Source organism: Ohtaekwangia koreensis (assembly GCF_900167975.1).
Classification (GTDB): domain Bacteria; phylum Bacteroidota; class Bacteroidia; order Cytophagales; family Cyclobacteriaceae; genus Ohtaekwangia; species Ohtaekwangia koreensis.
Genome location: NZ_FUZU01000004.1, coordinates 173,014 through 982,992, shown reverse-complemented (window position 1 = coordinate 982,992; position 809,979 = coordinate 173,014). Strand labels below are relative to the sequence as shown.

The following is an 809,979-nucleotide window of genomic DNA, read 5'->3' as shown; positions in this document are numbered from 1 at the left end:
CAGTCGGGAAGGTTCGGGGTTTGAATCCCTGCGAGTGCACATCTTAAAGGCTGAAGACTTTCTTCTGCCTTTTTTATTTTAGACCACTCAGTCACGAAGGCTCCTTTGCTATCAATGCTCTAAGTGATAAAACTTTACAATCAGTTTTCCTTAGAAGTTCAACCTCGGCTATTTTGCCTAATAGGAACGCTTATCTCTTCATAAACTTATCTGAGTGCCTGAATAGATTAAATGTTCTGTTACCTTTTGTATATATCTTTGTCGTTATCCATTTCCAAGGATGCTTTCTCTTTTAATAAAGTTGTATTTGCCTTATCGTATTTCATTTTTATAAGTTCTGTATTCAGATGACTCGATTCGTCATCAAGCATTCCTTCTACATAAGCTATATATACTCTTTACTTTGTCCTTTGAGCTCACTTTTATCCGGCTTCGTCTTTTTTGCATGCTCTCTTATCAATATTTGATAGGTCAAGGGCCTCTACATTGGTATCGCGCGTGGAGGGCATAGGTGACTTAATAAAATCATCTCTGGTGGAGAGGATTTCTTTACTTCTTTGGGTTTCAAATGACAATGGTAAGAATCCTTCTTGGTGAAGCGACCTTCATCTATCCAGCTTGTAATGTTTTTTGCAATGTTATTTAGAATTTTTCTAATTAGATTTGGTATAAGTAAAATATAGATGGTATTTTTGAGTATCAAATCCGAATAAATTGGAACTCCTTCTTAACAAAGTTCTTCCTCTTTCACTTACCCACTCAGGGAATTCTTTCACGCTTGTGATTGGTGATCAAGACATTAAGCAGTCAACCTGCGAATTTATGCTCACATATTCCTCTATGGTTGGCACCGATATAGAAGCTTACATCACAGATCTTTCAAATGATTGCGACTGCGTGAGCGTACCGCTTTCTGGCAAAGGTAGAGCTGTGGTTGTTAGCCTTCGTGACTTTGCAAGGCTGAGATCTTTATATGGTCAAATGATGTACGAACTTAAGTTACAGGACCTTCTTCTTCGAAGCTCCATCTTTCCACAGTCCACACTGGAATTGTCTGAATTGAAGTAGACTTCTTCTAAATTACCAACATAGATCCTTCTTTAGTTGGAAGCTTGTGCTCATACAAAATATATTTGTCAAGGAAGTAACTTCTTCTTATTAGACAAACAAACTTGAAAATGAACTCAACATCAATACTTCGTCAGAAAACATCTTTACAGGAAAGTGTTCAGGAGATTCTTAATCAACAAATGGCAGTGGAAGCACATTCATCTGCATTATACCTCTCTATGTCGGCCTGGTGTTATGCACAAGGTCTCCGTGGAACAGGAGAGTTCTTCAGAAAGCAAGCCGATGAAGAGCGTGAGCATATGATGAAAATCTTTAATTACATCACGCATGCTGGTGGTCTGGCTGTCTCTCCGGAAACTAGTAACATCGAACGTAACTTCACGGATCTCCGCTCGATCTTGGTTATGTCGCTGGAACAAGAAATCCAGATTACTGAGAACTTCAACAAGATGACCGAGCATTGCCAGAAGGCACGCGACTACCAGACTGCGCGGTTCCTACAGTGGTACCTCGATGAACAATATGAAGAAGAGAAACAGGCTCGCCGCTGTATCGAAATTTTTGATCAGATGAATTCGAAGGACGCTATATTTGACATTGATCGCGAGATCCACGATCTCAAGAAGAAAGATTAATCTTACTAATAGAATATTTAAAAAGGCTGTCATATACCATGACAGCCTTTTTATTTTAATTCAGATCCACAACCAATCGTCCTTTGGACACACACGACAAACTATTGAGGTAAGGTTAAATCGTTACCTTGCATATTAAATCAAGAAACGATGAAACACTTCTCCCGCTCACCTGAATGCGTGTTTTATGTTTGCTGTGGCAGTAAATGTAAAAAGTCGGGCGGAAAGCAATTATATAAGCAGCTTAAGGGTGAGGCCAAGCATCACCATCTAAAGTCACGCGTCCAGATTATTAAAACCGGATGTACAGACCGCTGCAAAATGGGACCTATAGTCGCAGTGATGCCCAAAAATGAATGGCATCTTCAAGTCACTGAAGAAATGGCTGCTGGTTTACTCAATGAGTATTTGACCCCACATCGTCCTAAGTAAAGTCGAAGTGAGTTAGAAATTTACAAGGAGCACATCTATACTATAGGCTGAAGAATTTCTTCGGCCTTTTTTATTTATTTAGTGTTCAGATAACATTCACGCCAGTCAACCATTAAAGCATTGTGTGTTCCCTTGATAATTACTAAACTGGGGATATACTCCAAATGAAAAGCGCATGTTCAAATCCATTTTTATTATCCTGATGCTTGCTTCGGTTACCGGACAATCACAGCAAAAAGTAAAACCTTTTCGTATAGGTGTAGCAGGGTTAACGCATGGACATGTGGGATGGATTCTCGATCGGGCTGATGATGGTGATATAGAGATTGTAGGAATCGCAGAACCAGATCGGGTACTGGCTGAGCAATATTGTAAAAAGTATAATCTTCCACTTACGTTACTATATTCTTCAGTAAGCGAGATGCTGGATAAATCTAAACCGGAAGCCGTAACTGGTTTCAGTAGCACATTCGATCATCTTGAAATTGTAAAAGCTTGTGCACCTCGAAAGATTCATGTGATGGTAGAGAAGCCGCTCGCCGTAAGCCTCGATCATGCACGGCAGATCCAGGCGCTCGCACAGAAATATAGTATATATGTACTCACGAATTATGAAACTACATGGTACGGCAGTAACCGGAATGTGGAGGAGATGTTCATAAAAACACAACCGTTGGGTAAACTTCGTAAGGCTGTTATTCATGATGGGCATCAAGGGCCAAAAGAAATTGGTGTTGGAAAAGAATTTCTGGATTGGTTAACAGATCCGGTAAAGAATGGTGGAGGTGCGCTGATGGACTTTGGATGCTACGGTGCAAACCTGCTGACGTGGCTGAAGAATGGAAAACGACCTTTAACAGTTTCGGCTACAACACAACAATTGAAGCCCGGTATATATCCGCGGGTGGAAGATGAAGCAACGATTATCGTTACATATCCGGACGGACAAGGTATAATACAAGCCTCCTGGAACTGGCCTTTCGGTCGTAAGGACATGGAGCTATATGGTGAAACAGGATATATCATCGCAGATCGCCAGGGGAGTAAAATAAAGACTGCCGCTGATAAACCGGAAGAATATATAGTTAGCCCGGTGTTGGAGAAACCTTATCACGATCCGTTTGCATACCTGGCTGCAGTAGTGCGTGGCGAAGTAAAACTGAACGCTACGGATTTATCTTCCTTGGAAAACAATCTCATCGTTGTTGAAATTCTGGAGGCCGCCAGGCAGTCCGCCAAAGAAGGTCGGGTAATTAAAATCGCACAATAAGTCTGCCGCCAGATAAATTTTCACATTCGGCATTTTTAACGTGTAACCTTATTTTTATGAATCGCGTCTAATACCTAACTTACTTAGGTAATAAGACTATTATGCATTCACCCGAATTGTTAAAAGGAACACTCCAGACTATCGTATTGAAAGTATTGAAGGACCATGGCAAAATGTATGGTTACGAGATCACGCAATGTGTAAAGGAATTATCGGACGGTAGTTTACTGCTTACCGAAGGTGCACTATATCCTACATTGCATAAACTCGAAGCAGATGGCTTATTGAAGACAGAGACGGTTATGCTCGGCAGGCGTGTTCGTAAGTACTATACTTTGACGACAGAAGGAAAGAGCCTGGTAAAGGAACGGGTGAATGAATTCATCCGATTCATTCAAACCATGGAGAATGTTTTGCAGGTAGACTTTAAGTAATCGCGTAATGCAATTAACCAACGATCATATCGACTATATTATTAAAGATCTGCAATACCGTGGTATAGTAGTAGATGGTATAGAAGAGGAAATGATTGATCATATATGTTCTGCTGTAGAGGTAGAGATGAAGCACAGCGTCCGGTTTATAGATGCATATCATCACGTGCTTAAGTCTTTTGGACACACCTCCGGATTGCTTGCGACACAAAAACAGATCTTACAGGAAGAAAATCATAAGGCAAAAAATATGTTACGAAACTACATCATCATCGGCTTACGAAATCTGCGTAAGCAAGGCTTCTATTCTTTTATAAATATAGCGGGCCTCGCCATCGGAGTTTCGGCATGCCTCATTATTATGTTGTTTATTATAGATGAACTTCAGTACGATACATTTAACACCAAAGCAGATCGTATATACAGGGTGCATAATGAGATTAAGTTCGGAGGAAATTATATGCATTTAGCATCCAGCTCTGCTCCAACCGCACACACCTTGTTGCAGGACTATCCGGAGATACAAGCCGCTGTACGCTTTAGAAGCTATGGTTCTTATTTAGTAAAGTCGGAGGACGGTGCTATAAATATCAAAGAGCAAAATGTTATCTGGACAGACAGTTCGTTTTTTAATATTTTTTCCGTTCCTGTACTGGAAGGCAATGCTGCCCTTGCATTAAAAGATCCTGGTTGTATCGCGATCAGCAAGCGTACTGCTGATAAATATTTCCCAAATACAAGTGCAATTGGGAAGACGTTGATCCTGGATAATAAATATAGCACAAAAGTTACAATCGTATATGAAGATATTCCCGAGGCATCACACTTTCATTTTGATATACTGATTCCGATGGTAGGGGATTGGCCGGTAGCCCAGGAAGCGCAATCGACAGCCTACATGAGTAATAATTTTCAAACCTATATCCTGGTAAAGGAGAATACAGATGCAAAACAATTGGAAACAAAGCTGGCTGGTTTTATCGAGACACATGTAGGACCTCAGATCGCTCAGGTGTTAGGCAACGATTTCACGATGGAAAAATTCAGGGCTGCTGGGAATATATATGAGATTACGTTAATGCCTTTGCTGGATATACACTTGAAGTCGCACCAATTGGGCGAGTTCGAAAACAACGGTAACATAACCTATATATACCTCTTTGCCACTATCGCAGCATTTATACTGATCATTGCCTGCATCAACTTTATGAACATGTCGACAGCACGTTCAGCCAATCGTGCGAAAGAAGTTGGTGTACGAAAAGTGATGGGTTCGCTGCGCTCTCATTTAATAAGGCAGTTTCTCACCGAATCTACGCTCATTACTATATTTTCATTTTTCATAGCATTGGGTATATCAGCGTTGTTACTGCCGATCTTTAATTCTCTGGCATTAAAAGACCTGCATCTTCCCTGGAGCGATCCGCTTTTTTATGGGACATTGTTGGTAGCTGCTCTCGTGATCGGTTTGATGGCAGGAGTATATCCATCCTTTTTTCTGTCAGCCTTTAAGCCTGCACATGTGTTAAAAGGAAATATATCACTGGGTATGAAAAGCGGATTGATCCGCAGTGCGTTGGTAGTATTCCAATTTGTGATTTCCATCTTTCTGATTGTAGGAGCAATTACAGTGAATCAACAACTCAACTATATACAGAATAAGAATCTTGGCTTTGAAAAAGATCAGGTGATTATAGTTCAGGATGCCTATGCACTGCGACCCAATGTACAGTCTTTTAAGGATGAAGTACTTCGGATGACTTCCATTGAAAGTGGAAGTATATCTGGATACCTGCCGGTAGAAGGAACGTATCGAAACGATAATGTATTCTGGAGAGAAGGCAATGCTGCCGTAGCCGAAAACATGGTGAGCCTTCAGAACTGGTCTGTAGATGTCGACTATGTGAAAACCATGGGGATGAAAATAAAGAAAGGTCGCGCCTTCTCTTCTGATTTTCCTTCTGATTCCTCAGCGGTTATACTGAATGAAGCGGGTGTCATACAATTCGGTTTAGGAGATGATCCGATTGGAAAAAGAATCAGTCATTTCAGCGGACAGAAGCCGGATGGATCGCCTGATCCTTCACAGGTAAAATCGAGGACTGTTATCGGAGTAGTTGAAAACTTCCATTTCTCTTCCATGAAAGAAAGTATATCTGCATTAGGACTTTTCATGAATTCAAGCGATGGCTTTGTGAGCTTCCGTTTTAAAGCATCAAACGCACAGGAAGTTATCAATGACATTGAAAAGATATGGAAGCGCGTAGCGCCTGATCAACCTTTTCAATATTCTTTTTTAAATGATGATTTCGGACGAATGTACAGCGCGGAGCAACGGCTTGGAAAAATCTTAGGTACATTTGCTACCCTCGCTATCATTATAGCCTGTCTCGGATTATTTGCACTTACTGCATTTACAACCGAGCAACGTACAAAGGAAATCGGTATACGCAAGGTATTGGGTGCTTCTGTAAGCAGCATCGTGATGTTGCTATCCCGTGAATTCGGAAAGCTCGTTATCATAGCATTTGTACTGGCTTCTCCTATAGCCTGGTATAGTGTTAACTGGTGGCTCCAGAACTATGCCTATAAGACTGAAATTGGTATAGTGGTATATATACTGGCAGGCATAACAGCGTTGCTCATTGCTACGCTTACCATCAGCTATCAATCAATCCGTGCAGCAACTTCGGACCCGGTGAAATCATTAAAAAATGAATAGTGTATATATTTTGTATCAAAGCCTTTGTTCTGGAATGAATAAAGGCTTTGATATAATAGTATATGTATCAGGCCGGTTCAACACCTTCTGATGTCATAACCACGCGTTGCGTGGTGCCATCTTTATTATAATATAGATAATCCAGGCAGACGGATCGTCTGTGACTTCCACCTTCTTTGAGACCTCCGTTGTGATAAAAGAAATATGACTTTCCTTTAAAGTCGATAATAGCAGGACGGTTCGTTTCGCAGTTGCCAGCAATTTCATTTAGTATACCTTTAAACTCCCAGGGGCCATCAATTTGCCTGCTCATAGCATACGCTACTTTTTCAGGAAAATCATAACCATACGATAGATAATACCAACCGTTCCGTTTATGGATGTGAGCGCCTTCCATGAATTTAGGCAAAGTTAATCTTTTGACAGGGCCTTCCAGTGCGATCATATTTTTATGAAGCCTGGCGTAATAGCATATATTCTTTCCCCAGAATATATAGGTTTGATCGTCATCATCAATTAAAACTGACGGATCAAAATTATCAGTATCGGGAAGCATACCATCAACCTGACTTGTTATGAGTGCAGCACCGATTGCATCGGTAAACGGACCCACCGGAGAATCCGCCACTGCAACACCGATAGCTTTACCAGGAAGCGTGCCGTGTGTAACCGCAGTATACCAATAGAATTTACCATGGCGCTCAACCACGTTCGATGCGTATGCATCACCCTTCGCCCACTTGAAATCTGTTGCTTTAAAATTTACGGGATGTTCTGTCCAGTGAATAAGATCCTGCGAAGAAAAGCAAAGCCATTTGTTCATGATATAGCGATGTTCTCCCGGTGGTGCTTCGTCATGACCTGTATATAGATATACTGTGCCGTTATATTCCAACACCGTTGGATCAGCCGTATAGGTATGCCTGATAATTGGATTCCCGGATTGTAAAGTATTGTCGAGTGCTGCCATGTTGGCTTCATTAAAGTTTAATCCAATAAAAAAAATGGTGCCAGTGCCTCGTAGCGAGTCCTGTTGTGAATTTGATCATCTATGTTGCAACATATAGTTAGACGACAGCAATTTTTTCTACGCATTCCTCTTAGGTTATTTGCGCTTTTTCCTGATGCGCTTTGTGGTATGATTGGCGACCTTGTCGAGAAATTGAAGAGCTTCTTGCAATAGCATTCAATCAAATTTTTTTCTTTAAGACAGTATACTCCGGCAATCTCCAACTCTATATTTCCAGCGCATGGTTACTTCGGTTTCATTCTTCAGAATAACAATCCTGATATTATTGCTGTCTTTTGGTGCGGAAGCGCAACATAACCTGAAATTTAAAACTGTTATACTGGAGGACAATCACATCCGGTGTATTCTTCAGGACAAGCGGGGCTTTATATGGTTTGGAACCCGCGATGGACTGAATAAATATGATGGTAATAAACTGGTAGTATATAAAAATATAATTGGCGATTCTACAAGCATTAGTGGAAGCCTTATTGCAGATATACTCGAAGACAAAGACGGTTTTCTTTGGATCGCTACTTTTTCTGGTCTAAGTAAATACGATCGTAAAACCGATTCGTTCGTGCAATATAAAGCTGGCCGTGAACCGTATAATATCCCGAGCAACAACGTTGAAGCACTACACGAAGATCGGCTTGGAAATATATGGATTGGAACTGATCAAGGACTTTGTAAACTGGACAGGATTCGCAGTAAACTGACCAAGTATATACATGAAGCCGGCAATGTTTCGAGTATCGTTTCCAGTGAGATTACGGATATACAGGAAGATCTGAAGGGGAATATATGGATTGGTACAGTAGAAGGTCTGGATCGGTTTAATGTCTCTGAAAATAAATTTGCACACTATAAGCCCGGTAATGGTGTAGGTTCGCTAAGCGCGGAATTTGTACGGGATCTTTTCATGGATAAGGAAGGTAATATATGGGTAGCTACAAAGGGTGGTGGTGTAAATGTATTCAACGAAAAGACCGGTACATTCAAACAATATAGCAACGATCCGGATAACAAATATAGTCTGAGCAATAACGAGACCATGGCGCTGAACGAGGATGCAGAAGGTCGTATCTGGATCGGCACCGAAAATGGTGGACTCTGCATTCTGGATAAGAAAACCGGTAAGATCTCTACATATGGTAACAGTAACAATGATGCGAGTGGCCTGATTCAAAATTCAATTCACGTACTCTATCGTGACCCCGCGAATAACATGTGGGTGGGCACAGCAAGCGCAGGGGTAAATTTCCTGGACTGGAGCCGAAAAAAGTTTACGCACTATATACATGATCCGGGCGATCCGCAGAGTCTAAGCGACAATGATGTTCGTGGCTTTGCAGAAGATAAAAGTGGCACTATATGGATAGCCGCAGATGGTGGTGGTATAAATGCTTTTGATCCGCTAGCGCGAACATTTATAGCCTATAAGCACAATGCGAAATCCAATAGCATGAGTGGTGATTATGCAACGGCTATTGCGCTGGATAAGGACGAAAATGTTTGGGCTGGCACGTGGGCCGGTGGTCTGAATTTCTATGATAGAGCTAAACAAAAATTTACACACTATAAACATATACCGGGTGATGAGAATAGCCTGACCGTAAACGAAGTCTTTGGTGTAATAAACGACCGCGATAATAATATATGGATCTCTTTTTTTTCGGGTGGTATCAATAAACTGGATGGAAAGACAAAGCAAATCACCCGTTACTTGCATGATCCTGTTGCTTCAACAAGCCTCAGCAGCAACCGGGTATTTCTTGCTTTTCAAGACAGTAAAGGTATACTCTGGATTGGCACAGAATTAAGTGGTGTGGATAGCTTTGATCCCGAGACGCAGCAGTTCACCAACTATGCGCACGATGAACGTGATCCGTTCAGCATCAGCAACAATACGATACAGGATATATTTGAGGATAGCAAGGGGTATATCTGGTTCTGCACAACGGGTGGGCTGGATCGTTTTGACAGAGAAACTAAAAGATTCACCACGTATCAGATCAAGGACGGACTTCCAAGTAATGCGACCATGAGTATAGAAGAAGACCTGCATGGTAATTTATGGATTGGTACAAATAAAGGGTTAAGTAAATTTGATCCTGTAAAGAAAACTTTTAGAAACTTTACGGTTGCCGATGGCTTACAGGGAAATTCCTTTGGTTTTAACAGTTCACTTCGTACGCGCGATGGCCAGATGTACTTTGGTGGTAACAACGGCTTCAATGTATTTCACCCGGACAGCATTGTCGATAACCCTGCTATACCTCCGGTAGTCATCACCGATTTTCAGCTCTTCAATAAATCAGTTTCAAGTCGCAATAACAAAATTCTAAAATCACATATAGGGGAGACTAACGAGATTCGATTATCGTACGACCAGTCTGTGTTTTCATTTGAGTTTTCGGCATTGAATTATACATCACCGGAGAATAATCAATACGCATATCGTTTGGAGGGCTTCGATAAAGATTGGAACTATGTGGGGAATAAACATTTCGCAACGTATACCAACCTCGACCCTGGCAAATATACTTTCTATGTGAAAGCTTCAAATAATGATGGTGTATGGAATACCGAAGGTACTGCTATAGACATTATTATCACACCACCATTCTGGCTAACGTTCTGGTTCCGTGCAACGGTAGCCCTGGTGCTTATTGGTGGTGCGTTTACGTTTTATTGGGTCAGGATCAACTCCGTAAAGCGCCAACGAAATATACTTGAACGGATCGTGAACGAGCGCACCGCAGAAGTAGTAGGGCAGAAGGAGATCCTGGAAGCTCAAGCCCAGTTTTTGAGAGAGATCAATGGCGAGCTTACCACACAGAAAGCGGAAGCCGAAGATGCAAGGAATGAAGCTGAACAAGCAAACAAAGCCAAGAGTATATTTCTGGCCACCATGAGTCACGAGATCAGGACACCGATGAATGGGGTTATCGGTATGGCTTCGCTGCTGGCGGAAACTCCGCTTACGGCAGAGCAATTCGAGTATACAGAAACCATTCGTAGTTGTGGTGATAACCTGCTAACCGTAATCAATGATATACTTGACTTTTCTAAAATTGAATCCGGTAAAATGGAACTTGAGCAGATCTCTTTTGATCTCCGGTCATGTGTGGAAAGTGTACTCGATGTGTTTGCAGGGAAAGCCGCAAAAATAGGATTAGACCTTATCTACCAAATCGAGCCGAATGTACCGAGTAAAATTATAGGAGACAGTACACGCGTCCGGCAGGTGTTATTAAATCTTGTGTCCAATGCTATAAAATTTACCACTGAAGGCGAGATCTTTGTAAATATAGCGGCGTCAAAAGATATAGCTTCGCAGGATGATGCATTATTTTTGAAGTTCTCGGTACGCGATACAGGTATAGGTATACCGGAAAATAAACAGCATCTGCTGTTCAAATCATTTGCGCAAGTTGATTCATCTACCACCCGTAAGTATGGCGGCACAGGACTCGGCCTTGCTATATGCGAGAAGCTTGTGCAGTTAATGGGTGGAGAGATATCTATGACCAGTACGCCATCCGTTGGTTCCGTTTTTTCTTTTACGATCAAAACCAATTCCGCAGAAGAAGCATTTCAGAAATATGTATACCTGAATCCCAACGATTGTATCGGGAAGCGTGTTTTGGTAGTGGATGACAACGAAACGAACCGTATGATTCTGAAAACGCAGCTGGAACAGTGGAAACTTATTCCCGTTGTGGCTCAATCAGCGGCTCAGGCGATGGATATACTATATGAAGGACATTCGATAGACTTGGTCATAACGGATTATCACATGCCGATAACCGATGGTGTTGCCTTGGGAAAAATGATCCGAAGCCGGTATCCTTCACTTCCAATTGTATTGCTTTCTTCGCTGGGTACAGACAAGACGATTGAACTTTCTGAATTATTCTTTCATATACTTACCAAGCCAGTTCATCAGACGCAATTGAATGAGACTATATTTCAGGCCCTACGCCACGAGCGGAAGGTACAAGTGCGGAGTGTACAAACTGCAAAGCAACTCTCGGTAGAGTTTGCAAGCATCAATCCGCTTACGATTCTGGTTGCAGATGATAATATGGTAAACCAGAAACTTGCTGTACGAATTCTGAATAAGCTTGGATATACTCCGAAGGTTGTTAACAATGGCGTGGAAGTGCTGAACGAAATGCGCTCGAAACAATACGATGTTATACTGATGGATGTACAGATGCCCGAAATGGATGGGCTCGAAGCCACGCGAATATTGCGCCATGAATTGAAGTCCGGATCGTTTATCATTGCTATGACTGCGAATACCATGCAGGGCGATAAGGAGCAGTGCATCGAAGCCGGTATGGATGCTTATGTAAGCAAGCCCATGCGTCTGGAAGATATACTGAAAGCACTCGAGAATGCCTCGCAGTACACAAGCAAGCGAAGTCTCAATGGCGTATAGGTAATAAAAATCTATAGTCTTCTTGGAGCATAAATAGAAGCGACCATTACTTTCAAAGCATAAGCACCTCCCTTGCCGGCTAAGTAACAGCACCCCAAGCAACAGTTTCTCTATGCTTTCATAACACCAATCGTATTTCCATGCCAGTCCGGGAACAATGTATTTTTGTTTTCCAGTTTTAAATGTATGCTGGCAACTTCACTGAATATACTTCTGAAATCAGTAGTAACAGCAAGGTCGCGACCATCTTCCAGGTTTTCTATAGCGAGAGGATTTACCGTACCATGTACTTTTCCACCCTGTACATTATTTCCTAAAATGAAAGAACAGGAAGCTCTGCCGTGATCCGTACCGCCGGTCCCATTTTGTTTTACCGTTCTTCCGAATTCGGTCATTGTCATAACGGTGATGTCGTCCTGATACATTTCAATATCACGCCAAAAAGCAATGATACTATTGCTGAGATCCGTTACATTGCGTGCAAACATACCGTTGTAAGTGCCTTGATTGAAATGAGTATCCCATCCTCCCGATTCAGCAAAAGCAACTTCCAACCCAACATCCATTTTTATAAGTTGAGCAATCTGTTTTAATGAATTCCCTAAAGGACTGTTCGGATAACTTGCCCCATTGGCAGGAGTATAGTTACGAACATCGGCAAGTTGCAGCATTTTAACAGCGTCAAAACTTTCCTTACTTGTTTCTTTTAACAATGAAGAGGAAGTTTGGTCATATAGCTCTTCAAAACTTTTAGCCGCCACAGATGCACCAGCCGGATTACCTTTTAACTGAACGGTAAAATCTTTTAAGTCTTTGATCGCCAGAGCAGCATGATTTCCGTATAGCGAACGAGGTAAAGATGAAGTGACGCTAACAGCCTGGAAGGGCGTTGCTTCATGCCCGAGTAACCCAACAGCGCGATTGAGCCAGCCACTGGGAGTATTCTTGTTAAAGGGAGTGCCCGACTCCATATAGTCTTGTGCATCAAAATGTGAACGGGTAGTGTTTGGTGAGCCCATGCCGTGTACTATAGCAAGCTGCTTTTCATGAAAGAGTGATTCAAAAACCTGCAGAGAAGGATGGAGCCCGAAACGTCCGTCAAGATCAATTAAAGGTTTGTCAGCTTTTTCTTTTGCGGCAGACATAAATAAAGTAGGGCGTGCAGCCTTGAGGTATATATCAGTAAAAGGCGTTACAGCCATAAGTCCATCCATGGCACCACGCTGGAATATACAGACGAGTACTTTATTTTTTCGATACGGTGCCATGATTTTACTACTCGAAGCTGCGCGCGCCATAAAGGATGGAACTCCTCCTATACCAATGCCAAACAAGGTTAGTCCACCAGCTTTTAGAAAACCTCTTCGTGTTACCATGTGTTTATATTTTTTCTTGTGTGTTATTTATCTTCTTTGAAACTCAGGAGATCCCAGTAGAATACCAATTACCTGGGACAGTCTATATTTACTTTGCCCGGTTGTCTGTGTCAGTGGATTCATCAACATGAGTGCTTCGCCGCTTAGGCTATCCGTTGTAGCCATACGCATGGTTGAATCCGAAGCTGCACTCCCTGCAGCTTCATTTATTTTTTGATCCAGGTTCTGGGCGTTGAGTAATGGTGTAAGGCGTTTTACAGTCTCCTCTACATTTCTTTCTGGTAATAGAAGTTTGCTATAGGTAATCAATGCATCTTCCGCACTTTCGGGTTCATGGTTTTTGTTCAGCGCCAGTAGATTAAATTTTACACCAGGTATTCGTCCGTCTGCTAATGCGAGGCCAAAGTTCATCCGGTTTAGCAATGAGCCGGTGTTGATCCAGTATTGGCCCCTGTCGGGGAAACCAGTCGGAGCCTGGTAGAAATATAGCGGCTGGCCCATTCGCGTTATCCAGGTATATATTTCGTACGGCTTGTATACTTCTGCGTTCAGGGCCCGTAGACTGCTGACAGCTACTTCAAGTGGTGATTTTGTTTTTGCCCGTATAGCAGACGGTTCCCAGAACTCGGTTGAAGATACCATGGTAATTAAGACTTGCTTTATATCTCCGTTTCTTTCAAGAAAGGTCTTAGCCATTTTTTCAATCAGTCTCACGGGTGGTTCATCGCTAACAAATCTGGTGGCAATCTTGGTGGATATAAATTTTGCTGTAGCAGGGTGATGTGCAAGGAACGTTAACAATTGCAGCCCTTCCTCATATCCCTTGCCTGGTGGAAATGATTTACCCATAACTATTTTTTTACCAGTGTCATGACGATTAGGGGTAAATAGAAAATCTCCATCATGTATAAAACCACGCGCTTTCAATTTATCTTCTCCTTCTCTTTCCAGTAATTTTTTATAACTATTCCCAAAATTTTCTTTTCCTATAGGGTATAGTGTCCAGCCGGTAAGAATTCTTGCCGCTTCTGTAACATCGTTCTGCGTGTATCCACCATCAACACCTAACGTGTGTAATTCCATAACTTCACGGGCATAATTTTCATTAAGCCCTTTCATTCTTCCTTTTTTTTCTTGTTTTTTTTCTGCTATAGTATCTTTTGTACCAACACTGCTAAAGTTGTCGAGGTATAAAAGCATGGCAGGAGATTTAGCTGTTGAAACGAGAAGATCTTCAAACGCTCCCAATGCGTGTGGACGTATAGCATCTCTTTCATAACCAGGAATAAACTGCGCACAGATCTTTTTGGTAAAGGATATATTAAAATGATTGAACCAGAACTCGGCAAGTACTTCCTGTAACTGATTGTTAGTATATACTGCACGAATTATTTTTTGACTACTAAATTGACGGATAAGCTCGCGTTCTGGCTTAATCTGTTTTTTCTTGGCATAATCCTTCAGTTGATCTCGGTATTCACCTTTGTTAAGTTTTGCTGAATCTCTGTCGATCACGCCATCAGCTATAGCCATACGTAAAATTTGTGCGTTTTTAAAGTAAGTATTTACGATGTCGGCATTACTTAATTTTAGAGCATCGTAGTCATCCAACAGCGCATTAACTTTGTCATCCTTTAGGTTAGCCGTCAATTGTTGTTGAAACCAATTCTCAAGCCCCATGTTTACTATATCTTCAATCTGTCCCGGTACAACACCGTATGTAAACCGACTGACTAGGTGAGCGGCTGCCTGCTCTCTTGTTAGACCTGCCTGTGCATAGGGGAAGCGATAGGACGGTGGCGGATCTGCTTGTGATTGAGAAATGGAGGCTGAAAGCATAATTCCATTCAGCAGCACAATTATAGTGACCAGAAGAAATAGCCAGCGGTGTTTTGTATCAATCATACATAATTCTTTATAGGCATTAGACTTTACAATTGGAAGATGGTTTACTCGCCTCGTTAAAAAATATTGATCGCGTTAATAAGTCGAAGGGATTCGATTAATAGCCGGTTATGGGGACGAGCGAGTTAAATTTTATCTACATGCAATCCTATTGCATCGTTTCATCCGCTATCTTTGGGCTGTGCGATTTACAGCGATCATATTTTCACTTTACATGCTGGTGCTGGCATGTTATCCATGTATGGATCGCTATACCTGTGCGGACGAATTATCATCCGGATCAGCGCAGGTAAGTTTGAATGACAATGAGCAGCATCAGGCAGAAGCAGATCATTGCTCACCGCTCTGCATTTGCTCTTGCTGTGCTACCCATATACGGCTCACCGTTTTGGAAATTGCTATACCGCGTCATTTTAGTCACAATACAAAATTTACAATTCCCTATCAGGAACGATCTTTATTGAGTTCCCATAACGCTATCTGGCAACCGCCAAGGCTTTCGTAAAAAACAGCATGGCATAATCCGGCCGTCATCATAAACCAGTACAGTATATAGATATAAGGTAAGTCTTCTTTAACACAAGTGGACTGCTATACCTTTATGATATATTGTATAGACTACAGGTCATGAATGGACCTTTATTTTCAATGATATTTACTATTTCAGACAAGAACTATGTTAGACAGAATCATCCGGTATTCTATTGACAATAAGCTGGTGATCGGGCTCTTTATAATAGCCTTGATTATAGGAGGAGCCTATTCAATTTCCCGGCTGCCTATTGATGCCGTTCCGGATATAACCAATAACCAGGTGCAGATCATAACCGTAGCGCCATCACAATCGGCACTCGACATTGAACGCCTCGTTACGTTTCCGGTAGAGCAAACTATGGCTACTATACCGGGTATACATGAGATCAGAAGTTTCTCTCGTTTCGGACTTTCAGTCGTTACGATTGTATTTAAAGAACATATCGATGTATACTGGGCACGGCAACAAGTAAATGAACGGCTGGTGGTCGCAACCAGTCAGATTCCTCCGGGTATAGGGAAGCCGGAGCTTGCACCTGTAACAACGGGCCTTGGTGAGATTTTTCAGTATATAATTCGCCCTAAAAAAGGTTTCGAAGAGAAGTATACAGTAATGGAACTTCGCAGTTTTCAGGATTGGATTGTACGCAGGCAACTGCTAGGTACCGAAGGTGTAGCTGAAGTTGCGAGCTTCGGTGGATATTTAAAGCAGTATGAAATTGCTATAGATCCCGATAAACTCCGAAGCTATGATCTTGGTCTCGAACAGATATTTACAGCACTTGAGCAGAACAATCAAAATACCGGAGGTGCCTATATAGATAAAAAACCGAATGCATACTTTATCAGGAGCGAAGGGCTCATCACCACAGAGGAAGATATAGGGAAGATTGTTATTAAAAATACAACTACCGGAATGCCGGTTTTGATCCGCGATGTAGCGAGCATTCAGTTTGGACATGCGAATCGCTTTGGCGCCATGACCTATAATAATGAAGGCGAAGTAGTAGGCGCTATCGTGATGATGCTGAAAGGTGAAAATTCCAATGCTGTCGTTAAGCGTGTAAAGGAGCGTATAGCACAAATTGAAAAGACACTTCCCGAAGGACTTGAGATTGATGCATTCCTGGACAGAAGTGAACTCGTAGAAAGGACGATTGGAACAGTTGAAAAAAATCTCATTGAAGGTGCGTTGATTGTAATTGTAGTGCTGGTACTGTTTCTCGGTAACCTGCGTGCTGGTCTTATAGTAGCATCGGTAATTCCGCTGGCCATGCTCTTTGCTATTTCCATGATGTATATCTTTGGTGTATCCGGAAACCTGATGAGCCTTGGTGCCATAGACTTTGGATTGATTGTAGATGGAGCCGTTATCATTGTTGAGGCCACGATGCATTACCTTGGCTTTCGTACGATAACAAAGCGGTTAACGCAACGCGAGATGGACGAAGAAGTATATACCGCTGCATCACGCATACGAACATCGGCCGCGTTCGGTGAAATTATAATTTTAATAGTATATCTGCCGATCCTGGCACTTGTAGGAGTAGAGGGGAAGATGTTTAAACCGATGGCACAAACGGTAGGGTTCGCTATAATAGGGGCCTTTATTCTTTCCATCACCTATATACCGATGATGTCTGCACTCTTTCTGAGCAAGAGTCCGAAACGTGAGAGAAATTTATCGGATAAGATGATGGATTTTTTCCATCGCATCTATACACCTGCACTTCGAAGTTCGCTACAGTACAAATTTATAGTGGTTGCTACAGCAGTGATACTCTTCGCGGTAAGTCTCTTCTTATTTGCAAACATGGGCGGAGAATTTTTGCCGACACTGGATGAAGGAGATTTTGCCATTGAGACACGCGTTCTCACAGGAAGCAGTTTGTCCTATACGATTGAAGCAGCACAAAAAGGATCTGCTGTTCTGCTACAGGAATTTCCCAATGAAGTAGAGGAAGTCGTTGCTAAAATCGGGTCATCAGAAATTCCAACGGATCCAATGCCAATTGAAGCCTGCGATTTAATGGTAATTCTAAAGCCTAAGGAAGATTGGATCAAGGCACATACCCGTGATGCGCTGGCTGAGAAAATGAGTGAGGCACTTGAAGTTGTTCCGGGTGTGTCATTCGGATTTCAACAGCCAATACAAATGCGTTTTAATGAATTGATGACAGGTGTCCGGCAAGATATAGCGGTTAAAATATTTGGTGAAGACCTCGAGACACTCACTGACTTATCAAAGCGAGTGGCAGGCGTAGTAAAAAATGTAACGGGCGCTCGCGATCTATATATTGAAGAAGTAACAGGGCTGCCACAGATCGTAGTAAAGATAAACCGTGATGAGATTGCTAAGTATGGTGTAAGTATAGCGACCGTTAACCAAGCCATCAACACGGCCTTCGCAGGACAATCAGCGGGATTGGTATATGAAGGTGAAAAACGTTACGACCTCGTGGTGCGTCTCAATACACAACATCGTCAACAAATTGCTGATGTTCAGAATCTGTTTGTTACCACTCGCGATGGAAACCAGGTACCCTTAACTCAATTGGCAGACGTAGAATTTAAAGTCGGTCCAAATCAAATTCAGCGCGAGGATGCCAAGCGAAGAATTATAGTCGGCTTCAATGTGCGCGGGAGAGATATTGCAGGTGTTGTAAAAGAGATACAACAAAAAATCGAGCAACAGGTAAAGTTTCCACCAGGCTATTACCCTATATATGGCGGCCAGTTCGAAAATCTTCAGGCGGCACAAGACCGGTTGTCTGTAGCAGTTCCAGCAGCGCTTGCACTTATTTTTCTCCTGCTGTTCTTTACTTTTCATTCCGTAAAACAATCGCTTCTCATTTTTACAGCTATACCCATGGCTGCCATTGGTGGTGTACTTGCCTTGCTTCTGAGAGGAATGCCCTTCAGTATATCGGCAGGGGTGGGCTTCATTGCGTTGTTCGGTGTTGCTGTACTTAATGGTATTGTATTGATAGCAGAGTTTAACAGGCTTAAAAAGGAAGGGCTCACGGACCTGGAGCAAGTCATTTTGAAGGGAACTGCAGTTCGGTTGCGCCCTGTGCTTATGACGGCTGCAGTAGCCTCACTGGGTTTCTTACCTATGGCGCTGACAACCAGTGCGGGAGCAGAGGTACAGAAACCCCTGGCAACGGTGGTGATCGGTGGTTTGATAAGCTCGACTATCCTTACACTCATTGTGCTGCCATGTTTGTATATATACTTTGAAAATATTCACTTAAAAAAGGCTAAAGACAATGAAACGGAAATATAGTATTGTAGATATATACCGGAGGGTGATAACGTGCACGCAATCAGTACTGATGGGAATCATGGTTTGTTCCGGTGGGTTTGCTATAGCACAGCAAAGTACGGTTACACTTGAAGAGGCAATTCAACAAACGCTTCAGAAAAATAAAAATATAGAAGCAGCTTCGCTGGATATTGAATACCAGCAGCAGATCAGGCGCACGGCAACGGACATCGGTAAAACAAACGTGATGTATATGCAGGGGCAGTACAACAGCTATGTGAAGACGGATAATAACATTACGATCTCGCAGAGTATACCATTCCCTACGGTATTCACCTCACAGAATGCTTTGGATAGATCACTTGTGAAAGGCGCAGAATTTCGAAAAGCTGTTACTGAAAATGAGTTGGTATATCAGGTAAGGCAAGTATACCATCACCTCTTATACCTGGTGGCGCGTGAGGCATTGCTTGAGCAGCAAGACAGCATCTATACTAATTTTGTAAAGGCAACTGACCTTCGATATCGTACCGGTGAAACGCGTATGCTGGAGAAGACAACTGCGGAAACGCAGCGCAATGAGGTGCTGAATCAGCTTGCGCAGATCCAGGCCGATATTCAGATTTATCAGCAGCAGTTGGCGGTACTCATGAACAGTAGCCATCCCGTTACGATAGCAGCTACGGAGTTGTCTGAACGAAAGCTCGGCTTGCCATTGGACAGCGTTTCGATTAGTCGAAATCCAAACATGGCTTATCTTAAACAGTTGAAAGAGATTGCTGCCAATGAGAAAAAAGTGGCGAGTGCTAAAGTGCTTCCGGACCTGAGTATAGGCTACTTCAACCAGACGCTCATCGGGACACCGGTAAATGCAAGTGGCGAGCTCGCTACCAAAAGCGATCGCTTCCAGGGTTTCCAGGTTGGACTTGCTATACCGTTGTGGTTCGGTCCTCAATCTGCGAAAGTAAAAGCTGCCGCTATACATCGACAAAAAGTGCAAACGCAGTTTGAATTGAGTCAAACCGTAATGTTGGCACAATGGCAACAAAGCGCTCAGGAGTATATTAAAAACAAGAGCAGTGTGAATTTTTACCAAGGCGCAGCATTGGCGAATGCAGCGTTGATATTGAAGCAATCCGACATTGCTTTCAAGAATGGTGAGATAGACTATACGGAGTATTGGCTGGCGGTGCGAAATGCTATGCAGATCCGTGAAAATTATCTCAACAGCTTGAACAACCTGAACCAATCCGTTATACACCTGGAGTTTCTGGCGGGTATTCAATAAAACAAAATATACCGATTAGTCATGATGAATATCGTCAAGTATAAAGTAAGACATCATTCAAATAGAATAACAATGAGACTTTTAAAATATATAGTATTAACCATTATAGTCACGCTGCTATATTCATGCGGAAGCAAGGAACAACCTGAAGCAACCGAAGCGCATCATGAAGAAGAAGAGAATGCAGCAACATTAACAGAAGCACAGATTAAAACCGCAGGCATTACACTCGGTAAAATTGAACGCAGACAGATCAGTGGAACGATCAAGGCCAACGGTATATTGGATGTACCTCCCCAGCAACTTGTGAGTGTGTCGGTTCCGTTGGGAGGGTTTTTAAAAAGCACTACGCTACTGCAAGGGTCACGTGTGCGTAAAGGTCAGCTGATTGCTGTGATTGAAAATGCAGACTATATACAACTTCAGCAAGACTATCTGGAGGCCGTCAATCAGTTCGAGTTTTCGAAAGCAGACTATGAGCGCCAACAGGAGCTGGCGAAGGAAAATGTAAATGCACAGAAGACACTGCAGCAGGCGAAATCAAATTATCAAAGTTGGCTCGCCAAAAAGAACGGATTGTTAGCGAAGCTGAAACTGATCAATATAAATCTGTCGGAATTAGAGAAAGGTAATATTACCAGTACTGGAAATGTATATGCGCAAATCAGTGGCTATGTCACGCAAGTGAATGTAAACATTGGAAAGTTTGTAAGTCCTTCCGATATACTCTTTGAGATTGTTGACACTGAACACTTGCACGCAGAGCTTACTGTTTTTGAAAAGGATGTTTTGAAATTACGGATTGGACAACGGGTAAGGTTCACGCTTGCAAACGAAACACAAGAGCGCATGGCCACAGTATATCTGATCGGCAGAGAGATCGGCCAGGATCGGAGTGTCCGCATCCATTGTCATATTGATAAGGAAGATAAAGAATTGCTTCCAGGAATGTATCTCAAAGCAAATGTTGAAACCGGAGGTGCACTGGTATCTGCGTTGCCGGATGAAGCGATCATTGATTTCCAGGGTAAAAAGTATATATTCATTCCGGTAGCGGATGAAGCGCATACAGAAAAAGAAGGCAATGAACCGAAACACGAAACAGAGGAAGGTCAGCACTTTGCCATGGTTGAAATTCAGATTGGCAACAGTGAATTAGGGTATACGGAAGTAACGGTACCAGATACGCTAAACGAACAAAGCCAAGTGGTAGTAACAGGTGCCTATTCCATTTTGTCAAAGATTAAGAATAGTGAAGAAGAAGGACATGCGCATTAAGGTGTTCTTCTAAGTATTTACTGAACTTTATTTTTAGGTCACGATATCATTAAAAATATACTATATGTGGATATGCCCGGCCTGCCAGCAGAAATTTGTTAACACCAATCAGGTACATTCCTGCGGAGATAAAGTGCTTGCTGATTTTCTTGACAACAAATCGGAGCATACCGTCACATTGTTTTGGGAATTTATACGGAGCTACCAACAGATAGGGGATATAACGATTCATCCAACAAAGTCAATGATTGCATTGGCTGCTAAAACAAGGATTGCCTATATCACACGACTCGGTCGCGACTTTGTGGATATAGTATTTCCTTTTCAGGAGCCGCATCATGAGAATCTATGTTTCCAGAAGATAGCACAGGTACCGGGTACGTCTCAGTATAATCATCATTTGCGCATAACAAGTGCTGAAGATATTAATGGTGAAGTAAAGGAATTTATGAAACAGGCCTATACATCCGGCAAGTAATTAGATTATAATTGTAAAACTATAACTATTTGCCCGACGCAGTGATTTTTTTAAGATCAATGCCTTTCCCAATTACAGGCTTAAAAATATCACCAACTTCTTTTAACCTGTCGATTGCGTTGAAAATGGTAAAATCAGTCGTCTTTAAACCCTTCTTTACTTCGTCCCAATGTAACGGCATGGAAACCGTAGCACCTTTTTTCGGACGAAGCGAATAGGGTGCAGCCAATGTAGCCTTCGGCCGGTTTTGCAAAAAGTCAATATACATCTTGCCGTTTCGGTTGGAGACGATTCGTTCAATGCTGGTATACTTCGGTATTTCTCGATGCACAAGCGTGGCAATCCTGATCGATTTATAGGATAGAGATGTAAAAGTCATGCCATGATAAAGAGTGAAATATACCTCACACTCTTCCTATAGTCTCGTATGATGTTATGCACATGCTGATCTGTTAACAAAAGCGACAGGGGACAAGGGAACGATTTTTTTTAAGCTATTTTGTGAACTGCCCTGTAGAATGTGGATTTCAGCTGTAACGTATATACCATGGACACTTCAAGCACCGATCAATTACTCGACACGATTGTACAGGAGATGGCTTTCGCTGCCAACATCATTGATGGCCTGCACAAGCGCGGATACAACCACAACTTCGAACTTATTGGCAATAAATTAATGTGTGTGGAAAGCCGCCTATGCTTCAGACCACGTGATTTTTGGGTGGACGAAATTTACCAATTCAATCAGGAGAAGGTAGGTTTGAAGGGATACTTTGTGTATGCATTACGCGAACCAGCGAATGATACAATGGGAATTTTTATTGCACATATAGTACAGGACTTTCAATTATAGGGTCTATAGTAATAGGGTGTATATTGACTTGTTCATCCTGGATTATCTGTGCAGGCCAATCTGTGGATTGCTTCGGAATACAAACTATGTCCATCTCATTCCTCATCTCAAATCATGGGCTGCTCTGATATGCAGGGCATAATTTTATTGTGAATCCGAAAAAAAGATCTATGAAACTAACAGGCCTCTTTGTTGCTATGTTTATAGTAGGCATTGCAACAGTTCACGCACAGCAAACAACGGATTCAACGGGTGTAAACCAATCAACGATTCAGCAGCCACAGTCTGATGTCCAATCCGGGAATCAATATGCTCCGAAGGACTACCAGGTTATTGAATCGTCTGATGTACCGGCATCTCTTCGTAGTACATTGCAGGGATCGCGCTACAAAGGATGGGAAGATGGAAAGGTATATAAGAGCACGAACAGCAACGGTTATTGGCTTAACATGGGTACAGGTACTGAGTCTAAGAGCTTTTACTTCGATAGAAATGGAAAAGCGACCAGCGCTCCCGGCACAGGGCCGTCACCAGAATAACATGTCAATATCAAAGGCCGGACTCCGTGAGGACCGGCCTCCTATATATAGGATTTATCGAGATCCAACGCCAGGCCTACCCGATATAGGTCTCACTAGCCCAACGCCATGCCTACCCGGTATAGGTCTCACCAGCGCAACGCCATGCTTACCGGGCTACTATATATCTTTCCCAAATCGATCACAAAACTCCCTCATTGAGAACAAGTAACCCTATTGAAGGTATAAAAATGTTATCTGGTGTCTATGAAAATACGGGTTTAAACGTTAGATTTGAATTGTCCGAGAGCCCATCTCCGTACTATTTTCCAGTTATCTGCCACGAATTTTAATATTGTTCTTACCCTGCTTTCATATTGGAAGCATGGGAACGGTCTGTGCATAGACTGGTGGAATAGATATTGATATAGGGGGCTTGACTTGAACTACTTTTAATCTTCACCCCTAAGGATTTTTAGAAGTTCATGTATGGATTAAAACTCATACCTGAATTCAAATGCGTAAGTACCTAATCTATTGTGTAGTCACCCTTCTTTGCAGTTTAGCATGCACGTCCGGGGCTTTTGCTGTTACATTATATACCTATACCAATGGAGGAAGCAGTGGGCAATGGAATGTTGCCAACACCTGGACCACCGATCCTACCGGGGTCAGTTTAACGGGAAGTGTTGTTCCGGGTAACAATGACGTGGTGCACATCTTAAATGGATACACCGTAACGCTTGCTGCCAACGTAACCACTACCGGTCTTACCATTAACATTCACAACGGTGGTACGTTGAATCTTTCAACCTTTACGATGGCCACGATCAGTACACTTACCGGATCTGGTACGCTAAAGATCAGAGCCGGATATTTTCCAACCATCACCACCAACGACTTCCTGGCCAATTACGCCTCCGGTGCTACAGTAGAATTTTTTGATTTCACAGGTACTTTACCAGTTTCTATAAATTATCCCAACCTTGCGTTCAGCAACTCTACGGCGGGTAACCTTACCGTTGCTTTTTCCAATGCTTCAGCCTATAGCTTTACAGTGTTTGGTAATTTGGTAACACGAACCACTGGAACGGGTACATTAACCGTGGCACTGGGTACGCAGATTACGAACAGTATTAACCTTACTGTAAATGGAACTGCCACCATTGGGGCCAATACAACGTTTGGGGTAGGCGCATTCAATGCTATTCACAATATTACATTCCTCAGCAATGTAACGAACAACGGTACCGTTGATCTCAGTAATGGAACACAGTATAGCGCATCAACAACGGGAGCAGCCAACGTAACATTTACGGGCGCAACGGATAATACACTCGCGTGTAACGGAACAACCGACCTTTATACATTGACGGTTAACAAAGGTCTTAGCTCTACCAATATACTTTCGATTACTTCAACCAACTCGGCTAACCTTAATTTTTACTCGAACGGACAGCTGATCACCATCACGAATGGTACACTGAAATTAGGTGCTAACATCAACGTTCCACGCGTGTATGGATCAGGTACTACCAACTATGATATCGGCTCTTCAACATCAAGTCCCATGTTGTGGATTGATGGTGCGACTGTAAGCACTAATGGTGCTGCGCTGGTAGTATATGGAAAGATCAGGATCACAGCTGGAAGCTTTACCAGCGTAGGTGGACAAGGAACTGTAATTCGTGAAGAAGGGCAGTATATCATTGAGGGAGGTACATTTACTACCGAGAAATTCAGACCTTCTACAACTGCATCAACGCACCGTGGTTCCTTTACCATGACCGGAGGTACATTTAATGCCAGCGGTACTACGGCATCTGATTCTAGGTATGCCCGCTTTTCTTTGCCGTTTCCGGAACAGGTATTCATCATGTCGGGAGGAACTATAAATGTGAGCAATCCGGAGCCTTCCACTTCTTCCGGAGATGCAACGAATGGCGGTATACATATCGGGTGTAATGCTTCAAACTATAATGTTACCGGAGGAACGGTAAATGCTATACTCTCCGGTACAGCTACTTCCTTTTCTATCGCGTCCGTAGCACCTTTTTGGGATTTTAATATATTCCGGACAGGAACTCCTACTACAGTACGATTGACCGGCATAGGGAGCGTAGGCGGTACGGTTACCACGGCCCAGCCTTTGGTAGTGTTGAATGATTTTTCTATTAACGGAACAAACAATCCTATATTTAATGCCAATGGGCAGAGCGTTACGATAGGAGGAGATTTTGCAATCAGCAGTGGAGCTACCTATACACCGAGTTCTAACACTACTACATTTGACGGAGCAGCAGATCAGAGTTTCTCGAATGATGGAACGATTACTTCAGGACTCTATAACCTGACGGTGAGTAAAGCTTCCGGCACGTTAACACTAGGAGGTAGTGCTACTACCTATACGGTTACACAAACATTGACACTTACCGGAGGTATATTAAATGACGGTGGCAAAACTATTCAGGTTACAGGCAATATATATAATGAAGCTATACATACCGGAACCGGTAACATTACATTGAGTGGCGCTACCACACAAACTATAGCGGGTGATGGAAACGGGATTCTTGGAAACCTCATTCTGAATAATGCCAGCACGCCAGGTGCAACCATAACGTCTGATCTTACGATCAGCGGTATATTAACGCTTGCCGGTACCGGGAATAGTTTGTTCGATATATCGTATTATCAATTGTCGTTAACTTCTACTTCTGCTACTGCGCTAACAACCACTGGTAATCCGTTTAGCAGTTCTAAAATGATCCGGACATTAGGTTTTCAATCAGACCGTGGTATACGGAAAACTTTTGGCAATCTGTCCGCCTTTACGTTTGCATTTGGTGTAGGGAGTAATTATACACCGGCTACTATACAACTTACATCCGCACCGACAGCCTATGGTACTATAACCGCAAGGCCTGTTAACTCAAGGCATCAATTCATTGTTGCCGGAAATACCAATAATCTTTCCTGGTATTGGAAAGTTGTGAGCTCTGGTTTTACAGGTGTTGGTGCATCGGCTGTGTCTCATACATATCAGTATGTTGAGTCAAGCGTATCGGTGGCTGGTGACGATGCGAATTATGTACCTGCGCGGTATAATCCTACTACGTGGACAGTTATCAATAATGTTTCACAAGTAAATGAAACCTCGAATATAATTTCGTTTACAAATGTAGGCTATATCGATGGCGACTATACAGCAGGCAGACCAATAGCATTTGGTACAGTAAAGATATTTTATAGCAAACGCAGTGGCGACTGGAGTAACACAGGAGCAGGAACTACACCTTGGTCTAACGTTAGTCACTCGGGACCTGATGCAACTACAATACCAGGAGCAGGCGACCAGGTATTTATAGGAGATGGTACCACGTACAATCATACTATTACCATTTCCTCCAACGGACAATCATCCGGTGGTTTGGAGATAAATGCTGGAAGTACGCTAGATGTAGGTATATATACCGGTCATAATTTCGGACGACTCGAGAACGTTCAGATATCCGGAAGCGGCTTGTTGAGAATATCCTCAGCTACTGCCACCGCAGAATTCCCGGCAGGTGACTTTGGTAATTTTATCCGGTCTACCGGAGGAACTGTTGAATATTATACAACGGGTGCGCAAGATTTCTCTATACCGGTAAGCTCGGTTAGTCCCACTATTTTGCCACTCACTTCCTATAAGAATTTATTATTGAGTCCGGCAACAGGAAGATATATAGCGATGCCGAATCAGGATGAACGAATTTATGGTAACATTACGGTACAAGGTGCATCCACTACCGGTGTTGTACGATTAAATGCAGCGGCATCACGAACACTTACTGTCAATGGAAACCTACTGGTAACAGGAGGTAATCTTCAATTTATGAATGGCACTGCGCAAACGCTGCAGATTGATGGTAACATCGCGATCAGTTCAGGTGCATCGTTCACAATAGCAGGCACAGGTGTTGCCACCACAAATATACTTTCCATAGAAGGAAACCTGGTTAATAACGGAACGCTCGACCTTTCGAACACAGCATCGTATGTTTGTAATACTACCTTTACAGGATCTTCCAATACATCCATTACGGGAACAGGTTCGGTAACAGACTTCAATATACTCACGGTTTCTAAGGGTACATCACAGACACCGGTGCTCGAAGTAAATGCATCCACCTTTACATTGTCTGGCACAACGGTACCCCTGGTGTTAAACGATGGTACATTCAGACTTACGAGCGCGCAAACCGTAACCTTTGCCAATGGTTCAGATTTTTCGATTCCCGCTACTGCACGATTGTCGGCCAATGGAGGAACACTTCAACTAACCGGTTCAGATGGGCACGATCTGTTACTGGCAGGTACACTTGAAATATTAAACGGCGCTGTTAATATAGGAACCACTTCCAATGATAACGCGATTGAGTATGCTGCCACAGGCCAACCAACAATCACAACTTCCGGTGGGGCATTGAATGTACGGGGGCAGATCAGACGATCTTTTGCAAGCTCGCAAGGTGCGTTGCTATATAATCAGTCTGGTTCAGGTATAGTATCGGTAGGGCTTACCAATGCTTCGGTAACCACCAGGGGTATATTTGAGATCTTAAACACGGGAAGCTCGTTTAGCATGTCGGGTGGAACGCTGCGGGTTATACGCGCTTCCGGAAGTACATCTATTGCTGATCTATACCTTCAACCTTCCGCATATTCCGTAACGGGCGGTACTATAGAGATTGGTACAGGAAATACATCGCAGGTTATCGATATCAATTCTATTATACCGGTATATAATGTAGCGGTTACGGGAACAACCAACACAGCAAAACTTGAATTTAACGGACTGACGCTTCGTGGCTCACTCAACATTGGAAGCGGAAATATTTTCAATGCGAGTTCCTTTGATGTAAACATTGCCGGTGATTTTATAAACTCCAACACCACCAATACTACAGGAACAACAACGGGCGGATACCAGGCAGGATCGGCAACGCAAACCACAACACTTAATGGTACATCTTCCAATCAGCAGATCACTGGTGTAAGTGGCAACCTTACAAACTTCGGAAACCTCATTATTAATAATACATTTTCAGGAGGAGTAGTAGCCTTGCAGGCGAATACAAACCTTCGTGTGAATGGTATACTCATGCTGACGAGCGGAACGCTCGCAGGCGGAGCCAATACGATAACTGCTATCAGCACGGTTTCAAACGCTGCTATACATACCAGTACAGCAGGCGGAAGTATTACATTGGCGGGTACATCCAATCAGACAATCACCGGAAATGGAAACGGTAAATTTGGTAATGTAATTTTGAACAATGCATCGGGAGCAGTCTTTGGTGCAAACCAGGAAATAACGGGAATTCTTACGTTTACCAGTGGTTCGCTTACGATCGGATCATACGCGCTATATCTTTCCAATACAAGTCTATCCGCGATAAGCGGAGCAACTTCTGCTCGCTATATAGTTACATCAGGCCGGTTATCAGACAGTGGTGTTACGAAAGCTTTTTCAGGTTCTCTTTCTTCTGGAAACTTTATCTTCCCGATTGGTGTGGGTAGTAAATATACCCCTGCCAATTATACTCTGACAACAGGATCAGCAGGAGGAAACATTACAATCAGACCGGTGAACAGCAAACATCCCAGTGCAACAGGTTCAGGTACGGCCTATATTAACTATTACTGGAGTGTGAGTCATTCTATAGTGAACCTGATTTCACTGACGCACACCTATACCTATGTAGCCGCGGATGAAATGGGAACTGTAGCCAATTATAGAGACGCACGTTTCAGTGGTGGTGCATGGACAATCGGTACAACCGCAGGGAACCCGAATACCACAACGCGGATCATTACATTTACCAATATAGACCTGACAGGTGACTACACCGCCGGTGAACCAACTGCCTTTGTGAATCCTACTACCTATACCAGTATAGCATCGGGTAATTGGGAATCGGATGGAAGTGTTTGGGATATAGATCCTCCCGGAACAAACCTGGGGCCTCCGGCAGGTTCATTTGTAATTATCAGCGCAGGGCATACGGTTACGGTTACTTCTAATTCCAAGCGTATGGCGACTTTGGAAGTACGAGGCAGACTACACCTTGGTTCTACTACCGGCCATGACTTCGGAACGGTAACCACGAGTGGCGCAGGGGCACGCACGATACAGATTCAATCATCAACATTTCCTTCCGGTAATTTTACAACCTTCACTGCGGCAGGTGGTGGTACCGTTGAATACGATGGCGCGTTGACATTGCCAACGCAACCAACCTATAATAACTTGTCATTCGCCAATACAGGCACTAAAGTTCTTTCAAATGTAGACTTGGTTGTGAACGGTAATTTATCCATTGCCGCAGGTACCGTTACCAATGCTGTTAATAATAGAAACATTACACTGGGAAGTACAACCGGTAATTTTACAAACAACGGTATATTTATAGCAGGCACAGGTACAATCTTCATTGGCAGGAACTTCACGAATAGTGGCGCCAGCACTTCCTTTACATCTGGAAGCGGTACCGGTGGATTATGGATTGCCGGTAACTTTACAAACAGTACAGGTGCAACCTTTACAGCGAGCAGTGATAGTGTAAGTGTACGCGGAAACCTGAGCAACGGTGCTGTATTAAATGCAGGTTCAGGAGCGATTCGTGTCACCGGAAATCTGAGCAACACGGCCGGTACATTTACCGCAAGCTCTGGAATTATAGTTGTATCCGGATCAATGACAAATAATGCAACCTATACCGCGGGCTCCGGTGCAATCACGGTGAGAGGCTCCTATACCAACAGTGGAGCATCTGCTATATATAATGCGAACGCCAATGCATTGACAGTAAACGGTAATTTTACCAACAGCACAGGCGGCACTATAAATGCCAATACCAGTACCATGTCCATTGGCGGAAACTGGAACAACGCCAGTACGTTCAACGCAGGAACAAGTTCTGTGGTACTTACCAGTGCCTCTGCCCAGACATTAACCGGTGCAACTTCATTCTATAGACTGACGCGCTCGAATGGTGGTTCACTTACATTGAATAACGATATTGTTGTAAATGGATCGCTGACGTTGACCAGTGGAAATATTATTACCGGAAGCAACACGGTCAGTCTTACGAACACCACTGTACAACCGGTGTCCGGCAGTGCAGCATCTTTTATAGATGGTATACTTTCCATCAGTTATCCAAACACGGCCAGCACAAGCAGGGTATATCCGGTAGGTAGGGGAAGTATATATCGTCCGGTTACCATTCAGCAAACTGCGACCTCTACCGCACCCGTTGTACGTGTGCAAATGATAAACTCAGCGCCCTCCGGAAGCTACCCCGCAACGATAGAAGGATTATCTCCGGCTCGTTACTATGCTATAGATATGGTTTCAGGAACAATGAATTCACCTACGGTTGAATTGAGTTTCAATACAAACGCGCCTACGGATGAGCCGATTGCCGTGCCGGGTAACGCACGCGTGGTAAGGGCTACTGCTCCAACAGGTCCTTGGTCCGATGAAGTTGGATCCGGGGTATATTCGCCAGCATCACCCACAGGCTACGCTACATCCGGTGTTACATCATTTGCCAATCCAACATACTTTGCTCTTGGCTTTAAGAACCAGGTATTGCCTATAACACTCAAATCATTTGAAGCGGTGTTGAACGATGCGGTAGTAGAATTGGATTGGACAACCTATACCGAAATTAACAACGCATTTTTCACCATTGAAAGAAGTGCTGATGGAATTCATTTCGATTCGATTTCATCTGTCGAAGGTGCGGGTAATAGCAACATGATGTTAACGTATCAGGAAATTGACTACCATCCGTTAAAAGGTGTTTCTTACTATCGTTTAAAGCAAACGGATTATGATTTAAGATATAGCTATTCAAAAGTTGTGCGAATCGTTAACAACAATAAAAGCGGACCATCGATGGTGATTTATCCGAATCCTGCAAAACTTTCCGATAAGCTTTTAGTGCGTATAAAAAATGGCGAAGAACAACAGGCCTATATAGTAATCTCAGATGTCTCGGGCAGAACGCATTTCGCAGATTATGCTGCGCTAAATGAAAATGCAGAAGTTGATCTCTATACATTGAAAATGACATACCGTCTGGAGAGAGGTGTATACCTTGTAAGCGTTATATCCGGTACATTCAGAACGATTGAGAAGGTTGTTATAAAATAGCGTTACTGGGATAAACAACAACCTGAATTATATACTTATACCTTTATACTATATACTATGAAATGGCAGCATCAGTCTGCCATTTCTCGTGTAGAGGAGTTTGCCAACGCAAGAAAATCATTTTTTGAAAAAGATCGGAAAGGACTCTCACCCGTATTCAGCAGATCGGAGGCAAGTTTTGTTTTGGTCTCCTGCAGGATCATGATCTTTTCTTCTATAGTATCTTTACAGATGAGGCGCACAGCCACGACATTTTTTTGTTGTCCTATCCGATAGATCCGGTCAATGGCCTGGTTCTCGATAGCAGGATTCCACCAGGGATCTACAAGGAATACATATTCCGCAGCCGTTAGATTTAGTCCTGTACCGCCAGCTTTTAAGCTTATCAGGAAGACACGAGCATCCGGATCGTTCTGAAACTGATCTACTACACGCTCTCTTTTTTGTGTACTTCCGGTGAGGTATGTATATCCTATATTCTCATTGGACAATCTTTCTTTTATCAGATCCAGCATGGAAACAAATTGCGAGAACACGAGAATCTTATGTTGTCCGGAAAGGTTAATGATCCGCTCCATCAGGATTTCAATTTTCGTTGACGATCCTTCCGGAGATGTACTTTCATCTACGAGCACAGGTGAATTGCATATTTGCCGAAGCTTGGTGAGCCACTTCAGTATATGAATTCCTTTTTTGGCAAGCTCATCATCCTGGCTGGCAGCAATGAAATCTCTGAATTCTTTCTCGTGCGCCTCGTAGACCATCCGTTGTGCCAGCGCCATTTCACAATATAAAACCATTTCCGTTTTCTCGGGGAGATCTTTGGCTACTTCCTGCTTCGTTCTTCGTAATATAAAAGGTTTGATCTTGGCTTGAAGCGCCAGCGAATTTCGCTTGCTTTTAAATTTGCCGATGGGTATAGCATACTGGTCGCGGAAATGTTGTTTGGTTCCCAGTAAGCCCGGGCACGCAAAAGAGAATTGCGCATAGAGATCAAAAGCATTATTCTCGAATGGTGTTCCTGAAATAATGATCTTGTTTCGTGACTTGAGCAATCGTGCTGCTTTATACCGTTGTGATGAAGGGTTTTTTATGTTTTGAGATTCGTCAAGAAATATATAGTCGAAAAAATACTCACGCAGAAAAGTTACATCCGTAACCAGCGTACCATACGAAGTAATTACAACATCGTGTTGATGAAAGCGTGAAGTATGCCGAGCCCGACTATTTCCATGATGAACAAGAATAGAGAGGTTGGGAGCAAATTTCCTAAATTCTTCCAGCCAGGTATATAGCAATGTTGTAGGCACCACTAAAAGATGGCAGTGCATTTTTTGCTTCTCTTTCAATAAAAGTATAAATGCAATGATCTGTATAGATTTACCCAAGCCCATGTCATCCGCCAGGCATCCACCTAAAGCATAATCGTCCAGGAAATTTAACCAGCTTAGTCCCTCATGTTGATAGGGCCTGAGCTGAGCCGCTAATTTTTTCGGGATTGCTACAGGCTTGATGTCAGTTCTCTTTTCAAGCTGTGATTTAAAATATTTGATCTCCTCCTTTACATCACCTTGTAATTCGTGTTCATCGTAAAGCGTAGAAAGTATAGCATAGTTGCCTTTGTGGATATGTATAGTATTCTCCTCTGACACTGCACCAGCCTGAAAGTATGCAGCGAATTTGCGCAGCCACTCTTCAGGGATGATACCCAATGTGCCATCATCCAGTTGTATATATTTACTTTTATTTTTTGCAGATTTATAAAGCTCCTTCAGGGAAGCACGGTCTTTTCCGAAATCTACTTTTACGTCAGCGTTGAACCAGTTAATGCCACTGGAAACAAGCACTGTAATCTTTGCCTTATGAGGATTTAGTTTATTTCCCTGCAACTGGTTAAACCCTAATATCGTAATGTTGTGTTTCCGCCAGTCTTCAAAAACAGGAAGGAACCAGTCCTCCTTTATAAATTTCTTTTTGTGAACATAGAAATATAGGAGCGGATTGGTTAACTGTTCAGCAAAATCAGGTGACTGTCGTATCAGCAATGCAATAAAGTCATCCTCCATTGCAGCGTTGCGTGATACACTGATTTGATTCCCATCGGTATCATGTATATAGATCTGCTTCTTTGTTAGAATGGGCACTTCGGTGTTGCCATATCGAATCACCGGATTAATGGTGACGAAATTATCAAGGTCTGATAAGTATATAATTCGTTCCGTGGATTGGCCTATACCTGATTTTTTAATCTGAGAAGCCGTGGCCTTTTTATGATATAGATACTCCACCGAAGTATGCATCTCTATCCTTGACAATACATCGTGCTGAAAATTAGGAAATGTATCATAGGACAGTGTGAGCGAACCATCGCATTCCTTGAAGTAAGCTATAACATGAAGAGTATCTATATTCTCACATAGAAACCATTGATTTTCGCATACAATAAAATAATCGAAACGAAGAGTGCAGCGCTCAAATGAGTAGACTGTTTTACCAATGACAAGTTCGCATTTAATAGTATAGAATGTCTCGGTACGATCAACAATGACGTTCACCTTTGCAGCTTCTGTACTTATAGTTACTGGTGTGATAGAACGTGGCGTAACTTTTTCGCTTAGCGAATGATCGTGTAAATAGAAATCATATCGAAGGGGATTTCTGACCAGGGCTTTTAAACTCTCAATATCTTGAGGTGATTTTTCATATAGTGTTTGGAACTTGATGACGGCCAGGTAAAACTTCAGATCATCGGGATAATTGTTATTCCAAACGTGATGGATCGGATTGACGAATTTAATCGGTCCCTTTATCAAACCATTTTCATGCTGCGGATAAGCGATCAATTGGACACTGAAGAGGCTATAGTATTTATGCTTCCCAATGACGATCGCAATTTTTTTTGTGTCATCTTCTGAAGACGAAGATGCTTCGGGGAGTTGATATTTATAGAGTGATTCTTTTCCTGTTTTTTCAACGCGTACGAAACCATCAACAGATACTGCATTTTCGAATGGAGGGTATGCCATGGTAAAATTAACGGATTGAAAAGATGACGGTTATAATGACTGCAATATTATTTATTTCACGATTATAAATCACGGGATAAAAGCTGTCATCGAAAAAAAAACTTTTTCATTCCAGAGTGATTGGTAGTTGGTATAGGGAATATAAAAAAGGACCGGGACAATTATCCCGGTCAAACACTACAGACATTAATTATTGGCCACTCTTTTTATCACGAACTGCTTTCATAAACTTTTTCTGCATCTCGCGTTTTTTGTCTTGGTATAGCGTGAATTGATCCGGAGTCAACACAGTTTTCAATTCTTCGTCTTTAGCACTATCGACTGCTTTAACTTCCTGGAATTTTGATTTTCTGCTTCCGTCCTGCGCCCGTATCGATTCTGTTTGCTGTGCATACTTTAGATTGATCTCGTGCACCGTTGGTTCTTGCTCTGCCGAAATCTTCAATTCTTTTTTCATCCACTGAGTCCATTTGGTTGCACGTTCTTCAGGGGTAAGGGAGGAGAGATCTTCAGATTGAGCCTGTGCGCCCGTAACGATGAAGAGCAGCATTCCCAGGAATATATATAGCTTGAACATGTTTATGTGTGATGTTTTCATACTGTTATACGATCAAGGTGAATAACTAACTTATTGTGCTACGACTGTGCCGGTGATGATGTCAACACTATATACATTGCTATTGATGGTAACCGTGGCATTGCCATCGCCTTCAAATACAACGGATGCGGTATACGTAAAGGAACCTTTGCCGGTAACCGATCCGGTAATTGCAACGGATGCACTTCCGCTAAGAATTTTCTGGTTAGTCTTGTCCACTGTAAGGGCATCTACTATAAAGTTAACCGTGCTGGTGCTCGAGTTTTTATTTCTGACCTTGGATTGAAATGCTCCTGCCCTGTTGTAGCCTCCGTTGATTATATAACTGCTGGCAGATTCATCAAGCGCTGTAACGGTAAAGTCACTTGCTCCTGTGTGTTGAGAAGCCAGACGTGGCGCATCAAACTCTCCAGTATAGCTGGATGTGACGGAAAGACTCTGCGGAACATCCACGCCACAGGTAAGCAGGTAGCTATAGGTATAGTTATAGGCGTAGGTGATGATAGCACCGGGTGTACTTGTAGCGGTAAAGGATTCCTGGTCGGAGTAACCACAGGCAGCAGTTCGTCCACCCGTACTTGCTTCAACGGCAGCATCCGCTGCAGCGACAGAAGCATCAACAACAGTAGCAAGTCCCGAGGAATTTATCGCGAGCGATGACGCGACAACATCGGCTGCTTCTTCTGATGTCATGGCAGATGAATCATCATCGTCATCATCATTACAAGCACCCGCAATGCATATTAAACAACTTAACAGGAATAATTTGGTAATTTTCATAATAAGTGTGATTACGTGAATTAATTTTTTATTGATGTTTTATATCGCTTTGATTGTTGATTTTGCAAAAGGTTTAATGGCGTCTGAAACTTTTTTTGAACTGATCCAAAGAAGACTTTAAGGCTGGAACTGAGGGCGAAGACTTTTGGCGCAGATATTACATTATATTTATAGAGTATACCGGTAATAATTTTCGCGCATGATTTTGTATATAGGTAGAAGCAGGATGTGTTAAACATAAAAACAGTGGCAAAGACAACAGCAGGAGTGTTATTATACCGTTTCACAAATGGACCGCTTGAAGTTTTTCTGGTACATCCTGGCGGACCGTTCTGGGCCAGAAAGGATTTGGGTGCATGGTCTGTTCCCAAAGGAGAATTGAACGAAAACGAGGACGCGCTCGAAGGAGCGAAGCGTGAATTTCAGGAGGAAACAAGTATATCTATAGCAGGTGACTTTATAACCTTGAGGCCGGTGAAGGGGAGTAATAGTAAAACCATCCGGATCTTTGCTATTGAGCAGGATGTCGATCCCGCTCAGGTGAAATCAAATTTATTTTCAATGGAGTGGCCGGTCAAGTCTGGTAAGTTTAAGGAATTTCCCGAAGTAGATAAGGGCGGATGGTTTACGATTGATGAGGCGCTGGAGAAAATCAATAAATCCCAGGTGCCGATCCTCGAGGAGTTAAACACGATTTTAAAAAATCAGTAGTGTAAAGACTAGTAATCCTTCTGTCATTGGCCTTTATCATCTCAGTTCGAACGCATATCAGTCGCTATATTTAATCATATATAGTATAGATAAAAATCCTCTTTATAGATTTTGAGGTTTGAACATTTTACGATAACTGACTGATTTTCCGGAAACCATAAAGTTACCTTCACCCCGGTAGTGGAGTGTTACAGGATACTTTGGAGATGCAGGAGCATGAGCCTTTACAACCTCAAGCACGAAGAAGCTATATTTCTTCAGAAGGCTTGTATCAATTACTTTGCACTCGAAGTTGGCGTAGCATTCTTTTATTAAAGGAGCTTTTACCAGCGAGGCAGGCTCTGCCGTGAGTTTGAATTTTTTAAATTTATCAACCGTATCCCCGGAGCAGTTGCCGATCCCTACAATTTGTTTGGAGAGATTTTCCGTTGGTATATTGATCACGCACTCTTTGCTCTTGCGGATCATCTCGAAGCTATAGTTCGCAGGAGTTATAAAGCATCCGATCAGCGAAGGCGAGAATTCCATCACGGTATGCCACCCCATCGTCATAATATTATCCTGCTTTTTCCAATGAGAACTTACTAATACAATCGGACCAGGCTCCAGGAATTGACGAATTTTCCATACAGGGAAATCTTTCTTTTTATAGGCTTTCATGGAAATACATGAACGTGTAAATTATTTTTTGCATGCTACAAGCATGAATTCTACTTATAACTATATAGTTTATACTTCAGAATGCTATAGGCTCCGTCAGGCTGGCGCTGGAAACGCAACGTAGCGGCTGGCTGTTGAGGGGCGTAACCAAAGCCATAGTCACCACCACCGGTTCCTTCGTCCCCGTTTAGCCTCCGGATTACCTGCCACTTTCCATTTACAAATTTGCCTTCCTCTATATATTCAATGTCGAGCAGTAATGATTTGTCTGTTATTTTCTCAGGTATAAATGTCAGCAGGTAATCTTTACCGATAACGTAAAATTCGTTCGGTGCCGTATTGATCAGAATTCCCCCGGCAATAACAGGAGGCTTCGGTGCCGGTCTCCCGAGTATATTTGAGAAATTTTCCTGTCGGCCTAGTTCCGCCTTGATTACATAACCACCCAGCGTTAATTGTTGCGTACGCTGAACGGTGTCCACCAATATACCCGCCATGGTTCCTTTACCCTGGTGTTGAACGATCAGTTCCTTTACCTGGTCCAGGGTGCGATAAGTTTGTGTTATTGGATCTTCGCCAGCATCAACATCATCAATTCCAAAGGGCGCATATCCAAATATATCGTGTTCACCGAAAGCCCAGAAGGCTTCATTGGCAGAGCGTACTCCCGGTCGTATCTCCGGAATGAAAAACGCATTGCCTGGACGATGATACTGGGCGATGGTATAGCGTGCGTCGGGTACATATATATCCGGTACAATGAGGTCGATCGCAGGTGCTGCTGCACGCCATATATCCAGTGTATGTGGTATAGGCCCACCACTCGGATACTTGCCAGGCCACGCTCCGCCTGCACCAGGTTGTTTGATCCATGCGTTCACATACATCGGTATAGGATAAGCTTCTTTTCCGGCGGCAGCAATTTTACCTATATATTTAGCATAGTTATACACAGTGAATAATTCTTCGGTGAGATAGGAGAGTGCTTTCCAGTGACGGTCATCGAAGAAACTTTTCCCGAAAACGTCTTCCCATGTTCCGTTAAGTTTATACCCGCGCAATTTTAATACGCTGTCCAGTTCGGGTTGTAACTTACCCTTATGTGAAGATATATAGTCTGCTAAATCTTTGGGCAACGATGCACGATATGCTTTGTTGGCAGCGTCATTATAATCGCGGGGTGTGTTGAATAGTCCAACTTCATTTTGCACCTGCATCATTATGACCGTTTGCTCTTTTTCATCGATCGATCGGATGTGTTGCATCATAGCCTTGAATGCACCAGCATCAGCTTCTGCTGTAACTTCGCTCAATGCAGAAAGATGTTGTAACGTTTTACCTTTGGCATCCTTGGCACGTGGATATTTTTTAGGATTATTTTTTACCCACGAAGGTGCATACATCGAATACCCATTTTTCCAGGAGCCAAACCAAAGTATAACGAGGTGAAGCTTCTCTTTTCGAGCTCCTATCACCATGCTGTCGATCAAAGTAAAATCAAACTTTCCTTCTGCGGGCTCAACTAATTCCCAATATGCAGCAGCGATCACCGTATTAACATTTTTGGCAGCTATCTTTTTCCAGAGCGGACGCATATAGTCGGCACCCGAAGTACTGGAGTTGTGTAACTCGCCACCGAGTATAATAAAGGGCTTTCCTTTTACGATGAGCTGTGTTGTCGCTTCTGTTTTTATCAAGTGCGGAATTGCCGGGTTTTGCGCAAATGCATTTTGCGTAAGGGCAATGAAGAAGATAAATGATAAATACTTTTTCATGGAGGCGTATGTATTACTTGTTAACGTTATTGCTATTGTATAGCGGTAGTCGCATGCCGTTGGAGCACACATACTGGCTAGGAGTAAAGCATTCAGGCAGCTGTGAAAAATATAGCCGGTATGAGGTATACGGACTAAAGCTGAATATCATGCAAGGTAGAATATTGTATGTATACTTAGACGTGCATTCGCCCCGTATCCCCTTGGCTAATCCATGAATGGCGGTATAACGTGATCAATGAAATCCCGGGTATGTTATTTCCCAAGGCGCTCAATGTGAAATTCAAAAAGAACGGTTGCAGCCAAACGTATTCTCACCATGGATAATTTGGACAACCCTGAATCGCTTCATATGTAGCATGTTAGCGTACGGTATAATTTTTTACAAGAATAATATGCCCCACCTCAACCAGGACAATTATCAATGAAAGACGCTCTTCAAAGATTAGAGGACACTGAACAACGCTTCAGAAACCTTTTGAAGGAGGCCCCGGTTTCTACAGCGCTGTTGACGGGTCATGATTTAATCATTGAAATAGCAAACGATGCATCCCTCCATCTCTGGGGAAAGGATGAATCTATCATCGGAAAAAAGCTCCTGGAGGCGATGCCGGAAATGGAAGGGCAGGTGGTATATAAAGAACTGCTGAAAGTCTATGCTACCGGAATAACCTATGAGGGTAAAGAAAGTGCTGCCTATCTGAAAATAAATAACGTTATGCAGCCGGTGTTTGTAAACTTTATATACAAGGCTATTCGCGATCCGGAAGGGAACATTACGGGCGTGCTGGCAATGGGATACGATGTAACGGAGCAAGTGCTGGCACGCGAACGAATAAAGGAGGCCGAGGAGAGAGCGCGTCTTGCAATCGAATCTGCAGGTATAGGTACATTTGATTTTAACTTCAATACTAAATATATAGTAACATCACCTCGCTTTGACAGGATTTTTGGATTTGACGCCCCTGGTAAATTTGAAGACTATATCAACGTCATCCATCCGGATGATCAGAAGATACGCGGCGCAGCACACCTTCACGCATTTGAGAGTGGTACTTTATTTTACGAAGCCCGAATTATTTTTAAAGATGGAAGTATTCACTGGGTGCGTATCAACGGTAAAGTATTTTATGTCGAGCACAGGCCTTTCCGAATGCTAGGCACCGCGTTGGATATTACCGAGCAGAAGAATTCTCATAAGCTGCTCATTGAAAGCGAAGCACGCTTCCGTACACTGATCACGGAGACTTCCATGGTTGCCATGGGGCTATATATAGGGCCTGATATTCGTATCCAGTATGTGAACGATGTGATGATCCGATTCTGGGGTAAGGACGAATCTGTTATAGGCAAGACATTCGAAGATGCTATACCGGAGTTGAAAGGACAGCATTTTCTAGGCGAGCTTCGAAAGGTTTATCAAACGGGTGAAGTATACGAAGGCAAGGAAGACCTCGCGCAACTTCGGGTAGATGGGAGGTTACAGGATTTTTACTTTAACTATACCTATAAAGCGCTCCGGAATTCTGAAGATAAAATATATGGGATTCATCATGTAGCCGTGGACGTGACGGAAACTGTTTTGGCAAAAAAGGAATTGATGGAGAGTGAGCAGAACTTTCGAAAGCTGGTGATGCAGGCTCCGGTGGGTATATGTATTGTAAGGGATAATCCGATCGTTGCAGAAGTTTTAAATGACACCTTTCTGAAGATCGTTGGTAAAACAAGAGGTGAATTTGAAACAAAGTCCTACTGGGAAGTATTGGTGGATGAAAGAGAAGTATATGAACCGATTATTACCCATGTGTTCCAGACAGGTGCTTCTTTTATAGGAAAGGAATCCGAGATAACGTTGCAGCGCAATGGGGAAAGAGAAAAAGTATTCATCGATTTTGTATGTGAACCGCTAAGAGAAAGCAACGATAGTATAAATCGTGTAATGATTCTGGCAATAGAAGTTACGGATAAAGTTGTGGCGAGAAAAAAAGTAGAAGAGTCACGCGACTTTTTGAATGCTATTCTTGAATCACTTCCGCAGATGGCGTGGACTACGAACGCAGTAGGTCAAACTACCTATGTGAATAAACAATGGCTTGATTATACCGGCTTACCTACGGGCACAGGATATTGGTGGTCATCCATTATACATGATAAAGACCTGGATAATTTTCTGGAGAAATGGAAAGCTTCGGTAGACAAAGGCTTAACATTTCAACAGGAGGTACGGTATAGGAAACACTCCGGAGAGTTTCGGTGGCACTTGGCGCATGCCATGCCCATTATGAATGCAGCCAACCGGGTAACGATGTGGGTTGGTACGTGTACAGATATACATGATCGGAAGCTTTCACTTGAAGGTCTTGAAAAGAAAATAAACGAACGTACCCGTGACCTTCAGCGATCGAATATAGAGTTGCAGCAATTTGCGTATGTCGCATCGCATGATCTTCAAGAGCCTCTTCGTAAGATCGCAACGTTTACCGAGTTACTGGATAGCAGCCTGAAGGAAAAAGATGATAAATCAAGAGGATATCTGAATAAAATAGCCGCATCAGCCAGGCGAATGCTGGCGTTGATTCAAGGCGTACTTAATTTCTCACAACTCTCACTCGGTGGCGATTTTTTTACAACCGTTGACTTGAATAATATACTTTCAGACGTAAAAAACGATTTTGAATTGTTGATCACAGAAAAGGGCGCACGCATTTATACTGAACCACTGCCTGCCGTGCAAGGTATTCCATTGCAGCTGAATCAACTATTTTCAAACCTGTTAAGTAATGCCCTGAAGTTCTCTGAACCAGGCCAGAATCCTGAAATATATATAACAGTTTCTGATCTTCCTTTAGAAGAAGTTCATGAGTACCCGGCTTTAACGGTCAACCTGCCCTATATCAGGATAGAATTCAGAGATAATGGTATTGGCTTTTCCCAAGAGTATGCTAGGCAGGTATTTGTAATTTTCCAGCGACTGAACGACCGGCAATCATACGCGGGCACAGGTATAGGCTTGGCGCTCTGTAAAAGAATTGTGCTCAATCACAAAGGAGAAATTTATGCCAAGTCTGCTCCGGGTGAAGGAGCATCATTTTATATTATTCTACCAAAAAATCTTTCCTGAAGGATCAATTGGAATGTCGGGAGTATACCCTGCATCTGTCTATATATACGTTCAAACGTATTTGTTACCTGTAGTGTAAGACTGTGTATACTTTACTATAGTGTATTAGAAAGCCTTTTATCGTTGAGTAAAAATTTTGTAGCTTGATCCATATTATATATTTATCTCATAATGACGAATAATCATAGAATGGTAAACTCAACCTTCGCGGCAATGATAATAATCACATTGGCAGTCACAGGTTGTGAAAAGAAAAATGCTGTAAAGACTTTAACCGTAAAGAATAGGCTGGACATTGACCGTACGGCAGAAACGATATCTATTCCGATCGATAGTATTCGTGATTGGGTGAAAGAATATGGCGTTGAAAACATCCGGATAAAAGAAGGCGATCAGGCTTTGGTAACACAAGCTATAGATAAAGAAAGCGATGGTATACCGGATGAATTGCTGTTTCAAACCAACATAAAAGCCAACGAAGAAAAGAAGTTTACCATTGAACCAATAAAAGATACTCTGGCTCCTTCGGATTCTTTGTTTACCACCTATTCTCGTCTTGTGCCTGAGCGCATTGATGACTATGCCTGGGAAAATGATCGCGTTGCCTTTCGTACATACGGCCCTAAGGCGCAACAAATCACGGAGTCAGGTAAGCCAGGAGGTACATTGACAAGCGGTATGGACTGCTGGTTTAAGCGAATTACATATCCTATTATAAACAAGTGGTATAAAAAGAACCTTGACAGCGCAGGGTACTATCACATCGATCATGGTGAAGGCTACGATCCATATCATGTAGGCAACAGCAGAGGATGTGGTGGTATAGGTGTACGTGATAAAGACTCACTCTATATTTCCAGGAATTTTGTGAGCTATAAAACTATAGCAACAGGTCCTATTCGTACCATCTTTGAATTGTTGTATGCTCCGTGGGATGCAAACGGTTACTCGATCAACGAGAAGAAAATAATCAGCCTTGATTTGGGGAGTAACCTTAGCCGCCACGAAGTATACCTGGAGAGTGATCAACCGCTTCCTAATATTACCGTGGGTATAACACTGCACGATAAAAAGGGAACGGTGAAGAAAGACTCAATACAAGGGTGGGTTCGCTATTGGGAGCCGATTGATGATTCTGAATTAGGAACGGGTATTGTAACAGATCCTTCTTTGATTGCATCATTGCCAGAATATAGGACGTCTGTAAAAGATCAAAGTCACATATTTGTTGTCACCAAACCCGCGAATGCAATCGTGTATTATGCTGGATTCGGGTGGAAGAAAAGTGGTCAGTATAGTTCTCCGGATGAATGGGATCTATACCTGAGTAATTTTTCAAAGCGACTCGCATCACCGTTGGCGGTAACATTCCGCTGAAGCGAATAATCCGATAGCGAGTGGTAATTATAGATGCATATAATTTCAATAATGTAGCATGATACACCGTTTTTATTCTGAGATATAGCCACATAAGTATTGTTACGGTGAAGGTGAGCCCTCTCACTATAATTGTTGAAACGACACTGTACTATAAGTGAAGCGTATTGTATAGATATGTTTTTTTGATATACAATTTCAATTGTTTTATCTAAAATTTATTGTTGATTTAAATATGCCGCAACTTTTCAGTAATCTTGAAACTTATTTAACATTTTAGTAATGCTAGCAACAAAGCAGGTACGGAAAGTAGCTATAGTCGGTTATAACCGTATTCCTTTTGCGCGTCAGAATACTTTATATGCCGAGGCAGGTAATAAAGATATGATGGTTGCTGCACTCAACGGATTGATCGAGCGCTATAGATTACAAGGTTTACGGTTAGGAGAAGTAGCGGGTGGCGCAGTAATTAAACACAGTTGGGAAATAAACATCATGCGCGAAAGCGTTATGGCAACTTCATTGGATCCTACTACACCTGCCTGTGATATTCAACAAGCTTGTGATACCGGAATAGAATCTGCTGTATATATAGCGAACAAGATTGCCCTCGGACAGATCGATGCAGGTATAGCAGGTGGTGTTGACTCTACCAGTAACGTACCGCTTGTACTCAATGAAAATATTCGGAAGATTTTGCTTCGCGCTCGCAAAGCGAAAACCGTTGGCGAAAAAATCAGTCAGTTCCTGAAGATCAGGTTTAGCGATCTATACCCGGTCGCACCAATGAATATAGAGCCACGTACAGGTTTATCAATGGGCGGCCACACTGAAATTACAGCGAAGTTTTATAGTATAACCCGCGAAGAACAAGATGCATTTGCACTGGAGAGTCATCAGAAAATGACGAAGGCGTACGATCGTGGATTCTTTAATGATATGATGACTCCCTATGCAGAATTATCGCGTGATAATAATCTGCGCACAGACAGTAGTCTTGAGAAACTTGCAAAACTAAAACCTGCCTTTGATAAGGAGCATGGATCGCTCACTGCAGGTAATTCTTCACCGCTTACGGATGGAGCATCGTGTGTGTTACTGGCTACTGAAGAGTGGGCAAATAACCAAGGACTTCCTGTACTCGCATATATAACCTTTGCAGAGCTGGCAGCTATAGAATATATAGATCAAAGACAAAATCTTCTTTTAGCTCCTATATATGCTTCCACTCGTATGCTTAACAAGGCTGGCTTAACCTTGCAGGATTTTGATTTCTATGAAATTCATGAAGCGTTTGCGGCTCAAGTTCTGGCAACGTTGAAAATATGGGAGAGTAAAGAGCTTAGCGCCAAGTTTGGATTCGATCAGCCGCTGGGAAGCATCGACCGTAGTAAATTGAATGTGAACGGGAGTAGCCTTGCTGCAGGTCATCCTTTTGCGGCCACTGGCGGACGCGTGATTGCAACAATGGCAAAACTCTTGCATGAAAAAGGGAAGGGCCGCGGATTCGTTTCGGTTTGTGCTGCGGGCGGGCAAGGCCTAACTGCTATACTGGAAAAATAATAAATGTTCAAACGAATAGATGACCTGCCGGTGACTCGGAAGAGCTAAAAAAGAAGGGAAGACTGGGGGTAAGTCAACGTTTAATTGTCTTAGTAAAAGCACACTCAATGCACACGTTGTAAATAGCCGGATTCCACGATTTATGCTTCAATAAAAATGCTTGTTTGAGCAAAATAAAGGCTTAGAACAACCATTTAAGGGTCAATTTAGGCCATTTATTGAAAAAATATGGAACTTCCGGAACGGGTAAGACGTTTGCATAAACATTAAAAATTATGTTAAAAAATTTTTATCCTTGCATTAAAACAACGTAAAGGAACTTCTAGTACTTTTAGACCCAAAAACGAAATCGTTCGAAAAATATTATACAATAAAATTTAGCTGCGAACGACTATAAACGGAAAATCATTCGCACCAGGTTCGTATAACTTTCGTCAAACCATGAGTAAACCACTACAAAAAAAAGTCGCCAACTACACCACTGCGAAGGAGGCAAGATTACAAGGTATATACCCTTACTTTAGACCTATCGAATCTGCCCAAAGTACAGAAGTAATTATTGAAGGCAAGCGGGTGTTGATGTTTGGTTCAAACTCATACTTAGGTCTGACGAACCATCCCTATATTAAAGAGGCTGCTCAGAAAGCGATTGAAGAGTATGGAACGGGTTGTGCGGGATCACGATTCCTCAACGGCACGTTGGATATACACATTGAACTTGAAAGAAGAATTGCAGCATTTACCGGTAAGGAAGATGCCCTGATCTTCAGCACAGGTTTTCAGGTAAACCTGGGCGTAATGTCATCGCTTACTGGTCGCAATGATTATTTGATCCTCGATGAATATGATCATGCTTCCATCATCGATGGTACGCGTCTTTCATTTTCACGCGTTATAAAGTATGCTCATAACGATACACAAGACCTTCATAAAAAACTAAGTGTACTGCCAGAAGAAGCTATCAAGGTAATTGTAGTGGATGGTATATTTAGTATGGAAGGTGACATCGCCAGACTTGCAGAGATTGTATCGGTAGCCGATCAGTTTGGTGCAAGTATAGTAGTAGACGATGCGCACAGTCTTGGTGTGATAGGTCATAAAGGTGCAGGTACAGCATCTCACTTTGATTTGACTGACAAAGTTGATTTGATAACGGGTACATTCAGTAAATCACTCGCATCGCTGGGTGGTTTTGTTGCCGCTGACGCTGAAACAATTGAGTACCTGAAACATCATGCACGCTCACTTATATTCAGCGCGAGTATGACTCCTTCTTCGGCAGCCAGCGTAATTGCAGCACTTGATCTTATTGAGACAGAGCCGCATCACATGGATAACCTGTGGAAGAATACTGACTATGCAATGCACTTACTTCGTGAAGAAGGACTTGATATAGGCCCCACTGAAAGTCCGATCATTCCGATTTTCGTAAGAGATAATAATAAGACTTTCCTCGTAACAAGTATGCTCCAACAAGAAGGCGTATTTGTTAACCCGGTAGTCTCTCCGGCAGTTCCTGCCGATTCATCACTGCTTCGCTTTTCGCTCATGGCAACGCATACCTTCGGCCAGATTGAAGAGGCAATTGAAAAAATTTCAAAAGTCTTCAAGCGCGTAGGTATAGCTAATATTAAAGAGCCGATTAAATGAAACGCGTCCTTCCGGTTAGCAGTAAGAAAGACATAAAGGCTTTTATAGATTTTCAACATGACCTTTATGCTGATGATCCCTGCTATGTTCCTGAATTATTTATAGCACAGCGCGATCTGCTTACACCCGGTAAGCATCCGTTTCATAATCACTCGCAGGTACAGCTTTTCCTTGCCTATAACGATGAAAAGGTCGTAGGAAGAATTGCTGCTATCCTCAATAAGAATCACAACACTTTCAATAACGCAACCGATGGCTTTTTTGGCTTCTTCGATTGTGTCAATGACGGAGAGGTTTCATCGCTGTTGTTTAAGGAAGCAACGGAGTGGCTGCGCGCAAAGGGTGCCACTACTATCATAGGACCGGTAAATTTATCTACCAATGAAACCTGCGGTATGCTCGTTTCAGGTTTTGATACACCTCCGTTTGCTATGATGACGCACAACAAGGAGTATTATAGTACGTTGCTCGATCAACTTGATTTTCGAAAGCGTGTAGATTTGCTCGCGTACTATTTCGGCAAAGATGGCTACAACGATAAAGCTGTCAAGCTTCAGGATATACTTACTGAAAGATTGAAGAACCGCGGGATCACTATCCGCAAGGTGAACAAGAAAAACTTTAAAGAAGAAGTAGCGAAGATCAGAGAAGTATATAATTCAGCCTGGGACAGTAATCTTGGTTTCGTTCCGATGACCGAAGAGGAGTTTGATTACATGGCGAAAGATATGAATCTGGTACTCGATCCTGACTTCTGCCTGGTAGCTGAAAAAGATAATAAGCACATTGGTTTTGCTCTGGCTATACCTGATATCAATCAAGTGTTGATCAAAGTAAAACGGGGTAGATTATTTCCTTTCGGAATATTCAAACTTTTATTTGGACTCAAGAAAGTAAATGGCATCCGGATCATTACGCTTGGTGTATTGGAAGAGTATAGAAAGGCAGGTATAGAGGCATGTTTTTATGCTTCCATTATAAATGCGTATAGAAAGAAGAAGTACGAACACGCAGAGGCATCCTGGGTACTGGAACACAACGACCTGATGAATAAAGCCATTCAGCAAATTAATGGAGTACCGCACAAGCGATACAGGATTTTTGAGAAGGCTATATGAAAGAGCGTGTACTAATAACAGGAGCAAGTGGATTTGTAGGCTTTCACCTTATTGAGGCTGCTCTTAAAAAAGAACTTGAAGTATATGCAGCCGTTAGACCTTCCAGTCAGATTGCGCATTTAAAATCTTTACCTATACACTATACAGCGCTCGACTTTACCAATGTGAAAGCATTGAAGGCAGAACTGCTGGAAAAAAAATATGATTACATCATTCATGCAGCAGGTGCTATAAAAGCAGCGAACTATGAAGAGTATGTAACGGTAAATGCAACGTACGCAAAGAACCTGGCGTTGGCGGTAGGCGAAGCAAATCTTCCGATAAAGAAATTTGTTTTCATGAGCAGCCTCGCTGCTATAGGGCCATCACGCACGGGGCGTGCCATTACGGAAAATGATGAACCTAATCCGCTTACCAGTTATGGTAAAAGTAAGTTGGTTGCTGAGTCCTATCTGTCGGAATTTACAGACTTGCCGTTGATATCGTTACGCCCGACAGCAGTATATGGTCCGCGTGAGCGTGACATATTTATCATGATCAACATCATCAATAAAGGACTGGAGCCATATATAGGGAGAGTACCACAGAAGTTGAGTTTCATTTATGTGAAGGACCTTGCTGCTATATCGATTAATGCATTAAGCAGTACGATCAACAACAGATCCTATATAGTAGCCGATGGCAGAAGCTATGATCGCTATGAACTTGGAGATATTGTAAAGAAGATATTGAAGAAGAATACACTGAAAATACATTTGCCGTTGCCTGTTGTAAAAGCGATCGCAGTATTTCAGGAACGTGCCGGAGCGATGCGTGGAAAGAGCCCGATACTCAGTCGTGAGAAACTGAATGAACTTATTGCGTTGGATTGGTCTTGTAACATAGACCAGCTGAAACATGACCTCGGTTTCGCACCCCGTTATACACTTGAGAACGGAATGGATGAAACCTTACAATGGTATAAAGAAAATAAGTGGCTGTAAAACGAGCCCTTTATATACAGGAGTAGTAAAATTTTAGTTGAACAACTATGAAAAAACAAATTGAAGAAGCTAACGGTAAGTTAGGAGTACTTATCCCAGGTCTTGGAGCAGTAGCGACCACAATGATAGCAGGTGTAGAGGCAGTAAAGAAAGGTCTTGCACAACCTGTAGGTTCATTGACTCAAACAGGAAATATTCGTCTTGGTAAAAGAACTGAGAATCGCTATCCTAAGATTAAGGACTTCGTGCCGTTGACTGATCTGAATGATATCGTTTTTGGTGGATGGGATGTATATGAGGACAATGTATATGAAGCGGCAGTAAATGCACGCGTGCTTGAACTCGGCTTGCTGCAATCAATCAAACCTGAGCTTGAACGCATTAAGCCAATGAAAGCTGTATTCGACAAGACCTATATCAGGAACCTCGATGGTAAAAATGTAAAGGAAGCTGCTGCCAAGTATGACCTTGCTCTGGCAGTGATGAAGGACATCGAGGACTTCAAAGTAAAAAATAACTGCGCACGCCTGGTAATGGTATGGTGCGGATCAACTGAAAAATATATCGAAGAAGCAGAGGTACATCAAACAATCTATTCTTTCGAAGACGGACTTCGTAACAATGATCCTTTGATTTCACCGAGCATGATCTATGCGTATGCTGCGATTAAGAAAGGTGTTCCATATGCTAACGGAGCTCCGAACCTTACCTGCGATATACCAGCACTGGTAGAACTTGCAAGAGAGTATAATGTACCAGTAGGAGGTAAAGATTTCAAAACAGGTCAGACCTTGATGAAGACTATACTTGCTCCAGGTTTACATGCACGTTCATTGGGTATACGCGGATGGTTCTCTACGAATATATTAGGGAATCGCGATGGACTTGTACTCGATGATCCGGATAACTTCAAAACAAAAGAAGTATCCAAATTGGGTGTACTGGAAGATATATTAAGACCTGAAGAAAGTCCGGAACTATACGGAGATATATACCACAAGATCCGTATCAACTATTATCCTCCACACGGAGATAATAAAGAAAGCTGGGATAACATCGACATCTTCGGATGGCTTGGCTACCCGATGCAAATCAAGATCAACTTCTTATGCCGCGACTCTATACTCGCAGCTCCGATCGTGCTTGACCTTGCTTTGTTTATGGATCTTGCAAAACGTGCTGAGATGAGTGGTATACAAGAGTGGCTATCATTCTATTTCAAATCACCTCAAACAGCGCCAGGCCTTCGTCCGGAGCATGATATATTCAAACAGCTTATCAAGTTGCAGAATACATTACGCCACATGATGGGTGAAGATTTGATTACACACTTGGGCTTAGATTATTACCAGGAACTGGTAGAGGCTTTGTGAGCCGTGTACATAAACTTATCGCTTCCTGTTTTGGAATAGGACAGCTGAAAGGTGGAGGCACCGTAGCTGCAGCGGTTTGCTGCGGTGCCTTGATTCTCTTGCAAGCAGAAACGTTTGGCTCAATAGTGATGCTCCTGGTGACACTGATTATTATAGACATCGGTGTATGGTCAGCGAACGGTGTGGAGACTGAGTGGGGAAAGGATAGTAGTCGTGTAGTCGTTGATGAGATTGCAGGAATGTGCGTAAGTCTGCTCTTTTTACCCCTGAACTGGAGCACGATTATTCTGAGTTTTATACTCTTTCGTGCATTTGATATACTGAAACCACTATACATCCGGAGACTGGAAGCAGTAGCCGGTGGTTGGGGAGTGATGCTGGATGATATAGCAGCCGGCATATATACAAACATCATTATGCAATTCCTTGTAAGATTCGTACTCTAGCTATGCGAACGTTTTTAAAAGCGCAAGGCGCATCGTTTCTGGCCTGGGTAGTAGATACACTTGTAATGGTAGTTTGTGTTGAAGGCCTTGCTATACGCTATACTATAGCAAGCGTAATAGGCAATGGTGCCGGAGCTGTAACACATTTTACAGTAGGCAGAGGATGGGTTTTCAATTCTGAAAAAGCAATTGGACACCAAATGCTGAGGTATGGACTAGTCTGGTGTGGTTATGTATTTCTCACAACCTTTCTGGTATTTGTATTCGCTGACTATATGAAGATAAATTATCTCGTTTCAAAAGTAACATCTTCTGTTATCGCCAGCGTTGCGTATACATATCCCATGCAAAAATATTTTGTATTTAAATGAACTTGGTTCGAAACACGATAATGGTAGCGATTGAAAGGGGAGCGTTGATCCTGAGTATACTTTTTGTGTTCGCATCGGTAGGGCTGAAGGCACAAACTACAGTTACCGGAACGATCATCGATAAGGAAAGTAAGGATCCGATTCCATTTGTAAACGTAGTGTTTGCCGGAACCACCGTAGGGTCTGTTTCCAACATGGACGGAAACTACAAGATCCAAACAACAGAACCGTATACACAAGTGCAGTTCTCATTTATAGGGTATAAAACCGTAACCAGATCTATAAAGCCTGGCGAAGAAAATAAAATCGATGTACGTCTCGAACCTGAAGCTACACTCCTCAACGAAGTAGAAGTTACCGTTGATAACAAGCGCGAAAAATATCGTAATAAGAACAACCCTGCGGTTGATCTTGTGCGCGAGATGATCGACCACAAAAGACAAAACCGCATCGAGAGCTATAATTTTGTGGAGTACGAAGAGTACGAAAAACTACAAATGTCTTTAAGCAACGTCTCTAATAAATTTAAAGAAAGACGATTGTTCCGTAAGTATAAATGGTTGTTTGATAACGTTGATACAACTGCTATAGAAGGAAAAGCATTGTTGCCGATCTATTTGCAGGAAACCATTTCCGATAAATACTTCCGCAAATCTCCTGAAAAGAAAAAAACTGTACAGAAGGCGCATCAAAAAGTAAGCTTCGATGATTATGTCGATAACCAGGGTTTAAGTACTTATCTGAATTATCTGTACAATGATATAGATATATACGATAACAATATCACCATACTTACCAACCAGTTCTTAAGTCCTATAGCGGATGCTGCGCCAACGTTCTATAAATTTTATATCACGGATACGCTTAAAGATGTAACGCCGAAGCTTATAGAACTTGTTTTCGTTCCCCGGAATGCCAGCGATTTTTTATTCCAGGGAAAACTTTTTGTAACACTCGATAGTAATTATGCCGTGCAAAAAGTTGATATGACTGTCAATAAGAATATCAATTTGAACTGGGTACGTGAACTATATGTAGAACAGGATTTTGAAAAAGGGGAAGATAGCAAGTATCACGTTGTGAAAAGCCGGATGCGCGCGGACTTTGGTCTCTCCAAAGACCGAGGTGGTATATATGGCGAACGGTTGGTTTCCTACAAGAATTTTACAATAAACAACGAACGCCAGGATTCGTTCTATGAAAACAAAGAACAAAGTTCTGCAACTGCAGAGGCGCCTGCCAATAAGGATATTAATGATGAAAGCTATTGGCTTGAACATCGTCACGACTCTTTATCGCGTGCAGAATCCAAAGTATATCAGAATATAGATAGCCTCCAAAAAATGCCATCGTTCAAACGCACGATGGATATAGCAACGCTGCTGTTGGCAGGATATAAGAGTTTTGGTTGGTGGGAGCTGGGACCTGTAAACACGTTCTATAGCTTCAACCCGGTAGAAGGATTCCGTCTTCGTATCGGCGGAAGAACAACCACACGCTTCAGCGAAAGACTATATCTTGAAACGTATGGAGCGTATGGTTTTAAAGATGAGAAATGGAAATACTACCTGGGCGCTACATATTCGTTTACCGGAAAATCGATCTGGCAGTTTCCTGTGAAGTCACTTCGTGTGGCCTATCAGCACGATACTAAAATTCCGGGACAGGAACTTCAGTTCGTGCAGGAAGATAACTTCCTCTTATCATTCAAACGCGGTGTTAACGACAAATGGCTATACAACGACATCTGGACGGTGGATTATCTGAATGAGTTCGATAATCATTTCTCATACAGACTCGGTTTTAAAAACTGGAAACAGATGCCAACAGGCGGGCTGTACTATACCATTCAGAATAACGAAACCTCTACTACGATACAGGAGCTTACAACAACGGAACTTTCACTTGAGTTGCGCTGGGCTCCGGGTGAACAATTTTACCAAGGTAAATCGTATCGTATCCCTATCCCGAACCGGTATCCGATTTTTACGATGCGTTTCATTGGTGGAGTAAAGGGTGTATTCAACAGCCAGTATAATTATCAGAACCTCGCCCTGAATATATATAAGCGAGTATACCTGTCACAATTCGGATATACCGATATAGTTGTTGAAGGAGGATATATAATGGGTAAAGTACCTTTTCCTTTGCTGGCGATCCATCGTGCTAACCAGACGTATTCGTATCAGTTGCAGTCGTATAACCTGATGAACTTCTTGGAATTCGTGAGTGATAAGTATGTCAGCGTAAACTTCGATCACTACTTCAACGGTTTCATTTTTAATAAAATACCATTGCTTAAAAAGCTAAAGTGGCGCGAGGTTGCTACGTTTAAAATATTATATGGAAGTCTGCGCAATGAGAATGATCCATACCACAATGCTTCACAATTCGTATTCCCGGTAAACGATCAGGGAGTGCCCACTACATATTCATTAACGAATGAACCGTATATGGAAGCAAGCTTTGGTATAGCGAATATTTTTAAGCTACTCAGATTTGATCTGGTAAGACGTTTGTCGTATTACGATCATCCGGAAGTTCCTAAGTGGGGAATCCGTGGAAGATTTAAGTTTGATTTTTAATTGTATGGGAGATATAGTGCAGAAGCCTTTAAATAAAACAGGAATGGAATCACAACCGATTCGTATAGTACTTCAACAACTCATTTATAAGGTCATTAATCCTTTTGTTAAGTTTTTGATCAAGATCGGTTTCACGCCCAATGCAGTAACGACAACCGGTTTGATACTTAATGTAGGGGTCGCTATTATTTTTGTAATTGGTGTGGAGGAAGGGAACCGTGGAGACCTGTCGTATGTTGGCTGGGCAGGAGGGCTGATTTTATTTGCAGGACTATTCGATATGCTTGACGGACAAGTTGCCAGGTTGGGAAATATGAGCTCCACATTCGGAGCATTGTATGACTCTGTACTGGACCGCTATAGCGAGATGATTATGTTCCTGGGAATCTGTTACTACCTGATTGGGCATCATTATTTTCTGAGTTCATTGTTTGCATTTATAGCATTGATCGGCTCCATGATGGTAAGTTATGTGAGAGCGCGTGCAGAAGGATTAGGCATTGAATGCAAAGGAGGATTGATGCAGCGTCCGGAACGTGTTGTAACGGTAGGGGTAACCGCCATTGCATGCGGTATAACGGCAAATATAGTGGGAGGTAATTATAAATTATTCATCCCCGGTATTCCGTTCCAGGTATTCGAAACGATATCCATATTTACTGTACCATTAACAGTGATGGCGATTCTAACAAACATTACGGCAATCAACAGATTACGTGATGCGAAGCGCTCACTGGAATTAAAAGAATCGAAATAAGACATGATGAATTTTCTGATCAGTCTGTTTTTTGTTGGTGCTTTAAACTATTCTCCACCCGATGAGACCTGTGTTTGTAAAGGTCAGGAAAAATTCCCGATTCCTCCGACCGATCAGCAGACACTTTTCTATATACAACGTACGCCCAATACAAATACAATCATGTATGTATTGAATTTTGGTGACAAGGGATTATTGGACGAGGACGAGCCGGTGCATCCATACTGGATCCGGTATCAGGAGGAAGGGCAGAAGGAAGAGCTTTCATTTATTCAACGTAACTATGCTTACGGTTTGAAGACTGAAAATCTTGGAAACAATAAGTATGAATTACGCTTTGTGTCCTATAAGAAGCTTCCGTTTTACCTCGTGAAATCAAAGCGCGACAATCGCTATCATATTATAGCAACGATCAACAAGAAAGATATAGAGGTCTCCCGCGTTTTCTTACAAATAGAAGGCGGATCATTTTGGCTTCCAAATGTAGTCTGTGCAGAAGTGACGGGAGTAGACCCGGATACAGGAGCTGAAATAATAGAACGGTTTAAACCATGAGTGCTATGAAAAAGAATTTTGTTTCCAATTCACAGGAATCCACACGCATGTTTAAAATGGATTGGATGGAGAAATTATCCAAAGTACATTTCTCTGTGCCGATTTTTATTTTTGTACCGGTAATTATATACTTTTCATGGAAAGCGTTTGCCGTTGCCCACAATAATATAACAACCTTTATAGTAACCTTTTTGGGTGGCTTGTTATTTTGGACATTGACAGAATATATACTTCACCGGTTTGTTTTTCATTTTGTGCCGAAATCAAAATGGGGACTAAGAATGCATTTTATTTTTCATGGAGTTCATCATGACTATCCTAATGATCGTCTTCGTCTTGTAATGCCTCCCTCCGTAAGCATTCCACTGGCCACAGGTTTTTATTTCCTGTTCCTCTGGTTGCTTCCCTATGAATACGTGAGTGCTTTTTTTGCTGCCTTTATTTTTGGATACCTGGTATATGACATTTCACACTATGCCATGCACCATTTAACGTTTACCAATCCCATCATGAAAAAAATAAAGCAGCATCACATGCAGCATCACTATGCAAATCCTGACCGTGGATATGGTGTGAGCTCTGCTTTATGGGATAAAATATTCAGATCTGATTTTGAGAAATAATACGAAATACCTGGACCAGTCCATGTTTAATTTTACCCTTCGACATGTGCTGGTAGCGTGTGTTGCTTCCGCTATATATCTTTTGGTATCGTGGGGTCTAATTGGTTTTAAAACCGATCAGCTCTTCTTAATCGCATTGTTCAGTACGCTTTACCTGGCGTCTTCTGTTACGCGTAAATTCATTCTGGGCTTCTCGATCTTTATTGTTTACTGGATTATCTACGACTATATGAAAGCATTTCCAAACTATGCTTTCAATCCTGTTCATATTAAAAGTTTGTACGATGCCGAGAAAAACATTTTTGGTATACTACAAGACAACATTACCCTTACACCTAACGAGTTCTGGCTGCAGCATAGTTATACTTTTGTAGATGTGATGACAGGTATATTTTATCTCTGCTGGATTCCTGTTCCATTGGCATTTGCTGGCTATCTGTTCTACAAAGACAAAGGTCAGTTCCTCGAATTTGCACTTACCTTTCTCCTGGTAAACCTACTGGGATTTGTCGTTTACTATATATACCCTGCGGCACCACCCTGGTATGTACACCAATTCGGTTTTGAATTTCATGCAGGCACTCCCGGAAATACAGCCGGCTTGGTGCGTTTCGATCAATTCTTTGGCATTAATATATTTACCTCACTCTATGCCAAAGGCTCGAATGTATTTGCAGCAATGCCATCGTTGCATTCTGCCTATCCGCTCATTGTTACTTATGTAGGATTAAAGTACAGGTTAGGATGGATTAATATAGTGTTCGTCACTATTACGGTAGGGATCTGGTTTGCAGCTGTATATACCGGGCATCACTATGTTCTTGATGTTCTCGCAGGTATACTAACAGCCGCGCTTGGGATTGCCGGGTACAATCTCTTGACCAAAAACAAAAAAATTAGCGGACTGATCGAGCGCTATAGAAATACTATTTCGTAGATAACTTTTCTGTTTATCGATGTCTCGTACTTATGGGTTCAGGTAGAAGCGGACGCCTGCACCGGCATGGAGTATATCCCAAACGGTAAGATACCCGGTGTTCTGAACGTAGCTTACCAGTTTCAATTCGTTGGTGCCGACTTCGTAGTAAGCCTCCCATATATTTTTCGAGAACTTATGGCGGACTTTACCTCCTATAAATATATTTACACGTACTGCCTCACTCCACCAGTAATATCCATCTGGGTACCAGGAAGGCAAATCAGAACTATATTTCTCCCCCATGGTATAACTGAAAAATGTACCGACCGTGATGGGGTAAATAGTTGTATTGTCTCCGGCTCGTATCTTCCAGGGAAGTGCTGTGAATTTTAAAGTGATTGTGGATATATCATTTCCACCAATCGCTCTGGGTAGATAACCAAAGAGTATATCAATGCTCGCTTTCTTATGAATGATATCGTATCCCGCTCCGGCAGATAAAAAACCAATGCTCCCTGCGTATTGCAGATCCAGTGCATCAGGAATATACCATTTGGGCCTCGGCTTGATAGCCGTGCTATCTTGTGCCAGGGTTATGCCGGTAACAAAATAAAATAATGCTATAGCTATTGTGAATAATTTGTAATTCTTTTTCATACTAGTAATAAACCTCCTTCACGCTGAATTTATCGCTCCATAATTTTAAGATCAGGTACATACGCTGATCCATACTGGTTGATACTATATATTGAATACCATCATCGTATGGTTGTGAATTTGAGTAACTGTGCAAATGACCATGCAGCGACACATTTACTTTGTTCGAGTGCCGTAATATCCTGGCATAGGCATTCTCCAACGCTGGATCAAAATCATTGTCAAAAGGAGGGACGTGCGATGAAACAACGCCATGACTGAAGTCGTCACCATTCAATTGATCTTTAAGCCATGTTGTATCCGGTACGTGTCCGTTAAATCTATATTCACGGGAGTTTGTGTTCAGAAAAATAAACTTGAATCCGTTTTTAATAAATGAATAGTTCAGGGGGCCATACATTTTTTTAAATATGAGCTCGCCGTTCCCCGATACATCATGATTCCCGATCACCGCCAGGTAAGGCTTGTTTAATTTTTTCATGATGTCATGAACCCAATGGAACTCATCGTTGATTCCAAAATCAGTAATGTCACCGTTCAGTACCACGAAATCTGCAGCGTATGTATTAGCGCTTGCTACAAAATCGTCAACGTCATCGTAGAATCGTTGCGTGTCTCCCATGAGTATAAGCGTCATGGTATCCTTTTGTGGAACAGTAGCTTGAATCGTTTGAATAGCTTTTGCATTCAGATCCTGCTCGTCATCGGGAACGATTACTTCATAGGGATGGTATTCAAACAAAGAGCAATCGGTTAGAATAAAAATTAAACTAAAAAAGAGAAGACGCATGTCAGAATATATTCAGGGTTAAAATAATTTTAAGATTGAGTAAGCTGGGGATATGCAAACTGAGATGATCGAAGTTGTAGCTATAAAAAACCGTTCCTATACTTATAAAAAGATCGGCCCCACCAACTTTCGCCACATGTTGTAATTATATATTACTATAATTTGTCTACGATTTTTTTGAAATTTAGGTTACGGTAAAATGTAAATAGAGATATTTCCTACTGCGTGTGCCGGTAGATTATGAATGTCTGAAGATGATAGTTTGTAGGTGAAGGACGCACCAACGCCTCGATAAGCGATAACATATCCTATATCTATTGACTTTAGAAACCGATTCACAACAGGTTTCGGAACCGGGATGTTTTTCTCCTGACTATCACTGGTAAATATACCACGCTTGAAGACGTTGCCTTCGATCATCGTATTGTGAAGTACAATATCGAAAGCAGGGCGAACGGTAAAGTATGATTTGAGTCTGGGAGTATTGTTGAATGATGAATACTGCTCGATATATCCTGAAAAGTATGAAGCCATTTTTCCAATACGAAAGGTCGAATGAAATTTAACACCATCTTGTAAAGTCCCGATATATACATCGCTTCCGTATAGTATCTCAATGAATTTTTTCTGAACAAGCGATTTCTCAAATCGTAAATTCAGATTGATCAGAAGTGCTGGTGACAATTGATGATCCCAGCCCATGGGTTTCGGGCTGTTGGTATGGTTGTGAACAAAGGATTGAATCTGCTCGCCGAAAGCGTATTTACCCATCACACCTGCGATCCACTCGGTTTGAAGTATATATTTCCTCACAGGGTTTGCCGAGTGCAGCGCACTGCTTATGAACAGTGCACTGGAATATGGATAGTCAAATGGATCTGGACTAGTGGTTGAAATGTTTTCCGGAGTATACATGGTCTGCATGACACTCCAGCTATAGGTATTGACACTGTTGTCGCCAGCCTTTAAGGAAGCTGTTAAAGATTGATTTCCCTGGTTGTGGCCTCCTATAGAAAAAATCGAGACGCGCCCCGTTAGTATAGCCTCTGTCTGTACTGTTAGGAGTAAACAGATCATTCTCCTCATATAGTCTGAACATTTGTACCGGCTGCTGCTGCGCTATAGCGGCGGCAGAAAGAAGCATCAGCACGAATACAAACGAACGCATATATACAATCGTTATGCGGGCACCAGGTGCTTCTTCTCAATGTTGAGAAGTATATCATCGATCGTTTTCATTCCATCGGGCCCATCGAACAGCGACTCTGCGTGAAGTGCTTCTTCGATCTCAAGCATCAATGAAAGCATTTCAAGATTACGGAATCCAAGATCATGAACCAGATCTGTCTCAGGCTTAACGCGCGCAGAAGCGATTCCATAAAGTGACAGTACCGCTTTGATTCTGTTCAGGTTTTGATAGTAAAATAAATTTTTCATGCTAAAGTTTTATCACGCTAGACGTATTGGTATATTTTATATTGTACTTCGTGATTCTTTTATCAGATATCACCGGCTGCAGTGACATACCCCATCTCAGCTGCAACCGGTATACCCGCTAATCAACTTCACAAATCCTTCATCTATAGTAGAATGCTCTTTTTTATAAAGGACTGGCAACCGGTAAAAGAAACACCCCTAAACCTCTATATATACCGGTGCCGAGTCCTAACCCCTAATCGTTCAAAAAAGTGTCACAGATGTGAATTATTTTTTAGTTTAATCAATGAAGCATATAAACAGGCAACCGCTTTACCACTTTTACGAAAACGATTACAGAGCAGATTTAGGAAGTATAAGTATTCTGGTAACAAGCAAACACTGCCTATATAATGTAAACGCCTTTGCAAGACTTTCAGCTCGTGCTCATATACATCTTGCCTTTCACTGATATAGTCTCTTGCACGGTTAAAAGACCATGTCAGGTATAGATTCACTATTTTGATTTATCGACCAAAATCGTATTTTGGTCGATTATTGTCCAAAAAAATTATTTTTTGAAACCGTGAATTAATAGATCAAGAATTATATCCATGCGATCACCTATTTTCTTGATGCGGTTATCTTCAAATATTCCCATCTCAATTCCGCGAAATGCGCAGAGCATCACGTATGCAAGGTCGTCAAGGTCTCCATCTTCAATTTTGAACTCCTTGGTCTGTACGCCATACGACAAGATATCCTTCAAGGTTTCAAGTTCTCTGTTCTCGTATTTCTTTTTGAGTTTCCTGATAAGGTTTGGATTTTCGGATATCTCACCGAAAATGATACTATATAAATTCGCTTTCTGATTTAATAATTTAATTCTTATAGAAGTAAAAGCTTTGAGTTTATCTTCAGCGGACGACACCTTATCTACGGCAATCGTGACGAGGTTTATTACTTCTTCCATGTCCTCACTGATCACAGCGTCAAAGATTTCGTCTTTGCTCGCGTAGTAGTAGTAAAGTGTACTTTTTCCCTTACCAGTGGCTTTCGCGATGTCCTCCATCGTGGTTTTAAATAAACCAAACCGCTGGAAAAGTGCACGCGCCGCTTTCAACACCTCAACGCGTATCGCTTCATCTTTCGTCATGTGCAGAGACTGGCTCATTAAAATTTTAGACTCTATCCGTTTTTCAGTCCAAAAATACATCAAAAAAATCAAATCCAAGTAATCAGTCAGTATTCTTTCTTAAGAATCTATTTATAAAGTCATTTTTTAATGGCTTTATAATGACTATGTGACTATGGCGTGGACGATTTTGAAAATCGGAGGTATGAATTTTTTTCAAGAGTGGTTTTTCTGGAATATATACTGGTACTATAGCATACACTACAAAGACGAAAGGATCTTAAAAAAACTGCCACGATCCCGTGAAGACCGCGGCAGTTTTAAGCACTTATTAATCTAGTATACAGTTGTCAAAGCAGTTTGATCGGCTGAAGTAAACGGACGATCGGTACCGTTGGAACATGCCAGCATCCATGAATTAGCAGATGGACCTGTTGGTGTACCTGGAATATAAACAGCACCAACACCAGCAGTACCTTCGGTGCCGCCAGAGCCACAGCTATATCTGCGTCTCATATAGTCTGTATGACGAAACCCGATAGCATGACCAATCTCATGCGCAATTACCGTAGCAGCATCAGCACGTTGTGATGTGTTGTTATAGTAATATGTGTTCAATTGAATTGGACTTGCAGGATCGCCACCGGTAGGGAAGCCGGCACTGAAACCCAGTGTATTGCTATTTTCATAGAATGACAAAATCTGGATGTCAGCAGCAGAGGCATTGGTAGTAGATTGGAAGTTCAACGTAAGACCAAGCGCGTTGTAGCGGCTCAACGCTGTGTTAAAAGAATTTCGCATATAGGTACCGAAACCAGCATCCAGGTATACATATATAGTACGGGGTGTACTGGTTACCAGGTTTGTTGTGCGGTAGTGTTCTTCATCTGCACCAGGACTGAGGTTCACGGCACCATCGAGTTTGGAGATCTGGGCTTCTGTTAACTTGATATCACCTTCAACAAGATAAGTGCCATCACTTAGTTTTGACAATCCTTCACTGGTGTCAAAACCTGCGGCATTTAGTTGTTCAACAATTTTAGGTGAAACTTCATTTTTTGCTTCTTCTTGTTCCTGACAAGAAAGCGCGGCAAATAGAATAGCCACGCAGCAAGTTGCGTACATCTTTCTCATAACTTTTAAGTTTAGGTAATGGTTAATTAATAGCAACAAGTAAATGAATTAGGTTTAACTTATCAAGTTTTTAATTCACTTTGTAGTTAAATATATCTTTTTTTACGTCCGATGAATGTATACTATATTATAAAGAGGTTGGTAGTAAGTATAGCGTTGATATTTATTTACTCTACTATATATAGTCAAAATAAGTTGCAGCACATTTTAGTGAAGGCATCGCGTGAGGAAATAAATGAATTGCAGCGGACGCATGCTATAAAGTTTGCAAGAGCATTACCGTCAGGAGATTACGTGTGTTTTTTTAATGAAAATGCACAAGGGAGAGAACGATTGCGGGGTGAGTATATAAACGACAATCGCTGGAAACTAGCGCCAGCATTTACGAAAACCGATATTACCGGTAATATACTTTCTGTCCAGGTAGTTGATGTATATGTGTTTAAACAGTATATACGCGAACATATATCCAGGTGTGAAATTTTAAATGAACACGCAGCTTCGAATACAATTTTACTTAGACTGAATGCAGAAAACGACCTTGATATACTATTAGAATGTGATGTGGTAGTATTTATAGGTATATCACCTGAGGAAATAATCGAAGAAACATCCAATAGTTTTCAAGATATAGGTGTTAATAAGGTAAATATAGTTCATAATATATACCACGAATTGAGTGGTGAAGGATTGAATGTGTGTATCAAAGAGCGATCATTTGATACAACAGATATAGACCTTGCGGGTAGGGCATTTACCTCAATGCTCACGGACGAAGAGAGATCATTACACGCAGCGCAGATGGCTACGATCATCGCAGGTGGCGGAAATTCAATACCGGCTTCAAAAGGAGCCGCATGGGCAAGCCGCATTACCGCGTCAAGTTTCTCGAACCTGCTACCCGATGATGGTGCAACACTTTCCTCTTTGGGCATTTCCGTGCAAAATCATTCGTACGGAGTAAGCGTTGACAATATATATGGAGCAGAAGCTCATGCTTACGATGTAAGCGTTAATAATAATTCGGAGTTGCTACATATATTTTCTGCTGGTAATTCCGGTTCAACTGTAAGTACATCGGGAACCTATGCAGGTATTGCCGGCTACGCGAATTTGAGCGGCAACATGAAAATGGCAAAAAATGTACTTACCGTAAGCGCCACCGATAAAACCAGAGAAGTAAGCACATTGAACTCAAGAGGCCCTGCATATGATGGACGTCTTAAGCCTGAACTTGTTGCGTTTGGATCTGAAGGAACATCGGACGCTGCCGCGATGGTATCGGGAATTAGTATACTTGTGCAACATGCCTATAAGAATATATATTCGCAGCTTCCATCTGCGGCTTTGGTGAAAGCTATATTGATTGCTTCCGCAGATGATGTGGAAAATAGAGGGATCGATTTCATTTCCGGGTACGGGGCTGTCAATGCTTACCAGGCCATACAGCTTGTGAAAGCCGCTTTCTTTAAGAATGACAACATCGGTCAAAATGAAACGAAGACGATGGACATTCATATTCCTTCCGGTATAAAGACCTTGCGTGTAGCCGTAACCTGGAATGATCCCGCTGCAGCCGCTGGCGATGCAATAGCAATTGTAAATGATCTCGACGGTAAACTTACGAATGGGAACTTGCAGTGGCATCCCTGGGTACTCAGTCATTATCCGCATGCTGATTCACTTTCGAAAGCTGCAATACGCAAACCTGATCATCTGAATACTGTCGAATATATAACGGTTGACGATCCCGCTGCCGGCACGTATCAATTACAAGTAACGTCAAAAAATTTGGCGACCGATACACAGGACTTTCACGTTGCTTATTGGTTGGATACTGCTAATGTGTTTCAATGGACGTATCCTACAGGCTCCGATAAGACCGAGGCTGAAAGTGAAATATACTTTCGATGGAACAGCTCGTTTGAAGATACAGGAACGCTTGAAGTTAGTGTGAATGGAAGCCCCTACGAGACGATCGCTGAAAACATCGCTATAGCGGATGACGCCTATACCTGGAAAACGCCTGCTGGCTTGGGTGTAGCAGTAGCACGAATGAAAATTGGTAATGATTACTATCGCTCCGATACATTTACCATTGCGCCTTCAATACCTTTGAAAGTTGGTTATAACTGCGATGATGAAGTATTGCTGACGTGGAATAAAATTCCCGGTGCAACACAATATAGAGTGTTGTCGATGCAGGGAAAGTATATGGAACCGATCTATATATCAGCTGATACGTCTTTTATTTTTGATAAAGATCAGTTTGCGTCCCTATATTATGCTATTCAGCCGGTAATTGATAACAAGGTTGCATTGCAAGGTGTAGCTTATAATTACAGTGACCAAGGTGTGCATTGTTATTATCGGAATTTTATTGCCATGCTGACGGAAGCAGAAACAGCAAAGCTTTCGCTCAATATAAGCACAGTATATAATGTGACTGGTATTCAATTTGAAAAGGAGATTGACGGGAGCTTTACACCTCTTGATGTCGTGCCGGTAAACAGTAACCTGCTCTATGAATATATAGATGAATCGATCCGGGGTGGTGTAATAAGATATAGAGCTGCTATCCTTTTGAGCGATGGTCGCGCTGTCTATTCTGATACATCGGTATTATATTATGGCGATGATAAAACTTACCTGGTATATCCTAATCCTGTAAAGGCTGAAGAGCAGGAGCTTGAAGTGCTCACGAACGGGGACAACCTCAAGATGGTACTCTATGATATGACCGGAAAAATTTTGAAGAGCCAAGACCTTTATAATTCATTGTTCCGTTTTTCAATTGCAGAATTGACACGCGGATTTTATATCTACCGCATCTTTCGCAATTCAAAACCTGTGGCTTCCGGCAGGCTAGTAGTGAATTGAGACCGGATTTATTCAAAAACATCCCAAGATGAAGTCCATGTTTAAGCATGCAAAATAAATTGCGTCAACCCGGATACTTGCAATAAAGGAAAGCGGTAAATTACTTATCAGATAAAAGGACGCAAATGGTAAGGGAAGAGGTGACGATACAAGATCGCGAGCAAGCTGGTTATCTGCTCAGCAAGAAACTGCTGCTCTATAAAAATTCGAATGCGTTGGTGGTGGGGTTAGGACATGGAGGAGCTGTTGTCGGTTACCATGTTGCCCATGCGCTTCAGCTTTCTTTCGCTGTTATACCGTGCCGTAAAATCAAGCATCCGGCAAACAGCGCACAAACGATTGGTTCTGTAAGCATGAACGAGGTGCTTATGCTGGAAGACATTCATGGTATACCACAAGACTATATATATCACCAAATTTTACTATCGCGAATTGGCATCGAACGTGAGTTTAATTTTTACTATGCAAATAAACCACGGCCGATCATTGAGAATAGAACCGTTATTATTGCCGATGATGTATTGGAAGAAGGTAATGCTATAATTGCATGCCTGCGAAGTATAAAAAAGCAAAACCCCACTGACGTTGTTGTTGCTATACCCATTGTTACTGCCGCTGCTTTTCGTGCTATAAGTTTAGAAGCAGATGACGTGGTCTTTCTCAAAAAGGAATCAAGTAATGAGCCCGTTCGGAATATATATGCTTCTTTGCCAACAGTGAAGGAAGAGGAAGTGCGTGATCTGTTGCTGAAGTCTATGAAAAGCACTGTCTAAGAGTTTACAATTATACTATATACTTAGTCTCACGATATAAATTGTGTGTTGCACGGCACACGGTCGGTTTCTTTATTTCAAATTAAGATGTAGTTTCTTAACTTGAACCCTTTAAGTATATAAACAACCCATCATGATTTGTAAAAATATAGTCAGAGGTGCATTAGCATCCCTCTTTCTCTTTATTAGCCTTTCATTTCAACCCACTGTAGCACAAAAGGAAACTGCCGGAAAAAGCACTTCGTCAAAATCGCTGGCGCAGTTGCAGCAGGAATTTGTAGACCTTCGCTTCGGCATGTTTATTCACTTTAATATACCAACGTTTATGGATCAGGATTGGGCCGATCCCGAAGCATCGCCATCGATTTTTAATCCGTTAAAATTAAATTGTGATCAATGGGCCAAAGCCGCAAAGTCTGCTAACATGAGCTATGGTTGTCTCACCACCAAGCATCATAGCGGGTTTGCTATATGGAATACAAAAACCACAGACTATAATGTGATGAACAGTCCGCTAAAGCGAGATGTAGTGAAAGAGTATACCGATGCCTTTCGTGCCAACGGATTAAAGGTAATGCTATATTATTCCATTCTGGATACGCATCACAAGCTTCGCCCAAAACAAATTACGAGGAAGCACATTGAAACGGTAAAAGCACAGCTCACAGAACTGCTGACCAATTATGGAGAGATCACTGCCCTGATCATCGATGGCTGGGATGCACCCTGGTCGCGTATTTCGTATGATGATATACCTTTCGAAGAAGTATACTCTCTGATCAAATCCATTCAACCAAACTGTTTGGTGATGGATCTGAACGCTGCCAAGTATCCTGCGGAAGCATTATACTATACGGACATAAAATCATATGAGCAAGGTGCAGGGCAACACATATCGAAAGAGACTAATAGACTGCCGGCATTATCGTGCTTACCGATTAATGGCGCCTGGTTTTGGAAAACAAGGTTTCCGCGTGAAGCTGTGAAAGACCCTGCCAAAATGGTAAATGATAATATTATACCTTTCAACAACGCGTATTGTAATTTTATTTTGAATGTTGCTCCGAACCGTGATGGGCTGATTGATGACAATGCTATAGGAGCATTAAAGGAAATTGGAAAGCTATGGAAGAACCAGGGCCCTGTCGCTAAATTACCTTCAGCGGACGCTCCTATAATTTCTTCCAACATTGCCAAGCATCAGCCAAGCACCAGTAGCTGGGGCGATGATATGTGGATTATGGACTTCGCGAACGATGACGACTTTAGTACATCGTGGGCGTCTAACCCTACCGTTAAGCAACCTTGGTTTGAAGTGGAGTTCGATCGGGAGAAGCCGTTTAATACACTTACGATATATGAACAGCATGGAAGCATTCGTAAATATCATATAGAGTATTTTGCGAATGGCACCTGGAAGAATTTGCTCTCGGCAACTACTGCCGGTAAATTCAAGATGCATCGTTTCGATCGGGTGTGGGGAGGTAAAGTAAAAATCGTGATCGATGAATTCAGCGAAACGCCTTCTATTACAGAGGTAGGCGTATATAATGAGAGACGATAGTATATAGATATATTATGTGAATGACCAGCCGTGTGCATCACACGGCTGGCACACGCGTAAAGCCTGGCACGATACCAAAAAAGATATTGACCAACTGTGGACTTCTTGTGCAGGGAATCCTCATAGTTATTAGGAATTAATATCTGGTTTAATATTTTCGTGCATGATTCTTCGTATTATTTCCGGCTGCCTGTTAGCAGCTTCATTCACAATTTCTGTGTGTGCACAAGAAGTTGTTAAGCCTTTCAGTGATCTCACAGAGTATGTTAATCCGTTGATCGGAACAGCTTCCAATCCTGGATTGTCCAACGGCAATACATACCCGGCAATTGCTTTACCCTGGGGCATGAATTTCTGGATGCCACAGACTGGCCCGATGGGCGATGGTTGGGCCTATACCTATAGCGCTTCCAAGATCAAAGGGTTCAAGCAAACACATCAACCTTCTCCCTGGATGAATGATTATGGACAATTCTCCATCATGCCGATAACCGGTAAATTAGAATTGAGTGAAGAGGGACGTGCAAGCTGGTTCTCACATAAATCAGAAATAGCGAAGCCCTATTATTATAGTGTATACCTGGCGGATCATAATATCACCGCAGAGCTTGCACCAACAGAGCGTGCCGCTATTTTCAGGTTTACCTATCCCAAGTCCGATTCATCCTATATAGTTATAGATGCTTTTGATCGCGGATCCTATATTAAAATTATACCGGAGCAGCAGAAGATTATCGGATATACAACGCGTAACAGTGGTGGTGTACCACAGAACTTCAAAAATTACTTCGTCATTTATTTCGACAAGCCTTTTGCGTTGGCCAAAACCTGGAATAAGTATCTGCTCCAGAGTGGAAGTGAAATTACCAGCGATCATGCCGGTGCCGTTATAGGTTTTAAAACTTCAATGGATGAACAAGTACATGTTCGTGTTGCCTCTTCCTTCATCAGCTTTGAACAAGCCGAACTGAACCTGAAAGAGATTGGGACAGACAATTTTGAAGCCGTAAAACAAAAGGGTCAGGCCGCCTGGAATAAAGAGCTTAGCCGTATCGTTGTGGAAGGTGGTACAGCGGATCAACTGCGTACATTTTATTCATGCCTATACCGCGCATTGTTATTCCCAAGGAAGTTTTATGAATTGGACGCGGCAGGAAAAGTGGTTCACTACAGTCCTTACAACGGACAAGTACTTCCAGGCTATATGTTTACCGATACAGGTTTCTGGGACACATTCCGGTCGTTGTTTCCATTCTTAAACCTGATGTATCCATCGTTGAGTGCAAATATTCAGGAAGGACTAGTGAATGCCTATAAAGAAGGAGGCTGGCTTCCGGAGTGGGCGAGTCCAGGCTATAGGAATATTATGATTGGATCAAATTCGGCATCCATTGTATCCGATGCCTACATAAAAGGTATTCGCGGTTACGATATCAATGCGTTATATGAAGCTGTTTTGAAGAACGCGAACAACGAAGGCCCGATGACCGCTGTGGGCAGAGCCGGAGTGAAAGACTATAATACATTGGGCTATGTTCCTTATGATATAGGTATAAATGAGAATGCAGCACGAACGCTCGAATATGCATACGATGATTTTACTATATATCAACTGGCTAAGGCATTGAATCGTCCGAAAAAAGAAATTGAATTGTTTGCCAAGCGTAGTCAGAATTATAGGAACCTGTTTGATAAACAAACCGGACTGATGCGCGGTAAAAATAAGGATGGCAAATTTCAAACGCCTTTCAACCCTGTAAAGTGGGGCGATGCCTTCACCGAAGGAAACAGCTGGCACTATACATGGTCAGTATTTCACGATGTTCAAGGTTTGATAGACCTGATGGGAGGCAAGGAAAAATTCACAGCCAAACTCGATTCGGTATTTACGTTGCCACCGGTGTTTGATGATACTTATTATGGTGGTGTTATCCATGAGATCCGCGAAATGCAGATAGCTGATATGGGACAATATGCGCATGGTAATCAACCGATCCAGCACATGATCTATCTATATAACTATGCAGGTCAGCCATGGCAAACACAATATTGGGTTCGCGAAACGATGAATCGCCTATATTTGCCAACACCCGATGGTTATTGTGGTGATGAAGACAATGGACAAACGTCTGCCTGGTATGTTTTCTCTGCATTGGGTTTTTACCCGGTGTGCCCTGCAACAGATCAATATATAGTGGGCGCTCCTTTATTTAAGAAAGCAACGCTAAATCTTGAGAATGGCAAGAAGGTAGTAATAAACGCACCAGCCAACAGTAACGATAACAAGTATATATCTGCTGCTGCCATGAATGGTAAACCTTTTACGAAGAACTGGGTGAGTCACCTGGAACTAACCTCAGGAGTGACGATTGATTTTACAATGACAGCGCAACCCGACAAGCAACGTGGTATAGGCGAGGAAGATTTTCCGTATTCGCTTTCGCGGGAGAAAAAAAGCAAAAAGTGAAAGTTTGACGTAAAAAACTTGAAGTAAATACTCAAAGTTAAAGCTAAGTAAAAAGCTAAATACTGTTCCCTGATGAAAATAAAGAATCTGCTTACTATTGTGTTGGTGGTGTTGGCGTACAGCTACTCCGTTGCGCAAGATAACCTTGTCCAGTATGTGAATCCGTTGATAGGCACCCATAAGATGGGACATACATACCCCGGGGCAACTGTTCCGTTTGGAATGGTGCAGCTGAGTCCTGAAACAGATACGATACCGTATGAAGCAGACGATCACTATAATCCGCTGGTATATAAATATTGTGCAGGCTATCAGTATGATGATCCTACCATCGTAGGGTTTACGCATACGCATTTCAGTGGTACTGGTCACTCTGATCTGGGTGATTTCCTGATCATGCCTTCTGTGGGGAAGTTGCAGCTGAATCCAGGTACAGAGCAAAATCCCAAGAGTGGCTTTCGTTCTGCTTTTTCTCACAGCAATGAAAAGGCCGAAGCTAATTACTATAGAGTAAAACTGGATGACGATAATATAGTAGCGGAACTAACCGCCACTAATCGGGTAGGCTTTCATCAATATACTTTTCCGCAAGCTGACCAGGCGCATATTATACTCGACCTGATGTATGGTATCTATAATCATGCCGGTAAAAATATATGGACTTTTGTACGTGTTGAGAACGACACACTTGTTACAGGCTATCGCCAGACCAATGGCTGGGCGCGCACACGTACGGTATATTTCGCCATGACGTTTTCAAAACCTATCAAGCAGTACGGCATGAAAGATTTTTCTAAGCCGGATGTATATAAAGGATTTTGGCGCAAGTTTGATCAGACCAAGAACTTTCCAGATATAGCGGGTGAACAGATCCGCATGTATTTTGATTTTCAAACACAGGAGGGTGAGAAGGTAAAGATCAAGTTTGCATTATCATCGGTGAGTACAAAGGGTGCGTTGGAAAACCTGCAGACCGAGCTTCCGCATTGGGATTTTGAAAAAGCAAAACATGATGGACAACAGCAATGGCAAAAGGAATTGCAGCGTATCCGGGTAAAGGCGTCTGACAAGAATGATCTGATTAATTTTTATACTGCCCTATATCACACTTTTCTGGGACCGACAACCTATATGGATGTAACGGGTGCATATCGTGGTTTGGATCAGAACAATCATCAAGCAGCGGGTTTTACAAATTATACTACATTTTCACTGTGGGATACATATCGTGCGCTGCATCCGCTGTTTAATGTTATACAGCCCAAGCGAAACAGCGACATGGTAAATTCGATGCTGGCACATTATGATCAGAGTGTTCACAAAATGTTGCCGGTGTGGTCGCATCATGCAAATGAGAACTGGTGTATGATTGGATACCATAGCGTATCGGTAATTAGTGATGCTATAATCAAAGGTAATTTTCAAGGTGATGCTTATCAGGCGCTGGATGCGTGTGTCGCGACTGCGCGTCATAAATCATATGATGGGTTGGAATACTATATTCAGTCGGGATATGTACCGGAGGACAAAAGTGGGTCATCTGTTTCAAAGACTTTGGAGTATGCGTATGACGACTGGTGCATTGCACAGGTGGCCAAAAAGCTGAACAAGCAAGCTATATATGATGAGTTTACAAAGCGCTCGCAAAACTGGAGGAATGTATACGATGCCTCTACCGGCTATATGCGTCCAAAACTGAGTGACGGAAAGTTTCGAAAGGAATTTGATGTACTCAGCACGCACGGTCAGGGATATATAGAAGGAAATGCCTGGAATTATAGTTTATATGTTCCGCAAGATCCGGAGCAAATGATAGCATTGATGGGAGGGAAGAAACGTTTTGTTCAACACCTGGATTCACTCTTTACCATGAACCTGCCGGACGAATTTTTTGCGCATACTGAAGACATCACACGGGAAGGTATCATCGGTAATTATGTTCATGGTAATGAACCGGCACACCACGCAGCTTATTTATATAATTGGACAGATCAGCCCTGGAAAACGCAGGAGCGCGTACGAATGATCCTGCAGAAACAATATCACGCCACACCCGATGGCTTGGGTGGCAATGATGATTGTGGGCAGATGAGTGCTTGGTATATATTTACCTCTCTCGGATTTTATCCGGTTGCACCGGGCTCTGATCAATATGCATTGGGCAGTCCGGCTATACAATCTGCAGTTCTTCCGTTGGAGAATGGTAAGACTTTCGAGATCGAGGCTATAAATCAGAGTAAAAAAAATGTTTACGTACAGAAAGTTACACTGAACGATAAACTACTAACACGTCCTTTCTTAACACACGATGAAATCGTAAAAGGTGGAAAGCTGGTATTTTATATGAGCGCGAAGCCAAAGCGATAAGCGTTTTGAGTATATACAAATGTCGCGGAAAGCTGATTTATTGAACATTTGGCTTTCAGCATTGTAAAAACTGGACAAGAAATGGGTATCTGTCCAGTTTTCGTCAAAAACTGGACATTCAAGGGATACTTCTATACAGAAGGAATATTCCTGTTAATAACATGAACCAGATATCAAAAAAAATCCCCCGATTATGAGTCAGGTGATTTTTTTATGGAGCGTATAGTAATTAACTATTTCAAATTTTTCACTGCGTAATCTACAGCACGCGCAGATAAGGCCATATAGGTAAGCGAAGGATTCTGTGTAGACGTTGAAGTCATGCAGGCACCATCGGTTACGAAAACATTTTTACAAGCATGAAGCTGGTTCCATTCGTTCAGTAAAGATGTTTTTGGATCACGTCCCATGCGTACACCACCCATCTCGTGAATATCAAGTCCGGGAGCCTGCTTGGAATCGTGGGTCTGTATATTCTTGAACCCTGCCTTGGTATACATTTCCGTTAGCTGCTCGAAAAAGTCAGCGATCATTTTCTCATCGTTGTTATCATAGTCGATAGAGATTTTCAGCTGCGGCATTCCCCACTCATCTTTTAAGGTTGGATCAAGCGCAACATAATTACTTTCTTTCGGAATTGTTTCACCCATCATGTGAGAGCCTACTCGCCAAGGACCTAAATTAGTCTCTGCAAGTTTTTCTTTTAATGAAGCACCAAGTCCATCGTGGCTTGTCTCATTGTAACGTCCTCCATCGAAGCCTGCGGCATACCCACGAAGGAAATCAGTTTCCTGTTTATATACATTCCGGAATCTCGGTATATATCCACTGGTTGGTCTGCGGCCTTTTGTTGTTGAATCCAGAAAGCCATCATACTCACCCGAGATCCTTGCTCTATAATTATGGAACGCTACATATTTACCCAGCAACCCGTTGTCATTTCCCAATCCGTTTTGAAAACGATTAGACTTCGAGTTTAACAGAATCAGATTGGTATTTATAGCAGCAGCATTCACAAAAATGATCGGTGCATAGTACTCAACAGCTTCTTTTGTGAGCGCATCAATAACTTGTACACCGGTTGCTTTACCTTTTGTTTCATCATAGATGATAGAGTGTACAACAGAATTGGGACGAAGTGTAAGTTTACCCGTGCGTGCTGCCCATGGCAGTGTTGATGCGTTACTGCTAAAGTATCCTCCGAATGGACAACCGCGCTGACACAACGTACGGTGCTGACACTGCGCGCGTCCTTGTTCCGCATGGATAGGCTGCTGCTCGGTGATGTGCGCGCAACGCGCAATGATCACGTGGCGATTCTTATAGTGCTGCGCTACCTGCTCTTTAAAATGTTTTTCAACACACGTAAGTTCTATAGGAGGAAGAAACTCACCATCCGGTAATTCTGCTAGGCCATCTTTGTTTCCAGATATACCTGCAAACTTTTCGACGTGGCTATACCATGGTGCAAGATCTTTATACCGGATCGGCCAGTCTACTGCGAAGCCATCGCGAGCCGGACCTTCAAAATCAAATTCACTCCAGCGTTGTGTCTGACGTGCCCATAACAAAGACTTACCACCAACCTGGTATCCGCGGATCCAGTCAAAAGGTTTCTCTTGTACATAGGGATGTTCTTTATCTTTTACAAAGAAATGCTGAGCATCTTCACGGAAAGCATAACAACGACTAACAACCGGATTTTCTTTTTGTATCTCTTGTGGAATCTGGCCACGGTGTTTAAACTCCCACGGCATCATGTTCGTGGTAGGATAATCAACGTTGTGTTTTACATCACGTCCACGCTCCAGTACCAGTGTTTTTAATCCGCGCTCAGTCAATTCTTTTGCAGACCAGCCACCACTAATTCCGGAACCGATCACGATCGCATCGTAGGTGCGTTCTTTTATATTATCAATATTAAGGTTAGCCATTTGGTTATGCAGGTTTTTGTTCTGTTACAGGTATACATCCTTTGTAATTCGGACCAGGAATTAATTGATAAGGTTTTACGTCCGTCAGGAAATGTTGTGAAGAGGTATATCCCTGTACTATATATTGTCTTGTGCGGGAATAAAAAACTTTGGTTTCTTCCGGTAGATTATCTCTATCTTTTTCGAGCGCTGTCAAGATTTCCAATCGCTCTTCAGGCGATGCCTTGATGAATGATTTACCGGTAATCTTTTTCGTTGAATCATTAAATGATCGCAGGCCTTTCAGATATTTTTCCTGCTCTGACTTTTCCATGCAATCATCTACCATTACCAATGTAAACAGATGAGCACCTACGGCTTTGGCGCCTGGCGTATCCGTTGCAGGAATAATGGTATCGGCAATCTCAGCGATCAGATCTTCTTCATCACCGGAAACTTTTAGATTGTTAAGTGCAATGGATACTTTTTTAGGATCCACGCCACAGGCGGGTAAGAGCATGGCGCCCGCAGTAGCCATAGCAAGCTGTTTTAAAACCAGACGTCTGTTCATAATTTAGTATGCGGTTAGGTGCGGTAGTTGTAATCCGAAAGATAAAACTAATTGATAAAACTAATCACTTCTGTAATCGATTTTACAGGCAAGGTATCGCCTGTTTTTTACTGGTAGTGAACGCTTAGAAGTGTCGTTATAGGCTTTCTCGATTTATTCAATTCGTACCGCGATACAGATGGTCGTTCTTCTTGCCATGGATTCGCTTCAGTGGAATTTGTTCCCCTTTCGTTTCCTCCAGCCATGTCCACATTTCATTTTTTAAATTTTTCGCCAGTGAATCGTATTCCGGATTGCGAATCAAGTTGTTTACTTCCAACGGATCATTTTCGAGATCATACAATTCGTTGATTCCCCAAACGCCATGATTGAAAATATATTTGTAGCGATCGGTGCGAACTCCAAAAATAGTAGGTGTCTGCGGAAACGCATCTTCCCAATAATACTCATAGAATACTTTATCGCGCCACGCAATTTCCTTTTGCTGTAGCAGTGGCACAAATGACATTCCCTGCATCTGCTCCGGCTTTTGTATACCTGCAAACTCCAGGATAGTAGGAGCGATGTCGATGTTTTGAATCAACGACTTGATCTTCGTGTTGGCGTCAATCATTTCGGGGCATCTTACCAGTAACGGAACACGCATGGATTCTTCATACATGTGTCGCTTATCGATCAGCCCATGTTCACCAAATGAAAAACCATTATCGCCCATATATATTATCAAAGTAGATTGGTCAAGACCTGCTTCTTTTAAATAGGCAAGCAGCCGGCCTATATTTTCATCAACTCCCGTGAGTACTTCCAGGTATTGTCGATAGAAATCTTCAAAGGTTATCTGACCATCATACATATAGTCTACACCATGCCAGCTATACCGTTGTCTTCGAACCCACTCCGGTATATCCCGCAGGTTTGCTTGTATAGGTTTTTCGGGTGTGAGTTGTTTTTTACTGAGATCAAAACTCTTGCTGGTATCTGTAACCGTAAGGAACATAGACTTCGGATAATCAATCTTCTGATCTTTATACTTTCCCTTATGACGCTTCGCAGGCATAAACTCGGCATGCACCGCTTTATTGGACAAGTATAAAAAGAATGGCTTGTCCTGTTCTCTCTCCTTGAGCCACTCGAGCGCATGGTCAGTCAGCAAGTCGGTTATATAGGTACTGTCTTCATAGGCGACTTCTTTTCCATTTATATTCAACACAGGATTATAGTATAAACCTTGTCCTTTAAAACTTACCCAATGATCAAATCCCTTTTGAGGTTCATCACCCTGGTTGCCCATGTGCCACTTGCCAAAGAATCCCGTCTGGTAGCCCACCTGTTGTAAATACTGCGGAAACATTTTTAATCCTTTCGGCATCGGAGCCTGGTTGTCAACAATAGTATGTGTATGCGCATATTGACCTGTAAGAATGGAAGCACGGCTTGGTGAACAAAGTGAAGTACTCACAAACGCGTTAACACAATGCGCACCCTCGCGTGCAAGTTTATCAAGGTTAGGAGTTTGTAGTCCCGGTACCTTGCCGGTGAACCCCATGAAATCATGACGATGATCATCCGACAAAATAAAAATTACATTCCGTGGTTTAACATGGTCTATTTTCTTAACGGTAATCGAATCAGCAGAAGCAGATTTCTTTTCTTCACATGCACTGTTTAACAGAAATATAGTACACCAAAGCATAAGAATACCTTTTGATGTAAAGGCATTACTATTCCGTATATTCACCATGTAGGTCATGAGCTTTTCATTTAAATAAAAATACTAACGAAAATACTTTTTCAAACCTGAATGTTAAGTTTCGATGTGATCGGCAGGATAGTTCAGGACAGTTTCCATTAGCAGAATTGAATCTTTCGGTAAAATACAATCTAGTTATGCAGGTAATCGCAGGTATCATTTATCACTTTATAGGTGGATTCGCTTCGGGTAGTTTTTATATCCCGTATAAAAAAGTAAAGGGATGGTCGTGGGAAAGCTACTGGATTGTAGGTGGTTTATTTTCGTGGCTCTTTATTCCACTGCTGGCGGCTTATTTAACGGTGCCTGGTTTTATGCAGATCATCAGGACTACAGATGCTTCCATTATATTCTGGACATTCGTTATGGGATTGCTCTGGGGTGTTGGCGGATTAACGTTCGGCTTGGGTATGCGCTATCTTGGTTTATCATTAGGGATGTCTGTTATACTCGGCTTGACATCTGCGTTCGGTTCGCTGGTGCCCCCTATATATCGCGATCTTTTTACCAACAGCACCGAGCATACCTTTTCAGCGATGCTTAGCAGTACAGGTGGACAAGTTGTGTTGGCAGGTGTTGTAGTTTGTCTTACGGGAATATTTGTATGCGGGCGTGCAGGTATTCTAAAAGAGAAAGAACTCACAGACGAGCAAAAGAAAAACAGTATTCAGGAATTCAATCTCTCCAAAGGTTTAGTAGTGGCTATAATATCCGGTGTGTTGAGCGCGTGTTTTAACTTTGGTATAGAAGCCGGAAAACCGATGGCAGTGGCAGCTGTAGCGAATGGCAGCAATCCGCTTTTTCAGAACAACGTAATTTTTGTGGTGTTACTGTGGGGAGGGCTTACAACAAACTTCATCTGGTGTATACTGCTTAATTTTCAAAACAAAACATTTGGTGACTACACCAATAACAGAACTCCACTTTTGAACAACTATATATTTGCGGCGCTTGCCGGTACAACGTGGTTTCTGCAATTTTTCTTCTATGGGATGGGGGAAAGTAAATTGGGCAATGGGGCCAGCTCCTGGATCCTGCACATGGCTTTTATCATTCTTGTCTCCAGTATGTGGGGAATATTATTGAAAGAATGGAAAGGTGTTAGCAAGAAAACATATTCCACCATCCTGATGGGTATCTTTATAATTATACTCTCCGTTATTATTGTAGGGTATGGTAACTCGATCGAAGATATATAGCATCTAATGTATTTCTAATTTCTGTAGGCTATAGCCATTTGTTGGTCGCTTAAAAGAAGCGACTGGTATAGTATTTCGTTCATGACGTAGTGCGGCTGCATGCCGTTTAAAGAATTCGTCCTGTCGATCCGAAAATTCTTCCGATATTTCAGTGGCAGATACTGCCGGCTTCTCTGGAGAGAAGTCCGATAAATAAATTTGCCAGAGCACAATTTGTTGCTTTCATAAACGTAATCATCAGGATTTGTGTTAACTCCAACGCATGTATAAACCTGGACAACCATATTCAACCGCCTGCAACGTGAAGTACATGTTAGCCGTGTGGTTGCTTTTATTTTGTTGCACTGCTCAGGGACAGGATTTTTTTGAGGTAGACGATAGTTATATAGAACGGAATTTCATGCCGTATGAATTGGAGTATTACCTGGATACTACCAACTCACTTTCCTTTTATCAGATCTCTTCCAATAGTTTTTCTAACCGGTTTCAAAAGCATTCTGACTATCAGAATAAAGACTTTAAAACAAATGCTTCGTATTGGATTCGGTTGCCGATTCGCCACAAAGCAGAGAGTAGTAAAGTATGGCTTCTGGAATTTTACGATCAAACGATCGATCATATAGAGGCGTATGTTCCGCAGGAGAATGGTTCCTACCGGAATGTATTGATGGGCGATGAACAGCCTTTTGCACAACGGACGCTTCGTCACAAGAATTTCGAAATTATCCTCGATATCAAGTCTGATACTGCGATGTACTATTACTTCAATGTACGCTCGCACGAGTTTGCAGACATCCGTATAGCCTTCCGTTCGGTTGACCGCTTTGTATACTATGCGTTGAATGAGTACTTCTTGTTCGGTACCTTCTACGGGATGATCCTCATCATCAGCCTCTATAATTTCCTGGTATACCTGGCTATCCGCGAGATCAAGAATATATATTATATCATTTATATACTGAGTGTAGCGGCCTATGCGATGAGTTATGACGGTATCGGTTTTCAATACCTGTGGCCCAATCATCCGGAATGGAATAATTATGCAGTAGGGATAACGTTGTACCTGGTAATCATCTGGGGCCTCATCTTCACGCGGAGATTCTTAAGCACGAAGGCAAATGTACCCGTTCTTGATCTCGCGATACGATGGATGATTGTAGCGCGATCGATATGGTTTATCGTTGAACTATTTTTCCTGCCACAGCTGCTGACCTATAGAAACGTTGAGATCATTCCGTTGTCGTTGATTTTTTATACTGGTATAAAAGTGTGGCGGCAAGGATATAGACCAGCACGCTTTTTTGTAATTGCCTACGGAATTTTATTTATGGGTTTCTTTATACGGTCGCTGGTATATTTCAATGCCCTTCCGTTTACAACACCTTTGCATTATAGCCTGCACTTCAGTTTTGTTTTGGAGATGTTGTTCCTGACGTTCGCCCTGGGAGACAGGATCCGGATTCTCAAAGATATGCGCGATCGTGCCTTGCGCAGAATCATTCACCAGCATGAAGTGAACATGCGGTTGAAGGATAAAGTAAATCGCGAACTCGAACAGAAAGTACAGGAACGAACGCTGGAGCTGAATGAAAAGAATCATCAGCTTGAAGAAACGAACACCAAACTCGAGCGGCAGTCGTATGAGATCAACCAGATCAACTCTATACTTGATCTTGACAACTGGAAATTAAAGAATAGCATCAAGGAAGTTCTCAACGAGCGCCTGATGGAAAAGACGATGGACTATAACCAGTTCAAGACTATATATCCGGATACGCTAGCGTGTTATCGCTTTCTGGAAAATTTGAAATGGACAAAAGATTTTCATTGTCGCAAATGCGCGAACGAAAAGTACTTCGATGGCGCACAGAAGTTTTCAAGGAGATGTACCCGTTGTGGCTATAACGAATCGATTACAGCATATACTATTTTTCACAGCATCAAATTTCCGATTGAAAAAGCCTTTTACATCGCCTACCTCACCGTTGTAGGACATAAAGATTATACCCTTGAAAGTCTAGCTGAGCAATTGGAATTGCGAGTTAATACCCTCTGGGGCTTTAGGCATAAAGTTGCTGACCGCATACTTGAATTGGAGAAAAAAGGACATAAACCCAACGCTTCCCGATGGGATGAAGTGATCCTTCTGCCGGAGCCAGGCTCCAAAGCTTCGAAGAAATCGCAGCGCAAAGTGGTGAAGCAAGTAGAGGGTTGAAGCAATTCCGGTTCGACTCGGGGCTACTATATATAGTGGTAGTGCAACCATATTCTATAGTAGTCAGCTCCGGTATACTTTTGGAAGAGCATTATTGCTCTGTTACTTTCTTTTTGTGGTTAATTCCCCAATCCTTGAGCGAATAGATAATGGGTGTTAAAGTATTTGCATACTTCTCTAACGTGTAGGAGATTTTAACCGGATATTCATCCAACACAGTACGCTTTATCAATTTGTGTTGCTCTAAATCTTTAAGCTCCTTGGCCAACACTTTAGGAGTAATCCCAGGTATACTTTCCTGTATGTCAGTGAAGCGATCATTACCAACTCCCACAGAAATGATAATAGGCAATTTCCATTTTCCATTGATTACATCAAGAGCATCTCGGACGGGCTTCACTGTATTAAGACAATCGCAGTACGTTTTCTTTTGTGCCATTTTAATTTCCACTTTTTGCCATAGTACTTTCCTTTGGGAAAGTACTATACAAAGGAAAGTATGAATTGTTAACTTTGCAACGTCTAAATGCTATTCCTGCTTCTGATTTGGTTCTGATACCAGGTAGAATAGGGGATTTGATTGCTTGACTGATCTTTAAAATATTAAAAAATGAAAATAGGAATAATTGGTGCTGGGGCGATAGGCGGGACAATAGCAAAAAAGTTGGCTGTTGCAGGCCATGTTGTAAAAATATATAGTACACAGGAATTTGATAAACTGAAAACCCGTGCTCACGAATTAGGTGCATTGCCTTCAACACTATATGATATAGTAAAAGATGTTGATGTCGTTATCATATCTATACCGACTGCTGCAATTCCCAGCCTGCCAAAAGAGTTGTTTGCTAATATTTCGGAAGATGTTATCGTAGTTGATACCTCTAATTATTATCCATTCCGTGATGGACAGATCGAAGAACTCAACAACGGTAAGGTTGAAAGTGTATGGGTTTCAGAACAAATAGGACGTCCCGTCATTAAGGCTTTCAATAATCTGTTGGCGTATAGTCTCGAACACGGAGGCAAGCCTGAAGGGGCCGAAGGACGGATAGCAATGGCTATATCCGGAGATGATGGAAAGATGAAAGCGGTAATATCCAACTTAATTAACGACACAGGTTTTGATGTTGTTGATGCAGGTACTTTATCGGCATCCTGGAGACATCAACCTGGCACGCCAGCTTATTGCACAGAGCTGGATAGAATAGAACTTAACCAAGCTCTTTTTGAAGGAGTAAAAGAAAATGCAGCTTATATCAGAGATTCTTCAATCGTTACGCTGATGAAACGTACAACGCCACCGTCTCATGAAGAAGTAGTGTCGTTAAACCGTTCTTTATTTCCTGGAAATCCCAAAACCAATTTTGGGCGTTTGTAATACACCAGTTGTGTATCCAATAACAAAAGCAAAGTGAGGCTTTAGTCTAAATGCTTTAATCCTCTTGTGGGGAAGTTGGCTTTATAATAAAATGTAGTGACCTCGGACTCATCTGGAGTTCGAGGAAATAAAACGTCCAACTGAATTTTCTCTATCCCTTAATCTCACATCTTAAAATCGTTTGTTTTTTTTCTGGAAGAAGTGTCTGATACTTCTATAAATATTCTTTGGAATCGTTTGAAATCAATGTTTTTTATCTGGAAAAATTGTCGTTGAAAATCATCCCTTCAACGATTGCATTTGGTCTCATTTTTTAAAAAAAGTTCTGTGAAGAGCTTGACAAATGTAAAATTCGGCTCTGCGCAACCAACAAAACGCAAGTTTATGATAAGAAAACTACTATTGACAGTGCTGTTGCCCAGCTTGTTGTGGACAACAGTTTGGGCACAAGACAAGCAGATAACCGGGAAGGTAACAGCCGCAGAAGATGGAACGACCTTGCCAGGAGTGAATGTCGTTGTTCAGGGTACAACAAAGGGTACGACAACCGATGCCGAGGGTAATTACTCGATACAGTTGTCGGCTTCTGAAAACACGTTGGTGTTTACGTTCGTGGGATTTTCAACCATCACGGAAGAGGTTGGTGATAGAACGGTAATAGATGTGACGATGGGTTCTGATATAACATCGCTGACTGAAGTGGTGGTAATTGGATATGGTGTTCAGAAGAAATCAGATGTTACAGGTGCTGTCGCTTCAGTGCGGGCAGAAGATCTTAATAAGATACCCGTATCGACAGCAGCTGAAGCGTTGCAAGGCAAAGTTGCTGGTGTACAGGTAACAACCAACGGTACCCCTGGCAGCGCACCAACAATTCGCGTTCGCGGATTAGGTTCTGTTAGTTCACGAGTTGAACCCCTATATGTAGTTGATGGTGTATTAGTGGATGACATCAGTTTCCTTGGAAGCAACGATATCGAAAGTATGAACATCCTGAAAGATGCTTCAGCGTCTGCTATATATGGTATTCGTGCATCGAATGGTGTAGTAATCATTACAACGAAACGTGGAAAGAACGAGCAGCCAAAAATTGCTTATTCAGGATATGCTGGCGTTCAGAATCCGATCAACATGGTGGACATGGCTTCAGGTTCTGATTATGTACAGTTACTGAATGAAAAAGATGCTATTGCAGCCAGCCGCAACGGAACAAGTTTTACTCCACGTGACCCCGCAGCTTATCCATATTCTACAGATTGGTATGATGAAATTCTAAGAAGTGGAGCTTCTATACAAAACCATGACTTGAGTGTTACCGGTGGAAGTGAAAAAAGTGTATATGCAATGGGCGGCAGTTATTTCAAACAGGAAGGCCTTGCAAGCAAAACAGATTACGAACGTTTAAATTTAAGAACGTCAGTGGAGTCAACAGTAACAAAGTTCTTGAAGATTGGCGTGAATGCAAACCTGTCGAACTTTAAATCAACTAACGCTCCTGCATCATTGTTCACGAGTGCATATATAGCACCACCCGCTATACCAGTTCGTATTGATGAAAATACATTTGCAAGTCCTCAAGCCTTTGGTGATTTCGCAAACCCTGCTGCTTCTCAATACTATAACAATGATAAGACAAAAGGTATACGTTTAGTAGGTGCAGTGTCAGCAGATGTAACCCTTGCCAAAGGGCTAACTTTTAGAACTGCTTACGGAGTAGATGGAAGCTATAGCCAAAATACGAAGTATGTTCCTCCGTATTTTGTTTCATCAACGCAACGTGATACAACAAAAACGTTGACAAGAAAAATCGATAACTACTTTAGTTACTATTGGGACAATACACTTACCTACGATTTTACATTAAACTCTGATCATCACTTTACGCTTCTTGCTGGTATGAACGCACAGCAGCAGCGCTTTTATTCTCTTACGGGAATACGCCAAGGTGTTGAAGACTTTGGAGAAAATACATGGTACTTGAATTTGGGAAATGCTTCGCAGTCGACTACAGATGCAGGCTATAACATTAAAGCACTGTCCTATTTTGGAAGATTGACCTATGCATTCCAGGAAAAATATCTTCTGACCGCTACGATACGCAGAGATGGAACTTCAGTGTTTGATAAGAATAATCGTTATGACTATTTCCCTTCACTTGGTTTGGGTTGGGTGTTGACCAACGAATCGTTCATGGACGATCAGAATTTTTTCCAATTTCTGAAACTACGGGCGAGCTGGGGTAAAATGGGTAACAACCGTATACCTGGTAACACTGTTGTAAGCTATACTTCGACAGGTGGTACCTACAGCCCTGTATTTGGAGGAACTCCACAAACAGGTGAGAGCGTTACTCTTATAGTACCCGATAATTTATTATGGGAGACAACAAAGGAGGTAGATTTTGCAGTTGAAGGTAATGTGCTAAATAACAAGTTGAATTTTGAGATAGATTACTATAATCGAAAAACGAGCAATGCTATTTTTCCTGTAACGGTCAACGGTGTGTTTGGAACTTCAAACAGAGACTATCTTGATAACAATGCAGATATTATAAACAAGGGTGTTGAGGTAGCATTGAATTGGAAGGATAAAGTAGGTGATTTTACGTATGGTATAGGAGGTGTGTTTGCATATAATACAAACAAGGTAGATGCTTTGCGTCCCGGTACGGTGGGTATATATGGCGGTTATGTGAACGTAACACCTACTACCTATACTGTCGTTGGACAAAGCGTTGGTGAGTTCTATGGACGCAAAGTGATCGGTATATTCCAGAATGACGCTGAAATAGAAAATTATACCGATGCCGATGGCACAATTATACAACCCAATGCCAAACCCGGTGATTTTAAATATCAGGACAGTAACAACGATGGACAGATCAACGATAAAGATCGTGTGTTCCTGGGGTCCGCTATTCCAAAGTATAATTATGGTGTAAACCTATATGGAGCCTATAAAGGTTTTGATATCACGATCGATCTATACGCACAAGGAGGAAATAAAATTTATAACGCGAAACGTTATCGTCAGATCGGTAATGAAAATTATGATCGCGACTTCCTGGAGCATCGTTGGCATGGTGAAGGTACATCCAATGATTATCCATCCGCTGATCTTTCAGCAGATGCTAACAAGCAGGCTAACTCCTGGTACCTGGAGTCCGGTAACTTCTTTAAGATTCGGAATATCCAGGTTGGATATACTTTCCCTGCAACAACAACTTCGCGTATAGGCATTACGAAACTTAGAGTATATGCCAATGCGGCCAACCCTTTGGTAGCCTTTAAGTACAACGGCTTCTCCCCGGAAATACCAACCGCTATTCCAGGTGTAAACCAACAAAATACAACAAACATAACCAGCCAAGGTATAGATAACAATGTATATCCAATGGCTGCGACTTACAATTTAGGGATTAACATAAGTTTATAGTAAAGAGTATAACCATGAAAAAGTATATAATCTTTCTAGTAGCGATACTAACATTGCTGGCACCCTTTGGATGCAGTGATTATTTGGATGTAGACCCGGAGGGTGTAAAGCCTACCGAAGAATTCTTCCAGACTCAGGAAGATGCTGTGTCTGCCGTGAATGCAATTTATGCACGCATGCGTACTTGGCAAATGGTTGCATTTGCCTATGTAATCATGCAGGAAATTACTTCTGACAACTCCATTAAAGGCAGTTCTCAGGGTGATGCATCTTTTATAAATGATTTTGACAAGTTTACGTTTACTTCCAATCAAGGCACAATAACAGATTATTGGAATGGCCGGTATGAAGGTATAAATCTCAGCAATCAGGTATTGAGCAATGTTCCTGATATTGAAATGAATGAAACCCTGAAGACTCGTTTATTGGGTGAAGCTAAATTTACACGCGCATTATTTTATTTTGACCTGGTGCGTGCGTTTGGTGATGTGCCGATGCCGACTTCAATTGATAATGTACTGGAAGCTTCAACGGTACGTACTCCAAAAGATGAAGTATATGCGCAGATCATCCAGGACTTGACAGATGCTATAGCAGTACTTCCGGATAGCTATGATGCTGCTAACGTGGGTCGTGCAACGAATGGTGCCGCACGTGGTTTACTTGCAAAAGTATATTTATATAGGGGCGAATGGGATAAGGTACTCGAACAGACATCGGCTATTATCAACTCCAATCGCTATGGTTTGGAGGAAAATTTCTATGACGTATTCCGTATACCTTTTGAAAATGGTAAAGAATCGTTGTTTGAAATCCAGGCATCTGCTGTGGCAGGTAACGCTGATCTTAGCAATAGCCAGCATTCTCAAGTACAAGGTGTCCGCGGTACAAATGGATTTGGGTGGGGTTTCAATATACCTTCCGATGATTTAGCCGCTGCGTTTGATGCTGCCGGTGACGAAGTCCGTAAGAAAGTGACTATCCTATATAAAGGTGATGTTACGGAAGATGGCGATGTAATAGAAGGTGTTGGAAACGGTGAGCTCGAAGGAGTTAATATACCGCGTTACAATGGTAAGTCATATGTACCTCGTAATAGACAAGTAAGTGGCGTGAATGAAGGTGCTGAACAAAATATACGCGTACTACGCTATGCTGAAATACTATTGATCGATGCTGAAGCAAAAGTTCAGAAGGGAGATATAGGGGGTGCTGCAACATCATTGAATCTTGTGAGAGAGCGTGTTGATCTTGATCCTATAGAAGCACCAACACTTCAGGATATATGGAACGAACGCAGACTTGAACTTGCCATGGAAGGCGATCGCTTCTTTGATCTCGTACGTACTGGTCAGGCTGCAACGGTTTTAGGTCCACAAGGATTTGTAAGTGGAAAGAACGATGTATTTCCTGTTCCGCAGGTAATGATTGATATTACCAATAACGCGATTCCGCAGAATAACGGATATTGATATATATAGTTTGGAGGTTAGTTAGGTTTAGAGGTTTCCGGCTTGCCGGAAGCCTCTTAGGTTATCACCGGTTGAGAATGATGAGACGAAGCGTAAGCATAGTAGCAATAATTGTATTCTTGCTGGCATGCAGTGAAGACGATAATAAACAGGATACTTTTCCAGATGCTTTGGAAATAGAATCTTTGAAGATAGCAGGAAATGAAGTAACCGAAGCAACCGCCACAATGAACATTCCGTGCGAGAATGTTGTGATTGAGATCAAGTTCTCTTCGCCGCTTAATCCTTCCACAGTTACGTCACAGAATATATATGTGAAAGATGTTACAAATAGTACTGTGCCTGCAACAATAAGTTTACAGGAAGAAAACAGTAAAGTCATAGTTACGTTTGCTAATAAATTAAGAGACCTGTCAAAACATCAGCTTACAATAGCTGCAGGTGTAATCGGAAGTAATGGTGGTGTACTGTCTCCAGGCGAGCAACCCTTCTATACCGCTATAGATGAAACCCCAGACTTTCCTGAGATTTCAGATGAAGAGCTTCTTACACTTGTGCAAAAGCAAACCTTCAAATACTTCTGGGATTTTGCAGACCCTGTGAGTGGCATGGCGCGAGAGCGTAATACTTCCGGTAGTACGGTGACTAGTGGAGGTTCGGGATTTGGAATTATGTCGATCATCGTTGGTATCGAAAGAAATTTTATTACCCGCTCAGAAGGTGTTCAACGCCTCAACAAAATTGTAACGTTCCTCGAAGGAGCCGATCGTTTTCATGGTGCGTGGTCTCATTGGATCAACGGTAACAACGGAGATGCTATACCTTTCAGTACAAAGGATAATGGTGGCGATTTAGTGGAGACATCATTTCTCGTGCAAGGCCTTATTACATTTCGTCAGTATCTGCAGCCATCCGACACGGCCGGTAACAACCTGATCAACCGAATCAATACTATATGGAAAGATATTGAATGGGATTGGTACCGGAAGAATAATGAAGATGTACTATACTGGCATTGGTCGCCAACCTATAATTGGGACATGAACTTTCCGATGTACGGTTATTTTGAAGAACAGATAACTTATTTTCTGGCGGCTGCATCACCAACACATAGTATACCAAAGACTGTATATACGAATGGATACGGACGCAAGGGTGCTATAAAAACAGGTAATACATACTATGGATATGTTTTGCCATTGGGTACACCGAGTCCATTGTTCTGGGTACATTATTCATATCTCGGATTGGATCCTCACTTTTCAGATGAGTTTGCAAATTATTGGGAACAAAATGTAAATGCATCGCGCATCAATTATTCGTACTGTGTTGCAAATCCTAGAAAATATATAGGCTACAGCGATTCATGCTGGGGCTTGACGTCAAGTGATAATGCTACTGGTTATGATGCGCACTCTCCTGTAAATGACAAAGGTGTTATAACGCCAACGGCAGCCCTGTCTTCATTTCCATACACACCGGAAGAATCGATGCGGGCATTGAAGTTTTTCTATTATACACTTGGAGATCGTCTGTGGGGAGAGTATGGCTTTTATGATGCGTTTAATATATCCGATGGCTGGACTGCTAGTTCATACCTGGCCATTGATCAAGGACCAATCATTGTCATGATTGAAAACCACAGGAGTGAGTTGCTCTGGGATTTATTTGAATCTGCTCCTGAAGTACAAGCTGCAAGAACAAAACTTGGTTTTACAAAAAACGAATAATAACATAAGGCGCGGGGGTCTTTCCGCATCCATCCACAGCCAGGGATATACTTGAGGAGGAGCCCCACTTTAGCAAAGTCTCTCATTTTTGAGAGGCTTGCTGAGGTGCCAATAAACATGAATTTAGAATGAAGAAATATCACGCTGCTATGAACAGAATATATTTGTTAGTGATAGTCGTAGCAATCTTTACCGGCTGTCAGAAAAATAGTAATACAAGTCCATCGTCTGCCAACAGCCAGGTGGATGGTCGTGTAGACTCGGTATTGGCGTTAATGACATTGGAAGAAAAAATAGGTCAACTAACATTATTCACCAGCGATTATGATGTTACAGGTCCTACGATACGCGAGAACTATAAAGATGATATAAAGGCGGGAAAAGTAGGAGCGATCTTCAATGCATTTGGTGCAGACTATACGCGCAAGCTTCAGGAAATTGCTGTAAAGGAGACAAGGCTACATATACCGTTGTTATTTGGATACGATGTGATTCATGGGCATCGTACAATTTTCCCGATTCCATTAGGAGAATCATGCAGTTGGGATTTAAACGTGATGCAGCAATCTGCGCGCATAGCAGCAGAAGAAGCATCAGCCGAAGGATTGCATTGGACATTTGCTCCTATGTGTGATATAGCGCGCGATCCACGGTGGGGTCGTATGGCAGAAGGTGCTGGAGAAGATACATATTTAGGTTCACGAATTGCAGAAGCGCGTGTGAAGGGATTTCAAGGCGAAGGTATAGGAGCGTTGAATTCTGTTCTTGCCTGTGTAAAGCATTTCGCTGCGTATGGTGCAGTACAAGCAGGCCGGGATTATCATACAACCGATATGTCTGACAGAGTATTGCGGGAAGTATATCTTCCTCCTTACAAAGCTGCTATCGATGCTGGTGCTGCAACCGTTATGACTTCCTTTAATGAACTGGATGGTATACCCGCTACGGGTAATAAATACCTGATGACCGATATACTTCGCAAGGAGTGGAATTTTACAGGTTTTGTTGTTACAGACTATACTTCTATTATGGAACTATTGCCACATGGTATAGCTGAGGACACTGCTTCAGCCGCAGCGCTTGCATTGGAAGCAGGTGTTGATATGGACATGCAGGCAGGATTTTACAACGATGCCTTGGAGAAGTTAGTGAAGGAAGGTAAACTGAAAGAAGGACTCATCGATGAGGCCGTACGCAGAATCCTGCGAAAGAAGTTTGAGTTGGGATTGTTTGATGATCCCTATAGATATAGCAACGTAGAACGAGAGAAGTCTACCGTTATGAAGAAAGAGTTTCTGGATGCAGCCAGAGATGGTGCCCGTAAATCCATTGTGCTGCTCAAGAATGAAAAACAAGTTTTACCATTGTCCAAAAGTATAAAACGTATCGCAGTAATTGGCCCACTGGCGGATGCAAGACGCGAGATGATCGGCTCTTGGTCTGCAGCGGGTGATTGGACAAAAGCTGTTACATTACTGGAAGGTATCAAAGCAGCTGTCACTCCTTCTACGCAGGTACTATATGCGCGTGGTTGTAATATAAACGATGATACAACAACGTATTTCTCACAAGCGATACAAACAGCGAAACAGGCTGATGTAGTAGTACTTGCTGTTGGTGAAGCTGCATTGATGACCGGTGAAGCCGCCAGTCGCACAGCATTGGATTTACCCGGTGTGCAGCAAAAGTTAGTGGAGGAAATTCAGAAGACGGGAAAACCGGTGGTTGTCGTATTGTCTAACGGACGGCCACTTACCATTAACTGGATCAACGACAATATACCGGCCATCGTTGAGACGTGGTTTCTTGGAACACAAGCAGGCCATGCTATAGCGGATGTTTTGTTTGGTGATTATAATCCATCCGGCAAGCTCACCGTTACATTCCCGCGTTCGGTAGGACAAGTGCCTATATATTATAGCATGAAGAATACAGGTCGACCCATGGATGCTAACAATAAATATACTTCCAAATACCTGGATGAATCCAACGAACCACTTTATCCATTCGGATACGGACTGAGCTATACTACATTCACGTATGGAGACATTTCACTAAGCAGCCCGCAGATCACGCAGCAGGATGAGTTGAAGGTATCCTGTAAGGTTACCAACACAGGCAAGCGTGCAGGTGAAGAAGTCGTGCAGCTATATATACACGATCTTGTAGGAAGTGTAACGCGCCCGGTAAAAGAGTTGAAGAACTTTCAAAAGATCATGCTCCAACCAGGTGAATCCAAGGAAATCACCTTTACCCTTACGCAACACGATTTATCTTTTTACCGTAAGGACATGTCATTTGGTGTAGAGCCTGGTAAATTTGAAGTATATATAGGGGGTGATTCGAGGGATTTAAAAAAGGGAATCTTCATATTGCAATAAATAAGAAATGCTCCAAGAAAAATGGTATGACGGCAACGGAAATGTCTATAAAGAAAAAAATTATGGTCATGACCAGGTTACACCTCCAATCAGGAGAATAACTATGTAAGCTATAACTATGAAAAAATTTGATTATCATGATGCCTCAATTTTTAAGATTGAGCATCGCGTAAAAGAAAATACACTAATAATAGGTATACTTCAAGATGCTAATACAATTGACTTAATCTTCGAGGATATAATAGGATGGGATTTCTCTGCTTTTGCTTATCAAAATTTTCTCCTAGATCTTAAGACTTATGCTCATAATGATGTGCCTCAAGTTATGAGGTTAAAAAAAGCTTTTTTATTTGAACTTAACCCAGCATCGGGTATGGGTGGGTATATAATAGCCCAGATAATGAGACATGGTTAAGTATTAAGAACTTAATATGTACGATTCGAGGCTGTAATTATCGATTTTTATATATTAGTAATGCGTCATTTGGAGTTGGAAGAAGCGAGATCATAAGGATCATCAACATCGAAAACGATATATATGCTATAATAATGTATTGCGTAGAACGCAATCGTATAACATGAAAGAATATAGTTTTACAACACCACCCAGCTCTAGCGCTATATATAGCTGATCAAAAATGATTACCTGGGCTGAAGCCTGTCATTCAAAGAATGCAAACTCCAGCAAATGGATTTAGTATATCAAGCGAAGTGTAACTCTTCCTCATACTTCAAAACAAAGTGCAATACTTTGTTTTCTAATCCTTCAATAAGGGTTAAGTCTTGATCCCAAAAAGTTTTATTCGATAATGTTGCTTTAACAACCTGAACAGGATTATTAGTAGCCCACGCTTTTTTGAAAAACTCTAATATTTCAGGAGTATCATTCAATGGAATCGCTTCTCCCTTTACTTCACCTTTATAGAATCGGATTAATGCTGCTAAGGAATGAAGCAATTTTTCAGGAAGCTTACCAGTACGTTTGGTATACTCGATAACAGAAGGAAGCACACGCACCTTATATTTTGAAACAGAATTCAATGATATACTGATGAGCTCGTGACGAATGAAAGGATTTTGAAAACGCTCGATCACATCATTTGCAAATTGAGTAAGCTCTTCTTTTGAAAGATCGAGAGTCGGAATTATTTCGTCAAATATAGCTTTACGGATAAACTCTCCGGTATACTGATCATCTACAGATTCACGCACGGTTCTTAATCCACGCAGGTAAGCAACAGGCACAAGCGCAGTGTGCGCACCATTCAGGATTCTTACTTTACGTGTTCTATAGGGAGTGAGGTCATTCACAAATTTAACCTGGAGATCTGCTTTCTCTGCAGGGAAAGATTTGCGTACTGCATCAGTAGCTTCAATTACCCACAGGTGAAAAGGCTCTGCTGTTACCACGAGGTTGTCCTCGTAACCAACAGACTTCTGAATTTCATCTATAGTATCCTTTGGATATCCGGGCACGATGCGATCTACTAATGTATTGCAGAATGTATTAGCAGTATCAACCCAGGTTTTAAATTCGTTGGGTAAGTTCCAGAGTGTTATATATTGAAGTATCGTTAGCTTTAAGGTGTCTCCATTTTTTTCGATTAGTTCGCAAGGTATAAGTACGAGACCTTTATCTGCGGCACCGTTGAAGTGCTTGAAGCGATGGTAGAGCAGCTGCGTAACTTTTGCAGGAAAGCTATCGGCAAGCACCGAAGCATTTGTGTCATTCGCATTGAACGTAATGCCAGCTTCCGTTGTGTTGGAGATGATGAATTGCAAATGAGGATTTTCTGCAGTTTTCAAAAAGCGCCCGAAATCTTCGTATGGGTTAAACGCACCGGCTACACTTGAGATGAGGCGTGTCTCAGAAATTGTTTTACCATGCTGAAGCCCATTGAGGACGACATGGTAAAGACCGTCCTGATCATTCACCATCTTGGCCATACCTTTACTGATTGGCTGCACAATCTCAACGGCTCCATTAAAGTCTGCTTTCTCATTCAGTATATCAATGATCCAGTCTACAAACGCACGAAGAAAATTACCTTCTCCGAATTGTAATACTTTTACCGGTCTGTTTTGTGGTAGATTGGCTGTGGTGCGATTTAATTTTTGTAGCATATAGTATAATTTCCTGAATGAACATTTTAAGAGTGAACCCGCATCTATACTTTCAGATTGATGTGGTTGAAATATATAGTTAAAATTTGAAGTAGTTCTTTGCGTTATAGTAACATATATCCGATACGATTTTACCAAGCCATTTTTCATCTTCCGGCAGCTCGCCATTTGCTACATCTTTACCAATCAGGTTGCAGAGAATTCTACGGAAGTATTCATGACGTGGATAAGAGAGGAAACTTCTTGAATCCGTAAGCATCCCGATGAAGCAACTCAGCAACCCTAAATTTGAAAGTGCATTGATCTGTTTCTCCATGCCATCTTTTTGATCGAGGAACCACCATGCAGAACCAAACTGGATTTTTCCCTTGGTTGATCCGTCATTAAAGTTACCGATCATGGTACCCATCACTTCGTTATCGCCTGGGTTCAGATTATATAGTATAGTTTTCGCAAGCTGATTGGTGCTGTCGAGTTCATTTAAAAATTTGGACAGTGCAACACTTTGCGAAAAATCTCCAATCGAATCAAACCCCGTATCAGGACCAAGTATGCGCAGCATGCGCTCATTGGTGTTGCGCAAAGCCCCAAGGTGATATTGCTGTGTCCAGTTTTTCTTATGATACATGCGACCCAGTTCAATCAGTACGGAATACTTAAAGAACTGAATTTCACTTGTAGAAAGATTCTCTTTCTTCTGAAGCTTACCGAAGAGTGTGGAGATGTTGTGTGCTTGCTTATTTTCCGGAAAGTATAATTGTTCAAGTCCGTGATCTGATAACTTACATCCTTGTGCATGGAAGAACTCCACACGATTTTCCAGGGCAGCAATGAGTTTATCGAAGCTGGTAACTTCTATACCGGACACTGCTGAAAGTTTTTCCAGATACGCTATATACGTTGTTGGATTTTCGACAGCATATGCTTTATCAGGACGAAATGTTGGAAGTATAGTGGTTGTAAATTTATCCTTCCTGATTTTTTGATGATGCTCGAGCGAATCGATCGGATCGTCTGTTGTACACACGACTTCCACTTTCATATTTGTCAGCAGATTACGTGTGTTATGAGAGGGGGACGCTACTATATCATTACACTTTTTATAGACGCTTGTTGCAGAATCTTCCGTTAACAGTTCGTCAACGCCAAAGTATCGCTTTAGTTCAAGATGCGTCCAATGATATAGCGGGTTGCGCAAGGTATACGGAACAGCATAAGCCCATTGTTTGAATTTATCTTCATCCGACCCATTACCGGTGATATACTTCTCATCTATACCCAGCGCACGCATCGCCCGCCATTTATAGTGATCGCCTTCGAGCCATACCTTGGTAATGTTCTCGAACTGCCGGTTGTTGGCTATATCCTGTGGAGAAAGGTGACAATGATAGTCGATGATGGGAAGATCCTTTGCATACTGGTGATACAGCGTTTTTGCAAAATCGTTTGAGAGGAGAAAATCTTCAGTTATAAATTTTTTCATACGATGCGTATACTTTATAAACAAGACGTTATTCAGGGGCAATTCCCTGAACGGACAATGACTTGATATACATTAATTCGGCTTTTTTCGCAGGGATGATTGACGAATGATCAACTCAGGCTTTAAAACTATCTTTTGAGGAATAAACTTTTTGTCTTTGGCAGCCATTTCTTCCAGGAAGATTTCCGCGGCAGCGTTACCCATGCGCATAGGGTGTTGGTCTACCGTTGACAAAGGCGGCTCCGTAAATGAAGTGAAGGGCTCGTTACTGAATCCTACCAGCGCTACATCTTCGGGCACCTTAAATCCTTTTTCTTTCAAAACCTGCATGGCACCTAATATACCATACGCACTGGAAGAGAACACACCATCAGGTATATCTTTACGTTTAAGAAGTTGCTCCATACTGCTGCGACCATCTTCCAATTGAAGATTGCTGTCTACCACCAACGATTCGTCAAACTTTAAACCATTGTCTAGTAGTGCTTCACGATATCCGCGAAGGCGTTCTTTAAATATACTGATTTTGCGCGCATTGGTAAAGTGAGCAATGCGTTTGCATCCTTGTTGAACAAGATGTTCTGTGGCTTTATAAGCTCCCAGAAAATCATCGATCACAACATTACTCACTTCAAGCTCATCGTTCGAGCGGTCGAAGAGTATAATAGGTATACCACGTTCCTTTACTTTCAGAAAATGTTCGAAGTTCTGCGTCTCTTTACCATGCGAAACAATGATACCATCTACCCGTGCATTTAACAATGCTTCTACCGTAGACACTTCTTTATCAAAGTTGTCGTAGGTCTGGCAGATCATAACGTTATACTTTGCTGTATTCGCGATCTCTTCTATACCGCGCACTACAGAAGAGAAGAACGTTCTGTCTGCTGTAGGCACGATGATACCAATGATATTGCTCTTGCCATTGCGCAAAGCAGCCGCTATATTATTCGGCTGATAGTTTAATTTTGCTGCAACTTTCTGTACTGCTTTTTTTGTTTCCGCACTAATGCGCGGATGATCTTTCAACGCACGGGAAACCGTAGAAGCCGTAATGTTCAGCTTGCGGGCTATATCGTGTATAGTAGCTTTTTCTTTTTTCATTTCGGCTCCGTTTACATTCTGTTCAGCCTATGCTTCATTAGCCGGCTTTCCTATTGTTGCTAATATACCGCCATCCACATAAATAATTTGTCCATTGACAAAATCACTCGCAGCAGAGGATAGAAATATAGCAGCACCCATCAAATCATCCGGATCACCCCAACGGGCCGCAGGTGTACGGTTTATAATGAATTCATTAAAAGGATGTCCGTCCACGCGGATCGGTGCAGTTTGTTCAGTAGCGAAATATCCGGGGCCGATTCCATTTACCTGGATGTTATACTTTGCCCACTCGGTGGCCATGTTCTTGGTAAGCATTTTCAATCCACCCTTTGCAGCAGCATAAGCCGTGACAGTATTTCTTCCGAGCTCGCTCATCATCGAACAAATGTTAATGATCTTGCCTGCCTTTCTTTGAACCATATACTTTCCTACATGCTTTGAGACAATGAAAGGTCCTACCAGGTCAACATTGATCACCTGTTGAAAGTCGGCAACCTCCATATCGAGGATTGGTATACGTTTAATTATACCCGCATTATTTACAAGTATATCTATAGGGCCCTGTTCTTTCTCAATCTTGTCGATGCCTTCTTTTACAGCCTGATCACTGGTTACATCGAAAAGATATCCTGTAGCAGCTATACCTTCTTTTTCATAAGAAGCCAGCGCATCTTTCATTTTATCGGGCGAGTGTCCGTTGATAATAAGTTTAGCGCCTGCTAATCCAAGGCCTTTTGCCATCGCCATACCAAGGCCGTGCGTACCACCTGTAATGAGGGCACGTTTACCGGTTAGATCAAAAAGTTTCATCGTAGTTCTGTTGGCTTTACTCCATCCATATCGCTGTAATCTAAATTTTCTCCGGCCATTCCCCAAATGAATATATAGTTACTGGTTCCGGCTCCGCTATGGATTGACCATGGTGGTGATATAACAGCCTGGTGATTCTGCATCCAGATATGTCTGGTTTCCTGAGGCTCGCCCATGAAATGACAAACGGTTTGATTATCGGGTATATTAAAATAGAAGTACGCTTCCATGCGCCTGTCATGTGTATGAGGGGGCATAGTGTTCCATACACTTCCGGTCTTAAGTTCAGTGAGCCCCATCTGCACCTGGCAGGTAGGAAGCACACTGTTCACCAACAGCTTACGAATGGTACGTTGATTGGATGTTTCAAGCGCACCGATCTCTACTGTATCTGCCTGCTCCAATGTAACCGTACGGGTAGGGTATACTGCGTGAGCAGGTGCTGAGTTGAAATAATATAGTGGCTTCGTAGCTTGATCAGGATGAAAGACTACATCTTTCGAACCACGTCCTATATATAAGGCTTCCCTGTTGCCAAGGGTATAGGTGGTTCCGTCTACAGTGATAGTCCCCTTGCCGCCTACGTTTATAATTCCGATCTCTCTTCGTTGAAGAAAAAAATCAGCTTTCAGCGAATCGAAAGTTTGCAGTGTCAGCGGCTTTGAAACCGGATTGGCACCACCAACGATAAGACGATCGTAGTGCGTATATACTAATGAGATCTCATCCTGAACAAAAATGTTTTCGATGAGAAAATTTTCGCGCAGTTGACTGGTAGTAAATGTTCTGTACTGCGATGGATGAATGGCGTGTCTGGAAGTGTGCAACATAATGTGTAATCGGTTGCGCAATATAAAAGAAAATAAATTTATAAACCGATTTCGATAGACGAAGTATTTTTAATAATTAATGGCAGCAATCGATGTCGGACCATCTTTTATAGGTACTAAAACTTCTTTTTAGTACCTATAATGACGTTTTTATAAAATATTTAAAAGATCATTTGGTGGAATAAAAAATCCTTCCTAAAATGCAATCGATTGCGCAGTTAAGTCGATTGCGGCCTTTTAAAATACCGCATATATACTTATTCAAGCAGCAATTATTCAAACAAACCCAAATAGTATGATTCGTTATTTACAAACAAAATTACCTCCAGCTTTCCGCTTTCGGAAGTATATATGCTGGAATGTATGCCTACTGTTACTGACAGGATTAACAATGTCCTTTCAGGTATCTGCACAACAACTAACCGTTACAGGAAAAGTTACATCATCAGATGATGGAGGCGCATTGCCTGGTGTATCTGTTCTTGTTAAAGGAACATCAACAGGTACAACCACAGACTTTGACGGTGTATATAAATTAACAGTGCCCGATCAGAATGCCGTATTGGTATTCACATTTATAGGGTATGCTCCACAAGAAGCAGTTGTTGGTTCACGAACTTCCATCGATGTAAATCTCGTTGCTGATCTTACCGAGCTTTCGGAAGTTGTGGTAGTGGGATATGGTACAGTAAAGAAGACAGACCTCACTGGTTCTGTCGGTGTTGTAGATCCAGAACAAATTACCAAGCGCGGTGCGCTCAATCCGATGGAAGCTGTACAAGGTCAGGTCGCGGGCGTAGATATATCAAACAGTACAGGGCGTGCAGGTTCGAATTTCAAGATTCAAATCCGTGGACAACAATCTTTACAAGGTGGTGATCCACTATATGTAGTAGATGGTGTGATTACAGGAGGAATTGATTTCCTGAATCCTCAGGATATAGAGCGTATTGATATATTAAAGGATGCTTCTTCTACGGCCATCTATGGATCACGCGGTGCATACGGTGTTGTGCTGGTAACTACCAAACAAGGTGCCTCTGTAAAACAGAAATCAGTTATATCGTATGATGGATATGTAGGGCTTCGTCAATCAGTACGCATGCCTGATTTTATGCCAGGCGATAAGTGGTGGAATTTCAGACAAGATTCTTTTATCACTGATGCAATTGTAAAAGGAACTGCGATTCCAACGAACCCTGGTGACAACTCAAAGAATAGTACTGAACTCGCCAGAAGAATTGCTGAAAAAGATTTCACCAACTGGCCTGACCTTCTCATACAAGATGGAACGCAACAGAACCATTGGGTATCTGTTTCCGGCATGAGTGATAATAAAATGGGATATAATTTTGGTGTTGGCTATCAGCAAGAGAAAGGTAACATTGTACACGAAGACTATAAGCGATATAATTTTAAGGCAAGTATAAATCATACCTTGAGTGAGCGCTGGAGCGCAGGGGCGAATATGAATATGGCTGTTGTTGACAACGAACAAGGTAGCCCGAACGCAATGGTGAATGCATTCAGAATGTCTCCACTGGTTAAGCCTTATGCGACAGAAGGTGGTGCATTATTAGTGCAGCCAGGAAAAGATATCATCAACGTTGGTAAACCAGATCAGATAACACATATAGACTTTACAAGTTCTTCCAACCCATTGTTGGATATGGAGCGTGCTTCACGAGAAACAAAAAGCTTCTACGCTATAGGAAATGTATTCTTACAATATTCTCCTGCAAGCTGGATCAGTTTAAAAACAACTTTTGCACCGCGGTATAAATATGAAAAGTATGGTGAATTTCTGGGTGTAGATTCAGAAGGTCGTGTAGGGGGGAAAGCGAAGGCAACGATCTCCAATACTGAATCATTCTCATATGTATGGGATAATCAGGTATCTGTAAATAAAGCAATCAATGAACATAGTTTCAATTTTATGGGACTATACTCTTTGAACTTGTTTCAAGATGAAACAAGTAAACTGATTGGAGATCAATTACCTTCCAATGCAAAAAGTTATTACAACGCAGGGCTAGCTCCAACAGCGAACCGTATAAATGAAGCAACCTATAGCAAGTCCACAATATTATCTTATGCACTGCGTCTCAACTATTCTTTCAAAGACAAGTACTTATTAACAGTATCTAATCGTTGGGATGGAGCCTCAGTTCTTTCTAAAGGAAACAAGTGGGCTTCGTTTCCATCAGCGGCTATAGCATGGAAAATATCTGAAGAAAACTTCCTTACAAATGTTAATGCTATAGATAATCTGAAGATCAGAGCAAGCTACGGTGTAACTGGTAATAATAAGAATGTAGGGCCATATGATACACAAGCTACAGCAAGTACTACAACTTATTATGATTTTGGTGGAGCTTCGGCGCTGGGCATTGCCCCGGATGGAATTGCTAACAAGACACTCACGTGGGAGAAGACGAAAGAGTTGGATCTTGGTTTGGACTTCTCATTCTTACAAGCAAGGATTATAGGGTCTATCGATTTTTATAACAAAGTATCCGATGGTCTCATCATAGAAAGACCTTTACCGTTGGAATCTGGCTATGGCGTGATCGTACAAAATATAGGTAGTGTTCGGAACAGAGGAATTGAAGTAGGTTTAACTACTGTGAATGTCAGCACTGATAATGTAACCTGGACAACTACTTTCAACTTTGCGAAAAATAATAACTCGATCGTTGATTTGATTGATGGAAAAGATCTTCCTCCCAAATGGTTTTATGGTGAACCAATCAACGTGAACTATAACTATGTATTTAATGGCATATGGCAGGAAAGTGAAAGAGAGCTTGCTGTTTCGTATGGTCAATTGCCGGGCCAAGCACGCGTCGTTGATTTCGATAATAGTGGCACTATTACTCCGACTGATAGAAGAATAATAGGTTCTCCGATGCCGGATTGGACAGGAGGTTTTTCAACCACAGTTACCTATAAGAACTTCGATCTTACGGCTTCATTATATACCCGCCAAGGTGTTCAGGTGTTAAGTCCCTTTCATCAGGAGTTTCTCAACTTTGAAGATCGCGGAAGAGCCAAACTCAATGTGGGGTGGTATATGCAAGAGAACCCTATAACTGAAACACGTGCCTCTAATGAGTATCCTCAACCAAAAAATTCAGGAAGATTCTGGAGTACGGAAAACGTAGGGTTCTATAAGGATGCAAGCTTTGTGAAAGTTAAAAACATCACGTTAGGGTATAATCTTCCAGGGGATCTTTTAAGTAAGGCCAAGATCAGCAGCTTGAGAATTTATGCAAACGTCCTTAACCCATTTGTATTTACCGAATATGATGGTTTTGATCCTGAGTGGGCGGATGCTTCCTATGCCAATGGAGGTATCAGTTCAGTTACTTACCAATTAGGAGTTAATCTCAAATTTTAATTCTTAAAAACAGATCATTATGAAAATCAGAAATATATTACTGGCAGCTATCTTCTTATTCACGCTGTCAAATTGCAACGACTATCTCGAAGAAGAGAATAAGTCTGATAGTTTATCAGATGAAATTTATAAAACGGCGGACGGATATGAGAACCTTGTTAAAAGCGTTTATTCAACACTACGCGATGTATACCGCGAGCCGTGGCTTTTCATGGCCGGAACCGATATGTATGTAGAGGGAAGAAATGCACAGCCAGAAGGTATAAGTGAGTATAATTCTCTTTCTCCAACAGAACCTTCTGTATTGAACTTTTATACTGCAGTTTATAAAGCCATTCAGCGTTGTAATGTAGCAGTACACTATAATGATTTAACCGAGCAAACCGCGAAGACGTCAACGCGTATGGGAGAGGTTAAATTCATAAGAGCGTATTACTATTTTCTGTTAGTTCAATCGTTCGGAGGAGTGAGCCTGGTGGAAGATATGCTTACAACACCGGTTACATCCTTCGAAAGAAATTCTGCTGAGGAAGTATATGCTTTTATTCTAGCAGAGATGGAGGAATCTCTAAACCTATTGGCATCTGCCAGCGGCCAGGAATTTGGTCGCGTCACGCCACGTGCAGTAAAACATTATCTTGCAAAAGTACATTTAACAAGAGGGTATGAGACATTTGCGGCAGCCGATGATTTTACAAAAGCTGCAGCATATGCTGATGATGCGATCAGTGGTTACAATTTATCTTCTGTATCATTCGAAAATCTTTTTTGGCCAGGTAAGGAAAATAATACAGAAGTGCTTTGGTCAATTCAATATGATAAGACATCCTTATCTGACGCTAGTAACGGAGGAAGTCTACAAAGTCTTTACTATGGACCTTACCTGGGTGGTGAAGGAGCAAAGTTTGGATATCCGTATCGCTCCTATACATTATTGCCTACTACTTATGTTTACAGGTTGTTTAATCAAAATGATGTTCGATGGGAAGGTTCTTTCATGAATATATTCTATGAACGCTATTATGATTTTTATGATAAAGCAAAATCAGAGCGTGCAAATATGAACGTTCGCTTTTATTTTCCGCAGTCGTGGGAAGTGGCAGACACAGCTGCATGGCGTGCCACAGATGTAACGCACCGTGGGAAGACTAAAATTATACCTTACCAAGAAGCAACATCTGAAATACTGACATGGGAACGTAATGTAAACGTTGATAACAATACTCCGGCTATACGTAAGTTCGATGATCCGACTTCTGTATTCTCAGGTAGCGGAAGCAGCACGCGAGATATATATCTGGCAAGATTGGCTGAGACCTACCTGATCGCAACGGAGGCGTATGTAAAGCTTGGTAATGCCACTACTGCAATGGAGCGTGTAAATGAGGTAAGAGGAAGAGCCGAGCGTACGCCCGGAAGCCTTGTGCTTACAGATGCAAATCAAGTTACTATTGATTTTATTCTTGATGAGCGCGCCCGTGAATTGTTTGGTGAGTATGAACGCTGGTTCGATTTGAAACGTACAGGTAAATTAAAAGAGCGAACAGAATTATATAACAAAGAGATCCGTGATCAATATTTCAGAAAAGGTATAGATCCGTTTAAAGGTACCAATGGACAGGATAAAATTTTGCGTCCTATTCCACAGTCCGCTATTGATTTAAATCAAAATGACGACTTCCTGCAAAATCCAGGTTATTGATTTATAAAATATAGATGCATTGTATTTGGGTTAAGATTGGGAATTCCCGCATGAGCATTCGCAGGCTCTGCGGGATTTTCTCATTCAACATCGAAGTATAAAATAAGTATAAATGATCGCGAGGCAGAGTCGGGGCACGAGGTAAATACATAATCATGAATAGAGTAATCTTTAAAATTTCTATAGCACTTGCAGCATGCACGCTTCTTTCTTTTATCGTGATCGATAAGAAGCCGAGAATCTTTTTGATTGGAGATTCAACGATAGCAAACAAACCGATTGAGGTTGCTCCCGAGACGGGATGGGGAATGATTTTTCCAGAGTATATAAATCTGGAAGTACAGAATCATGCTGTCAATGGAAGGAGTACAAAAAGTTTTCGCACGCTGGGGCATTGGAGCAAAGTATATGAACAGCTGCAACCAGGTGATTGGGTGTTCATCCAATTTGGACACAACGATTCGAAGGAGTCCGATACAACACGCTATGCACCGGCAAAGACAGACTATCGTAAAAATCTGATCCGGTATATAAACGAAATTAAATCCAAAGGCGCTCGCCCGTTGTTGATCACTCCGGTAATGCGAAGAAAATTTGATGAGAAAGGAAACTTTGTAGATCAACATGGTGACTATCCAGGCGTTGTCAAGGAAGTAGGTAAAGAAATGAAAGTGCCTGTGCTTGATCTTCATGCGAAAAGTAAAGATGCCATCGTGCAACATGGCGTTGAAGAATCCAAAAAATTATTTTTAAATGTAGACAAGGGTATATGGAAACATTACCCGGATGGTAAAGAAGACAATACGCACTTTACAGTATACGGTGCTTCCATCATGGCATCGCTGGTAGCAGAAGGTATTCGTGAATTGAACTTGGATCTATCGAAAGAAATCAAGGCATGGCCAGTAGGCGGTAAGTATGTATATGAACTTCCGAAAGTAATGGAAGTATCTTTCAAGAAGGATACGTTCAATATCCTCAAGTACGGTGCGAAAGCGGATGGCATTACCTTGAATACAAAACCTATTCGGGATGCGATCGATGCGTGTAGCCAGTCCGGTGGAGGAACAGTTTTGATTCCGAAAGGATTCTGGCTTACCGGGCCGATTGTATTGAAGAGCAATGTCAACCTTCATGTTGTGAAAGCAGCAGTAATACAATTCAGTAATAACCCTGACGATTATCCATTGGTAAAAACCAATTGGGAAGGCCTGGATGCCATCCGTGCACATTCCCCTATATATGTAACCGATGCATCCAATATAGCCATCACAGGTGAAGGTATATTTGATGGTGCAGGCGAGGCATGGCGCCCGGTAAAGAAAAGTAAGCTTACACCTCCCGAATGGGAATACCTTGTGAAGTCCGGAGGATTTCTGAATGAAAAGAAAGACACCTGGTATCCAACAGCGCGCGCACTGGCGGGCTCTAAGGAAAAACGGCCGGGTGTCGTAGCGGAAGGATATGATTTACAGAAAGCAGAGACTATAAAGGAGTTCCTGCGTCCTAACATGGTAAATATAGTCCGCTGTAAACGCGTATTGCTGGAAGGAGTAACCTTCCAGAATTCTCCTGCATGGTGTCTGCATCCCCTGTTAACACAACACCTTACACTTCGTAATCTTACAGTTCGTAATCCATGGAATGCACAGAATGGTGATGGAGTAGACGTAGAGTCTTGTCGCTATGTGCTGATCGAGAACAGCACGTTCGATGTAGGGGATGATGGGATCTGTATTAAATCGGGCCGTGATGAAGAAGGAAGAAAGCGTGGTGTACCGACAGAAGATGTTATTGTCAGGAACAGCACTGTATTTCATGGACATGGTGGTTTTGTAATCGGCAGCGAGATGAGTGGAGGTGCACGCAATATATATGTATATGACTGTAATTTTCTGGGTACCGATGTAGGGCTTCGCTTTAAGACTACGCGAGGCAGAGGTGGTATCGTTGAAAAGATTTATGCCAATAATATCAGCATGAGCAACATTGGTGGAGCGGCTGTATTGTTCGATATGTACTATATGGCGAAAGATCCACTCGCGATGTTTGCAGGCGAAGAGAAACCGTCAATAGAGTTTCAGCCTGTATCGGAGGCAACACCTCAGTTCCGTGATTTTTACATTAAAGATATAGTTTGCAAAGGCGCTGAAACCGGCATCTTCGTTCGCGGCCTTCCTGAAATGAATATCAAAAACATTTCCATTGAGAATGTATCGATCCAAAGTAAAAAAGGTTTCGAATGCACGGAAGGTGACAACATCACGCTGAAAAATGCTACGCTTTATTGTGATGATAAAAATGTTGTAGAGGTTCACGACAGCAAAAATCTGCTCCTTGAAAATATACAGTATAAATCCAACGATGTATTGCTGAGTGTGAGCGGCAGTCGGTCGAAAGACATTCGCCTTTTAAACACAGATGCATCAAAGGCAAAGAAAGAAATTCTGCTGGGTGCAGGAGTTTCTGAGAAGGTGGTTAAAAAGAAATAACGAAATATATCCCTCGTAATAAAATTTTTGAAATGATGAAAGTAAAAATTCTGCTCCTCGCATTTACCAGCTGCCTGATGTACTCTTGTATAGCGCAGCAGAAACCATGGGGCGTACGCATGGCGGAGACCATGATCAAAACTTATCCCGATTCTATAGTTGTAAAGAGAGCGGGGGAAGTCGTGGCAAACCGCCCGACACGGTGGGACTACGAGCAAGGTGTTCTTCTCAAAAGTTTTGATGTGCTGTCACAACACACCGGTGACAAGAAGTACTTTACCTATGCGAAAAAGATAATGGATCATTTCGTTCAAGCGGATGGTTCTATTCGTACATATGATCTGCTAGAGTATAATATTGATCACATTACTCCAGGACGTGTAGTGTTAGCGTTGTATAGCGAAACAAAGGAAGAGAAGTATAAGAAAGCAGCTGATTTGTTGCACGAGCAACTGAACTGGCAACCACGCACAAAAGAAGGTGGCTTCTGGCACAAGCATCGTTATCCATATCAGATGTGGCTCGATGGTCTATACATGGGCGAACCGTTTTCTGCCGAGTATGCAATGATCACCAATAACACGAAAGGTTTCGATGATGTGATTAATCAGTTTGTCTGGATGGAAAAACATGTTCGTGATAGCAAAACTGGCCTGCTATACCATGCGTGGGATGAAAGTAAAAAGCAACGCTGGGCTGATCCCGAAACAGGCCGTGCCCCCGGTTTTTGGGCCCGTGGCATGGGCTGGTATGCAATGGCATTGGTAGATGTACTCGATTATATACCGAAAGATCATCCACGGCGAAAAGAACTTGTTGCTATACTTCAGCGCCTGGCAGCAGCACTGAAAAATTACCAGGACCCGGCATCGGGTGTATGGTATCAAGTTGTGGATAAAGCCACCACGAAAGGAAATTACCTCGAAGCTTCGGCCAGCGCCATGTTTGTATATGCACTTGCAAAGGGTTCACGTCTGGGGTATATTGATAAAAGTTATAGTGCACTTGCTAAAAAAGGTTTTGAAGGCATGTTGAAAAACTTCATTGAGACGGATGCTGACGGCACGGTACATCTTGTCAAGACGGTAAGTGTTGGCGGCTTAGGTGGTATTCCATATCGTGATGGAAGCTTTGAATACTATATCAGCGAGCCACTTCGTACCGATGACCTGAAGGGCGTTGGTCCGTTCATACAAGCAAGCATTGAAATCGAACTGATGACAAAAAAATAGGACCACATGAAATATAGTATCATCCTCGCATTTATACTCTTCACGAACAGTCTTTTTGCGCAGACGCTTGAAAAGGATTTTCCGGAATCTTTTAAAGTAAAGATCACCAATACGATCAGTGTACCTCGCGAAAATGTTTTGATTGTCTTGTCTCCTGATGAGGTAAGCAAGCAATCAAAGAAATTCAACAGTAAAGCCTTTGTTGTAGTAGCGGGAGGTAAAGAAATACCCAGCCAGTATAATGAGCAGGATCAAGACAATAAAGGAATTGTTTTTGTACTTGATAAACTGGAAGCATCAGCATCGCGGGATATCGTAGTGCGCTTTCATCCTACAGCAACTATACCACGTAACTATACGAAACGTACACAAGCAGAGCTTTCTCATAAAGTAGGAGGCGAGTGGAAGAATCGCGAATATATAGGGGGTACTTTTAAGAATGTTGATTTTCTGCAAGTGCCACCAGAGCATAAAGACCATTCATGGTTTATACGCTATGAAGGTCCAGGGTGGGAATCTGATAAAGTAGGATATCGTTTTTATCTCGACCAACGTAATGCTTCCGATGTGTTTGGTAAAAAAACTCCGGAAGTAGCATTGCAACTCGCAGGTCAGGATGGATTTGATTCTTACCACAACATGCAGCCCTGGGGTATGGATGTTATGAAAGTAGGAAAATCATTAGGTATAGGTTCTATAGGTTCGTTTCACAACGGCACCGCTATACGGGTTGAAAAGACAGATGCTGTTAATTGCCGCATCACTGAAAATGGAAATATATATTCATCCATCCTTACAAATTACATTGGCTGGGCTGTAGCCGATAAGAAGCACGATGTGCAGTCACGGTTATCCATTCATCAAGGTACACGCCTTACGCATGCACTGCTCGATATTTCCAGCGATCCTGATAATATAGCAACCGGCATCGTGAAAGATAACTTGGCAAAACTTTTCACCGGAAAAGGTGATGCAAAACACTGGGCATACCTGGCGACCTATGGCAAACAAAGTCTCAATAATGATGAGCTTGGACTTGCCGTCTTATTCAAGCCCTCAAATATTATTGAATTTACAGAAGATGAATTCAGTCATGTAGTAAAGCTCAGACCTGAACAAGGTAAGCTTGACTATTACTTTCTGGCGGCTTGGATAGGAGAGCCGGATGGAATAAAAAACGAAAAGGAATTCCTGGACTATATTAATAAAGTATCCCTCGAATTGGCTAATCCAGTTAAGATTGAGATCACCCGAAAATAATCGGTAGTATTCATTTTTAGTGGCCGTCCGGTTATTCCCGGGCGGCTATTTTTTTGGAATTAACGGTAAAATACCTAAATAATGCGCATTCGATTGTTCTTTGTAAAAAACGTTTGAAAAATCGTTTGTAACGATTTTGTGATTTCAAAAATGTTGTTACTTTTACTAAATAGTGCAATCGATTGCTCAATGTTATGAATTCCCCAATATGCTTTCCGTTACATTTTATTGCGGTATGCGCAATCGGCACAAAAGTGAAATCTGATCCAATCATTTTAACCGCCTATGAGTATACCTATACACCTAAAAAAATGGATGATAACGCTGCTGCTTGCACTGGTTGCCATAGCTGCAGATTCCATCCCGCTGCTTGCCCAATCAAGGACTGTCACTGGCATTGTAAAGTCAGATGATGGATCGTCTCTTCCGGGTGTTTCCATCATTGAAAAAGGAACGAGCAATGGAACTGTGACAGATGCTGAGGGTAAGTTCTCACTATCCGTTTCTGCTGATGCCATTGTAGTGGCTTCGTTCATTGGAATGAAACCGCAGGAGATCACGGTAGGAAATCAAACGACACTAGACATCTCCATGCAACCTGATCTCACAACGCTCGATGAAGTTGTTGTAGTAGACTATGGATATGGTACTGTAAAGAAATCCGATCTAACCGGATCAGTCGCTACATTATCGGGTAAAGATCTTTCCAGGATCCCGGTGTCCAGTGCGGCACAGGCGCTAACGGGTAGGCTACCCGGTGTAAATGTATTGACTACCGATGGTTCTCCGGATGCAGAAATTGTGATTCGCGTTCGCGGAGGCGGCTCGATCACACAGGATAATTCGCCACTCTATGTTGTAGATGGTTTCATCGTTTCAAGTATACGAGATATACCTCCAACCGATATTGAGAGTATAAATGTTTTGAAAGATGCATCGGCAACCGCTATATATGGAGCACGTGGGGCCAATGGTGTTGTGGTTGTAACAACCAAGCGGCCTGTAGCCGGAAAAACGATTGTGTCCTATAGCGGCTTTTTGCAATCCAAACAACTACCCAAAAACAGAAAATATGAAGTGCTTTCGCCTTATGAATACGTAATGGCGAACTATGAATATGCCAAGCTGCGCTCTCAGACAAACGTAGATGATTTTGAAAAGTACTTTGGTAAGTATGACGATCTCGAGCTATATAAATCAAAGAAGCCAACAGACTGGCAGGATGAACTATTCGGTGATCCTAAATTGTCTCAATATCATAATTTAAGTATAAGCGGAGGAACAGAGAAGACCAAACTTGGTTTGAGTCTTACTAATAATACGGATGAAGGGCTTATGCTTAACTCAGGCTATAGCCGCACCGTAATTAATTTTAAAGTAGATCATCAGATCGCCAATAAATTAAAGTTTGAAGCCTCTGCACGTATTACGAATACAGAAGTGGATGGTGCAGGTACTTCAGGCAATGCGCAAATCAACATTAAAGATGCCGTACAGACACGACCTGTAAATGGTATAGCCGATGAAATGGATATTGATCTGACGCAAGTAAATTCTGATGATGACTTTCAATCGTTTCTCTTGAGTCTGGTAAGTCCGAAAGAACTTGCCAAACAAGATTGGCGAAACAGAACAACAAATGCCTATGTGTTCAATGGTGGCGTTACCTGGAATATATTGGATAACCTTGATCTGAGAAGTACATTCACAACTTCCCGCACATTCGATGAGAATCTTCGATTCTACGGACCGTTAACCAGCGAGTCATTTAATAACGGAAGTAGTTTACCGCTGGGTGAGAAAACCGAGAACAATGATTTCTCTTATCGTTGGTTCAACACAGCTACCTATACCGTAAAAAATATAGGTGAACATAGCCTTACAGTTCTGGTCGGGCAAGAAATTTCTTCAGAAGGTGGCAAGCGTAATTTTGTAAGGTCTGAAGATTTCAGGGCATCGATTGCTCCTGAAGAACTTTTTGCCAACATGGCGTTCGGTAGAACGGATCGTCATGAAACTACGGAGAAGATCAACTCCAATCGGTTCTCGCTATTGGGAAAAATGGATTACCAATGGAAAGGTAAATATCTGGCTACTGTTACATTTCGTTCGGATGCTTCCAGCAGATTTGCGAAGGAAAATCGTGTAGGATATTTTCCGGCAGTAGCTGTTGCCTGGAAATTATCGCAAGAGAGTTTCATGACTGGTCTCACTTTTATAGACGAGGCAAAGCTTCGCGTGAGTTATGGTAAAACCGGTAACGATCGTATCGATGCAGGAGCAGCGCAGTTCTTATTCTCAGGCACGACAACACGCGGACCTGGCTGGGGAAATGTAGATAATGTATACTATACGCCGAGTAGCACAGTACTGTATAATCCGAATATAAAGTGGGAGACAACCATTAACCGGAATGCCGGTCTTGATTTCACTCTGCTGAAGTCAAGAATTGAAGGTAGCCTGGATGTATACTATAATACTACGAAAGACCTGTTGTTACAATCCGCTATACCTCCTAATACCGGTTTCCCTTCCCAATGGGATAATATAGGAAGTACGTCTAACAGAGGTATTGAACTCGGATTGAACACCTATATTATAGAATCAAATGACTTCACGTTCTCTGCCAATTTTAACATTGGTATGAATCGCGGAAAAATAGAGAAGCTTGACGGTACAGACAGCCGCTTCTTTCAGTCCAATTGGGCCAGCACAGATCTGAACAACATCAATGATTTTTATTTCAAAGTAGGTGGCCGAGTTGGCGATATATATGGATACGAAACAGCTGGCATGTATACTACGGATGACTTTGAAAGTTATGATGCTGCTACCGGTAAATATATACTGAAAGGTGGCGTAGCCAACTCAAGTGCAGTGGTCGGCAATACGAATATCCGTCCGGGCTTTCTCAAGCTGGTAGATCAGATCACCGTAGATACGAATGCCGATGGTATACCCGATGCAACGGATGGCTTGATCAACGCAGATGACCGAAAAGTAATTGGAAATACGTTACCAAAAGTGCAAGGCGGTTTAGGTTTTAACGCCAGCTATAAAGGATTCGACCTTTCAGTATTCTTCAACTACCAATATGGTAATGATGTTTATAACACGGGCAAGATTCAGTACAACCAGTTCAGACGCGTAACCTATGGCAATATGCTGAACACCATGAATTCTGATAATCGATTTACCTATATAGATGTAGAGGGCTCCTATACCGGAACACCAGGTGAAGTAGTGACTGATCTTGGTCAATTAGCGGAGATGAATGCCGGTAAAACCATGTGGTCGCATAACAGCTATGGTATAGCGGGTGCCGTTATACATTCTTGGGCTGTTGAAGATGGATCTTTCATCCGTCTGAATAATCTCTCTATAGGATACTCTTTGCCGAGAAGTATAATTTCCAAAGCAGGCATGTCGCGCGCCAGAGTATATGTAACGGGTAACAATCTTCATATCTGGACGAAGTATTCAGGCTACGATCCTGAAGTAAGTACTTCACGAAGCTCAGAGTATGCGGCATTGACACCTGGTGTTGATTATTCTTCTTTTCCAAGAAGCCGCTCCTATACTATCGGAGTTGATATCTCATTTTAAGATTGACTACAACAGAATATGAAAATCAAAAATATTTTATTGGTTACAACCGTACTGATGCTAAGTGCTTGTAACGATTTTCTGGAGCCCGATTCATTGTCAACGTTCAATACAGAATTTGTATACTCGAATGTAGATGATGCCAGGAAGGGAGTTAATGCTATATACTCTTATTTTGGGCAAGATGCATTTCGTTCGCGATTGTCCAACAACATGGTGGGGAACACCGATATCGAACATCAAAGCGGATGGAGCAGTGCTGCCGACCGTTATCAGATCTGGGACCTGAAAGCATCACCGACAAACAAAGACCTTGATATAGTCTGGACATTCGCCTATCGTGCAATCCGTGATGCTAACATTTCTATTGAAGGAATTTTGGGAAGCAACGCTTTCAATTCTCCGGATGCTGTTACTTCCAAAACGATGCACCATCTGTTGGGTGAGGCCTATACATTACGGGCATACTGGTATAGCATGCTCATCTTTTATTTCGGCGATGTGCCCTTTATTACCGAAGCACCGAAAGCAGGAAGTAATTTTTACCTGCCGAAAGAAGACCGGAACGTAATTCTTTCACAGTTAATCCAGGATATGATCGATACAGAAGCAGGCATGTTCTGGGCCGATCAAACTCCATATGGTATCGAACAAGTAAACCGTGAATATACGTTGGGTATGATCGCACGGCTTGCGTTACAGCGCGGTGGTTGGTTTTTAAAACCCGACCTGACTATGGCACGTGAAGGCGATTACCTCGAATACTATCAGATTGCGAAAGACTATAGCAAGAAGCTTATGGATCTGAAAGATCGTCCGCTTCCTGCAGACTATAGACAAGTATTCATGAATGAGTGTAAGTTCATTGCCCCGGTAAACAGCGATATACTTTTTGAAGTGCCGTTTGCCGTTGGCAATGGCGATGTAGGGTGGAATATAGGTATAACTGTACAAGGTGGCCCAACATCCTTACACGACTATGGATCCGGTAATAACTACATGGCAATTCCGCCAACCTATTACTATTCTTTTGATACAACAGATGTTCGTAGAGATGTAACCTGTGCTTTGTATAAAGTCAATATGAACTTTGAAGAGGAATTTGTTGGCGCAGGTACATCGCCAAGTCCAACCAACATAGCGCAAGGTAAATGGAGTCGTCATTTTCTCGATACGCCTCCTGGTAAATCGACAGCAAAAGGTACCGGTATAAATTGGCCTATGCTTCGTTACGCAGATGTGCTATTAATGTTTGCAGAAGCAGAAAACGAATTGAATGGTCCGACAGGTGATGCTCAAGGTGCACTGCGCAGGGTTCGCGAACGTGCATTTCCTGTAGCATACTGGGCGACTAAAGTGGATGAGTATATCAGCAATGTTTCCGGTGGAAAAGAGTCATTCTTCAACGCTATTGTTAATGAGCGGGCATGGGAATTTGGTGGCGAAATGATTCGTAAGTATGAGTTGATCCGCTGGGGTATATATTCTCAAAAAATGACGGAAACAGTCGAGGGGTTAAAGAAGATGGCGGATGACGCTTTCAATGGAACAGGAACGCTACCGGACTATATTTACTGGAAGCGCGATGCAAGCGGGAAATTTAAAGTGTTAAACCCTAATAAGAAGATACTGGCTGCACCAGATGAAACCTGGACAAGAAGCCCGTTCCTGATCGATCTTCATGATAACACACTTACATATGATGAATGGATTACCCGCGACTGGGCGAACTATACGAATGGAACAGTTCGCTATATTTTCCCGATCCCAACGATTGGAATAGAGAACAGTAAAGGTACGTTGAAAAATGATGGCTATGGTTTTGGTGGCGGATAAGGCCTTTGAACAACCTAAAAACATTCTGTCACCTAAAGTCTGAGATATGAAAATCAAGAAATTAAATATATATACTATACTCCTTGCCATTGGTGTTGTCGCTGCATTTTTGACAGCGTGCGATGATGAAGAGGTATATCCTGAAACACGCCTCTTCAGGCCTGTGCTGCAGGAAGACCTCTTTGCAGAGGGCAATTCTATCATTGTTCGTTTGGGCGACTTGAAAAAAGCTGTCTCCTATACATTGGAAGTGAGCCGCGATACATTCAAGACGATCGATTACACTATACAGTCCGATACGAGCTATGTTGTGATCAATGAGGAATTGTTGAATGGTGATCCACTCTTCTGGAATACACTATACCAGGTGCGTGCTGTAGCCCACGCCGAAAAATCTGAATTTGATAGCAAAATATCTGAACTGGGTAGCGTACGTACAGAACGGTTTCCTACTATTTTAAATTTACCTGCCTCTTATGATGTTACGGATATAGCCGCACGCGTTACATGGACTGTTGCCGGTTTGCCGGTTACCGGTATAAAAATATTTGCTGGCACTGATCTTAAACTCACAACTCCGTTATCGGAGGTTGCTGTGTCCGATGAAGACCAGGCAGATGGAGAAGCGATTATAGGGAATTTGAATGCTGCTACCGGATACCAGATTGCCATCTATAGCGGAGAGACGCTTCGTGGATGGGCAGAGTATAAAACACTTACTGCAGATATAGATCCCACTGCTGCTGGCGTAATAGATCTTCGCGAAAGTGAAGATCCGCAAGCTGTTGCCAACGCAGTGGCTGCTGCTCAAGATGGTTCGATCATCCTGGTAAAACGTGGCGCATCGTTTGATTTGCCAACGGTAGCATTGAACAAGTCTATCACCATTCGTGCTGCCCACGGTTTTGGTGCGAAACGGGCGAAGCTGTTTACAACAACGAACTGGAATATAGCAGCGGGTTCTACCATTGATCATATCCATTTCATAGATCTTGAATTGCGAGGTGATGATTACACCGGTGACTATATTTTCAACCCGTCTGCAAATGATATATCCGTTAACGAAGTACTTTTCGAGAACTGTGAGATCGGAACAATCCGTGGTATCATGCGTATCCGTGGTTCAAATGTAGTGGTGAATAATTTTAAGATCATCAACTCCATCGTGGACAGCCTGGGTAGCTATGGTATATTTACTACAGATACCGACCCGAATGCAGTTACTCCAACGGCACGTGTTAATAATATATTGTTGCAAAACAGTACATTCAATAAACTGCAGGCGGGGATTACTTCCAGAAATAATTCTCAATCGATCGTGATTGATGCATGTACGTTTGCAAATTTAGTACAAGCAGGCAGCAGTAACTATATATTCAGATATAGAGGTGGTGCTGGCAATAATGACGTAACGGGTGGAATCGTAATTAAAAACTCGATCTTCGGCCACGGATGGGATGAAGCCGGAACGAAGGCATACGCGGTCCGCGGCAAGGAAGGATTGCCGAATACTACGATCGAAGTGGTGAGTACCTTTAGCACTTCTGATTTCTCATTCATCGCTACCTACGAAATTGCTGGGTTTCCACTGGGTAACTATACAAGTGGACAAGATGCTCTTTGGACTGATCCTGCCAAAAATAATTTCAATTTCAAGGATAGCGGATTCTCAGGCAGATATTCAAGTGGTGATCCGCGCTGGCGTGCTAAACTATAATTTACTTTAATGGTGTGACTTTTATACAGTCACACCTCTTCATTACGATGCAGCTATATATACATTCCTTTGTGCGTGTGGTGGTGACGTTGGTATTGTTGTCGCTGGGTATCGTGATTCCGAGTTGTAGCAGCTCGGAAGCGGAGCCCGATAACAACAGTAATCCCGATGCTGATAAGCCTGTGCAGGTTGCAGAAGACGCGTATGCATTTCCGGGCGCAGAAGGGTTTGGCCGTAACGCTACGGGTGGACGCGGAGGTAAAGTTCTCTTCGTTACCAACCTGAACGATGCAGGAGAAGGAAGTTTACGCGCAGGGATTCAGGCGGCAGGCGCCCGCTATATAGTATTCAAAGTGTCTGGTACAATCGAATTGAAATCAAAGCTGAACATTAACAATGGTGATATTACGATTGCAGGACAAACCGCTCCTGGCGATGGTATATGTCTCAAAAATTACCCGGTGGGTATCAGTGCTGATAATGTCATCATTCGCTTTATGCGTTTTAGAATGGGCGATGAAGCAAAACAGGAAGGCGATGCTATAGGGGGAAGATTTCATAAGAATATAATTGTAGATCACTGCTCTATGAGTTGGTCAACCGATGAGTGTGTATCTATATATGCCAATGAAAACACAACGCTGCAGTGGTGTATAATTTCGGAAAGCCTTCGGAACTCCGTGCATGGCAAAGGCGCGCATGGCTACGGTGGTATATGGGGCGGTAAAAATGCATCGTTTCATCATAACTTGATCGCGCACCACGACAGTCGCAACCCCAGGCTAGGCGAAGAAGCTGGTAAGGCTTTTGCATTAACGGACCTGGTTGATCTTCGGAATAATGTACTCTATAACTGGGGGAACAACAGTTGCTACGGTGGTGAAGCGATGAACGTGAATATCGTAAACTGTTACTATAAACCAGGCCCGGCCACGGTAAAGAAGGAGCGCATTGTATCCATCGATAAAAATAAGAATGAAGGAACAGAGGTATATAACATCTGGGGTAAATACTATATCAACGGAAATTATGTGGAAGGTAGCCCACAAGCTACTGCGGATAACTGGACATACGGAGTGTATAATCAATTTCACGGAAGTTATGGGACGGTGTCCGATGCAGATAAAGCTGCCATGCGAAAATCGGAACCACATGTGATCAGCAATGCAGTAACAACCCATACTGCACAACTGGCTTACGAGCGCGTATTGTATTATAGCGGTGCATCACTGAAACGTGATGCTGTTGATGTACGCGTAATTGATAATGTGAGAAAGGGAACGTTTTCGTTTCCCGGCTCGAATGGAAGTACGAATGGTATCATCGACACACAAAGCGATGTTGGTGGCTGGCCAATATTGAATTCAACTCCGGTACCTGTTAGCACTGCAGGCGATGGCATACCAGACGAATGGAAAATAGCCCACAAGCTGGATCCCGCAAAGTCTCAGGCGAACGGCAGGGACCTTAGCACAGCATACGATAATATCGAAGTATATATGAACGATCTTGTTCGTTCGATAACAGAGTCTCAAAACAAATAGAAAGAATAGTGATGAAGTTTTACCATAGTATCATTTTGGTGTTGATAAGTATAGGAGCCTTTGCACAAGATGCTTCGTTGGCATTTCCCGGTGCAGAAGGATTTGGAAAATTTACCACGGGCGGAAGAGGAGGAAAGGTATATATAGTAGCCAACTTAAACGACAAGGGACCTGGCAGTTTGCGTGAAGCGATTGACAAAAAAGGTCCACGTACTATACTTTTCGCAATTTCTGGAACAATCGCATTGGAATCTCCACTGAGTATCGATGAAGGAAATGTAACCCTTGCAGGCCAGTCTGCTCCGGGTGATGGTATATGTCTGCGGAATTATCCTATAAGCATCCAAGCGGATAATGTTATTGTACGCTATATGCGTTTCAGACTTGGTGATGAAAAAAAGCAGGAGGCTGATGCCTTCGGAGGAACGAAGGGTAAACGTAATATAATTATCGATCACTGCTCAATAAGCTGGTCAACCGATGAGTGTGCGTCTTTCTATCGCAACAAGAATTTTACATTTCAGTGGTGTATAGTGTCGGAGAGTTTAAATCAATCTATACATCAGAAAGGTGATCATGGTTATGGCGGGATTTGGGGAGGAGAGAAGGCAACGTTTCATCACAATCTGATTGCGAGTCACACCAATCGCTTGCCACGATTCAGCGGATCATCCACAACACCGAATCCTCCTGATGAGCTGGTGGATTTCAGAAACAACGTAATCTACAATTGGAAACTCAACAGTACTTACGGTGGTGAGAAAGGCCGCTATAACATTGTTAACAACTACTATAAACCTGGTCCGGCAACATCTTCAAAAAAGAAATGGATGATTAATCCAACCTCTCCTGTTGGTAAATTTTATGTACAAGGTAATTGCCTGGAAGGAAATATAGCGATAGCAAAAGACAACTGGAATGGCGGTGTAAAAGTGGAACATCCCGATTCGGCAAGAGCATCGCAGCCTTTTGCAGTAGAGCCTATAGAAGAGCAATCGGCTGAGGGTGCTTATAAGCTGGTATTAAAAAACGCGGGTGCAAGTTTCAGAAGAGATATAGTTGACGCAAGGATTGTTGAAGAAGTACAAACCGGTAAGTCAACCATGGGAAAAGATAAGACTGGTATTATAGATTCCCAGAATGATGTTGGCGGGTGGCCTATATTGAAATCAACACCGCCTAGTGCCGATACAGATCGTGATGGTATACCGGATGCATGGGAGGTTGAGCATAAGCTTGATCCTGCGAATGCAAATGATAATATATACTATACATTGGAAAAGACCTATACAAACCTGGAAGTATATTTGAATCAACTGACAGAGCAATAGCCTTACGGCGTTGCTTTTTTTAAAGACTGATTGTGCAATCGATTGCACGTTATGCTATTTACCTGTATTCAATAGATGTAAATGATAAAGTGAAGGAGAGTTATGTCCGAAGCTGCATGTAAATGCCGCGTATCAAGATGACTACGACCCACACAAAAATAAATCGTTATGAAAAACAAATTTATCATTCTCATCTTCTGGTTGATAGCGAATCAAGGATTTGCACAGTCAACACTTTATGTTGCTCCCACAGGTTCAGCAAGTAATCCTGGTACGCTTGCTTCGCCTACTACATTGGAAAAAGCGATAACGTTGGTCACATCAGGCGGTACTATATATATGCGTGGTGGTACCTATAATTACTCCGCCACCATTGTTATCGCACGCGGTAATGATGGAAGTTCTGGTTCAACCAAAAAGATATTTGCCTATAACAGTGAAGTGCCTGTATTGAATTTTTCCGGACAAGCCGTAACAACATCCAACAGAGGTATAGTGCTCGATGCGCTTTACTGGCATCTGAAGGGATTGATCGTTGAACGAGCCGGTGACAATGGTATATTACTTTCCGGGAACAACAACACCGTAGAGAGTTGCATTTTTCGCAGCAACAATGATAGCGGTCTTCAGCTCAGCCGGTATAATACATCCTATACCAGCATCAGTCAATGGCCTGCCAATAATCTTATACTGAATTGTGAAGCATATGATAACAAAGATCCGGACAATGAGGATGCTGATGGCTTTGCTGCCAAACTCACCAGTGGTACGGGCAATGTGTTTAGAAATTGTGTATCACATCATAATATAGATGACGGATGGGATTTGTATACTAAGACCGATACGGGACCGATAGGCCCTATACTATTGGAAAATTGTATAGCTCATAGCAATGGTACACTTACCAGCGGTGGTACTTCTGGTAATGGTGACAAAAACGGATTTAAATTGGGAGGTGAAGATATTTCTGTGAATCACATGGTACGCAGATGTATAGCCTTTAACAATGGCAAGCATGGCTTCACCTATAATCGTAATTTGGGTACAATCGAAATGACGAACAACACTGGCTATAATAACACTGAACGTAATTTTAATTTTGATGGCGGTACTTCTACTTTTAAAAACAACCTGTCTTATTTTTCAAGTTCACATACCAATGATCGCATTGTAGGAACACAGTCTGGAACTACCAATGGTTTTTGGACCAATAACGCAACTGCCAATTTCTCTGTGAACAGCGCAGACTTTGTAAGTCTTACGCCTGGTGCTAACGGTAGCCCTACTGCAAATGGTTTTTTAAACCTGGCTTCAGGAAGTGATCTGATCAATGCAGGGGCGACCTCTACCGGCATTGCCTATAACGGATCAGCACCAGATATAGGGGCCATTGAATCTGGCACTACAACGACCCCTACAACGTATACCCTCACCGTCAACATTACCCCCACAGCGGGTGGCAGTGTTACAAAAAGTCCGAACAACACAACCTATACGGCAGGCACCGTGGTAACGCTTACGGCAGCGCCTGCCAGCGGCTTTACATTTACCGGATGGAGTGGTGGTGCAAGCGGCACAGCAACATCAACCACTGTAACGATGAATGCGAATCAAACAGTGACTGCTACATTCACAGCTTCTACCGGAACGCCAGAGATTGTTTTAACACCCACGGCAGGAAACGCACAAGTTGCATTGAATTGGACAGTCAGTAACATCACACTCACCGCCCAGGAAGTATATCGTGATACAGATTCTGATCCTGCGGGTCGCGTGCGTATAGCCACGGTCGCTACAAGTGCAAGAACTTATACTGATACAACTCCTGTAAATGGAACTACATACTATTACTGGATAAAAGGAATCACCAGTTCGACCTCTTATAATTCAAATGCTGCGCAGGCAACACCACAGGGAAGCGGAGGCGGTACAACCACGATTCGCCTCGAAGATGCAGCTTCGCCTACATCCGGATATTGCAGTGCGGATGGTTCACGGCAAAATTCATATACAGGCGCAAGCAATGGGTACTATATAAATCTTTCCAACTCGGCTTCAAAAGGTGTTAACTGGAGTGTAAGCACACCTTCCGGTGGCAGCTATACATTAACCTGGAGATATGCGAATGCCGGTTCCACCAGTGCTACAACGGGAAGGGTATTGGTCAATGGCTCTACTATGCTTTCCAGTGTCTCATTTCCAAAAACAAGTTCGTGGAGTACGTGGACAACTGCGACAGCAACAGTGAGTTTAAATTCCGGTGTGAATACGATTCGATTGGAGACAAGCGTAGCCGCTGAGTTTGCAAATATAGACTGGATGGAAGTAACCGGAAACAGCCCTGCTGCAGCATCATGCGGATCGAGTGCACGGTCTGCTTCTCCGGTAGCGGAAGATGGTTCCGAATTCAATGCGTTGAATATGAAGGTGTATCCCAATCCTTCCAACGGACTGGTTACTTTGAAATTTGAATTGAAGCAAGCAGGCCCTGTACGCGTAGCGGTATACAATACGTTGGGAAAAACAGAGGTTACCTCACCAGAAGCAATATATGAAGCCGGTACACATGAAGTGAACCTGAATATAGGCAACTCGAGAGGTGTTTATATAATGACGTTGAAACACGGACAGAAAACAAGCCGTCAGCGATTAATAGTTGAGTAAATTATTTTCAGGATCATTCTCTGTGTAGTAAAGCCAATGAGAATGATCACTGGATAAAAATAGAAATGGAGGTATAGGATGCTGTGTGGGTAAAAATCCTATATCTTCATTTCTTCAAAAATAAAACAGTCAGTAGAATGAAGTTGATTTACAGGATTAAGCTTTTATTTTTTTGCACGACTCTCTTTTTTAACGTGCAGGCGCAATCATCAGAAGGTAGTAATTACATCTCTAAAGTGTGGGTATCCGATCTGGGTAATGGGTCGTACAAGAATCCAGTATTGAATGCAGACTATTCTGATCCCGATGCGTGTCGCGTGGGCGAAGACTTTTACCTCGTTGCTTCCAGTTTTGATGGTATACCGGGGCTTCCTATACTTCATTCCAAAGATCTTGTCAATTGGACCATCATTGGTCATGCATTAAAACGCCAGCCACCTTTCGAGCATTTTGAAAAGACACAACACGGTAATGGTGTATGGGCACCCGCCATCCGCTATCATGATAATGAATTCTATATATACTATCCCGATCCGGATTTCGGGATATATGTTACAAAATCAAAAACTGCAACGGGTCCGTGGAGTGAACCTGTACTGGTTGAAGGTGGTAAAGGATTAATTGACCCTTGTCCGTTGTGGGATGACGATGGAAAAGTATATCTCGGGTACGCGTATGCCGGGAGCCGCGCTGGTATAAAAAGCATTGTCGCTGTAAAGCAACTGAATGCAGAGGGCACAAAAACATTAGATGAGGGCAAGCTGGTATATGATGGCCACGAGCTCGATCCCACCATTGAAGGCCCGAAGCTCTATAAGCGAAATGGTTATTACTATATCTTCGCCCCTGCAGGTGGAGTTGCTACCGGTTGGCAACTTGTACTCCGGTCGAAGAGTATATATGGGCCATATGAGCGCAAGGTGGTGATGGATCAGGGATCAACTCAGATCAACGGCCCGCATCAGGGTGCTTGGGTCGATACACCTTCCGGTGAACATTGGTTTTTGCATTTTCAGGATAAGGAAGCGTATGGCCGTGTGGTGCATCTTCAGCCTATGAAGTGGATCAATGATTGGCCGGTGATCGGCATCGATAAAGATGGCGATGGTAAAGGCGAGCCGGTGCTCACCTATAAGAAGCCAGCCATGACAAAAACATTTCCGATCGTGACACCGATGGAAAGCGATGAGTTCAATGGGAATGCACTCGGCCGTCAGTGGCAATGGCAGGCAAATCCAAAAGCTACATGGTCATTCATGAACGTAGCGAACGGATCACTCCGTTTATATTCTGATAAAGTTTCGGATGAAGCAAAGAATTACTGGGATGTTCCAAATATACTCTTGCAGAAGTTTCCAGCCGAGGAGTTTATGATGACTACCAAATATACTTTCACCCCCAATGAAAAACTTGAAAATGAACGGGCAGGCTTCGTTGTCATGGGGCAGAGTTATGCATACCTCGCACTGAAAAGTACAAAAGAAGGCATGCAACTTATATATGTAACCTGTAAAGATGCCGCAAAGGGAAAAGCGGAAACTGAAACGGTTATAATGAAATTAAAGGACAAGACTATATACACGCGAGTCACAGTCCGGAAAGGAGCGAAGTGTCAATTTAGCTATAGTACCGATGGACGGAAATTTGAAAGTATAAAAGAAGATTTCCAGGCGGAGGCAGGGCGATGGATTGGTGCCAAGGCCGGGATTTTTTGTACACGTGCTACGCAGATTAACGACTCCGGATACGCGGACTTCGACTGGTTCAGAGTAGAGCCGGTTCGGTAACAATGAAATTAATTTGGATAGGGATATATACAGTAACGAGCTATGCGAAGGATCATTTTAATTACATTTCTTCTTTTGTCGATAAGCGATTCGTTTTCACAGACGGTCTATAAGGATAAATATGTTGTGGCGCAAGATGGCAGTGGTGACTATAAAACCTTACAGGAAGCTATCAACGTCTGCAAGGTTTTTCCTGATAAAAGGATCGTGATCCAAATCAAACCCGGTATATATAAGGAAAAGGTGGAGGTATATTCCTGGACCAATCGCATATCCCTTATCGGTGAAGATGCGAATACCACAATTATATCGCACGATGATTATTCCGGCAAGGGATCTCACAATACATTTACCTCCTATACCTTTAAAGTATTGGGAAATGATTTCTACGCCGAAAATATAACCTTTGAAAATGCGGCAGGTTCGGTGGGGCAGGCTGTTGCGTTACATGTGGAGGGTGACCGCTGCATTTTTAAGAATTGTCGTTTCCTGGGGAATCAGGATACCATCTATACCGGAGGCGATAGTAGTCGCCAGTATTTTCTGGAGTGCTATATAGAAGGAACCACTGATTTTATTTTTGGAGCTGCAACCGCTGTGTTTGAGAATTGTACGATTCACAGTAAAAAGAATTCGTATATAACAGCGGCTTCCACTACGGAAGGTAAGCAATACGGATATGTATTTTTGAATTGTAAACTTACCGCCAGTCCGGAAGCAACGAAAGTATACCTGGGTAGGCCATGGAGAAATTACGCAAAAACTGTTTTTGTTAATTGTGAACTAGGAAGCCATATCCTTCCCGAAGGATGGCATAACTGGAGTAAGCCCGATGCAGAGAAGACAACGTTTTATGCGGAATATAATTCAACAGGTAACGGTGCCAATGTTGCTTCGCGTGTACTCTGGTCGCATCAATTGACAAAGAAAGAATCACAGTTGTATACATCCAGAAATGTTTTAAAAGGAAGTGATGAATGGAATCTGACAGCAAAATGAAAATCAAATATATAGTTTCAATCCTGGCTTTCGTTGTAGTGCCCTTCATAACGAAGGCGCAGGTAAAGTATGACTTTGTTGTGGCGAAAGATGGGACAGGTAATTTTAAAACTGTGCAAGAAGCAATCAATGCGGTTCCTGACTTCCGGAAGAATCAAACTATCATCTTTGTTAAGAACGGTGTATATAAAGAGAAACTCATACTGGCAACTTCAAAGACCAATGTGAAATTCATAGGCGAAGATGCCATGAAAACAATTATCACGAATGACGACTTCGCGCAAAAGAAAAATCGTTTTGGTGAAGAAATGGGCACCACCGGCTCTTCGACTTTTTTTGTCTTCGGTGATGATTTCTCAGCTGAGAATATAACCTTTGAAAACTCCGCTGGTCCGGTCGGACAGGCTGTTGCCGTGCGCATTGATGGCGATCGCGTAACTTTTAACAAGTGTAGATTTCTTGGGAATCAGGATACCCTTTATCCACATGGAGAGAAAAGCAGGCAGTACTATAAAGATTGCTATATAGAGGGAACTGTTGATTTTATATTTGGATGGTCAACAGCAGTATTTGATAATTGCACAGTGTTTTGTAAAAACAACGGATATATTACAGCAGCCTCTACGTTGGACACCGTTCGCTATGGATTTGTATTTATCAATTGCAAAATTACTGGTGATGCTCCTGCGAATTCGTTTTACCTGGGGCGCCCCTGGAGACCTTTTGCTAAAACTGTTTTTATAAATTGCTACCTTGATAAGCAGATCAAGCCTGAGGGTTGGCATAACTGGGATAAGAAAGATGCCGAGTCTACATCTTTTTATGCGGAGTATAAATCGAGAGGTCCCGGAGCCAATGACAAAGCGCGCGTCAACTGGTCGCACCAGCTAAGCGATGAAGAGATGAAGACTTTTACATTGGAAAATATTTTTCGAGATTGGATAGTGAAAGATGGTAAGCATAAGTAAGAAAGTGATTCGTGAATTTATAGTTTGTAAGTATAACAATAGAACCTCTATATAACCGATGCCAGTTTTAAAATCAGAAGATGCAATAATCACGAAAGTGAAGGATGGTGTTGAAAGACGTCTCATCCATACCAATGACTTGATGATGGTCGTGATCGATTTCAGCAGTGGACCATGGAGTGAGCCGGAGCCTCCACATTACCACGTACACGAACAAACAACTTACGTTGCGGAAGGCGAAATTATTTTCTTTTGTGAAGGAGAGCCTGATCAGCGATTGAAAGCAGGCGATATGTTCAGCGTTCCTTCTAATAAGAAACATACTATACAGCTGCTTACAAAATATGTCCGCCTCATTGATAGTTTCAATCCCATCCGACAAGAATTTCTAAGTTAAGATGCGATTTACAAGTGCTATACTTATTTGTCTCTATAGCTTGTCTGTTGCCGGGCAAAAGCAGTATAGTGTTTTTGACTGGAAGGCTGAAGCTACTTTAAATGCATACTTGCTTCAGCAAATGCATGCACAGTATGACGAACGGAGAACTGTGTTGCAGAAAGCACTTCAGTCACGCGAAGCCTTGCTGGCTTATCGCGATGCCTGTAAAGCACGTTACAAAAAAATACTGAATGCTTTACCGGTGGTGACACCGTTGAATGCGAAGGTCACCGGTATACTTCAGCAAAAGCACTATCGAGTAGAGAAGGTTATATACGAAAGTATACCGAATCATCATGTGACCTCCAATCTATATATCCCGGAAGGCAAAGGGCCTTTTCCCTCCGTGTTGTTGTTTTGCGGACATGAAGCCGATGCAAAAGCAACGGAGTCGTATCAAAAGACGGCTATTCTTTTTGCGCAGCATGGATTTGTGGTACTGGTGATTGATCCCATTTCACAAGGAGAGCGATATCAGCTGACAGATATAGGAGGGAAGCCGCTTACACGTGGCGGAACTACCGAGCATACTTTGGTGAATAGTGCTGCTAACCTGGTTGGAAGTGGTGCAGTAGCCTATGAGTTGTGGGATAATGTACGGGGATTGGATTACCTGGTAACGCGCCCTGAAGTAGACAAAGACCGAATCGGTTGTCTGGGCAATTCTGGGGGTGGAACGCAGGCAGCATATTATATAGGTTTCGATGATCGCATTAAAGTTGCTGCACCTTGCAGTTATATAGCGCGAAGAGAACGTAACCTGGAATTGATTGGCGCCAGTGATGGCTGCCAGCATATACCTTATGAAGGTGCCGAGCAATTGGAGATCAGTGATTTTCTGATCATGTTCGCTCCAAAGCCTTTGCTCATTCTTGCCGGACGTTATGATTTTGTAGACTATATCGGAGCGGAAGATGTTTATGCCGAGCTCAAGCAGGTTTATTCCGGTTTGGGTGCTCCCGAAAAAGTTAGCTTGTTTACAGTGGATGACGGACATGGTATATCTAAACCAAAACGTGAAGCAGCCGTAATGTGGTTTCACAAATGGCTCAAGGGTAAAGATGTTCTGGTAAAAGAAGAAGAAAAGCTTCCAACGCTTTCGGTGAAGGAATTAAGTTGTACAACTGCCGGCCAGGTAAACGCTGCATTTAAGGATGAAGTAAATGATATAGCGCGGTCCGCTGCAACCGCGGAAGTGCTAAAACAAAAGCGTAATGCTACAAGCGATCTTACAGAAAAAGTAAAGACCGCCCTACGAATTGATCTGAGCCAGCGACCTATAAAAGTGGAATCCGTTGGGACTATTGCTAGCGCGGAGTATACTATATATAAAAGTATTCTACGAAGAGACGGTGACATTCCTTTGCCGGTGCTGACGCTATATCCAAAAGGTGAAGTAACGGAAGTTGTCTTGTGGCTTCATGAACAAGGCAAGCAAAAGATAGCAGACAGTGTCGCGCTATTGAAACAATACTTGGAGCATAACCAGGCCGTTGTGATGGCCGACCTGCGTGGGCTGGGAGAGATGAAAGACCCCGCTTCCTTCAATGATCCAAAATACTATAACCAAGAGTATCGCAATGCCATGATATCGCTGCACATCGGTAAATCGTTGATAGGGCAACGGACACTGGATGTATTATCATTAATCGATTTTGTGAAGAACGACAGCCAATTGTCAAAGGCATCGATTCATATTAACGCGAGGGGCGTTGCAGCTCTATCGGCTTTGCATGCTGCAGTAGTTGATAACCGTTTTACCAAGCTAACACTACAAAAGAATCTGACTTCGTTCGAAAATATATATTCGAATCCTACACTATTGAACTGGTATTCCTATTGCATCCCCAACGTGCTCGTACATTACGATGTAGACAACCTCATAGCTCACGTAAAGAATAAAGGCGTTTCTCTCACGATTGAATAAAAAACCGGACTATATATAGCCCGGTTTAGCAATTGTTAATCGTTATCAGATGACGGCCATTCGCTTTAGCCGTTAGCCACAGTCGCAGTGTCTTTACGCTTCAGATGAATCGCGGAAGCTGCTTCTTTTTTCAATGACTTCTTAAGTTTCTTTTTCTTCTTGTTGAGTCTGTTGATCCACAAGATTAAACCGGTTATCGGAAATGTAACACCTGCTATGCATGAAAGAAATGCTATGATCCTTCCAGGCAGTCCACCAATTGAACCAACGTGAATCGGATAAAATATTCCGCGAACGCGTTGTCCTAAATTCCGATCAGTATAGAGTGAAGTCCCTAACAGTTTGCCAGTATATTGATCAAAGTAATATTGGTCGGATGCCTTTTCATGAACGGGATCCAAAGGCATAACCGTTACGGCATACGCGGCGATGGAATCTTTAGGTTTATTAATAGAATAATATACTGCATTCGGAACCTGTTGTTTTGCTGCAGCGAGAATTTGCTCCATCGTAACAGGAGCAGTAGCAGCAGCGATCGAAGCAGGAGGTTCAGGACGTTTGTTCTCTGTACCTGTTACCCAATATATACCGTTGTTAAACCATTCAAACGACCATGCCAATCCCGTAAATGCAAAAGCAAATAGAAATATAGAGGTATAAAAACCAATAACAATGTGCAGGTCATGGTTGATACGCTTCCAACCTGCCCACTTTACTGTGAGGTGTTGCTTTAGCTTTGCTTTTGTCTTTGGCCACCAGAGAATTAAGCCCGTGAGTATAATGAACAGGAAAATAGAGGTGCTTATGCCTACTATCAACTTGCCAACATCGCCCGCCAGCAGCCAGCGGTGCAATGAAAACATAGTAAAGAAGAATGAATTGCGATGAGTATATAAACTGATGAGCTCTCCGGTATATGGATTGAAGAAGGCCTGGCTTCCACCACCGCCCTTACCCGCTTCCGGCTTTTTGCCGCCTTCTTTTTTGTGATCACCTTTTTCGGGAGATTTTTTTTCTTTCATCTTCTGGTGTTCACCACCTTCAGCATGTTTCTTTTCTTCGCTATACGTTAGCTCCAGCGAACGTTCCGGGTCACTATATACTTTCACGCTGGATATCGAAGCGCCTTTGACCTTTTGTTTCAAAGTAGCAACTGCGGCATCGAGGTCTACGCGTTTCTCGCCAGGGGTTACAGTATACCGTTCCGGGTAAATGGACATCTGTAATTCTTTTTCAAAGACCAGAGTGGCTCCGGTAAAGCAGACGATCATAATCACTATTCCTGCTGCCAGGCTCAGGTAAAGATGAATGTTTCTCCAGAAATTCTTCATAAAATATTGTTACAAGGATGTATATATACTTTGCGATTTAAAACACAGAAGCCACCTGTGTTCCAGGTGGCTCGTGAATAATCTGATATCGCAATACGTTACCATTTATAGGATAGTGTCGCTGTAAACATTCGCGGTGCGATCGGGTTCACGCTGTTGTCGTCATGTACGTTATAGCTGAGCTCATTGAGCAAATTAGAGACTTTCGCACGTACAGAGATTTGATCAAATGAATATCCTGCTGAGAGATCAAACAGAAAGTAGTTCGGAATCGCCATCAGTTTGTAAGTATCATTGGCTACCGTTGTACGTGTAGATCTGCCAGCAACACGTTCACCAATATAGAATGTTGTAAATCCTACATTGAAATTTTTCAGGAAGCTGTTGCTGAACGTATAGTATACGCTGGCATTGGCAGTATGTGAAGGATTATAGCGTAAACGGCTGTTGTTAATATACTGTGAGCTTTCGGTATACCTTGTATCGTTGTAGCTATAGCCAGCGATTATCGATATTCCATTGATTGGTTTACTCATCACGTCCAACTCTACACCTTTGCTGGTGACTTCACCGGCCAATTCCTGTGGATTGCTTTTATTGATAGCATCATCAGGTATAGGGAGTACAGATTGTGCCAGGTTGCTGTTCACAATCTGATATGCAGTTATGTTTGCTGAAAGAAACCCTTTGAGGAATTCGTTTTTGATACCGACTTCATATTGATCGATAACAGAAGGCGCCAGGCGCTCATTATTAACATCAAGTCCTGTGTTGAGTGTGAATGAATTCGCATAACTGGCAAATACAGACATCTCTTTTAGCGGTTGATATACTATACCAAGACGAGGGCTGAACGCATCATCGTAGGTCTTTGTCTTATCCGTTCCTGATTCCATATAGCTATAGCGAATGCCCGCCAAAAGTTTTACGTTTTCAAGTATGCTGATCAGATCCTGTACATATACACCCACGCGTTGTGAAGGATTTTCGGTTGTACTGGTCAGGCGCATAGTCGGTATATCCGTGCGCTGTTGATAGAGAGAAAGATTATATACATTGATCGTATCGTAAACATTCTTGTTGTTGCCTGTGATGGCGGGATTTTCATAAGCATACGCTTGCGCTGTATTTTCATACTTATCGTTATCAGCGCCAAACAATACCTGGTGCTTTATAGAGCCGGTCGAGAATTTGCCGGTGAGATTAGCCTGTACAATGTAGTAATCCTGATCGGTACCACTTCGTTGTAATCCACGTACCCAACGTCCATCGGTTCGAACAAACTGACTCGATGCATTCGGACGCGTAGTACCGTATTGATCATTGTAGAATCCCTGGTATGATCCCAAAACATTCAGTGTCCAATTGTCATTTAGCGCGTGATTGATTGTGATCGTTGCACTTTTTTGTTCTGCTTTATAGTAAGACCAGCTCGCTCCTAGGAAACGACTGCGTGGTACATCTGCAATCTCATAATTAACAGCACCTGTTCCATAATCAAGTGTGCGATTGTCTTTCAGGTAATCTCCTTCAACGAGAATTTCAGTTTTCTTACCAGCCTTTATGATGAACGATGGATTGAAGTATATTCTTTCAGAAGTTACATTGTCGCGAAAGCTGCGTGCATTTTCATAGCTCGTATTCATACGATACGCTACCTTACTGCTATTGTTTACAGATCCGTATATATCAAGCGATGGTTTATAAAAATCATAGCTTCCAGTGCGGAAGGAAAGTTCACCACCATCCTGGAACTTTGGTTTCTTGGTCACCAGGTTCAGTACACCACCTGCTGTAACATTACCGAATAGTATAGCAGCGCTTCCTTTCAATACTTCAACGCGCTCCAGTGAGCTGATCTCAGGCATCACTCCGTTGTTGAAGCGTACACCATTCTTAAATGTATTGTTGCTACCATAGCTGAAACCACGTCCTGCTATTTCTTCCTGTACTCCGCCCGTTGCGCCCATCAGATATATACCACTGGTGTTTACCAGTACATCGCTTAAGCGACCAGCTTGTTGATTTTCCAAAACTGTTTTGTCAATAACAATCAAACTCTGGGGAAGATCCATCGGTTTTATTCCTGCTTTACCGATCTCAACAGTCTTCTCATTCAGACTTCGTGAGTCACTGATCACAATTTCCTGAAGTTGTTCCGAGTTCTCGGATAATGTAAAATCAACAACCGTTACTTCACCTGCAGCGATATCAATTTGTTTTTCCTGTGGTTGAAATCCTACAAAAGAAGTAATGAGCGTATAGCTTCCAGCCTTAATATTTTTCAGGACGAAAGAACCATCTTCGGAAGTCGTAGTTCCTTTATTGATTTCTTTCAGTGCTACGTTTACAAATGGAGCTGCTTGTCCATCACTGGTTTTTACAACACCTTTAATAGAACCGCTTTGTGCAAACGCAGTCGCGCTAGCAAGGATAAAGACTAAAATGGCAGGGAATCGGGTAAAAAGTGGCATAGTAATTTAGACTTATTATAAACAGCTCAAATGTAGGATTCTATTTAGAATAAGTACAAATAAGAAAGGGGATTAATTTATAATCCCCTTTCAATAGCATAAATAGCGTGTTTAATCTATAGAGATACTCCCCTTTTCCAAGGTATAAAGTCGTCTTGATTTAATTCAACAGCCTTAGCAGTAATCTTGCCGCTGGCAACATCGATAATGAAATCGAGGATATCCTCGCCTTCTTGCTCGATCGTTTTTTCACCTGAAATAATTCCACCAGTATCATAATCGATGATGTCAGGCATTCGCTGAGCGAGTTTAGAATTAGTAGCAATCTTAATCACTTGAGATACCGGGTTGCCCGTTGGAGTACCAAGTCCTGTAGTGAAGAGAATAATCTGTGCACCTGATCCTGTAGTTCCTGTTGTACTTTCAACATCATTACCCGGGGTGCATAATAAATTGAGTCCTGGTTTCTTGATATACTCTGCATATTGCAGTACATCTGCTACTGGAGCTGTTCCTCCTTTTTTAGCAGCACCAGCAGATTTTATAGCATCCGTGATTAAACCATCTTTAATGTTTCCAGGTGACGGGTTCATATCGAAACCTGAACCAACCGCTTCAGCAGCGTTGGAATATGTGCGCATCAGTTTAATAAAGAGTTCACCTGCCTGATCATCTTCACAACGATTGATCAACTCTTGTTCAACACCACACAGCTCGGGAAACTCAGAGAGAATTGTACTGCCTCCAAGTGTTACCAATAGATCTGATGTATGCCCTATAGCAGGGTTTGCAGATATACCAGAGAATCCATCGGAGCCGCCACACTTCAAGCCAACAACAAGTTTACTAAGCGGAGCAGGCTTGCGTTCTATTTTATTCGCTTCGATCAGCTCTATAAATGTCTTCTGTATAGCTTGTGTTAGTAACTCTTGTTCTGTGCCGGACTGTTGCTGATCAAGAATGATAACGGGCTTTGAACCTTTTGGATCAAGCGCTTGAAATCTTTCACGCAGTGTTTTGATCTCTGCATTCTGACAACCGAGACTAAGTATAGTGGCACCGGCTACATTTGGATTGTGAATATAGCCTGCTAACAAAGCGCATAAGGTTTGTGAATCCTGACGGGTACCACCACAACCACCTTGATGCGTTAGAAACTTTATACCATCTATATTTTTGAAGATGCGTGAATGGCCATTCGCTGTGGTAGGTTGAAATGAAACAGACGAGAGTTTATCGGTCTTTCCTTCTTTATATAGACTTACCAATTCGTGAACATAATCTTTGTAAGCATCAGGCTTGCTAAAACCAAGCTCTTCGATAAATGCCTTACTGATTACTTCAACATTTCTGTTCTCGCAAAATACCAAAGGTATAACAAGCCAGTAATTCGCAGTTCCTACCTGACCATCTGCGCGGTGATAACCGAGAAAGGTTTTCTCCTTGAACTTCGATACATCGGGAGGTGTCCACTGGTAAGTTTTCGTTCTTCCGGAATAAGGAGCAGCCTTATGCTTGATGTTGTGCGTGCCGATAACACCACCCTCTTTAATAGGGGAGAGTGCTTTACCAACCACAGTTCCATACATAATAACTTCCTCTTCTGGCTGTAAGGGTTTTTCAAGGAACTTGTGTTTAGCCGGAATATCGTCCACCAGCGTGAGCGATCCTCCATTGAGGGATAATTTTTCTCCGGCTTTGAGGTCTGTCAATGCTACATAAACATTATCAGACGGATGAATTTTTAGAAATCTGTTTGACATATTGATAAATCACGTATCTTGCGCAATCGATTGCGCAATTTACACACTTTTAATTTTAAAGCAAAGGACGAAATTAATATAATTAATCATGCACCGCACGGTAACAACGACACTCTCCAAACTTTCTAATACGTTGAATACAAATGGTGTCATCCCATTTTTTTATCACCAGGATATAGACCGTGTTTTGGAAGTCATGAAGATTCTGAAACGCTGTGAATGTAATGTGTTTGAATTCACACATCAGCGCGATGCACGCGGTTTACGCATGTTTACATGGCTCGCAGAAAAAGCAAAAGAACTCGATATAATTATAGGTGCAGGCACAGTACTCGATGCCTCGCAAGCGAATCGTTTTATTCAGGCAGGCGCACATTTTATAGCATCACCTTTTCTGCATGCAGATGTAGCACGGGTATGTCATGAAAACAATGTAGTATGGATACCGGGCTGCTCTACTTTTCACGATGTAGCAGAGGCAAAAGCATTGCAAGCATCGCTGGTTACAATTCTTCCGGGTAATATTCTCGGTCCGGCTTTTCTGAAACAGGTTGTAAACGTTCACCCTGAAATATCTTTTATACCCTCGGGTGGTGTTACGCTTGTAAAAAATAATCTGCAAGGCTGGTTTGATGCAGGGGCTTTATGTGTTAGGTTAGGTGAATCATTGTTTACCCGCGAAGATGTGGCTGTGAAGGATTGGGTGAAAGTTGAAGGTAATGTTTACAGAGCACTTCAGGGGATCAAGCAAATAAAAACGTCTATCCTAAGAACCAATTCGATCACAATCTCCGAATGACCTCAGCACCAATTGTAACAGCATTACTTTCGTATGGAATGTCAGGTGAAGTATTCCATGCTCCGCTCATCGCGGCTCACGCACATTTTAACTTGCATACCATCGTTCAACGCAAGAGTACACATGCGAGCAAGCGCTATCCTGATGCACGCATTGTTAACACCGTAGAAAAAGTATTTGAAGATCCTGCAATTGAACTGATCGTAGTAAATACTCCCAATGATACACATGTAGATTATGTGACGCGTGCGCTCGAAGCTGGCAAACATGTAATCGTTGAAAAACCTTTTACCGTAACGGCAGCAGAAGCGGATCAACTGATTGCACTGGCAAAAAAGAAAAACAAGATCCTTACTGTATTTCAAAACAGGCGTTGGGATGGAGGCTTTCTTACCGTAAAAAAAATAATCGCGAATAAATTAGTAGGGAAGATAGCGGAACTGGAAGTGCATTACGACCGCTTCCGAAATTATATACAGCCCAACACCTGGAAAGAAGAAACCGGTAAAGGCACAGGTATACTATATAATCTGGGCTCTCACATGCTTGATCAGATTATAAACCTGTTTGGCTTTCCAAGGGAAATTGATGCGCGCATCGGCATACAGCGTCCCGGAGGTAAAGTAGATGATTACTATGATATACGGTTACAGTATAGCGATTTTCATGTCATTGTAAAATCAAGTTACCTCGTTCGTGAACAAGGACCACAGTATATATTGCATGGCACAGAAGGATCGTTTATCAAGTATGGTATAGATCCACAGGAACAAGCATTGAAAGAAGAGAAGATACCTGGTACAACGGGCTGGGGCACAGAAGAAAAACAATACTGGGGAAAATTGAATACTACCGTTGATGGATTACATGTGGAAGGTGTTATCGAAACCCTGCCAGGTGATTATATGGACTTCTACAACAATATATACGAAGTCATTCGAGAGAATAAACCGCTGGCAGTAAAACCGGAAGAATCACGTGAAGTTATTCGCTTGATTGAAGCATGCTATGAAAGTAACCGTACGAGACAAGCGATAAAATTTTAAACATCACATCCATGTATATTGAAGATATATTCAATTTGAGCAATAGGGTAGCCGTTGTAACCGGAGGAACCGGAGTATTGGGTAGTGCCATGAGCAAAGCATTGGCAAAAGCTGGTGTTAAAGTGGTTATCCTCGGACGAAGAAAAGAAGCTGCAGACATATTAGCAAAGGAGATAAAAGAAGCTGGAGGCGAAGCAATTGGAGTCTCTGCCGATGTATTGAATGAACAGCAGTTAAAAGAAGCAAAGAAAATTATACTCGACCAGTACGGAACAATTGATATACTGGTAAATGGTGCAGGAGGAAATATGCCTGGAGCTACGATTCTTCCCGACAAGAATTTTCTCGATCTCAAAATCGATGACTTTCAAAAAGTAGTGGACTTGAACTTAACCGGAACGGTATTGCCATCGCAGGTATTTGGTGAAGTGATGGTAGCCAAAAAGAAAGGTATAATTATAAATATATCATCGATGACATCGGTTCGTCCCTTGACGCGTGTTGTCGGATATTCTGCGGCAAAGGCATCTATCAATAATCTAACGCAGTGGCTGGCGGTTGAAATGGCGAAGAAGTTTGGCGAAGGAATTCGCGTAAATGCAATTGCACCGGGATTCTTTTTAACAGAACAAAACAAAACGCTATTAACCAATGCTGACGGAAGCCTGACAGCAAGAGGTGAATCCATTATACGCAGTACACCCTTTGGCCGCTTCGGTGCAGCCGATGAACTGAATGGAACATTACTCTGGCTCTGTTCCGATGCATCACGATTTGTATCTGGAATAGTAGTACCCGTGGATGGGGGGTTTAGTGCGTTTACCGGGGTTTGAGGGAAGTGGGGAAGTCCGAAAGACGGAAAGTCCGGAAGTCGGGAAGAGGATGGTGGTGACGACTTGAGTGTGGCAGGGTATATTTTGAGATATAGCATATCCTTTTTATAAGACTAACGCATAAATATTAAGTGCATTACTTCCGGACTTTCGGACTTCCGGACTATAAACATACTTCCGGACTTTCCGACTTTTCGGACTTCCGGACTATAAAAACAACAACACGAAAGAGGAATGAATAAAAGAGTAATCACATTCGGAGAAATTATGCTTCGGCTTTCAACACCGGGATTCGCGCGGTTTACACAAGCCGAAAGTTTTAAAGCTTTATATGCCGGCTCGGAAGCTAACGTAGCAGCATCGCTAAGTCATTTTGGAATTGATACAGCCCATGTTACACGTTTCCCCGAAAATGATCTTGGTAAAACGGCAACACAAACCTTGCAACGATATGGTGTAGATACGCGCTATATTATATATGGTGACGAGCGTATGGGTATATATTTTCTGGAGAATGGATCTATGCAACGCCCTTCGCGTATTGTATATGATCGTTTCAACTCAGCGTTTTCCCACATCAAACCTGGAATGATTGATTGGTCTGAAGTATTGAAAGATGCTTCGTGGTTTCACTGGACCGGTATTACTCCGGCTATCTCGCAAGGTGCTGCCGATGTTTGTAAAGAAGCTATACAGGCTGCAAAGAAATTGAACCTCACGATTTCCGGTGATATAAACTATCGCAGAAATCTGTGGCAGTATGGAAAGACTGCACGCGATATAATGCCATCGCTGATCGAGTCAACGAACGTGATCATTGCCGGTATAGCAGATATGGAGAACTGTGTTGGTATATCTGGCGATACATTTGAAGCCGCCTGCAAAGCCTTCAAGCAAGCGTATCCCAATACAACGAAAATTTCAACTACACTACGCGATTCGGTAAGCTCATCTCATAACAGACTTACCGGTCTCCTGTGGAATGGCAAAGAGTTACTCCAATCGCAGCAATACGAGATGACGCATATAGTAGATCGTGTAGGGGGAGGTGATGCTTTTATGGCGGGCTTAATCTATGGCGTGTTAACTTCTAAAACCGATACTGATACTTTAGAGTTTGCAACCGCAGCGAGCGTACTGAAACATTCGATAGAAGGCGATGTAAATACTGTAACGGTAGATGAGGTTGAGCAGTTGGTAAAAGGCGAGAATGTTGGAAAGTTGTTGAGGTAATTTAAGCGGTTCAATACCAAAGTATAAAACTGGATTGAAGCCTGGACTAAATATAGTATAGAATTATAAAAATATTTTGAGATGAAATTTACAAACCAGCAGATAGTAGATACGATGAAGCGTATAGGGGTGGTGCCTTTGTTTACGCATGATAATGCTGAAGAAGCGCAGCGTGTAGTAGAGGCTGCCTATAAAGGTGGTGTACGCGTATTTGAATTTACCAACCGTAAGAAAAATTCGTACGATGTATTTGTTCACCTGCTGAAACAACGGAGTAACTACCCGGAACTTATGATTGGCATCGGTACGGTGATGGACGGAGCCACTACAAAGAAATTTATAGATGCTGGTGCTGACTTCATTATATCTCCCATTGTGAAATTGGAGATGGCAGAAGTTTGCCGCGCGCATGGTAAACTATGGATGCCGGGATGTGCTACGCTAACGGAAATTGTGACCGCAAAAGAAAATGGCGCAGAGGTTATAAAAGTATTTCCAGGCTCTGTACTCGGCCCAGGGTTTATTTCTTCCATTATGCCGGTTGTTCCCGATTTGCAATTGATGATCACCGGAGGAGTAGAACCCAATGAAAAAAATCTGTCGGCCTGGTTTAAAGCAGGAGCCATGTGTGTTGGAATGGGCTCACAACTTTTTACAAAAGAAATTCTTGCAGAAAAGAATTGGAAGCAACTCGAAAACAATGTACAGGAGATATTAGGTATAGTAAAGAGATTAAGAGGCGAAACGCTTTGATAACAATGTAATTCATCAACCTTAAAACGATTCAACAACCCAAACCCTTATACTGTGGAAAAAACTCAAAACGTAAGCCAGGCGATTGGTAAATATCGATGGACGATCTGTGCTTTGGTGTTCTTTGCAACCACCATTAACTACCTCGACCGCCAGGTGTTAAGTCTTCTGCAGCCACGGCTCGAAGAAATTTTCGGATGGACCAACAGCGACTATGCAAACATCACCGCTGTATTTCAATTTACCTATGCACTCTCCATGCTTTTTGCAGGGCGCTTTATTGATAAGCTTGATACCAAGTGGGGATACGGATGGGCAATTATCATTTGGTCTGCCGCAGCTATAGTGCATGCTGTTGCTATACCCCTGGGCGAAAGTATTTCTGCTTTGGTTGGATGGCTGGGTATAGGAGCGATTTCCGTTTCTGTCGCAGGGTTTATGTTTTCAAGAGCTTTACTTGCTATAGGTGAAGCCGGTAATTTTCCGGCCGCGATTAAGGCAACTGCTGAGTATTTTCCGAAGCGCGAGCGTTCTTTTGCTACCGGTATTTTCAATTCAGGTGCAAATATAGGAGCTATTCTGGCACCACTCACGGTGCCCTGGATTTACAGAAACTGGGGATGGGAAGCTGCCTTCATCGTTATTGGATTTATCGGATTTTTGTGGTTATTCTTCTGGCTATTTTTTTATGAGAAACCGGAGAAACAGAAAAAACTTTCAGCTGCTGAGCTCAAGTATATCAACAGCGATGAAGATGGTGAAGCACCCGTTGTAGATGAAGAAATTATAAAACAGAAAGTATCGTGGGTAAAGTTGTTAGGCTATAAACAAACCTGGGCGTTTGCCTTTGGCAAATTTATGACGGATGGTGTGTGGTGGTTTTTTCTTTTTTGGTTGCCAGCGTATCTCAAAGCACAGTATGGTATAGTTGATCAGGCCATCGTGCTTCCACTTGCTTTATTGTATACTTTGGCGATGGTGGGCAGCGTTATGGGCGGCTGGTTTCCCATGTACTTTATCCGCAAAGGATATTTAGTATATGATGGACGCATGCGAGCCATGCTTGTGATTGCGTTGATTCCATTGGTTGTACTGGCAGCGCAACCGCTGGGAACTCTAAGCTTCTGGCTTCCGGTTCTGCTGATCGGTATAGGTGCCTCTGCACACCAGGCGTGGAGCGCAAATATATTTACAACCGTATCAGATATGTTTCCTAAAAAAGCCGTTGGATCTGTTGTTGGTATAGGTGGTATGGCCGGAGGTATTGGCGCTGTATTCCTTACAAAATTGGGCGGTGCATTGTTCGATCATTACAAGGCCCTCGGTCATATTGAAACCGGCTATACAATCATGTTTACAATTTGTGCCGTTGCTTATCTTATCGCATGGAGCGTGATGAAAGCATTGGTGCCGAAGTATAAACCCATTACAGATTTATAAAAACAATTGTAGTACGAACATTTTGTTTTCATGGAGTGTATAAAAATTTAATTATTTATATTTCACTTCATCTTCAGAGGTGAAGCTCCATGTCAATCAGATTGTTTATTTATTGTTTTGCTGTTTTATTATTGGCCTTTAACAGTGTGTACGCACAAAACGGTCAATATCGATTCTCACACGTTGATCTGAACCACGGCTTGTCCAACAGTCAGGTGAAAGCCTTTCTGAAGGACAGCCAGGGATTTATCTGGATTGGTACTATCTCGGGCCTGAATAGATTTGACGGCAGCACAGCAAAAGTGTTCCGAAACGATCCTCGCGATACTTCCTCCATTGGAGACAATGACATCTTTAAAATTTTTGAAGACCCTTCCGGGAAAATTTGGGTTACCACATATGCCGGTATAAGCGTATACAATCCTGAAACAGAAAAATTTACACGTAACGTAAATCCCCTTCTTCGTCACTATACTATTCCTGACGGACTGATCAGCGATATTGTGAAGGACCGTAACGGAGATTACTGGTTCATGCACGTTACGTCCGGCCTGTTTAAATATATACCTGCGCAGAAAAAAACGATTCGCATCAATCAAAGCGAAAAGGATACTACCGCGATACACAGCAGCAGGGTGGCTTCCATGGCACATGATAAGGCTGGAGATTTCTGGATCTTGCACCAAAATGGTATACTTGAAAAGCTCGATGGAGAAACACTTGCTGTAGTATACCGGAACTACACTATTCACAGACAATACAAGAATGAGCTTTTGGATTATAACCTGATCGCAGATGCCGATGGTGACTTGTGGATATACTTTACGAATTCAAATAAAGGTATATATTACTTTGATGTTTCTAAGCCGGCCCTGCATCATTTTCATAAGGGCTCTGCAAAGCTGCAACTGAACACAGATATTATCCGTGGGGTGGTGCAGGATAATGAAGGGATGATCTGGGTTGCAACCGATCATGGAGGCGTTAACATTATCAACAAAAAGAATTTCTCTGTTCAATATATACTACATAATAAAGATGATGATAAAAGCTTAAGCCAGAATAGCATACAGACTATATATAAAGATTATGATGGGTTTATCTGGATTGGTACCTATAAAAGAGGTGTCAATTATTATCATGAAAATGTAATCAGGTTCCCGTTATTCCGAAACGAAGCAGGTAACAAAAACAGTTTGCCGTTTAATGATATCAATTCTTTCGCCGAAGACGATGATGGTAATATATGGATAGGAACGAATGGGGGGGGCTTGATACAATACGATCCGAAAAATGATCGCTTCCGACAATATACGCATGACCCCCGAAACCCGAATAGCATAAGCGGCAATGTAATTGTAAGTACCCTTTTTGATAGTTATAAAAAGCTTTGGATCGGAACATACTACGCAGGGTTAAATAGCTTTGACGGAAAAAAGTTTATACACTATCGGCATTCAACAGATCCAAAGAGTATAAGTGAGGACAACATCTGGGATATTTTTGAGGACTCTGAACGACAACTTTGGATTGGAACATTACGCGCAGGGGCTGATCGCTTTGACCGGAGCACGAATTCTTTTATACACTATCCATCAGGCGCTGTCAATTCTGTTCACTCTACTTATGTAACGGCTATCGTTGAAGATGCCGATAAGAATTTATGGATGGGCACCGGGTATGGTCTTGATTTCTATGATCGTAAATCGGGAACCTTCACGCAATATTTAAATGATGTAAATAATCCAAACAGCCTCGCGCATAACAATGTTTTTACAATGTTGGATGATGGGCATGGTACATTGTGGGTTGGTACAAAAGAAGGACTAAATCTCTTTGACAAGCAGAAGAAAACATTTAGGGTACTTCGTCAGGAAGATGGCTTGCCTCATAACACCGTACTTACATTGCTACAGGATGGTAGCGGTAATCTTTGGATGGGCACACCACAAGGATTGTCCCATTTAACTATTAGACGAAATGCAGACGGCACCATTGCTTCATTTCGCTTTAGAAATTACGATGAGTCAGATGGTTTACAGGGAAAATTATTCAACGAGGCTGCAGCCTATAGAACACGTGAAGGCAAACTTATCTTCGGTGGTCCAAACGGTTTTAATATATTCAAACCGGGCGATATCCGGATGAACGATAAAAAACCGGTGGTGCATTTTACCGGCTTGCAGATTTTCAACAAAGAAGTAAAGATAGGAGAAGAGATAAAGGGAAATGTAATCCTTGAAAAAGCCATCACGCACACAAAGGAAATACGACTTTCCTATAGCGATAATGTTTTCTCAATAGAATTTGCATCCTTGAACTTTTTTCTTCCGGAGAAGAGTCGCTATAAATACAAGCTGGAGGGATTTAACAAAGAGTGGCTTGCAACGGATGGAAACTCCAGGCGCGTAACCTTTACGAATCTTGACCCTGGTGAATATATACTTCGCGTGAAGGCGTCCAACAACGATGACGTGTGGAACGAAGCCGGGACGTCTATGAAGATTACAATCCTTCCGCCGTTTTGGAAAACGAGAGCTGCATTTGTAGTATATATATGCCTGCTGATGGCAGCGTTGCTGATTACCAGACGGCTTATACAACAGCGTGAGCGGCTCAAGTTTATAATTGAACAAGAGCGCCAGGAAGCACAACGGATGCACGAACTTGACATGATGAAGCTCAAGTTTTTTACAAACGTGAGTCACGAGTTTCGAACGCCGCTCACATTAATCCTTACACCAGTTGAAAAACTGATGAAGGCGGCCAGTGATGATCAGCGCACACAGTTTCAACTCATTCATCGCAATGCCAGGCGATTGTTAAATCTTGTAAACCAGTTGCTCGATTTCAGAAAGCTTGAAGTACAGGAAATAAAATTCAATCCATTCGAGGGCGACATTATCAAATTTATCAGCGAAACAACTTTTTCGTTTTCTGATATGTCAGAGAAAAAGGATATCAAGCTTGATTTCAAATCGTCTCTGGAGTCACTTGAGACTATATTTGATCAGGATAAACTTGAGAAGATTCTTTTCAATCTTCTGTCGAACGCTTTCAAATTTACACCCGAACATGGCAGCGTTTCTGTACTCGTAAATGAATTTCAGCAAGCCGAAGGAAAGTGGCTGGAAATAAAAGTGATTGACACCGGCATCGGTATATCACCGGATAAACAGGAAAAAATATTTGAACGCTTCTTTCAAAGCGATCTGCCCGCCAGCATGGTTAACCAGGGCAGTGGTATAGGATTATCGATCACCAAAGAGTTTGTGCGCGTACACGAGGGCTATATCACCGTTGAAAGTGAAGTAGGCAAAGGAAGCTGTTTCACGGTATCCATTCCAGTGAAGAGTGTAACTATACATGAAACAGCATCAGTTGTGAATGAAGACGTTGCTCCTGTATGGGACGAAAGCCAGCAATCGGAAGCTCCTACACTCTTATTAGTAGAGGATAACGAAGATTTCCGTTTTTACCTGAAGGATAACCTTCGCCTACACTATAGAATTATAGAAGCCCGAAACGGAAAAGAAGGATGGAACCAGGCACTCTCTGCATTGCCTGACCTGATTGTGAGTGATGTGATGATGCCGGAGATGAACGGCATTGAACTTTGTCGTAAAGTAAGGAATGATACACGTGTGTCGCACATCCCGGTAATTCTGCTTACCGCGCGTACTACCGAGGAACAAAAGATGGAGGGCTTCGAAATTGGCGCGGATGACTATATTACCAAGCCCTTCAATTTTGAAATTCTCCAATCGCGTATTCGAAATCTGATTCAGAAACGCGAATCATTCCAGAAAGACTTCAGAAAACAGATTGAGATAAAGGCGAGTCATGTGAACATAACTTCACTGGACGAGAAACTTATTGAGCGTGCAATCAAGTGCGTGGAGGATAATATATCGGATACTAATTTTTCTGTAGAAGACCTGAGTCGTGAGCTCGGTATGAGCCGTGTACACCTTTATAAGAAACTGTTGGCGCTAACGGGAAAGAGTCCGCTGGAATTTATCCGCGTGATCCGCCTGCAGCAGGCCGCACAAATGCTGGAGAAAAGTCAGCTTACGGTTTCAGAAATAGCCTATAAAGTTGGTTTCAATAACCCTAAGTACTTCACTAAATACTTTAAGGAAGAGTATAAAATGTTGCCTTCTGCATACGCAGCCGAGAGACGAATCAAGAAATGATACTATACTTTAACTGATGAAAGTATACTTTTTATAAAGTATAGTACTTGCAAAGTAAGTAACCGATATTTCATATATCGTGAATGTAAGATTATACCTGAAAACAAAATTTAGTAGTATATCCTTCCGCTTTTCTATTTTTTACATGTATAGATGAAACCGTACTATATGCATACGTACGCTGTTATGTAGCAGAAACTTTTTATTTATGTTTTTTCTGGAAACGATTTCAATTAAAACCTTCTCAAAGTAAGCTTTTCCACTTTATTAAACGGTCTGTAAGTATAGGGTTGAATAAATTTGTTGTACCACCCAAATAAAAAACCAGTTTTATGAAATCTCCGAAAAACTCTCCCGACCAAGAATCAATCGCTATTATTGGAATGTCTTGCCGCTTTCCGAATTCAAATTCTCTCCAGGAATTCTGGGAACTCCTTAAAAACGGAAAAGATACTATAGCAGAAATACCCAAGGAGCGTTGGGATGCAGACAAATATTACGATCCGGATCCACACGCAGATCGCAAAACACATCAACGTCACGCATCGCTGTTATCCAACATTCACGACTTCGATCCATTATTCTTTAATATATCTCCCGCGGAGGCCAGCGAGATGAGTCCATCTCAAAAATTGATGTTGGAACTTGCATGGGAAGCGATTGAGAATTCAACGTTACCATTCAATGAAGTAAAAGGAAAAAACGTAAGCGTTTTTGTCGGTAACATCTGGACAGACTTCGAACACTATCGGAAAGCAAAAAATGCCAAGGCTACATTGCACTCCGCTGTCGGCATGTCATCCAACGTAGTGGCTAACCGCGTTTCGTTTGCATTGGGATTTACCGGACCAAGCCTGGTGATTGACACTGGTTGCTCTGCCTCTTTGGTGGCGCTGCATATGGCTTGTCAGAATCTGCTGAGCAGCGAATCGGAAATGTCTGTGGTAGGCGGTATAAACCATATTCTTGATCCTGACAAATATATAGAGCTTACACAGTTTGGAGGTTTATCCCTGAAAGGCAAGTGTAGTACATTTGATAAAGACGCGGATGGTTTTGTTCGTGGTGAAGGTGGTGGCGTTCTGTTATTAAAGAGATTGTCGGATGCTGAACGCGATGGTGATAAGATATATGCAGTAATCCGCGGCACAGCGGTTAATAACAATGGATTCAACGATACACTTCCTGCCACCAGCACGGAAGGTCAGATATCACTCTTCGAGAAAGTATATACCAACTCTGGTATAGATCCGCATGACGTACATTATATAGAGGCTCACGGCACCGGAACAAAGCTGGGCGACCCGAACGAAGCGATTGCGATAGGACAGTTCTTTGGAAAAGGCAGAACCGGAAATAAACTTCGTATAGGTTCCGTAAAAACAAACATCGGCCATACAGAAGCAACGGCTGGTATAGCAGGGCTTGTTAAAGTTGTGCTCGCCATGCAACACAAAACGTTACCTCCGAACCTGAACTTTAATAATCCAAATCCGAATATTCCATTCGAGGAATTACAACTCGAAGTTCAAAAAGATTTAACTGCGTGGCCGGTAAACAATGGAGAAACATTTAAAGCCGGAGTAAATTCATTTGGCTGGGGAGGAACGAATGCACACGTAGCACTGGAAGAATATCGTCCGGTTAAGAAACAATCCACAGAGACTATAGCTACTCCTGAAATATATTGCTTGCCACTTTCCGCGAAATCATCGCAGGCATTAAAAGACTATGCACGGGCATATGCAAAAGAAATTGAGCAAGGCGATGACGAATCTTTTAAAGCTATATGCATCGCCACAGCGCTGCGTAAGCCTGAGTTTGACCACCGCATGCTGTTTACAGGAAGCACACCTGAGCAGATGTTATCCAATCTGAAAAATTTCATTGAAGACGAATCAGAGGTAATACCAAGTAAACCTATATCTGACAAAGCAAAAATTGTTTTTGTATTCCCGGGACAAGGTGCACAATGGTTAGGCATGGGACGCGAACTCCTGGTAAAAGAGAAAGTTTTCAGAGATACTATATTTGCATGTGATACAGCTTTTCGTCCGTTTACAGACTGGTCGTTGATTGATCAGATCAATGCTACACCAGAGACTAGTCGCCTCACCGAGATCAACGTTATTCAACCTGCTATATGCGCGATGCAAATTGCGCTTGCCAAGCTATGGATGTCGTGGGGTATACAACCACAAGCCGTTGTCGGACATAGCATGGGTGAAGTAGCCGCTGCCTATATTTCAGGAGCACTGAAACTTGAAGATGCAGCAAGAATTATTTGCGAACGTAGTCGCCTGATGAAAACGGTAAGCGGTACTGGCGGAGCAATGGCCGTAACAGAACTAAGCCGTCAGGATGCGGAGAAAGTGGCCGCTACATATGGAGGTAAACTTTCTGTAGCGGTTAACAACAGTCATAAATCAACGGTATTGGCAGGTGATAAAGCCTCCATCGATGAAGTATTGGTACAACTCGAAGCAAAAGGATTATTCTGCAGGCTTGTAAAAGTAGATGTAGCTTCACACAGTCCACAGATGGACCCGTTGAAAGAACCACTGCGTCAGGAATTGAAAGATATAGTACCACAGGAAATTACGATACCATTTGTATCTACGGTATATAATAAAGTAATGCAAGGCTCGGAAATGGGTGCAGACTATTGGGTAAATAACCTGAGGGGTACTGTACAATTTGCATCCGTACTTGAAACCCTATTAAAGGACGAGCATACTATATTTATAGAAGCGAATCCGCATCCGGTACTGGTAAACGCAGTAAACGAGTGTGCAGAGTATAATCGTAAGAAGATCATTACCCTTGCATCACTACAGCGTGATAATCCTGAGCTCGAAGCCATGCTTAAGAACTTGGGTGATCTTTATAGCAAAGGATATCCGGTTAACTGGAAGATATACTATGGAACAAGTAAGGCACCGGATGCTACACTTCCGTTGTACCCTTTCCAGCGCGAGAGGTTTGAGATAGAAGATCTTTCAAAAGAACTTGAGACTATAAAGGATGTAACAGCAAAGTATCCATTGCTAGGAAGTAAAATTAATCTGGCTAACATCGCGAATACATATTATTGGGAATCGGCTGTGAGCCTGAACAAATTCCCATACTTGCGCGAACGTCTCGTTCAGGATCGGGTGGAACTTCCGATGTCGTGCTATATTGAAATCGTATTGGAGGCGGTTGCCGAAATATTCAACGATGTGCCCGTACGCATAGAAGATCTTGATTTTACCCGCTATATAACATTGTCTGACAACGGACGTGTAGATATACAGGTTAAATTGACGATCAATGAAAATCAAAAGGGCCAGGTATATATCTTTAAAAAAGAAGACCGGGAATCAGGATGGATCCAGCTTGCACAAGGAAACATTCGCGTGACAAAGGAAACCGTACACGTTCCAGAGATATTCGATCAAATAGAATATCACGCACCTGCATATACCGAAGGTATCACATACTATAATTTACTCCGCTCTATCGGATTTAATTACGGCAAGCACTTCCAGCAATTAACCGGTTTGGATAAAGTTGGAAGCAGACCTTTCCCGAATGTATTGTTCTCTATCAAGGCTGACCCGAATGTTCATCTTACGGCAAGTAAGTATAAAATACATCCGGCCCTGATGAGTAGCTTCTTCCAACCTATATATGGACAGCTTACCAGTATACTTGAAGAGGGTAACTTCCTGGATGTACGGTTCGATAAAATCGACAGTATAATGTTGCATGCTGCTGTAAATTATAGTCGTGAGTTAAGAGGCTTCCTTGTATTCCATCCGTTGGTGAAGCATGAGAAGAATTCAAATACATGGCAGTTCAGTGCAGATATAACCATCTCTAATTTTGATAACACTCCGGTGATGAGCATTACGGGTTTGCAAGGTATTGCTGAACGAAAAGCAGCCAAGGCAAATAGTAACGGTCAGAAGAAAGAAGGTTTTGTTTTCCTTGAAAACTATGCAACGATAAAAGCTGAGAATGAAAAGCAGCACGTGCTTGAGCAGATGATCATACATCATGTATCGAAGGTAATTAAGATCTCTCCGAATCGGATCAAAAATACGATGACCTTTAAAGGCATGGGAGTTGATTCATTGATGGCTGTACAACTCCGTAATCTCCTGGAGAAAGAGTTATTGATTAAATTACCGGTAGGCATGTTCTGGTCGCATCCTAGTATACAAGATTATTCTTCTTACCTGAAGGATGTTCTGGCGGCAGAGATTCATGGACACACTGAAACTACTATACAACCAAAGAACAACGCCAATAACTGGTTTACTATTCCGAAACCAAATCCGAAAGCGTCTTTCCGTGTATTCTGTTTTCATGATGCCGGAGGAAGTGCATCGCTCTTTAATGGTTGGGAAAATCTTCTCGATGAATCAACAGCCGAGCTCGTACTTGTAGAAATGCCAGGAAGAGGTAGAAGGATGGAAGAAACTCCGTATGTGGATTTCAAAACCTTTATGTCCGACATCATGCCTTTGATTACAGGTTTACTGGATAAGCCCTATATATTCCTAGGTCACAGTATGGGCGGTATGATCGCATATGAAATTAGTCGCGAGTTACGCAGAAGGAAAATTGCCTTACCGGAAACGCTTTTCATTTCGTCAACTTCCGGACTTGGTGCGTACGATAAAAAACAGGTAGACTATACGTTGTCCAACGAAGAACTTGTTCAGATGTATCCACACCTTGATATCAATAACATTGGTGATGTGGAGATCCAGAGTCTTCTTATTAATATACTGCGTGCCGACTTGCAGTTCCTGTATCACTATGAGTTTGTTAGAGAAGAGCCATTAGACATTCCGATTGTTGCTATTCACGGAAATGAAGATGAACGCGTGAAGAGACATCAGATGGAAGAGTGGGAAAAAGAAACGGCTGCTTCTTTTAAACTTATAAATCGTTCAGGCGGACACCGCTATATCGAACAAGACGCAGTGTTTGTAGCACAACTGGTGCAAGAAGAGATCTATAGCAAGACGCTTCAAACTGTTAAAACTCTTTTATAATTTAGTTTCTTAATCCTGACGTAATACAAAGTATACATGTGGTGGTAATCACTACATGTATACTTTGTATTTAACGCATTCATGTTTCACTGCTAAAGAATATTAAATGAAAGAATCCGTAAAAGAAAAAATTATAGGAACCTGGAAACTTATATCGTGGAAATACCTGGATGGCGACAACGAGCCTGTTGATTTTTTTGGTGAGAACCCTGTTGGCATTTTAACTTATGATGCCAGTGGATATATGAATGCCCAATTAATGAAGAGCGGACGTGGCAATTTCGTTTCCGAATCCTTAACAGGCGGCACTGCCGAAGAAATTAAAGATGCATATCTTAGTTACGCTGCGTATTGGGGTAAATATTACGAGCGGACTCCGGGGGAGTTAATTCATGAAGTGGAAGGAAGCTTGTTCCCCAATTGGGTTGGCCACGATGAAATCAGATATGGCAAGATTGAAGGAGAATATCTCACGCTGAGCACGCCTCCTATACATGCACAGGGAAAGAAAATTCTATTCAACGTTACCTGGAAGAGAGCATAAAAAAACATCTCTGAAATTCATTGCCTTCCGGCAGGATTTCAGAGATGTATATAGTTGAATTTAAAATCTATTTTGCTACAGCAACCTGTTCCTTCAACCACTTTCTTGCGTCAGGCTCAGAGTTAAAAATGGCCACGGTATACGCGCCTTTCGTAGCTTTTGTAAAACCTTGCAACGAGAGCTGTGTGAAAATGTTGTCTGACATAATTACTGCCATATCAGAGAGTCCTTCTTTCGCAGCACGTGGATTCCAATCCGTTTGATACCACTCGTTCGCTGCCTGCCATGGACCTGAAACTTTACGGTTATCTACCAGAACTTTATTGCATTTAACTTCTTTAATGATCTTCAGCAATTCTTCAGAACCTGCTTTTACCTGATCTACGGTAAGGAAACCATTCCAGTCAACATAGACCAGATCGTTTGCCTTTTCGAAAGTAATAGTGACGTAAATTTCTTTACCGTTAGGTCTTTTAAATTCCTTTTTCATAATTTTTAAAACTTTAATAGTGTTGAATGTCTTTACAATTTGGGGTATTCTAAGAATATATATTAACCTTAAACATTGAAAATGTTACACTGATAAAATAAAAATCAACTTTTTTTCAGTTCGTGTTTTATGCAAATTCATTTCAATCCGAAAAAACAACGGTAATGCTATACTACAATTTTACGGCACTATGCAAACCATTACCTTTATAGGCGCGACAAGTTTTTAGAGATCAAGTATATTTATTACATATAAGCGACATTGCATGGTCAGAGTTTTGATTTCGACGGTATCGGAGGTAGCAAGAACAACGAACTTGGAATCTGCCAGCAATAAATTAAATATACATTTTTTGGGTGATGATGACTACCACTTTTTGGATAAAAAGTTTCCAAGTATTATCGGACGTTTAATGTTACAACGCTTATTGATCGAAGCAAATCTTGGTGAAGATATACTACAAACTTTACATCGCGGCCCTTATGGTAAATTGCAACTTTCTGCTGCTGTAGACTTTAACGTTTCTCATTCAGAGGATAAAGTTGTAGCGGTATTTTCGAACCAGCGCGCTATAGGAGTAGACGTTGAAAAAATCAGAAGTTTCGAATGGAGGGAGTATAGCGAATTATTCTCTTCTACTGATTGGGGTATAATTACATCGGCAAATGACCCTGAAAAAACATTTTTTGATTTCTGGACAAAAAAGGAAAGTTTATTGAAGGCTTACGGCTTTGGATTGCAAATTCCGCTGAACCAGGTAGCTATACATAATAATGTTGGGAGAATTGAAAACACATCAATGACCGGTTTTTTCAGAGAAATAGAAATTCCGGAATATATCTGTTATATATGTACACCTTCTGATGATTACGATTTGAGAGTAGAAAATTTTATAGTATAGACTCTAATCGTATAGTGCGCAGCGAGATCAGTTGCTTGCGAACAGCATAAGCTCTTCATTATTCTGCTTTACATTTTCCTCAAAGGCAAACCCAAGGCGGGTAAGGAGACTTTTAGAATTGCTGTTCGATGGCGTTGTAATCGCTACAATACGCTTCAACCCTAAAACGGTGCGACCATATTGCAAAACTGCTGAAGCAGACTCGTAGGCATATCCCTTTCCCACGAACTCGGGTAAAAGTGCAAAGCCCAGATCTACATCTTGCAGCGTCTCCCTCTTCAACAAGCCACAAATACCGATAGGGGTATTTTTATTTTTTAAGACCACGAGGTAAAGACCAAACCCAAAACGTGTATAGCTGGTTACGGGGCCGTTAAGAATATACTTTCGGGCATCGTCTGCGTTCCTTACACCTCTATCTCCAATATACTGCAGCCACTGTGGTGTATTCAGCAGTTTAAGGATAAACATGTCATCCTCGGCATTGAGCTTTCGGATAACCAAATTATTTGTTTCAGCTATAACGGATGATGTATTCAACTGATTTTAATGTTAATGTATTGATTGTGAAAGATAGGACAATAAGAAAATTCTCTTCGCATATTTTTGATATTCGGACATACCTGTTGAATATAGTATGTATGGCTCTCACCAATTTCTAACTTTTTCCAGCAGTTTTAACCAGAGTGTCCGTTGCAGTTATACAGTTAGAATTGATTTTAGGTTAATAAAGAGGCTACTTCAACGCTGGAGCATCTATCATTTAATGAGAATTATCAAACATTCCCGCAATTCCTTTGGCACTCCTTAACATATATAGCACATACTCGAAGATAGTAGACTTCACTATTTATAGTTCTGGTGTGTTACTGCTAGTGTTTATAAGGGTTAGTTTTTTCTTTGAGCAAAGTTTTATAATCAACGATTGGTATCTTAAATATCCTCTTAATCATATATACTTATAATTATTGCATGACTTCGCTTGGATATAGGTTGATGACCAATTCTTCATTTATTTCTTGAAATAATGAAGCAGATAACAAATCCCACCTAATTCATAACGATTTCATGACGTTGTAAAGGCGGTGATGACTGTACATTTGATTACCCCAAACAATCGTTGCTAATGGACAACCTTAAGAAGAAATCGAGATGGATGCTTGCTCTGGAAGTGGTCATCTACCTGATAATCGCTATTTCTATATCACTGGCCATTACGCTTTGATGATTATCTCCCTTTAATTCATCATTAAACATCCTTCCGTTAAAGGTCTTTTCGGTACATTTTGGTGTACTCGGAACACCATTTTATTCCACTAAGAGGGACTAGATCCACCCCGTGAATTTTGAATATTTTGGAGGGTTGTTAACAAATAATACGTACTTCTGATACATTTTAGCCCCTCCTGTTAACGTTTGCACCCATACTCCTAAACAAATCCATACCTCAGCTTAGGTGTTGAATCGCTTACCTTTATTGCAATCGTTTACGATAATTTTATGTCGGATTACGATTGCGGTGTAGAACAATCTAGCGGGAAAAATGCAGCCATCGAATATTATTTTGTCACTTCAGGCGAATACTTGTCCTTCTCCATTTGGATTTGAAGGAAAGCGATGCAGCCATCTTACAAAACAGGGACGTCCCTCAAAATCAATCCTTCTCAGTTCGCGCCAAGTGAAAGACCTCAACCCAACTTCCTTTTAAAACAGAATCGACTCCGAAAGGACTAGAGATAAAAGCAAAAACAAAGTAACCGCTAAACCAAAATTAACCTATGACAAAACTTTACAGGAAACTATTACGAGTCTCCGTGATACTGTTTCTGTTAGCATTTGCAACGGGCGTGTATGCGCAGAAGCAGATAGTAACAGGAAGGATCACGGATATAGCAGGCGAGGGAATGCCTGGAGTTAACGTTCTAGTGAAGGGAACTACAATTGGAACAACTTCTGATACCAATGGTAACTTCACTATTGAAGCAGGAGCTGAAGATGTATTGGTAATGTCTTTCATTGGGTATAGATCCGTGGAACAACCAGTAGGAAATCAAACAAACCTTAGTGTAGCGTTAGAGGAGGATGTTGAGACACTTCAGGAAATTGTAGTAGTCGGATACGGTGAAATGAAAAGGACCGATTTATCGAGTTCACAAGTTTCACTCACGGCTTCTGATATACAAAAGACTGTTAATACAACATTGGAGCAAGCTATACAAGGAAGAGCTGCGAATGTTTATGTATCAGCTAACAGTGGACAGCCAGGGGCACCGTTGTCTGTGAAGATACGTGGTATAAATTCGATCAATGGTAATACCGAACCCATGTACGTTATTGACGGTGTGCAGATCATGGGGTCGAACGGAACAACATCAAACCCTTTGTCGGGTATTAACCCCGATGATATAGAGTCTCTCAACATTCTGCAAGGACCATCCGCCACTTCGGTATATGGCTCGCGTGCATCCAATGGTGTAATTGTGATCACAACGAAACGTGGTAAACCAGGAGAAACAAAATTCAGCTATAACACTTTTTATACCTTACAGGATATACCGAAGTTTCTTCCTACTATGAACCTTCGTGAGTATGCCGAATATCAGAACGATATAAAATCTGTATTGGCAAATTACACGGTGCCGGATGAATTCTCTGATCCTTCTCTATTGGGTGAAGGAACAAACTGGCAGAAAGAGTTATTTCAGCGCGCAGCCATGATGAAGCACCAGCTCTCGATGAGCGGAGGTACAGATAAGACTACCTTCTATCTTTCCGGTGAATATTTCAATCAGGATGGTGTAGCGGTTGGTTCTGCTTTCAAACGGTATGGTATACGCATGAACCTCGATAACCAGACCCGGAAATGGCTGAAGATAGGTACGAACTTCAACACCAGCATTACCAATGAGGACCTCACGGTAACCAATGATGATCTTATCAATATAGCGATAAGTCAGTCGCCAGCAGTACCGTTGAAGAATATAGATGGTACATGGGGCGGCCCTAGTCAAACACAATTCCGCCAAACAAACCCGGTAGCTCTCGCGTTGATCAACGAAAATAAGTTTCGAAGAATACAAGCGATAGGAGGTATATATGCTGATATAAATATCGTGAAAGGACTTGTGTTTAGAACAGAGCTAAATGGCAATGCGCAGTTCACTAATAATTATATCTACAAACCCAGCTATGTTTTTGGTGGCTTTGAAAATGAAACAGCTACGTCTACACGCACTGCCAGCAACAACATAGGATGGTTATGGAACATGTTGCTGCGGTATAACCTCAATATCGGCAAGCATGCTATAACAGCTATGGTGAGCCATGAAGCACAAGAGGGAACATTTGAAGGTCTTACCGGTACGCGTAGTGGATTTGTTTCAAATAGTGTTCATGAACTACCAGGAGGAGATGCAAAGACAGCAACGAATAGCAGTTCGAAGGGTTCATGGGCCATGGAATCATACTTCGGAAGATTGAACTATGTATTCAATGAGAAATATATCGTACAGGCTACACTGCGTGCAGATGGTTCGCCATCGTTCGGTCCGGAAAATCGTTGGGGATATTTTCCTTCTGTTTCTGCTGCATGGCGTATATCGCAAGAATCGTTCATGTCTGGTATATCCTCTTCTGTTAACGACTTGAAATTACGAGTAGAGTACGGACTTACTGGAAATCAACAAGCAGGTGGAGCAACGTACTATGGAGCATTGTCTGCTATACCTACAGCCTGGGGAACAGGATATCTGGTGGGTAACTTTTCAAATCCGGAGTTCAAGTGGGAAAGCACAAAAAGCTTTAACGTAGGTTTTGATCTGCATATGTTCAACAATCGCATCGAGTTGATTGCTGATGCCTATCTGAAGAATACAGACAACCTCATTTCGCAAAACAACCTGCCATATTATACCGGAGGTAATCAGAATTATTCCCCGGGATATATATCTTTTCCTTATACCAATATAGGAGCACTTGAGAACAGAGGCTTTGGTATAACACTTAATACGGTTAATACAGAAGGCGCTCTTGGTTGGAAAAGTGGACTTGTGTTCTCGATGGATCATAACAAAGTAACGGAGATGTACCGCGGCACACCACTTGTTAATGATGCGTGGTTCATGCCTGGCTTCGATTCCCGTGTAGTAGTTGGTCAGCCTGCGTGGCAGTTCTATGGATACGAGGCAGAAGGATTGTTCCAGAGTATATCTGATATTGAGGGACACGCGCGTCAGACTCCTACAACATCTAACCAGATTAATGCCGACAACGGATCATGGGTTGGCGACATCAAGTATAAAGATCAGAATAACGATGGTGTTATAGACCAGGATGATCGTGTCATCATAGGAAACCCATGGCCTAAATTTAATTTCGGATTTACCAACACGTTTACCTATAAGAACTTTGAACTGATGATATTCCTGCAAGGTGTTTCTGGTAATGATATATTCAACTTTGTGAAATTCAGAAACGGCAATCCCAATGGTAGCAATACAGGAAATGGATTACTCAGTTCTGTATTCGATTATGCACGTGTAAGCAGTAATAATGCTGCCGATAATCCGCAGATTCTGAATCCCGGCCATAACGTACAACGCATTTCGTCTACCGATGCCAATGGAAACTCGAGACCATCACAGTGGTTTGTAGAGGATGGATCGTTTATGCGGATCAAGAACGTGCAGCTCGCCTACAGATTGCCGAGAGCACTGGTATCCAGAGTTCATCTGAATGGTTTACGCATTGCCGCCAATGTTCAGAATCTGCACACGTTCACTAAATATTCCGGATACGATCCCGAAGTAGGTACATTCTTCTCTGGTAATCAGGGGCGCGGATTTGTTGGTGTTGACTATGGACGCTATCCGACTACTCGACAATATAATGTCAGTCTTCAAATTGAATTTTAATCCCTGTATATATAATCTATGGAAACCATGAAACAGGCAAGACTTTGGAAATATATAGCATTCGCACTGCCCCTCAGCATACTGACAGCAGCATGTAGCGATAGCTTTTTGGAAAGACCTCCGATGGATACACTCACGGATGGTATATACTATCAAACAGACGAAGAGGTAATAATGGCCACCGCGCCTTTGTATAACATTGTGTGGTTTGATTTTAACGATAAAACATCGTTTGGTATTGGTGATGCACGTGCCGGTAACATGCTCTCCAACGACTACGATGATTATTACAAGTTCGCAGTAAGTGCAACAGACGGCCCGTTGCTCAGCGCGTATGCTTCATTCTACAAGATTATTGCGCAAAGCAACATGGTGATCGAGAATGTTAACCGCTATGGCACCAACGTTACACCTGCTGTGAAAAATCATGCTATAGCAGAAGCACGCTTCATGCGCGGGCTCGCCTATACATACCTGACCAGCATCTGGAAAGAAGTACCGATCATTTATGACAATCTTGCGATACTGAGCGACACTACGATTCGTAAGAACACCGTGTCCAGTATATGGGAATTCGCTATCCGAGATTTTCGGTATGCTGCAAAAAACCTTCCGACTACACCAATACAGCCCGGACGACTCACAAAATATTCTGCAGAAGGTATGCTGGCCCGCGCGTTCCTGACACATGCAGGTATAGGAGCCGGTGTAGGCTCACGCAATCAGACAGATCTCGACAGTGCTAAATATTATGCAAAGGATGTGATCATGAATAGCGGACTCACACTGTTGCAGAATTATAGCGATCTGTTCCTCAGCACGAATAACAATGCACAGAGTATAAATAATGAAACGCTGTTTGCATTACTATGGCTTCCGATACGCGAACCATGGGGTGTGAACAATACCTTCCAAGCCTATATGGCATTTGGCCCGGAACTGATCGGTAACCAAGGCGATGGTTGGGGACGTGCACACGGTGCGTCAGCAGACCTGGTGAAATACTATATGGCTAACCAGGATGACATTCGCAGAAAGCCAACGTTCATGTTTAATGGTGATCGTTACCCTGAACTGGAATACTTTTCAGACGCATCCGTAACCTATACTATAAATGATGTGGCAAACATCAAGAAGTATATCATTGGTGGCCCTGATGACAATGGTGGAAATGGTCAGTTCATGACAGCCTATATTAATACTTATATGATGCGCCTGGCAGAAGTATACCTGATCTATGCTGAAGCGATCTTGGGAAATAGTTCAGTAACGTCTGATGGGGAGGCATTGCAATATGTGAACGCTATTCGTACACGTGCCGGACTGGCCGATCTCACTACGGTTACATTTATGGATATATTTAATGAGAAGCGCATCGAGCTGGCAATGGAAGGAAGATACTGGCATGAACTTGTTCGCCTGTCATACTTCAATATGAATGGTGCCGATGGAACCCTGGATATCATCAGCAAGCAGGATAAAGGTCCATATACTATAGACTATGTTGCAGGTACAGATAATCCTCGTCAATATACTGTTACGTATCCTACACAAGATGCCGATGGTGTGGACATAACACGATTCTTCCCTGCTACCGAGGATAATTTTTACTTCCCGTATCCGGATGCTGAGTTGGTGAAAGCACCTTCACTTAGAAAGTCAGCAGTAGATTTTGATTTCAGTAAACTGGCAAACTAACGGGATGAATATTCCTTTTAATAACGAATAACATGAAGAGAAATATAGTCAACGTGATAGTAACGGTGTGCATTGCTGCAACCGTGCTGCTTTCGTGTGAAGAAAACGAAGTAGCTTCCCCCGTGGTGACCAACATCCGGGTTATAGAAAAGGATAGCACGATTACAGGTGCAGAATTCAATCAGACCATTGCTATACAAGGGTCTAACCTGGGATCGGTACGTGCCGTCATGTTCAATGACGTAACGGTTATACCAAGCCCGGTATATGTAACCGATAACAACATTATCATTGCAGTACCTGATGCTGCGCCCAAAGAAGTTACCAATAAAATAACATTGGTAACTGCTAGTGGCGAACAAGTAAGCATAGATTTTAATGTTGTGTTACCACCGCCTGAAATAACCGCTTTGTATAATGAGTTTGGTATACCCGGTGAAGAGAATAAAGTATTGGGTAGCTATTTCTTTCTGATTACCAAGGTGCTCGTGGGGTCAACAGAAGCAGAGATAGTAAGTTTTACAGATAGCGAAGTAACATTTGTCATGCCGCAGGATGTAACAACATCTACCGTGACCGTTGTTGGAGCAGGAGGAGAGACTACGTCTACTTTCCGTACACATGAAACCGACGGAAGACTTATCAACTTTGATATACCTGCCACGGGTTGGGGCTCTGATGTTTGCTGGGGCGATGCAGAAAGGATCGATCCCGACAATTCGGAATTACCTGTGATTTCCGGCCGCTACTCACGCATTAAGCAAACTGATCTTCCAGCAACCGGTTATAACGGAAGCTGGGTAATTTCAACATGCTATTTTGATTTCGGTCTTCCGGCAGCATCGCATGAAGATAAATATTTCAAAATGGAAGTAAATGTTGTTGAATCCTGGAAGGCCGGATATTATGTAATAGATATAGGTATTGATGGTGGCGACCATTTCAAATATAAATTCAAGCCATGGGACACTGATACCTATCGTACAACGGGTCTTAAAACTGAAGGATGGAAAACGTTTTATATTCCACTTTCTGATTTCTATAAGTATAATGGCGATACACAGGCCGACCCAATTGTTAGAATAAGTGATATCTCCAAGATCCGTGATGTGCGTGTAGACTTCAGCAACGGTGCAGAGGATGCAACAGTGATTGCATCGCACTATGTAGCGTTAGATAATTTAAGGATCGTTGATAAATAACTAAATAATAGCTGTTTTTTTTACTCCTGAAGAGGCTTGTCTCACAAGACGGCCTCTTCTTAATTACCAGAGTATTCAATCAGTTCAAAAAATATTTTTTAATAAATACTATATCATGAAGAGTATTCGCCTGACTATACTTCTGCTGATGCTGAGTATCTTGACATACGCCCAAAATCCACAAGGGTTTTTTTTGAATGACGCAGATCCCAAGTCCATAACGAATCCTTCTTCCTACGAGGATCTTCAAAAACCATCCAAAAGCAGCACAGCCACTGTTATTGTAAACCATTCCGATATTATAGCACCAGTGTCTAAGTATATATTTGGTAATAACGCAAATATATACATGTCACAAATGGTAGATCAGCCTTCATTGATCAATCATATAAAAACATTATCTCCTAATCTTCTTCGTTTTCCAGGCGGTAACATCAGCAGCCTCTACTTTTGGAATGCCAAGGATAAAACTGACCTTCCTGCAGATGTTCCTGAAGTAATACTGGATGCGAACGGTGTAGGAACTACTTCGGATCCTTACTGGTATGGTGGCAATACTGCTAATTGGACAATGACTCTGGATAATTATTATCAAATGTTGAGCATGACCGGCAGTACCGGTATCATTACCATAAACTATTCATACGCGCGCTATAGCAAGGCTGCTAACCCTGTTGCAGCAGCTGCACATCTTGCAGCAGAATGGGTTCGTTACGATAATGGTAAAACAAAGTTTTGGGAAATCGGTAATGAAAGCAACGGAACCTGGCAGGCAGGCTATCGCATTAACACAGCGGATAATAAAGATGGACAGCCACAGATTATAACGGGGAGCCTATACGGTGAACATTTTAAAGTCTTTGCAGATTCAATGCGGGCAGCAGCTTCCGAAACAGGAACCACTATATATATAGGTGCACAACTACTCCAGGAAGAGCCTGCCAGTTGGGCCACTGCAACCGACAAAACCTGGAATGCCGGAGTATTTCAGAAATCTGTAAACACACCTGATTTTTATATTATTCATAGTTACTATACACCGTATCAGACTAATTCTACAGCAGCAGAGATACTAGCTACAGCATCCACTGTAACACACGATATGATGCAATATGTAACCAATGCCATGATTACAGCGGGTGTTACACAGAAACCTATAGCACTTACCGAGTGGAATATATTTGCGGAAGGCTCCAAACAACAAGTGTCCTATATAAATGGAATGCACGCAGCCTTGGTATTGGGGGAATTGATAAAGAATAAATATGGTGAAGCCAGTCGATGGGACCTGGCAAATTCATGGGGAGACGGCAATGATCATGGTATGTTCAGCCAGGGAGATGAACCCGATAATAAAGTAAGGTGGAACCCAAGGCCCGTTTATTATTATATGTATTATTTTCAGAAATACTTTGGAAGTGATATGGTTAGCGCATCTGTATCAGGAAGTAGTGATGTGGTAGCGTATGCCTCCAAGTTTGAATCGGGGCAATCCGGTATCGTTGTTATTAACAAAGGTACTTCGGAGCAAACAGTAGCTGTTAATCTCCAGAATTTTGGTTATGGCAGTCGGTATTATGTATATACTTTAACCGGAGGACCAGACAATGGTGAATTCTCCCGAAAGGTATATGTTAATGGTGCGGGTACAACATTAGCTTCTGGCGGCCCTTCTGATGTAGAATCTGTAAAAGCAAAGAGCGCGCTCATTGGCGCAGGAGTAAAGATCACAGCACCGGCACGATCCGTTAGTTATATACTGGTTGAAAGTGGAGACAACGTGACGGCTATAGCATCTGAATCAAACAGATCTTTGAAAGCATTTCCGAACCCTGCCACAAATTTTTTTACTATAGAATTACCATCTCCCGGTTTTTCAAGGGTTGAAATAACGAACGTTAATGGCAAAAGTATTCTGACTGACACGATTGATCCATCACAAACTTCATTTGAGATCACCGGAAAATTTTCTCCAGGGCTTTACTTTGTGCGGCTTATTGGTAAGGATACTTTGTATACCAGGATAGTTCTGAAATAATTCATCAGTATTTTTTGAGGTGAGTGCATACAGTATGTTATTAACATACTGTATGCACTCACCTCAACTAAAGATAATAGACTCTCTGAAAAAAAGTTGCTAAACAGTAAAAATGGAATTTTGATTTAATGAAACTGTAAGTAACTAAGGGTGCTCTGGATAATGCGGGAATTCTGTATTTGAGAGCTGAAGGAGTAGCGAAATAAATAGATAATTTTTTGGGTAGGTGTTTTTTTCGTAACGCTTATTTTTTGGATGACGACATTCAGCTATATCTTTCTTTCAGAAATACTTTTTATTAAGATAAATTCACCAGTCACCAATGATGTGGTAGTTAAGTAGTGTTAATATATTTGTGTTAGGTGTATATGGTTGTTCGGGCAGTTTCTTAATAACTCAGAGTATAATTATATTTATAATTTGTACTATCAGATGTAACATTTCAATATCTTGTGACGGAATTATAAAGGTTTGTTTTGCCTAGGTGTTTGAATAAGACAGTTGGGAGCGAATGGACGTTTCATCAGCAACAAATCATTACTAAATAAAAATATACTCTTTCAATCCTGCCTGTATGAAGAAACCTATTCTTTACCTATGCTTCCTATTGTTGCATACAAACCTCGCTTTAGCGCAAGGGAGCCACTCAGTTGATCCTCTTACCGGCAAACTAAATGTCAGTATACCGCTCTTTACGATATCAGATGGTGATGTAAGTGTACCTGGTACCTTATTATATACCGCTAATGGTGTTAGGGTTAATGATGACGGTGGTTGGGTTGGTCAGAATTGGGATATATCCGTTCAGTCATATGGAATTACCCGCCAAATGCGGAGCTTGCCAGATGATTACTATGGCGTCAGTCCTGATAACAGAAGAGGTTGGTTAAGAAGTACGATTTCATTGCCAGCTAGCATTAAAAATTTTACTCCTTCAACGGATAATAACCTGGCAACATGTACGGATGAAATTTCTAATTATAATTTTCTTAATGGTATAAATTATGATCAGGATACAGAGCCTGATGTATTTTACGTGAGCGCTCCCGGGTTATCGTTTCAGTTTTATTTCGATGAAAATAAGGTGCCACAGGTTGTTCCGTATCAGGATGTTATAGTAACTCCTAATACTGTAACCGGAACTATTACTTCATTTATCGTAACGGATAACAAAGGCATTCAGTACAAATTTGATGAAGTGGAGCGACTTACTCAATCGGTTAAGGCTGTTAACCCATACTACTGGGTAAGAAAATCTAAAATGGAGTTAGCTTCAATAACCTACCTTACTGGATGGAAACTAACCAAAATAACTTCTCCAGTTTATGGTGCGATAGATTTCACATATCGTACGGTAAGTACTTTAACTAATGACTTAGCCCCGGATAAAAACAAGCTGAAGTATTTGTATCCGGTAACGTTCACAAATGCCACTAGCGCAAATGGTAAGGTAGAGTATAACAGATCTTACATTTTTAAGATTCCGTCAAAAGTAAGCTGCCCTTCTACTGAGGTTCGTTTTTTCTCATCCGTTAACGATGGAACAGCTGTAGGGCTTTTGAATAAACTTGAAGTTTATGATAAACGTGATGGAACTCTTAAGTTATCCAAATTGGCTTCTTTTCAGTATAGTAACTATAATAATCGTACTTTTTTGCAAGTGCTTACCGAAAATGGCGGTGATGCGAGTATTCCGCCGTACATCCATAAGTTTGACTATAATGGCGGAGCGATTCCAACGGAGCCAGCTTATCCAACATACAATTCGACTGAAAAAGATGATTGGAGTTTTCATAAGCTAAATCCTGGTCCTAACTATATGCTATACCATGAGACTGCTGCTCGAGGAACCTTAAAACGAGTCACTTATCCACATAAAGGCTATTCAGTTTTCTTTTATGAGCCGCACGATTACAAGGACGGTACGATAGCAGTTCAGGGAGCAGGGATCCGGATAAGAAAAATAGTTTCATTTAATGGTATTTCTACCAGTGGAGATATGGTTAAGGAATACGAATACATTACTGCCACAGGTGAGACCAGTGGGAAATTGCAACATAAGCCTTTATATAGCGTACCTGGTGTTAGGGTTGATAAATATTTAGGAACAGCAGGAGCAAGATATAGGAATATTCAATTAGCTAATCCTGGAATAAATACTGTGCTTCTGAATTCTTATTTTACCGTTAAAGCAAGCGAAGAGCTTTCAAACTCAGATATGCTGGCAGGAAGCGCCGTTGCTTATGAACGTGTAATAGAGAAAATAAAAGATGGCGGATATACTGTTTATGAGTATGATTTGTCGGCCTCACATGGAGATGTCAGTGCTAACAACAGTGAATGGGAACCAAGTAATGTATTAATAGCGCGGCCTTCAACAGGAGGATCTTTATGTTATGAGACTGGACCTGTAACTGAAGGAATAAATCAATACCCTTATCCACCAAATCCTAACTATACTTTTGCAAGAGGACTATTAAAGAAAGTAAGTAGTTTTCGTGATGATGGCGTGAAGCGGAAGGAAGTTGTATACGAGTATCAGCGCATATACGGTTCGGCTGCGATCCGTAAAGTTTACGGCCTGGCCTTGGAAGAATTACCGACTTATTATTATAACGGTTCTGCTTATGTTGATGGTAAAATGTTTGTATATAGTAAATATGCTATCAATACAGATGTAAAGACGGTACTGAAAAAATCAACAGAAACATTCTTTGCCACATCAGACCTTGCCAAAAAAACAGAAACTTCGATAGATTATTTTTACAGCACAGGTAATCATCGGGAAGTAGAAAAGATAGTAAACACTAATAGCGACCAGAGTCAGAATATAACTCGCTTAAAGTACGTAAGAGATTATTCAATTTCCACTCCTTCAGATGCTCAAACAACGGCCTTAAACAATCTTTTAACGGCACATAGAACGGGATTGCCAATTGAGACAGTGTCATCCAGAACGGATGCTGGTATTGAAAAGTATATCGGAGGGAATCTTACATATTTTCAGACCATAAGTGGAAAGGTTTATCCACACAAACTATATACATTTGAATCGGCAGATGGTATAACATCCTTTACTCCGTCTTCTACGACCGGTACAACGTTTACTTTTGATCAGGTTAACTATACACTCGGAAAAACGCTAACGGGCTTTGATATTTATGGCAATGTAGGTACATCTGTTGGGCGTGATAGAATTATTGAATTGAATAGATATGGTTACTCAGGAACAGTGCCCGTAATTCGGGCAAGAAATGCTAACCCTCTGGAGTTTTTGTTCAGTGATTTTGAGTCAAGTGGTACAGAAGGAAGTTTCAGTGCTCCATGGAATCCGAGTCTTGTTGAAGGAAGATTTGGATCAAAGGGTATAGTATTACCTACCGGTACAACTGGACCTTATTTTCTTAGTACGGGTGTGACGAATCTTTCAACCCAAAACTATATATTTTCATGTTGGCTTAAGCCTGGTTCATCGGGTACATTATCGATTACATTGACTAGCGATGTAACTGCTACAACCACATTGCCTTTCGTAGCATCTTCCATATGGAAATATTATTCTGTGAGCATACCAGTGCCTGCAGGAATGACGAGTACAGGTTTTAGAGTTGAAGTCAGAACTAGCGTAGCAGTAAATATAGATGATGTGACGTTCTATCCATCTCATGCTTCCTTTCAGACAACCACTTATGTTTTTCCCTATGGCCCTTCTATAGAGACAGATTCTCAAGGGAACACTTCCTATACTACCTATGATGGCATGGGACGCGTGAAGATTGTTTACAATCGTGATGGAGACATTGTTAAGAAAAATGATTATCAACACAAACCATATTAGGGCCTGTCTTTATGAAAAATTTTTACTTTATAATTTTTGCAGGCTTGGCTTGTCTTTTAGCCTCTAATAGTTCTGGTCAGATTTATCAGATACAAAGCAATGGTACATCTCAGGTTTGTGGAACTGCGGCCGGGAGATTGACGCTTGTTTCAAGCAATGCTTTTGTAGTACAGTGGGAAGTGGGTACGTTTAATGGCACTTTTACGGTTGAGAGTACAATTGTTACGACTAATTCATACTACGATTATGTAATTACTCCCCCGGCAACCAAAGCATACAGGGCATATTGTAGAGGTCCTAACGGATTTGGATATACCAATGCGATTGTTGTGTCGGCAAATACAGCAGTGGAAGCGGGATCAATTAGTACCTCCCAACCTGTAAGTTACCATTTAGTGAGTGGTACTGGTACCATTAATGCAAGTGGCTATTCGACAATGCCTGGTTGGGGAAAACAGTTGAGTGATGGTTCTGTAGAATACCTCGGAGCAAGTACCTCCTATACATACTCAGGACTTACAGAGACAGCAACATTTAGTACGTCTGTTGCTAATAGCAACAATACATGTTCAGATAAATCGAATTTGATCACCATAGAAATTCTCAAGCCAGGGGTATTATCTCCTCCTCCTAACCTGATAGAGTCCATATATTGTATGGAAGGAAACATTGCAACTTTGACGTTAAAAGGAAATTCAGGAGCTATACTTAGGTGGGAATATTCTACTGATGCCGGTGCTACATGGAAATATATATCGTGTACAGGACAAACGTATAGTCATTTATTTACTGCGACAACAAAGTTCAGAGTACTGGTAGATCAGAAACAGTTTGGAACATCTTATACAAATGAAGTAGAGGTATCGACGAGGCCCTATACAGAGGTTGTGCAGTCACAAAACATGGTTGCAGGAGAAAATTACGTCAAAGAGCAATTCGTTACCACACGCGGTATTACAGACGTAACAACTATCGATGGCCTGAGTGCAGATCAAAAGAGGCAATCAACAGTATATTATGATGGATGGGGCAGACCCATTCAACAAAATATTCAGAAAGGAAGCCCATTACAAAAAGATATAGTATCGGTATCCGTATATGACAACCGTGGAATGAATCCAGTTGAGTATTTACCCTATACGTCTGGTCTGAGCGATGGCATTTTTAAAGCGAACCCTGTAAGTGAGCAAGCCGCTTTTTATGCGAATGGAACATCCGATAAGATTGCAGATAGCGCGTTTCCCTTTGCCAAATCAATAATCGAGAAATCGCCACTTGCATTAGTCACGGAGCAAGGTGCTGTGGGGCAGCAATGGCAACCAGGAGGCGGACACTCAACCTTAATAAATTATTCGACCAATGATGCCAATGAAGTACGGTTATTTAAGTCGGATGGAACAAGCACTGAATTCTATAGCATAAACGAATTATTGAGGGCAGAAGTAACAGACGCGGATGGAAAAAAAGTACAAACCTTTACTGATAAGGCAGGTCGTACAATTCTTAAACGTGTACAGCTGGATGAAACTGTTAGTGGAAGCCTGGTTCCATGGCTTGAAACCTATAGTATATATAATTTCAAGGGTGAGCTTAAGTACCTCGTTTCTCCAAAAGGTATAGCGGTATTAAAAGCAAATGCGTGGACACTTACGCAAGCTATTAAGGATCAATATTTCCATGAATTTGTATATGATAATCTGGGAAGGCTTGTAGAAAAGAAAGTACCCGGACAGGCGTGGGTATATTATTGCTATGATAGACTTGACCGATTGGTGCTGATGCAGGACGGAAATATACGAAGTGCTAATAAGTGGTTTTTTATAAAGTATGATCGTGCAGGACGGCCCGTGATGAAGGGATTGTATCAGAACACAACACATATATCTCGTACGGCTATTCAGACAAATGTTGTTGATCCGCTGTATGCGCTCGATACCGACAAGTACTATGAAGTTCGAGGTGCTGCTTTGCACGGTTATACCAATCAGTCATTTCCGGTTTCATCCACTGAAATTCTAACCGTAGATTACTACGACACCTACGACTTTGATTTTAAAGGAACAAATGATACCTATACTTCCCAAGGCCTGGCCGGCGAGAACACACCAGCGTCCAGTGCTTTCGGAAGAGCCACAGGATCGAAGTATATTGTACTTGGAAGCACAACATGGCTTTACAACTATATGTTCTATGATGTTGAAGGACGTCCTATACAACTACGGAGCAATAACCATCTTTCAGCAGCGATAGACATGGCTACGATAGATAACATGGCTACGATAGTATATGATTTTGAGGGCAAACAAAAGATAAGTAAAGTATACCACAATGCCGGAAGCGGAAGAGTAACTACAGTGATCAATAAGTTTGACTACGACCATATGGGGCGATTGCTTCGTGTATACCAGAATAACAACAGCGCACCGTCAGATCAACTTGTCGTTCAGTATGAGTATAATGAGTTAGGGCAATTGGTGGATAAAAAACTGCACAACACTTCCGGTACTTCATTTTTGCAGTCCATCGACCTGCGCTACAGCATACAAGGTTGGTTAACGTCTATAAATAACGCTCAGCTCACAGCGGATGCGGTTACTAACGATGAGGCGAATGACTACTTTGGCATGGAGATGCTATATGAAAAAGTAGAAACCGGATTGACGGCCGCTACCAGTGTAAACTACAACGGGAACATCAGTGCGATGAAATGGAAAGGAGTGGGTGCATCATCGGGAATCGCTGATCAGAGAAGCTATAAGCATACTTACGATAAAGCCAACCGCCTGAAAACATCGATCTCTCAAATGAATACCGGGAATGGATGGTCAATGGAAGTTGGTTCTGTCAGTGAAAACCTGACGTATGATTTGAACGGTAATGTAGCAACATTGGCACGGAATCAACGAAGACATAAGTTGACGGGGGCTATTGCTTCATATACCTATGAACTCATTGACAATCTTGCGTACCTTTATAATCCAGCGTTGGGCGATCAGCTATTAAGAGTAACTGATGCCACGGGGAATTCAGCGGGATTTAATAACGGAAGCAGCAGCACATCGAATGACTATACATACGATGCTGTAGGAAGTATGACGTCTGATCGGAATAAAGGGATCAGTAGTGTAACCTATAATACATTAGGAAAAGTCTCCGTTATTACTTTTAGCGATACTCGCAAAATTGAGTATATCTATGATGCAACGGGTACAAAGCTGACCATGAAAACTTATGCTGCAGGAAGTTCAACTCCGGCCATGACAACAGACTATATTTCAGGATTTGTTTACGAAAATGGCATTCTTAGTTTCTTTGCTTCACCGGAAGGACGAGTAGTGAAAAAAGGAAGCAGTCTTGAGTATCAGTATGCTATAGCGGACCATCTCGGTAATACTCGAGTGGTATTCAGTTCTGTTAACCCGACCAAGCCACCGGCTAAAGCAGCGTTTGAAAATGTGACAACCGATAGCCAGGAATTCACGAATATAAATTCCAGTACAATGTATTGGGTACCCAAATCAGCTGCAAATAATACTCCTTCTGGTCAATACGTTATCAGAATGAACAATAGTTATAAAACAGGACCGGCAAAAAGCATGAAGGTTTATCCGGGCGATGTACTTGACATGGAAGTGTACTCTTATTTTGAAGGTGGTGCTGGTTTTGGAGGAACGAATCAGCCGCTTACCGGGCTCATCACTTCTGTTGCCGGTGCGTTTGGCGGAGTATCTGGTGCTGTAGGTGAAAGCGGAGCAATTTACAGTGGAGTTGACGCGGCCTACACTGCTTACGGAAGTCATGGTAACCTTGGTGACGCCAGACCTACCGCGTATCTGAACTATATATTGCTTGATCGCAACTACAAGCTGTTAAACATGGGTTGGAAACCTGTTCCGGAGGCAGCAAACATGAACAAGCAAAGAATATACTTTGACCCGATAAAAATTAAGGAAGCTGGCTTTATGTATGTATACCTGAGCTATGAAGGTGAAGGTACTAACTGGGTATATTTTGATGACCTGAAGGTCACGCATACTAAGACCAACGTAGTTCAGTATAACGAGTATTATCCATACGGCCTTCAAACGAATATGAGTTGGACACGTGAAGATTCTAAGAATAATTTTCTTTACAACGCCGCATCCGAGTTGAACCAAACCAGCGGCTGGTATGAAATGTTCTATAGAAACTATGATCCTGCAATAGCAAGGTTTACGGGGGTTGATCCATTAGCGAGCAAGTATGCCGCTTTAAGTGGTTACCATTATAGTTTTAATAATCCTGTAATGTTTAATGATCCTAGCGGTGCAGAATCCTATAGGGGCGATAATCAGGAAACGTATGCTAAGATGATGCGTGAGTTGATGATGCAGCAAGCTGGATATGGCGATGGTGCAGGGCTCAGCAATCCAGGTTTCAGTCCCGCGGTATGGTCAATGGTTACGAGTAGTTGGAATCAAACCGCATGGGGAGAATCCAAAAAGTTTAATGATTTTCAGCCAGTGTATAGTTATAGCAGGGTCTTTGATCCCGCTACACAGTATTATTATAGTCAGAGTTCTATTAGCGGATATAAAGCTAAGTCAACGAAAAAGGATGAAGGACAGCAGCAGGCTGGGACGCCTCCTATTATACTCCCAATTCCTTGGGGGCTTTCTGCTGGAGCTGGTGTACTAGGAGAAATATTGACTTCAATAGGTGCAGGATCAAGTATTGGTGTCTTGCCATTTTTAATGACTGGTGACGAATCTGCTACTAAGTATAAAGAGACAAAATACACTTATCTGTATAGAAATGTTAGTGATAAAGAAATGAGAAGTTTCGTTATAAAGGGATTCAATTTTGGATATGATTCTAACAGTGGAAAACCTGATGTAAAAAGATTTTGGATGACACCAGAAGGATTATCATTTTGGCAAGCCAGTAGTTTTTCCGGACCATATACCATTGCTATAGCAGTGCCTACAAGGATAATAGGTCCAAATGGACTAGCACAAATACGAACGATGGATGGACATCTTGCCGTTTATGTTGAACCAGGTAAACTAAATGCATTTAATTCGGCCAAGATAACTTTAGGCATAGTTCACAATAATTGTTATAACTTAGGTAATAAATAACGTCATGAATAAAATTGAGTTTCAAAAATTTGTAGAAGAAACTTTAAACAAATTAATTGTTTATGCGGAGATACATTTTGGGGATAAGCTTCCATCTGAGGTATGTCTTAGGTGGAGTATAGATAAGGGGAATGTTATAGAGGGAACAGATAAAGTTATTGATGAAATAGTAGAAAGGGTCTATTTGGCGGAAGACCAAATATATCCTTGTGTTGATTTAGTTGTTATTGATAAGATTAACAACCAGAAAATTCTAATTGAGGGTTCGATTGCAGGATATCCACCAACATACTTTCAAACTGGCTGGAGCAATCGACCGGGCCCATTTATTTATGGTCTGAATTCAAAATTTATAAATCCCCAAATTGACACCAATAGCGCTGCATTTAAAAATAAGTTAAAAGAACTTAAACTTTTATTTGATTAAATATTTACACCCATCAGAGTCACTGGTTCTGGTTCCCAGGACTCTGATGCTTCGAGGCCGAAAACTCTCCAATCAGAAAATACCTGAATCAACTGTAATTTTTTGCTGTTTTGTAAATTGAGCATAGTAGTAGTTATACATTCATAGGAAAATTTTCTCCAGGGCTTTACTTTGTGCGGCTTATTGGTAAGGATACTTTGTATACCAGGATAGTTCTGAAATAATTTGATAATTTAATGCAGGCTAGTCCTCTATCCATTTGAAAACTACAATTTTTCAATTAAATACATGTCGATTATTATAGTTGTGCTTTTAACAAGTTGCTTGGAGAACGTTCGGATGAAGCCGGTAGACTTGACGATGTATAAGAAGGCCGAATTTCATGAAGATATACCAATTGTTAGAGTGCTGCAGTCAGTTTAGGCTGCAAAGTGTAATGGTCATGATAATTACTTAAATGTGTACTTTGTCATTGACCTTAATACTGGCGACAGCTTGTATATGCTTCAGCAATGCGGTAAAATACCTCCCTTTGCGACACCCGAGTATAAAAGTGATGATCCATTGGACATAGGAATTATAAAAAGAGAGCTTACTTCTGATGATACTTATATACCTAGTACTACTGAGTTAAGTTCCAAGTTTAAATATGTTGTTGCAGACTTGAATCAGTTATCGTTATAGCAAAGCTTGTATTCTTCTTGATGTCGTAGATGTAAGAAGATATAGCTAATGTTTCTCCGATTCATCATGTTATGAAGTTCCGTTTTGTAACCGACCATCAAAAAATAGATTATTTCAAACCAAACACTAGATACATTTGGGTAGGATAAAGCCATGAATGAACCATGCACAAAAGAACCTTACCCCTCATCCTTTTAATACTAACTGTTAACTATGGATGTACTCAGAATGCAAAAAAAACATCAGAAGAAAACATCCGCCTCAACCAGATCGGTTATTACCCGAACGCACCAAAATCCGCAGTGGTACTTGATGACAACGCCACAGAGTTTTATATAGTAGCGAAGGGTTCAGGCAAAGAAGTATACCGCGGAAAATTAAGCGAAGTCCGGAAGTCAATTTTCTCCGACAAGAAAACCCGGATTGCAGATTTCTCTTCGTTTACTACACCGGGTACCTATGCCGTTGTAGTTCCTCAAACAGGTGAATCATATTCGTTTGAAATAAAGCAGCATGTACATGATGCCGTTGCAAAGGCTTCGATCAAAGCATTTTATTTTCAGCGGTTATCCACTGCGCTTCCGGAGCAGTATGCAGGTAAGTGGCACAGGGCGTTTTCGCATCCGGATAATAAAGTGATCGTTCATGCATCCGCAGCTTCGGATACACGTGCAGCAGGCGCCATCATCTCTTCTCCGAAAGGATGGCTCGATGCCGGTGACTATAATAAATATATAGTGAACAGTGGAATTACAATGGGCACGTTGTTATCTGCCTATGAAGATTTTCCGGTATACTTTGACGCATTGGCATTGTCTATTCCGGAAAGCGGAAATGATATACCCGATGTACTCGATGAAGTACTCTGGAATCTTCGGTGGATGTTAACGATGCAGGATCCTGGTGATGGTGGAGTGTATCACAAACTCACCAACGAAAAATTCGATGGCATGATTATGCCGGATAAAGCAACCCGCCCCAGGTATGTAATACAAAAGGGAACGGCTGCTACCCTGGACTTTGCAGCGGTAACGGCACAAGCTGCTCGTGTATTCAAGAAATTTGACAAACAACTTCCTGGACTTTCTGATTCATGTTTGACTGCTGCAGCAAAGGCGTGGCAATGGGCACAGAAGAATCCAAATATAGTATATGAGCAAAATGCCATGAATCGTGCTTTTGACCCTGATGTAACAACCGGTGGATATGGTGATCAGAATTTCTCAGATGAATTTGCATGGGCTGCATCGGAGTTATATACTACCACCAAGGATGAACAATACTTTCCAAGTATAAATCTTTTGCCGGAAGAAGCAGTTCAGCTTCCTTCCTGGGGACAGGTTCATCTGCTGGGATATTACACACTGATTCGTTTTCAGTCATCACTGCCGACAACAGCGCAGCAAAAGGTTGAAGCGATGAAAAGTTCAGTGGTAAAATTTGCCGATGCATTGATCAACGGTGTGGATACACGCGCATTCAATTCTGTGATGGGCAAATCTGTTAAAGACTATACATGGGGAAGTTCTTCTGTGGCGGCCAACCAGGGAATTGAACTGATCCAGGCCTATAAAATCACGAATGATAAAAAGTATCTCGACTATGCTTTAACTAATCTTGATTTTCTCCTTGGAAAAAATGGAACCGGGTATTCGTTCGTTACCGGGCATGGCGATAAAACACCGATGCATCCTCACCATCGTCCGTCTATAGCGGATGGTGTTGTTGACCCGATCCCGGGCTTGATTGCAGGTGGACCGAATCCGGGTATGCAGGATCATTGTAAATATGCTTCTTCTGTTCCGGATGAAGCTTATACCGATGATGATTGTTCTTATGCCTCTAATGAAATTGCTATTAATTGGAATGCTCCTTTCTCGTATCTTGTATGTGCGCAAGAAGCGCTGCAGGCGAAATAAGGATCATCACATTAATATGCTTCTATGAACAGACTGGTTTTGTGTCTTATACTGTTGATCGCTACATCACAGGTATATGGACAAGCTAAAACTGATTCGGTAAAATTCTTTACTTCCTTCGATGGTGTTAAAATTCACTATGAGATTAAAGGCTTTGGCGAGCCCGTTATACTCGTGCATGGATTTATTGTCGATGGTGAATCGTGGAAGCGAACAGCGCTTTATAATGATTTGCTGGTAGCAGGTTTCAAAGTAATCACACTGGATCAACGCGGAAATGGTTTGTCTGATAAACCGCATACGCCTGAGGCGTATGAGAAAGATGCAGAAGCAAGAGACATCATGGGTCTTGCTACTAAACTCGGTTTGAAGAAATATAGCGTTGTAGGATATTCACGTGGTTCTATTATAGTATCACGATTGTTGGTCTTCGATACTCGTATAGAGCGGGCTGTGCTTGGCGGTATGGGATCAGACTTTACAAATCCTGCGTGGCCACGGAGAGAAATGTTTTACAAAGCATTGATGGGCGAATCCGTTCCGGAATTGGAAGGCATGGTCAAGTATGTAAAAGATTCGGGGCTTGATCAGCGTGCACTTGCTTATTTGCAAAAAGCACAACCTTCGACAAGTGTGGAGGAGTTATCGAGAATAAATAAACCAGTACTTGTATTGTGTGGTGATCGCGATGAAGACAACGGATCTTCGGAGACACTTGCTTCGTTCTTTCCAAATTCAGTATATAAACGCACTCCAGGCGATCATAACAATACCGCGCGATCGCAAGGTTTCTCAGATCTGGTAGTATCTTTCCTGAAAAAAAAGTAAAGGATGATCATTTTACGCTCACAATCTATACTCACGTTATTATCAATTTTGCTGTGTTTAAACCTGTATGCACAGCCCACTGTTAACACACAACGCCAGTACCTCTCTGGTATAGATAAGGACCATACTATACCGTGGGATTTTTTCTGTACCAAGGGACGCAACTCCGGTAAGTGGACAACCATTCCGGTGCCTTCTAACTGGGAGTTACAAGGCTTTGGTGAATATACCTATGGCAGGGGTGTAAAGAAGATAGGTGAGCAGGGCTTGTATAAATATACTTTTACTACCTCAAAAGAGTGGCGTGGAAAAAAGATCTTCATTGTGTTTGAAGGTTCCATGACGGATACAGAAGTAAAGGTCAATGGAAAACTTGCAGGACCAATACATCAGGGAGGCTTTTATCAATTCAAGTATGATGTGTCTGGTTTGATTAAGCCGGGTGCAGCAAATTTGCTGGAAGTAAAAGTCAGTAAGATCTCGGCAAACGAATCTATATACCATGCAGAGTCTGACGGAGACTTTTGGGCGATGGGAGGTATATTTAGACCCGTTTACCTCGAAGTAAAGCCTGCGTCTTATATTGACCGGGTAGCCATTGACGCAGAAGCGGATGGATCATTTCGTATGGATGTATATACTGGAAATGTATCTGCAAACCACACTGTAGATGTGCAAGTGCAGGAATTAAATGGTGAAAAAGAAGGTGACGTATTTTCTAACCAGGTAACAGCAAAACAAAATATAGTTTCAATTACCAATGTTTTCCCTGGAGTAAAACTGTGGAGTCCGGAAGATCCGAACTTGTATGAGGCGATTGTTTCTTTAAAAGATAAGCGGGGAGTTGTCCATACCATTCGCCAACGTTTTGGTTTTCGAACGGTGGAGGTACGAAAGCATGATGGTATATATGTTAACGGTGCACGTATCATTTTCAAAGGCGTGAATCGCCATAGCTTCTGGCCGGAGAGTGGTCGCACGCTGAGCAAAGAGATTAGTCTGCTCGATGTGAATCTTATCAAAGATATGAATATGAATGCAGTGCGTATGTCGCACTATCCACCCGATCAGCATTTCCTGGATGTGTGCGATTCGCTAGGACTTTTTGTATTGGATGAACTCACGGGCTGGCAAGCTAAATATGATACGGAGGCAGGAAGGAAACTCGTAAAGGAATTGGTGGTGCGCGATGTTAATCATCCAAGTATAGTATTATGGGCGAATGGTAATGAAGGCGGATGGAATACAGCATTGGATGATGACTTTCCTAAATATGATATTCAACAACGATTTGTTTATCACCCGTGGGAAAAATTCAGAGGTACAGATACGAAGCATTACCCGGACTATAATTATGTGACGAACTCGGTACTGTATGGAAATGAAATTTATTTCCCGACAGAATTTATGCATGGTTTATACGATGGTGGTCATGCTGCCGGACTGGATGATTTCTGGAGTGCCATGTTGTCTCATCCCTTCGGAGCAGGTGGATTTCTTTGGTCGTTTCATGATGAAGGTGTCGTACGTCACGATCGTCAGGATAGTATAGATACAAATAGTAACAGTGCACCAGACGGAATTGTCGGGCCACACCGCGAAAAGGAGGGAAGCTTTTTTGCTGTAAAAGAAATCTGGTCACCGGTATATATAGGTGTGAAATCGTTGCCTTCCGATTTTGATGGCTCCATCCCGGTGGAGAATCGCTATAGCTATACGAATCTTGATAAATGCAACTTTCGATGGAAACTTGTATCCCTTGCTTCACCACATACAAATGATACTGGCGAGAAAATTGATTCCGAAGGGAAATCGCAAACTATATCCCTGGCACCAGGAACAAAAGGGTTCTTGAAGGTATCGCTTCCTGCGCACTGGCGAAATAGTGACGTGCTATACCTGACAGCGTCCGATCCTCATAAACGTGAAATCTTTACCTGGTCATGGCCGTTGAAATCTCCTGCAGAATTTATTCAGAAAGTCCTTCCCGCGTTGGCTGTTCAAACGGTTCAGGCACAGGAAACATCTGCAATGTTAACGGTAACAAGCGGTGACACGCAGTATATATTTGATAAAGCAACAGGCTATCTGGAGAAAGTAATTGAAAAAGGTACAACGATATCTTTATCAAAGGGACCTGTGCAGGCCGGTGTTACACATAAGCTCAAGCAATTCAATCACCGTAAGGAAGGCAGTCAATATATAGTAGAACCTATATATGAAGGTGAAACCATGTTTACGGTAAAGTGGACGTTTGCTTCCGACAAATCTGCGAAACTCGACTACAGCTATTCTCAAAAAGGTGAAGCCGACTTTATGGGAATTTCCTTTAAGTATCCTGAAGATAAGATCACAGGAATGAAGTGGCTGGGACAAGGCCCTTATCGCGTTTGGAAGAACAGGTTAAAAGGAATGCAGTTTGGTATATGGGAGAAAAAGTATAACAACACGGTGACAGGAGAAAGTTGGGACTATCCAGAATTTAAAGGGTACCATGCAAAGCTCTATTGGGTTAATGTGATTTCGAAGGAAGCACCTTTCACAATCTATACCGAAAATGAAAATACATTCTTGCAGATGCTCAAACCCCTTCGACCCAAAGGAGCATATAATGAATTTAATAATCCTCCTTTCCCGGAAGGCGACATTAGTTTTCTTCAGGCTATAGCACCGATTGGTACCAAATTTCAGGATGCTAAAGTTATGGGTCCGCAAAGTCAGAAGAATATCATGATGAACTATACTCCCATCAGCGGAACGCTGTGGTTTGATTTTGGAACTAAAAACCCGTAAAGAATGAATAAACTATTTTTAGGTTTACTCCTCAGCTTTAGTTTAAATATCCAGGCTCAATCTTCGACTAGCGCGGATATATACTTGTTCTCCTATTTCAAAGGAAATGGTGAAGATGGTTTGCATTTAGCATATAGTGAAGATGGCTATGCCTGGCAAACGCTCCGCCACGACAGTTCTTTTTTGAAACCCACGGCTGGTAAAGATAAGCTGATGCGCGATCCGTGTATCATACAATCACCAGATGGAACATTTCACATGGTTTGGACAGTGAGTTGGAATGAAAAAGGAATCGGGTATGCCAGTTCAAAAGATCTTATCCACTGGTCTGAGCAGCAATATATACCTGTGATGGAACACGAGAAAGATGCACGCAACTGTTGGGCACCCGAGATAGTATATGACTCCCGCAGCCAGCAGTTCATGATCTATTGGGCTACAACCATTACCGGGCGTTTTACTGAAACTCAAAGCTTAAAAGAGAACGGTTACAATCACCGCATTTATTATGTTACTACAAAAGATTTCAAAACGTTCAGCAAAACAGCGCTGCTATATAACCAAGGGTTTAATGTAATTGATGCAACAATTGTAGTGGATGGTAAAAAGTATATCATGTTTTTGAAAGATGAAACCATTGAACCGCCTCAGAAGAACATCCGTATCGCGACAAGCAATGATTTGACAAAAGGGTATACCAAACCAGGAAAGCCGATCACAGGGAAGGAATGGGTTGAAGGTCCCACAAGTCTCAAAATAAATAACCAGTGGATTGTATACTTTGATAAATACGGCGCAAACAAAATGGGTGCAGTTACTTCGTCAGATTTAATTTCATGGACGGATATATCAGATAAAGTAAATTTTCCTTCCGGAACAAAGCATGGAACTGCCCTTAAAGTTTCAAGAACAGTGGTTGATAAGTTGAAGTGATATTACTTACGATGACACAAGAAGTATAGTATAGCGAGATAGGTACACGAAAGCTCCAATCCATTAAATGAAAAAGCCCATGATTAAATCACGGGCTTTTTAATGAATTGAAAAATGTGTTACTCTTCCACTTCGCTGATCACAACTTTCTCCATTACATCACCTTGACGGATCTGGTCGATTACATCAAGACCTTCGTATACTTTTCCGAAGACAGTATGATTACGATCAAGATGTGCTGTGTTCTGGCGGCTGTGGCAAATGAAAAATTGTGAGCCTCCTGTATTTCTTCCCGCATGTGCCATGGAAAGAACACCACGATCGTGATATTGATTATCACCCGTCAGTTCACAATTGATTTGATAACCCGGGCCACCATTACCAATGCCATTCGGGCATCCACCCTGGATCATAAAATTTGGAATCACGCGGTGAAACGTTAATCCATTATAAAATCCTTTTTCGGCAAGTGTAATAAAATTGTTTACTGTATTCGGGGCATCCTTTTCAAAGAACTTAATCTTCATCACACCCTTTTTTGTATGGATTTCTGCAGCTTTCATAATCTGTTTTGTTAATTGGGGCGCAAGATAATAAAACCTTACAACTGATACATCCATAGTGTTATGCGCTGCGTGATTCTCCGTCCAACAAAGAATGTGATCACCCTATAGAATGAAGAAAATCAAACGAGCGATGAATCAATTAAACGAAACCGAGTAACTGTTGGTAACGTAATTGAGGCCACCGCTTGACGATGTGATCTCATATCCCAATTGTACATCGCCTACTGTAATATCTCCGAACCACCCACGGGCTCTCACCCAGTTCATAATATCTTTTAGATTAATCGTTGCAGAGTTTGTCTTGCTTGTTCTCAGGAAAGAGTATACATGATTACTTCCATTGTTGCCACGGAATACGTTCCAGGTATGGCCTCCAATGGAAACATTGGTGTGTGTAGGAACGGGATTACCACTGGCATTCCAATTATAAGATATAGGCTTGATGTTGCCGCTTCCGTTCGGGTTGCTGGTATAATTCATCCACAGCATGATCTCGTGCTGCTTGCCACTGTCCCATACATCATACGCTGCAGTCCATGCACCGCCAGCAGGCGTTGTAATATTATAGCTGGTGCTGCATGTGTTTAAAGAACTGAGTGTGCGCCCGACATAACGTGTACAGTTTGGATACGATTTGATTCCATTCGTGTTCGGGTGATTAGCCCACACGCCCCAGTTGCTATAGGAGTTGGCCCAGATTGATTGAGCTCCGGCCCCCGATCCCCAAATGTTATTATAAAGTGTATAACCACCATTAGACCATGTGGCGTACTGAGCGCTGGATCCCCACGCAGCCAATACTTCGGTATTAGATGGTTGAACTTCTTCTGTTTGACATGCCAATACGAGGCTCGCCATGATTAGAAATGCAAAGATGTTTTTCATGTTTGACGTTGGTTTAAATCGTTTGCATGAAGGTAAAAAGTGACTAAAAGAGCGATGGGATCATTTTGTTAAAGAATACGGATCATTCACGCGAAGAGGGGTATAAAATATCTTTTAGTAGGGTATAATTCCGGTTTTTCAATCGATTTCTGTGGGGTTTATATGGTTAGAATTTCCAGTCAGAGTAAACCGGATGCGTTAAAAGTTTAAACTCCAGATATATCTATAGTATATCTGCTTATCATAATAGATGGTGCACCACTTTTGAATCACCTGGCTGATTGTGCTGTCGATGTATCAATAGCTTCTTTATAAGAAATGCCGCGCGCTATATACTTTACTGTAACTTTGCGTTTCGAATCTCTTCTGGCAATCAGTGCAACCTATATGTCAAATTGCATCACACATAAAAAATGTTATCTCTCCAAAGAAATTGCTGAGGACGTTCTGATTGAAACAAGGACAGCGTTTGATTATGCCCCGGGTATGGGACCGGTGTCGGTATATTTATGTGATGAATGCGGTTACTATCACCTCACATCAAAAGGGCCGATGAACGAAAAGTTGAATCAATACTTATCTGAAGGAAAGATACAACGACAAAAAGAAGCCAACCGATGGCTCGATAAGTTCAAGAAAAGATAGATTACTTTTTGTCTGATAAAATCCTGCCAGGTGGGTGATAACCATTTATCACATTGGTATCGTTTCTTTAGTATACTAAAACCTACGGCCATGATTCGAAATTATCTGCTCATCGCGCTTCGAAATTTCAAACGCCAAAAACTCTTTGCTGTACTGAATATGTTCGGGCTCGCGTTAGGACTTGCCTGCGCTATTCTTATATTCCTATATATCAGTGACGAGCTACAATACGACACCATGCATCCGTATCATGAAGATACATATCGCATCGGCTGTACATTTACCAATGCCAGCGGACAAGAATTTGACAACACCGTAGCACCAGGGTATTGGTTAAAGCAATTGAAGGAAACACGCAGCGAAGTTACACACGGTATACGCATTGATAATATAGGGTATCCTACATCGTTCCATCACAAAGCGAGTGATAAAATTATTTTGACTGAAGAGGTGCGCTGGGCCGAACCCGGCTTTGACGCTGTGCTGGCATTCGATCTTCTGAAGGGAAACAAAGATAAGATGTTTGAAGATTATAATACACTGGTGATAAGCGAAACCGGTGCAAAGAAATTATTCAATGAACTTGATCCTATAGGACAAGTGGTTTCTATAAAGCACAACTGGGCTACCGATGGTAAAGAGATCGATGTTGTCGTTACAGGTATATATAAAGACTTTCCTTCGAACTCACATTTTAAGCCGCAATATATAATTAACGTAAATGCACTGCGAAGCGTACGCAATAATTTTACTGTATATATGGAGGGCACATCCTTTCGGGAGGCCGAATTTTTCGAGAGCTATATTGTTGTAAAACATTCGTCTGACATCAAGCCACTGGAAAAAGATTTGCAGATGTGGGGAAATCAGATGGCACAAGCCGATTCTGGTTTTGTTGCCGGTGGGTGGAAACTCAAACCATTTCTGGCAAAGATGTCAGGCCTGCATTTTGATCAGAAGAATTTGTGGGAGAATGGGATTCGTGGTGATAAAAAATACCTGGCCATCTTTAGCTCTGTCGCTATATTGATATTGGTGATCGCCTGTATAAACTATATGAACCTGGCCACAGCACGTTCTGCACGAAGAGCAAAGGAAGTAGGGCTTCGTAAATCGCTGGGCAGCAGACGAAGTGAAATCGCGTGGCAATTTTTCAGTGAATCTATACTGATGACAGCAGGGTCTCTTATACTCGCGGTATTGCTCGTCATTATTTTCTTACAACCTTTTAATCAGTTAGCACATAAATCTTTTACAGTGGCATCCTTACTGAATCCATTTATGTTACTGATCGTAGGCGTTATTGTAATGTTTATGGCGTTTGTGTCCGGAAGTTATCCGGCCCTATATCTCTCTGGGTTCAGACCGGTCGAAGTGTTAAAAGGAAAAGTAATAAAAGGTGCTGGCGCAGAATTATTCCGGAAAGGATTAGTGACCATTCAATATACCGTCTCTTTGGTATTGATCATTTCCACGTTCATCGTGATCAGGCAGATGGAGCACATGCAGAATACAAAACTCAATGCACAAGGAAGTCAGCTACTTTCCATTCGGTATGGAGGAACAGCACCACAGGATAAATTTGCAGCCTTCAAGCAAGCTATATTACAGGATAAAGATATAGAGCATGTAACGATGGCTAATCATTTGCCACGGTTAAATTATTTCGGATGGATTGGAACAACGCTTAAGTTTCCAGAGCTACACGACAAAGATCTTCAATGGAACCAACTCAATATAGACTTTGACTTCGCGAAAACATATCAACTGGAATTTATAGCGGGTCGTGATTTCGATGCAGCCAATGTAGCAGATTCAAGTTCTATGATTATCAACGAAGCCGCAGTAAAAGCGCTTCAGCAGCCGCTTGAAAAAATTATCGGTTCATCCGTTATGGAAGTTGATGATAATAACGGTAATGGTAATCGGACTTATAAAGTAATTGGTGTAGTAAAAGATTTTCCATTTCGTTCGATGCACCAACCCATCGAGCCCTTAGTATTAAATCCTCATGTACACTTCATCGATCGCATTGCCTATATAAAGTTACCTGCAGGAAATTTCCAGGAGAAAATTAAGTCCATTGAAAAAAAGTGGAAAGAGATCTTTCCCGGTGTTGGTTTTGATTACTGGTTCGTGAGTGATGAGTTCAACAGAATGTACCTGGCAGAAAGCAGAGTATCTTCTCTTGCAAAAAGTTTTGCTGTACTCGCCATCATCATTACAGCGCTGGGCGTATTTGGATTAGCTTCCTATACTGCGGAGCAGAAAACAAAAGAAGTAGGCATTCGCAAAGTGCTGGGTGCTGCTGTTCGGCAGGTTGTTACAATGTTTGTGTGGGTGTTTGTAAAAATATTTTTGGTGGCAGCCATCATTGCTATTCCTATAGCTTACTTTTTAGCAGACCGCTGGCTGAATGATTTTGCATATCGCTCCATGATCAGTCCATTTATATTCTTAATCAGTCTTCTTGGACTACTAGCCGTTACGTTGGTTACTGTAAGTTATGAAACGTGGAAGGCAGCCCGCGCAAATCCTGTCAACTCTTTACGGAGTGAATGATGCTGTGAAATTTGAAGACCTTCAAATATAGGTTGATGTATAGCTATATATAGTTGTCGATATAAATTCGCGTCATTGTAACACTTATTAAAAAGCACGGACACGGATTCTTATATCACGATGATGTTGTAACGTACGTTAAGTCAACACTCTATATAGTGTGAAAAATAATGTTGTGAGATAAAGTGTAAATTTTTTCCGTGTCCGAAAACGATTGTATCAAATTTTATTTAAAATTGTATGGAGTTGCTGAATGTCGCACCTGAACCTCTATACAACAGAAGAACAAATGCTACAAGGTTTACGCCTTGGTAGTGAGCATGCTTTTGAAGCAATCTTTAAAAAGCATTGGCGGCCGCTATATAACCAGGCATATTCCAAAGTACAATCTCGTGAAGAAGCTGAAGAGATTGTGCAAAGTATCTTTTCAACATTGTGGGAGAAGAGAGATTCATTTCTGATTACCAATCTTTCATTCTATTTGCAAACCGCAGTGCGTAACCGTGTGATCAATCACATCCGGCAAAGAGTTACGCAGCGTAAATATTGGGATTACTACAAGAATTTTATACCACAACAAAAAGATGACACGGAGAACACGGTGATCTATGATGACTTGTCGCAAGCTATAGAACATGCTGTGAGCAGACTTCCAAAAAAATCACAGCAAGTATTTCGACTTAGTCGCATAGAAGGTCGCTCCACTTCTGAAATTGCAAACAGACTGAAGCTTTCGGAGAAAGCAATTCAATATCACCTTACGAAATCGTTGAAAGAGCTTCGTATACAGCTCCGCGATTTTATACTTGCTATTCTTCTTTTTATCGATCAATAAGAACGTTCATCTGCTCATTAAAAAAAATTTACATAAGAATTTAGGATAGCCGACCACTTCTGTGTCTTTACTATTACTGTTTATGACACCCGAAGAATTCAGCAAGCTATTAGAGCGATATACCCGTGGCGAATGTTCACCGCAGGAAGAGGAATTTATACTCAAGTGGTATGAAGCCATTGATAACCCGAAACAGGAGACGGGTGAAGAATATACTATAATTACGCAGGCACGACTTTGGTCAAGGCTTCAGTCGCAAATAAAACGTACAAGAAAATCAACATTCCATTATTCGTGGAAGATTGCAGCAACAGTATTGTTGCTGATCATGGCAGGAGGCGTAATCTTTCTTTCGTCACATTTTTCAAATACTAAAAAGTTGCCTCTGTCGCTTGAAAATTTCGGTCAGAAATTTTCCGGTATACAGTTGATAGAAAATAAAACCAGTACTCCGCGCTTGATAGCGCTGGAAGATGGAAGTGAAGTAACGCTCAAACCTGGGAGCGAACTGCGTGTAGCCGATATATTTCAAGACGATAAACGTGAAGTATATCTTGCCGGTGAAGCCTTCTTTCATGTGAAGCGCGATACACTTCGGCCCTTCCTGGTATATGCGAATGAAGTGATCACAAAAGTACTGGGCACAAGTTTTACGATAAAGGCGTACAAAGGCGCAAAGCAAACCACCGTGGCAGTAAAGACTGGTAAAGTTTCCGTTTCAACCAATCCGAAAGTAATTCAACATGATCAGGAAGTTATACTCACGCCAAATCAGGAGGCCGTGTATAATAGTGAAATCATGAAAGTAACAAAGAAGCTTGTGGATGATCCGAAGATCGTACTTGAAAAGCCAACACTTTTTGAAATGAAATATGATGGCACTCCGGTGACAAAAATTTTTGAAGTCCTGGAGGCAAACTACGGTGTTGATATACTATATGATCCGGATATCCTTTCGAATTGTAGTCTCACAACCTCTATGTCGGACGAAGGTTTGTATCAGCGAATCGAAATAATCTGTAAAGCTATCGGAGCTGAATATAAAATTCAGGATGCGGCAATTACCATCACGAGTAAAGGATGCCAATGAGAAATTTTAATGTTCCACCAAACCCGCGCGCTATGAAATAGACCCCTACTATATATAAATAAAAAAATGGGCTAATGATACTGGTACTATCATCAGCCCGTCATGCCTGCGCGATTACTCGCGCAGCATCAAGTTTTTGCCTATTGTCTAACAAAAACATTCTAAGGTATGAATAATAAACCTAAACCTTTTAGAAAAGCATTTCTATTCTTTATGAAAATCACCGTGATCCATATGATGATCAGTTGCGCAACGATCATGTTCGGTTACGCTGTGGATACAAGCGGGCAGGAGGTGTTAAAACGTAAGGTGACCCTCCAGGTAGAAAATGCTAAAATCAAATCTGTTCTCGCAGCCATCGAATCTAAAGCCGGTGTAAAATTTACGTATCGTCCGCGTCTCTTAAAGAATATTGAGAACGTAACATTAAATGCTGCTGATGCGCCACTGGAAGATGTGCTGACAAAAGTATTTAACAGCACGGTTGAATACGAGGTGATCGGAAAACAAATTGTATTAACAGAAGCCGCTCCACCCGAAGAGCCCATACGTACAGCAAGTGAAAACTATAGCATCATCGCTATACAGATTTCCGGTGTTGTAAAGGATGATGCCGGACAGCCACTGCCTGGTGTTAACGTAATTGAAAAAGGAACATCCAACGGAACTACTACAGACGCAGATGGAAAATACTCACTCGACCTGGTCAGCGATAATCCGGTTGTGGTATATTCTTTCATCGGATATGCTACACAAGAGATCGCTGTCTCTGATCGTACAATCATTGATGTTACATTAACGGCCGACACACAAACACTCGAAGAGATTGTTGTGGTGGGTTATGGTACAGAAGAGAAACGTGAACTTACCAGTGCTGTTGTATCGGTAGGCAATAAAGAAATGTTGCAAGGTGCATTCAACAGCCCGTTGCAAATGATCGATGGTAAAGTAGCAGGCCTTACTGTCTCAAACCCTGCGGCTGGTGATCCGAACCGTGGTACCGATATACAGATTCGCGGTGCATCGTCATTCAAAGCTGGTAACGCTCCGCTGATCATCATCGATGGTATGCCGGGTGGCGATCTTCGAAATTTAGCCCAACAGGATATTGAGTCATTCCATGTTTTGAAAGATGGAGGTGCAGCAGCAATCTACGGATCGCGTGGCGCCAACGGTGTTATTATAGTACAAACTAAAAAAGGCAAAGCTGGTAAGCCATCAATTACGTACGATAGCTATATTGAACATGATGTCGTTGCAGCAAGACCAAATATACTTTCAGCAGAAGAGTTTCTGGAGCGTGGACGTGATGCCGATCGCGGTGCACGCACTGACTGGTATGATCAACTGATTAACACTGGAAACTTTGGTCAGAACCACTTCATCGCTGTGTCAGGTGGTAATGAGAATACAACGCTACGTGTGTCTACAAGCTATCGTACAAAAGATGGTATAGATATAGCTTCTGGAAGAAAAGAATATGGCTTACGAACAAACTTCGTACAGCGAGCACTCAATGGTTTCCTGGAACTCGGGGGAAATATATCATACCGTGTAGCAAATGAAGATTTGCTGGGTACTGACTTTGCTAATCCGGTAAACAATTACGGTGCATTTCAGCAAGCCGTAAAACTGAATCCGACCATTCCGATAATGGATCCTAACAATCCTACTTTTTATAATAATTTACAGGGATATGATACCTACAACCCTGTACAGGCCTTAAAAACTCGTGAGCTTCGGGCAGAGCGTGTATATTCTATTTTCGATTTCAATGTGAAGCTAAATCTGCTTAAGAATTTAAGTACAGAAGTTAAGTTAGCACGTCAGACGCAAGACATGTTGCTGAAACAATATTATAACGGGAAATCATCTGAATCGATCAACGGCATGTTTACCGGCCGTGCCCGTTTGCAGGACGAGCGTTGGACGGACTATACATTGGAGTGGCTTGGTAATTACAATACTACAATTGATCGTCACGACATTAAAGTGCTGGGAGGTTATTCGTATCAGGAGTTTAATAATGAAGGTCATTGGTTACAAAATAGACGCTTCCCTTCTGATTCTTATGGCTATAACAATATTGGTTTTGGTAACTATGGAAATGGCCAACCAATTAAGATGGCAGATGTCATGGATTCCTGGAAGAGTAGAGAAAAGACAATTGCGTTCTTAGGTCGTCTCACTTATAGTTTCGATGATCGATATTTTTTTATGGGTTCATTCAGGTATGAAGGAAATACAAAATTTGGGAATAAAAACAAATGGGGATTATTCCCTGCTTTGTCAGCCGCATGGCGTATATCTTCATTACCGGCAGTTCAGGATATAGGTGCTATCAATGACCTGAAGCTACGCGTGTCATATGGTGTAACCGGCCGTACGGGATTTGATCGCTATACTTCTCTGGCGAAATATGATGGTTATGGTCAATATCAGAACGATGAGGGACAGTGGATTCAAGTATTTGGACCTGGCAACAATTATAACCCTGATCTTCGCTGGGAGAAACAGGTTTCTTACAACCTGGGGCTTGACTTCGCCTTGTTTGAAAATCGCGTAAGTGGTAGCATTGATGGCTTCATTCGTAAGGGAAGTGATTTGATAAATGATTACCTAGTACCGGTGCCTCCTTATCTGCATGATCGTATGTTTGTAAATGTAGGTACGCAGAGTGCACGAGGTATTGAATTGGCTATAGCTTGGAACGCGATTAAAACATCTGACTTCAGCTATACTATAAATCTTACCGGCTCCTATACGAAATCACGTATGGATAAATTCGGAGATGACAAGTTCAAGGCTGACTTCCGCTATATGGGCGATCTTCCTTCACCGGGTAACCCGGGCCCTGCTTATCGCCTCGAAGAAGGAACCGAGATCGGAAGCTTCTGGGGGTATAAATATGCCGGTGTAGATGAAGATGGTAAAATACTCATCTGGAAAAATGCAGAGGTTGGTGGTGAAGCTATCGTAGCTTCTACGCAAGCAGATGCAAACCGCGATAAGACTTATATAGGGCATGGTATGCCACGGTATGAATTATCATTCGGTAATACCTTTAGCTATAAACGCTTTGATCTGTCCCTCTTCTTCCGCGGACGTTTCGATTACCAGATCATGAATCTATACCAGATGTACTATGGTTTGCAGGCTGAACCAAATGTGAACCTGCTTGAAGATGCCTATGGTCGCAACGGACATATCACCAGCGGAAAAGTAATTACTGATTACTTCCTTGAAGATGGTGACTACTTCAGACTCGAGAACATTACACTCGGCTGGTCTCCGAAAATAGGACAGGGCAAAATCAGCAGTGTTCGTGTATACGGTACTGTGCGCAACGTGTTTACCTTAACCGGCTTCACCGGACTTGATCCGGCTGCTATAGGTGTAACCGGCCTTGAGCCAGGCATGGGCAGTCTAAACGTATACCCTGTTGTACGCAATTTTGCACTTGGTGTGCAGGTTGGTTTCTAAGTACGATCCCTTTAATCTTATTTATGAAAAGTATGATGAAAAATATATTGCGCTATACCTTACTCATTACAGTAATGGTAGCAACGTCATGTACAAATCTGGATGAAGAAGCATTCGATGTATTGCCGGCAGATGTATACTACCAGGATAAAAATTCAGTTATCGCTGCACTTGTTCGCCCATATGAACATGCACACTGGTGCGGTTGGGATGGTGACCGTTGGTTGCTACAAGAGTTAACAGCTGATCAATTCGTGTGGACGCAAAAAGGAAAGCACGGATACGATGATGGTAACTGGATACGCTTACATAATCATGCGTGGAACCCAGATCAGGGACAAATTTATGGAAGTTGGACGGGACCCTATCAAGGTATAGGACAATGTAACATATTGATTCGTGATTTGACAAGGCTGGATTATCCCACTCTTGGATTAACCGAGGCTGATAAAGTGAGACATTTAGCAGAGATCAGAACGTTACGTGCCTGGTTTTACTTTTTCTTACTTGACTTCTTCCGAAGTGTGCCGATTGTTGAAGATATAGAAACGATTAAACCTCAATCAACAGCTCAGGAAGTTTTTGCATATATAGAAAAAGAAATAAAAGAGTCTTTACCCAATCTGCCGAAGAACGCTCGGTCTGGTCGTTGGGATCAGGGAGGTGCTGCTTCATTGCTGGTAAGACTATATCTGAATGCAGAGAAATGGATAGGCACCGCAATGTATACTGAATGTGCTCAATATGCACAGGCAATCATCGATGGCGAGTATGGTACCTATACAATAGATCCTGATTATAAAGGCCCATTCCGTTCAGGTGTAAAAGGCTACAAATCTCCGGAAAATATATTCGAGTTTCCACATGCTAAGAATATATATGAGTTTGGCTGGATGTATAATGCAATGATGCATTACCAGGCGCGCTATTCATTGGATAATGATTGGGGTGGCTGGAATGGTATACATTTAACTCCTTCACTTGATCTCAACGGAGACGAACTTCCGTATACATTGGGTAAACCGTATGAAAAATTTGCTGATAGCGATAAACGTAAACAGCCGTTCCATACAACTGCTACCGGTGGTGAATACGAAGGATTTTTCCTCATTGGTCAGATGTATGAATTTAACAAAGCAAAAGGTTTTGGATACGATAGCACCAAAACAGTGAAAGGTACAGAAGAGTGGAATGGTCAGCCGTTGAAATTTGTTGACCAGGTTGGACGTTTCTCCGAAAAACCGAATGGTCGCTGGCAGGAAGGTTCACACGTAAATACGGGTGAAGAAAATTCAGGAGTACGCTTGCTGAAATTTCCATGGCTGCCCATGTCCCAAAATTTATTTCAGTTCAATGCTGCACCCGAAATCAGACTTGCTGAAATATACTATTCACTGGCCGAGTGTAAATATAGGGCTGGTGATAAAGCCGGAGCTGCTGTATTACTCGATGCTGTGCGTGAAAGAAATTTCAAAGCAGAAGATTGGGATGACCAAAGCTACGAAGCTGATCTGAGCAAATTAACGGATGATGAATTTGTAGATGAACTTGGAAGAGAATTTTTAGGAGAGCGTCATCGTAGAACAGATCTTATCCGATGGAATAAATTTGGTTCGGAGTGGTGGGATAAACCAGCCGATGCTGCTGACAAAACAATCTTCCCGATTCCAAATCAAGCCATCAATGCGAACCCGTTGTTGAAGCCAAACGGTGCAAACTGATTTCATAGTTGGTCATTGAATTATAGTTGTCTTGGGTTAGTTATGAAGCCGCTACCAGAAATGGAGCGGCTTCTTTTCTAAAAAACTTTTAAACATTTTTTAAGCACTTAAACGACTGATTAACAATGAAAAAGTGAGTCGCAACCGTTTACAAATCACTTTTTTTGAGTGAAAAGTGTAAAAAAGACTGTTAATCCGCAGGAAATTGTTTTAATATTGTTATACCCCTAGACCAAGGTTCCTCATGAATAAGTTCAAAGATTATTCTGACCAAAATCTTGTAGACTTGCTCAAACAGCAGAACATGGCTGCGTTCGAGGAGATTTATAATCGGTATTGGCGCAAGCTATACTCGACAGCCTATAGGCGGATTCAATCCAGGGAAATCGCCGAAGAATTCGTACAGGATATATTTACCAGTCTCTGGATCAATCGCGAACTTGTTCACATCAAATCACTCACAGCGTATTTATATACTGCTGTGAAATATAAAGTGATAAATCACCTGCATCACGAAAGTATCCGAAAGCAATATTTCAACCTCCAGCTCAAAACATTATCGGAGGCTGATAACTGTACAGAAGAACTTGTGTTTGCAAACGATCTTCATGTATCGGTACAAAAAGAGATCAGCAAGCTTCCTCCTAAATGTCAGCAGGTATTTAAGTTAAGCCGCCAGGAAAATCTCACCATGAAGCAAATTGCTTCACAGCTCGGTATATCTGAGAAAACGGTGGAGCATCAGCTAGGCAAAGCACTGCGTGTTTTGCGCATGAATATCAAACAGATTATAGTCGTCATCTCATCCACGATCGGATTAATCTGATCAAGTCTCAAATTCTTTTTTAAAATATTTTCTGGTGCGTATAGGGGATCAGCCTGTAAGACCTGACTATTTAGTAAGCGACCTTCTAAAACGATTGAACACGGCAAACGGATCGTTTTAGTAAATGCCTGAACAATGGAAAGAATTACACCTGAGCTTCTGCAAAAATACCTTCAAGGAAAATGTACGCCTGAAGAGAATGACCTTGTTAACACCTGGTACGACTCTTTTGAGACATCTGCTGACGATATCAGGTTGCTGGACATTCAACAACACGAATTGCTCAGGAAAAAGATGATGCAGCAGATCAAGAATAATCTGAATGAGGCGGATCAATTTCCGGAAGACGAAAAAAAGCACGACCACGATAATTCTACAAGGTGGCTGTTTTTCAAAGTGGCTGCTGCTATCAGCGTGCTCGCAGTTATTGGTATAGGTATACTATATAAAGATCGCAAAGCTGCCGATGTTCCAGCCAATCTGCAGGCAACCATTGCCACTGTAGTCAATAAAACACAATCTATACTTCGGCAGGACCTTTCTGATGGAACCACTGTATGGCTAAAGCCAAGCAGCAGTATAGAATATCCCACTACATTTTCAAAAGCATCACGCTTCATTCAATTGAAAGGCGAAGCATTCTTCGATGTCGCCAGGGAAGAGAACCGTCCCTTCATTGTTACCACCGGAAATGTTACCACCAAAGTACTCGGTACAAGCTTTAACATAAAAGCCTATAACGATGCTTCCACAATAGAGGTATCGGTGATGACGGGTAAGGTAGCCGTACAAATGAAACCAACAGATACTCGCGACTCATCATCTGTTCTGCTCACACCAAACGAACGTGTTACGTATGTTAAATCGGAGAACCGTTTACTGAAGGAAGCACCGATTCAATTACCCGAACTATCCATGTGGCAGGTAACAACTATAGTATATGAAAATGTACCTGTAGATCGCGTGCTGCGCATGCTCGAAGAAAAGTATAACGTAACAATACAAGTTAAAAATGAAAACCTGAAGAACTGCCTGCTAAGGGCAGACTTTACCAATCAGAACCTGGCCGACATTTTAGAAATGCTGAGCCGTTCGATTGAGGCTACCTATGAACTGAAAGACGACACAATATACCTCGATGGAACGGGGTGTGTGAAAGAAGACACAACCACTAAATCAAATTAACTATGTAAGTATAAAATCTACACCCCATTCGTAAAAAAGAGATTAGGAGTGATTGCGGCACCCCTAATCAATTAAAATGTGACCCCTGTTTATGAAGTATACATAATCAGAACAGGGGCACTTATCTCATTTTGTAAAAACGAAACAATCAAAATTATGCAAGAGATTCTACAAACGCACGTCAACCTCAGCAAAATTATGCGAATTACGTTGAGCCAGATTGTCGTTATGCTGATTCTAACCGGTATTTCCCGGGCAGAAGTAGGCAAAGCACAAAGTCTTTTGGACCGAAGCGTTACGCTTACGGTCGAAAAGGTAAGTCTGAGCAAAGCATTAGACAGAATTGAAAAAAATGCTTCTGTTCGGTTTGTTTACAGTAAGAACTTTATCTCGCTCAAGGACGAAGTCTCCTTTAGCGCGGAAAAAGAAAAACTCGAGTCAGTTTTAAATAAACTTCTCGGCCCGTTGAATATACAATACCAGGTAATTAAAGACCGTATTGTACTCAACAAGGTTAGAGGTATAGAAGATGATACAGAAGAAGTAACAGCAACCGAAAATCTTGTAACAGAGAACACATTGTTCAGTGTTACCGGACGGGTAACAGACGGCACCGAATCACTTCCCGGTGTAAACGTTTTGGTGAAAGGAACAACAGTCGGTACAACTACTGATTCCGATGGAAGATATACTCTCGATGTACCGAGCGGAAGTACTACGCTGATCTTTAGTTTTATAGGGTATATAGCGCAGGAAGTAGACATTACCAATCGTACTACTGTGGATGTTGCATTGGTAGCCGATGTACAGCAATTGTCAGAAGTAGTAGTAGTAGGATATGGAGAGCAGAAGAAAGAAACAGTTACCGGTGCAGTGGCAACGGTAAAGGGATCTGATCTGGTAAAATCGCCAGCGTTGAATTTAACCAACTCCATTGCCGGACGTATGCCGGGGGTAATCGCCGTAAACAGAAGCGGTGAACCCGGGTACGATGGTTCAAGCATTCGCATTCGCGGATCGAATACATTGGGTAGTAATGATGCGTTGATCGTGATCGATGGTATACCGGCCAGGTCAGGCGGTATAGAACGTTTAAATCCTGCAGACATTGAAAGTATATCTGTATTGAAAGATGCATCCGCTGCTATATATGGATCACGTGCTGCCAATGGTGTAATCCTCATCACAACAAAGCGTGGTAAAACAGGTAAGCCTGAAATTTTATACTCGTTCAATCAGGGATGGTCACGGCCAACGGTTGTGCCGAAACTCGCAGACGCCACACAGTTTGCTGAAATGAGAAACGAGTTGGAGATTTTTAATTTACCGGTAGATGAATGGAGTGCCGCCAACGCGGCCTTTAAACAGTCCGGAACTTATACCCGGCCGAACGGAACTGTGGTAGATGCTCCCTATACTCCGGATGATTTTCAAAAGTTCAAAGATGGATCGGATCCCTGGGGACATCCGAACACGGATTGGTATGATGCTACCTTGAAGAATTGGTCGCCACAATCACGTCACAACCTGCAACTCACAGGCGGTACAGAGAACTTTAAATACCTCACATCGCTTGGCTACCAAAATCAGGATGCATACTATAAGAATGCAGCTACTGGCTATAAGCAATATGATATTCGTATTAACCTCGATGCAAATGTCAATAAGTATATAAAAACAACGATCGGTATATTAGGTCGCCAGGAAAACAGATTTTATCCTACACGCAGTGCCGGTGCTATATTTAGAATGCAGATGCGTGGTTTACCGACACAGCCAGCTTTCTGGCCAAACGGATTACCCGGACCCGATATTGAGAACGGCGAAAACCCGGTGGTAATCACAACGAATCAAACCGGTTACGATCGTGATACACGTTACTATGTACAAACGAATGGATCTGTGGATGTTACTATACCCTGGGTAAAAGGTTTGAAACTTACCGGAACAGCTTCTGTTGATAAATATATAAAGCGTACGAAAAAGTGGGAGATTCCATGGTATCTATATACATGGGATAAAGTTTCCTATGAAGACGATGGCGTGACTCCGAAACTATCGAAAGGACAACGTGGTCCTGCTGAACCGAGATTGTCGCAAGGCGATGAAGATCAGCTCAACGTTCTACTTGGAGGTATACTTACCTACGAGCGGACTTTCAACGATCACGCGCTGACTTTTCTGGCGGGTACAAACCGCGAGACCATTGATAATGATTACTTCAATTCCTATAGGAGATTCTTTATTTCTTCTTCAGTCGATCAGTTGATTGCGGGAGGAAATGCAGAAAAGAATGCGAATGGTGGAGGCTGGGAACGCGCCCGTATAAATTACTTTGGTCGCGTAGCCTATAACTATAAAGAAAAATATCTGTTGGAATTTCTCTGGAGATATGATGGATCCTATATGTTCCCCGAAGATACACGCTATGGTTTCTTCCCCGGTGTTATGGCCGGATGGCAAATCTCTGAAGAGGATTTCTGGAAGAACAATGTAAACGTTGTAAGCTACTTCAAGCTCCGCGGTTCATGGGGACAGTTGGGTAATGACCAGATATACTATGATGTGAATGCGAACGGAACCATTGACGGTGATGAACTTCAGGAATATCAGTACCTGTCAACAAACGCTTTCCGTAGCTATATAATAGGCGGACAGGAAGTAGGAACTATATATGAAACACGGGTTCCCAATCCAACGGTTACTTGGGAGGTTGCCAATAACTTCAATTTGGGTCTGGAAGGAGCATTGCTCTCCGGAAAGATCAATTTCCAGTTTGATGTATTCTGGAACAAGCGCAGTAACATTCTGTGGCGTAAGAATGCATCCGTACCACAAACTACCGGTATGACATTGCCTGCTGAAAATATAGGCAAGGTAAACAACAAAGGCTGGGAATTCCTGATCGGTTACAACGGACAGGTTGGTGAGCTTTCATACAACGTAAGTGTAAATGGCGGTTATGCGAAAAACAAAGTTATATACTGGGATGAAGCTCCGGGTGCTCCAAGCTGGCAGCAAACAACGGGTAAACCAATGTATACATATTTAGCATATCAGTATGATGGTGTATTTAGAACAGAAGAAGATATTCAGGCAGAAACACTTGATTATTCAGCCATTACCAACACACTTCGCCCTGGCGACATGAGGTATAAAGATTACAATGGCGATGGCGCTATAACACCCGATGATCGCGTACGGAATGACAGAACCAATATTCCTCTTTTCCAAGGAGGTTTAAATATAGGGGCACGGTATAAAAACTTTGACCTCTCTATATTATTCCAGGGTGCAACCGGTGCACAGGTTTATGTAAGTACAGGTGAATCCGGAAGTATCGGAAACTTCCTGTTGGATGTATATAAAAATCGCTGGACCATCGACAACCCAAGCAGTGAACATCCACGCATTGCAGACAGAAGCAATCAGTATTATTCAAACGATAATACATACTGGCTTAGAAGCTCAAACTATGTTCGCCTCAAGAATATAGAGTTGGGATATACTATACCATCTGCTTTTGGCAATAAAGTTGGCATCAGCGGTTTACGGATTTATGTCAACGCGTTAAACCTGTTAACCTTCGACAAATTCGATGTGTTTGATCCGGAGTCTACTGGCGGAACAGGTCAGTACTATCCGCAGGCAAAAATTCTGAATACAGGTTTAACAGTAACATTTTAACAACCTTATCCATGAAGAATATGAATAAGCTTAAAATTTTAGCGCTTGGTACAGTCGTTGCCATGTTCGCAGTAACAGGTTGTAATGATGACTTCGTAAGTACAAAGCCCCTGAATGAAGTGCCGTCCGAAGATGTATGGAAAGATCCAGGTTTGTCACAGGCCTTTGTTACGGATATATATAACGGACTGGGTAATGGAGGATTCGATGAACAGATGCTCGCATCCCTGACGGATGAAGCTATGTTTACGCACCCCGGCCGCGGTATAAATACAATTACAGAATCACGTTCCAATCCTGCAGATATAGGATGGGTGAATAATACACTCAACTGGACAAGCATGTATCAACGCATCCGTGCGTGTAACCTGGCTATCGAAAACCTGGAGACACCACAGTTTGAAAATACAGGTCAGATTCAGGCGAGTGTGCTTCAAGGTGAAGCTTACTTTATGCGTGCATACTTTTATCACCAGTTGCTCCGGTATTACGGTGGTGTCCCCATTGTTGACAGAAGCTATAAACTCGGTGAAACAGACTATACTATAGCACGGAATACATTTGCAGAATGTGTTGATTTCATTGTAGCCGATTGTGACAAAGCAGCACAACTGCTGGATGATAAAACAATGCCATCGGGAAGAACTTCTGAGACTGCAGCATTAGCGTTGAAGGCGCGAGTTCTGCTATATGCCGCGAGCGACCTGCATGACCAGGCGAAAGCTGCAACCAAGTCGACTTTGTTGAGCTCGTTCCAGAATTATGATTTACTGGGTTATTCCAGTGGTTCACAAACGGAACGTTGGCAGAAAGCCAAAGATGCTGCGAAGGCTGTTGTAGACCTTGGATTAGGATACTCATTCAATTTGGCAGCGCCAGTGTCTGCAACGGAGGGTACAGCCAACTATGCAAATATAGCGTTGGCAAAAAATGGTGGTGAGAGAGAATTGATCTTTGCGCGCTACTTTATCAATGCAAAAGATGAAGGCGGTGCATGGGTTGGTCGTAACAACGGTCCGAACGGTTATCACAACTGGGCAGGTAATACACCGATCCAAAATCTGGTAGATGATTATGAGATGATGGACGGTACTGCATTTGATTGGGATAACCCGGATCATGCTGCTGCACCCTATACCGACAGAGACCCGCGAATGGATGCAACCATTCTGCGTGATGGCTCACCTTGGAAACCACGTACTGCAGATGCTGCTGGTAAAGATCCCTATAACGAGATTCAAACAGGGCAGTATCAAATCGTGAACAGTTCCGGTTCTGTCGTATCATACTTTGGTCTCGATACACGGCAGAGTTCCATTGAAGACTGGAATGGTACACGCACCGGATACTATATGAAGAAGTTCATTGATCCGAATCCCGCTATAGTAGATCAAAACACGCGACAGCAAATACCTTGGCCATTCCTTCGCTATACCGAAGCCGTGTTGAACTATATAGAAGCCTGCATTGAACTTGGCGAAGAAGCCGAGGCGATCACCTGGCTTAACCAGATCCGTTTCCGGGCGGGTATGCCTGCCGTTGTAGATGCCGGAGCGGTACTTCGCGACCGCTATAGGAATGAACGCAGAGTTGAGCTTGCATACGAAGAACACCGCTATCATGATGCAAGGCGATGGATGATTGCGTCTGAAACGCTAGGACAAAAAGCAGGAAGGATCAGCATCACTGCTACACTTAAAGCTGGTAAGGATGTGAAGATTTATCGGTATGATCCGGATAATTATAACTATAAGTATGAACCGTTGGATATAGATCCGGGTATTGAAAACCGCCTCTGGCTGGATAAGATGTATTTCCTGCCGATACACCGTGATGAAATAAATAGAAATGATAAGTTAGATCAGAACCCGGGATACGAATCCCAGTAAAGTAAGCTATATTTAGAGTCTATGCTGGTGCCTGAAAACACCGGCATAGATTTTCTAAATTCTAAATATATCCTGACCGCGTTGAAGCATTATTTTATCAGTAGTCTGTTGACCGTTGCATTGCTTGCAGCAGGTTGCAAAGATTCTCCGAAGCAGGAAACGCCTTCTGCGCCACCTCCGGCAGAAACACTTTTTAAATTACTTCCTCCCGCAGTTACGCATATTGATTTTAGTAACACGCTCACAGAAGCGTTCAACACCAACGTGCTCATCTACGAATATTTTTACAACGGTGGAGGTGTAGCGGCCGGTGACATCAATGGTGATGGACTGGACGATCTATACTTCACTGCAAACATGGCTGCCGACAAGCTATATCTGAATGCTGGCGGCATGAAGTTCACAGAGATCACACAACCATCCGGAATACATACGCGCAACGGTCCTTGGAAAACAGGTGTTACCATGGCTGATGTGAATGGCGATGGTAAACTTGATCTATACATTTGTTACTCCGGAAACCTCAGGCCCGAACGCAGAGTAAATGAGCTATATATCAATTATGGCAATGACGCGAACGGTATCCCTCAATTTAAAGAAGAGGGAAAAAAATACGGATTGGACAGTCCTTCTACTTCTACACAGGGATATTTTTTTGATTACGATCGTGATGGTGACCTGGACATGTTTCTGCTCAACCACAACATCAATGCGCTGCCCGTACTAAATGAAGCGAGTACTGCGCAGATGTTAAAGGAACAAGATCCGGCAAGCGGAGTCCGTTTATTTAAGAACGTTAACAATCATTTCGATGATGTTACGGCAAAGTCCGGTATTAGTAGCACAGCGCTAACGTATGGGCTGGGGGCCGGACTCGCAGACCTCAATAATGATGGATGGACAGACATCTACATCACCAACGATTACAACGTTCCGGACTATCTATATATCAACAACGGTAACGGTACATTTACAGATAAGCTCAAATCCATGATCGGCCATACTTCTAATTTCTCAATGGGAAATGATATAGCCGATGTGAACAATGATGCGCTACCCGATATATTTACACTTGATATGCTTCCGGAAGATAATCACCGGCAAAAATTATTATTGGCGCCCGATAATTATGGCAAGTTCGATCTGAACATACGTATTGGTTTTTATTACCAGTATATGCGTAACATGCTTCAACTAAATAATGGCAATGGTACTTTTTCTGAGATAGGACAATTGTCTGGTGTCTCGAATACAGACTGGAGTTGGGCAGCGCTCTTTGCCGATTATGACAATGACGGATGGAAAGACCTCTATATAACCAACGGTTATTTACGGGATTTTACCAACATGGATTTCGTAAAGTATATGGATAACTATGTACAACAAAAAGGAAGGTTGATGCGGGAGGATGTGCTGGAGCTCGTTCATAAAATACCGGCATCAAATCTTACAAACTATATATTTAGGAGCAATGGCGATCTCTCCTTTACGAAAGCAAATACAGCCTGGGGCTTTACGAATACATCCAACAGCAATGGTGCAGCCTATTCTGATTTGGACAACGATGGGGATCTTGATCTCGTTGTAAATAACATCAACGCCCCGGCTTTTATTTACCAGAATGAAACGAATAAAAAATCACAACATCATTATCTCAAAATAAAACTGGAAGGAGCTGGTAAAAATACAGTTGGCCTGGGCACAAAAATTATAGTGCATGTAAAAGGCGCGAAACAGACCCTGGAGCAAATGCCATCCCGTGGTTATCAATCCAGTGTGTCTCCCACCTTGCATGTTGGCCTGGGCAAAGAAGCCAACATCGATTCAATGCAAATCATTTGGCTTTCCGGAAAGCAACAAAAAATTAAGAATATAAAGTCCGATCAACTCATTACTGTAAGGGAGATCGATGCGGATAGTAAATATATACCCTCGCGAACGCCAGGACCAGTCTTTACAGAGAAAGCAATATTGCCCTTTGCTCACGAGCAAGAGCGCGTAAATGATTTTAAGCGACAACCGCTGATGGTAAATCCCATGTCCTTCTCAGGACCATGCCTGGCGAAAGGCGATGTAAACGGTGATAGATTGGAAGATATATATGCCGGTGGAGGTGTAAACCAGGCAGGCGAATTATTTCTTCAGCAGAAGAACGGGCAGTTTGTTCGCAAAAACCAGCCAGCGTTTGAAGCTGACAAGAAAAACGATGATACCGATGCAGTATTTGCCGATGTAAATAAAGACGGCTATACCGACCTGTATGTATGCAGCGGAGGCTATCATAATTTTATGCCAGAAGATGAAGCCCTGCAAGACAGACTATATATCAATGACGGCAAAGGTAATTTCAAGAAAAATACAGACGCTTTACCCCCGATGCGTACAAGCAAAAGCTGTGTTCGTGTTAGCGATGTTAACGGTGATGGCTATCCGGATTTATTTGTAGGGAGTCGCGTGATTCCCGGAAGGTATCCTGAAACTCCATCCAGCTATATATTGATCAATGACGGCAAAGGAAACTTCAAAGATGCCATCGCTACGCTTGCTCCTGCTTTGCAAACTATAGGAATGGTTACCGATGCGGCATTTACGGATTTGAATGGTGATGGGAAAAATGATCTCATCGTAATAGGGGAGTGGATGCCGGTTACAGTATGGATACAAGAGAACGGAAAATTTATTGAGAAGACTTCGGATTACTTCTCCCAGAAATATCGAGGTTGGTGGAATAAAATTCTCACCGGTGATTTTAATCAGGATGGAAAGACTGATCTCATCGTGGGTAACACCGGACTAAATACACAATGTAAAGTAAGCGATGCCGAGCCCGCTGAACTATATTTCAAGGATTTCGACAACAACGGTTCAGTGGATCCAATTCTTTGCACATTCATACAAGGCAAGAGTTATACGTATGTTACCCGCGATGAATTGCTGGAACAAATCGGCTCGAAGCGAAAGCGTTTCCCCGACTATAAAAGTTATGCTGATGCTACGTTGCAAGATATTTTTACACCCGAAGAGCTTAACGGGGTTAGCAAACTTTCAGCGAATTGTCTTCGTACCACTCTTTTTCTAAGCGATGCACAAGGAAAATTTCATAAAAAAACGTTGCCGGTCGAAGCGCAGGTATCTCCCGTTTATGTAATTATGCAGTTGGATTACAATCATGATGGAAAAGATGATTTAATTTTAGGAGGAAATATACAGCACGCACGCCTGAAGTTTGGTAAGTACGATGCGAACCATGGAATACTTCTTGAAGGTGATGGCAACGGTAATTTTAAATATGTTACGCAACAGCAATCAGGTCTTAAGCTTATTGGAGATGTCAGGAGTTCAATGGTGATGGATAAAAAAATACTCTTTGGCATAAATCAAGGTCAGGTAAAGTCATATACCTATAAATAGTTAATAATCCCGGGAAATTTAAAATGATAAAAACATTCGTTCGGAAAAGTCTTGCCCTGGTTTTAATGGCAGGTATAACATTGTGGTTAAGTGCATGCGAAGATTCTTCCGGTCCACGCATTCTCGTCTTCACCAAAACAGCAGGTTGGCATCACGAATCTATACCGGCCGGTGTTGCGGCCCTGCAAAAGCTTGGAACTGAAAATGGTTTTGAAGTCGATACAACCAGGGATGCGCATTACTTTACCGATGACCAGTTAAAGAAGTATAAAGCGGTTGTATTTTTAAGTACTACAGGCAATGTATTAAATGCGGATCAGCAGGTAGCATTCGAGCGCTATATCCAGGCGGGTGGGGGATACGTTGGTATTCACGCTGCCGCGGATACAGAATATGAATGGCCCTGGTATAATAAACTGGTGGGTGCCTATTTCTTAAATCATCCCGGTAATCCCAATGTACGTAGTGCAACGATCGATGTAATCGATACAACACACCTCGCAACGAAGGGGCTACCGCTTCGCTGGGAGCGCACCGATGAATGGTATAATTACAGAAGTATTTTCGGTGGCATAAAAACATTGATGAAGCTTGATGAAGAAACGTATGAAGGCGGAGAAAATGGTGCTGACCATCCCATCGCATGGTATCATGATTATGATGGCGGACGTTCCTTCTATACCGGAGGTGGACATACCAATGAAAGCTTTAGCGAACCATTATTTCTCAAGCATCTTCTCGGTGGTATAAAATATGCGATGGGCGCCAACATCAAGCTGGATTATGCAAAGGCATATGCTGTTAAATCTCCAGAGGAAAACCGTTTTACGAAAACGATCTTGTCAAACGATCTGAACGAACCGATGGAGCTCGCGATAGCACCGGATGGCAGGGTATTCTTTGCAGAACGTACGGGTAAGTTCTATGTATACCAACCTACTGATAACACGACTAAACTCCTCTATCAATTTCCGGTAATGCCGGATACGAAGGAAGGCTTCGGCAACGGGCTGCTCGGACTTACGCTCGACCTGGAGTATGCTGAAAATAACTATATATACTTTTTCTATACTCCCAATACGTTGCCGGCACATCAAAATGTATCGCGCTTTAAAATCAGTAAAGACAACGTACTCGATCTGAAATCAGAAAAGGTGCTGATCGAAATTCCACTGGAACTTGAAGTGAGTGCGCACACTGGCGGATCACTGGCGTGGGATAAGGACCGGAACCTGTATATATCTACCGGAGATAACACTGTTCCTTTTGCTTCCGATGGTTTTGCTCCAATAGACGAAATTCCAGGACGCATTACATACGATGCGCAACGCTCTGCTGCCAATACAAATGATTTACGTGGAAAGATCCTGAAAATCCACCCGGAAGAAAATGGAACCTATACTATACCGGAGGGTAATTTGTTTCCAAAAGGAACACCGCAGACACGACCAGAGATCTATGCGATGGGCTGCAGAAATCCATATCGTATCTCCGTTGATCCTGCTACATCTATAGTATATTGGGGAGAGATCGGCCCGGATTCCGGAAAGGACGGAGCAAAAGGTCCGCGCGGTTATGATGAGATCAACCAGGCAAAGAAGCCGGGTAACTACGGATGGCCATACTTTGTAGGCGATAACAAACCATATCCGGAGTTTGACTTTGCAACGAAGTCGGTAGGTATACTTTTCGACCCGAATGCTCCGATGAATACATCTCCGAATAATACCGGTGCAAAGAATCTTCCGTCTGCGCAGAAGGCCATGATCTGGTATCCGTATGATAAGTCGAATGAATTTCCAGATGTAGGTACCGGTGGACGAAGTGCCATGGCAGGTCCTGTATATCATTATAATGATGATCTTTCTTCGACTACTAAATTTCCGGAGTATTTCGACAAGAGCTTATTCATTTATGACTGGATGCGTAACTGGGTATATATCGTGCGCCTGGATGATGAGTATAATTTTAAACGCATGGAACCGTTTATGCCTTCCACCGGTGATTTCAGAAGGCCTATAGATATGGAAGTTGGCCCGAACGGATCGTTCTATATGTTAGAGTATGGTTCAGTATATGGTATTGATAACGTAGATGCCCGACTTGTCCGTATCGACTACAATGGTGGTAATCGTAAGCCTTATGCACGTATAGCTACAAGAGATACGGTAGGACTTGCTCCACTCAAAGTAAACTTCAACAGTAAATCCAGTGTTGATTTCGATGATGACGAACTTACTTATGAATGGTTAATCGATGGAAAGACAATAGAAGAAGCGAACCCGGTATATACCTTTGAAAAGAACGGTGTTTTCAAAGTGACTTTAAAAGTTACTGATCCGTCCGGAAAATCCGACACCGATACACTCTCCATCAAAGTAGGAAATACAATACCGACTGTAGCTGTAACCACATTAGATAACACTACATTCTTTTTTGACGATGCACCACTTCACTATAAAGTATCCATCCACGACAATGAAGATAAAGCTATAGATTCTGCGAATGTATCAATCGCACTCAAGTATCTTCCAAATGCAGGCAAAGAAATAGGACATCAGCAGATCTCTTCTTTCAATCTTGGTAAATCGTTAATGGAGGGAAGTGATTGCAAAGCGTGTCACCAGATCAATGGAAAATCAGTAGGACCCGCATTTATAGAGGTGGCAAAGAAATATGAATCCGATAAAGAAAAAGCAGTCGTAAAACTGGCGAGCAAAGTTATAGCCGGAGGCGGTGGTGTATGGGGCGATCATGCGATGAATGCACATCCTCAACTTTCCAAAGAAGATGCATCGGCTATTGTTCGCTATGTTCTCTCACTGAATGATAAGAAGGAAGTTGTTAGTCTTCCGGAATCCGGAACGGTAGCTTTTAAAGAACACAAGAGTAAAGATGCGCGAGGCCGTTATGCGCTGAACGCAGTATATACTGATAAGGGAGGAGATGCAGTGCCGTTATCCGGAAGCGATGCGTTGATTCTGCGACCGGCACGCGTACAAGCCGAAGACGCTGATCGTTTGCGCAACATTAACAGTGATGATAATTTCCTGGGAAGCATTCATCATAAATCATACTTTGCTTTCAATCAAATCGATCTGAAAGGAATAAAGCAGCTTACGTATCGTTACTCTTCCAAACAAGTTGGCGCGACAATTGAAGTGCATGTTAATTCACCAAAGGGTCCGATTATAAGCACGCTGAATTATACCGCAACAGGAGATTGGGAAACGTATAAAGAAATCAGTACACCTATACAAGATCCCGGAGGAAAGAACGATCTTTACTTTGTGTTCAAAAAAGATCAGAAGCCAAATCAGCACATGTTTTCAGTTGACTGGATAGAATTTAAACGATAAACTTACCGAACTTTAACCATCAAGGATATGAGTCAAAAATCATCACGCAGAAGCGCCATTATGAAAATAGCCGGATCAGCAGCGGTGGCGGCAGCAGGCCTGTCACTTTCACATCGTCTTTCAGCAGCCGAAGCGGCACTGGAAGGAAACCTGAAAGGAAAAGTAAATCACTCTGCATGTCGCTGGTGCTATAGCAGTATTCCCTTGGAAGATCTTTGCAAAGCCGCAAAAAATATAGGGCTGTCCTCTATAGAGTTGACAGGACCTGAAGAATGGCCGATCCTAAAAAAATACGGATTGACTTCTGCGATGCCATGGGGAGCAGGTAAAGGAATTACAGAAGGATTTAACAACCCTGCTTTACACGATGAACTCGTAAAAAGCTATACCGATATAATTCCGAAAGCAGCTGCGGCTGGTTTAAATCAGATCATTTGTTTCTCCGGTAATCGGAATGGATTGGATGATGAAAAAGGAATTGAGAATTGTGCGATTGGTTTGAAACGCCTCATGCCAATTGCCGAGAAGTATAAAGTGACCATGTCAATGGAATTGCTGAACAGCAAAGTAGACCACCATGATTACCAGTGCGATCACACTGCATGGGGTGCTGCGTTGTGCGATAAAGTAGGTTCGGATAGTTTCAAGCTGCTGTATGATATATATCACATGCAGATTATGGAAGGTGACGTAATTGCTACTATCCGTAAATTCAACAAGTATATATCACATTATCACACCGGAGGTGTACCAGGTCGCAATGAAATCGATGAGACACAGGAATTGAATTATCCTGCCATTATGAAAGCTATTGTTGAAACAGGCTTCAAAGGTTACGTAGCACAGGAATTTATACCAAAGCGTGAAGACAAAATTGCTTCGTTGAAACAAGGAGTATTGATTTGTGATGTAGCGTAATTATATCATGCTGAAAAGGCCCTGTCGGATACTATCTGGCAGGGCTTTCTTTTTTTATGGCGATACGTGATATATAGTTCTATTGACTTAGATCAAGCCGTTCGCTTTTCGGGATACAATTTATCCTTCCTTAATATTTTCATCTCGCCTCTACTGCCTTTACTTATCAAGGGCACTTATTGTATTGTTCCAACGGTTAGTTGTCGCCTGAGTATAAAAATCTACATCCCACCCGTTGCGAAAGGGTAGGTTTACGAATTTGTAGCGGCACAGTTTTAGGTGTTTATGGTATATACTAAAGCATATTATTATGAACAAATTCATATTACTTTTCTGCGGTGCTATCGTTTTTAGCATTGCTTCTGCACAGGCACAAGCTCCTGTACCAAGAGCCGATTCTGTACGCGATCCCATCAAACAGGGTGATCCTGCTCCCGATAATGTTCCATCACAGGCGGCATATGGGAAAGATATGGTGGAGATAAAACATAAAGATGTTCCCGCTGAATTACGCAAAACACTATCAGAGGATACGTATAAAGGTTGGGAGAATGCAAGACTATATAAAGAAAAGTCAGGCAGCGGATATTTACTTGAATTCCAGGATCCACTCAAAACAAGACTATATCGTTTTGATAAGAATGGAAAATTGGTTAAGGAAAAAACATCGCGCGATGTTCAATAAGGAAATATAGCCCGCTATATTATCCTACTGCCTGGGCAATTAATGTTCCCACTTTTGTGGAGACCGGAATTTTACCAGCTTCGGTAATTGCCCGGGCAGACATTTTTTTCAAAGTCTTCTGAAGAATATCAACCACCTTAGCATCGTCATGTAGTGATGCAAAGTCTTCCAGGTAATATTGAATGAAGACAAGACATATTACATCTTCCAGCAATTGCGTATCCGGATTTGTCTTAAGCTCTTTCTTCAACAAAAGAAATTTTACTTTTTCTATAGTATCAGTATCATAGCGACAGCTTAGCAGAATTTGCTCAGCGATTTTTGCATGATGTACTTTCTCAGCGTTGCGCCATTGTAGATAACCTTTCTTATCCATCGGATACGAGCTTCGTGGTATTTCCCAACGGCCTATATGTTGACAGCGCGCGGCAAGTTGTAAATATTCAGGAGCATCCGGAGCAAACTTATTCAACCATTCCGTCATGCGCTGACCATACATTAATTCTTTCGGTTGAGATTCTCCGTTGACTATTTCTTGATGAGGATCATTGGCATTATAGGCGTCAAATGTAATGAAGGCTTTGTCAAGACGTTCGTTAAATGGCATGCGTAAAAGTTTGAGAACCAGTGGTCAATAAAAATTATGCTATCTGTATAACAGGAGCAAAACTGTCGATTGCGAGAGGAAGTTAGGAGAATGATACGGTATATCAAAACGCCATCATTTTTGATGTGAGGTCACCGAAGCGGTTTGTATATACCTTTCTGTAAATTCATCGAGCAAATAACTTTCATTAACAACATTGCCAATGACAATAACAGCAGGCGAACTGACCTGTTGTTCCTGTACCAATTGATAGATTGTGCTCACTGTACCGCGTACTACTTTTTGATTCCTGGTAGTCGCATGATGAACTACTGCGGCCGGCTCTAAAGGTGATCGTCCCTGTTGAAAAAGTTTAGCGATTTGTTCGAGGTGCGTCATGCCCATCAGTATAACAACAGTCGCTGACGATTGTACTGCGAGGGCTATATCTTTTGACATTTCTCCTGACGATAACATACCTGTTATAACCCAGAAACTTTCATTAACGCCACGTTTTGTCAACGGTATACCACAGGAAGCAGGCGCTGCAAGTGCACTTGAAAGTCCTGGAATGACTTCCACATGTATACCACGGCGCATAGCATATTCAAGTTCCTCATGGCCGCGACCGAATACATAAGAGTCACCACCTTTCAGCCGAACAACGTTCGTATAGCGTTGCGCATAAAATACAATCAGTTGATTGATCTCTTCCTGCGAGAATTCTTTTTTGCCCTTTCGTTTTCCGACATATACCCGTTTGCAGGAAGGCTTGGCAAATTCAAGTAACTCTTCGGAAGCCAGCGCATCATATAAAATGACATCAGCCTTTTGAATCGCTTTCACTCCTTTAACAGTGATTAACTCGGGATCACCAGGACCGGCTCCTACCATGGTTACGGTCTTTGTCTTCTGCACGTCAGCCATTACTTAAATTTTATACGTAATAATACGTAAATTATCTTTTAAACTGCTTGCCAGTACTGAATATTTACGTATAATTACTTAAAAATTGGCTTCGAATTACTTAAAACGATTGCAATGAAGAAGAGGATCATCGTAGTAGGAAATGGAATGGTTGGTTACAAGTTTTGCGAAAAACTACGTAACCGTTCGGCCGCAGTTGAGATCATTGTATATGGAGAGGAACCGCGACCTGCGTATGACCGCGTTCATCTGAGTAGTTATTTCTCTGGCTCAACAGCAGATGATTTGTTGATGGCGCCTGCAACATGGTATTCCGAGAATAACATTGAGCTCCACACCGGAGAGTTGGTGACGGAAATAAACAGGATCGATAAAACAATTCGTACACATACCGGGCGGTCAGACCGATACGATTATCTCGTACTCGCTACGGGCTCCAGCGCCTTCGTTCCTTCCATAGAAGGTGTTGAACGCGATGGTGTATTTGTATACCGTACAATTGAAGATCTTAATCAGATCACCGAGTATGCACAAAAGGTAAAACGCGGTGCTGTTATGGGCGGAGGTCTTCTCGGACTGGAAGCAGCAAAAGCATTATTGGATCTCGGACTTGAAACACATGTAGTAGAGTTTGCATCACGCCTCATGCCCCGGCAAATCGATGATGCTGCCTCTGAAATTCTGGCGCATAAACTCACGCAGTTAGGAATCACTATACATACAGGCAAGAGCACGAAAAAAATTGAAGGCAATGGCAAGCTCGAAGGATTGTTGTTTGCTGACGATACAAAATTAGATATAGAGATGCTTGTCATCTCTGCAGGCATCCGTCCGCGCGATGAGCTGGCAAAGGCAACGTTGCTGAATGTTCATCCGCGTGGCGGTATTGTAGTAGATAACTACATGCGCACAACCGATGAAAATATATATGCTATAGGCGAAGCCGTTGTACACAACAATATGGTATATGGATTGGTGGCACCGGGGTATGACATGGCAGATATAGTAGCACGCCAAATCACGGATGACACTTCAAAACAATTTACTGGTTTTGATATGTCTACGAAACTAAAATTGATCGGGGTAGATGTAGGAAGTTTCGGAGATCCGTTCTGTGATGCAACACCACATATACCTATAGTTTTTAAGAACAAACACAAGGGTACTTATAAACGCATCAACATATCGGAAGACGGTAAGTATTTATTGGGCGGTATTCTCATTGGAGATGCTAGCCAGTATAATATACTTCACCAGATGGTGATGAATAAAATGATACTGCCTGAAAATCCGGAAACGTTGATCGTTGGCGGAGGCGGTAAAGTAAACGATGAAGCAGCCGGAGTAAAAGGTTTACCGGATACAGCACAAATTTGTTCGTGCGAGAATATTACCAAAGGCGCGTTGGTAGAACAAATCACATCCTGTGGTGTAAAGTCATTGGACGAAATTAAAAAATCAACAAAGGCATGTACCGGTTGTGGCGGATGTACACCCATGGTGAATGACTTATTGAAAATCACACTGCAATCCCTTGGACACACTATAAAAAAATCACTTTGCGAACACTTCAACTACACCAGACAAGAGTTGTATGATATCATTAAAGTGAAGGGTATAAAAAGCTACGACCAGCTTTTGAATACCCATGGCGCAGGTGACGGTTGTGAGGTATGCAAACCTGCCGTTGCCTCGCTGATGTCCAGTATATGGAATGAACTTGTAGTAAGCCAGGATACCATTCAGGATTCCAATGATCGTTACCTCGCCAACATTCAACGTGGGGGTACCTACTCCGTTGTGCCACGCATTGCCGGGGGAGAGATCACACCACAAAAACTTTCTGCTATAGGCCGCATTGCTGAGAAGTATAATTTATATACGAAAATCACAGGTGGACAACGGATTGATATGTTTGGTGCGCACATGGATCAGCTTCCGGATATATGGGAAGAACTTATTGCAGAAGGTTTTGAAAGTGGACACGCATATGGTAAAGCATTGCGTACCATTAAAAGTTGTGTCGGTTCTACATGGTGTCGCTACGGTGTACAGGATTCAGTTTCATTTGCAGTATATGTGGAAGATCGCTATAAAGGGTTGCGTGCTCCGCATAAATTAAAAGGAGCAGTATCCGGATGTATCCGCGAATGCGCAGAAGCACAGTCAAAAGATTTTGGCATTATCGCTACGGATAAAGGCTGGAACCTATATGTGTGCGGCAATGGTGGTGCGAGACCGCAGCACGCTAAATTGTTGGTAACAGATGTAGATACCGAAACCTGTATCCGGTATATAGATCGCTTCCTGATGTTCTATATAAAAACGGCCGATCCGTTGACACGTACCGCCACCTGGTTAAATAAAATGGAAGGCGGATTAGAATATCTCTATGATGTAATCGTAAATGATTCGCTTGGCATCGGTGAAGAACTTGAAAAAGATATGGGTACACTGATTGCAAACTACCATTGTGAGTGGAAGAAAGTAGTAGAAGATCCGAAGCTTCGCGCAAAGTTCAAGCATTTTATTAATGCCGAAGAAACAGATCCTACCATTCAGTATGTAGATATGCGCGGACAAAAAGCTCCGATCGATTGGAATAAATAAAAGGTATATATATAGTTAACACGATGGAACTACATAACGAAATAAAAACATTTACACCGGCTGCAGAAGGCGAAGTTTCGATTTGGTTCAAGGCTGCACGTGTGGAAGATTTCCCGGAGAATGGCGGAGCCTGCGTGAAATATAAAGATATGCAGATCGCAGTCTTCAATTTCACAAGACGGAACGAATGGTATGCATGTCAGAATCTTTGTCCGCATAAAATGCAGATGGCGTTGTCGCGCGGTATGATTGGCTCACACGAAAGTGAACCCAAAGTTGCATGTCCATTTCACAAGAAAACATTTTCATTAAAGTCGGGCGACTGTCTCAATGCCGATGAGTGCAGTATAGCAGTTTTCCCGGTAAAAGTTGAAGAGGGATTTGTCCATATAGGATTTACCCGCTAAGCAATTGCATTCTGTTAAAATTAGGTTTAGGTAGAAGAATGTCAGGCGACATCGTCTGGCATTTTTCATTTTATTGATTTCCCGCATGGGAAACATTGCATTAGTATTTCACCGTATTTATTACGTAAATTTCCTACGTAAATGACGCTAAAATTTAATCCGGAAGGCAAGTTAAAGTTCAACCGCTTCAGCAAGCTGGGCATGTGGTATATCATGGCGCTGAGTGTTATTGCTACGGTATCCATCATTGGCCAGTTCCTTATTCAAAATCACCTTGACAATCAGTTGAGTGATTCGCATGTGATCAACGTAGCAGGACGTCAGCGGATGTTGAGTCAACGCATTACAAAATGTGCGCTGCTATTGAAACCTGTGCAAGACAGCAGTGAGCGAGTAGAAATTCTGGATGAGTTGAAAGGGGCACTTCACCTTTGGACAATCTCACACAACGGTCTACAGAACGGCAATGATAGTTTACGTCTCCCTGGAAAAAACAGCGCAGCCATTGCAGCTATGTTTGGCAGAATCAATGCCAACCACCAGGCTATACGCCAAAGCGCCGCTACATTAATTACGGAATTAAGCAAAGACCCTGATGTATCGTATGAGACATTAGGCGCCTCTATCGATACTATATTAGAACACCAGCGTGAATTTTTGGATGGCATGAACCTGATTGTATTCCAATATGATCATGAAGCGAAGCTGAAGATTCACAGACTAAGCACACTCGAATATGTTTTACTCATTATTTCTATTGTCGTAATTATACTTGAAATTCTATTTGTATTCAGGCCTACAGCAGTACAAGTAAATAAAACGGTTAACCAGTTGATCGCGTCTGAAAAGAACGCGAAGAAACTCTCGAAGGAAATCGGAGCCCTATATGGTTCACTCGAAAAATCGTACGAAGAATTATCGCATGTCAACGTTCCCATGGAGACTCCCAAGATCTATGCGAAGACTGACCGTGGCGGAAATGTAATTTTTATATCCGATCTCTATAGTGAGTTAACCGGCAGCACACTGACAACGAAATCCGTTCCCTTGAAAGACCTGTTTTTAAATTCAAGGTTGAATGATGAATGGATGGAAGAAGTGATAGACTTGCTTTCGGATGGCCATTCATGGCAGGGTATAATTCGATACCAGGATAAAAATGGTAAAGATCGATGGGTTGATGTTATGATTGTGCCTGCACTGAATGAACTGACAGAAGTAGAAGAGTGGCTCGTGCTCGGTTCAGACATAACACTACAAAAACTGGCTGAGCAAAATATACGCGCGAAAAGTAAAGCGGAGATTGAGAGAAAAATCAATCAGCAGAAGTTTCGCTCGGTGTTAATCCTGGAAGGACAAGAGGAAGAACGCAAGCGTCTGGCGATGGATATACATGATGGTATAGGACAGATGCTCACTTCACTTAAATTCCAGATTGAATCGATCGATCTCAAAAAAGATGAGAACGTTGCGCAGAATAAATTGTCTGAGATTCAGCAACTCATCAATCAGGTAATTAAAGAAGTAAGAAGAGTAACGTTTAATCTGAAGCCTACTGTGCTTGGTGATTATGGTTTGCCTGCGGCATTAAATGTATTCATTCGTGAGATCGGTAAGCTTACCGATATTGAATTGGTATACTCGATGGAAGGTGATACCAGTTTTCGTCTCCCTCAAAAAGTGGAAAACAATATATTTCGAATTATACAGGAAGCTATAAATAACGCTATTAAATATTCAGGCGCTTCGCGGATTGAGGTGACATTACAAATGACCGAGCTTGACCTTCTGATTTCCGTAACGGATAATGGAAATGGTTTTGATGAAAAGCTGGTGGAAGCAAGAAGTGTAAATATAGAGTCTGGGCGTGGTTTCTTTAATATGTATGAACGCACCGAGTATATTAACGGCAACCTCGATATAAAATCAACCTTGGGAAAAGGCACTACAGTGATATTGCGGAGCCCCGTAAAAACATTAGCAACAGCAGGAGAAGTATGACCAAGATAAATATAGTTTTAGCAGATGATCATGTGCTGGTCCGCAATGGTATAAAGGCTATGCTCGAATCCGATGCAGACATCGATGTGATTGGCGAAGCAGGCAATGGTGTAGAAGCATTGGAAACTGCACGCAAGCTTCACCCGGATATACTGGTGCTGGATATACGTATGCCGGAGATGAACGGATTGGAAGCCGCTGCAAAACTAGGGACATACTCGCCTGGAACAAAAGCTGTTATACTGTCCATGCATGATTCTGAAGAATATGTACTGCAGGCACTCGATGCTGGTGCGTATGGCTATCTGCTGAAAGACACTGATAAAACTGAATTTATTAAAGCGTTGAAGCAAGTATATAACGGCAATAAGTTTTTCAGTGGCGCTGTCTCGAATGTACTCGCAAATCGTTTACTCAATACAAAGCCTTTCACCACCAGTAAAGACGCCACTATCGAAGTTGACGACAGCTATAGCCTCACACGAAAAGAAAAAGAAATTCTTCAGATGATCGTAGAAGGCAAGCAGAATAAACAAATTGCTGAAGCGTCTGGTAAAAGCGTTCGCACCATTGAAACACATCGCTTCAACATCATGAAGAAGCTTGGCGTAAACAATGCGATCGATATGGTTAACAAAGCAGTAAAAGAAAACCTGGTATAAGCTTTCCCCGTGAGTAAAAAAATACTCACCACGTGCAAAACACTCCTTACCCTATAGCTCCTATAAAAATCCTCACTTCACAGGCATAGTTATTTATTTTATTCTCAGGAATTCATTTGTCTAACTAAACAAAAGGAGGTACTATGGCTATCCTGGAAAAGAATTATGAAATAGACAATCGTACAGGTCTGAATCATGAAGGTCCTGATGCGAACATTCCGGTTCGTAGATTAACGGCGTCATCTATTATTGGTGATCGCGTTGAGAACCCTCAGGGAGAAAGTCTTGGAAAGATTGACAACCTGATGGTGAATCTGAATGATGGACATATTGAATATGCTGTGATCGATTTCGGATCATTCCTCGGTATAGGCGGAAAATTATTTGCGGTTCCATTTGCGGAACTTCGCCTTGATCCTGATAAAGAATTGTTCGTATTGAATCGTGATAAAGAGTATCTGAAACAAACTCCTGGCTTCGATAAAACACACTGGCCAGACACGAACGATCATACTTATTTCAATGACGTGAATTTGTATTGGGGATCTCCATATCCAAACTATTGATTCGCTGTCAAAAAAAGAAAAAGGACACTACCAGAAGTAGTGTCCTTTTTTTATTTCATCAGATATATACTGATAGATTAAATGTCAGAATACTCGGTAGGGTATAGGAAGTAAATATTGATCTTGGCAACATTGTTCTGATATTCTGGCATAGACGATAATTTTTTCCATTCCGGATCACTGCCGAAAGCTTTCCAGTGTTCGTCACGTGAAGTTTGGTTTTCGAAAGAGGTCATGTACATCAGGTTCGGCATTCGGTTTCCTGATAATACCTCGCCATAAAATATAGCATTGAAGCCGAGCCTTTTGAAAAGTGTTACCTCACCACCTTCATTAAACATCTGCACTTTGTTTCTATAGATCTTTTCAGTGTGACCTTCATAGCTACGCAATTCATAAATGCGATCTGCCTTTGGGCCGGCTAATGCTGGAGTCTCAAGCTTGGGCATATAGCTGAATGCTCGTAACAATATAGATTGCAGCCTCGCGAAAGGCGGAATATTATAGGGAGCATCTATATAGTTTTTACCGGCAGCGAGATATAGCTTGTCTTTTTGAAGAACATCGGGAAGAGTCGTAAACTGTTCGAGTGATGAGAACGGTGTTAGTACATAAATTCTTTTCCCAAAATAAGCAGTGTCTTTTTGGACAGGCTTGAACACCCCAACGTTACGTATACCCGCACGGTGAAGCGCTGGGAGGTAGGCATCTTTCAGATACGCATCAATTTGTTTTTCCTGATCAGCACCTGTGATTTCATAGATTTTGATTTCATAAAACTCGCGCTTGGGTGGAGCAGCATAGCTAAAGGAGACTGCCGCAAGCACCAGCACCATTACTTTAAAGAACTTCATATTTTTTTATTTGGTTGTATTTCAAGTGAAGATAAAATAATGTTCGGCAACATACGACACATACTTTGATGGAAGGTTGTGCCGTGATCTGAAGCCCCGATAAGTAAAAAAAGTCGGGAGTTTTTTATAAATGAATGAACATTCATTTATATTTGCTTCAGAATGCGAACACGGGACGAAAGTAAGGAATTAGCGATCCGCCAGAAGGCGATCCAGATGATTGTAGAGAAAGGGTTTGACGGATTGAGTATGCAAAAGCTGGCAAAAGCAGCTGGCGTTTCACCGGCAACCATCTATATCTACTTTAAAGACCGGGATGATTTGATCCTGCAGCTATGGATCGCAGAGATGAAAAAAATGGTAGACGCTATTCTAAAAAACTTTGATCCTAACGCCTCTTTCGAGGAAGGATTAAGAGTACAATGGATGAACCGCGCAAAGTTTCTCATTGAAAATCCGATGAGTATGCATTTTATGGAACAGATAAAATATTCTCCCTATCACAATGTCGCTCTTACAAAGATGGACAGCAACTTCATTGAGATGATGGGAAAGTTTGCGCATAATGCAATCAAGCGAAAAGAACTTGTAAAACTTCCATTTGAAATTTACTGGTCCGTTGCCTTCTCTCCGCTATATCAGCTCGTAAAGACTCATATATCAGGAAAAGGTTTGCACAGCAATCGTGAGAAATTCGTGCTTGACGAAAAGATGATGAACATGACATTGAAGCTGGTGATAAAAGCGTTGCGACCCTGACATTTATATAACCGTAAATCTGAAATCTTATGAACACAATTCTGACAGATATATTGATTTTCAAAACCAACATCCTGGAAGCAGATATACCTGCTATAGCGGTGGTTCTGAATGCGGAGTCACGCATTACCCGGTGGAGTGTGGACTGTGGTGATATAGATTGCGTGTTGCGAATTGAGGCGCAGCAAATAGCAACAACAGATGTTATCAGGTTGGTACGCAAGGCCGGTTTTCATTGTGAGGAGCTGCCTGACTAATATTTTGTTCCACTATATAGAGGTATTTACTACTGATTTTTCAACATGGAAAAAAAGACATTCACGAAATACGAGATCTTTATAATTGCTATACTCACCATCCTGCAGTTTACGATCGTTCTTGACTTCATGGTGCTCTCGCCCTTGGGAGCGATACTGATGCCGACACTGAAAATTACACCTGCACAATTTGGTATGGTAGTTTCCGCGTATGCCTTTAGCGCAGGCACTTCCGGATTACTGGCAGCTGGTTTTGCAGATCGGTTTGATAGGAAAAAACTTTTACTATTCTTCTATACAGGATTTATATTTGGGACGTTTCTCTGCGGTATAGCCACAGACTATAATTTTCTTTTGATTGCCCGTACAGTAACCGGTGTATTCGGTGGTGTAATAAGCTCGATCAGTTTTGCTATCATTACCGATCTCTTCAGAATGGAAGTGCGCGGCCGCGTTATGGGATTTATCCAGATGTCTTTTGCAAGCAGCCAGGTATTGGGCATTCCCCTCGGACTATATATGGCTAATAAATGGGATTGGCATTCGCCCTTTATGCTGATTGTTGGTGTCAGTATTGTAACCGGCATCTTGATTATACTATATATGAAGCCGATCGATGCACACTTGCAAGTTCAAAGTCAAGCTAACGCTATTGTCCATTTGGCTAAAACAGTTTCGAATAAGTCATACCTGAAAGCATTCGCTGCAACTACACTGTTGGCTACCGGTGGCTTTATGTTAATGCCCTTTGCCAGCGCATTTAGTGTAAACAACCTGGGTATACCATTGGATAAACTTCCGATGCTATATATGATCACCGGAATTTTTTCAATGGCCAGCGGCCCGATCATTGGTAAGCTGAGCGATACCGTGGGTAAATATACCGTGTTCTTCTGGGGTACCATGTTGAGTGCAGCGATTGTGGTCGTGTATTGCAACCTCGGAGTCACGCCATTTTGGGCCGTTATAATTGTGAGTGTGATTATGTTTGTGGGGGTATCTTCCCGTATGATCTCTTCATCAGCGCTAATGACAGCGGTACCAGAGCCTGCCGATCGTGGTGCGTTCATGGGCGTCAACTCTTCTATTCAGCAAATCTCCGGAGGCATCGCGACATTTGTAGCCGGCCTGATCGTTGTACAAACAGCATCCGGTAAATTAGAGAACTATAGTATTCTTGGCTATACGGTAGTAGGCACCATGATGCTAACGGTAGCCATGATGTATTTTATACATCTTCAGGTAACCAGAAAATCACAAAATGAATTAAGAAAGGCAGCGTAGCCGGGTGACTATACTATAGATGATCATGGGGGCTGTTATTTTCGCAGCGGTTGCAGGAGATACATGAGTCCGTTCAGCTTGATCTCATATATAGTGCCGAGCATCATGCCGAGTTTCCCGGGAGGGAATCCCTTCTTGGCGAACCACTCCAGATAAGATACTGGTAAATCGCAGAGAACAATTCCTTTGTATTTGCCGAATGGCATTTTCATGGATACCAACCCGCGAAGGATTTCAGAATCAGGTGAAGCAGGTTGAAGTGGTTCCATAGATATATATTAAAACGGAGTATCGTACAAGATAATGAAGTACGACACTCCGTTCGTTTAAAGGCAGTATTAAAAATTCCAGCGGAAGGTTACACCATAGTTTCTTGGATTGCCAAGATGCGCAGCCCCGAAATCGTACGCATACGAAATATACTCTTCGTCTCCGAGGTTACGTCCCCAGAACATCAATTCAAAATTCCCGAAAGCTGCACCTGCTTTGGCATTGAACACGCTATAGCCTGATTGTTTATTGTTGTTATAAAGATCGAAATATTGATCTCCTAAATTCATCCACTCGCCACGTGCTATCAACGTGAGGCGTGAACCTGTGAAGCTATAGCTATATTGCGCGGCTAACATAGAAGTATGTCTGGGCGTAAAAATCTGGCGGTTGCCATCCAGATTTACTTCGGTTCCATTCTGCGAAACTCTTAACTTTTTATAAGTCGCATCATTCACGCCTAAAGCGTAATCAAATTGAAGTCCCTTTACAGGCATTGCGGAGATCTCCAGTTCAACTCCCTTGCTGGTAAGCTCGCCTGCATTTCGCGTTATAGTGATGGCATCTGGCAAGACCAAAGTAGGCACTTGTGCATCGTCTACTTTAATATAGTAACCGGCAAAATTTACCAGTAACCGGTCATTCAGAAATGAGTTCTTCATTCCGATTTCGGCATTGATACTATATTCCGGTTTGTACGCATATAGAGGAGCTTGTGAAGGATCAGAAGACAACTGCGTTAAACCACCTGCACGAAAACCACGACTGCCCGTAATATATACTGTATTGTTATTGGTGAAATGATACGCTACGCTCACTTTGGGTGAGAAGGCGTTAAAAGACGTTGAAGCTGAAGTGTCTTGCTGTGTTTCGAAGACAGGTTCACTCGACCCCTCCATAAAAAATTCTCCATGTACATTTTGCTTTTTCTTTTCGTAGTCGTAACGAACGCCTGCTGTAAAATCCAGCTTCTCAAATAAAGTATATGTAGCTTGACCGTAGAATGCAACGCCAGCACTGCTGCCATCAGAAGTATTTAAAATTTCAGAACCAGGCATTGCATTCGGATCTATATAGGCTGCATCGTCCCCAAAGTGTGTTGCTTGCTTCACAGGGTTATCCTGGTGAAATAGATAAGCACCGGCTGTCCATTTCAAAGGAGAAGATGAAGTGGTCGGAGAAGAGAATTTAAACTCTTGCGTAAATACTTTTACGTTGTTCCAGTCTTTACCATAATTATTGATGACGGTAACACCATCAATTGGAGAGAAGTCCCCGTCAATCGGGTCTTTATAGTAGCGATAGTTGGATTGATACGTTGTTAACGAATTGAAGTTGATAGCATTGCCTGCGTAGTTGATGTTCAGTGAACTGTTAAAAACATTATCTACCAAAGTAGTAGTAGCATTCTGATTTACTTTGAACGGATTACTGACCGCATCCTCCATACTTCCTGCCAGCGGAAACGCGCCATCATTCCGGTTAATGCTATGCTTCGCGTTAAGCGTTACAGAAAGTTTGGAGGTGGCTAGATATTTTAAGTAGTAATTGCCTGTGATGTTATGCTTCTTATCGAAGTTTGAATTCGTGTATTCATTATCATAGAAGCCATCATTCGCATCATACATACCGGCAACACCAAAGAACAGCTTGTCTTTTATAAGAGGTGTACGTACGCCAAAACCATAACGTTGCTGACCGTAATTGCCAATCGTTGCTTCAACAAAACCCCGCGTTGTATTTCCGGGTTCTTTGGTAATGATGTTGATTACACCAGCCATAGCGTTGCGCCCATATAAAGTTCCTTGCGGACCTCTCAGAATTTCGATGCGCTCTACATCAAAAAGCTGTGCTATATATGTGTCGAGGCTGAATTGATTTACACCATCTATATAGGTAGCTACCGCAGGATCATACGAAGTAGAAGTTATTCCGCGGATGGAGGTAACGTTCCGGTTGTCTCCGGGGTTAGCAGAATATAAATTAGGAACGATCGCAGTTATATCTTTAATATTCCACAGACGATATTCATTTACTTTTCTGGAAGACAGGGCGCTGATACTAAACGGTATTCTCTGAAGAGACTCTTCTGTCTTTTGTGCTGTTACCACTACATCGTCCAGTTGCGTTATAGATTCCGTGAGGGTAATAGCCAGCGGTGGTGCGTCCTTACTTGTTGTAATCTCTCCTTGTATACTGGCATAACCCACTGCCGAAACGGCAAATATATACTTCGCCAGGGGAACGTTGGCAATTGTAAATTCTCCATTGGCATCTGTAACAGCGCCAAAATTTGTGTTGAGAAGATGGACGGTAGCACCCGCCAAAGGCCGTGCGTCAGCATCTGTAATTTTTCCCGATAGCGATGTCTCCTGCGCAAAAGCAACAGAACACGTCATCAGAAAGTAAGAAGTTAATAGTAGTACTCTTTTCATTCGGTAATGATGATTGAAGATGAAAATTAAAACGGGGTGCTATACTACTCTGGAAAACCATAAGATCAAATCCAATTTCTATGTAATAAACCGCATCGGTCTGTGTGTAAATGTGCTGAAACTGTGGTTTCGCGGCCTCCTGTCGGCATTTTTAGCCAACTCATCTTTCCGCAAATAGAAAAGAGTACGATAAAACACGTAGCAATGCAAACGATTTTTTACGTATAGCAATCCGTTTCAGAAATATTTTTACGTATTAATACGTAAAATTTGACTCAAATACGTAAGTTTAATACGTAATAAATACGTAAATGATGGATCAGATCACACAAGCTGGCAAAGCCACCAAAATCAACCTTCTGGATTTCAAATCCCCATCCATGCGGGCGTTCCATATTACATGGATCACTTTCTTCCTTTGTTTTTTTGGATGGTTTGGAATTGCTCCTCTTATGCCGATCGTGCGAAAAGACCTGGCCTTAACGCAAGGACAAGTCGGCAACATTATTATAGCATCGGTTTCCATTACCATTTTTGCACGTCTGATTTTTGGCTGGCTCTGCGATAAGATCGGTCCAAGAATTTGCTATACCGTATTACTGATTTTCGGATCTATACCGGTAATGTTCATCGGGCTGGCGGATAGTTATGAATCGTTCCTGTTATTCAGACTGGCGATTGGTGTGATCGGTGCTTCTTTCGTCATTACGCAATATCATACTTCGGTGATGTTCGCTCCCAATGTAGTCGGTACTGCGAACGCCACGGTTGCAGGCTGGGGTAATATGGGAGGAGGCGTAACGCTGATGGTTATGCCGTTGATCTTCGCAGCCTTTGTAGGTATAGGATATATAGATGAAACTGCATGGCGCTATAGCATGGTTGTTCCAGGTGTAGCATTGTTTATCATGGGCTTTGTATACTATTTCTATACACAGGATACACCCGAAGGAAATCTTTCTGACCTTCGAAAAAAAGATGCAGAGTATAAAGCAAAAAAAGGTGATGAGAAAGGAAGCTTTTTTAAGGCTTGTAAAGATTATAGAGTATGGATTCTCTTCCTTGCCTATGGCGCTTGCTTCGGCATTGAAATCACCATCGATAACATCGCTACACTATATTTTGTAGACAATTTTAATTTAGGATTAAAAGAAGCGGGTATCATCGCGGGTACGTTCGGTATGATGAACATTTTTGCCCGTGCACTCGGCGGAATTTTTGGTGATAAAGCCGGTAAGAAATTCGGATTGAAAGGACGCATTCTTGTCCTCAGTATATTTCTGTTGTTTGAAGGCTTGGGCATTATGCTCTTCTCAACTATGGATGTATTGGTGTGGGCCATTGTCACCATGTTGTTGTTTGCATTGTTTCTCAAGATGTCCAATGGAGCTACGTATTCTGTAGTTCCTTTTATCAATAAGAAAGCTATAGGTGCCGTGTCGGGTATAGTAGGTGCCGGGGGAAATGTAGGGGCAGTACTCGCAGGATTTTTATTTACATCAAACGAAGTATCCTATCGCGATAGCTTGTTTACCATTGGCGTAGCCGTTACTGTGGTATCGGTTATATCACTTGTAGCCGGTGCGATGAAGAAACAACATGCAAACGACCAGACTACCATACTAACCGAACAGGAATTAAAAGCTGCCTAACCCCTATACTATATATACCACAATAGAAATAAATAGGAATAAAATTATGAAAGAAGTACCACCAGGTGGCGCTTGCTGAAAATAGAAAAGTCCCCTTTATGAACTGCGACATTCTTTCCAGGGGACTCACATTTAGTTACTACTAAACCATCAAATTTATGTATAAGAAGAATTACTTACCAATTTTACTTACGCTTTTTTGCGCGATGGGTCTGCAACACGCATTCGCGCAGTTCACTGTATCCGGTCAATTGCGAACACGCACAGAGCTTCGCAACGGTCAGGGCACACTACAAATTAAAGACACAGCCCGTGCGCTTTTCACTTCACAACGAACGCGTTTAAACTTTGGTTATTCTGGCTATCGTTTTAAGCTATATGCTTCTGCACAGGATGTTCGCGTATGGGGACAGGATGCTTCTTCTATCAACAGAATTACAACTGATGCAAATGATGGCCTTATGCTGCACGAGGCGTGGGCGGAGATCAGTCTCGTTGACACGGGAAAGGTGATTAAAAATTTTACGTTAAAAGTAGGACGTCAGGAACTGGTATATGATGATGTAAGACTTCTTGGAAACCTCGATTGGTTGCAACAGGCACGCAGACATGATGCAGCACTTGTTAAGTTCGATCACAACGGTTGGACAGCGCACTTGGGTGTTGCCTACAATCAAAATGCAGAACGTAAGTCGAATACTATATATAATGGTACACCCACCGGGTATACTGCCAGCACCAATGGTATGGGAGCGATGTATAAATCCATGCAGTTCCTATACCTGGGCAGAAAACATTTCTTCGGAAACTCGTCACTGCTTTTTTTCAAAGACGACTTCAGTAAATTTCATTTCGCTGCCACGGATACTGAGAAGAAAACTCCGATCTATGAACACGGTGTCTGGAGCCGCTATACAATTGGTGGTAATGTATTCGGAACAGCAAAAAGAAAGTTAGGATTTGCAATCAGCGCCTTCTATCAGGGTGGAAAATATAGGGAAGGTACTTCGTTAAGTGAATACTTCGCATCGGTATCAACACAATATGCAGTAGGCAGAAAATTGAGCGTTGGCCCTGGTGTAGATATAACTTCAGGAAACAACGGATCCGATCCAACAAAAAGATATCAGCGCTTTGATCCGCTTTACGGAACACCACATAAGTTCTGGGGGTATATGGATTACTTCTACGTAGCCGATGGTTTTGGTGCGAATGGCCTGGTTGATTATTATCTGAAAGCGAAATATAGATTGAAAGATAATTTCACACTTTCTCTTGATGGACACCGTTTTGTGTTGCCAACAGCCGTTGTCAATAATGATGGCACTACGATGAAGAAGAGTCTCGGTACAGAAATCGACTTTGTATTCAACTACGCCATGACGAAAGCTGTAACTATTGAAGGCGGTTATTCAACCATGTTCTCAACAGCTACGATGGCTTCTGCGAAGGTGAAGAACGTTGGCCGTGCATCGGATTTCTCTGACTGGGCTTACCTGATGATTTCCATCAAACCAGAATTCACTTTCAAAAACTAAATACGATCCTCCATGAAAACCTATATAAAAAGAATTTGTACTGTTTTGTTAGTGCCTATGGCATTGCTCATGCTTACATCGGCTATGCCGGTTAACAACGGTACGGGTACTGGCACGGGTGAAGTGATTCGATTAGGCTTTATACCGCTTACGGATTGCGCCCCTATTGTAATGGCCAAAGAGTTAGGATTGTTTGAGAAGTATGGTGTTAAAGTAGAAGTTACAAAAGAAGCTTCCTGGGCCAACGTACGCGATAAGATTTTAACAGGTGAACTGGATGGCGCACACTGCCTGTTCAGCATGCCCTTCTCGGTATATACCGGAGTAGGAGGAAAGGAAGGTTCTGAAATGAAGATAGCCATGGTTCTCAATAACAACGGACAGGCTATAACATTATCAAAAGAGTTTTGTGGTAAAGTAGGCTTCAGACAAACGGCTAAGGCAGGTCCTGTAGTGGCAGCCAAATTGAAAGAAGATAAGGAAGTAACATTTGCCATGACGTTTCCCGGAGGTACACATGATATCTGGTTACGCTATTGGCTGGCAGCAGCTGGTATAAGTCAGAAGACTTCCAAGATCATTACAATTCCACCACCACAAATGGTAGCGAATATGAAGGTTGGTAATATGGATGGATATTGTGTAGGAGAGCCGTGGAACGGATTAGCAGCAAAACAAAATATAGGCTTCACAGAAATATCTACACAAGATATATGGAAACATCATCCTGAAAAAGCTTTGGTAGTTAATAAGAAATTCAGTGAAGCAAGAAGAGAGGATCTGAAGAATGTGATGAAAGCAATTCTGGAAGCATGCAAGTGGCTTGACAATCGTGCGAACAGAAAGAAGGCAGCAGGTATCATTGGTAAACCACAATATATCAATGCACCGGCTGACGTAATTGAGGCGAGATTGATGGGAGATTATAACCTCGGTTGCGATCTCGGCACGCAGATCTATACCGATGACTACATGCTATATCATCGTGGTGGTGAAACGAATCTTCCCCGTAAAGCCCACGCGATTTGGTTCATGACGCAATTTGTTCGCTTCGATTATTTGCAGACAGCCCCTGACTATAAAGCTATAGCGGATAAACTGATCATGCAGGATCTATACATTGAAGTTGCAAAAAGCATGGGTATTAAGATACCGACCGATGATATGAAGCCGTTCACACTGACACTTGATAAAGTAACGTTTGATCCCAACAAGCCAGACGAGTACTTGAAGGTTGCTAAAAAATAAAATACAGGAAGCGTTACGTTTTTCTGAAAAGATGAACGTAACGCTGATTATATACTTCTATATATCAATACGAATTCAATGAAAAGGACAATAGCATTAACACTTTCAACCACACGGGATTTATTCAGTGGAAGCAATGAGGCCGGAAGCATGATCCTGAGCAAGGTTATTACCCTGGTACAAGGTTTACTGTTTAACGTACTTGGTTTTGGTATACTGGTTGGTTTCTGGTATATCATCAGCCTGATCACCAAAGAAGCATTGCCGACACCGGTGGCAACGTTTAGTGTTTTTTGGGAATTGGTGAAAGATCCTTTCTATGACTACGGCCCGAATGATAAAGGAATCGGGTTACAATTGGGAAGTTCAATTGTACGCGTATTCTCCGGATTTCTTCTGGGCGCGATGATTGCTATACCGATCGGGTTGTTGATTGGTGCGAGTAACTTTTGCAAGAAAATGTTTTACCCGATCGTTCAGTTATTAAAACCAGTTTCTCCACTCGCATGGTTTCCTATCGGGTTGGTTGCATTTGAGTCTGCGAGTAAAGCAACGATTTTTATCATCTTTATAACATCTCTTTGGCCAACGCTGATTAATACTGCATTTGGTGTTGCTTCTTTACCGGACGATCACAAGAACGTAGCAAAAGCGTTTGGCTTCTCCAGATGGAAATACCTCACAAAAGTTTTACTGCCCTATAGCTTTCCGCACATCATTACCGGACTTCGCCTCAGTATAGGGGTAGCATGGTTAGTGATCGTGGCAGGTGAAATGCTTTCAGGTGGAGTCGGTATAGGCTTCTTCGTATGGGACAGCTGGAATGCACTAAGTCTTGAAAAAGTGATCTCTGCGATTCTCATCATCGGTATAGTAGGTCTTATCCTTGACAAAGGTTTTTCCTGGCTCGAAAAGAAAGTAACATACGATGCTTAACGGTTAAAATATATACATCACACTTGAATATACTAAAATGATTTCCATCCAAAATATAGAGATCGCCTTCAACACTCCCAAGGGAAAATTTGTAGCCGTAAAAGATATCAACCTCGAAGTCGCGAAGGGTGAGATCGTATCGATCATCGGACACTCGGGCTGTGGTAAATCGACCATACTCAATGCCATCAGCGGCATGGTGTTCCCCACAAAAGGGAAAGTCCTTTTGAATAACAAAGAAGTGCAAGGCCCTGGACCGGATCGCGGCATTGTCTTCCAGAATTATTCATTGCTTCCATGGCTTAATGTAGAAGAAAATATATACCAGGCGGTAGATGCCGCACTGCCTGCCAAAAGCAAACTTGAAAAACGCGCTTTGGTTGAAAAATATTTACAGATGGTAAATCTGTGGGAACATCGTGAGAAATATCCCAAGCAGATATCAGGCGGCATGAAGCAGCGTACCGCTATTGCCCGTGCGTTTGCTATTGATCCGGATGTATTGTTGTTGGATGAACCCTTCGGTGCTTTGGATGCTTTAACAAAAGGATCGCTGCACATTGAATTGTTGAAGATGTGGAATCTGACGCAACGCAGTAAAACCATTGTAATGGTAACGCACGATATAGAAGAAGCTATATTTCTTTCAGACCGGATCATCGTGATGAACAATGGACCTGCGGCAACCATTCGGGAGATTGAAGAAGTTCATTTGCCACGGCCACGTAATAAAAAGGAAATCGTAAATCAAGAAGAGTATAAAATCATCCGCGAACGCCTGTTGAGTTTACTCATGGACAAAGTAGAGATCGATGAAGAAGATTTCTTCAAAAAGCAAGAAGCGGCTTGATGTGCGGGGTGAGCGTGGTATAGTTACGCAATCATATATAGTATAAAAGTTTTCAACTGTGACCAGACGACCTGAAGAAAGTTTTAAAACGACCTGTTCCTATTGTGGTGTAGGATGTGGCATGGTAGTGAAGAAGGACCGTAAAGGAAACATTACGGTAGAAGGTGATAAGGATCATCCGGTGAATAAAGGAATGCTTTGTTCGAAGGGAATGAACCTTCACTATGCCATGCAGGATCGGAGTGACCGACTGCTATATCCGGAGATGCGCTATAGCAGGAGTCATCCGTACCAACGTGTCTCGTGGGACCAGGCGTTGGAACGAGCTGCGGCTGTATTCAAATCCATCACACAAACCTATGGACCAGACTCCGTAGGTTTTTACGTTTCAGGTCAATGTCTCACAGAAGAGTACTATATCGCGAATAAACTCGTGAAAGGTTTTCTCGGCACAAACAATATAGATACGAACTCACGCTTGTGCATGAGCAGTGCTGTTGCCGGTTATGCAAAAACACTGGGGGAAGATTCTGTTCCGGTATCTTACGAAGACATTGAGTTGGCAGATTGCTTTCTTATAGCCGGAGCAAATCCGGCATGGTGTCATCCGATTCTGTTCAGGAGAATAGAAGCACACAAGCAAGCGAATCCTGATGTAAAACTCATTGTAGTAGATCCACGAAGAACACAAACCTGCGCCATGGCCGATCTGCATTTGCAGATCACTCCTGGTACAGATATATATCTATACAATGCCATTGCCAGGGTATTGATTGAGAATGGTGAAGTAGATTATGATTTCATCACCAAGCACACCGAAGATTTCGAAAAATACCGCGATGCTGTATTTCTGTATACCGTAGAGGAAGCAGCGTTGAACTGTGATGTATCTGTTAATGATATACGGTTAGCCGCGTCCTATATAGCCGCATCGAAAGGCTTTCTTACGTTGTGGGCGATGGGATTGAATCAAAGCGTGATTGGCGTTAACAAGAATATAGCGTTGATCAGTTTAAACCTGATCACAGGACATATCGGTAAGCCAGGCTCTGGTCCATTCTCATTAACCGGACAGCCGAACGCGATGGGTGGAAGAGAAGTGGGTGGACTGGCCACGATGCTTGCCGCACATCGCTCGTATGCAAATCCTGCGCATCGTAAAGAAGTTGCAGAATTTTGGGGCGTTCCTTCTCTCTCCGAAAAACCAGGGCTTACGGCTACACAAATGATCGAAGCACTGGAGCGTGGTGAACTGAAAGCTATATGGATCATCTGTACAAATCCATTGGTAAGTTTGCCTGATGCCAGGCGTGTAGAGGCTGCGTTGAAGAAGGCGCGTTTCGTTGTGGTGCAAGATATATCCCGGAAATCGGATACTCTTGAATTTGCAGATCTTATACTTCCTGCAGCGGGACATTTTGAGAAAGAGGGTACGATGACCAATTCTGAGCGAAGGATCAGTTATCTGAACAAAGTAATGGATGCTCCCGGAGAAGCGCTTCCCGATGTTGAAATTCTTTGTCGCTTTGCCAACCAGATGGGCTTTGATGGCTTTAAGTATATATCTACAGGAGATATATTTGAAGAGCATGCTCGCCTGACAAAAAATACAAATCTTGACATTAGCGGACTCACTTATCAACACCTGAAAGAAGAGGGGACAGTCCAATGGCCAGTGCCACAACGTGGTCATAAAGGTACACCGAGACTTTTTAGTGATCACCAGTTCTTCACACCATCCCGCAAGGCAAAGTTTCATGCGCTGGATAATCCGCAGAATTTATCAGAGCCGGTAACGAGCGATCTTCCGTTGATTCTTACAACGGGACGGATACGCGACCAATGGCATACCATGACCAAGACGGGTAAGGTAAATAAACTCCGGCAACATATAGACCGGCCGTTCATAGAAATACATCCGCATGATGCCTTGCTGCGCAACATCAATGACGGAGATATAGTAGAGGTCGATAATTTTCGAGGCTCCGTTCGTGTAAGTGCAAAAGTTACAGATGATATCAAGAAGGGCGTTGTATTCCTGCCAATGCACTGGGGAAAAATTTTGCAGAATGACCTCGCGCGTGCTAACAATCTCACGAGTAATCTGGTTGATCCTACTTCGAAGGAACCCGACTTTAAATTTGCAGCAGTAGAAGTACGGAAGTATGAAAAAGCGGTAGAGAAAATAATTGTAGTGGGAGCGGGAGCTGCTGCCTATAGATTTTTACAAAGTTACCGCGCCTTGAATCAGCGTGATGAACTGCATGTATTCTCGAAAGAGAAAGATCCATTTTACAACCGCGTGTTGTTACCTGAATATGTGAATGAAACATTGTCGTGGGAGCGCCTGCAGAAATTTAAAGCTGGTGAATTTGAAGAGTTGAACGTTACGCTTCATCGCGAGAATGAAATTGTGATGATCAACCGCACACAACAATTTGTGGTAGATATACATGGCAAGAAGCATACGTATGATAAACTTATACTCGCTACTGGCAGTCGCGCTTTTGTACCGAAGGAAGCACCAGTTCATTTGCCTGGTGTATTTACGATGCGCATGCGAAAGGATGCTGATGAACTTAAAAAATTCCTGAAGCCACAGGGACATGTGCTAATTATCGGTGGTGGATTGCTGGGGCTTGAACTTGCTGCTTCGCTTCGCGAGATGGATGTGAATATATCGATCATCCAGTTAAGTGGACGATTGATGGAGCGTCAGCTGGACAATCTTTCAGGGCAACTGTTACTGGAGTTCGTGGAGGAAATGGACATTCGTGTATACCTCAATGACCAGGTGGAAGGTGTAGGACAATCGAACGATGCAACGGGAAGGCTGGATGCCGCACTGAAAAGTGGAAAGACACTGAAGGTAGATGCTGTGGTATATGCAGTAGGTACGCGTCCGAATATAGAGTTTGCAACGGAGGCAGGTGTTGAAAGTGCGCGCGGTATAGTTGTAAACGACTATATGCAAAGTAACGATCCCGCTATATTTGCGATGGGCGAAATTGCAGAACATCGCGGTAAACTGCTCGGCATTACTTCCGCAGCGGAACAGCAGGCCGATGTACTTGCACGATATCTGAACGGAGACGTGCAAAGTACATATGAAGGTTCTGTGCCCATGAATATATTAAAATTCTCGAACCTCGATCTTTGTTCCATTGGCATTGCTGAAGCGCCTGTGAACAGCGAAGGGTATGATGAAATTTTATTTATAGACAAGTCGATGCGATACTATAAGAAATGTATCGTGAAGGATGATAAATTGGTTGGCGCTGTATTGGTAGGAGACAAATCTGAGTTTGCAGATTTCAAAACGTTAATTGAAAGTCAGATTGAACTATCAGAACGAAGATTGCAATTACTACGCTCTGGTAAAAAGACCGAACCAATGCTTGGTAAATTAGTATGTTCGTGTAACCAGGTAGGAGAAGGCAACCTTCGGAAGTTAATAGATGGAGGATGCCGTTCGTTACCCGTACTTTGCCAAACCTCCGGAGCCGGCATGGGTTGTGGAAGCTGCAAACCAGAGATACAGCGCTTACTGAAAGAGGAAGTCACCGAACCCCTAAAGCTTAAGGCTTAAAAGGGGATCGGCCTGATGTTAACGCGCTGCGGGCACTTATACTGGCTTACGGCTAAAACAGGCAGCAGTAAATTAAAATATACTTACTAAATTTATACTCATTACAAGAAAGATTCAGCAGATGATCAGCCACACGCTTTCTGCTTAAACTTTCAGCTTTGAGCTTTCGAATCATGGAAACAAAGAAGAGTGACTTAATACGTGCGTTTGTTAAAGGAGGTATATTGTCGCCTGCGGATTTGTTGAAGATCATGGAGATCTCGCAGAGTCTTGATAATAAATTTGTACTCTTTGGTTCGCGGCAGGACATCATGTTCCCTTCCAATGGCGCTGACGAAAAGAAAATCGATTATGCCTTTCGTGATATACATATAGATTATGAACTGGGAAGTGACCAATCTATATACCAGAATATTGTAAGTTCCTATATAGCGGTTAACGTTGTGGAGACCACGAACTGGGTAAAGGAAGATACATACCATTTTGTAATCGATAATTTCGACTATAAGCCGAAGATCAAGATCAATATCGTTGACCCGGTGCAAAGTATAGTTCCGTTGTTCACGGGTGAATTGAATTTCATCGCTTCCCGTGAGGATAATTACTGGTATCTATATATTCGTGATCCCCGGAAGGGAAATATAGTAGAGTGCTGGCCTAAGTTAATCTTCAGTCATGATATAGCGAAAGTTTCCAAAGCACTGGAGGAGTTGATTTTAAATTTTCAACCTTTCGGGATGGATGAACTTTTCGTGATTCTGCAGGGAAAAATGCGGATTAACTATCGCGTGATCTCCGAGAAGCTGAAATATCCTGACAGCACGTTTCCTTACTACGAAGGATTGAATGCCATGTTGAATAATCAATACTGGCTTGGACTATATTGGCGCAACAATCAATACGACATTGACTTTATGAGTGCTGCCAGCAAGTTGTGCCAGGAGACGAATGTCGGAAAGATCAATATCATTCCGTGGAAGGCTTTTATCATTAAAGGTATAAAAGCATCCGATCGTATTCGCTGGGAAAAGCTGATGGGTAAATTTGGTATCAATGGTCGTCACTCATCGCTGGAATTAAACTGGCATTTACCAGTGATCGATGCTGAAGCCTTGGAATTAAAACGCTTTCTGGTTCGTGAGCTTGATCAGCAGGACATTAGCACGCATGGCCTTACGTTTACCATCAAGACGAAGCATGACAGCTTTCTGTTCACGTCCATTGTTATCGAGCGCAACACATCGCTTGAAAACACCGAGCGTTATAATATACTATATGCGAAAGATTTTAATCCTAACAAGATTGCATACCTCACGTATGCACGCGATGTAAAAAAAGAGATTATTCCGGCATTGCTTATCGAGTTAAGTAAGATGTACTATCGCCAGCTCAATCCGGAAAGAGAAAAACAAACGGAAAAGAACAAGGAAGAGAAGTCTGGTATAGTTGTGTCAAGCTATCAATGCAGCAACTGTCTTTCTATTTACGATCAACGCTATGGCGATGCTACCGTAAACATTCCTCCCGGAGTGCCCTTTGACGAACTCCCCGAAACATACCGCTGCCACGTATGTAATTCACCAAAGATGTACTTCACGGCGATGACTATATCTGCGAAGGTATAGTCGCAAGCATTAAATAGTTAGTAGTGAATGGGTAAGCTTAAAATTAAGCCGATCGCATTAACTCCTCCCTATATTTCGTAAGTATACTTGATTTGGAAACAAAGCCGAGGTACTTGTTATTTTCAACGACTGGTAAATTCCACTGGTTCGTTTCGTCAAATTTTTTCAGGATGCTGTGCAGATTTTCATTCGCGTGTATAACAGCTTGTGGTGTTGTCATCAAATCTTGTACAAAGACTTTGTCGTATTGATCATGTTTGAAGATTATATTACGAACGTTATCGAGAAAGACAAGTCCTTTTAATTCTTCATTACTCAACACCGGGAAGATATTACGTTTTGAATTTGAAATTACTTTCACCAATTCTTGTAACGTAGCTTCCGGATGGATCGTGGAGAAATTAGTTTCAATCAACTCAGTAAGATCCAGACGGTTTAATAAAGTTTTATCACGATCTTCTACCGGTGACTTTAGTTTATTAGAAAGCTTTTTTGCTTCCATGGAAAGTGGTTCGAAATAATTTACAACGGTGAGGCTGATGGCCGATACGAGCATGAGCGGAATCATCAATTCATAACCACCTGTAATTTCTGCAATGAGAAATATAGCGGTAAGCGGAGCGTAAAAAACACCACTCAGCATTCCGGCCATGGCTACCAATGTAAAATTGGTTTCCGGTATATAGGATAGTCCCAGCATGTTGATGATACGCGCAAATACAAACCCAAGATAAGCACCCATAAAAAGCGAAGGGCCGAAGCTTCCGCCATTACCACCGCTGCCTATGGTTAGCGCGGCAGCAACGCACTTTAAAAAGGCCAGGCATCCCAGGAAGATCAGCAATGTATAGTCGGACGAAATGAATCTTTGGATTAAACTATTTTGTGCAAGCTCAGAAGGATGAAGGTCAGAGAGCGTCTTGATCGTTTCGTATCCTTCACCAAACAAGGGCGGAAATATGAGTAGCAATACCGACAGCATCAGACCACCCGAAATCACGCGTACCCAGATATTGCGGATTGATTTTATTTTCGCATCAATCCACTCAAAGGTGCGTGTATAATATAGCGCCATGAATCCGGTTAATATACCCAGCGCTATATAAAACGGAACGTTGTGGTAATTAAACGGTTGTTGCAAGGCGAACGAAAGAATAACACCCTCCGATAAAATGATCTTGGACAGTAATGCACCGGAGGCAGCAGCGATGATTAACGGTATAAACGCGGATGCACTGACATCCGTCAGCAATACTTCAACAGCGAAGAGTACACCGGCAATGGGAGCGTTGAACGCTGCGGAGATTCCTGCCGCAGCACCACATGCGAGTAAAATAGTTTTTTCTTTATAGGACAATCCATATACTCTGCCATAGTTGGAGCCGATAGCAGCCCCCGTTGATACCATGGGTGATTCAAGTCCGGTTGATCCACCAAAGCCAACCGTAAGCGCACTCGTGATCAGGTTGGTATACATTTGACTGGAAGGAAGTACACTTGATTTCTTCGTTATAGCATATACAATTTCAGCGCTTCCCTTTTTGAAGTTACCGTGCAGGAACCGGTGAATATAAAATACAGTAAGTCCTATACCAATGATTGGAAACAGAGTAAACAAAAAGAACTCTTCATAGTTATGCGAGTAGTACGTGACGAGTGTCTCAATGCTGTGTACAAAATATTTTAGAAAGATAGCGGCAAGTCCGGAAGAGAGGCCGACAATAATACTCGAGAGAATGAAGAAATGGCGTGGAGATAAATTATCGTGAACGTAAAGTATAAGGCGTTTAATAATGTTATGAATTCTTTTTACCATCTCTTCTCTCTGTAAGCTTACAAGATAGGAAATGATACAGGGAAGCAAAATGCTATTTTGATAATACCGTTATCGCTTTCTTTTTGAGTTCATCCAGATCGATAACAGGCATATGCATTTCTTTTGCCATCTCATCCCAATGACGCATACGGATGCTGGTTTGAAAAAGAGGATCCTTCTCGAACGCATCAGCTTCTTCTGCCTGCATAACTCCGCCCTGGTACTCCAATGTCTTTTTGCTGGCTTCGCTCAATTGCTCGTAGTAATCAGAATACTTGAACGTAAGGTATCGCTTGGCTTGCACGTGATTCTCTACAAGCTTTGCGACACGCTCCGGAAATCCTTTTTCACGCAAGTAATCACCGCCAATCTTCTCATGACTTTTAACACCATATCCTCCCATGTTATTTTCTTCACGCACCATAACACAGATATGTCCGATGTCATGAAAGAATGCGGCGAGTATAACTTCATCATCGTATCCTTCTTCGATAGCAAGTTGTGCTGCTTGCGACATGTGCTCAAGTTGAGATACAGGTTCGCCAATGTAATCGGCATTACCATATTTTTCATAGAGACCAAATACTTCATCAAGGGTAGCCGCGGTGTTCATAGCACTGTCTTTTTATTTCGAAGATAATAAGATCTGTATTATCCACGCATTAAGTTTAAGCGTTTCGTGTAAATAGTATAACACAAGATCAGTCAGAACTATATCTTGCACTAAAAATATAAGTATGGCAATCGAATTGATTGTATTTGACCTCGCGGGTACTACCGTGAAGGATAATAAGGATGTACACCGTGTGTTGCAGCAAGCACTTGCTATACATAACGTGGCTATATCTATTGAAGATGCAAACGCGGTGATGGGTATTCCCAAACCCGTAGCGATTCGTGGACTTCTGGAAAAACGATATATAGGTACACGTGCGATCGATGAAGCGTGGATTCACGAAATACATACTGTATTCGTGCAGACCATGATCGAATTTTATAGGACTGATGCGTCCGTAGGTGAGAAGCCTGGTGTAAGTGAGACGTTTCGCAAGTTGAAGGAGAGTAAACTAAAGGTTGTGGTTGATACTGGATTTGATCGTCAGATCACAGACCCGTTGCTGGATCGTATCGGGTGGAAAAAAGCAGCGTTGATTGATGCTAGTGTTACAAGTGACGAGGTAGGCCATGGTAGACCTTTTCCTGATATGATCTTCCGTGCTATGGAACTTACGGGCGTGCAGAATTCGAGTCGTGTTGCAAAAGTTGGTGACACCGCTTCCGATCTGCAAGAAGGGAATGCTGCAGGTTGTTCATTAGTGATTGGTGTTACAACGGGAGCCTTTTCAAGAGAGGAACTTTCAAAGGAAAAACATACGCATCTTATTGAGAACGTACACGAGGTTCTGGAAATTATAAAGACTGTCGCTTGATGTTGTATTAACGAAACGTTAACTTCATGTTAATCAAATTTTAACATGAGGTGAAAAGAGGTATATGTTTTCTTTTGCTTTCGTTTACTATTTGTAAACTCGCAGCGCAGGAATATACCTGGCACGAAGGAGCGCTGGTACTCCAAACACAGCAAGTATTGGTGGGCGCTATAGCAGTGGAAGCCGCGCATGATATAATTCTTTTTCGCTCAAGCGATCATATACATGTATACCCAGCTCATAGAATTCAGTCCTTTCAATTTTTTGATGTAAAGGACAATATTAACCGAAAGTATGTATCACTCCGGGAAAGCGAAGCATGGGGAAGACACCGGTTATATGAAGTAGTGCTGAATGGTACTATAGATATACTCCGAAGGCAGAAACATAATGTATCTCCGGTTCTGTCTGATGCGGATGATTTTCTGTATTATATATACATGGAGGATAACCTGCTTTCGTTGAAAACATTTCGTAGTAAAGTATATCCCGCATTATTAAAGGAAGGTGGTGTTTCGCTTTCGATGTTCGTGATGGAGAAGAGCCTTAGTCCACAGGAGCCTTCTCATGCTATTGAAATCATTCGGTATTATAACGGATTGGTGCAAAGTGATGCTATCGTGGCAACACGCTGATCGGAAGTACAGATCAGCGTAATTACAATATATATTTATATTCGCTGTGTTGATAGACTAAGCACCTTTCCGCAAATCATTTATACGCATGGAAGCTTCTTCTTCCTTCATGGTCGACAAGATGATCCAATGAACATCCGGTATATTGAGTGGCGCGAAGGCATTGAGCATTTCAATGTTGTGCTTATTTTTTTCTATCTGTGTGCCTGTCTCTCCTTGCAATGCCTTATCCACGGAAGTGAGCTTGATTGTCTCAAGCAAAATGCTGGTATTCATTTTGTCGATCTGCAGAGTAATCGAATCGCTATAGCCAATCTTCTTCAATCCGGATAAGTATCTTTTTTTATTCTCCATCAACTCACGGGCAATTGAGCGGAGTTTGTAATCGCTTCCAATCATGAGCGTTTCGCCGCTTTCGCCAAGTCCGTCATCGTGCCAGTTAGCATCGCCTGTCAGTATCTGGTTGATCTTGTTGATTGGCATCTGGAATACAAGTATACCCGCCTTCTCATCTCCGTCATATATAGGGCAGGCTATAAATGAAGCAGGTGTATGATAAGAGGGGTCATAAGGTTCAAAATCAGCAAGCTTCACAAAGTTCTTGTCAGTGCTTTCAATCGCTTCTTTTACAACGCGACCGAAATTCGTCTTGCTGTATAAACCTGTTAAAAGACTTGTTGCAAAATCAATTTCCTTAAATACACTATATACCATTTCGCCCGTAATGTGGTCGATCAGGAATATATCATAATATCCGAATTTCTCCAGAAAACTTCGCATTACCGGGTGATAATGTGCATGTACTTTGCTATACTCACTCTCGTCCTCAGATCTGTTCAAAAGCGATTTTTGTCCTGTAGGATGCGGGTTGTTGGAGATATATAAGTATTGCAAAACGTCCGCTCGTATTTCCTCGGGGAAATAGTGCTCGACGCGTTCCAACTGATCGGTGTTGTCTTTAATGCGTGGTATAAATTCATTAGCATAGTATTCCCTCAGGCTGTCTTTGATGGTCGCCAACTTTTCATCCGATATACCTTCATGAATTTTGGCAAATGCTTTTTTGAAATCATTGACTGCAGAAACTACCATTTTATTTTCTGCGAAGGTTCGGATCTGGTTGCGGATGATATCGAAGTAATACTCGATGTTTCGCTTCTTCGTAGAGTTGATCGATTTGAGCTGATCGAATTTAGATTGATAGTTCAACTCGGCTAATTGCTTGAACAGTGCATTATACTTACGACTGATCTCTTCTTGTGTAGCTTGTAACTCTTCCTGGTTTTGGCGCAGTTCCTCTTCCTGCGCGCGCATGTTTTCTGCCTGCTGATGTGATTCATCGAGAAGGCGCTTTGTGTTTTCATTTGTGCGAAAGGAAAGAATGGTGTGTGCTATATTTTCTCCGATCTTTTCAACGAAAGCTATTTCATGTTCCTGAAAGGGTTTGAATGACGCCAGTTCTACTATACCTACTACATCTTCATTTACTTTTAACGGAGTGATGAGAAGATTTTTTGGATTAGCTTCCCCTAAACCGGATGTGATGCGCACAAAATCTTCGGGTACTTCTTTTAAATATAGGGTCTCTTTTTCCAGAAACGTTTGGCCGATAAGACCTTCACCGATCGCTACCTTTTTGGTGAGGTGCTTGGTGCGGTTGAAAGCATAGCACGCCAGCATCTCCAGGTGTTTATCGTGAGAATGATCATCGTTAAGTATAAAGATTGCGCCTTGGTTTGCGTTCAGTAGATTGACAAGACTTTTCGTGATGTCATGCGCCAGAGCATCTATATTTTTGTTGGAGCGAAGTACTTCTACAAATTTTGCAAGACCATCGGTAGTCCAGTTTCTTTTTTGATCCTCTTCTTTTACTACCAGTAGATTTTCCTTCAACTTCAATAAGGAATGTCCCAGCAAGTCATCAGCATTGTTTGGTTTGTAAGCAGCATCGAGATTTCCTTTCCTGATCTCTTCAGCAAATTCGGTTTTACGCATCAGGTCATCTTTCAATGTATTTATACCCAAGGCAATGTCTGCGATCTCGTCCTGTTCCTTGACGGTAACGGTGTTATTAAATTTACCAGCGGCAAGATCAGCGATGGAAGTTCCGATCGTCAGAATTCGTGTTCGTGTTTTTTTAGTAAAGGGAATCAGCAGTATAACATATAGTACAAGGAGTGCCAAGAAAATAGTGACGGCAGGGAACCGTTCACTCGCCAGTTTCTCGGGACTTCGCGCAGCAAGGTAGCAGAGCAATACAAGGAGTAGGAAAACGGGTATTAAGAATAGCGACAATGATTTTAACTGGAACTGTCGTTTCTTTAGAAAGATAGCCATTTCAAGAGTATAATTTACCCCTCAAAATACGAAATTTATAGTTGTGGCCGGGCACAAATGAAAATTTTTTAAAGGAAATTGATTTGTGAAAAGACGGCCTAACTTATTTCTTCTTTCTTCCATCGTTTGTGCTTATTGTGGAAGTAAAGCATGGAACCGCATATGAGCAGTGTGCCGGCAACGGAAATAATATACCCCGATGTAATGAACACTTCCACCCAGCTTAGCTTCGCGTAACCGAATTCCTTGAAAAGCAGAATACTCACACTGCCCAGGTAGCCGAAGGAATCCGCCACATACATAATGAAGCCTACAGTGCCTATATATTGAAAGGCCGCGATCAGGCGGTCGAAGAAGATGCTGTTGAAAGGAACGTATCCCATGTAAAGTCCAAGACCAATCAAGATCATCCAGGTCGTAGGACCAATCACATGCTGCTCAAAAAGAAGTGTGCTGATTCCGATCAATACCATACCGAGTGCAATGATTACATGGTTGATCATCAGTGCGAGTTTATTGTTTTTGATGATCATGATGCTTCCCATGATCATCAACACGGCAATGGAAACCGGTACCTCGGTTGTTGTAAAGATCTCGGGAGAGTTTCCATGGCCCAGTGTCTTCCATACTTCTGCTGAAAAGTTATCGCGGAAATCGCGAAAGATGGTGAGCAACATATAGCAGCATACAAACAGAATTATTCCAGGCAAAAATGTACGGATGAATTTTTTGCGTTCAGCAAGATCCATCGGTTGTCTTCGCGTTCGCAGCTGCTCATCGAGCGCAGACGGTGGCGGCACTTTATCGAGTAAGTATAAAAAGATCAGCAAGGGAACACTATAGATGCAACAGGCAACAAACGGCATCCAGGTTTCTGATACTGTCCAATCGCGAATGAGATAAGCTCCGGTAGAGCGGCAAAGTCCTGAAGAGAAAATAAAACTTACAGACAGAGCAGCACCCAGAACTTCGGTCATTCTCCTTCCTTCCAAATATCCGAACACCATGCCCCAGATCATGCCCAAGGGCAGGCCGTTGGTAAACAGGAATATTATATTATAGGGTGGAGGTATAAGCGCAAACAAAAACCAGGATATACCGGCTACCGATACAAGAATTACGATACCCACCGATCGCGAGTGCGCTTTTAATTCTGAAATAACTTTGATACCTATAAACTTCGACAGCCCATAACCTACCACTTGAAAAATTACCAGCCATACTTTATAACTTACTCCCCAGTAAAAAATTCCCTCGAAAGAGGCCGCGGCAAATGTTTTACGAAAGGCATAGACACAGGTATATAAGCAAAACGCTGCCAGCGAAGTATAGATCGTAAACCAGAACGCGTTGGTTTGCCGGAGCCATTGGGTTATAGGATGCTCACCGGACAATGATGCCATGTTCGTTGTAGGGGAAAGGTTGCCAGTGGCCTTCATGTAAAATAGTTAAGGTTTTAAAGCCGATTTTTTGGAGAAGCATGGCGGTATCCGAAAACTGATTGACCAGGTCATCAGGATGATGCGCATCGCTGCTCAACGTAACGGGTATAGCTTTTTGAAGTATATATTCCAGTATCCAGGGGCCGGGATATGTAGTTGCTGATTTCTTTTGATATAAGCCACGCGTGTTTACTTCGATGATGGCCCCGCTCGCGGCAATCGCATCAATGGTCTTTTTTACTTCCTGTTGATACCAGGCATCGCTTTCGCTGAATAGTTTTCCATCAACGTTCTGGATCTTAATTTTATCGAGATGGCCCACGACGGTAGGGCAGGCAGTTGCAACCATCTCTCGTGTCAGTTCATAATATCGCGTGAGCGTATCACGAATGTTATTGTTGAAGATCTTCTCATAGCCTTCCAGGAAGAATGCATGTGTGCCATCGATCTCCCAACGTGTTCCATCCGGAAGTTGTTCTACAAAATGAATGGACCCAACCGTATAGTCAAGCTTATCACGAAAATCATTTGGAGAAATTACTCCGGGTATAAAATCAATCTCCAAGCTGGTATATAGATCTACCGGAGATTTTTTCTTGAGATCACGCAACTCGTTCAAGTATGCATTCAGGTCTGCAGGCTTCATGCACCACTTATTGGCAAACGGCAATGGTGCATGCGATGAGATGCCGAGGCTGAGCATCTCCAGTTCTTCCGCTTTGCGGATATAGTCCTGTATAACACCTTTACCATCACAGTACGCATTGTGAGTATGAAAATTAGACCACATATACAGGTTTAGATTCGAAGTTTACAGTTAAATGTTGCAAGAAAAATATTAAAGCGCAACCTTAACAAAATGATAAACTTCGGGGCCGGTCTAAATCAATGTAAACGGCAACCTTTGAATGTGATAATAAATTTACTTTCACTATAAAGTATATTATACAGAATGGATCGTTCAGCAGACATCGCCATTGTTGGTGCCGGTATCGTAGGATTGGCACATGCGTACATGGCGCTTCGTAAAGGATATAGAGTTGTGTTGTTTGAACGCGAGCAGTTCGCGGTGGGCGCCTCGGTACGAAACTTTGGGTTGGTATGGCCGATCGGACAGGAGCCGGGTGTTGGTTTGAACCGTGCATTGCGTGCACGGCAGCATTGGCAAGAGGTGGCGGCACAGGCAGGCTTTTGGATCAAAACAAATGGTTCACTTCACGTTGCCTATCATGAAGATGAGTGGAATGTGCTGAATGAATTTATGGAACTCTATAAAGATGCAGCGTATCAATGTAGTTTGCTGAATGCATCACAAGTTATAGAGCGGTCGCCTGTAGTGCGCGCGAAAAATCTGTATGGCGGTTTATGGAGTGATACCGAGGGAACTGTATATGCACGTGAAGCTATTCGAAAAATTCCGTTGTGGTTGCAGGAGAAGTATGGATTGATTTTGAAATTCGGACACGTTGTAACGGAGATAGCAGTGCCACATATAAAGACTGCGCGTGAAAGCTGGCGTGCCGATAAGGTTTTTGTATGCAGCGGTGCTGACTTCGAAACGCTATACCCGGAAATATTCGATCAGCAGCCGGTAACAAAATGCAAGCTCCAAATGATGAAGGCAGTTACTGCCAAGCCAGTGAGCATAGGCCCTACGTTGTGTGCAGGGCTTACTCTACGACATTATGCGGCCTTTGCGGAATGTTCGTCTCTTGCAAAGCTTGATGAACGCTACGACCAGCAATCCGAAGATTTTAAAAAACATGGAGTACATGTGTTGCTCGCGCAAAATGAAGCAGGCGAGCTGATTATCGGTGACTCACATCACTATAGCCGCACGGTAGAGCCTTTTGATTCCGAGCATGTCAATGACGTTATTGTTGACTACCTCCGGTCATTTGTTGACCTGGGTGATTTCAGGATCACCGAACGCTGGCATGGTATATATCCGAAAGTGCAAGGCAATATAAGTCTTGTGATCGAACCCGAACCCAACGTTACCATCGTGAATGGACTCGGTGGTGCTGGAATGTCTTTAAGCTTTGGCCTTGCGGAAGAGTTAATGGATCGCTTATAGTATTCAATTTTTTACATATACTATATTTATTTTGCCAGAATAAAGTAAATCACCAGCATGATTACTTTCTTCCTGGAGTGATTTAGGGGTACATGTGGAATAGAAGCATCGAAATAGATCGAGTCGCCTTCTTCCAGTAAGATCACTTCATTATTAATCTGGTATTCACAGCTTCCGCTGAGTATATATTTGAATTCATACCCATCAGTAGTGGTTGGTTTTCCCTTTGCGCCTGGCTCAAGTGTGAGGAGTACGGCATCCATGCTACAGTTTGTTATGTTCTGCGAGAGTATAAATTGATAGTGAAAGCCTGACCTCCCTTCGCGTTCCAGTGGAGTACAGTCATCTTTCTTTACCAGCAAATAATCTTTACCATTGGTCAATACCATGTCGTGAAAGAATTCTTTCAAGGATATATCCAGTGATTGGATGATGCTGACAAAAACCGGAAGCGATGGGATTGTGCGTGAGTTCTCCACTTTAGACAAGAGTCCTTTACTGACGTTGGAGCGTGTGGCCAACTGTTGTATAGTGAGATTTTTTTCGAGCCGTGTAGCTCTTATTTTTTGCGCGATGCGCGATACAACTTCATTGTCGACCATTACTGTTATGTTTACTGATTGTAAACATAAAAAATAGCAGCGTACAGATAAGTGTACTAAAATCGCTGTTTGGCCTTGTTATACCAATGTTACGTCTATAAATGGTTTTCATCGGTTTGTTTCGGTGTTTCTTCTTTGTCAATAGTAAAATCGTTAATAGAAGATTCATCTGCTCATGCAAAGTTTAATTCATACGTAACGTTCCTCTAAACGCTACTTTAATTCTAATGCCAACCTTTGATTCGAATTAAGCCAGGTCTATATACTTATTACTATATATAAAAGTATAGTATAACGACCGTGCTTGCTGTGTATCAACAACCCTAACCCTTTCATCTATGAACAAATCTCTACTAAAGAATTCTGTTTCTTTAGGAAAAAGATCTGGCCGTGTACTGCTCGCGTTGGCAGCATGGCTTTTTGCCGTTTGTGCTTACGCACAAACTTCGGTGTCCGGGCGCATAACTTCTGGTGAAGATTCTTCACCACTGCCCGGAGTAAACATTCTTGTAAAAGGAACATCCGCAGGAACAATCTCAGATGCCGAAGGCCGGTATTCTGTCGCTGTCCCTTCTACTGATGCAACCCTTGTGTTTTCATTTGTAGGGTATATTTCGCAAGAAGTACCGTTGGCCGGCAGATCATCCGTTGATGTAGCGTTGGCTACCGATGCTACACAGTTATCGGAAGTAGTGGTAACAGCACTGGGTATTGAAAAGGACAAAGCAAAGGTAGGGTACGCTGTACAGGACGTAAAAGGTTCTGACCTTGTTAAAGCAAGGGAGCCTAACCCTATAAATTCGTTGGTAGGAAAAGTAGCGGGTTTAACAGTAGCTCCCTCAGCAGAACTTTTAGGTGCACCACAACTTTACCTGCGGGGTAAGAAACCTTTGTTTGTAGTAGACGGTGTACCGATACAATCTGATACCTGGAACATCAGCGCAGATGATATTGAAAATTATACCGTGTTGAAAGGCCCTGCAGCTTCTGCGCTATATGGTTCGCGTGGAATTTATGGTGCTATTCAAATTACTACCAAGCGTGGTTCAAAGGATAAGCGTGGCTTCTCCGTAGAGTTCAACTCCTCTACGATGGTAGAAAATGGTTTCCTTACAATACCAAAAGTGCAAAGTGAATATGGCCCTGGCGACCATGGTAAATATGCATTTGGCAATGGTAAAGGCGGAGGTAAAAATGATTCTGACTATGATATCTGGGGACCAAAATTCGAAGGACAGTTAATACCTCAGTATGATGGCGAGTATACTCCGGAAACCGAGTACACTACAACTTTTGCAGATGGAACAACCTATACCGGCAATATAAAACCTACTCCCTGGGTTGCCCGTGGTAAAGATAATTTACAGCGCTTTTTACAATCTGGTATTGTAGCAACGAATAATATAGCCGTATCAACATCAGGCGACAAATACGATCTTCGTTTTTCATACTCCCATAATTATCAGCGTGGACAAGTGCCTAATACTGATCTTAATGCTGACAACTTTAATATAGCAGCCGGTGTAGACCTGTCGCCCAAGATCAGGTTCGAGTCGAACATCAACTATAATCGTCAGTATACCAAGAATATTCCCGATGTGAATTATGGTCCTAACAGTATGATCTATAACATCATTATCTGGGGTGGTGCTGATTGGGATGTTGATGATATGAAGCAAGTTTGGCAACCTGGTAAAGAAGGTATACAACAAAGCTATGCGGAATATACCCGGTATAACAATCCCTGGTTTCTGGCGAATCATTGGTTAAGAGGACACTATAAGACGGATGTATATGGCTATATGTCACTGAAAGCAGAACTGACTCCGGGACTTGACTTGACGGCCCGTACACAGATCAACACGTATGATATTCTTCGCACAGAGAAATTCCCGTACTCGGCTACAGTATACGGACGTGAGCAGGCTAAAGGAGACTACCGCGAAGATCAGCGTCAGCTTTTTGAGAACAATACCGATCTCCTGTTAACGTTTAATAAAATTCTATCACCGGACTTCACGCTCAAAACATCTCTGGGTGCTAACCTGCGTACGTTTACCTATAAATCGAGCTATACTACTACAGACTATCTGAGCGTTCCGGGACTATATAACTTTACCAACTCATTAAATCCGATCCGCGCCTATAATTTTAATTCTACCATGCAGGTGGGTAGTGGTTACGGATATATAGACCTTGACTACCAGGATTTCATATCGCTGTCCCTTACGGGGAGGGTAGATAAGCATTCTACTTTACCAAAGGGTAACAATACGTTCTTTTATCCATCGGCTTCGTTGAGCGTTGTCCTTTCAGAAAAAATTGCACTGCCGGAGTTTATCTCCTTTCTCAAAGTAAGAGGTTCTTACGCACGTGTAGGAGGCGCTCTTACAACAGCTACGGTTGCACCGTCCTATAGCTACTCCGGTGATGGAGAAAGTCCGTTAGGATATGGTTCTGATTATTCTACACCTTACGATGGACCAAGCTTTGTAAATACAGAAGCTTATCGTGGAGGAAAACTCTTCAACAACATTCCAGGCGCATACTATAGCGATCTTCTGGCCAATAAAGATCTGGAACCATCTTTCAGTTCTACCTGGGAAACTGGTCTTGATATAAAATTTCTGCAGAATCGTTTAGGCTTAGATGTTGCGTATTTCCAGAGCCTGGACGGTCCGGGTATATTTAACAAGCAGATATCTGAAACGAGCGGATATACTACAATTGTATCTACCGGTATAAAAACACTTCGTAAAGGATGGGAAGTTACCGTTAGCGGAACACCTGTTCAGAATACAGAAGGCTTCTCGTGGAATGTAATGGTGAACGGATCAACCTATAAAGAGTTCCTGGAAGAAATAGCTCCGGGAATAGATCGCATCGAAGCAAGCTTCTTCAATGGAAGTGTAAACGGTAACAACAGTTTTATTTACAAAGGAGATCGCATCGATAAATATTATGCAGAAGTGTTTCTGAAAGATCAGCAAGGAAACCTGATCAATGATGACAGCGGAAGACCGATCGCAAATCCGATACCACAGTATATGGGTAATCTCAATCCGGACTTGGTGTGGGGTATCAATAACAAGTTTAACTATAAGAACATCAGTTTCAGTTTTCAGTTTGACGGACGCATTGGTGGTAAAGTCGTAGACTATATCCAGCGTCAGACGTATCGTGGTGGTCGCATTATTAATACAACCGAAGGTGCTATGGGCGAAGCGCGCTACTACGATTATCAGGGTGTGAAATCATGGATCGGCCCCGGTGTGAGCGTAGCGAATGGCAGTATAGAAACAGACGATCGTGGTAATATTACCAATTACGATGAGTTGCAGTTTACACAGAATACGACAACTACTTTCTTACAAGACTGGATTAGTCGTTATTATTCGAAGGAAGAAGCAAACCTGGTGAGCCGCTCATATGCTAAACTAAGAGAAGTTATAGTAACCTATAATTTCCCCTCTTCTGTACTGGAGAGAACATTCATCAGAAATGCATCCGTATCGCTTGTAGCACGTAATCTTCTGTACTTCGCAGAACGCAAGGATTTTGATATAGATCAGTATGGCAATAACCTTTCCGGTTATTCAACCTTGCAGACGCCAACAACAAGACGTTACGGTATAAACATTAACATCACTTTCTAATTCACGCATCATGAAAAATATACGATATTATATGGTGATTGCTTTCCTGGTAGTTTTTACACGATGCCAGGATTTTGAAGAGATCGAAAAGAACCCCAACCAGGCTACTACTGTTCCGCCTTCTCTTTTGCTAACGGGTATACAGAATGACATGCTCGAGCAGCCGTGGTCGCTTGAACACCGGTGGAATCAGTACTGGTGCTGTAACTATAATTACTATGGTAACAACGAATATAGCTGGACCAATGCTTCGCTTAAATTTCAAACGTTGAAGAATGTATTGAAGATGGAAGAAGAAGCGTTGAACACCGGAGCCAAAGCGCTTAATCCATATTCTGCACTTGGTAAATTCTTCAGAGCGTATTTCTATGTTAGCATGACAGAGCAGGTTGGCGATTTACCGTTGGAGGAATCGTTGCAAGGTCTTGATGATACTACACCGGTATATGCTACTCAAAAGGAAATATATATACAAGTATTGGAATGGCTGGAGAGCGCGAACAGCGATTTGGCTACCTTGATTGCAGCCGGTACACCACCACCTACATCACCACTCGGTGATATACTTTCAGGAGATATATATATGACCAATAGCCTGGAGTCATGGCAGAAGATTGTGAATTCATTTACGCTACGGGTATTGATCAGCTTGAGTAAAAAAGACAGTGATGCTGATCTTGATGTAAAGAATCGTTTCAATTCTATAGTTACAAACAACACTAAATACCCGTTACTGGGAAGCACGAGCGATAACCTGCAAATTTTTTACAACGGTTCTACCAGTCTGTATCCTTCCAACCCGGGTAGTAAAGGTTTTGATAAAGGCCGCTATAACATGGCGGAGACTTATGTAAAGACGCTGACGGATCTTGCAGACCCGCGCGTATTTGTAACCTGCAACCCTGCAGAAGCAAAACTAAAAGCGGGTATAGCGTTCGATAACTTTGGTGCATACATCGGAGCGAGTTCAGCAGAAAGTCTGGATGATATGTCTTCAAAAGCCGGGAAAGGTGAGTATTCATATGCTAATCAATTACGATACTATGGGACTTATAGCGGCCCTGAACCAGCCTTGATGCTAGGCTATGTTGAACAATGCTTTACAATAGCAGAAGGGATCAACAGAGGTTGGACTTCAGGTGATGCAGAGTCATTTTACGAAAATGGTATTATTGCTTCTATGGATTTATACGGTATCAAAGACGGATCGTCTTTGAAAGTTACAAATGCAGATGATGTTGTACTCGGCGAAGTGACACCATCTGTTACAAATTATATGAACAGTACGGCTGTAAAATATGCTGGTAACAATGCCGCAGGTCTTGAGCAGATACTGACTCAAAAGTATATTGCATTTTTTCAGAACTCCGGATTGGAAGCATACTATAATCAACGGAGAACCGATATACCGGAATTCAGAGAAGGAACCGGAACGGGTAACAATGGAGTGATTCCAAAACGATGGCTATATCCGAGTGCAGAGGAAACCACGAACAACGAAAATCTCAGCAAAGCAATTGAAAGTCAGTTTGGCTCCATGGGCGACAGCAGGAATGCCGAAATATATATTATAAAAGATTAACTTGAGAAACACACCCGGAGTACTGCTTCGGGTGTTTCTCTTAACTAAAAAAAATAATTGTACGACCCAATGGCAAACCGGAGAGACTTTATTAAAAAAACAGCACTCGCTGGTATGGTTACCAGTATCATCCCTTCATGGTTAAGTGCAAAAGCTGTAGATGCACCGCTAGGTAAAAATAAAAAGCGTGCGCTTCGTATAGCACATATTACAGATGTACACATGCTTGATCGTGCAAACGCAGAAACATGTCTGGCGCGTGTGCTTCGTGAGATTAACAAAATGAAGGACAAGCCTGAGTTGATTATCAACACCGGTGACACGGTGATGGATGAGAACAAGCAGACGGTGGAAACAGTAGAAACTCGTTGGGCTTCCTGGAATAAAGTTGCTAAAGTTGAAAACGGTCTTCCTTTATATAGTGCAATTGGTAATCACGATGTATGGTATGGCCCCGATGAGACATTGGATGCTGCCTATAAAAAAGATAAGCGCTACGGAAAGCAATGGGTTATTTCTGAATTGAAGTTGCCAAACCGGTATTATGCGTTTGAAAAAAATGGCTGGAAATTTATAGCGCTCGACAGCATCAACGGCGATCATGGTTATCAACTGGATCAAGAGCAATTCACATGGCTGGAAAAAGAGTTGAGTAAAAATCCTGCGATGCCAGTATGTATTTTTAATCACGTTCCGATTCTTTCGATGGGCGCGTTGTTATACTATACTAAGAGAAAACCGCTTGAAGAAGTAAAATTCCCGTCAGGCGATATGCATGACGATCACCAGCGTATCAAAGATCTTTTTTTTAAGAACAAGCAGGTTAAGATGGCGCTAAGCGGACATGTACATTATGTTGACGCTGTTGAGTATCTGGGCGTAAAATATCTTTGCAACGGAGCTGTATCGGGTAACTGGTGGGGCAATCCGTTGGCGCTCGATGAATTCGCACCGGTATATGCGATCATTGATCTCTATGAAGATGGATCGTCCGATTATAGCCTGGTATACTATGATTCAAAAGTATAGTTCATAAGTATATCTCTTAAAGTTTAATTCTCTACCTGAATTTGATTTCATGTTAATTTTTCGGCTGCATCTCCCCGTAGCGATACGCCTGGTGATGTTGGGTAGTATTGTTTTGCTTTTGAATATAGACGTGAAAGCACAGGAGTGGTGGTTCTGGCCTAAATATACTCTGGGACAGAAAGCTGAGAACTATCCCGGTAATCGCATAGACGAGCCAATTTCATTTAAGCCGTTGGTAAGCACAGAGACCGTACCACTCATCTTTTACGGTGAAGAGCCTAAGGAAAGACGTGAGGATTTTGTAGATATAGGCAAGCTATCCAAGGGAAACTTCTCGGTTGAGTTGTGGGTTGTCAATCACGTCAATCAACCGGTGGGTGTTTTATCGGCCGTTAAGAGTAAATATGGAAGTGAATCGCCTTCGTGGTTGTTGGGTATATATGATCGTAATATTCTCTTTAGTCTTTCTACAGAAGATAACCCATTCTCAAACTTATTAAGCTACGATATAAAATCAGGCGGCTGGAAGCAATACTGGTATCACATCGTGGCCACCTTTGATGGCAGCACCATGTCGCTCTATGTAAATGGTGAACTTGTGAACTCCATGAAAACAGCAAAACGTAAAGACTATAAAGATTATCAGTTAGAAGTAGCATCGTACACCCACAACGAGCCTTACATGGACCTGGGTAATTTACTGAAGATGATGCGGCTCTCGGACAGAGCACTGTCCAAAGATGAAATCATGAAGCGATTTGAGGCGTTAAAAACGATGGTAGTGGAAGGAAAGCTTTTTCCGAATACATTTCATTTCAATGCAGGTCCGTATTTGAACAACGCTACTACCTCTTCAATAGATATAGTATGGGAAACGGACCGTCCGGCAGACTTTGTTATTGAATATGGACAGCAAGTGCCCATGGATAAGAAGATTGACCTGAATACACAAACTATAAATAGAGAAAATATAGCTGCTAAAGAGAGTAATATTTATTCCGTAAAGCTTGACAACCTGGATCCTGAAACGCCTTATTTCTATACTATAAAAGCAAAGGCACGCGATGGTTCAGTAATGGAATCGGGCATACTCACTTTCTCAACGGCAGTGAAAGAAAACAGTTCGTATGCATTTGCTGTGATAGGGGACACAGAAGCGAGACCTCATATAAATGATCGTGTTTGTAAGATGGTATGGGAAGAACGTCCTAATTTTTTAATGCTTGTAGGCGACCTTACCGATGGAGGAAATGAAGATCACAAGTTTGAATGGAATTATGAATACTTTCAAGGCGTCACACAACTCGCTTCGCGTGTGCCTGTCTTTCCGGTGGCAGGCAATGGTGAAGAAGATCTATACTGGTATGATCAGTATCACGTTCTGCCAGAACCCGAAGGATACTATTCATACACGTATGGTAACGCTGAATTTTTTATGCTAAACAGTAATCGTCCGGAAGAATTCGCTCCCGGAGGGAAACAGTATATATGGCTGGAAGAGCAGTTAAAAAAATCTACAGCCATCTGGAAATTTGTTGCGCATCATCACGCTCCGTATTCTGCAGATGAAGATGATTATGGTAATGCCTGGCGTGGTAAAGGAGATTTGGGAGATAAAGCCATTCGCAAGATCGTTCCCCTATATGAAAAGTATAATGTTAACATGGTTTTCTTTGGGCATTTGCATACGTATCAACGAACGTTGCCCATCCGGAATAATATAATTGATAAACAGAATGGGGTGATTTATGTACAAGGCGGCGGTGGAGGCGGAAACCTCGAGGATTTTGCGCCATCACGCGCGTGGTTCAGTGCCAAAACATATAGGGGCCATCACTATTTTATGGTGACAGTTCATGGCAACGAACTCAATTTTAAAATGTACGATACGGAAGGAAGACTCAAAGATTACCTGGACTTGAAAAAATAGTACCCTTCTTCATTTTGCCGTGATCATTATCTAACACAGGTATAAATCTATACTAATCATCAAGTAATACTGTTGTTGCATCTTCGGACATGTTTAAAAGATTTTTTCAACTATGTCTGGTGGGTTGTTGCTCCTGTGTCTTTGCGCAGGAGCGCCAGACAGAGAATGTCATCTTGCTAACATTGGATGGTTTCCGTTGGACAGAATTATTTGAAGGTGCAGATTCATCTCTTTTGTATAACAAAGAGTTTGTAAAGGATAAAAAAGTTGTGGAGCAGTTTTGGGATAGCTCATACGTTGTGCGGAGAGAAAAACTCTTGCCATTCTTCTGGAGTGTTATCGGCAATGAAGGCCAGCTGTATGGAAATCGTAATCTTGGTAATCGTGTCAATTGCGCTAATCCGTATTGGTTCTCATATCCCGGCTATAGCGAAATGCTGGTCGGTTTTGTAGACAAGCGTATCCGGTCAAATAACAAAATCGAGAATCCCAATTATACCGTGCTTAACTATATAGATGAGCAACCTGCATTTAAGGGAAGCGTAGCGGTGTTCTCTACATGGGATGTTATACCTGCCGTTGTACGGGAGCAGTCTTCCGGTATATATGTAAATGGTGGAGAGGAAGCAGCCACAGCCGATTCACTTTCCGCGCAGGAAAATCTTTTAAATGATTTGCAACGCGTAGTGAAGAATCCTTATGGCGATCGATACGATGCATTCACATTTCAATATGCATTCGAGTATCTGAAACGGGCGCGTCCACATATACTCTTTATCAGCCTGGATGAAACCGATGAACACGGGCATGGTGGACGTTATGATGAATACCTGAAAGCTGCGCACCGTACGGATGAGATGATTGCACGACTGTGGGAATGGATTCAGTCACAACAAGATTATAAGGACAAAACGACTCTGCTCATAACCACCGATCATGGTCGCGGCACTGCAGGAAAGAAAGGATGGAAGAATCATGGCCGTTTAATAACAGGCTCCAGTCAGATGTGGTTTGCAGTGATAGGTCCGGATACTCCTCCATTGGGAGAAATGAAAAATGAAGCGCAATATTTTCAGAAGCAGGCGGCAAAAACTATAGCAGCATTTCTGGGAGTTGTATATCAGAATGAAGAACCGGTGGGAGAGGTGATTGAAAGAATGTTTACTCCAAACTTACTTAGCGATAGTCAATTGCCCGGTCACCATCGGTGATCAGGCAATTGATATATACATATACTTCGGCTTTAATACGGACTCTTTTCAAGTTTAGTGCCTTCCGGCAGTGTAAACAGTTTGGCATCGAGCGACATTGGCTTTACTTCTGTTGCTATACTTTCCAGAATGAACTGCGGAGTTTCAATACTCATTTTTAGAGGCAACGCTTGCGCCCGGGATATATACTCATAAAAATTCTCGTATTTTAAGTTAGCGAATGGCTTAGGGTCAACCTTGAGTTTTGTGCTATAATAATACCTCTGAACTCCGGATTTACAATGGAGTGTTATTTCATCACAGGAATGTCCCAACACTACAACGGCATTTTTCTTGGTCTCAACTTTGATCAGTTCATCGGAATTGGTGGAGGCATCAATCCACAACAGCGCTTCAGAATTTGCAATTTTGTTATACAACTTATTATCCTTTGGAATATAGATTTGCCATTGAAAAAATGTTCCGTTCGTGTTGATTTTATACTGGGAGCCTTTTATGAAATAATCTTGTGTGGTTCCCATCATAGCATTGAACTGCTCATCCGTAACATTTGGAAGTTTACTTTTATATTTATTTTGGTAACTAATTTTTCCTTCAAACGACTGCGCGGATGCTGCGGCAACCACGAAGAAAAATGCAAACAGAATATATAGTTTCTTGATCATAAGTATATATTTTAAGTTGATGATGATGGAATTCTCAAGCTATACTATTCAGCTTTGCCATAGCCCGCACCGGAAATGTACCGACTCCTTTGAATTTCGGAGGCACTGCACTGAATGTAAAACCATCTGCAGGCAACAGCGATAGATTACACAAGTGCTCTACAATGAGTATATCTGCCCCTAATAATGTAGTGTGTACCGGTCGCGTTTTTCCTCGGGTATCATCGATGTTGTGCGAATCAATCCCAACAAGCTTTACGTGACAATCGCGCAAATATGCTGCTGCCTCTTTTGTTACGAAGGGATGATTCTCGTAGTATAATTCTGTGTTCCAATGTGCATCGCCCCAGCCTGTATGGATGAGTACTGCACGATTTCTGATTTCATGATTTTTCAAATGATCAACCGTAACTGCTAGTGTTTCCTTGAAGGGTACACGAATGACAATGGCGGGGAGATCAGCGAAAGCTTCCAATGCTACTTCTGAAAGATCTTTCCCATTTTCAAATCGGTGAAACGGACAATCTATATATGTACCTGTATTCGTCACCATTTCAATTTTGCCAATCTGAAATTGCGCGCCTTCTTCATAGAATTTTTTGGAGTCTTCACGGCTCAGATAATCGCAGACGATAGGAGCAGGGAGTCCTTTATAGGTAACAAGTCCATGTTCAATAGTATGACTGAGATCTACAAATAGACTTTTACCTGCATTCTCGTTGAAGGGCTTTCGTTTATGAGCCTCAGAGATTATTTCTTTATTGAGAATTTTGGTTTCGCCCACCATCAGCAGGCGCATATCATCAACCAAATAGTCGGCAAGTTCCTTGTCCGTAATGTCATCTCCGGCAATATCCAATCGGAAATCTTCGCCTTTTATGCCGCCTCCGTTCGTGAAATAAATCTCGAAATCAAATTTAACGCGCTTCGTCATTTTCTTTTTGAAAAAAATTGTGATCAGTAATTATAGTAAGCCGAATCGGATTTGGCCTTATAATGTTTCATTTAGAGCGAAAATACCTTCACTGATGGTAAGCTTTCGCGTAGATTATAACTCATGTTTCTGTGAATTACCATGTTAAAATTAAAACAGTTGTGAAAGAGGCGTGGAGAGTGCAGTAAAAAAGGCTATCTTTGCGCCTCAATTCAAGAAAAAAAAGAGGAATTTGACGATTTATGGACGTTAACAAGATCAGGAACATCGCGATTATTGCCCACGTAGACCACGGTAAGACCACTTTGGTGGATAAACTTCTTATGGCAGGTAAACTTTTTAAAGACCATGAGACCCCAGGTGAGCTGATCATGGACAGCAACGACCTGGAACGTGAGCGTGGTATCACTATTCTTGCCAAGAACGTATCCGTTCGTTACAAAGATTACAAGATCAACGTTATTGATACACCCGGTCACAGTGACTTTGGAGGAGAAGTAGAACGCGTACTCAACATGGCCGATGGCTGTTTGTTGTTGGTGGATGCGTTTGAAGGTCCAATGCCACAGACTCGCTTCGTATTACAGAAAGCGTTACAACTTGGCTTAAAACCAATTCTGGTTATTAATAAAGTAGATAAGCAAAACTGTACCCCTGATGAAGTGCATGAGCAGGTATTTGAACTTATGTTTGCCCTGGATGCTAACGAAGATCAGCTGAACTTTCCTACATTCTATGGTTCTGCCAAGAATGGCTGGATGAGTACAGATTGGAAAACTCCTACCGACAGCATTACGCCATTATTGGAAGGTGTCATACAATATATTCCCGAACCGAAAATTGATCACGGAACAACCCAGATGATGATTACATCACTGGAGTACTCTGCATACATCGGTCGTGTGGCCATCGGACGTGTACAACGCGGAACAGTAAAACCTGGTCAGCAGATAGTGCTGGTAAAACGCGATGGAGCAATCGTGAAAACTCGTATCAAAGAAGTTTACGTGTTCGAAGGATTTGAAAAGAAAAAAGTAGAAGAAGTAAATGCCGGTGAGATTTGTGCATTGGTAGGACTTGAAGGTTTTGACATCGGTGATACCGTTGCAGATCCAGAAAAGCCAGAAGCATTGAAAGCCATCGCCATTGATGAGCCAACAATGAGTATGCTCTTCACGATTAACAACTCGCCTTTTTATGCTAAAGAAGGAAAGTTTGTTACTTCCCGTCACATCAGAGAGCGTCTTGAAAAAGAATTGGAAAAGAACCTTGCCCTTCGATTGGGTGAAACCGGTTCGGCGGATAGTTTCATGGTATTCGGACGTGGTGTTCTTCACTTGTCTGTATTGATCGAGACTATGCGCCGCGAAGGATATGAACTTCAGATCGGTCAGCCGCAGGTAATTTTCCGTGAAATTGACGGTGTTAAATGTGAACCTGTTGAAGAATTAACAATCGACTTGCCAGAAGTTGTTGCCGGAAAGGCAATTGAAACAGTATCGATGCGTAAAGGTGAGATGCTGAATATGGAACCGAAGGCAGATCGTATGATTTTGAAATTCCTGATTCCTTCAAGAGGTATAATGGGATTGAGAAATTACCTGTTGAACGTAACGGCTGGTGAAGCTGTGGTAACACACCGTTTCAAAGAATATCAACCATACAAAGGTGAAATTCCTGGTCGTATCAACGGATCGTTGATCGTAATGGAGCAAGGTGAAGCGATCGCTTACAGCTTGCACAACTTACAGGATCGTGGTAAATTCTTTATCAACCCAGGTGAAGCTGTTTACGAAGGTCAGGTAATTGGAGAACATAGCCGTAGTGGTGACTTGGTGATCAACGTTACTAAAACCAAGAAGCTAACCAACATGCGTGCTTCAGGTTCTGACGAGAAAATGAAAATTGCTCCTCCATTGAAACATACTTTGGAAGAAGCATTGGAATATATTCAGTCAGATGAGTATGTAGAAGTGACACCTAAATCTATTCGTTTACGTAAGATCTATTTAAATGAGACGGATCGTAAACGCTTTGGAAAACAGTCATAACGAATGAGTAATAAAATATCTAGACTCATCACCATACTTCTGGTGATGAGTTCTTTTTTTGTAGCGGGTCAAGGCAAAGCAAACGAGGCAGTAGCCTGGGAAACGTATGCCGATACACTCGTATCACAGGAGAAATTTGCTGATGCGATTAAGCTATATGATAAGATCATTGATAAATCAAAACTCAAGACAGATGAAGATTATCGCGTACTCTATAAGCGGGCTTACGCGTATTATGGTATGCAAGATTTTGAAAAATCGCTTCGTGATGTAAATCAATACCTGGAGCGTGTGCCGGATCAACAGGCTAAGTTACTACGTATATATATCAACCAGGAACTTGGTGATCATACAGCACAGCTTGCGGATCTAAATGAATTCATCGAACAAAGTCCTGGTAATCCCGAGTTGATCCGCTGGAGAGCATCTGTACTAATGGATGCCGGTGAGTATAAAAAGGCTCAATCCGATCTTCGTGCTTTACTGCAACAACAGCCGAACCCGGAAATAGAATCATTCCTTGGACTGACGTACTACTATCAAAACAACCCGGACAGTGCATTGATCGTATTCGATCGTGTCATTGCTCAACAACCATCCTTTGTACAACCCTACCTCTATGCGGGATCGTTATGCCTCGAACAAGGAGCGTATGCGTTGTCCCTACAGTATATTAATAAAGGACTGAAGTATGAACCCGCCAATGCTACGCTGTTATTTTACAAAGGTGCAGCGCTTGTAGAAATAGAGGGACAGCAAGATGAAGGTTGCAGTTGTCTTAGAAAAGCTTTTAACGCAGGTTTTGATGACGCTGCTGATTACCTGAAAGAGTATTGCTACGGAGCGGAGTGAAGTGCTTGATAGCTATATGTAGCTGGTTTTTATCTCCCGCAGACTTCGCAGATTAACGCAGAAAATGCACCTATATATAGGTGCATTTTTCTTTCTGTAGAGCATCCAGAGGTTGAGGCGAAGATAAAATTGCATTTAAAATCTGCGTCTATCTGCGAAGTCTGCGGGAGAATGTATTTAATCGAGCGGACTTACATGTTCCGTCTATACTGCCCACCTACCTCGAACAACGCTTTCGTGATCTGTCCAAGTGAGCAAACCTTTGTAGCTTCCATGAGTTCCTCAAATATATTCTTGTTTTGAATGGCAGCTTGTTGTACGCGCTCCAATGCCTGCGAAGACTTCGTATGCTGGAATGATTGCAATGTGCGCAGCATCTTAATCTGATACTCCTTCTCTTCCGTAGTGGCGCGAATTACTTCCCGCGGAATTATAGTAGGCGATCCTTTTGAACTTAGAAATGTATTCACGCCAATGATCGGATATTCGCCTGTATGCTTTAGTGTTTCATAATATAGGCTCTCCTCCTGTATCTTGCCACGTTGGTACATGGTTTCCATTGCTCCTAGCACACCACCACGTTCCGTGATCCGATCAAACTCGGTGAGCACTGCTTCTTCGACAAGGTCTGTTAGTTCTTCTATAATGAAAGATCCCTGCAAAGGATTTTCATTCTTCGCTAGTCCTAATTCTTTGTTGATGATCAGTTGTATCGCCATCGCCCTGCGTACACTTTCTTCTGTTGGTGTAGTGATGGCTTCATCGTAAGCATTTGTGTGTAGCGAATTGCAGTTGTCGTAAATCGCATAAAGCGCCTGCAGCGTAGTACGGATATCATTAAAATCTATTTCCTGTGCGTGCAACGAGCGTCCCGAAGTCTGTATATGATATTTCAACATCTGCGAGCGTGCATTCGCACCGTATTTATTCTTCATAGCCTTCGCCCACAACCTTCTGGCTACACGTCCGATCACTGCATATTCCGGATCTATACCATTGCTGAAGAAGAACGAAAGATTGGGAGCGAAATCGTTGATGTTCATTCCACGGCTCAGGTAATATTCCACATACGTGAAACCATTCGCCAATGTAAATGCTAATTGTGTGATCGGGTTTGCGCCTGCTTCTGCAATGTGATATCCAGATATAGATACCGAATAGAAATTACGTACATTCTGATCGATGAAATATTGTTGTACATCTCCCATGAGACGTAACGCAAATTCAGTGGAGAATATACATGTATTCTGCGCCTGATCTTCTTTGAGTATATCAGCCTGTACAGTACCTCGTACTTGTGATAGTGTGTCTGCTTTGATTTTAGTATATACTTCCGTTGGCAAAACCTGGTTGCCTGTAACGCCAAGCAACATCAAACCTAATCCATCGTTGCCCTTCGGTAGTGGTCCCTGGTAGGCAGGGTGTTCACCTTCATGGCCTTTGTAAATTTCACGGATCGTATTCTTTACCTCATCCTCCAGACCGTTTTTCTTAATATATATTTCGCACTGCTGATCAATTGCTGCATTCATGAAATAGCCAAGCAACATCGGAGCCGGACCATTGATTGTCATGGAAACAGATGTCTTCGGATCAGCAAGGTTAAAACCACTATATAATTTTTTGGCATCATCGAGACAACAGATACTTACCCCGGAGTTTCCAATTTTGCCATATATATCCGGACGATAATCCGGATCGTTACCATAAAGAGTAACTGAATCGAATGCAGTCGATAAGCGTTTTGCAGGCATAGCCATGCTTACATAATGAAATCTCCGGTTCGTTCTTTCAGGTCCGCCTTCACCTGCAAACATACGGGTAGGATCTTCACCTTCGCGTTTGAAGGGATATATACCTGCAGTATAGGGAAACTCTCCGGGTACATTCTCCTGTAAACTCCATTGTAACAATTCGCCCCACGCTTCATACTTTGGAAGCGATACCTTCGGAATTTGCAAATGAGAAAGAGATTCAGAATGCGTTTGTATACCGATCTCTTTATCCCGCACCTTGAATTTGAAAAGTGGCTCTTTATACTGCTGCACCTTTTGTTTCCATTCATCAATTAATTTATAGTTCTTCGGATCAAGTTCGAGCTTCAATTTTTCGTATTGCTCTTGAAGTCCTTTAATGATGCGATCTTTATCGTCTAACGATGATTGCTGAAGCGTTTGAATAGATAGTGCTATAGCATATAGTTTCTGCGCTATACCAGCCTGCTCTTTCACCCAGCCATCAAAACTACGATTGCTCTCCGAGATCTCGCTGAGATAACGTGTTCGGTGGGGAGGAATCACAAAGATCTTCTCCGACATTTCCCGGGTGATTTCAAAAGTAGATTTCAAAGAGGCGCCTGTCTTCGCTACAATGGTATCAAGTATATGTTTATAAAGTTGATTTGTACCTGGATCATTAAACTGCGAAGCAATGGTGCCAAACACCGGCATGTCTTCTACCTTACTATTCCACAGTTGATGATTTCTCTGATATTGTTTCTTTACGTCGCGTAATGCGTCCAATGCACCGCGCTTGTCGAATTTGTTCAAAGCAATAACATCAGCAAAATCGAGCATGTCGATTTTCTCAAGCTGTGTTGCAGCACCGTATTCCGGAGTCATTACATATAGTGATGCATCACTATGGTCAAGAATCTCCGTGTCACTTTGCCCTATACCGGAAGTCTCAAGAATGATCAGATCATACCCTGCAGCCTTCAGCACTTGTATAGCTTCCTTCACGTAGGCAGAGAGCGCAAGATTACTTTGTCGTGTAGCCAGTGAGCGCATGAACACCCGTGAATTATTAATCGCATTCATACGGATACGATCACCAAGTAAAGCGCCTCCGGTTTTTCGTTTGGAAGGATCAACGGAAACTATACCTATAGTCTTGTCTTTAAAATCAATCAGGAATCTTCGCACCAGTTCGTCCACCATGGAAGATTTACCCGCTCCACCTGTACCAGTTATACCAAGGATCGGTGCCTTTGATTCAGACGCTTTTTTCTTGACCTGCTCAAAAACATCTTTATGCTTGTCATAATAATTTTCAGCAGCAGAAATAAGCTGTGCTATAGGAAGATGATTTTTAGTATTGAGCTGTGTTATATCCTGAATTACTTCAAGACCGGTAGGATAATCACTTTGCTCCACCAAGTCGTTGATCATTCCTTGTAAGCCCAATGCACGTCCATCATCCGGAGAGTATATCCGTGTGATACCATGCTCCATCAGTTCTTTTATTTCGTCAGGAAGAATTACACCACCACCACCACCAAAGATTTTGATATGGCCGGCACCTTTTTCAACGAGCAGATCATGCATATACTTGAAGTATTCATTGTGCCCGCCCTGGTAGCTCGTCATCGCTATAGCTTGTGCATCTTCTTGTATTGCAGTGTTCACCACTTCTTCAACACTGCGGTCGTGGCCCAGGTGAATTACTTCACAACCTGTTGCCTGTATAATTCTGCGCATGATGTTAATGGCAGCATCATGTCCATCAAATAAACTGGCAGCTGTTACAATCCTCACTTTGTTCTTGGGCCGATACGGCTCGGGTGCAACATGTCCGCTCAGGGACGGTTTGTGATCGGTTTTAGAAGATGAAATTGTCTCCGTACTCATTTGCAATGGAATTCAATTGCCAAAAATACACAGAAGCGCGATAATCCCTAACAGTTATTAGGAGAACCTTGACTGGTTCATTTCTTGTAACCATTGTGTATTCTTTAAGTATTCTTACAATACGTGGGGCGGGAGGAGTAGGTGCTAAGGAAGACAAGAATACCAAGGCCACGTGCAACTTTAAATGTAAAAGCTTCATCTGATCATTATATTCTTCCAACAACCCAACCCGTATGTTTAAAAATTATCTCACGCTTGCCATCCGTAATTTGCTGAAACGGAAACTGTACTCGTTCATTAACATCGCTGGTCTTGCTATAGGCGTAGCGGTTTGCCTGGTCATTTTAAAGTATGTTGACTTTGAACTGAGCTATGATAATTATCACAACAATGCTTCAAATGTATACCGTACGGTAACTGCAACCTATACGAATGGTGAACACCGCGGTGCCGGACCACTCTCGGGCTATGCGCAGGGACCGTTGTTGGTAGCAGATATTCCAGAAGTGAAAACATATGCACGAACACACCCTATGTATGGAGGAGCAGTAGTAAGTAACAATACCGGTGCGGTTGAACCATTAACGTTTCACGAAGAAAATATTCAGTTTGTTGATTCAACGTTTTTTGATGTTTTTACATATAATGCATTGTCGGGTAACCTCGCGACTGCACTGGACAAGCCAAATTCCATAGTGGTTACGAAAACCATGGCAAAAAAATATTTTAATACGGAAGATATAGTGGGTAAACCCCTGACTATATCTGGTGGATGGGCTGATGGTGATTATGAAGTTACTGCGGTGATTGATGATGTACCTGACAACTCTCATTTTACGTTCGATTTTCTGTTGTCTTTTCAGAATATCATGCAGAACGGACAATATAAAAACGACAATGGCTGGGGCTGGTATAATTTTGTGACGTATGTTGAACTGCAACCACATGCTGATCCCAAAGAAGTTGAAAAGAAGTTGCCTGCCTTTATAGAAAAGTATCAAGGTAAAGATCTCGCTCAATCGAACAGTAGGCAGGTGCTCACCTTCCAACCGATTCGTGATATACATTTAACGCCTGGCTTCAACAATGAATCGAGTGCCACCATGAGTGTTAACTCGATCTATTTCTTTATCATCATCTCCATATTTATACTGGCTATTGCCTGGGTGAATTATATTAATCTTTCAACGGCTCGTGCTATAGAACGCGCGCGCGAAGTAGGCATTAAGAAAGCGATTGGTGCTTTTCGTACACAACTGATATCGCAGTTTATTTTTGAATCTGTATTGGTAAATTTTATAGGCATCGTGCTGGCGGTGTTGCTATCTATACTATTACTGCCCGTATTAGGTGATATAGTTGATAAAGATTTGGTATTTGATTTCACCGATGGCCGTCTGTGGGGAGTGTTATTGTCATTGTTTGTAGTAGGTTCATTGGTGTCGGGAGCGTATCCTGCTTTCGTGCTTTCATCCTTTAACACTACAGCAGTGCTCAAGGGCGGAGCCGACAAAGTTACCGGTGGTTTCTCGTTGCGTAAAGTATTAGTCGTATTTCAATTTGTTGCTTCGCTGATACTGATAGCGGGTACATTTGCCATATACCGCCAGCTTGTATTTATGCGTAGTCAGGATAAGGGCTTCAACATGGAACAGATGCTGATTTTTAATGGTCCGAGTGTGATAACAAATCGTGAAACGGTAGAAGAAAAACTTATCACGCTTAAAAATGAAATCAAGAAAATAGCATCCGTAGAAAATGTGACAACATCAGCATCTATACCGGGTGGCGGTTTCAATTGGGGAACGGGTATGCGCAAAGATGGCAGCGAACAAAGCGAAAGTAAAAGTGGAAATGTAGCGTGGGTTGATCCGGATTTCCTGGCAACGTATGGCATGGAGCTGGTATCGGGAAGATCGTGGGATGCAAATCGCGAATCTGATAAAGGAGCAATGCTGGTAAACGAAGCTGCATTAAAAGCGTTTGGCTTAGGTGATGCACGACATGCCCTGGAAGAACGTATCATTCTGGGCGATGACACTGTTGATATCATTGGTGTATTGAAGAACTATCATTGGAATTCTCTCAAGAGCGAACATATACCTATACTATTGGCATCGGATAAAGTATCACGAAGAAATTATTCTGTAAGACTATCAGGTAATATACAGGAGTCTATAAAACAGATTGAAGCAAAGTATAAAGAAGTGTTTCCCGGTAATCCGTTCGACTATTATTTCCTCGATGATTTCTTTGATAAACAATATAAAGATGATCAGCAGTTCGGAAAAATCTTTAGCTTGTTTGCGGGTCTTGCTATAGTCATTGCGTGCCTTGGTTTATGGGGATTGGCCAGCTTTACTACAACGCAGAAGCTCCGTGAAATCAGCATTCGTAAAGTATTAGGCGCGTCTACTTCAAGCATTATGTCGTTGCTTTCAAGTCAGTTTATGAAACTCGTGTTCATCGCTGCAATTATAGCGATACCCATTACCTGGTATGGTATAGATCGCTGGCTTGATAGCTTTGCTTTTCATATCGACATCACCTGGGATCTTTTTGTAGTGCCGGGAGTTATACTTGCAATCATTGCACTAGCAACCGTCAGTGTACACATCTTCCGAGGAGCAGGCGCGAATCCCGCGAAGGTATTGCGTTCAGAATAAGTCATAGCCACTAGCTTCAGCTATACTATATCCTGAAGCTAGTGGCCTTTTAACAAGTTACTATTATCCTTCAACGTTACTCCCGATAGCTTAAGACGAAGTGCTTCTTGTATGAGGTAAAATATTTTGGTAGCGGCATCAGTATATATCAGCCCTTCAGGACGGATGTTGCTGATGCAGTTACGTGATTCATCAGTAAGTCCTACGCGTGGCGCATAAGTTATATAAGCACCCATACTATCGGGAGAGCTTAGTCCCGGACGTTCACCAATCAGGATTACTACGAGTTTTGCATTCAGTAATGATCCGATTTCATCGCCAATGGCTACGCGCCCTTGTTCGACAAGGGAGATTGGGGCCAATGCTATATTTGATTCTTTTAATGACTGGATAACATTTTTTAAAACGGGTATAGCATGCAGGTTAATGGCCTCTGCTGATAATCCATCTGCTAGCACGAAAGCAACATCGGCAGGTTTGTGATCGGTAGCTCGTAATAGCGATACCGAGGAGACTGCAAGTCTTCTGCCACGGTCGGGCCGCTTTAGATATTCTTCCCGGTTAACCACTTCGCTCTTCAGATGATATATAGGTGCTGTAAAAGATTCGAGCGCTGCATGCAATGCTGCTATATCTAACAAAGAGTATACAGCATCACGCGCATGCGCATGCGCCAGTTTAAATTTCAAGGCTTCTTGCAACGGAACAGATACACCCGTTCTACCGAGCGCAATTCTAGCTGCAGTGAAAGACCTGAGTGATCCCCAGGGATCTGTTGCTATAGTAGTTTTCTTTTCAGGAGTCATGCCGGTACAGGTAAAGATAATAGGAGGGATGGTATATTTATCGAATTCATTCACTAAAAACATGATAATCAACCATAATTGGATAATCGGTTGTCTACCGTAAGGAATAATTTGTATATGATATAGCGATGTGTATATTTAGACACCTAACATCAAATGAACAAATCTGAAATCAGCAAAGCTAGTGTCGAAAAACTGAATGCAAATCGAGATCCTGATTTAACTGTTGTTGTATAATCACATGAAAGTAATCGATTTTAAAAACACGATATATTTTCCTTGGACGATCGTTTTTCTGGGAGTTTGCCTTTTGCTTGCATCGATGTTCGTAATATTCGAAAGTTTGATTGCAGGCCTTGCTCTACTTTTTATTAGTTTCCTGATCTTTACTACCCATTATCGATTGAGTATAGATTTTGAAGCGAAAGTATTTTTCGATTACATCTGGATATTGGGGATGAAGAGCGGGAGTAAACAGACATTTGAAACGATAGAATACTTGTTTATAAAAAAGAATAAAACTGTTCAAAGAATGAATCATGTCGTTGGATATTCCGAAGTTCGGAAGGAGAAATACGATGGGTATATAAAATTCTCCGAAACACAGAAGATTCATTTGCTGGCAAAGGATAGTAAAGAGGTCTTACTCACCAAGCTTCGACCCATCTCCAAACAATTGAATCTTAAAATAATAGATTACTCAACAGGAGTGCCAGTGGAGATTTAATATATAGATCTTTATTCCTATCATTACAAAACTAACAGCGTGTAATGAGTCTTCTATACATCTTTAATACCATTCTTGTCTTGAATGCTTTGTGGTTTGGAGCTGGCTTTTGGTATTTCGGTATAAAGTCACGTCAGGCGGCTAAGCTCATCATAAAAAAAAAAAATCGGAGTAAGCCATCGTTTGATATATTAGCCTATTCACTCAAATTTTTAGGCGGATTGAATCTCGCATTTGCCATCTTATCACTTGCAGTTCTTTCGCAGCCTTCAATCTTTTCAACTACATTACAGCAAGCTGTATTCGCTGGAATTTTCAGCTTTGCACATGGCACGCAATTCTATTTGAATCTTCCAATCGCTATACGAGAGTATAATCATCAGCCTCACGTATGGCCAGTGCTGAAAGGTAAAATGTATTTTATATTTCTTGTTGATGCTACATTATGTGTGCTCAACCTTATATTTTTATTTCTGGCAGCACAATGAGTTGGTAAACGAATTAATTTACCATTTCGCTTTCAACAGCGGATGCGACTCCACAACAGACAAAAAATTGCCATCGCGATCAACGATGCCTTGCCGTTTTAGCCAGCGTTCAAATTCAGGTGCGGGCCGAAGACCAAGTACTTTGCGGATATATAGCGCATCGTGAAATGATGTAGACTGATAATTAAGCATGATATCATCGGCACCGGGTACTCCCATTATATAATTACAACCGGCTACACCCAGTAATGTCAATAAATTGTCCATGTCATCCTGGTCGGCTTCCGCATGGTTAGTATAGCATATATCCATACCCATTGGTAACCCAAGAAGTTTACCACAGAAATGATCTTCCAGTGCCGCGCGGATAATCTGTTTCCCATCGAATAGATATTCTGGTCCTATAAATCCGACAACGGAGTTAACCAGTAGCGGCTTGAATTTTTTGGCGATAGCATACGACCGCGCTTCGCAAGTTTGCTGGTCGACACCTTCATGAGCGTTAGCAGAGAGCGAACTCCCTTGTCCTGTTTCAAAATACATTACGTTGTTGCCAGCGGTACCTCTTCCAAGAGAAAGTGTAGCTTCATAGGCTTCTTCCAACAATGATAGTGTTATACCGAAACTCTTGTTCGTCTTCTCTGTACCACCGATGGATTGAAAAGTAAGATCAACAGGAGCTTTTTGTTCTACCAGCTGAAGCGTTGTGGTAACATGACACAGCACACACGACTGTGTAGGTATAGCAAAGCGTTCGCGCACTTGGTCAATCATATTAAGAAGCGCCAATACAGCAGCAGGATTATCACTTGCTGGGTTGATACCGATAACAGCATCACCACTGCCATATAGTAATCCATCGAGTATACTTGCAGCAACTCCTTTGAGATCGTCCGTAGGGTGATTTGGCTGAAGGCGAGTAGCGAGATGTCCTTTTATACCTAGTGTATTCCTGAATCGTGCTATTACTTCACATTTGGCAGCGACAGCGATTAAGTCCTGGTTGCGCATCAGTTTGGATACAGCAGCGACCATCTCCGGTGTGAGCCCATCTGCTATGGCCTGTAAACTTTGAGTAGTAGCTTGATCCGAGAGAAGCCAGTCGCGGAGTTCCCCAACGGTGAGGCTACTCACAGCACTAAAGACAAGTACATTGTGAGAATCAATAATGAGCCGCGTCACTTCATCTTTTTCATAGGGAATGACAGGTTCTTCCAGAAATTTTTTTAGAGGTATATCTGCCAATGCAAGCTGGGCTGCAACACGTTCTTCATAACGCTCTGCCGCCAGGTTCGCAAGTGCATCACCGGAGCGAAACGGAGACGCCTTGGCAAGCAATATTCGCAAATCGCTAAAGGTATAGGTGCGATTTTGTATAGTATAACGATAAGCCATGTCCGATCGATTAATGCGTTTCGGGCAATGCAACCAAATCGGAACTCTCCATGAGACTGGTATCTTTTTTCTTCCATACAAAAAGTATAGCGGTAATACCAAATCCTCCAAAGAAGATCATGCTCAGCCAGAAATTATAGTATACAATGGCAATCAGACACAAACAGGAAAGTATTAGGGCGATCCAGGGAAAGTACGGATACAACGGTGCTTTTACCGGTCGTGGTAAATCAGGTTCTTTTTTACGAAGCGCGAAGAGACTCAACATGCTGATGATATACATCACTACGGCCCCAAGTCCTGAGAGAATGATAAGTTTATCAGTTGTGCCGGAATAGAGGGCGAGTATACCGATAAGACCGCCAACGATCAGCGCCCAGTGTGGGGTCTGGTATTTTTTGTTTACCTGTGAAAGAATGGAGGGTAAAAAACCACTTCGTGCCATTGCGAAAATCTGCCGTGAGTAGCTTATAATAATGCCGTGGAAAGAAGCCACTAATCCAAATATACCGATACCTGCAAATAATTTGGTTACACTGTTATCTTTACCAAGTACCTGCCCGATAGTTTCAGGCAACGGATAATCAATGACAGAAAGCTTCTGCCAGTCAGCAGCGCCTCCTGAAAGAATCATAACACCAAGAGCCAGTATAGTTAACGTCAGGATTCCGGATATATACCCTAACGGAATATTTTTATGTGGGTCTTTAACTTCTTCTGCTACCATGGCCACACCTTCAATGGCAAGGTAAAACCATACTGCGAATGGAAGTGCAGCAAAAACGCCTGTCCAATGTATAGGCATTGCCTCTCTTAGAAAATTTTTCATTTCAAAATGAGGTGCAACAATGCCCATAAAGATCAATAGTTCGGCCACAGCGAGCAAGGTTACCACGAGCGAAAAGATAGCAGACTCTTTTATACCCAGCATGTTGATAAGCGTAAAGATCAAATAGCAGCCAACAGCTGTATACAAGGCTGGCACGGTCGGGTATATAAAATGAACGTAACTCCCAAGTGCAAAAGCAATGGCAGGGGTGGCGAGAAGAAATTCAATTAGTGTAGCATAGCCTGCAATCAATCCTCCCCAAGGTCCAAAAGCTTTAAAAGAATACGCGAATGGCCCGCCTGCATGTGGTATCGCTGTGGTTAACTCGGTAAAGCTGAACACAAATGTGATATACATTACCGTGATAATAAGCGTAGCTATAAGAAAGCCAACGGTGCCGGCAACTCCCCATCCATAGTTCCATCCAAAGTATTCACCTGATATAACTAGGCCAACCGCGAGCGCCCAAAGATGTATCGGTCGAAGTGCTTTTTTGAGTGTTACTTTTTCGGTGGAATGATTCATGCTACACAATGTAGTAAAACGTGGCATCGACTGTATAAACATTGTGTGGTTTTTTGGGGAAGAACTGACGAAAGGTTTATGGTTTCGATTGCAGAAAAAACTCCCTAATCCCTTCCGAAGGGTTGGCACCAAATTTTTAACGCATCTGTAAAACAATCACTACCATGAATAAAGTATACTATAAGGGACAACCCTACGATTTTAAAGTAACAAAACTGGAATCCGGACAACGTCATTATTCGCTTTACAGAAACGGTATGCTAACACATTCTGTAATGGAAGATGACTTGGACAAACGCACTATCGTATCCATGATTCTTGATTCCTATTATAAAAGTATCAGCGAACCCCAACCAACTTTCCTGCAATTGTTTAAATAATTTGTGGAATTAAATACGCAGTGTTATGGAACTCAGTGACGAAACAACAATATCGATATCTAATGAGAGTGAAGACGCTTTCATTGTTCAAAAAGCGAAAATTTATTTGCCACTGCTGTCCTATAATATTTCGCTAATGGCTTTTAAAGTAGTAAAAATATTTTTTCAGGTATAGCTTATAACTTCAGGCTTGCTTAAGGAGAAGTGTTAGACTCACGCTGTCAAGTATCCGGTTGATTTCCCGGAAAGTTTTATAAAGAAAAAACAAAGTGTTATGAAAAAATTACTTGTTCCAACCGATCTTTCTCCCATTGCTGAGCTTGGATTAAAGCTTGCCGTAGAGATTGCTAAACGTTCTGATGCTGTTATCAGCCTTGTAAATTTTACACGTCACCCTCTAGGTGAAAGCTTTTCTGCTACGGGCGATATAAATATGAAAGTAGATGATGAGGCAAATCTATACACCGTACAATTGCTTCATGCTACGAAGCAAAAAATGGAGGAGCTTGCTACTCGCTATTCTATTGGCAACGTCATGATTGCATCATCTATCGTAGACGATGATTTTAAATCAGGTATAGATGAGTATCTCAAAACCGAGGAAATCGATCTGATTGTAATGGGGACATCCGGAGAAGAAAATGTAACTGAAGTTTTTACAGGTAATCATACAGAGCAAGCGATCATGGTTTCCTCTTGTCCTGTAATTTCCGTACGCGATGGTTTCCGGATCGAGCAGTTCTCAAACATCGTAGCGGCAGTGGATATAATTCCAGGAAACGAAAGTGCTCGTGGACTTGAAACACTTCGACTTCTTGCAAAATATTTTGATTCACATATACACCTTGTGCACGTTCATGATACTTCTTCTGATAATGAAGTGATGCAAACTGAATATTTTAACCAAATGGCAAAGATCGCCAACCTGGAAAATTATTCGGTCACAATTCTTGAGGGTAACGACCCGGCCGAGCGCATTATTGATTTTGCACGACAGGTGAGTGCAGGGTTAGTAACAGTACTGAAAAATAGCGGTAATGGCTTCAGGCTTTTCTCAAACCACTTTTCAGATAGGGTAGTGAAAGAGGTTGGTCGTCCTGTATTCACAGTTAATCTTCACAATACATAAGTAACTATAAATATCTTCCTTTAAAGGACTTCACGGTGGCTTTTTGGTTTCACCGGAAGTCCTTTTCTTTTTTGTTGATAGCCTAAGCCTTCTTAATACGTACATTGAATTAAGTATAAATACGGATACTACTATACTTAAAGAACGTAGATACTCTTGTTTATAAATACTGACTTCTAAGAATATAGACCTGGCGTATCTTTCACGATCAAAAAGCAGGACTTGATATAGGTTCAAGATCTCATGCTGAATCGAAAAATGAAACAAGCAAGTATTATTGTAAGTCTTGAACCACAGCGTTCAAGCATCAACGGTAGGTTGATAATGTTTAAGGGAGCATTTATTTTGCTACTCTTATTTTTGTTCCACTACACCGTACAGGGTCAGCGCTATTGGATAGCAAGTACATCTTCTAACTGGAATAATACTGCAAATTGGTCTGCGACTTCTGGGGGAGCGGGTGGGGCTTCGGTTCCCGTAGCAGGTATAGCTGCAATATTTGACAGTGGCGGCACTGGAAATTGTACGCTGGATATAGCACCAACAATTGGAAGTATATCAATCAGTGGATATACCGGTACTATAAATCTGAATGGTAATAATCTGACGATCTCGGGTTCGACCGCCTTAACATTTTCCTCCGGAACGATAAGCAATAGTGGAGCGACAGCTGCCATCGTGTTAAGCACTACAGGCGTAGTTACCTTCGATGGTTCTACTATCACTGCAAACATTAGTGGTACAGCTGGAAGTGCTACGTTTAATGGCGGCTCAATCTTTGGCGGAACAGTAAATCTTTCTGCCCCTACCATACTTTTAAACGGTACCACAAGCTCAAAGAATACTTTTAATAATACAACGACACTTACTAAAACAGGATCCACTAGTGATCTAGGTACGGGAGCCAATGTATTTAATGGTGCTACTACCTTGATAAATTCGGGAACAGGGACTTTTGAATCTGCGAATAATTATGCTGATACGTTTAATGGAAATCTGACCTTAACAAATACAAGTACATCACGGATTCACATGGCGGATGGAACTACTGGGAATGCCTTTAATGGAAATATTATTGTTAACAGTACAGGTAGTGGCACAACCTCGGGAGTCAGGTTTGGATTCAATTCTGGAACTTCTGCATTCCTTGCAGAAGGTAAGACTATAACAGCAGGCACGTTTACAGCGGGTACACTTTATCTATGCAGGTTTACGCAAGGTACTTCAGCTGGTACAACAACCCAGACTTTAACATTGACAGGTACCGCTATACTCAATTTGGGACCGTCCTCTACTTTCAATGGCAACGTAACTTTTAAAGCACCACAGGTATATTTGAACGGATGCACTTACAATGGGACTGCATACGTGGAAAAAAATGGAGCAACTAGTAATTTGGGAGATGGTGGTAATGTATTCAATGGTATAACTACGTTGGTGAATTCAGGTACTGGGTATTTTGCAACAGCGTTTATTACCGCTGATATTTTTAACGCTGATTTGACGGCAACAAATACAGGTACATCTTGGGTTGCATTATCAGATAATGCAATAGGAACTCGATTCAACGGAAATATTATAGTGAATTCTACCAATGGCACAGCAAGCGCTGGTGTAACGTTTGGTAATGGACCAAGCTCTACAATGACTTGTACACTTGCAACTGGAAAAACAATTACCGTAGGAAGCACAGGATTTACCGCAGGACGTTTACGACTCAGAGGCTTTATACAAAATGGCACCACTGCACAGACTCTTACACTAACAGGCACGGCCATATTATTAGTAGGGAATCTGTCGACATTTAATGGTGATGTAACTTTTAAAGCACCACAGCTATACCTCGATGGCTGTACCTATAACGGAACTGCTTATCTTGAAAAGACAGGTGGTACAGATAATTTAGCAACAAACTCAGCCAATACTTTTAGCAGCACAGCGACTATAATAAACAGTGGCAGCGGCTATTTGCGAACAAATGGAAACAATACATTTAATGGCACTACAACCATAACAAGCAGTGGTAGTGGTGATATATTACTTGAACGAACAACAGCAAGTACTTACAATGGGAATGTAACCTTTACCAATTCAGGGTCTTCAAGGATTTGGGCGGCATATAATGGCGCCAATGCGTTTAATGGAAACATTATAGTAAATTCCACTGCGGGAAGTGGCATTACCTTTTGTGGAAGTACAGGTACAGCAACGCTCGCAAGTACAAAGACAATTACGGTTGGAAGTTTAGGATTTTCAATTGGGACATTAACATTGCAAAGATTTACTCAAACCGGCTCAACATCTCAGGCTATGTCGTTTACAGGAACTGGGAATTTAACAATAGGCCCATCATCTACATTTAATGGGAATGTGACTTTTAAAGCGCCACAGCTATACCTTAATGGCTGTACACACAACAGTACAGCGTACCTCGAGAAAACTGGGGCATCGGATAATTTAGGTACAGGTGGTAATACTTTTGCCTCGACAACATCAATTGTTAATAGCGGAAGCGGCTATCTGCGGACAAGTGGAAATAATACTTTTAATGGCCCCACAACTATCACCAATAGCAGTACTGGGGACATAGCACTAGAGATGACGAACGGGGGTATCTATAACGGTGATGTGACATACTCGAATACCGGCAGTGCCGGCTCAATATTATATGCAGCATACAATGGCTCTACATCCTTTAATGGCAATATACTGGTTAATAATACAGGAGGTATTGGTATCAATTTTTGTGGAAGCACATTAGCTTTAGCAACTCTGGCCAGCGGTAAAACAATTACAACCGGTGTTACGGGCTTTTCCACAGGTACGTTAAACTTACAAAGGTTTACTCAAACTGGTACAACCGGACAATTTCTAACTCTTACAGGAGCCGCTGCGCTTATTGTTGGTCCCTCCGCTACTTTTAATGGTAATGCTACATTCAGTGCTCCTCAGGTATATCTCAACGGTGGTATATATAATAGTGATGCAAGCATTACTAAATATGGAGCAACAGCAAATAATTGTACTGGAGGTAATACATTTAACGGAATCACATCGCTTACCAATAGTAGTTCAGCACAATGGCGTCTAGCGGGTACCACTGCAGATACATATAATGCTGCTATATCATTTTCTCAAGCTTCTAGTGGAGTACTACAACCAGCGTATGCGGGAACAAACTCCTTCTATAGTGATATCACAATCAATAGCCCTAGCGCAGTCACATTTGGTGGAGGCACAGGTATAGTGGAGCTTGCTGGAAGTAATAATCAGACTATCACGTCTGCGAATTCAATTCCCGTTATTCAGCAACTTTTTGTAAATAAAACATCTGGTACAAATACGGTTACATTAAATTCACCTGTTAGTATAGGGAGCGCAGCCACGTTGACGAATGGTATAATAAATACAACATCTGCTAACTATCTGAACTTTAACGCAGGCAGTTCGGTATCGGGAGCAAGTAGTGCAAGTTATGTGGATGGGCCTGTTCGCAAGACGGGCAGCACGGCATTTGATTTTCCTACAGGTAACAACTCAATTTATCGCCCTATAGCAATGTCAGCACCGAATGTAGCGGCTGATGCATTTACTGCTCAATACTTTAATGCTGCCCAACCGTATGGTGATGAAGTAACTTTTGCTTCACCTCTTTATACTGTAAGTGCGTGTGAATACTGGACACTGGATCGCACTATAGGAACATCAGATGTAGCAGTTACGTTAGGCTGGAATTCTGCGGATTGCCCTCAAGACGCATATGTTACAGACCCTTCTTCTCTAGTAGTTGCACGATGGGATGGAAGTGCATGGGTAAGTCATGGTAACGGTGGGACTACTGGTAATGCAGCAACAGGCACAGTTAGTTCAAGTGCAGCAATTACAAGCTTCAGTCCTTTTGCATTGGGTACTACGTCTCCTGTTAATCCGCTGCCTGTAGAGTGGCTGTCTTTTGCATGTAGTAAAACCAGCACTGGAACAGTCAAGCTAACATGGATTACTGCCAGCGAATCGAATAGCGATTACTTTTCAATAGAGAAATCAAAGGATGGGTTAAGCTTTCAATCTATTGGTAAAACGAAAGCTTCAGGAACTACTAATAATACAAATCGGTATATCTATGAAGACTCAAGCATTAATTCAGGGCGAGCATACTATCGTTTAAAGCAAGTTGATCTGGATGGTAAATTTGAATACTCAGAAGTTTGTTATGTGAATAGTCCTGTGGAGGAATATACTTTGAAGATATACCCTAATCCCGGCAGCAATACTGTATATATAGACCTTGATGGGGAAGAAGCCTTGTCATTTTCAGTTTTGAATAATTTAGGACAGAAATTATCGGTGCCTAGTTACGATGGAGATGCAAAGAAGGTGTTAGATACTTCTAATCTGACTGCAGGATTTTACATTATAGAGGTTACAATAGATCGCAAAGTTTTCAAAGAGAAGATTATGATTCAACGATAACTAATGCTATTATTTATTTGATAAAAAAGAGCTTCCTGATATTTTCAGGGAGTTTTTTTTATCTCAAAACCGTCTCAGAAAAATTTAATGGAGTTTTGTACCTTCGCGTAAACTAACCTCTTATTCTGTATGTTTAATCGCCAATTAATCATCAAAATCGCGATTGGTATAGCGTTATTTGCATCAGCCTGCAGCATTTTAAAGAAAGAAGATCCTGAAAAAGAGATTGCTGCTTTCTTAACAGCCTTTCAAAATACACTCACTCAACCCGACCCGGTAATACTGGAATCTTTTGATGCGCGGCAATCACAAGAATCGATTCTTTCTGCTATAAGAATTCTACAGAACAAGGAGAACGAATTTATAGTATGTACACCTTCCTTCCAACTTGCTCAAATATTGAAGGAGGATGCTGGCATAAAAGTTATCGTCCCTGTTAATTTTTCATCACAAAATGTTGAAGGTGACTATCATGAAGAAACGACTCTTACACTTTGGTTGAAGCCAAAAAAGAGTTCGTTTGTTATCACGAAGTTTGAAGGTGAAGAGTTTTATAAAGCCTTTGCTACAATGCGCAGCAACATGGAATGGAGTGTTGAACGCTTACGCGAGCTAAAAAAACGCGAAGCTATATATAGCAAGGCGAAAGAGATACAGCAACATTATGACTCAGTAATCTGGTATGCCTCTTATGAGAAGATGAATTACTTCTATGTGGTAAACGGCTCGTGGAATAATTACTTTGTAAACGATGAGCCTGCATTGAAGTCTAAAGGCTATACCATGGGATTAGTGGATGATACAGGTGCAGTTATTATTCCATTGGAGTATGATTTGATTGGTACTATTGGTTTTGATGTGCCTGGATTAATTGAGATAAAGAAAGATGGTAAGGTAGGATTCTTCAATCTGGAAACGAAGCAGTTCGTTGTAACTCCAGCGTATGAGATGATCATTCCTTATACGGCGGATAATTCCTTTGCACTTGTAAAACGAGATTCATCATACGGCTGGATTGATCATCAATACCAATACCACGAAGGCTTCCCTTCATTATCTTCCGAACAGTGGGTTAAAAACTTTGAGTTTCTGCCAAAAAATCTGATGTTGAAAAATGATGTGCGTACGCTATGCGAAATTCCAAATGAGAGTAATGCAGGATACGGAATTGTTATGCCTCCATCATACCTGGTGTCTACAGGAGTATTCAGTGAAATCATTGGCGGTATATCTACAACGCCTATGCCGATTAACGGATGGACAGAGTCTGTTGAAACAAAAGGAACATTTCTTAAAAATGTCACTGATCAAATCAATGCAGTTGTCACTACAATCACAGAACGATATATCGATGGCAGAGAGGAGTTCTATACCTATAACCGCATGACGTTGGTGAACAATAAGCAAGATACATTGGCCGTAAGCGATCTATATACCTCTGGTAACATATCTTTTAAAAAACTAAATGACTCCGTGCTTGAAGTAAAGTATGATCAGGAAAATGCCGAAGGAAGTGAGTTTGCGGAATATAATATGTCTACCTACACCTATTTTTCATTAGGAGCAGATCTATCCGTGAAGCCCACTAAATCTCACCGTAATTTTCCTCAGACACAGTTTGTGAAATTGGACAGCAGTTATTTATCTGGGGATTTTACCCGCTGGGAAAATGACGAAGAGAAGAAAACCTCCTTTCTTTCACTTGAAACCGTAACGCATATGCGCAATGAAATTCTGGCCGATTATGGTTTTCGTTTTGCAGATCCGGAAATGGAAGCACGCTTTAAGTATAATAATTGGTACAAGCCTCAATACGACAAACCAGAAGAATTTGAAGAGCTGCTTACCGCAGAAGATCGCCATAACCTCGATTTTTTGGAGAGAATCATTGCACTGCTGAAGGCTAACCCTGTATAAATGCAACGTATCATTACGCTGTTCAGGAATTTTATATTCCTCATCGTAGTATTACTTGGTGTTGCTCTTGCCGCGAATGCTTTAAAGTATAGCAACTTTGATCCGCAGTATGGTTTTCTCAGGCTAAAGCAACAAGCCATTGCTACGGGATGGTACCTGCCCGCATACTATTCGCATGTTCTGGTTGGTGGCATTATTTTACTTGCAGGATTCTTCCAGCTCCATCCAAAATCTATAAGACATTTCAGAAAGTTGCACCGAATCGTTGGGTATATATACGTCATGGGAATCCTTTTCTTTGCTGCACCGGGTGGTATAGTGATGAGTTTTTTCATTGACAGAGGACCCTGGGTATTAACTAGTTTTTTAATACAGGGTAGTCTGTGGTTTTGGTTCACCGCAACGGCATTCGATCGTATCAGAAAAAAAGATATTGAAGGACATAGGCAATGGATGTGGAGGAGCTATGCGCTCACATTTGCAGCCATCACCTTACGCGTGTATATCTTCATCACCTCGTACACGTATAACCTCAGCGTGCCGGAAGCGTATGCAACATTAGCATGGCTAAGTTGGGTACCAAATCTTTTAGTAATTGAGCTGTATTTAAGAAAAATATCCACGAATTCAATGCAATCGAATATAGTCTCAAAAGGGAATTAGTACGTTTTTATAAAGTCGAATACCCTGTTTATAGGTTTAATCCGCTAAAAAGACTTCTTTCATTCAAATTTGTTCCGAAAATTTAATGTATGAATACAACACCTCTTTCACGATCGGAGAAAATAATCATTGCCTCTTTCGCGCTCCTTACAGTTTTGTTTCACCTCATTATAAACTTGAAAGGAGCCTACGGCTTTTTCAGGGATGAACTTTATTATATAGCCTGTAGCGACCATCTTGCCTGGGGTTATGTAGACCAGCCGCCCTTCTCGTTGTTCGTGCTAAAGGCATGGCGCTCCGTTTTTGGCGATAGTCTGGCTGCAATTCGGATGCTGCCTTCGTTGATGCATGCCGGTACCATTATTTTAACCGCGCTATTGGTAAAGGAAATGGGAGGGAAGCTGTTTGCCGTTTTCCTGGCTTGCCTAGCCATATTGCTGTCGCCAATTCACCTGGGGATGACCACTATATATTCCATGAATTCCATTGATATTTTTATTTGGTCACTGGCTATCTATTATATTCTTAGAATTTGTAATACACAACGGCAGGGTTACTGGCTGGCACTTGGAATAGTATTAGGTATAGGGTTACTCAATAAAATCAGTGTCCTTTTTTTGGGAGCAGGAATTTTTGCAGGTGTATTGTTGACAAATCCAAAGTGGCTTACTACACGCTGGCCCTATATAGCAGGTATTTTGGCAATGATACTTTTTCTTCCTTATATACTCTGGAATACCAATCATGATTATGCACATCTTGAATTTATACACAACGCGTCCACAGAAAAATATTCGGGACGTAACCGTTTGGACTTTGTAGTTGATCAGTTCCTATTTCTGAATCCGTTAAGCACTCCCATATGGATCGGAGGACTATTGGCGTTGTTATTTTACAAGCCACTTCGCCCTTTTAAAATTGTTGGCTGGATATACCTTACAGCCTTTATCATATTGGTTATAAATCCAACGAGTAAAGGCGAATATTTATCTCCGGCATATGCATGTTTATTTGCAGCTGCCGGTATATTCTTTGAACAAAAAATTACTGCTGCTTCAGTGCGATGGCTGCGTTATGCATATCCTGCAATCATAGGAGTTACTTCCATTATGCTAGTACCCATGGTAATGCCTGTACTTTCTGTACAAAGCTATATTTCATATGCGAACGCTATTGGCATGGAACCAAGTTCAAGTGAAAACAAAAAATTGTCAGAGCTGCCTCAATTCTATGCCGACATGTTTGGCTGGGAGGAGAAAGCGAATGATGTCGCTAAAGTATATAACTCGCTGAGTGAAGCTGATAAAAGTAAATGCGCAATTGTTTCGAATAATTACGGACGATGTGGAGCGATCGATTTCTTTGGTGAGCAATATGGTTTGCCTAAATCTATTGGGGGGCATAATAATTATTGGCTGTGGGGACCTCGTGAGTATACGGGTGAAGTCGTAATCATTCTGGGGGGATCCATGGAAGATCATCAGGATGACTTTGCGTATTGTGAACTGGCTGGCGTTTCAACATGTAAATATTGCATGCCCTATGAAAGTAACGTCAATATTTTTCTGTGCCGAAATCTAAAACAACCCCTGGTGACGATTTGGAAAGACGAGAAACATTATGAATGATGTAGACGAAGTATGACTTCTGTTCTGTCCGGATATTCGCTTTTTTTATAATTATATACTCCCCCATTTATTATGACTCAATAGAAGTACCTTGTGCTTTAGATTTATGTACGGGATGAAAAATCTAAGTAAAAATACCGATATACGTATCAGTATTTTATTTATAGACGAATAACTAATAATGCAGAGAATTGTATTCCCCGGTTCCAATCATCTTTACATGTTGTAAATGCTCTGAGAGTTGTAAGAATTATCAAATTAGACAGCTCGAATTACAGCGCAGATTCTTTGGATACTATCACCTGTCACTATTAAAACATGAAGGGGTTCTGGGGTTGTTGTTTTATATTCTTCTGTTGTCAGGCGTTCGCTCAAACGTCAGTTGAAAAAATCAAATTCTCGAAAATTGAATTGCACTCTGAGCTTTCCAATTCACGAGTTACTTCTATACTCCAGGATTCTCGTGGATTTATATGGGTAGCCACTGAAGATGGATTAAATCGTTTCGATGGTTATGAATTTAAAGTATATCGGAATCTGCCTAACGATACTACCAGTCTTTTGAAAAATTCCATCCTCAATCTTTATGAGGATAGTCGAGGAATTCTTTGGATTAGTACAAGTAACGGAGGACTGCATACCTATAATATCAAACAAGATAATTTCGAACGAATCAAAGAGTATAATTTTAACTGTGAAATCGGTGTAATTACGGAGGACAAAGACTATATATGGATTGGTGGTGTCAAATCACATAATGCTTTTATTGATCGGTTGGATAAAATATCTCATCAATGGAAACGTAGTACACTTTTCCGTTCTGAAAATCCTACACTCTTCATATCACGGGATGCAGCTGATGAATTTTGGATTGGTGTCCGGAATATTGGCTTCTTTAAATGGAATGAGAAAACGAATTCGGTTAAGAAATATTCAGCGGATAAAAATAATCGCAACACTATTATCCATAATGGTGTTCATCAAATTATAAGGGATCCCAAAGGATATATATGGATTGCCACGGAGGGAGGCGTGAGTAAATTTGAAATAGCCACAGGGAAATTTAAAAATTACTCAAAGGCACTATTGCAAAACCATACGGCACCACTGGTGGACAATACTTTAAGTCTTTGCATGGACGGAGACTATATTTGGATCGGTACAGAAAATGGTGGACTCTCACAGCTCGATACACGAACCGATAATTTCAAGAATTTCTCAAACATAAAGAACGACCCTTCGTCTTTGCCTGATAATTCGGTTTGGGTGCTGTATAAAGATAGGCAAGGTCGAATTTGGATTGGAATGTATTCAAAAGGACTTTGTGTTATCGATAGAATGAAAGACAAGTTTTCTGAATTGGATATACCTCTGGAAAATGATGTGGTTAATGCAATCTGGCAAGATTCCAAAAAACGTTTTTGGGTGGGCACTGAAAATGGTATAGCGATGAAGGACGGTTCTAATGTACATTACTTTAATCACTCTGAGAATAATCCTAATAGCCTTAGCAGCAATCCTATACTTTCTATTCTGGAAGACAGCAAACAGCAAATGTGGTTTGGTACATGGGCTGGAGGGCTTAATCGTTTTGATGAAGTGAATAATCGGTTTATAACCTATAAGCCAGATTCGGAAAGAATAAATAGTATGTCGGATGCTAACGTCTTCGCTATAGCGCAATTGAAAGAATCCGGAAAATTACTAGCCGGTACTTATAAGGGATTAAATATTTTGCAAGACGAGAAGAGAGGAATATTTACAAATTATCGGAGTGACAAATTTGAATATAATAATTATATAAGAACAATTCACGAAGATAGTGAAGGCAACGTATGGATAGGAACCATTGAAGACCTTGCTCTATTTGATCCGCATACTCAAAAGATTGTTAGTTTCAATACCAGCATGGATCCCAACTTCCATTCTGTTGGCGGTTTGGTAAACTGCATCGTCGAAGATAAAAAGCGAAGATTATGGGTCGGCACGAATAACGGATTATACCTGATTATCAATAAGAAATATAGCAAGCGATATACTATAGAGAGCGGATTGAAGAATGACATCGTCTATGGAATTCTGGAGGATAACAGTGGAAATCTTTGGCTTAGTACTGCCGAGGGTATTTCTAAGTTTAATCCGGAGACAAACAAGTTTAAATACTACGATGTTAATGATGGATTGCTAAGTAACGAATTCAAGGCTAATGTATGTTTTAAAAATGACGAGGGACAATTCTTTTTTGGCGGCAAAGGAGTAAATGTATTTTATCCAGACAGTATAAAAGATAACCCATATATACCACCGGTATACATAACTGACCTGAAGCTTTTTAATCAATCTGTTAAAGTGGGCGACAAGGATGGTATACTAACGCAACAGATCAGTGAAGCATTCGAGGTTTCGCTTTCCCCCGAGTATAATTTTTTTACCATCAATTATGTGGCGTTGAATTACACGGCTCCGACAAAAAACCAATACGCCTATAAGTTGGAGGGATTTGATGACACTTGGAATTATGTAGGAGATCAGCGTTCAGTAACGTTTACCAATCTTGATCCAGGCTACTATATATTTAAAGTAAAAGCAAGTAATAACGATGGTTTGTGGAATGAGGAAGGGACACTGTTGATAATACGTATACTTCCCCCATGGTGGGAAACATGGTGGTTCAGATCATTGGCGAGTATAATAATAATATCAGTGGTTATGGGCACGTATAAAGTTCGAGTCAGCAGAATCACACAACAAAACAGGAAACTCGAAGATATAGTAGAACGGAGAACCCGGGAACTGGCGCATCAAAATGAAGAACTTCTGCAAATACAGCAGCAAATATCTGCACAACGTGATCTTGTTTCCGAACAGAATATGGAGCTGCAATACGCCCGTGAGATCATCGAGAAGCAAAATGATGAAATTATACTCCGGAATGAAACACTAGAAGCTGAAGTAGAAGAGCGGACACGTGACCTGGTGGAGTATAATCAGCAGCTTGAGCAGTTTGCATTTATTTCAGCACATAACCTGAGAGCTCCTGTTGCGCGCATTTTAGGACTCGGTAATGTTTTGGGAATAATCCGCAATGATCCAAATGAAGTTAACATGATCATCGATCGTATTATGTTTACAACTGAGGAATTGGACCGTGTTGTGAAAGACTTAAACACCGTTTTGGAATTGCGAAAAGATAATACATCGGTCATTACCCGAATAAACCTGGCCGATGAATTGAAGCTCGTTAAAATTAATCTTGAGAAGGAAATTGAAGAAACTCACACTGTGTTTGAGGAAGATTTTTCTAATGCAGCAGTGGTTTACACCTTAAAGCCGTATCTCGATAGTATATTAATGAACCTCATTAGCAATGCTATTAAATATAGGAATCCAAATATACCACCGGTGATCCGTATACAATCACAGATTGTACAGGAGCACATTTGTATAACGGTAAGTGATAACGGTTTAGGGATGGATCTGCCGCTATACAGAGACAAGCTTTTTACGCTTTATAGTCGATTTCATTCCCATGTGGAGGGAAAAGGGATGGGCTTGTACCTCGTAAAAACCCAGGCAACTGCATTGGGAGGAAAAATAGAAGTAGAAAGCCAGACCGGCAACGGTACAACGTTTAAAGTATATATTCGAAATCAGACCAGTGCATAGTTTAACACTATACACATTTGAGTAATAAATTTTGCCCCAAACTGTGACGATTTACCAAGCCATGAATTATAGAGTGTATAAACTTAAACTTTATGGCAGCAATCACACAACAATCTTCCGGTGATCATCGCGGGAACGTTCGGAGTAGAAAAATGTCTATTCACATGGACATGACGCCAATGGTGGACCTTGCTTTTTTATTACTTACTTTTTTCATGCTAACCAGTAAGTTGCAAGATCCTTTTATAATGGAAGTCACGGTGCCTGATAAAGTAAAGGAAACTACTCCATTACCGATGGTTAAAGCGGAACGTGTTATCACGTTGATTCTTGGAGAGAAGAATAAAGTATACTGGTATCATGGTGTTCAGGATCCAAAAGTACATGTCACTGATTTTTCTCCGCAGGGCATCCGTAAATTGCTATTGGATAAGAACAGCGAGATCAAAGATATGTACTTGCTGATCAAACCCTCCGATAAGTCAAGATACCAGAACCTGGTAGATATACTGGACGAGATTGCCATTACCAAAGCCCTTCGATATTCGCTAGTTCCAATTACACCATTAGACGAGGCATTAGTTCAGGAATCAAACTTGTAATAAAGCACAACTGTATTACAAGTACAGCATAGCATAGCGATATGGTGTACTTGTAAAGTATATATTCGTATAAGCCTGCTAATAGCTGTTCTTGTTTTTGAAGAATTTTATTGCCTGCCTTGGACTAAGTATATTAGAAGTAAGTCCGAAACTGACAACGTATATAGTGTTTACAAAGTATAGATTATAATAATCCTGTCCTCGATAATAACGGAGGAAGAATGCGATTTCATCAAACCATTCCGGGTAATATTGATAATGTATGTCGATGATCAGGCGTTTACTGACATCAACCGGGCTTTTACTATCCATCTTTCCGGCAATCCATCCAACCTGTAGTTCTATACTTGATTGCTGAAGCCAACGGTTGGCCCAGGTTTTTTTCGCTTCCCGCCATGGGCCACCCATACCCAAGGTTCCAAAAAACCTATATCTTCCATACGAATCTCTTATTTCCTCTACCGACCATGGACGTGGATGTATTTCTACACTTCCTTTAATAGACCGGAATGCAACCATATTTCTGCGGATCAATTTGGCTTTATACGTAGATATACTTCCAATCATATAGTTTGTGGCGAAGTTGCCGTCTTCCATGTCAATAACTTTAGTAGTATCGTTTATATAGTAGCTTCCGGCTTTCCCGTTACTATGGTGTCCAACTGTAACAGACCACAACGCGTTCTCGAAAAAAAGCTTCTTCAGAAATGAACGTTGCCAGAAATCGATCGAGTGAAAAAACGTGAGATGTGCTTTATAGCTTGGTGTGTTGATTGGCCATGATTCCGTATTCTGCATACGAATCTGTACTTGTGGATTAAGCAACAGAGCCCAAGTCTTTTTCTTTCTTGAAAAAAAATAGCTTGGTGAGAGTTTCGCTTCCATCAGTAGCGGCTCCAGATTTCCAAAGCCTTCCGTAATCGTTATATAGCTTTGCTCTCGATTGGCATTAATAAGAAACATAAACTTTTCGTGATCAATACTATCACGGACGAGATCAACGGCTTTGCGTTGAGAGTAGGTTGAGCCGCTAACGAAAATGCTGATATATACAAACCACCACTTCAATTCAAAACATCGCATCATTCAATTCCGAGTTAAACGAAAGTGTATAGAAAAAACCACACCTGATAGAATTTAAGAACGTCCCACGGCTTGTATGTATCATTGGCAACGGATTAAACTAAAAACTTAGCTCCCGTGTTGAATATGGTAATGCAAAAAATCCTTTTTCTATTCTTGGGATGCGTTATCATTTCGTGTAATAGTTTACACAATGTAAAGACAGCATTCTCCCATAAAACACCATATGAGCTATATATTGAATCGCTTGAAAAAGCGCACCTGGACAAATCGCCTATGGCAACTGCGTGGATCGAGGCGGGACAAAAAGCTCTGAACGATTCGGTTAGCATTGCACTTCCTTTTTCCGAGGCGGGAGTTTTTCAAGCCAGCGAAGTGGAAGCGCGTTGCTATAGTTTCCCTGTGCGCGATGGACAGGTGTTGAAGATTAGTGGCGCTGTAAAAAGCAGTGCAAATTCAAAAATCTTCCTGGATCTTTTTGTGTGGAAAGATTCTGTGTGGACTCCACTCGCTCATGCAGACTCTGCACTGATGCTAACGCATGAATTCGATCATGATTATACATGTCTCATTCGGCTACAGCCTGAACTATTGGTGAATGCTTACTACACGCTCACGATTTCAATGACACCCGTGTTGATCAATCCGGTATCTGGCGCCTCGAATCGGTCGATAGGAAGTTTTTATGGTGATGTCCGTGAAAGTGGCAAGCGCCTGCATGAAGGTATAGATATATTTGCAGCCAAAGGTACACCGATCGTTGCGCCCGCGGCAGGGATAATTACACGCGTAGGAACCAGTACCCTGGGTGGAAAAGTTGTGTGGATGCAAGATGGTAAACGGGGCCATTCGTATTACTTTGCTCACCTCGATGAGCAACTTGTAAAGACGGGAGCAAGAGTAAAACAAGGTGATACGCTTGGGCTTGTTGGCAACACTGGCAATGCGCGAACGACACCATCACATTTACATTTTGGTATATACCAGGTAAGAAGTAAAGATCCGATTCACTACGTCAGAACTATGGACGCACTTGTAAACTCACTGCCGCTGGACACCGCGTTTAGTGTACAAGCTTATCGTGTTCATGAGAAGAAAACAGTTTTAAGAGCCGGGCCCGATGAGAAACGTCCGCTAAAAGTAACGCTCGCTAAAAACGCATACGTGAAGATCCTCGCACAAAGTAAGGATTGGTATAGAGTGTCACTTCCGGATAAAAGGCAAGGCTATATTTTGAGAAAATCAGTGAGCCCTGCTGATAAGGGGAAGTTTGTCAAGTTGAATGCGCCTGCCACACTTCTGTCGGAAGTTAAGGATGATAGTATACCGCTTGCGTATCTGACCAAATCAATGCCCGTAGAAATATTGGCAAATTTTGGTCGCTATAGCTTTGTCAAGACAAAAGATGGAATGGTAGGTTGGCTTGCTGGAATGAGCCGGTGAATGGATTGAAAAGACGAACTATTTTAGAGTATATATACTTTTTGAATATAAAAGGAGAAATAGAATGTTACGATCAAATTATTTAGCATTGATGACAGCCGGTTTTATGTTGGGATGTGGCGATGAGTCGGTATCGAATCATACACCTGCCGTAGCGGAAACGCATCTGGTGTCCGTTAAGCAGGTAAGTGATATTCCCTTGGAAATGCTCAAGACGTTTGCACAGCTCGCGGGACAAGAGCAATTTACACCTTTGGTAAAGTACAGCGTAAAGACGTACACGTTGGTGTATGAGACGGAGTACAACGGTAAGTCCATTAAAGCTTCCGGTAGTATATATGTGCCGCAAGGCTTAACGCAGAAGGCACCGTTGATAAGTCTCCAGCATGGAACGACCTTCCTGAAATCGGAAGCGCCTTCAGTTTCCAGTAGCCCTACCGGTATGGAGTATTTCGCATCTGCAGGATATATAGCGATTATGCCAGATTTCATTGGCTATGGCGAGTCTGCTGCTATATTTCATCCATACTACGATCAGGCGCTTGCTGCCGGTACAGTGATTGATATGATAAAGTCCTCACGGGAATTTCTTGAAAAAGAGAACATCGCGTTTAATGATCAGTTATTTCTGGCGGGTTATTCGGAGGGTGGATTTGTAACGCTGGCAGCTGCAAAAGAAATTGAAAATAATGCTGCGCACAACATGAAGGTAACGGCAGTCGCAGCAGGAGCGGGGGGATATGATCTCACGCACATGCTCAATAGTATTACTACGAGTACATCCTATACATATCCTGGCTACCTCGCATTTGTGTTGATGGCTTACAACAATACATATCAGTGGAACAAGCCACTCGAGTATTTTTTTCAGGACAAGTATGCCAGGGCATTGGCTACCTATATGAATGGTAATTATGGCGGCAGCTTTATCAATAGTAAACTTACGACACATGTACCCTCACTATTGAATGCTGAATTTTATACTCGCCTCAAGTCACCATCCGGAGAACTGGATTTGAAACGAGCATTGACAGAGAATAGCATTCGAGGATGGAACACAAAAATACCAACCCGACTATATCACGGCACAAAGGATGAAATCATCCCGTATCAGAATTCCGAAGCTACGTTGGAAAGCTTCAGGGCTGCAGGAAGCACTTCCGTTAGCCTCACCGCAATACCGTCAGGAACACACGGCAGTAGTTTCTTTCCAATGCTGAAGGAATTTGTCCCCTGGTTCGAGACCATGCGAAAATAAACAAACTTCATCTATAGCACAGCCTGGCATGCTTTCTTAGGGCAAACAGATATATACTGTATTGTCCTATGAGAGTTATGCTGGTTGTTTTGGCTTGGGTGATCGGAATTTCGTGTGCGCTGGCACAAAGCGATACCGTGCGGCATGATGAGAAGGATATCACCAATCCTGAAAGCAAGTATAATAAAGAGCTACCAAGAGATATCGGGCCGCAACGTGACAGCGTCAGACTGGAGGGGAATCAAATACCCCGTAAACTTCGCCGTACATTAAACAGCATTGATCTTTATCGTGGTTGGGAAGATGAAGGTGTTTACCTGAACAAAAACACGAAGCTATACATGCTATACATCAGTACCGATAGCCTCACTAGAAAGTATGGTTTCGATGAACAGGGTAAAGTGGTAACATTTACTTCCTTCATAAAGCCATAATAGTGTAGGTTTAACTGGCATCTTTTTTTAATTCCCTTGCAGTTATGGCGGGGGATGTACTTCGTGTTATACAAATTGTGTTCGTGCTGGCGACAGCCTTTGTACCAAGCATCGGCTTTTCACAGTTCAATGATACTACGCATTACTATATTAACTATGCATCCACCGGATCGATCAACAAAACCAATGATGGAACTTCTTATTTATTAAACAACAATCTTCGTTTTAGCATCAGCAAGAAAACTGTCGCGTTCAATACAACCAATAGCTGGATCTATGGAAAGCAGTTAGGCAATCTTACCAACGATGATATTTATTCAGGCCTTGATTTCAACCTATATAAAACGCTTCAGAATTTTTATTACTGGGGTCTTGCAAACTATGAGAAAAGCTACTCTTTAAAAATCAATCATCGATTACAAACCGGAGCAGGTCTTGGTTACAATGTAGTGAACCGTGAGAATGTATTGGTGATTTTAAGCGATGGTATCCTGTATGAAAAAGGTGACCTATATGATAGTCCCGAAGAAGGAAATAATCAGTATGAAGTTTTTCGAAATTCTTTTCGACTAAAGTTCAGAATGATTATTAAAAAAGTAATTGTAATAGAAGGTTACGATTTTTTACAACACGCGCTTTCTGATCGTAAAGATTATATCATTAAATCGAATACAAGTCTCTCCGTGAAACTCAGAAAGTGGCTAAGCCTTACTACGGCAGTTACCTATAACAAATTAAGCCAGACCAGGCGTGAGAATTTATTGATAACATACGGTATCACGTTCGAAAGATATTTCTGACTATACGCTTTTCTTTCGTTGTCCTATATATAGAGCAAGCATTACCAGCACTGTGCCTACGAAAGTATATATGGTAAAAGGCTCATTCAGTAAAAGTGTTGAATACAGAAACCCAAATATAGGGCAGAGGTATAACCACAACGATGCTTTCACAGCATCGGACTTTAATAACCGAAGCCACAGTTGAACCGCCAGAATTGAAACCGGAAAAATAAGCCATCCTAAAGACAACCAGAAGCGCAGATCGAAATGATTATCACCGCTATGGAAAATTAATGCGAACGGAGACAATAACAGGCCACCTATAAATACCTGCCATGCATTGATAGTGGTGCGTGGCAACGTCCATGGAATTGCAGCATAGTATACCGAGCCAAACGAATACGTGATCATACTGAGTGCCAGGAGTATTAAACCCAGAGGAGTTGCATAGCTTGTTTGAAGTAATGGATACGCAGCAATGGCCACACCGGTAATACCCAGAAGGATACTCAACCATTCCTGAGACTTTACCCTGCGCTTCATCCAGATGGCGGACATGATGCTGATGAACAATGGATTTAATGCGATGGCAAGAGAAGTTATACCGGGCATCACAAATTGAAGCGCGACTACGAACAAACCCAGGTATAGCGTTGTGTTGAATGCACCGAATATAGTTAACTGCATCCATTCTTTTCCAACGGGAAGCCTGCTCTTCTGTACTGCATAGGTAAAGGCCAACAAAATTGAACCGGCTAGAAAGAAACGTGTAGTGAAAAGTACCAGCGGTTCTGCAGAGTATATTCCAAATTTACCTGCAACCGAAGCCGATGCCCATAGCATGGAGAACAACAACCCGGTAATAATATGACTGGCGGAGACTTTATTCATTTGCACAAATAAAGTATAAGCGGTGATAAGATCATAAAGTAATCCAGGTTGAAACCAAAGTTTTTGTAGAGGTAAAGTATAATAAACGATTGAACTTGTATTAAAGATTTTAACAATCGTTTCCAACCATCCCTTTGTGGAATGGGTCTATTATAAAAATTGAACGATATGAAAACAAAGATTTTGTTCTTACTGCTGATAACATCCTTGTTGTCGTGTAGCGATGATGATAATAAACCCGTTGCTGATCCTAACCTCGTTTATTTCCTGGTGACAGAAACGGATCTGCATTTGGGTGAATCCTATATATTGCCACTAAGTGATCCGGAGGATATAGCGGAAGCGCGCGCCATTATAGCCAATAAGGAGAAACGAATTATACTGGCGGAGATTTCAAATGATCCGAATGACAACTATAGTATAAATAAAGATGTACTGCGAAACAAAAAGTGGTCGTGGCATATTACATCATTTGTGGGCTTTGTAGATATGAGCATTGAGATTCTGGACGGATGGCCCAGCTATGTTGAAGAACATTATGAAGAATGGGTTCAAAACACAAAAGGTGATGGCACAAAAGGCAAAATAGGTTTTTGGGGATATACCGTTTCGCGTGAAGTTTCTGTATCAGAACTTATGGAAAAATCGAATTAATGAAGTGACCACTGCATAAATCGTGCGGCACTATATATCAGCAACGCTGGCACATTATTATAGGCGTTTGGCATCATGATGTTGAAAATCCTGGTAAGGATTAATTTTGAACTATTTCACATTCATTATGCGCGAACTATCTGCTGTGCTTAACGTACTCTCGGCAATGATTACTCCGGCCGTGTTGATTCTTGCGTCAGGATCATTGTTGTTGACTACATCACAGCGCCTGAACAGAGCCATTGATCGTGCCCGTGCCATTTCTGACGTCATGTCGAATGAAAAGACGATGGCTGCTTTCTCAAAAGCGCGTAAGCAGTTGCTATCAAAGCAAATCGTTTCGGCAACCAGGCGTGCATGGCTGTTGCAACGCGCTATCAGTTCTATTTGTGTAGCGCTCGCGTTGTTTGTAGCAACGAGCATGTCTATAGGCGTTGTTGAAGTAACACAGAGTCACTATATCTGGATTCCATCAGTGTTGGGCATGATCGGGATATCGGTGCTGTTTTATAGCACTATATTATTCATTCTTGAAACACGAATAGCGTATCGATCCGTACAGCGTGAAATGAATTTTATAATCGCGGAAAGTAAAGACTTTGATACTGGTGGTGATGATAAGCCATGATCTATAGTGATCGTGTCATAACCTCTATAAATACTTACTTAGCACATCCCAGTTTTTGATCTGCTCAACAAAATAAGGTAGTGATGGCGGATATAGCACAGCACAGAAAAGGAATCCGAACAAGGCTCCGTATAAATGCGCATCATGGTTCACATTATCATTTGCTTTTCTTCCCTGGTACCACGAGAATATTAAATAACCAATTCCCAGGATGAAGCCTGGAACCGGTACAAAATATATATAAATGTTCGCAAGCGGCTGAAAGATAATGGACGCAAAGATCACGGCTGCTACACCTCCTGAAGCTCCAAGTGCATTATATCCAGGGTTGTTCCGGTGTTTCAGAAACGAAGGTATATCGGATACAATGATACCCAGAATATAGAGTGTGATGAAGTAAAGTGGACCTGCAGAGCCAAACACAACACTGAAGATTTGTTCTATCGTTATTCCGAAAAAATAAAGCGAAAACATATTGAAGAACAAGTGCATGTGGTCGGCATGCAAAAAACCGGAGGTTACAAAACGATAATATTGTTGTCTCTTGCTGATCTGGTAAGGATTCATAATCAGTTGCCGAACAATGCCTTCATTGCTATAACCAAGAAAGCTGATCAGTACAGTAACACCAATAATAATATAGGTAACAAATATAGGTTGTTCCACCGGGCAGGTTATTTAAAATGATACAGGAAAATAATGCTTGCTATAAAAGCAGGTTTCTTATTGTCTTTGATTTCGAGTTCTGCGAGAAGTTGAGCTTTGGATATACCACGCAGATCAGTGAGTGATTCCAGTGTTACCTTTAGCCGTACTTCATCCTCTACCATAACAGGCTGATTGAACTTTAGTTTTTCAATGCCGTAGTTGATCAGCATTTTTATATTGTTGATCTCTGCGATCTGTTCCCATAAATAGGGTATAACAGATAACGCGAGATATCCATGTGCTATCGTTTTCTTAAAGGGACTTTCTACCGCGGCACGCTCGGGGTCGGTATGGATCCATTGATGATCCAGTGTAGCGTCAGCAAATTTGTTGATCTGATCTTGTGTGATCCGCAGATACTCGGATGTACCAAGCTCTTTACCAACATATTGTTCAAACTCTTTAAAGCTTCCGATTACTAATTTGTTCATGCCAATGCTTTTACTAAAAATGCGCCTGCAAGTTATACATTATCAGCAACATTGCTATATACTGGATGGCTCCCTGATTTAAATTATCTTTACCAACCGGTTTGTAATTGTATACTGTATGGAAGAGAAAAGTTTCAGATTTACAGCACCTTTGGAAGTAATACGTGGTACATTGAAGTCAACCGTAATTTTTGTACCGGAAGCTATACTCGAAAAACTTCCCAAAGGACGGATCCGAACAGAAGGCACTATGAATGGTACTCCATTCGCATTGGCGATACAGTATAAAAAAGACAGAAGCCGTTACCTGGTGGTGGGCAGTATACTTCGGAGGGCAGCAAAATTGAAAGAGGGCGATCGCGTTCAGGTTATATTTAGGTTGACGGATCCCAATAAATTGGTTATACCAGAAGAGCTTGAGGCTGTACTTGCTCAGGATGCTGAAGCCGCTGAAATCTGGAATACATTTACGCAAGGATATCAGCGAAGCCTGGTATACTATATCACTTCCGTGAAGAATATAGACAGTCGTATAAAGCGTGCATTCGAGATTGTTGAGAAGTCTAAAATGCGGGCTCTCTCCGGACAAAAGGCCAAGACAAAAAAGGAAAAAGAGTAGCCTTTATTTTATTGATTTTAATTGCAGGAAAGGTGCTTTTGCAAGGCGTGACTTTGTTTATAATCCTGTCCATATTAAATTGCTGACAGGCTTTCTCTGGATAATTTTTGTTTAATCTGAACCCCGATTCGTTGCTGCTGCATGAGCGCTATACTTGAAATACCAGCAATTCATTTTTCAAAGACGTTGCCGAAGGTACTTCCGGAAACAAAACCGAAAGTTGATACAGATGTACTGTCCTCCATCGCTCCTGAATTTCTCGAAGATTCCTTTGTTTACGTTCATTGTTACTTTGAGAACGATTCAAAAGACATGCTCATCAGAATATGGAGAACGACTTATCTGATCGATCGCTCCTCGAATTCAAGATCAGATTTAGTCCATGTCGAAAATATATCTTTTGCTCCTTTATGGACTTTGATTCCAGACAACACCACTTATAACTTTTTACTGATATTTTCTGCGTTACCAAAATCATGTACGCATTTTGATCTTATCGAGGAGATCCCACAGCCGGGAGGTTTCTTTGTTAAGAATATTCAGCGTAACGAAAAAGACGTTTATCACATTGATATCTAAAACGTAGAAGTCACTACCCACTTCCGGATTGAATAGGCTTTTCAAGCTTTGTTTAAAGACAATTCTGGCAGGCACTTTTTTTCCTTGGGTATAGCAAATGCCGGAATGGCATGGTTACTATAACATTAACTAAACGCTATGAAAACCGTAGGAATTATTGTGTTGGCCCTCGGTATCCTGATGACTGTATTTACAGGCTTTAACATCATTACTAAAAAAGAAGTAGTAGATGTAGGACCGATTGAAATCAACAAAGAAGAGAAGACACCGATATACTGGTCGCCAGTTACCGGAGGTATTCTGATCGTTGCCGGAATTGTTGTTTTGGTTATAGGTCAGAAGCGTTCTTGATCTTTTAGTCCCGGATTGCTGATCAATATCCTGAATCAGAATCCGGGATTTGCTGTTCTATACTACTAATTCACACAAGCCCTTTCGCCTTCCAATAATATATCTTCTGTATTGTTCCCGTTTTTATCAACATTGATACTTCCATTTCTTTATTTTTGAAGTTTACATCAAGCAAGCTTACAGTAGCCCGAGGAATGGATTATTTTATTGATACCCACGCACACATATACCTGAACGATTTTGCAGCCGATCGTATCGATATGCTGGCAGAAAGTGAACGACAAGGTGTGCGCAAAATTTATATGCCCAACATCGATCATACCTCCATCGATGATATGCTTGAACTCGAGAGTCGGTCTGCCGGAGTTTGTGTAGCCATGATGGGCTTGCATCCATGTTATGTGAAAAAAGATTTTGAACGCGAATTATACCGCGTGGAAGAATGGTTATCGAAGCGAAAGTTTGCCGCAGTAGGAGAGATCGGAACGGATCTTCATTGGGATAAAACATTTTGGGAACAGCAACAGGAAGCGTTCACCATACAGATGAAGTGGGCGATGAAGTATAACCTTCCCGTTGTTATCCACTGTCGTGAAAGTATTGACGAGACCATTGCATTGGTTGAAAAAATATCCGATGGGAAACTGCGTGGAATTTTTCATTGCTTCTCGGGTAATGCAGACCAGGCAGATCGCATTATCAAACTTGGATTTTTACTCGGTATAGGCGGTGTCGTTACCTTTAAGAATGGAGGCTTGGATAAAGTCCTTCCTGAAATTTTACTCGAGCATATTGTACTCGAAACCGATAGTCCATACCTGGCACCGGTACCACATCGCGGTAAGCGCAATGAACCTTCCTATATCCCATTGATCGCTCATAAACTTGCTGCTATAAAAAAAGCATCCATTGATGACGTCCGGTCTATTACCACAACGAATGCTATAAAATTATTTACATAGCATTGCTATACATTTGAAACAACCAAACTATATATACCATCTCGCCCATGAATTTTAAAAAAATAAGTATCAACACCGCCCTTCCGGGAAAAGCCCGGTCGCGCATCCTGATCATCTATACCGGAGGAACATTTGGGATGACGTATGATAAGGATGGCGTACTTATTCCGTTTGACTTTGCTTCTATTGTTGAGCACTTGCCCTCTTTAAAAAATCTGTTGCTTGAAATCACAGTAGTATCATTCGAGAATCCAATTGATTCTTCCAACATCAAGCCTGAGCATTGGCAATTGATTGGTAAGATCATTCATGAATACTACGATGAGAACGATGGCTTTGTAGTGTTGCACGGAACGGATACGATGGCGTATACTGCCTCTGCGATGAGCTTTATGCTGGAAGGTTTAAGCAAGCCTGTGATCTTTACAGGTGCACAACTTCCAATCAGTGAGCCACGCTCCGATGCGCGTGAAAACCTCATCACGTCTCTGGATATAGCTTCAGCACGTAAAGATGATATTCCGTTGGTACCGGAGGTATGTATTTACTTTGACTATGAATTGCTTCGAGGCAATCGTTCGAAGAAAGTAGAGAGCCTTCGGTTCGATGCATTTGATTCCGGTAATTATCCGCCACTCGCCAAGGCAGGTGTAAAAATTGACTATAACTTTTCAGTGATCAATGTGCCTTCCAGGAAAAACGCATTGAACCTTCGCGCTAAATTTGATACGAACATTTCCATCCTGAAACTTTTTCCGGGCATTAGCCAGCCCGTTGTGCAGGCGATTCTCAATACAGCAGGCCTGCGCGCTGTAGTACTTGAAACGTATGGCTCCGGTAACGCACCGACTCTTCCATGGCTTATTGAAGAATTGAAAAAGGCAATTGAACGCGACATTATTATCGTGAATGTGTCTCAGTGCCCGGGTGGACGAGTACTGCAAGGACGCTATGAAACCAGCCGGAAGCTGCAACAGATCGGAGTCATTCCCGGTGCAGACATGACCACGGAAGCAGCCTTAACCAAACTCATGTTGTTGCTGGGGGAATACGGAACAACACGGGCAAAAGAGTTGGTTGGATTATCTTTAGCAGGAGAATTAACAGCATAATTTGCAAACGGACTAAATTCTTAATTTCTTTGTGCCCCTTAAAAGGAGAGATGTCCGAGTGGTTTAAGGAGCACGCCTGGAAAGTGTGTATACCTCCAAAGGGTATCCAGGGTTCGAATCCCTGTCTCTCCGCACAATTTTGTGCCAAAGCTTCGAAATCCGAAAAATTTCGAAGCTTTTTTATTTCTCTTCTACTGCCGATGATGCAGGGCCTTAATTACTGCACCCGAAACCATTTATATCCATATCCTTCCAAAGAAACAGTTTGACGATCCCTGGAGTGCTGTATATATTCAGCGGTGATCATATCACGCAGGGTTTTATTGTCAAGACTTTTATCACGAATCGTGACCTCTTGTTTTTGTTCAGTGAAATTGTGGAGGGTAATTACATGCTGATTATTCCATTGATAGTGAATCGCGAGTATACCTTCTGATCCAGTATCCAGTATATCCCACTGTCCGAAAGATATCTCCGGACACTTCTTACGAAGCTTCACCATCTTTACCGTCCAGTTTAAAAATGAGCTTGAATCTGCTTGCTCATCACTCACATTTATATTCGCATACCTGAACGCACCGGTATTGATTACGGGTAGTACAGGCTTATCATTGTTGGTGAAGCCAGCGTTCTTGGTATTGTTCCATTGCATCGGTGTACGCACAGACAATCGTTCTTTCAAACGGAGATCATCGCCCATTCCTAGTTCGTCACCATACCGCATCACGGGAGTACTCGGGAGTGAAAACAAAACGCTATAGGCAAGCTGCAACTGCTTTTTATTATTGTTCATCATTGGTGCAAGCCGCCTGCGTATACCTCTATCATATAGCTGCATATTCTTTTCAGGACCAAACTTCTTATATACTTCTTCTCTTTCTTTTTCACTTAGTCTGCCGAGATCTACCTCATCGTGGTTTCTAAGAAATTGTCCCCATTCTGCATTCTTCGGAATTTCTTTCGTACGCTCCAAAGCATTTATCAACGGATCAGTTTTACCTGTAGCGAGTGCATAAAATAAATGTTGATTGACAAAAAAATTAAACATCATGTGCATACCATCACCATGCTCTCCGAAGAAATCTTTATTCTCATCCGGAAGTACATTTGCTTCACCAAGTATAATAGCGTCTTTGTCAAGGCTGTTAACATAGTGTCGCATGTCTGTAAGCATTTCGTATTGATGCTCGAATTTTTCACCTGTCTTCTGCGGAATCTCAATGAAGAAGGGTACACCATCTAACCGGAATCCATTTATACCACGATCCATCCAGAACTTAATGATCTTCTTTATTTCTTTTCGAACCGGTTTATATTGAGAATTCAGATCAGGTTGAAAAGAATAAAATCGATGGTAATAGAATTCGTTGGCAACACTATCGTAACTCCAGATTGTTTTTTGGACACCGGGAAACACCATGCCGACATTATAATTTTCAGGCAGCTCTTTACTCCATACATACCACGGACGGTAAGGTGAATTTTTATTACTCCTTGCTTCCTTGAACCACGGATGTTGATCTGAAGTATGATTGACTACAAGGTCCATAATCACTTTCATTTTAAGAGCTTTAGCCCGCTGCATGAAAGCAGTAAAGTCGTCCAGTGTACCAAGGCGTTTATCTACCTGGTAGTAATCACTTACATCGTAACCATCATCTTTATTGGGAGTGGGTTGAAAAGGTGATAGCCATATAGCATCAGCGCCCAATGAATCTATATATCCCAACCGCGAAATCAATCCTTTAAAATCACAAGTGCCATCATGGTCACTATCTTTAAACACCTCTACATCCAAGGTATAGATGATGCTTTTCTTATACCAGAGCTCGTCGGTGGAATCAGGAGATACAACTTGCTCTTTATTTATTTTTTCTTCCGTGATTTCTTTTCGTTGATGCTGAAAAATAAACAATACAATAGCCACCAACACGAGGGCGGAAACAATAAAGAGAGCGCTTTTTTTCATATTAGCCGATGTATACTATTTTGATATAGTCGCATCGTAAAATTTATACCGTGTGTAAAGTAAGCATCACATAAAGAGTTTAATGCTAGGCGAAATCTGATTTATAAAGGCGAAGGAATATTATAGAGTAATACTTTCCCCTGCTGCAAAGCAGGTAAGTAAAAATCTCTACAATATACCAACCCTTAAACGAAGATGATCAGGCGTGAATCGTATGATTCTGGATGCCACCAATCAGCTCAAGTGTGAAGTTATCTTTCGGCTGCACATACGCCACTTTTGGAATTATAGTCGCTCCAACTTTCTTCTTTTCGAAGGCAGCAGTCATTCCAAAATCTATTTTTTTGAAATTAAGTTGATGGGCACGCTTTATAGTTTGGTACAGCATCTGCCTGTATACCTGGTACTGTTGCAGGTAATCATAATCCATACCTATAAAAGATGGAACATAGGTATTACCCATATTTTTATAGCAGAACATTACAGCAACTGGTATACGTTCTTTACGAGGGTCGTATTCTTTTTTCAAGTATGCTACTATAAATTCCCATTGCGGATTTTGTGACATGTTAGCAAACAGCTTTCTTGGAAATGAAAATGTGTTAAGATCAAAATTCCGCGAACGTACATTTTCATATAATCTATGGAACTGATCAATTTCAGTGTCGTTCACTTCTTGTTTGTGTTCGATGTCAAAGTATATTTCGAACGGTTGAATATCACTGCGAAAGTGTTTGCGAGAACGAGCCGATAGCGAAGCCAGGTATTCTTCCTCTGTATTCCAATCCAGGTTTTCAATGATACATGATTCAGGCATATTTACTTTAATGAAACCCTGATTATGGAAAAACTCATTCAATGTATCATCTTGTGTGAAATCACGTAACGCGATCATTGAAGTATGAAGTTCTTCATCCAGCGCTTCAACACGGTCTAATAATAAACGAAGCGCATCATTCATCAATGCGTGTGATCGATCTATATAGCAGTGCTCGCCTTCGGTAAATAACGAGCCCATCCCCAATACGGATGAAGTGAGGTGATATGGATCTTGCTTTCGCTTATCCTCCAATTGTTTGGAAACAGCTGCAGGTGCCAGCATATCATCTTTCCATAATGCTTTACAGAAAAATGTTGCCAGGATAACGTTAGATTGCTGATCACGAATTATAAAATAATGGAACGACCAATTGTGTTCGTCACGTTCATTTGCATTGAATGTTTCTTCTAGAAAAGCTAATCCGTCCCAATCGAATACGCTATGCTTGCCCATCCATTCATTCCAGCTATATTTATCCAGCGCATGTATAGATGTTTCATGCTGTAGTGCAAGATCTTCCTTTACAGGGACTATATCTTTCGCTAACTCATGGACAGGAAGACGGAATGCTTTCCTCACTTTGGTGAGCGTTGTTCCTGTCTCCTCTAATGCTCTTGGGTAATGATGTACCATAGCTTCCACCAGCGCTTTCATTTCTTCACGTTGATTGTGTCGGGAAATAGTAAGCCGCACCCCTGTATTCTTCACTGGCACGCCAGGATAAATTCCAAGGTTAACAAAAAATCCTTCATCCATTAAACGGTTTACAAAGTTATACCCTGTAACCGGCATCCCCGTACCTATATAAAATACGGGGCAGTTGTTACGCTCTATTAGAGGAAGATCTGTTTTACTTAGCAGATCATTGAAATAATTTATATTTTCAGATAACTCCCGCTGCATGGTATAGATCTCATCAGACAGATGTATGTCTGCGGATGCACATGCAGCCGCTACGGATGCCGGTTCAAGCTGTGCAGAGAACGTCAGAGGTCCGCCAAACGTTTTTACTTTTCTGTGCATTTCCATATCAGAGCAAACTAAAACAGCGCCACTTGCACCAAACGATTTGCTTAGTGTACCAAAGAGTAGTACGCGTTCGGGCAATGTTCCGAGTTGGTCCATCACATATCCGGTTCCATGTTTACCAACCCAGCTCATACCATGGACATCATCAAAGTATAGATATAGTTGTGGATATTTATTATAGAGTTGCATCAGTTCCGGTATAGGTGCGCAATCGCCATACATAGAATATATACCATCGGCCAGGTACCATATTTTACTGCAACGAGTGCTCAGTTCCTTGATCTTTTCCTCCAGCATCTCCAGGTTGCTGTGGCGAAGTAATTCTACGGGTATACCACGCGGTTTCAAAAGTTGACATGCGTTATGCATACTCCAATGTGCCTGGTGGTCTATGATCACTGCATCTTCATCACGCACAACGCATGGGATAACGCCAATATGTCCCAAGGTGCTATTTTTAGTAACAACGATAGGGTTGCCATACATTTTGAAGAGCCTCTCTTCCAGTGCACGGTACAAAACAAACGAAACGTATGATTTCGATAATGGGAATTGAGTCCCATATTTTTCAATCGCTTCAATGGCTGCATGTTTTAGTCGTGGGTCTTGTTCCAGGCCGAGATAGCCTGTAGTTCCGAAGTGAAACAAATCGCGTTCGCCAATACGAATGCGTCTACCTGTAAAATGACTGTCTTCGGAGTATAGATGAAGTACGCCACTCTTCATCGCATCTGTAAAAACTTCATCAACGGTATCGAGAAAATTATTGTGCTTGAATTTGGCCATAATGTTGGTGGTAAGTGACTATTATAAAGATAATGTTATAGTTGATTTCTTATCCATGTCTTGTCGGATATGTATGCCATTTTAACGACATTTAATATTACCGGCATATATACTTGCTATGAATGACTGAAAATCGCGTAAATGTTTTAAATTTATAGTGAGTATCGAATACAATGGATAAATCAAGATTTGAGAATGAGCACGCCAGCTTTTGGATTGAAGGTGGCGTAGTATATTTTGTTTATAAAGCGAATAGTGTTGTAAACCTTGAAGCTGCCAAGCAAATTGTTGCGGACAGAATAAAATTTCAACGCGAGATTAACTATCCGGTATATTGTGATATACGCGGCATGAAAAGTGCAGATAAAGATGCACGTAACTATTTAGCCAAAGAAGGCTCTTCGTATACCAAAGGCGTTGCTGTTATGGTAGACAGTCCCATGTCAAAGATCATTGGTAATATATATCTTGGCTTAAATAAACCCACAACTCCAACACGTTTATTTACCGACAAAAACGAAGCTGTGGAATTTTTGAAGCAGTTTGTTTAATAATTTTTATTGCCAATGGGCTGCACCAGGATTTTTGGTTGGTAACGAAAAATGAAATTCCGCACCTTTATTTACTTGTCCTGTTGCCCATACCTTTCCTCCGTGTTTTGAGATAATGCGTTTAATGATTGCCAGCCCTATACCTGTGCCTTCAAATTCGCGTACGCTGTGAAGCCGCTGAAATACACCAAAGAGTTTGTCTACATAGCGCATGTCAAAACCTGCACCGTTGTCTTTCACATAAAATATAGTCTCGTCTTCGCCTTGAGTAGAACCAATTTCTATACACGGCTCTGCCGCCTTGCCCGAATACTTTATCGCGTTTGAAATCAGGTTAATCCAAACCTGTGTTAACAGGGCATGATCACCGTATGAAGGATGCAACGGATGTACCGTGATCGTTGCTTTATGGGGTGTATTGTGATTTATATCTGTAAGAATGCGCTCAACAAGCTGTGCTGTGTTCACAAATAGTTTAGGCACCTCTTTACGCCCCAGCCTTGAAAAATCCAGAAGATCATCAATGAGCTGTCCCATTTTTTTAACATTCTTCTGGATAGTCTTGAAAACAGTTTTCGCTTCTTCATCCAGGTCTTTGCTATAGCTCTCTTCGAGAATGTTGGTATATCCGCTGACAGCGCGAAGAGGTGCGCGTAAATCGTGCGACACTGAATATGAAAATGATTCCAGCTCCTGGTTGGCGGCTTCGAGCTGAACGATGTTGTTCTGAAGTCGTATCGTAAGTTGTCTTATTTGTTCTCCAGTTATTTTTTCATTGGTGATATCGCGCTCAGTTATAGCGACTGATTTTTCGCCGCTGCCAGAATCGATGATCAGTGCGGAAGAGAAAAGTACATCCAATAAAGCTTTTGATTTAGTAATACGTTTTGTTTCGCGTGACTCGATTTTTTCTCCGTTCAATACATAGTGCATGAGCTCTTGTGCTTCATGCTGATGGTCCTGCGGAACGAGGTCCCATAATTTGATCGTGAGTGCTTCTGCTTCAGAATATCCATACAGCTGTTGTGCTCCTTCATTCCATGAGAGTATATCTCCCTGGCTGTTGTGTATATAGGTAGCATCGCGCGATTGCTTAACGATAATCGCAAGGGAGTTTCTTATTTTTTCTGCTTCCTTTACAGCGGTGATATTTCGGGCATTGAAGAACCACTTGTTGTTTTTATTCACAATGTTCCATTGCAACCATACCAGTGCATGCGACTTGCTATAGGACTTTGTCTCGAACGAGATTCGTTCATTGTGATGTGTACGAAGTTGCTGCAATTTTTGCTGATCTTCTACGGAGACAATTCTTGTCAATGAAGTTCCATAGATCTCCTCAGGCTGGTATCCAAGTATAGCCGTAAATGCAGGGTTTACTTCTTCAAACTCAAATGTATCGGCATCCATGATTCCGATGATATCAACACAGTTATCAATTAAGAGCGCAGTTTTTTCAAGGATGAAATTTTTTTCGATCAGTTCTTTCTTCTGCAATTGCAAGGTTAGCAATACGTCTACTTTGGCGCGTGTCACAGCGCGGTCCAGCGGTTTATAGAGATAATCAATAGCACCTTCTTCGAGACCTTTTATAACGAAGTTGTTTCCTTTCTTTTCTGCGGAAGCGAAAATGATAGGTATATCTTTAGTCTGCTTCTTCGATTTTAATACATTCGCGACTTCAAAACCATCCATGCCCGGCATTTGTACATCCAGAATGACCAGGTCAATTTCATGTTGCAGCGCGATCTTGAGGGCTTCATTACCACTGCTGGCTTTGAAAAAGATTCGTCCTTCTTTTGCCAACAACTCCTCCAATACCAATATATTTTCCGGCCGGTCGTCCACCAGAAGAATTGTTGCTGTTTTAATTTTAGGCGCCTCCATGATAAATATATTAATGTATAGCAAACGGAATTAGTAAACTGTCCTATGCATTTCTATCCGGTTGTTTATGTCTTTCTATATAGTTTTTCTTTGTGATCTACTTCCTCGAAACATTCGTTTTTATCGGTGAAGAGCAGCGACTCTTTACTGCCCAGGCCGAGGAATCCTGAGGAACATAAACTGTCATAGAACAAGTTAATAACTTTATTTTGTAATTGCTGATTGAAATAGATCAACACATTGCGGCATACGATAAAATGAAATTCATTGAATGGTTGATCTACCGCAAGATTGTGTGGGGCAAAAATAATATTGTGCTTAAGGGACTGATCAAGTATGGTATAATTATACTTGGCTGTATAATATTCGGAGAATGCCTTTTCGCCCCCAGCTTTCAAATAGTTGCCGGTATATAATTTCATGCTTCCCAACGGATAAATTCCTTCGCGTGCTACTTGCAGAGACTGTTGGTTAATGTCCGTTGCATAAATGATAGAGCGATCCAGCAAGTCTTTTTCTTTTAATAAGATGGCAACTGAATATGCTTCTTCCCCTGTCGCGCATCCGGCAATCCATATTTTAATAGATGTATAGGTAGCGAGCCGCAGTATTATTTTTTCGCGAAGGCTATAATAGAATAAAGGATCACGAAACATTTCTGTGACAGGAATGGAAATATACTGTATAAATTTCTCACAGAGATATTCATCTCGCAAAATTAATGCCCCCAGTTCGTCAAGTGAGTTAAGCCTATGATTATCCATGAACAATATGCTTCTGCGTTTTAATGAAGCCTCATGGTAATCCGTAAAGTCATAGCCATAATGTGCCTGTATAGACTGGAACAATTTCTTAAACACATCTGAGTTTTCTTCCATAACGGTTTATTTATATAGCCATACCCGCATCAACGAAAGCAGCTGCCGTGTATTTACGGGCTTCGTAATGTAATCGGACATACCTGCTGCGATGCATTTTTCGCGGTCTCCTTTCATTGCCTTGGCCGTTAATGCTATAATAGGCAACCGGTTATACTTTCCTGATTTACGAATGGCGGTGGTGGCTTCGTAGCCATCCATCTCAGGCATCATAACATCCATAAGTATAATATCAATGTTGGGATTGTTCTCCAGCACGTTGATTGCCTCTCTACCATTTTCGGCTGTGAGACAGTTTAGACCTTCTTCCTCCAATACATTGGTGAGGGAGTATATATTGCGCATATCGTCATCTACAATCAAAGCGGTTTTGCCTTCCAGTAAAGCATCCGAGCGATGTAGTTTCCGGATTATATTTTGTTTCTCCTGAGGCAAATGTGCTTCTACGCGGTGAAGGAACAACGTGGTTTCATCCAGCAGACGTTCATACGAGTATGCCGTTTTTAGCACCACGGTATTGGCAAGTTTCGTAAGTCTTTTGTTCTCTTCTTCAGTGAGATCCTGAGCAGCATAAACAATCACCGGTATAGTATTCAACTGTTCGTTCGACTTAACCTTTTCCAGGAAGGTAAAGCACGATACATCCGGCATACTGAGATCAATGATTACGCAATCCACTGTACCATCCGTCATGATCCGATAAGCCTCATCGCATGAATATGCAGGGATGCATTCAACATCACCATTGCCAATCATCTCACGCATGGCTTGATTACCCTGCGGATCGCTTTCAATAACCAGCAGTCGTTTATACTTTCGATTTGCAAAGTCTTCTAACTTATCGAATACCTTTTGCATGTCTTCTTTTCGCACCGGCTTCTTGACAAAGTCAAACGCACCGAGCTTCATCGCTTCCTTCTTCATGCTATACCCGGAAATGATTTGTATAGGTATATGGCGATGACTCGGATCGCTCTTCAACTGTCGGAGTACTTCTGTTCCATCGACATCCGGTAACTTCATATCCAGTAATATAGCATCGGGTTTATATTGCCGGGCATAGTGCAACCCCGTGATTCCGCGATGTGCTATAATACCTTTATAGTGTCGTTCGCGTACAAATGAAAGTAAGACCTGTGCAAATTCTTTATCATCTTCAATGATGAGGACCGTCCGGCTGTTTTCTTCCAGTATAGCACGATCGTCATCGGTCTCTTCTTCCACTGCTGCATAGATCTTTTCAAGATTTGATGCCGAAGGTAGTATGTCTTTTGTTTTTGCTTCTGCGGATGCAGTGGTCGCTATTGAAGGTTCTGTGCTTTCGGGATGAATCAACGGCAGATATAGTGTAAATGTACTTCCTTTACCTTCTTCACTTTCAAGGTGTATTTCGCCCTGTAACAATCCGGAAAGTTCGCGGCATATCGAGAGTCCTAATCCGGTTCCGCCATACTTGCGTTTATCGGTACTGTCTACCTGCCGGAAGGCTTCAAATATAATTTCCTGTTTGTCTTTTTGAATTCCTATGCCAGTATCAATCACTGAGAATGCAACAACATCGGGTGTAGTTCTTTTTATAGCACGTAGCTCTACATTGGCAAGGGGTGGATGAATGGCCAATGAGACTGTGCCACCTGTCGGAGTAAATTTGAAAGCATTAGAAAGTAAATTACGAAGGATTTGTACCAGCCGTTGCTTATCGGTTTCAATGATTTTATTATAGCCTGGTGTAATATCGATTTTAAATTCGATGGATTTATTCTTTGCTACCTGTGCGAACATCATGGAGAGGTCACTGACAATTTCCCCGAATGAAAATTTGTCAATCTCGAGATCCATTTTTCCTGCTTCTACTTTTGACAGATCGAGTATATCGTTGATCAGCGTAAGCAACTCGTTCCCGGAGTTGTAAATAACATGTGCGTATTTTAATTCCTTTTCAGTAAGTGAATCATTTTTGTTTTCGAGAAGCAGCTGTGTGAGTATAAGTATACTATTCAAAGGCGTTCGCAACTCATGTGACATGTTCGCCAGGAATTCTGATTTATACTTACTAACGGATTCAAACTCCAGCGCTTGTTCCTCAACTACTGCTTTTGCTTTTTCAAGCTGCTCTTTTTCATTCTCCAGTAAATTGGCTTTTTCTTCAAGCAGCGCATTGGACTCCTGTAATTCTTCCTGTTGTGCTTTTAAGTCTGCTTCCGATTTTTCAATAGATTCAAGTTTCTCAAGGAGCTCATCGTTGAATTGCCGGAGTTCTTCCTGCTGCGATTCGAGTTCTTCTGCCTGGTGCTGCGTTTCTTCCAATAGTGCTTTGAGCTGCACACGTGACTGCGATGAGTTGAATGCTATCGCTATATTGTTTCCAATCATCTGCAGATATTCAAGTGCAAGAGGAGTGAAGGGATGTAAGGCACCAACTTCCAACACACCTTTTACTTTGCCGATGTACATGAAAGGAAATACGAGTATATTTCCGGGGGTTCGGTTGCTTGTTGCCGAAGAGATTTTCATATACTCCTCCGGTACGTCTTCAACCACTATATACTTATTGCTTTGCGCTGCCTGGCCTACAAGCGATTGTCCTAATACAAATGATTCTCTGTCAGTGGTAGTTTGAAGTGCATAACTACCGGTTAAATATAGATGGCCGTTTTCCAGAAGATATATAGCACCCACCTGTGCTTTCAGGTAGTTTGCTATTTGTGCTATAATATCATTGGCCAGGATGTGGATTTCTTTTTCTTCACGTAGCACATTATTCAACTCATGATTTCCGGCCAGGAGCCAGGCTCGCGTTTCTTTTTCTTCGGAGAGTGTCCGAAGATTTTTCTTCATATTATAGAGTGCCTTTCCTAAAATATCAAGGTCACTTCGCACCGTTATTTCAGCATGATAATCGCCTTTGCCTATAGCGTCAGCAAGCTGCACATATCCTTTAAATACAGCAATCATTTGGTTGAATGACGTGGCCAGTTGTCCCATTTCATCTTGCGTTGAAATATCAAGCTTGAAGTTTATATCGCCATTCATAACGCGTTCCGTGGCGTCTTTCATTTTACCAATGGACCCTGCAACTTCTTTTATGGTGATGAGCGAAATAACGAGGAGCGTAAATACTACGAGAAGGGCAAGTATACTATTCCTAATCAGCGATGATGTAATGGTTTTTAATTCCAGATTTATATTTTCCTGAATGGTGTCCAGTATTTTGGCTTCAATTGTATAGAGTGTATTGACGGAAGCATTTACATTCGCCAGCCATTCTTTGGAGTCTAACGCAGTCATTGTTGTAAATCCACGTATAAAAGCAGAGTCTATAGCAGATTGCGTCTGCACGACTGATGGGTTTGATATATAACTTGTTTGCACATATTGCAGAAGCGCGGGTGAAGTATACTTTTTGAACTTATATAAATTGATATCAAACTTTCCTTTTACTGCCGAGAAATTGCCATAGCCATTTCCCTGAAAGCCCTGGCTACTTGCAGCGAGGAATAAGTCATTCCTGATTTGCGACAGAAATTCTTTCGCGTACAATAAAAATTGGAGGCATTCTAATTGTTTCTTTATATCAATGTTTTCGGCAGCTTCACCGATATCATTTATAATATTGAGCAAACAGAGATTGATACTGTCCACATTATGCTGGGTCTGTGTGGATTCGTTGCTTCGAAGCTTTATGATTGCGGTAAGAGAATCAATATCCCTACCGTTGTTTTTAAAGCGATGATAAAATTCCTGTAGATCTGCGAGTGTCTTGCTGGTTTGTCCTTCTTGCTGTTGCCAGGCCTCTTTGTCAGCAGGTGAACGACTTGACGAAAAAATAACTGCCGCTGTGCGCTCATGTTGCAGCTGATGAATGAGGTCTCCAATTTTTGCAGTTGCCTGAAGATTCTGAGCGATTTGAATGTTTGTCTTCCGTAACTCCAGCTGTGTTGTAATGGTCTTTTGCAGAAAGTATAAAACAATGGAAAAAGGAAGTACGATGAGGAGGATAAGTTTATTTCGAATAGAAAGATTCTTCAAGAATTTCATTTGAACAATGTTATTACCAAACGCTTACAACTCCACCACCTTATGCTTCGTGCTTGGAAGGGATCTTCCTGGTGGCCGGAGAATAAATAACTTATTAAACTATATCCTGATCCAACCAGTGTATATGCACTGGCGGAACAACGGTTATTAAATCTAGTGATCTGTTGTTGAATAGTAAAGAGATATTTTCTTCCTATAGCGATTTAATAAATGTGTAAACGGAAGCGCTATAGATGCGGATTTACTTTATGTGCAAGAGATTGGTAAATGTTTAAACACTAAACAATGTAGCTACTAGCATTTCGAATTCCACAAAAGCTATATCCGCAACATGCTATATCATTTGCCAACGTTCAATCACGATGCTACTTCATAAGTATATCGTATTGGAGACCTGTGATATGAACCTATCATCGCAACTGGATTGCGATTTATGATGAACTTTCTGATGGTGATTGGACAACGTCACAAAAAGACACGAGAACTTCGCTACATCCAACAGTGCATCATTTCGGTAAATCTTCCCCTTCAATAATTTATCTCTTAAATGTAAGAGGATGACCAAAAAACGAGAAATATTTTTTTTGAAAAAACTTAGATTTACAACGTTAACATACCCTAACACCTATTCTAAATGATTAATTTTATCATCTATGTCCTAAAGCGTTTTGCCTGGTTTAAAAGACTGAACGCAAAAATCACGTACGAGATCTTAGCGAAGTATATCCCTGCCAGCAACTGGCAATTCATGAACTACGGATATATTGCAACAAAAGAAGAAAGCAAACTTTGCATCACACAACATCAAGGGACACAGTTTTATCCTTTGTGTATGTACCACTATCTCGCCTCCATGGCCGAAATAAGGGGAAAACATATACTTGAAGTGGGAAGTGGCAGAGGAGGCGGAGCCAAGCATGTAACCTCTTTCTTTAGCCCCTCACTTTATATTGGTATGGATCTGGCACAAAGTGCGGTTGATCTGGCAAGCAAACTTCACAACTCGTCTAATCTTAAATTTATTCAGGGAAGTGCAGAAAGTATACCGTTGGCTGATAATTCTGTAGATGTAGTGCTCAACGTTGAATCAAGTCACGCTTATGGATCGGTTGAGAAGTTTTTAGATGAAGTAAGGCGTGTTCTTAAGCCTGGAGGATATTTGCTATTGGTTGATTTCAGATCGAAAGAAAACATGGCTGTATTCAAGGAACAGCTGCTTGCCTCGGGGCTGGATTGTCTCGGTGAAGAAGATATCAGCGACAATGTTGTTCGTTCCATTGAAGCAGAAGATGAGAATAAGAAAAAGCATATCGAGTCGCTCGTTCCACCACGTTGGCAAAAACTTTTTAATGAATTTGCAGGCGTTGTAGGATCTAAATTCCATTGCACGTTAAAAGACAGATCACGTTTGTACTACCGATTTGTTTTACAAAAATCAGCCATGGCTGCTTAGTCTGTTCATACCCGCTATATATACTATATCTCTTCATAAAGGCTTCACTAATATTAACAGTTGTCTTTATGAAGAGATTTTAGCCGTTACCGTTTAATTCTCACTTTTTTTTGTCTCTTATCCCGCTACCCCGTTGTTTTCATTGACCTGTTAAGTGCTCTGTAGCAACAATTTTTGGTAGCTAGGTGAAAATACGGAGTTGTTAATCTGTATTTAATCTATCACAACCTCATGGATAACCCGGTGTTCACGACTTTATTCTTCCTACCATCTTTGTGGGTATGTATATAGTGTCAAAGGCTTAATCCAATCATTGAATGAAAGAGTTTATCAGGAAGAACACCATCGTAGTGGCCGTTACGCTTGTAGCAGTTTTGCTAATCGTAAATGCACTCTCTATTTACAAGAACAGGGATACAATCGCCAGGAACAATGCGATTCGTAAACAATCCGAAGGTATAATTAAACAAACGGATAATCTTGTCAGCTATCTTTTGCATAGTATGGACCTGGGACTTAGAGCGTATGGAGTAACAAAGAACCCCGCCATGTTGGGGCCGCTGGAAGGAGCGACTTCGAATACTGATTCTTTATTTCAAATGTTGAAGACAGATCTCCAAGAACAATCCTATGATGTGTCTGAATTGCAGGAGCTCCATAAAGATTTTAGTGACTATGGTACATACTGTTTTAAGATGGTCGAGATGGTAAAGTTGGATAGTATGAATGCTTTTCAGCAAATGCTTGAGGAGGACCGAGGATTACAGCTATGGTCGCACTGGAAAGATGTAGGAAGTAAAATCCTTACATATGAAAATGCAATGAACCAGGAAGCTGAGGCGAGCTATAAAGCAGCTATGGACAATAACCTATATCTACAGATTTTTATTCTGTTGATTGGCCTGCCGACATTAGTGTTTATCGTAGTGAAATTAAGGAATGATGGCAAGGAACGACTTACGCTGTTGTCTGATCTCGAAAAGAATAATCGTCAATATGTATTTAATCCTGGGGCTGCTGTCGAATTTCATAGACCGGAAGAAGTAATCGAACACTCTATTCGCAATTTTCAAAACGCAAGTCAATTCATTGAAAGTATATCGCAGGGTAAGTATGATGCTACGTGGGCAGAGCTAAACGAAACAAATCAAAGTCTCAATGAAACAAACCTTGCGGGAAGACTTACAAAAATGCGTGATCAACTCAAGCAGCTAAAGAAGGATGAAGAGAAGCGGTTATGGAGCAATGAAGGCTTAACGAAATTTACCGAGATCGTAAGAAACCATCAGCAAAACTTATCGGATCTCTCCGGGGAGATTATTATATACCTGACCAAGTATATGGGAGCGCAGCAGGGCGGATTATTTGTGTTGAATGATGCAAATGGAACTGAATATCTTGAACTGATGGCGTGTTATGCGTACGACCGTAAGAAATATATAGAGCGTAAAATTGATATTGGCGTTGGCTTGATCGGACAAGCTTTTCTGGAAGGCGAAACAACAATGCTTACGAAAGTGCCGAAAGGATATGCCTATATTAGTTCGGGGATGGGTGAAACCATTCCGGGTTGTGTTCTGATAGTGCCGCTGAAATACAACGGTAAAATTGAAGCGATCATTGAGCTTATTGGATTGAATAAATTTGAAGCGCATGAGGTATCATTTCTTGAAAAAGCAGGAGAGTTTGTTGCTGCAGCCTTGCAGAGTGTAAGAACTACCGACAGAATGCACCATCTTTTAACGGACTCTCAACGGCAAGCTGAAATCATGCGTGCTGCTGAAGAAGAAATGCGTCAGAATATGGAAGAGCTTTCATCGACACAAGAAGAAATCCAGCGCAGGGAAATAGAATCAGGAGAACGGATCAAACAATTGGAAGAAGAACAAAAGGCTCTTTACCTGAAACTACAGCAGGAAGAAAAACTTAATAAGGAGAATCAACTAAGCAATTCTGCTTTGGCCAACGCACTAAAAAAATTACAGGAACGTGAAGCTAACTTAACTGAGCAGCTGGAGCGTTTAAAGGATACAAGTTTGCCCGGATACAATGAATAATTTCAATTTGTGATTCCAGCAAGTACGGTAGCATAATTGTTTAACTATAGCGACACAAATGATCGCTTTCGAACAGTTTATTTTCTATGAATGGGCACTTGCCTTTTGAACACGTAGGGTAAAGAGCAAATTGATTCGGAAATGCAGCTTTTGGATCATGGCATTTGTTTCGTATAGGTTTATTGGGAACGTAAAATTCCTGGTAAACTGAATTAAAACAATTATACTTATACAGGTATGCTGCGACACAACTTGCTCCTCATCTATAGAAACTTTAAAAAGTTTAAAAGCACTTTCTTCATAAACCTGATTGGATTATCCACAGGTTTGGCTTGTACGCTGTTAATATACCTGTGGGTAAAGGATGAACTGAGCGTTGATAAATTTCTAGAGAAGGATAGTCAGTTATACCAGGTGCAGGAGCACCGTGTAAAGTCGAATGGGATATGGACATCTCCCACTACGTCTGGGCCACTGGCAGAAACCTTGACCAGCGAAATGCCGGAAGTAGAGTACTCAGCTTCGGTTACCCGACCCGATAGAATAACGCTTTCGGTTGACGATACTAATCTCAAAACCTTGGGACGGTCTGCAGGGAAAAACTATTTCAAAATTTTCTCATATAGACTGATCGATGGGAACCGTGATAATGTATTGACGGATAAGAATTCCATTGTGATATCAGATGCATTGGCAATCCGGTTATTTAATACCACCGAAAACCTTATCGGCAAACCGATTGAACTTGATAATGAGTCAAAATTATTTGTTACCGGTATATTTAAGAAAATGCCGCTCAATGCATCCGACCAATTCGATTTTGTTCTTTCGTTTGAAAAATTTAAAGAAGGAAGAAGTTTTCTTGAAACCTGGAACAGCACGTCAGTACTTACCTATATATTGCTAAAAGAAGGTACGGATGTAAAGGCTTTTGATCAAAAGATAAAAGACCTGGTAAAAGTAAAAACGGATAATAACGTAACACACCGTACACTATTTACGAAGCAATATTCTAAAAACTATCTCTATGGTAAATATGAGAATGGTGTACTGACAGGTGGTAGAATCACATACGTCAAGCTATTCTCTATCATCGCTATATTTATATTGGTAATTGCGTGCATCAATTTTATGAACTTGTCTACTGCCAAAGCTTCGCGTAGAATTAAGGAAGTAGGTATAAAAAAAGCAGTAGGGGCGGCTCGTAAGACATTGATCTATCAATACCTGGGAGAGTCGCTGTTGTTAAGCTTCCTGTCACTGTTGTTAGCCATTCTTATCGTAGATATAGCGCTTCCACATTTTAATATTATTACAGGTAAATATCTCGCTTTGAATTTTAATCCAGCGTTGATCCTTTCCTGTATTGGTGTCTCCATTTTTACCGGTATTGCTGCCGGCAGTTACCCCGCTCTATATTTGTCAGGATTTAATCCCGCTACAGTTCTGAAAGGAAAAATTAATACTGCAATAGGGGAGTTGTGGGCACGGAAAGGATTAGTAGTTTTTCAATTTGCACTGTCGGTTATCTTTATCGTTTCGGTACTCGTGGTATATAAACAAATCGAGTATGTGCAATCTCAAAACCTCGGGTATAACAAAGATAACGTCCTATATTTTCCGCGTGAAGGAAAGATGTGGCAAGAAGAACCACTCGAGAGTTTTATCGCAGGTATACGTGCGATACCGGGAGTAATGAGCTCATCGAGTATAAGTCATACGATGACAGGGCATAACAGCGGTACCTATGGTGTTGTATGGGAAGGTAAAGCGGAGGACGATGCTACAGAATTTGAAAACTTCACCGTTAATTACGACATGATGGAAACGCTGGGGATAGAAATGAAGGAAGGGCGTACGTTTTCTAAAGAGTTTGGCGCGGATAGTTCGAAGATCATTTTTAATGAAGCAGCGATCGAATTTATGGGATTGAAAGATCCGATAGGAAAGACTGTAAAGCTATGGGGTGAAGAGATGCAGATCATCGGTGTTGCAAAGGATTTTCATTTTGAATCACTGCACGAAAAAGTGAAGCCGGTGTTTTTCAGGTTGGAACCCGGTGATACCTATCTTGTTATGAGCAAACTTGCTGCAGGTGCTGAAGCAGAAACAATCGGACGAATTAAAGATTACTATCAGAAAGTGAACCCCGGCTTTATATTCGAGTATAAATTTCTGGATAACGAGTATCAGGCGCAATATGTAGCGGAACAACGTGTAGCATTGCTTTCGCGGTACTTTGCAGGCCTCGCCATTCTTATATCATGTTTGGGATTATTTGGTCTCGCTGCCTTTACCGCAGAAAGAAGGCTAAAAGAAATAGGCATCAGAAAAGTATTGGGATCAAGTGAATTCGGTATAGTATACTTACTCTCTGGCGACTTCACTAAAATGGTTATTCTGGCAATTTGTATAGCCTGCCCGGTGAGTTATATACTTTTAAAATTCTGGTTGAGTGATTTTGCGTACAAGATCGATCTTACCGCATGGTACTTTGTAGGAGCTGGCATTATGGCCTTGCTCACAGCCTGGATAACGGTAGGGGTACAGGCCATTAAAGCAGCCCGCGTCAATCCGGTGAAATGCCTTAAAGATGAGTAATTCAAATTGTATTACAATATGGTGTCACTCTTCCGGATGTATACAAAGGTTTCCACTTAAATAATGAAATGGTAGTTTCTCTTTTTAATTTTTAGTTTTATATAGGCATATCTGATTAATCACAAGTATGCGTTAGTATAATCTTAAAAGTTATAAACAACCATGGAATATAGACAACTGGGAGCATCAGGTTTACGAGTACCTGTATTAAGCTTTGGAACTGCTACCTTCGGAGGACACGGCGATTTTTTTAAAGCCTGGGGCGCTACGCAAGTAGAAGAAGCCAGGCACTTGATAAATCTTTGCCTCGATGCTGGTGTAAATATGTTTGATACTGCGAATGTATACTCTGCCGGTCTCTCGGAAGAGATCTTCGGAAAAGCTATACTGGGACAGCGTGATAAAATATTGATTTCCACAAAAGCTACTTTTCCAACCGGGAAGGGTGTCAATGACTATGGATCTTCGCGTTATCACCTGATACGTGCTTGTGAAGAAAGTCTGAAGAGACTTCAAACAGATTACATTGATATATACCATCTGCATGGTTTTGATGCCAATACTCCGGTAGAAGAAACACTTAGTGCCTTACATACCCTTGTGCAAAGTGGTAAGGTTCGTTATATAGCATGCTCTAATTTTTCAGGTTGGCATTTGATGAAGTCTCTCTCGGTTTCCGAACGGTACGGCTGGACAAAATATATAGCGCATCAAGCGTATTACTCGCTGGTGAACCGCGATTTCGAATGGGAACTTATGCCACTCGGTATTGATCAGAATGTCGGCACCATCGTGTGGAGCCCACTGGCCTCCGGGCTTTTAAGTGGTAAGTATAGACGCAATCAACCAATGCCTGCGGATGCACGGATCGCTCAAGGCGGAAGTCCGGTTCCCGCGTTTGCTGTTTCAGACGATGTATTTTATAAAATCATTGACGTACTCGATGAGTTGTCACAAGAAACAGGGAAGAGTATAGCACAGATATCATTAAACTGGCTTTTGCAGCGACCAACGGTTTGCAACATCATTATAGGTGCTCGAAATGAAGAACAACTGAAACAGAACCTCGGTGCAGTGGGATGGAATCTGACTACCGAACAGGTTAAGAAACTTGATGCTGCCAGCGAAGTGCCAGTAATCTATCCATACTGGCACCAACGTCAATTCGCGATGTTGAATGCTGCGCCAGTCTTGTATAAATAGTGAAGATGAAAAATATTATACATGTATATAAGCAAATGCCTGCTTTGTTTGGTATATAGTATAGCGTGCTATATACTTTGCGTTTGTTCGGGTTCTGCTGTGTATGCACAGAGTACTCAATTTAATGTGCTGGCATTCTATACGGCAAAGCATGATGCCGCGCACATTAGCTATGTACACGAAGCGAACCGATGGTTTACACAGGCTGCTGCAAAGTATAATTTTCGATATGATTCCACCAATAACTGGAACAAACTGAATGCAGAGTATCTTTCGCATTACCAGGTTGTATTATTTTTAGATACGCGTCCGGACTCAACTACACAACGCGATGCTTTTCGCAAGTATATGGAACAAGGTGGAGCCTGGATGGGATTTCACTTTGCTGGCTTTGCGCTTACACCGTCTGCCTATCCTCAGAATTGGGACTGGTATCATTCAGACTTCCTTGGTGCGGGTGAGTATAAGGGAAATACATGGCGACCTACTTCCGCTATACTTCGTATAGAAGACAGAAAGCATCCGGTAACGAAACGTCTTCCGGTAACTTTTAAGTCATCACCAAACGAATGGTATAGTTGGAAAAACGACTTGCGTAAAAATCCTGCTATAAAAATATTGTTGTCAATTGACTCCACGAGTTTTCCTTTGGGCACCGGTCCAAAGCAACATGAGGTCTGGCACAATGGCTACTACCCTGTTGCATGGACTAATACTAAGTATAGAATGATCTATATAAATATGGGCCACAACGATATAGATTACGAAAAGGGGACGGACAAAACGTTATCGTTCACATTTGAAAACGATAATCAAAATCAATTCATTATAGATGGATTGGTGTGGCTGGCTGGCAGAAAGAAGAAATAAGTTAAATCAAATCTTCTCTCTTAAAGCGATTGTGTAATTTTTCGAACGCTCTCGTTGCGTCAAATTCGTCCAATGATGGTAAAGGAAGTTTATCGGAGAGCTGATCAACTTCTGATTTCAGCGAGGGGTTTTCAGCCCAGAGTATATCCAGTTTGGCTAAATCTTGCTGGCTGGTTTCTGCCTTAAGATACCGCTTAATAAGAGACCATTCCTGCGTGTTCAGTCTTTTCATTTAAATACTGTATACTAATGAAAAGACGAATTTATGATCGTATTACCCTGAATAAAAAATGAATGAATTTTTATCAGGGCAAAGTATACTTAAGCAGCACGCAGAGAACCGCGAAGGTGCTTCAGTGCCCGGCTCATCTGTGTTTCTACAGTCTTGATGCTGATATTAAGCTTGGTGGCAATTTCTTTATACTTGAACCCATGGTCACGGCTCAGTTCGAAGATCAGCCGGCATTGTCTGGGCAAACTGGCGACTGATTTTTCTACGCGGGAATTAAACTCCTGCTGAATCAGCAGTTCCTGACTGTCAATGTTTTCAGCGGCCAGCTGCGTGATTTCGTCCAGGTCGCACCAGATCGTTTTCTTTATTTTGCGCAGATAATCAAAGGCGCGATTGCGCACTGCAGTATATAGATACGCTTTAGGCGATGTCATGGTAATCTGCTCGCGGTTCTTCCATATAGTATAGAACACATCGCTCACAAGTTCTTCAGCCACTTCCTTTACATGCACAAACTTGACACAGAAAACGCACAGATGCGGGTACATATCTGTAAACAATTTCTGGAAGGCTGCGTAGTCGTTTTTCTGAAGGATCCGGTCCATGAGAAGGTTTATGTCTGAAGCATCCTTTGATGTTCCCGGGAATTTTGAGGCGCTTTCTGAATAAATAGTTGTAACTGGTATAGGCTTATTCATATTACGAAATCGATTGATTGATCTAATTTTCAACTTTTTTTCAAGTATTCCTGCTTTTGTTGAAACATTTTTTACAAAATTTTTCCGAGACCGTTCCCGGGAACGGGAACAAATGCTATTTTTATGAGATCCTGATTTCCACCTGAAGCTCATGCAGAAGAAAGTCATTACTATTAAAGACATTGCCCGTATGTTGGGCATTTCGAAATCAACTGTATCACGCGCACTGGCCGGCCGCTCCGATATTCATCCGGAGACAAAACGAAAAATTCTTGATCTAGCCAGTCAGTTGCAATATGAACCGAATACGCTTGCTATAAATCTCAAGCAACAAAAAACCAATACTATAGGAGTAATCGTGCCTGAGACTATAAATCGTTTTTTTGCGCGTGCCATTGGTGGTATACAAAAGCAAGCAGACATGGCGGGCATGAACGTAATGATCTGTCAGTCGAACGAATCCTATATAGCAGAGAAGAAGAATCTTCATTCACTGGTCTCCAGCAGAGTAGATGGCATCATTGTGTCGATCTCTACAGAAACTGATCGATCCGATCACTTCGTGTCCTTAACCGAAAAAGGTATACCGCTTGTATTCTTCGACCGGGTATTCGAAGATATAGTAGCATCGCAGGTGGTTACAAATAATTACGAGATTGCCATGGAAGGTACTGAGCATCTGATTGAGCAAGGTTGTAAGCGCATTGCTTTTGTCACGGGACCGGAGCATTTATTTAACAGTCGAAGTCGCCTGAGCGGATACCTCGATGCACTACGCAAACATAATGTGCAAGTGAAGGATTCATATATAGTACATTCTCATTATCGAAGCGATAAAGTAGAAGAGTATACACGCTACCTTCTCAATTTACCACAGCGACCAGACGCTATCTTTGCGATCAACGACTATGCGGCTCTTGAAATGATTCATATCATGAAGAAGAGCGGACTCCGTATTCCTCAAGATGTAGCAGTGCTTGGTTTTAACAATGAGAATCTCTGTCGCTTTGTAGAGCCTTCACTGAGTAGCATCGATCATCCGGCACATGATATTGGTGCAAGTGCTGCAGAGATCCTCATCAATCACATCCGCCACCAGGATCTGAAACCTGAAAAACGTGTTATAAAAAGCAATCTTATTATTCGTGAATCAACGGAAGTGAAATAGAAATGTACGATGCAGATATAAACCCTGCAGCAGTGCAATAAGCCGCCTTTGTTTTAAAAATTGGGGATGCTGTTAAGGGGTTTTGTTTTGAGAGCCGAATTCATAATCTTGTATAATCAAAAGTCTATTATGAACGGAATAAGCGTTGCAGCGCAATTGAACAATCCGAAGACTGTGCGCGCATGGTATATGTATGACTGGGCGAACTCGGTTTATTCTCTCGTAATTACCACGGCTATTTTTCCAATTTACTATAAAGCGATTGCGGTAACCAACGGTACCGATACGGTACAGTTCATAGGCTTCAGCATTCAGAACTCTGTGCTATATTCATACGCGTTGTCTTTTTCTTTTCTGATAGTCGCAGCTATACTTCCGCTACTTTCAGGCGCAGCTGATTATACCGGCAACAAAAAGATGTTCATGAAATTTTTTGTATGGTTGGGAAGCTTGTCCTGTATGGGCCTATACCTCTTCGATGATATTAACACACTTGAATGGGGAATAGCATGCTCTATTCTGGCAAGTATAGGTTACTCCGGCAGCCTCGTTTTTTATAATGCTTTCCTGCCCGAGATTGTGAGTCATGACAAGTATGATGTTACCAGTGCAAAAGGATTTTCCATGGGCTACTACGGCAGTGTTATACTCATGGTAATCTGTTCGGTGATTATTATGAACCATAAGCTTTTCTATTTTTCAACGGAAGGTGAAGCAACGCGATTTTCTTTTCTGTTAGTAGGAGTATGGTGGATTGGTTTTTCGATGATTCCATTCGCGATCCTTCCGGATAATCCGTATGCAAGAAAAGCCGTGGGCAATATCTGGACAAAAGGATATGAGGAAATAAGAATGGTGTGGAGGAGCCTTCATACCCTTCCAAACCTGAAGCGATACCTTGCTGCTTTCTTTTTTTATAACATGGGAGTGCAGTCGGTGATGTACCTGGCAACGCTTTTTGGTACCGATGTATTACACTTGAAAACCGACAGCCTGATTATGACCGTGGTGATTATCCAACTGGTTGGATCTATAGGGGCCTGGTTGTTTGCAAAAGTATCGCAGTCAAAAGGGAATCTATACTCCTTGATGATCATGATCGTCATCTGGGTGGGAGTATGCATAGGAGCTTACTATGTAACTACAGAGTATCAGTTTTACGGACTGGCATTTGTAGTCGGCATGGTAATGGGAGGGATTCAATCCTTATCGCGCGCCACGTATTCAAAACTTATTCCCCACGATACAGTGGACCACACGTCTTACTTCAGCTTTTATGATGTAACCTATAACTTGTCCATCGTGCTGGGTACATTCTCGTATGGCTTCATCGATCACATAACAGGGAGCATGCGCTATAGCGCACTCACCCTGGGATTATACTTTATTATAGGGATGCTCATTCTTTTCAGTGTTAATCGCGAGGCCATCCGAAAAGATATAGCCTGAGCAGGCGATTAGTATTGAAGATGCTTTACCGTAACACCGTTGTTGATCAACTGGCGTAATGAATCGATTCCAATTCTCAAATGAAGTTCGACGTACTTTTGTGTAACGGTCAGATCACTTACTTCAGTCTTTACACCTTCAGGCACCATCGGTTGATCCGATACCAGTAACAAAGCTCCTGTCGGAATTTTGTTGTAGAACGCTGTAGAGAAGATGGTAGCCGTTTCCATATCTATAGCCTGCGCACGGATCTTGCGAAGATATTCTTTAAACTCTTCATCCCATTCCCATACTCGGCGGTTCGTAGTATATACTGTGCCAGTCCAGTAATCTTGTTTGTAATCACGTATAGTTGTAGAGATTGCTTTTTGTAAGGCAAATGAGGGCAACGCAGGAACCTCAGCAGGGAAGTAGTCATTCGATGTTCCTTCACCGCGTATAGCAGCAATCGGTAAGATTAAGTCACCGATATCATTTTTCTTTTTCAAACCTCCACATTTTCCGAGGAAGAGTGCTGCTTTGGGCTGGATCGCACTGAGGCAATCCATAATGGTTGCTGCATTCGGACTGCCCATACCAAAATTGATAATGGTGATACCTTCTGCTGTAGCACTTCGCATCGCGCGATCGAGTCCGGTAATGGGTGTGTTATGCCATTCGGCAAACATCTTCACGTAATTGTCAAAGTTGGTCAGCAGTATATATTCTCCAAACTTGTCGAGCGGCTGGCCGGTGTAGCGAGGAAGCCAGTTTTCTACTATTTCTTTCTTTGTTTTCATACTTCTAAAAATACCAAATCATTGGCGATTGGTAATGATGAGCGGTTTAATTTTGAATTGTTATTTTGTACTCACAATTGTTGTGTTCACAATTCACATGGCCTTATAAAAGATTTTAGTTAAAAATAGTTTCTTTGCCGTATGGTTCAACTCAATCTTCCGGCCTTCGATCATCAGCTGAAGCAAGCCGATGGTAAACGTTGGATCTTTGATATTCTTCGCAGGAAATACCTTGTGCTTACTCCCGAAGAATGGGTTCGGCAACACTTCGTCCATTATATAATAAATGAATTGCAGTATCCGAAAGCGCTGATTAAAGTGGAAGGTGGACTTTCTTACAATAAACTTTCAAAGCGATCTGATATTGTCGTATTCAATCGGGATGGTAAACCTTGGATGGTAATTGAATGTAAAGCTCCGGATATACCTATAAACGACAGCACGGTTCAACAGGCATCGGTATACAATGCTACACTTCGCGCAAATTTCCTGGTGGTAACAAACGGCTTGCGTCATTTTCTTTTTCGTACCGATTGGAATAGTAACACCACCCGCGTATTGGACGCTATGCCTGAATATATATAAATTAAAAAAGGCTGTGTTCAACAGCCTTTTTTAATTTATAGGAAAATGATTTTCTACTGCTTGTTTGCTACAATGATTTTCTTACGGACTACTTCTCCTTTTGCAGATTTTAACTGAAGGATATATATACCACCGGCAAATTCCGAAGTGCTGATGACTTTCGTATTCTCACCATTTTTAAATTGACTGGTATATACTTCGCGTCCGAAGCCGTCAAGTAAACTTACCGGCAATGCCTGGCTGGCTGGTTGTGGCAATTGAATATTTAGTAATCCCTGTGTTGGGTTCGGATAAACATTTACTTCTGCCGCATATCCATGCTCTATACCGGTTACGAGATCAGGCTCAACAGTAGCATCCAATATTTTCGCCTGGTATACATTTTTATTTCCGCCTTCAATGCTCTGTAAAAATACCACGATAGCACCGTTTCCACTGGTAATCAGATTCCTGTTATTCCAGACTACTTCAGGGAGAGCGATGGTGCCCAGTGGAGCAATGTCTTCGGTGAGTTTTATACCGGCCGCTGTTGGAAGCATTTCCTTGGCCACAAAACTCAATTCTGTATCACCGTTACTTCCCAGCATAGAAGCTTCCGTGATGGACTTTTCAACAATAGCGGTAAATAGATTTATACCGGCTGTTGGAATCGTCTGGTTGGTGGCATTCGTGATACTGGTCTGAATCCTTACAAGTTCGCCATCCTTCACCAACACGGTGTTGATGCGAACGGCAGAAGGAGTTAGTACGCGATCATTATATAATTGTGTAAGGCCCGCGACATTATTTACTACGGATCCATCTAAACTAAACATCGATGTGTTTGTGATTCCATAGAACGCGGTTCTCGAATTGTTGATCTCTACGTTCGCCTTGTTAAGCGGATCTTCGCCTGGGAATGCTGTGTGGAATTCTATCTTCGCTACCTCCGTTGAGTTACTGGAGAATGCACTGAAGGCATCATTGTGCAGTTTTGTATTCGCTGCAGCCGATGTGTTGGTAAAGCTCTCCACCAATACGGTTCTGGTTCTTTCGCCAATGAAAACATTATCGAATGCAAACCCTTCTCTACGCGGTATATTACTTGCAAATGCAACTCTGAAAACTACATTAGGCTTGCCGATCAGGTTATCCAACTTGAAGATCGCTCTGCGCCATCCGCCATATATACCAGTCCAGCCCAAGTCGTTGGCAGATTGGTTACCAGGACTACTGGATATACCACTTTCATCATACCAGTTAGCACCCTGTCCGATTTGTCCAATGACAATCCAGTTTGCATCGTTCTCTATATTTCCATTTTCGTTATACTGAAGTACAGCACCATCATTTCCGGAAGGTGTATCAGACCAGATGTCGAGGGAGATGATAGGCTTTTGAGCTTGTGTAAAATCATAGCACTGACTAAGCACCCATGATTGTTCATTGCTATTACTGTTGCCTGTGAGGTTGGTGTCCCATGCATTTCCACCGCCACCTGCAGAAGCATCTTTGTTTATAACAGCTCCCGATGGTTTGCCATAAGCCCATGATGATTTTATACCACCAGCAATCCAGCCATCTGTACCGGCATCAAAGTCTTGTGAGTATGAATTTGTCTCTGTAATCGCAGGATATGCAGGAACGATGAACACTGGTTTTTGCACAGTATCCTTACAGTTGGCAATAGTCGTTACAATGAGTTGCACGGAATCAACACCAACCGATGTATAGTTTACAGTAGGATTTTTCCCTACTCCTGAAGTACCAATAGTTAATTGATTTGCTTTTGCAAAGTTCCAGGTATATGACTGAATATTCGCATCTGCAATGTTGGATGTATTGGCAAAGAAAGAAGTATTGGAACCTGTTACAGCATCGTAACAAACCTTCTCCCATGTAAATGTAGAGTTAGGATTCGGGTTAATGGTAACTGGAATTGGTGCAGGTGTAACAACACAACCATCCGAAGTAGTCATGGTATATTGAATCAGGAAGTTTCCAAGGCCACCGAAAATATGGTTTGGACTAAAATATGTACCCGTTGTTTTTCCGAGGTTTGTTCCCGCAGGTACATTTCCATCACCAGCCACCAGAGATGTTCCATCTCCAAAGGTCCAACCAGTACTGGCAATGGTAGACGTTGATGAACCCGGAACCATCGTTGAGTTGTTGGTAATGCTTACCGGGAATCCGTTACAAGCAGTTCCTATACTGATAGAAGGATTGATAGTAGGAAGTATAGTAATTGCTAAGTCTTGAGTATTAGAACAAGTTGTTGATGGATTTTGATATACCAAGTGTAAATTATAACCACCGGGTGAAAGCAAAGAAGGATTTAATTGAACCGTACCTGCGCCAGGATTAGGCACCAACGCTGAGCCTATACCTCCGGAACCAGACCATGATCCATTAGGAGCCGTAAGACCTTGATCTCTTGCTTCGAATGTAACAAAGCCTCCTGTAACACAAATTCTGTTTACATCCGGTATAGATGCAATGATATCAAGACCAGGCAGAGGTTTTACAGTAATTGTAATTTTTGTGCGTGCACCTTCACAACTGTTTACAGTTTGCGTTGCCGTAAAGCTATAGATCGCAGCTACTGTATTATTGATTCCCAGGTTAGCCGCTGAAGGATTACTTCCCGAATATATAAGAGCATCTGTAGCATCATACCATTTCACATTTGATCCGGTCACTACCAGGTCGCTGTTTGGTATAGCTTGATTAACGCAATACTCGCGGCTGAAATCTGATACTGGCGCACCTGGACTTGCATTTACCACTACTGCAAGTGAGAGTGGTGCTTGTGTACTCTCGCATCCGTTGATCGTTCGGGTTACATAAAAATTAGATGTTCCGGCAATCAAATTACTTACAGGGGGAAGGAATGAATTTCCTATACCCACTTGGTTGGTAGGAGGATTGTTAGAATACCAACTATAGGTTGTTCCAGGAATAGAAGATGCAGTAAAGGAACTTACCGTAGTGCCCTGACAAAGTTCTATCGTTGTACCCGGACTAATGTTCCCCGTTGGGACAATGGACGGACGTGCACTGACTGTGATCACCTGAGGATCGGATGTACTGCTACAAAGCGTTGCCGGATCCTGATAGGTATAGGTTATATTGAAATTTACAGGTGTAGCGGTAGTCACTCCCGATACAGATGCGGGGTTAAACGTCCAGACGGTAGGCGTTCCTCCACTTGAAATAGAAGTTTGCTTCCCGGCCGAAGCGGTGAAGAAATCCGTTCCTGTTGAATTTGAATTGGCAGGATCTCCGGTTAATACGACCGGAGGTTCATCGGCACAGAAGAATGTTTTCGGCATCGAAAAATTTGGCTTTTGTGCTTTCTTGATGGTAACGAATTGCCACTCTGTACTGGTGAACAGTCCGTTCGATACTGTGAACCCTATATATATACCATAAATACCAGTATAAGTCTGAGTCGCGATATAAATGGATTCGTATAGTTTGGGATCAAAGACATTCGCGGCTGGTGTTGTAAGATCTACCGGTGTAAATGATGCATAGTTATAGTATACAAATTTCTGAAAAGTGTAGCCAGCACCGTATCGTGTGGTGATGTATACCGGGCTAACTGATAGAGCCGGTGATTGCGCATCATTATCACAATACTTTGTTTGTAGTCCAGAGATGTTCGTTACATAAACTTCAAATGTTTTTGAGAAGGTAAACGAACATTGCTGTGCAGATGCATCTGTATAGGTATAGGTAATGGTATAATTTCCAGGAGATAGCGAGGAAGGGTTGAATTTATATTTACCACCAGTAAATGTTACTCCTGATCCTGTAAATACTCCGACTCCGGGTGTTGCTGGCGATCCATCAAGTTGTATAGCATTTGAACTTTGATTGAAACGTGTTTCATTGGGGTTAACAAGGGCATCTCCGGATACTGTAAATCCTAAGCCTGGAGGAGGTGTGCCCAGTGCTGCCGTTACAGTTCCATGTTGCGTTCCTACAGGGTCACCGGCAATGGTTGCTGTTCCACCTATACGTGTTATACTCGTGCTGGCAGGTGCTGTTGATCCCGGATAACGAATCTTTAAACCGGAGATCGTGATCGTATTGATGTTAGATGTTCCGCTAATGTTATAGCTGAATTGAACAACGTTTTCTCCTGGATAACTTAATGTTGTTGGAGCAGATATATCGGAGCCACCACCCACTACCGGTGCCGTTGTAACGGTTTGGTCGAAAATAAAACCGGTTGGTAATGCCAGCGAAAAAGAAGATGTACCGTTGTTGGCAAAATCACCCGGGTCAGCTTCTGTAATTACAATGTTGCCCAAGGTTTGAAATGATCCGCCATAGCAAAGATTAAGCGTGGCTGGTTTTGTTATGTTAACACCGGCACTGCTGATCACTACTGTGCCCGTAGCATCATTTAATACATCACCATGCAAATCATCAAAAGCATCAAGCGTATAGGTACCGGCCAGGTTGAACTGTAGTTGTGTCCATGTATATTGTCCTGCCACAAGGCTCGGATTCAACGGTTGAGCACCACTTGATAATACTCCTGAACCTCCGGATCCCGTAAGATCAATTTGTCCGGTATAGTCAAGATCAAGGTTGTTGTAAGGATTGGAATCCAGGGCACGCACTGTGAGACTGAAGTTCGTACTGATCGGTGTAGTCGGTGGGTTTGCCTGAAAAACTAATTTACTTGCAGTCACATTGATTTGGTTCGTTGTACCCGCAGTTGTAGTGGATGCACCGCCAGCATTCGCACTTGCAAAACCTGATCCTGCAGCACCAGCCGATACACCTGTAATAGTGATGTGAATGGTTTGTTTATCCGTAACAGTTTGCTGAAATGTAGCGCGTACATTAATGTTAAAAGTTCCATCATCAGCAACCGTTATAGGGGTCGTTGGCGTGAAGGTTACGTTCGTACCACTAACAGTTTGCTCGGTGCCCGGTATTTCAGTATCGGTATCATCATTGAAGAGTGCAATGGATCTTACGTTAGCAAAGTTTGCAATTTGTACTGTTATAGAGTTTACGATTGTTGTTTTTGTATCAGGATCAGCGGAGCCACCACCATCGCGAATTGTAAAATCGCCAAGGGTAAGACTGTTACTTTGATTGTCTGCAATCGACCCGCTTTGGTAATTCTTATACGAGATAGAAGCAGTAGTGCCTCCCGTAAAAGTTATATCAGATGTACCGGAGAATGTAACATCGTTATCAGTAGTGAAACCTCCTGATGTCCTATAGTTATAGGTTTCAGAATTTGTGGTATTCCAGTTGAACGGTATAACCGAGTAATAGTAATCAGTGCCTGCACTAAGTCCTGTGTCGTTGAAAGAGGTAGTACCTGAATTGGTAATCGTAGTTACATATGTACTTGCTCCTAATGCAAGTGATGTAGGTGCTACACCGTCCTGTACACTTGCTGTAGAAGGACCTGAACCAACTCTACGGAGAATTACATATCCATTTGTATTCGTAAGCGTGCTAAATGCTGAAAATGTAAGATTGATCTGAGTGCTACTTACTGCGGTAGCTGTAACAGATGCAGGTTGGCCACCTGGCAAAGTAGAGTAGGTATAAAACGAAGACTCAGAAGAAAGTGCTGAGCCCGCTACGTTGGTGGCATAGGCAGCATAAAAGATTCGAGTGCCCGATGGTAAGACTGTGCGAGCGTGCGTAAAAGTACTCACCGTGGTGCCACCTTCCGATTGCTTATTATCGGCAATGGTAACACCGGCACTTGTTTTCCATACGGTACCACGTTCTGTTAACGCATTACCGCCGTTTGAAGTAACAGTACCACCTAATGTTGCGTCAACTTCATTAACACCCGTAGCGGTAGGGCTTGTTACGGTCGGAACTTTGGTAGAGGCTGTAGCGGTAGGGGCTGCGGGAGATGTTTTAAAGTCAGGATTCGTAGCACCACCTGTTTTATAAGGATATATAGTGAATTCAAAATCAGTATTCAGCGGAAGGCCGGTCCATGTATAGGTGTTGGCGCCTACGGCATGGGTAACATTTTGTGCTCCTGCATTATCCGTCAGATCATTATCATTTGCTATAGCGCTGTTATCGGCTACAGCAGTGAATGTTCCAGAGGGAAGTGCTCGCACCAGAATTACATAGTCGCTTGGCAGGTTTGCACCTAAAGAGCCTATCCAGTTCAACGTGATGGAAGTACCGCTTTGCGTTGCAGCCGAAAATCCAGTGGGATATGCAGTGGGCTCCTGTGCAAAGGCACAGAATCCTATAATTGAAAGACAGAAAACGAGAAGAATCTTCTTGGTAGAATTATTCATAACTTGAATAATAAGGGTTTGTAAACTATATAAGCTTTCCTTGCAGGATAGGTTGTACTATACTATATATCGATAACGATCAGTCTTTCAACTCACCGTTCATATCAGTTTTCATAATAAAGATGGAAGACAACCCCGATAGATCATTCGATCCGCAGATCAGTAAACCACCATCGGATGTTTCCCGGATACTGTTAACGGTTTCATTGCCGGATCCACCGAGTATTTTGGTCCACTGTACATTGCCCTGGCTATCGATCTTTACCAGCAGAATATCTTTTCCACCCTTACCCAGGCTTGGCGTTGTAAGCACAGTGCCTGCCAGTATAAAGCCACCATCGCGTGTGGACGTGAGCGCATCTCCTGTATCATCGCTTGACGATACCTCTGCATTCACAGATGTGTTGTCGGTTAGAAATCGTTCACCATCAAAATAACGCTCGCTTCCTTCTATGATATTTCCCTGTTGGTTTACGCGAATGAAAAACATATTTCCATTGGCGCCAGTAGGGGATGCATAGGTGCCAATCACGCCATACCCGAAAGCAACAGACTCCGAAGGTTGAATGTCGTTAGCATATAACTGTTGATCGGTCTGCTCGCCGTATTGTGAGAAATTTTCAAACGTAGAATTTTCCTGGATATAGGGTATACCGAGATACGAGCGTGAGAAGTTTTGATTTTCTTTCAGCAATGCAGTAGCCCAAATGATTTTTCCCGAAGGTGCTATATGTAGCGATTTGGAATTGACATAGTCCCGATCCAGAACATCGTAGGTCTTTGACCAGATGGTATCCAGTGACGATGGATCGAGTGCCGCAAGATAAGGTCTCTCCGTTGTGGACAGGCCAGCATTCTTGAATGAACCAAGTACGATCACTTCGTTTTGAGCGCCTAATGTAACCGAGCCTCCGTGGATATCGGTAATATTGGAGCTGTTCTTTTTATCAGCAAGGACTACCTTTTTCACAATCGTGCCTGTTAGATCTAACTTGAACAAGCGGGCCGAGTATACAACCAGGTCATACACAGATATATCACTTGATTCAAGGTTCGATTTTATACTGTCACCGATAATGTAGTAACCGTCAGATGCTACCTTTAACCCCTTTGCATAACCATCCGGCAGCACAACGTCATCTGCGATTTTCTCTCCGTATTCATTCGTACGGATGAACAAGCTGTTTTGATTCCCATTGGCCAATAACTCGTTTCCGAGGATAACAAACCCGCCATCGACTTCTTCAGCTGTGATTCCATATACATTGTGTGCTGCCTCGTAAAACCGGATGAATGTATTTCGATTTTCCGGCTTAGCATCTTCTATATTATTACAAGCCCAGCAACACATCAAAAGCCCTAGTAGACAAATCCGTAAGCTCATTTTCTTTTGTTCAGTTTTTTCGGGTTGAAGATGTTGTGAACGTACCCTGCAGTAACAGCCAGAGAGTTCAGTTTATAGGTGCTGTCGGCATAGCCATATTCGAATGGTAAACTGCTGTCGACACCGAAAGCAGTTTTGGCGGAGTTGATTTTTGTAATGCCGTACAGAAAGCGTACTTCGGTGATAATGTAACCACCACCTAATGTGAAATGCGCTCCTGCTGAAAGAATAGCACTGAGGTTGAATTTCTCGCGCTCGGGTGTAATATCAAATGATTTCTCTTCAATGAACTGATATCCTTTTCGTGTTCTGCTTCCACTCAGGGAAGAGCTCAGCAGGTAATCAGCTTCAACTCCTATAGCTATATAGGGTTTGAATTTTATTTTGTTGAATTGATAGCGGAGGCTAACGGGTAAGGATAGCCATGTTTGGTTTTCCTGAGCGAGTGTCGTAAAAGTAGTGTCTGTGAAATTTACACGATTGGTATATTCAAATTTACGCTGCACGAGTCCGAGCTCCGGGTTCAATACTAAATTTTTCCCGAAAGGAATTTCTCCTGTAAAATGAAACTGTAAACCGATCTTATAGCCATACTCACTTTTGCCATCGTTGGCTTCTACGGCCGTTACTACATTGGGTGTGCTGGCATTAACACCAAGCTTACCACCAATGCGATAAATTGGTTTTGTTCTGAACGTGTTATAGAGTGCAATAAACTCTGCAGGGTCTGTGCTTCGGTTAATTTCAAAGTAATGATCGGTACGGAGCAGGTTCAACATCGCTTCATCAGCTTTCTCCGGTTCTTCCAGGTATATATAGGATAAACATAGAAGCTTATAGGCTTCTACTTTTTCCTGTTGAGAAAACCCGCTGGCGACACATTTCTCAAGTAACGCTGGTATTTCATGCAAGCGTCCTTGCTCGTATGTAGAGCGAGCCAGACGAAGGGTCTGCGCACATGAAGTTAATTGTGCAAAGCTTTCGCTGGAGAGAAGAAGGACAAGAATAAAAAAGGGTAGAAGTCTTTTCATGCGCAATCAATTATTATTGGGTGGCAACGCAGCACAAGTTGATTCGTAAGGCAAGTCATCACCCACAAAAATTTCCCACTCGTCTTTATTGATATTTCGTTTAACTTTTTCGCAGAGTATAGTTGACATAACCGGAATCTTGGTAGGCCATGCATGGATGGTGTGCTCGATTCCTTTTACAGTCTCAGTTGAACTGTGAACGCTGGCAAGCAACTGCTCATCGTCCGGTGTAAAGGCAACGCTCCATACCCAGTCGCTGTGATCACTTAATACGATAGGTTGTTCCTTCAACCGGTTTATATTCCACAGACGTACTGTTTTATCTTTGCTGGCAGTAGCCATGAAAGAACCTGTGTGATTAAAACGTATCTGCTCGATAGAAGAAGTATGGCCGGAGAGTATACGGATTACCATTCCAGTCTGGCTGTCGAAAATTTTAACGACTCCAGTATTATCACCTATAACAATTCGTCTTCCTTCCGAAGCAAAAGTTACTGCCGTAAGGTGAGGGCCAAGATCTTTGATCTCCGTTACTGCATAATTGTTTTTTACATCCCATATATATAGGCTACCGTTCTCACCCGCACCGGCAAGTTTAGTTCCATCCGTACTGAGATCTATAGCGTTGATCTTTACTTTGGAGTTTATCACTTCCTGGCTTTTCGACAAATCGGAATAACGAATGCTCTTTCCAGAATTATCACGAGCAAAGAAACCTTTATTATCAGGAGTAAAATTCAAGTTCTCGATCGCGTAAGTATACCCGTCAATTTTCTTGGGAGATGCCGACATGTTATTCAGATTGAACAACTCAACATAGTTCTTCAACTCGTTTTGAGTATTCAACCCTGAGGCTACCAGCCAGTTTCCATCCGGACTAACATCCAGGGAATAGTATTGATAGTTTGCCTGCGTGATCAGTATTTCAGATTTCCACTGATTGCCTTGCTCGTTCCAGCGTATGATCTTTCCATCGCTACCCGCTGAATATATAGTATTGTTTGCAAGCCTTGTAACCAACGCCCGTGCTGCGCCACGTTCGTGTGCTTCCAGACTTTTTGTAAGTGCGTGATCTTGCTTTTTCAGCGCAAAGTACAGGCCGTTATAGATATCGTTATCATATACGTATCCTTCGTGTTCCGAATTAAATTTAAAAGCCTGCTGAGCGATAAGAGCTTGTTGTTCTACATCGTTAAGCTCTTTTGATTTTACAGCCATCGCTTTTGCCTGCGCTATATAGCGTTGACGCAATGCTTCTGCTGCATTTCGAATCGCGATAAGCTCCTGCTCTTTGGCGATCTTTTCATTGGTCTGTGCACGTTGCGCGTTGACACGGGCTTCTTCCGCATTTCTGCGTGCAGCCTGTGCGTTGCGTTTTGCGAGTTCCGCATTTTGAATAGCGGTTCGCTCGGCAGCTTCTGCAAGTTCACGTTGCTTTGCTTCCGCTTCCTTCGCAGCAAGAGCGGCTTCGCGCGCTTTCTCGGCTTCAACTCTTTTTTCGTCCGCCTCTTTCTCAGCCAGACGAGCAGCGTCAGCATTTTTCTCAGCTTGTAAACGCTGAACTTCTGCACGATTGAATTGTTTGTCGGCCTCTGACTTTTGAACAAAGGCATACATCAAAAACAAGAGACAAATAACTACAGCTGTTCCCAGTACTAATGCTACAATACGCGCACGTTTAAGTTTTCGTTTCTGTTCAAGTTCTTTAATCCGTTGCTCGGTTTCCCACTCCTTCTTCGAGTACTCGAGGAAGATCATGGTGCGCTCGAATGCAGGGTTATAGCGTTGTCCCCACACAAGCGTGGGCTTATGCTTGGCCTGCCAGTTAAGCGCCAGCTGTAAATCTGGTGGACGCCACAAACCAGCTTTGCCTACCTGGTGCATCGCAGCTGCCTCTGCAAGCCTGGTATACATCTGCACAGCGTCAGCTTCATCGTCTACCCAGTTTTTCAACCGTACCCATATGCGCATCAAGCTTTCGTGTGATATATCAACCATCGACTTCGAGGTGATGGCCGATCCATAGGCAGGTGTCAACAGTGATCGTCCTTGTTCACGGAACAAATCAATAACACCAATAACATCTTGTTCGGATACATCCGCTATAGATGCAATTTCATTTAATCTTGTAGGCCTGCGGATACCAAAGTTCTCACCACGTTTTTCGGTGATCGCTTTGAATAACAATTCGCAGATACGTTTCTGATCTTCATCCAATTCGTCAAAGGCTTCGTTCGCGTGTTGCGACAATGCTTCTGACATCGTACCAATAGCTTCGTAATGTTTTAAGTCAACATTCTCTTCCTCGAAATCACGGTATGCAGACCAGTAACTCCAGGTACGCATCAAGGCGTGCTGAAGGATAGGAAGCTGATCAGGGTTATCACCAAGGTCATTCAATAATTGCTGAACCAGGCGTGGTGCTATAGTAGCACCACCTACTGCTACCGGACCTTCAATCGCTTTTCGTTTTTGATCGCGTGTAAGTTGAGGTATCAGGTAATGGCTATCATTTATCTTACGCGTAAGTTCGGGGAACTGCGCGCAGTCTCCGATAAAATCAGAGCGCATCGTGATCGCTACATATATAGGGGCATCCGGATAATTGGCAGCCTCTATCAGCAGGTTTACGAACGCGAGCGTTTCATTTACAGAGTTGCTGTCATGTCCTTCTTTAAAGCGGAAGAGTTCTTCGAACTGATCGACCAGTACAAGGTAATTGACATCAGCTTCCTTACGCGTTTGTTCAATCGCCTCAACCAATCCAAGTGAACTGCTTCGAAGCAATGTTGAGAAGATGGTGCGTTTGATTTTCTTCTCTTCCGTTTCGGCAGCTATATACTCTGGATTGTTTTTAAGAAGTGCTTCTGCTAAATTATCGATAGGGCCTGCACCAGGTCGTGTTACAACCACCTCCCAATTGGGGCTCGCATCAGTCAGAAATCCTCCGTAGAGGATCGGCATCACACCACAATAAATGAAAGAAGATTTACCACTTCCTGAAGGGCCGATCACACCAACGAAGCGATTCTTCGAAAGCTTGAGCAGTACCTCATCACTTTGTCCTTCACGGCCAAAGAAGAGATGACTTTCTTCAATCTTAAAAGGCCGCAGACCCGGGAATGGATTTGCGGTCAACGTATCAACGGTTACCTCACGCATGGTTAGGCTTTAAATTCCTGTAAAAAATTCTGAATCAATGCTGTCGTGTCATAATTTCCATCGATGACACGCAGGTTCTGATTTTTATAGTTTTCTGCATTCATGGATGAGCCCGCTGCTGTAACAATTGCTTTTGCTACGATTGGTTTTTTACGACCAAAGCCAGGAGCCTTCAGAAGGTCGAGTGCCTTCATGCGCACCCACTGCTCATTTACTTTTCCTTTATAGATGATTGCACCATCAAGTTTGCGCAGATTCTCTATATGCTTTTGTCTGAGTTCAAGAAGCTCTCCTTCAAATTCAGGAATCAATACTTCGAAGCCTGACTTCTCAAGAATTTCAATAAACGGTTTCGCTTCGTTGTGATCTATTTTATCATGCATGAAATAAATAGAACGTCCTCCTGTTTCCGGAGTAATCTTTTTATCGCTGGCCTCTTCCAGTTCTTCACGCATAATATTCTTGAAATCTTCCAGTGGTGTTTGTAAGATCTCGGCACCTTCCTGCGCTTCTACATCACGTTTTATATTTTCAATAAATGCTTTTTGGCGTTCACTGGCATGCGTCAGGTTTGGAGAGATCCAAATGAGTCGCGTAAACTCCTGATTGTTTTCTTTTGATTGTATACTCTTCTCGGCAGCCAGTTTATTTTGTATGTCTACAACGGATTTATCTGCACCTTCCGGGATTTCACCATAGGCGCTTCCGATCAAATGGATTGAAAGACTGGATTCATCAAGTCCTCTGCGCACCACTTTTTCAAAATCACCTACATTTCCGGGAAGTGTCTGGTTAGGTAAAATGTTATAGCCATGCCGTTGTAATTCACGCTTGATGATGTTACGCTGCACAGACAAATCATGGCCAGTCTCTGCCAGATATATCGTTTTTCTTTTATATATATTCTTTATTTCTGCAGGGGAGGAGGTGTCTTTCAGGAAGAGGAGGATTTCATAGATGTCATACGCCAGGTCAACCATCTTCATCCAGTATTGCCGCTCAGCTTCTGTGCTGAAGTAATCAGTATACTCGCGGATCTCACCTGAATCCGGATCGAGCTGATACATTTCATATCCGAGCAGTTCGCGTAAACGCGGAGGTTGCTCCAGTACATTGAGCGGAGTTCTGAATACTTTAAAAACACGATTCCTGTTTTTAACATTCGGCTCAATGGATTTATAGAAAGCTTCTACGTGATCGAGACAGCCACCGGATTGGATAAAATCTTTTGAAAGTATAGGAATCAATACTCCCGCATTGTCAAGCTGCGGAGATGTCATCGTATCGTATTCTCCTTTGAGTATAATGTTAGGTTTTTCGCCAAGTACCTGCGTAAGCATTAACTCCAGGAATTTTTTGAAATGAGAAACCCAGCCCGGTTCGTTCTTCCCGGTAGTCTCATTGTCGCGATCTGCGAACACGATGAGTACGTCAATATCAAAGGCCATGGGTGAGGAGGTATAGGTTAATTTATAAGATTAAGGTTGAGGTATAGGGTGTTTATTTTCTTCATTTATATTTCGGATCAGCCCCTGAACAAGTTCATGGTGATTTGCCATTACGAAATAGAAGTCCATCAGGTTTACTTTAAATACAACAGATCTTTCGGTCGCTTCTATTTCCTGAACAGGAACTACATATCCATCGCTGAAAAGTTCTCCATAAATACTGCCTTGATTGAGGGTAGTAATCTCCGTACCGTTATTCTTGAGCTTCACACTGCCAAAAGCTACCAACAACAAAGGAGCATTATGCGCATCGTGATTAAACTTGATCTTCTCTGCAAAATCCAGATCCAGTGGAGTTATTTTATCGGCCAAATCGCTGAGTAACGCTCCATGGATGTCCTTAAAGTTAGGCATCTGTTTGATAAACATCACCATCTCGATCCACAGGAAGAAGCCATCATTCAATCCATCCAACAGTTGGTTGTTCTCAATGGAAGAGTCTATAAATTTCTTGTCACGTTCAGGTAAACGCTCGAGTATATCATTGTAAGCTTTCCGGTCTTTGTGATAGATTACCCATGCAGCCGTTTCCTGTAAAAGCTTGTCTTTATTGAACATCTGTGCGATGAGACCACGGCTGATTCTGAAATCCGGAATGAAGGCAGAAGCGTGTACAGCACATGCCTTTGTCCAACGGTTATTTAAATTGAAGTCGCGGTTCAATATATAGTTTATAACCTGGATGGGATTATAACTTTCACGCGCAAAATGTAGTTGAAGGTGTTTGAGTTTTACCGGAGTAGGAGAGTCATCCAGTAGCGGAAGTAACTTTGGTTTTAACTCCTGATCGATAAATAAATCGAGCAACTCCATGGCAAAAGCAATGTTGTCGGGTTCGCGTGTCTCAATGTTTTCACGCACCAGCTGTACCGACTGAGGATCGTACAAGATCGACAGTAACATATATATCTGGTCGTAGTTATCGGACACTTCTTCCTGCAGCGCTTGCTTCAGGAAGAAAAATTCAGGAGTATCCGAAAGTTCATCCAGTGCAGCCAGGTTCCAGATCGCTTTACCGATTTCGCTTTCGAGCAGGTTGAGTACATCACGAACTTCTCTTCCGCGAGCCTGGTAGTTCAAATATCGAAGCGAGTACAATATCTGCTTCACGATACGCTTATCCGGGTAATCTGCTTTTTTCCATTGCAGCTGTAAAGAATAACGTCCGCCAATGCGGCCCATGATCTGTACGATACGTAGCATCACCAGGTCGCTTTGTCCTGATTTATGGAAAGCAGATTCAAGTGTTGGCAATACTGATTCACCTACTTCTTTTAATGCTGCGGCTGCGTGATGGCTATAGGACGGAGATCCTAATAATTCAATTAGTACAGGCCAGGTTTCCTGGCGCTTTACTTTGCGTGAAGTATAGAGCGCTTCATACCGAACTTTAGGATCTGCATCACGAAGCAATTCCAATAGAATGAAAATTGTTTTCTGACTAATAAGTTTCCGGAGAAGTTTTGTAGCCAGGATACGGTCGCCTTGTTTGACAGATTTGCTGAGCTTTAAAAGTTTCTCAGGCGAGATGGAGAGAAGATCACTGTCTTCCAAATCACCGTAAGCTCTTTCAGCTAGCGAGCGTATTTCAGTTTTATTCGAATCAGTCTGAAGTCCTAGTGCCTGAATTTTTTCCAACGCGTATTTCCGAACGATAGATGATTCACTGCTGGCAAGGCGTGTAATTGTAGTTTCAAAAACAGCAGGCTCAAGCTTTTCCATCAGCGTTAAGCCATACAATACTTTGTCTTCAGCTGTGCTGTTGATTTCTTTTTCGAGCACTGTGCTCACAGTATATTTCCGTTCCGACTTGCCTGATATTCGGGACTTATTCCGCGAAAGCGTTTCCTGCAATGTATACCGATAGTTGACGTGCATCCGGTTTGCAACGATATACCAGATGATAAGCAACGGGAAGGTAAAGATAGATATATAGAGGAGGTCGAACAGTTCAACACGGTTGATAAGAATGATCAGCGCACCAGCCAGTAAACTTGCAAAAGCAGTTACAAGTCCTTCAATCTTGGTTTGTACATCGATGCGCATGTGACTTTCAATCGGCAGCAGATAAAGCTTGAAGGCAGGGTTGTCGAGTGAATCCTTTAGCGATCGCGTAAATAATTTACTGACTGCAATAACCAGGAAGAAGATTACAAACAGGTTATCGGTAGGTGAATATCCGAAGATAAGACCCAGGCCGATGGCGGCCAGTGTAAAAAGTCCAATCAGCAATGGGCTAACGAGCAAGGCTACACGCATACCATATTCCTGAATGATGCGGTCTGTGGCAAGGGTTTGGAATAAGAAACTGAAAATGACAATGGTCATTTCAAAATAGCTGATGAAACTTCCCAGGCGCTCCTGGTCTGTGAAGAAGAGTGTTGTAACGTTCAGGAACGAATAGTCAACGAAGTTCAGCGCCATCATGGATGCCACCACAAACAACGACATGTAAAATATATAGCGGTTTTGACGGAAGTCGTTGAAGCGAAGTTTTTGATAAATAGCTTTTTCTTCTGCGAACGTTCTGCCTTTGCTCAGGTATTTGATGGATAAGAAAATGAATGTTATCAGGAACAGAACCGCACACACGAGTGATATAGTATAGAGCGATTCAACTGAAATACCCTCTGAACCTTCAAAGAAAATCTTGGGGTCTAGCAATTGGGGGATGGAGAAGAATGCTATGAACGAAGCGATCAAAGCCCCCATATCCACAGTACCCACTAATCGTTTTGATTGACGCAGGTTGAAGAGACGGCTGAAGGCTCCCCAAAAGTTCAGATATAGTATAAAAGAAAAGGGAATGATCTGCGTAAAGCCGAGAAAGAAAATGGTGTTGGAGTCGCTGAAGAACGATTCACCAAACTCTATAAATGCTGTTAAGACGGTGATTACCAAAAGACTAAGAATCGCCAAAGAAGGAAACGAGATTCTGTTTTGAAGAAAATTGTACAGAATTGTTGCAACCAGGCCAAACGCACCCGAGACCAAAAGCGCCATAGGAAGGTCTGCCTTTTCATCAAAATGTTGTAGAAAAAGCGTTTGAGATGCAACGCTAATTGTGGCTAAAAAAAAGCCCATGAAAAAGCTCATCATCACGAGAAGGCCTACACGACTGCCTTCACCGCTCTTAACATCCAGAAATTGAAGTATTTGTGCCCTCATGCAATTCGCCCAATAGTCCTAAAATTGGTAATAATCCAACTAAAATCCTATAAGGCGCATTATTTTAGGTTATATTAAATTGTTTGACGTTATACTTTTTAAGTACTTTAATCGAAAGTAATGCTTTATGAGCGTTCAAATAGGTGCCAGGCGCGTCACGCAAGTGCGGGGAGTGTAAGGTATAGCTTAAAAAACAAGATATAGTCGCGCATAATCTTTGTAGTATTGAAAGTAAAATACAGTTAACATATGATTAAGAAGACCATTTACGTGTTGCTTTTTTCACTTTTTGCAACAGCTTCGTATGCTCAGAATTCCAAAGCATTGGCGGAGGCCGAACGGTATTTCAGTGTGAAGAGTTATGATGCAGCCCTTCCGAAATTTTTGGAAGCCATTCAGGCAGGTGAAAAAGATCCGATGGTGCACTATAAAACAGGTGTGTGCTATGAAAAATCACCGGAGCTCAATGAACAGATCAAAGCGATCCCATACTTTGAGTTTGCTATCAAAAATGGTAAGGGCTGGCCTACAGCATTATATTATGAGTTGGGTTCTATATATCTGAAAGATGAGAACCTTTCAAAGGCGATCGAGAATTTTACAAAATTCCGCGAGGTAAGTAACAAAGCCGATAAGAAAGCACTGGCAATGGCCGATGAAGCGATTCAGACCAGCCATAATGCCGTAGCGTTAATGTCGGTGCCCCGCAATTTCAAAATCAACTATTTCAATTCTCTGGTCAATACTAAGTATACCGAGTATAACCCGGTGGTATCTGCTGATGAAAGCGTGATGGCGTATACTGCACTTCGCCCGAATACAGGGAAGACGCGCACCGGTGATAAGTTTATTGAAGAGATCTATATAGCCTATAACAACCAGGGCTCGTGGAGTGAACCGAGAGTAATTCCTATAGCGCATGATTACAACGTAGGCACTGCAGGTATATCTCCCGATGGACAGAAGATGCTCATCTTCATGGGCGGCTCGACAGATCCGGGTGGACTTTACCAGATCACAAAATCTGGTGAGACCTGGGGAAAACCGGGTTTACTTACCCCCAACATCAACACACCAAAATTCCTGGAATCAACGGCCAGCATTACTCCGGATGGGAAGACTATATATTTCGCCAGCGACCGCCTCGGCGGCCTGGGTGGTTTGGATATATACAAGACTATATTACAATCGAATGGAACCTGGAGTAACCCTGTGAATCTTGGAGCTCCCGTGAACTCGAAGGCAAATGAAGATGCACCTTTTATTCACCCGGATCAAAAGACATTGTTCTTTACTTCGGATGGGCACAACTCAATGGGTGGACGCGACATCTTCGTTTCAAAGTTATTGGATAAGACATGGAGCTCGCCTGAGAATATGGGCTACCCGGTAAATACAACGGCCAATGATAATTACTTTACGCTCATTGCCGATGGAACACGTGCATATTTCTCTTCAGATCGAAAAGGTGGACAAGGTGGTCAGGATATATACTATATGGATCTGCCAGCCGAGTCAGCGAATATACCTTTGACCATGATCAAGGGTAAAATTCTGAATGCTGAGACAGGTAAACCTATGCCGACCAAACTTTATGTGATTGATAATAAGACAGACCGGAAACTCGATTTCGTGTACGACCCGGATCCGGAAACAGGAGATTACCTGGTAATTCTTCCTCCGGCCACCGATTATGATATTGTGATTGAGTCAGAAGGATTTTTGCCGTATACCTTGAACATCAACATTCCCAACCAGAGCTATTTCTACGAGCTATACCAGATGATCAATCTTAAAACGATCAAGCAATTTGATGTAGTGGTAGGACAGGAAGTACAAGTAAAAAACGCTTTTTACGATACCGATCAGGATGTGAAAAGTAATTTACGGAAAACACATGAAGCTAAACTTGTGCAGACCGGAAATGTAGATGTATATGATTTGATGCTTGACCTAATGGCTTCAGGGGATAAGGAAGGTATCAATTACCTGACGGATCTTATCCAAATGAAAAATCCGATTGAAGATGTAAACTTTAATGAAAAGGAGAACTCGAAAATTGAAGTTGCTACTCGCACATATTACTACGATGAAAGTGACGAAAGTAAATTTGAGCAAAAGAAAGTAGACGGAAAGACTATATTCTCGTTGCCGACTTTTGTGTTCAACGAGGAAGCGAAAAAACAAAAGGAGCTTGCTAATAAAAAATCAAACTTCGATAAAACAGCGCTTAACAAAGCAGCCAAGATATACTTCGATGCAGGGAAGAGTGATCTGAAACCACAGTATAAAGCTCAGCTGGATATAGTGCTGGCCGAGTTGGCTAAATATCCGGATCTGGGCGTAGAGATTTCCGGCTTTGCTTCTGCCGAAGGTACGGAGGAAATGAACCGCGAATTATCCAACAAACGCGCCATCGCTATTCTGGATTACTTTAACCACAAAGGCGTTGTACGAAGACGTATTGTTGCCAAGGGATACGGTGCAACAAAAGATGTAGCTACTACCAAAGAAGAGGGAAGAAGGGTAGAAGTAAGAATTGTGGATTTGAACGGTGAAGAAATAAAGAAACAGTAACAGGTATCGCCTGGTATATATACTTAGCAGGAGGATATATTTCTCCTGCTATTTTTTTATAGATGTTTGGCCGAATGAACGCTTAACTTTCCACAAGAAGTTTTTCACATACTACCGCACTTAAAGTTTGACGTTGATTTTTCAGATACGAAACCGTCATGCTCCCATCGAAGCGCTCTATAGAATCAATCTTGATCGATAAACCCAGACTCAGTTTCTTATCATTAAGATACTTGAGAAACTCTTCAGATGAATTTGTAAGGGCTGCTAACTTGACAACGGCCCCTGGTTTGCAATCCCCAAGCTTTTGATAAGATTTCCAAACGATCCGTCCATTTTTATCAGGTATAGGCGATCCATGCGGATCATTGGTTGGGTGTCCTAAAATCTCATCCATCCGGTCAAAAAAATCAGGCGATTTTATGTGCTCGATCTGTTCAGCAATTTCGTGTACCGCTTCCCAGCCAAATCCCATCTTTTCTACCAGGAACATTTCCGTAAGCCGGTGTTTACGAATGATCAGAGCAGCCTCTTTTTTTCCTTTGTTGGTAAGGGAAAGCGGCCTGTATTTTTCATAGATAAGCAAACCTTGTTCATGCAGTTTTTTAACCATGCTGTTAACCGTTGGTGTGCTTACGCGCAGCATATTACCAAGGTCAGAAACACTGATCTCACCCTTTTCATTGGCCAGGTTAAACAAGGCTTTCAAGTAATTTTCTTCAGTAGGAGATGCCATGAAAGTTACATTTCTGATGAAATATACAAATATTATATCTAATTAATTTTTTAGATTAGTCTAACTTTTTAGATTTGTATTTCTAAACATAGAAATATGAATTATCTATTTATACTTATCTTCACATTCTCCTCGCTGCTCAGCATTGCCCAAACCGGAACAATTTCCGGTACAGTTGTTACCGGTGGCCAGCCATTGGAATTTGCGAATGTTGTTATCAGGAATACTTCGCTTGGTAGCATAACCCGGCAAAACGGATCGTTTACGATCGGCAATGTCCCGTATGGAACCTATACCATTAGCATCTCTGCCATTGGTTATGAATCGAAGACAAAGCAAGTTATAGTATCCGCGCAGGAGGCCGTTGTGCTTCATATTACATTAGCCGAATCAACATCTGCGTTGGAAGAAGTTGTGATATCGGGAACCATGAAAGAAGTAAGTCGCCTGGAGAGTCCCGTACCTGTAGAGGTATACTCTTCTGCCTTTTTTAAGGCAAACCCGACTCCCTCTCTGTTTGAGTCGTTGCAGAATGTAAATGGTGTACGACCACAGCTAAACTGCAACGTATGCAACACGGGAGATATACATATTAACGGATTAGAGGGCCCGTATACCATGATCCTGATCGATGGTATGCCAATTGTAAGTGGCCTCTCTACGGTATATGGTCTTACAGGTATACCACAATCACTGATTGAACGCATGGAGATTGTAAAGGGCCCGGCTTCTACCTTGTATGGTTCGGAAGCTGTTGGCGGATTGATTAATATCATTACTAAAAAACCGAGTGCTGCTCCTGCTGTCTCTGTAGATATGTTTGGTACTTCCTGGGGCGAGGTCAACACAGATATTGGTTTTAAAGTGAAGGCAGGAAATGTAGCAGAGTCACTGATTGGTATAAATTATTTTAACTATCAACAACCGGCAGACCACAATGGTGATGGTTTTACGGATGTTACGCTTCAAAACAGAATTTCAATCTTCAATAAATGGAGCTTTAACCGAGAGGATAACCGCATATTTACATTGGCCGGACGGTATAATTACGAAGACCGCTGGGGCGGAGACATGCGGTGGAAAAAGATATACCGTGGTGGTGAAGAGATTTACGGCGAGAGTATATATACCAGCCGTTGGGAAATGTTTGGCCTTTATCAGCTTCCGGTAAAAGAACTTATAAATTTTCAATTCAGCACAAACGGCCATAGGCAAAATTCATTCTATGGAGCAACTTCCTATAATGCAGATCAATATATAGGCTTTGGTCAGCTTACCTGGAGTAAACACGCAGGAACCCGGCATGACTTGTTGCTAGGTGCTGCATATCGCTATACTTTCTATGATGATAATACTCCGGCTACAGCAAGCATAGAAGGGAATAATAAAGCTTCAGGTACACATCTGCCAGGCCTGTTTGTACAGGATGAGATCATGATAAATGCAGACAACAAACTTTTATTGGGAATCCGCTATGACTATAACAGCCTGCATGGGAATATAGTGTCACCCCGCGCAAACTATAAATGGAGTTCGCCCAACAAGAAAAACGTAGTTCGCCTCAGTGTAGGAAACGGATATCGTGTGGCCAATGTATTTACGGAAGATCACGCTGCACTTACTGGTGCACGCCAGGTTATATTCAGTGAATCGTTACAACCTGAAACATCATGGAATGGCAATGTCAACCTGGTGAAGAAAATATATACTGGTAATAATACTTTTATCGGGTTAGATGCAAGTGCATTCTATACTTACTTTAACAATCGTATTATACCCGATTATGAAACGGATCCTAATAAAATAATCTATAGTAATCTGGATGGATCGGCTGTTTCGAAGGGAGTCTCTCTCAATGTGGACGTTTCATGGGAAAACGGTCTCAAGGTTCTGGGAGGAGGAACCCTGATGGATGTTTCCATAACAGAAAACGGTGTTACTTCGCGACAGTTATTGACCGAGCGCTTCTCTGGAGTATGGAGCATCGGGTATATTTTCAATGCGTCAGGATTCTCCATTGACTATACCGGCAACGTTTATGGACCGATGCGTTTACCGTTGCTTGGCAACCTCGACAATCGGGCTGCGTACTCGCCGTGGTGGAGTATTCAAAATATTCAGATCACTAAACAATTTGATAAGGGATGGGAAATTTACGGTGGTATAAAAAATTTGTTGAACTATACACCTCCCAGCAATAGCATCGCACGGTCGTTTGATCCGTTCGATAAAAATGTGCAGTTCGATGACCATGGACAAGTTGTTGCCACCCCAGACAATCCGTATGCTCTTACGTTTGATCCTTCGTATGTATTCGCTCCCAATCAAGGTATTCGAGGGTTTTTAGGCGTTCGATATACTGTAAACCGATGATCGTACATCGTATACTCTTTTGTGCTTTACTGCTCGGCAGCCATACTGGATATACCCAGGTTGTCGATTGGATAAGTTTTGATAGCCTGCAGGAGAAGATGAGAGTTCAGCCAAGGCCTGTGCTGATTTATATATATACTGGATGGTGCAAGTATTGTGCTCTGCAAAAAGAAAGGACTTTTACAGCACCGGCGATTACAGATAAAATCGGCAGGCAATTTTATGCTGTCTCATTAGATGCCGAGAGTAAAGCTGAAATCATTTTTCTTAACAAGCATTATGGGTATAAACCTTCAAGAGGCTACCATGAACTGGCAGAGCTGCTGGGCAAGAAAAATGGTACCCTTAGCTTTCCTACAACGGTAGTACTATCAGAGTCGTTGCAGCTGCTTGAGCATGCTTCCGGTTTTTTAAATGAACAGGATATGAGCCGAATGCTTGATCGGTGTACTCCGTAAAGATATACTGTAGAAATAACCTGTCTTTGCTATCCTATAAATTGGTCAGGGTAGTAACAATGAACTGTCGCCATAGCTTAAAAAGCGATAGTCATTTTCCAGAGCCTGCTGATATATATTCTTCCAATGGTCGCCAACAAGAGCCGCCACTAATAAAATCAGCGTAGAGCCAGGCTGATGAAAGTTTGTAACAAGGCCCTGGCAAACACGGAACGTATAGCCGGGCATAATATAGATTGACGTTTCTCCAGTCAAAATATCCAGTTTCTTACGATCCATATACGCTGCTATATATTTGAATGCTTCCTGCCTGGACGGGAGTGAAGTATAAGATTGGTATGGATCGTGTTGGTTGATTGTAAATATAGCATCCGGATCTTCCTTTAGCTTTACACCATACCAGTATAAGCTTTCCAATGTGCGCATAGATGTTGTGCCGACAGGAACAACGAATGTATCTTTCAGTAAATTATCAAGATTGCTTTTACGAATAAGTACTTGCTCGGTATGCATGGGGTGCTCGACTGCATTCTGAACTTTTACAGGTTGAAATGTTCCCGCACTTACGTGAAGTGTTAAGTAGTCGGTTTGAATACCTTTCGCACGAAGTGATTGTAATACCTCGTCCGTAAAATGTAGTCCGGCAGTAGGTGCTGCCACCGCGCCCTCATAATGCGCATATACAGTTTGATAACGATCGCGATCTGTGCTTTCCGGTTTTCGTTTGAGGTAGGGGGGAAGTGGTGTTTCGCCTGAACGTGTAATGATTTCTGCAAATGAAATTCCCTGGTTCCAGCGGAACTCGACTATACCATCTTCACGATTCACGAGGCGGGCTTCGAGGGTCGCATCGCCTAATAGTTTATATAGTACATCGTCCTTCCAGCGTTTTAAATTACCGATGGTACATTTCCAGGTACACTTTTCATGGGCTTGCATGGCTTCAGCCAACAGCGATGATGGCGTAACCGGATGAAGTAAAAATACTTCGATGGATGCTCCGGTTTCTTTTGCAAAGTGAAGCCGTGCCGGAATAACTTTTGTATCGTTAAAAAACAGCATTGTGCTTGCCGGAAGAAAGTCTACCAACGAACGGAACTGCTCATGCATGACCTTACCTTTACGGTATACCAGCAACTTCGACTGATCTCTTTTATCCAGCGGATATAATGCAATTCTATCGGCAGGCAAGTCGTATGTAAAATCGTTTATGTTCAGTTCTTTCATAAGCGCTTCAAAGTTAATCCGAAAACACTATTTTCGTTTTTCCTTTTTTAACATGGCGCTACAAGCATCCTTTCAGAAAAAGATTTTTCAATTCAATTTCAAGGCACGTACCTCGCGCGGCATTATGCGTGACAAGACTTCGTGGTTTATCAAGGTGTGGGATGATGCCGCACCACAAATCACAGGTATAGGAGAATGCGGGCCACTTCCCGGGCTAAGTATAGATGATCGTCCGGATTTTGAACAGGTGCTTGAACAAACCCTCAAAAAGGTTAATGGCCTTCAATCGCTCCATGTGTCATCCCTTCACAATCTGATGCCACCGGGCTTCCCTTCATTAACCTTTGGATTGGAGACAGCTTTACTAGATCTGGAGAACGGTGGCAAACGAATCATCTTTACCAATGAATTTATAAAGGGAGCTCCTATATCCATCAACGGATTGATCTGGATGGGAGATCTTGATTTCATGCTGCATCAGATCGGCGATAAAGTATCACAAGGATTTAACTGTATCAAACTGAAAGTAGGGGGATTGAATTTTGATAAAGAATGTGATGTGCTGGAGTATATACGCAAGCGTTATTTCCGTGAGCAGCTCACGATACGGCTGGACGCCAATGGTGGTTTTAAAACCGATGAAGTGCTCTTCAAATTAACGGAACTCGCTAAATTCAAAATTCACTCTATAGAGCAGCCTATCAAAGCAGGATTACCGGAGATGGAAGAGCTATGCCGCAAATCTCCTATACCGATAGCGTTTGATGAAGAGTTAATAAATATAGAAGGAGATGCTAAAAAGGATTTATTAACACGCCTGAAGCCGGCCTATATTATTCTGAAGCCAACCTTACATGGTGGCATCAGCGGCTGCCGCGAATGGATTGCTATAGCGGAGAAAGCCGGTATAGGTTGGTGGATTACGTCAGCGCTGGAAAGTAGTATTGGACTGAATGCGATTTGTCAGTTTACGGCAAGTTATCCCCTTTCAATTCCGCAGGGTTTAGGTACAGGTTCTATTTACGAGAATAATATACCATCACCGTTAAAAGTAAAGAACGGAACCATTCTGTATGATGCTTCCCAGGCTTGGGATCTGAGTGAACTGGAATGAATCAGGATATATAGCCTTGTATACGATATATCCTGAGTCACTTTTACGTAGACTTATATATACTTCTTAACATCCTCTGTAGAGATCTCGTCACCACTCATGATGACTAGCCGTTCTACCACATTGCGCAGCTCGCGGATGTTCCCCGTCCAGTTATGATCTTTTAGTTGTGCGAGTGCTTTTGTATTGATCGTTTTTTTCTTTGCACCATATTCATCTGCTATATCCGATAGGAATTTATCTACAAGCAACGGTATATCTTCCTTGCGGTCATTAAGAGCCGGTACTTTAATCACGATCACGCTCAGGCGATGGTATAGATCTTCGCGAAAGCGGTTCTCTTCAATTTCTTTCCGCAAGTCTTTATTGGTAGCAGCTACAACCCGTACGTTAACGGTAATCTCTTTGTCTCCACCCACACGTGATATCTTATTCTCCTGCAGTGCTCTTAATACTTTCGCTTGCGCGGATAAACTCATATCACCAATCTCATCCAGGAACAACGTTCCACCTTCAGCGAGTTCAAATTTACCAAGCCGCTGTTTGATCGCTGAAGTAAACGAACCCTTCTCATGTCCGAACAACTCACTCTCGATAAGCTCCGAAGGTATAGCAGCACAATTCACTTCAACCAACGGACCGTTTGCACGCTTGCTCTTCTCATGAATCCATCGGGCCACGAGTTCTTTACCGGAACCATTCGGACCATTCACCAACACGCGCGCATCGGTAGGAGCCACTTTTTCAATCATCTCCTTTACTTCAACTATAGGAATCGACTCACCGATCATTTCAAATTTCTTCGAGATCTTTTTCTTGAGCGTCTTCGTCTCCTTTACCAGGTTCGTTTTATCAAGCGCGTTGCGCAGTGTTATTTCCAGCCTTCCCAAGTCAAAAGGCTTCTGCAAAAAGTCGAACGCACCTTTTTTTACAGCTTCCACCGCTACATCTATAGTACCGTGTGCTGATATAATAATGAAGTTGCTACCGATGCCTGCTTCCTTGGCTTTCTCCAATACTTCGAGACCATCCATCTTCGGCATTTTTATATCGCAGATACACAAGTCGAAGTTACCTTGCTCAAGTTTTTTTAAACCTTCCAGTCCATCAGGAGCTTCCTGCACCTCGTACTCTTTCTCTTCGAGAATCTCTTTTAATATTGCGCGGATCTTGTTGTCGTCTTCGATGATGAGAATTTTTGCCATACTTTTTTAATTAAGCTTCGAGTTGTGAGTTCGTAGAGTTGTGTGTGAAAGTTATAGTGATTACTAAATCCATTGCACAGAGAACGCTAAGAAGATACAAGGCTACGAAGGAAAAAACTTTGTGTAACTCTGTGTCTCCTTAGTATACTCTGTGCAATTGGATTCTCACCGCGCTAAAATAAATAAACCTGCCAAGCTTTCGCGGAGCAGGTTTAAAAATAGCAAGCTTATAAGCCGGGTTCTGTCATCCTGCAAAAGCAGGAGTCCTTATCATTTATCTGTTCCTGGTTTCACAACCGGAATCAATCAGTCTACCCGCTTCGGTACGCTCAACGAATCGAGACGTGGAACGGGCCGCCCCAAACCGAAGCCTATTTGACCTTTCAACGCGTAAGGTTTACCATGCCCCGGATGTTGCCACCCGAGCGGTGAGCTTTTACCTCGCCTTTTCACCTTTTCCTAAACCGGCAAGCCGGATCAGGTAGTTTGTTTTCTGTGGCACTCTCTGTTCCCCCTGCATTATACGGAAGGACCTTCCTGTTAGGAAGTACGCTGCCCTACGTTGCCCGGACTTTCCTCCCTCTTGCGAGAGCGATAAGGCGGCTTGCTTTTGCAAAGTTACGAATTGTTGGTGGAATGTTATCTGTGTATCGTTAAACGTTGCCGGGGTGATATACCTCGCGCTTTTGTTTGTAAATGAGAGAGCTGACAGAACATAAACGTACATTAAAGACCATACGCGAAATCGATATAGTATATTAGCATCATTGAGGCGCCATGCTGTAACGTGAGCATTTTTATAAATAATACCGGTGAACATAAATGAATGGAACGAGTTCAGTCATCTTTTTAAGAGACAGACAATCTCTGCTAAAACAACGCTTTTACGTGAAGGGCAAATTTCAAAAAACGCCTACTTCATTGAGAAAGGATGTCTGCGTATCTGGTTTAACAACAACGGCAAAGACGTTACTTTTCAATTCTTCCTGGAAGGAGAAGGCGTGTCATTAATTGAGAGTTTCAGAACAAGCCAGCCAAGTTTATTTTGTTTAGAAAGCATCGAGCCTTGTGTTATTCACAGTATTTCTAAAAGGGATTTTCAATTCATTCTCGATAGTTCTCCCCGTATTAAAAAGTATGTTGAGGAACACACCTTCCAACGTCTTGTATACTATCAACGTCTTTTCCTTTCGCGTATTAAAGACAATCCACAAAAACGTTATGAAGAATTGATAAAGCAGCGTCCGGAAATTTTAGAACGAATTCCACTGCATTACATTGCTTCCTATCTGGGCATTACACCCGTCTCGCTCAGCAGAATAAGAAACAGGCGATAATCATTTCTTTACAATTGTTAATGCTCCATCGGTGCTGCCCTTCGCAGCTTTGCACCTGCAACATTTAAACAAGTTAAAAAATGAGAGTCGTAATTGTATTTAATCATCCGTATAGCGGAAGTTTTTGTCATGCAATTTTAAATGCCGTAACAAAAGGACTTCAACAGGCACAACATGACGTTGTACTTATTCATCTTGATAACGATGGCTTTAATCCGGTAATGACTGCTGCGGATTTAAAAGCTTTCAGAGATAAATCACCCGTTGATTCCAAAGTCATCGAATATAAAGAGACACTGGAGAAAGCCGAACATTTGATTTTTATCTTTCCAATCTGGTGGGAGCTGATGCCGGCATTAATGAAGGGGTTTATAGACAAAGTAATTTTTCCCGGAGTAGCGTATGACTATACCAATGAGAGTAACACCCGGATGAAACCTTTATGGACCAAAGTGAAAGGAGTGACGCTCATCACTACGATGAACACACCAAAAATACTTTACTTTACCTTGTTTGGAAACGCTATTAAGCGAGCCTTTATGTTTGGGACATTCTGGAAACTGGGCTACAAAAATCGTAAGTGGATCAGTTTAAATATGGTAAAAATGGTATCGCAGGAGAAAAGAAAAAAATGGCTGGTGAATCTTGAAAATAAATTCGCGGCCTTGGCTTAAGATCAGTTCAGTAGATATAGCCATACATAAAGTATGGAAGCACTAAACCACTATATACTTGAAATACATTGGTAAGTATATATTAAGTACGCAAGCTTCTCGTATTTGGGATCGGCTAAAGTGTGAACGCTGCTCCGGGTCTCGAGCCATCACTGCAAAGGCCAGGAGATAAAGATTAAAATCAAAAAGCCTGAAGTGTGAGACTCAGGCTTTTTTGATTTCATGTAGAAGCTAGAGATTTGCCCTATCATGATTTCTTTTTAACAAGATAAAGATTCACATTAAAGACTATACGTAATTAATGTATATCCCTTCCGGTATGCTTCATTTCATAATGATCGGCAAGCTGTGCTACTTCCTGGATCATTTCACGAACCTGCTCTTCTGATACTGTCTCAGATAAGCATGAAGCTTCAACTTTCACGTAGCCATCTTCGATAATGAACTTGCTATAGTCAAAGCTGGCATTGCGTTCGAGCAGTGCTTTCAGATCTAGGTCAGCACGGAACTCACATACTTTGGATGTGAAAAGTGCTTGCTCCCGGCCCGAGACCGGACTGGTTTGTACGCTTGCCAACACCGTTTGAAAGCGACTTGTACTCAACGGTACAACAATTACAGATTTAGTATGATCGTAGTCGGTGTACTGACCACCAATATGTTCAGCGTATTGCTCAACATAATACATAATGCCGGGTAATGTTTCTACCATATAAAGTGGGATTAGGGTTTCTGTATGGAAGTTAGAAATTAGAGCTGGTATTATAAATCAATGTGTGTAAATAATTTAGCGCCACATTCATAAAAGCATCGCCAACACTAAAAATAGAGCGCATGGAATCGCGTGCCACGCGATGAAAACTCAATTGCAGGTGCCGGTATTTTAATCATGTTGGCTACAAAGATTAGTGTTTTAACAACCTTTGATCGTGTTTTTATAGCGCTGAGATCGAAGTCAAGCGAAAAGTAGTATTGCCGATATGGGTCCCTATATCCTGCTTCTATATTTTGTCGGTCGCGTGCATAGATCATTCCTTGTGCTCCATATCCGGCAGCGAGGTTTAGCCATTTCGGAAAGTGAATAAATTTATCCATGTCAACCGATAACCAGTACGTCTGGCCATTATAATCTTTTAAGATTTCACTCGTCAAACCATCGCCCAATACCGTTGGGCGGATTGCCGCATAGCCTGTCCGTTGAAATGAAAACTTGGGATATATACGAACCTGCTTCCACAACCGGGTTTGTCCTAAATAGAAAGCAGCACCGGCAGCGTCTGCTATCAGGTCGCCTGTAGAGGCACCGTACGCATCTGAGAAGCCATCAAAAATTTCAATGGGTACTAACACTGCGAAGCCTGCTATAGCGCCTATAAGGTCTGCCTTGCTGGCAGGCACATGACTCCATTGTAATCCACGGGAAGCTGCATAGCTCAAATAGAATGCAGAGTAAAAATGACCAAGCTTGTCTACTTGTTTCCACTCTGCATTATCGTTGAAGAATCGAAAAGACTGTCGGTCGGCATCTTTATACCAGAGATGGTTTAGTCCTGCGAGCGAACCGCTATATACTGCAACAGAAGTTATCGTGAGCGCACGCAGTCTTTTTTTGTTAACAGGTTGTTGCAACGAATCACCCTGGGCAAACAAACAACCCGGAATAAGGAAGAGTATAACAAACAGTTTATTCGGAGCCATCCTCTTCTTTGATTGCATCTTTGTTCGCATCTGGAGTTGCTTCCTGGGATTGTTGTTTCTTTCTCTTCTTACGTTCAGACACCCAGAGATCTCTGATCTCATTAAAGCTTTGTGTATGGATAATGCTGGCGCCTGTTGTCATAGCAGTTTGGTTATTTACCGAGCTAAGAATCGGATTTACGTTTGTGCGGCTATACATTTTAACACGTAATTTTCCATCCGCTGTTAACATATAGTCTACAGTCCAGTCTCCCGCAAGGCTCGAAGGATTTTGCTGCGTGCCGGTAGAAGTTGTCGCGTTATTGGAAGTATTGTACGTTCCATCACCCGTTACGCGTAAACGTCCGTTGAGGAATGTATAGGACATCCGCAGCTGAAAAGTATTGAAGCTCTCTGCATCCATCGAACCTATATCTACATCCACCACAAGATCTTCATCAACCTGACTCATCCAGTGACTAAGCTGGTTCGAGAACAACTCGCTCAAACTGTTTACAACGGACCCGCTGGTGCTCAGCGATTCGGCTGGTGAGAATTTGCGTAATACGATGAGACTAAACACCTGTCGCTTTAATTCCTGCTCGTCAAGTTTATTTTTAAATGCTGTAAAAAGCAGGTCAAGGTTAATAGCTTGTGTATTGGTCTGTATATTTTTAGGAAGATCTTTAGCCGTGATATCAAAGTTGATTTCAGGAGAAAGCATGGGGCCATCCAGCGAAAGCAAAACCATTACCGGATACCTGCGCTGCAGTTGTGGTGATTCTGTAATGTTTATAGAAGGATCGCTCATCGTTGCTAACGGAGCAAAAGAAGCTAACTGGTTATAGGTAGCATCGATGTCAACTGTGGCTTTATAAGGATCACCATACCAGGTAATGCGACTTCCTTTCTTGATCAGAAATTCTTTATTGATGATGTCGTATAGGGTAAAGTTATACCATCCTTCCGTGAACTCGAAAGGACCGAACATATTGAACTCACCTTTGGTATCAAGTTGTAAACGTAAATCGCCAACACCACGTCCGCGAATGATATCCCCGGATTTCATATCGAATATAATTTCACAATATGCATCGGGTGTTACATCGAGGTTCAAGTCAAATGACAAACCGGTGATGTTTACTTTTTTGCGAATAGTTTGCTGAGATGTTTTCGTAAACGTTGTGTCCTTGAAGTTTACGAACGTGATGAACTCTTTCTTGTTTACCGATGACGAGCCATTTAACGGAACATATATACGTGTATTTTTTTCAGTGCGGGCATTCGAAGATATACGAAGATTTGAAATCGGACCACTCAGGTTCACATCGCCCGTTGCATAGGCTTGTCCATAGAAGAGACTGTTATCTTTCATAGATGTATTCAGCACCTGGAAGTTTCGGAAGTCAGCATCCATGTTGATCTGCATCGATGAAAAAGCGCGATGTGTTATAGCACCGTTTAATTTTCCTTTGTTTCGCAAGATGTCGGTAAGCTCAATATCCTTAAAGAATATAGAGGTAGGAGTGAGGCCAATGATTCCTGTAAAACGATAAAGCGTCTTCAGGTAATTGATCATGATCTGTCCGTCAGCTACATTTCCTTCACCGCGAATTTCAGGATCGGTCAACTCTCCGGTAATTTTAAATTCTCCTGAGATCGTTCCTCCGATCTGCGTGAAAATTTCCTGCAAAAAAGGCTGAGCAATTTTGAGCTCTGCTTTATCAAGCTTGGCAGATATATCCAGTGGACTTTCTTTGCGTGAAGGATTATAGTCGCCAGTAAGATCTACAATGCGTGCGCCCATACGTTCCACAAAGAGATCGATATATAACTTATGCGCTATAGTATCCCATTGGTTTTTGCCTTTGATATCACCAATCAGAAAATCATCAACCGTAAAATCCTTAATGTCAATGTCATTCTGTATTACAGGCTCGGAATAATAATTACTAAGGCTTACGTTAGCATCTGTAATGCCGGCAATCTTTTTATTGGTAAGTACATTGAACAATGACAACTCGAGGTTATCTATATTTAGTGAAATTATTTTTGACGGATCTTTTGATATCTGTCCATCAAGCTTAATGGATTGCTGTTCATTCTGTAAAGCAAGATTTGAAAATGTCCAGTTGCTTCCATTAACCGCTATATAATTGTTACTGGCGAAGTTCCACTTCCGTTCCAGCAACTGCAATTCGGAAGGCAACATGGAGATAACAGTACTGTCTTGTTGAAAGTCTACACCACCACGCAGACGCATATAGTTTGTTTGTCCATCATGATCAGCATCCATTGCAAAGTCTATATGGTTCCGGTTCCAGATGGCTTCAGCCAGTAAATTTCTAGTCTGCAGGTTATTGTTCAGGATTTGTTTGTCGGAGTTAACCGTGAGCATCGAAAGTACACTTGTGCTATCCGAGATCTTCGATACTGTTAACTCTATATTCGACTTTATAAAAGTCTTTCCCTCAAACGTGAGCGAATCAAACTCCGAATACATATTGAAGATTGTAGTACGGCCGCTGGTAAATTTACCGTCAAACTTGGTGTGTGGCGAGATACTGAAATCAATATTGAATAAATCGGTAACCGGTTTAATATTCTTCAGGTCTATAGCAATTTGCGCTTCGTAAGATTTAGGTCTGCGCGATTTCTGGCTATAGTACTCTGTAATTTGTTGCTTGTCATTTTTTAAGTTCAGCAGAATTTCTTTCACCAGCGTCTGCACATCGGAGGATATATCTGAAAAATAATAATTACCACGGGCTTCAACATCTGCGAGTGAAGACTGTATCTTAAACAACCGGTGATCTTCTTCGCGTTGTGCATTCAACTGTATATTATCAAGCTTTAGTTCTTTGCCTTGATATAGCACCACAAGGTTTTGTACGTTCGCTGAACCACGCAGTGAATCTAACGTCAGTCCCCGGAAGTCAGCTTCAACAGTGCCATGCAGAAAGAGGCTATCGCGTGATAACTTCAACCGGTTTAGATAGGCAGTGTCCAACTGCGCCCGGAATTTAATTTCATTTCGTTCATCACGAAGGTCCATCGAGCCAAGAACCGTCAACTCCAGGTTCGGGTCATTTATTTTTACAAGCCCACGGAATAAACCGGTAGCAAAACGAGCATCGGTAGTGATGTTAGTATAATTATACCCTTTGATACCGATGGAGCTGATCTTGCCATTCAAAAGAAAATCCGCTGTACGTTGCGTTAATCCTTTGCCACTGATCTGTCCGTTAAGACTTACGCGTTGATAAAAAATTGTATCGTTCAGATAGGTGCCGAGATCAAAAGATTTCAGTGACAGCTTGCCTTTATATACGGAGAAGTCAATGTTGTCTTCATTTACTTTAAAGTTTATATCGGATTGTATCGTCCCGAGTTTACCGGAGAATGTACCGTTGGCAACAAAGTCGGTAGGGTATCCTAAAAATTGTCCATGCATGGAAAGTATACCCAGCGGACGCAAGCGATCAAGTGTACGATCGTTAAAAAGAAAAGACAGATCGCGTGGATCGAACTTTGAATTTTGAACGTTTAGGTTGATGAACGTTTCATTGAAATTGGGAAGGCCTTCCATATCCAGTGAACCCATCAGGTTTGTATTGCCTATACCCAGCTGCATTTTGCTGAGCTTGAATTTTTCTACCTTCCCGTTAAACTCACCACTGAGCGTCAACGGTTGGGTTATGCGGTTTACTCCCGGAGCAAAAAAATCAAGATCTTTCGGATCAATTATAGTCTTCGTAAAGTTTGCATGGATCTTTACCTTGTTAACAAAATCATTCAGCGCGCCATGCCCGTTGTATCGAAAAATAATAGTATCCGATATAGTACTTTCTCCGGCTTGTAAATTAAGACCGTTGAACTCCATGCCCAGTTGTGAAATGCGGAAGAACGTAGAGAGCTGATTAACCTTGAACTTCGTTTTCAGATCTTGAGTGATTAACGTTCGTACAAAAAACTCAGTCGTGTCGCCCAATACTACAAAACTGTTCAAGTGACCTTCATCCACCGCGAGTGAAAAATGATTATAGTCAAAGCCATTACGAATCGTATCCTGATCCTGGTTGATATAGGTAAACTGACTATGATTCAAAAATGCTTCCCCGATATTGATCTTGGGAGGCTTGCCTGTTCCCGTGCCGCCTCCTGAAGAGTAGCCTTGGTTGATCCGGTCGATAAATACATTGATGTTCAGATCGCGTGAAGTATCCGTCTCGTGAATCTTGGTGAGGTATACATGTGCACTATCGACATATATGCCATCGATATTTACATCACGTCCCTGTAGAAGTTGAGAAAGTTTGAAGTTGATCAGAATTTCCTTGGCACCGATCATCCGGTTTCCTTCGAGATCGTATACATTAACTCCGGTAAGTTCAAGCCTGTCGAACCAAAGCATACGGAAACCTTTCACCGTGGAAGGGAAACCGACAACCTTTGTAAAGTCTTTCAGAAATCTGGAAGCGAGCCAATTTTGAACAGGCGGCATTTGCAGCACTAAAAAACCTGATATGAACAGGAATATAAGCGCTGTGAAAAGATAGGCCAGTATCTTTCGAATTCTATTTTTGATAACTTGCCGGTTCATTCTATCAACACATGCGTCCCGTTATCCTTGCCATTGAATCTTCGTGCGATGAAACATCTGCCTCCGTTATACGAAACGGCAAGGTACTTAATAATATTATCGCCTCACAGGCGGTACATCAAAAATACGGAGGAGTTGTACCTGAGCTCGCCTCGCGTGCACATCAGCAAAACATTATAGCCGTTGTGAGCGAAGCGATGGAAACATCGGGCGTGAGCAAAACAGAGTTGGATGCGATTGCGTTCACCCGCGGCCCAGGATTAATGGGAGCTTTACTGGTAGGCGTATCATTTGCAAAAGGCATGGCCATGGCACTGGATATACCGATGATTGAAGTGAACCACATGCAGGCTCATGTGCTCGCGCATTTTATCGATGAGCCCAAACCTTCGTTTCCATTTCTTTGCCTTACCGTGAGTGGAGGTCATACGCAGATTGTTCTTGTGAAAAGTCATTTGGAGATGGAAGTGATCGGACAAACACAAGATGATGCTGTAGGAGAGGCCTTTGATAAAGCCGCAAAGATTATGGGACTTCCTTACCCGGGCGGTCCATTGATCGATAAGTATGCGCAGCTTGGAAATCCGAAAGCCTATAAGTTTTCGGAGACCGTGATGCCCGGACTGGATTTTTCATTCAGTGGTATAAAAACAGCATTCCTATATTTTCTTCGAGATGAAAAGGTCAAGAACCCTAATTTCGTGGAAGAACATGTAAATGATATATGCGCCAGCATTCAACAACACCTGGTGACGATGTTATTGAAGCGATTGTTACAAGCCAGTGAACAGACCGGAATAAAAGACATAGCCATAGCAGGCGGAGTCTCTGCGAACTCTGGATTGCGAAAAGAATTAAAAGCATTAGGTGATGCGAAGGGATGGAATGTATTTATACCTGCTTTCGAATATTGCACCGACAACGCAGCCATGATTGCTGTAGCGGCCCACTATAAATATCTGAAACAAGAATTTTGCTCGTTGGATGTAACTCCGTTGGCACGCATGCCGCTTTGAGAAAAGCTCGAAGTAAAGCGCTCAAAGTGGAAGCTAAAGTTTCGTAAAGGTTTAAGTATACTTTATAAATTTGCTTTCAGCTTTCTATTTCTGCTTTACAATCATGAAGGACATCAGTGTGTTTACCAGGGAATATCACTACACCGTGAAACCGCAGGATGTGGCAGCTTTCCACGGAGAAGTGGTGCACCCGGTCTGTTCAACGTATGTGCTGGCCCGGGAGGTTGAATGGACAACGCGGTTGTTTGTGCTGGAGATCATGGACGATGATGAAGAAGGGATTGGGACACATGTGAGTATTGATCATAAAAATCCTGCCTTTGTCGGAGAAGAAATTATCTTTACTGCCCGGATCGATCAGCTAAAAGGCAACGAGTTGATTTGCAAGTATGAAGCCTCCGTAAATGGCCGCATAATTGCCAGTGGTACAACGGGGCAAAAAATTTTAAAGAAAGAAACGCTCAAAAGAATTTTTACGAGATAAGGTATACATCAGATTGGAACATAATTATTCTTTGAGAATGTTAGTCCAAAAGAAACCGATTAACATCACGAATGATATTTAATGTATACCGCATCAGATATTTCAATTTAAGGTTACAATGAAACAACAACGTTTTTCAGATAATATTAATATAAGAAACCGCCAGGCCAGCTTTGAATATGAACTGCTGGATAAGTATGTGGCGGGCATGGTACTGATGGGCACGGAAATTAAATCAATCCGCGAGGGAAAAGTAAACCTGCAGGACGGTTATTGCTATTTCAATAATGGAGAAATGTTTGTGAAGGGAATCAATATTACTCCCTATGCACAAGGCACGCATTATAACCATGATGCCACACGTGAAAGAAAATTGCTTTTGAAACGTTCTGAGATAAAGAAGCTGGAAGGAAAAATTGAAGAGAAGGGATTGACGCTGATACCGACACGGCTTTTTATCAATGATCGCGGACTGGCGAAATTGGAAATAGCATTAGGCAAGGGTAAGAAGCTTCATGATAAACGTGACAGCATTCGCGAACGCGATGCCAAGCGTGAATTGAACCGGATTAAGTTAAAATAAACTGGAATTTCGTAATGGAGAATATAGACTACGGTGTTTGCCGCCTGAGTGTACTATCTGTACGCACAGAACCTTCTGACAAAGCTGAACAAGCAACGCAGCTTTTGTTTGGAGATCATTATGAAGTTATAGATCAGTCGCCAGAACGAAAATGGTTACGTATCCGTATTCACTTTGATCAGTATGAAGGGTGGATCGATAGCAAACAACATCACCCGGTTTCAAAAGATTACTTTGATTACCTGGATAAATCAGAATTTAAAATCACCACCGACCTCACGTCCAGTATGCTTTATAACAAGAGCCCGCTGGCAATTTTGATGGGGAGTATGATCCCCATTTCAAGCTCTGAATTATTCAAGATGGAAGAGCAGTTCGCGTTTAATGGTGAAGCTAAAAATGTCGGACTTAAACGTGAATATGAGTTTCTCAAGAATATAGCGGTGAAGTATATAAATGCTCCCTATCAATGGGGCGGTAAAAATCCATTTGGTATAGATTGCTCAGGCTTTACCCAGATGGTATATAAAATCTGTGGCTATAAACTTTTCAGAGACTCATCACAGCAAGCCAACCAGGGTAAGTTAGTGAAAGAATTCAACGAGATGCGCCCGGGAGATTTAGCATTCTTCAAGAATCAGGATGACAAGATTTCGCATGTGGGCATTGTACTCACCGAAGACAAAATCATTCATGCTTCAGGGCGCGTGCGCATCGACCAGATCACACCGGAGGGAATCATGAACGGTGATACTAAAAGTATTTCGCATACACTGTCACACATCCGCAGGATATTGACCGAGTGAGGTACTGAATGCAATCACCTAAATATAGGCTCTGCTATATTTAGTCTTAGAATGGTTTAACTCAACATGCTGGATATAAGCTTGCTCTTGGCAAAACGCCCTAGTACAGATCTTAGGTTATGCCGGTATATTTACCAGTATATATTATTTTTTACCCATCGGACGGGCAAAAGCGTTTCTGATATGAAGACGTGAGATCCAGATTTTCGATTTGTTCGGATTAATTTCAACAGATTCCAGTATTCCGCCACAGCGAACAGTTCTCCCGAGTAACTGAGACGGATTTACAGGTTCAGCGTAAACAAAATATTCGAAGCAAAGTATAGTTGACTTTGATTTATTCGCAGTGGTTGTCATACCTTTTAAAAGTCCGTTGTGCATAACAAATTTCAACGTGTTGTAGCCGAGTGCTGTACTGTCAATACAAGGATGAGCGGGCATCACCAGGCGATGCCCTATATATTTGTTTGCGTTTGTCTGAAAATCCTCAAAGGTCATTTGATCGAGCGTCACCATCCCTGCCGCTGAAAATATATTCATATAGGTGACAATGCCGCGTACATCCGATGAATCGTTTTTTGTCGTTGTAAGCAGCTGGTTCGTTTTTTCGAAGGCTCCTTTAAAGTCTTCCTGTTGCAGGAAGGGAACTACCATCTGAAAATCCCCATGAGAAATCACCTGGGCTGAAAGCGCTCCCGACAGGAACACCGATACGATCGCGAAAAGAATTTTCATGAAGATTATTATATGTTGTTAAAATCCGTTTGACTGAAAAGAGATTTGACCTATAGAATGCTAACGGTATATTTCAGTTAACGAATAATACAACCATTATATATCTACAGGCATTATTTTTTTACTGTGTTTCAATATACTCGTAACATCCTCGGGGGTTCCTGTAAAGGGTCCTGACGATTCTATTTTCAATGTTGCCATGGCTGCGCCAAATTCTCCGGCTGCCTGCAGATCGTTACTCTGGATACGCTGGTATAAATATCCAGCCATATAGGTGTCGCCACAGCCAGTAGCATCTGTGACAGCTTTTGGTACATAAGCTGGTATGTCATAGAATATACCGTTGTGATAAAGCACAGAACCCTTACTTCCGAGCGTAATGATTACCTCCTTAACACCCCAGTCTGCTAAAATCCTGGAACCCTCACGCACATCGCTGCTTCCTGTCAGCACTTCCATTTCGTGTTCGTTGGCTTTTAGGATATCTATATATTGCAGCGCCTCTTTTTTAGAGGTCCAATCTATAGGCACAACATTTTCGTTTTCAACTTTGCGCAAGTAGCCTTGAACATCCAGTGATACAACTCCTCTTCCGGCCAGATCTTCGATCAGCTCAACCGAAATGTCATCCGCGAGTAAAGGTCCAAGATGAAAAATCTTGGCTTGTATATCGGCAAGTTGTTCTGCTGTGAATGGATCTGCTATCTGCAATACCTTCTGTGTACGATGATCAAGGTTTTCAGAATAGATGTTTTCAAAATGAACCGTGAAAGTACTGGGCAGTGCATTCACATCTATACCTTTCGCGCGTAGATCAGCAACAAACCTCATCTCACTTTCTGCGAGGGCTGTAACCAATGTATAGCTTACATCCATGTTTTTGATGGCATTCGAGAAATAGAACGATGTACCACCAGCCATGTGTTTTATTGATTTGGTAGTAACCACTTTGTCGAGCGTGATGTGTCCTATGCAGCAGATATCGTACATATACATTTGTTCTAGCGTGAAATTCAGCCACCGCATGTCGGTAGAGAATTGGCAAAAATAACAAAGATTCCTATCGTCATGATTTTTTTAATGCAAAGCAGTGAGAAATTTGTTTAAACGGCCGGTTTACAAAAGTATATTTCCCTGCTATCGACTCCATACAGCGATAGCATCCGTTTGCAAAATAGCATTGTGCTACTACCGCTGTAAATACTCTATGCTATATTTAACCGCAGCACAGATAATCCATTTGACTAAATCAGGATGTTCGCGAATCCCAAAAAGTTTAAACGGTATTATTTAAATATAAGTTCTTTTCGTTTTTTGATTACTCATTGTATGAAGAGAAACGGTTGAATATGCCGAACAAGAACGCCCGGCATAGTGGAAATGATTATTATTAGAGAAGAGTATATAGGCTCTTCTCATTTCCGAAAGTATATTTTAATGATAGTACTAGTAAACACTAGTGCTGTGATTCTTAAATGATCATTTAGAGTATTCCATTTGCGTTTTTCGAAGGGCTTGTGTCTGTCTTTTGAATGCGCTTACCTGTCAATAAGATGATAATTCCTGCTATAACGAACGGTACACTTAATAATTGTCCCATGTTCAATGTCAGTTCGTTTTCGAATTCTGCCTGATTGATCTTAAAGAATTCGTCAACAAAGCGAAGTGTAAAAAGAACGATGAGAAACCAGCCTGTCAAGAATCCTGAATTAATTGTATCACGCTTTGAATTCCAGGCCATGAACAAGACTATAAACAGAAGAAGGCAATATATAGCCTCGTAAAGTTGGGCTGGGTGTCTGGGTATACCATCGACTTGTGTAAAGATGAATCCCCACGGCAGGGTAGTAGGCAGCCCCACCATTTCAGAGTTCATTAAATTGCCGAGACGGATCAGCGCCCCTGCCAGAGCAGAAACGATCACAAGCCTGTCAACGATCCACAGGTAATTCACTTTTGTTTTGCGTGCGAATATATATACGGCGATAAGTACACCGATGGCCCCGCCATGGCTTGCGAGCCCGCCTTCCCAAATCGCGAGGATTGTGATCGGTTCTTTAAGGTAGTGGATGGGGTCATAAAACAGCACATGCCCTAATCTTGCCCCAATGATAGCAGCTATTACTATATATATTGTTAAGGCATCGACTTCCTTGGTGGAATGACCTTCCTTTTTGTAGATATAGTACATGATCTGCTGGCCGAGCAAGAAGCTCAGCGCCCAGGACACACCGTACCATCGTACAGGATGGTTTACAAACGGAATGACAAATATGTCGCTGTTGACATCCCAGATTATATAGTTAAAGGTGTGTAGAAGTTCCATTGTCAGTATACAAGTGAATATGCGAAAGGTAACGATATACTCCGGAATTGTAATGGACTATCTTGGTACATGCGATTCCATGAACCTTTTTACGGTCGTATTCCAATTGTCCAGCACTTTCGCGCGACCGTCATTCAATGCGTTTGAAGATTTATTGACAGCCGTTAATGAAGCATTATACTCGTCTATAGCTTTATTGTAGTTATCGACATCAGCCTGGGTGCGCTTTCCTTCAGGTTTGGCAGTAAAAGCTTTTTGAATCTTTTCAAATTCGCTGCGCTTTAATACAAATTCACTTTGTATGGTGATATCTTTTTCAGCTTCACTCTTATGGAATTGAAGCACTTTGCGGCAGGCTGTTACAACAGAACCATCACCCTTGAAAGCACGCATCGTATCCAGTTTCAAAAGCCCTTCTTCTGCAAATTTCAACATAGTCACGCGATTCTGTTCAATGCCGTTGATGTCTTTGTCGTTAACCGCTTTGGTTACATACCCTTCCTGCTTGTGGCTTTTAAAGAAAATCAGATATAGCTGGTGATAGTAGGAGTTTACATCGCCAACCTGTCTGAGTTTTTTCGACATGCGTGAATCCGTATCCACCAAGCGTATATTATTGTTCAGTGCGAATTCTTTGAACGCTACACGCACTTTATCATGTTCGAGTCCCAGTACTTCGCCAGCTTTTTCCTGTGCCATCAGGTAAGCCTCCATGGCATCATAAGATTGCTCTGAGATCTCTTCCATGTTTACGATCTTGGCATAATCTTCATTGAATACTTTTAATAAAACGTCCCAATATTTTTTATAGGCATCCCGAAGCGCAACATCGCCTTTATAGGGGCGAAGCTTATTGGCCATTGTTATAGATTGCTTGATTTCAGAAATAAGCTCTTGTCTTTTTCGTTCTGATTTTCGTGCGCGGTTTCCATGAGCAACTTCGCTCATATAGCTCAGATACTTCTTCGATAATTCATTTTCCTGCGTTGACAGGTAGTCCATATACTCACTGGCGGTCTCCAATGATTTAGATTGTGAATAAGCATTTGCGAGAATGACACTCAGGAGCAGTGTAACGGTAATCCGGTAAATCATAAAAATTTATAAAAGGGTTAAGGAGTTTTATATTAATGGCAATTCATTTCAAGAAGATCGGTTAAGATCAGAAAAGACTCGGTGACATATATATCTTTCGCGAGCCGTGCCATCCACAACTTGCTAAAGGCATCTGCATATTCATCAACATTCATGCGTTGCTTGTCTACCGTACTGTTGGCAACTTCATAGAATATATTCGGTTGACGAAACGTTTCAGCAAGCGCTATATATTTGGAAGACTGTTCTTCGCGTTGTTTACTGAATTGCTGCCATAGAAGTGTTACAGGCTCACGCTTATTGGTTAATTCTGATAAGTACGCGCGACTTTGATTTACACCTTGAAACGACAAAGATGATTTAACCCGAAGTTCGCTTTGCTTTCTTAGCTTGACGTGCGGCAAAGGAAGCAGGGGCTTATAGTATGTTCTCTTCTTGGAAGAATCGCCTGCCAATACATAGGGCAATTCTGATTCGCGGTCCACCACAACGTCATATATATCCGGAAGAACTATATCAGGCTTAACGCCTTTGCCTTGTGCACTGGCGCCTGTTACACGATAAATTTTATTAGTCGTTATACTCGCAAAACCTAGACCTGTTTTAGTCGATGCCAGGGATGGCTCTCCCTGACCGGGTGTTAATGTAGACAAGGTTTGTGCCGTTGCCTTTCCATACGTTGTACTGCCTACAATGAGCGCGCGATTATAATCCTGTAATACTGCTGCAAGAAACTCGGAAGCAGATGCACTTCTGCTGTTGACGAGTACGATCAGTGGCCCGTCATATATAGTGCCGCGGTTTATATCTTTTAGCAGTGTAGCAACTTGCGCTTTATCTTTTGTAATTCCCAATGGACCTTCATCGATGAATATTCCGGCCATAGCGATTGCTTCCTTCAACGCACCACCACCATTATTACGAAGGTCGAGGATCAACCCGTTGATCTTTTCTTTTTTTAGTTTGATGATCTCTTCGGCTACATCGGTGGCACATTTGGAGCCATCAAGTTCATGTCCCCACTGTGTGTAAAAATCAGGCAGCGATATATAGCCTATTTTATAGCCACCATTCAATACATATCCGTGTGCATAATTTTCTTCCATGGATATCTTTTCCTTTTTGAGCTTCACCTTCTTCACCAATCCATCTGTGCTCTTTAAGGTAAATTCCATCGTGGTGTGATTGGCATCTTCAAGCATATCGTTTGCTTCTTCGAGCGATATACCTATATCCTGCTGTTTTTGCCCTTCCCAGGTGAGGTTCAGGATGATGTCGGAGGTATTAATTTCTCCCGATTTCCATGCCGGGCCGCCTGGCGTTACCGTTGCGATCAGCACATCTCCATTATTGTTTTCGCCCAGCGTAATTCCGAAATAGTAACCTTCTGTACTCAGCGAGGTCAGAAAGTTTTCCATTTCAGTTGTTGACATATACGAGGTATGCGGATCATATACCGCAGTGATACTTTTGAAATATATAGACGCCACATAGGAAGCTATACCAGAGGCATGACTTTGTATTTGTTTGAACGGACGCAGTGCAGATGATTTGGCACTTAGCCGGGCTTTTGCTTCATACTTGTTAAAGAAGTCTGGTATATTATTTTTCTGATCCTTTTTCAAGTCAGCCAACTTGTCAAAAGATTTATACTTAAGTCGTAGTCTCCACCTTGCTTTTAGTTCTATTTCATTAATAGCCCAGCGTGCCGTATCGTGTATATAGTACTCCTTGCTATTTTCGGTAAAGGCATTTTCGGTGGCAAACTGAATACACGCTTCAGTACGTTGCACACTGCTGATATATAGTTTGGTAAGATCGTTTAAAAAATTCCAGCTTTTACCTTGAAGCTCGTCATCCAGCAGCGATTTATACTTTGACAGGGATTGGATGTCAGCTTCAGCAAAGATAAGTTTGTTAGGATCAAGGTTTCGCAGGCATTGGTTAAATACCTGGTTGGAGAATTGATCATCAATATTTCGGGGAGAGAAATGCTTCAGTGAAAGATTTTTGGTTAACTGCTGAGCTTCGTTACGGTAGTCAGGCGATTTTTGGGCCAATGATTGACTGAACAGACACAGTGCCAGTAGGGTAGGTAGGACGTTGTACATAACCCTGAAAGTTTCAAAAAATATTATCGCCTTCAAATTTTACAGTGCAATTTTTTTTCTGAACCTGTACTGAAGTACTTATTCGGCCACATCTTGCTCTGAAGGGTTGTCCAATTATAGGACAACCATCTCCGGGTTGAATGAGAAGACATCAATTTTATTAAATTGGCATTGTTAAAGCTATGTCATGACGATTCCCTCGAAAGCCCTGCGCGTACTCATAATCGTATTCCTGTTCACTTGTCAGCTCGTGCATGCGCAGGTAAAGCTGCCGCGTCTGATCAGTGATGGAATGGTGATGCAGCGTGATGCAGAGGTGAGGGTGTGGGGATGGGCTGCAGCAGGTGAAAAGGTGACGGTACACTTTAACAACAAGATATACCAGGCCATCACGGATGCAGCCGGAAAATGGTTTGTAACACTACCATCCATGAAGGCAGGTGGTCCGTATACCATGACGATCGAAGCCAGTAGTACCGTTGTTGTAAAAGATATTCTGATAGGAGATGTGTGGATTTGTTCCGGACAATCGAATATGGCATTGCCGATGGAGCGGGTAAAGGAACGGTATGCCGATGTCATTGCGAAAGCAGAGAACCCTGCGATACGAAACTTCTTTCTATCAACTCAATATGAATTTAAAAAACTTCGTGACGATGTACCTTCCGGAAGCTGGGAACCTGCAACTCGTGTTAACGTTCTGAAGTTTGGTGCGGCTGCATATTTTTTTGCAAAGACTATATATGAGAAATATAGGGTTCCTATCGGACTGATCAATGCGAGTGTTGGTGGCTCCCCTGCAGATGCCTGGCTCTCTCCGGAGGCATTGAAAAAATTCCCGGAACAGCTGAAAGAGGCCGAACGTTTCAAAAATGATGCTGTAGTTGATAGTATACTATCAACTGACCGTGCTCGCAGTCGAGCGTGGTATAATTATATCAGGCAATACGATGCGGGCTATAATGGTACCAAACGCTGGTATGACACCACGTATACTGCAACAGACTGGCCGGTGATGAATATTCCCGGATATTGGAGTGAACAAGGATTAAACAACCTGAATGGTGTGATGTGGTATAGGAAAGAAATAGATATACCCGCATCGATGGCGCGGCAACCTGCCAAACTGTTGCTGGGATGTATCGTGGATAGTGACTCGGTATATATTAACGGTGTATTGGTGGGAACCACCGGGTATCGCTATCCGCCACGAAGATATACTGTGCCTGCAGGTTTACTGAAGCCCGGAAAAAATGTTATTGTGATCCGTGTTATCAATACCATTGGAAAGGGTGGCTTTGTAGAAGACAAGGTATATCAACTTTCGAATGCTAATGCTGCCGTGAACCTAACTGGATCGTGGCAATATAGGGTAGGAGCAGTAGCTGATCCGTTGCCGCCAACCACATTTATACAGTATAAACCTGGCGGACTATTTAATGCCATGATTGCTCCGTTGCTGCACTTTCCAATAAAAGGTGTGATCTGGTATCAGGGAGAATCAAATACCGGCCGTGCAAATACCTATCATGCTGAATTTCGTACGCTGATCGAAGATTGGAGAAGACATTGGGGCCAGGGCGACTTTCCATTTATATATGTACAGCTTGCCAACTATATGCCTATATCCACATCTGAAACTGGTTGGGCGGAATTGCGCGGAGCACAACTTAAAACTCTTTCCGTTCCAAATACAGGCATGGCTGTTACAGTGGATATTGGTGAATGGAATGATCTTCATCCTCTCAACAAAGAAGATGTAGGGAAACGACTTGCACGAGCGGCACAACATGTAGCGTACGGTGAGAAGGATATTGTATACTCAGGCCCCATCTATCAATCTATGAAGATAGTGGGTGACAAGATCGTTTTACGCTTTGTCAACACAGGCAGTGGACTTGTAACCAAGAATGACGAACCTTTAAAATATATAGTTATAGCAGGGGCCGACAAAAAGTTTGTACCAGCCAACGCGAAGATTGAAGGGAATACAATCGTTGTGTGGAATCCGGAAATAAAGAAACCGGTTGCTGTTCGCTATGCTTTTATGGATAATCCACAAGGTGCCAATCTATATAATAAAGAAGGACTGCCTGCATCGCCTTTTCGGACGGATCAGTAGAGTATATTTCCGATAGCACTTGTCGTATGATAAAATATACCGGCACAAGTATTTTAGATATTGTGCCAGTATATAAGTTTACTGTGCAAACATCGCCATCATATTAGATATAGCGTTTGCTGAATGTAGAGATTCTGTTTGCTCCAATGTTATTTTAGCAATATCGGAAGCTCTTGCCCGCATCTCTTTTTCATATTGCGCTATAGCGGATCTTGTGTCATCAAATTTATTGTTCGTGAGACATTCACTTAACATTACGGCATCCAGCATCGCCATGTTTACACCTTCGCCTGCATAGGGAGGCATTAGATGTGCGGCATCTCCCAGGAGCGTAATGTTCTCTTTTGCTTCCCATATTTGATCGAGAGGCATGCAATATTGAGGACGTGGTATAAAATAACTTTTATCATTATCGAATAACTCGTGCCACACAATATCCCAATCTGCAAACTCTCGTTTGAACCAGGCGAGGAGTTGTGACTTATCTTTAAAATCTATACCACTGTTACGAACCCAGAATTCATCTGTTTTGCAGCCGGTATAAAAAGCGAGACTTCCATCACCTTTAGAACTTACGATCAATGTTTTTTCTCCACCCATGGCAAAGATTTTTCCGCCTTTTAAAAACTCATGAATTCGAGGTGTTGTTTTTTTGGAATCATAAACCGTTCCTTCAATTACAGTAACGCCTGAGTAAAATGGTTTTATAGGTGTAATGAAAGGACGGACTTTTGAGTTCGCTCCGTCAGCACCGATAACTATATCTGCTGTAGCAGTGGCGTTTTGAAACTCAAGTTTCCAATGATCATCAACTGGTGACATGGATAAAAACTGACTGTTCCAAACAACGGTATCGGGTTGTAGCGAGTTCAATAAGATATCTCGCAACGGTCCGCGATCAATTTCAGGTCTGAAGTATACATCGCTAAACGATTCTGTACTCGTCTCTGTGTGTTGGTCGTAATAAATAGTAGCATTATGATCGGTGATGCGGATCTTGTCAGCACCAGGTCTATAGTTAGCTTCAAAAGCTTCTATGAGCCCAGCTTTTTTTATCGCCATAAGCCCGGATTCCTGGTGAAGGTCTAATGTAGCGCCTTGCACTCTCACATCGCGGTTTAGATCCCGCTCATATACTTTTACGTCAGCGCCTTGGATCTGTAAAAGTCTGGCCAGTGTTAAGCCTCCGGGACCGCCACCGATAATTGCAATCTTCTTGTTTTGGATCAACATATTGAAAGAATAGTTTGTGATGACACAAAACTATTTCTTCGTCAAGGTTGAAAATTGTATAAATCGGTCGTCTTTGTTTTTGGATAATTCTTTGGGTAGCACACCGGAGAATTTCTTTATCTCCTTTATAAAATGCGCCTGATCGGTAAAGTTTTGTTCTGGGAAAAGCTTGCCTTCTTTTATATGTTGGAAAGAAGCCCTGAAGCGTAAAATGTTACAGTACGCTTTGAGCGAGAGGCCGAACAACTGACTAAAGTAACGGTTTATTTGCCGGCTACTCCAATGCACTTGATCGGACATTTCTTTTACGGTGAGCGAGCCTTTCGATGTATACATCAGTTCAAAGAGTTTCTGTTTTCGGGGATCAACGTTTTCTTTTCGTAAGGCACTCAGTTTGGTTGATACTTTTTTACAGAAATCATCAAAGTTATTCAAGTCTTCGCGTGTAATTTCCCAAAAGCCTGAAAGTAAGTGTTGGCCATGGTTTAGTAAGTGCGGTATATCTATATCGAGTATATATTCAATGGCCAGCAGTTTAAGGCTTACCGCAAACATGATGCTTCCGGGCGAGAACATTATTTTACTGGGCTGACTTTCCAATCCAACGAGGCTTGCCCCAAAGGGCTCTGTTGCCGAATACGCAAATATGATATCGACTCTTCCATCGGGTAAAACAATAATCTCCCGCGCATTCTCCGAGTGATTTGTCAGCATCCAGAAACTTTCTACAAATTCAGAAAGCGATGCATCCGGCTTTACCATTTTATATTCAATGTCGTTGCTCATTCTGTATTTTACGCTTCTCCATTTAGGAAGTCGATAACCTTCTTCTTATTTGTTAGGTCGACTTTGAGATATAATTTCGTCTATCATCAATACAAATTAACTCGTTGTTTTTAAATCTGGATCTCGGGTCACAAGGAAAAATAGATATATACTATCTAAAAATAAGCTACCTCAATTAAACGACTGCCTGAAATCCAAAGGTGAAAGATTGGTTTTGGTTTTGAACAGCTTGCTGAACGATTGTGGATGTTCGAAGCCTAGCCTATAGGCAATTTCGCTTATTGATAAATTGGTAGTGGATAATTTCTCTTTAGCTTTTTCAATCAACTTATCATGTATATGCTGTTGCGTACTTTGCCCGGTTAATACTTTTAGCAATCCGCTTAAATAGTTAGGGGATACATTGAGTTGTTCGGCAATGTATTGAACAGTGGGTAACCCTTTTTTTATCAGATCATCGTCTTGAAAATACTCTGTGAGAATATTTTCAAGACGATCCAGAATTTTATGGTTGGCTATTTTTCGAGTGAAAAACTGACGGTGATAAAATCTATCCGCATAGGTGAGTAACAATTCAATATGGGAGATGATCACCATCTGACTAAATTTATCCATGTTCGAGCGATACTCTTGCTCAATGTTTTGTACAATGTTTGCGAGCATTGCTTCTTCTTTGTCTGAAGTGAACAGCGCTTCGTTAGCAGCATAACCGAAATATTCATACTGCTTGATAGTTTTGGCCAATGGTGTATTCCAAAAGAAATCCGGATGGATCAGTAAAATCCACCCCGATCGTTTTGGATCTTGGTTTTCTCCAACTTCAATTCCAAATACCTGGCCAGGTGCCATAAAAAACATAGTGCCCTCATCAAAGTCATATTCCTGCTGACCGTATTTCATCTTCGCGTGCATATTCCTTTTCAGGGATATAGAATAAAAATCGAAGACCCAACGTGTCGCATTATCAGCTGTTGACTGTTTGACCGTTTCATAATTGACCACACTGACAAGTGGATGTTCCGGTTTCGGTAAACCTCTGAGCCTATGATAGTCGGTTATCGTTTTAACCCGTTGAAGTTGCAAGCCTGCCATACCAAAATATAGTTAATCTTGTTTAAAAATCGCAGCAAATTCCTTTGCAAAATCTGTCACTTTAATTTTTCCTTCAACAGCTGGTTTATTTTTATAATAGTCTTCCGACAGTTTGCCGTTGTGAAGGCTTGCATACATTTCAACAAAATCAGGAGCTATCATTGGCGACATTCCCACTGCTTCTAAACTGCTGAGCATTTGTTCGTTAGTAATAGTAGTCCATTTCAAATCAGGTCTACCAATGGCAACGCCTAGTATACTTGCGATTTCATTACAGGTACGTTCGTCACTGGATACATAGCGTATTTTTCTGCCCGTAAGCGGTGTTACAATTTCTTCCGCAATCGCAGCAGCTATATCTATGGGAGAAACCATCACTACTTTGTCTTCGCCACCATAATTTGCTGCTATAGAACCAACGTTTTTTATCATCGGTATATAGTTGTATAAATTGTAGTAGAAATAGGTAGGACGCATATGTGTAATGCCCACACCCGATAATTCTTTCAGAATATTCTCTACATGGTGATGACCCAGAATTATACCAGAGTCCTTGTCAAGGTGCGCACCGATACTACTCAGGTGAACCACACGCTTTACGGCAGCCTGTTGAATAGCTTGTGCATAGTTACTTCCTATTCTTTGGTAGTATGCTACCAGGTCGAGGTCTTGATTGAAGTAATCGTTAGGAGGCAGCATACAGTATACCGCATCTGCACCGGTAAAAGTTGTGGTTAGAAAATCAATGTCTTCCACGGTGCCAATGGCGGCAGTCGCACCAAGTGCCTCAATGTCTTTTTGTTTTTCGGGTTTACTGCTGATCACGGTAATCGCGTGCCCTTTTTGTACCAACTCTTTTGTTAGCGGTTTGCTGATGTTGCCTAATGAACCTGTTACTATTATTTTCATTGTTTCTGTTTTTTGTATTGCAAAGCTCAGCAGTATCAAAAAAACAGATGTAGTCGAATCTACTGTTGTCGTAGTGAAAACTACGTCCGGCTTTGGTAGAGAGGTATTGCATTCCTTTCAACGTCTTTTCTCGGAAGGAATGTCCAGATAAAATCCGCACGTGGATAATGTTGCACATAATTAGGGTTGAGAATGAAGACGAACTGAAGATAATTTCAAAATAGTTTGGAATTATTTTTGAATTAAATGCCATGAATAATTCAGTGTGTGTCCCTAATTAGGGTAGTATATATATAATAACTGTACAGGTAATTATAGTACATGGTATAACGGCAGATATATACCTAATCAATGGGGTGTATTTTTATGATCATTAATTGAATATACTTGTAGATAATCAATCTACTATGATCTCAAATTTTACCTCTCTAAGAATTACTTTCGCTGTGATGGCAATAAGCTGCTTTGCCTGTGTTGAACAAAACGTACCGGTAAAAGATGAATCTACGAACGTCACCAGTAGCTCTGTATCGGTAGGCGATGATGCCGCCAGGAGTGGTGAGTCCAATCAATTTAACAGTACTGTAGGCGCACCCATTGAATATACTTTGGGCCAACGCTGGATCGAGAACTATGAAAGCCCCTGTGCAGATAAAAGTGGAACCTATACCATCAATGCGACTTCGCTTAAAGCTGTTTTGAATAATGGAAGTCCTGTAGGAGTGAGCCTTGTATATGCTTTAGATTTTCAGAAGCGACTGCACATCCTTCCTATTGGCGTAGATAGTAAGGGAAAGCGGATCAAACCTAACGTAGTGTATACGCAGAATGGAAATATAAGCTGGAAAACGGCTCAACAGTGGATATCAAATTATACAGGTTCAGTTCAGTCGCATTTTTTTGGTCAAAATACTTTTTCGCGTTTGTGGGCGAATGGTACCTCCGATATATTGATTGCCTTTGCTGCCGATGACAACAACAATCCACAATTACTTCTCAGCACTAAATCTGCTGCTGCGAGTAATGGTAAAACTGCCGCTAAGTCTGGTTTTGAAGATGCATCTTCACCATGCCCGCCAGTATGTCCGAAGTAATGAGCGAGATGGTGCTCCAGATTTCCCGGGCACTTATCTATATATCTTACTTTTCAATCGTTGTGCCTGGTTATTTCCTCTTGAGGAAGAGACACATTTTAAAGTTCAGGCAATACCGGTTATTGGGAATTCTATTTTTAGTTTCTGTGATAGCGGATGCTGGAAGTTTTATTTTAGCTCACTATGGAATATCCAATATACCGGTAATCAATCTTTATTTTATAGTTAGTTTCGGAATCATAAGCCTGATGTATGCGCGCTTGCTGCGCAGCACAAAACACTCTATATATTCTTTTTTCGGAGTCACTTTTGCTTTTTTTATTCTTGACTGCTGTTACATCCAGGGGTTTGGCACGTTGCAAAGCTATGTTGCAACCTTATGCGGTATTTTAGCAATAGGCTATTCAGTTATTTATTATGACCATTTATTAAATACAATACCGATATCAAGCATCAGGCGACTACCTTTTTTCTGGATCAACACAGCAGTAGCATATTATTTTAGTTTTAACCTCTTTATCCTGGTCTTCGGTACATTCATTTTTGAGAACCTGAAAGAAGTAGAGATCCAGGCAGTGTGGGTATTTCATAACCTGAACAACATTATTAAGAATGCGTTGTTTGCTATTGGACTATATTATGCCGGAGAAAAAAGAACAGTTCGGAAGGGACGTTTTTATAAGAGAGTACGGGCACGTATATAGTAACGTCAGACTACTGCTCGTCATGGATATATATGAGGGTTGTCGCTGTATGGGGTTTCTCTTTCCCTGTAAGCTGGATACCCCAGCAAGAGCGTGACTTAAGGATTCTTCCAGTCCTTGTATATAAACCGTAACGCATCGTAATAGGCAGGAAGCGGTTCTGTCATATGCGTTTCGTGGGAGTAGTAGTTATATTGATAGTTCAGTCCTGTTAATGTTTTTCCTTTTAGTATAGCATCAAGCTTCAGCACGTTTGTATGAAACGTACTGGAGTCGGACACACCTTCATTCGCATCGCTAAGGAAAAGTGTTTTGTTGAGCACGGCTCCTTTTTTTAGTTTTTGATCGGCAAGCTTCAATACATATTCCCGATCCCACCAAAGCGAAGGGCTAACAGAAATATACATCTGAAACATCTCAGGATGCGTGAAGAGACAATACACAGCCGCCAAGCCACCAAAGGAATGTCCTGCGAGAATATTATGAGGCTCTGTTTTATAATGGCTGTTTATATACGGCATCAGCTCCTCACGAATAAATTGCAGGAACCGCTCGTTGCCACCACTCGGTTTCATCCAGGAGACCTTGCTGGTATCAGGAAGACCAAAATAGTTAATGATGCTTTCCGTTGGTGTAAGGTCGCGTGTTCGCTTCGTGTTCACGATGCCTACGATGATCATCTGCGGGATCACGTTCACATCCCACCGGCCAAGATAATCCGAGTACTGCGAAAGCATATCGAAATGACTTTCCCCGTCCATCAGATACAATACAGGATAAGTCTTGTTAGGGTTTGTTGAGTCTGCCTTCGGGCAATGAATATAAATTGTACGCGTTTCGTTTAACACCTTCGAAGGAAACGTCAGGATTTTCTTCGTAGACTGAAGATACGGTGTGATTTTCTGTGCCGTGGCATTCAAGGCAATGAGCACAAAAAGCATAACAAAGATTGAGATACGGGAAGTCTGGGTCATGTATTCAAGCTAAGAATATTATACTATATATCGGTTTTCCTTGACGATAGTAATGGGCAAGGTCACGACACACTTAAGGTCTTTAATCATATCCCCGAAAACCAGACACCTCGTAATGTTGGGTCTAATATATTAGGAATAACATGTTCTTGTCCAATGTACGAATGCCTATATTTTCCTTTTGGCTTTTAAATTTTGGGAGCTCCTTTCCTTTGAATACTTTATGCTGCAAGATAAGATTGCATTAGATTAGTTATATGCAGTTATACCAGAGCCCAATACCAAACCATAGGGTAAGTCGTTGAAGCTTCCATTGAATTCGAACCAATAACGTGTCATAGATAGGTACATATGCGTAAATTAAATAACTGTATAAGGCATATGTTGCCTACTTCCTTTTAAATGTTTTTGCGACTTTCTTAAATAAATTGAGGTTGGCTTCATAGTCATCCATTGTTGTCCCTACCATTATATAGTACCCATTATCAGTGAACAGCATGACTTCATATACTAACTCTTTCGTTCCATCTGGTTTAGACACACCCTCTCCAACGAGTTCGTAGCCGGAAATTCCGTCTATCTTAATTTCACTTATTTTATTTTCGTCAAGTTTTATATGTGTATAAGGCATTCTTTTAATGCGATTTATTGCAATCAGTTTTTTGTCAATGCTCTGAACATTTACCAAGGAAAGCCCAACAATAAAATTTGTTTTATCATTTGATTCAGTCGGAACTTTTCCATCAACTGTATATAGAATCATTCCTGTCACGCTTTTACCAAATTTTAGTTTGGTGTTCTCTGTGTCCACGGTGAAGGAGATAGCACTTAAAGGGTCAACCGATAGTTTAGATTCATAAACAACTGAAAACATTGACTCCTGAATATCTTTGTCCAGTTCCGTATATTCTTTAGGGAAAATCCCATTGACCATGTAAGTAGCTTTGCTATCACCAAACACTAGAATGTATTTTGAGTAGTTCGTCCCGTATGCAAATTGTTCTGCTGTCAAAAAAAGTCCCTGACTTCCATTTATGTTAATGACTTCCTTTTTTTTAAGAATTACTCCTTGTGTCTTTAATCCTTGTTCGTTAAATCCTTTAGTCGATTCTGAAAACGGTCCTGGCATTTCCATTACAAGTAAAGATGCTCCGCTATTTATTTGTTGGAATCCCTGAAAACTTGTAGCGCTTATAAAGCCAGGCGGTGGTATTAAGAAGAACTTTGTCCCAGTAATTTGTTTGTGGTTGTCTGTTCTCGTGTTATTTATTTCCTTTTGACCAAAAGTCACACTAATTGTAAAGAGTCCGATTAATGTCAGTAACGGTCTTGTCATAAGAGTCCTTTTAAGAAATAGGAGAACCAAGGTTCGAGTATTAATAATTGCGTTTACTTTTAATTGTATAAATGGCTTATCTGCCTTACTCAATCTAGTCATCTAGTCATTCAGTCATTGATTTCTTTCTCAAAGTTATATTTATTATTTTGTGTATTCGGAACCCACAAAACATATATGCGTTTGTAGGGCAATGTTATTACGCAGTACTTACAAGCGCTCTCTTCCATCAATTCCATATTTCATTTATCTCGGTCAGCACAATCGGGGTTCCATCGGTAACAACAATAGTGTGCTCGTGTTGTGCCATGAAGCCTCCTTTATTTCCAACCATTGTCCAACCGTCTTTTTGTGTTTCAGCGTATGTAGAAGTTGTCGATATAAATGTTTCGATGGCAACCACGGAGTTTTTCTTAAACCTCGTAAGATTAGATTTATCGCTATAGTTCGCTATATCACTTGGTTCTTCATGAAGTGCTCGTCCTATTCCATGCCCCGTCAGATTCTTAATCACTTTGTAGCCTCTTCTTTTAGCTTCAGTTTCTATTAGAAAGCCTATATCAGATATACGTATACCACCTTTTATATTATGAATCACCCTATGTAGAATCTGCTTTGATGCATCAACAAGTTTTTGATGGTTGTTTATATCGGCACCAAGAACAAATGAGCCACCATTGTCTGACCAAAAGCCATCTAATTCCGCTGAGACGTCAATGTTAATTAAGTCTCCTTCTTGAAGTACTTTCTTGTCGGAAGGTATACCGTGACAAAATTCATTATTTATACTTATACATGTCCATCCTGGAAAACCATACGTTAAATAAGGCGCTGATTTTGCTCCTAAATCATTAAGGATTCGTCCGCCATACTCGTCCAATTCCTTCGTTGTCATGCCAGGGTGTGCATACTTTCTCATCTCCTTCAGCGTCAATGCAACAGCTTCGCTTATCTTTTGCATTCCAACCAATTCAGAATGTTTTGTTATTGACATATTTCTCTTTTTATCGTGTTATATATTCGACCAGTATAATAATGAATTTTCTTTTGATAATGTGCGGTATAAATCGGCCATCATGTAGAGCCTGACCTTTACTTATAAAACATAATTTCATAAGTCCGGTTCACAGAACTGGCAATACAAAGAGTTAATAACGTTACAGGAATCAAAATCGTGACGAAGTCCTTTTTTCTTAATTCCTCAATTAGCTCCAATTTATAGATAACGATTACTGTTCCGATTGTCAAAATTAATCCTATCAAAGTAAAGATCCCAAGAAACAGAATAGGTGAAGCTAAAGCTGTGACCGATCTTATCTCAATTGCAAACCAAAAAATACTTGGCAGAAGAAGAACGTAAAATAGTATGTAAATCTTAGGCCGTTTTGGCCCGGCTTGCTTGTCGCTAATTACTAAAAGATCTGAAAAAACTTCTATGATGTCAAGAATACTCATCTTCAAGAATTAAACGCTATCCATGGTTGCATATAGAAAAATTGATTAGTGACAGCCTTAAAAAAAATAGTAGTGCAATTCTTTCTGCTTCGAATGCAACCACCAATTGCTCACTTGCTTATTATCTAATCACCGTAAGCAATCAGACCGCTTTTATTTTCCTTTGCGATGTTAAAGAGTTTTAATAGTTCCCGGACATCAGCATCGTGGTGAAGTTTTTTGTTTTGGATTGTCTGCTGCATTTGTTCGATCAGGTCGGTGCCCCATCGAAAGGTTGAGTAAACGTCAAACCTTTCGCTAATGATACCTTTTTCTTGGAGGTTCTCGAACGTTTCCTCTTCCATACTATCTGCATAGGGCAGAGGAAACGGATTCAGGTTTCTTGGTTTCGGTTGATCGTCCGCTATGCAATATAGATTTAGCATGCGTGTAATTTATATAACTATAGATTGAGCCGCAAGTTTTAGTGCTACTCTTGGGTTTGGTAGAACAGATGCAAATGAGAATTGTTAATAAGACGCATGCCTGTGTTGATGTTCTTCACCAACAACACACACTATACCCACACGGAATTGAACATTTTGCGAATATCTGTTTCAATAGAGGACTTAATATCCATTGATTACAGGTATAATTCGTTCACCTGCTTGTTGGTGAAGAACACCAACAAGGGCGGACAGGTATATTCGTTCACCTGCTTATGGTGAAGAACGCCAACAAGGGCGGAGGGCGGAAGTTCGGGTATAGTAATTACTTCTCTGTCGGCATAAAAAAATGTTTTCAACTCTTCTTCAAAAACATATATACAGCCTGTCACGCTAACGATAAACACCACCAGCCCGGATGCGAGTCCGAGCCAGAGGTGAATTTTGCCGATTACTTTTTTGATTCAGTGCTGAATGGATTAGAACGTATAACCTACACTAAATAAGAAATTTCTGGGAGCACCCGGATTCACCGTTACGCTCGATCTTCCGCGACCGATCCAGTAAGTCTCATCAGTTACGTTGTTGATATTAAGCGATAACCGTACTTTTTCTATTTTATAGAATAGCGCAGCATCATAAACCGTATACCCCGGAAGTATCAGATCAGCGTACTGTGCCGTGGTTTGCTCGGTAACAAAATGGCCGCCCAGTGCAATGCCCACACCATCTAATATACCCCTGGATATATTGTATCGTAACCAGGCACCACCCATGTTATGAGGGGCAAATTCTTTACCCGTACCTACCAGTTCCGGATCGTCACTCTTGGTTATCGTTATATTGTTATAAGAATAATTCGCACTAATTGTGAGGTTCGGCAGCAATCTTCCGTTGATATCAACTTCCACACCCTTCGATACCTCCTGACCTCTTTGTTCCAGCAAGTCAGGATTGGAAGTATCATTGGCACTGATAAGTATATTATTCTGTTCAATGCGGTAAACCGCTGTCGTGATACTTAGCCTGTTATTAAACCAATCGCTTTTCCCTCCGAACTCGATCATATTACTGGTAAGCGGATCGAACGGACCACCATAAATGTCAGGATCTCCAATGATGCTGGCCGTCTGTGGCTGAAAACCTTCAACGTAGGTACTGTATAGATTAATATTTTTTGTCAAAGAATAAACAAGTCCTACGCGCGGTATCAGTGCGGTTTGTGTTACTTTTTTCTCATCGTCCTTTTTATAGTTTTCAAAATCTGCATAGAACTCTTTTCGCAACCCCAGCATCATTTGAAGCTTTCCGAATTTCAACTGATCCTGTATATATATACCGTTGGTATAGTATAGTGTCTGATCGCGTTCGGCTGTGGTGGTGAAATATGTACTGATGTCCTGCGGTATATAGTTCGGATTTGCCAAATCAAAGTTGGGCATATTGGGCACCGGGTTACCGTCTGCATCCAGCAGGTATTGGCTTGAGTTTGCAGGATTGTATGAACCTAAAGCTCTTGTGTTTGCAGCATTGCGGTAATTTCCTGCCAGGCTTGTTTGCCATGTACCGGCTGGTGTGCCTTGCTGGGCAAAATCATAGCCTATCAGTACCATGTGCTTCACCGGACCCGTGTTAACATCGAAGTTGAAATACGACATCATGTTGAAATTTGTAGTGCGTTGCGTACCTCTTTGCAGTCTCATCTCAACCAGTGTTGGTCTTTGATTGCCCTCACCATCGGGAGCGTATGCATTGTTTACACGATGTTCGAGATAATCACGATCGTAGCTATAGGTTATAAAGGATGTATTGAAAGATATATTTTGATTGAACTTGTGGTTCAGCGAACCAAGAAAAGAAAGACCCTGCTCTTTATTATAGCTGTTGGCATACGTTGCTATAAGCGATATAGGAGTGGAGTATAAAAGAGACTTTCCTTCGTAAGCACCCATTAAAGGCTGTCCACGGTCTACACGGCCATCAATGGAACTATAGATCAGATCAAGATCTATTCTCGTTTTTTGATTCGGCACAAACGACACAGAAGGAGCAACCAGTATATCTTTTCTTTCCTGCAAATCGCGGAATGATCCTGCATCCTGGTATGCTATATTTACCCGGTATAAAAGTGTTTTCGATTCATTTAGCGGTCCGGTAAAATCGCCTTCCGCGCGCATTGTACTAAAACTGCCAGCCGAAATGCTAATCGCTTGCAGCGATACATCCAGCGGCTTTTTAGTAACGCTGTTCATGGTTCCGCCCGGATCAGAATATCCATACAAAGCAGAGTTGGCTCCTTTAATGACTTCGACTCTTTCCAGATTGCTGATAAGCGTTGGGGTCCATCCTTTGCTGATCCTTAATCCATTGATCATAACATTACTACCGGTACCAAATCCGCGTATAGTCAGGTCTCCGGTTATTGATTCCTGGGTAACGCCACTGATATTTTTGACTATATCGGTGAAGCGAAAAGCTTTTTGGTCTTGTATCAGTTCTTTGGTTACATAACTTACAGCCTGCGGTATATCTTTCAGCGGAGCAGATGATTTTGAAGCCAAAGAAGAAATTTCATTTTGGTAGCTTCGTTCTCCGGTAATAACAATTTCATTTAGCTGACTCGCATCTTCCTGGAATGTAATATCCGGTACTACGGTTGTTTCACCAGCGCGCACATCAATGGCAAGCTCAACAGAATTGAGCCCTACAAAAGAAGCAACCAATATATACTGCCCTGGCGTAACGTTGGTGATTTCGAATTCGCCTTTGCTTTTGGTAACGGCACCTTTGCTGGTGCCCTTCAGAAGTATATTTATATATTCAGCAGGAGTCCCATCGCCCGTCTTTGTCACGCCACGAACCGAGCCCGTCTGATTCTGAGCAATGGCTGTGAACGTACATAGTAAAAATAATAGTAAGTAAAAATTACGCATAGTTTAAATTGAGTAAATAAGGTTTTATTCACGCTGGCCCCATTCAAGGTTTCCGATTAACATGGGCAATGTAATGTGTCCATACGGGCACATTATTTTTGAATGCAGTTTTGTTATTGTGGTAATACTTGGTTGGGATCGGTGTGATTGTTGTCCAAAGATGGTTGCTGCATAGTAATATGCGAAAGAACAGATGCGAATATTTGTAAATTTACCTTCGGGAAGTTATAGTGTGCCTGATTATATACCCTGTACAGGGTATATAGATCTATAAGATTGTCTACCGTATGATCTCGGGAGGTTAGCTCGGTTCGGGGTATAGTGTGTTTTCTCGTTTTGGAAATGGTTGTGGATTGGTAGCAGCTATACCCGATTTATATATTTACCGGTCGAACTGTCTAATTCTTCAAAATTTATCAGTTTACCCTGAGCGTTGTAATTTTTCCGTTCAATCATTCTGCCATTCAGATATTTTAGCTCTGCTTCTTTTTCACCGCCTCTGTAATACGCGAAGTAGGAGTAACCATCTATATTTTGTCCGTTATTTAAGAATTGCTCCCAACGTACTGCTCCATTTTCAAAGTATGAAACCATGTGTCCGTGATAATTTCCAAGACCATTGAATGGTTGTACAAATTGTAAGGCACCGGTATCATACCAGCTTTGCCATATTCCGGTTCTTTTTTTGTTCTCGTAAAATTTAACTTCCTTCAATTGCCCGTTTTCATGCCACCATTTCGCTTCACCCTCTATGTGGTCGTTACTATAATGAGCCTCATGTTTTACCTGTCCGTTTTTATAGAACTCCTGAACGAAACCATTTTTAATGAAATGATGAAGTTTACTCGATGGATTTTTTAAGTACTTATCGATATATAGTTCTTTGTCGTACCAGTTTTTCAGAATGTGCTCAACCTGCCACGGATGTAATGCATCAATCAATTCTTCAATATTGAATTCTACTTCTTCTTGTGTCTCTGCTATATGTTGGATTTCAGCAAGTGCCGGATCTATTTTTAGGTTATGGTATGCCTGAAGTTTGTGATGTCCGTCTAAAATATAGTTTGCAGAGCCCCAGGAGTGGTCAGATATACTGCCATCCGTATTGGTGATTAACTTCTCAAGAGAACAATTAAAAATGATAGCGAAAGGTCGCTCGCCTGCTTTGATTCGTTCTTCAAAGTAAGCAACTCTTTCCTGATTCATTTCTGATTTCAGTTGTGTTGCAATGAAAGCGACTGATTGTCCATCGTAGAAGTTATCCGTTGAGTAGTCAATTATATCAAATGTGGATTCATTATTTTGCTTTCGTATACTAATCCAGTTTTCATACTCTTCCCTTTTGGACTCAGCCGACAGAACGTTAACCGGATTCGAGATCATTATGTACCAGTTGTTGCGATGCGTGCTCTGATAATTGTCGGCCGAAGATTTGTAGTATAGTAAAGTGTTATTCTCGCTTGAGTAGAAATTTATAGAAAGGTTGCCATTCGGTAAAAGCGCCAGAAGCGGAAGTAGTATTTCTTTCAGTTCATCTGGTGAATGTGTATAGTCTTTATTGATGTTGTCAACGATATTCTTTTTCAACGCATTTCTTTCATTCGAATCATACGGTAAAGCGCAAAGATATTTCCCGACAGAACCATGGCAATCATACCAAACCACAGTCAATGGTTTGGTGAAACGAAAGTAACTTCCTATTTCACTGAGCCTGATGGATATTTTGTTTGTGCCGGATGAATTGGAGAATATCATTATTCAATACATGTTTTCTTTGGGGAATATACAGTTATGCGCAAGAATCCAGGCAATTGTAAATACATGGCTGGTAAAGTAAAGGCTTCCGTGGCGGATCTAATCTATGAATCCTCTCATGCCTTTGTTGGTGTTCTTCACCAACAACACGCACTATACCCACACTGAATTGAACATTTTGAGAATATCTGTTACCATAGAAAACTTAATATCCATTGATCGCAGGTATAATTCGTTCACCTGCTTGTTGGTGAAGAACACCAACAAGGGCGGGAATATAGTGTATTGTGAGTCTTTAGACTATGCCCGACACTTGTAATCTCTTTTTTCTCTTGACTACAAGAACTAATTACTAAATCCAAAAGAAGAACTAGTATCAATGGGATCTTCATTTTTCCAATCATAATTTTGTCTAGTTTCATTTCGCCATATTGCAGCTAACGTTTATGTATAAGCCGTTGCGCTGAGCAAAAATGAAAAAATGTCCTCCTTATCAGCGCCATGGATTTTACATTTTGTTGTTGGCTGTTTTCGCTAATCCACATTTTGTGAGTCGTCTAAAAATTTGTCCAGAGCTTGGAAGAATTTTGTCTTGTAAGGTTCCTCCAGCGATTCTATGTGCTCGCCAAAATGGTCTGTCAGTTCAAACAAAATTGTTTCTCTTATTTTCTCTCTTGATTCTTTACGGTGTCTTAGTCCTAGAACCTTATTTGTCAAGTAGTCGTATTCGTCAACTGGCGATTCAAGGGCAATGAGTCCGCAAGGGTCAAACTCGTTCATTGAAGTCCTGAGTTGTTCAAGGTCCTTTTTGTATTTGTCTTTTAGTGCATTCATGGATCAAATTGTCCAGCGAAAATTGCCCACAATGTTTTGATATAAGGCGTGTGCGATTAAGTTTTGTTTGTTAAAGGAAGGACGACTAACAAACAAAACCTACACGTCACTGTCCCCCGAAACGAAATAAAGGTTAGAAGTTGTACACGTGAATTCAAATTGCTCCAGCACATGCATTATATCTATTGTTGGCGGTTGTGCTGCCTATTCCGCTCTTTATCAGTTTCTCCTACAATTCTGGATACTTTAACTTTAATTGCATCGAAGTCCTCTTGATTCCATGTAAAATGCTTGCTAAAAATATGTCCTATTAGATAGCCGTCATTTTTAAGTAAAGTAATCACATCATACATAGCTGTGGTCATACCGTCTGATAACCGGTCAGGAGAAAACCTGATTTCACTATATTTAATAGAATCTATATTCTGTTTCTCGTCCACTGTCTTTGACCTTACAGTAAGTTCATTTGTTGTGTCATTAAAATTCAGTTCCACTATTATTTTTCTGTTTTTATAATGCCCCCTAATCAAAAGAACTACTACAACGGTAACTAATATTCCCGCCACGATTATGAGTGCTACTGTACCGGAACTCATGTGGGTAATACCTTCTAGAACTTTTCCCATTAGTCTTCTACTATGTTGTCCCTCATGAAACATCAGTGAATAGACAAACGCCACTATAATAAAGAAGCAGAAGGGCCACCAAACAAGTTGCATCATTTGCAAAGATCTGGCCCTTTGGAAAAACTTCTGGTCACTCGACTCAAACTTTGTTTTATTACCCAATGAATTCATTGTCAATTATTGAATCTTTCTAGGCAGCATTACCGCCAACATTCCAATATAAGAACATCGTTGCCTATACAAGCGTTTGTAAACGAATGTAATAGATTAATTCTGTAGCCAAAAGATATATAACTATAAATTAGATTGCAAATTCAGGTATTGTTTTAGTTCGGCTAGTATACCTTTGTCGGCAAAGGGATTATGGGTGACAGTTTAATTATGCCTGAACATATATATTTAGGCATTGTAGCGGCTGATGCAGCTAACAAGGATGTATACCTAGATCTTTTGAATCAAGGAAGCATCCTACTGAATAAAGTAAATTTTTTTTTATTGATGTTTTTAACCAATTCTGTAGAAGAGTAGGAATTGTCAGACTGTTGTATTAAGTAATAGAACATTATATGAAAAAGAAGCATAAAGTATATATCATTTTGACCGGCATTGTCATATCCGGTATTTGGGGAATGTTGAGTACTTAGTTTACTATTACAGTACCCCTATAACAAAGCTGTGACTGCCATTATTTATATGATATACCTGATCATTGGAGTTAAGATAATCGCTAGTAAAGCAAAGAAAGACTTGAACGTATCGTGACACGCATGCTTCGTTGGTAAACTCAAACCCTCCCTTTGTTGTGTTCTTCACCAACAACACACTATACCCACACTGAATTGAACATTTTGAGAATATCTGTGCTATAGAAAACTTAATATCCATTGAGCGCAAGGTATAATTCTCTCACCTGATTGACCTGGATCGATAGCTGCTTTTCAACTATAGATCACCTGTGGTCAATCGTACCTTTACACAGTTACTTAGACGCTACCTCATAAATTAAAGTAGGTTTGGAAGATCGGAAGGACATTGTTTCAAATGTCTCCTCCTATATTCTTTTCGTTTTTGAGCGCTGAATTCAACACTACAGATAGTTGAAATAAGGAATTATCTAATCTTTGTAAACTTCAATACACTTTGTCCTAAGTGGTTGGTGATAATCTTATTGAATTGCACGCTGTTAATAAATCCGGAGTTCATGAATTCGGTAAGCAGTGGATTCCAGTCGTTGCTTATCGGCATGATAATACCAAACTCTTCGCCATCTTCATCGCCGACTGCATGACGCTTAATAGTTTCCCCACTTTGTAACCCTTTCAGATAGTAGGTGAAATCAGCAGAGGTAAATGTTTTTGGATTCGTTGCAATGGCCTCGATGGACTTAGCGAATGAAGGTGTATACTCGATAATCATGTTGGGGTAGTATTTCTTTTTAATGTCGAGTATGCGTGCTTCGTTTGTAGATCCCTTTACAATAACTGCTTTCATTTGTGCAAAGGCTGTCGATATATTTTTAATATCGGTAAGTTCTGGAACACTGTTGTTAGTAAGGATCATCGACACATTTCTAAGAAATGGAGGGCTGAAGTTATACGATTTCTTTCTTTCTTCTGTGATGGTAGTATTGCTAAGGCCAAACACACCACCTTTGGAAGCTTTCACGACACTTAGGAATTTCGGAAAGTCATTAGCATCATCTGTTTTGTACTCAAAGGTCACGACAATGCCTTTTTTATCTTTTACATATTTTGCAAACTCGGTCATCAGGTCGTAGCATAAGCCTTCTGGTTTTGTGCCATTCATTCTGGCAAGTCCAGGCGAATCGGAGTGAGTGAGTATCCAGGTAGCTCGTTTACTCTCTTTGGCTGATGCATAAGTATCGCCTTTAAGTTGTGCGAAGGTTGAAGTATTAAAAAAACAAACGAGCGCAAGAATGAAGCAAAACGTGATCGAAATTCGTCTTTTCATATTGGTAATAGTTTATAGGTGAAGTATAGGAATTATTGATTGTTCTTTGTAAAGATTATATCGCCCGGTGAACATTTTCATCACACGGATATGACAAATATCGCCTAATAAATCTTCCTCGGTTATTGTTCACCCATGACAAAGAAGTAGACATCATCAAACCAACGCTTATTTACAAAGCGTAAACGATTGACATCTCCAGAAATGCACCAATTTGTTGGGGGGATTTGGCGAGTGGTACATTCGCAAGAACTCATGCCCTTGTTGGTGTTCTTCACCAACAACAACATTATACCCACACTGAATTGAACATTTTGAGAATATCTGTTACCATAGAAAACTTAATATCCAATGATTGCAGGTATAATTCGTTCACCTGCTTGTTGGTGAAGAACACCAACAAGGGCGGAGGTATATACCCTGGTTGCCCGATATATAGTACTGTGCAGAGCTGTGCATGTAATCTTGTGACTGTTGTACCAAATTCCATTTACCACGACAGGGATTCTCATGTATATAGTTTAGCTTTTGTTGCAAGAACTTGTCTGAGGAACATTCTTTCCAATCAAAGGATGGTTCAAATACTTCGTGAAGCTTGCCGCGTAGTCTTTCGTTCTTTTTTACAGATGACGATAACTTGTCTAATATATCATCGTTCGCCTGTTCTTTTAATTTGGCAATCAGTTCGTACGCTATAAAACGTTTACCGTTTCCGATTATAGCGTTAATAGACTGCCCCTGCGTATTTCGGAAAGCCAGCAATGCATGTATGTGATTAGGCATTATTACATATCCAGTAATATAGTGACCTTTTCTCTTTAGATAATCGAACCATTTGTAAATGGAGTCATATCCGTTGCAAATTTCGAATAATGGAAGCCATTGGCAGCAAGTAAAAGTTATAAAATATATACCGCTATATTCTGTGATTTCTTTTCGTACACTCATGTGTTTTTGCAATAGGAGGTAACGGTTTCTTTGGCCTAACGATCTTTGTATCTTATCTTCTTCTTGTGTGCTTCCGTCAGAGTCCTCGAGGCGAGAGACTTTGCGGAGACTTAGGGGCACTTATTCTTATAATTTTTTCCACTTGTCTAAAACGTTTTTGGTTTCTTTAATTCTTATTCCAAGCCGTTGCACCAAATTTCTCTCGGCAAGGAAATAGTCCTCTAAGTCTATCCCCAACTGCTTTACCGTGTCCTTAATTGTATGTACTCCTCCCGTCTTAAATCCCCATCTAAATTTCAAAGCATTAAATTGACTTGTCGAAAGTTCATAAGGTCTTTTACCTTGAAAAAAAACTGTTACGTCACTAAAGTAATTTACTGCTATGTCCTCAAAAGCCGTCAACTCACCATCAGCTAAATGGTCTGCATAGTCTTGTGCTGTTGGCGCTCTCTTATTGTCTCTCTTAAAGTCATGTCCAAATGCCACAGCTGCCCTCAACAACCACACACCTTTATCATCATCCGGCTCAGTTAAATGATCGATAAATGATTCGACTAAATACTCTTTTTCGAATTTCTTTCCCCTTTTTCTATTACAGCTACTGCAAAGCAAACGAATATTGTTCTCCTCTGACGATCCTCCTTTTGACCATGGTATCACATGATCAAATTCTATATCGTCATCCTTTACTGACTTCCCGCAAACACTACAAATTTGATTTTCTCGTTTTAGGACCCGGAACTGGGTGACTCTTGGGATCTGTCGAGATATATTTCGCAATTCCTTTGTCTCCGTAAAGGGCTCAGCCATGGTAAAAACAGGGCAGTCGTGCCCGAATATTCTACAGCTTTTATCATCTCTTTTTTCTTTTAAAGGAAAGTCCTCTACCAATGGACCATACGGACAATACTTCAATTCCCAACATGGTTTACAAACAGCTTTAACACGCTTTTTCCAATTGATTTTCTTACCCCATTGAGCGTACCCATTTCCTTCTTTTTTATTCTCCATGGTTGCTTGAATTGGTCTTTGTTTATCCTGGTTACAAATGATCTTGGACTCTAAGAATACTTTTTAGTTTCATTCTTTGCGATGCAAGATTTAAAAGCTCATTAGAACCTTCTAGTTCCTCAAAGTACAAATTGCCGTCTGAGCGGAGTCTCCCGCCTCGGGGACTCAGCGACACTGAGCGCACAAAGTTTATTAATCAAGTATACCGCTATATTCTGTGATTTCTCTTCGTACACTCATGTGTTTTTGTAAAAGGTAACGATCTCTTTAGCTTAACTATTTTTGTATCCTTATCTTCTTGTGTGCTTCCGTCAGAGTCTCCGAGGCGGGCTCAACTCATCAATTTCGTCATCACTTTCACACTGAATGAGAAGACCAGTATTAACTTTGATTGATTGTGCTTCTCTCATGCCTTCTATACCGACAATCCTTCTTTTGCGAATTTTATTCAGCGCACTGAATTCAATGGTGTCCCCGATGAAAATTGTACCTTCGGATATATAGCCTGTTAATACCAATCCCCTTCCTGTAATTTTGAAGGTGTCTGTTATTATATATTTAGCGTTCGACAAATTCTTGTAGCCAGATAAAAAATTATTTTCTCCCCTCCAAAACCTTTTGCAACAACGCAATCTTCTCATCCTTTTCTTTCAACAAAGCTTCGGTAAGTTTTTCATTTCGGATAAACAGTTCTCTTATTTCAGTCTTAAGAGATTTAATTTCTATCAGCGCTTCATCCATTGAATAAAATGTAGGATTGTAATTTATACCGTTGAGAATAGCATGTTCGGTAAAGGTGTTTGAAATGATATTCACTGCAGTCTCTTCATTAAAATTCTTAATAGCCTCAGCTGGCACCTTCAACGCACCAGCAAGTTCATCCAACAAAGCGGCATCAATGACTTCTTTACCTTCCAGCATGGAGATTTTCTTTTGTGACCAGTCGCCACCGAGTTGGTCTGCAAGGGCTTCTTGTTTAAGGCCTAACATTTCGCGGAAGCGTTTTACATTTCGTCCCTGGTGTATGGTGCGGTTATCGTTTGTCATGTTTCAAATATAGCAGTAAATAGAAATCAAATGTAATTCTAAAGTATTCATTCTGCAGGGTATCATTCCCGGTTTACGGAATAGTATATCTTTCTGCCACAGCGCTACTTGCTGCCACGTTAAACGAAACATGCATGAAGAATTCCATGAACCAACCTTTCGGTAAGCTGAACGCTGATGACTTGCAGAGTATACAATACGTTATGCGGGAATTTTGTAGCACGCACGATGCGCATACTATATACGCTTTTTTGTGGGATATGCTCAAGGAAAGTCTTTGCAGTGCCGGGGCCAATCACTGGGATGAGCGGAGGCGTGCCGACTATATCTTTGCGTACGAAACGCTCCTTCAATTGATCGGTGCCTCGTATGCTTTGGTTGATCATTGGAGTAAACCTCCGAATTAAATTCTATTCACTTCCATTATGACTCGGAGAATGCAGGGGGTATAGGAAGGGTAAGGAACGCCTTACCTAGCCTTAACCTGCCGTTTAAGAAATACCTTTAAAAATGGATTTTATTTGGTAGTCGGTACTTTTGGCCGGATTGCTGAATGACCTCAGCTTATTTGTTAGGGCAAGTTTGATGGGCTTGCGATAGGGAGGGACAAGTTGCCTGCTCACGCATAGGAAGACTTGCGCCAGTGTCGTATCTGTTTTATAAGAACGAAGACCATGGAGAGGTATAGGATTGCTGGTATTGAATAATGTTTTAAAGTTGCCAATAACTTGTTCAGTTTATCTTGTGCCGATTGTAAATAAAGTACTTTGGTTGAACGATATGTTCCGCAAAAGTCAAAGGATTCGCTGCTTGTTGCCTGGCTTTCACGAAAATTGAAAACCCAGATGTCGCTATCTTTCGCAACATATACATTTGCTTTTTCAATTTGAAGAATGTTTAGAGTTCGTATAAAAGCTTTATACTTGCATGAGGGTTGAAGTGAAAATGTACTCCGTTGAGAGTGTCTTGAGTTGACATCAGCTCTCTTATTTCAAGCTGGGCAAAATCAAGTTTGATTTTATCTTCATCATCATTTCCCGTAAGGTTAATATCAACAAATGTCCTTGAAGGGTGAATTTTATAGGGAGGTTTATAGAGTGAATATTTATACATGTCTTCACTCCACCAAACAATTTCTATTACCCGAAAGTCATCGAATACATTACGGTTGTTTAAATACCACATGCACAGTGCAGGCAGAAATGCTAAACTCAATAAGCCCGCCGGAAAGAATAATTTCCTTCTCACCAACTGTCTTCTTGTAATGTTTACAGGCATAGGACTTGAAAATATATACATCACTATAAATGCACATCGCCCTATAAGTCACAAGCTTCCCGACTTTTCGGTCTTCCCGACTTCCCGTCTTTCACCGCTTCCCTTTCCCGCGAAAGCGGCTGTTAACGGCACTTTTCAGCCGATTTTTTCCAAAAAGAACAGGATCAGCGGCATTGCTTCCTAAAGAGATAGACACTATCTTTCAATCATGAACAGCAGGGTATTGGTACTTAATCAGGACAACAGCCCCCTAATGGTGTGCTCTGTAGAGCGTGCCTTTATACTGGTGTTCCTCAACAAAAGTGAGATGGTGCGCGCATCCAATGGATATAAATTGCACTCCGTCAGTAAAAGTTTTCCGATGCCATCTGTAATTCGACTTAACCGATATGTAAACGCCCCCTACAAGGGCGTTAATCTTACCCGGCAAAATATATTCAAACGCGATAATCACGAGTGCCAATACTGCGGCACCCGAAAGGAGTTAACCATCGACCATGTAACGCCTCGCGCTCGCGGTGGTGTAGACACCTGGTTGAACCTGGTTACTGCTTGTAAAAAATGCAACGCCAAAAAAGGAGACTATACTCCTGAGGAGGCGAATATGCCGTTGCGCAGAAAACCACATAAACCCTCGTATTCTATTTTCCTGAAAGATCATATGAATGGTCAGGCAGGGGAGTGGGATTCTTTTCTGACCGGCCATCATGGTCATCATTAATTTTTTTTCATAATCACATGTTTAGTCTTCAAAAGAAAACAGCCGTCATAACAGGCGGAGGGAGTGGCATCGGTAAGGCCGTTGCAGAAGTATTCGCGCAGCAGGGAGCTGAAGTTTTTATTCTTGATCTTAATCAATCTACGGCAGACGATGCAGCCAAGGCGATCCATGCAAAGGGTGGCAAGGCTTACGCTATGGCTGTTAACGTAGCAGACCAGAAACAAGTAAAAGATACAGTGGCTGCTATAGCACAGCAGGCCGGGCGTATAGATATACTTGTGAACAGTGCCGGAGTATCGCACATAGGCAAACTGGATAACACCGGTGAGGAAGATTTCGACAGAGTGTTCCAGGTAAATGTAAAGGGAGTATATAACACGATGCTCGCGGTGATTCACCAGATGAAAGCGCAGGGTGGTGGTGTTATACTCAACTTAGCTTCTATTGCCAGCAGTGTTGGCTTGCCCGATCGCTTTGCATACTCGATGAGTAAAGGTGCTGTGCTTACCATGACCTTATCGGTTGCTAAAGATTATTTGAAAGATAACATCCGTTGCAATTGTATATCTCCTGCGCGGGTTCATACTTCATTCGTTGATAACTTCCTGGCCAAGAATTATCCGGGACAAGAGAAGGAAATGTTTGAGAAACTTTCCAAGACGCAGCCCATCGGTCGCATGGGTAAACCTGAAGAAGTAGCATCACTGGCACTATACCTTTGCTCGGATGAAGCTTCTTTTGTAACCGGAACTGACTATCCTTTGGATGGTGGTTTTATCCGCTTGAATAATTAATTACCGGAGCCGTTTGCCGGAAGTAATGTATGCTATTCTGAAAACTCACGTAAAGCTATACATTTGCTCCTCTGGTGTACTCTTAACCAATCACCATTAACCCAACTTGAACACACCCACACTAATGCTGTTGTCAATTTTACTTATAGTCAAAATGACTAGCAGGATTAAAACAAGCATGCAAAAACGAGATATACTTTTTTTGAATGCTGTGTACAGGAATGTCATATTATTTAACGTCTAATTATACAGATGAAATTACTACGCTTTGGTGAACCCGGCACTGAAAAACCCGGAGTACTGATTAACAACGAAATTCTGGATGTATCTGCTTTCGGTGAAGACTTCGGTGAGAAGTTTTTTGAGACAGACGGTATAGCGCGTCTGCAAGATTGGCTGAAGAAAAATACGTCTCTTCCGAAAGTAAAAGGTGTACGTATAGGGGCGCCATTTACACGTCCGTCTAAAATTATATGTGTAGGCTTGAACTATACCAAGCACGCACTGGAATCGCAGATGGACATTCCGAAGGAGCCGATCATCTTCTTTAAGTCTACTACAGCATTGGTGGGACCTACGGATGATCTGATCATTCCACGCAATAGCGTAAAGACGGACTGGGAAGTTGAGCTTGCCGTAGTAATCGGCAAGAAGGCTTCGTATGTAGATGAAAAGAATGCACTGGATTATGTAGCGGGATATTGCCTGCACAATGACTATAGCGAACGCGAATTTCAACTCGAGCGCAATGGCCAATGGGTAAAAGGAAAGAGCTGCGATACGTTTGCTCCTATGGGCCCATACCTGGTAACAAAAGATGAAGTGCCAAACTATAACAGCTTGCACATGTGGCTGAAGGTAAATGGCAGAACGATGCAGGATAATAATACCGATGATATGATCTTCGAAGTTCCGTTCCTCATTCATTATATCAGTCAGTTTATGACGTTGCTTCCGGGTGATGTTATTTCTACAGGTACTCCGGCAGGTGTAGGCCTTGGTTTCAAGCCTCCTATATACTTAAAGGTAGGCGATGTAGTCGAACTCGGTATAGAAGGATTGGGCGAGCAGCGTCAGGTAGCAAAATAATTCTGACTGCTCTTTTAAAGACCCTCTCTGCATATACTATATATTGAATTATACACCGAATACCTTTCAACATGTTGGCTATTGATGCGCATCAGCATTTCTGGAAATATAGTCCTGTAAAGGACGCCTGGATCACGGATGATATGAAGGTGATTCAGCGTGATTTCCTTCCACAGGATCTGGCACCTATACTGGCAACCCATGGTATAGAAGGTTGCGTAGCTGTGCAGGCAGATCAGTCGGAAGCTGAAACAGAATTTCTGCTTTCATTGGCGGAGGAGCATGCTTTTATAAAAGGTGTTGTAGGTTGGGTTGATCTGCGCGCAGATAATCTTTCTGAAAGACTTGCTTACTTCTCGAAGTTTAAAAAACTCAAAGGCTTTCGTCACATCATACAAGGTGAGCCTTCAGGTTTTATGCTCGACCGTAAATTTATACTCGGTGTTCAAAAACTCGCTGAGTATAATTTCACCTATGATCTTTTGCTCTATCATCATCAACTTCCGGAAGCTCTGCAATTTATACATCAGCTTCCACAGGCAAACATTGTAGTGGACCATCTTGCCAAGCCTTCCATTCGCACACAAGAAAAAAATGAATGGGCGTTGAACATAGCAGCGCTTGCTGCTTTTAAAAATGTTCACTGCAAAATATCGGGTATGGTTACAGAAGCCGATTGGAAAAACTGGAAGCAAAATGATTTTACTCCATACCTCGATGTGTTGTTCGAGTCTTTCGGATCTGCGCGATTGATGTATGGTTCTGATTGGCCGGTGTGTTTGCTGGCGGCCTCCTACGAGGCTCAATTATCGATTGCTCAAACGTATCTTTCAACTTTTTCTTCGCATGAAAAGCACCTCGTGATGGGTGAAAATGCCAGGAAGTTTTATAATCTTTAAGGATGGATTTAAATCTCAAAGACAAAGTAGTCATTGTAACGGGTGGTGCGAAAGGAATTGGTGAAGGGATCGTAGAAGTTTTGGCGAGAGAAGGTGCTGTGCCTGTGATCGTTGGAAGAAATGAAGCTGACAATCTGGTGACGCTTGAAAAAATTTCAGGCAAAGGTTTTCAGGTAGTAGCTGAACTTACTGACCCGGCACAAAGTAAAAATGCCGTTGATGCTGTATTAAAAAAATATGGTGTGATCGATGGTCTTGTAAACAATGCCGGTGTAAATGATGGCGTTGGCCTGGAGAATGGAAGTTACGAAGGCTTTATGGCTTCGCTTCATAAAAACCTGGTGCACTATTACCTCATGGCACATCATGCTTTACCGGCTTTGAAGAAATCGAAAGGATCAATCGTAAATATAGGTTCGAAGACAGCAGAGACTGGTCAGGGGGGTACATCTGCATATGCAGCATCCAACGGTGGCCGCAATGCATTAACACGTGAGTGGGCTGTAGAGCTGCTGAAGTATGATATTCGTGTAAACGCAGTGATCGTAGCAGAATGCTATACTCCGCTATATGAAAAGTGGGTGCAGACATTGCCTGACCCTGCTGAGGCATTGCTGCGCATCTCTGAAAAAATACCACTCGGTAAACGCATGACAACGTCTGAAGAGATTGCCAATACGGTTGCCTTTCTGCTCTCTGAAAAATCGAGTCATACTACCGGTCAACTGATTTATGTTGATGGTGGCTATGTTCATCTCGACCGCGCTATATCCTAAGTAAATTTATCCGTCACTACACCACAACCATTTTATACCATGCCAATCGTAAATGCTGAGACTATAACTACGAGCGAACCAGCTACCGCCAATCGTTCATACCTTATACCGTTCATTCTGGTAACGAGTTTATTTTTTCTCTGGGGTCTTGCCAACATCATGAACTCTGCGTTGATCGCGCACTTTCAACCGGTGTTTGAGATCAGTCGTGCACAGGCGCTGTTGGTGGAAACTGCTTTCTATTTAGGATACTTCACCATCGCTATACCTGCCGGACTCTTCATGGAGAAGTATAGCTATAAAAAAGGTATACTGTTTGGACTCATACTATATGCATGTGGTGCATTGCTATTTATACCTGCAGCGAAGTTGATGACGTTTGGCTTTTTTCTGGTGGCGCTATATGTTATAGCGAGCGGTCTTGCTTTTCTCGAAACAGCAGCAAACCCGTATGTAACGATTCTTGGTAAACCTGAAACCGCAGTACAGCGTCTTAATTTCTCACAATCATTTAACGGTGCTGCATTGGTATTTGGCCCGTGGATCGCAGGCCAGTTTATCTTCTCGGGAAATGAAGCCGCGATGACCACCACTGCACTCAAGCAACAGGCAGCAGATGCTGTTATATTTCCGTATGTAATGCTAGCCGTTATCGTATTGATGGCAGCATTCCTGTTCTTCATTACAAAAATGCCGGAGCCGAACAAAGGTACTTCCCTGCGTTTTGATAAAGCTATATTTAAGAAACATCACCTTATGTTTGCCGTATTGGCACAGCTCTTCTATGTAGGCGGCCAGGTAGGTATATGGGGTATCACGATCAATTATGTTACAGAGTTGATACCGGGTACCAGCAAGGAAGATGCTTCCAAATACTATATGGCTGCGGGTACTATATTGTTTGTGTCGGGTCGCTTCTTGGGAACATTCATTATGACTTATATAAAAGACCATAAGTTATTAACGATCTATGCAGCGATCACATCAATGCTTTGCTTCGTAGGTATCTTTGCAGAAGGTACTATAGCCGTGTATGCTTTACTGGCCACAAACTTCTTTATGTCGATCATGTTCCCGACTATATTTGGATTAGGCGTACGCAACCTAGGCGAATATACCAAGCTTGGATCATCGCTGATCATCATGTCTATTGTAGGGGGCGCTATATTACCACCCCTTATGGGAGTGATCGCTGATAACATTAGTATACAACAATCCTTAATTATACCAGCCTTGTCTTTTATAGTCGTGTTGTTTTATGGCTGGAGCGGGTATAAAATCAAAACTGCGTAGGGATGGCGCGTTATTGCCTCGCACTTGATCTGAAAGATGATCCTCAACTCATTGCCGAGTATGAGGATCATCATAAAAAAGTATGGCCTGAAATATTGAAGAGCATTCACGATGCAGGTATCATTGCCATGGAGATATACCGTGTTGGTAATCGCCTCTTCATGATCATGGAAGTAAACAATACATTCTCATTCGAACAGAAATCAAAAGCCGATAGCACGAATCAAAAAGTGCAAGCCTGGGAAGAACTCATGTGGAAATACCAACAACCACTATCAGTAGCCAAGCCAGGAGAAAAGTGGATCTTGATGGAAAAGATCTTTGAGTCGGTTAAGAATTAAATTTTAGCTTAACCCTATATCCCTCTCCAAAGGAGAGGGACTTTGAAAGTCCCTATTACCCCCTGGAACTAAAAGCACATAATCTTTGTAAAATATACCAATTGGTATATTTTTGCCACCAGTTATGACAAAAGCAGAGCGCACCCGCCAGCTGATCATTGAGAAAACAGCTCCCTTGTTCAATAAAAAGGGATTTGACGGAACTTCATTGTCGGACCTGACCGAATCAACCGGGCTCACAAAAGGAGCGCTTTACGGAAACTTCAATGATAAAGAAGAGATTGCACTCGAGGCTTTTAAATATTCTATAAAAAAAGTAAAAGAAACTGCGCGCCAAAAAGTAGATGCAGAGCAGACCTATAAAAAGCAGTTGTTCGCGCTTATAGATTTCTATGCGGAATATGTTTTTAATCCTCCTATACCTGGGGGGTGCCCGATGTTAAACATGGCCGTGGAGGCAGATGATTACCGTACGCCTATGCGCAAAGTGGTAACCAAAGAATTGATGGACACTATAACCTTTATAACATCCCTGTTAGAAGGAGGTATAAAAGCCGGTGAGTTCAAAAAAGATACTAAATCAAATGAAATAGCTTACACGATCTTTTGTTCTGTGGAAGGAGCGCTTATGTTTGCGCGCGTAGAACGATCTGATGAACCGATGAAGATCATCGTTCGTCATTGCAAGAATTTAGTAAATCAAATCAGTAAATAAATAAAACTATGCAACAACGCAGAGTAGTCGTTACAGGACTGGGTACACTATCACCGTTAGGAAATACGGTAGGTGAATTCTGGAATAACCTGATTAACGGAAAGAGTGGTTCAGCGCCTATTACAAAGTTTGACACCACGAAATTTAAAACCAAGTTTGCATGTGAGTTGAAGGGCTACGACCCATTGAATTACTTTGAAAAATCAGAAGTAAGAAAGCTTGACCCATTTGCACAGTATGCCCTGGTGAGCACAGCTGAAGCTATAAAAGATTCAGGGCTCGATCTGAATGCTATTGACAAAACGCGTGTAGGAGTAATCTGGGGTTCCGGTAACGGAGGCTTCTATACCTTTCAACAAGAGATCATAGAATATGCAAAAGGTGATGGAACACCACGGATCAATCCATACTTCATTCCGAAAGTAATTGTAGATATAGCTGCCGGATGGATCTCGATCAAGTATGGTTTTATGGGACCGAACTTCTCAACGGTATCGGCATGCGCCACGTCTACTACGGCTATCATTGATGCGATGAACTATATACGCTGGGGTAAATCTGAAATTATTATAGCCGGAGGATCAGAGGCTGCTATTAACGAAGCCGGTATAGGAGGCTTTAGCGCCTTGAAGGCATTGTCAACACGCAACGATGATCCGTCTACAGCGTCACGTCCTTTTGACATTAACCGCGATGGCTTTGTGATGGGAGAAGGTGCAGGCTCGCTTGTGCTGGAAGAATACGAACATGCTAAGAGGAGAGGAGCACGTATATATGCAGAAGTTGCCGGTGGAGGAATGTCTGCGGACGCTTACCACCTTACGGCTACACACCCTGAAGGTGCAGGTGCTATGCTGGGAATGAAATGGGCATTGGAAGATGCTGAACTGAAACCTGAAGATGTTGATTATCTGAACCCACATGCTACTTCTACGCCGGTAGGAGATGAAAGCGAAATGAAAGCGGTTTCAAAATTCTTTGGCGACCATGCGAAGAAGCTTCACATCAGTGCTACGAAATCTGCTACCGGGCATTTACTCGGTGGTGCAGGAGCGATTGAAGCCATCATCAGCATCAAGGCTATACAGGATGGAATTATTCCGCCAACCATCAACACACAACAAATCGATCCAACTTTACCACAAGGTTTAAATATAGTGGTAGGCAGCAACATGAAGAAGGATATTAAAGTAGCGATGAGCAACACCTTTGGTTTCGGTGGGCATAATGCTACAGCCGTGTTTAAGAAAGTATCCCGATAGCTACCGGGATGGATCAGAACCGGAGTGTAAATATAGTCTTTACGTCCGGCTCGGATTCAACGGTAATAGAACCATTGTGCATTTGCATAATCTGCCGTGACAGGCTCAGGCCAATGCCTGAGCCTGTTCTTTTGGTAGTGTAGAAGGGAACGAATATATGATCGATCGCTTCTTTGATGATACCCTGTCCGTTGTCTATAACTTCAATCAATACCGCAGCTCCATCGTATCGTCCGATGAGTTCAAGCGATGGTTCTTCAGTTTCACCCAACGCCTCAATTGCATTTTTCAATAGGTTGATAAGCACTTGCTCAATCATCTCCAGGTCTGCCTGAATCGTGAGGTATTCAGAAAGGCATTCAACATGAAACTTGATATTCGTTTTCTTCAACTCTGTTTTCATGAGCTGTGCAACGTGTTCCAGCAAACTCTTCAGCCGTACCGTTGCAATCTTGGGTTTGGGAAGAGAAGTATATTCGCGATAAGCGTCAATGAATTTGATGAGTCCTTTACTTCTGTTTTCGATGGTACTGAGTCCTTCACGCAAATCATCGGCACCTTCATCTTTCAACTCGTAGTGATTTCCTTTTTTCTCCATGTCATGATCCAGAATCTCCCGCAACGTTGAGGTAAGGGAAGATATAGGGGTAATGGAATTCATGATCTCATGTCGTAGCACGCGCGTCAGGTTTTGCCACGCTTCCAGTTCCTGCTTTTGTAATTCAGGCTGAATGTTCTGCAGGGTGATCAGCTTTACATCAGTTCCGCGAATGCGCAGTTCTGTTGCCTGTACGGTAAGGTATAATTCATTGCTGCCTTTGTAAAGTTCACTCTTTCCAGACTCAACGCTGTTAATGGAATGATATAGTTTGGGATTGATCGCGATCAGCTCGTTGATATTCTTGATAGAAGAAATACCCATGAAACGCTTGGCGTTCGCATTGATCAACTGAACATTTCCATCTACATCAAATGAAAGTATACCGGTGCGCACTTGTTGTACAACGGTGTTGAGGTATTGGCCGTGCTCTTCTTTTTCTGAACGTGCCTTGCGGAAAGCTTCAAGCACTTCATTGAAAGCAAGGTTGAGATCTTTAAAACTCTTGCCGAGCTTATTATCGGATGCAAATCCGGAAATGAAATCAGAATATTTTACAGACTCCAGGAAGCGCGTAAGCTTTCGGTTGGTCTGGCTTACGAAACGGAAAATTTCGGCAAGCTGTAAAACGATAATGGTGCCCATCAGCAAGGCTGCGAACAACATGTTTGGTCGTGCTACCATGTACATCAACAATGCCATGGTAACACCGAGCATGATCACCCGCAGAATAACACGGGTACGAAAATCTTTAAAGCCGAAAGTCACAGAATAAGATCGAAAATTACCGGTTCAAAGTTCCAAGTTAAAAGAATAGTTTCATATCACCTGAAACTTTGAACATCAACACGATTATTTACAATCCGTACTTCTCAAGTCTTCGGTACAATGACGACCGCGTTAATCCCAATTCTGTTGCAGCCTGCGTGATGTTACCGTTGTATTTCTTCAGCACTTTACGGATCAAAAGTTTTTCAACCTCTTCGAGATTATATTGTTCAAGGCTGAGTTGTCCGTCTTCTTTGCCGGCAGAAGGTGTGAAATTGAAATCCTCAGGCTGCAGTACATTGCTGTTACTCAGAATCACTGCGCGCTCAATAGCGTGCTGCAGTTCGCGAATGTTACCGGGCCACGGATGCTTGTGCATACGCGTCATGGCGCCTTCGCTGATCTTGTTTACAGTTTTCTCATATTTACTGGCGTAGTGTTTCAGAAAATGATTTGCCAGTAACGGTATATCTTCGAAGCGATCGCGAAGAGAAGGTATTTCTATTTCAATGGTATTGATCCGATAGAGTAAATCCTGACGGAAGCGATTTTCTTTTACCATCTCGTATAGCGGCATGTTTGTAGCGCAGATCAGGCGAATGTTGATAGGCGTTTCCTTATTCGAACCCACACGACTTACTTTTCGGTTTTGCAATACGGTGAGAAGTTTTGCTTGCAACGGCATGGATAGGTTACCGATCTCATCGAGGAAGAGTGTACCGTTGTTGGAGAGTTCAAATCTTCCGGCACGATCTTCTTTTGCATCTGTAAAGGATCCCTTCTTATGGCCAAAGAGTTCACTTTCAAAAAGTGTTTCTGTAATCGAACCGAGGTCTACACCAACAAAATTTTCACCTTGTCGCGAAGAGTTCTTATGTATAGCACGTGCTATCAATTCTTTACCCGTACCGTTCTCTCCCAGGATCAGTACGTTTGCATCAGTCTTTGCTACACGATCTATAGTCTGAAAGATCTTTTGCATGGCAGGACTTTGTCCGATGATCTCGATAAAGCGATTGTTGAGTGCCTGGTTGATCTCCTGATTTTTTATTTTCAGATTTTCAATTACATCGCGCGACTCACGCAGACGCATCGCGGAATATAGTGTTGCGAGTAACTTCTCATTTTCCCAAGGCTTCAAAACAAAATCAGTAGCGCCTGCCTTTATAGCTTTCACGGCCATTTGTATATCACCGTACGCTGTGATCAATACTACTACAGAAGAAGGATCGATCTGTAGAATTCGTTCGAGCCAGTAATAACCTTCGCTGCCACTGCTTACATCTTTCGTGAAATTCATGTCGAGCAGTATCACATCATAGTCTTCATTGCTCATGAGTGCCGGTATAGCTTCCGGATTTTTTTCAATGTCAACTTGAGCAAAGTGCCGCTTCAAATGCATCTTCGCGGCTTTCAACAGATCTTCATTATCATCAACAATTAGAATCTTACCGTGTTTTGTCTCAGACATTATCGATAGGGTTTAAATTAAGGTCAAAGTATATAAAAGTATATATCTATAGCTCCTTGAACATGCTTGCAGCGTATACATCCGGTGTAAAACATATCAAGGAGTCGTCCGCTAGCGGGCAAAGCGTGTACCGAAACCGTTACAGCGTCAAAATAAGGTAAAAACACGTTTCCGAGGGATTTTCGAGAGAACGTGTCCGTTCGCATCCGGACACACACGTTCACATGTGAACGAGAATCGTATAGCAATAGCGTTGAATTCAGGTCAATTTCGCATTCTGGCGCTTGGCACACTTGTTGGCTTGCTGCCATTGTCCGATTGAGCGTATAACGTTACCTCGTGACAGGTAAACGAAGGCTATAGCGGATGACTTTATAACACAATACGAATGGACAAACAGATCAAGAAGAAGAAGTGGACGGTAAAGCGTCTTGCTACCTATGGTGGAATTTCCTTGTTAGTGATTTTTGTGGCATACCAGCTGATCTTTGCTGACAGGCGGCAAAAACTAAAAATTGAGAAAGATAAGATCACCATTTCAAATGTAGCCCGTGGTGTATTCCAGGAATTTATTCCGCAGACCGGTACAGTAGAACCGAGTCGTACGGTATACCTCGATGCTATAGAAGGTGGAAAAATAAAACGCGTAGTAGCAGAAAGTGGTGCTATGCTGAAGGAAGGAGATATAATTTTAGAATTAAGCAACCTTAACCGCGAGTTGGATGTCTTAAGTCAGGAAGCGCAGTTGAGTGAAAGTATAAACCGTAACCGCGATACCCGTTTGGCGATAACGCAGAACGATTTGCAGGAGCGGCAGACGATGGCACTCATCGAAAGCCAACTGGCAACATTGGAGCCACAGTATAAACGTGAGAAGACGCTATTTGAGAAGAAGCTGATCTCCCGTCAGGCGTTTGAAAAAACAGAGGCTGACTATAGATATAACTTGCAGCGCTGGAAGATCACGTATGAAGTATATAGGGCTGACTCGATCGACCGCATCCGTCAACTCCGTAACATCAACGCGCTGGAGCAGCGTATGAGCCAGAACCTGGAAGGTGTAGGACGAATTCTTGATAACCTGGTAATTCGCGCTCCGATTGATGGACAGTTGTCGCGCCCTCAATTAGATGTTGGACAAAGTGTAACTCCTGGTCAACGTTTGGGACAAATAGATATCGTGGGAAGCTATAAAGTACGTGTACCAATAGACGAATTATACTTACCGCGTATTACCACCGGTTTGCATGCTTCGACAACGTTTAACAACAAAGATTACTCATTGGAGATCATGTATATATACCCGACCATTGAGAACGGACGGTTCTTTGTAGACATGAATTTCATAGGAGAAACTCCGGCCGGTATTCGCAGAGGTCAGTCGCTGAGATTGCGCATTGAACTTGGTCAGTCATCTGAAGAGTTGTTATTGCCAGTGGGTGGATTCTATAAAGATACCGGTGGAAACTGGGTGTTCGTGATGGATGGTGAAGGCAGAGCGGTGCGCAGAGATATCAAACTGGGCAGAAAGAATACCGAGCACTTTGAAGTGTTGGAAGGTCTGCAGCCTGGTGATAAAGTGATCACATCATCGTACGAGAACTTTGGCGATAGCGAAGTATTGTTACTGGATTAGTGTAACTTTTATCGCGAATTAAAGTACTACAAGAATAGAACTTAATATATATACCGAACATCATAACCATAACAAAATAAACCTGCCATGATCAAACTGAAAAATCTTGAAAAAGTCTACACAACAGAAGAAGTAGAAACAACTGCTTTGAACAACATTAACCTCGAAATTAAAGAGGGCGAATTTGTGGCCATCATGGGCCCGTCTGGTTGTGGAAAATCAACGTTGTTGAACATCCTTGGCTTGCTTGATAATCCTTCCGGAGGCGAGTATCATTTCGGCGAACATGAAGTTGCCAGATATTCTGAACGTCAGCGCGCACAATTGCGCAAAGGCTCAATCGGATTTGTATTCCAGAGCTTTAACCTGATCGATGAGCTTACCGTATTCGAAAACGTAGAATTGCCATTGCTATATATGAAGGTGCCTGCTGCTGAACGCAAGCAGCGTGTAGAAGAAGTGTTGGAACGCATGAATATCATGCACCGCAGAAATCACTTCCCTCAGCAGTTATCCGGTGGTCAGCAACAACGCGTTGCTATATCCCGTGCGATCGTAGCGAAACCAAAAGTAATTCTTGCCGATGAACCTACTGGTAACCTGGACTCTGCCAACGGTGAAGAAGTAATGAAGCTTCTTTCTCAATTGAATGAGGAAGGCACTACCATCGTAATGGTGACTCACTCTCCATACGATGCTAATTATGCACACCGCATTATTAACTTGTTCGATGGTAAAGTAGTAACGGAGAACATCAAAGAACACTTCCATATTTAGTAGTGTAGTATAAAGCTTCGCTTTATATAGTTATAGTATATTTAAAGTCAGGGATGCCAGTGGATCGTGGCGGTCACATACTGGTGTCCCTTTCCTTTTATATAGCCTGGCAGATATAGCCAGGCTTTTTTATGCTGAACGAAATTGAACAATGGGCTGTACAGTTCCGAATAGTATACTGTCCGGAACGTACTGAAAACGCACTTTTTTGCAATGGCATATTTATTGGCCACTTCCATGCAACCTTAGACTATCGTGTGTAGTCTTAACATCAATTCGACTCCAAAACCCCATGATAAAAAACTACCTTCTCATCACTTTGCGCAGCATGATGAAGAATAAACTCTTCATCTTCATTAATGTATTCGGAATGGCCATCGGCATTGGCTGTTGTATCGTTGCTTACTTTAACTGGGAGTTTGACGCGAGCTTTAACACGCATCATTTAAATTCCGACAAGATTTACCGCGTAAGTCAGGTGCGTGAGTTTGAAAACAATACAAAACTATACGGCTATACCTCCTTGCCCATGGGAGCTGCTATCAGGCAGAATATACCGGATGCTGAGAAGGTGACACGACTCAATCGCTCGTGGTCCAACTATAAAGTAGAAGATAACTTATTTCCGGGAGGAGTCGCGTATGTTGATCCTGACTTCTTCGACATGTTCACCTTTGAGTTTATCGATGGCAATCCTGCCGATCTGAAAGACAAATCAAAAGTATTTCTAAGCGATGAACTCGCCCGTAAACTATTTGGAAGCATTGATGTCGTAGGCAAGCAGGTAACACAGGTATTGGGCGCTGATGTAAAGGAATTAACGGTAGGGGGTATATTTAAGAAACAACCACAAGGTTCGAGCTTTCGCTTCCAGTCGTACATGCATTATGATAATTACTTTGATGATGCCAAAGATGTAAAAGAAGATGAGTGGAAGCACTGGACTTCGCTTTTCGTGATGGTAAATAATCCGGACAGGTTGGATGTTATTCATAAACAACTGCAAGGCTATCGCGAGAATAACAATAAAGTGCGCGAAGATTTTATCGTGAAAGAATATGTACTCGATCCATTTGTAGGGATGGCACAACGAGATGAGATTAACGATACCTGGAATGAAACCTGGGATGCCAACTCACGCGCTGCAGTACATGCACCAACCATCATGGCCGTTCTGATATTGCTGATCGCCTGCTTCAACATGACGAATACATCGATCGCTATATCTTCACGGAGATTAAAAGAGATTGGCATTCGTAAAGTAATGGGAAGTATGCGCAGCCAGCTGATCTTCCAATTCATTGGCGAAACCATGTTTATATGTTTTCTCTCCCTTGTCATTGGACTTGTTTTAGGAGAAGTATTGCTTTCCTCCTGGAACGCCTTATGGGAAGAAATGAAACTCACCTCACACTATATAGATGACCCAGGCTTCCTGTTCTTCCTGATCGGTATACTGGTGTTTACAGGTATTATAGCCGGCAGTTACCCTGCATTCTATATCAGCGGTTTCGAACCGGTAGGAATCTTGAAAGGTAAATTAAAATTAGGGGGCACAAATATGTTTACCCGTGTGCTCCTTTGCCTGCAATATGCTATATCTCTATTGGCGATTGTATGTTCTATAGCCTTTTATGAGAACTCAAAATATCAACGCGAATTCGACCTGGGCTTCAACGAAGAGGGTGTGATCATTGCCTATGTAGAAAATGGAAACGAATATGAAACGTATCGCAATGCCCTTGTTCAGAATAAAGATATTCAGGCTGTAGCCGGATCGAAGCATAGTATATTTTCATCGCGGTATAAAGATCCGGTGAAGTTTGAATCGAAACAGGTTGAAGTCGATATCATTGACGTTGGCGATGATTATCTGAGCACGATGGGACTTACGCTGATTGAGGGCCGTGACTTTAAAAAGGAATCGGAAACCGATCGCAAGGAATCAATTATCATTACCAAGAAAATGGCTGACACCTTTAAATGGGACAAGCCTCTTGGCAAGGAAATACTCTGGCATGATACTGTAAAGCTATATGTAGTAGGCGTTGTAAAAGATGTATATACCGTAGGGCTGTGGGCCGAAATGGAACCGATGATGCTCCGCTATACTGAGCCGGCTCAATACACACATGTGATCGTCAACACACCGGTTAACAAGCTTACGGAGGTATATGCCTTTATGGAAAAAGAATGGAAGCAAATCTTTCCGAACCGGCTTTACAATGGGCGATACCTACACGAAGAAATGAAGGAAGCCTTTACAGTGAATGATAATATAGTAAAGATGTTTGTCTTTCTGGGCATCGTAGCCATGACACTCTCTGCTACAGGTTTGTTTACGCTTGTGTCGTTGAACATTATTCGCAAGATGAAGGAGATCGGTGTTCGCAAGGTACTGGGTGCTTCTATTGGAAATATAACCCGCATCATCAACACCGAGTTCATAGTCATTTTGATGATTGCCTCTGTGCTCGGATGTTTGCTTGGATATTACCTCGTAGATGCATTGATGGATAGTATCTGGGATTATTATCAGAACACGACTACTTTTACCTTTATCGTATCCGTGGTGGTTATGCTGGTGATATCGGGTATTACGATCGGGTATAAAGTATTCAGTGCTGCATCGATGAATCCGGTGAGTACGCTACGTGATGAATAAAAACCAGGTCGCTGTAACCTTTGTATCCGCGATGACGTCAAACACAAATTATATATAGCCTATTACCCCGTATAAACTATAGCGCATGCTTAAAAATTATTTTAAAATAGCACTTCGGAATATCCTGAAGCATAAGTTCTTTTCATTGATCAACATCCTGGGAATGACAATCGGTGTCACCGCCTGTTTGCTGATTATCCTCTATGTTTCCGATGAACTTAGCTACGATAAGTTTCATGCAAAGGCAGACCGCATGTACCAGGTTGGTTTGCATGGAAAGATTGCAGGTCAGGAAATATATACTTCTACAACGTGTCCACCTTTATCGGCAGCGTTGGTTTCTGAAATTCCGGAAATAGACGAATCAACCCGCTTGGATGGCTATGGCTTAACGGCGGTGAAGTATAATGAAAAAGCATTTACAGAGGAGAAACTCTTTTATGCCGATTCCAATTTCTTCGAGTTCTTCAGCTTTGAACTTCTGGAAGGTGAGCGCAAAACTGCGCTGAAAGAACCAAACTCCATTGTATTCACAACGGACCTCGCGAAGAAATATTTTGGCAATGAACCTGCGTTGGGTAAACTGGTAACCGTAGGAAGCGATGGCGCTACCTATAAAGTTACCGGTATAGCGGCCAATGCTCCGACTAACTCGCACGTGATCTTTAGTGCGCTCGTATCGGCAAGTTCGGCTGAGCATTTGAAAAGTACCGTGTGGCTCAACAACGGAATGTATACTTATTTCACGCTGAACAAGAATGCAAGTCTGGAATCAGCTACAGAAAAGTTTAGCGAACTGGTGGTGAAATATGTTGGCCCTGAAATAGAGCGCTTTATGGGTACATCACTGAAGCAAATGAAAGAGCAGGGTGGTGCCTACGGTTATTTTGCAGAGAAAGTAACCGATATACATTTACGTTCGAAAGCTCAGCACACAATAGAACCTCCCGGTAACATCACGTATGTATACTTCTTTGCCGGCATTGGTGGCTTTATCATTATTATAGCTTGTATAAACTTCATGAACTTGTCTACTGCACGTTCTGCAGGTAGAGCCAAAGAAGTCGGACTGCGCAAAACGCTCGGTTCGCTGCGCGGACAAATGATCGCGCAGTTTTTGGCGGAGTCTATGATCTATAGTCTTATTACCATTGTGCTGGCATTGGGTGCCTGCTATATATTGCTACCTTTCTTCAATACACTTTCAGGCAAGCAATTGGATATGACTATATTTATGACACCTGCTTTTATAGCCGGTATAATAGCCCTCGTATTATTTGTCGGATTGATTGCCGGAAGTTACCCGGCATTTTACCTCACGTCCTTTAATGCTGTGGAGGTACTGAAAGGAAAAGTAAGAGCAGGTATGAAAAGTGGAGGCGTTAGAAGCACATTGGTGGTTTGCCAGTTTGCGCTTTCTATATTCCTCATCATTTTTACAACGATCGTATACCAGCAGATCACGTTCATGCAGGAACGCAACATGGGAATCGATAAACACAACGTAGTGGTTATCCGAAATGCTGGTCGCCTCGGTAACAACCGTGAGAGCTTTAAGAATTCACTCAACGACTTAACAGGCATCGTAAAGTCTAGCTATACCAATAATAATTTCCCCGGTGTGAATAATACTACCGTGTTCAAATCCCCTTCATCCGATCAGGATCATATCATGGGACTATATTATGCTGACTATGATCACATGGATGTTCTTAAATTCGAATTGAAAGAAGGACGTTATTTCTCGAAAGATTTCCCTTCGGATTCTTCGGGTATAATATTGAACGAGGCAGCCGTAAAAGAATTCGGGTATACCAATCCACTTGAAGAAGAAGTTCTATACAATGATAACGGAACGCCCGAGCGTTTCAGGATCATTGGTGTATATAAAGATTTTAATTTTGAATCGCTTAAAATAAAAGTACGCCCGCTGGCTATAATGTTAACGAAGAATGCGAACCAATTGATGGTACGGTACGATGGCAACTCGAAAGATGCTATAGCTTCTATTGGAAAACTTTGGAAAACCCAGGCTCCCAATGAGCCGTTCGACTATAACTTCCTGGATGAGAATTTTGATGAGCTCTTTCGTGTAGAGCAACGCATGGGCCAGGTGTTCAGTGTATTCTCTGGTCTTGCCATCTTTATAGCTTGTCTGGGTCTGTTTGCATTGGCTGCGTTTACAGCAGAACAGCGTACGAAAGAAATCGGTATACGAAAAGCGTTGGGTGCTTCTCCTATAGGTCTGGTGATTCTCTTGTCGAAAGAGTTTACAAAACTGGTAATCATTGCATTTATACCAGCCGCTGTAGCAGCGTGGTTTATTGTTAACAACTGGCTGAGTGGGTTTGAGTATAGAGTAGACATTAACCCGTGGATATTTATAGGCAGTGGCTTGGTCGCAATTTTTATAGCATGGCTCACGGTGAGCTATCAATCTATAAAAGCTGCGGCAACAAACCCCGTAAATTCACTGCGCTACGAATAAAACGAGGCTCGTTTTATTTTCATGCTTCGAGAAGCGTACCGGAAAAACGGCTTTTTTGATGCGAAATCGATGTTTTTTTGAGCCAATATTAAGTTTTTGTTAACTGGTTAATACTCTGGTAACAGATGGTTAATTTAGAGCTTCAACATATATACTTTATGGAGAATACAAAGACATCCAAGAAGGCTTTGCAAAGCCTTATCAACGACTCAATGCGTGAAGCCATCGGCCACCTGGAGTTACCAGAAGCGAGCAAGAAAGTGAAAAAGCTTTTGAATCGTAATTCCAAAAAAATTGCTTCCGTTTATGCAGATATACTGAAGCGTGAAGAAAAGAAAAGAAAGAAAGCTGAGAAATTTGTAGAAAGCGCTTTGAAAGGTAAAAGCAAGAAAAGCAAAAAAGCAAAATCAGGAAAAGCTGAAGTAACAGCCTAGTATATAGTACATATACTTTATTCTGAAGACGACCCTGGTTCAAAGCCGGGGTCGTTTTTTATTTCGTGTGGATGATCGTACTATAGATATATCTGTAAAACGCAAGATCCGGGTTGATATGGTCTGATAGCATCTTCACCTTTGTGTATATAAATCAAAAACCATGGAAGTCATCTCTGCCATATTGCCCAAGGATGGTGAAGTAAGTTTCTTCCCCAACCTGTTTACGCGCGAGGAAAGCGATGTATACTTCGATGTATTAATGAACGAGATTCCCTGGAAACAGGAACCCATACGCATCTTCGGTAAAACAGTTATGCAGCCGCGGTTAACGGCCTGGTATGGCGATCCTGGTAAACACTATAGCTACTCCGGCATTACCATGAGCCCGGCCAATTGGACAGATGCATTGCTGAAAATTAAACAGCGTATTGAAACAGTAAGTCCGGTTATTTTCAACAGTGCTTTACTCAATTTATACCGTGATCAAAGCGATAGTATGGGATGGCATAGAGATAATGAAAAAGAGTTGGGTATAAACCCCGTGATTGCTTCGGTTACCTTTGGAGCAACGCGGAGATTTTTGCTGCGGCATTACACCGATAAAGATTTAAAGCAATCATTGGCGTTAACGCATGGAAGCCTCTTGCTGATGCAGGGCAGAACGCAGCATGCCTGGGAGCACAGCGTTCCAAAGCAAAGTAGTATAATGGGAAGCCGCATCAATATAACGTTCCGTGTAATTAAGGATTGATGCATAGCGTGCTATATATTGTGACTACGATCGCATGAGGGCTTTGTATCGTTCGCGATCCTGCAAGTATTCGAAGATCACAATATTCATCAGGATCATCAGCATACCATAGAAAGCATCTTCGAAGGGAATTGTTCCAATACGGATACCCAGGTTTTCGTTGTTGTTATACCACACTACTTCTTCATCTATAAACGAACCGGTAAGGATGCCGTTGATCAGAAAAAATGGGATCAGTATAAAGCCATACGAAAAATAGAATCGCCCCATATAGCGAGGTCTGAGTTTCAGCATTTGATAAGCCAGAAGGAGTCCCAGCAATACGAATGTGATGCCGGTATATAATTTTTCGAAATAGAACATGCCCATCACAAGCAGGAGCAGGATCAGTAAACTTGAAATCAGTTCCTGGTGTGGGAAGAGATAATCTTTCTCGATCAAATAACAGAGTGCAAAGTAGGTGAATACACATGCGTATGGAATGCAGATAAAGAACAGGATCTCTTCAATCGGTAGGGCCCCTATATATAGTCCGGTAAGGTATCGCGGGTTGAAACCCCACACGCCCATGTAGGTAAAGATCTCATCCCAGACAATAAATATAGAAGCGGTGATCAGGATCGCAGGGAAAAGATATTTCCATTTTTTATAGAACGGCGCTTTCCGGTAAAAGCTGAACATCAACGGGAATGCAAGAGAGAGCACATCGAGGGTTAGGTATAAATATTTTTCCATGAATCAATGAATGGGCAATCGTTTTGATTAATCCAGGTCTGCTGGTGAATTCCTGTCAGCTTTAAATATAATTTTTTAATTTATTACAACGAGACTGTCCCTAAACTTTTATTGCTGATTGATCATTTTGATGGGCCCCAACAGACTTGGTTGCGGCATTTGTAAGCAAAAGTATACCCCATATTTGACGCAATTTTTATTGCGTTTCCTGTCGCTCCTTTTTAAAGGAAAACTTTTTGGGCTCATACTTTTTTGGAGCATATAAAAAACCAAATGCTTCACAGCCTTCTTTGGTGTGCTTGCTGTGGTGAATATAGTGCGCGTGGATCATCCGTTGCAGGTACCGGCTTTTCTTCTCAGGGCGCCACCGAATCCTTTGGTGGACAATGATATCGTGAAAGATCAAATAAAATGCTCCGTAGAAAAATATACCTAACCCTACTGCGAGCATATAAGGGTTATATGATACCAGTGAAAAATAATAGAAAATAAATATCGAAGGAATGCTGAAAACCAGTGCAAACAAATCGTTTCGCTCCAGTGCTTCATCATGCACCGTATGATGCGAGCGATGCCAGGTCCACAGAAAACCATGCATTACATACTTATGCGTAAACCAGGCTATAAATTCCCAAAGCAAAAATGTTCCGATAGCAATGAGAGCGCAAATGATGATCGTAATCCAATTCATATCAAGCTGATTTGAGCATCGTTTTATCACCAGAAGGGAAATACTTTTGGAGTATTGCATTCCGGTATTCAAAAATAGTATTTAGCTCGCGCTGCACAAACACAGCGTTGGCAAGGCGACCAAGGAAGCCGAAAGGAATTGCGTAGTGAACATCGTCCGTTACTTCAACACCACCGGGCACCTCTTTAAAATGATGCTGATGATGCCACAATGCATAAGGCCCAAAGCGTTGTTCATCTATAAAATAAAAAGGCTCTTGCACATGCGTGATCTCGGTAGTCCAGCGGGCACGATAAAATGGAAGGATCTTTATTTTATAATTTATGATTTGTCCTGCATACATTTTATCGCCACCGGAAATGGACAGAATCTCGAATCCCATTCGCTCCGGTGTGATCTTCGCCAGGTTTTTAGGTGATGAGAAAAACTCCCATGCATGTTGCATTGTGATAGGTAACACCTGTGACCGTTTTAATTGATATACTTTCATTTTCAATAGCCTTGGTTGACGCTGAACTTCTTAACAAATATTTCCGAATTTTTGTTGACATGATGTATATATACCATGCTATTTATTCAAAGCTTTTCGGTAAGAACTTAAAACACGATCGCGCGCAAAGACGTGATCTACGATAGGCTTTGGATAGTTTTCTGTGCCCACTTCGGGTACCCATTTTTTTATATACTCCATTTTCGGATCGAACTTTTGTGTTTGCAATGCCGGATTGAAAACTCTGAAATATGGAGCAGCATCACAACCGGAACCCGCTGCCCATTGCCAGCCACCGTTGTTGGAAGCAAGATCATAATCCAAAAGCTTTTTGGCAAAGTATGCTTCTCCCCATCGCCAGTCAATGAGTAAATGTTTGGTGAGGAAGCTTGCTACGATCATACGAACGCGATTGTGCATGAAGCCCGTAGCATTCAGTTCGCGCATGCCTGCATCTACAATAGGATAACCGGTTTGTCCATCGCACCATTTTTCGAATTCTTCCGGATCATTTCTCCACTCAATGTGATCGTAAGCCGGTCGGAAAGACCTGGCTTCTACATGTGGAAAATGAAATAAGATCATCGCGTAGAAATCGCGCCAGATAAGTTCATTCAACCACACTTCATTTTTTTTCTTTGCAACCTGTGCAAGTTTACGGATACTCACCGTACCAAAGCGAAGATGTATACTTAGTCTACTGGTTCCGCGAATCGCGGGGAAGTCTCGTTGCTTGTCGTATTTTTCAATGATGGAAGTTTTAATAACGCGTTCCGGAAATATAGCATCAACGTCTTTAAATCCAATATCTTTCAACGATGGCAATGCTATAGATTTACAAGCTTTAAAGTTCTTGAAATATTTTTCGGTAGGGTAGCTCTTCAGAAAAAATGCGTTAAGCTTTGCTTTCCATTTTTTGCTATAGGGTGTAAAGACTGTATAGGGCTCTTCGTTATCTTTTTGTACTTCGCTCTTTTCAAAGATGACCTGATCTTTGTACGTATTGAAGTGTACGCCTTTAGCCTCAAGAATTTTCTTCACCGCTGCATCGCGCGTAAGAGCATACGATTCGTAATCATGATTGGTGTATACTGCCTGGGGGCGAACAGATTTATAGAATTGAACCGGATCGGTATGTACGACTAAAAGTGATGTGCCGAATTCTTCAAGTTGCTCCTGTAAATGCAACAATGATTGATGAATGAAGACAACACGTTTATCTGCCCAATCATCAAGTGCCTCCAGGATCACCGTATCGAATATAAATACAGGCAGAACCTTTTTATTTTCTTTCAGCGCATAGTATAGCGCAGCATTATCTTGTATACGTAAGTCTCTTCGAAACCAATGGATGGTAGTCTGTTCATCAATGATCTGTTGTGCGGCCTGGAGATTATAGGATTTCAACTGTTGCTGATTAAAATGAGACGTGCGTGTATTGCGCTTCTAAATTCTTAACAAGCGTAACACGGTTTTGTTTCGAAAAAATGATATATATAATCAGACCGGGAGCAATGCCAGTTCCGGGTGATCGAGAATGAGTTTAAACCAGAACGTATAGTGGTCAGGATTATCAGCAATGTCCTGTTTCAAAGAAGCAATGTCTATATATTTCCACGCCTCAACTTCATCGGTGTTGATCACAGGCGTTCCGTCAAATACGGCAGTGAATACATGATCCAGTTCATGCTCTGTAAGGTCGTTATCGAGCCGTGCTTTGTATATAAATTTATAAGCGTATTCCGGTTGCAGATCGATTCCCATCTCCTGCAGTAACTTTCTGCGTGTAGCATGTTCCATGCTCTCCTCCGGAAGCGGATGACTGCAGCAAGCGTTCGTCCACAACCCTGCGCTATGATATTTTGAAGCTGCGCGTTTTTGAAGCAACAGTTCTCCCTTTGAATTAAAAAGCAAAATAGAAAACGCTCTGTGAAGCAATCCTTTTTTATGTGCTTCCAGTTTTTCCATGGTGCCGACTATATTATCCCGCTCATCTACCAGAATTACTTTTTCCATCAGAGCATGTTAAGTTGATGTTTGACGTAAGAATAGGCGAGGAGTCTTGCTTTATGACGGTTACGAATTCTTATACGATTTTTCAATATGCGTTCAGAAGGTGTATTTCTGATTTTTTTAAACAGCGCAAGATAGTAAACATAGGCTACATATACTCCGAATCTTGCCGGCCGTGGAAGCTGTTTAATCCCTTGAAAACCATGATGAAAATCTGCCGCGATGCTTTCTTCAATTTTTCTTTTACAATCTTCGTTGAAATGACTGAGATCGATTTCCGGAAAATAGGAGCGCCCCATTCCGATAAAATCAGCATTAAGATCGCGCAGGAAATTTATTTTTTGAAAAGCAGAGCCGAGGCTCATGGCGAATGGCTTGAGTTTATTATACTGTTCTTCGTTCCCATTGCAGAATACACGAAGACACATCAGGCCAACAACTTCAGCAGAGCCTAAAATATACTCTTTGAAGTTTTCAGGAGTGTAATTTTTTTCGCAGAGATCCATCTCCATGCTTTTGAGAAACTGATCAATCAACGCATCTTCAATTTGAAAATGATTGACCGTTGCCTGGAAGCTGTTGAGAATTGGATTAAGACTTATCTTTTCGCGAATGGCCCTATAGGTATCTTCTTTAAAGCGCGCGAGCAACGTTGCTTTATCATAGTCATGGAAAGTGTCTACAATTTCATCTGCAAAACGCACAAAGCCGTATACCGAATAAATTGGATCACGAAGTTCTTTGCTCAGGCAAAATATACCAAGTGAAAAAGAGGTACTGTAGGCAGTGGTGGTGATGCGGCTACAACGGATCGAAACTTTATCGAAGAGCGCCTTCATAATTTCAATTTACTAATTCTTTATGTCTTTTAATAAGTTCTCGCGCCACTACTTCCCCGGATATAATAGAAGGTGGAACACCTGGTCCGGGTACAGTAAGTTGCCCTGTATAAAACAGGTTACGTACCTTTTTGTTTATGATGGAAGGTTTGAGATTTGCGGTTTGCATTAACGTGTTTGCTAATCCATATGCATTTCCTTTAAATGCATTATAATCTTCTATAAAATTGCGATGCGCGTAGCTTCGTTTATAAATAATATGCTCGCGAATAGATTGCCCCGTGAGTTGCTCGAGCCGTGAAATAATACTATCGAAATATTTTTCACGAATAGCATCTGTATCGTTTAAGTCGGGTGCTACCGGAACCAGTATAAATATATTTTCGCAGCCTTCCGGTGCTACTGTGGTATCGGTTTTCGATGGACACGAAATATAGAATTGCGGTGAAGAAGGCCACTGCGGTTGCTCGTATATTTCCGTTGCATGTTGTTTGAAATCCTGGTCGAAAAATAAAGTGTGATGCAGCAACCCGTCAAGCTTTTTATTTATGCCCAGATAGAAAATAAGACTTGAAGGTGCCAATACTCTTTTTTGCCAATAGTCTTCACTATATCTGCGATGCGATGCCGGCAGCAGATGTTGCTCAACATGATGATAGTCGGCACCTGCTATAATAAAATCGAAAGGCCTGAACGTTCCGTTAACAACAAGACCTGTTGCTTCTGTGGAATTTACTTCGACTTGCTCTACGTTACTGCTAAATTCAAAAGTAACGTTCAACGAACGCGCTAGCGAAACCATTCCTTCAATCACTTTATACATACCTCCCTGCGGATACCATGTACCCAATGCCATGTCCGCATAGTTCATTAAGCTATAAAGTGCAGGAGTATTTTCCGGAGTGGCTCCCAAAAAAAGTACCGGGAACTCCAGGAGTTGAACAAGTTTTTTTTCTTTAAAGAATTTCCGGATATAGGTTGATATAGACTGGAATACATGAAGCCGTAAAGCTCCCTTTACCAGGTTGAAATCGAAGAACTCGCTTACTGACAATCCGGGTTTGTGTACGAGATCATTTATCCCAATGTCGTATTTGAATTTTCCTTCTTCGAGAAACTGCTGTAATCTTTTGCCGCTACCCGCTTCCAGTTTTTCAAACATCTCACAGAGTGCTTCTACACCTGCAGGTATATTTAGTGTATCATCTTCACTATATACAATTTTATAGGAAGGATCAAGCCGCTGCAACGTATAGTAGTCGGAAGCTTTCTTGCCAAAGTATGCAAAGAAGTTTTCAAAAACATCGGGCATCCAATACCAGCTTGGCCCCATGTCGAATGTAAAACCATTCGCTTTGAATTGACGCGCACGACCACCGGCTGAATCATTTTTTTCTAAAATGGTAACATCAAAACCTTCCTTTGCTAAATAGCACGCTGCCGACAATCCTGAAAAGCCAGAACCTATAACTGCAATATGACTCATGTATAAATACAGATTAGAAAAGAAGGAAGTTAGTTATAACCCTGTAATCTTTTTTGTATTTCTTTTCGCGCATGAAAGATCCTGTTTTTTACTGTGCCGATAGGAATGCTTAAATGCTCTGATATCTCATGATACTTATACCCTGAAGTATACATCTTGAAAGGTATCAGCAGTTCTTCTTTAATATCATTTACATTACGCCAGATCTCTTTAAACTCCATGCTTTCCTGTGGGCGATTGAACGTGTGCTCCTCTTCAACATTTAAAAAGTAAAGATCCTTTGTGGTATCATTTGAAGTACGCGCGCGTTGCGTTCTCCTGTAATTATTAATGAACGTGTTACGCATAATCGTAAAGAGCCATCCTTTCAGGTTAGTATCCTGTCTGAACTTATCCTTATAGATCAAGGCCTTCAACATCGTATCCTGAACAAGGTCATGCGATTCTTCGCGGTCGTTGGTAAACCTCCTGGTAAAGGTCTGAAGCGTGCCTCTTAAACCGGCAATCTGTAGCGTAAATTCAGTAGCGGTCATATTCTATTGTGTTTATGTATTACTTATAAATGTTAAACAAATTTAAGTATAAAAGGATATAAACGGCAATAATGTTTAATATTAATTACTAAAAGTTAAACAAAATATTGGTAATGAATCAAAACCTTGGATTCTGCTTCAAAAGAGGCATTTTACGCGAAGTAAATTTTTCAGCGTTCAAACGTAGAGTGAAAATGATCAAGGCTGAATAAATGCCTTCAATTCAAGGGCTGTTGAGAACGTCTGAATGTTATTGACTTTGAGTCCTTTGTAACGGGCAATCTGCATCCCCGAAGCAAAAATCCGGATGGATGAAAAATCTTTGGTGAGCCTTTGCAGGTATTGATCGATCGGATCGATGGGAGATGTAACGGAGGTAATTAATATTTCAGGCTGATGTGTTTTTACAACGCTGATGAGGTCGTCATGCGGAACATTTTGTCCGAGGTAATACGTGCGATATCCGATCATTCGCATCAGGTAACTATAGAAGAGAAGACCGAGCTCATGCATCTCACCTTCCGGTAGAAAAAGAACAACCTTTCGCGCGGTCTTGGCAGGAATGGGCAAGCCATCAATTGCTACTATAATTTTTTGACGGATAAGATTCGATATAAAATGTTCATGCGCAGGCGTAATGTTATGCGCCTGCCAGAGAATTCCGATCTTCTCCAGGAACGGGTATATAATTTCAGTGATAGTCTTTTCGAATCCGTGGCGAAGTATAATTGTACCGAGAATTTTTTCGAAGATCTCTTCCTCCATATCGATCATCGCCAAAATAAGCTGATCGATATATACACTGGAATCATTCCGGATTTCGCTGATCTCCAAAACCTTTCGGTTCATTTCATCCAGCGTCATGTCTGCAATTCGGGAGATCTTAATGCCGTTATTATTCAGGAGCGATACATTGATGATCTTCTTCAGGTCATCGTCTGAATAAAACCGGATGTTGGTGTCCGTTCGTGAAGGTTGAATTAATTTATGGCGCTTTTCCCAAATGCGAATGGTGTGCGCTTTGATGCCGGATAGCTTTTCAAGTTCTTTAATAGAGTATTTACCCATCTCAACCTTTACCACACTAAAACCGCGGGCAGTGAAAAATGTTTTTTGCCATGCGCATAAATTTTAATTTTATTTTCAATGGCCATTGATATAGTAAAAGTAGGAAAAGATTGGTTCACGGAGCGTGGGTGGAAACCTTTTCCATTCCAGATCGATGCGTGGAAGGCATATCTGAACGGCCAGAACGGATTGGTGAACGCGCCTACAGGCAGCGGTAAAACCTATTCACTCATGATGCCGCTCATGCTTGAGTTCATCCGAAATCATCCCGACTATAAGAAACAAAAAAGCAATGGACTGCAGGCCATCTGGATCACACCGATACGCGCGCTGTCAAAAGAAATTGAATTGTCGGCAAACCGTTTGATCGAAGGGCTTGAACTTCCGTGGAAAGTTGGCGTGCGCTCTGGTGATACATCGGTGAAAGAGCGTGCGCGACAAAGAGAAAAACCTCCCGAACTTTTAATTACAACACCAGAGAGTCTTCATTTACTACTCGCTCAAAAAGGCTATCACGATTTTTTCAAAGACCTGAAAGTATTGGTGGCCGATGAGTGGCATGAACTCATGGGCTCCAAGCGTGGAGTACAAGTAGAGCTTGCGCTATCGCGTTTAAAACACGTTGCACCGGATCTGAAGGTGTGGGGTATATCTGCTACCATCGGTAACATGGACGAAGCCCTGCATGCGTTGCTCGGTAATTATTACGAGGAAAAGAAATATAGTATCATTAAGGCCGACATTGAAAAGAAAATTGAAGTAGTGTCTATACTTCCCGACTCAGTTGATAAAATGCCGTGGGCGGGACATCTCGGTATACATTTACTGCAAAAGGTAGTGGACATTGTAAAAGGCAGTGGTACCACGTTGATCTTTACCAACACGCGATCTTTTGCTGAGATCTGGTATCAGAAGATGTTAGACAAAGCACCTGAACTCTCCGGACTCATCGCGATGCACCATGGTTCCATAAGTCAGGAGTTACGAAGTTGGGTAGAAGATCAATTGCATGAAGGCAGATTGAAAGCAGTGGTTTGTACATCGAGTCTTGATCTCGGAGTAGATTTTCGTCCGGTGGAAACCGTTATACAGATCGGAGGACCAAAAGGTGTTGCCCGCTTTTTACAACGTGCGGGAAGGAGCGGACACCAACCCGGTGCTGTAAGCCGTATATATTTTGTGCCCACACATTCGCTTGAGCTTATGGAAGCTGCCGGTATACGCGAAGCGATCAAGAAGAAGATTGTTGAAGACCGATTGCCCTATATCCGTTCGTTCGATGTGTTGATGCAATATCTGATCACGCTCGCCATCTCGGAGGGATTTCACCCGGATGAGATATACAAGGAAGTAAAAGGAACCTTCAGCTTTTCAAGCATGACGGAGGATGAATGGATATGGATTCTGAATTTTATTACTACGGGTGGCGATTCCCTTCAGGCTTACGATGAATACAGGAAGGTAATTATATACAATGGTATATATAGGATTGAGAACCGAGCGATCGCTATGCGGCATCGTCTTTCGATTGGTACCATCGTGGGGGATGCTTCATTGTTCGTTCGTTTTGTTTCGGGTAAATACTTAGGCACGATCGAAGAATATTTTATATCTCGGTTATCGCCCGGAGATGTATTCTGGTTTGCCGGTAAGAACCTGGAACTCGTACGCATTAAGGAAATGGAAGCGCAGGTTCGGAAGACTAATAAAAAATCAGGCGCTGTTCCTTCCTGGCAAGGTGGACGAATGCCGTTGTCTTCACAGATGAGTGAACTCATTCGTAACAAGCTGGACGAAGTCGTGCGCGGAAAAGAAACCGATGTAGAGATGCAATTTCTAAAACCGGTATTTGATCTGCAGCGTGAGCGCTCTCATTTGCCCGGTAAACATGAATTTCTGATCGAATATTTTCAGAGCGATGAAGGCTATCATGTGCTCATGTATCCTTTCGAAGGACGCTTTGTTCATGAAGGAATGGGAGCGTTGGTGGCACACCGTATTGCGCAGATTCAGCCGATCACATTCTCTATAGCCATGAACGATTATGGATTCGAATTGCTTTCTGATCAACCTATACCTATAGAGGAAGCGGTTGAAACTAACGTACTAGGCATCGATAACCTGATGATAGATATACAGGCGAGTATAAATTCAACGGAGATGGCGCGCAGAAAATTCCGCGACATTGCTGCTATATCTGGCCTTGTATTCAAAGGGTATCCTGGTAAACCGGTAAAGGACAGGCACCTTCAATCAACTTCGCAGTTGTTCTTCAATGTCTTTAATGATTACGATGCACACAACCTGTTGCTGCGGCAGGCTTTTGATGAGGTAATGGATTTTCAACTGGAGGAAGCGCGGCTGCGCAGAGCACTCGATCGTATTGCGCATCAACGAATTGTCATTACACATCCGGAGAAACCAACACCGTTTGCATTTCCCATCATGGTAGACCGCATGCGCGAAAAACTTACTTCCGAAAAAATTGAAGACCGCATTCGAAAGATGGTTATGCTTTATGATGAATGATTACGAGTGTATACGTAGCGTTACACTAATCCATTGAGATATAAATTAAATTCGAGTGGGCTCGCATCTTCAAATTCATCCGCTTTTAGATCTTCGAATATATCTTTGTCAAATTCAAGTTCGCGTAATTCGGCATGGCCATCGGTATCAATGGTAATCTCGGAGCCTGTAAAAAGAATCGGGTTTACTTTTACAAGGATTTTAATTCCTTCAATTTCTTTTTTGAAATACTGATGAACGATGTTGCTGTCTTTCGCCATTTCTAGTTTTATTTGACTAATGATACGACTTGATTTACCGGATCAGTTTTTAACCGAACGGTTAGTGCTTCAGCGGCTAAGGTACGAAGATGCAGAGGAAATTTTTTATACATACACCAGCAAACCTGAAGCCACCCGGTATGTTTCCTGGCGCACACACCAGACGATGGATGAAACGCGTTCGTTTTTACAATATGCCATATGGGCATGGAAGGAGGGAACGGACTACACCTATACCATCCGCCTGAAGGCAGACGGCAGGCTTATTGGCAGCGTAGGCATCATCAACGAAAACGGAAAGATCCAGTTCGGCTATATATTAAGCCCTAATTACTGGAATAAAGGATATACCACTGAGGCGTGTAAGGAAACGATGCAGCTGTTGCTGAAGCAAAGAAATGTATATCGCATAGGCACCTATGTAGACCTGGAGAATATAGCATCGATTCGCGTGTTGGAAAAATGCGGACTGATAGAAGAAGCCAGGCTCACGAACTGGATGCGATTCCCGAATCAAAATAACAGACCGAAAGATTGTGCTGTATACGTGCTTCCGTTTAAGGTAGCAGTAAATCCTTAATAGAGTATGGTTGATAGTAGAGCATGGTAACGAACAGGAACGTCACGTTAGAAGCTACAAAACCAAACATAAATATAGTATACGAAAGGCGGATGAACTTGTACTTCTTCGCCAGCACCTTGCCCAGAAAGTATATATCTTTGATCATACTTCCATAGAGGTAATCGTAATCCTTCATCATTTCGCGCATACCCCACTCGTAATCTTTCAGCTGCATGTTGTGAAAGTTACCGAAGAACAGCAGGTTCGTTTTCTTATTAAGGATGTCTTCGCGTGTAAATTTACCTTCCGCTATATTTGGGCGTGTAGCCAGAATCGCCATTACAATTGCAAAGAGGCACGTTAACACCAGCATTAATGTAGGTACTACAAGGTGCGGAAACTCTTCAAGCTTTCTGAAAAGTACACTGACCACAATCGACAGAATGATCGTATTAATAGAAATCATAATGTTGGCCTTGGTATCGGCCATACCACTCAGATTGATATGATTCTCCAATGTAGTACGGAACATTGTTTCAATACCACGATCAGGACGTGAACCCTTCTCAACCTTCTTCCGGAGCTTTTCAATCTCTTTCTCCATTTCTTCCAATCCCTTGCCCGAAGTATCCGGTCGCAGTTCGTTCTTAAGTCGTTTGATATTCTGTTTTTTTAAAGGTTGAAGTATACGCTTGCCATAGTCGGTAAAATAATCATGGCTCTTGATAAATTTCAGATTGAATTCAAGCCACTCGTCATCCGAGGCGAAATATAGCGTTTTAGTAGCAGCAAATTCTTCACGAAGTTTTTTACCGCGTTCTCGGATGTCAGCTTTCGCTAAATGATGGAGATCGGCATCACACAAAACTTCTCCCATGATATCTTTCGGAGATTGCGGCACGGCTGTGGCCAGGATCGTGCGTTGTACATCTTCCATTTTTTGTTCCGAAGCTTTCCAATCCCGTAAAAGTTTAACAGCTATACTGGCAGATTCTTTTTCATGACCAATGGGTCCATTCAGATAACCTATATCGTGAAGCCAGGCAGATATAAGTACAGTTTCCATCTGTTCATCTGTAAGATTCGAAGCGGTACCGATTTCGTAAGCGGCTTTCGCCACTTCCTGTGTATGGAGTAAGTTGTGATATACACAACTTTTTGGCAGTTTATTACTAAGGATTTCTTCGGCATAAGCCTTAGCTTTCAGAACCAATTCCGTTTCAATCATACTTTCGTGGAAGATAAACCTAAAACTAACAAAATTTGTATTTAGTTTGACGAAGAATGGAGGGTATACCATTAACCTGTGCAGGAGTAATGTAGTTCCTTCATCTATAATATTAGTGTGTACTTATGATTAGACTTAGACCCATTTACGTTTTACTGTTCTGTTTTTTTACCGCTCCACTCTATGCTCAGAAACAGAGTTTTAGCCTCTATCTGATTGGCGATGCCGGAGAACCAACCTTACCAACGAATGGCCTCAAGGAATTATTACAAAAGAAGTATGATCCTTCGGTACAATCTGTAGTAATCTTTCTGGGTGATAATATTTATCCCAAGGGTCTGCCTGCTGCCGATGAAAAAGGACGGGCGGAAGCTGAATCGATTTTAAAAGCACAACTGAATTTACTGCAAGGATTCAACTCGGATATATACTTCATCCCCGGGAACCACGACTGGAAGAAAGGACAAAGAGGCGGCCTCAAGCAAATCAATAATGAGGAAGCGTGGATCGATTCCCTACACAATGATAAAATCCATTTCCAACCGGAGGAAGGTTGTCCCGGACCAGTGGAGGTACCGTTAGGTAAAGATGCCGTACTGGTAATTATAGACTCACAATGGTTTCTGCATCCATGGGACAAGCCGGAAGGTGATGACAGCCCATGCGAAGTGAAATACCCGGAAGATGCGTTGATACAACTGGAAGATATATTTAACCGGAATGCCGGTAAACGTGTTATAGTCGCGGCACACCATCCACTCTATACCTATGGTGAACATGGTGGCGTATTCACCTGGAAGGATCACCTCTTTCCATTTCTCGACCTCAACCACGATCTGTATATACCCATGCCAGGTGTTGGCTCGATATACCCCCTGTACCGTAAATTCATTGGTGATATACAAGACACACAACATCCGATTTACAGAAGGTATATAAAGTTCATGGCGGGTTTACTGAAAAAATACCCGGAGACTATATACGTAAATGGCCACGAACATGCTTTACAATATATATGGAAAGACAGCGTGCATTATGTAACCAGTGGCTCAGGTTCTAAATATACATTCGTAAAACAAAAGGGTTATTCACGGTTTGCTTCTCCGGCTATGGGCTTCGTGAAAGTAGATGTTTCTTCGGGAGGCGCTGCTTCTATAGATTTTTTTGAGATCGGAAAAAATGATGCAGCCTACAACGTACAAGTTAAGCCGTCTGTAATACCACAAGCACTGACCGACCAGACGTTACCGGATTTTTCTAAGACTATGCGCACGCATGCAAGTGATCGATATGAAGCTGGCGGTTTTCATAAGAAAGTACTCGGAAAGAATTATAGGAATGAATGGAAGCAGGATATAGAAGTTCCGGTCTTTAACATCGGGTCAGTAAACGGTGGGTTGAAAATTATTCAGAAAGGTGGGGGCATGCAGACACTTTCCTTGCGACTTGCCGATTCGGTGGAGCAGGAATATACACTTCGTTCCATCGAAAAATATCCTGAAAAGGCGGTGCCCGTCATGTTGCAAAAAACATTTGCTGCCGATATTGTGCAAGACCAGATCTCTGCCGCACATCCGTATGGAGCAATTGCTGCAAGTCCCTTGGCCGAAGTGGCCGGTATATATCACACCAATCCGGTTGTAGTATATATACCTGATGATCCGCGTTTCGGAATATACCGGAAGGAATTCGCCAATACATTAATGCTGTTCGAAGAACGTCCGGCTGGTGATGCAAGCAGTAAATCGTATTTCGGAAATTCAAAAAAGATCATCAGCACAGATAAGGTACTAGCCAAGCTCACAGAAGACAATGATAATTATGTTGACCAGGAGTTTGTGCTGCGCTCGCGGTTGTTTGATATTGTGATAGGGGATTGGGATCGTCATGACGACCAGTGGCGATGGGCATCTTTCAAGGAAAAGAAATCTGAATACTATAGACCTATACCTCGCGATCGCGATCAGGCACTTTTTGTAAGTGATGGACTGCTTGCGAAAGTATGGAGCCGCAAATGGGCGTTGCCAAAGTTTGAAGGGTTTCATGATGAAGTCCGTTGGACACCTGGCTTTATGTTCAATGCGCGTTACTTCGACAGAAGTTTTCTCAACAAGCCATCTTCCGAGCAATGGATAGAGCAAGCGAAGAGTCTTCAGAAGGTATTAACCGATGAATCGATCGAAGCCTCAGTAAAACAATTGCCTGTAGAAATTTATAAACTGCATGGCGAAGAGATCATTCGTAAACTAAAATCAAGACGGAATCATTTGCAGGAGTATGCGCTTGAGCACTATAAATTTCTGGCGCGTGAAGTGGATATAACCGGTTCTGATAAGCGTGAATACTTCGATGTACAGCATGAGACCGATGGAAATGTATCGGTACGTATATATAAGGTAAACAAATCAGGCGAGAAATCGGACAGGCTATACGAACGCAAATTTCTTCCAGACGAAACAAAAGAAGTTCGCTTGTATGGATTAGGAGGCGATGATATTTTCAATTTCTCCGGGGAAGGAAAGAATAAAATTACTGTGCGCGTAATCGGTGGTGATGGAAGTGACACCGTAAAGAACACAGCGGCTATAAAAGGATGGCATAGTCCTTATAAGGTATACGATCAGCGATCCGGAGTGGTTATCAACAACAAGCGTCATGTGGTTGATAAGACATCGAATGATCCTGCTGTGAACCTATATGATCGCAGAGCTTTTCGATACCCTGTGTTGGCACCATTGGTTTACGCCAACTTCAATTATGACGATGGTATATTTATTGGAGGAGGATTTTTATATACCACACACGGGTTCCGCAAAACTCCCTATAAAAGTCAGCAGCTTTTTCTGGCAAGCTATGCTCCGCTCACATCCTCCTATAATTTCAAGTATGATGGAAGGTTTTCGCAGGTGTTTGGCAAATGGGGTATAGCACTCGACTTTGATGTAAAGGCTCCTAACTTTGTGAATAACTTTTTCGGTTGGGGTAACGAGACTACATTTGACGACAAGCGAGATGATTACTCAAATCTTAGAACGGCTATAGATTACTATCGGATCCGCCTGCAACAGATTGACTTGCAGGCCATGCTTACGCGACCGTTTGGTAGTGCAGGACTTTTTAAAATAGGTCCGGCATACCAGCGCATGGAAATTGAAAGACCTACAAAATCACCACGCTATATATTAGACTACGCAGCGACACAGACAGATCCTTTATTCGAGAATGTAAAGACGTTTGGCGGGGTTCGTACCGAGTGGATCATCGACAAGCGTGACAACGCCAACCTCACCACGCGTGGTGTTTTAATCAAGGAATCTTCTGCGTGGATGAAAGGCTTTGAATCAGATGCTCATAACTACTCGGCACACAACGCTTCTATAGCATTCTACCAATCTTTTAGATTGCCCGCACGCGTTACGTTTGCGTTGCGTGCCGGTGGTGGTATAAATACAGGCAGGTATGAAGTATACCAAGCACAGATCCTTGATGGTAAAACCGAATTAAGAGGCTATCGTAAAACCCGTTTCTATGGTGACCGTGATTTCTATAGCAACAACGAAGTACGGTTACGAGTCGCCAGTTTCAGATCTTACCTGTTCCCGGCATCAGTTGGTATCAATGGCTTCTTCGATGTAGGACGTGTGTGGTATAAAGATGCGACCGGAAAAGATCCAAGTGCAGCCGATGGTAAATCAGAGGTGTGGCACAAAGGTGTAGGAGGAGGCATCTGGCTCACACCCTTTAACATGGGCGTGCTCGCAGCAGAACTCGCACACAGCAAAGATGGGGACATGTTCTATATCCGCTTAGGGTTTTTATTCTGAGTAGTATATATACCGGCTCGCATCCAGAAGTTTGATGTTTTCAAACGGAGTGTCCGGTTAGGTATATATGGGATGTTCGAGATTTTACAACCATCATCTAATTTTGTGGGTTGGGAACTTGAATCTTAATGATGAATCCTGCGCCATGCACAAAGTATATAGCTGATGTATTGAAAGTTGAGATTATTGAGTCAGAGATCCGAGCGTTGCAAATCGCAGATTTGCAAACAACAAAGTGGCTACACATTTTCGATCGCCTATGATCGAAAATGTGTAGCCATATTTATAGCACGGCCTACTCACTCATAGAAACCGCAGTTTACCCTCCCGCGCAAAGCACAACAACACACGCACTTCAAGCACATAAATTCCTTAAATAATAAACCCAGGCAACCCTGGGTTTATCACCTATACTATATCCCCAGATAAATCTTTATAAAATAGTCTCCGTATTCGTAAGAAAAGAAGGAAGATATATCTGATCTAATAATCTATTCTCCAGCATCAGCGCCCACGTGCGTATATACTTTACTACATCCGGCTTTACATTGCGCTGCAGATTTCTTTCTTCAAGCGGCAATAATGCAAGCACATTACCATCAGACAGGCGCTCGAGGTGTTTCAGGTCATCAACATCAAAGCCGAACAACAACATCTCACTGATTAGATCATCCATTGCATAACCGCTCGTTGGACAGTAGTCATTGAGTTGTTCGTTCCAGTCGCCATACCTTTGCATGGCGCGTTTATGAATTTCATCTTTACGAAGTCTTGTAATTTCCTGCGCAAGGAAACCGCAGTTGCAAGAGCCCATATGTCCCCACTGATACTCCGCTGTTCTCTCCAGGTTGTCGGCAGTTTTGCGCAGTGCCTGAATCAATTCTATTGATGCTTTGGCCATAACATGTTTTTTATTTTATAAACGCCTGGCCTGAGAATTAGTTTATTCGCCATTTCTTTTGTTGGGAGAATATTCGTGATGAAAATGCCCTGGCGCACTGATTTGGCGCTTGGCATAATGGTTGAGAATATAGTATGTCAAAAGAAAAAATTTATGACGGGTGTAGTGTGGCTTCTGGATAATTATAGTGAAGACGTGATTAGTGATCTTGAAAACAAAGGCTATCTGGTACGGAGATTCTCGTTGGAAAAACAGCATTTAATGCAGTACGATGAGCGGCCGGATATGATTTTCTTTTCTGAACTGACCGCTTCAACAGCTTCGTTCTTCACAAAAATCCACCAGCTTTATCCAGGTGTAATGGCGATGAGTCTTCCCTCATTGATGCCTACAGCAAGGAAATAGCGGTCCGATTTGATACGTTCTTTCGTTCTCCAGTCTCAATGTTGGAAGGAATTTGCTGTTGAATAATTGTATTTTTTTTCAGGATTATTTGTAATCAATAAAGACTTTACTATTATTGCCGCATCAATATTCAATTTATTCATGGGAAGAGGAGATAAAAAAAGCAAAAAAGGAAAGCGCACAATAGGCTCTTTCGGAGTTACAAGAAGTAAGAATGCAATTAAAGCACGCTTGAAAAGAGCGACTTCTAAAAAAGATTCAGCAGAGGCTACGGCTACTCCTGCAAAGAAAAGAACACCTGCTAAAAAGAAAGCAGAATAAAACATGAAACAATTCAATAACATAGCTTGGTGGTGGCATATATCGCGATACGATATGTGAACAGCCTTTTTATGTTAATACAATAACGCGAAGGCCTGCTGTTCACAGCAGGCCTTCTTTTTTTGCCCAAACTTGAAAGAAATCAAAGTATAACAGCTTCAAAAGCCTATAAACACAACGAGAACAATGAAGTATAAACTTACTACCTACACGAAAAAACTTCTCGCGGACACGCTCACGCCTGTAAATATATATCTGAAACTACGCGATGTATTTGCCGGAAGCATCTTGCTGGAGAGTTCGGACTATCACGGTCATGAAAATAGTTTATCCTTTATTTGCTGCGACCCCATCGCCTCGTTTCAGGTTGTACAAAATGAAGTGTCCATTCAATATCCGGATGGTTCTACAAAGCAGGATACTATCACGGGCGTTGGTCAGGTAACAACATTGCTGGAAGATTTCCGGAATAAGTTTGACGTGTCCCTGCATGCAGAAGCGAAATATCCCAACTGCGGTCTCTTCGGGTATATGTCCTACGATGCAGTACGCTTCTTTGAAGATGTATCCGTAGATCAAAAGAACAAGCTGATCCCGGATATATTATATAAACTCTACCGCTATGTTATTGTAGTCGATCATTTTTCGAATGAGCTGAGTTTGTTCGAGCACACCTATCAACCACAAGGATCGGGCTCGCTCGATAGAATTGAGCAGATCATTTTCAGTAATCGCTTTGCTACCTATAAGTTTTCGCTTGTTAATGGTGAGGAATCAAATTTCACGGACGAAGAATTTTTGAAAGTAATCGAGAAAGGAAAAGAGCATTGCTATAGGGGAGATGTATTCCAGATCGTTCTCTCCAGAAGATTTCAATGCGGATTTAAAGGTGACGAGTTTAATGTATACCGTGCGTTACGGTCTATCAATCCATCGCCGTATCTTTTTTATTTTGATTATGGAAACTTCAAATTGATTGGTTCGTCACCCGAAGCACAGCTTCAGGTAAAAGGTGGCAAAGCACATATATACCCGATTGCTGGTACGTTCCGCAGATCGGGTAACGATCAGGAAGATGCAGCGATTGCCGAAAGACTTGCAGCCGATGAAAAGGAAAATGCAGAGCACGTGATGCTGGTAGACCTCGCGCGTAACGACATGAGCAGAAATGCTTCCAGTGTACATGTTGAAGTCTTTAAAGAAATCCAGTACTACTCACACGTTATACACCTCGTATCCAAGGTTACCGGTACATTGAAAAATGACTCTTCGATCATTGGTATGGCAGCCGATACTTTTCCTGCCGGCACATTGTCGGGCGCGCCCAAGCACATGGCAATGTCACTGATCAATAAATATGAGAATACAAACCGAAGCTTTTATGGAGGAGCGATTGGCTTTATCGGTTTTGATGGATCATTCAATCACGCGATCATGATCCGGACATTTCTGAGCCACGAAAATAAATTGATATACCAGGCTGGAGCCGGAGTGGTCTCAAAATCGCAGGCGGAAAGTGAATTGCAAGAGGTAAATAATAAACTCACAGCACTTCGCAAAGCGGTATTAATGGCAGAGAAAATATAGTATAGTTGAAAGATCAAAAAGATTTAGAGTTTGAAGAATTGTCTCATAATATCATAATCAGTGAAAATGAAAATACTTGTTCTCGATAATTACGATTCGTTTACCTATAATTTAGTGCATATCATACGTGAGTTGGGCTATGAAGTGGACATCATTCGCAATGATAAGATTAGTGTGGAAGCAGTGAAGAAATACGACAAGATACTATTGTCGCCAGGTCCGGGCATTCCGGATGAAGCGGGAATCATGAAGGACGTGATTCGTGAGTATGGTCCAACAAAAAGTATATTGGGAGTTTGTCTCGGCCACCAGGGAATTGGAGAAGTATATGGCGCCACACTATATAATATTCCGAAAGTCCTTCACGGTGTTACCTCTATCGTAGAAGTAAAGGATTCAGCAGAATATTTATTCAAAGGAGTTTCTGAGAAATTTCAGGCAACGCATTATCATTCATGGGCCGTGCTCCCTGAAAGTTTCACCAGTGACTTGAGAATTACCGCTATAAATGATGAAGGACTCGCAATGGGATTACGACACGCGCGGTATGACGTACGTGGAGTACAATTTCATCCCGAATCCATCATGACTCCCGAAGGTCCCAAGATGATCAAGAACTGGCTTGAGAATTAAAACACAGATATATACCAATCGAATATAGGTACTAACAATGCCCACGGATACAATGAAGTAATGATTATGAAAAAGATACTAAACGAACTAATCGATCATCGTTCACTGACCAAGGAAACTGCTAAACAGGTTTTGGTAGACTTGGCAACGGGCAAATATAATCCCAGTCAGACAACAGCATTCATGACGGTATACATGATGCGGAGTATAACCGTTGATGAGCTACAGGGCTTTCGCGATGCAATGCTCGAGCTTTGTCTCCCTGCTAAATTCGATCAGCCCGTGATGGACGTATGCGGAACGGGTGGTGATGGAAAGAGTACGTTTAATATATCTACACTTTCATCGTTTGTAGTGGCGGCTGCAGGACAGCCTGTTGCCAAACATGGTAATTATGGCGTGTCGTCAGCATGTGGTTCTTCGAATTTGCTGGAATACTTTGGGTATAAATTTACCAGTGACGTAGACGAATTGAAGCGGAGTCTTGATCGATCAAACATCTGCTTCATGCACGCTCCTTTGTTTCACCCCGCGATGAAAAATGTAGCACCTATCAGAAAGGAGCTCGGCGTAAAAACGTTCTTCAATATGTTAGGCCCAATGGTTAATCCTGCTTTTCCAAAGCGACAACTGGTAGGTGTATTTAGTCTTGAGCTTGCCAGACAGTATGGGTATCTATATCAGAATACAGATAAAGATTTTGTGATACTTCATTCTCTGGATGGATACGATGAGATATCGCTCACGAGTCCTTTTAAATATTTTTATAATCATGGCGAACGTCTGGCAACGCCGGCAGATTTAGAATTACCACAATTGAAATATGAAGATTTGAAAGGTGGGGAAACTGTAGAGGAATCGGCGAAAGTGTTTATGAAAATTCTCGAAGGCAAAGGAACAGAAGCACAAAATGCTGCTGTGATCGCCAACGCGGGCATGGCACTATATTCGGGACATCAACAAGAAGGACTTTCCTCTGCGCTAACGAAAGCAAGAGAAGCGTTGGCGTCTGGTAAAGCACTCGTAGCATTTAAAAAACTTCTTCAGGCATAGAACCACGTACACACTAACATCCCAACACAAAAAACGTTATGAATATCTTAGATGAGATCATTGAACAGAAACGCAAAGAAGTAGAGGAAAGAAAAAGCCTGTACCCGGTGAAGCTGCTGGAGAAAGGTATATACTTCTCAACGCTTCCGGTTTCAATGAAGAAATATATACTCCGCGAAGACAAGACGGGTATCATCGCAGAATTTAAAAGAAAATCTCCTTCCAAAGGTATTATCAATGCACATGCCTCCGTAGAGCGCACTTCGATTGGCTATATGCAGGCAGGTGCCTCTGCGTTGTCGGTACTTACTGATAAACCTTTCTTCGGTGGCAGCAATGAGGATTTAATGACCGCGCGTAAGTTTAATTTTTGCCCCATCATTCGTAAAGATTTTACGATTGATGAATATCAGATTATTGAAGCGAAGTCCATTGGAGCCGATGCAATCTTGTTGATTGCAGCAGTGCTCGAACCGAAACGTTCAAAAGAATTAACTGACTTCGCACATTCATTTGGACTGGAAGTTTTGCTGGAGGTACATGATGAAGATGAACTGAAGAAAAATCTGGAGACCGGTGCCGATCTGATTGGTGTCAATAACAGGAACCTGAAAACCTTTGAGGTAAGTATAGATGTTTCCAAAAGACTTGCACCAATGATTCCTGATTCTATTGTTAAAGTATCTGAAAGCGGAATCTCGTCCGTGGACACTATACTGGAACTAAAGAAGCATGGGTATAGAGGATTTCTGATGGGAGAGAACTTTATGAAGCATAGCCGCCCGGAGACCGCTGCGATGGAGTTTATGGATGAATTGAGGATTAAGACAAAAGCTTAAAATAGAAAGCTTAAAGTATAAGCGGCGAGTGGTTGATATAAATATACTATAGGGAATATATATGAATGTAAAGCTGAAGGTTTGCGGGATGCGGGATGGAATGAATGTGTTGGAGGTTTCTTTATTGCGCCCCGACTACATGGGTTTTATATTCTATGATAAGTCGCCTCGATATGTGGGTGAAAATTTTTCGCTACCGGAATTTTTTCCATCTTCAATCAAGCGCGTAGGTGTTTTTGTAAATGAGACCGTTGAAAACATGACTCGTATTGCAAAACAGTTACAGCTTGATTACGTGCAGTTGCATGGGCATGAATCGGTGGAAGTATGTCAGGAAATGAAAAGTAAAGGTATCGGAGTTATCAAGGTTTTTTCTGTCGATGAAGAATTTGATTTCAACGGTACGAAGCCTTATCAACCAGTTTCCGATTATTTCCTGTTCGATACAAAAGGTAAATACTATGGAGGGAATGCACAGTTGTTTGACTGGTCTTTGTTGAAAAAATATGATCAGCAGGTACCATTTTTTCTGAGCGGTGGAATTACGCCTGATAATATAGGCACAGTAACGGCACTCAACGGTATGAATATACATGCGCTCGATGTGAACAGCGGTGTAGAAGCAGCGCCCGCGATGAAAAGTATAGATAAGCTAAATTCATTGATTTCCCAGATCACACATTTACATACAAAGTCCAATGTCTAAAATAAAAAACATGAATTATACAGTTGACGAACGCGGATATTATGGTCAGTTCGGAGGTGCTTACATTCCGGAGATGCTATATCCGAATGTAGAAGAACTCCGCAATAATTACCTGCGCATCATCCAGCAGGATGACTTTAAAAAAGAGTTCGATGACTTGTTGAAAAATTATGTAGGCCGTCCTACACCGCTCTATCATGCCAAACGAATGTCAGAGAAGTATGGCGCGAAGATATACCTGAAGCGTGAGGATTTGTGTCATACCGGAGCACATAAAGTCAATAACACCATTGGACAGATTCTGCTGGCAAAACGACTCGGTAAACAAAAGATTATAGCAGAGACAGGCGCAGGACAACACGGTGTTGCAACGGCAACGGTATGCGCACTGATGGGAATGGAATGTATAGTATATATGGGCAAAGTTGATATGGAGCGGCAACGTCCCAATGTTGAGCGCATGCGCATATTGGGTGCAAAAGTAGTTCCTGCGCTGAGTGGCAGCATGACTTTGAAAGATGCTACCAACGAAGCGATGCGTCATTGGATTAACAACCCTACCGACACACACTATATCATTGGCTCTGTGGTGGGCCCGCATCCGTATCCCGACATGGTCGCAAGATTTCAGTCCGTCATCAGCGATGAAATGAAGAAACAATTACAGGAAGAGATTGGCAATCCGTTTCCGGATTATGTATTTGCTTGTGTAGGCGGTGGAAGCAACGCCGCTGGTGCATTCTATCATTTTCTGCAAGATGAACATGTTACGTTGGTAGGCGTTGAGGCCGCTGGAAAAGGAATCAATTCCGGTGAGTCTGCGGCCACAACGGTGTTGGGTAAAGTAGGCGTGTTGCACGGAAGCAGAATGTTGTTGATGCAAACGGAAGATGGTCAGGTGGTAGAACCGCACTCTATATCTGCCGGATTAGACTATCCGGGTATAGGACCGATGCATGCTCACTTGTGTGAAGTAGGACGTGTCAAGTTTGTAAGTGCAACGGATGATGAGGCCATGAATGCCGGTGTTGAGTTGAGTCGCTTCGAAGGAATTATACCTGCAATTGAATCTGCACATGCTATAGCAGCGCTGAGTCAGTTTGAATTCGATAAAGATGATGTTGTCGTTATAAATCTTTCGGGTCGGGGTGATAAAGATCTGGAGACCTATATCCGATGGGGTAAATATTGATTATACATAATTTATCAATTCGTCTTCCATCCTATACTCAACATCTTACAGAAATGAAAAACAGAATCACAGAACTATTCGCTAAGAAGAAAGGAAATATTCTAAATGTATACTATACGGCTGGCTTCCCGGCATTGAACGATACTGTGGCCATAGCCCAAGCGTTGCAGAAATCAGGTGCTGATATTATTGAAATCGGTATACCATTCTCGGACCCGGTTGCAGATGGACCTACTATCCAGGAGAGTAATAAAGTAGCGCTGGATAACGGCATGACGTTGCATCTTCTCCTGGATCAAATCAAGGAACTGCGTAAGACTGTTACGCTTCCCATTATTCTGATGGGGTATATAAATCCTGTTATTCAATATGGTGTTGAGAAGTTCGCAAAAGATGCGTCTGCTTTGGGTGTGGATGGATTGATTGTTCCGGATTTGCCACTACACGAGTTTGAAGAACAGTATAAAGATTTATTCAAGTCATTGAATCTTTGCAATACATTTTTGATTTCGCCAACAACATCTGAAGATCGCATTCGTAAAATTGATGCGGTTACAGAAGGATTTATATATGCTGTATCAGCATCCAGTATTACCGGGGCCAAAGGTAATTTTACTGCCGAGCAAACGAACTATTTCGAGCGCTTGCAGAAAATGAATCTGAAGAATCCGTTTCTCATCGGCTTCGGAATTTCGAATCATGCGACCTTCAGCAACGCTTCACAATATAGTGCCGGTGCCATTGTAGGAAGTGCGTTTATCAACTTGTTGAAAGATTCAAAAGATATACCTGGTGATATCGAAAAGTTTGTCAAATCACTAAGGAATAAATAATACGTAAGCGTTAAAAATCTGTGCTATGATCATCCAACTCAATCCCACTATATCTACCCCCGACAAGGAATCTATTATCACGCGTGTAAAAAGTCTGGAGTATAAAACAACGGAAGTGAAAACGCAACGAGGTAGTTACCTGGTTGCTATCGGGAAAAAAGATTTTGATATCCGTCAGCTCGGACAGCTGCCGGGTATATCAGATATACATCGTGTATCCGATGATTATAAACTTGTCTCACGAAAGTGGAAGGTTGGTCGCAGCTATATTGATCTTGGTGATGGTGTTCTTATTGGCGATGGCAATTTGTCCATCATGGCTGGTCCGTGTTCAATTGAAAATGAAGATCAGGTACAGAAGACGATTGATCACCTGGTGAAGAACGGAGTGCGCATTATGCGGGGCGGTGTATTCAAGCCACGCAGTTCTCCGTATGCTTTCAGAGGCTTGGGTATAGATGGATTAAAGATGTGGTATACGTTGGCAAGGAAAGCTGGTATCAAGATTATCAGTGAAGTAATGCAGGTGAGCCAGATTGTCGAGATGTATGATTATGTAGATGTATTCCAGGTAGGTGCACGCAATACGCAGAACTTTAATTTGCTGGATGAACTTGGTAAAGTTGATAAGGCTGTTATGATCAAGCGTGGTATATCCGGAACAATCGAGGAATTACTATACTCTGCTGAATATGTATTTGCAGCAGGGAATGAAAAACTAATATTGTGTGAGCGTGGTATACGTACCTATGAACGTGCCAGCAGAAATACACTGGATGTAAATGCCATTCCTATTCTGAAGGAGAAAACGCATTTACCTGTGGTCGCAGATCCTTCACACGGTATAGGTATACGCGAGTTTGTAGAGCCTGTTGCTTTGGCAGCGGTAATGGCAGGGGCGGATGGTATAATTTATGAAACACATCAAGAGCCCGAGAAGGCTGCCTCCGATGGACAGCAGACGTTGGATTTTGAGGAGTCTGCAACACTGATTGCGCATTTGAAGAAAGCTGCTGCGCTGCTGCAAAGCTTTTGAAAATCGCTGCTGGAGAGTTTGCAGAACCTTTATAGATCGTTCTGCAAACTTCCAACAGCGGTATATATGCTATTTCTATTTTATATATTATTTCAACAACTTGTCCAGACTACTGATGGCCACAAAATGATAATTCGGACGTGCCTTGCTATATATATCTAACGCAAGCTTTTTACCTTCAGGCGTTTTGATTAACTCACTGTATAGCGGCATCAGGAATTTTCTGCGTCCCGTGTTGATCAGGAATGTTTCAATTTTCGGATACATTTTTTTATACTGATTGCGAATCGCGATCACTCCCCAGGCTGTAATGATCTCTGAGTTCCCGGAGGCCGTAAATTTACCAAGGTCGTCAATCGCTGCAATTTGTTTTTGATCAAGTGTATCTGGTAAGTTTTTCAGAAAGTGCAACCACTCGTGTGTACTCCAGGTTGCTATAGATGAAGGTGGAATGGCAGTGCCCGCTTTCCATTGCGTAAGCGTTTCGTCAACCTTCTTGAAACGATCTGATACAGGCGCAGGGCAATAAGATGGAAGTCCCTCGGTATATATCCAGTCATTGAACAATGTATCCGATAAAGCTATATTGAATTTTTGCTGATAATAATTTTTGATAAACGGAATAAACTCTTCCGTGGTCATTACTTTGAAAGCATTCTCTGTAAAGTAATCCTTTATAAACTGATCAAATTTATCGCGACCATTTTGTTCTTCGATCGTGCGCAGGAAATAATATCCTTTGTTATAGGCGATCTCCGTTACTCCATCATCAGGACTTCTTCCTTCCAGGTGAAGCTTTAGTTTTGTATCGGCAGAATTGCCTGCTTCGGTAAGCGATTTTATTTCTTCATGAAGTCCTTGCAGATTGAGGGATGCCAGCATCTCTGCATAATCCTTACCATATAGTTTCTCCATGATGCGCGTTTCGAAGTATACAGTAAATCCTTCGTTCAGCCAGAAATCGTCCCAGGTAGCATTGGTAACAAGATTGCCAGACCAGCTGTGTGCCAGTTCATGCGCAATGAGGGAAGTGAGGGAGCGGTCACCGGCCAATATAGTGGGCGTTGCAAATGTGAGCCGCGGGTTCTCCATTCCTCCAAATGGAAAACTGGGTGGCAATACCAATACATCATAACGATCCCATTGATATTTACCATAGAGCTCTTCCGCACCGGCAATCATTTTTTCAAGATCAGCAAACTCCCAGGCGCTTGTATCCACGAGGGAAGGTTCAGCATATATACCACATCGTGAACTGATCGGTTTAAAAGAAAGGTCTCCCACCGACAACGCCAGCAGATACGAGGGTATCGGCTGCTTCATTTCAAAAGTATATATGCCGGTATCGTTTTTTGATTGTGGATTGGAAGCACTCATCAAAGCCAACAGATCTTTAGGAACGGTGACTTCCGCATCGTATGTAAAGCGTACTCCGGGGGAATCCTGGCAAGGTACCCAGCTTCTGGCTAATATAGCCTGTGACTGTGTGAAGAGAAATGGATACTTCTTTCCAGCCGTTTGCTGTGGACTCAACCATTGCAACGCTTCCGCGTCCGGATTGGTGTGATAGGAGATTGATACTTCTGTGGTTCCGGGTTTCAATAGTATAGCAAGTGCTTGTCCGAAAATAGAATCGTATTCCGATAGTCTATATTCTGTTGCTATAGTTTTATTCAGCGTTACTTTCTCAATGGCGAGTCCTTTTATATCAAATGTAATGAGGTCAGCATCAGCGTTGGCTTCTATAGTCCATGTAGCCACTGCAGTGATCATCTTCTTATCGAAATCAACAGAAGCTTTCCAGTGTAAATGTTTTACGCGGGCTATACCGGGTTGTGCGTATGAATGTGGATCGTTTGGTTTCATTACAGTTTCAGTTGTGTGTTTCGACTGGCAGGAGATGAACAGAGAAAGTGCCAGCAGGCAGCTTAGTTTTGTGATGTTTGTTATCTTCATACCTTCGGATTTGAAAGACAAACTACTATATTTTTTATTGAACCGCTATGATCATTTACGGAATTAAAAACTGCAATACGGTGAAATCTGCTTTGGACTGGTTAAAGAAACATAACGTTGAATTCGAATTTCATGATTACAAAGCGAAAGGTATCACCGATGCAAAGTTAAAGGACTGGAGTAAACAGGTAGGGTGGGAGAGCCTGGTAAACAAGCGCGGCACAACGTGGAGGCAACTGGACGAAGCCGTTCAAGCCAATGTAAAAAATGAATCCGCGGCTGTGGCCTTGATGAAAGAAAAGACCAGTGTGATCAAACGTCCCCTGATCGAGCGCGAAGGAAAAGTTATCGCGCTGGGCTTTGATGAGCAGGAGTATAAGAAAGTATTCGCGAAATAACGTTGACACGAGGTAACGGAAATAAAAAGCCACTTACATGGACAATGTAAGTGGCTGATTTTTAAGTGGGCCCAGCTGGGCACGATCCAGCGACCCCCTGATTATGAGTCAGGTGCTCTAACCAGCTGAGCTATGGGCCCTAAATTTTAGGATTGCAAACGTAATATTTTCTGCATGGTTTACAAAGATTACCAGGCAAAAAAGTTGAAAAGAATTGCGTACCTGGTTGCCGGTCATCTATGAAAAAAGCAGACCCGAAATTAATCGAGCCTGCTTCTTTCATGATTTTTTTGACTTGTAGGTGTCTGTGCGACTGCAAGCGCTAGCTATACAGCTATACTTTAGTTCTCGTGCAGCTGAGCAGCATTGGCCTGCTTGCGCATCAGCGTCTCTTGCGTGGCAATCAGTTCTTCCATATTCTGTCGCAGTTCTTCTTCTGTGGCGCGCATTTCTTCGGCATGTTGTTGTGAAGCTGCCAACAGTGTTTTCATTTTCTCGGTTGTTCTTACACTCTGTAATGCAGAGGCAACAAACTCGCCAGCTTTCTCAAGGAAATGGACTTGATGTTTCTCAAATTTCTCAAGTCCGGCTATTTCTATAATGGCCTCGATTTTGTCATTGTATTTCATCGGAACAATCACAACACAACTGGGTGTAGTTTCGCCCATACCAGAAGTTATATAGGTATAGCCTTGCGGAAGTTTCGTCAGCATCGTAGTTTCTCCTTCCAAAAATGTTTGTCCTACCAGACCTACACCTATATTAATCTTGCGCTCCAGAAATTTCTTTCTGTCATAAGCATGACACGCTGCGAGCTCCAGGTATTCGCCTTGCTCATCATCACTCTTCAAAATAAATAGTCCGCCCTGCTGAGCTCCCATATATTTCGTTAAAAATCTTACGACCTCATCGGATAGAACCTTGAGATCATTCTGATGATTTCTTACCGTTTCTGAAATTTTAGTTAATCCTTCGTTACTCCATAGACGCGTTTCTTCCTCACGCTTCATCTGTCTCAACTGGTCTCTCATCTTGGTAAGTCTTCCGGCAAGGCTTGTCTCATTGATTGCTTTGTTGTCCTCACTCAGTGCTGCCCACTCGGTAGAATAATTGCCGTCCGCTATATGTTCGATAAATTCACTGGCATGCTGAAGGTTTCGGATGGAGTTTGCAATCAATTCCTGCTGGTCATTGAAATGTATATCTGTGCCCGGATTAAATACATACTTCCGGTTATTCTCTTCCAGTTCAATCAATAATCTCTGCCGCGCACGGTTATCGTTTATCATTTTATAAACAATAAAACCGAGAGTTGGAAATCCAATCAGAAGTATAAGAAATTGGAGGTATAGATTGTTTTCAACAGCCGACTGATAGCTCACTTCGGCGGCAAGACTCTTCGCCTTTTCAAATTCGATAATCTTTCCACCGATCTCATGTGTTTTTGTCCAGGCGATCATTCCCCGGTCTTCCATCATCATGCTTTTAAATACTTCGCTGCTATCGAGATCCGCCATTTCTACCATCTTCATGTTGAAATCGACATAGTCACGGTATGTTTTCTCAAGTACCTTAAATTGTGTTACATCGTAGCCTTCCTTTACAAGTCTTTGCTCGAGGCTTTCAAAATGCGGCCATAAATATTTTATTCCGTTTGTTGTAGTCGCCAGCATTTCGGGTTTCTTGGTAACACCATAGGCTCTTACACCAAGGTCTATAACATTCAAAAAAGTTATAAGCCGATCAACATCTTTGATGATAGCGTCCGCATCTTCCCGAATATTGTTATTCTTAACAATGCTCTCCTTGTTTCGAAACATAAACACAATGTTTATCACCAACAACGTAGCTATTAAACCTATAGAAAATACAATTATATGTTTCCGGATATACCCTTCTATCTTTTTTTTCATAAAGCCAATTCCTAAATTTTATATCTTAATTTATTTATTACTCTCTTGTTTGCTGAAACACCTTGCTATATATATCAGTGCTCCTGTTATATTTCAGTGAATCTTCTCAGTAAATAATGTTAGCTTATTTATTATCTAATGATAAATGCTTTGAGGCGAATCCGTATTTCAAGGTGGGGTATAGTGATTATGAAAACTCTTTCGCAAAAATCTAACATTAGGCCCAAGGTATATTTATGCTAACGGCATGTATACAATCATTGTAAGGTTAAACTTGATTTTTGAAAAATTATATAAAATGTAAGTCTTACTACACGTAAGTACCTCGGTGGATTTACGGAGTCACAGATCAGTATACTGATGAGAGCAGCTTAAAAATGTTTAAGAAAAATGTCTTTATAGATCAGATCATACTCGCGTCCCAATCACTGGACCGTATACCTATGTAGTATGAGAAGAGAGAGTTCTTTAGATTCAGTTAACACGAGTTGAGCAAATTCAAAATCGGTAACCTTTGCAGAAGTACTATAGAAGAATTACTGAATACAGAATAGTTGAGTAAGAATTCCTACCAATCTCCCTAGAGAGAGATTGGTAAGGAAGTATATTTTGTTTTAGACTACGAGTTCCTTTGCCCGGATAGAGTTGCTGTCCAAAGCTTCCTTGCCGAACTTCCGCAAGAGGCGGTAATGTGACGCGAGTGCTGTAGAGAAAGAGTCGTTTTCAAAATACGGCAAACCATATTCGTGCGCGGTGCTCTTTACAATCGCGGATAATGCGCGGTAATGTGTATGGCAAACCTTCGGGAATAAATGATGCTCGATCTGCATATTGAGTCCACCACAGAAAAAGCAGGTAAAGAAATTCTGTACTCCGAAGTTGGCTGTAGTACGCATCTGATGGGCTGCCCATGCATCTTCCATTTGTCCGGATGTATCAGGCTCAGGAAACTCCAGTCCTTCCACGATATGAGCAAGTTGAAAGACTAATCCCAACACAAAACCTTTTGCCATTTGCATACATACAAATCCAATCGCGAATTGCCACCAGGTAATGGAATCAATCAACATCAAAGGCAATACAATAACCAATATATAGTATAGTATTTTAAAGAAGAAGAGTTTGAAAAGCTCGATGCGCGGATGGCGTGGTGTTGCGTGACTGCCAATTTTACTTTGGAAAAACTTAATATAGTCTTTCGCGAAGATCCACGCTAAACTTGCCATTCCATAAAGCAGGAAGGCATAGAAATGTTGGTAACGTTGAATGGGCAATGGTGATTCCTGAGGACATACCGTCACCAGGCCAGGCGCCACCACAAGATCATCGTCATGTTCATGAATGTTAGTAAACGTATGGTGAACTAAATTATGAGAGATCTTCCAGTTGTATACATTGGCACCGATCAGGTTAAAGATTGATCCGAGGGCTGTATTCACAAAAGTATTGGAAGAGTACGAGCCATGTATAGCGTCATGGCATACATTGAAGCCGATGAACGCAGAGAAAACTCCTAAGCCGATCGCCATCGCGAACATCGTCCATAATGAAAATGAATCGGATAGAATGAGCAAGTATAAACTGAATGTGCCTCCTAGGAAAAATACAGTTTTGAAAATCATGAGCGCGTCTGCGTTGCGCGATAAGTTTTTGCTGGTAAAATAATGGTCTGCGCGTTCTCTTACCTTGGCGTAGAAACCAGTATAGTCTTTGGCAAATTTTACTTGTTCGTTTACTTTCACAGGTTCAGGTTTATCGACCGGATAGCATTGTGCTATCAATAATTCTAAAAGATAAGACAATTCGGCCGCTAAGCATATTTTCTGCGACCTTATTTTTTTAGATTCAATAATGCAATGTTTATTCTGGTCTTTGTCGCGTAATAACGAGCGATGGCAGATGTTTATTTTTAATATCTTTAAGTTTAATAAAGCCTAACAAGCCATCGGAATCTTGGCAGATAAGAACTTAAATACGTTCGAACAATTGTTCAGAGAGTTATTCAAACCACTCTGCAGTTTTTCATTCAAGTATGTAGGAGACTGGGATGAGGCAAAAGGCTTGGTGCACGATGTATTTGTTACCGTTTGGGAAAAATTTGATACACTTCCTTCGGATACGAATTATCGAAGCTATCTATATACAGCGGTGCGAAATCGAAGTCTCAATCACATCCGCGATAATAAAAAGCATGTTATACTTGAAAATGTGAAAGAGGAGGCGTTGGTGGAAAACAACACATCGCTGGAGACTTCCGAACTTGAGCGTGAAATTGAAATCGGCATCCAATCATTGCCTGAAAAATGCAGAATGGTTTTCGAGTTGAATCGTATGGAAGGCTTGAAGTATGCACAAATCGCAGAGAAAATGGGAATCTCCATCAAGACGGTTGAAGCGCAGATGTCGAAAGCCCTGAGTGTACTTCGTGAACATCTGGGCGAATTTCTTACGCTGATATTTTTTATGTGGAGACAATAAGGGTAACGTTGAATTTATGTGTTATAAAACAGAATAGATGAGTGAAAAATGATTTCAACGATAGTGTAAAAGAGCTGATAACAAAGCATCTGGCGGGTGAAGCTTCCTCTGAAGAGGAGAGGGTATTACGTGACTGGATTGCAGAGGCACAGGAAAATGAGCGCCATTATCTTGCATACAAAAAAGTATTCAAGATAAGCGAGAATCACTATGCACATCAGGCTGAAGCAATACATACAGTTGATATAGATCACGAGTGGAATCATTTCATAACAACCATTCAGAGGAATGAAGAGAAGCCGGAAGGTAAACTTCGTTCTTTAGAAAAATCTCCATTAAACTTTTGGTATAAAATTGCAGCGGCTATAGCACTGGTAGCGGTTTCTAGTTGGATCATCCTAAATTTTATTTCGGGAGATGATACTATACATTATCAAACTGCTTCAGAAACGCGCACTATATCTTTACCGGATGGATCGCAGGTAACCCTGAATAGTCATTCTGAACTTTCATATTCTTCCTCCTTCAATGAAAAGGACAGAACTGTGACTTTGCAGGGCGAAGCATTTTTCGAAGTCACGCGCAATCCTCAAAAAACGTTTCGCATACACGCGAACAGTGCTGTAGTAGAAGTGCTGGGAACATCGTTCAATGTGCTGGCATACGATAGCCTGGCGCGAGTAGAAGTGGTTGTTGAGACTGGTACTGTAAAGCTTTCTGTACCGGATTCAAAAACAGAAGTGAAGCTTGTTGCCGGAGAAAAGGGTATATATAGCAAAGCCAACCAGCAAGTAAGCAGTAGTATAAATAAGGATGTAAACTTCCAGTCGTGGAATACGCGCAAAATTATATTTACTGAAGATGATCTTCGTGCTGTGGTGGAAACGTTGAACAAAATATACCGGGCCAATATCACCATTGCTGCTGACGTTCCTGCATCTTGTGTTGTAACGGTTACGTTCGATCATCAGTCTCTTGATGCAGTACTGCACGTGCTGGAAACAACGCTTAATCTTACCTACCAGGTTAACGGAAATCAGATTGTAATCACAGCAGCAGGATGCTAGTAGGTATTCAGCAATCCATCCAAAAAAAACTTTTAAAGGGACTGGTAGCCCCGATGATCTTTTTATACCTGCATGCCTCTGCACAAAATAATCTGCCCGATGTAACACTCAGTATAGATGTGAATACGTCTCTCACGGAGCTGCTCTCCATCATTGCTCAGAAAGGCGGTATTCGATTTTCGTACAATCCTAAAAAAATTCCAGCCGCACAAGTAGTTCGTTATAGAGTTGTCAATCAGTCGTTGACTTCTATTCTAAATGATCTGTCGGAGCAGTTTGGGATGAAATATACTTTGGTAGAAGGACAAGTTATACTGAAGCCTGAAAAACGTGCAGACAAAAATAACGCGTCTACTTTTACATTCAGCGGAAATATTAAGGATGCCGATACCGGGGAAGCCCTTATCGGTGCCACTGTTCTTTTAAAAGAGCTTCAAACGGGTACCGTTACAAACGCTTTTGGTTTCTTTTCTATTACCGTTCCGAAAGGTAGCTATACTATATCCAGTTCATTTCTGGGGTACAAGGAATATTCGGCAGCCATAGATCTAAGTGCCTCTTATCAGCAAGATATAGCATTGAAGGAAGAGTTACCGGTATTAGAAGAAGTTGTTGTAAGCAATGCGCTGCCGGATATGGTTCAGGAAATTACTGCGGGCAATACCCATGTACGCCCCAAGGTGGTAGAAGAACGGCCCGCACTATTCGGAGAAATGGATGTAGTGAAATCACTGGAATCTATACCTGGTGTAAAGATGCATGCCGATGGCTCGACATTTTACTATGTGCGCGGTGGAAACCGGGACCAGAACCTGGTATTGATAGACGATGCTCCGATCTATAATCCGAGCCACCTGCTAGGTGTTTTTTCCACCATTATACCCGATGCCGTAAATGACATGACGCTATATAAAGGAGATATGCCTGCTTCGCTTGGCGGAAGATTATCGTCTGTGCTGGATATACGTACAAAGAAAGGGAACGATCAACATGTACAGGTGTGGGGAAGTACGGGCCTCATTTCTACCAAGCTTGGTGTGGAAGGACCTTTCAAAAAAAGCGCAAGTTCATTTCTCGTTTCCGCGCGTGCCTCTACTGTGAAATGGATTTTGCAAAAGGTGGATAGCGATATAAAACAGTTTGACTTTCATGATTTCACTTCCAAAGTAAATGTCAGGTTGAATCAGCGTAATCATTTTTTCTTTTCATTTTATACCGGTGGCGACAATTACTTTAACAACAACACGGGAATTTCCTGGACGAATACTGCAGGTACACTCCGATGGAATCATTTGTTCAGCGATCGCCTGTTTATGAACACCACGCTGGCTATAGCCGGGTATGATTACTTCTTATATACCGATGTTGATACGAAAACGAGGTGGAATTCTCATATATCCAATATCAATCTGAAATCAGATTTCAGCTACTTTATAAAGCCAGAAAATGAAGTAACGTTTGGTATAGGTGTAAACGGATACACTTTCAATCCGGGGAATTTCAAGTCGGATACAACGCTGGCATCTATACCTTCGCTTTCTGTTCGAAATGCGTTTGAAGTGGTATTGTATGCCAACCATGAAGTAAAACTCGGAGAGCGATGGGGTATAAATTATGGTTTGCGATTTTCGCTTTGGTCAAATACGGGCGAAGCTTTTGAATTTGTTTTCGATGAGAACAGAAACCCGATAGATACTTTATACTATAAGAAAGGGGAGAACTATAAACAGTTTGTGAATGTAGAGCCCCGCGCCACGATCAGCTATTTGTTGAATGAGAACGCATCGGTCAAAGCAAGCTTCTCTCGCAACGTTCAAAATGTTCATTTAATTTCGAATTCTACCAGCCCGTTTACTTCACTGGAAGTTTGGCTTCCCAGCAGTATAAATATAAAGCCGGAATATTCGAACCAGGTAACACTTGGTTACTATCGATCGCTGCAACGTTTGGGTACATCTGTTATGGCGGAAGCTTTTTATAAAAAGATGGACAACCAGATTGACTATAACGCGCATGCCGAAACGTTACTGAACCCTTTGGTAGAGCGTGAACTGCGCATCGGTACGGCTACTGCTTACGGGATTGAATTGCTTGCTAAAAAGGATGAAGGTCGCCTTCGTGGATGGGCAGGCTATACCTATTCGCGCGCGAAGCGAAAATTTGCTGATGTTAATGAAGGTCGGGTATATAATGCTTTTTATGACAGACCTCACCAGGTAAATCTGATGCTTGCCTATGATCTTTCTTTGCGTTGGAACTTTGGCATGAACTGGACGTACTCAACCGGTGCTCCGTTTTCTTCACCCATTAGTTTTTATATGTATAATGGTGAAGAGGTTCCGGTATATGGACAGAAGAACAATGACAGGCTTCCCGATTATCACCGACTGGATATCTCGGCTACTTTTAAGCTGAACAAGAACCCTGAAAAGAGATTCAAGCATAGTGTCTCGTTTTCTGTTTTCAATCTCTACGGACGGAAAAACTCACTCTTTGTAAACTATAACAAAACGGAATCAAGCGATGGTGATTTTGAGATACCTTCCAACCTGCTGGAGAATAACCGTACAACATCGCATTTCTATTTATTCAGATTCACGCCATCTATAGCCTATAACTTTAAATTCTTATGAGGGCACAAAGTGTTATAGCCTTCTTCATGTATATGCTGATAGCATGTGAAGAATCTGCTGATCTTCCGCTATCATCGTACGATACCAACCTGGTTGTGGTGGAGGGGATATTGACCAACGAGAGTATAAATCACAGAATCAAATTAACGCGTCCCTATAAAACACAAAACGAAACGCCTGAGCCGATCAGCGGTGCTGTGGTAACAATCGGAGACGGAACAACGATATATACATTAACAGAATTACCTGCAGGATCTGGAGAATACTATACCCCTACATTACGAGCCGTAACCGAGAGGATATATAGCTTGTCGATTCAGTACAATGAAAAAGAATATACTGCTGCGGACAGCGCCGTGCCGGTAGAAACGCTTCCTGCGTTGCATTACGAGCAGAAAGATGACGCCTATATATTAACGTTTAGCCCTTCTGGGCGAGATGCAAACTTTATCGATCATATACTTACCTGGGAGAATACCAGCGCATGTACAGCCGCAAACTGCGCAGGCAAAGTTGTATACTATGACCTGAAGACCGTTGACGTAAACGATATATATAAACCCGATAAAACAGATTTTACTTTTCCGTTGAATACTGCCATTGTTCGCAGGAAATATTCATTAAGTCCTGCATACAAGGCTTTTCTTCGATCTTTACTCTCCGAGACCGAATGGAGGGGAGGCGTTTTCGATGTGCAACGCGACAATGTAAGTACCAACCTCAGCGAAGGTGCCATCGGCTTCTTCGCAGTCTCAACAGTTGTTTCCGACACAACGATCATCCAATAGTGAAGCTTAGCAATTAATCATTACTTCTTAATAGTTAATGAATAAGGATAACGGTAATCGCTCGCGGCTATAACACATTTTCTTTGTTTTCACTGTCAAAAAAGGCCATTCTAAAAAAATCGAAAGGTGACATAAGGGTATATCCAAATCCGTGTGTTCTAGGGATGTAAGGCAGGTTAATCACTTGCTTTCTCAAAACAGAAACCAAAAAACACTTAACTAAACAGCAAAAATCATGAAGACTGCAAAACTGATTTCATTTGTCTTAATCATGGGTCTGGCGTTCTCTATTTTGTTAACGTCCTGCGAAATGAACCAGGACGAAACGTCACAGGAAGATATACTTCCTTCTTCTTTCAGCGTAGATATACCGGCTTCCATCAGCAGCAGTACTGCAAATGGAAGACTCGGTGCAAGAAGTGCTGAAGACACCGTAAAGGGAAATGATATATATGTAAACCTGGGGACGTTTATAGCAGTAGGGGAGGCTTCATCACAGCTGGTGGAGGAATTTATAGCAGGTATCCGTAAGTATAAAATTGATCGCGTGATGTCGATTACCTATGTTGGTGAAGATGACAATCGTGTTAAGAACCTTATCGTTTTGTCAGATGTTTCTTTTGAAGGACAAGATTGGGACTATGAACTCACCATTACAGATGCTGATTCTGAAAGTGAAACGGATGGTGGTAAGGCGCTGCAGATCTTCTGGAATAAAGCAAGTACGGTAAAAGGAATCGCGATCATCAAGCCCTATAACTGCGATCGTATTAAAAATGAAAATGCACCCGATGCCATGTTCCGTATCGACTATAGCGAAGCAGGTGAACTTGGTTACGATGCGCACATGGAAGTAAGTATAGCAGGTTTGCCAGTAGGCAGCCCGTTGAATGATCTGTATGCGATCAATAGCCTGCACATGTTTGCCGGTAAAAAGGGCGATGTAGTTGATGTATATGGTAACAGCAATCATCCCAACGCTATATTGTTCTCCGGTACACCAGGCTTTAACTGGGCGTTTGTTGCATCAGGCAATGACCCTGCAAACATTGGTGTTGCAGAAGTGGGCTTGCCTCCCAGCACATTGGATTCCGATGACCGTTCCGTATTATTAAAAGAATACTCTATTAAAAATGTATTCACGAACGAGATCACCGCTGTGTGGCCTGGTATTGATCAGAATGTTTTGGCGGCTTACTTATCGACTACCGCAGCGCCAGGATACTTTAACGACTCACAAGGATTTATATCCGGAGGAAAATCCCCTGGCGCTGCGTGGGATGTGTTGGCCAAGCGATTGGATGCATTGAGTCCTTACAATCCAAAAGCAACAAGCGATCTTTCGATTTCTTTCAAATAAAATCTTATCAGTGATCTGACGTCAGGCAAAAGTACGTTTGGAGAACGGAAACCTCTGGTGCAAACCAGGGGTTTTTTGTTGCTCATTTTGAAGAGTGCATACATGTTAAAAGTCGCATCGTAAGCTCATCCATTCCATTGGAAGAAAAGTTGGCCGTTGATAGCAACCTTTTCTTATTTTAGCATCTCATATCAAATACAAGTTTTTGTGGCGCAGGATTCTTCTATTAAAAATCTCATTTTCGATTTAGGTGGTGTGATATTGGATCTTTCAGTAGATCATACACTACAATCATTTGCCGAGATCTCTGGTCTTAAGAAAGAAAAAGTAAAAGAGCTTTTCATCTCTTCGAAAGGTTTTCTGGATTATGAAAAGGGTGAAATAGAAGATGATGAGTTCCGTTCATTTGTCCGTGACTTGTATTCTGTTCAGGCAGATGATGCTACATTGGACGCAAGCTGGAATGCCATGTTGCTGGGTATACCCCGACAAAAACTTGATTTACTGCTCACGCTCAAAGAGAAATTTAATGTTTACCTGTTGAGCAATACGAATAACATTCACCTTAACTATATCAATGATCAGATCCTGACACCGGTTTTTGGTGAAAAATCTCTCGATCGTTATTTTCATAAGACGTACTATTCGCACTATATGAAAAAGCGTAAGCCCGATGCGGATATATTTGAACAGGTGCTGGAAGAGAATAATCTGAAACCCCAGGAAACGCTTTTCCTGGATGATAATGCAGATAATATAGGAGGTGCACATGCGTTGGGAATTCAAACCGTGCACGTGATTACACCCAATCACATAATCGATTACTTCCATGCCTAGTAAAACGCGTACAGTTTTAATTCAGGTTGGATTATTTATAGCCAGCTTTATCACGACAACTTTTGCAGGCGCTGAATGGTGTTTCGGGAAAAGTATTTTCTATGGAGAATATACCTGGAATGATTTTCTGAGCGGGATGCAGTTTTCAATTCCTTTCCTGTTGATATTAACCGTGCATGAGTTTGGTCATTATTTTACAGCGATGTATCACAAGATACGCGCATCATTGCCATACTATATTCCGTTTCCTCCCAATCCTATAATTCCTTCGATCGGTACCCTTGGTGCCGTGATCAGAATTGAAGAGAAGGTGCGATCAAACCGCCAGCATTTTGATATAGGTCTTGCCGGGCCACTTGCCGGATTTATACTGGCGCTGGCAATTATAGTCTACGGCTTTGCAACACTACCTCCTGCGGAGTATGTTTTCAATTTTCACCCCGAGTATAAACAGTTCGGACTGGATTACGCCAAGCATGTATATTCACCAGAGTATATGAAGGATCATAGCGCTCTTGATTTACAGATCGGTGATAACCTGCTGTATATGTTTTGTGAGAAATTTGTTGCTGATCCATCGCGCATTCCAAATCCGCACGAACTGATGCACTATCCATTTTTACTGGCTGGCTTTATAGCACTCTTCTTTACCAGTATGAACTTGCTTCCCATTGGACAACTCGATGGCGGCCACGTAACGTATGGGCTATTCGGTTCGCGTGGACATAAGTTGATTGCTACTATATTTTTTCTGTTGCTTACCTTTTACTCTGGGTTAGGACTGGTGACACCAACTCTGCCACAGACAACCTTACTGTGGGCTGTACCAGCATTGGTCTTGTTTTACTATTCATGCTTCGCAGCATTAAAGATATCAAAGCGCGATCGCATCATGTATGCGTTGATATTATTCGCAGCACAATTCGTTATAAGCTGGGGCTTCCCTCAAATCAATGGTTATTCAGGTTGGTTGTTATTCGGATTTATCGTGAGCCGCTTTGTGGGCATTGAACATCCGCCAAGTGAAATAGAAATGCCGCTTGATCCGAAGCGGGTTATCCTCGGCTGGGTCACTTTACTGATCTTTATACTTTGCTTTAGCCCTACACCGTTAGTGATTGAGGTCGTAGGAGGAAATGGATAGAGTATATTTATTACCGTACGATAATTTTATGAGCTGCTACTGAATTTCCTTTTTTGATTTTAAGGATATATAGGCCTGGAGTAGTTTGCTGCAGATTTACGCGCTGTTGTTCGCCAACCGTTTCAATGGAGTAGCGAATGGGCTGCCCTGCTACATTAATAATTTGTAGAACTTCGATCTTGCTATCCACAAAGAACTCTCCGTTGTTTGGATTCGGATACGTTGCTATGGTGAGGACCTCTTCAGGAATTCCTGTAACGGGACCCTGCTCACCTTTCCCAAATAAAGGACGAATCATCAGCGTTCCATTGATATCGGTGTTTTGATACCAGCCACTGCCAATGTCTACAAATATTTTGTCGCCAGTGTTATTGCTATAGTCAAGGCCGATGCGAACAGAAGGAGATGTATATCCTATATAAAAGCGGTTTTGAACCCGAACATTTTCGATGATCTTGACGCGTTGAAACTTGTTGATGGCGTCTTGTACTTGCAAGCTATAGCTGGAGATGGTATAGATGGCATCGCCAGGCATGCCGTTGTTATCTTCATACACTGAAAAATCTACCAGGCGATTGCTGTTTAAGCCAAAGTCAGGAAAGTATATATCAAACCCTACAAGCGTATCCGCTACATCGGTGAGCATATCGAATGCTACAGCGAGTTTATCGGTTGTAGTATTGAGACGTGCCGCATACTCGGCAGTGCCATCATCGTATGCGTAGTAATCTTTTAATCTATAGGTTGTGGAGAGTGTGTCGTTTATCCGGAAATCGATTGGTAAAAAATTAGGTCTGCTACTGTCCAGGTTGTCACCGCTGATGACTTTAATGTCAAGTTCAATATCAATAGAATCTGCTGCAGGATTAAATTGCTGCGGATCATTGGTGTCAGGTATATTTTCCATCCGTACGCGTGCCCGTTCTGAAGGATTCATTAATCCTCCATTGGGTCCTACACCACCAGCGCTAAACGGAATGGTATAGTCAGTAAACGTACCGTCATCATAATTTCTGAACGTCATGTTGGCTTCATATCCAATCGCAATCTCAGCTACTGCCTTCTTTAAGTTCTTTACATCGAACTCGACACTGTCAAATGGTGTTGTTTTTAGAAAATGTTCCAGTGGTGCTGCTGTATATCTGCCGAAGAGCGGTGTTGCCTGCGAAGCGATAGCACGATCCGGGAAAGAGTTGCTGCTCAAGGTCCGGTTCTTGGCCAGGTATATATAGTCTATATTCCACGTGTCAAACGGCCCAGATTTTCTCCCAAAATTCTCAAAACGAAATCTGAATTGGTTGTGAAAGAAGCGAGCGTTATCGTTCGGTATTTGGATTATTGTATCGTAAAACTCCGACCGGCTCATAGTTCCTTTCGGTATGATGGTTAGTACAATTTCCCATTTGCCTGAACTGTTTTTCATCTCTACCTGAAGAAAATCATTCGGATCAGGAGGCTCTCCATTTCCCTGCCACTGATAGAAGAAGCTGAAGAAAACTGAATTCCGTTCGGCCACGGGTACACTTGTTTCACTCATGTCGATCGGCTGCGATGTAAGGCTATCCCGAAATCCGTTTGTGAGAATTGCATCTGAATAAGGAAGTCCGAGTTCATCCAGTCCGTCAAAGGATGCTACGTTTTTACTGGGAGCATTTATACCAACACCTGCATTGATCCATACACTATTGCTGTTGTGCCAGATGGAATCCAGTGGGTAATTAGAATTTGTATCGCCTGGTATATCGATTGGTGTAAAAGAAAAGTCTTCCCAGAAAGGAAGTGATAGGGGAGTCGTTGCTTTTGTACGAGCTGTCGGCGTTGCTGTGACACGTGCCTTCGACCTGCGCTGCACGTGGTCGAGCGTTAATTGCCCCAGGCTATCCGTTGTACTGAACAGAAGCGCAATGAAGAGTATACTATAAAGATATTTCGAAGGCCATCCGGGAACGGCCTTTTTATAAAAAATGGTAGCGCTATAATGATCAGAGTTGTTCGTCATCATCATCGGAAGGTACGGATTCGGGTTTTCCTATCCATAGATCAACGACATCACCAGCCTTAATCTTTTCTCCAGCCTCAGGTATTTGTTTTATTACCACGGGTACGATGCCAACCGTATCATCTGTAGTCGTTACGGTTCCGAGATTCAGATTGGCTCCCAAAATATACACTTTTGCATCTTCAAATTCCTGTCCTACCATATTATCCATGGTATAATCTCCTTTTCCTCCATCCATCACCACGAGGTCTATCACAGAACCTTTTGGTACGCGCACATTGGGTTCGATCTTCGCCCCGCGATATTTCATTTCTTTTACAACATTGAACGGGCCTGATACAAGTTCTATTCTTCCGCGCTTCAGTTCATTGCTGGCCAGTACAGCTTCAGCATTTACCACGGACCCATCGATCAGGTTAGGTACCGGTACCGTTGGGGCGGTAACATGGTTGATCGTGATGAAGATCTTTCTTCCTTGTTTCACTTTAGCGCCAGCATGCGGATATTGTTTTAATACCGTGAGCGGAGGATATTTTGAAGAGTATGTTGAGTCACTGACTTCATAGCGCAAATCCTTTCTTATCAGGAAATCTTCAAGCTCCTTTACCTGCATGCCTTCAATGTTTGGAACAGTAATGCTTTGACCGTGATTGGTTACGCTGGGCAGGTATGTAAAAAAGTATAGTGCTATAAATACAAAAATGATAGCCCATGCCAGCGCAAGACTGATCAGTATACCACCCAGAGTGTTGGGAGCAAATTTGCCAGGGAAGAGTTTCATTTCTCGATAGGATAGTTAACGCAAATATACAGCATCAGAATTTCAATCCGGATTGAAAACCACGTTCGATGCGCTTACTACGGTCGTAACGCTCTTGTGCGAGGTTAAGCAGCCGTGTAATCAGATCAGGAAAACTAACACCACGTTCCTTCCACATCACAGGGTACATGCTGGAATTGGTGAAGCCCGGGATACTGTTTATTTCATTGATATAGATATTCCCTTTTTTGTCCAGGAAAAGATCGATGCGTGAGAAGTCTTCGCAGTGCAATGCTTCGAAAGCTTTTACAGAAGCCTTGCGTATTTTTTCGGCAATAGCCTTCGGTAATTTTGCAGGCACATCAATGCGCACAGCGTCCGGGTCAACGTACTTAGCATCGAAGGTATAGAACTCATAATTTTTACTGATCACCACTTCGCCCGGATAAGATGCTTCCGGTGGATAGTTACCCAATACAGCGCATTCTATTTCGCGACCCGAGATATACTCTTCGGCAATCATTTCATCGTCATACTTGAATGCTTCTTCCACAGCATTCTTGAAATCATTTTTAGTTTTCACTTTCGAAACGCCAACAGAAGAACCAAGGCTTGCCGACTTTAACATGAACGGTGTACCAAGTTCTTTCGCGATCGCGTTAAAACTGATTTTGTCTTTTTGATCATAACGGAACGTCATGAAGTTTGTAACCGGTAGTCCGGCTTCCTTCAGTAATCGCTTCGCTACAATTTTATTCATCGCCATGGAAGAGCCCAGCACACTGGTACCAACCATCGGAAGATCCATCGCTTTGATCATACCCTGGATGCTGCCGTCTTCACCATCGGTGCCGTGCAGAACAGGAAAAATGATATCAACCTTAAAGCGGTCGCCACTCGAAAGAATTATGAAACCGGGTTTGGCAGGATCCAGCAATAAAGCCAACGGCTGTCCCTTCTCTACATTTTTGCTAACACCGTCTGTGAGATACCACTTGCCCGTGGTGCTGATACCAATAGGTACAGGTTCAAACTTCTTCTTGTCAATGAATTCAAAAATGTTGCGGGCTGAATTGACCGATACACCGTGCTCCACAGAGCGACCTCCATAGAGGATGGCTACTTTTTTCTTTTTAGGCATCTACAAAATATTTCTTGCCGAAAGATAGTGAAATGCCTGTATTGAGTCGAATGATTTACGAAGAACGATAATCATAATAAGACAGGACAACGTTATTGCACCAGCAAACGCGATGACCAGCTGCCGGAGGAAGTCTTTACCCACACGAGATATAGGCCAGGGTTAATTCCATATACCTGGAAGGTAAAGTTCTGGTTCAATCCATTCTTGATCGATTGACTGCTGACAATCTTTCCCAGAACATCGGTTATCGTTACGGTTGCATCTTCACGCTGTGGCAAGTTTAGCCTGACGCTTACTTCTGCGGAAGCAGGATTCGGAGACACAGCAAGTCTGCTGCTCACCGTTATTGGATTTTCGTACTGGAAAAATTCAACGTTGTCGAGGTATAGATTATTTCCATTCTGATTAGTGAAAACAAACGCAACACGCGCTTCACCTTCTCCTGCGAAATCTTCAAGTGAAATATTTTTATTCACTTCCCAATCATCCGCGGATGCGGGTTGCCATGCCGTTGTAGACGTGCGGGAAGCGATCGTTGGACCGGTAAGTTCCAGTAAGGTAATGTCGAATGTAGTGCCACAATCTCTTGATGCCAGCACCTTGAATGTATCAAATTTACCGGAGCGGTATGCATACGAAAGATCGAACGACATGCTCGCTTCTGTTGACGATGTGAAATCCAGCACCGGACTGACCAACCACGATTCATCGTTTGCCACAGTATTGGTAAAGGCATTCATATATATAGCTGTATTACCACTCAGATCAACAGCCTGCCAGTTCATTCCTCCAACAGGATTGGCGATTGTCCACGCCTCATCAAAAGCTTGTTCAAAGTCTTGCCGGAGTGGTATTACATCCTTCTGTGTATTAATGATTGCCGATGTAGATTTGTTGTTGTTGAATGGATTGATGTCGATGCCTTCATTCGGTTTATTTACTTCGAACGAAAGTGTATTTTCTCCTGCCGCCAATTGAATTTCTGGCAAGGATATTTCGGTCTCGTCACCTTCCTCCAGGTTGTAGCCAGGAAATGTTTTTTCTAAGGAGACATTGTTTATACTATAGGTGATTGTAAAAGATGTTATAGTCTCTATACTATGATTCACTTTGATCAATAGTTTAGGCACAACGCGGTCACTACACGTAACAGGCGATGGCGCAATAACTTTTCCGATCATCAGATCGTTGCCTTCAGCATTTGGATCGAGCAATCCGGGTGAGGTTAACAATGATTCTCTTCGTGGGCTGCTCTCCAGCACCGTAATCATTCTGGACACCTGACCCTTTGTAAAAAGATTCATACAAGCATCATCGGTATAGTCCAGGTAGTTCTGAAACATTTTGGTTACGTTACACGATGCCTGCGGGTGTGTCGGACAGTTATAAGTTTCAATATCCTGGTTGGGAGTGTCGTTTACATAATCGGTTCCACTGCAATTATTAGCTCCACCATCATCTCCCCATGTATGGCGAAGACCAAAGAAGTGTCCTAATTCATGGGTTGCCGTGCGGCCCCGGTTATACTTTGAGTTTAAATTAAAAGCCCCGTCTTCAATGGAACCAAACACGCGGTACGCAAACACAGCACCATCCGTTACTGCTAATCCATCCTGGTATTCCTGGAGCCCTGCTATATCTGATACCGGAAACTGCGCATAACCCAGGTATCCAGTAAGGTTACAAACCCAAATGTTCAGGTAATCTTCGGAAGGCCAATAGCTCAATGCTTTCAATTGGACATCATCATTGGAAGTCCACGAAGATTTTGTTCCCTTCACGCGTACTATACCATTGGTTGGAAAACCATCCGGAGTTCTCTTCGCCAGCACAAACTCAATGCTCATGCTTCCGGCCACCGATTGAAATTCTGCTGGAGTGCTGCTTGCATCATTGTTGGTACGCTGATAGTCTGCATTTAATACACGGATCTGCGAAAGCACCTGAGCCTCGGGAATATTTGTACCATTGCCCACCGATTCGCCATTGTGGATGACGTGTACCACTACAGGAATCTGATATACAGATTGAATCTTGTTTCCGTTTTTTTCACGCTTCAACCGTTGCTGTGTTGCATTGTTAAGCCACTGCTCAAATTGAGCATCGTTTTCAGGGATACCTTTATTTGTTCGCAGGTTATTTGTATGCTCAACAACACCACAGCGTTGCTGTGCTATACTTTGTAGTGGTGTACATAATACTGCAAGCACACAGCCCGCTGATATTACTTTTAAGAAGAAATCTAATATGAATATAGGTTTCACACAATCAATTTTAATCCAGGCCACGAAACTTTGTCAGGGAAATATACAAAGAGTAACCATACATTTGGAACGGGTGTAAGGAATCCTTCTGTGAGAAGATGTTTGGAGCGTTTTCTTTGCCCGCGTACTTTAAACTATGCCTTGTAATATTGTTTCTTTGCCAAAGCTGGCAATAAAGTTAAAGGAAGTGATTTTTAGGTGCAGCTATAGGGAACTGTAAGTAAATAAACGATGCGATATATTCTAACCTTATTCTTTTTGATTTCCGCGGTAATGTTGCCGGCACAATCTACGGTTGAGTCAATCCCGAACCAAAAGCTTATCAATGGAAGTTATGTTTCAAACCCTGATGATATTTTGGATGCCACAACGGTTCTTCAACTCGATACTTTACTTGCTTCGGTTGAAAAGAAAACGACAGCCCAAGTTGCTGTCGTGATCGTGGAATCCATTGGTGAGCAAGATATAGTTGACTTCGCACAAGAGCTTTTCACTGCGTGGGGCATCGGAAACAAAGAGCGTGATAATGGATTACTGGTGTTGCTGGTAAAAGATCAACGTACGGTTCGCTTTCATACCGGGTATGGCCTCGAAGGTATATTACCGGATATTACTTGCAAGCGCATTCAACGTGAGGTGATGGTGCCAGAGTTTAAAAACGAAAATTACAATGCGGGTATACTGGCAGGGGTACAAGAAGTGTCAAAAGTTTTAACCAACCCCGACTATGCCGTTGAACTTGCAGAGCCCGAAAGTGACACAACCAGTAACTGGGCTGGTTTTATAATCTTGCTTTCAGTATTTGTTGCACCCGCTGCGCTGATAGTATATATCGTAAAAGCAGTAAGCGGAAATTTTGCCGATTCCAAAAAAGTAGTCTATACTCCGTATCCTGAAATGCGCTTGAGTCGCCTTGTGTGGTTAACAGTATTTGTGGGTATACCAATATGTATCGTTGTGTTTTTTGGTGTTAGTTCCGTTGAAAATGCTGCTATCTGGTGTTTTGCATCGCTATACCTATATTTTATGGCGACACTCTTTTATCGCTTGTGGCGAATGAAAAAAGTGATAAATCGTTTTGCAGAAGCACAGCAGTATCATGAGATTGTCGAGTTTATCCGGAAGCAACAGTTGTTTTGGTTTTTCATGGCATTGGCCTTTCCGCTTCCGTTTATCTTTTATTTCCCTTATCACCTTGTACGCAAGCGCATTTATCGGGATCATTCACGCAACTGCAAACAATGTCAGGGAGCGCTGCGAAAGTTGCGCGGAAAAGAAGAGTATATATACCTCAGCGAAGGTATGCAGATGGAAGAACAGTTACGTTCTGTAGATTATGATGTATGGCACTGCAGCAACTGCCAATCCACAGAAATGTGGCATTACCTGAACCACCGCACGAAATATCAGCCATGTCCTGAATGCAAGACCATTGCGTATTGCCTTGTCAGTAAACAGACCATTGAGCAAGCTACCTATTCTTCGAGTGGTTTCGGAGAATCCATTCATGCCTGTAAGTTTTGCGGAAAAACGAAGAAGGCGCGGTATACTATTGCACAGCTTGTTGAGAGTTCTTCCTCCGGAAGTTCTGGTTCATCGAGTGGCAGTTCCTCCGGAGGAGGGAGTTGGGGTGGTGGCAGTTCCGGTGGTGGCGGATCCAGCAGTAGTTGGTAACGAGAGGCACTGACCTTCTATGTATTATATACTTTGGCAATTTTCGTAAGCACTTGAGGGTTGGTATATCTCCACTGCAAGGCACTGAGCCATATGCGCACAACCAATCCCATAAGCGGACAGGCGTGAAATTACAAACCGCGAATTCATTCAATCAACGTTGTTTATGATGGCACAACTATTGACAGTAAGGTATAGATATACCTAAGCCATAACTTTATGTTATACCATCACTTTCTTCTTTTGTATAGAAACTTCAAGCGATTCAAAAGCACGTTCTTTATCAACTTAATTGGTCTGTCTTCTGGCATGGCGTGTACACTTCTGATCTATCTCTGGATACAGGATGAACTGAATTTCGATAAGTTCCATGAAAACGATGGTCAGTTATACCAGGTGATGTGTAACTCGGAAAATTCTGAAGGCATTGTCACAAACGAAGCTACACCTGGTATTTTAGCAAAAGCATTACAAGATGAAATGCCTGAGGTTGAACATGCGGTTGCTGCTATTGCTCCTGCGTGGTATAGTGAGAGTACACTTTCTGTGAATGATAACAACGTGAAGGGTACGTTGCTATATGCAGAAAAAGATTTTTTCAGTATATTTTCTTATCCACTTATTCAAGGTAATAAGAATCGAGTACTAGAGGATAAGAATTCTATTGTTATATCTGAAAAACTCGCGCTAAAGCTGTTTCAAACTACTGACAATGTCATTGGCAAAACAGTTGACTGGCAGCACGACAAACAGTATATAGTTTCCGGTATTTTTGCAGATATACCTTCCAATTCGTCTTCTCAATTTGATGTTATTCTACCGTTTGAATTATTCCTCGCTGATAATCCACATTTAAAAGAATGGACAAGTGTTGATCCCTATACCTACTTACTACTGAAGAAAGATGTAAACATCGGTCAATTTGAAAGCAAGATTTCGATATTCATCAAAAACAAATACAAAGACTCCGAGATCACATTATCCATCAGACCATACTCACAAGGTTATCTGTACGGCAAGTATGAAAATGGTGTACAGACTGGCGGAAGAATTGAATATGTAAAGCTCTTTAGCATCATCGCTATATTTATACTGGTTATCGCGTGTACCAATTTCATGAACTTGTCTACAGCGAAAGCATCCCGAAGAATAAAGGAAGTGGGTATACAGAAGGCCATTGGTGCCAGCCGTAAAATACTAATACGGCAATACCTGGGCGAATCACTGGCTACAACTTTGGTATCATTGTTTATAGCCTTGGTTATTGTGCAGTTGTTACTTCCTCAATTCAATACGATAACCGGTAAACATCTTATACTTGATTTTAGCAAAGACCTTCTTCTGTCGATAGCAGCAATCACAATCTTCACGGCATTAGTGTCCGGAAGTTACCCGGCTTTTTATCTTTCAGGGTTTAATCCTGCTACGGTATTAAAGGGAAAAGTCAATGCTTCGTTGGGAGAACTATGGGCTCGTAAAGGATTGGTCGTATTCCAGTTTGCGTTATCCGTTGTATTTATAGTCTCGGTGTTAGTTGTTTACAGACAAATTGAATTCGTACAAAACAAAAATATAGGCTATAGCAAAGACAATGCATTGTCTTTCGATATGGCCGGTAAAGTTGAAAATATTCTGGCCAACACCGGTACTTTTCTATCCGAGATAAAAAACCTGCCAGGCATTGTGAGCGCGTCAAGTATGGACAACTCGATCATTGGTCAGTTTGGTTCAACGGATGATATATCGTGGGAAGGTAAATCTCCATCTGACCGGATTGGATTCGGCAATGTTGGTTTTAATTACGACATGATTGAAACACTGGGAATGGGGCTGATCGCAGGCAGAAGTTTTTCCAGGAATGTAAGTACCGATAGCGCTGAGATAATTTTTAATGAAACAGCGATTAGACAAATGGGACTTGAGGATCCTATAGGTAAAACTGTTAAAATGTGGGGCAGTGAGCGAACCGTGGTGGGTATTGTTAAAGACTTCCACTTTGAATCACTTCATGCAAATGTAAAACCTTTCGCGATCAGGCTGGAGCCGTTAAATACCTATAAAATCGTTGCAAAATTAAAAGCCGGCACCGAGCACGAAACGATTACACAACTTCAAAAACTATATCAAAAGTATAATCCTGGTTTTGTTTTCGATTATAAATTCCTGGACGACAATTATCAGTCACAATATATAGCGGAGGCACGCATTGGTGTTTTGTCGCGATACTTTGCAGCGCTTGCTATACTTATTTCATGTCTGGGATTATTTGCGCTGGCAGCTTTTACAGCCGAGCGAAGAAGCAAGGAGATTGGTATACGCAAAGTATTGGGATCAAGTGTAGTAAATATTATAGTTCTGTTATCAGGCGATTTCACCAAAATTGTTTTTGCTGCAATCATAATTGCCTTACCTATCAGCTACTTAATCGTCAGACAATGGCTGGATAGCTTCGCTTTTAAAGTGGATCTGGAGTGGTGGTATTTTATCGGTACAGGTATACTTGTGTTACTCATCACGTGGCTTACTGTAGGCTCACAAGCAATACGGGCTGCCAGGATAAATCCTGTTCATAGCTTGAAAGATGAATAGAGCGTATACTGGTGAATATATACTTTCAGTGATCTTGTTGTGTAGTATAATTTTGTTCTTAAATTGAACATTCGTAACTATACTATGGGACTATTTTCAGCGATACTTGGCAATGCAGGAGCAATAGGCAAAGAAGAACTCGTAAAGGATTTTGGAAAACTTTTGATAGAAGGTGAAGAAATTGAGCTCGGCTTTAAGCTGATTCGTGACACTTCTATCTTTACGTCCAAACGACTTATACTGGTTGATAAGCAAGGAATAACGGGAAGTAAAACCGAGTATATGTCTGTTGCTTATAAGAATATTTCCAGGTTCAGCGTGGAAACCGCAGGGACTTTCGATCTGGATGCTGAATTAAAAATCTGGATTTCGAGTGAAGTGAATCCCAGTATTACAAAGAAGTTTAATAAATCCGTGAATGTATATGATGTGCAAAATGTACTTGCTCATCATGTCTTGAAATAAAACGAAGTTATATATATAGCGGTTAACGAGAATCTATACACGCAAGCGAACGGCCGGTACTTAATTTACCATGGGCGTCAGGTTGATCACTTCGATGCCTTTGATCTCGGGAACATCGCGTCTGATGGCTGCTTCAACGCCAGCTTTAAAAGTCATGGTAGACATGCGGCAGTTACCACAAGCGCCTACAAATTCAAGTCTCACAACGTGCTCCGGTGTAATCTCATTCACTTTTACATTGCCGCCATCTGCTTCCAGGTAAGGGCGAATGGAATTCAGTGACGTTTCAATCTTCTGGGCTAATTCTTCAAGCGTATTCATCAGGTGTCTGTTTCAGCTTTATTCTTCTTCTGCCTAAAGGTAACGAATCTGCATCGAATTTACAGATGCAGTTTTATTTCACATCCGTTACCAGCGTTGGCTTTTGTGCATTGCGAATAGCAATCTGTCTTGCCAATGTCTTTGCCAGGTCTTTGAAGGCTTCGGCCGTTGGACCTTCCTTCATAGCTGCAGGCAAACCGCTGTCACCGCTTTCGCGGATGCTTTGTACCAACGGTATCTGACCTAAAAATGGAACGTTATGTTTTTCCGATAAGTTCTTGCCACCATCTTTTCCGAAGATATAGTATTTATTATCCGGCAATTCTTCCGGTGTGAAGTAAGCCATGTTCTCCACAACACCGAGGATCGGTACATTAATCTGCGGTTGCTTGAACATCGCCATACCTTTGTTCGCATCTGCGAGTGCTACTTTCTGTGGTGTGGTAACAATCACGGCACCCGTTACAGGCACAGTCTGCACCATGGTAAGATGTATATCGCTTGTACCTGGAGGCAGGTCGATCAATAAGTAATCAAGTTCACCCCAATCGGCATCACTGAAAAATTGTTTCAGTGCAGAGCTTGCCATCGGGCCGCGCCAAACTACAGCACTGTCAGGTGGAGCAAGGAAGCCAATAGAAATCAGCTTCACATTATATTGTTCTATCGGAATGATGATGTTCTTTCCATTGACCTGTTTTACCATGGGCTGTTCATGCTCGCAGTTGAACATCACGGGTATAGATGGACCGTATATATCTGCATCGATCAACCCTACTTTCGCTCCGGTTTGTGCCAACGCAACGGCCAGGTTAGACGTCACCGTAGATTTACCCACGCCACCTTTACCAGAGGCAATGGCAATTATATTTTTTACGCCAGGAAGGAGCGGAGCATTGTCCCGTAAGGTTGTTACGGAAGACGTCATTAAAATATAGATATCAACATCCGGACCTGTTACTTTCTCAACAGCATCTTCACAATCCTGTCGGATTTTTTCTTTCAGTGGGCACGCAGGTGTTGTCAGTACAACCGTGAAGCTTACTTTTTTCGGTTCAACCTTCACATCTTTAATCATGTTCAGGGTAACCAGGTCGCGTTTCAGGTCAGGATCTTCTACTGTAGAAAGAGCTTTCAGTATGTCGGCAGATGTAATCATTTCAGAATGTCAAATTTCAGATGCAGGATTAAAGTTCCGTTAATTCAATTTATTCGAACCAAAATCCGAAATCCGTGAAAACGGGCGCAATTTAGATGGAAAGTCTGATAAGTCCATAGTACTATAATAGAGTCCGCAAACCTTATTCTGTTACAATAAACTCTTGCACCCGGACTATTTGACTTTGGCGGATTAAAGTATCTTTGCCCGGACAGCATTTTAAGAATGATCTCCCGCGAAACAATAGATGAAGTAAGGAGCCGTGTTGACATTGTTGATGTGGTAGGAGATTTTGTGTCTCTGAAACGTAGTGGCCAGAATTACAAGGCGTTAAGTCCCTTTACAAACGAAAAGACAGCATCCTTTTATGTCGTTCCTGCGAAAGGAATCTTTAAAGATTTCAGCAGCGGCAAAGGTGGCGACAGCATCACGTTTGTGATGGAGCACGAGGGAATGAGCTATATCGAAGCCATTCGTTATCTCGGCAAAAAATATGGGGTTGATCTCAAAGAAGAAGCCCGTACACCCGAAGATATTCTTCAGCAAAGCGATCGCGACAGATTGTATGCGCTGATGAACTATGCGAAAGATTATTATAAAGAGTCGCTCACAACATCCGAAGAAGGACAAAGTATAGGGCTGAGTTATTTCCGCGAACGCGGCTTTCATGATCGCACGCTTGAAAAGTTTGAGTTAGGCTATAGCTTGAATGAATGGGATCACCTGAGCAAAAAGGCTATGGGGATTGGCTATACCGATGACTTGCTGGAAAAGGCAGGCTTGATCGTGAAAAAAGAAGGCGGCAGGTTTTATGATCGCTTCCGCGGAAGAGTAATTTTCCCGGTACATAACCTTTCCGGGAAGGTGATCGCGTTTGGTGCGCGCATCCTCACGAAAGAAAAAGATCAGCCCAAGTATATAAATTCTCCTGAGACAGAGATATACCATAAGAGCAATGTACTCTATGGTATGTTCCAGGCAAAGAACGCCATTCGCAGAGAAGATTTTTGTTACATCGTGGAAGGCTATACTGATGTGATCTCCATGCATCAGGCTGATGTTGACAATGTTGTGGCTTCATCCGGTACTGCATTTACGGAGGAGCAGATCAAACTCATCAGAAGGTTTACTGAAAATGTTACGGTTCTGTTTGATGGAGATGCTGCAGGTATAAAGGCCGCCCTTCGAGGGATAGACCTGGTGTTAAAAGGTGGTTTGAACGTTCGCGTAGTATTGTTGCCCGATGGTGATGATCCGGACAGCTACTCCAAGAAAATGGGGAGCACCGAATTCAAGCAATACCTCAAATCACACTCAAAAGATTTTATCTCATTCAAGATCGATTTGCTTGCATCGGAATCGGTTCATGATCCTATAAAAAAAGCCGAAGCTATACGCGAGATCGTTACGAGTATATCGCTGATCCCTGATCCGATCAAACGCTCGGTCTATATCCAGGAAACAGGGCAGTTGCTAAAGATGCAGGAATCCGTTCTGCTCACCGAGCTTAACAAGATCCTGATCGGAGAACGTCAAAAGCAACAACAGGAGAAAACACGCAGCGATGCAAAAGCCCCTGTAGCAGATATACTTCCGGATGTGGCAACCGCTACGAAGCTTGATACGTCTGGTATGGTGCAGGTGCAGGAACGCGAAACGATTCGTTTACTGCTGAACTATGCCGAGAACGCGTATGATGATCAGCGCCTGATTGATTTCATGATGGCCGAACTGGAAGACGTTGAGTTTGTGAATCCGGTGTTTAAGGAAATTTACCTTGCTTTTCGCGAAGGAGCCGAGCGTGGTGAAGTACGCGATCCGCTATATTTCATGGAACATGGTTCTGTTACGGCACGCAACATGGTAGCCGAGTTAACCACTTCACGATATGAGACCAGTAAATCGTGGGGCGAAGAATATCATATTTACTTTCCGCACGAGCGTGAAATATTGCACGATGTAGCCTATACGAATGTGCTGCGTTTAAAATTCAGGATGATACAAAAGCTGATGGAAGAAAACCTGCAGCAGATGAAACAGGCTACAACGGAAGAAGACCTTGAGAAGTATTTTACGATTCATGAACAGTTGAAAGGGGCTGAAAAAGACCTGGCGGTGATACTGGGAATTGTAATTGCAAAATGATTTGGAACAGACTTCACGAAGTCTTTGTTAAAGAGAGCGAGATAAAAAGGCTTCCATTCACTAGCAGGAATGAAGCTGTAACAGAACGATTTCCTCTTCGCGGAAATCATAACGGGAACTATACAACATGAACGACATCAAATTAAACACGATCGAAGAAGCCCTTGAAGAAATCAAGAACGGTAAGGTAATTATAGTGGTGGACGATGAGGACCGCGAAAATGAAGGAGATTTTATTTGTGCGGCTGAATGTATTACTCCCGAGATCGTTAACTTCATGGCCACACATGGTCGCGGATTGATCTGTGCTCCCTTGAATGAAGATCGATGTGAAGAACTCGGCCTCGAATTAATGGTTGGTAAAAACACAGCGGTGTTTGAAACTCCATTCACAGTGTCAGTTGATTTGATCGGTCATGGTTGTACTACCGGAATTTCAGCGCACGATCGCTTTAAAACTATACGTGCCCTGGTTGATCCGGAAACAAAACCTGAAGAGCTTGGTAAACCCGGACATATATTCCCACTTCGTGCCAAGCGTGGTGGTGTGTTACGAAGAAGTGGTCATACAGAAGCTGCTATAGATTTCGCAAGACTCGCAGGCTTTAAGCCCGCCGGTGTATTGGTGGAAATCATGAACGAAGATGGTTCGATGGCGCGTCTGCCAGACCTGGTGAAGGTGGCAAAACGTTTTAACCTGAAGCTCGTATCGATTAAAGATCTGATCGAATACCGTTTGAAAAAGGAGTCGCTTATCAAACGCGAGATTGAAGTGGATATGCCAACGGAGCATGGTCACTTTAAATTAATTGCATACGAACAAACCAACACACTGGATGTTCACATGGCATTGGTAAAAGGTACGTGGGATAAAGATGAACCGGTGATGGTGCGCGTACACTCTTCCTGTGTAACGGGCGATATATTCGGCTCATGCCGTTGTGATTGTGGATCACAGTTGCACAGAGCGATGGAGATTGTTGACCAGGAAGGAAAAGGCGTAGTGCTATATATGAAACAGGAGGGAAGAGGCATCGGCCTGCTTAATAAACTGAAGGCATATAAATTGCAGGAGCAAGGATTGGATACCGTGGAGGCAAACCTCCAGCTTGGATTTGATATGGATGAACGCGATTATGGCGTGGGAGCACAAATTATTCGCGACTTGGGTATAACCAAAATCAAGCTAATTACGAATAACCCTAAGAAACGTGTTGGACTGATGGGCTATGGTTTGGAAATTATCGATAATGTTCCGATCGAGATTGTACCGAATCCACACAACGAACGTTATTTGTTAACCAAGCGCGACAAGCTTGGACATACTATATTGAAGGCGAGAACTAAATGATTGCATTGAAAGAAAAGAACAGAACATACTATCCGGAACGTTTGGCCTACACGCTGAAAATGTTCTCTTGTCTTGTATTGATTTCTACCGTTCTCTCTTTTCCTTCCAAAGCACAACAATGGCCGTTTGAACTCTGGCATGAAGGCAAAATTGTTTTGCTGCAGGGAGATACATTGAAGGGATTGGTAAAATACGATCTTCAACAAGACCTGCTGCAGTATAACTACCGCGATCAGAAAGTAGAGGCATACTCAGCACGCAAAGTGCTCTTCTTCGAAATATTTGATAACACCGTTCACCGTTATCGTCAGTTTTTTGCATTGCCCTTTACAACTCAGTCAGGTTACCGCGCCCCTATTTTTTTTGAATTGCTCGAAGAAGGGAAGATGACTTTGCTCGTACGCGAAGCACTCGAAAACAGAACCTATAGCTCTCCGTATTATGTTGGCTCCTATACACGCGTAGTGCTCGTCTATAAATATTTCTTTATGGAAGAGGATGGTGATATAGTGGAGTTCAACGGCAACAAAAACGACTTGCTTGATTTGATGGGCAAGCGTGGCGAGGAAGTAGAGAAGTATATGAAAACGAATCACCTGAAGTACGATGAAAAGTACGACCTGGCGAAAATTGTGGCATACTATAACTCACTCTTCGGTACCTGAACTATCTTTACGCACTATATATTAATATTCACACTTCAATATGCCCCGACCTCTTATTTTAGTTTCCAACGATGATGGAATCACTTCCAAAGGAATTCTTACACTGATTAATGTTATGAAAGAATTAGGCGATGTACTCGTAGTCGCGCCTGATAGTCCGCAATCCGGAATGGGACATGCCATTACAGTAGGGGAGTCGTTGCGTTTGGAAGAGAACCTGGTGTTTAAAGGTGTGAAAGCGTATCAATGTTCAGGTACACCGGCCGATTGCGTAAAGATGGCCAGACACTTTGTGTTGAAGGGCCAGCGTCAACCCGATGTTGTTGTCAGCGGCATCAACCACGGAAGTAACACTTCTATCAGTGTGCTATACTCTGGCACTATGTCCGCAGCCATTGAAGGTGCTATAGAAGGAACTCCTGCGATTGGTTTTTCACTGTGTGACTATTCACATGATGCAGACTTCTCGCATACCGAAGAATATATAAAGAAAATTACCAAACAGGTTTTGGATAAAGGTTTGCCGAAAGGAGTAGCATTAAATGTTAACTTCCCTCCCAAGCAAAGCCAACCGCTGAAAGGCGTTCGCATCTGCCGTCAGGCCAATGCAAAATGGGTTGAAGAATTTGATCAACGCTTTGATCCGAATGGCCGCCGGTATTTCTGGATGGCCGGAAGTTTTGTTAACTTCGACAAGGGTGAAGATAACGATGAGTGGGCTATAGCAAACAACTATGTTTCGGTTGTGCCTTGCCAGTTCGATCTCACCGCACACCAGGCTATATCTATACTCAATGAAGAATGGGAGATCCTCGACCGTTCGGAACAAACTGAAGTAAGCGAGTATCGTATACCCGGAGCAGAAGATGGATTGAAAATTCAATAAACTATAGATGAACACGGATTGGTTAACCGGCAATAAAAATCCCTACATGTTATTCAGCGTTATACTGCTGCGTTACATGATTATTGCTTCGGTTGCTTTTCTGATTTACTACGTGATTAAAAGAAGAAGCTGGTTTGCGTTGAAGATACAACAACGCTTTCCGGCCGGCACAGACTACTGGCGCGAGATTTTATTTTCCGTTCTAACGTCATTCATCTTTACAGCGATTGGCTTTATTGTTTTTGTTTCTCCGATCGCACGCTTTACACAGTCCTATTACAATATCAATGAATACGGCATTGTATACTTTATTGGAAGTATATTTCTGATGATTGTAATACACGATGCTTACTTTTATTGGACACACCGATGGATGCATGGTAAACGTGTTTTTAAATGGTTCCATAAAGTACACCACCTGTCGACCAACCCGTCACCATGGGCGGCATTTTCATTTCACCCGCTGGAAGCCGTGATCGAAGGGAGTGTTATTGCCTTCATGGCTTTCATATTTCCCGTACACCCGTTGGCCATAGGTATATTTCTGTTGTTTATGATGACCTATAATGTATATGGACATTTAGGCTACGAGCTCTATCCGAAGGGATTTTCAAAAAGCAGGGTAGGCAAGTGGATCAATACTTCCATTAATCATAATATGCATCACCAGCATTTTCATGGAAACTATGGACTATATTTCCTTTGGTGGGATCGCTGGATGGGTACGCTGCAAGCCGGATATGACGACCGTTTTGATGAAGTAAAATCGCGTACACTTCAAACCGATACTTCCTCTTCTAAAATGCGCGAAGGTCTTGAGCCTGTAAATACTTCCCGGATAGTATAAGTCTTTTTGTTTTGTGACTCATAGTACGTTCGCATGATCAGCTCTGCGATAAGTCCAAATGTTAAAAATTGTATACCCGCCAGTATCAGTGAAGCACCAAGAATTAAGATAGGCCTTCCCCATATATCTTGCCCCATAATCTTTAAGACCAGGAGATAGAAATTTATCGCGAAGCCTATCAGAAACGATATGATTCCAATGGGGCCGAATAAATGTATAGGTCTTCTGAAGTACTTTTGAAAGAATACCATCAGCATCAAATCGCTCGCAACTTTCAAGGTGCGTCCAATTCCGTATTTTGATTTCCCATGGATTCGCGCATGATGATTTACATCCATGTCTGCAATCTTTCCACCTTGTAACACAGCAAGTATAGGAATGAAACGATGCAACTCTCCATACAACCCGAGGCGTTGCGCGATGTCACGGGTAAATACTTTTAGTGTACAGCCGTAGTCACGGATGAAAACTCCGGTGAGGTTACGGATCATACGGTTTGCTATTCTGCTGGGTATTCTGCGCCATAGCAAACCATCCTGTCTGTTTTTTCGATTGCCTGCTACTACATCCCAACCTTCACTTTTTAACTTCATCAACATAGCCGGTATATCGCTGGGATCGTTCTGAAGATCACCATCCATAGTAACTATATATTCGCCTTGTGCATGATCGATACCTGCTGCCATTGCAGCAGTTTGTCCGTAATTGCGATTGAAGGAAACAAGTTTTGTTCGGTGATCAGCTTCCGCTTTGATTTTGGAAACTGTGGAATCTGTAGATCCGTCATTCACCAGGATCAACTCATAATCATAATGTGTAAGCGCTTTACGGATAGCGGCAAACAGAGGGCGGATGTTATCCTCCTCGTTCAGTAAGGTAATAACTACCGATAGTTCCATGATACAAATTAACGAAGCTTGTGTTGCTCAGACTTTATAACGCGATTAACATTTCATGAAGATAGCTTCACACCGGCTTAACAGGCTACATCTTTTTTTAATCTAAAATTGCACTGGTGTAAATATGCTTGTCCTGACTTTTACAAAGGATGGGTACATGATACGTAGCCTGGTACAATCTATATTATAGTTAAAACATTTTGAATGAATAAAAATCTCGTGCTGCTGCTTGCGCTGGCTGCGGTAGTATATACTGCTAATATATGGGGGACTTCTATCTATATACTTGACGAAGCCAAAAATGCCGGCTGTGCCATGGAAATGTATCAACGCGGAGATTGGGTAGTACCCACGTTTAATGAAGCGCTGCGTACGGATAAACCACCGCTGCACTATTATTTTATGAAGGCAGGATTTAGTATAGTGGGAATAACACCGTTTGGCGCCCGTATATTCTCATCTGTAATGGGCATTCTTACGGTATTGGTCGTATTTCTTTTTTGCAGAACAATGATTCATGAAGATGCTGCCTTTTATGCAGGCATGATACTGGTGTCTTCATTGCAGTTGGCCGTTCAGTTTCATTTGGCGGTGCCTGATCCTTACCTGATCTTTTTTATGACACTGGGTTGGTTAAGCTTTATATATGCTTATGTGGAGAAGAAGCATAATTACTACTATATATTTTATGCTGCAATAGCCTTGGCCACATTGGCGAAAGGTCCCGTGGCGGTTATATTCTCTGGTTTGCTTGTACTGATTTTCCTGTTCGCACAACGTAACTTTAAATGGAAAACATTGATGCAGCTAAAACTATTTCAGGGTACATTGCTTTTTCTGGTGATTGTACTGCCTTGGTATATAGCGGTAGGTGTGGAGACACAAGGAGCATGGCTCGAACAATTTTTCTTCAAGCACAATGTAAATCGCTTTACATCTTCCATGGAAGGCCACGGAGGATTTCCACTTGCATCCGTTGTCATTGTGATCGGAGCGTTAATGCCGTTCTCATTCTTTTTCCCACAAGCGCTTAGAATGATCTGGAAAGAGCAGCGGAAAGACGCATTTGTTCAGTTTTGTTTTATAGCCATGACGGTCGTTGTTATCTTCTTTGCTTTCTCCCGCACTATACTTCCCAGCTACCCGGAGCCGGCTGTGCCTTTCTTTGCTATACTACTCGGTTACTTTTTTTATTGGGTGCAGAAGAAAGGGAAGGTCAAGCGTCTTAAGCTTCGAATCAATGCCCTGGTATATTTAATAATAGCGTTAGCGATTCCTTTCGGTGTGTGGTTTGCTTTACAGGCCGAGAGTAATCTTAAAGACCTTTCCAGTTTGGCAGTCTATTTTGTACTCCTTCCTTTAGGGGCCGGTGCAGCCCTGGTATATCTCTGGAAAAAAGACCTTGACACAGCGCTCTATATCTATACCCTCACGGCCGTAGTTTTTCTGATGATCTTTTTTTATAGCGCTTTTCCTGAAATTGATGAGCGCAATCCGGTTACGCAAAGTGTTGCTCATTTCAACCAACACACTGAAATACCTGTTGTAGGATATAAGGATTTCAATCCTGCCTATATATTCTATTTTCAGAAACCTGTAAATAAAATTGAAACACCGGCAGCACTTCACGATTATGCCAATGCGCATGATCAATTCTACATTGTAACACAAAAGCGACATATAGCTGAACTCGCTGGTGAAAACTTTCAGGTGGTGTATGAAGGTAAAGACCTCTTTGAGCGACCGGTTACGGTGTTGCTGAAGAACCGGTGATATCAGTATATAGTTTTATTTTATCGTTTCACCTTTAAACGTAGTGTTTGAGATTTATGGTTGGTGAAGGCAGAGGGTATATTCAGCTTTCGATTCATCCACGCGGGTAAGGTGTTGAATTCTACAATCTGCCAGGCTATATATGTTGTAAACGAACCAATTACGGCACCAGCGGCTACATCAATCAGGAAGTGTTGTGCAAGGTATATCCTGGAGTATCCTACCAGCGTAGCAAGGAGTAAAGCAAAAATTCCAATCACCTTATTTCGCGATAGCAAGGCAAGGAACAATGCTGCACAAAATGCAGTAGCAGTATGTCCCGAAGGAAATGAATTGGCATTGTGTACATCTATACCGGATACAAAATGGATGAGGTCATCTCCTAAAAACTTTCGTGGTCGCTCAAGTCCCGGAAACAAAAGACGCTTGAATAAACTGATTAGCAGACCGTGGGCAACTGAAGCCGCGACCGCAGCAATCGCATACCGAAAGCGAATGAACAATGCCAGAAGCGTAATCGGTATAAAGATCAATCCGTCACCGAGGTTAGTGATCGTTTTGAAAAACGAATCGAGCCAAACAGTATAGTGTCCGTTGATCCATAGAACATCCATTCCTTTATCAACGCATAGTGAAGCTATAAATAGGAAGATCAGAACCAGTCTATAGGGGCGGGTGATGGAAAGTTCGGAGGCAATGAATGAAGTTTTTACGGGCTTTGTCATTTGCCCCCAAACGTAAGTCATGTATAAAAATCAGAGGTAACGGCTAGTTGAAACGTGGTTTAAGAAAAAGTGGATTGTGTGTTAAAAACACAGGCTGGAATTAACGCATTGGTAAATCAGAATTTAAAAAAATTACCGCGTTAGTTTAAAAATTAACCAGTTGCAAACGTGTTCTTAACAAAATGTTAAAATTATGGGTTGATTTTGAGTCCTGTCTCAAAAAATACAATAGATTTGAACAACTACAACAAAAAATTTCGACCACCTATGGCGCAACTACGATTTGAAGCTCTTAAAAAATTGAGCGAACGTACTCGCGTGCATGCAGATCTACCCAGCACGAACGTATCCAAATTTTTTGGAGAGAATGTGTATGGTCCGGAGCAAATGCGCGCTACCCTGGCCCCGGCACTTTATAAGAAAGTAAGCCAGGCTATTAAGAACCACGAAAAAATTGATGAAGTAACGGCCGATGCAGTAGCATCTGCAGCGAAAGCCTGGGCAATGGCCAAAGGCGCAACTCACTTCACACACTGGTTTCAACCTATGACGGGTGGAACTGCTGAGAAGCATGATTCATTCTTTGATGCACTTGCCGGCATTGAAAGATTTAAAGGAAGCGAATTGGTTCAACAAGAACCGGATGCATCTTCATTCCCAAGCGGTGGTATCCGCAGTACATTTGAAGCACGTGGTTATACAGCATGGGATCCTACATCACCAATGTTTGTATATGGCCGCACACTTTGTATCCCTACTGTATTTGTTTCCTATACTGGTGAAACATTGGATACAAAAGCTCCTTTGTTAAAAGCATTAAAAGCAGTTGATCTTGCAGCGACTAAAGTTTGCCAACTTTTCGATAAAGATATTCAACATGTAGTGGCATCGTTGGGTGCTGAACAAGAGTACTTCGTAGTAGACAAAGCTCTCTTCGATGCTCGCCCTGATCTCGTGATGGCGGGCCGCACCGTATTCGGACATGCTCCTGCACGTGGACAGCAAATGGAGGATCACTACTTCGGATCAATTCCGTCACGTGTTTATGATTTCATGAAAGACTTTGAAATCGAAGCATGGAAGTTGGGAATCCCGGTACGTACACGTCACAACGAAGTGGCTCCAAGCCAGTTTGAAGTAGCACCTTTATTTGAAGAAGTAAACGTAGCCAACGATCACAATCAGTTGATGATGGATGTGATGGGACGCGTAGCCGATCGTCATAACCTGAGAGTTCTCTTCCATGAAAAACCTTTCGCAGGTTTGAACGGAAGTGGTAAACATAACAACTGGTCATTGATCACTGATACAGGTGTAAACTTGTATGCTCCTACCAGCAGTGCTCGTGACAACCTCATGTTCCTTACATTCTTTGTAACAACCATTAAGGCTGTACATTCTTACGGTGACTTGTTGCGTGCAAGTATAGCTACTGCAGCGAACGATTTCCGTTTGGGTGCTAACGAAGCGCCTCCTGCAATCATGTCTGTGTTCATCGGTTCACAAATGACCGCTGTACTGGATGAGCTTGAGAAGAAAGGAAATGTAAAGATCGAGAAAGGTGATAACATGTACATGAAGCTTGGTATCGATCAGATCCCTGAGATCATACTTGATGCTACAGATCGTAACCGTACATCACCATTCGCATTTACAGGAAATAAATTTGAATTCCGTGCAGTAGGTGGAAGCGATAATTGTGCTGTTGCCATGACTGCTTTGAATACAATTGTTGCAGAACAGCTTGATAAATTCTTTGCTGCTGTAAACAAGCAAATCGAAAAAGGTGAAGAGAAGCGCCTGGCGATTGTAAATGTACTGCGTGACTATATTAAGGAATCAAAAGACATCCGCTTTGAAGGTGATGGATATTCTGATGGTTGGGTTGAAGAAGCTGCTAAGCGTAAACTTGGTAACGTAAAAAACACACCACGTGCACTGGATGCATACCTTACTAAAGAGTCGCTCGATTTATTCGAGAAGCACGAAGTAATGTCGCACAAAGAAACAGAAGCACGTGTGGAGATCAGACAAGAGGCCTATATGAAGCGTGTTCAGATTGAAGCACGTGTTATGGGAGATCTTGCTATGAACCACATCGTTCCAACTGCGATTGCTTACCAGACAAAGTTGATTGAAAACGCAAATGGTCTGAAAGGACTTGGTGTTGACAACGCAGCAGTTGTTCAAACGATTCGCGAAATCTCTGGCCATATCGACACCATTAAGAACGGTGTACGCGCAATGGTAGAAGATCGTAAGCGTATCAATAAAATTACAGATACACATAAGCGTGCGGTAGCATACTGTGATGAGATCAAAGAAAAATACTTTGATTCAATCCGTGATGCTGTAGACAAACTCGAGTTGCTGGTGGACAATGAAGATTGGCCTTTAGTAAAATACAGAGAGTTGTTGTTCTTACGCTAAGAAAGATACCTAGTTAGCTTACACCTAAACCTGTGAACACAGACCCTGGCATTTGCCGGGGTTTGTTATTTTCAGACGTGTGGATATTTACAGAGACGCCAGTATTCCAGGATCGCTTTCAGCGTAATTTCAATTTCATCGAAACTCTGTCCTTTTAGAAAGAAGCCTTGTACATGCAAGTCGTATGCTTGTTGTACCTGGTCGCGGCTGGCCGCAGTAGAAAAGAAAATGAAAGGAATGCTTTTCAGTTTGAGTGCCTGATCTTCATTTATTTGCTTACGCAATTCAAGTCCGTTCATCAACGGCATATTTATATCGCAAAGTAATAGAAAAGGATTTTCCTCTGAAGTCTTGAGATACTCAAGTGCTGCATGCGCATTATTGAAAAAAATAAGCTCGTTCAGCGTGTTTAGCTTCTGGAAGATTTTTCGGAAAAAATAATGATCATCTTCATCGTCATCTATAATAATGATCGGCTTATTTGACAAGGTTTTCAATGGGGTCTTAAATTAACATTACTATCAAAATAGCATATTGACTCAAGTAAAAATATATGCCACGGCTTGAACCAGCATCCATTCGACTGAAGGCATTTTTTAGCTATGAATCAAAAATAATATAAATAAACTTAATGTCTTGGCCAGGTATTATAGAGTGTGGCGTTTATCTTCCAATTCCCCGCCGTATCCAGAGTCAAATTATTAAGTTGAGTAAAATTTTACTCTCTTTGAAGACTTTGAGTTAGGAACGAGGTGCTTTTGGGTAAAAATGTAAAACCGCAGAGAGTATCATTAACTTTAATTATAGGCAAAAAACATCGCGCATGAAACCAGTAGTAAGAAGTCTTACATTAGGGGACCCTGTTTTTTTATCTGACAATACCTATACAGCATTCGACCGGTTCTGGCTCAAAATTATAAAGGACGAACGTGATCTTCCTTTTATTTACCTCACGCTTCGGATAACATTTACAATGTTGCCGATAGCGGTGTTACTATATATGCCATTTATCACGGGCTGGGTATGGTGGTTTTTTGCTATACTATATATAATCTTTAATAATTTTATATTCAAAGGACCGTTTGGTCTGATGTTGCATTGCACAAGTCACCGGCCACTTTTTAATCAGCAGTATGCATGGCTTAATAGATACCTTCCCTGGATCATCGGCCCCTTATTTGGGCAGACTCCCGAGACGTACGCAAGCCACCACTTGGCTATGCATCACCGGGAAAATAATTTGGAGAATGATTTAAGTTCAACCATGCATTATCAACGCGATAGCCTCCGTGACTTCCTGCTATATTTCAGCCGATTCTTTTTTACCGTGATACCATCGCTCGCATGGTACTTCAATGAACGTAGTCAACTGGCCTTACGGAATAGAGTTATTCGCGGTGAACTCGCTTTTTTCGGAGTATGCGCATTGCTCTGCCTGGTAAGCTGGCAGGCAACAGTAATGGTGTTTTTATTACCGTTGCTGATCTCAAGAATTATCATGATGGTAGGGAACTGGGCGCAGCATTCTTTTATTGATGAAGCCGACCCTGAGAATTTTTATAAAAACAGTATCACCTGTATCAATACACCTTATAACCATAAGTGCTGGAATGATGGTTATCACATCAGCCATCATATAAAACCAAGCATGCATTGGACACTTCATCCCGAGCATCTGCAAACAAATTTACAGGCATATGCTGATAACAAAGCATTGGTTTTTGAAGGCATTCATTTTCTGCACATCTGGTGGTATCTGATGAAGAAAGACTATACCAGGCTTGCCAAACATGTAGTAAACATTCACGGTATATTTGCCTCTGAAGACGACATCATTGCATTAATGAAAGGCAGGACACGGAAAATAAAAAGAACAGTAACGACATAACTATATTTCACATTGGTATAAACATCGGTTAGATATCTATCTATAAATTTGTATTTTAAAACATGACTATAGCCCAAGCGAAATCCATTTTTCTGGCAGACGATGATGATGACGATTGTTTGCTGTTTCAGGATGCACTTCGTGAGATTTGTACCCGTACTCAGCTCACTACTGCCAAAGATGGAATGGAATTGATGGGTAAGCTGGAAGAGACTGTGCCTCCGCCTCCCGATGTTATATTTCTGGATCTGAATATGCCCCGTAAAAACGGGTTTGAATGCCTCGAGGAAATACGGAGAAACGCATAAGCTGAAAAATATTCCAGTCGTTATTTTTTCAACATCTGCACAGAGCGATTCTGTAGATAAAGTATATGAATCCGGAGCAAATTATTATGTGCGCAAGCCGGGGTCATTCGCACAATTGAAAATGGCCATACAACAGATCTTGTCCATCAACTGGGGTGAGCATACAAATCATACACCAAAAGAGAAATTTCTTCTCGCATTTTAAAACGATTTTCACTTTACGGGGTTTAGGTGTGAGAAGTTTTCTTGCATGAACACAACCCAGGTATGGATATGGCAACATTGGAATTCGAGCAGATTAAGACAAGGCATATTTTGTTTAAGATCAGGTTGCAATCTGTGATTAAAGGTTCCGCTATAGATGACACTTCTCTGGGCTCTCATCACTTGGCTACCATTGAAAAATGGATTCATGAAAAAGCTGAACGCTATATACATATAGCTGCTGTTTCGGAGCTTGAAAGAGTTCATGCTAAAATTCAGGAATGCGCAGAGAAATTAATTGCACTATATAAGAACAGTATAACAGAAGAGATAGGTGAAGTGCTTTCACAACTGGAAGTATTGACTGAAAAATTTAGTGAGCTTCTCGAAACAGTTGAAAAAGAAATTAAAGCACAGGATGCAGAGGCTTCTGGTATACCTGCAATTCCCAAGGAAATAACGATAGGATATCAGGAACTTTTAGAGTTACATGAACTCATTCAGAAACAAGATGAGTTGGTGCGTGCTCACAAAATAAATGAGCAGCGTGCACGCGATGAAGTGCGCGGGACTGAAAACAAATTTCGAAGCACGGTAATGCAAGCACCAGTAGGTATTACTATTTTAAGAGGACCCGAATTTGTTATAGAGCTTGCCAATGAAACGTATTTGCAAATTGTTGACCGGCATGAAAACGATTTTGTGGGGAAGCGTTTGTTCGATGCGTTGCCAGAAGTAAAGACCGCTGTGGAGCCTTTGCTGAATGAAGTGTTGCAAACCGGGCGATCCTATTATGGTAATGAGTTTGCCGTAAACCTGAAACGTTTTGGGAAGATTGAGAAATCATATTTTTCCTTTGTATACCAGGCCTTACGCGAGCATGACGGAAGAGTGAGCGGTATCATCGTGGTCGCTACGGATGTGACCACACAAGTTGAAGCACGATATGCTTTGCAACAAAGCGAGAATCAGTTTAGAAACCTGGCAGCTCAATCGCCAATTGCTATGGCTATACTGAAAGGTAAGGATTGGATTATAGACATGGCGAATGAATCCCTCTTGAAAAAGCTGTGGCGTAGGAAAGCGCATGAGGTATACGGGAAAAAATTGATGGATGTATTTCCCGAGTTGAAGGATCAGCAGTTTCCTGCTCAACTCAACGAAGTATATAACAGCGGAAGAGCCTACAAAGAAAATGAAGCGGTCGCATATATAGATGGGAAAGATGGTACGCGGAAATTCTATCTTGACTTCGAGTATGCTCCTTTATTTGAGACGGATGGAACTGTATCTGGTATCATGGTCACGGTTAGTGATGTTACCGAAAAAGCAGAATCGCGGCAGCAAATCAAAGACGCTGTAGAACGATTATCGCTTGCAACGGAGGGGACACAGCTTGCTACATGGGATCTTAATTTAGTCACCTTCGATATCATCTATTCAAAAAGACTCCTCAAGATTTTTGGGTACGATGAAGATAAAATTCTTACTCATCCGGAAATGCGAAGCCATGTTCATCCGGACGATATACATTCCGTGGTTGAAAAAGCTTTTGAGAAAGCACTCTTAACGGGTATATATTACTACGAGGCTCGCATTATACGTCCTGATAAATCGGTGCATTGGATTCGTACGCACGGAAAGGTAATCTTTGATATACACCATGCCCCCGTTCGAATGCTCGGTACCATGATGGATGTAACGGAGGAGAAGCGATATAAACAGGCCATCGAAGAGAGCGAGCGTAAATTCAGGATGTTGGCGGACTCGATGCCTCAATTGATATGGACTGCAGATGCACAGGGAAATCTAAATTACTTTAGTCAATCTGTGTTTGACTACGCGGGTCTGACGAACGAGCAATTAATGAATGAGGGATGGCTTCAGATCGTTCACCCGGATGATCGTGAAGAGAACGTTCGGCTATGGAAAGATGCATTGGCCACGGGCAAGCCATTTATATTTGAGCATCGTTTCCGAAGACATGATGGTGTATATAGATGGCAATTGAGTCGCGCTACACCACAAGTTGATGCGGATGAAGTAATACAGATGTGGGTCGGTACAAGTACCGATATCAACGATCGTAAATTATTTATTGATGAGTTGGAGCTACAAGTACAACAGCGAACCAGAGAGCTGCATCTTACAAACGAAAATCTGATCCGGTCCAATTATGAACTCGCGCAATTTGCCTATGTAGCAAGTCATGATTTGCAGGAACCGCTGCGCAAAATTCAAACCTTCGTTTCACGTATCGCAGAGAGCAAAGAGAGTAGCTTTTCTGCAAAGGATAAAGATTACTTTAATCGCGTGCAGAATGCCTCTGGAAGAATGCAGCAGCTTATCCAGGATTTACTTTCTTTTTCCCGCACGAATGCATCTGAATCACATTTTGAAATAGCTGATGTCAATGCTATACTTCAAAATGTTCTAGAGCAGCTGGCAGAAACAATGGATCAAAAAGGCGCAGTTATTAATTTTTCATCCTTACCAACGGTTCGAATCATTCCATATCAATTCGAACAACTCTTTACAAACATTATTTCCAACGCCTTAAAATTTTCAAACCCGGAAATTGCGCCACGCATAGATATAGCCTGCTCCACAGTATCTTCAGAAACGATCCAGCATTCCGTGGGAGAAACCACAAGCACATACTATCAGATTGCCATTACCGATAATGGTATCGGCTTCGATCCACAATTTAGTGAACGCATTTTTCAGGTTTTTCAACGCCTTCATGGGAGAAATGAATATGAAGGTACAGGCATCGGTCTGGCGATTTGTAAAAAAATTGTGGAGAACCATCACGGATTTATAAAGGCGATCGGTGAACCAGGCAAAGGAGCTACGTTCTTCATTTATATACCCGCTACCGCATGATAAATCGTACAGCGGTGTGTTCACATCTGTACAATTTATATCTTTGTTGCACCCTCCAGTTTATTTAAATCAGGTTTCCGCAGATGGCATATTAATTGGGCTGCGAAATAACAATAACAACATTCTACTCGCGTTAAAAGTGTACATGCAAAAAATAACAACCTTCTTTCTGCGCTGCTCCGGTGCAGACCTGTCTATACTGAAAAAATGCTCTTCTGAAACCAGCAAGTATGCTGGTATAGGCGCTACGATTTTCTTTACAGGATTATTTGCAGCCATGTCTGGCGCGTACGCGCTATATACCGTTTTTGATAATGCCTGGATTGCCACAGCATTTGGTATACTCTGGGGATTAATGATTTTTAATCTTGACCGGTATATCGTTTCCAGTATGCGGAAGGAAGGGAAAACCGGGAAAGAGTTGCTGATCGCAACACCCCGTATACTCCTGGCAATTCTGATTTCTATAGTGATCGCCAAGCCTCTTGAATTAAAGATCTTCGAAAAAGAAATAGAGCCTGAACTCATTGTAATGGAGCAACAGAAATACAGTGAGCAGGAAGCACAAGTACGATTCCGCTTTCAAAGTACACAGGATAGCATCAAACGTGCCGTTGCCGGTTTGCGGCAAGAGCTTGCAGCCAAGGCATTAAAGCGTGATGAGCTGGTGCGCATTGCGCGCGAAGAAGCAGATGGAACAGGAGGGAGCAAGAAGAAAAATCTTGGCCCTATATATAAAGTAAAGAAGGCTGATGCTGATGCAGCAGAGGCAGAGCTTGCAGCATTAACGGCTCGCAACCAGGCTCGTATAAATCTTTACGAAAAGAGTTTGTCAAAAAGCGATTCCATGCAACACCAGGAAATGATCGCGTTGGAGAAAAGCCGGATGAACGGACCGGCTGCGCGTATGGAAGCTCTCAGCAGGATTACGGAAGAAAGCAGTGCCATGGCGTGGGCACATTGGTTTATCATGCTGCTGTTTATTGCCATCGAAACAGCCCCGGTTTTTGTAAAACTTATTTCCAACAAAGGTCCATACGACAATCTTTTGAAAGTAGAGGAACACCAGTTTGTGGTACATGAAATTGAAGAACTGGCCCGTATGAATACCCAAGCAAAGGAAAAAACAGCCAATTATCCGCAGCATGAGCGTACTTTTATAGGCGACCGCCTGGATGCCGAGCTTGGTGGCTAATGACCGTTAGAACAACTAAATAATTTTTTTGAGGTGATTGATTTGATTTTAAAATCACATACCCTACTTTCGTAGTAGATTAATGACCATGATCACCACCACCAACTGCATGAAGATGAAAATTTACGCAACAAAGAAGTGTTGCTGTAAACATCTGCTGAGTGCAGGAATAATGGATACGTAATGGTTTCAGACAAGATTTAACTTTCAGAACATAACGAGCCTTTCCTGCAAATCGGGAAAGGCTCTTTTCTTTTAACGCATAACCGAACAAACAGCCCTTAGCCATATGCAAAGCTTTCGCACTGAACTTGAAGATTTGAACAACCCGGTAGTAGCGCAGGACATTCTTGACCTGGAGAAGAAGATACGTCTTTTCCGCGAGGGCAAGATTGATAGTGATAAGTTTCGAAGCCTTCGATTGGCACGTGGAATTTATGGACAGCGTCAGTCGGGCGTGCAGATGATTCGGATTAAACTTCCGCTCGGTCGCGTTACTACAAAACAGTTGCGCAGAATAGCAGATATATCAGACGAGTATGCGAGTAAGAATCTTCATGCTACTACGCGCCAGGATATACAGATACATTTTGTGAGCCTCGATCGTACGCCTGAGTTGTGGGCCAAGTTAGAGAAAGATGATATCACCACGCGTGAAGCGTGTGGTAACACCGTGCGTAACATCACAGCATCAGACCTCGCAGGTATAGATCCGAATGAACCATTCGATGTATCTCCATATGCACAAGAAATGTTCCGGTACTTTTTGAGGAACCCGGTGTGCCAGGAGATGGGACGTAAATTCAAGATTTCGTTTTCATCCAGCGATGATGATACTGCTTTTAGTTTTATACACGATCTCGGATTCATTCCGAAAATTGTAGACGGTAAACGTGGCTTCAAAGTAATGATTGGCGGAGGACTGGGTGCAAATCCAACCCTTGCGTTAACAGCTTATGAATTTTTGGAAGAAGATCAAATCATTCCTTTTACAGAAGCTGTACTTCGTGTATTCGATCGCTATGGTGAACGCACGCGCAGAATGAAAGCACGTTTTAAATTTTTACTGGACGACCTCGGTCTTGAAAAGATTATGGCGCTGGTAGAAGAAGAAAAACAGGCGGTGAAAGTTCAGCAATATACTATAGATCTTCATACACTTCCTGAGCCTGTACTTCCGGAAGCTATACCAACTGCTGAAGCAGTTATTACGAATCCTGATAAATACGATCGCTGGTATAGAACCAATGTGATCAAACAAAAACAGGATGGCTTCTTTGGAGTATATGTAAAGCTTCCACTGGGTAATATGTCGTCAAACCTCGCGCGCGAGTTTGCAGATATAGTAGATACATATGCAGCAACAGAACTTCGCATTACCGTAAATCAGGGATACCTCATTCGCTTTGTTCGGCCTGAGGCATTGAAGCATCTCTATGTAGCACTTGACAAACTGGCGTTGGCAGAACCTGGTTTCGACAGTGTTGCTGATATCACAGCATGTCCTGGCACAGAATCTTGTAACCTTGCTATATCTGATAGTACACAGATCTCACTGGCTCTTGAAAAAGTTATCAGAGAGGAATATCCGGAAATGGTTTTCAATACGGATATCAAGATCAAGATCAGCGGTTGCCCGAACTCGTGCGGTCAGCATGGACTTGCCGGTATAGGTTTACATGGTAGTACTATAAAAGACAAGCAGGGCAAAGTATTGCCGGCACTGGTAGTATTATTAGGGGGTGGTAAATTAAAAAATGGCGAGGGTATAATTTCAGACAAGATCCTGAAGATCCCAAGCAAACGCGGACCGCAAGCGTTGCGTATTTTGTTTGATGATTACGAAGCAAACAGCCTCGAAGGAGAATATTACCATGACTACTTCAAGCGTATTGGAAGAAACCACTTCTATACTATATTGAAACCGTTGGGTGATCTTACGAGTGTGGTGCCAACAGACTATATAGATTGGGGAGAAGAACATAACTTCATTCTGCATACAGCAGTGGGAGAGTGTGCTGGTGTGATCATCGATCTCGTAGCCACTTTGTTCTACGAATCTGAAGAGAAGTTAGAGTGGGCAAAGGAAGCGCTGCGTGATGCACATTATGCAGATGCTATATACCAAAGCTATAGCGCATTCATCAACACTGCAAAAGCATTATTGCTTACGCGTGATGTAAAACCAAGTACACAGATTCAGGTGCTTCTCGATTTTCAACAGCATTTTGTGGAGACCGGTCTTTTTCAAATGCCGGTAAACTTCAGAGAGCATGTATTGCGTATCAATAAGAATGAACCTACTGAAGAATTTGCGATCGCCTATCTGGAGGATTCTAAAAAATTCCTCGAAGATGTAATGGCGTATCGGGCTATCGGTAATGAAGTAGTAGCGAAATGATCGAGACAATTTCCATATTGGAAAAAGAACCACGGCTTACGTTGGTAGGAGCAGGGCCTGGTGATCCTGAGTTGATCACGGTAAAGGCTATAAATGCGCTCAAGAAAGCCGATGTGGTTTTATATGATGCATTAGTATCAGCTGAAATATTGGAGTGGATTCCCAAAGGTATCCCTGCTTTCTCAGTAGGTAAGCGTGCCGGCGAACATTCATACAAGCAGGAAGAGATCAATGACCTGATCGTTGACTTTGCTTATCGCTATGGCCATGTAGTGCGGTTAAAAGGAGGAGATCCATTTGTATTCGGCAGAGGTTCAGAAGAAATTGAATATGCTGAAGCACATGGTATACATACCGAAATTGTACCGGGCATCAGCAGTGCTATAGCAGTTCCTGCCTCCCTTAAAATCCCTGTAACAGCACGTGGCATCAGCGAAAGCTTTTGGGTCGTTACAGGTACAACCAAAGCAGGTGCTATATCCGGAGATATAGCATTGGCAGCACAGTCTACTGCCACCATCGTTATACTCATGGGCCTTTCTAAAGTCGAAGCCATCATGGAAACTTTTGCTGCACATGGCAAATCAGATACACCGGTAGCCATTGTACAGAATGGATCGCTGCCGAATCAAAAAAGTGTAATCGGAACTGCAAGTTCCATTGCATCGTTAGCTGCTGCGAATGAAATCAGTGCTCCAGCCATCATCATCGTAGGCGAAGTAGTGCGTTATGCACAAGCACTTGAAAAGGTGGTGCTCGCAGCAAAGTCGATGGCGTAGCCTCTATATCTATAGTATAGATTCACTCTGAAATACAATCACAAAACAGAATAACATAAAACTTATAATAATGTCTTACAATAATTGTCTTACTCTTAACACTTAAAAAACGTCATGGAACGCAACAATCTCTTTCCCGTTTTCCTGAAACTTGAATCACTAAGCACCCTTATTGTAGGGGGTGGTAATGTTGGGTTGGAAAAACTCAGCGCAGTGCTAAAGAACAGTCCGGCAGCCAACGTCACCATCGTGGCGCGTAATATTCAGGAACCGATTAAAGAGCTTGCACGAAAACATGCGCACGTTAAGTTGGAAGAGCGTAATTTCAAGTTGTGGGATCTGTGGGATAAAGACCTGGTAATTCTTGCCACCGACAATCGTCAGCTTCATGAAACCATCCGGAAATTTGCCCGCACGCGTAAGCTGCTCATCAATGTGGCAGACACTCCTGACTTGTGTGATTTCTATCTCGGGTCAGTAGTAACAAAAGGTAATTTGAAAATAGGTGTTTCCACCAATGGAAAATCGCCAACAATCTCAAAACGGATTCGCGAGTATTTGGAAGAAGCTTTGCCTGAAGACACAAACGACCTGTTAAATAATATGCAGAAGATTCGCGAGCAGATCAAAGGAGACTTCAGTCATAAAGTGAAAGTATTAAACGATATCACTACTTCATTCCTGGAAACAGGAACTACACCGGTTAATCCGTAGCAGATATATAGCGTAAGCTAAACGGGTTCATATATACTATATGAACCCGTTTTTATTTTAACTTTCTTCTGAAAATTTGAGGAGGCGTTATTTTTCCAGCAAAACTATTTGCGACTAATTCACCTAACGCGGGTCCGTGTTTGAAGCCATGGCCTGAACCACCTCCTAATAAGACTATATTTGCTGCTTGCGGATGAATTTCGAAGATGAAGTTACCATCGGGTGAATTCTCATAAGGACATACACGGCTTTCAATAAGTGGAGCATCCTTCAAGTCAGGAAAACGATGTGCTATAAATTCGCGCGCTTTGGTTAATACTTCTTGTGTAATGCTTCGTTCGCCCGTGGTCGGATCAAATATAGCACCGCGGATATCAACGCCGATCTTGAATCCACGATGCGCGTTACCGGCAATGCCATAATAAAAATCTTTTCCATCGACATCTACCCACACCGGGAAATTTTCATAGTGTGAAGCATCCTGTGCGGGCACTCCGAAATAGTATACTTCCTGCTTTGTACACGTAATGACATCACCTAGCACATGGGGAAATATTTTGCCGAGCCAGGATCCACAGGCGAATAAGTAGACATCAGCCTGAAGTGTAGCACCATTGGATAAAGTGATCGCATCAAGCTGCTGATTAGAAATATTGCCTGGTACGACTTGCGCATGTATATATTCTCCGCCTTCCTTTATAAACTGATCTTTCACAGCCTGACACGATTCGCGTGCCTTCAAATATCCACCATGTGGATCAAAGTAAGCATGGTGTAAGTCATCCGCATATATAAATGGAAACCGTTTGACAAGCTCAGCACGCGAAAGTAATTCGTACTCCATACGATGTTTTTTTGCAAATGAAATGGAGTCGTCTACAAGAGGTGTTGTATCTTCATAACAAAACCAGAGTACACCTGTATTGTAAAAGAGCTTTTTATCGAAGAGCTTTTCATTCTCCTTCCACAAGCTGAGTGCACGGACGTTCAGATCAAAGTATATTTCATTCGCACCGTAAGTAGATCGGATCACCCGTGTTTCGTCACCCGAGCTTGCACGTGAATTACCAGGCCCCCATGCATCTACTAACGTTACGCTATATCCTTGTCGCAATAAATACAAAGCAGACCAGCCTCCGAATGCACCTGCACCAATAACAATAACCTTCGAGCCAGCAGAAAATGTTGGGAAGCTCGTACTACTTGTTTTCGCAGAAGATGAGGGAGCAAACGTATTAAGAGACATTAAACATGTTTAAGTGTCCTGGTATATACGGTATATATATAGCTGAATGTGCTCAATGAAAATTGAAGCTATTTTACTATGGTTTCCAGTTGGAAGGATCAACCCGCCACGCTTTCAGAGAGATCTGTTGTTCTTCTGTTATATACTGCTTATCGAGCGCGTAGTTAATCAGATAACTATAGTCGCTTAAGCTTACGAGTGAAGTATTTGCTTCGTAAAAATTACGTGTGGCAATATCGAATCCATAATTGAAAATGGAAACCATGCCCAATACATTAAAGCCAGCGTCGCGAAGAGCTTGTACCGCTTTCAGTGAACTTCCTCCCGTTGATACCAGGTCTTCAATAACAACCACTTGCTGATCTTTTGTTACTTTTCCTTCGATCAGATTTTCCATGCCGTGATCTTTCGGCTTGGGACGAACGTATAGAAAAGGAAGGTTCATGGCATCGGCTACCAATGCGCCTTGCGCGATACCTGCTGTGGCTACACCGGCTATGGATTCAGCGGAAGCAAAATTTTCGCGGATGGCTTGAACCAGACCTTCGCGAATGGCCGAGCGCACCTCCGGAAAGGAAAGTGAAAGCCGGTTGTCGCAGTAGATCGGTGACTTCCATCCGGAAGCCCATGTAAAAGGTTTTTGTAAGTTGAGCTTGATGGCCTGAATTTGTAGTAGCATGGAAGCTACTTTACTGGCAGTTTGTTCCTGTACTTTTATAATAGGCATAGGTCCGAAAGTTATCACTAAAATTTGAATCAGGGTATCGGAAGCGCGATCAGGAGTCTTTTCAAAAATAAATTTTCCCTCATCCCAAGGCGTGAAGCCCTAGTTTGAAAATCTTTTTTAAAACCGCTTGCCAGCTTCCAAATAATTTATTCTTTTGCGGGCATGGTGAGGGCGTAAACTGTACGGTATGATCATTTTTATCAACGACATTCCAGTAAGAATTTTGAGATCCACTGAGACGCCCGATGGTGGCCGTATTAATCATACGGTAGATGCGGCTATAACTACGATCACACAGGCAAGTCTTATCCATCATGTATGGATCAAGAATGTGGGCGAATCGGAAATAGATACTATTCTTGGTTTTTTGGATTCAAAGATTCCTACCGGAGTGCTTTCTTTAGCTTTGTCTGTAATGGATTACGATTCGATAAGAGTTTATATCCGGAGCAAATTCAAAATAATAAAGGCAGCGGGTGGTGTAATTCGTAAGAAGGACAAGTTCCTGATGATTTACAGAATGAAGAAGTGGGATCTGCCGAAAGGCAAGAAGGAGAAAGGTGAACGCTATAAAGAGACCGCTGTTCGTGAAGTAGAGGAGGAGTGCAATGTTACCGTGCGCCTCGGAAAAAAAGTTTGTACCACCTGGCATACCTATACCATGAATAAAAATGCCATGATGAAGAAGACACGCTGGTATATCATGGACCTGGTAGATGATTCACGCATGCGCCCTGCTACCGAAGAGGATATAGAAGAAGCCCGTTGGATGAGCAGCAAAGAAGTATACCATGCCCTCGAGCATTCCTATAAATCCATTAACTACGTTATGGAGAAATACTACGAAAAAGTAGAGCTCAAGCCAACACGATAATATATCTATATTTCAGTTGGAATATAGATATAGTATTGTTGATGAATTGGTTTGAGTATAGAGCGAAAGATTAGCTCAGTTTATAGGGAATGAATTGCGATACATCTCCGCCATACTTGTGTACTTCGCGAACGATGGACGAACTGATCCATGCCAGTTGTGGTGTAGTAATGAGAAACACCGATTCGAGATCTTCGTATAATTTTCGATTTACCTGCGATATACTGTTTTCGTATTCAAAATCTGTAGTGTTACGCAGGCCGCGTAATAAAAATTGAGCACCTTGTTTCCGCGCATACTCTGCTGTAAGTTCAGAATACGTAAGTACTTTGATAGCAGGATATTTTTCAAACGTCTGCTGAATTTTCCCGATCATCATATCAATCGGAAAATAACGATTGCTCTTTTGTGTATTGTAACCGATCGCAATAATGATCTCATCAAACACTTGCAGGCCACGCAATACTATATCTTCGTGTCCTTTGGTAAAAGGATCAAACGAGCCAGGGAAGAGTGCAATACGTTTAGTCATGACTATAATTACTCCATCAGGTAGATGCTGTAAAGATCAAAGAAGTGGTGATCCTGCAATTCATCAAATGCATATCCGAAGGATAAGTTTCCAGGTCTGTTCCCGAAAATTACATTGTTGATGTATTTATAGAGTTCGTTATAATGAGGTGAATTCTTACCGATATATCCCCACAACACTACCTGACTTATTTGCTGGTTCATGTTGAGTGATTTCATCACCAGCATTATATACTTCACGTAATCGGAGAACTCTTTTATCGCAAACTGATTATAGTATATCAGCTTACCATCCTTGCATGAAAGGATATGTAACTTGAAACGATCTACATATATATAGAGCGGATTATCTTTACGGGATAAAGAAGCTTTCAGAGTTCCTTCGATCAGTGCTGCAGACTGGTGTGTAAAGATTGGTCTGTTGTTAGGGTATAGACCATCGAGCCAGTTTTTCAGATCCTTGTTTACGGCAAAAACCGTGACAGCTTGGGTAGCCGGGTTTGTCGTGGACAGGAAATCTTCTTTCAGTGGATCGACCGGTGCATTGAACTTCAGGTAATCGGCCATGGACTCTTCCGCGAACAACGCCTGAGGTACCTGAACAAATTTCTGACTCTTTAATGATATACTTATCTTCTTCCAGAAGCCCGCCTTTAACAATGCGTGCGAATCGAATAACTGATCAAGCAGATGAAGTAACTCATCGTGTGAAGTTAAATTAGGAAGAACAAAATCTTCCAGCAACAGAACCCGGCTTTCATCGGGTTCAATCACACAGATCTGAAAGTCACGAGTGCCAAGATGAATTAGCAAATGATATTGATGAATAAACTCTTCATCGAAACGTTCATCCCGTACTTTCTTGATGAGCTTATAATTGAGCGTGGTTGTTTGCAAAGTAATTTCCTGTTTTCCGCTTGTAAGTTAGATCAAGGGTGAACCACTTTTTGAAAAGCAAAAAGTTCCGGGTTCTTTGCAATAATAAAGATTTTAGAGGGTAAATCACAAAACAGATTGTACAGAAGCACAATTAAAGCGTGTAAAATCCATTTAGTGTGCGGATATCATTGGCGCTGCGAATCATTCGGAATATACCGTGCACCTGATCTTGCGGCATATCTAGTATTTCTTTGATGGTGAAAAATGCGGCACCTTGGATGAGCGGAAGCTCCGGATCTTTACCCGTCTGCAATTCCCCTGACAATCGGGTAGCTTCAAAAAATAATTCTATAGCATGAAGCGGATCTTGTATATACTCACAGCCGAAAAGAAATTTTCCGGGCTTTACAATGAGATTGGTTTCTTCCATGAACTCACGCTTCAACCCAGCCTCCAACGACTCGCCAAATTCAACACCACCTCCCGGCGGAGCCCAGAAATCGCTTTCCTTCAGATCTTTATGATTTACCATTAACAATTTGTCCGTGTGCCAGCATAACCCGCAAACTCTTATTCTGACACGGTTTCCATAAACTCTGGCGATTTCTGCGTCCATTCCGGTTACATGTTTAGTTAATTCGCGATCGAAGATAAAGTCACGAAAAGGATGTCAGAAATTTCGCTTTTTCTGGCAAAATTGTTGAAGTGAAGTGTTTAAATTTGTAAAAAAATAAGATATGAAGAAGTATTTGGTATTAGTGGTTATGCTGGGATTAGCCGTTGGAGCTTTCGCCCAGTCTGCAAAGGCTAGCGGACCTGTTATCGCGTTTGAAAAAAAGACGCACGATTTCGGTCAGATCGTTCAGGGTGATAAAGTTGAACAGGTTTTCAAGTTCACCAATACTGGTAATGAACCGTTGATCATTACAAACGTACAGGTTACATGTGGTTGTACTACTCCTAAAGGCTGGCCACGTGATCCGATCCAACCCGGTGGAAAAGGTGAAATTACAATAGCATTTAACAGTGCCGGTAAAATCGGCCGTCAGGATAAAGTTGTTACAATCGTTTCGAATGCAAGCAACTCAGATGACGCAAAGATATCTTTCACAACGCAGGTTGTAGAAAAGAAAGAGCAGCCTCAATAAGGTCTCTTCGAAAGATTAAAACAAAAAAATAAGGTCTCGTAAGAGACCTTATTTTTTTGCTGCTATACCAAGCAGCAAGAAAAGCCATCCCAGGATCAGGAACACACCGCCTATAGGTGTAATAATTCCTATACCGCCCAGAGTAACAAAGCAAAGTAAATATAGGCTTCCGCTGAAAAACACAGTACCGATCAACATAAACAAAGACGCATATTCCAGTTTCTTGCCCGGTATAAATTGCTGCAGAATTCCGATTGCCAGCAAAGCCAGTGTGTGATAAAACTGATAGCGTGTGGCAAGTTCATATACCTCAAACTTTCCGGCTGCTACAAGCGAAGGTTTTAACGCATGTGCACCAAAGGCACCGATGGTTACCGCCAGTGCGCCCAATACCGATGCTGCCAGTAATGTATTCCGTTGATTCATGATTTAGCTTTCGTGTTGACTATATTTAATGTATATACTTCTGTGGCACTATGTATAACTACGCTCTCCAAATATAGCAGAGCCCACCCGTATCATCGTGCTTCCTTCTTCCAGGGCAACCTGGTAATCACTGCTCATGCCCATTGAAAGATGACGCATACTTACAGCTGGTGGCAATGACGAAGCTTTAAGTTTTTCGAAGAATCCTCTCAAACCTCTGAACTCCCTTCGAATCTGTTCCTTGTTTTCTGTGAACGTTGCCATTCCCATCAGCCCTGTAATGGTAACGTTGGTCAACTTATGGAATTCATCAGACGCAAGTAAAGCCGTTACTTCATCCTCAGAGAAACCAAATTTCGTTTCTTCTTCAGCGATGTGTAATTGCAGGAGACACGGTATGGTACGATCGACTTTCTGAGCCTGCTTATTTACTTCTTCCAGCAACTTGAAACTATCAATGGAGTGAATCAAGTGCACGAAGGGAGCAATGTATTTTACTTTATTGGTTTGCAAGTGGCCGATTAAATGCCATTGAATATCTTTTGGAAGCGCTTCGTATTTTGGAACAAGTTCCTGCACTTTATTCTCCGCAAATACACGGTGCCTTGCATCGTACGCTTCCTGGATCGCTTCTGTTGGTTTTGTTTTACTTACCGCAATCAATTGACAATCAGGTGGCAAATTCTCAAGAAAGAACTGAAGGTTACTTTTTATACTCATGTGCGTTTGGGGTCAGCTTTTGTCCGGTTCGATCATCCTTTATGCCATCCATTTTGTGAATGGTTAATCCAATTCCTATTTTTGGCGTTAAAATCCATCAAAGCTAACGCAAAAATATGGCGATCCTTGGAACGTTGCTGAAAAAAGGAATTCGAATTCGTGAGATGCTGGAGCAGGAATATACCTCGCCATACGATCTTCAGAAAAAGGAATTGAAAGAGCTGCTCATCACAGCCAGTCAAACGGAATTCGGAAAGCACTATAATTTCGCGGAGATTCTTCACGCATTCCGCAAAGGCGATAAAGAATTTTACAAGCGCTATAAAAACCATATACCCATCCATAACTATAATAAAATGTATGGTGACTGGTGGAAGCTTTCGCAGAAAGGTGTCAAGAATGTTTGCTGGCCTGGCCGGGTTAAATACTTTGCATTAAGCTCTGGTACATCGGAAGCATCATCGAAATATATACCGGTAACAAAAGATATGACGCAAGCTATACGCAAGACGAGCGTGCGTCAGATTCTTACGCTTTCGAAATACGACCTGGCACCCGAACTTTTTGAATCCGGTATATTGATGCTTGGCGGAAGTACTCACCTGAATCGTAAGGGAAGTTTCTTTGAAGGCGATCTCAGCGGTATACAGGCGGCACGACTTCCATTCTGGTTTCAGCATTTTTATAAGCCTGGAAAGAAAATCGCGCGCACCCGTAACTGGGATGCCAAGCTCGATGAAATCGCCCGTAACGCAACCGAGTGGGATATAGGTATAGTAGTAGGTGTACCGGCCTGGATCCAGATCCTGATGGAGAAGATCATCAAGTATCACCGCGTTAATAATATACATGAAATATGGCCGAATCTCCGGGTATATGTACACGGTGGTGTGTCGTTCGATCCCTATAGAAAAGGATTTGAAAAATTGTTAGGCCGTCCGATTTTTTATATAGAGACATACCTTGCCTCTGAAGGCTTTATCGCTTTCCAGGCGTATCCGAACAAGCGTACTATGCGGCTTGTATTGAACAATGGTATATTCTATGAGTTCGTACCGTTTGAAGCGAAGAACTTCGATTCGAATGGTGAGATACATGCTGACGCAGAGACACTCATGATCGATGAAGTAGAAGAAGGTAAAGAGTACGCTATATTACTTTCTTCATGTGCAGGGGCATGGCGATACCTGATCGGTGACGTAATCAAATTTACTTCACTGGAAGAAGCAGAGATCGTAATCACAGGTCGCACAAAACACTTCCTGAGCTTGTGTGGTGAGCACCTTTCGGTGGATAACATGAACAAGGCTATAGAACTTGTTTCCAACGATTTTAATATTACCATTCCGGAATTTACAGTTGCCGGTATACCATACGATTCACTCTTTGGACACCATTGGTTTATAGGTACAGATGATAAAGTAGATCCGAAAGCATTGAAAGAAAAAATTGATCAACATCTCAAAGAGTTAAATGATGACTATGCCGTAGAGCGTAGCGCAGCGTTGAAAGAAGTATTGGTAGATGTAGTTCCGGTGAAAACTTTTTATAGCTGGATGGAATCAAAAGGTAAGGTAGGAGGGCAGAATAAATTTCCACGCGTAATAAAAAATGCGCAGCTGGAAGATTGGAAAACGTTTCTGCAAAATCACACCAATGGAAATCGTTCTTAACGGAATTATCTCCGGCATTGTACTCGCATTTTTGATCGGGCCGGTTTTCTTCACCATTATTCAAACCAGCATCGAGCGTGGTTTTACCAGTGGTGTATTTGTAGCGGTAGGTGTATCCTTCAGCGATGCACTGTATATATTCGTTTCATACCTGGGTTTGGTGCAATTCATGGAGACTGAAAGCTTCAGGCATTACCTGGCATATGGAGGTGGTATAGTATTGCTCTTGTTTGGTTTATATTACTTGCTGATCAAGAGTAAAAAGCTGGTACATTACGATCCACAGAAAATTGAAGCACGCAGTTGGTGGAGGCTTGCCGCAAAAGGTTTTATCATTAACGGATTAAGTCCGATGGTACTCTTCTTTTGGATTGCCACCGTTGGTGTTGCAACCACACAGTTAAACTATAATACGAATCGCGAAGCCTTTATCTTTTTCTCATCTATCGTTGGGACTGTATTTATTACGGATACAATCAAAGCCAAGCTTGCCGATAAACTACGGCTGGTCATGACCCCCATCGTAATTCGGGTTATGAATATAGTATTGGGAATCGTACTCGTGATTTTTGCAGGGAGACTAATTCTTTTCCCGGATAATATACCGCACTAAAATTTTGTGTTCAGGTCAGTGAAGTTTAGCCATGCACTGGCTATTCAAATTATAGTATATATCCACGAATGAGCAACCTGCATTAAAACTCTGGCAATAGGAAACTAAAGCTGCAGCTTAAAAAAATTAGTCTTGCAACACATTGGTAATAAACGTAGACTTCAGCAGCAGCCACAGCAGGAAGAAAGCAACGGCCCAATGCAGGTATATCACATAGTAATCGGAAGTATCCTTAAAGCGCGTCTCCTTAATTTCGGCTTTCTCATATTTGTCGATACGTGAAAAAACCTGTTCAAGAGCTTTGTTATCTGCTGCGCGAAAGAATTGTCCACCACCGATGTCGGCCATTTTGCGCATGGTAGTTTCATCAATGGTGTTTTCGATCATCTGCGGGCGACCAAAGAAATCTTTACCATAAGGTACCATACCCTCTTTACCCACTACAATAGTATATATCTTGATTCCATAGGCGCTCGCAAGTTCTGCTGCCGTAATGGGATCGATGTTGCCCGATGTATTTTCACCATCACTCAATAAGATACATACTTTTGATTTTGTCTCCGATTCGCCCATACGATTGGTAACAACCGCCATGGCACTTCCGATAGCAGTACCTTTTGTTTCGATCAACTCGAATGTTATTTCATTTAGGTACGAGCGCAACAATTCATAGTCCGTTGTAAGAGGCGACATAGAGAAAGCATCTCCTGCAAAAACTACTAACCCGATTCGATCCTGTACACGACCGTTTATAAAGTTACGCGCAACTTCTTTCGCGGCTTCAAGGCGGTTGGGAGTAAAGTCTTCAATCATCATCGACTGCGAAATATCAAGCGCAATCATGATATCTATACCTTCTGTCCATTGCTCTACTTTTTCATTTGTCTTTTGCGGACGCGCCAAACCCATGAGTACAAATGCCAAGACAAACATTAATAAAACCTCCGGCAAAAGGCGAATCAGGTTGATAGGCGAAACATGAAAATCTTTTTGCGTTACCGCGATGGGTAATTTCTGATTGAATTTATTTCGCAGCAACCAACGGAGTATAAATAATACAGGTATAGCAATCAGCAGGTATAGAAAAATCTTATTCTCCCATGTGAATGAACGCAAGGTTGAAGGTGTGAACCAGTCGAATGAATACCATGGAGTGAGATCTTTATCCATTTTTTACCTCCTGTAGTTTTGAGTGGAAGCGTTGATCTGCAACAGCTTTCAGATTTTCTAACGGTTCAACTACATTGGCATTATGTCCATAAATAGCCCCGTCAATGGTCTGAAGGTTTTTGATGAGCGATTCATCCTTAAAGAAATTTCGTGCTTCACGCGTAGTGAGTTTGGTATAGGGGCGTGCTTCAAGTTGCTCCATATATAGTTTCCAATGGGCCAGGGCTGCTTCTGTCGTTACCGTTGAAAAAGTATTGCGTAATGCAGCGACTTCGCGCATATAGCTTTCCACAAATTTACGATGAGCCTCCACCATTCTTTTGATACGGAAATGTCGCCTGATCTTTTTGCCGAAACCAAACCACGCTACTGCCGCGATGATAACAATGATCACGACAGCAATAATAAATATAGGATAGTTGAACTGCTTGGGAACATTGTGATACGCTATACTTGCCCTTAGAGGAAGCTTGTTGATCGGTATAGTATCGAGGCTGAAATCTACCAGTTGGGTAACCAGGATTGTATCCTGGTTTGAATGAAAAATTATGCTGTCGCCAGGGATCACCTGGTATACAGGCAGACTGAAATACTGTTGGCGTCCGATCTCAAATGTACTGATGTTATAGATTACGCTATCGTAACTGATTCCACCTTCCGTGTTGGTGGGAGAGTAATTTTTACTCTCGAATTCAAACGGAGCATAGTTATAGGATGAATCCGGAAATACAATATTCAGATCTTTAGGATATCGCGCAGTAAGATAAAACCTCACAGGTTTGCCGATATATAGGCTGTCTTCAAAGAAGCCAGCGGTTACACGTACAGATTTTGTTTTATCCTGTGCATATACCGAACCTGCAGAGAGGAAGCATAGTATACAGAGAAATATAGGGAACAATAAAATCCGGATGGTCTTCACAAGGCTACCAATCATGTTGTCTTCAAGGATTTATTCCGAACTTTAAATAAACGCAGCAACTTTGGTACATAGTCTTCATCGGTATCGAGTGAAATAAAATTGATCTCATTCTTGCGGCTGAATTTTTGTAACTCTTCTTTTCGAAGGTCGTGTCGCTTGCTGATCTTTTGTCTGAAATCTCCAAACGATGTGTTGATCCACAACGTGCGCTGACTTTCTTTATCAATCACCGGAATGATACCAAGCTTTGGTAAGCGAGTCTCACGCTTGTCGCTGATATGAATAACTACGAGATCGTGACGTCTGGCAAGGGCCCGCATGTTATCAAAGTACCCTTCATCAATAAAGTCAGAGATCAGTATAACAACGCTTCTGCGTCTGATCGCATTCAAGGCAAATGATATAGCTTTCGAAAGGTTTGTCTTCAGTGATTTGGGTTTTAAGTTCGCCAGCGTACTGATGATCTCGTATCCCTGTGAATGACCTTTGACGGGTTTTAGAAATTTTTCCTTTACATCCGAGAAGCAGATCAACCCTACATGACTGGATTCTTTCACAGCAGAAAGCGTCAACACTCCACAGATCTCTCTGCCTATATCCGCTTTTGTTTTTCCCGGACTCCCTATATCTTCGGAAGCACTCACATCCAGTATAAAGAAAACCGTTTGCTCTTTTTCTTCCCGATAGGTTTTTACAAATGTACCATGACCTTTTGCTGAAACCGTCCAGTGAATGGTACGTACATCATCGCCATACTGGTATGGTCTTACATCATCAAACTCAAGACCTGAGCCTTTAAAAACGGAATGGAAATCCCCTTGCATCTGGCTGTTGATTGCCTTGCGTATCTGGATCTCGTACCTCCGTAATTTTTTTAGCAAATCCTTCATGAGTCGTTAAACGTTATCGTTAACTGCAGGTGTGAGCGTGAGTGTGATGTGGTTCTATAAAATGTAACAGAACCATGGCAAAGTTATTGTTATACATCCAACCAGGTTGTGGTTAGGGTGCAACAGATTACCGTTAACTCCAAAAATAGAACAATTATGATTATTTTGCCCCACCTAAAGCAGGGGATGGCTATTAAAAGATGACAAGAGGTTTTAAATATTATACGACTGCTTCCGTTGTGACACTGTTCATGACGGTTGTTTTGTCATGCTCAACCAAAGAGAAAGCGCCAAAAGAAATCCTGGAGAAAGAAGTGATGGTGAAAACCATTGAAGAGATATTGCTCACGGAAGAGAAAGTGAACAGGCTTCATCTTTCAACGGACTCCGGTAAAAAGGTTTTTGATGTCCTGCGGGGCAAGGTTTTTAAAAAGACAGGTATACCGGATTCTGTTTTTGCAAATTCCATGAACTATTACATGGATCATCCCAAAGAATTGGAACAAATATATACAGCGCTTGTTGACTCTTTGAATCTCAAAGAGCAAAAAGCATCCGTCCGTCCGACAACACAATGATTTACCCGAACGAGTTTGAAGATAAATTAGGCTTCGTACAAATACGACAGAAGCTGAAAGCATATTGCCTTTCAGATTCCGGAGCTACATGGGTTGACCGAATGCGCTTTAGCACAGAGGTTGACTTCATCCGCATTTTATTAAAGCAGAACCTTGAGTTTTTACAGATACTGGAGAAGGGCGAACCTTTTCCTTCACGTTATTTTTTCGACCCCACCGAATGGATACAGAAGATTACACTCGAAGGAAATTGGCTCGAGGCTGACGAATTTTTGAACCTCGCATATTCCCTGGAAACAATTATTGCATGCAAGGCCTTTCTGAATAAATCGAAAGAGATATACCCTGAACTATATAAGCTGGTTGAACCGGTTGCCGTAACGGCTTCATTGGCGCAATCTGTTTTTATAAAGATTGATGATAAAGCGCAGGTTCGTGATTCCGCCAGCCCGGACCTTGGGCGCTTACGAAAAAAACTTCGCGATGAACAGGCGCGTTTACGGAAGTTGGCTGACCAGATTTTTAGAACGGCCGTAGAGGAGAAGTGGGTTCCGGAAGGTGCACTGCCTACGATTCGTGAAGGGCGCGTGGTGATTCCGCTTCAGGCAGAACATAAGCGCAAGCTGAAGGGATTTATACTCGATGAGTCTGCTACCGGCCAGACGGTTTTCATGGAGCCAACGGAGATGCTGGACGCCAATAACGAGATCCGCGATCTGGAGCATGCAGAGAAGCGGGAAGTGATTCGGATTCTCAAAGAGCTTACAGATGAATTCCGTTTACAGCTTCCGGTTTTGAAAACTGCATTTCAATTTCTGGCGCAGATCGATTTTATACGCGCCAAGGCGAAGTTCTCCCAGGAAATTCATGCGGAGCATCCCATCATTGAAAAGCAACCTGAACTCGTCTGGTATACTGCGAAACATCCGTTGCTATACCTGAGCTTGAAGGGCAAACGCGAGATTGTTCCGCTAAATATAGAGCTTGACCAGCAAGACCGGTTACTGCTCGTGTCCGGACCTAATGCCGGTGGTAAATCGGTTTGTTTAAAGACTGTAGGGTTACTTCAATACATGGTGCAGTGCGGTTTGTTGATTCCTGTATCGGAGCGATCGCGCGTTGGTATATTTCAGGATATACTATTGGATATAGGTGATCAGCAGTCGATCGAGAACGATCTGAGTACCTATAGCAGTCACCTTCGAAATATGAAGACCTTCATTCAATCTGCCAATAGCAAATCGTTGGTGCTGATGGATGAACTTGGCTCCGGAACGGATCCGAATTTTGGAGGCGCTATAGCGCAGGCTATACTGGAAGAATTGCTTCGGAAAAGAGTATGGGGCGTTGCTACAACGCACTACTATAACTTAAAATTATTCGCAGGCCAACGGCAGGGTATACGCAATGCAGCCATGCGTTTTGATGATATGAACCTTGAACCGCTATATGTATTGGATATAGGAAAGCCTGGAAGTTCTTTCGCTCTGGAGATTGCGCGCAAGATTGGCCTTCCGCAAAATACGTTGCAAGAAGCTGAAAAGCTTGTCGGTAAAGATCTCGCAGGCTTTGAAAAACTCGTGCGTTCTCTCGAAAAAGAGAAGCAGCTGTTGACGGAGAAAACAAAAAAGCTCGAGCGTCATGAAAGCGAATTGAAACAGTCGCTTACGAAATACCAGACACTTTCCACCGAACTTGAAACGCGCAAGAAGGAGATTATTAACAAAGCAAAGGAAGAAGCTTCGAATTTGTTGAAAGATACCAATCGCGAAATAGAAAAAACAATTCGTCACATTCGTGCGAACCAGGCGCATAAGCAGGAGACTCAAAAGGTTCGTAGAAATCTGCAGAGTCTCACGCAGCGTGTAGAGCCATTACCTGTAAAGGTTGAGAAGCGAACAGAAGGTGACTTAAAGGACGGCGACCGTGTACGAATTATAGGGCAGGATAGCAGTGGTGTAATTCTAAGCATTCAGGGTAAGAATGCTACAGTGCAATTCGGAGAACTGAAATCTGTAGCTAAGCTCGATAAGCTTGAGAAAATCACAGGCACTGTTGAAAGAGAAATCGCGACCAAACTGCGTACGTCCGGTATAAATGTTCATGAGAAGCGTACAAATTTTAGTGATACACTTGACGTGCGCGGCAAACGTGTTGATGAACTATTTTCGTTGCTGGATCAATTCATGGACACCGCTATATTATTAGGACAAGGAGAGTTGAAAGTGCTGCACGGTAAAGGTGAAGGCGTTCTGCGTAAAGTAGTACGCGATCATTTGAAGCGGTACAAAGAGGTTGCTTCAATGAAAGACGAACACATCGAGCGTGGAGGGGACGGTATTACAGTGATTGTACTCAAATAAGTAGATCTATACTATAGATTACAGGTATAGATGAATTGATATAAAAAAGAAAGGCTTTCTCATCTGAGAAAGCCTTTTGTTATTTTAGATACGGGTAAGTCTACTTTGTAAATACAAACTCCCAGGGACCTCCTACAGATTCAGTTCTGCCAACTACGTATCCTGAGCCGGCATATGTAAATTGAACCGTAAGTGTTTTCGAATCTGCTGACAATGTATACGCTACTGTTACATCTGCTGATCCATCGAGTTCACTATCCAAACGGACAATACTGCTGGTAACAGGAGAACCAAACTTCCAGCTTCCGCCTGAAGGCCATGGGCTGGCATTTACCTGGCTGCTTGAAGTAACAGCATAGCTATACTTTCCACCTGCGCTATAGTTACCTGAAAATGTAAGTTTCAAAGCTGAACCATCAAACCGGTCATCGCCTGCACCATCAAACTGAACAGAAGATTCTGTAAGCGTCCAGGTACCTTTTAATTTATCAAGTTGAGTTTCTTCTGGTGTTTTATCGTCACCATCATCGCCTCCACAACTGGCAAAAAATACAGCCGCACTAACGAGGATAAGGAGGGATAGAAGTCTAGTTAAATGTTTCATGCTTAAAATTATTATAGTTACGAATATGAGCGTAAAATTCTTAAAATCAAAAAAATCGGAGTCGTTGGCTGTCCTTTTCAGGATACTTCTTTAATAAGGTTGAGCAACTGCTTGTAACCACTTATTTATACCCCATTATATCCAATTTGTGAGCATGCGCAGGATATTCTGAAGGTTGATTGCTAGCTATAAAGAGCGCGCATTGTGGCGGTATTGAATGCAGGTTTTGCAAGTACCAATCGAAAGCCTGGTGGTCGAGATTTGTACCGGGTTCATCGAAGAAAATGATATCAGCCTCTGTGAAAAATGCCAAAGCCAGTTTTACACGTTGCCGCATACCAGACGAAAAGTTAGATATATACTTATGCCGCGCAGGAGTGAGGTACATGCGATCGATCATTTCCGGAATCGTCATGTTGTTACGACTTCGTTTCATTTTAAAATGAAATTGAAGTTGCTCCTCCAATGTAAATTCATCGATCAGATCCATATAGGGAGTGGCGATGGCAATCCGGCTGAATATATTTTCAGGAGCGATCTCAACGTCTCCGGATATATACCGGATTGTACCTTTGCTGGGTGGCATTTGTCCCCAGAGAACCTGGAGCAACGTTGATTTCCCAGAACCATTCGCGCCAGTGATAGCATACGTATTGCCTGCGCTGAAAGAATAACTCAACCCACGGAAGATCCATTCGCGGTTGAATCGTTTTCCTAAATCTTCAATTTGAATTGTGAGTGATTGACCTTTAGCAATGAACTGTTGACTGTTGGCTATCGGCTGCTGGGTCATCGCGGTCTGCTTTTATACTGAGGCTGCAAGCTATAGATGAGCCTGCAGCGTTTTAATCGTTACCTCCGTAGCCCTTCATGATGCCACGTTCGGAATTACGAACGAAATCAAGGATATAGTCACGTTCTGTACTCGCACCGATTTCCTTTTCTACCAAGTCAATGGCTTTCGAGTTATTCAGCCCCTTCAAAAAGATGAAACGATATATTTCCTGAATCTCATTAATCTTTTCAGAAGTATATCCTCGTCTGCGTAAACCAACGGTATTGATACCCGCATAGGAGAGAGGCTCGCGTGCTGCCTTTGTAAACGGAGGAACATCTTTACGCACGAGAGAACCACCACCGATGTATGCATGCGCTCCGATTTTAGAAAACTGCTGCACGGCACAAGCTCCACCAAATATAGCGAAGTCGTCAATGATCACATGGCCGGCAAGCTGTACTGTATTACCAAGAATACAATGATTACCCACCAGGCAATCATGCCCTAAGTGAGCATACGCCATGATCAGGCAATCAGTACCAACAACGGTTTTATACTTATCTACTGTTCCGCGGTTGATCGTTACGCATTCGCGGATGGTAGAACGATCTCCGATCTCAGTAGTTGTTTTTTCACCTTTGAATTTTAAGTCCTGTGGTATACCGGAAATTACAGCACCCGGAAAGATCTTGCAATCTTTTCCGATGCGTGCACCTTCCATGATCACAGCGTTAGGACCAATCCAGGATCCGTCACCGATCTCAACATCGTTTTGAACGGTAGCGAAGGGCTCAATGATAACGTTGTTACCAATTTTTGCTTCGGGGTGTACGTTTGCTAATGGATATCGGCTCATGAATCTTTGCGGACTATACTGGCGGTCATTGTTCCTTCACATACAAGCGTGTTCCCCACATATCCACGGCCACTCATTTTAGCTATACCTCGCTTGATGGGTGCTAATAAATCACATTGAATAACAATGGTATCACCAGGAAGTACCATTTTCCTGAATCTGAAATTCTCTATACCTAAGAAATAAGTCCAATAATTTTCCGGATCGGGTACAGTGTTCAGAACAAGTATACCTCCGATCTGAGCCATTGCTTCAATTTGCAGTACACCTGGAAGTACCGGATTGCCAGGGAAGTGACCTTGGAAGAATGGTTCGTTTATCGTAACGTTCTTTACACCGGCAACACTTTCGTTGTCCAGGTATATAATTTTATCGATCAGCAGGAATGGATAACGGTGTTTTAATATCGTTGATATCTTATTGATATCCATAACAGGCGGCAAGCTCGGATTATACTTTGGTCTTCCTTTCTTGTCAGCATCCTGCATGGCTTTCTTCAACTTCTTCGCGAAAGCAACATTGGCTGCGTGTCCGGGACGAGCTGCGAGTATCTGTGCTTTCAACGGACGACCTGCTAATGTCAGATCACCTACTATATCCAGCAGCTTGTGACGGGCTGGTTCATTTTTATAACGGAGTTCGATATTATTCAGAATACCTTCCTGCTTTACGGCAACTTTTGGTTTGCCAAGCATTTTCGCGATGTTATCAAGTTCATCATCCTGAACAACACGGTCTACAATTACAATCGCATTGTTCAGATCACCACCGCGGATCAGGTTGTTCTTATATAGCATTTCCAGTTCATGCAGGAAGCAGAATGTTCTGCATGACGCAATTTCTTTTTCGAACTGGCGGATGTCGGTGATTGAAGCATGTTGACTTCCCAACACCGGTGAATTATAGTCGATCATTACCGTAACACGATAATCATCTAAAGGAAGCGCAGCAATCTCTACATTGCGTGCAGTCTCACGATAGAAAAGTGGTTCCTGTACTTCGAAGAAATCACGCAGTGCATTTTGTTCTTCAGCACCGGCACCTTTTAATACTTCAACAAACTCGATAGAGCTTCCATCCATGATCGGACACTCAGGACCATCAAGTTGGATTAGCACATTATCTATTTCAAGTCCCGTGAGGGCAGCCAATGTATGTTCTATTGTACTCACCTTGGCACCGCTCTGTTCGATCGTTGTACCACGCGAAACATCTGTAACGTTATCGCAGTCAGCATCAATGATGGGAGAGCCCGGAAGATCAATGCGTTGAAATTTTACACCGTGATTAGGCTTGGCTGGCAAGAAGGTCATGTTCGTTTGAACACCTGTATGTAAACCAACCCCGGAGAGGGTCACGGACTTCTGAATTGTTTGCTGTTTTATATTAAGCATGGTCTGGAAAAGTGGGCAAAGTTAATTCCATTCTCCAGATATTCCAATTTTGGACAGGGTTTAGCCGTTTCCTGCTAAAATAAGCAGGAAATATACTTCACACGTTCAGAAAAAATTATGAATGCTCTTTGGCTAGTGCTGCTTTACTCGTGCCATTACTTTTTTCTCAAGCTCACGAAGTCGTTCGTTGAGGTCTGGTAAATTTTTAAATACAGCGTATGATTTGTAATAATCCTTAACATCAAAGGCAGGAGAGCCCATCAGTTTCAATCCTTCCTCTTGCGTAGATTTAGCAGTGCCGGATTTTGCTCCAAAGCTTGTGTTGTTTGCTATGATAAGATGGCCTGCGATACCTACTTGTCCGGCCAATACACAATTCTCCCCGATTTTGGTTGATCCTGATACACCGGTTTGAGCTGCGATCACCGTGTTCTTGCCAATCTCAACGTTATGTGCGATCTGAATTAAGTTATCAAGCTTAACGCCCTTGCGAATAATGGTTGAGTCACCAAATAATGTAGCACAATCTATAACTGTGTTGCCACCGATGGTTACGTTATCTTCCAGAATTACATTGCCGAGTTGAGGTATAGTCTTGTACGTGCCGTCTCCCTGTGGTGCAAAACCAAAACCATCGCTTCCAATCACAGTTCCGGAATGAATAACACAATTGTTACCAATACGTGCACCCGCATATATCTTTACTCCAGAGTGAAGAATAGAGTTGTCGCCGATTACAACATCATCGCCAATGAAAGCGTGCGGATATATCTTTACGTTGTCGCCGATCTTTGCGTTGTTACCGATATAGGAGAAAGCTCCGCGGTATATATTTTTACCTACCACTGCATTCTCTCCGATATAGCTTGGCTGCTCGATACCAGTTTTTTGAAAGCTGATCATTTTATGATACTCTTCAAGCAACGCGGTGAAGCTGCTATATGGATCGTCTACTAAAAGAAGATTCGTGCTTATTTCTTTACGAGGAACAAAATCTTTTTTAACGATAACAACGGTAGCTTGTGTAGTATAGATATACTGCTCGTACTTGGGATTGGAAAGAAATGCTAGTTGCCCTTTTTTTGCATCCTGTATTTTCGCGAGCATGTTTATTTTCGCGTTGCCATCTCCCTGCACTTCGCCACCTAGCATGGCTGCTATTTGATTAATGGTAAATTCCATGTTCCGTTTTCGTTGTTAGAGTTATCCTTTATCAGCAGGTTCTGTTTTCGTAGAATTGAATGGTCACTTGCACAAACAATTAACGGTTACAGATAACGGATAACGAATCTTACAAAGATACATTTTTAGGCCAGCAGAGATAGTTTTTTTTTACGATTTTACTGATGGCTTTAATATTTGGAAGATCAGAAGCATGCGCAATATCCAAAAGCTCACCACTCTTCATAAGTATACTGATCTGTTGGCCTTCGGTATACGCTTCGTTTGTTACGGTTCCGTAGGAGTATAGATAGGAAGTTTCTGCGCGAAGCGTTTTATACTCTTTGGCAATTGCTTCACGAATTTTTTCAATGGTACTTTTCCCAATGGGTTCCTGGCTCAACCGGATCTGAAATAAATTTCTCGTCAGTAACATTTCAGAAAGCATGGAAAGAATTTCATCCGGATGATTTCTCCAGCACTTCATCGCCCCCCATATATCATTGTCATCCAACTGTCCGAAGGAGCGAAGTAAAGTAACATCCTCCTGGAAATCAGACAACGAGAAATCACGTTTTAAAAATTTAGTCAGTGCTTCACTGGCGTGCAGCGTTTCTCCTGCGTGCATCAACGTCTGTGCTCTTCGGATTGTATTTACCAACATGCGTTCAGCGCTCACAGAGACTTTATGCAGATATACCTGCCAGTACATAAATCTTCTGGCGTTCAAAAAATTCTCGATGTTCAGAATACCTTTCTCTTCTACCACCAGTGTATCATGGTGTACATGAAGCATCGCGGTGATACGTTCTACACCAATGTTACCTTCGTGTACGCCTGTGAAAAAACAATCACGCTTCAGGTAATCCAATCGATCTATATCCAGTTGACTGGAAACAAGCTGATGAAAGAATTTTCGCTCGTAACTATTTCTGAAAATCTTCAGCGTAAGATCAAGCGCTCCGTTGAAAGTCTCGTTCAAACTTTCCATGAATAAATACGACAAGCTTTCATGTTTAACACCACGAAGTAAATCATACTCCAATGCGTGGGAGAAAGGCCCGTGCCCTATATCATGAAGTAGTACGGCGAGCTGTGCAGCTTCATATTCCTGAGCAGAAATCTCAGCGCCTTTCGAACGCAACGTGTCCAATACTTTACCCATCAAGTGCATGGCACCGAGCGCATGTTGAAAGCGGGAGTGATGTGCTGCCGGGTAAACGAACTCGGTTAATCCAAGTTGTTTGATATGGCGCAACCGTTGAAAGTATGGATGAGAGATGATATCGAAAACAAGTTCACTCGGAATTGTAATAAACCCGTATACCGGGTCGTTTATAATCTTCTTTTTATTCATGAATGGCGTTGTACGTTATTCATTATCGTTAATCGAAAAAAATACCTGTTATCCGGTAGTTCATAAAAAACATTCAACGAATAACGATTAACGGATAACCTGTAACAGTATAATCCGTAACTTCCGAAAAAATTCAAATCATGCAAAGATATAGCATTTTGTGGGCGGACGATGAGATTGATTTGTTGAAACCACACATCCTTTTCCTGGAGCAACGCGGATACGATATAACTCCGGTGAATAACGCCTCGGATGCAGTCGAGTTAAGCGATGAAAAACATTTTGATGTAGTATTCCTGGACGAGCACATGCCCGGCATGTCTGGCCTCGAAGCACTGAGTATAATAAAGACGAACAAGCCGAACCTTCCGGTGGTGATGATCACCAAGAACGAGGAGGAGCATATTATGGAAGAGGCCATCGGTTCCAAGATTGCCGATTACCTTATCAAGCCTCTTAACCCCAGCCAGATTTTACTCTCTGTAAAAAAGATACTTGATAATAAACGTCTCGTCATTGAGAAAACAAATCTGAACTATCAGCAGGAGTTTCGGAAGATCAGCATGGCCTTTATGGATGACATGAACCATGAGCAGTGGGCTGATATCTATAAGAAGCTTATCCATTGGGAACTTCAGATGGATCAACCTGATAACCAGGAGATGGGTGATGTACTGGATATGCAGAAGACGGAAGCAAATGCAAATTTCTCCAGGTTCATTACGCGTAACTATGAATCGTGGTTGAACAATCCGAGTGCTGATAAACCTTTATTGTCGCATCAGTTGATGAAGAAGAAAGTCTTCCCGGAGCTCGGAGGGAAACCATTATTTTTTGTGTTGATCGATAACCTGCGGATTGATCAGTGGAAAGTGATAGAGCCGATCATCTCGGAATATTTTAATATCGAAAAGGAAGAGAATTACTATTCAATTCTTCCGACTACTACCGCCTATGCGCGTAATGCTATATTTTCAGGACAGCTTCCTTCGGAGATGGCGAAGACTCACCCTGATCTGTGGGTTGGTGAAGATGAAGAAGAAGGCAAGAATAACTTTGAAGATGAATTTCTGGCCAAGCAATTGAGACGTAATAATCTCAATGTGAAAATGTCGTATCACAAGATCAAGAATATGGAGGAGGGAAGAAGTCTTGCCGACACGGTGAACAACCTCTTTAAGAATGATCTGAATGTTATAGTATATAACTTTGTTGACATGCTTTCGCATGCCCGTACGGACATGGCAATGATCCGCGAACTTGCACCAGATGAGTCTGCGTACCGCTCTATTACACGTTCATGGTTTTTACATTCTCCGTTGTTTGATATACTCAAAAAGATATCTGAGAAAGATGTGAAAGTTGTGATTACAACCGATCACGGAACCATCCGCGTGAAGCGCGCTTTTAAAATTATTGGAGATCGGAGTGTCAATACCAACCTGCGCTACAAGCAAGGCAAGAACCTGGGATTTGATGGCGATAAAGTAATGCATGTTACCCGGCCCGAAAAATTATTTTTGCCGAAGCCCAATGTTTCCACTTCGTATGTATTCGCTACGGAAGATCAGTTTTTTGCGTATCCGAACAACTTTAACTACTACGTTAATTTCTATAACGACACCTTTCAGCACGGAGGTATAAGTCTGGAAGAGATGATCATTCCTATAATTTTCTTAACTTCGAAAAATGTGTCATGATCAAAGAGGGGATGGTTTACCAGGGGGTAAGCCTTGAAACGTTGGATACTATCGCGCAGGAGATCGTGAAAACATGGTCCGGACCTCCCGTTTGGCTTTTTCATGGCGAAATGGGAGCAGGGAAAACAACCTTGATCAAAGCTATATGCAGATCATGGAAGGTGACCGATGTGATGAGCAGTCCTACTTTTTCGATCGTCAATGAATACGAAACCGAAGGAGGAGAGAAAATTTATCACTTTGATTTTTATAGGATAAAAAATGAGGCGGAAGCTTGGGATATTGGAACGGAAGAATACTTTTATTCAGGAAATCGTTGCCTGGTGGAGTGGCCGGAAAAGATACCTTCTCTCATTCCGGCAGCGTATGCTGCTGTTAGTATAGCGATTGAGAATAATACACAAAGAACTATAGCCATTTCTGTTCATGACGGAAAAGAAGAAAACCGGATTTGAGGCGTTGGCCAAAAGCAGTCTGGTGCCACAAGAGCAAATGCTCGAAGTACGAAAACGCAGACACACATTCTTTCTCGGATTACCTCGGGAAGTGTCGCTACAAGAAAACCGGATCAGCTTAACACCCGATGCAGTAGCGCTGTTGGTAAACAACGGCCATGATGTTTGGGTTGAAACGAAAGCAGGTCTGGGATCCAAGTTTACAGACAAAGATTATAGCGAAGCCGGAGCTAAAATAGTATATAGTCCTCAAGAGGTATATCAAGCCGATGTCATATTAAAGATCGAGCCTCCCACGATGGAGGAGATCGAACTAATGCATTCCGGCCAGACGTTGATCTCAGCATTGCAGTTAGGACATCTGAAAGTTGAATGCCTGCAGGCGTTACTGAAAAGAAAAGTAACAGCACTGGCTTACGAATTCATCGAAGATAAAGTAGGCGGTATGCCGATCATTCGGGCGATGAGTGAGATCGCAGGCAGTACCGTAATGTTAATTGCTTCCGAATACCTGAGCACAGGAAATAACGGCAAAGGAATTATACTCGGAGGTATAACCGGTGTGCCACCCACAAAAGTTGTTATTATAGGAGCGGGTACAGTGGCTGAGTATGGCGCGCGTGCTGCCCTCGGGCTTGGTGCTGATGTTCAGATCTTTGATAACCATATCTATAAACTTCGCAGGATCAAACACCTGCTGGGAATGCAGATATATACTTCCACAATTGATACCATTACGTTGAGCGATACACTAAAAACTGCAGATGTAGTAATCGGTGCCTTACGCGCAGAGAAAGGAAAAGCCCGCCATGTTATCACGGAGGAAATGGTGAGCCAGATGAAGCCTGACTCGTTGATCATAGACCTGAGTATTGACCAGGGAGGTTGCGTGGAGACATCGGAGATTACGGATTTGGGTAGACCTGTTTTCCGCAAGCATGATGTTATTCATTACTGTGTGCCGAATGTAGCATCACGTGTAGCACATACTGCCACCAATGCACTCAGCAATATATTTACCCCAACCATTTTACGCGCCGCTGAAGAAGGTGGCGTGGAGGCCATGATCTTCTCGCATAAATGGTTTATGAAAGGCGTATATACCTATAAAGGCGGACTTACAAACGAGCATGTAGCGCGTAAGTTCGGATTGAAGTATAAAAATATAGAGTTATTAATGGCCGCAAGATTCTAAAAATATACTGTATATATAGTAACCGGTATCGGTTGAATAAAAGCCCCTTGGATCGAATAATCCAAGGGGTTTTGTTTTTGGAGTTTCATAGTCGATCACAATATGCTTTGAAAATCACACGCAAGACGGGGGATTGACTTCCTATAGCCTGTCGCTGTAAATTAGATTAGAATGTTTCACCATCGTGAGACCCAAACGAAAATCGTATGCAGCAGCGTCTATACTTTTTTATTTTGCTGGCTTTACTTGTGATGACACAGAACAGTGATGCACAGTCTGTAGTGCCATCGAGCATTCGTGCCACCAATACAATTGATAAACTCTCAGATATGCGCGGCCTGGAGACGGGCGAAATGCTGTTTGGAATTCCGTTACCGGAAGGTAAAGTGATTGGCGATACATACCTGGATGTGAAATGGAAAACGGGTTCCATCATGTTGTATGATAAAGATAGATTGATTGAGCGCTACCCGATTCGCTATGATATACATGCGAATGAACTCGATATAAAAACCGGAAAAAGTGTTAAGGTGATTGCCGGAAATAAGATCAAAAGTTTTTCGTGGATTGATTCTTCGTATACAGCCCCTATATATTTCATCAACGCAAAAGATTTCAAGGATGAAGAAGGCGGAAGCTTCTCTGGATTTTTCGAAGTACTGATAGACGGTACGTTGCCTTTACTGCGTAAGACAGACATCGTTGTGAAAAAAGCAGATTACAACGTGCAGCTCAATGTTGGCAGTACAGACGATAAGATACTGAAGAAAGATATATACTATTATATGAAAGATGGTAAAGCATTGGAAGTTCCTTCTTCCAAAAAGAAATTACTGGCGTTGTTCGGGCACCATGCAGAAGCCGTAGAGAAGTATATGAAAGAAAATAAAGGTGCAACCAAACAGCGCGACCTGGTACTGGCTTTTGATTATTATAAAAAGCTTGTCAAGAACTAAAGTCTTGACAAGCTTTCCTCTAATGCTTTTATCTTCGCTTCAGCATCAGCTTTTTTCTTACGTTCCATTTCAATTACCTGTGGAGGCGCACTGTTTACAAACTTTTCATTTGAAAGTTTTTGATCAACTTTGAACATGAACCCTTTCTGATATTCCAGATCTTTTAATAATGCCTCACGGTCTTTTGCAACGTCTGTATTTCTTTTCTCTATATGCCAGTGCATATCGCCAAAAAAATCTTTGTGTGTCTCACCTTGAATTTCCTTAACAATCTTTGAGTCAGATAATTTTTCAATGAAGAATTTGAGTTTTTCAATAGCTGCATCTCCAAGTTTTCCACTATCGATTATAATTAATGACTTTTCTATGTTTTTAAATCCCTGCTCTTGTCTTTTTTTTCTGACAAAGGCTATACCTTGTTTAACATTTTCAAAAACAGATAGCTTTATTTTTGGAGGCATTTTATCAAGAATATTAGTCTTAGATTCCTGATCTTTAATATTAAAACTAGGCCAAGAGGCAACTATTATACAATCATTTGATTCACGGTACTTTAACTCATGCCACAATTCTTCTGTAAGAAATGGCATAAAAGGATGAAGGGACTTTAATAGAACCTCGAAAAATTCAACGGTTTTATCATAAGTAAGTTTATCTATAGGTTGCCCGTACTCGGGCTTTATCATTTCTAAGTACCATGCACAGAAATCATCCCATATCAATTTATAAATTGAATGCAATGCATCAGAAATTCTAAACTTGCTTAGATGATCATTAAATTCAATTAAAGATTCTTGTAGCTTTAAGTCAAACCATTCTATCGCTACTTCATTCTCTTTAGATGTAATAGATATTGAAACGTCTAACCCCTTTACAAGTCTAAAAGCATTCCAGATCTTGTTCGCGAAATTTCTTCCTTGCTCAACAAGTTTGTCATCGTAGAGTAAATCATTTCCTGCAGGAGAGCTGAACAGCATACCCGTACGCACGGCATCGGCACCGAAGTTGGCAATCAGGTCGAGCGGATCGGGCGAATTACCCAACGACTTCGACATCTTGCGTCCTTGCTTGTCGCGTACTATACCGGTGAGGTATACATTCTTGAAAGGCTTCTCACCGCGATACTCATATCCGGCAATGATCATGCGTGCTACCCAGAAGAATAAAATCTCCGGAGCAGTAACCAGGTCATTGGTAGGGTAGAAGTAATTCAGATCTTCGTTCCCTTTATTGCCATCCTTAAATATAGTCGTATCAAATACTGCAGTCGGCCACAGCCAGCTTGAGAACCACGTGTCCATTACATCGGTCTCTTGCGTGATCTTTATACTTGCCCCTGGCTTTTTGCTTTTGAATAATTCAATCGCCTCTTGTTCTGTTTTGGCAACCACATAGTCACCCGACTCATCAAACCATGCCGGTATTCTATGCCCCCACCACAACTGACGAGATATACACCAGTCGCGTACATTACTCATCCAATGGTTATAGGTATTCTTGAACTTTGCCGGGATGAGTTGAATATCATCGTTCATCACATGCTCCAATGCAGGCTTGGTAATGGTATCCATTTTCAAAAACCACTGCAATGATAAACGGGGTTCGATCACAGCATCCGTTCTTTCAGAGAAACCAACGCTGCTGGTATAGTCTTCTGTTTTTGCAAGACACTCTTTCGCTTCCAGTTCTTTGGCGATCTTCTTACGTGCAATGAAACGGTCTTCACCTATAAAGATCTGCGCTTTACTGTTCAATGTTCCATCTTCATTCAGTATATCGAGTACTTCCAGGTTGTGCTTTCTGCCCAATTCATAATCGTTCATATCATGAGCCGGTGTAACTTTCAGACACCCTGTACCGAAATCCATGGTTACATAATCATCTTCAATGATGGGTATAGCACGATTGATCAATGGAATTATAGCGCGCTTACCTTTCAAATGTTTATATCGCTCATCGTTTGGATTTACACAGATGGCTGCATCCGCCATGATGGTCTCCGGACGAACCGTAGCGACCGTAACGAATTCATCTTTACTTCCTTCAATGGCATACTTGATATAGTATAGCTTTGACTGAACTTCTTTATGAATTACTTCGTCATCCGACAACGCAGTTTTTCCGAGAGGGTCCCAGTTCACCATGCGCAATCCACGATATATATATCCCTTCTTATGAAGATCGATGAATACGTCAATTACCGCGTCATAATAATCAGGGTCCATGGTAAATTTAGTCCGGTCCCAATCACATGAAGCTCCGAGTTTTTTAAGTTGCTCCAGGATTATGCCCCCGTACTTCTCCTTCCATTCCCAGGCATACTTTAAAAAATCTTCGCGCGACAAATCTGATTTCTTGATGCCACGTTCGCGCAGCATCGCTACAACTTTTGCTTCCGTAGCAATAGAAGCATGGTCCGTGCCCGGTACCCAGCAAGCCTCTTTGCCTTCCATGCGAGCCTTGCGCACCAATACATCTTGAATAGTATTGTTCAACATGTGGCCCATGTGTAACACACCTGTCACGTTAGGTGGAGGTATTACAACGGTATAAGGCTCTTTGTCAGGATTCGGCTTTGCGTGAAAGAATCCGTTTTCCATCCAGTACTGGTACCATTTTCCTTCTACTTCAGACGGATTGTATTTAGTCGATAGCATATTCGTTCGTGTTACGGCTGTTAAATGACAATTAATCGATAACAGCCAGCGCGCAAAAATAAAGAAAATGCGCAAACAGGAGGCAGAACAGAAGCCCGCGCCAGGAATTTTTATAATAACCGAGATCCAACTGCAACGGCTGCTTCGTAGATAGCTACGTCTTAACTAAAAAGTCTATGGAAGCTTTTTCAATTCATCGGAAAGATAATTTGATTCAATGGAAACAATTGTGGAGCCTGGCCGCACTATACGGCTCCATCGTGATCGGGTGGATCGCTTACCAGCGGTATCAACCGAAATTGTTAGTGCAGTTTAATTTTACTGATTTTTCACTTTTACTGATTATTGCGCAAGGGTTGATCTTAACCATCACACCGCCCATAGCCGGTAAGTTGGGAGATCGTTATCGTTTTGAAATGGGACATCGGATTCCGGTGATCACAGCAGGAATCAGTTTCGCAGCCATGATCTTTATGGCGGTTGCCTTTACGCTCTTCAGCAACCCGAACGAAATCTTCAAATGGATTTTACCTGTATTGATTATTTTCTGGCTCATCGCGATGAGCATCTTTACAAGTCCTGCGCTCTCTACGATGGAGCTTTTTACACCTGTAGATAAATTACCGAAAGCTATGGCTATACTCACCATCGTAGCCAACTTGATTTATTCGTTAGAACCTGTCATTGTTGACATCATTGATTTTTTAGGAGCACCCATAACCTTTATGGCTGGTGGTGTAGTAGTATTTATATCGGGTTATGCACTCAAGAGAAATTCGCTATCCCTTTTTAGCAAACAGGATAATAAAGAAGACGCTCATGCTTCAATCTCCACCAACACGCAGCGTTCACGTTTCGGGTATATATTCTTTTTAGGAATTGTATTGGGGATCGCGACCACTGTATTGTTCAATATGTTTCCTGAAATTTTGCAAGCGAAGACTGGTGCATGGATGCAAACATCCAATGGGAAAATATTGATCGTGGATATACTCGTTCTGTCCGCTGTGGTGTCGTGGCCCATTAGTAACCTGGTGAACAAAGTAGGAATGGATCGTTCGTTCTGGATCAGCTCATTCGGTATTGCAATCAGTATAGTTTCAATTTTTGTTTTTCAATCAACCGCTATAGTGGTAGTCATGACGATGGTATTTGCATTGACGTTTGCAACACTCTCCGTTAGTTCATTACCCCTGGCGATCAAATATTCAAATTATAATCAGAAAGTTTTTTGTGTAGGGATTTTCTTTAGTGGAGTTGCTTTGCCGGATGGCATTGTAGAGACATTGCAAGCCCTGCAGATTTTCTAAATTCCATAGACTCGTGGGGTTGGCTTTATGACCGGTCTGATTTCAGCCGGTCATTTTTATTGCATGTACTTGATGTATACTTTGTCGGTGACGAAACAACAGCGTAACAGGTATAGATGCGCAATAATACACCTTGACATATTTTTAGGAAAATCTAAGCTCCCATCCGTATTCTCCACTCAGCCGGATATAAATTATTAATTCTGTTCGGTAACACATTACCCCAACCCAAAGCTATATTTTCATATAGCATTAATGTAAACCCTGTGTGACTGGTGGTTATATTCAATGTCTCCTTACGCAAGTATCGAAGAGCATCTTCCCGGCTTAAAGCAAGCGCAGGAAAATTAGCATGATTTAATTTTACTGAAAGTGCGAGCGCGTGCTCAGGCACCAGCTTCTCATGCTTGACTACCGCTGCAAATGTACCAGCGGATACCAATCGTAAATTTTTGGAGAGCGTTTCAATCTCCTGACTTTTAACCGATGGGAAAAACTGGATTACATCTTCGCGCTGAATAAAAGATATACCTTCAGGGTCAATCACCCACGACTGAATCTGTTCCAGTATTTTTTTTGAAGGCGGTTGAAAACCAGTCTTCGCGTTTTTCATACGAAGTATATCTGCATTTTCTTTTTTACGAATAACGCTGATGAAGAATCCTTCTCCCTTTACACGATGCGGATAAAAGTGATACCCTGTAATTCCATCCTGCTCAACTTCAACCGCACCCCAGGCATCATCAAGTTTTATCTTTAGAAATTCAACATCGTGCGACTCCTTTAGCCACACCAGGTTTTCTTCATTCTCTTCAGGATTATACGTACACGTTGAGTAAACGAGAATTCCATTTTCTTTCAGCGAACTCCATATATCACTTACAATTCTTCGTTGACGCTTGCTGCAAAGCATAACATTGTCATCCGACCATTCCTGCATAGCACCGGCATCTTTTCTGAAAAGTCCTTCACCGGAACAAGGCGCATCCACGACCATTACGTCAAAGAAGCCGGGCAGACGCTTAAAATCTTCCGGATCATTGTTTGTAACCACCACCTGGTTATAGCCCCACTTCTGAATATTTTCAGAAAGTATATTCGCACGTGAGCGGATCACTTCATTCGACACCAACAAACTTTCATCATTCAATAAACTTACAAGGTGCGTTGACTTACCTCCCGGTGCTGCGCAAAGATCAAGTACATGAATCGATTGATCGAGATCAATACATTGCTTCACAGCCTGCTCCACAAACATCGAACTTGCTTCCTGCACATAATAGGCACCACCATGAAGAAAAGGATCCAGCGTAAACACCGGGCGCTCCGCCAGGTATCGGCCATTCTCTGCCCATGGTATATGCACGGTATAGGAATGATTAAAATGCTTGCGCGGATTAAGGCGAATACTAACAGGAGCGGGTTCTGCCAGACTTTTTAAAAAATCCGGAAGAGCTTCACCCAGTTGATGTTGCATTTTTTGCAGAAACGATGCGGGCAGATCAGCAGCTTGCGTTGACATGGTGCGAAAGTAATCACAAAGTGTTTTGTTTCGAAGTAACTTTTTTTCAGGAAGCTTTTACTTTGCCCTTCGGCTTGTTAGGTTTACCCTATGATAAAAGCAAACGATCCGGTATTGAAAAGTTGGGTAGAAATTCCAAAAGGTTCTGATTTCCCGATTCAGAATCTCCCGTTTGGGATTTTTAAAACAAAGTATCTTTCAGCGGTCGCGGGCGTTGCCATTGGTGAGTATGTACTCGACCTGGTATATCTTCATGAACATGGCTACCTCGATGGTCTTGGCTTACCAGCAGGAATCTTTAATCAAAAATACCTCAATGACTTTTTTGCGTTGGGAAGAATGAAAGTGCGCGAAGTACGCGAACGTATTTCTGAACTTCTTCGCGATGATATAGATGATCTGAAGATACATACAGCCGACTGTGCGATAGCGCTCATCCCCATGGGTGAAGTACAGATGCTATTGCCCGTAAAGATTCCAAACTATACCGACTTCTATAGCAGTGAAGAGCATGCTACAAATGTAGGCTCCATGTTTCGTGATCCTAAAAATGCGTTGCTTCCCAACTGGAAACATCTGCCTGTTGCCTATCATGGAAGAGCTTCTTCTATTGTAGTTTCAGGTACAGATATACATCGCCCGAAAGGCCAGGTGAAATTGGATGATAGTGATCAACCGGTATATTGTCCAAGCCGCAAACTTGATTTTGAATTAGAGCTTGCTTTCATTTCGTGTGGTGAAACTAAATTAGGTCAATCCGTACACACGCATCAGGCAGAGAATTATATAGTTGGTTTTGTGTTATTCAACGATTGGTCGGCACGCGATATTCAGCAGTGGGAATATGCACCGCTCGGTCCATTCCTGGGAAAGAATTTCGGGTCAACGATTTCACCCTGGGTGGTGACGTTGGATGCCTTGGAGCCATTTCGCACACAAGGTCCGGAGCAACATCCGCATGTGCTTCCCTATCTTTCTTTTGAAGGCGAGAAAAACTTTGATATAGTATTGGAAGTGCTGATGAAATCAGAACATGCCGATGAAACAACTTTGTGCCGGTCTAACTTCAAGTATATGTATTGGAATGTTAACCAGCAGTTGGCGCATCATACAGTGAACGGATGTAACATCCAGGTAGGAGACCTCTATGCTTCGGGAACGATCAGCGGTCCATCACCGGGTTCGTATGGTTCGTTACTTGAATTGACCTGGAACGGCCAGAAGACTTTGCACCTTCCTGATGGAAGTGAACGCATTTTTATACAAGATGGCGACACGGTGATACTGCGCGGCTATGCCGAAAAGTCTGGTGTACGCATCGGCTTTGGAGATTGCTCCGGCAAAATTATTGCGGCACTATAACATATCCAGCACAATGTATATAGCATCACCAGCAGATATATACTAACCTTGAAAGTAAAATGAAAAACAGAATCAATTTTTACTTATTCATTGCAGCTTTAATTGTGTTGGATGCTGTATTGTTGCGCAGTCCGAATTTGCTGGGGAAAATCGGGCTCATCATTTACAAATACCATTACCTTCGCACGTTTCCCAAAGCATTGCTCACAGTATCCCTGGTGGTGGGTATAGCAGTAGTGATAGCGGAAGGTATTCGGTTTATGGTGCAACGTGAAATACTCAAAAGAATTACCGGTAAAGTATTCTTGATATTTTTCATGGTGGCAGTCACGGCTATACTTATTAAAACATCTATGGACTTTACAACGTGGAGTTATAGTCACACCGGATTACGCTTCAGGATTGGTGCACATTTGTTGCCAGCCATTCTGCTTATCGTGTTTGTTTATGCATTTATAACTCTACCGAAAAAACATATACCCTTTCCTGTATCATCAACAGCGGATGATGAACCAAACAAAATCATTATATCCTAAATGCTTACGATCGATCCGAAAGAGATTCCATCCACAAAGCTACATGCCTATTTGCTGGGAGCCGTTACACCACGCCCCATCGCATTTGCCAGCACAGTAGATAAAGATGGAAATGTAAATTTAAGTCCTTTCAGTTTTTTTAATTGCTTTGGCTCCAATCCTCCCTTGCTTATTTTTTCACCTGCACGCAGAGGGCGCGATAATACAACCAAGCATACTTATGACAATGTATTGGAAGTACAGGAGGTCGTGATCAACGTTGTTAACTATAGCATGGTACAACAAGCTTCACTGGCCAGTACCGAATATCCCAAAGGTATAAATGAGTTTGTGAAGGCAGGCTTTACGGAAGTGCCTTCCACTTTAGTAAAACCCCCACGTGTTTCAGAAGCACCTATAGCAATGGAATGTAAAGTATTGCAGGTTGTGCCTACGGGAACAGAAGGAGGCGCAGGCAACCTGGTGATATGTGAAGTAGTGTTGATGCACATCAAAGAAGAAGCGCTCGATGCTGATGGAAAGATAGATCCCTTTAAGCTTGACGCTGTCGCGCGATTGGGAGGCGACTGGTATTGCCGCGTGCAAGGTGATGCTATATTTAGTGTACCGAAGCCTTTGAATACACAAGGTATAGGAGTGGATAATATTCCTCCGGAAATACGGTTCAGCAAAATACTCACAGGAAATGATCTTGGCTTGCTTGGAAATATTGAACGCTTACCAGATGTAGCAAATGATCGGGAATTTATAGCGATGTATCCCGTTCAGCAAGCTCTTCAGGCAGGGGCTGATTCGGTTCATACCATGGCCAGGATATTTCTAAGCGAAGGAAAAATAGAAGATGCCTGGAAGATATTGCTGCTGTCATTAAAGAAATAATATAGTACATGACTGCCGGTTGATATACTGTATAACTGGTATAGCATCTACATTGATAATATATACATAAAATTCCCGTAACCTCTATCAGGAGATTACTTCCTTTTCTTTGCGGTTTAATAAACCCTAAACCTTATGCGGAAAAACTGGAAGTATGTTGCCGTGATGCTCACGCTGATGATGGCGGTAGCATGCGATGATAATGATGGACCCACTATCAACGAAGATCCTGGAACTTTTACCGAGCTTGACGAAATTGAATTAACCGGTGGCGAAACGGCTGCTGAAATTTCGGCCTACGATCCTGCCACAAAACAATTGTTTGTAGTGAATAACGCGAACGGATCAGTAATCGATGTGATCGATTTCTCGACACCGACTGCGCTTGTATATGTTAAAAGTATAGATATAGCTTCCTATGGTGCAGGCGTGAACAGTGTAGCTGTAAAGAATGGTTTGCTGGCAGCAGCCATTGAGGCGACAATGAAAACAGACAATGGAAAAGTTGTTGTATTTGATACCAAGACCTTGACAGAAAAAGCTTCAGTAACGGTTGGTGCACTTCCGGACATGGTAACGTTTAGCCCGGATGGTAAATATATACTTTCCGCCAATGAAGGCGAACCCAATGATGACTATAGCGCTGATCCTGTAGGCTCTGTATCAATCATTACCGTGAATAACTTTGTAGCTACCACGCTTGACTTCGCGGGCTTTGCCGGTCAGGCTGATGTGTTAAAAACAAAAGGACTTCGCGTGTTTGGTAAAGACGCATCTTTCGCGCAGGACATGGAGCCGGAGTATGTGGCGGTATCTTCCGATTCCAAGCTGGCTTGGGTTACGTTGCAGGAGAATAATGCAGTAGCCTATATCAGCCTGGATTCCAAAAGCATTACAAATATTTTCCCGCTAGGTTTTAAAAACCACGCCACCGCGGTCAACGCGCTTGATCCGAGCGATAAAGATAACAGCGTGACCTTTGCAAATTATCCTGTACTCGGTATGTATCTTCCAGATGCTATAGCGTCTTTTGGACAGGGCAATACAAACTATATAATTACTGCCAATGAAGGCGATGTTCGTGAATATACTGCATTGAAAGAAAATGTAAGGATCAAAGATCTTACACTTGATGCAAATGCTTTCCCGGATGGTGCTGCACTCAAAGCAGAGGCCAAGTTAGGACGGCTGTATGTTACTAAAACGATGGGCGATACAGATGGAGATGGCGACTATGATAAGCTTTATAACTTTGGTGCACGTTCGTTCACCATCTGGAATGGAAGTACGGGAGAGCTCGTTCATGATAGCGGCAGTAAACTGGAAAGTGACCTTATTGAAAAAAGTGCCACGGCATATGATGATGCCCGTAGCGATGACAAAGGCGCGGAACCGGAAGGTGTTGTTGTTGGTAAAGTAGGAGACCGTACTATAGCCTTTGTCGGACTCGAGCGTGCTGATGCCGTTGTGGTGTATGATATTACAACCGTCACGTCACCGGAGTTGCTGCAAGTGCTATCAACAGGTGATGCACCGGAAGGAATTATATTTATTCCCGCGAGCGAGAGTCCAAATGGGAAAAGCCTATTGGTGGTTAGCTCGGAAGGCGATGGAAAAGTGAAAGTGTTCCAGCCCAATACGCTCTAAGAACAATTTAAAAATAAAGGGAAGCGCTCATCGGAAGATTAGCGCTTTTTTTATGACTATGCTCAGGACACGTCAAGACAGTTGCCTGCATTGTTCTCTTGTTATTTGACTCCATGTTAAAGAATGTTTTTTATTTAGCGTTAACGCGATTATTTTTAGCACGCCAATCATTTCCCGGATAGCTTACAAAGACCCCCGCTCGTAAGGTATGACCTTGCGCCACACGCACACGCATATGCTGCCCGTACAAAACAGGCAGATATTTTTTAATGTTATACAGATGAAAGTAGCCCTATTCGTACCATGTTATGTAGACCAGTTCTATCCACAGGTAGCCATTGCTACACTGGAATTATTGGAAAAGCTGGGCGTGGATGTAGTATACCCCGAGTCACAGACTTGCTGCGGGCAACCCATGGCCAATTCTGGCTTTGAACATCTTACCGGCGGATGCAATGATAACTTCGTCCGGAATTTTTCAGGATATGATTATATAGTTTGTCCTTCCGGAAGTTGTGCCCTGCACGTGAAGGATCATTTGCATGCTACAGATGAGAAAGCAGCAAAGGAGATTCGTGGAAAAGTATATGAGCTGGTTGAATTTTTAACAGATATAGTCAAGGTTGAAAACCTCACATCACGTTTTCGCCATAAAGTAGGATTACACCAGAGTTGTCACGGTCAGCGTGGATTAAAGATCTCGCAAATGAGCGAACTCGTTTCCCCACCTTTTTCAAAAACAGAACAACTGTTGCACATGGTGCAAGACCTTGAACTCATCTCGCTGAAACGCCAGGATGAGTGCTGCGGCTTTGGCGGTACATTTTGTGTTGCCGAAGAAGCGGTGTCGGTAAAGATGGGAATTGATCGTGTAGCGGATCATATCACGCATGGTGCAAGCTATATTACTGGTAACGACATGTCGTGCCTCATGCACCTGGAAGGTATACTCAGACGTCAGAAGAGTTCTGTGAAAGTAATTCATATAGCCGAGATCTTAAATTCAGCAGAGTAATGGAACAAAAGACAAGCGACCACGCGATACTTGCTGATAAATTTAATCAGGATATACCACGTGTAGACTGGCATGATAAAACGTTGTGGTTTATCCGCGAGAAGCGTGATAAGGCAGCGTGGCAAATTGCTGAGTGGGAGGAACTCCGGGAGCTGGCATCACAGGTAAAAAATAATGTACTGGATAATCTTCATGATTACCTGCTGGAGTTTGAAAAACAAGCGCAGCAAAATGGAATAACAATACATTGGGCCGCCAATGCCGAAGAACATAATCGCATTGTTCATTCCATTATACAACAGCATGGCGTTACGGATATTGTGAAGAGTAAATCCATGCTCACGGAAGAATGTCATTTAAATGAATACCTGCAGAAGCAAGGCATTACCGTTGTGGATACTGACTTGGGTGAACGCATTGTCCAATTGGCAGGAGAACCACCGAGTCACATTGTGTTGCCCTGTATACATTGGAAGAAAGAAGAGATCGGAGAATTATTCCATCAACATTTGGGTACACCAAAAGGAAACGCCGATCCACAATTTTTAACAGCTGCTGCGCGGGAACATTTACGACAACGCTTCCTCACAAGTCGTGTGGCGATCACGGGTGTAAATTTCGCAGTCGCGGAAACCGGTGAGATAGTCGTATGTACTAATGAAGGAAACGCAGACCTTAGCGTACAACTTGCCGAAGTACATATAGCCTGCATGGGCATCGAGAAAATTATACCACAGCGTAAACATCTCGGTATATTTCTCCGCTTACTGGCGCGAAGTGCAACCGGACAACCCATCACAACGTACTCCAGTCATTTCAGAAAACCGCGTCCGGGCCAGACGATGCACATTGTACTGGTAGACAATGGCAGGAGTGAACGCCTGCAACAGGAAAGCTTTCGGAATGCTTTAAAGTGTATACGCTGTGGTGCCTGCATGAATACCTGTCCTGTATATAGGAGAAGTGGTGGACATAGTTATCAATACGCTATAGCAGGCCCCATCGGTTCTATCCTGGCACCAAGCCTCGATATGAAGAATCATGCCGATCTTCCGTTTGCCTCTACGTTATGCGGATCGTGTACGAATGTGTGCCCGGTAAAGATCAACATCCACGAACAGCTTTATGACTGGAGACAAGTGCTGGTGAAGAATGGGCATGTAAGCTCCGTGAAGGCAGCGGGTATAAATGGAATGGCCGCAGTCTTGTCACGCCCTGCTATATATAAGATTGCAGGGGCAGCCGGACGTTGGTTTATGAAATATATACCTGCGATCGTCAATAATAAATTCAACCCCTGGTATAAGCAACGCGAGATGCCGGCTGTACCCAAGCAGTCGTTCAACGAATGGTACCGTCAAAACCGGAAAGAAAATGGAAAGCAGAGCTAAGATCTTAGAAGCACTCAATAAAAAGTTTACCGATCATCCGGCACCATTGCCTGCGTTGAAATCTTTTCCGTATGCAGCGGGCGACCCCATTGATAAATTTGAATTTGTACTGCGTGGCATAGGAGGAACGACCGTACGCGCCAGCAACTGGCAAGAGATCAATGACTATATCCGTAAAGAGTATACTCCTGAAAATAGAATTATATCCCTGGTAGAGCAAGTGGAAGGATCAGCGATCACTCCCGATAGCGATCCACATACTTTTGAAAATGTAGACCTGGTAATTCTTCAGCCACATTTTGCAGTTGCAGAAAACGGAGCCGCCTGGATTACATCTGATAGAATGGGTGATCGCGCATTACCTTTCATATCACAGCACATTGCATTAGTCGTTACAACGGATAGTATACTGCACACCATGCAGGAAGCTTACGAAAAAATTGGTAACGCCAATCATCCCTTCGGAACATTTATAGCGGGTCCATCCAAAACGGCAGATATAGAGCAGTCGCTGGTACTCGGAGCACACGGGCCGAAGAGCATGACTGTATTTTTATTGAGCCACCAGATCTGAATAGCAACCATTGCATGTGAATCTTGAATTCGTTCAACGATTTACATCTCTTGCTTAGCAATTAACCTATAGCGTTTAACTTCCCGTAGCGGGATAGTACAGGACGCGCTTTGCTTGCCTATATTCATAGATTGGTTTCCTCAATCATTGGATCATGAAACGTGCAGCATTCAAAATGAAACTCAAGCCTGGTTTCCGGGAAGAGTATAAGAAAAGACATGATGCCATTTGGCCTGAGCTGACAGCGCTCTTACAGGAAGCAGGCATTCATGATTACTCTATTTTTCTGGATGAGGACACCAACACGTTGTTTGCTGTCCAGAAAATTACGGGCGATGCGGGCTCGCAGGATCTTGGTAAAACACAACTCGTGCAACGCTGGTGGGCCTATATGGCTGACATCATGGAGACGAACCCGGACAACTCTCCGGTCTCAATTGCCCTTCCTGAAGTTTTTCATCTTGATTAGGCTATGCGGTTTACAGCGGTACTCGTTTTTGTTTTTCATATAGCGCTGAGCTTCGCGCAAGTGAAGCCTGCAAACGTGTTTAACGATCACATGGTATTGCAGAGAGATATACCCGTTCCGGTTTGGGGTACAGCGAAAGCGAATGAAAAAATTATGCTGGAACTGAACGGTCAGAAGCTTCACACAAAGGCCGATAAAGCGGGTAGATGGTCTGTTGCGTTTGCCCCTATGAAAACAGGCGGTCCCTATATATTAAAGGTATCCGGTAAAAATACCATCGCATACAATGATATATATATAGGCGAGGTATGGTTGTGTTCCGGGCAATCGAATATGGATATGACTGTGGCACGCGAAGACCGCTATTGGTGCGGCGTATACAACGAGAAGGAAGAAGTAGCCAATGCCAATTATCCACTGATCCGTGTATACGATGTGGATTATAATCCGAAGGATGAACCCCAAACAGATGTTGCCGGCAAATGGGAAGTAGTCTCTCCACAGACGATAGGACATTTATCCGCGACAGCGTATTTTTTTGCGCGTGATATATTTGAGAAGTATAAAGTTCCGATCGGTTTAATCACAGCCGCCTACGGAGCGAGCACTGCAGAAGCCTGGATCAGCAGACCCGCATTGCAAAATCACCCACAACTTTCCTTTCTCCTCGAAGACTATAAAAAGAAATGTGCAACATACGATACGAGTATCACTGCTAAACGTAAATATACCGAGGCGTATACAACCTGGAAGATAGCAGCAGATAAAGCTGTAGCAGAAGGGAAAGATAAACCTCGTGAACCAAAAAATCCGGATCCTCATAAAGATCAACATAATCCTGCGGTGCTATATAATGGCATGATTGCTCCTTTGATTCCGTATGCTATACGGGGGGCGATCTGGTATCAGGGTGAATCGAATGGTCCAACGGCCAGGCTATATGAAACGTTAATGCAAACCTTGATCGGCACGTGGCGAAGTGATTGGAAGCAAGGGGACTTCCCGTTCCTATATGTACAGTTGGCGAATCACCAGGCGCTGATCAACGATCCTGTAAAAGATGATCCCATGGTGTTGGTACGGGAGGCACAATTGAAAAATCTTTCTATACTCAACACCGGCATGGCCGTTGCCATCGATAACGCAAACCCGGATGATCCGAATGACATTCATCCCAAGAATAAACAGATAATCGGACATCGTCTTGCTCGTATAGCACTTGCTAAAGTATATCGAGAAAAGGACCTGGTATATTCGGGACCACAGTATACAAAAATGAGTGTCGAGGGAAATTCTATACGGCTTTATTTTGATTATGCGGCCACGTTAAAAGCAAAGGGAGATATACTTACGGGGTTCGCGATAGCAGGGAGTGATCGTAAATTTGTGTGGGCTACAGCGAAGATTGAAGGCAACACCATTGTAGTGTCCAGCCCGGAAGTGAAAGAACCTGTATCCGTACGGTATGGCTGGAGCAAGAATCCTCCTGCCAATGTATATAATGAAGCAGATCTTCCTGCCTCACCGTTTGGAACCGATACAGACTAAATATAGTATGGTAGCAATTTTACAGATGATGAAATTTTTTAACGATAACTATACATTAAGACTTCATATGGTACGGTCATGTGCTTTACTTTTGCTTATCGCGATGTATACATCAGCCTGTAAAAATGCAGAGGTTAGCAAACCAGCGTGGCCGACAATTACACAGGAGACCAAGCCGTGGAGCCGTTGGTGGTGGGAGGGAAGTGCGTTAACCAAAGAAGGTATCACAGCCGAGATGGAGACTTATAAAAAAGCGGGGTTGGGCGGTTTGGAGATCACCCCTATATATGGCGTTTACGGGTATGAAAAACAATTCGTTGATTTTTTATCACCGCAGTGGATGGAGCTGTTCATGCATACGCTAAAAGAAGCGGAACGATTGGACATGGGAATTGATATGGCTACAGGAACCGGCTGGCCGTTTGGTGGTCCGTGGGTAACAGACGAAGATGCGTGCAAGGACATGGAATATAGGGTATATGAATTGAAGGGTGGCGAAAGTCTTCAAACTAAGATCGAAATGATTCAGGAACCTTATCTACGCGCTGTAGGAAATCAGGTCCATGAAGTACAGGATCAACCATCAACTGAAAATACCATTGGAAAGAGTACCATCCGGGAGCCGGCCTTACGTGTCGATCAAAAGAAGATCGACATCAAAGATCTCGTTCAACCTATAGCAGCAAATAAAAACCTTCAGGCGCTTGCACTCGACCAGGTAAAATTTGAAAGGCTGCTGCCTTTGCAAGTGTTGATGGCGTATAGCGAAAAGGGAGATATAGTTGATCTCACAACAAAAGTAGATCGTGATGGGATACTTCACTGGGTTGCACCAGCCGGAAACTGGAAGCTATATGCTGTATTTGAAGGATGGCATGGAAAGATGGTAGAACGTGCCGGCCCCGGAGGAGAAGGCAATGTCATCGATCACTTCTCATCGATAGCATTACAAAATTACCTGCATCGTTTTGACAGTGCATTTAAAGGGAAAGATATAAAGTCGCTTCGTTCGTTTTTTAATGATTCCTATGAAGTAGATGATGCACGTGGTGCCGCCGATTATACACCTTTGCTTTTTGAAGAGTTTAAGAAAAGACGAGGCTATGATTTGAAAGATCATCTTCCGGCATTATTCGGTAAAGATGATGATGAGAAGAATAAACGTATACTCTGTGATTATCGGGAGACTATATCTGAATTGGTGCTGAACAATTTTACACTGCGATGGAAGGAGTGGGCGCATCGTAATAATGCTTTGATTCGTAACCAGGCACATGGTTCTCCTTCAAATATACTGGATCTGTATGCTGCCGTTGATATACCCGAGATAGAGGGTATAGAGCCGTTACGAATCAAGATGGCATCTTCTGCCGGAAATGTTACCGGAAAAAAACTGGTTTCGTCCGAATCTGCGACATGGCTCAATGAACATTTTGAATCTAACCTCAGCGATATCAAGGTTGCTGTTGATCGGTTCTTGCTCAACGGGGTAAATCATATCGTCTACCACGGCACATGTTATTCACCACAGAATGAGCCATGGCCCGGATGGCTTTTTTATGCCGCTGTGCACATGAATCCGCGCAATACTTTATGGGACGACTCGCATGTGCTGAATACATATATAGCGCGATGTCAGTCACGCTTGCAAAATTCAACGGCCGATAATGATATCCTGGTATATTTTCCAATCTATGACAGATTTTCAACACCTGGCAAGGAGATGATTGAACATTTCGATGGCGTAGGGAAACAGTTTGAGAACACTCCGTTCCGCGCCAGCGCTGAATACATGCATGAAAAAGGATATGCATTTGATTTTATCTCTGACAAGCAGATTGAAAATAGTGTGGTGGAAAAGCAAATGATCCGCACAGAAGGAAACGGAGTATATAAAACAATCCTGATTGCACAATGTGAATATATACCGCTTAAAACGATGGAGAAGATTATAGCTCTCGCAAAAGCTGGTGCTACCGTTATTGCATACAAGGGATTGCCATCTTCCACTGCAGGATTTGCACAACATGATGAGAATGAAAAGAAATTCCATCAACTGATTGACGAATGGAAAGTAACTGAAAGTTCCCAAGGGGTGCGTGAAATGAAAGTAGGGGAGGGCCGTGTGGTGATAGGCGGTGACCTGAACCAACTTTTAATGTTCACGAAAGTGAGGCGAGAATCAATCGTTGATCAGGGACTACACTATATTCGTAAAAAGGGAACGGATAATAATATAGAATATTTCATCTCCAATAATACGGACACTGCTTATCAAGGATGGGTTCTGATACAAACGCCTTTGGAAGATGTTGTTGTACTTGATCCGATGTCGGGAGAAATTGGTAAAGGCAAATTAAAACGCGAGAATGGCGAATCAAAGGTATATATCCAACTGGCACCCCGGCAATCCATATTTTTAAAGCTTTATGATCAGGCTATAAATATACTACCTTTCAATTTTTGGAAAGCTGCCGGAAATTCAATCCCGCTCACAGGTACATGGAAAGTGAACTTTACGAAAGGTGGCCCAGCTTTGCCAGTTGCAGTGAAGACGGATACTTTAAAATCGTGGACATTGTTTAGTGGCAATGATTACCAGGCATTCTCCGGTACAGCAACGTATACCCTTGAATTTGAAAAGCCCAATGTGCAAGCCACGCAGTGGCAGTTGGATTTAGGTAGCGTCAAAGAAACAGCATCCGTGACGCTCAATGGTAAATATATAGGTACATTAATAGGTCCGGTATATAGTGTCGTGATTGACCCTGCTATACTTCAGGATAAAAATATACTGGAAGTAAAAGTATCCAACTTGATGGCAAATCGCATCGCTGATATGGACAAGCTGAAAGTCTTCTGGCGTAAATTTTACAATGTAAATTTTCCCGCGAAAAAAGCAGAGAACCGAGTCAATGGTATATTCAGCGCAGCTCACTGGGAGCCTCACCAATCAGGTCTTTTAGGACCAGTGAAACTCCAGCCTTTAGCTGGATTTTAAGAGGTTGCATATATACCGGATTTCTCCGGTAAGTTCCATAAATATTCATTTTTGGACTAATTCAAACGTTTTCATAGCGGCATAGTGCAGGATAGTGTGTTCTTGGATATAGTGTAATTTCATTAGATAAGCGCAATCGATTGCATCTAAACCCAAAATCTATGAAAAAACTTTTATCCATTCCTCCACAAATGTTTCATGATCCCTGTCGGGGATTACTCTTGTTACTGCTATGTTGCTGCAGTCTGCAGACAGCATACGCATTTCAATCACGTGTCATTAAAGGTCAGATTCTGTCGGCTGATGATGGCACCGGATTACCGGGCGTTAATATACTTGTAAAGGGTACACCCAATGGAACAGTTACCGATGGCGATGGTAATTACTCCATTGAAGTACCTTCTCCTGAAACCGTTTTGGTATTCAGTTCGATCGGCTATGCTACAACGGAAGTGACCGTAGGTGCGCAGTCATCTATTAATATATCATTGACACCCGATGTTACTTCGCTTGCTGAAATTGTTGTTGTGGGATATGGAAGTGTAAAGAAGAGTGATGTTACTGGTGCATTGTCATCGGTATCGGCAGAGCAATTGAAAGCAGTACCCGTGCAAAGCATATCACAGGCATTGCAAGGACGCGCGGCCGGTGTAGATATAGCACAGAACAGTTTCAGGCCAGGCGATAATCCTACTATCCGTATTCGCGGTAATCGCTCATTGATCGGTGGCAATGATCCGCTGATTGTACTCGATGGTATACCCTTACCCGAAGGTTCAAGTATAAATGATTTTAGTCCAAGTGATGTAGAATCTATAGAGATATTGAAAGACGCTTCATCTACAGCGATCTACGGATCACGTGGAGCGAACGGTGTTATCATTGTGACAACGAAGAAAGGTAAATCGGGCAGAGCGAAAGTTACCTATGACGCATTTTACGGAGTGTCGTCTCCATTAGCAGATATAGACATGAAATCCGGAGGCCAGCATGCAGAGCTTCGCAGAGAAGCATTGCGTAATAATGCGGGACTGGTATATTCTTTACCATGGGCAGATGTAAATGCTGACTTCGTGAACTTTGGACAGCAGGATATAGAAGTATGGAATTCAGTGGCGGATGGTTATGAATGGGTTGATCGTGATGCCAGGATTCCGGTGATGCGGGCTGTAACCGCAGAAGAACGCGCGAACTATGAAAAATACTATGCGCAGTATGCATACCGTTATCCGGAAGGATCTACTTCAAGGACAGCAGATATACAAACCAAGCTTAACAACCTGCGTGCATTGCTGGATGATCCGAATTTGCAGATACCAGTATATAATTCCGAAAAAGTACGCACCACCGATTGGGGAGACCTTGTACTTCGAACCGGAAAGAAACAAAGTCACCAATTCAGTGTAGCCGGTGGAACTGAAAATATAGGCCTGTTCTTCGGTGCCGGTTACTATAAAGAAGAAGGTATACAGATGGCACAAGACTTCGACCGCTTTAATGCAAAGGTCGGGCTGGACTATAAAGTAAATGATTTCCTAAAGGTAGGTGGAACGATTACCGGTACACTATCAACCCAGAACTATGGATCGCCCCTATATTTCAGGGCTATTGGACAGGTTCCGTTGGCCATTCCGTATGATGCCAGTGGCAATATAATTTTTCAACCGGGGGGTGATCCGTTGGTGTTCAGTCCTCTAAATGAAATTGATGATTTTATAGATGATAGAAGAACCACACGCATCTTCGGAAGTTATTATGCCGATCTTAAACTATATAAAGGTTTTCGCTTTCGGGTTAATGCCGGAACGGACTTGAAACAATACAGGAGAGGTCGTTATCAAGGCCCCTATACTTCTGATCGGAGAGGTGGTACATCCTGGGCAGAGTATAATCAGGAAAACCGGTTTACATGGGTTATGGAGAATTTGTTATTCTACGACAAACAGATTGGCGACAAGCATACCATTGGGCTTACTGCCATGTATAGTATGCAGAAAGATCGTTTCGAATCTTCTATCACCAACGTTGCTAATTTACCGTATCCATCACAGCTATACTATAATTTAGGGTCTACGAACGCAGCGGGTCCGGATGCCTTTGGCAGCGACTTCTCTGAAAAAGTTATACTGTCCTATATGGCGCGCGTTAATTATTCTTTACTCGATCGATACTTGTTAACACTGACCGGACGCTATGACGGGCTATCACCTTTAGCGCCCGGGAATAAATGGGGCTTCTTTCCATCCGCTTCACTCGCCTGGAAAATTCATCAGGAGCCCTTCATGAGTACCATTACTGCTATAGATGAACTAAAACTACGGGTGGGTTATGGGGAGGTTGGAAACGCAGGTGTTCCTCCATATCTGGTGCCTGGCCGATTGAATAAAGTTCCGTATGTATGGGGCGAGACTGCAGCTTGGGGATACGTTCCTCAGTTTGTACCAAATCCTAATTTACGTTGGGAAGGAACGAGATCCATCAATGTTGGTATTGACTTCGGATTGATCGGCGGACGGATTTCCGGTACAGTTGAAGCATACGAACAAACTACAGATGATCTGATGATGTGGAGACAATTACCAACAGCTTCCGGATTTTCTTCCATCCTTGAAAATATAGGGAAGGTAAGAAACCGCGGTATAGAGTTTTCATTGAACACTATAAATATAGATGCATCCAATGGATTGCGATGGGAAACCAATATTATTTTCTCCAAGAACAAAGAAGAACTTCTTGAACTATATGGAGGAACCAATGATGATCTTGGAAACCGTTGGTTCATTGGTCACCCGGTAACAACGTATTATGATTGGGAACCTATAGGTGTATGGCAAACTGATGAAGCCGATGCCGCTGCTGCGTATGGAAGAATTCCTGGCCAAAGTAAAGTTAAAGATCAAATTACAGATAACGATGGCGATGGTGTGAAAGATGGACCAGATGGTTTGATCAATGCCAACGACCAGGTTATACGCGGAAACAACGTACCCGATTGGACAGGAAGTATTGTTAATAAAGTATCCTATAAAAACTTTGAGTTGTCGTTCATGGTATATACACGCCAGGGTTCTACTATAGCGAGTGGTTATTATAGACCTGCATTGGCTGGCCGTTATCCTGAACCTGCTTTGGTAGATTATTGGACACCTGCTAATCCTACCAATATGTATCCACGTCCTACAACAGACCAGGAGCGTATTGATTATCCACAGTCATACCTTTTCCAGGATGGATCATTTGTAAAGATCCGGAATATAACATTGGGTTATTCATTTCCGAAGAATATGGTTTCAAGGTTTAAGATGGAATCGCTTCGGATATATGCTACCGCCTATAATCCATTTCTCTGGACTGACTTTAAAGGAGGCGATCCTGAATTCTATGCAAACTCTACACGTGTAGATCGTGGTTTAAATGTACCCATCACAAACGTAGATGATCAGCTTATCGGTAATAACCTGAGCGAGAAAAGTATAGTATTTGGATTAACGGTTGGTTTTTAAATGTCAGTCTTAGATTAAAAAAATCAAGTATGAAAAAAATTATAATACTTCTCTTTTCTTCCTCTGTATTGCTATTCTCCTGCCACGACATGCTGGAAGAAGATACTGTTTCTCAAGCTACATATGATTTGTTTAAAACAGAATCCGGAGTAGAGCAACTTGTAAATGGTGCCTATAACACGTTGCGTTTTCAATTCAACGGTGAACAAAGTTTTACACTATGGAATTATGGTGTTGATGAATATATACAGGCTTCCGATGGCCAGAATAAATTCGTGGATGCCTATACGAATCAGTTGAATTCTACATTCGGAATGTTCCATGATATGTGGACTGCATATTACCAGGGTATCAATACCTGTAATACTGCAATCAAACTAATTCCTGAAGCAGAGCCGGAAGGTGGTGCATTATCAACCGAGCAAGGAAAGAATAGTCGCATTGCTGAGTTACGATTTCTGCGCGGTTACTATTATTTCATGCTGGTGCAGCAGTTTGGAAGTATACCGCTCACGGTAACCGCGACTGAAGGTGTAAACCTTGAATTTCCAAAGTCACCGGTAGCAGATATATATAGCGCGATCATTAAGGACATGCGTGCTGCCGAAGCAATTTTGCCCGTTACCCAGGCCAACCGTGGCAGAATAACACAAGGTGCTGCGCGTCACTTTCTCGCGAAGGTATACCTTACACGAGGAAGCGCAGTGAACGATGAACGTGGCCAGAAAGAAACTGACCTTGACAGTGCTGCATATTATGCAGACCTTGTGATCAATCAGGGTACATATTCACTGGTAAGTAATTTTGCTGACCTCTGGAATGTGTCGAACGAAGCCAGCAGCGAAGTGATTCTCTCTGCTCAGTTTAACAATAACGCGTTGTTATTGGCAAACTCCGGAAACAGAGTACATCTATATTTTCAAATGGTATACGATGGAAAGCCTGGAATGGAACGTGATATTACCTATGGCCGTCCCTTCAGAAGATTGAAGCCTACACCGTATACTATAGATATTTTTGACCGGAAGAATGACTCGCGGTTCTATAAAAGTTTCCGCACGGTATATTTGAGTAACGATCGTACAGCGCCTATTACCATTCCTAAATGGGAGCAAGCCGATGCCGATGCAGGCTATGTTAATCAGGCGAAAGTGGGAACCAATAAATTCAATGTAGGTGATACAGCAGTTATTGTAACCGTGGATAAAAATGTTAACGATGCTGCGATCAAATCAAAACCATATCTGTGGATACCACAGAATAAATGGAATAATGCAGACTTCCTGACATTAATAAAGTGGATGGACCCTACGCGTTTGGACGTAGGAACTGAATTTGCAGGAAGAGATGGGCTCATCGCCCGCCTGGGTGAAACATATCTGATTGCAGCGGAAGCGTATGGCCGGTTAGGCGAGTATGGCAAAGCCGCAGACTATATAAATATATTGCGTAATCGTGCTGCCTATAAGGCCGGTGAAGTTAAGCCTTTCCATTTTTATAAATCGGAAGGCGGCACTTATGGTGATGTAAACAGCACAGCCCCTGCGTTGCAGATCGATGCAAGCTATTGGGACAATGATGTGGCACTCGAACAATATCCTCCTTCTGCATCCTCTACAGAGAGCAGGTTTATTCATTTTATATTGAATGAACGTACGCGCGAGTTGTTGGGTGAATTGCATCGCTGGAATGATCTTGTTCGTACAGAAACATTTTACGAACGCGTAAAACAGTTTCACAGTATAGCATCGGCAAACGTGCAGGAATTCCACAAGCTTCGTCCGATTCCACAAGCACACTTAGAACGTGTGTTCATCAATGGAAAACCGTTGACACCAGATGAACGGGCACAACAACAAAACGCTGGATATTAATTCTCTCAATACTATTTGGTTTGGTGCGTGAAGAGGTTACCCGAAAGGGTAGCCTTTTCTTTTTTAGTATAGCTATATCTTCTTTCAAGGATTGTCATAACAGGTGTCTCATTAATTCTTAACCACGCTACAACAAAGACCATTATGAAGAAAATATTTCTTCAACGCTTGGCTATATCTATTTGATTTATGTAGCAGAAATGTAATTGCACAGCAACGAAAAGAAATACTCCCTTTCGTTGGCATACTTTTTTGCACTCTTATATGAAAAAAGTATGCAAGACATATTGTATAATCTCAACAGCGTAGAAGAATCGTATGGTGAAAGCGGATTAACCGGTATCATCCAGATCTACGAGCGAATCTCAGAAATATCGATGTATATCGATATGAACTCCATTCAGTTAAATGATTTTGAAAAAGAAGAAACGAAAGATCGTCTCAATAAACTGATTGAATTGAATCGTAAAATCCGAAGCGAACTCGAGAAGCAGGAAGAAGAATTGATGAACGCTTCATTGAAGTTGATGACAGTTGTCCGCTAAGTGTTACAGGTTAACATTAACGAACAACGGTGATTTACTTCACTCTTCCAGGATTATCTTTAATAAATGAGTCCCACGATTTGGACTTGGTTCCGAGCGTGCCTTTCTGAAAGTGGTGGCACACTGCAACTGCTAAAGCATCGGTAGCATCTAAAAGTTTAGGCAGTTCTTTAATTGAAAATAAAGTCATGAGCATTTTAGCGACCTGTTCTTTGGATGCATTTCCATTGCCGGTAACAGATTGCTTGACTTTTCTGGGTGCATACTCCACGATTGGAATATCACGCGAAAGCGCAGCAGACATGGCAACACCTTGTGCTCTTCCAAGTTTCAGCATCGACTGAACATTCTTTCCAAAGAAAGGAGCTTCCAACGCTACTTCATCCGGATGATACTCATCGATCAGGCTGAGCACACGATCAAAAATTTTCTTCAATTTCAGTTCATGCCCCTCATACTTACTCAAATGAATAACTCCATACTGCAGGAGATTGATTTTCGGGTGATGTATTTCAATCAGCCCGTATCCCATAATGTTTGTACCAGGGTCGAGGCCGAGGATAATTTTTTCCTTTACAATTTTTCCCACGGGCACAAGATAGGTAGCATCAGGAAATTTTTGAAATTGCAGCGATGCTTTACCTTTTTGTGCTGTATGGATGCAGTTATGGCCTGTTGTTACTATGCCTGATCATAGGTTGGCGCAGGCGTCAGGCATTTCGGCAACCCAAAACACAAGATGTTCATCTTATAAGTGTTCTTATACCTGCCCGGAATGAAGAAAAGAATATACTTTTTCTTTTACGCGATCTGGCTCAGCAACAACACCCAGCGTTTGAGGTCATTGTTATAGACGATCATTCAGACGATGAAACGGTCGCGATAGTTCAACAATTTATAGCCCATACCAAGGGTAATTTTAAAATCATACGAAGTACACTGCACGGGAAAAAGCATGCGCTGACGCAGGGTGTTGAATGCGCGAAAGGATCGGTCATGGTTACCACCGATGCTGACTGTCGCGTGTCGCCAAACTGGCTATCAACTATACATATATACTTTCAGCAGGAGGAAGTGCAGATGGTTTTTGGTGGTGTAAAGATGCAGCCGCGAACATCTTTTTTTCACGACCTGCAAGCTATAGAATTCAGCAGTCTCATGGGTTCGGCCGCAGCTTCAGCAGCACTCGGATTTCCTACGATGTGCAACGGAGCTAACCTGGCCTTTCGCAAATCGGTGTTTAACGAAGTGGGTGGTTATGAAGGAAATATACATATACCTTCCGGTGATGATGAATTTCTGATGCGTAAGATTGCAGCTCACTATGCCAACGGTATATATTTCGTAAAGCACGGAGATGCCGTGGTTACAACCGAACCGTGCAACACGGTGGCGCAATTCGTACACCAGCGGTTACGTTGGGCGGGAAAGTGGCGGCATAATACATCTGTATATACGGTGCTGCTGGCAGTCTATATTTTTTCTGTCCAGGTTATTGCGCTCGTTTGTTACGGTTTACTCTTTTTTGCAGACGGACGTTTATTCGCCTCGGCACTTTCATTTTTGTTGATGAAAGTTTTGCTGGAATATGTATTTCTTCGCTCCACATGTAAATTTCTGCGAACACGCTGGAATTCAACTGCTTTTATAACGCTGCAGTTCATTTACCCGCTGTATGTTATCGGTATCGGAGTATTCGCGCATTTTATTCCACAGCGCTGGAAAGGGCGTCCGTTATAAATGTTGCAGATTGTTAAAAATGACTATACGGTTTTATGTCACTCGTTAACGAATTGTAATTATCTTTACAGTATTCGCTTATGGAGGAACTGGACGTTAGAAAGCAATTTGAAATAAAAGAACTGGAGCTCAATGCATTGCTTGAGATCACCCAGGCTATTAACAGCAACTTGCCTGAAGAGTCTCTTTATAAGATCTATAACTTCACGCTTCGTTCGAATCTGAGTATCAAGAAACTCGCCTTGTTTGTATTGGACGATGACTGGTCATGCAAAGCGAATTTCGGTACAAAGCATCACTACGGTAAAACGAAGTTGCTGCCCGAGTTTAAAACCATTCAGGATATAACACACCTGAAGGAATTTGATGAGTGTGAATTTACAGAGTTCGACATCATTGTGCCTGTAGCACATCAAAGCACAACGCTTGCCCTGGTGTTCGTTGGCGGATTGGACAAGTATGATGAAAGTTATGAAAATGAAGATGGCATTCGTTTCATCCAGGCATTGAGTAACATCATCATTGTGGCGATTGAAAACAAGAAGCTTGCCCGTAAACAACTGGAGCAGGAATCACTTCGCAAGGAACTTGAGATTGCCCGTGATGTACAGCAGTTTCTTTTTCCTGAAAAGCTTCCGAACACAGACCGTCTGAAGATTGAAGCAAGTTATCTTCCACACGACCGCATAGGGGGAGATTACTACGACTATATACCGATCAATAAAAATCAGTTCCTCATTTGTGTAGCCGATGTAAGCGGTAAAGGTATACCGGCTGCATTGATGATGTCCAATTTTCAGGCATCACTGCGTACGCTGATACGTCAAACACCAAACCTGACGGACATCATTGAAGCGTTGAATTACCAGGTACTTGAAAACACAAAAGGAGAGAAGTTCATAACCTTCTTTGCAGCTATATATGATATACATCTTAAAACGATGGTATATGTGAACTCCGGCCACAACCCTCCTTTACTGTTGGACCGTAAACATGGTATACGTTTGCTGGAGGACGGATCAACGGTGTTGGGTGCCATGCATCCGCTTCCTTTTTTGAATGAAGGCTTTGTGACAGATCTCGAGGACTTCCTCATCTTCTGCTATACCGATGGATTGACTGAAACCCTAAATGAGCAAGGGCGTGAATTTGGTGTTGATGCGCTGCTGGACTACTTTAAAGAAGACAGTACCTATACCAAAAACCTGAGTACTATACATGAAGATATCATAGTAGCGCTGGACGAATTCAAAGGTCGCAATGGGTACCATGATGATATAACCATTCTTTCCTGTCGTGTAGGATGATTACACCACACCGCACACCGTTTTTTCTTCCGCTGCTCTTTCCCTCGCTGCTCTGGCGCGTTCCTACCAAAGCAAATGAGCTATATCTTACTTTTGACGATGGACCTGTTACCGGTCCAACGGAATTTGCACTCCAGGCACTTGCAACATTTTCAGCGAAAGCTACTTTCTTTTGCATAGGCGATAACATCCGCAAGCATCCGGATATATTCAAACGTATTTTAATGCAAGGACATGCGGTCGGTAATCATACGTTCAATCATCTTAATGGCTGGAAAAATACAGTCAACCACTATATACACAATATAAAAACGTGTGACACCGAAATGGTTAAAAGCCTGGGGACACAGAAGACTACATTTATAACCGATCTATTTCGTCCTCCATACGGGCGCATCACACCGAAGCAAATTCAATTGCTGAAGTCAGATTATAGAATCGTGATGTGGGATGTTCTCTCTGTTGACTATAATAAAGACCTGTCACCGGAAGCATGCCTGCGGAATACGATTCGTGCTGCACGCCCCGGTTCTATTATAGTATTCCACGATAGTGTAAAGGCAGAGAAGAACATGACGTATGCTCTGCCCCGTGTGCTCGATCATTTTACAAATGAAGGATTTGTTTTCAAGTCCTTGCACGGATGAAACGCGTACTCGTCACGCCACTCGATTGGGGGTTGGGACATGCTACCCGTTGTATACCGATCATCAGGCAATTGCTCCAACATCAATGTATAGTATATATAGGAGGCAGCGGTGATTCGCTATTGCTACTCCAAAACGAATTCCCGCAGTCAACAACCTATATATATCCGGCTTATAAACCGGTGTATCCTGCTGCTGGTTCCATGGTGTGGGCGATGGCGAAGCAACTTCCCAGGTTCAGTCGTGTGATCCATGATGAACATGTAATGACCGAGGAAATTATAGCGCGCGATAAAATCGATCTTGTCATTTCGGATAATCGCTATGGTTGCTGGTCGTCTGCGGTAACCAGTGTTTTCATTACGCATCAAAGTAATATACTGATGCCGCTTCGTTTCGGGTGGCTGGCACCGCTTGTACGAAAGATGAATCATCGTATGATGAAAAAGTTTTCCATGTGCTGGATCCCTGATCTTCCCGGAGGTGAAAGTATAGCTGGTGATTTGATTTCGTTTGGTAAGTTTGACACTACGATCAAGCACCAATTTATAGGTCCGCTTTCACGATTCACATCTTCTGGTAAGCAAAGTATAAAGTATGATTTGCTTTGCATATTTTCCGGTCCTGAGCCACAACGCTCGATATTGGAGACGATCGTTATACAACAGGTAAACAAGTTGGCTATAAAAGCTTTGATCGTTCGCGGATTACCAGATGGTACGAACATGTCAGCCCTTGATACAACGTCAGACGTTGTACCTTTTATGAACAGTGAAGAACTTCAAGATGCTATTGAAAGTGCATCGGTTATACTTGTGCGAAGTGGCTTTAGTACAGTGATGGACCTGACGAGATTAGGTGGACATGTGATTTTTGTTCCTACTCCCGGCCAGACGGAACAGGAATATCTGGCAGAACGGCTTTTGAAAAAAGGCATTGCATACACCATACAACAAAGTAAATTTGATCTTACTGAAGCCTTACGGGAAGCAAAGCGTCTTCAGGGTTTTATACCTGTGAAAGAAAGCAACAACTTGCTGGCGGAAGCCATAACATCCATTATACAATGATGAACGCACTTATAAAAAGTTTTGGCTACGCATGGAAGGGCATTGTTGTTGCAATCCGGGAACAGCGTAACCTGAGAATTCATCTTTCCATTACGTCACTGGTTGTAGCAGCAGGATTTTATTTTCATATAACAGCGGTTGAGTGGTGTATACTTTTGCTGAGCATTGGCCTGGTGATAGGGCTTGAGTTGATCAACTCTTCCATCGAGAATCTCGTTGACCTTGTTACCCGAGAGCGTCAACCGCTGGCAGGCAAAGTAAAAGATATAGCGGCTGGTGCTGTACTGATTGTTTCAGTGATTTCAGTGATTATCGGCCTGATCATTTTTCTACCCTATATTTCAACGCTTGGATAATGAGTTTCCTTTCTGCACACGTATATAGTAATCTGATCACGGATTTTCTTTCCGGTCATAAATTCTTCAAACAATAAACATATTAACCTTGCGGATAGAATCAGTATCTTGCGGCTTATGGCGTTGAAAAAGATTCTGCGTATTACCGTAATGGTCCTGGCTTCAGTGATCGGCTTGCTACTTCTTTTCGTTGCCGTGAGCGTGGTTCCGCTGAAACGTAAACCCATACAGGAAAAGCCGGAGTATGCTGCCATGATGAGTAGACTCGATAGTCTTCACCCGGAATTTGTTCGCAGTACAAAGGGTTTTTCATTTGGTTTCGCCAAGGAGAATATAACGCCTGCGCATCCAACAGCGTTGGCCGGCTATGGCAACAGGTTAGGCAAAGTATATACAGCTGTTCACGATTCTATTTATATACGCACACTGGTCGTGGATAATGGTGCGCAGCGTGTCGCGATTGTGAGTGCTGATTTGTTGATCATACCTCCAACCGTAACGGAATTACTGGAGAAAGAATTGCCCGAGGTAGGCTTCACTATAAACAATACATACCTCGGTGCCGTCCACACACATAACAGTATCGGGAATTGGGGAGAGAAAGCTACGGGTATACTATACGGAAGCTATGAAGATTCTATAGTTCATTTAATTGTTGACAAGATTAAGCAGAGTATAGCGCGTGCTTCCATGAATATGGTACAGGGTACCATCCGGAAGGGATCTATACCTGTGCCGACCGCTGTGCGGAATAGACTGATCAGCACAGGAGGTATAGATTCATTACTTCGGGTGATCGAAATACATCGCAGCGACAGTTCCAAATTTTTGTTGATGAGCTATACTGCACATGCTACCTGTTTGTTTTCGCGTGACCTCGAACTCTCCCGTGACTATCCCGGTGAACTCGTTGATGAGATGGAAGCCGCGGGCTATAGCTTCGCGATGTTTATGGCAGGTGCTGTAGGAAGTCAAAAAGCAAATCCTCCCGAGTACGGAAAGCCTTGTCTGGTATGGATGGCGAATGAATTGAAGACTAAATATATAGCACGGCATCATGAACTTGAGCCGGTAACGGACTCCACGTTACTGATGATTCGTGTTCCGTTAGAGCTTCCTTCACCGGAGGCTAAAATTGCCAAGGACTGGCAGATTCGCCCGTGGTTGTTCAATGCTGCCTTTGGTAAATATCCGACTTACCTGACAGCTTTGCGCCTGGGAGATATAGTGATGATCGGCACACCCTGCGATTACTCCGGAGCACTTACGGCCTCACTGGATTCGCTTGCTGCAAAGAAAAACATTAGCGTGATGGTAACCAGTTTCAATGGCGGATATATAGGCTATATCACGGCAGATCAGTATTATGATCGTGATCATTATGAAACACGTCTCATGAACTGGTACGGTCCCGGTAATGGAGCCTATATAACCGAATGCATCCATAAACTTATAGACGCACTGGATGGAGAGGATGTTTACCCGGGCGGTACGCGATAAAGCATCTTAATATTAATCATACCAGGCGCAATCATTCAGATATATACATGTATCCTGTTCTCGATATATTATCCACATTAAAAACGAAGCTGGCAGAAACCAATGTAGTGATCCTGCAAGCTCCACCCGGAGCTGGTAAGTCAACGGTACTTCCTTTGGAGCTGATGAATGAATCCTGGCTAGAAGGAAAAAAGATCCTGATGCTGGAGCCTCGGAGACTTGCGGCTAAATCTGTAGCACAGCGGATGGCAAGTATACTACAGGAAGATATAGGGGAGAAGATCGGGTATCGCGTACGGTTTGAATCGCGCGTTGGAAAGCAAACAAAAGTAGAAGTTGTTACGGAAGGAATTCTTACCCGCATGTTGCAATCGGATAATAGTTTGGAAGATGCCGGCCTTGTGATTTTTGATGAATTTCATGAACGCAGTCTCCATGCCGATCTGGCTTTGGCGTTATGTCTTCAGGCACAACAACTTTTGCGTGACGATCTTCGGATTCTCATTATGTCAGCAACGTTGGACGGTGAACATCTTTCAGGTTTACTGCGGGCACCGATTGTTACATCGCATGGAAAACAATATCCGGTAACGATAAAATACCTGGGTGATGATGTATATATACCCGTTACCGTGCGCATAGTAAAGGCAATCCAGAAAGCATTGCGTGAAGAGGAAGGTGACGTTTTGGTTTTCCTTCCTGGTGCCGGTGAGATTGTGCGTGTACTCCACCAGTTGGAAGAAGAAGGAGTGAACGCAAGTCTTCATCCGCTCTATGGCGATCTGCCTTTTCAAAAACAGCAGGAAGCTATACTTCCTCATCCACAAGGAAGAAGAAAGATTGTGATCGCTACATCTATAGCAGAGACGTCTCTTACCATTGAAGGCATTCGCGTAGTGATTGATAGTGGTTTATCGCGTGTTCCTAAATTTGATCCGCGCAGCGGTCTTACCCGACTGGATACTGTACGCGTAACAAAAGACGCTGCCGATCAGCGTGCTGGTCGTGCAGGCAGGTTAGCACCCGGAGTTTGCTATAGGTTGTGGAGTGAATCCGTACAAGCAACTTTAGTGTCCAATCGCACACCGGAAATTCTGGAAGCAGATCTTGCACCGCTTATGTTGGAGTTAGGACAATGGGGTGTAAAAGATACCCGTGATTTAACGTGGATCACAGTGCCACCCGCAGGCACTGTTAACCAGGCGAAAGAATTATTGCAACAGCTTGAAGCGATCGATAACGGCATGATTACCTCGCGAGGTAAAGAAATGCTGAAGCTTCCGACACATCCGCGTATAGCCCACCTGTTGTTGGCAGCATCCGGTGCACAGCTCACATCGCTGGCAACAGATATAGCGGCAATCCTTGAAGAGCGCGACCCCCTTGCAAAAGAATCGGGAGCAGATGTAGCGTTACGCGTAGAAGCGTTACGCAAATGGAGAAAGGGTGAACGATTTTTTGCTGACCGTGCTATACTTGAACGCATCGAGCGGTTGGCGCATAACTGGCGGAAAATTCTGAAAGTTGAAAAGGATGATGCCATTCCAAAAGATACCGATGTAGGACGGTTGCTTGTTGCAGCATACCCGGAACGAATCGCGCAGCAACAAGGTAAACATAGCGAGCGCTATAAATTAGCGAACGGAAGAATTGTAAAATTACAGGAGCATGATCCACTTATGCGCGAGTCGTGGCTTTGCGCAGCGCAGCTTGATGCAGGAAGCGGTGAAGGAAAAATCTTTCTCGCGGCTTCGTTACATGTAAATGACTTAACAGCACTTGCGCGCGAACAAAAAGTAGTTCGCTGGGATGATGAACGAAATATAGTGGTCGGTGTACTTGAAAAACGCGTTGGTAACCTGGTGCTGGAGAGTAAACCGTTGAGTGCGATACCGGAAGATGAACGCGTTGATGTACTCTGTACAATGACCCGATCGAAAGGATTAAAAGCCATTGGCTGGGGCGAGGCACAACAAGAATGGCAGGCGCGTGTGAACAGTATAAAACAATGGCGCCCCGAAGAAGCGTGGCCTAATGTGCGTGAAGAAAAATTATTGGAAACAGTAGCCGTATGGTTGGCTCCCTTCCTTACAAACATTACCAGACTAAGTGAACTGCAGCGATTGGACTGGAATGGAATTCTTCCATCGTTATTGCCGTGGGAGTTGAGTAGTATATTAGATACACTGGCTCCTGTAAAGATCAAGGTACCCAGTGGTTCGTTAATCCAGGTGCAATACTTTGAAGACGGCCGTGCTCCGATTATGGAGGTACGTTTACAGGAAATGTTTGGCTTGTTGGAAACGCCTGTGATCAATGAAGGTCGTACAAAAGTATTGCTACATTTACTTTCACCGGGCTATAAACCTGTTCAGGTAACACAGGATTTGAAAAGCTTCTGGCAGACAACCTATCATGAAGTACGGAAGCAACTTCGTATGCGGTATCCAAAGCATCACTGGCCGGAAGATCCGTGGACAGCAGAAGCTGTACGCGGTGCCAAGAGAAGAACGTAAGTTTATTTATAGATATAGTATACAGGTATATGTCTACAGCTTGTTGTAAACATATACCTGTAACATTTTAGTCTTCGCGTTCGCGTTTGATCTTTACGCGGGCCTGAGGTCCTACCTGTATTGGTACTTTCTCCACCTCGAGGTTGGCTGCTTCTATACCGTACAATTCTTCTGTACTCAGACTATATTCTTTTAGTAATCTATAGCCTTGTATAATCAGTCGATCGAAGGAAGAAATCTCACTGTCGGAGGAAGCCCACGAGTGCAGGATGATGAACTTAAAGTCCGCCATCATACTATACTTGTGCAGGGAAGGGTAGGAGCTGGTAAGATCAATCTCACCGGCATCGGCCATCTCATGAATGATCTTATTGAATAAAAGATTTACTCTGTGGTTGGTTTTGAATCCAAGTTTGATCCGTACAAAAAAGCAGCGCTTTGGTATGATCGTATCCACTACATACTTACTGGTGAAAGGACTATCAACTGTATCTACGTGTACAAACCAGAATACATCTGCCCGCTTCGGTCTTTTCTTGAAGATAGAGTATATAATGTTTGAGTCTATATAGCGCTTGCTATCGGCCATCGCAAGGTATACCAGGTTACTCGCTTCCTTCGGTACGGTAGTATCCGCCTGAAGATCCTGGATCATGCCAACATAATGTTTTAAATCCACAAACTCTGTATGACGTTCACGCAGCCATCGTGCGTGCAACAATACATACATCATTATAAAGAACAACACCGCGATCAGGAATGTAAACCAGCCACCATGTTGAAACTTGTCAAGGTTTGATACGAGGAACATGCCCTCCAATGAAAAGAAGAGTACTGCAAGCCCTGACGATCGGAACATGGATTTCTTGGCGGTCATGAAATAGAAGACTAGCAGCGAAGTCGTCATCAACATGTTGATCATGATCGCGAGACCGTAAGCGCCTTCCATTTTTGCCGATTCACGAAACATGAGAACCACGGCTATACATCCGGCCAACAAGATCCAGTTGATAGCCGGTATATATATCTGTCCCTTAATCTGGCTTGGGTAGCGAACGCGGGTGGAAGGCCAAAGCTTCAGCTTCATCGCTTCGTTCACCAACGTAAATGTTCCAGAGATCAAAGCCTGGCTGGCAATCACAGCCGCCATCGTAGCAATGATAATTCCGAAGATCAGGAACTCCTCCGGGATGATCGCATAAAATGGAATCTTGTTTCCCAGTGTAGCACCCTGGTGATCGAGCAACCATGCACCCTGTCCAAAGTAATTACAGAGCAATGCTATTTTAACATAGGCCCAGCCTACGCGTATATTGTCTTTTCCACAATGACCTAAGTCAGAGTATAAAGCTTCTGCTCCCGTAGTGCAAAGGAAAACGGCACCGAGCAACCAGAAACCTTTCGGATATTCAACGATAAGGTGATACGCATAGTAAGGATTCAATGCGCGGAAAATCTGTGGGTGATCGTAGAATTGAAGTATACCGAATACAGCGATAGCCAGAAACCAGATCGTCATGATGGGGCCGAAAGTTTTTCCAACCACGCTGGTTCCGAACTGTTGGAATACAAAGAGAGCGATCATGATCGCTATAACGATTGATACAGTCGGTATTTCCGGATTCAGAATACGCAATCCTTCTATAGCAGACGACACACTGATGGCGGGAGTTATAAAACCATCCGCGATCAAAGTACAACATCCGATCACGGCAGGGAAAATTACCCAGCCTGCTTTATACCTTCTTACGAGTGCGTACAAAGCAAATATACCTCCTTCACCTTTGTTGTCGGCATTGAGTGCCAGGTATACATATTTAAGTGTGGTGATGAGCGTGAGCGTCCAAAAAACACACGAGAGTCCTCCGAGAACGAGATCTTCATTGATGGTTTGCGTCCCGACAATCGCCTTGAAAACATACAACGGTGAAGTTCCTATGTCGCCGTATATAATTCCCAAAGAGACCAGAACACCACCTACGGATAATGGTGTAAGATGTTTACCTGCTGAATCAGCCATAGTTATTAAACGCCGTCTTCTGGACGCGCGATGATTAATCTGTTGCTCTTGTCGTTCGTGAAACTGCGCACTGGCGAGTTCGTGAGGACGAAGAATTTATTTTTAAAACCAATTATTGAAACAAGGTGAATAAACATCCATACCAACCAGGCAAAAAATCCTGATCTGCCACAGATCATGACAATGTGAGGCTTGCCCAGATCTGCAATCCGCGTGCGCGTGTTTAGTAACGTGGGCATGAATATAATGGCGAGGTGAACAAAACGGTCGCAAAGTTAACCCCTTCCAGCAATCACAAAAAGGAAAAGCGAATAATGTTGAGAAGGCTGATCATCGTAATTATTGTCTATTTGGCCGGTTCTAAAATAATTTGTGATAGTGCCACGATAAGGCTGCGAAATCAAACGTATTTTTGTTTCATAACCTCAAAAAAATCATTTATGATTAGAAAGCTCGCTTATGCCCTGCCTATCGTTATCCTGATAGCCAGCTGTGACACAAAAGAAAAAGACACGTTACGGTCGCAGGTAGACTCACTCAAGGTAGAACTTGAGACCAGCCAGAAGATGGCGCAAACGTTAACCGAAGTTGGTACACTGATGGACTCTATTGATGCCAGCCGTCAACTCCTCCGCGTTAACATGGTAGAAGGAACTACGTATGAAGACTATACTTCACGCATGAAAGACATCAACGGTTATGTTAGAGATACACAACATAAACTGGATGATCTTGAAAAATCATTGGCTACGTCAAAAGCCAGCAACAGTGCCAACGCTAAACTTCTGAAAAACCTGAAGGCACAACTTGAAGGCAAGACGCAAGAGATTGCTGCTTTGCAAGAGCAAGTTGAAAAATACCGCAGTGAGAATCAGAACCTGATCACAACGGTAAGCATGCAGGAAGCTGAACTGGCCGACAAGCAAACAATGATCGAAACAAAAACTCAGGAGCTTGCTTTGATCGAAGCACGTGTGCAGGAGTTGATGATTCAAAGTAAAATGACGGAAGCTGATGCATACTTTGCAAGAGGCCAGGCTGTAGAAGAAGCTGCAAACCGTACGAAACTTGCACCGCGTAAAAAGAAAGAAACGTTCAAAGAAGCTATAGAGCTTTATAAGAAAGCACTTTCTCTTGGTAAGAACGAAGCACAGGACAAGATCACTGAGCTCGAAAAGAAAATCTAGTATATAGCTAATATATTGGTATATACTTGCAAAAGTATATACCAATATATTGATGTTAGAACCATTTTTTATGGCGGAAGAATGCCAACATTCCTACTACTATCAGAATCATTACTCCCCATACACTATAGTAGCCCCAACGCCAGTCCAACTCCGGCATATAGTGGAAATTCATACCATACACTCCTACAATAAACGTTAGCGGGATGAAGATTGTGGAGATTACTGTCAACACTTTCATCACTTCGTTCATCTTGGTGTTCATCGCGTTTATATGAATATCCGTAAGACTCGAAACGAGGTCTTTATAGGTTTCCAATGAATCGGTAAGGTGAATGACATGTTCATATACATCCGAGAAGAAACGGATGTTCTCTTCTTTTACAAAATCAGATTCGCCCTTTACGATTTTACTCAGCGCATCCCGCAAAGGGAACAGAGCCTTTCTCAGGTATATAAGTTCCTTTTTTAAATACTGAATTTTAGTGAATGTTTGAGTGGAGGGGTTCTGGTAAACAGTCTCTTCGGTCTCATCGATCAGATCGCCAACGCGATCCAATACATTATAGTAATTGTCAACGATGATGTCGATAAGGCGGTATAACAAATAGTCGGCTTGTTTTTTACGGACGCGTCCCTGGTCGAGTCTGATCCGGTCACGAAATCCATCAAACCAATCGCCTTCTTTTTCCTGGAAGGAGATGAGGTAATTCTTACCGAGTACAAAACTGATCTGTTCGTAGTCAATGGCAGTACCGTCAATACGGTATAGCATTTTTAAAGTAAAGAAAAGATAGTCATCGAACTCTTCTGCTTTAGGCCGCTGATCGCTGAGTACATCATCGATTAATAAAGAGTGCAAACAAAAATGAGTCTGAACTTTTTCGATGAGGTCCTGATTATTCAAACCATCAACATTGATCCAGTTTACCCGGTCTGGCTGAATTTTATTTAATATACTTTCAACCGTTGTGTATGTGCCGGTATATTTATCATGCAACTCACGATTATAAGAGATCAACTCCAGTATCTCGCAGTCTGTGGGTGAATGATTATCAGAAGGCTTTTGTGGATTCATCCTTTAACTTTTTAGCGTATTGCTTTCTTTTATATAGATCAGTCGCTGCGGATAGGCGAGTGAAATACCGGCATCGTCAAATCTTCTCTTTATACTTTTTAGCACATCACATTTAAGATTAAAGCCCGAAGATGGATCTTTTGCCCAGGCATATGCACGCAACTGAAGCGCTGTTTCTGTAATGTTAATCAATCGAACATCAACCTGTGGATTTCCACTTTCAATTTCTTCATGTGTCCGGTTGTCCATACAATCCGGATGCTTCATAACCTCTTCCTGTAAAATGCGCATCGCCTGGTCTACATCGGTGTCAAACGAAACTCCGAGCTCAATAAAAACGCAAAGATTTTCATGTGCCAGGGTGGAGTTAATAATCGTTTCGTTGCTGATCACCGAGTTGGGTATAACAATACGTCTGTTTTCAAAATCTTTTATAACCGTATGGCGAAGCGTTATATCTTCTACATCGCCTGTATAAAGCTGGCCTACCCGTACGCGATCACCCACGCTAAATGGTCTGAAGATTACAATAAAGATACCGCTTACTATATTCGAGAATGCTGATTGAGACGCGAAGCCGACAATGGCAGCGAGTACACCGGCACCAGCAAACAACGCTGTGCCATAGCTCTTTAACTTAGGAATAGAATTGAAAACGATGGTCAGCGCAATCATGTAGACAATGAATTCTACCGCGTTCTTCAAAAAGTTATACTTGGTAGGATCGACCTTTAATTTATTGGAAGCACCCTTTACAAGGCGGCCAATAATAAAACGCAACACTCTCGCTATAATAACTGCAACTGTGAAAACGATGATAGCAAAAAATACATCGTCCCAGTAATTTCCGATCACCTTCATGGGGCTAAAATACGAGAGTTCATCAGCAATTGTCAATAGATACTTTAGGGAATGACCTAAGCATATGGCTGCATTCAATAGAAACAATTCTGCTCGAATAGCATTTATTATAGCGGGTTTGACTCTTGTTCTGACCATTGAACGAGCCATTGAATTTTCTTCTGGTATATAACGTATCGGCCGAATTGCTTATACTTGCGCACATGTCTTTAAAGTTGGACAATATAAAGGCTCCTATTGCACACGAGATGGAGGAGTTTGAGCAAAAGTTCCGGGCTTCGATGAAAACCCGGGTGTTGCTGCTCAATAAAATCATGAACTATATCGTGAAGCGCAAGGGAAAACAGATGCGTCCGATGTTTGTTTTCTTAAGTGCCGGTACGTGTGGTCAGATCAGTGAGTCTACCTATCGCGGTGCATCTCTCATCGAACTTCTTCACACGGCTACACTCGTACATGATGACGTAGTGGACGAGGCTAATTACCGAAGAGGTTTCTTTTCTGTTAATGCGCTTTGGAAAAATAAAGTTGCCGTTCTGGTCGGAGACTTCCTGTTAGCCAGAGGGTTGCTTTTATCTGTTGAGAACAAAGATTTTAGTTTGTTGAGTATTGTATCCGATGCTGTACGCGAGATGAGTGAAGGAGAGTTACTTCAAATGGAGAAGTCGCGTAAGCTTAATATAACGGAAGATATTTATTACGAGATCATCCGGCAAAAGACAGCTTCATTGATTGCTTCGTGTTGCGCAGTGGGTGCCAGTTCATCCGGGGCAGGGGAGGAGATCACCAAACTGATGCGTGAGTTTGGCGAAAAGATTGGAATGGCCTTCCAGATAAAAGACGATCTGTTTGATTACGGTGAAGAAGAAATAGGCAAACCGGTCGGGATTGATATTAAAGAAAAGAAAATGACGCTACCGCTGATCTATGCTCTTTCAAAAGCAGGCTGGGTCGAGCGAAGAAAGATTATCAGCATTGTAAAAAATGAAAGTAACAAACCGAAAAAAGTAAAGGAAGTAATCGAGTTTGTTAAAAAATCAGGTGGCATTCAGTATGCCGAGGAGGCGATGAATAAATATCACCAGGATGCGCTTCTGTTGTTAAACAAGTTTCCAGAATCAGACTATAAGCGATCGTTGATCCAATTGGTACAGTTCACCATCGATCGTCATAATTAAAATAGTCCTGTCAATATATAGCTATAGATATATAGTTTGGGTTGCACGGTTTGTCAATAAAGACAAAAGCCCCATGCGCGAACATGAGGCCTTTGTGCTAACCTAAACTATGTGAAACTACTGTAATACAATTCTGGAGCGCCCTGCTTCGAGCACAGCGTAATCTTTAAAATCCTGATACGTTTTCGCATCCAACGCGTTGGATGCTGCTCCGGATTGCTCAGGTGCATAGAGCCCACCGTTATCCCACCACTTCTTAGCGTTTTCGCGAGCAGTTTTTTTATCAATATGTTCAAACAGGTTGATGCATGAATCGGAGATCATCCAAGGCTTTTCGATGCTGCTATATTTATCAAAGATCATCGTTCGCATTTGTGTTCCACTGGCCACATTCTTAAAATGTGAAACGGTATACGACATAGTCTCCGGCTCTGTCATAATCATGTCCCAATATTTTCTGGAGGCAACGACCTGTGAAGTAGTCAATAGATAGCCAAATCCGTTTTCGATCGGTTCCCGAGTGATGGGACAGCGCGCTTTCAATTCTGGTTTTTTCTTACCGAGGAGTTTGTCAAAAAAGGCCATAACTTTTTTTATTTATAAGGTTGGTGTTTAGGAGCAACTTATACATTAGATACTTCGCTTGCGGTCAATAGTTGCATATAAGACTGAAAAAATACTAAAAAAGTTACAAAAGGCCGAATCCAATCAGAATTCGGCCTTTTGAATTATCAAACAAGTATCAAGTGTTCGTATCTGAACCTTAGACTGTCCGGTTTAAAGCTTGGTCGGAGTCTGGCCTTTAAGCTTTTCTGATTTTGCTTTTTGGAATTTTTCATAGTTCACGAAGAACTCTTCCAGTTTCTCTATCGGTAACTTTTTAGCAATGATTTTTTTCTTTTCATCTAGAACAAAAAGACTTGGTGTAGTCACCGCATCATACAGATCTGCATATGTGCCACTATACGTACGAGGACCGTTTACCGTGATCCACTTCATGTTCATGGTCTTTATATAGTCACGCATCTTGGCCATGGATGTATCGGTACTCACCGCATATACTTCCAGGTTGAAACGGGTTTTATCCTTGGTATAAAAATCAACAAGCTTAGGCGTCTCAGTTTTGCAATGTCCACAGTCTGGATCAAATATATATACAATGGTATATTTCGTTTTGAGATCATACATCGAACGCGGCTTGAAGTTCGCATCCTGCATCATCAGGTTGGGAGCGGTTTTACCGATCAGACTTTTACGAAGGCGATCCGCATAATCTTTCAGATTTTTTTTCAGTTTGTCGGTTGCCCAGAAATCCATTTCTCCTGAAGCAAAATACTTATCGTATAGGCGAACATATACTTCGTCAAGGCCCATGATTTCCGGCTGCTGATATTTCAGAAGGCAAGCCCAGACCGCGTATTTATAGGTCTCCTGGTTTTTCTTTGCTTTCGCTACGATCTTATCAACTGCTTTTGAAATAGAATCAACCTGTGGCGCATATAGTTTGTCAAGATACTCGTTGATCTTATCGCTATATACGGGACGTGGCATCCGGAGTAATGCTTCATTTCCCAAATCAAAGTTGTCGAAGAAATGCTCGCGATACCAGCGAAGCTGAAACGTTGAATCAGGAGTGCCGTCCGCTTTCTTCGGGGCATCCGGAATTTTAAGCGCTTGCGCAGACTTGAAAATCGTAGCCGTCATAGTCCCCGGATTTTTTGCTATCACATCATTCTGATAAGCGACAACCTTTTCATTTACTTTTGCAAAACTGGCGCGGGCGTCTTTCTTTTTGTCTTCCGCCAGCGTACTGTCCTGTAAAATTTTAATCAACGGCTCAGCTTCTTTATGGCGCTCCATATTGAAAAGCATATTGTCGAAGAAGAGCTTGTTATCAGCATCTCCTGTAATCTTCATGTTCTTAATGTAGTCGTCCGTCTTCGTGTCCATTGAGAAGTGCTGCGACTTGCCAATCACGAATTCAAATATTTTTGATTTGTCCAGTACAAGGAAATAAACACCTTGTGCAAGTTCTTTTTTTCCAGCGAAGGCAAACTCACCTTTGGTATTGGCTCGTGCTGTATCTTTTATATATGTACTCTCTCCATAGTAGTGCCCCAGGTACACAGTTGTGTCCTTCCATCCATCAACTTTAAACTTAATATTGTAGCCTGGCTGTGCAAAGCAAAAAGCGGAGAGTAAAAAACAAAAGGCAAAAAATGAGTAGCGCATAATAAAATTTATTTCGGTGCGAATTTCAGCATTTCAACGTTTCGGATCAACGGTCATTAATCGGTCGTACCGATCTTTTGTAACATTGATAACTACCAAAAATAGACTGCTTGCATATGGTAAAGTGTTAAAGATTTGTTAATGGGCAAATCAGTGATCGGCTACGGTTACGGGTTAATTGCCCGGAAGATGGGCAATACCATAATCGGTCGGTTCAGGACACAATCGATCCGTGATCCGGGCATTCAGACTTGTCCAAACTTCCGCATTCCGTTAAAAACCGTTAAACTTGAAACTTGAAATAACAGAATGTCGCTTCAAATTCGGAATCTTACTAAAATATATGGGCAGCAGCGCGCTGTCAATAACATTTCGTTTGAAGTGGCGCAAGGTGAGATTGTAGGTTTCCTCGGACCGAATGGAGCGGGCAAATCTACAACCATGAAAATCGCCACGTGTTTCCTTCCGCCAACGGATGGACATGTGCTTGTAGGCGGCTTCGATGTTGTTGAAGAGCCTATGCAGGCGAAACGAATAACAGGTTATCTGCCGGAGCATAATCCGCTATACCTGGATATGTATGTTCACGAGTACTTAAGTTTTATTGGTAAACTATATGGACTGTCGGGTACAACCCTGAGGCACCAGGTGAGCGAGATGGTGGAGCGTTGTGGACTAACCCGTGAGCAGAATAAAAAAATAGAAGCGTTATCGAAGGGGTATAGGCAACGCGTTGGATTAGCACAGGCGTTGATTCATAATCCCAAAGTATTGATTCTGGATGAACCAACTTCAGGACTTGATCCAAACCAGTTGGTGGAGATTCGGAAACTCATTAAAGAAATCAGCCTCGATAAAACCGTAATTTTTTCAACTCACATCATGCAGGAAGTACAAGCGTTGTGCGATCGTGTAGTGGTGATCAACCGCGGTGAAATTGTAGCGGACGATACGGTGGAACATCTTCTGCAAAAGCAAGGCGACCATGTTGTAGTGATAGCAGAATTTGAGAGGGGCGTTACAGCCGAACAACTTCAAAGCCTGGCCGGCATTTTAAACGTGCAATCGCTCGATACATTCAAATTCAAAGTAGTGGCTGAACGCGGAATGGATATACGACCGGTGTTGTTCCGTTTTGCAGCTGACAATAATTTATCACTTATCGGATTAAAGCAGGAGGAAAGCTCGCTCGAAAATATTTTTCATTCGCTTACAGCCAGGCCTTCCGTGGAGCATAACGAAAATTAAATTTACTTTGCTGCGTTTTTAAATCATGCTCCAGGTACTCTCAAAAGAATTCAGTAGTTTTTTAAACTCCCTCATTGCTTATGTAGTGATTGGAGTTTTTCTGATGGGCATTGGTTTGCTCATGTGGGTGTTTCCGGAAACCTCCGTACTTGATTACGGGTATGCCGACATGGACACGCTTTTTTCACTTGGACCTTATGTATTTATATTCCTGATTCCTGCCATCACGATGCGCAGTTTTGCAGAAGAGAAAAAAGCCGGGACGATGGAATTATTAATGACGAAACCGCTAAGTGATTGGGATGTTATTCTTGGTAAATTCTTCGCCAGTTTTTGCCTGGTGCTCGTGGCCTTGATCCCTACGCTGCTATATTACTTCTCGATCTATAGATTAGGAAATCCCGCAGGGAACATTGATACCGCTGGTATCATTGGCTCGTATATAGGTCTATGCTTACTGGGTGGAGTTTTTTGTTCGGTGGGAATTTTTGCTTCTTCGATTACCCCTAACCAGATCGTTGCATTTATAGTCGCGGCATTTCTGTGTTTTATATTGTTCTCCGGATTTGAGTCGCTGGCAACGCTAAACGTATGGTCGGCCAACGCCTTGCTGATAAAACAACTTGGTATACTATATCATTACGAATCCCTGAGTAAAGGCCTGATCGATAGTCGTGATGTACTATACTTTCTGAGCGTAATCTTTCTGTTATTGTCGGGTACAAAATTAATTTTGGGAAGCAGACAATGGTAAACTGGAAGAGCAAGGAACTCGGAGACTATCTATGGTTTGCCAACGGCATCGTGTTGGTGGTACTTCTTAATTTGGTTGCATCATATTATTTCTTCCGCGTTGACTTAACAGAAGAGCAGCGCTATAGTATCAAGCCTCAAACGCGCGAAATCCTCAACTCGCTGGAAGATGAGGTATATATCGAAGTTTTCCTGGAAGGAGAGTTGAATGCAGGCTTTCGCAGATTTCAGAAATCAATCAAAGAAACACTGGAGGAGTTCAGGATATATTCCGGCAATAAAGTAAACTATATATTCACGAATCCGGCCACGGCCAATGGCCAGAAAGCGCAAGCAGAGTATATGAATGATCTCGCCAGCCGAGGCATTCAGCCCACGAACGTCATCGACACAAAGGATGGGCAGCGTGTTGAAAAAATTATTTTTCCTGGAGCGATTGTTTCCGTTGGGGGAATGGAATCCGGATTGATGTTGCTGAAAGGAAGCACTGCAAAAACATCCGATGAAAGAATTAATCAGTCGATTGAAAATATAGAGTTCGAACTCATCAACACGATCTATACTTTGGCAAACACTAACCGCAAGCGAATCGGATTGGTTACCGGTCACGGTGAGTTAGAAGGTGCAGCCATCGCGAGTTTCAATAAAGATATACGCGAAGTATATGATGTATATAAAGTTGATTTAGCATCCAGTACAGACCTGAAGAAAAATGATGCACTGATCATTGCAAAGCCACGTATGGCATTTTCACCTACAGACAAATTCAAGCTCGATCAATATATCATGCAAGGTGGCAGAGTCATGTTTCTGTTAGATAGAATGGATGCAAGTATGGATAGTGCTGCTGTCGATAATTATTTTGCTGTTCCTTACGATCTCAATTTAGACGACCAGCTTTTTAAATACGGTGTTCGCATCAATCCGGATTTAATACAAGATCAAAGTGCAGCACCTTATCCGATTGTTACCGGTGAAACAGGAGGGAAGCCGCAGATGCAGTTGATCGACTGGCCTTTCTTTCCACTGATCAATCATTACGCGGAACATCCGATCACACGAAACCTCGATGCTGTTATTGTAAAATTTGCCAGCAGTATAGATACCGTGAAAGCACCCGGTATAAAAAAGATTCCGTTGCTACTCACATCAAACTATACGCGCACCATTACGGCTCCTGTAAATGTGAGCGTAAACGAATTGCGTAAAAATGTAAAGGCTGAAGATTTTTCGAAAAGTGCTATACCAGTCGGGTATTTACTGGAAGGCAGTTTCTCTTCGTTATTCAAAAACAGATTCCTGCCGGAGGGTGTTGATCAGGCAACCGTAATTGGAGAGAGTAAGCATACAAAACTTATTGTGGTTGCAGATGGTGATATCATCCGGAATGAAGTGAACCCACGAAGCAGGTTACCACAGCCATTGGGTTTCTATCCGTTTACAAACTATACATTTGCCAATCGAGAATTGCTCATGAATGCGTTGGCCTATCTTACGGAAGATAATGGATTGATTCAGGCACGCAGCAAGCAGATCAAGATCCGTCCGTTAGATCGTGAGAAGGTAAAGGAAGAAAGACTAAAGTGGCAGGTGATAAACCTGGGAGTTCCGATTCTGTTGCTAATTGTTTTCGGAGTGATCCGTGCGTATTGGAGAAAAAATAAATTTGCCAGATTCTGATATGCAGGAGAAAAAAAATAAACGGTTACTTCTTTCTCTCATCGTGTTGCTGTTGGCGACAGCAGTAGTCTTTTGGTTTGGCAAAAAAGATAACACGTATGATATAGATGAAAACATTTTCAGACAAGCAGATTTAAAAGCTGTGAATGAAGTTGTTCTTGAATCACCTTCCGGAAAGATTGACTTGAAATATATGGGCTCTGCCTGGAAAGTGAATGGTACTTACAACGCAGATCGTAATATGATCGAAGTATTGTTTGCTACCCTCCGTGAAGCCCGACCAAAAAGACCAGTGGTTGCATCACAACGTGATTCCATCGGTAAGGCGATGGCGCAACATGGTGTAAAGGTCTCGTTAATATCAGGAGGAAATATAGTGGAGGAATTTTTTGCTGCAGGAAATGATCAGAAGACGCAGGCTTATTTTAAAGGGACTTCAGACGATGTTCCTTATATAATGACAATTCCGGGATACAGGGTATATGTTTCCGGAATATTTGAATTGCCTGCAAGTGGCTGGCGCGATAAGTATGTATTCGGTTTTAACTGGCGTAACTTCAAAAATCTGGAAGCACATTTTCCGAATCACGATGCCGATAATTTTCTCGTAGAGATGGATGAAAGCTTCTTCGGAATTAAAGGTGTTGAAACGGATACTGCCAAGATCAACAATTACCTTGATGCTGTGTCGCTGCTCACCGTAGATGAATACATCGAAGCGACACCCAGGCTTGATAGCGTGACAAAAGCAACCGCACCCTTGCTCACGTTAACCATTACGGATATTGCAGACAAAAAATATTCACTTAAAATATTTCCGCCCGATCGAACCGGACAATTTTTAGGGTTGGTGGAGAACGATTGGGCCTTACTTCACGAGAACAAAATCAGAACAATTCTTCATCCGAAAAGATATTTTATCAAATGATTTTCTGAGTTGTTGTTTTTTTGCATTTTTCAGGTCGTTTTATAATCCGGTTTTCTTTATAACTTTACCCCGCTTTACACAACCACAAACACTTTTTCACGAATGAAGTTCATCGTTAACTCTGCCTACCTCCTGAAGCAACTTTCTAACATTAATGGTGTAATTACCACAAATCCGGTAGTTCCTATCCTGGAGAATTTCTTGTTTGAACTGGAAAAAGGAAGTTTAACGGTAACTGCTTCTGATCTTCAGACCTCCATGATCACGGAGATCCAGGTTGAATCAAAAGAAAAAGGAAGCATCGCGGTACCGGCTCGTATCCTGTTGGATACACTTAAGAACCTGCCCGAGCAACCGGTTACATTTTCAATTGACGACTCTACTTATAGCGTAGAGATCATTTCTGACAACGGTCGTTATAAGCTCTCCGGTGAGAACGCTACGGATTTTCCGAAAGTGCCTACCGTATCCAATGACTTTTCTGCCGAGATCTCTACCGAGGTTTTATCTCGCGCGGTTAACAATACAATTTTCGCTACCAGCAATGATGAGCTTCGCCCTGCCATGACAGGTGTGTATGTAAATCTTGGCGATAAGAACACAACATTTGTTGCAACAGACGGTCACCGCCTGGTGCGCTATAGAAGAACAGATGTTAAATCGGATAATGGAAATTCGATCATCATCCCGCGTAAAGCATTGAACTTGTTGAAGGCAACGTTGCCATCTGAAAATACAGATGTGAGCCTGAACTTCAATATGTCGAACGCATTCTTCAAATTTGGTAACATCAAAATGATCTGTCGTTTGATCGATGAGCGTTTCCCTGATTACGATAACGTAATTCCTTCCGGAAATAATATCAAGATGACAATCGAGCGTAATGATCTGCTTGGTGCATTGAAACGTATTTCCATCTACGCAAATAAAACTACTCACCAGGTACGTTTGAAGATCACGGGCAGCGAATTGCAGATCTCTGCAGAGGATCTGGATTTCTCTAACGAAGCGAATGAAAGACTTAGCTGTGAGCACGAAGGTGAAGACATCGAGATTGGTTTTAACGCCAAGTTCCTCATTGAAATGCTGACGAATTTAGACTCCGATAAGATCAGATTAACAATGTCTGCTCCTAATAAAGCTGGTGTAATTTTACCAGTAGAGAAAGACGAAAGCGAAGATATACTGATGCTGGTGATGCCAGTAATGTTGAACCAGTACGTTTAGATTAACGACTGGTCAACCTTTAAATCCTAACCTAACCTTATTCCTGTTTTGTTGTATGAGAACAACACTCGTTGTAATTCTATTACTGATGATGGGCGTATCTGCCCAGGCTCAGTTCAATCAATCATTTGCTTCCTCCGATAAGAAAAGCGAAACACAGATTAGCCCTATAATTATTAATCCCGCTGGCTTGGGAGAGTATAAACCTTTTTCTCCTCCTGGATTGCGTATGCGTAATGCCGGTCGCACACTTACCATTTTAGGTGGTGCTATGTTGATTGGAGGAATCGCAGTTTTCGCCAGTGCAGAAGAATCCTACTATAGCACAGGATATAATTCCAATACCGGAAATTATGAAGAAGGCGATCCGAAAGCAGCACTTGGTGTAGTGATGATTGCTGGTGGTCTTGGTATGACAATTCCGGGTGTTATCCTTTGGAGTAAAGGAGCAAAAAAATACAAGCGCTACCTGGAGCAGCATGAAGGAGAAACAGTTTCATTCAACCTGAATGGAAATGGAGCTTCACTTTGTTACCGGTTTTAACAAAACTTCTTATACAAGTGCTCCGCGTTTTCCTAATTCAATCACTTCCATATTCTTAATTTCCTTTTTCACGATTTCAAATCGGACGATGGTTTTCATAACATGAAACCCGTGATTGCCGGCAGCACCTGGATTCATGTATAGCATTCCATGCAAAGCAGGGTCACGTTTGATTCGTAAAATGTGAGAGTGCCCGCAGATAAATATATCCGGAGTCTGCACGCGAAGAATTTTTTTTACTCTTGGATTATAATTAGGAGGCGCACCACCGATGTGCGTCATCCAGATCGTAAGTCCTTCGCAGGTGAAATGCAGATCTTCAGGATATAAAGCCTGCAGGTTTTTATCATCTATATTTCCATATACCGCCCGAAAAGGTTTAAACTTTTCAAGCTCATCGGCTACGATTTTTTCTCCTATATCTCCGGCATGCCATACTTCATCACAATCTTTAAAATACTCAAACACCTTTTTATCAAGGTAACTATGCGTGTCGGAAAGAAGACCTATTTTCATTTTTCAAAAATGGTGACAAAAATTAATAAACATAAAAACCGCTGTTATAAAATAGTATCGATACAATTCTACTTATAGAAACCGTGGTATAGGCAAACGTATTGAAGCACGTGCTATATTCATTAACTTGCAGGGAAACCTGCGCTACCTGTATGAAGTTTTCTTTACTCGCCCTTCTTTTTATATCCCCGTTATTTTCGTTCGCACAAGATCATGGATTTCCATATGGTCAGACTACCTACCGGGATCTCGATATCAAAGTGTATGAAAAAGACACTGCTGCTGTAGCCGTGATTTTGAACGAGTTTGGTGAAGCTTACATTGACAACAGCAACGACAATAATTTACTGTTTGAATATCACGCCAAGATCAAGATTCTGAAAAAGAACGGACTTGACCAAGCTGATTTCCAGATACCATTGTATAAAAATGAATCACGTGTTGAACGCGTTCGGTCAGTAAAGGCATCCAGCTACAACTATGAGAATGGAACCATGCGAGAAACGAAGCTGGAGAGTAAAAATCAATTTACTGAAAATGCGAGCAAGTATTTAGATATAGTAAAGTTCGCTATTCCTAATGTTCGCGTTGGAAGCGTGATCGAGGTACACTATATCGTCGAATCTCCTTTCATTTTTAATTTTCATAACTGGGAATTTCAAAGTGATATTCCCAAGGTGATGAGTGAGTATTGGGCCACGGTACCGGCAAACTATAAATTTAATATTACGCTGAAGGGATATCAACAGTTAAGCAAAAACGAAAGTGAACTCATCCGCGATTGCTATACTCCCGGAGGAGGATACCGTGCAGATTGCGCCAGGTTTAAATGGGCTATGAAAGATATACCGGCATTTAAAGAGGAGGAGTATATGACCGCAAAATCGAACTTCCTCTCCATGATCAATTTTGAACTCTCGGAAATACAATACTTTGATGGCCGCAAGAATAAGATTACCAAAGAGTGGAAGGATGTTGAAGAAGAACTTCGTCGGGATGAAAAATTCGGATTGCAAATAAAGCGTGGTAAAGATATCGTTGACGAACATGTAGAGTTGCTTTTAACAGGAGAGAGCGATCCGCTTGAAAAAGCAAAGAAGATATATGAGTTTATAAAATTATGGTATCGTTGGGATGACGTTTATGGTAAGTATAGCGAGTTCGGAATAAAAAAAGCGTTTGATAAGAGAGCAGGCAATGTTGGCGATATCAATCTTACTCTGATTGCTGCGCTGAAATATGCAGGCTTGAATGTAGAACCATTGATGTTATCGACTCGTGAAAACGGATTGGCAACGGAGATTCATCCGGTGCTAAGCGACTTCAACTACGTGGTTGCCAAGCTAAACATAAACGATAAGGTATATCTGCTGGATGCCACCGATGATTTTCTTCCGTTTGGATTACTACCACAGCGATGCCTGAATGGCAAGGGGAGGGTGCTGGGAGAGAAGGAATCTTATTGGTATGAACTGAAGCCTTCTGAGAAATCAAAGCGCATTACGTTGGTAAATCTCAAGCTGGAGTCAGATGGAATTTTTAAGGGTACACTTCAAACCACCTACAATGGTTATGCTGCACTGACCAAACGAAAAGAACTTCATAATGCCGGGAGTGATAAGGAGTTTGTACATGAGCTTGGTAAAAAGATGAATAATCTGGAGATCAAAGATTTTAAAATTGAAAATACTGATGTACTAAATAAGCCTCTTGTTGTGAAATTGGATATTGAAATGGCTGGTTATGAAAATATGAATGCCGCCAATTTCCTTTTCAACCCTTTCATCATTGGCCGCTGGGAGCAGAATCCATTCAAATCAGAGGAGCGACTCTATCCGGTTGACTTCGGAGTACCGCTGGATGAAACACTCATCCTCAACCTGGAATATCCAACGACAATCGAGCCCGTTGACCTTCCTCAAAAAATTGGTCTGGCATTACCGAATGCCGGAGGCCGCTACTTGTTTGATATTCAAAACATGCCAAATCGATTAACCATTAATAACTCATTGCAGATTTCGAAAACGATTTTTGCCTCTGAAGAATATCATTTTTTGAAAGAGCTCTTTAACCGGGTTATAGCAGTACAACAAGCCGACTTGGTCTTTAAGAAAAAGTGATGTTACATCCCTTTTATGGTGGAACTTCTTAATGATTTTCTAATGCAGCAGACTTAAACACACTTGTCAAGACTATAGTTGGTCCAATCTATACCTCAAAGTTTTTAAGAATCATTCTAAATTACATTTTATTATATATTTTCTACGTCAACTTGGCTTTCCGTTTATACCTTCGCGCGCAGTGATGGAATTGTATTAAAAACCTCATTTGAGGTAAGATTTTCGTCATTATTTATTGCGCAACGAATCAAATAAATTTGAAAAAATGAGTTCCGATAGTAGATTTGTGCCGCTTGTTTTGAAAACGGACACTGAACCTAACATGATAAAACATTTCACTTCTACCGCTTGCAAGTTCTTTACTCTCGTCCTCGTTTTCGCATTAATTAGTTTTAACAATTACGCTCAGGAAATTTCTAAAGATCCTGCTGCTATAAACGCAGGTCAGGCGTTATTTAATGCGAACTGTAAAGCTTGTCACAGAGTACAACAGAAATTGGTTGGTCCAGCATTGGCCGGTGTATATGATCGCACACCATCCATTGACTGGATCAAGTCTTTTGTAAAGAACTCATCAGCTGTCATTGCCAGCGGAGAGCCATACGCTGTAAAACTTTACAACGAGTATAACAAAACTCAAATGACTGCCTTCTCCTCTTTCAAGGACGAAGACATCATGAACATCCTTGCCTATATAAAGGCAGAAGCAGATAAGCCAGCACCAGACGCTGCAGCTCAAACTACACCAGACGGAGGTGGACAGCCCGCAGCAAACACAGGTCTTCCTTCAACATACCTCAATGTTATACTGGTTGGTATGATCATCATACTGATACTGCTGCTGATCGTATTGGGATTCCTGGTATCAGCATTGAAGAGATTCATCGATCAGAAAACTTTAACCGAAGAAGATAAAGAAGTTGTTCATCCAACAGTAACAACTGGTTCAATCTTCAAAAGCAGAGGCTTTGTATTTATAGTTGTATTCCTTACTGCAGCACTTGGTTTCAAAGCTGTGATCAACGGTCTATACTCTGTAGGTGTTCAACAAGGATATGCTCCGAAACAACCAATTGCTTTCTCTCACAAGATCCACGCTGGTCAATATGAAATTGACTGTAAGTATTGCCACGTTGGTGTGATGAAGAATAAGAGTGCTACAATCCCTTCTGTTAATATCTGTATGAACTGCCACAACCAGATCAAAACAGGTACAATCACAGGAGATGCCGAGATCGGTAAAATTGTTAAGGCATACGAAACGAATAAGCCAATTGAATGGGTACGTATTCACAACCTTCCTGACTTGGCATATTTCAACCACGCTCAACACGTAAATGTAGCAGGCGTTGAATGTCAGACTTGCCACGGTCCAATTGAAACTATGGATGTTGTTCGTCAACACTCCCTGTTAACCATGGGATGGTGTATAGATTGCCATCGTAAGACCGATGTTAATACAAAAGGCAATGCTTATTACGATAACCTGGTAGAGATTCACAATCAGTCCAAGAAAACACCAATGAAAGTAGAAGACATCGGTGGACTTGAATGTTCTAAGTGTCACTACTAAGATTTAAGAAGAATAACGATTAACTGAATAACGGATAACGATTCACTTTAAAATGGAAGAATCTAAAAAGGTATACTGGAAAGGCATCGAGCAGCTGGCAAACAATCCAGAGTTTGTGAAGAATGCTCATCATGAATTTGCTCAGCCTGGTCCGGAAGAAGACCTGGGACATTCGCGCAGGGATTTTTTGAAGATGATGGGTTTTGGTGTATCAGCAGTTGCATTGGCTGCCTGTGAAGCACCTATCCGAAAAGCAATTCCTTATGTTAACAAGCCGGTAGATATTGATCCAAGCTTGCCAAACTATTACGCCTCTTCATATATAAATGGAGGTGATTATTGCAGTATCGTAGTGAAGACCCGTGAAGGTCGTCCCATCAAAATAGAAGGTAACGCACTTTCAGCAGTTACAAAAGGTGGAACAAGTGCTCAGGTTGAAGCTTCTGTTCTTTCACTTTATGACAACGCTCGTCTTCGCGGTCCAAAAATCGGAAAAGATAAAATCAGCTGGGAAGATCTTGATAGACAAGTAATCTCAAAACTGAATGAGATATCTGGAAAAGGCGGACAAATCAGAATCGTTAGCAATACTATATTAAGTCCAAGCACAAAAGCTGCTATTGAGAAATTCAAAGCGACTTATGCGACAACACAAGTTGTTCAATACGATCAGACTTCTGCTTTTGGTATAGCGAAAGCAAATGAAGAGTCTTTCGGTACGGCCGTTATTCCTTCATATGATTTCAGTAAGGCGAAAGTGATTGTGAGTATTGCTGCAGACTTTATCGGTAGCTGGATTTCTCCAATCGAATTTACAAAGCAATACGCGCTGACTCGTGAGGTAAGTGAAGATAAGCGTGACATGTCACGTCACTATCAATTCGAATCAGTACTTTCTATAACAGGTGCTAACGCAGATCATAGAATTCAAATTAAACCTTCTGAAGAAGGTGCAGTGGCTGTAGTACTCTATAATTTATTAGCGGGTAAAGCAGGTAAGCCAGTTATCAGCGGAGGCGTTGAGAAACCTTATATAGCGAAAGCAGCAGAGGACCTTTGGGCTAACCGCGGCAACGCTTTAGTCGTAGCTGGTTCTAACGATAAATCAGTACAGGTTGTTATAAACGCCATCAACGATCTTTTAGGAAATTATGGTACAACAATAGATCTGAATACACCGGTTAACTATCGTCAAGGCGATGATGTTGCCATGACAAATTTTGTTGGTGAACTGGAAGGCGGTAAAATAGATGCAGTTATTTTTTATAACTGTAATCCGGTTTATGATTTCCCTACCGGAGATAAAATTGCAGCAGGATTGAAAGGCGTTGAACTTTCCATAGCAACAAGCTATAAGGAAGATGAGACTGGAACGCTTGCAAAGTATGTGGCACCTGATCATCATTTCCTTGAAGCATGGAATGATGCAGAACCAAAGAAAAACCATTTCAGCTTAGGTCAACCATCCATCACACCAATTTTCAAGTCGCGTGCAGCGCAAGAAAGTTTATTGGTATGGGCTAACGAACCTAAAGCCGATTACTTTGAATTTGTAAAAAATAACTGGAAGAGCTGGTTCTATAAAGATCAGACTTTCGACTTCCAAAGTTTCTGGGATAAGTGCTTATATGATGGTGTATATGAATTGCCAGCAACAGCCGCTGCAACTGCAGTAACTTTTGCAGGTAACGTAGGCGCTGCAGCAGATGCTATTGCAAGTAACTATAAAGCGGGCACTTGGGAATTGGTGATCTACGAAAGTGGTAACATCGGAAACGGCTCACAAGCCAACAACCCTTTGTTACAAGAGCTTCCTGATCCTATCACGAAAGCTACATGGGATCACTATGTAACCGTTGCACCGAAAGATGCTAAAGACATCGATTTTACTGAGAGTGTTACGAAGTATGCTACGATTACTTTCAATGGTAAGAGTGTAAAACTTCCGATGCTCGTTCAACCTGGTCAAACTCCTGGTACTATTGGTATCCCGGTAGGTTACGGAAGGACAAAAGCAGGTAAAGTAGCGGATGGCATCGGACAAAATATATACCCGTTCGTTAATCTCGTAAATGGTTCACTGAACTATACCGCGAACGTAACGTTCATTCCGACCTCTGAAACTTACCAGATTGCACAAACGCAAACGCACAATACCTATATGGGACGTGCGACTGTAGTGCAGGAAACATCATTGTCAGAATTCAAAGATAAGAACTGGGATCGCGAGTTTCATCCAAAGGTTGCTACCTGGACGGATCCTGAACATAAAGTTGCTCCTGGCGAACTTTCATTATGGAAAGGCCATGAGTATAACAACCACCACTGGGGAATGGCTATTGACCTGAACACATGTACAGGTTGTGCAGCATGTGTGGTGGCTTGTAACGTAGAGAACAACGTTGCTCTTGTTGGAAGAGAGGAAGTAATCAATCGCAGAGAAATGCATTGGTTGCGCATCGACCGCTACTATAGCAGTGATGCACCTGCGGATGATTGGAGAGGAGTGGAGGTTGCATCTGAAAACCCTGATGTAGTATTTCAGCCAATGCTTTGCCAGCATTGCAATAACGCACCTTGCGAAACAGTTTGTCCGGTTGCTGCGACAACCCATAGCACAGAAGGTCTTAACCAAATGACGTATAACCGTTGTATCGGTACACGTTATTGCGCTAACAACTGTCCATATAAAGTAAGACGTTTCAACTGGTTTAAATATCACGATAACAGTCAATTCGAAGCTGCTAACCCAGCGATGAATACCGACTTAGGTAAGATGGTATTGAACCCGGATGTAACTGTACGTTCACGGGGTGTAATGGAGAAATGTTCATTCTGCGTACAACGTATACAAGCTGGTAAACTTACTGCGAAGAAGGAGAGAAGACCTTTGAAAGATGGTGAAGTTGTAACCGCTTGTTCTGCAGCCTGCTCAACGGGAGCGATTGTGTTCGGGGATATCAATAATCCTGAAAGCAAAATCTCCAAGCTTTTGAAAATCAGACCGCTTGACGAAAAGAAACCACACAGTATTGATAAGGTTACTGATAACCCACGTGCCTACCAGGTATTGGAGGAAATCGGAGTGAAACCAAATATCTGGTACCTTACGAAAGTAAGAAACAAGGATACAGCAAAAGCGTAGGCCATTTATCGCTCATGTATAGTGAGCAATATATGTGCAAGACAACACACTCACACGCACGATAACTATAACGAATAACGGATAACTTTTTTAAATAAATGCAAGTTACGTCATCAGTTCGCGATCCCTTGGTAACCGGAGGTAAAACGGTAAAAGATGTTTCGCACGATATCAGCCGGCACGTGGAGAATAAGCCGCCAAAATCATGGTGGTTAGCGCTGGCTATTTCGCTGGTACTTTTTGTCTACGGGTTCTACTGTGTGTGCACAGTACTTTGGAACGGTATAGGAGTATGGGGGTTAAATAAAACAGTAGGTTGGGCGTGGGATATCACCAACTTCGTTTGGTGGGTTGGTATCGGTCACGCGGGTACACTGATCTCCGCGATCTTGTTGCTGTTCCGTCAGAAATGGAGAATGTCCATTAACCGTGCAGCAGAAGCGATGACGATCTTCGCTGTAATATGTGCTGCGACTTTCCCGCTCATTCACATGGGACGTCTTTGGTTGGGATTTTATTGGGCGCTTCCACTTCCCAACGCGTTTGGCTCCCTTTGGGCCAACTTTAACTCGCCACTGTTGTGGGATGTGTTCGCGATCTCAACATACTTTACGGTATCATTAGTATTCTGGTATATAGGTCTTATCCCTGACTTTGCAACAATCCGCGACCGTGCTGTTGTACAAGGTAATAAGATCAGAGCTGAAGTATATAATGCTTTGAGCTTCGGCTGGCAAGGTGGTGCTAAAACCTGGATGCGTTATGAAGCAGTTGCTTTGATCCTTGCAGGTCTTTCAACGCCACTCGTATTGTCGGTTCACACAATCGTATCAATGGACTTTGCTACATCCGTTATTCCGGGTTGGCATACAACGATCTTCCCTCCATACTTTGTGGCTGGTGCGATCTTCTCTGGCTTCGCGATGGTATTGACGTTGTTGCTGATTACTCGCGCAGTATTTAAACTGGATGACTACATCACAATCTATCACATAGAATTGATGAACATCATCATCATCGTAACAGGTTCAATTGTAGGAGTTGCATATATTACTGAGTTGTTCATATCCTGGTATTCAGGCGTTGAATATGAAGGCTATGCATTCTATAACCGTGTTCAAGGTCCTTATGCTTGGGCATACTGGTCAATGATGACGTGTAACGTAATCTCTCCTCAGTTATTCTGGATCAAGAAAATCAGAACGAGCATCGTTGCAACCTTTGTACTGTCTATCATCGTGAACATCGGTATGTGGTTTGAGCGTTTCGTGATCATTGTAACGTCACTGCACCGCGATTATATACCATCAAGTTGGACAATGTTCCACCCGACTATGTATGACATTGGTGAATACGTATTCACTTTCGGTTTATTCTTCACCGCATTCCTTTTGTTCGCGAAGTTTTTCCCGGTGATCAACATGGCCGAAGTGAAGAGCATTGTGAGATCGGATTCTGAAAAAGTGTCTCACGGTGCGCATGTAGACGAAGAGGTTCACGCTTAATAAAGACTTGAAGAAATGAACGCAGATAAAAACTTTGTAGTAGGCGTATTTGACAATGAGGAGGTGCTACTCGATGGCATCGGTAAAGTGCGCACAAATGGTCTGAAAATTCATGATGTATTTTCTCCATTCCCTGTTCACGGTATAGATGATGCATTGGGATTGAAAAAATCACGTCTTCCGAAAGCCGCTTTTTTATTCGGACTTACAGGAACCAGTCTTGCATTAACTATGCAGATATGGATGCTGGGATATGACTGGCCAATGATTATCGGTGGTAAGAACTATGCTTCGTTGCCTCCTTTCATTCCGGTAACATTCGAGTTGACAGTTCTGCTTTCAGCGTTAGGAATGGTTGCAACATTCATGATCATCAGTGACCTGAAGCCTTACAGATGGCCTCGCCAGTTTGATGTGAGAAGTACAGATGACAAGCACGTAATGGCCATCGATCTGGCATTGAATGGTGGTAAAAGTAAAGAAGAGATTTCACGCATCTTAAAGGATGCAGGAGCTTCTGAAGTAAACGAAAAGAATTTTGAATAATCATAGAAAATTGACCATGCGTTTTGTAACAAGCTTGTTCGTAGGACTTTCAGCCGCTGTGCTGTTAACATCATGCGGTGCTGGTGGTGAAGATCAGGGTACAGAATATGCACCTAACATGTATCACTCCGTTGCCTATGAACCCTATACTCAAATCGTAGATGAAGATGCAGGACGTTGGGTGACTTCTATTGAATACCCTGATGGACACGCTGAATACTTCAACTCCAATAAATTCAATCCAAGCCGTATGAATATGCGCGAGCCTGCAGCGAATACTGTAAGCCGTAATAAAAACGGATGGCTCCCATATCGTTTGGGTAAGGACAGTCTTGCATTTGCAGCTTCACACATGAAGAACCCATTGGATTCTACTGCTGAGATTATTGCTTCCGGCAAGGCCCTATATGAAATGTACTGCGATCATTGCCACGGTCCGAAAGGTGCTGGTGATGGTAAAGTTGCTGCCGGTGTAAAAATCGATGGTGTACAAAAAGGTAATTATAACGGTGTTCCGGATTATAAATCCGGTGCTTTAAAGGACATTTCAGAAGGTCATATTTTCCACGTGATCACACATGGTAAAGGTTTGATGTGGGCACATGGCTCACAGATCAGCCCTGAAGATCGCTGGAAGATCGCAAAGTATGTAAAAACACTGCAAAAATAATAGCCTCTGTTGTCAAGTAGTCTTGATCAAGCAAACGACTCGACAACACAGAAACTTTAACGAATAACGATTAACGAATAACGGAACTGAAATGGCTCATCACGTAGAAGTTGTTGAAGAACAATATGTATTTAGATCAGAGACCAGGAAGAAACTATTCATGCTCCTTGCGTTAGGAGTAGTGTTTTTCATCCTGGGCCTTGTGTTTGCTATGAATGACAGTGGTCATCATGAAGCAGCACATGGCGGAGGTCATGCATCAGTAGCAGAAGCTCAAAAATTAGTAGCATCTGCAGATCAGCATGGCGCTGCTTCGGAAGGTCACGGACATGTTGAGGCAGGAGGAGAGCATCATGAAAAACCGTTGTGGATCAGAAGACTGTTTACTACACTGTGGATGAACAATGTTTTCTTCACAGGCTTCGGTATCATCGGATTATTCTTTGTCGCCATTCAGTATGCAGCTCAAGCTGGTTGGTCTGTTGGTGTAAAACGTATTGCATTGGCGATGGGAACCTGGATTCCTTTAGCAGGTATATTAATGCTTATCACTTGGTTCGTTACGAATCACGATATATTTCATTGGACACACAGTTCTTTGTATGATAGTAAGGGTGCTGATTTCGATCCGATCATAAATAAAAAAGCTCCATTCTTTTTCTGGCCTTTAGCGGGTGGTACGTTTCCTTTGTTCTACATCGGACGTATGGTGCTTTTCTTTGGATTGTGGTATTACTTCTTCCTGCAGATCAGAAAGAACATGGTGGCAGAAGATCTCGAAGCTACCAATGCATACTGGTATAAGAATCGCGTAATGGCAACCGTATTCCTGATTTTCTTTGGCGTAAGTTCTTCAATAGCTGCCTGGGATTGGGTAATGAGCATAGATACGCATTGGTTCTCAACGATGTTTGGCTGGTATGTATTTGCAAGCTGGTGGGTAACTGGTTTGGCAACTATAACTTTAATCGCTGCACATTTGAAATCAGCCGGTTATTTGAAAATTGTAAATTCAAATCACCTTCATGACTTAGGTAAATTCTGCTTTGCATTCTCTATCTTCTGGACATATATATGGTTTGGTCAGTTCTTGTTGATCTACTATGCAAACATTCCTGAAGAAACTGTATACTTCATTGAGCGGATGAGAACGAGTCCATATAGCTGGATATTCTATCTCAATCTTATCTTAAACTTTGTACTTCCTTTCTTGTTATTGATGACAAGAGGTTCAAAACGTCAATTGTCTACACTCAAATTAGTTTGTCCAATCATTATCGTTGGTCACTGGTTTGATTTCTTTAACATGGTAACCCCTGGCGTTCTGAAACACGAAGGTGGAGTAGGATTACTGGAGATCGGTGTTGCTTTGATTTTTGCAGCCGTATTCCTTCTGGTAGTACTGAACAGCTTGTCTAAGATACCGCTGTTCGGAAAGAATGATCCAATGTTACAAGAGAGTCTTCATCACCACATTTAATATATAGAAAGCGCTATGATGAGTTTGATTATTTTTCTAGGTGTTGTTCTGGTCCTTGTGATCCTGTTCCTGATCTTCAGGCTCAGCACCCTGGTAGGTATTGCGAAAGGAAAAAAGGAAAGTTATGTGGGGGAGAACAATAGTGTTCACGGTGTACTCTTCATCGTTTTCACGGTGTTGGGATTAGCCGCTTTTTTCTGGTATTCCTATACATATTTTGATGTTTATACTTTGCCAATTGCGTCTGAGCATGGCAAGCGTACAGATTCACTCTTCTGGATTACAATGGCTGTTACTGTTGTCGCTTTTGTGATCATCAGTATTGTTATGTTCGTGTTCATCTATCAGTATCGTTATAAAGAAGGAAGAAAAGCTAAATTCTTTCCGGATAACCACTACCTGGAATTGACTTGGACTATCGTTCCTGCGATTGTATTGGCGGTATTGATTTTCACAGGTCTTCGTACCTGGAATGACATCACGGCACCAGCATCAAAAGAAGCAGAAGTGATTGAGGTTATAGCACAGCAATTTGCATGGACAGCACGTTATCCTGCTAAAGATAAAGAACTTGGAAAGGTTAACTATAAATTGATCGATGCAGTAAATGAATTCGGTCTTGATCTTTCAGATAAGAACTCATTTGATGATTTCAAATCTCTCGAACTTCACTTTCCTGTGGATGAAGAGATCCTTTTAAAGATCAGAGCTAAGGATGTTTTGCATAGTGTGTTTTTACCGCACTTCCGTGTAAAGATGGATGCTGTACCAGGTATGCCAACGCAATTCAAGTTCAAGGCTACAAAGACTACCGAAGAGATGAGAACGGAAACCGGTAATCCAAATTTCAATTATGAATTGGCTTGCACAGAGATCTGTGGTAAAGGTCACTTCTCTATGAGAATGCCGGTTGTGGTAGAGGACAGAGAGTCATACGATCGCTGGAAAGCTTCACAGGAAGCTTGGTTGAAACAGAATCCGGATTACTTGAAAAACGTACCGGCACAGTTGAAAGAAGCTGCGATGATTAAGGCAGGTTTGCAAAAAGATCCTGGCGCTGGCGTAGCAGCAGTGAAAGAATAAGAGTTTCGAATCAAAGAATTATCAAGACATGGCAACGACCGATATTCACATCCATCAAAATGTACACCAGCATGATGATCATGGCCACGAGCATGATGAGCATCACGAAGGTAACTTTTGGACAACCTATATTTTCAGCCAGGATCACAAGATCATTGCAAAACAATTCCTGATTACAGGTATATTCTGGGCTTTGTTGGGAGGAACACTTTCTGTGATCTTCCGTCTTCAGCTTGGTTTTCCTGACATGAACCTCGATTGGTTAAAACCAGTGTTGGGTGAATGGATCACAGCAGAAGGAAAACTTGATCCTGAATTTTACCTCGCGTTGGTTACGATGCACGGAACTATCATGGTGTTCTTCGTACTTACTGCAGGTTTAAGTGGTACATTCTCAAACTTCCTGATACCACTCCAAATAGGTGCCCGTGATATGGCATCTGGTTTCATGAATATGCTTTCATACTGGTTCTTTTTCTTATCCAGTGTGCTCATGTTCATTTCCTTGTTCCTTGAGACTGGCCCCGCAGCAGGTGGTTGGACTATATATCCTCCATTGAGTGCGTTGCCACAAGCCATTAAAGGATCTGGAATGGGGATGACTCTATGGTTGGTTGCTATGGCGTTCTTTATTGTTAGTTCACTGCTGGGGAGCATCAACTATATCACCACTGTAATCAACATGCGTACACGTGGTATGTCGTTTACAAGAATGCCACTTACGATCTGGGCGTTCTTCTTTACAGCGATTATCGGTATACTTTCATTCCCTGTATTATTCGCTGCAGCCTTATTGTTGATCTTCGATAGAAGTTTTGGTACAAGCTTTTACTTGTCAGATATATACATTGGTGGCGAAGCATTGGCACACGATGGTGGTAGCCCTGTTTTGTTCCAGCATTTGTTCTGGTTCCTCGGACACCCTGAAGTATATATCGTATTGTTACCTGCTTTAGGTCTATCATCTGAAATTATAGCTACAAACTCACGTAAACCGATCTTCGGTTACAAGGCAATGATTGGTTCGATGTTGTTCATCGCGATCCTGTCATTCATCGTGTGGGCACACCATATGTTCGTAACCGGTATGAACCCTTTCTTAGGTTCTATCTTCATGCTTCTCACATTGATCATTGCAGTACCTTCTGCTGTGAAGATATTTAACTATGTAACAACACTTTGGAAGGGTAACATTGTATTTACTCCTGCCATGTTGTTCTCGATCGGATTGGTATCATTCTTCCTGACAGGCGGTATCACAGGTATATTCCTTGGTAACTCTGCTATTGATATTCAATTGCACGATACATACTTCGTAGTAGCTCACTTCCACCTTGTAATGGGTAGCGCATCGTTCTTCGGTATGCTGGCAGGTATATACCACTGGTTCCCAAAAATGTTCGGACGTATGATGAACGAAACACTTGGACAAGTACACTTCTGGCTCACATTTGTAGGTGTATACCTGGTGTTCTTCCCAATGCATTATATAGGTATAGCAGGTTTCCCAAGAAGATATTATTCATGGACAAACTTTGAAACTTTCAGTGGCTTCACCGATTTGAACATGCTGGTGTCAATCGCTGCGATTGGAACATTGATAGCACAGTTTATCTTCTTGTTCAACTTCTTTTATAGCATCTGGCGCGGTCGTTTAGCTCCGCTGAACCCTTGGAACTCAACTACGCTTGAGTGGACAACACCACGCAATCCTGGTCATGGTAACTGGGTAGGAGAGATTCCTTCTGTGTACCGCTGGCCATATGACTATAGCAAGCCTGGTGCAAAAGAAGATTTTATTCCTCAGCACATTCCTTATTCTGAAACACCTGAATCTAACCTTCCACATGAGAACGAGCTGATTAAGCTCGAGACTTCTAATGGAGAAGGAGCGATCATTGTTGAAGGTAATAAACACTAATTAAAACTCAGTTCAAGGTTTCAGGTTTCAGGTTCAAGGTTGGGAATCAACACTGAATCTGAAATCTGGAACCTTAAACTTTATAGACATGCGGTCTTTTCGCAGACTTACGATCTCAACGCTTATTGCTGTTTACCTTTTGATTTTGGTAGGGGGAATTGTACGCAGCACTGGCTCAGGTATGGGATGTCCCGATTGGCCCAAATGTTTTGGAAGTTGGACACCGCCACAATCAGTATCTGAACTCCCTAGTAATTACAAAGAGATTTACGCGGCATATCGCCAAAAGAAAAATATCCGCTTTGCTAAATACCTGAATGCTCTCGGCATGGAGGATACAGCACAAAAGTTGCTACAGGATCCTTCTGTTCTTCAGGAGAATGATTTTAATCCTACCAAAACCTGGATAGAGTATATCAATCGTATTGTAGGAGTCATCATTGGGTTTTTAATTTTTCTCGTGTTTGTGTCTTCTGTCAGGTTCTGGAATACCGAGCGAAGACTCACCGTAATCTCATTACTCACTTTTATATTGGTAGGGTTTCAAGGGTGGATCGGTTCATTTGTAGTCTCCACTAATCTCACACCCTGGACAGTGACGGTACATATGTTCCTGGCGCTTTTGATAGTTGCCATGCTGATTTATCTGTGGCATCGAAGTAGCTATTCAACCATGATTAATTCACCCCTTGGATTTTGGTGGTTGCTAGTCTGTATAGCGGTGCTGTTAGTGCAAACATTGCTCGGTACACAAGTGCGTGAAGCTATAGATCGCGTAGCAACGTGGGCGTCCCGTGAAATCTGGACTGCGAATCTTGGAGTTGAGTTTATACTTCATCGTTCGTTCTCCTGGATCGTGCTGGTACTGCATGTTGGATTAATACTCAATTTGCGTAAAACTGAAGGCTCAAAAGCTTTCCTCCTTGTCTTAATCATGCTAATTTTGGGCACTATTTTAACAGGGACGGGCATGGCTTATTTTGGTGTGCCACCATACCTTCAGCCCTTGCATTTGCTGTTTGCCACAACAACTTTTGGCGCTCAGTTTTTGCTCTTGCTGAAGTTAAACCGGAAAGAAGAATCAGTAGTAACAAATTAAATGATAGCAGGACAAATACATCAACTAACAGGTGCAGCGTTTGCCGGAGCAAAGGCTAAAGCATATTGGGAATTGCTGAAATTCAGATTGTCATTTCTGGTAGCTTTTTCATGTGCTTTTGGTTTTGTATTGGGAACATCTCGTGTTGACTGGTTTGTCCTTGCGATGGTATTTATCGGAGGTTTCTTACTTTCCGCATCATCCGTAATTGTTAATCAGATTATAGAAAAAGACCTGGATAAATTAATGACGCGCACGATGAACAGGCCGCTGCCTACTGATCGTGTTACTATTAATGAAGCTATCACAGTTTCTGCAATTTGTTTTGTATCCGGTGTAGGATTATTATTGATCTATACCAATCCTCTAACAACAGCACTTTCTATTCTGTCTATGGTGTTATATAGTTTTGTATATACACCCCTGAAAAGAGTAGGGCCTATAGCTGTATTTGTAGGCGCAATTCCAGGAGCACTTCCTCCGCTTTTAGGATGGACTGCAGCAACAGGAACTATATCTCACGAAGCGCTTATTATTTTTGGAATACAATTCATCTGGCAGTTTCCTCATTTCTGGGCTATTGCCTGGGTTGCCGATGAAGATTATAAAAAAGCAGGTTTCAAATTACTTCCGTCAAGCGGAGAAAAGGATTTGAATACAGCAGTGCAAATCATGATCTATACCATGTGCCTGATACCATTGGGAATGTTACCAGCTACATTTGGAATTACAGGTGTTAACTCGGCTATAGTAGCAACCATCTGTGGAGTACTTTTCTTCGCACAGACATTCTCGTTGATGAAGTCTGGTGACAGGAAAGCTGCTTTGAAAATCATGTTCGGTTCTTTTTTGTATTTGCCGATTGTACAGATTGCATACTTATTAGATAAAGTTTGATAAGAAGGGAAGGAGAACAGTATGGTACCAGAAATTAAAATAGTAGAAGAAGCAAAGAGTCCACTGGCAATGAATCCGAAGAAATTCGGACTGTGGCTTTTTATAGCAACCGTGATAATGCTTTTTGGTGCCTGGACCAGTGCCTACATCGTGAAGCGTGGTGACATGGGTTGGTCGGAGATTATTGTGCCAGATTTATTCTGGATAAACACGGGGATTATTCTGGCGAGCAGTGCTACAATGGTATGGGCTGTGCGCGCTGCACGCAAAGACAACCTTGAAGCGTTGAAGATAGCGTTAAGCATCACTACTATACTCGGTATAGCATTTGTCATCGGCCAGTTTATGGCGTTCGATCAAATGGTGGCATTGAAAGAGCATTTTACAGGCGGCCCTGTATCGCATTCATTTGTATATGTATTAAGTGGTGCGCACGCAGTTCACTTGGTGAGTGGAGTGATTTTTCTCATCATCGTGCTGGTGGCTGCGTTCCGTTTGAAAGTGCATTCCAAAAACATGAATCAAATAGAAATGTGTGCCACGTATTGGCATTTTTTGGATGTTCTTTGGCTATATTTGTTCGTCTTTCTGCTATTGAATAAATAGACGTTAGACATTTTACGGCACAGAGTATAAAATGAAGTATACTTGATGCTGATTGAATTAAGAAACTGAACTAATAACGATAAATTAAAATGGCAAGTACCTCAGTAGCAACAGCTCCGGGACGGAGCGCCTGGGATGGCGGAGCATCACCAATGGGTGCCAGTTATGGTAAACTAATGATGTGGTTCTTTTTGCTGTCAGATGCTTTTACTTTTTCTGCACTTCTTATCACATACGGTTTGGTGCGTTCAGCACATCCGGTATATACAGGTGCAGTAAGTGCATTTAAATTTTCCGCTGGCTACTGGCCTATACCTGAAAGAGTATTTGAAGCTGTTCCGTTCTTACACGGAGTTGAAGCTCCATTGGTGTTTGTGGGTATCATGACATTCATTCTCATCATGAGTTCTGTAACGATGGTGTTGGCAGTTGAAGCCGGTCATCGTATGGATCGCGTTGCTGTTGAGAAGTGGATGCTTTGGACTATACTCGGTGGTATAGCTTTCTTAAGCTGCCAGGCGTGGGAGTGGTCACACTTTATCCATGGAAGTGAAGCAGGTAAAGCTGTTGTTGAAGGAACTACATTCTTTGGAGCAAACCTGGTGCATAACCAATACGGTCCTCCTGATTTTGCCGCATTCTTCTTCTTCATAACAGGTTTCCACGGTTTTCACGTATTCAGTGGAGTTTGTTTGAACTTCCTCATATACTATAACACAGTAATGGGTGTGTACGACAGAAGAGGTCATTATGAAATGGTAGAGAAAGTCGGTTTATACTGGCACTTTGTAGACCTGGTTTGGGTATTCGTATTTACCTTCTTCTATCTAGTATAATTTAAGAAACGCTAACTGTTAATAGAATAAAGATGGCACACACTGAAGAAACTCTACATATAAATGTATTGCCTCCGGATCGCGCAAAAATTAAAAAACTTTGGATGACTGCACTCATATTGCTGGTCATTACGATCCTGGAATTTATTGTAGCATTTACGGTTCCGCATGAATACAAAGACCTTCGCGTTTGGATATTCATTACCATGACTATTGTGAAAGCTGGTTATATAGTAGGTGAATTCATGCACTTACGCTACGAAGTGAAAGTATTGATCTGGTCTATTCTGATCCCGATGATCTTTATCGTATGGATGCTCGTAGCATTTATATATGAAGGTATGGCGATTTCTGCAGTCAGATAATTTGTAAAAAATATATAGTATATAGAGGCTTAGGTGTGAACTTAAGCCTCTTTCATTTAGAATTGAATAAATGAAAAGTTGATCCTTCCTTGGTGGGATCAACGAGTAATATGAAAGGCAACAAAATAATTTTTCTCTTCCTCGCGTTTTTACTACCGATTTGTATTTTTCTTTTTCTCAAGTTCTTTGGTAAAAATGAATTTGCAGTAGAGCCGCTATATGGTACGATCGCTCCTGATGTACAGGAAGGATGCGCACCCGTATCTATTCCGTATTATGTTCCGGATAGTGTTACAAGCGCATTATCGTTTGGAAATGATAGCCTTGTATTGGTGATTTTCGGGAAGCCTGACAAAGAGGGTGCAACGCAACTAATGCGTATTGATGAAGAATTTCCTGAAGATAAGATCCAGCAAAAGATAATCACAGATGCAGATCCTCATTTTTCCTCCTGGAAGAAATGTATATTCTTTCTGAAGGAACCTTTTGATGTGATACTGGTTGATAGAAAGGGAATCATACGAGGACAGTATGTCTCAAACGATCGTGAAGAAATGGACAGGCTACTCACAGAAATCGCCATCATTCTTAAAAAATATTAATTGTCATATATATGGAACAATCTCTGGATGTTCAAAAAGAACCGTATAAGAAACTCATCATCGCGGTGTCTATACTTATTCCTGTAGTAGTAGCGATCTTGTTTGGAGTTAAAGTTCCGGGATACGACCTCTCGTTCCTTCCACCGATTTACGCTGCCATCAATGGCATCACTGCAGTACTGTTGATTACAGCCGTAATAGCAGTAAAGAACGGGAAGCTAAAGCTTCACGAAACGATCATGAAAATATGTATAGGGCTATCAGTAGCCTTCCTGGTAATGTATGTGCTTTATCACATGACCAGCGATACAACCGTGTACAGAGGAGAAGGAATGATTCGCTACGTTTATTATTTTATCCTCATCACACACATTTTGCTGTCCATTGCCATCATTCCGTTAGTGTTATTTACATTTTCACGCGCATGGTTTGGCAACTTTGAACGGCACAAAGCATTGGCTAAATTTACATTCCCGTTGTGGTTGTACGTGGCGGTGACAGGCGTGATCGTCTACCTGATGATCAGTCCCTATTATCAATAACACCGATCGATAGGTCTTCAATAAATTTGGAATAGATTTTTAAACAGTAACGCAGTATGATGACAAGAATTGTAACAACAGCTTTGCTCGTCCTTTTCATAAGCGTAAATGATGTACTGGCACAATGTGCTATGTGCCGCTCCACATTGGAGAATAATTATTCAAATGGAAATCCTGGCATCGCAGCCGGCATCAATACGGGCATCCTATATCTATTGGTATTGCCGTACCTGGCCGTTATGCTCCTCGGTTATTTCTGGTATAAATCAAGTAAGAATGCCCGCACCGAGTTATCTGAAAGCGCTGCTTCAAGGTAAGTGTCCGCGCTGTCGCAAAGGACCTATATTTAAATACCCCGCCAGTAATCTTTCCAAGTTTACTGTGATGAACGAACGCTGCCCACACTGTGACGTGAGGCTGGAACCTGAACCTGGATTTTATCAAGGCGCTATGTATGTGAGCTACGGATTTACGGTAGCCGCGTTAGTAGCTATGAGCATCATCTTCTATCTTTTCTTCTCCCACAGTTCCGAGTGGTTCCATATAGGTACATTCATTGCGTTAATGGTGCTTCTCATTCCTGTGAATTACAGATACTCACGCATTTTATATCTATACTTTTTCGGGGGGATTAAGCCTCTGGATGAAAAGTAGACTGGACAGATTTTTGTGGTGCTATAGCGATTAACGCGGAATGATCGTTAACTTTAACGATCATCACCCTTAGGCAGATTGCACTTTGAAATCGAAGTTAAAACTCATCGTAGCATGTATACTTTTCCTGGTAGCCGGACTTCTGGCGGCATACTATTCCTATCAGCAACCTTCACCACGGCTGTATGCGGAAAAGTTATCCGAAGGGGTTGCCAGGGAAGTTGAAGCGATTGAAAAAGAAGCTTCCACTATAATTCAAGCCGGAGTCACAGACTCCGCTATGTATGCAACAACACAATCTGAATATTCTTTCTTCCTATATGATAAAGGTTCTTTAGTATACTGGACAAACAACAAGTTTGTCCCCACGTTTGCATCAGTATCTGATCCCTTTATACTCAAGCTCTTAAAGTCTGGTAACAGCGATTATCTCGCACGCAAGTGGGCTATAGCGGGGCAGAAGTTTCTGGTAGGCGTCATTCCACTATATAAGCGGTACCCGATTACCAATGACTACCTCAGCATAGAATGGAACAAGCGAATCTTTCCAACCCGAAATATATTTATCCTGGAAGGAAATGCAACGGTAGGTATACCGGTTTGCGTGAAAGATGCATGCCCTTTTAAAGTAAATATTCTCAACGAACATTTACTCTTTCCTGAGCGTGCAGCGGCCGCAGTGATACTTCTTTCGATCGCTGTTGTTTTGGCAATCGTGCTGGTATACCGTGAAGCAAGACGGATAAAGTATCCGGAAGTGGGATTTATCATTCTTTACTTTTTCTTGCTGGGCTTACGAACAGTGATGGTGGGATTTAATTTCCCCGCTGCATTTGTTTCATCCGATCTTTTTAACCCGCAAATCTTTGCCTCGTCAACCTTAAATGCATCGCTTGCAGATCTTGTACTCAATGAGGCTGCAGTGCTTTTACTTTGCTTCTATATATTCAGACACTATATACATGGCAAAGGGTTACTCCGACTCGTACATCATAAAGTATGGTCGTGGCCAATCTCTTTTTTATTTGCTGCCTGTATACTTTTTGCTGCGCTTTTTCCATTTGTAGTAATCCAGACGCTCGCCAACAACTCTGTGATCGTACTCGATATAGCACAATCCCTGAAAGTAGATATACTTCGTATAGTTGCCTTGATAGCCGTGGTGATGGCAGGTATATGCTCGTTTCTTTTTTCGCATGCCTTCATTCGTCTTCTGGTAGCAGGTGGAAGTTATGTGAAGATCATCGTGTCATTTCTGTTGGCTACAGTATTGTTTGTAGTGATAAATGAATTCACCGGGCAAGAGTATATATCTTCACTCGTGATGGTGGTGCTTTATTGCATAGTGGTATATGCTTTAAAATTATACAGGAGCTTGAAACGGTTAAGCTTCGCGACCTTTGCTTATTTGTTCGTTGCTCTGTTTTTTATGGCAGCGAATGGTGCCTATACGCTTCAATATTTTGCTCATAAAAAGAAAATTGAAAATCAGTTTAGGTTTGCCAGTAACTTTTTGATTGATCGCGATGACTTTGGAGAGTACTTGCTATCCGAGACTGCCTCCAATGTGTCGCAGGATATTTTTATTCAGAAACGAATCACGAGTATATTTCTAAGCTATGACGCCATCCGCCAGAAAATAAGACAGGTATTTCTGCCCGCCTATTTTAATAAGTATGATGTCGATATATTTTTATTCAACGCGGCCGGGCAACCGCTGGATGATCTAACCTCAACTACATTTTCAGGATTAATTGCGCGGTACGACCAGGAAGCATATCGCACACAGTATGATAATGTATATTTCATCAATAGTCCGGAAGAGGAAGTTGCACAGCAATACTTGGTTCGTGTGCCGATTCGCAAGCAAGGTACTATATCAGGCCATGTTGTCCTCCAGCTTTCGCTGAAGAAAATTATTCCTGAAAATGTATACCCTGAGTTACTGGTTGATAACCGATTCAAACAATTCTTCCGCGAACAGGATATAAGCTATGCTGTTTTCTCAAGTGACAAGGTGTTATATAGCTCAGGAGATTTTAACTACGATCAGCTGTTTAGTATATCCTTGTTTGGCAATCCTGAAATCCATACGTCCGGTATAGCATTCAGTGGATATGACCACATTGCTGTGGAAGATGAAAACGGACGCATTGCAGTAGTCTCTTCACAACGCTCATCACTGACGTCTAAACTGTCTGGTTTTTCTTTCTTAATGGTGACCGGCTTAATGATCATCCTTGTATTGATTGTCGTGCAGGGTGCTGTGAATTATATACGTGGCGATAAATTATACTTTACGGCACGTATACAATTGCTCCTGAATCTTTCTTTTTTTCTGCCGCTAATCATTGTGAGCGTGATTACGTTACAGCTTATCAGCAGGTCATCTCAAAATCAATTGAATGAAGAATACCTGCGCAAGGCAAGAACTATAGGGGAGCAGATCTCGGGAAGGTTAAGTGATGTGTCGGAAGCCGGTGCTGATTACGTAAACAGCTTCTTTGAAGGACAGGTGAATAGCCTGGCAAAACTTGATAACCTGGACATTAACATCTATAGTCCGAAAGGTTTACTGATAGCCACCAGTCAGCCAATGATTGAAGAAAACGAATTGTTGTCAGACTATATTAGTTCCAGCGCCTTGCAACGTATAAAGAAGGGACAGCATCGTTTCATCGACACTGAACAAGTAGGGAAGTTGCAATACTTTGTCGCCTATACGGTATTAAAATCTCCGGTGAGTGGAAATGCTATAGGTATATTAGGGATTCCCTTCTTCCGTTCAGGCGCATCGTTGGAGCGCGTGCAGATTAATATATTTACAAACATCCTCAATATTTTTGCGTTGATATTTATAGCGCTTGTCGTACTGGCATATTTTGTTTCCAAGTGGCTTACGTTTCCACTGGAGTTCATAACACAATCGCTGCGAAGAACATCGCTTACCAAAACGAATCAACCTTTGGTGTGGAAAGCCGATGATGAAATTGGGTTGATGGTAAAAGAGTATAACCAAATGCTCTATAATCTTGGTGAAAGTAAAGCAGAGCTGGAGCAAACACAACGCGAGCGTACATGGCGTGAGGTTGCTCAGCAGGTGGCGCATGAAATTAAAAATCCCTTGACACCTATGAAGCTGACATTGCAACAACTTGAACGAAATATACAATCTGGAACGAATGCTACAGAAAAAACTGCTAAGGCTGTATCTTCTTTGCTCACACAAGTCGATACATTAAATGATATAGCTTCCTCGTTCAGTGCCTTTGCTAAAATGCCGGAACCTGTTATTCAACCCGTTGAATTGGTAAGTCTTCTTAAACGTATTGTTGATTTGCATAGTCATTCGGGAGAGATCATTCTGAAAAATCCAATCAAGGAACTATATGTATTGGGAGATGAGCAGCTCTTGGGGCGTACGTTTTCAAATATTATTCTCAACGCCTTTCAGGCCGCACGTCCCGGTGAAGCAGCCGTGGTACATATAGCAGTACAAAAGAAAGACAATGCAGCTTTAATTTCTTTTCAGGATAACGGAAAAGGCATTGAGCCCGATGTCGCTGAGCGTATTTTCTATCCACACTTTACAACCAAGAAATCAGGCTCGGGCCTGGGTCTTGCCATTGCTAAGCAAGCCATTGAGCAAATGAAAGGACGCATCTGGTTTGAGACTCAAGTAGGGAAGGGGACAACCTTTTTTATCGAGATACTTATAAAAGGCTGACGTATCCAATAATTCCGTAAAGACCTTATACTATAAATTAAGAAAAGGAAGGAAGCGCTTGCTTATGCATAGAGCGCTTCCTTCTGTTCTGCTACTTTGTCGCTTTCGATATACTCATCGTAAGACATAAGTTTATCGATATAGCCGTTCGGAGTTATTTCAAGAATACGGTTCGCTACAGTTTGCGTGAACTCGTGATCGTGTGAAGTAAATATTACTGTCCCAGGGAAATCTTTAAGCGCGTTGTTAAAAGCTGTGATCGATTCAAGATCCAGGTGATTGGTGGGCTCATCCAGTATCAGTACGTTCGCACCGGTTAACATCATGCGCGAGATCATGCAACGCATCTTTTCTCCTCCGGAAAGTACATTACATTTCTTGAACACTTCTTCACCCGAGAATAACATTTTACCAAGGAAGCCACGGATATATACTTCATCCTTGTTTTCATCTTCAGCAAACTGGCGAAGCCAGTCAACGAGGTTATCGTTCGATTGGAAAAACTTTTCGTTATTGTTAGGCAGGTACGCAGTAGTGATTGTCTGTCCGAATTTAAATTCTCCTGAATCAGGTTTTAATTCCCCTGTCAATATCTGGAAGAGTGAAGTGATCGCGAGACTTTCCTTACTGAGTACAGCGATCTTGTCGCCCTTATTAACATATAGGTCGAGGTTCTTAAACAACGTAACACCGTTCAAAGAATACGTGAGGTTTTCGATTTGGAGTATTTGATCACCAGCCGTTCTTTTTTGTTGGTATATAATGGCAGGATATCTTCTCGTAGAAGGTTGAATATCGTCTACGTTGATTTTGTCGAGTAATTTTCTCCGGCTCGTAGCCTGTCTTGACTTAGAAGCATTGGCGCTGAAGCGCGCAATGAATTCTTGCAATTCTTTCTTCTTGTCTTCAGCTTTCTTGTTCGCAGAAGAGCGTTGTTGTAATGCCAGCTGACTGGATTGATACCAGAATGAATAGTTACCCGTATATAGCTTGATCGCACTGAAATCTATATCCACTACATGTGTACACACCGTATCAAGAAAATGTCGGTCGTGAGATACCACGATCACTATATTTTTAAACTCTAGAAGAAAATCTTCCAGCCATGTGATCGTGTTGATGTCAAGATCGTTGGTAGGTTCATCGAGGATGAGTATATCCGGGTTGCCGAAGAGTGCTTGCGCGAGCAGGACTCTCACTTTCTGATTACCACTTAACTCTTTCAGCAATTTATAGTGTTCTTCTTCTGCGATTCCCAAACCGCTTAATAAAGCTGCAGCATCAGACTGAGCATTCCATCCATCCATCTCGGCAAAATCGGCTTCAAGTTCGGAGGCACGAACACCATCAGCTTCTGAAAAATCAGGCTTTGCATATATAGCATCCTTCTCTTGCATGATGCTCCATAGTTTCGCATGTCCCATCATCACCGTATCCAACACTGAAGTCTCATCATACTCGTGGTGATTTTGGCGTAGCACAGTCATACGTTTGCCTGGCTCAATGCTTATATTTCCACGGGTAGGGTCAATGTCTCCGGCCAGGATTTTCAGGAATGTAGATTTACCGGCACCATTGGCACCGATCACACCGTAGCAGTTACCGGGAGTGAACTTAATGTTCACTTCGTCAAAAAGTACGCGCTTGCCGAACTGGAGAGAGATGTTATTTGCTGAAATCATGTTGTTGAAAAAAAATCAAGCTGCAAAGATAACGAAAAAGAGTGACGCGGACTTCGGTGGATTTGTGGAGTGTAGGTTAATTTTGATTTCCCGCTCAACGGCCGTTAAAAATTTCATCAGGCCATAGCCGTTGCAAAGTTTCTATTCTGCATACGGATCATGCACACGTTTACGAGGCCAAATTCGAATGACACAACTCAATTTTCAATGCGAGTAACCTTTCTCTTTTTTCAAAGATTTTCCCTTTAGCAACATGTCAATGTCGTCATCATTGCGCAGGTAAACCATTTGGGTAATGATCCAGGCCGATCGTCTCTCCATATAGGATGACGGTGGATTCACTTTATATTTCTTGGGATTGGGAAGGTTCGCTGCAATCAGCGAGGCTTCCCGCTGCGTGAGGTACTTGCACGATTTTTTAAAATATCGCCTGGAGGCTGCTTCGATACCAAATGTTCCAATGCCCATTTCGGCCACATTCATATATACTTCCAGGATTCTTTTCTTGCCCCAGATTTTTTCGATCATGAACGTGAAGTAGGCTTCCAGTCCTTTGCGAGTCCAGCTTCGTCCTTGCCACAGAAAAACATTCTTTGCCACTTGTTGACTAATGGTAGAACCGCCCCGCACAATGGAAGCTTTCTTGCGATCATTATACTCGATTGCCTTTTCTATACTCTTCCAGTCGAAGCCGTTGTGCACCGGGAATAACTGATCTTCCGAAGACATAATGGCAAGTGGAGCATTTGAAGATATATCTTTCCAACGAACATAATCACGTTTCAGTCCGTTGCCACTGACCCAACTCACGAATTGTGTAATGGTAATGGGAGGATCAACCCATTTTAGAATTACTATATAAAGGAGATGAGCAAAAAAGAGTATAACGAATGCCTTCTTCAGGATATGTCCGGTCTTCTTAAAATTCATGGTATATCTCAGCGAAACAAAGTATAAAAAATGCTGATGCTAACGAGCCGTAAAAATACAAGTTGAAAAAATATAGTACGGAGTCCTGGTGAAAAAAATCTTGTCGTCAGGACTCCGTGAGAATATATAGCGATGTCTTAGTTCAGTTCTTTTAAAGCAGTTTCTAAATCTGCCTGGAGTTCCGGTTGCGTCAGTGTACCTTTCAGTCCATTGATTAAAAAGTTGGGCACTTTTTCTGATTTGGAAATTTTGTTTTTGATTTCACCGATCATTTCAAGTGCGTTCGTTTTCCCTTCAAATTCAGTAAGACCTTTTACTTTGTTTTCCAGTATATCCCAGGAGTTGATCTTTTTCACTTGCTCGGTGCGCGTTGCAATCACTTGTGTATGCTCGGCAGTTCTTCCGTTGATGCACGCATTATACTCATCGATGATGGTATCCAAATCTTTTTTGCCATATGTGCCATCTTCAATTTTTGATTCTATAGCAGGGCAATCGTTGAAAAAGCGTGACGTTATTTTCTTGAAGCTCAGGTTCGGTACTTCCGTTCCGGTGCCATCTCGTTTCAATAAAAAGCGTCCATCATAGGAAGTCTGATTTTCAAGTTGAAAAGCATATAGGGAAACGTAACCAGCTTTCAGAAGCTTCATAAATGTATACCCTGAAGGACCTTTTACAGGCTGATAGACTTCTCCTTTCAAAGAATATGCCTTCACCTGAAAAATAGGCACTACGGTTTTCTTTTTATCCGCACTTGTCACCTGTACTTTTTTATCAGGTCCGAATGTGAGTGGCTTGATAGAACCAGTCAGCGTGTCGCCTTTTACGTTCACAACATAATCTTGCGCAGACACGCATTGATACACGAGCATTAAAACGAAAAACAGGATAATGTGAATAATACCAAAAGTTTTCATAGGGATCGTTAGCGATTAATAATTATAGGTGTGTTGAAAAATAGTGTGGAATGCGTGTGAGCGTCTTCGTAAGAAATTTCCGAAATCGAAATATAAAAGGATTTTATCACAAGAAGTTTAACTTTTTGATTTCAATCGGTTTGCATCCTTCAGGGCTTTGCTGATTATCCATTCAAGTTGCCCATTCGTACTGCGAAATTCGTCACCAGCCCATTTTTCAACGGCTTTTAAAATTTCAGGGTCCAGCCTTAAAACAAAAGGTTTCTTCTGCGCCATGCTATTCTGTTAAATGATTTGACAACAGGCGCCTCAGCGCCCGGTCGAATTCTTCTGGATTTTGTGTGCCGATTAGTAATTTATGTTTGCCCGATAGCATGAAGCGAATATGCTTTGATCCTCGGATCACCATGCTCTGACTCTTCCGGAAAAAATTACGATGATATCCGAAACCTCCTGTCTCCAGGATATTTCTTGTTCTGCGAATCTCATATGAAATAATGTCACGCTTCGTGATCACATTCCATGAAGCTTTGTTCGGAAAGAATTTATAGTGCACTCCGTCCTGGTCTATATATACTTCCAGTCTGATGGAATATAATAACCAGGTTATCATGGCCCAACTAAGAAGCAACGCACATAAAAAAATAATAAGCCCGTTATCAGACATAGGTTCATCTCCCCACGGCTCTCCGGTAATTAACTGCGTGTACATACCATAGAGAAACGGTATGATCAATAAGGCTGAAAGAACTATAAGTATATACCAGATCCATCGGTTCTGTCTTAAAAGTTGTATTTCTTCGAAGTATCTGCGTGCCATATATAGTGTTGACCTATGCCGATCAATGATTAAGCGTTCCCGTATTTACAACCGGATTCACATCTTTATCAGAGCAAAGCACTACCATGAGGTTGCTCACCATGGCGGCTTTACGTTCTTCATCAAGTTCAATGATTCCTTGTTTGGAGAGTTGATCCAGGGCCATCTGTACCATGCTCACAGCACCTTCTACAATTTTAAAACGTGCCGATACAACGGCTGCAGCTTGTTGCCTGCGTAACATAGCACCTGCAATTTCAGGAGCGTATGAAAGTGAACCTATACGCGCTTCTACTACATGGATACCAGCGATGTCCAGGCGGTTACGCAGATTTTCTTCCAGTGCATGATTTACCTCATCATGTCCGGAACGCAACGTTACTTCTTGCTCAACATCAAAGTTGTCATATGCATATTGTCCTGCAAGCCTGCGCACAGCAGAATCACTTTGCAGTTTTACAAATGATTCATAGTTATCAACCTCGAAGGTTGCTTTAAACGTATCGCGCACCTGCCATACGAGGATTACACCAATCTGTATCGGGTTACCAACTTTATCGTTTACCTTGATCTTGTCACTATCAAAGTTACGGGCACGTAACGAAAGTGGCTTTCTGCTGAATAAAGGATTCGCCCAATGAAAACCATTTGTTTTAACCGTGCCGCTATACTCACCAAACAATACGAGTACAACCGAGCTGTTCGGATTCAAAAAGAAAAAACCTGGCATCATGATCACCATTAGCCCGATGGTTAAAATAGCAACCGGACTATGCCACGACATTAACATCAAGCTTATTACAGCAAGTACGATTACAACCACCAGCATCATATAACCTGATATTGGCGAGAAGTCCTTTTCTTTTTTCATAATGGGTGATATTAAAATGATATTATAAAGATATTGAATTGATAATTGTAACGCAAACGGCTGCCGATGGTTTACGTTGCATAAGAATATTTCTTGGACTTTATTTGCGACCTGAAACCGCTTCATACCCTATGATAAAGTACAATCCTAAAACCTGGATGGGCCTTATTCTTCATTCGTATAGCCGTCACGTACTAAGAACTATGCTGCCAGTGATTACCGTTATGGGTGTATTTACAACGTTAGTATGTTATGTGATTGTCGATTATCTCGGTTTGAAGCCAAATGAATTTCCGGGTACAACGGCCGTGCACTCTTTGTTGGGTATAGTGTTGGGTTTATTCCTGGTGTTCAGAACCAACTCTGCATACGATCGCTGGTGGGAAGGAAGAAGACAATGGGGAGGTGTTGTAAACAGCACGCGTAACTTTGCTCTCAAATTAAACGCCTATATAAGTAGAGAAGATCATGAAACCCGCGAGTGGTTTGCTAAAATGATTCCCAATTTTGTTTATGCGATGAAAGAACATCTTCGCACGGGTGTTCAACTTTCAGAACTGGAAGCAGTGAGCGATACCTTTCTTGATGAGCTGAAGAATATAAAGCATAAGCCTAACAAGGTGTCAGCAATGCTCTATTGTAAAATAACAGAGCTATATAAATCGAATAAACTGAGTGGTGATCAAATGATCAACATAGATAAAGAACTCAAAGATTTTACGGATTTAATAGGAGCCTGCGAGCGAATCAAGAATACACCTATTCCATATTCGTATTCCATGTTCATTAAGAAATTTATCTTTATTTATATCGTGACGCTGCCATTCGGTTTTGTAACCACATTCGAATACTTTACTATACCAACAGTATTATTAGTTTCCTATGTGTTGCTAAGTGTAGAGTTAATCGCTGAAGAAATTGAAGATCCGTTTGGCCGTGACATAAACGATTTACCTACAGATGAATTAGCTGGAAAAATCAAAGACAATGTGAGGGAGATTCTTCTATAGCAATTGCGTTGCACCAAAAGACAACTCTACTTAACAGAGTTTATCGTTTAATAATACTCCCGAAGATTTTTGCTTCGTGCTTTTTCTTTATCAGAACATGGTGCTGACAATAAAATAAATGATGATCATCAGGATCAGGGAAGCATACATAATAAGGTCAACCCGCACATACGGCTTATACTCCCGGTATAGATCTCTTAGCTTTTTAAACATACTTAAATCGATTGCCGACCCTCTTCTCAGTGTTAAAATGACACTGTAAATGTATTAACAATAATTTTTTATTGGTAAGGCAACAAATCTTTTCTTTTCCCGTGCTAGTAGACCTGCCCCTGATGCTTTAGTGCGCTAAAGTAATTATAACTTTTTTTTAGTGAGTGATAGGGGGTAATAACCAATGTGATTGTCTAAGACCCAAATATTACAAACCCCAATCTCACATGATTCGAATTTTTATTGTTGTAACGTTAGCCCTGGTGAGCTCTATGGCTCGATCGCAGGATAAAGTGACCTTGAATGGTTATGTTAAGGATACTGATAACGGTGAAGAGCTTATAGGCGTTACCGTTTACATTCCCGAGCTGAAGGCAGGCACCGCTACAAATGCTTATGGTTTCTACTCTATTACTGTTCCCAAGGGTAAATATGAAGTGCAGTATAGCTTTGTAGGGTATACATCTCAAAGTGTTTCCATTACACTGGATGCTGATGTTTCTAGAAATATAGAGTTGGGTGGAGTAGCCCAGATCATGAATGAAGTAGAGATATCAGAAAGACCGATTGATGAAAACGTGATTGCTGTCCAAATGAGCAAAAACACGTTAAACATGAGTCAGGTGAAAAAATTACCAACACTCTTTGGCGAGGTTGATATAATCAAGAATGTACAGGCGTTACCCGGAGTAATCTCTGCAGGCGAAGGAACTTCAGCGTTTTTTGTTCGCGGTGGCGGTGGTGATCAGAACCTGATCCTGATCGATGAAGCTCCTATATATGATGCATCTCACTTGGGAGGTCTCGTATCCGTTTTTAATGCCGATGTTATTAAAGAGTCCGAACTATATAAAGGAGGAATACCTTCGCGTTTCGGAGGCCGGTTGTCTTCCATTCTTGAAGTGCGTACTATCGATGGTAACAATAAACGATTGGGTGTTACTGCCGGTATAGGTACGATGGCGAGTCGCGTGATGATTGAAGCCCCCTTAAAAAAAGACAAGAGCTCATTTATACTCTCCGGAAGGACCTCAAACCTCGGGCTATATTTGACAGCTGCTGATACTGAAAATAAAATAAATTTCTATGACCTGAACGCGAAGATCAACTGGCGCGCGAATAATAAAAACAGGTTCTTCTTGTCGGGATATACCGGCCGTGATAATATTTCATTCTCTGGTGGCGATATAGGATTCGGCTGGGGTAACTCAACGGCTACATTCCGGTGGAACCACCTCTTCAATGAACGTCTGTTTTCAAACACTACGTTAATTGCAAGTAACTTTGATTATTCATTCGAGATTAAAGATCCTATACAAGGTTTTAAATGGACTTCCAGCTTACAGGAAGTAAGTTTAAAAAATGACCTGACGTATTTTATCAACGTCAATAATGAATTCACCTTTGGTTATCATTTATCCGGAAGAAGATTCTCACCGGCATTGGTAGAACCAAACTCGGACGAGTCCATGTTCGAAAGAACGGAGTTCGATAAAATGTATGCACTCGATCACGGCATATATATAAGCAATCAACGCAGAATCACGGAAGCACTTACACTGGATGTAGGATTACGCCTCTCGATTTTCCAGAACATGGGTCCCGGCAAAGTATATCTGTATGAAGATCCAAAAGATAACGCTGATCCTACACGCATAGATTCAATGGACTATAAATCATGGGAGACTGTGAAGACCTATATCAACCTTGAGCCACGCCTTGGAATACGGTATTCACTTTCAGATGATAAGTCGATCAAGTTGTCCTATAATCGCATGGTGCAGAATACTCACTTGATTGCTGCCGGTACAGTTCCGTTACCTTTCAATACCTGGAGCCCGAGTGGTTACTACCTGAAGCCACAAATCGCTGACCAGATTGCCCTTGGATATTTTCAAAACCTGAAGGACAATATGTACGAAGCTTCTGTCGAAGTATACTATAAGGATGCGCAGAATATAACTGACTTTGCTGATAATGCAGAGATCCAGTTGAACAAGAATCTTACAACGGAGTATCGCCAGGGAGATGCGTGGTCGTATGGTGCTGAGTTCATGGTGAATAAGAAAGAGGGGCGCCTTACCGGTATGGTAAGCTATACATGGTCGAAAGCACTGCGTCAGATTGAAGGTGTAAACCAGGGACGCGAGTATGCTGCTAATTACGATCGCAGAAATGTAGTGAACATGAACGCTGCCTTCGAACTCAATGACAAATGGACATTCGGTGGCGCTTTTACCTATAGCACAGGTCGCCCGACTACTGTACCTTCCGCTAAATATGAATATGGTTCATACTTGCCGGATGCTGTAACGGAGCGCAACGGATATAGACTTCCTGCTTTCCATCGCCTTGATCTTTCGGCAACGCTTAACCCGCGCAAGAATGCAAACCGTAAATGGAAAGGGCAATGGATCTTCTCAATATACAATGTATATAGTCGCAAGAATGCCTTCACATTATATACCCGAACCAAGCAGGATAGTGATGGTAACATCATAGGCGATGGTACCGAAAAAGAAGCTCGCATGGTATACCTGTTCCCATTTATGCCTTCTGTTACCTATAACATTAAATTCTAGCAATCATGAAGTCTGAAAATAAGAATATATTTTATACTAAAGCTGCATCATCCTCTATGAAAAAAGCATTGATCTATAGTCTGCTGCTGATAACAGTGACGGCATGTGACGAAGCTGTCGTGCTCGATCTCGATGAGACAACGCCGAAAATTGTGATTGAAGGACAGGTAACGGATCACACCGGGTATCAATTTGTGAAAGTTTCCAAGTCGTCAGGTTTTTATACTACCGGTAAAACACCACGCATTACTGATGCCACCATCGTAGTGGAAGATGATTTGGGAAATCGTTTTGACTTTGTTCACAACCCGCGCAATCATGCCGATTCAGTAGGCTACTATCTTCCGCAAGTACCTTTTGTTGGTGCCATTGACCGTACCTATACTTTAACCGTGATAGCAGAGGGACAAACTTATACTGCCACTGATAAACTTAATAGTATCACAACCATTGATAAACTGGAATATCGTATTGATGAGGATGAACGTGAAGATCCGGAAGACCCGGGAAGATTTTACGAAGTGCTTTTGTTTGTGAAAGAACCCAAAGAGACACGCGACTATTATCTTTTCAAGACGTATCGTAACGATTCGTTAACATACAATACCGAAACGGATGTATACTATGCCGATGATGAACTGGTAGGAGAGAGCATAGATGGTTTCCCATTGCCGATCTTCTATAATAATAATGACCTGGCGCGTGCCGAAGTATACAGCCTGAGCCGGGAGGCATTCATCTTCTATCGTGACCTTGATAAACTGTTAAACAATGACGGTGGTATGTTTACACAACCTCCGGCTGACCCGCGTACGAATTTATCGAATGGAGCGTTGGGATTGTTCCAGGCGAGTGCAGTGGTAAGCAGTGAGATCCGCGTAGGCGAATGAGTTGATCAGAATTAGGCAACGATAGTTGCTTTTCACAAAAGGGAGTTTCATATTTCATACGGTAAAGTATTCCGGATGAAAATATCACTCCCTTTTTTATTGTTCATAGTATCCATTGCTGTCAATGCCCAGACGCAGACGGTACTTGAAAATAACCCGACAGGTTTGAAATGGTATCAGGTTAACACCCAGCATTTCAAAGTTTTATTTCCAAAGGGCTTTGATGTACAGGCACAGCGCATGGCGAATACGTTAGAGTATATACATGCTGCCGAGGCAAAATCATTGGGCACAGAACCGAGGAAGATTTCGGTTGTTCTGCAAAATCAATCCTCACAGTCCAATGCATTCGTATCCATTCTGCCACGCAGGTCTGAGTTTTATACCATGCCGCCGCAGGACTATAACTTTATCGGCACGAATGATTGGCTCGACCTGCTGGCATCGCACGAGTATCGCCACATTGTACAATATCAGCATGCTACACGTGGCTTTAACAGAGTGTTCTATTACTTGTTCGGCAATCCAACGCTGGCCGGTATGGCACAGATTTCAGCTCCGCAGTGGTTTTGGGAAGGCGATGCTGTAGCCACTGAAACAGCCTTCACGCATAGTGGAAGAGGCAAGATCCCTAACTTTAATCTCATCTTTAAAACGAATATACTCGAAGGCCGCACATTCAATTATCACAAGCAATACCTGCGGTCCTATAAACATAATATACCCAATCACTATGTGCTCGGGTATAACATGGTAAGTTACCTGCGGAGGAAAATGAATGACCCGGAGATCTGGGGAAAGATCACGGCACGTTCGTGGAGTGTTCCCTTTATACCGTTTGCTTTTTCAAATGCGATCAAGAAAGAAACCGGACTATATGTAAAGGATCTTTACAACGAGATGGCTGCTACTTTTAAAAGCGAATGGCAAAAGGAAGTCGATCAGCTCAAGCTTACTTCATTCGAGAAAGTAAATCCACGAACGACATCAGCCTATACCGATTATCTATACCCTCAGGCTCAGGAAGACGGAAGTATACTGGTGATGAAGCAGGGTATTGGCGACATTAATCAATTTGTTCTTTTAAAGGATGGTGAGGAGAAAAAAGTCTTCACCCCCGGATTTATCAACGATGCCGGGATGCTTTCATCGGCCTATACCTCGGTGGTATGGAATGAGTATGGATACAATCCGCGGTGGCGTGTAAAGAATTATTCGCTGATTAAAATTTACGATTACAAATCAAAACAAAAACGTGTGATCGGTGGAAAGCGCCAGCGTTTTGGAAGCGCTGCCCTTTCTCCAAAAGGTGATAAAATTGTTACCGTTCGATCCGATAATGACTATACCAACACGTTAATGGTTCTGGAAATTTTTTCCGGCAGACCGCTAAAAGAATTTCCCAATGCAGCTAATAACTTTTATTCTATGCCGCGTTGGTCAGAAGATGGTTCAAAGATCATTGTACTGAAATCTACGCGACAGGGTAAAACAATTTCAATTGTTGACGCTGAATCCGGAGCGGAGGAAGATATAGTGCCGGTGACACAGGAAAATATAGGACATCCGGTATGGGCAGGTAAGTATATATTTTTTAATTCACCGATCAGCGGCATTGATAATATATACGCGATCAGCCTGGAAACAAAACAGCGGTATCAGGTTACAACCAGTAAATATGGTGCCTACAATCCATCCATTAGTAAAGATGGGAAAACGATATACTATAACGAGCAAGCGAAAGATGGAATGGACGTTGTGAAAATTCCATTCGACCCATCGGCATGGTCCGTCAATAAGGGCAACACGATCGAGGATCATTCTTACCAACACCTGGTAGAGCAGGAGGGGAGACCCGGTATATTTGACAGCATTCCACAAACTGTATTGCCTGTACAACGCTATTCGAAGTTGAAGGGTATGATCAATCCCTATAGCTGGGGGTTTCTTCTGACAAATGATCTTGCGCAAATCACAGCCGCAGTTGCATCGCGTGATATACTGAACACTACCTCTATCACTGCGGGGTATGTATATGATATTAATGAGCGTACCAATATGTGGCAGGCAGGTATTAGTTACCAGGGTTTTTATCCCATCATTAACCTGACAGCACGAACCGGTGACCGTGTCAATGACGAAAAGGCCTTTGGAAACACTGTTGAATTCGAGTGGAATGAGACAACGCTGGAAGGCGGATTAAGCATTCCGTTGGTTCTTACGAAATCAAAATATATACAGCAATTATCGATTGGAAACTCCGTTGGATTAACGCGGGTATCTTCGTTTATCAACACCATCAAACGAAATGGCACGGTAATCTATAAAGGGAAAGACCGTTTTGTACCGCTTAATGATACATTAGACTATATGTATAAAGATCAGCTTCGCGATGGTGATTTTGTATACAATCATTTTACGTTGAGTTACTATCATCTACTTAAAACGAGCTATCGCGATTATTTATACCGCTGGGGTCAATCTCTGAATGTTGATCTATACAATACACCTTTCACCAGCGATTTTACCGGGCGACTGTTGGCGCTACGCGGCACGCTCTATTTTCCGGGTCTGGCAAAACATCATTACCTGTATTCGCGCGTAGCCTATCAGAAAAGTTTACAAGGAATTGAAACCGACATCTATACCTTCAGAAACAGAATACCTAAACCGCGGGGGTATAGCTATCCGAACGATGAAAAGTTTTATACGCTTTCGATGAATTATTCATTTCCGCTGTGGTACCCGGATATAGCACTAGGTCCGATTCTCAACATTCAACGTATCAAACTCAACGCTTTTTATGACTATGGAAAAGGGTATGGAAAGCAGTTTTATTATAACCAGGAGAAAAATGATGTATACTATGGATTGACAGACGACATCTACCAATCCATTGGCGTTGAAACAACTTTTGATTTCAACTTCATGCGTTTTCTTCCCAAGTTTGAATTGGGATTTCGATCTTCCTACCTGAAGGCAAACCGAACTACCGGAAGTGGAGTGGTGTTTGAGATTTTGATAGGGAATATCGGTTTCTGAACTTGAAAATCACCTTTTATACTCTATTTTTGAAAGCTTAATGCGGAAAAAAACGTATTGCAACGGTTTGCAAGGCAGTTATTTCCTATTTGAAATCTAAAAATCTACAATCGACAATGGCAGAAATAATACGCATGCCCAAAATGAGCGATACCATGACCGAGGGCGTGGTAGCAAAGTGGCATAAGAAGGTGGGTGATTCAGTGAAATCCGGCGAGTTAATGGCTGAAATTGAAACTGATAAGGCTACGATGGATTATGAATCTTTTAACACCGGGACGGTATTGTATCTGGGCGTTAACGAAGGGCAGGCAGTGAAAGTGAATGATGTCCTTGCCATTGTAGGAAATAAAGGAGAAGATTATTCAGCATTGTTATCCGGAGCATCCAACGCTGCGGCTACTGGCGGAAAAACGGAAGAACCAAAAGCTGCCGCTGCTGCACCGGCACCAGCACCAAGTGCTGCACCGGCTATAGATACATCGAACATCAAAGCAGAAATCGTATTGATGCCGAAGATGAGCGATACTATGACAGATGGTGTGATTGCTGCATGGCATAAGAAAGTTGGCGACAATGTGAAATCAGGCGAGTTGCTGGCAGAGATCGAAACGGATAAAGCAACGATGGAGTACGAGTCGTACAACACCGGTACATTGCTATATATAGGTGCTGACGCTGGTAAAGCTGTTACCGTAAATGGAGTGCTTGCTATCATTGGTGAGAAAGGCGCCGACTTCCAGACATTATTGAAAGCACATGAAGCAAAAGGCTCAGGCGCAGCTGCTCCTGCAACAGGTACTTCCAAACCTGCTGAAGCAACACCGGCAGCTTCTGCACCGGCTGAAGTTTCGGCTGACCATAGCACGAACGGAAGAATCAAAGCATCTCCGCTCGCGAAAAAATTAGCAAAAGATAAAGGATACGATATCACGAAGATTCAAGGTTCAGGCGAACATGGCCGTGTAACCAAGACCGATGTCGAGAACTATAAACCTGCTGCGGCTGAATCAAAACCTGTTGCGAAAGATGGCGGCAAGACTGCAGCCCCTATAGTGTTACCACAAGTAGTAGGACAAGAAAGCTTCGAAGAAATTCCAGTATCGCAGATGCGTAAAGTCATCGCGAAACGTTTAGCAGAAAGTAAATTCTCTGCGCCACACTTCTACCTCACCATGGAGATCAACATGGACAAGGCCATGGAAGCGCGCAAGAGTATAAATGAGATCAGCCCTGTAAAGATTTCGTTCAACGATATCGTGATCAAGGCAACGGCTGCTGCACTTCGTCAGCATCCTGATGTTAACGTAAGCTGGCTGGGCGATAAGATGCGTAAGAACCATCACATCAACATCGGTGTAGCTGTAGCGGTGAAAGACGGATTATTGGTACCGGTAGTTCGGTTCGCAGATAACAAATCACTTTCTCACATCGCAGTAGAAGTAAAAGATCTGGCTCAAAAGGCGCACGATAAAAAACTTCAGCCATCTGATTGGGAAGGAAGTACCTTTACTATATCCAACCTGGGTATGTTTGGTATAGAAGAATTTACAGCGATCATTAACCCTCCGGATGCTTGTATACTCGCAGTCGGTGGTATTAAAGAAACTGCTGTTGTGAAGAATGGACAACTCGCCGTTGGCAACGTAATGAAAGTTACCTTGTCATGTGATCACCGCGCAGTAGATGGTGCGGTTGGTTCTGCCTTCCTCAAAACGCTGAAAGGCCTCCTCGAAGATCCCGTTAGAATTTTGATTTAATCAAACTATATAAACTCCCTCTCCATCCGAGAGGGAGTTTTGCTTACTATACTTCTCAGTATATATAGCGTTCGAATTATACTTTAGTGGTTCGTTTTTAAACAAGAATTTACAATGGAAAAAATACATGCAACAACCATAATCGCAGTGATACACAATGGACAAGTAGCCATTGGAGGTGATGGTCAGGCAACCATGGGTAACTATATAGCGAAGAGCAATGTGCGCAAAATCCGGAAGTTACAGGATGGTAAAGTGTTGGCAGGATTTGCCGGCTCTACGGCCGATGCCTTTACGCTGATCGAACGCTTCGAAGAAAAACTGAACAGCTATGGTGGCAACATGAAACGTGCAGCCATCGAGTTGGCGAAAGACTGGCGCATGGATCGTTTTCTTCGCAGACTTGAAGCCATGCTGATCACTGTGAACAAAGAGGAAATTTTAGTACTCTCCGGAACAGGCGATGTTCTTGAACCTGATCAACAAGTTGCTGCGATTGGTTCAGGATCGATGTATGCGCAATCCGCTGCTCTTGCCTTGAAGCGTCATGCTCCGCATTTAACAGCAGAAGAGATTGTACGCGAAAGCCTCAACATCGCTGCGGATATCTGTATATATACCAATCACAATCTTGTTATAGAGAAACTTTAGGAAGAACGTTTTTCTCCTTCCTCTTCGATCTCCTCCACTACAATATCCGCTGTTGTTTCTGGAATCTTCTTTTCATGATGATTACTGCTGGTATCTTCCAGCAGAATCACGAAAGGCTTGAGACGATTTGTATGCGAGAGTAAGATTTTTAAAAGTCCTATACCCGGAACGGCCAGGATCATGCCCGCAATGCCGAGTAATTTTCCTCCGATGAGTAAGGCAATGATCGCTGCGAGCGCATTGATACTTACTTTGGATCCGGTAATGCGTGGTGTGATAAAATTACCTTCGAGAAACTGTACCACCGAAAAGACGATGACAACGCCAATGGTATACCAGATACTATCTTTGGTGATGAGTGCCATAATAATTGGAAACATTGCGCCAATGATAATTCCTACATAAGGTATAATAGTAAGAACACCGGAGAGTATACCAAAAAAGATCGCGTGTTCAATGCCGAGCGCTAACAAACCGATAGTGTTTAGGGCAGCAATAATGAGTGTTACCAGGAAGAGTCCTGAAATATACCCTTGAATGATACGCTCAACATCTTTCTTCCAGATCAACTCTTCACTCTTCAATAAGCTTAGAAAAAACAGATTGAACTTGTCGCGGTAAATCAGGAACAGGAATATATAGATTGGAATTTGTACCATCGTAGAAATCGTATTGGTGGTGGAAATTAATATACCACCGAGGTATGCGCTGATACTTCGCATCATCTCACCCACCAGGTTTTTTTGTTCTGCTGTGCTTACTCCAAAGTCACGTCTTAGCGTGCGACTCATTTGATCCACCCACGATTCAAATTTAGCTTCCAGGTTGGGGAGGTCGTTTACTAATCCAACCACCTGGTCCACGATCAGCCAGATGAACAATCCAAGTATAATGATTGTAGTAAACAACACGATCGTAATGGCAAGCGCTGCTCCAACTTTGCGTTCCTCCAGTTTTTTAACAACCGGTAACATCACGATGGAAAGTATACCCGCAAAAGCAAAGGGTATAACTATATCCTGGGCAAGGATTGTTGCCGTAATGGTAAGCGCGATAACAACGAACAGTTTATAAGTATAGTCAAGCCTGTCGAAAGGCTTTTTTGTCAGATCTGGCATGCATTAAAATTACGCATTCTCGATAGCCTTCAAAATGGTGGCGCACGATTCTTTAATTTCCTGTTCTGTAATAGTAAGTGGAGGGGCTATGCGGAAGCTATACGGATGAGAAAGGAACCAATATGTTATTATACCCAGTTCCTTTGCGTTCATTACAATCTGGTTTACGCGGTCTGCCGAATCAAAATCAATCGCAAACATTAAACCTATTCGTCTTACTTCTTTAATATGCGGATGCTTTAATAACTCTTCAAAGAGTTTTCCCTTGGCTTCAACTTGTTCCAACAGGTTTTCTTCTTCAATCACTTCCAGCGTGGCAAGTGCTGACGCACAGCATACCGGATTTCCGCCAAAGGTTGTGATATGACCAAGCATCGGATCGTGTGTAAGCGACTGCATGATCTTTTTACTGGATATAAAAGAGCCGATAGGAAGTCCACCGCCAAAGGCTTTCGCGATTGTGAGTATATCCGGTGCTATACCAAAATGTTCAAAGGCGAAGAGTTTTCCGGTACGACCCATGCCGCATTGTATTTCATCGAAGATCAACAACGCACCGGTTTCATCACAACGCTTTCGCAAGGCTTTCATATAGCCTTGAGAGGGAACGCGCACACCTGCATCGCCCTGGATCGTTTCTACGATCACACACGCCGTGGCATAAGTAATCTTCTCAAGATCGTGCGCCACATTGAAGTCTATAAACTTTACATCCGGGAGTAGTGGACGGAATGCTTGCTTCTTTACTTCATTACCAGATACACTCATGGAGCCATGTGTACTGCCATGATATGATTTCCGAAACGAAACGATCTCTGTTCGTCTGGTATATCGCTTTGCTAATTTAAGCGCCCCTTCGTTGGCTTCTGTTCCCGAGTTTACGAAGTAACAACAGTCAAGGTGTGGAGGTAGGAGTGATGTTATTTTTTTTGCCAGCAGGTTGGGAGCGGATTGAATAAACTCCCCGTATACCATCACATGTAAATGTTTGTCCACTTGTTCCTTGATGGCCTTGACAACTTTTGGATGGCGATGACCAATGTTACTGACTCCTATACCGGAGATCAGGTCGGTATACCGCTTTCCATCGGGAGCATACAGGTATATTCCTTCCGCGCGTTCAATGGTAATGAGGTAAGGCGAATCGGTTGTCTGCGCAATGTTGTTGAGAAAAATATCCGTGTTGAACTCCATGCGGTAAAGATAAGCATGAACGGAAATACAGAAACTGCGAACGAAAGGTATATAAAAACAAAAACCCCGTTGACCGGGGATTTTGCTGAAACTAAATTAACCGTTTAAAAAGTTGGTTTTAATCTTGCGTTTAAAAAATGGTTTTCCACAAAGCAATCAATAACGGAGAGGCTACTGCTAGGCAGCGTTCACCGTTATAGATATTATCATCCCGATCAGGATCGCACCAATCAACACTAATACTTGTTTGAGCCTGGAAGATACCCGGGCATTTGTTACGTCTCTGTAGTCAAGATTCTTCATGTACGGCATGGCTAAAGGAGTTTGATGTTTCAAAATTCGTCAAAATCATGGCCCCATTTCAACCTAAAGAAAGCTGAAACCATACATTTGTAGTTTTACCATAAAGGATTGGAAATGTAGCCTTTAGCAATAGCTGGCTCAAGCCTTATTTATCTTGCTTCATCTGGTGGCTATCCACAAGCGCTATAAAATCTTTGATTACTTCGTTTGGAACCGTAACGGATAAATGATATTGCTCTATTTTCCAGCCAGCGCTCGTTTTTCGAAGTATTCCTGATCCGCGGCACGTACCCATCCAGGTTGTTAAAAGTTCTGAAAACCATGCAAAATCTCCGGAAGATGTTACATGCAGGTCACGATCGTAAGGTTTAAAGTCCCAGGCTTTGCCCTTATCAAAGTGTGGTTTAGCGAACGAAATGAACTCTTGTTTCGTCCAGCGCTCGGTTGCATCGGTACCTATATAGATACTATTCTCGGCCATGCTTCCGAAAAAGGAATCGAAATTAGCGGTAGCCGCAGCCTTGTGCCAGTCATCAATTAACTTGTTGATCTCTTTTTGTTGGGCCTGAAGGGTGGCAGGAGCTATAGCAATTAGCAGGAGGATGGCAAAGTGTATTGTTCTCATGATGCTGTTAAAAATTTAATGGGTTGTGATTCGGGGATTTGATTTACGTTCACACTGTTCAAAGATGGTAAAGTTAAGATAAACGTAGTTCCTTTGCATAACTCCGATTCAACAGCAATAGTACCCCGCAGCATCTTTACAGATTCACGTACCAGGAACAACCCGATCCCTGAGCCCTTCGCATAATCACTGGCTCTATAAAACATATCGAAGATCTTATAGATGTGCTCATCAGCGATACCAATACCGTTGTCTTCTATTTTAATGACCGCGAAATTTTTATCCTGCGTAGTCTCGATCGAAATGAAAGGTTTCTCTTTTTCAAAATCCGCGTAGCGAATAGCATTGGAGATCAGGTTCTTTAAAATTATTTCGAGACGTGTTTTATCAGTATAAAATTCACCTGAGCCGATCTGGATATTCTTTATGATCAGATCCGCCTGTGGAATAAATTGAAAGCTTTGAAATATATCGCTCACTATAGACTGAAGATTTATTTTTTCAGTCTTGATGTGCTGCCGTTTGTTCTTCGCGTAGTCGGTAATATCGCGGATAAACCCTTCCATCTTTTCAATGCTGGTTTGCATGCGCAGAAAGTAATGATCGTGTTCAGGTACATTCATTTCCCGTTTGGCCAGATGCACAAGACCGGCCATGGATGCAAGCGGTGATTTTAAGTCGTGAGCAGAGCTATAGATGAACCGGTCGAGTTCTTCATTCAGCTTTTGCAATTCTGCATTTCGTTTTTCAAGCAATTGTGATTTACGCTGAATCTCATCGAACTGTGTTTTTAATTTTCGCGTAAGCTTGATATAGGCACTTGAGAGATTATGGATCTCGTTCGTGACGGATGCATCTTTCAACTCCTCTTCATTCAAACCTTGCGTTACCATGAACTTACCGATAGAGTTACTTAATCTTTTGATCGGTCGTGTAAGGCGAAGGGCTGTAACATAGGTAAGTATAAATGAGATTACGATAGCACTCACGCCAATACCAATATAGGTGAGGAGGCTCTGACGGATAATTCCATCCGCGCGTTCATCGGAAAGATCTACCAACGAAGTAAGTTGTGCTGACAGATCGTTGGTACGTTTATTCAAGTCGCCCAGTAGCCCTTGCGTTGGCACAAGGCCGATGTCTTCATCGAGTTCTGCCAGTTGATTGAAGTTCTCCTTATACGATCGAAGCAAGTGTACTACGAAGCTATGTTCGGAATTCAGTTTTCGGATGAGAGAATCCGCGAGCGTATTGAATTTTGTTTTATAGGGCTTTTCTTTCCGGAGAAAGTAATCTTTCTCGTGCCTGCGAAGCGTCAGGATTTCGATCATGCTTACTTCGTTGGAGTGCTCTTCGAGCTCATGTGCAAATTTCCGCATACGCCCTTCTATACCGTAGTCTTTAAATCCCCGGTAGGTAATCTTCTCTTTGATTTTGAAGAACGTAGCGTTATAGGCTTTGAGGGTTTGATTAATCGTATCGAAGTTCTTACGAACACCCAGATTATAGTCGAACATGATGTTGTTCAGCAGAATTGCTTCATGCAAAATGATAGTATATAAACTATCGCGCTTGACGAGGATGGTACTTTGATTCGTCTTGTAAAATTCCTGGTTGATAATTTCAAAGCGTAGAAAATCAAGATCGAGCTTTAGCAAGCGCTCAATCTGGATGCGTTCGTCTTCAATACGCTTTGTTAATTCATATATATTTTTGGTTCTCGAGATGAAATGATAGGAGAGTGCCGAGATGATAATGACGTTGACCGCCAGTATGCTGAAGGAAAGGAATAATCGCTTTCCGATGGTATTGATGTTCCAGAACATTCGTAGTCAGGGCACAAAGCTAACCGTGCCTTGATTGGTTCTGCCAAAAAGGATGTTAAGGAAATATGAATTTTAGTGCAGGTATACTTCTGGATCTACCGAAAAGTATTGCGTACAGACTATATCTCTGCTTCGTGAAGTTTAAGGAAGTCCATAACTTCTTGCCGTACATTTCGAGCAACTCCCTCATCATAAGCCTCCGTGGCGATGGATTTAAACAAGTCGCTTACAATAGATGCCTGGAAGCCGAGTTGCTCTGCGTAGCTCGTTGCTACTTCGAGTTCAACATCTTCCACAACAGCATCCAGGTAAATCATATATACCAGGTGATAGATAGCTTCGAGTTTTTCAATTTTATCAGCTGGGTTGGTGAATTGTAAATGTGTGAGGTCAACGTTTGCTTTTGCCAGGTCTTCCGGACTCAGGCGTAATTGAAATCCCCATTTCAGCAGGCACCGCAGAAAACGGCTATCAATCTTTGATTGCCCCAAAAACAAAGCGAGAATATTGAAATAACTATTTTTAACGGAGAGGAGGTGTTCTTGATTCAATTGAGTGTTCATATTCGGGGTCTTTAAAGTTCTAACACAAAGTCTTATTAACGCTGTAAAAGGTATAGTCGTATCTACAAAAATACGGATAATTTATTGAATCATACCGAGTCAATACTACCCCGGCAATTTTCAGATTTCCCGTCAGCGGCAATACTTCCGCGTGAGTTCCTCGGTGTTAAGTATGCCTAGCTGTTTAGCCTTTTTCAGATCGCTGCATACATTCTCGAGTGTTCGTCCTTCAATGTGAGCCATGGCGCGAAGTATATATGGCTCACCTCGTTCGGGGCGTAAATACATACTCCATGTACAATCGTTTAAAACATCTTCATAATGTTTCAATTGTAGATTGGTTCGTGCCCGGGCTTCAAATATTTCATAGTAAATATCCGGAGCATCCATCGGGTCCATCACAATCATAAACGCCTCGCCATAAATTTCGCTGAGATTCTGTTTGAATAGTTTTTTTCCAAGATTGAAATATTGAAGCGCTTCTTCGGGCTGATCAAGTTTTTCAAGATTGATCATGCCGATGCGATAAAGCAACTGAAGATTATCGGGCTGCTGGTTGTGAAGATGCTTGAGGGCAGTAAGTGCCTCCTGGAAATTGCCAAGATAGTATTGACACAGCGCAAGTTTTTCCAGGGTTTCAAACCGCACCGGGTCTTCATGTTTTTTCAATACGAGATAATGTGCAACTGCATCTGCAAACCGAAGGCTCTTGAATTCCTGATCGGCCATAGTATGCAGGGCGTCAATCAAACTATCATGAGCATAGATAAACCGGAGCTCCAGCGGATCTTCCTGTTTAAGAGAAAGCACCATCGAAAATGCTTCATTGAATTTACCAGTGCCGAACAATGCATTTACTTGTTCTAATGCCTGACTGTTCGCCTGCCACTTTGCCAAACGTTGCTGCTCTACAAAATAATACGTAGTGTGAATAACAGCGAAGCAGAATCCGGCAATGACTATAAAGACCAGGAAAGCAAGACCCTGAATTCTGAAATACTCCTTATCTATTCTATAGTATTTCTGCTGTGCGTATTGCCACTTCCAGTATTTGCGTTTATTGATTTCATGCTGAGGATCGAAAACCGTATCGACTATATCTGCGACTATACTCGGATTCATTTGCAGATCGTAACGGGATTTTTTCAGTGGATCAGAGAGTACATGGTATGCCTCGTTGATGAGCTTGAACATTTCTTCCGCTTCCCGGTCTCCGGCATTACGGTCGGGGTGGTATTGCATGGCCAGCCTTTTATAGGCGGCACGCAACGTTGTTGAATTATCAGAAGGAGTGATGCCGAGTATTTTGTAATAATCCTCCATGGCGTGGCATTTATATTCCTTTAATGAATAGAAACGTATTCAGGATCGTTTTTCTTCTGAGAAGGCCGTATTTATTCTACAATTTTCCGATTTTCTGTCGTATAGGGATATAAAAACAGTGCCATGGGCTATAAAAGAAAAAACCCGAAGGTCTCCCCACGGGTTTTGATGATCTATAGTTTGAAATTAAACTTTCGCCAATTCCTGAACGAGGTCAATCAATTTGTTTGAATATCCCCATTCGTTATCATACCATGATACTACTTTCACGAAATTATCATTCAAAGCGATACCAGCTTTAGCATCGAAGATTGATGTACGTGAATCTCCAAGGAAATCCTGAGAAACAACATCATCTTCAGTATAGCCAAGTATACCTTTCAACTCACCTTCAGAAGCTGTTTTCATCGCAGTTTTGATTTGCTCGTACGATGCAGGCTTCGCCAAACGTACGGTAAGATCTACTACCGATACATCTGCTACTGGTACGCGGAAAGACATACCGGTAAGTTTTCCTTTCAGTTCTGGAATTACAAGCGCTACTGCTTTCGCTGCACCTGTAGAGGAAGGGATGATGTTCTGGTATGCACCACGACCACCTCTCCAATCTTTTGCTGAAGGACTGTCAACTGTTTTTTGTGTTGCTGTTACAGCGTGAACAGTGCTCATCAAACCTTCTGCTATACCGAAGTTGTCATTCAGTACTTTTGCTAATGGAGCAAGGCAGTTTGTAGTACAAGAAGCGTTCGATACAATAGTATGTTCTGCTGTAAGTTTCTTGTGGTTAACACCCATTACAAACGTTGGCGTGTCATCTTTAGCGGGAGCAGAGAACACAACTTTTTTAGCGCCTGCAGCAATGTGCTTCTGGCCATCTGCCTGTGTGAGGAACAAACCTGTAGATTCAATTATAATCTCAGCGCCTACCTCAGACCATTTTAAATTAGCAGGATCTTTTTCGGCTGTTACACGGATTTTTTTTCCGTTCACAATCAGGTTGCCGTCTTTTGCTTCAACAGTGCCATCAAACTTTCCATGCGTAGAATCATACTTTAGCATATATGCCATGTACTCAGGATCTACAAGATCGTTGATCCCGACAATCTCGATATCTTTACGATTGATAGCAGCTCTGAAAGCCAGGCGACCGATACGGCCGAAACCGTTAATACCTACTTTAGTCATTGTTGTATTTGTTTGGTTAAAAATTCGGAAGCCAAAAATAAAGTACCCTGCGACTAAAACCAATGAAATAAAATTGTGTTTTAAAAAAAAATTAGCGCACCGGTTTGCAAATCCACAACACAACTCTATCTTTGCACACCTTTTGAGAGAAACACTAAAAGGAAACACACTCACACAAGCCCTACCATTCATTATGGTCCGTTCGTCTAGGGGTTAGGACACCAGATTTTCATTCTGGTAACACGGGTTCGATTCCCGTACGGACTACTTCGAAAGTAACCGCGTTTCTGTTGATACGCGGTTTTTTATTTTGTAGTCTGTACAACTCACCTATACAAAACCTTGTGCTATATTTCTCGCACAGTCTTTATTTATCTTCTATTATATAGTTATAATAATTATTCTACTCTATTAACAGAGTCGTGCTACAAAACATTTCATATCTGAATATATTATTTTTTAAGTAGCAATTTGCCTATACTGATTTTAGTACTACCATCGTCATCCAACCAACATCGACACCATTAACATTAACAGGATAGCCAATACTGTTACTTTCATTTGGTTCTTGTTTAAGGGTTATAAGTTCAGGTGAGATTCTCTACATCTTCGCTTTGAAGTTTTCTTTGCAGCGATTCAAGTTCGAGCTTCCTATATTTATAGATGTTATGTTCCCAGCGGCTTGCATAATATACCAGAATAAAAAGCAGCAATGTCCCGATGATGATCCCTATAGATTTACCTCCGTTTAAGACACCCAGCGCAGTAAGTATAGCAACGGGAAGCATATTCCAGCGCATCAGTAAAGAGAGCCGAACCTGGTAAGTGGCTACTGAAATTGTGTACTGAAGATCTCCCTGCATCGAGCGATCGAACTGATGGCTCTGTCTTAATCTTCTAAGCCGACTGATTACTATATATACCGCAGTACCTAACATCCAAAGCGATGTTAAATACATCAGTATATTTCCTTTCTGCATGGACGAGCTCAGAATGGCGATGAAAATTCCGGAAGCAAGGTTCACCACGATCAGTAGTAACTCCGTTATATTCGTGATGTGGTTGGTCTTTTTCTTTTTACGCGCAATAAGATTGCCCAGAGCCGTTTCGTCAATGGTATATAGCAGTCTGCTGTTTTGAGTATCCCAAATTTTTTTCATATCGTCAAATTCCATGGAGATTGTTTTTTTTGTGATTGAGAGATTAGATGTTTTTTAATACGATTGATTTTTACACCTACATTTGATTCCGATATACCAAGCATACCAGCGATTTCTTTATAGCTGAAACCATCAAGCATCAGGAGTGTAACAGACCTGTCAATTTCATCTAGTGTACGAATCTCTTCATACAACCAGACAAGTCGCTCGTCTATTGGTATATCACTTGCATGGATGATATTTTGCAGCGCATCGTCCAGCGACTCAGGCTTATACTGTCTGCGTTCTTTTCGTGCCCATTTGATAGCAGTATTAAGCGATATCCTATATAACCACGTGGAGGGTGATGACTCGTTCCTGAATACCGGAATGGAATTCCAGACCTGGATAATGACCTCCTGGAAAAGATCGTCCTGGTCCATTGCTGTAACCGCATAAGCACGCACCACTTTAAAAATTAGCGCTTTATACCGGTTAAGCCATTCTTCAAGAATACGTTTTTGTTCCTCTTCCCGCACAGCTAAAGTTATTTACTCCATTAGTACCATGAAAGGAGTAAAAACTTACAATTCCTGGAATTAATTTTTTGATGATGGGAGTCACAGTATATCCAGACAACAGACTTTGTCTCTATATGGAGAAGTATACATTGATAATGATACTCAGCGAATTTTTTGAGAATCAAATAAAAAATGAAGTCTATTGATTTAATAGATTATATCGTTATGTTTGTTTCACAATCAATTGCCACCAAGTTGATTTTACTAAGAAGAAGGGAGAGAATAGGCTCGATGAACTTCTGGCAACCTGTTTCCACCGACAAGGTGCTTGTCCTGCATCAATCTGATAAAGCATAGTATCGTATTGCATATTGAAATTAATACAGGATGGAAGAGGCTATCGCATTCTTTGTTCGTCTCCTATTGACTTTTGTACGAGCATTCTATAGCACCAATCATTTCTGTTGTCGCTGATTATATCAGCTGTTCAGTATGTACTATATATTGATACGGACTGAGGATCCAATATAGCCATGTTGAGAAATCAATGCTATAGCGATGATATCAATTTTTAATATATATCAAGCACTATAAAGAACTATGAAAAATAGAATTAGCTGGATGGCAAGTGTAATACTGTTTGCAGTTTCGTCCTATACGCTTCCGGATGCGTACGCACAAAAATCAAAAGGACAAAAACCTAACATTATCCTGATCATGGCCGATGATATGGGATACTCGGATATAGGATCATACGGAGGAGAAATCAATACACCGAACCTCGACCGGCTGGCAACAGAAGGACTTCGCTTCAAAGAATTTTATAACAACTCTATATGTGCTCCTACACGAGCTTCATTGATCACCGGACAATATCCACACCGCGCGGGCTTAGGTTATTTTGACGTAGACCTGGGCTTGCCAGCGTACCAGGGATTTTTAAACAAGCAGTCGCTTACGTTTGGAGAAGTTTTACGTGGTGCCGGATATAGTACATTACTCTCTGGTAAGTGGCATGTTGGGAAAGATAGTCTCTCGTGGCCGAACCAGCGTGGCTTCGATCAATTTTATGGTGTACTGGGAGGAGGAGCAAACTATTTTAATGACTACCCGATGCCATTGGGTGGGAGAGATTATCCGGTTGTATTACTGGAGAATAACAAAAAGCTAAAACCTAAACCGGATAGTTATTACTTCACGGATGAGATCACCAATCACGCAGTAAATTTTTTGGATGAGCAGGACAAATCCGGAAAGCCATTCTTCCTATATCTAGCCTATACCGCCCCACACTGGCCGTTGCATGCTTTACCCGAAGATATAGCAAAGTATAAAGGTAAATTTGATCAGGGTTGGGATGAGCTTCGAAAGCAGCGACATGCCCGTCAAATACAATTAGGCATTGTTCCTGCGGATTCAAAAATAGCGCAGCGTGATGATATTCCTGCGTGGGAGAATCTTACCTATGACGAACAGAAACTATGGGCATCCAGAATGGAAGTATATGCGGCCATGATTGATCGCATGGATCAAGGTATAGGGAAAATATTAAGCACCCTGAAGGCACTGAAAAAGGATGACAATACGCTTATCATTTTCATCTCTGATAATGGAGCAGAAGGAGGTACTTATACATTAGGAGCCAGAGGCAAGCGGTATAACTCAGGCCCGGTTGGTACATCTGGCTCTTTTGACTATGTATATAAAAACTGGGCACAAGTTTCAAATACACCTTTCCGGTCTTATAAAAACAATATGCACGAAGGTGGTATATCTTCACCTTTCATTGCATGGTATCCCAAGAAGATTAAAGGCAACACCATTGTAAAAGGTACCGGACATTTAATAGACCTTGCGCCAACTTTTTATGATATAGCGCAGGCAAAATATCCATCCAGTTTTCAGGGTACAACAACGCATAACCTGGTCGGCAAAAGTTTACTTCCCGTGTTGACTGGTGTCACAACGGAAGTAAACAGAAGCGAACCTATATTCTGGGAACGTGCCGGCAACAGAGCGGTGCGAAAAGGTAAATGGAAGCTTGTATCTGATTATGAAAAGAACAAGTGGGAGTTATATGATCTTGAAAAAGACCGCGGAGAGACAACAGATCTTGCCGATCAAAACCCGCAGGTAGTACGTGAGCTTTCTTTCGATTACCAACAGTGGGCTGTACGTACAGGAGTAGTTGATTATGAAACGATCAAACCCAAGGATGCAATTGGTCCGGTGAATGAAAAGAAGAAGGGAGACGGCAAGTAAGCACTAAGAAGCAGTACTGGAAGATTGAAGAAGATATACTGGTCTATGAGGATTCGTATATCTTTTTTATATACATATAATAGTCGTTTTATTTATAATGTATGAATGGAATCAAAGCCGGGAAATCTGATCTTTTATTTAGGGTATAGTTGATGGATTACCTTTATAAAGCATCCGGAATTAACGACAAAAAGACCTCGTCAGTTCATTTTAATCCTAATCGCTGTCTTATGAAACGCTCTGTCATTTCGGCTTCATTGTTTGTTATGGTTATTTTTTTGTCGGGTTTTACGACTGTCAATTATAGGGGAGAAGAAGAATCAGAAATTATCGGAGTCTGGGTTCGCACAAGTGATAAGCTGATGATCCAGGTTTCGAGCGAGAATGAGACACAGCTACACTCCTTCATTGTGAAAGAAGGAAATGAAAAGTTCCCATGCGAAGTAACGCACTTGCCAATTTATAAAGACATTGTTAAGATAAGTAAAAAATTATGGCGGTGTAATTTCCTGGTCGTAACGATGGGGAGTTGTGCAACCAATTATGAAGAAGGCATCATTCAGATTCTTAAGAATGGTGATATGGAAATTACTTGCGTAGGATTTGAAAAGAAGGTATATACAAAACTCAAACCTCGCTACGATGATTGATTTATAGCATTAATCTATCAATGACGACAAAAGCGCTTCACATGTACATGTGAAGCGCTTTGTTTTAAGAGTATATTTCAGTGGAGATTTTTGCCTGATCTACCTGCAGCTTCAGGAGCTTGAGTATTACAGCAACGACTGGCCTGATTATTTTGCAATCACTTTGATATATTTATACTCACTTAAAAGGTAGAGAAGATATGGAGGAAATAACAATACGGAAAGCCACACTTGAAGATCTGGATGTATTGCTTCGGTTCGAGCAAGGTGTTATTGAGGCAGAGCGCCCGTTCGACAGTACTATAAAAAATGATCCGGTTCGTTATTACGATATTCAAGCAATGATTCAAGCATCGCATGTTCAGTTGGTGGTGGCAGAGATAAACCATATTGTTGTTGGTTGTGGCTATGCAAGAATTGAGAACGCGAGACCATTTTTAAAACATGCGCTTCATGCTTACCTGGGTTTTATGTATGTCGAACCTCTTTATAGGGGAAAAGGTGTTAATAGTAAAATTATAGAGACGTTAAAGCAGTGGGCGATTACAAGGAATATAACTGAAATGAGCCTGGAAGTTTACTATGGCAATGAGTCCGCTATACGTGCTTACGAGAAAATCGGGTTCATCAGGCACATGATCGCCATGCGAATGGGACTTAGTGACCACTAAGTATACCTTGTTAAGTAGTAGATAAAAACTTGCTGTTGCACGTGGTATCGAAAAGCATTTATACTTAGTCTCCCGACAATGATTATGGATCAAAGTCACGTTTTTAAACAAATGTTTAAATCGCGATTTTATTAGAAAAATGCGCCCCCGGTTTTTACCGGTCATCACCAGATCAAACGATTTCAAAATGTGCGATGAACTCAATCCCTGCTTATGTCGTACACTTGCCAAATAACCGAATGAACATTCAATCGGCATGGAGCAACCCGATAAAAGACAGATTATTTTTTACACCGTACTCGAATTAATCCGCGAAAAAGGATTTCATGGCACTCCCATGAGCATGATTGCAGGAAGGGCAAATGTCGCTGCGGGTACCATCTATCATTACTTCGAGAGCAAAGAAGTGTTATTGGTAGAACTATATCAATTCATTAAGAATCAGATTGTTGAGATTATTGTCAAAACAGAAGCATCGTCCGAAAAGTATGATGAGCAGTTTTATAACCTATGGGCCAACCTGTATGATTTTTATATCAACAATCCCAATGTGCTGGGATTCTTCGAGCAGTTTGTGAACTCTCCGTACTATAAAGATGAATTCACGGATGCCAATGCTTGTGTGCTTCGCGGAACACTCCTTGGCTTTTTTAGAAAAGGTGTTGAGGGTAACATGCTGATGCCACTACGGCCCGAAATTTTAAGTGCTCTGTTTCATGGGAGTGTTATCACCATGGCAAAGATGCACCGGTTAAGAAAAGTGGTGCTGGAGGGTGAGGAGATCAAAGATGTAATTGATGCATGTTGGAGAAGTGTTACGCATGCAGGGACAAGCTATCCTGAACAAAGCAATTTAAAAATCAAGTTAAATAAAATGGAACATGAAAATGGCAAAGTATAGAGTACTGTCCATACTGATGTGGTCACTCTTGACTATACAAGTATATGGGCAAAATTCTTCAGATACCATTCCCGGTACTTTTACACTCGAGCAATGCATCGCGTATGCATTACAAAATACACCTTCCGTTCGCCAGGCTCAGTTGGATGAATCTATTGCTGAACGTGATGTACGCATAGGTCTTTCTTCATGGTTGCCCCAGATCTCTGCGCAATATGCAGCCGCGCATAATATCCGCAGGCAGTCAACGGTGTTTGGCGACCAGGTAATTACAGTCGGAACAAAGTATACTTCAAACATTTTGATGCAAGCCAACCAGACGTTATATAGTAACGATGTGTTGCTGGCATCACGTGCAGCGAAATATAGCCGTTTACAGGCAGAGCAGAATACAACCAGTTTTAAAATTGAAGCTGTGGTAGAAACGAGTAAAGCATTTTATGATATTCTCTTTACGAAAGAGCAACTGCGCATTCTCGATGAAAATATAGTGCGGCAGGAAAAGCAATATAAAGATGCATTCAATCGCTATCAGGCCGGCCTCACGGATAAAACAGATTATCAGCGCGCCAGTATATCGCTTGCCAACACGAAGAGCAGCAAGAAAAGAACGCTCGAATCTACGCATGCCAAGCTTGCCTATATAAAGCAGTTGATGGGCTTACCTCCTGAGAAGGATGTGACGTTAAGTTATGACAGCGCTACATTAATGAATGAAGGTCTGCTGATCGATACTACACAGACGCCTTCGTATGTTTCGCGCGTTGAGTATAAACAATTGCAAACCCAGATGCAGCTGCTGCACCTGAATACAAATTATTATAAGATCGGATTTTTACCAACACTATCAGCCTATATCAACTATAATCCGCTGTTCTTTAATAACTCATTATCGGAACTATATAATAAAGCTTATCCTACATCAGCAGTAGGTGTGCAGGCTACCATCCCGATCTTTACAGGAACGAAGCGCATTCAAAACGTAAAACGCGCTCAGCTCCGGGAAGAACGTCTGCAGGTACAAATGGAAGACACACAACGGGCCATCTATACGGAATATCAAACCGCATTGGCTAATTATAAAAGCGATTATAATGAATGGCAGGTGTTGCGACAAAATGCGGTGATAGCCGAAGAGGTATACAATACGATTAAGCTGCAATATGACGAAGGCATTAAAGCATATGTAGACCTTATAGTGGCAGAAACAGATCTGCAAACGGCTCAATTGAATTACTACAACGCACTCTTCCAGGTGCTGTCCAGCAAGCTGGATTATGAAAAAGCTTTAGGAATTATTAACGTGAACTGATCTTGAACTATACCGATATGATAAAATATCATTTACACCAGCTATTCGCAACCCTTACCATTCTGTCGTTCCTATATGGATGTGGAAATCCACAGAAGAAGCAGCAAGGCCCTCCGCCTGCAGTTCCGGTAAACGTTCTGAAAGTGACCTCGGGAAGGGTAACCGGTACAGATGTATACCCGGCTACCGTTGTGCCGATCAACGAAGTTGAATTGCGTCCACAGGTATCGGGGTATATTACCAGTATATATGTAAAGGACGGGCAGAAAGTAACGCGCGGACAAAAACTGTACGAGATTGACAGAAGTAAATATCAGGCAGCAATACGTCAGGCGCAAGCCAATGTTCAAAGTGCAAAAGCAAATCTTCAAAGAGTAAAGCAAGATCTCGACCGGTATGAAAGATTATTGGAGAAAGAAGCTATAGCCCGTCAACAGGTAGATTACGCACGGGCAGATTATCAAACTGCTGAATCACAATTGGCTTCTGCTGAGGCTCAGTTATCAAGTGCTTCCACAGACTATAATTACTCTGTGATTACAGCACCGTTTGACGGAACAATTGGTATATCACAAGTGCGGATAGGCGCTCAGGTTTCACCAGGCCAACCGTTGCTCAACACTATATCTTCAGAAGATCCTATGGCGACTGATTTTGTGATCAACGAAGGTGAGCTTCCTAGATTCAATAGACTTCGCAGCAGTACGATCGACTCTCTTTTTACACTGACTTTTTCAGATGGCGTACGGTACGAACATCCCGGTAAACTTATGGCAATCGATCGTGCGATAGGAAGACAAAGCGGAACGATTACCGTGCGGTTAACTTTTCCGAATCCGAAACGCGAACTCTTTCCCGGCATGACAGTCAACGTGAATGTTCTGAATCAGGATATAGGCGAGCAGGTTGTTATACCCTATAAATCTGTTACCGAACAGATGGGTGAGTATTATGTATATGTAGTGCAAGGTGATTCTGTTCAGCAACGCAGACTTGTATTAGGAACGAGACTGCAGCAATCCGTTGTAGTACGTGATGGTTTGAAAGATGGAGAGACGATTGTAACAGAAGGTATTCAACGACTGCGCCAGGGAGCGAAGGTTCAGGTAGGACCACCCGCAGGAACACCTCAACCTAATGCAGCGAAATAACGAAGTAAATATAAAAGCACATGATCTCAGATGTATTTATAAAGAGACCGGTCACTTCGATCGTTATATCCCTGCTGATTTTATTAGTAGGAATCCTGGCGATGATTAATTTGCCAGTGACGCAATATCCGGATATAACACCACCCGTAGTTTCTATATCGGGTAACTATACCGGAGCCGATGCACAGACGGTTGAACAAACCGTGGCCACTCCGGTGGAGACACAGGTGAATGGTACACCGGGTATGATGTATATGAGCTCGAACAGTACGAGTACCGGGCAAATGCAAATGAACGTTACGTTTGAAGTTGGAACGGACGTTAACATTGCTACACTGGATGTACAAAACCGTGTGAGCATCGCCGAACCAAGACTTCCGGAAGAAGTACGGAGATTGGGAATGGTAGTACGAAAAAGGAATCCCAGCATCATGATGGTGGTGGGTATATATTCACCGAAAGGCTCGCATACTGTAGAATATCTGGACAACTATACCAATATATTTGTACGCGATGCATTACTGCGTGTTCCCGGTGTCGGGGATATCAATGCCCTCGGACAGGATTTTAGTATGCGCGTTTGGCTGAAACCGGATAAACTTGCCCAGTACAGCATTGGAGCCCGCGAAATCACGGCTGCCATTCAGGAGCAGAACTTACAAGTGGCTGCAGGAACGGTAGGAGGTATGCCACAGTATAACTCTCAGACGTTTGAGTATCCGATAACCGTAAATGGCCGGCTGTCCACGCAGGAAGAATTTGAAAATATTATTGTTCGCACAAACCCGAAAGACGGATCACTGGTATATCTCAAAGATGTAGCCCGTATAGATTTCGGACGATTTGATTACGGACGGTTCTCTGCGATCAATGGAAAACCAGCGGCCATGTTGTTAATATACCAGGCTCCCGGAAGCAACGCCTTGGCTACTGCTGACGGAGTGTATGCAGCACTGGAAGAACTCAAAGCTGCATTCCCGGCCGATGTTGATTATGTAGTTTCATTTGAGTCCGTTTCTGTTGTAGAGGTTTCCATTGAAGAAGTGGTACACACACTGGTAGAAGCGTTACTGTTAGTGACCATCGTTGTATTTGTTTTCCTGCAAAGCTGGCGTGCTACATTAGTACCAGTACTCGCGATTCCTGTATCCATTGTAGGAACGTTCATATTCTTTATACCCTTAGGGTTTACTATCAATACACTGACGCTGTTCGGCTTTGTACTCGCCATTGGTATTGTGGTGGATGATGCCATTGTGGTGGTGGAAGCGGTGCAGCACTATATAGATCATGAAAAACTTTCCGCCAAGGAAGCAACGCGAAAGGCGATGAAAGATATAACGGCACCGGTAATCGCTATAGCCTTGATTTTGGCGGCCGTGTTTATTCCCGTTGGTTTCATTCCAGGTATAGTTGGACGTTTGTACCAGCAATTTGCGATCACCATCGCTATATCTGTGTTGATCTCTGCATTTGTCGCGTTAACGCTTACACCGGCATTGTGCTCACTGATGCTGAGGCCCATGAACGTTAATAAAGATTCGCGCGGATTGAATAGACTCTTCTTCAAGTTTAACGGATGGTTTGGAAAAACCACTGAAAATTACTCGCATGGTGTACGACACAGCATTCGTCTTATGCCGCTTGCGCTGATTATACTCGCTTGTATATATGTAGGTACATTTGCACTCTTTCAAAATAAACCTACAGGTTTCATTCCTACGGAAGATGAAGGACGACTGTTCATCTCGTTTGAGTTACCGGAAGGATCGTCCTCTTCACGTACCCGAGATCTGATGGCGAAATTATCAGACATGATTCGCGAAGTACCTGCAATTAAAAACTATACAGGTATAGGTGGATTGAACGCAATCAACTTTTCATTCAAACCTAACAGTGGTACATACTTCATTCAGCTTCGCCCGTGGAGTGAGCGTGAAGATCCGTCACAGCAATTGTTTGGTGTCATTGCACAGCTGCAGCAGAAGTTTGCAGCAATCAAAGAAGCCAACATCATCATTGTACCACCACCTGCTATACCCGGGCTAGGACAAACCGGCGGTTTCAGTTTCATGCTCGAACAAAAGGCGGGCACGGATATAAAAGAGTTTGAGCGCACATTGGGACAATTCCTGATGAAGGCAAATCAGCGCCCGGAAATTCAAATGGCATATAGTTTCTTTACAGCAAAAACACCGGGATATCATGTTGAAGTGGATCGGGAGAAAGTGAAGAAGCTTGGTGTGTCATTATCGGATGTTTTCACAACCATGTCCTCCTATATGGGAAGTCAGTATGTAAATGATTTTACCCGTTACGGCAGGAACTTCAGAGTAGTGGCACAAGCCGATACAGTGTATCGTGACGATATAAATGACCTGAAACAATTCTATGTGTTGAATCGCGAAGGCGCATCGGTCCCATTGAGTGCGCTCGTGTCTTATAGTGTTGTGGAAAGTGCTCCGGTTATATCACACTATAATCTTTTCCGATCTGCAGAGATTAACGGTAATGCTGCTACGGGTTATAGCAGTGGACAGGCATTGGCGGCCTTGCAGGAAGTAGCCAAAGAAGTTCTCCCTGCCGGGTATGGTTACGATTTTTCTGGATTAAGTCGCGAAGAACTTGCCGCAGGTAACAGCACCATTGTCATTTTTGCATTATCGATCGTAGTCGTGCTGTTATTATTGGCTGCCTTGTATGAGAGTTGGTCTGTACCGTTCTCAATCATGTTAGCCGTACCGTTGGGTGCATTCGGAGCCATCCTGGCGCTGACGTTTTTGCCCAAGCTGAGTAATAATATATATGCTCAGATCGGTTTGATTACGTTGATCGGTCTGGCCGCGAAAAATGCGATCCTGATTGTCGAGTTTGCAAAAGAACGTGTAGACAGAGGAATGGAGTTGATCGAGGCAACCATTGACGCTGTGAAGCTTCGTCTGCGTCCAATCATCATGACTTCGCTTGCATTCATACTCGGGGTATTTCCACTGGCCCTTGCTTCCGGTGCGGGTGCTGTTGCACGTCAAACTATCGGCTGGACTGTTATTGGTGGAATGATCGCAGCGACCTTTCTTGCTATATTTATAGTACCGGTGCTGTATGTCGTGATAACACGGTTGGCCTATGGGAAGAAAAAACTGGCAGAGCTCCGCGAAACAACGCAATCCACGCCAGACATTTAGAAGGATAAAGATTTTAATATATAAAGAGAAGGGTGTAATGAAGATTACACCCTTTATTTTTTGTACCCTGACGCCTTAAGTCTCCAATATAAATATTTAGATCCCCATATATCCTTCTATTATTATCTTCGCTCTACTTTTTTACGAGTCTCAAAGTTCTGCTTGCTGAGGATTAATATTCTTTAAATGTTCAAGGTGCGCCTTGATAACGGGAGTATATTTTGCTGCAAAGTCGGCTACTTCAACATCATTGAGTTTTATGGCTTCTTCAAATTCCTTAAGATCGCGTTTGTGATCGATCTTCATCATCCTGTAGAATTTTCGATCGAAATCTCTGTCACGCTTTCTCTTCAGGTCTTCAAGTCCGTCTTTTTTATCTTCACTTATTGTTTGTGGCAGTTCGATCTCTTTCTCGGCTGCAAGTTTTTTGATTTCAGCCAATAACTTTTTCTGATCGCGAATCATCCATTCGCCATACTCTTGTATAGCTTTGGAAGTAGCACGTTCTCTGGCAAGCTTTCCTTCTTCTATTCCCATCATGCGTGCGTCTGCCGCCTCCGTTAGAAACTCAGATACATCTTCACTTGTAACTTTCTGCGCATTTATTTTTTGTGCCTTGTCCACATTGTCTCTATCAGATGTAGCACATCCCCATATACCTGCCAGTGTTACTGTGAAGAGCAATATAGTGTGCTTTGGCTTTTTCATGTAGCTATATTTTAAAGCTTAATTTAAAATACTATGCCTAAACACATATAATAACGTTGTGGGTAGTAGTATGTATACTTAATCATCGAGAAAGTGTCAATGTTATGTCTCCTGTAACAAGCATCTGAGGAATAATATCATTAATTGTGTGTTACAACCTATATATCTAAGTTTCTCTTTGCACTTCTTCGCAATGTGTTGCGAAGAAGTTGCATATAGCAATATACTCTGCGAAACCGGTTTCGTAAGTAAAGTATGAATTGCGTTGGAATAACTGCTGTTTAATTGTCATGTTCGTATCGTGTTGAATTCACGATTGTTTACCCAAACTCAATGAAGCCTATGAGAAAATTGTACCTATGGTTAATCCTGTTATTTAGTATAACCGGATTTTTAAGTGATGATGTAGCGGCACAAAATACGCTGCAAGTCAAAGGAAAAGTTACTTCGAGCGATGGCCCTCTGCCAGGCGTTTCCATTCAGGTAAAAGGTACTGGCAGTGGTGCTACTACGGATGCCGATGGAAATTATTTTATTACCGTGCCGAATGAAAGTGCAACGCTCGTGTTTTCATTTATAGGCTTTCTTGCAGAGGAAGTTCCTGTCAATGGAAGGACTGTAATTGATATGCTCTTGATGGAAGATATTACCACCTTGACTGAAATTGTGGTGGTTGGATATGGAACAGAGTCGCGTAAAAATCTTACGAGTGCAATCAGTACTATTAAGACAGAAGATTTGAATCGCGGTGCCATCAGTGATGTAGGGCAACTGCTGCAGGGAAAAGTACCAGGTCTTAATATATCACGGAGTGGAGATCCAAACCGTGCAGCCGCTATTGTTCTGCGTGGAGCCTCTACGTTGCGTGACGGAGCGCAGTCACCATTGTTTGTGATTGATGGTGTTATAGGTGCAGATATATCCCTTATTGCACCGGATGATATAACTTCTATTGATGTATTGAAGGATGCTTCCGCCACTGCTATATATGGAAACCGTGGCGCGAATGGTGTAATTATAGTCACGACGAAACGTCCGACAAAAGGGGAAGGCTTGTTAACCTATAGCGGCTATGTTGGCATCGACAAAGTGTCGCATGAATATGAAATGATGGATGCAAATCAACTCCGTAATTTTGTAACGGATAACGGACTTGCATTCAATCCGGCTGATGACGTTGGCGCAAACACCAACTGGCAGAAGGAAGTGCAACGCAGCACAGCGGTTTCGCATAATCATAATCTTTCCCTGAGTGGCGGTGGCGATAAAACAACCTATATCGCGAGTCTGAATTACTTTAACCAGGAGGGTGTGATTCGCGAAAGCGGTCTGAAAAGAATTATAGCAAAGCTGGCTGTAGAACAGAAAGCATTCCGTGATAAACTGAAGCTAGGCATCTCGTTAACAAATTCATTCAGCGATGCTAAATATATTCCTTATCGCAATACTGTATTATCGCAGATGGTAAGTTTTCTGCCAACGGTTCCTGTGCGAAACGCTGATAATACGTATTTCGAATTTACCAGCAATAACCATAACAACGATTACAACCCTGTGGCTATGCTGGAAAATGCAGAGGAGCGTTCCAAGTACAATACTATATTAGGATCGTTCAGTGCACAACTTCAATTGCCTTTCAACCTGAAGTATAATCTTCAGGCTTCCTATCAGAGGTTAACGACAAATTATGGCGCGTACTACAATAGTTACTTTACCAATACATTTGAGAGCGTAAGAAGTACACCCGATCCTCCGGAAAATCCAACGAGTATTAACATTACCGGTAGAGATGGATTAGCCGTGCGCAATACGTATCAGTATACCAATATCATTTTTGAGAACTATATATCCTGGGATAAAGAATTCGGCAGACACGCTGTGAATGCCGTACTGGGCTACTCCTGGCAAGAGAATACAAATGGTGATGGCTTTCAAGCCTCCAGCACCAATTTCCTAACAGATGATTTAACCTATAATAACTTAGGTCTCGGTAATCCCTATGCGATCAAAGATTTTCGTGTGAACTACGGACCAAGTCTATATGATCAAATACGGTTGATCTCTAATTTCGTTCGCGTTAAATATGATTATGACGAACGCTTCTTGCTCCAGGTATCAGTGCGAAGAGATGGCTCATCTGCATTTGGTGTAAATCACCGGTGGGGATACTTTCCATCCGTTGGTGCAGGATGGAGAATTTCCAAAGAAGCATTTATGGACAATGTAAGTATAGTTAGTGACCTGAAGCTGCGCGCCAGCTACGGTGTTACAGGGAACTCATCAGGGTTTAACGCCTATACTTCAAGATTGCTCTATGGCTTTGTAGGTACAACGGAATACCTGGGCAACACGATCAATGCCATCAGTGCTATTCAAAATGAAAACCCTGATTTGCGTTGGGAGAAAACAGCAACGGCCAATATAGGTCTTGATTTTTCTATACTATCAGATAAGGTGAGTGGCTCGTTAGAAGTATATGACAAACGTACAACCGATGTTATATATCCTTACCCTGTAAATACAAACCAGTATTTGTATTCACAACTGGTTGCTAACGTAGGTGAAGTATCCAATAGAGGATATGAGCTATCGCTGAGTTCGAACGTAGTAAGCAAAGCTGATTTCAGCTGGCACACTACGCTTAACCTGGCGCATAATAAAAACAAGATTGTAACGCTATCGAACGATGTTTTCAAAGCCGATAGTATACGGATCTTTACACCTGATGGCGGTGGACAATCCGGGGCATCAATCCAGGTTTTGATGAGTGGACAACCGATTGGTACATTCTATACCTATAAATATGCCGGAAAAAATGAGAGTGGTGTTTCGCAATATGTAAACAGTGATGGCACGTTAACTTCGGATCCAACGCAGTTGTCTGTTGCTGATTACCAGGTTCTCGGCAATGCGCAACCTAAATTATTGCTGGGCTGGACAAACAATCTCCGCTATAAAAATTTCGATCTGAATCTTTTCTTCCGTGGCGTTTTTGGAAACAAGATCATGAACGTAACGCGCGCTGATTTATTCAGACCCGGTACAGCAACGATCAACAACATCCCTGTGGATGCTGCATCTGAATCTGTAAATGATTTTAACTCGTATCGTTACTCTTCACGCTTTATGGAAAGTGGAAATTATGTGCGATTGGACAATGCAACGCTGGGGTATAATTTCAAAAACCTGGGACAGGACGTTAAGCGATTACGCCTATATGTTTCGGTTAATAACTTGTTTTTGATAACCAACTATAAAGGTATAGATCCGGAGATCAACCAAGGTGGTACCGCACCCGGTGTGGATGCCCGGAATTTTTATCCGAAGACTCGCACATTCCTGGTAGGCGTAAATGCTTCGTTTTAATGCGGCCTGAGTTGAACCTAAAAATTAATCCAATGAAACGTATAAAATATATACTCGTAATCCTTCTTGCTACAACACTCAATTCGTGTCATGATCTTGAGCTGGATATATCTACACAATTAACGGAGGATAACTTTCCTACCCGTGAAGAACACTTTGTAGCGGCAGCAGCGGCTGCCTATAGCGCATTCCGTTTTGACTATGCAGTCAAGTATTGGTTCTTGCAAACACTCAGCACCGATGAATCCATTATGCCTGCACGTGGTGGGAACTGGTACGATCAAGGGCGCTATGAGCAACTTCATAAACATACCTGGACAGCCGACCACGGTTTCGTGTTGGACGCCTGGAATTATCTGAGCAACGTGATTGCCAATACAAACAAAGTGCTTGAGCTCATCGGTGAAGGTGATGATGCCGATAGACTTAAAGCGATAGCCGAACTTCGCGTGTTGCGTGCATTGACATACTATATGATGATGGACCTGTGGGGAAATATACCGGTTGTGACAAAATTCGGTGATGTTACACCACCCGGCACAACACCCCGTGAAGAAGTATTTACATTTATAGAAAATGAAATCCAGGAATCCCTTCCATACTTAAGCCGTGAGACTGGCTTGCCAACGTATGGCCGTCCGAATAAATATACCGCCTATGCCTTGCTCGCCAAGATGTATCTCAATGCTACGGTATATAACGGAACGAATCGGTTGAACGATGCTATCATTGCATGCGACAGTGTGATCAACGCAGGAGATTACCTGGTGGAGAGTGACTATAAGAAAATGTTTTTCTTTAACAATGGTCCGTCCATAAAGGAATTCATCTTTGCAGTTCCTTTTAATCCCACAACACCCAATGGCTATATGCTTTATAACCGGTATTGGCTGCCACGTTCCTTAAGGAAGAAATATAGTTTGAACTACGATCCGAGTGCACCGATGAGTACGATCCCATCGTTCTATGCATACTTCGATGACCCGGATGATATCCGTACACAACTTTGGTTAACGGGTAAGCAATATTTCTTCAATGGCACACCCATTACCGTGAATACTACCAAAATTGGTTTTGATGAAACGTATACCGGATCAGATGCAAAAGATCCTATTGTATATCACGTTGAACTGACACCTGATATTGAGCTCCGCGGTTCGCGTCCGTTTGATACTGGTAACGATGAGAAGTCATGGAACATGGGGTATAGAAGTATAAAGTATTATCCGGATAGCACTTCATCGAACCGGAATCAAAATACAGATCTACCAGTCTTCCGTTACTCAGATATACTGCTAATGAAAGCGGAAGCAATTTTGCGTGGCGGAACGGCAACCCAGGGACATACACCCGTGTCATTGGTAAATGAAGTACGCAGCAAGCGCACGACTGCCGATGCATTGGCGGACGTAGATCTTGAATTTATATATGAAGAACGCACACGCGAATTTGTAGGAGAGAATTGGCATCGGAATGATATGATTCGCTTCGGGAAGTTCGAGAATTCGTGGGGATTCAAAACTGATACAGATGTGCGAAAACGTCTTTATCCGATTCCGACTAACGCCAGGCAATTGAATCCTTTACTGGAGCAAAATGATGGTTACTAATTAATAATTTGATTTGGGTTAGGGGGGCTTGTCAAAACTATTGGCAGCCCCTTTTTTTTTGTAATCGTTTTGAGACTATATATGTTAATACTAGACGTATTCTGCGATTGCTAATTCTTTCCGTTTTTATCTCTAAGGTTGCTCATACCCGGAAGGCAGATTTGAAATATAGCCAGCCCCTTGTTTTCTCCGAAAAGATTAAAGTACTTCAGGCGATAATTGACCTGTCGAAGTATCTGCCATAAACCCTTTAGTCTCGAATGAGTCGTTTTTTACAAATCAAAAAGCCTTGGTTCAAAAAGATTGTCAAAGCCATCTGGATTCTCTTCTTCGCTTTTGTAGTAGGCATGCCGTTGTATGTATACCTCGTCATCGAGAATCCATTTGATCTGTTCGGGCCGTTGCCAAGCTTGCGTGAAATCGAGAACCCGGAGAATGACTTGTCTTCAGAAGTTATCTCGGCAGATGGTGCTTCACTCGGACGGTATTTTACATATAACCGCAGCCAGGTAACTTTTGAACAGCTTCCACCGCTATTGGTAAAGACACTTCTTATTTCTGAAGACCACCGCTTTTATGAACATGCTGGTATGGATTTCTGGTCGTATCTGCGCGTACTCAAAGGGTTTGTAACATTGAACTCGCAAGGAGGGGGAAGTACATTAACGCAGCAAACAGCAAAGAATTTATTCAGAACACGAGGCAAAGAACTCCAGGGTAAATTGTCTTCGCTGGGTACACCTGTAGAATTACTGATCAGTAAAACAAAAGAATGGATCATTGCTGTAAAGCTTGAAAAGACTTTTACAAAAGAGGAGATCATTGCCCTATATCTGAATACGGTGCCTTTTAATAATAATGCATACGGAATCAAGATAGCGACCGAAACTTATTTTAATAAGCAGCCGAAGGCGCTTACGATACCGGAAGCAGCACTATTGGTAGGAATGCTGCAAGGGACCAGCCGTTTTAATCCGATTGATTATCCGGAACGCGCCAAGAAGAAACGCAATGATGTATTATATAAACTGGCGCAGCATAACTATATATCTGAACAGAAGTATGATTCGCTCAGTACGCTTCCGTTACTGCTCAATTTTTCTGTGCCCACCCACAACAGCGGTATAGCAACCTATTTCCGGACGATCCTTCAGAACGATTTGCAGGCGTGGTGCAAGGAACATAACTATAGCCTTGTCGAGTCCGGATTGAAAATATATACTACGATTGACAGTCGCATGCAGCGCCTGGCAGAAGAAGCGATGGCTGAGCACATGCGCAAACTTCAACACGATTTTGACAAAGCCTGGGGCCAGCGCAATCCGTGGGTAAATGCGCAGGGCACAGAGATGAGGGATTTCCTTGAGCGGAAAGTGAAGCGACTTCAGCTATATAAAAACCTGGTGAAGCACTATGGTAAAGATGATGATTCAGTCCGCATCGAACTGAATCGTAAAAAGCACATGCGTGTTTTTACCTGGCGTGGAGATCGTGATACATTGCTCAGCACGATGGATTCCTTGCGATACTATAACCGTTTCCTTCAAACCGGAATGGTGTCTATGAATCCAAAGACCGGTGAGATCAAAGCATGGGTTGGAGGGATCAACCATACGTATTTTAAATTTGATCATGTACGCCAGGCAAAGCGCCAGCCGGGATCTACGTTTAAGGCATTTGTATATGGCAAAGCTATAGAAGATGGCTACTCACCCTGCGATATGTTCCAGGATATATCACCTTCTATTAAAGTGAACGGAACGATCTATAGGGTGCCGAACTCGAATGGAACGTATGGAACCGGCACGAAATATACGATGCGGCAAGCTTTGGCGCGGTCGTTGAATACCATCACCATGCAACTCATGGAGCGCGAGAAGCCTGAAAATATAGCAGCCTTTGCAGAACGATTGGGAATTACCAGCAAGCTTGATCCGGTATATTCACTCGGCCTCGGCACGAGCGATGTCTCATTACTCGAAATGGCAGGAGCGTATAGCAGTTTTGTCAATCTGGGTATATATATAAAGCCCTATTACATCACCCGCATTGAAGACAAGTACGGAAACGTTATCCAGAATTTCACCATCGAGAAAAAGCAGGCTACTGATGAGCGCACAGCGTATAAAATGATTCACATGCTCCGCGGTGGTGTGGAAGAAGAAGGCGGAAGTTCGCGTGTACTAAGCAGCGCAGTGGTAGATAACAATCAAGTCGGTGGCAAAACGGGTACTACCGATAATGCTTCCGATGGCTGGTATATAGGTATAACACATAATCTGGTTACCGGAGTATGGGTGGGTGGTGACGAGCGGAGTATTCATTTTCCATCCTGGAGTTTTGGCTCGGGGGGGAAATCAGCGCTTCCGGTCTTCGATAAATTCATGACGAAGGTTTATCGTCATTCCGAGTTGGGATTTCCGAAAGGTGAGTTCACACAGCCCGCCACCGGCCTTGGTGCATCATTGATATGTCCGGAAGAAACTGAAGAGACTTCCTCAGAATTCGATAGGATAGAGTAGCAGTAGTGTAAGCAAAGCGCAATCAAATGTACAGGCGTAGAAGAGCAGTGTAATAAAGTATATATAGCCGAAATGCTATATATACTACCGAAGACTTAGTTTGTCAGGCTCCACCCAGGTTGCTCTTGCCCGTACTGAAAATAAAAGCTCACGCGTATAGAATTGAAGCGGAAGTTCTTTTGAAGTCCACTCACTTTTGAAAAGCGTATCGCAAAGTTCTATCAACGGCAGGTTCACATTCTTCAGTATAAAATCGCGGATGATCTTGCTCCAGAAAAGTGTAAGCGTTTCGTGGTATCCTTTTTCATGTGTATTCTCGCCACCTGCGCTGATGTTATAAGTAATGATTCCGCTTCGTAGATAACAGATGGCCTCAAATTCAGAGTAATTTTTATTGAACCAAAGCGCGGTGATGAGGTGCGCTTCATGCGTCCATTGCTCTATTGGTAAGGTTCTGTTTTTAAAGCCATCGATCAAATGAAGAATCTCTGCTTCCGTTTTAAAAAAAGATGTGGTGAGGTCCGACATGGTATAGTAGTATAGCCAAGTAAATACGACTTTCTTGCTGTAAGGTTATACCTGTCAGATCACATATATAGGGGATGCGGATTATCTTGTTGCACCATCAAACCAGGTTTTGAAGTCCTGGACTTTTTCGCGGCTTACAATGATTTCCTTGTCAAACTCCTGAAGCAGTGTAATCTTTAAGCGACTGTTGGAATAAATCAGTACATCTTTAATCGCATTGATATTTACAATGAAGGTTCTGTTAATGCGAAAGAACACCTGCGGATCCAACACATCTTCCAATGATTCAAGTGTATAGTCAATGATGAATTTTTTATTCTGGTTCGTTACCAGGTATACATCTCGGCCTTCAGCATATAGCACGCTGATCTGATCGGTAGTGATGGAGCGAATATGCTCACCAACTTTCACCATGAAACGATTTTTGAACGCATTGCTTCGTGAAGCCGTAAAGGCCTGCTGGATCCGTTGCGACTGATCCGTATATAGTCTGAACTGCTCACGCAGTACACTCAGCTTGTGCAGACTTGCAGAAAGATCGGTAAAAGTGATAGGCTTCAACAGGTAATCTATACTATTAACCTTGAAGGCATCCAAAGCGAATTCATTATAGGCTGTTGTAAAAATAACAGGCTTACGCACCTGCACTTGTTGGAAAATCTGGAAGCTTAGGCCATCCGTTAGCTGGATGTCCATAAAGATAAGATCGATGTTGTCCTGGTTTTCCTGGAGCCACGGAACAGAGCTCTGTACAGAATCAAGCTGTGCTATAATTTGTATAGTCGCATCATATTTCAGCAGGTATCGCTCAAGTTTTTCTGCCGCGGGTATTTCGTCTTCAATGATAACAACCTTCATGTTATTTAATTATAGCGATGCCTTCTTCAACTTTTAATACCGGCAGTTTAATATAGCTTTCCTGATATGCCTTCACCTGGATCAATGGCAGATCGCTGTAAAGTGAATATGATTTCTGTAACCTGTTAAATGCAATTTTACTTCCTTGATCTGGCAGTAACCTGTCATTCAATTTACTTTGGATAATGATATACTCATCTTCCATATAGCACTGAATCACGAACGGCTCAAAGCGCGTAATGATACTATTACGGACTATACTTTCCAGGATGATTGGAAGTGAACCGGGAATGAGGCGTGCATCCGATGTTGTTTCTTTCAAGGATGTCTCAAAGACCAGTTGACCAAAGTATTTTTCATTCAGGATCTTGATCAGGTTCTTGCCTGCTTCGACTTCAGCATTGATCGCCACAAGTTCCTGGTGACGGTTGGTCAATACATACCGGTAAGCACTTGCCAGTGAATCAATATAGTCTTCTGCTTTATCGATATCACGATACATAATACCAATCAGGCTCTCCAGGCTTTCGTATAGTAGTTCAGGATTAATGTCCTGCTGAAATTCAATCATCTCCATTTCCAGTATATCACGTTGCTGCATCTCAGACTGTATTTTCAGTGTGTTTTCTTTTTGCAAATAGTAGTGGCTCAAGTAAAGAATGTTATAGAGCAGCGTTGTACTCACAAATATAAGGATGAAGATGAGTGCCTGGGTATCGCTCATGGAGAACCCAACTACGTACTGAAAATAAAGGCTGAGCGAGATCATTGCCAAACCGACCGAAATAAAGGTTGTGGTAATAACTTGTATAAGTACCAGAAAGCGTATTTGCTTTTGCATGGTATATCTCCTTAGCAGGATAATGATGAATCGGCAACTTTCAAACGTGAGGTATGTGAGCACAATGAATACATATACTTCTTCGCTTTTGAAGAGGTCATTCACCTGGGCCACGGTGTTGTTGATCATCAACGTCAGCAGGTATATAAGCACACCGTATACGGCAGGTGCTACAATCCGGAAAACGGGATGATTTATAAAATACTGTTTCATATATAATTTACTATTCCGGGTTTGCCGCTAGGCTTGTCTCAGGAAAGGTCTTTCTGTTTTTTCGTTCAAATGAATAAGAGGGAGCGACACACTGAATTTTTCATCATCGCGTACTTCTATTTTTTTATCCGTAAAGAGCTGATACCGTTTTTGAATATTCTCAAGTCCTACACGGAAAGATGTTACATTATCAATAACACCGGTTTTCGTATTCACCACTCTCAAATAAGAATTATCCTGTGCACTGATATAGATGAAAAGTTTTTTGTCACTCCGGATCGGGTTATGCTTCACGGCATTTTCAACCAGCATCTGCAAGGTGAGGGGAGGGATCTTGCTCTTCATAATTCCGGAAGGCAAGTTAATCTCCACATGCAATTGCTGCTGAAACCGGATCCGGAGTAAATAGTAATAGGACTGAACAAAGTCTACTTCCTCTTGTAACGTTACATATCGTTTGTGTTGCGTGGTGAGTATAAATTGATACGTCTGTGCGAGTCTACGAATAAATTGTTCTGCAGAAGGAAGATCTTTAAAGATGAGTGATGATATAGTGTTGAGGCTATTGAATAAATAGTGTGGACTGATTTGACTTTTCAATGCTTCAAACTGCAACTCTAACTGCCTGCGATCACGTTGCAAGGTTTCGATTTGTGTGATAGCATAATGCTGGTAAGAGAAGAGCAATGCATACACAATGTTATAGACGAACATGATCGTAAGCAGGAGTATAAGAATTTTCAGCACCAGGTCTTCATCTTTGGAAGAGAATCCTCGCCAGATGCTGTCGGGGCCTGCTACAGAAATCAATGCAGTGCCGGTTCCGAAGATGAGTATACCAACCAGTAATACATTGGCAGTATATCCGGTAAGCAATCGTGCTGCGAATTGATTGCTCCATGGAATCAGCCGGTCAAGTTTCCGATTGCTATACTTTAAAGCTACTCCGCATAAACAACCCAGCAGTATGCTGAACAATATTCCCAACGCATCTCTCTCCACATCGGGTGGACGTTCTGTTTCGCTAAAGTGTAGATAGGCATAAAGAACAAACGAAAAGACTGCCGGCAAGAACATGGTCACAAAAATTCTGCGAAGACCTTCACGCATACTGGTATAATAAGCGGGTTGATTCATGGCAGACCAATGTACCTATAAAATAAGAATTGCTCATCATGTATAGTTTATTAATCTTCATCATTTTAGTCTGCTTTCTTTGGTGCCAGGGAAACTGTAATGAAAGATATAGCTCGTTTAATCAATGGCGCGAACAGCTCTGCCATAGTATGATTCGGAAGAGATTGAGCGGGCCGCGTCACGGTATGCGTCTTTTAACGGACCACTTCCGGTTTTCACTTTTGGTGCAGCGGTCAGTAGGACCTCCGTTGCGTAATGATCGGACTCAATTCGCTTCGTGGTCTGCAGGATGCTGATCAATTGACTTTCACTGATCGTATTTGATGACAACGCCTTTTGAAGCACTTGTGTTTTATAATGATCACTTTCTATAGCGCCACATAAGTTCAGCACACTGCTAAACTGGCTTTCCGTTAATCCTTGCTTTTGTAATAAAGTAGTGAGCACGTCAGCGCGGTAGTGGTCTGACTCGATGGTACCTATAATTGTAAATGTAGCCGTGATGGTTTCGCTGGTGAGTTTGTTTTTTACCAGGTGTGTAATAAGCTGCGTGAGGTAATGATCAGACTCTATATCTTTAGCGGATTCAATCAGGCGCTGATAAGAAGTTTTCGAGATGCCGGGTTTATCCAAAGTCTTGGTAAGTACATCCGTTTTATAGTGATCAGACTCCATCGCTTTCGTGGTATTGATCAACTCTGCAAGTATAGCATCATTAAACGAAGGCTGCTTTAACAAAGTGGTTAGCACTTCCGTGATATAGTGGTCGGACTCCATCTTCGCAGCGGATTGAAGGATAACCGTGATGTTTTCAGGAGTTGTGGTTGTTCCCTGGAGCGCCTGTTTGATCACCTCCGTTTTATAGTGGTCGGATTCCATTTTATTGGTAACAGCAAATACTGCCGTTGCACCTTCTTTCGTCAGTAGAAATTTGCTGATGTTGGCCTTCAAAAATTCTGTGATGTAATGATCGGAATCTATTTTGTCGGTTACCGATTTTAAAACGGAAGTATACTCACTTTGCTGCAGCGGTTTCTTCATCAACAGGTTTGCATACTTGATCCGTATAGCATCGTTTTCCAATCTTTCGATTTCAGCAAGCGCAGCCGTGGTGCCACCTTGTTTATAGTATCGGTTCAGGCGACTCTCTGCAGAGATACCGGTAGAGCGAACAACTTCCGGAAGAATTTCAGCCAGCCATGATTTACCTTGTTCCCAGGATGTAAGTGTGCGGCCTTCGTAATATTCTTTTTTCATTTTGCCGCCGCCCAGCGATTCGATTTTAATCGTTCGCTTACTGCCGAAAGAAGTCTTGCTGATTTCAAGATAGCCATCGTCCGAGATAGATTTGATGTCTTGATCATCGTCAGTTACCTCAACGGTTCCTCGCATCTCTATATTAAATTCCATTCCATTGCGGGAAGATGAATACGAATAGCGTCCGTTTTTTATATGCGTATAGTTAGAGCTGGAAGATGCCGATTCTGTTTGGCCAAGTGCTGATCGTACAAGCATCAGGATCAGCGGAAGCATGAGTAACGCGGGGCGCGAAAGATATTTCATATACTGTGTATTTGTTGTAGTCTAATAACGGTACAAGGATGGGGATAAGATTCAAGCCTGGAAAGGGTATTGTAGTGAAGTGTTAAACGGATGTATTGAACTGTACAAACGGACACACGGAAAAGAACGATAAGTAGGTTATATACATTCAGCAAACGATTTCTTTGATACTATATGCGATGTTCATGAAGCGCTGTCACCGTATAGTGGACATTTTTTTGTGATTCAGCTTATCCCGCTAAAGATCGTGCTAGTAATTGTTTTTGGTTATTTTGTCTATTTAGTTGGTACTGTTCTTTAAGGTATACTATATTAGAATAAAAAAACCATGATAGGAAAACTGAAGAAGCGGATTGTGCTGATTGAAGAAGATGATAAACTTCGCGAAGGCCTTAGCTTTACCATTGAAAGGAGTGGAGCATATTCTCTGGTGAATTCCTATAAATTTTATAGTGACGCTGTAAAGCAAGTTCATCGTGACTGCCCGAATCTCGTGATCATTGATATAGCAGTCTCTGATATGGATGGCGTAGAAGGAATACGAACATTGAAAAGCCGATATCCGGCAGACATCATTGTATTTACTGAAGTAGATTCTCCTCAGGTCATTAATGATGTACTAAGTCTTGGTATCTGCGGGTATATTTTGAAAGATATAGCGCTGCCCGAGTTTATTCATTCCCTGGAACTCATTGTAAATGGAGGCGCGGTGTTAAGCCCCTCTATTGCTAAAACAGTGCTTGAGTTTTTTCACCTGAACCCCTATACACCACTTTCCAGTCGCGAAACGGACGTACTCAAACTGATCACACGGGGAAAGACCTATTCAGAAATTGCTTCCGAGCTAAATATAGCTGTGGAAACCTCCAAGACACACATTCGGAATATCTATAAAAAACTTAACGTCAATTCTAAATCAGAAGCCGTTCGCAAAGCGCTAAATGACAAATTGGTTTCAGTCGGAGTCGACTAGATAAACCATGTATACTTCTGAATTTTGGCAGGTGTGTTTTCTGTTTTCTTGTTATAGCGTTAGCTTTTAGTATTCACCTGTTCAATTTTTGCTGTCGTTTTAAAAGAACATTTTCTTCCCGGAATGCTCTCGTTGCTACAGCGTCTGTCTGTTGTGCATGTGTTTGTGAATTTCAATGTATAGCATTAACCTCCCTCAAAGGTGAAAATCGTATTACAGGAAGGTAATTAACGTCCTATACCACTTCGTTTTGCGATTAATTTTGTTGTGACCCATACTCATAAATTAACACGCACCTATAAAATTTATTTTTTCATGACGAACGAAAGTAAACAGGATTTTAAACCTCGCCTCGGCTTGCTTGACGCAACCATGATCGTTGCCGGATCAATGATTGGTTCAGGTATTTTTATTGTTACTTCTGAAATTACACGCAGTGTAGGAGGAGCAGGTTACCTGGTAGCGATGTGGGTGCTCACCGGTATAATTACAATCATCGCTGCCGTCAGTTACGGTGAACTTTCGGCAATGTATCCGAAAGCTGGAGGAATGTATGTATACCTGCGGGAAGCCTATAGCCCACTCATTGGTTTTCTCTACGGATGGACTTTCTTTACCATCATTCAGACGGGTACCATTGCAGCAGTAGGTGTGGCGTTTGCTAAATTTACTTCATATCTCATCCCGGTTGTGGGTGAAGAAAATATACTGTTATCGATTGGCGGATTCCAATTGAAAGCATCTCAACTTGTGTCTATCGCTGTGATTGTATTGCTAACCTATATCAACAGCAGAGGTGTTAAAAATGGAGCGTTCATTCAGACTTTTCTTACAATTATTAAAATCATTTCGCTGGCAGCCTTGATACTCTGCGGCTTTATATGGGGAGCAAAAGCAGAAACCTGGAATTTGAATTGGCAGAACCCGTGGACGGCATCAGGACTTTCCATGGAGAATGGACATATTGTGTCTTCAGTGTTATCAGGCCTTGCATTCTTTGGTGCGATTGCCATTGCCATGAAAGGGTCTTTATTCTCCAGCGATTCGTGGCATAACATCACCTTCATTGCCGGTGAAGTAAAGAATCCCAAGCGAAATATAGGCCTCAGCCTGATGTTGGGCACCCTGATCGTTACCGTAATTTATGTATTGACCAACCTGATGTATCTCGCGGTAATTCCGTTGGATGCTATAGCCTTTGCCAAAAGTGATCGTGTGGGGGTTGTAGCGGCAGAGTATATATTTGGTCCTGCGGGTACGATGATCATTGCCATTGCCATTATGATCTCTACGTTTGGTTGTAATAACGGACTGATCCTGGCAGGTGCACGCGTATATTATACCATGGCGAAAGATAATCTCTTCTTTGCCAAAGCGGGTGTACTGAACAAATATGAAGTGCCTGCCTATAGCTTGTGGTTACAATGTATCTGGGCTTCAGCGCTGTGCTTAACCGGTAAGTATAATGATCTGCTGGCGCTTGTAATCTTCGGTGTACTCATCTTTTATGTACTCACCATCATCGGTATATATATTCTTCGGAAGACGAAACCTGAAATACACCGCCCCTATAAAGCTCTTGGTTACCCCGTATTGCCGGCCATCTACATCATCGTGGCCTCCGGACTGGCGGTCTTGTTACTCATCTTCGAGACCCGGTATACATTTCCGGGACTGGCGATAATCCTGGCGGGCATTCCGGTATATTACTTCATCCTGAAAAGAAAAAATCAAGTAGTCCCTGTTGCTGAACCGTAATGAACATAAGCAGATACTTCTGGTATTTAACTATTATAATACTATTCGCAGTCTTCCAGGTGAAGGCGCAGACCGTTGGCGGTGCGATGAAATTTTCGGTCTCCATGGAAAATCCCAATACACATTATTATCATATAACACTTACATGTGAGGATGTGAAAGGTGAATACCTGGATTTCAAACTTCCTGCGTGGACGCCAGGTTATTACTGGCTTGTAAATTTTGCCAGGAATGTAGTGAGCTTTCGTGCAGAGACGAGTGATGGAAAACTACTCTCATGGCAGAAGACCACCAAGAACACATGGCGTGTTACAACAAAACAAGTAAAGACAGTAACCATCCGGTATGACGTTTATGCAAATACCCAATCTGTAGCAGACCCATTCCTCGATGAAGCACGAGGCTATATTTCTCCGGCAGGTGTTTTCATGTATATAGATGGAGCACTAAAGCATCCTTCTACCATCGAAATCAAACCGTATAAATCGTGGAATAAAATTACTACAGGGCTTGATTTAGTACCCGGTAAAAGCAATACCTATATAGCGCCAGACTTTGATGTACTATACGATAGTCCGATACTCGTTGGCAACCAGGAGATCTTGTCTTTTGATGTACAAGGGATACCGCACTTTATAGCATTTGAAGAACCAGAGAAATTTAATAAGCAGAAATTAGCTAGTGATCTGAAGCAGATGATCGAGAGTGCTGTAAAAGTTGTAAACGACATTCCGTATAAACACTATACATTCATTATCATGGGAGAGGGCAGAGGCGGTCTTGAGCACAGTAACTCAACGGCTGTGTTTTCCAACGGTGCAGTCTATAATAATGCGGACACTGAAGGCTATAAGCGATGGCTTAATTTTCTGACGCATGAATATTTTCATTTGTATAACATCAAATCCATTAGGCCGATAGCGTTGGGCCCTTTCAACTACGACCAGGAAAATTATACAAACATGCTCTGGGTATCCGAAGGCTTTACAGTATATTATGAATACCTGATCCTGAACCGAGCCGGGTTGATCAGCCGAAATGATGTGCTGAAGTTTCTGCAAGGCGATATACTTCAATATGAAAATATACCAGGAAGATTATTTCAATCTGCTACAGAATCAAGTTTTGATACCTGGATCCAGTTCTTTAACCGAAGCGACAACACCGCTAACACCACTATATCGTACTATAACAAAGGGGCGGTATTAGGCATGCTACTGGACTTGAAGATCAGGCATGAAACCAAAAACCGAAAATCGCTGGATGATGTGATGCGATCGTTATATACTATATATTTCAAAGAGAAGCAACGTGGGTTTACAGACGATGAGTTCAGACAAACCTGTGAGACTGTAGCCGGTACTTCTTTGCAAGAGATCTTTGAGTACGCTTCCACCACCCAAGCGATTGACTATAGTAAGTACCTTGCATATGCAGGATTGTCAATAGATGTAACTCCAGATAAAGCTTCAGGAGGACACCTGGGTGTTTCTTTTCAGAATGAAAGTGAGAAACTTATCGTCAGTCAGGTAGAATGGAATTCACCGGCATGGCACGCAGGTCTTAGCAGTCAGGATATCATACTGAAGGTAAACGAACAAAGCGCAAACCGGCAAAACGTTGAGCAAATTCTTAAATCGTCTCGTGCAGGAGATGTTATAAAACTTCAATATACACACCGCGGACGACAGCATGATGTGGCAATAACAGTCGGAGAAAGTATGTTGCATACGTTTGAGATGGCCCCTTTTAAAACTCCGGATGCACTTCAGGCTTTGATTTTAAAAGACTGGCTGCGAAACTGATCATCGATTTTTTATTTACAACAAGTGTATTTTTTACGTTTTAAAAAGTAATAAATTCATTACTTTTCCCTATGATAATATAGTATTACTACCTGCTAATCGAGGTAAAAACTTACCTGACGCATCGTAATAAATTTGTGCCATATATAACCAAATAGACTAGCTTATGAAGATTACATGGGAAGGGGTTTTTCCAGCCGTTACAACGAAGTTTACAAAGGATGACACGTTGGATTTTAATATGTTTGGTGTGAACATCGATAAACAGCTTGATGCCGGAGTGGATGGAATAATTATCGGAGGAACGCTGGGTGAGTCAAGCGTATTGACAAACGAAGAAAAGAATTCATTACTGAAATATACACTTGAAAAAGTAGAGGGTAAGGTTCCGGTGGTGTTAAACATTGCAGAAGGTTCAACACGTGAAGCGGTAAAGATTGCCGAGTCAGCAGCGAAGGCAGGTCTGAGCGGATTGATGATGTTGCCACCCATGCGCTATAAATCAGATCACCGGGAGACGGTTGCATACTTCAAAGCTATAGCAGAAGCTACTGATCTTCAGATCATGATCTATAATAATCCCGTGGACTATAAAGTTGAAGTTACGCTGGATATGTTTGAAGAACTAGCAGCCTGTAAAAATATAGATGCTGTAAAAGAATCTACACGCGATGTGGTGAATGTTACGCGCATGATCAATCGCTTCGGAGACCGCTTCAGCATAATGAGTGGTGTTGATACCCTCGCCATGGAAAGTCTGGTGATGGGAGCAAAAGGCTGGGTAGCCGGGTTAGTGTGTGCTTTCCCTGCGGAAACAGTCGCGATCTATAGACTGGTGAAGGCCGGTCGTATACAGGAAGCTGTAGAGATTAACCGTTGGTTCATGCCCTTGCTCGAACTTGATACCTATAGCAAGCTTGTGCAGTATATAAAACTTGCGGAAGCAGAGGCCGGGATCGGTACCGAAACTGTGCGCGCTCCGCGATTGACGCTTATTGGTAAAGAACGCGAAGAGGTTCTTAATATCATCCGCGAGGGAATTGAAAATCGCCCAGCATTACCTGACTATCTCAACCTGAAAAAGAAAGAAAAAGCTATACAAGTATAAAGATGAGTGACCAACGTGAAGATGTACTATATCGTGCAGAGAAAGCTTTTCAAGTATATAAGAAGATAACACCGCAGAAGCGTGCAGAATTTCTGTACGCTATAGCAGAACAGATCGATCTGTTAGGGGATGCATTGATTCAGGCTGCCATGGAAGAAACATGCCTGCCAGAACCGCGTTTGAAAAATGAACGCGGACGTACAACCAATCAGTTAAAGTCATTTGCGAAATTGTTAGAAGCGGGTGACTGGCTACAGGCATCCATTGATACTGGTGATCCCGAACGCAAACCTGCACCGAAACCGGATTTGCGTAAGATGCTATATCCGGTAGGGCCGGTTGTAGTATTTGGAGCGAGTAATTTTCCATTGGCATTTTCCACCGCGGGCGGAGATACTGCATCAGCGTTGGCGTCTGGCTGTACCGTTGTAGTGAAGAGTCATCCGGCACATCCACGTACGTCAAACCTCGTGGCCAATGCAATTCGTGCCGCTTTACAGCAATGCAATCTTCATGAAGATATATTTCAGGAAGTAACAGATACCAGTATAGAAGCCGGCCAGCAATTGGTAAAGCATCCGCTTACAAAGGCCGTAGCATTTACAGGATCATACCAGGGAGGAAAAGCCCTCTTTGATATAGCAAACCAGCGTGAAGAGCCTATACCTGTTTTTGCTGAAATGGGAAGTATAAATCCCGTGGTTGTATTGCCAGGTATTGTGCGCGAGAATAAAACATTGCCACCCACCCTGGCTTCTTCTATTTTGCTTGGCGCAGGACAATTTTGTACGAACCCAGGTCTACTCATCACGATCGATACAGATGGACTCGCTCCTTTCCTTCATAAGCTGTCAGCTGAAATAGCACAGGCTGCTCCTGGTACGATGTTGCACACCGGTATAGCGGCCAGTTACAAACATAAAAAATCGGAAGCGCTAAAACAGAAAGGCGTGCTGAGATTGGTGGAAGGTATAGCAGAGACAACGGACAGACAAGGCGCACCGGGGCTTGCATTAGTAGATGCTCACAACTTTATAGCAAATACAGTTTTAAAGGAAGAAGTATTCGGCCCGTATTCATTGATTGTAAAATGTGAAAATGAAAAGCAACTCCTCGCCGTGATAGAATCACTGAAAGGACAATTGACAGCCACCATCTTTGGATTGCCGGAAGAATTACCAGACTATCAGGATGTAGTTGATTCGTTGCATGCACGCTGCGGAAGGTTGATCTTCAACGGAGTGCCTACTGGCGTAGAGGTAACAAAAGCGATGCATCACGGAGGCCCTTTTCCATCCAGTACAGATAGTCGTTTTACATCCGTGGGAACAGACGCTATATATCGTTTCGTACGCCCTGTATGTTACCAGGATTTTCCTGAAGACCTGCTGCCGCTCGAATTGAAAAATAAAAATGAACTGAACATTTTACGATGTGTGAACGGAACATGGACACACAACGCCATAGAAACTTTTAATCTGCAACAAGCTTGAGGAAAACTTTTTTTTGCATCGATGCACACACGTGTGGCAACCCGGTAAGACTGGTAGCGGGCGGAGGCCCAATTCTGGAAGGTAAAAATATGAGCGAGAAGCGCCAGCACTTTCTTCGGGAGTATGACTGGATCCGTAAGGGACTAATGTTTGAACCACGTGGCCACGATATGATGAGCGGAAGTATACTATATCCGCCTACCGATCCGCAGAACGACATGGGTATACTCTTTATTGAAACCAGCGGCTGTCTTCCGATGTGTGGCCATGGTACAATTGGTACTGTGACGATCGCTATAGAGGAAGGATTGATCACACCCAAAACTCCGGGCACATTGCGTCTCGAAGTGCCGGCTGGTATCATTACCATAGACTATAAACAGGAAGGCAAGAAAGTAAAGTCAGTAAAGATCAGGAATATAAAAGCATACCTCGCAGCCGAAAATATAGTGGCGGAATGTCCCGATCTCGGATCATTAACAATGGACGTGTCCTATGGTGGTAATTTTTACGCTATTGTAGATGTACAGGAAAATTTTCCGGGTCTGGAACATTTCAAAGCTGAGCAGCTGATTGGCTGGAGTCGTACGCTGCGGAAGAACATAAATGCGAACTATACCTTTGTTCATCCGGATGATCCGACCATTAATGGATGCAGTCACATACTATGGGCAGGCAAGCCGATCGACTCATCGTCAACCGCCCGTAATGCAGTGTTCTATGGAGATAAAGCTATAGATCGCTCACCGTGTGGAACGGGAACTTCTGCACGTCTTGCGCAGTGGCACGCAAAAGGCAAACTTCAGAAAGGTGAGCCTTTCATTCACGAAAGTATAATCGGCTCTAAATTTATAGGGCGTGTGGAAGAAGAAACCGATCTGCATGGCAAGCCTGCTATTATACCCAGTATCGAAGGGTGGGCTGTGGTTACCGGGTATAACACTATCATCATGGATGATGAAGAAGACCCGTATGCACACGGCTTTCAGGTAATATAGTTTTACCTATATATCATATATAAACTATCAATAGATCAGCACATGAAAAACGTTGCCATTATAGGCGGGGGAATTATAGGATTAAGCACGGCATATTATTTAGTAAAGGCTGGTCACACGGTAACGATATTTGATCAGGGCGATCTGTTGGACAATTGTTCTGTCGGTAATGCAGGGATGATTGTCCCGAGTCATATTATACCCTTGGCGGCACCCGGCATGATCTCGAAAGGTATACGGTGGATGTTTAACGCGCAGAGCCCGTTCTATGTGAAGCCTCGTCTCAACGGACAACTTATCAAGTGGGGCATTCAGTTTTATAAACACGCCACACACGATCACGTAGCACGCGCAATCCCGGCACTGAAAGATATCAGTATATATAGTAAAGCTATGTACCAGCAAATGGCGCACGACAACCCATTTGATTTCAGTTACCAGGAGCGCGGCTTGCTGATGCTATACCAAACAAAAGAAACAGAGAAGGAGGAAGCAGAGACTGCACATATAGCCAACAAGAATGGCATTGAGGCGCAGATTCTCTCGGCTACAGAAATCCAAAAACTTGAGCCGGAAGTAAAGGTAACGGTACGCGGTGGAGTATACTTTCCCGGAGATGCACACCTGATACCTCAGCAGTTGGTTAAGAATTTAATCGACTATCTGAAAAAGAATAATGTAACATTCCATACGAACACACCGGTTACAGACTTTACTACTAAAAGTGATTCTATTGCAAGTATGGCAGCTTCTGGCGAGAATCGGACGTTTGATGAATATATATTGGCGACAGGAGCGTGGTCTGGTATATTCAGTTCGAAACTTGGATTGGATCTTCCGCTTCAGGGAGGCAAAGGATATAGCTTTACGCTAAATGATGTTCCCAAGAATATACATATACCATCTATTCTATTGGAAGGTCGCGTAGCCGTTACCCCAATGGGAAATTCTTTGAGGTTTGGCGGCACCATGGAAATCAACGGCGTAGACCGATCTATTAATATGAAGCGAGTGAAAGGTATCGTGAATACTATTCCTGCGTACTACCCTGAGATGAATGTAGCTGTCCCTAAACAAGAAGAAGTCTGGCGTGGCCTGCGTCCGTGCTCACCGGATGGTTTACCCTATATTGGCCGCTCGACACGTTTTAAAAACCTCGTAATTGCCACCGGTCATTCCATGATGGGGCTCAGCCTCGCACCCGGCACTGGTCAGTTAGTGACATCACTGGTGAATAACGAAAAGACTGCTATACCACTGGACCCGTTTGATCCGGAGAGATTTAAGTAAGAGATAATAACAAACTGGCCGGGAATTTTTTCCGGCTTTTTTTTATTTCCATGATTATTGCTGTGTTCAGAAGATGTAACCCATTCCATGCATATAGTTTGTGATAAAATAATATCACAATGGGATAATATCTTATAAGCTATTGTTCAATAGTAAAGTAAATTCGTTAATAGTATTTTTTTTGTTTCGGTATAGAGTTCAATATATACCTGATAATTCTATTTGCCATAGCATACTGTTCTGGCTTGCTATCAATACGTCCTTATTTTTTATCATATATATCACAACGTAAATTGTTGTGATACTTATACTATACATATATAGATACATCGGTTAATGTGTTAAATGATACCTTTAATCGAGGGATAATATACTATTAGCATTAGTTAATATAGCGTGAATTATCGCATGGTGTCAGTGTTACATTTAATATATAAATGACGTACACTATTAACACTATTCTATGAAGGAATTTTTTACAAAGAAAATGTTCCGGCTTGCGTTTTGGGTATTGACGCTGATAGCCGCGAAGGATGGTTACGCACAACAGACCGTGAATGGTTCTGTTCTGTCCGAAACCAATGAAGGCATGCCTGGAGTTAACATCGTTCTAAAGGGTACCACCAATGGAACAACAACAGATGTCGATGGAAAATTTGTGATCACTGTGCCCGGCCCGGAATCCGTTCTTGTGATAAGTTTTGTTGGATATGGGACAGAGGAGTTTACGGTAGGTAATCAATCTCAAATCGATGTGAGACTAACACCCGATATAGCCTCATTGCAAGAGGTCGTTGTTATAGGTTATGGAACGCAACGCAAACAAGATGTAACCACCGCCGTGACGCAAGTTAAGCCCAATGAATTTGTTCCTGGAGCGGTGCGTAATGCTGGTGAATTATTGCGTGGTAAAGTTGCCGGATTAACCTTGAGCACTTCTTCAGGTGATCCGGATGCGGGAGTAGAAATTCTTTTGCGTGGTATCACATCAATCTATGGATCTTCCGCTCCCTTGGTTTTAATTGACGGATATACCGGGGATATGAATTCTATATCACCGAATGATATAGAGTCGATTGATGTTTTGAAAGATGCTTCCGCATCCGCTATATATGGAACCCGGGGTAAGAATGGTGTCATCTTAATCACTACAAAAAAAGCAAAGGCAGGTCTTCAGCCTGTAGTGGAGTATTCCGGATATGTAGCGACTGAGTCCTTTAACAGGAAAGCTAATTTTATGGATGCGGGAGACGTAAGAGCACGCATAACCGAAGGAGTGATTGATCCTTCTTATGACCTCGGTGCAACCACGGACTGGCTGGATGAGATCACGCGTAAGCCGATCAATCATTTCCATAATATTTCATTACGTGGTGGAACAAGTCTTACACAATATGCCGCGAACGTGAGTTATCAAAAAGCAGATGGTATGTTCATCGGGTCCAACAACGAAGAGTTCAAATTAAGAATGGATCTGACGCACTATATTATAGAAGACAAGTTGAAAGTAAATTTCAACGTACTGAAAGGACTTCAAAAGTATGGAAGTTTCAATGGCTGGACCTATAGACAAGCATTGATTCGAAATCCAACGGATGCAGTGAAAGATGAAAATGGAGACTGGGTTGAACATGGTGATCAATTCCAGTATGAAAATCCATTGTCCTTAATAAAAGAACAGGTATATGACGACAAATCTCAGTGGACATGGTTAACCGGTTCCATGAGTTATTTTCCCGTGGATAATCTTGAATTGAAAATTGTCGGCTCACAGCATCAATGGAGTAATGAGACAGGTACATATCAAACGAAGAAGCATATCTCCAATGTTCGTGATGGAAGAAATGGTGTTGCTTATGTAGGCAATGGTGCCACGACCGAGAACTTCCTGGATTTAACAGCAGACTATACCAAGTCATTTGGCCTGCACAGAATTTCAGGTTTGTTAGGCTATAGCTATATAGATTATACAAACTCAGGATCGTCCATAACTAACTTTAATTTTCCAACCGATAATTTTTCGTATCACAGCATTGAGCAGGGAAGAGCTTTAAAGGAAGGTCTTTCTGGAGCAGGTGTTGATAGCTATAAATCCGATTGGAAACTGATTGGTTTTTTCGGACGTGTAGGATATGGATTTAATGACAAGTATAACGTGTTGGCGAGTGTTCGCTACGAAGGCTCTTCGCGTTTTGGAAATGATAACAAGTGGGGACTATTCCCTTCCGTTTCTGCAGGATGGACGATCAGTAAAGAAGGTTTTCTTTCTGATGTAGCGGCTATCAATATGTTGAAGCTGCGGGTAGGGTATGGACGAACCGGATCTATATCAACCGACCCTTATCAATCACTCACACGCTATGCATATAGTGCTTCACAATTTTATTTCAATGGTACTGATTGGGTAAGTATACTTCAGCCGGTTGCAAATACCAATCCTGATCTGGGGTGGGAAACCAATATAGAGTATAATATAGGTCTTGATTTTAGTGTCGTTGATAGCAGGGTTTCCGGTACAATTGATTATTATGATCGCAAGCTGGAGGACCTGGTGTTTGACTATCCTGTTCCGGTACCACCCAACCTGATTAGCACTACGCGCGCCAATGCTGCTACTATGACGAATAAAGGCGTTGAGATATCACTGAATATTATAGCGGTGAAGAATGATAAATTTGAGTGGACTACAAATTTCAATTATTCCTTGAACAAGAATAAACTCAAATCATTGTCCAATGAAAAATTCAAAGTAGAGAATGACTTTTTCTATGCAGGGTATACAGGCGATCCCATCCAGATGACTACACACAAGATCGAAGTAGGAAAAGCGATCGGAAGTTTCTATGGCTATAAAAGTGTTGGGTTGGAAGAAGATCCGGATAATGCAGGGGAAGGTACATGGCTTATCCAGGGAGCGAACGGTGAAGTTAAGCCGATTGCAGATGCAACAGAAGATGATCGCCAGATTCTTGGAAATGGATTGCCCCAGTGGTACCTCGCATGGAACAATTACATGAAGTATGGAAACTTTGATATGAGTATAACCATGCGTGGTGCTTTTGATTACCAGGTTCTGAATTTTCAACGAATGTTCTATGAGAATCCAACGATAGTATATAACAGGCTCAGAACATCATACGATAAAATTGATGGACTTACATTGGCGAGTCCTCAATCATACGTAAGCTATTATATAGAAGATGGAGATTTCTGGAAGATTGACAACGTCACTATTGGGTATAATTTCAATCGCGACAAGACGAAGACCTTTAAAAATGCGCGGGTATATATAGCTGGTTCGAACCTGGCAACCATCACGGGATATAAGGGTATAGATCCGGAGGTAACCCGCACAGGACTGGCCCCGGGTAACGATGATCGTGACAAGTATCCGACAACCCGAACTTTTACGCTTGGGGTTAATCTCACATTTTAATTCTTAAAGCATCACTTTATGAAAACATTGAATAGAAAGATATTTATAGCATCGTTTTTTTTGCTAAGCTTTATATGCTCCTGTACCGACCTCGATGAGACGCCAACCGATGTATTAACGGATAAAGATTTAGGTAACTCCCCGGAGATCCTGCAGGCACTTACTGCCCCGGTATATACCAGCCTTACCAATGTTATGTTTGGATGGCATGGCTTTTTTGATCTACAGGAAGAATGCGCAGATATTATTGTTACACCTGCACGCCCGAATGGCTGGGTGGATGGTGGTACCTATAAGGCTATGCACATGCATACCTGGAATTCATTTCAGTCTCAGCCCGGTGCTTTGTGGAGCAGAGTATATAATGCGCTGAATATTTTGAACAGCGCTATCGGTACATATGAAAGTATGGAGGACGTAGGTACGCTCGTTGAGGAACTAAGAGCGCTACGCGCATTTTATTATTACTTACTCCTCGATAATTTTGGCAATGTTCCTATAGTAACGGAGGATGATTTGTCGAAGAAAGATTTTCTACCCGAACAGAACACACGAGCAGAAGTTTTCGACTTTATCGAGAGCGAACTACTGGAGGTAATCCCTGTTCTCAGTGAAGAAAAGGTATATGGTAAAATGAACAAGTGGGCTGCACGCATGGTGCTGGCAAAGGTATACCTGAACGCTTCGGTGTATATAGGGCAAACAAAATGGGACGAAGCCATCGAACAAGTAGATGATATTATTACTAACGGAGGTTTCCAGCTTGAAAGTAACTATCAATCAAATTTTATAGTAGAGAACGAAAACTCCGATGAGCAGATTTTCTCGATTGTTTTCGATGCGACACGTTCGGGCTGGTTCCACTATCCCTGGAAGACGTTGCATCCTTCGAGTGCTGCCACATACGATCTGGGCTCTCAGCCCTGGGGTGGAAGCTGTGCTATTCCTCAATTCATTGATACGTATGATGAGGATGATAGCCGTCTGAATATATGGATACGTGGTCCACAGTTTGCGAGTGACGGCAGCCCGGTATATAATTCAATGGACCCTGCATTGGTAAATGTACAACTCAACTATACCAAACAAATTGGTAATGTTGATGAAACCCAGGAATATGAAGGATACCGTGTAGGTAAATTTGAAATTGAACGCGGTGTAACCGGAAATGCCATTAGTAATGATGTGCCCTTTTTCCGATATGCAGATGCACTCATGATCAAAGCAGAATGTTTATTGAGAAAAGGCCAGGCTGATGCTGCTGCGGAAATCGTGACAACCGTACGACAACGCGCATTCTCAACGGATCCTGATAAGGCAACCGTAACCGGAGCCGAGCTGCAAGAGGGAAGTAAATATAATTATGGCACCTATAAAGCTGGTGTAATGCTCACCACGGAAGGTGGCGATGATATACAATACGGTAGATTTCTGGACGAGTTGGGATATGAATTTGCTGCCGAGTTTCATCGCAGACAAGACCTGATTCGATTTGGTGTATTTACATCGAAGTCATGGTTGACCCACGTACCCAATGGTGATCACCGGATAATATTTGATATACCTCAATCCGTTCTGGACGCGAATCCAAATTTGTCGCATAATCCAGGATACTGATAGAGAGTTTGTGGCATGTAGTGAGCCCGGCTTATATCTGGATATATAGTATTCAGTATGAGCCGGGCTTTGTGTTTTTTTAACTGCTATAGATAGTCAAAGTGAAGACCTATTCGCTTTTTATATAAAGTATTTTAATTACTATATAAATCGGAGGAAACCGCATTGCTTACTTTTATAACTAATGTTAGGTGTTGTAACTTATTTCTTTTATGCTCAGCTAACATTGTATCAGCGTCAGCTATCTTAATACTATATATCATAATTGTATACCAACTGTCGTTCTAACAAGACAAAATAATATTATCATGAGATAATATCAGAGGCAGGTATAGCTTCTCATAACTATAAATTAGTAGGTATCAAACCTAAAATCTAATAATTGCCTATGAGAAGAACAATTACACAGCCCGCTTTGCGGTTGTTGTTGGTCGTCACATGTATGATGACCGTGACACAACTGGTACATGCTCAAGTATCCGCTACCGGAAAAGTAACTGACGAAACCGGTTCTCCTCTTCCTGGTGTCAGCGTTCTGGTGAAAAGTACCAGCCGAGGTACTGTTACCGATGCAAATGGAGATTTCTCTTTGCAGGTGTCTCCGGAAGAAACGTTGACCTTCAGTTTCATCGGGTTCAAAATTCACGAAGTCCCGGTAGGCTCACAAACCACTTTCACAATTCGCATGGAACCGGACGCGCATCTTCTTAAAGAAGTAGTCGCTATTGGTTATCAGAATATAGATCGTGAGCTGTCCACAGCATCGATATCAACCGTACGTGCCAGGGATATAGAAAATATACCTGTGCCGAGTGCTAACCTTGCCCTGCAAGGTAAAGTCGCAGGCTTAACGGTGCTTGCATCTTCCGGAGAACCGGGCGCTGTAAATAGTGTAATGATCAGAGGCTCGAGTAATCTTCGCGATCCTTCTTTAGGTTCACGTACATTCCCGCTATATGTAGTAGATGGTGTATTGTTTGATATGAATGAGATTGGCTCTTCTGCTACCGGTACCGATCCATTGTCCATGATCAACCCGAATGATATAGAGTCTATCGATGTGTTAAAAGATGCTTCTGCTTCCACCATCTATGGGTCACGTGCAGCGAACGGTGTAATCATTATAAAAACGAAACGTCCCAAAGATGGTAAACCACAAATCCGTCTGAATTTATATGGCGGTGTTTCGCTGAAGCCGCAGATGATGCCAGTATATGCCGGAGTAGCCGAGCGTAGGTATAAAATGGATATGATTAAAAAATACGCTCCGCGCAATGAGCTGCTATATGAGCAACTTACTCCTTTTCTCACAGACAGTTTAAATCCCGCTTTTAATAATAATACCGATTGGCAAAACATGTTTTTGCAGAATGGGACACTCAGCAATCTTGATTTTTCAATTGCCCAGATGAATGAAAAAAGTTCGTATCGCGTTTCGTTTAACCATTATGGCGAAGAGGGAACATTGATCAATACAGGTTTCAAAAGATACCAGGCAACGGTAAACCTGGGCGCAACGCCATCGGAAAGGCTGCACATGGACCTGACGTTGATTGGTTCATTCTCCGACAGAAAACGAGGGAATGGACTCCAGGATAAATACCCGTTTGCTCCTTGGAATTTCCCTTCATCATTCTGGCAGATCACCGATCGTGAACTGGGTATATATACCGGGGCCTATAATGATGTACGTGACAAGAATACCGATGTATATACTTCCGCTAATTTTAAAACTGATTTGAAGTTATTCAGTTTCCTGCACTGGAATGTAAACGCCAGTGGTTTTATAACGAACAGCCGAAGAGATTTCGCTCAAGCGTCCACCATCAGTAGTTCCGGAACAGCCGAAGCGTATCTCGATGAGAATACATCTACAAACTGGGAGGTAGAACAATACTTTAGTTTCGAAAAGTCGTTCGGTAAAAATAACGTTGGTGCAATCTTCGGATCAAGTGCTAAGCTTTTCCAAACCAAGCATACGTTCTTCCGGGCAACCAATCTTAACTCCGATTACTATAAAACACTGCAGTCTATCAACCCGAGCTATCTCGATCCAAGTTCCAATACATATGTAGCGGACTATTCACGCGCAGCAGTTTTTGCTCGGATAAATTATGATTACGATGGTAAATATCTATTCTCTGCTAACTGGCGGATGGATGGGACGTCACGCTATAGCAGCGGCAATCGTTGGGTACATTTTCCTTCTGTATCGGCAGGGTGGATTTTGTCGAAGGAACGTTTCTGGCCCGCTGCCTTAGGTGTTAATTTCTTTAAAGTGAGAGGAAGTTATGGTGTAACCGGATATGATCCGGGCGATCCATATTCCGCATACCGTAAGCTTACTTCGTATTCCACCGGTTGGTGGCAGGGGCTTGATGGCTATGGTGTAACAACGTATGGCGGACAGCCAACGATGTTCACCAACTATCAAACAACCGCGTCTGGTAGCAGTTTATCATGGCAGAAAGATCCACAGTGGAATATAGGCTTTGATACGCACTTGCTCGATGACAGAATCACGTTGACTGTAGATTTCTATCACCGCGAGTCCAGAAATATACCATTGGAAGTATCATTGCCTTCTACCACCGGATATACTACAGGCTATAGGAACGTTGCTTCGGTATTAAATCAAGGTGTTGAGATCACGCTCTCAACCAGTAACCTGCCGGAGATATTCCCGGTGCGGTGGAACACCAATTTTACCTTGGCGATAAATAAAAATATGATCACGGCATTGCCGAATGGTGGACGAACATTTAAGGCAGGACCACCTTGGTTACAATATACGCTCACAAAAGGAAGGCCTATATATGAATATAGTGTATGGCAGGTAGATGGTGTATATGATTCAGATGAGCAAGTGCCTGTAAATCCGCTCACGGGTGAGCGTATGAAATGGTATGGCTATACATACTTCGGTGCAGGAGACCCTGCCAGACGCGATATGAATGGAGACTATAACATTGATGACCTCGACAAGGTAACGATGGGAAATCCAAATCCTAAGTATGCCGGAGGTTTCAACAATACCTTTGAGTATAAAGGAATCACTGTGGGTGCATACTGCTATTTTGTATATGGCAGAAAACTATGGAATGGATTCTTCTCCGATAAATTCAATGGCTCACAGCGTTATTATAGTGATTGGGGAAATCACTCCGGACCAGCTTCAAGTTTTGAAGACTTGTCCTTCTGGACAGGCCCTGAAGGTAATCCGACATTCCCTGGAATCTTCGGTGACAACAATGTCGATAATTATCACATTGCTAACTCCTACTTTATTGATGACGGTTCATTCTTTCGCCTTAAGAATATACAGCTCGGCTATGATTTTCCCAGGGGAATACTGGATAAAATAAAATTACAACGGCTGAGAGTATATGGTATATGGGAAAATGTAAAGGTATGGCATAACGCTAATCTTCCCGATCCGGAAGTAGGCGATCCTTCTGGCTATACGCGTGGTGATGGTTATCCACTCCCACATAAATTTACCTTAGGCATCGATATAAATTTATAACCGAAAACGAATTTCAAGTATGAAAAATATATCTATAGCATTGACTATAATACTGCTGAGCATTCTTTCCGGTTGTAATGATTTCCTGGAACGTGAACCGGTGAGTGTAGCAGTAGATGAAAAATTCTGGACTACTAAATCCGAAGCAGAGTCTGGTGTAAACGGAGGATATTCCTTGCTGCGTGAATCACTGCTTAACATCATGGCGTACTTCGCCTATGGCGATCTTCCTACAGAAGAATTTGCCAGTGTTGGAGGGTATGATTATGATCCCGTTCGTTTTTATAATTTAGAATTATCTGTACCGGTAGCAGAGACATGGCGGCCCATGCGTCACTATCGTGATTGGACAAATTTCTTTCGCGTAATTGATCAATCGAATCGTGTCATTGCCAGGATCAGTTCAATGAGTGATGAATCGTTCACGACTGTAACTGAAAAGAATCACTTGATTGGTGAAGGATATTTTTTGCGTGCCTTCACATATTTCTATATGAGCCGTATTTGGGGAAGTGTACCATTAATACTGGAGCCATACAACGATCCACTGACAGCTTCCTTTTTTGTACCCCGTTCCAGTGAGACAGATGTACATGCGCAAATTACCGCAGATATAGCCATGGCCATCGAGCTGCTCACCACCGAGGTGCGCGGCTTAAAGGGATCACGTGCTACAAAAGCAACAGCCTATGCGTTGCAAGCACACTTTGCAGCATGGCGTGGTGAATATCAGGGAACCATAGATGCGCTTGATGCATTCGAAGCGCAGGGCGATTATAGTTATGACTCGGCAACGCAAACGGGGTATCTCAATCGCTTTTATAAAGGCACATCCCAAGACAATGTATTTTTTATTCCTCGGCTGCTGGATAACAACGAGAGCAGCAGTGCCTGGGGTGGAGCTATAGATGGAGATATAGGGAATGTTACTGGGGTATGGATCGAGGGTGATGTGCGGCATCATATTGATTTGCGCTCAGAGCCGGTATGGTCTGTTAACGCTTCTAATCTTTCCAATCTATACGAAGCAAAGGATGCGCGATTGCTTTTCGGTTTTAAATATGTAGGTACGTCTAGTGCAACGATCATCAAGTATTGCAACTTCAACCTCGGAAGTGAGTCGTGGCGCGCACGATATTCGTATGTGTTGAATATATTCCGCTATACTGAACTACGTTTACTAAAGGCAGAAGCACATGCAGCGCTGGGAAATAGCCAGGCCGAAGATATACTGAATGAAGTCCGTAATTCAAGGGGGCTTAATCCCTGGACGGGCACAGGCGATATATATGAAGAAGTAATGGATGAACGCGCTCGCGAGCTATACCTGGAGGGCCATCGCTTTTATGATTTGGTACGTATGGCAAAATATAAAGGTGTTTTCAAATTTGAAAATATGTCGCAGCCTGATTTTAGTGCAGGTAAATATTACTGGCCGGTAGACCCGATTTTGTTTACCAATAACCCGGCATTGAAACAAACCGAATTCTGGAGTAGTTTATTATAACATTCTGACGAAATATACTATTATGAATAAATACATATTTGGCACACTGCTGCTCATCGCCTTCATCAGCGCCTCGTGTGATTATGAATACCTCACCGATGGTGGTGTTCACGACCCCAAGGTAGATATGACTACCTATGACTATCTGAACACGCATTCCTGGAAAGTGTTTGATACCTTGATCTTGCTCATTGATCATAACAACATGAAAGATGAACTGAATAGGGCAGGTACATTGCTGGCGGTAACGGATTATAGTTTCAAAAAATATATGCTTGCTAACTGGACTCTGGATTCCTTAAAAAAACATGTTACTGCAGATACGTTACGAAACTATTTATTCGAACAACCTATTCTCTGGGCGGATCTTTCTGTTGAAGCAAAAGATTATCAGAGTATATCTGGAAAAGAATTACAATTTCAGTTGAAGGAACAAACCGATGGTTATTATTCCGAGTGGACAGCCTCACCGGTATATCGACTGGCAATCAATCGTGTTCGCGAATCTTCTACCTCTGCTATAAATTATTGCCAGACTAGCAATGTACAGACCAACACCGGTGTGATCCATGCAATGGAAAATATGCACGTATTTAATTTTGGTTACCATTAAATCATTGGGTTATGAAGATATACAAAAATAAGTATGTAATGATCGCCCTGCTTGCAGGAAGTATGGGATGCTCTGACCCGAAGGAAGGCTTTATCAGTGATAACATTACCTACACTCAAAATCCACTGATCGTACAGCAAGGTAAAGTTACCTATTCTAACTCTGTACAGGGTGATGGTTCTACACTTCCTGTTAAAGTAAAATTACTTGAAGTGCGTAATAAAGCTACAGGTGAAGTTGCGAGAGAACTCTTGCAGGAGTATGAAACCGCTATATTTAAAAGTCAGATTTCGCAATTGGACACCACACTCGAGCTGGTCTCTTCCCGTGTCACAACTGAAATGTTTCCTGTATTCAAGGTAAATGAAATGGGAGGACAATTACAGTTATCTGCGCAGACACTGAATGTTCCGTTGGGTGAATATACTTTTGACGTTGAAGTGTCAAATGATGCCGGCACTAAAGTGATCAAGGATATTTGTACTATTCGGGTGGTAGAAGGTGATATCATTCCATTTCTTTCCGGAAACGCCATTGGGTATAAACGTGAGAAAAATGAAGATGGTATATATGTTATAAATCAGTATAACTATAATGTTGCAATAGACGTAGAACGGTCCGATGCGGGAACGAATAGCATTCAGTTTAAATTTGTGAACGGAGCAGGAGAAGCGATTGATCCATCCAAATACGGATTTGCAGAGCGAGTGTTGAATACAGGGCAAGACTATAAATTCAGTACAGCAACCCCATGGCTGAAGGGTAAACCTGAACAAATTACGAGTGAAATGGTTTCATATTCGTTCCCTGTAGTGCCATTTCCCTATAGCTGGATTTCTGAAGGAAAGGTATTTCGGTTTGGTTATTTTCCTACTGGCAATGCCTATACGGAATTCAACGAAGCAACCGGGTTTACATCTTTCGAAGTACGAATCAATACCAGTGGATTTAATTTTACGTATGACGGAGCATATCTCATTACTGTAAATTGTGATTTCCTGTAGCAGATACAAATAGAAGATATTACTATTCATTAAATGACAGGTAGGTGCCACGCGGGAGTGTGGGCACTTGCTTTTTTTGATAAGGTATTTATAGTATTATAGCGGTATGTTGAATATATAGTAGTCCTGTAAGGCAACATCCAGAATATAAAAGCATTTTACGACAACAAGAGTATGTATATAAAGCGAAAAACAGTTGCATTTATTTTTGTAGTACTGGCTACCATAGCACATCACAGCCATGCACAAGGTACCAAAGAGGATTATGAGCGGGCTGAAGCAGTAAGCAAGTTGTATAAGGATAAAGTATTTAACAATCCGTCATCTTTTCATTGGCTGAAGTCTGAAAAAATCTGGTACCTCAACACGACACGGGAGGGTAAAGAATTTATACTCGTAGATGTACCTGGAAAAAAGCAGCGGCCTCTTTTTGACCAAGTACGCCTTGCAAAAGTACTGAGTCAGAAATCAGGGAAGAAAGTTGATGCCAAAGCACTGCCCTTTGACCATATTGATTTTTCCGATGATCGGAAGTCTGTTACATTCCGGATTGACAGTGCACGGTGGCGCTGCAATCTATCTTCCTATACCTGTATAGTAGAAGAGGTTATGAAAGATAAGGGTAGCGATAATGCATATTGGGGAAACACTTTCGATGAAAGCTCTAATAAGCCTGTTCCTTCAGCAGATAGTCTTTGGATCGGTTTTATTAAAAACCACAATGTATATATCAGAAAAAGAAATTCGAAGGAAGAATATCAGCTTAGCTATGATGGAGCGGCCGGTAATTTTTACTCCAGTTATATGCAGTGGTCACCCGATAGTAAAAAACTGATGGCGTATAAAGTAACGCCAGGAGAAAAGCATATGATCTATTTTGTGGAGTCATCCCCCAAAGAACAGTTGCAACCGAAATTATGCTCACGTGAATATCTCAAAGCAGGCGATGTATTGCCGCAAAAGCAACCACAATTATTTCTGGTAGATGAAAAGAAACATGTGCCCATAGACGATGCGTTGTTTCGGAATCAGTTCTGGATTGAAGATATACACTGGACGCGCGACAGTCGCGCGTTTACGTTTGAGTATAATGAACGTGGTCATCAACGGTATCGCATTATCGAAGTAAAAGCACCAACCGGTGAAGTAAATGTGCTCGTAGACGAGCAGAGCAAAACGTTTATCGATTACAGCGGGAAGAAATACAGGTATGATGTAGCCGATGGAAAAGAAATTATCTGGGCCTCCGAGCGTGACGGATGGAACCATTTATACCTTTATGATGGCATCACCGGGAAAGTAAAAAATCAGATCACAAAAGGCGAATGGGTAATGAGACGTGCTGTTTATGTGAACGAAGAAAAACGGCAGATCATTTTTGAAGCGAGTGGTATAGATCGCGATCAGGATCCGTACCTCACGCATTATTGCAGAATCAACTTTGATGGATCAGGTTTTACGCGACTCACGTCTTCCAACGCAAATCACTCTGCCACATTTTCACCAGACTATACATACTTCTTAGATCAATATTCACGGGTTGATCTACCTTCCGTGACAAAGTTATACCGCACAGAAAATGGAGCAGAGATAATGACACTGCAACAGACCGATGCCACTGATTTGGTAAAGGCGGGATGGAAAGCTCCGGAAGTTTTTTCAGCAAAGGGTCGTGATGGTGTAACGGATATATGGGGAATGATTATTCGTCCTTCAAATTTTGATGCCTCCAAAAAATACCCGGTGATTGAAATGATCTATGCCGGGCCACATAGTTTTTTTGTTCCCAAAAGCTTTAGTCCGGGTTACCGGAGTCTTTATGCATTGGCCGAGCTTGGGTTTATAGTTGTACAGATCGATGGTATGGGAACTTCGTGGCGTTCAAAAGCTTTTCACGATGTATGCTGGAAAAATCTGAAAGACGCAGGTTTCCCTGACCGTATAGCCTGGCTGAAAGCAGCAGCACAAAAGTACCCGGCTATAGATATAGCACGCGTGGGTATATTTGGTGGATCTGCCGGAGGGCAGAGCGCAGCGGGTGCAGTGTTGTTTCATCCTGAATTTTATAAAGCAGCCGTTGCTTCCTGCGGATGCCACGATAATCGCATGGATAAAATGTGGTGGAACGAACAATGGATGGGATATCCGGTAGGGCCACACTATGCCGAGTGCTCGAATGTAGTAAATGCATATCGGTTAAAGGGAAATCTTCTACTCATTGTAGGAGAGTTGGATGACAACGTAGATCCAGCATCGACCATGCAGGTAGCCGATGCGCTGATCAAAGCAAAAAAGAATTTTGAACTTGTTGTAGTCCCCGGTATGGGCCACTCCGGTGGTGGTGATTTTGGTGAGCACAAGCGTAGAGACTTTTTTGTGAAGCACCTTCTCAACGTGGAACCGCCGACATGGTGAACATATATCTTAGTGCTGTCATAGCAACAAAGTATAGCGGAATCAGGTTCGAACGTTGAGGATATACCTGTTGGGCCAGGTATATTTACGGTAAGTATATTTGAGAAATGATATGAATGTTCCTGCGTAGATTCTGAATCATCTTTAAAGGAGGTAAAATAATATTATCACCAGTCAATATCAGTAAAGTCAACACTTTTTTTTATCGCGTACTTTATACTATCAATAGATTGAGTAGAATTTATTGGTTTGGTTAATTAAGATGGATGGAATAGTGGTCGTTCCAATGGACGGCTGCTATAACATCTATACACTTGCCGCAATCTTCTTTTCCAGGGCATGCCTGGCTCACTGAAAAAATAGAAATATAACGATGCGAAATATAGGGTTGCATACAGGTGTATACATTTTGGGGTTGGCGATGGTGTGGTTGGTGCAGATAAGAACCTTTGCTCAAAGGGCAATACTCACCATCGATGTCAATAACAAAGGAGCAAAAATTTCGCCTAGTCTTCACGGGATCTTTTTTGAGGAGATCAGCCATGGGGGAGAAGGTGGACTGTATGCAGAGCTCATTCAGAACAGAGGCTTCGAGGAAAGTAATATACCACCCGGCTGTTCATTGGACTCCGGTTGGATTATACCTCCGCGTATACCGCATTTTTCAAGTAACGCAGTCAGCGATTGGAAAATGAAATGGGAAGCGATCGGCCAATGGCCAGCGTGGTCTCTTCAAACGACAGGAAAGGCAAAGGCTGAGGTTTCGTTATCTTCAAAACAACCGCTTCACGCAGCAACGCCTCATTCGTTACAACTCGACATCAAGGCTGCTGATAAGGCCGGTAGTGTATCCGTTGTAAACGATGGCTTCTGGGGAATCCGGGTTGACAAAGGAGAATCGTATAACCTCACATACTATATACGCACAAAGAAGTTCTCCGGACCCATCACGGCCTCACTGAAAGCTGATGATGGCCGAACACTGGCAAGCTATACATTCGATGATGCGAAAAGTTCTTCATGGAAGAAATACACCTGTATACTGAAAGCATCGGACAGTGATTCTAACGCTAAATTTCACCTGACCACAAATTCACCCGGTACAGTATGGATTGATTTTGTGTCGTTGTTCCCGGTGAAAACATTTAAGAATAGACCTAACGGAATGCGCGTTGATCTTGCAAACTATCTGGCAGACCTCAAGCCTTCATTCATTCGTTGGCCCGGTGGTTGTTTTGTAGAAGGCATCAGCACCGAGAGTGCTCCTAATTGGAAACGCTCATTAGGACCATTGACGGAGCGTCCGGGTACGTATAGTCCGTGGGGATATTGGTCTTCGGATGGAATCGGGTATCATGAATTCCTCCAGTTCTGTGAAGACATCGGTGCAGACGCTATGTATGTATTTAACTGTGGTGTCTCCTGCGAGATGCGTGCCGGTGTATATTCTCCAGATGAAAAAATTCCTGGTATCATTGCAGATATACTCGATGGTATAGAATACGCCATTGGTCCTGTGAGTTCCAAATGGGGAGCGGTTCGCGCTCAGAATGGTCATCCGGCACCATTTCCATTAAAGTATATAGAAGTTGGCAATGAACAAGTAGGCGAACGATATGCGAAGCGCTTCAATATTTTCTACAAGGCTATAAAGGAAAAGTATCCGCAGCTGGAAGTAATGGCTGCCATGGGTATAGCGCATCTTCATAAGCCTACGGTAAATGCTATTTCAAAAATGGACATAGCCGATGAGCATGCCTACAAAGGTGTATACTGGCCCATGATCTATCATGACTGGTATGATAAATATGAACGGAAAGACTGGAAGTTATATGTAGGCGAGTATGCGTGCAACAGTGGTGTGGGCAGTGGAAACATGATGGCGGCATTAAACGATGCTACCTTCATTTTGGGAATGGAGCGCAATGCCGATCTAATTACCATGAGTAGCTACGCTCCGTTGCTCGAGAATATAAATGATACCGACTGGCCGGTAAACCTCATCCGGTTTGACAATGCAAAAAGTTTTGCGAGAATATCATACTACACTATAAAGATGATGAATGAGAACCGGGCATCCGTTAATTTGAAAACAGATCTGAAACTTGCGGAAACAGAAGGATCCAAGGTACCTCTTTATACTGGTAAAATCGGATTAAGTACATGGGATACCTATGCGGAATTTAAAGATGTACAGGTACTGCAGAATAATAAATTAGTATATACTTCGGATTTTGTAAACCACAGAAATGAGTGGAGGACGGAAGGAGGGGACTGGAAGGTAAATGATCAGGCGCTTGCTCAAACAACAGAAGGTGCGTGGCCGATGGCTATATTAAGCGATCGCTCATTTGATATATATACCTTGAAATTGAAAGCACGTAAAACCGGTGGCCCGAACGCCTTCATGATTCCTATTGCCATTCAGGATAACAATAATTACCTGCGCGCACATATAGGTGCGTGGTGGAATGCTGTGAGTGCATTTGAAATGGTTACCAATGGTACAGATGCTATGGTGACACAACCGGTAAGACTTGAAAATCCTATTGAAACAAATCGCTGGTACGATATCGAGATCAGAGTGAATCATTCGAGTATAGAGTGTTACCTGGATGGAAAGCAAGTAATGGTATATAAAGAGCCACGCAGATTTTTTAGTATTGCCGGCCTGGATGAAAAGACCGGAGAGATCGTTGTAAAAGTTGTCAATGCCAGCAACGAAGAGTATACCACACGCATTGAATTAAAAGGAAGTAATCCTGTCGCGATTGGTAAGACGATAACGCTGTCGAGTGAAAAGCCGGAAGATGAGAATACAATGGAGGCACCGGTTAAATATACTCCGATAGAACGAAATTTTACAGGATATAAAAATGATTTTGATTATTCATTTCAGCCATGGTCTGTTACAATATTGCGGATAAAGCAGAATCCATGAGATAGTATTCAAAAAGATAGAGGCGATTGAAATTTCCGCTCGGAAGTTAGTTTCATTTTAATCATACGCCTATGCAGCAAAAGGTATCAACGCTTGAAGAAGCGACTGGAATGTTGATGCCGAAAAATCAAGGTAACGTCTCTGAAACTCCGTGGTCGTTTTTTATCGCTGTACAAGGCCAGGATTCTCAAATATATAGTTTACGGGATGCCTTGGTTTATCATGATGTGTACAATCTGTATCGTAGTTGACTTAATAGTATTATCACTCGGTCAAATCAATGCCTATGAAAAAAACTTTATTAATAGGAATGCTACTGCTGGCATTCTCACTGTCATACGCGCAAAAAACTGTATATATACCAACCCAGTTCAGTGAGGCGCCCTGGAACGAATGGTCCTGGAGCAAAACATATCAATCTGCTAACTTTTGTATCTTCTGGGGAAATAAAGTAGGAACGAATCCAGCGACCTACTCGGATGTGAACCTACGTTTCGATCCGGCTGTCGTAGCAGGTTACCTCGAAGCAAGTTTTGCAAAGTTTGTAACGGAGATCGGATTTGTCTCCAACGCATCCACAAAACAACTTGGACAGTATAAAATCATTATCGTAATGAATGACACCTATAACGGAGCGAACGGTCCGACTGGTTGGGCATTTGGCGGATCATACGATAATACGATTGGCGCAATGTGGGTTCATCCCAATGCAACACGGGATGCCTATGTGTTGAGCCATGAATTTGCACACTCGCTGCAAGGGCAGATCTCCATCCAGGAGAATACAACCGGAGGTGGATATGTAGGGTATGATCCTGCCGGTTGGTTCTGGGAGTGTCATGCAAACTATATGCGTTGTGTTGAGTTTCCGCAGTTCGCGGCTGATGATATGCCTCGCTGGACAGCTACCAGTAGTTACCACGTGAGCTCTACACGCCATCACTATACAACCTTTAAATGGCTGATGAACATTCAGCAGAACTATGGTGGTACCAACATGGTGAACCGTATGTGGCGGGAGTCTGCAGCAAATGAACATCCGGTGGTAACGTTCAGGCGATTGAGTGGATGGAGCCAGACACAGCTCAATGATTTTATGTATGACTATGCGAAGCGTGAAGTAATATTCGATTACCCGGCACAAGGTTTTGGAAGTGCTATGCGAACGCAACGCAATACCTTTAAGACAAATGCAGGAGAGAACCATTATCTGTGGCGGGTATATACTTTGCTGAACCAGGTCAGTGCTTCTAATGGTCGCTATATCGTTCCGGATCATTCGGCACCACAGGACTATGGATTTAATATCATTCCGCTCTATACTACCTGTGCCAGTAAAACTGTTCATGTAAAGTTTAAAGGTCATACAGAAGTGAACAGCACAGCCGGTTGGCGTTGGGGATTTGTAGCGGTAAAGGCAAATGGCACCACGGTGCGCTATGGCACGATGTCGAATGCAAGTGATGGTGAAGCAACCTTTACATTAGCAGCGGATGAAACCCAGCTATACCTGGTTGTAGTCGGAGCACCTACTACACATACCAGCTATCTGTGGGAAGCAGGCTGGCCAAAGATCAAACGTTATCCGTATGAGTTGCGCATTGAGAATGCAGTTCCGGAAGGATATCAAAGTACATATCGGGATGACGTGCGGGCACTCTATGCGGGTCATACGCATTCCAATGGTGGCGGATGGGTGGCCAATACCGCTACCGTTGCGTCATCGGTGTATGTAGCACCCAAAGCGCTGGTGGTAGGTACATCTAACTTGTCGGGCAATGTCAGAGTAGAGGGTACAGCACGACTGGAACGTGTAACTGCCAGCGGTAGCGTTGTATTCAGCGGTGATGTAAATGTGATTGGCGGTACCTATACCAACACCGTGCAAGTACAGGAGCGTGCAATCTTAAATGATTGTTCGGCTTCCGGCAATGCGATCATCAAAGGAAATGCATTGGCCTGGGGATCGACCTATGGAAATGGTGTCGTGGTAGGTGGAGATGCCGAGCTCGGAAGCTGCTCTACTGCAGGAGTATATTTGCAAACTCCTCATCCAAACAACGGTCGCGCTGAATGCGATGGTAAGGGTATGAGCGATGCTTCCAACACCGATGTGAATGCGGCCTATACGCAATTTACTGATGCACAAATGAGTTGGACAGCAATAGGATGTGGTGGAACCGCAGATACACAAGCACCGTCTACACCCGGTACACCTGCATCTTCGAATGTTACCAGTACGGGTGTTACCCTGAGCTGGACTGCCGCAACGGATAATGTAGCAGTAACCGGTTACGATGTACTGCAGAACGGAACCGTTGTGCAGACCGTGACGGGTACAACGGTAGGTCTAACAGGACTCACTGCTTCCACAACCTATTCATTCACTGTAAAAGCGAAAGATGCAGCTGGAAATATATCGGCAGCCAGCGGAGCGTTGTCGGTAACTACATCAAGCTCCGGAGGAACAGGTCCGGTAGTCGGAGGTATATATAAGATCACCGCCCGCCACAGCGGTAAGAGTTTTTGTATGCGCGGAGGAACAGGCGCTACCGGCAATAACGTGCAACTTACCCAGTATACCTATCAAAGTGGAACTCATCAGCAATTCAAGGCCGAAGCAAATGGAACATATTTCAGACTCACTCCTCAACATGCTACGAGTAAAGCTCTTGATGTAACGGGTAACGCTACAGCCGATGGCGCGAACATTATTCAGTATACCTGGAGCGGTAGTAACAATCAGCAATGGTCATTCGTCAGTATAGGCAGTGGATACTATCAGATTGTATCACGTTCCAGTGGTAAATGTCTTGGTGTAGCCAGTGCGAGTACAGCGGATGACGCCAACGTGCAGCAATTTACCTGTAGCACAAGTGCTACCAATCAGCATTTTACATTCGAGGCAATTGCTTCAAGTGCATCGGCAGTCACATTGATGGATACGGATGCTCGTATAGCCACAGATGAATCAAAATTACAGGTATACCCAAATCCGGTAAGAGGATCTTTCACAGTGGAGTTAAGCGGATTTTCTCCGCAAGAGGAGATCACACTGCAGGTAGTGAACCTTACGGGGAAAGAGATCTTTACCGATGAACTCAAATTAAAGCGGACGGCTACATATAATACTGCATCTTATGGAATGAAGGAATCAGTATATATACTGAAGGCGGTGAATTCAAAGAGAGTATTAATACAAAAGATGCTTGTGTTAGAGTAACGAGTATAGATTAACAGCGTAAAAAAGGGTTGACCTTTTTCGAGGTCAACCCTTTTATTATAGAATAAATATAGATTACTGAATATATCTATACTTTAAGATTTGATAATTAACGTAGTAGGAGAACTGTTGAGCCATACATTGCGCGAGTCTATAAGCTTCTTCCAGCTGTCGAAACTGATCAGCATCAGATCCTGCGTCTGGAGAAATTCTTTCTCGATTGTTTTATCGCTTGCGATGGTAATATGATTGGGAGCATTTTGTTCTATAGCACGGATTGCCTCTTTTATTTCCGTATTGTTTTTAACCTCACCAGCAGCATCGATGATCGTGATTTGTGATCCTGCATTGTGAATAAGTTTCTGCGCATACTTGATCAGGTATACATCTGAAGCATGGAAAACGGGTATAAATACGCGATCCGTTTTTTCAAAGTTTTTATCGATCAGTATACCTACTGGCACGTGGCTATTTGAAAGGATTACGCGTGTACGTTCATCGAATGGAGAAAGTTCGAATAGCTTTTCCTTCCCGGTAACGGTATTGATCAAACGGTCGGGACTGATAATGCGCGTTGTAAATCCAAGAACTTTGCCGAGTAAGCTTCCTTCGTAAATGGACTGTCCTAAGCCCACGAGAAGTAAATCATAATCACCTTTATTGGCTACTTCCGTGATGTCTTCATCTATATCATTGGATGCTTTGAACAAGGTTGTAATTTTTTGATTCAGATGTTTTGACTCGTCAATAACCGGTGCAAAACTTTCCTGTTCGTATTCTTCCAGGTTAAAAGAGTGAAGCTCATTGGTAGGAGAGAGGTGAAGCGCAGTAATCGCTGCATTTCCATTCAGTTTTTTTGTGAAACTGTTTGCCAGTCGTAATAAGGATCGTCCACGTTCAGGATTTCCAAAGGAGATCAGAATTTTATACTTACCGTTACTGCTTATTTCCTTCGGTATAGCATCCTCTTTCGATTTGAATATCTTATTGATGAGATCCAGTACGGGCCCTGTCATGAAGGTAGTAACGAGTGCCATGATCACCATCATTGCAAAGACCTGCGGTGTGAGCACACCAAGATCATATCCTATATTTAGCACTACGAGTTCCATCAGGCCACGTGTATTCATCAGGGCACCGATCATCAAACTATCTTTCCAGCTTTGTCCTACAAACTTTGCAGGCAGAGCACTTCCGGCAAATTTACCGACTACAGCAACTGTAATAATAAGTGCTGTAATCTTCCAGAGGTATGGATCGTTCAGAAGTCCGATCTGTGTACGTAATCCTGTAAAGACAAAGAATAAAGGCAAGAGCAACACGAGTGCAACATCTTCTACTTTTTCAATAAATATATTTTTAAACTTCATGTTTTCCGGCATGATCACACCGGCCATGAAAGCTCCGAATAATGCATGTATACCAATTACTTCTGAAGCATAAGAAGATAATAACAGCGTGAGGAAGAATATAGCGACTACAGATTTGCTCAGATTCTCGCGTGATGAGTGAAGATCACCTACCCGCTTGAGGAACGGGCGCACTACTTTCAACATGATAAACACATATACACCGGCTAGTAGAATTATATACAGCGCGCTTACAAATGTACCGGCTTTTACAATGGCGATAACGGCAGCGAGCAAGCACCAGGCAGTAATATCATCCGCAGCAGCGCAGGTGATAACGATGGTGCCGAGACGAGTTTTATGGATACCTCTTTCCTGCACGATGCGGGCGAGTACAGGAAATGCTGTGATGCTCATCGCGATGCCAATGAACAATGCAAAAGACGAGAACTGAACGTTGGGTGGCGCAAAAGATTGATAAATGTAATATGCCAGTCCTAACCCGAGCGCAAATGGAATTACAATGCTGGTGTGACTCACTACCAATGCATCATGCGCTTTGTTACGCAATACTTTCAGGTCGAGCTCCATGCCTATAACAAACATGAAAAGGATCAAGCCGATCTGACTTAAAAACTGAAGATTACCTAAAGATTGTGCAGGGAATAAAGCGGCCGAAAATTCCGGAAAGTACATTCCCATCAGCGAAGGTCCGAGTGCTATACCGGCAATGATCTCTCCTATAACTGTTGGTTGTCCTATTTTTTTGAAGACCCATCCAAACAGTCGTGATACAAGAATGATGGTAACGATCTGTGCTAATAGTATAGCGAGTGGATGCTTGAGGTTATGCAAAAGCGAAAGAACAAATTCCTGCCACTGTGTATTATTGGAAACCGGTAAAACTATATTTCTTCCCGCTTCAAGCTTAGTGCCATAGAGCACAATCCAATACATCAACGCGGTGAAACCTCCGATTATAAAAATGTAAAAAAATAAATTTCTAAACTTTTTCATTCTTTCTTCTTTGAGAAACCAAAAAACAAAACCGCTCCTTATGTCTATAATTGCTACCACCTGTGGTACCAAAGAACGGAGCTGCTTGATAAACAACCTGCATCCTGAAAAGGAAACGCTTCAATAGAAGATATTTTCACGTATACTTTTTCGCTTTGCGAGTGCAAATATGAACAATACAATGAATGATAGTCATCGTTTGTAAAAGAAGAGACGGATATTGTAGTGACCCCGTAAAAAAATGTAATGAAACTACTCTTTTACCTTGTTGATGAATTCCTGTCGATACGATTCGCTCAGGGAAAGAACGAGAGGCTTGCCGGAAGGCTGTACAATGTTGGTGGTGATTTCGTCATGCGAAAAAAAATGTACAGATTTTATAGCGACCAATTCTTTTTTGTTAATGCGTGAAAACTGATCGGCAGGAAGAACTTCAAGAAGTTTTTCGAACGATATATTTTTCAGGGTAAGTATAGTGCCGTCAACAAGTTGTACCGCTTTATCACGACTGTCGGATTCGGATGTTTTAATATAGCATACCTGTTCGAAGAAGAGTAATGCTTTTCCTTTATCTGTATTTAGCTGAACGAAATTTTTAGCAGTGTTTATTTTACCAATACGCTTCACGGCTTTTTGTACCGCTTGTTGCAGTCGCTCTTTCTTTACAGGCTTGCGTACATAGTCAACGGCATCGAGGTCAAAGGCTTCTGCTGCATATTCTTTATAGGCAGTTACAAAAATAACAGGCTTGCCCTGCAAGAGATTAGCAACGTGTAATCCATTCATGACAGGCATTTCAATATCGAGAATGCAAAGATCGAAATCCAGGGAAGGAATTTCTTGTAGAAATATTTCGGGACTGTTAAAAGCTTTTACAACTTCGAGTTCAGGAATCTGCTCACAAAGCATTTTCAGGTAGGTGAGTCCTGGAAGTTCGTCATCGAGTAGCAAGCATCTGAGTTTTGTGCTCAAGCAAGTTGATCTTTAAGTGTGCAATAAAAACATCTTCTTCTTTAAATCGGTCTAACCGGAAGTTATTCTTGTAAATTAATTTGAGACGTTGCTCTAACGTTTCGGAACCAATGCCGCCTTTCTCTTTTCGCAGTGCTGTTTTGCTAGAGATCTTATTCGAAACTGTCAATGAAAAAGTACTGTCTTTAAATTCGAATACAATGGATATAAAGGCATCAGCACTTTGCAAGTCTGCATGTTTAAAAGCGTTTTCAATTAAGTCGATTGAAATGAGTGGCGCCATAATCCGTTGTGTGTATAGCGGATCTTCATCGTCAAGCTTTGATTTCACTTTTAACTCAAACAACGGACTTACTTTTATTTTATTGATCTCGATGAGATTGAGTGCAAATTCAATTTCTTCCTGTGGCGTTACAAACCGATTGCGGCTTTCATATAGTATATAATCTAATACGTTGGCAAGTTTATCTAATGCAAAATACGTTTGATAGGCATGCGATTGAATGGAGTTCAACACATTTTTAAAGAGATGAGGATTGAGCCGCGATTCGAGCGTTTCCAGTTGCAGGCTGTCTACTTTATTTTCAAGGGTGGTAAATTTAGCCTGGACATCATTTCTGGTTTTATCTGCATTACGAAGTTGCCTCAACAGGTATATAATAACGGCTCCCAGTATCGCAATAATCACCAGGGCTGTAATGAGTATAAAAAGGGCTATATCCTGCATGCACGTTTAAATTGTATCAAAGTTAGTGTTTTTCAATGGAAAGCATTTTTGCGCAGATACATAAAAAAATACTTGTCAACTTTTCGGTTGTTGGTCTGTGGAGGCTCTTTTTTCTTTGCTGCATATTTAATTTAAATTACTGTTTCAGAAATGATGCCACGCATAGTAAATAAGGTTCATACCAGAAAAGCATTATCTTTTCAGGATAAGTATAATGCCATGTTGCGTGAAGACCCTTCATTCGAAGGAGTCTTTATTACAGCCGTGAAAACAACAGGTATATTTTGCCGGCCAGCGTGCAGGGCACGCAAACCAAAAGCTGAGAATGTAGTTTTCTATGAAAGTCCACAGGAAGCGATTGAACATGGATTCCGTCCTTGTAAAATTTGCAAACCCATGGAACAGGCGAGCACGGCTCCCAAGCCTATACATGACCTGATCGAAGAATTGAATAGCAATCCCTATATACGAATCAAAGATTATGATTTGAGACAGCGCGGTATAGAACCGAGCCAGGTGAGGCGTTGGTTTAAGAAGCATCATAACCTCAGCTTTCATGCTTATCAGCGAATGCTGCGAATAAATTCAGCGTTTAACAAAATTACAGTGGGAGAATCTGTAACGAATACCGCTTTCGACAGTGGGTATAATTCTTTAAGCGGTTTTAGTGAAGGGTATAGATCTGTTTTTGGTAAAGCTCCTTCGCAGTCAAAGGAAAAAACAGTCATTAATCTGATTCGCTTTACCACACCATTGGGTCCTATGTTTGGCTGTGCCACTACACAAGGTATATGTCTGGTAGAGTTTACAAACCGCAAAATGCTGGAGACAGAATTTAAAGATCTGTGTAAGCGATTGAACGCTGTTATACTTCCCGGAACAAACAAACATCTCGTGCAATTGGAAAAAGAGATGAATGAATATTTCAATGGAGAGCGTAAAGATTTTTCAGTTACGTTGCATGCACCGGGCACAACCTTTCAACAAAATGTTTGGAACAATTTGCAACGTATACCCTACGGAGAAACGCGATCATACAAGAAACTCGCGACTGATATGAATATCGCTACGGCTATTCGCGCTGTGGCTTCTGCTAACGGACATAACCGGATCTCGATCATTATACCTTGCCATCGGGTTATAGGTGAAAATGGAAACTTAACCGGCTATGGCGGTGGGCTCCCACGCAAAAAATGGCTGCTTGATTTTGAGAAAGCCAATTCGAAATCTTAAAAATTGGTGACTAGGTTTCGTTCCAAATAGGAGTATAACTCATAAAATTGATGTAGTTGTATAGGGCATATTTGAGATAAACGTCATGCTTTTGTTATCCGAAATGGGAATCTGACCCAAATTTTATTTAGCTGGCTGAGGAATGAACAGGTGCTCTTATCCCGTTTATTATCGTTTGAATGCGTTTTTTGAGGTGTTTCATACTTTTTTTTGTCGTTGAAATGAAATCAGGCACTCTTTTGATGTACCTTTAATGTAAGACTGTAAAGCCAATTCTTTCAGTTTCTCAATGCAAATTGGTTACTAAGTAAGTTCATCGGTACGCTGATGAGTATACAGTATGGTATTGGGCTTTGTTTGTTAAGGTGTTTTAACTTATAATCAAAATGAAACCTGCTTTAATCTTAGTACGAGTTGTATCTGCATGGATGTTTGTATTGCTGTCCTCGGCAGCTTTCTCTCAATCCATAACCACATCGGCTATTACGGGCTCTCCGTTTTGTGCCGGAGCAAGTGTGAGTGTAGCCTATACCATCAGTGGTTCATTTACAGCAGGGAATGTTTTTACGGCCCAACTATCAGATGCAACCGGAAGTTTTACAAGTCCCGTAACAATAGGAACACTCACCGCTACCAATGCCGGTACAATCACAGCATCCATTCCTTTTACACAAGCCTCTGGTACTGCGTATAGGATCAGGGTTGTAAGCTCAACACCTGCAATCACCGGTAGTAACAACGGTTCAAACCTTACGATCAACGCACTGACTTTAGCAGCGCCTACTTTTACACCCACAGCATTTTGTCAAGGTCAAGCTTTTACGATTACGTATACCACCAACTGTAATTTTACAAATACACCCACAGCAAATACATTTACTGCGCAACTGTCAGATGCTGTCGGCAGCTTTGCAAGTCCTGTAACGATCGGAACCAATACCTCGGTTGCGTCCGGTACGATCAGTGCTACTATACCTGCAGGTACGCCTGCGGGAAGTGCCTATAGAATCAGAATTGTTTCATCAAACCCTTCTCTTACCAGTGCTACGAATGGAACCGACTTAAGTATAGCTGCTCCGAGTGGCGATCCTACGGTTTCCGGAAACGGTGTGTGGAATGTATATGCCTATGCCGGTACGTCCTTTACTTCTTACTACGGATACTATACCGAGAATAACCTCTCCTTTAATTCAGCAAACCGGTGGGCAGCAGCAACGAGTCCATCCAATGCTGATAACACTTCCGGACAAGCTTATCAGGGATGTCCTATCACTAGTGCCAGTACATATTCCTTTATATACAAGCGAAGCAGTTTTACCTGCGGCTATTACCAAATAGATATACCTACACACGATGATAACGTAACACTCTTCATTGATGGCGTACAAGTATATCAGCATGTTGGATGCTGTGACGCACACACGAATGTATGGAGTGGTTTTCTCGGGGCTTCATCTTCTGTTGAAGCACGTGTACAAAACGTTGGAGCAGGAAATGGTTTCTTGTCGATGCAGTTCAGTACATCCACCATTCCACTGACGTTGTCGCCACCGGCAACCGTTTGCTCGGGAACACCAACGACCTTAACTGTTTCGTCTCCGGTTACCCTGTCGTATGCATGGGCACCGACCGCTACACTAACACCATCAACCGGTGCAAGTGTTGAAGCAAGACCTACCGCTACAACGACCTATACCGTTACAGGAACTGATGCTACAACAAGTTGCTCCGTATCCAGCAGTGTATTGATCACGGTTGCCGCTTCACCCACTACTACCATGGCGCCATCGATATCTACTATATGTTCGGGTGTAACAACGGTTACATTAACGGCATCCGGTGCGAACAGCTATACATGGTCTCCAAGTGCCGGATTAAATACAACCACCGGAAATACAGTTATAGCGAATCCATCAGTAACCACTACCTATACCGTTACGGGAAGTAACAACTGTACAACATCAACAGCTTCGCGCCTCATCACGGTGCAGAATACACCACCAGGTTCAGCGCCATCACCAAGTACTTTCGGAAGCGGGGCCTGGAATATATACTGCTATGAAGGCACCGGCTTTAGTAACTATTATGGATACTATACAGAGAACAATCTGAATTTCAATACCACCAGTCGCTGGACAAACAGTGTAGGGCCTTCTGTCGCGAATGCATCATCAGGCACTGCCTATACGGGATGCTCGGTATCGAGTACATATTACTCCATGAGCTTCAAGCGTACAAATATAGCCTGTGGTTATTACCAGATCGATTTACCATTACATGATGACAATATCACCTTATATATAGATGGTGTCCAGGTATTTCAACACAACGGATGCTGTGATGCGCACACCAACGCGTGGACAGGATTTATAGGCCCAACGACTACAGTGGAGTTAAGGTTGATCAACAATTCCGGTCCGGGAAGCCTTCAATTCTCTATGAATCCATCAACATCAACACCGGTATCGGCTAACACACCCGTTACAATTTGTGCCGGTACGAGTACAACGCTTACAGCTACATCGGCGATTACCGGAGCTACCTATAGCTGGGCACCGAGTAACGCAGCAAACAATGGTACAGTCGCTTCACCTAATAACGCCACCACGGTGGTAAGTCCGGTGGTGTCAGACTCATATATAGCCACGGTGACCGATGCCGCCAAAACCGGATGTACTGCTACTACAAGCGTGCCGGTTACGATCGATCCGCTGTCAAACACTACCGTAACACCTACAACCGGTTCTACATATTGTCCTGGTACTCCGTTTACATTAACAGCGAGTGGTGCGAGTAGCTATACATGGTCTGCCAACACAGGAGCTTCCGGAGGATTAAGTTCTACATCAGGATTCCAGGTTACAGCAAGCCCTACAGTAACAACAACCTATACTGTAACCGGAAGTAATAACTGTAATACAAAAGATGCTCCGGTTACTATTACCATCAACCCGTTGCCGGCAATCACTACATTTCCAACCGGTACATGGAATGTATATGCATTTAATTCTACCGTGATCGGAACAAACTATTCGGGATACTATACCGAGAATGGTTCCGGAGCGAGTGGTTATGATTTTAACACGACTACGCGTTGGGCTAACAATGCCGCACCCTCTACAGCCAATGCAACCAATGGAACAGCGTACCAGGGATGTGCGTTGGGTGTATCAAATTATACACTGAGCTTTAAACGAACAGGTTTTACATGTGGTATATACCAGATCAATATACCGGCTCACGATGATAACTTTACATTATTGATCAACGGCACGCAAGTCGCACAACACAACGGATGTTGTGATACCCACACGGCTATATGGACAGGTGCTTTATATACCAGTTCAACCGTTGAATTAAGATTGCTTCAGGGTGGTGGTACCGCTTATCTCAACGTACAATTTGTTCCTGTAACACAACCTGCATCACAGTCGGTGTGGATAGGAGCCACCAGTACAGATTGGTTTACCGCCAGTAACTGGTGTGGCTCAGTACCAACTACTACGACCGATGTTTTGATTCCTTCAGCAGGGCCAATCAGTATGCCGGTGATTGCAACCTCGGGTGCAGTATGCCGCAACATCACAATCAATAGTGCTGTAGCAGTAGGGACATATAACAGTGCAATACCGGCAGCAACCCTCGCCACCAGTACAACTCTGAATTTACAGGTATATGGAAGCTGGCAAAACAACGGAGGCTTCACAGCCAATAGTGGTACCGTTGAATTCATTGGTACAAATGCTTCCAGTACGATCAGCGGTGCTGCTACCCAAACATTCCATAACCTGGTGATCAACAAAACCAATAACATTACTATATCTTCCGGTACACAGCAGGTGCGCAACGTGTTAACGCTTACGAATGGAATCCTTTTTCAGAATGGTATACTTGAGATTCTGAATGGAGCGAGCGTAACAGGAGCAAGCAATGCAAGCCATGTAGATGGTGATATAAAGAAAATTGGCAACACGGCCTTTACATTCCCGGTAGGAGATAACGGTGTTTATCGTCCCATCTCTATGTCTGCGCCTTCTTTGACTACCGATCACTTTACTGCACAATATTTTTATTCGAACCCCACGGTGATCTATCCGAACTCACAACGTGATGCTTCCATTGATCACGTAAGCGGTGGGGAATATTGGACGCTGAACCGTACAGGAGGAACGTCCAACGTAAATGTTACACTTAGCTGGGACACGAACAGTGGTATTGTTAATGATCTCAGTGCATTGCGTGTAGCCCGTTGGGATGCGAGTCTTGGCAGATGGAAAGATCACGGCAACGGAGGGACTACTGGAAATACTACTACCGGCACAATAATCACCAGTGCTGCTGTAACATCCTTCAGTCCGTTCGCACTTTCATCGTCAACAGGGGCCAACCCTTTACCGGTTGTATTGCTGAGTTTCACCGCTGCAAAAGACAGTGAAAACAATGTCCAATTAAAATGGTCTACCGCCAGCGAAATCAACAGTGATTATTTTCAGATAGAGCGATCGAAAGATGGAAAATATTTTCAATCGATCGGGAAAGTAAAAGCTGCAGGCAACACCGCAAACCGCGTAGACTATACCTATATAGACAACGCACCGTTTGCCGGTAGTTCATATTACAAACTTAAGCAAGTTGATTTTGACGGAACGAGTACATATTCAAAAGTGCGCTTCGTTGAAAGCGTTGACAACGTATTGAGTGTTTATCCCAATCCCACGTCAGACTTTTTAAGAATTGAGTCTAATGGCGCTGGCATTGCTACGATCAAAGTCCGGAACGAAATGGGCTATATCTTAAAGGTTCCGTTTACGGAAACGGACGGAAATTTCATACTTAACACCGCTTCACTGGCTGCCGGGATTTATATACTGGAGATTCAACAGGAAGCCCGCACCACAGTACATAAAGTGGTAATCGAAAAATGATGGCTATATACAGCGGATCTTTTCCGATCCGCTGTATATTTGTTCTTATCAAAAAGCTCTAATATAAAATCATAATGTATTAATCAGGGGCAGAAATTCTTTTCTGACGATGCCCCCCGCTTTGTTCTAACGAAACAGAGCGATCCTAATTTCATTACCATTTTATATAGAGCAACATGAAGCAAAATCAAAAAATAGCTGTTATAGGTGCTACAGGTAAAGCAGGGCGATACCTTGTAAAGCACTTACTCGAACAAGGATATACCATCAAAGTTCTTGTACGGAATCCTGACAAATTTTCAACAACAAGTCCATTGGCAGAAGTAATACAGGGCGATGTGCGCAACTATACCGATGTGCATACACTTCTCGAAAATTGTCATGCTGTAATCAGCACATTGGGACAGTCGAAAGGGGAGGCTCCTATATTTAGCCAGGCAACCGGGCACATCATACAGGCAATGTACGCGCAGCACATCACGAGGTATATCGTTGTAACCGGCTTGAGCATTGATGCGCCTTACGATCAAAAGAGCTTTCGCACAAGACTTTCTTCCCGCATCATGAAATGGATCTTTCCGGCTATCATCGCTGATAAACAAAAAGAACTTTCCTTGCTGCAGGCAAGCAATGTTGATTGGACAATGGTACGGCTTCCATTCATAGAACAAACAGAGGAAGCAGAAAATCCTATAGTCGATTTACACGATTGTCCAGGAAAGAAAATAAGTGCATCAGCATTAGCCCGATTTCTTGTTCAACAACTTTCGGATCAACGCTATCTGCGCAAATCGCCTTTTATAGCGGGCAAGTAAGTTAACTCATCGGGCAGTGAGCTGGTATAGCTCACTGCTTTTTTTGTGCTTATTAGCATCACGTGGATGTTGTTGAGCGTAATATCTTGCCATTATTCAGAACCATTCTATCATTGGGCTGAAATGTTTGAATCAAATCGTAATCAACAATGATTAGTTTGTAGAAATTACTATATTAATCATTGTTGTGTTTTGTGTTGGTTGATACAATGCTTTTAAATTCCTTTTCTTCAAGTACTTAATCTCAATGTGCTTTTAGAAATCACATCATGTAGGGGCGAGTTAGCAAAAAAGCCGTCATGATTGTCTTGATAGAAATGAGTTTGTTTGAATTTTATTTTAACGATGTATAAAGACATTGCTATATTGTTGGTGGAGGATAATCCGAGTGATGTTACACTCATTCAGCAACTATTGCACGATACAGAATACTCGAGTGCTGAATTGATTGTTAAAAATTCGATTACCCAAGCCGTTGAATTTGCGGTCGGACAGTCTTCCGTGAATGTAGTATTGTTTGGACTAGACCTGGTAAATATAGCGGACATTGAAATGTTGCGTCAGATCAATGAATCGTATCCCTTAAGTCCGGTGGTTGTACTTACGCAAGAAGATGATGAGGCCATGGCTGTCCAGGTACTTCGCGAAGGCGCTCAAAATTATATCAATAAAAATCAGTTGGACAAACGCATACTAAGGCGTGCTATACTCCACTCGATTGAGCGCAATGAAAATTATATTAAACTTAAAAGTGCATATAGATCACTGCAGCTTTCCGAGCAGCGGTTCGCGAAGCTATTTCATTTCAACCCGGTAGTTGCATTAGCGCTCTCCACTTTTGAAGGTATTTATATTGAAGTAAATGAGATCTTTTTAAAAGTGCTGGGCTATACGCGTGAGGAGGTTATTGGTAAACATGTTGATGATCTTAACATCTGGCTGGATCGTGCAAGCCGTAATCAATTTGTTCGGGACCTTAAGAATGGTGAGGAAGTAAGAAATAAGGAGATCAAGCTATATACCAAAACACATCGCGTGATTGATGTGTTATTTTCCATGGACATCGTTGAAATGGAGAATGGCCCGATGATCATCTCCACGGCAAATGATATAACGGACAGGGTAGAGGCGGAAAAAAAACTTCGCGAAAGTGAGCGAAGTCTTGATATCCTTATCAATAGTTCACCCGATCAGATCTGGCTTGTGGATTATGAATTGAAATTGGTAAAAGCAAATAACACGTTCTTTGAAGCCGTGCGTCAATTCAACAACATCACTGTGCAGATTGGCGACTCGTTGCTTTTTTCCGATTTGCAGGAAGACATGCGTATCAGGTGGTCGGAATTTTATCGAAGAGCTTTATCCGGTGAACACTTCACGGAGGAATACGAAGAGAACAGGTTACAGCCGGACCAGCCATTATGTTTCGAAGTCACACTCAATCCGGTATATAATGAAAAGAACCAGGTGATTGGTGTGGGATGTTTCTCGCGTGATATAACCCTTCGCAAGCAAACTGAGCGAAATATCCAGGCCATGAATGAGCAGTACGAAATGCTCTCGCGCGCTACGAATGATGCCGTGTGGGATTGGAACCTGGTAGATGATATAGTGATCTGGAATCACGGGCTCGAGGCTATTTTCGGATATGGCAAAGAGATGCGTGTATATACCGGCAACTGGTGGATCGAAAATATACACGAAGACGATCAACAGCGCGTCATCGATGAACTTTCGTCCTATATTATGAAAGGCGATACAAACATGACTGCTACCTATAGATTCCGTTGTGCAAATGGTACTTATAAATATGTTTTCAACCGTGGCTATATTTTGTATCGCGAAGGAAAACCTGTTCGCATGATTGGTGCCATGCAGGATATTGATATTCTCACGAGAGCCAACAACGAGATCAGACGTCTCTCCATGGTGGCCAGTGCAACGGACAGCCTGGTAATTATCACCGATGCTGAAGAGAAAATTGAATGGGTAAATGAAAGTTTTGAAAAACTGACAGGCTATAGATTAAACGAAATTGTTGGACGTAAACCGAAAGAGATATTGCAGGGACCGGAGACAGATCGTACAACGCTCGATCGTATTCGTCAGAAACTGGATGCCTGCGTACCGGTTACCGAAGAAGTGCTGAACTATAGCAAGGATGGCCGAAAATTCTGGTTGAAGATGAGTATAAATCCGGTATTCGATCAACGCGGCAAGTTGTCCAAATTTATATCTGTTGAAACAGATGTAACCATTCATAAAGAATATGAACGTAAAATTATAGCGAGTGCCAAAGAGTTATCCGAGTTAATTGAAAATGCGAATGCAGTAATTTTAGGAATTGATGGAAACGGGCAGATAAATGAATGGAATAAACTTGCTATTTCTGTTACTGGCTATACGAAGGAGCATGCTCTTGGTAAAAAAATAATGGAGCTGTTGGTTCATCCGGACGAGTGGAAAGATACTGACCTGTTGCTCAGATCGGTGTTGCAGGGGTATCCTGTAAGTCATTATGAATTTGCCATTGTAAATCGCGCAGGTAATAAAATTATTTTGCTGCTCAGTGCAACTCCGAGAAGAAATTCTTCAGGAGAAACTATTGGACTCATAGCCGTTGGACAAGATATAACAGAGCTAACACAGTATCGTCAGTCACTTGAAGACAAAGTAAAAGAACGGACGCATAAATTGGAAGAAGCGTTGGAAAAAGAAAAGGAACTGGTAACTTTAAAAAGCAGGTTCGCATCGATGGTCTCTCACGAGTTTCGTACGCCCCTTGCAACGATAAGGCTATCCGTCAATCACATCAAGCGATATAAAGGTCGCATGAATGCAGAAGCGATTGATAGTAAGATCAAAGTTGTACAGCAACAAGTCGATCACATGACACATATGTTGGAAGAGGTGCTCACGTTGGGGCGAACGGAAGAAAGTAAAATTCAGATATCGAAACGAAAGGTAAATTTCAGTACCTTTCTGGAAGGTATACAGCATGAAGTCGAGAACATCTTTAAACGCTCGCATACTATTCATCGGACGTTGGACCTGAAGCAAAGTGAAATTGAGACAGATGAAGATTTACTTCGTAATATTTTTATAAATCTGTTGAGCAACGCTATCAAATTCTCACCGGGAAAAGAAGACATTTTTTTAGAAGGACGCCAGGAAGGAGAAATGTTGATTGTTACCGTGCGCGACCAGGGCGTTGGTATTCCGGAAGCAGAGCTTCCAAAAATTTTTGATCCCTTCCACCGGGGTGCAAATGTTTCAACGATACAGGGAACAGGACTTGGATTGTCAATCGTTAAAAAAGCTGTTGATTTAGTGGGAGGAAAAATTTCGGTGTCCAGCAATTCTGGTGAAGGCACAGTTTTTACAGTGATGATACCGGTTGGCTGAACATGAAAAACTATATTCTGATTGTAGAAGATACAAAACTATTAGCGGAAAGTATAGCTGATATGCTGGAGATGGAAGACTTCAAAGTAAAGATTGCGAAGAATGGTATAGTGGCGCTGAACATGATGACGACAGAAATACCGAACATGATCATTACCGACCTGTTAATGCCGGAGATGGATGGTCTTTCTTTCATTCGTAATGTGAGGTCTGATGAACGGTATCGCGCTATACCTATAATTGTATTGACAGCAGACGCAAGTGAAGAAAGCTCGCAGGCCGGAAAGGAAGCCGGTGCAGATCTGTTGCTCACAAAACCTTTTGATGATGATTATCTGATGGATTCCATATTTAGAATGCTGACCAATGAATAAGACTGAACGCATAAAAGTGTTGCTCGTTGATGATCATACGTTGGTACGTGATGCAGTGGCTATCATGCTCAAACAAGTTGATGATATTCAAGTAGTAGGTGCACTCTCCAGTGGCGAAGAAGCTGTTAACAAAGTTAGTTCGCTCGCTCCGGAAGTTATACTGATGGATATCATGTTGAAAGGCATGACGGGAATTGAAGCAACACGGTGGATTAAAGAACGCAATAACCGGATTAAGATAATTCTCTTGTCTATGGAAGTAAAAAGAGAATTTGTTACCGCAGGAATTCAATCCGGTATAGATGGATATTTACCGAAAGATGTTGAGCGCCACATATTGCTGGATGCTATTCGCTCGGTATATAAAGGCGGTAAATATTTTAATGAAGCGATTACCAGTCTCGTCTTTGAAGACTTCTATAAAAAAGAGAAGAGCACGTTGCAGGCGGAGCAACATTTTAAAGTTACCGATCTCACAAAGCGTGAACGTGAGGTACTGGCGCTGGTCGCGAATGGTAAAAGCAATAAAGAAGTTGCTGATCAATTATTCATCAGTACGAAGACTGTAGATACACACAAAACACATATACTTGATAAGCTCGGGTTAAAGAATACAGCGGAGCTTGTAAAGTACGCGATCAAAAACAAACTGATTCCTATGGAATGAGTACTCTGAATACAAATATAGCTTGTATCAGGTCCAGCTACGGATTGATAGTCGCCATGAGCAATTCGAATAGAATTTTTTCTTCTTTTGGTGGTGCTGAATAAAAAGATGTAGCCGGTGTCTTTACTGAATTTTCATAGTAAGTAAAAAATACACTTTTGTCAGGGTATACCAGTGTCACATTCAAAATAGGTATATCACCCATCTTTACCATCATGTCGCCTTCATCGGGCAACGCGCGAAGGAGTGTTATTATTTTTTCGATAGAATCTTTTGCTACAACCGTAGCTTTTTTCAAAGGAGCAATGCCATTGGGCTTATCAGACATTTTGTTATAGTATTCCAAAATGATTTTATCACAGGTACTTAACTGGAAGGTTTCGGTATACTGCATGTCGGCAACTTTAGGGTTATCAGAAAGAGGTTGTGTTTTAGGATGGCTTGTACATCCGGCAATGATCATCGTCAGGAAAATGAACGATGAAATCAAGGACGTATTTTTCAGGACTCGCAATGGTATAGAGCTTGTTGTCATTTGGGTATAAATATAGGTGTTACAATCTGTTCACAAAAGTAGCGATCTACTAACAAAGATTGTCTTCGGCTTGCTCTATGCAATATAACCGATCAATCAGAATAGAAATGATTTAGCTATATTAAGGTGCTATTCAATATTGTTTCTGAGTGCCCTCATCATGCAAGCACCCACTCGACTTAACAGATTTTGGTATGGATGGTTAAAAAACAAATTGAAAGGACAATCTGCTTTTTCAAGGATGCATAGCGCTCCCGAAAAGGTGAAGGTGATGACATGCTTTGTAAAAAAAAATCATTTTATCGCGATCTGTTCCATGTTAATATTTTACCAGCAAGAGATAAGATCGACAAAAAACTCTCCTTTGCATTCCTGTATGTTTGTGATAGGTCGGAATGTACACATTCAATAAAACTGGCTGAGCATTCAACAAAAGTAAATCATGAAAAAGTCTTTAATTTTTCGTTCCTGTTTTTATGTAGCATGCTGGCTCGCTGGTTTTGCTGCCAATGCCCAGCATGGCGATTATCCCATTCATCCCATTCTGTTTACATCCGTAAAATTGTCGGATAACTTTTGGGCACCACGCATTAAAACGAATCACGATGTTACCATTCCCTTCACGTTGGGTAAATGCAAGGAGACCGGGCGCATCAAAAATTTTGAGATCGCTGCAGGATTGAAGACTGGCGTTTTCTGTACTGAATTTACATTTGATGATACCGATGTTTACAAGATCATTGAAGGAGCATGCTACTCTTTCCAGATCTTCAACGATCCGGCACTCGAGAAAAAAGTTGATTCATTGATCGACCTCATCGGCAAAGCACAGGAACCAGATGGCTATATCTATACCAACCGCACCATCATGGGCGACAGTGCACACGAATGGGCCGGTAAGAAACGCTGGGAAATGGAGGAAGACCTGAGTCATGAGCTATATAATATAGGGCACCTGATAGAAGCTGCGGTAGCACACTATCATGCAACTGGTAAAAAGACTTTTCTGAATATAGCGATCAAGGCTGCCGACCGAGTATGTGCGGATTTTGGTCCCGGTAAATTACAGATTTATCCCGGGCACCAGATTATTGAATTAGCAATGGCCAAATTATACCAGGAGACTGGTGATAAAAAATACCTGGATGCCGGAAAGTTTTTTCTCGATGTACGCGGGCCTGGTAAAGATGATTACAATCAGGCGCATCTCAAGGTAGTGGACCAACATGAAGCTGTAGGACATGCTGTGCGTGCTGCCTATATGTATGCCGGCATGGCTGACATAGCAGCGCTCACACACGATCCTTCCTATATTAAAGCAATCGATGATATATGGGAAGATGTTGTGTCAAAGAAGATATATGTAACGGGAGGGATAGGCGCCACCGGCAATGGCGAGGCGTTTGGTAAACCGTACGAACTTCCGAACATGTCGGCATATAATGAGACGTGTGCGTCTATTGCAAATGTATACTGGAATCACCGCTTATTTCTCATGCATGGTGATGCTAAATATTATGATGTACTGGAGCGCACCCTATATAATGCTTTTCTGTCGGGGGTGTCGCTTACAGGTGATAAATTCTTTTATCCCAATCCATTGGAGTCACACGGACAACATGCTCGTAGCCCTTGGTTTGCCTGTGCATGTTGCCCCGGTAACGTAGCACGTTTTGTTCCTTCAGTGGGCGGATATTTCTATGCACAAAAAGATAAAGCACTCTATGTAAATTTATTCGCTGAAAGTACAGCAAAATTTAAACTTGCTGCCAACACTGTTACACTGGAACAAAAAACGAACTATCCATGGGATGGCGATATCCAGGTTTCTGTTACCCCGGAAAAATCAGATGCGTTTGAAGTACGCGTCCGTATACCGGGATGGGCTGTGAACAAGCCTATACCCAGCGACCTCTATATATTTGAGGATGCAAATAAGGAGCAGCCCAAAGTATTTCTGAACGATAAGCCTGTAGCATTAACCTTGCAACAAGGATATATAGTTTTTAATCGTAAATGGAAAAAAGGCGATCGCATCCATATACAGCTTCCCATGCCGATTCGCAGAATCGCAGCCAATGCAAAGGTAGAGGCTGATAAAGATAAGTTAGCGATACAACGTGGTCCACTGGTATATTGTGCAGAGTGGCCCGATAGTAAAGATAGTCGCGTACTGAACCTGGTACTTCCTGCTACAGCATCCCTGACGGGAAGTTTCAAACCGGATATGCTCAAAGGTATATATGAAATTGACGGGCCTGGAAAATCTGCTTCCCGTGTTTCGCCTACGGAAACAAAAACGACTGATACAGAAGTAAAATTGATTCCCTATTACGCATGGGCACACCGTGGTGCCGGGGAAATGATGGTTTGGCTCCCAGATATAGCGGGAGCAGCCAGACCGTTGCCAGCTCCAACTATTGCGTCTACCAGTAAAATAGAAGCTTCTCACAAGACGCGCACACTCATGGCGCTGAACGATCAAATGGAAGGGAAGAGCTCCATTGATCAATCCATAGTCTTCTACCACTGGTGGCCGCTAAAAGATACGGTGCAATGGGTACAGTATAATTTTGAGAAGCCAGCCTCCGTTTCATCATCCAAAGTATATTGGTTTGACGATGGACCATTTGGAGGTTGTCGTATACCGGCAGGATGGCGACTCCTGTATAAAGATGGTGAGTCGTGGAAACCCGTGAAGAACAAAACGGCTTATGATGTAAAAAAAGATATGTATAGTGAAGTCTCCTTTGAACCGGTAACAACGCAGGCCTTGCGCCTCGAAGTAACAATGAAGGATCATTCCGGAGGAATTATGGAATGGATTGTAAACTGATTTACCAACTATATATCCTGATAAGAAAACGAATATATATGAGAACCCGAATAACCCTGCTCTTGATTGTCTTCGCTCAGCTTGCTATTGCGCAATCGTACGTACCGGAGCTGAGTAACGATCGTGTGAAGATAAAGCCAGTCGTAGATATAAAAGCATATACTTTCCATTTGAACGATGTTGTCTTGCTGGAAAGCCCTTTCAAGAAAGCGATGGAAGCTGATCTTAAATACTTATTGGTAATAGAACCTGATCGTTTGCTATCACAATTCAGAACGCACTCCGGCTTGAAACCAAAAGGAGCGAAGTACGCTGGTTGGGAAGATTCGGGTTTGGCAGGACATACACTCGGTCATTACTTATCGGCATGTGCCATGCAGTACGCGGTGTCGAGAGATCCGGAGTATCTGAAGCGTGTAAACTATATTGTAGATGAACTGGCCGAATGCCAGCAAGCGCGCAAGACTGGATACGTGGGTGCTATACCCAAGGAGGACACTGTATTTCTGGAAGTGTCACAGGGAAATATACGGTCACGTGGATTCGATTTAAATGGTGCCTGGTCGCCATGGTATACCGTGCACAAAGTTATGGCCGGATTGCTTGATGCATATTTATACTGTAACAACGATAAGGCTTTAAAGGTTGAACAAGGTATAGCAGACTGGACGGAAACGATTCTCAAGAATCTGAATGACGAACAACTTCAAAAAATGTTATTGTGCGAATACGGTGGCATGAATGAAGTCTTGGTAAACACCTATACATTCACACAAAACAAAAAATACCTCGACCTCTCGTATAAATTTCACGACAAACGTATACTCGATTCACTTGCTGTAGGTATAGATGTACTACCCGGTAAACATTCAAACACGCAGATACCAAAGGCGATTGGTACGGTGAGACGGTACGAAGTTACCGGTGACAAGCATGATTTTGCTATTGGTGATTTTTTCTGGAACACCGTTGTTCAGCACCATACGTTCGCACCCGGAGGCAACAGTAATTACGAATACCTGAGCAAGCGCGATGTCTTGAATGACAAGCTCACCGATAATACCATGGAGACGTGCAATACCTATAACATGCTGAAACTTACCCGGCACTTGTTTGCGTTGCAGCCATCAGCACACTATATGGATTTCTATGAGCGGGCACTCTATAATCATATCCTGGCATCTCAAAACCATAACGATGGAATGATGTGTTACTTTGTACCGTTGCGTATGGGTACGCGGAAAGAGTTCAGTGATCAATTCAATACGTTTACATGCTGCGTTGGTTCTGGTATAGAGAATCATGTAAAGTATGGTGAGAGTATCTATTTCAAAGGGAAGGATGGAAGTCTCTATATAAATCTATTTATACCTTCGCAGTTGAATTGGCGCGATAAGGAATTTCAACTTACGTTGAATGCGAACCTTCCGGTAGATCCCGCAGTAAAATTTACGATAAACACAGCGAAGCCTCAGGTTATCCCGATTCACATTCGTAAACCGTATTGGTTGCAGTCCGATGCTGTGATAAAAGTAAACGGAGAGTTTGTTAAAAATATAGCACCTGACAAAGAAGGATACTGGGTAGTGAGTAGAAAATGGAAGAAGGGTGATGTGATTGAAGTTATGCTTCCTGCTACATTACATGCGATGGCGATGCCTGATAATGTCTCGCGTAAGGCGTTCTTTTATGGACCCATATTGCTCGCAGGAAATTTAGGAACAACAGAACCTGATCCCATGAAAGGTATACCTGTGCTGGTAACGGCTGGGAGCGATATAAAGCAGTGGCTCAAACAGGATGAGCGAGATCCGCTAACTTTCAAAACATACCAGGCAGGCTTCCCAACGGACGTAACGCTTCAACCATTCTATGCGCTGGATGATGAGCACTACAATGTATATTGGGATGTATTCACTCCACAAACCTGGAAAGAGCAACAGAAGGTATATGAAGAAAAGAAGAAAGAAGAATATGCACTCGAGCAGCGTACAACAGACTATATACGGTTAGGAGAGATGCAACCTGAGCGTGATCACAATTTTTCGGGAGAGAAAACGGAAGCAGGTGAATCGCACACACGTAAATTCCGCGTAGCACGCGATGGCGGTAAACTTGTCTTTACCATGAAAGTAAATCCGGAAGCTTCGCACAGTATAATTGCTACCTATTGGGGAATGGACAACCGGGGCAGAAATTTTGATATCCTGGTAGAGGGTGAGAAGGTTGGAAGTGATGATCTGAATAAATATAAAGACAGTAAATTTTACGACATCAGTTATCCCATTCCATCCAAACTTACAAAGGGTAAAAATACAGTAACGGTTACGTTTCAGGCAAAACCCAATAATGAAGCAGGCCCCGTATATGGAGTACGGCTTGTAAAAGAATAAAGATTTATATATATAGGGAAAGCTTAACTTCTTGTATGTTAAGCTTTCTTACTTTTAAACGTATTATTGAACTATACATGCCTATCCTTAAAAGAGTTTTTTTCTTCGTAGTCTTCGTTTCGTCTTTGACGTTTCAAACCGCACATGCGAATGAATTGTATGAAATGATCAGCCAGTTCGAAGCTGATAAGTACGCGCTGATGCGGAAGTATACCATTCAGGAGTCGGCAGAATACTATGAACGGTTTTCGAAATTTTATGCGGACTGGTCAGGTGCGTTAAAGCAAGTCGCCTTCGACAAGCTTTCACAACAAGGCAAGGTAGATTATATACTGTTGAAAAATCAGCTAGACAAGGAATTATACTTTTTAAAGATCAAGCAAAAGGATTTTGAAGAAGTTGCTTATGTAACTGAGTTTGCAGCTCCGATATATACCTTTATACGAGAGAGACGAAGAGGTGCTCCCGTCAATGCAATAGCACTGGCAAAAACTTTTGATGAAATGCTTGGAGCGATAAAAGGATCGCGGGAAAAGATCAGCAAGGCTATACCATTTTCCAGCTGGCAAAAGGCAGACAAGGCTTCGGACATTGTACGTTCTCTGCGGGAGAACTTAAAGGAATCCTGCGAGTTCTATAAAGGATATGAACCGCTCTTTACCTGGTGGGTAGAAAAACCGTACGATACACTCTCTGTGTCGCTGAAGCTATATGAAGATTTTTTGAGAAAACATTATGTAAATACATCTGTAAAAGATGATGGCAGCGGTATAATCGGGCGCCCTATAGGTCGTGAAGCACTGATCAAGAGTTTGCAGACTGAATTCATCTCGTATAGTCCGGAAGAAATAATTGCTATAGCACAGAAGCAGTTTGCATGGTGTGATGCCGAAATGTTGAAAGCGTCTCAAGCGATGGGCTTTGGCAATAACTGGAAAGCCGCCATGGAGAAAGTAAAGAACATGTATGTTCCCGCAGGGCAACAACCGGCCTTAATTGATTCATTGGCAGAAGAAGCGATTCGTTTTGTAGAGCAGCATAATTTAATAACAGTACCCGCGCTGGCAAAAGAGACATGGCGTATGCGCATGATGTCTCCTCAGGCACAAAAGATAAATCCATTTTTTTTGGGAGGCGAAGAGATTATTATTTCCTATCCTACGAATACGATGGAGCATCGGGAAAAAATGATGAGCATGCGCGGTAACAATCCGCACTTCTCACGCGCAACCGTGCAACATGAGTTAATCCCCGGCCATCACTTGCAGCAGTTTATGAACGAAAGGTATAAACCTTACCGAAACGTTTTTGATACACCGTTCTGGATCGAAGGCTGGGCACTATACTGGGAGTTTAATTTATGGGATAAAGATTTTCCTAAAACTCCGGAAGACCGTATTGGCATGTTGTTCTGGCGTATGCACCGGTGTGCTCGAATCATCTTTTCGCTGAACTATCATCTTGGTAAAATGACGCCACAACAGTGTATAGATTTTCTGGTAGAACGTGTTGGACATGAATATGCAAATGCAGCCGCGGAAGTAAGGCGATCATTTACGGGTGGATATGGACCGCTATATCAAATTGCCTATATGGTAGGCGGGCTTCAATTTTACGGACTGAGAAAAGAATTGGTCGACTCCGGCAAAATGACAGAGAAGGATTTTCACGACCGCATTCTGCATGAAGGAAATATACCTGTAGACTTGGTACGTGCTATATTAACGAACCAGCCATTGAAAGAAGATCACAAAGCCACCTGGAAGTTTGCTCAATAACTCAAGTTGAAAGCTTAAAAGACCAACTTTAAAAAGTGAAAAATATTACGCAGTGATTAAAAGTATACTATATATATCAAACTATAATTAACCACATGCGTGTTCAGCCAAAGCTTTAAGCTTTCGGCTTTCACTGCATTTGTGATCTTCTAAATTCCGTAGGTGTGATTTCGCATAGCTCACGGAATTTGCGATTGAAATTAGAGAGGTTGTTGAAGCCTACTTCAAAACAGATTTGTGAAATGCTAAGGTCGTTGAGTTGGAGAAGTTTACGGGCTTGCCCGATCCTGATCTCTGTAAGGAAATCTATATAGGACTTACGCGTACGTTTCTTGAAATACCTGCAAAATGAATTCGTAGTCATGTTCGCCACATCGGCTACTTCATCAAGATGAATTTTACGATGATATTCATTCATGGTAAAGCGATAGACATCCGCTAGCTTTTTGCCATCGATCTCATCAAAGTCATTATATATACCCGATGAAGCAAGAGGATCTATACTTTCTGCGTGCGAAAGAATGTTAAGGATTTTTAATAATACGATCAGGCGATCCATTTCACTAGTACGAAACATCTGCTTCATTAATTGCGAGATGCGATTACGAACCGGGTCTTTAATATATAGTCCACGATCTGAAACTTTTGTGAACTCCTGCAGCTTTTTTAATTCGGGTAACGATAAAAATTTTTCTCCAAATGATTGCCATTCAAAAAACACCGTATAGGAGTGAGCGGTTGAATCATCGCCTTGTTCATAGTATCGCGAATCGTTACGAAATACATGTGGGAGATTAGCTCCGATCAGAAATATATCACCCGGCTTGAAGGTACCGATGTAATCACCGGCTATAACTTTCCCTTCACTGCTGAGGATCAAGGTAAGCTGTACTTCCGGATGCTGATGAAGGTAATCGTAAAAATGATGCTCACGATCTTCCTGCAACCGGAATGACTCTTGTGAAGTCTTCGGAATTTTGAACGGTAGAATTTTCATAGGGGTGGGTAAAATTCAATCAGTACAAAATATTCACAATTATTTAACAAATAGCAATAGAAAGGGTAAAATAGTATTGGCTTGAGTTAAAATTCGCTCAAAAATAAAGTTTTCCTCCCCTGACGCGGGTTATCAAAAACCACCTTTTTAATGCTGATAAGGTAATATTTAACAGATTCTTAAAGTGGTATGGACGACTCGGTTCGGGCACTTTGTAAAGAATCAGCAGCTTCTTGGAATGCGTAAGTATAGCGCAAGGATATATATATACCAGAAAAAAATGTGCACCGTAGATTATAAATTTTTACGACTGTTCTAATTTCAAGAACGCAGAATCACTGTTGTTAATAGGAGACAAGATTCCAGCAAAGTACTTGTCGTATTATGCAGATCGTGGAATATACTTTGATTATACAGCACTTTATCTGCAATGTAGTATGAGTTTAAACACGGTATCTCCTATAGCATTTTGAACCTCGGAACACCACCTCGTTATCCGGTAAAAGAACCTTGCATCCGCAAAAATCTGTTATCATTATAAATTTTTCATCTACATGTATTCGGAAAAGAATAAATCCACTTAAATTAGTTGTGTAGTAAACGCTGGTGGGTTTTACCAGATAAGTGCTTCCGGTTAAAGTGTTGTGGGAGAAATCCGGTAAGGAAGAAGGCACTCGCGTTTGTCATTCATGAGTTTTTAACAACACGTTCTCCTCGATCAACTTCAATAACATGATACAAAATTTATCTTCAGAAAACGCGACTGGAAAAAGTGCATTGCGCACCGTTATAACGCTATGGCTACTGGTTGGAACACTCGACATCGTCTCTGCCATCATATATTTCTCAATTGTTTCCGGTGGCAAGAGCCCCGACCTGATCTTGAAATATATAGCTAGTGCTGCCTTTGGTAAGGAGACTGCTTATGCCGGAGGATTGGTGATGTCGCTGATCGGATTAGCGTTTCACTATGTCATTGCTTTTGGCTGGACTATACTTTTCTTTATACTCTATCCTCGACTTCCTTTTTTGCAGAAGAGCAAAGTTGCAGCCGGAATGCTATACGGCATTTTTGTTTGGATCATCATGAACCTGATCGTTGTTCCCTTTTCAAAAATTCCGCTCATGCCATTCAAACCTTTTCACGCTGCTATAAATATTGGCATTTTGGTCGTGGCCATTGGCTTACCACTCGCATTCATGACACATCAATATTATTTTGGAAAATCGAATGAGTAAGCTTATTGTGCGTTACATCATTTGATTTTCTTTTTTATGCACGCACCATCTGTTTATGTGATTTTATTTTTTCTTTAAACGATTACTTTCGCGTACGATCCTGCTATGCGAAGCGGAGTTGCATAACTCAAAGTTAACCCTTACTGAAGCCCTCATGTACTCACAGTTGCGTGTCTTTTTAACATACCTTCCCAAAGCTATATGGCTCTATGCCCCGGGATTAATTTCTGTTATAGCGGGCTATTTTTTGTTAATGAAGCTTCCGCAAGGTCAAGACTTGATTATTCGGATCGGGGAGAGCCCTGGCGCTTTTGTATTTTCAACTGTCAGTGTACTCGTGTGGTCATTTTTTATTTGGTATAGCTCCAAGTTGGTCAGCTACATGAAGGTTAATAACGGTGCTACTATACCAGCCGCATTTTACAGGCATGTACCTCGCTTATTGGGATATAATGCCTTGGTAACCGTGCAGTTGGGAATCCTTACGCTGCCCACCATGTTAAACTTGTCTGCGGAGTATATACTTATATTTATAGTGTTACATACCACACTATATTTCCTGTTAAGTCACCTGTGGACGGAAGGCTATACATATCCTGTTACCAAATGGATACTCATATTGATCCTCGCAGGCAACGTAGCATTGATGTTTTGGCTGTGCTGGTCACATCGATATGTAGACTCCTATCTCCGTCATCAATTTTATCTTCCCATTATAGCGCTTGGATTATTTATACTCCAGATCCTGATGGTATGGTTCTTTATTTTGCGCAGACGCTATATCAACGAAAAGGAAAGTAACGATCGCATCGGAGACCAGGAATGTGACTATATACGGCTCTTCGGCCGCGAAGTGTTGAAAGTGCCTAAATCTTCGTGGCCTGTTGAACAGCTATACTTTAACGTATTCAATACTATATCCTTGATTGGTGGCCTGGTATTCGTAAGCGGAATTCTTTTCATAGGTGTTGCCGATACAGTAGGGCCACTCGCGTTTGCGTTGCTGGCGTTTGGAATATTAGTAGGATTGGCAAACATGGTGGGATATCAATCGGTGCGCAGAAATTTTAATTTTCATTTTCTGATTGTCCTTTGGGTAATTGTTATTGGCTGGTTTGACTTTGCCGATCTGTATAGGGTACGCTTGATAAAAACTGAATCCAAAAATATATATAGCAACCGACCTGATCTGAAAACATATTTTAATCGCTGGGTAACGCACCGGCAGGAAGATATAGCACAGTCATCCGAGTTTCCGGTATATATTATCCTGTCGGATGGAGGCGCATCACGGTCGGGTTACTGGGTAGCGTCTGTACTATCGGCCTGGGAAGACCTTCCCGGCAGGGATTCTGTTCAGGTATTTTCGAATCATCTTTTGTGTTTATCCGGTACGTCCGGTGGGAGTGTAGGTAATGTTACGTTTTATGCGTTGTTGAGAAGCAAGCAACAGGATAATACTTTAAAACTTACTGGTCGGGCACAACAATTTTTGCGCACCGATTTCTTAACGTATTGCATCGCGCATTATTTTGGATCGGACTTGCTGCGACACGCTATTCCGATTCCATTTACAGACCGCGCTGCAGCTTTAGAGAAAGTATTCGAGCAGGCATCCGATGAACCATTGGACAGTGCGTTTCGTAAACCGGTTAGTGAAGTGATCGATACATCCGGTAAGCTTCCGATCTTATTCCTGAACACCACGGAGGTACAGGGCGGTACTCCCGCTGTTGTAAGCTCCATACAATTGCAGAACTTTAGCAAGCGCATGGATGTGTTAACGGAAATTGATTCCACCGGTAAAGATGGTGATGGAGATATCCGGTTGAGTACTGCTACTATACTTAGTGCTCGCTTCCCCTATATTTCTCCCGCCGGTAGTATTCATAAATATTATTTTGTAGACGGTGGTTATTTTGATAATTCAGGTTCCGGTGTAGTACATGAAATGCTGCAAGAGTTGCAGCGAATCATGGAACAGGATACTGTGAATAAAGCACTCTATAACAAACTGAAATTTCACCTCGTGCACGTTACAAATACACCGTTGGATACTATTCCTTTCAAAACAATTCACCCGTTGGTGAATGACCTGGCAGCTCCGTTGTTAACGGTGTTGAATACCTATAGCTCTCAGACCACTGTGAATGATCAGCGATTGATAAATTACTTTCGTGAAAAGGAAAACATGGTGATCGATCCGGATATTAATCTATATAAGAAATATGCGAACAACGGTACCCTGCGTGATAGTGTACATTATCCAATGAATTGGGTTATTTCTGACTATAATCTTCAGCGCATGAACAAGCGCTTGCGACAGGAGTTTAGCGGACAGTAACGGCAAGTCTTCGTGCACCGTGTCATAATGATGATCATCGTGTAAGGCTTCTGTATTCATAAATCTTTACTGCACGTCCCTCTTTCACTTACATATACTACACAATATGAATGGTCATCTAACCTGTAGAGGGTATAGGGCTATCACTTCGTGAAGGTATTCTTCACGTGCGTAGCGAATAAACCTTGTTTTCATTCTATAGCAAATTAATATTTGCGGCTGTTTAGCAATTCTATACATAAAGGCAGTCGCTTATGAAGTATTTATACTCTATTTTAATTATACCAACATTATTTCTTGCACACACAGTATACGCACAGTCCGGAAAGGTACAAGGCACAGTAAAAGACGCAAACGGCGAGGTGCTGCCGGGTGCAACTATACTTGTTGAAGACAGTGGAATGGGAACATCGTCTGATGCTTCCGGAAATTTTGAGATCACCTTAAAGCCCGGTCAATATCAGTTGACTTGTACGATGGTTGGCTTTGAATCTATAAACGTAAATGCAACTGTAACCGAAGGGCAGGTAACGACTGTTGAATTCCCTTTAACAGAAAGTAAAAATGTTTTGCAGCAAGTCGAAATCATTGGCCGTAAAGAACGGTCGTATAAGAATACATCTTCCTTCATTGGTTCAAAAACGGAATTGAATTCCAAGGACCTTCCGCAATCTGTATCATTCGTAACGAAGGAGTTGATCAGCGACCAGGGGCAGATGCGCGTTGGTGAAGTTGTTAAAAATATGAGTGGTGTAAATCAATTTACATTTTATGACGACATCACAATTCGTGGATTCAGAATCAACGGCCAAAGCAACACACAACTTATCAATGGCCTTCGTACGTCTACAGGTTTTTGGAAGCAGCCATTGGCGAATTACCTCGAGCGTGTTGAAGTGATGAAGGGACCTTCATCAGCATTGTTTGGGAATGCTTCACCGGGAGGCGTGTTGAATCGTGTTACGAAAAAGCCATTGGACTTTAATCGTAAGTCGCTTGATTTTTCATTCGGAAGTTTTAATACATTCAGAGCGTTGGCAGATTTTACAGGGCCGATGAATGCAGACCGAACGTTGCTATACCGATTGAACATTGGCTATGAGGATGCAAACTCATTCCGCGACCTTCAGTTCGACAAGAATCTCGTGATAGCTCCTTCTGTATCATTTCTCCCTACCGACAAGACACGTCTGAACTTTGATATCATATACAACCAGTCCAATAGCAGACTTGATCGCGGACAGGCAGCGAATAACAATGATTTATACTCTACTCCGATAACGCGTTCACTCAGTTCTGCGAACGATTATCTCAATGAGAATACCTATAACATTTCAGCTTCTTTGAATCACTACTTCACCGAGAAGCTTTCGGTTACACTGGCCTATTTAAAGACCGGGTATAATGAAGACTTGCTGGAGCACAGAAGTGCGAATGGTTATGCTGTAGATGGCGATAGTGCTTTGATCGAAGACAAAGTAGCGATGCAGGTTTTCCAGCGCAAGCGTAGAAGGTATATTGATAATGTCTCCATGTTCTTTAACTATGCTGCTACAACGGGTGCACTGGAGCACAAGCTGTTAGTAGGATATGATTATTCCCAGGACCAAGTTCCGGCAGGAGGTTCACAGCTTACTGCAAGTGGATATAGGAATGCCGCCAATACCGGATTTATAGCAACCTATAACCCGAAGAAGAAATCGAATTACTTGCTGGACGCCAATGGTAATCCGGTTCCCAATGCTGCACATTTTAACCTGGCAGATCCTATTGGTTCGCAGTTATTGAAAGATGTAAGTAAATATTTCTTTACACCACGTTCTTTTGATCCTACGTTCTATGAACTTCATGGTATATATGCACAGGATCTCATCAAGCTTGGGAAATTCCAGGCGCTGTTAGGATTCCGGTATGAAAAATACGTGGACAAGGAAAATTACCTGAAGCCTACAGAGAAGAAAGTAAGACAGGAAGCGTTCCTTCCGCGTGTAGGACTGGTATATGAATTACTTCCGCAAATCAATTTATACGGCACGTATGTAGAAGGCTACAATCCACAAACAGCATCTTCTATCTCCAACCCAAACGCAGGAGGGCCTTTCGATCCGCTGATGAGTAACATGATTGAAGCGGGAGCGAAAAGTGAATGGTTCAATAAACAACTTGCTGTAACGGTAGGAGTATATAGAATTATCCAGAAGAATACATTATATAATGCGAGCGACGCAAATAATCCTGACCTGTTGCGCCAGGTAGGTGAAGAAAAATCACAGGGAATTGAATTTGATATAGTCGGCCATATACTACCGCATTGGAGTATACTTACCACATACTCTCATAACAAAGCTGTTATTACAGAAAGTCCTGTTGCTGAAGAGATCGATCGTCAGAAGCCTAATGCACCGGCTAACACCGCCAGTATATGGACGCGCTATTCAATTCCGCATGGTCAGTTGGCGGGCCTTGGATTTGGTTTGGGGTCAAACTTTGTAGACAAGCGTATTCTGAGTATCAATGCAAATCAAACGGCTCCGAGTTATGTACTGGTTGATGCTGCGCTTTACTATACGGTTAACAAAGTGCGTGTTCAGTTCAACTTCAATAACATCTTCGATAAAACGCATTGGGTAGGAGGGTATGATTACCTGCGCATATTCCCCGGTAAACCCAGAAATTTTCTCGTGACATTAGGCTATACCTTTTAATCTCAATTTTATGGTTAAAGCAGTTCTTCTTTTTCTTCATCGATGGCTTGGTATAATCAGTGGGCTCGTTGTATTCATCGTGAGCATTACGGGCTGCATCTTTGTTTTTGAAGAAGAACTGTTCAGAGTCTTTCACCAAAATATAGTATATGTCAAACCTGGCGAACAGCTGGTGGATATTAACGAACTTAAAAAGGCAGCACAGGCAAGTATAGGAAGCGACAAGAATATAAGCGTTGTCTTTATTGATGATGCCGCTGATCGCGCATATTGTTTCTCTGCGTTTGAAAGAAATGCCAAGAGCACGAGCATGTGGGATAAAGATGAGATCAAGTATTTTTACCAGGTTTTCGTCAACCCCTATACCGGGGCGGTATTGGGTGTTGTTGACAAAGAGACCGAGTTCTTTTATGTAGTAAGACGAATTCATCAAAACCTGTTGCTACGCAGAGATATAGGGAACATGATTGTAGGATCATCAACGTTGATATTTCTGGTGATCCTGATCAGTGGTATTGTGCTTTGGTGGCCACAACGCATGGCTGGTTTGAAACAACGCCTCACGGTAAAATTGAGAGCACGCTGGAGAAGAGTAAATTATGATCTGCACAGCGTCTTCGGTTTCTATATTTTTCTGATCGCTATGATCATTGCTTCTACCGGATTGGTCTGGTCGTTTGACTGGTGGGAGAATGGTATATATAGTATGTTAGGATCTTCCAAGAAGGACGCGAAATTTTTAACGCAACGTGATACAACCTATACAGCTTCCGAACGTGGCGTTACACTAGCCTGGAGAGATGCCTTAAACCGCTATCAGGAGTTCGAGCGGATGTCGTTTAATTTTCCGACCAGTAAAAACAGCAGGGCAGGAGCCTTTGTACAGTACGAAGGTCCTTCGGCCTGGACTGACACTGACTATATATACTATAATGGTGCCGATGGAAAAGTCACACAGATTGTCCCACACGAAAGTAAATCAGTGGGCATGAAGTGGCGAAACACAAATTATGGTATACATACCGGGAAACTATACGGTTGGCCAACGCAGCTGCTCGCGGTCGTTGTGAGCCTGGTATGCGCTTCATTGCCAGTTACCGGTGTCATTTTATGGTTGGGCCGTAAAAAGAAGAATGCCATGCCGGTTAAAAAACAAAAATCTTTACAACCGCGGCCACGCGTACGCGCTCGGTCTAACCAACTCACATAGCCTTTCAACCGGTTTAATATCCTTACTTCTATCTTTTATTTCCATTCTTCACCAACTGACGAGTGTTAATTTTTAGACTTCAGCAGGTATCACCCCCTGTCCGGCTTTTTTCTCCCTCCCAAAAACTTGAAATTATCTATTTGAATTTTATAGTTTTGCAAAATGCTGAAGAGCGAAACTTTAGAGGATTTTTACAAGCGATACCCCGGCACGTATCCCGTGCAGCCAACAATTCCACGTCAGGCATTGGGTAATTTTAATGTAAATCTGCGTGAGTCGTGCGCGAAGTATGCACCGTATAATAGAAGAGACTATTATAAAATATCGCTGATTATTGGTCGTGGCAATTTATACTATGCCGATAAGACTATAGAGATCAACAAGAATGCGTTGGTATTTTTTAACCCGCAGGTTCCGTATGCGTGGGAAGCAACCTCGGATGATCAGTCAGGATACTTTTGTTTGTTCACTGCGGATTTTATTCATGCACACGGTAACGCAAGTATCCTCGAGTCTCCGTTGTTTCAAATTGGAGGCAATCCTGTATTCTTTATTAATAAGAAGCAGGAGAATCATCTCAGCATGATCTTTGAAAAAATGCTTTCTGAGCGTGATTCAGAGTATATTTACAAATATGATCTGCTGCGGAATTATGTTAACCTCATCATTCATGAAGCGTTAAAATTCCGTCCGTCAGATATACATCACCATGCCAGTGCGTCTTCGCGGATCACATCACTTTTTATAGAGTTACTCGAACGACAGTTCCCGGTAGATTCGCTCGAACATTCGTTGAAGCTGCGCACAGCCAATGATTATGCGACACATTTATCAATACATCCCAATCACTTGAACCGCGCAGTGCGCGAAGTAACCGGTAAGACTACCACCGAACATATCACTAGCCGAATTGTTAAAGAAGCGAGAGCGTTATTGGTGCATACGGATTGGAGTGTTTCCGAGATTGCTTACTGTCTGGGGTTTGAATATCCCGCTTACTTTAATAATTTCTTTAAAAAACAGACGAGCTTTACACCACGATCGCTCCGGAAGTAATGTTTGAATTTTATAATTTTTAGTTTGAAATGTATAAGCTTGAGAAAACGACATACTTATACCTTTGTTCCCTATAGCAGGACTCCACAAAGACCTGTCACCTAAATCCTCCTTGAATTAACTACGAATAACCGATGCTGTAAAAAAGCAAGGCGGCCTTGCATACCGTATATAATTTCGGTTACAGCAATCCGCTTTCACGCATCGGATTTCAATCTGACTTTCTTTAGGAAGAACAACGAATGGTGAAGACAAATCATAAGGATAAACGCTTTAGCACTTCCCATCACACAAGCTATACCTATAGAAATCGATTGCTACAACAGTATGGGTATACGCCATTTTTAAATATACTTTCTGATTTACGTAAGAAAATGCAAACTGAAATGCAAGCAGCGATGGCTGCACCACCAACCTTTCGTACGTTTTGCCGTTCGACATGGATTTTTATACTAACCTGTTTTTTACTGACGGACATTCGTGCCCAGGAAACCCGGCCATCTTTATCGCTGGATGAAGCTCTTCAGATCGGGGTCAAAAATTTCCAACGAATTCAGGCGAAGCAAAATTATCTTCAATCATCGGAAGCACTCACCAGGAATGCGCGCAATGAATACCTGCCGAACGTTATCGCGGCTGTTCAACAAAACTATGGAACTATAAACGGACAATTTGGTCCGCTGGGTGCAGTAGGTGTATTGGGTGTTGCATCGGCTGGTCCTGTATATGAGAAAGAAAGTTGGAACGCGGCGTTCGGTGCACTCTATATAGTGAGCACCAACTGGGAGGTATTTACATTCGGTCGTGTAAGGTCGCGCATAGACGCAGCGAAAGCACAAGTATCACGCGACTCTGCAGATCTTGCACAGGAAGAATTTATACATCGTATAAAAATATCAGGAGCCTATCTCAACTTGTTGGTAGCACAGCAGTTGATTCGCACAGCACAGTCTAATCTTACGCGAGCTGAAATTGTACAGAGGACAGTACGCGCCCGCGCACTCTCGGGGTTGAATCCCGGTGTAGACTCGGCACTGGCAAATGCAGAAGTATCGCGCGCGAAGCTTTCGTTAATCGACTTGCGCAACAACGAACAACAAGTGCGTAGTCAGTTCGCACAACTTCTCGCGATGAATCAGGTGGAGTCTATACTTGATACTACATTCTTTACACGAACACCGACTATATTTACTACAGATGTTACAATGGCGCAAAATCCGCAGGTAAAATTTTACCAGGCGCGCATCAACCAGGCTGAGAAAAATACCAGGCTTGTGAAACGAAGCATTATGCCAGGCTTAACACTCTTCGGTGTATACCAGGCGCGCGCTTCAGGTTTTGACTATAACTATACACCTGAATTCCCCGATCGCTTTTCTAAAAGTTATTCCGATGGTATAAATCCATCGCGTTATAATTACGTAGCCGGTGTAAGCTTGTCGTGGAATTTAGTAAGTCCGTTAAAAGTAAGACAGCAGGCCAGGTCGCAGCAATTTATCAGCGAAGCCTATAGAAATGAATATGACCAGGTATCGGTACAATTGCAAAGCGAATTAATCCTCGCAGATCAGCGTATCGAAAATAGCTTACTCAGTATACGCGAAGTTCCACTCCAATATCAGGCTGCTTCCGATGCCTATATACAAAAGAGTGTATTATATAAGAACGGCCTTACTACGCTTGTTGATTTACAGCAAGCGATCTACGCGTTGAATCGTGCAGAGATTGACAGGAGCGTTGCATTTCTCAACGTATGGCAAGCACTTTTACTTAAAGCTGCTGCTTCCGGAGATTTTAATTTATTCAGTAACCAGGCTCAAGCGCAATGAATTTAATACGATCCGCCCTTCGTAAACCCATTACCATTTTAGTATTGGTAGCCGGTATGTTATTCTTCGGAATAAATGCTGTGCGTACCATCAAGGTAGATATATTTCCTGCTATGAACCTGCCGGTAATATACCTGTCGCATCCGTTCGGAGGATATACTCCTTCACAGATGGAAGCATTTTTCGGCAAGCAGTATATCAACATCATGCTCTTTGTAAATGGTGTAAAGACTATAGAGACCCGAAATATACAGGGCTTAACCCTGATGAAGATTACATTTTATCCGGGCACAAACATGGCGCAGGCAGCTGCCGAGCTGAGTGCTTTTGCCAACCGGATTCAAGCTATATTTCCACCGGGATCGCAGCCTCCGTTCATCATTCGGTTTGATGCGTCAACACTTCCTGTGGGACAGTTGGTGTTAAGCAGCCCCATACGATCCAACAATGAATTGCTCGATCTCGCCAATGTATATGTGCGCGCATCGTTTACTTCTATTCCAGGATTGGTAGCACCACCACCCTTTGGAGGTAACATTCGTACCATCGTTATCAAAGCTGATCCGGAATTAATGCGTTCACACAACCTTACGCCCGATCAGTTGGTAGAAGCACTTCGGTTGAATAACCAAACTACACCTTCCGGTAACGTACGTATAGGAGACTATAATTACCTGACACCTTCCAACACCATCATCAAGACTATAAAGGATTTTGAAAAGATACCTTTATTCAAAGGAGGCGTGGAGAATTTATACCTGGGCGATGTTGCCACCGTAGAAGACGGTGCCGATATCACGGTGGGCTATGCGCAGGTGAATGGCAAGCGATCGGTATATTTAAATATAGCAAAGTCTGCGGATGCCTCTACATGGGAAGTAGTACAGAATCTCAAAAAGAATATTCCCAAATTCCAGGCGCAGCTTCCGGAAGATGTAACACTCTCCTATGAGTTCGATCAATCAACGTATGTAATCAATGCTGTTAAAAGTTTGATGAGCGAAGGGATCATCGGAGCAATTCTTACGGGATTAATGGTTGTATTGTTCCTGGGTGACTTGCGTGGTGCATTAATCGTTATACTCACCATTCCTACTTCTATTATATCCGGTGTACTCTTCCTGGAACTCTTCGGACAAACCATCAACATCATGACGTTGAGCGGGCTATCGCTGGCGATTGGTATATTGGTAGATGAGTCTACAGTAACGATCGAGAATATTCACCAGCACATGGCAATGGGTAAACCGAAAGCACTTGCTATATGGGACGCCTGTAAAGAAATTGCTTTCCCGAAATTGCTCATCCTGTTTTGTATACTCGCAGTGTTTGCCCCTGCGCTCTCGATGAAGGGTATACCAGGATCTTTATTCCTTCCACTCGCCCTGGCAATCGGGTTCTCCATGATTACTTCATATTTACTCTCGCAGACATTTGTACCGGTGATGGCGAACTGGCTGATGAAGGATCATACGAAAGATCATCCTGGTGTAAAGTTCGATCCTTCGCTCGATGCAGGACAACAGAAGATACATTTACTCGAACATGCCGCGCATGATAGCGGTGGCAAAGTATCGCGTTTCGACCGGTTTAGAAATCGCTTCATATCATTTTTGGAGCGCGTATTTCCATATCGTAAACTCATTGTCATTATATACGCTGTTACAGTAATAGGAGCAGCCGTATTGTTGCTGATGAATATAGGACGCGATGTATTGCCAAAAGTTAATTCAGGTCAGTTCCAGGTGCGCCTTCGCGCTCCGGACGGAACACGTATTGAACGTACAGAAGAAAAACTGAACAAGGCAACCCGTATACTGGAATCATTAGTAGGGAAGGAGAAGATCGCTGTAAGCTCTGCATATGTAGGACAGCACCCTGCATTATTTTCGATCAGCCCTATATATCTGTTTACCAACGGTCCGCATGAAACCGTATGGCAGGTAAGCTTGACAGATGACTTTGAAGGTACTATGGACGAATTGAAGGAAAGATTCCGTGAGGAGATGAAAAAACAAATGCCCGAGATACGTTTGTCGTTCGAACCGATTGAACTTACTGATAAGATCCTAAGTCAGGGATCGCCCACACCGATAGAAGTACGTGTAGGGAGTCGTAACAAAGCTCAAAACGAACTATATGCGCGGAAGATTGTAGAGAAACTGAAAGCGATTCCATACTTGCGCGATGTACAGATTGCGCAGTCTATAAGTTATCCCGCTCTGAATATAACGATCGACCGGATCCGTGCTGCACAGCTGGGTGTTGATATGACAGATATATCCCGCTCATTGATTGCCTCCACTTCATCGTCACGCTATACCGAGAAGAACGTATGGCTGGATGAGAAAGCCGGCTTGAGCTATAGCGTGCAAGTACAGGTGCCGGAAAATAAAATGAATTCCATCGATGACATTGGCCAGATTCCGGTATTGCGAAATACAACGAGGCCTATACTTGCCGATGTCGCTACTGTGGAAACCGATACTATATATGGTGAGAACGACAATTTGGGAGCTATGCCTATCTTGTCCGTCACTGCAAACATTAACGATAAAGATCTTGGTACTGCTACGACCGATGTGCAAGAAGCAATTGCATCTATAGGTGAATTACCACGCGGACTCAGCATTGAGACGATTGGCCTCAGTCAGGTGTTAACCGAAACATTGGACAGCCTTCAATCTGGTTTGCTGGTCGCCATCATTGTGATCTTCCTGATGCTGGCCGCAAACTTCCAGTCGTTTAAAGTTTCACTCGTAGTACTCACAACAGTACCCGCAGTAATTTTAGGAGCATTGCTCGTGTTGCTGATGACAGGCTCCACACTTAACCTGCAATCCTATATGGGTATAATTATGTCAGTAGGTGTATCCATCGCCAACGCAGTGTTGCTCATTACCAATGCCGAGCAGCTTCGTAAAATAAATGGTATAGCCTGGGATTCTGCAAAAGAAGCAGCAGCCCTGAGATTGCGTCCTATAGTCATGACCAGTATAGCGATGATTGTGGGGATGCTTCCGATGGCCATCGGCCATGGTGAGGGCGGAGACCAGGTTGCGCCGCTGGCACGTGCCGTGATTGGTGGATTGATCGCCTCTACCTTTGCAGCATTGCTTATATTACCTCTTGTATTTGCATGGTTACAGGAAAAGACCTCTATACAATCAGTATCACTTGATCCGGAAGATAAAGAAAGTAAACACTATATACCGTCAGCGTATGAAACGAAATAACCACCCTATAAAACTTTTACAAACTGCACTGAGCGTTGCCATACTGATGAGTATATTCAGTCGATGCAGCCATTCGGAAGGGAATGCTTCCACAAAAAAAACGGCAGCACCTGTTATTCCTGTTGTGGAGACATTCTTATTGGAGAAAGGCATGCTATCCACCGAAATAGAAATACCAGGAGAGTTGTTCTCGTTTCAGCAAGTAGACTTATATGCGCACGAAACGAGCTTCGTCAAAAAGTTACACGTAGATGTAGGCTCTGAAGTAAAAGAAGGCCAGCTGCTTGTATCACTGGATGCACCCGAAATTACATCGCGGTTAGCAGGAGCGGAGTCGCGTTGGAAATCACAAGAGTCAGTATATAAAGCAAGCAAAGCAAGCTATGAGCGTTTACTTGAAACGAGTAAGACTCCGGGGACTATATCCCCGAACGATCTCGATCAGGCACAAGCACGTATGAATTCCGACTATGATCAGTTACAGGCAGCGAAAGCCGGCTATCGTGAAATTTCAAACAACCTCGATTACCTGGAAATTCGCGCACCGTTCAATGGTGTGATCACAGCACGCAATGTGAATCCCGGTGCATATGTAGGTCCTTCCGGAAGGGGATCCGAGCGTCCGCTATTTACACTGCAGGAACAAAAACATTTGCGACTGGTAGTATCTGTGCCTGAAGCCTATATATCCTATCTGCAACAGAATGATGAAGTAAGTTTCCAGGTAAAGGCATTGCCCCAAAGTACTTTCAAGGCAACGGTAAAAAGACAAGCCCGGGCACTTGATACAAGGCTGCGTGCAGAGCGCGTAGAGATGGACGTTCAGAATGATGACAAGAAATTATTGCCAGGCATGGTAGCTGATGTAACGATACCATTGCCGGCACGCGATAGCACATTCATTGTTCCCAAAGCTGCGGTGCTTAATTCAGCTGAAGGTATTTTTGTGATCCGCGTGAAAGATGCAAAGACAGAGCGTATCGCTGTAAAAATTGGACGCACTTCCGATGGGAAAACGGAAATCTTTGGTGATTTAACTCCAGGCGATAAAATTGTTGCTACAGGTTCTGAGGAAATTAAAGATGGCACAACCGTTAGTACAAAAAGTAAAGTGTAGCAGGTAAAAGAAATACGTATAAATCAATTCATAAAAGCACCTGTGGTCTGCAGACCACAGGTGCTTTTTTTATATACATGCCGCAGAATATCAACGGTATGATTTTTTACTTAGTAATGAACACGGTGCAGTACCGGGTAAAAATGTAAAAAATGCTTTTTTTAACGTAACGATTTTTAGTTATGCAGACCATTGATGTTCCGATTACCGATGAAATATCCTTCCGTGATTTGAAAGAAGGGAATTCTATACAAGTGCGTGTTACTGTATCCAACGATGAGCAAAAGCGCATTGAAAAAGGAAGCTCTGTAAAAATCACGTTCGCGGATAAAACTGCGATCGCAAAAATTGTCTCCGAGCCAATCGTAATTGATGAGAAGATAGACGATAGTCACATTGTGTTATCGCTCATTGTAGAAGAGGCATAAAGATCATAAAGCATAGAGCAATACTACAAGTATAGGGTACTATACTCAATCTTACTATATATTATCGATTCATTTTAATTTTTATGTACAACCGTGGACTTATGGTATAAATCCGTTACAATATATTCGCTTGATGTTGAAACTTTTTTTGATTCTGATGGTGATGGTATAGGTGACTTCCGAGGCCTCACACAGAAATTACCATACTTGAAACAACTGGGTATAGATTGTCTCTGGCTGCTTCCGTTTTACCCATCTCCCAATCGTGACAATGGTTATGATGTTTCAGATTTTACTTCCGTGGATAGCAGGTTAGGTACATTTCATGACTTTCAGGAGTTCGTGAAGGAAGCGAAGCAAAATGGTATATATGTCTTGATAGACCTTGTGGTAAATCATACATCAGAGCAACATCCGTGGTTCCAGGAAGCATGCCGCGATCGTCAGTCACCCTACCGCGAATACTATATATGGTCCGATCATATTCCCGAAGGAAAACATGAAACAATCTTTCCTGGAGAAGAAGACCAAACGTGGTCATGGAATGAACAGGCAGGGCAATATTATTTACATCGCTTCTATAAAGAGCAGCCAGACTTGAATGTTCACAATGCGAAAGTAAAGGAAGAGATCAGGCGCATCATGAAATTCTGGCTTGAACAAGGTATAGCAGGTTTTCGCGTTGATGCAGTACATATACTCATCCAGGTAGATCTTCCGCATCAAGCACAGCCAACCGACAACGAAGCGATTATGAATGACATGAGGCGATGGGTTGAAGAATCGAACCCCTCTGCAGTGTTGCTGGCAGAAGCGAATGATGATATAGAAAAGCTTTCCCGGTATTTCGGCAAAGGCGACCGGATGCATTTACTTTTTGATTTTATATCCAACCAATATGTATTCCATGCACTGGCAACGCACACAGTTATACCATTTAAAAAAGCAATTCAGCAACTTGCTGCTATACCTATACCATCGTCATGTAACTATGTGAATTTTTTACGCAAGCACGATGAATTGAATCTTGGTAAATTAAAACCACAAGAGCGCGAGGAAGTTTTCAATGTATTCGCACCAGAAGAAAGAATGCGAATCTACGGACGTGGTATACGTAGGCGATTGGCACCAATGTTGAATAACGACCGTCAGAAGATTGAGATCATGTATAGTCTGATGTTTAGTTTGCCGGGTACATCACTCATCCGCTATGGCGATGAAATCGGGATGGGAGAAAATTTACATTTGAAGGGAAGAGAAAGTGTCCGAACAGTGATGCAATGGTCGTCCGAGGAGAATGGTGGATTTTCAACGGCAAAGACGCATGCATTGGTTACTCCCGTAATCAGCGGAGGTGATTTTGGATTTGAAAACGTAAATGTAGCCCGCCAACTTGAAGAGAACAACTCCATGCTGAACTGGATGAGGCAGATGATACAGTGCAGGAAGGAACTGAACGTTACTAGCATGAGTAAATTTGTGATGCTTGACTCTGAACATGATGCAGTGATTGCTTTTATGTATGAAGAGTATAACACCAGGTTTCTTACGTTTCACAATGTGAGCGAAACTCCTGTTACATGCGAGTTACCCGATGGATTGGGCGGGTTAACTTCTTGCTTCGGCAATGGAGTTATAAACGGCAGCAAACTTTTGCTTGGCCGGTATGGATATGCTTGGTTAAAGACAGTATAGATATAGTATAAATGTATGCGAATCGGATATCATGCTTCTCACGAACAATTTCTTCCCAGCGAGTTGCTGCGGTGGGTAATTCAGGCAGAGGACGCAGGGTTTCAATCCGTGCTCTCGTCCGATCATTTTTTTCCCTGGAGTGATCAGCAGGGACAAAGCGGCTTTGCATGGTCTTGGTTAGGCGCAGCTTTGCAGGCCACCCGCAACATTGATTTCGGAATTGTGAATGCTCCTGGTCAGCGGTATCATCCCGCCATTATAGCACAAGCGTGTGCAACACTTGCTGAAATGTACCCGGAGCGTTTCTGGATCGCTATCGGCAGTGGACAAAATCTGAATGAACATATTACCGGAACGCGGTGGCCTTCTAAAGCTGAGCGCAATATGCGACTTCTTGAATGTGCTACCATTCTGGAAAGACTTTGGGCTGGTGAGACTGTTACAACGCAAGGGCTGGTGGTCACGGAAGATGCACGTCTATATACGTTGCCCGCAAAGAAACCAATGCTCCTCGGAGCAGCAGTTACTGAGCAAACAGCCGAGTGGATAGCAAACTGGGCTGACGGACTAATCACAACATCCCGACCGGTAGATGATTTAAAGCGCATGCGCGATAAATTTATACAAGGTGGGGGTGAGTGCAAACCGATCTATATAAAGGTGCAGCTTTCGTATGATCGTACTGAAGAAGAAGCGCGTGGTGAAGCGTTGCTGCAGTGGCGCAATAATATTTTTGAAAATGATTTGATGACAGAACTTCGAACGCCTGCACAATTTGATGCAGCTGGTAAATGTGTTGATCTGCACGAACTCGAAGGCAAAGTGCTGGTAAGTTCTTCCCTTCAGCAGCATGTGGACTGGCTGGCTGAATATATAGAGGCTGGATTCACAAATCTGTTATTACACAATGTGAATCGCAGCCAGGAGGTATTCATAAAAGATTTTGGTGAAAAAGTTTTACCTGCGTTGAAATCTATAGTATAGATCCTGATGCAGGAAATGCCATGGTGCTAAGCAAAGCATTTTCTGCCTGGCGACTGTCGAGTCGTGTATGTTGCACAACGATGGGTACATCAGACTCAATCAGGCACGCGTAGTCTGTGGCAAGCGGAACGGGTTGAGGATCTTTAAGGTCATTGAACCGAACATGTTTGGTACGCCTTGCGGGAACATCAATGAGATAAGGACCAATCGGATCCTGATCACTAAAATATAGTGTGAACGTAACATGCGCTATTTCGTCACTTGTATTCAGGATACAGGCTGTTTCGTGGCTGGTCATGGCTGGTTCCGGACCTGTACTATATGAAGGTATATATCCCTCCGCAATCGCCCATATTTTTTGTCCTATAGCTTTCATAATAATTTCTTTCCTATAGAGGTTTAAAAACAGTGCCAGCAAAGCGGACTAGAATTCAGGAGGGGCACTATATTTTACGACCACTGCATTACTTTCATTTACATTCACCCAGGTCTGCTATACCGAAGGTGCCGGCTTTCCGGATGCTTACATTGTTTTTGAGATAGTCTTGAAAGTATTCAGCGATCCTTCTTTCCTGCAGGTTTTTTGATTTTTTCAACTGACTGATTTCAACCTGGTGATTTTTAAGAGACTCAAATTTCTCTGTTGTACGAACTAAAATAACACGCCCGCCAATCGGTTCAAACGCTGTTGATACGCCTGAGAAAATCCCCTGCAGTACATCTGGCTTTTCGCGTTGCCCAACCTGATATACATGATGAAACTGCTTGCCATTGTCTGTCTGCATCAGTATAAATAAGCAGCCATTTCTGAATTCAACACCTCCTGTATATACTTGAAGAGGTCCTTTTAACTGAAATTGTATTTTCTGATCAGCTTCAATAATTTTTACGGGTGAACAAAAGATCACACCATCTGCACTGTTTCTACGCAAGTATGAATGATATGTACCTATACTTCCTTTCAGTACAGGATGTATAGGGTTATCCACGGCATGTATAAAAGCCTGGAAGTTCTCGTGACCCAGGTATTCGGAAATCTTATCGAGTTTATAGGGTTGCACTTTTATTTTTTCACCCTTTCGGTTTTTGCCCTGTGAGATTTTTCTGAAAAGCGTTTCGTACAAATAACGCTTGCTCACGTTAGCATTTGTTTTTCCCTCTACCAGTTCACTCATTTTATCGAAGCCGTGAAAATCCAACGGTTGCCTCGTGCGCACAGATAGTGCATGAAGTAATTTTTCAATGTGCTCAACTTTTACTTCCATGACTATGAAAATTTAGGTCTGAATAATTTTTGAAAAGATCCGAAAACATTCTGTAATAAGACGAACAGTTTTGATTTAGCTACTCTTTGTGATTGAGCACCTTTACTTAGGTTTTCTAGAACACCGATCGATCAATCAACGGTCTCTCAGAGAAAGATCTATACCGAAGGCAAGTGAGGGGTGGCCGGAAGTATACATCTCCTTCTGAAGACTACAACACTCCATCACAGTAGTCGCGGGTAACCGCACACATCCGGACTTACGAATCCATTTGCTGAATTGGTAAACATCACTTCACAGGAGCTCTATGCCTTTCCGTGCGTGCCCGCTTTTGTCAAAACTCAAACTCTTAAAACTATGAAATTTTTAAAATACTTGTTTGTAATGTTTATAGCAATCTCTGCCTTCAGCTGCGATGATGAAGCTATAGTCAACAATGATGGGGACGATGATGATGACCCGATCATTATCGGACCACCCAAGACAAAAAGTACAGTGGCGTTGGATACACTTTCGAATCTTCCACAGTAAATATTTAGCGGTGAGGTCTAACAAACTTCACCGTTTTCATTTTTTTTAGTACCTTCCAAGTTAAGAGCTACTACCTACCTGACATGAAGCTTACTCGTTGGCTACTAATTTTTATTTTTTTGCCCATACTATGCTTTGGCCAATCCGGAAAAGATAGTTTACGCACTTTACTTCGCACCGCTATAAAAGATAATAATTCCGCTGACGCTGCGCTCTACCTTACACATATAGCCTTTCAATACTACAGTAACAAGCAGTATGACAGTGCCCTGGAATATTATTATAAGGCCATCCGGCAGCGTGATGCTATCCGTAACACCATCCTTATAGCCTCCAATTTCAATGATATAGGAGTTATTTATAGCACCAGGGGCGTACCCGATAGCAGCATACATTATTATACAAAGGCCCTGACATTGTATCAGCAGTTAAACGACACTGTACATACTACGGTGCTGGAAGCGAACCTCTCTATTATATATAAGGACAAAGGTATATATGAGAAAGCGCTCGAATACGCCTTTAATGGCGCCAAACGGCTGGAGACACAAGAGCCCAGCATCGCGTTAGCGTCTTGCTATAGCACTATCGGGCTGGTCTACCTGAAGATTGGCGAGTATGATAACGCGCTATACTATACCTATAAAGCATTGTCAACGCGAAAGGCTATCGGCTATATAAAAGGAGTTGGATTATCCTATAATAATCTCGGCGAGCTTTTTATCAGCATGAAGCAATACGATAGTGCTTTGGTAAACCTCGAACGCTCGCTTACTATCAAGCGCTCTACGGGCGATCGCAAAGCACTCACCAGCACACTCAATAATATAGGCGATGTATTGCTGGAACAAAAGAAATACGAAGACGCAAAGCAATATTATAGCGAATCGCTTACCATTAGCCGCGAACACAAGAATATAATCAGCCAGACAATCTCTCTCAACAACCTGGCAAAGCTTGCACTAGAGGCAAACGATACGGACCGCGCGAATGAATATCTGGAAGAAGCAGAAACATTAGCACGGCAGTCTGGTGCGCTCAATGAGTTTCGTAAAAACCTGGAGTTGAAGGTTCGTTTGTTTAATCTGAAAAATGATTTCAGGCAAGCCTTTCAGTATGCACAACAGTTACTGGCTATAAAAGATAGTCTCATGACCAAAGAACGTGCCGAAAGCCTAATGCAGATGCAGCTTCGCTATGACACCGAAAAGAAAGAACAGCAAATTGTTTTACTGGAGCAGCGACAGAAAATTAACCAGGCCGAGATAAAGACCAAACAGACTTTTATCGATGCATTGATTATAGGGCTTTGTCTTTTTGCCATAATCGTTGCATTGGTATACTATAATTCTCGTGTGGTACGAAGAAACAAAGAGCATGTTGAAATGCTGCTGAAGGAATTGCACCACCGGGTTAAAAATAATTTGCAGATTTTGTCGAGCGTATTAAGTCTTCAGTCACAGCAACTAAAGGACGTGAGCGCCATTCAGGCAGTTAAAAGCAGTGAAGGCCGTGTAAATGCCATGGCACTCATTCATAAGAAATTATATACCGGTGATCAAAATCGCGAGATCAATATTAAAGAGTATATCACAGAGCTTGTACAGTATCTTATTCATACGTATGGTTTTTCGCAGAAAGATTTCAATCTGGAGCTGCATTTGGAGGAGATCCGGATCGATATAGATAAAGCTATACCACTTGGTTTGATTATAAATGAAGTGGTTAGCAATGCTTTTAAGTATGCCTATATAGATCACGAAAATCCAACCCTTACTATATACCTGCAGGTCAATAAAGATCGAACGATCACTATATCTATACGTGACAATGGTATAGGCTTTATACCCGCTGCGGTAGATACGGCATCCGGAGCATTTGGTTTGAAAATGGTAAAGACCTTGACTAGGGAACTAAAGGGTACGCTCGACATCCGTACAGAAAATGGCACTTCGTTTTGTTTGAACATTCCTATTTCGCATTAATGGAAAAAATCAAAGTATTAATTGTAGAAGATCAGTTGCTGATAGCCGAAGACATCGCCTCGCGGCTTGAGAAGCACGATCTTGAGATTGCCGGAACGTGTTCCTCGGGAGAGGAAGCGATTGCTTCCATCGAGTATATATTTCCGGACCTTATCCTGATGGATATTAATTTATCGGGTACACTGGATGGTATTGCTACGGCGAAAGCAATTCAGGATAAGCACGATATACCGATTATTTACCTCAGTGAGCTCGTAGATAGCAAAACGGTTGATCGTGCCAAGAAGACTTTGCCGGCAGCTTACTTGTCGAAGCCATTTCATGAAGCCGATCTCATTCGTGCTATCGATCTGGCATTTCACAACGCACGTGCCCGAAAACAAGCTATACCATCAGCGCTGAACAACTTTGTATTCCTGCGCACAGATAATCAATCGTACTTGAAACTGGCGATGGAAGATATTCTATACCTTGAGGCGGACCGGGCATATTGCAGCCTGGTTTGCGTGAAAGGCGTGAAATATACTTTGGCAAGCAGTATGAGTCATGTACTCAATCAACTGAACAGCCGTGATTTTATGAAAGTACACCGATCGTTTACCGTGAATATAAATAAGATTACCGCATTTGACGGTAATCTTATAAAGTTGGGTACGCTCGAAGTACAAATGAGTAAAGAGTTTAAAAATGAACTCATGAGCCGCCTGAAGTTCATTAAGTAGCCTTCGGGAAAGTATTTCTGTGCTTTCGGAAAAATACTTTGAATAAAGACCGCGTAGATCTTATAATTCGCTTTTCGTATTTCATGGATGCTTCAGGCTATCGGTATGACGTTTTTATTTCGCACGCAGTGGAAGATAAAATTCCCATCGCGAACGAGCTTTCTGCCCGGCTGGAAAGCGCGGGCTTGAAAGTATGGTACTCTGGTTATGAGTTGAGTGTCGGAGATCATCTGACCAAAACCATCGTGGAGGGAATTGAGCAGTGCAGGTTTGGCGTGGTTATCTTCAGTCCGAACTATATATCTAAAATGTGGACGCTTCATGAATTCCATGCGCTGCTAGCCAGGGAAAGGGAGAATCGAAAAGTTATACTTCCTGTGCTCTTTGAGATTACTCCCGAAGAGCTTGCCGTAAAACATCTTCCTATAGCAGATATATTTGCTATTCGTGCAAGCCGGGGTATTGAAACCGTAACGCAGCTGTTGCTCGAAGAAATTGACAAACAGCGGCAGGTTGAAATCCGGAAATCAGAGTACGAACGGAGCCTTGAGATTAAAAGGAAAGTCAAGAGAATCTCAGTAGCAGTTTTACTCGGCTTGTGTATACTCGCGGGGTTCTATATAACGAATAGAATATTTTTTGATGGACCGAATGCAGCATTTATAGAGCGTTGTGTTCAAAATCGTCTTGCAACGCTTCAGCAGAAGGCCGATCTTATGGTAGAAGAGGAGCGTGCATCCCACCGAGCAAGGCCTACCACCGAGGAAGCGATCATTGGTATATATACTGATTTTAAAAACCTCGAATCCTATTATCGTAACGATTATATGCTTCATACCGGGCTGGAGACGATTCGCTCGAAGAAAAATGTGTCAACTGCCCTGGGTATAGATATAGAACTACTAAATCCATACAATGCCTATGGCTTTACTGATCCTGCATTGTACCTCACCAGGAATGATGCGGAGCAGACAATGGTATATTTCGTTGTGAACAAAGATCCGGTTGTTACCACGGTAGAGAAAGTAAAGCCACTTTCAGATTATGAGTATACCGCAGAAGTGAGCTATACCAATTATATACGACTGATTCGTACTACGTTAATTTTTTCTTCTCCGGAAGAAAATGCAAAAGGTATGAAGCGTCATGAGATGGATATTACGGGATTCCGGCCTATGGAGCGCTATATATTTACTAAATCCGGTGATCGATGGAGTTATGCCATATATTCTGAGTGAGCTATACAGTAATTGTTCCTGGAAAGAAAAATAGTCGGTTCGGAAAGTATTTCATACCACCGGGAAAAAATAATTTTCAGAAGAGCCAAAGCCACCTTACTTATCTGTCAATTTGAAACAGCGTCATGCGGCCACGAAGCAACATATTGAAAATTGAAGTCGTTCTTCTCTTTCTTGTATTACTTCAAAGCTGCGCGTTTAGTCAAACGGATGTTCAAACAGTATATATCACTGCCACCGGTAAGAGGTATCACACCAGCAAGTGTAGATACCTGAAGTATAGTCATGTAGCGATAGCTCTTCCGCAGGCAAATGAAAGAGGCTATACCGCGTGTAGTGTTTGTAATCCATCCCGTATAAAAGACCCAACTCCACCGGTCACATCGCGTCAGCCGGAACCAGCGCTGCAACAAGCTCAGCAGGCTAAAAAAACTGTACAAGTCAATGAGAAAAAGCCCATTTTGTCAACGCGATGTACAGCGCGAACAAAGGCAGGTACGCGCTGTAAACGAAACGCCAAAACGAATGGTAAATGCTGGCAGCATCAGTAAGATATAGCATTGAGCATTGAATATATATGAACTTCTATTGTGTAGATACAGATGTCCGGGAAGGAGGGTTTCACGAAGTACATCAGGTGCGATGTACCTATATACCTGAAGACAAGATAGACCTCGGGCCGTACCCATCTTGTTATGAAGCCGTGCGGGCAGCGCGAAAGTTTTATAAACTAATCCGCGGATGCCGTTATTGCTGTATGGAATGCTATACCTATAGTTGATATACTGCGTTACGCCACTGTAACAGAACTGTTTTGGTTAGCCTCGTTCTCCACAGAACGTATCAGCACTTCTGTAAGTTGTTTGGCACTACTTTCAAGTCCTGAAAGATGTTGTGAGAGCTCCCGCAAAGTTGCCTGTGAAAGCTTGGTGTCGTTCACCACAGATTGGTATTCCTTTTGTGTCATGGCCTCCACAGTTGAACAACAATCCTGCAGCGTTCTGCGCTTATAGGCGACCTCAAATTTCATCCAACGCAAAGCCTTCCGATACATCGTATCTTTCGTGAGATCCAATGCCTGGGCTGAACCATATGCGATCAGCCAACGGGAAAGGTGGTCTTTTAAGACCTGTGACTGATATGCAAATTCATGAAAAAGGCTATACAATGCAGCATTTTTAGTGATCAAAGCGGCATGTTTATAGAACTCTTCGCGCTCGTGATTGGCCATGATAAGCCTGACCAGATCATCTACATTTTTAACGACATCTTTCATTTGGGTCGAGGATAATTATGGAAACTGTAAAATATTGTGCCAACCCCGAGGGCGAAGTCATTCGGACGCTATATAGATCGTTGCTATATTCGAAAATCACGGGTTGGAATCTTCGAGCTGATCTGTAGTCAGTGCAATGATACGGTCATCAACACTCAGTGGATCACCACGTCCGTCTTGATTGCTCACCGCTATATATAGCTTGCCGTCCGGACCTTGGATTACATTTCTGAGGCGTCCTAACTTCTGGTATAAATAGCGGTCTACACGCTGGATCTTGGTGGCATCAGAAGGATCAAACACGGCACGATATAGGGCCTGACCACGCAAGCCGGTGAATACCAGCGACCCTTGCCAATTACCTTGTGTTATGAAAATTCCTCCTGTCGGAGCCCACGTCGTTGTATCTCCACTGTGATATACCGGTGTTTCCAATCCCGGTTTTGTTTCGCTGCCACGAATGATCGGCCAGCCATAATTGTGGCCTGGTAAAATTCTGTTAATCTCATCACGGCAGCAACCTTGTTCCTCGGATGGTCCGTGTTCTGTAGACCAAAGTTCATGCGTCTGCGGATGAAACGCCAACCCTTGCGGATTGCGGTGTCCCAGGGAGTATATATAGGACTGCGGGTTCGGATTATCCGATGGTATTTCCCCTGAGGACGTGAGCCGTAATATTTTTCCATTGAGAACATTTGGATCTTGTGCAAGATCTGGCATATAGCGTTCGCCCACGGCCCAATATAGCATACCATCAGGACCAAATTCCAGTGGTCCGCTGTTATGGACATAGTTTCCTTCTATGCCATCCATTAATACTTTATCAAATACAGGTTTTTTGGAAGTGTTCTCTTTATACCGAACCAATTTGTTCACAAGCTTCAGCGGAGCTTTGGAAGCCGCGTAAGTATACCCTATATATACATATCCGTTTTGACTGAACTGCGGATCAAGTGTAAATCCCAACAACCCTGACTCACCAACTTCCAGTACAACGGAATCAAGCCCAAGCCATACGGATACTTTTCCATTGTCAACTACGGCTACACTGCCGGGCCGTTGTGTAAAAAATAATCTGCCATCCGGTGCAAACACCATTTCCCAGGGAGTGTCCAGGTGATCTGCATAGGTTTCATCGTGATATGCCGGAACGTCATCATCATCACCATCATCATCGAACCAATCATCACAGGCTGTCAACATTAAACAGGAGAGGAGTAAAGTGCAGGAAAGTAGGCGATAAAAATGGGTCAATTTTTCTTTCATATAAAAATCGTTTTAAAATGTATATATAGGGGCGAGGAGGAGAACGGTGATATAGCGGGGTTCGAAAAAATTATTCCCTTGGTTATGGCTGCGATGGGTTTTGCGTTATGGGTAATTAATGCTCCGGAAGGATTGCGCACGGTACATAAGGTGTGGTGGAAAATGTTCGGAAAAGAAATTGGTCCATCCGGAAACAAATTCCCGGTGTTCGGAAAGTAAATTAAATCATGATATACCGCGTGGTTAGTTTGGTTCTGTCAATGTAACGACTGTCTAAATTAACTGTCTCATGGATTTCAAGGATCAGATTAAACAACTGGGTGATCGCGTAGCGAAGATGTTGCCACAGATACAAACGGAAGAAGCTACCAAGACTTCTCTTACATTACCTTTTATCCAGATTCTTGGGTATGACATCTTTAATCCATCAGAAGTGAACCCGGAGTTCGTGGCCGATCTTGGAATAAAGAAAGGTGAGAAGGTGGACTACGCCATCATGAAAGACGGAGAACCGATTTTGCTTATTGAGTGCAAGCACACTATCAGGAAAAACTCGATCCGCACAACTCGCAGCTGTTTCGTTACTTTCATACTACCAAGGCTAAATTTGGTTTGCTCACAAACGGATTGCACTATAGATTCTATACCGACCTGGTGGAACCCAACAAAATGGACGAGAAACCTTTTTTTGAATTTCTGCTCACCGAGATCAAGGAAGCCGAAGTAGATGAGCTTAAGAAATTCCATAAATCATATTTCAATCTTGAAAGTATTTTTACAACGGCAAGCGAGTTAAAGTATTCGAACGAGATCAAGGCTGTATTGTCATCAGAATTCAAAGAACCATCCGAAGAGTTTGTTTGATTTTTCATCTCGAAGGTATATGATGGAAAAGCAATGGCAAAAGTAGTGTCTCAATTTACGGGCATTGTTAAAAAATCCATTGGACAGTTGATCAGCGATATGATCAGTGATCGCCTCAAGGCGGCTTTGGCAAAAGATGCTGAAACTGAAAAACAGCGAGAGGTAAGTGAGACTGCTGTGAAGCCTGAAGAAGACAAGAGTATAGAAACAACAGCTCAGGAACTTGAAGGCTTCATGATTGTGAAATCGATTATCCGGAAAAGAATTGATGCACAGCGAATCGTAGGACGAGACACGAAAACATACTATGGCATTTTGCTGGACGATAACAATCGTAAACCCTTATGTCGCTTATGGCTTAATGGTACAAAGAAATACCTGGGGTTATTTGATGATGCTAAAAATGAAACTCGTCATGAGCTTCAAAAGCTCGATGATATTTTTAATCACACCGAACAACTTTTGAAAAGTGTTGATGCGTATGAGAAAGAAGAAAAAGTACCTGCTTAAACCGGCATTAATTTAGCAGTCCTGTATATACTATATATCACGACCCTTACTCTGGCAGAGCGAATGAAAATATAGCGCCTTCATTGGGCTTTGCTTCGGCCCATACGCGACCGCCATGTTTGGTAACGATCCGATGTACGATAGCAAGACCAACGCCTGTGCCTTCAAAATCATTTGGCTTGTGCAACCGCTGAAATACGCCGAACAGCTTGTCAGCATATTCCATGTCGAAACCAGCACCATTATCTTTTACATAGTATATAATTTCGTTTTTATCTGTATACGAACCGACCTCAACTTTAGGCTGCTCTTTCTTAGCAGAGTATTTTAATGCATTGGAGATAAGGTTTATCCATACCTGTGTGAGTAACGCCTGGTCAGCCTGCACCGGTGTTAGCGGATTTATAATTACTTCTGCGTTGTATTTGTTTACATCCACAATCTCATCCGATATACTCTTGACCATGGGCTGTACCTCTACCATTGTTTTTTTAATTTCCTTTCTTCCCATCTTCGAAAATTCCAGCAAGTCGTCAATGAGGGTTCCCATCTTGAGCGCATTCTTGCGAATGATACCAAGCAACCGCTTTCCCTCATCGTCAAGCGAATCCTGATAATCTTCTTCCAGCATTTTAGAAAAGCCTGCCAGTGCTCGCACCGGTGCGCGAAGATCATGCGACACCGAATATGAAAAGGACTCCAGTTCTTTATTTACTTCTTCTAACTGAAGGAGATTTTTGTTCAGATCTGCATTCAGTTTTTTTATTTGCGCATCTGCTTTTTCAAGCGACTGATTTTTTTCCAAAAGCTCTTTTTTCTGTAACTGTATTTTAAGAAGCACAGATACTTTGGCCGTTGTAAGTTCAGGGTCCAGTGGTTTTGAAAGATAGTCTACACCACCTTCTTCAAATCCTTTCATAATAGACTGCCTTTCTTTCTTCTCAGCGGATGCAAAAATGATGGGTATATCTTTTGTTTTTTTGTTGAGTTTTAAAATTTGTGCTACTTCAAAGCCATCCATTTCCGGCATCTGTACATCGAGTATTATCAAATCGATGTCGTTGTTAAGAGCGAACTTTAGCGCATCATTTCCATTGGTAGCACTTAGAAATGTACGTCCGGGTTTATCCAGCAAAGTTTCCAATGCATAGAGATTTGAGGGTTTGTCATCAACCATTAATATAGTTACCTGCTCTTGCATGTTACTTTATCTTCATGAATATTTTTTCCTTCTTATCAGTCTCTTCGAAGTAATCTTTTTTATCAGCAAACAAAAGTGATTCCTTGTCTCCCAGTCCGAGGAACCCGAATGGGCAAAGGCTTTCATAAAACAGGTCTACTACTCGGTTTTGAAGGTTTTGATTGAAATACATAATTACATTGCGACAAATGATCAGTTGGAACTCATTAAATGACTGATCTGCGACCAGGTTATGTGGAGAGAAGACTACATTTTCACGCAAGGATTTATCAAACATCACTGAACTATATTTGGCCATATAATATTCTGAAAATGACTTTTTCCCTCCCGCATCCAGGTAGTTACTGGTATATAGTTTCATATTTGTAAGGGAGTATACGCCTTCACGGGCGGTTTGAAGCGACTTTTGATTTATATCCGTGGCATAAATGATTGATCGTTCGAGAAGGTTTTCTTCTTTTAAAAGTATAGCCATCGAATATACCTCCTGCCCGGTAGCGCAGCCCGCAATCCAGATGCGAAGTATAGGATAAGTAGCCAGCCGTTTTACAAGATTATCGCGGATACTTTTATAGAAAGTCGGGTCGCGAAACATTTCAGTAACGGTTACCGACAACTCCTGCACAAATTCTTCGAAGATGCGCTCATCTTTTAAAAGCAGCTTCCCTAATTTATCGAGAGCATAAATTTCTTTATTCTTCATAAAGTGAATGATCCTTCGCTTCACCGATAATTCGGCATACTCGGTAAAGTCATAACCGTATATAAAGCGGATCGATTCCAGCAGTTCTTTATATTCATTATGGTCGATCGTAATGGACATCTTTATTTCAGCGATATAACCATACCCGCATTAGCGAGAGAAGTTGCTCAACATTAACCGGCTTTGAAATGTAGTCGGACATACCGACTGCAAAACATTTTTCTTTGTCTTCCTTCATCGCTTTGGCAGTAAGCGCAATAATGGGCAGCGACTTGAGCGAGTTTATTTTCCTGATCTCTGTGGTGGCTTCATAGCCATCCATCTCAGGCATCATCACATCCATTAACACGAGGTCAATGGCAGGATCCTGCTTGAGTATATCGAGTGCTATCTTTCCGTTTTCGGCAGTTACACATTGAAGCCCTTCTTGTTCCAATGCGTTGGTCAACGAGTATATATTTCGCATGTCATCGTCTACCAGCAGTATTTTTTTATTCTCCAGCACTTCATCCGACTTATGAAGCCTGCGGATGATGCGTTGTTTTTCCTTTGGTAACTTTGATTCTATACGGTGAAGGAATAGTGTTGTTTCGTCCAGCAGACGTTCGTGTGAGTCGGCAGTTTTGAGCACTACGGTATTGGCCAGCTTACTCAAGGCTATACTATCTTCTTTTTTCAGATCTTTCCCGGTATATACAACAATGGGAATCAGGTTCAATTTCTCATGCGCTCTTATTTTTTCAAGCAGCTCAAACCCGGTCATATCCGGTAACCCCAGGTCAACAATAACGCAATCAAACGATTCACTGTTCAGCATGGTAAAAGCTTCTTCACCGCTATAGGCCGAAGAACAGGTTACGTCATTATCACCAATCAGCTCACGTATTGCTTTGTTGTGTTGTTCATTGTCTTCCACAATCAGAAGCTTCTTGAGTTTCTTATTGGAGAATACTTCAATTTTTTCAAAAGCGCGTTCAAGATCCTGCACCGTTACTGGTTTCTGTATATAGTCAAATGCTCCCAGCTTCAAACCTTCTTTCCGTTGATCGTAAGCCGAAATAATTTGTACGGGGATGTGGCGCAGTTCAGGATTATTCTTGAGCTGCTTTAATATTTCAGAACCACTGATGGTCGGCAACTTCATATCGAGAAGTATAGCATCGGGTTTATAGTGACGCGCGTAACTGATACCGGCATTGCCCTGGCTGGTAACAATACCTTTATAATTCCGCTCATGGATAAAATCCAATAATACTTTCGCGAACTTTTCATCATCCTCGATGATCAGAATCACGCGATCATTTTCCCCTATAGCATTACGGTCGTCTTGTATTGCATTTTCTGTAGTATGCATTTCAGTGGGAATATATACAACGTCATTTTTAACCGGTTCTTTTTCTTTAATCTCAACTTGCTTGTCGGTTGAAGAGCTGAAGGAACGATCGAAGTGTAAAGGCAGGTATAGTGTAAAAGTACTACCCACACCCGCCTCACTATGAAGCTGGATTTCTCCTCCCAATGCATGTGAAAGTTCACGACTGATAGAAAGACCAAGTCCTGTGCCACCATATTTTCGCTTGGTAGAACCGTCCGCTTGTTGGAAGGCTTCGAATATAATAGCGCGTTTTTCTCTTGGTATACCTATACCTGTATCGGATACAGAGAACGCTACCATATTCGAAATGGAGTTGAGATCTTTATTCCTATAGTCAACAGCAGAGGGTCTATAGATGGACAGTTCTACTTTACCTGCCTGACCGGTAAATTTGAATGCATTCGATAAAAGATTTCGGATGATCTGCTCAACGCGTTGCCTGTCCGTTGTAAGCGTTTCCGGCAGTGCATTTGAATCGAAATGTATTTCAAACGTAACATTGTTTTTTCGGGCTACTTCAGCAAACGTAGCGTTGATGCTGCTTATCATTTCCCGGAAAGGAACATCTTCAATTTCCAATTGCATCTTACCGGATTCTATTTTTGAAAGATCCAGTATTTCATTAATCAGATTAAGAAGGTCCGTTCCTGAGTTGTGTATATTTTTTGAGTACTCAATTTCTTTTTCACCCAGGCGATTCGCTTTATTTTCAGAAAGCAATTGCGCAAGGATGAGAATGCTGTTAAGGGGTGTGCGCAACTCATGTGACATGTTTGCCAGAAACTCCGATTTATATTTGCTCGTGATTTCTATTTCTTTCGCTTTGATTTCGAGATTTGCACGTGCATCGCTGAGTAATTCATTTTGTTCTTCCAGCTGATTGGATTTTTCTTCCAGCTCTACATTTATTTGTTGAAGTGATAATTGCTGCGCTTTTAATTCTGATTCCGATTTAGTAAGCAGGTCTGTTTTCGCATGAAGCTCTTCATTTGCCTGACGCAATTCTTCCTGTTGCGCTTCGAGTTCTTCTGCTTGCAATTGCGTTTCTTCCAGGAGTTGTTTCGTTCTTTCACGTGCCTGCGCCGAAATGATCGCGATCGCTATACTATTGGCTACGAGTTCTACATATTGCTGTTGGGCTTCTGTAAAATCATATATACTTCCAAGCTCCACCACACCTGCGATAACTCCATCGGAGAGAAAGGGAGTGGCCAGAATATTTTTAGGACTTATCTGTCCGAAGCCCGTGGTAACCTGAAAGTAATTTTCTGGGATAGCACGCAATAGAACAGATTTCTTATCAACTGCCGCTTGACCAACCAATCCTTCACCGAACTTTAGTTCACGTAATTTCTTTTTATCTTGATCGGCTGCGTATGCTGCTGCGGGTAACAGCATTGCCTCCTTGCTGCCTGCCAAATAAATGACTCCGACCTGTGCCCCTAAATATATAGTTAGATGATTGATCACAACATCAGCAAGTTCCTGCAATGATTTATTGCCCTGTATACTTCGTGCGAGATCACGGCTTCCCTCCAGGTTCCAGTTCTTGTTAGCCGCTTCCATTTGTGCACGTCTCAATGCACTCAGATTGGTTGTGATCATCATATAGATCACCAGTAAAACAGCTGCTATAACAAGCACCAATACAATAAAAATGATATTAAAATCTTTTGTATCAGCTTCACTCGCTTCTTTTCGTTCTGTAAGCAATCGTTGTTCAATTTCTTTTGCTTTTTGAATCAACGTCCGGATGGACATTAACTTGCTCCTGCTTTTTCCATCCATTACAAGTACCCTGGCAGCTTCATAATTACTCTTGCGTAATCCGATAAGGTCTTCCAGTGTTTGAATATGCAGAAGCGTTAGACTGTCCAATGCCTTGGAATTTCTTTGTTGTGTGGCATGATCGCGTGTTAGCTCAAGTATCTTGTTGATGTGATCTGATAAATTTAGTTTGGCGCTGTAGAAAGGAGCCAGGAAATCTTCATTGCCGGAAATAACAAATCCACGCATACTGCTTTCGGCATCAACTGAATACATGAGGATTTGTTCAAACTCATATAGTACTTCATGGGTATGATTCACCCAACGGTTTGTCGTGATCAGTTTTTCACTATTATTAAATGAAATAACCGCAACCAAAAGCAAGACAAGTGAACAAATAGAGAAACCTAAAAGTATTTTTTTATCCAACGTTAACTTCATAGCATGTTGAATCAATAAATTAATAATAAATCAGGGCACAACCCACCGGCTAAAGCACAGGTGATTCGCTATTCACCGTAAAGATTCTCAAATACCAGATAGACCATTGAACGGTCAATTATAAATATAGATGAAAGCACCTAATCTTCAAAAAAATAATGAATGTGAATGTCTTAAATTGTACATGTGTCTCAATCATCCAATCATGACAGAGACTGTTAAAAATAAATCTAAATTGTAGTGATGAGTTTGTTTTGAAAATTACTATTGAGAGTGCGTGCAAGCGGAGGCATGGTTACAGTGTGATTCTCCTATACTGTGAATATATACTTCCTGCTTCCTCTCCAGGATACAGGGGCTGTAATTCGCATGCTCTATGGTTCTCAATTGTTTGTTAAAAAGTAATCTGCGACACCTGGTTTGAATTCAACTGAGGTTGCGGTTGCGAAGTCACCGAAGAAAAAGAAGTATTCACCTCATTTTAGTGCTGATTGGAAAGAAATCGGCTTACCAAATCGTTATACACAAAATGAAAGGAAGATATTGATGCTTTTGGGCATAAGGCCCAATTGAGTTGTATGACGTGAACTGAACCACGAATAAACTTCTAAACTATATTACCCTATGGAACGAAAAGAATTTTTGAAGCGTCTTGGAATGAGCAGTCTGATTGTTCCTTTGCTCCACGCTTGCAGCAGTGACGATGATGAAGCAACAAATGTAGGAGACTGCACGTCCACATCATCCGAGACAGCGGGTCCGTTTCCTACGAAAGATCCATCGTCATTAGAGCTCGTTGACATTCGTTCCGACAGAACGGGTGTGCCATTCACAATAAAAATTATCATCCAAAATAAAAACAATGATTGTGCTCCTTTGGCAGATGCTATTGTAGACATCTGGCATTGTGATAAAGATGGTTATTATTCCGAATACGGAGGTACTACCATGCAGACCGTGAATTTCACAGCAGTGCATTTTCTTCGTGGCAGACAAACAACGGATAGTAATGGCCTCGTAGGGTTTACCTCTATATTTCCGGGATGGTACCCATCGCGGGCACCACACATTCACGTTCATATTTATAATGCCAGCGGAACTTCACTGCTGGTTACACAGATTGCATTTCCTGCTGATGTAACGGACACCGTATATACTACCGCGACACAGTACTATACCAAGGGAAAACAAGATACATCCAACGCCGCTGATTCTATTTTTTCAGATTCAATAGCAAACGAACTGGCCACTGTAACCGGCAATGTTACGGATGGGTATGTACTTACGCACACCATCGTGGTGAACGCTTAATTTTCTTTTGATCACTGGTCTTCAATATTTGAAAAAGACTGGTATATATACTATATCTATGGTAAAAGGTTTGATACGATTGTGCTATTCGAAGATAATAGATGTATCATCGGCAGGTGTGTGGGACAAGTATGTGTTTGAGGATACTTATAAAGAATTTTTCATGCAGTCGCAGTACTTCAATCAACAACAGAAGTTTTTAACATTTCGCGAGATCCTTGAGAACGATCCGAAAGCAGACAAACTTCATTACCTGGTAAGCACTGCAGCTATTGGTTATTTACGGCAACTCAATGAACGTATACCCGATGTTGTAAACGGATCTGGTAAATTGTTTCTTCCTTTCAAGAATTTCAGATTTGAAATTCTACAATCACATGTAAAAGACCAAAGCCAGCATAGGGTGGCGATACATTTTTATAGCGAAGTGATGACGTGGATTGATACTATCGGTAACCAGTTGTTGCTGGCAACCGGAGATCAACTGGAAGCAATGCATACAGGACAGTTTATCGATACAGACATGCTCGCTTTACGTCCGTACCTCAGTGTCAGTTCGTTTCAGTTGAAAAATGTTCAGCCGGTAGACGTTCCTGTGCAATCTATCAACGCTTAATTTGTGTGATGATATCGAAGACCAAAGCAACTATATATCTCTCCAATCAACGGGGTTGCACACAAGAGGATTGGTTCCGAAGTTTTCACGTATTTAATTATGGAAAGTATTTCAACGAGAACAGAACTCCTTTCGGAAGTTTAAATACATTGAATGAAAATACATTGAAAGGAGGGAGGACAATAAGCCGCTTGGCCAAGGACGATGCCACGGTTTTAATACTGCCGATTGTTGGTGCCTTGAAATATACCATACCCGGTTACAAAGAAGGAATAGTGGACGCAGGCGAGGTGGCTATACTTTCCGTTGTAAAAGATTCGGTTATTGAGATGATGAATCCTTACGAAGACGAATTGATCAACTTTTTAGAAGTGTGGTATATGCATCCTGCTGGCGATCGTGTCGAACCCTTAAAAATTGAACTTGATCTGGAGCATAGTAAAAATAGCTTGATTCCATTGGCTGCATCGGAAGGAGGGCAGCAACGCGTTACACCTTATATCGGTAAATACAAAGGGAGAGAAGAAGGCATATATACTCCAAAGAATTCTGCGAATGGTGTTTTCGTTTTTATAGTAGAAGGCGCCTTCGAGGTAGCGAACAGGCTGCTTCATGGCCATGACGGATTAGCGTTATGGAATGTAGAGCAAGTTGAATTCGAAGCGTTGTCCAATGACGCCATCATTTTCTTACTGGAGGTAGCGCTATAAATGAAAATCACGAAGGCAGTATATACCTTCGTGATTTGTTCTGAGTTATCTTGAAATAGATTATGTGTTAATGATCGATCCTCCGTTTGGATGTAAAACTTGCCCTGTGAAGAATGATCCTTCCTTCGATGCAAGGAATACATAGGAGGTAGCAATTTCTACTGGCTGTGCAGGTCTTCCCAGCGGAACGTCTTTCCCAAACTTCTCTACCTTTTCATCATCAAATGACGCAGGGATCAACGGTGTCCAAACCGGACCCGGTGCCACCGCATTTACACGGATTCCTTTTTCCGCCAGGGATTGCGATAAACTCCTGGTGAAAGCAATGATCGCTCCTTTCGTGGAAGAGTAATCCATCAGTGTCTGATTCCCTTTATAGGCAGTAACAGAAGCGGTGTTGACAATGCTGCAGCCATCGCGAAGATATGGTACAGTATATTTCACCATATAGAAGTAAGCAAAAATATTCACCCTGAAAGTATATTCCCATTGCTCAGCCGTAATAGATTGCACATCCTTTTGTTCATACTGAACGGCTGCATTGTTTACGAGTATATCTATATGCTTGAATTTTTCCAGCGTCTGGTCAACTATGTTTTTGCAGTTTACTTCCTGTGAGACATCTGTTGAAATGAGCAAAGCTTCTTTGCCATATTTCCGAATCGCATCTGCAGTTTCCTGTGCATCCTCGTGTTCGTCAAGGTATGCTATTGCAACATCTGCACCCTCTTTGGCAAATTGTATAGCAACAGCACGACCTATACCGGAGTCTCCACCAGTGATGATGGCCACTTTTCCACGCAAACGTCCATAGCCTTCATCATCCGTATCATATATAGGACGTGGCGACATTTCACTTTCAATTCCGGGTTGCCGGTCCTGATGCTGAGGTTTGATGTCAGCGGGATCTTTGATCAGTGTTGTTTCCATAATATAATTTTTTTAGTAGCGTAATAGCGCTGCAATCTTACTGTTGGCAGGCATTTTTTCTTTTTCCAGAATATGTACTTCACCACCCGTCAGTATAGTTTTAATAACGGATTTATTAAGTAAACATTCATCGTTTTTTTCCTGCGTCTCATGGATGTTTAGCGTATTGGCCATCTCATCGAATGTTCCCCAGATATGTTCATCTTTCTGAATGAAGAGATGTGCAATGCGACCATAATGTGCCGCAGGAATAACATCTGCAGGAATTGAAGATGTCAGTTCCGTAGCAGACTGGTTTGCATAATTCGCAAGCGCTTTTTGATGACGTCCCTGGAAGTATGGCGTCATAAGTTCCAATGCTTTTTGATGCAGTGTGCGAACATCTTCATGTTCATAACTTCCAATCAGTGTCTGCTCACATACATGATTATAGTCGGTTACAGATTTATAGATCGGTAGCAAATAATCTACTCCGGCAAGCAACAAGGGAACATTTTCGTCATGGAGTATTTCTTTCCAAATCGTCTCGTCCACTTCTTCCAGGTATAGCGCTATATTTTCTTTTTCATCAGGTTTACCGGCTCCTATACCATGGTAGTTTGCTCCGCCACCACCACCGCTGCTTCCGGTTCTCCATAATTGCTGATCGTCTTTCTCCTCGAAATGAACTACATCATCTATACCATTTGGTATCTCAGGTATATCTATGTATTGAATGCCAAACGCATCTACTTTAAACAGTTTCGATTGTTTTTTACTGATTACCAGCAAGTAAAAATACTCGCGTGTGGTCATCAGCGGAATCAGCGGATTCAGGAAAAACGATGGCCCCATCAATAGACCTTCGGAAGGGGCGATGGGCAGCTTCACATAGCGGAACAAATTATCCGATATAAACAACGCCAGGCCTGCTTGCTGATTATTCCAGAATGTATCATCCTTTACAAGATCATATCCAGGAGTTAGCATACTGGTAATGGTATTTTCATTCACACCATTTTGCTTCAACTGTGATGAAATCTGTTGAAGAACATTTTTGAATGCAATAATGTCCTGTTTTCCATTCACTTCAACACCAGCAGCGTGTGTCTGCAGATAGGCCGTTATATATATATCGGCCTTATGGTTTGCAAGCTCTTCAAATAAAGGCTTCGTCAAAATCCCGGAAAGCTCCAGCCCCTCCGTTGGTACACTTTCAGAACCGTTGAGTGTATTGCGATCAGAAGATGTATTTGAAGTTTTTGCGGAAGAACTTTTTCCAAAGCGTTTATTCGGTTTGCCGTCTTCAGCATATTCCACATGCTTGTCGACATTGCGATTCGGGTGTCGTACTCTCACGTTGGCAGGCATTTCTTCCTGCCCATCAGTATATTTCTCAGCAGTTTCAAGATACTGGTCTAATGCACCATCTTCTTTGAAATGCAATTCAACACTATTCTCTTTGCCATAACCCGTAGGCTTCCCTTTTGCCGGATGGAATTTCCCTTCTCTGTCTTTTCCCATAATAAAAGTGTTTAGGAAGAGATGGGTAAATTATTATACCGGCTTCTTATTAAAGAATATATACATAGCGCTTCAAACCACAATGATGGTTTGTTTTCTACACTTTTGGATAAGTGAAGAATTTTGTCAGCTAAAAATTAGAGTGAAAAAATTATGGAAGCTTACTAAGTTTGTCATCCAGGTATTTTAGATGAAACACCGTCATGGAATCTTTCATTTTGGGTATCGCTTTCTTCAATCGCACTTTTATTTCTCCTAACTTATTTTTAATCACTGCGTCTGCATCTGAAAGTGCCGTTGTATTTTTTGAAAGTTCTATGAGTTTATCAACATAATATCGTTGCAGATATCGCCTGTAAACAGTGATGGTGGAAAGCGTGTTAAGCTCTGCCCACATCATCTGGTCAAGATCATCCATATAGTTAATGATTCGATAAGCACGCGTATCGTATAGCGCTTCTGCCTCTGCGAGTTTAGTGAGTGTGTTGTAACTTAGAAGTGAATTTAAAACCAGCTCCTGAGACTGCGCTATAATCTGCGAGGCATTCTGACCGGTTCGCGCGAGAATAACGGTATCGAGCAACCACATCGGAGGCTGAAATATATTCTTATTTAAAAAGTTCAGAGCTTCACGTTGTAGTGTTGCTGGTACTACGCGATATACCGGCCCGATTTGTTCCGATGACTTTATGGTCTCATACGTTCCACCAATATAGGACATGACGTGTCCCAAATAATAATTATATTGATTGGTGACACCGTTATAAAGCTGATTGAGATTTTTATAGCCTTCGTTCGGCACATACGTCCACGCATTGAGACGGGGCACAATGCGCTGAAGATTTTTAATTCCGTATTCGCTTGCCTTCATGGCGTTATCCCCTATATCTTCTGTTTGTACGCGTGGATCGTCCGTTGAAAACTCGGAGGCAAACCAGAGCTGCTGGTCTTTCATTTTTTCTACAATAGCACCATTCAAAAAAGGAATTTCATTTTCCGAAGTTGGTATATCGGGATAGTAGCGATAGCCATATTCAATTGCCCACAGATCATATTTACCGATCCGTGCAATAAGTCCACGCTCCGTAACACTATCTTGTGGTTGCGCTACATAATTGAAGCGCGCATAGTCCATGATTGAAGGGGTGTGTCCATTTTCTTCCAGCCACGCACGATCACGCAACTTTTCCACCGGTACTGTAGAGCTTGCTCCAAAGTTATGCGTGAGCCCCAGCGAGTGTCCTACTTCATGCGCTGCAACGGAGCGAATCAGCTCACCCATCAACTCATCATCAAATTTCATTCTTTGCGCACGCACATCACTGGCACCACATTGCACCATATACCAGTCGTGTAGTATAGACATGAGGTTGTGATACCAGTTAATATGGCTCTCCAGGATTTCACCACTGCGTGGATCTGTAATAATAGGACCTGCAGCATTTGCGATGGCGGAAGGTTTATACACTATAGCAGAGTGACGTGAATCTTCCAGGCTCCAATCCGGATTTACCTCCGGGCTCGGTGCTTCACGAGCTTGTATCGCATTTTTAAATCCTGCTTTTTCAAATGCGACCTGCCAGTCTTCGATGCCTTGCTCTAGATAAGGAACCCATTTTTTGGGAGTAGCCGGATCTATATAGTATATAATTGGTTTCTGAGGCTCTACAAGTTCTCCACGTTTATAGGCAGCCATATCTTCAGGCTTCGGTTCCAAACGCCAGCGCTTTATATAGTTGATGACTTTAACCCCTTGAGGATTTACATCATAGTCGGTATAGCGTTCCGTAAAATAACCAACCCTTCGGTCAGCGAATCTTTTTCGCATCGGCTTCTTGGGCAATAATACAAGAGATGTGTTAAGCTCCAGCGTAAAGGTATTATCACTGGTAGATTCGTTGTATGTTTTGATCGTTCTGATCTCCAGGTTAAGCGGATACGATTTTATATCCTTGATATAGCTCATGTTGGAAAGTATACTTCCGATGTGCATGGTTTTGCGTGATGCGGCACTGAAGAAGAATATATCATTGCTGCCGTTTATATAGTCGGTAACATCAATAACGCTTCCTTTACCTCGTGGCGAATATGCACCAATACCAAATGCTGCTGACAAAGGTTGAAGGTTAGAACGGATCACGGCGCTGAACATGGAGTTCGTACTATCACCGGCATTGTCCTGATAAGAAATTCTTCGCAGAAATATTTTATGAGCCGGACCTTTTTCAAAACGTATAATGGTATTGCCGATCTGATCTCCTGCATATCCAACATACTCCTGACGTACACCTGCTGCACCCTGAGCAATACGACTCACTACTAAGAGATCGCGACCTAAAAGACTGTCGGGAATTTCAAAGTAATACTGATCATCGACTTTGTGCACTGTGAATAAACCTTTGCGTGTGATCGCATTTGGTTTTATCAGACTATAGTATTTACTCGGAGCAGTGAGTTGCATGTTTCCTGCAGGCACCGATGACGGTGTTTCTGTTGTATCACGCTTGATCGTGTCCTGAAGAATCTGACCGAATAAAATAGCCGTTGTATCCGGAGGTGCGGTTACAATCGGATTTTGTCCAAAAGATTTTAAGGATATAGTAACTGTCAGTATAAGAATAACAATACTTCGCATACGTATACATTTGAAAAAGTGAAGATAACTTATTTACATGCAAACAGGTTCCTAATCTCATCTGGTTTTACAGGAGTATATCGAAAATAAAATGAACTGCCCGTTTTTACCACAGTCACCCTTTGCACATGTCCACACCATTCCTCAATAGCGAAATGATTTGGCATACTTTGCAATGCGCAAATGTCAGGCATAGTTTTGTTTGTATTGATAGCGTGTAACAAAATCACAATTATTCAAACAATAAACTACAATAAACTATTTAAACTATTACAGTGCTATGAAAAAGCTAATGTTATTTTTTGCCGGAGTGTTTATGTTAGGCATTGCGGCAGTGAACGCTCAACAAGTGGATACGACTGGTACAAAAACTCAGACTCCTTCCGCAACACAACAACCATCTGCAACACAACCATCCGCTACACAATCAGATCAGTACATCCAGAAGGATTACGAGATGGTAAAATCTACTGATGTTCCATCTTCTTTAAGAACAACATTGAAAGGTTCTGAATATACAGGATGGGAAAGTGGTTCAGTATACCGTAACAAATCTAATAATGGTTATATGGTTCGTGTAGGTTCAGGCGACCAAACTAAAAATTACTACTTTGATAAGGGCGGAAAACGCATTCAGGATCCTGGTTCAAGCAGACCATAAGGTTCTCTGAAGTTTTCAAAAGAAAAACCGGCTACTGCCGGTTTTTTTTGTTTTTATATTTCTTTATAGGGCACCGGTTGTTTTTTTCGAATGAACTTCAGGTATATAATGGTTAATCCTGCAATCAGGAGTATAGGCCATATATAGGTAATGCCAAGTATAACGGTGAGCAAACCTTGCCATCCGGTTTTTAATGCATCCAAAAAATTGTCTTTCATTCCTATAGTATCAGCAGCGGATATTTCCTCTGATACAGTTTGATAGAACTCCAGATTTATAGTGCTATAGCTAACTTGCTCTTTCAGATAATTCATGCGGCTAATGGTGGCTTCGATCTCTTCGTGCAATTCACCGATCTGTTGTTCTGCGTGCAGCAGTTCCTCAATTGTTCCTGCTTTCTTTCGCAGAATGTCCATATAGCGCTCTTCTACTTCACGCTTTGTTTTCAGGCGCGATTCCAGATCAACAAATTCTTTTGATACATCGTTGGTACTAACATCACGAAAGTTTACAAAGCGCGGCTGCTTGTCAATCTCTTTCAGAAGTTCGTAAAAGTATTCGCTCTGCACGCGAATTGATAATTTGTTTTCAAGGATTGGATTTTCTAAACGCAAATTAGACGAAGCTATATATGCCGGGTATTTTTTTATGGCAGCCTCTATATTTTCAGAAGCCTTCTTTACATTTTCTACTTCGAATCTATAGTTTACGGTTTTGATGAGCTTTACTTTTCCATTTGAGTAAAGATCTTCGTGCGGTGTTGCGGCCAGTTGATTTTGTGTGAGCGATGTTTCAGCCTTACGAAGGCTTTCATCAGAAACGTCCATGGTGTCAGCAGCTTCCATAGAAGTTTGCTTCGCGCCACAAGCAGAAAAAAGACATAACGATACCAGGAAAATATACACTGTATTTTTCATAATGATTAAGGATTTAAAATGGTAGAGATGAAGAAGACGCGTGTGGGCAATAGACTATCAACGGCACAGGTTGTGTCAGAAAATAAACGGCATTAAAATACGTTGGTGTGTATTGAAAAAAGCAGAACTACCTTTTTCAAGTATTATTCAGAGAAGAATATTCCGGAACAGCACCGGAAGGAGAGAAAAAAAGCTGATCGGGTATCGAGCCCGATCAGCATATTTTTTAGTGAGCAGCAGCTGCAGTATCTGCAGGAGTTTCTACTTGAGTAGTGTCAGGTTGAGCAACTTCAGTTGTATCTGCAGCAGGTGCAGTTTCCTGAGCTTCGTTAGTAGTCTTTTTTGGTTCGCAAGATGCCAAAGCGATTACGCAAAGTACTCCGAAAGCTAATTTGATTGTGTTTTTCATGACTTATTGGTTTAAAAATTTCCCTTCATACAAAAACATTCAAAAGGTCACCCATCATAAAAGATATTTTTCTTTGGGTTACCTTCGCAGCACTTTTGTATAAAATCGACCTTATTGAACGTGGTGTATTACTTTGACGAGTTGATCGTTTCAGAGATCAAAAAGAAAAATGAGGTAGCGCTCCGGGAGCTCTACAAAACACATTATCCGATGATTGTAAATCTGGTGCGCTCCAACAATGGTACGGAGGAGGAAGCGAAGGATGTTTATCAGGAAGCTGTGATCGCGTTTTACGAGAAAGTACAGCAACAAGGATTTGTCCTTACCTGTAAAATAAAAACGTATCTCTATGCCGTATGCCGCAGGCTGTGGCTGAAGCGGCTCGCAGAGAAAAAGCGTTACCACGGTAATATAGAGGAGACGGAGACATTTCTGGGTATTGAAGAAGAAATGTCCACCATCGCAGAGAATGAAAATAAGTTTGCCAGTATGCGTGAATCCATGAGCGGCCTTGGAGAACCTTGCCGCGGCATTATTGAGGACTTTTATATACATGATCTGTCGATGGAAGCGATCAGCGAAAAATTCGGATACACGAATGCTGATAATGCCAAGAACCAGAAGTATAAATGTCTGCAACGACTGAAGAAATTATTTTTTGCAAAGTATAAAAACGAAGACCTCTCATGAATGCCGAACAATCACTCTACGACTTATTGGACAATTACTTCTCCGGGAAGTTATCTGTCGATGAAGCCGATGCCGTAGAGTATAAATTGAAAAATGAACCGGATTTCCGCGCGAAAGCGGAGCAGCACAAAACGATGCGTGATGCAATGAAGCATTACGGTAATCGTATGGAACTGAAAGCAGTATTGGACAGTGCACACCTGGATATAGAAGAGACTGCACCGGTTACATTGCCGGTGGCAAATCCGGTAAGCGGATGGAAACGCTATTGGCCAATGACAGCGGTTGCCGCTTCTGTCGCCCTGATCAGTATTGTTGGGACGTTGATGATGACGCGCGCGCTCGAAACAAAACAAACTGCTATATATAAAGAGTTGCGCAGAAATGTAGATCAAATCAAGCATTCACAAAAAATGCTGATGAAAGATATTGCGCAGTCTATAGATAAAGGCAAGCCCGTGCCCAGTAAATATGCGGGTACAGGTTTTCTGATTTCGTCCAACGGTTATGTGGCCACCAGCTATCACGTTGTAAAGGAGGCTGATTCAGTTTATATCGAGAATGAAAAATTTGGCAGGCAGAAAGTTTCAGTTGTATTGAGCGATCCTGCAAATGATATAGCGGTGCTAAAACTGCAAAATGATTCTGTCACGGGTATCAATCGTATACTTCCATTTTCCATTGTGAAAGATGAGGCAAACCTTGGCGAACATGTATTTACCCTTGGGTTTCCACGGGAAGATATAGTTTTTGGTGAAGGCTCCATCAGCGCTTCTACGGGATATAGTCAGAATCCAAATGCTTACCAGATCTCTGTGCCGGTGAACCCGGGCAACAGCGGTGGGCCGCTCTTCAATGAAAGCGGTGACCTGGTGGGCATTATCAGTGGAGTTCAGACAGAGACATTGGGAGCTGCCTTTGCGATCAAGTCATCCGTAGTGATGGATGCGATCACGCGCGCTTCACTGGATACACTCGAAAGACCGCTTGTACTTCCAAAGTATAATACGATAAAGAATTCAAATCGTGTACAGCAAATTAAACGTTGGAAAGATTACGTATTCATTGTACAAGTATATAAGAACTAACAGCGATTGCTGATGGATATATACTTGTAATCCATGCGCCATCCGTTATGAAAATAGAAACAGCTGTTGATCTTATTAAAGAGGGCGTGACGTCTTCGTCACAACAGACATGGGCTGATCTTGGCGCAGGTCAGGGCATGTTTACCAAAGCGCTCAGTACATGTTTATCTACCGGCAGCACGATCTATGCGGTTGATAAAGATGGCGCTGCACTTGGTTCAATCACTGTTGAACCAACGATAACACTCCACACCCTTCAAAGAGATTTTGTAAAGGATGCACTCGATCTGCCGTTGCTGGACGGAATACTCATGGCGAATGCACTTCACTTTGTGGAAAATCAGTTGGCGTTCATTCAACGCATCCGGAAAAATCTGAAGCCTGCGGCAAGGATAATATTGGTAGAGTATAATACAGACCACGGCAATCGTTGGGTGCCTTATCCCATGAGTTATTCCACCTTACAGACCTTTTCAAGAGAGGCTGGTTTCGCTTCAGTAGAATTGCTACATGAAGTTCCATCCGCATACCAGGGAAGTATATATTCAGTGTTACTCAGATAAATATACGTTAGCAGCTATATATTATTCTCTTTCTGCTGCTTTGCCTTTTTCCGCGCAATCATGCTTACCACGATCAGTTGTAAAGCATGATATAGCATGAGGGGTAAAAGCAGGATACCCGTCATTGTGCTACTCGCGAATAGTACGTGCGACATAACGGTGCCGTGTACAAGTGATTTCTTCGATCCACAGAATACCGCAGTAATGCTATCTTCACGATTAAACCTGAGAAGCTTGCAACAAAGTGTGGTGATGCCGTATACTATAAAAAAGAGTATAAGCATCGCGATGCCAAGCAAAAGTAATTCTGTAATGGTTAAATCGCTAAACATCTTGCGTGCGAACGATTCGCTGAATGCAGTATATACAATGATCAGAATAATAGTCTGATCGAAATACTTCAACTGCTTGCGGTACTTCTCAGCGTATTGCCCTAAGTGAGGATTCAGAAGTATACCGGCAACCACGGGCAATAATACTTGCAGAATTAGTTTACCGATGGTGCTGCCAAGCTCCACGTGCTCGGAAGAATTCGAGAGAACCATTCCCATCCACAAAGGTGTGATAAATACTCCAATGACACTGGATATACTGGCATTGAATATAGCGGCTGGTATATTTCCTTCGGCAATGGACACCATTACGACAGATGAAGATACAGTAGATGGCAAGCTTGCCAGAAAGAAAGTGCCGAGCCATAGAAGCTGTGCGAGATGGTCTGTAGCGATCATCCTAAAAGGATATATAAGCAACGGGAAAAGAATAAAAGTACTCGCCTGAACCAGTACATGAAGCCGCCAGTTACCAAGACCCTGCTGAAGTTTTTGTTTACTAAGACGAAGCCCGTAAAAGAAAAAAATCAGCGATATGCCATAGTTTGCGAGTTGAGACAATGAAAAACTACCTTGCGCAGTGCCACCTTCCGGCCACCAATATGCAAGGATGATCATCCCTGTCAGCGCAAGTATAAATCCGTCAAGTCCAAAGTGTTGAAGCCATTGAAAGGGATTGGTTAAAACTTTTTTTCTGTCTTCTTTTTGCAAGTCACTCATGCGATACAATACTGGCGCTTAAAATAATATTATAAAAAATCTTTTAATCGGGGAAAGTTTGATTGTCTGTTTTATATTCACGTCTGTGAGATTAACAACAAACCGAATTGGTATGAATAAAATTTATATGAAGTATAGCATGCTGCTGATGTGCGGGTTATTCTGCATACACAGTGTAGCCCAACAAAATGTACCCCTTAAGCTTTGGTATGATAAGCCCGCGGTGAAGTGGGAGGAAGCGTTGCCTCTTGGTAATGGACGGTTGGGTACGATGCTATACGGCAATCCTCAGCAGGAAGAACTGCAACTGAATGAAGGTACGGTATGGGCCGGTGGTCCGAATAATAATATAAACCCGGTAACAGCAACGGTTATTCCGGAGATACGAAAACTTATAGCAGAAGGTAAATATGCAGAGGCGCAAGCTATAGCCGATAAAAATGTGCACTCACTGAATGATGGAATGCCTTATCAACCGGTAGGAAGTTTGTTTATCGGTTTTCCCCAATATAAAAATGTAACAAACTATTATCGTGACCTTAACATAGAGGATGCCGTTGCCACTGTATCCTATGAAGCTGACGGAGTAAAGTATAAACGCGAAGTCTTTGTTTCATTCCCTGACCAGGTTGTTATCGTGCGACTTACCGCAGATAAACCTGGAAGTATCACGTGTACATTATCGGTGAAGAGCCCACAAAAGCATACTGTTCGCAGTGAGAAAAATGCGTTGGTTCTCACGGGTATCACTGGCGATCACGAAGGTGTAAAGGGCGCAGTTGAATTCGAAGGACAATTCCATGCTGTAACAGAAGGCGGAGCGGTTAGTTCTGACAGTTTACAAGTTTCCATCACAAAAGCTACTGCCGTTACAGTATATATATCGATCGCCTCCAACTTTAAAAATTACCGAGACATCAGCGCAGACGAGCATCAGAAGGCTTTGCAATACCTGCAGGCCGCTTTGAAGAAAAAATATACTGTAGCGATTTCGGAGCATAAAAAATACTATAAGAAGTATTTTGATCGTGTGAAACTTAATCTTGGCACAACGGCATCGGTACAAAAAACAACAGATGTGCGTCTTTCAGAATTCGCTACAGCGAATGATCCTCACCTGGCAGCCCTATATTTCCAGTACGGACGTTATCTGTTAATCAGCTCGTCACAATCTGGTGGACAGCCCGGTACATTACAAGGTATATGGAACCATCATTTGATGCCTCCATGGGATAGTAAATATACTGTGAACATTAATACTGAAATGAATTACTGGCCAGCTGAAGTAACCAATCTCAGTGAGTTGCATGATCCATTGTTTAAAATGCTGGACGACCTTTCGCATACCGGAAAAGAGAGCGCTACCAAAACGTATGGAGCAAGAGGCTGGGTATGTCATCACAATACGGACTTGTGGCGCATAACCGATCCGGTTGATGGTGCACATTCTTGGGGAATGTGGCCGATGGGTGGTGCGTGGCTTTCACAACATTTATGGGAACACTATATGTTTACCGGTGATGTGAATTTTCTCAAACAATATTATCATGTATTGAAAGGAGCGAGTCAGTTCTTTGTAGATGTCTTGCAAGAAGACCCCGAGCATCATTGGCTCGTAGTCAGTCCTTCGGTATCTCCTGAAAATACCTATAGCTACAATGAAACACAGCGGGCCTCGATCACTGCGGGTACCACGATGGATAACCAATTGCTGTTCGATCTTTTTGGGCGCACTATAAAAGCAGCTGAAATTCTAAAGTTCGATAAACCTTTTGCCGATTCATTGAGACAATTGAAGTTACGGCTCGCGCCTATGCAGGTTGGTAAAAATAGTCAGCTGCAGGAGTGGATTCACGATTGGGACAATCCGAATGATAAACATCGTCACGTTTCACATCTCTATGGACTATATCCCAGTGTACAGATTTCTCCCTATAGGAATCCGGAGTTGTTTGAAGCGGCACGTAATACACTGACACAACGCGGTGATGTTTCTACCGGTTGGTCTATGGGCTGGAAAGTAAATTTCTGGGCGCGTTTGCTCGATGGCAATCATGCCTATAAATTAATCACCGATCAACTTCGTCCGGTTGGAACCAATGCCGGAGGCGGTGGTACATATCCAAACTTGTTCGATGCACATCCTCCTTTTCAGATCGATGGAAATTTTGGTTGCACATCGGGTATAGCAGAAATGTTTGTGCAGTCGCATGATGGAGCCTTGTATATACTTCCTGCATTGCCGGATCAGTGGAAAGATGGAGAAGTAAAAGGACTCGTAGCACGCGGTGGCTATGAAGTGGACATTGCCTGGAAGGATAAAAAAATTACTGCATTAAAGATAAGGTCTAAACTTGGAGGAGTATGTCGTGTGCGTGTTCATCAACCGTTAAAAGCAGGAGGGAAGTTTGTGATGAAGGATGCCGTTGGTGAAAACAAAAATCCGTTTTACCAGGTCGAGGCGTTACGTGCTCCAATCATTTCTCCACAGGCACAGCTTCGGAAAACAACGTTGCCTGTCAGTATGTTGTACGATGTATCGACTGAAGCCGGCAAAGAATATACATTCGTGCCCTAGCCGGGAATTTTCTTTGTGTATTTTTGATTTACTATTTACGTAAGAAAAAACGAATATGACAGCTATAGCAATACCACAGCGCCCACCGCGCAAATTTTTACCGGATGCATTTAAGGTAACAACCTGGGAAGAACTGAAACCATACTTTGATACATTACTGAATCGTGATTTGAGTTCATTGCAAGATCTGAAACAGTGGTTTCGCGATCGAAGTGAGCTTGAGTCGGTGATCTCTGAAGATCTGGCGTGGCGCTATATCCGCATGACGTGCTATACCGATAACGCAGACTATAACAAAGCATACCAGGATTTCATACAAAACATTCAACCACAGGTTGCACCGGTTTCTGATCAGTTGAACAAGAAGGCTGCGGCGTCTCCATTGCTCGACACGTTGGCGAAAGATGAAGGATATGATATTATGATCCGCGGGTTGAAAAAGGAAATCGAAATCTTCAGAGAAGAGAATGTTCCTCTATATACCGAAATCAGTACGGAGGCACAAAAGTATGCGCAGATCTCTGGTGCTATGACGATCGAGTGGCAGGGAAAAGAAGTTACGCTGCCACAAGCCTCTGTTGTGTTAATGGACACCGACCGCAAGAAGCGCGAAGATGTATACTATAAAATAAACGAGCGCAGGTTAAAAGATAAAGTTACACTGGATGATCTGTTCAGTAAACTGGTTGCATTGCGTCACCAGGTTTCTGTCAATGCAGGCTTCACAAATTTCCGTGACTATATGTTTAAGTCACTGGGACGTTTTGATTATACTCCGCAGGATTGCTTTGCATTTCATGATGCTATTCAAAATGAAGTGGTGCCGCTGCTAAATGATTTTGCACAGGAGCGCAAGAACATGATGAAAGTAAATTCACTTCGTCCGTGGGATAAAGCGGTTGACCCTGAAGGTCGTGAAGCGTTGAAGCCTTTCGCCAATGGAAAAGAGTTAACAGAAAAAACAATTGAAGTCTTCAGGAGACTTGATCCGTTTCTGGGTCAGTGCTTAGCGATCATGAAAGAGATGGGACATCTCGATCTTGAATCACGGAAAGGTAAAGCTCCCGGAGGGTATAATTATCCGTTATCGGAAATTGGTGTGCCCTTCATTTTTATGAACGCCACTTCTACGTTGCGTGATATGGTGACGATCATGCATGAAGGTGGACACGCTATACATAACTTTTTAACGCGTGACCTGGAATTGAATGATTTTAAATCGACACCCTCTGAAGTAGCAGAGCTTGCTTCCATGTCGATGGAACTTATCTCGATGGATCATTGGGATGTATTCTTTACAGATCCTGAAGAATTGAAGCGTGCAAAACGTGATCACCTCGAAGATCTGATTGAGACATTGCCGTGGGTTGCCACCATCGATAAATATCAACACTGGATTTACGAACACGCTAACCATTCGACTGAAGATCGAAAGAGCGAGTGGAATAAAATATTCAACCAGTTTGCAGATACTGTTACAGACTGGAGCGGTCTCGAAGAAACAAAAGATTACTTGTGGCAAAAGCAACTTCACCTATACGAAGTGCCCTTCTACTATATTGAATATGGTATGGCACAGCTTGGTGCTATAGCGGTATGGCGCAATTTTCGGAACGACCCTGCGAAAGGATTGCAAGGATATCAGAATGCGTTGAAGCTAGGCTACCTTCGCTCCATCCCCGAAATATATAAGGCTGCTGGTATCAAATTTGATTTTAGTAGAGCCTATATAAAAGAACTGATGGACTTCGTGAAAGAGGAGCTGAGCAAGAGCTGATCAACCACGCGCTTTATCCAACAATTCACTGAGCAACATTGCTTCGGAATCAGTAAGGGCAAGTATAGCATCGAACTCGGTTTGATTTTTATCGAGTTCGGCTAATACGTCCAATCCTTTCTGTGTGATGAATATATCTGTGGCACGCTTGTCGGAAGGACAAAGTCTCTTCTCGATAAGCTCTTTTACTTCGAGCCGGTCGAGGAGTCGCGATACATCCGAATTTTTATCCATCATACGCGCCTTCAGCGTAGCGCCAGATATACCTTGAGGATACTGTCCTCTCAGGATTCTCAAAATATTGAATTGCTGCGATGTAATTCCAAAGGGCTTGAAAAAACTCTGTTGCTTATCCAGGATCCAGTGTGAGGTAAAAATCACGTTGATAAGTGCCTTCTGAGTCGCATTCCGAAATTTAGGCTGGCTAATCTCTTCCTCAATTTTCATAAGGTTTTTCATTAAAGTGGACGATAACTGTACTATACTGTTAATAAAAAATCAGACCGCATGCGCGCGACACTTCCGCAATGTTTATCTTCAAATGGAAATGTGATTGTTTGTGCTGCGCCTGCGAACGTAATGTTATTGAGCTTTGTTTAACTCAACTTTGCAGATGATCTCGACTTCATCACCTACAACAAGTCCACCGGACTCGACTGTCTTGCTCCACTTTAATCCGTAGTCCTGGCGATTAATTTTTCCGTTGAGTTTGAAACCTGCTTTCTCACCACCAAATGCTTTTACCGATCCGCCATATACTACTGCGAACGTAACAGGCTTCGTAACATCGCGCAGCGTTAGATTTCCCTTCAATACATATTTATCACTTTCCTTTACCAGGTTGCCCTTGAATTTTATCTCCGGATATTTTTCAGCATTGAAAAACTCATCACCCTTTAAATGCGTATCGCGTTTTTCATTATCCGTGTCGACAGAAGCAGTCTTCGCAGTGAATTCAACATCGGCACCATTAAAGTCCGGAGTCTTGCTGATCACCTTTGCATCAAAGTCCTTGAAGCTTCCTTCGGTTTCCGATACAACCATGTGAGCAACACTAAAACTAATTCGCGAATGCGGCTTATCAATATTCCAGGTTGTCTGTGCAAAGGCATTGGTCGCCAGTGCTAACAGAATAAAGAGAATGTTTTTTTTCATAGAGGGGTTTTAAAATAAAGTGAATTCGTAGCCACTATAGCGAATACATTTAAACAAGTTACAAAAATTACTTGATCTTTATTCTTCTTCATAGATGATCAATCCATATTTACATGTTGAGATAAAAATCACGCGTCACGGCTATATATGAATCATCCCAGGTGGTATCGTGCTTGTATAGTAATATTTCTCCACAATCAACGGTTGTCGGTATAGTCGAAAATTCCAGCAGCCAGCGTTCGATTGGTTTCTCCTGTCGTGTTCTGAAACTCCACTGCCGGGTACAATGCAATGCGTGTTGCATCGCTAATGCAATGAATTGCAGGCCTTCGGTATAGGGAAGTATAACCTGGAAGCTGCCTCCTGGCTTGAGTAAGCGTGTCACCGCCAGGAGCAGATCTGAAAAACTCAACGCCGTTGTATGACGTGTTTGCAATCGTCTTTGATCTGGTGGTTCCTGACTGTTGATGAAGTATGGAGGATTGGAAAGGATCAGATCATATTGTTTTTCACCCTCAAATTGCTGAATGGCGGTGTTATATACTTTCACTTTTTGAGGCCAGGGTGAAGCCGCTACATTTTCCGTTGCCTGTTGCGCATCCTGTTGCTCGAGTTCAACGGCATGGATACACGCACCGGGAGCAGAGCGTTGCGCCAGCATTAACGCAATCACTCCGGAGCCCGTGCCGATGTCGAGGATGGAATCTTTCTTCTCTACATTCGCCCATGCACCCAGTAATACACCATCGGTGCCTACTTTCATGGTACATCGGTCGTGGGCAATGGAAAACTGTTTGAAGTGAAAATGCGTGCCGCTTTTTGCCATGCGCCAATATTCTTAATTTACAACGAACATCAAATTTTCAAGATAAATATGTCATCAACAATTCGCTGGGGTATTTTAGGTTGCGGAAAGATCGCCAATAAATTCGCAAACGATCTGAAGCTTGTCGAGCACGCAACGCTGGCAGCGGTTGCTTCGCGCGATAAAAGTAAGGCGCAAGAATTTGCAACGCAGTACAATGCCGCGCGCTTCTTTACCACCTATGAAGAATTGGTGAACGATAAGGATGTGGACGTGATCTATATAGCCACGCCGCATGGCCTGCATTACGAGCATGTTATGCTTTGCCTTAAACATCATAAAGCCGTGTTGTGTGAAAAAGCATTTGCACTCAACAGCAAGCAGGCAAATGAAATGATAGCTTTTGCGCGTGAGCAGAAAGTCTTTATCATGGAAGCCTTCTGGACTAAATTTTTGCCACAGTATAAAAAAGTTATTGAAATTATTCAGTCAGGCGTGTTGGGAGAGATCCGGTGGATCCAGGCAGACTTCGGTTTTAATCCCGGGGAACCGGTACCCCAACGGTTGGTTGATCCGTTGCTCGGAGGAGGCTCGCTGCTGGATATAGGTATATATCCGGTCTTTCTCGCGCAATCATTGTTAGGTAAACCTGTAGAGATACAAGCAACCATTACGCCTGCTGTAACCGGGGTTGATGAGCAATGCGCGATGTTGATGAAATTTTCTAATGGAGCGATAGCAAACCTGTCATCAACTTTATCAGCTCATACACCGGTGGAGGCAGTGATTGCGGGAACAGAGGGGAGGATTATGCTGAGGAATCGTTTTCACAATGCCATTGGTATACTCGAGGTCGCCATGGGAAAAGATATACCACAAACTATAGATGTACACCGTGAAGACGGCTATGGCTATCAATTCGAAGCTCGCCATGTAGGCGAGTGCCTGCGAAGCGGACTTACTGAAAGTACTGTAATGACACATCAGGATACGTTGCAACTAATGGACACATTGGATCGTGTTCGTAAAATTGCAGGCATACAGTATACGGTGGATTAACCGTATACTGTATATTAGTCAATGTATCCCGCATATACTGTAATCAGTCAGGAAGTCCTTCGATGACACCGTTCACCAGGTTTGCCATGCTGAAGTTTTTGTTGTGTGTGACTCCCAGACGTACCACCACTAAATTTTTAGAAGGTATAATGACTACAAAGTTTTTTTCGAAGCCATCGAATATAATTGCTTCATTGGGCAAACCGGGATATTCAACTTCTGAGGGATTAGCAGAATTGCCCAGGTTCAGCCAGATCTGTGCGCCGTACTGACGGATCTTTGCTGCAGGTGCTGGTGTTGTCGAATACTTCACCCATCCTTCCGGCAAGATTCGCTCTCCATTCCAGACACCATCGTTCAGGTATAGCAACCCGAGGCGAGCCCAATCACGGGCCGAAGCAAAGGAGTAAGATGATGCCACAAATGTTCCGGAAGCGTCCGGCTCAATCACGGCATGGTTCATGCCGATCTTGTAAAAAAGTTTTTTATAGGGAAACTGATAGTATGCTGTGTCGCCCACGGTCTGCCTGATTATGCGTGAGAGTATATTTGTGGTTCCGCTTGAGTATTGAAAGAATGTACCGGGCTCATGTTTTAATTTTCGTGACGCTGCATAGGCTGCCTTATCATCGCTCTTGATAAACATCTGGTGGAAATCGGCAGTAGGCGAGAAATAAGATTCAGACCATTCAATTCCGCTGCTGGCCTGCAGCAAATTGTTTAAGGTAATGTTGTGGCGCTCATCGTCTTTCCATTCGGGAACTGGCGCAGCTTCTTCTGTTTTTAACTTTCCTTCCTTCACCAGTATACCGATCAATGCGTTGGTTATACTCTTGGTCATCGACCAGCCCATCAAGCGACTGTTGTGATCATAGCCGTCTGCATACTTCTCGGCAATGAGTTGTCCGTTATATACTACAGCAACGCCATGTGTATAGATCGTTTTCTCAGGATCTATATCCGCGAAAGCGTTATTTACTGCTTCTTTTATTTTGGTATAGTCAACGCCTTGCAGAATGGTATCGGCTATACTATTTCCGGAAGGCCATGCGAGTGAATCCTGGTTTGCAGCAACCGGCGGTCTTTTAATAGATTGACTTCTTACAACGTCCTCTTCCTGCTCTGCGAGTAAAGTACATCCCAGCCGGTCCCTATATATAGCTTTACTTGTTTTCCAAAACATGGAGACAGATACAGAAGAATCTTTGCGGTTCACTTCATACGGTAAAGATGGCATTCCGGGAAAAACCTGGAACTCTTCCTGTACCACACTTTCTGGCGTGCGATTCGTAACATATACACAGGAGCACATGGTTTTCGCTGCCATGCCTGTCATAATGGTAGGAAAGAAGATCAGAATATAGGTGAGCGTAGCAACAATGATTACAAGAAGGCTGATGCCAAGATACCGGAAGAATTTCTTCATGACGGATGTTACAATTTCGTGTGTTAACAAAGCTACTATTCGTTTTGAAATAGCATCATGTGGTCTACATTAATTCTAGTATTATTGAGAAAATATTGGTTGTGGCCGTAAACAGAAACAAACTCACAGCTGCTGCGCTGAAAGAGTTTTTAGATCAGAAGGTAGCGTTATATAACCAGCCGGACTTCATCGAAAATGATCCGGTCTCCATTCCGCATGCTTTTAAAAAAAAGCAGGATATAGAAATTGCCGGATTGTTTGCTGCTGTGTTGGCGTGGGGTCAGCGCAAAACGATCATCAATAAATGCAGGCAACTCATGACGATGATGGACAATGATCCGCATGAATTTATCCTTCATCATCGCGAGAAAGATTTAAAGCCGTTGCTTCTTTTCAAGCATCGTACTTTCAATGCTACCGATACGTTGTACTTTATTGAAGCGCTGAAGTGGTACTATCAAAATCATCGTTCACTGGAAGATGCATTTTATGCAGGAGATAAAGTGGATACGGTGGAGCAGGGGCTCAACCAATTTCAGGAATTATTTTTTAGTCTTGATGATGCACCACACCGTACACGAAAACACATTCCATCGCCTGCTCGAAAATCTACCTGCAAGCGACTGGTGATGTACCTTCGATGGATGGTGCGTGATGATGATAAGGGGGTGGACTTCGGCATCTGGAAAAAAATCAAGCCGTCACAATTGATCTGCCCTTGTGATGTGCATGTGGATCGCGTTGCCCGCAGACTCAAACTCATCAAGCGAAAGCAAACCGATTGGCAGACGGCACTTGAACTTACTGCACGGCTGCGTGTACTCGATCCAGCCGATCCCGTGAAGTATGATTTCGCGTTGTTCGGCCTGGGCATCGAAGAGGGGAGAGCAAAACGTATTGCATAATTTTAATTTTTTGAATTAGAATGGTTACCTTTCATCCCTTGTCATAAAGCTTTAATCGAATAGATTCACTGCTGAAATAAACGAGGTAGTAAAAAAGTTGTGGGATAGCGTAGTTTGCAAAATCTATCAACCAAAGACCGCTTATGAAAATGAAAAACTTTGTTGCACTGTGGGTATGTATGTTAACGTTTCAATTTTTATTTGCGCAACAACCTGCAGAAGAAACTCCAATACAAACGCAGCCTGAGAACTATACGTTGCGTGAGCGCTATAGCATCATGAAGGCGAAGTCACAATCCTTTAAGGAATATAAAGTTGTGAAAGAAAGCGTGATGGATGGAGTCTGGAAAATTACGCGCGATTCTTTGGCAGCAAAAGATGTTGCCATTCTTGCCGCCAATAAAAACATTGAGCAATTAAAAAAGCAAGTAACACAGGTAAAGGATTCTCTTCAGAAAAAGGAGCAGTCGATGGCGGCAACGCTTCACGACAGTACACATATTTCTGTGTTGGGAATTGACATTCAGAAAAGTGCTTTCCTCACCCTCTTTGCTGTTTTGCTGGTAGCACTGGCATTTGTTATAGTTACATTGGCGGGCCGTATGAAGATGATCAACAAATCACTACATGAAAAGAAGCTGACCATCAATATGCTAACCAATGAATACGAAGAGTATAAACGTAGAGCGATGGAGAAACAAACCAAGCTTTCACGCGAACTGCAGGACGAACGCAATAAACTATCATCTATACGCAATTCATAATTGATGTTTGTATAAACATCTGTTTTTTGATCATATCGGGATTTACTTCTATACTTCTGTCCCTATAGTCGGGTTATGATAGGATATATTCTCGAATGGTAATTCGATGGTGAACACGGTTCTTTTGTTTACTTCACTTTCAACATATACTTTCCCCTTGAGCAGCTGCACAAGTTCTTTCACGATTGAAAGTCCTAAGCCGGTTGAGCTTTCACCATCGGTAGGTCGTGCACTGAGCTTTTTAAATTTTTTGAATAACATACCGATCTCCTCCGGAGGTATACCAGGGCCACCGTCTTCTACTTCTATTTTCACAACGTTTTCGTGTTGCAAAATGCGGACGATAACTTCTTTATTCTTAGGAGAGAATTTTAGCGCGTTGGACAAAAGATTTTCAAGTATCCGTTGCATTGCAGAAACATCAATGGTCAGATTTATATCCGGGCAGTGATCTTTTAACGTCAGCTTTATATTCTTCGCTGCCGCACTTTCTTTAAACACATAAAGATGATGTTTTACGAGGTTGCTCATATTTACCTTCTCGGGATTAACATCATTTATACCTTGTTCAATTTTGTTGATGTCAAGAAGATTGATAATGAGGTTCTGCATGTTGTTACAGGCCTGTTGTATATAGTGTATATACTCACTCTGATCGCTGGAGAGATCATTTCCTTTTTGCATTTTAATCAGGCTAATCAGACCTATAATATTATTGATCGGGCTTTTTAAATCATGCGCTGCTATACTGAGGAAATTGTTTTTCTCTTCATTGAAGTACACAAGCTTTTTATTGACGTCCATCAATTGTCGTTCGTATTCCTTTCTTTCAGTTATGTCTGTCACATTTCCGCGGCTCATCAGGTATGTACCGTCTTCGTTATATATAGCCGTAGCATTTAGCAGCACAGGAAACGTGCTCCCATCTTTTCGCAGAAAAGTATGCTCCTTGTTATGAATGGCTCCTGTTTTTTTAAAACTGGCAAAATCATCATAATACGATTGATGCTCTTCCGGTATAAGTATACTTGTAATCTGCATTTTACCCAGTACTTCTTCTTTGGTATACCCAAGCCATTTTAATTCGGTCTGGTTCATCCGGATAATGATGCCTTCCGGAGATAGCGAATGATAGCCGCAGGGAGCGTTGTTATAGAGGTCCTGTACTTCCTGCAAAGCATCTTCTGTTTTGATATGCCGCACTTGCAGCGTCTCATAAAATGTTTCCAGCTCTTCCATATTTTGTTGCAGCTCTTCATTTAGCTGTTCCGTTAAGTCAGATTGTTGTTGCAGCTCAAGCGTACGTTGCTTTACTTTTTGCTCAAGCACTTCATTAGCCGTGTTAAGCTGACCGATCAGTTCTTTGTTCTTGCGATCTTTCTGCACGATGGTGATCAGCGCCAGAAGAGAAACGAAAGCGATCAGTGTAAAACTGCTGTAGCGTACAATCGTCTGCCGTTTATTGGTAAGCATAACTTGTTGCAGACGATCCGCCAGAAGTACTTTCTCGTGTCCACTGAAGATTGACTTCAGTACCTGTATACTATCCATCAGTGTTTTTCCTTTACCTTTTTTTACAAAATTGGATGCACTGTCTTTCCCATATATACTATAATACCGGATCGCGTCCCGGATAAGGTCATGCTTTTGTTGTATGATCGGAAAAAGTTTGCTCGTGAGTAAGAATGTCTGATGCGGATTATCAGAGACAAGATGAAGAAGCGAATCTTCGGTAATCATTAGTACAAGGCTGTTGCTCTCCATATTTTTAAGGTAGTCGGTGTTACCGGTTAATATATAACCGCGTTGACTTGATTCCATGTCCTTTAAAAGCGCGAGGAGTTCTGACGATTGTCCGATAGCTTGGTAAGTATGAAACACCCACTCTACGCGGTGCCGGCTGTCGCGGACTGCGAAGTGCGTTATAGCAGCACTTATTCCGGTAAGTACTATAGAGCTTACCAGCAATATGAGAATGCTGTAGGTTTTCATTTGGATGGGCCAGAGGAAGATAACACAAAAACTCGGGAAGACCTATAAAATATTCAGGTTTATGGTGTAGGTTATACAATTATGAGCGAAGTGGAATCGAAAAATTTCAGCAGCAGCTTAATTTTTTTTAAACTTTATGAACTCCGTGTAACCAAACTGCAATCCTTAAGTTACCCCTTTTGAAAACTTTATCTTCTGAATTGGACGCACTTACAGACAATGCCTTGATGCTGAAAGTCAGGGATGGCGATCTCGATAAAATGAGCTTGCTCTTCGAGCGGTATAAGAAACCTTTGTTCGGTTTTTTCTACCACATGAATAAAGATTCCGAGCTCAGTGAAGATTTGGTGCAGAATGTTTTCTTCCGGATACTGAAGTATCGCTATCTCTTCCGCGGAGAGGGCGACTTTAAAACCTGGATGTTTCACATCGCGCGCAATGTGAGTCACGACCATCACCGGAAGAACAAGCTCGCTGCCAAGGATTCACTGGAGGCATGGGAAGATAAACTCGGAAGCGATGAGAATCGCTCGTCTGTCATGCAGCGTGAAGAAGAGATGCAACTACTTTCCATGGCCATGGACAGGTTGCCGGAAGAAAAGCGAGAGATCTTGTTGCTCAGCAAATTTCAGGACAAGAAGTATAAAGAGATTGGCGAGATACTCGGGTGCTCGGAAGGAGCCGTGAAGGTAAAAGTTTTCAGAGCGCTACAGGACTTGAAGGAAATGTATCAGAAGCTGGAGACGCGATACTAAAGATTGTATCCGATACAGGATTTAAAACAAGATTATGGAACAGGTAAATATAGGGGCGCTGTTAACGAAGTATAATGCAGGGCAAGCAAATGCAGAAGAGGTAAAGATGATCGAGAAATGCATTGAAGAAGGCGTGATCGATTTGGCAGATCTTCACAAGCTGAATTTGCTGAATGAACAGGTTATTCATGCGGAAGATCCTTCACCTTCTTTAGAACTGGATGATCGTTTTTATCACATGCTGGCACAGGAAAAAAAACAAGCTAAAACATTTTCGTGGAAGCAGTTCTTTGCCTGGCCGGAAATTATACCGCGTCTTGCTTTTGCTTCGGTAACGTTAATCATCGGCCTTGCTGCAGGATATTTTATTCGCCAGCAGCCTGCAGGTAATACGAACCACGGAGAGATTGCTGTGCTGAGCCAACAGGTTACAGATCTCAAAGAGATGATGATGCTTTCACTGCTTGAAAAAGAATCGGCGACAGATCGGTTGAAGGCAGTAAGTCTCACACAGGATATGGATCAGGTAAGCAATAAAGTTACCCTTGCCTTATTGGAAACGCTTAACAATGATAGCAACGTAAACGTAAGGCTCGCGGCACTGGATGCTCTGAAAGCATATGCAAAAGAAAGTGCTGTGCGTGAGGAATTGATTCGCTCGATAGCAAAACAAGAATCACCACTGGTGCAACTTGAACTTGCCGAGCTGATGGCAGCACTCCAGGCTAAATCTTCTGTAAAAGAACTCGAGAAACTCCTACAGGACAAGAACACTCCCAAAGAGGTAAAGAAGAAAATACAGGAAAGTATACAAGTAATTATCTGATAGCAACCGGTGCATGCCCGGGCTGCTTAAAAGAAAGAGTGAAATATATAGCTGAGGTTTACTAAACAACTGCATTATGAAAACAGCATTACTATTGGTTTGTATGATGCTTTGTGCTGTAGCGATACAGGCACAGACTCATACGGAGAAAATAACAAAGGAATTTACGTTCGAGAAAAAAGATGTTGCCAACGCGCTCATGATTGCCAACATAAATGGAAATATACAGGTAGAAGGATATACCGGAGATAAGATCCTGGTAGAAGTTACCAAAACGATAACGGCTAAAACACAAGAGCGTCTTGAAAAAGGCAAACAGGAAATCAAGCTTGGGGTTATCGATCTTGTAGATACAATCATCCTGTATTCTGAAGGCGAGTGCAACACGTTTGGACGTACATCTGAAAACAACAGAAGTAAAAACAAAAAGAGCTGGCGGTATAACTGGAATAACAACTGTAAAGAATGCCACGCAGAGTATGATTGGAAACTAGACTTTGTGGTGAAAGTACCAGCGCATGTAAACGTAGATGTAAGTACAATCAACAACGGCAACGTAGTTGTGCAGGGAATCACTGGTATAGTAATGGCCAATAATATTAATGGCAGCATCAAGTTACAGAACCTGGTACGCGAAGCAGAGGCTAGCACCATCAATGGAAACCTGGATGTTGAGTATGCGGCTAACCCGAAGAAAGACTGTCGCTTCTATTCGCTCAATGGAGATATCAACGCATGGTTTCAAAAAGGACTTGCTGCCAATTTAAGTTTCGAAAGCTTCAATGGTAATTTTTATACCAACATCGATAAACTGCAATCACTGCCTGCGCAAATCGAAAAGAGTCAGAAAGGAGAGGGTATACGTTTCAAAGTGAACGGCAACCGATATCAGGCTGGTACAGGCGGAATTCTACTCGACTTCGAAACTTTTAATGGTAATGTATACCTGAAGGAAAAAACAAACTAAATATATACCAGAAGATAAAGTGTCTTTATGCCGGAAGGCATCCGCTAGGATTGCCCTCGAGGAAAGTAAAATGAATCAGAAAAAAGAGAATACAGACTATATGAAAAATCAAGTATTAGCAATTGCCCTGGTGTTGATCACCTTCGGGTTGATATTGATAACATCATCCATTACAAACGCGCAGAGCAATAATGAATTCACGGTACCGCTCAGCGATCCGTCCAAGCGAGGCAAGCTTAAGGCACATTTAAACTATGGATCGATCACGGTAAAAGGAACTGCCAGAAAAGATGTACTGGTAAAATATAAAGCTATAGAGGATGGCGACTGCGAAGATTGTGATGATGATACGCAGGAGCATGATCGCAACCATAATCGTAATCGTGGTGAAAATAAAAGCAAAGATCCGAAAGGGACGGAGGGACTTCGTAAAATTGGCGGAGGAGGTATGGATCTGGAGGTAACAGAGGCGAGCAACTTTGTAAAAGTTCAGTCCAATTCATGGAACAACAAACTTGATCTTGAAATTGAAGTGCCTTCTGGTTTTGATATGGAAGTACATACTTATAACGATGGCGATTTGATGATCACCAATGTGCAGGGAGAACTTGAGCTCACCAACTACAACGGAGAGATCACAGCCCTTAATATTTCGGGATCTGTTGTAGCGACAACCTATAATGGAGAAGTAAAGGTTACATTCGATAAAGTAAAAGAAGGTGCACCGATGTCGTTCTCTACTTTCAATGGAGATATAGACCTTACATTTCCTGCGGCGTTGAAAGCGAGTTTTAAAATGAAAACTGAACAAGGTGAAATCTTTACCGGCTTCGATATGAAAATGACCAACACCGGTCCGGTACAGAAGAAAGATGCGAAGTCTGGTGTATACCGTGTTACGATCGATGACTATAAACGTGGTGATGTAAACGGGGGAGGAGCAGAGATCACACTGAAGAACTACAACGGAGATATTTATGTAAGGAAGAAATAACCTATATTTTTCAAGGTTGATATAGAGAAGATTGCGACTTTATATACTTAGTGGTTTATTGGAAAGCGGCATGACATAATAGTCTGCCGCTTTTTCATGATACCCCAGTATTCTGTAACGAAACAGAGGAATATATTTTTCGAAGTGAAAACCATGTTTACTTTCTATTACGTAAGTGAAGAAGTTAATAGTTTTTTACAAAGGTTTTGCGAATTTTGATAACAGAATCCAACAACACGATATGCCACTAGCAACAGGAACCAAGGCCCCGGATTTTACATTAGGGTCTACCAGCGGAAGAGATTTTACCTTGTATAAGGATATGAAGAACAAACCGTGCGTATTGTATTTTTATCCAAAGGATTTTTCAGTAGGCTGTACCAATGAAGCGTGTAGTTTCAGAGATACATTTGAAGTGTTCAAGGAGTTGAACATCACGATTATCGGCATCAGTAGAGATACGCTGGAAAGCCATGCGAAATTTAAAAAGACGTTGGCGCTTCCATTTGATTTACTGGCAGATAATGGTGGGAAAGTTTGCGAGTTATATGATACGCAATTGCCTTTTGTACCGATGTTTACCAAACGTACAACGTATCTGCTGGATAAGGATCATACCATTCTTGCGATGTATCAGAATATATTCTCATCGAAGAAGCACATTAAGGCCATGGTAGAAAATGTTACTGCACCTGCGGCACGGAAGGCTCTGTGAGATTAATCCCACCATGGCAACGGTAACCTGATTTCATTAACGGAGGTTACAACCATATCGGGTTTGAATGCATACTTGATCAGGTCTTCCTTGCGAGTGATACCGCTCAGCGTAAGAATAGTTTTATATCCCATCTGTACACCACCTTGAATGTCGGTATCCATTGTATCACCGATTACAGTGGTATCAGCGGTTTCAAGTCCGAGCGCTTTACGTGCAGAGCGCATCATTACCGGACCAGGTTTACCAATCACAAATGCTTTTATACCGGATGCTTCTTCAATCATCGCAGTAGTAGCCGCTATACCGAGATTGGACCAGCCTGCTTTTTTCGGAGAAGGATCACGATTGGTGGTAATAAATTTAGCACCGGCAAGAATCATATCCACGGCACGTTGTACCATCTCTAACGTAAAATTTCTTCCCTCACCTAACACCACAAAATCAGGATCAGTCTCTACCAACGAAATTCCATTTTCATGTAAACTCGTAAGTAATCCACCTTCACCTAAAACATAGGCAGAGCCATTCGGAATTTGTCCTGCCAGAAATTTACCGGTAGCCATCGCACTGGTATAGATATGCTTAACGTCAACATTAATGCCCAGCTTCTTTAGTTTACGCACAGCTTCAAGTCGCGTACGCTGACTATTATTCGTCATGAACATAAAGGGAATATCTTTTGCCAGTAACATGGCTATAAATTCATCAGCGCCAGGTATAAGTATATCACCACCATATACAACGCCATCCATGTCAATTAATAAACCTTTTGCCATTTTTATAATATTGATAATGTATAAATCAAAGATTGCGATTTTATTACGCACAGCGAAGAAAACAAGTAAGTATTTACAGACCGGATATAATTATACTCTGTATTTATAGTTCACATCGCACCAACACGCACACACCATCGCAACGTTAAAGCTTCCTCGTAGTATTTCTGATAATGAGTTCCGTAGGCAGCACTTTCGTGATGGGCTTGAATTCTTGCTTGTTGTCCAGTTGCTGGATGAAAAGTTTGGCCGCGGTTTGTCCCATCTGGTAAGCAGGCTGTGCGATAGTAGTAAGCGATGGTTCAATGAACTGCGATACCGGCTCATTGGTAAATCCCACCAACGATATTTCATCCGGTATACGTATACCTTTTTCTTTTAACACTTGCATCGCCAGAATTGCCACAGGGTCGTTCATGCAAAATATAGCATCAGGTCGTTGAGGTAAATCGAGAAGTTTATGCGTTGCTTCGGTTGGGTCCGTATGAAGATCTTTACAGTGTATCACCAGTTCTTCATCAAACGCTATATTATAGTTTCGTATAGCATCACGATAGCCGCGTAAACGCTGATCGCTCACATATAGCGAATCAGGTCCTCCTATAAATGCGATCCGTTTACATCCTGTCTTGATCAAATGCTCGACACCTTTAAAGGCACCGTTGTGATCATCAACCACCACTTTGGAAACATCGAGGTCGCTCGTAATACGATCAAACAATACGATCGGAATTTGTTTCGCGATAAGGTGCTCGAGGTGTTCTACGTTTTTTGTCTGACTTGAAAGTGAGATCAGCAAACCGTCCACACGATTCGAAACCAGCATGTGAATGTTTGACTTTTCTGTGCGCAATGATTCCATTGACTGACAGATCATAATGCTATAATCATGCTTGGCAGAATATTCCTGGATGCCGCTGATCACCGATGAAAAGAAATGCATCGCGATTTCGGGAACCACTACACCAATGGTGTTCGTCTTTTTGATCCGGAGACTTTGCGCTACACGATTCGGTTCGTAATGTAATTGCTTGGCCAGTTCGAGCACAGCTTTTTTGGTTTCCGGGTTTACATCCGGAGCATTTCGAAGTGCACGAGAAACCGTAGAAATAGAAATATTAAGCTTGAGAGCGAGATCGCGAATGGTAGCCTGGGGGTTTTTCATCACAGAAAATGGCTCAATAGTACAAGGTCATAAGGTAATATCAAAACCGCTTAAGGTGTTGTAATATGCAAACGATTTCCAGAATAATGTTCTGAAATGATAGATAAATTCTTATTTGACAACGTTTCCGGAATCGTTATTTTTAAAATATAATTTTGCGTGAGCATCCTAATTGAAACAATTCAATTATTTCGCCATGTGCAAGTTCGAAGCTTTTATTCGGTTAGAGGCTTCTTTCCTAAACCCAAACTATGCTTGATAAGAAAGACGATCAGGAATTATTTGATAGGGTATGTCAAGGCGATCAACGCGCTTTTTCTATTCTTTTTGATCGCCATTGGAAACGACTTTACCAGGCAGCCTGTCGCGTAATCGAAGATGAAACCGTGGCACAGGATATCGTGCAGGATGTACTTATTTCGCTATGGGAAAAAGGACGCGATCGAAATATACTCAACATCGGTGCGTACCTATACCAGGCTGTACGACTGCAATGTTTTATGCACTTACGCTCTGGTGCTATCTCTAAAAAACATCTCGAACATATTAACCTCGTTGCCACGGCAAACGAAACAGAGGAAACACTTCATGCTGCTGAATTACAAACAGCACTGGAGGAAAGCATCGCGACTCTTCCGGAAAAATGCCGCGAGATATTTTACATGAGCCGATACGAACTTCTGCCCAATAAGAAAATTGCAGAGCAACTGCACATCTCACCGAAGACCGTTGAGAACCAAATAACAAAAGCACTTCGCATGCTCCGACTCTCGTTGGACAAACTCGTGATGCTGGCTTCGGTACTGCTCAGTTTTCCTTCCTGAAAAAAAATCTGATCTGACGATAGGGGCTAACACAATCGTGTGCAACTATAGTACAGATCATGAAAATAGACGAACGCCAATTCCAGAAATTGCTGGATGCCTACATTCAAGGCACAGCTTCTCCGGCTGAAAAAAAACTGCTGGATGATTTCTTTGCTTCTTACCCGGAAGCAGAACAGCGCATCTCGCAGAAAGATGACGACATCAAACACGAGCTATGGATGAAGCTTTCCGGGAAACTGGAAGACCGTCAACCCGTCAACAGACTTTCACTTTCGCCATGGTACTCTATCGCAGCAACGGTATTGTTGTGTATAACCATGCTCTATTTCCTGGTATATAAAAAGAAGGAAGAGATGGCAAAGCCGGAAGTACTTGTGATGCAGGAGCAGACTGCCGAGACTATACCCGGACAACGATTAAAGATCGAGTTGATTGATGGCAGTGAAGTAGTTCTTAATGCAAATAGCAAGCTCAGGTTTCCACAACAGTTTACTGGTACAACGCGCGAAGTATACCTGGAAGGTGAAGCATACTTTCATGTGGCACACGATTCTTCAAAACCATTTATAGTACATACTGCATCTGCAAACACAACGGTGTTGGGTACATCTTTTAATGTACGGTCATTATCAGCAAATAAAATTACAGAGATAACCCTGGTAGAAGGAAAAGTAAATGTAGGTTCTGGCCTCTATACCAAACAGGTACATGCAGTTATTCTCGCGCCCAATCAGCAAGCTATTGTCAGTGGAAATAACGAAGCCATTGTTACAAAAAAAGTAGATGTATCATACTATATAGATTGGAAAGACAACATCCTTCACTTCAACAACATCACCGTGCGCGAGGCAGCCGCATTGCTCGAGCAGTGGTATAATGTAGATATAATTTTTCAGGACCCTGCACTGGGTAATTGCGTGATCAACGCTACCTATCAAAAAGAAACGCTGCCGAATATTTTGAAAAGTATGGAGTATATGCTCAAGATAACCTGCACACAAAAAGGGAACACCGTGGTGATGCAGGGCAACGGATGCAACATGAAACCCAAACAAAACAATATATGACCGAAAAGACCAGATTAAATCCACCGTAGATATTCAGGATCTCAACACAGTTGAGAGTAAAAGATAGTCCGGGTACAAACATTTTGGCCGATGGTTGCCCGGACTATAGCCTGAGAATTAGTGATAAAACTCAAACCATAACAAACCTATGAAATTTTTACGTAAGCTGTTCATGCTTATATCGAAGTACACATTGCGCCTTTTTATCATACAGGTAATTTGTATGAATCTGGGCTTTGCAGCGTCCACCAACAGCCAGAGCCTGGACAAGGTAAAAGTCTCGCTTTCGCTGGATGACGCTTCGCTTACCACTGTGTTTAAAGCGTTGGAAGAGAAAACACGATTCGTGTTCGCGTACTCCGCACAGTTGGGATCGGTCGATAAATCATTCGACTTGCACTATAAAAATGTTTCGCTTCGGCAGGTGCTGGAAGATCTTTCTGCACAAGCATCTATCGAATTCAAGCGCATCAACAAAACCATTTCGGTTACTACCAAAGAAGCGCGAATCGTTAAAGCCGTACAGGTTGCTATACCGATACGAGGAACTATAAAAGATGAAGCCGGTGATCCGTTACCGGGTGTAAATATACTCGAGAAGGGAACGGCGAATGGAACTTCTTCCGATGCGAACGGAGAATTTACCATGCAGGTTCAGGACGAAAACAGTGTTCTCGTCTTTTCATTTATAGGCTATACCTCGCAGGAAGTTACGGTGGGATCACAAACTTCACTGAGTATACAATTGATTCAGGATGTTACCACCATGCAGGAGATCGTAGTGATCGGCTATGGTGAACAGGAAAAGAAAGACCTCACCGGTGCGGTTTCCATTGTAGATTCGAAAGCTGTACAACAACGACAAGCCACAACCATTGCCGAAGCGATGCAAGGCTTGGCTACCGGTGTTAACATTCGTGGCGGAGGACAACCCGGTTCGGAAGCACAAGTACAGATTCGTGGTTTGAAAAGTTTCAACGGAGCGAACCCGCTATATGTTATCGATGGGCTGGTATCAACCGCCAATCGCGATTTCAACCCGAATGATATAGAGTCTATACAAATTTTAAAAGATGCATCCGCGGCCGCTATATATGGATCACGTGCCGCTAACGGTGTGATCATCATCACTACGAAAAAAGGGAAGGAGGGACCGATGAAAGTTGAGTTCTCCGGAAAGACTGGTGTTCAAACTATACCACGTTATGATCTCGCTGGTACGGAAGAATTCGCGCGACTGAACTATATGGCGTATGATAATGCAGGGAAGACTCGTCAGAACCTTGATCTTTCTGTTGATACCGATTGGCAGGATGAAACATTTCAGACGGGCTCTATCCAGGATTATAATTTAAGTTTTTCCGGTGGTGGTAAAAACGGTAGTTACCTGGTATCCGGAAATTATTTCAGCAATAAAGGAACAGTGATCAGCACCGCGTTCGAGCGACTGAGTTTCCGCGTTAACACACAAGCTTCCAAAGGTATATTTAGCATTGGCGAAAATATAGCCATCAGCAATGCAAAGGCCGATGAGATGTCGGGCAATCCTATATTAGATGTTGTACGCCTGCTCCCAACGATACCGGTATACGATGCCAGTCATCCGGGTGGATATGGTTATGGTGATGAAGCCAAGGCTCGTACGTTTGGAACAAACCCGATCGCTATCGCGGATTTGGAAGATCGCACCAACGAGAATTTCCGTGTACGAGGAAATGTATGGTCCGAGTTAAAGCTGCGTCCGTATTTGAAATATAGGATCAATCTCGGTTATGAAACCAGCAGCGATAATTACAGGTATCTGCGCAAGGTCGGTAACTGGACTTTAAATCAACCTGCAGATCCATCCATCGCCAATGAAAATCGCGCACGCTCCTATATGGCACTGGTAGAAAACACACTGACCTTCGATAAAGAATTCGGGAAGCATAGTCTGAATATATTGGCAGGACAAACTTTTCAGAAAGATAATTATGGACAGATCTGGGGAACAAAGCGAAACCTGATCTCAAATTCAAGTGGTGCCTATTACTCCGTATTGGATGCCGGAGTTACCGATCCGCAGGCCGGTGGGTATGCGAATACAACGGTACTGCTATCCTATCTCGGCCGACTCACGTATGACTATGATGATAAATATTTATTCAGTGCCGTGGTTCGAAGAGATGGAAGCTCACGCCTGAGTAAAGCAAATCGCTGGGACAGCTATCCCTCTATATCTGCAGCGTGGAGGATCAGCCAGGAAAATTTCTTCCAGGTGTCCTGGATCTCCGATCTGAAAATACGTGCAAACTATGGAACGTTGGGAAGCAGTAACATTGGTCCGTATGATTTTCAACCCGTAGTCAATACATTCTCATCCGTTGCTTTTGGTAATGATCAGCATACTGAAACAGGTGCTACACAAGTAAAACTGGTAAACACCGATTTGAAGTGGGAGACCGTTACACAAAAGAACTTCGGTATAGATGGAGCTTTTCTGAATGATAAAGTCAGTGTTACTGCAGAATACTATATATCGGATACAAAAGATGTACTCACACAAATGCCCATCGCGATGACCACCGGTAATGATGGAGGCAACCCGGTAGTGAATGCTGCATCCTTGCAAAACAAAGGCTTCGAATTCTCTGTGACGTATCGTGAAAGCGCTCGCCCGCTAAATTACTTTGTAACCGCCAACCTCACTACGATCAATAACAAAGTGAAAAATTTAGGTTATGGCAGAACAGATATATATGTAGGCAACACGCGTACAGAAATAGGACAGCCCATTGGTATGTGGTATGTATTGGAAACGGATGGCTTGTTTCAGAATCTGGAAGAAGTGCAAAACTATAGGAACAGCACCGGCACCGTTATACAGCCGGATGCAAAACCTGGAGACATCCGCTTTAAAGATACCGATGATAACGGAACGATAAACAACGAAGATAAAGTAGTCGTGGGAAGTCCGTGGCCAGATATAGAGTTAGGCTTGAACCTGGGAGCGTCTTATAAAGGTATAGAGTTTACCATGACGTGGTTTGGATCGTACGGAGCAAAAATATTCAACGGTCCGCGCAGTGTAATGGATCGTTTTGATGATAACTCAAATTACCGTGCAGGCATTCAGCCTTGGACGGAAGAGAATCCCAATACGGATGTACCGCGCGCGCTATATGCCTCTACACTCAACTCACGCGGTGATATAGATCGCTGGCTCGAAAGCGGAAGCTTTACACGCCTGAAGTTTGTGAGCATAGCCTATACATTGCCTACTGAGCTCATCAGCAAAATCGGAATAGAGTCTGCAAAGGTTTCTATCTCCGGACAAAACCTGCTCACGTTTACCAAGTATAAAGGACTCGATCCTGAATTCAACGGTCCTACGATCTACGAGAAAGGCTATGACTTTGGTGTTTTCCCCAATGTGAGAACGGTATCACTGGGCTTACAATTCACATTTTAATTCCTGAATGCAACGGCTATGAAAAAGAGTATATATATCCTTTCACTGTTCGCAATACTAGAGGTGGCAGCATCCTGCAGTGAAGATCTATTGGATCAAAAAAATCCGAACTCACTAACGGTTACAGAGTTTTGGAAAACAGAACAAGATGCTCAGAACGGATTGAATGCCGCGTATGCGATGTTCTATAAAACAGGTTCATGGTCACGCTGGATGTACTTCCGGTATGATCTCACCTCTGACGAAGGTTTTAGCAACAGCCCTTGGACAGAGCTTGCCGACTGGACGCGTTTTCAATATGTAAACTATAATTTTTGGGAGGGGAATAATAACAGTTGGCGCGACCACTATAAAGCTGTGTTTCGTTGTAATCAAGTGTTAGCGAATGTTCCGCTGATTGAATTTGATGCAACGAAAAAAGAACGCATCCTCGCACAGGCGAAATTTCTGCGCGCGTTTTATTATTTCAACATGGCTATATTATGGGAAGATGTTCCATTGGTATTGGAGCCATCCGAACCCGATGATCTGCCGGTACAAAATACACAGGCAGAAGTATGGGCACAGGTTGAAAAAGATCTTACCGAAGCATCACAAGTGTTACCCGGCAAATGGGAAATAAGTGGTGAAGTAGGAAGACCCACGAAAGGCGCTGCATTAGCGTTACTTGGAAAAGCGCACATGCAACAACGTGAATGGCCTGAAGCAAAAGCTGCATTGGACTATCTGGTTACCGGAGAAGGTAAAGGATTTTACGGGCTCGTGCCGAACTATAAAGACAACTTCACGCATACCAATGAGAATAACATTGAGTCTGTTTTTGAGATTCAGTTTTCGGATGTAAACAAAGGTGGCGATGCAGACGACCCTAATGCTTCGATGGGCAATACACGTGCACAATTCTTTGCTCCCCGAAGTATAGGATGGTCTGATGGACAGGCGCGCATCTGGTTGGTAAATGAATTCAAGAATGAACCTGATGTAGATGGAAATATAGATGAGCGCTTACGTCACACACTATTTTATAGTTCGCTCGAGGCGGATTTCGGAGACAAGACGTATGGCAGAAGTTGGGAGTGGGGAGCGGATGAAGCCTGGTTCAGAAAATATCAGCGTGATTACTATCGCACCAATGAAGATTACTATTCACAGATAAATCAACGTGTCATCCGCTATGCAGATATACTCTTGCTCTATGCAGAAGTACTGAATGAACTTAGCACCACAGCCGATGCATACCAGTATGTAAATATAGTGCGTGCCCGTGCAAACATGGCACCGCTTGAAGAAGCGTATCCTGAGATCGGAACAGATTATGATAAATTCCTTGATCGATTGAAAACCGAACGTGTACTGGAGCTTGCAGGCGAGAGTTTCCGCTGGATGGATTTGAAACGTTGGGGCGATCTTACATCGCAGGAAGGTATAAATGAGTTGAAGACGCGTGATCCTGACTTCAATAATTTTGTATTGGGTAAACATCATCGTTTGCCACTTCCTCAAATCGAGGTGGAGAATAATACAAACCTCAATCAGAATACACCTTATTAATGGATTGAAGGGAAGCACACTATAGATCGTGCTTCTCTTTCGTCTTCATTTACTTTGCTAATCTTTATGGATGAAGTCGTAAAGCGAATTCATACGATCGCTTTTATTTTTTTGATCGTAAGCAGTTGTAAGAACGAAGACCATGCCGAACCGAGGACTATAGAATCGGAAGAACCGGTGGATGGTATACGCATTGCGTGGGACTATAAAACGCTCCGTCAAGTGTCTCCTGCAGAAGCCGGTTACGCGGGCTATGCGCGTATGATTAAACTCCACGATGGTACGCTGTTCTGTGTTTTTGAAAGTGATGGTAATACACAAGCCGTAACTAGCAACGATGGTGGTGAACACTGGAGTGAACCAGTGATGATTGCCGCGCGTGAAAATGATATAGCACGTGCCGTGCCGGAAGTTCTGCAATTGCAGGACCAAAGTATACTGATCTCATACAACCTGCGGCCTACCGGTAATAACACAAATCCTGACAAGCGATTTGCTATACAGGTAAAGCGCAGTGACGATGGTGGTAAACACTGGTCATCAGCTGTACAGGTATATACTGCCGGATATGAATTTAAGAATGGCTGTTGGGAGCCGGCCCAGATTCAGTTGCCCTCCGGAGAGATCCAGCTATATATAGCAAATGAAGGTCCCTATACACAAAGTGATGAGCAGGAGATTACGATGTTCCGTTCGGTTGATAATGGCACCACGTGGACAGCAGGGGAGAAGGTAAGTTTTCGAAGCGGCTACCGCGATGGTATGCCTGTACCATTGTTATTACAAAATAAACAAACTATACTTTTTGCCATTGAAGACAATGGTATAGATCCGGGAGAATTTAAACCGGTCATCATCCGCACAACGGCAAGCAACAGTTGGAACAACGCACCGGTGCTGGCATCCAGCACTGATCGTGAACATGCTTTGGATAAATTGAATCGCGTGCCGGTTACAAAGTATGCAGGAGCTCCCTATATCCGTCAGCTCTCTTCAGGTGAGGTATTGCTATCGTACCAGGGAAATGAGTATCGTAAAGACTACCAATGGGATCGCAGTGACATGATCGTGGCCATAGGATCTTCCGATGGGAGAAATTTCAACCGGAAGAGTATACCTTTTTATATATCCGATACCGCGAAAACTTCACTATGGAATTCCATCGCGATTGAAAATGATACAACGGTGATCGCGCTTGGTTCCACCAATGGGTTTGGAGACAAGACTGCCGTATGGATGATCAAAGGTCGAGTGCTGCGTCCCATAAAATCACATCGCGCGTTCATTACAGTTGATGGCTCAGAGTCAGAACCTCTTTGGAGCGCGGCACCTTCTGTATACATAGGCGGATACGGAAGCACCTCGGTTGAAATGCACACCGCATGGAGCGAAGATATGCTTTACCTGATGGCGGAGGTGAACGATACAAACGTATTTGCATCTTCCGGTGATGCGCAAAAAGATGATGGCATCCGGGTATATATTGATCCGAAGAACCTGGCCGCCAGAGCGCCTGTGGCAAATTTCTTTTCGTTCACGATGACGGCCAGTGGTAAAATATTTTATACACAAGGTAAAGATGGCCATTGGGTGGATTGGAATCCTGCCGGTGTTCAAACGAAAGTTGCGGCAACGGAGTCAGGATATAGTATAGAAGCCGCCATACCTTGGTCTGCTCTAAACGGTCGTCCTGAAAAAGATACACGCATTGGATTTCATGCCGAGTTACGCGAAACCTCAAACGGCATAAAGCATGATTATACAGAACCTCTATCGGGAAATGTTACCGATGCTCCCTATACGTGGTCGCCTTTATTTTTAACAGATTAGCATGATACAAAGATATATACTCAGGGTGCGATTGTTGATAACGGTGCTGATGATACTTGTACTGAAAACGGCAAGCTTGGCACAGACATTCTCCAACCCTATAGCAGACCTGGCAGATCCGCACATCACATACTATAACGGTAGTTACTACCTGACCGGGACGACCGGCAATAACATCACCGTAAAAAAGGCAGCAACACTCAATGCATTAAAATTTGCAGCCGGTGTTGTGGTCTTCACAGTTGCTTCAGGTGGACCGTGTTGTAATTTCTGGGCACCTGAATTGCATCGCATCGGTAACAAATGGTATATATACTATACCGGTGGAACAAACACAAACCTTGCTTCACAACGCACCTGGGTAATTGAGAACTCATCCGATGATCCGATAACAGGCACCTGGACTAACAAGGGGCAAATATTTCATCCTACTGAAGACTTTTGGGCGATTGACGGTTCGATTCTATCGCTGAATAATAAAAATTATTTCTTGTGGTCAGGATATAGCAATGAGTCTAACACCATACAGCGTATATACATAGCTGAAATGAGTAACCCCTGGACGTTGACCGGGCCACGCGTGTTATTATCGAGTCCGGACTATAGCTGGGAGCGAAATGGTGAAGTAAATGAAGGCCCTGTGGTAATGAAGCAAAATGGCAAAGTGTTCCTGGTGTATTCTGCGAGTGGCTGCTGGACCCCGGACTATGCGCTTGGCATGTTAACGATGAACGAAGCTGACAACCCGATGAATATAGCTTCGTGGACAAAATCCGCGCAGCCTGTTTTCAGTACCCGTGCTTCCGCGAATGCATATGGTCCCGGGCACAATGGTTTCTTCTCATCACCGGATGGGACAGAGATATGGAATGTATACCATGCCACAACGGTAGCGGCAGGCGCATGTAATTTCACGCGCACAACCCGAGCACAAAAGGTTGAATGGAAGCCTGATGGAACACCCGATTTTGGAGTGCCGGTAACAGCAGGCGATACACTTGCCGCCCCTACAGGAGAAATCGATGTACCTATATCTGTAACACTGCCGAATGGTATATATAGGTTTGTCTCCAAAGCCAGTACAAAGGTGCTGGACATTGCAGGATGCTCGGCAGGACTTGGTGCAGATGTAATTCAAAACAGCTGGTTCGGTAAGCGTTGTCAGCGCTGGAATGTGCAGGCAACGGGCGATGGCTTTTTTGTTTTGACATCGCTGCAAGGTGGATTGGCATTGGATGTAGCCGGTTGCTCAAATGATAATTTCGCCAATGTACAAACCTGGGCACCCAATGGTGCTCCCTGCCAGCAATGGAAAATAGAAGACGCAGGCGATGGCTCGTATCGTCTACTGGCGCGCAACAGTAACAAGGCGTTAACGGTAGTGACGAATTCTACTGCCGAAGGCGCTAATGTTTTGCAACAAGACTGGTCCGCTGCCGATGGACAACGCTGGTATATTATAGCTTCTGACGAAATAGTAACAGACTCCGAGGAAAATATAGCGGAATCTGTGTTCGTATACCCGAATCCTGTCAGGGGCTCTCTGGTCATAGAGAAAAAGCATTCTTTCATACTGCGCGAAGTGATGTTAACAGACCTGTTGTCCAGAACGGTATATCATGAACAGATTATCGATACAGAAGATGAGTCTGTTATAGATACCAGTAACATCCCTGGTGGTATATACCTGTTGAAGGTGCGAACGAATCAAAAAGAATTTACCATGAAAGTGATGATCGAAAAATGAAATATAGCATACTGTCCTTTTTTATTCTGCTAAGCATTAGCTCGTTTGGGCAGGCTGAATTTAAAAATCCATTACTTCCTTCCGGGGCCGATCCATGGGTTATCTATAAGGATGGATTCTATTACTATACTCATACGGTAGGTACGAAGATTAACCTATGGAAGACCAAAGCGCTCCAGGATCTTCGGGACGTTGCTCCTAAAACCGTTTGGACACCACCATCGAAAGGTCCTAATTCAAAAGCTATCTGGGCACCTGAATTACATTTCCTGGACGGCAAATGGTACCTATACTATACAGCTACCGATGTCAACAACGCTGGCGATGCCTCACGGTATATATTTGTGCTGGAGAATAAATCTGCTGACCCATTAAGCGGAACATGGATCGATAAGGGAAAAGTTAATACTGTATATTCCGGATTGGATGGTTCTGTATTTGAGCACCGGGGCCAACGCTACTTTATATACTCTGCGTATATAGGGCCACAAAGCGCATTGGTAATTTCCCGAATGAAAAATCCATGGACACTGGCTGATCAACAGATCGTGATTGCAAAGCCGACACAAGCATGGGAGAAATTCGGTGGTCGCGAAATCCTGGAAGGACCGCAGTTTCTCACTCATCATCAGAAGCAGGTATTCATTATATATTCCGCGAGCGCTTGTTGGGCTGATGAATATTCTCTGGGCATGCTCACGGCAGATGAAGCATCTGATCTTCTGAATCCATCTTCGTGGATAAAATCGACACAACCAGTGTTCAAACAGTCGCCCGAGAATAATGTATTTGCACCGGGTCACAATTCATTCTTCACATCACCGGATGGAAAAGAGCACTGGATTTTGTATCATGCCAATACAGGTCCGGGTCAGGGATGTGATCATCGCAGATCACCACGCATGCAACAATTTCACTGGAAAGAAAATGGTATACCTGATTTTGGGATACCGGTAAAAACAGATTCCCTGCAACCCGCGCCTTCTGCTGCTAAATAAACTTAAACAACATAGTCATGAAGTATATCATTTTTCTTTTTGTTGCTATAGGACTCATACGGTCGGCCTATGCGCAGAAATCCGAATCGTTTGATGGACTCCACATGAACCTCGGCAACCTATACCGGTTGTCGGATGCAAAGACACGTTCGATTAGTCCAGAGAATTTTACCGGTGAGCCCGGCAAAGGCGGAATGACGTTACCGGAAAAAGGAAGCGCAGGTCATGAGGCGCGCGAATTGGGACAAGGCTGGAAAGTAAATCCATTTATAGTCATCGAACCCGGCCAGACTTTTACACTTGCAGAGATCAACGGTTCAGGTGCTATACAACACATCTGGATGACGCCCACCGGCAACTGGCGCTATTCTGTTTTACGGTTTTATTGGGATGATGAAAAAGAGCCATCCATCGAAGTCCCTGTCGGAGATTTTTTTGGTATGGGATGGGGCGAATTTGCAACGCTGAATTCATTGGCGATTACAGTTAATCCGGGCAGCGCTTTCAATTGTTACTGGGTAATGCCGTTCCGGAAGAAATGCAGGATTACCATGGAAAATATAGCAACCGAAAAGATGCGCCTATATTACCAGATAGACTATACATTGACAGATGTCCCTGCGGATGCCGCCTACTTTCATGCACAGTTCAGAAGAAGCAATCCTACGAAAGGATCGATCTATACTTTGGTAGATGGTATCAAAGGCAAAGGACAGTATGTTGGTACGTATATAGCGTGGGGTGTAAATAACAACGGTTGGTGGGGTGAGGGTGAAATCAAATTCTATATGGATGGTGATTCAAAGTTTCCGACTATCAACGGTACGGGTACGGAAGATTACTTCTGTGGCTCCTATAATTTTGAAAACAAAAAGACGCACCAATACCAGGAATTCTCAACGGCTTATGCGGGGCTACACCAGGTAATACGACCTGATGGAGTATATACTTCGCAACAGCGTTTTGGAATGTATCGTTGGCATATTATAGACCCCGTGCGTTTTGAAAAAGAGTTGAAGATTACTATACAGGATTTAGGATGGCGCAGTGAAGGGAGATATTTACCACAGCAATCCGATATAAGTTCGGTCGTGTTCTGGTATCAGGCTGAACCGCATGCGTCATTTCCCAAGCTTCCGGTAAAAAATGACCTCGAAGTTAATTGATACTTTTACAAATGAATAGAGTTGCTATGATGAGAATGTATATATCTTTTTGTTTGGTGCTGTTAACCGTTACAGGCTTTGCGCAGTCAACGTTTACCAATCCGTTGCTACCATCCGGAGCAGATCCATGGAGTATATATAAAGATGGATATTACTATTATACCAATACCCTGGGGAATCGCATTGACATCTGGAGGACTAAAAACCTTGCTGATCTCAAAACGGCAGAGCGTAAAACAATCTGGATACCTCCTGCAGACACGTTATATTCAAAAGAAATCTGGGCACCCGAAATTCATTTCCTGCAAGGGAAATGGTATGTATACTTTGCTGCGGATGATGGTAAAAATGACAATCACCGACTATACGTGTTGGAGAATGCTTCACCGGACCCTCTCAAAGGAACGTGGACCTTCAAAGGAAGGATTTCAGACCCCTCTGATAAATGGGCCATTGATGGTTCTGTCTTTGAGCACAACGGGCAACTCTATTTGACTTGGTCGGGGTGGGAGGGCGACACCAACGGAAGGCAGGACTTATATATAGCGAAGCTTAAAAATCCGTGGACTATAGAAGGGAAGCGTGTTATGATTTCACATCCGGAACATGATTGGGAACGACACGGAGACCTGAATGATCCGAATAACCCACCGCATGTTGATGTTAACGAAGGCCCACAGTTGCTGAAAAATAAAGATAAACTATACATTATATACTCTGCGAGCGGTTGCTGGACAGATTTCTACGCTCTGGGTATGCTTACTGCTTCTGCCAATAGTAATTTACTGAATGCAGCTTCGTGGAAGAAATCTCTGCAGCCTGTATTCAAAGAATCTTCTGAAAACAAAGTATATGCCCCCGGGCATAATTCCTTTTTTAAATCTCCGGATGGAAAGGAAGATTGGATTTTATATCACGCAAATTCAGAACCGGGACAAGGTTGTGGTAAGCATCGTTCTCCGCGTGCGCAGAAATTCACCTGGAATCCGGATGGCACACCAAACTTCGGTATACCCGTACGTGAAGGAGCTGTGCTTGCTATACCCTCTGACAAGAAATAGTATATGCCGTATAGTAAATTATATATATGTGTAATAATGTTTTTCAATTGGATTTTGCTGACCTAGCTGTTGTACGCGTTGACCGGCTGCAGTATAAAGACGGCTGGCCTTTCATCGAAACACAAAGTCCGGGTATACAATCCAAACCAGTTCCTATTATCAGAAAGAAAATCAATACTAAATAACTATGAAACAAATCAGTAAACTACTGCTGGCAGTAGCTGTCAGTGCAATGATGTTCGCGGGATGTCAACGAAAGGAGACCGTTCAGGAGAAGGATACAACGGTACCGGTACCTGCTGTAAGGGAGATATGGTCGAAAGAGCAAGCCAATGAATGGTATAAGCAATGGGGCTGGCTGCGGGGCAGTGACTTCATTCCGAGTACCGCGATCAATCAACTTGAAATGTGGCAAGCTGAATCTTTTGATACCGCTACTATAAACCGCGAATTGGGCTGGGCTGAGTCGATCGGTTTTAATTCCATGCGTGTATACTTACATCACCTTGCCTGGGAGGTAGACTCCACCGGATTCAAGAACAGAGTAAATGAATACCTCAACATCGCAGACAAGCATAAGATCTCTACATTGTTTGTTCTGTTTGATGATTGCTGGAATCCAACCTATAAGGCAGGCAAACAACCAGACCCTAAACCCGGCATTCACAACTCGGGCTGGGTACGCGATCCTGGGGATAAAATTCATGAAGATTCAACACTATATATTACGCTGGGGCGGTATACGAAAGATATACTCTCCCATTTTGCAAATGATAAGCGCATTGTGTTGTGGGATCTATACAACGAACCCGGTAACTCCGGTTATGGTAACAAGTCAATGCGGCTGTTGAAAAAAGCGTTCCAGTGGGGGAGGGAAGTAAATCCTTCACAGCCCTTATCGGTTGGCGTCTGGAATAAAGATCTCGTTGATCTGAATCATTATCAGCTTGACAACTCAGATGTTACAACCTATCACAATTACGCTGAACCACAAGAGCATAAAAAATGGATCGATAGCTTGCGTACCACTGGCCGTCCATTAATCTGCACAGAGTATATGGCGCGTACACGCAACAGTCGTTTTGACAATGTGCTTCCCATGTTGAAGGAAGAAAATATAGGGGCCTATAACTGGGGATTGGTAGCGGGTAAAACCAATACGATTTATGCGTGGGACACACCGATGGCGGATGGTAAAGAGCCGAAGGTATGGTTCCATGATATCTTCCGTAAAGATGGTACACCCTACAGCAAGGAAGAAGTAGCATTGATCAAGAAGCTCACCGGAAAATAGCTTCATCACGACTTAAAGTATAGCATGAAAAAGAGTATTGGAAGACTCATTAGTAGGACTGGCCACTGAAGAAATAATACTTAATAACGTTTCCGGAAACGTTATTTTGGACTGGAAACGCGTGTTTTGTTTATAATGTCGCGTTGAATTCAGTACTTCACACCAGTCATTAACATTTTGGGTTAATTGATTGGTTAAGTACCGGAGATCGAAAGAAGTTTGATCTCCGGTTACTATTTAAGAGAACACCTAAACCGAATTTACTTGTGGAATTGACCGTGCAGGATGTACAGAGCAAGTTCAAAGAACTATACCAGAAAGAGCCGCTGGTAGTTCGCTCACCGGGACGCATCAACTTGATAGGCGAGCACACCGATTACAATGATGGCTTCGTAATGCCTGCGGCTATAGACCGCGAAACAGTTTTTGCGATCAGCGAATCAACCGATGGAAAGTCAGAGATATACTCCATCAAATATAATCAACATTATTCTGTAGATCTGAATAACCCACAGCCTGTGAAGGCTCCGGCCTGGGCGAATTATTTACTGGGCGTTATCCGTCAGTTTGTAGATAAAGGGTATACATTGAAACCATTCCGTTGTGTGTTTGGTGGAAATATACCCATGGGTGCAGGTTTGTCGTCATCCGCTTCTGTTGAATGTGGATTTGCTTTTGCGTTGAATGAATTGAATCATCATGCCATCGACAAGAAAGAGCTTATAAAAATAGCGCAGTGGTCGGAGCATAATTTCGTAGGCGTGAAGTGTGGCATCATGGATCAGTTTGCTTCCATGATGGGTTCTGAAAATCACGTGATCCTGCTCGACTGCCGTTCGCTTGAATACCGCTACTCACCTCTGGAGCTAAAAGACTTTACCATTGTACTATGCGATTCAAAAGTAAAGCACTCCCTGGTTGACTCCGAGTATAACACACGCAGAAATGAATGCGAGCAAGGTGTAGCGATACTTAAAAAATATTATCCTGCTATTAACAGCTTGCGCGATGCAACGGAAGACATGGTGCGCAAGCATAAAGATGAGTTGAAAGGAAAAGTATTTGATCGTTGCCTATATGTAGTGCAAGAGATCGCGCGTGTACAGCTGGCGAGTCAGGACCTCGAGCGTCATGATCTGAAAGCCTTCGGAGAAAAGATGTTTGAGACACACGAAGGATTATCGAAACTATATGAAGTAAGTTGTCCCGAGCTGGACTTCCTGGTGGAACAGGCGAAAGCTTTTTCAGGAGTATGGGGTGCGCGTGTAATGGGCGGAGGATTTGGTGGCTGCACCATCAACCTGGTAAAGAAAGAAGAAGTCGGTTCATTCCTGTCCACAGTAAGGCAAGCATACGCTGACCGCTTCGGCATTGCCATGGAAACCTATATCGTTAATATTAAAGATGGCACCAGCGTTAGCAAGTCAATCGAGAAAATTACTTTACATTAGGGCATGAAAAAAAAAGTATTAGTAACCGGTGGCACGGGATACATCGGCTCTCACACCGCAGTAGAACTTATTAAGAACGGCTTCGATGTAATCATCATCGATGACCTTTCCAATTCACAGGCAGACGTATTGAACGGCATTGAAAAGATCTCCGGAGTACGTCCTGAGTTTGTCGAATTCAATCTTTGTGATGAAGCAAAACTCACCGCCTTCTTCGAAAAAAATAAAGACATAGACTCGATCATTCACTTCGCAGCCAGCAAAGCTGTTGGTGAATCGGTAGAGAAGCCGTTGTTATACTATAAGAACAATGTGCTCTCCCTTGTGTTGTTGCTCGAAGCGATGAAGAAGTATCAAATTCCAAACATCGTATTTTCATCTTCATGCACAGTATATGGTCAGCCGGATAAGCTTCCGGTAACTGAAGCAACACCCTTTAAGCCTGCTGAATCTCCTTATGGAAATACCAAGCAGATCGGAGAAGAAATACTTCGCGACACCTGCCGCGTAAACAAAGATATACAGGCTATATCCCTGCGGTATTTTAATCCCGTAGGTGCACATGAATCTGCACTGATCGGTGAATTGCCAAATGGTGTTCCGGCAAACCTCGTTCCGTTCATTACACAAACCGCTGCCGGTATACGTCAGCAGTTAATGGTGTTCGGTAAAGATTATGATACTCCCGATGGATCAGCTATGCGCGACTATATACATGTGGTTGATCTTGCTGTTGCCCACGTTATCGCGTTGAAGAGGCTGATCGATAAGAAACAAAAAAGTAATTACGAGTTCTTTAACCTCGGCACGGGCAAAGGCTTAACAGTATTGCAACTCATCCAGGTGTTTGAGAAAGTAAACAATCTCAAGCTAAACTATAAAGTTGTAGATCGCAGAGCGGGCGATGTAGAGAAGATCTATGCAGATACTACACTGGCGAATAAAGAACTGGGATGGGAGACCAAACTTGGCGTTGAAGAGATGATGCGCTCAGCCTGGCAGTGGCAGCAGAAACTTGCTGCAAAAGTATAAATACCTCCATGGATGCAGGTGCTCTCTGGATGCACTTGTGAAATGGATTTTTAAAGTATATATCTGAAGAACGATGACGCAGTTTGATTTAAAGGATCATTCCCATAGACGCTATAATCCGTTGACCGGAGAGTGGATTCAGGTTTCACCACACCGTTCGAAGCGGCCGTGGCAAGGCCAGGTTGAGAAGACGGGTACGCAGACGCTGGTCGCATTCGATCCAACGTGCTACCTCTGTCCCGGCAACGTGCGGGCGAACGGAGAAGTGAATCCTGCCTATACTTCGACCTATGCGTTTACAAATGACTTCGCTGCATTGGTGGATGATGTTCCAACAGGTGAATTCCGCGACAGCGAATTACTCATAGCGAAAAGTGAAGCAGGAGTCTGCCGCGTTATTTGTTTCTCACCTCGTCATGATCTCACGGTAGCCGAAATGGATACGGCCGGTATCCGTAGCGTTGTAGACCTGTGGATTGAAGAGTATACCACGCTCAGCAAAAACAAGAACATCGAGTATATCCAGATCTTTGAAAATAAAGGTGCCGTGATGGGATGTTCCAATCCGCACCCGCACGGACAAATCTGGGCACAGCAATCTATACCTGTAGAGCCTGCTAAAAAGCAGCAGCACCAGTTTGAATACTTCAAACGTAAAGGCACTACTATACTTTCGGATTATTGGAATCTGGAGTTGAAATATAAAGAGCGTATTGTTTTCGAGAATGATCACTTTGCTGTAGTCGTTCCCTTCTGGGCAATATGGCCTTTCGAAACCATGATCATTCCGAAGCGTGCTATGGCCCGCATCACGGACATGACTGAAGCGGAGCGCGATACTTTTGCAGATGCCTATCGCAGAATGGCTGCACGTTACGATAACCTGTTTGAAGTGTCGTTCCCATATTCAGCAGGTATACATCAGGCACCCAGCGATGGTGAAGCGCATGCCGAATGGCATTGGCACATGGTGTTTTATCCTCCGTTGTTGCGATCTGCCACCGTGAAGAAATTTATGGTGGGATATGAAATGCTGGCCAATCCGCAAAGAGACATTACCCCAGAATTCAGCGCCGATCGCCTGCGTTCACTTTCTGATATTCATTTCAAAAATCGAGTAGTTTCTGAGATACCAAACCCCTAAGTTTATGCGAAAGCTTATTATCTATACCTTATTCGTAAGTGTAATTATGTCACAAGCCTGTAAAAAGAAAGAAGAAATACAAACTCCAGCGGCCGATACCGTAGCCGTTGCGAAAGCCTCTGTTACCAAAGCTTCGTTCGGAAAGTTACCCGATGGACAAGAGGTGAGTGTATATACACTAAAGAATAAGAACGGCATCGAATTACAAGTGATCAACTACGGTGCTATTGTTACCTCACTGAAAGCACCTGATAAGAATGGTACATTGGAAGACATCGTGCTCGGCTTTGATTCATTAGCCGGCTATCTTACCCCTGCTCCATATTTCGGAGCCGTTGTAGGACGCTATGGAAACCGTATCGGCAAAGGTAAATTCAAACTCGATGGTAAAGAATATACCCTTGCACAGAATAACAATGGCCAGCATCTTCACGGAGGATTGAAAGGCTTTGATAAAGTATTCTGGAATATAGAAGAAGCACCATCCACGGAAGGTGTAGCGCTTAAACTTACCTATCTCAGTAAAGATATGGAAGAAGGTTATCCCGGTAACCTGAACGTTGAAGTCCTATATATACTCACCGACAACAACGAGTGGAAGATCGAATATAAAGCCACCACAGATAAGAAGACGATCGTTAATCTTACACAACATTCTTATTTCAACCTTACGGGAAATGCAAAGCGTGACATCCTCGAGCATAAACTCACCTTGCATGCCGATAAACTTGTACCAGTAGATAAAGTATTGATCCCTACCGGGGAATTAACGGACGTGACCAACACACCTTTTGATTTCAGAAATGAAACTGTAATCGGAGCGAGAATCAATGATAAAGATCAACAACTTGAATTAGGCCTTGGCTATGACCATTGCTGGGTGCTTTCATCAAGCGACAGCGTGAAGCTTGCTGCCAGTGTATATGAGCCTACATCCGGTCGCTACCTGGAAGTATATACCTCCGAACCAGGGATCCAGTTTTATTCCGGAAATTTCCTGGATGGCTCTCTTACCGGAAAAGGCGGAGTACAGTATAAGCATCGTTATGGACTTTGCCTCGAGACTGAGCACTATCCGGATTCACCAAACAAACCTGCTTTCCCCAGCGTAGTACTGAACCCGGGGGAGACATACTCCACGCAGACTACCTATAAATTCTCGACCAAGTAATTGATTGTGTATTAAGAATAAAAGCGAAGCTGTTTCTGAATATGATTTCAGGAACAGCTTCTTTTTTGCCGATGGTCATTAAAAAATTTGCCAGATGTGGAATACAACGAAGAAATATTTTGTCGTTTCAAAAAGAACATTCATTTTTATCGATTGAACGAACGTGTGAAGTGCGCTTTACCTATAATTATTTTGCTAAACCAAACTGAATTTTCCTGAACCATGCGACAATTACAAACTGTTGACTACGTAGTCTTCCTGATTTACTTCGTCATCGTGGCCGGTTATGGCTACTGGATCTATCACAAAAAGAAAAAAACAGCTACCGATTCTAAAGATTTCTTCCTCGCAGAAGGATCGCTCACCTGGTGGGCGATAGGTGCTTCGCTGATTGCTTCCAATATATCTGCCGAGCAGTTTATCGGAATGTCGGGCTCAGGATTTAAAATGGGACTCGCCATTGCAACGTACGAGTGGATGGCTGCCGCTACGCTGATGATCGTGGCTATTTTCTTCATGCCGATCTATCTTAAAAATAAGATCTATACCATGCCGCAGTTCCTTACACAGCGATATGGTCCGACAGTAAGTACCATCATGGCGATCTTCTGGCTGTTGCTATATGTAGTCGTGAATCTTACTTCTATACTATATCTTGGGGCACTTGCCGTGACCACTGTATCCGGTATACCTTTCTGGACGTGTATGATCGGTCTTGCCGTGTTTGCAATCTTTATCACACTGGGTGGAATGAAGGTGATCGGGTATACCGATGTTATACAGGTATTCTTCCTGATCCTCGGTGGACTTGCTACAACGTATCTCGCCATGGATTTGGTATCACAACATTTCAATACAACGGGTGTAGGAGAGGGCTTCAACTTGATGATGTCTAAAGCGAACGACCATTTTCACATGGTACTCGATAAGAGTAATCCGAGTTATCTCGATCTTCCCGGTCTTACGATTTTAATTGGTGGTATGTGGATTGTAAACCTGAACTATTGGGGCTGCAACCAGTATATAACACAACGTGCGTTGGGAGCTGATCTTCCTACAGCGCGTAACGGTATCTTGTTCGCAGCGTTTTTGAAGTTGCTGATGCCGATCATCGTTGTACTTCCCGGTATAGCGGCTTATGTTCTATACCAGGATGGAATGTTCCAACAGGATATGCTTGCCAACGGTGAATTAAATCCGGACCGTGCTTATCCCGTATTGTTGAACTTGCTTCCTGTAGGATTAAAAGGGCTTGCGTTCGCAGCGTTAACAGCCGCGATCGTTGCATCCCTTGCGGGGAAAGCAAACAGTATATCTACCATCTTTACGCTGGATATATATAAGAAGTTCTTCAACGCTAATGCTTCAGAAAAGCAACTTGTATACATCGGACGTGTAGCCGTAGTAGTAGCGATGATCATCGCGATCATTATATCACCATTCCTGGGCATCGATAAGAAGGGAGGCTTCCAGTATATTCAGGAATATACCGGCTTCGTGTCTCCTGGTATATTTGCCATCTTTATTTTAGGGTTCTTCTGGAAGCGTACGAATTCTGCAGCTGCAATGGCCGCAGCGTTGATTACGTTCCCGTTATCAATCCTGTTGAAGTTCTTGCCAAAGATGACCGACTTATCTTTCCTGAGCGGCATGGGCTTCTCTGCGCTGAACGCTGAAACAGGTCTCTATGAAATTCCATTCCTCGATCGGATGGGTTTTGTATTTCTCATCTGTGTTTTCGTCATGGTAGTATTAACGTTGATGGATCCGAACAGCAAGAAAAATCCGAAAGGCCTTGAAGTTGATGCGAGCATGTTCAAACCAAAAGGTGCGTTTGCCGTTGGTGCTATGATCGTAGTAGGAATTTTAGCGATGCTATATATTGTATTCTGGTAAAAGGTTTGTCGTTAATGTCAACATAATTAATGTTGATAATTTGAATAAAAAGGCTCGGATAATTTATCCGGGCCTTTTGTTTTTAGAAGATATAGATGTTGTATAAAATGAGTTTTATTTCATCGAGGACGATTGCTCGGATCATTTTGCATAGCCGATGCGCGGTGATAATATTCCATTTCATAGTTATAGCGCAGTCGCGCATTGTAATCTTCTGTGATGCATGACAATCAAAGATTGTCATGCATCACAGAAGATACCTATACTTTTGCAGACCGCCAGCGGTCTGCAAAAGAGATGCAATATGACGTTTTTTAAAATACTTTAAGCTCAAGTTTTTAGGGTAAGATTGTAATCCTCCAAGGACATCTTTCCGGAAATACAGACGCTATAGTTTGGAGAATTAGTGATCTTCAATTTTACTTGCCGTAAACATGCGCCTTCGATTTGCTGTAAAAAATATATTGGCCCTGCGTATAGCATATCGAGCAGTCAACACATCGATCAGCTTGCTAATTTTCGGTTGAGGAGAAGTTGTTTCTAACGGACAACAGTTCTTACGCAAATAGCACTTATGGAGTATACTCTTGCCTCTTGCAGGCCGCCACCGTTCTGCAAAGAGATGAACCGTAATTTTCTGGTTTGAAGAACTAGTGATTTGTAATTTGCTTATACTTAATGTTGACTGCGATAAAAATATATTGTCCCAGTGCTAGTATATCAGAGCATCAATGCGGCAAATCGATTTACTTACCTATTTCGTGGAGGGATATTGTTTTTCTGCTGACAAGTAATTGCCAGTCAGCTTCATTACTTTATGAGGTATATACATTTAACACTTTTGGCCGCTAGCGGTCAAAGAAATCTTAAAAATGATTGGTTCGCAAATCAACGATTTGCGAACCAATCATTTTTTTTAATGCGCGCCTGCGATTTGTCTATGAAAAAGTATATCGTTCCCGCGCATATTTATATCGAGCATCAATGCTTTTGCATTCGCGCAACTTCGATAGGGAACGTATTTTTCATGGAGATAAGAAATCCCCAGTCAGCTTCATAACAATGAATTATATACTTTATGCTTTGCCGACCGCTAGCGGTCGATAAAGTAAAAGTTTCAGCAGTTCGTGAATCGCAGATTTACGAACACTGAAACTTTTTCAATGCGCGCCTGCGATTTCTCTATGAAAAACTATATCATTCCCGCGCATAATTAGATCAAGCAATCAATGCACCACTATTCGAGCAACTTGCTGTCTTCGATAGAAGAATGGTTCTTCACGGCGATAAGCAATCCTCAGTCAGCTTCGCTACAATGAATTATATACTTCATGCTTTGCCGACCGCTAGCGGTCGATAAAGTAAAAATTTCAGTGGTTCGCGAATCGCAGATTTGCGAACACTGAAATTTTTTAATTGCGCTCCTGCGATTTTCCTATGAAAAACTATATCATTCCCGCGCAAAATTGCATCAAGCGATCAATGCACCACCATTCGAGCAACCTGCCGATTTCCGTAACGAAAACTTTATTCAACGCAAGCAATCCCAACGCAACTTACTTTATGAACATCGCTCACTCGAAAAAAGAGCCCATAAAAAACCTGTATTATCGGGTACATCACTGACCAGTAAAAATTGAAACAATCATCCCATCAACAACCTACCACTTCTGACAATAACTTCTTATCTTCACACTATGAACCGTATCGACCGACTTACCGCTATATTAATCCACCTTCAGACGAAACGCGTTGTAAAGGCAGAAGAAATGGCTGAACGATTCGAAATCAGTCTCCGAACTGTTTACCGTGATGTGAAGGCTTTGATGGAAGCGGGCGTTCCGATTGGTTCTGAAGCCGGCAAAGGATACTTCATTGTCGATGGCTTCCATCTTCCTCCCGTCATGTTCACACAGGAAGAAGCCAGTGCCATGCTCGTAGCGTCCAAGCTGGTAGAGCGCATGACGGATAAATCGATCCAGAAAACATTTGAATCAGCTCTGATGAAAATCAAAGCTGTGTTGAATGACAATGAAAAGGATCACCTTGAAAATTTACAGACCTATATACAAGTGTATAAGTCGTTTGCTTCCGAGAAAAATGAATTTCCGGATAACTTCATGACAGATATACAGAAAGCTATCGTCAGCAAACAAGTTGTACGCATAGATTATAGCAGCAATCAAGGTGATGTCACGGAGCGTATCATTGAGCCTATCGGGTTGTTCTACTATAGCTTTGCCTGGCATCTTATAGCCTGGTGCAGGTTGCGAAATGGCTACCGCGATTTCAGAACAGACCGCATCATGAATCTGAAAAATACAGGTTCAACTTTTGATGATCGCAATCGCTATACCTTGAAAGAATACCTGCAGAGTCTCAAGCACTCTAATCAGGATATGCAGGAAGTAAAATTACTTTTTGATAAACCGGTAACGGGTTATATGTCCTATGCCAAACATTATTACGGCTTGGTGTCAGAGGAAGATCTCGGGGATAAAGTAAGAATGAATTTTCTGGTGGGTAACCTGCGCCATTTTTGTCGCGGTGTATTGCAGCAAGGGAGCACAGTAGAGATTGAATCTCCGGAAGAAGCAAAAACTATTACACAAGAACTGGTTGAGGAACTCTACGCGCACTATGTAAAAGTAGGGGCGATGTATTAGAAGTGAACCTACTAGTTATCCATCATTGACTCCATTCTTTTCAAATCCGGCCTATAGAAAGGTGAGCCCTTCTCGACTAACAACAACCTATATCTGCCACCAATGCGTTGTGACTTTTTCCGGATCAGCATCATTGGCAATCCGGCAGCAACCATAATGATGGAAGCCCTCGTAACATCCTGATCAAAACTTTGATCCCCCTTTACGATAGAAACATTGATCTGGTCAATCAAAAAATACCCGGCACCGCCGATTACCAGTAGTCCACCTACTACATTTCTGAAACTATGCTGATGAAAGTAAATGCGTTCGATGGAATGGAATGGTACTATATCTTTATGCGCCAGCACAGCCGTGTCATATACATTGCTGACGTAGCTTCTTTTACGATTTGAACTTCCTTTTACTTTGTAGATAATCTCATCGCCTATATATAGGCGCAGTTTTATTTTTTCACCTTTGAGCAACACAAGTTGCTTTTGGGCAATACAGGCAGGGACAGCGAGTAGCAATCCCAGAACCATACCTATAAAGAATTGTTTCAACCAGATGATAATTTAAAGATCCAAAGGTACCGAATGCTGATGATCTAAAAGCAGAAAAAGTTCTAAAGGTGTAGATTCCCGTGAATTCTGACGAGGTTTTGTTAGCAACGGCAGGACTACCTGGTCATTTTTAAGTTGTTCGAATTTTATAGTAAATGGTTTGAAAATTGTAAGCCTGCCTTTTCGTGATCCGATACATTTGTTGTGTTAAATCGATTTGAAGTCAGTACAATCTGTTCTTGTTAGTTCCGCTGCTTCTGGTGGCATTGATATCCTGAGCACCAGGCGTAATCTGCGGGGAATAATTTTATATATAGTACTGACTCCGTTTAGTAACCATAAACATGAAAAGACCATGAAGTACAGAAAATTAGGCAACACCCCTGAAAAACTTTCCGCTATAGGGCTGGGATGTATGGGAATGAGTTTTGCGTATGGAGCAACCGATGATAAAGAGTCGATTGCAACATTACACCGCGCGCTGGATCTGGGTATAAATTTCTGGGATACGGCAGATATGTATGGACCGTATACAAATGAAGAATTGATCTCACAGGTACTCGTACCAAATCGTAATAAAGTTTTTATCGCGAGTAAATTCGGTTTTCGCTTTCGCGATGACAAGACTACCTATTTTGATGGTTCACCGGAATACCTGCGTACTGCCGTAGAGGGAAGTTTGAAACGATTGAAGGTGGATGTGATCGATCTATACTATGCCCATCGTATAGATCCAAATGTACCGGTAGAAGAAATGGTAGGAGCGATGGCAGATCTTGTTACGCAGGGAAAGGTACGTTACCTGGGATTGTCCGAAGCATCGGTGGCTTCTATTCGTAAGGCACATGCTATACATCCCATCACGGCACTGCAAAGTGAATACTCGCTGCTTACACGCGATGTCGAAAAAGAAATACTTCCGGTGTGTCGTGAGTTGGGTATAACATTCGTTCCATATAGTCCGTTGGCTCGTGGGCTTGTAACCAACACAGTACATAAGGATTCACTTGCTGCAACAGATTTCAGAAGAAATCTGCCGCGTTTCGATGATCAACACTGGGATAACAACGAGCAACTGGCAAATCGTTTTGCGACCCTTGCTGCACAACGTCAATGTACACCGGCACAACTTGCTATAGCATGGGTGTTGGCTCAGGGTGATGATGTGATCCCGATTCCGGGTACGAAGAAAAGAAAGTACCTGGAAGAGAATGCAAAAGCAGCGGACATAATATTGACGCCCTCAGATCTGCGTACGTTGGAAACATTGGTAAATGAATTTCCAAATATAGGCAACCGGTATAGTGAAGGAGCCTTGAAGATGGTGAATCATTAATGAAAAATATACCTGTGCCTATATTTATTTGTAAGAGATTAAAAATATAAAACAAAAAAGCATGAGTGAAACAATTGCATTTATAGGATTGGGCAACATGGGAACTCCCATTGCTAAAAATTTAATCGCCAGTGGCTATACGGTTAAACTATATAATAGATCCCCGGAAAAAGTAAAAGGCTTAGTTGCATTGGGTGGTCATTCAGCTTCAACGATAGGCGAAGCCGTTAAATCTGCAGATATAGTCATTACCATGTTAAGCGATGATCATGCCGTAAACGCAGTCTCTGAAGAGATACTTCCAGCACTCAAGAGGGGAAGTATACATTTGTCGATGAGTACCATCAAAGCGGATACATCCAAACAACTGGCGGAAAAACATGAAGCACGCGGTGCCGTCTACCTCGCTTCACCCGTTATGGGCCGTCCTCCGGCTGCGGAAGCGCGGCAGCTATTTATACTCCTCTCGGGTGACGCTGCCGCCAAAGAAAAAGTAAAGCCTGTACTTAGTGCAATCAGTCAGCGAACTTTTGATTTTGGTGACGCGCCCTATACTTCACATACTGTAAAGCTTATGATGAACTTCATGATCTTTACAATCGTAGAGCTGTTGAGTGAAGTAATGCTGATGGCCGAGAAGTCTGGTATCGATAAAAATATATTGTTGGACACTATGTTGAATACTATATATGGTGCTCCGGTGGTAAAGATCTATGGCCCTCTGATCATAAAAGAAGAAGACAACCCCAATGGCTTTGGAACGCAACTCGCTAACAAAGACCTTCGCCTTGCGCAGGAAACTGCATCGGAGGTTGGTGCCCAGTTGCCATTGGCAGAAGTAGTGCGAACTCACTTTGAGGCAATCATTGCTGCAGGAGGAGGAAAGAAAGACCTGCCTATGTTGGTTTCGTATTTGAGAGAGCAGAGTGAGGAGGTTGTCAAGTAAATTTAATCGGTGCACGAAGGACACAAAGGATACACAAAGTTACACAGAGGTATTTGAAGATCTCTGTGTGCAACTTTGTGCGCATTCCTTAGTGCTCTTTGTGTTCTGGATTTATATAATATCTGTTTCATTTCGTTCGATAGAAGCGTATACTTACATCTTGATGTATCTATATGATTACTTCCCGGATTAAAACTCTCTTGCTTGTCGTTATACTTTTTGCTGTCCATGCAAATGGTAAGGCTCAAAAGAAATCACTCGCCACGGCGATTGATCAGGTTGTTCGATCCATTGATGCCCAGACCGGAGTTGCTATACTTCATATCGAAAACAGAGATACTGTATCGGTTCATGGTAAAGCGCATTTCCCGATGCAAAGCGTTTTTAAATTTCCGTTAGCGATGGCTGTGTTGCATGCGGTAGAGGAAGGTAAATTTACCCTCGATCAAAAAATCCATGTCCGGAAGGAAGATCTGCTTGCTAATACCTGGAGTCCGATGGCTAAGAAATATCCTGAGGGAAATGTAGACGTGCCGTTGCACGAGCTGCTGATGTATACTGTATCCTTCAGCGATAACAGTACGTGTGATATACTATTTCGGTTGATGGGAGGTGTTAAAAATGTGCAGAAGTATATTCATGATTTAGGTATAAAATCAATCGCTATTGTTGCTACAGAGGAAGAGATGCACCGTGAATGGAGTGTACAATTCACCAATTGGTGTGAGCCGGTCGCCATGGTACAGTTGCTCGATATTTTGTATAAACAGAAAGCACTTTCCAAAGACAATACCGAGCTGCTTTTAAAATGGATGATAGAAACTCCAACCGGTGCGCACAGAATTAAAGAATTACTACCTGCCGGAACTATTGTTGCGCACAAAACCGGCACAGGTGGCCCGGATGATAAAGGTGTTATAGGTGCCATCAATGATGTTGGTATCGTTACCTTGCCGAATGGTAAGCATATTGCCATTGCAGTATATATATCGCGAACTACCGATGAGAAAAAAGCTGAGGAGGCCATCGCGAAGATCGCAAAGGTTGCCTATGATTATTATACAGGTCAGTAATTATAGAGGCATATTTGTCCGGATATTCCCTATACATATACCATGTTTAAACGCAGGTGTATTGGCTAATCCTTTCACTTAAATTCAAAAATCAGTCTATCCCTGATTCTAAAGTTCCAGGAATTCTGTTAGTTTACTTTCATGAATGCAGGAGTTACCCGTTGTGCCCCTTGTTATTCTAGCCGAAAAAAGTTTCGGAATATGATAGCCGATGTAAATGAATTTTCCGCTATATGAAAGCAAATAAAAAACTCCCTCTTCCTGTAAAGCATTTTCTTTCCATCCCCTGCGGGCCACCGGGAGATCATTAGATTAGATACTTTTTCTCTATACATCTGCGCGTATATACCGTGCAGACTGGCATTACTATCCATATTGGTTGTCCGTAATACTTAATTTATTGATACATGAAACTCAACATCCGTCAACAGATTCTATTATTGATTGGTATTAATTCCGTTTTGATTATACTGGTACTATATATCAGCTATTCCGGTATTGTTAATATCAATAGCGCGAGGGATAACTTTGTACATAAAGCAAGGCAGTTAAACTACCTGCTGGTAGCACAGAACATGCGCGATAATGTGCGTGGAATTATTTATAGAGGTTTCGCCGTAGACCGCTCCAATGAGAAAGAAATCACCGAAATTAAAGATGAATTCCAGACACAACTGAATGCATTCATCTCGAATACGGAGCGGCTTGTAGAAATGGATGATACAGATTCACTACTGAGTCAGATTAATGCGAAGGCAAAAGAGTTCGCTGTTTTTTCAACAACACTGTTCTCAAAGGAGATGGATGGTGATGCAGAGTCTTTTCTTATTATAAATGACTTCCCGGCATTATACAATAGTCTTGTAGTGCCGATGAATGTATTAAACGCGAACATTCAACGAAATTATGCTATACTCGAAGAAGAAAGTAATTCTACTGCAAAGGCATCACTGTCAGGTATATTTTCAATCTCTATATTCTCGATATTAGGATCAATTGTCATAAGTATATTAATCTCAAATAGAATTTCTAGACGGATCAATCGTGCCAGCAATATTATTTCGGAAGTGAGTATAGGAAAACTTCCGGAACGAAATGATGCTACGGGATCAGACGAAGTGGGAGTGATGTTAAAGTCACTGAATAATTATCTTGATTCAGTTACCGAGACTGTGAAGTTTGCTGTGCAGGTAGGGAAAGGAAACCTGAATGCAGAGTATAAAGCACTGAGTGAGTACGATCAACTAGGACACTCGCTTTTGGAAATGCGTAATAATCTGAAGAAGGTTTCGCAGGAAGATGAAAAGCGGAATTGGACATTGAATGGCATGGCGAAGTATGTGGAGATCAGCCGAAGGGAATCACATGACATTGAAAGCTTTGCTGAACATGTTCTTTCATACCTGGTGAAATATTTGAAAGTAAACCAAGCTTTTTTCTATACCGTTGAAGAAAAAGAAGACCAGGAAGTACTCATGCTAAAAGCCGCTTATGCATGGGATAAAAAGAAGCAACGTCAGCATGAGATTGAAAAAGGAAACGGGCTTACAGGACAAGTATGGCAGGAGGGTTCGATGATGTATCTCCGGGATATACCAGGCGACTATATACGAATTACTTCAGGACTTGGTACCGCGGCACCACGCAACCTGGTTATCCTTCCTTTGAAAATAAATGAAGTCGTCTATGGAATGATCGAGATCGCTTCATTTCAGGATATAGAATCCCATGAGTTAAATTTCCTGGAAAAGATTGCAGAGAATATAGCCTCTACCTTGGCGAATGTGCAGACGGCCGAGAAAACGAAAGAGTTGCTATACCAGTCACAGGAGCAAACGGTAAGACTACACGCACAGGAAGAAGAGATGCGACAGAGCATGGAAGAAATGCAAGCCACACAAGAGGAACTGGCGCGCAAGGAGAAGGAGTATATGCAGCAGATCTTCAAATTAAAAGAGGAGCTAAAGGCGTATGGCAAAGTGCTTGAGCAGAATGAAAGTAGATTAGAAGAAGAAGATATGAAAGATCAACTGGAAGAAGCTCTTCGTAAACAGGGAGAGATGGCGGGAGGCATATTGATCAATCGATCTTTGCTCTAAGATGAAATAATTTATAAATCGGAAGAGAATTTATTTCATCGTGTGATTTGAATAGTACGATGGAAAAAAGATATTCGTGCATAAAATAATCTCTTCATTTTATGCTCGGACTTCGAACAGCGATCTATAAGGTATCCGATTTGCAAGAAGCAAGGGAATGGTATACTAAAGTCTTTCATACAAAACCATACTTTGATGAGCCGTTCTATATAGGCTATAACATCGGTGGTTACGAATTAGGCTTGCAACCGGAAGAGACTCCTGTTACCGTTAAGAATGAAAGCGTACTGGTATACTGGGGTGTTACAAATGTAAACCAGGAGTATAAACGGCTCATTGAACTTGGCGCTACGAATCACGAAGAGCCTCAGAATGTAGGAGGGGAGATTATGGTAGCAACCGTAAAAGATCCATGGGGAAATATACTCGGTATAATTTATAACCCTGAATTTAAGTTGCCCTAGCAGGCTACTGCTGATGCGTATGCAGCATCTTTACAACGGCATCATGAATGAGTTCAGGATTGCTCCACGGAACAAAGTGATTCATACTATCCACCATCACAAAATCGACAGGAGCATTTACTAACATTTTTTTTGCAAAGTCTGCATTCGCAGGATCAACCAATACATCTTTCTGTCCCTGTATAACAATTACAGGGCACTTGATATTTTTCCACAACGGAAGCATCTCTTCCAGTTGAGGTTTCAAATGGTAGATCTCTTCATTGGATGCGCGAAACGATCGTGGTAAAATCCAGCTGAGAAAAGGTGTAGCGAGTGGCGCACGAAACCAAGTCTCATCAGGTTCCAGCTCCGGATCAATAGACCCGGCTACAATGATCAGTCCATCCACAAGCTCTGGGTAATCCATAGCCATACGCGCAATGAGTGGACCTCCTAATGAATGACCCACCAGTATAATCGGACGATTCGCGTTGTGCTTTTCAAGTATGGGTTTCAATAATAAAGCCTGCTTGTGCAGAGAACCTTCTCCGTTACCGAAGTTGGAGTAGCCGAACCCTGGCCTGTCCGTTGTAATTAATAACGCCTGGTGTGATAGCGTTGTATCTTTCAGGAAATGAATGAAGGCACTGAGTGAACCGGGAGAGCCGTGAACAAACAACACGAGTGGCTTGGATGTATCACCGGCTTCAACATAATGTATTTCGCGAAAGCCACTTTTATAGGAGTGTTGTGATCCCTGTATATTATTCTCTGTAAAAAACTTGTCGACTTCTTTCGGACTCATGCGAAACGTCATGCACGCATGCATACCTGTCATTATAGCAACAAACACGATTAGGATGATGATCTTTATTCGCTTCATTGTCCTGTCCGTTAAGTATAGCAGTTAATGATTATTGGTGAGTAGTTATCGTGATCAGGTTTACGCGAAACGTTCTTAAAATATAAACCCCTTCTCGTTGGAGAAGGGGTTTAAATTAAATCTGTTTACTTAGAGGTTCAGCAGCTTTTTATACTTTGCGTTGTCGTGTAGAATTTCAGTGGCTTTCTTCACATCATCATCATACTTGAAGCCAGCTTCAATGCTGCCTTTTTCAAGATGGTAACGAGCAACTATATCTTCTTCCAGTAACAGCTTGATCTCATCTTTGTAGAGTACCAATTCATTCTTTTTACTTTCAGCAATCCGGTTGCTGATCTGATCGAGCTGGCCTTTCAGTTCGCTATAGTATTTCTCTTTCTTCGCTTCTTCAGAAAATTCCTGCAGCTCGTATTCGAGATATGATTTATACTTATAGTTTTTGTCCTTCATCCAAACTATAAATTGCTGGTATTCTTCTTCCGTTAAAGAAAACGTGCGCGGGTTTACTGGTTCTGGATGTTTGAATGCATACTGCGTAGCGAAGTCAAACAGAAATCCCTTTTCAAATAAAACCTGCGTGAGTACATGCGCTTCTTTTGGTTCTGTTTTAATATCCGGGTCAATGCCACCACCATCGTATACCGTACGTCCTGAAGAAGTTTTGAATGCACGCTTGATAGAATCCGGAATAGAGCCAACACTTCCATCTTCCCTGCGATGTGTATAGTCGAGCACCTGGATGCAGCGGCCTGTAGGCGTATAATATTTTGCTGTTGTAACTTTTAATTGGGAATTATAGGAGAGAGGACGACTTACCTGCACCAGTCCTTTACCGTACGACTTTTCTCCAATGATCACACCACGATCGTAATCCTGAAGCGTACCAGCAACAATTTCAGAAGCCGATGCACTGCCGCGGTTAATGAGAACCGTTACCGGGATTTCAGTATCCACCGGAGTATTCAAAGTTTCGTAGTTCAGATTGTTCTCGGGTATCTTTCCCTTTGTGCTCACCACCAATTTTCCTTTTGGAAGAAACAGGTTTGTGATGTTTACCGCTTCAATTAAAAGTCCTCCCGGATTTCCGCGAAGGTCGAGTATCACACTTTTAGCGCCTTTCTCTTTCAACGCCGTAAGTGCATTCTTTACTTCTTTGGCTGCATCAGGTGTAAAGTCCGACAGCTGGATATAGGCCACGTCATTGCCCACCATGCCATAGTATGGTACATTGTTTACTTTGATCTTTTCGCGCTTGAATTCTATACGCAACGGCTGCTCTACACCTTTACGCTTCACCGTAAGCGTAACCGGTGTTCCTACCTGGCCTTTCATCAAATGGCCAGATTCCTCGCGTGTAAGTTTTGCAAGCTCTATATCATTTATCTTCTGAATCTCATCTCCGATTTTTAAACCGCCCTTCTGTGCGCCATAACCTTCCATAATCATTGTTACAACGGTACGGTTACCGATTTCCCGCGTTATAGCACCAATGCCTCCGTACTGTCCGGTATTTACCGTTCTATAGTCTTCTACCTCATCTTCCGGTATATAGTTTGTATACGGATCAAGCGAATTCAGCATCGCATCTATACCTGTGCGAATGAGTTTGTTGGGATTAACATCATCTACATATAGCGCATTCACCTCTTTGAAGAGAGTCGCGAATATGTCGAGGTTCTTGGCGATTTCGAAATAGCGCTCAGCCGGTTTGGTAAACGACAGGGCTATCAGCGCAACCAGAACAATTGAAAAGGCGAATAATTTTTTTCTTGTAATCATGGGTAATTCTATTCAACGCAAAATCTTAGCTCACGAATGATTTTAATTTAAGTACTGGAAAATTCATCATTTTAAATATAAAAAGTGTAAGGATGTATGGTATTCTTCGTTATTTTTATCGATTCCTAAAAATCTTTATTACATGATCAAAACCTTTTGGCGTACTGCTATAGTCGCCCTGCTTTTTTTATGCGCTTGTCAAAATAAAAACAGTAAGTATGAGCTCAAAACAGGCGAAAGCAACGGCTACTCGTATGAGTATGTCACCAACGACCCTCTGAAGGTAAGAATTTATACGTTAAAGAACGGTTTGAAAGTCTACCTGAGCCAATACAATGCGGAGCCTCGTATTCAAACTCAGATTGCGGTGAAGGCCGGTGGTAAAAACGATCCCGCCACGAACACAGGTCTCGCGCATTACCTTGAACACATCATGTTTAAAGGTACTGCGGATTTTGGTACACTCGATTGGAAAAAAGAATCGGTATACCTCGACAGTATTGAGCATATGTTTACACACTATGGGACCTTAAAAGATTCTATCGAGCGTGTAGAATATTATAAGCTCATCGACCAGGTATCTAACGAAGCATCCAAGTATGCTATTGCGAACGAGTATGATAAAATGGTGAGCGAACTGGGAGCGCGTGGTACCAATGCCTATACTTCGGAAGATCGTACAGTATATATCAACGATATTCCTGTGAATCAATTGGAAAACTGGTTGCAACTGGAGGGAAATCGCTTTCAGAAAATTGTGCCCCGTTTATTCCACACTGAACTCGAGGCCGTATATGAAGAGAAAAACCGAAGTCTGGACAATGATTATTGGAAGACTTTTGAAACGTTATACAGCGCTATATTTACAAAGCATCCTTACGGGACACAAACGGTTATCGGTACTATTGATCATCTTAAGAATCCTTCTATAACCGAAATCAAGAATTACTTTGATACATACTATCGTCCGAACAACGTGGCAATCTGTTTGAGCGGTGATCTCGATTATGATAAAACGATAGCGTTGATCGACAAATCATTTGGTAACTGGAAACCCAATGAGCAACTGCCGACATGGAGCAAGGTGGATGAAGATCCGATTGCAACCCCTATAGCAAAAGAAGTGTATGGCCCGGATGCAGAATGGATTAACATCGGCTTCAGGTTCAATGGAAGAAATAGCGAGGACTATAAATTGCTTACGTTAACAGATATGATCTTGTCCAATTCACAGGCTGGGGTTATGGATATAAACTTGAAGCAGAAACAAAAAGTAATAGAGCCATCAACGTATGTAGACGAGCTTAACGATTATGCGATCCATACATTTTCAGGTCGCCCCCGGGAAGGACAAAGTCTGGAAGACGTGAAGAAGTTATTGCTGGAACAAGTTGAACTGGTAAAGAAGGGCGAGTTTGAAGATTGGCTTCTGGAAGCCACGATCAACGACTTGAAGAAATCAAAGATCCAGGGATCCGAGCGTAACTGGTCGCGCTCAAATGATCTGGTGATGGCGTTCACCAATAATATACCATGGCAAAACTATATTTCGGAGACAGACGATCTGCGCAAGATCACCAAAGAAGATATTGTGAAGTTTGCCAATGAGCATTACAAGGAAAATTACGTGGTGGTATATAAACGCAGTGGTAAAGATCCGAATGCGCTGAAGGTAGATAAGCCAGCGATCACGAAAGTGACTTTAAACAAAGAGGACAAATCTCCTTTCCACGAAACGATCCTTAAAAATAAAGCCGAGAAACTGAAGCCTGTATTTATCGATTACGAAAAAGATATACAGAAGCTGAAGATGAATAAGGAAGTTGAGGTGCTCTATACTCCCAATACAGAAAATGAATTGTTCTCGCTATACTATTTGTCGGATGTGGGAAGTAACAACAATCCGAAAATGAATGTAGCCGTGGAATATCTACAGTATCTGGGTACAGAGGAGATGGCCGCGGAAGATTTCAAGAAAGAGTTTTATAAACTAGGCTGTAACTTTGGTGTGTCAGCAGGAGAGGATCAAACCTATATATATCTTACTGGTCTTAGTGAGCATATGGACAAAGCGATGCAGCTTTTTGAAAAGTTGCTGGCAGCTCCTAAAGCAGATGACGAAGCATTGAAGAAAATGTTGGATGGCATTTTCAAGAAACGCGAAGACAGTAAAAAGAATAAGGGTACTATTATGTTTGAGGGATTGATGAACTATGGATTATATGGTCCGAAATCTCCGTTCACCAATGTATTGAGTAATAGAGAACTTCGTGAAGTAAAGGCTGATGAGTTGATTGACATCATCAAAGAATTTACAAAGACACAGCATCGCGTGCTATATTATGGCCCGAAGAAAGGTGAAGAAGTAGTTGCTTCCCTCAATCAATATCATACGTTGCCTGACCAGTTAAAACCAGTACCACCTCCGGTTGAATTCAAAATGCAAGACGTAAGCAAGCCAGCGGTATACTGGGCTGATTATGATATGGTGCAGGAAGAAATCATGTTCCTTTCCAAAGGTGATGGTTTTGATAAGACGCGCATGCCGATAAGCAGAATGTTCAACGAATACTTCGGTGGTAATATGAGCTCCCCGGTATTCCAGGAATTAAGAGAAGCACAAGGACTGGCGTACTCTGCATTTGCATATTATGGCACCGCTGATAAACCTGTAGGCAATGATTTATTCTACGCTTATATAGGAACGCAGGCTGATAAACAACCGGAAGCGATGAAAGCAATGAAAGGTTTGTTGACAGACTTCCCGAAATCCGAAGGAGGTTTTGAAGTAGCCCGTAATGCTATATTGAACCAGATTGAAAGCGAACGCATCACGAAGGCGCGTATACTTTTCGATTATGAAACGGCGAAGAAGCGTGGACTTACCTCTGATATACGTAAAGATGTATATGAACAAGTGCAGAAATTTACCCTTGCAGATGTTCAGAAATTTCAGGAGCAGTATATAAAAGGAAAGAACTATAACATTGTATTGATTGGAAATAGAGAAAAGATCAATTTCAAGGAACTCAAACAGTATGGCGAAGTGAAAGAGCTTACACTTGATGAGATCTTCGGCTACGAGAAAGTTCAAAAGATTGACCTGGAGAAACCAAATCAATAGAAACCAAATATAGGTATAGATAACAAAATCCCTCCGAGCTAATTCCCGGAGGGATTTTTGTTTTAGTATAATTTTACTTTCAACCGGTAACGGCCTCGGAAGTATTCTTTCATTTTCAATACTTCCCTTGATTTATCTGCGATCCAGAATGTAGCGTACGAACCTCGACCATAATTAATCTTTAGTAGCCAGCATGAAACTTTAACGCTGTTATTCAACTGCAAGTCTTCTTTTCCGGTAACGGTTAATGAATAATAATCTGATTTTGGAGTGCCCGGTTCGTAGAACGCAATGGCGAACTGCTGACCAACTTTCTTGAAAGGGAGTAGCGGAAAAATTTCAAGGTCCATAGGGAATTCGAATGCAGGAGGGTTCATCACAACTTGAAAGGTGCTGTCCTTTTTAGTATGCTTCGAAGAATCCGGAACCGTTACGACATTCCCGTTGAAGATATAGGTAAACTTCCCACGCTTTTTATAGTTCGCATAATGTGAGATGGGCTTGAGAGAAGGTAATTCTCCGGTAGCTTCAACATGAGCGAGTAACGAATCCTTTTGATACCAGTCCCACTCGAAGTGATATATTTTTTTGCCGGTTGCGTCTTTAGAGAAACTGATCGTTCTATCCCAGAGCGCTGCAGAGCTTAGGCGTCTTCCCAGACTATCTTCAAAGTATACTGCATACGAGCTTCTGCCTTCTTTTAAGGCCGCTATATTTAGCTTTAGATTTTTAGTATTGATAGTGTCAACCTGGGCAAAAGCCGCGGCTGCGTTGATAAAGAGGAGAACTAACAAAAGTTTAAATTTCATAAATCATGGGTAGTTAAGAATGGATCACGCACATTGGTCGCTGATACGTGGCGTTCGCTACAAATGATGTAAGAAAAATGATGAGTGGTAGAATTCTGTTGTATAGCTTGTGTCTATACTGTTAACTATAACACGTTACTTCCACGCTTTACGAAGAAAGCGAAGCCAGTTACCATGCAATACATTCGCGATATCATCATCGGAATAACCGCGTTTTGATAGTAAAGCAGGCAGCTTCTGCAGATCAGCTATAGTTTCTATGTCGTAAGGACTTTGCTCTTTACCAAAGGCACCATCAAGGTCGGAGCCGATCGCTATATGGTTGGCGTTACCTGCGATCTGACAAATGTGATCCATGTGGTCGATTAACTTCTCCAATCCACAATCCATGCTGAGTGGTGTAGATACTTTCTTAATCCATTCAGGTACCATCATCCATGCATCCATTACGCCACCAATAACGGCACCACGACTGATCAGTTCTTTGATCTGTTCATCGCTGAACTGACGATTGTGATTTACAACGGCTCTACAATTATTATGACTCGCCCATACGTTACCATGAAAATGATCCATAGCCTCCCAAAAGCTTTCGTCACAGAGATGTGTAGCATCGAGTATAATATTGAGACGCTCCATCTCTTTTAATAATTCGCGACCTGCTTGCCCTATACCACCCGTTGCATTTGTACCCTGCGCATACCTGCCAGGTCCATAGTGTCCTGGTCCTATAGCACGAAGTCCATAGTTATAGGCACGCTCCAGATAGTTAACCGATACTATAGAATCAGCACCTTCGAGGCTTAATATATACCCGATTGGTTTTTTATCGTTTGGTGTTCCGTCATTCCACCGTTGCAGATGTTTTTCCAATGCTGCCAGGTTGGTGATTTGAATTAACTCACCGGCTTCTTCCATCGCTTTATACCAGGCGAGTTGTGCCTGTGTTTGTGCCCAGGCCTGCTCGGGGGAATGCCATCCCGGTAATGAATTATCGGGTGCCACATAGCGTGCAATTTGCGTGGCGACTACAAGCCCTATATTTCCCTTTCGTAATTCTTCGAAACAAACTACACCGTTGCCACGATCCGGTTTATCTGTCCATGCTTTTTCGCGGTTGCGGATTTCATGGATTGATTTCCGGTAATCGCGATTCCATTCCATGGCGTTCATCGCCAAGTCAAGGTGAGCATCGATGATAAAAGGAGCGTTCATTTTATGTAGTTTGAGGGGATGTCGTTAATTTAAAACTGTATCATCAGTATATATCTGACGGAGCACATGTATACTTACACGGTGATCACCCGGTTCCGCGCAAGCGTATTCCAGTATTCTTTTACGGTGTTGTTGATCGCCACAGCGGCCCGATCATGCAGCGCGACAGTAGGGCATACGTGGTATGGTACACCGTATAGTACATCGCCCACCTTAAATGGATTTGTCTTGCCGGTACGTAAGATCATGTGTTCTTCGCTATGGCCAATCGGCTCCAGCTCCGGGGCATTCAGAAATGTCACCCGATTATTGAGTGAATTCTCCGATGCTATAGATTTATGTCCAAGATCAATGCAGATCGTATCTTCCGTTGGTATAGAGATCACCCGTGTAACAACCAACGCTGCGAATAAAAATGGTTGCTCCAATAAAGTACTCTGATATCCTTTATCCCAATATATATAGGTGCCGGGACTACACTCAACGTTTTCACGCTTAGCGTGAATTGGAAATGTAGGCGTGCCACCGGCTACTACCGTTATAGTGTTGCCGGTCTGTTGAAGTATATCTTCACGCAGCTGTTCTACAAGTGCAAAACCATCATTGCATTTTTTGGTGCGTACTTCGAAATCTGGATCACGTAAATGTCCATCGTAAGCATGCAGGCCTTTTGCATATATACCCGGTAGCGAAAGTAATTGCTTGTAGAGTGCAAGTGCATCGGCAGGACGAATGCCGGTTCTGTTCATGCCTACATTCAGGTCAATGAAAACGTTAAGCTTTAATTGACCATGCTCAAATATAGCGCTGATGTGTTGCGCGGTTGGCAGATTATCGACAAGGCAAGCAAAGATCGTCTTGGGGAATTTTTTAACAAGCTCGGCAAGACGATTGGCTTTCGGTCCAACGGGTTGATATGCCAGGAGTATATCTTCAGCACCAGCTTGTGCCAGCATCTCGGCTTCCGCTATTGTTGCACACTTGAATTTTTTTATTCCTTCCCGGATCAACATCGCTGTCACCTCCGATGATTTATTCGTCTTCATGTGTGGCCGAAGACGTGTTACATCCGGAACAAATGTTTTCACAATGCGGATGTTTTCACGAACGCGATCAGGATAAACGACAAGGGCTGGGGTATCCAGCATATCTATATTCTGAATAGAGAACCATTCCGGTTGAGTCATTACTATAAAGTTTATTGGAGTTCGAACAGCGCTTCAATTTCAACCGGTATATTATCCGGCAGAGAGCCCATGCCGACAGCACTGCGCACACCGATACCATTTTCTTCACCCCATACACTGGCGAAAAGTTCACTGCAGCCATTGATAACAAAGGGATGACGTTCAAATTCAGGAACAGCGTTTACCATTCCTAAAACTTTAACAACACGTTTGATTTTATTAAAGCTGCCGAGATTGGCTTTGAGTGTTGCTAATATAGCGAGGCCCACCTGGCGAGCTGCCAGCTTGCCTTCGTCTATGGTGAGATCTTTTCCAATTCTTCCGATGATCAGCGAACCATCTTCTTTTACCGTTCCGTGGCCGGATACATATACCATGTTACCGACAATCAGAAAAGGTTTGTAAACACCTAGAGGTTTAGGGGCAGGAGGTAGCGTTAGCTTTAACTCTTCAAAGCGTTGGTCGGGAGAAACTGTTGACATAGAATTTAAATTGAGCTGAAAAGATAATCATTCAATGATTACCCGAGCAACCCAATCACGGAAAAGAAATGTGCCGTGCTTCCGGCAAGCACAAATAAATGCCAGATACTGTGGAAGTATCGTGTTTTATCTTTTATGAAAAAGAATGTTCCTGCGGTATAAAACACTCCTCCCAAAATCAGAAATACAAAACTTGAAAAAGGAATAGTGTCGTATAGTTGCTTGAAGATGAGTATACCAAGCCATCCCATAACAACATATAGGATGGTGGAGAGTAATTCTTTTTTTCCTGTGAAGAAAGCTTTAAGTACTATACCAACGAGCGCGCAACCCCAGATTAATCCAAACATCGTCCAGCCAATCCAGCTGTGCAGCGAGAGACAGAACGGAGTATAGGTACCTGCTATAAGCAGGAAGATCGACATGTGGTCTACCTTACGGAAAAATACTTTTGCCCTTTGATGCGGTATACTATGATACAGTGTAGATGCAAGGTATAGCATCACCATGGTTGCCCCGAACACGGTGAAGCTAACGACTTGCAACGTGCTTCCATAAATTACTGCGAGAACAATTAAAAGCACGAGACCTGCCATGGCGAGTACAGCGCCCAGCCCGTGTGTAATAGCATTTGCCAATTCTTCTTTTCGTGTACTAACAGCGCTTCCCATGAATTCGAAATCTTGTATTTTCAATGGAACGTAAGAAGGGCGCCAAAGATTTCAATGATGTTCGATTTTTTATTTGAGATATTGAATGATGAGCACACCAATTAATCCACACACGGATACAATGGTTTCCATAAGCGACCAGGACTGAATAGTTTGTCGTATACTTAAGTTAAAATATTCTTTATATAGCCAGAAACCGGTATCATTTACATGCGAGAACATAAGGCTGCCGGCACCGATTGAAAGTACCATGAGGTTAGGGTCTACATTCATACCGGCCAGCATCGGAGCAATAATACCCGCGGCCGTTAAACCTGCTACCGTGGCAGAGCCAACACAAACACGGATAAGACACGCAATCGTCCAGCCCAATACTAACGGATGTATGTTAACATCACTTAACAACACCGCTATATTATTGCTTACACCGCTATCGATAAGAATTTGTTTCAACGCACCGGCACCTCCCATGATCAACAGGATCATCGCTATATCTTTAACCGATTCGCCATATATATCCATTACCTTTTTCATATCCATACCCTGGCGGATTCCCAGGGTGAACGTGGCTACTGTCAATGAAATAATCATCACGATCGCAGGGTCACTTATAAATGTTATCGCATCTTTTAATTGCGGCTCTGCAACGCTTGAAGCGAGTAGTGTAGTGAGTGCAAGCAATATCACCGGAAGAAGCGAAGAAAATATACTGGTGCCGAGACTGGGTAGTTTATCTGTGGCAACAGCAGCCGCATTCTCGAATATTTTGGGTGCCGGAGGATTTATCTTTTTCAATGTCTTTGAAAAAATGGGCCCTGCTATAATTACGGTTGGCAGCCCAATGATTACACCGTATAGCAACGTCATACCCATGTCGGCATGGAACTGAGCAACGAGTGCGGTAGGCGAAGGATGTGGCGGAAGAAAGCCGTGTGTAACGGAAAGGGATGCGAGCATCGGCAAACCTATATATACTGCAGGCAATTTATAGCGTAGTGCCACTGAAAAGATCAAGGGGACAACAAGTACAAAACCTACGTTGTAAAACAAAGGTATACCAATGATAAAGCCTGTCAGCATGAGTGCCCACTGAATATAGCGTTGTCCGAAAAGCTTTACCATATACGAGGCAATTTGCTGTGCAGCACCGCTGTCGGCTACAAGCTTGCCCAACATCGCCCCACATACAATTACAATTACAAGCGACCCCAGCATGTCGCCAATGCCTTTTTGCACAGAGCGCGTGATCTGTGTTGCATCTATACCCAGCAGCGCCCCGGCTACAATGGATATGATCAGGAATGCGAGGAACGCATTTACTTTACACAATGAGATGAGTATAATCAGGAGAACGATACAATAGAATATGATGACCAGTGACATCACCTGTGGACTCAATACCGTACTCAATCTCATCAGTGCTTTGACGCTCAAATATATAGCTGACGGAATTGACAGGATTAGAAAGGAACGGGATGCTCTGAAGCGGACGATTTGTGCTATTAGCACTATAATGCAAATTACTATAATGATCAGCGACATCGTTGAGCGAGTGGTTTAATGATTGGTTGATGTTGACGAAACTAATGAAAATATCAGGAATATGCAGCGAAGTTTTTTAAGTGGAATGAATTCGTCATGAAGCGGAGATTGGTTCTGAGGATGTCCTGTCTTGGCATCATTGCCTTATATTTCATGTGCGCCGAGCACACTATAAAATATTACAAATTGCTTTTATGGGAATTCTTATGATGATTTTACGATCTTTATTCGCTTTTACCACCGCGTAGGAATCAATATATACTTATTCGATAACAACATGGAAACGACTAACGACCTGAAACTGGCAGTACTGATTGATGCTGACAATGTGCCGTACGCTAATGTGAAGGAGATGTTTGAGGAGATTGCTAAATACGGAACGCCTACATTCAAACGGATCTATGCAGACTGGACCAAGCCGACTGTGTCGGGGTGGAAGAATGTGTTGCTTGAGAATGCGATTACACCGATACAACAATATAGTTACTCGACCGGAAAGAATGCTACCGATAGTGCACTCATCATTGACGCGATGGACATTTTATATACCGGCAAAGTAGACGGCTTCTGTATTGTTTCAAGCGACAGCGACTTTACCAGGCTTGCCACAAGGCTTCGGGAAGCCGGTATGAAAGTTATAGGTATAGGAGAGAAGAAGACCTTGAATCCATTCATAACCGCGTGTGACAAGTTTATCTATATAGAGATTCTGAAGCCTGCGTCTGAACCGCAGAAGGAAACCAGTAATAAAGGTATATCCAAAAACCCAACGAAATCTTCCAAAGAACCTCTAAGCCGCGTTGATCCTGAGATTGTGAAACTGCTAACCTATAGTGTGGATGACCTCGAAGATGAAAACGGCTGGACATCATTAGCCGAACTGGGAAGCCTGGTGCAAAAGAAGAAGCCCGACTTTGATTCCCGGAATTATGGCCACCCCAAGATGTTATCGCTGATCAAAAGCATCGGTAAATTTGAAATCGAAGAACGCGAAACCGGCCGTAAGAATGTGAAGCATATTTATATCCGGAAGAAGTAGCGGAGAGAGATTATAAAATTGAGTAGAAGTATAGTATATATAAAAACAGGCTTCATTCCTGAGATATTCAGGAAGAAGACGCATGTCGTAAAGTAAGTGGCTTTGTAACTAAAACTTATCAGGTACCTGAATGATGCGAAGTACGATTTCATGTGGATCGCCATCTTTATCCAGCAGGCTGAAACGAACCATCGGATTATCTCTGCGAATGTTGGTCTCTACATGAATTACCTGATTGTCTTGGAGATGCTTTTCAATTTCTTTCTGAAGAATATATAGCGCATTGGCGAAATCAACTTCAATCGGACTTGGATTATAGGAGGAAGTCTTCATTGTTGGTTATTTGTTTTTCAGTTATCCATCAGTCGTTACAGGTTTATGCATTAATCGCGATCGGAGTTATACGAACTATATAACCGGTAACGGATAATGGCTCTACCACCGGATCAACGCAGAGGCCCATGTGAAGCCACTGCCGAAGGCGGCTAAACAAATTAAGTCATTTTCTTTGATTTTACCTTCAGCCCACGCTTCGCTTAATGCAATCGGGATAGAAGCTGCAGTAGTATTTCCATACCGCATGATATTGTTATAGACTTGATCGTTTGTGAGCGCGAGTTTCTCCTGGATATATTGACTGATACGCAGGTTTGCCTGGTGAGGCACCAGCAGGTTGATATCATCTTTTGTGAGCTTGTTTGCATCCAGCGCTTCCTGGATCACTTCCATGAACCGAACCACGGCATGTTTAAAAACCTGGTTGCCGTTCATCACAACTTTAAAGGTGGAGGTATCTGTAATTTGCTCGGGTTGTCTTTCCGTATGTGGGCGACTGCTGCCCGGGTCTTTTACATATAGCTCTTCCGCGAAGTTCCCATCAGAGTGAAGATGCGTGGAAAGTATACCTTGCTTATCGGATCCCTGAAGTATAACAGCGCCTGCACCATCACCAAAAATAACGGCTGTATTTCTTCCTCGTGTCGTGATGTCGAGGGCTGTGGATTGTATCTCTGCGCCCACCACTAAAATGGTTTTATACATACCCGTCTTGATAAACTGATCGGCAACGGAAAGTGCATATATAAATCCGGAGCAGGCATTACGAATATCGAGTGCAGCTATTTTTCCATCAAGACCCAACTCACGTTGCAACAACACTCCGGATCCAGGAAAGAAATAGTCGGGTGTAATCGTAGCGAATACAATGAAGTCTATATCCGTCTCTTTTAGTTTAGCACGCTCAAGCGCCATGCGTGTAGCCTTCGCGGCCATGTTGGCAACGGTATCCTTTTCAGGATTCATCCATCTGCGTTCATGAATTCCAGTGCGTTCAACGATCCATTCATTATTGGTATCCATGATCGTAGACAGGTATTCATTGGTGATTACAGTCTCTGGAACATGGTGACCAAGGCCGACAATTTTGGAATAGCGCATTCGATTGAATTTAAGATCGCAAAGGTAAGGGAATTGTTGGAAATGAAAGATATAGTCGCTATCCGTGCCTTTATGCGTTAAATCAAAGATTATGAGTTTAAACACTAAAACATTAGGGAGTAAGAACGAGTCAGGGCTTACCTGTTACGAGTTTCCCTGCGCGATACATGGAAGTGCTGACAAGTTTCCCATCAGCATCATACTCTTTCCACTCCTTATTTTTTTTGTCAGCGGTATATTCGCCTTGCTCTTTCACTTTGCCATTTTCATGGTATGATGTATATAACCCATGCTTGCGGCTATTGCGATACTCGGAAGAGGATTGAAGTGTTCCACTTTCGAAATATGTTTTTGATGGCCCTGCGAGCAAATCAAACTTCCAGGACTCTTCGCGTTGAAGTTTGCCGGAAGGGTAGTAGCTATAGCGAATGCCGTTGCGTTTTCCGGCTTCATAAGTCTCCTTTTCTTTTACTGTTTTTCCATCTTCGTAGTAGATCGTCCACAAGCCGTGTGGCTTTTCATTTCTGAATTTTTTGATGGATTGAAGCGCTCCGTTTTCTGCCAGTACCTCTACCGTTGCGTCAATGCCATTGGATGCTACTTGCTCTTTTACCTTTACTTTTCCTGATGGATAGTATTCATAATTGACACCTGTTTTCTTTCCTTCTTTATACTTGAAACGATGCCGGATTGAACCATCTTCAAAATAGCCAGTGTTATCTCCGTGAAGTTTACCATATAGAAAACTTCCTTCCGCTATAAGGTGTCCTCCACGGTCGTAGGTTTTAAATTGTCCATTGCGCGAACCTTCAGCCATCGTGGAGACTGTTTCAAGCTGCCCATTCGGATAGTAATTCTTATAGAAGCCTGTTAATATACCTTCCTTGTAATTCGCTTCGGTTTCTATTTTGCCGTCTTCAAAAAAAGTACGGGCTATACCATTGGGTTTTCCATTCTTATAGTTGATCTCTTTTTTTAATTTCCCCGATGTAAAGAACTCTTTTACCAGCCCTTCGGGTTTACCTTTTACAAAGTAACTTTCACTTTTCAGATTACCGTTGTCGAAATAAAATTGGATGCTGTCAGTAAGTATATCATTTTGATAATACGCTTTTTGTACTGCTTTGCCTTCCTCATTGAATACCACTACCGGCCCGTGACGAAGTCCGTTGACGAAGCTTATTTTCCGTGCCAGCTTTCCATTTTCATGATACTCTGTAAAGAGCCCCGACTTTACACCTTCGTCAAATATACCCTCCAGCATGACGTTCCCATTCTCGTAATACCGTTGGTATTTACCAGCGATCTTCTGGTCGTCTTCAGCAGAGGCTATATAAATTTCCTGTATATGTTTTTTCTGAGGATCATAATACGTCTTTACTTCTTTCTGGGAAAAAGTTTTAAGTGGAAGTAGTAATGCCAGTAACCAGACTAATCTCATGATCCTTTTAAATTGTTTGAAGCCGTAAAGTATGCATTTTAAACGTTCAGACGGGCGGGTTATTTTATATAGAAGGTGGTGATGTATGAACGAGTGAGGAATTGCAAAAAAAAGGAATATATATATCCTGAAGGCACTAAAAAACAAATCCCGGTTTCCCGGGATGTTGCTTTATATATTTTCGATTACGATGGCGGAGGCTCCGCCCCCTCCGTTACAAATTCCGGCTACGCCTATACCCCCGTTATTCTGTTTAAGAACGTTGATGAGTGTAGTGGTGATACGCGCACCCGATGCTCCGAGTGGATGTCCTAATGCAACAGCGCCTCCGTTGACGTTTACTTTCTCACTATCAAGTCCCAACTTTATATTATTGGCAAGCGCAACAGCGGAGAATGCTTCGTTGATTTCATAATACGAAATATCTTTCTTATCGATACCCGCATGTTTTATAGCCTTCGGTATAGCTATAGATGGGGTAGTGGTGAACCACATCGGGTCCTGTGCTGCATCGGCAAAGCCTAATATTTTAGCAATGGGTTTCAAGCCTAACGCCTCGGCTTTTTCTTTGCTCATTAGTACCAAAGCAGAAGCACCGTCATTTAAGGTGGAGGCATTAGCCGCTGTAGCGGTACCATCTTTTGTAAACGCAGGTTTCAATCCGGGGATCTTATCGAAGTTTACACTTTTATACTCTTCGTCTTCTGCGAAACGTGTTAAGTTGCCTTTGCGATCTGTTATTTCTACAGCTATAATTTCATCTTTGAATTTACCAGCAGCCCATGATGCGGCCGAGCGCTTATACGAATTGATGGCATAAGCATCCTGGTCCTGGCGAGATATATTCATTTCCTTTGCTGTGTTATCCGAGCAAACGCCCATCGCACAATGATTATATACATCCGTGAGGCCGTCATGTTGCAAACCATCGATCAGTTCACTGTTACCATATTTATATCCATAGCGTGCCTTTAAAAGATAGTATGGAATGTTGCTCATACTTTCCGTACCACCAGCAACAACGACATCGTTTTGCCCCAATATAATAGACTGCGCCCCAACCATAATGGCTTTCATTCCAGAGGCACAAACCTTATTTATTATTGTACAAGGAATTTCAAAACCTAATCCGGCACCTGCTGCTATTTGTGTAGCCGGAGCCTGCCCTAATCCAGCTGCGATAACGTTCCCTATAAATACCTCTTGTATAAGTTTGGGATCAACGCCTGCTTTTTCAATAGCACCTTTTACAGCAATAGAGCCTAATGCAGTAGCGGTTAAAGATGCCAGGCTTCCTCCGAAACTTCCGATCGGAGTGCGCACAGCGGAAATGATATATACTTCTTTCATGGGTTAATGAGTTTAACGATGATAAACGATAGCAACTGCCAACGGCATATCTATAGTCAAGCCAGCGACTATAGATCACCAGCTATATTTACAGATGAGATTACCAGTCAGGCTTACTTTTGTCTCGTGGTTTTGTAGCCTTGCGCTTATTTTGCTGCAGGTATTGAATTTCCTGGTTCTTCATGGCTTCCAGAATCATGCGCGCTTTCTGCTCGCTCATCTTCATCTGCTCTAATTTTTCAGAGAGCTGAGGATTTGGTTTTTTCTTTTCCTGGTCGTCTTTCTGTTCAGGATTTTGTTGATCCTTTTCTTTTTTCTCCTGGTCTTTCTTTTCCTGTTCTTCTTTTTCCTTCTGTTCCTTCTCCTGCTGTTCTTTGCTCTTCTCGTCTTTATTCTGCTGATCCTTTTTCTCCTGGTCTTTCTTTTCCTGATCTTTTTTCTCCTGATCCTTTTTCTCTTGATCTTTCTTTTCCTGGTCTTTTTGCTGCTGATCTTTCTTCTCTTGATCCTTATTCTCCTGATCTTTTTGTTGCTGATCCTTTTTTTCCTGCTCCTTCTGCTGCTCTTTTTCTTTCTCCAGGATCTTTCGCAATTCTTCAAGTTTTTTATCACCAGGTTTCTCTTTCAAGCCTTGCTTTACAGATGCAAGTGCTCCGTTTAAATCATTGTTAACATACTGATTGGATGCCTGATGAAATTTTCCATCTGCAAGAGACTGTGCCCGTACATGAACAACGGCTACGAGGAGAAGTATACTTAGCAATAGTTTATTCATGGCTATCTATTTTAACGATGTTCTCTAAACGTTGCGAATAACCCGGATTCCTTTTGTCAACTTCAGGATCTTTCTGAATGGCTTCCTGAAGTATATCATAAGCAAGTTTATACTTATGTTGTTTCACGAGCGATCTTATCGTACTCATAATCATTTCCGGGTAATCGAGTTTCTTTTTCAATAACTCGTAATTATAGCGGGCATCCATATTGTCGGGATTCGCTTTCAGAGCAAGCTTGAAATTATTAAGTGCTTCTTCAAACTTTTGCTTGCGATAGTTTAGGATGCCGAGTTGTTGCTGCGCTTTTGAACGTACCTCACTTTGCTTGCTTCCCGTAAGTGATTCATACGTGATGACAGCGTTCGCAGTATCGTTCAATTGAAAATATGAATGGGCGAGGTTGAGCTGTAACTCATCTTCCATTATTTTCATCGAGTCAATCAACAGATGAAATTTTCCTATAGCGGTTTTATAGTCTCCGGAAGTATAGGCGTCTCTGGCTTCTGTTTTTGCATGATTGATCCTGCCGATCCGGAAGGGATCAGTAAAGAAGCCAATCACAAATAGAGAAACAAAAATATACTTCATGCGTACGTGTTATAAAACGTTAATAAGCTGTTGTGTGAAATGTATAGGTGTGCGAATGAATTCATATTTTAAAAGTAGGCACATTGATCAGTACATCCAGCAATAACAACACCACTGCTGCTGCCAGAAAGTAAAAGTACTTATTCGCTGTCACATCAACATACCGCGCATCCCGCAGTTCACCTTCAATCTTTCCAATTGTATTTATCAATCGCGAAACATCATTTTTAGTTTCATTAATCTCAAAATACTGGCCATCCGTTTTATTCGCAAGGTCACGAAGCGATTTGGAATTCAATTTCGATAACACCGGCCTTCCATTCTTATCATTTTTAAGTCCCCGGCCCGAATAAATATTGCCACCCGATTCAGTGCCAACACCAAGCGTAAACAATTTGATGTTCTTATTTTCTATATCGCGGGAAACCTCTTCAGTCTCCTCACCAAAATCTTCGCCATCACTGATGAGAATAATCACTTTTGATTTTGATTGTGTGGCGGGTCCGGTCTTCTCGTCATCCTCAAGTTTCTGTAAAGCCATTCGCAGTGGAGGACCGAAGTCGGTACCCGAGCTTGGCACAAGGCTTGAGTTCATGGTTTCAATAAAAAGATTCAAAGCATTTTGGTCGTATGTAAGCGGGCATTGCATAAATGCTTCCGAACTGAAGATGATAATTCCAATGCGATCGGAACTAAACGCATCTACAAGTCTTTTCATTTCAAACTTGATTTTCTCCAATCGTGTCGGTTGAATGTCAAACGCGTCCATTGATTTAGAAAGATCGATGCAGATCATAATGTCTTTGCCTACTGACTTCACTTCTTTTTTAGAGCCTCCGAATGAAGGGCCCAACATGGCAATTATGAAAAGAGCAAAGTATAGAATACGAATTCCCAGCTTGAAGAAGATAGTATAGTAAGGTGTATTTAAACCTCTTGCAATTTTAACGACACGAATAACATAGAGGGCATACAATATCACGAACAATGTGATAAAGATGATTTCCGTTAGTCCAAATTCACGATACCAGGCCACGCTTTATTGTATTTACAATCAGCAATTAACAATTCCGGAATTGGTTATGCAAATGATTTTTAGACGAATAGCCTGGAGCTCCGGTCATCAATTCCAAGTGGAGAATGTAAGGTTGGGTTGCTGCGGCAGTTGCCTTCTTTCTTTTTAACGTAGCTATTTCTACGTATTATTACTGATGCTTCTATGAGTGATTTTCAGGATCACTGAAAACTGTCGTAATACCTACCTTGGCAGGATTAATTATAGGTGGTTATGTTTAAAAATTGGGTGATTGTATCATTGGCGTTTATGCCATACCTCGGTTGGTCACAAACAGGCCCTGCCGGGATTGGTGCAAGCGATGGTTCTTCAACGCTGGAGCTTTGGCTTGACATTGATAAAGGTATAACAACAACGAATAATACCGGCTCTGGAGGAAGTGCTACTGATGTTACAAATTGGGCCGATCAATCGGGCAATGGCTTAAACATGACAGGTGCAGGTACCGCTGTCCCTGAGTTTATAACCAGCTTTGTGAACGGACATGGAGCCATGCAGTTTGTTCAGTCTAATTTTGAAAGACTTAACCTGAGCAATACAATCACATCGATCACTGCTTCTGATAACCGGACGTTTTTATATGTATTCAAGTTTACCGGTAATCTAAATAACTGTGAGATCATGGGACCTTCGTCAGGGGAATCAGTGGACTATGGAACATTTACTGTAACAAATGACAGACTGCGATTACGTAACGGAGCGAACAATGCTTACTCTGCTATTAATTCGGTTACACAAGATGCATGGCATGTAGGAACGCTAAGCAAAAACGGAACCGCCGTAAATGCCTGGAACGACAACACCAACATTCTCAACACTACCGGCACATTCCTGGATTGGGCTGTTAGCAACGCCTATGATTTAGGCGCAGCCAATTTCAGTGGTAGAAGTTTTCAGGGCGAGATTGCCGAGCTCATTATCTATAGTACATCTATTAATACTGCCCAACGAATTATACTTAACAATTATCTGGCTGCGAAATATAACATCACCCTTTCGGCTTCCGATATATATGACGAAGACAATGCCGGAAGTAATTTTGATTACGAAGTTGCCGGTATTGGAAGAACAGACGCATCAAACATTCAAAGTGATTCACGGGGCACCGGTATAGTACGTATACTCAATGCTACAGATTTAGGTAACGATGAATTCTTTATATGGGGTCATAATAATGGTGCCTTGCTGGCGAATGAGACAAGCGATGTTCCTGCTGGCGTTGCCGCAAGGTTTGCACGCGTATGGAGAGTCAGTGAAGCGAGTTCTGCAGGTGCAGCGGTAGATGTTGGAAGTATAGATATAAGGTTCGATCTTTCTAATCTGGGTACAGTTGTAATTACCGATCTGCGCTTGCTGGTAGATAGTGATAATGATGGAGTATTTTCGGATGAGACGCCCATTACCGGGGCAACATCGCTCGGCAGTAATATATATGCTTTTACAGGTGTGAGCGCAATTGCTAACAACATGCGTTTTACACTGGGTACTTCCAATGCTACGCAAACACCATTGCCGGTAGAACTAGTATCTTTTACGGTCTCTCCGCTTGAGCAGGAGCGTAAGGTTGAAGTAAAATGGACGACCGCTACGGAACGTGACAATGATTACTTTACGGTTGAGCGCTCGGCAGACGGATATATATTTCAGGAAGTTGAACGCGTTCAAGGCGCGAACACTACCAATACAAAACAATCGTATAGTATACTGGACGCGATGCCCTTCACGGGATTATCGTACTATAGATTGAAGCAAACTGACCTCGATGGAAACTACGAGTACCTGGGTATACGTGCGGCAACGCTCAATGCAAAGGAGCAGATTGTGATTTCTCCCAACCCTGCACAAGATTTAAAGTTTACGATACACGTTACAAACCCAGGCGAGCACCCGGTATATGTAAAAGTGATGGATACATCCGGTGAAGAACTATACGCGAGACAATATGGAGTCAATGAAATTCAGAATAACGAGGTAACGATCGATCTTCCAGCAACAACTCCGGGAATGTATATCCTACAGGTAATACTTGATGACTCCGTGTATACTGAAAAGCTATTTATAAAGTAATATCTTCTTGGTAGGAGGTATATATAGTGTCTGTTCTTTGAGAAGAACAGACACTAAAAATGATTACTTCTTTATCAGCTCATAAGCCGCATCAATCTTCTTTTTCAAAGCATCCGATGCAGCCGCATGCGGCAACCGTAAGAATGGTGTTGTGATGCCTAACAACGACAGTATATATTTAACGCCCACCGGGTTTCCTTCTTCGTATACAGGTCCGTTAATATCCGAGAGCTTGTACAGTTCCTGCGATGCCTTTGAATAGTTGCCTGCAAAAACATACTCCTTCGTTTTACGGAATATAGCCGGAAATGGATTCGCTAATACCGAGATCACCCCTTTACCACCAATGGAATAAAGTGGAATTGCCAGCATATCATCACCTGAAATCAACAGGAAATCTTTCGGCATATACTTCGCAATCTTGATGCACTGCTCCAGGTTGCCGGATGATTCCTTGATGCCAATAACGTTCTTGTGTTCGGCTAGCCGTAGCGTTGTCTCCGCACTCATATTAGAACCTGTTCTTCCTGGAATGTTATATAAGATTACAGGGACAGGGCTCGCATCAGCAACTTTTTTGAAGTGCTGGTATATTCCTTCCTGTGAAGGTTTATTGTAATATGGACTAACCGAAAGAATAGCATCAACGCCTTTCAGATCTGCATCATGAATAGCTTCGAGCACTTCGTCAGTATTGTTACCCCCGATGCCGTACACGATGGGAAGGTTCTTACTGTTGTTCTCTTTTACGAATTGCAATATCTTCTTCTTCTCTTCACTGGTAACGGTTGGCGATTCACCCGTAGTGCCTAACACTACATAGTAATCCGCACCCTTGGCCGTATGATTGAGTAATTTTTTGAGGGCCTTATAATCTACTTCCAGTGATTCCGTGAACGGAGTAACCAACGCTACACCTGTTCCATAAAACTTTTTCATAAAGAGTGGTATTGAAATTCGTAAATGTATTTTACTTCAGTTGGGTTGCATATTTATACATGCCGTCAACAAGTGCTTGCGTGTTGGCAACCGACTCGATCATGAGTTCGAGGTATAGCTGCCCTTGATCGAAGAACTTGCCTACGCGGCACTTTGCTTTACTCTTGGCCAGCAAATGTAGCACGAGTACATTTGGAGTAAGGTCAATGTAGAATAAAAAATCGAACGGTGCCTGCGCAAATTGCTGTGCACTGGATGACGTTATGTTTCCCCAGAAGGTAAGATCCTTCTCCGTAAAAAAATCAAACTTGAATTCGTAGTTATCATGTTTGGCCGGAAGATATTCCAGTACCTGAACATGTTTTTCATCAAGCTCCAGTTTTTTTATGAATTCTTTTACGATGTAATGCTTCTGCTTGTCTTCAACAGTAAAGATTATCCCTACCGTTTTAGCTTGTTTATAACCCACATTAGCGCGTGAAGCTTTGTTCTTCTTAAGAATCGCATTTGTTTTGAATTTCAGAAAGTTAAGCCTCATCGCTAAAGTTATAAAGTATGTCCCGTCAATAGTCTCTCAAAGTCTTTTTCAGTGATGATCTTTACACCTAATTTCTCAGCCTTCTCACGCTTTGAGGGCCCCATATTATCACCTGCCAGCAAATAATCCAACTTTCCGGAAACAGAAGATACAACCCGGCCTCCATTCTGAATGATTATTTCCTGCAACTGATCACGTTCGTAGTGCTCAAACACTCCCGAAATTACAAATGATTTGTTGTCTAACACATCGCTTAACTTCTCAGGTTCTTTTGCTGTGCTCTCAAACTGAAGGCCTGCTTCTTTCAAGCGCGCGATCTCTTTTTTATTCTCAGGATTCTGAAAGAACTGATAAACGCTTTGCGCGATCTTCTCACCAACTTCAGGTGCCTTCAATAGGTCTTCAACGGATGCTTGTGCAATCTTGTCGATCGACTTAAAGTATCGCGCGAGTTTTTCTGCAACCGTCTTTCCGACATAGCGTATACCGATAGCATACAAAACGCTCTCGAACGGGGTTGATTTAGATTTTTCTATACCACTCAATAAGTTCTTGGCAGACTTATCTTTAAATCCTTCAAGACGAAGTGCGTCTTCGCGTTTAAGTATATATAGATCTGCAGGACTTTTTACCAGGTCAAGTTCATATAGCTGCTTGATCGTTTGCTCACCAAGCGAATCAATGTCCATCGCTTTGCGTTGAATAAAGTGTTCAATGCGTCCACGTATCTGCGGAGCACAACCATTTATATTCGGACAATAGAAAGCAGCTTCACCTTCGGTGCGGATCAGCGCAGTGCCACACACGGGACATTGTGTTATATACTTGATCGGGATCAACCCGGGTTCTCTTTTTTCTAATTCTACTCCGGTAACTTTCGGAATGATCTCGCCACCTTTTTCAACAAATACATAATCACCTATACGAAGATCAAGTTGTGCGATCTGATTTGCGTTGTGAAGAGATGCGCGCTTCACCGTAGTGCCGGCAAGAAACACAGGTTCGAGTTCGGCCACCGGAGTAACAGCGCCAGTTCTTCCTACCTGATAGGTTACTCCATTGAGTCGTGTGCTGATGCTTTGTGCTTTGTATTTATAGGCAATTGCCCACCGCGGACTTTTTGCTGTGAAGCCAAGGTGTTGCTGTTGTTCAAGACTGTTCACTTTAATTACAACACCATCCGTTTCTAACGGCAGCGTTTGTCGTTGGGTGTCCCAATCGTTTATATACTTCAGTACTTCCTGTATGTTCTTACATTTTTTATAGGTCTGTGACACATTGAAACCCCAGGCCTCTAACTTTTTTATAGATTCTTCATGTGTCTCTGCTATATCTTCTCCTAACAGAGAGTATACAAAGCAATCCAGTTTTCTTTTAGCAACCTCTGTTGAATCCTGCATCTTTACGGTGCCCGATGCAGTATTGCGCGCATTCGCATAACGTTCTTCACCAATGTCTTCACGTTCTTTATTCAGTTGAATGAATACATCTTTCGGAAGAAACACTTCACCTCGAACTTCAAAGGATGCAGGCACATCTTTACTTTTTACTTTCAACGGAATAGAGCGGATTGTCCTGATGTTGTTCGTTACATCATCACCACGCACACCATCCCCGCGTGTAACACCGCGCACCAAAATTCCATTTTCGTAGGTGAGGCTCATGGAGACACCATCGAATTTTAACTCGCAGAAATATTCATAAGCATCACCTTCGAGTCCTTTTGCAACACGGGCATCCCAATCTTCCAGCTCTTCCTGGCTATACGTGTTACCCAGCGAGAGCATCGGGTACTTATGATATACGTTCGCGAATTCTTTCGTGATGCTTCCACCCACACGTTGTGTTGGAGAATCTGCTTGTTTTAATTCCGGAAATTCTTTTTCAAGATGTTCAAGCTTCTTCAGAAGAAGATCGAATTCCTGGTCACTGATCTCTGTTTTATTTTTTTGATAATAGAGATCGTTATGATAGTTTATCGTATCGGTGAGATGTTGTATTTCTGTAAGCGCTTGTGCAGAGGTCATATCTGAAAATTAAGCGCTTAAAGTTATAGCAAAAAATGAAAACGCCACGGATCAATTGAGATTCAATCGACCGTGGCGTTTTGTTTCAGTTGACTTTATGGATACTTAATGCCTAATTTTTTTGCAATGTCTGCGAACATTTCTGTATCGAAGTCGTCAGCCCCCGGAGCATTCAGTTGAACTTCTTCATCGAGGTCAGGTACAGGAGCGCCCTCTGGTGCTCCGAATACAACTTCAAGCGGCTTGCCATCTTCCGGATGCGGACCATTGAAGATGATGCCTGCTTTCTGATAATCGTCTTTGCTGAAGGTATATAATATCCGGTGCACACCGCTGTCTTCATACTTGCGTGTTTCCGGAAAAGCTTTGTTACTTAAATCAGGCACCGGTACAAGCTTCTTTACATCCACTCCCGTAAGATGTTCCAGGGCTCGGGCATACGCTACAATGTGAACACCACCGCGTACTAAAAGATAGCCTACCATTTCACGCGCTGTAGGGTCCGTTGTCATTTCATATACTCTCATTTTGTTACCACGGGCGCCACATTCCAAAAAGAAATTATGCAGAAGATCAAGCTTAAGGTTGCCGCTGCTGAATACATTTTGACCCGACCAGAAATTTCCCATGGAGTCAACCGGAAGCGAAGCCTGACCGCTCGCTATATAATGATATGTGTTACGAGCATCCGCTGCATTTTTTAATGGAGCCGTGGATGGATCAGTACCTCGTTTCGTTACGCCTGTTAAGAGGAGGTTAATTGCATACGAAACAACTTCAATGTGTCCATATTCTTCACCAGCTATACTAGCGATAACATCATAAAATGGTCTGAGACGTTTTCGTCCTCTGAAGTTAAAGGACTGATAGGTATAGTTCATCAGGGTAGACATTTCCCCAAACTTACCACCGAGCAGTTCCTGAACTGCTGCTGCGTCATTTGGAGAAGGATTGTTTGGGGTGGGCAACTCAATGGGAAGCCGATCGATCTTTAGAATCATACGTGCTGAATTTAGGAGTGGAAAATATTTTAGCAAAAGGCGAAAAAATTATTCCTTACTTCTCTATTCAGTTCAATCAACGATCACCTTGTAGAATGAAATGTTACCACTATTAATTTTATCTATATAGATATTGTTTTATCTATAGGCCGCTCCTGTATAAAGTATTTGATCTATACTTTGATGTGATTATGTTTTAGGTGCTATAGCTCTTCTTCATTTCCTTCGCGCTCACGCTCTTTCTCTTTCATTTGATTGAGACGATAGGTAAAGGTTATAAGAAACTGGCGCGACTGCCATTGAAACCGGGTGCTTGAATAATATCCTTCACTGTCCACTATATTTTTACGGATGCGTGAGTTGAAGAGGTCACGGACTGATGCTGACAATGTTCCTTTACCTTTCAGGATATCGCGGGACAAGGCAAGGTCGAGTGAATAGATAGCGAGATTTTTCCCTTGCGTTGTAATGCGCGGCCCGCGATAATTGAAGGATGCCTGGAAATCAAGATTCTTGAAAAACGTCATGCGTGATGTAGTACGCGATGACCAGGTATAGGTATCACTGTGCAGTCGCTCGTCTTCATATGAACCCTCTGTGATGGCGCGATAAAAATTAGCGCTGCTGTTGATCCTCCACCATTTCTGTAGCGTAAGAGAGAAATTAAATTCGACACCGTAGGCATTTTCTTCTGCGAGATTGATTGGCACAACTCGCGTTCTCCCGGAGGAATCAACACTGGTAACAATTCGTTCAATCACATCTGTACGGTGGCGATAGTATACACTTGAAAGTATAGATCCATTGTCCCAATCGATCAGATAACCCGCTTCGTATGCGTGGGTATATTCTGGTTTGAGATTCGGATTACCAACAAAGAATACGCGCGAGTCACGAAAGTCAGAGAACGGCAGAAGGTTCCGAAAGTCCGGTCTGCTGATGCGATAGCTATAGCTGAGCTGCAGTGTATTATTTTTCTTTAGCTTATAGGAGAGGTTGGCACTTGGAAATAAATTGAAATAGGAGCGAGGGTTCTCTTCGTTGGTTAGTGTCAGTTCAGTTGTTATATCAGAATACTCACCGCGTAATCCACCCTGCACAGATACTTTATTAAAAGTATTGCTCGCCATAAAATACGCAGCATGTATGCGTTCGGTATAGATCATGTTGTTTGTAAATGCGGGAAGAGCGGTCCATGCATCGGACTCTGAATCGAGTTGTTCCAATGAATAATCATTTTTAATAATACGCGTTGCAGTTTTTATACCGGCTTCGATTTTTCCATTGGTTGAAAATGGATGTATATAGTCTGACTGCACAAGCCAGTTCACTTCGTTCGCATTGTTGACAGCGCGTTGAAGGATCAACGCACCACCGGGTTGTCCTTCGGTATAGTCTGTACTTTCATCATCTACACCTTTGATCCATTTGAAGTCTGCTGTGAAAGTTCTCCCTTTTTCTTCATAGTCTTTTTTATAACTCAGCGTTCCTTCTATTGTTTCTTCATCTTCCTCTTCACGCTCTGTACGAATTACATTTCTGATGACCGTACCATTTTCATCGTAGTCTGTATATTCATTGGTAGATTTATTAACACCAAATGATGGATTGAAAAGGAAGGAACCTGTGAGCGAGCTTTTGTCGGTAAGAAAATAATCTACACCAGCCATAATGTTGTGCGCTAGTCCGCCCCGCGACCGATCGTTGTATTGTTCATATACGAAGCTGGTATCGCTGCTGCTATAGCGTTGAAATGAAGAACCGACACCTGGCGTTCTGCGATCATCGATGCCATAACTTGAGAATATATTTACTTTATTTCTACGGAAGTTGATGCTATAGGAACCACCCAGTAAATAGGGATGTCCGGCATTGGCCGTAAAGGTACCATTGATACCTTTGTCCTGATCCTTCTTTAAAATGATGTTGATGATGCCGACTTCTCCCGCAGCATCATAGCGTGAGGAAGGATTGGTAATTACTTCAACACGTTCGACCATATTACCCTGGAGTTTACGCAAGGCATCCGGATCGCGGCTCGTTAAACCGGAAGGTCTTCCGTTGATAAGGATCCTGACATTTTCACTTCCACGTAAACTTACCGTTCCGTCTACATCAACATTCACAGAAGGAAGATTGCCGAGTATATCTGCTGCATTTACACCTACATTTCCCAAATCCTCACCGACGTTGAAAATACGTTTATCAAGTTGCAATTCCATTTGTGCTTTCTCTCCCTGGATTACAACTTCCTTTAGCATGTTGGCGGATGGCTTTAGAAATATAGTGCCTACGGGAACATCCGTGTTAGCGACTACTATACCTGTAATTGTCTTTTCTGTATAGGACAAGAATGTGATCTTGAGAAAATAATTGCCCGGCTTTACGCTGATGCTGAACGCACCTTGGTCATCGGATATATTTCCCGCTACTAAAGATGAATCTGCAACTGAATGAATCGCTACACTGGCAAATGGAACAGGGTGTTGTTGTTCATCCGTAACTTTTCCTGAAATGGAAAAATTCTGTGTATAGGCTGTGAGACTACAAAAAATAAAAAATAATATAGCTGGTAAAAGCTTCATTGCACAGGGGTCGTAACGTGAATTACCAAAATAGAAACTCACCGGCTGAAACACAATGCTGTTTAGGAGCAAAGGTATTTTAACAGTGTGGAGGATAAATCAATTGTTTAAAAAAGCGTGCCTCTTAAGGTATACATGCACTTTGAAAAAATGTGCAGGCTATGGATGCATTCTGAAATACAGTAGGGACAAGACGAACTGCAGGATAAACACTACGAGCGAAGAAGAGGAGAGATGATACTGAGATTAAGACTGAATTGTCTGTGTACAGGAATAAAAAACGTTGGAGGCTTATAATCATAAGACACTCCAACGTATAGGTATATTTTAACGCGTTGCGTTCTGATAAGCTTTTAAACCTTGCGAAATATCAACGATGTTGTTTTTACGTTCTACATCCGCGAGGCGTTGACTTGGATCAATTTCAATCGTAGCGATTTCATCCGCCCTGCGATTGATCTGCGCAGTATATTGAGGATTTACCCACGGCCATGCAGTAAGATCCGTACGCTTTATACTTTTGTCTTCAACCGGTTTACTGCCGAGAGTTTCATTCAACGGTATATAGAACAGTTCTTTGCTGCCATCTTTATAGGTTACCACCAGGTCAACCGGCATCGGGAATTCACCGACACGCTCTAAGGTCACGTAGGTGTTGCCTTCTTTTTCAAGAACAGTCTTTATAGTATAGTCGATCTTCTTGGTTGTATTTACCCAATAGCTCATATACCACTTCAATTGCATGCCGGATACTTTTTCCATCACACGAATAAAATCATTCGGCTCGGGATGTTTAAACTTCCAGCTGTTATAATACAGGCGCATACCTTTGTAGAAATTCTCTTCACCTATAATATATTTCAACTGGTGGAGAAATATAGTACCCATTGCATATGCCGCGGTACCATACGCAGTGTTTGTAGTATAATGATCGGAATGCTGACTGATCGGTTCCTGCAAGCCACGTTTAATCAAGGTGAAGTATGCATTATAGCTTCCTGCATGTGCTTCTGCAAGGGATGTATTGAAAAGTAGTGCTTCTGATTCATGACTGGCAAAATCAGTAAAGCCTTCGTCAAGCCATGCATATAGCGATTCATTTGAGGCCAGTACACCTTGATACCAGCTGTGCGCTGCTTCATGCGCCATAACGCCTACAAGGCCACCAAGATTACCTTCCCCTAAAATCAATGTGCACATCGGGTACTCCATACCACCATCACCACCTTGTATGATGGAATAGTTTTCATACGGATATTTTCCAAATGTTTTACTCATGAATTCGAAATGCTTCACGGCATAGCCTTCCATTTTTTTCCAGTTCTCAATGATCTTGTCATTGTTCTGATAGAAGAAATGTAGCTCTGGTCCATTGGGTACTTGTGCGCGGTCATGTATATAGTCAGGGTCAGCAGCCCATGCAAAGTCAATTACATTCTTCGCTACAAAATTCCAGGTGAGTTCACCTTCAGCACGCTTTACAGTAGTGCCTGCTTTTTCATAGCCATATCCGATCTTGTCCGCATTAGCCAGTTTACCGGTGCCTGCAATTACAAATGAAGGATCGATGGTGATCTTCACATCGAAGTCACCCCATATACCATGAAACTCGCGCGCTACATATTGATATGCATGCCATCCACGAAAATCATACTCTGCAAGTTTAGGATACCACTGCGTCATCGAGTAGGATATACCTTCTTTATTATTCCGTCCTGACCTTCTGATCTGCACCGGCACCTGCGATTCGAATTTCATATCGAACACCGTTTTTGCTCCGGGAAGTATAGCTTTCGGTAAGGTTACTTCGAGAATAGTGCCATCCACTTTATAGCGGGTATCTTTACCATCCTGCTTCAATGAAAGTATATGCTGGTATCCAATCTCGTCATCTTTCAGTTTTGAGATCCGGTCCTTCACGCGTCCATCAGGATCTGCAATGTTGCGAGAACGTACATCCATCATGCTGCCCGGTTGAAAGGCGTTGAAATATAGGTGATAGTATACTTTCGAGAGTGTGTCCTTTGAGTTGTTGTAATACGTCAGCTTTTGTGTGCCTGTAACTTTGTGCGTTTTTACATCGAGGCGCACATCCATAGTATACTCAGCGCGTTGTTGCCAGCGATAGTCCTGAGCAACACTCAGCATGCCAGATGCCATGGCGAAAGCGACTAAAACAAGTTTTTTGCAATGAAGCATGATAATTGGTTAATGATTATCTGGCAAAATATCTAAAGACTTGAATATTACAAACCAGTTTTACTCCGCCTGAGGCCAATAAAGTAAGAAAGGCTTCCGGAGAGGAAGCTGCTTTCGGAATATGTAAGTGTTTCTCCGGGTAGCGCTTTGGGGATATTGTAGTTGTAAGTAAAGGTCAGATTAAAGTTTTTATACGTAACACTCAACGGGGCGCTGATGGTATAGTTCATGAGGCCGAATTCATTTCGCTCGGTAACCTCGTACCAGGGAAGCCCCTGCCGAACCCTGCGTATAAGTTCGCGTACTGTTTCCGGGTAACGCACTTCCGTGATGATGTCGTTTCCAAACAACGCGAAGAACGCGGGAGTGATTGCAATCCTGCTGATGCCTTTCCAGTTTCGTTTTTGCAAGATGATGCTGACCCCCGGTGTGATGCGATGAACCTGCGCATCACCAAAGTAATATGCATAGTTCAAGGATATCGTAACAGGATGCAGTTCCAGAATGGGTGTGAGCGACAGTGTATTTTTATAGGGTATATAGTTGTCGTCATTATCTTCTGAATAGAAGTAACGATCATAGCCAGCCATTGCCGAAAATCTTTTTGAGAATGTATGAAGATAACCTACCGATGCAACGGTGAGGTAATAGGACGGTTCAAAATCTTTACTCCAAAACCCGGTGACATCGGCATATAGTCCTGTGGAGTGATAGTATGAAATACCGGGAGCGAGTCCAAAGTTATCAATACCCAATGTTCTTCCCGCAGAAAGTACATTGCTGTTATAGCCAACACGCACTGCTAATTGTGAGCCACCGGTGTCCTCCAGTTGCAGCAAACTGTCGATGAGTGTAAATACATTTAAAGAATCTTCATACGAAAAAAGCGAATCGGAACCCGACAAAATAAATTCACTGTCCTGTGCTGCAACGTGTGAGCAGGAACATACCAAGAGCAGGATAATCGTTCTCCGTATTGAATTCATCGTGATGCCAATCACGTTGCTATAGCAACGGGTAGAGGATTGGCGGCTTGCTTTACCTTGATTTTAATTATTTCGTTGCTGAAGCTTTTGCTGTTTCCGGTCGCGCATCTGATCCAGTCTTTCGCGTTGTCCTTGCCTGCGTTGGATCTGGTCCAGAATCATCTGCCTGAATTTTCGTTCCGCTTCCGGCAACGTCCGTAGTTTTTGCGCGGAAATAACTTTCAGCAATTTACCGGAATAATCTTTTTCAAGATCAACTTCCTGTTGCTTTAGTTGCAGGTTGAGATCAACAAGATCTTTATCATTTTGCTCGACTGTTTTATTCGGATCAGGATTGCGTTTTGCTTCCCTGTATTGTTTCAATAGTTGCAAACGCTTCTGAGCAAACTCACGGTATACCGGCCAAAACTTCTCGGCTTCCTCCGGTGTAAGTGCAAGCTGATCGGTAATATAGGCTACACGTGCAGCCTGTATCTTTTGCTTTATCTTCGGATCTTGCTCTTGCTGCAAGTCTTCGTCCTGCGCATACAACGAGGCAGAGAGCAGCAGCATAACAACGATGTTGGTTAGTATCTTCATCACAAATTATTTAGATCAATTTCATCGGTAATTATATCGAGTGTTTCGTCATCCAGATCGAAACCATATACTTCGTTTTCAATTTCATCAACATCTGAAGCATCCAGTGATGCGTGATCCAGAAGTTCATCGGTCGACATTTCGGTATCATCCAGATATGCAATCAGATCTTCAGTCTGAATTTCGGCAAGCATAGATTCCGTGGTGGCCTGACCTGCACGGTTGTTGAACCAGAATATACCGACCATGATCAACGCCACTACCGGCAGCGCGTATTGAAAGGTATATTTCAACACCGGGCGCGACTCCGGTTGTCGTTGCTGTTCAGCTACGCGTGCCTGAATGATACCCGGCAGCTTTTCAAAATAGCCTTCGGGTACACTGAATATTTCTTTCTTTGGCAAGTCTTCGAGCTTCATACTATATCTTCGACTTAAAATGTTATAAAAAGTTTAATCATACAGTCAGGAAATCTTCAATTTTCTTTACAGCATGATGGTAGCTTGCTTTCAGCGCGCCAACACTGGTGTCGGTAATCGCTGATATCTGCTCATAGGTCATGTCATCAAAATACTTCATGTTAAACACCATACGTTGCTTGTCCGGAAGTTTGAGCAAAGCCTTTTGCAGCTTCATTTGAATCTCATCGCCTGATAGATGTGGTGCACTGTCAAGCTTGGCACTAAGCTCTTTGGCGACATCGGCAATGGGTAAAAAGAATCTTCTCTTCTTGCGTTGAAGAAAACTCAGACACTCATTGGTGGCGATGCGATAGATCCAGGTATAGAGCTGAGAATCCTCCCGGAAATTTTCGATGTTCTTATGTATTTTGATAAAGACCTCCTGCGTAACATCGTTGGCGTCATCATGGTCAATAACCATTTTACGGATATGCCCATAAACCCGTTGTTGGTATACACGCACCAACAGGTTAAAGCCATAGTTCCGCGTTTCTGCGTTCCGTAGTTTTTCTAAAAGCTCTTTATCTTCCAAGGAGAACGTGGTGGATATCGGAATTTAGACAAAAGATCGTGGCATTGGTTTAACGTGGGGAAAAGATTTTTTTTCCTGCGTTCCGTACTAACCTGCCAGCGTATCTACCAGTAGTTCATATTGTTCTTTGGAATGCGTAGGGAAGTTTGCAAAACGAAGTTGTGATTTCTTGAATGAACCGTAGCCATCGCCAGGTTGCATACCTTTCGATTGCAAAAGCTTCGTGATGTTTTCGGTATGGTCTCCACAATCAGCAACGATAACCGTTTTAGATTGAAAAGCTTTATCCTGAACAAAAGGTTTTAATGTGCCATGACTTTCAAGTGCCTGGTATAAAAGAGCCGCTTTATACTCGGTCTCTTTGCGGATGGCCGTTATACCTCTTCGTACCATATCTTCTACAACTTGTGCCAGCAGGTAAATTCCCAATACGTTTGGTGTTTCAGGATTCTGATTTTTTACGGCGTGTGTATAGAGTGAAGGTATGCTGTGATAGGAACCAATGGAAATGCCTTTGGACAGCAACTGTTCTGCTTTCGCGATACATTTATCATTCACGAGCCAGACACCGAGCCCTGCAGGCAAGCCAAATCCTTTTTGCACAGAGAAGAAAGCAGAATCAATCTTGCTATAGTCGAAGTCGGGGTAGGGCAGAGATGATACAGCATCTACCGCGAGCAATGCATCCGGATATTGCTCGCGCAGGCTATATATGAATTCAAGCGGCACAGAAACCCCTGAACTTGTTTCGTTGTGTGTAATACCAACGAGTTCGATTCCTGGATGGACTATATCTGAAATATTAAAACCTTGTCCCATCGAGGCTTCAATCTTCTCGGGCTTTTTATTTAATAGTTGCGCGATTTCGAAAAAGCGTTTGGAGAATGAACCGTTTACATAGTGCAATGATTTTTCTTCCACCAGGTTTTGAATGACGCGCTCCCAGATTTCATTTGCAGAACCTGTAAACAGCACGTGGTAATTCGCAGGAAGCCCGAGCAATGCGCGTAAACCATCGACAGCTTTTTTGTAGATAGATTCATATTGTTTGCTGCGATGTGAGATGGAGGGTATACCATCGCGGAAAGCAGTGCGTACATGATCTTCAACAGTAAAGTAAAGCTGAGAAGGGCCAGGCGTAAAGTTGATTTTTGGATTCATAGTCGGGCGCAAAAATAGTGTATATGCTTGTATCCATGTCTTGTAAAAATTAAAAGTTCCCTAAAAATGAAACGCTTTTTTTACAACAAATTAAAGATTGATAGTGTAGGGTAACCCTTATTCAGCAATGCCTGGCGGCTTTAGGGAAAAAATATCAGGAAGTCAATCTTTGCAAAAAAGAGTGTTTTGTATAAGTTCGCACTCCCTTGGATTTGGGACACGTTTGCTGAACCTAACAATTATAAACAATACCGAGTGAAGCTTTCGATCAAAATCAGGCCTCATCCCGATATTTATCGGGACCTCGCCCAAAAAGCAGGTTAACAGAAGAAGATTGCGATTGGCGGCAGCTCAAAACTTGTCTTTTATGGGGTTCAGAAACACCTCACCAAATCCTCGGGTTTTTTTATTGCCCTTCCTTAAATGTAACTGCGAAACTTTTCAAAGTGACAGCCTGAAAATAACAAGAGCCTGTATGATTCATACAGGCTCTTGCATTTATATACCGATCTATATATAGATCAATAGAGTACTCTGAATTTGATCGTATTCTCAATAGCGCGAAGCTTGGCAATCACTTCTTTATCATAATGCTTGTTGATATCGGTAATCACATAACCTACCAACTCATTTGTTTTCAAGTATTGCCCTACAATGTTGATACCGTGATCAGCCAACAGTTGATTGATCTTGGCAAGTATACCGGGTACGTTGTTGTGAATATGGATCAAACGATGTGCGTCTTTCAGGATTGGCAATGTGAGGTTCGGAAAGTTTACACTATTGGACGTACTGCCTGTGTTTATATAGTCCATCATCTTACTTGGAACAAAGTTTCCAATGTTCTCTTGCGCTTCAAGTGTACTTCCTCCTATATGTGGTGTTAAGATTGTATTTGGCAATCCTCTCAACTCACTCATAAATTCTTCATCGTTGCTTACCGGCTCGTAAGGGAATACATCAATCGCGCAGCCTGCAACTTTACCGCTGAGTATATTTTCGCGCAACGCCTGTATATCTACTACGTGGCCACGACTCAGGTTGATGAAGATCACGCCTTGCTTCATGACGCTGAATTCTTTTGTACCGATAAGATTCGCGTTTGACTTCCGTCCGTCTACGTGCATGGAGATAACATCGGCTTGCTCCAACACTTCATTCATCGTTTTGCATTTAACTGCATTACCCAATGAAAGTCTTTCTTCTGTGTCGTAGTAAAATACTTTCATCCCCAGTGATTCTGCAATCACTGAAAGTTGTGTGCCTATATTTCCATAGCCGATAAGACCCAGTTTTTTTCCACGTACTTCAAAGCTTCCTTTCGCAGACTTGTCCCAAACGCCCTTATGCATTTTGGTAGACTTATCCGAGATGTTACGCATCAGGATGATCATCTCCGCTACGGCCAGCTCTACAACGGAACGGGTATTGCTAAACGGTGCGTTGAAAACAGCGATGCCTTTTTTGGTGGCTTCTTTCAAATCGATTTGATTAGTACCGATGCAGAATGCTCCGATCACCATCAAACGATTCGCATGCTCAAGTACGCGTGCTGTCACTTGTGTTTTGGAACGGATGCCCAATACAGAAACGTTTTTGATTTTCTGGATCAGTTCCTCTTCCGTCATCGCTGCGTGGTAAGTCTCAACATTGAAACCCTCAGCTTTCAAAAGCTCAACCGCGATCGGGTGAACGTTTTCAAGCAACAATACATTGATCCTGTTTTTCGGATAAGAGATAGCAGTATTCAGTTTGTTGAGGTATAAAAATTCATCGAGACTAGGCGTGATGTGATCTGCTTTGCTTTTTACATTTTCACGCTCAACGTTTTCAGTGAACGCAAAGAATTTATTGGCAAGGCCCGCATGTTTGATTTCATAGTCGGTATATCCATCACCAATAACATAAATATCACCGGGAAGATTAAGCTTCTTCAACTGTTCTACTTTACCGCCATTGGCGGATAGCGGATTTTCAACATCGAAGCCGATCACTTTGCCATCTTTATCGAACTTGAATTCGTTAGCAAGTATATTTTCAGGTTTGATACCAAACTCCGTAACGATCGGCTCAATAAATTCTTTGAAGCCGTTTGATATAATATAAATGTTATCAGAATACTGTTGGAAGAATTCTTTGTTACGCTTGAATGATTCAGAAACACTTCCTTTCAACTTGGTAATAAGTGCAGGCAAGTGATGTTGACTGGGAGCGAGGAGGTTCAATCTTTTTTCCAACGACTCACGAAACGAGATGGAGCCATCCATTCCCTGATTGGTGATTTGTATAATTTGCTTTTTGCGGTCTTCTCTTTCAGGGTGATCCTGTAAAGAGATGTCAGCCAGAACATCGAATGCTTCTACTTTTGTAAAGGTGCTGTCGAAATCGATAACAAAATATTTATTCAACTTCATAAGGTTGGAAAAAATGAAGCGCAAATGTACTTTATCATTTACGATTTATGATTTATGATGTGTGTTTTTTATTCTCCTAACGGATGGTCGTTCTCAAATCCATATAACAATAAACTTAGAGGAGAAAGCGAAAGTGGCGTAATATGAATGTAGGAGTATATAAAGCTCGAAGTGTAAAGCAAAATTTTTTACTTCTACAGCTTCACACTTCGAGTTTCCTTTTGTTAAGCCTTACGCTTTGAGTTCAAGGTGCATAACGACTGCTGATACAGGGCAGACGTGTGAGAATTCAGAGGATGCTTCAAGTTCTTTAGGCACAAGTGCGCGTGTTGTGTCCTGAAATCCCTTTTTCAAAAAGAAGCCTCTTGCTTTTTCGGTGAGGAGGTAGATGCCTTTCAGATTTCTTTTACGCGCTTCATCAAGCAAGTAGTCAGTAATGGTAGTGCCTACAGATTGACCGCGAATACCAAGCTTCACAGACAGCGAACGCAGCAGAGCATAGTCGCCATATACTTCAAGTGCACCGGTGCCTACAAGTTGATCACCTTCGTAATATCCTACGAGTAAGTCACGCTCGAAGTTAAGATCATCGGCTGGTAATCCGGATGCTTTCAACAATGAGCGAAATATTTCAAAGCTCTCTATATCTTGTATAGTTCTATACGTTAAAGTCATACGGTTATACTTTTGGGTTCAGGAAATCTATTCAATTCATTGGCAGGATCGCAATTTTCGAAAAGATTACCAAGCGCCCGCTTCGCTCTGTTCCAAATTTTTTCGTCAATGCAATATGAAACACTGGGGCCATCTATATTTCCACGGATCAGCCCTGCATTTTTTAACTCTTTTAAATGCTGAGATATAGTACTCTGCGAGAGTGGCAACGCGTTGACTATATCTCCGCAGAGACAAGCTTTACGTTGCGCGAGAAACTGAACAATAGCAACGCGGGCCGGATGTCCCAGTGCTTTTGCATATACTGCCAGGTGAATCTGGGCAGGCGTAAAATTATCGATCTTAGAGGCTCCCATGAGCGTGATATTACGATAATATATTCTGATTCCATATAGCTGACCATGATTTTTATGAAGTCATGCCAGTATACCTATATTTTATTTCCTGGAATGCAGGGCGAGCATGTTGCCTTCCGTATCATTGAAAAGAGCAAAGTAGCCATGCTGCTCGCCGATCAATGTTTTGGGAAGAATTACTTTTCCTCCGGCAGCAGCAATACGATTTAAGACAAGGCTTAAATCAGAGCCACCATTCAGGTATACACGTGCTCCCTGCTGGGTAGGAATATACCCTTCACCAAAACATATCGCACCGCCTACACGTTGGTCTTTTTGTTCGTATAATAGAAAGCCCATACGAGTGGTGCCTACCATCGCTTCAGGCATTTCATAATCGTAAATTGCAGAGTAGAATTTTTTAGCGCGTTCGAAATCAAGTACAGGTATTTCAAACCAGGTGATCGCGTTGTCAAGCATTTCCATAACCGTAGCTGTTTTATATAAAGTATAACAAGTACGTGAAAGCTGCTACGAAAAAAAATACCCCGTTTTAGCGGGGTATCTTCTTGTAAATATGTTCTTATTTTTTTCGCTTTAACACCTTGTCAACAGCGGCAACTATATTTTCAGGACCGAGTCCGTATTTTTTCAAGAGTTGTG

At 42.3% G+C, this 809,979-nt stretch carries 605 protein-coding genes, 3 tRNA genes, 1 other RNA gene, 1 pseudogene and 1 riboswitch (1 of these 611 only partly in view); of the genes and pseudogenes, 378 read left to right on the top strand and 232 right to left on the bottom strand.

What is annotated here, in order from left to right; genetic code table 11:
- Positions 1-714: 714 nt before the first annotated feature.
- The 5 genes from B5Y40_RS27165 (at position 715) to B5Y40_RS27140 (ending at position 6,564) form a co-directional block, all read left to right on the top strand.
- A complete protein-coding gene (locus B5Y40_RS27165) occupies positions 715-1,068 on the top strand; it encodes a hypothetical protein (RefSeq protein WP_079689984.1) in 354 nt (117 codons plus the stop codon).
- Positions 1,069-1,178: 110 nt separating this feature from the next.
- Entirely contained in the window at positions 1,179-1,706 is a 528-nt protein-coding gene (locus tag B5Y40_RS27160) for a ferritin (protein WP_079689983.1), read from the top strand.
- 607 nt (positions 1,707-2,313) lie between these two features.
- Positions 2,314-3,408 carry a Gfo/Idh/MocA family protein gene (locus tag B5Y40_RS27150; protein WP_079689981.1) on the top strand — a complete coding sequence of 365 codons (1,095 nt, stop codon included), beginning with the start codon at positions 2,314-2,316 and terminating at the stop codon, positions 3,406-3,408.
- Between the two features lie 101 nt (positions 3,409-3,509).
- Positions 3,510-3,842: a PadR family transcriptional regulator gene (locus B5Y40_RS27145; RefSeq protein WP_079689980.1), complete on the top strand. Its 333-nt coding sequence runs from the start codon at positions 3,510-3,512 to the stop codon at positions 3,840-3,842.
- Between the two features lie 7 nt (positions 3,843-3,849).
- Positions 3,850-6,564, top strand: coding sequence for an ABC transporter permease (locus B5Y40_RS27140; RefSeq protein ID WP_245840832.1), 2,715 nt, complete (start codon positions 3,850-3,852; stop codon positions 6,562-6,564).
- A 67-nt stretch (positions 6,565-6,631) separates the two neighbouring features.
- Here B5Y40_RS27140 and B5Y40_RS27135 read toward each other — a convergent pair whose 3' ends face one another.
- Complete coding sequence (locus B5Y40_RS27135; protein ID WP_079689979.1) at positions 6,632-7,534, bottom strand: glycoside hydrolase family 43 protein; 903 nt, start codon at positions 7,532-7,534, stop codon at positions 6,632-6,634.
- Between the two features lie 280 nt (positions 7,535-7,814).
- Here B5Y40_RS27135 and B5Y40_RS27130 point away from each other — a divergent pair, with 280 nt between their 5' ends.
- Positions 7,815-12,023: a hybrid sensor histidine kinase/response regulator gene (locus B5Y40_RS27130; protein ID WP_079689978.1), complete on the top strand. Its 4,209-nt coding sequence runs from the start codon at positions 7,815-7,817 to the stop codon at positions 12,021-12,023.
- A 110-nt stretch (positions 12,024-12,133) separates the two neighbouring features.
- On the opposite strand, the gene B5Y40_RS27125 is transcribed toward B5Y40_RS27130, so the two are convergent.
- Positions 12,134-13,399, bottom strand: a complete 1,266-nt coding sequence (locus B5Y40_RS27125) for a DUF1501 domain-containing protein (protein ID WP_079689977.1) — start codon at positions 13,397-13,399, stop codon at positions 12,134-12,136.
- A 27-nt stretch (positions 13,400-13,426) separates the two neighbouring features.
- The gene (locus B5Y40_RS27120) at positions 13,427-15,304 is read right to left on the bottom strand and encodes a DUF1800 domain-containing protein (protein WP_079689976.1); all 1,878 of its coding nucleotides are present in this window, start codon (positions 15,302-15,304) and stop codon (positions 13,427-13,429) included.
- Positions 15,305-15,455: 151 nt separating this feature from the next.
- Here B5Y40_RS27120 and B5Y40_RS29500 point away from each other — a divergent pair, with 151 nt between their 5' ends.
- The 4 genes and pseudogenes from B5Y40_RS29500 to B5Y40_RS27100 all read left to right on the top strand — a co-directional run bounded on the left by B5Y40_RS29500 (position 15,456) and on the right by B5Y40_RS27100 (position 22,147).
- Entirely contained in the window at positions 15,456-15,809 is a 354-nt protein-coding gene (locus B5Y40_RS29500; protein WP_159453826.1) for a DUF6660 family protein, read from the top strand.
- Between the two features lie 171 nt (positions 15,810-15,980).
- Positions 15,981-20,391 (top strand): annotated as a pseudogene (locus tag B5Y40_RS27115) (CusA/CzcA family heavy metal efflux RND transporter).
- Between the two features lie 72 nt (positions 20,392-20,463).
- Positions 20,464-21,669 carry an efflux RND transporter periplasmic adaptor subunit gene (locus B5Y40_RS27105; protein WP_079689973.1) on the top strand — a complete coding sequence of 402 codons (1,206 nt, stop codon included), beginning with the start codon at positions 20,464-20,466 and terminating at the stop codon, positions 21,667-21,669.
- Between the two features lie 64 nt (positions 21,670-21,733).
- The gene (locus B5Y40_RS27100) at positions 21,734-22,147 is read left to right on the top strand and encodes a DUF5655 domain-containing protein (RefSeq protein ID WP_221408995.1); all 414 of its coding nucleotides are present in this window, start codon (positions 21,734-21,736) and stop codon (positions 22,145-22,147) included.
- 25 nt (positions 22,148-22,172) lie between these two features.
- Here the strand turns inward: B5Y40_RS27100 and ligD are convergent, their stop codons facing one another.
- Entirely contained in the window at positions 22,173-22,526 is a 354-nt protein-coding gene (ligD, locus tag B5Y40_RS27095) for a non-homologous end-joining DNA ligase LigD (protein ID WP_221408994.1), read from the bottom strand.
- A 168-nt stretch (positions 22,527-22,694) separates the two neighbouring features.
- Here ligD and B5Y40_RS27090 point away from each other — a divergent pair, with 168 nt between their 5' ends.
- The 3 genes from B5Y40_RS27090 to B5Y40_RS27080 all read left to right on the top strand — a co-directional run bounded on the left by B5Y40_RS27090 (position 22,695) and on the right by B5Y40_RS27080 (position 31,727).
- Positions 22,695-23,000, top strand: a complete 306-nt coding sequence (locus tag B5Y40_RS27090) for a hypothetical protein (RefSeq protein ID WP_143785960.1) — start codon at positions 22,695-22,697, stop codon at positions 22,998-23,000.
- Between the two features lie 170 nt (positions 23,001-23,170).
- Entirely contained in the window at positions 23,171-23,539 is a 369-nt protein-coding gene (locus B5Y40_RS27085; RefSeq protein WP_079689971.1) for a hypothetical protein, read from the top strand.
- Between the two features lie 496 nt (positions 23,540-24,035).
- On the top strand, positions 24,036-31,727 hold the full coding sequence (locus B5Y40_RS27080; protein ID WP_079689970.1) for a T9SS type A sorting domain-containing protein: 7,692 nt from the start codon (positions 24,036-24,038) through the stop codon (positions 31,725-31,727).
- A gap of 71 nt (positions 31,728-31,798) precedes the next feature.
- Here the strand turns inward: B5Y40_RS27080 and B5Y40_RS27075 are convergent, their stop codons facing one another.
- The 3 genes from B5Y40_RS27075 to B5Y40_RS27065 form a co-directional block, all read right to left on the bottom strand.
- Complete coding sequence (locus B5Y40_RS27075; protein ID WP_079689969.1) at positions 31,799-34,753, bottom strand: DEAD/DEAH box helicase; 2,955 nt, start codon at positions 34,751-34,753, stop codon at positions 31,799-31,801.
- A 190-nt stretch (positions 34,754-34,943) separates the two neighbouring features.
- Complete coding sequence (locus B5Y40_RS27070) at positions 34,944-35,351, bottom strand: hypothetical protein (protein WP_079689968.1); 408 nt, start codon at positions 35,349-35,351, stop codon at positions 34,944-34,946.
- A 30-nt stretch (positions 35,352-35,381) separates the two neighbouring features.
- Positions 35,382-36,131 carry a hypothetical protein gene (locus B5Y40_RS27065; protein WP_079689967.1) on the bottom strand — a complete coding sequence of 250 codons (750 nt, stop codon included), beginning with the start codon at positions 36,129-36,131 and terminating at the stop codon, positions 35,382-35,384.
- 246 nt (positions 36,132-36,377) lie between these two features.
- Between B5Y40_RS27065 and B5Y40_RS27060 the strand changes: the two genes are divergently transcribed.
- Positions 36,378-36,842: an NUDIX hydrolase gene (locus tag B5Y40_RS27060; RefSeq protein WP_079690043.1), complete on the top strand. Its 465-nt coding sequence runs from the start codon at positions 36,378-36,380 to the stop codon at positions 36,840-36,842.
- 102 nt (positions 36,843-36,944) lie between these two features.
- Here the strand turns inward: B5Y40_RS27060 and B5Y40_RS27055 are convergent, their stop codons facing one another.
- The gene (locus B5Y40_RS27055) at positions 36,945-37,502 is read right to left on the bottom strand and encodes a flavin reductase family protein (protein ID WP_079689966.1); all 558 of its coding nucleotides are present in this window, start codon (positions 37,500-37,502) and stop codon (positions 36,945-36,947) included.
- 50 nt (positions 37,503-37,552) lie between these two features.
- Entirely contained in the window at positions 37,553-39,277 is a 1,725-nt protein-coding gene (locus B5Y40_RS27050) for a GH35 family beta-galactosidase (RefSeq protein WP_159453825.1), read from the bottom strand.
- A gap of 424 nt (positions 39,278-39,701) precedes the next feature.
- On the opposite strand from B5Y40_RS27050, the gene B5Y40_RS27045 reads away from it, so the two are divergent.
- The 14 genes from B5Y40_RS27045 (at position 39,702) to B5Y40_RS26980 (ending at position 56,736) form a co-directional block, all read left to right on the top strand.
- The gene (locus B5Y40_RS27045) at positions 39,702-42,398 is read left to right on the top strand and encodes a PAS domain S-box protein (RefSeq protein WP_079689964.1); all 2,697 of its coding nucleotides are present in this window, start codon (positions 39,702-39,704) and stop codon (positions 42,396-42,398) included.
- A 213-nt stretch (positions 42,399-42,611) separates the two neighbouring features.
- Positions 42,612-43,775, top strand: coding sequence for a DUF4861 domain-containing protein (locus B5Y40_RS27040; RefSeq protein WP_159453824.1), 1,164 nt, complete (start codon positions 42,612-42,614; stop codon positions 43,773-43,775).
- Positions 43,776-44,057: 282 nt separating this feature from the next.
- Positions 44,058-45,338, top strand: coding sequence for an acetyl-CoA C-acetyltransferase (locus tag B5Y40_RS27035; RefSeq protein WP_079689962.1), 1,281 nt, complete (start codon positions 44,058-44,060; stop codon positions 45,336-45,338).
- A gap of 441 nt (positions 45,339-45,779) precedes the next feature.
- Positions 45,780-46,988: a serine palmitoyltransferase gene (gene spt / locus B5Y40_RS27030; RefSeq protein WP_079689961.1), complete on the top strand. Its 1,209-nt coding sequence runs from the start codon at positions 45,780-45,782 to the stop codon at positions 46,986-46,988.
- A complete protein-coding gene (locus B5Y40_RS27025) occupies positions 46,985-48,106 on the top strand; it encodes a GNAT family N-acetyltransferase (RefSeq protein WP_079689960.1) in 1,122 nt (373 codons plus the stop codon). Before spt ends, B5Y40_RS27025 begins: the two co-directional genes overlap by 4 nt.
- Positions 48,103-49,089, top strand: a complete 987-nt coding sequence (locus tag B5Y40_RS27020; RefSeq protein ID WP_079689959.1) for an NAD-dependent epimerase/dehydratase family protein — start codon at positions 48,103-48,105, stop codon at positions 49,087-49,089. The genes B5Y40_RS27025 and B5Y40_RS27020 overlap by 4 nt, the downstream gene beginning before the upstream one ends.
- A 47-nt stretch (positions 49,090-49,136) precedes the next feature.
- Positions 49,137-50,462: an inositol-3-phosphate synthase gene (locus B5Y40_RS27015; protein WP_079689958.1), complete on the top strand. Its 1,326-nt coding sequence runs from the start codon at positions 49,137-49,139 to the stop codon at positions 50,460-50,462.
- Complete coding sequence (locus B5Y40_RS27010) at positions 50,459-50,908, top strand: phosphatidylglycerophosphatase A family protein (protein ID WP_079689957.1); 450 nt, start codon at positions 50,459-50,461, stop codon at positions 50,906-50,908. Before B5Y40_RS27015 ends, B5Y40_RS27010 begins: the two co-directional genes overlap by 4 nt.
- A 2-nt stretch (positions 50,909-50,910) precedes the next feature.
- Positions 50,911-51,279, top strand: a complete 369-nt coding sequence (locus B5Y40_RS27005) for a GtrA family protein (RefSeq protein ID WP_079689956.1) — start codon at positions 50,911-50,913, stop codon at positions 51,277-51,279.
- Positions 51,276-53,864 carry a DUF5686 and carboxypeptidase-like regulatory domain-containing protein gene (locus B5Y40_RS27000; RefSeq protein ID WP_079689955.1) on the top strand — a complete coding sequence of 863 codons (2,589 nt, stop codon included), beginning with the start codon at positions 51,276-51,278 and terminating at the stop codon, positions 53,862-53,864. Before B5Y40_RS27005 ends, B5Y40_RS27000 begins: the two co-directional genes overlap by 4 nt.
- A gap of 43 nt (positions 53,865-53,907) precedes the next feature.
- Complete coding sequence (locus tag B5Y40_RS26995; protein ID WP_079690041.1) at positions 53,908-54,621, top strand: CDP-alcohol phosphatidyltransferase family protein; 714 nt, start codon at positions 53,908-53,910, stop codon at positions 54,619-54,621.
- Between the two features lie 3 nt (positions 54,622-54,624).
- Positions 54,625-55,176, top strand: a complete 552-nt coding sequence (locus B5Y40_RS26990; protein ID WP_221408993.1) for a DUF4833 domain-containing protein — start codon at positions 54,625-54,627, stop codon at positions 55,174-55,176.
- Positions 55,177-55,181: 5 nt separating this feature from the next.
- Complete coding sequence (locus B5Y40_RS26985) at positions 55,182-55,799, top strand: sterol desaturase family protein (protein WP_079690040.1); 618 nt, start codon at positions 55,182-55,184, stop codon at positions 55,797-55,799.
- Between the two features lie 22 nt (positions 55,800-55,821).
- Positions 55,822-56,736 carry a phosphatase PAP2 family protein gene (locus B5Y40_RS26980; protein ID WP_079690039.1) on the top strand — a complete coding sequence of 305 codons (915 nt, stop codon included), beginning with the start codon at positions 55,822-55,824 and terminating at the stop codon, positions 56,734-56,736.
- Positions 56,737-56,766: 30 nt separating this feature from the next.
- Here B5Y40_RS26980 and B5Y40_RS26975 read toward each other — a convergent pair whose 3' ends face one another.
- The 7 genes from B5Y40_RS26975 to B5Y40_RS26950 form a co-directional block, all read right to left on the bottom strand.
- Positions 56,767-57,375, bottom strand: coding sequence for a hypothetical protein (locus tag B5Y40_RS26975; RefSeq protein WP_079689954.1), 609 nt, complete (start codon positions 57,373-57,375; stop codon positions 56,767-56,769).
- Position 57,376: 1 nt separating this feature from the next.
- Positions 57,377-58,165 carry a metallophosphoesterase family protein gene (locus B5Y40_RS26970; protein WP_245840830.1) on the bottom strand — a complete coding sequence of 263 codons (789 nt, stop codon included), beginning with the start codon at positions 58,163-58,165 and terminating at the stop codon, positions 57,377-57,379.
- A gap of 189 nt (positions 58,166-58,354) precedes the next feature.
- Positions 58,355-59,176: a lipid A-modifier LpxR family protein gene (locus B5Y40_RS26965; RefSeq protein WP_394333199.1), complete on the bottom strand. Its 822-nt coding sequence runs from the start codon at positions 59,174-59,176 to the stop codon at positions 58,355-58,357.
- A complete protein-coding gene (locus B5Y40_RS30155; RefSeq protein ID WP_394333198.1) occupies positions 59,100-59,264 on the bottom strand; it encodes a hypothetical protein in 165 nt (54 codons plus the stop codon). The genes B5Y40_RS26965 and B5Y40_RS30155 overlap by 77 nt, the downstream gene beginning before the upstream one ends.
- A gap of 80 nt (positions 59,265-59,344) precedes the next feature.
- Positions 59,345-59,602 carry a hypothetical protein gene (locus B5Y40_RS26960; RefSeq protein WP_079689952.1) on the bottom strand — a complete coding sequence of 86 codons (258 nt, stop codon included), beginning with the start codon at positions 59,600-59,602 and terminating at the stop codon, positions 59,345-59,347.
- Positions 59,603-60,152: 550 nt separating this feature from the next.
- Positions 60,153-60,755: a TetR/AcrR family transcriptional regulator gene (locus tag B5Y40_RS26955; RefSeq protein ID WP_159453823.1), complete on the bottom strand. Its 603-nt coding sequence runs from the start codon at positions 60,753-60,755 to the stop codon at positions 60,153-60,155.
- A 297-nt stretch (positions 60,756-61,052) separates the two neighbouring features.
- Positions 61,053-61,850, bottom strand: coding sequence for a M57 family metalloprotease (locus tag B5Y40_RS26950; protein WP_079689950.1), 798 nt, complete (start codon positions 61,848-61,850; stop codon positions 61,053-61,055).
- A 111-nt stretch (positions 61,851-61,961) separates the two neighbouring features.
- Here B5Y40_RS26950 and B5Y40_RS26945 point away from each other — a divergent pair, with 111 nt between their 5' ends.
- From B5Y40_RS26945 to B5Y40_RS26925, 5 genes are all read left to right on the top strand, one after another.
- Positions 61,962-64,730 (top strand): S8 family serine peptidase, encoded by a 2,769-nt coding sequence (locus tag B5Y40_RS26945; protein ID WP_079689949.1) that lies wholly within the window; start codon positions 61,962-61,964, stop codon positions 64,728-64,730.
- 125 nt (positions 64,731-64,855) lie between these two features.
- A complete protein-coding gene (locus B5Y40_RS26940; RefSeq protein WP_079689948.1) occupies positions 64,856-65,503 on the top strand; it encodes a phosphoribosyltransferase family protein in 648 nt (215 codons plus the stop codon).
- 133 nt (positions 65,504-65,636) lie between these two features.
- Positions 65,637-67,067, top strand: coding sequence for an alpha-L-fucosidase (locus B5Y40_RS26935; protein ID WP_079689947.1), 1,431 nt, complete (start codon positions 65,637-65,639; stop codon positions 67,065-67,067).
- A 163-nt stretch (positions 67,068-67,230) separates the two neighbouring features.
- On the top strand, positions 67,231-69,534 hold the full coding sequence (locus B5Y40_RS26930; RefSeq protein WP_079689946.1) for a GH92 family glycosyl hydrolase: 2,304 nt from the start codon (positions 67,231-67,233) through the stop codon (positions 69,532-69,534).
- Between the two features lie 72 nt (positions 69,535-69,606).
- On the top strand, positions 69,607-71,901 hold the full coding sequence (locus tag B5Y40_RS26925; RefSeq protein ID WP_079689945.1) for a GH92 family glycosyl hydrolase: 2,295 nt from the start codon (positions 69,607-69,609) through the stop codon (positions 71,899-71,901).
- Positions 71,902-72,134: 233 nt separating this feature from the next.
- On the opposite strand, the gene B5Y40_RS26920 is transcribed toward B5Y40_RS26925, so the two are convergent.
- The 3 genes from B5Y40_RS26920 to B5Y40_RS26910 all read right to left on the bottom strand — a co-directional run bounded on the left by B5Y40_RS26920 (position 72,135) and on the right by B5Y40_RS26910 (position 76,135).
- Positions 72,135-73,835, bottom strand: coding sequence for a GMC oxidoreductase (locus B5Y40_RS26920; protein ID WP_079689944.1), 1,701 nt, complete (start codon positions 73,833-73,835; stop codon positions 72,135-72,137).
- Between the two features lie 4 nt (positions 73,836-73,839).
- Complete coding sequence (locus tag B5Y40_RS26915; protein ID WP_079689943.1) at positions 73,840-74,385, bottom strand: gluconate 2-dehydrogenase subunit 3 family protein; 546 nt, start codon at positions 74,383-74,385, stop codon at positions 73,840-73,842.
- A gap of 157 nt (positions 74,386-74,542) precedes the next feature.
- Positions 74,543-76,135 (bottom strand): sulfatase family protein, encoded by a 1,593-nt coding sequence (locus B5Y40_RS26910; RefSeq protein WP_245840828.1) that lies wholly within the window; start codon positions 76,133-76,135, stop codon positions 74,543-74,545.
- 137 nt (positions 76,136-76,272) lie between these two features.
- Between B5Y40_RS26910 and rhaT the strand changes: the two genes are divergently transcribed.
- Positions 76,273-77,334, top strand: a complete 1,062-nt coding sequence (gene rhaT / locus B5Y40_RS26905; protein ID WP_079689942.1) for an L-rhamnose/proton symporter RhaT — start codon at positions 76,273-76,275, stop codon at positions 77,332-77,334.
- A 310-nt stretch (positions 77,335-77,644) separates the two neighbouring features.
- A complete protein-coding gene (locus B5Y40_RS26900) occupies positions 77,645-79,549 on the top strand; it encodes a 7TM diverse intracellular signaling domain-containing protein (protein WP_245840842.1) in 1,905 nt (634 codons plus the stop codon).
- A 91-nt stretch (positions 79,550-79,640) separates the two neighbouring features.
- Here the strand turns inward: B5Y40_RS26900 and B5Y40_RS26895 are convergent, their stop codons facing one another.
- Positions 79,641-79,988, bottom strand: coding sequence for a winged helix-turn-helix transcriptional regulator (locus B5Y40_RS26895; RefSeq protein ID WP_079689940.1), 348 nt, complete (start codon positions 79,986-79,988; stop codon positions 79,641-79,643).
- A 171-nt stretch (positions 79,989-80,159) separates the two neighbouring features.
- Between B5Y40_RS26895 and B5Y40_RS26890 the strand changes: the two genes are divergently transcribed.
- From B5Y40_RS26890 to B5Y40_RS26865, 6 genes are all read left to right on the top strand, one after another.
- Positions 80,160-80,927, top strand: a complete 768-nt coding sequence (locus B5Y40_RS26890; RefSeq protein WP_079689939.1) for an NADPH-dependent F420 reductase — start codon at positions 80,160-80,162, stop codon at positions 80,925-80,927.
- Positions 80,928-81,311: 384 nt separating this feature from the next.
- Positions 81,312-84,362, top strand: a complete 3,051-nt coding sequence (locus tag B5Y40_RS26885) for a SusC/RagA family TonB-linked outer membrane protein (protein ID WP_143785956.1) — start codon at positions 81,312-81,314, stop codon at positions 84,360-84,362.
- Positions 84,363-84,376: 14 nt separating this feature from the next.
- Entirely contained in the window at positions 84,377-85,834 is a 1,458-nt protein-coding gene (locus B5Y40_RS26880; protein ID WP_079689937.1) for a RagB/SusD family nutrient uptake outer membrane protein, read from the top strand.
- A 77-nt stretch (positions 85,835-85,911) separates the two neighbouring features.
- The gene (locus B5Y40_RS26875; protein WP_221408992.1) at positions 85,912-87,564 is read left to right on the top strand and encodes a glucoamylase family protein; all 1,653 of its coding nucleotides are present in this window, start codon (positions 85,912-85,914) and stop codon (positions 87,562-87,564) included.
- Between the two features lie 128 nt (positions 87,565-87,692).
- Complete coding sequence (gene bglX, locus B5Y40_RS26870) at positions 87,693-89,945, top strand: beta-glucosidase BglX (RefSeq protein ID WP_245840826.1); 2,253 nt, start codon at positions 87,693-87,695, stop codon at positions 89,943-89,945.
- A gap of 118 nt (positions 89,946-90,063) precedes the next feature.
- Positions 90,064-90,360, top strand: a complete 297-nt coding sequence (locus B5Y40_RS26865) for a hypothetical protein (RefSeq protein WP_079689935.1) — start codon at positions 90,064-90,066, stop codon at positions 90,358-90,360.
- Positions 90,361-90,647: 287 nt separating this feature from the next.
- On the opposite strand, the gene B5Y40_RS26860 is transcribed toward B5Y40_RS26865, so the two are convergent.
- The 5 genes from B5Y40_RS26860 to kduI form a co-directional block, all read right to left on the bottom strand.
- A complete protein-coding gene (locus B5Y40_RS26860; protein WP_079689934.1) occupies positions 90,648-92,069 on the bottom strand; it encodes a tagaturonate reductase in 1,422 nt (473 codons plus the stop codon).
- Between the two features lie 79 nt (positions 92,070-92,148).
- Positions 92,149-93,552 (bottom strand): glucuronate isomerase, encoded by a 1,404-nt coding sequence (gene uxaC / locus B5Y40_RS26855; protein WP_079689933.1) that lies wholly within the window; start codon positions 93,550-93,552, stop codon positions 92,149-92,151.
- Between the two features lie 72 nt (positions 93,553-93,624).
- On the bottom strand, positions 93,625-94,656 hold the full coding sequence (locus B5Y40_RS26850; protein WP_079689932.1) for a LacI family DNA-binding transcriptional regulator: 1,032 nt from the start codon (positions 94,654-94,656) through the stop codon (positions 93,625-93,627).
- A gap of 27 nt (positions 94,657-94,683) precedes the next feature.
- Positions 94,684-95,469 carry a gluconate 5-dehydrogenase gene (locus tag B5Y40_RS26845; RefSeq protein ID WP_079689931.1) on the bottom strand — a complete coding sequence of 262 codons (786 nt, stop codon included), beginning with the start codon at positions 95,467-95,469 and terminating at the stop codon, positions 94,684-94,686.
- A complete protein-coding gene (kduI, locus tag B5Y40_RS26840; RefSeq protein ID WP_079689930.1) occupies positions 95,466-96,299 on the bottom strand; it encodes a 5-dehydro-4-deoxy-D-glucuronate isomerase in 834 nt (277 codons plus the stop codon). The genes B5Y40_RS26845 and kduI overlap by 4 nt, the downstream gene beginning before the upstream one ends.
- 295 nt (positions 96,300-96,594) lie before the next feature.
- Between kduI and B5Y40_RS26835 the strand changes: the two genes are divergently transcribed.
- The 16 genes from B5Y40_RS26835 (at position 96,595) to B5Y40_RS26760 (ending at position 125,203) form a co-directional block, all read left to right on the top strand.
- Positions 96,595-99,699, top strand: a complete 3,105-nt coding sequence (locus tag B5Y40_RS26835; protein WP_079689929.1) for a SusC/RagA family TonB-linked outer membrane protein — start codon at positions 96,595-96,597, stop codon at positions 99,697-99,699.
- Between the two features lie 19 nt (positions 99,700-99,718).
- A complete protein-coding gene (locus tag B5Y40_RS26830) occupies positions 99,719-101,401 on the top strand; it encodes a RagB/SusD family nutrient uptake outer membrane protein (protein WP_079689928.1) in 1,683 nt (560 codons plus the stop codon).
- A gap of 155 nt (positions 101,402-101,556) precedes the next feature.
- Positions 101,557-103,893, top strand: coding sequence for a glycosyl hydrolase family 28 protein (locus tag B5Y40_RS26825; protein ID WP_079689927.1), 2,337 nt, complete (start codon positions 101,557-101,559; stop codon positions 103,891-103,893).
- A gap of 32 nt (positions 103,894-103,925) precedes the next feature.
- Entirely contained in the window at positions 103,926-105,125 is a 1,200-nt protein-coding gene (locus tag B5Y40_RS26820) for a glycoside hydrolase family 88/105 protein (RefSeq protein ID WP_245840824.1), read from the top strand.
- A gap of 6 nt (positions 105,126-105,131) precedes the next feature.
- Complete coding sequence (locus tag B5Y40_RS26815) at positions 105,132-106,385, top strand: DUF4861 domain-containing protein (RefSeq protein ID WP_079689926.1); 1,254 nt, start codon at positions 105,132-105,134, stop codon at positions 106,383-106,385.
- A gap of 285 nt (positions 106,386-106,670) precedes the next feature.
- Positions 106,671-109,991, top strand: coding sequence for a SusC/RagA family TonB-linked outer membrane protein (locus tag B5Y40_RS26810; RefSeq protein WP_079689925.1), 3,321 nt, complete (start codon positions 106,671-106,673; stop codon positions 109,989-109,991).
- Between the two features lie 18 nt (positions 109,992-110,009).
- Positions 110,010-111,827 (top strand): RagB/SusD family nutrient uptake outer membrane protein, encoded by a 1,818-nt coding sequence (locus B5Y40_RS26805; protein ID WP_079689924.1) that lies wholly within the window; start codon positions 110,010-110,012, stop codon positions 111,825-111,827.
- A 46-nt stretch (positions 111,828-111,873) separates the two neighbouring features.
- Entirely contained in the window at positions 111,874-113,544 is a 1,671-nt protein-coding gene (locus B5Y40_RS26800) for a DUF4957 domain-containing protein (protein WP_079689923.1), read from the top strand.
- A gap of 47 nt (positions 113,545-113,591) precedes the next feature.
- Complete coding sequence (locus B5Y40_RS26795; RefSeq protein WP_079689922.1) at positions 113,592-115,088, top strand: pectate lyase family protein; 1,497 nt, start codon at positions 113,592-113,594, stop codon at positions 115,086-115,088.
- Between the two features lie 11 nt (positions 115,089-115,099).
- Positions 115,100-116,419 (top strand): pectate lyase family protein, encoded by a 1,320-nt coding sequence (locus B5Y40_RS26790; RefSeq protein WP_079689921.1) that lies wholly within the window; start codon positions 115,100-115,102, stop codon positions 116,417-116,419.
- Between the two features lie 168 nt (positions 116,420-116,587).
- A complete protein-coding gene (locus B5Y40_RS26785; RefSeq protein ID WP_079689920.1) occupies positions 116,588-119,083 on the top strand; it encodes an InlB B-repeat-containing protein in 2,496 nt (831 codons plus the stop codon).
- A 137-nt stretch (positions 119,084-119,220) separates the two neighbouring features.
- Positions 119,221-120,870 (top strand): glycoside hydrolase family 43 protein, encoded by a 1,650-nt coding sequence (locus tag B5Y40_RS26780; protein WP_079689919.1) that lies wholly within the window; start codon positions 119,221-119,223, stop codon positions 120,868-120,870.
- 42 nt (positions 120,871-120,912) lie between these two features.
- A complete protein-coding gene (locus tag B5Y40_RS26775; RefSeq protein WP_079689918.1) occupies positions 120,913-121,869 on the top strand; it encodes a pectinesterase family protein in 957 nt (318 codons plus the stop codon).
- Positions 121,866-122,837: a pectinesterase family protein gene (locus B5Y40_RS26770; RefSeq protein WP_079690034.1), complete on the top strand. Its 972-nt coding sequence runs from the start codon at positions 121,866-121,868 to the stop codon at positions 122,835-122,837. The genes B5Y40_RS26775 and B5Y40_RS26770 overlap by 4 nt, the downstream gene beginning before the upstream one ends.
- A 58-nt stretch (positions 122,838-122,895) precedes the next feature.
- Complete coding sequence (locus tag B5Y40_RS26765) at positions 122,896-123,234, top strand: cupin domain-containing protein (protein ID WP_079689917.1); 339 nt, start codon at positions 122,896-122,898, stop codon at positions 123,232-123,234.
- Between the two features lies 1 nt (position 123,235).
- The gene (locus B5Y40_RS26760; RefSeq protein WP_079689916.1) at positions 123,236-125,203 is read left to right on the top strand and encodes an alpha/beta hydrolase family protein; all 1,968 of its coding nucleotides are present in this window, start codon (positions 123,236-123,238) and stop codon (positions 125,201-125,203) included.
- Positions 125,204-125,268: 65 nt separating this feature from the next.
- Here the strand turns inward: B5Y40_RS26760 and B5Y40_RS26755 are convergent, their stop codons facing one another.
- The 3 genes from B5Y40_RS26755 to B5Y40_RS26745 form a co-directional block, all read right to left on the bottom strand.
- The gene (locus tag B5Y40_RS26755; protein WP_079689915.1) at positions 125,269-126,534 is read right to left on the bottom strand and encodes a PepSY-associated TM helix domain-containing protein; all 1,266 of its coding nucleotides are present in this window, start codon (positions 126,532-126,534) and stop codon (positions 125,269-125,271) included.
- Positions 126,535-126,632: 98 nt separating this feature from the next.
- Positions 126,633-129,008, bottom strand: a complete 2,376-nt coding sequence (locus tag B5Y40_RS26750; RefSeq protein WP_079689914.1) for a TonB-dependent receptor — start codon at positions 129,006-129,008, stop codon at positions 126,633-126,635.
- 116 nt (positions 129,009-129,124) lie between these two features.
- Entirely contained in the window at positions 129,125-130,771 is a 1,647-nt protein-coding gene (locus B5Y40_RS26745; RefSeq protein WP_079689913.1) for a UxaA family hydrolase, read from the bottom strand.
- Positions 130,772-130,859: 88 nt separating this feature from the next.
- Between B5Y40_RS26745 and B5Y40_RS26740 the strand changes: the two genes are divergently transcribed.
- The 9 genes from B5Y40_RS26740 (at position 130,860) to B5Y40_RS26700 (ending at position 146,663) form a co-directional block, all read left to right on the top strand.
- Entirely contained in the window at positions 130,860-131,570 is a 711-nt protein-coding gene (locus tag B5Y40_RS26740) for a beta/alpha barrel domain-containing protein (RefSeq protein ID WP_079689912.1), read from the top strand.
- Complete coding sequence (locus B5Y40_RS26735; RefSeq protein WP_079689911.1) at positions 131,567-132,616, top strand: oxidoreductase; 1,050 nt, start codon at positions 131,567-131,569, stop codon at positions 132,614-132,616. The genes B5Y40_RS26740 and B5Y40_RS26735 overlap by 4 nt, the downstream gene beginning before the upstream one ends.
- Before the next feature lie 11 nt (positions 132,617-132,627).
- Positions 132,628-133,449 carry an SDR family oxidoreductase gene (locus B5Y40_RS26730; RefSeq protein WP_221408991.1) on the top strand — a complete coding sequence of 274 codons (822 nt, stop codon included), beginning with the start codon at positions 132,628-132,630 and terminating at the stop codon, positions 133,447-133,449.
- 234 nt (positions 133,450-133,683) lie between these two features.
- A complete protein-coding gene (locus tag B5Y40_RS26725; protein WP_079689910.1) occupies positions 133,684-134,682 on the top strand; it encodes a sugar kinase in 999 nt (332 codons plus the stop codon).
- 81 nt (positions 134,683-134,763) lie between these two features.
- Complete coding sequence (locus tag B5Y40_RS26720) at positions 134,764-135,435, top strand: beta/alpha barrel domain-containing protein (protein WP_079689909.1); 672 nt, start codon at positions 134,764-134,766, stop codon at positions 135,433-135,435.
- 54 nt (positions 135,436-135,489) lie between these two features.
- Positions 135,490-136,875, top strand: coding sequence for an MFS transporter (locus tag B5Y40_RS26715; RefSeq protein WP_079689908.1), 1,386 nt, complete (start codon positions 135,490-135,492; stop codon positions 136,873-136,875).
- A gap of 146 nt (positions 136,876-137,021) precedes the next feature.
- Entirely contained in the window at positions 137,022-141,071 is a 4,050-nt protein-coding gene (locus B5Y40_RS26710) for a hybrid sensor histidine kinase/response regulator transcription factor (RefSeq protein ID WP_245840818.1), read from the top strand.
- Positions 141,072-141,403: 332 nt separating this feature from the next.
- Positions 141,404-146,119 carry a type I polyketide synthase gene (locus B5Y40_RS26705; RefSeq protein WP_079689906.1) on the top strand — a complete coding sequence of 1,572 codons (4,716 nt, stop codon included), beginning with the start codon at positions 141,404-141,406 and terminating at the stop codon, positions 146,117-146,119.
- 106 nt (positions 146,120-146,225) lie between these two features.
- The gene (locus B5Y40_RS26700; RefSeq protein WP_079689905.1) at positions 146,226-146,663 is read left to right on the top strand and encodes a lipocalin-like domain-containing protein; all 438 of its coding nucleotides are present in this window, start codon (positions 146,226-146,228) and stop codon (positions 146,661-146,663) included.
- 67 nt (positions 146,664-146,730) lie between these two features.
- On the opposite strand, the gene B5Y40_RS26695 is transcribed toward B5Y40_RS26700, so the two are convergent.
- Positions 146,731-147,153 carry a hypothetical protein gene (locus B5Y40_RS26695; protein WP_079689904.1) on the bottom strand — a complete coding sequence of 141 codons (423 nt, stop codon included), beginning with the start codon at positions 147,151-147,153 and terminating at the stop codon, positions 146,731-146,733.
- 412 nt (positions 147,154-147,565) lie between these two features.
- On the opposite strand from B5Y40_RS26695, the gene B5Y40_RS26690 reads away from it, so the two are divergent.
- On the top strand, positions 147,566-148,054 hold the full coding sequence (locus B5Y40_RS26690; RefSeq protein ID WP_159453821.1) for a 4'-phosphopantetheinyl transferase family protein: 489 nt from the start codon (positions 147,566-147,568) through the stop codon (positions 148,052-148,054).
- Between the two features lie 27 nt (positions 148,055-148,081).
- Here the strand turns inward: B5Y40_RS26690 and B5Y40_RS26685 are convergent, their stop codons facing one another.
- Positions 148,082-148,594: a GNAT family N-acetyltransferase gene (locus tag B5Y40_RS26685; RefSeq protein ID WP_245840816.1), complete on the bottom strand. Its 513-nt coding sequence runs from the start codon at positions 148,592-148,594 to the stop codon at positions 148,082-148,084.
- Positions 148,595-149,832: 1,238 nt separating this feature from the next.
- On the opposite strand from B5Y40_RS26685, the gene B5Y40_RS26680 reads away from it, so the two are divergent.
- The 11 genes from B5Y40_RS26680 to B5Y40_RS26625 all read left to right on the top strand — a co-directional run bounded on the left by B5Y40_RS26680 (position 149,833) and on the right by B5Y40_RS26625 (position 174,447).
- Positions 149,833-152,967: a SusC/RagA family TonB-linked outer membrane protein gene (locus tag B5Y40_RS26680; RefSeq protein WP_079689902.1), complete on the top strand. Its 3,135-nt coding sequence runs from the start codon at positions 149,833-149,835 to the stop codon at positions 152,965-152,967.
- Between the two features lie 18 nt (positions 152,968-152,985).
- Positions 152,986-154,665 (top strand): RagB/SusD family nutrient uptake outer membrane protein, encoded by a 1,680-nt coding sequence (locus B5Y40_RS26675; protein ID WP_245840814.1) that lies wholly within the window; start codon positions 152,986-152,988, stop codon positions 154,663-154,665.
- A gap of 32 nt (positions 154,666-154,697) precedes the next feature.
- A complete protein-coding gene (locus tag B5Y40_RS26670) occupies positions 154,698-155,867 on the top strand; it encodes a glycan-binding surface protein (RefSeq protein WP_079689901.1) in 1,170 nt (389 codons plus the stop codon).
- Positions 155,868-155,982: 115 nt separating this feature from the next.
- Positions 155,983-157,905, top strand: coding sequence for a T9SS type A sorting domain-containing protein (locus B5Y40_RS26665; protein ID WP_079689900.1), 1,923 nt, complete (start codon positions 155,983-155,985; stop codon positions 157,903-157,905).
- 574 nt (positions 157,906-158,479) lie between these two features.
- Positions 158,480-161,743 carry a carbohydrate-binding protein gene (locus B5Y40_RS26660; RefSeq protein ID WP_143785954.1) on the top strand — a complete coding sequence of 1,088 codons (3,264 nt, stop codon included), beginning with the start codon at positions 158,480-158,482 and terminating at the stop codon, positions 161,741-161,743.
- An 11-nt stretch (positions 161,744-161,754) separates the two neighbouring features.
- Positions 161,755-166,863 carry a DUF6443 domain-containing protein gene (locus tag B5Y40_RS26655; protein ID WP_079689898.1) on the top strand — a complete coding sequence of 1,703 codons (5,109 nt, stop codon included), beginning with the start codon at positions 161,755-161,757 and terminating at the stop codon, positions 166,861-166,863.
- A 4-nt stretch (positions 166,864-166,867) separates the two neighbouring features.
- Positions 166,868-167,290 (top strand): hypothetical protein, encoded by a 423-nt coding sequence (locus B5Y40_RS26650; RefSeq protein ID WP_079689897.1) that lies wholly within the window; start codon positions 166,868-166,870, stop codon positions 167,288-167,290.
- Positions 167,291-168,138: 848 nt separating this feature from the next.
- The gene (locus tag B5Y40_RS26640) at positions 168,139-169,893 is read left to right on the top strand and encodes a glycoside hydrolase family 9 protein (RefSeq protein ID WP_079689895.1); all 1,755 of its coding nucleotides are present in this window, start codon (positions 168,139-168,141) and stop codon (positions 169,891-169,893) included.
- Positions 169,894-169,917: 24 nt separating this feature from the next.
- Positions 169,918-170,721, top strand: coding sequence for an alpha/beta fold hydrolase (locus tag B5Y40_RS26635; RefSeq protein ID WP_079689894.1), 804 nt, complete (start codon positions 169,918-169,920; stop codon positions 170,719-170,721).
- A gap of 3 nt (positions 170,722-170,724) precedes the next feature.
- On the top strand, positions 170,725-173,514 hold the full coding sequence (locus tag B5Y40_RS26630; protein ID WP_079689893.1) for a glycoside hydrolase family 2 TIM barrel-domain containing protein: 2,790 nt from the start codon (positions 170,725-170,727) through the stop codon (positions 173,512-173,514).
- 3 nt (positions 173,515-173,517) lie between these two features.
- Positions 173,518-174,447 (top strand): glycoside hydrolase family 43 protein, encoded by a 930-nt coding sequence (locus tag B5Y40_RS26625; RefSeq protein WP_079689892.1) that lies wholly within the window; start codon positions 173,518-173,520, stop codon positions 174,445-174,447.
- Between the two features lie 119 nt (positions 174,448-174,566).
- Here B5Y40_RS26625 and B5Y40_RS26620 read toward each other — a convergent pair whose 3' ends face one another.
- Complete coding sequence (locus tag B5Y40_RS26620; RefSeq protein ID WP_079690030.1) at positions 174,567-175,010, bottom strand: peptidylprolyl isomerase; 444 nt, start codon at positions 175,008-175,010, stop codon at positions 174,567-174,569.
- Between the two features lie 138 nt (positions 175,011-175,148).
- Positions 175,149-175,898, bottom strand: a complete 750-nt coding sequence (locus tag B5Y40_RS26615; RefSeq protein WP_079689891.1) for a GH12 family glycosyl hydrolase domain-containing protein — start codon at positions 175,896-175,898, stop codon at positions 175,149-175,151.
- Positions 175,899-176,216: 318 nt separating this feature from the next.
- On the opposite strand from B5Y40_RS26615, the gene B5Y40_RS26610 reads away from it, so the two are divergent.
- From B5Y40_RS26610 to B5Y40_RS26545, 14 genes are all read left to right on the top strand, one after another.
- Positions 176,217-176,543, top strand: coding sequence for a hypothetical protein (locus tag B5Y40_RS26610; protein ID WP_079689890.1), 327 nt, complete (start codon positions 176,217-176,219; stop codon positions 176,541-176,543).
- Between the two features lie 90 nt (positions 176,544-176,633).
- The gene (locus B5Y40_RS26605) at positions 176,634-179,105 is read left to right on the top strand and encodes an ABC transporter permease (RefSeq protein ID WP_079689889.1); all 2,472 of its coding nucleotides are present in this window, start codon (positions 176,634-176,636) and stop codon (positions 179,103-179,105) included.
- Between the two features lie 253 nt (positions 179,106-179,358).
- Complete coding sequence (locus B5Y40_RS26600) at positions 179,359-179,940, top strand: RNA polymerase sigma factor (RefSeq protein ID WP_079689888.1); 582 nt, start codon at positions 179,359-179,361, stop codon at positions 179,938-179,940.
- 82 nt (positions 179,941-180,022) lie between these two features.
- A complete protein-coding gene (locus tag B5Y40_RS26595; protein ID WP_079689887.1) occupies positions 180,023-181,030 on the top strand; it encodes a FecR family protein in 1,008 nt (335 codons plus the stop codon).
- Between the two features lie 168 nt (positions 181,031-181,198).
- A complete protein-coding gene (locus tag B5Y40_RS26590) occupies positions 181,199-184,513 on the top strand; it encodes a SusC/RagA family TonB-linked outer membrane protein (RefSeq protein ID WP_079689886.1) in 3,315 nt (1,104 codons plus the stop codon).
- Positions 184,514-184,545: 32 nt separating this feature from the next.
- Entirely contained in the window at positions 184,546-186,234 is a 1,689-nt protein-coding gene (locus B5Y40_RS26585) for a RagB/SusD family nutrient uptake outer membrane protein (protein ID WP_221408990.1), read from the top strand.
- Between the two features lie 244 nt (positions 186,235-186,478).
- A complete protein-coding gene (locus tag B5Y40_RS26580) occupies positions 186,479-187,060 on the top strand; it encodes an RNA polymerase sigma-70 factor (protein ID WP_079689885.1) in 582 nt (193 codons plus the stop codon).
- A gap of 135 nt (positions 187,061-187,195) precedes the next feature.
- Complete coding sequence (locus tag B5Y40_RS26575; RefSeq protein WP_079689884.1) at positions 187,196-188,245, top strand: FecR family protein; 1,050 nt, start codon at positions 187,196-187,198, stop codon at positions 188,243-188,245.
- Between the two features lie 156 nt (positions 188,246-188,401).
- Positions 188,402-191,932 carry a SusC/RagA family TonB-linked outer membrane protein gene (locus tag B5Y40_RS26570; protein WP_245840813.1) on the top strand — a complete coding sequence of 1,177 codons (3,531 nt, stop codon included), beginning with the start codon at positions 188,402-188,404 and terminating at the stop codon, positions 191,930-191,932.
- Positions 191,933-191,952: 20 nt separating this feature from the next.
- Positions 191,953-193,821, top strand: coding sequence for a RagB/SusD family nutrient uptake outer membrane protein (locus B5Y40_RS26565; protein ID WP_079690027.1), 1,869 nt, complete (start codon positions 191,953-191,955; stop codon positions 193,819-193,821).
- 21 nt (positions 193,822-193,842) lie between these two features.
- Positions 193,843-197,232 carry a VCBS repeat-containing protein gene (locus B5Y40_RS26560; protein WP_079689883.1) on the top strand — a complete coding sequence of 1,130 codons (3,390 nt, stop codon included), beginning with the start codon at positions 193,843-193,845 and terminating at the stop codon, positions 197,230-197,232.
- A gap of 23 nt (positions 197,233-197,255) precedes the next feature.
- Positions 197,256-200,591, top strand: a complete 3,336-nt coding sequence (locus B5Y40_RS26555; RefSeq protein ID WP_079689882.1) for a ThuA domain-containing protein — start codon at positions 197,256-197,258, stop codon at positions 200,589-200,591.
- 27 nt (positions 200,592-200,618) lie between these two features.
- On the top strand, positions 200,619-201,509 hold the full coding sequence (locus B5Y40_RS26550) for a hydroxypyruvate isomerase family protein (RefSeq protein WP_079689881.1): 891 nt from the start codon (positions 200,619-200,621) through the stop codon (positions 201,507-201,509).
- A 310-nt stretch (positions 201,510-201,819) separates the two neighbouring features.
- Positions 201,820-202,194, top strand: coding sequence for a hypothetical protein (locus B5Y40_RS26545; RefSeq protein ID WP_079689880.1), 375 nt, complete (start codon positions 201,820-201,822; stop codon positions 202,192-202,194).
- A 19-nt stretch (positions 202,195-202,213) separates the two neighbouring features.
- Here the strand turns inward: B5Y40_RS26545 and B5Y40_RS26540 are convergent, their stop codons facing one another.
- Positions 202,214-202,801 carry a DUF4202 domain-containing protein gene (locus B5Y40_RS26540; RefSeq protein WP_079689879.1) on the bottom strand — a complete coding sequence of 196 codons (588 nt, stop codon included), beginning with the start codon at positions 202,799-202,801 and terminating at the stop codon, positions 202,214-202,216.
- 114 nt (positions 202,802-202,915) lie between these two features.
- Positions 202,916-203,707 (bottom strand): uroporphyrinogen-III C-methyltransferase, encoded by a 792-nt coding sequence (gene cobA, locus B5Y40_RS26535; protein ID WP_079689878.1) that lies wholly within the window; start codon positions 203,705-203,707, stop codon positions 202,916-202,918.
- A gap of 114 nt (positions 203,708-203,821) precedes the next feature.
- Between cobA (B5Y40_RS26535) and nirB the strand changes: the two genes are divergently transcribed.
- The 5 genes from nirB to B5Y40_RS26510 all read left to right on the top strand — a co-directional run bounded on the left by nirB (position 203,822) and on the right by B5Y40_RS26510 (position 209,953).
- Complete coding sequence (gene nirB / locus B5Y40_RS26530) at positions 203,822-206,317, top strand: nitrite reductase large subunit NirB (protein ID WP_079689877.1); 2,496 nt, start codon at positions 203,822-203,824, stop codon at positions 206,315-206,317.
- A 23-nt stretch (positions 206,318-206,340) separates the two neighbouring features.
- Positions 206,341-206,724, top strand: a complete 384-nt coding sequence (gene nirD / locus B5Y40_RS26525; RefSeq protein WP_079689876.1) for a nitrite reductase small subunit NirD — start codon at positions 206,341-206,343, stop codon at positions 206,722-206,724.
- Between the two features lie 141 nt (positions 206,725-206,865).
- On the top strand, positions 206,866-208,725 hold the full coding sequence (locus B5Y40_RS26520; RefSeq protein ID WP_079689875.1) for a sensor histidine kinase: 1,860 nt from the start codon (positions 206,866-206,868) through the stop codon (positions 208,723-208,725).
- Positions 208,722-209,387 carry a response regulator transcription factor gene (locus tag B5Y40_RS26515; protein ID WP_079689874.1) on the top strand — a complete coding sequence of 222 codons (666 nt, stop codon included), beginning with the start codon at positions 208,722-208,724 and terminating at the stop codon, positions 209,385-209,387. The genes B5Y40_RS26520 and B5Y40_RS26515 overlap by 4 nt, the downstream gene beginning before the upstream one ends.
- A 143-nt stretch (positions 209,388-209,530) precedes the next feature.
- Positions 209,531-209,953: a PRC-barrel domain-containing protein gene (locus tag B5Y40_RS26510; protein WP_079689873.1), complete on the top strand. Its 423-nt coding sequence runs from the start codon at positions 209,531-209,533 to the stop codon at positions 209,951-209,953.
- A 77-nt stretch (positions 209,954-210,030) separates the two neighbouring features.
- On the opposite strand, the gene B5Y40_RS26505 is transcribed toward B5Y40_RS26510, so the two are convergent.
- A complete protein-coding gene (locus B5Y40_RS26505) occupies positions 210,031-210,807 on the bottom strand; it encodes an NIPSNAP family protein (RefSeq protein ID WP_079689872.1) in 777 nt (258 codons plus the stop codon).
- A 162-nt stretch (positions 210,808-210,969) separates the two neighbouring features.
- Here B5Y40_RS26505 and B5Y40_RS26500 point away from each other — a divergent pair, with 162 nt between their 5' ends.
- The 3 genes from B5Y40_RS26500 to B5Y40_RS26490 are packed head-to-tail and all read left to right on the top strand — an operon-like array spanning position 210,970 to position 213,107.
- Entirely contained in the window at positions 210,970-211,566 is a 597-nt protein-coding gene (locus B5Y40_RS26500; protein ID WP_079689871.1) for a TetR/AcrR family transcriptional regulator, read from the top strand.
- Between the two features lie 29 nt (positions 211,567-211,595).
- Entirely contained in the window at positions 211,596-211,823 is a 228-nt protein-coding gene (locus tag B5Y40_RS26495; RefSeq protein ID WP_079689870.1) for a hypothetical protein, read from the top strand.
- Between the two features lie 45 nt (positions 211,824-211,868).
- A complete protein-coding gene (locus tag B5Y40_RS26490) occupies positions 211,869-213,107 on the top strand; it encodes an MFS transporter (RefSeq protein ID WP_079689869.1) in 1,239 nt (412 codons plus the stop codon).
- A gap of 35 nt (positions 213,108-213,142) precedes the next feature.
- On the opposite strand, the gene B5Y40_RS26485 is transcribed toward B5Y40_RS26490, so the two are convergent.
- Together B5Y40_RS26485 and B5Y40_RS26480 are read right to left on the bottom strand one after the other, a co-directional pair.
- Positions 213,143-213,376 (bottom strand): DUF3820 family protein, encoded by a 234-nt coding sequence (locus B5Y40_RS26485; protein ID WP_079689868.1) that lies wholly within the window; start codon positions 213,374-213,376, stop codon positions 213,143-213,145.
- Positions 213,377-213,445: 69 nt separating this feature from the next.
- Positions 213,446-215,812 (bottom strand): TonB-dependent receptor, encoded by a 2,367-nt coding sequence (locus B5Y40_RS26480; RefSeq protein ID WP_079689867.1) that lies wholly within the window; start codon positions 215,810-215,812, stop codon positions 213,446-213,448.
- 311 nt (positions 215,813-216,123) lie between these two features.
- Here B5Y40_RS26480 and B5Y40_RS26475 point away from each other — a divergent pair, with 311 nt between their 5' ends.
- The 7 genes from B5Y40_RS26475 to B5Y40_RS26445 all read left to right on the top strand — a co-directional run bounded on the left by B5Y40_RS26475 (position 216,124) and on the right by B5Y40_RS26445 (position 227,250).
- Positions 216,124-217,464 carry a NarK family nitrate/nitrite MFS transporter gene (locus tag B5Y40_RS26475; RefSeq protein ID WP_185145747.1) on the top strand — a complete coding sequence of 447 codons (1,341 nt, stop codon included), beginning with the start codon at positions 216,124-216,126 and terminating at the stop codon, positions 217,462-217,464.
- A 158-nt stretch (positions 217,465-217,622) separates the two neighbouring features.
- Positions 217,623-219,002: an alginate export family protein gene (locus B5Y40_RS26470; protein ID WP_079689866.1), complete on the top strand. Its 1,380-nt coding sequence runs from the start codon at positions 217,623-217,625 to the stop codon at positions 219,000-219,002.
- Positions 219,003-219,014: 12 nt separating this feature from the next.
- Positions 219,015-220,250, top strand: a complete 1,236-nt coding sequence (locus B5Y40_RS26465; protein ID WP_245840812.1) for a CmpA/NrtA family ABC transporter substrate-binding protein — start codon at positions 219,015-219,017, stop codon at positions 220,248-220,250.
- A gap of 78 nt (positions 220,251-220,328) precedes the next feature.
- Positions 220,329-221,186, top strand: a complete 858-nt coding sequence (gene ntrB / locus B5Y40_RS26460; protein WP_079689864.1) for a nitrate ABC transporter permease — start codon at positions 220,329-220,331, stop codon at positions 221,184-221,186.
- Between the two features lie 37 nt (positions 221,187-221,223).
- The gene (locus B5Y40_RS26455; protein ID WP_079689863.1) at positions 221,224-222,036 is read left to right on the top strand and encodes an ABC transporter ATP-binding protein; all 813 of its coding nucleotides are present in this window, start codon (positions 221,224-221,226) and stop codon (positions 222,034-222,036) included.
- A gap of 58 nt (positions 222,037-222,094) precedes the next feature.
- Positions 222,095-225,625 carry a nitrate reductase gene (locus tag B5Y40_RS26450; protein WP_079689862.1) on the top strand — a complete coding sequence of 1,177 codons (3,531 nt, stop codon included), beginning with the start codon at positions 222,095-222,097 and terminating at the stop codon, positions 225,623-225,625.
- Between the two features lie 173 nt (positions 225,626-225,798).
- Positions 225,799-227,250, top strand: a complete 1,452-nt coding sequence (locus B5Y40_RS26445) for a rubredoxin domain-containing protein (RefSeq protein ID WP_079689861.1) — start codon at positions 225,799-225,801, stop codon at positions 227,248-227,250.
- A gap of 43 nt (positions 227,251-227,293) precedes the next feature.
- On the opposite strand, the gene B5Y40_RS26440 is transcribed toward B5Y40_RS26445, so the two are convergent.
- Together B5Y40_RS26440 and B5Y40_RS26435 are read right to left on the bottom strand one after the other, a co-directional pair.
- Complete coding sequence (locus tag B5Y40_RS26440; RefSeq protein WP_079689860.1) at positions 227,294-229,066, bottom strand: chloride channel protein; 1,773 nt, start codon at positions 229,064-229,066, stop codon at positions 227,294-227,296.
- A 52-nt stretch (positions 229,067-229,118) separates the two neighbouring features.
- Entirely contained in the window at positions 229,119-229,679 is a 561-nt protein-coding gene (locus B5Y40_RS26435; protein ID WP_079689859.1) for a phosphonate degradation HD-domain oxygenase, read from the bottom strand.
- Positions 229,680-229,803: 124 nt separating this feature from the next.
- Between B5Y40_RS26435 and B5Y40_RS26430 the strand changes: the two genes are divergently transcribed.
- Together B5Y40_RS26430 and B5Y40_RS26425 are read left to right on the top strand one after the other, a co-directional pair.
- Positions 229,804-230,496: a phosphonatase-like hydrolase gene (locus B5Y40_RS26430; RefSeq protein WP_079689858.1), complete on the top strand. Its 693-nt coding sequence runs from the start codon at positions 229,804-229,806 to the stop codon at positions 230,494-230,496.
- Between the two features lie 50 nt (positions 230,497-230,546).
- On the top strand, positions 230,547-231,131 hold the full coding sequence (locus B5Y40_RS26425) for a hypothetical protein (RefSeq protein WP_143785953.1): 585 nt from the start codon (positions 230,547-230,549) through the stop codon (positions 231,129-231,131).
- Between the two features lie 57 nt (positions 231,132-231,188).
- Here the strand turns inward: B5Y40_RS26425 and B5Y40_RS26420 are convergent, their stop codons facing one another.
- The 3 genes from B5Y40_RS26420 to B5Y40_RS26410 all read right to left on the bottom strand — a co-directional run bounded on the left by B5Y40_RS26420 (position 231,189) and on the right by B5Y40_RS26410 (position 235,700).
- Positions 231,189-233,468 (bottom strand): GAF domain-containing protein, encoded by a 2,280-nt coding sequence (locus B5Y40_RS26420; protein WP_079689856.1) that lies wholly within the window; start codon positions 233,466-233,468, stop codon positions 231,189-231,191.
- A gap of 98 nt (positions 233,469-233,566) precedes the next feature.
- Positions 233,567-234,907 carry a DUF5690 family protein gene (locus B5Y40_RS26415; RefSeq protein ID WP_245840810.1) on the bottom strand — a complete coding sequence of 447 codons (1,341 nt, stop codon included), beginning with the start codon at positions 234,905-234,907 and terminating at the stop codon, positions 233,567-233,569.
- Positions 234,852-235,700, bottom strand: a complete 849-nt coding sequence (locus B5Y40_RS26410; protein WP_079689855.1) for a histidinol-phosphatase — start codon at positions 235,698-235,700, stop codon at positions 234,852-234,854. The genes B5Y40_RS26415 and B5Y40_RS26410 overlap by 56 nt, the downstream gene beginning before the upstream one ends.
- A gap of 162 nt (positions 235,701-235,862) precedes the next feature.
- Here B5Y40_RS26410 and B5Y40_RS26405 point away from each other — a divergent pair, with 162 nt between their 5' ends.
- Entirely contained in the window at positions 235,863-236,987 is a 1,125-nt protein-coding gene (locus B5Y40_RS26405; protein ID WP_079689854.1) for a TIGR03364 family FAD-dependent oxidoreductase, read from the top strand.
- A 26-nt stretch (positions 236,988-237,013) separates the two neighbouring features.
- Here B5Y40_RS26405 and B5Y40_RS26400 read toward each other — a convergent pair whose 3' ends face one another.
- Positions 237,014-237,589, bottom strand: a complete 576-nt coding sequence (locus B5Y40_RS26400; protein ID WP_079689853.1) for a helix-turn-helix domain-containing protein — start codon at positions 237,587-237,589, stop codon at positions 237,014-237,016.
- A 338-nt stretch (positions 237,590-237,927) separates the two neighbouring features.
- Here B5Y40_RS26400 and B5Y40_RS26395 point away from each other — a divergent pair, with 338 nt between their 5' ends.
- The 5 genes from B5Y40_RS26395 (at position 237,928) to B5Y40_RS26375 (ending at position 246,997) form a co-directional block, all read left to right on the top strand.
- On the top strand, positions 237,928-241,245 hold the full coding sequence (locus B5Y40_RS26395) for a SusC/RagA family TonB-linked outer membrane protein (protein WP_079689852.1): 3,318 nt from the start codon (positions 237,928-237,930) through the stop codon (positions 241,243-241,245).
- 10 nt (positions 241,246-241,255) lie between these two features.
- Positions 241,256-242,827, top strand: coding sequence for a SusD/RagB family nutrient-binding outer membrane lipoprotein (locus B5Y40_RS26390; RefSeq protein ID WP_079689851.1), 1,572 nt, complete (start codon positions 241,256-241,258; stop codon positions 242,825-242,827).
- Positions 242,828-242,896: 69 nt separating this feature from the next.
- Positions 242,897-243,856, top strand: coding sequence for a metallophosphoesterase family protein (locus B5Y40_RS26385; RefSeq protein ID WP_079689850.1), 960 nt, complete (start codon positions 242,897-242,899; stop codon positions 243,854-243,856).
- A gap of 49 nt (positions 243,857-243,905) precedes the next feature.
- Positions 243,906-245,786, top strand: coding sequence for a metallophosphoesterase (locus B5Y40_RS26380; protein ID WP_079689849.1), 1,881 nt, complete (start codon positions 243,906-243,908; stop codon positions 245,784-245,786).
- An 89-nt stretch (positions 245,787-245,875) separates the two neighbouring features.
- Entirely contained in the window at positions 245,876-246,997 is a 1,122-nt protein-coding gene (locus B5Y40_RS26375) for an alkaline phosphatase family protein (protein WP_143785952.1), read from the top strand.
- Positions 246,998-247,029: 32 nt separating this feature from the next.
- Here the strand turns inward: B5Y40_RS26375 and B5Y40_RS26370 are convergent, their stop codons facing one another.
- Both B5Y40_RS26370 and B5Y40_RS26365 read right to left on the bottom strand, forming a co-directional pair.
- Positions 247,030-247,662, bottom strand: a complete 633-nt coding sequence (locus tag B5Y40_RS26370) for a hypothetical protein (RefSeq protein ID WP_245840808.1) — start codon at positions 247,660-247,662, stop codon at positions 247,030-247,032.
- Positions 247,663-247,696: 34 nt separating this feature from the next.
- Positions 247,697-248,596, bottom strand: a complete 900-nt coding sequence (locus tag B5Y40_RS26365) for a cyclase family protein (RefSeq protein ID WP_079689847.1) — start codon at positions 248,594-248,596, stop codon at positions 247,697-247,699.
- 242 nt (positions 248,597-248,838) lie between these two features.
- Between B5Y40_RS26365 and typA the strand changes: the two genes are divergently transcribed.
- Entirely contained in the window at positions 248,839-250,647 is a 1,809-nt protein-coding gene (gene typA, locus B5Y40_RS26360) for a translational GTPase TypA (protein ID WP_079689846.1), read from the top strand.
- 3 nt (positions 250,648-250,650) lie between these two features.
- Complete coding sequence (locus B5Y40_RS26355) at positions 250,651-251,499, top strand: tetratricopeptide repeat protein (protein ID WP_079689845.1); 849 nt, start codon at positions 250,651-250,653, stop codon at positions 251,497-251,499.
- 191 nt (positions 251,500-251,690) lie between these two features.
- Here B5Y40_RS26355 and B5Y40_RS26350 read toward each other — a convergent pair whose 3' ends face one another.
- Entirely contained in the window at positions 251,691-255,128 is a 3,438-nt protein-coding gene (locus B5Y40_RS26350) for a methylmalonyl-CoA mutase family protein (protein WP_079689844.1), read from the bottom strand.
- Between the two features lie 233 nt (positions 255,129-255,361).
- On the opposite strand from B5Y40_RS26350, the gene B5Y40_RS26345 reads away from it, so the two are divergent.
- On the top strand, positions 255,362-257,794 hold the full coding sequence (locus B5Y40_RS26345; RefSeq protein WP_079689843.1) for an ABC transporter permease: 2,433 nt from the start codon (positions 255,362-255,364) through the stop codon (positions 257,792-257,794).
- Between the two features lie 38 nt (positions 257,795-257,832).
- Here the strand turns inward: B5Y40_RS26345 and eutC are convergent, their stop codons facing one another.
- Positions 257,833-258,663, bottom strand: a complete 831-nt coding sequence (gene eutC / locus B5Y40_RS26340) for an ethanolamine ammonia-lyase subunit EutC (RefSeq protein ID WP_245840805.1) — start codon at positions 258,661-258,663, stop codon at positions 257,833-257,835.
- A gap of 178 nt (positions 258,664-258,841) precedes the next feature.
- Here eutC and B5Y40_RS26335 point away from each other — a divergent pair, with 178 nt between their 5' ends.
- Both B5Y40_RS26335 and B5Y40_RS26330 read left to right on the top strand, forming a co-directional pair.
- The gene (locus tag B5Y40_RS26335; RefSeq protein ID WP_079689842.1) at positions 258,842-259,327 is read left to right on the top strand and encodes a hypothetical protein; all 486 of its coding nucleotides are present in this window, start codon (positions 258,842-258,844) and stop codon (positions 259,325-259,327) included.
- Positions 259,328-259,371: 44 nt separating this feature from the next.
- Positions 259,372-259,815, top strand: coding sequence for a hypothetical protein (locus tag B5Y40_RS26330; RefSeq protein ID WP_079689841.1), 444 nt, complete (start codon positions 259,372-259,374; stop codon positions 259,813-259,815).
- Positions 259,816-259,833: 18 nt separating this feature from the next.
- Here B5Y40_RS26330 and B5Y40_RS26325 read toward each other — a convergent pair whose 3' ends face one another.
- Together B5Y40_RS26325 and eat are read right to left on the bottom strand one after the other, a co-directional pair.
- Positions 259,834-261,210: an ethanolamine ammonia-lyase subunit EutB gene (locus B5Y40_RS26325; protein WP_079689840.1), complete on the bottom strand. Its 1,377-nt coding sequence runs from the start codon at positions 261,208-261,210 to the stop codon at positions 259,834-259,836.
- Between the two features lie 10 nt (positions 261,211-261,220).
- Positions 261,221-262,564, bottom strand: a complete 1,344-nt coding sequence (gene eat, locus B5Y40_RS26320) for an ethanolamine permease (protein ID WP_079689839.1) — start codon at positions 262,562-262,564, stop codon at positions 261,221-261,223.
- A 164-nt stretch (positions 262,565-262,728) separates the two neighbouring features.
- On the opposite strand from eat, the gene B5Y40_RS26315 reads away from it, so the two are divergent.
- The 8 genes from B5Y40_RS26315 (at position 262,729) to B5Y40_RS26280 (ending at position 277,019) form a co-directional block, all read left to right on the top strand.
- Positions 262,729-262,944 (top strand): hypothetical protein, encoded by a 216-nt coding sequence (locus B5Y40_RS26315; protein ID WP_079689838.1) that lies wholly within the window; start codon positions 262,729-262,731, stop codon positions 262,942-262,944.
- A gap of 274 nt (positions 262,945-263,218) precedes the next feature.
- Entirely contained in the window at positions 263,219-264,073 is an 855-nt protein-coding gene (locus B5Y40_RS26310; RefSeq protein WP_079689837.1) for a universal stress protein, read from the top strand.
- A gap of 258 nt (positions 264,074-264,331) precedes the next feature.
- The gene (locus B5Y40_RS26305) at positions 264,332-268,543 is read left to right on the top strand and encodes a T9SS type A sorting domain-containing protein (RefSeq protein WP_159453820.1); all 4,212 of its coding nucleotides are present in this window, start codon (positions 264,332-264,334) and stop codon (positions 268,541-268,543) included.
- 129 nt (positions 268,544-268,672) lie between these two features.
- On the top strand, positions 268,673-270,460 hold the full coding sequence (locus B5Y40_RS26300) for a YARHG domain-containing protein (RefSeq protein ID WP_079689835.1): 1,788 nt from the start codon (positions 268,673-268,675) through the stop codon (positions 270,458-270,460).
- Positions 270,461-271,123, top strand: a complete 663-nt coding sequence (locus tag B5Y40_RS26295; protein WP_079689834.1) for a DUF2306 domain-containing protein — start codon at positions 270,461-270,463, stop codon at positions 271,121-271,123. It begins immediately after the preceding gene.
- An 89-nt stretch (positions 271,124-271,212) separates the two neighbouring features.
- Positions 271,213-272,751: an ArnT family glycosyltransferase gene (locus B5Y40_RS26290; RefSeq protein ID WP_079689833.1), complete on the top strand. Its 1,539-nt coding sequence runs from the start codon at positions 271,213-271,215 to the stop codon at positions 272,749-272,751.
- Between the two features lie 318 nt (positions 272,752-273,069).
- On the top strand, positions 273,070-276,417 hold the full coding sequence (locus tag B5Y40_RS26285) for a sensor histidine kinase (RefSeq protein WP_079689832.1): 3,348 nt from the start codon (positions 273,070-273,072) through the stop codon (positions 276,415-276,417).
- Between the two features lie 92 nt (positions 276,418-276,509).
- A complete protein-coding gene (locus B5Y40_RS26280; RefSeq protein WP_079689831.1) occupies positions 276,510-277,019 on the top strand; it encodes an ExbD/TolR family protein in 510 nt (169 codons plus the stop codon).
- Positions 277,020-277,097: 78 nt separating this feature from the next.
- Here B5Y40_RS26280 and B5Y40_RS26275 read toward each other — a convergent pair whose 3' ends face one another.
- Entirely contained in the window at positions 277,098-278,105 is a 1,008-nt protein-coding gene (locus B5Y40_RS26275) for a hypothetical protein (RefSeq protein ID WP_079689830.1), read from the bottom strand.
- 129 nt (positions 278,106-278,234) lie between these two features.
- On the opposite strand from B5Y40_RS26275, the gene B5Y40_RS26270 reads away from it, so the two are divergent.
- From B5Y40_RS26270 to B5Y40_RS26255, 4 genes are all read left to right on the top strand, one after another.
- The gene (locus tag B5Y40_RS26270) at positions 278,235-279,545 is read left to right on the top strand and encodes a peptidoglycan DD-metalloendopeptidase family protein (RefSeq protein ID WP_159453819.1); all 1,311 of its coding nucleotides are present in this window, start codon (positions 278,235-278,237) and stop codon (positions 279,543-279,545) included.
- A gap of 64 nt (positions 279,546-279,609) precedes the next feature.
- Positions 279,610-280,803, top strand: a complete 1,194-nt coding sequence (locus B5Y40_RS26265) for an alpha/beta hydrolase family protein (RefSeq protein WP_079689828.1) — start codon at positions 279,610-279,612, stop codon at positions 280,801-280,803.
- Between the two features lie 68 nt (positions 280,804-280,871).
- Positions 280,872-281,237, top strand: coding sequence for a hypothetical protein (locus B5Y40_RS26260; protein ID WP_143785951.1), 366 nt, complete (start codon positions 280,872-280,874; stop codon positions 281,235-281,237).
- A gap of 44 nt (positions 281,238-281,281) precedes the next feature.
- Entirely contained in the window at positions 281,282-282,037 is a 756-nt protein-coding gene (locus B5Y40_RS26255; protein ID WP_079689826.1) for a DUF481 domain-containing protein, read from the top strand.
- On the opposite strand, the gene B5Y40_RS26250 is transcribed toward B5Y40_RS26255, so the two are convergent.
- Positions 282,038-282,910: a DMT family transporter gene (locus tag B5Y40_RS26250; protein ID WP_079689825.1), complete on the bottom strand. Its 873-nt coding sequence runs from the start codon at positions 282,908-282,910 to the stop codon at positions 282,038-282,040.
- 168 nt (positions 282,911-283,078) lie between these two features.
- Here B5Y40_RS26250 and B5Y40_RS26245 point away from each other — a divergent pair, with 168 nt between their 5' ends.
- On the top strand, positions 283,079-283,564 hold the full coding sequence (locus B5Y40_RS26245; protein WP_079689824.1) for a BP74-related protein: 486 nt from the start codon (positions 283,079-283,081) through the stop codon (positions 283,562-283,564).
- A 127-nt stretch (positions 283,565-283,691) separates the two neighbouring features.
- Positions 283,692-284,192, top strand: a complete 501-nt coding sequence (locus tag B5Y40_RS26240; RefSeq protein ID WP_079689823.1) for a DUF2721 domain-containing protein — start codon at positions 283,692-283,694, stop codon at positions 284,190-284,192.
- Between the two features lie 24 nt (positions 284,193-284,216).
- On the opposite strand, the gene B5Y40_RS26235 is transcribed toward B5Y40_RS26240, so the two are convergent.
- Both B5Y40_RS26235 and B5Y40_RS26230 read right to left on the bottom strand, forming a co-directional pair.
- Positions 284,217-284,858 carry a rhomboid family intramembrane serine protease gene (locus B5Y40_RS26235; RefSeq protein WP_317043576.1) on the bottom strand — a complete coding sequence of 214 codons (642 nt, stop codon included), beginning with the start codon at positions 284,856-284,858 and terminating at the stop codon, positions 284,217-284,219.
- An 8-nt stretch (positions 284,859-284,866) separates the two neighbouring features.
- Positions 284,867-285,331: a MaoC family dehydratase gene (locus tag B5Y40_RS26230; RefSeq protein WP_079689822.1), complete on the bottom strand. Its 465-nt coding sequence runs from the start codon at positions 285,329-285,331 to the stop codon at positions 284,867-284,869.
- Between the two features lie 118 nt (positions 285,332-285,449).
- Between B5Y40_RS26230 and B5Y40_RS26225 the strand changes: the two genes are divergently transcribed.
- From B5Y40_RS26225 to B5Y40_RS26200, 6 genes are all read left to right on the top strand, one after another.
- The gene (locus B5Y40_RS26225; protein ID WP_079689821.1) at positions 285,450-285,950 is read left to right on the top strand and encodes a YdeI/OmpD-associated family protein; all 501 of its coding nucleotides are present in this window, start codon (positions 285,450-285,452) and stop codon (positions 285,948-285,950) included.
- 141 nt (positions 285,951-286,091) lie between these two features.
- A complete protein-coding gene (locus B5Y40_RS26220) occupies positions 286,092-286,529 on the top strand; it encodes a hypothetical protein (RefSeq protein ID WP_079689820.1) in 438 nt (145 codons plus the stop codon).
- A gap of 138 nt (positions 286,530-286,667) precedes the next feature.
- Entirely contained in the window at positions 286,668-286,880 is a 213-nt protein-coding gene (locus B5Y40_RS26215; RefSeq protein ID WP_079689819.1) for a hypothetical protein, read from the top strand.
- A gap of 194 nt (positions 286,881-287,074) precedes the next feature.
- On the top strand, positions 287,075-287,842 hold the full coding sequence (locus B5Y40_RS26210; RefSeq protein WP_079689818.1) for a TatD family hydrolase: 768 nt from the start codon (positions 287,075-287,077) through the stop codon (positions 287,840-287,842).
- Between the two features lie 47 nt (positions 287,843-287,889).
- Positions 287,890-288,954 (top strand): asparaginase, encoded by a 1,065-nt coding sequence (locus B5Y40_RS26205; protein ID WP_079689817.1) that lies wholly within the window; start codon positions 287,890-287,892, stop codon positions 288,952-288,954.
- 44 nt (positions 288,955-288,998) lie between these two features.
- Positions 288,999-289,086, top strand: a tRNA-Ser gene (locus B5Y40_RS26200).
- A gap of 85 nt (positions 289,087-289,171) precedes the next feature.
- On the opposite strand, the gene B5Y40_RS26195 is transcribed toward B5Y40_RS26200, so the two are convergent.
- Together B5Y40_RS26195 and B5Y40_RS26190 are read right to left on the bottom strand one after the other, a co-directional pair.
- The gene (locus B5Y40_RS26195; RefSeq protein WP_079689816.1) at positions 289,172-290,923 is read right to left on the bottom strand and encodes an alpha-amylase family protein; all 1,752 of its coding nucleotides are present in this window, start codon (positions 290,921-290,923) and stop codon (positions 289,172-289,174) included.
- Between the two features lie 199 nt (positions 290,924-291,122).
- Positions 291,123-293,558 (bottom strand): aminotransferase class I/II-fold pyridoxal phosphate-dependent enzyme, encoded by a 2,436-nt coding sequence (locus B5Y40_RS26190; RefSeq protein ID WP_079689815.1) that lies wholly within the window; start codon positions 293,556-293,558, stop codon positions 291,123-291,125.
- A gap of 173 nt (positions 293,559-293,731) precedes the next feature.
- Between B5Y40_RS26190 and B5Y40_RS26185 the strand changes: the two genes are divergently transcribed.
- The gene (locus B5Y40_RS26185) at positions 293,732-294,109 is read left to right on the top strand and encodes a DUF7793 family protein (protein WP_079689814.1); all 378 of its coding nucleotides are present in this window, start codon (positions 293,732-293,734) and stop codon (positions 294,107-294,109) included.
- A gap of 6 nt (positions 294,110-294,115) precedes the next feature.
- On the opposite strand, the gene B5Y40_RS26180 is transcribed toward B5Y40_RS26185, so the two are convergent.
- The 3 genes from B5Y40_RS26180 to B5Y40_RS26170 form a co-directional block, all read right to left on the bottom strand.
- Positions 294,116-295,996 carry a PAS domain S-box protein gene (locus tag B5Y40_RS26180; RefSeq protein WP_079689813.1) on the bottom strand — a complete coding sequence of 627 codons (1,881 nt, stop codon included), beginning with the start codon at positions 295,994-295,996 and terminating at the stop codon, positions 294,116-294,118.
- A 65-nt stretch (positions 295,997-296,061) separates the two neighbouring features.
- Complete coding sequence (locus B5Y40_RS26175; protein WP_079689812.1) at positions 296,062-296,874, bottom strand: CheR family methyltransferase; 813 nt, start codon at positions 296,872-296,874, stop codon at positions 296,062-296,064.
- 6 nt (positions 296,875-296,880) lie between these two features.
- Entirely contained in the window at positions 296,881-300,912 is a 4,032-nt protein-coding gene (locus B5Y40_RS26170; protein ID WP_079689811.1) for a response regulator, read from the bottom strand.
- Between the two features lie 634 nt (positions 300,913-301,546).
- Between B5Y40_RS26170 and B5Y40_RS26165 the strand changes: the two genes are divergently transcribed.
- The 5 genes from B5Y40_RS26165 to B5Y40_RS26145 all read left to right on the top strand — a co-directional run bounded on the left by B5Y40_RS26165 (position 301,547) and on the right by B5Y40_RS26145 (position 309,096).
- Positions 301,547-302,365 (top strand): class I SAM-dependent methyltransferase, encoded by an 819-nt coding sequence (locus B5Y40_RS26165; protein ID WP_079689810.1) that lies wholly within the window; start codon positions 301,547-301,549, stop codon positions 302,363-302,365.
- Positions 302,366-302,682: 317 nt separating this feature from the next.
- On the top strand, positions 302,683-304,422 hold the full coding sequence (locus B5Y40_RS26160) for a GAF domain-containing protein (RefSeq protein ID WP_079689809.1): 1,740 nt from the start codon (positions 302,683-302,685) through the stop codon (positions 304,420-304,422).
- Between the two features lie 237 nt (positions 304,423-304,659).
- A complete protein-coding gene (locus B5Y40_RS26155; RefSeq protein ID WP_079689808.1) occupies positions 304,660-307,023 on the top strand; it encodes an ABC transporter permease in 2,364 nt (787 codons plus the stop codon).
- Between the two features lie 162 nt (positions 307,024-307,185).
- Entirely contained in the window at positions 307,186-308,226 is a 1,041-nt protein-coding gene (locus tag B5Y40_RS26150; RefSeq protein WP_079689807.1) for an aldo/keto reductase, read from the top strand.
- 21 nt (positions 308,227-308,247) lie between these two features.
- Entirely contained in the window at positions 308,248-309,096 is an 849-nt protein-coding gene (locus tag B5Y40_RS26145) for a ThuA domain-containing protein (RefSeq protein ID WP_079689806.1), read from the top strand.
- A 1-nt stretch (position 309,097) separates the two neighbouring features.
- Here the strand turns inward: B5Y40_RS26145 and B5Y40_RS26140 are convergent, their stop codons facing one another.
- Together B5Y40_RS26140 and B5Y40_RS26135 are read right to left on the bottom strand one after the other, a co-directional pair.
- Positions 309,098-309,328 (bottom strand): hypothetical protein, encoded by a 231-nt coding sequence (locus B5Y40_RS26140; RefSeq protein ID WP_079689805.1) that lies wholly within the window; start codon positions 309,326-309,328, stop codon positions 309,098-309,100.
- Positions 309,329-309,417: 89 nt separating this feature from the next.
- Positions 309,418-310,026, bottom strand: a complete 609-nt coding sequence (locus tag B5Y40_RS26135; RefSeq protein ID WP_159453818.1) for an RNA polymerase sigma-70 factor — start codon at positions 310,024-310,026, stop codon at positions 309,418-309,420.
- A 151-nt stretch (positions 310,027-310,177) separates the two neighbouring features.
- Here B5Y40_RS26135 and B5Y40_RS26130 point away from each other — a divergent pair, with 151 nt between their 5' ends.
- A complete protein-coding gene (locus B5Y40_RS26130; protein ID WP_079689804.1) occupies positions 310,178-311,194 on the top strand; it encodes a LacI family DNA-binding transcriptional regulator in 1,017 nt (338 codons plus the stop codon).
- A gap of 129 nt (positions 311,195-311,323) precedes the next feature.
- Complete coding sequence (locus tag B5Y40_RS26125) at positions 311,324-312,643, top strand: MFS transporter (protein WP_079690020.1); 1,320 nt, start codon at positions 311,324-311,326, stop codon at positions 312,641-312,643.
- Between the two features lie 8 nt (positions 312,644-312,651).
- Here the strand turns inward: B5Y40_RS26125 and B5Y40_RS26120 are convergent, their stop codons facing one another.
- Positions 312,652-313,422: an AMP nucleosidase gene (locus B5Y40_RS26120; RefSeq protein WP_079689803.1), complete on the bottom strand. Its 771-nt coding sequence runs from the start codon at positions 313,420-313,422 to the stop codon at positions 312,652-312,654.
- A gap of 141 nt (positions 313,423-313,563) precedes the next feature.
- On the opposite strand from B5Y40_RS26120, the gene B5Y40_RS26115 reads away from it, so the two are divergent.
- Positions 313,564-314,007: a type I restriction enzyme HsdR N-terminal domain-containing protein gene (locus B5Y40_RS26115; RefSeq protein WP_079689802.1), complete on the top strand. Its 444-nt coding sequence runs from the start codon at positions 313,564-313,566 to the stop codon at positions 314,005-314,007.
- A gap of 53 nt (positions 314,008-314,060) precedes the next feature.
- Here B5Y40_RS26115 and B5Y40_RS26110 read toward each other — a convergent pair whose 3' ends face one another.
- The 6 genes from B5Y40_RS26110 to B5Y40_RS26085 form a co-directional block, all read right to left on the bottom strand.
- Positions 314,061-320,294 carry a T9SS type A sorting domain-containing protein gene (locus B5Y40_RS26110; protein ID WP_079689801.1) on the bottom strand — a complete coding sequence of 2,078 codons (6,234 nt, stop codon included), beginning with the start codon at positions 320,292-320,294 and terminating at the stop codon, positions 314,061-314,063.
- A 79-nt stretch (positions 320,295-320,373) separates the two neighbouring features.
- Positions 320,374-321,678: a hypothetical protein gene (locus B5Y40_RS26105; RefSeq protein ID WP_143785950.1), complete on the bottom strand. Its 1,305-nt coding sequence runs from the start codon at positions 321,676-321,678 to the stop codon at positions 320,374-320,376.
- Positions 321,675-322,709, bottom strand: a complete 1,035-nt coding sequence (locus tag B5Y40_RS26100) for a porin family protein (RefSeq protein ID WP_079689799.1) — start codon at positions 322,707-322,709, stop codon at positions 321,675-321,677. Before B5Y40_RS26100 ends, B5Y40_RS26105 begins: the two co-directional genes overlap by 4 nt.
- Before the next feature lie 6 nt (positions 322,710-322,715).
- Positions 322,716-325,871 carry an nSTAND1 domain-containing NTPase gene (locus B5Y40_RS26095; RefSeq protein ID WP_079689798.1) on the bottom strand — a complete coding sequence of 1,052 codons (3,156 nt, stop codon included), beginning with the start codon at positions 325,869-325,871 and terminating at the stop codon, positions 322,716-322,718.
- Between the two features lie 2 nt (positions 325,872-325,873).
- Entirely contained in the window at positions 325,874-327,319 is a 1,446-nt protein-coding gene (locus B5Y40_RS26090; RefSeq protein WP_079689797.1) for a hypothetical protein, read from the bottom strand.
- A 30-nt stretch (positions 327,320-327,349) separates the two neighbouring features.
- Positions 327,350-330,547 carry an MFS transporter gene (locus tag B5Y40_RS26085; protein WP_079689796.1) on the bottom strand — a complete coding sequence of 1,066 codons (3,198 nt, stop codon included), beginning with the start codon at positions 330,545-330,547 and terminating at the stop codon, positions 327,350-327,352.
- A 249-nt stretch (positions 330,548-330,796) separates the two neighbouring features.
- Here B5Y40_RS26085 and B5Y40_RS26080 point away from each other — a divergent pair, with 249 nt between their 5' ends.
- Positions 330,797-333,124 carry an OmpA family protein gene (locus B5Y40_RS26080; protein ID WP_079689795.1) on the top strand — a complete coding sequence of 776 codons (2,328 nt, stop codon included), beginning with the start codon at positions 330,797-330,799 and terminating at the stop codon, positions 333,122-333,124.
- 82 nt (positions 333,125-333,206) lie between these two features.
- On the opposite strand, the gene B5Y40_RS26075 is transcribed toward B5Y40_RS26080, so the two are convergent.
- Positions 333,207-333,860, bottom strand: coding sequence for a metal-dependent transcriptional regulator (locus B5Y40_RS26075; protein ID WP_079689794.1), 654 nt, complete (start codon positions 333,858-333,860; stop codon positions 333,207-333,209).
- A gap of 96 nt (positions 333,861-333,956) precedes the next feature.
- Between B5Y40_RS26075 and B5Y40_RS26070 the strand changes: the two genes are divergently transcribed.
- Positions 333,957-336,233, top strand: a complete 2,277-nt coding sequence (locus B5Y40_RS26070; protein ID WP_079689793.1) for a TonB-dependent receptor — start codon at positions 333,957-333,959, stop codon at positions 336,231-336,233.
- Positions 336,230-336,691, top strand: a complete 462-nt coding sequence (locus tag B5Y40_RS26065; RefSeq protein WP_079689792.1) for a thioredoxin family protein — start codon at positions 336,230-336,232, stop codon at positions 336,689-336,691. Before B5Y40_RS26070 ends, B5Y40_RS26065 begins: the two co-directional genes overlap by 4 nt.
- 45 nt (positions 336,692-336,736) lie before the next feature.
- Here the strand turns inward: B5Y40_RS26065 and B5Y40_RS26060 are convergent, their stop codons facing one another.
- Positions 336,737-337,918 (bottom strand): S-adenosylmethionine:tRNA ribosyltransferase-isomerase, encoded by a 1,182-nt coding sequence (locus B5Y40_RS26060; RefSeq protein WP_079689791.1) that lies wholly within the window; start codon positions 337,916-337,918, stop codon positions 336,737-336,739.
- Positions 337,919-337,970: 52 nt separating this feature from the next.
- Here B5Y40_RS26060 and B5Y40_RS26055 point away from each other — a divergent pair, with 52 nt between their 5' ends.
- Positions 337,971-339,032 carry an o-succinylbenzoate synthase gene (locus tag B5Y40_RS26055; protein ID WP_079689790.1) on the top strand — a complete coding sequence of 354 codons (1,062 nt, stop codon included), beginning with the start codon at positions 337,971-337,973 and terminating at the stop codon, positions 339,030-339,032.
- A gap of 53 nt (positions 339,033-339,085) precedes the next feature.
- Here the strand turns inward: B5Y40_RS26055 and B5Y40_RS26050 are convergent, their stop codons facing one another.
- Positions 339,086-340,237, bottom strand: a complete 1,152-nt coding sequence (locus tag B5Y40_RS26050) for a sigma-54-dependent transcriptional regulator (RefSeq protein ID WP_079689789.1) — start codon at positions 340,235-340,237, stop codon at positions 339,086-339,088.
- A gap of 214 nt (positions 340,238-340,451) precedes the next feature.
- Positions 340,452-340,848: RNase P RNA component class A (gene rnpB / locus B5Y40_RS26045), an RNA gene on the bottom strand.
- 201 nt (positions 340,849-341,049) lie between these two features.
- Here rnpB and B5Y40_RS26040 point away from each other — a divergent pair.
- Both B5Y40_RS26040 and B5Y40_RS26035 read left to right on the top strand, forming a co-directional pair.
- Positions 341,050-341,574 (top strand): Crp/Fnr family transcriptional regulator, encoded by a 525-nt coding sequence (locus B5Y40_RS26040; RefSeq protein WP_245840800.1) that lies wholly within the window; start codon positions 341,050-341,052, stop codon positions 341,572-341,574.
- 80 nt (positions 341,575-341,654) lie between these two features.
- Positions 341,655-342,248, top strand: a complete 594-nt coding sequence (locus tag B5Y40_RS26035; protein ID WP_079689787.1) for an NAD(P)H-dependent oxidoreductase — start codon at positions 341,655-341,657, stop codon at positions 342,246-342,248.
- 298 nt (positions 342,249-342,546) lie between these two features.
- Here B5Y40_RS26035 and B5Y40_RS26030 read toward each other — a convergent pair whose 3' ends face one another.
- From B5Y40_RS26030 to B5Y40_RS26020, 3 genes are all read right to left on the bottom strand, one after another.
- Positions 342,547-342,960: a YbjN domain-containing protein gene (locus tag B5Y40_RS26030; RefSeq protein ID WP_245840797.1), complete on the bottom strand. Its 414-nt coding sequence runs from the start codon at positions 342,958-342,960 to the stop codon at positions 342,547-342,549.
- Between the two features lie 107 nt (positions 342,961-343,067).
- Entirely contained in the window at positions 343,068-343,946 is an 879-nt protein-coding gene (locus tag B5Y40_RS26025) for a DUF2279 domain-containing protein (RefSeq protein WP_143785948.1), read from the bottom strand.
- Entirely contained in the window at positions 343,933-348,429 is a 4,497-nt protein-coding gene (locus B5Y40_RS26020; RefSeq protein WP_159453817.1) for a translocation/assembly module TamB domain-containing protein, read from the bottom strand. Before B5Y40_RS26020 ends, B5Y40_RS26025 begins: the two co-directional genes overlap by 14 nt.
- Before the next feature lie 110 nt (positions 348,430-348,539).
- Here B5Y40_RS26020 and tsaD point away from each other — a divergent pair, with 110 nt between their 5' ends.
- The 4 genes from tsaD to B5Y40_RS26000 all read left to right on the top strand — a co-directional run bounded on the left by tsaD (position 348,540) and on the right by B5Y40_RS26000 (position 351,417).
- A complete protein-coding gene (tsaD, locus tag B5Y40_RS26015) occupies positions 348,540-349,544 on the top strand; it encodes a tRNA (adenosine(37)-N6)-threonylcarbamoyltransferase complex transferase subunit TsaD (protein ID WP_079689784.1) in 1,005 nt (334 codons plus the stop codon).
- Between the two features lie 103 nt (positions 349,545-349,647).
- Positions 349,648-350,028, top strand: coding sequence for a thioesterase family protein (locus tag B5Y40_RS26010; RefSeq protein WP_079689783.1), 381 nt, complete (start codon positions 349,648-349,650; stop codon positions 350,026-350,028).
- 118 nt (positions 350,029-350,146) lie between these two features.
- Positions 350,147-350,611, top strand: coding sequence for an SsrA-binding protein SmpB (gene smpB / locus B5Y40_RS26005; protein ID WP_079689782.1), 465 nt, complete (start codon positions 350,147-350,149; stop codon positions 350,609-350,611).
- Positions 350,612-350,625: 14 nt separating this feature from the next.
- On the top strand, positions 350,626-351,417 hold the full coding sequence (locus B5Y40_RS26000) for a C40 family peptidase (RefSeq protein WP_079689781.1): 792 nt from the start codon (positions 350,626-350,628) through the stop codon (positions 351,415-351,417).
- 144 nt (positions 351,418-351,561) lie between these two features.
- On the opposite strand, the gene B5Y40_RS25995 is transcribed toward B5Y40_RS26000, so the two are convergent.
- The 5 genes from B5Y40_RS25995 to B5Y40_RS25975 all read right to left on the bottom strand — a co-directional run bounded on the left by B5Y40_RS25995 (position 351,562) and on the right by B5Y40_RS25975 (position 357,684).
- Positions 351,562-352,152 (bottom strand): hypothetical protein, encoded by a 591-nt coding sequence (locus B5Y40_RS25995; protein WP_079689780.1) that lies wholly within the window; start codon positions 352,150-352,152, stop codon positions 351,562-351,564.
- Positions 352,153-352,248: 96 nt separating this feature from the next.
- A complete protein-coding gene (locus B5Y40_RS25990; protein ID WP_221408989.1) occupies positions 352,249-353,142 on the bottom strand; it encodes a PfkB family carbohydrate kinase in 894 nt (297 codons plus the stop codon).
- A 493-nt stretch (positions 353,143-353,635) separates the two neighbouring features.
- Entirely contained in the window at positions 353,636-354,478 is an 843-nt protein-coding gene (gene lgt, locus B5Y40_RS25985; protein ID WP_079689779.1) for a prolipoprotein diacylglyceryl transferase, read from the bottom strand.
- A gap of 57 nt (positions 354,479-354,535) precedes the next feature.
- Positions 354,536-355,573 carry an LIC11966 family surface protein gene (locus B5Y40_RS25980; protein WP_079689778.1) on the bottom strand — a complete coding sequence of 346 codons (1,038 nt, stop codon included), beginning with the start codon at positions 355,571-355,573 and terminating at the stop codon, positions 354,536-354,538.
- A 32-nt stretch (positions 355,574-355,605) separates the two neighbouring features.
- Entirely contained in the window at positions 355,606-357,684 is a 2,079-nt protein-coding gene (locus B5Y40_RS25975; protein ID WP_079689777.1) for a carboxy terminal-processing peptidase, read from the bottom strand.
- A gap of 187 nt (positions 357,685-357,871) precedes the next feature.
- Between B5Y40_RS25975 and B5Y40_RS25970 the strand changes: the two genes are divergently transcribed.
- Entirely contained in the window at positions 357,872-359,806 is a 1,935-nt protein-coding gene (locus B5Y40_RS25970) for a sialate O-acetylesterase (RefSeq protein ID WP_079689776.1), read from the top strand.
- Positions 359,807-359,884: 78 nt separating this feature from the next.
- On the opposite strand, the gene B5Y40_RS25965 is transcribed toward B5Y40_RS25970, so the two are convergent.
- From B5Y40_RS25965 to B5Y40_RS25950, 4 genes are all read right to left on the bottom strand, one after another.
- Complete coding sequence (locus B5Y40_RS25965) at positions 359,885-361,039, bottom strand: FAD-dependent oxidoreductase (RefSeq protein ID WP_079689775.1); 1,155 nt, start codon at positions 361,037-361,039, stop codon at positions 359,885-359,887.
- A 30-nt stretch (positions 361,040-361,069) separates the two neighbouring features.
- Positions 361,070-361,825 (bottom strand): helix-turn-helix domain-containing protein, encoded by a 756-nt coding sequence (locus B5Y40_RS25960; RefSeq protein ID WP_079689774.1) that lies wholly within the window; start codon positions 361,823-361,825, stop codon positions 361,070-361,072.
- 171 nt (positions 361,826-361,996) lie between these two features.
- A complete protein-coding gene (locus B5Y40_RS25955) occupies positions 361,997-362,917 on the bottom strand; it encodes a helix-turn-helix domain-containing protein (RefSeq protein WP_079689773.1) in 921 nt (306 codons plus the stop codon).
- Positions 362,918-362,929: 12 nt separating this feature from the next.
- Positions 362,930-363,826 (bottom strand): NAD(P)H-binding protein, encoded by an 897-nt coding sequence (locus B5Y40_RS25950; RefSeq protein WP_079689772.1) that lies wholly within the window; start codon positions 363,824-363,826, stop codon positions 362,930-362,932.
- A gap of 407 nt (positions 363,827-364,233) precedes the next feature.
- Between B5Y40_RS25950 and B5Y40_RS25945 the strand changes: the two genes are divergently transcribed.
- Entirely contained in the window at positions 364,234-364,920 is a 687-nt protein-coding gene (locus tag B5Y40_RS25945) for a hypothetical protein (RefSeq protein ID WP_143785947.1), read from the top strand.
- On the top strand, positions 364,908-365,624 hold the full coding sequence (locus B5Y40_RS25940; protein ID WP_079689770.1) for a hypothetical protein: 717 nt from the start codon (positions 364,908-364,910) through the stop codon (positions 365,622-365,624). Before B5Y40_RS25945 ends, B5Y40_RS25940 begins: the two co-directional genes overlap by 13 nt.
- 98 nt (positions 365,625-365,722) lie before the next feature.
- Here the strand turns inward: B5Y40_RS25940 and B5Y40_RS25935 are convergent, their stop codons facing one another.
- From B5Y40_RS25935 to B5Y40_RS25865, 14 genes are all read right to left on the bottom strand, one after another.
- Positions 365,723-366,598, bottom strand: coding sequence for an alpha/beta hydrolase (locus tag B5Y40_RS25935; protein WP_079689769.1), 876 nt, complete (start codon positions 366,596-366,598; stop codon positions 365,723-365,725).
- Between the two features lie 388 nt (positions 366,599-366,986).
- Entirely contained in the window at positions 366,987-367,934 is a 948-nt protein-coding gene (locus B5Y40_RS25930; RefSeq protein WP_143785946.1) for a hypothetical protein, read from the bottom strand.
- A 229-nt stretch (positions 367,935-368,163) separates the two neighbouring features.
- Entirely contained in the window at positions 368,164-368,928 is a 765-nt protein-coding gene (gene map, locus B5Y40_RS25925; RefSeq protein WP_079689767.1) for a type I methionyl aminopeptidase, read from the bottom strand.
- 586 nt (positions 368,929-369,514) lie between these two features.
- Positions 369,515-369,814, bottom strand: coding sequence for a hypothetical protein (locus B5Y40_RS25915; protein ID WP_079689765.1), 300 nt, complete (start codon positions 369,812-369,814; stop codon positions 369,515-369,517).
- Positions 369,815-370,011: 197 nt separating this feature from the next.
- Positions 370,012-370,206, bottom strand: a complete 195-nt coding sequence (locus tag B5Y40_RS30150; RefSeq protein WP_394333196.1) for a hypothetical protein — start codon at positions 370,204-370,206, stop codon at positions 370,012-370,014.
- Between the two features lie 87 nt (positions 370,207-370,293).
- Complete coding sequence (locus B5Y40_RS25905; protein WP_079689763.1) at positions 370,294-372,747, bottom strand: TonB-dependent receptor; 2,454 nt, start codon at positions 372,745-372,747, stop codon at positions 370,294-370,296.
- Between the two features lie 363 nt (positions 372,748-373,110).
- On the bottom strand, positions 373,111-374,502 hold the full coding sequence (locus tag B5Y40_RS25900) for a toxin-antitoxin system YwqK family antitoxin (RefSeq protein WP_079689762.1): 1,392 nt from the start codon (positions 374,500-374,502) through the stop codon (positions 373,111-373,113).
- A gap of 534 nt (positions 374,503-375,036) precedes the next feature.
- Positions 375,037-375,336 (bottom strand): hypothetical protein, encoded by a 300-nt coding sequence (locus tag B5Y40_RS25895; protein ID WP_079689761.1) that lies wholly within the window; start codon positions 375,334-375,336, stop codon positions 375,037-375,039.
- Between the two features lie 182 nt (positions 375,337-375,518).
- On the bottom strand, positions 375,519-375,962 hold the full coding sequence (locus tag B5Y40_RS25890) for a hypothetical protein (protein ID WP_143785945.1): 444 nt from the start codon (positions 375,960-375,962) through the stop codon (positions 375,519-375,521).
- A 1,110-nt stretch (positions 375,963-377,072) separates the two neighbouring features.
- Complete coding sequence (locus B5Y40_RS25885) at positions 377,073-377,933, bottom strand: substrate-binding periplasmic protein (RefSeq protein ID WP_079689759.1); 861 nt, start codon at positions 377,931-377,933, stop codon at positions 377,073-377,075.
- A 372-nt stretch (positions 377,934-378,305) separates the two neighbouring features.
- Positions 378,306-378,881: a transposase gene (locus tag B5Y40_RS25880; protein ID WP_079689758.1), complete on the bottom strand. Its 576-nt coding sequence runs from the start codon at positions 378,879-378,881 to the stop codon at positions 378,306-378,308.
- Between the two features lie 126 nt (positions 378,882-379,007).
- Positions 379,008-379,892 carry an HNH endonuclease gene (locus B5Y40_RS25875; RefSeq protein ID WP_079689757.1) on the bottom strand — a complete coding sequence of 295 codons (885 nt, stop codon included), beginning with the start codon at positions 379,890-379,892 and terminating at the stop codon, positions 379,008-379,010.
- Between the two features lie 311 nt (positions 379,893-380,203).
- A complete protein-coding gene (locus B5Y40_RS25870; RefSeq protein ID WP_079689756.1) occupies positions 380,204-380,464 on the bottom strand; it encodes a hypothetical protein in 261 nt (86 codons plus the stop codon).
- Between the two features lie 22 nt (positions 380,465-380,486).
- Positions 380,487-380,939, bottom strand: a complete 453-nt coding sequence (locus B5Y40_RS25865; RefSeq protein ID WP_079689755.1) for a helix-turn-helix transcriptional regulator — start codon at positions 380,937-380,939, stop codon at positions 380,487-380,489.
- A gap of 134 nt (positions 380,940-381,073) precedes the next feature.
- Between B5Y40_RS25865 and B5Y40_RS29485 the strand changes: the two genes are divergently transcribed.
- Complete coding sequence (locus B5Y40_RS29485; protein WP_143785944.1) at positions 381,074-381,346, top strand: hypothetical protein; 273 nt, start codon at positions 381,074-381,076, stop codon at positions 381,344-381,346.
- Positions 381,347-381,836: 490 nt separating this feature from the next.
- Here the strand turns inward: B5Y40_RS29485 and B5Y40_RS25855 are convergent, their stop codons facing one another.
- Entirely contained in the window at positions 381,837-382,124 is a 288-nt protein-coding gene (locus tag B5Y40_RS25855; RefSeq protein WP_079689753.1) for a hypothetical protein, read from the bottom strand.
- Between B5Y40_RS25855 and B5Y40_RS25850 the strand changes: the two genes are divergently transcribed.
- The 10 genes from B5Y40_RS25850 to fabF all read left to right on the top strand — a co-directional run bounded on the left by B5Y40_RS25850 (position 382,123) and on the right by fabF (position 390,107).
- Positions 382,123-382,401, top strand: a complete 279-nt coding sequence (locus tag B5Y40_RS25850) for a hypothetical protein (protein ID WP_079689752.1) — start codon at positions 382,123-382,125, stop codon at positions 382,399-382,401. The two genes, B5Y40_RS25855 and B5Y40_RS25850, sit on opposite strands and share 2 nt — an antisense overlap.
- A 24-nt stretch (positions 382,402-382,425) precedes the next feature.
- A complete protein-coding gene (locus B5Y40_RS25845; RefSeq protein ID WP_079689751.1) occupies positions 382,426-382,938 on the top strand; it encodes an HNH endonuclease in 513 nt (170 codons plus the stop codon).
- Positions 382,939-382,955: 17 nt separating this feature from the next.
- Positions 382,956-383,732: an SDR family NAD(P)-dependent oxidoreductase gene (locus B5Y40_RS25840; protein ID WP_079689750.1), complete on the top strand. Its 777-nt coding sequence runs from the start codon at positions 382,956-382,958 to the stop codon at positions 383,730-383,732.
- Between the two features lie 252 nt (positions 383,733-383,984).
- Positions 383,985-384,821 (top strand): fumarylacetoacetate hydrolase family protein, encoded by an 837-nt coding sequence (locus tag B5Y40_RS25835; protein WP_079689749.1) that lies wholly within the window; start codon positions 383,985-383,987, stop codon positions 384,819-384,821.
- A gap of 71 nt (positions 384,822-384,892) precedes the next feature.
- Positions 384,893-385,720 (top strand): amidohydrolase family protein, encoded by an 828-nt coding sequence (locus B5Y40_RS25830; protein ID WP_317043575.1) that lies wholly within the window; start codon positions 384,893-384,895, stop codon positions 385,718-385,720.
- 2 nt (positions 385,721-385,722) lie between these two features.
- On the top strand, positions 385,723-386,496 hold the full coding sequence (locus tag B5Y40_RS25825) for an L-fucose dehydrogenase (protein WP_079689748.1): 774 nt from the start codon (positions 385,723-385,725) through the stop codon (positions 386,494-386,496).
- Between the two features lie 39 nt (positions 386,497-386,535).
- Positions 386,536-387,789 (top strand): L-fucose:H+ symporter permease, encoded by a 1,254-nt coding sequence (gene fucP, locus B5Y40_RS25820; RefSeq protein ID WP_079689747.1) that lies wholly within the window; start codon positions 386,536-386,538, stop codon positions 387,787-387,789.
- 2 nt (positions 387,790-387,791) lie between these two features.
- A complete protein-coding gene (locus B5Y40_RS25815; RefSeq protein ID WP_079689746.1) occupies positions 387,792-388,130 on the top strand; it encodes an L-rhamnose mutarotase in 339 nt (112 codons plus the stop codon).
- Between the two features lie 124 nt (positions 388,131-388,254).
- A complete protein-coding gene (locus B5Y40_RS25810) occupies positions 388,255-388,845 on the top strand; it encodes a TetR/AcrR family transcriptional regulator (protein ID WP_079689745.1) in 591 nt (196 codons plus the stop codon).
- Positions 388,846-388,853: 8 nt separating this feature from the next.
- Positions 388,854-390,107, top strand: a complete 1,254-nt coding sequence (fabF, locus tag B5Y40_RS25805; RefSeq protein ID WP_079689744.1) for a beta-ketoacyl-ACP synthase II — start codon at positions 388,854-388,856, stop codon at positions 390,105-390,107.
- 13 nt (positions 390,108-390,120) lie between these two features.
- On the opposite strand, the gene B5Y40_RS25800 is transcribed toward fabF, so the two are convergent.
- Positions 390,121-391,473: a sensor histidine kinase gene (locus tag B5Y40_RS25800; protein ID WP_079689743.1), complete on the bottom strand. Its 1,353-nt coding sequence runs from the start codon at positions 391,471-391,473 to the stop codon at positions 390,121-390,123.
- An 88-nt stretch (positions 391,474-391,561) separates the two neighbouring features.
- Entirely contained in the window at positions 391,562-392,944 is a 1,383-nt protein-coding gene (locus B5Y40_RS25795) for a sigma-54-dependent transcriptional regulator (RefSeq protein ID WP_079689742.1), read from the bottom strand.
- Between the two features lie 388 nt (positions 392,945-393,332).
- Between B5Y40_RS25795 and B5Y40_RS25790 the strand changes: the two genes are divergently transcribed.
- The 6 genes from B5Y40_RS25790 (at position 393,333) to B5Y40_RS25760 (ending at position 401,698) form a co-directional block, all read left to right on the top strand.
- On the top strand, positions 393,333-394,580 hold the full coding sequence (locus B5Y40_RS25790; protein ID WP_079689741.1) for an efflux RND transporter periplasmic adaptor subunit: 1,248 nt from the start codon (positions 393,333-393,335) through the stop codon (positions 394,578-394,580).
- Positions 394,581-394,667: 87 nt separating this feature from the next.
- Entirely contained in the window at positions 394,668-395,357 is a 690-nt protein-coding gene (locus tag B5Y40_RS25785) for an ABC transporter ATP-binding protein (protein WP_079689740.1), read from the top strand.
- 292 nt (positions 395,358-395,649) lie between these two features.
- Positions 395,650-398,022, top strand: a complete 2,373-nt coding sequence (locus tag B5Y40_RS25775; RefSeq protein ID WP_079689738.1) for an ABC transporter permease — start codon at positions 395,650-395,652, stop codon at positions 398,020-398,022.
- An 85-nt stretch (positions 398,023-398,107) separates the two neighbouring features.
- The gene (locus B5Y40_RS25770; RefSeq protein ID WP_079689737.1) at positions 398,108-400,510 is read left to right on the top strand and encodes an ABC transporter permease; all 2,403 of its coding nucleotides are present in this window, start codon (positions 398,108-398,110) and stop codon (positions 400,508-400,510) included.
- Between the two features lie 158 nt (positions 400,511-400,668).
- On the top strand, positions 400,669-400,944 hold the full coding sequence (locus B5Y40_RS25765) for a hypothetical protein (protein ID WP_143785943.1): 276 nt from the start codon (positions 400,669-400,671) through the stop codon (positions 400,942-400,944).
- Positions 400,945-401,107: 163 nt separating this feature from the next.
- Positions 401,108-401,698, top strand: coding sequence for an alpha-ketoglutarate-dependent dioxygenase AlkB family protein (locus B5Y40_RS25760; RefSeq protein WP_079689735.1), 591 nt, complete (start codon positions 401,108-401,110; stop codon positions 401,696-401,698).
- Positions 401,699-401,722: 24 nt separating this feature from the next.
- Here the strand turns inward: B5Y40_RS25760 and B5Y40_RS25755 are convergent, their stop codons facing one another.
- The 9 genes from B5Y40_RS25755 to B5Y40_RS25715 all read right to left on the bottom strand — a co-directional run bounded on the left by B5Y40_RS25755 (position 401,723) and on the right by B5Y40_RS25715 (position 409,553).
- Positions 401,723-402,433, bottom strand: a complete 711-nt coding sequence (locus B5Y40_RS25755; protein WP_079689734.1) for a lycopene cyclase domain-containing protein — start codon at positions 402,431-402,433, stop codon at positions 401,723-401,725.
- Between the two features lie 196 nt (positions 402,434-402,629).
- Entirely contained in the window at positions 402,630-403,124 is a 495-nt protein-coding gene (locus B5Y40_RS25750; protein ID WP_079689733.1) for a sterol desaturase family protein, read from the bottom strand.
- Position 403,125: 1 nt separating this feature from the next.
- Positions 403,126-403,584 (bottom strand): SRPBCC family protein, encoded by a 459-nt coding sequence (locus B5Y40_RS25745; protein ID WP_245840793.1) that lies wholly within the window; start codon positions 403,582-403,584, stop codon positions 403,126-403,128.
- Positions 403,585-403,692: 108 nt separating this feature from the next.
- Positions 403,693-405,021 carry a cryptochrome/photolyase family protein gene (locus B5Y40_RS25740; RefSeq protein WP_245840790.1) on the bottom strand — a complete coding sequence of 443 codons (1,329 nt, stop codon included), beginning with the start codon at positions 405,019-405,021 and terminating at the stop codon, positions 403,693-403,695.
- A gap of 93 nt (positions 405,022-405,114) precedes the next feature.
- On the bottom strand, positions 405,115-405,630 hold the full coding sequence (idi, locus tag B5Y40_RS25735; protein WP_079689731.1) for an isopentenyl-diphosphate Delta-isomerase: 516 nt from the start codon (positions 405,628-405,630) through the stop codon (positions 405,115-405,117).
- Positions 405,630-406,466: a phytoene/squalene synthase family protein gene (locus tag B5Y40_RS25730; RefSeq protein WP_079689730.1), complete on the bottom strand. Its 837-nt coding sequence runs from the start codon at positions 406,464-406,466 to the stop codon at positions 405,630-405,632. Before B5Y40_RS25730 ends, idi begins: the two co-directional genes overlap by 1 nt.
- A gap of 4 nt (positions 406,467-406,470) precedes the next feature.
- Complete coding sequence (locus tag B5Y40_RS25725) at positions 406,471-407,964, bottom strand: phytoene desaturase family protein (protein WP_317043578.1); 1,494 nt, start codon at positions 407,962-407,964, stop codon at positions 406,471-406,473.
- Positions 407,965-407,981: 17 nt separating this feature from the next.
- Positions 407,982-408,485, bottom strand: a complete 504-nt coding sequence (locus B5Y40_RS25720; protein ID WP_079689728.1) for an RNA polymerase sigma factor — start codon at positions 408,483-408,485, stop codon at positions 407,982-407,984.
- A gap of 198 nt (positions 408,486-408,683) precedes the next feature.
- Positions 408,684-409,553, bottom strand: a complete 870-nt coding sequence (locus tag B5Y40_RS25715; RefSeq protein ID WP_079689727.1) for a MerR family transcriptional regulator — start codon at positions 409,551-409,553, stop codon at positions 408,684-408,686.
- Between the two features lie 78 nt (positions 409,554-409,631).
- On the opposite strand from B5Y40_RS25715, the gene B5Y40_RS25710 reads away from it, so the two are divergent.
- Positions 409,632-412,082 (top strand): ligase-associated DNA damage response DEXH box helicase, encoded by a 2,451-nt coding sequence (locus B5Y40_RS25710; protein ID WP_079689726.1) that lies wholly within the window; start codon positions 409,632-409,634, stop codon positions 412,080-412,082.
- A gap of 20 nt (positions 412,083-412,102) precedes the next feature.
- On the opposite strand, the gene B5Y40_RS25705 is transcribed toward B5Y40_RS25710, so the two are convergent.
- A complete protein-coding gene (locus tag B5Y40_RS25705) occupies positions 412,103-412,342 on the bottom strand; it encodes a hypothetical protein (protein WP_079689725.1) in 240 nt (79 codons plus the stop codon).
- 19 nt (positions 412,343-412,361) lie between these two features.
- Here B5Y40_RS25705 and B5Y40_RS25700 point away from each other — a divergent pair, with 19 nt between their 5' ends.
- Positions 412,362-412,922, top strand: coding sequence for a GNAT family N-acetyltransferase (locus B5Y40_RS25700; RefSeq protein WP_079689724.1), 561 nt, complete (start codon positions 412,362-412,364; stop codon positions 412,920-412,922).
- Here B5Y40_RS25700 and B5Y40_RS25695 read toward each other — a convergent pair.
- Positions 412,900-414,132 carry a Pycsar system effector family protein gene (locus B5Y40_RS25695; protein WP_079689723.1) on the bottom strand — a complete coding sequence of 411 codons (1,233 nt, stop codon included), beginning with the start codon at positions 414,130-414,132 and terminating at the stop codon, positions 412,900-412,902. The two genes, B5Y40_RS25700 and B5Y40_RS25695, sit on opposite strands and share 23 nt — an antisense overlap.
- A gap of 125 nt (positions 414,133-414,257) precedes the next feature.
- On the opposite strand from B5Y40_RS25695, the gene B5Y40_RS25690 reads away from it, so the two are divergent.
- Positions 414,258-417,956: a BamA/TamA family outer membrane protein gene (locus tag B5Y40_RS25690; protein WP_079689722.1), complete on the top strand. Its 3,699-nt coding sequence runs from the start codon at positions 414,258-414,260 to the stop codon at positions 417,954-417,956.
- 433 nt (positions 417,957-418,389) lie between these two features.
- Here B5Y40_RS25690 and B5Y40_RS25685 read toward each other — a convergent pair whose 3' ends face one another.
- Positions 418,390-418,857, bottom strand: coding sequence for a hypothetical protein (locus B5Y40_RS25685; RefSeq protein ID WP_079689721.1), 468 nt, complete (start codon positions 418,855-418,857; stop codon positions 418,390-418,392).
- An 84-nt stretch (positions 418,858-418,941) separates the two neighbouring features.
- Between B5Y40_RS25685 and B5Y40_RS25680 the strand changes: the two genes are divergently transcribed.
- Positions 418,942-419,262: a hypothetical protein gene (locus B5Y40_RS25680; RefSeq protein ID WP_159453816.1), complete on the top strand. Its 321-nt coding sequence runs from the start codon at positions 418,942-418,944 to the stop codon at positions 419,260-419,262.
- 35 nt (positions 419,263-419,297) lie between these two features.
- Here B5Y40_RS25680 and B5Y40_RS30185 read toward each other — a convergent pair whose 3' ends face one another.
- Positions 419,298-419,588 carry a hypothetical protein gene (locus B5Y40_RS30185; protein WP_245840787.1) on the bottom strand — a complete coding sequence of 97 codons (291 nt, stop codon included), beginning with the start codon at positions 419,586-419,588 and terminating at the stop codon, positions 419,298-419,300.
- 181 nt (positions 419,589-419,769) lie between these two features.
- On the opposite strand from B5Y40_RS30185, the gene B5Y40_RS25670 reads away from it, so the two are divergent.
- The 8 genes from B5Y40_RS25670 to B5Y40_RS25635 all read left to right on the top strand — a co-directional run bounded on the left by B5Y40_RS25670 (position 419,770) and on the right by B5Y40_RS25635 (position 427,462).
- Complete coding sequence (locus tag B5Y40_RS25670; protein WP_079689718.1) at positions 419,770-421,170, top strand: anthranilate synthase component I family protein; 1,401 nt, start codon at positions 419,770-419,772, stop codon at positions 421,168-421,170.
- A 66-nt stretch (positions 421,171-421,236) separates the two neighbouring features.
- Positions 421,237-421,803: an anthranilate synthase component II gene (locus tag B5Y40_RS25665; RefSeq protein WP_079689717.1), complete on the top strand. Its 567-nt coding sequence runs from the start codon at positions 421,237-421,239 to the stop codon at positions 421,801-421,803.
- Between the two features lie 66 nt (positions 421,804-421,869).
- A complete protein-coding gene (gene trpD, locus B5Y40_RS25660) occupies positions 421,870-422,856 on the top strand; it encodes an anthranilate phosphoribosyltransferase (RefSeq protein WP_079690015.1) in 987 nt (328 codons plus the stop codon).
- Between the two features lie 38 nt (positions 422,857-422,894).
- Positions 422,895-423,695, top strand: coding sequence for an indole-3-glycerol phosphate synthase TrpC (gene trpC, locus B5Y40_RS25655; protein ID WP_079689716.1), 801 nt, complete (start codon positions 422,895-422,897; stop codon positions 423,693-423,695).
- A 61-nt stretch (positions 423,696-423,756) separates the two neighbouring features.
- Entirely contained in the window at positions 423,757-424,401 is a 645-nt protein-coding gene (locus tag B5Y40_RS25650) for a phosphoribosylanthranilate isomerase (RefSeq protein WP_079689715.1), read from the top strand.
- 10 nt (positions 424,402-424,411) lie between these two features.
- Positions 424,412-425,593 carry a tryptophan synthase subunit beta gene (gene trpB / locus B5Y40_RS25645; RefSeq protein WP_079690014.1) on the top strand — a complete coding sequence of 394 codons (1,182 nt, stop codon included), beginning with the start codon at positions 424,412-424,414 and terminating at the stop codon, positions 425,591-425,593.
- Positions 425,594-425,646: 53 nt separating this feature from the next.
- Positions 425,647-426,426, top strand: a complete 780-nt coding sequence (gene trpA / locus B5Y40_RS25640) for a tryptophan synthase subunit alpha (RefSeq protein ID WP_079689714.1) — start codon at positions 425,647-425,649, stop codon at positions 426,424-426,426.
- A gap of 25 nt (positions 426,427-426,451) precedes the next feature.
- The gene (locus B5Y40_RS25635) at positions 426,452-427,462 is read left to right on the top strand and encodes a bifunctional 3-deoxy-7-phosphoheptulonate synthase/chorismate mutase (protein ID WP_079689713.1); all 1,011 of its coding nucleotides are present in this window, start codon (positions 426,452-426,454) and stop codon (positions 427,460-427,462) included.
- 87 nt (positions 427,463-427,549) lie between these two features.
- On the opposite strand, the gene B5Y40_RS25630 is transcribed toward B5Y40_RS25635, so the two are convergent.
- Positions 427,550-429,418 (bottom strand): M1 family metallopeptidase, encoded by a 1,869-nt coding sequence (locus B5Y40_RS25630; protein WP_079689712.1) that lies wholly within the window; start codon positions 429,416-429,418, stop codon positions 427,550-427,552.
- Between the two features lie 47 nt (positions 429,419-429,465).
- On the opposite strand from B5Y40_RS25630, the gene B5Y40_RS25625 reads away from it, so the two are divergent.
- Positions 429,466-429,816, top strand: a complete 351-nt coding sequence (locus B5Y40_RS25625; protein WP_079689711.1) for an ArsC family reductase — start codon at positions 429,466-429,468, stop codon at positions 429,814-429,816.
- A 66-nt stretch (positions 429,817-429,882) separates the two neighbouring features.
- Here B5Y40_RS25625 and B5Y40_RS25620 read toward each other — a convergent pair.
- The 3 genes from B5Y40_RS25620 to B5Y40_RS25610 form a co-directional block, all read right to left on the bottom strand.
- Positions 429,883-429,956 (bottom strand) — tRNA-Ile (locus tag B5Y40_RS25620).
- A gap of 201 nt (positions 429,957-430,157) precedes the next feature.
- Positions 430,158-431,729, bottom strand: a complete 1,572-nt coding sequence (locus tag B5Y40_RS25615; protein ID WP_079689710.1) for a GAF domain-containing protein — start codon at positions 431,727-431,729, stop codon at positions 430,158-430,160.
- 614 nt (positions 431,730-432,343) lie between these two features.
- Positions 432,344-433,471, bottom strand: coding sequence for a fatty acid desaturase family protein (locus B5Y40_RS25610; protein ID WP_079690013.1), 1,128 nt, complete (start codon positions 433,469-433,471; stop codon positions 432,344-432,346).
- Between the two features lie 211 nt (positions 433,472-433,682).
- Between B5Y40_RS25610 and B5Y40_RS25605 the strand changes: the two genes are divergently transcribed.
- The 7 genes from B5Y40_RS25605 (at position 433,683) to B5Y40_RS25575 (ending at position 442,036) form a co-directional block, all read left to right on the top strand.
- Positions 433,683-434,207 carry an RNA polymerase sigma-70 factor gene (locus B5Y40_RS25605; protein WP_159453815.1) on the top strand — a complete coding sequence of 175 codons (525 nt, stop codon included), beginning with the start codon at positions 433,683-433,685 and terminating at the stop codon, positions 434,205-434,207.
- A gap of 41 nt (positions 434,208-434,248) precedes the next feature.
- Positions 434,249-435,274 (top strand): FecR family protein, encoded by a 1,026-nt coding sequence (locus B5Y40_RS25600; RefSeq protein WP_079689708.1) that lies wholly within the window; start codon positions 434,249-434,251, stop codon positions 435,272-435,274.
- On the top strand, positions 435,268-437,907 hold the full coding sequence (locus B5Y40_RS25595) for a TonB-dependent receptor (protein ID WP_079689707.1): 2,640 nt from the start codon (positions 435,268-435,270) through the stop codon (positions 437,905-437,907). The genes B5Y40_RS25600 and B5Y40_RS25595 overlap by 7 nt, the downstream gene beginning before the upstream one ends.
- Positions 437,904-438,695: a DUF4249 family protein gene (locus B5Y40_RS25590; RefSeq protein ID WP_079689706.1), complete on the top strand. Its 792-nt coding sequence runs from the start codon at positions 437,904-437,906 to the stop codon at positions 438,693-438,695. Before B5Y40_RS25595 ends, B5Y40_RS25590 begins: the two co-directional genes overlap by 4 nt.
- Positions 438,696-438,930: 235 nt before the next feature.
- Positions 438,931-440,055: a hypothetical protein gene (locus tag B5Y40_RS25585; protein ID WP_143785942.1), complete on the top strand. Its 1,125-nt coding sequence runs from the start codon at positions 438,931-438,933 to the stop codon at positions 440,053-440,055.
- 207 nt (positions 440,056-440,262) lie between these two features.
- Complete coding sequence (locus B5Y40_RS25580) at positions 440,263-440,892, top strand: HAD family hydrolase (protein ID WP_079689704.1); 630 nt, start codon at positions 440,263-440,265, stop codon at positions 440,890-440,892.
- Positions 440,885-442,036 carry a site-2 protease family protein gene (locus B5Y40_RS25575; RefSeq protein WP_079689703.1) on the top strand — a complete coding sequence of 384 codons (1,152 nt, stop codon included), beginning with the start codon at positions 440,885-440,887 and terminating at the stop codon, positions 442,034-442,036. The genes B5Y40_RS25580 and B5Y40_RS25575 overlap by 8 nt, the downstream gene beginning before the upstream one ends.
- A gap of 10 nt (positions 442,037-442,046) precedes the next feature.
- Here B5Y40_RS25575 and B5Y40_RS25570 read toward each other — a convergent pair whose 3' ends face one another.
- The 4 genes from B5Y40_RS25570 to B5Y40_RS25555 form a co-directional block, all read right to left on the bottom strand.
- The gene (locus B5Y40_RS25570) at positions 442,047-444,041 is read right to left on the bottom strand and encodes a T9SS type A sorting domain-containing protein (RefSeq protein WP_079689702.1); all 1,995 of its coding nucleotides are present in this window, start codon (positions 444,039-444,041) and stop codon (positions 442,047-442,049) included.
- A complete protein-coding gene (locus tag B5Y40_RS25565; RefSeq protein ID WP_079689701.1) occupies positions 444,019-444,816 on the bottom strand; it encodes a PASTA domain-containing protein in 798 nt (265 codons plus the stop codon). Before B5Y40_RS25565 ends, B5Y40_RS25570 begins: the two co-directional genes overlap by 23 nt.
- Before the next feature lie 34 nt (positions 444,817-444,850).
- Positions 444,851-445,936, bottom strand: a complete 1,086-nt coding sequence (locus tag B5Y40_RS25560) for a D-alanine--D-alanine ligase family protein (RefSeq protein WP_079689700.1) — start codon at positions 445,934-445,936, stop codon at positions 444,851-444,853.
- 92 nt (positions 445,937-446,028) lie between these two features.
- Entirely contained in the window at positions 446,029-448,203 is a 2,175-nt protein-coding gene (locus B5Y40_RS25555) for a T9SS-dependent choice-of-anchor J family protein (RefSeq protein WP_143785941.1), read from the bottom strand.
- A 258-nt stretch (positions 448,204-448,461) separates the two neighbouring features.
- Here B5Y40_RS25555 and B5Y40_RS25550 point away from each other — a divergent pair, with 258 nt between their 5' ends.
- The 3 genes from B5Y40_RS25550 (at position 448,462) to B5Y40_RS25540 (ending at position 452,931) form a co-directional block, all read left to right on the top strand.
- Positions 448,462-449,877, top strand: a complete 1,416-nt coding sequence (locus B5Y40_RS25550) for a TPM domain-containing protein (RefSeq protein ID WP_159453814.1) — start codon at positions 448,462-448,464, stop codon at positions 449,875-449,877.
- A 219-nt stretch (positions 449,878-450,096) separates the two neighbouring features.
- Positions 450,097-452,466 (top strand): ABC transporter permease, encoded by a 2,370-nt coding sequence (locus tag B5Y40_RS25545; protein ID WP_079689697.1) that lies wholly within the window; start codon positions 450,097-450,099, stop codon positions 452,464-452,466.
- Between the two features lie 84 nt (positions 452,467-452,550).
- On the top strand, positions 452,551-452,931 hold the full coding sequence (locus B5Y40_RS25540; RefSeq protein ID WP_079689696.1) for a PH domain-containing protein: 381 nt from the start codon (positions 452,551-452,553) through the stop codon (positions 452,929-452,931).
- 60 nt (positions 452,932-452,991) lie between these two features.
- Here the strand turns inward: B5Y40_RS25540 and B5Y40_RS25535 are convergent, their stop codons facing one another.
- Positions 452,992-453,252 (bottom strand): NifU family protein, encoded by a 261-nt coding sequence (locus B5Y40_RS25535; RefSeq protein WP_079689695.1) that lies wholly within the window; start codon positions 453,250-453,252, stop codon positions 452,992-452,994.
- Positions 453,253-453,325: 73 nt separating this feature from the next.
- Entirely contained in the window at positions 453,326-454,411 is a 1,086-nt protein-coding gene (locus B5Y40_RS25530; RefSeq protein WP_079689694.1) for an Mrp/NBP35 family ATP-binding protein, read from the bottom strand.
- 225 nt (positions 454,412-454,636) lie between these two features.
- Between B5Y40_RS25530 and dnaG the strand changes: the two genes are divergently transcribed.
- The 5 genes from dnaG to B5Y40_RS25505 all read left to right on the top strand — a co-directional run bounded on the left by dnaG (position 454,637) and on the right by B5Y40_RS25505 (position 460,305).
- On the top strand, positions 454,637-456,556 hold the full coding sequence (gene dnaG, locus B5Y40_RS25525; protein ID WP_079689693.1) for a DNA primase: 1,920 nt from the start codon (positions 454,637-454,639) through the stop codon (positions 456,554-456,556).
- 127 nt (positions 456,557-456,683) lie between these two features.
- On the top strand, positions 456,684-457,907 hold the full coding sequence (locus B5Y40_RS25520) for a bifunctional 3,4-dihydroxy-2-butanone-4-phosphate synthase/GTP cyclohydrolase II (protein ID WP_079689692.1): 1,224 nt from the start codon (positions 456,684-456,686) through the stop codon (positions 457,905-457,907).
- Positions 457,904-458,572, top strand: a complete 669-nt coding sequence (locus tag B5Y40_RS25515; RefSeq protein WP_079689691.1) for a hypothetical protein — start codon at positions 457,904-457,906, stop codon at positions 458,570-458,572. Before B5Y40_RS25520 ends, B5Y40_RS25515 begins: the two co-directional genes overlap by 4 nt.
- Positions 458,573-458,612: 40 nt before the next feature.
- Positions 458,613-459,458, top strand: coding sequence for a 5'/3'-nucleotidase SurE (gene surE / locus B5Y40_RS25510; RefSeq protein ID WP_079689690.1), 846 nt, complete (start codon positions 458,613-458,615; stop codon positions 459,456-459,458).
- 7 nt (positions 459,459-459,465) lie between these two features.
- Positions 459,466-460,305 (top strand): sterol desaturase family protein, encoded by an 840-nt coding sequence (locus tag B5Y40_RS25505; RefSeq protein WP_079689689.1) that lies wholly within the window; start codon positions 459,466-459,468, stop codon positions 460,303-460,305.
- Here the strand turns inward: B5Y40_RS25505 and B5Y40_RS25500 are convergent.
- On the bottom strand, positions 460,236-461,204 hold the full coding sequence (locus B5Y40_RS25500) for a glycosyltransferase family 2 protein (protein ID WP_079689688.1): 969 nt from the start codon (positions 461,202-461,204) through the stop codon (positions 460,236-460,238). The two genes, B5Y40_RS25505 and B5Y40_RS25500, sit on opposite strands and share 70 nt — an antisense overlap.
- Positions 461,205-461,408: 204 nt before the next feature.
- On the opposite strand from B5Y40_RS25500, the gene B5Y40_RS25495 reads away from it, so the two are divergent.
- The gene (locus B5Y40_RS25495) at positions 461,409-462,977 is read left to right on the top strand and encodes an ArnT family glycosyltransferase (protein ID WP_079689687.1); all 1,569 of its coding nucleotides are present in this window, start codon (positions 461,409-461,411) and stop codon (positions 462,975-462,977) included.
- 20 nt (positions 462,978-462,997) lie between these two features.
- Here the strand turns inward: B5Y40_RS25495 and B5Y40_RS25490 are convergent, their stop codons facing one another.
- A complete protein-coding gene (locus B5Y40_RS25490; protein ID WP_159453813.1) occupies positions 462,998-463,702 on the bottom strand; it encodes a phosphatase PAP2 family protein in 705 nt (234 codons plus the stop codon).
- Between the two features lie 267 nt (positions 463,703-463,969).
- Here B5Y40_RS25490 and B5Y40_RS25485 point away from each other — a divergent pair, with 267 nt between their 5' ends.
- A complete protein-coding gene (locus B5Y40_RS25485; protein ID WP_079689685.1) occupies positions 463,970-466,132 on the top strand; it encodes a glutamine synthetase III family protein in 2,163 nt (720 codons plus the stop codon).
- Positions 466,133-466,203: 71 nt separating this feature from the next.
- Here B5Y40_RS25485 and B5Y40_RS25480 read toward each other — a convergent pair whose 3' ends face one another.
- Positions 466,204-466,629 carry a response regulator gene (locus tag B5Y40_RS25480; RefSeq protein ID WP_245840784.1) on the bottom strand — a complete coding sequence of 142 codons (426 nt, stop codon included), beginning with the start codon at positions 466,627-466,629 and terminating at the stop codon, positions 466,204-466,206.
- Between the two features lie 326 nt (positions 466,630-466,955).
- Between B5Y40_RS25480 and B5Y40_RS25475 the strand changes: the two genes are divergently transcribed.
- The 8 genes from B5Y40_RS25475 to B5Y40_RS25440 all read left to right on the top strand — a co-directional run bounded on the left by B5Y40_RS25475 (position 466,956) and on the right by B5Y40_RS25440 (position 476,507).
- Positions 466,956-468,020, top strand: coding sequence for a fatty acid desaturase family protein (locus B5Y40_RS25475; RefSeq protein ID WP_079689683.1), 1,065 nt, complete (start codon positions 466,956-466,958; stop codon positions 468,018-468,020).
- A 62-nt stretch (positions 468,021-468,082) separates the two neighbouring features.
- Positions 468,083-468,328 carry a response regulator gene (locus tag B5Y40_RS29995; RefSeq protein WP_245840781.1) on the top strand — a complete coding sequence of 82 codons (246 nt, stop codon included), beginning with the start codon at positions 468,083-468,085 and terminating at the stop codon, positions 468,326-468,328.
- Positions 468,294-468,533: a response regulator gene (locus tag B5Y40_RS29990; protein WP_245840779.1), complete on the top strand. Its 240-nt coding sequence runs from the start codon at positions 468,294-468,296 to the stop codon at positions 468,531-468,533. The genes B5Y40_RS29995 and B5Y40_RS29990 overlap by 35 nt, the downstream gene beginning before the upstream one ends.
- A 68-nt stretch (positions 468,534-468,601) precedes the next feature.
- The gene (locus tag B5Y40_RS25465) at positions 468,602-471,418 is read left to right on the top strand and encodes a PAS domain S-box protein (protein ID WP_159453812.1); all 2,817 of its coding nucleotides are present in this window, start codon (positions 468,602-468,604) and stop codon (positions 471,416-471,418) included.
- A gap of 145 nt (positions 471,419-471,563) precedes the next feature.
- A complete protein-coding gene (locus B5Y40_RS25460) occupies positions 471,564-472,613 on the top strand; it encodes a DUF4407 domain-containing protein (RefSeq protein ID WP_079690012.1) in 1,050 nt (349 codons plus the stop codon).
- 289 nt (positions 472,614-472,902) lie between these two features.
- Positions 472,903-475,014 (top strand): HEPN domain-containing protein, encoded by a 2,112-nt coding sequence (locus tag B5Y40_RS25450; RefSeq protein ID WP_079689680.1) that lies wholly within the window; start codon positions 472,903-472,905, stop codon positions 475,012-475,014.
- On the top strand, positions 475,011-475,793 hold the full coding sequence (gene cobA, locus B5Y40_RS25445; protein ID WP_079689679.1) for a uroporphyrinogen-III C-methyltransferase: 783 nt from the start codon (positions 475,011-475,013) through the stop codon (positions 475,791-475,793). Before B5Y40_RS25450 ends, cobA (B5Y40_RS25445) begins: the two co-directional genes overlap by 4 nt.
- A gap of 114 nt (positions 475,794-475,907) precedes the next feature.
- Entirely contained in the window at positions 475,908-476,507 is a 600-nt protein-coding gene (locus tag B5Y40_RS25440) for a precorrin-2 dehydrogenase/sirohydrochlorin ferrochelatase family protein (RefSeq protein ID WP_079689678.1), read from the top strand.
- Between the two features lie 52 nt (positions 476,508-476,559).
- Here the strand turns inward: B5Y40_RS25440 and B5Y40_RS25435 are convergent, their stop codons facing one another.
- Both B5Y40_RS25435 and pyrE read right to left on the bottom strand, forming a co-directional pair.
- Complete coding sequence (locus B5Y40_RS25435; protein ID WP_079689677.1) at positions 476,560-477,753, bottom strand: FAD-dependent oxidoreductase; 1,194 nt, start codon at positions 477,751-477,753, stop codon at positions 476,560-476,562.
- A gap of 76 nt (positions 477,754-477,829) precedes the next feature.
- Entirely contained in the window at positions 477,830-478,480 is a 651-nt protein-coding gene (gene pyrE / locus B5Y40_RS25430) for an orotate phosphoribosyltransferase (protein ID WP_079689676.1), read from the bottom strand.
- 187 nt (positions 478,481-478,667) lie between these two features.
- Here pyrE and B5Y40_RS25425 point away from each other — a divergent pair, with 187 nt between their 5' ends.
- Entirely contained in the window at positions 478,668-479,354 is a 687-nt protein-coding gene (locus B5Y40_RS25425; RefSeq protein WP_079689675.1) for an NUDIX hydrolase, read from the top strand.
- Between the two features lie 70 nt (positions 479,355-479,424).
- Here the strand turns inward: B5Y40_RS25425 and coaD are convergent, their stop codons facing one another.
- The 3 genes from coaD to B5Y40_RS25410 all read right to left on the bottom strand — a co-directional run bounded on the left by coaD (position 479,425) and on the right by B5Y40_RS25410 (position 481,380).
- Positions 479,425-479,886, bottom strand: coding sequence for a pantetheine-phosphate adenylyltransferase (gene coaD / locus B5Y40_RS25420; protein WP_079689674.1), 462 nt, complete (start codon positions 479,884-479,886; stop codon positions 479,425-479,427).
- An 8-nt stretch (positions 479,887-479,894) separates the two neighbouring features.
- On the bottom strand, positions 479,895-480,782 hold the full coding sequence (locus B5Y40_RS25415; protein ID WP_159453811.1) for a DUF3822 family protein: 888 nt from the start codon (positions 480,780-480,782) through the stop codon (positions 479,895-479,897).
- A gap of 133 nt (positions 480,783-480,915) precedes the next feature.
- A complete protein-coding gene (locus B5Y40_RS25410) occupies positions 480,916-481,380 on the bottom strand; it encodes an NUDIX domain-containing protein (RefSeq protein ID WP_079689672.1) in 465 nt (154 codons plus the stop codon).
- Between the two features lie 121 nt (positions 481,381-481,501).
- On the opposite strand from B5Y40_RS25410, the gene B5Y40_RS25405 reads away from it, so the two are divergent.
- Positions 481,502-481,912, top strand: a complete 411-nt coding sequence (locus tag B5Y40_RS25405) for a DUF1573 domain-containing protein (RefSeq protein ID WP_079689671.1) — start codon at positions 481,502-481,504, stop codon at positions 481,910-481,912.
- 48 nt (positions 481,913-481,960) lie between these two features.
- On the opposite strand, the gene B5Y40_RS25400 is transcribed toward B5Y40_RS25405, so the two are convergent.
- Together B5Y40_RS25400 and B5Y40_RS25395 are read right to left on the bottom strand one after the other, a co-directional pair.
- Complete coding sequence (locus B5Y40_RS25400) at positions 481,961-482,338, bottom strand: DUF423 domain-containing protein (RefSeq protein ID WP_079689670.1); 378 nt, start codon at positions 482,336-482,338, stop codon at positions 481,961-481,963.
- A gap of 48 nt (positions 482,339-482,386) precedes the next feature.
- Complete coding sequence (locus tag B5Y40_RS25395) at positions 482,387-483,058, bottom strand: YggS family pyridoxal phosphate-dependent enzyme (RefSeq protein ID WP_079689669.1); 672 nt, start codon at positions 483,056-483,058, stop codon at positions 482,387-482,389.
- 116 nt (positions 483,059-483,174) lie between these two features.
- Here B5Y40_RS25395 and B5Y40_RS25390 point away from each other — a divergent pair, with 116 nt between their 5' ends.
- Together B5Y40_RS25390 and B5Y40_RS25385 are read left to right on the top strand one after the other, a co-directional pair.
- The gene (locus tag B5Y40_RS25390; protein ID WP_079689668.1) at positions 483,175-484,731 is read left to right on the top strand and encodes a GH3 family acyl-acid amido synthetase; all 1,557 of its coding nucleotides are present in this window, start codon (positions 483,175-483,177) and stop codon (positions 484,729-484,731) included.
- Positions 484,715-485,344: a LysE family translocator gene (locus B5Y40_RS25385; protein WP_159453809.1), complete on the top strand. Its 630-nt coding sequence runs from the start codon at positions 484,715-484,717 to the stop codon at positions 485,342-485,344. The genes B5Y40_RS25390 and B5Y40_RS25385 overlap by 17 nt, the downstream gene beginning before the upstream one ends.
- A gap of 126 nt (positions 485,345-485,470) precedes the next feature.
- Here the strand turns inward: B5Y40_RS25385 and B5Y40_RS25380 are convergent, their stop codons facing one another.
- From B5Y40_RS25380 to B5Y40_RS25370, 3 genes are read right to left on the bottom strand one after another with little or no spacing between them, the layout of a single operon-like run.
- Positions 485,471-486,514: a vWA domain-containing protein gene (locus B5Y40_RS25380; protein WP_079689666.1), complete on the bottom strand. Its 1,044-nt coding sequence runs from the start codon at positions 486,512-486,514 to the stop codon at positions 485,471-485,473.
- Entirely contained in the window at positions 486,507-487,451 is a 945-nt protein-coding gene (locus B5Y40_RS25375; RefSeq protein ID WP_079689665.1) for a hypothetical protein, read from the bottom strand. Before B5Y40_RS25375 ends, B5Y40_RS25380 begins: the two co-directional genes overlap by 8 nt.
- A complete protein-coding gene (locus B5Y40_RS25370; protein WP_079689664.1) occupies positions 487,448-488,326 on the bottom strand; it encodes a DUF58 domain-containing protein in 879 nt (292 codons plus the stop codon). Before B5Y40_RS25370 ends, B5Y40_RS25375 begins: the two co-directional genes overlap by 4 nt.
- Before the next feature lie 200 nt (positions 488,327-488,526).
- Here B5Y40_RS25370 and B5Y40_RS25365 point away from each other — a divergent pair, with 200 nt between their 5' ends.
- On the top strand, positions 488,527-488,904 hold the full coding sequence (locus B5Y40_RS25365) for a DUF4296 domain-containing protein (protein WP_079689663.1): 378 nt from the start codon (positions 488,527-488,529) through the stop codon (positions 488,902-488,904).
- Complete coding sequence (locus tag B5Y40_RS25360) at positions 488,901-491,267, top strand: endonuclease MutS2 (protein ID WP_079689662.1); 2,367 nt, start codon at positions 488,901-488,903, stop codon at positions 491,265-491,267. Before B5Y40_RS25365 ends, B5Y40_RS25360 begins: the two co-directional genes overlap by 4 nt.
- Positions 491,268-491,367: 100 nt before the next feature.
- Here the strand turns inward: B5Y40_RS25360 and B5Y40_RS25355 are convergent, their stop codons facing one another.
- From B5Y40_RS25355 to B5Y40_RS25330, 6 genes are all read right to left on the bottom strand, one after another.
- A complete protein-coding gene (locus B5Y40_RS25355; protein WP_079689661.1) occupies positions 491,368-491,871 on the bottom strand; it encodes a hypothetical protein in 504 nt (167 codons plus the stop codon).
- 121 nt (positions 491,872-491,992) lie between these two features.
- On the bottom strand, positions 491,993-492,664 hold the full coding sequence (locus tag B5Y40_RS25350) for an ABC transporter ATP-binding protein (protein ID WP_079689660.1): 672 nt from the start codon (positions 492,662-492,664) through the stop codon (positions 491,993-491,995).
- 52 nt (positions 492,665-492,716) lie between these two features.
- Positions 492,717-493,505 carry an acyl-ACP--UDP-N-acetylglucosamine O-acyltransferase gene (gene lpxA, locus B5Y40_RS25345; protein WP_079689659.1) on the bottom strand — a complete coding sequence of 263 codons (789 nt, stop codon included), beginning with the start codon at positions 493,503-493,505 and terminating at the stop codon, positions 492,717-492,719.
- On the bottom strand, positions 493,502-494,899 hold the full coding sequence (locus B5Y40_RS25340) for a bifunctional UDP-3-O-[3-hydroxymyristoyl] N-acetylglucosamine deacetylase/3-hydroxyacyl-ACP dehydratase (protein WP_079689658.1): 1,398 nt from the start codon (positions 494,897-494,899) through the stop codon (positions 493,502-493,504). The genes lpxA and B5Y40_RS25340 overlap by 4 nt, the downstream gene beginning before the upstream one ends.
- Positions 494,900-495,031: 132 nt before the next feature.
- Positions 495,032-496,081, bottom strand: a complete 1,050-nt coding sequence (gene lpxD, locus B5Y40_RS25335; protein WP_079689657.1) for a UDP-3-O-(3-hydroxymyristoyl)glucosamine N-acyltransferase — start codon at positions 496,079-496,081, stop codon at positions 495,032-495,034.
- 109 nt (positions 496,082-496,190) lie between these two features.
- Positions 496,191-497,417 (bottom strand): HD domain-containing protein, encoded by a 1,227-nt coding sequence (locus tag B5Y40_RS25330; RefSeq protein ID WP_079689656.1) that lies wholly within the window; start codon positions 497,415-497,417, stop codon positions 496,191-496,193.
- A gap of 140 nt (positions 497,418-497,557) precedes the next feature.
- Here B5Y40_RS25330 and porX point away from each other — a divergent pair, with 140 nt between their 5' ends.
- The 4 genes from porX to B5Y40_RS25310 all read left to right on the top strand — a co-directional run bounded on the left by porX (position 497,558) and on the right by B5Y40_RS25310 (position 501,723).
- On the top strand, positions 497,558-499,117 hold the full coding sequence (gene porX, locus B5Y40_RS25325; RefSeq protein ID WP_079689655.1) for a T9SS response regulator signal transducer PorX: 1,560 nt from the start codon (positions 497,558-497,560) through the stop codon (positions 499,115-499,117).
- Complete coding sequence (gene tsaE / locus B5Y40_RS25320; RefSeq protein WP_245840776.1) at positions 499,114-499,572, top strand: tRNA (adenosine(37)-N6)-threonylcarbamoyltransferase complex ATPase subunit type 1 TsaE; 459 nt, start codon at positions 499,114-499,116, stop codon at positions 499,570-499,572. The genes porX and tsaE overlap by 4 nt, the downstream gene beginning before the upstream one ends.
- Positions 499,544-500,767 carry an alanine dehydrogenase gene (locus B5Y40_RS25315; protein ID WP_079689654.1) on the top strand — a complete coding sequence of 408 codons (1,224 nt, stop codon included), beginning with the start codon at positions 499,544-499,546 and terminating at the stop codon, positions 500,765-500,767. Before tsaE ends, B5Y40_RS25315 begins: the two co-directional genes overlap by 29 nt.
- 206 nt (positions 500,768-500,973) lie before the next feature.
- Entirely contained in the window at positions 500,974-501,723 is a 750-nt protein-coding gene (locus B5Y40_RS25310) for a hypothetical protein (protein WP_143785940.1), read from the top strand.
- Here B5Y40_RS25310 and B5Y40_RS25305 read toward each other — a convergent pair.
- On the bottom strand, positions 501,720-504,380 hold the full coding sequence (locus tag B5Y40_RS25305; RefSeq protein ID WP_079689652.1) for a valine--tRNA ligase: 2,661 nt from the start codon (positions 504,378-504,380) through the stop codon (positions 501,720-501,722). The genes B5Y40_RS25310 and B5Y40_RS25305 overlap by 4 nt on opposite strands.
- Before the next feature lie 176 nt (positions 504,381-504,556).
- On the opposite strand from B5Y40_RS25305, the gene B5Y40_RS25300 reads away from it, so the two are divergent.
- Positions 504,557-505,690, top strand: coding sequence for an MFS transporter (locus B5Y40_RS25300; protein ID WP_079689651.1), 1,134 nt, complete (start codon positions 504,557-504,559; stop codon positions 505,688-505,690).
- Between the two features lie 154 nt (positions 505,691-505,844).
- Here the strand turns inward: B5Y40_RS25300 and B5Y40_RS25295 are convergent, their stop codons facing one another.
- Complete coding sequence (locus tag B5Y40_RS25295) at positions 505,845-507,212, bottom strand: methyltransferase RsmF C-terminal domain-like protein (protein WP_079689650.1); 1,368 nt, start codon at positions 507,210-507,212, stop codon at positions 505,845-505,847.
- A gap of 90 nt (positions 507,213-507,302) precedes the next feature.
- Here B5Y40_RS25295 and fahA point away from each other — a divergent pair, with 90 nt between their 5' ends.
- The 13 genes from fahA (at position 507,303) to B5Y40_RS25230 (ending at position 525,556) form a co-directional block, all read left to right on the top strand.
- Positions 507,303-508,574 (top strand): fumarylacetoacetase, encoded by a 1,272-nt coding sequence (fahA, locus tag B5Y40_RS25290; protein ID WP_079689649.1) that lies wholly within the window; start codon positions 507,303-507,305, stop codon positions 508,572-508,574.
- A 59-nt stretch (positions 508,575-508,633) separates the two neighbouring features.
- Positions 508,634-509,110 carry a hypothetical protein gene (locus B5Y40_RS25285; RefSeq protein ID WP_079689648.1) on the top strand — a complete coding sequence of 159 codons (477 nt, stop codon included), beginning with the start codon at positions 508,634-508,636 and terminating at the stop codon, positions 509,108-509,110.
- Positions 509,111-509,989, top strand: coding sequence for a flavin reductase family protein (locus B5Y40_RS25280; RefSeq protein ID WP_079689647.1), 879 nt, complete (start codon positions 509,111-509,113; stop codon positions 509,987-509,989).
- Positions 509,990-510,124: 135 nt separating this feature from the next.
- Entirely contained in the window at positions 510,125-511,636 is a 1,512-nt protein-coding gene (locus B5Y40_RS25275; RefSeq protein WP_079689646.1) for a choice-of-anchor I family protein, read from the top strand.
- A gap of 280 nt (positions 511,637-511,916) precedes the next feature.
- Positions 511,917-512,651 carry a (Fe-S)-binding protein gene (locus tag B5Y40_RS25270; RefSeq protein ID WP_079690010.1) on the top strand — a complete coding sequence of 245 codons (735 nt, stop codon included), beginning with the start codon at positions 511,917-511,919 and terminating at the stop codon, positions 512,649-512,651.
- A complete protein-coding gene (locus B5Y40_RS25265) occupies positions 512,651-514,042 on the top strand; it encodes a lactate utilization protein B (RefSeq protein WP_079689645.1) in 1,392 nt (463 codons plus the stop codon). The genes B5Y40_RS25270 and B5Y40_RS25265 overlap by 1 nt, the downstream gene beginning before the upstream one ends.
- Positions 514,026-514,616: a LutC/YkgG family protein gene (locus tag B5Y40_RS25260; RefSeq protein ID WP_079689644.1), complete on the top strand. Its 591-nt coding sequence runs from the start codon at positions 514,026-514,028 to the stop codon at positions 514,614-514,616. Before B5Y40_RS25265 ends, B5Y40_RS25260 begins: the two co-directional genes overlap by 17 nt.
- A gap of 154 nt (positions 514,617-514,770) precedes the next feature.
- The gene (gene rhaM, locus B5Y40_RS25255) at positions 514,771-515,085 is read left to right on the top strand and encodes an L-rhamnose mutarotase (RefSeq protein WP_079689643.1); all 315 of its coding nucleotides are present in this window, start codon (positions 514,771-514,773) and stop codon (positions 515,083-515,085) included.
- Between the two features lie 3 nt (positions 515,086-515,088).
- Positions 515,089-516,633: a sialate O-acetylesterase gene (locus B5Y40_RS25250; RefSeq protein ID WP_079689642.1), complete on the top strand. Its 1,545-nt coding sequence runs from the start codon at positions 515,089-515,091 to the stop codon at positions 516,631-516,633.
- 25 nt (positions 516,634-516,658) lie between these two features.
- On the top strand, positions 516,659-519,634 hold the full coding sequence (locus B5Y40_RS25245; protein ID WP_221408988.1) for a glycosyl hydrolase: 2,976 nt from the start codon (positions 516,659-516,661) through the stop codon (positions 519,632-519,634).
- A 161-nt stretch (positions 519,635-519,795) separates the two neighbouring features.
- Entirely contained in the window at positions 519,796-523,137 is a 3,342-nt protein-coding gene (locus B5Y40_RS25240) for a SusC/RagA family TonB-linked outer membrane protein (protein ID WP_079689641.1), read from the top strand.
- A gap of 29 nt (positions 523,138-523,166) precedes the next feature.
- A complete protein-coding gene (locus tag B5Y40_RS25235) occupies positions 523,167-525,011 on the top strand; it encodes a RagB/SusD family nutrient uptake outer membrane protein (RefSeq protein ID WP_079689640.1) in 1,845 nt (614 codons plus the stop codon).
- A gap of 275 nt (positions 525,012-525,286) precedes the next feature.
- Positions 525,287-525,556 carry a hypothetical protein gene (locus tag B5Y40_RS25230; RefSeq protein ID WP_143785939.1) on the top strand — a complete coding sequence of 90 codons (270 nt, stop codon included), beginning with the start codon at positions 525,287-525,289 and terminating at the stop codon, positions 525,554-525,556.
- A 34-nt stretch (positions 525,557-525,590) separates the two neighbouring features.
- On the opposite strand, the gene ruvC is transcribed toward B5Y40_RS25230, so the two are convergent.
- On the bottom strand, positions 525,591-526,145 hold the full coding sequence (gene ruvC / locus B5Y40_RS25225; RefSeq protein WP_079689638.1) for a crossover junction endodeoxyribonuclease RuvC: 555 nt from the start codon (positions 526,143-526,145) through the stop codon (positions 525,591-525,593).
- Between the two features lie 44 nt (positions 526,146-526,189).
- On the opposite strand from ruvC, the gene B5Y40_RS25220 reads away from it, so the two are divergent.
- From B5Y40_RS25220 to hrpB, 7 genes are all read left to right on the top strand, one after another.
- Positions 526,190-527,296 (top strand): glycosyltransferase, encoded by a 1,107-nt coding sequence (locus B5Y40_RS25220; protein ID WP_079689637.1) that lies wholly within the window; start codon positions 526,190-526,192, stop codon positions 527,294-527,296.
- Between the two features lie 80 nt (positions 527,297-527,376).
- The gene (locus tag B5Y40_RS25215) at positions 527,377-528,603 is read left to right on the top strand and encodes a PP2C family protein-serine/threonine phosphatase (RefSeq protein WP_079689636.1); all 1,227 of its coding nucleotides are present in this window, start codon (positions 527,377-527,379) and stop codon (positions 528,601-528,603) included.
- Positions 528,600-529,250, top strand: a complete 651-nt coding sequence (locus tag B5Y40_RS25210) for a polysaccharide deacetylase family protein (protein ID WP_079689635.1) — start codon at positions 528,600-528,602, stop codon at positions 529,248-529,250. Before B5Y40_RS25215 ends, B5Y40_RS25210 begins: the two co-directional genes overlap by 4 nt.
- Positions 529,247-530,320 carry a glycosyltransferase gene (locus B5Y40_RS25205; protein WP_079689634.1) on the top strand — a complete coding sequence of 358 codons (1,074 nt, stop codon included), beginning with the start codon at positions 529,247-529,249 and terminating at the stop codon, positions 530,318-530,320. The genes B5Y40_RS25210 and B5Y40_RS25205 overlap by 4 nt, the downstream gene beginning before the upstream one ends.
- A complete protein-coding gene (locus B5Y40_RS25200; protein WP_079689633.1) occupies positions 530,317-530,676 on the top strand; it encodes a diacylglycerol kinase family protein in 360 nt (119 codons plus the stop codon). Before B5Y40_RS25205 ends, B5Y40_RS25200 begins: the two co-directional genes overlap by 4 nt.
- Positions 530,677-530,793: 117 nt before the next feature.
- On the top strand, positions 530,794-532,176 hold the full coding sequence (locus tag B5Y40_RS25195; protein WP_079689632.1) for a neutral/alkaline non-lysosomal ceramidase N-terminal domain-containing protein: 1,383 nt from the start codon (positions 530,794-530,796) through the stop codon (positions 532,174-532,176).
- A 47-nt stretch (positions 532,177-532,223) separates the two neighbouring features.
- The gene (hrpB, locus tag B5Y40_RS25190; protein ID WP_079689631.1) at positions 532,224-534,692 is read left to right on the top strand and encodes an ATP-dependent helicase HrpB; all 2,469 of its coding nucleotides are present in this window, start codon (positions 532,224-532,226) and stop codon (positions 534,690-534,692) included.
- Between the two features lie 67 nt (positions 534,693-534,759).
- Here the strand turns inward: hrpB and B5Y40_RS25185 are convergent, their stop codons facing one another.
- Both B5Y40_RS25185 and B5Y40_RS25180 read right to left on the bottom strand, forming a co-directional pair.
- Positions 534,760-536,712 (bottom strand): KUP/HAK/KT family potassium transporter, encoded by a 1,953-nt coding sequence (locus B5Y40_RS25185; protein WP_079689630.1) that lies wholly within the window; start codon positions 536,710-536,712, stop codon positions 534,760-534,762.
- 5 nt (positions 536,713-536,717) lie between these two features.
- Complete coding sequence (locus B5Y40_RS25180) at positions 536,718-536,951, bottom strand: hypothetical protein (protein ID WP_079689629.1); 234 nt, start codon at positions 536,949-536,951, stop codon at positions 536,718-536,720.
- A gap of 201 nt (positions 536,952-537,152) precedes the next feature.
- Here B5Y40_RS25180 and B5Y40_RS25175 point away from each other — a divergent pair, with 201 nt between their 5' ends.
- Positions 537,153-537,899 carry a GumC domain-containing protein gene (locus tag B5Y40_RS25175; protein ID WP_079689628.1) on the top strand — a complete coding sequence of 249 codons (747 nt, stop codon included), beginning with the start codon at positions 537,153-537,155 and terminating at the stop codon, positions 537,897-537,899.
- Between the two features lie 55 nt (positions 537,900-537,954).
- On the opposite strand, the gene corA is transcribed toward B5Y40_RS25175, so the two are convergent.
- Together corA and B5Y40_RS25165 are read right to left on the bottom strand one after the other, a co-directional pair.
- A complete protein-coding gene (corA, locus tag B5Y40_RS25170; RefSeq protein ID WP_079689627.1) occupies positions 537,955-538,977 on the bottom strand; it encodes a magnesium/cobalt transporter CorA in 1,023 nt (340 codons plus the stop codon).
- Positions 538,978-538,980: 3 nt separating this feature from the next.
- Entirely contained in the window at positions 538,981-539,838 is an 858-nt protein-coding gene (locus B5Y40_RS25165; protein WP_079689626.1) for a mechanosensitive ion channel family protein, read from the bottom strand.
- Positions 539,839-540,041: 203 nt separating this feature from the next.
- Between B5Y40_RS25165 and B5Y40_RS25160 the strand changes: the two genes are divergently transcribed.
- Complete coding sequence (locus B5Y40_RS25160; RefSeq protein WP_079690008.1) at positions 540,042-541,016, top strand: polyprenyl synthetase family protein; 975 nt, start codon at positions 540,042-540,044, stop codon at positions 541,014-541,016.
- A gap of 117 nt (positions 541,017-541,133) precedes the next feature.
- On the opposite strand, the gene B5Y40_RS25155 is transcribed toward B5Y40_RS25160, so the two are convergent.
- Together B5Y40_RS25155 and B5Y40_RS25150 are read right to left on the bottom strand one after the other, a co-directional pair.
- Complete coding sequence (locus tag B5Y40_RS25155; protein ID WP_079689625.1) at positions 541,134-541,601, bottom strand: hypothetical protein; 468 nt, start codon at positions 541,599-541,601, stop codon at positions 541,134-541,136.
- A 192-nt stretch (positions 541,602-541,793) separates the two neighbouring features.
- Positions 541,794-543,248, bottom strand: coding sequence for a redoxin domain-containing protein (locus tag B5Y40_RS25150; RefSeq protein ID WP_079689624.1), 1,455 nt, complete (start codon positions 543,246-543,248; stop codon positions 541,794-541,796).
- A 141-nt stretch (positions 543,249-543,389) separates the two neighbouring features.
- On the opposite strand from B5Y40_RS25150, the gene B5Y40_RS29730 reads away from it, so the two are divergent.
- The 7 genes from B5Y40_RS29730 to B5Y40_RS25120 all read left to right on the top strand — a co-directional run bounded on the left by B5Y40_RS29730 (position 543,390) and on the right by B5Y40_RS25120 (position 549,628).
- Complete coding sequence (locus B5Y40_RS29730) at positions 543,390-543,548, top strand: hypothetical protein (RefSeq protein WP_159453808.1); 159 nt, start codon at positions 543,390-543,392, stop codon at positions 543,546-543,548.
- A 9-nt stretch (positions 543,549-543,557) separates the two neighbouring features.
- Positions 543,558-544,496, top strand: coding sequence for a gliding motility-associated ABC transporter ATP-binding subunit GldA (gene gldA, locus B5Y40_RS25145; RefSeq protein WP_079689623.1), 939 nt, complete (start codon positions 543,558-543,560; stop codon positions 544,494-544,496).
- Positions 544,497-544,521: 25 nt separating this feature from the next.
- A complete protein-coding gene (gene gldF / locus B5Y40_RS25140) occupies positions 544,522-545,250 on the top strand; it encodes a gliding motility-associated ABC transporter permease subunit GldF (protein ID WP_079689622.1) in 729 nt (242 codons plus the stop codon).
- Positions 545,244-546,929, top strand: a complete 1,686-nt coding sequence (gene gldG / locus B5Y40_RS25135; RefSeq protein WP_079689621.1) for a gliding motility-associated ABC transporter substrate-binding protein GldG — start codon at positions 545,244-545,246, stop codon at positions 546,927-546,929. Before gldF ends, gldG begins: the two co-directional genes overlap by 7 nt.
- A gap of 1 nt (position 546,930) precedes the next feature.
- A complete protein-coding gene (locus B5Y40_RS25130; protein WP_079689620.1) occupies positions 546,931-547,857 on the top strand; it encodes a DUF4340 domain-containing protein in 927 nt (308 codons plus the stop codon).
- 102 nt (positions 547,858-547,959) lie between these two features.
- Positions 547,960-549,084 carry a DNA polymerase III subunit beta gene (dnaN, locus tag B5Y40_RS25125; protein WP_079689619.1) on the top strand — a complete coding sequence of 375 codons (1,125 nt, stop codon included), beginning with the start codon at positions 547,960-547,962 and terminating at the stop codon, positions 549,082-549,084.
- Positions 549,085-549,139: 55 nt separating this feature from the next.
- A complete protein-coding gene (locus tag B5Y40_RS25120; RefSeq protein ID WP_079689618.1) occupies positions 549,140-549,628 on the top strand; it encodes a hypothetical protein in 489 nt (162 codons plus the stop codon).
- A gap of 9 nt (positions 549,629-549,637) precedes the next feature.
- On the opposite strand, the gene B5Y40_RS25115 is transcribed toward B5Y40_RS25120, so the two are convergent.
- Complete coding sequence (locus B5Y40_RS25115) at positions 549,638-550,144, bottom strand: metallophosphoesterase family protein (RefSeq protein ID WP_079689617.1); 507 nt, start codon at positions 550,142-550,144, stop codon at positions 549,638-549,640.
- Positions 550,145-550,296: 152 nt separating this feature from the next.
- On the opposite strand from B5Y40_RS25115, the gene B5Y40_RS25110 reads away from it, so the two are divergent.
- The 19 genes from B5Y40_RS25110 to B5Y40_RS25020 all read left to right on the top strand — a co-directional run bounded on the left by B5Y40_RS25110 (position 550,297) and on the right by B5Y40_RS25020 (position 573,515).
- Positions 550,297-552,264, top strand: a complete 1,968-nt coding sequence (locus tag B5Y40_RS25110; protein WP_079689616.1) for a DUF3857 domain-containing protein — start codon at positions 550,297-550,299, stop codon at positions 552,262-552,264.
- Positions 552,265-552,586: 322 nt separating this feature from the next.
- Positions 552,587-553,837, top strand: a complete 1,251-nt coding sequence (locus B5Y40_RS25105; protein ID WP_079690007.1) for a c-type cytochrome — start codon at positions 552,587-552,589, stop codon at positions 553,835-553,837.
- Between the two features lie 52 nt (positions 553,838-553,889).
- Positions 553,890-556,982, top strand: coding sequence for a TAT-variant-translocated molybdopterin oxidoreductase (locus B5Y40_RS25100; RefSeq protein WP_079689615.1), 3,093 nt, complete (start codon positions 553,890-553,892; stop codon positions 556,980-556,982).
- Positions 556,983-557,080: 98 nt separating this feature from the next.
- Entirely contained in the window at positions 557,081-558,487 is a 1,407-nt protein-coding gene (gene nrfD / locus B5Y40_RS25095; protein ID WP_079689614.1) for an NrfD/PsrC family molybdoenzyme membrane anchor subunit, read from the top strand.
- 15 nt (positions 558,488-558,502) lie between these two features.
- Positions 558,503-559,033: a DUF3341 domain-containing protein gene (locus B5Y40_RS25090; RefSeq protein ID WP_079689613.1), complete on the top strand. Its 531-nt coding sequence runs from the start codon at positions 558,503-558,505 to the stop codon at positions 559,031-559,033.
- A complete protein-coding gene (locus tag B5Y40_RS25085; protein ID WP_317043573.1) occupies positions 559,026-559,703 on the top strand; it encodes a c-type cytochrome in 678 nt (225 codons plus the stop codon). The genes B5Y40_RS25090 and B5Y40_RS25085 overlap by 8 nt, the downstream gene beginning before the upstream one ends.
- A gap of 91 nt (positions 559,704-559,794) precedes the next feature.
- The gene (locus tag B5Y40_RS25080) at positions 559,795-561,183 is read left to right on the top strand and encodes a quinol:cytochrome C oxidoreductase (RefSeq protein ID WP_079689611.1); all 1,389 of its coding nucleotides are present in this window, start codon (positions 559,795-559,797) and stop codon (positions 561,181-561,183) included.
- A gap of 15 nt (positions 561,184-561,198) precedes the next feature.
- Positions 561,199-562,266 carry a cytochrome c oxidase subunit II gene (locus B5Y40_RS25075; protein WP_079689610.1) on the top strand — a complete coding sequence of 356 codons (1,068 nt, stop codon included), beginning with the start codon at positions 561,199-561,201 and terminating at the stop codon, positions 562,264-562,266.
- A gap of 28 nt (positions 562,267-562,294) precedes the next feature.
- Entirely contained in the window at positions 562,295-564,187 is a 1,893-nt protein-coding gene (locus tag B5Y40_RS25070) for a cytochrome c oxidase subunit I (RefSeq protein ID WP_079689609.1), read from the top strand.
- 88 nt (positions 564,188-564,275) lie between these two features.
- Entirely contained in the window at positions 564,276-565,286 is a 1,011-nt protein-coding gene (locus B5Y40_RS25065; protein ID WP_079689608.1) for a COX15/CtaA family protein, read from the top strand.
- Positions 565,287-566,183 (top strand): heme o synthase, encoded by an 897-nt coding sequence (gene cyoE / locus B5Y40_RS25060; RefSeq protein ID WP_079689607.1) that lies wholly within the window; start codon positions 565,287-565,289, stop codon positions 566,181-566,183.
- Positions 566,184-566,204: 21 nt separating this feature from the next.
- Entirely contained in the window at positions 566,205-566,789 is a 585-nt protein-coding gene (locus tag B5Y40_RS25055; protein WP_079689606.1) for a cytochrome c oxidase subunit 3, read from the top strand.
- Between the two features lie 89 nt (positions 566,790-566,878).
- Positions 566,879-567,625, top strand: coding sequence for a cytochrome c oxidase subunit 3 (locus tag B5Y40_RS25050; protein ID WP_079689605.1), 747 nt, complete (start codon positions 566,879-566,881; stop codon positions 567,623-567,625).
- Positions 567,626-567,657: 32 nt separating this feature from the next.
- On the top strand, positions 567,658-567,990 hold the full coding sequence (locus tag B5Y40_RS25045; protein WP_079689604.1) for a cytochrome C oxidase subunit IV family protein: 333 nt from the start codon (positions 567,658-567,660) through the stop codon (positions 567,988-567,990).
- A gap of 110 nt (positions 567,991-568,100) precedes the next feature.
- The gene (locus tag B5Y40_RS25040; protein WP_143785938.1) at positions 568,101-568,592 is read left to right on the top strand and encodes a hypothetical protein; all 492 of its coding nucleotides are present in this window, start codon (positions 568,101-568,103) and stop codon (positions 568,590-568,592) included.
- Positions 568,593-568,603: 11 nt separating this feature from the next.
- Positions 568,604-569,134: a DUF420 domain-containing protein gene (locus B5Y40_RS25035; RefSeq protein ID WP_079689602.1), complete on the top strand. Its 531-nt coding sequence runs from the start codon at positions 568,604-568,606 to the stop codon at positions 569,132-569,134.
- Positions 569,135-569,190: 56 nt separating this feature from the next.
- The gene (locus tag B5Y40_RS25030) at positions 569,191-569,451 is read left to right on the top strand and encodes a hypothetical protein (protein ID WP_317043572.1); all 261 of its coding nucleotides are present in this window, start codon (positions 569,191-569,193) and stop codon (positions 569,449-569,451) included.
- Complete coding sequence (locus tag B5Y40_RS25025) at positions 569,411-569,788, top strand: DUF983 domain-containing protein (protein WP_079689600.1); 378 nt, start codon at positions 569,411-569,413, stop codon at positions 569,786-569,788. The genes B5Y40_RS25030 and B5Y40_RS25025 overlap by 41 nt, the downstream gene beginning before the upstream one ends.
- Before the next feature lie 85 nt (positions 569,789-569,873).
- A complete protein-coding gene (locus tag B5Y40_RS25020; RefSeq protein ID WP_079689599.1) occupies positions 569,874-573,515 on the top strand; it encodes a sensor histidine kinase in 3,642 nt (1,213 codons plus the stop codon).
- Positions 573,516-573,577: 62 nt separating this feature from the next.
- Here B5Y40_RS25020 and B5Y40_RS25015 read toward each other — a convergent pair whose 3' ends face one another.
- From B5Y40_RS25015 to B5Y40_RS24990, 6 genes are all read right to left on the bottom strand, one after another.
- Positions 573,578-575,197, bottom strand: coding sequence for an ABC-F family ATP-binding cassette domain-containing protein (locus B5Y40_RS25015; RefSeq protein WP_079689598.1), 1,620 nt, complete (start codon positions 575,195-575,197; stop codon positions 573,578-573,580).
- Positions 575,198-575,401: 204 nt separating this feature from the next.
- Positions 575,402-576,127: a monofunctional biosynthetic peptidoglycan transglycosylase gene (mtgA, locus tag B5Y40_RS25010; protein WP_079689597.1), complete on the bottom strand. Its 726-nt coding sequence runs from the start codon at positions 576,125-576,127 to the stop codon at positions 575,402-575,404.
- Positions 576,128-576,264: 137 nt separating this feature from the next.
- Complete coding sequence (locus B5Y40_RS25005; protein WP_079689596.1) at positions 576,265-577,044, bottom strand: hypothetical protein; 780 nt, start codon at positions 577,042-577,044, stop codon at positions 576,265-576,267.
- 117 nt (positions 577,045-577,161) lie between these two features.
- Positions 577,162-577,320, bottom strand: coding sequence for a type II toxin-antitoxin system antitoxin (locus B5Y40_RS25000; protein WP_079689595.1), 159 nt, complete (start codon positions 577,318-577,320; stop codon positions 577,162-577,164).
- A gap of 1 nt (position 577,321) precedes the next feature.
- On the bottom strand, positions 577,322-577,864 hold the full coding sequence (locus B5Y40_RS24995) for a hypothetical protein (protein ID WP_079689594.1): 543 nt from the start codon (positions 577,862-577,864) through the stop codon (positions 577,322-577,324).
- Between the two features lie 22 nt (positions 577,865-577,886).
- Positions 577,887-578,735, bottom strand: a complete 849-nt coding sequence (locus tag B5Y40_RS24990; RefSeq protein WP_079689593.1) for an SPFH domain-containing protein — start codon at positions 578,733-578,735, stop codon at positions 577,887-577,889.
- A gap of 131 nt (positions 578,736-578,866) precedes the next feature.
- Between B5Y40_RS24990 and B5Y40_RS24985 the strand changes: the two genes are divergently transcribed.
- The gene (locus B5Y40_RS24985) at positions 578,867-579,745 is read left to right on the top strand and encodes a bestrophin family protein (protein ID WP_079689592.1); all 879 of its coding nucleotides are present in this window, start codon (positions 578,867-578,869) and stop codon (positions 579,743-579,745) included.
- A gap of 90 nt (positions 579,746-579,835) precedes the next feature.
- On the opposite strand, the gene B5Y40_RS30045 is transcribed toward B5Y40_RS24985, so the two are convergent.
- A complete protein-coding gene (locus tag B5Y40_RS30045; protein ID WP_262497191.1) occupies positions 579,836-579,958 on the bottom strand; it encodes a hypothetical protein in 123 nt (40 codons plus the stop codon).
- 227 nt (positions 579,959-580,185) lie between these two features.
- On the opposite strand from B5Y40_RS30045, the gene B5Y40_RS24980 reads away from it, so the two are divergent.
- The 5 genes from B5Y40_RS24980 to hslV all read left to right on the top strand — a co-directional run bounded on the left by B5Y40_RS24980 (position 580,186) and on the right by hslV (position 588,883).
- Positions 580,186-582,540, top strand: coding sequence for a TonB-dependent receptor (locus tag B5Y40_RS24980; protein WP_079689591.1), 2,355 nt, complete (start codon positions 580,186-580,188; stop codon positions 582,538-582,540).
- 5 nt (positions 582,541-582,545) lie between these two features.
- Positions 582,546-583,430, top strand: coding sequence for a DUF4249 domain-containing protein (locus tag B5Y40_RS24975; RefSeq protein ID WP_079689590.1), 885 nt, complete (start codon positions 582,546-582,548; stop codon positions 583,428-583,430).
- A 75-nt stretch (positions 583,431-583,505) separates the two neighbouring features.
- Complete coding sequence (locus tag B5Y40_RS24970) at positions 583,506-586,472, top strand: PD40 domain-containing protein (RefSeq protein ID WP_079689589.1); 2,967 nt, start codon at positions 583,506-583,508, stop codon at positions 586,470-586,472.
- A gap of 116 nt (positions 586,473-586,588) precedes the next feature.
- Positions 586,589-588,232 carry a pyruvate dehydrogenase complex dihydrolipoamide acetyltransferase gene (locus tag B5Y40_RS24965; protein WP_079689588.1) on the top strand — a complete coding sequence of 548 codons (1,644 nt, stop codon included), beginning with the start codon at positions 586,589-586,591 and terminating at the stop codon, positions 588,230-588,232.
- A gap of 114 nt (positions 588,233-588,346) precedes the next feature.
- Positions 588,347-588,883, top strand: a complete 537-nt coding sequence (gene hslV / locus B5Y40_RS24960) for an ATP-dependent protease subunit HslV (RefSeq protein WP_079689587.1) — start codon at positions 588,347-588,349, stop codon at positions 588,881-588,883.
- On the opposite strand, the gene B5Y40_RS24955 is transcribed toward hslV, so the two are convergent.
- From B5Y40_RS24955 to gap, 8 genes are all read right to left on the bottom strand, one after another.
- Complete coding sequence (locus B5Y40_RS24955) at positions 588,880-590,001, bottom strand: AI-2E family transporter (RefSeq protein ID WP_079689586.1); 1,122 nt, start codon at positions 589,999-590,001, stop codon at positions 588,880-588,882. The two genes, hslV and B5Y40_RS24955, sit on opposite strands and share 4 nt — an antisense overlap.
- A 9-nt stretch (positions 590,002-590,010) precedes the next feature.
- Positions 590,011-591,195: an aspartate aminotransferase family protein gene (locus B5Y40_RS24950; RefSeq protein ID WP_079689585.1), complete on the bottom strand. Its 1,185-nt coding sequence runs from the start codon at positions 591,193-591,195 to the stop codon at positions 590,011-590,013.
- Between the two features lie 177 nt (positions 591,196-591,372).
- On the bottom strand, positions 591,373-591,507 hold the full coding sequence (locus B5Y40_RS30040; RefSeq protein WP_262497190.1) for a hypothetical protein: 135 nt from the start codon (positions 591,505-591,507) through the stop codon (positions 591,373-591,375).
- 136 nt (positions 591,508-591,643) lie between these two features.
- Positions 591,644-592,123, bottom strand: a complete 480-nt coding sequence (locus tag B5Y40_RS24945) for a nuclear transport factor 2 family protein (RefSeq protein ID WP_079689584.1) — start codon at positions 592,121-592,123, stop codon at positions 591,644-591,646.
- On the bottom strand, positions 592,120-593,949 hold the full coding sequence (locus tag B5Y40_RS24940) for a sensor histidine kinase (RefSeq protein ID WP_079689583.1): 1,830 nt from the start codon (positions 593,947-593,949) through the stop codon (positions 592,120-592,122). Before B5Y40_RS24940 ends, B5Y40_RS24945 begins: the two co-directional genes overlap by 4 nt.
- 119 nt (positions 593,950-594,068) lie before the next feature.
- Positions 594,069-594,512: a hypothetical protein gene (locus B5Y40_RS24935; protein WP_079689582.1), complete on the bottom strand. Its 444-nt coding sequence runs from the start codon at positions 594,510-594,512 to the stop codon at positions 594,069-594,071.
- 132 nt (positions 594,513-594,644) lie between these two features.
- The gene (locus B5Y40_RS29725) at positions 594,645-595,835 is read right to left on the bottom strand and encodes a tetratricopeptide repeat protein (RefSeq protein ID WP_079689581.1); all 1,191 of its coding nucleotides are present in this window, start codon (positions 595,833-595,835) and stop codon (positions 594,645-594,647) included.
- Positions 595,836-596,021: 186 nt separating this feature from the next.
- On the bottom strand, positions 596,022-597,020 hold the full coding sequence (gap, locus tag B5Y40_RS24925) for a type I glyceraldehyde-3-phosphate dehydrogenase (RefSeq protein WP_079689580.1): 999 nt from the start codon (positions 597,018-597,020) through the stop codon (positions 596,022-596,024).
- Positions 597,021-597,215: 195 nt separating this feature from the next.
- On the opposite strand from gap, the gene B5Y40_RS24920 reads away from it, so the two are divergent.
- A tRNA-Glu gene (locus B5Y40_RS24920) sits at positions 597,216-597,287 on the top strand.
- Positions 597,288-597,607: 320 nt separating this feature from the next.
- On the opposite strand, the gene B5Y40_RS24915 is transcribed toward B5Y40_RS24920, so the two are convergent.
- Both B5Y40_RS24915 and B5Y40_RS24910 read right to left on the bottom strand, forming a co-directional pair.
- Positions 597,608-598,180, bottom strand: coding sequence for a hypothetical protein (locus B5Y40_RS24915; RefSeq protein WP_079689579.1), 573 nt, complete (start codon positions 598,178-598,180; stop codon positions 597,608-597,610).
- The gene (locus B5Y40_RS24910; protein ID WP_079689578.1) at positions 598,177-598,698 is read right to left on the bottom strand and encodes an RNA polymerase sigma factor; all 522 of its coding nucleotides are present in this window, start codon (positions 598,696-598,698) and stop codon (positions 598,177-598,179) included. Before B5Y40_RS24910 ends, B5Y40_RS24915 begins: the two co-directional genes overlap by 4 nt.
- Before the next feature lie 240 nt (positions 598,699-598,938).
- Positions 598,939-599,040, top strand: a riboswitch (SAM riboswitch).
- Positions 599,041-599,280: 240 nt separating this feature from the next.
- Between B5Y40_RS24910 and B5Y40_RS24905 the strand changes: the two genes are divergently transcribed.
- The 7 genes from B5Y40_RS24905 (at position 599,281) to B5Y40_RS24875 (ending at position 608,812) form a co-directional block, all read left to right on the top strand.
- The gene (locus B5Y40_RS24905; protein WP_079689577.1) at positions 599,281-600,942 is read left to right on the top strand and encodes an arylsulfatase; all 1,662 of its coding nucleotides are present in this window, start codon (positions 599,281-599,283) and stop codon (positions 600,940-600,942) included.
- 230 nt (positions 600,943-601,172) lie between these two features.
- The gene (locus B5Y40_RS24900; RefSeq protein ID WP_143785936.1) at positions 601,173-601,592 is read left to right on the top strand and encodes a hypothetical protein; all 420 of its coding nucleotides are present in this window, start codon (positions 601,173-601,175) and stop codon (positions 601,590-601,592) included.
- Positions 601,593-601,792: 200 nt separating this feature from the next.
- Positions 601,793-602,263, top strand: coding sequence for a GNAT family N-acetyltransferase (locus B5Y40_RS24895; RefSeq protein WP_079689575.1), 471 nt, complete (start codon positions 601,793-601,795; stop codon positions 602,261-602,263).
- A gap of 256 nt (positions 602,264-602,519) precedes the next feature.
- The gene (locus B5Y40_RS24890; RefSeq protein ID WP_079689574.1) at positions 602,520-603,164 is read left to right on the top strand and encodes a TetR/AcrR family transcriptional regulator; all 645 of its coding nucleotides are present in this window, start codon (positions 602,520-602,522) and stop codon (positions 603,162-603,164) included.
- Complete coding sequence (locus B5Y40_RS24885) at positions 603,151-604,476, top strand: TolC family protein (protein ID WP_245840771.1); 1,326 nt, start codon at positions 603,151-603,153, stop codon at positions 604,474-604,476. The genes B5Y40_RS24890 and B5Y40_RS24885 overlap by 14 nt, the downstream gene beginning before the upstream one ends.
- A 17-nt stretch (positions 604,477-604,493) precedes the next feature.
- Positions 604,494-605,627 carry an efflux RND transporter periplasmic adaptor subunit gene (locus tag B5Y40_RS24880; RefSeq protein ID WP_079690006.1) on the top strand — a complete coding sequence of 378 codons (1,134 nt, stop codon included), beginning with the start codon at positions 604,494-604,496 and terminating at the stop codon, positions 605,625-605,627.
- A 20-nt stretch (positions 605,628-605,647) separates the two neighbouring features.
- Positions 605,648-608,812, top strand: a complete 3,165-nt coding sequence (locus tag B5Y40_RS24875) for an efflux RND transporter permease subunit (RefSeq protein WP_079689572.1) — start codon at positions 605,648-605,650, stop codon at positions 608,810-608,812.
- 150 nt (positions 608,813-608,962) lie between these two features.
- Here B5Y40_RS24875 and B5Y40_RS24870 read toward each other — a convergent pair whose 3' ends face one another.
- A complete protein-coding gene (locus B5Y40_RS24870) occupies positions 608,963-609,520 on the bottom strand; it encodes a DUF4142 domain-containing protein (protein WP_079689571.1) in 558 nt (185 codons plus the stop codon).
- A gap of 342 nt (positions 609,521-609,862) precedes the next feature.
- Between B5Y40_RS24870 and B5Y40_RS24865 the strand changes: the two genes are divergently transcribed.
- The 3 genes from B5Y40_RS24865 to B5Y40_RS24855 all read left to right on the top strand — a co-directional run bounded on the left by B5Y40_RS24865 (position 609,863) and on the right by B5Y40_RS24855 (position 617,018).
- The gene (locus B5Y40_RS24865; protein ID WP_079689570.1) at positions 609,863-612,886 is read left to right on the top strand and encodes a SusC/RagA family TonB-linked outer membrane protein; all 3,024 of its coding nucleotides are present in this window, start codon (positions 609,863-609,865) and stop codon (positions 612,884-612,886) included.
- Positions 612,887-612,918: 32 nt separating this feature from the next.
- Positions 612,919-614,496 carry a RagB/SusD family nutrient uptake outer membrane protein gene (locus B5Y40_RS24860; protein WP_079689569.1) on the top strand — a complete coding sequence of 526 codons (1,578 nt, stop codon included), beginning with the start codon at positions 612,919-612,921 and terminating at the stop codon, positions 614,494-614,496.
- 260 nt (positions 614,497-614,756) lie between these two features.
- Positions 614,757-617,018, top strand: coding sequence for a transglycosylase domain-containing protein (locus tag B5Y40_RS24855; RefSeq protein ID WP_079689568.1), 2,262 nt, complete (start codon positions 614,757-614,759; stop codon positions 617,016-617,018).
- 84 nt (positions 617,019-617,102) lie between these two features.
- Here the strand turns inward: B5Y40_RS24855 and B5Y40_RS24850 are convergent, their stop codons facing one another.
- The 5 genes from B5Y40_RS24850 to B5Y40_RS24830 all read right to left on the bottom strand — a co-directional run bounded on the left by B5Y40_RS24850 (position 617,103) and on the right by B5Y40_RS24830 (position 622,158).
- Positions 617,103-617,546, bottom strand: coding sequence for a hypothetical protein (locus B5Y40_RS24850; RefSeq protein ID WP_079689567.1), 444 nt, complete (start codon positions 617,544-617,546; stop codon positions 617,103-617,105).
- Between the two features lie 81 nt (positions 617,547-617,627).
- Positions 617,628-618,404, bottom strand: coding sequence for a LytR/AlgR family response regulator transcription factor (locus tag B5Y40_RS24845; RefSeq protein ID WP_079689566.1), 777 nt, complete (start codon positions 618,402-618,404; stop codon positions 617,628-617,630).
- A 1-nt stretch (position 618,405) separates the two neighbouring features.
- A complete protein-coding gene (locus tag B5Y40_RS24840; RefSeq protein WP_079689565.1) occupies positions 618,406-619,458 on the bottom strand; it encodes a histidine kinase in 1,053 nt (350 codons plus the stop codon).
- Positions 619,459-619,485: 27 nt separating this feature from the next.
- The gene (locus B5Y40_RS24835) at positions 619,486-620,595 is read right to left on the bottom strand and encodes a sensor histidine kinase (RefSeq protein WP_079689564.1); all 1,110 of its coding nucleotides are present in this window, start codon (positions 620,593-620,595) and stop codon (positions 619,486-619,488) included.
- 117 nt (positions 620,596-620,712) lie between these two features.
- The gene (locus B5Y40_RS24830) at positions 620,713-622,158 is read right to left on the bottom strand and encodes a hypothetical protein (protein WP_079689563.1); all 1,446 of its coding nucleotides are present in this window, start codon (positions 622,156-622,158) and stop codon (positions 620,713-620,715) included.
- Between the two features lie 328 nt (positions 622,159-622,486).
- Between B5Y40_RS24830 and B5Y40_RS24825 the strand changes: the two genes are divergently transcribed.
- The 16 genes from B5Y40_RS24825 to B5Y40_RS30065 all read left to right on the top strand — a co-directional run bounded on the left by B5Y40_RS24825 (position 622,487) and on the right by B5Y40_RS30065 (position 651,865).
- Entirely contained in the window at positions 622,487-623,131 is a 645-nt protein-coding gene (locus B5Y40_RS24825; protein ID WP_079689562.1) for a response regulator transcription factor, read from the top strand.
- A 315-nt stretch (positions 623,132-623,446) separates the two neighbouring features.
- Positions 623,447-624,889 carry an APC family permease gene (locus tag B5Y40_RS24820; protein ID WP_079689561.1) on the top strand — a complete coding sequence of 481 codons (1,443 nt, stop codon included), beginning with the start codon at positions 623,447-623,449 and terminating at the stop codon, positions 624,887-624,889.
- A complete protein-coding gene (locus B5Y40_RS24815) occupies positions 624,889-626,694 on the top strand; it encodes a M61 family metallopeptidase (protein ID WP_079689560.1) in 1,806 nt (601 codons plus the stop codon). The genes B5Y40_RS24820 and B5Y40_RS24815 overlap by 1 nt, the downstream gene beginning before the upstream one ends.
- Positions 626,695-626,866: 172 nt before the next feature.
- Positions 626,867-627,802 (top strand): dihydrodipicolinate synthase family protein, encoded by a 936-nt coding sequence (locus B5Y40_RS24810; RefSeq protein WP_079690005.1) that lies wholly within the window; start codon positions 626,867-626,869, stop codon positions 627,800-627,802.
- A 2-nt stretch (positions 627,803-627,804) separates the two neighbouring features.
- A complete protein-coding gene (locus B5Y40_RS24805; RefSeq protein WP_079689559.1) occupies positions 627,805-629,295 on the top strand; it encodes an aldehyde dehydrogenase (NADP(+)) in 1,491 nt (496 codons plus the stop codon).
- A complete protein-coding gene (locus tag B5Y40_RS24800) occupies positions 629,292-630,293 on the top strand; it encodes a 4-hydroxyproline epimerase (protein ID WP_079689558.1) in 1,002 nt (333 codons plus the stop codon). The genes B5Y40_RS24805 and B5Y40_RS24800 overlap by 4 nt, the downstream gene beginning before the upstream one ends.
- A gap of 42 nt (positions 630,294-630,335) precedes the next feature.
- Positions 630,336-631,583 carry an NAD(P)/FAD-dependent oxidoreductase gene (locus B5Y40_RS24795; RefSeq protein ID WP_079689557.1) on the top strand — a complete coding sequence of 416 codons (1,248 nt, stop codon included), beginning with the start codon at positions 630,336-630,338 and terminating at the stop codon, positions 631,581-631,583.
- Positions 631,584-632,046: 463 nt separating this feature from the next.
- The gene (locus tag B5Y40_RS24790; RefSeq protein WP_079689556.1) at positions 632,047-635,019 is read left to right on the top strand and encodes a SusC/RagA family TonB-linked outer membrane protein; all 2,973 of its coding nucleotides are present in this window, start codon (positions 632,047-632,049) and stop codon (positions 635,017-635,019) included.
- Positions 635,020-635,037: 18 nt separating this feature from the next.
- Positions 635,038-636,636, top strand: a complete 1,599-nt coding sequence (locus B5Y40_RS24785) for a RagB/SusD family nutrient uptake outer membrane protein (protein WP_079689555.1) — start codon at positions 635,038-635,040, stop codon at positions 636,634-636,636.
- Positions 636,637-637,024: 388 nt separating this feature from the next.
- Positions 637,025-640,162 (top strand): SusC/RagA family TonB-linked outer membrane protein, encoded by a 3,138-nt coding sequence (locus B5Y40_RS24780; protein ID WP_079689554.1) that lies wholly within the window; start codon positions 637,025-637,027, stop codon positions 640,160-640,162.
- Positions 640,163-640,181: 19 nt separating this feature from the next.
- Positions 640,182-641,669 carry a RagB/SusD family nutrient uptake outer membrane protein gene (locus tag B5Y40_RS24775; RefSeq protein ID WP_079689553.1) on the top strand — a complete coding sequence of 496 codons (1,488 nt, stop codon included), beginning with the start codon at positions 640,182-640,184 and terminating at the stop codon, positions 641,667-641,669.
- Between the two features lie 22 nt (positions 641,670-641,691).
- Positions 641,692-642,282 carry a hypothetical protein gene (locus tag B5Y40_RS24770; protein WP_079689552.1) on the top strand — a complete coding sequence of 197 codons (591 nt, stop codon included), beginning with the start codon at positions 641,692-641,694 and terminating at the stop codon, positions 642,280-642,282.
- Positions 642,283-642,293: 11 nt separating this feature from the next.
- The gene (locus B5Y40_RS24765; RefSeq protein ID WP_079689551.1) at positions 642,294-643,286 is read left to right on the top strand and encodes a DUF5007 domain-containing protein; all 993 of its coding nucleotides are present in this window, start codon (positions 642,294-642,296) and stop codon (positions 643,284-643,286) included.
- 174 nt (positions 643,287-643,460) lie between these two features.
- On the top strand, positions 643,461-645,701 hold the full coding sequence (locus B5Y40_RS24760; protein WP_079689550.1) for a S9 family peptidase: 2,241 nt from the start codon (positions 643,461-643,463) through the stop codon (positions 645,699-645,701).
- A gap of 373 nt (positions 645,702-646,074) precedes the next feature.
- Entirely contained in the window at positions 646,075-648,642 is a 2,568-nt protein-coding gene (locus tag B5Y40_RS24755) for an alpha-L-arabinofuranosidase C-terminal domain-containing protein (protein WP_079689549.1), read from the top strand.
- A 286-nt stretch (positions 648,643-648,928) separates the two neighbouring features.
- Positions 648,929-651,865, top strand: coding sequence for a DUF6055 domain-containing protein (locus B5Y40_RS30065; protein WP_159453807.1), 2,937 nt, complete (start codon positions 648,929-648,931; stop codon positions 651,863-651,865).
- Between the two features lie 95 nt (positions 651,866-651,960).
- On the opposite strand, the gene B5Y40_RS24740 is transcribed toward B5Y40_RS30065, so the two are convergent.
- From B5Y40_RS24740 to B5Y40_RS24730, 3 genes are all read right to left on the bottom strand, one after another.
- Positions 651,961-654,231 (bottom strand): cation:proton antiporter domain-containing protein, encoded by a 2,271-nt coding sequence (locus B5Y40_RS24740; RefSeq protein ID WP_079690004.1) that lies wholly within the window; start codon positions 654,229-654,231, stop codon positions 651,961-651,963.
- 252 nt (positions 654,232-654,483) lie between these two features.
- Positions 654,484-655,182 (bottom strand): LytR/AlgR family response regulator transcription factor, encoded by a 699-nt coding sequence (locus B5Y40_RS24735; RefSeq protein ID WP_245840768.1) that lies wholly within the window; start codon positions 655,180-655,182, stop codon positions 654,484-654,486.
- Positions 655,169-655,930 carry a sensor histidine kinase gene (locus B5Y40_RS24730; protein WP_079689545.1) on the bottom strand — a complete coding sequence of 254 codons (762 nt, stop codon included), beginning with the start codon at positions 655,928-655,930 and terminating at the stop codon, positions 655,169-655,171. The genes B5Y40_RS24735 and B5Y40_RS24730 overlap by 14 nt, the downstream gene beginning before the upstream one ends.
- 150 nt (positions 655,931-656,080) lie before the next feature.
- On the opposite strand from B5Y40_RS24730, the gene B5Y40_RS24725 reads away from it, so the two are divergent.
- The 6 genes from B5Y40_RS24725 (at position 656,081) to B5Y40_RS29720 (ending at position 667,349) form a co-directional block, all read left to right on the top strand.
- Entirely contained in the window at positions 656,081-657,163 is a 1,083-nt protein-coding gene (locus B5Y40_RS24725; RefSeq protein WP_245840766.1) for a bifunctional transcriptional activator/DNA repair enzyme AdaA, read from the top strand.
- 386 nt (positions 657,164-657,549) lie between these two features.
- The gene (locus B5Y40_RS24720; RefSeq protein ID WP_079689544.1) at positions 657,550-662,088 is read left to right on the top strand and encodes a T9SS type A sorting domain-containing protein; all 4,539 of its coding nucleotides are present in this window, start codon (positions 657,550-657,552) and stop codon (positions 662,086-662,088) included.
- A 176-nt stretch (positions 662,089-662,264) separates the two neighbouring features.
- The gene (locus tag B5Y40_RS24715) at positions 662,265-662,903 is read left to right on the top strand and encodes an NAD(P)-dependent oxidoreductase (RefSeq protein WP_079689543.1); all 639 of its coding nucleotides are present in this window, start codon (positions 662,265-662,267) and stop codon (positions 662,901-662,903) included.
- A 327-nt stretch (positions 662,904-663,230) separates the two neighbouring features.
- Positions 663,231-666,308, top strand: coding sequence for a PAS domain S-box protein (locus tag B5Y40_RS24710; RefSeq protein WP_143785935.1), 3,078 nt, complete (start codon positions 663,231-663,233; stop codon positions 666,306-666,308).
- Positions 666,309-666,310: 2 nt separating this feature from the next.
- Positions 666,311-666,682 carry a response regulator gene (locus B5Y40_RS24705; protein WP_079689541.1) on the top strand — a complete coding sequence of 124 codons (372 nt, stop codon included), beginning with the start codon at positions 666,311-666,313 and terminating at the stop codon, positions 666,680-666,682.
- Positions 666,675-667,349 carry a response regulator transcription factor gene (locus tag B5Y40_RS29720; RefSeq protein ID WP_079689540.1) on the top strand — a complete coding sequence of 225 codons (675 nt, stop codon included), beginning with the start codon at positions 666,675-666,677 and terminating at the stop codon, positions 667,347-667,349. The genes B5Y40_RS24705 and B5Y40_RS29720 overlap by 8 nt, the downstream gene beginning before the upstream one ends.
- Before the next feature lie 37 nt (positions 667,350-667,386).
- On the opposite strand, the gene B5Y40_RS24695 is transcribed toward B5Y40_RS29720, so the two are convergent.
- Complete coding sequence (locus tag B5Y40_RS24695; RefSeq protein ID WP_143785934.1) at positions 667,387-667,884, bottom strand: hypothetical protein; 498 nt, start codon at positions 667,882-667,884, stop codon at positions 667,387-667,389.
- Positions 667,885-668,326: 442 nt separating this feature from the next.
- On the opposite strand from B5Y40_RS24695, the gene B5Y40_RS24690 reads away from it, so the two are divergent.
- From B5Y40_RS24690 to B5Y40_RS24680, 3 genes are all read left to right on the top strand, one after another.
- The gene (locus tag B5Y40_RS24690; RefSeq protein WP_079689538.1) at positions 668,327-670,720 is read left to right on the top strand and encodes a glycoside hydrolase family 127 protein; all 2,394 of its coding nucleotides are present in this window, start codon (positions 668,327-668,329) and stop codon (positions 670,718-670,720) included.
- Between the two features lie 38 nt (positions 670,721-670,758).
- A complete protein-coding gene (locus B5Y40_RS24685) occupies positions 670,759-673,113 on the top strand; it encodes a glycoside hydrolase family 127 protein (protein WP_079689537.1) in 2,355 nt (784 codons plus the stop codon).
- A 77-nt stretch (positions 673,114-673,190) separates the two neighbouring features.
- Positions 673,191-674,891 (top strand): DUF885 family protein, encoded by a 1,701-nt coding sequence (locus tag B5Y40_RS24680; RefSeq protein ID WP_079690002.1) that lies wholly within the window; start codon positions 673,191-673,193, stop codon positions 674,889-674,891.
- A 130-nt stretch (positions 674,892-675,021) separates the two neighbouring features.
- Here B5Y40_RS24680 and B5Y40_RS24675 read toward each other — a convergent pair whose 3' ends face one another.
- Positions 675,022-675,888, bottom strand: a complete 867-nt coding sequence (locus B5Y40_RS24675; RefSeq protein WP_079689536.1) for an AraC family transcriptional regulator — start codon at positions 675,886-675,888, stop codon at positions 675,022-675,024.
- A 732-nt stretch (positions 675,889-676,620) separates the two neighbouring features.
- On the opposite strand from B5Y40_RS24675, the gene B5Y40_RS24670 reads away from it, so the two are divergent.
- The 11 genes from B5Y40_RS24670 (at position 676,621) to B5Y40_RS24620 (ending at position 693,731) form a co-directional block, all read left to right on the top strand.
- Positions 676,621-677,127: a hypothetical protein gene (locus B5Y40_RS24670; protein ID WP_079689535.1), complete on the top strand. Its 507-nt coding sequence runs from the start codon at positions 676,621-676,623 to the stop codon at positions 677,125-677,127.
- Between the two features lie 154 nt (positions 677,128-677,281).
- Positions 677,282-679,471: a patatin-like phospholipase family protein gene (locus B5Y40_RS24665; RefSeq protein ID WP_143785933.1), complete on the top strand. Its 2,190-nt coding sequence runs from the start codon at positions 677,282-677,284 to the stop codon at positions 679,469-679,471.
- Between the two features lie 254 nt (positions 679,472-679,725).
- Entirely contained in the window at positions 679,726-682,176 is a 2,451-nt protein-coding gene (locus B5Y40_RS24660) for a TonB-dependent receptor (RefSeq protein ID WP_079689533.1), read from the top strand.
- A gap of 10 nt (positions 682,177-682,186) precedes the next feature.
- Positions 682,187-683,386, top strand: coding sequence for a PepSY-associated TM helix domain-containing protein (locus B5Y40_RS24655; protein ID WP_079689532.1), 1,200 nt, complete (start codon positions 682,187-682,189; stop codon positions 683,384-683,386).
- Positions 683,387-683,548: 162 nt separating this feature from the next.
- Entirely contained in the window at positions 683,549-684,442 is an 894-nt protein-coding gene (locus B5Y40_RS24650; RefSeq protein WP_079689531.1) for a helix-turn-helix domain-containing protein, read from the top strand.
- A gap of 242 nt (positions 684,443-684,684) precedes the next feature.
- Positions 684,685-686,271 (top strand): TolC family protein, encoded by a 1,587-nt coding sequence (locus tag B5Y40_RS24645; protein ID WP_079689530.1) that lies wholly within the window; start codon positions 684,685-684,687, stop codon positions 686,269-686,271.
- Positions 686,268-689,507 (top strand): efflux RND transporter permease subunit, encoded by a 3,240-nt coding sequence (locus tag B5Y40_RS24640; protein ID WP_079689529.1) that lies wholly within the window; start codon positions 686,268-686,270, stop codon positions 689,505-689,507. The genes B5Y40_RS24645 and B5Y40_RS24640 overlap by 4 nt, the downstream gene beginning before the upstream one ends.
- Positions 689,494-690,624, top strand: a complete 1,131-nt coding sequence (locus tag B5Y40_RS24635; protein WP_079689528.1) for an efflux RND transporter periplasmic adaptor subunit — start codon at positions 689,494-689,496, stop codon at positions 690,622-690,624. Before B5Y40_RS24640 ends, B5Y40_RS24635 begins: the two co-directional genes overlap by 14 nt.
- Before the next feature lie 182 nt (positions 690,625-690,806).
- Positions 690,807-691,052 carry a hypothetical protein gene (locus B5Y40_RS24630; protein ID WP_079689527.1) on the top strand — a complete coding sequence of 82 codons (246 nt, stop codon included), beginning with the start codon at positions 690,807-690,809 and terminating at the stop codon, positions 691,050-691,052.
- Between the two features lie 93 nt (positions 691,053-691,145).
- Entirely contained in the window at positions 691,146-692,747 is a 1,602-nt protein-coding gene (locus B5Y40_RS24625; RefSeq protein WP_079689526.1) for an alpha-amylase family protein, read from the top strand.
- Between the two features lie 15 nt (positions 692,748-692,762).
- Complete coding sequence (locus B5Y40_RS24620; protein WP_079689525.1) at positions 692,763-693,731, top strand: TIGR03885 family FMN-dependent LLM class oxidoreductase; 969 nt, start codon at positions 692,763-692,765, stop codon at positions 693,729-693,731.
- On the opposite strand, the gene B5Y40_RS24615 is transcribed toward B5Y40_RS24620, so the two are convergent.
- On the bottom strand, positions 693,721-694,107 hold the full coding sequence (locus B5Y40_RS24615; protein WP_079689524.1) for a sensory rhodopsin transducer: 387 nt from the start codon (positions 694,105-694,107) through the stop codon (positions 693,721-693,723). The genes B5Y40_RS24620 and B5Y40_RS24615 overlap by 11 nt on opposite strands.
- Positions 694,108-694,201: 94 nt before the next feature.
- Entirely contained in the window at positions 694,202-694,996 is a 795-nt protein-coding gene (locus B5Y40_RS24610; protein ID WP_079689523.1) for a hypothetical protein, read from the bottom strand.
- 357 nt (positions 694,997-695,353) lie between these two features.
- On the opposite strand from B5Y40_RS24610, the gene B5Y40_RS29715 reads away from it, so the two are divergent.
- From B5Y40_RS29715 to B5Y40_RS29795, 5 genes are all read left to right on the top strand, one after another.
- Complete coding sequence (locus B5Y40_RS29715; protein WP_159453806.1) at positions 695,354-695,527, top strand: hypothetical protein; 174 nt, start codon at positions 695,354-695,356, stop codon at positions 695,525-695,527.
- 83 nt (positions 695,528-695,610) lie between these two features.
- Positions 695,611-697,512 carry a tetratricopeptide repeat-containing sensor histidine kinase gene (locus tag B5Y40_RS24605; RefSeq protein ID WP_079689522.1) on the top strand — a complete coding sequence of 634 codons (1,902 nt, stop codon included), beginning with the start codon at positions 695,611-695,613 and terminating at the stop codon, positions 697,510-697,512.
- The gene (locus tag B5Y40_RS24600; protein WP_079689521.1) at positions 697,512-698,234 is read left to right on the top strand and encodes a response regulator; all 723 of its coding nucleotides are present in this window, start codon (positions 697,512-697,514) and stop codon (positions 698,232-698,234) included. Before B5Y40_RS24605 ends, B5Y40_RS24600 begins: the two co-directional genes overlap by 1 nt.
- Positions 698,235-698,272: 38 nt before the next feature.
- Positions 698,273-699,472, top strand: a complete 1,200-nt coding sequence (locus B5Y40_RS24595) for a toll/interleukin-1 receptor domain-containing protein (protein WP_143785932.1) — start codon at positions 698,273-698,275, stop codon at positions 699,470-699,472.
- A gap of 125 nt (positions 699,473-699,597) precedes the next feature.
- Entirely contained in the window at positions 699,598-700,023 is a 426-nt protein-coding gene (locus tag B5Y40_RS29795) for a hypothetical protein (RefSeq protein WP_079689519.1), read from the top strand.
- A 239-nt stretch (positions 700,024-700,262) separates the two neighbouring features.
- On the opposite strand, the gene B5Y40_RS24585 is transcribed toward B5Y40_RS29795, so the two are convergent.
- Together B5Y40_RS24585 and B5Y40_RS24580 are read right to left on the bottom strand one after the other, a co-directional pair.
- A complete protein-coding gene (locus tag B5Y40_RS24585) occupies positions 700,263-700,748 on the bottom strand; it encodes a hypothetical protein (protein ID WP_079689518.1) in 486 nt (161 codons plus the stop codon).
- A gap of 96 nt (positions 700,749-700,844) precedes the next feature.
- Complete coding sequence (locus B5Y40_RS24580; protein ID WP_079689517.1) at positions 700,845-702,014, bottom strand: PQQ-dependent sugar dehydrogenase; 1,170 nt, start codon at positions 702,012-702,014, stop codon at positions 700,845-700,847.
- Between B5Y40_RS24580 and B5Y40_RS24575 the strand changes: the two genes are divergently transcribed.
- The 3 genes from B5Y40_RS24575 to B5Y40_RS29965 all read left to right on the top strand — a co-directional run bounded on the left by B5Y40_RS24575 (position 701,994) and on the right by B5Y40_RS29965 (position 703,388).
- Positions 701,994-702,233 carry a hypothetical protein gene (locus B5Y40_RS24575; protein WP_079689516.1) on the top strand — a complete coding sequence of 80 codons (240 nt, stop codon included), beginning with the start codon at positions 701,994-701,996 and terminating at the stop codon, positions 702,231-702,233. The genes B5Y40_RS24580 and B5Y40_RS24575 overlap by 21 nt on opposite strands.
- A 309-nt stretch (positions 702,234-702,542) precedes the next feature.
- The gene (locus tag B5Y40_RS29970) at positions 702,543-702,878 is read left to right on the top strand and encodes a hypothetical protein (protein ID WP_245840762.1); all 336 of its coding nucleotides are present in this window, start codon (positions 702,543-702,545) and stop codon (positions 702,876-702,878) included.
- Between the two features lie 33 nt (positions 702,879-702,911).
- A complete protein-coding gene (locus tag B5Y40_RS29965; protein WP_245840760.1) occupies positions 702,912-703,388 on the top strand; it encodes a hypothetical protein in 477 nt (158 codons plus the stop codon).
- A 46-nt stretch (positions 703,389-703,434) separates the two neighbouring features.
- On the opposite strand, the gene B5Y40_RS24565 is transcribed toward B5Y40_RS29965, so the two are convergent.
- The 3 genes from B5Y40_RS24565 to B5Y40_RS24555 are packed head-to-tail and all read right to left on the bottom strand — an operon-like array spanning position 703,435 to position 708,875.
- Positions 703,435-704,589, bottom strand: coding sequence for an ATP-binding protein (locus tag B5Y40_RS24565; protein ID WP_079689515.1), 1,155 nt, complete (start codon positions 704,587-704,589; stop codon positions 703,435-703,437).
- 1 nt (position 704,590) lies between these two features.
- Positions 704,591-705,412, bottom strand: a complete 822-nt coding sequence (locus B5Y40_RS24560) for a CheR family methyltransferase (RefSeq protein WP_079689514.1) — start codon at positions 705,410-705,412, stop codon at positions 704,591-704,593.
- Positions 705,413-705,419: 7 nt separating this feature from the next.
- Positions 705,420-708,875, bottom strand: coding sequence for a response regulator (locus B5Y40_RS24555; protein ID WP_079689513.1), 3,456 nt, complete (start codon positions 708,873-708,875; stop codon positions 705,420-705,422).
- 624 nt (positions 708,876-709,499) lie between these two features.
- On the opposite strand from B5Y40_RS24555, the gene B5Y40_RS24550 reads away from it, so the two are divergent.
- The 3 genes from B5Y40_RS24550 to B5Y40_RS24540 are packed head-to-tail and all read left to right on the top strand — an operon-like array spanning position 709,500 to position 711,512.
- Positions 709,500-710,186, top strand: a complete 687-nt coding sequence (locus B5Y40_RS24550) for a dioxygenase family protein (RefSeq protein WP_079689512.1) — start codon at positions 709,500-709,502, stop codon at positions 710,184-710,186.
- Between the two features lie 58 nt (positions 710,187-710,244).
- The gene (locus tag B5Y40_RS24545) at positions 710,245-710,802 is read left to right on the top strand and encodes a hypothetical protein (protein ID WP_079689511.1); all 558 of its coding nucleotides are present in this window, start codon (positions 710,245-710,247) and stop codon (positions 710,800-710,802) included.
- An 8-nt stretch (positions 710,803-710,810) separates the two neighbouring features.
- Positions 710,811-711,512 (top strand): pirin family protein, encoded by a 702-nt coding sequence (locus tag B5Y40_RS24540; protein WP_079689510.1) that lies wholly within the window; start codon positions 710,811-710,813, stop codon positions 711,510-711,512.
- A 60-nt stretch (positions 711,513-711,572) separates the two neighbouring features.
- Here the strand turns inward: B5Y40_RS24540 and B5Y40_RS24535 are convergent, their stop codons facing one another.
- The 3 genes from B5Y40_RS24535 to B5Y40_RS24525 form a co-directional block, all read right to left on the bottom strand.
- Positions 711,573-712,442, bottom strand: a complete 870-nt coding sequence (locus B5Y40_RS24535; RefSeq protein ID WP_079689509.1) for an SDR family oxidoreductase — start codon at positions 712,440-712,442, stop codon at positions 711,573-711,575.
- A 12-nt stretch (positions 712,443-712,454) separates the two neighbouring features.
- Entirely contained in the window at positions 712,455-713,945 is a 1,491-nt protein-coding gene (locus tag B5Y40_RS24530; RefSeq protein ID WP_079689508.1) for a baeRF7 domain-containing protein, read from the bottom strand.
- A 151-nt stretch (positions 713,946-714,096) separates the two neighbouring features.
- Positions 714,097-716,580: a zinc-dependent metalloprotease gene (locus tag B5Y40_RS24525; protein WP_079689507.1), complete on the bottom strand. Its 2,484-nt coding sequence runs from the start codon at positions 716,578-716,580 to the stop codon at positions 714,097-714,099.
- 280 nt (positions 716,581-716,860) lie between these two features.
- Between B5Y40_RS24525 and B5Y40_RS24520 the strand changes: the two genes are divergently transcribed.
- Positions 716,861-717,241 carry a hypothetical protein gene (locus B5Y40_RS24520; protein ID WP_143785930.1) on the top strand — a complete coding sequence of 127 codons (381 nt, stop codon included), beginning with the start codon at positions 716,861-716,863 and terminating at the stop codon, positions 717,239-717,241.
- Positions 717,242-717,294: 53 nt separating this feature from the next.
- On the opposite strand, the gene B5Y40_RS24515 is transcribed toward B5Y40_RS24520, so the two are convergent.
- Positions 717,295-718,158, bottom strand: coding sequence for a DUF4349 domain-containing protein (locus B5Y40_RS24515; RefSeq protein WP_079689505.1), 864 nt, complete (start codon positions 718,156-718,158; stop codon positions 717,295-717,297).
- A gap of 226 nt (positions 718,159-718,384) precedes the next feature.
- Positions 718,385-718,567 (bottom strand): hypothetical protein, encoded by a 183-nt coding sequence (locus tag B5Y40_RS24510; RefSeq protein ID WP_079689504.1) that lies wholly within the window; start codon positions 718,565-718,567, stop codon positions 718,385-718,387.
- Positions 718,568-718,687: 120 nt separating this feature from the next.
- Between B5Y40_RS24510 and B5Y40_RS24505 the strand changes: the two genes are divergently transcribed.
- Genes B5Y40_RS24505 through B5Y40_RS24495 form a run of 3 tightly spaced genes read left to right on the top strand, consistent with a single transcriptional unit; the run spans position 718,688 to position 720,908 of the window.
- Positions 718,688-719,257, top strand: coding sequence for an RNA polymerase sigma factor (locus B5Y40_RS24505; protein WP_245840758.1), 570 nt, complete (start codon positions 718,688-718,690; stop codon positions 719,255-719,257).
- A complete protein-coding gene (locus B5Y40_RS24500) occupies positions 719,254-720,345 on the top strand; it encodes a S1 family peptidase (protein WP_079689503.1) in 1,092 nt (363 codons plus the stop codon). Before B5Y40_RS24505 ends, B5Y40_RS24500 begins: the two co-directional genes overlap by 4 nt.
- 47 nt (positions 720,346-720,392) lie before the next feature.
- Entirely contained in the window at positions 720,393-720,908 is a 516-nt protein-coding gene (locus B5Y40_RS24495; protein WP_079689502.1) for a class I SAM-dependent methyltransferase, read from the top strand.
- Positions 720,909-720,922: 14 nt separating this feature from the next.
- Here the strand turns inward: B5Y40_RS24495 and B5Y40_RS24490 are convergent, their stop codons facing one another.
- Positions 720,923-721,960, bottom strand: a complete 1,038-nt coding sequence (locus B5Y40_RS24490) for a bile acid:sodium symporter family protein (RefSeq protein ID WP_079689501.1) — start codon at positions 721,958-721,960, stop codon at positions 720,923-720,925.
- A 112-nt stretch (positions 721,961-722,072) separates the two neighbouring features.
- On the opposite strand from B5Y40_RS24490, the gene B5Y40_RS24485 reads away from it, so the two are divergent.
- Both B5Y40_RS24485 and B5Y40_RS24480 read left to right on the top strand, forming a co-directional pair.
- Positions 722,073-724,538 carry a glycoside hydrolase family 95 protein gene (locus B5Y40_RS24485; protein ID WP_143785928.1) on the top strand — a complete coding sequence of 822 codons (2,466 nt, stop codon included), beginning with the start codon at positions 722,073-722,075 and terminating at the stop codon, positions 724,536-724,538.
- A 55-nt stretch (positions 724,539-724,593) separates the two neighbouring features.
- On the top strand, positions 724,594-726,315 hold the full coding sequence (locus tag B5Y40_RS24480) for a M3 family oligoendopeptidase (protein WP_079689499.1): 1,722 nt from the start codon (positions 724,594-724,596) through the stop codon (positions 726,313-726,315).
- Here B5Y40_RS24480 and B5Y40_RS24475 read toward each other — a convergent pair whose 3' ends face one another.
- From B5Y40_RS24475 to B5Y40_RS24465, 3 genes are all read right to left on the bottom strand, one after another.
- On the bottom strand, positions 726,316-726,762 hold the full coding sequence (locus B5Y40_RS24475) for a MarR family winged helix-turn-helix transcriptional regulator (protein ID WP_079690000.1): 447 nt from the start codon (positions 726,760-726,762) through the stop codon (positions 726,316-726,318).
- 135 nt (positions 726,763-726,897) lie between these two features.
- Complete coding sequence (locus tag B5Y40_RS24470; protein ID WP_079689498.1) at positions 726,898-727,470, bottom strand: YceI family protein; 573 nt, start codon at positions 727,468-727,470, stop codon at positions 726,898-726,900.
- 109 nt (positions 727,471-727,579) lie between these two features.
- The gene (locus tag B5Y40_RS24465) at positions 727,580-728,296 is read right to left on the bottom strand and encodes a tRNA1(Val) (adenine(37)-N6)-methyltransferase (RefSeq protein ID WP_079689999.1); all 717 of its coding nucleotides are present in this window, start codon (positions 728,294-728,296) and stop codon (positions 727,580-727,582) included.
- Between the two features lie 48 nt (positions 728,297-728,344).
- On the opposite strand from B5Y40_RS24465, the gene B5Y40_RS24460 reads away from it, so the two are divergent.
- On the top strand, positions 728,345-729,334 hold the full coding sequence (locus tag B5Y40_RS24460) for a Gfo/Idh/MocA family protein (RefSeq protein ID WP_159453805.1): 990 nt from the start codon (positions 728,345-728,347) through the stop codon (positions 729,332-729,334).
- Between the two features lie 43 nt (positions 729,335-729,377).
- On the opposite strand, the gene B5Y40_RS24455 is transcribed toward B5Y40_RS24460, so the two are convergent.
- On the bottom strand, positions 729,378-730,760 hold the full coding sequence (locus tag B5Y40_RS24455) for a serine hydrolase domain-containing protein (RefSeq protein ID WP_079689496.1): 1,383 nt from the start codon (positions 730,758-730,760) through the stop codon (positions 729,378-729,380).
- A 101-nt stretch (positions 730,761-730,861) separates the two neighbouring features.
- On the opposite strand from B5Y40_RS24455, the gene B5Y40_RS24450 reads away from it, so the two are divergent.
- A complete protein-coding gene (locus B5Y40_RS24450) occupies positions 730,862-731,665 on the top strand; it encodes a TIGR02757 family protein (protein ID WP_079689998.1) in 804 nt (267 codons plus the stop codon).
- Between the two features lie 143 nt (positions 731,666-731,808).
- Complete coding sequence (locus tag B5Y40_RS24445) at positions 731,809-732,429, top strand: F0F1 ATP synthase subunit B (protein WP_079689495.1); 621 nt, start codon at positions 731,809-731,811, stop codon at positions 732,427-732,429.
- Between the two features lie 48 nt (positions 732,430-732,477).
- Here B5Y40_RS24445 and B5Y40_RS24440 read toward each other — a convergent pair whose 3' ends face one another.
- Entirely contained in the window at positions 732,478-734,421 is a 1,944-nt protein-coding gene (locus B5Y40_RS24440) for an ATP-binding protein (protein ID WP_079689494.1), read from the bottom strand.
- Positions 734,422-734,600: 179 nt separating this feature from the next.
- On the opposite strand from B5Y40_RS24440, the gene B5Y40_RS24435 reads away from it, so the two are divergent.
- The 5 genes from B5Y40_RS24435 to B5Y40_RS24415 all read left to right on the top strand — a co-directional run bounded on the left by B5Y40_RS24435 (position 734,601) and on the right by B5Y40_RS24415 (position 738,678).
- A complete protein-coding gene (locus B5Y40_RS24435) occupies positions 734,601-735,176 on the top strand; it encodes an RNA polymerase sigma factor (RefSeq protein WP_245840756.1) in 576 nt (191 codons plus the stop codon).
- A gap of 34 nt (positions 735,177-735,210) precedes the next feature.
- Positions 735,211-736,002 carry a HEAT repeat domain-containing protein gene (locus tag B5Y40_RS24430; RefSeq protein ID WP_079689492.1) on the top strand — a complete coding sequence of 264 codons (792 nt, stop codon included), beginning with the start codon at positions 735,211-735,213 and terminating at the stop codon, positions 736,000-736,002.
- Between the two features lie 76 nt (positions 736,003-736,078).
- Positions 736,079-736,969 carry a DUF4097 family beta strand repeat-containing protein gene (locus B5Y40_RS24425; protein WP_143785926.1) on the top strand — a complete coding sequence of 297 codons (891 nt, stop codon included), beginning with the start codon at positions 736,079-736,081 and terminating at the stop codon, positions 736,967-736,969.
- A 70-nt stretch (positions 736,970-737,039) separates the two neighbouring features.
- Positions 737,040-737,963 carry a DUF4097 family beta strand repeat-containing protein gene (locus tag B5Y40_RS24420; RefSeq protein ID WP_079689490.1) on the top strand — a complete coding sequence of 308 codons (924 nt, stop codon included), beginning with the start codon at positions 737,040-737,042 and terminating at the stop codon, positions 737,961-737,963.
- 241 nt (positions 737,964-738,204) lie between these two features.
- The gene (locus B5Y40_RS24415; RefSeq protein ID WP_079689489.1) at positions 738,205-738,678 is read left to right on the top strand and encodes a peroxiredoxin; all 474 of its coding nucleotides are present in this window, start codon (positions 738,205-738,207) and stop codon (positions 738,676-738,678) included.
- Positions 738,679-738,680: 2 nt separating this feature from the next.
- Here B5Y40_RS24415 and B5Y40_RS24410 read toward each other — a convergent pair whose 3' ends face one another.
- Positions 738,681-739,457, bottom strand: a complete 777-nt coding sequence (locus B5Y40_RS24410) for an HAD-IIA family hydrolase (protein WP_079689488.1) — start codon at positions 739,455-739,457, stop codon at positions 738,681-738,683.
- Positions 739,458-739,602: 145 nt separating this feature from the next.
- Positions 739,603-740,622 (bottom strand): LacI family DNA-binding transcriptional regulator, encoded by a 1,020-nt coding sequence (locus B5Y40_RS24405; RefSeq protein ID WP_079689487.1) that lies wholly within the window; start codon positions 740,620-740,622, stop codon positions 739,603-739,605.
- 251 nt (positions 740,623-740,873) lie between these two features.
- On the opposite strand from B5Y40_RS24405, the gene B5Y40_RS24400 reads away from it, so the two are divergent.
- From B5Y40_RS24400 to B5Y40_RS24325, 16 genes are all read left to right on the top strand, one after another.
- On the top strand, positions 740,874-741,446 hold the full coding sequence (locus tag B5Y40_RS24400; RefSeq protein ID WP_079689486.1) for an RNA polymerase sigma-70 factor: 573 nt from the start codon (positions 740,874-740,876) through the stop codon (positions 741,444-741,446).
- Positions 741,447-741,505: 59 nt separating this feature from the next.
- Positions 741,506-742,516 (top strand): FecR family protein, encoded by a 1,011-nt coding sequence (locus B5Y40_RS24395; protein WP_079689485.1) that lies wholly within the window; start codon positions 741,506-741,508, stop codon positions 742,514-742,516.
- 148 nt (positions 742,517-742,664) lie between these two features.
- Positions 742,665-745,967 carry a TonB-dependent receptor gene (locus B5Y40_RS24390; protein WP_245840754.1) on the top strand — a complete coding sequence of 1,101 codons (3,303 nt, stop codon included), beginning with the start codon at positions 742,665-742,667 and terminating at the stop codon, positions 745,965-745,967.
- Positions 745,968-745,985: 18 nt separating this feature from the next.
- Positions 745,986-747,518: a RagB/SusD family nutrient uptake outer membrane protein gene (locus B5Y40_RS24385; RefSeq protein ID WP_079689484.1), complete on the top strand. Its 1,533-nt coding sequence runs from the start codon at positions 745,986-745,988 to the stop codon at positions 747,516-747,518.
- A gap of 66 nt (positions 747,519-747,584) precedes the next feature.
- Positions 747,585-749,348: a sugar-binding protein gene (locus tag B5Y40_RS24380; protein WP_079689483.1), complete on the top strand. Its 1,764-nt coding sequence runs from the start codon at positions 747,585-747,587 to the stop codon at positions 749,346-749,348.
- A gap of 1 nt (position 749,349) precedes the next feature.
- Positions 749,350-751,095, top strand: coding sequence for a family 43 glycosylhydrolase (locus B5Y40_RS24375; protein WP_079689482.1), 1,746 nt, complete (start codon positions 749,350-749,352; stop codon positions 751,093-751,095).
- Entirely contained in the window at positions 751,092-752,093 is a 1,002-nt protein-coding gene (locus B5Y40_RS24370; RefSeq protein WP_079689481.1) for a glycoside hydrolase family 43 protein, read from the top strand. Before B5Y40_RS24375 ends, B5Y40_RS24370 begins: the two co-directional genes overlap by 4 nt.
- Before the next feature lie 17 nt (positions 752,094-752,110).
- A complete protein-coding gene (locus B5Y40_RS24365) occupies positions 752,111-753,259 on the top strand; it encodes a glycoside hydrolase family 172 protein (RefSeq protein WP_079689480.1) in 1,149 nt (382 codons plus the stop codon).
- 11 nt (positions 753,260-753,270) lie between these two features.
- Positions 753,271-754,320: a glycoside hydrolase family 43 protein gene (locus B5Y40_RS24360; protein WP_245840752.1), complete on the top strand. Its 1,050-nt coding sequence runs from the start codon at positions 753,271-753,273 to the stop codon at positions 754,318-754,320.
- A gap of 187 nt (positions 754,321-754,507) precedes the next feature.
- Complete coding sequence (locus tag B5Y40_RS24355) at positions 754,508-755,614, top strand: cellulase family glycosylhydrolase (protein ID WP_221408987.1); 1,107 nt, start codon at positions 754,508-754,510, stop codon at positions 755,612-755,614.
- 266 nt (positions 755,615-755,880) lie between these two features.
- The gene (gene galK, locus B5Y40_RS24350) at positions 755,881-757,065 is read left to right on the top strand and encodes a galactokinase (protein ID WP_245840750.1); all 1,185 of its coding nucleotides are present in this window, start codon (positions 755,881-755,883) and stop codon (positions 757,063-757,065) included.
- Positions 757,066-757,068: 3 nt separating this feature from the next.
- Positions 757,069-758,097 carry a UDP-glucose 4-epimerase GalE gene (galE, locus tag B5Y40_RS24345; RefSeq protein ID WP_079689478.1) on the top strand — a complete coding sequence of 343 codons (1,029 nt, stop codon included), beginning with the start codon at positions 757,069-757,071 and terminating at the stop codon, positions 758,095-758,097.
- A 73-nt stretch (positions 758,098-758,170) separates the two neighbouring features.
- Entirely contained in the window at positions 758,171-759,241 is a 1,071-nt protein-coding gene (locus B5Y40_RS24340; protein WP_079689477.1) for a UDP-glucose--hexose-1-phosphate uridylyltransferase, read from the top strand.
- A gap of 4 nt (positions 759,242-759,245) precedes the next feature.
- Positions 759,246-760,412 carry an aldose epimerase family protein gene (locus B5Y40_RS24335; protein ID WP_079689476.1) on the top strand — a complete coding sequence of 389 codons (1,167 nt, stop codon included), beginning with the start codon at positions 759,246-759,248 and terminating at the stop codon, positions 760,410-760,412.
- A gap of 222 nt (positions 760,413-760,634) precedes the next feature.
- Entirely contained in the window at positions 760,635-762,308 is a 1,674-nt protein-coding gene (locus tag B5Y40_RS24330) for a sodium/sugar symporter (RefSeq protein ID WP_079689475.1), read from the top strand.
- Positions 762,309-764,005: 1,697 nt separating this feature from the next.
- Positions 764,006-764,974, top strand: coding sequence for a helix-turn-helix transcriptional regulator (locus B5Y40_RS24325; RefSeq protein WP_079689474.1), 969 nt, complete (start codon positions 764,006-764,008; stop codon positions 764,972-764,974).
- 11 nt (positions 764,975-764,985) lie between these two features.
- On the opposite strand, the gene B5Y40_RS24320 is transcribed toward B5Y40_RS24325, so the two are convergent.
- Positions 764,986-765,519, bottom strand: coding sequence for a hypothetical protein (locus tag B5Y40_RS24320; protein ID WP_143785925.1), 534 nt, complete (start codon positions 765,517-765,519; stop codon positions 764,986-764,988).
- 355 nt (positions 765,520-765,874) lie between these two features.
- Here B5Y40_RS24320 and B5Y40_RS24315 point away from each other — a divergent pair, with 355 nt between their 5' ends.
- The 5 genes from B5Y40_RS24315 (at position 765,875) to B5Y40_RS24295 (ending at position 771,437) form a co-directional block, all read left to right on the top strand.
- Positions 765,875-766,855, top strand: a complete 981-nt coding sequence (locus tag B5Y40_RS24315) for an aldo/keto reductase (RefSeq protein ID WP_079689994.1) — start codon at positions 765,875-765,877, stop codon at positions 766,853-766,855.
- Between the two features lie 37 nt (positions 766,856-766,892).
- A complete protein-coding gene (locus B5Y40_RS24310; protein ID WP_317043577.1) occupies positions 766,893-767,801 on the top strand; it encodes an NAD(P)-dependent oxidoreductase in 909 nt (302 codons plus the stop codon).
- Between the two features lie 173 nt (positions 767,802-767,974).
- Positions 767,975-768,874, top strand: coding sequence for a class A beta-lactamase, subclass A2 (bla, locus tag B5Y40_RS24305; protein ID WP_079689471.1), 900 nt, complete (start codon positions 767,975-767,977; stop codon positions 768,872-768,874).
- A gap of 407 nt (positions 768,875-769,281) precedes the next feature.
- Positions 769,282-770,973: a GAF domain-containing protein gene (locus B5Y40_RS24300; protein WP_079689470.1), complete on the top strand. Its 1,692-nt coding sequence runs from the start codon at positions 769,282-769,284 to the stop codon at positions 770,971-770,973.
- Between the two features lie 101 nt (positions 770,974-771,074).
- Positions 771,075-771,437, top strand: a complete 363-nt coding sequence (locus B5Y40_RS24295) for a VOC family protein (RefSeq protein WP_079689469.1) — start codon at positions 771,075-771,077, stop codon at positions 771,435-771,437.
- A 4-nt stretch (positions 771,438-771,441) separates the two neighbouring features.
- On the opposite strand, the gene B5Y40_RS24290 is transcribed toward B5Y40_RS24295, so the two are convergent.
- Together B5Y40_RS24290 and B5Y40_RS24285 are read right to left on the bottom strand one after the other, a co-directional pair.
- Complete coding sequence (locus B5Y40_RS24290) at positions 771,442-772,302, bottom strand: alpha/beta fold hydrolase (protein ID WP_079689468.1); 861 nt, start codon at positions 772,300-772,302, stop codon at positions 771,442-771,444.
- A gap of 129 nt (positions 772,303-772,431) precedes the next feature.
- Positions 772,432-774,081 (bottom strand): S41 family peptidase, encoded by a 1,650-nt coding sequence (locus B5Y40_RS24285; RefSeq protein ID WP_079689467.1) that lies wholly within the window; start codon positions 774,079-774,081, stop codon positions 772,432-772,434.
- 142 nt (positions 774,082-774,223) lie between these two features.
- On the opposite strand from B5Y40_RS24285, the gene B5Y40_RS24280 reads away from it, so the two are divergent.
- Positions 774,224-777,205 carry a M16 family metallopeptidase gene (locus tag B5Y40_RS24280; RefSeq protein WP_079689466.1) on the top strand — a complete coding sequence of 994 codons (2,982 nt, stop codon included), beginning with the start codon at positions 774,224-774,226 and terminating at the stop codon, positions 777,203-777,205.
- Between the two features lie 62 nt (positions 777,206-777,267).
- Here the strand turns inward: B5Y40_RS24280 and B5Y40_RS24275 are convergent, their stop codons facing one another.
- The 6 genes from B5Y40_RS24275 to B5Y40_RS24250 all read right to left on the bottom strand — a co-directional run bounded on the left by B5Y40_RS24275 (position 777,268) and on the right by B5Y40_RS24250 (position 782,952).
- The gene (locus B5Y40_RS24275; protein ID WP_079689465.1) at positions 777,268-778,014 is read right to left on the bottom strand and encodes a DUF3108 domain-containing protein; all 747 of its coding nucleotides are present in this window, start codon (positions 778,012-778,014) and stop codon (positions 777,268-777,270) included.
- A gap of 135 nt (positions 778,015-778,149) precedes the next feature.
- A complete protein-coding gene (locus tag B5Y40_RS24270) occupies positions 778,150-779,229 on the bottom strand; it encodes a dipeptidase (protein WP_079689464.1) in 1,080 nt (359 codons plus the stop codon).
- Positions 779,230-779,303: 74 nt separating this feature from the next.
- A complete protein-coding gene (locus B5Y40_RS24265) occupies positions 779,304-780,416 on the bottom strand; it encodes a D-TA family PLP-dependent enzyme (RefSeq protein WP_079689463.1) in 1,113 nt (370 codons plus the stop codon).
- Between the two features lie 11 nt (positions 780,417-780,427).
- The gene (locus B5Y40_RS24260) at positions 780,428-780,898 is read right to left on the bottom strand and encodes a RidA family protein (protein ID WP_079689462.1); all 471 of its coding nucleotides are present in this window, start codon (positions 780,896-780,898) and stop codon (positions 780,428-780,430) included.
- 38 nt (positions 780,899-780,936) lie between these two features.
- Positions 780,937-781,569, bottom strand: a complete 633-nt coding sequence (gene trhA / locus B5Y40_RS24255) for a PAQR family membrane homeostasis protein TrhA (RefSeq protein ID WP_079689993.1) — start codon at positions 781,567-781,569, stop codon at positions 780,937-780,939.
- A gap of 69 nt (positions 781,570-781,638) precedes the next feature.
- Entirely contained in the window at positions 781,639-782,952 is a 1,314-nt protein-coding gene (locus B5Y40_RS24250; RefSeq protein WP_079689992.1) for a gluconate:H+ symporter, read from the bottom strand.
- Positions 782,953-783,388: 436 nt separating this feature from the next.
- On the opposite strand from B5Y40_RS24250, the gene B5Y40_RS24245 reads away from it, so the two are divergent.
- Positions 783,389-784,150 (top strand): NYN domain-containing protein, encoded by a 762-nt coding sequence (locus B5Y40_RS24245; protein WP_079689461.1) that lies wholly within the window; start codon positions 783,389-783,391, stop codon positions 784,148-784,150.
- 108 nt (positions 784,151-784,258) lie between these two features.
- On the opposite strand, the gene B5Y40_RS24240 is transcribed toward B5Y40_RS24245, so the two are convergent.
- From B5Y40_RS24240 to B5Y40_RS24210, 7 genes are all read right to left on the bottom strand, one after another.
- Positions 784,259-784,483, bottom strand: coding sequence for a hypothetical protein (locus B5Y40_RS24240; protein ID WP_079689460.1), 225 nt, complete (start codon positions 784,481-784,483; stop codon positions 784,259-784,261).
- A gap of 102 nt (positions 784,484-784,585) precedes the next feature.
- Positions 784,586-785,587, bottom strand: a complete 1,002-nt coding sequence (locus B5Y40_RS24235) for a 3-oxoacyl-ACP synthase III family protein (protein WP_079689459.1) — start codon at positions 785,585-785,587, stop codon at positions 784,586-784,588.
- 130 nt (positions 785,588-785,717) lie between these two features.
- On the bottom strand, positions 785,718-787,028 hold the full coding sequence (locus tag B5Y40_RS24230; RefSeq protein WP_079689458.1) for a toxin-antitoxin system YwqK family antitoxin: 1,311 nt from the start codon (positions 787,026-787,028) through the stop codon (positions 785,718-785,720).
- Between the two features lie 171 nt (positions 787,029-787,199).
- Complete coding sequence (locus B5Y40_RS24225; protein ID WP_079689457.1) at positions 787,200-788,378, bottom strand: acetyl-CoA C-acyltransferase; 1,179 nt, start codon at positions 788,376-788,378, stop codon at positions 787,200-787,202.
- 100 nt (positions 788,379-788,478) lie between these two features.
- Positions 788,479-789,153: a hypothetical protein gene (locus tag B5Y40_RS29465; RefSeq protein WP_143785924.1), complete on the bottom strand. Its 675-nt coding sequence runs from the start codon at positions 789,151-789,153 to the stop codon at positions 788,479-788,481.
- Positions 789,146-789,742, bottom strand: coding sequence for a tetratricopeptide repeat protein (locus B5Y40_RS24215; protein WP_079689456.1), 597 nt, complete (start codon positions 789,740-789,742; stop codon positions 789,146-789,148). The genes B5Y40_RS29465 and B5Y40_RS24215 overlap by 8 nt, the downstream gene beginning before the upstream one ends.
- A gap of 61 nt (positions 789,743-789,803) precedes the next feature.
- A complete protein-coding gene (locus B5Y40_RS24210) occupies positions 789,804-790,778 on the bottom strand; it encodes a vWA domain-containing protein (RefSeq protein ID WP_079689455.1) in 975 nt (324 codons plus the stop codon).
- Positions 790,779-791,030: 252 nt separating this feature from the next.
- Here B5Y40_RS24210 and B5Y40_RS24205 point away from each other — a divergent pair, with 252 nt between their 5' ends.
- The gene (locus tag B5Y40_RS24205; protein ID WP_079689454.1) at positions 791,031-792,884 is read left to right on the top strand and encodes a DUF8202 domain-containing protein; all 1,854 of its coding nucleotides are present in this window, start codon (positions 791,031-791,033) and stop codon (positions 792,882-792,884) included.
- Between the two features lie 63 nt (positions 792,885-792,947).
- Here B5Y40_RS24205 and dapA read toward each other — a convergent pair whose 3' ends face one another.
- The 16 genes from dapA to B5Y40_RS24125 form a co-directional block, all read right to left on the bottom strand.
- A complete protein-coding gene (dapA, locus tag B5Y40_RS24200) occupies positions 792,948-793,823 on the bottom strand; it encodes a 4-hydroxy-tetrahydrodipicolinate synthase (RefSeq protein ID WP_079689453.1) in 876 nt (291 codons plus the stop codon).
- A gap of 31 nt (positions 793,824-793,854) precedes the next feature.
- Entirely contained in the window at positions 793,855-794,361 is a 507-nt protein-coding gene (locus tag B5Y40_RS24195; protein WP_079689452.1) for a DUF6913 domain-containing protein, read from the bottom strand.
- Between the two features lie 8 nt (positions 794,362-794,369).
- Positions 794,370-796,388: an NAD-dependent DNA ligase LigA gene (gene ligA / locus B5Y40_RS24190; RefSeq protein WP_079689451.1), complete on the bottom strand. Its 2,019-nt coding sequence runs from the start codon at positions 796,386-796,388 to the stop codon at positions 794,370-794,372.
- A gap of 95 nt (positions 796,389-796,483) precedes the next feature.
- The gene (locus B5Y40_RS24185; RefSeq protein WP_079689450.1) at positions 796,484-797,389 is read right to left on the bottom strand and encodes a manganese catalase family protein; all 906 of its coding nucleotides are present in this window, start codon (positions 797,387-797,389) and stop codon (positions 796,484-796,486) included.
- A gap of 203 nt (positions 797,390-797,592) precedes the next feature.
- Positions 797,593-799,974: a TonB-dependent receptor gene (locus B5Y40_RS24180; RefSeq protein ID WP_079689449.1), complete on the bottom strand. Its 2,382-nt coding sequence runs from the start codon at positions 799,972-799,974 to the stop codon at positions 797,593-797,595.
- 327 nt (positions 799,975-800,301) lie between these two features.
- On the bottom strand, positions 800,302-802,173 hold the full coding sequence (locus tag B5Y40_RS24175; RefSeq protein ID WP_079689448.1) for a M1 family metallopeptidase: 1,872 nt from the start codon (positions 802,171-802,173) through the stop codon (positions 800,302-800,304).
- Positions 802,174-802,220: 47 nt separating this feature from the next.
- Positions 802,221-803,159, bottom strand: a complete 939-nt coding sequence (locus tag B5Y40_RS24170; RefSeq protein WP_079689447.1) for a hypothetical protein — start codon at positions 803,157-803,159, stop codon at positions 802,221-802,223.
- A 63-nt stretch (positions 803,160-803,222) separates the two neighbouring features.
- Complete coding sequence (locus B5Y40_RS24165) at positions 803,223-803,738, bottom strand: hypothetical protein (protein ID WP_079689446.1); 516 nt, start codon at positions 803,736-803,738, stop codon at positions 803,223-803,225.
- The gene (locus B5Y40_RS24160) at positions 803,738-804,157 is read right to left on the bottom strand and encodes a hypothetical protein (protein WP_079689445.1); all 420 of its coding nucleotides are present in this window, start codon (positions 804,155-804,157) and stop codon (positions 803,738-803,740) included. Before B5Y40_RS24160 ends, B5Y40_RS24165 begins: the two co-directional genes overlap by 1 nt.
- A 37-nt stretch (positions 804,158-804,194) precedes the next feature.
- Positions 804,195-804,731, bottom strand: coding sequence for an RNA polymerase sigma factor (locus B5Y40_RS24155; RefSeq protein ID WP_079689444.1), 537 nt, complete (start codon positions 804,729-804,731; stop codon positions 804,195-804,197).
- 87 nt (positions 804,732-804,818) lie between these two features.
- The gene (locus B5Y40_RS24150) at positions 804,819-805,892 is read right to left on the bottom strand and encodes an aminotransferase class V-fold PLP-dependent enzyme (RefSeq protein WP_079689443.1); all 1,074 of its coding nucleotides are present in this window, start codon (positions 805,890-805,892) and stop codon (positions 804,819-804,821) included.
- 521 nt (positions 805,893-806,413) lie between these two features.
- Positions 806,414-808,306 (bottom strand): phosphoglycerate dehydrogenase, encoded by a 1,893-nt coding sequence (gene serA / locus B5Y40_RS24145; protein ID WP_079689442.1) that lies wholly within the window; start codon positions 808,304-808,306, stop codon positions 806,414-806,416.
- Between the two features lie 231 nt (positions 808,307-808,537).
- Entirely contained in the window at positions 808,538-808,981 is a 444-nt protein-coding gene (arsN2, locus tag B5Y40_RS24140) for an arsenic resistance N-acetyltransferase ArsN2 (protein WP_079689441.1), read from the bottom strand.
- Complete coding sequence (locus B5Y40_RS24135; RefSeq protein ID WP_079689440.1) at positions 808,978-809,337, bottom strand: ArsR/SmtB family transcription factor; 360 nt, start codon at positions 809,335-809,337, stop codon at positions 808,978-808,980. Before B5Y40_RS24135 ends, arsN2 begins: the two co-directional genes overlap by 4 nt.
- A gap of 81 nt (positions 809,338-809,418) precedes the next feature.
- Positions 809,419-809,802, bottom strand: coding sequence for a VOC family protein (locus B5Y40_RS24130; protein WP_245840748.1), 384 nt, complete (start codon positions 809,800-809,802; stop codon positions 809,419-809,421).
- A gap of 97 nt (positions 809,803-809,899) precedes the next feature.
- A protein-coding gene (locus tag B5Y40_RS24125; RefSeq protein WP_079689439.1) for a transketolase family protein crosses the window boundary here: on the bottom strand, positions 809,900-809,979 show its end. Its footprint extends 877 nt past the window's final position; the window shows 80 of its 957 coding nt (coding positions 878-957); its start codon lies off the right edge, out of view; the stop codon is at positions 809,900-809,902.

Excerpts from the sequence above, each read along its gene's own strand:
- B5Y40_RS27160 (WP_079689983.1), top strand. The coding sequence starts at position 1,179 with ATGAACTCAACATCAATACTTCGTCAGAAAACATCTTTACAGGAAAGT.
- B5Y40_RS27150 (WP_079689981.1), top strand. The coding sequence starts at position 2,314 with ATGTTCAAATCCATTTTTATTATCCTGATGCTTGCTTCGGTTACCGGA.
- B5Y40_RS27145 (WP_079689980.1), top strand. The coding sequence starts at position 3,510 with ATGCATTCACCCGAATTGTTAAAAGGAACACTCCAGACTATCGTATTG.
- B5Y40_RS27140 (WP_245840832.1), top strand. The coding sequence starts at position 3,850 with ATGCAATTAACCAACGATCATATCGACTATATTATTAAAGATCTGCAA.
- B5Y40_RS27135 (WP_079689979.1), bottom strand. The coding sequence starts at position 7,534 with ATGGCAGCACTCGACAATACTTTACAATCCGGGAATCCAATTATCAGG.
- B5Y40_RS27130 (WP_079689978.1), top strand. The coding sequence starts at position 7,815 with ATGGTTACTTCGGTTTCATTCTTCAGAATAACAATCCTGATATTATTG.
- B5Y40_RS27125 (WP_079689977.1), bottom strand. The coding sequence starts at position 13,399 with ATGGTAACACGAAGAGGTTTTCTAAAAGCTGGTGGACTAACCTTGTTT.
- B5Y40_RS27120 (WP_079689976.1), bottom strand. The coding sequence starts at position 15,304 with ATGATTGATACAAAACACCGCTGGCTATTTCTTCTGGTCACTATAATT.
- B5Y40_RS27105 (WP_079689973.1), top strand. The coding sequence starts at position 20,464 with ATGAGACTTTTAAAATATATAGTATTAACCATTATAGTCACGCTGCTA.
- B5Y40_RS27100 (WP_221408995.1), top strand. The coding sequence starts at position 21,734 with ATGTGGATATGCCCGGCCTGCCAGCAGAAATTTGTTAACACCAATCAG.
- ligD (WP_221408994.1), bottom strand. The coding sequence starts at position 22,526 with ATGACTTTTACATCTCTATCCTATAAATCGATCAGGATTGCCACGCTT.
- B5Y40_RS27090 (WP_143785960.1), top strand. The coding sequence starts at position 22,695 with ATGGACACTTCAAGCACCGATCAATTACTCGACACGATTGTACAGGAG.
- B5Y40_RS27085 (WP_079689971.1), top strand. The coding sequence starts at position 23,171 with ATGAAACTAACAGGCCTCTTTGTTGCTATGTTTATAGTAGGCATTGCA.
- B5Y40_RS27080 (WP_079689970.1), top strand. The coding sequence starts at position 24,036 with ATGCGTAAGTACCTAATCTATTGTGTAGTCACCCTTCTTTGCAGTTTA.
- B5Y40_RS27075 (WP_079689969.1), bottom strand. The coding sequence starts at position 34,753 with ATGGCATACCCTCCATTCGAAAATGCAGTATCTGTTGATGGTTTCGTA.
- B5Y40_RS27070 (WP_079689968.1), bottom strand. The coding sequence starts at position 35,351 with ATGAAAACATCACACATAAACATGTTCAAGCTATATATATTCCTGGGA.
- B5Y40_RS27065 (WP_079689967.1), bottom strand. The coding sequence starts at position 36,131 with ATGAAAATTACCAAATTATTCCTGTTAAGTTGTTTAATATGCATTGCG.
- B5Y40_RS27055 (WP_079689966.1), bottom strand. The coding sequence starts at position 37,502 with ATGAAAGCCTATAAAAAGAAAGATTTCCCTGTATGGAAAATTCGTCAA.
- B5Y40_RS27050 (WP_159453825.1), bottom strand. The coding sequence starts at position 39,277 with ATGAAAAAGTATTTATCATTTATCTTCTTCATTGCCCTTACGCAAAAT.
- B5Y40_RS27045 (WP_079689964.1), top strand. The coding sequence starts at position 39,702 with ATGAAAGACGCTCTTCAAAGATTAGAGGACACTGAACAACGCTTCAGA.
- B5Y40_RS27040 (WP_159453824.1), top strand. The coding sequence starts at position 42,612 with ATGATAATAATCACATTGGCAGTCACAGGTTGTGAAAAGAAAAATGCT.
- B5Y40_RS27035 (WP_079689962.1), top strand. The coding sequence starts at position 44,058 with ATGCTAGCAACAAAGCAGGTACGGAAAGTAGCTATAGTCGGTTATAAC.
- spt (WP_079689961.1), top strand. The coding sequence starts at position 45,780 with ATGAGTAAACCACTACAAAAAAAAGTCGCCAACTACACCACTGCGAAG.
- B5Y40_RS27025 (WP_079689960.1), top strand. The coding sequence starts at position 46,985 with ATGAAACGCGTCCTTCCGGTTAGCAGTAAGAAAGACATAAAGGCTTTT.
- B5Y40_RS27020 (WP_079689959.1), top strand. The coding sequence starts at position 48,103 with ATGAAAGAGCGTGTACTAATAACAGGAGCAAGTGGATTTGTAGGCTTT.
- B5Y40_RS27015 (WP_079689958.1), top strand. The coding sequence starts at position 49,137 with ATGAAAAAACAAATTGAAGAAGCTAACGGTAAGTTAGGAGTACTTATC.
- B5Y40_RS27005 (WP_079689956.1), top strand. The coding sequence starts at position 50,911 with ATGCGAACGTTTTTAAAAGCGCAAGGCGCATCGTTTCTGGCCTGGGTA.
- B5Y40_RS27000 (WP_079689955.1), top strand. The coding sequence starts at position 51,276 with ATGAACTTGGTTCGAAACACGATAATGGTAGCGATTGAAAGGGGAGCG.
- B5Y40_RS26995 (WP_079690041.1), top strand. The coding sequence starts at position 53,908 with ATGGAATCACAACCGATTCGTATAGTACTTCAACAACTCATTTATAAG.
- B5Y40_RS26990 (WP_221408993.1), top strand. The coding sequence starts at position 54,625 with ATGATGAATTTTCTGATCAGTCTGTTTTTTGTTGGTGCTTTAAACTAT.
- B5Y40_RS26985 (WP_079690040.1), top strand. The coding sequence starts at position 55,182 with ATGAAAAAGAATTTTGTTTCCAATTCACAGGAATCCACACGCATGTTT.
- B5Y40_RS26980 (WP_079690039.1), top strand. The coding sequence starts at position 55,822 with ATGTTTAATTTTACCCTTCGACATGTGCTGGTAGCGTGTGTTGCTTCC.
- B5Y40_RS26975 (WP_079689954.1), bottom strand. The coding sequence starts at position 57,375 with ATGAAAAAGAATTACAAATTATTCACAATAGCTATAGCATTATTTTAT.
- B5Y40_RS26970 (WP_245840830.1), bottom strand. The coding sequence starts at position 58,165 with ATGCGTCTTCTCTTTTTTAGTTTAATTTTTATTCTAACCGATTGCTCT.
- B5Y40_RS30155 (WP_394333198.1), bottom strand. The coding sequence starts at position 59,264 with ATGTTCAGACTATATGAGGAGAATGATCTGTTTACTCCTAACAGTACA.
- B5Y40_RS26960 (WP_079689952.1), bottom strand. The coding sequence starts at position 59,602 with ATGAAAAATTTATTTTACTATCAAAACCTGAACAGAATCAAAGCGGTA.
- B5Y40_RS26955 (WP_159453823.1), bottom strand. The coding sequence starts at position 60,755 with ATGAGCCAGTCTCTGCACATGACGAAAGATGAAGCGATACGCGTTGAG.
- B5Y40_RS26950 (WP_079689950.1), bottom strand. The coding sequence starts at position 61,850 with ATGAGAAAGATGTACGCAACTTGCTGCGTGGCTATTCTATTTGCCGCG.
- B5Y40_RS26945 (WP_079689949.1), top strand. The coding sequence starts at position 61,962 with ATGAATGTATACTATATTATAAAGAGGTTGGTAGTAAGTATAGCGTTG.
- B5Y40_RS26940 (WP_079689948.1), top strand. The coding sequence starts at position 64,856 with ATGGTAAGGGAAGAGGTGACGATACAAGATCGCGAGCAAGCTGGTTAT.
- B5Y40_RS26935 (WP_079689947.1), top strand. The coding sequence starts at position 65,637 with ATGATTTGTAAAAATATAGTCAGAGGTGCATTAGCATCCCTCTTTCTC.
- B5Y40_RS26930 (WP_079689946.1), top strand. The coding sequence starts at position 67,231 with ATGATTCTTCGTATTATTTCCGGCTGCCTGTTAGCAGCTTCATTCACA.
- B5Y40_RS26925 (WP_079689945.1), top strand. The coding sequence starts at position 69,607 with ATGAAAATAAAGAATCTGCTTACTATTGTGTTGGTGGTGTTGGCGTAC.
- B5Y40_RS26920 (WP_079689944.1), bottom strand. The coding sequence starts at position 73,835 with ATGGCTAACCTTAATATTGATAATATAAAAGAACGCACCTACGATGCG.
- B5Y40_RS26915 (WP_079689943.1), bottom strand. The coding sequence starts at position 74,385 with ATGAACAGACGTCTGGTTTTAAAACAGCTTGCTATGGCTACTGCGGGC.
- B5Y40_RS26910 (WP_245840828.1), bottom strand. The coding sequence starts at position 76,135 with ATGACCTACATGGTGAATATACGGAATAGTAATGCCTTTACATCAAAA.
- rhaT (WP_079689942.1), top strand. The coding sequence starts at position 76,273 with ATGCAGGTAATCGCAGGTATCATTTATCACTTTATAGGTGGATTCGCT.
- B5Y40_RS26900 (WP_245840842.1), top strand. The coding sequence starts at position 77,645 with ATGTTAGCCGTGTGGTTGCTTTTATTTTGTTGCACTGCTCAGGGACAG.
- B5Y40_RS26895 (WP_079689940.1), bottom strand. The coding sequence starts at position 79,988 with ATGGCACAAAAGAAAACGTACTGCGATTGTCTTAATACAGTGAAGCCC.
- B5Y40_RS26890 (WP_079689939.1), top strand. The coding sequence starts at position 80,160 with ATGAAAATAGGAATAATTGGTGCTGGGGCGATAGGCGGGACAATAGCA.
- B5Y40_RS26885 (WP_143785956.1), top strand. The coding sequence starts at position 81,312 with ATGATAAGAAAACTACTATTGACAGTGCTGTTGCCCAGCTTGTTGTGG.
- B5Y40_RS26880 (WP_079689937.1), top strand. The coding sequence starts at position 84,377 with ATGAAAAAGTATATAATCTTTCTAGTAGCGATACTAACATTGCTGGCA.
- B5Y40_RS26875 (WP_221408992.1), top strand. The coding sequence starts at position 85,912 with ATGATGAGACGAAGCGTAAGCATAGTAGCAATAATTGTATTCTTGCTG.
- bglX (WP_245840826.1), top strand. The coding sequence starts at position 87,693 with ATGAAGAAATATCACGCTGCTATGAACAGAATATATTTGTTAGTGATA.
- B5Y40_RS26865 (WP_079689935.1), top strand. The coding sequence starts at position 90,064 with ATGAAAAAATTTGATTATCATGATGCCTCAATTTTTAAGATTGAGCAT.
- B5Y40_RS26860 (WP_079689934.1), bottom strand. The coding sequence starts at position 92,069 with ATGCTACAAAAATTAAATCGCACCACAGCCAATCTACCACAAAACAGA.
- uxaC (WP_079689933.1), bottom strand. The coding sequence starts at position 93,552 with ATGAAAAAATTTATAACTGAAGATTTTCTCCTCTCAAACGATTTTGCA.
- B5Y40_RS26850 (WP_079689932.1), bottom strand. The coding sequence starts at position 94,656 with ATGAAAAAAGAAAAAGCTACTATACACGATATAGCCCGCAAGCTGAAC.
- B5Y40_RS26845 (WP_079689931.1), bottom strand. The coding sequence starts at position 95,469 with ATGAAACTTTTTGATCTAACCGGTAAACGTGCCCTCATTACAGGTGGT.
- kduI (WP_079689930.1), bottom strand. The coding sequence starts at position 96,299 with ATGTTGCACACTTCCAGACACGCCATTCATCCATCGCAGTACAGAACA.
- B5Y40_RS26835 (WP_079689929.1), top strand. The coding sequence starts at position 96,595 with ATGATTCGTTATTTACAAACAAAATTACCTCCAGCTTTCCGCTTTCGG.
- B5Y40_RS26830 (WP_079689928.1), top strand. The coding sequence starts at position 99,719 with ATGAAAATCAGAAATATATTACTGGCAGCTATCTTCTTATTCACGCTG.
- B5Y40_RS26825 (WP_079689927.1), top strand. The coding sequence starts at position 101,557 with ATGAATAGAGTAATCTTTAAAATTTCTATAGCACTTGCAGCATGCACG.
- B5Y40_RS26820 (WP_245840824.1), top strand. The coding sequence starts at position 103,926 with ATGATGAAAGTAAAAATTCTGCTCCTCGCATTTACCAGCTGCCTGATG.
- B5Y40_RS26815 (WP_079689926.1), top strand. The coding sequence starts at position 105,132 with ATGAAATATAGTATCATCCTCGCATTTATACTCTTCACGAACAGTCTT.
- B5Y40_RS26810 (WP_079689925.1), top strand. The coding sequence starts at position 106,671 with ATGAGTATACCTATACACCTAAAAAAATGGATGATAACGCTGCTGCTT.
- B5Y40_RS26805 (WP_079689924.1), top strand. The coding sequence starts at position 110,010 with ATGAAAATCAAAAATATTTTATTGGTTACAACCGTACTGATGCTAAGT.
- B5Y40_RS26800 (WP_079689923.1), top strand. The coding sequence starts at position 111,874 with ATGAAAATCAAGAAATTAAATATATATACTATACTCCTTGCCATTGGT.
- B5Y40_RS26795 (WP_079689922.1), top strand. The coding sequence starts at position 113,592 with ATGCAGCTATATATACATTCCTTTGTGCGTGTGGTGGTGACGTTGGTA.
- B5Y40_RS26790 (WP_079689921.1), top strand. The coding sequence starts at position 115,100 with ATGAAGTTTTACCATAGTATCATTTTGGTGTTGATAAGTATAGGAGCC.
- B5Y40_RS26785 (WP_079689920.1), top strand. The coding sequence starts at position 116,588 with ATGAAAAACAAATTTATCATTCTCATCTTCTGGTTGATAGCGAATCAA.
- B5Y40_RS26780 (WP_079689919.1), top strand. The coding sequence starts at position 119,221 with ATGAAGTTGATTTACAGGATTAAGCTTTTATTTTTTTGCACGACTCTC.
- B5Y40_RS26775 (WP_079689918.1), top strand. The coding sequence starts at position 120,913 with ATGCGAAGGATCATTTTAATTACATTTCTTCTTTTGTCGATAAGCGAT.
- B5Y40_RS26770 (WP_079690034.1), top strand. The coding sequence starts at position 121,866 with ATGAAAATCAAATATATAGTTTCAATCCTGGCTTTCGTTGTAGTGCCC.
- B5Y40_RS26765 (WP_079689917.1), top strand. The coding sequence starts at position 122,896 with ATGCCAGTTTTAAAATCAGAAGATGCAATAATCACGAAAGTGAAGGAT.
- B5Y40_RS26760 (WP_079689916.1), top strand. The coding sequence starts at position 123,236 with ATGCGATTTACAAGTGCTATACTTATTTGTCTCTATAGCTTGTCTGTT.
- B5Y40_RS26755 (WP_079689915.1), bottom strand. The coding sequence starts at position 126,534 with ATGAAGAATTTCTGGAGAAACATTCATCTTTACCTGAGCCTGGCAGCA.
- B5Y40_RS26750 (WP_079689914.1), bottom strand. The coding sequence starts at position 129,008 with ATGCCACTTTTTACCCGATTCCCTGCCATTTTAGTCTTTATCCTTGCT.
- B5Y40_RS26745 (WP_079689913.1), bottom strand. The coding sequence starts at position 130,771 with ATGTCAAACAGATTTCTAAAAATTCATCCGTCTGATAATGTTTATGTA.
- B5Y40_RS26740 (WP_079689912.1), top strand. The coding sequence starts at position 130,860 with ATGCACCGCACGGTAACAACGACACTCTCCAAACTTTCTAATACGTTG.
- B5Y40_RS26735 (WP_079689911.1), top strand. The coding sequence starts at position 131,567 with ATGACCTCAGCACCAATTGTAACAGCATTACTTTCGTATGGAATGTCA.
- B5Y40_RS26730 (WP_221408991.1), top strand. The coding sequence starts at position 132,628 with ATGTATATTGAAGATATATTCAATTTGAGCAATAGGGTAGCCGTTGTA.
- B5Y40_RS26725 (WP_079689910.1), top strand. The coding sequence starts at position 133,684 with ATGAATAAAAGAGTAATCACATTCGGAGAAATTATGCTTCGGCTTTCA.
- B5Y40_RS26720 (WP_079689909.1), top strand. The coding sequence starts at position 134,764 with ATGAAATTTACAAACCAGCAGATAGTAGATACGATGAAGCGTATAGGG.
- B5Y40_RS26705 (WP_079689906.1), top strand. The coding sequence starts at position 141,404 with ATGAAATCTCCGAAAAACTCTCCCGACCAAGAATCAATCGCTATTATT.
- B5Y40_RS26700 (WP_079689905.1), top strand. The coding sequence starts at position 146,226 with ATGAAAGAATCCGTAAAAGAAAAAATTATAGGAACCTGGAAACTTATA.
- B5Y40_RS26695 (WP_079689904.1), bottom strand. The coding sequence starts at position 147,153 with ATGAAAAAGGAATTTAAAAGACCTAACGGTAAAGAAATTTACGTCACT.
- B5Y40_RS26690 (WP_159453821.1), top strand. The coding sequence starts at position 147,566 with ATGTTACAACGCTTATTGATCGAAGCAAATCTTGGTGAAGATATACTA.
- B5Y40_RS26680 (WP_079689902.1), top strand. The coding sequence starts at position 149,833 with ATGACAAAACTTTACAGGAAACTATTACGAGTCTCCGTGATACTGTTT.
- B5Y40_RS26675 (WP_245840814.1), top strand. The coding sequence starts at position 152,986 with ATGGAAACCATGAAACAGGCAAGACTTTGGAAATATATAGCATTCGCA.
- B5Y40_RS26670 (WP_079689901.1), top strand. The coding sequence starts at position 154,698 with ATGAAGAGAAATATAGTCAACGTGATAGTAACGGTGTGCATTGCTGCA.
- B5Y40_RS26665 (WP_079689900.1), top strand. The coding sequence starts at position 155,983 with ATGAAGAGTATTCGCCTGACTATACTTCTGCTGATGCTGAGTATCTTG.
- B5Y40_RS26660 (WP_143785954.1), top strand. The coding sequence starts at position 158,480 with ATGAAGAAACCTATTCTTTACCTATGCTTCCTATTGTTGCATACAAAC.
- B5Y40_RS26655 (WP_079689898.1), top strand. The coding sequence starts at position 161,755 with ATGAAAAATTTTTACTTTATAATTTTTGCAGGCTTGGCTTGTCTTTTA.
- B5Y40_RS26650 (WP_079689897.1), top strand. The coding sequence starts at position 166,868 with ATGAATAAAATTGAGTTTCAAAAATTTGTAGAAGAAACTTTAAACAAA.
- B5Y40_RS26640 (WP_079689895.1), top strand. The coding sequence starts at position 168,139 with ATGCACAAAAGAACCTTACCCCTCATCCTTTTAATACTAACTGTTAAC.
- B5Y40_RS26635 (WP_079689894.1), top strand. The coding sequence starts at position 169,918 with ATGAACAGACTGGTTTTGTGTCTTATACTGTTGATCGCTACATCACAG.
- B5Y40_RS26630 (WP_079689893.1), top strand. The coding sequence starts at position 170,725 with ATGATCATTTTACGCTCACAATCTATACTCACGTTATTATCAATTTTG.
- B5Y40_RS26625 (WP_079689892.1), top strand. The coding sequence starts at position 173,518 with ATGAATAAACTATTTTTAGGTTTACTCCTCAGCTTTAGTTTAAATATC.
- B5Y40_RS26620 (WP_079690030.1), bottom strand. The coding sequence starts at position 175,010 with ATGAAAGCTGCAGAAATCCATACAAAAAAGGGTGTGATGAAGATTAAG.
- B5Y40_RS26615 (WP_079689891.1), bottom strand. The coding sequence starts at position 175,898 with ATGAAAAACATCTTTGCATTTCTAATCATGGCGAGCCTCGTATTGGCA.
- B5Y40_RS26610 (WP_079689890.1), top strand. The coding sequence starts at position 176,217 with ATGCCGCGCGCTATATACTTTACTGTAACTTTGCGTTTCGAATCTCTT.
- B5Y40_RS26605 (WP_079689889.1), top strand. The coding sequence starts at position 176,634 with ATGATTCGAAATTATCTGCTCATCGCGCTTCGAAATTTCAAACGCCAA.
- B5Y40_RS26600 (WP_079689888.1), top strand. The coding sequence starts at position 179,359 with ATGTCGCACCTGAACCTCTATACAACAGAAGAACAAATGCTACAAGGT.
- B5Y40_RS26595 (WP_079689887.1), top strand. The coding sequence starts at position 180,023 with ATGACACCCGAAGAATTCAGCAAGCTATTAGAGCGATATACCCGTGGC.
- B5Y40_RS26590 (WP_079689886.1), top strand. The coding sequence starts at position 181,199 with ATGAATAATAAACCTAAACCTTTTAGAAAAGCATTTCTATTCTTTATG.
- B5Y40_RS26585 (WP_221408990.1), top strand. The coding sequence starts at position 184,546 with ATGATGAAAAATATATTGCGCTATACCTTACTCATTACAGTAATGGTA.
- B5Y40_RS26580 (WP_079689885.1), top strand. The coding sequence starts at position 186,479 with ATGAATAAGTTCAAAGATTATTCTGACCAAAATCTTGTAGACTTGCTC.
- B5Y40_RS26575 (WP_079689884.1), top strand. The coding sequence starts at position 187,196 with ATGGAAAGAATTACACCTGAGCTTCTGCAAAAATACCTTCAAGGAAAA.
- B5Y40_RS26570 (WP_245840813.1), top strand. The coding sequence starts at position 188,402 with ATGCAAGAGATTCTACAAACGCACGTCAACCTCAGCAAAATTATGCGA.
- B5Y40_RS26565 (WP_079690027.1), top strand. The coding sequence starts at position 191,953 with ATGAATAAGCTTAAAATTTTAGCGCTTGGTACAGTCGTTGCCATGTTC.
- B5Y40_RS26560 (WP_079689883.1), top strand. The coding sequence starts at position 193,843 with ATGCTGGTGCCTGAAAACACCGGCATAGATTTTCTAAATTCTAAATAT.
- B5Y40_RS26555 (WP_079689882.1), top strand. The coding sequence starts at position 197,256 with ATGATAAAAACATTCGTTCGGAAAAGTCTTGCCCTGGTTTTAATGGCA.
- B5Y40_RS26550 (WP_079689881.1), top strand. The coding sequence starts at position 200,619 with ATGAGTCAAAAATCATCACGCAGAAGCGCCATTATGAAAATAGCCGGA.
- B5Y40_RS26545 (WP_079689880.1), top strand. The coding sequence starts at position 201,820 with ATGAACAAATTCATATTACTTTTCTGCGGTGCTATCGTTTTTAGCATT.
- B5Y40_RS26540 (WP_079689879.1), bottom strand. The coding sequence starts at position 202,801 with ATGCCATTTAACGAACGTCTTGACAAAGCCTTCATTACATTTGACGCC.
- cobA (WP_079689878.1), bottom strand. The coding sequence starts at position 203,707 with ATGGCTGACGTGCAGAAGACAAAGACCGTAACCATGGTAGGAGCCGGT.
- nirB (WP_079689877.1), top strand. The coding sequence starts at position 203,822 with ATGAAGAAGAGGATCATCGTAGTAGGAAATGGAATGGTTGGTTACAAG.
- nirD (WP_079689876.1), top strand. The coding sequence starts at position 206,341 with ATGGAACTACATAACGAAATAAAAACATTTACACCGGCTGCAGAAGGC.
- B5Y40_RS26520 (WP_079689875.1), top strand. The coding sequence starts at position 206,866 with ATGACGCTAAAATTTAATCCGGAAGGCAAGTTAAAGTTCAACCGCTTC.
- B5Y40_RS26515 (WP_079689874.1), top strand. The coding sequence starts at position 208,722 with ATGACCAAGATAAATATAGTTTTAGCAGATGATCATGTGCTGGTCCGC.
- B5Y40_RS26510 (WP_079689873.1), top strand. The coding sequence starts at position 209,531 with ATGGCTATCCTGGAAAAGAATTATGAAATAGACAATCGTACAGGTCTG.
- B5Y40_RS26505 (WP_079689872.1), bottom strand. The coding sequence starts at position 210,807 with ATGAAGTTCTTTAAAGTAATGGTGCTGGTGCTTGCGGCAGTCTCCTTT.
- B5Y40_RS26500 (WP_079689871.1), top strand. The coding sequence starts at position 210,970 with ATGCGAACACGGGACGAAAGTAAGGAATTAGCGATCCGCCAGAAGGCG.
- B5Y40_RS26495 (WP_079689870.1), top strand. The coding sequence starts at position 211,596 with ATGAACACAATTCTGACAGATATATTGATTTTCAAAACCAACATCCTG.
- B5Y40_RS26490 (WP_079689869.1), top strand. The coding sequence starts at position 211,869 with ATGGAAAAAAAGACATTCACGAAATACGAGATCTTTATAATTGCTATA.
- B5Y40_RS26485 (WP_079689868.1), bottom strand. The coding sequence starts at position 213,376 with ATGGAACCACTTCAACCTGCTTCACCTGATTCTGAAATCCTTCGCGGG.
- B5Y40_RS26480 (WP_079689867.1), bottom strand. The coding sequence starts at position 215,812 with ATGAAAAGAGTACTACTATTAACTTCTTACTTTCTGATGACGTGTTCT.
- B5Y40_RS26475 (WP_185145747.1), top strand. The coding sequence starts at position 216,124 with ATGATGGATCAGATCACACAAGCTGGCAAAGCCACCAAAATCAACCTT.
- B5Y40_RS26470 (WP_079689866.1), top strand. The coding sequence starts at position 217,623 with ATGTATAAGAAGAATTACTTACCAATTTTACTTACGCTTTTTTGCGCG.
- B5Y40_RS26465 (WP_245840812.1), top strand. The coding sequence starts at position 219,015 with ATGAAAACCTATATAAAAAGAATTTGTACTGTTTTGTTAGTGCCTATG.
- ntrB (WP_079689864.1), top strand. The coding sequence starts at position 220,329 with ATGAAAAGGACAATAGCATTAACACTTTCAACCACACGGGATTTATTC.
- B5Y40_RS26455 (WP_079689863.1), top strand. The coding sequence starts at position 221,224 with ATGATTTCCATCCAAAATATAGAGATCGCCTTCAACACTCCCAAGGGA.
- B5Y40_RS26445 (WP_079689861.1), top strand. The coding sequence starts at position 225,799 with ATGGAAACAAAGAAGAGTGACTTAATACGTGCGTTTGTTAAAGGAGGT.
- B5Y40_RS26440 (WP_079689860.1), bottom strand. The coding sequence starts at position 229,066 with ATGGTAAAAAGAATTCATAACATTATTAAACGCCTTATACTTTACGTT.
- B5Y40_RS26435 (WP_079689859.1), bottom strand. The coding sequence starts at position 229,679 with ATGAACACCGCGGCTACCCTTGATGAAGTATTTGGTCTCTATGAAAAA.
- B5Y40_RS26430 (WP_079689858.1), top strand. The coding sequence starts at position 229,804 with ATGGCAATCGAATTGATTGTATTTGACCTCGCGGGTACTACCGTGAAG.
- B5Y40_RS26420 (WP_079689856.1), bottom strand. The coding sequence starts at position 233,468 with ATGGCTATCTTTCTAAAGAAACGACAGTTCCAGTTAAAATCATTGTCG.
- B5Y40_RS26415 (WP_245840810.1), bottom strand. The coding sequence starts at position 234,907 with ATGAAGGCCACTGGCAACCTTTCCCCTACAACGAACATGGCATCATTG.
- B5Y40_RS26410 (WP_079689855.1), bottom strand. The coding sequence starts at position 235,700 with ATGTGGTCTAATTTTCATACTCACAATGCGTACTGTGATGGTAAAGGT.
- B5Y40_RS26405 (WP_079689854.1), top strand. The coding sequence starts at position 235,863 with ATGGATCGTTCAGCAGACATCGCCATTGTTGGTGCCGGTATCGTAGGA.
- B5Y40_RS26400 (WP_079689853.1), bottom strand. The coding sequence starts at position 237,589 with ATGGTCGACAATGAAGTTGTATCGCGCATCGCGCAAAAAATAAGAGCT.
- B5Y40_RS26395 (WP_079689852.1), top strand. The coding sequence starts at position 237,928 with ATGAACAAATCTCTACTAAAGAATTCTGTTTCTTTAGGAAAAAGATCT.
- B5Y40_RS26390 (WP_079689851.1), top strand. The coding sequence starts at position 241,256 with ATGAAAAATATACGATATTATATGGTGATTGCTTTCCTGGTAGTTTTT.
- B5Y40_RS26385 (WP_079689850.1), top strand. The coding sequence starts at position 242,897 with ATGGCAAACCGGAGAGACTTTATTAAAAAAACAGCACTCGCTGGTATG.
- B5Y40_RS26380 (WP_079689849.1), top strand. The coding sequence starts at position 243,906 with ATGTTAATTTTTCGGCTGCATCTCCCCGTAGCGATACGCCTGGTGATG.
- B5Y40_RS26375 (WP_143785952.1), top strand. The coding sequence starts at position 245,876 with ATGTTTAAAAGATTTTTTCAACTATGTCTGGTGGGTTGTTGCTCCTGT.
- B5Y40_RS26370 (WP_245840808.1), bottom strand. The coding sequence starts at position 247,662 with ATGATCAAGAAACTATATATTCTGTTTGCATTTTTCTTCGTGGTTGCC.
- B5Y40_RS26365 (WP_079689847.1), bottom strand. The coding sequence starts at position 248,596 with ATGACGAAGCGCGTTAAATTTGATTTCGAGATTTATTTCACGAACGGA.
- typA (WP_079689846.1), top strand. The coding sequence starts at position 248,839 with ATGGACGTTAACAAGATCAGGAACATCGCGATTATTGCCCACGTAGAC.
- B5Y40_RS26355 (WP_079689845.1), top strand. The coding sequence starts at position 250,651 with ATGAGTAATAAAATATCTAGACTCATCACCATACTTCTGGTGATGAGT.
- B5Y40_RS26350 (WP_079689844.1), bottom strand. The coding sequence starts at position 255,128 with ATGAGTACGGAGACAATTTCATCTTCTAAAACCGATCACAAACCGTCC.
- B5Y40_RS26345 (WP_079689843.1), top strand. The coding sequence starts at position 255,362 with ATGTTTAAAAATTATCTCACGCTTGCCATCCGTAATTTGCTGAAACGG.
- eutC (WP_245840805.1), bottom strand. The coding sequence starts at position 258,663 with ATGTTTTTAGTGAATGAATTCGATAAATATACCATCCCTCCTATTATC.
- B5Y40_RS26335 (WP_079689842.1), top strand. The coding sequence starts at position 258,842 with ATGAAAGTAATCGATTTTAAAAACACGATATATTTTCCTTGGACGATC.
- B5Y40_RS26330 (WP_079689841.1), top strand. The coding sequence starts at position 259,372 with ATGAGTCTTCTATACATCTTTAATACCATTCTTGTCTTGAATGCTTTG.
- B5Y40_RS26325 (WP_079689840.1), bottom strand. The coding sequence starts at position 261,210 with ATGGCTTATCGTTATACTATACAAAATCGCACCTATACCTTTAGCGAT.
- eat (WP_079689839.1), bottom strand. The coding sequence starts at position 262,564 with ATGAATCATTCCACCGAAAAAGTAACACTCAAAAAAGCACTTCGACCG.
- B5Y40_RS26315 (WP_079689838.1), top strand. The coding sequence starts at position 262,729 with ATGAATAAAGTATACTATAAGGGACAACCCTACGATTTTAAAGTAACA.
- B5Y40_RS26310 (WP_079689837.1), top strand. The coding sequence starts at position 263,219 with ATGAAAAAATTACTTGTTCCAACCGATCTTTCTCCCATTGCTGAGCTT.
- B5Y40_RS26305 (WP_159453820.1), top strand. The coding sequence starts at position 264,332 with ATGAAACAAGCAAGTATTATTGTAAGTCTTGAACCACAGCGTTCAAGC.
- B5Y40_RS26300 (WP_079689835.1), top strand. The coding sequence starts at position 268,673 with ATGTTTAATCGCCAATTAATCATCAAAATCGCGATTGGTATAGCGTTA.
- B5Y40_RS26295 (WP_079689834.1), top strand. The coding sequence starts at position 270,461 with ATGCAACGTATCATTACGCTGTTCAGGAATTTTATATTCCTCATCGTA.
- B5Y40_RS26290 (WP_079689833.1), top strand. The coding sequence starts at position 271,213 with ATGAATACAACACCTCTTTCACGATCGGAGAAAATAATCATTGCCTCT.
- B5Y40_RS26285 (WP_079689832.1), top strand. The coding sequence starts at position 273,070 with ATGAAGGGGTTCTGGGGTTGTTGTTTTATATTCTTCTGTTGTCAGGCG.
- B5Y40_RS26280 (WP_079689831.1), top strand. The coding sequence starts at position 276,510 with ATGGCAGCAATCACACAACAATCTTCCGGTGATCATCGCGGGAACGTT.
- B5Y40_RS26275 (WP_079689830.1), bottom strand. The coding sequence starts at position 278,105 with ATGATGCGATGTTTTGAATTGAAGTGGTGGTTTGTATATATCAGCATT.
- B5Y40_RS26270 (WP_159453819.1), top strand. The coding sequence starts at position 278,235 with ATGCAAAAAATCCTTTTTCTATTCTTGGGATGCGTTATCATTTCGTGT.
- B5Y40_RS26265 (WP_079689828.1), top strand. The coding sequence starts at position 279,610 with ATGTTACGATCAAATTATTTAGCATTGATGACAGCCGGTTTTATGTTG.
- B5Y40_RS26260 (WP_143785951.1), top strand. The coding sequence starts at position 280,872 with ATGAGAGTTATGCTGGTTGTTTTGGCTTGGGTGATCGGAATTTCGTGT.
- B5Y40_RS26255 (WP_079689826.1), top strand. The coding sequence starts at position 281,282 with ATGGCGGGGGATGTACTTCGTGTTATACAAATTGTGTTCGTGCTGGCG.
- B5Y40_RS26250 (WP_079689825.1), bottom strand. The coding sequence starts at position 282,910 with ATGAATAAAGTCTCCGCCAGTCATATTATTACCGGGTTGTTGTTCTCC.
- B5Y40_RS26245 (WP_079689824.1), top strand. The coding sequence starts at position 283,079 with ATGAAAACAAAGATTTTGTTCTTACTGCTGATAACATCCTTGTTGTCG.
- B5Y40_RS26240 (WP_079689823.1), top strand. The coding sequence starts at position 283,692 with ATGCGCGAACTATCTGCTGTGCTTAACGTACTCTCGGCAATGATTACT.
- B5Y40_RS26230 (WP_079689822.1), bottom strand. The coding sequence starts at position 285,331 with ATGAACAAATTAGTAATCGGAAGCTTTAAAGAGTTTGAACAATATGTT.
- B5Y40_RS26225 (WP_079689821.1), top strand. The coding sequence starts at position 285,450 with ATGGAAGAGAAAAGTTTCAGATTTACAGCACCTTTGGAAGTAATACGT.
- B5Y40_RS26220 (WP_079689820.1), top strand. The coding sequence starts at position 286,092 with ATGAGCGCTATACTTGAAATACCAGCAATTCATTTTTCAAAGACGTTG.
- B5Y40_RS26215 (WP_079689819.1), top strand. The coding sequence starts at position 286,668 with ATGAAAACCGTAGGAATTATTGTGTTGGCCCTCGGTATCCTGATGACT.
- B5Y40_RS26210 (WP_079689818.1), top strand. The coding sequence starts at position 287,075 with ATGGATTATTTTATTGATACCCACGCACACATATACCTGAACGATTTT.
- B5Y40_RS26205 (WP_079689817.1), top strand. The coding sequence starts at position 287,890 with ATGAATTTTAAAAAAATAAGTATCAACACCGCCCTTCCGGGAAAAGCC.
- B5Y40_RS26195 (WP_079689816.1), bottom strand. The coding sequence starts at position 290,923 with ATGAAAAAAAGCGCTCTCTTTATTGTTTCCGCCCTCGTGTTGGTGGCT.
- B5Y40_RS26190 (WP_079689815.1), bottom strand. The coding sequence starts at position 293,558 with ATGGCCAAATTCAAGCACAATAATTTTCTCGATACCGTTGATGAAGTT.
- B5Y40_RS26185 (WP_079689814.1), top strand. The coding sequence starts at position 293,732 with ATGGATAAATCAAGATTTGAGAATGAGCACGCCAGCTTTTGGATTGAA.
- B5Y40_RS26180 (WP_079689813.1), bottom strand. The coding sequence starts at position 295,996 with ATGGAGGCGCCTAAAATTAAAACAGCAACAATTCTTCTGGTGGACGAC.
- B5Y40_RS26175 (WP_079689812.1), bottom strand. The coding sequence starts at position 296,874 with ATGGAAGAAAACTCAGATGTGTTTAAGAAATTGTTCCAGTCTATACAG.
- B5Y40_RS26170 (WP_079689811.1), bottom strand. The coding sequence starts at position 300,912 with ATGAAATTCTTGAAGAATCTTTCTATTCGAAATAAACTTATCCTCCTC.
- B5Y40_RS26165 (WP_079689810.1), top strand. The coding sequence starts at position 301,547 with ATGATTAATTTTATCATCTATGTCCTAAAGCGTTTTGCCTGGTTTAAA.
- B5Y40_RS26160 (WP_079689809.1), top strand. The coding sequence starts at position 302,683 with ATGAAAGAGTTTATCAGGAAGAACACCATCGTAGTGGCCGTTACGCTT.
- B5Y40_RS26155 (WP_079689808.1), top strand. The coding sequence starts at position 304,660 with ATGCTGCGACACAACTTGCTCCTCATCTATAGAAACTTTAAAAAGTTT.
- B5Y40_RS26150 (WP_079689807.1), top strand. The coding sequence starts at position 307,186 with ATGGAATATAGACAACTGGGAGCATCAGGTTTACGAGTACCTGTATTA.
- B5Y40_RS26145 (WP_079689806.1), top strand. The coding sequence starts at position 308,248 with ATGTATATAAGCAAATGCCTGCTTTGTTTGGTATATAGTATAGCGTGC.
- B5Y40_RS26140 (WP_079689805.1), bottom strand. The coding sequence starts at position 309,328 with ATGAAAAGACTGAACACGCAGGAATGGTCTCTTATTAAGCGGTATCTT.
- B5Y40_RS26135 (WP_159453818.1), bottom strand. The coding sequence starts at position 310,026 with ATGAATAAGCCTATACCAGTTACAACTATTTATTCAGAAAGCGCCTCA.
- B5Y40_RS26130 (WP_079689804.1), top strand. The coding sequence starts at position 310,178 with ATGCAGAAGAAAGTCATTACTATTAAAGACATTGCCCGTATGTTGGGC.
- B5Y40_RS26125 (WP_079690020.1), top strand. The coding sequence starts at position 311,324 with ATGAACGGAATAAGCGTTGCAGCGCAATTGAACAATCCGAAGACTGTG.
- B5Y40_RS26120 (WP_079689803.1), bottom strand. The coding sequence starts at position 313,422 with ATGAAAACAAAGAAAGAAATAGTAGAAAACTGGCTTCCTCGCTACACC.
- B5Y40_RS26115 (WP_079689802.1), top strand. The coding sequence starts at position 313,564 with ATGGTTCAACTCAATCTTCCGGCCTTCGATCATCAGCTGAAGCAAGCC.
- B5Y40_RS26110 (WP_079689801.1), bottom strand. The coding sequence starts at position 320,294 with ATGAATAATTCTACCAAGAAGATTCTTCTCGTTTTCTGTCTTTCAATT.
- B5Y40_RS26105 (WP_143785950.1), bottom strand. The coding sequence starts at position 321,678 with ATGAGCTTACGGATTTGTCTACTAGGGCTTTTGATGTGTTGCTGGGCT.
- B5Y40_RS26100 (WP_079689799.1), bottom strand. The coding sequence starts at position 322,709 with ATGAAAAGACTTCTACCCTTTTTTATTCTTGTCCTTCTTCTCTCCAGC.
- B5Y40_RS26095 (WP_079689798.1), bottom strand. The coding sequence starts at position 325,871 with ATGCGTGAGGTAACCGTTGATACGTTGACCGCAAATCCATTCCCGGGT.
- B5Y40_RS26090 (WP_079689797.1), bottom strand. The coding sequence starts at position 327,319 with ATGGCCTTTGATATTGACGTACTCATCGTGTTCGCAGATCGCGACAAT.
- B5Y40_RS26085 (WP_079689796.1), bottom strand. The coding sequence starts at position 330,547 with ATGAGGGCACAAATACTTCAATTTCTGGATGTTAAGAGCGGTGAAGGC.
- B5Y40_RS26080 (WP_079689795.1), top strand. The coding sequence starts at position 330,797 with ATGATTAAGAAGACCATTTACGTGTTGCTTTTTTCACTTTTTGCAACA.
- B5Y40_RS26075 (WP_079689794.1), bottom strand. The coding sequence starts at position 333,860 with ATGGCATCTCCTACTGAAGAAAATTACTTGAAAGCCTTGTTTAACCTG.
- B5Y40_RS26070 (WP_079689793.1), top strand. The coding sequence starts at position 333,957 with ATGAATTATCTATTTATACTTATCTTCACATTCTCCTCGCTGCTCAGC.
- B5Y40_RS26065 (WP_079689792.1), top strand. The coding sequence starts at position 336,230 with ATGATCGTACATCGTATACTCTTTTGTGCTTTACTGCTCGGCAGCCAT.
- B5Y40_RS26060 (WP_079689791.1), bottom strand. The coding sequence starts at position 337,918 with ATGAAAGAACTGAACATAAACGATTTTACATACGACTTGCCTGCCGAT.
- B5Y40_RS26055 (WP_079689790.1), top strand. The coding sequence starts at position 337,971 with ATGGCGCTACAAGCATCCTTTCAGAAAAAGATTTTTCAATTCAATTTC.
- B5Y40_RS26050 (WP_079689789.1), bottom strand. The coding sequence starts at position 340,237 with ATGGCAAAAATTCTCATCATCGAAGACGACAACAAGATCCGCGCAATA.
- B5Y40_RS26035 (WP_079689787.1), top strand. The coding sequence starts at position 341,655 with ATGAGAGTCGTAATTGTATTTAATCATCCGTATAGCGGAAGTTTTTGT.
- B5Y40_RS26030 (WP_245840797.1), bottom strand. The coding sequence starts at position 342,960 with ATGGTAGAAACATTACCCGGCATTATGTATTATGTTGAGCAATACGCT.
- B5Y40_RS26025 (WP_143785948.1), bottom strand. The coding sequence starts at position 343,946 with ATGGCTCCGAATAAACTGTTTGTTATACTCTTCCTTATTCCGGGTTGT.
- B5Y40_RS26020 (WP_159453817.1), bottom strand. The coding sequence starts at position 348,429 with ATGCCGCCTGTTCAAAATTGGCTCGCTTCCAGATTTCTGAAAGACTTT.
- tsaD (WP_079689784.1), top strand. The coding sequence starts at position 348,540 with ATGCGTCCCGTTATCCTTGCCATTGAATCTTCGTGCGATGAAACATCT.
- B5Y40_RS26010 (WP_079689783.1), top strand. The coding sequence starts at position 349,648 with ATGAAGGACATCAGTGTGTTTACCAGGGAATATCACTACACCGTGAAA.
- smpB (WP_079689782.1), top strand. The coding sequence starts at position 350,147 with ATGAAACAACAACGTTTTTCAGATAATATTAATATAAGAAACCGCCAG.
- B5Y40_RS26000 (WP_079689781.1), top strand. The coding sequence starts at position 350,626 with ATGGAGAATATAGACTACGGTGTTTGCCGCCTGAGTGTACTATCTGTA.
- B5Y40_RS25995 (WP_079689780.1), bottom strand. The coding sequence starts at position 352,152 with ATGAAAATTCTTTTCGCGATCGTATCGGTGTTCCTGTCGGGAGCGCTT.
- B5Y40_RS25990 (WP_221408989.1), bottom strand. The coding sequence starts at position 353,142 with ATGTACGATATCTGCTGCATAGGACACATCACGCTCGACAAAGTGGTT.
- lgt (WP_079689779.1), bottom strand. The coding sequence starts at position 354,478 with ATGGAACTTCTACACACCTTTAACTATATAATCTGGGATGTCAACAGC.
- B5Y40_RS25980 (WP_079689778.1), bottom strand. The coding sequence starts at position 355,573 with ATGATTTACCGGATTACCGTTACACTGCTCCTGAGTGTCATTCTCGCA.
- B5Y40_RS25975 (WP_079689777.1), bottom strand. The coding sequence starts at position 357,684 with ATGTACAACGTCCTACCTACCCTACTGGCACTGTGTCTGTTCAGTCAA.
- B5Y40_RS25970 (WP_079689776.1), top strand. The coding sequence starts at position 357,872 with ATGACGATTCCCTCGAAAGCCCTGCGCGTACTCATAATCGTATTCCTG.
- B5Y40_RS25965 (WP_079689775.1), bottom strand. The coding sequence starts at position 361,039 with ATGTTGATCCAAAACAAGAAGATTGCAATTATCGGTGGCGGTCCCGGA.
- B5Y40_RS25960 (WP_079689774.1), bottom strand. The coding sequence starts at position 361,825 with ATGAGCAACGACATTGAATATAAAATGGTAAAGCCGGATGCATCGCTT.
- B5Y40_RS25955 (WP_079689773.1), bottom strand. The coding sequence starts at position 362,917 with ATGGCAGGCTTGCAACTTCAACGGGTTAAAACGATAACCGACTATCAT.
- B5Y40_RS25950 (WP_079689772.1), bottom strand. The coding sequence starts at position 363,826 with ATGAAAATAATAGTAACAGGTTCATTAGGCAACATCAGCAAACCGCTA.
- B5Y40_RS25945 (WP_143785947.1), top strand. The coding sequence starts at position 364,234 with ATGATCTCAAATTTTACCTCTCTAAGAATTACTTTCGCTGTGATGGCA.
- B5Y40_RS25940 (WP_079689770.1), top strand. The coding sequence starts at position 364,908 with ATGTCCGAAGTAATGAGCGAGATGGTGCTCCAGATTTCCCGGGCACTT.
- B5Y40_RS25935 (WP_079689769.1), bottom strand. The coding sequence starts at position 366,598 with ATGACCCAGACTTCCCGTATCTCAATCTTTGTTATGCTTTTTGTGCTC.
- B5Y40_RS25930 (WP_143785946.1), bottom strand. The coding sequence starts at position 367,934 with ATGACAAGACCGTTACTGACATTAATCGGACTCTTTACAATTAGTGTG.
- map (WP_079689767.1), bottom strand. The coding sequence starts at position 368,928 with ATGTCAATAACAAAACATTCTGAATTGGTTGGAATGCAAAAGATAAGC.
- B5Y40_RS25915 (WP_079689765.1), bottom strand. The coding sequence starts at position 369,814 with ATGCTAAATCTATATTGCATAGCGGACGATCAACCGAAACCAAGAAAC.
- B5Y40_RS25905 (WP_079689763.1), bottom strand. The coding sequence starts at position 372,747 with ATGCGTAATTTTTACTTACTATTATTTTTACTATGTACGTTCACAGCC.
- B5Y40_RS25900 (WP_079689762.1), bottom strand. The coding sequence starts at position 374,502 with ATGATATTCTCCAATTCATCCGGCACAAACAAAATATCCATCAGGCTC.
- B5Y40_RS25895 (WP_079689761.1), bottom strand. The coding sequence starts at position 375,336 with ATGAATGCACTAAAAGACAAATACAAAAAGGACCTTGAACAACTCAGG.
- B5Y40_RS25890 (WP_143785945.1), bottom strand. The coding sequence starts at position 375,962 with ATGGGAAAAGTTCTAGAAGGTATTACCCACATGAGTTCCGGTACAGTA.
- B5Y40_RS25885 (WP_079689759.1), bottom strand. The coding sequence starts at position 377,933 with ATGAAAAGACGAATTTCGATCACGTTTTGCTTCATTCTTGCGCTCGTT.
- B5Y40_RS25880 (WP_079689758.1), bottom strand. The coding sequence starts at position 378,881 with ATGAGTGTACGAAAAGAAATCACAGAATATAGCGGTATATATTTTATA.
- B5Y40_RS25875 (WP_079689757.1), bottom strand. The coding sequence starts at position 379,892 with ATGGAGAATAAAAAAGAAGGAAATGGGTACGCTCAATGGGGTAAGAAA.
- B5Y40_RS25865 (WP_079689755.1), bottom strand. The coding sequence starts at position 380,939 with ATGACAAACGATAACCGCACCATACACCAGGGACGAAATGTAAAACGC.
- B5Y40_RS29485 (WP_143785944.1), top strand. The coding sequence starts at position 381,074 with ATGAAGAATTCCATGAACCAACCTTTCGGTAAGCTGAACGCTGATGAC.
- B5Y40_RS25850 (WP_079689752.1), top strand. The coding sequence starts at position 382,123 with ATGCACAGTGCAGGCAGAAATGCTAAACTCAATAAGCCCGCCGGAAAG.
- B5Y40_RS25855 (WP_079689753.1), bottom strand. The coding sequence starts at position 382,124 with ATGTGGTATTTAAACAACCGTAATGTATTCGATGACTTTCGGGTAATA.
- B5Y40_RS25845 (WP_079689751.1), top strand. The coding sequence starts at position 382,426 with ATGAACAGCAGGGTATTGGTACTTAATCAGGACAACAGCCCCCTAATG.
- B5Y40_RS25840 (WP_079689750.1), top strand. The coding sequence starts at position 382,956 with ATGTTTAGTCTTCAAAAGAAAACAGCCGTCATAACAGGCGGAGGGAGT.
- B5Y40_RS25835 (WP_079689749.1), top strand. The coding sequence starts at position 383,985 with ATGAAATTACTACGCTTTGGTGAACCCGGCACTGAAAAACCCGGAGTA.
- B5Y40_RS25830 (WP_317043575.1), top strand. The coding sequence starts at position 384,893 with ATGTTGGCTATTGATGCGCATCAGCATTTCTGGAAATATAGTCCTGTA.
- B5Y40_RS25825 (WP_079689748.1), top strand. The coding sequence starts at position 385,723 with ATGGATTTAAATCTCAAAGACAAAGTAGTCATTGTAACGGGTGGTGCG.
- fucP (WP_079689747.1), top strand. The coding sequence starts at position 386,536 with ATGCCAATCGTAAATGCTGAGACTATAACTACGAGCGAACCAGCTACC.
- B5Y40_RS25815 (WP_079689746.1), top strand. The coding sequence starts at position 387,792 with ATGGCGCGTTATTGCCTCGCACTTGATCTGAAAGATGATCCTCAACTC.
- B5Y40_RS25810 (WP_079689745.1), top strand. The coding sequence starts at position 388,255 with ATGACAAAAGCAGAGCGCACCCGCCAGCTGATCATTGAGAAAACAGCT.
- fabF (WP_079689744.1), top strand. The coding sequence starts at position 388,854 with ATGCAACAACGCAGAGTAGTCGTTACAGGACTGGGTACACTATCACCG.
- B5Y40_RS25795 (WP_079689742.1), bottom strand. The coding sequence starts at position 392,944 with ATGTCTGAGACAAAACACGGTAAGATTCTAATTGTTGATGATAATGAA.
- B5Y40_RS25790 (WP_079689741.1), top strand. The coding sequence starts at position 393,333 with ATGGACAAACAGATCAAGAAGAAGAAGTGGACGGTAAAGCGTCTTGCT.
- B5Y40_RS25785 (WP_079689740.1), top strand. The coding sequence starts at position 394,668 with ATGATCAAACTGAAAAATCTTGAAAAAGTCTACACAACAGAAGAAGTA.
- B5Y40_RS25775 (WP_079689738.1), top strand. The coding sequence starts at position 395,650 with ATGATAAAAAACTACCTTCTCATCACTTTGCGCAGCATGATGAAGAAT.
- B5Y40_RS25770 (WP_079689737.1), top strand. The coding sequence starts at position 398,108 with ATGCTTAAAAATTATTTTAAAATAGCACTTCGGAATATCCTGAAGCAT.
- B5Y40_RS25765 (WP_143785943.1), top strand. The coding sequence starts at position 400,669 with ATGGAGAATACAAAGACATCCAAGAAGGCTTTGCAAAGCCTTATCAAC.
- B5Y40_RS25760 (WP_079689735.1), top strand. The coding sequence starts at position 401,108 with ATGGAAGTCATCTCTGCCATATTGCCCAAGGATGGTGAAGTAAGTTTC.
- B5Y40_RS25755 (WP_079689734.1), bottom strand. The coding sequence starts at position 402,433 with ATGGAAAAATATTTATACCTAACCCTCGATGTGCTCTCTCTTGCATTC.
- B5Y40_RS25750 (WP_079689733.1), bottom strand. The coding sequence starts at position 403,124 with ATGAATTGGATTACGATCATCATTTGCGCTCTCATTGCTATCGGAACA.
- idi (WP_079689731.1), bottom strand. The coding sequence starts at position 405,630 with ATGGAAAAAGTAATTCTGGTAGATGAGCGGGATAATATAGTCGGCACC.
- B5Y40_RS25730 (WP_079689730.1), bottom strand. The coding sequence starts at position 406,466 with ATGAAGGCGCTCTTCGATAAAGTTTCGATCCGTTGTAGCCGCATCACC.
- B5Y40_RS25720 (WP_079689728.1), bottom strand. The coding sequence starts at position 408,485 with ATGACCGCTACTGAATTTACGCTACAGATTGCCGGTTTAAGAGGCACG.
- B5Y40_RS25715 (WP_079689727.1), bottom strand. The coding sequence starts at position 409,553 with ATGGGTAAATACTCTATTAAAGAACTTGAAAAGCTATCCGGCATCAAA.
- B5Y40_RS25710 (WP_079689726.1), top strand. The coding sequence starts at position 409,632 with ATGGCCATTGATATAGTAAAAGTAGGAAAAGATTGGTTCACGGAGCGT.
- B5Y40_RS25705 (WP_079689725.1), bottom strand. The coding sequence starts at position 412,342 with ATGGCGAAAGACAGCAACATCGTTCATCAGTATTTCAAAAAAGAAATT.
- B5Y40_RS25700 (WP_079689724.1), top strand. The coding sequence starts at position 412,362 with ATGATACGACTTGATTTACCGGATCAGTTTTTAACCGAACGGTTAGTG.
- B5Y40_RS25695 (WP_079689723.1), bottom strand. The coding sequence starts at position 414,132 with ATGATTGAAACGGAATTGGTTCTGAAAGCTAAGGCTTATGCCGAAGAA.
- B5Y40_RS25690 (WP_079689722.1), top strand. The coding sequence starts at position 414,258 with ATGATTAGACTTAGACCCATTTACGTTTTACTGTTCTGTTTTTTTACC.
- B5Y40_RS25685 (WP_079689721.1), bottom strand. The coding sequence starts at position 418,857 with ATGGCCAAAGCATCAATAGAATTGATTCAGGCACTGCGCAAAACTGCC.
- B5Y40_RS25680 (WP_159453816.1), top strand. The coding sequence starts at position 418,942 with ATGCCCTGGCGCACTGATTTGGCGCTTGGCATAATGGTTGAGAATATA.
- B5Y40_RS30185 (WP_245840787.1), bottom strand. The coding sequence starts at position 419,588 with ATGTTTTATTCTGCTTTCTTTTTAGCAGGTGTTCTTTTCTTTGCAGGA.
- B5Y40_RS25670 (WP_079689718.1), top strand. The coding sequence starts at position 419,770 with ATGAAGTATAAACTTACTACCTACACGAAAAAACTTCTCGCGGACACG.
- B5Y40_RS25665 (WP_079689717.1), top strand. The coding sequence starts at position 421,237 with ATGAAAATACTTGTTCTCGATAATTACGATTCGTTTACCTATAATTTA.
- trpD (WP_079690015.1), top strand. The coding sequence starts at position 421,870 with ATGAAAAAGATACTAAACGAACTAATCGATCATCGTTCACTGACCAAG.
- trpC (WP_079689716.1), top strand. The coding sequence starts at position 422,895 with ATGAATATCTTAGATGAGATCATTGAACAGAAACGCAAAGAAGTAGAG.
- B5Y40_RS25650 (WP_079689715.1), top strand. The coding sequence starts at position 423,757 with ATGAATGTAAAGCTGAAGGTTTGCGGGATGCGGGATGGAATGAATGTG.
- trpB (WP_079690014.1), top strand. The coding sequence starts at position 424,412 with ATGAATTATACAGTTGACGAACGCGGATATTATGGTCAGTTCGGAGGT.
- trpA (WP_079689714.1), top strand. The coding sequence starts at position 425,647 with ATGAAAAACAGAATCACAGAACTATTCGCTAAGAAGAAAGGAAATATT.
- B5Y40_RS25635 (WP_079689713.1), top strand. The coding sequence starts at position 426,452 with ATGATCATCCAACTCAATCCCACTATATCTACCCCCGACAAGGAATCT.
- B5Y40_RS25630 (WP_079689712.1), bottom strand. The coding sequence starts at position 429,418 with ATGAAGATAACAAACATCACAAAACTAAGCTGCCTGCTGGCACTTTCT.
- B5Y40_RS25625 (WP_079689711.1), top strand. The coding sequence starts at position 429,466 with ATGATCATTTACGGAATTAAAAACTGCAATACGGTGAAATCTGCTTTG.
- B5Y40_RS25615 (WP_079689710.1), bottom strand. The coding sequence starts at position 431,729 with ATGAAAAAAAAGATAGAAGGGTATATCCGGAAACATATAATTGTATTT.
- B5Y40_RS25595 (WP_079689707.1), top strand. The coding sequence starts at position 435,268 with ATGCTAGTAGGTATTCAGCAATCCATCCAAAAAAAACTTTTAAAGGGA.
- B5Y40_RS25590 (WP_079689706.1), top strand. The coding sequence starts at position 437,904 with ATGAGGGCACAAAGTGTTATAGCCTTCTTCATGTATATGCTGATAGCA.
- B5Y40_RS25585 (WP_143785942.1), top strand. The coding sequence starts at position 438,931 with ATGAAGACTGCAAAACTGATTTCATTTGTCTTAATCATGGGTCTGGCG.
- B5Y40_RS25575 (WP_079689703.1), top strand. The coding sequence starts at position 440,885 with ATGCCTAGTAAAACGCGTACAGTTTTAATTCAGGTTGGATTATTTATA.
- B5Y40_RS25570 (WP_079689702.1), bottom strand. The coding sequence starts at position 444,041 with ATGATGATGACGAACAACTCTGATCATTATAGCGCTACCATTTTTTAT.
- B5Y40_RS25565 (WP_079689701.1), bottom strand. The coding sequence starts at position 444,816 with ATGAAACTCTTCCCTGGCAAATTTGCTCCCAACACTCTGGGTGGTATA.
- B5Y40_RS25560 (WP_079689700.1), bottom strand. The coding sequence starts at position 445,936 with ATGCCTAAAAAGAAAAAAGTAGCCATCCTCTATGGAGGTCGCTCTGTG.
- B5Y40_RS25545 (WP_079689697.1), top strand. The coding sequence starts at position 450,097 with ATGTTATACCATCACTTTCTTCTTTTGTATAGAAACTTCAAGCGATTC.
- B5Y40_RS25540 (WP_079689696.1), top strand. The coding sequence starts at position 452,551 with ATGGGACTATTTTCAGCGATACTTGGCAATGCAGGAGCAATAGGCAAA.
- B5Y40_RS25535 (WP_079689695.1), bottom strand. The coding sequence starts at position 453,252 with ATGAATACGCTTGAAGAATTAGCCCAGAAGATTGAAACGTCACTGAAT.
- B5Y40_RS25530 (WP_079689694.1), bottom strand. The coding sequence starts at position 454,411 with ATGATTACATCTGCCGACATACTGAAAGCTCTTTCTACAGTAGAAGAT.
- dnaG (WP_079689693.1), top strand. The coding sequence starts at position 454,637 with ATGATCTCCCGCGAAACAATAGATGAAGTAAGGAGCCGTGTTGACATT.
- B5Y40_RS25520 (WP_079689692.1), top strand. The coding sequence starts at position 456,684 with ATGAACGACATCAAATTAAACACGATCGAAGAAGCCCTTGAAGAAATC.
- B5Y40_RS25515 (WP_079689691.1), top strand. The coding sequence starts at position 457,904 with ATGATTGCATTGAAAGAAAAGAACAGAACATACTATCCGGAACGTTTG.
- surE (WP_079689690.1), top strand. The coding sequence starts at position 458,613 with ATGCCCCGACCTCTTATTTTAGTTTCCAACGATGATGGAATCACTTCC.
- B5Y40_RS25505 (WP_079689689.1), top strand. The coding sequence starts at position 459,466 with ATGAACACGGATTGGTTAACCGGCAATAAAAATCCCTACATGTTATTC.
- B5Y40_RS25500 (WP_079689688.1), bottom strand. The coding sequence starts at position 461,204 with ATGGAACTATCGGTAGTTATTACCTTACTGAACGAGGAGGATAACATC.
- B5Y40_RS25495 (WP_079689687.1), top strand. The coding sequence starts at position 461,409 with ATGAATAAAAATCTCGTGCTGCTGCTTGCGCTGGCTGCGGTAGTATAT.
- B5Y40_RS25490 (WP_159453813.1), bottom strand. The coding sequence starts at position 463,702 with ATGACAAAGCCCGTAAAAACTTCATTCATTGCCTCCGAACTTTCCATC.
- B5Y40_RS25485 (WP_079689685.1), top strand. The coding sequence starts at position 463,970 with ATGGCGCAACTACGATTTGAAGCTCTTAAAAAATTGAGCGAACGTACT.
- B5Y40_RS25475 (WP_079689683.1), top strand. The coding sequence starts at position 466,956 with ATGAAACCAGTAGTAAGAAGTCTTACATTAGGGGACCCTGTTTTTTTA.
- B5Y40_RS29995 (WP_245840781.1), top strand. The coding sequence starts at position 468,083 with ATGACTATAGCCCAAGCGAAATCCATTTTTCTGGCAGACGATGATGAT.
- B5Y40_RS25465 (WP_159453812.1), top strand. The coding sequence starts at position 468,602 with ATGGCAACATTGGAATTCGAGCAGATTAAGACAAGGCATATTTTGTTT.
- B5Y40_RS25460 (WP_079690012.1), top strand. The coding sequence starts at position 471,564 with ATGCAAAAAATAACAACCTTCTTTCTGCGCTGCTCCGGTGCAGACCTG.
- B5Y40_RS25450 (WP_079689680.1), top strand. The coding sequence starts at position 472,903 with ATGCAAAGCTTTCGCACTGAACTTGAAGATTTGAACAACCCGGTAGTA.
- cobA (WP_079689679.1), top strand. The coding sequence starts at position 475,011 with ATGATCGAGACAATTTCCATATTGGAAAAAGAACCACGGCTTACGTTG.
- B5Y40_RS25440 (WP_079689678.1), top strand. The coding sequence starts at position 475,908 with ATGGAACGCAACAATCTCTTTCCCGTTTTCCTGAAACTTGAATCACTA.
- B5Y40_RS25435 (WP_079689677.1), bottom strand. The coding sequence starts at position 477,753 with ATGTCTCTTAATACGTTTGCTCCCTCATCTTCTGCGAAAACAAGTAGT.
- pyrE (WP_079689676.1), bottom strand. The coding sequence starts at position 478,480 with ATGCCTATTATAAAAGTACAGGAACAAACTGCCAGTAAAGTAGCTTCC.
- B5Y40_RS25425 (WP_079689675.1), top strand. The coding sequence starts at position 478,668 with ATGATCATTTTTATCAACGACATTCCAGTAAGAATTTTGAGATCCACT.
- coaD (WP_079689674.1), bottom strand. The coding sequence starts at position 479,886 with ATGACTAAACGTATTGCACTCTTCCCTGGCTCGTTTGATCCTTTTACC.
- B5Y40_RS25410 (WP_079689672.1), bottom strand. The coding sequence starts at position 481,380 with ATGGACGCAGAAATCGCCAGAGTTTATGGAAACCGTGTCAGAATAAGA.
- B5Y40_RS25405 (WP_079689671.1), top strand. The coding sequence starts at position 481,502 with ATGAAGAAGTATTTGGTATTAGTGGTTATGCTGGGATTAGCCGTTGGA.
- B5Y40_RS25400 (WP_079689670.1), bottom strand. The coding sequence starts at position 482,338 with ATGAATCAACGGAATACATTACTGGCAGCATCGGTATTGGGCGCACTG.
- B5Y40_RS25395 (WP_079689669.1), bottom strand. The coding sequence starts at position 483,058 with ATGAGTATAAAAAGTAACCTTCAGTTCTTTCTTGAGAATTTGCCACCT.
- B5Y40_RS25390 (WP_079689668.1), top strand. The coding sequence starts at position 483,175 with ATGGCGATCCTTGGAACGTTGCTGAAAAAAGGAATTCGAATTCGTGAG.
- B5Y40_RS25385 (WP_159453809.1), top strand. The coding sequence starts at position 484,715 with ATGGAAATCGTTCTTAACGGAATTATCTCCGGCATTGTACTCGCATTT.
- B5Y40_RS25380 (WP_079689666.1), bottom strand. The coding sequence starts at position 486,514 with ATGGATAAAGATCTCACTCCATGGTATTCATTCGACTGGTTCACACCT.
- B5Y40_RS25375 (WP_079689665.1), bottom strand. The coding sequence starts at position 487,451 with ATGATTGGTAGCCTTGTGAAGACCATCCGGATTTTATTGTTCCCTATA.
- B5Y40_RS25370 (WP_079689664.1), bottom strand. The coding sequence starts at position 488,326 with ATGAAGGATTTGCTAAAAAAATTACGGAGGTACGAGATCCAGATACGC.
- B5Y40_RS25365 (WP_079689663.1), top strand. The coding sequence starts at position 488,527 with ATGACAAGAGGTTTTAAATATTATACGACTGCTTCCGTTGTGACACTG.
- B5Y40_RS25360 (WP_079689662.1), top strand. The coding sequence starts at position 488,901 with ATGATTTACCCGAACGAGTTTGAAGATAAATTAGGCTTCGTACAAATA.
- B5Y40_RS25355 (WP_079689661.1), bottom strand. The coding sequence starts at position 491,871 with ATGAAACATTTAACTAGACTTCTATCCCTCCTTATCCTCGTTAGTGCG.
- B5Y40_RS25350 (WP_079689660.1), bottom strand. The coding sequence starts at position 492,664 with ATGACCCAGCAGCCGATAGCCAACAGTCAACAGTTCATTGCTAAAGGT.
- lpxA (WP_079689659.1), bottom strand. The coding sequence starts at position 493,505 with ATGAGCCGATATCCATTAGCAAACGTACACCCCGAAGCAAAAATTGGT.
- B5Y40_RS25340 (WP_079689658.1), bottom strand. The coding sequence starts at position 494,899 with ATGCTTAATATAAAACAGCAAACAATTCAGAAGTCCGTGACCCTCTCC.
- lpxD (WP_079689657.1), bottom strand. The coding sequence starts at position 496,081 with ATGGAATTTACCATTAATCAAATAGCAGCCATGCTAGGTGGCGAAGTG.
- B5Y40_RS25330 (WP_079689656.1), bottom strand. The coding sequence starts at position 497,417 with ATGAATAAAAAGAAGATTATAAACGACCCGGTATACGGGTTTATTACA.
- porX (WP_079689655.1), top strand. The coding sequence starts at position 497,558 with ATGCAAAGATATAGCATTTTGTGGGCGGACGATGAGATTGATTTGTTG.
- tsaE (WP_245840776.1), top strand. The coding sequence starts at position 499,114 with ATGATCAAAGAGGGGATGGTTTACCAGGGGGTAAGCCTTGAAACGTTG.
- B5Y40_RS25315 (WP_079689654.1), top strand. The coding sequence starts at position 499,544 with ATGACGGAAAAGAAGAAAACCGGATTTGAGGCGTTGGCCAAAAGCAGT.
- B5Y40_RS25310 (WP_143785940.1), top strand. The coding sequence starts at position 500,974 with ATGCAGCAGCGTCTATACTTTTTTATTTTGCTGGCTTTACTTGTGATG.
- B5Y40_RS25305 (WP_079689652.1), bottom strand. The coding sequence starts at position 504,380 with ATGCTATCGACTAAATACAATCCGTCTGAAGTAGAAGGAAAATGGTAC.
- B5Y40_RS25300 (WP_079689651.1), top strand. The coding sequence starts at position 504,557 with ATGGAAGCTTTTTCAATTCATCGGAAAGATAATTTGATTCAATGGAAA.
- B5Y40_RS25295 (WP_079689650.1), bottom strand. The coding sequence starts at position 507,212 with ATGTCAACGCAAGCTGCTGATCTGCCCGCATCGTTTCTGCAAAAAATG.
- fahA (WP_079689649.1), top strand. The coding sequence starts at position 507,303 with ATGATAAAAGCAAACGATCCGGTATTGAAAAGTTGGGTAGAAATTCCA.
- B5Y40_RS25285 (WP_079689648.1), top strand. The coding sequence starts at position 508,634 with ATGAAAAACAGAATCAATTTTTACTTATTCATTGCAGCTTTAATTGTG.
- B5Y40_RS25280 (WP_079689647.1), top strand. The coding sequence starts at position 509,111 with ATGCTTACGATCGATCCGAAAGAGATTCCATCCACAAAGCTACATGCC.
- B5Y40_RS25275 (WP_079689646.1), top strand. The coding sequence starts at position 510,125 with ATGCGGAAAAACTGGAAGTATGTTGCCGTGATGCTCACGCTGATGATG.
- B5Y40_RS25270 (WP_079690010.1), top strand. The coding sequence starts at position 511,917 with ATGAAAGTAGCCCTATTCGTACCATGTTATGTAGACCAGTTCTATCCA.
- B5Y40_RS25265 (WP_079689645.1), top strand. The coding sequence starts at position 512,651 with ATGGAACAAAAGACAAGCGACCACGCGATACTTGCTGATAAATTTAAT.
- B5Y40_RS25260 (WP_079689644.1), top strand. The coding sequence starts at position 514,026 with ATGGAAAGCAGAGCTAAGATCTTAGAAGCACTCAATAAAAAGTTTACC.
- rhaM (WP_079689643.1), top strand. The coding sequence starts at position 514,771 with ATGAAACGTGCAGCATTCAAAATGAAACTCAAGCCTGGTTTCCGGGAA.
- B5Y40_RS25250 (WP_079689642.1), top strand. The coding sequence starts at position 515,089 with ATGCGGTTTACAGCGGTACTCGTTTTTGTTTTTCATATAGCGCTGAGC.
- B5Y40_RS25245 (WP_221408988.1), top strand. The coding sequence starts at position 516,659 with ATGATGAAATTTTTTAACGATAACTATACATTAAGACTTCATATGGTA.
- B5Y40_RS25240 (WP_079689641.1), top strand. The coding sequence starts at position 519,796 with ATGAAAAAACTTTTATCCATTCCTCCACAAATGTTTCATGATCCCTGT.
- B5Y40_RS25235 (WP_079689640.1), top strand. The coding sequence starts at position 523,167 with ATGAAAAAAATTATAATACTTCTCTTTTCTTCCTCTGTATTGCTATTC.
- B5Y40_RS25230 (WP_143785939.1), top strand. The coding sequence starts at position 525,287 with ATGCAAGACATATTGTATAATCTCAACAGCGTAGAAGAATCGTATGGT.
- B5Y40_RS25220 (WP_079689637.1), top strand. The coding sequence starts at position 526,190 with ATGCTTTACCTTTTTGTGCTGTATGGATGCAGTTATGGCCTGTTGTTA.
- B5Y40_RS25215 (WP_079689636.1), top strand. The coding sequence starts at position 527,377 with ATGGAGGAACTGGACGTTAGAAAGCAATTTGAAATAAAAGAACTGGAG.
- B5Y40_RS25210 (WP_079689635.1), top strand. The coding sequence starts at position 528,600 with ATGATTACACCACACCGCACACCGTTTTTTCTTCCGCTGCTCTTTCCC.
- B5Y40_RS25205 (WP_079689634.1), top strand. The coding sequence starts at position 529,247 with ATGAAACGCGTACTCGTCACGCCACTCGATTGGGGGTTGGGACATGCT.
- B5Y40_RS25200 (WP_079689633.1), top strand. The coding sequence starts at position 530,317 with ATGATGAACGCACTTATAAAAAGTTTTGGCTACGCATGGAAGGGCATT.
- B5Y40_RS25195 (WP_079689632.1), top strand. The coding sequence starts at position 530,794 with ATGGCGTTGAAAAAGATTCTGCGTATTACCGTAATGGTCCTGGCTTCA.
- hrpB (WP_079689631.1), top strand. The coding sequence starts at position 532,224 with ATGTATCCTGTTCTCGATATATTATCCACATTAAAAACGAAGCTGGCA.
- B5Y40_RS25185 (WP_079689630.1), bottom strand. The coding sequence starts at position 536,712 with ATGGCTGATTCAGCAGGTAAACATCTTACACCATTATCCGTAGGTGGT.
- B5Y40_RS25180 (WP_079689629.1), bottom strand. The coding sequence starts at position 536,951 with ATGCCCACGTTACTAAACACGCGCACGCGGATTGCAGATCTGGGCAAG.
- B5Y40_RS25175 (WP_079689628.1), top strand. The coding sequence starts at position 537,153 with ATGATTAGAAAGCTCGCTTATGCCCTGCCTATCGTTATCCTGATAGCC.
- corA (WP_079689627.1), bottom strand. The coding sequence starts at position 538,977 with ATGAATCCACAAAAGCCTTCTGATAATCATTCACCCACAGACTGCGAG.
- B5Y40_RS25165 (WP_079689626.1), bottom strand. The coding sequence starts at position 539,838 with ATGAAGGTGATCGGAAATTACTGGGACGATGTATTTTTTGCTATCATC.
- B5Y40_RS25160 (WP_079690008.1), top strand. The coding sequence starts at position 540,042 with ATGTCTTTAAAGTTGGACAATATAAAGGCTCCTATTGCACACGAGATG.
- B5Y40_RS25155 (WP_079689625.1), bottom strand. The coding sequence starts at position 541,601 with ATGGCCTTTTTTGACAAACTCCTCGGTAAGAAAAAACCAGAATTGAAA.
- B5Y40_RS25150 (WP_079689624.1), bottom strand. The coding sequence starts at position 543,248 with ATGCGCTACTCATTTTTTGCCTTTTGTTTTTTACTCTCCGCTTTTTGC.
- B5Y40_RS29730 (WP_159453808.1), top strand. The coding sequence starts at position 543,390 with ATGGGCAAATCAGTGATCGGCTACGGTTACGGGTTAATTGCCCGGAAG.
- gldA (WP_079689623.1), top strand. The coding sequence starts at position 543,558 with ATGTCGCTTCAAATTCGGAATCTTACTAAAATATATGGGCAGCAGCGC.
- gldF (WP_079689622.1), top strand. The coding sequence starts at position 544,522 with ATGCTCCAGGTACTCTCAAAAGAATTCAGTAGTTTTTTAAACTCCCTC.
- gldG (WP_079689621.1), top strand. The coding sequence starts at position 545,244 with ATGGTAAACTGGAAGAGCAAGGAACTCGGAGACTATCTATGGTTTGCC.
- B5Y40_RS25130 (WP_079689620.1), top strand. The coding sequence starts at position 546,931 with ATGCAGGAGAAAAAAAATAAACGGTTACTTCTTTCTCTCATCGTGTTG.
- dnaN (WP_079689619.1), top strand. The coding sequence starts at position 547,960 with ATGAAGTTCATCGTTAACTCTGCCTACCTCCTGAAGCAACTTTCTAAC.
- B5Y40_RS25120 (WP_079689618.1), top strand. The coding sequence starts at position 549,140 with ATGAGAACAACACTCGTTGTAATTCTATTACTGATGATGGGCGTATCT.
- B5Y40_RS25115 (WP_079689617.1), bottom strand. The coding sequence starts at position 550,144 with ATGAAAATAGGTCTTCTTTCCGACACGCATAGTTACCTTGATAAAAAG.
- B5Y40_RS25110 (WP_079689616.1), top strand. The coding sequence starts at position 550,297 with ATGAAGTTTTCTTTACTCGCCCTTCTTTTTATATCCCCGTTATTTTCG.
- B5Y40_RS25105 (WP_079690007.1), top strand. The coding sequence starts at position 552,587 with ATGATAAAACATTTCACTTCTACCGCTTGCAAGTTCTTTACTCTCGTC.
- B5Y40_RS25100 (WP_079689615.1), top strand. The coding sequence starts at position 553,890 with ATGGAAGAATCTAAAAAGGTATACTGGAAAGGCATCGAGCAGCTGGCA.
- nrfD (WP_079689614.1), top strand. The coding sequence starts at position 557,081 with ATGCAAGTTACGTCATCAGTTCGCGATCCCTTGGTAACCGGAGGTAAA.
- B5Y40_RS25090 (WP_079689613.1), top strand. The coding sequence starts at position 558,503 with ATGAACGCAGATAAAAACTTTGTAGTAGGCGTATTTGACAATGAGGAG.
- B5Y40_RS25080 (WP_079689611.1), top strand. The coding sequence starts at position 559,795 with ATGGCTCATCACGTAGAAGTTGTTGAAGAACAATATGTATTTAGATCA.
- B5Y40_RS25075 (WP_079689610.1), top strand. The coding sequence starts at position 561,199 with ATGATGAGTTTGATTATTTTTCTAGGTGTTGTTCTGGTCCTTGTGATC.
- B5Y40_RS25070 (WP_079689609.1), top strand. The coding sequence starts at position 562,295 with ATGGCAACGACCGATATTCACATCCATCAAAATGTACACCAGCATGAT.
- B5Y40_RS25065 (WP_079689608.1), top strand. The coding sequence starts at position 564,276 with ATGCGGTCTTTTCGCAGACTTACGATCTCAACGCTTATTGCTGTTTAC.
- cyoE (WP_079689607.1), top strand. The coding sequence starts at position 565,287 with ATGATAGCAGGACAAATACATCAACTAACAGGTGCAGCGTTTGCCGGA.
- B5Y40_RS25055 (WP_079689606.1), top strand. The coding sequence starts at position 566,205 with ATGGTACCAGAAATTAAAATAGTAGAAGAAGCAAAGAGTCCACTGGCA.
- B5Y40_RS25050 (WP_079689605.1), top strand. The coding sequence starts at position 566,879 with ATGGCAAGTACCTCAGTAGCAACAGCTCCGGGACGGAGCGCCTGGGAT.
- B5Y40_RS25045 (WP_079689604.1), top strand. The coding sequence starts at position 567,658 with ATGGCACACACTGAAGAAACTCTACATATAAATGTATTGCCTCCGGAT.
- B5Y40_RS25040 (WP_143785938.1), top strand. The coding sequence starts at position 568,101 with ATGAAAGGCAACAAAATAATTTTTCTCTTCCTCGCGTTTTTACTACCG.
- B5Y40_RS25035 (WP_079689602.1), top strand. The coding sequence starts at position 568,604 with ATGGAACAATCTCTGGATGTTCAAAAAGAACCGTATAAGAAACTCATC.
- B5Y40_RS25030 (WP_317043572.1), top strand. The coding sequence starts at position 569,191 with ATGATGACAAGAATTGTAACAACAGCTTTGCTCGTCCTTTTCATAAGC.
- B5Y40_RS25025 (WP_079689600.1), top strand. The coding sequence starts at position 569,411 with ATGCCCGCACCGAGTTATCTGAAAGCGCTGCTTCAAGGTAAGTGTCCG.
- B5Y40_RS25015 (WP_079689598.1), bottom strand. The coding sequence starts at position 575,197 with ATGATTTCAGCAAATAACATCTCTCTCCAGTTCGGCAAGCGCGTACTT.
- mtgA (WP_079689597.1), bottom strand. The coding sequence starts at position 576,127 with ATGAATTTTAAGAAGACCGGACATATCCTGAAGAAGGCATTCGTTATA.
- B5Y40_RS25005 (WP_079689596.1), bottom strand. The coding sequence starts at position 577,044 with ATGAAAACTTTTGGTATTATTCACATTATCCTGTTTTTCGTTTTAATG.
- B5Y40_RS25000 (WP_079689595.1), bottom strand. The coding sequence starts at position 577,320 with ATGGCGCAGAAGAAACCTTTTGTTTTAAGGCTGGACCCTGAAATTTTA.
- B5Y40_RS24995 (WP_079689594.1), bottom strand. The coding sequence starts at position 577,864 with ATGGCACGCAGATACTTCGAAGAAATACAACTTTTAAGACAGAACCGA.
- B5Y40_RS24990 (WP_079689593.1), bottom strand. The coding sequence starts at position 578,735 with ATGAAAAAAGAAAAGGACTTCTCGCCAATATCAGGTTATATGATGCTG.
- B5Y40_RS24985 (WP_079689592.1), top strand. The coding sequence starts at position 578,867 with ATGATAAAGTACAATCCTAAAACCTGGATGGGCCTTATTCTTCATTCG.
- B5Y40_RS30045 (WP_262497191.1), bottom strand. The coding sequence starts at position 579,958 with ATGTTTAAAAAGCTAAGAGATCTATACCGGGAGTATAAGCCGTATGTG.
- B5Y40_RS24980 (WP_079689591.1), top strand. The coding sequence starts at position 580,186 with ATGATTCGAATTTTTATTGTTGTAACGTTAGCCCTGGTGAGCTCTATG.
- B5Y40_RS24975 (WP_079689590.1), top strand. The coding sequence starts at position 582,546 with ATGAAGTCTGAAAATAAGAATATATTTTATACTAAAGCTGCATCATCC.
- B5Y40_RS24970 (WP_079689589.1), top strand. The coding sequence starts at position 583,506 with ATGAAAATATCACTCCCTTTTTTATTGTTCATAGTATCCATTGCTGTC.
- B5Y40_RS24965 (WP_079689588.1), top strand. The coding sequence starts at position 586,589 with ATGGCAGAAATAATACGCATGCCCAAAATGAGCGATACCATGACCGAG.
- hslV (WP_079689587.1), top strand. The coding sequence starts at position 588,347 with ATGGAAAAAATACATGCAACAACCATAATCGCAGTGATACACAATGGA.
- B5Y40_RS24955 (WP_079689586.1), bottom strand. The coding sequence starts at position 590,001 with ATGCCAGATCTGACAAAAAAGCCTTTCGACAGGCTTGACTATACTTAT.
- B5Y40_RS24950 (WP_079689585.1), bottom strand. The coding sequence starts at position 591,195 with ATGGAGTTCAACACGGATATTTTTCTCAACAACATTGCGCAGACAACC.
- B5Y40_RS30040 (WP_262497190.1), bottom strand. The coding sequence starts at position 591,507 with ATGCCGTACATGAAGAATCTTGACTACAGAGACGTAACAAATGCCCGG.
- B5Y40_RS24945 (WP_079689584.1), bottom strand. The coding sequence starts at position 592,123 with ATGAGAACAATACACTTTGCCATCCTCCTGCTAATTGCTATAGCTCCT.
- B5Y40_RS24940 (WP_079689583.1), bottom strand. The coding sequence starts at position 593,949 with ATGTTCTGGAACATCAATACCATCGGAAAGCGATTATTCCTTTCCTTC.
- B5Y40_RS24935 (WP_079689582.1), bottom strand. The coding sequence starts at position 594,512 with ATGAACACTCAATTGAATCAAGAACACCTCCTCTCCGTTAAAAATAGT.
- B5Y40_RS29725 (WP_079689581.1), bottom strand. The coding sequence starts at position 595,835 with ATGGAGGATTATTACAAAATACTCGGCATCACTCCTTCTGATAATTCA.
- gap (WP_079689580.1), bottom strand. The coding sequence starts at position 597,020 with ATGACTAAAGTAGGTATTAACGGTTTCGGCCGTATCGGTCGCCTGGCT.
- B5Y40_RS24915 (WP_079689579.1), bottom strand. The coding sequence starts at position 598,180 with ATGAAAAAAATTTGGGATACTCAAAACAGCAGACTGCTATATACCATT.
- B5Y40_RS24905 (WP_079689577.1), top strand. The coding sequence starts at position 599,281 with ATGAAAAATAGAATTAGCTGGATGGCAAGTGTAATACTGTTTGCAGTT.
- B5Y40_RS24900 (WP_143785936.1), top strand. The coding sequence starts at position 601,173 with ATGAAACGCTCTGTCATTTCGGCTTCATTGTTTGTTATGGTTATTTTT.
- B5Y40_RS24895 (WP_079689575.1), top strand. The coding sequence starts at position 601,793 with ATGGAGGAAATAACAATACGGAAAGCCACACTTGAAGATCTGGATGTA.
- B5Y40_RS24890 (WP_079689574.1), top strand. The coding sequence starts at position 602,520 with ATGGAGCAACCCGATAAAAGACAGATTATTTTTTACACCGTACTCGAA.
- B5Y40_RS24885 (WP_245840771.1), top strand. The coding sequence starts at position 603,151 with ATGGCAAAGTATAGAGTACTGTCCATACTGATGTGGTCACTCTTGACT.
- B5Y40_RS24880 (WP_079690006.1), top strand. The coding sequence starts at position 604,494 with ATGATAAAATATCATTTACACCAGCTATTCGCAACCCTTACCATTCTG.
- B5Y40_RS24875 (WP_079689572.1), top strand. The coding sequence starts at position 605,648 with ATGATCTCAGATGTATTTATAAAGAGACCGGTCACTTCGATCGTTATA.
- B5Y40_RS24870 (WP_079689571.1), bottom strand. The coding sequence starts at position 609,520 with ATGAAAAAGCCAAAGCACACTATATTGCTCTTCACAGTAACACTGGCA.
- B5Y40_RS24865 (WP_079689570.1), top strand. The coding sequence starts at position 609,863 with ATGAGAAAATTGTACCTATGGTTAATCCTGTTATTTAGTATAACCGGA.
- B5Y40_RS24860 (WP_079689569.1), top strand. The coding sequence starts at position 612,919 with ATGAAACGTATAAAATATATACTCGTAATCCTTCTTGCTACAACACTC.
- B5Y40_RS24855 (WP_079689568.1), top strand. The coding sequence starts at position 614,757 with ATGAGTCGTTTTTTACAAATCAAAAAGCCTTGGTTCAAAAAGATTGTC.
- B5Y40_RS24850 (WP_079689567.1), bottom strand. The coding sequence starts at position 617,546 with ATGTCGGACCTCACCACATCTTTTTTTAAAACGGAAGCAGAGATTCTT.
- B5Y40_RS24845 (WP_079689566.1), bottom strand. The coding sequence starts at position 618,404 with ATGAAGGTTGTTATCATTGAAGACGAAATACCCGCGGCAGAAAAACTT.
- B5Y40_RS24840 (WP_079689565.1), bottom strand. The coding sequence starts at position 619,458 with ATGAAACAGTATTTTATAAATCATCCCGTTTTCCGGATTGTAGCACCT.
- B5Y40_RS24835 (WP_079689564.1), bottom strand. The coding sequence starts at position 620,595 with ATGAATCAACCCGCTTATTATACCAGTATGCGTGAAGGTCTTCGCAGA.
- B5Y40_RS24830 (WP_079689563.1), bottom strand. The coding sequence starts at position 622,158 with ATGAAATATCTTTCGCGCCCCGCGTTACTCATGCTTCCGCTGATCCTG.
- B5Y40_RS24825 (WP_079689562.1), top strand. The coding sequence starts at position 622,487 with ATGATAGGAAAACTGAAGAAGCGGATTGTGCTGATTGAAGAAGATGAT.
- B5Y40_RS24820 (WP_079689561.1), top strand. The coding sequence starts at position 623,447 with ATGACGAACGAAAGTAAACAGGATTTTAAACCTCGCCTCGGCTTGCTT.
- B5Y40_RS24815 (WP_079689560.1), top strand. The coding sequence starts at position 624,889 with ATGAACATAAGCAGATACTTCTGGTATTTAACTATTATAATACTATTC.
- B5Y40_RS24805 (WP_079689559.1), top strand. The coding sequence starts at position 627,805 with ATGAGTGACCAACGTGAAGATGTACTATATCGTGCAGAGAAAGCTTTT.
- B5Y40_RS24795 (WP_079689557.1), top strand. The coding sequence starts at position 630,336 with ATGAAAAACGTTGCCATTATAGGCGGGGGAATTATAGGATTAAGCACG.
- B5Y40_RS24790 (WP_079689556.1), top strand. The coding sequence starts at position 632,047 with ATGAAGGAATTTTTTACAAAGAAAATGTTCCGGCTTGCGTTTTGGGTA.
- B5Y40_RS24785 (WP_079689555.1), top strand. The coding sequence starts at position 635,038 with ATGAAAACATTGAATAGAAAGATATTTATAGCATCGTTTTTTTTGCTA.
- B5Y40_RS24780 (WP_079689554.1), top strand. The coding sequence starts at position 637,025 with ATGAGAAGAACAATTACACAGCCCGCTTTGCGGTTGTTGTTGGTCGTC.
- B5Y40_RS24775 (WP_079689553.1), top strand. The coding sequence starts at position 640,182 with ATGAAAAATATATCTATAGCATTGACTATAATACTGCTGAGCATTCTT.
- B5Y40_RS24770 (WP_079689552.1), top strand. The coding sequence starts at position 641,692 with ATGAATAAATACATATTTGGCACACTGCTGCTCATCGCCTTCATCAGC.
- B5Y40_RS24765 (WP_079689551.1), top strand. The coding sequence starts at position 642,294 with ATGAAGATATACAAAAATAAGTATGTAATGATCGCCCTGCTTGCAGGA.
- B5Y40_RS24760 (WP_079689550.1), top strand. The coding sequence starts at position 643,461 with ATGTATATAAAGCGAAAAACAGTTGCATTTATTTTTGTAGTACTGGCT.
- B5Y40_RS24755 (WP_079689549.1), top strand. The coding sequence starts at position 646,075 with ATGCGAAATATAGGGTTGCATACAGGTGTATACATTTTGGGGTTGGCG.
- B5Y40_RS30065 (WP_159453807.1), top strand. The coding sequence starts at position 648,929 with ATGAAAAAAACTTTATTAATAGGAATGCTACTGCTGGCATTCTCACTG.
- B5Y40_RS24740 (WP_079690004.1), bottom strand. The coding sequence starts at position 654,231 with ATGAAAAAGTTTAGAAATTTATTTTTTTACATTTTTATAATCGGAGGT.
- B5Y40_RS24730 (WP_079689545.1), bottom strand. The coding sequence starts at position 655,930 with ATGCAGGATATAGCCCTTTTTATACTCATTACAGCCCTGGTGATTATT.
- B5Y40_RS24725 (WP_245840766.1), top strand. The coding sequence starts at position 656,081 with ATGATGCCACGCATAGTAAATAAGGTTCATACCAGAAAAGCATTATCT.
- B5Y40_RS24720 (WP_079689544.1), top strand. The coding sequence starts at position 657,550 with ATGAAACCTGCTTTAATCTTAGTACGAGTTGTATCTGCATGGATGTTT.
- B5Y40_RS24715 (WP_079689543.1), top strand. The coding sequence starts at position 662,265 with ATGAAGCAAAATCAAAAAATAGCTGTTATAGGTGCTACAGGTAAAGCA.
- B5Y40_RS24705 (WP_079689541.1), top strand. The coding sequence starts at position 666,311 with ATGAAAAACTATATTCTGATTGTAGAAGATACAAAACTATTAGCGGAA.
- B5Y40_RS29720 (WP_079689540.1), top strand. The coding sequence starts at position 666,675 with ATGAATAAGACTGAACGCATAAAAGTGTTGCTCGTTGATGATCATACG.
- B5Y40_RS24695 (WP_143785934.1), bottom strand. The coding sequence starts at position 667,884 with ATGACAACAAGCTCTATACCATTGCGAGTCCTGAAAAATACGTCCTTG.
- B5Y40_RS24690 (WP_079689538.1), top strand. The coding sequence starts at position 668,327 with ATGAAAAAGTCTTTAATTTTTCGTTCCTGTTTTTATGTAGCATGCTGG.
- B5Y40_RS24685 (WP_079689537.1), top strand. The coding sequence starts at position 670,759 with ATGAGAACCCGAATAACCCTGCTCTTGATTGTCTTCGCTCAGCTTGCT.
- B5Y40_RS24680 (WP_079690002.1), top strand. The coding sequence starts at position 673,191 with ATGCCTATCCTTAAAAGAGTTTTTTTCTTCGTAGTCTTCGTTTCGTCT.
- B5Y40_RS24675 (WP_079689536.1), bottom strand. The coding sequence starts at position 675,888 with ATGAAAATTCTACCGTTCAAAATTCCGAAGACTTCACAAGAGTCATTC.
- B5Y40_RS24670 (WP_079689535.1), top strand. The coding sequence starts at position 676,621 with ATGATACAAAATTTATCTTCAGAAAACGCGACTGGAAAAAGTGCATTG.
- B5Y40_RS24665 (WP_143785933.1), top strand. The coding sequence starts at position 677,282 with ATGTACTCACAGTTGCGTGTCTTTTTAACATACCTTCCCAAAGCTATA.
- B5Y40_RS24660 (WP_079689533.1), top strand. The coding sequence starts at position 679,726 with ATGAAGTATTTATACTCTATTTTAATTATACCAACATTATTTCTTGCA.
- B5Y40_RS24655 (WP_079689532.1), top strand. The coding sequence starts at position 682,187 with ATGGTTAAAGCAGTTCTTCTTTTTCTTCATCGATGGCTTGGTATAATC.
- B5Y40_RS24650 (WP_079689531.1), top strand. The coding sequence starts at position 683,549 with ATGCTGAAGAGCGAAACTTTAGAGGATTTTTACAAGCGATACCCCGGC.
- B5Y40_RS24645 (WP_079689530.1), top strand. The coding sequence starts at position 684,685 with ATGGTGAAGACAAATCATAAGGATAAACGCTTTAGCACTTCCCATCAC.
- B5Y40_RS24640 (WP_079689529.1), top strand. The coding sequence starts at position 686,268 with ATGAATTTAATACGATCCGCCCTTCGTAAACCCATTACCATTTTAGTA.
- B5Y40_RS24635 (WP_079689528.1), top strand. The coding sequence starts at position 689,494 with ATGAAACGAAATAACCACCCTATAAAACTTTTACAAACTGCACTGAGC.
- B5Y40_RS24630 (WP_079689527.1), top strand. The coding sequence starts at position 690,807 with ATGCAGACCATTGATGTTCCGATTACCGATGAAATATCCTTCCGTGAT.
- B5Y40_RS24620 (WP_079689525.1), top strand. The coding sequence starts at position 692,763 with ATGCGAATCGGATATCATGCTTCTCACGAACAATTTCTTCCCAGCGAG.
- B5Y40_RS24615 (WP_079689524.1), bottom strand. The coding sequence starts at position 694,107 with ATGAAAGCTATAGGACAAAAAATATGGGCGATTGCGGAGGGATATATA.
- B5Y40_RS24610 (WP_079689523.1), bottom strand. The coding sequence starts at position 694,996 with ATGGAAGTAAAAGTTGAGCACATTGAAAAATTACTTCATGCACTATCT.
- B5Y40_RS29715 (WP_159453806.1), top strand. The coding sequence starts at position 695,354 with ATGAAATTTTTAAAATACTTGTTTGTAATGTTTATAGCAATCTCTGCC.
- B5Y40_RS24605 (WP_079689522.1), top strand. The coding sequence starts at position 695,611 with ATGAAGCTTACTCGTTGGCTACTAATTTTTATTTTTTTGCCCATACTA.
- B5Y40_RS24600 (WP_079689521.1), top strand. The coding sequence starts at position 697,512 with ATGGAAAAAATCAAAGTATTAATTGTAGAAGATCAGTTGCTGATAGCC.
- B5Y40_RS29795 (WP_079689519.1), top strand. The coding sequence starts at position 699,598 with ATGCGGCCACGAAGCAACATATTGAAAATTGAAGTCGTTCTTCTCTTT.
- B5Y40_RS24585 (WP_079689518.1), bottom strand. The coding sequence starts at position 700,748 with ATGAAAGATGTCGTTAAAAATGTAGATGATCTGGTCAGGCTTATCATG.
- B5Y40_RS24575 (WP_079689516.1), top strand. The coding sequence starts at position 701,994 with ATGGGTCAATTTTTCTTTCATATAAAAATCGTTTTAAAATGTATATAT.
- B5Y40_RS24580 (WP_079689517.1), bottom strand. The coding sequence starts at position 702,014 with ATGAAAGAAAAATTGACCCATTTTTATCGCCTACTTTCCTGCACTTTA.
- B5Y40_RS29965 (WP_245840760.1), top strand. The coding sequence starts at position 702,912 with ATGGCAAAAGTAGTGTCTCAATTTACGGGCATTGTTAAAAAATCCATT.
- B5Y40_RS24565 (WP_079689515.1), bottom strand. The coding sequence starts at position 704,589 with ATGCAAGAGCAGGTAACTATATTAATGGTTGATGACAAACCCTCAAAT.
- B5Y40_RS24560 (WP_079689514.1), bottom strand. The coding sequence starts at position 705,412 with ATGTCCATTACGATCGACCATAATGAATATAAAGAACTGCTGGAATCG.
- B5Y40_RS24555 (WP_079689513.1), bottom strand. The coding sequence starts at position 708,875 with ATGAAGTTAACGTTGGATAAAAAAATACTTTTAGGTTTCTCTATTTGT.
- B5Y40_RS24550 (WP_079689512.1), top strand. The coding sequence starts at position 709,500 with ATGGAACGAAAAGAATTTTTGAAGCGTCTTGGAATGAGCAGTCTGATT.
- B5Y40_RS24545 (WP_079689511.1), top strand. The coding sequence starts at position 710,245 with ATGGTAAAAGGTTTGATACGATTGTGCTATTCGAAGATAATAGATGTA.
- B5Y40_RS24540 (WP_079689510.1), top strand. The coding sequence starts at position 710,811 with ATGATATCGAAGACCAAAGCAACTATATATCTCTCCAATCAACGGGGT.
- B5Y40_RS24535 (WP_079689509.1), bottom strand. The coding sequence starts at position 712,442 with ATGGAAACAACACTGATCAAAGATCCCGCTGACATCAAACCTCAGCAT.
- B5Y40_RS24530 (WP_079689508.1), bottom strand. The coding sequence starts at position 713,945 with ATGGGAAAAGACAGAGAAGGGAAATTCCATCCGGCAAAAGGGAAGCCT.
- B5Y40_RS24525 (WP_079689507.1), bottom strand. The coding sequence starts at position 716,580 with ATGCGAAGTATTGTTATTCTTATACTGACAGTTACTATATCCTTAAAA.
- B5Y40_RS24520 (WP_143785930.1), top strand. The coding sequence starts at position 716,861 with ATGAAAAAGCTAATGTTATTTTTTGCCGGAGTGTTTATGTTAGGCATT.
- B5Y40_RS24515 (WP_079689505.1), bottom strand. The coding sequence starts at position 718,158 with ATGAAAAATACAGTGTATATTTTCCTGGTATCGTTATGTCTTTTTTCT.
- B5Y40_RS24510 (WP_079689504.1), bottom strand. The coding sequence starts at position 718,567 with ATGAAAAACACAATCAAATTAGCTTTCGGAGTACTTTGCGTAATCGCT.
- B5Y40_RS24500 (WP_079689503.1), top strand. The coding sequence starts at position 719,254 with ATGAATGCCGAACAATCACTCTACGACTTATTGGACAATTACTTCTCC.
- B5Y40_RS24495 (WP_079689502.1), top strand. The coding sequence starts at position 720,393 with ATGAAAATAGAAACAGCTGTTGATCTTATTAAAGAGGGCGTGACGTCT.
- B5Y40_RS24490 (WP_079689501.1), bottom strand. The coding sequence starts at position 721,960 with ATGAGTGACTTGCAAAAAGAAGACAGAAAAAAAGTTTTAACCAATCCC.
- B5Y40_RS24485 (WP_143785928.1), top strand. The coding sequence starts at position 722,073 with ATGAATAAAATTTATATGAAGTATAGCATGCTGCTGATGTGCGGGTTA.
- B5Y40_RS24480 (WP_079689499.1), top strand. The coding sequence starts at position 724,594 with ATGACAGCTATAGCAATACCACAGCGCCCACCGCGCAAATTTTTACCG.
- B5Y40_RS24475 (WP_079690000.1), bottom strand. The coding sequence starts at position 726,762 with ATGAAAATTGAGGAAGAGATTAGCCAGCCTAAATTTCGGAATGCGACT.
- B5Y40_RS24470 (WP_079689498.1), bottom strand. The coding sequence starts at position 727,470 with ATGAAAAAAAACATTCTCTTTATTCTGTTAGCACTGGCGACCAATGCC.
- B5Y40_RS24465 (WP_079689999.1), bottom strand. The coding sequence starts at position 728,296 with ATGGCAAAAAGCGGCACGCATTTTCACTTCAAACAGTTTTCCATTGCC.
- B5Y40_RS24460 (WP_159453805.1), top strand. The coding sequence starts at position 728,345 with ATGTCATCAACAATTCGCTGGGGTATTTTAGGTTGCGGAAAGATCGCC.
- B5Y40_RS24455 (WP_079689496.1), bottom strand. The coding sequence starts at position 730,760 with ATGAAGAAATTCTTCCGGTATCTTGGCATCAGCCTTCTTGTAATCATT.
- B5Y40_RS24445 (WP_079689495.1), top strand. The coding sequence starts at position 731,809 with ATGAAAATGAAAAACTTTGTTGCACTGTGGGTATGTATGTTAACGTTT.
- B5Y40_RS24440 (WP_079689494.1), bottom strand. The coding sequence starts at position 734,421 with ATGAAAACCTACAGCATTCTCATATTGCTGGTAAGCTCTATAGTACTT.
- B5Y40_RS24430 (WP_079689492.1), top strand. The coding sequence starts at position 735,211 with ATGGAACAGGTAAATATAGGGGCGCTGTTAACGAAGTATAATGCAGGG.
- B5Y40_RS24425 (WP_143785926.1), top strand. The coding sequence starts at position 736,079 with ATGAAAACAGCATTACTATTGGTTTGTATGATGCTTTGTGCTGTAGCG.
- B5Y40_RS24420 (WP_079689490.1), top strand. The coding sequence starts at position 737,040 with ATGAATCAGAAAAAAGAGAATACAGACTATATGAAAAATCAAGTATTA.
- B5Y40_RS24415 (WP_079689489.1), top strand. The coding sequence starts at position 738,205 with ATGCCACTAGCAACAGGAACCAAGGCCCCGGATTTTACATTAGGGTCT.
- B5Y40_RS24410 (WP_079689488.1), bottom strand. The coding sequence starts at position 739,457 with ATGGCAAAAGGTTTATTAATTGACATGGATGGCGTTGTATATGGTGGT.
- B5Y40_RS24405 (WP_079689487.1), bottom strand. The coding sequence starts at position 740,622 with ATGAAAAACCCCCAGGCTACCATTCGCGATCTCGCTCTCAAGCTTAAT.
- B5Y40_RS24400 (WP_079689486.1), top strand. The coding sequence starts at position 740,874 with ATGCTTGATAAGAAAGACGATCAGGAATTATTTGATAGGGTATGTCAA.
- B5Y40_RS24395 (WP_079689485.1), top strand. The coding sequence starts at position 741,506 with ATGAAAATAGACGAACGCCAATTCCAGAAATTGCTGGATGCCTACATT.
- B5Y40_RS24390 (WP_245840754.1), top strand. The coding sequence starts at position 742,665 with ATGAAATTTTTACGTAAGCTGTTCATGCTTATATCGAAGTACACATTG.
- B5Y40_RS24385 (WP_079689484.1), top strand. The coding sequence starts at position 745,986 with ATGAAAAAGAGTATATATATCCTTTCACTGTTCGCAATACTAGAGGTG.
- B5Y40_RS24380 (WP_079689483.1), top strand. The coding sequence starts at position 747,585 with ATGGATGAAGTCGTAAAGCGAATTCATACGATCGCTTTTATTTTTTTG.
- B5Y40_RS24375 (WP_079689482.1), top strand. The coding sequence starts at position 749,350 with ATGATACAAAGATATATACTCAGGGTGCGATTGTTGATAACGGTGCTG.
- B5Y40_RS24370 (WP_079689481.1), top strand. The coding sequence starts at position 751,092 with ATGAAATATAGCATACTGTCCTTTTTTATTCTGCTAAGCATTAGCTCG.
- B5Y40_RS24365 (WP_079689480.1), top strand. The coding sequence starts at position 752,111 with ATGAAGTATATCATTTTTCTTTTTGTTGCTATAGGACTCATACGGTCG.
- B5Y40_RS24360 (WP_245840752.1), top strand. The coding sequence starts at position 753,271 with ATGAATAGAGTTGCTATGATGAGAATGTATATATCTTTTTGTTTGGTG.
- B5Y40_RS24355 (WP_221408987.1), top strand. The coding sequence starts at position 754,508 with ATGAAACAAATCAGTAAACTACTGCTGGCAGTAGCTGTCAGTGCAATG.
- galE (WP_079689478.1), top strand. The coding sequence starts at position 757,069 with ATGAAAAAAAAAGTATTAGTAACCGGTGGCACGGGATACATCGGCTCT.
- B5Y40_RS24340 (WP_079689477.1), top strand. The coding sequence starts at position 758,171 with ATGACGCAGTTTGATTTAAAGGATCATTCCCATAGACGCTATAATCCG.
- B5Y40_RS24335 (WP_079689476.1), top strand. The coding sequence starts at position 759,246 with ATGCGAAAGCTTATTATCTATACCTTATTCGTAAGTGTAATTATGTCA.
- B5Y40_RS24330 (WP_079689475.1), top strand. The coding sequence starts at position 760,635 with ATGCGACAATTACAAACTGTTGACTACGTAGTCTTCCTGATTTACTTC.
- B5Y40_RS24325 (WP_079689474.1), top strand. The coding sequence starts at position 764,006 with ATGAACCGTATCGACCGACTTACCGCTATATTAATCCACCTTCAGACG.
- B5Y40_RS24315 (WP_079689994.1), top strand. The coding sequence starts at position 765,875 with ATGAAGTACAGAAAATTAGGCAACACCCCTGAAAAACTTTCCGCTATA.
- bla (WP_079689471.1), top strand. The coding sequence starts at position 767,975 with ATGATTACTTCCCGGATTAAAACTCTCTTGCTTGTCGTTATACTTTTT.
- B5Y40_RS24300 (WP_079689470.1), top strand. The coding sequence starts at position 769,282 with ATGAAACTCAACATCCGTCAACAGATTCTATTATTGATTGGTATTAAT.
- B5Y40_RS24295 (WP_079689469.1), top strand. The coding sequence starts at position 771,075 with ATGCTCGGACTTCGAACAGCGATCTATAAGGTATCCGATTTGCAAGAA.
- B5Y40_RS24290 (WP_079689468.1), bottom strand. The coding sequence starts at position 772,302 with ATGAAGCGAATAAAGATCATCATCCTAATCGTGTTTGTTGCTATAATG.
- B5Y40_RS24285 (WP_079689467.1), bottom strand. The coding sequence starts at position 774,081 with ATGATTACAAGAAAAAAATTATTCGCCTTTTCAATTGTTCTGGTTGCG.
- B5Y40_RS24280 (WP_079689466.1), top strand. The coding sequence starts at position 774,224 with ATGATCAAAACCTTTTGGCGTACTGCTATAGTCGCCCTGCTTTTTTTA.
- B5Y40_RS24275 (WP_079689465.1), bottom strand. The coding sequence starts at position 778,014 with ATGAAATTTAAACTTTTGTTAGTTCTCCTCTTTATCAACGCAGCCGCG.
- B5Y40_RS24270 (WP_079689464.1), bottom strand. The coding sequence starts at position 779,229 with ATGAACGCTCCTTTTATCATCGATGCTCACCTTGACTTGGCGATGAAC.
- B5Y40_RS24265 (WP_079689463.1), bottom strand. The coding sequence starts at position 780,416 with ATGACTCAACCGGAATGGTTCTCTATTCAGAATATAGATATGCTGGAT.
- B5Y40_RS24260 (WP_079689462.1), bottom strand. The coding sequence starts at position 780,898 with ATGTCAACAGTTTCTCCCGACCAACGCTTTGAAGAGTTAAAGCTAACG.
- trhA (WP_079689993.1), bottom strand. The coding sequence starts at position 781,569 with ATGGGAAGCGCTGTTAGTACACGAAAAGAAGAATTGGCAAATGCTATT.
- B5Y40_RS24250 (WP_079689992.1), bottom strand. The coding sequence starts at position 782,952 with ATGTCACTGGTCATCATATTCTATTGTATCGTTCTCCTGATTATACTC.
- B5Y40_RS24245 (WP_079689461.1), top strand. The coding sequence starts at position 783,389 with ATGGAAACGACTAACGACCTGAAACTGGCAGTACTGATTGATGCTGAC.
- B5Y40_RS24240 (WP_079689460.1), bottom strand. The coding sequence starts at position 784,483 with ATGAAGACTTCCTCCTATAATCCAAGTCCGATTGAAGTTGATTTCGCC.
- B5Y40_RS24235 (WP_079689459.1), bottom strand. The coding sequence starts at position 785,587 with ATGCGCTATTCCAAAATTGTCGGCCTTGGTCACCATGTTCCAGAGACT.
- B5Y40_RS24230 (WP_079689458.1), bottom strand. The coding sequence starts at position 787,028 with ATGAGATTAGTCTGGTTACTGGCATTACTACTTCCACTTAAAACTTTT.
- B5Y40_RS24225 (WP_079689457.1), bottom strand. The coding sequence starts at position 788,378 with ATGAAAGAAGTATATATCATTTCCGCTGTGCGCACTCCGATCGGAAGT.
- B5Y40_RS29465 (WP_143785924.1), bottom strand. The coding sequence starts at position 789,153 with ATGAATAAACTATTGCTAAGTATACTTCTCCTCGTAGCCGTTGTTCAT.
- B5Y40_RS24215 (WP_079689456.1), bottom strand. The coding sequence starts at position 789,742 with ATGAAGTATATTTTTGTTTCTCTATTTGTGATTGGCTTCTTTACTGAT.
- B5Y40_RS24205 (WP_079689454.1), top strand. The coding sequence starts at position 791,031 with ATGTTTAAAAATTGGGTGATTGTATCATTGGCGTTTATGCCATACCTC.
- dapA (WP_079689453.1), bottom strand. The coding sequence starts at position 793,823 with ATGAAAAAGTTTTATGGAACAGGTGTAGCGTTGGTTACTCCGTTCACG.
- B5Y40_RS24195 (WP_079689452.1), bottom strand. The coding sequence starts at position 794,361 with ATGAGGCTTAACTTTCTGAAATTCAAAACAAATGCGATTCTTAAGAAG.
- ligA (WP_079689451.1), bottom strand. The coding sequence starts at position 796,388 with ATGACCTCTGCACAAGCGCTTACAGAAATACAACATCTCACCGATACG.
- B5Y40_RS24185 (WP_079689450.1), bottom strand. The coding sequence starts at position 797,389 with ATGATTCTAAAGATCGATCGGCTTCCCATTGAGTTGCCCACCCCAAAC.
- B5Y40_RS24180 (WP_079689449.1), bottom strand. The coding sequence starts at position 799,974 with ATGAAGCTTTTACCAGCTATATTATTTTTTATTTTTTGTAGTCTCACA.
- B5Y40_RS24175 (WP_079689448.1), bottom strand. The coding sequence starts at position 802,173 with ATGCTTCATTGCAAAAAACTTGTTTTAGTCGCTTTCGCCATGGCATCT.
- B5Y40_RS24170 (WP_079689447.1), bottom strand. The coding sequence starts at position 803,159 with ATGAATTCAATACGGAGAACGATTATCCTGCTCTTGGTATGTTCCTGC.
- B5Y40_RS24165 (WP_079689446.1), bottom strand. The coding sequence starts at position 803,738 with ATGAAGATACTAACCAACATCGTTGTTATGCTGCTGCTCTCTGCCTCG.
- B5Y40_RS24160 (WP_079689445.1), bottom strand. The coding sequence starts at position 804,157 with ATGAAGCTCGAAGACTTGCCAAAGAAAGAAATATTCAGTGTACCCGAA.
- B5Y40_RS24150 (WP_079689443.1), bottom strand. The coding sequence starts at position 805,892 with ATGAATCCAAAAATCAACTTTACGCCTGGCCCTTCTCAGCTTTACTTT.
- serA (WP_079689442.1), bottom strand. The coding sequence starts at position 808,306 with ATGAAGTTGAATAAATATTTTGTTATCGATTTCGACAGCACCTTTACA.
- arsN2 (WP_079689441.1), bottom strand. The coding sequence starts at position 808,981 with ATGACTTTAACGTATAGAACTATACAAGATATAGAGAGCTTTGAAATA.
- B5Y40_RS24135 (WP_079689440.1), bottom strand. The coding sequence starts at position 809,337 with ATGGGAGCCTCTAAGATCGATAATTTTACGCCTGCCCAGATTCACCTG.
- B5Y40_RS24130 (WP_245840748.1), bottom strand. The coding sequence starts at position 809,802 with ATGGAAATGCTTGACAACGCGATCACCTGGTTTGAAATACCTGTACTT.